Below are 922746 nucleotides of genomic sequence, written 5' to 3' on the forward strand. Positions count from 1 at the left end.
GGACGAAAAAATCGAAGTAGTAGTGATGCTTCGGCGGCAAAACGAGGACGCGTTCCGACAGTTGATGCAAAAGATCAATACGGGCGCCGCCGACGCCGTGCCGGTTTCCCGGGAGGAGTTCGGCAAACGTTTCGGGGCATCGGCTACCGATGTGGCCAAGACGGAAGCCTTCGCGAAGGCGCATGGCCTGAGCGTGGTCCGCTCCGATGCAGGCTCGCGCAGCGTGGTGCTGTCAGGCACCATCGCCCAGTTCAGCGCGGCCTTCGGCGTGAAGCTGGAGCGCTTCGAACATCACGCGATCGGCGAGTATCGCGGGCGCACGGGACCGGTGAACGTGCCGGACGACATGAAGGACATGGTGACCGCGGTGCTGGGTCTCGACAGCCGTCCGCAGGCGCGCCCGCATTTCCGCTTCCGGCCGCCGTTCAAGACAGCGCGCAGCGAATCCAGCACGTCGTACACGCCGCTCGATCTCGCGCGGCTCTACGACTTCCCGAGCGGCGATGGCAGCGGCCAGTGCGTCGGCATTATCGAACTGGGCGGGGGATATAGCGAAAGCGACCTGAGCGCCTATTTTTCGCAACTGGGCGTGGCGCAGCCGACGGTGGTTGCGGTTGGCGTCGACCAGGCCAAAAACGCGCCAACGGGTAACCCGAACGGGCCCGACGGCGAGGTGGCGCTGGACATCGAAATTGTCGGCGCGATTGTTCCGGGCGCGCGCATCGCGGTGTATTTCACGGCCAACAGCGACGCGGGTTTTATCGACGCCGTCAACCGCGCGATTCACGACGATACCAACAAGCCATCGGTCATCTCGATCAGTTGGGGCGGACCGGAAACCAACTGGACGTCGCAATCGCAAAACGCCTTCGACGAAGTCCTGCAATCGGCCGCGGCACTGGGCGTGACCGTGTGCGTGGCCTCCGGCGACAGCGGGTCCAGCGACGGCGCCACGGACGGGCAAGATCACGTCGATTTCCCGGCGTCGAGCCCATACGTGCTCGCGTGCGGTGGAACGCAACTGCGGGCATCGGCGAAAGGGATCAGCAGCGAAGTGGTATGGAACGACGGCGAGCAGGGCGGCGCGGGCGGGGGCGGCGTGAGCGCCGTGTTTGCGTTGCCGGTCTGGCAGGAAGGCTTGAGCGTCACGCGGGTCAGCGGCGGCAAGTCGGCGCTGACCAAGCGCGGCGTGCCCGATGTCGCAGGCGACGCGTCGCCGGTCACGGGCTACGATGTGATTATCGGCGGGACACAGACGGTCGTGGGTGGCACGAGTGCGGTGGCGCCGCTATGGGCGGGGCTGATCGCCCGGATCAACGCGGCGGCCGGCAAGCCGGTGGGTTTCCTCAACCCGAAGCTGTATGGTGCGAAGACTGCGGGCCACGACATCACGCAGGGCAACAACGGCAGCTTCGAGGCGACGGCGGGATGGGACGCGTGTACAGGGCTGGGTAGCCCGGACGGCGTGAAAGTCGCGGCTGCGCTGAAGTAAAGTTTTAGTTGATTGGTTCAGTTTTGATAGTGCTATGACGATGGGCCAGGCAAGAACTCCAACAACACCGGCAAGGGAGCAATCATGACGAACTCCAGTTCAGCGGCGAAAAAATCTTCAACGGGGGATCAGCCTTACTTCGATCCCACCGCTTACGGCAACGGTCCCGACGATTCCATCGACGCGACCCAGACCGACGAAAACGCCGCCATCACGCATCACTCGGCCGTCATAGGCGGCAAGACGATCGACTACACGGCGACGGCCGGGCATCTTGTGATCGTCGATCCAAGCAGTTCCAAGCCCGACGCGAAGCTGTTCTACGTCGCGTTCACGCAGGATCATCAAACTGAAGAATCGCGCCCGGTCACGTTTTTCTATAACGGCGGACCGGGATCGTCGTCAGTATTCGTGCTGCTCGGATCTTTCGCTCCGCAACGGATCAAGACCTCCACGCCCGCGTTCACGCCGCCCGCGCCCTACCAGATGGAGGACAACCCGGACAGCTTGCTCGACAAGAGCGATCTCGTGTTCATCAACCCGGTCGGCACGGGTTATTCGGCGGCCATCGCGCCGAACAAGAACCGCGATTTCTGGGGCGTCGACCAGGACGCGAATTCCCTTAAGCAATTCATCAAGCGCTTCCTGACGAAAAACAATCGCTGGAATTCGCCGAAATTTCTATATGGCGAGTCGTATGGCACGGCGCGCAGTTGCGTGCTCGCGTACCTCTTGCACGAGGACGGCGTGGACCTGAACGGCATCACGCTGCAGTCGTCCATTCTCGACTACACGCAATCCGGCAATCCGGTCGGCGCGCTGCCGACCGCCGCCGCCGATGCCTGGTTTCATCGCAAGCTGGGGGTGCATCCGCGGCCCACGGATCTGCTGACGTTCGCCGAGGAAATCGCGCAATTCGCGCGCACGGATTACCTCGCGGCGCTGCGTAAATTTCCGCAGACGGACAACGACACCGTGGAGAAACTATCCGAATACACGGGCATCGACAAAGCCACGCTGATCGCGTGGAGTCTCGACGTCGCTTCCTACGACAGCCGCGGCAACTCGCTCTTTCTCACCACGCTGCTCAAGTCCAAAGGCGTGGCGCTAGGTTCCTACGACGGCCGCGTGACCGCTATTTCGACGGGTATCGCGGGCAAGATCGATCCGAACTCCGGCGGCAACGATCCCACCATGACAGCCGTGACCGGGGCTTACACGGCGATGTGGAACGAGTACCTGAACGAGCAGTTGAAGTTCACGTCCACGTCGTCGTTTACGGACCTCAACGACCAGGCTTTCGCCAACTGGGACTTCCATCACACGGACCCGACGGGCGCCCAGAAGGGCGTGGACGCGAAGGGTAACGTCATTCTCTATACGGCCGGTGATCTGGCTGCGGTGATGGCGCTCAACATCGACTTGAAGGTGTTGTCGGCGAATGGTTTCTACGACTTCGTGACGCCGTTCTACCAGACGGTGATCGACCTGCAGCAAATGCCGCTCATCGATAAAACCGTGCGGGAGAATTTAACGGCGAAGTTCTACCCGTCGGGCCACATGATTTATCTCGACGGCGGTTCGCGCACGCAACTGAAGGCGGATCTCGCCAAGATGTATCAGGCCGCGACGACCGATCATGAAGCCATGGGCCGGATTCGCGCACTGCAGCAACGCAAGGTTGAAGTGAAATAGCGGGCAATCAGCGGGCAATTGCCAAGGGTTTGACGAGGGTTTGAATCGGCGTCGGCGGGAACACAAGTTGCGAACGGACGAACGAGCGCATGTCGAATGCGCCACTTCAACTGCACACTGGAGTCCTCCCGATGCCGACCTCGAAGAAGAATGCTGGCGCGTCCGCGCCCTCAAAAAACACCAGCGCAGTTGCGCGCACCCCCTCACAAAACAACACCAATCCCAAGCTCGACAGTCTTGAGCCGTTTCGCTCGGACGCGACGGATCAAGCCCTGACGACCAACCAGGGCATCAAGGTTTCTGATAACCAGAACACCCTGAAAGCGGGTCCTCGCGGACCCTCGCTGCTCGAAGATTTCATCATGCGTGAAAAAATCACGCACTTCGATCACGAGCGGATTCCCGAGCGCATCGTCCATGCACGCGGGTCAGCCGCGCATGGCGTGTTCAAGCCGTACAAGGCGCATACGGACCTGACGAAAGCGGCATTCCTGCTGGACCCGAACAAGGAAACGCCGGTGTACGTACGATTCTCGACGGTGCAGGGCTCACGTGGTTCGGCGGACACCGTGCGCGACGTGCGGGGGTTTGCCGTCAAGTTCTACACCGAAGAAGGCAACTTCGACCTGGTCGGCAACAACATGCCCGTCTTTTTCATCCAGGACGCAATCAAGTTCCCGGACTTCGTTCATGCAGTCAAACCGGAACCGCATAACGAAATGCCGCAGGGCGGCTCAGCACACGATACGTTCTGGGACTTTGTCTCGCTCGTGCCGGAGTCCGCGCACATGGTGTTGTGGACCATGTCGGACCGCGCCATTCCGCGCAGCCTGCGGACCATGGAAGGATTCGGTATCCATACGTTTCGTCTGGTGAATGCCGAGGGCAAGGGCAGGTTCGTTAAATTCCACTGGCGCCCGACTATTGGTTCGGCCTCGCTCTTATGGGACGAAGCGCAGAAGCTGGCCGGCAAGGATGCGGATTTTCATCGGCGCGATCTGTGGGAAGCGATCGACATGGGCGACTACCCGGAATGGGAGCTGGGCGTACAGATCGTGGAGGAGGACGACGAGCATTCGTTCGACTTCGATCTGCTCGATCCGACCAAGATCATTCCGGAGGAAATCGTGCCAATCACGATGCTCGGCAAACTCACGCTGAATCGCAATCCGGATAATTTTTTCGCTGAAACGGAGCAGGTGGCGTTCTGTCCCGGGCACATTGTGCCGGGCATCGACTTTTCGAATGATCCGCTGCTTCAGGGCCGTCTGTTTTCGTATACGGACACGCAGATCAGCCGCCTCGGTGGCCCGAACTTTCACGAGATCCCGATCAACCGCACCATCGCGCCGATGCACAACAACCAGCGTGACGCGAAACACCGGATGACGGTGAATCGCGGGCAAGCTTCGTACGAACCCAATTCCATCGATAGTGGCTGGCCAAAGGAAACTGAACCCGCCGCAATTGGCGGCGGGTTCGAGACCTATCCGGAACGCGTGGATGCCGTGAAGATCCGCCAGCGCAGCGAGTCCTTCGCCGATCATTATTCGCAAGCCACGCTGTTCTGGAACAGCATGACGAAGCCGGAGAAAGATCACATCGTAGGCGCGTATTCCTTTGAGCTGAGCAAGGTCGAGCGCAAGCTCATCCGTGAACGGCAACTTGGAATCCTGGCGAATATCGACAGTGAACTGTGTGCGCGTGTCGCCGATAACCTCGGTCTGCCGGCGCCGAAAGCGAGCGCCAGCACGGAGGAATTGGGCAAGTCATCGCTGGCTGAGTCGCCGGCGTTGAGCATTGTTGCGAAGACCAAGCCGTCGGTGAAGACACGCAAGGTCGCCATTCTCGCCGCGAAGGGCGCGGATATTGCCACCATCAAGGCGATCAAGGATGCGCTGACGGCGGAAGGTGCGCATGCGAAGGTGGTCGCGCCGCAGTTGGGCACGTTAGGCGACGGCGTGGAAGTCGATGCAACCATTCTCGGTTTGCCATCGATCATGTTCGACGGCGTGGTGGTAGCCGGCGGCGCGGCGAGCGCGAAGCTCTTGTCGGAATCCGGCGATGCCCGCCACTTCGTACTCGAATCGTTCAAGCACCTCAAGGCGATCGGCGCGGTGGGTGACGGCGAGGACGTGCTGGCCGCCGCCCATCTGCCGACCGGTGACGAGGGCATCAGCGTAGGCAGCGACGCGAACAAGGTGATGAAGGCGTTTATTGCGGCGTTGTCGAAACATCGCGTATGGGCGCGGGCGGAAAAGGCAGAAAGCGTACCGGCGTGATGGGCGCTGAGCGCATGGGTATGTGAAAGGAACCTGCGGCGCCCAGTCGCGGGTTCCTTTTCAATGCAGTTCTTGCAGAGCCTGCCACGCTTTTACAGGTAAGCACCGGCACGCAGGCGGCGCTCGTCTTATGATCGATGAACGCGTTCCCAAACGGCAGACGCGATTCCACGGAGGATGACATGGTCAAGACAGCATTGTGGGTCCGGTTGGAAGCAAAACCCGGCAAGGAGAAAGATGTCGAGGCGTTCTTGCTGGGCGGCCTCGCGCTGGTCGAACAGGAGCCGGCCACGACCGCGTGGTTCGCGCTGCAGTTGAACGCAAGCACGTTCGGAATCTTCGATGCCTTCCCCGACGAAGCCGGTCGCGACGCGCATCTTTCCGGCAAGGTCGCCGAAGCGCTGATGGCGAAGGCGGGCGAACTGTTCGCCTCGCCCCCGCAGATCATGAAGATCGATGTACTGGCAGCAAAGCTGCCGGGCTGAATTCACGCTATACGTGGGTCATTTGCTGCGGCGTTCAGCGCCAGCCGCAGCAAACCTCACATCATTTCAATGATGGTCGTTCGTGAAGGCCGCGCGGGTCTTCGGCGTGGCGGGCATCTTCGCGTATTCAAATTCCGGCAGCGCCTTGATCGCCGCCTTCGTCGCGCCCGCCAATACGATCTTGCCGCCGACTATATCGAGTTGCTCAATGGGAATGGCAACGTCGTGATGCGAGACGCCTGCGAACTGGCTGGCTGCGACGATCGCAAACGACACCGCCTTGTCCGGCGCCACGATGATGTCGTGAATCACGCCGACCCGATCACCGTTCTCGTTGACAACCGGCTTGTTCAGGATGGATTTCTTGATGCTCCACCCGTCCAGGATGGCCGTGGATTCTTCCACGCTGATGCCGATTGTCTGCGAGCCGGCAACTTGCGCCTGCGAAGGAAGGGCGACTTGGGCTAGCGCTGCTGCGAGTAGCGCTGCGATGAGTTTCGTCTTCATGTGTGTCCTCTTGCGCGAGTGAATGAGCAGGCAGGCGGCGTGCGCATGCACGGCTACGGGCTGGAAGACCGGAGACACGCCTGCACCGACCGCCGGAAAAACCATCGGCTGAGAGTCGATAGCTGATGGTCATGGGTGGAGCGTGATACGAACGACTACGCGACGATTGCCAGACGGACAGCTTGGTACGAGCAACACGAAACGCATTGGGGAAAGCGAACGAGCATGGTCACGCCGACAATGAACGTTGACGCTTGGCCGGTCAGGTTGAATGTTGCGTGGCCCGGATGGCTCGTTTGAGCGATGTGTCATGTATCGGCACGAGCGAGCTGATTGGATACGGCAACAAAACCTTGCTGAATGGTAGCGGTGAAATCAGTTTCTGTCAGAAACCTGCTAGCGGGGGGCTAAGAGAGGGGGCGGCCTGGGATAGAGAAGACTATTCGTAAAGTACGATCGAGATATTTGTAAGGTTAAAACGAAGAAAGCCACTAACTAGATAGCGGCTTAGCGGCTCTCTTCATCGACTCAATTTAACTAAGGCGTTAATTTTACTCGATGGCAGTCCGGTCATTAATGTCGAACTTAGTGCCCGACGTACATCGAACGTGTTCCGTCGAGGTGCGCCGTCGAGGTGCGCATGCCGGCCCTGGAATAACCGGACGCAGCGCCCGTCCTGCATGCTCAATGTGACTGTGTCATTTAGGTTAACTGACCGTTTCAATTTCCCCAATTGGCGCGGCCGCTCGTATTTGCGACACTGGCGCTCTTTTCAGGAACGCGTGTCTAGCGCTGTGCGCAGGCAATCACCCAATGAGTTCGCTAAGGACACACGTGGCGATACAAAGCATCAGGGCGTTGCATCAGGCAATAGCGTTCGCCTGTCTGCTGGCACTTTCCGTTGCAGTCAATGCCGCAACGCCCAAGCCGTTTATCGTGGGCGCGGTCCCGGGCGCGTTGCCGCCCATGGAAATGAATGATCCGGATGAATCCGGTCCGGGAGTCAGCGGCGTCTCTGCCGATTTCGCGCAACGCGTGGCTATCGCGTTGCAAAGGCCGCTTGAATGGCGGACCTTTTCTGATCGTCCTGCCATGATGGACGCGCTGCGCCACCATCGCATCGATGCCGCGACCAGTGCGACCGGCAATGACGCAGGACCGGCGCTGCGTTACAGCCGGCCTTATGTTGCGACCAAGCAAGTCTTCGTTGAGCGGCGTGTTGCGGGCGGTCGCACGGGACGTCTTGCTTATGTCGAGCAGCAAACGTCGGCGCAACGGTTGCACGACGCTTATCCCGCGCTGCGACCGGTCGGCTATCGCGATACGTTGAGTGCGCTGCTGGCTGTGTCGCTAGGCGATGCGGACGCGTTTGTGGGCGACCTGGCCACGGCAGGTTACACAATCGATCACCTGGACCTGGTGAGCCTCACCATCTCGGGCTTTGCGGCATTCGATGAAGCCGGCTACAGCTTCGCCTTTGCCGGTGACGCCGCAGGAGATGTCCAGCGTCAACGCGTGGATGCGGCGCTTGCCGCGCTGCCACCCCGCTTTCTGCTCGAAGTGCGTGCGCGATGGGCCGCTGCCGCCGCGGTGACGTTCACCCGGCCGCTGACGTTAAGCGATGCGCAACGTGCCTGGATAACCGCGCATCCGGTGATCGACTACTCCATGTATGCCGACGCCGCGCCCATGACGTTCCGTGATTCAAGCGGCAAGCCCGCGGGTCTGGCCATCGATATGCTTGCGGCTATCGGCGCCCTCACGGGCCTTAGCTTCGAAGGCCGGCTGCGCGGTTCGACGGAGCGGGTGACCGATGACCTGGGCGACGGCCGCGCGAGCCTGATCGCCTACGGGCTGAGCGCGGGACAGATCCCGCTGCAATTCGCGCCGAGCAAACCGTATGGCGAAGGCGTGCTTGTCATCCTCACGCGCGCGGGCGCGGAGCCGCTGCGCGATGCGCAAGCGCTTGCTGGAAAACGCGTTGCGCTGTGGCGCAACCATGCGCTCATGAACATGTTGCGCGAGCGCATGCCTTCGGTGCGTATCGTGGAGACATCGCCGATCAATGGCCAGTTCGATGCCGTGGTGAACGGCCAAGCCGACGCCACCATCATTGACATGACCTTCGCCAACTATGCTGTCGGCAATCCGTATCGCAACAAGCTCGTCATCACGGGCGCGTTCTCGGATCAGCCCGTGCAGCACGGTTTTCTCGTGGCGCGTAACCAGCCCATGCTGCTGTCGATCATGAACCGCGCGATCGAACACATGCAGCCCGGCGAACTTGATGCCATCCGCCGCCGCTGGATGCTTATCGAACATCCGGAAAGCCAGTGGGAACGGCGGCGTCCGCAAGTCATTTTCGGCGCGCTGCTGGGTGCGGCGCTGCTGGCGCTGTTGATCGGCTGGGCGGTGTCGTTGAAAGCGCAGATCGCGCGCCGGCGGGCGGCCGAACATGCGATGCGCTTGGCAAAGGAAGAAGCCGAAACCGCGAACCGCGCGAAGTCGACGTTCCTCGCCACCATGAGCCACGAAATCCGTACGCCGATGAACGCCGTGCTCGGACTTCTCGAACTCGAATTGCGCAGTCCGGGGGACCGCGCATCGACGGAGCGGGCGTTGGGCACGGCGCATCAGGCAGCGCATGATCTGCTTGGAATGATCGACGATATCCTCGACATGGCGAAGATCGAAGCAGGCCGGCTCGTGTTGACCTCTGCACCGCTGGAATTGGGCGAATGGGTGAAAAGCGTGGTGGCGATCTATGAGCCGGCGGCGCGCAGCAAAGGCGTCGCGCTGGTTGTGCGTATGCGTGGCCGTCAAGAGCACGAACTCGAGCACGAGCGCGCATGGGTGATGGCCGACGCGCTGCGCCTGAGGCAAGTGCTGGGCAACCTGTTGTCGAATGCGATCAAGTTCACGGATGCGGGACACGTGACGCTCGAGTATGCGATCGGGGCGGTGAGGAAGGGCCACGCGCATAGCCCTCTAGGTGACGATGCACGCATCGCGCGTCGCGAACTGTTGCTGGCAGTCTCCGACAGCGGCATCGGTATCCCGGCGGATCAGCAAGCGTTGCTGTTCGCGCCGTTCGTGCAGGCGCGACAGGAGCGCCCCGGCCGCTTTGGCGGCACGGGTCTCGGCCTCACCATCTGCCGGCGCTTGATGGACATGATGGGCGGCACGATCCGGTTGTCCAGCAAACCCGGGCAGGGAAGCCGCTTCACCGTGCGGGTCCGCTTGCCTGTAGCCCGGCCGCCGCTGGACACGCTTGCGGCCGCACACACGCCGGAACTCGATACACATGACGTGCTCGGCCTGCATGTACTCGTTGTCGACGATCATCCGGCCAATCGCATCCTGCTGGCGAGCCAGTTGACTACGCTCCGCTGCGTGATTGAAACCGCGAATGACGGCGGGGCTGCTTTTGCGCGTTGGGAACAGCAGCGGCAAGAAGGCGCTCCGTTCGATTTGATCCTGACCGATTGTTCGATGCCCACGATGAGCGGCGAGGACCTTGCGCGTGCAATTCGCGCGCGCGAACTGGCGCTGACGCGTGCGAACGCCGATCCGAAGCTGACGCCTATCGTAGGCGTGACCGCGAACGCGCAGCCCGAGGCGCTGACTCAAGCGCTCGACGCAGGCATGACGCTGTGCCTCGTCAAGCCGCTGGGGCTCGATGCGCTACACCGCGCGCTGGTACTTGCCATGCAGGATCAGCGGGCGTCCAAGGTCGCCGCGCCGGGCGCCGTCTTGCCGGTTGCCGCTCGCGCTGAGCATCCGACGCCGCCATCGGATTCCAGGTCCTTCTTCGATCGCGTATTGGGCGTCGCTGCGCCCATGCATGTGTCGACCGCATCGATTGGTTCTGCCAGGTCCTTCGCGTCAGGCCGTGCGCACGCCGATACCTATGGCCCCACGCAAAACTTCCCGGCGAACAGGGCCGTCGGCAGCGGCGTTTCAGCTGCGCTCAGTATGTCCGTTTCCTATCCGGGGCAATTGAACAGCGCGTTCGACGGCCCCTCGGATATCACGCACGAACCTGCTCAACCTGTCGATCACGCCGTTGCGGAACCCGGCACCGCCGTTTTCCCATCCACGGTCCCGCGTTTTAACGTGGACCGGCTCAACGGCTTCGGGGACCAGGCCGCCGCCCTGGTCGATGCATTGCAGTCGGAGAACCGGCAGGATCTCGATGAGGCGCGCCGGGCGTTCGCATCGGCGGACTTCCATCGTCTGCTTGAACTGGCGCATCGGATGAAGGGCGCGGCGTTCGTGGTCGGCGCCACCTCTTTCTCCGATGCCTGCCTGGACCTGCAGCACGCATGCGCGATAGCGCCAGGACAAGGCTACGACACCGCGGCGATCCGCGCGGCCTATGCACGTTTTTACGACGAAGCAATAGCGCTCCATACGGCGCTCGAGCAGCACGCGGTCTAAACGCTCCAGCACGATTTACTCTCGATCGGCGTCGTTCGGCGCAGGTCATTTCACGTTCGTGATTAATGTCCGATTCCGTTCCCGGAACGCGCATGTGTTTTAATTAGCCCCTCCTCTCGCTCCGACACATGGCCGTTGCGTCTCCGGCGCGGCCCGATCGCCGAATGAATAGAAGGTTTTTTTCGCGTCACCGTCACCGCCGGCATGGTCGCCGGCGTGTTGCCATCGTGTGGTTCCTGCTTGCGCTTTCGGCCGGCGGTGTGCCGGTTCACGCGCAAAAAGCGGAACTGCTTGACCCGCGCGTGACCCAGTCGAGCATTGTGGACACGATCTGCCGCCCCGGTTATGCCGACGATGTCCTGCCTCCCTTCGACACCTTGCAGCGCCAGAAGGAGCAACTGCTGAGTCAACGCCATGTGAACCCGCAGAATGCTTCGGACTACGCGCTCGATCACCGCATGCCGATCCTGCTGGGCGGCTCCCCGACCGCTGAGGCGAACCTCGATATCCGCCGCTGGGACGGGCGTGCAGGGCAGCGCCGCAAGGAACGGCTGGTGGTGTTTCTGAAGCGCTGCGTGTGCACGGGGGATGTGCCGCTGGCAGCGGCACAGGAGGCGATATCGGGGGATTGGCCGAACCGTTTCCGCAATCTGTCGAGCCCTACTTGCAACGGAGGGTGAGTGGACGGTCGTTCTCCTCGGGCCGTTAGCGGCTAGTAGCACCCCCAAACCCCGGTCGAGTGCGAACGACGGCTTATTCCATTGTGAACGTATCGAGGGGCTGGTTTGCCTGCGCCTCGCTCGCGAAGCGTCTCGCAAGCTGGTCGTGGAGACGGCGGGCTTCGTCGAGCGTCAGATCGATCCAGTACGGGTCTCCCGCGCCGTCATTCAGACGCTCGGGCGGAAACTGGATCTCCAGAACAATGCCTTTCTTGTAGCTCATCGATCAACACTCCGCGCGGTCGCAGAAAAGAACAGGCGTCGAGTTTACCGGTCGGGGGTGCTTTCATTGCCGTGCAGCGAGGAAATAGACTCTTGCCGCTGGCTTAATGACGCTGCTTAGTGATATCGCTAATGATGCCGCCTGGTGCTATAGCCTCATGACGACCAGCCGCGCCGCCAAGGTGCCGCGTCTGCGACAAGTTGTCACGCTGTGGGCAGCGCCGCCCCGTCAATCAGATGACTGACTACGCGTTCTCCCAGCGCCGGCCCGACGCTCATGCCCACGCCGCTATGCATGTACACGCCGGTCACATTCGGCGCGGCCCGCAGGACAGAAAACGGCGCGCCCGACATCCCGGTGCGCGCGCCATACACGCCCTGCCACCGTTCGATGACCCGCAACGTACCGCCGAGCGTGTCCTCAGCCAGACCGAGCAGGATTTCATCGATAGCCTGCGAATTGAACGGTGACGGATCGTCACCATAATCGTGCGAGTCACCCACGATCAGATCACCCCCAGGCGTCGGGCTCGCCAGCAGATGAATACCGTGCTCGATTAACGCGGATTCCCGCGCAGCCACTTCCGCTTGCAGCGCGGCGGCTTCGGGAAGGTCCGAGAACGCGCCGTAATGCAGGCAGCTCAACCCGGTCAGCACGGCATGATCGAGGGCGAAAGGCGTGGTTGGCCGCACGCGCAACATCTGCAACCGGCACACCCGCGGTTCCAATGCAGCGAGTTGCGGCGCGAGCAGCGAAAGATAATCATGTCCCGCGCAAACCACAACATGCTCCGCCCGCCACTGGCCTGCAGTTGTCTCGACCCGTCCGCCATCCACATCCTGCACGAGCGTCCCGAAGCGGAATTCCACGTTGAACTCACGCCGCAAATAGTCGATGAGCGCAGGCACCGCCTCGCGCGAAAACACCTGCAAATCGGCACGCCCATGCAGTGCAGCGCGATGTTTCCGGAAGCGGCCATCGTAGAGATCATCGAGCGCGGCGCGTGAAAGCAACGCGGCGTCGTAGCCCGCCGACTCGGCGCGCGTTGCCGCGAACGCCTCCATTACCTGAGCTTCGGCTGCGCTGCGGGCGAACATCAGCGAGCCGGAACGCCTGACATGCAGCGCCGCGCCGGACGCCCAGTCGAGCCATATTTTCCGCGATGCCTGCGCAAGCGCATGCATCGCGCCCGGCGGCTGGCCGGTCACCAGCACCATGCCAAAATTTCTGATGGACGCACCGACCGGCGTGCCGCTGCGCTCGAATACGGTCACGCGCAAGCCGCGTTTAGCGAACGCATAGGCATGCGCCAGGCCGAGAATACCCGCGCCGATAATCGCAACGTCGGTGCGATGGGGAGTAAGTGTCGTTGTCATGGTCATCCGTGTAGCGGCCCGTCGCGTACTACAATACGCGCGGTCCCGGGTTTATCTTCGGGGCTATCCTGTCTATCCATTCGCTAGTTCATTCATTGCCGGCATGCCCGGCCGCACTCGATGCTTGCCGAACAACGTCATCAATACATCCTGTCGGAGTTGTCGAAGAACGGCGCGTTGTCGGTCGCCGAACTCGTGCGCGCACTCGACGTGTCGCGCGAGACTATCCGTCGCGACCTCAATGCTCTCGCTGAACGCGGCCTGATCGCGACCACCCACGGCGGCGCGCTGTCCAATGATCGCCGGGAGCCGGACCTCGACGTGCGGGAAGCCGCGAACGCCGCCGCCAAGCGCGCGATCGGCGAGCGTGCCGCGCAACTCGTCCCCGACGGCGCGTCGGTGATCATCGACTCGGGCAGCACGACCCAGGCCGTCGCCCGCGCACTCGGCGACCGGCACCGCTTGGCGGTCTATACCAACGACTGGCGCATCGCGCTTCTGCTTGGGCGCCGCAACGACAACAAGGTCACGCTGTTCGGCGGTGAACTCTCGGACCACGAGGACGCGGTATTCGGGCTGGATACCGTGCAGCAACTCTCGCAATATCACGTGGATTTCGCGTTTGTCGGCGCGGGCGCGATCACGCCCGAAGGCTTCCTGACCGACTATTCGCGCCTGGCCGCCGAAGTGCGCAGCCGCATGATCCTGGCGGCGAGCGCGGCGGCTATCGTCGCGGACAACTCGAAGTTCGGCAACGTCACGCCCGTGCGTATCCGCGACTTCGAGAAGGCGCGTTACCTGATTACCGAAGTCGCGCCCGACAAAGCCATGCGCCGCGCAATCGCCGCGCGCGGGCCGGAGCTGGTGATCGCCTGAATGCCCGGGCTTCACGCTGATCTCACGCTGCCGTCAAGTCTGCCGGCAGCACGTGCAGCGTGCCCAGCGCCCGCCCGATGGCCGCTACCGCGTTAAACATTTCGTTCGTATCGATTGCGCCGATGCACCCCACGCGGAACGTCTCCACTTCCGTCAGCTTGCCCGGATAGAGCACGTAACCCGTATCGCGGACGGCTTCATAAAAGCGCTTGAAATCGTAGGCCGGATCGTGCGGCGCGTGGAACGTAACGATCACCGGCGCCTGCACAGCGGCATCCAGGAACGGCTTGAAACCCAGCGCCGCCATACCCTCGATCAATGCCGCGCAATGGCGGCGATAGCGCGCGCCACGTGCCGGCTGCCCCCCTTCCGCGATGAACTGGTCAAGCGCCGCGCGCAACGCGGCGACCACATGCGTAGGCGGTGTAAAGCGCCATTGCGTGGTCTTCATCATGTACGCGTATTGATCGTGGAGATCCAGCGCGAGCGAGCGCGAGTTGCCCGCCGACGCTTCCAGCAGCGTGCGTCGCACGATCACGAAACCCATCCCCGGCACGCCTTCGAGACACTTGCCGCTGGCGGAAATCACCGCGTCGATACCGCCCTTCGATACATCGATAGGCAATGCGCCGAACGAACTCATTGCATCGACGATCAGGCTCTTGCCGTGTCGCTTGCACAACGCCGCGATGTCGTCGAGCGGGTTCAGCAAACCCGCGCTCGTCTCCAGATGCACCTGCGCCACATGCGTGATGCGCGGCTCGTGGCGAAACATGTCCTCGATCCGCGCGACGCTCGCCGGCTCATCATCGCGAAACGTCAGTTCGACCGACGTCACGCCCAGCCGCTCCAGTATTTTCAGCAAGCGTGTGCAATACGCGCCGTTGTTCGGCACGAGCACCACGGCGTCGCGCGGCACGAGCGAACCGAGCGCGGCTTCCACGGAAAACGTGCCGCTGCCTTGCATGGGAACGCACACAAAATCTTTTTGGCCGGACACGATCGCAAGCAGGTCGCGGCAGATATCGCTTGTCATGCGGTTGAAAGCCGCGTCCCAGGAACCCCAGTCGCGCAGCATCGCCTGGCGGGTGGCAGGCGATGTAGTCAGTGGGCCAGGGGTCAGCAAAATCGGGTCACTTCCGTTGATCACGTTTTCCTCCATTCATGGCAACAGGCGCCGCTCGACGGTGGGGTTGAGGCTTTGGTCGACAACTCGGCATCGTTCGGCAGGCATGAAATAGTCTAAGCGGAATTTTGGCGAAATGTGTTCTTTGTTGGAAAAATGTGGCATCGTCACGTCGCTGTCACGAAGTTCTGTGATGCTTCGTTCGGGTTGCTCGCGCACTGAAATTCAGGACGCTGCGCCAATGAATCATCCGACGCATCGGACCCAAAAGAATCCAGCCGATGCCTGGAAAAATGTGTGTCTACCTTCACGCCACCTGGTTGTATCCGCCTTCCCGGAGAAACAAGCACCATGACAAAAAATCGCTTTCCCGCTTCCCGTTTCGTCGCGCAGCGCGTGCTGCCGGCGCTGGCCGTGGCTGCGTTTGCCGGTGCCGTGCCGGCGCCGGCTTTTGCTGCCGATGCAGTCGTGCTGTACAGCGCCGATGGTCTGGAAAACCTGTACAAGGATGTATTGCCGGCCTTTGAAAAGAAGGAAGGCGTGAAGGTCAATATCGTGATTGCGGGTAGCGGGGAAGTCGTGAATCGCGCGACGGTGGAGAAGGATTCGCCGAAAGCGGACGTGCTCGTCACGCTGCCGCCATTCATTCAGCAAGCGTCGCAAAGCGGCTTGCTGCAGCCGTACCAGAGCGTCAACTACAAGAACGTACCGGCAATCGCCAAAGCCTCGGACGGTTCCTGGGCGACCTTCGTGAACAACTATTTCTCGTTCGCGATCAACCCGGAAATCACGAAGACCGCTCCGAAGACGTTTGGTGACCTGCTGCATCCCGACTTCAGCGGCAAGATCGCCTATTCGAATCCCGCCACCGCCGGCGACGGCATGGCCGTGATCATCCTGACGAGCGCGCTGATGGGCGAAGACAAGGCGTTCGACTACCTGAAGGATCTGGAAAAGAGCGCGAAATTCCACACCAAGGGCACGGGGTATCTCGATGTCCTGCTCTCACGCAACGAGATCGCGTTCGCCAATGGCGACCTGCAGATGGACCTGGACGACTCAACCAACGGCGGCCTGTCGCTCAAGCCGATCTTCCTCTCGGCCAAGCCCGGCGACGCACCGACCACGTTCCAGTTGCCCTACGCAATCGGCCTGATCAAGGGCGGCCCGAACCAGGCGGAAGGCAAGAAGCTGGTGGACTACCTGATGTCGAAGGAAGTGCAGTCGAAGGTGCCGGATATCTACGGCATTCCGGGACGTACCGACGTACCGCTCGCGGGTAAGAACGGCGAGACGGTCAAGCAGGCCATTGCGGGCGTGAAGCTGATTCCGGTCGACTGGAACCAGGTGATGGAAAAGAAGGCCGCATGGACCACGCGCTGGAAAAACGACGTGATCGGCAACTCCGACAAACAGCTCGAGGTCGTCAAGCCGAAGTCCTGAGCGTCTGAGCTTTAACCTGCTTTGATCTTCGGGCTCGTCCTGTTTTCCCCAAGCTCTCAAGGATGCGAATCGTGAACACTTTGACGCTGGCTCCGGCCGCTCGCGACGCCGCCGCCGTGGATTCAAATCAGCTCGCGCACGGCGGCGTGCGTATTGACCGCCTGAGCGTGCGCTTTGGCACACGCACTGTGCTCGATGACCTGTCGCTGACCATCGAGCGCGGGGAACTGCTCACCGTGCTTGGCCGTAGCGGATGCGGCAAAACCACATTGCTGCGGTTTATCGCGGGCTTTATCGAGGCGGACGGGCTGGCGGGGACGTTGACGGTGGCCGGGCGCGATCTCACGCATGTGCCGCCGTTCAAGCGCAATCTCGGCTTGCTGTTTCAAAGTTATGCGCTGTTTCCGCATCTGTCGGTGTATGACAACGTCGCGTTCGGTCTGCGGGCGCGGCGTCTGAAAGCAGGGGAGATCGCACGGCGCGTAGCCGATGCGCTCAAGCTCGTGCAACTCGGCGACGCGGGGCACGTGATGCCCGCGCAGTTGTCGGGCGGCATGCAGCAGCGCGTGGCGTTGGCGCGGGCGCTGGTGATCGAGCCGGACGTGCTGCTGCTGGACGAGCCGCTGTCCGCACTCGATGCCAACCTGCGCGCCTCCGTGCGTACCGAACTCAAGGCGTTGCATGAGCGTTTGCCGAACCTGACCATCGTGTGCGTCACGCACGATCAGGACGACGCGCTCGTGCTCTCCGACCGCACGTTGCTGATGCGCGATGGCCGCATTGCGCAACTCGGCACGCCGCGCGAACTCTACGACAACCCGAAGGATGCATTCGTCGCGCGCTATCTCGGCGCGGCCAACCTGTTGCCGCCGTCCATCATGTTCCCCATCGGCGATCCTCGTCACGACGATCGCGACCATGTTGCATGCGTGCGTCCCGAGTGCCTTTCGATCGTACCGCTGGGCGATGCCCAACTGCATGGCACCATCGCTTCGGTGGAGTGGTACGGCGCAGCCTTGTCGGTATCGGTGATGCTCGACGCGCTGCCCGATCAACCCGTGCTCGTCACCATGCAGCGTGCCCACGGCCCGATGCCCGTCAAGGGCGCGCGCGTTTCCCTACGCCATGAGGTTGACGATGTCGTCCTTATCAGTGAGTGAGCACGTAGTCGACGACGTTGCGCATACCGCCGCCAAGCGGCGTCGCGAACGGCTGGCGCAGTGGCATTTGTGGTTCATTCTCGTGGTGGTGCTGGGTCCGCTGGTCATCTATCCGCTGGTGCAGCTCCTGCGGCTGAGCGTGGCCGGCGCGCACGGCCTGAGCTTGCATGCGTACACCGCGTTTTTCACCAATCCCGAGACGAGCGGCGTGATCGGCACGACGCTCGGCATCTTGTTCGGCAGTGCGACACTCGCTTCAGTGCTCGGCGTGCTGCTCGCGGCCATGCTGTTTTTCAAGCCATTCCCCGGGGCGAAGCTTGTCACCCGGTTCCTCGAATTGTTCGTCGCATTCCCGTCGTTTCTGGTCGCGTTCACGCTGATCTTTTTGTATGGTTCGCAAGGCTCGGTGAGCATTGGATTGCAGCGGCTTTTCAACCTGCAGGACCCGCCGCTCAACTTCCTGTTCGGTATCGGCGGCGTGATTTTGGCGGAGGTCGTGTTCTACGCGCCGTTCGTCGTACGGCCCACGCTCGCGTCGTTCGCTACGCTCGACATGCGCCTGATCGAAGCCGCCAAGAGTCTTGGCGCGAGCGGCTGGATGGTCGCGTTCAAGGTCATCTTGCCGCTCGCGTGGCCCGGCATTGCAGCGGGCACGATCCTGTGTTTCCTGCTGACGCTCAATGAATTCGGCATCTTGCTGGTGCTCGGCAGTGCGCATCTGATCACGTTGCCGATGGCGATCTACAGTTCGGCCACGGTCGATCTCGACTTGCCGACGGCAGCCGCCGGCGCCGTCGTGATGCTGGCGATGTCGCTCTCGCTGTACGCGCTGTATAGACGAGTCAATCGACGCACGGGAGGCCGCAATGGCAACTGAGTTCACGCTGCCCGTAACGACGTCGAAGCCGCATTCGCTGAAGCGGATCGGCGCATGGGCATTCACGGCTTTTGCCGCGCTGCTGTGCTTCTGGCTGTTCGTGTTGCCGGTGATCGTGGTGGCGTTGTCCAGCGTGGCGTCACACTGGTCCGGAACTATTTTCCCCGATGGTTTCAGCATGCGCTGGTTCGAACGTTTGGGCTCCAGCGACTTCGATGCGTTGACTACAAGCTTGGAAGTCGGCTTCGGCGTCGCGGTGCTGGGTACCGTGCTTGGCCTCTGGCTTGCACTGGCGCTGGAAGGCCGCGACCGCCGCGGCGTGGGCGCGTGGGTCGACACCATCGCGATGATGCCCAACGGCGTGCCGAGCGTCGTGCTCGGGCTGTCGGTGCTGATCGCGTATCACAAGAAACCGCTGGATATCTCGGGCTCGGCGGCAATCGTGGTGCTGGTTCAACTCGCGCTCGTGCTGCCCTTTTGTTATCGATGTGCAGCCGCCGCGCTGCGCCCCGAACTCACGATCTTGCGTGAAGCGGCCGCGAGTCTCGGCGCGCCGCCTTCGATGGTCCTCTCGCGTGTTGTCCTGCCGCAGCTTGTCCCCGCGATCCGCGCGAGCCTCGCACTGGGGTTTGCCTTATCGCTGGGCGAACTGGGCGCGACATTGACCGTCTATCCGCCGGGTTTTGCGACCGTGCCAATTGTGGTCGTCGGGCAGGTGAATCGCGGTTATTACTTGCCGGCGTCGGCGCTTTCGCTGATCTTGCTGGCCGTTTCACTCGCTGCATTGTTGCTGATCGCGGCAAAAGTGCCACGGCGGCGAATGGCCTGATCCAGCCTGGTTCTCCCGGAAATCTCATTTTTCGGGACTTTTTTGCGCCGAAAAATGTGGCAAATATTGGCGTTGTGCATCAAAATATGGAATCACACGCTTAGCCCTGATGGCAACGAAACGGGCTGGCAAACCGCTGGTTCATCACGGAAAGGAAGCTCATGTCCACGTCCACCGAAATGCTCATGGAAGTTAATGGCCGCGCTTATGGTCCGGCGCGCGCGCTGACTGTTGTCGTCTGCGTCGACGGTTGCGAATACGATTACCTTGAAGCGGCCGTTGCGGCGGGTGTCGCACCGTTTATCGGCACGATGCTGCGTGGCGGGTCCGCTTTCCGAGCCGACTGCGTGATTCCATCGTTCACCAACCCGAACAACTTGTCGATCGTGACGGGCGTGCCGCCTTCGGTGCACGGCATTTGCGGCAACTATTTCTTCGACCCGCAAGCGAACGGCGGCAAGGGTGCCGAAGTCATGATGAACGACCCGGCCTACCTTCGCGCCGGCACGATCCTCGCGGCTGCTGCGCGGCGCGGCGAGAAGGTGGCAGTGGTCACGGCGAAGGACAAGCTGCGCCGACTGCTCGGCTGGCAACTCGACGGCATCTGTTTCTCGGCGGAGAAGGCGGACACGGTGACGCTCGCGGAGAACGGCATCGAGAACGTACTTGAACTGGTTGGCAAGCCCGTGCCGGACGTGTACAGCGCGGGCCTTTCCGAGTTCGTGTTCGCGGCTGGCGTGCGGCTTGCCGAGACCCGCAAGCTTGACCTCATGTACCTCTCGACGACCGACTACGTGCAGCATAAATGCGCGCCCGGCACGGACGGCGCGAACGCGTTCTACGCGATGATGGACGGTTACCTTGCGCGCCTGAACGAACTTGGCGCGGTGATCGGCCTCACCGCCGACCACGGCATGAACGCGAAGCACGACGCCGCAACGGGCGAGCCGAACGTGGTGTACCTGCAAGACTGGCTGGATGAAACGCTGGACGCTCCGAATGCGCGTGTGATCCTGCCGATTACCGATCCCTATGTGGTCCACCACGGGGCGCTTGGTTCGTTCGCGACCATCTACCTGCCGGTTTCCGTCGATGCGAAAGCGTTGGCGGCGCGCATTGCTGAGTTGCCGGGCGTGGATATCGTGCTCGACAACGCGGCTGCATGTGAGCGCTTTGAATTGCCCAACGATCGCGTGGGGGATCTCGTGGTCGTGAGCGGACGCAACACGGCGCTCGGCACCCGGCGCGCGGAGCATGACCTGTCGGGATTGACCGTGCCGTTGCGCTCGCATGGCGGCGTGTCCGAGCAGGAAGTGCCCTTGTTGTTCAATCGTCCGACCGATGGTTTCGAGCCGAAGCAGGACGGGAAACGCTTGCGCAACTTCGACGTCTTCAACATCGCATTGAACCACCTGGAGCTTGCATCATGAGCGCCGTTCTCGCGGTTGAGCAGCATGCGCTGCGGGTCGAAAAACTGCGCCTCAAAGGTGAGCGCGTGGCGCGTGCACGCACGATCGATGTTTTCGATCCTTACACGAATACCCGCGTTGGCACCGTGCCGATGGCAAGCGTTGATGACGTGCGCGACGCATTCGAGTACGCGGTGAACTACCGCTCGACGCTTACACGTTATGAACGCTCGCAGATTCTCGAACGTGCTGCCGGGTTACTGCGTGAGCGCACGGAAGAAGCGTCGGATCTTATTTCGCTTGAATCGGGTTTGTCGAAACAGGATTCGCGTTATGAAATTGGCCGCGTGGCGGACGTGCTCAAATTCGCAGCGATGGAAGCGTTGCGTGACGACGGCCAGAGTTTTTCCTGCGACCTTACCCCGCACGGCAAGGCCCGCCGCGTGTTCTCGCAACGCGAGCCGCTGGCCGGTGTGATCGTCGCGATCACGCCGTTCAATCATCCGATGAATCAGGTCGCGCATAAACTTGCACCGGCTATTGCAACGAACAATCGCGTGATCCTGAAGCCGTCGGAGAAGGTGCCGTTGTCGGCCTACTACTTGGCCGACGTGTTGTACGAAGCCGGTTTGCCCGCGCCCATGCTGCAGGTTTTAACGGGCGACCCGCGCGAGATCGCCGAAGAACTCGTGACGAACCGGCACGCTGACCTCGTCACTTTTACCGGTGGCGTGGCAATCGGCAAGGAGATTGCGGCGAGGGCGGGGTATCGGCGCGTGGTGCTGGAGCTCGGCGGCAACGATCCGCTGATCGTGCTCGACGACGCCGATCTGGAACGCGCGGCAACGCTGGCTGTGCAGGGCTCATACAAGAATTCCGGGCAACGCTGCACGGCGGTCAAACGCATGCTCGTGCAAAAGGGCGTCGCCGCCCGGTTCACGGAACTCGTGGTGGAAAAAACGCTTGCGTGGAGTCACGGCGATCCCTTCGATCCCGCGAACCAGATGGGCACCGTGATCGACGCGGCCGCCGCTGAGTTGTTCGAAGCGCGCGTAAACGAAGCAGTATTGAAGGGTGCGCGGCTGCTCTGCGGCAATCATCGCAATGGCGCGCTGTATTCGCCCACGGTGCTTGATCGTGTTGATCCGTCCATGACGCTGGTGCGCGAGGAAACCTTTGGGCCGGTGTCTCCGATCATCGAATTCGATACCATCGATGATGCCATTCGTATCAGCAACGGGACGGCGTTTGGTTTGTCGTCCGGCGTATGTACAGACAGGGCGGACCTGATCACGCGCTTCGTGAACGAACTGCGCGTGGGCACCGTGAATGTGTGGGAAGTGCCGGGTTACCGGATCGAGTTGACGCCGTTCGGTGGCATCAAGGACTCGGGCCTGGGTTACAAGGAAGGCGTGCAGGAAGCGATGAAAAGCTTCACCAACCTCAAGACTTTTTCTCTACCCTGGGCATGAATCATGGCGCTCACGCTTACTGATATCCGGTATCTCTTCGATACCTACGGCGCCATTGCCTATAGCGGTGAACCCGTCACGCAACTCCAGCACGCGTTGCAGACGGCGGCACTGGCCGAGGAAGCGGGCGCTGACGAAACACTCGTTGGCGCGGCGTTTTTGCACGACCTGGGCCACTTGCTCAATGTCCAAGGCGAGACGCCGACCGAGCGGGGTATCGACGACTTGCACCAGTATTTCGCGCTGCCCTTCCTGCGGCCGCTGTTCGGCGATGCCGTGCTCGAGCCGATCCGCCTGCACGTGGATGCGAAACGCTGTCTATGTGCAATCGATACCGATTATTTTTCGACACTATCAGCGGATTCAGTCCGTAGCCTGAAACTGCAAGGCGGCATTTTCAGCAAGGAAGAAGCAGATGATTTCATGCGCAAGCCCTTCGCGCAGGACGCGCTTTCATTGCGCCGCTGGGATGATCTTGCCAAGCGCCCGGCGCGCGTTACGCCGCCGATCGACCACTATATTCAGCTAATCGAAAGGCTTGCGGAAGGGCACAGCGCGGTGTCATCAAATCGCGCTTAAACACGACCATGATCAGGAAACCAAAGTAATTAACAATTCTGTTTCCGGATCAGTCACGCTGTTCCCGATGACGGAAATGCGACAAAAGGACGGACCGCCGGCGGATGTCGTGCCGATTCCACGGCCGCCGGGGCCAATACCCAAAAAAATAAAAATAGCGTAACCTGCCTGTTCACCCGGCCCCGTCCCGCTTGACAGAACGCGGCTCGTACCTAGCGCGTTGTCCAGCAATGCATTTCTGGAGAGTTCGATGACATCCGTCGACCTGGAATTCGAACAGCTGAACAGCACCGTCGATGCGCTCAGGCGCTCCATTTCCAACCGTCTCATGTACGGAGTCGGCAAGGACGCCGTCACCGCGCAGCCGCGCGACTGGCTCCATGCGGCCGAACTGGCGGTCCGCGACCGGCTGGTGGCGCGCTGGATGAAAACCACGCGCCAGCAGTACGAGCAGGATGTAAAGCGTGTCTACTACCTGTCGATGGAATTCCTGATTGGCAGGACTTTTACCAACGCGTTGCTTGCGCTCGGCATTCACGACGAAGTCCGGGACGCGCTCGCCGGCCTTGGGATCGACCTCAATACGTTAGAAAACCTGGAGCCGGATGCGGCGCTTGGCAACGGTGGCCTTGGCCGCCTTGCCGCGTGTTTTCTCGACTCCATGGCGACCGTCGGCATTCCCGGTTTTGGCTATGGCATCCGCTATGAATACGGCATGTTCCGGCAGACCATTGTTGACGGCAATCAGGTCGAAACGCCCGATTACTGGCTGCGCGCGGGTAATCCGTGGGAGTTTCCGCGGCCGGAAGTGAACTATGTGATCCATTTCGGCGGCCGCACGATACGTCATGGCGACCGGACCGAATGGATAGACACGGAACACGTGAACGCCATGGCGTACGACACCGTGATCCCCGGTTTTGCCACGACCGCGACCAATACGTTGCGCCTCTGGTCGGCGCGGGCGACCGATGAATTCGACTTGTCCGCGTTCAACCAAGGCGATTATCGCCGCTCGGTGGAAGCGAAGAACACCTCCGAACATGTGTCGCGTCTGCTGTATCCGGACGACTCCACGCAGGCCGGCCGCGAACTGCGTTTGCGCCAGGAATACTTCTTTGTTTCCGCGACGATGCAGGATCTGATCCGCCGATATCAACGCACGCACACGCATTTTGGGCGGCTGGCGGAGAAGGTGGCGGTGCATCTGAACGACACCCATCCGGTGCTGGCTATTCCCGAGCTGATGCGTTTGCTGGTCGATACGCATCATTTGCCGTGGGACAAGGCGTGGAAGCTGATTCAGCAAATGTTCTCGTACACGAACCACACCTTGATGCCCGAGGCGCTGGAAACCTGGGACGTGGAAATGCTGTCGCGACTGTTGCCGCGCCACCTTGAGATCATCTTCGACATCAACGCGGATTTTCTCAAGCAGGTGGGTGAGAAGTTCGGGCGCGACATGGACCTGATCCGCCGTATTTCTCTCGTCGATGAATATGGTCAGCGGCGTGTTCGCATGGCGCACTTGGCCATTGTTGCCAGCCACACGGTAAATGGTGTGTCGAAGCTGCATTCGCAGTTGATGACGCAAAATATTTTCGCCGATTTCGCGCGCATGTACCCTGAACGTTTCACGAACGTGACGAACGGCATTACGCCGCGGCGGTGGTTGTCGCAGGCGAGTCCGAAGCTGTCGTCGTTGATCGATGAACGGCTTGGACCGCGCTGGCGGACTGATTTGTTCGAGCTGGCCCGGCTGCGTGAATGGCGCGATGACCCTGAATTCACCAAAGCCTTTCACGATGCGAAGTTCGCGAGCAAGGTACGGCTCGCCGCGCGTGCGAAGCTGGAGACGGGGGCGATTATCGACCCGAATGCGCTGTTCGATTTGCAGGTCAAGCGCATTCACGAATACAAGCGGCAGTTGCTTAACATCCTGCATGTGATTGTGCGGTACAACCGGATTCGCGAGCAGCCGGAGAAGGCGTGGACACCGCGTGTGGTGATGTTCGCTGGCAAGGCGGCGTCGGCGTACAAGATGGCCAAGACGATCATCAAGTTGATCAACGACGTGGCGGAGAAGGTTAACAACGATCCGTTGATTGGTGACCGGTTGAAGGTCGGTTTCATTCCGAACTATGGTGTGAGCGTGGCGGAACTGATCATTCCGGCAGCGGATTTATCGCAGCAGATTTCGATGGCGGGGACTGAAGCGTCGGGTACGGGCAATATGAAGCTCGCGTTGAACGGGGCATTGACCATTGGCACGCTGGATGGCGCGAACATTGAGATTTGCGACGCCGTTGGGCGCGAGAACATGTTTATCTTTGGGCACTCGACTGAAGAGATTGATGCGTTGCGGGCGACGGGATACCGGCCGCGGCATATTTACGAGGAGAATCCTGAACTGAAGTTGGCGCTCGATCAGATTCGCCTTGGGCATTTTTCGCCGGACCAGCCGCATCGGTTCTATGACATTTTTCATACGCTGGTGGATTGGGGCGACCATTACATGGTGTTGGCGGATTTTGAGAGTTTCGACAAAGCTCAGGCGGACGTCGATGCGAAATTCCTCGATAAGGAAGCGTGGACGCGCAGTGCGATTGAAAATGTCGCGGGGATGGGGATTTTTTCGTCAGACCGGACGATTGCGGAGTATGCCAGGCATATTTGGCATGTTGAGCCTTTAGTTGTTTAGTTTTTGCTCGCGCCGGTGGACGGGTTTTGGGGGGGATGGTGCGAGGGGGGCTCGGTTGTCAGGGGTTGGTGCTTTCGGCGTTAGTGGTCGGGGTCAGTGCCGGGGTGGTCGGTTCTGGGGTTAGTGGTTGGGGTCAGTGCCGGGTTGGTCGGTTCTGGGGTTAGTGGTCAGGGTCTATGCCGGGTTGGTGCTTTCGGCCGTGGTGGTCTGCGAGAGTCGGATATTCTCTTTATCACTATTAGCCACTGTGCGTGGCGGCACGTCATTTCTTTGTCCAAAGCGACAAAGAAACGAAGCAAAGAAAGCGCTTTCAACCACGCTACCCTAAGTGTCCACAGCGTGCAGTTTTGATTCATAGGTGCCCCAAAAGCACGGTGCTCGCCAGAGCGAAGGATGTGTGAACCCCTCCTTCTCCGAACACCGATACCAACACGCTTCGCCACCAGTGATTGAACCTGCCCAAGGAGCACTCCGCGCTATCCGCGGATAACCTCCCTCCAAATCAGTATGCGTCTCGAACCACGTCGCCAACCCTGCTGGAAACGAGGCCGCAAAGATGCGGGCGGGCATAACCGACGAAAATAGCTGTACAGAACGCGCAGCCAAATTCACAAAAACTGAAGCAGTAAACACAAACACGCATCAAGCTGTGGCGAATGAATACGGTCGCACAGAACTGGTAGCTAATTCGTCAGAACCGTAGCCGTAAATACCTGTAAGGCCGTGCGGGTTCCTTAGCAAATGTGCTTGCCCGAGAGCGTACGGGGCGAAGCGTGTTCGTGTCAGGATTCGCGAGAAGGAGGGGTTCAAACATCCGTGGCTCTGGCGAGCACCGTGCTTTTGGGGCACCTATGAATGAAAACTGCACGCTGTGGACACTTAGGGTAGAGCGGTTAAAGCGTTTTCTTTGCTTCGTTTCTTTGTCGCTTTGGACGTAACTAGTCAGCACTTGTAAACTGCTGCGAAGCTCGGCATGATTCGGAGATGACATTAGTGCCCAACCTTAAAAATCTAACGGACGAGCAGAAAGACGCGCTCATCATTGAGTTGGTGAGGCGTCTGAATGAGATTGAAGCGAAGCTGGAGAAGGACAGCCACAACTCAAGCAAGCCACCGTCCTCGGATGGCTTGAAGCGCAAACCCAAACCCAAGTCGCAGCGCACGGCGAGCGGCGCCATGCCAGGCGCTCAGCCAGGTCATGAGGGCAAGACACTCAAACGCGTGGCGCAGCCAGATCACGTTGAGATTCATCGCGTGAGTCGGGTATGTGATAACTGCGGGAAAGAAATCATGCCCGATCGCATTTCAGTGCTGGCCGAAGAGCGCCAGGTCATCGATTTGCCGGTGATCCGGTTTGAGGTGACAGCCCATCGCGTGGAGCGGGCGCAATGCGGCTGCGGCCAATTACATCGGGCCGAGTTTCCCAAAGGCGTAAGCCAGGCGGTGCAGTACGGCAGCCAGATCCAGGCGGCGGCGGTCTATCTGACGCAATATCAGCAGTTGCCCCTGGAGCGTACCTCGCAGGCGTTGCGCGACCTGTTTGGCCTGAGCATGAGTTCGGGCACGGTGCAAAACTGCATCACGCAAGCGGCACGGATGTTGAGTCCGGCCGTTGAACTCATTGGGCAAGCGCTGCAAAGCGCGCCGGTCGTGCATTTCGATGAAACCGGCATGCGCGTGGGACGTACCCTGCACTGGCTGCACACGGCCTCGACCCAGGCGCTGACGTGGTATGGCTCGCACCGCACGCGTGGGCGCGAAGCACTGGACAGTTTCGGTATCCTGCCCTCATTTACCGGGATCGCAGTGCACGATGGCTGGGTGCCTTACTCCTACTACGAGTGCGAGCATGCGTTATGCAACGCGCATCATCTGCGCGAGTTGATCGGGGTGTGGGAATCCACCCAGCAGCCCTGGGCCGAACACATGCTCAAGCTGCTGCGCCAGGCCAAGCGCGAGGTCGATGACAGCATTGCCTGCGGCCGCACGGGCTTGAGCCGCACGCGCACCAACTACTATCGGCGACGCAGCCGCGCCCTGATCAGAGAAGGCCGCAAGCTCAACCCGCAACAAGCGCGCGACCCCACGCGTGAAGATGTGCGCGGCAGAATCAAACAAAGCGAAGCCTACAATCTGCTGGGGCGCCTGGAGCGTCATACCGCGCAAGTGTGGCGTTTCGTGGCCGACCATCGCGTGCCGTTCGACAATAACCAGGCCGAACGCGATATCCGCATGCCCAAGCTCAAACAAAAAGTCTCGGGATGCTTCCGCACAGCGAGCGGACTTCAGGCGTTTTGCACCATCCGATCGTATCTGGCTACCCTGCGCAAACAACGCCGCCCACTCATGGCCGCGCTCGCTCTTAGCTTCGCTGGCCACGTCCCTTCGCCTTTAGCGGCTGACTAGTTACCTTTGGACAAAGAAATGACGTGCCGCCACGCACAGTGGCTAATAGTGATAAAGAGAAAATCCGACTCAGGCAGACCACTAAGGCCGAAAGCACCAACCCGGCATTGACTCCGACCGCTAACCCCAGAACCTAGCAACCTGGCACTGACCCCACCCACTAACCCTGGAACCTGGAAATCCAGCGCCAACCCTGACCGCTAACCTTAAGAACCAGCGCACCGGGCCCCTCAAAACCCCGTCCACCGGCGCGAGCAAAGCCAACCCTGGCGCGAGCGAAACCAACCACTTTATTGCCGCAGCGTGAACGTCGTCGCATGCCCCAAGGTCGCCTGCTCAAACCGGGAAGTCACCACCCCAATCACATCATTCAACGTCCGCGAAGGCACTTCAACGTGCAACGTGACGCATTCATGCCGGCGATCGGTCGCCACCACCTGCATGCGAGCCTCACCCCCCAGCGCCTTCTGCAAAACGCGGCGTGGCCCGCTAGAGTCAAGCCCCGGCAGGATGAGATCGAACGCGACTACCGTGTGAAACTTTCGCGTGGCCCGCACGAACGGCTTGGCCACAGGAACAGAAGAGGAACGGACCGGGGAAACAACGCTTGCCTGAAGCATCGGATGTTGCACCGTCTCGCGACGGGCGGTGGTGGGAACAGCACCACTTTAGCGAGCCACGCATTAACAACGGGCATGGATCGCCGCGGTCCGCGTAAAGAAACCGTTAAATAGGCGCCGACGTGGCTACCGCCGGAATGCCCTCGCGCACCAGCTTCGCCACGCGCTGCGCAAACTCCTCGTCCTTCGTCGTGAACACCTCACGTTCGCCTGCCGGCGTCGTGACGTACATCCTGTAGATCACATCCTGCGTAATCCACGACAAATATCCCACTACCGCAATCATCACGCCCAGCAGCAACGCCGGCCCTGAACCGAGAATTCCACCCGTCACCGCGACGATCAAACCGATCACACCCAGCGTAATCGGCAAGGGCTTCTGCCGCGGCACCATCACCACCGTTGCCCCGAGTAAATCGCGTAGCGGAAACAACTGACCCGACGCACTCAGGCCAGCGCGGGCAAACGTAATACCTCGTTCGTTGAAAGGGAGATCCTGTTGCATGGTTCGAAGTCTTGTCGGCGGAAAGAAAGGCGCAGATTAACAGACACGCCCCCCTCCGGGCATCCCGCACATCGCCGCATGAGAGTTCGCCCCGGCGCAAAGCGGGTCATGCACTCCAATCCCATTCGTTACATTTCGATACTTTTTTGCACCCGCTTTCCGTCGATTTCGACCCTGCTCATGCGTCTACAGGGTGAAGCCACCCCTAAGCGGAGACATCGATGAAATTCCTGTGCCTCATTGTCTTTGACGAACGCGTGCTCGACGATCTGTCGAAACGCCAGTACGACGCGCTAGTCGATGAATCCCTGGCATACGATGAGCGTCTGCGCGAAACCCGCCAGCTCATTGCGGCGCAGGCGCTGCACTCCGCCAGGGAAGCGGTCACGCTCAGGGTCCGTGGCGAGGATGTTTCGATTACGGACGGTCCGTTCGCGGAGACCAAGGAGCAGGTAGGTGGTTTCGTCCTGATTGAGGCACGTGACATGAATGAAGCGATGCGCATCGCGTCAGGATTCCCCGTCGTTCGCTTGGGCGGGGTGGAAGTGCGGCCGGTCAGGGAATTGCGCGCGTCGTGGCCGGACGCATGACTTGCACAAACTGAAAGGAGCAAACAATGCAAACGCTATTGAAAGACAGCCCGGCGTTCAGCGGCTTCGCGGTGAAGGATCTCGCTGAAGCGAAGGCGTTTTACAGCGAGACATTGGGCATCGAAGTGACGAGCGATCCCATGGGCATTCTCAAGCTGCATCTGGCGGGCGGCAACAACGTACTGGTCTATCCCAAGCCCGATCATGCGCCGGCGACATACACCGTACTGAACTTCCCGGTCGATAGCGTGGACCACGCAGTCGACACACTGAGCGCGCGCGGCGTGAAGTTCGAACACTACGACATGCCGAGTCTCAAGACCGATGCCAAAGGGATCTGCCGCGGCCCCGAAGGCCCGGTGATTGCCTGGTTCAAGGACCCGGCGGGCAATATTCTCTCGGTGCTTGAAGAGCGGTAAAGAAGGGCCGGGGTCATGCTCGCGCCTCCATCGTCGACTCGCTGGAGACGAGCCGCAATTCGTCGGCGATGATTGCAATCAGCGCTTCGGCAGCCGCGCTCAATGGGCGCCGTGGATGGCTGATCCGCACAATATGGCGCACGATTCTCGGCGCGAGAATGGGATAGGCGCGCAGCGTGCCGAGCCGCACCGCGCGCTCCACCACGATGCGCGGAAGGATCGTCGCAAAGCGCGTGCTTTCGACCAGCCTGACGATCGTGCTCAGCACATCGATCTCGAAACGTGGTGCGAGTAGTACGTCTTCGTGCTGGGCGGCGGTATCGAGTACGCCGCGCAAGCCATGGCGCTTCGTGGGCAACACCAGTTCGAGTTCAGGAAGCTGCGCAAGATCGATGGCATGCGGCAGGTCAGGACCATGCACGGCACTGGTGACGAGCACCATCTCTTCATCGAGCAAGGGCTGCGAGTCGAGTGACAGGCGCGCCCGAGGTTTGTTGATCAGCGCGGCATCGAGTTGTCCGCCCGATACCCAGTCGATAAACGTCGCGCTGTAACCGTCGGACACGGTGACTTCCACATGCGGATAACGAGCGTGAAACCGCGACAATGAATCCGCCAGCACGCTCTCCGTCACCGACGCAATCAAGCCGATCGATACGTGCCCCGTCACCACTTCGTCACGCTGCACCAGTTGCTGGCGCGCGTGTGCGAGGTCCCGCACGATCGGCAGGAAGAGGCGGTACATCAGGCGTCCCGCCGCGGTGGGCGCCATGCCGTGTGCCCCGCGTTCAAAGAGCTGTTGATGCAGTTCGTCCTCCAGCTTGGCGATCTGCATGCTCAAGGCGGGTTGCACGATGTTCAGCCGCTTGGCTGCGCGCGTGACGGAGCCGTCCTCGAACAGGGCGATGAAATACTGAATCTGCTTCAGGTCCATGCAGGTCGGCTCGTAAAGAGAATGGCCCGGCGGCCAGGCTATCAATAGATCTAATGAAGCAGCCGCTATTTATCACACGTGCGGTCAGAGGGTACCGCGCCCAAGTCCTATGGTATTGATAATCCACTAACGAAAGACTTACATCAGGGCAAATACGGATATCACGACCACTGATCGAGAACATCAAAAAACAGTATTAGAAGTTATATCGCGTTGTCGCTACGCTTCATTTCAGAAATGATGGAGACGCAGATGAACCAACGTGACGCCGCGACGAACGGCCCAGCAACAACCCCACTTGCCCGCCAATCCTTCGACGTATTGTCGCTGCGTGGCTGGCTCGCCCACCTCTCCGCCACAGGACGCGTCGCGACCATCGCCAAACCGGTCGCGCTGAAACACGAGCTCGCGGCCGTGGCGAAGCGGCTCGACGGCAAGCAAGCGGCAGTATTCCTCGCCCCCGGTGGACACGACATGCCGGTGGTCAGCGGCTTTATGTCCAGGCGCGCGTGGATTGCCGAGGCCATGGGCGTGGCCGAAAAAGATCTGTTGCAACGTTTCCGCGATGCAGCGGATCATCCACTGCCATGGAAAGAAGTGCCCGCCGCGCAAGCCGCTTGCCAGCAAGTCGTGCATACCAGCGGTATCGACCTTCACGCGCTGCTGCCGATCCCCACCCATAGCGAACATGACAACGGTCCGTACATCACCGCAGGTCTCGTGATTGCACGAAACCCCCGCACTGGCGTACAGAACGTTTCGATCAATCGTATCCAGGTTCACGCCCGCGACCGCATGGCGATCCTGCTGCTGCCGCGCCATCTTCATGCGTTCCAGAAGGCAGCCGAAGCCGCTGGCGATGCGCTCGATATTGCTGTCGCAATCGGCGTTGATCCGCTGACCATGCTCGCGTCCCAGGCCATTTCTCCGATCGATTTCGACGAGCTGGAGATTGCCGGCGCATTACACGGCACGCCCTTGCCGGTCGTTAAATGCGTGACGAACGAAGTGCGCGTACCGGCGTTCGCGGAGATCGTGATCGAAGGCCGCATCCTGCCGGACGTGCGCGAAGCGGAAGGTCCGTTCGGTGAGTTTCCGAAGTATTACAGCGCGCGGGAAGCGCGTGAAGTGATCGAGGTGACGGCGGTTACGCATAGGCAGAAGCCGGTCTATCACACCATCGTGCCAGCCGAAATGGAGCACTTGTTGCTCGGCGGGATTCCGCGCGAGGCGACGCTTTTATCGCACCTTCAACGCAGTCATCCGGGTGTGACCGACGTGCATCTTTCAGTGGGTGGCGTATGTCGATATCACCTGTGGGTGCAGCTCGCGAAGAAGCGCGAGGGCGAAGCGAAGAACGTGATCCTGTGTGCATTCGGCGCGCATTACGACATCAAGCAGGTCGTGGTGGTGGACACCGACGTGGACATTCATGATCCCGCCGAAATTGAATGGGCGATCGCCACGCGTTTCCAGGCGGACCACGATCTTGTGTTGATCGAAGGCGCGCAAGGGTCGCCGCTGGACCCGTCGACGACCGTGGGTCATCCCGACGATGCCCCCCCGCATCTGCAGGGCATCAGCGCGAAGATGGGTCTCGACGCCACGCGGCCGGTGGTCTATTCGGGCCATGTGTTCACCCGCGTGCGGATTCCCGGCTACGACGCGGTCGATCTCGACGCGCTCGTTGCTCCCGATAACGACGGCTTCGACACCTACCTGAGCGCGAAGTAATGAGCGCCGATCAAAAACCGCGTCTGGTCGTCGGCATCTCGGGGGCGAGCGGCGCTGTGATCGGCGTGCGGTTGCTTGCCGCGTTGCGCCGGATCGGCACGCACGAGACGCATCTGATCGTGTCGGCGTCGGGTGCGGTGACGGCGGCGCAGGAGCTCGGGCTTACGCGCCATGATCTCGATGGGCTGGCCGATGTCGTGCATAACGTTCGTGATGTCGGCGCGTCGATTGCGAGCGGTTCGTTCGTGACCAGCGGCATGGTCGTGGCTCCCTGTTCGATGAAAACGCTGGCCGCAGTGGCGAATGGTTTTGCCGATAACCTGCTCACGCGCGCAGCCGACGTCATGCTGAAAGAGCGCCGCCGTCTTGTGCTGGTGGCGCGCGAAACACCGCTCAATCTCGCGCACTTGCGCAACATGACGATGGCGACCGAGATGGGCGCGATCGTCATGCCGCCGGTCCCGGCGTTCTACGCGCATCCCAAGACTATCGAAGACGTCGTTGACCATACCGTCGGCCGGATTCTCGATCTGTTCAGCATCGAGCACCGTGAAATAGCCCGGCGATGGAGTGGTCTTGCCGATGAGTTCGGCGCGCGACGCGACGAAGGAGCAGACGAATGAACCAGCGCGAACCAACCGGTTTCGCCGGTATCGACGCGCGCGCGTCTGAGGCGGTCGAAATAGCGCACGAGGTGCAAGATGCACCCGTGGTGCAAGAGGCGCTGGCGCAGCCGGTGAAGCCCAAAACAAAACATGTTGGGAAGTCGTACGAACGTTTCGAAGACCCCGCCATCCTGACTGGCCGCGGCCGATATGGCGACGACCTGGGTATCAAGCCAGGAACGCTGCACGCGGCCGTCCTGCGCTCACCGCATGCTCATGCCGAACTGATTTTCATCGATACCACCGCTGCGCTCGCATGCGAAGGCGTGCGGGCGGTACTGACGCGTGACGACCTCGCTGCGTGGTCGCGCCCGTTCGTGGTCGGCGTGAAGTCGAAGATGGAGCAGTGGGCGCTTGCGACCGATCGCGTGCGCTATGTCGGCGAACCGGTTGCGGTCGTGATGGCAGAAACGCGTGCGCTGGCCGAGGACGCACTCGACCTGATCAAGGTGGAATACAAGACGCTCGACCCCGTGACATCGATAGAAGGCGCGCTCAAAAGCGATGCGCCGGTGCTGCATCCGAACGTCCAGACCAACGTGATCAGCGACCGCAGTTTTCGCTACGGCGAGCCCGAAGCGGCATTCAGGAACGCGCCGCATCGCGTGAAGCTGGAAGCGCACTATCCGCGCAATACCTGTGCGCCGATCGAATGCGCCGTGGTCGTGGCCGAGTACCTTTCCGGCGACGAAGGTTATGAGGTTACCTCGAACTTCATGGGGCCGTTCTCGCTGCACGCAGTGATGGCGCTCGCGCTGAACGTGCCGGCTAACCGTTTGCGTCACAAGGCGCCGCGCGATTCGGGCGGCAGCTTCGGCGTGAAGCAGGCCGTGTTCCCGTACGTGGTGCTGATGTGCCTGGCCTCGCGCAAGGCGAACGCGCCGGTGAAATACGTGGAAGACCGGCTTGAACACCTGAGCGCGGCGACCTCGGCCACGGCGCGGCTGACCACGCTCGAAGCGGCCGTGGAAAACGATGGCCGGATCACCGCGCTCAACTACGACCAGATCGAGGATTGCGGCGGTTATCTGCGCGCGCCTGAGCCTGCCACGTTTTATCGCATGCACGGCTGTTTAACGGGCGCCTACGCCATTCCCGGGCTGCTGGTGCGGAATAGGGTTGTGCTGACCAACAAGACGCCTACGGGACTCGTACGCGGTTTCGGCGGTCCTCAGGTTTATTTCGCGCTCGAGCGCCTGATGCAACGCATCGCGATCGAGCTGAAGCAGGATGTGCTGGACGTGTACCGGCGCAATTTTGTTCCCGCCGATGCCTTCCCTTATCGTGCCGCGGCCGGCGCATTACTGGACTCGGGCAATTATCAGGAAGCGTTGAAACGCTCGCTCGCGGAGGGCGGTTACGACGAGCTCAAGGCACGCCGGGAAGCTGCGCGCAAGGAAGGCCGTTTGTACGGCATCGGCTTTGCGGCGATCGTTGAGCCGTCGGTATCGAACATGGGTTACATCACGACGGTGATGCCCGCCGAAGCACGCAAGAAGGCAGGACCTAAGAGCGGTGCGATTGCGAGCGCGACAGTCAGCGTCGACCTGCTTGGCGGCGTGGTGGTGACAGTGGCGTCGACGCCGGCGGGGCAGGGGCACATGACCGTGTGCGCGCAAGTGGTGGCGGACGTGCTCGGGCTCGCGCCGCACGAGATCGTGGTGAACGTGGAGTTCGATACCTACAAGGACGCGTGGTCGGTGGCGGCGGGAAATTATTCAAGCCGCTTTGCGGGAGCTGTCGCCGGCACGGTACATCTCGCGGCCATGCGCGTTCGCGACAAGCTGGCGCGGATTGTTTCAGCGCAGCTTAAATGCAAGCCGGACGATATCCGTTTCGAAGGCGGACGCATCTACAAAGCAGGCGACGAAACCCGCGCAATGCCCTTCGGCCGCGTGGCCAGCAACGCCCCGCATTGGGCGCCTGCGTTGCTGCCTGAAGGCGAAGAACCAGGTCTGCGCGAGACGGTGTTCTGGACGCCGGAAAACATGGACGCGCCCGACGAGCAGGACCGCATCAATACATCGGCGGCCTATGGTTTTGCCTTCGATATGTGCGGCGTGGAAGTGGAGCGTGCAACCGGGCGCGTGCGGATCGACCGCTATGTGACCGCACACGATGCCGGCACGTTGCTGAATCCCGCACTCGCCGACGGCCAGATTCGCGGCGCGTTCGCGCAGGGGCTCGGTGCGGCGCTGATGGAAGAGTTTCGTTACGGTTCCGACGGCAGTTTTCAGTCAGGCACGCTAGCCGATTACCTGATGCCGACCACCTGCGAAGTGCCCGATCCGATGATCATTCATCTGGAGACGCCATCGCCTTTCACGCCTCTTGGCGCCAAGGGGCTGGGCGAAGGCAACAACATGAGCACGCCGCCGTGCGTGGCGAATGCAGTGGCCGACGCGCTCGGTGTAGATGACATCCGTTTGCCGCTCACGCCTTCGAAGGTGATGGCGCTGGTCGGTATCGATGACCCGGAGCCATCGCGGCCCGAGTTCCGGGAGACGCAGCAGAAGAAGCCGGTCTTGCCCGGCGGCAAGGCACTGACCGCGCAAGGCAGCGTGGATCTTGCCGCATCGCCGGAAGCGATCTTCGCGGTACTGCTCGATCCGAACGCGCTCGCCAAGGTGATCCCCGGTTGTCATGCGCTCGAAGCGAAGGGCGAGAACGCGTATCGCGCCGATGTAACCGTGGGCGTCGGGATGATCAAGGCGCGCTTCGAAGCGGAGATCACGCTGTCCGATCTCGATCCGCCGCACCGGTTGCGTCTCGCAGGCGCGGGCATGTCGTCGCTTGGCAGCGCGCGCGGCAATGGTCTCGTGGAACTCACGCCCGTTGGTACCGGCACGCGGCTCACCTACGACTACGAGGCACAGGTATCGGGCAAGGTCGCAGCGGTAGGCGGACGGATGCTTGAAGGCGCGGCGAAGGTCGTGTTGCGCCAACTGTTTGAATCGCTGGGACGTCAGGCGGCGGGCAAGCCCGTGAAGAGTGGCGCTTCGTGGCTCGGCAGGCTCGTTGCGCGCTTCAGGAGGAAGTCATGAAGCCGGCGCCATTCGATTATCTGCGCGCCTTTTCCACGCACGACGCGCTCGAGGCCCTAGCGCAAACCGGCGAAGAAGCACGCATTCTCGCAGGCGGTCAGTCGCTGATGGCCGTACTGAACATGCGGCTTGCACAACCGCGGGTACTGGTCGATATCTCGCGCACCGAGGAACTCGACCGCGTGAGCATTGACCACGATTCTCTTGTAGTGAACGCTGCCGCCACGCAAGGCAGCGTGGAATGGCGGCCGTCGCTGCAGAACGAAGTCCCCTTGCTCGCGCTCGCGTTCCCGCACATCTCGCATTTTCAGATCCGCAATCGCGGCACCGTATGCGGTTCGATCGCTCATGCCGACCCCAGCGCGGAGTTGCCGCTGGTGCTCTCGGTGCTCGGCGGCAACGTCATGTTGCGATCGAAGAAACGCAAGCGCGTGCTCAAGGCGGAAGATTTTTTCCAGGGCATGTTGATGACCGCGCGTGAACCCGACGAACTGGTTGAAGGTGTGCGGTTCCCGCTGAAGCGAGCCGGCGAGCGATATGCGTTTACCGAATTCTCTGCCCGCCACGGCGACTTCGCGATGGTCGCGTGCGCCGCCGTGGTCACTGATACATCGATCAGGATCGCCGTGGGCGGCGTAGCGGACCGGCCGGTGGTCGAGCAATGGCCAAGGCTGCACGGCGATGACTTGCGTGGCGCGCTGAACGACTTGAGCTGGAAGCTGAATGCGCAGGACGACACCCATGTCAGCGCAACGTATAGACGCCATCTGGTGCGGCAACTTGGATGGCGCGTGATAGAGGAGGCGAAGTGAGCAAGACATTATCGACCACGCTTGCGCGGGGCGAGCGCAGGCGTATCACCTTGACGCTCAACGGACGAGAGCGTACGGGCTATTGCGAATCGCGCGACCTGTTGTCCGATTTCGTGCGTCATGAACTGGGCGCGACCGGCACGCACGTGGGATGTGAACATGGCGTATGCGGTGCGTGCACTGTGCAAGTGGACGGCGTGGCGGCCCGGTCGTGCCTGATGCTCGCGGTGCAGGTGGAGGGCCGCCGTGTGGACACGGTTGAAGGTCTCGCGCCCGACCAGACGCTGGGCGATCTGCAACGGGCGTTCCAGCGTCATCACGCATTGCAGTGCGGCTTTTGCACGGCGGGCATTCTCATGTCGTGCGCGGACTATCTGAAGCGTGTACCCGACCCGACCGAAACGCAAGTACGCGAGATGCTGTCGGGCCATCTGTGCCGGTGTACGGGCTACACGCCGATCGTGGCGGCAGTGCTTGATGTGGCAGCTTTGCGTAACCAGAAGAACGAGCGCAGCAAGAAGGAGCCGGAACATGCTTGATCTCGGCCGGACTTTTTTGCAAAGCGTTGAACGCAGCCCCAACACGCTTGCCCTCGTGGATGGCGACATCAGGCTGACTTACGCGCAGTGGCACGACACCATCCTCAAGGCGGCCGGTGGTTTGCGCGAGCTGGGTCTCGCACGCGGCGACCGCTTGCTCGTAGTGCTGCAAAACCGCTGGGAAATGGCGACCTTGCATTGGGCCTGCCAGTTTGCTGGCATTGTCATGACGCCATTGAACTGGCGCGCGAAGCCCGACGAACTCGACTATTGCGTGACCGATGCGGGCGCGAAAGCGGTCGTGTTCGAACCGGTTTCCGCCGATGCGGTTTATGCAAGCGAGGCGGCGCAGAGGCTGCCGCGTATCGCACTGGACGATGCACGCGGCACGATTTCGTTCGATGCGTTGCTGAGCGGACAGGCAGCGAGCGTCACGACAGAAGCCACAGCCGACGACATCTCGCTGATCCTCTATACCTCCGGGACGACGGGCAAGGCAAAGGGCGTGCCGCGCCGCCACCGGCATGAGCGCGCTGCAGCGCTAGCGCACGTCGCACAGAACCTGTACCGCTACGGCGAGCGCACGCTCGGCGTCATGCCGCTGTATCACACGATGGGCGTGCGTTCGCTGCTCGCCATGGCGCTGGTCGACGGCCTGTTCGTTTGCGTGCGGCGCTGGAACGCCGCACTGGCGCTGGAATCGATTGGCGCGTTCGAGCTCACGTGTCTGTATCTCGTGCCCACGCTTTATCACGACCTGCTGGCCGCGCCCGGCTTTGCAAATGCAAGCATAGGTTCGGTGACGAAGCTTGGTTTCGCGGGCGCACCCATGAGCGATGGCCTGCTGAAGCGTCTGTCCGCCGCATTCAAGCCCGAACTGTTCGTGAACCACTATGGTTCTTCCGAGGTGTACACGTTCAGCATCGACCAGGACGCCACGCGCAAACCGGGCAGCGCAGGCCGTGCGGGCATCAACACGCGGCTGCGCGTGGTGAAGTTGGATGCCGCCTCGCCGAGCGATTTCGCGGCCGTGCACGAGGAAGGCCAGATCATTGCGGACCTGCTTGGCGACGAAGCATTTGAAGGTTATTGGAATCGTCCGGACGCGAATGCGAAGTCCCTGCGCGATGGCTGGTACTTCACCGGCGACACCGGTTTTTTCGATCAGGACGGTGACCTCTTCGTGAGCGGCCGGGTGGACGACATGATCATCAGCGGCGGAGAAAACATCTCGCCAGTGGATATTGAATCAGTGTTGTCGCTGCATCCCGCCGTGGACGAAGTGGCGGTCGCGGGCGTGAAGGACGAGCGCTGGGGACAGCGCGTGGTCGCGTTCATCAAGCGCCGTGATTACATCGATTCCGGTGCGCTCGATGCCTGGTGCCGCGAGTCGGATCTCGTGAATTTCAAGCGTCCGCGCGACTACGTTTTCGTCGACGACATTCCGAAGTCGCCCGTCGGCAAGATCCTGCGCCGCAAATTGTCTGCCGGTGAATATGACATCGACACCACGAACAACCCTACCGAAACAACGAAGGAGTAACCGATGACCGACTTGACCCATCGCGGCCAGACGCTGTTGCAGGACCTGGACGGCTTCTCGATCGAAATCGATGAAAAACGCGAGCGCGCCGACATCATTTTGCATCGTCCGCCGTTCAACGTCATTTCGATGCACGCACGCGACCAGTTGCGCGCGGCGTTCGAAGCACTCGACGAAGATGACCGCGTGCGTGTGATCGTGGTTCGCGCCAACGGCGAGCATTTTTCGAGCGGCGGCGACATCAAGGGTTTCCTTGAAGCATCGCCGGAACATGTGTCGAAACTGGCGTGGAATATCGCGGCGCCCGCTCGCTGCTCGAAGCCGGTGATTGCGGCGAATCGCGGCTTCTGCTTCGGCGTGGGCTTCGAGTTGTCGCTCGCTTGCGACTTCCGCATTGCGACCGACACGACTTTCTACGCGCTGCCGGAGCAGAAGCTCGGCCAGATCCCCGGATCGGGTGGATCGGCGCGTCTGCAGCAAATGGTGGGCATTGGCAGGACCAAGGACATTGTGATGCGCTCGCGCCGGATTCCCGGCAAGCAGGCGTATGAGTGGGGTATCGCGGTGGAGTGCGTAGCGGATGCGCAGCTGGAAGCCACGACTGATTCACTCGTCGATGAACTGCGCGCGTTCTCACCGCTCGCACAACGCACAGCCAAGAAACTGCTCAACGACACGGAAGATGCACCGCTCTCGATCGCTATCGAACTCGAAGGGCACAGCTATAGCCGGCTGCGCACATCGGACGATTTTCGTGAAGGTGTGGAAGCGTTTCATGGCAAACGCAAGCCGATGTTTCGCGGTAGCTGAGGGTGGCGACGGTTGCATTGCACTATAAGCAACCGTCTTGCATGAGACCAGAGTGAGGCGCTAAAGCACGAGCACCCGATGCTGAGCATGCAAGTCAGTTCCGATGCAGGCGTACAGCACCGGCATTCAATACACCCGACGATTTCGTAAACGCCAACGAGAGCACGACAGTTCGATGTGCCAAAAACACGGTGCCATTCGAGAGAGGGCACCGCGACCTTCAAGGAGATAACATGTCCGTAGCAGCACAGGAAAGCGCCGCCATGCCCGAAGTAAACACGCGACAGGTGATGGGCGCAGTCGTGGCCTCATGCCTGGGCTGGGCACTCGATCTATTCGATCTGTTCGTGCTGTTATATGTGGCTCCCGTGGTTGGCCGGCTGTTCTTTCCGTCCCAACATGCGATGCTTTCGCTGGCTGCGGTCTATGCGTCATTCGCCGTGACCCTGCTGATGCGCCCGCTCGGCTCCGCGTGGTTCGGTTCCTACGCGGACCGGCACGGCCGCAAGGGCGCGATGATTCTCGCGGTCGTTGGCGTGGGGATATCGACGGCTCTTTTCGGTATCCTGCCTACCGTTGCGCAAGTCGGCCTGGCAGCGCCAATCCTGTTCCTCGCACTGCGCCTGGTGCAGGGCGTGTTCGTGGGCGGCGTGGTAGCGTCCACGCATACCATCGGCACGGAATCGGTTGCGCCGAAGTATCGCGGCGCGGTGTCCGGGCTGATCGGCGGCGGCGGTGCGGGCCTGGGCGCCTTGCTCGCTTCTATCGTCTACCTGACCATGTCGTCGATCTTTCCGGGTGAGCTCTTCGACGTCTGGGGCTGGCGTTGCATGTTCTTCACCGGGATTATCAGTTCAGCGCTTGGGCTGTTCGTGTTCAATAGCCTCGAAGAGTCGCCGTTGTGGAAAAAGCTGGCGGAGGAGAAGGCCGCAAAGGCTGCGGCACGCGACATCTCCGCGCCGGTGGAAATCATCCGGTCGCCGATCAAGACACTGTTTTCGCGGGACTATCGCGGCATTCTGTTCGTCAACCTGCTGCTCACGATCGGTGGCGGCAGCGGTTATTACCTGACCTCGGGTTACCTGCCGACTTTCCTCAAAGTGGTCAGCCACGTGCCTAACGGCGCGGCCGCTGGCATCCTGATGATTGCGAGCGTTGGGGTACTCATCGCGTCGGTGGCGGCGGGGCACCTGAGCACGTTCATCGGCCGCAAGGGGGCGTTTATCTGGCTCGGACTGGTGCGCCTGGTCGCGCTGCCCGCGCTGTTCCTGCTGTTGCCCACCGCACAAAGCATCACGATGATCTGTGTCTATGCGGTCGTGTTGAGCGCACTCGGCAGCGCGGGGTATGCGCCTATCCTGATCTTCCTGAACGAGCGCTTCCCGACCGCCATCCGTGCAACCGGAACGGGGCTGTCCTGGAATATCGGCTTTGCGATCGGCGGCATGATGCCCACCGCCGTCTCGCTGGTGGCGAAGGACCCGGGCGAATTGCCGATGACGCTGGCGATTTTCGTCGGCGTGATCAGCGTGATCTTTCTTGGCGGTGCGTTCATCGTGCCGGAGACACTGGGCAAGCTCGAGAATCGTTCGGCGCAGGTGGGCTGACGTTTTCGAGCCCGCCCCCGAATCAAGCGGATGTGGCGGTCGTGGTCACGCGGCGGATGTTGTCGGTGATGATTTCAATGAGCGCGTTCGTCGCGGCGCCGATTGGCCGCTTCGGATGACTCACGCACACGATATGCCGCACGATCCCCGGCGACGCAATGCGGTAAGCGCGCAGCAGACCGTCGTCCACTTTCCGCTGGACGACGACGCGCGGCAGGATGGTGGCCACGTTGCTCTGTTCGACGAACTGCACGATTGTATTCAGCAGATCGATTTCAAACTTCGGCTGGATGACTATATCCGCGTTGAGAAGCGCAGCATCCAGCACGCCGCGCAGGCCGTTGCGGCGGGTGGGCAGCACGAGTTCCAGATCACCGAGTTCAGCCAGGTCGATGGCCTCGGGCATCGGCCGTCCATGAGTGGCGCTGGTGACCAGCACCATCTCTTCGTCGAGCAAGGAACGCGTGTCGAGTGACAGGCGCCCGCGCGGCTTGTTGATGACCGCGGCATCCAGGCGCCCGGCCTCGACCGCATCGATCAATTGCGCGCTGAAGCCGTCCGCCACCGACACTTCCATTTGCGGAAACAGCGCGTTGAAGGTCGCGAGCGATTCGGGCAGCACGCTCTCCGCTTCGGACGACACCATGCCGAGCGCCACGCGCCCGGTGACGATCACGTCGCTGCGGCTGAGTTGCTCGCGGGCGTGTTCGATATCGCGAATGATCGGTACGTATAGCCGATACATCAGGCGCGCGGCTTCGGTCGGCGTCATGCCATGCGGTCCGCGCTCGAACAACGGCTGGTGAAGCTCTGCTTCAAGCTTCGATATCTGCATGCTGAGCGCCGGCTGCACAATGTTGAGCCGCTTCGCCGCGCGCGTGACCGAGCCGTCTTCGAACAGCGCGATGAAATAGTGAATCTGCTTCAGGTCCATGAATGGCGGCGCGTTGTCCGTGCGATCCAAAGGACGAATGAAACCACAAGCATCTCTTCGGCGCCAGCGTGTTCTGGCTTTCAGGAAGGTTCCGTCCTGCTTTTTTCGGCAGGTGGCGCGGAACACTACTTGCTGCATTGCTCGGTTCCCCCAACGTCCAAACCAACGCCCATGAAGCCCTATATCGTTTGCCACATGATGTCTTCCGTCGATGGCCGCAGTCTCACCGACGGCTGGCATCTCGACTTTGCGTCCGATCTCTACGAGAACACGGCCGGCACCTTTGAAGCCGACGGCTGGATTTGCGGCCGCGTTACGATGCAGGAAATCGCCCACGGAGAGGGTTATCCGAAGGGCCTCGCGAAGCAGCCGGTTCCTCGCACGAATCACTTCGCCGAACGCGGCGCGGACCAGTACGCCATTTCCATCGACCCGAAGGGACTGGTTGAATGGAAATCGAATACCGCGTTGAAGTCGCACGTGGTGGAAGTGGTGACGGAACAGGTCTCCGACGACTTCATCGCCTATCTTCAGTCGATTGGTGTGTCATACGTTTTCGGTGGCAAGACCGACATCGATCTGGCTGCAGTAGTCAATACGCTTGAACGCGAGCTGGGTGTGAAGAAGCTGATCGTGGAAGGTGGCTCGCACGTGAGCGGTGCGTTTGTGAATGCCGGTCTGGTGGATGAAGTAAGCGTGCTGATCATGCCGCTCGTGGACGGCCGCAGCGAACATCCGTCCTCATTCGAGGTGGCGATGGACGCATGGAAAAGTCCCGCGTATCTGGCCCTTACATCAGTTGAGCAGGTCGCTCACGACGCCGTCTGGTTGCGTTATACGCGCAAAACGACCTGACGGGGAACGGCCAAGCGGCGAGATTCGGGATTACCCCTATCGGCTATACTGGATTGCTTGTATATCGGATTTTTACGAAATATACTTCGTTTCATCGCGATTCTACTTAAGCCGTTTTTCCATGGATATCGACGCCATTCACAAGGCCCTGGCTAACCCGGTCCGCCGCGAGATTCTCGTGTGGCTCAAGGAGCCCGAAGCCTACTTCCCCGAGCAGGAGTTTCCGCTCGCGAATGGCGTGTGCGCCGGGCAGATCGACGCACGTTGCGATATGTCTCAATCCACGGTGTCGGCTCACCTGGCCACGCTTCACAAAGCGGGCCTGGTGACCTCCAGGCGGGTTGGGCAGTGGATATTTTTCAAGCGCGACGAAGCGGTCATTCAGGCGTTTCTCGATCAGCTTCGCAACGGCCTTTGACGCATTCAACTTGGTCCCCCGTGTTCTGGTTGCCGGATATCATTCCACCCTATTTAGGAATACTTTCAAAATGCCAAATCTTTTCGACCCGCTCAAGGCCGGTGCCTTTAATCTTCGTAACCGCATCATCATGGCGCCGCTCACGCGTCAGCGCGCAGGTGTTGAACGTGTGCCCAACGCGTTGATGGCGCAGTACTATGCCGATCGTGCCGCAGCCGGCATGATCCTGAGCGAAGCGACGTCGGTTACGCCCCAAGGCGTGGGTTACGCCGAAACGCCGGGGATCTGGTCGGACGAGCAGGTTGAAGGCTGGAAGCTCGTGACGAAGGCGGTCCACGACGCAGGCGGCACGATCCTGCTGCAACTGTGGCACGTCGGCCGGATCTCGGACCCGATCTTCCTCAACGGTGACTTGCCGGTGGCGCCTAGCGCGATTGCGGCGCAAGGCCATGTGAGCCTGGTGCGTCCGCAGCGCGAATATGTGACGCCGCGCGCGCTCGAACTCGACGAGATCCAAGGGGTGGTTGCGGCGTTCCGCAAGGGTGCCGAGAACGCGAAGCTTGCCGGTTTCGACGGCGTTGAGGTGCACGGCGCGAACGGTTATCTGCTCGACCAGTTCCTGCAGGACAGCACGAACAAACGCACGGACATCTACGGCGGCCCGATTGAAAATCGCGCACGCCTGATGCTCGAAGTGGTCGACGCGTGCATTGAAGTGTGGGGCGCTGACCGGGTTGGCATGCATCTCGCACCACGCGCCGATTCGCACACCATGGGCGACAGCGATCGCGCCGCCACCTTCGGTTACGTGGCACGTGAGTTGGGCAAGCGCAAGATCGCTTTCATCGCAGCACGTGAACGCGTTGGCGAAGACTCGATCGGACCGCAGTTGAAGCGAGCCTTTGGCGGCGTTTATATTGCCAACGAGAAGTTCACCAAGGAAAGCGCTCAGGCAGCGCTCGACCGGGGTGACGCCGACGCCGTCGCGTGGGGGCAGTTGTTCATCGCCAACCCGGATCTCGTGAAACGCTTCGAAAGCGACGCCGCGTTGAATGCGCCCATCCCCGAGACGTTCTATGCTCGCGGCACTGAAGGGTACACGGACTATCCGACGCTCGAGACGATGGACTAAGTGGACTAAGCGTTCCGGTTTTGGTGTACAGCAGTCGGTGGCTCCATAGGGAGTCACCGGCTGTTTTGTTTCCAGGCTTTCGCTCACTTGCTCAGTCGAAACCTCAGGGCAGGCAGGCCTTTAGATACCTCGACGTATAGCTGCTGGTTTTCCCCCGCTTCACTACGTCTTCCGGCGTGCCGCTGACCACCATCTTTCCGCCTTCCTCTCCTGCGCCCGGTCCCATGTCGATGACCCAGTCGCTTTGGGCCGCCACGCGCATGTCGTGCTCTACCACGATCACTGTGTTGCCCGCATCGACCAGACCCTGCAATTGAATCAACAAGCGGTCGCTGTCCGTGGAATGCAGTCCGGTCGTGGGTTCATCCAGGATGTAAAGGGTCTCGCCCCGCTGCGCTCGCTGAAGTTCGGTCGCCAGCTTGATCCGCTGCGCCTCGCCGCCGGACAGTTCGGTGGCCGGTTGACCCAGGCGCAGATAACCCAGTCCAATGTCCTTTAGCACGGTGAGCGCGCGCATGATCTGCGGTTCTTCGACAAAGAATGCACATGCAGTGTCCACGGTCATCTGCAGCACGTCCGCAATGTTCTTTTCCTTCCATTCGATCTCCAGCGTTTCCGGGTTGTAGCGCGTTCCTTCGCACGTTGAACACGGTGCATATACGCTCGGCATGAACAGCAATTCGACACTCACGAATCCTTCTCCCTCGCACGTCGGGCAGCGGCCCTTCGCAACGTTGAACGAGAACCGGCCCGCGTCATAGCGGCGTTGGCGCGCTGTAGGCGTCTCCGCGAACAATTTGCGCACGTGATCGAAGAGGCCGGTGTAGGTCGCTAGGTTCGAACGCGGCGTGCGCCCGATCGGCTTCTGGTCGACCCGTACCAGTCGCCGGATTCGCTCCATGCCGGCCGTTATTTCGCCACCGGTCGGAATGTCCTCGACATCCAGCAACGGATCGCGCTCTTCATCCGTTTCTGCTGTGATCGGCCGGCCAAGCCGGTCCGCGACCAATTCCGGCAGCGCCTGACTGACAAGGCTTGATTTGCCCGAGCCCGAGATACCCGTGACGGTCGTGAAGCAGCCGAGCGGAAAAGCGATCTCCAGGTCGTGCAAGTTGTTACGCGTCACCTTCTCAAGCCGCAACCAGGCGGTCGGCGTGCGTTTCGAACGCGGGGTTGGCCGGTAATCGCCAAACAGATGCAGCCGCGTTTGTGATTCCTCGATGTCCGCCAATCCCGCCGGTGGCCCGCTATATACGATCTGGCCGCCTGCCGCGCCCGCGGCCGGACCCACATCCACCAGCCAGTCCGCCCGGCGCATCATCTCCAGATCATGCTCGACCACGAACAGTGAATTGCCTGCGGCCTTCAGGCGCAGTAACGCGCTGAACAACGCTTCGCCGTCGGCGGGGTGAAGACCGGCGGAGGGTTCATCGAGGACATAGATCACGCCGAACAACTGCGATGCGAGCTGCGTCGCAAGCCGCAGCCGCTGCAACTCGCCCGACGATAAAGTCGGCGTGCCCCGATCCAGCGCCAGATAACCCAGGCCGAGATCGATCAGCGTGGTCAGGCGTTCGAGCAACTCGCTCGCAATCCGTTGCGCCGCAACCTGCTTCTCCCTGGATTGATTCGTAGTCCGTCTGATATCGGGAGAGGCCTTGTGTTCCGATCCGCCGGATGCGACCCGTTGTGCGACGGCTGCGCGCATCTCGTCTTTGCTCAATATTTCACCGGCGGATGCCGATATAGTTGCGCCCCCTGGCGCCTCACCGCGAGCAACAGGGCGCAATACATCGGCAACACGGGCAAGCGGCATCTGCGATAACTCGCCTATATCAAGTCCCGCGAATGTCACGGACAGCGCCTCGGGCTTCAATCGCTTGCCATGGCACGACGGACACGCGCTGCTCACCATGAAACGCGACACGCGCTTCTTCATCAATGCGCTTTGCGTATTGGCGAAGGTGTGCAGCACATATCGTCGCGCGCCTGTAAACGTGCCCTGGTAGCTCGGTTCCGCGTGGCGCTTGAGCGCCGCGCGCGTCTCTTTCGGCGTCATGCCGGCATACACGGGAACGGTCGGCGTCTCGTCCGTGAACAGGATCCAGTCGCGGTCTTTCTTCGGCAAGTCGCGCCACGGCGTATCGACATCAAACCCCAGCGTGACCAGGATGTCGCGCAGGTTCTGACCATGCCACGCCGGCGGCCACGCAGCGATTGCGCGCTCGCGGATAGTCAGCGAGTCGTCGGGGACCATCGATTGCTCGGTCACTTCATAGACACGCCCCAGACCGTGACACGTGGGACACGCCCCTTGTACCGTGTTCGGCGAGAAATCCTCGGCGAACAACATAGGTTGCTTCGCCGGGTAGGTACCGGTGCGCGAGTACAGCATGCGCACGAGGCTGGACAGTGTGGTCACGCTGCCCACCGACGAGCGTGCGTTGGGCGTACCGCGTTGCTGCTGCAGAGCGACAGCGGGCGGCAAGCCCTCGATGGAATCCACTTCCGGAACACCGACCTGATCGATGAGGCGACGCGCATAGGGCGCCACGGATTCGAAATAACGGCGCTGCGCTTCGGCATAGAGCGTGCCGAAGGCCAGCGACGACTTGCCCGAGCCCGAGACGCCGGTAAAGACGACGAGCGCGTCGCGCGGAATGTCGACATCGATGTTGCGCAGGTTGTGCTCGCGCGCGCCCCGCACCCGCACGAAGCCGGTCCGGGATGGATGGGGTGGTGTGTGTTCGGGCTTCTTGTTTCGAGTTGGCATGCGCTTGACGCTGTTGTGTGGTTCGGTTTGCCTGCACGGTAGCAAGGACGTGTCTGAATACGATGAAGCAGTCGCGCGACACCTGGCCTGGCGGATTGCAGACAGTTTAAGTGGCTTGCGAAATTGCTGTCGATCCGGCATTGGCATTGGGCGCACGGCGCGTGCCCGAATACTTGCGTTCTGATATCCGGGATATACCAGGGGTTTTCGGAAGGTTTTAAGCAACCCGATCAAATCGGCTAATTAGTCTGTTATGTTTCTGTTCAACACGTAATCTCCTTCATGCGCGAGTCTGTCCATCATTGCAATCGGTAATACGGTCGAATATCAGGCACGCTTGGGCATCAAGCGCTTTAAACGCTGTTTGATTGCTTGCGCGCGATGGCCTTTGCCAGCAAAGGCCATCGCGCGCAAGCCCCATGAGAAAACATAAAGCGATTGCGTTTGAAGTTTTCTCCCCTAGACTATTAACTCGCAAGCCTGCGGACGGTATCTTGATTATTTCATTGCCCAAAATTATCGTGATCATAATGCATAAACAATCTGTGTATTGATTTGCGGAATTGTTGCGAAGTTCAGTTGAAAAGGAGTGGTGTAGTGCCCGGTTAATGAGCTGCAATCGGGCTGCAATCAAAGACGCAAAACCTGAAAATTCATTGCCGCTTTTCTCCCAAAGGGACTGACGTTTACCCGAGAACGTCGTTCTTTCAAGCAGTCGATCATTTCTGGAGGTGTTGGATGGCAAAATCTACAAAGGCGGGCTCGCAGGAACAATCCAAGATCGCGGCGCTCAGCCCGTTCGAACTCAAGGATGAATTGATCAAGGCCGCCGGCGGCGGCGCGGTCGAGCGTCCCGCCAACGCGGCCATGCTGAACGCAGGCCGGGGCAATCCGAACTTCCTCGCCACCATTCCGCGCCACGGCTTCTGGCAACTCGGCCTTTTTGCCATGCGCGAGTCGGAACGATCGTTCGCGCACATGCCTGAAGGGTTGGGCGGCTTTCCGAAACACGAAGGACTGGAAGAGCGCTTTGAAATTTTTGCACGCGACAACAAAGGCGTTGCCGGCATCGACTTCCTGCGCGGCGTGCTGTCATATGTGCGCGACCAGCTTGGTCTTGACGGCGGCGAGTTCCTGTACGAAATGTGCGAGGGGATTCTCGCGTCGAATTATCCGGTGCCGGACCGGATGCTGAAGTTGTCGGAGGTGATTGTTGCGCAGTATCTGAAGAAAGAAATGATCGGCAAACACCCGTTCGTTGGCGACTTCGATATCTTCGCGACCGAAGGCGGCACCGCCGCCATGACCTACATCTTCAACACGATGCGCGAGAATCACCTGATCAAACCAGGCGACACCATCGCGCTAGGCTCGCCCATCTTCACGCCGTACATAGAAATCCCGACGCTTAACGATTACCAGTTGAACGTGGTCAACCTGGACGCCGATGTGGAACTCGGCTGGCAATATTCGAAGAAGGAACTCGACAAGCTGCGCGATCCGAAGGTGAAGGCGTTCTTCCTCGTGAATCCGAGCAATCCGCCTTCCGTCAAGATGGATACCGAGAGCCTGGAGTACATCGCGGAGATCGTGAAAGAGCGGCCGGACCTGATTCTGCTGACCGACGACGTATACGGCACCTTCGCCGATGACTTCGTCTCGCTGTTCGCGCTCTGTCCGAAGAACACCATCCTCGTGTATTCGTATTCGAAGTACTTCGGCGCGACTGGCTGGCGGCTCGGCACGATCGCCATGCATCGCGAGAACGTGATCGACGAACTGATCCGCAAGCTGCCGAAGGAGCAGCGCAAGGAATTGCATGAGCGGTATGAGTCGATCACCACTGAACCGGAGAACCTGAAGTTCATCGACCGCCTGGTGGCCGACAGCCGTACCGTCGCGCTGAACCACACCGCAGGGCTCTCCACGCCGCAGCAGGTGCAGATGGTGCTGTTCTCGCTCTTCGCGCTGATGGATACGCCTGAGGCTTACAAGAACGCGCTCAAGCGCCTGATTCGCGGCCGCAAAGAGGCGTTGTACAGGGAGATAGGGATTTCGTTTGACGACAGCGATGTGAACCAGGTCGATTACTACACCATCATCGACCTCGAATTCCTTGGCAATCGTGCCTATGGGCCGGAGTTCGTCACGTGGCTCTTCGAGAACACCGAGCCCTCCGAACTGCTGTTCCGGCTCGCGAAGGAAGCACGCGTGGTGCTCTTGCCGGGACGTGGCTTCGGCACGCAACACCCATCGGGCCGCGTGTCGCTCGCCAACCTCAACGAGAGTGACTACAAGGCAATCGGCCGTGCGATGCGCAAGCTGATGGTGGAGTATGTCGAGCGCTATAACGCCGCAACGGGCAAGTCGCTCGATAAGAACAAGGTGCTTTGAGGCAGCAACGGCGCTTCGAGAGAAGCGTCTGAACGAGCATCAAACGAAAAACGGGCCGCTGGGGGAAAAGTAACCCCAGTGGCCCGTTTTGTCGTCAAACGCCTGCTTTAGAACTTGTGGCGAATACCCACGCGTGCAGCGACCTGATTAGTCGTACCCTTGCCCGAGTTGCCGAAGTAGCTCGTGCTTGAACCTATTTGAGCCTGCACAGGTGTGCCCGCATTCGAACCCGACGCGTCTTGATAGATAGCCAGCGCGTACACATCGGTACGCTTGCTCAACGCATAGTCCACGCTTGCATCGACCTGTTGCCACTTGCCTGTCGCCGCATCGGTCAGCTTCATGTACGTGTAGCCGAGGCCGCCGGTAAGGGCCGGCGTGAATGCATACTTGCCGCCGATTTCATAGACGTTGAACTTCGACGTCGCGCCCGTGATGGACTCAAAGCGCGTGTTGGTCCACAGACCGAACACCGTGGCAGCAGCGAACTTGTAGCTGGCGCCAATACCGAACGTGCGCAGATCCTTCGAACCACCCGTCGAGACGTTCGCAATGCTGGTGCTGAACGTCGGCGTCGATGAACCCGGGTAGTGGATGTCCGTGTAAGCTGCGCCGATACTGAACGGGCCGGTCGCGTAGTTCGCCCCGAAGCTATAAGCGCGCGACGAACCTTGCGTCGTGACGCCGGCGGTTGTAGTGGTGGGCGAACCCGAGAATGCGCCAGCCTGGTTCGAGAAGCCGTACAAGCCACCAAACGTCACGCCGTGGAAGTTCGCGCTGCTGAACTTGATCGCGTTGTTGATACGGCTCGACGTGAGCTGGTCGACGTCGTTGATGTGGTACGCATAGTTGCCTGCAACCGTCTGGCCGCCGATGGAATACGAACCGCCGAGGTAATCGGTCGAGAACGAGTATTGCCGGCCGAGGGTCACCGAGCCGACATCCGACTTCGAAATCCCGACGAACGCTTGCCGGCCGAATTCCGCGCCGCCCTGGCCGAGCGTGCCGTTGCCGCTGTTAAAGCCGTTCTCCAACGTGAAGATCGCCTTCAGGCCACCGCCCAGGTCTTCAGCGCCGCGCAGGCCCCAACGGCTGCCTTGCGCCACGCCATCGTCATACTTGAAGTTCTTCGAGCTGCCGGTCGTACCGACGGCGCTGTGGTTCACATAGCTGATACCGGCGTCAACAAGGCCGTACAGCGTGACGCTGCTTTGAGCCTGAGCGGAAGTAGCCGATGCAGCGAATGCCGCCATTGCAGCAGTGGCGAGCAGTGTTTTACGGTTCAAAACGTTCTCCCTAAGCGTGGGTGTGAGTAAGTGACGTGAGTAAGTGACGCAACTAAGCGGTTCAAGTAACTGATGCAAACAAGTGATGCACGGCATCGGACTCTGACGGTCCGTAGCTCGCGACGGGCGGACTTTAGCGAATGTATATGTAAGGTATATGACAGTTGTTTTTAAGCTACGGCCAGAGAAAAAAATACTTCCGGCAAGCCTCTGGACCGGTTATTTGGCGAGCACTTAGCCGACAAATCAGCCAACGAATCGACCCATGCAAAGCTGCTCGTCGAGCGGCTTGGTCCGGTATCGAAAGAGGGCGCGAAAGCGCGCTTTCGCCAGTCGTTGCGCTATGCTGGCGGCTCATCTTCAAACCAGGGACAAAGCGATGACCGAGAGCGTGATTGCGGAACTGGAAGGGCGCTTGCGGGACGCCATGCTCGCATCGGACGTGGATGTGCTGGATACGCTGCTCGCCGACGACCTCACGTTCGTCGACGCAACAGGCAAGGTGTGGAGCAAGGCTGACGACCTGAACGCGCATCGCTACGGGATACAGCGGATCGAGCGGCTGGAGATCAAGGAACAGACAGTGCGCGTGTACGACAAGAGCGCCGTGACGCTCACGCATGCGGCGCTAAGCGGCCAATTCGGCGGCGTGCCGCTCTCGGCCAATCTTTGCTACACGCGCATGTGGGTGGAGACGGAGTGCGGCTGGCGGATCGCCGCCGCTCACTGCAGCGTGCTAGCTTTTTAAGGCTGGCCCGGCGCTTGCCGACACAGCACGCGGCTTGGCCAGTTGCTCCTCCACTACCGCCTGAATCACAGCGCTTGCGGGCTGTGCCCCGACGGCTGCCGGGATCATCGAGCTGGCCGGCCGCGACTCATCCACGGCGGTGCGCCCGCCGTCCGCAAAGAACGTTTGTTCGGCGGCCTTATTCAAAACCAGGATGCTGATGCGCCGGTTAGTGGGTTCGTCGGCGACTGCCTTGTTGAGCGGCAATACATTGGCTAGTCCGCGCACTTGCAGGATCTTGCCTTCGTTCATGCCGCCGGCGATCAGCGCGCGGCGTGCGGCGTTCGCCCGTTCGCTCGATAACTCCCAGTTCGAATAACCTGCTTCACCGCCCGAGTACGGCACGGCGTCCGTGTGTCCGGCGATCGACACTCGGTTATCCACGTCGTTGAGCGAGGCGCCGATCTGCGAGAGGATGGTCACCACGTACGATTCCAGCTTCGCGCTGCCTGAGGGGAACATAGGCCGCTTGAGTGAATCGACGATCTCTATGCGCAATCCTTCGCTTGTGATGTCAATACGAATCTGATCCTTGTACGCGGCCAATGCGGGCGTGTGTTCGATCAACGCGCTGAGCTTCTGCTTGAGTTGCTGCAAGCGCTGCGCGTCGTCCTTGGCTGCGGCAGCCGCAGTCGCGCTCGCGCTCTCGGCCGCACGTTGGGCCGTCGTCGGCAACGGCTGGGGCTGGCTCTTGGTCGCCTCTCCCGGCCGTGAACTGGAGAGATCGCGTCCACCGCCTTCGATCACGCTCGTGCGTGCGGCGCCGCTGCCGTCCTTGCCGCCGAAGACCGCTGAAAGCGGCGTGTTGAAATAGTCTTCAATACCCTGCTTGTCGTACTTCGAGGTCGAGCCGAGCAGCCACATGAGCAGGAAGAACGCCATCATGGCCGTCACGAAATCCGCGTAGGCGATCTTCCATGCACCGCCATGATGGCCAGCATGCCTGGACTTCCTCTTGCGTCGCACTACAACGGTCGGCGCCAGCACCGATTGCATGGGCTCGCGGGAGGGGATGTCAGCCATGAGCGAACCTCTTGGTGATCTGCGTGGTGCGGCTAATGTGCGCCGGGCAGGACAGGCTCGTCACGCCGACTTCGGTTGCTTGGTGGCGCGCACGGCGTCGTCGAGTTCCTTGAAGGTCGGACGATCCGCGGTGAACAGCACCTTGCGCCCGAACTCGACGGCAATCGCCGGTGCATAGCCGTTCATCGACGCGAGCAGCACGGACTTCACGCACTGGAACGGCTTGGCTTCGGCCTGTCCTTTTGCCGCCAGCAGATCGGCCAGCGGCCCAAAGAAACCATACGAGAGCAGGATGCCGAGGAACGTGCCGACCAGCGCGCCCGCGATCATTTCGCCGAGTATCGCGGGCGCGGCGCCCACCGAGCCCATGGTATGCACGACACCCATCACGGCCGCGACAATGCCGAACGCGGGCAGGCCGTCGGCCATCTTCTGGATTGCATCGGCCGCCAGCGATGTTTCCGCATGATGCGTCTCGAGTTCTTCGTCCATCAGGTCCTGCATCTCGAGCGCGTTGATGTTGCCGCTCGACATCATGCGCAGGTAGTCGACAATGAATTCCAGCAGATTGTGATCGTTCAGCACGTGTTCGTACTTCTTGAACGTCGGACTGTTTTGCGGCGCTTCCACGTCGGCTTCGAGCGCCATCATGCCTTCCTTGCGCGCCTTCTGAAGCAGCTCGTACAGCAGCGCGATGAGCTGCACGTACTTTTCCTTCGAGTAGCCTCCCGCCTTGAACGCGCTGGGGAGGACCTTGAGGGTCTTCTTGAGCGTCGTAACCGGATTCGATACGACGAACGCACCCATTGCCCCGCCGAAGATGCACAACAGCTCGAAGGGCTGGAACAGTGCGACCAGATGGCCGCCTACGCCTACAAAACTGCCAATCACCGACCCGATGACGACGACCCAGCCAATAACGACGAACATGCTCTCTCCGCTTGATTTTTTATGCTTCGTTTGAATGAAGCTGTCCTAGACCTTAACGGCAAGCGGGCCAGCAGATTTAGGGTGGAGCGGAGGTATCTTTTTCCTGATGTCGGAGGAGCACGGCAAAAAGGTCTGCCTGAGTAGCGGTCGAAACAGCTTTGCCTAATCTTCAGATGATTGTGTTCGACGGACAACCAGGATCGCGGCGCGCCTTGGTTCATCGCCATTTTTTGAACCTGCGTCGCGCTGGATGCTCAATAGATAACAGGGACGAACAGGGTGCGGAACGTTTTATGCGTGCTTGGCCCGATACCCATTTACTACAGGCGAACCCTAGCGATGATTCAAACTTTCGAGCAAACCATCGACGGCAAGTCGGTGCAGTTCTGTGCAAGCATCGCAGACGGCGGCAGTCCGCAGCGCGTCATCATCAGCCGGGCGGATTCGGCGAAGTCATTGGTCATCGTCGAGGCGTCGGGGATCATTGGCGCGATCAAAGCAGAAGTCGAAGCGCCGGAAACGTTTGTCGCCGAAGCCGTGCGCAAGGCGCAGCAGGAAGGGCTTATCGAGCGAGCGCTCGCATCGGGCGAAATCCTGACGACGACGCTTTAATTTGTACAGCATTGGCCAGGAGAAATACCCGCCTGCCTGAACGCAGGCGGGTATTTTTTGGGCTGTTCCGCAGCTGCAAAATCAAAGACGCGGCGTACCGTTGTTCGGATCTGCCGGAACCACTGGCGTCGCGGAATCCGGACCATCGGGTGAGTCGGGGTCGTCCGGGGGCGGTGGTGAATCGGGGTCGAGCAGTTCGTCGGGATCGGGTTCGATCGGCAAGTAGGTCGGGTCCGGCGGCGGCGTGGACATGTCCAGTTCCTCATTAGCGGCCTGCGGACCGCGCGTTGCACGACAAGTGCATATAGAAGCATATGTCACACCGGACGCAACGAGCGTTCCCGGCGTGGTCCAGTCGCCCTTAGCGTGCCGGCATGATGCTCAATGGCGAGTTCCCGTACCGCATTTAACCGATACCGTCTCAGTCGCCTTATCTTCCTTATTGCCCTTGGCCCGTTTGCTCTCGACCACCCGCCATGCGAGGATTGCGGCGAATAAAAGCAACGCCACCGATACCCCCGCCGACACCCTTACGCCCATCACGATCTGCGCGCTTTCCGCCATGGCCGAATGACTCGCCAGCGCGCCGAACGCGGCGACGCCTATTGCGCCAGCCGCTTGCCGCGCCGTGTTCAGAACCGCCGACGCCGTGCCCGCCCGATCGGGCGCAACCGTGCCCAATACGGCGGTTGTCATCGCGGGGACGGCGAGTCCCATGCCCGTCGGAATCAGCAAGAAGGGCAACAGCAATGCAACCACGGGCGTAGACGCGTTGACGAAAAGGAGCGCGGCAAAACCAGTTGCATCGATCAATGCGCCAACGATCATCGGCAAGCGCGAGCCGAAGCGCGCGACGACCACGCCACTCGCAAGATTCGATAACAGGAACCCCCCGGTGAGCGGCAGGAATGCGAGCCCGGCTTCCAAAGGTGTATGGCCCAGCACGCGCTGCAGGTACAGGCTCAGCACGAACACCATGCCGTAATATGTGAGGTTCACGCAGATGCCAAACACGGTGGCCGAATTAAACGTCGGGTCCCGAAACAGCGCAGGCGGCAGCATGGGCGCTGACGCGCGCCGCTCGACCAGCACAAGTCCCACGGCCGCGAGAAGCGCCACGGCAATGCCGCCGATCACCAGCGGGTGCGTCAGCCCCAACGGCCGGAGCTCGATCATCGCGCCGACGAAGGCGGTCAGCGCAACGGTCGCGAGCACTTGCCCGGGCAAATCGATACCGCGCGCTTGCTGCTCGGGCTTTTTATCGGCGATCCACACGTAGGTCGCCGCGATGCCTGCTGCGCATAACGGCACGTTGACCCAGAAAATGCTGCGCCAGCCGAACGCGGCGATCAGCAGGCCGCCTACGATCGGCCCGGCGGCAATAGCCACTGCGCCCGCTGCCGTCCACAAGCCCACGGCACGCGCCCGCAGCCCGCCGTCGTGACCGCAAGCCTGGTTGAGCAGCACCAGGGAGTTGGGCAGCATCGCGGCCGCGCCTATGCCCTGCAATGCGCGTGCAGCGACCAGTTGGGTCGCGTCCGTTGCAAAGCCGCAAGCGGCGGAAGCCACCCCGAACAGCATCAGGCCCGCGACGAACAAGCGTCGTGCGCCGAAGCGGTCGCCGAGCACGCCTGCCGAGAGCATCAGCGCGGCGAAGGCGAGCGCGTAGGCGTCGACGGTCCATTGCAGGCCCGCCACGCCCGCGTGCAGATCGCCTCCGATGCTCGCAAGCGCCACATTGACGATGGTGACATCGAGTTGAGAGACCACGAAACCCATGCTGGCCGTGGTGACGATCAGCGCCTGGCGTGTGCTCAGCCCGGTGCGCGAGGAGATAAGGTTCGAGTTCATGGAGACCAGCTTATCGACCCGGAGCGTCCGACGTTTCCGTGATTCGTGAAATATGCATGCACGACTTTTCGGGAGCCGTGTGCGCCCTTGTGCACCCGCTTAAAACACCTGAAATGGCTTCCGGGCAACACTTGTTCGAAAATGCCTGACTCCGTTACGTGTCGGCACAAACAGTGACTTCGCGAGACATATTGAAAGCATTTGTGACGATCCGGCGACCGAGATTAAGAGTTTTCCGATGGATCAACCCGGTACCGCTCTGCAGAATTCGCGCGTCTAAAGCGGTCTCGTGGAGCCTCATGAGGCCCTCTTTGGTGTCTTCAATAACGTTATTTCAGTACGTCTCGAAGTCACCGTTTGCAGGTTCACGGGTCTCGCTATCATGCGCATCGCAATTCTTCAATCCGATCCACAGCACCGCTTCGTCGTCGGCGGAATCATCGAACGGCTCAACCATGTCTGCATTCCGTTCAGCGACGGTTTGTCGATGTCGAAAGCGCTGTCCCGTTCCACGGTCGACATGCTGATCCTCGACTGGCATTCCAGCGGCTTGTCCGGGCTCGACCTCCTGAAGTCGATGCGCTCGGGCATCGGCGAGCGCGTGCCGGTCATGTTCGTCTCGGCGGATGGCGGCGAGAGCAACGTGGTGCGTGCGCTGACCGCGGGCGCCGACGACTTCGTCACTCATCCCGTGCGTTCCGCCGAGTTCGGGGCACGCGTACAAGCGCTGCTGCGGCGGGCGTATCCGGCGAACACTGCCGCCATCACGGAACTGGGCCCGTATCGCTTCGGTATGAGCCAAGTCATGAGCGCCTTATTTGACGGGCCTCCGCGAACGCGTTCAAAGTTGATCCAAAATTATTCCAAATCAATGTGTGCCGGTTTTCACCTCGATCCACTGTTGGCCTCGCACGTCGGTGTAGAGTTCGGTCATCGCGGCAGTGCTGTGTCCAAGGATCGCTTGTGCGAAGTCGGCGCCGTTTTGCTCTTTGTGCAGGCGCGCGGAGAGAGATCGAATCTCGTGGAACGATGTTGGCTCCAATCCTTCCGAAGGCACGTATTCCGAAGCGGCTCGCGCGCGTCGCAGCGCATTCCCGATTGATTTTTGGGAAACTTGCGCGCCACGCTTTGTCTGGAAACCTTCGATCGAAAAATGGACGAGATACTGGCTGGCGGCGCGATCGCGGCAGCGCGCGACGATCGTCCCGAGCGTGGTGCCGTTCAGCATTACGCTTAACGGAATCTTTAGGCGTTTGCCGCCTTTCTTCTGCTCGACCCATAGGAAGCCGTCGCGAGCGTCATCGAAGCGCATCTTCTGAACATCACTGATTCGCTGGCCGGTGATAAGCGCAAGCATCATGGCGTTTTGCAGCGGTGTTTCAGCATGCTTTAGGAACAAAGCAAAGTCTGCCTCGGTCATCCGTGCGCGTTTCACTCGAGTCTTAGGCTTGAGTACGGAGGCAACTGGATTCTGTCCAACTTTGATCAGGCCATGCTGAATAGCATCGCGGAACACATCCTCCAGGCGCCGCCGCATGACCTTCGCGCTCCACGGTCCGCGCTCCTTCACGGCAGCCTTTATCATGTCGGCCGCGTCCTTTGGCGTGAACTGATCAAGTGCCTTCTCAGATCTCTCATCAGCGCGTATAGCGTTCAGCGAAGACTTTATGGCGTTCAGTGTGTTTTTCTTGCCTTCCGACGCGTAGTCTTTCTCATAGTCGCTACAGAATGACCGCAGTGTTTTTTTGCTCTCGCTGGTCGCGGCGACCAGGTCACGATCTTCACGCCGACGCGCCATTTCTAGATTCGCCAGCTTTACTTGACGCTTCGCCTTCTCCAACTCGTAGCCTAGGCCTACCGTCTTTCCGTTTTCTGGGTTGCGAAACCAGAAATACCCCTTGGTGTTCTGGTAGAGGTTCGTCGGCCAACTACGGCGCGCGGCCTGTCGTCTACGTGCGTTCAAAGCATCCTCTCAAGCAAGTCGGCTGTAGCGTCGAAATATTCAGCGCTTGGCTCGACAAAGTATGTGCGCCCGACCTTCTTTGGATGCGGACGGATGCGCCCACCATGGATCCAGCGAAGCAGGGTGTTGGCGTGTGGCCTATGCTTTTCGCCGAACATCTCGACGGCCCACTCAGATACTGGTATCAACCTCGCCATGCTTCACCCCGAGATATGTTGCTGTGATGCGCAATAGCGCGTCTATGTGCTGCGTCATTGCGCATCTACTTCTAGCCAAGCGCCTTTGATTCGAAAACCTTGATTGCGCCAATGTTTAAAGTCGTGGTACTTGCCTGTCTTCCCGTCGCGCCAAAGCGCAGTGATGCCCTTACAGCCTTCTTGCGAAAAACGGAACGTCTCGGGCATCGCACGGCCGTTGAAAACTAAAATGAAGCCCCGCATCTCTCCCCCTCCCCGCTAGTAGCGGGAGTTACTCAACAATTGCAGCTATACGTTCGAAATAGAACTCGACCGGCTTTTTCGTCTCTGAGATCAACCCATATTTCTTGGCGAGTCGATAGGTAGGCTGGTTCCGGTCAAGCACTGCGACATGTCCTGCAATGATCAATCGCCACTGGTCGATGCTGAACGTGGCCTTGCTGATGTTGCACGGCGCGCAGGCGGGCATCATGTTGTCGATGCGATGGTTCTCCATCCTGGCAGCCGGTAACCCAGACCAGTACGAACCAACCCCGCGCATGACAGGCTCAACGTGGTCTGCGTGCCAGCGATCCGCCAAAGGCTCGCCGCAGTATGCGCACCGACCATCGAACATCTGCCGGATCGTCGCTCGCTCGGCTTTCGTCAACCGTTTCACGATCCATCCCCGCTTCGTTGCGACTCGATCGCCGAGTCGATTGCTTCACGCAGAGTTCGAACCAGTGCGCCAGGCCTCAGGCCAAGGCCGGTGCGACCTCTCTCACTCCCGTCATGCAGAAGGACGCCGCCGGGCTGATTTGCCATTGCCTCAAGAGCGTCGATCCGTATGGCGTCGGTTATTACGGTCGCGCTTCGTTGCGACTCCATAGCCCGCAGTCGTTCAAGCGCGGCGTCGATTGCCAGAGTCCCGTTTCCGTGTTCGATCTGATGCTCAACCGTACGCTGCAATTCACGCAATGCTTCGAGTTCGGCGCTATCCGAGATCTGTTCCGCATTCTTTTGTGGTGCTTGTGGTGCAGACGAAAGCATTGCGGCGTAGCAAACTTTCGCGGAAGCTGCTGCACGCTGACACCCACTCATCGCATGAAATTCGTCGGTGTCGTTGAATTCGGAAACTGCTTCGAATCCGTCAATCACCATGTTAGAAGTCGGCTCAATCGGGACAAGCTTCCAACCTTCCGGCGCGCTCTGTTCCACAGTCGCGCGGGCTGCTTTCAGCTCGTCGCACTTGTTCTTGTGGTCAAGGTAGTGGCGATACGCGCCCTCGATGAAACCTTGCTCGATCATTGCCTCGATGCGCTTGGCGCGTTCAGCCTCGCTAGGCACTGAGGCGATACGCGCGGACATAGCGCCAAGGCGAATCTCAGCGGCCCATATCGCTGCGAAGGTTTCGAGGGCGGAAAGCGCCTTGTTTAAGGCTCGCCGCTGATTCGGGGTCATCTGTTCGAGTTCGTCAACCATCGAAGTCTCCATTGCATCGGCCGATTTCTATTTCCCGTCTAACCAACTCCTCGGCTTCGTCGCGTGATGCACAAGCTTCGAGGCAATCGCCTTCCGGCCCAAACACCGCGTGTTTGCCTGTGTCGTGCTCGAAGGTGATGACGAACGGCCAAGGGAATCGCAACCGCCTGTTCATGATGTCGTTTCCCTCTGCGCACTAGCAGCGATCAAACTGTCCTGCATCGCCAATCCGAACTTAGTGAACTCGTACACGCTTCCGCGTACCTTCCTGATAAGCCCAATATCCGCAAGGCGCTCCATTTTTTCTTTTGGCACGTCGTAGCCTTCGCCGTCCTCCATCGTGGAGTACAGGCGAGCGAACGCTGCGCAGTCGGTCGACGTGATGCCAAACTCGTGGTGGGTAATAGGCGCACCGCTTGGTGCGGCGTCGCGGGTGGCGAGCAAGCGCTTGGCTTCAGAAGATAGCCAATTCCCCTTTACCATCTTCCCGTGGAAGGTCGCGCACTCCTCCATTAATGCCAGCCACTCTGGTGGGATGATTGCTACCGGCGCGCTTCCAGTGGTCGGAGCGGTGGATTCGGGCAATGGCGAATGCTTGGGCTTGGCGGCTTGCTTGGCGCGGATCTTTTCGACCTTTGTCCAGATGCGCGCTAACTCGGTTTCGCCAGCAGCGTGCATGTCTTCGTCGCTCGCTAGACACAGCGCTGCAAGTGTGACCATTACGCCGCCGATCTCCTGATGCAGTTCGCCAATAGGACGATCGAACGTGTAGTCGACAAGTTGATGCGCCTCGCTGCGCGTCATGCCGTTGGCCTGCACAGCTTCAGTTGCTTCCTCGAAGAATCGATGATTGCGCTCGATCCTATCGTTTGCGATTTCCAATCCGAAGCACGCCAGCATCCAAGGCTGAACGCGGCGCTGAAAGGGCTCGCCTGCCGCTTGATCCGAGATCGGTGAGGGGGTGGTCATTTCGTTGCTCCTGTTCGTGTTATCTGTCCGTCGCCAACCCGCATCGTCACCACTAGACCGGATCGGGCTGCAACCAGGCTCATGACCGTTTCAAACACGGCGTGCTCAAGCTGCGCGCTTGGTTTTGCGGACGAGCAATACGCATCTATCGCGCGGTGAGCGGCGCGGCCTAGTGGATCGGCGGTCATTTACAAAAGCTCCATTTGTTCGAACGGCATGCCGGGCCAGAAGAACCAGCCTTTGATTGCGTTCTCGCGCCATGGGATAACCTGAAAATTGTGCGGCGCGTGCAGCCCGCAAACGATCTTTCCGTCAAGCGGCACGATGTGATCGACGACATGCAACACCCCCGTTTCGCGCGTAAGGCGCTTTGCTTCGCGATAGAACGGGCGAATGTCAGCCAAGCGCACCCACGGCGGCATCGCACGCCGCTCACGCATTCGCCGGCGGCGCCCGGCCGTCTTGCCGGAAACAATCAGCGGAGCGCGGCGCTTTACAGGCACGAACAACGGTCCGGCGTGGTGGCCGCCGATCAGATCGAGATCCATGAATGCTTCCATTGCACGCACCCCTAGAACGGCAGGTCGATGTCTTCGAACGCGGATTCAAGCGGCGGCAGCTCCCTGAGCTTCGGCACGGCTTTCACGCGGATTCGAATCAGGTCTTTACCGCTCATGTCGCTGACGTCGGAAAGGTCGCGGAACGCTTTGTAGCGAGCCTTACTACGCGTGCTGGCTGTCACGGTGAACCACGCTTCGTATTCCCATTCGTCGCGCCACGGCGCCAGGCAGCGCCACTCGCGGAGTGCCGGCACATCAACGATCTCTCCATACACGACCTTGTCGGTGGGGTGATAGCGTCGCTCTTCCTCGCTCGTGTCGCTATCGATCACGACGCACAGGTAGTGACCGTCCGCACCGACTACTACGCCGCGCTCGCCATAGCAGGTAACCGCTCGACCGCGTTCGGCCGGGACACCGTAGTACTTCCGGATATAGTCGAAACTCATTTCGAGTTATCCACAGGTAGCGGGCGCACGTGCCCGGTTTTCAGGTTCACGAATGCTCCGCACCAACTGAGACGGCCGTGGCGGAAAAACTCCCACAGGATCCCGAGCGCCGGCGTCACGATCGCCTGATTGATGAAAAGCTCTTGGCGCTCGAGCGCTTCGGCTAGTCCGCAACTCGGCGTGTCATCCTCGGGCGCCCACTCGTCGACCAGCTCGGGCAGAACGTCATATGGCCAGCGAAGCTGAGCGCCAGTGCCCTCGACATCGCGCGCCGTGCCGAAAACGACCTGACCATCGCTGGCCCGGTTGCCGAGATCCATCAAATATCCTGATGTTTGATGCAGCGCTCGCGCGAGCTTTGCGCGCGCAGCCGCACTGTCGACGCACATGATTGCGATGCCGGCCCCGACGTGGATCATTTCCTGCGTCGTCGCGTGAGATGCCCGCGCAGTCCAGTCGAGGCCGAAGAAAGCGTTCAGCCGGTGTACAAGCACGACGCTCTTGTACTGGCCGACGTCGGCCGGACTGAACATCTGCCGACCGATGTTCGCCTCGCTGACCGTGTCGCCGTCGAACGCCGTCACGTGCAGCCCGGGATGCCCGAGTGCGGTAAGCGCGTGATTGAGACGCGCGAGGCCCGTGAGCATCTGCGAGCCGTTGCCGCCGCACCCGATCAGCGCGATGTTCACGCGTCGATCGAGGAAATGCGCGGGCGTTATGTGCGTCATGCCGGCTCCGGAACCTTGAAGACTGCGGCTGCAGGCACTTTCAACGGAATGAACATGCCGAGCACGCAAAGGCGGAATGCGACGCTCGGTGTGCCATCGGCATCGAGGCCGCCGAGCACCGCGGAGATCTTCACTTCGCCGGCGTCATCCGTGTCGTCTTGCGGACTGAAGTAAGCCATTCCAGCGCCGTGACTGTGAATGTCGATCGCAAGCGACTCATTCGGCGCGAGCACTGGCCGATCGAACGTGATCGCGCCCGGGGTCGCTTCCGACACGTGAAGCGCCTTGTACGCGAGTTCTTGCTTGTCGTGATCCCATACGATCCACGCCGCGTGCTCATTCGGCAGCGCGCTGCGCGCTTCCTCAGCGAACGCTTGGACGAAGGGAAGCGCGACGCCGAGTCGGCCGAAAGCCAGTTCGATCTTCGGCTCAATGTCGCCATACGGCGGCCGCGGGCTTGCGCCGGCATGAGCAGATAAGCGCTGGATGACGTGCAGCCACGGCCGCCGCACCTCGACAAAGACACCTTCGGCTGTCATCAAAAAGCGATGGCCGACTTCGAGCAGCGGCGCGAACTTGGCGTGTTTCGGCACGGCAACGGTCGGGGCGCTGTCGAACAACGCGATGTCGAGCGGCAGCGATTCGTCGTCCTCGGCAGCTGCGATCGCCCGCGGCTTTGCGCGCGCCAGCTCGTCGGCGACGCCAGACGAAAATTGATCGAGCGCGGTTGCGATGTCCCGCAATCCGGCTTGCGTGGCGTTCTGAAATGAAGCGAGTAGCTTGTCCATCGTGTCAGTCCTCATTGGTGCTGGAGCCGATCGCTTTCGCGAGGGTTTGTTTCGCGTCGATCAAGCGGTCAAGTGGGAATTCGGCGCCGTCGAGCAAATCCAGCCACAGACGTTCAGCGCCCCCGCGCCTGTGGATAAGTCGGTCATTGTTCGTGTGAGTGAAGCGACTGCGAAAGAACGCGTCTTCATATGGCTTGATGCTGTCCGTATTGATTGCGTCAGGCGTTTGCACGTTGCCCACGCAGATCTCGCCACCTTCCCAAACGTTGTAATACGGCGCCGTGTAGAGCTTTGTTGCCTGGCCAGGCCGCGTGTTATCGCGCAATGCGAACACGGACCAGCTTGTGCGGTTGACGATGAACACGAGCGGCGGGTGGGCGGCGCCGCCGGCACGTTCGCCGATCTTGTCCTTGGTGTTGAACCACACGCGCCGCGTGCATGCGGGCACCCACCAGGCGAGCTGGTTCGGCGCGAGATACACAACTCGGTCGTGGATAAATCCGCGATAACTCGTTTTCCGGGCCGCAAGGTCGGCGATGTCCGCCAGCTGGTCGAGCGTGATCGGCACGCCGGCCAGCAGCGTCGGCTTGCCGTCGACCACGCGCGCGCTATGTTGAGTCGCGTAAATGAGGTGTGTGCCCTGCGCACGGTAGAAAAGGAGCGCGCTATCCAGTGCGAGCTCAACATCGTTTTCGTGGGCAATCGAGACGGTGCTCATACCCGCACCTGCACGCGAGCAGGCGGCGATTGGAATTCATCCCTGTCGAAAATCGAAAGGACGTGCTCGACCGCCTTTGCGAGCAGCGCCGTCGATTCCATGCGCTTCAACCAATCGGCAATGTCGGCGCCGACGATCTTCAGCGGAGTAACTGAAGACGCGATCACGTATTCGCCTTCCGACGCTTGGTGCAAATAGTCATCGACAACGCGACCGACGATGTCGTCTCCACTCCATCGGACGATCAGGCCGAAATCAATTAGGTCAGCGCCAACGTCTTCCGAGCGCACGTCGGCGAATGGGCCATAGAACCGGGCGATGTTCCAAACCGTGTTCATCGCATCGACCACTTCGCGGGCGAACGGATCACGGCCGGCAGCGAGTACGATTTGACGGCGGGTAAGTACGCGACGTGGCGCAGCTGCCCACTCAGGCATGCCGTCGAAAAACTGCGCTCTTGTGAAGAAGTCGTTCGATTCGAGCATCTCTTCGACACTGTCGTACCCATGCAATTCTGCCGCCTGCGTCATCGCCTCTTGTTCGTCCGTTTCTCCGTACCAGTAGAGGTATTCCGCGAGGCTCAAGGTGAAGCTTGGAGTGCAAACGGACGGCAGCATGCCAAATGCGTCCTGAAGCGTCGCGAGCACCGTTTGACCAAGGCCAGCACGGATAGCTTCCAGCTTTTCCATACCGCGCCCGATCAGGATCTCTCGACATGACACCGGGCCGTTTGCCGTCTGAATCAGCGCCCAAAGGTGTTCTTCCCTGTGCTGCGGGAAACCGTGCTCCGGTGCCTGCTCGATCCGCAGGTGCCAGTCGAAGAGGTTCATCCCTTCAGTGATTTGCTCCCACCGGCGCGAAAGCGCCGTCTGTATCAGCGCGATTGCAGACTTCGGCCGCTGGCGAACATCGCTTTCCGCGATGACGCCCGAGTCGAGCAGCGAAAGCGCGAGCGGATGCGAAAACGATTCGGCCGACCGGATCGTATAAACAGCGGGCACATCAGCGAGTGACGGCAGCGCGAGAGGAGCAAAGGTCATGGCAACACCGGCATATGAGAAACAGGTAACTGCAGACGCACGCCGGCGGCACGCTTCGTCGCCACTGCATGGAGCTTCTCGGCAACGTGATCGTTCACCAGCTGCATATCGACGCAATGGGTCGTCGAAGGTGAGAGCGGACCGCGTTCGAGCTCGGCGCGAATCTGATCGAGTGTCACAGCGCCATCCCTTTCGTTCCAACGGCCCGGCGGAACGTGTACACGTTCTTGTTGCCGACGACATCGGGACCTTCAATTTCGGCGTTGACGATTTCCGGATACGTGTTGCCGTAGAAATCGCGAACCTGCTGCAGGGAGAAACCCGGTGACGGATCGGTGAGCTTCGCGCCGTTGTAGCGAAACTCGCGAGCGAGTGTTTCGGTTTTCACTGTGTGGGTCCTTAGAGAAGGTCGACGCCGTCGTCTTCGGCGGCGGGCTGCGCGTTGCTGGAATCCTGCTCACCGGTTACTGCAGGCGTTTCGGACGTGGCGGGCTCGGCGTCGGCATCGATCCCGGGAATTTGGGTTTGACGCGGATCGACCGGCAGTTCGTCGGCACCGCTAGCGTTGCCGCTCGAATCAGTCGGCGCCGGCGTTTCGGTGGCACGCTTGGGGCCGCGCTTGCCCTTCGGCGCAGGAGCAGGAAGTGCAGTGGGCGTCGACGCGTTTCCATTTGCGGCGCTAGCGGCGCGCGCCTGGTCGAGCACAGACAACGTGCTCGGTTCATAAATCTCGACTGCCGCTGCAAAGTCGCGGTCCAACTCGTCGGGCTTGGCGAGGATGGAAAGCGGGTAGAGCGTTTTTTCGCCCTTGGCGTCGTCATTGGCGCGCGGGGTTACGTTCACGCGCAATTGATCGCCTTCGGCAGTGATCAAAAGCGTGAGCGTGGTCTTTTGCGCCAGCGGATAAAGTGATGCGAACAGGGACATGGTCACCTCGTGTTGTGCTGCGTTGAATCAGGCCGCAAGGCCGTCATAATTGCGATCAGCGAAATCAGCATCGCCGGGGTATCGATCAGACCCATCGGCGCGATGCCAGCAAAACAAGCTTCCACGGCGGTGCATGAAATGGTAGCCTGCGCACGTGCATCCCATAGCGCGCGTGTCGCGCTTCATCATCCATGCGTCAATGCGAAAGCTGGAAGAACCGCAGTCATGGCATCGCGGAGGCCGGGTATGTTCTTCGGGCTTCAGCCGCAGCACCTTTCGCTTTTCGCACTTGCGGCATCGACAGTGATAGCGCGACACATCAAATCCCTTTTGGTTATTTGATTGAGATGTCCGGGGCAATCACCGAAGGCTTGAAGACCACCTTGTAGTGGTAGACGCTCACGTCAGCCGGATCCATCTGCTCGACGAAGTACGTGACGTTGTCCGACAGGCCGAGGAAATGTTTTTTGTAGCTGTTCGCGCCCGTTTTGCAGGTGATCGTGACTTCCTTGGGCTTGTCCGCATTACCCAGCGAACACAGCCCTTCGATGGTCAGCGTGTACTCGCCGTTGATGCCGTTGTAGAACACGACACGGCGTTCGATCTGGAAGTTGTCAGCGGCTTGCGACAGGTTGCGCGAGGCCACGTCGGCATCGTTGCAGCCAGCCAGGACCGTTAGAAATGCGCATACGAGAATCAGTTTTTTCATTTCGTGCTTAGTAGTTAGCGCGATGTGCGGCACGCGTGTTGTTTGTTGCCGTCTCTCCGAGCTGTCACGCCTAGATCCGCCGCGGCGTTCCGTACAGGGGCGTTCTTTCAGTGCGAAACAGGCCACTGGATATTGCGTTCCGCCTCTTTGATCTGCTTCAACTCTTCACGCTCGTTGATCGCACCGCCGCGAACCAGCCAGCACGCTGCCAAGCAAAACAGAAACGGGAGAGCACTAAGGACTGCTATCAGGTTTGCGTGCATGGTGAGCCTCAAAGGTGAGCTTTTACAGGGAGCGAGCTGAAACTGCAGTGCGCACTGCATCAGCGTCGAAATCGTTCTGCTGAAGAGCAAGCAAAGCCAATGCAACGAAGAACGCAGCTATCCACATCAGTAGGATTTTGATGAGTTCGATCACAGCGCCCCCGACGCGTAGGCGAGCACGCCATAAAACCAGGCAGCAAGAGCCATTCCGATTGCACATGCGCCGCAGAACTTCAAGAGCTTTGCGTGAATGAGATCGCATGAGTGCAGTAGGGCGCTGTCGCAGGGAGCGCGGTTCATGCGACACCCGCTGCAACCAGAACTTCTAAACGCTCGTTAGCGCGCGTCGTGCCTTCGCCGGCGACGCCGTCACGCTCGTTCAGCAGCGCCCATTCGATTTTTTGCTCTGCCGACATCAGGCTAAGCGCGTTGCTGATAATCCGATGTGCCGCCAGAAGCTCGGTCACCGCGTCCTTCTCGGCCATCATTCATCCCCTTGATTCGAATCTCGCCGTGTTCGTTGAGTGCATGGGATAAATATTACCCATAGGTAAATAATATTTCAATACCTTTGGGTAAATTATTTAAAGAAGGCCAAAAAAAGCCCGCGCGAACGGCGGGCAGTTTGGAAAACGGACATCTGGGTTATTTGAATCCGTCGAGCCCCGCTTTGAAATTCACTGCCATGCGCTGGGCGGCAGAGTTGGTCCACACGCCAATCATAGTTGCGTCTGGTGTGCGGCAATCTGCGGCCGTGTGAGCGATCACGTACGGGTCTGTTGTCATGCCGTTGGCATCGGTGACAATGCCGCGGTCCACGGTGCCCACGAGATACGAAAACGCTACGGCCGTCGCATTGGATTCAGCCTGAGCCAAGCCATCTGCTGCGGTATGCCCCGGCGGGAAATCGCACGTTGGAAGCGGGCTCAGGATAAAAGTATTCTTCGCCGCGAGATCCATCTGAAAGATGAACGTTGTGAGATCGGATTGGAACTGCTCGAGCGCAGCCACTTGGGCCGGATCGTCGCGGCTCGTCACCATATCATCGAGCTGGAAGTTCACGACCGCGTAGCCAGTCGGCTGCACGGTCAACTGATCATTTGTCGGTCGTACACCGCCATTCACACTCATGACGAGGTCGTGCAACGCAGTCGCGGACATGGTGACGGGTGTCACCGTCGCAGTGACCCCCTGTGCGGCCAGTGCTTGGGTCAATGCGGTAACTGTCTCGGCTGCGCCACCGTCCGACGCGGCGTGCGCAATCGCTGCTTTTGCTGTGCCGCCGCCGCTGGCCTGGTGGGGCATCGGGCCACCGTAGTAAGCGATCGACATCACCGGTGCGTCCTTGGCTGGACCGTCTCCACCGCCGCCGCATGCAGCCAGCGTCAAAGCCGCGAATAGCGGAAGGATTGCTTTTTTCATTCTGATGGCCCCTGAAAGATTTTGTAATTAAGCTTTCAAGTTAACATCAGAAGATTACGCGTGCAACGTTCGAATTCGGTACGAACGTCACATCCTCGCCTGACCGCGCCCCATTTACTTGGAGGTTAACGACCGTCGCGAACGGAAGAGCGGCCGACAGGCACATCGGCGCCGATTGCGACTTTGGATTCGTTAGCGGCCTTGTCGCGGTCCAGGAGCACGAGCGCGGCATCCGCCCGCCGGAACTGTGCCTGTGAGAGATGATTCGCGTTGATCAGTGCGTATATCCTGGCGCGCCAATGGGAGGGCGGCAGCACAGTACTTGATTCAATCTCGGCTTTCCAGTGCCTAACGATCCTCTCGAAATGCGCAAGCTCCTTGTCGATCGGATCGTACATGGACATCCCCCGGACACAGTTTTTGTATGATTATTACGTTTATGTAATTATACGAAACGCAGTAGGGATTTACCATGCTGTTTGGACCGGCAACGCCGTGGTTGTTAAAAGTGCAGGGCGATTAGGGCGTGACAAGCCTATCTGCCTTTGGCCGTGCGCCCTTTCTGCCATCCGCCTCCCATTTGCCGAACTCGATCGCAAATCGGCAAGCCTTCTGCTCAGTATTGAAATGGCCAAGGACGCCTTACGCCCATTGACCGCCCGACGGTTTCGTCACAATCACCATCGATGCGTAGCTACCGGCTGCGCCGATCGCAAGTGGCTTCAAGATGTAGTCGTTATAAGGGAAAGGGATGGCGTGGATTGGAGCCTCCTATAAAATCGAAATTGAAAGATTGTGTAGAAGCAAAATGCGATGCGTCAGGAATTGAAAAGTAGCGAAAGCACTAACGGCCACGCCCATACCATAAATGGGTAAGATCACTGCGAATCGCATGCGCACTCGAGTGACCAGCGCGGTTAATAAAAAGCACAAGTCCAATTAGACGGCAGTGCGGTATGCGCAAGGAATAGTTGTTACTGCTGCCAAAAATAATGTCAAAACGCTGGCTGAAGCACCCAAATCAGCACGATCATTACCACCGCCGCCGCAGCAATCAAGGCGAACCCGGCGCCGATAACGAAATCAAGCGTGGAAAACCGCTGCTCTCGAAGCTTCATCTCATGGAGTAAGGGATTGAGTGTTTTTTCCATGAAACGTACGCCGTGAGTAGTTTTTTTCGGCGAACTCATGTGGCTTCGCCGTGCGACGTGCAGCTTAGTATTTCGCTCAAGCATTGCATTTTGGCGTTTAACGCTAGGTACGTTTAAACCTACAAATACGCAAGTTCTGGACCGACCATTCCATTCTTCTTAAAAACCCCTTTTGTTATGGGGGCGGCGCCATATTTTCTAACCAGTGCAGACTTAGCCGGGTCGAGGGTCGAATCCCCCAAAATCACATCAAACCCAACCAGGCTGCCGGACCTGAAGGTCAGCAGGAAGTCGAATGACCGGGGTAGGGTGGACCACGCAGAAAAAAGCCCGCAGCGAGGCGGGCAAAGGAGGAGATCACCAACGAAAACCCGCCGTCAACAGCGGGTGCATTGATTATGGGGCAGCCATTTAAATAGTGCAGGACACCAACGACCGGCGGCCTTGCGCACCGAGTCACCCAATCGCGAGCAAGGCGAGGCACGTGACCGCGAGGAGTACCAAAGTGATTCCGATCACGATGTCATATGAGCGCATATATGTAACTAAACGTAACCTACAGAGCACGATCATAGGCCTAATCTGCCATTACGAAGGTCAATAACTGCAAAATGTTCAGATGAAAAAAAGCCTGCGCGAAGCAGGCTTAACGTTCGGCAAAGTCTTTGAATTCACGACCTGGTGCGCTCGGTACTATTTTTTATTGGCCGGCGCTTTGCCCTCGGAAGGCAAGCAAATAGTAAGCGTCGCGGAACGTCACGCATACGCCTACATGCACCTATTCAGGATTCGCGGAAAGGCGCCGTTATCCGTCGAACTAGAAAAGCCCGTTGGTAGCGGGAGAAGGGGGTTACAGATGAAAAGGCCGGATAGTGCGCCCAAAGTCCTCGTCAATTAGACGAATCTGCTATCGTTTCCAGCCTGCGCGAACGCGCACGTCTGGTCGAAGCGATCAAGAATCGCGAGCAAGGCATGCGCTCGTTGCAGTTGGGATGGGGAGAGGTGATTCAAGCCCATTAGCAAGAAAATGCGCTCGCGCCAATAATTTGATGTCAGCACCGGATTGGTCTCTATCTCCGGGAGCCACGTGCCAAGGATCGCCTCGATATGGGCCAGCTCGTCGTCAACAAGGTTGTCCATGGAATTCCCCGGCGTTTGTTGCTTTTGTATGTTTATTATGTTTAGAAAATCAAACGAAACACAATAGGGACTTGTGCCTTATGGGGCGAACGGTAGTACTGCTGCAACGGCCGACCACGGACAATCGATAGGCCAAAAAAGAGCCCGCACAAGGCGGGCCAATGTTGGACACTGCGCCGCGCTGAGACGCGGCAAATCAATTATATGTCTGGGCAGCCGGCGCAAGATCGGGATAAATGAAAATCTGCTTTGGGCGGGACTTATAGGGAATCAGTAGCAGCTCAACGGCAGCGGTTCTGCCAATGGCCGTGGACCTTCACCTTATGGCACACGCGATGGTGGGGCGCTGCGACAGCCGGGGCGATGGAACCGAGGGTGACCGCGGCAACCGCGAGAGCGAGGACTGCTTTTTTCATGGATTTATCACTTGGGATGAAAAGGGGAGCGCAAATCCTAGCAGCGCCAGATTACAGTGTCCGTAATAAAAAGCCCCGCTCGGGGCGGGGCTTCAGTGAATTGTTGGGCGGAAGTCTCACTTCTGAGGCGGCGGAATCGGCGCGGCCGGCGTTTGGATCGGCGGGGACGACTGTGCCGGCACTTGGATGATGATTGGCGGTGCGCTCGGTTGGGTAGGTGCCGCAGGCGGCGCGATAAATTTACTGCCGAGGCCGGTGGCCACGACGGCGCCCACTACCCAGAGAATGATTTTGGTTTCAGTCTTCGACAGGCGCGCGTCTACTCCGTCATTCGTGGCGAGATCAGGGAGCTTCGCTTCAATGACGGCGACAGCGTGTTCAAGTTGCTTCAGGCGATCGTCCATGCCGCCATGATCGCCGCTGCCGCCACCACCGTCAACGGCCGACCACGGACAATCGAAAGGCGAAAAAGAGCCCGCACAGGGCGGCCAAACACGCTGCTACTTGCACGAATGACGGAATAGAGGTTTGTCGATGTTGCGCAAAGCATCCGCTAGGCTTTTACTGCCTCAACCTTACCCGTTGGGAAATTATCTTGGTAATTTGCGAATGCCTGCTCTAACGCCTTGCGGTGCTCTGGGTTGTCCAAGGTTTTCCCGATCTCACGCGCCAGATGGTGTAGCGCTGCGGTTGGCATCACTATTGTCAAGCCCGGCTCAATCTGGGGTTTGTGGCCGGTCCCTTGCAACTGCTGGACACCGAGCACAATACGCGAGACAAAGGGGCCGAACGCTAGTCCCGCGACCGAATCGAAGTACATTAGCGGGATTTGTTGCTTGCTTTCGACAACGGAGTCAGTACTGGTATCCGGAATCGATTCTGGTGAATTTTGCTTCGACTTCGAAAGGCGTTGCATAGAGTGCCTCTGGACTTAGATCCTCGCTTTCGAGGGCGAGTTGGGAATATGGAACAAATCTGACCGACAAGGCGCAGTCGAAAGCGTTCGCAATTTTTACGAGTGTGTCCAAAGAATGCTTTCCATATTCTGGGTCTTCGAACCGGGAGATGCCAGCTTGAGATGTCCCGATTGCCTCGCCTAGCGCTTGTTGTGTGACGCCGCGGTGCTCACGATTCGCCCTGATTTGCCAAGCCAATCCTTCTTCAATGGACGCTTCCATGTATCCTTGGCGAAACTCTTTTTCGGCCCATTCTGGTCGGCTTTTCAGCGCCTCTTGGGGGTGTAGGTACGTCCGCTGGTGCTCCCAGCCGCGGACCTCCACCACTATTGTCGAAGCATGCGCAGGTTCTGTTAGCGAAGTCGTTATCACATACTGACTTAAACGATTTGCCGTCGGTTCGATAGGTCGTAGGATAGTAGGTGTCATCTTTCTCGTAGCCAGTTAGGGTCATGACGAAAGCGCTTTTCGGATCATGAAAGTGGCCGAACACACGATGTTGCGTTGAATTCTCGTCCGTGAAGCGTATCACATATATGTGATGCCCGACATTACTTGCGGGGTTGGGCTTGCTCCACCTTTGTTTAGGCTGGTCGCGCAGTTGGTCCCTTGATCGCGAAAACCTCCCGCGCGCCTTCGGAGAAAGCTTGTTGTGCCATGGGTCAATGACGTCGTTACCCTTGTGATCTTTGAAACAAAACCACTTCCATCGACGTCCAAGTACCACTACTTCAGCGGCCTCGGAAGACTCAGCTTGTGTCGCTCCAGCCCGCGGCGTTTGATTTTTAGTCTTCTTCATGAGGATGTTTAAGTTTCGGATCACTTATTTCGAATGCCAAACTTGGGCTGCAAAATTGCAAGCGCTGCAACGGTCCACATCTCATGTCAACGAGTTCGGTGCTTGGCCGGTAGCGTCCAAATCAACACCCCTACGGCCACAATCGCTAACAAAAACGGCTGCCGATCCAGCACCCACCAAGACGTTGAATATCGAATCACGTCGACCTTCGACATCCAGCGAGTTTAGAAGTGGACTATTATTTTCCTCTACCAAGTGCACACTGGTGGTGCGCCTACCTCTACGTCTCATGCTTCGCCGCCGCTGTGATCTTGGAGTGCTCCTGCGCTCCATGGTGGGTCTCGGCTCGGGACTTAGATCGCTATTATTCCGCGAGGCATGCGAATCACTTCACCCTCTGTCCCACTTTCCGCCATATGGCCCTTGCCGCGTATGGCTCCGCGACTGCTTCCCGCCTGTCAGCGCTTGATGAAAACGCTGTCTTGAAGCTGGCCGGCATGCTCTTTCACCTGGCGCCAATGTCGGGCGTTAGGTTTTTGAAACGGCAAATCAAAGGCGACGTGGGAGGTCGGTCAATCTCTTGCTTACCCATCTAAGCCGCACTCATGGTTTAGTTTTTCCATGTTCGCCTTTCTCTGAACCAGCGCGCGCCCGATGCGGTCCATTTCGTTTCCGCACTTCTCGATCACCACTTCCGCATCGTGAGCAGCGCGGTAGTTACGAATCGACTCATGAATATTGAGACTCGACTGCGATTGGTTGATGGCCTCAAGCTTTTTCGCGTCATCGCCTTGGGTTGCTGCTTTCTTCACCTCTAATCCTTCGTCGCAATAGGCGGACTCAAGGTCATCGCTCGTCATCGCCCTCAATTCGCTGCGGTGATAATGCTGGCAGGCAGCGGAGGCGAGAAGTGGAACGGACAAGCCGCAAACGGCAAGTGCTTTAGTTAGGTTTCCTCGCATGACTCGTTTCATACGCGCGGTGGCATAGTCATTTGGATTTAGCCTCGGAATACGATCGCTTCATTGAGGGCCATCACAATCTCACGAACCAGCCCCGGGTCGGTCGATCCGAAGGCGCGTACCTCGCCGGAAGATGTCTGCAGCATCACGTCGTACTTGCCCTTTGCCTTCCACAGGACACCGGCGCCACCGGCGATGAGCAACAGGCCGAGCACCCAGATTTTCCCGAAGCAGAAGACGGCACCGCCAATGATCAGGAGCCATCCCGGCAGTTTCGATGGGGGTGTCTCAACGTGTTTGATCGACGTCACGTTACTCATGGCGTAGGTCTGGCCCGGCACGATGAAGCGTGCGTTCGTGACCGACACGTTGCCGCGCTGGAAGAAAACGGTCTCATTGGGCTGGGCCACGTTGCTAGCAGCGCTATTCATAATTCCCCCGGTTTATTTCTGATGGGTTATTGCTTCGCCTGCAGAAAATGAACGCGTGCAATATCTCGATTTGGCTATCTGCGGATGCACTGTGCGCGACAGTCCAGCTATCAAACCAGCTGGCCTGGTAGCAGCGACTCCTTCACTCGTCTAGATGGCAATCCTTCCAGATCTTCTAAATGTTGATAAAAACGCTAAGGCCGCCATGAAGACGGCCTGCAAATCGCTCTCACGAAATGTATTTTTTCGATCTCGGCGTCTGCAAATGCCATAGGGGCGTGTGCAGTATTGACGGAAATGACATGTGTACGGCCGCCACGCTTGTAAAGAAAGCGCTTGATCATCACGCGACCATCCATCGATTTCAGGAGAACATCATCGCCGGGTTCGTATGGATGACTGGGCTCAATCACGACAAATTCACCTGCCTGGATACGAGGCAGCATTGAGTCGCCCTCGCATTTCAGAGCATATGCGTGCGGATCGCGAGTCGGAAAGTCAACATAACCCTCGCCAACTCCCACGGGATATTCCAAATCGGCCCAATGACCGTTGTCTCCAAGCTGCGCCATTCCTACCACCGGGATCGATTTCCAGACGGTAATCGGGATGGGGTCGAATTTATCGTTATAGCGAACAGCTACGCCTGGCTTACCTTTGCCTTTTGTGAGCCAAACGACGTTCACGCCGTAGGTGTTCTGTATAGCGACAGCTTGTTCGAGGCTGATTTCCGGCCCATGTCCCGACAACCATTGTGAAGCGGTATCGACGCCGGTTTTCGCGACACTTGCCAGCTCGGCCGGCGCGATGCCCGTTATGCCAAGCGACGCCCTGAGGCGTTGCGGCGAGGTTAGCGCTGCGGCGTCAACGTCAGACGACAGCGTAGACGAATTTTCCGGACCTTGCGAATTAATGACAGGCCCTTTCTGACCTGTAATCGCGGGATTGACGGGTTTGCTGTTCTGTGCTGATGAGTCGCGCACAGTGGCTTCGCCCACTGCCTGTAGCAGTTGTTCGAGAGTGAGGAAATCGAAGGTACCGCGAGATAGAGAAAAGGCTTCTTCAAGCACCGTGATCGAATCATCGCCTATTCGTTTATGCCCCTTTTTGTCCTCGGTATACAACATCCGCGACACGTATGAGTCGGACTTTCCTATCTTGCGCGCTAGCGCCGCGTTCGACCCATTAAAGGCTCGATCGCGGATCGCTAGAAGCTTCGCTCGCCGATCGTCATATTTATCCATGGTCGAATTAAATAACACGGTTACTCATAGGTAAATTCCCTGTGGGTATTGACATAGTATTTACCTGTGGGTAAATTAGTGATATGGACAAGCTACGCGCATACCTCAATTCGATGACTCCCGATAAGCAGGAGGAGTTTGCTCGCCTGTGCGGCACGACCATCGGCTACTTGCGAAAAGCAATCAGCACCGGTCAGCAGCTCGGCGAATCCTTGTGCATCAACATCGACCGCGAGAGCGCCGGGGGCATCCGGTGCGAAGAGTTGGCGCGAAGTGTCGATTGGGCATACCTGCGCGGCACGGGTTCCTCGGTTCACGCAACGGAGGCGGCTTGATATGACTGAAAACAAAGGCGGCTCCTTGGTAACGATCGATGTGAACGGCTCGGGCTTTGGCAAGGTTTCCGTCGAGGGCACGGAGCTCAAATCGGTGCAGTCGATTTCGGTTGCCATTGAGGCTAGCGCCGCTCCCGCAGTGAATCTGCGCCTCGCGATGCGCGAAGGGGTCCGGCTTCGTTGTGAGGACGCCGTGCTCGTCATTGACGACGTCGTGATGCCGACAAGCGTCGAACTGGCCCTCTGGCGCTATCTCAGCGGCAAATATGAAAAAGAGATCGATGTGACGACTTTGAGTTCGACGGCGCGCGAGTGGGCTCTCCGGAATAACTAGATGAGCGTGATCACCACACCAGTCTGGACGATTTTGAATATGCGATTGCCGTCCGCCGCGGGCGTGAGCTGCCGGCCATCTGCAAGACGGAAGTCGGGGAGGCCGTAAAGCGGCGGGTTTCCGTCGTGAATCACCATGCGATAGGCGACAACTTGGTAGGCGTTGCCGGCCTCGTCGGTTCCTTTGAAGTGCTCTGTTTTCATGGGTATCCCCGTAGATATTGATTGTGTGAGAGCTTTCAATTCTACAGTCGAAAGACGGGATACCCGCCCCATTAAGCATCACTCTGGAGGTAGAGAGTATGGCGCTCACCGCCACGGAACAGAAAGAGATTCGCGCTGTGCTGTGCGAAATGGCGGCCCGAGGCTGCATCGGCGCTCAGATGGAGCGAGCCAAGAAGGATTTGATTGATCAGTTTCTTGCGTTGAAAGCGGCGACAGCGAAGCCAGCAGCAATAGCGAAGTAATCGACGAAGGTCCTTCGGCCGGGTTCACCCGATCTTCTGAAGGACTACTAAGTCGCCGCACGTGCGGTCCGAGGTTTCCGTTTTTCATTTCTGTTTTACCCCGTGTTGTTTTTGTTGTTGACCGAAATATATCCGTGTCAACCCATAGACAAAACGTTCGATTGGAGCCGCAGTGAACATTACCGATGCAGCGTACGCAGTAGTCCACGATTACCCGGGCGGTTCCGAGTCGCTCGCGCCACGAGTAGGAATGTCGTCGGCGATGTTGCGGAACAAGGTCAACCCGAACAACACCACGCATCACCTGACGCTTGCCGAAGCGCTGCGCATGTCCCAGATCACCTGTGATGTGCGGATTGCCGAAGCGATTGCCAATGAGCTTGGCTACGCGCTTGTCCAGACACCGCGCATCGATGAGTGCAATGACGCTGCGATCGTCGAGCTGATGGGCGAGGCGTGGAGCACGCACGGCGACGTCGGCAAGGAGATCTGCAAAACCCTCGAGGACGGCCGCGTCGAAGTGAAAGAGGTCGATCGCGTCGAATCCCGAATTTTCAAGCACGCCCAGGTGCTTTTCAACATCGCTGCACGCTTGCGCGGCATGGCGGAGTGATCATGCCGGCCGCCATTCCTGTCATCGATCGCGCCGTGCTGGATTCACTGTGCCGCAGCAATTTCTTCCTTGGCCCGATCGCGCGCGCTGTCATCCGTGAAGTTGCGACCGACGTGCTGAAACGTCACCCGAACTATCCGCGGATCTGCCTTTCGTGTGGCGCCCTTGAATCACTCGACGGCTCGCTGCCGTGCGACCACTGAGGAAACAATGAGAACAGCCCAAACCCAAATCGACGCGTTCCACGCCATGCCCGGCCGTCAGTTGAGCGCCCAGAAACAGATGATCGTCGACCTGTTCGATGGCTATCCGCCGACTCTTACCCTGACGCGTCAAGACATCGTCGACCGCACGAATATGCGGATGGCGAGCGTTTGCGGCCGCGTGCGCGAGCTGCTCGACGCGGAGATCCTCGCGGTGCGCGGCAAGCGTGAATGCCTGGAAACCGGCGTGATGGTTGAGACGGTTGGCCTGCCGGCGGCGGAGGTCCGATGAGTCTCAAACTTGTAACGATCGCGTGGCGCCAGCACTTGCCGCCGACAGCCAAATTGATCCTGCTCGCTCTTTCGGACATGGCCTCGGACGACGGAGCGTGCCATCCAACTATCGACCGGCTCGCGGATGTTTGTGGGGTGGTTCGGTTAACTGTGTTGAACAATCTCAAGGCGCTTGAAAACGCCGGTGTGATCGTCATTGAGCGCCGGCCGGGGCGCTGCAGCGGATACCGCATAACGCTCGGGGGAATTGCGTGAGTGTCAAGCTGATGACCGCAGTCTTTGACCGGTATCCCGAGGGCGGCGGCGAGATGTTGGTTGCGCTGAAGTTGGCTGACCATGCCGACGATGACGGCTCGCACATCTATCCGTCGATCAAATATATCGCCGAGAAAACGCGCCAGTCACCGCGCGCGGTTCAGTACCAGATTCGCCGCATGGAGAAGACCGGCTTCCTCATTCTGGTTGCTCACGCTGGCGGCGGTCGTGGCAAAGCGCGCGAGTATCGGATCAACCCGGCATGGATAAACGGTGCAGAACTTGCACCCATTTCGGATGGTTTAAAGGGTGCAGAAAATGCACCCAATGGAAAGGGCGCAATTCCAGCAGGAAAGGGTGCAACTGACGACGAAAAGGGTGCAAACCAGAGCGCTAAAGGGCGCAATAGCTTTGCACCCGAATCATCAGGAACCACCACTGAATCATCAGGGAACCATCAACCTGCGCGGCGTGCGCCGCGAGTTGCGTTGCATGCCGAGCTTTTGAACCTTGAACTTCCCGAAGCCATTCCCTTCGACGTCTGGGACATGTGGTGCGAACACCGGGAAGCAAAAGCGAAAGACGGTGATGCGCCATGGACACGACCGGCTGCGAAAGTCTCGATCAAGCGTCTTGTGAAGCTTTTTGCAGACGGCCAAAGCCCCGAAGCCACGATCGAAGAGGCGGTGCTTCGGGGCTGGACCGGTCTGTTCCCGGTAAAGGTTCAGACCGTCGGCGCGCCGGGCACCGCTTCAGCTCCGGACAACTGGTGGAAGACGGAAAGCGGTTATCTGGCGCGCGGACAGCAACTCGGTATCGATCGCTCGAAATTCAAATTCTTTGAGCAGTTCAAAGCGAAGGTGTGCAAGGCGTCCGGCCCGGGCGAATGGATGGAAGACCTGTTGCGCACGGTGAGCCGCGAAAGCGAGGAACGGTACGAGGCCATGTACGCGTACTTCAACGACATCCCGCGCGAGAAAGCGCCTGCGGTGGCCGCATGAGCGCCGATCGAGAAACACCGTTTGAGAAAAAAGTGCTCGATCCGTGTTGCGGAAGCCGAATGATGTGGCTTGACCGGCAGCATCCGGATGTGATCTTTGGCGATCGACGCAGCGAGGTATTGACCGTCAACGATCGCTCACACGGCAATCTCGGCGGCATGCGCACTCTTTGCATTGAGCCTGACGTGATGCTGGATTTTCGCGCACTGCCGTACCAAGACGACGTCTTCAAGTTGGTGTCATTCGACCCGCCGCACTTGGTGCGCGCCGGACCTAAGAGCTGGCTGGCTGCCAAATACGGGAAGCTTGGACCCGATTGGCGCGATGACTTGCGCCGCGGATTCGCCGAGTGCTTCCGAGTGCTTGCGCCGGACGGCGTTCTGGTCTTCAAGTGGAACGAGACGCAGGTCAAGGTCAGCGAAGTTCTTGCGCTGACCGATGTCCGCCCGCTGTTCGGGCATCTGTCCGGCCGCCAAGGGCTCACGCATTGGCTGGTTTTCATGAAGCCTGCCAGCGATGCCAGGTGTTGCGTATGAGCCATGTTCCACCCGATCAACGGGATAGCAGCATGAACACCTGCCGCACATGCCAGCACACCACCACGAAGCCCGGCCACACCGGCATTTACAACCGCGGCTTTCGCAACTGTGCGCACTTGCCGACGTACCAGTACGTCTCGGGAAGCGCCGAGTGCCGTCTCAATCCGCCGAAATGGGAACAGAAGAAATGACCAAGCGAGCACCTTGGCCGATGGTGGTTCCGGCTGGCACGAAGAACGTCGGCACGGCGACTATCCGCGAGGATTTCAATCTCGCCATGCCCACAGCACAGCGCCTTCTGTACCAGAAAACCGGCGTGCCGCCGCAATCGAGCGCACTCGACGATCCGACTGACCCATTCGACCCGTCGCTGATTCGTCAGCACCCGGTCGCGCTGGCCGCGAAGAAGCCGGCGAAGTATCGCAACACGAAATGCGAGCATCAGGGCATCAAGTTCGACAGCCAGAAAGAGCGATCGCGCTGGTTTCACCTGATCCAGCAGCAGGCGGCCGGATTGATCAGCGACTTGAGGCTGCAAGTACGTTTCCTGTTGACGCCGCGCAAGCAGCGCGACGACGGGACGTGGGAGCGGAAAGAAACCTATGTTGCCGATTTCACCTACATGCAGGACGGAAAGCTCGTCGTGGAAGACGTGAAATCCGAAGCCACACGGAAGAACCGCGCATACATCGGCAAGCGCAAACGGATGCTTGCAGTGCACGACATATCGGTCAAGGAAATCTGATGAGCCGCTCGCAGAAACCGCGCAAGGCATACCGACCGCGCGTCGTCAATCGTACAGCCGGCATCGACGTGCTCGAGCGCCGCACGCCGATGGCCGTGTCGCAAACCCTTGATCTCGGCATCGCGTACCACGTCGCGCTCGACGAGATGCTGCACGGCCGCGGCACCGAAGAGCATTGGTCGACGGTCGTGTGCGCTCTGAACATCGCGCTCGTTCTGGCCGAGATGGGATTCGGCGTCGAACAGGTCCAGATCATGAATTCCGCGCTCGACGGCGCCGTACGAGCCCGTGACCGCGCGCGCCAGGTCGGGACTTGGGCCTTCGACGGCGACGCTGTCTTGGCTGTCCGGCTCGCGATGGAAACGCACGATCAACAGATGGAGATCGTCACCAAGGCAACCATTCTTGCGGCGATCGCTGAAGTGCATCGTCGCATCGACACAGGCAACGCATTTCAGGAGGCCGCGTAATGAGCCGCAATTGGACAAAAGATGAGATCGAGACGATGCGCAATATCGTCATGTCAGGGAAGAGCCTGAAGCGGAATATGCATCTGCTGCCAGGCCGATCCTATGTAGCGGCGTCGACGCGATGCCTTTCCGCTGGCATCAGGTTTCCGAAGGTGATCGAGCGCATTTTGATGTTGATGAGCGATGAGGTGCCTCGCACCGCCGTGGAAATCTCGAAACTTCTCGGCTTGCCACGGAAGTCGGTGTCGGATGCACTGCGGCATGCGGTGCATCCGGACGATCTTCAATCGATGCACGTATGTGGTCTGTCCGTCGAGCGGAAATACCTACTCTACGTGATTGGCGAAGGCACGAACGTTAACTGGAAGCCGTCCAAAACCGAGAACCGGGTCATCAGCGATCGTGAGCGGGAGATGGATCAACGGTATCGAGCTAAAGCCATGTGGTGGCCGCGCGCCGATCCTGTCGTGGTCGCTTCCATCAATGCAATGGTGCATGCGGGGAGGGCGTCAGCATGAGCCTAGCCGAACGCATCATTGCTCGCGTCACCCGCCGCGCACCAAATTTCGTGATTGGCCAAGCGGACAACCCGTACCTGATTCGGTGGTGGGTTATCCCGCGCAACAAGTTCTTCAACATTTACCTGCACCGCTTCATGCGCAGCGACGACGACCGCGCATTGCATGATCATCCGTGGTCGAACATATCGATTTTGCTGCGCGGTAGGTACACCGAGCACACCATCGATGCCGGCGGCGTCAACGTGCGCACGGAACGCATGGCCGGTCAGTGGAAGGTGAGGTTGTTCGGGACTCTCGCCCATCGCATCGAGCTGACGCATGGCGAGTGCTGGACGATTTTCATCACAGGCCCGCGCTATCGCGAGTGGGGATTCCATTGCACCGAGCGCGGCTGGGTTCACTGGAAGAAATTCACCGCCTCGAGCAATGCTGGCGAAGTCGGCAAGGGGTGTGATTCGTGATCAACAGCACGTTCAAGCGCAAACCCGGCTCGCCATTCAGCAGCTTCGCCACTCCGAAGACGCGCATGAAGCGCACGGAGATGAAGAAGCGCGCGAAGCGTAAGCCGACGGTCGCGGAAGGCTTGAGGTACATCGATGCGTGCCGCGGCGAGGAGTGCTATCTCCGCGTGCCCGGCGTGTGCGTCAGTCGTGGTTGGTCGCACGACACGGTTGTCGATTGCCATTCGAACCAATCGCGTCATGGCAAAGCTGGCGGTCGCAGAGCAGACAACATTTATACGGTGCCTGGTTGCGGCCCGTGCCACGCGTGGATCGATCAGAACCGCGTCGGCACGCCGAGGCAGGTGAAGTTCGATGCGTGGGACGCAGCTTATGAGGAATGGCGTTTCGTACGCGCCAAGAAGATGGGAATGGTTGAGGAGGTCGAATGCACAGAATGAAATTAGAGGTCAGCGTATTGCTGCCGAGTCCTGTCTATAGGTCTCGCTCACGGTTCTTGTGGAGCCTGAAGCAAAGCGGCCGAGAGGCAATGTTTCAGATCACGCCGTCGAAGCTAATCGGCCCAGTCCGCTATCCGGGACGCAATCAGCCTGCTGAGATTTGGGCCGTTGCGCAGCTGCCCGATCGATATATCGATTTCGCGCCGGCGCTTACGAAGCTGGATGACGGCAATTACCGTTTTCGCGTTGTCGTGAACCACAACCGAACCACATTGCGGCCGATTCTGGATAGCGGTTTGCTCGAAACCGGATCTATGGAGGTGATTCTGTGAGCGCGATCAATCTCAATACCAGCCGGACCGACACCACGACGCACCGAGCGATTATCGGCGCAGACGAGCTCAAGCGCATCGTAATTGAACACGTTGCCGCGGCTGCGGGCGTTGATCCCGGCGCCCAACACGTACGCGTCAGTTGCAACCTTTCGTCCCGAATGGGCAACTACGGGTCTATTGATGAGGCGATTGTGAGTATCACAGTCGATCACGAAAAGCAGGCTCGCGCTCCGGAGGTGGAGTCGTGAACTGCAAACCCGGAATTCTCGCGTTCATCGTAGTGCCGCCAGATTGGCCACGCAAAACGCTCGACAACAAGGTTGTGGAGGTCGTGTATTTGCGACCGACGTTCGCCCATCCGGCGAAGGATCAACGCCCGACATGGTGGTGCAGGTTTCCGACACCTTGGCTTCACAATGGAAAGCCCGTGCACGAGTGTTACATGCTCGATTCATGGCTTCGCCCGATCAGCGGCGTACCGGTCGACGACGAAACGCCTGTCGCAACCAACGTTCCGGAGGCGCTGCGTCTCGCGCTTGCCATTGAATCGCGGTGGTCAGCTTGAGCGCTTTCGCTTGCATCCAGATCACCGACATTCCCCGGCCGCTGATCGATACCGCGGCGCGGCGCATCGACGGCGACACGCGCGCCAAGCTGATCGCATTCATCGGTTGCCCGCTGGTGGGCGTCGAGAGTGACGACGAGGTCGAATTTCCTTTTCCTCGCTCAGTCGAGATCCGGGAAGCGCTCGTCTCGTGGCTTGTGCATTGGGGAATCTGCTTTCGGGTAATGCTGTAACGCGGTAGTTCGCCGGCGGCAATAAACAGAATCACGATCATCAAAGGATGAACATGGAATCGGTCAAGCACGAAGGGATTTTCAGAAGCGCACACGAGGCTGTCGTGTTCGCGTGCAACTATGCCGCCCAACAATACGCCATGTCGCCAATGGCAAAGCTTCTGCAGCGCGGATCGAGCGGCAGCGGCCGCGGGTTGATCGGGCTTGATGGCGCCGCACAGTCGGGCATGGTGCTGGCCGAGCTTGGCAATATCGATTACGTACAGATGCTGGTGCTTGTCGCGCGTTGCGCGCCGAGAAAAGAGCGCTGCGAATGCAACCATAGTTGTTGCGGCGGATGGAAGCCGAACCCGCTGTATCGCGATGCAGTGAGTCAATTAGCTGACTTGGTCGTACCGGCGCTCGGCGGAGTCTTCACGCTTCGTCGTTTCCGCCTGGCCGCGATTGAGAAGTTTTTTGGCGAGAAGCTAAAAATGAAAGACGTTGCAGCCGACCTGAATATTCCGCCACGCACTGCCGAGCGGCATGCGTCGATCATCAATGCCTATCTGAAGGACACTGAGAAGACCGCGTGGACGGAATGGTATGGGCAACTCGACTACGCTGGCATGCTGTTTTCACAAAACAGTTGACTGGCGGAAAACACCGCCATATCATCCGTTTCCATATACCGTACCCTTGGTGCGAATGAAGCCCGCTAGGTGAAAACCTCGTGGGCTTTTTGCATTTAAACCCTTTCGGGCCGAGAGCGAAGGTTTTCTTCTCCGAGCATTCTGCCGCCGAGTTTCCCGGAACTTCCGGACCCGAACGACTGACTGGCTCGACCAGCGACCTTCCGCTTCTGAACCTTGCGGCGCACCGTTTAATCGGGCAAGACCTCACGGCCGGGCCCGGTGTGGGGGAATAAAACTCTTGCACTCCGTCACACCGGAGACCCGATTCAGCGTTTGCTCTCGTTGCTTCCCTACTGGTCAAGCGCTCACTGGTTGCCCCCAGTGTCGGCGATAGGGAATACCAAAAATTGGGACATAAAAGTCTCCTCTTTTTGACCGCTCTGGATTCGAGCAACACGATTGTGAAGTAAGACTCGTCGATTTTCAACAGTGGTTGCAAGCCACCGGCAAGCATTCTGGTTCGTAACCTAGAAGAAAAACCCGGCCGGTTCGCGCCGACTGGGCTTTTTCAATTTCATGAAAGATTGTTTCTCAAATAATCTGAGCAGTTTTGATCGAAGCCATACCATGCGCCTGAGGGGCGTGATGGTGTGAGTACTAAGAGCTTGTCTTTGGTGCCGATGTAGTTTTTTAAGAAATCGCGGACCTGCGCCTCTGTGAGTGCTGTCGTCACAAGCCACGTAGAGTCTAAGCAGTGCCACCAATTACCCAAGCCCTTAATTGCTTCTTCTAGCTTCGCGTAGTCCATCCCATCTGCACGCTTTAGGTCGTAGCCAATCAGCATTGTTGTCAACGTCATCTCCTTTTTTGCCGGCCCTTCCGGCGCAACGATTCTACAGCCGGTAAAGCCATGACCCTGAAAACCATCATCGCGAAGGTTGTCTCGTGGTTCAGAGGCGAGGCAAAAACCGTTGAGCAAAAGGCAGAAGCGATCGCGTCGGACGTCAAGATCGACGCGGAGGCCGATGCCAGTGCAGTACTCGCGCATCTCGCGAAGCAGATTGTTTCCCCAAAACCAGCAGCAGACCTCTCAGGAACATTTATGAGCACGCCCGCCGCAACACCGGCCACCACGGCCAGCAACGTCAACGCCGCCATCCAGATCGCGCTTGCACTGAAGGCGATCGATGCATCGCTGTCGGTCGACGCTGTCCAGGCCGCCACGAACGCAGCGCTCGCTGCGCTGTATCCAGTCGCCTGATTGCCATGATGCAGCCCATTCGCACCGATGCGTGCAACACGCAGCTCGGCGCACCGCGCGACTGGGACGAATCGAAGGATGGCGAATGTTGCGCGCTGCCGATCCATCGTGACGCGGCGCGCCAGGTGATGCATTCGTTCTGGCAGCCGAGCGAGCAGGACATCGCGAACATCATTGCCGGCGTGCCGATCCGGTTGACGGTCATCGGCACTGGTCATCCGCCCGTTGCGATCAACGTCACCCGCGGCATTGAGGACTGATGCCTGTTCGGCCCATGCGTCCGTGCAAGCATCGCGGGTGCGGCGCGCTCGTGCCAGGCGGCAACACGTATTGCCCGGCGCACGCGAGCGAAGAGGTCAAGTGGAAGCCGGATGCAGTGCGCGGAAATCGTCACGAGCGTGGCTACGGCAACGCGTGGACGAAGCGCCGCGACCGCATCCTGCGTCGTGACTGCGGCTTGTGTCAGGTCTGCAAGCGCGCAGGACGTGTGACGATCGCGACAGAAGTCGATCATCGCGTGCCGAAGTCTCAAGGCGGACTCGATGACGACGACAACTTGCAGTCCATCTGCAAGCCGTGCCACAAGACAAAGACCGGCACCGAAAAAGCGGGCCGCTGAGCGGTTCCCGTCTCGGTTGTCGATCTGCGTCGTGACGCCTCGCGCGAGCCTCTAGGCGGCCTGTCGGGCGGCCGTGAGGGCCACTCAAACGGGGTGGGGTGGGTCGAATCTTGGGGTCAAAACGGCTTGGGACCGACCGTTCCGTCAAATTTTCAGCGCCGCGTAATATAAAAATCCAAGGTCCGCGCGAACAGCACGGCGCCGAGTAAATTTTACAACGCCAAAATGGCGAAAATGGTTGAAAAAGGGGCAAGAAAATGGCCGGCGTTAAAGGCCGCTCCGGTCGCCGAGCCAAGCCCACGGCCTTAAAGGAACTTGCAGGCAATCCCGGCAAGCGCGCGCTAAATAAGGACGAGCCAGACTTCGGACTGGCGACGAATATCGAGTGCCCGGTCTGGCTAACGGGCTATGCACAGGAAATGTGGGACCGCGTCGCGCCGGCGTTGTGCACGGCCAAGGTCATGCAAGTGACCGATCTGCATAACCTCGAGGTTTTTTGTATGGCGTACAACCGGTTGCGCCAGGCGGAAGACGATATTCGATCGAACGGCATTGTCGTGGCAGGCGCGACCGGCGGCCCGATGAAAAATCCGGCGGCGACGATCGCGAATGAGGCAGCGCGGCAGATGGCGACGTTCGGCGGGCTGCTCGGCCTGGACCCAGCGAGCCGTCAGACCATGACCGGCGGCAAGAAAAAAGACACCGGCAACCCATTCGCGGCATTGCTCGGCAACTGACCAGATGGCGACAACGTATTCGCGAGCGGAGTTAGGCCTCCAGTTCGCGCGTGATGTCGTGCGCGGGAAGATCCCGGCGGGTCGGCTCGTCGTGCTCCCATGTCAACGGCATCTCGACGAGCTCGCGGCGAGCCGGAAGAAAGAGTTCAAGTGGAAGTTTGATCCAGCGGCGGCAGAACGCAAGATCGCGCTGATTGAGTTGATGCCGCATGTGAAAGGCGAGTGGGGATTTAAGCGCCAGCTCGTGACGCTCGAACCGTGGCAGATATTCGGGCTGATGGTGACGTTCGGGTGGTTGAACAAGCGCACCGGGAAACGGCGCTTCCGCGAAAGTTACTGGGAAGTGCCACGGAAGAACGGGAAATCGGTGATCGCGGCCGGCGTCGGGCTCGGCATGTTCCTGATGGACGACGAATTCGGCGCGGAAGTGTATGCCGGCGCCACCACCGAGAAGCAGGCTTGGGAGGTTTTCAGGCCCGCGCGCTTGATGGTCAAACGCTCGCCGATGCTGATTGAGGCCGCGGGAATCGAGGTGAACGCCTCGAATTTGAATAAGCCAGCAGATGGCAGTCGATTCGAGCCGTTGATCGGCAATCCGGGCGATGGATCATCGCCGTCTTGCTCGATCGTTGACGAATACCACGAGCACGACAGCGCTGCGCTGTACGAAACGATGTTGACCGGTATGGGTGCACGGCGGCAGCCGTTGATGTTCATCATCACGACCGCCGGCGCGAACATCGAAGGGCCGTGTTACGACAAGCGGCGACAAGTCATTGAGATGCTCGAAGGCACGGTGCCTGACGACGAGTTGTTCGGTTGGATCTGGACTATCGATGAGGGCGACGAGTGGACTGATCCGCGCGTGCTCGCGAAAGCGAATCCTAATATCGGTGTTTCCGTCTATCAGGACTATTTAGAGAGCCAGCAGAAGCGCGCGATCAACTCTGCGCGGTTCACCAACACGTTCAAAACGAAACATTTGAACGTGTGGACGTCCGCAAAAACGGGGTTTTTTAACCTTGAAACGTGGCGCAATTGTGAGGATGCGTCGCTTAAGTTGGAACAATTCGAAGGCCAGGATTGCATTTTGTCCTTGGACTTGGCGCGAAAACTCGACTTGAACAGCATGGCACGGCTGTTTTGGCGCGACGTGGACGGCCGGCGGCACTACTTCAGCATCGCGCCCCGGTTTTGGGTTCCGGAAGAAACGGTGAAGAACACCGAGAACCGCCGGATGGCCGAGCGGTATCAGAAGTGGGTCAACACGGGGCATCTGCTCGAGACGGCCGGCGCGGAGATTGATTACCGCGACATCCAGCACGAGGCTACTGAGGCGAACCATGTTTGCCCGGTGCTGTGCGTACCGATGGACCCGCACGGGGCGACGAACCTGGCGCACCACTTGGAAGATGAAGGGCTGACGCCCGTCACGATCATCCAGAACTACACGAACATGTCCGACCCGATGAAAGAACTTGAGGCCGCAGTTACGTCGGGCCGGTTTCATCACGACGGCAACCCGATCATGACCTGGTGCGTGAGCAACGTGGTCGGGAAGAATCTGCCGGGCAATGACGATGTCGTTCGTCCGATAAAGCAGGGCAACGACAACAAGATTGACGGTGCTGTAGCGCTAATTATGGCAATCGGCCGGGCCATGCTCGAAGGGCAAACCGGATCCAACAGCGATTTCTGGACGAACCCCATCATCGTATGAGTGAAAGCAAGCAAAAGTCGCCAGGTCGCTTCAAGACGGGCGTCCTGAAGTGGCTTGGCGTGCCAATCTCGCTCGGCGACGGCGCATTCTGGGGCGCGTGGAGTGGCACGGGTTCAACGGCCGGCGAAGAGGTCTCGGTGCACACGGCGCTGCAGCTCTCGGCGGTATGGGCATGCGTGCGGCTGATCGCCGAGACGATCGCGACGCTTCCGCTCAATCTGTATTTGACGATGCCCGACGGCACACGGGCTATCGCGAAGGATCACCCGCTTTATGCGGTGCTGCACACCCAGCCGAACGCCGAGAACACGGCGGTCGAGTTCTGGGAGGTGATCGTCGCGAGCATGCTGCTGACGGGCAACGGATATGCGCGAAAACTGATGTCCGGGCCGGTCGTCATCGGCCTCGAATTGATGCTGCCGCACCGTACGCAGGTGAAGCGCATGCCCGACGGCACGCTCCAGTACACGTACAACGGCATCAACGGACCGACTTATAAGCTGACCGAAGCGGATGTGCTTCACATCCGCGGTTTCAGCATCGACGGATTGATGGGCATGACCCCGATTCGATATGCGCGCGAGGTCATGGGCGGCGCGATCGCGGCCAACAAGGCCAGCGCGAGCATGTTTCGGAACGGCATGCGCCCGGCCGGCGTACTGTCCACCGACCAGGTGCTGCCGAAAGATCGGCGTACCGAAATTCGCACGGATCTCACTGAGCAATTCGGCGGCGCGATGGCGGCAGGCAAGACGATGGTGCTCGAAGCAGGCATGAAATATAACGCCATCACGATGAATCCGGAGGACGTGCAGCTATTGGAGACGCGGTCCTTCAATATCGAAGAGATTTGTCGCTGGTACGGCGTTCCTCCGTTCATGGTTGGCCATAGCGAGAAATCCACCAGTTGGGGAACCGGCCTCGAGCAGCAGACGATGGGGTTTCTCACATTTTCGCTGCGCCCGTGGCTTACCCGAATCGAGCAGGCATGCCGAAAGTCGCTGCTCTCACCCGTTGAACGTCTCAAATACCACGCTGAATTCTCGGTCGAAGGGCTTCTGCGCGCCGACAGCGCCGGCCGGGCGGCATTTTATTCGTCGATGACCCAGAACGGAATCATGACGCGCGACGAATGCCGAGTGAAGGAAAACCTGCAGCCGATGGGCGGGAATGCGGCTGTTTTGACTGTGCAGTCGGCGTTGCTGCCGATCGACAAACTCGGCGAAAAAACGCCCGCTGCGACGGCGCAGGATGCGCTTAAAGCGTGGCTTCAACCGACGGAGATCAAAGATGAATCGTAAGAACGGCAGACTCGCCGGATATAAGGTCCGCGCGTTCGATCTCGACGTGAAGTCAGTCGACGAAACGGGGCAGTTTTCGGGCTACGGCTCTGTCTTTGGTGTTGTCGACACCTATAACGAGATCGTTGCGCCCGGCGCGTTCGCGAATAGCTTGTCTGCTTTGCAGAAAAGCGGCCGTGCGCTGCCGGTATTGTGGCAGCACGACTCGGCCACACCGATTGGCTCGTGGCTGGCTCTGTCCGAGGATGATAAGGGCCTGCTGGGCGACGGAGATCTCTGGCTTGACGATGCCCCGAACGCGAAGATCGCGTATCGCGGCATGAAGGCCAAGGCGATCACCGGCTTGTCGATCGGCTACTACACCATCTCGTCCGACTACAACGAGAAGACCGGCGTTGTCACGCTGAACGAGCTCGACCTCGTTGAAATCAGCATTGTCACGAACCCCGCGAATTCGAGCGCACGCGTCGAAGCCGTGAAATCGGTCATTGCGCACGGCGGCGTGCCGTCCCTTTCGGAATTCGAGCGGTTCCTGCGTGAGGCAGGCTTCTCGAAATCTCAAGCCGCGGTAATCGCGAGTCGCGGCTTGAAACACCTGCTCCAGAGTGATTCTGGCAGCGACGCGAGCGATGCAAATCGGCTGCTGGACAGCCTCAAATCACTCACTTTTTAAGGAAGCAAAATGAAACGCAATTTTATTACCACCGTGTTTTCGGTGATCGGCGCGATGCTCGCGCTGTCGTTAGCCATCGATGCGCATGCCGCATCTCTGGTGGCGTCGCAGGTCCTGAAGCATGGGGACATTCTGGGTGCGCTGGGCAATCATGCCTGGGCGATCGCTGGTGTCGGCTCCATCGCGGCCGCGCGCGAGTTCGGCCGGAAGAGCGGCGGCAACCCCGAGCAGGTGATGGAGCAAGTCACCGCCGAGCTGAAGCGCATCGGCGACGAGGTGAAGCAGTCGGGTGAGTTGGCATTGAAGCAAGCCAAGTCCGCCGGCGATATGAGCCTCGAAACGAAGGGCAAAGTGGACGAGTTGCTGTTGAAGCAAGGCGAGCTGCAGGCGCGACTTCAGGAAGCTGAGCAAAAGCTTGCGCGTCGCGGTGATCCGGACGAACCACAATCGGTGAAGTCGATCGGCCAGATGATCGTCGAATCGGAAGAGTTCAAGAGCGCTCGCTCTGAGGGCAAGAGCTCGGTGCGCGTGAAGTTGGACCGCAAGGACATCATGAATGTCCCGGCGACCGTCGGCGCAGGCGTCAGCGCGAGCAATTCGCTCGTAGTGGCCGATCGCCAGGCCGGCGTCATTGCGCCGCCGCAGCGCACGATGACGATTCGCAACCTGCTGATGCCCGGGCAGACGAGTTCCAACGCGATCGAGTATGCGGTGGAAACCGGCTTCACGAACGCCGCGGCGCCCACTGCCGAAGGCGGCGCAAAGCCCCAGTCGAGCATCACGTTCAATCTGAAGAGCCAGCCCGTGCGCACGATTCCGCATATCTTCCGGGCTTCGCGTCAGATCCTGGACGATGCGCCGATGCTGGCCAGCTACATCGATGGCCGTGCGCGTTATGGCCTTCAACTGGTCGAAGAGGCTCAGCTGCTGAGCGGCGACGGCACAGGCGCGAACATCCTCGGCATTCTGCCGCAGGCCAGCGCGTTCGCGCCGGCGATCACGCCCGCCAATGCAACGGCAATCGACCGGCTGCGTCTTGCGATTCTGCAATCGCTGCTGGCCGAGTTCCCGGCGTCGGGCATTGTGCTTAATCCGATCGACTGGGCCACCATCGAACTGACGAAGGACGCGCAAGGGCGCTACATCATCGGCAATCCGATGGACGGCACCACGCCGCGCCTCTGGAATCTCCCGGTGGTCGAGACGCAATCCATGGCCGCGAACACGTTCCTGACCGGCGCGTTCGCGATGGGCGCGCAGATCTTCGATCGCATGGAAATCGAGGTGCTTATTTCGCTCGAGGACGCGGACAACTTCACCAAAAACATGGTGACGATCCGTGCTGAAGAGCGCTTGGCACTTGCCGTGTACCGACCGGAAGCGTTCGTGACCGGCCTGGTCACTCCCGCGGCCGACTGATCGACGAGCATAAGCCTCGGTTGAGGGCTATCTAGGAGGGCGTCTTCGGACGCCCTTCTGCATTCTGGGGATGAAAAATGGACAGCAACAATCCGAATCACGTGCTTGTACAGCCGATTCGTAGTTTTCAAGGTGCCGAGGGGTTCAAGCATCCGTCGAGCCCGGCCTTTCCGGTGTCGCGTGGCCGCGCAGCCGAACTGAAGGCGAACGGCCTGGTTCGCGAGGCCGATGGGGTTAGCGCGCCTAAGGCTGCGGCCGAGCCGGTGGCGAAGAAGGCGCCCGAACCGCAAAACAAGATGACGCCCGATCCCCAGAACAAGAGCAAGCAGAAATAAATGGCCGATTCGCTGATCGCGACCGAGATCGCGCTTGCGCATCTGCGCGAAGACGCCGGCGTTGCCGATGACCTCATCGCCTTGTACATCGATGCAGCGGTGCAGTCGGCTCTCAACTATATGGATCGCAAGGTCTATGCGACAGATGCCGATATGGCGGCCGCCGTGCTCGCGGGAACGGCCGGTTCAGATCCGATCGTGATCGATGGTGCGATTAAGGCAGCGATTCTGCTCATTCTCGGAAAGCTGTACGCGTATCGCGAGGACCTGGTGGTCGGAACCGCCTCGACGGTCATGGAGCTGCCAGCAGGTTCGAAGCAGTTGCTTTATCCGTACCGGATTGGAGTCGGCGCATGAGAGCTGGTGCGCTCAATCGCCGTGTGCGCATCGATCAGCGCACTGGCACCGGCACATTGAACGATCCGCTCGGCTGGGCGCCGCTCGCGACCGTCTGGTGCAGTGTCCTGCTCCTCAGCGGCAAGGAAACACTGGTTGCAGATAGCGACGTCGGCAGCGCCTCGGCGAGCATCCGGATTCGGTACCGCACGGACATCACGAACGGTATGCGCGCTGTCCTGCTCAAGTTCGTCAATGGCGTTCCTGTTGACGATGTTGTTTTCAACATCCTGGCACCGCTCCCGAATCTCGGCAGCCGGGAGTACACGGATTTGGTGTGCAACACAGGGGCGAATGATGGTTGAGAAAGTCTGTACGCCAATGGATGGCAAAGGGAAGGTTCTCGCCAATCTGCTGATGGAGCAACTTTGCATCCCGAAGAACTGCACGGGCTTCGATGTCTCGTTCAACGCGGGCGAAGTCATCACCGTAACGATCCGCACGTATGCACGCGAGTCCGAGGGCGGCGAACTGACAGATGTGACGCCGCTCACCAGTGACGTGCGTATTTTCAAGTTGGTCGAGCAAGAAAATGGCGACTGCTGAATCGATCGTCGATGCGACGCTCGCGCCGTTCGCGGGCGGCCGGATCTTTCCGGACGTTGCGCCCACGGGCTCAGCAAGACCGTACATTGTCTATCAGTCGGTCGGCGGTCCCGACGAGACCACACTCGACGGCTTGAATGAGCTGCAGAACAGCCGTATGCAGATCGTCGCGTGGGGCGAAGACCGGTTATCGGTCGCACTTCTCATGCAACAGATTCTCCGGGCGCTGACTGCCGCGCCCGTCCTGGGTACGCCCATCGGTGCGCCGGTGAGCGTGTACGAGGATGACACGAGGCTTTTCGGCAGTCGCACCGACGTTTCTATTTGGTTCAACATCTGAGGACATCATGTCAAGCACCGCAATTAGCGCGCAGGGTTCCACCTTCTCGATCAACGACACCGGCACCGACTTGGTTCCGGTGTGGCTCAAGGTTTCCAACGTCAAATCGTTCACCGGCTTCGACGGTTCGGCAACCGAGCTCGACGCCACCGATCTCGATTCGGTCGCTAAAGAGAAGCTGCTCGGGCTCATCGATGAAGGTTCATTCTCCATCGACATCAACGTGAACATGGCCGACCCCGGCCAACTGGCTATGAAGGCATCGCAGAAGGCCAGCACGAAGAAGATGTACAAGCTGACGCTGCCGGACGGCACCGCGTCAACGTTCGATGCGTTCGTGAAGACGTTCCCGCTGTCGGGCGGCGTCGATGCGATTCTCGCCACGACCGTGGCAATGACGATCACGGGTCCGGTCACTGAAATTCCGGCCGGCGGCGGGGCTTAATCGCGTCGTCACTTGTAGGCGTAGAGCAAGCCGCGGTATATCCGCGGCCATGCCGCGTACGCCCAATAACGATAGTCCACCGCATCAGGAAAACACAAAGGAAAGCCGTATGTCAGTTCTCACGAAAGAATCTAAGGCCGCCATTCTCGCGACGGCCCATCTGAAAACCGAATCCGTCGAGGTGCCTGAGTGGGGAGACGGCGTGACGGTACTGGTTTCCGAAATGTCGGGCATCGCCCGCGACGCGTTCTTCCTTAAAAAAGGTGCCGGCAAGGTGCCTATCAGCGAGTCGCAAGCCGATCTGCTGCTCGCAACTGTCGTTGACGAATCCGGAGCGCTTGTGCTGGATGAATCCGACGTCGCCGGACTGCGCGCCCAGGGCGCCATTGCGATGGATCGAATTGCAGCGGTTGCAGTGCGATTGAATGGCATGGGTCCGACCGCAGTGGAGGACGCAGTAAAAAACTCCGCAGCCGCCCCGAGCGGCGATTTGCCCTCCGACTCAGCGTCGACTTCGGAATCCCAATAAGGGAACTGCTGGAGCGCATCACCAGCGCGGAGCTCGTCGAATACATGGCGTCGTACGAGCTGGACCGGCGCGGATCGCACTACGACGACCTTCGTGCCGGCACGATTGCATCGACGGTCGCAAACGTGAACCGGAATAGCAAAGTGCGCAAGGAACCGTTTGGACCGCTCGAATTCATGACGTGGAACGAGTTGAGCCGCGCGCAAGAGGTCGAGTCCGAGCCGATCTTGCTCGACGATCCCAAGGCGCAATCCAACCTGCTGAAGTTAATGATATTCCCGAGGCGCAATGGCTAAAAACTTCAGCGTCGAAAACATGCAGGCCATGACGGACGTGCTGCGCGGACTTGAGAACATTGCGAGCGAGTCGGTGTTACGACAGGCGGCGGTCGCCGGCGCTCGGGTCTACCTAGCTGAAATGAAGTTGCGGGTGCCGGTTGGCGTTGTCACTTACGAGCGTAAGGGAACCAAGATTTACCCGGGCTTCCTGCGCGACAACCTGCTGATTGCATACGACGCCGATGTATCCGTACCGGGGAAGTTAGCGTCCTACATCGCGACGTGGAGCAAGGATGCTTTCTATGGGCGATTCGTAGAGCACGGACGTTCAAAGATGGCTGCGCAGCCGTTCCTTCGTCCATCGTACGAGGCAAAGAAGACAGCGGCAGCCGAAGCAGTTGATGCTGTAATTAAATCTAAAGTGGCGGAATTGATGCATGTCTAACGAGACCGTCGTTCGCGTCAGCGTTGACGCCACTGGGTATGAGGCCGGCACGGAGCGCGCCCGGCGAAGCGCCGAAGCTTTTGCGGCATCTCAGGAGGATCTAGCAAGGCGCACTCAGGTTTCGCAAGCTGCTGTTGTCGAAGCTACCGCGAACGGCAGTACCGCGTCGGTACGCAACATCAACGCCCTTGTTCAGCAAGCGGCGAAGATGTCGGACACGTATGGGATGAACTCTCGACAGCTCCTCGCGTACAAGGCGTCCATCATGGGCGTCTCTGACGCGATAGCGCCATATCTTGAGAAGATGGACGCGATTGATGCCGCGAACGGTCGCGCGGCCGCTTCGACCGTAGTAGTGGGCGAAAGCAGTGAGGCCGCTGCAACTCGTATCGCTGCCATGGTGGAGGCTTCTCTTGAGGCATCTGTCGCGTTGAATAGTTCGACCGTATCGGCAGACCGGTACGCCGCGAGCGTGGAAGCGATGGCAGCGTCGGCTACCGTCGCGGAGAAGGCCAACTCTGGAATCGCGTCATCGGCTGCCGCGGCAGCGACTGCGCAGGCTGAGGCATCAGTCCAATTCGTTGCCGCTTCGACCGCGGTGAGCGCGGGTGCGGAGAGGGTCGCCGAGTCGCTTGGCCGTCAACTTACGGCGCTTACTGCATCCAAAGCGCAAATGGTCGAGTACGACGCGCAGATGGCGGGTTTCACGGCCGCCGAGACCGAGCAACTGGCGGCGATCGCCAAAGAAATCGATTTGCGCAAGCAGCAGATTGTCCTTGGCGAGCAGATGGCTGCAACTTACGTTGCAACCGCGGCGGGCGCACATGGCGCGTCGGGCGCGACGAAGGGGGTCACGGCCGAGATTGGAGTGCTTGGGCGTGAGGCCATGAGCGGCAATTTCTCGCGACTCGCCAGTTCGTTTACGCGCTTGCTATCGCTTGCCGGCGCGCTTGAGTTGCTGCTGAATCCGCTTTCGCTGTCAGTGGCCGCGGTTGGCTACGCCATGTACACCGTGGCCGCTCAGAACGAAAAAATGAACGAAGCGCTCGTCATGACCGGCGGCTATGCCGGCGTGACGGCGGACCAGTTGCGCGACATGGCGACCGCGGCGACCGCCGGGGGCGCCACGTTCAACACGGCTGCCGACGCCGTGACTGCTCTTGCGGCTACGGGCAGACTGACCGGCGAAGAAATTGCGAACCTTGGCAAGAGCGCCGCTGATGCCGCGACCTACACGAGCGTGTCGGTTAAGCAGATGGTCGATGATTTCACCAAGCTCGCGGACGAGCCGCTACAAGCGTCCGTCAAGCTTAATGATCAATACCACTACCTGACGGTAGCGACTTACGACCAGATCGCCGCGCTGGAGAAGCAGGGAGATGCGACCGGCGCCGCGAAGGTTGCAGTCGAGGCATTCTCGACCGCAATGGATGAACGCACCAAGGACATCGCGGCAAACGAGGGCGTTATCCTGGCGGGCTGGCGTGACATTAAGGCGATGATCAATGGCGCAATTGAGGCCGTTGGATCGTTCGGTGCGGCATCAGCGCCGGGCCAAATTGTGGCGCGCCTACAGGACAACAAAACAGCGCGTGCGCCCATCGGGCAGTGGTCGCCGGAAGATGAGGCCGAGCTTCAAAAGGCGATCGCCACGCGCGATGCAGCGGTTAAAGCAGCCCAGGACAAGGCTAGGGCGGATCGTCAGAATCAGGAAGTGATCGACGCCAAGCACTCGTATGACACTTGGAACTCTCAGTTCGCGTCGCCTGCGGAGCGACGTGAGAAAGAGATTCAAAAATACATCGATACCATCGCCACGCCACTGAATCTCAGCCCAGAGCAGCAGCTCACGGACGAGGCGCAGATAAACGCGAAGTACCCGGACAAGAAAGCCCCGAAGACACCGCGTGCAAAGGCTGTTACGGACGATGCCGGTACTCGCATGCTGCAACAGCTCCGGGATCAACAGGCGGCGATGGATGCGCAGTTGGCCACGACCGGGAAGATGACGACCGCTGAGAGTGACCTGGCGAAATTTAACCAGGAAATTAGCGACTGGAAAACCAAGACGCTTACGCCTCAGCAGCAAAGCCTTGTGAATGACCAGGACGCGATTCGTGCGGCGTTGCAAACCAATGTCGAGCTCGAGAAACAGGTCAAATACAAAGAGGCGCTGGCAACATTGGCCGAGCGCTCGGCGCAGATCGACTCGTCGATGGCTAATTACCAGCAAAACCAAACTGACCAGTACAGCCGGGAGCTTGACGCTTTTGGCATGGGCTCGGATGCGCTGAAAAATGCACAGGCGGTCAAGTCGATATACGCAGAGTATCAGCGGGAGCAGGATCAGCTTGCCAAGTCAGCCAAGGATGGCACGATTGACAGCCCTCAGTACGCCGCCGATTCCGCGAAGATCAAAGCCGGGCTCGATCAGTCGCTTGCGAATTACGACGCCTATTATTCGTCACTGAAGACCAAGCAAGCGGACTGGACGAACGGCGCAACCGCTGCGCTCGCGAACTCTATGGATTCCGCGAACAATATGGCGGCGCAAACCGAATCAGTAGTGACCAACATGGCGAAGGGCATGGAGGATGCGTTCGTGTCGTTTGCGACGACTGGCAAGCTGAATTTCAAGAGCCTTGCTGACAGCGTCATCAGCGACATCATTCGGATGCAGGCGCGTGCGGCCATTTCTGGTTTGTTCAATTTTGCTATCGGCGCGGTTGGCAGCTACTTTGGAAATAGCGGCGCCACATTTGCCGCTAATGCCCAAGGCGGCAATACGCTCGATAATTTGGTTTCAGACACGGGCGGATGGGGAACGATCCCGGCTCGTGCCGGCGGTGGCCCGGTCAGTGCGGGAACGACATATCTCGTCGGTGAGAAGGGCCCAGAATTATTCAACCCAGGTGCATCGGGGACGATCACGCCGAACCATGCAATTAGCAGCAGCCTCGGTGGGGACATCAACATCAGCGCGCCCGTGACGGTCGACGGCGGCACGAACGCGGCGGCCAATCAGAGTAACGGCGCAGACCTGAATAAGAAGATCACGGCGGCCGTGCGCGCTGTCGTCGTGAACGAGCGCAAGCAGGGCGGTGCGCTCTGGAAAATGGCTAACAACATTGCTTAATCAATGCCCGGCGCATATCGCCGGGCATACGAGGAATAAAAATGAAACCATCCATTAAAGAATCGGCTTCCCGGCATCAAGGTCTGCTTGTTTCTGCTCAAGAAACTCGCGTCCGGCGAGATGAAGCAATTGCTCGAATCGCTCCTCCTTTGTCAGAAAGTTTCCGAGTTGCGCTAGGTAGAAGCGGCCAGGTGCTTGGGTTTCAGATGACTGGTGAGCCAGCCATTCAGCAAGGTTGACGCGCTGCTCGGGAGTCAATATCCGTTCCACGAGGTAAGTCGTAACACTCGCCGTACCGGCCAACATATCGTATAGACCGGCGACATTAATTTGTAACTGCTGGATTTTCGTATCGACGTCCATCGCGGCCTCAAGAGTTTGTGGGATCCTGTAAACATAGCAGATTGGACAAATCACTTAAATTTACCAGCGAGGCGCTTCATTTCTCGAGAATATCTGATGGCCGATACATTCCTCTGGGTGCCGACAGTCGCAAACCTTTCGGGCACCGCGACGCTGCTCGTCCGTAAAGCGCAGTTCGGCGACGGGTATGCACAGCGCGTCGCCGACGGTATCAATAACCGGTCGTCGTCATTCAATCTGGCATTCATCGGCGACGCCACTAAGATCTCTGCAATCCTCGCTTTTCTTGACGCGCATCTCGGCTCGACAGGCTTTCTCTGGACGCCGCCGCTTCGCCCGCAACTGATGTTCACCTGCGAGACATATTCCGAGCCGACGAAAGACGGCAACGTGTACAGCATGTCCGCGACGTTTGATCAAACCTTCGCACCATAAATATGAACCTCCAAAAAGTAGAGCTGGGCACTCCTCCGACTGGAGTAGGTGGTGACGACGTGCGTACGTCGAATACCAAGACGAACGCGAATGTCGATGTATTGAACTTACAAGCAACGCTTACCTCTGGCCCATCCGTTACAACAGGGCAAGACCTTCAACAGATTCATGTGGGTAAGAGGGTCAATTTCAATATTCCCGCAGGCCAAAGTATTGGGCTTGCGCCTGCAGACCAGGCCGGCGCTGACGCGTTAATCTATCTGCGCAATGCTGGAGCCGCTGTAACTCCAATTTGGCCAGGCGGTGCTAATCAAGGTCAGCCTCAACAGGCGTTCGCTCAAATGGCACCGGGCGAAGCGTGCATTTTTGTAACCGATGGCGTAGGTTGGTCTGTCTACATGCGTGGCCGCACGTGGGGCTATGATGAGCAGGTCTACGGCAGTTTGACAGTTGGAAATGAGCTGCACGTCAACGGTCCTGCAAATTTCCAAAATGGAATAAGCATTCCTGGCGGACAGATTCTTGCACCGGAAGGAACGCAAGCAGCCCCGGGCATCTCGTTCCAAAACGATGGGGCGCCCGACACTGGTTTTTGGCACATAGCCGACGGAAAATTCGCCACTGTAGCCAACACAATCGTCCTAACTACGCACCAGACATCTGGCGTTGACTACGTTGTCCCGCTTACACAAAACGGAAAACAGGTCTGGCACGCTGGAAATCTAGGAAATCCAGTTTCAAGTGGAACCGGAAATAAGGTGTACTTATCGTATAGCAGCGGAACTCTACAGTTAACCATTGATTCAACCGGCTTCGGCGCGTTTGCGATGGTTAGCCAAAACAATACGTTCACTAACGTAAACACGTTTTCAAGTTGGACGTATTTGTTAGGGAACCTTCCGCAAAACACGATAATTAAGTCGAATCAAACGTCGTCTTACCTAACGTTTGTTACGGCGAACGGCGCGGCGGGGAATGTCCGATACGATAATACGACGTTTGGGTTCGGTATGGTGAACGCAGATGCGAGTAATTGGGCGGCCCTTACGGTGCTAACACTTACTCAGGCGTCGGACCTCGATTTAAAAACCAACATAAAGCCTGTTCGTGCGGTGTTGCCGTTGCTTAAAACAAAACGAGTTGTTAGTTACCAGTTCAAAGTTCCGCAATCGGAAGGTGGCGGATTAGCGTCGCCTAGTATTGGTGTCATCGCGCAAGAATGGCAAGATGATTTCCCGGAACTCATTGCAGTAACTGGAACTGATATTGACGCAGATGGCGATGCCATTGCACATCAATACGACAAGGACGGCGTTGAGATTTATGGCCCCAAGGGCAAGCCCGCTAGTCGTAAGGCGCTTGGTTTCAACTACGGGAACGCGGCGGCGGTTGCGTTGCAAGGTGTTATTGAATTGCAAGAAGCGCTTAGCGCAGCACTTGATCGGATTGCAGCGCTTGAGGCGAAGTCAACATGAGCATCACCGCAGACATCCAGGGGCTTGAGCCAGGCGCGCTGATCGAACTATTTGAGGTCGATTGCACGGCGATCGGCGGAGACATGCTGCGCTTTCACGGGCATCTTCAATCGACCTCGATTTTCTGGCAGGGCAACGAATATAAGCCATGGTCGATCCAGGGCAGTGGCTTCGAGCACACGTCCGACGCACAACAGCCGGAGCCGACACTCACGGTCGGAAACGTGAACGGCACGATCTCGGCGCTGTGCGTATTCCTCGCTGACATGGTCGGAGCGCGTGTCACTCGGCATCGAACGCTTTCGAAGTATCTCGATGCCGCCAACTTCCCGCGTAACAATTTTCTTCTTTGGTCGGAGGCATTCGAACAGGATTCTTGGCAGCTTATCAACAGCGTTGCGTCCAAAGTTGCTACGTTGGACCCCAACGGGAATCAGGAAGGACGTCGCATTAGTCGCGTCACGGCCGGCAATAACTACATTGTGCAGTACGTCCCAAATATTCAGTCGAGCGTTGGCTTTAACGGTTCTATATATCTTCGGGCCGACGAAACACAGGACATTGGACCGCTTGTGTTGCGCCTGAGGGATTCCAACAACGTTGAGTACGTGAACAAGGCTGTCAGGCCCGTTGCCGGCGCATGGAGCAGGTTTGACATTTCAGCGGTGTTTCCGCCTGACGCTGCCCCGGGAGTGCTCTTCTTTGTTGATCCGGGCAGCGATGGTGAAGCAGCAGGTGACAGCTTTTTGGCCTATGGCGCGCAGCTTGTTAGCGGGTTAGCGGTTCAGCCTTACGTGTTCACAGATGCACAAACTGGTTATAACCCCAGCGCAGACCCCGGTGAGGAAATGGCGGTCGAGCTCTGGTACATCGAGCAGAAGACCAGCGAAACAAACGTTCAGGTTGAATTCACGCTGTCGTCGGCGCTCGACTTCGGCGGGCAGCAGGTGCCGGCGCGCCAGATCGCATCCGCGTGCCAATGGAAATACCGTGACGCAAATTGCGGCTACACGGGCTCAGCGTATTTCACGATCAAAGACGTTGCGACCGATGATCCTGCGCTCGATCGTTGCAGCATGAAAATCAGCGGCTGCGAATGCCGTTTCGGTGTCAATGAGCCGTTGCCGTTCGGCGGCTTCCTAAGCGACAACCTTTCGTAACAAATCCATGAACGAAACGACAAAGAACGCGATCGCGGTTCACGCGCTCGCGGAGTACCCGCGCGAGTGCTGCGGGTTGGTAGTCGCGCGCGCCGGCGAAGAGGCCTACGTGCAGTGCCGGAATCTCGCCGAGAAACCGACCCAGCATTTCGTCATGTCGCCGCAGGACTATGCGGCCGCGGAAGACCTCGGGCAGGTTTTGGCCATCGTGCATTCGCATCCGGGCGCTGCGGCGCGGCCGAGCATGACTGATAAGGCCATGTGCGAAGTAAGTGGCGTCGAGACTTGGATCATTGTCGCGCTCGGTGTGCAGGGCGATGGGTCAATTGCGGTCGATGACTGGTGCGAGTTTGGCCCTTCCGGATATATCCCGCCGCTGCTCGGTCGCGAGTTCTCGCACGGCACTTTGGATTGCTTTTCACTCTGTCGTGACTGGTACCGAATTGAGCGCGGGATCACCGTAGCTGATTTTCCGCGCACGGATAAGTGGTGGGAAGACGGCACTTCAAACCTGTACATCGATAACTACGAGAAGGCCGGTTTCACCAATCTCGGTCCTGACGTTGAGCCACAAATCGGCGACGTCTTACTGATGCAGATCCGCAGCAAAAACGGCGTGCCGAATCACGCTGGCCTGTATCTGGGCCACGGCGTCTTCATCCATCACATGCACGGGCAATTGTCAGGTCGCGCGGTCTGGGGCGGCATGTGGGCGCAGTGCCTGCGCGGTGTGCTTCGATACGTAGGAGAAAAGGCGTGAACGAAAAGCTTCGAACCATCCGTCTCTATGGAATCGTCGGCGCTAAGTTCGGTCGCGTGCATCGGCTTGCAGTCGGGTCGACAGCCGAGGCCATGCGCGCGTTGCGCGTGCTTTTGCCGGGCTTCGAAAAATTCATGATGAACGCCCGCGATAACGGACTGACGTTTGCGGTCTTCAACGGCAAGCGCAATCTGGGTGAAAACGAGTTGGCGCATCCGGTCGGCAATGACGACATTCGCGTAGCCCCGGTCATGATCGGCAGCAAGAACAGCGGATTGTTCACGACCATCTTAGGCACTGCGCTGGCTGTTGTCGGCGTCGTGACAAGCGAGTTCGGCGGCGGCTTCCTGATTGGCATCGGCGCGTCTATGGCACTTGGTGGAGTCGTGCAGATGTTGAGCCCGCAGCAGAGCGGCCTTGCCTCTAATAGCGGCCCTGACAATGGCACGTCCTACTATTTCAACGGTGCCGTGAACAGTGCGTCGCAGGGCGACTGCGTCCCCATCGGTTACGGGCGCATGCGCGTCGGCTCCAAGGTCGGCAGTTCGGCGATCGTTGCTGAGGATCAAACCTGATGCGTCAAATTTCAGGGGCGAAGGGCAGCGATTCGTCGAGCAGCCCGACGGAGTCTCCGGATAGCCTACATTCTGTCGCCACTGCTCGAATCCTTGACATTGTTTCCGAGGGACCGATTCAAGGCCTGGTCAATGGTCTGCAATCGGTTTATCTCGACGACACGCCGATTCAGAACTCGGACGGCTCGACGAACTTCACAAACTACACGGTCGACTATCGACTTGGCACGCAGGACCAGACGTTTATGTCTGGCTTTCCAGCGGTCGAGAATGAGATTGCTGTTAGCGTCGCGCTCACCTCGGACACGCCTTGGGTGCGTCAGGTCGAGAACACGCAGCTTACTGCCGTGCGCGTCCGGATCGGGGTGCCGGCGTTACAGCAGTCGGACGCGACCACGGGTGATGTCAACGGTTACCGCATCGAATATGCGGTTGATCTTGCGACCGATGGCGGCTCATATTCCCAGGTGCTGACGGGCGCGTTCGACGGCAAGACGACATCGCTGTACGAGCGCACGATCCGTATCGAGTTGCCTGCGGCATCTACGGGATGGCTGGTGCGCGTGCGCCGGTTGACTACCAATGCTCACAGCGCATTGATCGCCGACACGACAACCATCGAGGCGATCACAGAGGTTATCGACCGGAAGTTACGGTACCCGATGAGTGCAGTTTTTGGCCTGTCATTCGACGCCCAATCTTTCAGTTCGGTCCCGACACGAGCCTACGATCTGTATTTGCGCATCATCAGCGTTCCGTCGAACTATGATCCGATCGCACGCACCTATTCCGGCACATGGGACGGGACCTTTAAGCAAGCGTGGTCCGATAGCCCACCGTGGATTTTCTACGATCTCGTCCTCAACCCGGTGTACGGGCTGGGTAAGCGTATCGATGCATCGATGATCGATAAATGGGGGCTCTACGACATCGGCCGCTACTGCGATGTGATGGTGTCTGACGGGAAGGGCGGGCAAGAGCCGCGCTTTACGTGCAACGCCTATATCCAGTCTCAGGCAGACGCATACAAGGTGCTGCAGGATCTCGCGTCGGTGTTTCGTGGCATCTCTTACTGGGGTCCCGGTTCCGTCGTTGCATGCGCAGATATGCCGTCCGATCCGGTCTACGTGTACACCGCTGCCAACCGTTGCGCCGATGGCCCGTTCACGTATGTCGGTTCAGCGCTGAAGACGCGCTACACCGTCGCGCTCGTGAGCTGGAACGATCCGGCGAACGGCTATCAGCAGGCTGCCGAGTATGTGTCTGACGATGATGGTATTTCGCGCTACGGCGTGACCAAGGCGCAGATCACTGCATTCGGCACGACGTCGCAAGGTCAGGCGCACAGGCTTGGTCTGTGGACGCTGCTCACGAGCCGGTACGAGACGAACACGGTTTCTTTCTCGGTTGGCCTCGACGGCACGCGCTGCGCGCCCGGCCAGATCATTGCGGTTGCAGATCCGGACAAGGCAGGTCGGCGGATCGGGGGTCGCGTGCGCACGGTCGCTGGGGCGAATATCACGCTCGACAAAGCGCCGGCCGCTGCAGCGGGCGACATCCTCACGGCTATCCTGCCGTCCGGCATTGCGCAGGCGCGCACGGTGCAGTCAATCGCGGGCGACACCATCACCCTGGCTGCCGCGTACGACACGGCGCCTGTGAACGGCGCGGTCTGGATGTTGGAAAGCGCCGACCTTGCTTCGCAGTTGTTTCGCGTGGTTAGCGTGCAGGAAAACTCCGACGATGGCCAGATCACCTACGTGGTGAACGCAACGCAGTACGAGCCCGGAAAATATGCGGCGATCGATGACGGCGCGGCCATTCAGGTGCGGCCGGTCACCGTAATTCCGCCATCCGTGCAGCCGCCGCCGACGAATGTGCGGTTGTCGTCGTACTCCGTGATCGACCAGGGCATTTCGAAGACCACGATGGTGATCGCGTGGGACTCGGCCGACAAGGCGGTTTCCTACATTCCAGAGTGGCAGAAGGACAACGGCGAGTGGATTTCCATGAACGCCGTGGGTGGCCTGCAGGCGGAGGTGCCCGGCATTTATCAGGGCGGCTACGTGGCGCGAGTGCGCGCCGTGAATGGCATGGGCGTCACATCGATTCCGGCGTACGGCGTTCTCACCCAGCTCACCGGCAAAACCAGCCCGCCGCCTTCAGTTGCTTCATTGACCACCGTTTCGCAGATTTTCGGGATCGACGTGATCTGGACGTACCCGGCGGATGGGTCTGCCGGCGATACGCAGCGCACGGAGCTTTGGTATAGCCGCACGCCGGCGCGTGCCGATGCCGTGAAGCAATCTGATTATGCGTATCCGCAGGCGAAGGCCAGCCTAATGGGTCTTGCGGCAGGGCAGACGTTCTACTTTTGGGCGCGCCTTGTCGATACTTCCGGGAACATCGGGGCGTGGTTTCCAATCGGTGATCCGGGCGTCCAAGGTTCGAGCAGCGCAGATGCGACCGCGTACAACGAGTATTTCGCAGGGCTCATCACAAAATCGGCGCTCGGACAGGACCTGCTTGCGCCGATCGATGCCATTCCTGGCATGCAGACGGACTTGGCAGCGAACGCCGCGGCGATCACCAAGGAGGTCACGGACCGAAGCAGTGCGATCGCTAGTGAGTCGGACGCCCGCGCTGCCGCTATTGAGCTGGAAGCAATAGCCCGCGCGCAAAGCGACGCGGCCGAGGCGCTGGCGCGCGGGACGGCAATTACGACCGAGCAACAATCACGAGAGGATGCGGACGGTGCCCTGTCGACGCGAATCGACGCCGTATCAGCAACGACTGGAGGGAACGCAGCGGCCATTACGCAGGAAATAACCGCACGCACTGATGCCGATAGCGCCCTTGGTTCAAGGATCGACACCGTCGTCAGCGCCACCAGCGGGAACACAGCGGCGATCACCGGCGAGGCGACCACCCGCGCGGACGCAGATAGCGCGCTCAGCTCACGTATCGATACCGTTGTATCCAACGTTGGCGCGAACACCTCCGCAATCCAGAATGAGGCGACCACCCGCGCGGACGCAGATTCGGCGCTTTCGACTCGCATAGATACGGTTACGGCGTCTACTGCGGCAAATGCATCGGCAATCTCGCAGGAAGCAACGGCGCGCGCTGATGCGGATTCGACGCAGGCACAGCTTACGACGGCGCTCACTGCGCGCGTTGGCGGGCTGGAAAACCCAGGCGCTAACTTGTTGCCGAACTCCAGCGCAGCAAGCGGAACAGCACATTGGAATCAGGGAGGATTTCCAGGGCTCGCGTGGCAACAGGCAGGCGATGGAAACGTGTTTTTCATACCCGCTAACGGTACTCCGACGACAGGTTATGCCATCGCTGACAGCGTGGCGGTATGGGGCGGTTCACCTTATGCAATTTCAGCAGACATATATGTGGATGCTGCGGCAACTGGAGTGTATTACTTCGATGTCCAGTATTACGACGCAGACGGTAACAGTGTTCTGGATGGGTCTAATTCATCGGGTACGCAACTTGGGGCATGGACCAGGGTCTTTACAACGGATACGGCTCCTGCAACCGCGACGCAAGCACGGGTTCGCATGGTCGCGCAGGATGCAACTTGGAACATTCTGGATTTCAAGCTCGTTAAGTTTGAACGCTTGCTAACAACGACGTCCTTACCGACTCCGTATTCGAACGAAGGCGATGTAGCATCCTCGTATTCGGCAATCGTGAGTGAGTCGACAGCTCGCGCCACTGGGGACTCAGCGCTAAGCACGCGCATCGATTCGCTTACATCTACGGTCGGCGATGCGAATGCGGCAATCACATCCGAGGCGCAGACCCGAGCGGCGGCCGATAGCGCGCTTTCATCGCGCGTCGATTCCATCTCGGCCGAGATCGTCATCCCAAACATGGCCGGTAGCACTGGCGACTATGCCGGATCGACGCAGATCTACGCCGGTGTCTACACAGAGATTTCAGCGCGTGCCGAAGCAGATCTTGCGCTCGCTGTAAAAACCGACACGATCGCGGCTCAAAGCCAATCGGCCACGAGCAACCTTACCGCTGCTGTGCGCACGGAGACCACTGCGCGCGTCGACGCAGACTCGGCACTGGCGTCGCAGGTTACGACGGTTCAAGCCAACGTAGACGCGAACACCGCGCTGATCCAGAACGAGGCCACGGCGCGTGCAGACGCTGACAGCGCGCAAGCGACACAGATTTCCACTGTGCAGGCCAGCGTTACCGGTTTGAGCGCAGCAGTTCAGACCAATGCGAATTCTTACGCTGATTTGAGCGGCAAGGTTAGCGCTTCTTACTCGATCAAAACCCAGATCACCGCAAACGGCCGCACGTATATCGCCGGTATCGGGGTAGGGACGGACAACAACGGCGGCATCATCGAATCGCAGGTGCTTTTCTCTGCGAGCCGCGTTGCGATTATCGACCCGAACGGGAGCGCGGTCACGGCGCCTTTCGTCGTCCAAGGCGGCCAGGTGTTCATGAGTCAAGCGCTGATCGGTACGGGCTGGATCACCAACCTGATGATCGGAGACATCATTCAATCGACAGCGCTCGGCGCGAACGGGCAGCCGCTGTGGATCTTGAATAAGAATTCCGGAATCACCTTCAACGGCGCGAACATTGGCAGCGGCTACGCGGTGAGCGACAACACCGGCGGCCGGGCCTACGACAACAATGGCACGTTGCGTGTCCGTTGGGGAGTTTGGGCGTAATGCCGGCCGGTCTTCAAGTATGGGATGCGTCAGGGAATCTGGTCGTGGACATCACGTCCAGGCTTCAGCGGTTCGTGGGTTCGGCGCCGGTTGGTGGCTCGAATCCCAGTAGCGTTACGAATGCCAATTTGTCGGCCGGGACAGTCTGGTTTGCCTTTCAGCCGTCTCAGATATGGGGGTTTCAGAACATGGATGTAAGTCGTCCAATCTTTTCCGTATCGGGCAACACGATCAGTTGGGTGTATTCGGCCGGAGCGACAACGCGCAACATCCAAATCCAAGGCACGTTGTTTTTCGGGGTTTACTAATGCCGGTCGGATTTCAGTGTTTCGCACAGGACGGGTCTAACGTCGCACAGATCGATAGCGACCTCGGTCTAGGCAACATGCAGTTGCGCCAGAAAATAACCCAGACGATGGCCTGGGCCGGGTTTCCCGTCTACACGATTTCAGACGGCAGTCGGTACAGTTCGCAGGGTAACCAGACGACTTTCACGTTCGCAGCGACCAACCCGTTTGTGGTGTTCGAGTGTTCGAGCGGCTATTGCGTTCCGATGACGTGGACGAAGTCCGGAGGCAATTGGTCCGTGGTGATTGTCGGTGATAGCGCGGTACCGGTAACCGCCTACATTTTCGACGAGGTGAGCTCGATCGGTAGTGGTGGCAATTTCGGGCTTCAGGTGTTCAACGCCGCCGGCGTTCTTGTTGCTGACGTGACGAAGCCGTTCGCGCGCCCCGTTGGCTCGAACCAGGGTAACCCGAAATACGCTTACGGCTCGACGGGCTACACCACCGACAGCGGTACGTGGTCCGCAGCCCAGGGTTCCAAGGCATTCCCGGTCGCGCAGCGCGTGGGTATCGCGTGCGTGCAGCCTGCGTTTGGAACAGGCGGCACGTCCGGCGGCGCAAGCAATGCTGGCGTCGTTATGTCCTGCTTCAACACATCGGGCGGCACCGTCAGCACGAACATGGTGATGTTCGGCGATACCAGCAATTTCAATAACTACACCGGGTTCAAAGAGTCCATCAGTTGGTCGTATCTGGCGGTCGACATTTCTTTTCTGTAGGAGCAAGCATGCCCATCGCAGTCAACTACGTGACGCCGAACACCGGCGCCGCGGCGACTTATCACGTCGTCCAGCAAATCACGCTCGATTATGTGTCGTCGATCACGAATTCAACTGTCTCGTCGTACCTGTCAAAAGATGCCAAAGACGCAGGCAAGTTTCCGATGTACACGCAACAGATTCCGGTCGACGGTCTCCCGGCTGCCGCACAGGATGCCCGCGCGTATGCCGAGGGCCGAATCGTCGAGTCGACGCCCGATGGAACCACGGTTGTTCCGTACGCGAACCGCTACGCATTCGCCGGCGGGACGATCGTCGAGTAATAGCAACACACGCAATGCAGGCCGCCCACAAGGCGGCTTTTTTTATGTCCGCGTGACGCGGCTCTTAGGAGGGTAAGGCGTGGAAAACGAACTGCAACCGACGGTAGGCGCGCAGGAGAACGGACGGCCGTGGACGTTCGACAGGTCAGTGAATCTGCCGACGCTTCTCACGTTGGTGGCAATGCTGGTCGCGACGCTCGGATCCGGCTTCGGCATCTATCTGAATTTTGATCGGCGCATCAGCCGCCTCGAGGATCGAACCGATCATGTGGAAAAGACGCAGGACGAACAGAAGGCCGACAACAAGGAGCAGCTCACGCGCATCAACGAAAAGCTCGATCGCTTGCTATATGACCGCGCCGGCGTGCGCCCCGAAACCCGAGGATGGACAAAATGAAATTCAAACTCTCGCTGGCCGACGGCTGGCAGCAACTGCACAAGAAGGGCGTAGTGATTCTATCGAGCACGCTCGCTACGGTCTCAGCATTCGGCCCGGTGATCCGTGACGCCTGGCACAACGTGCCCGACGATCTCAAGGCCATCATCCCGGCGCACACGCAACAGGCCATCGCATACGCGATCCTGTTCGCTTCGATCGTCGCGGTGCGGTACACCGCCGTGCGTCGCGTTCCTTCGGATGCCGGGGGTGTGCGATGAGTTGGTTCGGCGCGATCTTGGGCATGTTTCAGCGTTCGGCGCTGGCCGTTCCAGGCGCACCCAGTGTCAACGTGCCTTCCACTTCGGCCGGTAAGCCCAGTGTTCCAGATGTTCCAGCCGTTGTACCAGCAGGATCCGATTGGCAGGTTGTCGATGGCCCGTCATGGCTCGACCTCGTGCGGCCGCTTGTGCAGTTCTTCGAGAGCTGCCGCCTGGTCGCCTACTGGGATGCAACCGGCAAGGTCTGGACGTGCGGCTGGGGATCCACGGGCGCGGACGTTGTTGAAGGAACTGTCTGGACGCAGGCCTACGCCGATGCTCGACTCGATGCCGGTTTGAACACGGCCGGCGGGCAGGCCGATGCCGCGGTTCGCGTGAAGCTATCACCGCAACAGAAGGCGGCAATCGTCAGCATCCTTTACAACGTCGGCGCTGGGCGCGCCGCGAAGGGCGGCGACCCGGGCCGCGATGGCATCGTCGTACTCGCCAACGGCCAGCCGTCCACGCTTCTGCGCAATCTCAACGACCTCGTATTTGCGACCGCAGCAGATCAGTTCCTTGTGTGGAACAAGTCGGGCGGCCAGATCCTAAATGGGCTGGTGAAGCGCCGTACTGCCGAGCGCAGCCTCTTTCTCACAGGGACATGGAAATGACAGCACTCCTCGCATCGATCTGGCCGTACATCTTCAGCGGCGTGCTTGCGGCCGGCGGCATCTTGTTTGGCTGGCTGAAAACAAAGCAGGCCCAGACGACCGTCGCGCAGGCTGGGCAGAAGGTAGCCGAAGCGCAGACCAGCGCGGCCCAGGCGCAAACCCAAACCGCCGAGGTGCGTGATGCCGAAGCACAGGCAAACGCCGCGGCTTCCGCCGCCGGCGTACAAGCAATCAAGGAGAGAACAAATGCGGAAAATGACGTCACTGCTTTGCCTGTTGGTGCCGCTGATCAGCAGTTGCGGGACGATTGGTCAAGAGCCGGTGAAGACGCCGGCCACGGCGCCGGAGGTGCAGGTAAAGACCCGAATCGTTGATACCGGGTGTGATTGGACGAAGGCTATCTACGTGAGCAAGGGCGATGTGTTGAGCGACGAGACCGCGAAAGCGATCCTCGCGCACAACCTGGCTGGCGCGAAGAATTGCGGATGGAAGCCATCCAAAGGAACATCTCAATGACCAGGCTGTATTCCCCGGGTACGTCGCTTTCATTCATCGAAACCGATGCTCTTGCAAAGACCTATATCGTAGTTCCCACTGACGGCACGCAACATTACGCCCGTAACTATGAGGCGGACAAACGTATGATGTTTTGACGGATGGCGACATCCGTGCGGTGAAATAATTAAGCAGATGCTGCACTAAAGGACTAATCGAGTCTTTTAGTCATGCGGCTTCGAATTCTAACCGGCGTATGGAAATGCAATGCTAACTGCGGTCATGTTTATAGCGGCGGCCTTCATAGCCGCCTACATCATCGTCTCTTTCATGTCTGCGATTCGCATGCAATTTGTTCATGGTGTGTACGCGCATATTGAATACAACACGGCCAAGTGGAGTAAGTTTGGGGCTTGGGCACCCAAGCGAGTAGCCCTGCTTTTGCGGTTACGTCGACTAGCGATATTGGCGATCGTCGTAATTTCAGCTTCTACGATGATTCCACTGTTTGTCGGCGATTCCTCACAATCGAACGCTGACGCGAGCACCAAGTAGGGGGGGCTGCGAGCGATTCGGAAGCATACGGCGAGCGGTCGTCCTGAGCGGGTTGAAATACGCTGAGCGGAACGGGGCATCCGGGCGAGTACCTTCTTGCATTGCTGGATCAACGTCCATGGCCACCACCATGGCCGCCGCCGTGACCTCCACCGTGGCCACCTCCATTCCAATGACCGCCACCGCCGTGGGGGTGTCCGCCTCCGCCCCAATAACCTCCGCGATGACCACGGTAGTAACCACCACCACCGCCGCTCCAAATATTCACGGTTCCGTACGTTGGTGCGTAATAACCCGGCGCATAGCCGTAGCCGCCATCGTCGTAGGGTCCATATCCGTAACCAGGGGCCACTACGCATCCACCCAAAGCCGCCGCTGCTGCGAGAACTGCAACTATCTTTAGCATCATTCCTCCTGCATGTAAGTGTCAGAAAGGAATGTGGGGATGAAGTTCTTGCTTAATTGTGTCCTGGGATTACAGGGGCGCCGTTTAGTGCACTTTCGCCCTCTCGTCTTGCAGCCTACGCGATCGGTCTAATCGAGTTCATATGAATGACGGACCGTACCGTCGTCCCACAACAACTTGCCTTCAACCTCGCCTCCGAATACCGAAGCCACATAGCAAAGCATTGCCGCATCGAGTTCGGTAGCTTCCGGCCAGACGCGACCTGCATCGAGAAAAGAGGTCACGACAGCGTCGGGACGATAAGCAATAAAGATCGTCTCTCGGAAAGGATCGCCGGCCTGTTCCACTTTGATATTTTCGCGTTCGATGATCGGTCGCGCCAGGTCCACATCGGCTGTGAACTTTTGGCAATGGGTAAGACGGGCGAGGTCGTTCGCGGATGCCGTTGGATTTAAGCGCAGTAACTCGGCACGCTCAACCCAGCAATCTAGCGTCGCAGCAGGCAGGTCTGTCGTGTTCATGGCGACTCTCCCGAAAGGGCTCAGACTCCGCGCTATCATGCTCTTTGGAGGTGATCCATGTGTGCAAACTACGATCCAACCGCAGAGATTGATTTCGAGGCGTTCTCTCAGTTCCCCAAGCCGAACTTCGATTACCCGATCGAAACATGGAAAGATTACGCCGCGCCGATCCTGCGGAAAAGTGCCGACGAATATCTGACCGATCCCGCCACATTTGGAATGGTGCCGTGCAAGCACATTCCATCCGGGGTGAAATTGTTTGACACCATGAATGCGCGTGCTGAGTCGGTAGGCGAGAAACGAAGCTTTTCCGGAGCGTGGAAGAAGCTGCAGCTTTGCTTAATCCCGTGTCGCAGTTTCTACGAGCCAAGTTACGAGAGCGGGTCTGCTGTGCGCTGGCGTATCGGCCTGGAGTCGGGCGCGCCGCTTGCCATCGCGGGGCTATGGCGTGCGTGGGCCGAGCCCGAAGGCGCGGCGCTGTCGTTCACGATGTTGACCGTCAACGCCGAGGGCCACCCGCTCATGCATCGCTTCCACAAGCCGGGTGCTGAGAAGCGATCGGTGGTGATCCTCCGTCCCGAGCAATACGATGATTGGCTCGTGTGCCGCACGACGGACGAGGCGAGATCCTTCCTCAATCTGTTCCCTGTCGATGAAATGACATCCGCGCCGGCCCCGATCCCGCCACGCCGGCGCAAACCAAAAGCCGAGGATTCGGAAACGCTCTTATAGGGCGTGGTTCGCTCATTTGGAATATCGCGGCCAGCCCTTCTTCGTCTTGCCGTCATCTTCATCGTCCGTGCCAGTCGCACGCACCCAAAATGCACATCCGGTTTGGGGACTCTGCACGATGGAAATGCCAGGTCCTCGCACACAAACCGCGTAGGAACCCGACGAATCCCATCCGCCCCAATGCTCACATTCCCAGCAGGGGCGACTCCCGCCGTGTGGATGGAAGTGAAGCATGATCCCACCAATAGACTGTATGGATATACAGTATAAAGTGATTTATGGACGTTGCGAGCGCGGCGTCTTTGCCAAATTTCGCAGCGGCGGAAGCTATAATTGCCCTACATAGTGTTATATTTCCCCAACTTTACAGCGACGGGGATATAAATGTCTTTGGACGACGGGCACGCGAGATTTTTGAAATCACTGGAAGTAAGCAAAGTTTTTACCCCGACCGCCCCCGTGGACGGTAAGGCACTGTTTGCCGGCAGGCACGACCAACTCCGACAAGTGATCGACGCGGTCAACCAAAAAGGGCAGCATGCGATAATTTTTGGGGAGCGCGGAGTTGGGAAAACTTCGCTAGTAAATGTCTTGGCCGAATTTTTGCCCATGATGGGGGCGAGGCCTGCGATAACTCCTCGTGTTAATTGTGATTCGTCGGATACATTCGAGTCAGTATTCGAAAAAGCTTTCCGTGAGATTTCTTTAGTTCAACAAACTCAACGAACCATTGGATTCACCAGTCCTCAGAATCCGCCGCAGCAGATCGACGGCCGCTCGCTGGTTGATGGGAAATTCACCCCTGACAATGTGCGGCGAGCGTTGTCGATTATTTCGACAATTTATATACCAATAATTATCTTGGACGAGTTCGACCGATTGTCTGACACCGTTAAGCACTCCGTTGCAGACACGGTCAAGACACTTTCCGATCACGGAGTTGACGCCACAATAATCATGGTTGGGGTGGCAGACACAGTGAGTGAGCTCATCCGCGAGCACGCGTCAGTTGAGCGTGCGATGGTCCAAGTGCCAATGCCCCGTATGTCGGTTGGCGAAATTGCCGAAATTATCACCAAAGGAAATCATCGGCTCAATCTCACCGTTAGCGAAGCGGCAGATAAAACTATCCGTATGCTTTCTCAAGGTCTTCCGCATTACACACACTTGGTTTGCTTGTATGCGGCCCGAAAGACGATTGAGGCCGGAGAATCAGAGGTTGGCGTGATGGCCGTGGAGCAAGCAATTGATCAAGCCGTAGGAAACGCCCAGCAGTCTATTCAAAGTGCATATCATTTGGCAACCATGAGCCCGCGTAAGGATAACCTTTTCGCGGATGTGCTTTTGGCGTGCGCGTTGGCACCGGTTGACCAGATGGGATATTTTGCAGCGCAGGACATCCGAGAACCGATGCAAGATATTACAGGCAGGGACTACCAGATCCCTAGCTTCTCTCAGCATCTAAATGAGTTTTCCGAGGACAAGCGTGGCCCGATTCTCAAAAAAATCGGGACCGCGCGTCGCTTTCGATTTCGCTTTATCAATCCGCTGTTGCAGCCCTACGTGGTAATGCAAGGTTGCTTGAGCGGTAAGGTCGCCATAACCTGAGGAAGCGGATTGTCGAAAACCCCCGCGACCATCTTGCGGGTTTTGGTTCGACCAGAGTGAGAGGATCGAACCTCTCACGAGGTTTCTAAGTTACTCGTTTGCGAAAATCCGCGGCACAGGCAGAAAAACACACACCCTCACGTATGCGAATCCTAGGTGCGTGGCTCGGATGTATATCTGGTGCTGGTAGCGGGGACCGGACTTGAACCGGCAAGCCGTTAGGCGGCGGATTTTAAGTACGACATTGACGCCTTGCGCTCAAAAAACGATCCAAAATGGCGCTGTATGTCATTGATTGTAAAGTGTCCAATAGTGTGTTTCGGTGGTCTCATACAGACGTCGAGAACCTGCTCTCAGCACCGCCCAGCAAAGTCCTGCAAAGAACTGATGGTTGTATCGCTTCGATTCACGCCAGCAGAGCGTGACTGTACGGGGTCAACCCGTGCAATTGAGCGGCACGCAATTCCGGCTGGCGTTGCTGTTTTTCTCGAACATCGGGCGCGTCCTGTCGCGCGATCACATCTTCGCGATGGTCTGGGGACGCGAGTTTCGCGAGTCCACACGGACCATCGACAGCCACGTGTCACGCTTGAGGCTCGCGCTGATGATCGAGCCGATCAATCACTTCCGCTTGCAACCCGTGTACAAGAGCGGCTATAGGCTGTTGCATCTTTATGGCGACACCGTCGATGAAACGCACATGCATGAGGAAGCCGCTGCTTGCACCGCGTGATACATGCGTGGTGTCTGAAAATGAACAAGCCGTCGCTGGACGGCTTGTTCTTGTGTACCTGATGCCTCAGCCCGTCAAATGGACCAGATAGTTAATTTATCGATGTCCACCGAGAACCGATGTGTTGTGCCGGTCTTCAGGCGAGCGTCATCGCTGGGAATATCGAACGTCACACCACAGACTTTCAGCCGTGCATAACGGTCTCCGCGCCGCAGTTCGATACCTTCGACCGTACCCTCGAACTTACCTTCGTCACCTTCCTCAGACGGCATGATCGCAAGCGCGGGCAGTCGCCACATCACAGTTTGTCCCACGGGGATCGCGCTATTACCCGCAATGTCCAGGCGTAACTCACCGCCCAGTTCGACCGTGTTTGCTTCAAGCATGCGTCCTTGCCCGACATTGTGAAGCCCAAGCAATTCCGCCACGCGCATTGAAGCGGGGCGTTCGAAGACATCGCTCACCGGTCCCGCCTGAAGCACACGGCCGTGCTCGATCAGCAATACTTCGTCGGCGAGCAGCGCAGCTTCATCGGGATCATGAGTGACGATCACCGTGACCGCCGATATCTCACGCTGCAGTGCCCGCAACGATTGCTGCAGACGCCGCCGCCGCGGGGTGTCGAGTGCGGCGAAGGGTTCGTCGAAGAGCAGTAACTGGCTATGCTGCGTGAGTGCACGAGCAAGCGCCACGCGCTGACGCTGACCGAATGAAAGTTCACGCGGCAAGCGGTTAAGCAGCGTTGAAAGACCCAGTTGATCGACCCATTGGCGTGCGCTCGCGGCATCCGCAGTCAGAGGGAACGCCAGTTGTCGCGCGACCGTCATGTGCGGGAACAGACCGTAGTCCTGCGGCATATAACCGATCCTGCGCTCTTCGGGCGGCAGGGCATCGAGAGGACTTCCACCCAGCGTCACGGTAGCCGTCTGTCCGTCTTCAAGCCCCGCGATCAGGCGCAACGTCAGCGACTTGCCCGACCCCGACGTGCCGATGATCGCAAGCCGCCGTGTCTGCGGCGCCCACGCAATGTCGAGATCGAAGCTGCCAAGACGCTTTTTCAACACGATGCTCAGGCGGCGATCGTCTTTATCCGGGACCGGATGTGCGGGGACGGTGTCGTCGGCCTCATCGCCATTGAGAAGTTCCGGGCTCAACGAAGCGCGCCCTTTGCGGCTGTAGATGGACAACGCTGCACACGCAATGGCAATGGCGAGCGTAGGCAACAGCAAGGGCATCATGGCCGGCAAGCCCTGGCCGCCGAACACCACATACGTATAAACCGGCAGCGAGTACGGGTGATACGCGACCATGACGGTCGCACCGAACTCGCCGAATGCACGCAGCCACGCCAGCGCCAGTCCGGCGCTGATTGCAGGCCATGCAACCGGCAGCGTGACGCGAAAGAAGCGGCTGCCGGCACGATGTCCCAGCGTGGCGGCCACGTCCTCGAACATGGGGTCGACGGCCGCGAACGCGGAGCGCGCCGCGATGATCAGGAACGGCGCCGCGACAAACGTTTCAGCCAGCACGATGCCGGTGAACGAATCGGTCAGTGCGCCGCCGGTCAGTTGTCCGACCCAGCTATAGGGGCCGAGAAGAAACAGCAGCAAGACGCCGCTGGTGAGCGGCGGCAAGGCGAGCGGCAATTGCACGACAAAGCCCAGCAACGCCGCCTTGCGCGAATTTGACCGGGCGAGCAGGTAACCCAGCGGCACGCCGCCCAGCAAGATGACGAGCGACGCCACGCTCGCGCTGCCCGCCGATACCGCCACCGCCGACAGCGTACTGGTCCAGTCGACCCCGTGCCAGTCCGCTGCGCCGACCTGCGGGATGCTCGCGAGGAAGGGCGCGCATAAGTAGACTGCGAGCAGCGCTGCAAGCCACAGCAGTGGACGCGCAGCGGTGCGTTTCATCGAGTCGCGTCGATCACAGCCTGGAGGGACGGCGGCATGGCCTGGGCGTTACCGGTGATCGCGGGTTTGATGACGTCGACACCGTGTTCCTTAAGCAACTCGCGGCCCTTCTCGCTGAGCAGGAAGTCGACAAAGCGCGTGGCGCCCGCCGAGTTCGGCGCGTCACCGAGAATGGTCAGCGTATAGCTCGCCTTGGCTTGCAATTCGGGTGCGGGACGCAGGAACGGAATCTTCAGGTCCGAGGTCTCGGTTGAATAGAAGAAGCCGGCGTCGAGTTGTCCGGATTGCAAGCGACCGACCAAGGTTTCTTCAGGCAGGACCTGATCGGGATTATCGGCGGTACCCAGCGTCTTTTCGACCAGATCCGGCTGGTGATAAAGCTCGGCGGCCTTGTTCACCATCTCGACGGTGAACGCGCCCTTCGGGTCCAGTTTGGGATCGGTCCGGCCAATGCGAATACCCGGCTCCTGCAAGACCTTGTCCCAGCGCTTGGTCTTGAAGTCGGCGGCAAATTTGCTGCGCGGGTTATAGCCGATCATCAGCGGCGATTCGGCGAACGTGACATACCACGTCACGTGGTCGCCGTTGGCCGCACCCATCAGGCTCGTGTTGACCTTCGGGCTCGCGCTGATGAACACGTCGCCGCGACGCAGTTTGCCCTTGATCTCGTTGGCGATCTTGTTCGAACCCGCCGCATAGCCCTGGAAATGCAGGCCGGTTTCCTTTTCAAAAGCGGGGCCGACACTGCGCTCCATCAAATTGACGAGCGACCCGGCATACAACACGTTTACGGCGTTTTCATCCGCCACGGCGGCATGGCTCAAGAGCGCGCTGGCCATGACCGCAACCGACACCATCACCTTACGGATCATTTGATTCTCCACGTTGATAAAGGGCGTAATAAAGGGCGCTATATTACGCCGAGACTTAACTTGTTCGCTAACTTCATCGACAGACATGGACATGTTTTGCGCGGCGATTCGTCCCAAGCGGGGCGGCGTGGTGCGGTTACACTTGTGGCCTGCAATGCAGATGACCATAGCAACATGTGCGTCCTGAGATCCGGGTGATCCACGCCTTCGAAGGACGCCGCAACCGGAGATGAATATGCGAACAAGTGCCCGAAATCAATTTGTCGGTGAAGTGGTGGACGTCAAGCATGGCGCGGTCAATGACGAGATCTTGCTGCGCGCCAATGACGGTCTGGAGATTGTCGCGGTGATCACGCATGGCAGCGCAGCATCGCTTGGACTGGCCGCCGGCAAGGCTGCGTTCGCGCTGGTCAAGGCATCGTCCGTCATTGTGATGGTCGATGTGGCGGATAGCCAGGTATCGGCGAGGAACCGCTTTGCCGGGACGGTGTCGGCAGTGACCACGGGCGCCGTGAACAGCGAAGTCATTATTACTGTCGCGGGCGGCGCGCAAATTGCCGCTATCGTCACGAACGAAAGCGCGCAACGGCTGGCGCTCGCCAACGGGAAAGCGGCCACGGCGATCTTCAAGGCGTCGAGCGTGATTATCGGCGTGGATGACTAACCTTCTCGCTAATCCGTGCTGCGTCAGTTCAATGGAATAACCCGCAGGGTACTGGTGCTGTCAGCGGATTTCGGCCGGTCTATGACGTACAACATGTGATGCGCCGGGTCGATAGCGACGCCGCGCGCATCCTCGAAATCGTTTGCGATGACGGCAACCGATTCATCGGGGCTTATCCGGCAAACCGCCGTCGAATTGCATTTTGTATAGAGCGTGCCGTTTGAATCGATGGTCAACAGGTCGGGTCCGTTGATCTTGATCACCTTTGTGCTCAGGCCGCCGCCTTGAGCATGGTTGATCAGTCTGGACAGGCTGGTCTTCAGGATCATGTTGTCAGTCTGATCCGATATAAAAACGGTGTCGCCTTGTACGGCTATGCCAACGGGCTTGGCCAATCCAGTCAACAGGTTGTGTTCGGACGCGGCGTGGGTTGAAACATCGTAAGTGATCAGGCTGAGGCCGCCCGTTGCCGGGCTATTGCCGTTCTTGACGAACCAGGTCGAGAGTATTTTTCCCGTACCAATTGCCGCCAGTCCCAGCCTTCGCCGCATTGGATCGGTGCCGGACAGGGGCGAGACGGACTTGTTTGCTTCAATGTCGAACACGGCGCCTGCTGTGCCGAATCCGAATCGTCCGACCAGTAGCGAACCGGTATCCGCGATGCTCACCTGGCTTAGCGCATTTCCTTGTCCGGTGACCACGGGAATGGCGGCAAACGGTTTGAATGTCTTGCCGTCGGCCGATGAAAGCACGCTATTGGTCTTATCGTCAGTGATGAAGATCGTGCCATCGGCTGGGCGGATCGCAATGCCATTTGCCCGTGCATCCAGGGTGACGCGTTGTGGCGCACTTACGATTTGCGCCGAGCTGCAACCGGATAGCGCGACGACCGCAGCGGCGGTCAGGGTGCTTGCGAGCGTTAGGACGTAGCGGGTGAGACGCTGGGACATCGTATTTTCCTTGGCCTGTGCGTGGGTCTGAGACCATCAATATATCGCTTCAGGCGGGCAGGGTTGGTACTGGGCCGATTCAAGGTTAGTGGCCGGGGTTTTTAATGCCAGGCGCTAACCCTGAAACTGCCAATACCCCGCAATAGACCCCTTTCAACGATCGCCAGAACTCAAAACCCGCCCACCGGCGCGAATGAAAAATCAATCGCCTGATTTGGCAACGTGCCATCCTGGCGCGCATATGCGCGAATTTATATGTTGCCTATTGTTCGCGCACTGACTTGCCGACCGTGACAGCAGCGTAATATTCACGTGGATATAATGCAGGACAAGCCGCCTGCAACCGGCCCCTGGAGGATGAGAAATGAGTGATGCGAGTGATGCCCATTCCCACGCAGTCGCGCTCGAAACCACTGCGAAAGCCGTCATATCGCTTGAAGGGGATTTTCTGCGGCCATTGACCGTCGATCTTGCGGAATTCAGGGAGCAACCCAATGTAGTTGCCGATCCGTTCGATTTGCGCTGTTATACGACGAACCGGTTTATCCGCAGCGTCGACACCTATCGGGGGGTGTTGCTGAAAGACCTGATCATGAAAGCTGGACTGCGGCCCGAGCCCAAGGGCGAGTTCAAGCGCACAGTGTTCATTGCGGTCGCGCACGATGGCTACGCGGTCACCTTCTCATGGCACGAACTGTTCAATACGCCCGTGGGTGAGCGTGTCATCGTCGCGCATGAATGTGGAGGCCGCTCGCTCAGCACCGAGGATGGCGTACCCATTCTGTTTTCAGGCGCGGATATTCTTCCCGCACCTCGTCACGTGAAGCGGCTTGTGCGGATCGTGGCGCGAGTCTTGACGGCCTGAGTTGATGGTCTGATACGGGTAACCTCTGAAGCCCGGTGGCCGGCAAGCGCCTTTTTGCAGCGCTTGCCGGCCACCGGAAATAACGAATCAGAACTTGTGACGCAAGCCGATGCGGGCTGCAACCTGATTGTTCGCGCCGGTACCCGAGTTACCGATGAAGCTCGAGCTCGATCCAATTTCAGCCTGGACCGGAACGTCGCGGCCATTGATCGTATTGCTGCCCAAAGCCTTCTGGTAAATCACGAGTGCGTAGACGTCGGTGCGCTTGGATAGCGCATAGTCGAGCATGCTGCTGACCTGGTGCCATTTGCCCTCGAAATGATCGTCAAGCTTCGAGAATGTGTAGCCCAAGCCTGCGCTCAAGGCCGGTGTAAACGCATACTTGCCGCCAAGTTCGTAGTTGTTCAGCCTGGACTCGGCGCCCGTGATCGGATCGAACGTCGTGTGAGTCCAGTTGCCCCAGATCGTGCCCGCGCCAATGGCATAACGCGCGCCCACGCCGAAGGTTTCCAGGTCGCGCAGTCCGCCGGTATTCACGTTCGCGATGCTGACGCTGAACGCGGGCGTCGCGCCATTGGGGAAGCGAATATTGGTGTAAGCAGTGCCAATACTGAACGGCCCTTGCGCGTAATTCACACCGGCGCTGATCGTGCTCGACGACCCTTGCGTGGTCGTGGTGCCGGCGGTGGTGGTAGGCGAACCGGCGAACGAACCGGCTTGATTCGAGAAGCCGTACATCGCGCCAAAGGTCAGGCCCGAGAAATTGGCGCTGCTGAACTTGACGGCGTTGTTGATACGGCTGGACGTCAGTTGATCCAGGTCGTTGATGTGGAACGCGTAGTTGCCGGCGGGCGTTTGGCCGCCCATCGTATAGTTGCCGCCGAGATAGTCGGTCGAGAACGAGTACTGGCGGCCGAGCGTGACCGAGCCCAGGCCTTTCCTCGCAATACCCACATACGCCTGGCGGCCGAACAATGCGCCGCCTTGTCCGAGCGTACCATCGCCTGAACTGAAGCCGCTCTCGAGGGTGAAGATGGCTTGCAGGCCGCCACCCAGGTCTTCTACGCCGCGCAGGCCCCAACGGCTGCCTTGGGCTACGCCGTCGCCGTATTTGACCAACTGGCCATGTCCGGCCGGGGACGCGGCGTTACTGACGTAAGTCACGCCGGCGTCGATCAAGCCGTATAGCGTCACGCTGCTTTGTGCATGTGCAATTACCCCGAAACTGCTCAATGCAGCTGCCGCCACGATCTTCCTTTTCATCGCTATTCCTGTCTTTAGTTTGAGTTGCCGCCGTTTGTAATTGACGCCACGCCCACGTGTTGCTCGAGGCGAAATGAGCCTTACAATCAGTCTTTCGAAATATCGGCAGGAATATAACGGTATGTCACAATTTGGTAAACTAAATATGGGTTGTTTGTATGGTTGACGAGACACTGGCTTGACTCCGGGCTGCGCGTGGCATACTCGTTTTGAGTCAGGGCTTGCCGTGACACCCCGCAATCGGCTGTATCCCCGCTACCCGGCAATGACACATTCGCTCGTGACGCGCGCCCAATTGTTGGCCGCTTCGGCCTCTCCCGATGCTCCCGGCACCGCTTTGTTCGCCACCTTGCTTGCCGCGCACGATGACCCTTCTCTGCTTGGGTTATCGCCGGAACAATTCGCCTTGCTGTATGGCCGGCACTTTGGCGCAATGCGACCGCCGAGGGCGGGTTGGTTATCCATTCGGAAGAGCAGGCCGGGTTCGTCAGCGCGCTTGTGGTCTTCCTGCTGAGTCATGTCCGGGCGGGTGGCGCCGTCGACATGGCCGATGCGGACTGTCTCGCATCGATCATTGCCCATGCGTGCTTGCGGCCGGACCATCTGTGGCGCGATCTCGGGCTAAGCGGGCGCGACGAAGTCACTGACATGCTTAGCCGGTATTTCCCGGTACTGGTGGCGCGTAATGTTGACGGAATGCGCTGGAAAAAATTCCTCGCGCGAGAACTTGCTTTGTCGCTTGGACTGGTGCCGCAGCCCGCGCCAGGATGTCCGGGCTGCGAAGATTTCGGGTTTTGTTTCGGCGATAAAGGTGGTAAATAGAGGCGGTAAATCGTGAGCGCTGCGCCTGACCACTGGCCTGAGCGCCGCTGCTTCCTGATGCAGGGGTAATGTCGTGGATGCATGGGCCAGTCGGCCTCGTGTATGCTTTCGCGCATGGCCAAATCCGTGAAAGATCCAGCGACTCCTTCCTTGTCCCCTCAGCCCGAGGTGCGTTTTCGCATGCGCATTCGCCAGGCGGACGCCGTGGCAATTGGCCCTGGGAAAATTGATTTGCTCGAGGCCGTGCATGAGCATGGTTCGATCTCGGCTGCCGCGCGCAGCCTGGGCATGTCGTACAGGCGGGCGTGGTTGCTCATCGACGAACTGAACCGTACGCTCAAGGCGCCGGCAACGTCTTCGGAAACGGGTGGCTCGGCGGGTGGTGGTTGCGTGTTGACGCCGGTTGGTGAAAAGATCGTGCGGCTTTATCGGGAGATTGAAGTGGAAGCGGCCAGGACCTGCGCGCCGCAGATTTCCGCGTTGACCAGGCTTATGAAGCGTTGATGATGAGAGGGGGCTTTCGTTCGCACTTGGTCGGGGGCGGCAGTGCCGGGTTGGTCGGTTCTGGGGTTAGTGGTCGGGGTCTATGCCGGGGTGGTGCTTTCGGCCGTGGTGGTCTGCAAGAGTCGGATTTTCTCTTTATCACTATTAGCCACTGTGCGTGGCGGCACGTCATTTCTTTGTCCAAAGCGACAAAGAAACGAAGCAAAGAAAACGCTTTCAACCACGCTACCCTAAGTGTCCACAGCGTGCAGTTTCTATTCATAGGTGCCCCAAAAGCACGGTGCTCGCCAGAGCGGAGGATGTGTGAACCCCTCCTTCTCGCGAATCCTGACATGAACACGCTTCGCCCCGTACGCTCTCGGGCAAGCACGGTTCGCCAAGGGACCCGCACGGCCTCACGCGTCTTCACTGCGTCATGGCTTGGCAGGCTGGCGGCGTAGTTTGCGCCGTCGTCTTCGCGGCTTACGGTCGACGCATATTTAAAGCCTCGCTCTTTTTGGATTGCTTGCGTGGCCTGCACCTTATTTTCGCCTACTATGGCCTCGCGCATTTCGATGGCCTCGTTTCTGCGCGGGTTAGCGATATGGTTCGAAGTGCGTACTAATCTGGTGATTGGTTATCCGCGGATAGCGCGGGGTGCTCCTCGGGCAGGTTCAATCACTGGTGGCGAAGCGTGTGGGTATCCGTGTTCGGAGAAAGAGGGGTTCACACATCGGTGGCTCTGGCGAGCACCGTGCTTTTGGGGCACCTATGAATCAAAACTGCACGCTGTGGACACTTAGGGTAGAGCGGTTAAAGCGTTTTCTTTGCTTCGTTTCTTTGTCGCTTTGGACAAAGAAATGACGTGCCGCCACGCACAGTGGCTAATAGTGATAAAGAGAAAATCCGACTCTCGCAGACCACCACGGCCGAAAGCACCAACCCGGCATAGACCCCGACCACTAACCCCAGAACCTAGCAACCCCGCCCCCCGACCGAGTGCGAACGAAACCCAATTCCACATTAACCCTTTAGCAATCGCGATGCACAATGAGTTAGCCGTGCCGCAGACAAAACCGCGACGCCGGCGGCGTATTACCGGATTTACCCGATTGCAGCGACGCTCGGCCCAACCGTGTCATCAATTCCACAAAACTCGCCACGCTCGCAGTTCTTAGCGGGTGATAATCGACCTGATGGCGGTCGCATACGCGCTTGAGCAGATTCATGGAGTCATGGTCTATACAGTCGACCGGAAACACCACAATGTCCGCTCGCGGGAGCGCGGCGGCGAACATGCCCTTGCGGTCTTCTATGCCGCCATCATGGACGATAAAATCGCCTCCCGCCGATTCGACCAGTTGCTTTAACGCGGCGTTCGAACCGGGGCGGCCGCCAACGTACACCACGCGCTTGCCGCTCAGGTTAGTGAGCTCCTCGGCCTTTGACCCAGCCTCGCTGCCCTGAGCCACCAGCGCCCGTTCCAGCGCGTTGCATTCAGCCTGGACCACGTTGAGCATCGCAATGGTATCGTCCAGCCGCTGGCTCAAGCCGTGCGCATGGCGCTGCTCGTCGAGCGCGCGTTGCTCAGCGGTTTCCCGGCGGCTAGTGTGAATCGCAAGACGTTCGTCGCGTGCAGCCAGCGCCTCACGCAGCGCCTGGACTTCAGCCGCGAGACCTGCTTCGGACGTATCTGGCATGCGCTCCGCCTTCGCGGACAACTCGGCCACTTGCGCGTTGAGCTGGCGCAGTGACGCGTCGCGTTCCGTAGTCAATTCGTGCAGCTTGTCCTGCTGCCGCTCGATCTTGTCCTTGAGTGCCGCATTTTCTTCTTCAAGTGCAACCAGGCGGCGGATGTCAGCCCGGTTGGCCGCGCCCACCAGATGGGACAACATATGCAGGTCGCCGAACGCCGCCTGACGCACGCCCATGATGGCTTCTGGATGCGTCATCAACGCCCAGTAAGCTGGCGGAATATCGCCGCTCTTGAGTGCTTCTTTCCAGAGCGCCAGCAGGGCTTCCGGATTTTTTGCCGCTTCGAAGCGGCGCACGGCGCCCGAATAACGTGCATCAAGTGCCTTCTGTAATGCCTTGGCGCCCGCGCCGCCCTCTATGGCGAGCTCCACCGCCGCGTGATGAATCTCCAGATCCGTCGCATGTTGCCGGTCGAGATCTGTAAACTTCGGCACGAGTTTTCTAAGCTCATTCGTGCTCAGGCATGTGCCGATGACCGAGCAATGCAAATGCGAATCCAGATCCGACAGCCGCGCCCGGCGGTGCGGACTGCGAAGCTCTGCGTCGGTAGGCGCGCAGCAGGCATCCGCCGCGCCGGTGTGAGTGCCGGCATAAGCACCCGCAGCGCTGGTCGATTCAGCGGACGGCGTGCGGGCAAGGCGGAAGGGAGGGGCGGGTTGCACATTCACCTCGAATCGATCTGGATGTCAAACTGGATGTCAAACGGCTGAACAGACAACGGCCTTTAGCCTGCTCGATGAACGGATATCGAAATATACCATCGAATATAACGGTGCGAATCCGGACGGGTGCTTCGACGCAATCAACGCCGGGCGCTTCCGGCGTACAGGACGTCGACGTTCAGACAGACATGTCGCTGCTCGCACGGTCTCGATAGTGCCGCTCAAGCACGTGCTCGACGCATAAGCCCACGAAGGTGGCGTCCAGGCGTTCGAGACTCCGCGCAACCTGCTGAAGACCGGCCGTGCCGCTGCCAGGTGCGGCCAGGAATACCTGATCCCGCTGCTGCTCAGCCGTTCGGGCGGTTTCGATGGCAAACGTCAGGTCGTCGAGGCGGCCGAAGTCGAGCGCGCGAGCGTGATCTTCAAGGGAAAACAAAAGGTCGCCGAGCGGCTGGCCGGTCGTGGATTCGAGGGAGCGGGCGTTACCGCGGATGTCCTCGAGCATGAGGACAAAACGGGCGACGCTTGCGCGCAGGTTCCGGAATGCATCGACCACTTCCCTGATCGCTTCTGTGCGCTCAGGATTGCGCGCCGAGTTGAGCGGCGTGATCGCGACCGACAGGTCGTGGCGCAGCGTGACGGAAGCGGGAGCGCGGGGTATTGATGCCTTTTGCCCGGACATGGGTAAATCCTCGAGATGCATGATTGGATAGGTTTCCTTGCGCCGGCAAGATGAATAATCGGGAGCAAAAGAATAGTACCGTGATATTCCGTAGAATATAACGAATGACTATTTTTTGTCTTGGAGGTTAGAGGGAGAGGTTAGAGGGAACCTAGCCGGTTTTGAGGCTTTGGAGCGTTCGCAGACGGGCTGCCTTTTGTTCAGGCGGCCGCGCGGTCATTGACGGGAACGGAGCCAGGACAGGCTCGTTTTTACGGCTGGAGGATCAGGAGGGGCGGGATCGATCAGGAATAAAACTGCGGCGGCTACCGACTTGTTTCAATGAGAACAAGCCGAAGCCGCCGCGGGAAAACTCAATTTAGAGCGTCGGCAAAACCGGCCGGGTTTCAATCGAACGCTTGATCAACGCTTCGACCGCGAGGCGTTCGTCGCCGGCCAGTGGCAAGCGCGGCGGCCGGACCGGTTCGGTGCCAAGGCCGACCATGGCCTCGGCCAGCTTGATGTTCTGCACCAGCTTGGCCGAGACGTCGAGCGCCAGCAGCGGCGCAAACCAGCGATAGATCGTGCGGGCTTCTTCCAGGCGGCCGGCCTTGAGCAGCTTGAAGATTGCCACGGTCTCTTCAGGGAACGCGCAAACCAGCCCCGCAACCCAGCCATGCGCGCCCATCAGGCAGGCTTCCATCGCGAGGTTGTCGACGCCGCAAAAGAGTGCGTAGCGCTCGCCGACCGCATTGATGAGATCCGTGAAGCGGCGTACATCGCCGGCCGATTCCTTGATGGCAACGAGCTTCTTTTCATCGGCGAGTTCGGCGAACATTTCTGGTGTCACATCAACGCCGTACGCGAGCGGGTTGTTGTAGACCATGATCGGCAAGGGACTCGCACTGGCGACCACGCGGAAGTGGTTGAGCGTTTCGCGGCGGTCCGACAAATAACGCAAACCCGGCAGCACCATGTAACCGGCAGCGCCGTGCTTGACGCCGAGTTCAGCCTGGCGGCAACCATCGAGCGTGCTGTTTTCCGCAATCGTCAGCAATACGGGCACGCGTCCCTGGGCTGCATCGACGGCGATATCCAGCACGTCCAGCTTTTCGTCGAGCGAGAGCGTCGACGCTTCGCCAAGCGATCCGCAGACGATGATGCCGTCCACCCCGGCCGCGATCTGCGCCTCGATATTCTTCTTCGTCCAAGCGCGATCTATGCTGAAATCCGCATTGAACTTGGTCGTGACGGCGGGCATTACGCCTTCCCAGATATGCGCCATGGCGGCTCTCCTAAAAGTGATCGGTTGAGTGCAGTCTAAGCATTGCAGAATGAGCCGTCTTGCACGTTGCGCGCAATTACGATGCCGATTTCGGCACAACGATGATTCCCTGGCCTACTTGACCGAAGGGCTTGAGCGCAGCGGAATCGGCCCGTGAACAGGGGTTATACGAGGGCTTCGGGCTTAGGTAGATCTGCTCCATCTATGCCGAAATCGGCATCAAATCCGCTGAGCGGCACCAAGACGGACCCGGCCCGAATTTCTACGATGTCAGCATGAAAATCCTACACTTCATCGATTCACATACGGGCGGGGAACCCACCCGTCTCGTCACGTCGGGTGGGCCTGATCTGGGCGGCGGCAGCTTGGCCGAACGCCTGGAAAACCTTCGCACGAAACACGACGACTGGCGGGCGGGCGTGGCCACAGAACCACGCGGCTCGGACGTGATCGTGGGGGCGTTATTGTGCGAACCGGACGATCCGGGATGCGCGGCTGCTGTCATCTTCTTCAATAACGTCGGATATCTCGGCATGTGCGGCCACGGCACGATCGGCCTGATCGTGTCCCTTGCTTACCTCGGGAAGATTCAGCCCGGCTCGCACCGGATCCAGACGCCCGCGGGAGTTGTCGAAGCCACATTGCATCAGGACGGCAGCGTGAGCGTGCGCAATGTACCGTCGTATCGATACCGGCAAGCGGTCCGTGTGGATGTGGACGGTTATGGGCCGCTGACGGGCGATATCGCGTGGGGCGGCAACTGGTTTTTTCTCGTGGCCGATCACGGGCAGGATCTCGTTGCAACGAACCTGACCCGGCTGACAGCGGTAACAGACGCCATTCGTGAGGCATTGCAGGCACAAGGCATTACCGGCGCGGAGGGAGCGCTCATCGACCACATTGAATTGTTCGCGGACTCGCCGCGTGCCGGTATCGATAGCCGCAATTTCGTGCTGTGTCCCGGCAGCGCCTATGACCGTTCGCCGTGCGGCACAGGCACAAGCGCGAAAGTCGCTTGTCTTGCCGCCGACAATAAACTGGCCGAAGGCGAGGTGTGGCGGCAGGAAAGCATTATTGGCAGCGTGTTCGAGGCAAGCTACCGGCACTCCGGCGAACTCGCGGGCCAGGCGGTGATCCCGACCATCACCGGGCATGCGCACATCATGGCCGAAGGCCGACTCTGCTTCGACAGTACGGACCCGTTCGCCTGGGGTATCCCGGCGGCGTGAGCGTGGGACCGGCGGAACGGGCGTCCATGCGGCGAGTTCGCCGGGCGTTTCGTGGTCCTGTCGTGGTCGCGTCGGAACGACTGCTTTGATCCGTCCGACCATCCAAACCAGAGAGGTAAACCCATAACGCGGAGAAAAGTTCACGCCTTCATGTATGTGTCAGGCTTTGCAAATCCTTGATATTCGCTGGTTTATTTACCATCGAACTCGTGATTTAGGCATTGCTCATATTCACGACTGCGTGATTCAAATTCAGTCGGTGGGTGGCGTATGCTGCCGTCCATCGCCTATGTGTTTTGCCTGTGCACGAGAAATCATTTCCCTGACTTCTTGGCTCATGTTGATAGGCATTAAGCTTATTTCCGGATGCGCATTTGCGAATACTCGGAATATCTGATCGGCAAAAGCCTGACCGATCTGATCAACGTTCTTGAAATCAAAAACAACCCGCTTAAACAGCTCTACCCGTGCAAGCAATCGCTTCGCCTGGGACCGGGAAATTAATTCATCGACTTCATATTTTGCCAAATCAACTGGAACGACAGTTTTATCGAATGCATAGTCGTCTCCCTCCGAGTATTCATCAAAAATCTTCTTTGTCGTCCGTGCTGTATGATTATTTAGCTCCATAAAAACAGTTGTTCCGGACTGAGCTTTTGATCGCTCGAGCAGCCAGTCTTGAGGTTTACCTCTTTCGTGAGCGAAATAAAGGCCACCAGACAGGATCTCGAACTTGTCGAACATTCTTGACGTAAAAAAGATTCCTTCGCCTGAGTGATTTCGAGGGTCTGTTGTTAATTTTCCTTTTGCCAGCTCAAAAATAGCATGACGCTCGTCAAGCAAATCAAATTCGGACTGGATTTTCTTGAAAATTCCTACGCCATCGTCTGAAATCATGACTTCTGTAGATACGGCGGTTTTATTTATTGTTACATAGACTGAACTGCCGCCGGAATGATCTATGGCGTTATTGAGCATTTCCGTAAATCCATGATGCCATATATTCAGAACGTTATCAGGGAGAGGTTTAATGGTTTCCCTGATGTCTGTACGCCAAATTACGTCCTCTTGCAACTCGGTCGCTAATTGATAGTTAAATCTTTTTGCGAACAAAGGTGCAAGTTTGTAAATCGGTGCGCGGGCACTGCCTTCCTTTGTTATCGTTCCTTGCTCGCGCAATTTGAGTAAATGTTTATTTACCGCCTGTCGGCTGATGGCAAATTTTTCAGCAGCGAGCGCCGCTATATCGCCATTATGCGACTCGATATTAGCGAGTATAAAACTGCGCACCAATTCACCCTTTTGTCGCACCTTGCTAGACATGCTCGTTCCTTTGTCAACTTATCTATGCTGAATTGTCAACCTTAAGAGTTGATTCGTCAACCTTGAACATGGCTTTGTTTTCACCTGCTGTGGTGAAAGCTGATCGCTGCTGGAGCAGCTTCGATCGCTTGCGAAGGGTCCATCTAAACGGTGGATTCTCTGACTGGCTCAAAGATAAATTCATTTTGTGCGGCTGGTCTAAGGCACTTCATTGACCGCTGCCGAGCACCGCGCCACTGCATTGGTCGGCAGCCGATCCCCATTCGGCCCCAAGCCTCCCTGTCGTCAGCCCCAATTTTGACGGACGCTTCTCGCCTCTATAATCGGGCGCAGCGCGGTGCGCGCCTATCCACGCGGCATACGTGGCATGTGCGGCACTTGCGGACCCCGACGACGCCAGCGAGATGCGAATGACCACTACGACGGACCGTCCGGCGCAGGCTGAGCCCGACCACGGCGCCGCGCCACCCGGCTTGCACGCCACGCTGCAGGCCCCTGCGGGCGCCGCGACGCTCGAGGCCATGCTGCAGCATTTCAGGCTGCTGGAACCGGTCTTCGACGCGATGCCCGATATCGTTTTCTTCGTGAAGGACGCGCAGGCGCGTTACGCCCTGGTGAACCGCGCGCTGGCTTCGCGCTGCGGCCTGAAGGACAAGCTGGGACTGCTTGGCAAGACGGCGGAAGAAGTCTTCCCGCAACGCTTTGGCCGCATTTATACGGCGCAGGATCAGTCGATCATCGCGCAGGGCAGCCCGATGATCGACCAGCTCGAACTGCATCTCTACCCGGCGCGCCAACCGGGCTGGTGCATGACGTCCAAGCAGCCGCTCCACGATGCACACGGCACGGTCGTTGGCCTGGCCGGCATCTCGCGCGACCTGCAGGCGGACGAAGGGACGCATCCGGCTTACAGCCGGCTCGCGGCCGTCGTCCAGCATATCCAGAGCAACTTCGTGCAGCCGCTGAACATGCCGCATCTGGCGGCGATGGCGAACATGTCGATTGCCCAGCTCGAGCGTTATTTCCACAAGGTCTTTCATCTGACACCGCGTCAGGTGTTGCTCAAGACGCGGCTCGATGCGGCTACCGCGCTGCTTGTCACGCACGACAAGGTAACCGACGTAGCGGCGTTATGCGGCTACACCGACCACAGTGCGTTCACGCGACAGTTCAAGGCGACCGTGGGCCTGACGCCGACCGAATATCGCGCGCTGTTGCGCTCGCATCATGTGGTGACGCATCCCGCGACACATGCCGCAGCAAAGCTTTCATTGTGATTATCAGAGTCGATAAGTCTGAACTTTCAAAACGGCACGGCGGATAAAAAATTACCCGCGCGGTGGCAAATGCGGGCCGGCGCGTGCCTTCGCGCAGAGCTGGCGCGAACACCTTAGGGTTCGCGCAAAGCCCCGCGCAGAGGAGCTTCCGCCGTGGTTCCTCATGCAGTTTCTGCGCTCGGTCTATTTTTTGCTGCAAGCTTGGTCGACTACGCAATGAGGCATACTGCGCCCGTTGAATTTTTAATCCGCGCGACGTTCGACACCGGCGCGCGCGGCCGCTCACACGGTGCCGCATGGATCTCATGCCGTCGTGCCGCAAGGTCCGCAGTGAGTGAGACGCGAGAGCCGCGACATTGGCACTGGAATCCTGTTCGGGCTGTTAGAAAAGATAATGATGAATGAAGTAGCGAGACTGGGACATACCAGGATTGTGCTGATCGAAGATGACCTGGAAAGCCGCGAGTCACTGCGAATGCTGCTGGAGGAGGAAGGCGCGGAAGTCGTCGCCGTGGAGGACGCCGAAGAGGGCGCCGAGACGGTCATCCGGGAGTTGCCCGACGCGGTTATCTGCGACATCGATCTGCCGATGATGGATGGCTTTTACCTGATCCAGCGCCTGCGCGACCATGAGATTCGAGGCAACCTGACGCCATCGATAGCGATTGCCCTGACAGGGCACGACGGAGACGAATATCGCTTGCGAAGCATCGGCGAAGGGTTCCAGCACTTCATGACGAAGCCTGTGCATCCCGATGTGCTGGTGAGGCTAATACAGCAGTCGCTTAGTACGCGCGTGCTGTCCTAGCGTTCTATCCGCCGCTCGCGGTCGAAACGTGCAGGACGGGCTTGTCCTGCGCGCTGAAGCCCCTTTGATGGCGGTCCTATGACCGGTCGCGGTTGCGCGCGCGGGTGGCGCCGGTAATCACCGCGATGCCCAGCAAGATCACGTCGACAATCATGATGGTGTGTTGCGACACATGCATGGCGACCAGCGCCCATGACACGCCGCCGATCAGTATCAGCCAGCCCAACAGATAAATAACCAGGGTCATTGAATTGTCCTTTTGCGTTGTTTTGATCCGGGAAAGCGCGCGTTCGATCATTAGCCCTTGCACAAAGCGGGCCGCACCCCATCAATCCGGCACTTAACCGAAGATAACCTCGGTGCGCATACCGAACGCGAACGCCCGTACACAGCCATGTTGTATTCTTGGCGCGTTTGCGCCCGGACTTCAACCCTAACGGCAATCCTCCATGCTCATAGTTCATCACCTCAACAATTCCCGTTCACAACGCGTGCTCTGGATGCTGGAAGAATTGGGCGTCGATTATGAAATCAAGCGTTATCAGCGCGATCCCAACACCATGCTCGCGCCGCCCGAGTTGCGCGCTGTGCATCCGCTCGGAAAGTCGCCTGTCATCACGGACGACGGCCAGACGATCGCCGAGTCGGGCGCGATCATCGAGTACCTGAACGAGCGTTATGGACAAGGGCGTTTCGCACCCCCGCACGGGACCACGCCGGAACGCCTTCGCTATAACTACTGGATGCACTATGCCGAAGGCTCCGCCATGCCGCCGCTGTTGCTGAAACTGGTGGCGCTGCGCATCGCCAGCGCGCCCATGCCGTTTTTCGTCAAGCCTATCGCGCGGCGCATCGCGCAGACCATGCAGGACAGTTTCATCGACCCGCAATTGAAACTGCACTTCGGCTTCATAGAGAGCGAGTTGTCGAAGTCCGAATGGTTTGCCGGCGATTCCTTCAGCGCCGCCGACGTGCAAATGAGCTTCCCGCTCGAAGCCGGAACCCAGCGCGCGGGCGCGAAGAAGCTTCCCCACGTAGCGGCTTTCGTAAAGCGGATTCACGAGCGTCCGGCCTATCAGCGAGCGTTGCAGCGTGGCGGCAAATACGATTTTGCGGACTGACCCGGGACGGCCGCGCGGCTTGCGTACAATGGCCGCTGGCTCCCTGGATTCACCTCGAATCAGGCACTTTCCGGCACTCATACGCACTTAGGCGCGAAGGCGAAGCATGGCTCGAATCGTCCCCGACGACTGGAAGAATATGGAAGCGACCGGCGCTGCCGTGCGTGAACTCGACACGCTGGCGCTGCTCGCAAAACTCCCCGACGACTACACCGTGTATCACGGTGTTCACTGGACCCGCATCAACGAAGGTTTTTCGGTGTTCGGCGAAGCGGACTTCGTGGTGGTCGCGCCGTCGGGCCGGGTGCTGGTCATCGAACAGAAGGCGGGGTTCCTGCGCGAAACGCCCGCGGGCCTGATGAAGGTCTACATGCAGAAAGAGCGCAACGTCGCCATCCAGCTTGCACGGACGCTCGAGAACCTGCACCGGCGCTTCACAGCCGCGTTCGGCGCGGGCACCTACCGGATTGAAGAGCTGCTGTATTGCCCGGACTACACGGTGAAGGACGCGTCCATTGCAGGCGTGCCCGAAGCACGCATTGTCGATGCCAGCCGCCGGGCGAAGCTGCCGTCCGTCGTGCTCGATATCCTGCCGCCCAATGAGCCGCGTTTCGAAGCGTCCGCCCGAATCCATCACTTTCTCTCCGACGAACTCGCCCTCACACCCGATACCAACGCGCTGGTCGGCCAGGCCGACATGCTTGTCACCCGGCTCTCGGGAGGCCTCGCCACATGGGCGCGCCGGCTCGAATTCCAGCCGTTCAGGCTGCGCGTGATCGGTACGGCCGGCTCGGGCAAGACGCAACTGGCGGTGCAGGTCATGCGCGATTCAGTGGCGAAGGGCCGCAGCGTGCTGTACGTGTGCTTCAACAGGCCGCTCGCCGATCACATCCGCCTGGTCGCGCCTCCCGAAGCACGCATTGCCAACTATCACCAGCTCAGCGCAAGCGTGACGCGCGATGCCGGTACCCCGCCGGATTTCAGCCAGCCGAACGTATTCGCTACGCTGGAGGAGCGTTTCGCCAACGTCGAGATTGCGGAGCACTGGAAGTTCGACGTATTGATTGTCGATGAAGGCCAGGATTTTCAGGCCCCCTGGGTGGACGCGCTGGCCCGTTTGCTGAAGCCGGACGGCGCATGGTGGTGGCTCGAAGATCCAATGCAGAACCTGTATTTCCGCGACCCCGTGCCGCTGCCCGGCTGGACCACGTTGCGCGAGACCACGAACTATCGCAGTCCGCGTGACTTGCTCGCGTACATCCGGCGGATCGTCGGACGCGAGGTGCAGCTCGACGCGGGCAGTCCGTTTGACGGTTCCGAAGTCAGTCTCTCCACCTACGAAAATGGCCATCCCGACGAAGTGATCGAGGCGACCAAGCGGGCGATCACCCAGGCGCTGGCGCTCGGCTACCGGAAGCAGGACATCGCGGTATTGTCCTTTCGCGGACGCGAAGGCTCGGTGCTGACTTCGGTCGACCAGCTCGGGCCGCATCGCTTGCGCAGCTTCACGGGCAGTTACGATTTGTTCGGGAATCCAGAATATCGGGAAGGTGACGTGCTGCTCGAATCGATCTACCGGTTCAAGGGCCAGTCGGCGCCCTGCGTGATTTTGACTGAAGTCGATTTCGACACCTTCGACGAACAGGTCGCGCGCAAGTTCTTTGTGGGTGCGACGCGTGCCACCATGAAGTTGATCGTGGTGGCGTCCGAACGTGCGGCGCTGGCCTTCGACGAACAGCATTGAGCGCCGCCATGAGACAGCAGTCAGTGTTGAGATTTCTTGCGGCCTCGTTGCTCGCTTCGTGGCTCGTCTCGTTGCCGTTTGCCGCGAGCGCGGCGCCGTTGGCGCTGGACGTGCAGGGAATGATCGGGCGCACCAACGATGCAAGCCATAGCGTCTATCACATCAGCGAAGCCGACCTGCTGAAACTGCCGGTCCATACGATCACGACCTCGACCACCTGGACGCCAAAGTCCACCTTCGCCGGGCCGCTGCTGGGTGACGTGCTGAAGCTCGTGGATGCACGCGCCGACGGTATCGAACTGCGCACGATCGACGACTATTCATACACGGTGAGCGCCAGGGAAGCCGAGCGCTACGGCGCAATTCTGGCCTACAGCAGGAATGGCGTGCGCCTCACCGTCAGCAACTTTGGTCCATTGTTCCTGATCTATCCACGCGACGCCTATCCGTCCGAGTTGAGTGGTTCGGCCGCGGAGGCAAAGTTCGTGTGGCAGATCAAAGGGATGGTCGTGAAATGATGCGTGCGCCGCTTCGCCGTTTCAAGGTGGCGATGCTGGTGGCGGCAGCCATTGCGCCGCCGCTTGGCGGCGTGGGTTACGTGCTGTATTCCGTCCTGCTGGCGAACCAGACCACGCAGCAACTCACCCTGCCGTACGACGGTTTCTACTGGGACGGCGCGCAATTCCAGATTGCGTACGGCCGCTTTGCGAACCAGGTTCTGTTGTATCGCAGCGGGATCGACGCCGATACCGACGAGATCCGGCTCCGGTTCGAGGTGCTTGAATCGAAGCTCGCCATTGTCACTGCTTCCACCGCGATGCTCTCCGATCGAGGCACCTTGCGAAACCGCCAGCAGGAGATCCTGCGGCAACTGGACGCGGCGCTCGGGTCTATCGACCCGGATATTGGTTTGTTGAGCAAGGACCCTGGGCGCACGCTGAAGATCATTGGCGTATTGCGGCAGAACCAGGATGCCGTCAACGAACTGGCGAACGGACGCCGCGTGGTCGACGTGGCGGAGCGCGACTACATTGCGCGCGATTTCGTTTCGAAGCGGCGTTATCTGTTCGCAGCGGGCATGCTGCTCGCGCTGCTCTCCATGGTCGCCACCGCCATGCTGCTGCTCAACGGCTACCGGCGTTCGCGGCTGATTCACCAGCAACGCGCGGCGCTCGAAGCACAACACCAGGCAACCCGCGCTGCACGCGAAGCATCGCAGGCGAAGGACGCGTTCCTCGGCATGATCAGCCATGAATTGCGCACGCCGTTGCATGCCATTGTGTCGTCGGTGGAACTGCTCGAACTGAACCTGCATAGCGAAAGCGATCGCAAGATCATCCAGCGGCTCGAGACCGGTGCACGCCATCTTGAGGCACAGATGCGCGACTTGACCGACTTCGCGAGGATCGGCGCCGGCAAGCTTGAATTGCGGCTGACTGTATTCGATCCAATGGAACTGCTCGACTCCATCGTGGACGCGAATACACCGGCGGCCGTGGCGAAGGGTCTGGCGTTGCGCGGGCAGTTTGCGGGCGAGGCGGGTCTGGTGGAATCGGACCAGCACCGGCTGCGCCAGATCGTGACCAACCTGGTGACGAACGCTATCAAGTACACCGACTCCGGCTCGATCGATGTGCGTTTCGAACGCTCGCTCGAACGGCTTGATATCTCTGTCATTGATACCGGTCCCGGGATTGCGCGCGAACAGTTGCCGCTGATCTTCAAGGAATTCACGCAACTCGATTCATCGAGCACGCGGCGTTTCGATGGCGCCGGCATGGGGCTCGCGGTCGTGCGCGGGCTGGTCGAATTGTTGGGCGGCGTGGTCAACGTGTCGAGTGACGTCGGTCAGGGCGCCGCGTTTCGCGTGAGTTTGCCCGCTGCATCGGTGGCGCGAATGCCCGAGCGCGAGCGTGCGCCCGCTGACTTGCCGCCGTTGAAGAAAGCACGCGTGCTGGTGATAGACGACCATGATTCCATCCGCGAGTCGCTGACTGAAATGCTGGCGCACCTCGGTTATGCGAGCGTGGCAATGCCCGACGTGGACAGTGCGCTCGCGTGGCTCGAGAACAATCAGGCCGATGTGATCCTCGCCGACCTCCACATGCCAGGCAAGGACGGGTACTCGTTCGTGAATGAGTACCGCGCAAGGCGGGCAGCGGGCGCGAGCTTGCCTGTGATAGCGGTGAGTGCCTACGCGCCGGATCTGGTCGACCCCAGCGCCGCCATCCTGTTTTTCGATTACCTGCTCAAGCCCGTGCGCTACGAAGTGCTGAAAAGCGCCTTGGCGCGGGCGTTATCGGCGGCAAGGCGGATACGTTGAGCGGTGCGCGCTAACGTTCGGGATCAGGTTCGCTGCAAGCGCTTCGACAAGTCGGCCACAAGGATCGCCATGCGCGCCGGTTTCTCGAAGCATGTGACGTTGTAGCGCTGGATGATGTCGCTGATTTCCGACTCGCTTGCCTTGCCGGTCGTCAGTTCGCCCGTCAATACGAAGATGGGCGCATCCGGGTTGTCGGAATTGCGCACGGCACTGATAGCCTCGGCCGAGGTGTGCGCGCCGAACAGCCAGTCGATCACCACCGCGTCGAACACTTGCGTCTGCAGCGCTTGCGAGAACCCTTCCAGACCATACAGAGCGACCGCTGTGAAGCCGCTGCGCTCGAGATAATCGTGCAGGTTGTCGGCGGAGGTCTGATCGTCGTCCACGACCGCGATCAGCGGTTTGTCCATGTCCGTGCGGCGCGGCTGAATCTCGATCTTGTGGACATCGTGAGCGGCGTGCAGCAGCACGCCTTCGTGCGTTGTCACAAGCCAGCGGCCGTTCATGTTTTGCGCAATGAAATCCGGGCGGCTGCCCGGTTCGAGCGCTTCGCCAATCCACGCAACGCAGGGAATCTCGATAGCGCCAAGCATAAGAACGACATCCTGGGCGGTGCCTTCGGTGTCGTCCACGTCGGCGTTCTTCGCGTCGAATAGCTGCAAGGCGGGCTCGCCGAACGCGTCGGCCACGCGGCGGATTTGCGCAAGCGTCCATGGACTGTTGCCACGTAGCTTTCGATGTCCTTGCGAGAAGCTGAGATCGAGAATGCGGCAAAGCTCGGCTGTCTGCTGCCGCTTGCCAATGCCATGGCGATTCATCAGGTCGCGTACGCGCTGGGCGACTGCGAGGGAATCGGAGGATGAGGTTTCAGTGACCATGCTGCTATAGACCGGTAAAAGCGCGTGGCGGGTTTGAAGACGGTGAGGCGGATTCGGGATGGACCGGGAGGTATTGTAGGCGTAAGACAGGGCTAGTTCGAAAAACTCTTGCGAAGATAACCGCCTGTCGTACAAGGGACGGCGAGGTTGTTACCGGTTGCGGACACATGATCCCATTCGAACCGGAAATTGATTCGCGGCTGGCAAACGTTCTCGTGCACCAGATAGCGGTATGAAGCCGCCCGAAGCAATATAAAACGGTCGATCGGACACTCGGGATGTTTGACCACCCGTGTCAATCATCATTCCTTTGGACGCGGGGCTTCCTATAACTTCAACAAGCACTGCTCGTTCGATACCCAGCATGCTTATTAATGCGGTGCTCAAAGCGGGTCGCGCTGACAACCCAATCAACACCGGGCACTGTGAGCCGCGGCACCAGGATCAAACTCAATCCGGTCATCTTGTTTGTTTCCGTCGGATATCGGTTCTGATCGGGGTTTACGCCGGTTTTCGCCACCGTTGCATTCCGACATTTCTTCCGAATCCGGGACACTGTACGCCTGATTCGGCCAATTCTGCCGGTAGCCGGCCCCGCCATCTCATCATTAGCCCGAGTTCCACGGGCACATACTACTTCCCGCTTTGTCTTCGGAGCACTATGCTTTCTACGGCAAAGAGATATGAACATTCGACACACGATGGACGTTTAAAACTCTGACTTGGGGGAAGACTAGTGGAACTCGAAACCCGCACTTTGGGACGCGTGACGAAGAGACTCGTCCCGTTCCTGATTCTCTGTTATTTCATAGCGTACCTGGACCGCGTCAACGTCGGTTTCGCCGCGTTGCAGATGAACAAAGACCTTGGACTGTCCTCGAGCGCCTTCGGCTTCGGCGCGGGGATTTTCTTCATCGCTTATTTCTTTTTCGAGGTTCCGTCCAACCTGCTGCTGGAGAAGTTCGGTGCGCGCCGATGGATCGCCCGGATCATGTTCACCTGGGGCATCCTTGCCGGCGCCATGGCGTTCATTCCCGGGATCTCGCGGTTGACAGGACTCTCGCCCGCACACGTGTTCTATACCTTGCGGGTGTTGCTCGGGATCGCGGAAGCGGGATTCTTCCCGGGCATCATCTTCCTGCTGACGCTGTGGTTTCCGGCAGCGTACCGGGCACGCGTGGTTGGCTATTTCATGGTGGCCATCCCGCTGTCCACCGTGATCGGCGCCCCTATCTCCGGTGCGCTGCTCAACCTCGATAAACTCGCGAGCCTCGCCGGCTGGCAGTGGGTCTATCTGGTTGAAGCATTGCCGGCCCTGCTCCTGTCGTTCGTAGTCCTGTTTTATCTCACCGACAAACCGGCGGACGCAACCTGGCTTGCAGCCGATGAGCGCGACTGGCTCGTGGGCCGGCAAGCCCAGGAACGCGCGCAGCGTGAGGCCGTGCGCGCCTTCAGCGTGCGCGAAGCCTTGTTCAATCCGCGGGTTCTCGCCGTCGCGCTCATCTACTTCGGCGCCAACGCGACCAACTACGGCCTGAGTTTCTTCCTGCCGCAAATCGTCAAAGGGTTCGGCCTCGGTAATGTCCAGACGGGCCTTGTGACGTCGTTGCCGTACATTGTCGGCGCGTTCAGCATGATCTTGTGGGGACGCCGCTCTGACCGCAAGCTCGAGCGCAAGTGGCATGTGGCCATCCCGCTGCTGGTGGCTGCCGGTGGAATTGCGGCATCGACGGCACTGGATGATCCCGTGCTGAAAATGATCGCGCTGTCCATTGCCGGCTTTGGCATATTCGGCTGCCTGCCGGTGATCTGGACGCTACCCGCCGCTTTCCTTTCGGGGGCGGCCGCAGCGGGCGGCATTGCCGCGGTGAATTCGCTCGGCAATCTGGCCGGGTTCTTCGGACCCTACGCGATGGGGTGGATCAAGGACAGTACCGGCAGTTTTGCCGCTGGCTTGCTCTGTCTGGCCGGGGCCGGGCTGGTCGCCGTGGCAGCGGTCCTCCTGCTTCGTCACGATAGCGCTTTGGAGAACGCGCCCGGGCCTCTTGTTGAAGAAAGCTCGCGGCACGCTTAAGGGCTCGTCTTAATGTATTGACGAGATTCTGGGGAAATTGTTCGGCCCGTTCCCTATCGCGGCGAACGGGCAGGATCCCGTCAGACTTGGCGCGGGTCTATGGCGGCTCGACCGGCAGCAGCTTCAATTCGAGCTGGACGGCAGGCTTCGTCTTGCCGACTGCCTGGCGACGCAAGGGCATCGACGCCATAGCCGAGATGCTCGTGCGGAGTGCCAAGACCACCAGCACGCACAAGATGCGCCTCATGCAAAAGTTCGGCATTGAAAACGATGCCGAACTGATCTGCTATGCGATCAAACATGGTTTGATTTCCGGGCGCGATCGCTCGTAGGGATATTCCGACAAGAAAACCAGCCCCGTCTGAAGCCACAATCGACCGTCTCCGACAGATAAGGACTTATGGCGCTCCTAGCATGGTTTTATGGGGTGGATAGCAAACCACGGAGAATCCTTATGGTTGCGTCAGAGCAGTCTTTGCGCGTACTGGTTGAAAAATGGCTGGGCGTGGGGAGCACCGGGCATTTGCAGGTGCGCTCCATTCATCGTATTCGTGCAGGGCGCCGCCGGTGCGTCTGCATTGAAGTGGAGCGGGCCGCTGGCGCCACATTCAGATCCGCCTTCAGTCCTTTCGCGCTCTTCTTTTTCCGCCACGATGACGGCGCCTGGCATATCTATCCGCCGGAGACCGTACGCCCTGCGATGAGTCCCGACCGGCTGGCCGCTTGAGCAGGGACGGATAGCTCATCTCCGCCAAAATCTAGCAAAGACGCACACCCCGGCGAGTGACGCGGCACGTGCGCACTTCAATACGGCACGCCGATAAACATCTCAAGCGGGCTGCATCAACCGTCCACAGGTCTTGATCTCTCAACCGTTTCACCGGTCCAACGTCCTTGGCCGTGACATCGCCGCGCGTCGAAAATGGGACGTCGTTGTGATGTTGTCTGAGGAAATGGAGTTGATTAAATGTTCCGCGAAATGTGCGCGCCTGCATATAGGAAATGCTTTTGCTCCCCGAAGCTTGGCGGGCATCACGATGGCGAGATTGAGATCCAGCTTGCCCGCATAGGATCCCGCGGCCCAACACCTGAAACCCATTCCTGTGAGAGATCATCCGATGAAAACAGACTTCACCCGTACCGGCGAACTCAAGAATATTGCGAGTTATCCGCAATGGCTCCAAGACGTAGTCAAGGATTGCGAAGAAGCGAAGCGAAAGGTTGTCTATCACCCGTTGTGCAAGGCCATGAAGGACGCGACGCTCGACATCGAGAGCACGCATCGTTTCCTGATTGGTTTCTTTCCTGTCATCGAGCAGTTTCCGCAGTTCATGGCGTCGAACCTCATGAAGGCACGGTTCGGCCATTCGCATGGTGAAGGGATGGCACGGTCCTACCTCATCCAGAATATCCGGGTCGAGAACATGCACGCCAAGCACTGGCTGCAGTGGGCAGGGGCGAGCGGCCTGGGGCTTGATGACTTGTTGTTGCAAGAGGTGCCGAGCGAGATGCATGCGCTCGCACACTGGTGCGGACATGTCAGCCTCACCGACGAGCTGGCGGTCGCGGTGGCGGCAACGAACTACGCAGTGGAAGGCGCAACGGGTGACTTCTCGTGCTTTGTCTGCTCCGAAGAAACGTATGCGCTGACCTTTCCGGAACCGATTCGCAAGTCGGCAATGCGTTGGCTCAAAGTACATGCGCATTACGATGACGAGCACCCGTGGATGGCGTTGGAAATCGTGGCCACGTTGCTGGGTACCAATCCGCCGGTGGAGTCCATCAACAAGATCCGCACGGCCATTCGCAAGAGCTACGACTATATGCGCATGACGCTTGATTACGCGTACGGAACGCCCCCGGAGCCGTTGGCGGTACGCGCAGTGGAGGAGGAGCCGGTGGCGGCCTGAGCGAGCCCGGTTTGGGTCATTGAAAGCGGCGCCTGTTATTGGATAACAGGCGCCGTTATTCATCTTTGGGCTGAAATTCGTCGCAATTTATGGGCGACAAACCGGTATGTTGCCGGCGTCTGCAGGACGTGTGTTGCTCTTGAAGGCGAGCGCCTGCAATGCTTAAGCGCCCTTACGCTCGCGTGATTCGGTGCCTGACGTTAGCGGCGTCGGTCCCTTGCTGAACAGCGCTGTCAGCAGCCCGGCCAGAGGCACGCAGAAAACGAGTGCTGTTGTCATCAGGCTGTTTGCCGAGCCCTGCGTGAAGAGCGGCATGATGATCGCGACTGCCGGCCCCAAGGGCAGCATGACAAGGAGATACGCACTCCAGCTCAGACCCCTCTTGCCGGCAATCGCGGCGACTATTGCCGCGCTCACGCCGTACAGCACGAAGCCCGTTATGGGTTGCATCTTCTTCCCCGGTTTTACGATTTAGCCAAAGTGTATCGGCGCCGAATACGGGGACCAACGAGAAAACCTCCGGCTGTGTGCGCTACATCACAACCATAAGCAGGCTATTGAAACGGGGTGCGTCAGCACACATAAAACGGCACCCCAATGGGGCTTGAAAGGCCGCGTCACGGTCATGTTTCTTTAACGGAACGCTGTCGGGTTCTTACTTGCCCTCATGGGCGCTTATGCTCTTTCTTACCGATTACGTGCTGGTGTCGAATTGACTCAGGAACGCGTTCTAGCGCCGGTAGCAACCAGTTGCCATATGAATAGCATGTCGGACCCCGCATGCGCCTCGGCCGTGCGCTGTGCAACCTGCAAGCCGATGCCTTGGGCGAAGCGGGTCAGCAAGAACGCGTCCGCGTGTGTCGTCAATCCCGCGATCGTGTTTCCAGGCGAACTGGCCAGAGGCATCAAGCGTTCAAACCACAGCATGCCGATATCGTTTCCTAGTGGCACTATGCGTGCGCCCGTCGTGCGCGATCTGACGGCAAAAGCGCGGCTGTCCGCCAGGTGTTCGTCGAAGACGATGGTGAGCGTGTGGCCAAGCGCCACTTGCTCGCTTGGTAGCATCCGCGACCGCAACATCGCCTGCGTGGGCCATGACACGCGCATGCATGCGCCCGCCATCGAAGCGGTTGCAAGGAACCCGCGCCGGCCAGTTTTCATCAGTCGCGCTCCTTGATCTTCCTGGGCCAGATACCTTGTTTTCCTGGCGACAGAATGCCGTTCGGATCGAGCGCTTCCTTGATGCTCTCGCTCATGCGCATCAATGCATGATTGTTGAAATCATACTGGGATGCGGCAAGATCCATGAAGGCGAGATGGGTCCTGTATTGACCATAACCCGCCGCGCCGAAGTCGTTGATCAACGTCTTCAGCAGCTCACCTGCGGCGCGCGCTTGCATAGGGTCGTCACGATTGAAAATAGCGGCAAAGATGTGATGCATGGTGCGCGGGCCAACTGTAAAACCGCCGTAGTAGTCGAAGCCATAATGCGCCGCCCGGTCCGTGATCATTCGATATTGCCGGACCGCGTCGCGGCCGAGCGGCGCACAGACAGGCGAGAAATCGATGTGCGCGCCGGCGCCGCCGGGCCAGTTCAGCAAGTTGAATGCGTCGAGATTGGGAATGCCGACCTGGCTGCGATCGCCGCCGCCTTTGGGTTCAACGTCGGCATGGGTATAGGGCGACTCGATCAACCCCGCGTCGGCGATGGATGAGAAACGCCGGTGTATTACATCGCGACGCGCCTTCACCAGCGCTTCGGGGCCATACAGGCAGAAGCGAAGATTCCAGCGGCCTATGCCGAGCTTGCGCGCCATGGTCTCTATGGCCACATCGGGCATGGCGCCCGGGCCGTCATACCACTGCTTGCGCGTCGACACGCCGGCGGCCCATCGCACCGCGCTTTCGATGACGGCGTTGCTTTGTATCGTGTCGTCGAGTTTCAACGGGCGCAGCGTCTCGACAATGCTCTCGAGATCGGCGTCGTGCCGGAACGTATAACGGCACAGCATGTAGCCTTCGGGCTTCGGCATCAGCCAGATGCCGAGCTTGGTGACAATGCCGAAATTCGACTGCATGAACATGGCATCGTAGGAGGGACCGAAACCCGCCTTGAATACTTGCCAGTCCTGATTATTGTTCATTGCACCCATGCCGGTGCGTACGATCTCGCCGTTCGCCAGCATCACTTCCATCCCGCATTGCATGGCCGCGTGATCCCCGTATGGGGTCGTGCCGAAGCCGCGCTCCAGTGTATTGCCGACCACGCTGCCCCATCCGGCGGCCGGCGGATCGAGCCACAACCTGACGCCTCGCGCTTGAAGTGCCTGATAAAGATCGTAGTAGCTGACACCCGGTTCGACCAGCGCATAACCGAGCGTCTCATTGATCTCGATGATGCGGTTCATGCGCTGCAAGTCCAGCACGACGGAGCCTTTAAGCCTGGGTGCCGCGCCGCCATAAGCGAAGTTGCGTCCGGTCGATACGCTCCACAACGGGACGCCGTAGCGGTTCGCCACGACGAGCACGGCGCGAAGCTGCTCGACATCCGAGACCATCACAACGGCTGACGCTTCATAAACATGTGCGTCACCCGGCGCGAACGGATCCAGATATGGCTGCGCCTCACCGTCTCCCGCAAGAACGGCGTTCTGACCCGCAATCGCCCTGAATGCAGTCAGCACCTGCTGGAAATCAGACTCCTGCATTCCCGGGGGACGCGGCGGACCCTTCACGGTCCCAGCATCCGGAACACGTTTATCAACGCGATTGTTTTAATCGGTTTCAACCGAGTCAACTCAATACCCGCCGCTGCTGCTCCCGCCCGAGCTCGATCCTGACGCTGAACCGTCGGTTTGGCATCCGGCAAGGGAGACTGCAAGCGAGACGGTCAGGACAGCCAGCAACGTCGATGCAACGCGTTTGAAGTTCATTTGTTTTCCCCATGGATTTTGGACGAGCGCGCAGCAACCGCCAGCGCGATGTGCGGCACTCTTGAGTTAAACGAACCGACGCGGCAGATTATTCCCGTATGTTTGATATTGTGCGTTCGCAGGCCGCTTCAATGAGCGGACCCGTCAGGATGGATTCATCGGGAGATCGAGCGTGCGCTGACCGCCGGGATCGTTGGGCGCGAAGGTTGCCGCGCCACGCTTTTGCCCCGTTAGCAAGCCGCTTAATCGAGCCAGCCGCCGGGTAACCGCCCGCACGGTTTTTTTGCTGCGAAACGCGAGCACGCCCCAGCGCGAACTGGCAATCTGCGCGCTCCACGCTCCGGTAATGTTATTGCGGCTCCAATAGGCTTTGAAGCGTTCGGCGCCCACGCCGAAATCTACATTCAGGCGTTGATCGAATGCCCATTTGACGACGTGTTCAACGACGATCGAACCGGGACCGAACTTGGCAAACCGGGCGTCGAAACTCGCAATCAGGCCGTCGACGCAGGTCGTGCCCACACCCACCACCGTGGCCGCGACGGGCGCGCCGTCCAGCGTGACCACGAACAGACGGGCCATGGCGCGTTCGTTCGCCGGGCAGAGTAGATTGACGAGAAAGTCCCGGTAATGCGACGAATCGAGCCACTCGCCTCTCTTACCGACCCGATCGCCCCATGCGCGTTTGCGCGCCAGGATCCAGTCGACCAGCGCCGCGTTTTCGCTGGCGTTGCCGGGCTCCGTGAGGCGCACTTCAAGCTGACCTTCCTTCGACAAGCGGCGTTCGAGCGCACCGGGTTTTTTCCCGCTCATCGTGCCCAGCGTCTTGCAAAACGTGTCCCATTCAGTTTCGTCGCGGAGCTTCGCAAACGCGGCGACGGTGCGTGCAGCGATCATCACATGGCGTTCGCGCGAGGCGATCGCGTGCAGTTCGGAGCCTTCATCCACATACGGAAGCTTGATGAAATCGGCGCCGCAACGCTTCAGCGCCGTCCGCCATGCGCCCGCAATCAGAGCCGGGGCAGCGGGGCTATTGGTGACGAGCACTCTCGTGTAATCGCCGGCTTCGGGGCTCAGGGGGCAAAGATAAGTCCACAGGAGCCGCCGGTACGTCACGAGTGGCCAGACCATAACAAGTCGCCCGTTCTCGCGATGCACGATGCAGCAGAGGCGTCTGCCACGCGGCTTGGCGACATGTTGCCAGGCCAGCCAGCACACGCTGAACGACTGGCCATATTGACCGTGCGCGCTCGACCAGAGGCCGTCCCATTCGGGCTGTAAAGCGCGAAAGCCGTCTTCATCGCTCACAATCTCAAACTGACAATCAGCCTGGTTCATAGTGTCTCGAGTAATAAACGCCGCTGTCCGGCGGTCGCCCTGCGGGCTCACGCGCTCGGTCTGGCAAGAACAAGTGATCGGAAGTAAAACGAAGGGCAGAGCATCCACGGATACGCTCCATGGTGCCGGTTGCGGGCATGACGCGATGTTCGGCAGCACACAATCGTATGAGGAAATATGCGGACAGGTCGGGCCTGGATTCATCGGAGCCCAGGCACCAGAGAATATTCCGGCGAGACGGATCGGCTTTCCCTTCCCGCCCTCAGCGCTCCAAATGACCCTTCAACGTATCGCGGAATTTCCGGATCAAAGCTTCCTTTGAACGCCCGCGCCTCACGATCAACGCGAACGGCGCCTGATAGCCAAACCCTGCCGGTGCGAGTGCACGCAGTTGGCCCTTGTCGACCCAGGCCTGCGCGTAATGCTCCGGCAGGAAGCCAATAAACGCGCCGGACAAGATCAGGATCAGTTGCCCTTCCATACTGTCCACCGTCGCTTCGCTACGCTTGAATCCATGCCGCGCCAGCTCTGTCTGACTCCAGTACGTCCGCCCGACCATCCGCTGCTGACTGATCGTTTCCTGCGGGATGTGACGCTCATTGAAAAGCGGGTGGGTGTCGCTGCAATACAACCAGTGCTGCTCGCAATAAAGCGAATGGTAGATCAGCCCGTTCATGCGCAACTGAAACGCGCCGATTGCCAGGTCAAGGCGGTTTCCCAGCACGCTAAGCTGCAATTCATAAGGGCTTTGCACATGCAAATGCAAATGCAGCGCCAGATGCTCGCGCGTAAATGCACCAATGATCTCGGCGAGCGGCAACGCTTTATCGCTGACTGTGGAATCGAGTACGCCAAGCTTGATACTGCCGCGCAATTCTCCGCGCAGCCCGGCGGCGTAACGCTCGAAACCGTCGACCTCGCCAAGCAGCCGCAACGCTTCCTGATGGAACTCCTCGCCCTTCGGTGTCAGACTGAAACCGCCGCGCCCGCGATGACACAGCACCACGCCCACCAGCGATTCCAGCTGACTCATATAGGTGCTGATGGCCGACGTCGACAGGTTGAGTTCCTGTTGCGCCGCAGCGAAACCCTGGTGTCGGATCACGCAGATAAAAATGCGCAGCAGGCGTGCTTCAGGCAAAACAGTGGCCACATCAAACTCCATCGAATACGGTAAATGCGGCAAGCAAACTGTCCGGTGGAAACGCGGCCAAGCAATGCCCCCGGGCCGGACGTGCCGATACTTTAGAAATAACTGAACTAAATATTTCGTACCAGCACTTTGTCAGTGTGCCGGTTAGCGCCAGAATTCAATGCAGACAGTTCGACGAATGAATGCGAGGACGCGCCATGGAAAAGATCTTTCACCAACCGCTCGGCGGTAATGAAATGCCGCGCTTTGGCGGCATTGCCACCATGATGCGCTTGCCGCATCTCACCTCGGCTGCGGGCCTGGACGCTGCGTTTATCGGCGTGCCGCTGGACATTGGCGCGTCCTTGCGTGCCGGTACCCGGTTCGGCCCGCGCGGAATTCGCGCCGAGTCCGTCTTGATCCGGCCTTACAACATGGCGACCGGCGCCGCTCCGTTCGACTCGCTTTCGGTAGCCGACATTGGCGATGTGGCCATCAACACCTTCAATCTGCTGGACGCGGTGCGGATCATTGAAGAGTCGTATGACCGGATCCTCGAACACGAAGTGGTGCCGCTGACCCTGGGCGGCGATCACACCATTACCCTGCCGATCCTGCGCGCGTTGCATCGCAAGCATGGCAAGATCGGCCTCGTACATGTCGATGCTCATGCCGACGTCAACGACCACATGTTCGGCGAGAAGATCGCCCACGGCACGACCTTCCGGCGCGCGGTGGAGGAGGGCCTGCTCGATTGCGAGCGTGTGGTACAAATCGGATTGCGTGCTCAGGGTTATACCGCCGACGACTTCAACTGGAGCCGCCGCCAAGGCTTTCGCGTGGTGCAGGCGGAAGAGTGCTGGCACAAGTCGCTCGAGCCCCTGATGGCCGAAGTCCGGGCCAAGGTGGCGGGCGGTCCGGTGTACCTGAGCTTCGACATCGACGGTATCGATCCAGCGTGGGCACCAGGCACGGGCACGCCCGAGATTGGCGGGCTGACGACGATCCAAGGCATCGAGATCATCCGGGGTTGCCATGGGCTGGATCTGGTCGGATGCGATCTGGTCGAAGTGTCGCCGCCCTACGATACGAGCGGGAACACGTCGCTGCTGGGAGCGAACCTGCTTTATGAAATGCTGTGCGTGCTACCGGGCGTAAAACGTCGCTAAGGCGCCATCAAGCTTCGTTGTTCAAGCCTAAAGCTGCGTCATCAGGAGGAAGGAACACGTTATGGAAACGACGACTACGAGCATTGTGGCGGCGGAACAAAAGGTCCGCGAGGATCTGGCGGCGTTGTATCGGCTGATGGCGCATTTCCGCATGACGGACATGATCGACACGCACATTACCGCGCGTTTGCCGGGCCCGAAACCCGCGTTCCTGATCAACCGCTACGGCGTGTTGTTCCACGAAATGCGCGCTTCGGACCTTGTAAAGATCGACTACGAGGGCAAGGTGATCGACGAGCGTGCACGCGATACGCCCGAACTCTTTATCGTCAATGAGGCCGGTTTTACGATCCACTCGGCGGTTCACATGGCGCGGGAGGACATCGCTTTCGTCGTACATACGCATACGGCAGCGGGGACCGCTGTGTCGGCGCAAGAGCAAGGGCTTTTGCCTATCAGCCAGCATGCGCTGAAGTTCTACGGCAAGCTGGGTTACCACGACTATGAAGGCATTGCGCTTGACCTGGGTGAGCGTGAACGCCTGGTTGCCGATCTCGGCCCGCACAAGGCGATGATCCTGCGCAATCACGGCCTGCTCGCTGGCGGTGCGACCGCTGCGCACGCGTTTCACGAGATCTACTTTCTCGAGCGCGCTTGCCAGGCGCAGGTGCAGGCGCTGGCCGGAGGCGTGCCATTGCGGATACCGCCAGAGCGTGTTCGCGAACTCACCGCGCGGCAGTTCGACTCGGAAAACGCGGACGCCATCATCGAATTGGCGTGGCAAGCGGCGCTGCGCCTGATAACTGGCAGCCTGCCCGACTATCGGTCCTGATCCGTCGGCCGGCTGCATGATTATCACGTCGTGCGCCGGTGTCTCTTGATAAGCCCGACGGCTCGGACGATAAAGCGCATGGCTATGCTGGTTCGTCGAAAGAGGTCTAGACCCACGTATTCGCGCGCCTCATTCAGCCGAGAAACCGGAGCCGGGTGCAGCGGGGCTGTGAGCCCGCGCTGCATGCATGAAGGCGTTGCCCTCTCTCCTGAACTCATTCTCTAGCTGATACGTTTCCAGCCGCGAACGCCACCATGCCCCGCGTTGTGGCTCACTTCCACAACGCGCAACGCGATATGGCTTTGGACCCGAAAGCCTGCTCGCCGGGTATGGTCGCAGTGATCGTATAGAAATCCCACGGCTCCTTCGACTCCGAGGGTTTCTTCACCTGCATCAGGTACATGTCGTGAATCATGGTGCCGTCGGGCCGGATATAACCCTTGGCGTACATGTCATCGATCTTCATCTTGTGCAGTTGCTCCATCACCTTCGTGCTGTCGGTTGACCCCGCCGCCTGCACCGCCTTCAGGTAGGTGGTCGCGGCCGAATAGTCCGCGGCCTGGAGGCTGGTCGGCATCTTCTTCATCTTGGCGAAGTAGCGCTGCGCCCATTTGCGGGTCTCGGCATCCTTGTTCCAGTACCAGCTATCGGTCGCTAGAAGACCTTGGGCGGTCTCAAGCCCTAGGCTATGGATGTCGGTGAGAAAGATCAGCAGGGCGGCAATTTTCATCGACTTGGTCAGGCCGAATTCCTTTGCGGCCTTGATCGAGTTGATGGTGTCGCCGCCCGCGTTTGCAAGGCCCAGGACCTGTGCCTTCGACGCTTGCGCCTGCAACAGGAACGACGAGAAATCCGACGCCGATAACGGATGCCGCACAGCGCCCAGCACCTGCCCGCCATTCGCCTTCACGACCTCCGACGTGTTCTTTTCCAGCGCCTTGCCAAACGCATAGTCGGCGGTCAGGAAGTACCAGGTCTTGCCGCCTTGCTTCGTCACAGCCTGGCCGGTGCCGTTGGCGAGCGCGACGGTATCGTAGGCGTAGTGGACCGTGTAGGGCGTGCATTGCTCGTTGGTCAGGGCATCGACACCCGCGCCCACGTTGATGTACGGAATCTTCTTTTCAGCGGCAATCTGGTTGGTCGCGAGTGCGGTGGCCGAATTCGTGCCGCCGATGATCCCGCTGACGCCGTCGCGGTCGATCCACTCGCGCGCTTTCGATGCCGCAATGTCCGCCTTGTTCTGGTGATCGCCATAGAGCAGTTCGATGGGCTTGCCGTTCACCTTGCCGCCGAAGTCATCGATCGCCATGCGGATGGCTTCGAGACCTCCCTGGCCATCGGAGTCGGAGTAGAGCCCTGAAAGGTCTGTAATGAAGCCGAGCTTGACTGAGTCGGCTGCTGCATGCGCCGCGCTCGCGGTGACGCTCAGGATGGCTGCGGTAATGAGGCCGCACGCAGAGCGTCGGGCGAGTGTGTTGTTCATTCCTGTCTCCATCGGTTTTTATGGGCGGCGCAAAGGCCACTGTGTATTGCTGCGTATCGTTGTGTATTCTCGATATCTCGAAGGGCGGCTCGTGCGAGCAATCCGTCAGGATCGAAAATAGCCGCTTGGGAGGAATTAAGTCAAGACTTACGAGACGGATGTTGCGATGAAGCTTGAACCTGCCGCCTGGAATCATTGCGCATAACAACCGCTGCCAGCGATGTAACCCCACCCATCCATGCTTTCTTGCGCTCGTCGTAGCGATCAGGCCAGGTAGTGAACCTGGCCTCGCTCCGTGACATCCACCACGCGGACGGGTTCATCCGAGGCTGGCAGAAAACGATCCTTGCACCATGACCGGCGACAGGTTCCCGATGCTCGGCATAGGTATCCACTCGCAATCGGTTCGGCAATGTCAAATAATACGGATTCCTGATTATATCAATATATCCGCTTCCTCCTGCCAAAAAATGCGCCTTCCCCGCTGAACAGCCTTTATCGAGCTTCCGGCAGAATCTCCAAAAGCAGTTCGGCCGGCCGGCATAAACGCGTGCCTGCTTGCGTGACCACGAACGGGCGATTGATGAGGACGGGGTGCGCCAGCATGGCGTCAAGCAACTGTTTGTCCGTCAGCGTTGCATCGGCGAGACCAAGTTCCGCGAACAGCTTCTCTTTCTCCCTGATCGCTTGCCGGACGCTTAGTCCTGCATCTTCGATCATCCTGGATAGCGTGCCGCGACTGGGCGGCGTCTTGAGGTACTCGATCACTTCCGGTTCAACGCCCGCATTGCGGATCAGCGCCAGGGTAGTGCGCGACGTACCGCAAGCGGGATTATGGTAAATCGTAATGGCCATGCCATGAGTCTCCATGAATCGTTAAAGAGTGGCTTGCTGTTTTATCGACACCGTGCTCGCCGAACACGCGCCGCCTTCGCAGCAGTTTTTGGTAAGGAAGCCGATGAGTCCGCTCGTGGTGTCGAAGTTCGCTGAGTAGAAAATGAAGCGCCCATCCTGACGCGCATCGACCAGCCCGGCGTGTGAGAGGTCTTTCAGATGAAACGACAGACCCGATGGTGAGACACCGAGTTGCTGAGCAATCTCACCGGCCGCCAGACCCTCGGGTCCCGCTACTACCAGCGCCCGAAAGATTGCCAGCCGAGACTCGTGCGCGAGCGCGCCCAAGGCACGGACTACGGTTTCTGATTTCATGAGGTAAAGCGTACAAGAAACATTTCCTCATTTCAATATTTATTGAAATGTAAGCCGATTCAGCTTACGCATTCGCTCAAGTGACGCCGGTGTTTGCCGTTAAAGGGTATGGGCCGGATGACACAGTCGGCCTCGGTGGCGTTCGCAGGCATCAACGCACGCGACCGCTTGGTATCGATGTGAGATATAAAAAAAGTGAGACAAACATGTTTTCGACGATTAAAGGCCGCCTGGGCATTGCCATGGCGCTTCTGGGTCTGTTGCTGATCGTGATCGGAGGACTGGGGCTTTGGGGAATGAGCCGCGGTAACGACACGACTCGTGGCCTCTTCATGAACCAGATGCCTAGCGCTGTCGCGGCCGGCAACGCGGAAATGTTTACCGCCCGCGAGCGGCTCAGCTTCGATCGTGCGGCCTTGCTCGTTGGCAAGCCCGGCGCGGAAACGGCCATTGGACGTGGGGCGTTGATGCGCACGCGGGCCGACAAGGAGTGGGCGACCTACGCCGCATTGCCGCAGGGTCCGGGCGAACACAAACTGGCCGAGGACTTCGAAGCCAAGCGCCTTGAACTCCAGAAGCTGGTGGACGACGGTTACGCCAATATCAGGGCGAACGACGCAGACAAGATTGTCGCTTCCGCGGAAGCCATGCAGGTTGCGTTCAACCAGTTGGCCGCGTTTGGTGAAGCGCTTCGCAAGTATCAATTCGACTCTGCCAGGACCGACTACGACAACTCGCAGGAAGCATTCGGCGACTTCCGTCTTGTCAGCATCGCTTCCATTCTGGCCGGCCTTGCGGCGGCTATTTTCTCGTGGGTGTCGCTGCGTCGTTCGATCGGGCGTCCGCTCGACGAAGCGCTTGCGCAATTCGATGCAATCGCCGCAGGGGACCTGCGCCGCGAGTTGATCGTCACTTCGCGCGACGAGATGGGGCAACTGTTATCAGGTCTCGCGAAGATGCAGGCCAGCCTCGTCAACACGGTACGTACGGTGCGCTCGGGCAGTGAATCCATTGCATCGGCGACCAAGCAGATTGCGGCGGGCAATATCGATCTGTCATCGCGTACGGAAGAGCAGGCGTCGGCGTTGCAGGAAACGGCATCGAGCATGGACGAGTTGACCGGCACCGTGAAGCAGAATGCGGAAAACGCGCGTCAGGCGAGCTCGTTGGCCGCCAACGCGTCGGACATTGCGAACAAGGGCAGCACGGTTGTGGCGCAAGTGGTTGTCACCATGGGCGACATCAACCAGAGTTCGACGAAGATCGCCGACATCATCACGATCATCGAAGGCATTGCGTTCCAGACCAACATTCTCGCGCTGAACGCAGCCGTGGAAGCGGCGCGTGCCGGTGAACAGGGACGGGGTTTCGCGGTCGTGGCGGCAGAAGTTCGCAGCCTTGCGCAACGGTCATCGGCGGCAGCGAAGGAGATCAAGGAGCTGATCAACACGTCGGTCTCGCGCGTCCAGACGGGCACGACGCTGGTGGGCGATGCCGGCCGCACGATGTCGGAAATCATCGGCGCGGTGCAGCGTGTGACGGACATCATGGGCGAGATCGCGGCGGCGTCCGAAGAGCAGAGCAGCGGCATTGAACAAGTGGCGCGCGCGGTCACGCAAATGGATGAAGTGACCCAGCAAAATGCAGCTCTGGTGGAGGAAGCCGCGGCCGCGGCGCAATCGCTGGAGGATCAGGCGGGCGCGTTGAAAGCGGCCGTATCGGTGTTCCAGTTGAACGACAGCGGTCTGGATATCGGCAAGACCGTGCTCAGCGCGAAACCGGCGCGTGGCGCGGCGCATCGCGCGTTGGCGGTACCCAAGAAACGCGCTGTTGCTGTGAGTTCGAACCCGAGGCCGGCTATTGCAGCGGCTACACGTCTCAAGACACCGGCGCTGATCAAGGAGAAGTCGAGGCCCGTTGCATTGGCCGGCGCTGCCGATTGGGAGGCGTTTTAACTAGCGGTGTGTCTTGGCTAGCGGTCAAAGGGAGGCGGTGAAAGTCAGCGCCTCTCTGCTGCATTGTCTTCCGTGAAGTTGCGACTACATTCGTCACATACTCGAACGCCTGGCGAACATATTGCCAGTCTCACTTCGCGGGCAAGGGTGCCGCGTTCATTCGCTTGATGCGCCTTCTCTCCAGGAAGGTCCACAACGTCAATCCTCCGTATGTCGCGTACTGCAGAAAGGTAGAAACGCTGGCAATCCACGCTGCGTCTTCCCATTCGATATTAAGCAACAGCCGCACGGCATTCTCGATCGTCAGACCCAGTCCCCACACAAGTGTCATCTTTCGAATGACCGCTACAAGGCCCGGATTGTCGCGCCACCACTGCTCGAACTGAGCAGTTCCTCCGTCCTGCTCGCGGGCGACGGTGGACCGCCCGAGATAAAACACGAGCGGCCGTGGAAAAGCGAGTGAAATCAAAAACACGATGCCGATCAAACCGGAGATGACGGGCGCTTCAAAAAGGCGCGTACGCGGGTTGTCGATAAAATATGAAACCGCCATTGAGAATAACGTGCCGGCCAGTACGATTGCGCTTAGTGCATCAAAGTGGCGGAAGCGTAAAAGGTCCCAGGTCATCCAGGCTATCAGCGGCAGCGTGGAGGCGGCCAGTGCTCCAAGGTGGCCCCACTGCGGATACGCAAGGTGATAGGCGAGCCACGGGAACAGCACGTTGATGCAGATCGCGGTTAAATAGCGGGGCCGGTTGTTCATACGAATCGCCTGAGTGCCGAAGTTCAGAGCTGCCGAATTGCCGAGTACCGAGTTGCCGGCGCGGGACAAACAAAAATACCACGGTGCGTTTCAGGTGTCTCACACGTTTCATGGTTCGGATGACACGAGCCGCAAACACGACGGCGGTTATCGATGAAACGATAAGAACGCCTGCAAATCCTCGGCGCCCCCTCTTAGAGGTTAAAACAAGGAGTACTGCTGAGGTCCTAGCGCTGCTTGAGCTTTGCAGCATCAAAGCATCGAAACGCGAGGCTGATGCGTGGCCCGTCAACACCGCTCATCTTCGGTATGCCGTGGTTGTGCGTAAATTGCGATGCATAACTCATCACGATCACACTGCCCGCATGCAGGTCCACATTGAGCGTGCGGCCCTTGCCCGACTTCGCGCGGATGGTCATGCGACGGGTCGCGCCCAGCGAAAGGATTGCTATTGGCTCTTTCTGCACTAACCCTTGCGTCTTGTCGTTATGGGGCGCAACGCTGTCGTTGCCATCGCGATACAGATTCAAGCCGACGCTGTTGAATTGCGCGCCGGCAATCGCGCGCACTTGTACCGCAGCCTCCATCAGAGGCGCCGGCAAATCCGCTGCGTCCAGCGAGAAATGCGCCATCAGGCGTGGCACATCGACCTCGCGTTCGTACATCAGGCGGCGCTGATTGCCCCAAGTCACTTGACCAAGCGTCTGCTCAAACCACGCGTGCGCAGTGGCTTGCGGGACCACGTCGGGCAGGTAACGAATCCCGCTTTCGGCGTCTTCTACAAGGTCGAGCGGCACGGCATTGAACAGATCGCTTTGAAACACGACGATTCCTTTCCTGGCTTTCCTGGATTTTGCTAATTAATCCGCCGCGAACGGCAATTCACCCTGAACCGCTTGCGGCTCAGCAACATACGATCCCACCGGCAGCAACGCCGTTACCCGTACCCCGAGCAAACGCAGCCGCCGGTCCAGCGGTACGCGTTTCAGGCACTCCGTTGCGGCTCGACGGATCTCCGTTGCATCGGCCGTTGGAAACGGCACCGTCAGGTCACGCGTGACCGTGCTGAAGTCGTTGTAACGCAGCTTGATGCCGACCGTGCGGCCCTCGTATCCCTTGCGCCGCAGGTCGTCGCCCACGCGCGTACACAGGTCGGTAAACGCCGCCGAGAGTTCCGCGCGATCGTGGCGCGCATGCAGGTCGCGCTCGAAGGTGGTTTCGCGGCTCATCGATTTCGGCTCGGAGCTGACCACAACGGGCCGCTCGTCGAACCCCTGCGCCACTTCCAGAAGCCATGCCGAGTAAGTCCGGCCAAAGCGGGCCTGCAGTATCTCGGGGTCCGCGCGCGCGAGATCACCGACGGTCTCAATGCCGATAGCCGCCAGTTTTTCATTCGCCTTCGGCCCGATGCCGTTCACCTTGCGTACGGGCAGCGGCCAGATTCGCAAGGGGATGTCGGCGGGGGTGAGGATGGTCAGGCCGTCGGGTTTATCCAGTTCCGAGCCGATCTTCGCCAGCAGCTTGTTCGGCGCGACGCTGATCGAACACGACAGGGCGGTTGCATCGCGCACGGCCTGCTTGATGCGTGCGGCGGTCTCGGCGGGGTCGCCCGGCAGGTCAGTCAGGTCGATGTAGATTTCATCGATACCGCGGTTCTCGATCTGCGTGGTGAACGCGGCGACCGCCTCCTTGAAGAGGCGCGAGTAATGCCGGTATGAATCGAAGTCGGTGGGCAGCAGGATGGCGTCGGGCGCGAGCTGCGCGGCTTTCATCATGCCCATGGCGGAAAACACACCGAGCGCGCGTGCTTCATAGGTCGAGGTGGTGACAACGCCACGGCCCGCGTAATCACGCAGCCGTTTAAAGCTCCGGGTGCCATCAGCCAGTGTTTCGGGCGTGGCGTTCCTGCCGCCGCCGATCACCACCGGCTGGCCGCGCAATTCGGGATACCGCAGCAGTTCAACGGACGCATAAAAGGCGTCCATGTCGAGGTGCGCGATGTGCCGCATGGCTGTCACCGCTGCGCTCCAGCACGCGAGAGGCTCAACGCGATTGATGCGTAAGAACCGGATGTGCCGATATTGCCATTGGGAACGGACATGACCTGAATAACTGTATGGATGTACAGTATTTTACATCAAAAGTGCTGGGCGCAATACCGTGGGGAAGAGGAATTAGTTGGGACGGGGGCATTAAAAATCAAAGGCTTGCCAACAAATTCAGTCACGCGCCAGATGACGCGGGACCGAATGAATTGGACTTGCTGAATGTGTGACGCGAATTTGCTGGATTTGCTGGAGTGTGAGAGCAGCCCGCGTTGCGCTGGTTGTGGAAGGCTGCGTGCGGCCACAACCGGCCCTTCGACACATAGGTGACGATCCACGGGTTCACCGTGGCGCCTGGTCTCGAAAAACGGGGGGCGAATGGACTATAAAAGTCGTCGCTCGATGTGCGACTTCAGTGCCTGCTGACGGACAGATTCGTGACGGGCGCATCTGTGGCGTACGTGCGGAAAGACTCGATAGAGGTGGCCGTCGCGAGCCGCCTTGGGGACTTTGTAATGACAGTCCGTTTAAGCTCAGGCGATGAGCATTTTCCACTCGTCACTGCCGGACGTATTCAGTCTGTACGTCTGACGTCGCTGACGATGATCGCGACGCTCAACCAGCTCCCCGTCCGTGGTTTTGCTGACAGGAGATGCCTCCATGCTTTCCAGGAAATCCCGTCAGAGACGAGAACGTGCCGCTTATGCGCTGGTCGAAAGCAGGCCCGTTGTCTGACCGCTGGCCAACATCAACTGGGCTAGGGCACCTTGCGCGCTCTGCAACTGAGTCGCGATCTGGCTGACCTCGCTGGTATTCGAACTCTGCGCCGCCGCGCTCAACGCGCTCTGCGCACTTTGCAACTGGGCCATGATCTCGTTGATCTGGCTACTGTTAGCGCCACCCGCCGCGCTGCCGGTGCTAGACGATACCTGCGCGAGCTGGCCTTCGAGGGACGCGACCAGTGCATTCATCTCGTCGAGTTCGGTCGTCGAGGAACTGCTGGAAGAGGCTGATGCACCACCGCCACCGCCACCACCACCGCCTGCGGGGCGCGAACCCGAAGTGGAGGTGGAGGGTGTCGAGCCGGACGAAGCTCCGCCCGTCGCTCCGCTCGACGACGTACCGCCGGTCGCCCCTCCAGTCGAGGCGGGCGGGCCGGTGGACGCTCCACTCGTCGCGGACGACGCGCCGGTGCTGCCGGCCTTCGAAACGGACGACCCGCTGGCACCCAAGGCGGTCTCGGTTGCCGTAGCAGCGGTTGCTGACAGGATCTGCATGGAAGGTCTCGGTTGGCTCGAAACGGTAGATTTCGGTTTGGGGCTCGCAGCCAATCGCCAGGAAGTGCCCCATTACCGCCCTATCTTCTCAATAACGGCAGGCTGAATGGTTTCTTGAGCAGATTTTTCAATGTTTCGGTATCGAGATCCGGCGCGGGACAGCTGCTAATGCTGCGACGCCGAGCCGCCGAGCTGCCCTGGACTGCCTTGCTTGCGAACGCATGGTCGGATTCCGGCCCAGGAAGCAGCCGTTCAATTCGCGGTTTTGAACGTTGCTTGTTCCGCCGAAGTGGCCATGCGCGGAGATTGACCACGAGTCACGGCTGACGTCCGCTCCTAAACCGTTATTATCGGTATTCGCCCTAAAGGAGAATAGCCGATGAGCCGACCGGATTTCATCAAACACTGGACTGAACTAGAAGAATCGAATGTGCATTCGTATCGCGGCGATACCGAGCCAATGGCGCTAGACGCGCCGCTTTCCGCAGCACTCGGCATCACACGTATTGGCATTCATCATGTGAGGCTTCTGCCCGGCCGGCGGACGTCATATCCGCACGCCGAAAGTACCGAGCAAGAGTTTGTGTACGTGCTCGAGGGCAGGCCCGATGTCTGGATCGACGGCGTGCTGCATCCCATTGCTGAAGGCGATTGCGTCGCGTTTCCGGCAGGCACCGGAATCTGCCATACCTTCATTAACAATACGAAGGACGAAGTCAGGCTGATGGTGATCGGCGAACGTCCGCGCGACGACAACCGTATTCGTTACCCGCTCAACGAAGCGCACGAACTTACCCGCCCTGACCGCTGGGTGGACTGGCCCGCTAGACCGCTTGGGGAGCATAACGGGATGCCGGACTGAGTAAGTGGATGACCGCAATGGCCGATGACAGCGCGCAAACTTCGCCCGACGAACACCCGCTTCGATTTGCGAAGAGCCATTGATGCTTCGACATATCGGAATTCCACTTGGGGTCGTTAAGCCCCTCTCGCTCTCTCTGAACTAAGCCTCATCGGCAAGTTGCCTGGAGCCGACTGCGGCACGCGGTGGTCCTTCGAATTCCGTGCTGGTCCAACGAACTCCGTTTCCCGACAATACCGTAATCGCTTGCGGTGCCGCGTGGCGGTCCGAAGCCTTAGAGATCAACGCACGCTCCGCAGGAAAGTAACGCGGTTCATACGTCGCCTTGAGAGGCACTTAACGCTCCGGCATCCACCTCAATCAACCGATGCTTCACGAAGCCGCCGGTATCTTCGCCGCGCGCACGAATTCGATGAAACGCGTAACGATCGCGTTATCGCGGCTCGCCTGCCACGCCAGCCCGACTTGCCAACGGGCGGCCGCATCGCGCAAGGCCAACACCCTGGCATCCCGCAAAAGATACTTCGCCCTGGACGGCAAAAATGCAGCGCCGACGCCAGCGGCGACAGCGGCAAGAACTGACTGAATATCGTCAGTCTGCTGAATCACCCGGGGCACGAAATCGTGCTCACTACACCAATGATCTATTTGTGCTGCCAGCCCGGGGCCACGGCTGCGCGCGAGCGCGATCAAGCCAAGTTCGTTGAGATCATTCAGATCAGACGGAAGACGCTTCCATTTTGCGTGCTGTGGCACGGCCAGCGCCAACGCCTCGCTGAGCAACGGCACACACGATAACCCGCTATCGGCCGGCATACGAAGGAAGCCCACATCAAGCTTCCCTGCGAGAAGCTGGCGGGTTTGCTCGGCTGAAGAAAGATCATTGAGCGACACGCCGACGTTCGGATTCAGTCTTCGAAATTCCGCGATCAGTTGCGGGGCCAGGGTCAAGGTCGTGAGCCCGAGCCCTACGCGCAGATATCCACGTTTTCCACTGCTCGCTTCGCGGGCGCGTGCGACGAGTTCGTCTGCATCGCGTACCAGCGTTTGCGCGCCAGCAAAGAACTCGGCGCCGAATGCAGTCAGTTCGGCGCCATGCCTGCCGCGTTCAAAAAGCCGCGCACCCAAGGAGTATTCCAAAGCCGCTACCTGTTTGCTGAGGGCGGGTTGAGTGACATTAAGCGCTTCGGCGGCGCGGCCGAAATGGTGGAGTTCCGTCACGGTCAGGAAGGCGCGTAGAAGTTTGAGTTCCATTCCATGAAGTAATTGAATGTATCGGATGATTCATTTTACTTATTGAATGCCGGGCAGTCCAATGGACTCTTCATGAGCTCTTCAGTCAGGCGGAAAACAAATGTCTCTATCCTCGCCCCCTCCATTCAAGGTTGCGACGGTCCCGCTGATCTCTTTGCGCGGAAATGCATCGCACAACGTTGCGAACGTTTCAGCATGGCTCGCCGATGCCGCGCTTCAAGGAATCTCGCTGGTTGTTTTTCCTGAGGCCAACCTGGCCGGATACGGCGATACCCTGAACCTTCGTCGCCGCGAGCTTGTAACGCTCGCCGAGCCGCTCGACGGTCGCTCGATCGATGAAGTCGCCAATGCGGTGGAGCGCACCGGCGTGGCGGCGGGTGTGGGATTCATCGAGCGTGCGCGGGATGGGAGATTGTTCAACAGCTTTGTGATTTGTATGCCGGGAGGCGTGCGTTGTTGTCATCGAAAACTGCACGTGGTCGAACACCCCGGTATAGAACGGGGCGAGCAGTACACCGTCCTCGATACGACGTGGGGCGTCCGTATCGGCATTCTGATTGGCGCAGATAATTATCTGGTCGAGAACGTTCGCATGACGGCGCTGATGGGCGCGACGTTGCTCGTTGCGCCGCATCGGACATATGGTTCTGACGGACATGGAGAGGCCGCGTTACAGCGGCTTTCTTCAGCGCAGCGAACTCGGCCGCACGTCGCGCATCGCACGGTCGCAGCAGAAAGCGCTGGTGCAGCGGGCTGGCTGCGGCGGTCGTTGATCGCGCGAGCGTCAGATAACGGAATGTTCGTAGTCTTTAGCAATGGATCGGAGAAAGGCAGCAACCAAGGCGGCATGATCATCGACCCTTTGGGGCGAGTGCTGGCCGAACACGGATCGTCGTCCAGCCCGATGATTTCCGCAGAAGTGAACCCCGACCTGATAGCTGGGAGCGTCGGCCAGCAATGCCTGACGGCCGGTCGCTCTGACAGTGACGGGCCGCTCGTCCGTTCGATGCTGCCACGCGATAACGTGTTTGCGCAGCGCAGCGGAACCACATCAAGAGGTGCAATTGCGCTGAGCTTCGCTCAGGTCAGCCGCATCCGCCAGACCTAGCGTTTCACGCGTTCAGTGTTCCCCATTGGCTGCGCCGATCGCATCAAGTTCAGCGAGCACCGCGTCCGATAAACTCAACTGTGCCGCCTGCAAGTTTTCCCGCAGATGCGCGAGCGACGACGTGCCCGGAATCAGCAGAATGTTGGGCGCGCGATGCAGGAGCCAGGCGAGCGCCACCTGCATGGGTGTTGCGCTTATCGTTTCGGCGACCGTGGACAGCACGGACGATTGGATCGGCGTGAACCCGCCAAGCGGGAAGAAAGGCACATACGCAATGCCCTTGCTCGCCAGTTCGTCGATCAGCGTGTCGTCCTCCCGCTGAACCAGGTTGTAGTGGTTCTGAACGCAGACAATCTCCGCAATGCCTTGCGCCTCGGCGATCTGGGTCGCGGTCACATTGCTCAGTCCAATATGGCGCACAAGGCCCTCGCGCTGGAGTTCGGCAAGCGCAGTGACCTGCTTTTCGATCGACCCTTCCGCTGGGGAGTGGATGTTCCCCATGATCCGCACATTAACCACGTCGAGCACGTCCAGACCGAGATTGCGCAGGTTGTCATGGGCGCCGCGCCGGAGGTCTTCCGGTTCCAGCGCCGGCAGCCACGCGCCGCCTTCACCGCGGACGGCGCCAAGCTTCGTGACGATCACGAGATCATCCCGGTACGGATGAAGCGCTTCGCGAATGAGCTGGTTGGTGATGTGCGGCCCATAGAAGTCGCTCGTATCGATGTGATCGACGCCCGACGCCACCGCTTCGCGCAAAACGGCTATGGCCGCGTCGTGATCCTTCGGCGGCCCGAACACGCCGGGTCCGGCCAGCTGCATCGCGCCATAGCCCAGACGATGCACCGGACGTCGGCCAAGCTCAAAAGTGCTAACGGGCGTGAAATTCGGCATGACGTGCTCCTTGATGAATGTGGAGCCAGTATGGAGGCGATTGCGCTGTTCGATAATCCGGTCTAAATTGCACGGGTTGTTTAAAAATGTGAACAGTGACCATGGAATTGAATGATCTTGCCGCGTTCGTTTCAGTCGCTCGCGCCGGCGGTTTTCGCGACGCAGCCCGGATCAGCGGCGTCTCCGCCTCGAGCCTGAGCATTGCCGTGCGCCGGCTTGAAGCGAAGCTCGGCCTGCGTTTGCTCAACCGGACCACTCGCAGCGTGGCTCCGACCGAACCGGGGTTGCGCCTTATCGAAAAGCTGGCGCCGTTGTTCAGCGAGATGGAAGCCGCGCTGGATGTCTTGAACGGGTTCAGGGACAAGCCAAGCGGTACGCTGAAACTCAACGTGCCGTCGAGCACCGCGCGGATCGTGTTGCCAACCGTCCTCGCGTCGTTCCTGAAGGCTTATCCCGACATCCGCGTGGAAGTCGTGGTCGAGGATGGTTTCGTCGATGTGCTGTCGATCGGCTGCGACGCGGGCATTCGTTACGACGAGCGGCTTGAGCAGGACATGATCGCCATTCCGATCGGACCACGCGTGCAGCGCTTCGCGACCGCTGCGGCACCGGAATATCTCGATACGCACGGCAGACCCGAGCACCCCCGCGAGTTGCTTTCGCATGCGTGCCTGCGCGGCCAATTTGCCGGCGGTGCGAAGCCTACGTGGGATTTCGAGCGGGACGGGGAGGTGGTGCGGCTGGACCCTACGGGGCCGCTCCTGGTCAGGCCCGGCGCCGCAATGGAACTTGCAATCAGTATGGCCGTGGCAGGCGTGGGCGTGATTCACCTGTTCGAGGGAATGCTGCGCCCGTACCTCGATAGCGGCGCGTTGGAGCCGATTCTTGAACCGTGGTGGCCGAGCTTTTCCGGGCCATTTCTCTACTATCCGGGGCGTCGTCACTTGCCTGCGCCGTTGCGGGTTTTTATCGATTTCGTGAAGGCGGGTAATTCGTCATTGGATCCGCTGGCCCTTTGATCTACTGATCTACGCCTCTTCTTGCGTTTGCGGCACGATCGAACTCAACCAGTCCGAGAGCGCGACGAACGGCTCGTCGTGGGCGATTTCATCGGGTGCGACGAGGTAATAACCGGACTTGCCGGACATCGGTTTATTCAGCGGCACGACCAGCCGGCCGGACGACAATTCGTCCGCGAGCAATATCTCCGGCAGCAACGCGACGCCCAAGCCCGCCTGAGCGGCACTGGTGAGCATCGTGAACAATTCATAGCGCGCGCCGCGTACCGCTCGCACATCGTGCTCAAGCCCGTTCAGACGAAACCAGGTGCGCCAGGCGTCAGGCCGTGTCGATAAATGCAGCAGCGGCAAATCAGCAAGCTGTTCGAGCGATATCGGTTCACCGGGCGCATTCCCGGCGAGCAAGGACGGGCTGCACACCGGCACGACCTTGCCCTCGCGGAACAGCAGCTTTCCCTGCGTTCCTGGCCAGACCGAATCGCCGAAATAAAGCGCGGCGTCGAAGGGCGAATCGCTGAACAGGAAAGGCTCGGTGCGTATCGACAGATTCACGGTGATGTCCGGCCGCAGCGCGCGGAATTGCGGCAGGCGTGGGATCAGCCATTGGCTCGCGAGCGTTGGAACGACCGCTATCTCCAGAATCCGCCCGACACCGCGCTGCGCCATCAATTCGAGCGTATCGCGCTCAATCCGGTCGAGATTCTTGCGCACGAGCGCCGCGTAATCACGGCCGTGCGTGGTCAGTACAATGCGCTTCTTGATGCGCAGGAACAAAGCCACGCCCAACCGGCTTTCCAGTCCCGCCACCTGGCGGCATACCGCGCTTTGCGTGAGCGAAAGCTCATTGGCGGCTCGGGTGAAGCTCTCGTGGCGCGCGGCGGCCTCGAAGATCTGCAACGCGACCAGATTGGGAATACCTTTTCTCATGTTTTACCGGTACTGTTTGACGAGTCGTGTGTCGAGGTGATTCGGTGACTTGGTTCTTTTTGAGAATGAACTCATGAGTTTATATCAATTGCGCGGCTTTTTGCCGCCCTCCAGAATCGACTTCCAGTGAATCGCCGAACCGGGCCCTGGGCTCGCGCCACGCTAGATCAGCCGGAACTGGACAAATGAACTCAAATCTCGCCGCATTGCTTGCTGTTGCCCTTCCGGAATCGGATGTAACCGGGTTAGTGCGATTGATGAACTTGCCATCCGTGCTTGCCAATACCTCGCCGGGCACGGTCAGCCGTGCGGAACTGGCCCAGGCGATGAACATGGTGCTGTTCGCAGGCCTGCTCGAGCGCGTGCCAACGGGCCGCGCTTACACCGACGACCTCCAGCACACGCAAACCCGCGTTCAGTTCGACCACGGCGCGCTGCGCACCGTGCGCTGGGCTGAATCCGGCGCGTTGCCGCCGGGCGAAGCCGCGTTCACGCGCATTCTGAAGCCGCTGGGTTTTGTGCTGAACGGTACGTATCCGCTCGATCGCATCAAGATGACGGGGCGCTCGTACATGCACGCCGATGCCCCCGATGAAATCGCGCAGTATTTCGTGAGCGAACTGCATCCCGAGCGTTTCAGTCCCGAGTTCCAGGAAGCCGTAACGAACGTGATTGGCGAGAGTGTCGATCCGCTGACGCCGCAAGCGGTTGCGTCGCTGGCAGAGCTGGAGCGCGATCACTCGCTGCCACTGACTATTGCCCTCGACTTGCTGCCCGTGCTCGTGCGCTGTTTCGAGCGTCAGCACCCCGTACCGCGCCTGACGGACTATGAAACGCTGCGTGCCGAATCGGCGGAAATGGCGTGGATCGCGACCGAAGGCAACGCGTTCAATCACGCGACCGATCGTGTGGATGACGTCTTCGCCGTCGCCGATGCCCAGCGCGCGCTCGGCCGTCCGATCAAGGACAGCGTTGAGATTTCGAAGTCGGGCCGGGTGCGTCAGACTGCATTTCGCGCCGGTCCCGTGCGCCGGGTTTTCATCGGCGCCGACGGTGCGACGATCGCACGCGATGTGCCGGGTTCGTTCTACGAATTCATTAGCCGCGATGCAGTCATGGACGAGACCACTGGGCGAGCCAAGCTCGATCTTGGTTTCGATGCCGGCAACGCCACGGGCATCTTCAAGATGACGGCGGCCGCGTGAACTCCGCCGCCGAATCTGCCAATCCTGCCGCCAACCCCGCCGCCAACCTGTACGATTTCACGGAACCGTTCAAGGCGCCGCAAGGCTCGGCGATCCGCGAGCTTTTCAAGTACCTCGGCCGGCCGGGCATGATTTCGTTCGCGGGCGGGTATCCGTCGAAGGATCTCTTTGACCGGGCGGGTATCGGCCAGGCGCTGGAAGATGCCTATTCGTCCGATCCGATTGCGTGCCTGCAATACGGTGACACAGCCGGCTCGCCCGCTCTGCGCCGCGCGATCCTGCGATTAATGAGTGATCGCGGAGTGACGCGCGATGTGGACGACGTGATCGTGACCACGGGCTCGCAGCAAGGTCTCGACCTGCTGATCAAGATCCTGGTCGCACCGGGCGACGCTGTGCTGATCGAGGAGCCGGCATATCCGGCTGCGATCCAGGCGTTGCGGCTCGCGGGCGCGCAGCTAATTCCGGTGCGCACTGACGCGCAGGGTATCGACGTGGACGCGCTCACCGTTCAACTCGAAGCGCTCGATCCATCCACGCGGCCGAAGCTGCTCTACACGGTGCCGACCTTCGCGAACCCGACCGGCGCAACCTTGCCGGCGGCGCGTCGCGAAGCGCTCGCGCGGCTTGCAATGCGGTTTCGTTTCGTGCTGGTCGAGGACGATCCTTATGGCGAGCTGCGTTTCTCCGGCGAACCGGTCAAACCGATAATCACATTCGCCGATGCCATCCCGGGCGCGAGCGACTGGGTCGTGTATTTCGGCAGCCTATCGAAGATCGTGGCGCCGGGCTTGCGCATCGGCTGGTCGATTGCGCCGCCTGCCATCACTCGACGCATGCTTGTGGCAAAACAGACGAGCGATCTCTGCACTTCGCCGCTCGCGCAGGAAACGGCGCGTCACTATCTGGAGCGTGGGCGTCTGGCCGAACATGTGCAGACCATTGCGCAGGCTTATCGCAAGCGTTGCGAGGCGTTGGCGAGTGCGTTGCGCCAGTTTGTGCCCGATGAGATTGAATACGTGATGCCGGAAGGCGGCATGTTTATCTGGGCGCGCCTGAAGGGCGGCCGTCAGTCGGCTGCGTTGCTCAAGCGCGCGATCGAGCAGAACGTGATGTATGTGCCTGGGCCGGCGTTTTACGCGCGTGATCCGGACGAATCGAGCATGCGGTTTTCGTTCGCGGCCGCGCCGGGCGAGGCTGAAGTGTTCGAAGGCGTACGGCGGCTCAAGCTCGCGCTGGCGAGCCGGTAGGAGTGCGCAAACCAGGACCAGCCCGCCGTATGGTTCCACCAAGGCTCGCCAGATACGGTGAAACGCGTTCTAATCGCGTAACCTGAACGCAGATGGACGCTCGGCTAGGTGTAGTTGGTTCCAGTTGTTTCCTCCAGCGCACCAAGTCGTGCCGATTAATCAATTGCAGCGGTTTTTTTAAGCCCTGAAACTCTGTTCCGACGAATGCATGCATTTACTCGCCGGAGCCGGTTCCAGAGCGGCGCTGACGGATCGTGGCCTCGGGCCGCGCCGCAGTGCCCGGCAGCCACCCGACATAGAGAGGAAGTGATGAAACTGAACGATATTCTTGGTGCACTCGGTGTAGACCTCGACCAGTGGAAGGGCGATGCCCTCACGGCGCGTTCGCCGCTCGACGGCGCGACGCTGGCTGGATTGGCCGTTGATACCCCCGCCGATGCCGCTCGCAAGATCGACGCTGCCCACGCCGCTTTCCTCAAATGGCGCACTGTGCCCGCGCCGCAACGCGGCGAACTCGTGCGCGTTTTCGGTAATGTGCTGCGCGAACACAAAGCCGCGCTCGGCAGCCTCGTCACGCTGGAAGCCGGCAAGGTCACGTCCGAAGGCCTGGGCGAAGTGCAGGAAATGATCGACATCTGCGACTTCGCCGTTGGCCTGTCGCGCCAGCTCTACGGCCTGACGATCGCCTCGGAGCGTCCAGGTCATCGAATGATGGAAACGTGGCATCCGCTGGGTGTGGTGGGTGTGATCTCCGCGTTCAACTTCCCCGTCGCGGTGTGGTCGTGGAATGCGGCGCTGGCGTTTGTCTGCGGTGATGCAGTGGTCTGGAAGCCATCGGAGAAAACGCCGTTGACGGCTATCGCCTGTCACGCGCTGTTCGAAAAGGCGCTGCGCGAATTCGACAAGACCCATCCGGGTCTCGCGCCCGAAGGCCTGAGCCAGTTGCTGCTCGGCGCACGCGATGTCGGCCAGGTGCTGACCGAGTCGCCGAAGGTGCCGCTCGTCAGCGCGACCGGCAGCGTGCGCATGGGTATTGAAGTGGCGCAAGTGCTGGCAAAGCGGCTGGGTCGCAGCATCCTCGAGCTGGGCGGCAACAACGCAATGATCGTGGCGCCCAGCGCCGACCTCGATCTGGTCGTGCGCGGCGTGACCTTCTCGGCAGTCGGCACGGCGGGACAGCGTTGCACGACGCTGCGTCGCCTGATCGTGCATACCAGCGTGGTCGACCAGTTGCTGCCGCGTCTGGAAAAAGCGTTTGCATCGGTGAAAGTGGGCAGCCCGCTTGAGTCAGACACGCTTGTCGGTCCGCTGATCGACCGTGCTGCGTTCGACGGCATGCAGAAGGCATTAGGCGATGCCCGCGAGCAAGGCGGCAATGTCAAGGGCGGCGAGCGCGTGGAAGTAGGCGGTCACGCCGATGCTTACTACGTGCGTCCGGCATTCGTACGTATGCCTGCACAAACGGCTGTGGTCGAACGCGAGACCTTCGCGCCGATCCTCTACGTGATGACCTACGACGACTTCGCTGAAGCATTGCAACTGCAAAACGGCGTGCCGCAGGGTTTGTCGTCGGCGATCTTCACGAACGACATTCGCGAAGCCGAGCAGTTCATGTCGGCGGCAGGCAGCGATTGCGGCATTGTGAACGTGAACATCGGCACGAGCGGCGCAGAGATTGGCGGCGCGTTCGGCGGTGAAAAAGAAACCGGCGGCGGCCGTGAATCGGGTTCCGATGCGTGGAAGGGTTATATGCGCCGCGCGACCAACACGATCAACTACAGCCGTGAATTGCCGCTTGCGCAAGGCGTGAAGTTCGACGTTTGATCCGGACTTGAAGAAGAATCAAAAAGAGATTTAAACCAGGCGTCCCACCCCGACGCCGACTCCTTTCATCCGCTTGCGCACGCCAACCGCGGCGTGCCTGAGCGGACGTCAGGCTTCCGCGGTCATCCCCGGTTGTTTCGCTCGAATCCGTCCTATGGCGCGCCTCTGCATGGAGGCACGTTCCGCCTGTCTACGCGTTGCTATTGCGTAAATACCCGCGTCTGTTCAACTGTTTTTCGCTAGACCCTGGAGGCCACCGTGTCGTTTCTCGTGCTGGACAAACTGACCAAAGCCTACGGCGACCTGAACGCCGTGAGCGACGTGAGCCTCTCGGTTGAAAAAGGCGAATTCGTCTCGCTGCTGGGGCCTTCGGGCTGCGGCAAGACGACGACGCTGCAAATGATCGCTGGTTTTATCGATGTAACGCGCGGGCGGATTTCGCTCGATGGCAAGGACATTACGCACGTACGGCCGAACAAGCGCGGCTTAGGCGTGGTGTTCCAGAGTTATGCGCTGTTTCCGCACATGACGGTTGCGCAGAATGTTGGCTTCGGACTCGAAATGCGCGGCGTCGGCAAGGCCGAATGCGCGGAGCGGATTCGCGAGACGTTGGCGCTCGTGCGGCTCGATGCGCTGGCGGCGCGGTATCCGCGTGAACTGTCGGGTGGTCAGCGGCAACGGGTTGCCATTGCGCGTGCGTTGGTGATCAAGCCGCCGGTACTGCTGCTCGATGAACCCATGTCCAATCTCGACGCCAAGCTGCGCGAAGAGATGCAGTTCGAGTTGCGCGGCATTCAGCGCAAGGTCGGCACCACCACGGTGATGGTCACGCACGATCAGTCGGAGGCGCTGTCCATCAGTGACCGCGTGGTCGTGATGGAAGCGGGGCGCGTGACGCAGGTCGACTCGCCGTATCGCGCGTATGAGCGGCCGGAGAATCGCTTTGTCTCGCAGTTTATCGGCAAGGCGAACATGCTGGAGGGGACCGTGACCGAGGCGTACCACGACGAAGTCCACGTGGATCTCGGACATCAACTGACTGGCATTGCCTGCATTGAGGCGGGCACGGTGTGGCGCGAAGGCGATACGGTGACCTTGTGCATCCGTCCGGAAAAACTGCACTTGTGCGAGGTGGGAACGGGGCGCTTGTCGGCGACCGTTACCAGCCGTTTTTTCCTCGGCAGCCAATGGCTTTATCGCGTCGATACCGCCATTGGCGAAGTGCTCGTCTGCAGCCAGAACGAAGGTACCGAACCGGTAGCCGAAGGCGCGATGGTCGGCATCGACTGGCATCGTGACGCCGTGCGCGTGATTCAGGAAGCGAGTCATGGCTAGTACTCTCGACTCGACTGGATCGGACAATAGCGGTGCGCTGAAGAATGACCGCGCGCCGTGGCACGCGTTCGTGCCGCCCTGGCTGATGAGCTTGCCTGCGTTCATCCTCTTCGCGGTGCTCGTGCTGACGCCGCTCGCGATGACCGTTGTGCTGACGTTTTATCGCTTCGATCCGGCCAGTGGTCCGATCGCGGCGTTCCAGTTCGGCAACTATGTTGAAGTGCTGACGGACAGCTACTACCAGACCATTTTTGCGCGGACCTTCGGCATCGCGATCCTGACGACCGTGCTGTGCGTTGCGATCGGTGCGCCTGAAGCGTATGTGCTCTACCGGATGCGTGATCCGTGGCGCTCGATGTTCCTGCTCGTGATCCTCGCGCCGTTGCTCGTGTCAGTGGTGGTGCGCGCGTTCGGCTGGAGCATGTTGCTCAACACTGGCGGTATCGTGAATCAGTTCTTCGGCCTCTTTGGGCTGGGTCCGTACAAGCTGGAGTACACCACCTTCGCGATAGTGATTGCGCTCGTTCACGTCATGCTGCCGTTCATGGTGATCCCCGTCTGGACCTCGTTGCAGAAGCTTGATCCGCAGGTTGAAAACGCGGCGCTCTCGCTGATGGCGTCACCGTCAACCACGTTGCGGCGCATCGTGTTGCCGCAGATTGCACCGGGAATATTGTCGGGCAGCTTGATGGTGTTTGGTTTGTCGGCGAGCGCGTTTGCGATTCCCGGCCTGCTCGGCGGCCGTCGTTTGAAAGTAGCGGCCACCGCCGTCTACGATGAATTCCTCGGTTCGCTCAACTGGCCGCTCGGCGCGACCATCGCGATCCTGTTGCTGATCGCGAACCTCGTGATCATGATCACGTACTACCGGGTTCTGGAGCGTCGTTACTCCAGAAGCCTCGGTTAAGGAGAGCGCTGCGATGCGAAAGAACGGCCTCGTTGCCCTGAGTTTCCACACGCTAGTGATCCTGTTCGTGCTGGCGCCGCTAGTGATCATCGTGCTGGTTGCGTTCACGCCGGACCAGACGCTGACGCTGCCCACGCACGGCTTTTCGTTGCGCTGGTTCCGCGCGATTCTCGATTACCCGGATTTCATCTCGGCGTTTTTCAACAGCATCAAGCTGGCGTTTGCATCGGCTACGCTGTCGCTCGCGCTGGCCTTGCCGGCGGCGCTTGCTATCGGACGCGAACGGTTTCCGGGGCGCGAATTCCTCAATGGTTTGTTCCTCTCGCCGCTGGTGATTCCCAGTCTCGTGCTTGGCATCGCGTTCCTGCGTTTCTTCGCGATGATCGGCGCAACCGGCACGTTCACGTGGCTCGTCGCGGCGCACATGATCATCATCACGCCGTTCGTGATGCGGCTGGTGCTGGCCTCGGTGAGCGGCATGGATCGAAGTATCGAGCATGCGGCGCAGTCTTTGGGAGCGGATCGATGGACGTCGTTTCGACGCATCACGCTGCCGATGATCCTGCCCGGCATCACGGGCGGCTGGCTGCTTGCGTTCATCAACAGCTTCGATGAACTAACCATGTCGATCTTCGTAACCTCGCCGCAGACCATTACGTTGCCGGTGCGCATGTACATGTACGCGACCGAATCGATCGACCCGATGATGGCGTCCGTATCCGCGCTCGTGATCTTCATTACGGCCGGTGCGATGGTCGTGCTCGACCGCGCGTATGGACTGAACCGGATACTGATTGGTTCGCATTGATTCGTACAGGCCCCACGACTTCTATCTACGCGATACGCGATGACAAATCTCCCCAGCGCAACATCCGCCGGCCAGTCGCACACCACGGTCGGCGATGCGCCGCAATTCGTGCGTCTGACGGAAGCGCATCGCAAGCAGGTGACGTTGACGCTGGACGGCGTCGCCATCACGGCCCTGACCGGCGATACCGTATTGAGCGCTGTCCTGCTGCACACACGGCGGGTGCGTGACACCGAGTTCAGCGGTGAACCACGCGCAGGATTCTGCCTGATGGGCGCATGTCAGGATTGCTGGGTACAACTGGAAGAGGGCACCCGGATTAGAGCATGTTCGACCTTCGTCAAGGACGGCATGCGTATCCTGACCCGGCCTGCAGGAGTGGTAAGAACGTGAGCGCGGTTATCGATAAAAACAGCATGCGCCGGGTCGTCATTGTCGGTGCGGGACCGGCTGGCGTGCGCGCGGCTGAGACGTTGGTGGCCGCGGGCATTGTGCCGGTCGTGATCGACGAAGCGCCGCGCGCTGGTGGGCAGATCTATCGGCAGCCGCCAGCGGATGCGGGTTTTGCCCGCAGCAAACGGTCGCTGTATGGCCTGGAAGCAGGCAAGGCCGACGCGGTGCACTCAACCATGGCTGCCCTGCTTTCAAAGCTCGACTATCGGCCTGACACGCTGGTGTGGGGATGCGGCGCCGCGCAACTCGATACGCTGCATGACGGACGCCAGCGCACGGTGCCTTATTCGCACTTGTTGATTGCGACCGGCGCGACAGATCGCGTGTTGCCGTTTCCGGGCTGGACGCTGCCGGGCGTCTACACCCTCGGCGCGGCGCAGATTGCGCTGAAATCGCAGGGCTGCGCGATCGGACGCCGCGTGGTGTTCGCGGGAACCGGGCCGCTGCTTTACCTCGTGGCGTATCAATACGCGAAGGCCGGCGCGCAGGTGGAGGCGGTGCTCGACACCAATCCGTTCTCACGCCAGTTCGCCGCGACGCCGCGTTTGTTGCGGCAGCCGTCCACCTTTGCGAAGGGACTCTACTACGTCGGCTGGCTGGCGGCGCATGGGGTTCGTATCGAACGTGGCGTGACGCTTGTGCGCGCGACGGGCGATAAAGCGGTGCAGGCCATGACCTATCGCGATGGTGATGGCGAGCAAGAGTTGACCATTCCCTGCGATGCGGTTGGGTTTGGTTATGGCCTGCGATCCGAAACGCAGCTTGCGGACCTGGCAGGTTGCCGCTTCCGCTTCGATCCGCTCAATCGCGCGTGGCTGCCGGAGCGCGATGCGGCCGGTCGCAGTTCGGTGCCGGGCGTTTATCTCGCCGGCGATGGCGCGGGTATCGCGGGTGCGGATGCTGCGGAACTGGCTGGCCGTCGTGCGGCGCTGGCGATGCTCGAAGACCTTGGGCATCGGGCTGTGAACGCTAACGTTCAGGCTCAGGTCACGAAGCTGGACCGGCAACTGGCGAACATCGCCGAATTTCGTATTGGGCTGGAGCAGGCGTTTGCGCTGCCTTCCGATTGCGCGTCGTACTGGCCGGACGACATGACGGTGTGCCGTTGTGAGGAGATCGATGCCGGCGCGCTGCGCCGCTGCATTCGTGCGGGCGAAGCGAACGAGATCAATCGGCTGAAGGCGTTGACGCGCGTGGGCATGGGTCGTTGCCAGGGGCGCATGTGCGGCGCGGCGGCGGCAGAATTGCTGAGCGCGGAGACGGGCAGACCTATCGCTGATGCCGGACGTTTGCGCGGACAGGCGCCGATCAAACCTGTGCCTTTATCAATAGCGATGATGGACGAAGCTCCCGAAGCGAATCATCTGGCCGCCATTGCGGAGCACGCCCGCGATGAATGAGACTTTGCGGTTCGACGTGCTGGTGGTGGGCGGGGGTTTGGTGGGGTCATCGACGGCCTTGATGCTTGCAAAGCGCGGGCTGAAGGTGGGGCTGTTCGAACGCCGTTATTGCGGCGCGCAGGCGAGCGGTGTGAACTACGGCGGCGTGCGCCGCCAAGGGCGGCCGGCCGAACAATTGCCGCTGGCGGTGCGTGCGCGCTCGATCTGGGACCGGTTGCCGGAACTTGTGGGCACGGATGGAGAGTTCGTTGTTTCGGGGCATTTGCGGTTGGCTCGCAGCGAAGCGGATCTTGCGGCGCTTGAAGCGTACGCGCAGCTTGCCAACCCGTTTGGTCTCGATTTGCAGTTGATGAGCGGACCTGCGTTCAGGCGCCGTTACCCGTGGCTTGGGGCGGCCGCGGTGGGTGGTTCATTGTGTCCCGGTGACGGTCACGCGAATCCGCGCGTGGTGTCGCCTGCGTTCGCGCGCGCGGCGCGTGCAGCCGGTGCGGATGTCCGTGAGCAGACTGCGGTGACGAACATCGTGCGTGATGGGGAACGGTTTGTTGTCGAGGCGCGGCATGACTCGGGTGCTGTGATCGAGGTTCAGAGTGACTGGCTGGTCAATGCTGCTGGCGCTTGGGGCAACACGGTGGCTGGGTACTTTGGCGAGACCATTCCGATGGAGCCGATCTATCCGAACATGTGGGTGACCGAGCCGCTGCCGTATTTCATCGATCATAATCTTGGGGTGTATGGCGGCGGCATTTATGCTCGTCAGGTGGCGCGCGGCAATGTGGTGATTGGCGGGGGGCGTGGGTTGGGGGATGGCGAGTACGCACAGCCGCTCACGGAGACTACGCGGACGGTGATGAGGGCTGCGTGCGCGCTTTTGCCGGCGTTGAAAGATGCGTTGTTGTTGCGGACCTGGACAGGGGTTGAAGGCCGTACGCCAGATGACAATCCGGTGATTGGTTTTAGCCGGACTACGCCAAGATTGCTGCATGCGTTTGGATTTTCGGGTGGGGGGTTTTTGCTTGCGCCGGGGGTTGGGGAGGTGCTTTCCGATCTCATTGTTGAGGGGGGATCGGGGACGCCGATCGAGGCGTTTTCTATTGGGCGGTTTGGTCGGGGGGGATAGGTTTTGGGGGGAGTGGTCAGGGGTCAATGCCGGGGTGGTGCTTTCGGGGTTAGTGGTCGGGGTCAATGCCGGGTTGGTGCTTTCGGCCGTGGTGGTCTGCGAGAGTTGGATTTTCTTTTTATCACTATTAGCCACTGTGCGTGGCGGCACGTCATTTCTTTGTCCAAAGCGACAAAGAAACGAAGCAAAGAAAGCGCTTTTAAAACACGCTACCCTAAGTGTCCACAGCGTGCAGTTTCTATTCATAGGTGCCCCAAAAGCACGGTGCTCGCCAGAGCGGAGGATGTTTGAACCCCTCCTTCTCGCGAATCCTGACACGAACACGCTTCGCCCCGTACGCTCTCGGGCAAGCACAATTGCTAAGGAACCCGCACCGCCTTACGGGTATTTACGGCTGCGGTTTTTTGACAGGTTAGCTACCTGGTCTGTGCGACCGTATTCATAGGCCACAGCTTCTTGCATGTTTGTGTTTACTGCTTCAGTTTTTGTGAATTGGCTGCGCATTCTGTACAGCTATTTTCGCCGGTTACGGCCCCCCGCATCTTCGCGACCTCGTTTTCAGCAGGGTTGGCGACGTGGTTCGAGGTGCGTACACATTTGGAGGGAGGTCGTCCGCGGATAGCGCGGGGTGCCCCTTGGGCAGGTTCAATCACTGGTGGCGAAGCGTGTGGGTATCCGTGTTCGGAGAAGGAGGGTTTCACACATCCTCCGCTCTGGCGAGCACCGTGCTTTTGGGGCACCTATGAATGAAAACTGCACGCTGTGGACACTTAGGGTAGAGCGGTTAAAGCGTTTTCTTTGCTTCGTTTCTTTGTCGCTTTGGACAAAGAAATGACGTGCCGCCACGCACAGTGGCTAATAGTGATAAAGAGAAAATCCGACTCACGCAGACCGCTAACACTGAAAGCAGCAACCCGGCACCAACCCCGACCGCTAACCCCGGAACCGACCACCCCAGCACCAACCCCGACCGCTAACCCCAGAACCGACCACCCCGGCACTGACCCCGAGCACCCCGGCATAGCCCCCGAGCACCCTAGAATCCAACCCCGTCCCTCGAACAGAATATTTTCAAGAAGTGCGAACGAACCCCCTCAAACCACCCTGTCTAAAGGAGATCAATAAATGAAAGCGTTTCATACAGTAGCCAGCGTGAGCATTACCGCCTTGTGCGCAGCAGCCCTCTCCACGTCAGCGCAAGCGGATACCAAAACCATCTACATCGGCATGAATGGCGGCCCGATGGAAAAGGCCTACACCAGCGAAGTCCTACCCGAATTCGAAAAGGCCAACAACGTAAAAGTGGTAGTCGTACCCGGCACGTCCTCCGACATTCTCGCCAAGCTACTGGCGAACAAAGCCAAACCACAAATCCACGTAGTGTTCCTCGACGATGGCGTGATGGCTCGCGCAGTCAGCATGGGCGTCTGCCAAAAACTCGACGACAGCCCTGAACTCAAGCAACTGTATCCGTTCGCGCGCATGAAGGACGACATCGGCGCGGGCGTACAACTCGGCATGACCGGTATCGCCTACAACACGAAACTCTTCACGGCAAACGGCTGGGCGCCGCCAACATCGTGGCTCGATTTCGCCGACCCGAAATACAAGGACAAAGTGGTGTTCCAGTCGGCATCGAGCAGCACGTTCGGCTTGCACGGTTTCCTGATGATCAACCGCCTCGAAGGCGGCTCCGAGAAGAATGTGGAACCCGGCTTCACGAAATGGCAAAGCACCGTGGGCAGGAACGTGATCGAGTACATCCCGAACTCGGCGAAAATCTCGGAGATGGTCCAGACCGGTCAAGCCGGCCTGTTCCCGCTCACGCCGACCGCAGTGGGTGACCTGCAGGCGAAGGGCATTCCCGTGGCCTACGTGAACCCGAAGGAAGGGCCGGTGCTGTTGCTCGTCGATGAATGCGTCGTTGCAAACAACCCCGATCCGGTACTCGCGCAAAAGCTTGCGGCATTCATGATCTCGGCGTCGGCACAAAGCAAGGCAGCAAGCGCCGGCCGCCAGATCCCGACGAACCGCCAGGCGAAGATGCCCGATTCGATGCAGCAGCAACTGGGTAACCTCGACGACCTGGTGAAGAAGGTCAACGTGGTGGACTGGGATGTGATCAACGCAAATCGCCCGCAATGGGACGCGCGCTGGAATCGTCAGGTCGAACGGTAATCTGAAGCGGAATTAGAACGGGCGTTGTCAGGGAGTGCCCTGACAACGCCCGTTCCCGTATACGGGTTCATCAAACGTATAACCGGCGCCTTCTTACTCCTGCGAATTGATAATGACCTTCGACACCGCATGCTCCTGCAAGCCCCATTTCTTCAGGATCTTTGCGTAGGTGCCGTCAGCGATCAGCTTGCCGAATGCCTGGCTCAGCGCATCAGTTAAAGCCGGGCTGTTCTTTGCCATGCCAATCGCCGAGTATTGCGACAGGAACGGCTGGCCGATCGGCGCGTACGCATCTTTCTCCAGGGTGTTCTGATACGGCAGCGTTTCACCGCCTTGCACGGCAGCATCAATCCGTCCCTGACGCAACTGCAGGCGGGCATCGGCTGAACCATCGGTACCCACCACCAGCACAGCCGGTTTTCCCGCCTTGACGCAGTGCTCGTCGCTCCACGTCTTGATGTCGTCGGGCCACGACGTGCGGCGGCTCGCGCCCACGTGCTTGCCGCACACTGATTCGATCGATGTGAAGTCGCCACCGCGCGCCTTCAGCGTGTAAAACTGCGGCCCGGACTTGATGTAGTCAAGAAAGTTGATGGCCTCGCGGCGGGTCGGCAAGTCGGTCATACCCGACAGGATCACGTCCACGCGATGCGTGGTCAGTGCGCTCATCATCTGGTCGAAGTTGGTCTCTTCCCACTTCAGTTTCACCCCCATCTTCGCGGCCAGCGCGGCACCGAGATCGACGTCGAAGCCGGTCAGTTCATCGGTTGCCGGGTCCTTGTATTCGAATGGCGGATAGTTCGGCACGATAGCGGCCGTGAGCGTGCCATTGCCCGCCACGGGCGTCTGGGCGTGAGCCAGCGATGCAACAAGCGAAACCGCGCCAAACGCGAGGCTGACAAGGGTTCGCCGGAACAAGGAATCGATCATGAAAAGTTGCCTGAACAAAGGTTGACGGAAAATTGAAAAGCAGTATTAAAAGCCGTGTCCACGCGCGCCGTAACGCTAGGAAAGCACGGCCGAAATGAACTCTTGTGTACGAGGTTGTTGCGGTCGCGACAGCACCTGTTCCGGCGTGCCGCTTTCGACTACCTTGCCCTGGTCCATGAAGACCACGCGGTTCGCCACTTCGCGCGCGAAGCCGAGTTCGTGCGTGACGACGATCATCGTCATGCCGCTCTTGGCCAGGTCGCGCATCACGCTCAGTACTTCGCCAACCAGTTCGGGGTCGAGGGCGGAGGTGGGTTCGTCGAAGAGCATGAGTTGAGGATGCATGGCAAGCGCCCGTGCAATGGCGACACGTTGCTGCTGGCCGCCGGACAACTCGACCGGAAACGCATCGCACTTGTGACCAAGCCCGACCCGCGTAAGCAACGCGCGCGCTTCTTCAACGGCCTCGGACTTTTTCTTCTTCAGCACCTGGACCGGCCCTTCGATCACATTTTCCAGTGCGGTCATGTGAGGAAAAAGATTGAAGCGCTGGAACACCATGCCGGTCGCAAGACGTTGCCGCGCCATCTGCTTTTCAGACAACGGATAAAGCTTGTTTTCGACGCGCCGGTATCCCACCAGTTCACCGTTCACCCACAGCGCGCCGCCGGTAATGGTTTCGAGTTGATTGATACAGCGCAGGAAGGTGCTTTTGCCCGAGCCGGATGGCCCGATGATGCACAGCACTTCGCCCTTCGCGACGTCGAGATGGATGCCGTGCAGCGCCTGGAACTCGCCATAGGACTTGCGCAGGTCGACCGCTTTGACTAGTGGGTTCATGGTTGCCTGGGTTCGCGTTCAAGTGGATTTACTGTTTCGCGGAAGGACGGCCCGCCCCTCGCGCGAAACGCAGTTCGACCCGCGACTGCAGCAAGGAAAGAACCGTGACGATGACCAGATACCAGACGCCGGCGACCATCAGCAATTCGATCACGCGAGCATTCGCATAGTAGATGTTCTCGGCGTTATGCAGCATTTCCGCGTACTGGATCACGCTTGCCAATGAGGTCAGCTTCACCATGCCGATCAGCTCGTTGCCTATAGGCGGCACGATCACGCGCATGGCCTGCGGCAGGATCACGCGGCGCAGCGCCTGGAGTCTCGGCATGCCGATCGACTTCGCGGCTTCGTACTGGCCGGTGTCCACCGAGAGCAACCCCGCACGCACGACTTCCGATGTGTAGGCACCCTGATTAATTCCGAGTCCGAGCAGGGCGGCGAGGAATGGCGTCATGATGTCGACCGTGTGAAATTCGAACAGGCCGGGAATGCCCATGACCGGAAACACCAGCGCGAGGTTGAACCACAGCAACAATTGCAGGATTACCGGCGTGCCGCGAAACAGCCACACGTAGCCATGCGCGACCGCGCGCATCACCGGATTGGTCGAGAGCCGCATGATAGCCACGATCACCCCAAGCACGATGCCCAGCGCCATCGCGAGGATCGTCATGACGATGGTATTGCCGAGGCCCTTGAGGATCGACTTGGCCGTGAGGAAACGCCCGACGACGGTCCAGTCGATCTGCCCACGCGCAAACGCCACGACGATATAGACCACGATCGCCAGGATCACCACCGAGGCGAGATAACGCCCGTAATAGCGCCGCGGTACGTGCTTGAAGTGCGAGATATCGGTGAAGGTGTCGGCGTTGCCGGACGCCGATGCACGGTCGTTCGATGCGCTCAGCATGAAGGTCCTTTGTAGTAAGCCGCCCATGCGACCTGTTCTTCAATAGCGCTGCGCAGGCGCGCGATCTGTTCGGCCACGCGTGCCGGCGCCGTGCCGCCATAACCGCTGCGCGCCGCGACGGCGGCGTCCAGCGTGACGTGATCGAGGACGCCGGGTTCAAGTCTCGCATCCACCCCGGCAAGCGTTGCCACCGACACGTCGCCCAGTTCAATGCCCTGCTGTTCGCAGGCCCGCACCAGCGCGCCGGTGATCTCGTGCGCTTCGCTGAACGGCACGCCGCGCAGCGCGAGCCAGTCGGCGACTTCGGTAGCGAGCGTAAACCCGAGCGGCGCCTGACGCCGCATTTCATCCACGTTCACATGCATGGTGCGGATCATACCGGCCATTGCAGGCAGTACAAGTTCGAGCGTGTCGATACTATCGAACGCGGCGATCTTGTCTTCCGCGAGATCACGGTTATAGGCAAGCGGCAGCGACTTGAGCGTGGCGAGCAAGCCGCTCAGGTTGCCGATCAATCGGCCCGCCTTGCCACGTGTCAGCTCCGCTATATCCGAGTTTTTCTTCTGCGGCATGATCGAGCTGCCGGTTGCATAAGCATCGTCGAGTTCGACCCAGCGAAACTGCCGCGAGGTCCACAGGATCACTTCTTCCGAAAGCCGCGACAGGTTGACCGCCAGCATGCTCGTGATGAACGTGAACTCGGCAACGTGGTCGCGCGAGGCGACGGCGTCGATGGAGTTCTCGCACGGGCCGTCGTAGCCGAGTTCCTGCGCGGACAGATCGGCCCGCAAGCAGATCGCGGAACCCGCCAGCGCCGCGGCGCCGAGCGGCGAACGTGCGCTGCGCCGGTCCCAGTCCACGAGCCTGTCGACATCGCGATAAATCGACTGCGCGTGCGCAAGCAACTGATGCGCGAACACGATCGGCTGTGCCGGTTGCAAATGCGTGAAGCCGGCGGTGACGGTTTGTACGTGGGCCTCGGCCTGTTCAACCAGTGCGTGCTGCAATTCGATCACGGCCAGCGCCAGCTTGCGAGCCTTGTCACGCAGATATAAACGCAAGTCGTTCGCCGCCTGATCGTTGCGCGAACGGCCCGCGCGCAGCTTCCCGCCGATCGCTTTGAGCCGCTGCGTCAGTTCGCGTTCGAGGAAGGTGTGGACGTCTTCGTCGGCAAGGATAGGGGCGAGGTCGCCCGCAACGAACTCGGTCTCTATTTGCTGCATCGCGTCGAGCAGTTGTTGAAGTTCGTCGGCGCTCAGGATCCCGGCTCGCTTCAGTTCGTTTGCATGGGCGCGCGAACCGGCGAGATCGTAGGGCGCAAGGCGGAAGAAGCTGGGGTCCGAACGGGACAGGTTTTCCAGCGCCAGCGACGGCCCTGATTTGAAGCGGCCGCCCCAGAGGCGTTCGGTTGTGTCGGTAGTGTTCATGCGTTTGCCCGGAAGTGTTTCAGAACGAACCTTAGCTTACGCAAAGAAATTTTTTGCTTGTAGAGAGAATTAAATTCGCCTTAAATCAAATTTTTCTCAGCATCTTTCGTTTTTCTACGTTCATAAGACTTGCCCATGCGCCATCGGCTGCCCCCACTCAATCCCTTGCGTGCATTCGAAGCCACCGCGCGCCACGGGACGGTTGCAAGCGCGGCCGAGGAACTTAACGTCACGGCAAGCGCGGTCAGCCATCAGGTGCGTGTGCTGGAGAGCACCCTTGGCGTGGCGTTGTTTATTCGCTCGAAGGCGCGGGTGAAACTGACGCCTGCCGGCGAAGCGCTGCTGCAGCCGGTCAAGAACGCGTTCGACATGATCGCGACAGCAGTCGTCAGGCTGGATTCGCCCGTCATTGCGGGAGACCTGGTGGTATCGGCGCCGATGTTGTTCACTTCACGGTGGCTCGCGCGGCACATTGGTGACTTCCTCGATCAATTCCCCGCAGTCAACTTAAAACTGATCCCGTCCAACGACGACAAGGAAATCTATTCATCCGACGTCGATCTCTGTGTCCGATACGGCGAGGGCCGCTGGCGTGATCGCGATGTCAAGCTGATCATGCATCCGGTGTTGTTCCCCGTCGTGAGTCCATCGCTCATGAACGGGCCACGTGCCCTTCGCACCGTGCAGGACCTGGCCAACCGGACCTTGTTCTGCGAGCACGCCGGGTCGTGGATGCGATGGCTGGCAGAGGCGTCGGCGGACAAGCTTGAAGGTTTGCGCATTCTAGAAATTGGCATTGCGCATGTGGGTATCGAAGCCGCTGTGCGGGGACAAGGCGTAGCATTGGGCGATAGCTTTTCCGTCCGCGACGATCTCGCCGATGGCACGCTCGTTCGTCCCTTTCGTATCACCGTGCCGGGCAAGCATGCGTATTACTGGGTGCGTCGGCACGAGTTGAAGGAGGCGCCGCTGGTGGCGGCGTTTGTGTCATGGGTGGATTCGAAATTAGCGTGAAGCGTTCTATTTTTATCGGGTATGAAAAGCAGCCCGAATGCGCGAAAACGTTTGCCGCTGGAAAATCTGCGACAGCTTCCGCTTCCTGACATTTCTGCCATTTTGGCGCCATGTAGGCGTTGGTACCCTCCCGTTAAGATCGGGGCGTGAGTTGCCTATCAGCTATTAGTTGTCTGAAAGGCTGCACGGCTTCGGGCCGCAATCAATCCGGCTCGCTGTGTGCAAACAAACCTATGCTGAACGGCGTCGTTGCATTCCAGCGGTTCATTTTTCTTTCCTGCTTTTTTCGAGCGCGTCTCAATGTGGATTGTCAACGTTGCGCTGAAGCGGCCCTACACGTTTATCGTGATGGCCATCCTGATCCTGTTGGCGACGCCGTTTGCGCTCCTGACAACCCCGGTCGACGTCCTGCCGGAAATCAACATTCCTGTCGTCAGCATTATCTGGACGTACACGGGCCTGTCAGCCGAGGACGTGGCCGACCGAATAACGCAGGTCAATGAGCGCAGCCTGACCACCACCGTCAACGACATCGAACACATCGAGTCGCAGTCGCTGCCGGGCATCGCCATCCTGAAGGTGTTCCTGCAACCTACCGCGAACATCCAGACCGCCATTGCTCAAACGGTGGCCGTGGAACAGGCGCAGTTGAAGCAGATGCCGCCGGGCGCCACGCCGCCGCTCGTGATCAGTTATTCGGCCTCCAGTATCCCGGTGATCCAGTTGGGCTTGTCCAGCCCCACGCTCTCCGAGCAGGACCTGAACGACACCGCCCTGAACTTCCTGCGGCCGCAACTGGTGACCATTCCCGGTGCGGCCGTGCCGTATCCGTATGGCGGTAAAAGCCGCCTGGTGTCGGTCGACCTGGATACCCGCGCGCTGCTGGCGAAAGGCCTGACGCCGTCGGACGTGGTGAACGCCTTCAATACGCAGAACCTGATCTTGCCCACCGGTACGGCCAAGATCGGGATGAAGGAGTACACGATCAACATGAATGGTTCGCCGGCCACTATCGCCGCGCTGAACGACATTCCGGTACGCACGCTCAATGGTGCAACCACTTACCTGAGAGAGGTCGCCCATGTGCGTGACGGCTTCTCTCCGCAAACGAATATCGTGCGCCAGGACGGACACCGCGGTGTGCTGATCTCGGTGCTCAAGAACGGTAGTGCGTCGACGCTGTCCATTGTCAATTCCCTCTATGCGCTGTTACCGGACGCCCGGGCTTCGCTGCCGCAGGATCTGAAAATCACGCCGCTTTTCGATCAATCGGTGTTCGTCAAGGCGGCCGTGCAGGGCGTGATTCGCGAAGCGCTGATCGCTGCCGCACTGACCGCCGCGATGATCCTGCTGTTCCTCGGCAACTGGCGCAGCACCTGCATCATCGCGGTCTCCATTCCGTTGTCGATCCTCTCGTCCTTGCTGGTGCTGCACGCGCTCGGCCAGACCATCAACATCATGACGCTGGGCGGGCTCGCGCTCGCAGTGGGTATCCTGGTTGACGATGCAACGGTGACCATCGAGAACATCGAGCGGCACTTGCACATGGGCACGGACCTGCACGAGGCAATTCTGGAAGGGGCGGGTGAAATCGCGGTTCCCGCACTGGTTTCCACGCTGTGTATCTGTATCGTTTTCGTGCCGATGTTCTTCCTGACGGGCGTGGCGAAATTCCTGTTCGTGCCGCTCGCCGAAGCCGTGGTGTTCGCGATGCTCGCGTCGTACATCTTGTCGCGTACGCTCGTGCCAACACTCGCGATGCTGCTGATGGGCCACGCGCACAAGCCGAAGAGTGGATCGAAGCCGAATGTGTTCATGCGGCTGTATCACCGTTTCGACGCCGGGTTCGAGCGCATGCGCGCCACTTACATCGTGATCCTGAGTACGTTGCTTGTGCGGCGCCGGGTGTTCGCTGCGGCGTTCCTGGGCTTTTGCGTGCTGTCGGTAGGATTGGTATTCGCGCTGGGAGAGGACTTCTTCCCCACCGTCGACTCCGGCGACATTCGCCTGCATATGCGTGCGCCGACCGGCACGCGGATCGAGGAAACCGCGCGGCTCGCGGACGATGTGGAAAGAGTGGTGCGGGAGATCGTGCCGGCCGATCAGCTCGTCACGGTCCTCGATAACCTCGGCTTGCCGTATAGCGGCATCAACTTGTCATACAGCAACGCGGGCACGATCGGCACCCTCGACGGTGAGATTCAGGTTGCGCTGACGGCGGATCACGACCCCACGCAGAAATTCGTGGACAAGTTGCGCGCCGAGCTGCCGAAGCGTTTTCCGGGCGTCGAATTTTTCTTCCAGCCCGCGGACATCGTTACGCAGATTCTTAACTTTGGTTTGCCGGCCGCGGTCGACGTACAGATTTCCGGTGCGGATCAGCAAGGTAACTTCCAGGTCGCGGCGAAGCTGATGAAGGCGATCCGCCAGATTCCGGGCACGGTCGATACCCACATCCAGCAGAAGCTCGACGAACCCGCGCTGAACCTGCAAATGGATCGTACCCGGCTTCAGCAGCTCAACCTGACGGCGAACAACGTCGCCCAGAACGTGCTGGTCTCGCTGTCGGGCAGCTCGCAAACCGCCCCGGGTTTCTGGTTCAACAACAAGAATGGCGTGGAGTATTCGGTCGCGGTGCAGACTCCTCAGTATCAGGTTTCATCAATCGACGAACTCTTGCGCACGCCCGTTTCCGGCAGCGCCACGGGACCCACGCAACTGCTCGGCAACCTCGTGCAGGTCACGCCGCAAAACCAGTTCGCGGTGGTGTCGCGCTATAACATCCGCCCGGTCATCGACGTGTTCGTAAGCGTGGAAGGACGCGACCTCGGCAGTATCGCGAGGCAGGTCGACAAGCTCGTGAATCAGGCCCGTGCCACCTTGCCGCGCGGCAGCCAGATCGTCGTGCGCGGCCAGGTCGCGACCATGCGCTCGTCGTTCTTTGGCCTGGGTATCGGCGTGGCGATGGCAATCGTGCTGGTGTACCTGCTGATCGTGGTGAATTTCCAGTCGTGGATCGACCCGCTGATCATTGTCAGCGCGTTGCCGGCGGCGCTGGCCGGCATCGTCTGGATGCTGTTCCTCACCGGCACGCACCTGAGCGTTCCGGCGCTCACCGGCGCCATCATGACAATGGGCGTCGCGACCGCGAACAGTATTTTGATGGTGTCCTTCGCGCGCCAGCGGCTGCAGGCCGGCGCACCGCCGCTGACCGCGGCGCTGGAAGCCGGCGCGAGCCGTATCCGGCCGGTGCTGATGACGGCCTTCGCCATGATCATCGGTATGATTCCGATGGCGCTTGGTCTCGGCGAAGGCGCCGAACAAAACGCGCCACTCGGCCGTGCGGTGATCGGCGGATTGCTCTTCGCTACTGTTTCCACACTCTTTTTCGTGCCGCTCGTGTTTGCGGGTATTCACAGCCGGCTGGCCCGGCGGCATGATCGTTCGGCGGGTGACCAGGACGATCATGGCGGTGGTTCAGGCGGCAACCCAGGCCACGGCGGCCCTGACCATGGCGCCGGCGAGCATGCTCCAAGTTAAATATGGCTGACTGATATGACAGAAAAAACTCATGCTTCGCTAGCGATTCCCGCCAGGGAGACCGAGGACGGGCACGCGTTGCCGCCTCGAGGCCGTGAATGGAAACGGGCGAAGATCGCCATCATCGTGGTGCTGGTCCTGCTCGTGCTGGGCGCCGGCCGCACGGTGGTGTCGGACGTGATGCAAAGCCGCTCGGCGGCCGCGACCTCGCAGCAAAACGCAAAGGTCTACGTGAACGTCGTCTTGCCCAAGCAGGCGGCGGGCGGCGGCAACACCTTGCTGCCGGGCACCTTGCGCGGCTACGTGGAGTCGCCTATCTACGCACGCGCCACGGGTTATCTGCTGCACTGGTATGCGGATATTGGCACGCGGGTGAAGCAAGGCCAGTTGCTCGCCGATCTCGATACGCCTGAGATCGACCAGGAACTGAAGCAGGCCGTTGCGCAACGCGACCAGAGCTCGTCCAGTCTCGTGCTCGCGAAAAGTTCGTTCGAGCGCTGGCAGCAACTGCGCCAGCGCGATGCGGTTTCTCAACAGGAACTCGACGAGCGTCAGAGCACGTATAACCAGGACGTCGCGAATCTCGCGGCCGCCAATGCGAACGTGCAGCGCCTGATGCAGCTCGAATCGTTCAAGCGCATCGTGGCTCCGTTCACAGGCGTGGTGACGCAGCGCAATGTGGACGTGGGTGACCTGATCGATGCGGGCAGCGGCGCCCCCCGCGCACTCTTCGCGATGGCGCAGTCCGACCCGCTGCGGGTCTATGTGCAGCTTCCGCAGGCTTATGCTCAGAACGTGACGCAAGGGCAGGATGTCATCGTCACGCAGGCGGAGTTGCCGGGCCAGCAGTTCCACGGATCAATTGCCCATATCTCCGGCGCAATCGATGTCCCCACCCGTTCGCTGCAGATCGAAGTGCGCCTGCCTAATCCCGATAACAAGCTGCGCCCGGGTGCGTACGTCCAGGTGGCGCTGCCGGCCACCGTGCGGGCGCCCTTGCTGGTGCCGGGCAATGCGCTGCTGTTCCGCTCCGAAGGGCCGCGGGTTGCGGTGGTCGACCAGAACGGCAATGTCGATCTGCACAAGATCGTGATTGCGCAGGACCTGGGGCAGTCGCTGGAAATTGAAAGCGGCATTGAAGCGACCGACAAGATCATCATCAATCCGAGCGATTCCATTGCGGACGGCGATCATGTCCTGATCGCCCCGCAGCAGCCCGCCAAGAAGAAGGGGACGTCGTGAAGCGCGCGCGCCAGTGGCCGGCTCAGTGGCCGATTCTGCCGGCACGGCTCAAGGCCCTCAAGATCCTGACCCTGATGACCACCACGACCGTGATGGCATCCGGAGCGGTTCTGCTGTCCGCCTGCACGGTCGGGCCGGACTACAAACAGCCTCACGCCGATACCCCGCCCGCGTGGCACACCGACTCGTACTGGCGTCTCGCCGAGCCGTCGCATGCGCCGCTGGTGCCGGAATGGTGGGCCAGTTTCGGCGATGAATCGTTGAATGGATTCGAGCAGCAAGCGCTCGCGCAGAACCAGACACTCGCCGCCGCGAGCGCGCATTACGCGCAGGCGCGGGCGACTCTCGCGAACAACAAGGCGCAGCTGGTGCCAGAGGTGGACCTTGGCGCCACCGGGTCGCGTGCCCGGATATCGCAGAACCGGCCGCTGACCAACTACGCCACGCCGACCCAGTCGACGGTGCAGAACAACATCAGTGTCGGTCCGACCATTGACTACGACACCGACCTGTTTGGCCGGATTCGCCGCGAAGTCGAGGGCGCGAGGGCGTCCGCCGAACAATCGCGCGACGATCTCGCCAACGCGCGGCTCGTGCTGACCACGGACCTGGCCAGCGATTATTTTTCGATGCGCGAACTCGATGCCGAGATCGACGTGCTGAACCGGTCCGTCGTCCTGCAGCAGAAGGCGCTGGATTACGTGACCACCGAGCATGACCTGGGTTCGGTGTCCGGGCTCGACGTGCTGCAGCAGAAATCCGAACTCGACTCCACGCGCGTCCAGGCTCGCCTGCTGCTCAATCAACGCGCCCAGTTCGAGCATGCAATCGCTGCGCTGATTGGCATTCCCGCACCGCAATTCGCGATTGCGCCGAAGGTGATCAATACGTCCGTCCCCGCGATACCGCTCGGACTGCCAAGTGATTTGCTGCAGCGGCGTCCCGACATTGCGTCGGCGGAACGCGCGATGGCTGCGGCGAACGCGCAGATCGGCGTGGCGAAAGCCGCGTTTTTCCCGAGCCTTTCGCTGATGCCGGGTATCGGCTGGGAAAGCACGCAGTTCGCCAGCCTGCTGAGCGCACCGACGCTCATGTGGACGCTTGGCGCCACACTCGGACAAGTTGTCTTCGATGGCGGGCGACGTGCCGCCAACGTTGATTTTGCGAGCGCCGGTTATCAGGCGGCCGAGGCGAACTATCGCCAGACGGTGCTCAATGCGTTCCAGCAGGTGCAGGACGGCGTGACCGGGTTGTCGGTGCTCGATGCGGCATCGAAGGAGTCGCAGGAAGCCGTCACTGACGCGCAGCGTTTGCTTTCGCTCGCCAACGATCGTTATTCGGGCGGCCTGGTCGCCTTCCTCGATGTGATCACCGCCCAGCAGTCACTGCTCACAAGTGAGCGTCAGGATGTGCAGATTCATGGCCAGCAATGGACGACGTCGGTGTCGCTGGTGAAGGCGCTGGGCGGCGGCTGGGACGTCAACGCGGCGGCTCCGGAGAAAACGGCGGCAGCCAGCCCGCCAAACTGACGAATGCGGATTAATGCGCGAGTGACGTGAACGCGCCCGGGCGCTGCCGGCCCGGGTCGTGCAGACCGGGTTTCGCCACTTGCCGCAGGGGGAGACACAACGGTTTCCTATAATGGGAATACGTACATAAGAAGGCGCGCATGAAACTGCTCATCGTGGAAGACGAACACAAGGTGGTTGACTATCTGCGCTCCGGCTTGACAGAGCAGGGGTGGATAGTCGACGTGGCCCTTGACGGCGAGGAAGGCACGCATCTCGCGATCGAATTCGACTACGACGTGATCGTGCTCGACGTGATGCTGCCCAAACGCGATGGCTTCAGCGTGCTGAAGGCGCTGCGCGCGCATAAGGCGACCCCCGTCATCATGCTGACCGCGCGCGACCAGATCAACGACCGCGTGCGGGGCCTGCGCGAAGGCGCCGACGACTACCTGACCAAGCCGTTCTCCTTTCTGGAACTGGTTGAGCGGCTGCACGCGCTGGCGCGGCGCACTCGCGTGCAGGAGTCGACGCTGATCTCGCTGGGCGACCTGTATGTCGATCTGATCGGCCGGCGCGCCACGCGCGATGGCATACGGCTGGACCTGACCGCCAAGGAATTTCAGTTGCTGAGCGTGCTGGCGCGCCGGCAAGGCGATATTCTGTCGAAGACGGCGATCACCGAACTGGTCTGGGACGTCAACTTTGACAGCCATACCAATGTGGTGGAAACCGCGATCAAGCGCCTGCGGGCCAAGCTGGACGGCCCATTTCCAACCAAGTTGCTGCACACGGTGCGCGGCATGGGCTACGTGCTGGAGGTCCGCGAAGAAGCGGGAACATCATGAATCGATCTATCGCCCGGCGTCTGGCCTTCATGTTCGCGGCCGTCGCGCTGTTTGTTTTCACGCTGGTCGGAACCGGGCTGTTCCTGGTGTTGCGCACGCAACTCGAAGTGCATTTGCGCGAGTCGCTCGATGACCGCACGCAGATCGCGCGGATCATCGTTTATCACGCGGTCACGCCTGAAAAATGGAAAATGGCGCGTGAAAAGCTCACCGACATGACGCCGCGCGACGGCGTTACGCTGTATTCGGTGCGGAGCGCAGATTCGTCGTACCAGTTCGGCCAGCCGGTCACCGGACAGGTCATGAAAACCTGGGCGGGTGGTTATGCACGGGTGCGAACCGGATCCGGCAGCGAAAACGACATGCTGACCAGCACCGTCGAACTCCCCGCTTATGCCCAGCGGCCGGCCGTGATGCTGCAGGTCGCGGCCGGTTATTCGGCGAACGCGCGGACCATGCGCGCATTCGGCTTTGCGCTCGCCGCGTTGTCCGCCCTGGGCAGTCTCGGGGTGCTGCTGCTGAGTTATTCGGTTACCCGGATCGGGCTTGCGCCGCTCACGCGGCTGACCCGGGACGCGTCGGCGGTGAGCCCGAACAATCGCTCGCAGCGGCTGAATACGCGCTCGCTGCCGCTGGAACTCAACGATCTCGCCAATTCATTCAACGGGGCGCTTGAGCGTCTTGACGGCGCTTACGGGCGGCTCGAGTCGTTCAATGCCGATGTCGCGCACGAGTTGCGCACGCCCGTCACCATCCTGATCGGGCAGACCGAAGTGGCGCTGACCCGTAACCGTTCCGTCGACGACCTGCGTCACACGCTGCAGTCGAATCTGGAAGAGTTCGAGCGCATGCGGGCGATCATCAACGACATGCTGTTCCTCGCGCGAGCCGATCAGGGCGAACGCGCGACGGGGCTGGTCGATACATCGCTTGCAGCGGAAGTTGCCCATACGCTGGAGTTTTTGGAGATTCCGCTGGAGGAAGCGCAGGTGCGCGCGGTGTACACGGGTGACGCGCTCGTGCGCGTGAACAAGTCGCTGTTCGGCCGCGCGTGTATCAATCTCCTGATGAACGCGATCCAGCATTGCGCGCAAGGATCGACCATCAAGGTTTCGATCACGCGTGAAGGCGACCAGGTCCGCGTGGCCGTCGCCAATCCGGGGGACCCTATTGAGCCCGCCGTGCTCGATCATTTGTTCGACCGGTTTTATCGTGCCGAGGTCTCACGGACCAACAGCCGTGAGAACCACGGACTGGGCCTGGCGATCGTCAAGGCAACGGCGGAAATGCATGGCGGCAAGGTTTCTGTTACCAGCGCCGGGGGCATTAATACATTTGCGTTCTCGGTCGCCGCGTCGCGCAGCGAGCAGGAGAGTGCGCCTGGAACGCTGGTAGCCAATGCGCCGGCTGATGCGTCGTCCGGTGTCCCGATGCAGCCCGCCTCGGCAAGTCACTGAGACCTGCGGCAGGTAGCAAAAGCTTGCCCGGCGCCCAGCGCGCCGGGGAGCGGCCCTTTCGGGCAATCATTCCTTCATTCGGTTTTTCTGCCTGACTAAACGTGGTGTCTCCCCGCGTATTCAAAAGATAGGTTGTCGTACAACATGACCGATGATCCTCACGCCCCTATCCGCTACCACGCCGCCTTTAAATCGATCTGATTCCGCTGCGGTTCAAATCGTGGGAATGACTATCTGTAAGGGTTAGGGCGCTATCCATTCGACCTTTGTCGGGAGGCCGAAGGCATCGTAATTACGGGTTTACGGTGATAGAAAGCGCGCTCCGTCACAGTTATGTTCTCATACGACAACATACATCGATAAATGCGCCGCGCCGCTGACCTTTGGCTGCGGTCCATTTGTGTCGCGTGGCGGCATCGGCTTTGATCGATCCGCAATAAAATCCATACAAAGAGCGAGGAGACGAAATGACTATGTCCGGCCGTTTGTCGGTGAAGCTGGGGGTGCTGCGCATGGCGTTGAGCACCGTGGCGGCAGTCACCGCGGTTATCGCAGTGTCAATTGTCACCGCACCTGCTGCGCACGCGGCGGACCCGGTGTCGATCAACATCGTGGACGTGGCGGGCAATTTGCAACTGACGCAGAAGGCGTTCGAGGCCTTCAAGGCGAAGTACCCGCAACTCGTTTCCAACATCACGTTCACCAATGCGCCCGCGCCGCAGTTGCCCGGCAAGATCAAGGCGATGCAGGCAGCCGGCCGCTCGGACATCGACCTCGTGCTGACCGGCACGGACGCGCTTGCCGCGGGTATCGAACAAAAGCTCTGGATGAAACTGCTGCCGGATCAGGCCACGGCGTTCCCCGGCGTACTCGATAAATACGCGCCCGGTCCCCGCAAGATGCAGGACCTCGCGCAAGGCTACGGGATTGAAGTGACGTACATGCCGGCAGGTCCGCTGATCGAATACAACCCCGCCAAAGTGACCGATCCGCCGAAAACGCCTGCCCAATTGCTCGCGTGGTGCAAGGCGCATCCGGACAAGCTGATCTATGCACGCCCGGCCAATTCCGGTCCCGGCCGTACCTTCCTGATGGGCTTGCCGTATGTGCTCGGCGACAAGAACCCGCAAGACCCGATCAACGGCTGGGACAAGACCTGGGCCTTTCTCAAGCAATTGAACGATTGCATTCCTTACTACCCGGGCGGTACATCGGCGGTGATGAAGGAACTGGGCGAAGGCTCGCGCGACATGACGGTGACGGTCACCGGCTGGGACATCAACCCGCGCGCGCTTGGCCTCGTGCCGGCTGAATACAAGGTCCAGGCCTTCGACAACATGACGTGGGTCGACGACGCCCACTACATGGTGATCCCGAACGGCGTGCCGAAGGAAAAGCTCGACGTGCTCTACAAGATGATGAACTTCATGCTTGAACCCGCACAGCAGGCAATGACCTTTGACGACGGTTATTTCTATCCGGGTCCGGCAGTGAAGGGCGTGACGATCGATCAAGCTCCGGCGAAGAGCCAGGACGTCATCAAGAAGTACGGCCGGCCGGAATACGCACAGCTGCTGGCGGACCGTCCGCATGTGGTGCCGCTGAGCGCCACTGCGATGGTCGCCGCGTTCCAGAAGTGGGACCGCGAGATCGGATCGCAGAAGTCGAAGTAATTTTCGACGTTTCGGACGTCGAAGTAACTTTAAAGGCCGTGCGGCGGCTTGATGATCGCTTTAAGCGATGAAGTCAAGTTCGTCGCACGGTGTCGTTCTTAGCCTCAGGAACCTGCCATGAAGCATCAGTTTGATGAGTTGCGTCTTGATTCGGTCAGCCGCAGTTTCATGAACGCCGAAGGTCAGGCGGTCGCGGCGCTCCGTGGTCTTGCCTTGAACATCCAGCGCGGCGAATTCATCGCGTTGCTCGGGCCGTCCGGATGCGGTAAGTCGACGGCGCTCAATTGCATCGCCGGCTTGCAACCGCTGACCGGCGGACAGATCTGGCTAGACGACCAGCGTATCGACGTCCTGCCGCCGGAGAAACGCGGCTTCGGCATGGTGTTCCAGAACTACGCGTTGTTCCCGCATATGTCCGTACTCGACAACGTCGGTTTCGGCCTCAAGATGCGCGGCGTCGCGAAGAGCGAAGCCGCGCGTCGCGCCTATGAAGCGCTGCAGATGGTGCAGCTTGTCGGCCAGGAGAAGAAGCTGCCGGGGCAGTTGTCCGGCGGCCAGCAGCAGCGTGTTGCTATCGCCCGCGCGATCGTGATCGAACCGTCGCTCGTGCTGATGGACGAGCCGCTGTCGAATCTCGATACCAAGCTGCGCATTGAAATGCGTGCCGAGATCCGGCGCATCCACTGCCAGCTTGGCCGCGCAACGATCTACGTGACCCACGACCAGGACGAAGCATTGTCGATGGCCGACCGCATTGTCGTGATGCGGGAAGGCACCGTGCAGCAGGTCGCGTCGCCAAAGGAAATCTATGAACGGCCCGGCAACCTGCATGTCGCGCGCTTCATGGGGTATCGGAACGTAGCTCAATTTACGCTCGAAGGCATGCAGGGCGAAGGGGTTGCCGTGAGCTCGGATGGCGTGCGGCTGATCGGCATGCCGATGGCCGGTTTCGACAGCAAGCGCGTGAGTGTCGCGATGCGTCCCGAAGACCTGGAACGCGCCGCGCCCGGCGCCGAGAATGCGTTCAATGCAGAGGTGCTGACGGTGGAATACGGCGGCCACGATTCGCTGATCCGCGTGAAGGCCGCGTTCGGCAATCTGTGGGCGCGCGTGACGGGTGACGTAGCGGTGGGTGAACCCATTTGCCTGCGCGTTCCGCCAGCACGCACACTGGTGTATGACGGGGAAACGCCATGAACTCGCCAACCGTTCCGCTCCCTTCAGCAGTCCCACGCGACGCAAAGGCGTGGCTGGTTTCTCCCGCGCTGATCTTCATCCTCGCGCTGTTTGTTTATCCGTTCGTGTACGGCCTTGTGCTGTCGTTCCAGCCGATGAACGGCGGCTCTGCGTTCGCCAACTACATCGCCTTTTTCACCGATACCGCGATGTGGCCCACGATCATCGTGACCTTGAAGCTCGCGGTGCCGGCGACGATCATCAACGTGGGTCTGTCGGTTCCGGTCGCCTTCGCTTTGCGCCGGAATTCGCCGTATCAGAAGTTCGTGACCACGTTGCTGGTGATTCCGGTGACATTGGGCACGGTGCTGATCGCCGATGGCATGCTGACCTATTTCGGTCCGAACGGCTGGTTCTCGCAGGCGGTGCATGGACTGCATTTATATAGCGATGAAGTGCGTCTCACGCATAACTATTGGGGCGTGTTGATATCGCTGATCGTGTCGGGTTTTCCGTTTGCCTTTCTGCTGACGCTCTCGTATGTGACCGGCATCGACCCGACGCTTGCGCGCGCTGCGGCCACCTTAGGCGCAAGTCCCTGGGAGCAGTTTCGACAGATCTACCTGCCGCTGCTGATGCCCGGGCTGACCATGGCCGCGTGTTTGTCGTTCGTGCAGGCGTTCTCGGTGTTTCCATCGGCAGTGCTGCTCGGCGCTCCGGCCGGACCCACGCGGGTGATCTCGATCGCCGCCGCCGAAGCCGCGTTCGAAAGCTACGATTATTCCCTCGCCTCCGCGATAGCGATGGTGATGGGCTTTGTGCAGTTGCTGGTAGTGGCAGGCATGCTGAGCGCGCGCCGCTTCTTCTACACGGGTCCGGTGACCGGAGGTAAAGGCTGATGGCAACCGATAATCATGCACCTGCCTGGACCGCTTCCACTCATGCCTCGGCTCCTCGCGACAGCCGCAACGACGGTGCGCAACCGGCCAAGCCGATGAAACCGCGCTTAAGCCTTGGGGACCGGCTCTGGAAGATGTTCGTCTGGGGCGCGATGGCGTTCTTCCTGTTCAACGTCCTGTTGCTGATTGCGACCGTGGCCGTCAACTCCGTCGCGACGCGCTGGTTCGGCACGTTGTTGCCGCCGGGATTCACGCTGCACTGGTACGCGCAGGCATGGAGCGACTTCCAGCTTGCGAGCGTATTGTGGGTGACGATCGAGGTGGTTGGCGCAGTGGTGATTCTGTCGATCGCACTGGGCGTGCCGGCCGCCTATGCGCTCGCCCGTGTGCAATTTCGAGGCAAGCGTTTCGCGATGCTGGTGTTCCTGCTGCCGCTGATGGTCCCGCCCGTCACCTACGGCATTCCGATGGCAACCGTCATGTACAAGGTCGGTCTTGCCGGAACATTGAGCGGCGTGATCCTGGCGAACATGGTGCCCGCGCTGCCGTTCGTCATTCTCGTGATGACGCCGTTCATCGAACAGATCGATCCGAATCTTGAAGCAGCCGCACGTATCTTCGGGGCGAACACGGCGAAGTATTTCCGCTATGTACTGTTGCCGCTGCTGATGCCGGGCATGTTGGCTGCGGGCTTGTTGGTGCTCGTTCGCACTATCGGCATGTTCGAACTGACGTTCTTTACCGCCGGGCCGACCACGCAGACACTGGTGGTCGCGCTGTACTACGCGGTCTTTTCGACGGGTGTGCGTGCGCCTCAATCCATCGATGCTATGGCGATGATCTACATGGCGATCACCCTGGTATGGGTACTGATCGCGCTGCAGTTCGTGAGCCCGACGCAACTCGTTTCACGCGTCAAGGAACAGCGGCAGTGATGGGCGAGTAGTCGCGAGCAGTCATCTTAAGGTTCGATTGAAATGGAACAGTCTCCTCTCTACATTCGTGTTCATCCTCAGGACAATGTGGCGATCGTCGTCAACGACGGCGGCTTGCCTGAAGGCGCCATGTTCGCCGATGGTCTCGTGTTGCGCGAGCGTGTACCGCAAGGCCATAAAGTGGCGCTCGCCGATCTGGCCGAGAACGAAGCCGTGGTGCGCTATAACGTGGTGATCGGGTACGCATTGAAGGACTTGCCCAAAGGAAGCTGGATCAACGAACACGTGATCCAGATGCCGGAACCGCCCGGTCTGGAGGACCTTCCGATCGCAACGCGCGCGGCCCCCGAAATGCCGGCGCTGGAAGGGTTCACGTTCGAGGGGTATCGAAACGCCGACGGGTCGGTGGGGTCGCGCAACATCCTCGCTATCACCACGACCGTGCAATGCGTGTCGGGCGTGGTCGAGCATGCGGTCGCGCGGATCAAGGCTGAGTTGCTGCCGCGATATCCGAACGTCGATGATGTTGTCGGGCTCGAACATACCTACGGTTGCGGTGTTGCTATCGATGCACCCGATGCCATGGTGCCTATTCGCACCGTGCGCAACATCAGCCTGAATCCGAACTTTGGCGGCGAAGTGATGATCGTGAGCCTCGGGTGCGAAAAGCTGCAGCCTGAACGCTTGATGCCCGTCGGCACGATTCCGATTGCGACTGCGGGGGACGATTCGAATGGCGATGTTGTCGTGCTGCAGGACAACGCGCATGTTGGTTTCCAGTCGATGATCGATTCCATCATGCGTACTGCTACGCGTCATCTCGAACGGCTGAACCAGCGGCGGCGCGAAACGTGTCCTGCCTCTGACCTCGTGATCGGCGTGCAGTGCGGCGGCAGCGATGCGTTCTCCGGACTCACGGCGAATCCCGCGGTCGGCTTCGCCACCGATCTGCTGGTGCGTGCGGGCGCGACGGTGATGTTTTCTGAAGTGACCGAAGTCCGCGATGGCGTCGACCAATTGACGAGCCGTGCCGCCAACGCCGAGGTTGCGCAGGCGATCATCCGCGAGATGCAGTGGTACGACACATATCTGAAGCGTGGCGGCGCGGACCGCAGCGCGAACACGACGCCCGGAAACAAGAAAGGCGGGTTGTCGAATATTGTCGAGAAGGCGATGGGTTCGATCATCAAGTCCGGCAACTCGGCTATCTCGGGTGTGTTGTCGCCCGGCGAGAAGGTGAAGCAGAAGGGCCTGATCTTCGCGGCAACGCCCGCGAGCGATTTCATCTGCGGCACGCTGCAGGTCGCCGCCGGTATCAATCTGCATGTGTTCACCACGGGGCGAGGCACGCCGTATAGCCTGGCGGAGGTGCCTGTTATCAAGGTCGCGACACGCTCCGATCTGGCACGCCGCTGGCATGATTTGATGGATGTCGATGCGGGTCGCATTGCAACCGGCGACGCGACGATTGAAGACGTAGGTTGGGAGCTGTTCCGCTTGATGCTGGACGTGGCGAGCGGACGGAAGGAGACGTGTGCCGAGCATTTGAAGTTGCATAACGCGCTTACTTTGTTTAATCCCGCGCCGGTGACGTGATCGGCTGGCTATTGAAAATAGCTGCGGAGTTGCTTACATGACCGCTGCCAGCCGATGAATATATCGGCTGGCAGCGGTGGTCTCTTTCTCCCTCGATTTATCCATTCTTCGTTTCATTTCCTCAGAAGCAATCACACTGGTGTTTCGATACCCGTTGCATCGGCCTTTGAACTACAACTGTTTCGTATAACTTATAAATTCACGTACAGCAGGCGCACGTTCATGCCGGCGAAATGCCATGGCGACTTCCGATACGATCGGTTTTCCAGTAATCGCCTTATAAACCACGCCTGGAAGTGAAACACAATCGCTGAGCGTGCGCGGCACTACCGCGACATTTCCCCCTAGCGAGACACAAGCCAGTACTGCGGCCAACGGTCCTGGCCTCTGGCCCAACTGCGGTTGAAAACGCCCCCTGCGCCCGACCTCGAACGTCCCGAAGTCCTGCTCAGGCAACGCAAAAACACAGTCACGCAATTGGGCGGGAGAAATGCTTGCCGATTTCGCCAGCAGCGAGTCTTCAGGAATGGCCAGAATGAAATGATCGCAATACAGCGTGATCGCCTGGATTCCCTCTGGATAATGCATGGGCGGCCTGACATACGCGACGTCGATAAGACCTTCAGCGAGCATGGCCGGCACGCGGTCCATCGCAAGTTCGCTAAGGACTATCTCTATGCGGGGGTTGTCACGGCGAAATCCCCTAATGGTGTTTTGAAGCACACCCGCAAATGCCGCCGACGCGACGTATCCCACCTCGATCCGGCCCAGCTCTCCGCGCTCGGCAAGCGCGGCAAGTTCCTGCCCGCGTGACAAGTGGGCAAGGGCGGCCAGCGCTTCGGGCAAGTAAGCCTCTCCTGCCGCAGTCAACGCAACGCTGCGTTTGGTCCGATGAAACAGACGCACGTTCAATAGCCGCTCGGTTTCCTGAATCTGCTTGGTGAGCGAGGGCGGTGCAATGTCCAGTTCCTCAGCCGCGCGGGCGAAGTGGAGGTGCCTGGCAACACAAACAAAGCATCGGATATGACGAAGTTCGAGTTTCACTGTATTAACATTTTTGCGAATAATTCTGTGATTTTACGTTAGTGACGGTTAATACGGTTATAGATAGTATGACGACCATCAATTTCCTCTCGATGGTGGTTTCCATGTTTCGAAGAAGTCCGCTCATAAATCATGAGCAGCCTCCAGATGGTCCTTCGCCTGCGGACAACGAGCGTTCACAGGACACGGATTTCAGCCCGGCGTTGAGCAGGCGGGCAGCGCGATTCGTTTTGGGCACCGCCTCGGCAACCTGCGCGCTGATCGTTCTCGATACCAACGTGGTCGCCGTTTCCCTGCCCTCGATCGCGCGATCGTTCCACGTGGGTTTTGCTGACGTGGAATGGGTCGTGAGTGCGTACATGGTCGCCTTTGCATCGTGCTTGCTGGCCGCCGGCGGTATAGCCGATCGCTTCGGGCGAAAGAAACTGATGATGATCGGCCTGGGTGTCTTCTGCCTGGCATCGCTCGGATGCGGGCTTGCACCCACCGCGCTTTTCCTGAATCTCGCGCGTGCGATAAAAGGCGTGGGCGCGTCGATGTTGCTGACCGCCGCGCTCGCGGTGATAGCTAATTCCTTCCAGGAAGGACCCGCTCGCGCGCGCGCCTGGGCCGTATGGGGTATGTGCATGGGGCTGGCGACTACGGTCGCGCCGTTAGTCGGCGGCGTGATTACGCAGTGGCTCGGGTGGCGGTGGATCTTCCTCCTGAACTTGCCTGTCTGCTCGGTGCTCGCCTGGTGCGTGCACCGCTCTATCCGCGAGTCACGCAACCCCCAAGCCGGGGCAATCGACGTAATGGGGAGCCTGTTGTTCGGTGCCTCTTTGGCACTTGGCATCTGGGCGCTGATCGGAACACAAACGGACGGTTGGCAAAGTCTGCCCACAATAGCCAGGTTCTCAGGATGCGTAGGATTGCTTATCGCATTTCTGAAACTGGAAAAGAACCGCCCTCACGCCATGATCGACTTGTCGCTGTTTCGTCAGGCGCGTTTTGTTGCCGCTGTGCTTGGCATGTTCGGCTATGCAGCCTGTGCTCAGGTCATGATGACGTTCCTGCCACTGTATCTGCAGAACGCATTCGGATGGCCGGCCGTTAGCGCGGGCATCGGCATGCTTCCGTTTGCCACTGCCATGATCGCGGGTCCCTACATAGGGGCGTGGCTTGCGGACCGGTTTTCCAGCGTCACGCTGCTGACGGTCGGGCTTGGCCTGATCGGCGCGGGGAATTTATTGACCGCGTCAGTTGCAATGGATCAAAGATACTGGCTGGTCGCACTCGGCATGATCGTCACGGGTTGTGGTGCCGGCATACTGAACGGGGATACGCAGAAGGCGATCATGGCGTGCGTTCCGCCCAATCGAACCGGCATGGCTTCCGGCATCAGCACGACCACGCGGTTTACCGCGATCGTCATGTCAGTAGGGGTGCTTGGCGCCGTGCTTGCCTCGCGGACTCAGACGGCACTCGACTTAGCCTTGGTTAATGCTCCCGCAGTAAGGAATTCGCTTGGTGCCGACTTCATGTCCAGATTGCTGGCCGGCGACGCGGTTCACGCGACCGAGCATTTAGCACCAGCCGCAAAGATGTTCCTGGCAGCTGCGGCCCCGGCAAGTTTCGCTAGTGGCTTCGCCTCGGCGCTGTATGTTGCGGGCGTGCTCGCCCTGGTTATTGCTGCGATTGTATGGAGTTTGGCTGGCCGACGCATGCGTCCTGCGACGCAACCGCTCAGACAGGGATGAAGGCAGGTCCCTTGTGCTTAGCACATCGGGGGCTGATTCAGCTTCCAGGCGGAAATCCTTGGGGCCGGGCAAACGCCCGGCTTAGCCGTTTGTGCTTCAAGACAGTCCGGCCACAGGGAGTTGGGTAGATACGCGCCCCTTTGCCATTATTGTCTCGGAGCAAGTGGCTGGCATACTAAGGCATTAGCGCGCTTAGGCCACGGAACACGCGGAACACACACCGGGATTATTCACGAGATGACTGAACCAGCAAACGCACTTACCCTGCTCGACATTCGCCGTGCTGTCGAGAGCGGTGTTCTGACAATCCAGCAAAGCATTGAAGCCGCCGATAAGGCCGCCCGACAAACCCAACCGTGGTTGCACGCATTCAGTTATCTGCCGGACGCGCCGGTGGTCAATCAAGCCGACATAGGGTTGCCGCTCGCGGGTGTTCCCATCGGCATAAAAGATCTCATCGACACGGCGGACATGCCGACCGAGTACAACTCGCCGGCGTACGCGGGCCGCACGCCCGAGTTTGATGCGGTACTTGTGGCGCGCTTGCGGCAAGCAGGTGGAACCATCGTAGGAAAGACGGTGACAACAGAGTTCGCCTGGCGCCACCCGGGTCCGACGGTCAATCCATGGAATGAAAAGCATACGCCCGGCGGCTCGTCCAGCGGCTCTGCCGCGGCTGTGTCAGCGGGGATTGTTCCTCTTGCATTCGGGACGCAGACGTTTGGTTCCGTTATTCGCCCCGCGGCGTATTGCGGTGTAGTGGGGTTCAAACCGACCTATGGGAGCATTGCCAGAACCGGTGTGTTGCCGCTGGCGCCATCGCTGGATCACATCGGAATGTTCACTGCCAACGTCGCGGATGCGGCGTACGCTTTTAAAGTCGTAGCGGGTTCCGACGACCAGGACTTTCACTTTGCCCACGTACGCAGCAAGAACAAAAGCCGGGGCAACGACGGCGGTGCGGTCATCCGTATCGGCATGCTGCGCAGGCAAGTCGGCACCGCGATGGAACCAGCTCAGGACAACGCGTTGGCGCGACTGGCGGCACAACTGAAAGCCGATGGAGCGGACGTCGTCACGGTCGATTTGCCGGCGGAACTGGAGGACATGGGGGCGCTGGTATCGGCGATATTGGCGGTCGAAGCGGCGGTGGTGCATGGCGCGCTTCTGGACCGGTCGCCCGGCCTCATCAGTTCGGTCATGACGTCGTTGATCAACGAGGGCCGCGGCGTATCGAGTGTCGACTATGCGCGAGCGAGGGCTGCGCAGGTGCGACTGGCCCATCTCTTTGACCGCTGGTTGCTGGAAGACATGCGTCTGGATGCACTTCTCGTCGCGCCGGCCACAGGGGAAGCGCCCGCCGGACTCGGCTATACCGGCGACGCTTCGATGTGCGCTCCATGGACATTCCTGGGCGTTCCCGCCATCAGTCTACCGATCGCCCTCGGGCACGCCGGTCTTCCGCTGGGTGCTCAACTGATCGGCGCGGCGCAACACGACGAGCGTTTGCTCGCGGTTGCAGAATGGGTGGAAGCGCGAGCGGGCTGGAAGGCTGTAAAGCTGCGGGCAAACGGCAGTCCAGACAGCGCCTGACTGTTTAGAGTCCGGCCGCCTGCAGGGCGTATGACGGATCAAGACGACTCTCGTGCTCTCGCCCAAATCCGTGCATCTGCATCGTGCACGTTGTGAACGCCGGACGCACGACACGTTCTACGGATAAGAGCCGGAAACCGTAGAATGCGAATGCATTCGGACAAAACATCCGTGACTGTACGCAGCCGTTCGTTGCGCAGCAACACGGGAGGTCCTCCATGTCGGGAGCAGTCCTGTGAAAGATCCGCTGGTTCTTGGCTTCGTGTTGGTCATGGTGGACGTCGTGCTCTGGCGCGCAGCGTTTCCACGCAACGACACCATCCGCTTGCTGCTCAGACTGGTGATTTTCGCGCTGTTGAGCGCGCTGTTGTTCGGATCGGCGCTGAGTCCCTTCACGCCGGCGCCGTGGCCTGAATCTGCAGGCCGTCATCTTGCGGCCCAGATCCTCGAGGTTTCGTGGTGGCTGATCGGCGCGCGTCTTCTCACGTTGTCGCTGGACGCAGCGTTCCGATCGCGCCATTGGCACAGGGAACGCCTTTTCCAGGACGTGCTGGGTGCGCTGGTTTTTCTTGCAGCCGTCGTCGCCTCGCTTGCATTCGTGCTGGGGCTGCCGGTGACCGGGCTGGTCGCCACCTCCGGTGCACTGGCAATCGTGCTGGGTCTCGCCATACAAAGCACGCTTAGCGATGTGTTCGCCGGGATCGTGCTGAACACAACCGAGCCGTATCACATTGGGGACTGGGTCTCGGTTGATGGCGTGGAGGGCAAGGTGCTGGAGATGAACTGGCGTGCGACCCACCTGCTCACGTCCCAGGGCAATGTCGTCATCGTCCCCAACAGTGTGGCGGCCAAGGCGAAAATCACCAACAGCAGCCGTCCCGTTGCGCTTCACGGCGTGTCCATCGCGCTGCAGATTTCACCGGAAGAACGTCCGGCCACCGTCCTTGGCGCGTTGGAGCGTGCGGTCCTGGGAAGTAGTCTGGTGTTGCAAACGCCGGCGCCCTATACGCTTATCAAGAACGCCTCGATCAACTCGATTGAATACGCAGTCACGGTTTATATCGATGACATGGGCAAGTCCGTGGTCGTGACGAACCAGCTTTACGACCTGTGCCATCGTCATCTCGCCGCTGCGGGAATCGAACTCCGGCCATTGAGCGTTCCAAGGCCACCACGCCACGACGCCGCTGACAGCCGGCAACGGCTCCTGTCACACGTCGATCTCTTCCGTGCCTTGCAGGGTGAAGAAATCGAAGCGCTGTCGAGGAGATTGTCCCGTCACGAATACGAAGCAAATCAGATGGTCGTCAAGTCGGACGAGGTGACGGACTACCTGACGATCGTGCAGTCGGGTGTCATGTCGGTGATGGTGACGGGACCCTCCGGTCCGGTCGAATCCGCGCGGCTGGGACCTGGCGACTCCATCGGCGAGGCGGGCGTCCTGGCGGGTTTGCCGGTTCAAGCGCAAGTCACGGCTTTGACGCGGGCCGTAGTCTATCGGCTGGACAAGGCGGACCTGACGCCCTTGTTAAAGAGCCGGCCGGAAATAGGTCAGCAGATGTGCCACCTGCTTTCGCAACGGCAAGACTCTCTGCGCAAGCTGAACGCCGAGATACCCGTGCCGGTAGACACCGAACGCTCGCTGCTGGACTGGCTGCGCGATGGCATGCAGAAGCTACATGAATTGACCACTTAGCGAATCCGCGAAGCGAGCCGTAGAACAGGGTTCCATTGGTATGCGTGCAACTGTTGGCGGCATAAAACCATCTTTAAGCTGTCACGCCGCGGACTTAAAAAGAGGGCCTTATGTGTCGACACAAGCATTAATAAAGTCATCGCTATAAAAACGTCTGGTTTACTGAATGGTACGAAAAGCGTATTAGTCGTGAGGGAGGGGCTGATTTTCCGCTAGCCTGAGCGCCTGCCTACCAGGTTGCTTACATTGCGCCGCTCGCCTATTTTTCTAACGAAACACATCAAGAATTTCGATGGGTCGAATCGAAATTTTTCAATCTTTCCTTCGTGTCCGTGCCGTAAGATCTGCCAACTGAATCGCTTAGCGCAGTGACCCGTTTTTTCATCCATCACCCTTCGGAATCGAGCGTGCGATGGTCCGGATCGGGCAACTTCTCATCTCCCTCGAAAGCAGGGAAATCCAGCTTAACAGCGAGTCGCTGCGCATCGGCAGCCGCGCATTCGACATTCTCGAGCTGTTGATCCGCGCGCAGGGAACGCTGGTCTCGAAGGACGAGATCATGCGTCGCGTATGGCCCGACACGGTGGTCGAGGAAAACAATCTGCAGGTTCATATTGCTGCTTTGCGCAAGGCGCTCGGCGCGGATCGCGATTTGATCAAGACGGTGCCGGGCCGCGGTTATCGGCTGATACCGGCGCATGAAGAGCCACCCTCGCAGCGTGAGGACGCCGCAGTTTTGTTGCCCTGCACTTCGACCGTGCTTACTGCCGGCGTATCGGCTTTGATCGGGCGGCAACAACTGGTTGCGCAAGTGCTGGACGCACTGAATGCCGCGCGGGTCTTCACGCTGGTTGGCGCGGGCGGTATCGGCAAGACGCGGGTTGCGCTGGAGGTTGCCGCTCAGTCCGCCATGCGTTTTCCGGACGGCGTGGTGTTCGTGCCGCTTGCTTCGGTGTCGAATGCGCGTTTCGCGCTGGAAGCACTCGCCGGTGCACTTGGCATGAAGTTGCCTGCCGGGCGCTTGTCGCCCGATCTGATCGGAGCGGAAACAGCCGGCCGCCGCATGCTGATCGTGCTGGACAATTGCGAACATGTGATCGACGCGGCTGCGGAGATAGCGCGCGCCATGACGGCCGCGAACCCCGCGTTATGTGTGCTGGCGACCAGCCGCGAGGCACTTCGCATTCAGGACGAGGTGCTGTATCACGTGCCGTCGCTCGATGTGCCCCAGGATGCAAGCCTTAGCGACGAGATCCTTCAGACAAGTGCGGTGCAGCTATTCCTTGCCCGCGCCCGCACGATCGATCCGTGCTTTTCTTCTGATGAACGCAGCATCTTTCTCACCGGCCTTGTATGCCGCCGGCTCGACGGCATACCGCTTGCAATCGAACTCGCGGCGGCGCGCGCGGCCGTGCTTGGCATTGAAGTGCTGGCCGACCATCTCGATGAGCGCTTTCGTATCCTGACGGGCGGCTTCAGGGGCGTCTTGCCACGCCATCAGACGTTGAAGGCCATGCTCGACTGGAGCTATCGTCTTCTCGACGATACCGAGCGCACTTTGCTGCGTTGGCTTGGTGTATTCCTGAACGGATTTTCCTTCGATGCAGCCTGTCACATGGTGGCTGCCCACGGTTTTTCGCAAACCGAAATCCTCGATGCACTTGGGGGCCTGGTTTCCAAGTCGCTCGTGATTCACGATAGCGGGGCCGTGCCGTCGCGCTATCGCCTGCTTGCAACCACGAGGGCCTACGCGTTGCAGCAACTTGAAGACAACGGCGAGCGCAAGGCTGCCGCGCTGGCGCACGCGACCTGGGTGCGTACAGTATTCGATCGTGCTGCGTACCACCTCACAGAACGTCCGCCCGGCGAATGGCTGTCCGAGTTCCGCCAGGAAGTGGGCAACCTGCGTACCGCGCTTGACTGGGCATTTTCTCCCGGTGGGGACCGGTCGGTCGGCATCGAGCTCTCTGCGATGGCTGTGCCGTTTCTCTTCGATGTCTCGCTCGTGGACGAGTGCTGCGAGCGGGCTCGCATGGCGATCGATGCCGCCAGCCATGCCGATACCGCGAGCGTGTCCGTCAGCACGAAGCTGCGGCTCCTGGCAGCCTATGCAGCGGGACTGGTATACACGGAGGGGCCGACAGCGGCGCTCCGCGATGTCTGGTCCGAGGTGCTGTCGCTCGCTGTGGCTGCGAGCGATACCGAGTTCGAATCCCGCGCCCTGTGGGGTTTGTGGAACGCCTACCAGTACGGCGGCGAAGCACGGGCGGCGCTGTTGCTCGCGCGCCGCTTCGGCGCGCTTGCACAGCAGTCCGAGAACCGGACTCAGTGTGTCATCGGCTGCCGGATCGAAGGCATTGCGCTGCACTATGCAGGCGAGCCGTCCGCTGCCCGCGAGCAGCTCGAGGCAATGCTTAACGCGTACGTGCATGGCTGGCATCGCTGGAACACGGTCGGCTTTCGGATCGATCACGGTATTGTCGCGCGCGCTACGCTTGCGCGTGTGTCATGGGTTCAGGGTGAAACACAAGAAGCGTTGAAGCTCGCACACCATGCGCTCGATGCCGCGCTTGAATACGAGCACGACATGGTGACATGTTATGTCCTCGTCGAGGCGTTCATACCGGTCGCATTGCTGACGTTTGACCAAGCCGTTGCCGAGGCTGGTATCGCGATGTTGAGAACCCGCGCGTCGCACGCGGGGTTCGCGATCTGGGCGACTTGCTGCGACTGCTATGAGGAATACCTGCAATCGATGTCCGGCGAAGGCCAGTGCCGGTTGCCACAGTTCCGCGCGTCGCTCGACGCATTGCGCAAGAGCGGTTTTCTTGCACCGCTCACGCTGCTGCTTGCGCAGTTCGCACGGGCTTCGCTGGCTGCCGGCCGACGTGACGACGCGGCGACCGCGATCAACGAAGCGTTTCGTCATTGCGAGGAAACGGGCGAACGCTGGTACTACCCGGAACTGTGCGGGGTGAGGGGTGAGATCGCGCTTGCTGCGCGCCAGACGACGGACGCCGAATCGTGGTTCGTCTCCGCACGCGATCACGCGGCGCGCCAAGGTGCGGGTGAACTCGAACGCCGTGCAGCCGCAAGCCTCGGTGAACTTCAAAAAAGGCTGGGCGATGCAAGCGAAATGCAGTTGCCTCATCCGTTACCTGACGTACCTATGCCTGAGCACAGCGATGGCATTGCTGCGCCCGGCTATATCGTCCCGCCGCTGAACGGTTCCCCCGCGTCGTCCTCCGAACGCGACCTTGCTGCGCGTCCACGCACGAGCGGCTCGATCCTTTAAGAAGGATTCAGGTCGTCCTCAGGACTTTAATACTTCTTCTCTGTAGCCTCGAACCGGAATCGAGATGCGGCTCATGTGCGTCATGTGCGCCTCATGCCTGCCATCCCGGTTACCGACATTTCCCACGGTGGCGTGCGTCGCCGTCCCGATTCAGTCTGAGGCCAGACCAAGGAGCATTCCATGCCGCATGAATTACTCACCCCCGACACTTGTGCTCTCGCGTTGATCGACTATCAGCCGCAGATGTTCTTCGGCACGCATTCGCACGATCGTACGACCATCGTGCATAACGTGCAGGTCCTCGCGAAAACCGCCAAGCTGTTCAAGGTTCCCACGATCCTCACGACCATCGCCGCACAGACTTTCAGCGGCGAGTTCATCCCGGAACCTCAGGCCGTCTTTCCCGAACAAAAGCCGATTGACCGTACCTCGATGAATTCCTGGGAAGACGTGAACTTCCGCAACGCCATTGAAGCGACCGGGCGCAAGAAGATCGTGATCGCCGGCTTGTGGACCGAAGTCTGCGTGACGTTTCCGACCGTGCAGATGCTGGCCGCTGGCTACGAGATCTACGTCCCGACCGACGCTTGCGGCGACATCACGGAAGAAGCACATGAGCGTGCCGTGCAACGCATTATCCAGGCGGGCGCTGTACCCATGACCTCATTGCAATTCATGTGCGAGCTGCAACGTGACTGGGCTCGCGGCGAGACTTACGACGGCTGCATGGATATCTTCAAGGCACATAGCGCCTACGGTATTGGCGTGCGTTACGCGAAGCAGATCCTCGGCGAGCACGCGAGCGAAGCGGGCGGCTGAAGGCAGGATGCCGAAGCACATCGAAGAAGCACATCGAAGAAGTACATCGAACCAGCACGTCAACACGCGGCCGCGATCGGTGATTCCCACCTTCCGGTGGAACCCGCTCGCCGCCGTTGCGCACTCTAAAGCATGAGGACGACGATGACAGCGCCAACCCCTGCCGCCGCGTCCGCGGATGCCATCTTTTTCAACGGCAAGATCGCTACCCAGGATGACAAGCGATCTTTCGCGACGGCACTCGCGGTCAAGGACGGAAAAATTCTCGCCACCGGCACCGACGCTCACGCGATGCAATTTGCCCACGCCGGCACTCAACGCGTCGACCTGAAAGGGCGCACGGTAATTCCGGGGCTTAACGACTCGCATCTGCACGTGATACGAGGCGGCCTGAACTTCAATATGGAATTGCGCTGGGACGGCGTGCCGTCGCTTGGCGATGCGCTCGACATGTTGCGCCGGCAAGTGGCGCGCACGCCGGCGCCGCAGTGGGTACGCGTGATCGGTGGCTGGAACGAACTACAGTTCGCCGAACGCCGCGGTCCGACGCTGGACGAGATCAACGCCATTGCGCCAGACACGCCGGTGTTCATCCTGCATCTCTATGACAGCGCATTGCTGAATGCGGCGGCGCTGCGTGCAGTGGGATATACCAAGGACACGGCTGACCCGCCGGGCGGCGAGATCCAGCGCGACAAGCGCGGCAATCCAACCGGCATGTTGATAGCGCGCCCCAACGCGGGTTTGCTGTACGCGACGCTGGCGAAGGGACCCAAGCTTGCCTACGACGACCAGGTGAATTCGACGCGGCATTTCATGCGCGAACTCAACCGTCTCGGCGTCACAAGCGCAATCGATGCGGGCGGTGGATATCAGGCCTATCCCGACGACTATGCCGTGATCATGGCGCTGGCTAAACGCGGCGAGCTGACCCTGCGCATTGCCTATAACCTCTTCACGCAGAACGCGAAGAAGGAGATCGAGGACTTCGCGCGCTGGGTGAAGATGACCAAGCCAGGTGAAGGCGATGACTTCCTGCGGATGAACGGCGCAGGTGAAATGCTGGTCTTTTCGGCGGCCGATTTCGAGGACTTTCTCGAGCCGCGTCCTGATTTGCCGGAGACGCTTGAAGCGGAACTGGAAGCCGTCGTTCGGCTGCTTGTCCAGAACCGCTGGCCGTTCCGTCTGCACGCAACGTATGACGAGTCCGTCGACCGCTTCCTGAACGTGTTCGAACGTGTCAACCAGGACACGCCGTTCAACGGCCTGCGCTGGTTCTTCGACCATTGCGAAACCATTTCACAGCGCAACATCGACCGTATCGCGGCGCTTGGCGGCGGCATCGCCATCCAGCATCGCATGGCGTTTCAGGGCGAGTATTTTGTCCATCGCTATGGGGCGCAGGCGGCCGCCAGAACGCCACCAATCCAGCAGATGCTGGCAGCAGGCCTGCCTGTAGGCGCAGGTACCGACGCCACGCGCGTGGCAAGTTTCAATCCGTTTGTTTCGCTGTACTGGATGGTGTCGGGCTGCACGGTCGGTGGCATGCAGATGTATGCACCGCAGGACCGCCTGGACCGTATGGAAGCGCTGCGCCGCTACACGGTTGGCAGTAGCTGGTTCTCGGGCGAAGACGACCGCAAGGGCGCGCTGGTGCCTGGACAGTTCGCGGACTTCGCCGCACTCACCGACGACTATTTCACGGTCGATGAAACGCGCATCAAGTACCTGTCGTCGGTGCTGACCGTGGTCAATGGCAAGGTCGTCCATGCGGACGCCGAGTTCAGCGCGCTCGGACCGCCGCCGTTGCCGGTCAGTCCGTCGTGGTCGCCGGTGGCGGAGTTCGGCGGTTATAGCCGATACCAGCCCGTCACGATCGTCCAGCAGGCGTGCGCCGACAGTTGCGCCAACCTGTGCGGCATTCATGCTCATGGTCACATGTGGGCATGGCAAAAACAGGTGCCGGTCAGCGATCCAAACGGCTTCTGGGGTGCGCTCGGCTGCAGTTGTTTCGCGTTCTGATGCGTCAAGGCGGATTAAGGACGATTCAGGTTGCTTGAGGGCGCATGAGGAGACGTATCGTGCAGGCCGGGGCAAGGAGAGGGCGATGACGATGACAAAGCGCATCGCGGGAATCACGATTCCAGACAGCGAGATGGCGTGTGCGGCGGCTGCCGCCGCGCGCGCGATTGAGCCGGATATCCTCTATCGCCATTCATCGCGGGTGTTCCTGTTCGCGTCGCTGATCGGCGTTCGCAGGCAGCTCGTCTTCAATGCCGAGTTGCTGTACGTCGCCGCGCTTTTCCATGACATGGGCCTGACCACGCTCTACCGCGATTCCCAGATACGCTTCGAGGTGGACGGTGCGAACGCGGTCAGGGATTTTCTGCGCGGTTATGGCGTACCCGATGACGATATCGCCGACGTCTGGAATGCCATCGCCTTGCACACCACGTTCGGCATCTGTTCGCACGTGTCCGAGTTGACCGGGCTGGTTGCAGCCGGGGTCGAAACGGATCTGCTCGGCATGCATTTCGATGAAGTCGGCCGCCTGGAGCGCAACGCGGTGCTGGTCGAATATCCGCGCGGCACGGGCTTCAAGGAACAGATCATCGATGTGTTCGCGCAGGCGATGGCGAACCGTCCCGCAACAACATTCGGTACGGTCTACGCCGACGTGCTCGAGCGCTGCGATCCCAACTATCGGCGTATGAATTTCTGCGGCTTGATCCTGGGCTCCGACTGGAAAGAGTAGCGTTCCCCGCTTTATTGGCTTGGGTAGCTTTTGGAAAAGAGGCTTGACGATGCCCTATCTTATTTCGCTTGCGGCAGGCTTCGTGGTCGGCCTGCTGTATTGCCTGGTGCGCGTGCAATCACCCGCACCGCCGTTGATCGCGCTCGTAGGATTGCTGGGGATCGTGCTAGGGGAACATACGATACCGATGGTGCGCGCGCACCTGTTCCCGGACAGTGTTCAGGTCCAGCAACTGGAGACGCCCGCAGCCGCGAAACCGGCGCCGGGCGCTGACCCGGGACGCACCAAGTGAATTAAAAAGCACTCTGCTTTTTAGCGCTGTCTTATCTCCCTTTATACCGAATAGAAACAGGAGCTTTTCATGTCGCGCATTCCCGTCTCTCGGCTTGCCGCCGCAGTCGCCTTTGCCTGCGTGTTGCTCGGCACAGCGAGCGCGCCCGGTGTTGCCCAGGCCGCAGCCGAACTCAAGCCCGCGTCGGCGAGCACGAACGTATCCGTCGGTCCTCAGTATGATACGACTCACGTGTATGTGTCCAACGAAGATATCGATGCATTCGTCAACAGCTTCCTGGCGACCTTCGGCGGCAAGGCATCACCGCGTGCGGTCTTCACCGTGACGCCGACGCCGAGCAAGACCGCGTCGCAATACGTGCAGACGCCCGTCGGCATGTTGTCCGTGTTTGCGTTCCAGACGCCGATCCCGTATCCGTTCGGCGACGAGCGCACCGGCTATCTCGTGACCGACATGGACCAGGCCGTGCACGCGGCCCGTGCCGCGGGCGCGGATGTGACCGTCGAGCCATTTGACGACCCGATTGGCAAGGATGCGCTGATCCGCTGGCCCGGCGGCTTGAACATGCAGTTGTATTGGCATACGAAAGCGCCGTCGTACGGGCCGCTTGAATCGGTGCCGGACAATCGCGTGTACATGTCCCGTTTTGCCGTCGATGGCTTCGTGCGCCGGTTCGTGCGGTTCTCGCAAGGCAAGGTGGTCTCCGACGACCGGCATGCGGACGCCGGTGTCATCGGTCGTCCGGGCGAGACCATGCGCTGCATCCGGATTGAATCGGGCTTCGGCAAGATGATGGTGTTCGTCACCGACGGCAAGCTCCCGTATCCGTTCGGGCGCGAGACGACCGGCTACCAGGTGACCGACCTCGCGGCGACGCTGGCGAAGGCCGAGGCGGCGGGCGCCAAGGTGTTGTTTGCGCCGTACCAGACCGGCAAGGGCAAGACCTCGATTGTCGAATTCCCGGGGGGGTATATCGCCGAGATCCACGACACAGCCGCTCAATGATCCAGACGCGACGTTCGCGGTGTTCGGGCCGTTCGCGGCGATTAATGGCGCTTTCCGGCTTCACGCTGGCGGTGAGTACGAGCGTCGCGGCAATGGACGCTCGCGCTGCATCGGATGCCGGCGATGCACAGCCGCCTGCGTCCGCGCCAGTGACGACTTGCGACGTTAAACGCCCCACTGTCTTGTTCAATCGATGGCAAGAGGACTGGTCGGTGCTCGCGAATCCGTGCGTGCCGCGCGAGCCGCTGGATGGCCTCAAGTACATGCCGCTGGTTGGCGATCCGGCCTCGTACCTGTCGCTCGGTGCGAACCTGCGCGAGCGGCTGGAGGTGAACAACGCCGCGTTGTTCGGGGTCGGCGGGAACCACGGCGATACGTACCTGCTGCAGCGCGCCGAAGTACACGCCGACATCCACCTCGGCGACCACTTGCAGATCTTTACGCAGATCGAAGATGCTCAGCCGTACGGCAAGGATTCGGTGACACCGGTCGACAAGAACCCGCTTGATCTTGAGCAGGCGTTCATCACCTACGTCGGAGCGCTGGGTGGCGGCACGTTCAAGTTCAGGCTCGGGCGTCAGGAGATGGCGTTCGATTTGCAGCGTTTCATTTCGGTCCGTGACGGCCCGAACGTCCGGCAGGCATTCGATGGGCTCTGGACCGACTGGGAGATCCAGCGCTGGCGTTTTATCGCCTATGCCACGCAGCCTGTGCAGAACCGGGACGTCAGCAACTTCGATGACGTCTCGAACCGGCACCTGACATTCAGCGGCGTGCGCTTTGAGCGTCAGGGTGTGGGACCGGGTGACCTGTCGGGATACTACTCGCGCTATAACCGCGACAACGCGCACTTTATTGATGCGACGGGCGATGAGCATCGTGATGTATTCGACCTGCGTTACACCGGCAAGGCTGGACGGGTGGACTGGGATGTCGAGACCATGCTGCAAAGCGGGCACGTGGGCAACGACACCATTGGTGCGTGGGCGCTCGGGTCGCTGGCCGGTTATACCTTCAGCGACGTTCCTGGGACGCCGCGTGCGGGCATTCAGATCGATGCGGCGTCCGGTGACCGTCATCCGGGTGATGGCCGGATCGGGACGTTCAATCCGTTGTTCCCGAATGGATACTATTTCACGCTTGCCGGTTATACCGGTTACAGCAATCTGATTCACGTCAAGCCGAGTATCACGTTGAAGCCGGCTAGCAATTTGTCTTTGCTGGCAGCTGTCGGATTTCAGTGGCGCGCGACCACGGCCGATGCTGTGTATGCGCAAGGTTCCGTGCCGGTGCCGGGGACGGCTGGTCATGGGAGCTTGTGGACGGGCATGTATGTGCAGTTGCGCGCGGACTGGACTATTGCGGCGAATCTGATCGGCTCGGTCGAGGCGGTGCATTTCCAGGTCGGCGATGCGATCCGCGAGGTGGGTGGCAGTAATGCCGATTATGTTGGGGTGGAGATTAAATATGGGTGGTAGGGGTGGGGGGAGTGCGAGGGTTTTGGGTTAGTGGTTGGTCAGTGCTGGGGTGGTCGGTTCTGGGGTTAGCGGTCGGTCGGGGTCTATGCCGGGTTGGTCGGTTCTGGGGTTAGCGGTCGGAGTCAATGCCGGGTTGGTGCTTTCGGTGTTAGTGGTCTGCGAGAGTCGGATTTTCTCTTTATCACTATTAGCCACTGTGCGTGGCGGCACGTCATTTCTGATATGACTTTCCGTGTCAACAGGTGTTTTTAGCTGTGGTCATCTTTTCTCTTCCTACAATTTCCTGAGGGCGGCGTAGCAGTAACACTCGACGGTGAATCAATCTGATATTCGCGGGTTGGTTACCGCATTACAGTGATCCGTCTCGTGAGCCTGCCGCTAACTTTGTGCGCAAGTCGGCGTGAACCGTTGATAAGCCGTTGCAAAGAAATGCCGCGGGTAACTCTGATGCCGGGCTACGCCGCCTTCAGGAAACTGCCTTTTCGATGATTGCAAAACTGTTTTTTGCTGGTTTAGACAGCCGCTCTGGAGTTGTTGATCGCCTGCTCCATGCCCAGACGGGCGATGTCCCAGATAAACCCGGCGAGTTCGCGAGCGATCGCGACGACCGCCACGTTTTTGAGTTTGCCCTTCGCCACCATTCTTCTAAAGCGCCCACACAGACGCAACTGCGCGTCCCAGGCGCGATCGATAATCACCTTGGGCACGCCCTCATGACGCTGCTGAATCTCGGGACTCACCCGGGCCGTATGCCGATAACTCCAGGCGGCCTCGATCAGCAACTTTCGCGCAAGCGAATTGCCCGTCTTGGTGATGCTGCCCTGGCGCCGGCTGCCCCCCGACGAGTATTCTGAAGGCGTTATGCCCAGCCACGCCATCAACTGCCGAGGATGGGCAAAGCGCGTCACATCGACGATCTCCGAGAGCAAGCCAACGGCGGTGGTGAACTTGATGCCGCGCATGGTTTGCAGGGCGAGCACGGCGGGATAAAAGCGCCACTGCGGCACCGCTTCGCGCAAGGCCGACTCAAGCCGCTCGCACTGCGCAAACCGGTCTTCGATCGCGCGGCGCAACTCGGTGAAGGCGAGGTCCTGCCATGCGTTGCCGAACGAGAACTTGCTGATCCAGCGTCGATGCGCCGGTCCCCAGTTCGCCGTGCCCGCGTATCGCACGGCGTGGGCGAGCAGGAACGATTTTAACGCTTGGCGGGCGCGTTTGAGGGCATCGCGCGTACTGGCCCAGACACGCGCAAGATCGCGAAATGCTTCGTCTTCGACGGTGGGCACATGCACGGCGCTGAGGTCGCCCGCGCGCAGTGAGCGCACGAGCTTGAGCGCGTCGCGGCGGTCGGTCTTCACGCGATCGCCGGCTTTGCGCGGGATCAGCGAGGGGGCGCACACCATGCACTCGAAGCCTTTGGCAGCGAGGCGGCGCTGCAGGTCATAGCCCAGAGGACCGGCTTCATAAACGATTTTTACGTGGCGAGCCTTGGATTGAAGCTTTTTGCATAACTGATCAATATCGCGAGAGCGCGTGCCGATCTTGCCGAGCACTTCGACTTCGCCGCTGCCCAGCGCGTAGGCAACTGTAATCGAGTCTTTGTGAACATCCAGTCCGACAAATAACGTGATATCGTTTTGCATGCTGGCCTCCGGGTTGGAAACAAAACCTATGAGTGACGGGTTCGCCCTCACTGTTACGGCTCTGGCACTATGCTAACCCGCGTGTTTTAGCTCTGCCACGGGGGCCAGCCCTTACTGCTCACGGAAGTCATACTAACTTTGTCCAAAGCGACAAAGAAACGAAGCAAAGAAAACGCTTTCAAACCACGCTACCCTAAGTGTCCACAGCGTGCAGTTTCTATTCATAGGTGCCCCAAAAGCACGGTGCTCGCCAGAGCGGAGGATGTGTGAACCCCTCCTTCTCCGAACACCGATACCCACACGCTTCGCCACCAGTGATTGAACCTGCCCAAGGACCACCCCGCGCTATCCGCGGATAACCCCCCTCCGAATATGTACGCGCCTCGAACCACGTCGCCAACCCTGCTGGAAAACGAGGTCGCGAAGATGCGGGTGGCCGTAACCGACGAAAATAGCCGTACAGAACGCGCAGCCAATTCACAAAAACTGAAGCAGTAAACACAAACACGCATGAAGCTGTGGCCTATGAATACGGTCGCACAGACCAGGTAGCTAACCTGTCAAAAAACCGCAGCCGTAAATACCTGTAAGGCCGTGCGGGTTCCTTAGCAATGGTGCTTGCCCGAGAGCGTACGGGGCGAAGCGTGTTCGTGTCAGGATTCGCGAGAAGGAGGGGTTCACACATCCTCCGCTCTGGCGAGCACCGTGCTTTTGGGGCACCTATGAATCAAAACTGCACGCTGTGGACACTTAGGGTAGCGCGGTTTGAAAGCGTTTTCTTTGCTTCGTTTCTTTGTCGCTTTGGACAAAGAAATGACGTGCCGCCACGCACAGTGGCTAACAGTGATAAAGAGAAAATCCGACTCTCGCAGACCACTAACGCTCAAAGCAGCAACCCGGCATAGACCCCGACCGCTAACCCCAGAACCGACCACCCCGGCATCAACCCCAACCGCTAACCCCAAGAACCTGGCCCCCCAAAACCCACCCCCAATCGCGAGCGAAAACCAACCCCGTCATATGCGCGCTATGAATCGATCGATCAGATCAGGCTGATCCAATTGCTCGACCCACCAGCGCAGCGCTCGCCCGGTTTCATCGTCGCGCCATGCAAGATAACAATCGGTGACTTCTCGCATGCCCGTCACGCGCTTAGGCACGAGCTTACCCTCGGCGATCGGTTTCGCAGCAAGACACTCCGGGATGGTACCCACCGCCAAACCCTCGCACTGTGCGGCGAGCTTGGCGCTAAGCGTGGGCAGCGCAATGCATTCCTGCGTGGTCCCGGTCGCGACCGAACGCGGCCTCAACTCCCGCGAGGTATCGCTGATCACAGCGCCGCGATAACGCATGACGGTATCTATTCCAAGCGGCTCGGGCAGGTCCGCAAGCGGATGATCAGGCGCGACCACGAACACATGCCGCAGCGACCCAACCGGGCGTGCCACGAGATGCGGAAGATGCGGCGGCTCGCCGGCCGCGCCGACCACAAGATCCGCGCGCCGCGTAACCAGCGCGTCCCAGGTGCCACCGAGCACTTCTCTCGACAGACGCAGCCGCGTATCCATTTTCAGGTCGTAGAACGCGTGGACATAGGGCCAGAAAGCATCGAGCGGCAGGATCTCGTCGATACAGATTCGCAGCTCCGCCTCCCAGCCTTCCTGAATGCGTTGCGCCCGCTGTTCCAGTTGTTCGGCTGCGAGCAACAGCCGCCTGCCATCCTCGACCACGACACGTCCCGCGTGCGTGAGCCTCGCGCGCCTGCCAGTGCGATCGAACAACGCAACGTCGAGATCGCTTTCGAGCTTCTGGACGAGATAACTCAGGGACGAGGGCACCCGGTGCAGCAATTCGGCCGCTTCAGCAAACGTGCCGGTGCGATCGATTGCGTCCAGCGCTTCGAGGACTTCGAATGACAGCTTCATTTCAGCTTTCCATTTTGTAATCTGACCGAGGATGCGCTTCACGCGTTGTCTGGCGTGTCTGGTGTGTCGATGTGAACCGATCGTGTATCGACTGTGTATGTAACCGGAATGGGGCCTCTTGTGCGGTGCGTTTCAGATCAATTCAGGCCGCGTCCGTGCCCGAAGCGCGTTATTTCGCGAACACGGTATGCCGAAGCCGATAGTCGCGCCAGCGCCAGGCGTGTGTTCGAAGTAGGTGAGTCGTATTATCGCGGCTGTGTCCAGTTCGTCAATAAAGTCCACGAACCGGCTGGACGTTGATGCGCCCGGAAATCGGCCAGAAAGAAACGCATGCAGACGTCACATGGGACGTTGCCACGCAGACCGCTTGAACTGCGATATAAGGTGCCGCAGTTCAAGCGCGTGGCATTGGAGGCTATCTATGGAGGACGGTGTGGACCGTGTCGTGAAGCGAGTCTGACGTCGGCAGCAGTGGTCCGCATTGAGGGTGGAAGAATGCTCGTTGATGAACGAGATCCTTGTTAGTGGTAAAGAGAACGCCGGCTGTCACTCATGTGATGTAACGAATGATCCGGCCGCTTCGCCACGCTTGAACGCCTCGATGTCCCTATACCTCGCACCGGGATGCCCGGCCGGCAACAAGCGTCCCTTGCCGAACAGTTTTTCGCGCAGCGTGCCGGGCGTATATTCCTTGCGATAAACGTCGCGCCGTTGTAACTCCGGCACCAGATAATTGACGACGTCTTCGAAGGTCTCGTGAGCGACCGCATACGCAAGATTAAAGCCGTCGACGCCGGTTTCTTCCACCCAGGTTTGCAGAATATCCGCAACGGTTGCCGCCGAACCCACGAAGACCGGCCCCATGCCGCCGATACCACCCCATGCCGCGAGTTCATCGATGGTCCAGGACTTCGCACCGCCCGCCAGATGTTCGATGGCGGAGACAATAGCGTTGGTTTCCACTTTCCTGACCAGATCAGTCGGCGCGTACTGACCGAAATCAACGCCCGTCCAACCCGACATGAACACGAGCGAGCCATCGTACGAGGTGTAACGGCGGTACTCCTCGAACTTTGCTTGCGCCTTGGCATCCGTCTCATCCACGATGACCGTGACCAGGTTGTAGATCAGCAATCCGCCCGGTTCACGTCCCGCTTGCGCAGCTTGTTCGCGGACATCAGCAACATAAGCCTTCAACACTTCTTTTGTGGGCGCAGCGACGAATACGCATTCGGCGTGCTGGGCGGCGAACGCCTTGCCCGCACCCGACGCACCGGCCTGATAGAGCACAGGTGTGCGTTGAGGTGAGGGTTCGCAAAGATGGTAGCCGGACACGTCGAAGTATTTGCCGTGGTGACCTATCTCATGGACCTTCTCGGGATGCGTAAAGACCCGGTTGTGACGGTCGCGTACCACGGCATCTTCTTCCCAGCTTCCCTCGAAAAGTTTGTACAGCACTTCAATATATTCCGCTGCCACTTCGTAACGATTCGCGTGTTTGCGCAAGCCCCCTTCACTGATATTCTTCGCACCGCTTTCCAGATACGACGTCACGATATTCCATCCTACACGGCCTTTAGTGTGGTGGTCTGCCGTTGATAGGCGGCGGGCGAAGGTGTACGGATGCTCGAAGGTCGTCGACGCCGTGATGCCTATGCCCAGATGCTCGGTCACCATGGCGATAGGCGCTGCAAGCTGCAGCGGATCGTTGACGGGGATCTGCGCGGCCTGATGGATCGCGTGATAGTTACTGCCCTTATAGACGTCGTAATAACCGATCACGTCGGCTATGAAGATGCCATCGAAGAAACCCTTTTCGAGGATTTTTGCGAGATCCGTCCAGTACTCGAGGTCCTTGTATTGCGATGAGCGGTCGCGTGGATGAGACCACAGGCCCGGCGACTGATGGCCGACGCAGTTCATCTCGAACGCATTGAAATGGATTGTTTTGCTCATGGAGGCCGGCTTCTCGATTTTCGCTTTAACAACCGGACAATCTAGTCCCCGAATAGACGGTGCGCTCTAACGATTTCAGCTTTGCATATGCGCATGGCTGTAAAGGCAAGCGCTTCAATCCAGCGCATGCGGGCGACCATTAAGGCTTGCCATCACGCGGTTCATATCGAAAGAAAAACTCGTTCTTTGCGTGACGCGATAGCTATCCGTATAAAGCTTCTTTGCCCTGCAACCCGCAAGCCCAAGGAGCCGTATCTTGAGCACAGTCGACATTGAAACCGTCCTGCCTGCATCATTGCCGATCGGATCGGCCAGCGACGTATCGCGCCTGATCAACACGAGCGTCTCTAAGAACAATCACGCGCGCGTGATTGTCTTGCTCGCGCTAGGCGGCGTGTTTCTAGACGCTTACGATCTCACGACACTGTCATATGGCATTCAGGACGTCACGCGTGAATTCAATCTGACCCCTGCGTTAAGCGGCTTTGTCAGTTCGTCGATCATGATCGGCACGATTCTCGGTAGCCTCGTCGGCGGATGGCTCACCGACAAGATCGGTCGTTACCAGGTCTTCATGGCCGACATGCTGTTCTTCGTTGTCGCGGCCATTGCGGCCGGCCTCGCACCGAATGTCTGGGTGTTGATCGCGGCGAGATTCGTGATGGGACTCGGTGTAGGGATCGACCTTCCCGTGGCGATGGCGTTTCTCTCGGAGTTTTCGAAATTCAATGGACGCGGCAATAAAGCGTCGCGGCTCGCGGCGTGGTGCCCGATGTGGTACGCGGCGTCATCGGTGTGTTTCCTGATCGTGTTCGCGCTGTACTTCTTCTTGCCGGCTCAGCATGCCGACTGGCTCTGGCGAGCATCGCTGATCTTCGGGGCCGTACCGGCGCTGATCATCATCATGGTGCGCAGCAAGTTCATGAACGAGTCGCCACTTTGGGCCGCGAATCAGGGCAATCTGAAAGAAGCGGTGCGAATCTTGCGGGAGTCGTATGGCATTCACGCGCATGCCGTGGACGACACACGAGAGCGGAAAGCGTCGAAGCAGCCACCGGTCAAATTTCGCGTGCTGTTCCAGCGGCCTTATCTGCAGCGAACGCTTGTTGCCAGTGTGATGAATCTCTGCATCCCGTTCGAATATACGGCGATCGCCTTCTTCCTGCCGTCCATCCTGTCGCAATTCCTGGGTGCTGGCGTGTTTGAAACGATCGCGGCATCGCTAGGGCTTAACGTGCTGTTTGCTTTGACAGGTGGTTTGCTCGGCATGCGGCTAGCTTATAAATTCCCCTCGCGTCACGTAGCAATCGCGGGCTTTGCATTGCAGTTCGTTTCGTTGATTGCGCTCGCGTTGATCGGACATCCGCAGGCGGCGCTAGGTATTGGTGTTGCCGTGCTGATGTTGGGTACGTGGTTGTTCGCTGAAGGTTTCGGCCCGGGCGCGCAGATGATGATCTACCCGGCCTTGTCTTATCCGACTTCCATTCGCGGCACCGGCGTGGGTTTCGGCCGGTCGCTCGCTGGCATTGGAAGTGCACTCGCGTTGTTCGTCTTGCCGATCCTCAAGGCCCGGTTTGGCACCGATATGTTCTGGATAGTTGCGTTGGCCGCCGTGATTCCGATCGCATTCCTGGTGCTGATCCGCTACGAGCCGACCGAGCATGATATTGACGACGAAGACGCGCCCACACCGGCGAAAACGTGACAGCCGGCCTGCCCGTGATAGTCGCGAGGTCGGTGTCGAAACGCTTCGGCCCGACTGTCGCGCTCGATCGATTCGATCTCTCTGTTGCTGCGGGCGAGGTCGTGGCGCTAATGGGCGCCAACGGGGCGGGCAAGTCCACGATCGTCAAGATACTGAGCGGTGTTTATCCCGGCGATGGCGGGGCTCTTGAACTGCATGGCAAGCCGTACGCGCCGGCCTCGCCGCAAGAAGCGAAGGCGTTGGGTGTAGCAACAATGCATCAGTCGATCGCTGATACGGTCGTGCCCACCCTCTCGGTCGCGGACAACCTCCTGCTCGATCGTTTCAACAATTCGGCCACGCCATGGTTTATCAGGCCCGCGGCGCGGCTTGAGGAGGCCCGTTCCATTGCTGAGCTGGTTGGCCTTGACGTTGACCTGCGTGCGCCGCTGTTCACGCTGCCGCTTGCAACGAGGCAGCTCGTCACGCTGGCCCGGGCGCTGGCCGTCAAGCCTGCAGTCCTCATACTCGATGAACCGACGGCAAGCCTCTCGGCCGCCGAAGCCGAACGTCTTTTTACCGCACTCGACATGTTGCGCAAGCGCGGTGTCGCGATGCTGCTGGTTTCGCATCGACTAGGTGATCTCAAGCGAATGGCGGACAGGGTGGTGATTGTCCGCGACGGCCGGCTGGTAGCCAATCTGAAAACGCCGATCGATTTCGACGATGCCACTGAAACGATGATCGGCCGCGCGTTGCCGAAGACGCGTGAACGAAAAGCGGTGCGTTCGACGGCGAATCAGGGGCTTCAGGTCCAGGGCTTGAAATTGTTCCCAAGCGCCGATAGCCCGGCACTCGACTTCGACGCTGCTCGTGGCGAGATCGTCGCGTTTGCGGGTCCCTTGGGAGGGGGCAAGTCGCGGTTAGCCCGGACGTTGTTTGGTATCGAGCGAGTGGTCGACGGCACGATGACACTCGATGGCCAGCCATGGCAGCCGCGCTCTGCCGCCGAGGCTATCCGCCGTGGCGTCTTCCTTGTAGGCGAGGACCGCTGGAGTTCGTCGCTCTTTCCGGACAGCGTGCCGTTCGCGTCGATTGAAGGCACATTGAGTTTCCCGTTCCTGTCGAACTGGTTCAGGGGCGGGTGGATCAACAGGTCGCGCGAACGTCGCGAGGCTGCGTCCGCCATCGAACGTTTCTCCATTCGATGCAACGGCCCGGCAGATCGGGTGGTCAACCTCTCCGGCGGCAATCAGCAAAAAGTCGTACTTGCGCGCTCGCATGCAGAACCCGCCCGCATGCTGTTGCTTGACGAGCCGTTTCAGGGTGTCGACGCCGGCGCTCGCGCGGACATTGCCGATGTGTTGCGAGCGAATGCGGCGGGGCGGGTGACGTTGGTGTTCGTCAGCGCTATCGAGGAGGCGTTCGAGGTCGCGGATCGCGTGCTGCACTTCGATCGTTCTATCATTGGAACAAACATTGAAGATCTTGCCGGAGCCTGACGCATGAAACCTGGCGCTTCTACCGAAGCAAGCTCCGTTGTTCGAACGGAGTTCAGACATACCAGCATCAGGACGAAGCTGGAACGCAGCGGCATCTTGTTGCTGCTCGTCGCGATGGGTGCGGTATTTACATGGCGTGAGCCGGCATTCTTGAGCGTGGACAATCTGTTCAGCATTTTGCAGGCTGCGTCGATTGTCGCGCTTCTGGCCGTGGGGGTCAGCATTACGCTGGCGGTGGGCGGCTTCGATTTGTCGGTCGGCAGCACGGCTGCAACGGCGCAGATGGCCGCGAGCTACGTGCTGGTTGTGTGGCATGGCAATGCGCTCACCGCGGTTGCGGCGTGCCTTGTGTTGGGTGTCGGTGCGGGACTTTTCAATGGCTTGCTGATCACGCGTCTTCGCGTCCCGGACCAGCTCGCGACGCTCGGAACCTTGTTCCTGCTAGCGGGACTGCAGTTGATTCCGACGGGTGGGCGCTCGCTCGCGACTGGCACGATCTTGCCGGATGGTACGGAGGCTACGGGATCGTTTCCGGCGGCCTTCCTGGCATTGGGCCGGGCTCGCTGGCTGGATGTCGTGCCGGTGCCGGTCATCGTGCTCGCGGTGGTGACGCTGGTCGCGGTGCTCGTGATGGAATTTACACGATGGGGGCGTGTGCTCTATGCGACCGGCGGGAACGAGACGGCTGCGCGGCTGGCGGGTGCGCCGACGGCGCGTTATCGTGTGGCGGCGTATGTCGCGTCGGGTGTGATTGCTTCGCTGGGCGGCGCGTTGATTGCCGCTCGCGTTGGGCGGGGTGATGTTGGCGCCGGTAATTCGCTGCTTCTGGATGCGGTTGCCGCCGCGCTTATTGGTTATGCGGTGTGGGGGGCTAAGCGTCCTAATGTATTGGGCTCGGCCGTCGGTGCGGTGTTTGTTGGCGTGTTGCTCAACGGATTGACCATGCTCAATGCGCCTTATTACATGCAGGATTTTATCAAGGGCGCATTGCTCGTTGGGGCGCTTGCTTTTACGTTTAGCATTGGTCGGCAAGGGGGGAGGTGAATTGGTTTTTTGGCGTGGAGGGATGGTTGATTAGGAATGCTGGGGTATTGGGTTAGTGGTCGGGGTCAATGCCGGGTTGGTGCTTTCGGCGTTAGTGGTCTGCGAGAGTCGGATTTTCTCTTTATCACTATTAGCCACTGTGCGTGGCGGCACGTCATTTCTTTGTCCAAAGCGACAAAGAAACGAAGCAAAGAAAGCGCTTTCAACCACGCTACCCTAAGTGTCCACAGCGTGCAGTTTCTATTCATAGGTGCCCCAAAAGCACGGTGCTCGCCAGAGCGGAGGATGTGTGAAACCCTCCTTCTCCGAACACCGATACCCACACGCTTCGCCACCAGTGATTGAACCTGCCCAAGGAGCACCCCGCGCTATCCGCGGACAACCTCCCTCCAAATCAGTACGCGCCTCGAACCACGTCGCCAACCCGCCGAGAAACGAGGCCGCAAAGATGCGGGTGGCCGTAATCGACGAAAATAGTTGTACAGCGCGCGCAGCCAATTCACAAAAACTGAAGCAGTAACCACAAACACGCATCAAGCTGTGGCCGTATGAATACGGTCGCACGGACCAGGTGGCTAACCTGTCAAAAAACCGCAGCCGTAAATACCCGTAAGGCCGTGGGGATTCCTTAGCAATAGTGCTTGCCCGAGAGCGTACGGGGCGAAGCGTGTTAGTGTCAGGATTCGCGAGAAGGAGGGGTTCAAACATCGGTGGCTCTGGCGAGCACCGTGCTTTTGGGGCACCTATGAATCAAAACTGCACGCTGTGGACACTTAGGGTAGAGCGGTTAAAGCGTTTTCTTTGCTTCGTTTCTTTGTCGCTTTGGACAAAGAAATGACGTGCCGCCACGCACAGTGGCTAATAGTGATAAAGAGAAAATCCGACTCTCGCAGACCACTAACACCGAAAGCAGCAACCCGGCATAGACTCCGACCGCTAACCCCAGAACCGACCAACCCAGCATAGACCCCGCCCGCCCCAACCCCAAAAAACCGTCCACCGGCGCGAGCGAAAACCACATCCTCAAGTCACCGCCGCCGCAATGCGCTGTCTCATCGATTGATCCGGATAACTACCAAATCCCGCACGCACATTATCCCGCATGTACTCCGGCCGCCCGGTGCCGGGAATCACGCAGGTCACCGCCGGATGCGCGAGCACAAACTTGAGCAGCAATTGCGCCCAGGTCGCGCACCCGATCTCCTTGCTCCACTCGGGCACCGGCTGTCCCTTCAGCTTGCCCAGCAAACCACCGCCACCAAACGGCTGATTCACGATCACGCCAATCCCGCGTTCCCTCGCAAGCGGCAGCAAGCGTTCTTCAGCGGCGCGGTCATCGGCAGCATAGTTGATCTGGACAAAGTCGAGTGTTTCCGAGCGCATCACGGCTTCCACGTCGGCAAACGCGCCCGACGTGTAATGCGTAACGCCGAGATAGCGAATCCGGCCCTGCGCTTTCCATTCACGCAGCGTAGCCAACTGCGTGCGCCAGTCGAGCAGATTGTGAACCTGCATCAGATCGATGCGCGGTTGCTGAAGACGCCGCATCGACTCTTCCATTTGTGCGATACCCGCTTCACGGCCTTCAGTCCATACCTTGGTCGCGACAAACGCACTGCCATGCCCGCCGATGCGCGTCAGCACCGCCCCGGCAACTGCCTCCGAAGACCCATACATCGGCGATGAATCGATGACCGAGCCGCCGTTGTCGAACAGAATGCGCAGCACCTCGCCGAGCGCGGCTTGCGCTTGTAGATTGTCGCCGACATCGAAGGTGCGCCAGGTACCGCAACCGATCACCGGCAGCGCTTCGCCCGTGGACGGGATAGGGCGCGTGTTCATGTGCGGCAGCGGCACGCCGGTGGCGGGCGGCGTTTGCGCGAAGCTCGCAGGCACGCATAAAGGCAGGCTCAAAGGCAGCAGCGCGCTGCCGGCGGCAAGGATGAGGTGCCGACGGCGGGCGTCGGCGGAAGTGGGGCGCATGGGCAGTCTCGCCGTGACGGATCAGACCACAGGATAGGCGAAGTCACGAAGGTGCGTGGTGAGCACACCACTCGGCGATCATGCCCTCAAGGCTCTTGAGCAGCACCTGCCAGGCGCGGCGCGAGGGTGGTCAGCAAGAGCTCGTCCAGCGGCATCGGCCGGGCGAAATGATACCCCTGCGCCTGCGCGGCACCCATCTCCCGCAGCTCCGCGAGCGTGGCGGCGTCTTCCACGCCTTCCGCCACGAGCGTCAGGTCCAGCGACTCCGCCATCCGCACGATTGCCCGCACGATTGCGCGGCTGCGCGGGCTGGTAGTCAGTTCGAAGATAAACGACCGGTCGATTTTCAGGCCGCTGAAGCGGTACTGATGCACATAACTCAGCGACGAAAATCCAGCGCCGAAGTCATCGAGCACCACCGACATGCCGTGATCGGCGAGACGTTGCATTGAATGCCTGGCCAGATCGGGCTCGGCAACCAGCGCGCCTTCCGTGAGTTCGAGACAAATCCGCGACGGCGCGACGCCGTAGCGCGCGAGCAGGGCGAGGACGTCGTCGGCGAAGTCCGGGCGCGTCATGCTGTAGCTCGAACAGTTCACATGCACCGGCGGCCAGTCGGCGTGTTGCGGCTTCGCGAGGATCACCGCGACGCGCGTGAGCATGTAGAGATCGAGCCGTCCGATCAGGCGCAAGCCTTCCATCGCCGGAAGAAATTCGCCCGGCGTGATGACGCGGCCATCGGGTTGGCGCCATCGGATCAACGCTTCCAGCGCTACGAGCTGGCCGCTCTTCACGCAAACAATAGGCTGAAAATACGGCACCAGTTCGTCGTCGCGCTTGAGCGCATTGCGCAACGCCCCTTCGCGCGCGACCTGATCGGACACCTCGCAGCGCAGCGCATGGTTGAACACGACGAAGCTATCGCGGCCGCCATTCTTCACGCGATACATGGCGGTATCGGCATCGCGCAGCAGATCGGCCGGCTCGCTGTGAAACTGGCTGTCGGGACTGACAATACCAATGCTGCACGACGAGAACACCACGTGGTCATCGATATGAAACGGCAGGTCGAACGCCGCCAGGATCCGTTCCGCAATCGCCACGGCAGTATCCAGCGGCGCACCCGGCGACAGCACCGCGAACTCGTCGCCGCCGAGGCGCGCGAGCAGGTCGTTGTCGCGCAGGCAGCTGCGCAAGCGGGCCGCTGCCTGCACCAGCAGCAGGTCGCCGAAATGATGGCCAAGACTGTCGTTCACCACCTTGAAACGGTCGAGGTCGATAAACATCACGGCCAGTTGCTCACCTTCGCCATGATGATCGAGCCACGCCTCCCCCAGCCGCTGCAGCAAGTGACTGCGGTTCGGCAGTCCGGTCAGCGCGTCGTGCGAGTTTTCGTATTGCAGCCGGGCGTTGGCGAGATCAAGCTCGCGCGTGCGGTTCTTCACGCGCTCTTCGAGCTCATGGTTGGCCGCATGGAGGGCTTCGGCGGCGCTGCGTCGCGAGAGGGCGGTATCGATATGGCGCGAGACGAACGTCAGCAGTTCCTGGTCGCGCAGCGAATAATGCACGCGCGTGGAATAGCTTTGCACGGCGAGCACGCCGCGCACGATGTCGCCGTCGAACAACGGAATGCCCAGCCACGAACGCAGCTTGATGCCCTCGGCCGAGCGTTCTATTTCATTGCTGTCAATGAGCCGCATGGCTTCAGCGAGGTCGATCAGGCAGGGGCGGCGTTGCCTGATCACATACTCGGTCAGGCCGCGCCGGTTACGTCGTGGCGTGGGATGGTCGTTCAGCAGTTCATCGACATGATAGGGGAAGGACACGGTCGCAGTCGACCTGTCCACCAGCGCGACGTAGAAGTTTCGCGCATACAGCAACTCGCCGACAATCCCGTGCAGGCTCTGGAAAAACGCCATCATGTCGCCGTGCCGGCTCGACAATTCGGCGATCTGGAACAACGCCCCTTGCAAGTGTTCAGCGCGTTTGCGTTCTGCGATCTCCTGCCTCAACGCATGGTTTAATTCGGATAACTCAGCAGTCCGGCGCGATACCGTTTCTTCCAAATCGTTGCGATGCAGGATCCGGTCGAGCGCCATCGCCACGTGCCGGGCGACGACCAGGAAAAGCGCGCGGTCCTCCACGCTGTAGATTCGGGCGACGTCGTACACCTGCATGGCGATCATGCCGAAGACTTCGTCGGAGGCGTTCTTGAGCGGCGCGCCCATCCAGAATTCGGGGCGATCTCCCACGCAAAAGAAGCGGCCTTCCTGCTCGGCGGCGCGGATTCCGGCGGCGTCGATCAGAAGCGGCTGGCCTGAACTCAGCACTTGGCCCGTGAGCGACAGGCGTGATGGATCGAGCGTGTCGTAGGTCGCGCATTCAAGCGCGCAGGTATCGATCACATCGACGTAATACGGGTAGGTGATCCCGCCGCTCGACGAGTCGTAAAGCGCGAGATAGAAATTTTCCGCGTCGATCAGCGTGGCGAGTTGGCGGTGCACGCCGAGCAGGAACGCCGATCGTTCGCGCATGGAGCTCGCGAGATAGGCGATTTCGTAGAGTACGCGCTGGGTGTTTTGCGCGCGTGCCAGCGCGTCGGTCTGCAGGGCTTCACCCAGGCTGCGGGCAAGGTTGCACAGCGTGGGACTTCCCGCATGGCTGGCAGGCGCGAGCAGCCAGCCGAGGATGTTTTCGCCGCTGCCCGTTGGCCAGAGACACAGACGCCGGGCCGTGCAAAAGGCGTGGAAGGTATCGGCCGTGAGAAGGCTGGGCCACTCTTGCGCGGCATCGCCCTGGTCCGCGAGATGCAGGTTTTCGTCAACCTGATACCACGCCCAGTCGATGGTATCGACTCGAGCGCGGGCACTGCGCAACAGTACATCGACCGAGCTGTCCGAGCGGGGCCACCGCGCCGGGTCAACGATCGCGCGAGCGACATCCGCGGCGGAGTCGTCGCTGCTGTCGTCGGCCATCGGCGTGGCAGGGTTCGCGGGAAAGACGGTCATCGGCGCTCCGAGCCGAAGGCTGCCCCGGCTCCTGATTCAATCTCGTTCGATGTCGATGTTATCTACTTTTCATCCGGACACTGGAAGGATTGAAAACGCCCGCTCCTTCGTTTGTGCGCACACGCACCTGATTACTATAACGGCAGTACAACTTGAGGCTTGAGGGTTTTCGTAAGGATCAACCGGTCCTGTTCCTTGCTTTGCTCCCAGGTGAGCGTTCAATACGGCGCATTGCAAGTACGCGTCATGCGCCCGACGAACCGCAGACCGTCGCAGGACGGGACGTCAATGAGCGCCGCTCCACCGCTACGGAAACACCCAGCAGCACGATTCCGCCGCAGGCGAGCAGCGCACCGGTCCAGCCCGTGGCCTCCAGTCCGAAACCCATCGCGACCACTACGCCGCCTGCCCACGCCCCCAGCGCATTCGCAATGTTGAAGGCCGAATGATTGAGCGCGGCCGCGACGGTCTGCGCATCGCCGGCCACGTCCATCAGGCGCGTCTGCACGGCGGGGACCACGGCTATGCCGAGTCCCATTGCGAACAGGTTGAGCGTGGCGGTCCATTCGTTGGCCGAAGAATACGCGAAAGCGGCCAGCGCGGCGGCGTTCCAGATCAGCATGCCGAAGATGGTCCAGAGCCGCGACTTGTCGGCCAGGACGCCGCCAATCAGGCTGCCTGCCGTCATGCCGACGCCCAGCGCGCCGAGCAGCAGCGGCACGCGCCAGGGCGCCACGTGGGTCACGTTCAGCAGTGTTGGCGTGATGTAGGTGTACACCGCAAACAGCCCGCCGAAGCCGACCGCGATCACCGACAGCGTCAGCCAGACTTGCAGGCGCCTGAACACGCCAAGCTCCCGGCGCGGCGTAGCGCCGCCCGCGTGAATGGGCGGCAGAAAGATGCGCACACCAATCATCGTAAGAATGCCGAGCATGCCGACAAGCAAGAAATCCGCGCGCCAGCCAAGCCATTGACCAAGCCAGGTCGCGAGCGGCACGCCGAAAATATTGGCGATCGTCAGGCCCAGCATCACGCGTCCGACTGCTCGCGCGCGCCGCTCGGGCGGTACGAGCGAGGCCGCCGTCAACGCCGCTACGCCGAAATACGCGCCATGCGGCACGCCGGAAATGAAGCGCGCGATCAGCAGCAGCGGGTAATTCGGTGCGAGCGCGCTGAGCAGATTGCCGAACGCGAACATCAGCATCAGGCCGATCAACATGGCGCGGCGTGGGAGCTTCGCGAAGAAAATAGTGATGAGCGGTGCGCCGATCACCACGCCCAATGCATACGCGCTGATGATGTGGCCGGTGGTGGGCAGCGACGTACCGAGGCCATTCGCGATGATCGGCAGGATGGTCATGGACGCGAACTCACCCGTGCCGATAGCCAGGCCCCCGACGGCGAGTGCGAGTTCGGCGGGACCCGCGCCATAGGGCGGGATCACGCGCGTGAGCGGGTCGTTGGGGACATCGATAATGGACATTGAGAAAAAATTGTGAGTGGTGAGCGAGGCGCAATGCAGCATTATCGCGAAAGAATAAATCTTCCGCATCCGCGAAGGTGCGAACGGCCGTGCGGATGGACGACGCTGCGCTGCCGTAGGCGCTAGCCCTGCGTGAACTTCGCTGGGCGTGACTCGTGTGCGTCCTCGCCGTCGCCGCCTGCGGAGAAGCGTTCACGGTAAGCCTGCGGTGTGACACCCATTGAACGCAGGAAGCTGCGACGCATGGTTTCCTCCGATCCAAACCCGCAGCGCGCGGCCACGCGTTTCACCGGAAATGAGGTATCGCCAAGCAGGCGACGTGCAGCTTCCAGACGTAATTGATCGATGGCGCGTGCCGGCGTGATCCCCGTTTGCGCCCGATAGTGGCGCACGAAGCTGCGCTCGCTCATGCCCGTGCGTTCGGCCAGCGTCGCGATCGACAGGTCTGCTGCCATGTTTTCGGCTATCCATGCATGCAGGTCGCCGAAGCGGTCGCCGGTTTTTTGCAACGACAACGTCGTGCTGAACTGCGCCTGGCCGCCCGGCCGCTTGAGGAACACCACCAGTTCGCGTGCTACATCGAGCGCGAGTGCGCTCCCGAGATCGTCCTCGATCAATGCAAGCGCGAGATCGATGCCGGCTGTCACACCCGCCGATGTCCAGACCGCGCCGTCGCGGATAAAAATGGGCGCAGGGTCCACGCGGACAGTCGGATAACGCTGCCCGAGATCCTCGCAATGCGCCCAGTGCGTGACCGCACGGCGCTCGTCGAGCAAGCCGGCGGCCGCCAGCAAAAACGCGCCCGTGCATACCGACGCAACGCGCCGGCACTGTGCCGCGCGGTCCCTGACCCAGGCCACCTGCGCGGGATCTTTCGATGCCGCATGCACGCCGCGTCCGCCCGCGACGATCAGCGTGTCTGTCGTTTGTTGAGCGGTGGGCAAGGACTGGGCGAGCAGGCCGAGACCCGCGGTGCTTTGAACCTCCCCCGCGGCGGTGGCGACAACACGCGCACTGTAGGGTGCGCCGGCTCCGCGTGCCAGCGAGAGTTCGTTGGCGGAGGTGAAAGCCTGGAGCGGTCCGGCGACGTCGAGCAACTGGACGTCTGCAAACGCGAGGATGTCGATACGGCGCGCAGCGTTGTTCATGGTTTGAAACCGGGTTGGCGTGAAACGAGGGTTAATTGACAATTTCGCCAAATCGTAGCGAGGTATTGTGAGTGCGTCTACTTCCATTTAAAGGTTCATCGCCATGGCGTTGCATATTGGCTTCCTCGTCTTTCCGCGCGTTCAGCAACTCGACCTGACCGGCCCGCATGACGTATTCGCGTCGGTGCCGGACGCGACTGTCCACCTGATTGGAAAAACGCTTGATCCGGTCACCGCGAACAGTGGTCTCGTGCTGACGCCTACTATTACGTACGCTGACTGCCCTTCGCTCGATGTCTTGTGCGTGCCGGGTGGAGTGGGTGTCGGCAAGTTGATGGAGGACGACATCACGCTCGATTTCATCAGGCGGCAGGCGGCGCAGGCCCGCTTCGTCACGTCGGTGTGTACCGGTGCGCTGGTCCTGGGAGCGGCCGGTTTGTTGCGCGGACGGCGCGCGACCACGCACTGGGCGGCTCATCATTTCCTGGAGAGCTTCGGCGCCATTCCCGTGAAAGAGCGCGTTGTCCAGGATGGCAATCTGATGACGGGCGGTGGGGTGACAGCGGGCATCGATTTTGCGTTGACGCTTCTTATCGGCTTGATCGGCGAAACCGAGGCTCAGGCAATTCAGCTTCAATTGGAATATGCGCCCGCGCCGCCTTTTAATTCAGGTACGCCCGACACAGCGCCGAAGGCGGTGGTGGATCTTGTGTGGAGTCGGGGCGAAGTGGAGCGTGCTCAGCGCACTGCAATCGTTGAACGCGCAGCGGCGCGATTGAATGGGTAGCAGGCCCGGCGTAGTACCGATGGCGGTAACTCGGTTCGACGGGCATGCTTTTGACAGGAGGCGGATGCCATGCCACGCGTACAGGTTGCTTCAATCACGGTTCTCGCCTCGCTCGGCATAGTGCTGGGCGCGACGCCCGGCGCATTTGCCCAGGGCGCCGATGCAACACCGGCCGAGCCATCGCCGGCGTCGCCCACACCCAGGCAGGCACAGAAAGCGCAACGCAAAGCCGATAGAAAAGCGGCATGGGCGAAGAATTCGGCGGAACTGAGTAAGCTGGAAAAGAACGGCTATAACCCGGCCGATGATCGTAGCGACTACCAGGACAATTTGCGCCGCGCGGAGAACAAAGCGAACGGGCAATGAGTCCGGCAGGGTTACAGCTCTATGCTGTCGTTGTTCCAGGCATGCCGATGCCGTGCAAGTAACGACGCCTTGGAAGACGACCATGTCGAAATTTCACTTTGTGCGGGTGGCCTTTGCATCCGCGACCATTTCTATAGCTTTCCCGAGCGTGGCTTTTGCCCAGATCGTTGCTACCGGGTCTACCGCGCAACCGGAGCTGCTAACACGAAGACGCCCACGAGCCCGGACGACTGATTGACTCCTTCATTGATGCTTGCGTTTCTCCGCTCAGAATTGCCCGCCCAGAAAGCGGATCGGAAGGGAACGGAAGTTGCGAGCGCCGCCGTTGGCTAGGCAGCAGCCTGCTGCCCGCACTACCTAACCAATGGTCATCGTGAATGAGACGAAAAGCCCTGCTGTCCGCTGTATTGTGTGTTTGTGTTGCCGCCAGTGGCTGCACCACTATCGGTGCAAACCGTCTCAAGGCCGATCAGGTTGATTACGCGAGAGCGCTGGGTGAAGCCAAGAAGCGCGAAATACTCGCAGCTATAGTAGGCATCCGGTTTGCCGATTCGCCTGCGTTCCTGAGCGTCAGCCAGATCATTGCCGCTTATACCTTCGATGCCACCGCCGGTTCCACCCTCAGCGCCGGCGACACCACGCAGAATTTCGCCGCCGCCAACGGCAGCGTTTCATACTCCAACCATCCCACGTTCACGTTCACGCCGACCACGGGGCAGGCGTTCGCGACAGCTTATATTCGCCCGCTTGCGCCCGCGCTGGTGTTGCCGCTCGCCGAGAGCGCGATCCCCATCGACTTGCTGTTGCGCATCACCGCGCAGTCGATAGGAGGCATGCAGAACGCGAACGCGCTGGGCGGCCCGAATGGGAACGGCAGCGTTGAATTCTTCGAACTGATCCAGGCGTTGCGACGCCTTCAACTAGCGGGGCAACTCAACGTGGAGTCGCGCGACGAGGATCATGGCGGGCGCGTCTACTTCACGCTTGGCGCGACCACGAGCGGCGAGACCGGACAGACGACAGCCGATCTTGCGCTGGTCCGCAGGCTGCTCAAGCTTTCGCCGAAGACCAAGACCTATGAGGTCGTCTATGGGCAATCGGCCGAGCGTGGCGAGCGGATTCCCATGGTCACGCGTTCCGTGCTTGGGATTCTGACAGACCTGGGCGCGCAGGTCAGGGTGCCCGAGGAGCTGGTGAATCGCGGGTCGACCAAGCCGACTATCGGATTGATCGGCGTGGAGACGCGGCCTACGATCATTGTCAATGTGGGCAAGAAAGCGCCGGAAGATGCCTATATCGACATTCAGTATGGGCCGTCGCAATACTGGATTGACCGACGTGACTTCGACTCGAAGTACGCATTCACGGTCGTGCAGATGTTGATGGCTCTGGCAGAAACCAATCAGGACGCGAAGACGCCGATCGTGACCATTCCAGCGGGATAGGCAGGCGTGATGTGCAGCGAGGCGTCGACGCGGAGTGGCCTCCGGTCGAACGAACCTCGATGCGCTTCAATGCGCTTCGCCGCGACCGGGCGGGCGAATGGGTGCGCCGTTGTCTGGAGGCTTTGACTCTGACGGTTCCGTGTCCGCATTCCGAACCGGCTGGAATGCCACGACAGGTTCACGTACTTCCTGCTGTACATGCGTCTCGCGCGCCTCATGCATTATGTGAGTTTCGCGCGGCGCACGCGTGGTGGCCGGGTTCGCGAACAGGTGCGGCGCGCCGGTAGTGGTCGGAGCGCTGCTCGTGCTCGCAATCGCAGCCGTGCGCGGGATGGCGACGGCCTCGCGGATCGGTGCCGGATGCATCGGCCCGCGTTGTGCGATGGCGGCTGCCTGAATCGCCGCGTCTTCGGCAGCTTTCTTCGCTTCGGCAATCTTGATGGCCACATGCCTGAGGAAGACGCGCGAGCCGGTGTAGCTCGAGTCGATAGCAAGCGCGTCCTTTGCATAACGCCGTGCGCATCGCCATGAAGCCGATTGGTCGCATGCGCGGGCGTGCCGCATGGCGGTGTCGCGGGCCGCTTCACGTTGGGCGAGGTCATCGCGGACCCGCTGGACGTCGGGGCTATTGAGCTGGTTCTCGGGCACGTTGGCGAGGTTCTTTCGCGCCGCGTTCAGGTCGTTGGTGACTAGTGCGAGGCGGGCGAAGTAGAGGCTTTCGCCGGGGCTGCCCAACGGCGGACGCTCAGTGGCGATGACCGGCGAGACGGGGGGCAACGACAGCTTCGGCAGTTCCTGTTCCTTTGGCGTGGACGGCTGAGGCGCATGGCTGGCGATGGGGACATCGGCGACGGCGCCAGGGCTGGGCACGGGCGGTAAGGCGGCAAGCGGCGCCGCAGCGGTGATGACAGGCGCTGGGTTCGATGTGTTTGTCGAACTCGTCAACGGCGGTGTAGCCGTGTTTTGCGCGAGCGTGACGGGCGCTGGAGGGGCTGCTGGAGGCGGTGAGTCATCCGGCGTGAGCGTGGCCACTGCCGCGTTGGTCGGACTCTTCGATGCGGTTGCCGCCACCGGGACTGGCGCGTGCGTCTCGTTCGCCGTTGCGGTTGTCGTGGCCGGTGCGCTCGGTGTCGCTCTTGTAGCGGGTCCCGTCACCGGGCTCATCGCGAGCGTCGAAATCTCCGCCCGCAAGGCCGCAACGGCAGTTGTCACCTTGTTCCTGATCGACGCGATCATCTCGGTCGCTGGATTCGGTGCCGGTGCGAGCGTCGGGGTAGGCGCTGGAGTTTGCGTCGGGGTTTGCGTCGGTGCGGGGGCCGCCGCATAGGTCGCTACAGGTAGCGTAGCCGGGTTCACCGCCGGGGTCCTGGCAGCGGTCACCGAGACCGGGTTCGCCGGCTTTGCTGCCGCAACGACCGTCGTTGTGCTTGCCGGTGCGGCGGCTTTCTGTGCATTGTCAGTTGCTATCGGAACGAACGCGGGTGTCCTCGCCGGTTCCGGCAGTGCAGCAAGCCGTTGAACCACAGGCGATCTCAGGCCGGGCGCGTAAGTCAGCGCCAGCGCGACGGCGAGCAGTCCGCCGCTCGCCACACCGAACGCCACGCGGCGGACGACGCGGGCGCGTTGCCGCGCGATATTCATTGCCGCGTCGACTTCCTCGGGCACGCTCGGATACGGCACGAGCATGCGGCCGGGCATCATCATGACGTTGCTGTTGTTGAAGTCGACGGAGTTCGGTGCACGCAAGGCCCGGGACTGATTCGTGCCGCAATGCGGGCATTCATCTTCTCCGTGCGTCAGCGCGTTGCCGCAGCGATGACAAGCCGCGTAAAGGACAGGCGTGCGAAAAGATAACAGGTTCATGCCGAACCCCTCGGGCAGGTGTCGACGCCGGCTCGTGATGCGGCCGGATCGTTCGTATAAGAATAGTGCAATTAATTCATAAGTTAGTACCCCGGTATGTTTTGTAGGCCGCATTGATGCATATCGGCGACACTTCTCCGCGCCCGTGTCACGCTACATGGGGCTTTGTTCGTTGTACTTGTCCGAATCTGACTTGGATGTGGCGGATAACAGCGGAGATCAAGATCGCACGCTGGAATGGCATGTATAAGCCACGGTCAGGTTGAACTGGCAATACGACGCCGCGCCCGGACGGTAACCAGTCACGCCAATAGCGCCTGCTGCAAAGTTCGAATCTGGGCCCGTGTGTTGGGAGTAGAGGTCCGTCGCGAGCTTCCGATAATTCCAGGCCACGTCCGTGTTGGCCTTCCAGGGCGGGAAGCTTGCGCCGAAGGGCTGGAATACAGTGCCATTGTCGCCGGCATGATCCTGCTTGGTCGAGCGGATCGGATGTACATCCTCAACATCGAGATCGGCGGGTAACGGAAGCGCGAAGCACCGCTTAAATAAATTAGTAATCTTAACGAATGTCTGGCCGATCATCTGGTCGCGGATGATAGGTATGTTGACCTGTCGGTAGGTCGCCGCGATATTGCGTTCACCGGCCACCTGTTACAACGCAGCCGGTCAAATGAGCCCATCAGGTTCCCGGTCCCCGCGTCCGCAAGCTGATGGCCGTAGCAGGTGACATGCAGACTGGCCAGTAGACAACCGGAAGTCTCAAGCGGTTTCATTCAGATAACAGAAGTTTCCCATTCAACATGGCTTAACTTCCAATACCCAGGAAGTGCGGATTTATTATGCTATATAACAGGATGTTATGAGACACAAAATATAAACTCCAGAAGAGTGCGGATTTATTATGCGCTATAACAAGATGTTATGTATTAGCTCACGTTAGTTCCATGAGAACTAATTACCGAGCGTCCTGCAAACTAAAGCAGACTATTATCAACCTCGTTGGCTATATGTAATAATTTAGAATGTTTTTGTAATTTAATAAATGACGTAATTCAAATACGCATTTAGAGTGTCGTAAATACCGCTAAATATTGTCAAAAATTGTCTCTCTTCATTTTTATTTTCTCGTTTTGACCGTTAGCCTCTAGTCAGCGCTCGATCATCACGTTAGACGTACCGTTCGCGATTCGCCCCCCGGGTGCCGCGAAATGGTCGCGAAGGCCCGCCCAGCGGGCTTTTGCGCCATGCGCTATTCACTATCCGTCGACAGTTCATGGCGTGTTATGGAAAGCCGCAATGGCGGCTGCATCCCAATTAGCGAGCCGCCAAACGCGCGCTTGTATCCGTTCAAACATTCGCTTCTTCTTTTAAAGCGGCGCAAGTGCAGCGCGAGGCCAGCATTAGTTAGAGTGTTTTCTCTAAACTTGGTCTGCTGTCATCAAATAAAGTTTGACCGTGCATTTTTTGTCCTGTTATCTTCGCATCCCATGAAACGCCGGTGACAATCAACGCGCGGTGACAATCGCGCAAAAAGTTCAGAAGCCGTAGCGCGCTTCGTTCAAGTTCTCTCCAGGTGTTAATGCCAGACCGAAAAGAGCGAGTCGAATTTTATTTGTCGTAGTTCCAGTTTGATGATCGCCCAGCGGGAATGAAATTCCGGGGCATCTCACAGCCGTATCCGTGTCAACGCATCAGATTTGACCGCTGTAGCATAAATTCGGACTGCAAATCAAGGGTCGGAGCGAAGGAAGCGGTTGTCCGAGGTGGACGTTGGTTGTCGTATGTAAGCGCACTGCAGTTACAGAAATGGACGGTTCACGCCGGAGGAGTAAAGGTGGGTACGAAAGTCGAAGGGCAATTTCCGGCAGCAGCGGCCCGTATGGAGAGGCCAGGACGCCCACGTGAGTTTGGGCGCAAGCAGCAAAACCCAGTACGCCGCTTCGGCGGAATCGCAGTTGTTCTGCTCCTGCACGTCGTGTTGATCTATGCACTCATCAACGGCCTTGCCACCAAGGTCGTACAGGTCATCCAGCATCCTATCGAGACGAAAATCATCGAGCCGGTGAAGCCGCCGCCTCCGCCGCCGTTGCCTACGGTGCAATTGCCGCCGCCGAAGTTTGCGCCGCCGCCGCCGCCGTTCGTGCCGCCGCCGGAAGTGCAAGTGCAAACGCCGCCCCAGCCGACCATCACGCACCAGGCCGCGCCGGTCGTGTCGGCACCCGCCGTGGCGCCGCCCGCACCGCCGGCGCCGCCCGCGCCGAGCAAGCCCGTGAGCGTTGAAGTCGGGGTCGTCTGCCCGAATTCGGATCAGATTCGTTCGTCGATTCGTTACCCGAAGGAAGCGCAGGAGAACAACGTGACGGGTGATGTGCTGATTGAATTCGTAGTCGACGCGCAGGGCCATATTACGAATGAACGTGTTGCCAAGTCTGCGGAAGATTCCTCACTCGATCGCGCAGCCTTCAACGCAGTCAAGCAGTTTACGTGCGTTTCCCAAGGCCAACCTGTCCGTGTGCAAGTTCCGTTCTCGTTTAACCTGAACTGAAACCCACAGACTGTTCGGTACCGGCAGCGATTTATCAGTCTTGGTTTAGAAGTTGTACTAATGAACTTGGAGCAGGCATGAAAAAGCGTACTCTCGCCGCATTGGCGGCAACCCTGTTGTTCGCCGTAACCACGGTGGATACCTTTGTGGCACCGCATATGGCACACGCGCAGGCTAGCGACGCGACCGCGTCGGCCACCGCCACCGCCACCGCAGCACCGCAAACGGCCGGCTCGGCCACGGACGACGCCGTGCCGCCGCCGCAGCCGGCTACGTCTGAAACAGTCAACAACCCATATGGCCTCGGCGCGCTCTGGAAGAACGGTGACTTCGTTGCACGCTTCGTGCTGATTCTGCTGGTGCTCATGTCAATGGGCAGCTGGTACATCATGGTCACCAAGTTCGTCGAACAGTTTCGTGCAAACCGTCGTGCGAAGAGCGCCGACGAACAGCTGTGGACCGCGCCGTCGCTAGCCGAAGGCGCGAAGCTGCTCGACGAAGCTTCGCCTTTCCGCTTCATCGCGGAAACGGCCATCGAGGCGGGTGAACACCATAACGAAGCGCTGCTCGAAGCCGTCGACCGCAACACGTGGATCGACGCCTCGGTTGACCGTGCCATCACCAACGTATCGAATCGTCTGCAAGACGGTCTGGCTTTCCTCGGCACAGTCGGCTCGACAGCGCCGTTCGTCGGTCTGTTCGGAACGGTGTGGGGGATTTATCACGCGCTGACGGCAATCGGTATCGCCGGCCAGGCTTCGATCGACAAGGTCGCGGGCCCGGTGGGTGAAGCGCTGATCATGACTGCGATCGGTCTCGCCGTGGCCGTGCCGGCCGTGCTCGGCTACAACTTCCTGGTTCGCCGCAACAAGTCGGTGATGGAGCGGGTTCGTGCGTTCGGCGTACAACTGCACACCGTCCTGCTCGCTGGCAGCCGCCGCTCGGCGCGTGCTACGGCTCGCGAAGCAGCGCTGGCCCAATAAGCGGAGTTCGTCATGGCTATGAGCGTTGGGCAAGATGATGACGACGAGGTCATCTCAAGTATCAACACCACACCGCTCGTCGATGTGATGCTGGTCCTGCTGATCATCTTTCTGATCACGATTCCGGTGGTGACGCATACGATACCTTTGCAATTGCCGAAGGAGACGATCCAGCCGCTGCAGACCACGCCTAAAAGTATCGTCATTGCGGTCAACCGCGACGGCGATTTCTTCTGGAACGAGAAGCAGGTGGATGGGCCGACGCTGCTGGCACGTCTGAAGACCGTGTCGGTCATGACGCCGCAACCGGAAGTGCACGTTCGTGGTGACCAGAGCGCGCGTTATGAATTCATCGGCCGGGTCATTACCGAGTGCGAACGCGCCGGTATTGCCAAGGTGTCGTTTATTACTGAGCCGCCTGCGCGCGGCGGCTAGCTTTGCACGGGACTGGACTAAGCGCTAAAGCACAAAGTCCGGTCGACAGCCTTGCATGGGATCGGAGTAAGGCGCTAAAGCGCCAACTCCGATCGACACCGGAGAAGACCATGGGAATGAACGTATCGTCGGGCGGTGGCAACGCTGAGCCGGAAGTGATGGTCGATATCAACACCACGCCACTGATCGACGTGATGCTGGTGTTGCTGATCATGCTGATCATCACGATCCCGATCCAGACGCACGCCATCAAGATGAACTTGCCGATCGGCAATCCGCCGCCGCCAATCACGCAGCCGGAAGTGGTGCAGATCGATATCGACTTCGACGGCACCACGACCTGGAACGGCCAGCCGGTGCCGGATCGTGCTGCACTCGAATCCAGGCTCGCACAGGTGGCCGCTGAACCGGTGCAGGCGGAAATCCATCTGCGGCCTAACAAGCTGGTGCCGTATAAGGACGTCGCGGCGGTGATGGCGTCCGCTCAACGACTGGGCGCGACGAAGATCGGCCTCATCGGCAATGAGCAGTACATGCAATAGGGAAGTGGAATGCTAACGATCCATCAACGCTTCAAACGCGCCGTCATGGCGGCCGCTATTGGAGGACTGTCCGCGCTTGTCGTGCTGCCGGTCACGTCTCATGCCGCGGACACCTTGCGCCCGGATGTGTCGAAGCCGCTGAATGCCGCACAAGACCTGTATCGCGCGCACAAGTACAAGGACGCATTGACGAAGATCGATCAGGCGGCTGCCGTGCCGGGCAAGACGCCGTACGAAAGCTATATGGTCGAAGAGATGCGCGGCGCGGCTGCTGCGGCGGCAGGCGACAATGGTGTAGCGGCTCAAGCCTACGAAACGTTGCTGAGTTCAGGGCGCCTCACCGGTGCCGACGAACAACGCACCACGGCGGCGCTTGCAGGCATCTACTTCGAGCAAAAGAACTACGCACAGGCTATCAAGGTCGCGCAGCGCTATCAGAAGTCGGGCGGCAACGATCCCGATATGCGCACTCTGCTCGTCCAGTCCTACTACCTGTCGAACGATTGCGGCAATGTGGTGAGCCTGCTCAAACCTGGGGTCGATGCACAAGTGCGTGCCGGCCATGCGCCCGACGAGTCGCAACTGCAACTGCTCGGCACGTGCGCGCAGCGTGTAAAAGATGACACCACATATCGCAACACGCTCGAAAAACTGGTCGCCTATCACCCGAAGCAGTCTTACTGGGATGACCTGTTTCAATCGATCCGCGCGAAGCCGGGCTATTCGTCGGCGCTCGATGTCGACACGTATCGGCTGCGTCGCGCGACCGGATCACTCACTACCGCCGACGATTACATGGAGATGACCCAACTCGCGATCGTGGCGGGTACCACGGCCGAGGGCAAGCAGGTGATCGATCAGGGCTTCGCCTCGGGCGTTCTGGGCCACGATGCACAAGCGGATCGCGAAAAGCGGTTGCAAGCACTCGCCGCGAAGCGGGCACAAGCGCCGGCTGATGCGGCGAACCCTGTAGCGCCGGTCGACGTCGGTTTCAACCAGGTATTCGCAGGGCAAACCAAGCAGGGTCTTGCAGCAATGGAGGCGGCGATCGCGAAGGGCGGGATCGATCACCCTGACCAGGCGCAGCTGCATCTCGGCGTGGCCTACTACGTCGCAGGCGACAAAGCCCGCGCAGTGCAAACCTTCCGTGCGGTGAAAGGCTCCGACGGTTCGGCCGACCTCGCCCGATTGTGGGTGCTGGTGGCGTCGAAGTAACGGTATCCCGGTTCCAACATGTCCCATCGCGTGAGGTGTCGCCGGGCTATCCGTGCGCTGACCCGCGCGGGACATGCTCGCCGTATGGAACGCAGGTCCTTGACAGGAGAAGTAGAGGAAGTTGGTTGCGTATGCAACCAACTTCCGGTTTTAGGCAAGTGCGAAGTGTCCCGATGATCGCATTGATTGCACCACGCATCGCGGCAGCTAACCGGGCATATGGCGCATGTCTTAGGGAGGATGTTGCGTCCGATAAAACATAGTTTGGTATACAAACTAATTTTGACCACGGGATTCTGTCTTGCTATGGTTTTGCCACTCGATAACAAGGCACAGATCGCAGTTTCCATAGGTAGCAAAATTCGCGCGCTTCGCCAACGGTTCAAGCGCACGCTGGATGAAGTGGCGACGAGTGCGGGGATTTCCAAGCCCTTTTTATCGCAGGTGGAACGAGGTCATGCAACGCCTTCTATCACATCGCTGGTTGGCATTGCGCGAGCGCTAGGCGTCACAGTGCAGTACTTCGTTGACACGCCAACCGAAGACAAGTCGGTGCGTAGAGGGAGTGAGCTGGAATACTTCGGGTTCGACGGAACTGCGAATCTTTTTGGACGGCTGACCAACTTGTCGGTCGGCGGCATGCTGGAAGCGATTCTCGTCAGGATGCCGGTGGGACAGAACCCATCGGAAGTCACGACACATGCAGGGGAAGAGTTCTTGTACGTGATGAGCGGCCAGATATCGCTCACGTTAGAAGGTACAACGTTCGTATTGCAGGCAGGTGACACCGCGCATTACGAGTCTACCGTGCCTCACGCCTGGTGCAATACGGCTCGCGAAGAAGCGGTGATTGTATGGGTGGGAACGCCAAGATTGTTCTAGGTGATTCTGTTCCGTGCTTTCGTTAAAAGCACTCGCGAATGTGTTAGTAAGGATTGCGAATGGTTTTATGTAAGGTTGACCTGATGAAAGGGCGTTGCCCGGTCTATCACGCAAAGTAGTCGAAGTTAAAAAAATTAGAAAGCGCTGCGCATGTCGTTTTGCAGTAGATAAGTAGTCCGATATTGAAGCATTTGAAGTGTCCCGTCTTTCTGTCTGTATTTGCAATTTGGTGCGTTTTTGGCCGTTTGCCGGACAGTGGAAGCGCGGGTCAGCTTTAACGGAGCGCGGCGCAAGAACGCCGTATATCGAGTGGAGAGGTCCACAAGACCTCTCTTCACACACAGCTGTGCCTTACTGACGAGCGAGAAGGGGAAAAATGAAACAACGGGCATTGGCGCTGGCCATCAAAAGAATAGTCTGGGCTGAGCTAGCATTGTCAGCCGCAATCGCCGTACCTGCGTTTGCGCAAAGCCAGCCGGCCACCGCGGGTACGGCTGCTGGCGCAACGACAACGGAAAGCACGCCGGCGGTAGCGGCGGCGCCCGCATCGGGCACCGCTGCAACACCGTCCGCGGACAACAACACCGCGACACCGACTGCTGACAAGGGTGTCCAGCAAATCAAGAAATTCGAAGTGACCGGGTCGCTGATCCGCAGCGCCGACAAGGTCGGCTTCAATGCGGTTCAGACGGTAACGCAGAAAGACATCCAGAACAGCGGCGCCACGACCGTCGCCGATTATCTGCGCACGACTTCAGCTAACTCGGCCAATAGCTGGGGCGAAGGCCAGTCCGGCAACTTTGCCGCAGGCGCTGCGGGTATTGCTCTGCGCGGCCTCAGCGAAAAGTACACGCTCGTGTTGGTGGATGGACAGCGTGTTGCGCCTTTCGCGTTCTTCTCGAACAGCGTCGACTCGTTCTTCGACTTGAATACGCTGCCGTTGAACTCCATTGACCGCATCGAAATCGTGAAGACAGGTGCCGTGTCGCAATACGGTTCAGACGCCATCGCGGGCGTGGTCAACATCATCACGAAGCATGACTTCCAGGGCCTGCAACTCGACGGCAGCTACGGGAGCGCCATCAGCCAGGGCGGTGGCGCGGGCACGACCAAATTCGGCGTGCTCGCCGGCTTTGGCGATCTCAACGCCGATCGCTTCAACGTGACGGCAGCGGCAAGTTACTACAAGTCGAACGGCTTCACGCTGGCCGACCGCGATGCGACGAGCAGTCAGGATTTCACCAATAATCCGGGCGGCCATTCGTTGCTCGCGCCGTCCTACTGGAATATGCCCGACGGCAGCGCGCAGGCATTGAGCGGCTGTGCGAACGGCGGTGCGGTGCATCCCGCAGGCACCAACTCGCTGACGGCAGGTTTGCCGGGCACGATCTGCGGCTACAACTCCGCAGAAAGCACGTCTATCGCGCCGATGACCGAGCGTTTGAACGCGAAGCTTCACGCTGATTTCAAGATCAACGATGAGACGACGGCGTTTGGCGACTTCCTGATCAGCAGCAACAAGACCACGACGAATGATGGTCTATGGGGCAACGTTATCGGCAATCCGCAGGTCCCCGCGCTCGTGTGGAATCCGCAGACCAAGCTGCTTTCGCCGTTCAACTTCACTGTGCCGGCGAGCAATCCGTACAACCCGTTCGGGGCAGCCACGCCGCTCACGTATGCGTTCCCGGGCGCAGTAGCGGAAGACACGTATTCGACCTACTGGCGCGCCTCCACGGGCATCAAGGGCTCGTTCAACCTGCCGAACGGCGAGTGGGATTGGGCGACGTCGGTCAGTCACTCGCAAAGCACGGTTTCGAACACTTATACGAACCAGCTCAACACTGCGGCACTGACCAATATTTACCAGAACGGGACGTTCGATTTCTCGAATCCCGCGGCTACGCCGAACGGCCTCAACGGGCTGTACCAGGATGCGAACAACCTGGCTATCTCCAAGCTCGATACCGTTGACGCGACATTGTCCACGCCACACCTCTTCAGTCTGCCGGCGGGTGATGTAGGTCTCGGCTTCGGTGCACAGTTCACTCACCAGAGTGAAGTGATGAACCCGGGTGCGGCATTCGAGCAGGGCCAGGTCATCAGCCCGAATCTCCAGACCGTGAACGGCCAGCGCAACGTGGCTGCCGTGTACTACCAGGTGGACATTCCTATTGTCCGCGCGCTGACGTTCAGCCAGTCGGGCCGTTACGACCACTACAGCGATGTCGGTGGTGCGTTCTCGCCGCGTTTCGCGTTGCGCTATCAGCCGGTTCAGGCACTCACGATGTACACCTCGTACAACCGTGGCTTCCGTGCGCCGACGTTCGTTGAGAACAGCAACTCGCAAACCTTGGGTATTCAGGTCGACCAGACCACCGGCCAGAACTACACGTCGATCACGGAGGGTAATCCGGACCTGAAGGCGGAGCGTACGAAAAACCTCAGCATTGGCTTCCAGCTGTCGCCCACCCGTACGACCGATATCGGCCTGGATTGGTACAAGATTCGTGTCGATAACGTGATCGGTCAGGGCTCGCCTTCACAGGTTGTCACCGACCCGGTCACGGGCGATCTCCTGTACAAGGTCATCCCGTACCAGAACCTCGGCTATCTGGATACGAACGGTTTCGAAGGCACGTTCCGCCAGTCGCTGCCGACGAAGACCGGCACGTTCACCCTGTCTGCTGACTGGGCATACGTGAACAGCTTCAAGCTCGGCTCGCCGGGTCAGGCGCCGGTGAATGGTGCGGGTAACGACTACACCCTCACACAGCCGTTCGGCGGCAGCTTCCCGCGCTGGAAAGGCAACACCACCCTGGACTGGGCGTACAACAAGTTTGACGCAGCGTTGACGTGGCAGTTCACGGGCCCGTATGCGCAGAATCTGGTCGCCGCCGGGCCATCCCACGTGGGATCGTACAGCCAGTTCAACCTGATGATGACGTACACGGGCTTCAAGCACTGGACGGTCTTCGGCGGCATCGACAACATCTTCAACCGTGCGCCGCCGTACGATCCGATCTTTGCAAATGGCACGCTGGATCAGAATGGCTATGACCAGTCGATATACACGAACATTGGCCGCTTCGCGCAAGTCGGCGCAACGTACAAGTTCTGATGTCGCTGTAGTTTATTTGACTGATGGAATGGTTGCTCCGGCGCGTGTCATGCGGCGCTGGAGCAACCTCGTTTTCGGAATCCCGGACCATTCGGTTCAAACATCGTGATTCAAACATTGCGATTCAAACATCGATCGTTCGACGCCTCATCGCATGACGTGCTCAAGGCCGCAGTCAAAGCCGAGCGCGGAAGTCACGAATACCAGGAGTTTCCAGATGTTTTTCGCGCCACGTCCTTATCCTTCAATCCGTCTTCGCTGTGCATCCGCGGCACTTGTTCTGGGCGGCTTCATGCTCGCCGGCGCCGCGCAGGCAGCGATCATTCCTCCTGGCGTGCAACTCGCCGCGAAGCAGGAACTGGTGCGCAACAACGGCACGGAAGTGGAGACGCTTGATCCGAACGTGGCGGAATCGGTGCCGGCCAATACCGTCGCGCGCGATCTGTTTGAAGGGTTAACCGCGACGCGCGCAGACGGTGAGACCGTCCCCGGCGTCGCGGAAAAGTGGGAAATGAAGGACCCCACTACGTGGGTCTTTCATCTGCGAAGGAATGCGAAGTGGTCCAACGGCGACCCGGTTGTCGCCGCTGACTTTGTCTACGGATGCCAGCGTCTCGTCGATCCAAAAACGGCTTCGCCGTACGCGACCACCTACGGCATGTTCCTCCTTAACGGAACAGACATTGTCGCGGGCAAGAAACCGGTGGCGTCGCTTGGCGTGAGCGCACCCGACCCGTACACGGTCGAAATCAGGACGCCCTATCCAGTGCCGTTCCTGCCTGACCTGATGTCGAATACGAACCTTGGGCCGGTAAACAAGGCGGCCGTCGAAAAGTACGGCCGCGACTGGACCAAACCCGGCAAGCTGGTCAGCAATGGCGCGTTCATGCTGAAGGACTGGCAGGTGAACAACCGCCTTGTGCTGCAAAAAAACCCGCAGTACTGGAATGCTGCTTACGTGCAATTGAACCAGGTCACATACCTGCCGGTGGAGGACGAAAACACGGACGTGGATCTGTACAAGTCCGGCGGTGACGACTGGGTGAACCAGCTTCCCTCAGGCACCTATGCTCGCTACAAAGAGCAGTACCCGAACGAGATGCGTGCGGCGCCCATGCTCGGTTTGCGCTATTACTCGTTCAACAACAAAGACCCGCTCCTGAAAGACGTACGTGTGCGCCAGGCGCTGTCCATGGTCATCGACCGGGACATTCTCGCGCAGCGTGTGACCGCTGACGGCCAGATCCCGGCGTATGGCGTGATCGTGAAGGGCGTGAAGGGCGCCGACGTCAGCGCGTACGACTGGGCCTCGTGGCCCATGGCGAAGCGCGTGGACGAAGCAAAAAAGCTGCTGGCTGAGGCGGGCGTGAAACCTGGCACCAAGTTGCAGTTCGTCACCAACACGAGTGAGTATCACAAGAAGATGGCGATCTTCGCGGCTTCCGAATGGAAGACTAAACTAGGCCTCGATACTGAAATCCAGGCGATGGAATTCAAGGTGTTGCTCAAGAAGCGGCACGACGGCGACTACCAGATCGCACGCAATGGCTGGGTGGCGGATTACAACGACGCAAGCACCTTCCTCACGCTGGTTCAATGCGGTTCCGAGCAGAACGACAACCAGGCGTGCAACCCCAAAGCCGATGCGCTGATGCACGAGGCGTCCAACTCCACCGACCCGGCCACGCGCCAGCGGTTGCAGACCGAAGCGGCCAAGGTGGCAATGGAAGATTATCCGATGCTGCCGCTGCTGCAATACACGCTGGTGCGGTTGGTCAAGAGTTACGTGGGCGGCTATTCCACGAAAAACCCGATGGATCACTACCGCAGCGAAGACATGTACATCATCAAGCATTGAGCGCGGTGCGGTGCTTGCGCCGGCCGCTCGGCTTGCGCGCGGCAAGGGTCACACGGCGCGTTTTCATCCGGACGCACGCGCCTATTTCATTCTCCAGGCTTGTTATGAACGAACCGTATCATCCCCTGAAAGGCGCGCTGTGGGCGCCGGTACATTCGGAACATCGGCCAACGCCGATAGGCGTGTTTATCGCAGCAGGCAACGGATATAAAGGCGAGAAGAACCCGCAGCCGAATATGGGTGACTCGCAGTTCCCGGTCAAGACAGCGGCGGCAAGGGACGATGAATAGAGGCTGCATCAGAAACTGCGCCACGCTGGGGTTTGCGGCACTGCTCGTTGCATCGCAAGCGTTCGCGAGGCCGTCGATCGCGCAATACGATGAACCGAAGTATCCGGCGAACTTCACGCACTTCGATTATGCGGACCCGGACGCGCCGGCTAACGGCGACATGAATTTCCAGAACTACGATGAACTGCAAAGCTACGATTCGATGAATCCCTTCCTGGTCCGCGGCGCACCGGCGCCCGACCTGAAGAACCTGATGTTCGACACGCTGATGCAGCGAAGCTGGGACGAACTGGCGTCGGAATATCCATTGATCGCGGACGACGTGGAGGTGGCTCCGGACGGCAAGTCGGCCACGTTCCATATCAATCCGAAGGCGCGTTTTTCCAATGGCGACCCGATCACCGCCGCCGATGTGAAGTATTCATACGACACATTGGCCGGCCATCAGGTCTCGCCGATCTACAACTCGCAGTTCGCCAACATCAGCCGCGCGACCGTGGTCGATCGCTTGACGGTGCGCTTCGACTTCAGGGAAGCGCGCCGCGATGCGCCGCTGATCGCAGGCGACCTGCCGGTTTTCTCGCCGAAGTGGGGTATGAAAGCGGACGGCACGCGTCCGCCGTTCGATCAGATATCGGATGTGCCACCGGTGGCAAGCGGTCCTTACCTGATCGAACAGCGCAAGAACGACAAGCAGATCACTTACAGGCGCAACCCGGATTACTGGGCCGCCGACCTGCCGTCGCGACGCGGCATGTACCGCTTCCAGCGCATCACGTTCCGGCTGTTCACCGATCACTACACGTCGCTGGAAGATTTCAAGGCGGGCCACACCGATCTGCGTGCAGAGTATTCATCATCGACCTGGGCGCGCAAGTACGTCGGCAAGAACTTCAGCAATGGGTCGCTCAAAAAAGGCGAGTTCCCCGATGGCCCGGCGCAGATGCAGGGCCTGATTTTCAATACCCGCAAGCCGCTGTTCTCGGACGCTCGCGTGCGTCGGGCGCTGACGCTCGCTTTTGACTACGACTGGCTGAACCGTCTGGCGTTCTATGGTCAATATCGTCGCACGGGAAGTTACTTCCAGGACTCCCCATTCGGTGCGACCGGCGTGCCGGATGCGAAAGAGTTGAAGTTGCTCGAACCCTACCGGGCGACGCTTCCCGCCTCCGTGTTCGGTCCGATGCTGAAGCAGCCGGACACCGTGCCACCGCATTCGTTGCGTGCCAATTTAAGGGAAGCCCAGGCGCTGCTGAACGAAGCAGGCTGGCAGTACCGTGACGGGGCATTGCGCAACGCCAGCGGCACGCCGATGACCATCGAGATCATGGACGACCAACCCGGCATGGACGGGGTCGTCTTGCCCTACATCCAGCAGTTGCAGACACTCGGTGTGCAGGCGCATCTGCGAGAACTCGACAGCGCGTTGTACGAGAAACGCATGGACGCGTTCGACTTCGACATGACTACGTATATCTACGCACCGGTCACTATTCCGGGCGGCGAATTGACGCGCCGTTTCGGCAGCGCGGCAGCCTCGCAGCCGGGCTCGGAGAACTTCCCGGGGGTCCGTTCGAAAGCCGCCGACGCAATGATCGACGCTGCGTTAAAAGCGCAGACACTCGGCGATCTGGAGACCGCCACGCGCGCGCTCGATCGGATCCTGATCAACGGGTACTACATGGTGCCGGAGTACTACTCGCCGAATACGCGGGTGGGGTACAGGGCGCGAATGGGCTTCCCCCGGGTCTCGCCGCTTTCGTACCTTGCTGAGGACTGGCTGGTCGACTACTGGTTCGTGAAGGCGCCGTCCGGTGCCACTACGGCTGCTTCAACACACTGAGATTGCCATGGCCGCTTATATCCTCAGACGCCTGTTGCTGATGATCCCCACGCTGATCGGCGTGGTCACGCTGACGTTCTTCGTGACGCAGTTCGTGCCAGGTGGACCGGTCGAGCAGATTCTGACCCAGATGCGCCATGGCGGGAGCCGCGGCGAGGCGGGCGGGGCCGGCGGCTATCACGGCAGCCAGGGTGTCGACCCGCAGCAGGTCGAGCAACTCAAGAAGCAGTTCGGCTTCGACAAGCCGCCGCTCGTGCGCTACGCGAGCATGCTCAGGAACTACGCGAGTTTCGATCTTGGTCAGTCGTACTACCAGCATCAAAGCGTCTGGGCGGTGATCCGTTCCAAGCTGCCGGTGTCCATCACGCTGGGACTCTGGACCGTGCTGCTGACCTACCTTATTGCGGTGCCGCTGGGGATTTCGAAGGCTGTTCGAAACGGCTCTCGCTTCGATACCGCCACGAGCGTGCTGGTGCTGACCGGTTACGCCATTCCCGGTTTCGTGCTGGGCGTGCTGCTGCTGATGTTGTTTGGCGGCGGTACGTTGTGGCAGGTGTTCCCCATGCGCGGCCTTACCTCCGACGACTTCGACCAGCTCAGCGTTGCGGGAAAGGTACTTGATTATCTGTGGCACATCGCGTTGCCGGTGACCGCTGCGGTGGTCGGCAACTTTGCGATTATCACGATCCTCACGAAGAACACGTTCCTCGAAGAGATCAGCCGGCAATACGTGCTGACCGCGCGCGCGAAGGGCGCGCCGCAACGTGACGTCTTGTGGAAACACGTACTGCGCAACGCGATGATTCCGCTCCTGACCGGACTGCCGGCAGCGTTTGTCGGTGCGTTCCTCAATGGCAACCTGCTCATCGAGACATTGTTTTCACTCGATGGCATGGGCCAGCTTTCCTACGACTCGGTGATCCGGCGCGACTATCCCGTCGTACTCGGTTCGCTTTACCTGTTCACCCTGATTGGTCTTGTGACCAAGCTTATTGCGGACGTTTGTTATGTCCTCGTCGACCCCCGTATCCAGTTCGACCGGCTGGACCGGTGAGAGCATGAACGTCTGCGCGAATCCGATCATGGGCGAAGCCGCTATAGCAACACCCCCGCCGTCCGAGTCGCCCGGCCGTCGCGTATGGCTGCGTTTCAAGGCGCAGCGCCTGGGCTACTGGAGCACGATTGTTTTCGTGGCGTTGTTTGTCATCAGCCTGCTGGGCGAAGTGCTGGCGAACGACAAGCCGCTATTGATCCGCTACGAGGGACACTACTATTTCCCGATTGTTAAGGACTATTCGGAGAAAGTATTCGGCGGCGATTTCCCGGCGCGGGCGAACTATCTCGACCCGTATATTCGCGACCGGCTGGAATCGAAGGGTAATTTCGCGATCTATCCGCTTAATCATTTTCACTACGACACCGTCGACTATTTCGCGACCACGCCGAACCCCGCGCCGCCCTCGGCCGCCAACTGGATCGGGACGGACCAGTTCGGCCGCGACGTCCTTTCGCGGCTGCTGTACGGCTTCCGGCTCTCTGTGCTCATGGCGCTCGCACTTACCGTCTCGGGCGTCTTCCTGGGCGTCCTGACGGGCGCAGTGCAGGGTTTTTACGGTGGACGCACCGACTTGATCGGCCAGCGCCTGATCGAGATCTGGAGTTCGATGCCCGACCTGTACCTGCTGATCATTTTCGCGTCGATCTTCGAGCCGACCTTGTGGCTGCTGTTCATCCTGCTCTCGGCGTTCGGATGGCTCACGCTGTCGGACTACGTGCGCGCCGAATTCCTGCGCAACCGTTCGCTCGACTACGTTCGCGCGGCTCGCACCATGGGGTTGTCGAACTGGCAGATCATGTGGCGTCACGTGTTGCCCAACAGCCTGACTCCCGTGATCACCTTCCTGCCGTTTCGCATGAGCGCGGCGATTCTCGCGCTGACCAGCCTCGACTTCCTGGGGCTTGGCGTGCCCGCCCCGACACCTAGCCTGGGCGAGTTGCTTGCCGAAGGAAAAAATAATCTCGATGCATGGTGGATCTCCGGCGCGGCGTTCGGCGGCCTTGTCGTCACCTTGCTGCTGCTGACCTTCATGGGCGACGCATTGCGCAACGCGCTCGATACCCGTACGCGCGGTTCCGCATTCGGAGGGGCACAGAAGTGAGCGTCCCTCTGTTGCAACTCGACGGTTTATCCATCGGTTTCGGCGACAAGACCGTCGTACGCGACCTGAATCTTTCTATCGGGCGTGGCGAACGCGTGGCGCTGGTGGGCGAATCGGGATCGGGCAAGAGCGTCACGGCACTGTCCATTCTGGGTCTTGCGGACAACGCTCGCCAGACGGGGCGCATCCTGCTGGACGGCGACGATCTCCTGCAAAAGACCGAGCAAGAAATGCGCGGCATTCGCGGCCGCGACGTCGCCATGGTCTTCCAGGAACCGATGACCGCGCTCAATCCGTTGTTCACTATCGGCAAGCAGATCGCGGAAAGCCTGCGTCTGCACGAAGGTTTGCGTCCCAACGCGGCCCGCGAGCGCGGGATTGAGTTGTTGCGGCGCACCGGTATTCCCGAACCGGAACGGCGTATCGACAGCTTCCCGCATCAGCTCTCCGGCGGTCAGCGGCAACGCGCGATGATCGCGATGGCGCTCGCATGCCGCCCGCGCTTGCTGCTCGCCGATGAACCCACCACGGCCCTCGACGTGACCGTGCGCCAGCAGATAGTGGAACTGCTGATTGGCTTGCAGGAGCAGGAGGCGGCCGAGCGCGGCATGGCGGTGCTGCTGATCACGCACGACCTGAACCTGGTGAAGCGCTTTGCGCAACGCGTGGCGGTGATGGAGAAGGGCGTGCTGGTGGAAACCAATTCGACCGCTGAACTGTTTGCCAATCCGCAGCACCCATACACGCGCCGACTGCTCAACAGCGAGCCTGAACGCGCGATCGATCCGATCGCCTCGAACGCGCGGCGGCTGCTCGAAGTGCAGGGCTTGTCGGTGGACTACCGGATTTCGATGAAAGGCTGGCGGGCCACCTTTTCGAAGTCTTCATTCCGCGCTTTGCAGGACGTCGGCATCACATTGAGACGCGGCGAAACGCTCGGGATAGTGGGCGAATCCGGATCAGGAAAGTCCACGCTTGCCGCTGCCATCCTGGGTCTTCAGCGGCCGACCGAAGGGCTGATCCATATCGATGGACAGGCCTTGTCCACGCTCAAGAGCATGAACTCGCGGCGCAGCGTATCGGCGCGGCTGCAAGTAGTATTTCAGGATCCCTACGGATCATTGTCGCCGCGCATGACGATCGAGCAGATCGTGGGTGAGGGGATTGCATTGCATCGGCCGGAGGTGACGGCCACGGCGCGGCGCCAACGCGTGGTGGCGTTGCTCGACGAAGTGGGAATGCCCGCCGATGTCCTGCCGCGTTATCCCCACGAATTTTCCGGTGGTCAGCGCCAACGTATAGCCATTGCCCGGGCGCTGGCGGTCGAGCCGGAACTGCTGGTGCTCGATGAACCCACGAGCGCGCTCGATGTATCGATACAGCAGCAGGTGCTTAACCTGCTCACGCGGCTGCAGAAAAAATACACGCTGAGTTATCTGTTCATCACGCATGACCTTGCCGTGATGCGCGCGATGGCGCACAGGGTGGCGGTCATGAAGGCAGGGCGGATTGTGGAGATGGGCGACACAATGGACGTTCTGCAAGCGCCCGTGCATCCCTATACGCAGGCGCTGCTTGCGGCATCGATCGTAGCGGGCGCGGCGGCTTGAAATTGACGGCCGGGGCAAGCGTTTGCCTCTTACGCCATTACGTTAGTCAACTCAGGACACGGGCTCGTCGCTCTTTTCGTTCAGGCGGCGCTTTACGCGCAGCGCGCTGAACGGACCGGGCTCCGGCGAGTCCGGCCCGGAATTCGGTGCGGCAGCCGGTTCGTCACCTGACGACGCCGGCTTGCCCGGCACGATCATCTTGCGCAGTTGCGGCGCGATCGAGGTCGCCTCAAAACACAACTTGATGCCAAAGCGCGCGCGATTGAGAAGATGTGCCGTCGTCACCGTCCGCCAGAAGCGATTAGGGTCAAAGCCGGGATAACGCGCCTCGCGTTCGATCAACGCCTTGCCATCGGGCAAATGGACGAAGCAGCAATGCTGGAACCATCGAAGGTCGCGATGCGTGTTGCCGGTCCAGTGCCGGCCGATCGCCTGGTACGCCCCCAGTTCCACGATCTGCTGCCCTTCGTCGGCAAGAGTATTGAGCGCGGCGGAGACAAACGACTCATCGCCATGATGCTGCAGGCGCTCGATCTCCCCCACATACCGTTCACAGTGCGCGCGAGCACGAGGCACCAACTCCCTTAAGAACGCGCTCGTGCTGAGCAGGAACTCCCCGCCATACCAACGCGGATTGAGCAGATGCCGGCCGGCCACGATCTCGAGATCTTTAATGACGTTGGCGCTTCCATAAGCTGGGAACACTTGGTCCGATATGTCGAACGCGCCGACTCCTGCATCGGCACAGAGTTGAAGCAACTCATCGCCCAAGGGACGGATGGCGACAATGTCCGAATCGAGCAGCAACAGCAACATATCGGGTGCGAGCAGGCCGGCCACCTGTTCAAGCAGGTCGAGCTTGAAGTGCGCCGCGTAGAACTCCGTGTTCCTTGGAACGTTGACGCTGGTGATCAGTTCGTGCACAAGCGGACGCCGCTCTTCCGGCACAAGGGAAAAGCATGCGTTGACCGCGTCCGGTGCATTCGTGAAGACATTAAGCCTGGGCATGCCTGCATGAAGCAGGGTCTTGTTTAAACAAAGTGCCTGACGGGCGTAGGACAGCGGATCTTTACTCGTGCTATTGGGACTGGCGGTTGCGTCGACATCGACGAAGACCAGGGTACAAGGAAAAATTTCCATTGTTGAGTTATCCAATTCCTTAATCGAGAATTTGTTGCTGATTTGAATCGGGTCATTTGAATAACCCGCTGTTATAAGCATCGTGGAAGATACAAATACTATGTGTCCGCCAAAATGCCGGACACGTGAGACATATAGACAGGAATTAGCAGGATTCGGATTACCGCCAATGACGCACAGGGGTTCTCATTGAGCATGCTCGCAAAAGCGTAACGGACGGCAGTCGAGGCTCAGCGGGCGATGAGATCTAATGCGGTTTGAAAAATCCATTATCAAACGGCAAGAGCTACCGTGGTTTCGCAATAACAGTAAGCTTGACCGTCCTGTTTATGATCAGGACGTGTATGCTTTTCGGCAAGCCTATCGGCATTGAGATAGGGACGGAATAGCGGCTGTCACCGAACCTTGAATGCTTCAATATTACCGATGCCTTTCGAGCCAAGGAACTGCACCTTTGGAGGGCGCTTGTTAATTTCGCCACGGCAGAAAAACGGGGTATTAACGCACAAAAGAAATGCCTCGGAGAGGGGTTTCAGTGCATCGGTTCCTTATGGATTTCTGCGCGTTGGTAAAGTCGACATGCAGGCCGGTCCTGGACCAAACTAATGAACTAAATCAGATTCGACCTTGACCGGCTTCGATGCCCGGCTATAACCAGGACTCAAGCTGTTGCCGCCAGCAGAATCAGGCAATCGAAAGTAACGACACCCACCGCGCCAACACAGCGGCGTCGTGCCGCGTTTGCGGATCGCGAGTAAGCTCTAGCGGGGATTTCTGCGCGGGTATGGTTCTGGCGACGCATCCTCACGCTTCGGCCCGAACGATCCCCCTCATTCCGATGCACCAATACACCCGACTTTCCGATCTATAAACAGGAGCTTTCCATGATGAATCGAGACAATCCCGTATGGCTCATCACCGGCTGCTCGACCGGCTTCGGCCGTGAGCTGGCAAAACTTGTGCTGGAACGCGGATGGCGCGCCGTGGTGACGGCACGGGACCCGTCCAGGCTCGCGGATCTGGCCGAAGGCCATGGGGACCGCGCGCTGGTGCTGCAACTTGACGTGACCGACCGCAAGCAGATCGCCGATGTCGTCGCAAAGTCGCAGAAACATTTCGGCCGTATCGATGCGCTGGTGAATAACGCGGGCTACGGTTATCTGGCAGCGATTGAAGAAGGCGAAGACGACGCCGTACGCGCCATGTTCGAGACCAACGTATTCGGTCTGGTCGACATGACGAAGGCCGTGCTGCCCATCATGCGTGCCCAAAAAAGCGGCCTCATCGTCAACATTTCGTCGATAGGCGGGATCACGAGTTTCGCGGCCACGGGCTACTACCACGGCACCAAATACGCGGTGGAAGGCATCTCGGAGTCGTTGGCGATCGAAGTGAAACCGCTGGGCATTGACGTGCTGGTGGTTGAGCCCGGACCATTCCGTACCAACTGGGCCGGGCCGTCGATCAAGCAGTCGGCTACGCGTATTGATGACTATGCCGCTACAGCAGGCGAACGGCGCAAGCAGACCGAAGCGCGCAGCGGTAATCAGGCGGGCGATCCGGTGCGCGCGGCACAGGCGATCATTGACGCAGCACTCTCCGACACCCCGCCGCTGCGCCTGTTGCTCGGCAAAGCCGCGCTTGAACTGGCACGCAAGAAAGTCGCTTCGCTGACTCAAGACTTCGACGCGTGGGAAAAGACGACTATTGGCGCCGACTTTCCGGAAGGCGCGAGCTAAGCCGGAGCATCGCGGGGCGCATGCCGGGTATTTAGCATTGGGCTGTCATGTGCCGCGCAAGGGTCTGATCCCTTGCTGCGCGTTGTAACCGAGGCGCACGCTTCTTTGGTTTTCCCTGACTGAAACGCGTGCGCCCTGACCGTTGGACACCGCCAAACGATAAAGCGCGCCTGGCGCATCTCACCCATACCCTGACTTCCGTCACGCGAGATAAGAGCGCTAACTCTTATGCTGCATGAACTCGTGTGTTACCGCGATCCTGGAAACACCGCTTCCGTAGAAATTTTGCATAAGGCAAACTTATGGACATCGACGGAAAACACTGCAGCTTCGCACGGCCCTTGGCAGCACGGGCATCCTGTCATCCTTGTTAAGCTGGCGCCGCGCCAAACCGGAGCGCCCATGAGACGACCGCGTCACCCCATCGACCTGCGCGCGCTGCAGGCGTTCGTTGCCGTCTGCGATACAGGCTCGATGACCGCCGCTGCCAGGCAGCTCGGCGTGAGCCAGAGCGCGATCAGCCAGGCTGTATCCGCGCTCGAACGCGAGCAGGGTACAAGCCTGTTCGACCGGGACAGCCGGCCGCCGCGTGCCAACAGCGCAGGGCGAGCCTTGCTTGAACTGGCCACGCCCTTGCTCGATCACGCGCAACGTGTGAGTGCCCGCATCGACGAGGTATCGGACGCAGGCAACGCTTCGGTTCGGCTTGGTTGTGTGGACTCGTTCGCGGCCACCATCGGTCCGGAACTGATTCGCGCACTCTCGGGTTCGTCGCGGCAGATTGCGTTGTGGTCGGGACTGACGCCGGGGCTGACCAGGCAGTTGCACGATCGCGAGATCGATCTGACCGTATGCACCCAGACTGTCATTTCGGACCCGCGTATTGTGGAGATTCCGTTGTTCTCCGAGGCGTTCGTGGCGGTTGCGTCGCGGCGCTTCCTCGCGTCGCGACCCGCGGCGGACTGGCGTATGCTCGCCGGCAATCTGCCTTTGATCCGTTATACGGGGCGCTCGGTAATCGGCCAGCAGGTCGAGCGTTTTGCGCGGCACCTCGGTATCGACAGCCCGCGGCGTTATGAATTCGATGCCACCGATCCCCTGCTCAGCCTCGTTGCCGCGGGTCTCGGTTTCGCCATCTCCACGCCGCTTTGCTTGTGGCAGGCGCGTCATTATCTGGACGAAATCGATGTCTTGCCGCTGCCACCGGGCGGTCTTGCTCGCCGCGATTTTTTCCTGCTGCATCGTGAGAGCGAATGGGATGGTTTTGCGGCCGAACTGATCTCGTTGACGCGTGGCGTGCTCGACCAGCGCATTCGCCCGGCGCTTCAGCAAGCGCTACCCAACCTGCCGGACGACGCGATCCGATAACCGCTTATCGACTTCTTTCCACCCCTCTTTCTTACGCTTACTTCGCCCGGAATCCATCATGACCGATCTCTACACCTTGCATCGCGGCGACGCGCCGCTGCTTATTTCCATCCCGCACCTGGGCACTGAAATTCCCGAGAGCTTGCGGCCGCTGTACACGGACATAGCGCTAACCGTTGCGGACACCGACTGGCATCTCGACCGCCTGTATGACTTCGCCCGCGAGATGGGCGCGACGATTCTTGGCGCGCGCATCTCGCGTTATGTGATTGACCTGAACCGTCCATCGAACGATGAAAGCCTCTATCCGGGCCAGACGACAACGGGCCTGTGCCCAGGCGAAACCTTCCGTGGCATGCCGCTGTATCGCGATGGCGCGGGACCCGACGCTGCCGAGAAAGCGCGGCGCGTGGTGACTTACTGGCAGCCGTATCACGATGTGCTTGAGGCCGAACTGGCGCGGTTGCGTGCGGCGCATCCGAACGTGTTGTTGTGGGAAGCGCATTCCATTGCAAGCGTGTTGCCGCGCTTGTTCGAGGGCAAGCTTCCCGATCTGAACCTTGGTACGCAGGATGGACGCACGGCCGCGCCGGGCGCCTTGCAAGCCGTCACGAATGCCGCTGCGCGGAGCGCTTATACGTGGATTGCCAACGGCCGTTTCAAGGGCGGTTACAACACGCGTCACTTTGGAACACCCGAGACCGGCATTCACGCGATACAACTGGAAATGTGCCAGTCGACTTACATGGATGAGACGGAACCGTTCGACTACGCGCCCGAAGCAGCCGGTCAGGTTCAGGTGGTGGTGAAGGACATGGTGGGCGCGGCGCTGGATGTGATCCGGGCGCTGTAATCGCTTTAGCGTCGCTCTAGCGTAAGCGTCTGAGTGCAGGACGGCTGCCGCCGCCAGCATCCAAGCGCGCTTTTCGACGATCTCTTAACATGGCTGATGCATTCATGAAGCTGCCTGCGTCGCCGGCGCGGTAGCAGCTCATTGGCTTTCAATGGAAAGGAGTGGACATGGAATATCGCTTACTGGGCGAAACGGGTTTCAAGGTGCCCGTGCTGAGTCTGGGCACCGCCACGTTCGGCGGCAGCAATGATTTCTTCAAGGCGTGGGGCAGCACTGATGCCGACGGCGCGCGCAGCCTGGTCGACATTGCGCTGGAGGCGGGCGTCTCGATGTTCGACAGCGCCGACGTCTATTCCGACGGCATGGCGGAGGAGATCCTCGGCAAGGCCATTGCCGGACGCCGCTCGAAGGTGATCGTGTCGACGAAAGGAACGTTTCAGTTCGGCTCGGACGTGAACAGCGTTGGCTCGACCCGGCATCACTTGACGGAAGCCATCAATGGCAGCCTGAAGCGCCTGAACACAGACTACATCGATATCTATCAACTGCATGGTTTCGACGCACTGACACGCGTGGAAGAAACCTTGCGCACGCTCGACGACTTCGTGCGCGCGGGCAAGATCCGCGTGATCGGCTGCTCGAATTTTTCGGGCTGGCACTTGATGAAATCGCTGGCGGTGTCGGACCGTGAAGGGCTTGCGCGGCATTCAGTGCATCAGGCGTATTACTCGCTGATTGGCCGCGATTTCGAGCATGAACTCATGCCGCTGGGGCTGGACCAGAAGGTCTCGACCATTGTGTGGAGTCCGTTGGGGTGGGGGCGTTTGACAGGCAAGATCCGTCGCGGTAGCCCGTTGCCGGAGAACAGCCGCTTGCACAAGACGGCGGACATGGGACCGCCGGTTGCCGATGAATACGTCTATGGCATTGTGGATGCGCTGGACGCCGTGGCCAAGGAAACGGGAAAAAGCGTGCCGCAGATTGCGTTGAACTGGCTGCTGCAGCGGCCCACCGTTGCCAACGTGATCGTGGGTGCTCGCGACGAGAAGCAGTTCCGCGAGAATCTGGGCAGCGTAGGGTGGTCGTTGAGCGCGGAGCAGATTGCGGCTCTGGATAAAGCTAGCACGTTGCCGCTGCCGTATCCGTACTGGCATCAACGTGGGTTCGCGGATCGCAATCCGTCGCCGGTGTAGGGAGGGGGCGGGTGGTGGACGTACTCGCCGATTTTGTTGTGCGGGTTGCGCGTGCCACCCGCAGTTATTTCCCGGCTTAACGCAGCGAAGCGATTGATTCGTTTGCTGCACCGTTGCGCCTGATTTGCATAAGCCGATCGCCGAGTTTTTCGCGCGCCTGTTCGGTATCGTAATGCGTTTGGAGGTTCATCCAGCTTTGCGGATCGACGCCAAAAAATGCACCGAGACGAACAGCCGTGTCGGCGGTGATGGCGCGTTTGCCTTGCACGATTTCATTGATGCGACGTGCCGGTACATCGATTGCTTTTGCGAGCGCGTACTGAGTGATGCCCATTGGGGCGAGCCATTCTTCCGCGAGGATATCGCCGGGTGTATCAAGTGGAATTTCGAGAGTCATAAGTAATCCTGGTGGTAGTCGCAGATTTCGACCTGCGTGGCGCTGCGCAATTCCAAGCAGAAGCAAAGAGGGTTGCGATCTGCTGCCTAAAGCAGCACCATCTTCAGCCTCACCGGTCCTCTACCGTATCCCCACGTTCTGCAATAATCCGTCCCAACTCCCGCGTTGACGGCACGCGGCGCATTGGATTCGTGGACCCCAGTTCATCGTCGGCCAGGTTTTCAATCAGCGCCAGCAACACCTTCCGCGCGATCTTGATGTCGTGTTCGCTCAGGCCCACCACGCTGACCTCATTGACTTCCTCGGCGAGCGGAACGAGCTTCTCTTTCAGCGCCCGGCCCTCGGCGGTCAGGAACACGTGCACGTTTTTCTTGTTGTCCGGCATCTGCTGGCGCTCGACATAACCCAGCGCTTCCATGGCCTTGACGGCGGCAAAGGTCGTGGGCTCCATCACCCCCGCCTGCGTGCTCAGCTCACGCTGCGTCAAGCCATCCGTCTCCCACAGGATCCGCAGGAACGTCCAGTGCCCGTAGGACACGGTGTGCTCGGTAAGGCGCATCTGCATCGCGCGCACGAGCGAACGCGCGGCGTCTTTCACGAGGTGGGCGAGCCGGTCGTTGGGCACGGCATCGTGCCAGTGACGCAGGATTGCAGCCGTTTCGCGAGGTGCGCTGTCCGCAGGTTTCTTTCGTGTCATCACCGTGTTTCCCAAAGCTCGAGATGTTGCCCAAGCCAACATGATAGCCGCTCGGAACGAACCTGAAGAACGGCGCCGCGCGGTCCGGGCGTAAGGGTGACTCAAGTGTCAAAGTGTCATGGATCACACGCCTCGCCTGTCACAGCGGTCGAGGGCAGCATCCTCGCGAACGACACAGCCATGGACGCCAGCTCCTGCGCGACCGGCGTCAACGGCACGCCTGCACGGCGCAGCAGACACACGCGCGTACTCAACGCCTGCTCTTTGATCGGGACAATAGCCACATGGTCCCTGAAGAACGGATGTGCCGCGAGACGCACGGGTTCGAGCGATAGATAATCGCTGTTCGCCACGCAATGCAGCGTATCGAACACAGCTTCGGTCGTGGCCGCGATACGCGGCGGTTCAAGCCCCGCGTCCTCGAACAAAGTGGACAAGCGGTTCGCGACATCGCCCGCATGGCGCGGCCGGGTGCTGACCCACTCGCAATCTTGCAGCGCCCGCAGCGATCGCGCGCGGCCTAGCGGATGACCACGCGGCGCGATGATGGCGACGGGCGATTCAAACAGCGTGGTCGCCTCGAGATCATGGATATCCGCTTCATTCGATACCAGCGCCAAGGCGAAGTCCAGGCTGCCGTCGCGCACCCAGGCCGTCAGGACCCGCGACGTGGCGCTGGTCAGGTGAACATCTATACGCGGGCAGCGCTCGCGAAAACTTGCCAGCAGCGCGGGAAATAATCGCATCATGGCCTCAGCCGCGACGCCGAGCGAAACCTGGCCGGTCAACTCGCCGCGCAACTGGCGCATTTCGTTTTCGGTTCGCATGCACTCGCCAAGAATCACGTCGGCGCGAATCCGCAATCGCTCACCAACCGAGGTCAGGCGCGCGCCGCGATGCCCGCGCTCGAACAAGGGCCCGCCCGCGCCGGTCTCGAGTTTCCTCAACTGTTGCGTCACGCCGCTTTGTGCAATGCCGAGCCTGCGCGCCGCCGCCCTGAGACTACCGGCTTCAGCGACAGCGACGAACACGCGAAGTTGCGTCAAGGTCAGGTCCACGATGTCAGGTCCATAATTTCCGCCGGCTGATAAGTAAAAGTGATCATGATAAGTAAATCGGCCCTGTTTGGTGGCATTTTGCACTCGTACCATGCAGGCGTGTTATCCCCATCACTGCCTTGACCACTGAGTAAGCGCCGATGAAACCCCTCTCTTCGTTGCTGGCCGCCGCCGTGATTGCGGCCGTGACCCTCTCCACGCCAGCCTTCGCGAAAGACGCGAACGTACTGCGCCTGGGCATTGATCCGACGTATCCGCCCATGGACGTAAAAATGCCGGACGGCCACGTGACCGGCTTCGACGTCGATCTCGCCAACGAGATCTGCCGCCGCATCGCGATGCATTGCGAATGGGTCGAGATGGAGTTTTCCGGCATGATCCCGGCGCTGCAGGCACGCAAGATCGACGCGATCATCTCGTCGATGGCAATCACCGAAAAGCGCATGCAGCAGATCGCGTTTTCGACCAAGCTGTTCCAGTTCAAGTCCCGTTTGATCACGAAGACCGGTGCTCCGCTGACGGTCAGCGCAGAGGGTCTGCGCGGCAAGCGCATTGGCGTGCAGAGCGGCACGCAGTTCGAAACGTATGCGCAGAAGAACTGGCAGCCGGGCGGTGTGGAAGTGGTCGCGTATCAAAGCCAGGAGGGCGTCTTTGAAGACCTGACGGCCGGCCGGCTGGATGCGGCACTGCTGGGGTCGGTGGAAGCGGATAACGGTTTCCTGAAGACACCCAGAGGCAAGGGTTTCGGTTTCGTCGGCGGGCCGCTTGAGATGGGTGATCATGGCACGGGCATTGGCTTACGCAAGGACGACGTTGCGCTCAAGGCCAGCATCGATAGCGCGATAGCCGGCATGCGTGCCGACGGCACTTACCAAAAGATCGCCCGCAAATACTTCGACTTCGACGTCTACGGCAACTAACAGATTTTCAGGAGCATTCGATGCGCATCCAAAGCACGCCGCTGGTTTCCACGTCCATCGGCACACGCCGTGAGTTCGTCAGCTTTCACTTCGGTACACCGGGTACGGGCGAGAAGATCTACGTGCAGGCGTCGCTGCACGCAGACGAAATACCCGCAATGCTGACCGCCTGGCGTCTTAAGCAACGCCTGATCGAACTGGAAAACACGGGTCGCATTTGCGGCGAGGTGATCCTGGTGCCGGTCGCAAACCCGATCGGACTCTCGCAGCATGTGCTCGGACAGTTCCTTGGGCGCTTCGAGTTGAATAGCGGCCACAACTTCAATCGCAGCTTTCCGCTGCCTGCCGCCGCTGCCTTGGTCGAGCGCATTGGCAGCCAGTGGACGCAGGACGCTGACAGCAACACGCGCTTATTGCGGCGGGCGGTATGCGACATGCTCGCCGAGGTGAAGCCGAAGAACGAGTTCGAGTCCTTGCGCCGCGAGATGCTGATCATGGCAGCCGATGCCGATGTCATCCTCGACCTGCATTGTTCGCTCGAAGCCACCATGCACGTGTACACGAGCCCCGCGAGCTGGCCGGCGGTTGAACCGCTCGCGCGCTATCTGGGCGCAAGCGGTGTATTGCTCTGTGCGGATTCGGGCGGACAGTCGTTCGATGAAATCTATGCGCCGCTGTGGAACGACGTTCGTGCGCTTCTGGGCGAGGGCACGCCGCTCGCCGCGCCTAACATTGCACTGACGGTCGAGCATCGCGGCCAGCGCGACGTGTCCTATGAGTTTGCCGAGCAGGACTCCGAAGCAATTGTCGATTACCTGACGTATCGAGGGGTGATCGACGGTGAGGCGCGTGAACTGCCGCCGCTCAACCACCCCGCAACGCCGCTGGCCGGCAGCGAGCAGTTCATTGCGCCCGCAAGCGGCGTGGTGGTGTATCGCGCGCAGGTTGGGGCCCATCTGAAAGCGGGTGATCCGGTCTTCGATATCATCGATCCGATCACGGATGAAGTGACCACGCTCACGACAAAAAACGACGGCATCTTTTATATGCGCCGGGCGATTCGCTTTGTGATCGCCGGCGCACCGATGGGCCGCGTAACGGGCGCAGTCCCGTTCAGGACCGGGGTGCTGATCGGTGCGTAAATAGCGTTCGTCACTTGACCTCTTCCGCGCGGCCCCGTGCGGACGCTCGCGAAGCAGAAATCCCGGCCCCTGCTTCAGCGGGCATCCGCAGGAACATCGGATAAGAAGTCATAACCACGAGCGCGGTAACAATGAACGCAGAGGCCAATTGCCATCGTTCGGCATGCGCGCCGGGGGCCACGATCATGGTGACTTGAATGGTCCCCGCCGCGACCGTCACACCGACCGCCTTCATCAATTGCTGAGCAGTGCCCTGGAATGACGTGGCGGCAGCAAGCCTGGTCTTGGGCACATCGGCGAAAGCGAGCGCGCCCATGGTGGCGAAGCTGAGCGAGCGTGACAAGCCGCCCACAAGCAGCAACAGGAAGATGGCGCCAGCGGGCCAGTTCTGCGACATGAACGAGCACACCACGAGCACGGCAGCAAACGACACACTGCCCGCGCACAGGACGGTCCGGACAGAGAAGCGCCTAAGTGCAAGCGATGTCATGGGGCGCATGCAAAATGATCCTAGCGCGCTAGCAAATGTGACGAGGCCGCTAGCGGAAGCGCTATAGCCGAACCCGGTTTGCAACGTCAGCGGCACGAGAAAAGGCAGCGCGCCGGCACCGGCACGAAACAGACTTCCCGCAATAGTCGCCGCATGAAAAGTCGGAATCGCGAGCAGCGAGAAATCGACGGCAGGGTTGTCCACGCGGCGACAGTGCCTGACGGCCATCCAGAACGTCAGCACGCCGGCAGCGACGCACGCAGGCGCCGCAAACGGCGGCAAGACCCCACGTCCTGCACATTCAATGCCGATCATGAACAGCGTCAACGACCCGCCTATCAACATCATTCCACGCACGTCGGGCGGCGCATGATGTTCGGGAGGCGCGGCCGGCAGCAAGCGCCACGTCAGCAGCAAACCCACGATGCCTACCGGGACGTTGACCCAGAAGATACTGCGCCACGAGAGGGTATCGGTGAGAAAACCACCTAATGGCGGACCCATCAAGGGGCCGATAAGAGCCGGCATGGTGAGCCAGGTGGTGGCCTGCAACAACTCCTCGCGTTTGACGCCACGAAACAGGATCAGGCGTCCGACCGGCACCATCATGGCTCCGCCGATTCCCTGCACGATGCGCGCAGCAATCAACTGCGGAAGGTTCGCGGCCGCCGCGCACGCGAGCGAAGCCAGCGTGAAGGTTGCGATCGCCCACATGAAGACGCGCTTCGCACCGAAGCGATCAGCCACCCATCCGCTAGCCGGAATGAACACCGTCAGCGCAACCAGATAAGCGGTAATGGCGCTGCTCAAATGCACGGGGTCGACGCCAAGATCGCGGGCCATGGCAGGCAGGGCCGTCGCGACGATCGTACCGTCCATGTTTTGCATAAAAAGCGCGCTGGCTACAACGGCGGCGGTGATGCGGAAGTTGGCAGGTTTCACGAGGCGGTGAGCGTATTTCTGGTAGACCCAACGACGCACCTGCAAGCAAGGTGCCGAGGGTTCGATCGATTGCGTGGCACCAGAGTCTACTTGAACCGGGGGATACGATGCGAGAGCATTGCCGCGCCGAGTTCATTACAAAAGCCGTACAGGCACGGGGTGGGCGTGAAGCTTCAGTGCCTGTTAGCGGCGCGTTGCCACTCGATGAGAACCGATGAGACCGTTAGCCACTAGCGGCAATTGCTCGCTGGTTTACTTAGTGCTGGAACGTTAAACCCGGCGCAGGGAGTGCCAAGTCAGGGTAATTACTATGAATAACACCGTCGCGCGCGTCACGCTAATAGGACTAGGATGGCGTATGAAACTCAATTTTCCGAACCCAAGCCGTTCCTACGACGACTCCAGGCACTGCGTGTGCTTCTGGGGATATGACGGTTCACGCGAGATCTCATTCCAGATAGACGATGCGGCCCTCTCGAGTTTCAATCCGCAAATGGGGTCGGGCGAATCCGCCGTGCTCGCCGCCTTCGACCTGTATCGCGAACGCATTCTCCTGAAAGCCGAGGGGCTGTACGTACGCGGTTCGCAAAACATCTTCAAGATATCCTGAGCTTGATTGCAGGTGCTTGCTCCAGCTAGTTGCCGCGCGCTTTGGACCTGCGCTCTGCAGCTCTGTCTTGTCGCGTATAAAATCGCGGCATGTCCAAGCCGATTTCCTCGCAGCCTGAAAGCCGCACCCACCGCCAGATGCAAAGCCCGCCACAAGCGGGGGCAGAGCACGCGTTGCCTTTGCATACGCCGGGAACGGCGTCGTTATTGCTGGCCGCGTGCATTGCCGCAATAGCGTGGCTGGCGCTCGCTGCGCAAACCGATATCACGGTCCATCGAATGCTGGCCAGGGGCTTTAGCGTATTCGATGGATTTGAGCGCCTCAGCAGTTATCTGACGAACCTGACAGTATTTGCTGTTGCCCTTTGTTTTTCGTTTGTCGCTGCGCTTGGCCGCTCGCCGCTCGGGCGATTTTTTCGCAAGCCGCCGGTGGTGACAGCGGTCGTGGTGTACATCGTGTTTGTCGGACTGGCTTATAACCTGTTGTTGCGTTACCTGTGGACCCCGTCGGGGTATCGGGCGGTGCTCAACGAATGCCTGCACAGCATCATTCCGGTGTTGTCGGCACTCTACTGGGTGCTGTTCGTGCCGCGCTTTCATCTGACTCTGCGGCAATGCCTGCTGTGGCTGATCTATCCGCTAGGTTATCTTTGCATCACGCTTTGGCGCGGCAGCACGTCGGACTTTTATCCCTATCCGTTCATTGATGTCGGCGAACTTGGCTACCCGCATGTGCTGCTCAACGCGACCTTGCTCGTGCTGGCGTTTGTCACGCTGATGGGCGTGTTCATCGCGTTGAATCACAGGCGTGCGCATTAGCGCCGGACCGGATCGCCGCCGCTCGCCTATGGGCATGAACGACGGGTGTCTCCGGTGTCCCAGCGGTATCTCGTTACGTATGCGCGGCGACTACTTCGGCGCGTACTGCATGTCGCCATTGCCGAACGACCAGTCCTCGCGATTCACCTCGACCAGGCTGATCCAGACATCTTCCTTTCGTACGCCCGCCTTTGCGTGTACGCCGTCCGCCACCGCGCGGTAAAACGCTTTTTTCATCTCGATCGTGCGGCCGGTGTTCCATGTCACCTGGATAAATACGATCCCCGGCGTGTAGGTCACGCCCAGGTATCCCTGCGCCGGATAGATCAATTCGTCAGGGGCATGGCGCGTGATGATCTGAAACTTGTCGTGCTCGGGCACTTTGACTACATCGATCATTGCGTCGTACACGACGTCGCTGATTGCCTGAACGACTTCCGGCGACGCAGTCTGCGCGAGATTGATTCGAACGAGTGGCATGGCTTTGACCTCTGCTTAAGTGGGGAATAAGGGAATAGGGATGCGCTCGCCACGACATACGTGACGTGTTGTCGTGGTGAGAATGTGCGCACCGCGTTAAAAGACATCGCAGTCGCGTAGTTCGCCATTGAAGATTAGACTAGGTGGAAACTTGCATCAAGCGCATAGTTTTCATATGAACCATGAGAGTCAAGCATGTTATTCGAAGACCTTAGAACCTTGGTCGCGGTGCTCGACCATAACTCGTTGACGCGGGCGGCGGATGCACTGTCGCTGACGCAATCGGCTATATCGCGGCGGATTCAGCATCTTGAAGCTGTTCTTGGCGCGGAACTTCTGGACCGCAACAGCAAGCCTCCTCAAGCAACCGCGCTTGCGCGCCGGATCTACGAACATGCGGTCCCGCTGATGCGCAGCGTGAATCAACTGCTTGAGATTCCCCGGGAAGAGGCCATGCCGAGCGGGACGTTTCGCTTAGGCCTTTCGCAGGTCATCGCGGAGATTGTCCTGTTCGACGCGGTGATGCGTCTGAAAGCGGCGTTTCCGGCGCTGGAGGTTCAGTCGCATACCGAATGGAGCACGGGGTTGTTTCAGCAGGTCAGCCTTGGGAAACTGGACGCAGCAACGTTGCTGCTGCCATCTCCCAGCACGCTGCCGGCCAACGTGGCGGGCAGGCTTATCACGACGCTGGAAGTGCTGGTGGTCCAGAGCAAACGGCGGCCGGTGGTTGAGCGGCGCTCGACCATCAAGGCGCTGGCGGAGCAGGAGTGGATCCTCAACCCGCTGGGTTGCGGTTACCGCGCCGCACTGGAACGGGCGATGCAAGGGGCGGGGCGCGAACTCAGGTTAAGCGTGGATACACACGGCACCGAGATGCAACTGAAGTTGATTGCTGCGGGACTCGGTTTGGGACTTGTGCCGCGCACCTTGCTTCGCCAGAGTGTTTCGTATGCCGAACTATCTGTTGTTGACGTGAAAGACTTTTCACTCAGCCTTGATATCTGGCTGATCCATGCCGTCCAGCTGGGCAATTTAAAGGGGGCAGCCAGTGTGTTCGGGGATGCCGTAGCCGAGGGGTTCGCGAATGCCGCCGCTGGTCGCAGCCGTTAGGAAGCTGCGACCTTGCCATCGGGCATGCTTGCCGACGGCTTGACGAAACCTAAGGCTTGACGAAACGCAGCGTCATCCGGTCCGACTCGCCAATGGCGGCAAAGCGGGCGCGGTCAGTATCGCCGCCTCGATAGGTCGGCGGCAAGGACCACACGCCGTGCGGATAGTCCTTCGTATCGCGGGGATTGCTGTTGATCTCGCTGCGCGCGGCAAGCCTGAAGCCCGCTGCCTGTGCATGCTCGATCACATAGGCTTCAGTCAGGTAGCCGGTATCGATCATTTGCTGAACCGATGTACCCGGCACAGCGCGGTGCTCTTCCACGCCGAGCACGCCGCCCGGTTTCAGCACCGAATAGAACGCACGCAGGTTGGCATCGACCTGACCGTCTTCTATCCAGTTATGAATATTACGGAACGTCAGCACGCGATCAACCTGCAGTCCTGCGGGCAAGCCGCTGAACTGCCCCGATTGCAACGTGCCGACCACAACCGTTCCGTAGATGTCAGGCGCAGCAGCGAGCTTGCGCTCGAACGCGGCGTTACCCTTCGCTTCGCCAGCAGGGAGCGCCCCTTGCGGCGGCAGATACTGCGCTTCGTAAAGCGTGCCACGCCCCCGCAGATACGGCGCGAGGATGTCCGTGTACCAGCCGCCGCCCGGCGCGATTTCCAGCACGCTCTGGTTCGGTGCGAGGCCAAAGAATTCCAGCGTGTCTTTAGGGTGCCGGTAGACGTCGCGCGCTTGCGCCTTGTCTCCCCGATACGGCGCGGCAATGGCGGTATCGAGTGATGTCGATGCGGTGGGTGTTGCGCACGACGCTAGCAGCAGGGCTACGGGCAGCGCCAGAAAAGCGCGCCGCATGAGACGGGGGGTAGGGAGCATTTTCATGCGGGTCATTATCGGGCAAAGCGCGCCGTTTGTCAGAGCGCGTCTGTTTTACCTCGCGCATATGGCCGGCTCGATATGAACCACGCAATCAAATGCTCAGAGCAACGTCCTGACGTGCCATAACTCGGGAAACAGCACGACATCCAGCATCTTTCGCAAATACAACGCGCCGCTGGTTCCGCCCGTGCCTTGCTTAAAGCCGATAATCCGCTCAACGGTGGTGACGTGGCGAAAGCGCCATTGCCGGAAAGAGTCTTCAAGATCGACAAGCTCTTCCGCCATCTCGTAGAGTTCCCAATGCTGCGTCGGCTCGCGATACACCGTGAGCCACGCCGCTTCCACGCTGGCGTCGTGGGTGGTCGGCTGAGTCCAGTCGCGCTCAAGCCTTTCCGGCGCAATCGGGAAACCGCGGCGCGCAAGCAGGCGGATGACTTCATCGTAGAACGAGGGGGCGTCAAGCGTCGCCTTGACCTCGGCGAGCACGGTCGGCCTGTGCGCATGCGGCTTGAGCATTTGCACATTTTTGTTGCCAAGCAGGAACTCGATCTGCCGGTACTGATGCGACTGGAATCCGGACGATGCGCCCAGATAAGGCCGCATTGCCGTGTATTCAGACGGCGTCATGGTCGCGAGAACGCTCCACGCCTGGACCAGCTGATCGAGTATGCGCGAGACACGCGCGAGCATCTTGAACGCGGGCGGCAGGTCATCGCGACGCACGGCAACGAGCGCTGCGTGCAGCTCATACAGCGCGAGCTTCATCCATAACTCGCTCGTCTGATGCTGCACGATGAACAGCATTTCGTTGTGGTCGGGCGAGAGCGGGTGCTGCGCCGAAAGGAGCGTATCGAGCGAGAGATAATCGCCATAGCTCATCGAACCGGAGAAGTCGAGCTGCGCGTCATGCCAGCCTTCGGGCTTCGGCTCAGCGTTACCGGCCGACCCGTAACCCATGGGACAGCCGCCCGTGCCTTCGCTTTCATGTGATTGTGTCATCGCGCGTTCTCCGCTTGCTCTACACTCGGGTCAGGTAACGGCGCCACGTTCGGCGAACTCGGGTGCACGCCATGCTTCGGTCGCAAGCACGTCGCGCAATGTTTCAACGGCATCCCATACATCTACATAACGTGTGTAAAGCGGCGTGAAGCCGAAGCGCAAAATGCGCGGCTCGCGGTAATCGCCGATCACGTTGCGCGCGATCAGCGCCTGCATGACCTCATAACCATGCGGATGTTCAAAGCTTGCTTGCGATCCGCGTTCGGCATGTGCCCGAGGAGTGACGAGTTGCAACGGGAAATTGCCGCAGCGTGTCTCGACCAGTTCAATGAACAAGTCGCTCAGTGCCAGCGACTTGCGGCGCAACGTTGCCATATCGGTCTGCCCGAACACGTCGAGGCCGCATTCGATCATCGACATGGAGACAATAGGTTGCGTGCCGCACAAGAACCGTCCGATACCGTCATCGGGACGATACTCGGGGCTCATTTCAAAGGGTTTTTTATGGCCCCACCAGCCGGACAGCGGTTGCGAGAATACGTTCTGTAGCCGCTTCGGCACCCAGATGAACGCGGGGGAACCCGGTCCGCCATTCAGGTACTTGTAGGTGCAACCGACGGCGTAATCCGCGCCGGCGCCGTTCAGATCGACGGGAACCGCGCCTGCCGAATGCGCCAGATCCCACACGGCAAGCGCGCCCGCCTGATGGATCACGCGGGTCAACGCGGCCATGTCGTGCATGGCGCCCGTGCGATAGTTCACGTGCGTGATCATGGCGACGGCCGTGTTCTCGTCAATAGCGGTGGCGAGCTCGGATGCGTGATCCACGAGACGCAGTTCATATCCGCGATCCAGTTGTTCGATCAGGCCTTGAGCAATGTATAGATCGGTCGGGAAATTCGAGCGTTCGGAGACAATGACACGACGCTTCGGGTCACGCTCATTGGCTACTCGCAGCGCCGCCGACAGGATCTTGAAGAGATTGCTGGAAATGGTGTCGGTGACAACCACTTCGTCCTCGGCCGCGCCAATCAACGAAGCCAACTGGTTGCCAAGCCGCTTGGGCAACGCGAACCATCCCGCCGTATTCCATGAGCGGATCAAACCGTCGCCCCACTCGCCCGTTATGACGGCGGCGGCGCGCGAGGCGGCGGCCTTGGGCGGCACGCCAAGCGAGTTGCCGTCCAGATAGATTGTGTCCTGGCCGAGCGCGAACTGGTCGCGCAAACTGGCTAGCGGATCGTCGCGGTCGAGTGCCGCAGCATCGTTTCTATGGTTCATTGAAGCGCATTCCGGTGAGTTATTGTGTCCGTGCCTGACGGAAATCCGCGTCTCGCCGCCGTCTGGCGGAGCGCGCGTCCATGCCTGAAAGCTTAGCCGAGAACGGTCTTTAATTGATTGCGAAACAAACGCGGTGTATGAGTCCCGATGCAATTTTCTTCGATGAAAACTGCGCTTAAGCGCGATAAATTGATTGCCATCTGTTATGGGCGGCATTCGGGTGCGCTCACCAAGCCGCGCGCCGGGTCCGCTAAGCTGACGCCAGCTCGCCTGCAGCCGCGTTACTCGTTACCATGCTGCCAACCCTCAGCTTATTTACTTAGCTTAGTTATTTAGATCAAACCACCGCCCATGACTCACCACGTCCTTGCCTCGACCCTGACTGCCTGCGTCGACCATCACTTTGATCAAGAGGTCCAGTTCCTTTCCGCGCTCGTGCAAAAACCGTCGGACAATCCGCCGGGCGATTGCGCGGGGCACGCGGAGATGGCGGCGCAATGGCTTGAAAGGATCGGCTTCACGGTCGAACGCCACGTAGTGGCGGCCGACGATGTCACACGTGCCGGCATGATCAGCGCGACGAACCTGGTGGTTCGCCATCGCTTTGGAGCGGGGCCGGTGATCGCGCTGAACGCGCACGGCGACGTGGTGCCGCCGGGTGACGGCTGGACCGCCGACCCGTACGGCGCCGAGATTCGCGATGGTTTCATGATCGGGCGCGGCGCGGCGGTATCGAAGTCGGACTTCGCCACCTATGCGTTCGCGTTGAAAGCGTTGATCGAAAGCGGCGCGACGCTCGGCGGGACGGTGGAGCTGCACCTGACTTATGACGAAGAAACCGGCGGCCTGATCGGGCCGGGGTGGTTGTTGAAGCAGGGCATCGTGAAGCCCGACTACGCCATCTGCGCGGGTTTTTCTTATTCGATCACGACCGCGCACAATGGCGCGATCCACCTGGAAGTCACGGTGCGGGGCAAGTCGGCGCACGCGGCGCGGCCCGATACCGGGCATGACGCGCTGGAGGCCGCTACGGCCGTGCTGAATGCGCTGTACGCGCATCGGGCAGCATTGCGCGAGATCCACTCGCAGACGCCGGGAATCGATCATCCTACTTTGGTGGTGGGTCTGATCAAAGGCGGCATCAACACGAACGTGGTGCCTGACAAGGTGAGTTTGCGACTCGACCGGCGTGTGGTGCCGGAGGAGAATCCGCAAGACGTGCTCAAGCAATTGAAAACGCTGATCACGGCGTCAGTGAAAGGCTTGGCCGGTATTAGCGTGGAGATAGAAGAGGTGCTGGTGACGTCGCCGTTGCGCTCGCTTGACGGCGCAGAGCGCTTGTCGCAAGCGTTGCAACGCGCGGCCCGGGTTACGTTGCAACGTGACATTCCTACCGAAGGCGTGCCTCTTTATACCGATGCCCGCTTGTACTGCGAAGCGGGCGTACCGACCGTCATTTACGGCGCCGGACCGCGGACGCTGCTTGAGGCTAACGGACATCGGGCCGACGAGCGCGTTGCGCTTGAAGACTTGAAGGTCGCGACGAAAACAGTTGCGATTGCGCTTGCCGATTTGCTTGGGCAAAAACCCTAGGTGTTTCTATGCTCGTTCCTTTTCCGGCTAGCAAAGGAACGAAGCCTGTAGTGGTCATATCCCGCACTGGCGCGGATAAAGGCCAAAGACGTATCGCGCTTTGGAAGCCAATCGCTAGCCTCGGTCTCCCCGATCGACCGGTATTCCAGGCGTCTCCCGCTTGAGTATTCAGCACGTCTTTAAAAACTCGAACATAATTCGCGGTGTCCTTATTTCGAGCTTCGCTACGCCGCCCGGCCGTCGCGAAGTGAGACGGGCCGAACCTCAATCTCGAATCAAACCACTATGAAAACATCCGAAGAGACAACGCATTCCTGGCTTTGGCTGGTCTTGCTCATTCCGTACATCGCCTTGCTCTGGCTGCCATTTTATAACGATACCCGCCCGTCTTTTGCAGGCTTCCCATTCTTCTACTGGTATCAGTTCCTTTGGGTACCGCTGACTTCGCTCATCATTTACATCGTGTATAGAGGTGTCAAATGAGCGATATCGTTCCGGTCAATCCGGTAGCCATGACGGTTTTCATCGCCTTCTTCCTGCTGGTAACGGTAGTGGGATTTTTCGCGGCGCGCTGGAAACGCGGCGACCTGACGCAACTGCATGAATGGGGTTTGGGCGGCCGCCAGTTCGGCACTGTAATTTCATGGTTCCTGGTAGGAGGCGATTTCTACACCGCCTATACCGTCATTGCCGTACCCGCCCTGGTCTATTCAGTGGGCGCATATGGTTTCTTCGCGCTGCCTTACACCATCATTGTTTATCCGTTTGTTTTTGCCGTCATGCCGAAGCTATGGAAGATCGCTCATGCGAAGAACCATATTACGGCAGCCGATTACGTGCAGGGCGAGTATGGCGGCAAGTGGTTCCCGGCGGCCGTGGCGGTCACCGGCATTGTCGCGACCATGCCATACATTGCCTTGCAACTGGTGGGCATGCAGGTCGTGATCAAGGGTCTGGGCGTGAGCGGCGAGTTGCCGCTGATTGTTGCGTTCGTGATCCTCGCGCTCTACACGTACACCAGCGGCTTGCGCGCGCCAGCCATGATCGCGTTCGTGAAGGACATCATGATTTATATCGTGGTGATCGCAGCGGTCTGGCTGATTCCATCGAAACTAGGCGGCTATGCGCACGTGTTCGATGCCGCCGACCAGTTCTTCAAAGCCAAGGGCGGTGCGACCGGCATCATCCTCAAGCCGACGCAATTCACCGCCTATGCATCGCTTGCGTTGGGTTCGGCGCTTGCCGCGTTCATGTATCCGCATACCATGACCGCGGTATTGTCGTCGTCGTCGGCTGCGACCGTGCGCAAGAACGCAATCTTCCTGCCCGCCTACACGCTGCTGCTCGGCCTGATTGCGTTACTCGGTTATATGGCGATTGCTGCAGGCATCAAGGTGCAATCCGCGTCCGACGTCGTGCCCGCGTTGTTCGGTCAGTTGTTCCCTTCGTGGTTCGTCGGCTTCGCGGCCGCGGCCATTGCGATCAGCGCGCTCGTGCCGGCGGCGATCATGTCGATCGGCGCAGCGAACCTGTTCACGCGTAACCTGTGGCCGCTGATGGCGCGTGACATCACGCCCGAGAAGGAAGCGAAGACAGCTAAGCTGGTGTCGCTGGTTGTGAAGTTCGGCGCGCTGCTGTTCATTGTGTTCCTGCCAACCCAATATGCAATCGATCTGCAATTGCTCGGCGGCGTGTGGATCCTGCAGATATTCCCGGCCATTGTGTTCTCGCTATACACACGTCGCCTGAACACGCCGGGCTTGTTCCTTGGCTGGCTGGCCGGGATCGTGCTCGGAACCGGCATGGCGATCGTACAGGGTTTGAAGCCGGTGTTCGCGCTGCATGTAGGGGGCGCGACGTATCCGCTGTATATCGGGCTGATCGCGCTGGCATTGAATATTGTGGTGGCGTTTGTTGTATCGACGCTCACGCCGAGCCGCGCACACGTTCAGCAGGCGACGTAAGAAGAGGGCAAGCGCGCCATCGCGCAGGTCGATGCGTCAAGATTTTTTGCGCGTCGGCCGAGCCATCTTTACGGCGCTGGCGCGCGTGGTTTGTGCTTTCCGTGTCGGGCCTGTAAGCTTCGGCGACGAGCACTCCGTGCTCGTCGCTCATCCCTGTGATTCGCAACACCTCCGCAACGCTTTCCTCCGTTTTCAATCCGATGCAACATTCAATCGTTTACTCCCCGCGCCGCCGATCATTGCTGACGGCTGCTGCCATGCTCCCCTTTGTCGGCGCATGTACGTCCTGGCGTGCGACCACCGCCAGCTCATTCGCCGAAGACCAGTTGAAACAACTGGAAAGCACTGCTGGAGGGCGCCTTGGCGTAGCTGCGCTGAACACCGCCGATGGCAAGCAGGTGAACTATCGCGCGAACGAGCGTTTCCCGCTTTGCAGCACGTTCAAACTAGTGCTGGTGTCCGCGGTTCTCGAACAAAGCGCGCTTCAAAAGGGCTTGCTTGAGCGCCGGATCCGCTACACGCAGAGCGAACTCCTGTCGTGGGCGCCCATCACCAAAAAACAGATCGCTACGGGCATGACCGTCGCGGAACTCTGCGCCGCCGCGCTGCAATATAGCGACAACACGGCAGCCAACCTGTTGATGAAACTGGTCGGCGGCCCGGAAACGGTGACTGCGTTCGCCCGCTCGATCGGCGATAACCAGTTCCACCTGGATCGCTGGGAGCCTGAACTGAATACGGCGATACCCGGCGATCCGCGCGACACATCCACACCGGCAGCAATGGCGCAAAGCCTGCAACGCGTAACATTAGGCGATGCGCTAGGCGCTTCGCAACGCGGGCAACTGCAAACATGGCTGCTAGGCAATACCACCGGCGCTGACAAAATCGCTGCCGCTTTGCCGGCGCATTGGGTGATCGGCGACAAGACCGGTTCGGGCGACTACGGTACGACGAACGATATCGGCGTGCTGTGGCCACCCGGAAAACCACCAGTTATCCTGACCATCTACCTCACTCAACGAGAGCAGGATGCAAAGGCGCGTAATGACGTGGTGGCGTCGGCGGCGCGGATCGTCGTGGGCGTGCTTGCGTGAGGGGTGTCTGCCGCACCTCGTCCTGACCTTTCCCTGACCTTTCGATGACATCTTTGTCATCAAGCTTCCACACGTCTCCGGGCGCGCTAACATGACGCAAGAGGACGACGCTTAGGCTCCCGGCAGCCAAACGCCTGGCGGGCGTCTAAGCGTCGTCCTGAAACCCGGAGGCTCTCCATGATTTCCACGAAGCAAAATCCTGCCACGTTCCTGCGCTCACGCGGCGCGGCGCTGTTGGCAGCTATCGGCCTGGGCGTCGGTATCCTGTTCGCATCCATGCATCCGGCGCATTCTTCCGAAGCCGCGGTCGTCATTGCCCCGCCCGCGCTCGACGAACCCGCGAACGGCGCACACCAGGAAACCGCCGTGTTGGCAGGGGGCTGTTTTTGGGGCGTTCAAGGCGTGTTCCAGCACGTGAGCGGCGTGACGAAGGTTGTGTCGGGCTACTCTGGCGGTCAGCCCCAGACCGCGCAATATGAAACCGTCAGCGGGGGCCAGACAGGTCACGCTGAGTCCGTGCAGATCACTTATGACCCGACGAAAATCACCTACGGCAAGTTGCTGCAGATCTATTTCTCGGTCGCTCACGACCCGACGGAATTGAACCGGCAAGGCCCGGACAGCGGAACGCAATATCGTTCGGCAATCTTTCCGGCCAACGACACGCAAAAACGCATTGCGCAAAGCTATATCGCGCAACTCGACAAAGCGCATGTTTTCTCCTCGCCGATCGTGACGAAGACAGATCCTCTCAAGGGTTTTTATCCTGCCGAGTCTTATCACCAGAACTATTGGATCGTCGGGGGAATCTGTGGGTGAAATCGATGGATTCAGGCGGCGTTGAGGAAACAACATAGCTTTCGGCAGGTGGCATCGAAGAGGCCTTGCTCGCGCTCAGAGCGGTCATCCAGGAGTGGGCCACCGTCTTGCTCGTCGATATACCGTAACAGTATTGAGCGGGCGTCCAGCCTCCTGAGTTCGCGGTAAAGCTGCCGCTCTTCAACGAGACGACCACCGAGCATCCAGATGAAGTCCCGATGCTGGTGCAGGGTTTTTCGGCTGTAACCGCTGTCCAGAAGATGCAGGAGATACGGTGTGAATATCTTGACGAGATCCTGTCCGAACGGAATGTCCTGTTGCTCAAAGCTCCAAGACTTGGGCCAGTTTTGCAGGTCGGGAACGAGTCGTTCAAGAGCGCTTGATTCGGGTGTGACAATGGCGGTATTACCGACGATTTTTCGCTTGCTAGCCATGCTTTTGACCCGCTTGCTCAATTCCTGTCATCATTTCCCCGGTTTCGTTTATGAAGGGGCGCGGCTGTGCGACAGGACGCAGACCATTGAGATTGACGTGCGCCCACGTAAGGGATCCAAACCAGTTTGTTCGTGCTGCAACGAGCGCGCAAGCGGCTACGATACGCTCGGAGAACGTCGCTTCGAGTTCATCCCAATCTGGGGTTTTGCCGTCATTCTGCTGTATTCGATGCGTCGTGTCGATTGCCGTCGGTGTGGCGTAAAGGTTGAGACGGTACCGTGGGCTATCGGCAAGCATACGTTGACCAAGGCATACATGCTTTTTCTGGCCCAGTGGGCTCGTAAGCTGTCGTGGAAAGAAACCGCGCTGAGTTTCCGCACCAGCTGGGAGAAGGTCTTCAATGCCGTGGAATGGGTAGTCGACTGGGGGCTGAATCATCGTGAGCTCGGGACGATTCGCGCTTTCGGCGTTGACGAGATCCAGTATGGCCGAGGGCACCAGTACCTCACGCTCGTCTACCAGATCGAGGCCGGCCGCACGCGACTGCTCTGGGTCGGACAGGAACGTACTAAGGAGAGCTTCGCGAAGTTCTTTGCGATGATCGGCAAGCCGCTGTGCGAGAAGGTCGAATTCGTGTGTTCCGACATGTGGAAGCCCTATCTCGAAATGATAGCGCGTCATTGCCCGAACGCCCTGAATATCCTCGACCGTTTCCACATCGTTGCCAAGATGAACAAAGCGATCGATGAGGTGCGAGCCGATGAGGCCAGGCGCATGTCGCGTGATGGCTATGAGCCTGTTCTCAAAAAATCCCGCTGGTGCCTGCTTGCGCGACGCGAGAACCTTACTGGCAAACAACGCGTTCGCCTGCGTGACCTACTCCAGTACAACTTACGTAGCGTACGTGCCTATCTGCTCAAAGAAGAATTCCAGCAACTCTGGGACTACATCTCTCCTGTCTGGGCGGGCAAGTTCCTCGACCAGTGGTGCAAGCAGGTGATGCGCTCACGCATCGAGCCGATGAAGAAGTTTGCCCGGACCGTGCGCTCGCACCGGGATCTGATCCTCAACTACTTCCGTGCCAGAAAGCAGTTCTCCAGCGGCGTTATCGAGGGGCTGAACAATAAGGCCAAAGTCACTATGAGAAAAGCGTACGGCTTCCGAACCTTCCGAGCCACAGAAATCGCGCTCTATCATGCACTTGGCAAGCTTCCCGAGCCTCCATCCACCCACACTTTTTACTGACGAACCGAACTATTTGACGCTGCATCCGGATGCACCGTATATCGCGATCAACGACCTGCCGAAGGTCGAGAACCTGAAGCGCTTGTATCCGACGCTTTATCGCGACAAACCGGTGCTGCTGAGCGTGGCATCGCAGTAATAGACAAGCATAGACCAGGCGGCGGACTTAAAATCCACCGCCTGACGGCTTGCGGGGTCGAGTCGGATCTCCGTTACCAGCGTCCATAGGGCTTCTGGAGAACGGATGCAATTCCTCGGAAAACAGCGGTGTCTTTTGCCACCGCAGTGAGTGGCGGGGAGTTGCATCTAGTACCGGCCGATCACCCAATCGACGTCACTACTCAGCCGTTGTCAATCAGCTTGTCGACGAGCTCGCGCCCCGCATGATAGGCCGCATCCAGCGCCTTGGCTTCAGTCTCAAAGACGTTGCCGAGTTCATAAAATTGCGTGCGTTGCCCGGCATGACGCAGGTCCGCGCCTGGTCGACATACGTACCCGTTGTAGTGGTAAGGGGTATCTGGCGTGGGAGGTCCGTATGCAAGGATCGGCAGCACCCAGATCTCAAAGCCTTTGTAATCTATTCTTTCCCACATGGAAACCTCCACCATCAGGAGCCGGCGTTAAAGAGTGAGCGCTAGACCGCTCCGCCCAGAACGCGAGCGACGAAGTGTCTACCCCATGCCTCGCCGTGAGCAATGGCGTCCGCCACCGTGACGTAGGGCCCGTGATTACCGGTCAATTCTCCAGAATCTTCCGCGTGCTTCGAACCTCGAACCGGCGTTCCATCATGGCGAGTCACGATCACGCGGACGTTAAAACCAATAATTTTTTCTGCGTCGGGCGGGTCGTATTTCGGCTCGACGTTTATGGTCAGAAGATAGTCGCCAACTTCAACGTCTTGATGCATGGCAGTCTCCCTGTTCGTCCAGGAATGTCATTATGATCGCGAACGCCTTCCTGACCGTGAGTTTGCGCACAGCGGCGGCGGACTTGAAAATCCGCCGCCGCTTTTGCCAAGACCAATACAGACTTACTGCGATGCCTGTGTGCTCTTGCGCAGCTTGGCAACATCAGCCGCCCCGACCGCGGGCGCACCGTTGTTCCATCCAGCGCGAATGAACGTGAGCACGTCGGCGATCTGCTGATCATTGAGCACCGGCGCGTACTTAGGCATTGGGTACGCGGCGGGAATGCCCTGTATCACGAGGTCGTGGGTACCGTTCAGCGTGACGTTGATCAACGACGACGCGTCCTTCTCCATCACGTTTGGATTGCCCGCCAACGGCGCGAGCAGTGGTGCGAACGCACGGCCATCCACACCGTGGCAATGCATGCAGTACGCGGTATACACCTTTGCGCCCGCGTCATTGGCCGGATGCTGAAGCAGCGACGCGGTAGCTTTCGGATCATAGGCATAGGCCGGTGCGTTTGTCCCCCCCGCCGCCGGCAACGACTTCAGATACGCCGACATGGCAGCCAGATCCTGATCGTTCATACCCTGTGTACTGTGGTTGATCACATCCGTCATGGACCCGAACGCCGACGCGTGCGCGTTCGCTCCGGTCTTCAGGAACGTGGTCAAGTCCGCATCCGACCAGCGGCCCAGTCCGACGTTCTGCTCGCCCGTCAGGTTGGACGCAAACCAGCCGTCTAGCACACCGCCCGTGAGCCACGCGTTGCCGCTTTCATCGAGTGCTTCTTCCTGGAACGCAATGCCGCGAGGCGTGTGGCATGCGCTGCAATGGCCCAGGCCCTGGATCAGGTAGGCACCGCGATTCCACGCTACATCCTTACCGTCCTTGTCGCGATAAACGCCTTTGTCGAGGAACACCATGTTCCAGAACTTGAGCGGCCAGCGCATGTTCAGCGGGAACGGAATATCGGATGGACGGTTTGCCTGGTTCACGGGTGCGACTCCCTTCATGAAGTACGCATAGAGCGCCTTCACGTCGTCGTCGCGGACCTTTACATAGGATGTATAGGGCATTGCCGGATAGAGGTTGTGACCGTCCTTCGCCACGCCCTGGCGCAACGCTTTTTCGAAGTCTTCCTCGCTCCATTTACCAATACCTGTATCGGGGTCGGGCGTGATGTTGGTCGTGTAGATCTTGCCCATGGGTGTGGTCATCGGCAGGCCGCCGGCGAACGGCTTGCCCTTGGGCGCGGAATGACAGGCCACGCAATCGCCCACCTTCGCGAGATAGGCGCCACGCGCAACCAGCGGATCGTCGTTCGCAGCAGCATGAGCCAGCAGGGGCAGGCTGAGCGTGAGCGCAACAGAGGCAACAAGATGTTTGATCATTATGTGTGCCCTCATGCGCTTTGCAGTTGACGGCCGACGGGCAACTGCCGCAAGCGCTTGCCGGTAGCGGCAAAAATCGCGTTGGTCAGCGCGGGCGCGAGTGCTGCCGTACCCGGTTCGCCAATGCCTCCGGGCGCCTCACTGCTCTTCACGATATGTACCTCGATAGGCGGCGTCTGATCAATCCGCAGCATCCGGTAATCCGTGAAGTTGGATTGTTCGACGCGGCCGTCCTTGATCGTGATCTCGCTATAAAGCGCTGCCGTGATGCCGAAGATAATGCCTCCCTGGATCTGCGCCTCGATGGTGTTCGGGTTGACCACCACGCCGCAATCCACCGCGCAGACCACTCGATTCACGGCCACTTCGCCGTCGCCGTTCACGGTCACATCCACCACCATGCCGAAGAAGCTGCCGAACGCGTGCATCACCGATACCCCGCGCCCCTGACCCTTCGGAGGCGTGTTGCCCCAGCCGGCTTCACGGGCGGCGACGTCGAGCACGTTCTGCGCGCGGGGTGTCTTGCCGAGCAGGTCGTGGCGATATTTCACCGGATCGACTTTCGCTTGCGCGGCCAGTTCGTCCATGAAGCTCTCGACCACGAAGGTGCCACGGGTCGGTCCCACGCCGCGCCAGAACGCGGTAGGCACGTCCATGGGTTCCTGGCGCACATAGTCGATGAACTGGTTCGGGAGGTCGTAGGGAAGGTCGGCAGAAACTTCCACTGCATCCGGATCAAGGCCGTTCTTGAATGCCGGCGGAGCGAATCGGGCCATCACGGACGACCCCACTATGCGATGTTGCCACGCGACCGGCTTGCCATTCGCATCGAGGCCGGCGGAGATGACGTCGTAGTAATACGGGCGATACATGTCGTGCTGGACATCCTCCTCGCGCGTCCACGTGACCTTCACTGGCGTGCCGACCTGCTTGCCGACCTTCAGCGCCTGGCCGATGAAATCGGTTTCCAACCGGCGTCCGAAGCCGCCGCCGAGCAAGTGGTTGTGCACGGTGATCTTGTCGGCGGTGAGGCCGGTGATCTTCACGGCCGTATCCACCGCACGCGTGGGGACTTGCGTGCCCACCCAGATATCGCAGCCGTCCGCGCGCACGGACACTGTGCAGTTCACCGGCTCCATGGTGGCGTGCGCGAGGAAGGGTTGCTGGTACACGGCGTCAACGCGCGTCTTGGCGTCATTGAAGCCTTTCTTGACGTCGCCATCCTTGCGCGCTACGGCGCCATCGCGCTTCGATGCATCGGCGAGTTGCTGGACCACCTTGGCCGTGGAAAAGTCCGCGCCGCGGCCTTCGTTCCATGTGATATCGAGCGCTGCCGCGCCGCGCTTGGCGGCCCACGTATGGTCGCCGATCACGGCCACGCCATTGTCGAGCCGGATCACCTGGCGAACGCCGGGGATCTTCTTCGCGTTGGTGTCGTCGACGGAGGCAAGCGACCCGCCGAATACCGGGCTATTCACGATGGCGGCATAGACCATACCGGGCACGCGGACATCGAGCCCGAACATGGCCGTGCCGTTCACTTTTTCGGGCGAGTCGAGACGCTTGGCCGCGGTCCCGATCAGCTTGAAATCCTTCGGGTCTTTAAGCGGCACGTTCTGCGGCGCGGGCAATTTCGCGGCGGCATCGACGAGCTGTCCGTAACCGATGCGGCGATTGCTCGCGGCATGCACCACTTCGCCTTTCTCCGCGTGGCACGACGCCGGATCGACCTGCCATTGCTGCGCCGCCGCGGAAATGAGCATCACGCGGGCGGTTGCCCCGGCCTTTCGCATGGGCTCCCAGGCATAGCGGATCGACGTCGATCCACCGGTCAACTGGCCGCCGAGCAGCGGGTCCATGAAGAGCTTTTCGTTAGGCGGTGCGTGATCGATCACCACGCTATCCAGCGGCACTTCCAGTTCTTCCGCGATCAGCATGGGGATGGACGTATAGATTCCCTGGCCCATCTCGACCTTGGGAATCACTAGCGTCACCTTGCCCGTTGCGTCGATCTGAACAAACGCGTTGGGTTCGAATACACCGCTTTGCGGCGCTTCATTGCCGTCGCCGCCGATCACCGACTTGCCCGAGGGTGCTTCGCCCTGGCTTGCCGCGGGCAGGCTGAAACCCAGCATCAAACCGCCGCCAACGGCTGCGCCGACTGATATTCCCAGCTTTAAAAACGTGCGCCGATTCAGGCCGTCGGGTGCGCGGCGGTTCTGTGCTTCGAGTAATCCTCGCGACATGTCACGCCCCCTTGGCGGCGTGCTTGACCGCGGCACGGATACGGTTGTACGTACCGCAGCGGCAGATGTTGCCCGCCATTGCAGCGTCGATATCGGCGTCCGAGGGGTTGGGGTTCGAGGCGATCAGCGACGCGGCCGACATCACCTGACCCGACTGACAGTACCCGCACTGCACAACATCGAGCGCGAGCCATGCGTCCTGCACTTTCTTGCCTGCGGGCGTGGTGCTGACGGCTTCGATGGTCGTGACCTTGCGCTCGCCTACGGCTGCGATGGGCAGCACGCAGGAGCGTACTGCCTGACCGTCGAGGTGCACGGTGCACGCACCGCATTGCGCGATACCGCAGCCGAATTTGGTGCCCGTGAGACCGACCAGGTCGCGCAACACCCAGAGAAGCGGCATGTCTGGCGGGGCGTCGATGGTGTGAGATTCGCCGTTTATGGAAAGGGTCGTCATCTGCAACTCCAGTTGTCGTGGGGGGATTTTTATAGTCCTTCTTAATCGCAAACCTTATACAAGATTACGACGATTCGTGCTGAATTGCCTATAACCCTTGGCTGCGCCTGACCGATGCCGTCTTGTACCGGCTGAGAAAAGATCGAGGAATAAATAGTTGCGGAAGGGGGCAGTGCAGGCGTTGATGTCTTTCATGGCAGTTCTTCGAGATGAATCGCTATACCTTCCAATTTCATTACGATTCTGCGTGCCCGCTGCATGGCTGCCGCTGCGGTCTCTATTGCCGCCGTTGCGTTGGAATCGCTTGAGTTGTTCATGATGAACCCGGCTGGTTCGGCGATCGTCAACGCGATCGGGTAGATCCGTCAGGTAGTCGTGCCGGGTACCGGTCATGCCGCCGACAAACGACGATATCTGGTGATTGCGTCGCAAGTGTCGGGCAAGCCCGGCGCGCGGTTCAGGTGCAAGCGCTCCAAGCGTTCTCGTTTTGCTCGAAGCAATTTATGCGGCCGCCGGAGTTAATGCCCCGGCTTTTTTTGTTGGTGCCGTTATGTTTGTCTTAAGTGCCAGCGGTGTCGTGCAGGCATGCGTCTATTTATTTTTGGCGGTTCAGGAATAAGTCCGGCGGGAAATGGGTTAGCCCTTGTACCAACCCGTTAAACACACTGGAGTCGAAAATGAAGAAACTTGCCTGGCTTACCTTGTCCGCCGCCGTCCTCGTTTCCTCGAGCGCTTTCGCGCAAGGACTGACCCGTTCCGAAGTCCGACAGCAACTGGTGGAAGCGGAGCAAAATGGTTCGGAGTACGTTTCGAATGCATCGTATCCGGATATCAGCCCGGTGTTTCAGGACCAGGCCGCGAATCAACGGAAAGATACGAGCGCGTATGGCGGTGTAGCCGCTGGCTCGAACGCGAGTGCGCCGCGTGCCACACTGAATGGCACGCAAAGTCCTGAAACCTGTGTCGGTCCTGTCAGCTTCTGCAATATCTATGCAGGGTCGTGAACAGGGTGGGGCGGGCCGTTGGCTGTCGCGTGAATGCCAAGCGCCAAATTGTCTATACCTGACCAACACCGGCAAGCCATGCGCGATTCAGCGTGGGGGAGCGCACGGCGCAGAACGCTTCATCGTCTGTGCCATGCTGGTTTGATCAGACCGGCATCTTGCGGAACGCGATCGCAAAGCGGTTCCAACTGTTGATCTGCGACACCAGCAGCGTCAGGTCCACGATCTCTTCTTCAGTGAAATGCGGCTGCACGGCTTCCCAGACGGCATCGGGCACATGGTCGTTCGAGACCAGCGTGAGCGCTTCGGTCCATTCCAGCGCCGCGCGTTCGCGGTCCGTGAAGAACGGCGTCTCACGCCATACCACCACGGCAGCCAGCCGGCGCTCCGTCTCACCGCCCTTGCGGGCATCGGTCGTGTGCATGTCGACACAGAATGCACAGCCATTGATCTGCGATGCACGCAGGCGGACCAGTTCCGCCAGCGACTTTTCCAGCGATGACTTACCGATGTACTCTTCCACTGCAACCAGAGTCTTGATGGCGGATGGCTTGGCTTTGTAGAAATCCAGACGAGTTTGCATGGGTGGCTCCTTTGATTTAAATGATGCGCGATGCAGCGCGGCATGAGTAAGGTTAGACGGTTGACTGGACCTTATAAATAGCCGATTTCGCCTAATTTCAGGTAACCAGCGTCAAAGCCTCCAGACTTAGTTGCCTTATGCGGGCCAGCCGAGAGCAGGAGGCGGGCTTGTCCATCAGCCAGCCATCCGCGCCCTAGCAAAACGCTTAAAGAAAAAGCCGGAACCCGCGAAATAGTGCGGGTTCCTTGATGTGGATCATTGAACGTTCAAGCTCACTATTTCGACATGTTGAATCATCTCAATAATGATTAATAATGCGTGAAATCATGTGAATCTTAGCGCTCGGCAAATTGGCTTAAGTGCTTTAAGCTCACCTACCAGAGCAGTCGCGTGGTTATAAAAAATTAGCTGTAGCGAAATACTGCAGACACAAAAACCCGATCGAGGGATACAACGGTGGGCATACGCAGCGTCGTCTTAACACTAGTGCTGCTCGCAAGTTCCAGCCTGCATGCATTCGCCGCTGGCGAGGCGCCGGCCGAGAAGGCGCCCGACACCATGCAGGCGCGCGTGCTTGGTTGCGCGGCGTGCCATGGCGCGCAGGGTGAGGGCACGAGCAACGACTATTACCCCAGGCTCTCAGGCAAGCCCGCTGGTTATCTTTACAACCAATTGCTCGCCTTTAGAGATGGTCGTCGCAAGTACCCGCCAATGAATTATTTGTTGGCCTATCTTCCTGACCCGTATCTGATGAAAATTGCGGAGTACTTTGCCGCCGAGCATCCGCCATTTCCCGCGCCTGCGCCTGTGACTGCCGATACCGCGACGCTTGCGCTAGGCAAGACCCTGGTAAATAGCGGCGCTGCGTCACGCAAGATTCCCGCATGCGTTGCGTGTCACGGTGCGGCGCTGACCGGCATGGAGCCGGCCATTCCGGGCTTGCTGGGCCTGCACTCCGACTACATCAGCGCGCAGTTGGGCGCATGGCGTTACGGCACGCGCACCACGCTTGCTCCCGATTGCATGCATGACGTCGCCACGAAACTAGCCGACCGGGACATCACGGCTATAGCGGCGTATCTGGCTTCGTTGCCCGCTCCGGAAAATCCGGCGCCTGCTGCGGCAGGGTCACTCAAGATGCCGCTCGCTTGCGGCACTGTTCCTAATCAATAGGCGAGGAAATAGACGTGTTCAGTTTCCGTGCCCTAATGCTTGTTTGCGCTTGCGTCGTGACGTTGAATGCACGAGCCGCCGATCCCACTGTGATTGCTCGCGGTGAATATCTCGCTCGCGCCGGTGATTGCATTGCGTGCCATACAGTACCTTCCGGCAAACTATTCGGCGGTGGACGCGCGATGGAAACGCCGTTCGGCACGCTCTATACGCCGAACATTTCATCGGACAAAGAGACCGGTATTGGCAAGTGGACCTCGGCTGAGTTCTACACCATGATGCATACCGGCAAGGCGCGCGACGGCGAGCTGCTTTATCCGGCCATGCCGTTTGCTTCCTACACCAAGGTCACGCGGGACGACTCCGACGCGATATACGCGTACCTGTTGTCCACGCCGGCCATTCATCAGCCTAATCGTGCGCATGAATTGCGGTTTCCGTTCAACCAGCGCTCATTGCTGTACGGATGGCGCATGCTGTACATGAAGCCCGGCGAATACCAGCCTGACACCACGCAATCGGTGGAATGGAATCGCGGCGCTTACCTGGTCGAAGGGCTTGGCCATTGCACGATGTGCCATACCGCGATCAATGCACTGGGCGGTAATTCGCCCTCCAAGCGTTTCGAAGGCGGGTTGATCCCGGTGCAGAACTGGTATGCGCCTTCGCTGACATCGAATAAGGAAGCGGGACTGGGCGACTGGAGCATCGAGGACATATCGGACCTGCTGCAGTCGGGCGTGTCGAATCGTGGGGCAGTGTATGGGCCCATGGCCGAGGTCGTGTATGACAGCTTCCAGTATCTGACGGATCAGGACATTCGCGCGGTGGCTGTCTATCTGAAGACGCTGCCGGCGCGTGCGGGCGAAAAGCCCGTGCCTCCAACCGCCGCGGTCGCGGAACAACAGACCAGCCTTTCGCCGCTTGGGAAAAAGATCTACGACGCTCAATGCGCGCTGTGCCATGCGTCGCAAGGGCAGGGCAGGCTGCCGCATTTTCCTCCTCTGGCGAACAATCAGTCGATCCAGATGACGTCATCGGTGAATCCGATTCGCATGGTGCTGAACGGCGGATATGCGCCGGGCACGAAGAAGAACCCGATGCCCTACGGCATGCCGCCGTTCGCCCAGTCGCTCTCCGATGTCGAGGTCGCGGCGGTCGTGACGTATATCCGCACGGCCTGGGGAAATCACGGTACACCGGTGAGCGTCAAGGAAGTCAACACGTTGCGCTCAGCCCCACTTTATTGAGGACGTCATGACTGATTCCGAGAAAGAAGATGCCGCCGTCGATGAGATCGTGCGAGACGGCCCGCACGGCGCCATTGCTTTGGCTGGCGCTGCAACGGCCATTGTGATCGGCTTGTGGTTTGCGTTTTATTTCCTGGTCTTCTTACCCCGCGGCGTTATCCAATGAGCACTGAACACCCGTCGCATGCGTCTGCCGACGTTGCCGCGCGCATCGAGCGCAAGTGGGCGCTTCTTGTCGTCATCATCCTCTGCGTGCTGGTCGCCATGACGATTTTCACCGGTCTGCATTGGGCCATGATGCCGCCATCCAGAGTGGAGACCGTGCGGCCTGAAACGCTCAATGTAACCGGCGAATTCATTGAAAGCAACCTGGGCAGCGCGGTTGAAGCGGATGGGTCGGTCACTGTGCGAATTGTTGCGCAGCAGTACTCGTTCACGCCGCAATGCCTGCTGATTCCAACTGATACGCCCATTACTTTTCGCGCCACCAGCGCGGACGTCATACATGGATTCCTGATTACGAACACGAATATCAATTCGATGCTCGAGCCCGGTTATATCTCCACCTTCAAGAGTACCTTCACGCAGCCCGGCGAGCATCTGATGCCATGCCATGAGTTCTGCGGCACGGGACATCAGGGCATGTGGGCTCACGTGAAGGTGATCGATAAAACGGCTTTCCTCAAGATGGCAAACGCTAACGGTTCGCGGAGACTCAGCTGTGTTAAATAGCAAGCGACTCGTTCTCGCGCATTTCTGGCTTGGTTTCATCAGCTTCGGCGGCGCGTTGCTGCTCGGCGCGTGGCAAATGTGGGTACGTAGCCCGCTGCATCCGTGGCTGAAGAATCCGGAACTCTACTATCGCTCGGTCACGGCGCATGGCTCGGCCATGGCCTACGTGTTTCCCACGTTGATCGCAATGGGCTTTGGTTACGCGGTCACCGAACTGGCGTTGAAGAAACCGCTGGTCGGAGCGCGCTGGGCGTGGGCCGGTTTCATCCTCGTGGCCGTGGGTACGGTCACCGCGATGGTCCCGGTCGCCATGGGCCTCGCCTCGGTCCTCTATACGTTCTATCCGCCGATGATCGGCAACGCGTTCTACTACATCGGCGTTGTGCTGGTGGTGGTCGGTTCGTGGATCTGGGTCGCGCTGATGTCGATCAACCTTGCCGTGTGGAAGCGCGACCATAAGGGCGTGCCGGTCCCTCTGGCCATGTTCGCCACCCTGGCCGGGGCCTATTTATGGGGCTGGACAGCGGTCGGTGCGGCCATCGAGATCCTGTTCCAGATCCTGCCTGTGGCGCTTGGCTTCAAGACGACGATCGACGCCGGCCTGGCCCGCGTGTTCTTCTCGTGGTCGCTTCACGCGATTGTCTACTTCTGGCTGATGCCCGCTTACATAGCGTATTACACGATCCTGCCGCGCGCGATCGGCGGCCGTCTGTACAGCGATTCGATGGCGCGCGTCTCGTTCATCCTGTTCCTGGTGGTGTCGATGCCGATCGGCATCCACCATCTGTTCGCCGATCCGCAAGTGGGTTCGGGTTTCAAGTTCATGCATTCGGTATTCACGGCGCTGGTCGCGGTACCGACCATGCTGACGGTGTTCACCATCTGCGCATCGGTTGAAATAGCGGCGCGTTTGCGCGGCGGCCGTGGCAGTTTTGGCTGGATCAAGGCGTTGCCCTGGGAAAATCCGTTGATGCTTGCGCTCGCATTTTCGTTCGTGATGCTTGGCTTTGGCGGGGCGGGTGGCATCATCAACATGAGCTACCAGCTCGACTCGACCATTCACAATACGCAATGGGTCACCGGTCACTTCCATCTGATCTTCGGCGGGGCGATCGTCATCATGTATTTCGCGATCGCCTATGATCTCTGGCCGCATCTCACTGGCCGCGCGATGACGCACTTGAAGCTGATGCGCCAGCAGTTGTGGCTGTGGTTCATCGGCATGATCGTGTTGACGTTCCCGTGGCATTTCGCGGGCATTCTCGGCATGCCGCGGCGCATGGCCTTCTTCGATTACACCGACCCGGAGATCGCTGAACAGGCAGTATCGGTGATCATCTCGACTATCGGCGGCTTGATCCTGGTTGTCTCGGCAGTGATGTTTTTCATCGTGCTGATTCGCAACCATCGTGGACCGCGCACTGTGGTTCCAGAGTACACGTTCAGCACGGCGGTGCATGAATCGAAGACCATTCCGGTCGCGTTGAACAGCTTTGGCCTGTGGCTTGCGCTGATGATCGGCCTGACGCTCTTTAACTACGGTTATCCGGTCGCGTCGCTGTTGTTCCGCTCCGATACGTCCGTCCCCGCGATTCTGATTGGAGGGCCGCAGCGATGAGCGAAGAACGCCTGTTCTCGTTACGCAACCGGTGGTTCACGGTTAGCGTTGGCGGCATGCTCGCGCTGGTCGTATTCTCGGCGGCGGTGGGTTTCATATGGTTGCCTTCGGCGCAAAGCGATCAGCCGTTCCAGGGAGTGTGGAATGCTATCTGCAGTGCGGCGGGCGTGCCGCAACAATGGTTGCGCGCTTCGTCGGCCACGCCGGTGCCGCTGGTGCAAACCAGCACGGTCGCCATGACACCGGAGTTGCTGGGAGAGCCCAGCAGCACGTCGATTGGCCGCGGCGCGACCTTGTCCATGCGTTGCACCATGTGTCACGGTGTACGGGGCATGAGCGATGCCAACTCGCCGAATCTTGCGGGACAGTATTCTTCTGTGATCTACAAGCAGTTGCTCGACTTTCAGTCCGGCGCGCGCCGTAATGCGGTGATGTCGCCCATGGTTTCGAACCTGAGTGACCAGGATATGCGCGATCTCTCTGCTTATTACGCGTATTTGCCGAGACCGGTGGCGCTGCGCTCCGATGCGGCGCCGGTCGTGGCCGTGCCGGATATTGTGTCCAATGGTGCGCCGATGCGAAACATTGCGTCTTGCGCGTCGTGTCATGGCGGTATTGATCATAAGGCGGGGAGCCCGTGGCTTGAGGGGATGCCGGCGGCGTACACCCGGGCGCAGTTGCAGGCGTTCGCGAACGACACACGTCATAACGATATCAACGAGCAGATGCGCAATGTTGCGCGGAATATGACGCCCGGGGAAATCGATGCAGCAGCGGCATACTATGCTGGGGCGCAACCCTGAGATTGGTTTTTTGCTCGCGCCGGTGGACGGGTTTTTTGGGGGGGTGGGTGGTCGGGGGTTATGCTCGGGTGGTCGGTTCTGGGGTTAGTGGTCGGGGTCAGTGCCAGGGAGCCAGGTTCCGAGGTTAGCGGTTGGAGTCGATGCCGGGTTGGTGCTTTCGGCCGTGGTGGTCTGCGAGAGTCGGATATTCTCTTTATCACTATTAGCCACTGTGCGTGGCGGCACGTCATTTCTGATATGACTTTCCGTGTCAACAGGTGTTTTTAGCTGTGGTCATCTTTTCTCTTCCTACAATTTCCTGAGGGCGGCGTAGCAGTAACACTCGACGGTGAATCAATCTGATATTCGCGGGTTGGTTACCGCATTACAGTGATCCGTCTCGTGAGCCTGCCGCTAACTTTGTGCGCAAGTCGGCGTGAACCGTTGATAAGCCGTTGCAAAGAAATGCCGCGGGTAACTCTGATGCCGGGCTACGCCGCCTTCAGGAAACTGCCTTTTCGATGATTGCAAAACTGTTTTTTGCTGGTTTAGACAGCCGCTCTGGACTTGTTGATCGCCTGCTCCATGCCCAGACGGGCGATGTCCCAGATAAACCCGGCGAGTTCGCGAGCGATCGCGACGACCGCCACGTTTTTGAGTTTGCCCTTCGCCACCATTCTTCTAAAGCGCCCACACAGACGCAACTGCGCGTCCCAGGCGCGATCGATAATCACCTTGGGCACGCCCTCATGACGCTGCTGAATTTCGGGACTCACCCGGGCCGTATGCCGATAACTCCAGGCGGCCTCGATCAGCAACTTTCGCGCAAGCGAATTGCCCGTCTTGGTGATGCTGCCCTGGCGCCGGCTGCCCCCCGACGAGTATTCTGAAGGCGTTATGCCCAGCCACGCCATCAACTGCCGAGGATGGGCAAAGCGCGTCACATCGACGATCTCCGAGAGCAAGCCAACGGCGGTGGTGAACTTGATGCCGCGCATGGTTTGCAGGGCGAGCACGGCGGGATAAAAGCGCCACTGCGGCACCGCTTCGCGCAAGGCCGACTCAAGCCGCTCGCACTGCGCAAACCGGTCTTCGATCGCGCGGCGCAACTCGGTGAAGGCGAGGTCCTGCCATGCGTTGCCGAACGAGAACTTGCTGATCCAGCGTCGATGCGCCGGTCCCCAGTTCGCCGTGCCCGCGTATCGCACGGCGTGGGCGAGCAGGAACGATTTTAACGCTTGGCGGGCGCGTTTGAGGGCATCGCGCGTACTGGCCCAGACACGCGCAAGATCGCGAAATGCTTCGTCTTCGACGGTGGGCACATGCACGGCGCTGAGGTCGCCCGCGCGCAGTGAGCGCACGAGCTTGAGCGCGTCGCGGCGGTCGGTCTTCACGCGATCGCCGGCTTTGCGCGGGATCAGCGAGGGGGCGCACACCATGCACTCGAAGCCTTTGGCAGCGAGGCGGCGCTGCAGGTCATAGCCCAGAGGACCGGCTTCATAAACGATTTTTACGTGGCGAGCCTTGGATTGAAGCTTTTTGCATAACTGATCAATATCGCGAGAGCGCGTGCCGATCTTGCCGAGCACTTCGACTTCGCCGCTGCCCAGCGCGTAGGCAACTGTAATCGAGTCTTTGTGAACATCCAGTCCGACAAATAACGTGATATCGTTTTGCATGCTGGCCTCCGTGTTGGAAACAAAACCTATGAGTGACGGGTTCGCCCTCACTGTTACGGCTCTGGCGCTATGCTAACCCGCGTGTTTTAGCTCTGTCACGGGGGCCAGCCCTTACTGCTCACGGAAGTCATACTAACTTTGTCCAAAGCGACAAAGAAACGAAGCAAAGAAAACGCTTTTAAACCACGCTACCCTAAGTGTCCACAGCGTGCAGTTTTGATTCATAGGTGCCCCAAAAGCACGGTGCTCGCCAGAGCCACGGATGTTTGAAACCCTCCTTCTCCGAACACCGATACCCACACGCTTCGCCACCAGTGATTGAACCTGCCCAAGGAGCACCCCGCGCTATCCGCGGACGACCGCCCTCCAAATGTGTACACGCCTCGAACCACGTCGCCAACCCTGCTGGAAACGAGGTCGCGAAGATGCGGGTGGCTGTAACCGACGAAAATAGCTGTACAGAACGCGCAACCAATTCACAAAAACTAAAACGGTAACCACAAACACGCATGAAGCTGTGGCCTACAAATACGGTCGCACAGACCAGGTAGATACCCTGTCAAAGAGCCGCAGCCGTAAATACCCGTGAGGCCGTACGGATTCCTTAGCAATGGTGCTTGCCCGAGAGCGTGCGGGGCGAAGCGTGTTCGTGTCAGGATTCGCGAGAAGGAGGGGTTCAAACATCCGTGGCTCTGGCGAGCACCGTGCTTTTGGGGCACCTATGAATAGAAACTGCACGCTGTGGACACTTAGAGACTGTTGCAGAATTACAAAAAGGGGCTGTTAACTTTTTGGCTCTGGTGTTAACTTCTGTCTTGTTTTCCCTGACAGGAAGCCATGGCTAAGGAACTTATAGACGACCAATTATGGGCACTCATCGAACCGCTGCTGCCCAAAGCTGCGCCGCGCAATCGCCGGTATGCAGGACGCAAGCCAATACCTGATCGCGCCGTGCTCACAGGCATCGTGTTCGTGCTGCGCGCAGGCCTCGCGTGGAATTTGCTGCCGCAGGAAATGGGCTGCGGGTCGGGCTCCACTTGCTGGAGGCGCCTGGACCAGTGGCATAAAGCGGGCGTATGGCAACGCATGCACGAAACGATGCTGGCCGAACTGCGCCGTCGAGGCCAACTCGATATGGCCAGAGTACTGGTCGACAGCTCCTCCATTCGCGCGTTGTACGCGGGAAAAAAACAGGCCCAAACCCCACGGACCGGCGCAAACTCGGCAGCAAACACCATATCATCGTCGATGCGCAAGGCATCCCGCTCGGCGTCATCCTGACGGGCGCAAACCGCCATGACGTCACTCAGCTTGACCCACTGGTCGAAGCCATTCCGCCAATTCGAGGCAAGCCAGGACGGCCCTTGCGTAAGCCCAAAATTGTTCAGGGCGACCGAGGCTATAGCTCTGAGCCACATCGGCGACGCTTTCGCAAACGCGGCATCACTCCTGAACTCGCGAAACTGCGCTCACCCCATGGCAGTGGTCTAGGCAAAACACGTTGGCCTGTCGAGCGTACGATCGCTTGGCTGCACTCCTATCGCCGCCTGAAGATGCGCTACGAGAAATATGCGCACATACACGAAGCCTTCCTCACGCTCGCGTGTGCTTTAACTTGCTGGACCCGGCTAAAAAATATGCAAACTTAATTCTGCAACAGTCTCTTAGGGTAGCGTGTTTTGAAAGCGTTTTCTTTGCTTCGTTTCTTTGTCGCTTTGGACAAAGAAATGACGTGCCGCCACGCACAGTGGCTAATAGTGATAAAGAGAAAATCCGACTCTCGCAGACCACTAAGGCCGAAAGCAGCAACCCGGCATCAACCCCGACCACTAACCCCAGACCCCCCCATTAACGACGACGCCCTACATCACCCTCGACAAACGCATCTTGAGCTTCTTCATAGCAATATCGATGTCGTTCGACTCAATCCCGCCATAGCCAAATATCAGCCCTTCCTGCGCTGGCCGATTCATGTAGAACCCCGAAATGCCATACAAGCCAATGGACGGATCGAGAGCGCCACCGGTCAGCTGCTTCTCCCTCAACGATCCCTTCAACCGCACACTCATATGAATTCCCGCTGCGGGAATCCGCGGCTCAAACCATTCGGCAAGCTCATTTTGCAGAAACGAAACAAGCGTTCTCCGACGATCTTCATAGTGCTTGTGCATACGTCGCAGATGCTTGGCGAAGTCGCCATCGAGCATGAATTTAGCCAGAGCCGCTTGCGTCAGTGAGCACGTATGCCAGTCGCTTATCTGCTTGGCTTTTTGTATGGCTTCATTCAGCGACGCCGGCGGCACGACATACCCCACCCGCAACTCGGGAAAGATCGTCTTTGAGAACGTGCCGACATAAGCCACCAGCCCCGCTCGATCAAGACTCTTGAGCGGTTCCATCGGCCGGCCCTCGAAGCGGAACTCGCCATCGTAGTCGTCCTCAATGATGACCGCGCCCTGGCGCTGCGCCCACTCAAGTAACGCCACGCGACGCTCAAGACTCATCGGCATGCCGAGTGGAAACTGATGCGACGGGGTCACATAGACAAGCCGTGCTTTCTTGGGCAATTGCTCAACGATCAAACCCTGGTCGTCGACAGCCACGCCGATCATCTTGGCCCCGGCCGCTGCAAACGCCGCACGCGCGGGCGGATATCCCGGTTCCTCAACCGCGACCACATCGCCGGGACGCAGCACCACACGTGCGATCAGATCGATCGCCTGCTGCGCGCCATGCGTGACAATCACGTCCTGCCAGTTGCTTGCCACGGCGCGGCTGAACGCCAGATAACGCGACACAGCGAGGCGCAATTCCTGTTCGCCGGCGGGGTCGTGATATTGCCCACGCCCGAGTGCCTGCAGTCGCACCGCGTGATTGATGCAGCGACGCCAGGTGTCGAAGGGGAACAGGCGCTTGTCAGTCACGCCGCCTAGAAAATCAAATGGGTAAGGAACGTCGTGCCTGGGCATCGAAAGCTGAACGGGCATAGACGACCAGATCGCTTGCGTCCTCGCCTGATGCTTCATTGCGTCGGCGGGATGCGTTGGAACGCGGATCAATCCCTCAGCCACAAACGTGCCGTCGCCGGGACGTGACCGGAGATAACCCTCGATGGTGAGACGTTCGAAGACATCGAGCGTGGTCTTGCGCGAGACGCCAAGTTGCGTGGCGAGATCGCGCGTGGAGGGCAGGCGTTCGCCCGCCGCCAACCTTCCCTCGACAATCCCGCTGCGCAACTGCCGGTAGATCTGTCCGCTCAGGTCGTCGCGGCCGCGAATGGTCACGTGGATTTCCATCGCAACGGTATCCTCGATTGGGGTTGATTCGCGGATTTTGGCATACCAGTAAGGCGAGCGGTTTTCGGTATCACGCTAACGCACTGTAAAGTTAGCAAAAACAACGATATGAGCTAAACTGAACTTACCTCGGATGGGCAGAATATGGCAAAAATCCGCGTTTAACCGCGATATCGTTTAATTGACACGATCAAAAAATGTAGTCAAAATAACGTTAATAAAACCTAGACGCAATCACCCGCACGCCGGCTCAGCGAGTTTTTGCTTGCTCGTTCAGGCAGTACCTGAGGATTCGAGTGATGGAGACGTATTACCTTGCCATCGACGTTGGCACTGGCAGCGCGCGCGCCGCCCTGGTCAATTCGCATGGCGTCATAGTGAGCATTGCGGCGCGCGAACACGAGCAGATCGTGCCGCGCTACGGCTGGTCCGAGCAGCGCCCGACCGACTGGTGGCAAGGCGTAGCCGGGGCCATCCGCGAGGTCTTGAACAGCACGCCCCATGCTGCCGAAAACATCGCGGCCATCTGCGCGTGCGGCCAGATGCACGGCACGGTTCTTATCGACGCAGACGGTCAACTCACCCGCGAAACCGCACCGCTCTGGAACGACAAACGCACGCTTGCGCAAGTGGCTGCCTTTCGCGCGAGCCACGCTGCCGCATCGTATCTGCCATTGACGGCCAATCCGGCAACACCCGCATGGCCCGGCTTCAAACTGCAATGGCTCAAGCAGAACGAGTCCGATGCATACGAACGTGCGGCAACGGTGTTCATGCCGAAGGACTACATCAACTTCCGGCTGACCGGCGAGCGCGCCTGGGACTGGAGCGACGCCTCCACGAGCTTCCTGATGGACCCTGAAACACGCTCCTGGTCCCAGCCCATGCTCGACACACTCGGTCTCGACGGCAGCAAGCTCCCGCCCATCCGCTCGCCGCAGGAAATACTCGGCACGGTCACCTCCGAAGCGGCTCAGGCAACTGGCCTGCGCGAAGGTACGCCGGTGCTTGTGGGCGGCGCGGACTATCCGCTTTCCATGCTGGGCTCCGGCGTGTACGGACCCGGTCTCGGCTCGGATATCACCGGCACGTCGTCGATCATCACGGTGATCGCGGACACCCCCATGCTGCACCCGGAAGTCTCGAACATGATCTCGGCGGAAGGGCTCTGGGGACGCTTCATGCTGCTCGATTCGGGTGGCGATGCAGTGCGCTGGGCGCGTCGTGCATTCCATGAAAATGCCCTGAGCTACGAGGCCGTTGCACAGAAACCTGCCGATGCCCCCGTCGGTTCCGAGGGCCTGTTCTTCCTGCCTTACCTGAGCGGTGAAAGGCTCGGCGAACATTCGAATTCGCGCGCCCAGTTCTTCGGTATCGCGGCCAAGCATGGCACGGCGCATCTGCATCGCGCGGTATTGGAAGGGGTCGCGTTCGGCGTGCGGCGGCACATTGGCGTGATCGAATCAGCGGGCGTGCACATGGAGCGGCTGGTCGCGGCAAGCGGCGGCGCCAAGGCTGCTCTCTGGCTGGAGATCAAGGCAAGCATGTATCGCACGCCGATCCTCGTGCCGGCTCAACTCGAATGCGGCGTGATCGGCTGCGCCATTCTTGCGGCGACCGCACACGGCCAGTTCGCGCGTCTGGGCGATGCAGTCGCGGCCTTCGTTCAGTTCGAACGCGAGGTCTTGCCGGACCCGCGGGCAAGCGACACCTACGATCGGATGATGCCGATCTTCGAGCGGCTCTATGTGAGCTCGCAACAGTTCTACGACGACCTGGATCGTCTCGCCGAGGCTCATGCATGACGCAAGTAATCAAAGCTGTCCTGTGGGACATGGACGGCACGCTCGCTGACAGTGAAGCGCTGCATCTGAGCACACTGGTCGCCGTGTTGACCCATCATGGAATAGACGCGGGCGACGACCTGCATGCATCGATATTCGGCAAGACCGGCCGCGAAGTGCACGCGTACTGCTGCGAACGTTTCGGAATCGATTTCGACTACGGTCAATGGTCGATGGCAAGGGCGCGGCACTATCTGTCCGAAGCCCCGAAGATGCAGCCGCGACCCGGCGCACTCGGTGTCTATCACGCCGTGCACGCAGCGGGAACACGGCAAGCAATTGTGTCGAACTCATCGCGTATGTTGCTTGAAGCGGGGCTCCGCGCGCTCGACTTGCAGGACCCGCAACTGATCTCCATCAGCGCTAACGACGTACGCGCCGGCAAGCCCGACCCCGAGCCGTATCAGCGCGCTGCGTGGCTGCTGCGCGTGACTCCTGAGGAAGCGATCGTGGTGGAAGACAGCCCGACCGGCGCCCGCGCCGCTATCGCGGCCGGCATGCGGGTGCTCGCGTGGCCCGAGCATGAAAGCGCTGCTGGCACGTTTCCCGATGGCGTACGCATTGTTCGCACCGAACACGAACTCGCCGATGCGCTCGGCGTTCAACTCACTCCTTTTCCCTGAACCCATCATGCTCCGAACCAGCATCTTCCCCTCGCGATACGTCCAGGGCGCGGGCGCGCTCGATTCACTCGACGCGGAACTCGCGCGCCTGGGCACGCACGCGGCGTGTCTCGTCGACAGTAACGTTGCCGCTTTGCTTGAACCTGCGTTATCGAAGGCTGAACGCGTGAAGCTCGCCGTGCGTAGCGTCGATGCCGCGTGCACCGAACGCTCCGTCTCCGCCGCGGCTGCATGGATTCGCGAGAGCGGGGCCGACATCGTGGTCTCGTTCGGCGGCGGCAAGGTGGTCGATACGGGTCGCGCCGCTGCTGACGACCTGCGTTTGCCGTTCGTGTGCGTACCGACCATTGCTGCATCGGATGCGCCGTGTTCAGCGCTTGCCGTGATCTACGACGAAGAGGGCCGGGTGGTGCGCGACCGCTTTGTCCGTCGCAATCCGGATCTCGTGCTGCTCGATACCAGCCTGATCGTGCGCGCGCCCGTGCGTTTTTTTATCGCAGGCATTGGGGACGCGCTCGCTACTTTCTACGAAGCCGATGCGTGCCGCCGCGCCTATGCAAAAAATCTTTGTGGCGGTCGCGGCACGGCGCTGGCTTTCGAGGCAGCGAAGTTATGTCGCGATACCTTGTTCGCGCATGCCGTGCAGGCGGTGGATGATTGCCGCGCACAGATCGTCACGCCGGACTTCGACGCCACGCTGGAAGCGACCGTGCTGCTTTCGGGCATCGGCTTCGAGTCGGGTGGCGTGGCCGCGGCGCATGCCATTCATCACGGCCTCGCGGACCTGCCTTCGTCGCATGGCTTGCTGCACGGCGAGAAGGTCGCTATCGGCGTGCTGGCGTCGCTGTTTTTATCGGCGGTGCCTGACGACGAACGGGCTCGCGTGTTTCGTTTCTGCCGCGCCGTGGGCCTGCCTACGCGTCTCGCGCAGATCAACGTGGACGTGAGCGACGAAGCGGCGCTTGAGACCGTGGCGAAGCGTGCATGCCGGGCGGGCGAAATCATCCACAACGAACCGTATCCCGTCGATGCACCATTGGTGGTTGCAGCGTTGAAGGCGATGGACCGATACGCGGCACGATCCGATAACCAAATTTAAAAGCGAGACAACACATGACAGGCGAACTCAAAGGCGCGGAAACAGCCGCGTTCCGTCCCGGCCTCTTCGACGGCAAGACGGTCCTCGTATCGGGCGCAACCAGCGGCATTGGACTCGCAATCGCGCGGGGTTTTGCGGCGTTGGGCGCTCAGGTGATTGCAACCGGCAGCTCGGCTGGCAAGCTCGAAGGGTTGCGCGCGGACGCCACGCTCGAAGGCATTCGCTTCGAGCAACTGGATGTCCGCGATAACGACGCCATCAAGCGTTTCGTTGCTACGCTAAGTGTGCTCGATGTGCTGGTGAACGCGGCCGGCGTGGCGCGTCCCGCCGATGAATATCTTGACGATGTCTTTCGCGAAGTGATCGACGTGAACCTGACGGCGGTCATGCGCCTCGCAATGGCCGCTCGTGACAAACTCGAGCAGGCGCGTGGATCGATCGTCAACGTGGCGTCCATGCTGAGTTATATCGCCGACGTGGATGTGCCGGCTTATTGCGCCAGCAAGACCGGCATTCTCGGCTTGACGCGTTCGCTGGCTCACGCGTTCGGCCCGGCAGGGGTACGGGTAAACGCGATTGCGCCAGGCTACCACCGGACCGACATGACACGTGCGCTGTGGGAAGTACCGGCCAGCGCGGAGAAGATAGCGGCGCGCAGCGCGCTCAAGCGTTGGGGCGAAGTGGATGACCTGGTCGGCGCAACGTTGTTCCTGGCATCGCCGGCGTCGGCGTTCATCACGGGCGTGACCTTGCCTGTGGACGGCGGCTACGCAAGCGGGGTATGACGCAAAAAAAACCTTCTCTCTCCGGAAAAATGGAGAGAGAAGGCTGTGTGCTTCCAGAGACGCTTAGGAGTACCGCCCGAAGCGTCAAACCATCATTTTAGAACTTGTGCGTGATGCCGACGATCGCTGCCAACTGGTGATTGTTGGACGAGAAGGACGAGCCGCTGAAGTCAGCAACAGCCTGTTTGCCCGTCGAATCGACACCCGAAGCGGTCTCGAAGAAGCCGATCGCGTAAAGCGTCGTACGCTTGGACAGCGAGTAGATGGTGCCCAGGTTGAACTGGTTGTACTTCGCGCTGCCTACGTCGTCGGCGCCGCTGTTATGCGTGTAGATGTACGCGCCGGCCAGCGTCAGAGCCGGGGTCAGTGCGTACTTCACGTTCACTTCGCCCGAATTGAACGTAGCGGTGCCGCCGTTGTACTTGGTGCCAAAGCTGCCCGGAGGATTGCCGAGTGAACCCAGGTTCTGGAACTGGGTGTTCGAGTACAGCAGCGCGATCGTTGCCGGTCCCACTGCGTACGAACCGCCGGCGGTGATGATCTGCTGCGAGCCTGCCGACGCGTAGCCGCCGTAAATACGGCTCGGCATGTTGTTGGTGCCGCCCGCGGCCGACGTCGGCGTCGACGAGTTGCCCTGGTCGCCAAACGTCGAGAAGTACGGGTCCTTGGTGAAGTTGTAGCTTGCACCCAGCTTGAGCGGGCCGTTTGCGTACGACACGGCTGCGTCGGTGACCGCGTTTCTCGAGAACTGGCCGGCCTGGCCGCCCAGGCTGTACAAGACGCCAACCGTCACGCCACGGTAGTTCGGGCTCGTGTACTTGAGGGCGTTCTGAATGCGGTTCGACGTATCCACGTTATCGACGTCGCCTGCGCGCGTACCGTAGCCGAGGCCGGATGCAGCCCAGTCAGCACCCGATGCAAAGGTGGCCGTGGCGTCGTTACTTGCCGAGTACTGGCGGCCCAGCGTCAGCGTACCGTACGTGCTGCTCGACAGACCGACGAAGGCCTTGCGGCCGAATTCCAGGCCGCCCTGGCTCAGCGCGCCGGTGCCGAGTGTATAACCGTTTTCCAGGTCGAAGATTGCCTTGAGGCCGCCGCCCAGATCTTCAGAGCCGAGCAAGCCCCAGCGCGATGAATTGGCGCTGGATAGCGCATATTGCTTCGCACCCTTGACGTTGTTGTTAAAGAGAATGCCGCCGTCGGCAACGCCGTACAGGGTCACGCTGCTTTGTGCGTGTGCAGCGCCAGCAAATGCTCCGATAGCAAAGATGGCAGCCGCGGTTTTCTGAATTTTCATTTTGTTGTGCTTCAGTTGTTGTAAAAGAAGGAGACATCCTATTTGAACGGGTCGAAAAGTCCCACTGATGTTTGATTGTTTGGTTATTCCGTTGCTTTCTAAACCAACATGCCAAAAATTCATATAGCCGAAATAATTAGCATTCCAAACCGTCAGACATGAGGCCGACCGAATCACAAATAGGCTAAAAGCCCTATACCCACCAAGTTGTAAGCTTTTCGAAGGGTACTGAACGTCTGGCTCGACGAACCATAGTCTGGCCCGATTTCATTTTCGTGAATGATATTTATCTTTTTGCCGACAAGGAACATTCAATCGGCATGCGTATTATTTGAACAACAAGTTATTGAAAAGCTGGCAATTTCAGAGGAATTCAGGCTTGTCTGTCTTAGCAGACTCTTAAGCCCGTGGCAGGCGCCATGTGCAAAGGCCGGGGGTGGCCTTCCTGATGTGTACGAGTAGCGAGGGTTACTGCTTATTAAATGACGCCGGTCGAGCGCATGTCGGCCAGGCGCTTTTTCATGTCGAGCACGGCGAGCGTATGAGCGTCGCCTTTGCGCAGCGCGACACTGGTCGAGAGGATATCGATAATGACAAGCGCCGCTAGCCTCGACGTGGTCGGTGTATAGACATCTGTATTTTCCAGCGTCTCCGCTATCACGGCGACGTCGGAGAAGCTTGCGAGCGGACTATTCGATCCGGTGATCACAATGACGCTTGCGCCGCGTTCGCGGGCGGTCCGCGCGACCTCGATCAGCGAACGCGTAGAGCCGGTGTTCGAGATGGCCACGACCGCGTCGCCCGGCTTGAGCATGGACGCCGCAATGAATTGCTGGTGCGAATCCTGATGCGCGACGCATGGCACGCCGAAGAGCGGAAACTTCTGCTGCGCGTCCAGCGCGACAATGCCCGACGCGCCAAAGCCGAAGAATTCGATCCGCCGCGCTTTCGCCAGCAAATCCACCGCCCGTCCGATAGCCGCGAAATCCAGCTTCTTGCGCGCCCAGTCGAGGCTGGTGATGGTGTAGTCGAAGATCTTGGTGGCGATGGTCTCCGGGTCGTCGCCCTTGGCGAGCACCGAGTGCGTGGCCGGTGCACCGAGCGCCAGGCTCTGCACCATGCGGATCTTGAAGTCCTTGAAACCGCTGCAGCCTAGCGTCGCGCAAAATCGCAGCACGGTCGGCTCGCTGACCTGCGCGTTGCGGGCGAGCTCGGCCAGGTTGATGTCGGAGATCGAAGCGAGGTTTGCAAGGATGTACTCGGCCACTTGCCGGCTGCCACGGCGAAGGTTGGGACGCGCGCGGTCGATCAGTTCGAGGATGTTGTAATCGGGCACTCGATGTTCCTTCGTTCATTGTCAACGGGGCGCCGCAAGCGGCGCCCCGTGCAGGCCTGAGGCCACGTTGCCAAGTGTATCGGATCGCCCTGCTAGCGGCGCCAGAAACGGGCGCCGCGTTGCGACAGGACAGCCGCCACGATGATCACGCCCATCACCACTTGCTGATGGTAACCCGGCACGCTGGCAAGGTTCATGATGTTGCCGATCACCCCCAGGATCAGCACGCCCATCAGCGTATTCACGGCGCCGCCTTTACCGCCTGCCAGACTCGCTCCGCCGATCACGACCGCGGCAATCACGGTCAGTTCGTCGCCTACGCCGACCGTCGGTGCACCCACTCCTGCACGCGACGTCGAGATGATGCCGGCAAGCGCCGCCAGCAGTCCCGAGCTGACATACGTGCCGAGCACATGGCGCGCGACCGGCACGCCCGACAGCCGCACGGCTTCCTCGTTCGATCCGATCGCGCGGACCACGCGGCCTGCACGAAGCCAGTTCAGCGCAATCCCGCCAATCGCGAATACGATCAGCATCACGAGCGTCGGGCCCGGTATGCCGAAATACGAATGACGGCCGAAGTCGAGCAGCGCCTGACCTGGATCGTCGACGAGGATAGGCGAGCCATTGGAGACGATCATGGCCACACCGCGCGCAACGGTCATCATGGCCAGCGTGACGACAAACGGCGTGAGGCGGAACCACGCGATCAACGCGCCCGATACAAAGCCGCATAGACCACCGACCAGCAGCGTGACGAGCAGGGCGACGCTCAGGCCGTATTGGGGAATGAGCATGGCCGAAACCACGCTGCCCAGCGCCGCGATGGAGCCGACCGACAAGTCGATACCGCCGGTCAGCACAACCAGCAGCATGCCCACCGACATGATGCCGACGCCCGCGACCTGACGCGAGATGTTGGACAGGTTAGCCACCGAGAAGAAGTCGCTCGATACGAACGACGCGGCGATCACAAGCACGATCAAAATAGCGACCGTGTTGAAGCGGCGGGCGACTGACCACCAATGTCTTGCGTGTGCGTGGCCGGATTGCGCCTGACGCGATTTCTGAGTGACGGCGCTGGGATTCATGGTGCGAGTCTCCGTGTCTGGTTTAGTGGGTGAGCGCGGCGGGCGCTTCGTCCGGCGCTTTGTTCGGCACACGTTGCAAGGAGAGCGAGAGGATCTGCTCTTCGCTGAAATCGGCGGGCTGGAGTTCGCCGCGAATCTCGCCTTCGCCCATCACGAGAATGCGATCGCACAAGCCCATCAACTCCTGATGCTCGGACGAGATCACGAGCACCGCCTTGCCGCGTTCTGCGAGCTGATTGATCAGCGTATAGATTTCCACCTTGGCGCCCACGTCGACACCACGTGTAGGTTCGTCGAGGATGATCAGGTCGCCATCCGCATGAAACCACTTGGCGAGCACGACTTTTTGCTGGTTGCCGCCTGATAGCGTGGAGACGTCGGCGTCCATCGAACGGGCCTTGATGCGTAGTTGTTCCATCAATTTTTGAACGAATGCACGCTCGCGGCCGAACGCGAGAAAACCGCCCGGAAGGCTGACGGACTTAAGCGCCGCGAGCGTGGCGTTGACGCGGATCGGCATCGATAAAACCGCGCCCTGGCCCTTACGGTCTTCAGGAACGAAGCCGATGCCGGCCTTGACCGCTGCCATTGGCGAGCGAATCGCCAGCAGCTTTTGCTTCAGTTCGATGGTGCCGGAATCGCGGGTGTCGGCGCCGAAGATCAGCCGGGCGACCTCCGTGCGTCCCGAGCCGATCAGGCCGCCAAGCCCGACCACTTCGCCGGCGCGCAGCGTGAACGAGACATTGCGTACAGCATGGCCGCGTACGAGGCCCGTTACCTTCAGCACTTCGTCGCCGAGCGTCGCGTGACGTTGCGGGAACAGCACTGAAAGCGGGCGGCCGACCATCTTGCGAATGAGTTCATCCATGCTGATATCCGCAGGCTTGACGGTGTCCACGCGCTTGCCGTCCTTGAGCACCGTGATGCGATCCGCTATGGCGAACACCTCATCCAGCCGATGCGAAATATAAACAATGCCCACGCCGCGCGAGCGCAGCCCGCGCACGATCTCGAGCAGTTTGTTGGCATCCGACGGCGCTAGCGCGGCGGTGGGTTCGTCCAGCACCAGCAGCTTCACTTGCCGGCTGAGCGCCTTGGCAATTTCAATCACCTGGCATTGCGCCGCGGACAGGCCGCTGACCAGCGCGGAAGGGTCTATGTCGAAGCCGAGGCTCGCGATCAATTCATGCGCTTGCCTGCGCAGCGAACGCCAGTCGATCACGACCGGCAACGCGCCGAGGAACACGTTTTCAGCTACCGAGAGATCCGGCGCCAATGCCGTTTCCTGATGAATCACCGCAATGCCTTCTTCCATGGCCGCGTGCGGATTGCGAAAGAATATCTCTTGTCCTTCGACCTTGATCGTACCGGCATCGGGTTGATGGCCGCCGCCGATAATGCGCATCAGCGTCGACTTGCCCGCGCCGTTCTCGCCGACGAGCGCATGGACTTCGCCGCCAAGGACATCGAAGTCGACGCCTTCAATGGCGTGAATGCCGCCGAAGCGCTTGTCGACGCCGGTAAGGGCGATGAATGGAATCATGAAGGTGTCTCCAGAATGCAGGCGCACCGGCCGGGCCGGTGCGCCTGCATGAACCCGCGCGTCTTTAGAAGATCGCCTTCGGGTTGTAGAACTTGTCGACGTTGCTCTGGTTGATCACAGCGGACGGTGTGTACGAAATCTTCGGCACGTTGGTCACTTCACCCTTCGCCGCTTTCATCCCGATGTCCACCGCCGTGCGCGCGACGAGTGCCGGATCGTTCAGTGCGGTCGCGCCGTACTTGCCCTGCTTGATCAGGTTGAGCGCTTCCTTCTGGCCGTCGGCTGCGGCAACCAGCGTAATGCCCGTACGGTTCGCGCTTTCGATTGCACGGCGTGCGCCGAGGACCATGCTGTCGTTTTCGCCGAGCACCATGTTGATGTCCTTGTTGGCAACCAGCAAATCTTCCATGGCCTTCAACCCGCCTTCATCCGACCAGTTGCCCCAGCCCTGACCGACGATCTGCATGTTGACCTTGCCGGTCTTGGCGAGCTGCGCTTCGACAATCCCGTCGATCACGCCGTCACGCCGTTCCTTGCCGACCGGATTGCCTTTCTCGCCGGAGATCAGCGCGATCTTCAGCGGTTTGTCGCCCATGGTGTCGACGACCCATGAGCCGACCAGCGCACCGTTCTCGCGATTCGACGATTGCACGAGCGTCAGGTAGTTGGCCTTGGGGTCGAGCGTACTGTCGATCACGACCACTTTCACGCCGGCGGCCGTGGCTGCGTTCACGGAGTTGACGAGACCTTTAGGATCGGCCGGGTCGATGATCAGCACCTTGATGCCACGCGTCAACATGTCCTCCACGTCCGAGATCTGCTTGCCCATCTTGCCCTGGGCGTCGGCCGTAATGACGTCAGCGCCGAGTTCCGTGGCACGTGCTTTGGCTGACTCCATGGCAGCCGAGAAGTAAGGCGCGTTGAGCACCTTCATGGAAATGCCTACTTTCATCTTGTCGGCAGCAAACGCCGGGGCCGTTGCAACCACGCTTGCCACTGCCAGCGCTACACCACACATCACCTGCTTCACGAACCGCGTCATGTCTCCTCCTTTTGTTGGGGTTTGGCGGTTTTAAAAAAACATAAGAACTGTTGAATCAGTGCGGCAACAACTTTCCGGGATTGAGGATGTTCAGTGGATCGAGAGCGGCCTTGATCGCGCGCATGGCTGCAAGTTCGGCCGGGGTACGCGACAACGCCAGCACCTTCAGCTTCTTCGTGCCAATGCCGTGTTCCGCCGATACCGAGCCGCCCATCTCGCCGGTCACGCCATACACCACGGCTTGCACCTTGGGCGCGGTGTCTCGCGGCCAGTCGGGTTCCTGAACGACGATATGCAGATTGCCGTCGCCGAGATGTCCATAGATCAGAATGGTCGCGTTGGGCCAGTGTTCGCGAAGCTGCTGTTCGCATCGGCGGGCGGCTTCGCCCACGTCGGCGATCGAGAAGCTGACATCGAAGGAAACCCGGCCCGGAATCAGCCGCTGATACTCACCGGGTGCGTCGCGAATCGCCCAGAACGCAGCTGCATCCGACTCCGATGAAGCCAGCGCGGCATCGCTAAGCAGTCCTTCTTCGAGCATGCCCGAGAGGAAGTCTTCGAAGGCACCGGCCTGACGTTCGGGATCGGCGCCGCTGCTTTCCAGCAGCACGTAGAAGGCATGTTTCCCTTCAAGCGGTGCGCGTAATTCGGGCAAGCGCGACAGCACGAAATCGTAATAACCCGGCCACATGACTTCGAATGCGGAGACACCCGCCGGCAGGCTTTCTTGCGCGCGCCGCAACAACGTGGTCACGGCGTCGTAGTTCGGCAGGCCGCACCATGCCGTCGATACCGCGCGGGGTTTCGGCCGTAAGCGCAGCACGGCGCGCGTGATGACAGCCAGCGTTCCTTCGCTGCCGATCAACAGGTTGCGCAGGTCATACCCCGTGTTGTTCTTGATCATCTTGCGCAAGCCGCCGACGATGCTGCCATCCGCCAGCACGGCTTCTATATCGAGTACCTGGTCGCGCATCATCCCGTACTTGATCACGCGATTGCCCCCCGCGTTGGTCGCGAGATTGCCACCGATCGTGCAGCTTCCGCGCGCACCGAGATCGAGTGGAAACATGAAGCCCGCAGCGTCCGCGGCTTCCTGGACGATCTGCAGCGGCGTGCCGGACAACACGGTCATGGACGCGCTGACCGCGTCGATACTTTCAATGCCGTTCATCAGTTCCAGGCTCAACGCCACTTCGCCGCCGAGGAAAGTCGCGCCCCCGGCGAGTCCCGTCAAGCCGCCTTGCGTGACGACCGCCTGTCCGTGCTCGTGGCAGATCCGCAGCGCAGTGGCAACGTGTTCCGTATTGCGCGGCCGGATCAACGCAAGCGGCTCCTCGCACGGCATGCGGCTCGAGTCCGAATTCTTCCTTCCGGCGAACTCGTGCGGCAGGCTGACTACATCGGCTCCGAGCGCCTCGCGCAGCGCGTTCACAACGTGCTGGGAAGGGTTGTGCTCAGGGGACGGTTGTTCGTGCATCGAATCTCTCCAGCGGGTTGGCGTGCGGCGCTCTTGAAGCGCCGCCTTGCCTTGCGGTCGAATTTGCATATGACGCAACGTTAGCGGGGATAACGTTGTGTCTGCACATCATGAACGATAGTATAGCTATCATTGAACGGAAAAACAGAGCTTGTTCTTTGGGGAAAACCCCCATGTTTTGAAATTTCGTTAAAGTTATCATTATTAAAACTAACGTTTAGCCTTCGATGATTTCACGCTGATGGCTCATCAAGGCGAAGCGGCTTGCAATTTCAAGGAGATGGACCCGATGCAATGGCCTGAACCGCGTTCCTTCGATGTCGACTTGCAGACCGGCTTGATGACCGGCACTGACTCGCGCTATCAGAAATTCCTGCGCGACCTGGGCGGGTTGTATGCCGATCCCGCTGCGTTCGACGCGCTCGCAGCCGCTCGCGGCGATGAGGTGGTGTATGAAGTCACCGATCACCGGCCCAACAGCAACCCGGGCGACCTGATCACGGGCGTAACCCGCATGAGTCCCGGCAAGGTAGGCGACGAGTTCTTCATGACGCGCGGCCACATTCATGCGGCTATCGACAGGCCCGAGTTGTACTTCGGCCTCAAGGGGTTCGGTGTGATGGTGATGGAGTCGCCGACGGGCGATACGCGTGTGGTCGAGATCAAGGCAAACACGGCCTGTTATGTGCCGCCGAGGTGGATTCACCGGTCAGTGAATCTTGGGCAGGACGACTTCGTGATGCTGTTCTGCTATCCGGCGGATTCGGGTCAGGACTACGCGATCATCGAGCAGTCGAACGGCATGAAGCTGCGCATTGTCGATGACGGTGCGGGCTCATGGCGCAGCGTACCCAACCCGCGGTACAAGCCGCGCACGGAGCAGGAAGTCGAGACTCTGCTGGCGCGTGGCGTCATGGCCGCGGAAGGAGTGTCGCGATGACAATTTATCTACCCGCTACGCGGCCCACGTTCTATTTCATCGGCGTGACGACCGGGCAAAGTTCGATCATGCGCGTGTTCCCCGAGTGGGCGAAACATCTCGGTCTTGGTGACGTGGAAATGAAGGGCATCGATTTCCAGCCGCATGCGTCGTCCGACGCGTACCGGGAAGCGGTTGAATTCCTCAAGCACGATCCGCTGTCGCTTGGCGCATTGGTCACCACGCACAAGATTGATTTGTACGCTGCGTGCCAGGATCTCTTCGATTTCATCGATCCCACCGCGCGGACCATGGGCGAAACGAGCTGCCTCTCGAAGCAGGATGGACAATTCATCTGTCATGCTAAAGATCCGATCACTTCAGGTTTTGCGCTCGATGGTTTCCTCCACAAGGATCACTTCGCCACCACCGGCGCGGAAGTTTTTTCGATGGGCGCGGGCGGCTCGACCATCGCGCTGACCTGGCATCTGATGCAAAAGGAACGTGGCGCAAACCGGCCGTCGAAGGTCATTGTGTCGAATCGGTCGGCTGGCAGGCTGGAGGAAATCGAACGTATCCATCGCGAGCTGAAATTCGATGTTCCATGCGAATATGTCGTTGCGCCGAAGGCCGAAGATAACGACGCCGTCTTGCGGCGTTTGTCGCCGGGCGCGTTGGTGATCAACGCCACCGGACTGGGCAAGGACGCGCCGGGTTCGCCGTTGAGCGACGCGGCCGTATTCCCGGAGCGCGCGGTCGTGTGGGATCTGAACTATCGCGGCAACCTGGTTTTCCTCGATCAGGCACGGGCTCAGGAAACCGCGCGCGCGCTGCAGATTGAGGACGGCTGGACCTACTTCATCTATGGCTGGACCCGCGTGATCGCGGAAGTCTTTCATGTCGAGATTCCGGTGCGCGGCCCCGAGTTCGACGAGATCAGCCGGATCGCGGCCCAAGCCGGCAAACCGGCACCCGCCAAACTCATTTAAGGATCAATGCATGTATCTCGACAAGTTCAAGCTGACCGGCAAGATTGCTGTTGTCACCGGCGCGGCGCGAGGCATCGGTCTCGCTACCACCGAGGCGCTGGCCGAAGCCGGCGCGCTCGTTGTTCTCACGGACATGGACGCTGACCTGCTTGCCAAGGCCGCTGAAACGCTGGCATCGAAGGGCTTGCGTGTCGAGACCGAACGCTTCGATGTCACCGACCCGGCCGCTGCCCAGCGTGTCAACGACGCCGTCGTCGCGCGCCATGGGCGCGTGGATGTGCTGGTCAACAATGCGGGCATCGCGATCTCGAATCATCCGGCCGAAACCATGGCCGACGAGGTCTGGAACAAGGTTATTGACGTCAATCTCAATGGCGTGTTCTGGGCCTGCCGCGCGTTCGGCAAGGGCATGCTCGAGCGCGGTTCAGGGAGCATTGTGAACGTGGGCTCCATGTCGGGGTTTATCGTCAACCGGCCGCAGGAGCAGGCGAACTACAACGCGTCGAAGGCGGCGGTTCATCATCTGACGAAGTCGCTGGCAGCGGAGTGGGGCGCGCGGGGCGTGCGGGTGAATGCCGTCGCGCCGACGTATATCGACACCGAGATGAATAGCTATGTCTACCAGGACAAGGAAAAGTTGCGGCACTGGGTTGGCGGTACACCGATGAACCGGATGGGACGCGTTGATGAAGTGGCGTCGGTCATTCTGTTCCTCGCCAGCGATGCAGCAAGCCTGATGACCGGATCGATCGTCCTCGCCGACGGCGGTTATGTCTGCTGGTGATTCTTCTGCGTTCCCAAGCCTTCGCGTTGAAACGTTCTATACGTCCTTGCGTGACCGGCTTCTCGATCCCCGCTCGGGGCCTGGAACTGATGAAGTGACGTTGCACTGGTTGGGGCAGGCGGGTTTTGTGATCGAGTTCGACCGGTTCAGGATGTTGATCGATCCCTACCTGTCGGATTCGCTGGCGGAGAAATACCAGGGCGCAAAATTTCCGCACGCGAGGATGATGGCGGCGCCCATTCTGCCCGATGAACTGGACAGGCTGGATATCGTGCTGTGCACGCACCAGCATACGGATCACATGGACCCGGGGACGTTGCAGCCGCTGGCGCGGAGATTTCCGCAAGCTCGTTTCGTCGTGCCCGCTGCGGTGGTCGATGAAGCGGTCAAGCGATGCGGAGTTGGCATCGACCGGTTGATTGCGGTGAATGCGGGCGACCGGGCGGAGATTCTTGATGGGTGTTTTGTCACGCCCATAGCGTCTGCGCATGAGACGCTGGACCGGGACGCGAACGGGAATTATCCGTGGCTCGGTTATGTGATAGATACCGGGGGCATTCGTTTGTATCATTCGGGCGATTGCATTCCCTACCCGGGTCTTGAGGAAGCGGTCGCTGCGTATGCCCCGCATGTCGCGTTGCTGCCGGTCAACGGACGCGATGCGCAGCGTAGCGGTAATGGCGTGCCGGGCAATTTCACGCTTGATGAAGCGGTGGCGTTGGCGCGCAACGGTGGCGCTCAAGCGATGATCGCGCATCACTATGGCTTGTTCGATTTCAACACGATATCGGCTGAGGTGGTTGATCAGCGGATCGCGACTGAGAAGGCCAAGGCGTTCGAGATGTTTCGTGCGCAAGAGGGGTATGGCTGGCGTTTGCGCTAGCGTGCCGAATAGCCCGGAACCTCACAATCCGTGAATAGCTGAAGAAAACGGCTGGAACCTGCCATTTCCGGGTCCGGCTGCCCATGATATTCTAGGTGCACTTGTACACCATCTGTAAGAGCTATGAACGAGGTTCTTGATAACGGCATTGCACTGCGTGCGCTTATTGAGCAGGCTGGTATTACACAGGCTGACGCGCTTGCGGCCCTTAATAAGGGACAAGCATTCCCCATTGCGCTATCGACATGGAAAGCGTATCTCGCGGCACCAGATAGCGCGCGGCGCCGGGTATGCCCCGACAACGTTCTTGATCATGCTCGAAAAACTATCTTAAAGGTCGTGAAAGGGCGTTGACGTGGTGCACAAGTGCATCAATAATCTACTCATTGTCTCGATACGGAACAATCATGGGAACGAGATACGAACAAGACGTGGTGGCGTGGGCCAACGAGCAAGCAGGGCTGTTACGCGCGGGCAAGCTAACCGCTATCGACGTTGAGCACATTGCAGAGGAGATTGAGGACGTGGGCAAAAGCGAGCAACGCGAACTGGCGAGCCGCATGCCGGTGCTGCTGGCTCATCTTCTGAAGTGGCAATACCAGCCGGGACGGCGTAGCAAGAGCTGGCAGTTCACGATCCGTACGCAGCGCAAAGAGGTAGCCTACGTGCTGAGTGAAGCGCCGAGTTTGCGCGGCAAGTTCGGCGACGAGGCGTGGCTCGACATTGTTTGGTCCAAAGCACGGAGCATAGCGAGTAACGAAACTGGCCTGGACCTCGACGCGTTCCCCGAGGCGTTCCCGTGGCAAGTCGATGAGGTATTGTCGTCAGAGTTTTACGCTGAATAGCGGAAAAGACCATGGCGCGAGCTGCGCCCCGCATGACGGCCGGTAGCCGAAAATTTGGAGGGTGGCGGTGAACACATTTGGACGTTGTGTGACGATGTTATCGCTCGTCGTTACGTTGCTTTCGTTGACAGGCTGCAATACGGTGGCCGGAGTCGGTGAGGATATCTCGGGTTCAGCCCGTACTGTTCAACACGCCCTGTAGCGCTTGACGGCTATATCGACAACTGCCTCGTGACTGGTAACTGTCAAGGCACATTTGACGTGCTGGAAAACACAGGGCAGCAATGGTGGCGTGGGTTAATCGCCTCATGTGTTATCCGTTATACAAAGGCAAGGCGCAAGAACGTGACGACCCCCCAACGGCAGCCACTGCTGCAAGCAATCGATGCCGATAAGGCCAAGCTGGACGCAGCGCGTCCGCTGCCCGCTCACACGCTCGCGTCGTTACGCGAAAAACTGATGCTGGAATGGACGTATCACTCGAATGCGATCGAGGGAAACACGCTCACGCTTCGTGAGACGAAGGTGGTGCTTGAGGGCATCACGGTTGGAGGCAAGTCGCTGCGCGAACACTTCGAGGCCACGAACCACCGCGACGCGATCCTTTTTGTGGAGGAGATCGTCGGGAAGAACGAGGTGCTCACGGAGTGGCAGATACGGAATATTCACAGCCTCGTGCTGAAGACTATCGACGACAAGGGCGCTGGCCGCTATCGGCAGGAGAACGTGGTGATCGCTGGTGCGAGCACGACACCGCCCGATTTTCTCCATCTTCCGCAGGAAATGAAGTCGCTGATCGAGTGGCACGAAAAAGCAGGGCAAATGCACGTGGTCGAACGTGCGTCCGAACTGCACACGCGATTCGTCAAGATCCACCCGTTCGTCGACGGAAATGGCCGGACCGGGCGCCTGCTTCTCAACTTCGAGTTGATGAAGGCCGGCTATCCCCCCGCAATCATCCGGAAAGAGGACAGGTTGGACTACTACGATTCGCTAGATGAGGCGTGCGCGAATGGCGATTTCAGCGGCATTACGCAACTGGTAGCGAACTCGGTGCAGCGTTCGCTCGACACGTATCTCGACGTTTTGGGGTTGCGTAAAGCGTAACGTAGCGAACACCGGCGATAACGAGCCGCGGATCGCGGACCTGTTCCGACAAATTGATTTCCGGTCGAATCCGGGGCGCTGGCGACCACCAACCTTAACCGCCCGACGGTCTTCAATCCGCAAGCCCCTCAAGCAACGCAACCGCAAGACCTGCCGGCGCCGCCGCAATGCCATTCGCATTCGAGCCTAGCGGCGCACCGGCAAGGTCAGTGACCTGACCTCCAGCTTCCCGCACCAGCAACGCGCCTGCGACCCAGTCGTATAAATCGTTGCCGGTTTCCCAATAGGCATCCAGCCGTCCCGCAGCCACATAAGCCAACTGCAGCGACGCCGAAGCCATCTGCCGCACGACAAACACACGCCGGGACATTGCGCCAAGCAACGCAACCGATCGACGGTGTTCGTCCTCGTCGCCGTATCCAAAGGGAGGCAACGCGGTAGCAACAACCGCCGTGCGTAAATCCGACTTTCCCGATACCCGCAAGGGCGCACCGTTAAGCACCGCACCGCCGAATTCTGTCGCGACGAAGAGCTCATGCAGCGATGGTTCGTAGACGATTGAAAAGACCGTGCGGCCCTCGCTGATCAAAGCCAGCGAACTGGACCATAGCGGCAATCCCTGAATATAGTGATACGCGCCGTCAATCGGGTCATAGACCCAATACGGACTTGAAGCGGCCGCTTCATCAGGGCTATCCGGCTGCGCCTCCGAACTGGACCATCCAATGCCCGGATAATGTTGGCTGAGCGCCGTTTGCATCACCGTTTTGGCCCATGTGCTTGCTTGAGTGACGCGTTGTATGAGCTGATTGACTGTCTCGTCCGGCTTGGGCGGCACGGCCGATGCGGCCAACTGATCGGTAACGCCACGGATCAAGGCGGATAAAAGATAAGGATCGCTAATTATCATGAAATAAGGCCGGTGGTCAGGGGCAGGCTTTCAACCCGGAAAGGAATCGATCAGCACATTTGTCGATATGTTTGATAGATAATACGAGCACAAGCTCACATCGGCTACTCGCATTCCGGACATGACGCCACCACGCTCCGCTACCCGCCTCAACCCCAGGAAACAACCGGCTCAGCCACGTTCGAGCCGGACCGTGGGCATTATTCTCGAAGCGGCGGCTCACATTCTGGAGCAGCAAGGCTTTGAGGGTTACACGACCAATGCAATTGCCGAGCGAGCAGGCGTGAGTATCGGCTCGCTTTACCAGTACTACCCGGGTAAGGACGCGATCACCATCGCGTTGATCGAGCAGGAGTCTGCTGTCTTGCTCGACGCCGTAGTGAAAGCGGCTCGCATGGACGACTGGGCAGACGCGCTAAGGTCAATGATTCGCGCGGCGACCGAGCATCAACTCACACGTCCGAAACTCGCACGGCTACTCGATTTCGAGGAGGCCCGATTGCCGTTTCCAGCGCATGCCGTGCGTGTCGGAAGCGCCATTCATGCAGCCATTGCCGAGGTGCTGAAGAAGCGCCCGGAGCGTGTGCCCGAGGACGTTTCCGTCCTGGCCTACGACATCCTGGCGATCACCCGCGGGCTGACCGATTCCGCAGGAGAGCGCGGCGAAACGGACATCGGCGAACTGGAACGCCGGGTGATCCGGGCGGTCTTCGGTTATGTGGAGCGGCTGTAAGCCAGCGGTTCGCTATCCCTCAGCTTATTCAGCGCTTCACTTCTTCCGGTTCGTTCCAGCACGGGCTCACCCGCGCCTTTCTCCTCCTCCCTAACCCCATCCATATGTGCATCTAATATTATGGAATACCATAATATTGAAACGCTTGATTTGCGACATTCGATGGAATACCGTAATACCAGCCGCAACGTTCAAGCGGTCGACACGAAGCGGGACGCCAGGGTTCATCGCGCCCGCAGCAAGCCGGACTGTTTCTCTGCACATAGGTCGATCATGAAATTCTCGCTGTTTCTCCATATGGAGCGTTACGACGCGCATACCTCGCATCGGCAACTCTTCGACGAACTCACCGAACTTGTCCAGATCGCGGAACAGGGCGGCTTCGAAACCGCGTGGGTCGGCGAGCACCACGCGATGGAATTCACGATCGCGCCGAACCCCTTCATCAACCTTTCATACCTTGCTGCGCGCACCGAACGCATTCGTCTCGGCACCGGCACGGTGATCGCACCGTTCTGGCATCCGATCCGCCTTGCGGGCGAAGCCGGCATGGTTGACGTCGCGAGCAACGGGCGCCTCGACCTCGGCATTGCGCGCGGTGCGTACTCCTTCGAATACGAACGCTTGCTACCGGGCCTCGACGCGTTCGGCGCGGGCGCACGGATGCGTGAACTCGTGCCGGCACTGCGGAACCTGTTCAAGGGCGACTACGCGCATCAGGGCGAGTTCTGGTCGTGGCCTTCGACCACGCCGGTGCCGCGCCCGGTCCAGCAACCCAATCCGCCGATGTGGCTCGCCGCGCGCGATCCGAATTCGCATGAGTTCGCGGTGAGGAATGGCTGCCATGTACAGGTCACGTCGCTGGCGGCGGGTGACGGCGAAGTGGTGAACCTGATGGACCGTTTCAACGCGGCCTGCATGGCGAACCCCGACGTGCCGCGTCCACAGATCATGATGTTGATGCACACCTTCGTGGGCGCGGATGCTGCGGAAGTCGATGCCGCCGTGGCGGACCTGAGCCGCTTCTATTGTTATTTCAGCAAGTGGTTCAAGAACGAGCGGCCGGTGGAGCAGGGCTTCATCGAACCGCTGACAGAAGCCGACATCGCGTCGTTCCCGCAGTACACCCCGGAGCAGATTCGCAAGAACCTGGTGATCGGCCAGCCCGCCGATGTCATCGGCCGGTTGAAACAATATGAAGAACTCGGCTTCGATCAATACAGCTTCTGGCTCGACAGCAACATGAGCTTCGAGCGCAAACGCCGTTCGCTGGAGCTGTTTATTTCCGACGTGATGCCCGCGTTCGATGCCCGCTAAACCGGAGCAGATGACATGTTGCAGAAGTTCCAGCATTACATCGATGGCGAATTCAGCGACGCCTCGCAGACCTTCGACAGTATCAATCCGGCGACCGGCGAGGTTTGGGCGAGCATGCCCGCGGCCAGCGCGGCGGATGTCGACCGGGCAGTCAGAGCGGCCGATCGCGCGCTGTTCTCGGCCGAGTGGGCCAACCTGAATGCAAGCCAGCGCGGCAAGCTGCTGTACCGGCTTGCCGATCTGGTTGCGGCCAACGCGCAGGAGCTGGCTGAACTGGAGACGGCCGATACCGGCAAGATCATTCGCGAGACGCGCAGCCAGATTGGTTATGTCGCTGAGTATTACCGCTATTACGCGGGCGTGGCGGACAAGATCCAGGGAGCCTATCTTTCCGTCGACAAGCCGGACATGGAAGTGTTTCTGCGACGCGAGCCGGTGGGTGTCGTGGCCGGAATCGTGCCTTGGAACTCGCAACTGTTTTTGTCGGCGGTGAAGATAGGACCGGCGCTTGCCGCGGGTTGCACGATCGTTATCAAGGCATCGGAAGAGGGTCCGGCACCGTTGCTCGCGTTTGCGCGGCTGATTGATGAGGCTGGCTTTCCGGCAGGCGTGGTGAACATCCTGACGGGTTTTGGCGCCGATTGCGGTCATGCGCTCACCACTCATCCGCTCGTCGCGAAAATCGCGTTCACCGGCGGTCCCGAAACGGCGCGCCATATCGTGCGGAATTCGGCTGAGAACCTGGCGGCGACCTCGCTGGAACTGGGCGGTAAATCGCCGGTACTGGTCTTCGACGACGCGGACGTCGAAAGCGTCAGCAACGCGGTGATCGCGGGGATTTTCGCGGCGACCGGTCAGAGTTGCGTCGCGGGTTCGCGGCTACTCGTGCAGCACGGCATTCGTGACCGGTTGCTGGCGAAACTGGTCGAGAAAGCGCGGGCAATCAAGATAGGCGATCCGCAAAACGTAGATACGGAAATGGGCCCGCTGGCTACGGCCAAACAACGCGATCATATTGAGTCGGTGCTCGCGGCAAGCCTCTCCGCGGGCGCGACGCTGTTGACCGGCGGCCATCGTCCCGAGGGCATGGGTGAAGGGTTTTTCTTCCAGCCAACCATTGTCGAATGCGCTACGTCAGATGTGCCAAGCGTCGCGCAGGAACTCTTCGGTCCCGTGCTCAGCGTGATGAGTTTCGATACCGAAGAGCAAGCAATTGCGCTTGCAAACGACACGCGATACGGCCTAGCTTCCGGCGTATTCACGCGCGACCTGACGCGCGCACATCGGCTGATTCGCCGGCTTCGCGCCGGCATCGTATGGGTGAATACCTATCGCGCGGTTTCACCGATCGTCCCGTTCGGCGGTTACCAGTTGAGCGGTCTCGGACGCGAAGGCGGACTCGACGCCGTGCTCGACTACACCCGCACCAAATCCGTATGGATCCGTACCTCGGACGAGCCGATCGCCGATCCCTTCGTCATGCGTTAAAGACATACAAGAACGAGCCGCCATGTACTACGAAATTCGCACTTACAAGATCCGCACCGGCGCGGTTCCCGCGTACCTGAAACTGGTTGAGGAAGAGGGCATCGTTTTACAGAAGCAGCATCTGGGAGAACTCGTGGGCTACTTCTTCTCCGAGATCGGGCCACTCAACCAGATCGTCCACATATGGGCCTATACAAGCCTCGACGATCGCGAAGCTCGCCGTCAGCGGTTGGCGGAAGACCCCGCGTGGCAGACCTTCGCACCGAAGATTCAGGCGCTGCTGGAAACGATGGAAAGCAAGATCATGAAGCCCGCTGCATTTTCGCCGCTCAAGTAAAACCAGCCGTTGAAGGTTAATCCTCTCGAAGCCAGCCGTTTCCTTTCAAGGAGCAGTCGTCATGCAGCAACCTTTACATTTGCACGCCCTGGTGCGCGCATTGATCGTCACCGCTGCCGTTTCGGTTACCGCGCCCGTGTTCGCGGCCGCCGCGCCGATCGTGTTCGCCAGTTGGGGCGGCACGACGCAATCGGCTCAACAGAAGGAGTGGGCGGCGCCCTTCACCCAGGCATCGGGAATCCAGGTGCTGATGGACGGGCCGACCGATTACGGCAAGCTCAAGGCCATGGTCGACAGCGGTAACGTACAGTGGGACGTGGTCGACGTGGAAGGTGATTTTGCGTATGCCGCATTGCGCGACGGGCTGGTCGAGCCGATCGATTATTCGGTGGTGAACAAGAGCCAGCTCGATCCGCGTTTCATGTCACCGGGTGCGGTCGGGAGTTTCTATTATTCGTTCGTGCTCGGGTACAACAAGGCTTCGTTCAAGAACGGCAGTCCTGCTAACTATGCAGATCTCTTCGACACCAAGCGCTTTCCCGGCAAACGCACGTTCTACAAATGGTCCGCGCCGGGCGTGCTGGAAGTCGCGTTGCTTGCCGATGGCGTCGCGCCCGACAAGCTGTATCCACTCGACCTCGACCGTGCGTTCAAGAAGCTCGACACCATCAAGAGCCAGATCGTCTGGTGGAGCGGCGGCGCGCAGTCGCAGCAGTTGATGGCATCGGGCGAGGCGCCGCTCGGCGTATTCTGGAACGGCCGCTTGCATGCATTGCAGCAAACCGGCGTGGATGTGGGGGTGTCCTGGAACCAGAACCTGACCGCCGCCGACATGCTGGTGGTGCCGAAGGGCGCGAAGCACAAGGACGAGGCGATGAAGTTCCTCGCCACCGCGACCAGTGCGCAGGCGCAGGCGAATTTCGCGGCTGAAACCGGCTACGCGCCGGTCAACTTGAAGTCGGCTGCGCTGCTGCCCGCCGATGTCGCGAAGACGCAGCCGGACCAGTACAAGGCGACGCAGATCAACCTCGACATGAAGTACTGGGCCGATCATCGCGATGAAATCGCCAAGCGCTGGTATGCGTGGCAATCGAAATAAAGCCGAAATAAAAGCAATGGCGGCCGATCATCTTGAAGGAGTTGTCATGTCGAACGCATTGAGCACTGTCGCGGAGCCTGCGGTGATCCTGCCGAAGGTGAGCGCCGGTTTCAGGAGGGCGCGGCTAGTGTTGCCGGCCCTGCTGTTGCTGATCGTGTTCTTCCTGTTGCCGGTGCTGTCACTGCTGCTGAGGAGCGTGCTGGACCCATCGCCCGGCTTGCAGAACTATGCACAGTTATTCGGCTCGACTACTTACCTGCGGGTGTTCGGCAACACGTTCTTCGTGGCCTCGGTAGTGACGGCGGTCACGCTCGTGATCGGCTTTCCCACTGCATGGCTGCTTGCCATCGCACCGCGCTGGGTCAGCAAGCTGGTGTTCGCGATCTTGTTGCTGTCGATGTGGACCAACCTGCTCGCACGCACCTTCGCCTGGATGGTGCTGCTGCAGCAGACAGGTCCGATCAATCGCTTGCTGATGTGGCTGGGCGTGATTCATGAACCGCTGACGCTGGTCAACAACCTGACCGGCGTCACGATCGGCATGACGTACATCATGTTGCCGTTCCTCGTGATGCCGCTGCACGCGACCCTGCGCGCCATCGATCCCACCACGCTGCGTGCGGCTGCTATCTGCGGCGCGAGCCGCTGGCAGGCGTTCTGGCGCGTGCTGGTGCCCCTCGCCATGCCCGGCATTGCGAGCTGTGCATTGATGGTGTTCGTGATGGCGCTCGGGTACTTCGTGACGCCTGCGTTGCTTGGCGGTCCGGAGTACATGATGCTCGCCGAACTGATCGCGCAACTCGTGCAGCAATTGCTGAACTGGGGGCTCGCGGGCGCCGCCGCCTTCGTGTTGCTGCTCGTGACGCTATCGCTCTATGCGGTGCAACTGCGCTTTTCCGGCCGCGCGCCGGGTGCTTCCGGAGTCCACTGACATGCTGCTCGATTTCGATCGTCTCGGACCGTTGCGCTGGGCGCTGCTGGGTGTCGGCGCGGCCGTGTCGCTGTTCCTGCTGCTGCCGGTGCTGTTCATCGTCGCGTTGTCGTTCGGTGATTCGCAGTGGCTGATGTTTCCGCCGCCCGGCTGGACGTGGCGCTGGTACAGCATGCTGTTTTCTGATCCGGGCTGGCTCGACTCGCTGATCACCAGTGTCGAACTGGGCGTGGTCGTGATGGTGTTGTCGGTCGTGCTCGGCCTCTTTGCTTCGCTCGCATTGACGCGTGGCAGCTTCCGGGGACGTACGCTGCTGAAAGCGTTTTTCCTGACACCGATGGTACTGCCCGTGGTCGTGCTCGCCGTTGCGTTGTACGCCTTTTTCCTGCGCATCGGCCTGACCGGAACGCTGGTCGGATTCGTGATCGGGCACCTGATCATCGCGTTGCCATTTTCGATCATCGCCATCAGCAATTCGCTGGAGAGTTTCGATACCGCGCTCGAAGACGCTGCGCTGATCTGCGGTGCAAGTCCGTTCGAGGTGAAGTGGCGCGTCACGCTGCCCGCCATTCGACTCGGCCTGTTCGCCGCTGCCATCTTCTCGTTCCTGGCGTCCTGGGACGAGGTCGTGGTGTCGATCTTCATGGCGAGCCCGACCTTGCAGACGCTGCCCGTGCGCATCTGGAGCACGTTGCGGCAGGACCTGACGCCTGTGATTGCCGCGGCGTCTTCATTGCTGGTCGGCCTGACTGTCATCCTGATGTTGCTGGGGCTTGTTCTCAAGAGAGGTAAATCGTGAGCGCACCGTTTTTGCAAATTCAACGGCTTCGTAAAACCTACGACCAGGTGGTCGCTATCGACCATGTTTCGCTCGATATCAAGAAGGGCGAGTTCATGACCTTCCTCGGACCGTCGGGCTCGGGCAAGAGCACGACTTTGTACATTGTCGCGGGCTTTCAGTCGCCCACCGAAGGACGCGTGCTGCTCGACGGCAAGTCGCTGCTGTCGGTCGCGCCGAACAAGCGCAACATCGGCATGGTGTTTCAGCGCTACACACTGTTCCCGCATCTCACGGTTGGAGAGAACGTCGCGTTTCCGTTGCGCGTGCGGCGTTTGCCCGATGCCCAGGTGAAGTCGAAGGTCGAGCAGATGCTCAAGCTCGTGCACCTCGGCGATTGCCGCGACCGCATGCCGGATCAGCTATCGGGCGGGATGCAGCAGCGCGTGGCGATTGCCCGCGCGCTCGCCTACGATCCGCCGGTCCTCCTGATGGACGAACCGCTTTCCGCGCTCGACAAGAAGCTGCGCGAGGAACTGCAGACAGAACTCCGGCGCATCCACCAGCAGACCGGCGTGACGATCCTGTATGTGACCCACGACCAGGAAGAGGCGCTGCGCCTGTCTGACCGCATCGCTGTGTTCAACAAAGGGCGCATCGAGCAGGTGGGCAGCGGCGAGGAGCTTTATGCGAAGCCGGCGTCGCGTTTTGTCGCGAGTTTCATCGGCAACTCTAATTTCTTGCCGGTTACGCTGGCAGGCAGAAACGGCTCGTCGCAGGCGGTGTTTCCGAACGGCAAGCCGGTATCGGTCGGCGGGTTCGATCATGCGCTAAACGATGGCGACAACGGCGCGCTGATGCTTCGGCCCGAACAGATCCGGATTCGCGCGCAACCGTCGGAGGCTTCGAACGGCGGCTTGCAGGTGGTCGTTCGCGATGTCACGTATCTCGGCGATACCATGCACTACGCGGTCGCTACGCCCTGGGAACAGGAGATCGCGGTACGGACGTCCATCAGTTCGCGCGAGCCGAGCCTGGCGGTCGGTGCGCGGGCGTGGCTTGAATGGGAGAACGAGAGCGCCCGGGTGTTCGCTGCTTGATGAACGCGTGCCCTGCGAGGCCGACGAGAATACGGCACGTGTGTGCAATACTATGGGATTCCAAAAACCAGGGATTCCGGATATCAGACCGGAGACAACAAAACCATGATCGATCAAATGCGTGTCGACCGAAGTGCACCGACGTTGCGCGAGCTGACGCTCGCGAAGTTGCGCGATGCAATTTCACAGGGCATCTATCATCCCGGCGACCGCCTGATCGAGCGCACGCTATGCGATCAACTGGGCGTCAGCCGGACCGTGGTGCGCGAAGTGCTGCGCCACCTCGAGACAGAGGGGCTGGTCGAGACCGTCGCGCATTCCGGGCCGATTGTCGCGCGGCTCGACCCGGAGCAGGTTCAGGAGATCTATGAAATTCGTGCGTTGCTCGAGTCCGAGGCGGCGCGCGCTTGTGCGGAGCATGCAACCCCGGCGCTGGTGAAGCAGCTACGCGAAATTCGCAAGGAGATTGAAGAGGCCTTCGACCAGTCCGACTTCAAGCGCGTGCTGACCTACACGGAGCGTTTCTACGAAGCCATGTTCACTGGCGGCCAGAAGCTGATGATGCATCAGGTGGTCAAGTCCTTGAACGCGCGCATCAACCAGTTGCGATCCGTGACCATTGCTTCGCCGGGAAGGGGTGCGGACTCGAATCGCGAGATGAACAAGCTGCTGGCTGCTATCGCCAAGAAAGATGGCGATGCCGCCGCTGCGGCATCGCTCGAACATGTGCGGCGCACAGCCGGCATTGTGATGGCCATGCTTGCCGAGAGGGCGGCTGAAACCAGCGTGATTGATTGATATGTAAAGGCGGTTCAATAGCGACAACAACCGTCACAAGGACGTCAACTGCGAGGCACACTACATAGCCTTCATCTCGCGAGGACGCTCAAGCTGCATTCGCGGCTGTTTTAAGAGAGGGCATTGACTGATTGGCAACGGCTTGTGCGACGTGCCGGACGGTAGCATCACGTAGCGAGCCATCAAGTTCCTCGGGCAGGAATTCATTAAAATGAATCTGCCCGTCCACCACGCGGGCGCGACGCAGAAACACTTCGAGATGTGAACCCGGCCGGTTGTAGTGACGACAAAATTTTTGAGGCGTGAACCAAACGTCGAAGCATTCGCGAAATGCAGTGTTGAACACCGTATCCTCACTACCTAGCTTGCCGCGAAAGGCTTCGCCCTGAGGGAATCCGCCGGCGAGCCAGAATAGCGGCCTGCGCATCGCAAGATTCCACGGTGCGGAAAACACCGCAGCCATATAACGAGGATCGCTATCCTCGCACGACAAATCATCCGGTAAATCGACAATCTGTATGCCTGATTTCAGGCCAGCCCATTGCGGATTGGCCGCAAGGTTTGCCTTTGCAAAGGCGTAATAGCCGGGCAAGTGTTCATCGTCGGCATCGAGAAAGCACAGGATGTCAGTAGTCGCCGCCGCAGCCCCTAAATTACGCGCCAGCGAGGGTCCACTACAAGTGGCAAGACCAATGGCGCGCACGCGTGGGTCACTTTGCGCGAACTTCTGCGCGACCAGCAGGCTATTGTCGCTAGCTCCGTCGACCACGATTACCAGTTCGTCCAGTTCAGGCTGGTTAAGTGCGGAATAAATCGCGCGTTCCAGAGTATCGGCGTTGTTGTGGCAAGGAATAATGGTTGCGAGGGTAGGGACAGCGACCTGTTCACTCATCTTTAAAAGATTCCTGATAAAACGATAGCTGAAAAACTGTGAGACTACATTTCATGCCATTAATGATATGACAGGTTGTGGAGTTTTACAGAACGTGCAGATGATGATTCCTTGCCATAAAACTTCAAGATAAAATGCAGAGTTTTATCAGGATCGCAATAATGACTCCAGCAGGGACACCGAACGTCCTGCCGCGAATGATTGTATTTAAATCTTCATCGAGCAGGAATTCGTCACGTCGGTGGGCCCAGATTGTCTTTAACGCCAATGGCCTCGCATTCAAAAGAATAATAGAGATGACTCCCGCTGCCAGCACCTGTTCGAATGCATTAAGGGTCGCGAGAAGCGGCCAGTAGGTGCTTGCATAGTCAAGCATCAGCAGGACGCCGGCTGTGACCACGGTGCCGACAAAAAAACTACCCATGAATCTATTTGCTGTACTCAAATTGTCCAATTTAATACCTCATCTCGTTTAGCCTGACAAAGCTTGTCCAAGGCAAAGAATTTATGTTGATTGAATTTTATTCGTTATGTTGCAGAATAAAAATCCGTCGAAAGGCGATCAATCTTGACCAAGGCTCTGTGACACAGTTCGCGCTATGCCTGACCAATAGGGTCTTCCATGCATTATGAGTCCCCACAACGGCAGATTCCGAGCCGCATTTTAAATGCGTGATCCGGGCGTACTCCGAGGGGATCCTTTGTAGCGGTAAGCGGAACCAAAAGTGGAACAAAATCGACAGGGATAAGTGTATTTTTTTTATGCTCATCGGTATATCGGCATATTCTTAATATTGATGAGACAAATCCTAATGGGCTGCTGAAACACCGCCCAGAGGAACGCCTATTTCCAGACCGCCTGGGCACAAACGTCGGAGCATGGGTATTACCGGGCAGGGGGCTATGCCATCTGGTGTCCCAATGATGGGCTCGTGAGCGTGCCGTCAGCGCAGTATCCGCTCCGACATCCGCCCGGGTTCGTGTCATCTGGGAAAGATGCCGTCCCAAGAAGAGTGTGTGGTACGTGCATCCCACGCTGACGGGAAGGGAGCACTTGAGCATCGTGATACCGTTTCGAGGAATCACGGCCATAGAACTCAACGGGTTCTGCCAGCGGGGCGCTCGATACAATCACAGGTTGCCCGTATGAAACTGGGCGCTCGTTGCTGACTGTCGGAGCGTGGGCTTCCCGGTTGGATTGGGCCGCCCGTCCTGCGGTACGAATTGCTGCTGCAAGGCCGTAGCGACGTGGGTCAGCACCTCGTCCCAGTTGCCCCGCTGCCGCTGGTTGAAGAGTCGGATGGTGGGATACCACGGGCTGTCATCCCGTTCGCGCAACCAGCGCCAGCAACCGGCGAAACGGTTGAGCAGCCATACCGGCTTACCCATTGCTGCGGCCAGATGCGCCACGGACGTATCGACGGCGATCACCAGGTCGAGATTCTCGATCAGGGCAGCGGTGTCCGCAAAGTCCGTGACTTCGTCCATCCAGTCGGTCAGCCTTGCCTCGCTGGCGGCATCAGCGCGCTTCGCCGGGTTATCGGTCTTCTGAAGACTGATCCAGCGGATGTCTCGCAATGCGAGCAGCGGCGCAATTTGCGCGGGCATCAGGCTGCGCTCTTTGTCCCCCATCGTGTTCGCATCGCCGCCGGCCCAGACCACACCGACGCAGGGCAGTCCGGGATCAGGCAATGCGGCGAGTTTGGCATGCCACAGGGCGGCGCGTGCGGGATCGGCAAAGAGATAAGGCATGGCGGCCGGAACGTTGTTGAGGCGGGTGCCGAACGCCATGGGTAGCGACATCATGGAGCAGTGCCAGTCCCAGTGATCGAGGGCAGAGAGTCCGTCATCAAGCATGACGAGGCCCGGCCAGCGGGAACAAAGCGACTCTTCAAACAGGCGGCGCAAGGAGGGCGAACAAATGAGACCTACCTGCGAAAAGCGCTCGAGCGCCAGGGGCAGGTAGCGGACAAACTGCAGGCTGTCGCCATGACCTTGTTCTGGAACGACCAGCAGACGTGCTCCTCGTGCGGGGTCGTGTTCCGCGCGAATGACCGACTCCGGACGTTCACCTCGCCATTGCGGGAGTGGGACTCGTGGGCGTGCTTCTATAGATGGGCTTCCGTCGGCGTGCACAAAATTGGCCCAGCGGTCCTCGTAACAGAGCCACCCTTCTTCGTAACGCCCCGTTGCCAGCAAGACCGTCCCGAGATGGCCGCGAGCGCTGCGAGAATCCGGTGATAACGCGATTGCGCGCCGCAGGTGCCGCTCGGCCTCCTCTAGCCTGTCCAGAAGTTGGGCAACAACGCCAAGGTTAGCGACCACCTGCAGGTTATCCGGTTCGATCGCGAGCAGCTTGCAATAGCTGACGGCCGCGTCGTCGAGAAACCCTTGCATGACCAGCGCGCCCGCTTCGTAGAAGCGCAGCTCGATCGAATCGGGCTGGAGCGCAAGACCCTGCCGGGCCGTTTGCAGCGCGCTTGCGTAGGCATTCAACGTGAGTTGAATGACGCACAGCGTGTTGTAGAAGTCCAGATGAGGATGGACCTCGATAGCGCGCTCAACCCAGCTTTGCGCGGCGTCGAACTGGTTCGAATCGAGCGCCAACAGCCCGCGCAAGTAAAGGGCGCCGGCACGCCTCGGGTCTTGCTCAAGGATCCGCTCGACGGCGGCTTGCGCCGTGGCGATATCGCCGGCTTGACGCGCTTTTTCGGCCTCGCCATACCAAGTTTGAATGTTGTCCGATGGCGAGCGCGAGAGGTTGGGCATGTTGGGAAAAGCGGTGTGCGTTACGCGGTTAAGCGGTGGCTGTGCACGATTAAAACGACGCTGCACTGTACGACGACGGCGAGGCTAGACCGGCGCTCTGCCGGGAGGGGTGGCACACACAAGGATGCGTGCGTTCTATCGGGCGTCGATTTTCTGCGCAGCGGCGCGACAGGTCTGTAGGACTGTTCCGAAAACGTCCGATGCGAAAACGACGGGTGGCCGTGTGGGAAGCGGCTGTCGCTGTCGGCTCAGGGCGATTGCATGAAACGTTACAGATGGCGGTGAAATGCTTGTAAGCCCGGTTTCCTGGCGTGCTCTCGTAAACCCCTCAATCGTCAAAAATTCTTGCGTACAGTAATATGGAATACCATAATATGTTGACGGCGCCATCGCACGAAGCCACGGCGTTTTTGCCTACGGAGAACAACCCCATGAAACTCGAGATTCGCAAGCTGGTTACCTATGTGGAAGACACCTTCATCGAAGGCGGTAAAGCGGCTGAGCGGCCGTTGAAGCTGTTCGCGGCAGCAGCCGTGCTGCGCAATCCGTGGGCGGGACGTGGTTTCGTCGATGACCTGCGCCCCGAGATTCATGGACTTGCGCCGCAACTGGGCGAGCTTCTGACCGGCGAGATCCTGCGGATTGCCGGATCGGGCGAAGCGGTGGAGGGTTACGGGAAAGCGGCGATTGTCGGGACGTCGGGCGAAGTCGAACATGCGTCGGCGTTGATTCACACGCTGCGCTTTGGCAACAAGTTTCGCGAAGCGGTGGGTGCGAAGAGTTATTTGAGTTTCACGAATTTGCGTGGTGGTCCTAACTGTCCAGTGACCATCCCACTAATGCATAAAGGCGATGAAGGCATGCGGTCGCATTACCTCACCATCCAGTTCTCGATCATCGACGCCCCCGGCCCCGATGAGATCGTGATTGCGCTGGGTGCGTCGATTGGCGGGCGGCCGCATCATCGGATTGGTGACCGCTATCAGGATCTGAAGGAGCTTGGGTCCAATGAAGCATGAAACGGTGACTGGCCGTGCGTCGATCAGCGGCGTGTTCGACGGCACGGCGTACAGCGTGGCGGGCGAGGGGCCGGCGCTCGTCCTGATCCATGGCGTGGGCATGAACCGCAGCGTGTGGGCGCCCCAGGTGAGCGCGCTGCGGGCGTGTTTTCGGGTCGTGTCGTATGACATGCTGGGCCACGGCGTGAGCCGCTTGCCGGCGGCGTCCCCCGCGCTCGATGAATACGCTGGACAGCTTGCTGCGCTCCTGGATCATTTGCGGATTGATGCAGCGCATGTAGTCGGTCACTCGATGGGCTCGCTGATCGCACTTGAGTTTGCGTTGCAATATCCGCAGCGGGTGGCAAGCGTGGTTGCGCTGAACGCGGTGTACGACCGCACGCCGACGCAGCGGGCGGCAGTGATGCAGCGCGCGGCATTGCTGGAGGGCGGGGGGCTTGAACAACCGAGCATTGATGCAACCGTTGCGCGCTGGTTCGACGATCCGGTGCCGGGTCATCTCGCCCAGGTGGCCGAGCTTGTGCGTTCGTTGCTGGCGACCGTGAATCCGGAGGGGTATGCGCGGACTTACCGGTTGTTTGCGAGTTCGGACCAGGCGCATGTCGGGCGTTTGCCGCAACTTGCGATGCCTGCGTTGTTCATGACCGGCGAGTGCGATCCGAATTCGAGTCCCGCGATGTCGCATTCAATGGCGGCTGCTGCGCCGCGCGGCCGCGCGGAAATCATTGCGAATGAACGGCACATGATGAACGTCACCGCGCCGGCGATTGTGAACCAGCGGTTGGTGCAGTTTATTCGTGAAGCGAGTGGCGCCTGAGTGCTTGATTGAGTGTCTGAGCCACTTCGGATCTACGTATCAGCCGCTAATTCAAGGAGCAAAAGCATGAAAGAGCCTTCCTTCGATACTGGCGAGTTTCGCCGTGCATTGGGCGCATTCGTGACGGGTGTGACTGTGGTGACGACCATTCAACCCGATGGTTCGCCGCGTGGTTTTACCGCGAATTCGTTTACGTCCGTGTCGCTTGATCCGGCGTTGATCCTGGTTTGTATCGCGAAGACGGCCTCCAGCCATCCGGTGTTTTCGCAGACGCAACGTTTTGCGGTCAGCGTACTTGCGGAAGATCAGCGGCCGGTATCGGGCGTGTTTGCGTCGAAGAGTGCGGACAAGTTCGCGCAGGTCGGCTGGCATGCACGCCGCACCGGCAGTCCGGTGATGGATGGCGCGGCGGCGAGTTTCGACTGCGAGACGCATCAGGTGGTGGATGCGGGGGACCACATCATCCTGATCGGGCGCGTGGTGGATTTCACGCATACGAGCGCGACACCGCTAGGGTATTGCCGTGGTGCTTATGTGGATTTCAGCTTGTCGCAGGAGGCGTTGGCCGCGACCGGTCAGCGGGCCCAGGTTGGGGCGATCCTCGAGCATCCTGCGGGTCTTGTGTTGATCGAGACGGCATCCGGGGCGTTGCAATTACCCATTGGGACGCGCCTGGAACCGCTTGCGGATGCGGCTAGTTTGCGCGGCGTGCTGGAGCGGTATCGGCTGAATGCCAATCTGGATTTTCTGTTTGCGGTGTTTGAGGAGAAGGGCGTTACCCATATCTATTATCGGGGGCGCATTGTCGATGATGTACCTGCTGGCGCGGATGTACGGTATGTGCCGCTCGGTGCGATTCCCTGGGACAGGATACGTGACCCTGCCGTTGGGGCCATGCTGCGACGCTATGTGAAGGAGAGAACGGAAGATGCGTTCGGTATTTATGTAGGCGATGTGGAGAAGGGGATGGTGCAAGCGTTGGGGTGATTCGTTCGCAATCGCTTTGGGGCCTGGGTGGGTGCGGGGGAGTCCGACTTCTCAGTGTGCGGCGCTGGGATCGAAAGGCTGGATACCCAGCAATTCGGCCTTGCGGACAAGGTCCGGCATCGAGCGTGCGTTGAGCTTGCGCATCACTTGTCCACGGTGGACCTTCACCGTAATTTCGCTCAGGTTCATCTCCGCGGCGATCTGTTTGTTCAGCAAACCTGACAACACAAAGACCAGCACTTCCTTCTCGCGCGGAGAGAGCGAGTCATGCAACGCGCGTAATTCAGCCACGGCCGCATCTGCCGCGAGACGCGCCTTGTCCCGTGCGAGTGCCTGACTCACGGTGTCCAGCATGTCCTGGTCACGAAAAGGCTTGGCAAAAAAATCCATCGCCCCGGCTTTCATCGCCTTGACGCTCATTTCAATATCGCCATGGCCCGTCATGAACACAACGGGAATACGCATGCCGCTATTGACGATTTCCTGATGGAACGTAAGCCCGCTCTTGCCGCGCAGCCGCACGTCGAGAATCAGGCAACTCGGGACCTGGGAGCGCGGACGCTGAAGAAATTCTTCCGGCGACGAAAATGTCTCAACGAGCAGGTCGACTGATCGCATGAGCGTCGCGAGCGCGCGGCGGATTGCTGCGTCGTCGTCGACCACATAGACGATAGCGCCATCGCGGCCGGTGGTGTCGTGCGCTGACGGAGAGGACGGTCCAGCAGACATCTGGTCACCTCGATTTGAGCCGACGATTGAGCCGATTGAGCCAATTGACGTCGCCTTGCAATGGCCGATATTACGCGCATGTCGATAACCCCGCCTACGCGTCGGTCGACGGCTTTCCCGAACAAGCGGCGCACGTCGAGACCGCTCACCCGCACGATCCATCCCCGTGGGTGGCCGTAGCAAACCTCGCCGGATTGTCAGGGCGCGCTTAACGGATCGCGACGATACTCGATACGTCAGGCTTAAAAGCAAACCACAGACAAACAAAAGGCGAACAATCAGACGGAACTGCCCTTTCCGAAATAACCGGGCGGACGGGGGCGGACCACGGGGGCGGACCATTACCTGATCTTCGGATAGTGCTGCTCAAGTGCCGCGCAGGCACGCGTCGCCCGATGCCGCAAGGCATGCGGGGCGCTGCTGTTTATTTGCATCAATGGTTCCCACCGGGCCCTGGCGAGCGGCTTTAAACCCGGTAAAACTCGATATCCTGCCCGGCATGCACGGCGCGTTTTAACCATTCTGGCATGTCGCCCGTCCCGTCCCATGTGTCGCCGCTAGCGTTTCTAAATACCGGCGCGGTGCCGTTGGTGCTCTCCGGCAACGAAGGCATTGACGGCAGCGCGCGTCTGGACGCCGCGCTCGAACCGTTGGTCATTGGAGGAGGGGTGACGGAAACCGGCACGTCGGCCAATGCTTCGGCCAGCGCTGTTTCGGTAATGCCAAACTCAGCCATTCGGCTGCGCAAATAGGCAATGATGCTGTCTCGCTTTCTTTCGTCCACGGCTGTCCTGATTCAGCTTTTACTTTCTTGAAGGCGAGCCATCTGCCCGCGCGGACCGGGGCGGCTCGAGGAATGTGTGGGTTGACTAAAATCGTGGCGCGCCGAGTGACGCGCGTCAATTAGTGTAATACCGCAAATTGCCGCTTTAACCGGCAGCGCCCGATAATCGGACTTCTGCCAAGCAAGCGGCTCGACAAACTGGTTACTGTGTTTGAGATCGGTGCGAGATGCGTAAGCCGCCGAATCAGCGGCTGTAGCTCACGCGACCAGATCGGTGCACGGCTGGCGGCTGCTCATGTTTCAAAAGCACCATGCATGCAGCCGCTAATTCAACAATTCGTCCAGACAACCGCGGGCGCCACGAAGAAATGATAGCGCCGAATGCCGCTATTGTATGCCTAAATCATTTTAGCGATTATGTTGCTCGCCTGGCAACTCCGCGCCGTGTGCACGAATTGCCGCAATGAGTTCGGCCGGCGTGATTTCATAGCGCACCTCACGATGGATGCCGGCCTTCCTTTCATCAATATCTATCAACAGGACGGCCTTGCCGTCGGGTGCAGGTTCGAGGCGCAACGTCCGCACTTCCTGACCGGTGGCTTCATCGCGCTCCGTCAGCAAGGTCATGGATCCTGTGGCGGGACTTCTGATCATTCATTTTCTCCCTTGCAATATCCAACATCCCTTCTTGTTGAGACCCTTCGAACGGCTTACCCGCCATTGCCGTTCACAGGAAGGCACTAAAAGCGGGCGCAGGACGGCGGATCTCAAAGCCGCCGTCCTCATTATTGCTTGTCAAAACGATACCCGTCCAGCGTCCGAATGCGTGTTCGCCGCGCCGCTTAACCGTTGACATTCCCTTGACATCCGCTTGATACCCGGAAAGCGATTCGGCCAGCGTTACCCCGCCACCGCCGCGCGAGCCTGGGCCGTGATCTCGAACGAGCGCAGGCGGGCCGCGTGATCGTAAATTTGCGCGGTGACCATCAACTCGTCGGGCTGGGTTTGTTCGATCAGCGAGGCAAGTCCGGCCTCCACCTGACCCTGGTCGCCGATCACCGAGCATGCGAGCGAATGGTCCACGCCGGCGCGTTCGGCCTCGTTCCACGGAATCTGCCTGACAGGCGGCGGCAACTGGCCCGGCGTGCCGCGTCGCAGGTTGATGAATTGCTGTTGCAACGATGTGAAGAGAAACTCCGCTTCTGCCGTGGTGTCGGCGGCAAAAACATTCACGCCGACCATCGCGTAAGGCCGGTCGAGTTGCTTCGACGGGCGGAATTGCGTCCGGTAAACCTGCAAAGCGGTCAGCAGGTAGTCAGGCGCGAAATGCGAAGCGAAGGCGAACGGCAGGCCGAGCGCGGCGGCGAGCTGGGCGCTGAAGGTGGACGAACCGAGCAGCCAGATCGGCACGTTCAGCCCGGCGCCGGGGACCGCCCGCACGCGCTGGCCTTCCACCGGCTCAGCGAAATAGCGCTGCAATTCAACGACGTCATCGGGGAAATTGTCCGCGCTGCCCTGGAGATCGCGGCGCAGCGCGCGGGCCGTCGTCTGGTCGGTGCCGGGCGCGCGGCCGAGGCCGAGATCGATGCGTCCGGGAAACAGCGACTCCAGCGTGCCGAACTGCTCGGCGATCACAAGCGGCGCGTGGTTCGGCAGCATGACGCCGCCCGAGCCGACGCGGATCGTGCTCGTTCCCGCGGCAACGTGCCCGATCACCACGGACGTCGCGGCGCTGGCAATCCCGGTCATGTTGTGATGCTCGGCCAGCCAGAATCGCAGGTAACCGAGTTTTTCGACATGCTGGGCCAGTTCGCGCGAGTGGCGGAACGCGTCGGCGGCGGTCGATCCGGCGGGGATGGGGGATAAATCGAGAACTGAAAACGGGATCATTGCGGCTTCCATGGCTTCGTGCACTGGCGGCGCGCGGGCACCGGCGATCCGGCTCCCGTCAAGCGCCAATCCCGGATGAAAATCCAGGACGCTCCTTACACGCGGGTAAAAGCCGATTGTGCCGAAAGTCAGGAAAGTCTGCCGTGACCGCCCTCAGGCGAGGCGGGGATAACCGCGTTTGATAGCGTCTGTTTCGATGTCAAGAATGCACGCATAGTCGTCGAGCGGACGCCTCGCAAAACCGTCGAGCTTGAGGCGTTTTGCCAGCGGACGATCGTGCGCGACGGCATCGGCGAGTGCGTCCGCCAGTGCGTCGATACCCTCCGGCGGCACCCGTTTCGATGCAATCAGCGGCAAGCCCGGCGCGCTTCGTGTCGTGCCGATCTCGATCAAACCATCGGCAAGATCCGGAAGGTGATCGAGTACGAACGCGAAGCTCACGCAGTCGATGGCGGCAACATCGGCCCGATCGTCCTGCAGGGCTTGCAGCGATGCCAGGTGCCCGCCCGTTTCGATCATCGATGCGAAGAATGGTTGCTCGCCGGCAAGCGGTGCGACGGCACTACGCAGCAGGTTCATGCCGCTGTTCGAATCGGGGGTGTTGTACGCCGCGCGCAGACCGCGGCATTGCGCGAGCGACGTGACATTGGCCGCGGCCCGGGTGACCAGGACGCTGTGATAATCGCCGGCCTCGCAGCCATCGACGGTGAAAACGGGCGTAGTGACTAGTTGCACGCGTCCGGCGAGCGCCCGCACCAGCGGATAGCCGCACGTCTGCGACAACAGCAGATCGTCACGCAGCCAGAATTCCTGCAGGGATGTCTCGGGATCGACTATGGCGAGCGTGTCACCGCGGGCGTCAAGCCATGGCCGCAAGCGCCCGTGAACATGATCGAGCAAAACGCGCCAGTCGCCGGCGAGCGCTGGCGTGACGTTGTACATCGGTAATGCGGCCACCCAGTTCATCCAGATTCTTTCCCATTGCGCCGGTCAATACCCATGCCCGTACCGGTACCGATACCCATACCAGCACCCGGCCGGAAAGATACGTCAGACAGGCTGCGCCGCGTCGCCGCCAAGCGTTGCTGAGCCGGCGGACCCGGCCTGAGCCTGTGCAATCTGATCGGCGGCGCGTGCATGAAGCGGATGCAACGCGGGCGCAATCGGTTGAACGCCGTGCCGCACAAGCCATTCCTGGTAACCACGCACGATAAAACCGCCATTGCGCGCCAGATACGCATCGCGATACCCATGATAAACGCTCGCCACCGCAAACCACGGCACGCTCGGCAGGTCGTGATGAACGGCGTGAAAATTGTTGTTGAGGAACAGAAGACGCCAGGCCCACGATGCTTCGTTGATGACCGTGCGTTCCGCGACGTGATCGGCTGCGCGATGTTCCTGGAACGAACGGATCGCACTCAACGCGAGCGCCGGATACCCAACCCCGAATATAAAAAGGGCGGGACTGATGCCGCAGCGGCGCGCAAGCCAGGTCGCGAGCAGTCCAAGCAGGACGAGATGCAAGGCCCACGCGCCTGCGATACGGCCATTGCCCCGCGCAATCTGGGTGCACGCCGACAGAACCGTTTCCACGATCGAAAACCAGGGGCCGAGCACAATGCGCCCCAAGAACGTGTTGCGGATAACCAGCAGGAACCGCACAGCCACGCCTGCACCGCGCCAGCATTCGGCGGAAACGAAATAGCTTTCCGGGTCGAGATCGGGATCGGTGAGATGAACGTCGTTATGGTGGCGCAGATGCGACTCGCGATACACCGCGTAAGGGAACCAGACAGCGAGCGGGGCGACGCCGAGCAGCGCGTTGAACAAGGGGAAGCGCGTCGGATGGCCGTGCAGGAGTTCATGCTGCAATGACAAATACAGGCACGACAGCACGGCGAGAATGCTTACCGCCAGCGGTAAGCCGATCGACCGCGCGTTAAGCGCCGTCGTGAACCAGCCGCCGTACACGGCAACGATCAGAAGCCAGGTGGGCCATTCGCTGCGCCAGCGCCAGGACGTGCGCAGTTGCTGTATTTGATGGCGTTGAGCATTGTCTATGTACAGGCTCATGGCAATTCAGTGACGGAACGAGCCACGATCTTAGCGACGCTTCGCCGCCTGCCAAACCAAGCATTCCCGCTAAGCTTGTTCCCGTGTGAAGAATCGTGGCGCAAGCGGTTGCACGCGATGAGAGTCAGCGGATCGGGCCATCTCCATACGGCTACAAAGCGATACGAAAGCCGGCGAAAACGCTGGAACGCACAGCGTCGCGCGTTGAGGCCCCGGAGCGTCTCAGGCTTCGGGGTAATTTGAAAGCTTATAGTAGGGATTTTTATCGTCAGGTCGGGAGAGACGCGATAGGTCGCAGGCGATCATGACCGGAGCAACAAGCGTGCGGGATTATCTGCTTGTATTCCTGACGCCCATGTTCATTGGCAAATGATCGGCGGGGAATTATTGATGGCAGTCATCAAACACGCCGCGATCGCGCCGGAATTTGAATGACAGTGCTGGTTCACTGGCCCGAACGATGACCTGGGCGCTCCCCCGCAATCGCGGCTAACCGCCTGAAGCCCTGCGAACGTTTGATCGGTAGCCATGCTTGAAACACGACATCTGGCGGCCTGAAGGCCGCCGTCGATTACGCGCACGATGCGCGATGGCGAAAGCGCCGTAGTTACGCCGCTTTCGCCCAAAGCCTGTTGGTTGTTCTTTTGCGCCCGGAGCCGGGGTCGCCTTGTGGTTGCGAGAACGAATCCAGCACTTTGCGTAATGCATCTACCCGACGCCTTTGCGCCGGCACCAGCACGTAGCCGGTGCAGACAGCGGTCAAGCGTTCGTGCCAGTACTCGACGTTAAGCGTCCCGGCCGATTTCTGACTCATCGCGCGCAACTGGCCTATTGCCCGTTCGATGTGCTGAAGTTCCGCATCGGCCTGTGTCGACGTTCGTGGGCCTTCTGACGTCGGCGATCTTTTGGCTTTCATCCTGCGCCCCCATTCTTGCCGGCCAGCTTGTGAGCGCGTTGTCGATTTTATCGATGACTGGTGCGTTCATTGCTGCGTCCAGCTATACCCCTTCGCCTGCGCGTTGATGGTTGCGCTGGGCGGTCCCCGGTTTGATTCGACCGTTGATGCATAGTCGCAAGGGCTCGACGCACGCACCGTCTGAAATCGCACATTGAAGGCACCGAGCGCGCGATTATTCGGGCCATGCAAACGTTTTCCGTGTGCCAGGGCACGAAGCGTGCGCGCCGAACGACGCTAATACCCGGCGGAACAATGCTTGGAATTGGCAGTGAGGTGCCGTGGAGGGCGGGAGGGCGATCGAGGGACCGTTACGAAGCGAGTTCGAGGTAGCTTTGAAGCAGCTTTGAAATGGCTTTGAAGCGGACCTCGTATCGGTATCGGTTTCGACAGCGCCGGAGTATTGACCACGTCCAGAGACATTGAGTGACGTGCTCGAAATTGCGTTACTCGTCGTCTGAAGTCCGGGCCTTGCCGCTGCGTTTTATCTGCTCGTCCATGGCCAGGTCGAGCTTGCTGACGCGTCGCGGTTTCTCTGGCTTGAGCGAGTTCACAAAGGCCACGAAATCATCCATGGTCTGCGGTGCGGAAAGTTTTTGCTCACCACTTGCCGCCCGGTCGACGAGATAGAACAGGCCGCCGCTCAGGCTGACGGCGGCATAGTGCGGGTTGCCGGAGCGTGTCTTGAGACGCTCCACGGCGTTGATGGCTTTAGTCGAGCGCACGATCAGCCCGGTAAAAAAGCAAGCGCGAAGATGTCATGAAACCGGCGTCATGAAACACCTCGCCAAACTGCTTCAAGGTCAAAGTTGAGATCGAAGCCAAGCTTAAGCTTAGGGTTAAGGCGCGCATTTCTTGCTCGCGCCTTCGAGCCACAGGTTCGACATATGCCGCTCGCCCGGATAAAACCGGTACGACGTTTCGCCGTTATCGAAGCGGACCTTGATCACGTTGGAATCGCCGAATTCGAGCATCGTGCCTTGGGGAATGGGTGTTTGCTTGAACGTGGCGTTGTGTTTCTTCGCTTCGTCCGTCAGGCACTGGACAATGCTCGCCACAGACGCGTTCGGCGCCGTTTCGACTTCCGGCTGACCGGCATCGGCGTTGTGGAACTGGGTGGTACAGGCTTGCAACAAGAACAGCGGAAGCGCGAGAGCGCAGGCAATCTTTTTCATGGTGTCCTTTCAAGGTTTGCGACCGCCCTTTCGACGAAATGTTCGACGAAGTGTTCGACTACAGCAATCCAACATTACAGCATAGCGGTCTTACGTTTTCCGTCCGTGCGGGTCCCTGCTGGTCTCTGATGAGCGAGACGAAAGCCTGCCACCGCTCACCGGACGTAGCGGACCGTCGCGGACGTTCAGGCATCCGGCGGCACACCGAGAAGCTGCATGGTGCCACCGACCACCCCCGAAAACACCGGCCCGGCCACAGTCCCGCCGTAGTAAGACCCGGCTGACGGCTCATCAATCATCACGGCAACAATCACTTGCGGGTCGCTCATCGGCGCCATGCCGACGAACGACGCGCGGTACTTGTTCGCCGCATAGGTACGCCCGATCTGTTTGCGCGCCGTGCCGGTCTTCCCACCCACGCGATACCCCTCCACCGCTGCCGCACGTCCCGTGCCACGGGGTCCCATCGCGAGTTCAAGCATGTCGCGCACAGCCGCTGCAGTCGCGGGTTTCGTGACCTGCACGGGTTCCCGCGCAGCCTGGCCGCGAATCAAGGTGGACTGCCGGAATTCGCCATTGCCCGCGTAAGCCGTATAAACCTGTGCAATCTGCAACAGCGACAATGACAGGCCATAACCATAGGCCATGGTCGCCTGCTCGATCGGGCGCCAGCGTTCGTATGCCCGCAGGCGGCCGGTGGCCGCGCCCGGAAAAATCAGGTCCGGCGCCTGGCCAATGCCGTATTCGCGATACTTGTCCCATACCGTCTGCGGGCGAAGGTTGAGCGAGAGTTTCGTCAACGCGATATTGCTCGACATCTGCACGGCTTCGGAGACCGTGATGACGCCGTGATTCGACGTATCGTGGATCACGTTCGGCCCGAGCTTGAACGTCCCCGGCGATGTATCGATACGCGTGTCCGGCCGCACGTGGCCAAGATCGATAGCCAGCGCCGCCACCAGCGGCTTGATCGTCGAGCCCGGCTCGAAAGTGTCGGTCAGCGCGCGATTGCGCAACTGTTCGCCGGTCAGGCGCGCGCGGTCGTTGGGGTCGAAGGTCGGATAGTTCGCGAGCGCGAGGATCTCGCCGTTCTTCGCGTCCAGCACGACCACGCTGCCCGCCCGCGCACGATGCTTCGTGACGGCGGCGGCCAGTTGCGTATGAGCGAGCTGCTGGATACGGCGGTCGATAGTCAGATGAATGGTCTCGCCATTCTCCGGCAACGCCGCTTCGCCGATCTCCGACACCACGCGCCCCAGCCGGTCGCGGATCACTTCACGCTGGCCGTGCTCGCCGGTCAGCCGGTCGTTTGCCGCGAGTTCAATGCCTTCCTGGCCCTTGTCTTCGTTATCGGTGAAACCGACCACGTGAGCCGCCGATTCCCCTTCGGGATAGAAGCGTTTCGTGTCGGCCACGAGCGTTATGCCTGCAAGGCCGGTTTCAGCGATACGCGTCGCCGTGTCGGCATCGACCTGCCGTTTCAGCAGTACGAACGAGCGCGAGGCATCGATACGGCGCGCCAGTTCCTTCTCGGGCATATCGATCAGGCGAGCGATTCCTGGCAGGGTCTCGCGATCAAAGCGCGAGGGCGTGGCCCAGATCGCATAGGTCGCGAGACTCACGGCCAGCATCGCGCCGTTGCGGTCGACAATGCGTCCGCGCGTTGCGCTCAGTTCCAGTGTGCGTTGATAGCGCTTTTGCCCCTCGCCGATATAAAAGTCCTGGTTCACGACCTGCACCCACAGCGCACGCGCCGTGAGCGTAGCGAACGCGGCGAATATCAGCATCACGACCAGCGTGGAGCGCCATCGTGGCAACCGGCTTTCGAGCACTGCGTTTTTCACGGGCGTCCGATAAGATTCATGGGCGCGCTTGACGGTTTTACGCATCGTGACGATCAGGACGTAGTGGACGTGACGGACGAGGACAACCGGACGATGCGCTCGAGCACGGCATCGAGTCCGCCGGCCGGGGTTTCACGGCGGGTGTCGGAATCGTTGCTGGGCAGCGCGAGGCCGAACGTCTCTTGCAGCACGCCGCGTAACTCCGCGGCGCTTGTGAGTTCGTGTGTGGATTCGGTATTACCGCGCTGGGTCAGGGTTGTATCGAACAAGGTCTGCCGCTCTCCGGGTATAACCCGCGCCACGATCAGGTGGTCCAGGAAGATCGACCCGGGATACGTCGATACATAGTGGTTCGCCATGTCGTAGTCGGCGGGAAATTGCGGCTCGAGGTCGAAACGGTAGATCGGCCTCCACGTATCGCCGAGCTTCACTTGCAGGAGGAAATCGCCGCGCTCGATCAGGTCGAGACGAAACGGCTCGTGCGGCGTCGCCTGTTCGCGGCCTGTGTCGAACAGCAGCGGAGCGCTGAGCGTCATGCTGCCGAAACCGACGTCCGCGAGCCAGGTGTCATCGGGCGTTTCGACCAGCAGCATCATGTGAGTGCGCGGCGACATGCCAGCCGGGTCGTTCCACAGGACACGCGCGGCGAGTCCCGTGGTCTCGAAGCCGAGCGTGTCGAGCACGGCGCGAAACAGCAGGTTGTGTTCATAGCAATACCCGCCGCGCCGCGCGCTCACGAGCTTCGCGAACACGGACGCGAGATCGAGGCGCGGCGTGCGCCCGAGCAGCGTGTCGAAATTTTCGAACGGGATCGCTTGCGGATGCAGCCTATGCAGCGCGTGCAGCGTCTCTGATGTAGCCTGCTGGGGTTCGCGACCGGGCACGCTATAGCCGATGCGGTCGAAATAAGCGGCGAGCTGCGCCGGGGAGAGCGTCTGATTCATGTGGAACTCCTGCACGGATAATGGTAACGAGGCCGGGCGAGCCGCCGCGAGGTGCCGACATTCTACGGCACAGCCCACGCGCCGATTACATATTGCATACGCCACGCATCAGTCGAAAACGCAGAAGCAGACCGTTTGGGCAGGATTTTGAACTGTGACGTGCCCAACATGGTCTTTAATAAGCAGTGCGCTCAACTCTTCTTTTAAAGAACCCTATGTCGATCCCACTCGCTACCGCAACTTCGTCCCCGCAGGCCCCTGGCAAGCATCCCGCACCGCCGTGCACGCTCGTCATCTTCGGCGCGGCCGGGGACCTGACCAAACGGCTGCTGATGCCGGCGCTGTACAACCTGTCGTCCGATGGCCTGCTTGACGACAAGATGAAGATCATTGGCGTGAACCACGGCGAACTCGAGACGAGCGCCTGGCGCGACCAATTGACCGAGTCGCTGAAAACATTCGCCGCCGACAAAGCGGGCGCTTTTCATACCTCCAAACTCGACGATAAGGCCTGGAACTGGGTCGCGGATCGCCTGCAATACGTGGCGGGCGAGTTCGAGACCGATGACGTATTTAACAAGCTCAAGCAGACGCTGGGTGACAGTGGAAATGTCATTTTTTATCTCGCCGTCAGTTCGCGCTTCTTCAAGCCGATCGTCGAGCGGCTCGGCAAGGTGGGTTTACTGAAGGAAAGCGACCAGGGTTTCCGGCGCGTGGTGATCGAAAAGCCTTTTGGGCACGACTACGCATCGGCGAAGGATCTCAACGAGAGCATTCTCAAGTTCGCCGGCGAGAACCAGATTTATCGTATCGATCATTTTCTCGGCAAGGACACGGTGCAGAGCATCCTCGCGGTACGCTTCGCGAACGCCTTTTTCGAGCCCATTTTCCGGCGCGAATATATCGATCACGTGCAGATCACGGCGGCGGAAACCATTGGCGTGGAAGCGCGCGGCGGGTTTTACGAGCAGACGGGCGCCTTCCGCGACATGGTGCCGAACCACCTATTCCAGCTGCTCGGCATGGTCGCCATGGAACCGCCGAATTCATTCGACGCAGAAGCCGTGCGCGACAAGAAAGCCGAAATCTTCGACGCGATCCAGCCGCTGAAACCCAATGACGTGGTGCTCGGGCAGTACGAAAAATCCGGGACCATGGCAGGGTATCGGGAAGAAGCCGATGTCGCGCCGGATAGCCAGACCGAAACGTATGCGGCGGCGCGGGTGTTCGTCGAAAACTGGCGCTGGGCCGGGGTACCGTTTTATCTGCGCACTGGCAAGCGGATGACGGCGCGGCGCACGGAAATATCGGTGCAACTGAAAGCCGTGCCGTTCCTGCTGTTCCGCGACACGCCCGTGGACACGCTTGTGCCGAACGTGCTGACCTTGCGGATTGACCCGGAACACGGCACGACCTTCGATTTCAACGTGAAGGTTCCCGGTCCGGTGATGCAGGTCGGGGCCGTCAAGTCATCGTTCAAATACGGCGATTTCTTCGATGAGAAGCCGAACGTCGGTTACGAAACGCTGCTGTACGACTGTATGCTCGGCGACGAGACGCTGTTCCAGCGCGCGGATAGCATCGAAACAAGCTGGGCGGCGGTCGACGGCGTACTGCATCCCGAAGGCGGCCGGTTGCCGGTACATGGCTACACCGCGGGCAGTGCGGGACCGAAGGAAGCCGACGATCTGTTGAAGGCAGACGGCCGCGCCTGGCGCCCGCTGGCAGACGAACACACGCAAAAAGCCGATCACGACGACAAGAACTGAGGAGAACAGTATGGGGACAGCAGCACGCAAGGCAGCAGTGAAGAAGACAACCGCAGGGAAGACAACCAAACGCTCGACTGCGAAAGAACGGATTCTCGCCATCGATGTGGGCGGGACGGGCCTGAAGGCCGCGATTATCGACGCGCACGGGAAGATGGAAACCGAGCGGGTAAAGGTGGCCACGCCGCATCCGTGTCCGCCGGACGTGTTGGTGCAGAAGCTGGTGGAACTGGTCGGGCCGCTGTTGACGCCGCTGCCGGCCACCCATATCTCGATTGGTTTTCCGGGCGTGGTGCGGGACAACCACGTGCTGACCGCGCCCAACCTCGGCAACGAATTCTGGCGCAACGTGCCGCTCGCGCAGTTGCTGGCCGTGCATCTGGGGAACCTGCCGGTGCGCATCATCAACGACGCCGAAATGCAGGGGCTTGCGGCTATCGAAGGGAAGGGCATCGAGTTCGTCCTGACGCTCGGCACGGGCGCGGGCACTGCGCTTTTCCGCGATGGCGAACTCATGCCGCATCTCGAACTGGCGCATCATCCGGTGAGCAAAAACAAGACGTACGACGAATATCTCGGCAATGCGGCGCGCGACAAGGCGGGCAACAAGCGGTGGAATCGCCGGGTGGAGAAGATCATCGGCATCCTGAGTTCGCTGGTGAACTACGACCGCCTGTGGATTGGCGGCGGCAACGCGGCCAATCTCAATTTCGACTTGCCGGATAACGTAAAAGTGGTCTCGAACGAGGCAGGGATTGAAGGCGGAGCGCGGCTCTGGCACCCGCGTTCAGTGCGTGAGACGCGGCAATTACCTGCTGGAGAGTTTGAATGACCTCCATCGGCGCTACCGGTCTGAAGCTCAGTCCCGGTCATCGCGACCCGGAGCAGGCGCTGGCGGCGCTGGCGAAGGTCGAGCTGGTGATTTCGGATTGCGATGGCACCTTGCTCTACACGGACAAATCGCTTGGTGAGCCCGCGAAGGAAGCCGTGCGCAATCTCACCGCCGCGGGTGTGCGCTTCACGGTGGCGAGCAGCCGGCCGGGCAAGGGCATGCATTCGATCGTCGAAACGCTCGGGGTCCACTCGCCGTTTGCCGCTTTCAACGGCGGCAAACTCGTCGATCCCGCCGTCTGGAAGACCCTGAGTGCCCACTGGTTGCCGCGCGATGCGGCGCAAACGGCTCTGGAAAGCCTGGAGCGCGATGGAGTGGACGCGTGGGTGTTCATCAACGACCAGTGGTACATCACGAATCCCGGCGGCGAATACGTGCCGCTGGAGCGCCGGACGGTGGGATACGACGCGGTGGTGGTCAAGCGTTTCGAGGATATCGACCTGGATTCGGTCGAAAAGATCGTGGCGTCGACGAAAGACGCGGCGCTGCTTCAGCGTAAGGAGGCCGAGTTCCAGGACACGCTCAAGGGCCGCGCCGAGGCGATGCGTTCACAAGCCTATTATCTCGACATCACGCATCCGCTCGCGAACAAAGGCGAGGGCGTGCGCGAGTTGGCGCGGCTGGCGGGCGTTGCATTGGAAAACGTTGCGGTGCTGGGAGACATGGGCAACGACGTCGCCATGTTCGATGTGGCGGGTGTTTCCATTGTGATGGGGCAGGCGTCGGCAGACGTTCAATCGCACGCGACGTTTGTGTCGGCCACGAACGATGAAGACGGCTTTGCCGCAGGCCTCAACGGATTGCTAGCGGCCCGGAAGGGAAAATGATGATGAGGGTTGAACACGCGGGTTGAATGCGCGTGAGATACGCATGAGAGAGCGACATCGGCGCCATGCGATGCTGACTGGCAGCATCCAGCGGTGGCGCCGACGAAGCGTTGCTCTCGACTCCGGCGAGCAGTACCGTGCGGGACTCGCTTTAACAGCGCGTCACGACAGCGTTCTGCTTAGCGGCGACGCATTTGCGGACGCTGACCGCCGCCCGTTGCGCGTTCGTCCTTGTGCCGGAAGTTGATCCGGCCTTTCGTCAGGTCATACACCGACAATTCCAGCGTCACACGGTCGCCCGCGAGAATCCGGATGTGGTTCTTGCGCATGCGGCCCGATGCGTACGCGCCCACGACCACGCCGTTGTCCAGCGTCACGCGGTAGCGGCTGTCGGGAAGCACTTCGTCAACAATGCCGTCCAGCTCGAGTAACTCTTCTTTCGCCATATAAAGCTCCTTAAATCATCTATTCGTTGCGATTGTATGCGAGACCGGCCCGACCCCGCGATGCCTTTTAACGCCTAACTATCGCGTCTAGTCACAGATCTGCAACAGTCTGGCCGTCGATCTGGCCGTCGATCAGTTTTTCCGCATGCAACAAGCACGCCCGGCGAGCCTGGCCGCCGTTTTCAAACGATCCGGTCTGCTCAATGCGGAACACGCGGCTTTCGCCCGTGGCTTCCTCGCCTGCCGGCGGCGCACGGCGGATGCGCACCGACGCTTCGTAACCGGTATCCGCTGCACGGACAGCCGCACCGCCGTCGCGGGCGCCGCGGGGGTAAATCAGCGGATGAATTTCATAACCTTTGTACGTCTTAAGCGGCTTGACCAGTTCTTTCATGTTTCCTGAGTTCCTGTATTGCGCCCGCCCGGGCATCGAAATAATGCGGCCGATGCCTTGAAAACCACTTCGGCGACCGTTCAGCGCCCCTTGGCACGTGCGATCGATCAAGCGTTTACGAGCAAAAAATGACGCGCGGCGCACACATGGCGCAGCCGCTCGCTGGGCTGTAGGTGTTGAAGAACGTCGCGGTAATACGTGTGCCGCCGCATGTCGCGCTGCCCATGCCGCTACGCACGTATTACCCATGCAACCATGCGCGGTACAACGCGTGGATACAAGCAACCGTCGACGTCGCTGCTGTTTAAACTTTGAAGACGAATGCAGGGCCGCGACCGGTTGCGGAGCCCACACTGCCGGGGCGATGACATTCAGCCAAGGCGTTGCGCTGAAATGTTGGGTGGATCGCTGTTGCCGTGGCGAACACGCTGCGCCAGAAGCGCACTATGTAAATTAGACAGCAAATCAGAAAAAAGTTCCGCTGTCGCCGGAGGCCCCGCCTCTCGATGCTGCAATGCTGACATGTCCGCTGCCCGGCGTTCGCCGCCGTTCCCGCGCAGTTTCCGTCGAGTCGGCTATGTCATCCAACCGCCTTCCAGCGGCACCGAAGGTTCTATTATAACCATCATAGCCATCCTGCCTTGCGGAACCGCCAGTAAAGGCCAATGTCCACCGCGAGCATCACGCAGATCACCGCCGGATAACCATAGACCCAGTCGAGTTCCGGGATGCGATGGAAGTTCATGCCGTAGATCCCGGCGATCATGGTGGGGACGGCAAATAGCGCCGCAAACGAGCCCAGCCGCTTGGTCACTTCGCTTTCCGCCAGCGAAATCAGGCCCAGGTTGACCTGGATTGCAGTCACGATCATTTCGCGGCGTCCCTCGATCGTTTTCACGATGCGCAGCAAGTGGTCGTAGACATCGCGGAAATAGTCCTGCATGCCGGTACAAATTCCCGGTGCGCGGCCGCCGTAGAGTTTGCTCACCGCTTCCAGCAGCGGCGCGGTGTGATGCTGAAGCAGAACGAGCCGGCGCTTCAGGGAATACAGGTCTTCAATGATTATCCGCGACGCCGCGGACCCGTTGCGCGTGAAGATGCGTTCCTCGAGTTCGTCGAGTTCTGCGCCGAGCGTCTCCAGAATGGGGAAATAGCGGTCCACGACGTTGTCGATCAGTGCGTACATCACGAACGCCGGGCCATGTTCCAGCAAATGCGGCTCGCGTTCGCAGCGCTTGCGCACATCCTGGAACCCCTGGCTCGTCCGGTTGCGAACGGAGAGCACATAGTTGCTGCCCACGAACACGTTGATCTCGCCGACCACCAGCTCGTTGTCGGTATCGAGTTCCACCGTGTGGAGCACGCAAAACAGCGAGTCCGCATATTCGTCGATCTTCGGGCGCTGGTGTCCCTTCTGGGCGTCTTCCACAGCGAGTTCGTGCAGCCCGAACTGATGCGCCATATGCGCGAGTTCACCCGGTCCGGGCTCTTTCAGCGCGACCCATACGAAGCAGTCGGGGACGTCCCGATACGCGGAAATGTCGTCGATAGCGACGTCGGCGAGCTTGCGGCCTTTCTGATAAGCCGCACAATTGACCAGCATGGATTCCTGCCCCTCTCGCACGGTGATGGAACCGGCGCATGCCGCCTTTCGCAAGGACAGGCAGCGCGTAACGGGGCATGGCCAGACTTGCCGTGAATCTTAGCGGATTTGTCCGGCGCTTACTGTGCGAGAGCCGTATTCGTCGTCTTGCAACCCAGCCGCCGCGCGAGTCGGGTGTCAGGTCTCGCTATGCGAGTAGTCCGAGGTCAGTTCGGAACTGAGCCGTGGCGTGTCCACCTGCGGCGCCAGGGTGCTGTCGCGTTTCGTGAGCTTGCCTTCCACGGACGCCCCCACGTCCATGCGCAATTGCTGGTAATAGATGTTGCCGTTCACATGCGCATTCGATTGCAGCTCGACAAAATGTTCCACCGTGACGTCGCCGGTGATGGTTCCGTTGATCACGATGTCGTAGGCAGTGACGTTGCCCGTGATCGAACCCTGGTCGCTCACGACCAGCAACGTCTGTTCGCCCGCGCGGCCTGTCACGTTGCCCTTCACGTGGCCGTCCATGCGCAGGCCGTCGCTGAATTCGAGGTTGCCCGCTATCTGGACATCGTGTGCGATCAGCGTAGCTAGCTTGGCTTGACTGACGCCGGGAGATTTTTTCTTGAACATGGGAAAACCCCTTCTGGTCTGGATTGCAAAATGGTTGCCGGTAATGGACAGGTGGACAGGTACGTACCGGCGTGTGGATGGGTTCCGGGATCGGTCAGTTGGACTTATCCCGCTGACGCTTGAGGAAAGTCAGGTCAGTTCGCATTTGATGAATTTCCGCCAGGCTTTCGGACGCTTGTTGCTCCATGACGAGCCGTGTCGCCACTTCGTGATCGAGCGCGATGCGCGCCTTCGAAAGTTGCTCGCGGATCTCGCGCTCAGACATGGGCGGCGCGCACAGGGCGTCGGCCTTCTTGCTGTTATCGCGCGACGTGACGAGCGCGAAGCCGGCCGCGGCCAGCGCCGCTGCCGCGCAGGCCGCGGCAATCGTGCCGAGCAGCAGCATGGGCCAGGTCGGGCCGCGCCGCGACGTCAGGGAATAGGTGCGGCGCGTGAGCTTGTGCGTCGGCCTGTTGCGATCAGCTTGCGGCATTGGATTTCAGCTTGAAGAGCGCGAGATAAGGTTTGGGATTGACCTGCGTCCCATCGATGATTACCTCGAAGTGCAGATGCGGTCCGGTCGAGCGGCCGGTCGAGCCGATTTCGGCAATCTTCTGGCCGGGCATGACAAGATCGCCTACCTTCACGAATATCTTCGATGTATGCCCGTAGCGGGTGACCACGCCGCTGCTGTGCTGGATATCGACGGCGTTGCCGTACCCGCCGTGCGGTCCCGCCTGCACCACGCGGCCGCCGGCGCTCGCGAAGATGGCCGTGCCGGTGGGGGCGACGAGATCGATGCCCGGATGAAAGTTCAGGTGTCCCGTGAACGGGTCGATGCGGTTGCCGAACGGCGAGCCGAAGCGCGCGCCGGGGGCAGGCAGCCGGCCCGGAAACGCCATGTATGACGCGTAATGCGCGAGCACGGCGTCATCGAGGACACCGATGGTTGCATCGAGGCAATCCAGTGCGCTTTGCGTGTGCTTCAGGCGCTGCGGCGCGGTACCGGTAAGCGCTGCACGCTGGGCGTCGCAGAGCCGGGGAGGCAGGGACGGACCGCCCGACGCGCTGCTGTCGAGCGGCGATTCATCGTCGTTATCGGGAAGCGGCGGAACCACGTGGATGTCCGGGTGATCGGCCGCGCGTCGCGCCGCTTTCAATTGTGCTTCGAAGTCCTGAAGTTCATTCACTTGTTCCACAAGTTCAATGACCCGCGGTTCGATATGCGTGAGTGTTGCGCTGATCTTGCCGAGCTCATCGATTTCATAGGAGCGCCGCTCCGTTTGCATCTTCTCTTCGGCTGCGTGAGTGTTGCCCATTGCCGCACCAATGGCGATGCCGAGCGCGAGCGCGGCCAGGATCATCGCAATGACGGCGACGATCACCATGGTGCGGACAGTGCGCGCTTCGACGAAACGCACGCGCTGATGCGACACGTTCCGGCGTGACCAGATGACGAACGCCATCAGTGCACCGGGCGCGGCAAACGCGCGGGCAAGCGCGTGGCCACAAAACGACGTGCGGGCGGTGGATTACCGGTCTGTCTGCGAGTGTTAATAATGAGATGGATAAAGATCACGTCCATGTGAAAACGCCGCAGCAGGGCTACGGCGGAAAGCCTTTATGGGCGGACGATTATGCACCCGTTACGCGAATGCGTATCTCATATATAAGGGGAGCTGAACAAACGCGAAATTCACAGCCTCTACGTTTCGCTCCATAGCATCTCGCGCGCCTCGCCCATCAGCAACGGACGATTGATTTCGGCCACTGTGCGCAGAAAATCCCACACTGCCGTGATGCGTTTCAATTTGCGCAAATCTTCGCGGCAGGACAGATAAAACGCGCGCGTGACGACGATGTCATCGGCGAGAACGGGCACGAGGCGCGGGTCTTGCGCCGCCATGAAACACGGCAGGATCGCGAGCGAGCGGCCCTGCAGCGCGGCGTGATATTGAGCGATCACGCTGGTGCTGCGCCAACGCGATACAGCGCCCGGAACCGCGCGTTCGAGATAGAGCAGTTCGTAGCTGAACGCGAGGTCATCGATATAACTCGCGAAGCGATGCGTCGCGAGGTCTTCCACTCGGCTTAACTGTTCGTGTTGATCGAGATACTCGCGCGTGGCGTAGAGGCGTAAGCGGTAATCGCAGAGTTTGGTGTAGACGGTCTGGCCGTGTTCCGGGCGCTCAAGCGTGACGGCAATGTCGGCCTCTCGCTTGGACAAGCTGACGAAGTGCGGCACCGGCAACAAGTCGATGGAAATCTGCCTATGCGCGTCTTGAAAGCGCGCGAGTTGAGGCGCAAGAAAGAAGCAGCCAAAACCTTCGGTTGAACCCACCCGTACGTGTCCGGACAGCGCGTGCCCCGAGTTGGCAATGTGCTCGGTCGCCGACTGAACCGTGGTTTCCATGGCGTCGACGTACGCAAGCAGGCGCTGCCCTTCGGCGGTCAGGATGAAACCGCCGCTGCGGGATTTATCGAAGAGCAGGGTGCCGAGCGCGTCTTCCAGCGCCCGCACGCGGCGCGCAACGGTCGTGTAATCAACCCCCAGACGCTTCGCCGCACCGCTTGCACGCTGGGTTCGCGCGACTTCCAGGAAATACCGGAGGTCGTCCCAATTCAGGTTGCTGAGACCAGGAGCCGTGCTTTTTTGCATATTGGATGAGTATTTGTATCCATACTTCGTAGAGATTTGCATAACTATACTGAATCTTGTGGACTTGCCTTGCACGCGTTCTGTCCCTACGCGTAATGAGCGAGCCGACAACATTCAAATAATCCGGAGACGACATTCCCCTTGGCGACCCGCGCGGTATTTCGCGTGCGTCCGCGTCTCTGTCATCCCGTTCCCGCCAGGAACGTTCCCGTCTCAAGGAGCTTCTCTCATGAATACTGCTGCTGCTGACCGTCCGGCGCAGGCCGAACAATCCAACGCCGGCGTGCGCACGGCCAAATTGCTGATCGATGGCAAGTTCGTTGAATCGACGACGCAAGAGTGGCGCGATATCGTTAATCCCGCGACCCAGGACGTGGTCGGCCGGGTGCCGTTCGCGACCAGGGCAGAAGTCGATGCCGCCGTGGCGTCGGCGGCAAAAGCGTTCCAGACGTGGCGCCTCACGCCGCTTGGCGCACGCATGCGCGTGATGCTGCGGTTCCAGGATCTGGTGCGCCAGAACATGAAGCGGATCGCGCAGACGCTGACGGCCGAGCAGGGCAAGACCCTGCCCGATGCCGAAGGCGATATCTTCCGCGGCCTTGAGGTGATCGAACATGCGTGTTCGATCGGCACGCTGCAGCAGGGCGAATTCTCCGAGAATGTCGCGGGCGGCGTGGACACCTACACGCTGCGCCAGCCAATAGGCGTGTGCGCCGGCATCACGCCGTTCAACTTCCCCGCGATGATCCCGCTGTGGATGTTCCCGATGGCGATCGTTTGCGGCAACACGTTCGTGCTGAAGCCGTCGGAACAGGATCCGTTGTCCACCATGGAGCTGGTCGAGCTGGCGCTCGAGGCCGGCATTCCGGCGGGCGTGCTGAACGTGGTGCATGGTGGCAAGGACGTGGTCGACGCGATCTGCACGCATCCCGACATCAAGGCGATTTCGTTCGTCGGATCGACGCATGTGGGCACGCACGTGTACAACCTCGGCAGCCAGCACGGCAAGCGTGTGCAGGCCATGATGGGCGCGAAGAATCACGCGGTCGTGCTGCCCGATGCGAACCGCGAGCAGACGCTGAACGCGCTTGCCGGCGCGGGTTTTGGCGCGGCGGGACAGCGTTGCATGGCGACGTCGGTCGTGGTGTTCGTGGGGGCATCGAAGGACTGGTTGCCGGAGCTGGTCGAGCGTGCGCGCGGCTTGTCCGTGAACGGTGGTACGGAGGCGAATACCGATGTGGGCCCGGTTGTCTCGCGAGCGGCGAAGGAACGGATCCTGGGGCTCATAGAAACCGGTGTGAAGGAAGGCGCAACGCTTTCGCTGGATGGCCGCGATGTAAAGGTCGAGGGTTATGAGAAGGGCAATTTCATTGGCCCGACGGTATTCTCAGGCGTCACCACCGACATGACCATCTACAAGCAGGAGATCTTCGGTCCGGTGATTTGCGTGCTGGAAGCTGCAACGCTTGACGATGCCATCGCACTGGTCAACCGCAATCCGATGGGCAACGGCGTCGGCCTCTTTACGCAGAGCGGCGCGGCGGCGCGCAAGTTCCAGAGCGAGATCGATGTCGGCCAGGTGGGGATCAACATTCCCATTCCCGTGCCTGTGCCTTATTTCAGCTTTACCGGATCGCGCGGATCGAAGCTGGGCGATCTTGGCCCGTACGGCAAACAGGTCGTGCAGTTCTATACGCAAACGAAAACCGTCACGTCACGCTGGTTCGACGACGCCACCGTCAACGACGGCGTCAACACTACTATTTCGCTGCGCTAAAGCCACTTATCCGGTGAAATAAAAAAGGGGAACGTAATGGAAATCGGCTTTATCGGACTGGGCAACATGGGCGGCCCCATGGCTGCCAACTTGCTTAAAGCAGGGCATTCGCTGACGGTGTTTGATTTATCGAAGGCGGCGTTGCAGGCGGCTGTGGACGCAGGCGCGCGGACCGCCGTTTCGCCCCGTGAGGCGGCGCAGACAAGCGAGGTGGTGATCACCATGCTGCCGGCCGCGGCGCACGTGAAAGCGGTGTATCTGAACGCCGATGGCGTACTCGCCGGGGTTCGTCCGGGCGTGCCGCTGATCGACAGCAGTACGATCGATCCGGCGACCGCGCGCCTGGTCGGAGAAGCCGCATTGAAGCAGGGTAATCCATTCGCCGATGCTCCCGTTTCCGGCGGCACCGGCGGCGCGCAGGCGGGCACGCTGACGTTCATGGTCGGCGCCGATGCGGCGTTGTTCGACACGCTCAAACCGGTCCTCGCCGGCATGGGCAAGAACATGGTTCAGTGCGGCGAAACAGGGACGGGTCAGATCGCGAAAATCTGCAACAACCTGCTGCTCGGCATTTCGATGATCGGCGTGGCGGAAGCGATGAAACTTGGTGCGTCGCTCGGGATCGAACCCAATAAGCTTGCCGGAATCATCAACACATCGACGGGTCGTTGCTGGAGTGCCGATACGTGTAATCCCTATCCGAACGTTTTACCTAATGCGCCCTCTTCACGCGGGTATACCGGGGGGTTCGGGGCCGATCTCATGTTGAAGGATCTGGGACTGGCGGTTGATGCAGCGCGTCAAGTCAAACAGCCCATTTTGCTTGGCGCGCTCGCGCAACAGCTTTACCAGACCATGAGCATGCAGGGCTTGGGCGGGTTGGACTTCTCTGCCATTATCAAGCTGTACGGTAGCGAGGATGCCTGATTAAAACTCGCTGGTCGCGAATTGCTGCAGCGCATTTTATGTGACCTATTAAGCTGCGTTGCAGCATCGCAAGTCGCTCTGCCATGCTAACCAAGGACATGGGGAATACGATGATTCGCTTCTTCTGATTTTGGCCTATTCTCAAAGCACGACGTTCATGTCTTCATTTTAATTAGTAAGTAACTTATGAACCGAGTTACGAACTGAGTGATGAAGACAGCGAAGCCGCTTTGAGGTAACTCATCAGGTGAGTTAAATGAGTTAAAGCCAGCGAAATGCTGGCGGCAAATAGCCAGGATCAAGGAGAGCCAGATGCAAACAACTCGTCACTTTCATATGGAATTGCGGCACGCAACAATGCCGACCTACGTGTTCAGCTACCTGTTCCCGTTGGCGCTGCTGGCGTATGAGTTATGGCGCGTAGGTTCATGGGTGGCCATGCGTGGTTTCAACTTCTCGGACTTCAATTCGATGGGGTATGAGTTCGCGCTGATGCTAGCCGTGTTTGCAATACAGATCGTGGTGGAAATCGCATTTATGGCTGCGGCCATGTTGACGAAACACCATGACGTTGCACATCGTGCGGCTAACTTGCTGCTCGGCGTATTCTGCTCGATGGTCGTGCTTGGGTTCGACCTTGCGCTCCAATATGCAATGTAACGGGCAATATAAATAAATGCGTGCGCGCTGTAAGCGGTAGCGCTATTCAGGTTCTCGCAGCAATAAAAAGCCTGTTCGAATGGTTTGTTCGAGCGGGCTTTTTACGTTGGTCTTTTTAAGCGCGGGTCAGCAACCTGCCGCGTTGGGCAATTCGGGTGCGGTCTGCGCGCGTGATTCAAAACATTTCTTGTTCGCTTCTTTGAGCGCCGTGCGCAATCCTTCCTCGATCACCGGGTGATAAAACGGCAGCTTCAGCATGTCTTCCACGGACAGTTCCAGTTGCAATGCCCAGGCAATCAGATGGCCGAGATGTTCAACGGCGGGTCCACACCCTTGGGCTCCCAGCAACTTGCCGGTCTTGGCGTGGGCATAGACATGCAGCAAACCCCGGTTTTGGCGTAGCACGCGACTGCGCCCCTGCGTTTCAAACGACACGGTTCCGGTCACTGTCATCTGCTTGTCGAGGTCGTCGTAGGACGCACCTACGCTGGCGACTTGCGGCTCGCAGAACACGATCGAAAACGGCACCTTGCGTTTGACGGATTGCACATCGGGGAAACGCGCGGCATTGTCGCCGGCGAGCTTGCCTTCGTCGGCGGCATCGGAGAGAAAGGGACGCGTGCCGTCGCAATCGCCGGCCATGAAGATGCTGCTGTCGCCACACTGCATCGACTGCTCGTTGAACAGGGGAACGCCCTTGTCGTTGAGCTCGATGCCGGTCTTTTCAAGCTGCAGTGAAGTCAGTACCGGTTTCCTGCCGGTCGCCACGAGCACCCGGTCGAAGCGCTCGGTGCGCTCGGTTCCGTCCAGGGCTTTAAAGCGGATCGTGGGCTCGCCATCCTGCATCGATTTTTCGAGGATGGTCGCGTCGGGGTCAAAGTAAAACTCCTGCTGCAGCGCTTCAATCAAGGCGTCGCGCACTGGGGTGTCCGTCAACGCGCCGACCTGGTTCTTCTGGCTGAACATGAATACGTCCACGCCGAGCCGCGCGAATGCCTGGCCGAGTTCAAGGGCGATAGGGCCCGCGCCGAATACCGCGCAGCGGTTGGGCAAGGTCTTCAGGTCGAAGACATCGTCGCTGGTAATGAGACGATCACCGAATAGCTTGAAGTCGTCTGGAATGACGGATGCCGAACCCGTCGCGATGACCACGCTCGTGGCTTCCACGCGGGCGAAGTCATCGATAAGAAGAACGTTGCGCGATTCGAAGCGGGCAAAGCCGCGGATGATCGTGTCCTGAGGAAATGAATCCGTTTCCTTCAGCACGCCCTTGACGAAATAATCGCGCTCGCCGCGGACATAAGCGAGCACATGCTCACTGTTGACTTCAAGCGCATGCGTGCCTTCAATGCCCCGGGGCGCCTGCGCCTTCGCGTCGTGCAGGCCATTGGCGGCAGCGAGCAGCAGCTTGGACGGCATGCAGCCCACGCGCGCGCAGGTCGTGCCGAGTTCGGCACCCTCTATCAGCACGACCTGCTTGCCCGCCAGCCGTGCTGCGCGATACGCGGCCATGCCGGCCGTCCCTGCACCAATGACGGCAACGTCCACCTTGATCTGCTTCATCGATATCCTTGGTTGGATGCGCTCGAGCCTATCTTCACGACCACTGCGGATGTGCTCCGTCCAGGCTCCGGTCAAGCTGGAACGCGGTGCTGATCAGCGCAAGATGGGTCAGTGCCTGCGGGAAATTGCCCAACGCTTCGCCACTGATGGCGATCTCTTCGGAGTAAAGGCCGACATGGTTGGCATAAGCCAGCATCTTCTCGAATACAAGCCGTCCTTCGTCCACTCGCCCCGCGCGCACGAGTGCTTCCGCGTACCAGAACGAACACGCGCTGAACCCGCCTTCCTCGCCGGGAAGGCCGTCTAGCGAATCACCGCGCGTATAGCGGAAGATCAGCGGATCGACGCCTAGTTCTCGGCCGATTGCATCGAGCGTGGACAGCCAGCGCGGGTCCTTCGGGCCTATGAAACGCACGAGGGGCATCATCAGCGTCGATGCATCGAGGGTCTTCGAATCGGGCGTCTGAACGAAGCTCTGTAGCTCATCGTTCCAGAAGTGCGCGTAGATATCTTCGTGAATGGCATCGCGGACCGCATTCCATTCAGCGAACGGCGCGGGCAGCGAACGTTTTTGAGCGAGGCGTATCGCGCGGTCCATTGCGACCCAGCACATCAGTCGCGAATGCAGCAGGGGCCGCTCGCCGTTGCGAAATTCCCAGATGCCCTGGTCTGCCTTCTGCCAGTTTTCCGCCACGAAATGCACGGTGCGCGTAACGTGGCGCCAGCCGTCGTAGGAAATCGCTTCGCCATATTTGTTGTAGAGATAAATTGCGTCCAGCAGCGCGCCGTAGACGTCGAGCTGCGTCTGGTCACGCGCGGCATTGCCGATCAGCGGAGGCTCGGCGCCGCTGCTGTACAGTTCAGGGATGACTTCTTCTTCCGGCGACTCTTCGCCGTCTACCGCGTACATCACGCTCAATGAGCCGTCCGAGTCGCAGTGCTTGTTGCGCTCGGCGATCCAGTTCTTGAAGTTGCGCGCCTCGCCCGTATAGCCGAGCCGAAGCAGCGCGTAGACCGAGAATGCGGCGTCGCGAATCCAGGTGTATCGATAATCCCAGCGACGTCCGCCGTCCGATGTTTCCGGCAGCCCGAACGTGGGCGCGGCGACGATCGCACCGGTTGCGCGCGAGCTCAGCACCTTGAGCAGCAGGGCCGAGCGCATCACCACTTCACGATAGCGGCCACGGTAGGTGGATTGCCGCGACCATCCGCGCCAGAAGTCGATGGTGTCGGACAGCGCTTGCTTGCACGGAAGCGTCTTGCGCATCGCGTCGGATTCCGCGCCGAAGATGAAGCAGGCCATCTCGTCTTGCTTGAGATCGAAGCTGGCGACAGCGTCGTGATGATCGATCGCCAGCGGCACGGTTGCATCCAATGTGAGTGCTTCCGTCGGAGCGCCGGCTGCCTCGCCTGCAGGCGTGAAACGCAACGTATTGGCGTCGACCTGCGCGGTTTCATGACTGCCGCGGGCATAGTCGAAACGCGGCGCGCAGCGCATTCGCACTGACATATCGCCGTAGATCGCACGCACTATCCGCACCACGCAATTGGACGCCGCCTTCGCGTCGTCATCCGCGTCCGCTACCGGCATGAAGTCGACGATCTCGCACACGGCCCCCGCCGACATGAAGCGCGTGAGCAGCACGTTCGTTTCTGGCAGGTACATCTGCTTGGCGCGCGAGACCTCGAACGCCGGCATGATGCTGAACGCACCACCTCGTTCCGGATGCAGCAGCGACCCGAACACGGTCGGCGAATCGATGCGTGGAAAACACATGAAGTCGATCACGCCTTCGGTCGACACCAGCGCGGTCGTGCGCATGTTGCCGATCAGGCCATGCGCGTCGATAGCGATACCGAGCTGCGCGTCGGAGCGGTTTTCCCGAGGGCTAACCATTGTCCGCAAAGCCCGGATACAGGGTCATGCCGCCGTCGACGAACAAGGTGGTGCCAACCACATAGTCGCTGTCGTCGGAGGCCAGCCAGACCGCTGCCCGGCCGATATCCTCGCTTTCGCCAATCCGGCCGTAGGGCACGAGTTCGAGCAGCGCTTTCAACGCCTCGGGGCTGTCCCACGCGGCCTTGTTGATCGGCGTGCGGATGGCTCCCGGCGCGATCGAATTCACGCGGATCCTGTGCGGCGCGACTTCCTGTGCGAGCGATTTCATCATCATCTGGATGCCGCCCTTCGACGACGCATAGTTGACATGTCCCGCCCACGGAATGACTTCATGCACCGAGCTCATGCAGATGATCTTGCCCAGCGCCCGGGACACGGGACGCGGGCCGCGCCGGAGAAATTCACGCACGGCGCGTTGAGCGGTGAGGAACTGGCCCGTGAGGTTCACGTTCATCACGGCGTTCCAGTCGGCGAGCGTCATGTCGACAAACTTCGCGTCCTTCTGCAAACCGGAATTCGCGACCACGATGTCCACCGTGCCGAAATGCTTGATCAGCATGTCGAACATGGAGTCGATATCGGCTTCGTCCGAGACGTCGGCCTGGAGCGCAATGGCCTGGCCGCCGGCTTTTTCTATCGATGCAGCGAGCGCTTCAGCGGCTTCGCCATGCGAGTGATAGTTGATGGCGACGCTCGCGCCGGCATTGGCGAGCGCTTGCGCCACGCCGTAGCCTATGCCCGAACTGCCGCCAGTGACGAGTGCGACCTGACCTTCGAGTACTGGGTTCATAACGTTCCCGATGGGATGCGAAGCGCGTCGCGTGCGCCGCCTGATCACTGCGTAGCGCCTGCGGGGGCCGGCCTGGGCCGGAGACGTCAGGGGATGGAGCAAGCGCCGGTCCTGCCCCGGGAACGGGTTCACAGTCCGGAACCAGCAGTCCTACTCGGCATCCACCCCAATCGCGGGAAAACGTTCCGTGGGATACGCGATTTCGTCCTGCGACGCGACGATCTCAAGCTCGTAGCGCCCGGCCTGGAACGTGGTCCTGACCACGGCGTTCACTGCCGCAAGCGTGTGTTCCAGCGCGGCACGCACCGAGTCGCCCAATAGCGTGCGCGCGAGAAATACCGCGCTGGTCAAGTCGCCTACGCCGACCGGTTGCCGCGCGAACGGGTAGAGCGACCGTTGCGCGAACCACGCTTCGGTCGCGGTCACGGCGAGCATGTTGAAGGTATCGGCGCGGCTGTTTTTGTCGATCAGGTGTTTGACCAGCACGACTGTCGGGCCGCGGGCGATCACCTCGCGGCATGCGGCGACCGCTTCATCGACCGTCTCGATGGTGCGTCCCGTCAGTTTCTGCAATTCGATGTGATTCGGTGTCATGGCATCGGCGACTTCCGGCATGGTATTCACCAAAAATTCCTGGATGCCGGGTTCGACGATGCAACCGCTGGTAGTGCCCATGACCGGGTCGCAGAAAAAGCGCGCTTTAGGGTTGACGGCTTTCACCATCCTGACAATTTCCACAACTGCGGCGCCTTGCTCGGGCGAGCCGAGATACCCCGACAGGATCGCATTGCAGCGCGACAGCACGCCGATAGCGCCAATCCCCTCGATCACGCGCGTCAGTTCTTCAGCATCGACAACACTGCCGGTCCAGCGGCCGTATTGCGTGTGATTCGAGAACTGCACGGTGTTGAGCGGCCAGACGTTGACGCCCATGCGGCGCATGGGAAAGACAGCCGCGCTGTTGCCTGCGTGGCCGAAGACCACATGTGACTGGATACTGAGGACGTTTTGCATGATTGGTTTTTAGCGAGGTGCAGGACAGCGGCCAAGGGCCGCGCACGAAAACCGCATGCATGTTAGGCATGCCGGACATCATTGTGCCGTGGTTTTTGCCCCGGCCGGAAGAACCGGTTCGCAAAACGTTGCCGCAGGAGAACCGCCGCTGGTGGAAGCCGCTTGGCATGAGGATTGCTACGCCGTATTGTTTTCTTATGCCTGCTGCGAACACGAATCAATCCGCGGACAGACTCCATCGGATTGCGAAGCGATTTTGACGGTCACGCACATCAATTTCCGAAAAGCAGGTGCGAACTATTCACCTTTGCAGCAAAATCATCCCAGCCGCTCCATTAAATGTCGTTCAAATCCTCTGGAGAAAACCACCCAATCCAATTCGAGCCATTCGCCAGCAAGCACCCGGTAAACAGCTGAAAAACAGCTGAAACAAGCTACAAAAGGCCAGAGACAGGCCGCAAAACAGGAGGTCGGTATGGAGACGCTGACAGGAAATCGTACGGATCTGCAGAAGAACACGCTGGCTATCGTCTTGGCGGGCGGCCGGGGTACCCGACTCGGACCGCTCACGAATAAACGCGTCAAACCAGCAGTGCATTTTGGCGGCAAATACCGGATCGTGGACTTTGCTCTGTCGAATTGCCTGAATTCAGGCATCCGGCGTATCGCGGTCGTCACTCAATACAAGGCGCATTCGCTCTTGCGCCACCTGCAGCGCGGCTGGGGTTTCCTGCGCGGCGAGTTCAACGAGTTCATCGATATCTGGCCGGCCCAGCAACGCGTTGATTCAAGCTGGTACAGGGGGACGGCGGACGCGGTTTTCCAGAATCTCGACATCATCCGGTCGATCGGGCCCGAGTACATCATCGTGCTGGCGGGAGATCACATCTACAAGCAGGACTACACGCGCATGATTCTCGATCACGTCGAGAGCGGCGCGGATTGCACGGTTGGCTGTATTGAAGTGCCGCGGATGGAAGCGACCGCGTTCGGTGTGATGCACGTCGATGCGCAGCGGCGCATAACGGACTTCCTGGAAAAGCCGGAGGACCCGCCCGCGATGCCGGGCAAGCCCGACGTCGCGCTCGCGAGCATGGGCATCTATGTGTTCAGCGCGAAGTATCTGTATCAATTGCTCGAAGAGAACATTGAAACGTCGGATACGGATCATGACTTCGGCAAGGACATCCTGCCACGCGTGGTAACGAGCGGCAAGGCGATAGCGCACCCGTTCGGGATGTCGTGCGTGACCTCCGAAACCGATCCGAACGCGCCGCCGTACTGGCGCGACGTGGGCACCGTGGACGCGTACTGGGCGGCGAACCTGGATCTCGCGTCGACCATTCCCGCTCTCGACCTCTACGACCGAAAATGGCCCATCTGGACCAACCAGGAGCAATTGCCGCCGGGCAAGTTCGTGCGTGACCTGCATGGGCAGCAGGGCGCAATTAACAATCTGCTGGTGTGCGGCGGCTGTGTGATATCGGGTTCGCAAGTCGCGCGGTCGGTGTTTTCATCGGCGGTGCGGGTACATTCGTTCTGTCATATCAACGAAGCCGTGCTGTTGCCGCAGGTGACCGTCGGCCCGAGTTGCCGCCTGAAGCGCGTGGTGATCGACCGGGGTTGCACGCTGCCCGAAGGGCTGGTCATAGGCGAGGATCCCGATTACGATGCCGAGCGGTTTTTCCGGACTGAAAATGGCGTGGTGCTCGTGACACAGGATGCACTGACACGTCTCGGACAAGCCAGGTAGTCATAATTCGGGCGACCGGAAACAAGCCAATGGGGAATCGATGACCGTATGCGTGCTGCATGTTGCAGCGGAGATGTATCCGCTTTTGAAAACCGGCGGCCTCGCCGATGTCGTTGGCGCATTGCCGCCGGCCCAGACGCAACTGGGCACGAATGCCCGCGTGATCCTGCCGGCGTTTCCTTCGGTAGTCGCGGGCCTGACGCAGATCGAGCCGGTAGCGGACCTTGGCTGGGCGTTTGGCATAGACAACGTGCGGCTCGAGCGGGGTTTGCTCGAACCGCACGGAATCGTGGTCTACGTGGTGCGCGCGGACGCGTTCTACGATCGGCCCGGCAATCCGTATCTGGACGGCTCGCATACGCAATATGCCGACAGCGACCGGCGTTTCGCGCTGCTCGGCTGGGCGGCGGCGCGCGTGGCGACGGGTGCCGACCCGACGTGGAAACCCGACGTCCTGCATGCGCACGACTGGCACGCTGGCTTGGCGCCCGCGTATTTGAGGGCACGCGAGCGGGAGACGGGCGTGGCGCGCGTGCCGTCGGTCATGACGGTCCATAACCTCGCTTACCAGGGCGTCTTTCCCGCCGCGGAATTCGGTGTGCTGCAGCTACCGGCGGATTTTTTCTCTATCGATGGCGTCGAGTTCTACGGTCACCTGTCGTTTCTCAAAGCCGGGCTGTTCTACGCGGACCGCATCACGACCGTGAGCCCGACCTACGCACGCGAAATTCAAACCCATGCGCAGGGCGCCGGGCTCGATGGTTTGCTGCGCACCCGCACGCACGACATCAGCGGCATTCTCAACGGCGTCGATCAGACGGTATGGAATCCGGCGACCGATACCACCATCGACACGCAATACTCGATCGAAAAATTCACTGGCAAAGCGAAGTGCAAAGCCGCGTTGCAGGAACGGGTCGGCCTCGCGCGTGAGCCAGATGCCTTGCTGTTCGGCGTGGTGAGCCGGCTGACGGAGCAGAAGGGGATTGATCTCTTGCTGTCAGTCATTCCGGATATCGTCCAGCGCGGCGGTCAACTCGTCGTACTGGGCACCGGCGATCCGGCGCTTGAAAACGGCCTCAAGAACGCCGCGCTGGCGCATCCGCAAGCGGTTGCCGTAGAACTGGGATTCGACGAAACGCTTTCTCATTCGATTATCGCGGGCAGCGACATCGTGATGGTTCCGTCGCGCTTTGAGCCGTGCGGCCTGACGCAGTTGTACGCGCTGGCATACGGTTCACTGCCGCTCGTTCATTGCGTGGGCGGTCTTGCCGACACCGTGACGGATGCGTCGCTGGAGAATCTCGCTGACGACCTGGCTACCGGTTTTGTGTTCGAGAAATTCGACCGGCCGTCAATTGTTGCCGCGATCCGGCGCGCGTTCGCATTGAAGCAGCGGCGGCTGGAATGGAAGGCCGTCGTGCGTCGCGCGATGGAACAGGACTTCGGCTGGGAAGCGTCGGCGTTGCGATACGTCGATGTGTATCGCGAGCTGATCGGGGCGAAGGCGCGTTAGTCGGAGTCAGTCGGGGTCAGTCGTTCAGGTCGCGTGCGAGCGCATGAATCGCGATCTGAACACGGCTCGACAGATTGAGCTTACGAAGCACATTGCGCACGTGGATCTTCACGGTGCTTTCGGCCAGGTCGAGTTCACGCGCAATATCCTTGTTGCTCGCGCCGCGTGCCAGGATCCGCACGATGTCGCGTTCTCTTGGCGTCAGTGCAGGCGACGCCGGCGAGCTGCGTGGTTCAAGTGGCGGCGGCGCAGTATCTTCTGCGCGCACCGGTGTTCTCATTTGGGCAATCAGCCGCTGAGTCATGCTCTCCGCGATCACGGATTCGCCCTCGGCTGCGCGGCGGATCATGGTCGCGAGTGCGTCGGCTTCCATATTTTTCAACAGATAGCCGCATGCACCTTCACGCAGCGCGCGGGTCAGTTCATCCACATCTTCCGATACGGTCAGCATGATGACCGCGGTGTCCGGCAAATCCTGCTGGAGCAACTGCAACGTTTCGATACCCGACAACCCCGGCATATTCAGATCGAGCAGGACCACGTCCGGCCGATGCTGCTTCGCGCGCTTGAACCCTTCGATACCATCGGCGGCGTCGTCCACGACTTCGAAGTCGGGCTGACGCTGCAATAATGCGCGCACACCGGAGCGAAACAGCGTGTGGTCATCGATTAAAAGAATGCGGATGGTCATGCTGCCTGCCGTTCGCTGACGGGCAGCAGAAGGTGGACGCGTGCGCCCTTGCCAGGTTCGCTGTCCAGCTCTAATTGCGCCCCGAGCCGCGCTGCGCGTTCACGCATGATGTGAAAACCGACGTGGGCTTCGCCGCGACTGGCGATATTGGCGGGATCGTAACCGTCGCCGTTGTCTTGTATCGTCAGTTCAAAATCACGGGCGTTCGTGAGCGCAATGTGGACCTGCGTAGCCGACGCATGTTTGCGAATGTTCGACAACGCCTCCTGAAGAATGAACAGCACCTGTAGCTGCTGGTCGGGCGGCAAGGGCAGTCCGCCCGCTTCGTCGTAGTCGAGGTTGACTAGTGTCTCCGTTTGCCGTTCGAACCGCGTCACAGTCTCGTCCACGGCGTCGCGAAGGTTGCCGGTCGCGAACTTCGTGCGGAAATTGACGAGCAGTTCACGCACGTCCTCATAACTTTCCTCAAGACCTCCGCGTAACAACGGCGCGATCTCGCGCACTTCGTTCATGTCGTCGCGGCTTGCGGCGTTATCGAGTAAATGCAGTTGCAGCTTCAGGAAATTCAGGCTCTGCGCGATGCTGTCATGCAGCCCCTGCGCGACCAGGTGACGCTCCTGCGCGACCGCAAGCTGACGCGCGGCCGTGGCAAGCCGATGGTTCTGCAAAGCCGTGCCCAGATGTTTGCCGAGCGTTTCAAGCAGGCGGGTTTCCGATGGCAGCACCGGGCGGTCGCCGCGAAAGTGCAGCGAGAACGAACCCAGCGCAAGCTCATGCGAGACGATACCGAAGGCCGCGACCGCATCGAAACCTGCCTTGCCGCAATGCGTCGCGGGACCGCTGTCAACTATCTGCTGCATGCGTAGATCGCGCACGACCGAGAGACCGCCGGTGGCTGCCGCGCCGCACACGCAGGTGCTTGCCGGCATGCAGCGCTCCGCGTTCAGCAGCGGCTCCGGCAAACCTTCGGACACGACTACGTGCAGGTTGTCCGCGTCTTGAGCGAGCACGCGGACGGTGCCTGCGTCGGCGTTGAACTGACGCATCACGCGCGCAAGAAAACCGCGGCACAGCACTTCAACGTCATGCGCGCCATGCAGGAACGCGGTCATCTCGTAGAGTGCGACCAGTTCGCCGTTGCGGGTGGCAAGTTGCGCGGTTTTGCTCGTCACGCGTAGCGCGAGGTCCCGGTACAAACTCTGAAGCTCGCTTGCCATCCGGTTGAAACCCTCCGCAAGATGACCGAACTCGTCGCGCGACTCGACCGGCAAACGGGCGCTGAATTCGCGTTGTTCGATACGGGACAGCCCACGCTCCAGACGTCGTACGGGCGTCACGAACCACGCGTAAAGCAGGTACACGATTGCGATCGTGCCCACGCACGCGAGTGCCGCAAGGGCCATTTGCCAGCGTCGCAACCAGGCTGTCTTGCGGGCGTTTTCGCGTTCGATCATGCGCACCAGTGCATCGGCTTCGGCAACGAACGCGGGCAGCCGGGCGAGATACAGCGAGGGGGTATCGATGGAACTTGACGCGTCGTGCGTGATCGCCTGCTTCAACGAGTCGTGCCACGCCTGCGATACGGCATCCAGCTGAGCGTGGATCGCAGGCATGGCAGGAAGGAATAATGGCCGCGCGGGGTCCCCGCTTTTCAACTGGGCCAGCGTGAGATCGAGCAGGGCGCTTTGCGAATTCACGTCAGCTTTACGGCCGGCCCGTGCTTCGTTGAGTTGAATGGCGATGTTGCCCGCCCGCATGCGCAGGCTGCCAGCGTCGTTGATCGCCGCGCCCGCGCCTTCGAGTTGCCACGAGAGCCAGAGCGTGCCCGCGATCATGGAAAGGACTAACGCCAGCGCAACGCCGGACAACGCGACAATGCGCGTGGATAACCGGTAACGGAACGGCGTGGCGAGCAGGGCCGGGGATGAGACCTCGGGTGTGGCCGCGGGTGCGGCCCGATGAAGCGGATGATCGGACATGGAACTGCGTGCTTGCGCGACCGGAATGCAAAGGGCGCTAATTATCCGGCGTGCTGGCGTCCAATAGTGAGAGTCCGACTGTTTTACATATGAACTCACCAATACGGTCAACGTCCGCCAGAGGCAGAAGCGGGATCGCGGGTGCGTCATGAAGACGCGGGGCGTCGTTGGTCGCGATCGCGAGGATGGCCATGTCGGTCAGATACAGCGGGTCCCGGCCCGCCTCGGGACGAACGACTTCGAGGCGCGGCAAGACCTCGCGCGTGAAGCCTTCCACCAGCGTCAGGTCGGAGGGTGCAAGCCGTGCGACAAGTTCCGTCAACGGCGGCTCGGGCGCGTCATGCAGTTCGCGCACAATGGCATACCTGTACGGCGAGGCAATCAGCACCTCGCCCGCGCCGGCCGCGCGAAAACGTGCGCTGTCCTTGCCTGGCGGCTCGAGATCGATTGAATGATGGCTGTGCTTCACCACGTTCACCACCAGGCCGCGCGCGCGGAACCAGGGCAGGAGCGCCTCGATCAGCGTTGTCTTGCCCTGTCCCGAACGCCCGCAAATACCGAATATGCGCAGCTTCGCCGCTGCTTCTGTCATGTCGCTACCCCGTCTTTCCAGCCTTGGATATTAGCGCGTGCCACCGCTTCCATCACATAACGCCGCTCGGCAAGATCGCGCAGCGCCTGCGACATCGCGACGCGAATACGCAGCTCAACCTGCTCGAACGGCAACACCAGGCCCGGCGACTTTTCGTGAACCCGGATGATATGGAAGCCGAACTCCGTTTCCACAAGCACAGGGCAGAGGGTACCAGCAGGCGCGGCAAACACCGCACGTTCGAACGCCGCCACCGTGTCGCCGCGGCCTATCTCGCCGAGCGCGCCGCCATCGATCCCCGACGGGCAATTCGACAAGGTACGCGCAAAATCAACGAACCGCAGTTCGAGGTCGTCGGCGTGAAGCAGTTCATCGAGTGTCTGTTGAGCGCGTTGACGCAGCGCCACCAGATCCACTCTTTCCGTAACCTGGAACAGGATATGGCTAACCCGCGCGCGCTCGTTCACCCGCCAGCGTTCCAGGTCGGCCAGGTAGTGGCGCTCGCACTCTTCATGCGTGGGCGCGGCCGCCTCGGCAAGCTGATGATCGAGCAACGCTTCGATCATCAGCTCGTCACCCTGAGCGGAGGCGATGTGCAACTGAGCGGCTTCATCGAGCAGGACGCGGCGCAGGACAGCCGCGGTCAGCGCCGCCCGCTTTACATCCGGCGTGTCTGCATGAGCCGGCATTTCGCGCTCCAGGTCCGTGTCCGCGAGCTCCACGCCGTTGATGATGATCGCCATGATGTTCTCCTTGAACAGGTTAGCGCGGCCGCACGAGTTGCCATGCGCGGCTCAGGTACGTGACGGAAGCGAAGCCGCTCCAGACGTGCACGAGCCGGGTGAACGGGAAGATGACGAAGAGCGACATACCCATGAACAGATGCATCCGGAACACAAACGGTGCGGCCGCCACGTACTGCGCCGCGTCGCCTTGGAAGGTGACGACGTGCTGCGCCCAGGTCATGAGCTGGACCATCATGTGGCCGTCCATGTGACCCGCTGATTCCCGGATCGTCGACAAGCCGAGCAACAGGGTAACGAGAATCCACAACAGCAGCACCTTGTCGCCGGTACGGGTCACGGCGGAAATACGCGCGTTGCTGACGCGCCGGTGAATCAGGATGACGAGACCGACGAGACAGAGAGAGCCCATCACGCCGCCCGCGATCATCGCCACGGCTTGTTTCGTGCCGTGCTCGATCCCGAGCCAGTCCCAAACGGCAACCGGCGTGAGCAGGCCACCAAGATGCCCGAAGAAGAGGCCGAGAATGCCGACATGAAACAGGATGCTGCCAAGCCGCAGATTGCCGCGATGAAGCAACTGCGAACTGTCGGCTTTCCATGTGTACTGTTCGCGCTCGAAGCGCGCGAGGCTGCCGAACAGGAAAATGGCCGCCGCAATATAGGGATAAATGCCGAACAAGAATTGATTGAGCATGAGCGTGATCCCTGAACTCAGTTGGCCGTGGCCGGCGGCCGCGGATGGAAATGCATCGGCTGAGCGAGCGGCGTGGTGGTGGATGGGGCCAGCAATGGTTCGACGCCGTCAGTGCCCGGGCCGAAGCGTTCAAGTGCTTCGTCCATGTCGCGGATAGGGGGCACCTCGGCGGGTATCGGCACCACATCGGTCATTGACCGCAATACGGTGAATACGCCCGCGTACGGGCTTTCATCGCGTGCGAGACGATCGCCCAATGCAGCGAGAACGTGAATGGCCTCGCCCAGCAGCGTGCGTGCCTCGGTCGCGTCGATATTGCCCAGCACCTCGAGAAACAGCGGCACGTGATCGGGCAGTTCGTTGGTCGCCATTTCAAGACCATGCCGGCGATATTCATCGAGCAGATCGACCATCGCCTGTCCGCGGTCGCGGCTTTCGCCGTGAACGTGTTCGAACAGATGCAGGGAGTGCGCGGGGTTCCGATCGAACGTGGCGACGTAATTCTCCTGCAACTCGATCAACGGATGCGCGTTCAGCAACGTCAGCAGCGGCTGCAACGCGACTTGCGCGGCTTGGGGAAAGGCGCTGAGCGCTTGCTCTATCTCGTCCATGGCCAGAAGCAATTCGGGCTCGGGATAGTCGAGCAAGCTCGCGAGCAGCGTGTAGATGGATAGGGGTTTCAGTGTGTCGTTCACGACGCGGACTCCGTTTTCTTGCGTGACTTGGGCATGTCGGCGAACGCCACGCTGCCTTGTGGTTTCTTGCCGAACAACGATCCTTCCGACACCCCGCCCGAGCAGCCGTTGCCAAAGGTAAAGCCGCAACTGCCCTTGTCGTTGAAGCTGTCTTCCACGAGTTCCTTGTGCGACGAAGGCACCACGAAGCGATCCTCGTAGTTCGCGATGGCCATGGTCTGGTACATGTCCTCCACCTGGGCGGGCGTGAGGTTGAGGCCGTTCAGAAGTTCGGGTTCCGCGCGGCCGTGCACGACTTCGGCACGCTTGAACGCGCGCATCGCGAGCATGCGTTCCAGCGCGGACGTGACCGGCGCTTCGTCGCCGGCGGTCAGCAGGTTCGCCAGATACTTCACTGGAATACGCAGGCTCTTCACGTCCGGAATGATCCCGTCCATGCCGATATGTCCCGCGTCTGCCGCCGACTGAATCGGAGAAAGTGGGGGGATGTACCACACCATTGGCAAAGTCCGGTATTCCGGGTGCAGCGGGAACGCCACCTTCCATTCCACGGCCATCTTGTAGACGGGCGATTTGACCGCGGCGTCGAGCCAGCTTTGGGGAACGCCTTGCGCGAGCGCTTCTGCCCGCACAGCGGGGTCGTGCGGATCGAGGAACACGTCCAGTTGCGACTGGTATAAGTCCTGTTCGCGTTCAACCGACGCCGCTTCGCCAATTTTGTCGGCGTCATACAACAGCACGCCGAGATAGCGGATACGCCCGACGCACGTCTCCGCACAAACGGTCGGCTGACCGGCTTCAAGACGCGGATAACAGAAGATGCACTTCTCCGCCTTGCCGCTCTTCCAGTTGAAGTAGATCTTCTTGTAAGGGCAACCGGAGATGCACATGCGCCAGCCGCGGCACTTGTCCTGGTCGACCAGCACAATGCCGTCGTCCTCGCGTTTGTACACCGAGCCCGACGGGCACGACGCCACGCATGCAGGGTTCAGGCAGTGCTCGCACAGCCGCGGCAAGTACATCATGAAGGTGTTCTCGAAGGTCGAGTACATCTCTTTCTGCACGTTCTCGAACAGCGCGTCACGACCGCGTGACGAGAACTCGCCTCCAAGGTCATCCTCCCAGTTCGGGCCCCATTCGATCTTCTCCATCTTCTTGCCGGTGATGACGGACACGGGCCTGGCTGTTGGCGGCGTTTCAGATAGCCGCGCGTTCTGCAAATGCTCGTAGTCGAACGTGAAGGGCTCGTAGTAGTCGTCGATAGCAGGCAGATTGGGGTTCGCGAACAGGTTCGCGAGGACCTTGAGCTTGCCGCCCTGACGCGGATGGAGCTTGCCGCTCGCGTCGCGGGTCCAGCCGCCTCGCCACTTCTTCTGGTTCTGCCATTCCTTCGGATAGCCAATGCCCGGTTTGGTTTCCACATTGTTGAACCACGCGTACTCCACGCCGTCTCGCGAAGTCCACACGTTCTTGCACGTGACGGAGCATGTATGGCAACCGATGCATTTGTCCAGGTTCAAAACCATTGCGACTTGCGCACGGATTTTCATGATGCCGCTCCTTCGCTTTCATTGAGCGGGCCTTCGAGCCACGCTACTTTTTTCATCTTGCGTACGATCACATACTCGTCGCGGTTCGATCCCACGGTGCCGTAGTAGTTGAAACCATAGGCTTGCTGTGCATATCCGCCGATCATGTGCGTCGGCTTGAGCACCGTGCGCGTGACCGAGTTATGAATGCCGCCGCGCATGCCGCTTGTCTCCGCGCCCGGCACGTTGATGATCTTTTCCTGAGCGTGATACATCAGGCACATGCCGAGCGGCACGCGCTGACTCACCACCACGCGGGCAGTCAGCGTACCGTTCACGTTGAACACTTCCACCCAGTCGTTATCGATGAGACCGGCTTGCTTTGCTTCCGCTTCCGACACCCACACGTGCGGTCCGCCACGCGAGAGCGTCAGCATGCGCAGGTTGTCGGAATACGTGGAGTGGATGCCCCATTTCTGGTGTGGCGTGATCCAGTTGAGCACGAGCTCGTGCTCGCCGTTCGGCTTCGCGCCGAGCATCGCGGTGACGGTTTTCGTGTCAATAGCCGGGCGATACACGCACGAACCCTCGCCGAAATCCAGCATCCAGCGATGATCCTGATAGAACTGCTGGCGGCCCGTGAGGGTGCGCCATGGGATCAGTTCGTGCACGTTCGTATAGCCTGCGTTGTAGCTGACCTCCTCGGATTCGAGCCCTGACCAGGTCGGCGCCGAAATGATTTTGCGCGGCTGCGCCTGGACATCGCGGAAACGGATCTTGTCGTGCTCGCGGCCTTCGGCGAGGTGTGCATGTTCGCGTCCCGTGATCTTCGACAACGCTTGCCATGCCTTCACTGCAACGTGGCCGTTGGTTTCGGGCGCGAACGTGAGGATCATTTCAGCGGCGTCGATGGCGCTGTCAAGCCGCGGACGTCCATGGCTCACGCCCGGATCCGTGACCGTGTGCGTGATGTGCGCGAGTTCATCCACCTCATGCGCGCTGTTCCAGTTGATGCCCTTGCCGCCATTGCCCTGTGTATCCAGCAACGGACCCACGGACGTGAACTTGCGATAGACATCTTTGTAGTTGCGTTCGACCACCGTCATGGACGGCGCGGTCTTGCCGGGAATCAGGTCGCATTCACCGGCGCGCCAGTCCTTCGGCTCGAACGGCTGGCCGAGTTCGCCCGGGGTATCGTGCATGAGCGGCGTGCAGACCAGATCGGTACGGGTACCGAGATGCGCACCGCCGATCTCCGCAAACTTCTCTGCAATGCCCTTGTAGATTTCCCAGTCGCTCTTGCTCTCCCACAACGGCTGCACGGCTTCCGACAACGGGTGAATGAACGGATGCATGTCCGATGTATTCAGGTCGTCTTTCTCGTACCACGTCGCGGTCGGCAGCACGATGTCGCCGTAGAGACAGGTCGTGCTCATGCGGAAATCGAGCACGGTCAGCAGGTCGAGTTTGCCTTCAGCCGCTTCGCGCACATGGACCTGGCCGGGCATGATGGCGTCGTTTTCATCGGAGAAGAGGGCGTTCTGCGTGCCGAGCAAATACTTCAGGAAGTATTCGTGACCCTTGCCCGAACTGCCCAGGATGTTCGAACGCCAGACGAACATGTTGCGGGGGAAGTTGACGGGGTTGTCGGGGTCATCGCAAGAGAATTGCAATGCGCCCGACTTCAGGCGGTCGACCACGTAGTCCACCGGCTTCATGCCGGCACGGGCTGCTTCGTCGGTCAGATCGAGCGGATTCGCGCCAAGTTGCGGCGCACTCGGCAACCAGCCCATGCGCTCGGACTTCGCATTCAGGTCGAGCATGGCGAGGTTCGCATAGTTCGCCTTGTTCGCGGTCGGCGAAAGCACTTCGTTCAGCCCGACCTTCTCGTGACGCCACTGACTGGTGTGGTTATAGAAGAAGGACGTGCCGTTCATCTGCCGCGGCGGCTTCGACCAGTCGAGCGCGAACGCAAGCGGCGCCCAGCCGAATTGCGGCCGAAGCTTTTCCTGACCAACGTAATGCGCCCAGCCGCCGCCGCTCTTTCCTACGCATCCGCACATCATCAGGAGGTTGATGATGCCGCGATAAATCATGTCGTTGTGATACCAGTGATTGAGCGCGGCGCCCACGATCACCATGCTCTTGCCCTGCGTCTGATGGGCGTTCGTTGCGAACTCGCGGGCCACCTGGATCACGAGATTGCGCGGCACGGTGGTGTGCTTTTCCTGCCATGCGGGCGTGTACGGAACGTCGTCGTCGTAACTGCTGGCAACGTTCGGGCCGCCGAGTCCCTGGTCTACCCCGTAGTTCGCCATTTGCAAGTCGAACACGGTGGCGACAAGCGCGCTCGTGCCGTCCGCGAGCGTGACGCGCCGGGCGGGGACGTGACGTTCCAGCAGCGCGTTGTGCTCGCTGCCGAAGTAGGGGAAGCCGACTGTGACCACTTCGTCATGCGTGCCCGCAGTGATCATCGAGAGACGGGGGTCGATCGGCCGCCCGCTACCGCCGTCTTTCAGTTCGAGATTCCAGCGGCCGACCTTGCGGCCGTCGTTGTGCGCAGCTTCATTCCAGCGAAAGCCTACCGTGCCGTTGGGCGCGACGATCTGGCCGCTGTCTGCATCGATCAGGAGCGTCTTCCATTGCGCATTGTTCGCTTCGTCGAGGCTATCGGCGAGATGCGATGCGCGCAGGAACTGATCGGGCACCAGCATGCCATCGTTGTCGCGCTGTAGCACGAGCATGGGCATGTCGGTGTATTGCTTTACATAGTCGCGGAAATAAGCGGATTGGTTCGATGCGTTCGCTGCGTGGAATTCCTTCAGCACGACGTGCCCCATCGCCATTGCAAGCGCGGCGTCGGTGCCTTGTTTAGGCGCAAGCCAGATGTCGCCGAACTTGACCATCTCGCCGAAATCCGACGATACCGCTACCGTTTTCGTGCCCTTGTAGCGCACCTCGGTATAGAAATGCGCATCGGGGGTCCGGGTCTGCGGAATGTTCGAACCCCATACCATCAGATAGGTGGAGTTGTACCAGTCCGCGGATTCCGGTACGTCGGTCTGCTCACCCCAGACCTGCGGCGAAGCGGGCGGCAGGTCGCAGTACCAGTCGTAGAACGAGAGGCACACTCCGCCAATCAAGCTGAGATAACGCGAACCCGCTGCGTACGAGACCATGGACATGGCGGGAATCGGCGAGAAGCCAACCACGCGATCCGGCCCGAACTTGCCTATGGTGAACGCATTAGCCGCAGCGATCATTTCGTTAGCGGTGTCCCAGTCGGCGCGCACAAAGCCACCGAGGCCACGCACGCTCTTATAGCGTTTTGACTTGACCGGGTCCTGGCTGATCGACGCCCACGCGGCGACCGGATCGAGCGACTTGCGCGCCTCGCGCCACATTTCCATCAGGCGGCCGCGGATCATCGGATACTTGACGCGCTGCGCCGAATATACGTACCAGCTATACGACGCCCCACGCGGACAGCCGCGCGGTTCGTGATTCGGCAGGTCGGCGCGGGTGCGCGGATAGTCGGTCTGCTGCGTCTCCCAGACAATCAGCCCGCTCTTCACATAGACCTTCCACGAACACGAACCCGTGCAGTTCACGCCATGCGTGGAGCGCACGATCTTGTCATGTTGCCAGCGGGTTCTATAACCTTCTTCCCACTTGCGGTCTTCATTGACCACCGCACCGTGTCCGTTCGAAAACGTCGACTGCGTGCGCTTCACGAACTTCAGGCGATCCAGAAAATGACTCATTATTGTGTCCTGTGTCGAAGAGGGCGCGTCAGCAAGGCATGCTCGCGTTGCGGCGTGCGTAGCAGAACCACGTGATGGCGACGCACGTCACGTAGAACGCGATGAATACGTACAGCGCGGGTATGGCGGAACCGGTCATGTCGAGTGCGGTGCCGAAGGTCTTTGGAATGAAGAAGCCGCCGTACGCGCCAATAGCAGCGGAGAAACCGAGCACGGCCGCGGACTCCTTGCCGGCGTCGTGCATGGCCTGGCGTTGAGCTGCGGCATCCAGCCCCTTGGCGCGGCGCTGGTGCTCGGTCATGAAGATCACCGGGATCATGCGGAAGGTCGAACCGTTGCCAATGCCGGTCAGCATGAACAGCACGATGAACATGGCGAGGAAGCCCGCGAAGTTGCCTGCGTAGTTACCTGATACGCCCGTGGCGGGCATGAACGAGATCACGCCGAACACGGCGGCGATCATGCCGAGGAAAGTCCAGAGCGTCACGCGCGCGCCGCCCAGATGATCAGAGATCCAGCCGCCTACCGGACGCGCCAAGGCGCCCGCGAGCGGGCCGAGGAACGCATAGGCAGTGGGGTTGATCGACGGAAACTGGCTCTTGGTCAGCAGTGCAAAGCCTGCGGAGAAACCGATGAACGAGCCGAACGTGCCGATATAAAGCCAGCACATCAACCAGTTGTGCTTGCGCGTGAAGATCACGGCTTGCTCGGCGAAGGAGGCCTTTGCGTCGGCGATATCGTTCATCCCGAACCATGCCGCCAGCGACGCCACCACGATGAACGGTACCCAGATAAAGCCCGCGTTCTGCAGCCAGATACCTCGTTCGACCCCGTTCGCGAGGAACGTCTGACCATCCCCTGCGAGCGAAGCGAAGGCGGCCGTGGCGATCACGAGCGGCGTGACGAACTGCACCAGCGACACACCCAGATTGCCGATGCCGGCGTTCAATCCCGTCGCCAGTCCTTTGCGTGCCTTGGGAAAGAAGAAACTGATATTCGACATTGAAGAACTGAAGTTCGCGCCACCAAAACCGCACAGCAAAGCGAGCACGAGCAGGGTGGTATAGCTGGTCGACGGATCGCGCAAGGCGAACCCCATGCCGAGCGCGGGAATCAGCAGCGTGGCGGTAGAGACGGCGGTGAAGCGCCGGCCGCCGAAGATGGGCACGAGAAACGAATAGAAAATGCGCAGCGTCGCGCCGGACAGGGCGGGTAACGCCGTCAGCCAGAACAGTTCGTTCTTCGTGAAGTGGAAGCCGCCTTTATCCAGGTTGACGACAACGACGCTCCATAGCGACCACACGGCGAAGGCAAGCATCAGTGCCGGGATGGAGATCCACAGGTTGCGGTTGGCAATGGCCGAGCCGCGTGTTTTCCAGAATGCCGGATCTTCCGGCTCCCAGTTCTTGAGAAGATAGTCGGACATGTTTTTATCGGTTGGATTAGACAGGGGCGCGCGGCAGGACAGCGTCGCCATGCGAGCGGAAAGAGAAGGTCATCCAGATGAGGCTGACGGCGGTAGCGCCGAAAAGCAGCATGAAACAGGTGCTGCTCACGCCCGTCAGGTCGGCGAACAACCCGAACAGAATGGGTAGCGCGAAGCCGGCCAGGCCGCCCGCGAGACCGACTACGCCGGAGACCGCGCCGATGTTGCCGGTATATTCATCGGAGACGAACTTGAATACGGACGCCTTACCAATCGCCATTGCAATCCCTACGGTGAAAATCAGGACCGTGAATACGGTGGGCGAGAGCGCGATGTGAAACGCGAGCGGACCATGGGTCGACTGCACAATGAAGCCCGCGTCCGGATAGCTGAGCAAAAAGAAGCACGTAAGCACGGTCCACATCACGACCCACGTTGTTTTCTTCGCGCCGTAGCGGTCGGACAGCCATCCGCCAGCAGCACGAAGGACGCCGCCCGGCAGCGAGAAGCATGCAGCGAGCAAAGCCGCTTGCTCAATATGGAATCCATAATGATTAACGTAGTAATGCGGCAGCCACAGCGCCAGCCCAACGTAACCGCCGAACACGACCGAGTAATACTGCGAGTAACGCCATGCGCGACGGTCCTTCATCACGCGCAACTGGCTGGCGAAGCTCGGCGGATTGGCAATGCGATGGGCGGGATTCGTCGCCGATGTCATCCAGAAGAGAATGGCGGTAACGAGCATGGCGATGGCATACACCTTCGGCACGATCATCCACGTGCCGGCTGTCACGATCAACACGGGTGCAACGAATTTGGTGAGCGCAGCCCCCGAATTGCCGGCACCGAAGATGCCCATCGCGAGGCCCTGGCGTTCCTTCGGGAACCAGCGCGCCACATAGGGCGTACCGACCGAGAAACTGGCGCCGGCGAGACCGACCAGCAGTCCGAGCGCGATGAATTGCCAGAACTGCGTAGCGTAGGTGAGCATCCAGATGGGTATGACTGTCGCGAGCATCGTCAGGAAAAAGACGATACGTCCGCCGAAGCGGTCGGTGCAGATGCCGAGCGGGACGCGCGCCAGCGAGCCTGAGAGCACCGGCGTCGCGGCAATCAGGCCGAATTCTGTATCGGAGAGACCTAGTTGGGTCTTCAGCGGAATGCCCAGAATCGCGAACATCATCCAGATCGCGAAGCAGATGGTGAAAGCGAAGGTGCTCGACCACAGCACGCGCCAGGCGCGCGGATCGGCGGTTGCGTCATCGTGGGTGGCTTGGGACTTGCGTACGGCAGTCATATTGCTTGCCTGTCGATTAAATTTGCGTTGAGTTGGGAAATCACTGCAAGATTAGGAACTGCGCGACGTGCCGCCCATTCGCCGATGGGAGGACGCGACTCCATGTCGCTCCTCCGGCGGGACTAGTCCGAAAGGTGTAATTTGGAAGGGGATACGCTCGGCCAGCGCGGCCGGCGAGGCATGCTCCGCCACTCCGATGCAACGCAGCAAACCGCTGGACATGAGGACAGAACATGGCTGAAGACGACTTGAAGATCACCGTTTCACCGCAGCAGTTTTCCATCGACGTCATGCTGGAAAAGTATGCGAAGGGAGATGAAGCGGGCATTGACGATATTTATCGCCGGGTTGCGCGAGGCGTGGCAATGGCTGAGCCCGAGGCGCTGCGAAAGCAGGTCGAGATCGAATTCTTCGAGAATTTCCAGCGTGGTGCACTGGGCGCGGGCCGCATCATGAGCGCGGCCGGCACGGGTATCCAGGCAACGCTCATCAACTGCTTCGTGCAGCCGGTGGGCGACGCCATCCAGGGCGTGGACGAGGACGGTTTGCCGGGCATCTACGTTGCCTTGCTGCAGGCAGCCGAAACCATGCGGCGCGGCGGCGGCGTGGGTTACAACTTTTCCGCGATCCGTCCGAAGGGTGCACGCGTGCATTCCACGGGATCGTCGGCATCGGGGCCGTGCAGTTACATGGATGTTTTCGACGCGTCATGCAGGACCGTTGAAAGCGCCGGGTCGCGGCGCGGCGCCCAGATGGGCATTCTGGATTGCTCACATCCTGACCTGCTTGAATTTATCGCGGCAAAGCATGTGAAGGGGCGCTGGAATAACTTCAACGTATCGGTCGCGGTGACCGACGAGTTCATGCAAGCCGTTGCTGACGATACCCCGTGGCAGCTCGTGCATCGCGCCGAACCTTCACCGTCGGTCAAGGCATCGGCCGATGCGCGGCAGCGTGAAGACGGTCTGTGGGTTTATCGCGAAGTGCGGGCACGGGAAGTGTGGGACACGATCATGCGCTCGACCTATGACGTTGCGGAGCCAGGGGTGGTGTTCGTATCGCGCATGAACGACGACAACAACCTGCGAGCGGTGGAGACCATTCGCGCCACCAATCCGTGCGGCGAGCAGCCGTTGCCGGCCTACGGGTGCTGCAATCTTGGGCCGTTGAACCTGACGCGTTTCGTGCGTGAACCGTTCGCGCAGCGTCATGGAGGAACGCCAGTATTCGACTGGGATGGCTTGGCGAAAAGCACCCGCACGCAGGTTCGTTTTCTCGACGATGTGCTCGACGTAACGCTCTGGCCGCTACCCGAGCAAGACAGGGAAGCGCAGGCGAAGCGGCGCATAGGCGTGGGTTTTACGGGGCTCGGCGACACGCTTGTCATGCTCGGTGTGCGCTACAACTCGCAGGAGGGCCGCGATTTTGCGATACGTGTGGCGCAGACCATGCGCGACGAGGCGTATCGCGCGTCGGTGGAGCTGGCTCGCGAGCGTGGCGCGTTCCCGCTCTTCGATGCAAAAAAGTACCTTGAAACAGGTACTTTCGCGTCGCGCCTGCCGGATGACATCAAGGCGGAGATTCATCGCGACGGGATTCGCAACAGCCACCTGCTTTCCATTGCGCCGACCGGCACCGTGAGCCTGGCGTTCGCTGACAATGCGTCGAACGGCATTGAGCCGGCGTTCTCGTGGACTTACCAGCGTACCAAGCGCATGGCCGATGGCAGCCGGCAATCATTTTCAGTGGAGGATCATGCGTACCGCTTGTATCGCGAACTGGGCGGCGACGTGAAGGCGTTGCCGGAGTATTTCGTGAGCGCACTCGATATGCCCGCGAACGATCATCTGGAAATGATGGCGGCGGTGCAGCCTTTCGTCGATACCTCCATTTCGAAGACGGTCAATGTACCGGCCGATTATCCGTTCGACGCGTTCAAGGACCTTTACTTCGACGCATGGCGCCGCGGCCTGAAGGGGCTGGCTACCTACCGGCCGAACGACACGCTGGGTGCGGTGTTGTCGGTGACGCCGGAGACACCCGCGATCGTTGCATCCGATCCATCGGACGCGGCGGACGCAGAGGTTCAACTGGACCCGTTGCGCATTGCCATCGATCATCGTCCGCGCGGCGAGTTGCCGGCGATCATCGAGAAGGTGGAGTACCTCACGCAAGCCGGCAAGAAGTCGCTTTACGTAGCGGTGTCGTTCATGGAGATTACCGGGCGGCTGGGTGGCGAAGATGTCACTATCGAGCGGCCCATCGAGTTCTTCATACCAACGGGGCAACGCGACGAATCGCAGCAATGGATTACGGCGACGATGCGGTCATTGTCGCTGGCGGCGCGAGGTGGTTTTGTCGCGCGCAATCTGCAGGATATGCGCAAGGTATCGTGGGATCGTGGACAGGTGCGGCTGGGTGACGTCGAGCGTCCCGGTGGTCACAAAGCACCACGCTGGCACGATTCGGAAGTCGCGGCGCTTGCGTATGCGATCCAGCAGATCCTGTATCGGCGAGGTTTCCTCGATATCGAGGGCGGTCAGCTACCGTCGCGCTTGCTTGCGCAGCGTCGGCATGAGAGTGCGCAGGCGGGGCTTGTATCGGCGTCATCCGAATCCAGCGATGACGAGATCACCGCGGTTGTGGAGGACAACGCAGACGCTGGCAACCCGCATGCGCTACTGCCCATTCCAGGCCGCAAGTGCCCGACTTGTGGTGCCAACGCGATGATCCGCAAGGACGGTTGCGACTTCTGTACAGCGTGCGGCGAAATAGGCGCGTGCGGTTAAAGCGTGAATGCCCCGCATGAGTGCCTGATCACTTTTACCCGCGATCAGGCACTCAGCCAGATTAATGCACGCTCACATTCAAGCTGTTGATTGCCACCAGCGCGGACTTGATGAGTCCGCGCTGGCCAAGCGTTGAATCGCTCAACCTGCCGCAGAATCTGCCCATTCCGCTGCCTGACGCTCGCTCGTTGCTTGCGGCCTGTATGGGCGCCATTGCGGGGCTGCCGGAAGCCAGTCGTCGAGCGCGGAGAAGTCTTCAAGGGGTACTGATTCATTCATGATGGACTCCTTTATTTACTGGGCGTTGGCGTTGCCGCTTTGTGTCACCGATCCGTTCGCGAACTCCACGATAGAACGATTGCGTTGTTCCGCAGCTGCTGCGTCGCGTGCACGTTGTTCGTGCTGCTCGGCAATGGCGATTCCCGCCATGCTGCGCTCAGGGTAGGTGTTGCGGTTCAGCGCGGGCAGTGTGCCGTTGGCATAGGATGCCGCCAGTTCGGCGCGGACTTGCGCGCGAGTCATGGTGCTTTGGCTGGTCACTGCGGTTTGATAAGTGCCTGCGTGCCCAATGCCGCCGTCAGCGAATGCGGTAGTGGAGACAATGGCTGAGATAGCGGAAAGCGAGAGTGTTGCGATAGCGGTTTTCATGGGTGCTGCTCCTGTCGATTCATTCGATAAGCATCGAGCGGAGTCGATGCTATCGGACTGATAGCGGGGCAGCGGGCGTCGATCCAGGCAATGAGCCTAAGCAACGAAAGAGAATGACATCGACTAATCGACGGGCCGCGCTGCGACAGGATGAAATGTAGTCAAGTGAGCGCTGCGGATAAATGATCGTTAAGCGAAAAGATTAATCGCGCTGCGCGAATAATCGAAGGAGCCCTTATGGAAAGGGCTTTTGCGACAGAACCACTATGAGTGAAAGGGATTTAAGCCCATACCGGTGGGAGGGTCGCTCGCGCCGGTGGACGGGGTGGGGTTTGGGTTGTTTTTGGGGTTAGTGGTCGGGGGTGATGCCGGGGTGGTCGGTTGTGGGGGTAGTGGGCGGGGTCTATGCCGGGTTGGTCGGTTCTGGGGGTAGTGGTCGGTCGGGTTCATTGCCGGGTTGGTGCTTTCGGCCGTGGTGGTCTGCGAGAGTCGGATTTTCTCTTTATCACTATTAGCCACTGTGCGTGGCGGCACGTCATTTCTTTGTCCAAAGCGACAAAGAAACGAAGCAAAGAAAACGCTTTCAACCACGCTACCCTAAGTGTCCACAGCGTGCAGTTTTCATTCATGGGTGCCCCAAAAGCACGGTGCTCGCCAGAGCGGAGGATGTGTGAACCCCTCCTTCTCCGAACACCGATACCCACACGCTTCGCCACCAGTGATTGAATCTGCCCAAGGAGCACCCCGCGCTATCCGCGGACGACCAACCACCGAATTTGTATGCACGACGAACCACGTCGCCAACCTACCGGGTAATAAAGCCCGAAATATGTAGGGCCGTAACCGACGAAAATAATCGTGTAAGCACGCAGCCAACTCACCAAAAACTGAAGCACTAAGCACGCATCGAGTTGCTAGGCACCACGCTGTGATTCACGAATATGGCCGTACGAACCAGGCTGCTAACCCATCAAAAACCACGGTCGGCAGAACGCGTGAGGCCGCGCGGGTTCCTTGGCAATGGTGCTTGCCCGAGAGCGTACGGGGCGAAGCGTGTTCGTGTCAGGATTCGCGAGAAGGAGGGGTTCACACATCCGTGGCTCTGGCGAGCACCGTGCTTTTGGGGCACCTATGAATGAAAACTGCACGCTGTGGACACTTAGGGTAGCGTGTTTGAAAGCGTTTTCTTTGCTTCGTTTCTTTGTCGCTTTGGACAAAGAAATGACGTGCCGCCACGCACAGTGGCTAATAGTGATAAAGAGAAAATCCGACTCCTGCAGACCACTAACGCCGAAAGCAACAACCCGGCATCAACCCCGACCGCTAACCCCAGAACCGACCAACTCAGCACTGACCCCGACCGCTAACCCCATAACCGACCAACCCGGCACTGACCCCGACCGCCGCTTCCAAACCCATCATCCCTCAAACCCGTCCACCGGCGCGAGCGAAAATCAATTTCGCAACAGCGTCAAAGAGCGAGGGACCCAACCCGAACAAGGGCCATAAGCAAAACAAAACAAAGCAAAACTAAACCACCACCTCAGCGGTGCCGGCAACATCCGGCGTCCCATGCTTGACGATTGATTTCGCTGGCGTAGCCGTCGGCAGACAACGCTGCTCGGCATCCTCCTGCCCAGAAAGCAGCGGACACCGTTCAAACAACTCCGCAGCCCAGTCAACAAAAACCCGCACTTTAGGCGACAAATGCCGGTTATGCGGATAAACCACTGAAATCGGCATGGGCAACGGTTTCCACTGCGGCAGCACCTCGACCAGTTCACCGGAGCGCAAATGCGGAAGGGCCATGAACCTCGCTATCTGAACGATTCCAACCCCTTTGACGCCGCACGCGATATAAGCCTCGGCATCATTCACGGCAATCTTCCCGCGCATCTTCACGTCGACGGATTTCCCATCGACGACAAAATCCATATCCATCACGCGGCCGGTGCGGCTGGAGAAATAATTCACGGCCGTGTGCTGCTGCAAATCATCGATGGTGTGCGGTACGCCATGAAGCTCGAGATAATCCGGACTCGCCGCGGTCAGGCCCTGAAATACGCCGATCCGCCGCGCGACAAGACTGGAATCCTGCAGCGTTCCCACGCGAATGACGCAATCCACGCCTTCCTGGATCAGGTCGACCGGTTTGTCGCCGAAACCGACCATCAACTCGATGTCCGGATAACGCGCGTGGAATTCACAAAGCTGGGGCATGACGATCATGCGCCCGATCGACCCCGGCATATCGACGCGCAATTTACCGCGCGGACCCTTGCCGGTATTGGCGAACGAACTCTCGGTTTCCTCGATGTCCGCCAGGATCCGCACGCAGCGCTCGTAATACGCGGCGCCGTCCGGCGTGAGGTTCAGGCGTCGTGTCGTGCGTTGCAGGAGACGCACGTTGAGGAACGCTTCGAGGTTCTGAATGATCGTTGTCACCGAGGCGCGCGGCATGTCCAGCGTGTCCGCCGCGCGTGAAAAACTATTGGTGTCGACAACCCTTGTAAACACCTGCATAGCTTGTAGCCGGTCCATTTTTCTCTCACCGTCAATGCTTTGCGGCGTCCGGAATAAGGATGCCGCTCAGACAGGAATGGGCAGTTTCGATTGCGATTGTTCGGTGCGACCGAATTGTGTTGCCGGATTATAGGCATTTATTTCAAATGTCGTTGCCCCCAGAATTCGTTCCATCGCAACTCGGGTGGGATGGCGCGGACGCGCTGAAAATAATCATGGTATCGACGCTGGATCTGGGCCTCTGCATAGAGGATGTTCGAATCGCGGGACATGCGCAACCCATAACCTTGCGCAGTTATCGCCCCGCCTCGGACGGTACCGTCCTGCCTGTCGTGCTCTATTTCCATGGCGGCGGCTTTGTGCGCGGCACGCTCGATGACGCCGACGTTACCGCCAGCACCATTGCCCGCGATACAGCCGCGTGGGTTATTTCGGTGGGCTACTCACTGGCCCCGGCTTTCCCGTTTCCCGCGGCTCCCGAGGATGCTTACCGGGCGGCGCAATGGGCCGTGGCGAACGCTCGTGCGCAACGCGCGGATGCAAACCGCATCGGGGTCGCGGGGCACGACGCAGGCGGCAACCTGGCCACGTGTCTCGCGGCGATCGCGCGGGATCGCGGCGACATCGTGATCCTGGCGCAAGCGCTGCTCGCGCCGTTGCTCGACCCAAGCATGACGCGCGTGGCCGACGAGAACAAGGTGCGCTCGCCCGACATCTGCATGACGGAGTGCGCGCAGTGTTATCGCGCGTATCTGCCGAACGCTTCACAACGGCTTCATCCGTATGCAGCGCCGCTGGAATCGCGGCGCCTGGCCGGTCTGCCGCCTGCGCTGATCGCAAGCGCGCAGCATGACCTGCTGCATATCGAGGCAGAGAAATATGCCGGCGAACTGATTGCCGCGGGCGTACCGACGGAAGTCACGCGGCACGTCAATGCATCGCATAACGCGCTTGCAGCGGACCCGGCCGCACTCGCCGACGTGGTGGCGTTCTTCAAGAAACGGCTTCGCGCGCAGACGCTTGCGCCGCTCGCGGCACACTAAAAAATTTAATAAATCTCAACGACTTAATCGGAGCAACGCATGTCCATCACTCGCAAACGTCTTACCGTCGCGCTAGGCGCCGCGCTGGTCGTCGCAGGCATCGGAACATTCACTGCCATGCACGGTTTCGGCCGCGGCGATCTGCCGGTGAACGGTGCCGAAGCTGCCATCAAGCCGTCGGCGCCCGCCACGGAAGTGGATGTCGCCACGGTGGTCTCGAAGACCATCACCGACTACCAGAACTATTCGGGCCGCCTGGAAGCGATCGACAAGGTCGAGATCCGTCCGCTCGTGCCGGGGACTATCGTCGCGGTGCATTTTGCCGATGGCGCACTGGTGAAGAAGGGCGATCCGCTCTTTACCATCGACCCGCGGCCGTATGTGGCGCAAGTCGATCAAGCCGCGGCGCAACTCGCGGCGGCCCAGGCTCGCAACGGTTATACATCGACCGATGCCGCGCGTGCGGAGCGCTTGCTGGCGGACAACGCTATTGCCAAGCGTGATTACGACGAAAAGCAGAACGCGTCGCACGAAGCCGCGGCGAACCTGAAGGCTGCACAAGCGGCGCTCGAGACGGCGAAGATCAACCTGACGTACACGCAGATCGTGGCGCCGGTGTCGGGCCGGGTGTCGCGTGCGGAAATGACTGTTGGCAACATCGTGTCGACGGGTTCCAGCGCGCCGCTGCTGACCACGCTGGTGTCGGTGTCGCCCATCTACGCCTCGTTCGACGTCGATGAACAAACCTACCTGCGTTATCTGAGCCGCGACTCGCGTGCAAGCGTGCCGGTCTCGCTCGGCCTCGCGAATGAAGATGGTTTCTCGCGCGAAGGCAAGGTCGCATCCGTCGATAACCAGCTCGATACGGGCTCGGGCACGATCCGCGTGCGGGCACGTTTCGATAACGCCGACGGCACGCTTGTGCCGGGCCTTTATGCACGCATCAAGGTAGGCGGAGGCACGCCGCATCCGGCCGTGCTGATCGACGATGCCGCCATCGGGACCGACCAGGACAAGAAGTTCGTGATGGTGGTCGATCCAGACAACCGCGTGCAGTACCGCGAAGTCACGCTCGGCACGTTGAGCGACGGCCTGCGCGTGATCGCGAAGGGCTTGCAGCCGGGCGAACGCATCGTGGTGAACGGCCTGCAGCGCGTGCGCCCGAACGATGTCGTGAAGGCCAATTCCGTAGCAATGGCGAGTGCGTCGCCGGCTAAAGACGCTTCATAAGACGCGCTTCATAAGACGCTTAACAGCGGCTCCTCGTGTGTGTAGTACGTGGCGGGTTTGTTCCTGACGGGATGGACCGGCCGGCGGCTACGCGCGCGCAGCCTCTCATGCAGATAAAGAAAACGTCATGAACATTTCCAAGTTTTTCATCGACCGCCCGATCTTTGCGGGTGTGCTGTCGGTGCTCCTGCTGCTGGCGGGCATCATTGCCATGTTCAAGCTGCCGATCTCCGAATATCCGGAAGTCGTGCCGCCGTCCGTGGTCGTCCATGCGCAGTATCCGGGCGCGAATCCGAAGGTGATCGCTGAAACGGTGGCGTCGCCATTGGAAGAGCAGATCAACGGCGTGGAAGACATGCTGTACATGCAGTCGCAAGCCAATAGCGACGGCAACCTGACCATCACGGTGACGTTCAAGCTCGGCACCGACCCGGACAAGGCGCAGGAGCTGGTGCAGAACCGCGTGTCGCAAGCGCTGCCACGTTTGCCGGAAGACGTGACGCGGCTCGGCGTGACGACCATCAAGTCGTCGCCGACGCTCACCATGGTGGTTCACCTGAACTCGCCGAATAACCGCTACGACATGACGTATCTGCGCAACTACGCGCTGATCAACGTGAAGGACCGGCTTGAGCGAATCCAGGGCGTGGGCGAAGTTCAGCTGTGGGGTTCAGGCGATTACTCCATGCGTATCTGGCTCGATCCGCAAAAGGTCGCGCAGCGTGGCATGACGGCAACCGACATAGTCAACGCGATCCGTGAGCAGAACGTGCAGGTGGCCGCCGGCGTGATCGGGGCGTCGCCGACTTCGTCGAACGTACCGCTGCAACTGAACGTGAATGCGCAAGGCCGCTTGCAGACCGAAGCGGAGTTCAGGGACATCGTGCTCAAGACGTCGCCTGACGGCGCGGTCACGCATCTGGGTGACGTGGCACGGGTCGAGTTGGCTGCATCGGAATATGGCTTGCGTTCGCTGCTCGACAACAAGTCGGCGGTCGCCATGGCGATCAACCAGCAACCTGGTGCGAACTCGCTGCAGATCTCCGATTCGGTCCGCGAGACCATGAAGGAATTGAAGGCGGACATGCCGGCGGGCGTCGATTATCAAATCGTCTATGACCCGACGCAGTTCGTGCGTTCGAGTATTGAGGCGGTGATTCATACGCTGATCGAAGCCATCGCGCTGGTCGTGCTGGTGGTGATCGTGTTCCTGCAAACCTGGCGCGCGTCGATCATTCCGTTGCTGGCGGTGCCGGTGTCGATCATCGGTACGTTCTCGTTGCTGCTGGCGTTCGGCTTCTCGATCAACGCGTTGTCATTGTTCGGGATGGTGCTGGCAATCGGGATCGTGGTGGATGATGCGATCGTGGTGGTGGAGAACGTCGAACGCAATATCGAGGCGGGGTTATCGGCGCGAGAGGCCACCTATCAGGCCATGCGCGAAGTGAGCGGGCCGATTATCGCCATCGCGTTGACGCTGACCGCCGTGTTCGTGCCGCTCGCATTCATGTCCGGCCTGACGGGTCAGTTCTACAAGCAGTTCGCAATGACCATCGCCATCTCTACGGTGATCTCGGCGTTCAACTCGCTGACGTTGTCGCCGGCGTTGGCAGCCCTGTTGCTGAAGGGCCATGACGAACCGAAGGACTGGCTTACCCGCGGCATGGATCGTGTGTTCGGTGGTTTCTTCCGCCAGTTCAACAAGGTCTTCAAGCGTGGTTCGGAGAATTACGGCAAGGGCGTAACGGGTGTCATCAACCGCAAGGCGCTGATGATGGGCGTGTACGTCGTGCTGTTGTGCGGCGCTGTGCTGATGAGCAAGGTCGTGCCCGGCGGTTTCGTGCCAGCGCAGGACAAGGAGTATCTGATCAGCTTTGCGCAATTGCCTAACGGCGCGTCGCTCGATCGTACCGAGGCCGTGATTCGCCAGATGACGGATATCGCGAAGCAAACGCCGGGCGTACAGAGCGCGGTGGAGTTTCCGGGCTTGTCGGTGAATGGCTTCACGAATTCATCGAGCGCCGGCATTGTGTTCGTGACGCTCAAGCCGTTTAGCGAGCGCAAGGGTGCAGCACTGTCGGCAGGTGCCATTGCGGGTTCGTTGAATCAGAAATATGCGGCGATCAAGGGCTCGTTCATTGCTGTGTTCCCGCCGCCGCCGGTGCTCGGCCTGGGGACGCTGGGCGGCTTCAAGTTGCAACTGGAAGACCGTGGCGCGCTGGGCTACGCCGCACTGAACGACGCTACGCAGGCGTTCATGAAGCGTGCATCGGAGGCGCCTGAACTGGGCCCGACGTTCTCGAGCTATCAGATCAACGTGCCGCAACTGAACGTGGATCTGGACCGGGTGAAGGCGAAGCAACTTGGCGTATCCGTGACCGATGTATTCAGCACGATGCAGGTGTACCTGGGTTCGCTGTATGTGAACGACTTCAACCGCTTCGGCCGTGTCTACCAGGTCCGGGTACAGGCGGATGCGCCGTTCCGGTCGAGTTCGGAAGACATCGGGCTGCTCAAGACGCGTAACGCGAATGGTGAGATGGTGCCGCTGTCGTCGCTCGTGAAGGTGACGCCGACCTATGGTCCCGAGATGGTGGTGCGCTACAACGGCTACACCGCTGCCGACATCAACGGTGGTCCGGCTCCGGGTTATTCCTCGGGCCAGGCGCAGGCTGCGGTTGAACGCATTGCGGCTGAAACGCTGCCGCGGGGCATCAAGTTCGAATGGACCGACCTGACGTACCAGCAGATTCTTGCAGGCAATGCGGCCATGTGGGTGTTCCCGATCAGCGTACTGCTCGTGTTCCTCGTGCTGGCTGCCCTCTACGAAAGCCTGACGCTGCCGCTCGCCGTGATCCTGATCGTGCCCATGAGCATTCTCTCGGCGCTGGTCGGCGTGTGGCTCACGAAGGGTGACAACAACATCTTCACGCAGATCGGCTTGATGGTGCTGGTGGGCTTGTCGGCGAAGAACGCCATCCTGATCGTGGAATTTGCGCGAGAGCTGGAAATGCAGGGACGTTCGATCGTGGAGGCGGCTATTGAAGCCAGCCGTCTGCGCTTGCGGCCGATCTTGATGACGTCGATCGCTTTCATCATGGGCGTGGTGCCACTCGTGCTGTCGTCGGGCGCGGGTTCGGAAATGCGCCATGCAATGGGCGTGGCGGTGTTCTTCGGCATGCTCGGCGTGACGCTGTTCGGCCTGATGCTCACGCCGGTGTTTTATGTGCTGTTGAGAAAGCTGGCTGGCGGCGAACATCTCGTCGACAAGCATGGCCACAATCCGCACATGCGCGGTGTCAATGCTTCGCTCGAAGCATGAGAGAGATTGAAATGAAAACGTTGAATACAAAGCGATGGCTGGGATTGTCGGCGTTACTTGGGCTCTTGCTGGTCGTCGCGGGCTGCTCGCTTGCGCCGACCTACACGAAGCCCGACGTGAACGCGCCGGCAGCCTTCAAGGAAACACCGCAGGAAACAACGCAGCAAACGGCGTTGGCCCCTTCAGAACAGGGCACGTGGAAGACCGCGCAACCATCGGAACAGGTGCTGCGCGGTGAATGGTGGACGGTCTTCAACGACCCCACGCTCAACGATCTGGAACATCAGGCGCTTGAGGCGAACCAGAACCTGAAGGCAGCGGCCGCGCGGGTGAAGGAATCGCGCGCGATCAACCAGACCGCGCGGGCAGGCTTGTTCCCGACTCTCGATGCAGGCTTCGGTCCGACGCGCGAGAAGGTCTCGCCGTCCTCGCAGTTCCTTCCGGCCAACGCGAACGTACCGGCACAGACCTTGTGGCGCGCGGAGGGGAGTGCGTCGTATGAAGTGGATCTGTTCGGTCGCGTGTCGGACTCGGTGAGGGCTGCAAACGCCGACACCGAGCAAAGCGAAGCGCTGTTCCGGTCCGTGCAACTTGCGTTGCAGGCAGACGTGGCACAGAACTACTTCAACCTCCGCGAACTCGATTCGGAAAGCGATGTTTTTACGCGTACCGTCACGCTGCGCGAGCAAGCCTTGAAGCTCGTGCAGAATCGCTTTAACGAAGGCGAGATCAGCGAGCTCGACGTGGCGCAGGCCAGGTCGGAACTTGCCACAGCCAAGTCCGACGCCATGACGGTGCAGCGCTTGCGCGCCGCGTCCGAGCACAGCCTCGCGGTGCTGCTGGGTAAGTCGGCCTCGCAGTTCTCGATGGCGGCGAACCCGCTGAATCCCGTCGATATCAAGATTCCGCCGGGCCTGCCTTCTTCGTTGCTCGAACGCCGGCCGGACATCGCGGCGGCGGAACGTGCAATGGCGGCGGCGAACTCGCGTATCGGCGTGGCGAAGTCGGCGTTTTTCCCCTCGCTCAACATAACGGGCTCGGGTGGATTCGAATCGGCTACGCTTGGCGATCTCTTCAACTGGTCGAGCCGTACGTTCCTGCTCGGACCGTTTGCGGGCACGGCGTTGTCATTGCCAATCTTCGACGGCGGACGTCGCAAGGGCAATCTCGCGAACGCACGCGCGATCTACGAAGAGGATGTCGCGAACTATCGGCAGCAGGTGCTGGTGGCTTTCCAGGAGGTGGAGGACAACCTCTCCGAGCTGCGCATCCTGCAGGATCAGACACGCACGCAAGCCGAAGCGGTAAGTGCGTCGAACCGGGCAGCGCAGCTTTCCCGCTCGCAGTACACCGAGGGCGCGGTCACTTATCTTGACGTGATCGATGCCGAACGTACCGTGCTGCAGTCGCAGCGCGCGGCGGTGCAACTGGCGGGCGTGCAGGCTACGTCGACGGTGAACCTGATCCGCGCACTGGGCGGTGGTTGGGGCGAGTTGCCGGCTGCGCCTGTCTCGCCTGCCGCACCTGCTACACCTGTTACGCCCGCCGCAGATGCAAGCGTCGCGTCGCGCTAGGCATTAAACGCTGCACTGGAAGCGCGATTGTTCAACCCGCGCGACAAGTGTCTTCGATTACAGCGGGTTTATCCGGAGGCTCCCGATCCGTAGAATTACAACATGGATACGGGAGCCGTCATGAAAGCTTTAATCGAACGACAACTCTACCGACCCGCCGTCGTTCTACCGCTGTTGGTCTTGATGCGCCTGATGGTGACGCTCGATTTCAACCTGATGCAAGTGACGTTCGTCGTGGTCATGAAGGGTTCGCAATACATGTTTCAAGCGGTATTCAGGCGTCGCCACGATCAAACCGATCGTAGCAATGTCCGTGCGCCGCAGGTCCATGCCCTGCATGACAAGACCTGTCACTGCTAACACCTTTATCGCTCAATATATTTCCGGCACGATGATGCTTTCGGGTACGGGCTGGCGCAGGTAATCTTCGTTGTACACGCGGTCGGGCAATTCGATCGTGGGGTGCTCGATCTCGTGATACGGCACCTGACTCAGCAGATGGTGAATGCAGTTGAGCCGAGCGCGTTTCTTGTCCACGGCCTGCACGACCCACCACGGCGCTTCGGGAATGTGCGAGCGGTTCAGCATCTCCTCCTTCGCGTGCGTATAGGCTTCCCAGCGACGACGGCTTTCCAGGTCCATCGGACTCAGCTTCCACTGTTTTAACGGATCTTGAATACGCGCCTGGAAGCGAACTTCCTGTTCGTCGTCGGTGATCGAGAACCAGTACTTCAGGATCTGCACGCCGCTGCGCGCGAGCATCTTTTCGAATTCCGGCACGGAGCGAAAGAACTCTTCGTACTCGGCATCGGTACAGAAATTCATCACGCGTTCCACGCCCGCCCGGTTGTACCAGCTGCGGTCGAACAGCACGATCTCGCCGCCAGCGGGCAGATGCGAAACGTAACGCTGGAAATACCATTGAGTGCGTTCGCGATTGTTCGGTGCGGGCAAGGCGGCGACCCGGCAAACCCGCGGATTCAGCCGCTGCGTGATGCGCTTGATCGCGCCGCCCTTGCCGGCGGCGTCGCGCCCTTCAAAGATCACCACCAGCCGGTGGCCGCTGGCGACAACCCAGTCCTGCAGCTTGACGAGTTCACCTTGCAGGCGGAACAGTTCGCGAAAGTAGATCTTGCGCTGCTCGCGCGCTTCGGCGGAAAACGCGCCCTCGCCGTCGAGGATGCGGTCGTCGACTTCCATCTCGAGTTCTTCGTCGTAACTGTCGATCAGGTCTTCTTCGAAGCGGCGCTGTTTATCCTGCGAAATCATGGGAAGCTCCGTTGGTTGGGCGTGTTGACCGCGTTGACTGGTCCCTGCAGGCAATACAAAACCCGGCAATCCTGCAAATTATCGATTATCCGGCCCGATAATTTCAGGAATGTTACGACAGGAGCGTCAAAAACGAAGCAACGGTTAGACGAATGATCCGCTTATCCGCGAGCGCCATGCGTGAACGGCCGGCCGCGATATGGGGTAGCGTTATCAAACTTTGCGCACTTTGCCCGGAAACCGGAAACCGCATGCACGACTCGTCCACTGGCACGCGGCACCCATCAACGGCCGAACGCTGGGCGCCCTACGTCTATTTCGTGGTCGGGCAGCTCGGCTGGTTTGCCTGTGTACTGAGCGCCGCACGCGACGTGCCGTGGATGGGCGTTGCAACAACCATTGTGCTCCTCGCCGTGCATCTGGCGCGGGTTGAGCGGCCGTTGCAGGAGTTCAAGCTGCTGGTCAGTGTGTTGGTGGTGGGCGCGATCTGGGAGAGCGTGCCGGTCGCCACCGGGCTGCTCGAGTATCCGAACGGCATCGTGTTTCCGGGTATCGCACCTGACTGGATCCTTGCATTATGGGCGCTGTTCGCGGCCCAGTTCAACACCGCGTTCGGCTGGCTCAAGCAACGCATGCTGCTTGCTTCGGTGCTCGGCGCCATTGCCGGACCAATGTCGTTTCGCGCCGGCGCAGCGCTCGGCGCGGTACGCTTTGCGCAGCCATGGCCCGCGACGATCGTGCTGGCTATCGGCTGGGCAATCCTGATGCCGGTGATGATCCTGCTGTCGCGGCGGTGGGATGGAGTTCACTGATTGCGGCTGAGGGTCAGTGGAAATCGAGGCCGGCGCGTATTTTGTTTGCCTTTAGAATGCCCCGTTGTCGTTGCCAACGGCATTCTCCTTTGACCGCCATGACCGATACCTCTTCGCTTCCCGCTTCGCTTCCTTCTTCGCTGCCCCGTTTCGACGACGCGCAAACCGCGCGCTTGCTGCCCTTCGATCGCCTCGTCGATACCCTGAAGCTCACCATGCTCGACTATGCCGATGGCCTTATCACGAGCCCCGAGCGCATGGTGGTGCCGCTTCGCGACGGCGCCGTGATGCTCTCGATGCCCGCCGCCGCCGCCGATCTCGCCATGCACAAGCTCGTCAACGTATGTCCGAAGAACGGTGCGCTCGGGTTGCCGACCATTCATGGCCAGGTCACGGCATTCGATGCTGCGACCGGTGTGCCGCTCTTCATGCTGGACGGTCCCACGGTAACCGGCCGCCGCACGGCCGCGGTCACCATGATCGGCATCCAGGCGCTGCTCGGGCGCGAGCCCTCGGCCGTGTTGATCATCGGCACGGGCAAGCAGGCTGTGTATCACGTCGAGGCGCTGAGCGCGCTTTATCCGGCCGCGCAGATTGTCGTGCAGGGCTCGCGGGCCGAACGCGCCGAGGCGTTTTGTGCGGACCATGCGGGGTTATCGACGAAATTGAGTGCGCTAAAGGACGCTGATATTCCTGCGTCGATCGACGTAGTTATCGCGACGACCACCAGCAAGACGCCGGTCTATACGCTGCCGCCCATCGAGGGCCGGCTCTTGATCGGAGTGGGCGCATTCACGCCTGATGCGGCTGAAATCGCGGCATCGACGGTGCTTGCGAGCGATGTGTTCGTGGACGATCCCGCCGGCGCGCGACATGAGGCCGGGGACCTGATTCAGGCGGGTATCGACTGGGATGAGGTACGGCCGCTTGCCAGTGCGTTGAGCGTTCAGGCTGCTGATGCAGCAATCAAGCGGCCAGTCGTGTTCAAGAGTGTTGGATGCGCGGCGTGGGATCTGGCTGCGTGCAGGGTCGTCAGGGCAATGCTCGAAGCAGGTTGACAAGCTGAGACACGCGCGCGTATTCAAGCTGGAATAGTCCTTGCTAACTATCTCATGGTGATCCGAGGATTATTTCAGGGCTTGATTGATGACTAGTCGAAACGAATTTGAACTGAGAGAAACGGATTGGCGCGGCCAGTCCGATGTAGCAACCATTGCAAAACAAGCATGGTCAGACGCGATACCCGCAGCCACGCCAACGGCGCCGTCTCGCGCTACGCCACCGGCGACGTACTTCATATCGGTGCTCGAACTGGCGACGGGCGAGAAGCTTGGCAATGACGAACGGCTTCGCGCCATCGCGATTCTTGAAGCGCATTTTGCAATGGGCCGTCCCCGCACGTTGAAAGAAGCGATCAGGATCTGCGCGGGCGCGATCGATTCTTCGACGCTTCAGCGCATGGCGCGCGGAGCGATGGGCTGATTGCTTGTGCGCTTGCAGCGTTACTTCGGTTTTTCACGCCGCTGGTAAGTACGACGTGTTTTTATCATACGGAAGACTTGCATCGAAGGCGCCATGCTTCGCCTGAGCGGGTCAGCGTGATTGCCGAAAGCGGTTCCAGGTCCATGCAATAGATTGCCGTAAGCGGCGCTTCCAGCACGCGCGCCAGCACGGTCTTGACCACGATTGCATGCGTCACGATCAGCGTGACTCCCGCCTCTCGATTGCTCTCCAGCGCGCCCCATACCCTTGTTTGAAGGGCTTCCAGGCTCTCGCCGCCGTGCGCCGCGCTTCCCGGTTCGGAAAGCCATGCGCCTAATCCGGCCGCGTCTTCATCGTGAATCTCGCGGATCGGACGGCCTTGCCAAAGACCGTAATCCAGGTCACTCCATGACGCGTCAACGCTCGTCGTGGTTTCAAACGCTCGGCCCGTTTGCATGGCGGCGTGTGCCGGGCTGGTGACGACGCGATCGGGTTGAAACATCGAAGCAAGGTGCGGGAGCCGGGCTAACTCAAGCTCATCGATAGCGTCGCCGGGACTCGGAAACGAGCCAGTTTTCATGGCGTGCGTGGTCGCGTGGCACAGCAAGATAATTTCGGTTTTCATGGCGCTCGATTAATAGATTGCTTTACATTCCACTCACTCATTTTAGAATGACAAGCTTGCAGCGCGAGGAAGCCGGTGAAAACCCGGCACGGTCGCGCCACTGTGAGCAGATGTCGAATGGGACTGATAACGCTTCAGCCTTCGTTCAGCATCTGCAAGTCAGACCCCCGCTGCAGCCTTTCTTTTGTCTTACGGGACGCGCATTCCCTTGGAGTCGTTCATGAACCATCCTGCCGTAGCCGCCGGTTTGTCCGGCAATAATCCCGCATTTGATGCACCCATACCCATTCCGGTGCGTGAAGTGTTGCCCTGGGCTGTCTTTATCGGCCTGCTTTTGCTGATCGCGATTTATTTTGTCGGTGCCGAACAGGGCGCGACTTCGATCTTCCAGGGCATGTATATCCACGAGTTTGTCCACGACGGTCGCCATCTGCTCGGCTTTCCCTGCCACTGAGACCGACCATGATCCGAAACCTTTTGATACGCGGCATGATCGCGGGACTTGTTGCGGGCCTGCTCGGCTTTTGCGTTGCTAAAACCTTTGGTGAGCCTGCGGTTGATCGCGCGATTGCTTTCGAGTCGCAGCAGGACAAGCTGCGCGACCAAGCGGACGCAGCGGCCGGGCATCCACACGATCCCGCCGACGACGTCGAACTCGTCAGTCGCGGCACACAAGCGGGACTGGGATTGTTGACCGGTGTCTGCGTGTTCGGGACAGCATTGGGCGGCCTGTTCTCGCTCGTGTTCGCTTTTTCGTATGCGCGGCTCGGCGCTTTGCGCGCACGCGGCACGTCGGCGTTACTCGGCTTGTTCGGCTTCGTGACCGTCGCGATCGTGCCGTTCCTCAAGTACCCGCCTAATCCGCCTTCCGTGGGCAATCCTGACACTATCGGCGTACGGACCGCGCTGTTTTTCGGCATGGTCGCGATCTCGCTGATCGTGGCCGTGTTTGCTGTGCGGCTGCAGCGTCGGCTGCAAGCGCGCCACGGCAACTGGAACGCGGTGCTGATCTCGGTTGCCGTGTATATCGTGCTGATGGCGCTGGCGTATCTTGCGCTGCCGCCGATCGACGAAGTGCCGAAACTGTTCTCAGCTGCGCTGCTGTGGAAGTTCCGGGTGGCGGCAATCGGTATTCAGGCGGTGATCTGGACCACGCTCGGTTTGCTCTTCGGCGTGCTCGCGCAACGTGAAATGGAACAGGCGCCGGCCCGGAGGATTGCTTCGGCCTGAGCGCTTCGTTAGTGCGTTAGGGCTTTAGTGCGTTAGTGCTTTAGTGCGGATCCAATGAGAGGCGGCTTGCGGGCCGCCTCTTTTTCATAGCGCGCTCTTGCGTGCAAGCAGGGTATCGAACAGGGCGAGCTTGTCGCTGTCGGCCATCGTTTTCCATGCCTTGATTTCTTCGCGGCTTCTGAAACAGCCTTCGCAACGACCCGTGGTCTTGTCGAGCCGGCATACGTCCGTGCACGGCGAGCCGACGGGTTGAAGCTGTCTGGCGCGCTCGATGGTGAACGTGAGTTCGAGCGGTACGTCTATTTCCATCGGCAGTTCCGTAGGCGTTGTCATAGCGTTTCGCCGCGAAAGAGGGCGGCGGCGGCCACCGGATTCGTCGGCCAGTAAGTGTGCATGTAGGTAGCCGTGATCGGGCCGTGTCGATAGATCGCCTCACCTTCCACGCCCGTGGTGGCGTGCGTCGCGGTGAGCAATGGCGACATGCTGGTCGTCATCGACGAGTAGTGGAAGGTGTGGCCGGTATGGGTGCCGTGGCGGCTTTCAACACGCTGCATGGCGAGCCGGGCCAGGCGTTTTTGCATCTTCGCGTGGCCGGGCAGAAGGGCAAGCATGGCATGCTGAGAACCTTCGATATCCGTCAGTGAATCGAGCAGATACAGCATGCCGCCGCATTCCGCGACCACCGCTTTACCCGCCTCAACGTGCGCTCGAATCGAGGCCGCGCTCGCAAGGTTCGCTGCAAGCCGGGCCGCGTGCAGTTCCGGATATCCACCCGGCAGATAGAGCGCATCGGCATGCGTGGGAACGGGTTCATCGGCGAGGGGGGAGAAAAACGCGAGCGTTGCGCCCATCGCCTCCAGCAGATCGAGATTAGCAGGGTAGATGAACGAAAACGCAGCATCGCGGGCAATGGCGATGTGCATGCCTTCCAGCAAACGCGGCGGCTGTTCAAGGGCGGCGTAATTGAACATGACCGCGGGCGGCAACTCGCGCAACGTCGTCTCGCCGATGGCGTCCGCTGCGCGATCCAGCCGCGTATCGATGTCGGCCACCTCCGCTGCCTGCATGAGGCCCAGGTGCCGCCCGGGTAGCGCAATGTCGTCGATGCTCGACAGATGCCCGCAGTATCGAATGCCTTCAGGAATGGCTTCGCTCAACATTTGCGCATGCCGTGCCGACGCCACGCGATTGGCGAGCACACCGTGAAAGGGCAGATCTGCGCGATAGCGCGCGAGCCCGAACGCCATTGCGCCGAAGGTCTGCGCCATGCCGTGCGCGCCGATCACGGCGAGTACCGGCACGCCGAACGCGGCCGCGAGATCGGCGCTGCTGGGCGTGCCGTCGAAGAGGCCCATCACGCCTTCGATGAGGATCAGATCGGCTTCCTGCGCCGCTTGCGCGAGCAGCGCGCGGCAACCGCTTTCGCCGACCATCCACAAATGCAGCGAATACACCGGCGCGCCGGACGCGCGTTCCAGGATCATCGGATCGAGAAAGTCGGGGCCGGTCTTGAAGACCCGTACCCGCAAGCCAAGCCGTGCGTGATAGCGCGCGAGACCGGCGGTGACGGTGGTCTTGCCCTGGTTCGACGCGGGGGCGCTGATGAATAAAGCGGGGCAGGCGCGCACGTCAGAACTCGACGCCGCGTTGCGCCTTCACCCCTTGCTCGCGATACGGATGCTTGATCGGACGCATCTCCGTCACGAGATCGGCCGCTTCGATCAGCGCTTCGGGCGCATGGCGTCCTGTCACGACCACATGCAGCATCTCAGGCCGCGCGGTGAGCACCGCGAGCACTTCATCGAGTGGCAGGTATTCGTACTTGAGCACCGTGCACAGCTCGTCGAGCACGACCATCTGATACTCGCCGCTTTCAATCATCTTGCGCGCGGCGTCCCAGCCTCGGCGAGCCGTCGCGATATCGGCATCGCGGTTCTGCGTGTCCCACGTATAGCCGTCACCCATGGTGATGAAATCGCAGTTCGCAATTGCGCCGAGGAAATCGCGTTCGGACGTATGCAGCGCGCCCTTGATGAACTGCACCACGCCGAGCCGCATGCCGTGTCCGAGCACGCGTACGGCCATGCCGAAGGCCGCCGTGGTCTTACCCTTGCCCGTGCCCGTATTGACGATCAGGAGGCCCTTCTCGCGCGCGGCGGCGGCCTGCTTTTTCTCGTGACCTTCCTTGCGCCGCTGCGTCATGCGCAGATGCGATTCTTCGTCCGTTTTCATCATGTTCTCTCGTTGTCAGTCTGTTGTTCCGAGTCGTCTTCGGCTATGGCGACGGTCACGCCATCGATCACTCTTTTCGGCACTATGATTCGGCCATTACGCGATGCCAGCAATGCACACGGTTCGCAGACGCCGTCGATGCCAAGCAGCGCCTGAACCCGTCCCGACATGCTGGTTTCAACCTGCGCGATGTCTTGCTTCGAAAAAAACTGCAATGGCAATCCGTGGCGAGCGGCGAATTCGAGCAGCGCGGTTTCGTCCTTCTTGCTATCAATCGATGCCAGCGCTCGAGTGCTCGCCAGCGGCCGGGTCCCCAGCGCCGCGAACACGGCGGCATGAATCTGTTCGACGCTTACACCGCGCCGGCAGCCTATGCCGATGACCCATGTGCTCATGATGGCGCTCGGTTCGCACAGCCCGGACACATGTAAGCAAAACCGCTGAAAGACGGCCGCTGGGTCGAGCTCGATACTGAGCGCAAGCATTGAAAAATTGGATTCATGTACGACGATATAAGCATTACGTCCTTCATCCGTCCCTCGCGGATGTGGCGTCCAGCGCGCTTTTAAAGCTAAAGCGCGCCACTTGGCGACTGGCCGGTATCCGGGCTTGGCGACCGCATTCCGCTCGCCTTCCCGCTCGTCGGAGCAGTGGCTGTGGAGGAAATGGGCGCACGGTTCGATGACAGCCAGAAATGAGAGTCAGTCGAAGCGAGCGCGGGTCGCGTACCGTTGCGGGGGACAGCACAGGTTTTTGTCGACACGGCGCGTTGAGCTGAAGTGTGAGCCTTGAGCCTCGAAAATACGCGCGTGCACATCCTGTTTCCCGTTTAACTACGCGCGCGGAAAAAGCGCGCGTGAGCACCAGACGCGGGCCAAAGATAGCACAGCGGGTGTCGGTTGCGCTGGGCTTTTACAGGCTGGAACCGGCCGGCGGCGCAGGTTTTCCGCGCTCGCAGCAGCGCAAGCGCGCGTTTGCAGGGACGGCTTAAGCTCCCTTGCACGCCCCGCCCGAACCTTGACGCTAATCCCCCATCAGCCTAGACTTCGCGGTAGTTTTCTGGTGCTCGCGCGCGGTCTCTGCTGCGCGCAGTTAAACGGGAAGCAGGAAGCGTTGCCGGAACCCCGGCCGTGCCAACCTGCGCTGCCCCCGCAACGGTAAACGAAAATCGCGCGACGTGGTTTTACCCTGATTCACGCCACTCGCGCGGTAAAGCCGCCTTCGAAAAACCACTGCATGCCTATGTCATGCGGGAAGGTGAAGCGGCATTTTCGCCAGCCCGGATACCGGCCGGAACGAGTAACACCTGAAGCGGGCGTTTGTCGCGGGGATGCGGCATATGCTCGATACTTTCCACCATGCTTTTTCCGGATTGCCGTCCTGTATTGCGACGCTCGTGAGCGCATTTTATTGTTCGCCTTGGGCGGTAAAGGACCACGCATTCCGGCAGCAAGCAGCCAATCAATAGCACGGAGCAACGGATGCAAATGCGCAAAATTCCGGTCACGGTCGTAACGGGTTTCCTCGGCAGCGGCAAGACCACGTTGATGCGGCACATCCTGCAAAACGCGAAAGGGCTGCGGATCGCGGTGATCGTGAACGAGTTCGGAGAACTCGGCATAGACGGCGAAATCCTGAAGGGCTGCAACATCGGTTGCGAGGATGAAAGCGTCACGGATCAACCGAATCTGTATGAACTGTCGAACGGCTGTCTTTGCTGCACGGTGCAGGAAGAGTTTTATCCGGTGATGGAGCAACTGGTCGAGCGGCGCGATCAGATCGATCATGTGCTGATCGAGACCTCCGGCCTCGCGTTGCCCAAGCCGCTCGTGCAGGCTTTCAACTGGCCGTCCATCAAGAATGCGTTCACCGTGGATGCTGTCGTGACTGTTGTAGATGGTCCCGCTGCGGCAAGCGGCCAGTTCGCGGCGAACTCGCAGGCTGTGGACGCACAACGCCGGGCCGACCCGAACCTCGATCACGAATCGCCGCTGCATGAGTTGTTCGAAGATCAACTCGCTTCAGCGGACCTGGTGATTCTCAACAAGACCGATCTGATCGATGAAACGCAGCAACGCGCGGTGGAAACGTTGATTCGCGGCGAGATTCCGGCGGGCGTCAAGATCGTGCCGGCGCAGATGGGTCAGCTCGATCTGCATGCGCTGCTCGGGCTGGAGGCAGCATCGGAAACGACTATTCATCTGCGTGTCGACCATCATGGTTCCGTCGACGACGAAGGGCACGCCGATCACCACCACGACGATTTCGATTCAGTCGTGGTGGAAGCGCGGGTCGAGTCGCGCGAGGCCGTGGTCGCTGCATTGCGCTCACTGGTCGATGCCAACACGATCTATCGCGTGAAGGGTTTTGCGGCGTTGCCGGGCACGCCCATGCGGCTTGTCGTGCAAGGTGTAGGCCAGCGTTTCGATACCTATTTCGATCGTCGCTGGACCGCTGCCGAAGCGGCCCGCGAGACCAGCCGGTTCGTGCTGATTGGTGAAGATCTCGATCAGCCGCGTCTGCAACAAGCGCTGGTTGCCGCGCTCGCCAACGCACCCGTGCAGGCCTGATCCATGCATCTGCTACGCACGACGCCCGGCGGTTTTGTCGACGACGCAGCCGGCGTCATGCGTATCGACCAGACGCCTGCGCCGATCGTCGTGCTCAGCTCGGCCGATACCACGCTCTCGCTACTCGCGAGTGTCGTGCCGCATCTGGAAGCGGATTTTCCGGCGCTGCGGCTGGCAAATCAGGCGTTCTTGCGGCAACCGGCATCGGTAGATTTTTACGTCGACGACGTGCTGAGACATGCACGGGTGATCGTTATCGATCACCTTGGCGGCGAAGCATACTGGCCTTACGGAATCGAGAGCATTACCGCGCTCGCGCGCCGCAACGGCCAGATGCTCGTGATGTTTTCCGGCGATCTGCAGGAAGATCCGAACCTCGTTGCGAAGAGTACGGCCGAGCCCGGATTGTGCGATCAACTCTGGCGGTATCTGCGTGAGGGCGGTGCGAAAAATGCTGAAGAGTTTCTTCGTTGCATCGCGTTTCGGGCGTTGGGGTATGGGCGTGAAGCGCATGCGCCGAGCCCGTTGCCGACAGTGGCAATCTATCATCCGGCGCGGCAGATCGCGACCATTGACGACTGGAAAAAACGCTGGATTCAAGGTGCGCCCGTTGTCGCCGTGCTGTTCTATCGGGCCCATTTGCAGTCCGGCAATACGGACGTGTTCGATGCATTGATCGAGGCCCTGGAAGCACAAGGCCTCAACCCGTTGCCGATCGCGATGGCGTCACTAAAAGACCCGTTGAGCCGCGAAGTTGTGCAGCAGCTTTGCGCGGATCACGGGGCGTCGCTGGTGCTGAACACGACCTCGTTCGCAGCCGGCGTCATAGACGACCCTGTGCCTTTTGAACTCGCGGGCGACGCGCCGGTACTGCAAGTTATCCTCAGCGGGGGAAATCGTGAAGACTGGCTGAAAGACAACCACGGGCTGAATTCGCGTGATGTCGCCATGCATGTCGCCCTGCCGGAAGTCGATGGCCGCATCATCACGCGCGCGATCAGCTTCAAGGGACTCGCGTATCGATGCAAGATCACTCAAGTCGATGTCGTGCGATACCAGCCCGACCTTGAGCGGGTGCGTTTCGTGGCCGAGTTGAGCCAACGTTGGTGTCGCTTGCGGCAACTCGCTAACGCTGACAAACGCATCTCACTTGTGCTCGCGAACTACCCGTTGAGTGAGGGGCGCATCGGCAATGGCGTGGGTCTTGATACACCGGCGTCTGTCGTCAACATCCTGTCAATGCTCGATAAAGAAGGGTATCGAGTGGATGAAATTCCCGCCGATGGTGACGCGCTGATGCACGCGCTGACCTCGGGCGTAACGAATGATCCCGTGGTTCGCGACTTGCGTCCCGCGTTGCAAAGCCTCGCGCTTGACGACTACCTCGACGCGTTCGCCAAGCTGCCGACCAACGTCCAGCAGGAGTTGAATACGCGCTGGGGTCCGCCCGAAAGTGATCCCACGATCCGGCGCGGCCGCTTCATGATCGCGGGCTGGCGCTGTGGGCATGTGTTCATCGGCATCCAGCCGGCGCGCTCGCGTGAGCGCGGCGACTACGCGAGTTATCACGACGCGGAGCTCGTGCCGCCGCACGCGTATCTCGCTTTCTACTTCTGGCTGCGGCTGCGATTCAACGTGGATGCGGTCGTTCACGTTGGCAAGCACGGCAACCTTGAATGGCTGCCGGGCAAGAGCGTTGCATTGAGCGCGTCGTGCTGGCCTGATCTGACGCTGGGCGCCATGCCGCATCTATATCCTTTTATTGTCAACGATCCGGGCGAGGGCAGTCAGGCGAAGCGGCGAGCTCAGGCGGTCATTATCGACCACTTGATGCCGCCGCTCACGCGCGCTGAAAACTACGGTCCGCTGCAGGATCTGGAGCGTCAGGTCGACGAATATTATGAAGCGCTGATGGTCGATCCGCGCCGCGCGAAACTCCTGCGCAAGACGATTCTGGCGAGCATTGTTGAGCACAGGCTGCATGAGGAACTCGGACTCGATAAACCTCGCGATTCCAATACTGAGGATGCGTTACTGACCCGCGCCGACGCGTATTTGTGCGAGCTCAAGGAGGCTCAGATCCGCGATGGCCTGCATGTGTTCGGTGCGTCGCCGCAAGGCGTGCAACGCCGCGATACCCTGCTTGCCCTCGGCCGTTATCCAACCGGCGACGCGCAAGGCGCGAACGCGAGCGTGCTCACCGCACTGGCTCGCGACTTGAATCTGGGCGACACGTTCGATCCCCTCGATGCCGACTGGAGCGCGCCGTGGACAGGTCCTCGTCCCGCTGAACTCGAAACGGTGATCGATGCACCGTGGCGCCATCATGGCGACACCCGCGAGCGTCTCGAACTGCTCGCAACGTCGTTGCTCGACAAGCCATCCGACACGGCGGGGCCGAACACATCGCAGGTACTCAAACGCCTGAACGGCGACCTGCTCGCGCGGCTCGACGCTTGCGGCCCGCAAGAGTTAAAGCAGCTTCAACGTGGTCTCGATGGGCATTTTGTGCCACCGGGTCCGAGCGGATCGCCATCGCGTGGAAGGCCGGACGTGTTGCCGACTGGCCGCAATTTTTACTCCGTCGATACCCGCGCCGTGCCAACGCGCGCAGCATGGACGCTCGGCCTGAAGTCGGCCAACCTGCTGATCGAGCGCCACCTTCAGGAGCACGGCGACTATCCGCGTGCGATCGGTTTGTCTGTATGGGGTACGGCCACCATGCGCACCGGCGGTGACGATATCGCCCAAGCCATGGCGCTGATCGGCGTGCGGCCGAAGTGGGCGGCGGGCAGCAATCGCGTGACTGATTTCGAAGTCCTGCCTATCACCATTTTCAATCGCCCGCGCATTGACGTGACGCTGCGTGTGTCGGGATTTTTCCGCGATGCGTTCGCCAACCTGATGCATCTCTTCGATGCCGCCGTGCAAGCCGTGGCCGAACTCGACGACGAAGCCGAAGACATCAACCCGATCCGTGCGCGCATCATGCGTGAACGCGACGAACACATGGCGCGCGGACTGGACGAGAAGGAAGCGCGCTTGCGCGCGGGTTGGCGCGTATTCAGCACGAAGCCGGGCGCATACGGCGCGGGTTTGCAGGAAATGATCGACGCAAAACAATGGCAAAACGATGCTGATCTCGCGCGCGGTTTCCAAAGCTCCGGCGGTTATGCGTATTCGCAAAAGGGCGATGGCGTTGAGGCCCGCGACACCTTTGGCGCGCGCTTGTCGACCATCGACGTGGTGGTGCAGAACCAGGACAACCGCGAACACGACCTGCTGGATTCGAACGACTATCACCAGTTCCAGGGCGGCATGGTGGCGGCCGTGCGGCATCTTTCCGGTACCCAGCCGCAAGCGTATAACCCCGATCACAGTAATCCGGCCGCGCCGCGCATCCGCACGTTGCAGGAAGAAATCTCACGCGTGATCCGCTCGCGCGTAGTCAATCCGAAATGGATCGACGGCGTGAAGCGGCATGGTTACAAGGGTGCGTCGGAACTCGCTGCAACGGTAGATTATCTGTTTGGTTACGATGCCACCGCGCGGGTCGTATCGGATCATCAGTACGCGCTTGTTGCCGATGCCTACGTCAACGACGCTGACACGCGCGAGTTCATGCAGCAGCATAATCCGCACGCGCTGCACTCGATCTGCGAGCGTTTGACCGAAGCGATGCAGCGCGGCTTATGGCAAAGTCCAGGCGCGTATCAGGACCAGATCGAACGCCATCTGCTGGACGCCGAACAGCAACTCGAAGGGCAACGAACGTGAACGAATTGATCTTCCCGTTTGCCGCATTGGTCGCACAAGAACCCTTGCAGCAAGCACTTTTACTCGCCGCGGTCGATCCGGCGCTGGGCGGCGTGCTGGTCAGCGGTCCGCGTGGGACCGCGAAATCGACGACTGCGCGCGCGCTTGCCGAACTGCTGCCCGAAGGGCAGTTCGTGACTTTGCCGCTGGGGGCGAGCGAAGAACAGTTGATCGGTTCGCTGGATATCGAAGCTGTCTTGCGCGACGGCGGCGTGCGCTTTTCGCCGGGTTTGCTCGCGAGGGCGCATAAGGGCGTGTTGTACGTCGATGAAGTGAATCTGCTGCCCAATCAACTCGTGGACCCGTTACTCGATGTAGCCGCGAGTGGGGTGAACGTGATCGAACGCGATGGCATTTCGCATCGGCATGAAGCGCGGTTTGTGTTGATCGGAACCATGAATCCGGAGGAGGGCGAACTCAGGCCGCAATTGCTGGATCGCTTCGGCTTGGCGGTGGAATTGCAGAATTGTTTCGATGCTGAAAAACGCCGTGAGATCGTCAAGGCGCGTCTCGCATTCGATACGGATCCTGACGCTTTTTGCTCGCAGTTTGCGGGGCAGCAAGCCGCCTTGGCCCTGAGGCTTCGCCAAGCCAGAGCGACGCTTCCGATCCTCGAATTCGACGACGCAGTTCACGCGCGCGTCAGCGAGTTATGTATCAATGCTCATGTGGACGGCTTGCGCGCCGATCTCGTCATGCTGCGCGCAGCGCGAGCGCTGGCCGCATTTGAAGCAGCTTCAGCGGTGAACGTGGAACACGTTGAACGCGTGGCTGAATCGGTGTTGCTGCATCGGCGCAAGGCAGGCAGTGCGCCTAGCAATCAAGGCTCTTCTGAGCCTAGCCCACGACAACGTCCCAATGACATTGACGAAGCAAGCTTCGGCTACATGCCTCCCGAGCCCGTAGACATCACAGCAGTCAAGAACGTAAGGCCGCTTGCAGCAAAAAAATCCTGAGCCATCGAAGACCGGATGCACAGGCCGAACCCGGCCGCCTTCGATGGCTAGAACCTTCCTCGCCGGGTAGAACACGATCACGCGCAGGGGAAGCGAGCGCGCGCATCGACTGGTTGCAAACGCTGCTGGCGAAACGCAATCATCCTTTGGATAAAACGCACCTGAGGTTTCATCGCGAGCAAGGCGACAGCACCGCGCTGCATTGCTTCGTGCTTGATTGCTCCGGCTCCATGCTAAGCGGCAAGCGGCTTGCGCTGGCTAAAGGACTGGTCGTGGCGTTGTTCGACCGGGCGTACCGCGAGCGTGCAGAGGTGGCGTTGGTCTGCTTTGGCGGTGCGACGGCGCAAGTGCGTCGCGAACCCGGGGCGGCACATTGGTGGAACGATCGCTGGCTTGCGCCGATAGGTGGCGGCGGAGGAACGCCGCTCGCGCTGGGCGTGCGCACAGGCGCCAATGTGCTCCTGAAGGCAGCACGTCGCCGCCCTTCGCAGCGGCGTTTCCTGTGGCTGCTGACCGACGGCCGCAGTCCGGAAACGCCATCGCGTCCCGACGCAGCGGATCAGATTGTCATCGTCGATTTCGAGAGCGAGGCGGTGCGTTTAAGGCGTTGCGTGACGCTCGCCGAGTCTTGGCAGGCCGAGTACCGTACGGCCGCTTCCATGACTTCCGCCTAGTTCATTCGTACCAGCGTGGCGTGTATACCCAGTCTTCATCGCCGTTGGTCCGGGGAAAACTGCGTGTGGTGGACGAGCCAACAATCACCATCGTGCGCATATCGACCTGACTGGAATGCAGTTTATCCAGCGTCGTGGTAATCAGTGTTTCACCCGGCCTGCCAATGTTTCGACCGAGCACGATCAGGGTCGCGCCACTCCGATGCTCACGCACGATATCCAGCGCACGGTCGAGTTGCCACGGCCGTGCGCGCGAGACGGGGTTATAAAACGCCATCACGAGATCGGCTTGAGCGGCGTGCCGCAAGCGCGTTTCTATCACGGTCCACGGCTTGAGGTTATCCGAAAGCGACAGCATGCAGAAGTCGTGGCCGAGCGGCGCGCCGGCCCGGGCAGCGGTGGCGAGCGCGGCGGATACACCCGGTACGATCTGCAATTCCACCGCGTTCCACTGCTCGTTATCCCGGGCCTCATCGAGCGCTTCGAGCACGGCGGCGGCCATTGCAAAGACCCCGGGGTCTCCCGACGATACAACCACTACATTACGTCCGGTACTCGCCAGTTCGAACGCGTGACGCGCGCGCTGCATCTCTTCACGGTTGTCGGTGCAGTGAAGAGTTTGATGCGGCGCGAACGGACCGGCCATGCTCACATAGGTCTCGTAACCGAGCACATCGTCTGCTTGCGACAAAGCCTGTTTTGCCGCGGGCACCATCAGATTCGCGCTACCGGGGCCGAGACCAATCACGGTGAGCGTGCCACGTGCCTGCCCGAGCGTTGAAGGATCGACCGGTTGTGGCGCGAGGGCAATCACGATGCCATCGCCAAGGGACTCAAGCGTTTCGAAGCCTGCTGGAAGCGTTCCGAAGCGCAGCGGCAAGTCCAGCGTCCGTGCGGCTTCTGCAAGCGGTGCAGAAGCCATCATGCTCAAAGGCGCGAGGACTGCCGCCAGCGACATCGGTGAAAGGCGATGTCCACGCAACATGAGACGCACACCTTCGACGATCGAGTCTTCCGACGACAACGCCGTCACGTACACAACCGCGCAGCGCGGATGAATCATCAAGTCGCCCGCAACCTCGCTGGTATGCGGCGTGATGCGGATCGCCAGGCCTGCGTCGGCAGCGCGTGGCAAGTCTGCTGCGTCGAGCCACGGCGCGTGACCTTCAACGCGCGTCGTGGCGCCCGCGAGCAGGTCCGACACAAAACGTTTCCCGTGCTCGATATCGGCGAGTACATAACCCGCTGGCGGGTTCAGCAGGCAGGTGCCGAACCTTAGTTCTCCGCTGGTCGTGATCGCCGGTGCAACGTCCAGTGCTGCCGCAATTTCGCGGGCCATCACGTTCACACCGCCCAGTCCACCGAGCAAAGGCACGACCGCACTACCGTCCTCGGCCACGGCCAGCACGGGCGGTTCATGGGTCTTGTCGGCGAGTGCGGATGCGAGGCATCGAATCACGATACCCGCCGCGCATAACGCGACAATCGGCGTGTTGCGTGCATAGAGTTCGCGCAAATGAGGGCCGAGTTCAGTGAACACGACATCGCCCTGCACGCGGCTCGCGAGACCATGAACGAGCGAACCCGGATACTGGGCCTGAATGCGGCGCGCGGTATCGATTGCCCCCGTCCCCAGCACCACGATTGCCACAGGAACCTGATCATTCAGCGCGGTCAAGCCTGCCATTTTTCCCCCGGCACGACGAGCAGCGAGAAGTAGGGCGACGCCATGGGATCGACTTCTTCCAACGGCACGATGCGCTGGTTCGCCATGGTCGCGCGCTCGACGTAAAGCGCGCGTTTATCGAGTCCGAGTTCGGTGAGCACGCGCCGGACTTTATCGAAGTTGCGGCCTAGTTTCATGATCACGGCGGCGTCGGCGGTGGCGAGGCGTTCCCTGAGATCTGCTTCCGGCAGCACACCCGATAACACCGACAAACTCTGGTTCCGGTACACGAGCGGCACGCCAAGCACGGCCACGCCGCCCAGCATGGAGCACACACCCGGCACGACGTGCGCTTCGAAGCGTTCGGCCAGCCGGTCATGCAGATACATGTACGAGCCGTAGAAGAACGGATCGCCTTCGCAGATCACGGCCACATCGCGGCCCGCTTCCAGATGATCCGCGATGCGGATGGCGGATTCATCGTAGAAGTCGCCGATGATCGTTTCATAGCAAAGCGGCGGCTCCAGCGCTTCGGTCGTGACCGGATACACCAGCGGCAAACGCGTTTGCGTCTCGTTGAGATGCCCTTCAATGATCCCGAACGCATTGCCTTTCTTGCCCTTCGCCACGAAGTAAGCGACCACCTGCGCGGAAGTCAGCAAACGCAGTGCCTTCACGGTTATCAACTCGGGGTCGCCAGGACCGACACCGAGGCCATAGAGGCGTCCGCTCATCTATTCAGTCTCCGTTGCCAGTGCGTTCACGGCGGCCGCCGCCATCGCGCTGCCGCCACGCCGGCCGCGTAACGCGACGAAGGGCACGCCGCGGCTATCGGCGGCAAGCAGTGCCTTCGATTCCGCCGCGCCGATAAAACCCACCGGAAAGCCCAGGATCAACGCAGGTTTGGGCGCGCCCGCGTCGAGCATGTCGAGCAGATGGAAGAGCGCGGTGGGCGCATTGCCGATCACCACCACGCTGCCTTCAAGATCCGGCCGCCACAATTCGAGCGCGGCGGCCGAGCGCGTGTTGCCAAGCGCGCGAGCGCGTTCAGGCACGGATGGATCGTTGAGCGTGCAGATCACGCGGTTGTTTGCCGGCAATCGCGCACGCGTGATGCCCTCGGCGACCATGCGTGCATCGCAGAGAATGGGGGCGCCTTGACCAAGCGCTGAGCGGCCTGCCGTGCCCGCGCCGGGCGAGAACACGAGGTCATCGATTACATCCGTCATGCCGCATGCATGGATCACGCGTACGGCAAGTTTCTCGAGATCGGCGGGAATGGCCGAGAGGTTGGCCTCGGCGCGAATAGTCGCAAACGACGCGCGATAGATCGCCTGGCCGTCGCGAATGTAGTCAAGCATCAGAGGGGCTCCGGGCTAGCCAGCGGGCTGCCTGTTCAATGGTGAGATGGCGGGCAAGGGGTTCAGGCGCCTCGCCGTAAAGATCGTAGCGACCGGGAGCGACAGCAATCAAGGTGGTTTCTACACGGTGCGCCGCCGCGCATGAACGCGCGCAGCCGCTAAGGTGGACGTTGCCTGCTGGTGGCATCGACCGCGCGAGAAGGTGCGCGTCGGCTTTGGTATCGGCAAAACTTTTCGCGCAGCCTTGCGAACCTGTACACGCAATCAGGCGCGCGAATGGTTCGTCGGGGTTTGTCGCGAGGCCGAGTGCAGCGAGTTGTTCAACCACCGCTTGGGCCTCGGCAGACGGAACATCGAGCAGCATGACGCTTTGCCAAGGGGTCATGCGTAATTGTGGCGCCAGATCGGCAAGTGCGAACAGCGTCGCGGCATCCAGACGCCCAAGCGGGACTTGCGCACCAACGTACACGCTGTCGCCCGTCCCTTGACGATGCACGCCGAAACGCAGCCTTGCATCGGATGTGGGACGGCGCCAGTGTTCAACGTCACGATCTAAAGGCAAGCCCAGCTTCTCCTGAACGCGGCCAAGAATGTCTTCGATGGAACACGTCGTCAGCAGATCGCGCATTCTGGTCTGCCAGGGCTGTGCGAGATCGAGGAAGGTATGCAACAGCGCATCGACCAACGCGGGGACGTGCCCGGTTTTCACTGCAGCCAGCGCAGGCGTATCGTTTTCAAACTGCGGTGGACCACCCGCGAGCCCGAACACAAACCGCTCCGCCGATATTGCTGAAAGCCAGACATCGTGAGGATGATCGAGCATCGCAAGGCGTTCGCCGCCATCCACCATCAACGCAAATTTCGGCGATAGCTCATGCAACCGCGCGTCGCGCTGCATCTGCCCGATTAACGTGGAAACGAGCGGTACGGCGTCGAGCAAGGCGTGCGGATCGAGGCCCGTCAGCGGACTGGACATGACGTTACGCAGGTCGTCGGAACCTGGCGTGAGAGGGCCGAGTCCCGCGTCGACGAGCCGCGAGACGAGCACTTCCTGCGAGTCTTCCCTTACGCCGCGGATCTGCAGATTCGCGCGATTGGTCACGTCGATGAAACCCGAGCCGAACGTCCGCGATGCGTGCGCCACCACCCGCGCCTGCGCCGCACTCAGTTCGCCCCATGCGAGGCGAATGCGGCACAGGCCGCCGTCACGCGCAGGCACAATCCGCATCAGCCCCGGGCAAGCCGACGGCCGCGATGCTTGCGGTAATAGGTGCATAGTAGTGAGTGGTTCGTTCAAAGCGTGACCCGTTCGGTCTCGCGCGGCGCCTCGAGCATGCCGGACCCTTTGAGAGGATGGCACGTTCGCGGCATCGGTACACCCCGCCCGATGCTGGCTTGCACGAAGAATTCCGGTCGGCAGGTCTCTTGGCTTGCAGGTCGCCGTCCGTACCGGCCTTCCCAGTCGAAACCAGTGGCAGTGGAGCGCGGACTCGTTGCGTACAATTGCGGGGGCAGCCACAGTTCTGCTGTGTTCCCTGTTAGGCCCGTAAGGGCACCGACTAACCGCGGTATTATGCCCGTTTTTGCGGCGGTTAAAGCGCATTGGCGGCAGGCCGGCGGTGCTTTCGCCGGATTGTCTCGACCACGTTGCAGACGCGGCGTAATCAGTGAATGAATCAAGCAGTGAATGAATCAAGCGAGGATCGGCGGATGTCACCGTGGTTGACCGTGGTGGGGATCGGGGAGGATGGCTGGCGCGGCCTGAGCCGGCACGCGCGCCAGGCGCTGCTTGCCGCCGATACGATTTTCGGCGGCGCGCGTCATCTCGCGTTGTTGCCCGCCCGGATTGGCGGCGAACGTCGCGTATGGCCTACGCCGTTCACGATTGCGCCGGTACTCGAACATCGTCACGAACGTGGACGGGTGTGCGTGCTTGCGAGCGGCGACCCGATGATGTTCGGCGTCGGCGCGACGTTCGCCCGCGAACTGGCTGCGGATGAATTCTGCGTAGTGCCCGCGCCATCTTCGCTGTCGCTGGCCGCCGCGCGTTTGCACTGGGCGCTTCAGGACGTCGCGGTAGTGTCGCTGGTCGGGCGGCCGGTCGCGGCGCTCGAAACGCAGCTTCATCCCGGCGCGCGCCTGATTGTTCTAAGTGCTGACGCTGCAAGTCCCGCCTCGATCGCTGAGTTGCTGACAAAGCGCGGCTTCGGCGCAAGCCGCCTGAGCGTGTTCGAGCATCTCGGCGGCGACGAGGAGCGCCGTATCGATCGCGTGGCCAGCGCGTGGACGGCAAGTGACGTGGCCGCGCTCAATCTGGTGGCGATCGAATGCATCGCAGAGAGCCATGCGCTGCGCTTGCCGCTGACGCCCGGTCTCCCCGACGATGCATACCGGCACGACGGCCAGCTCACGAAACGCGATATCCGCGCGATCACGCTGTCGCGGCTTGCGCCCGAGCCGGGCGAACTGCTGTGGGACGTGGGCGCGGGATGCGGGTCGATTGGTATCGAATGGATGCGCACGCACCCGAGTTGCCGTGCCATCGCGATCGAAGCGAATGGCCAGCGTCAACGCCTGATCGAACACAATCGCGACGCGCTCGGCGTGCCCGGACTGCAACTGGTCGAGGGCGAAGCGCCGGGCGCGTTGGCCGGACTTCCCGAGCCCGATGCTATTTTTATCGGCGGTGGCGTGACCACGCCGGACATGCTGGAGACGTGCTGGTCTCATCTGAAGAAAGGCGGCCGGATGATCGTCAACGCCGTCACGATCCAGAGCGAGGCGACGCTGATCGCGTGGCGCGCGCTTCATGGCGGGGAGATGACGCGTATCGGCGTTGCCCATGCACAGCCGTTAGGCGCCTTCGATACCTGGCGCCAGGCATTGCCCATTACGCTGCTGCACGCGATTAAACCATGATGCTCATCCGATACCGCCATGCGTGACGAAACGCCCGAACAGCCTGCGCCGCTACGCACTGGACTGACCACGGGCAGTTGCGCGACCGCGACGTCGCTTGCGGCGGCGCGATTGCTGCTCGCGGGTCACGTCAGCGAGCACGCGGACATTACGTTGCCGAAGGGGCAACAGGTCGTGATGCCGCTCGTGTTCTGCCGTCTTGCCGGAGACAATTGCGCGGAAGCAGGTACCGTGAAAGACGCCGGCGATGACCCCGACGTCACCCACGGCGCGATCGTTTTTGCACGCGTTCGCTTGCTTGGAGAACCGGGCGTGCGGTTTCTCGCGGGACCGGGCGTGGGCACCATCACGCGCGCCGGACTGGCACTTCCCATAGGGGAGCCTGCCATCAATCCCGTGCCGCGCAAGATGATGACGGATCACCTTTCGGCACTCGCAACCGAGCACGGGTACGGCGGTGGCTTCGAAGTCAGCATCGGCGTGGAAAACGGTGCCGAACTCGCACTCAAGACGATGAATCCGCGCTTGGGGATTGTCGGCGGGTTATCGATTCTCGGCACGACCGGCATTGTCCGGCCGTTTTCCTGCTCGGCTTACATTGCTTCAATTCATCAAGGTATCGACGTTGCCCGCGCGAACGGGTACGTCCATATTGCGGCGTGCACGGGCAACCAGAGCGAGGACGCCATGCGTGTGCGTTACAGTTTGCCGGACATCGCGCTGGTTGAAATGGGCGATTTCGTGGGCGCTGTGCTCAAGCACTTGCGGCGGGCGCCGGTCGAGAAGTTGAGCCTGTGCGGCGGCTTCGGCAAGATCAGCAAGCTGGCTGCGGGACATATGGATCTGCATAGCAGGAACTCGAGCATCGATCTGCCGCAACTCGCCGGCTGGGCTGCGAATGCGGGTGCAAGCGACCCGTTGCAACAGTCCATGCGCGCGGCCAACACGAGCCAGGAAGCGCTGGTGCTCGCGCACGAACACGGGGTGCCGCTCGGCAACATTGTCTGCGAACACGCGCGGCAATTTGCGTTGAGCGTGGTGCCTGAAGGGATCGCCGTGGAATGTTTTGCGATCGACCGGCAGGGGCGCATCGTGGGGGCGGCGCCATGAAACGGGTCTTGCTATTGGGCGGCACCGGCGACGCATTGACAATCGCGCGCCGTCTCGGCCCAACCCATGTCTATAGCCTCGCGGGGTTGGCCCGCACACCGGGCGATCTGGTCTGCGGCGTGCGCGTGGGCGGTTTTGGAGGCGTAGAAGGATTAAAGGCGTTCATTGACGCAGAATCCATCGGCTTGGTAATCGATGCCACGCATCCTTACGCCGCGCAAATGAGCCGTCACGCGAGCGCGGCCAGTGCGCAGAAGTCCGTTGAATGCTGGGCGCTTCGCCGCGCACCGTGGCAACCGCAAGCCGGCGACGATTGGCGGGAGGCAGCAGATTTCCCGGATATAGTCCACGCCCTCGCGCCTTTTAGATATCCGCTCTGGACGCTCGGCCGCGAGCCGCTTGCCCATCTTGATGAGATTCCCCCTTCGCAACACTGGACCATTCGCTGTCTCGACCCGCACCCCGGCAACGCGCGCGCGACAATCATCGGTGCGCGTGGACCGTTTTCGCTCGATGGCGAACGCGCGCTCTTCGACGCACAGCAAACCGATGTTCTGGTCAGCAAGAACAGCGGCGGTGCGGCCACCGAAGCGAAACTGGCGGTAGCGCGGGAACGAGGCTTGCGCGTGGTCATGCTGCAGCGGCCGATCCTGCCGCCGGTCGAACGCGAATTCTCCGATACAAGCTCGCTTCTGGACGCGCTCGCTGCATGGCTCCATCCGTATCCACTTTTCGATAAAACCCCTTAAATGACGGTCTATTTCATTGGCGCCGGACCCGGAGATCCCGAACTCATCACGGTGAAGGGGCAACGCCTCATTCGCACGTGCCCGGTCATCTTGTATGCCGGATCGCTTGTGCCGGAAGCCGTGTTGAGCGGGCATGGCGCACAAAGCGTGGTGAATACGGCCGATCTTCACCTCGACGAAATCGTCGCGTTGCTCGAAGCCGCGCACGCTAAAGGGCAAGACGTCGCGCGCGTGCATTCCGGCGATCCGTCGCTATACGGCGCAATAGGCGAGCAGATACGGCGTTTGAATATGCTTTCTATTCCTTATGAAATCGTGCCGGGCGTCACGGCTGCCGCGGCATCTGCTGCGTCGCTGGGTTGCGAATTCACATTGCCGGGCATCTCGCAGACGGTGATCCTCACGCGTTTCGCCACGAAGACATCGATGCCCGAAGGCGAGCAACTTGCCGATCTCGCACGCCATCGCGCGACCATGGCTATTCACCTTGGCGTGCGTCATATTGAACGGATAGTAGTTGATCTGATTCCGCATTACGGCGCGCAGTGCCCTGTCGCTGTGATCTTTCGTGCAAGCTGGCCCGACGAAGAGAAGGTACTCGGTACGCTCGCCGATATCGCGGGAAAAGTGCTTGAAAAAGGCATCGAAAGGACTGCGCTGATCGTGGTCGGGTATGTGCTGAATGCGGAAGGTTTTACGGATTCGTCGCTGTATCGAAAGCCATCCTGAGCCACGTGCCATGCGCGATCTCGACACTGTTTTCGACGCCTTGTCGCATTCGAATTTTCGCATGCGCTTCCGCCTTGGTGCGCGTGAAGAGGCGTATTTGCGTGAGCACGGGATGACGGAAGTGATCGGCCACGCGCGTGAACTCATCACGCGGCGGCTTGCATCCGAACAACCGCCGAACGATGGCAAGCAGACGCCATTTCGTGGCCACCCGGTATTTATCGCGCAGCACGCCACGGCGACGTGCTGCCGGAGTTGCCTCGCCAAGTGGCATGGCATAGAAGCGGGGAAACGACTGGACGATGACGAACGGGATCATGTCGTGCAGGCAATCGAACGTTGGCTGAAGGCGCAAAAAGTGACTGGCGCCGATAAACCGCCACGTCAGCCCGACTTGCCGTTCTGATAAGGAAACGAAGACCCCGCCGCGCGGTTTGGAGCCGCGCGGCGGGGTCGACTTATCGCGTCATCATTCCAAAGCGCGCTTCTTCTTCGCCCGTCGCGACAGCATGTTCAGCGCCTCGACCAACGCCGAGAAAGCCATCGCTGCATAAATATAGCCCTTGGGAACGTGCGATCCGAACCCTTCGGCGACCAGCGTCATCCCGATCACGAGCAAAAAGCCGAGCGCGAGCATCACGACAGTCGGGTTCCTTTCGATGAAACGCGACAGCGGTCCCGCTGCGAACATCATCACTGAAACGGCCCCGACCACCGCCACGAACATGATGGGAATGTGCTCCGTCATGCCGACCGCGGTCACGATGCTGTCGATGGAAAACACGAGATCCAGCACCAATATCTGGCCGATCGCGGACCACGGCGTGAGCGTGGACGTTTTCACGGCACCGCTGCCGTTATCACCTTCGCCCGAGACGTGATGATGGATCTCGGTGGTTGCCTTCCATACGAGGAACGCACCGCCGGCAATGAGGATCAGATCGCGCCACGAGAAGTCGTGTCCGAACGCGGTGAAGATCGGCGCGGTCAGGCGCACGATCAGCGCGACCGTGCCGAGCAGGCCAAGCCGCATGATCAGCGCCAGCCCAATGCCGAGCCGCTGCGCACGGGCACGATGCGCCTCGGGCAATTTGTTCGTAAGAATGGAGATGAAGATCAGGTTGTCGATGCCGAGCACGACTTCCATGACAAGCAGCGTCGCCAGTGCGGCCCACGCGCCTGGGTCGCTTGCCAATGCAACTAAATAGTCCATGAGATCAAGGGTCTTGGGGAAGTAGGAAGAACCGATTACGGCGCCTACGCGGCAGCCGTTCGCGATGATACGTGACGCGCCAAGCAAAAATGTAAGCTTAATGAAATAATTGAGAGCGCTGCAGAGTCAAAAAGTTCGACGGATGCAGGGTCGACAGCGACAAACCCATCGAAATGGTGCGACGCGAAAATGCGGGTAAACTCTAGTGCTGCGCGCCATATGGTAACTGTGCACTTACTTTAGCCGGAACCGTACCGGAACCCACGCCTTCAATCTTCACTGCCCGCGTCCGGCAGCATTTTTCAGGTTTCACATGCAGGGAAAATCCCAACGCCTGGTTGAATTGGACTTTTTTCGCGGTCTCGTACTGCTGGTGATTCTGGTCGATCATATTGGCGGCAGCATGATATCCCGCGTGACGCTTCACGCGTTCGCGCTCAACGACGCCGCCGAAGTCTTCGTGTTCCTTGGTGGATTTGCCACCGCGACCGCCTATGTGTCAATGTCGGGCCGCCGCTCCGAATCGGCCGCGCGGGCACGGTTTTTCCGGCGCGCATTCGAAATCTATCGTGCGTTTCTCATCACTGCGGCCCTGATGCTGGCGACAAGTTTCGTGCTGCGGCCATTTTTCGGCAGTGCACCGAATCTGGCTACCGCCGACCTGGACAGCTTCTTCGCCGCGCCGTTCACCGTGCTTGCCGACGTGCTGCTTTTGCGCCGTCAGCCGTATCTGTCTTCCGTGCTGCCCATGTATGCATTCTTCGCGCTGGCCGTGCCGCTGGTGTTGCCGCTGGCTCGCAGCAAGCCGTGGCTGTTACTGGGCGCAAGTATTGCGTTGTGGGCAGCGGCGGCTCCCGTTGCCGAGTATTTGCCGTCGGCGGATGACTCGCTGTGGGACTTTAATCCCGCCGCGTGGCAGTTGATGTTTGTTCTCGGTGTGCTCGCGTGCTGCCAGCCGGTCTATCAGCGCGTGAGTTCGCACCGGTTCGGCTGGGTGGTGAGCGTTGCTGCGCTCGCGATTGTCGCGGGCATGGCGTATTACAAACTGCTCGTGCTCCCCGTTTCCTTCGATGGCGATTTCAAGCGCAATCTGGCCGGCGCGAGAATTGTCAATTTCTTGGGCATCGCGTGGCTTGCGGGCGACCTGGCACGTCACGGCGTAGTGAAGCAGATTGCGCGGCGCTTGCCTTGGGTCGGCGCGGTCGGCCGCGATGGACTGATGTGCTTCGTATTGGGCGCGGTGATCTCGTTGTGTGTGGATTCGGTATTGTTCACGCTCACTGGCGGACTGATTGATGTCCCGCTGGGTTTCGCCGCCGACGCCGTCGCGCTGGGTCTGTTGCTCGCGATTCCACATCGCCAGCGTGTCCTTGATGTGATCGGTTTAAGACCGGTTGCGCCGGTCGCGAAGAGCGAAGGGGACGGGCGCGTGGTTCGATGAACGGCGGCCGACCTCGACTTTCGTTAAGTAAGAAAGCGCGACTAACGAACTACGCTGCGTAGCATCCGCTTGGTACGCGGCACATCACTACTAGATCCGAGCGGGTCCTCATAACCATAACGATTCCCGCACAAGCCTCGGCTCCCGAAAGCCCTCACTCATCTGAACCTGTACGAAAGCAAAAAAGGCGTCCGCACCACGGACGCCTTTTTTGCATTCAAAGACCCGCGTCAGGTCACATCCCCCGTTTCATTTTTAGGAATTCTCAGTTTTGTCCTAATTCTTTCGGAGAGTTCCGAGGGTCATCTGAGGGGCCCCGTCTTAATATTTATTCACTCGCAGACGAACCGGTTCATCGCCTCCCACACGAATCCAGACGATGAAAAAACAGGTGGCTCGCACTGCGCGCTCAGCATCGCGGGACGAAGTAGTCCTAAGCACTGTAAGCGTCGACAAACCCGCATTCATTTCTCTATTGGAAACGTTCATGAAATCCTTCATCTCCACCCTCGCTGCTGCTGCAACCTTGGCCACCCTGGCGCTCGCTTCAACCGGTGCAAGCGCTGCTGACGGCACGATCACTTTCACGGGTGCCGTGACCGATACGACTTGCTCGATCGATGCAAAAACCACTGGCGCCGCTGACAAGAACGTCACGTTGCCGACGGTGACGGGCAGCGCGCTGAGCGCCCCAGGCGCAACGGCCGGCACGACAGGCGCGACCGACCTGACCTTTGCGCTGAGCGGCTGCTCGACCGAAACGAAGGCGGTTGCCCGTTTCGAGAACGGTCCGACGATCGACCAGACCACCGGTTATCTGATGAACCAGGCACCGGCCGGTGCGCAGAACGTTCAGGTTCGTTTGCTCAACGCATCGCGTCTGCCTATCAACGTGGTCACAGGCGCAAACAACGACCTGGCAGGCAACGGTGTCGCAATCGTGTCGGGTGCCGCGAACCTGCAGTACTTCGCTCAGTACTACGCCACCGGCAAGGCCACAGCCGGCCCGGTCAACACCTCGGTCCAGTACACGGTCGACTACCAGTAAGCCGTATCAGCAGGCATCTGCGGGGTGCAGATGCCTGTTTTTTTACCGAAATTTCGAGATACGTTTTTCACGGAGAAACATCAATCATGAAGTCCATTAGTCGAATTGCATGTGGTTTGGGTCTGGTCGCGGCCTTCTTGGCGGGCAGTGCAGGCGCAAGCATGACCGTGAGTGGCACGCGGGTGGTGTATCCCCTTGAAAATCGTGAGTTGGCGATGGGTGCAGGCCAGACCTATACGAACGACATTGGCGGGATGGTCGAGCCGCGCGGCACCGCGCAGTTCCCGATCAAGAACCTGAAGACGGTTCCCGCCAACGCGCACGTCAAGTATCAGGGTATCAGCGATTTCGGCGGCGCCCTGCCGTTCGAAGCACCTATTACCCCGTAAGGCCCCGCAAGACTCGCCGTAAGGCTTCGCCCCGCACCGGGGCGGATTGAAGGTGTCGCGGGCCATATCGAGCCGACGCCTTCCCTCAACACTCAACACGCGTTTTACCGAGCGGACTGTCCGAACAGCCCGGTGGGTCAAGTCGCGTCTGAATTGACCTAACCATCGCAGGCTGAATCATGAAACTCGCTGCTCAAACCGCATTCAATGCTCAGTACCCGGTCGCATTCCGGCTGCGCCTGAAGCCGCTTGCCGCGATCGCTTTCTCGATGATGGCGTGCGGTGCGATTTCTCAAGCCGTGGCAGAGGCCGCGACAACGCCGCAAACCCAGACCGGCGCCATCGATGAAGTCAGTTTCGACAACATGTATCTGCGCGGGGACGCGGGCACGGCCATCGACACCAGCCGTTTCACGCGCGGCAACGCGGTGACCCCGGGAACGTATTCGGTCGACCTGATCGTGAATGGCGCGCGTCTGGCGCGTGAAGACATTCGCTTTGTTTCAACCGACGGCAAGCTGGGCTCAACGCCTTGTTTCAACCGCGCGCTGTTGCAGCGCGCGGGCGTGGATCTGGCGAAGGCCGATGCGGCCGCGGGACGTGGCGCGGCAACGACTGCGGCAACAACTACTGCCAACGCCGACACCTGCGCTGAAATTGGCGCCATCGTACCGGGCGCGACGGTCGATTTCGACTTCACGCAGCAGACGCTCGAACTGAGCGTGCCGCAAGCGTTCATGAAGAACTCCGCACGCGGTTATGTGCCGCCCGAACAATGGGACCAGGGCGTCAACGGTGGTTTCATCAGCTACAACGCGAACACGTATCACACGGCGAGCTCGGGCGTCGGTTCGAGCCAGAGCTATCTTGGCCTGAGCGCCGGCCTGAACATTGGCGCGTGGCATATCCGCCACCAATCGTCGATATCGACCGGGACCGGTCAAAAGACGCAATTCGACAACATCGCGACCTACGCGCAGCGCGACGTGACGAAGCTCGGGTCACAACTGACCGTGGGCGATACGAGCACGACCGGCGAGATCTTCGACAGCGTGTCGTTTCGCGGCGTGCAACTGGCCACCGACGACCGCATGCTGCCTGAATCGATGCGCGGTTACGCGCCGGTCGTACGTGGTACCGCTGAAACGAACGCCCGCGTGACGATTCGCCAAAACGGCCAGGTGCTGGAGGAAACGAACGTTGCGCCGGGCCCGTTTGAAATCAACGACCTCTACTCGACCGGCTACGGTGGCGATCTGGTGGTGACCGTGACGGAAGCCGATGGCCGCAGCAAGGAATTCACGGTGCCGTTTGCGTCGGTGGCGCAATTGCTGCGCCCCGGCGTCACGCGTTTCAGCGCGACCGCCGGCCAGTTGCGCAATGATTCGCTCGATACGAAACCCGTCTTCGCCCAGTTCACGATTCAGCGCGGCCTGACCAACACGGTCACCGTTTACGGCGGCGCGGTCGCGTCGAGCGGGTACGGTGCAGTGAACGTGGGCGGTGCGTTGAACACGGGTATCGGCGCATTCTCGATGGACGTGACGGGCGCCTTCACCAGCATCCCGAACGCGCAGTCGATGCACGGCACGAGCTTGCGCGTGGGCTACAGCAAGTTCATTGCGGCCACAGATACGAACGTATCGGTGGCCGCGTACCGCTTCTCGACGGCGGGCTACATGAACCTGAACGATGCCGCGTCGGTACGGGACATTGCAGATCACGGTGGCGATATCAACTCGGTTTATCGGCAGCGTAACCGCATGCAGGTGTCGATCAACCAAAAGCTGGGCGACCACGGCACGATGTTCGTGACGGGCTCGTCGCAGAACTACTGGAACCACGGTGGTAACGACACGCTGTTCCAGGCCGGCTACACCAACGCGTTCAAGTACGGAACGTACAGCCTGACGGCGGGGCGCACGCGGTCAATGGATGGCCAGATGTCGAACGAATTCATGTTGAGCACGACCATTCCGCTAGGCCACAAGGCGCATGCGCCGATGCTGACCACGAACGCCTCACATACCTCCGATGGCGCCACGAACATGCAGGCGAACGTGAGTGGTTCGCTGGGTGAAACGAACCAGTTCTCGTACAACGGATATGGCACGTATAACGCGGGCGGCAGTTCGGCCAACAACGGCAACGCGGGTTTGAGCGCGACGTATCGTGCGCCTTATGCGACGTTGAATGCATCGGCGAGCGCGGGTGGCGGCACGCGTCAGGTGTCGGTCGGCGTGCAGGGTTCGGTGGTGGCGCACCCGGGCGGGGTGACTTTGTCGCAGACGGTGGGCGACACGATCGGGATTGTGGAGGCACCCGCTGCAGCCGGTGCGATGGTGACGAGTTCACCGGGAACGAAGGTGGATTCACGCGGTTATGCGGTGGTTCCGTACTTGTCGCCTTACACCATGAACGAAGTGGATATTGACCCGAAGGGCACGTCCACCGATGTCGAATTTAAATCGACATCCGCGCAAGTGGCGCCGCGCGCAGGCTCTATAGTGATGATGAAGTACGAGACGGTGAGTGGTCGGGCTGCATTGATTCAGGCGCCGAAACTGGGTGGTGGGACGTTACCATTTGGAGCGAGTGTGGAAGACGAACAAGGCAAGAGCGTGGGTGTGGTCGGTCAGGACAGCAGAATATTTGCACGCGGTCTTGAGGATCAGGGAGCGCTGACGGTGAAGTGGGGAAATGGCCCGGTTGAACAATGCCGGATTGCTTATACGCTGCCGAAGAAAGAGGCGAAGGCGTATAACCCCGGGTATTTGTCGCTGCAGTCGCATTGCGTGTTGGGAAGTGAAATGGTGGCGAGTGGGAGGGGGGCGGTTGCAACAGTCGTTCCCGCGACCGCCGAGCGATAAGGCCATTGAAGGGGCCGCGTTCTCGACACGTCAGGCGGTAGGCAAACATCACATAACTGCAAGGTCACGTTCACGCGGTGTCAGGTGCCAAACTATGAGACGACGAATTTCATGTTGAAACGACTTGTGATAATCCTGTTTTGCCTGCTTCAGGTAACGGTTGGCGTGTCAGTGTCGGTTGCAGCGACCACCGTGTGTTCTATAACGGGAGGCCTCGACTATGCTCCTGCCGTCACCGACAACCTTTTTCCGCGTGACGCTCCCATCGGCACGCAAAGTCCGCCTTACTCCACAACGGTGCAAATTGGATGCATTCCAGACAGCTCAAGTCACACGATACAGTTATATATATACGCGCCCAATGGCGTAAACGTAGCTGGAAACCAGTACTACTTCCAAACGAATCTCCCAGACGTTGCCGTTAGGTACATTATTGAAAATGCAACAGGCACCTCTTGTAGCCCGTACTCGGAAGGCTGGCCGTCGCAGGTCAAACAAGGTAAACGAACGATCAACTGCCCACTCGCGGCTTCGAGTACAGGCATTCCGCAAATATTCAGTCTAAAACTGACGGCTTATTTTTTGAAGCTCGGCACAGCTACAACCGGCAATTTGACGACGATCGCGCCAGTCATCATTAACGAATATTTGCCGGACGTTGGTGGTACGTTTAACCTGTTCTCAGGTGCCGCAAGTGGTACGTTTTCCATCGCCGCATGCACGGTCACGACACCTTCCATTGCCGTGACCATGCCGAAGACCTACACCTCCCGATTGCCGAACGTCGGATCAACCGATGGTGAAACGAGCCTGAACATAGGCCTGAACTGCGACGCAGGTGTCAAGGTGTACACCACGCTAACCGACGTGAGCACGCCTTTGAACAACACGACAACGCTGTCGCTCAGTTCGGACTCGACTGCGCAAGGTCTCGGTTACCAAATCCTTTATAACGCGACGCCCGTCAAGTTTGGCGTTGATTCGTCGGTACCGGGAAACGCGGGTCAGTTCGTGTTGACACCCGCGCAAACCCCGGGCGGCACGGTGATAGTTCCGCTAACCGCTCGGTACATCCGTACAGGCAAGATTGGCAGCGGTTCTGCGAACGCGAAAGCAACCTTCACCATGTCGTATCAATAGGAAACGTGAGCGGGACAAGGTCTATCACGAGACCGGCAGAGCGAAGCAACGGTATCGCACAATGACGCCGTTGCAAGCGCTGCGTGCGATGACTTCCGCCTTCGCGCTTTGCCTTAACGCGGCAACGCCGAGCCTGATTCTCCCGCCGCCGGCAGCAACGCATCGCTGTCGTCCTTAAGCTTGACGCCCGTCAGCTTCAGACGCGTCGCTTCAGTCAACAGGTAATGCAGCTTGAACGCTGCCGCGTCGTAACCAAGTCCTTCAGGCCGAACGTTTGAAATACAGTTGCGCTCCGCATCGCTTTTGCCGATGCGCGGCTCATAGGTCAGGTAGATACCGAGACTATCGGGCGAACTCAAACCCGGCCGTTCACCAATCAGCATCACTACGATCCGCGCCCGTAAAAGCTCACCGATACCATCGCCGAGTGCGACCCGCGCCTGCCTGGCGACGACGATCGGACCGATGCTGATGCCAGCAAGCTTCGAGCGCATCCGCTCAAGCAGCGGTACGGCATGACCCGCGGCGGCATAGGCCGACAAACCATCGGCGACGACGAACACGATATCGAACGCAGCGGGCGCCGCGGCCGCGTAGTCGCGCAGCCGTGCCGCGCTTTCATCGTTCAGTTTTCTGCCCAGATCCGGGCGCCGCAGATAATGATCGCGATCGGGGGCAGCGCTTTCGGCATCGAGCGTATCAAAACCCGCTGCACGCAACGATGCATGCAGGGCGTCCACATCGAGCGGTTGATGCACGGCGTCGCGGGCTTGCGCATGCGAAAGATTAAACGCAAGCAGCGGCGCCGTCGGCAGGCTGCTGCCCGCCCGGCCCAACGCAATGCGCGCGTTGGTGAAACGGCGCAACGCGTCCCACGGATTGGTGCTGACGGAAGAAGGGGGATCGTCGAAATCGGCCATCAGGCGCTTATCCATTCAAGCAGCGGTTGCGGTGCGGACTGGTTCAGCAACCTGCCGCGCGAATCGGCGATTCGCATCGATTCAAGCCAGGCCTCGAACTCCGGCGCGCGCCGCAAGCCGAGCACATTGCGAACATAGAGCGCGTCGTGGAACGAGGTGCTTTGATAGTTCAGCATGATGTCATCCGCGCCGGGAATGCCCATGATGAAATTGACATTGGCGACACCGAGCAGCGTGAGCAGGTTGTCCATGTCGTCCTGATCGGCTTCAGCGTGATTCGTGTAGCAGATGTCGCAACCCATGGGGACACCGAGCAACTTGCCGCAAAAGTGATCTTCCAGTCCCGCGCGAATGATCTGCCGGCCGTCATACAAATACTCGGGGCCGATGAACCCGACCACCGTGTTGACCAGCAGCGGGCTGAACTTGCGGGCGACCGCGTAAGCGCGCACTTCGCAGGTTTGCTGATCGACGCCATGATGGGCATTGGCGGACAACGCGCTGCCCTGACCGGTTTCGAAATACATCAGGTCGTTGCCAACGGTGCCGCGTTTGAGCGACAACCCGGCTTCATGCGCTTCCTGAAGCAGCGCCAGCGAGACGCCAAAACTGCTGTTCGCTTTCTCGGTGCCCGCAATCGACTGGAACACGAGATCGACCGGCGCGCCTTTCTCGATCGCGGCGATCGTGTTGGTCACATGCGTGAGCACGCATGATTGCGTGGGGACTTCGTAGCGTTGCCGGAAGTCGTCGATCATCACGAGCAGCGTCGTGATCGCGCTCAACGAATCCGAGGCCGGATTGATACCGATCACGGCGTCGCCGCAGCCGTACATGAGGCCGTCGAGCATCGATGCGGCAATGCCCTTGACGTCGTCGGTCGGATGATTCGGCTGCAGGCGCACCGACAGATGTCCGGGCAAGCCGATCGTGTTGCGAAAGCGCGTGATGACCGGCCGTTTTTTCGCGGCGAGGATCAGGTCCTGGTTGCGCATGAGCTTCGATACGGCCGCGACCATCTCCGGTGTCAGCCCCGCGCTCACGCGGATCAGCGCGGCGGAGTCGGTGGTGTCCGCGAGCAGCCAGTTGCGGAAATCGCCCACGGTGAGATGCGAAATCTCGGCGAAAGCCTGGGGCAAATGATCGTCGATGATCAGGCGCGTGACCTCGTCACTCTCGTACGGGATCACGGCCTCGTTGAGGAAGGTGCGCAACGGCACTTGCGCCAGCGCCATCTTCGCCGCTACGCGTTCTTCTTCGGTATCGGCTGTCACGCCTGCCAACTGGTCGCCGGAACGCAGCGGGCTGGCTTTCGCCAGCAGCGTCTTCAGGTCGTCGAAACGGTAAGTCCGCAGACCGATGGTCTCGTTATAGGTCATCGTGTGATCCTTGTTCCAAGGCTTCTCCAGGCACTTATCCTGCGCTCGCCGGCCGGGTAGCACATCCGGCATCCGGCATCCGGCCGGCGCGCGCAGGTTGAGCCGCATCCTTCGGCGATGACCGGGGCCGGTGGCCGATCCAGGCGTCGATCTCGAAGTATGCGCGAAACAATGAACAGTCAAAAATGCGGAAATGGTAATTTGAATGGAGCAGACAGTGTATCCATGCCGGATCGCCGGTCTGGACGGCGCGCCGGGCGCATCGCGACCCGATTTTCCGCGTGCGATAATCGCGCTCTTCCCATCAGGCCACTTTTGCGCGGCGCACCTTGAAAAACCTGCTTGTTTCCCTCGATCGCCTGGCCGATTTCGACGAGATTGTCGACGTCCGCACGCCGCTCGAATTCGCGGACGACCATATCCCCGGCGCGATCAACGCCCCCGTGCTGAGCAATGAGGAGCGGGTGCGGGTCGGTACGATGTACAAGCAGGTGTCGCCGTTCGAAGCGTCCCGCGTGGGCGCTGCGCTGGTCGCGCGCAATATCGCGCAGCACCTCGATACGACCTTTGCCGGCCGGCCGCGCAACTGGCGTCCGCTGATTTATTGCTGGCGCGGCGGTACCCGGTCCGGCTCCGTTACCACGGTATTCAGCATGATCGGCTGGCAGGCGCGGCAACTGGCGGGCGGGTATAAGACCTACCGGCGCGCGACGCTCGATACGCTCGACCATTTGCCCGCCACGTTCCGATATATCGCGCTGACAGGCCCCACCGGCAGCGGCAAAACGCGTCTGTTGCACGCATTGCACGAGGCCGGTGCGCAGACGCTGGATCTGGAACAACTGGCGGCACATCGCGGCTCCCTGCTCGGCGCGTTGCCGGGTGAGCGGCAACCATCGCAGAAATGGTTCGACACGCTGCTGGTCTGCGCGCTACGCGGCTTCGATCCGGCCCGGCCGGTGTTCGTCGAGGCGGAGAGCAGGCGGATCGGCACGATCTCCTTGCCCCTCGCGCTGCTGGACACGTTTCACCGCGGCGCGTGTGTCGAGGTCGAGGCAAGCCGCGAGGATCGCGCCACATTCCTGCTGCACGATTACGCTCATCTTTTCCAGGATCCGGAGTCATTCAAGCAGCAACTGTCGCGGCTGATCGGGCTGCATAGCCGCGAGCGGGTGAGCGGCTGGCATGCGTTGATCGACGCGGGTCGGGAGGCGGAGCTTGCCCGCGAACTGATCGACCTGCATTACGATCCGGCCTACGCGCGCAGCAGTCACCAGAATTTCAGCGAATTGCCGCACGCCACGCACATGCTGTTCCGGCCGAACGACGCCGATGTGGTCGAGCAGGCAAGGGCGCTGCTGGCACGGCTTGAGGCCGTGCCTGTTACCTCAGCCTGATGCCGTTTCAATCCAATCCAATACAAACTACCCAAGACCATGCAATCCACTCTTCGACAACCCCGCGTCGCGCTCGGCTGGATCACGTTCCTGCTGATCGCGGTCGTGGGCCTGTTTTACGTCAAATGGTTTCCTTACTACAACCGTGCGTTCGTGGCGGCCAGTCAGCATTCCATTGGCAAATCAATCCTGATGGGCACCGCCGCGAGCGCGCCCGCGCCGTCGTGGCAGGCGGCTATCGACTATGCCATCGCCTATGGCAAGGCGATCTGGCAGGCAATGGTGCTGGGGCTTCTGCTCGGCTCGGCGGTGCAGGCGCTGATTCCGCCGCAATGGGTGGCGCGCGCGCTCGGCAAGAGCGGCTTCGGCAGCGTGGTGAACGGCGGCCTGATGTCGCTGCCGGGCATGATGTGTACCTGTTGCGCCGCGCCGGTGGTGGCCGGCCTGCGGGCGCGTCAGGCGGCGCCGGGAGCGGCTATCGCGTTCTGGCTCGGTAACACCGTGCTGAACCCGGCCACGCTGATTTTCATGGGCTTCGTGCTCGGCTGGCAATGGATGGGACTGCGGCTCGCGCTTGGCGTACTGATGGTGTTCGGTCTGGGTTACGCCGTGAACCGGATGGTGACGCCCAAGGAAGCTGAAGCGTCGCGCATCGAGATGGCGAAGCTGGTCACAACGGAAGATCCGGGTACGGCATTCACGCGCTGGGTTCGCATTCTCGGACGCATGACGATCCGGCTTGTGCCCGAATACATTGTGCTCGTGCTGGTGCTTGGTGCCGCGCGGGCGTGGCTGTTTCCGCATATTGGTCCGAATATCGACAATAGCGTGCTGTGGATTGTGGGACTTGCTATTGCCGGCACGTTGTTCGTGATCCCGACAGCGGGCGAAGTGCCGATCATCCAGGCAATGCTGTCGCTCGGCATGTCCGTCGGTCCCGCAGGCGCGTTGCTGATGACGCTGCCGCCGGTCAGCTTGCCGTCGGTCGCGATGCTCGGCCGTTCTTTTCCGCCGCGCGTACTGACGTTCGTGGCCGTTGCGGTGGTGGGGTTCGGGATTGTCGCGGGGCTGCTTGCTGTGGCGCTGGGGTTCTAGGCGCGCGTGATGTAATTCGTAGCGTCCACGACACGAGAGGCCGGTTTCAACGCGAGTTGAAACCGGCCTCTTTTTCATGAGTATGAGTATCAGTATCAGCTGCTGATTGCAGCGGATGCGCGCGGCTGAATGCCCCTGCCACGTTCTAACGCGTAGCCGCCTGAATCAGCAGCTTGAACGGCAGCGCCAGCAGCATCGCGCCGCCTACGCCGACGCACCAGAGCGCGACGAACCACAACGTACTCTTGAGCCGCGAAGACCCGCGGCGGTCGCCGCCATTCTTAGTGATAGTGATGTTCGCCATGGCGCACCTTGCCGCGAAAAACCCAGTAACCCAGCGTCGTGTACGCGATGATCACGGGCAAGATCACCGCCGCGCCAATGAGCGTGAACATCTGGCTCGAATGCGGAGCTGCGAGTTCCCAGAGCGACACGCCGGGGAAGATGGCATGGGGCGAAATGCTCGCCACCAGGCCGCTATAACCGAGCAGCACGAACGCCAGCGCCATCATGAATGGCCGTGTTTCGTGCCGTGAACGGATGGACCGGCGCATCAGCCACGCACACGCGATCACGAGCACCGGTACCGGCAGGAATCGATAGAACCAGGGGGTATCGAACCAGCGCGTTGCAATGCCCGCGTCCTGCAGCGGTGTCCAGATACTGACGACCGCAATGGTCCCGAGTTGCAGCAGCGTCAACGGCCACACGATCCGATAAAACCTGCGCTGCAAATCGCCTTCCGTTTTAGCGATCAGCCAGCAGCAGCCCAGCAGCGCATAGGTGACTACCAGCGCGAGTCCGGTGAACATGCTGAAGGGCGTGAACCAGGTGAAGGCATCGCCGGAGAAACGGCCGTCCGCGACCGGAATGCCATTGAGAAACGCGCCGAGCGTCACGCCCTGGAAAAATGTCGCGCCCGCCGATCCACCGATAAACGCAAGATCCCACATATGCTTCGTGCGGGTTGCCTTCGAGCGAATTTCGAAGGTAACGCCGCGAAAGATCAGGCAGACCAGCATGAACATCAACGGCAGATAAAGCCCGGACAGCACGGTTGAATAGATCATGGGGAACGCTGCGAACAGGCCGGCGCCGCCCAGCACGAGCCAGGTCTCGTTGCCGTCCCAAACCGGCGCGACGGTGTTCATCATGACGTCGCGATCACGCGCCTCGGGGAAGAACGGAAACAGGATGCCGATGCCGAGATCGAAACCATCGAGTACTACATACATCAGCACGCCCAGCGCGATGATCGCGGCCCACGTCAGGGACAAGTCCATCTCAGGCTCCTTCGATTGAATGCGTCGCGGCGGACAGCGGGCGGCGCGCGGTGTGGTTGTCGTCGTCCATGCGCGGTGCGTGAGTGATGGTGCCGGGCAATGCGGGACCGGTTCTAAGCAGCTTGAGCAGGTAGTAGATGCCGGTGCCGAACACAAGCGTATAAACGATGACGAAAATCAGCAGCGTCACGCCCACCTGCTGCGCGGTAACCGGTGATACGGCCTGCGCCGTGCGCATCACGCCGTAGACAACCCACGGTTGACGACCCGCTTCCGTCGTCACCCAGCCGGCGAGCAGCGAGATGAAACCCGACGGTCCCATCACGAGCACGAAGCGCTGGAACATCTTCGATTCGAACAGGTTATTTTTTCGCCGTAGTACGAAGCCGGCCACGCTCATCAGGATCATCAGGACACCAAGCCCGGCCATGATCCGGAAGCTCCAGAACACGATGGTCGAGTTCGGCCGGTCCTCTTTCGGAAACGACTTGAGGCCACGGATTTCACCGTCCCAGCTATGCGTGAGGATCAGGCTGCCGAGGTGCGGAATGGACACGGCGTATTTCGTGGTTTCGGCTTCCATGTCCGGGATGCCGAAGAGGTTCAGCGCCGTGCCGCCTTTCTCCGTATCCCACAGGCCTTCAATAGCCGCGATCTTGGCCGGTTGATATTCGCGCGTGTTGAGGCCGTGCTGGTCGCCGACCATGGCCTGAAGCGGGGTGAGCACCAGCAGCAGCCAGAGCGACATCGAAAACATCTTCTTGATGGCCGGGTCCTTGCGTCCTTTCAGCAAGTGATAAGCCGCGCAAGCCGCCACCACGAGCGCCGCGACGATAAACGCCGCGATCGCCATATGCGAAAGCCGGTACGGAAACGACGGGTTGAAAATGATCTTGAACCAGCTCACCGGCACGACATGATCGCCTTCGATCCGAAACCCCTGTGGCGTCTGCATCCAGCTATTCGATGCAAGAATCCAGAAGGTCGAGATCAGCGTGCCGATGGCGACCATCAGCGTGGCGCCGAAGTGCGCTTTCGGACCGACCTTGTTCCAGCCGAACAGCATGATGCCGAGGAATCCCGCTTCCAGGAAAAACGCGGTCATCACTTCATAGGCGAGCAGCGGGCCGGTGATCGGGCCGGCAAAGCTCGAAAAGCCGCCCCAGTTGGTGCCGAACTCGTAGCTCATCACGACACCGGACACCACACCCATACCGAACGCGACGGCGAACACCTTCGACCAGAAGAGGCACAACTCCTTGTAGACCGGCTTACCGGTTTTGAGCCAGGCGCCTTCGAGCACAGCGATAAAACTCGCCAGCCCGATGCTCAGCGCCGGGAAAACGATGTGGAAAGAGACCGTAAAAGCGAACTGGATACGCGCTAGATCGAGCGCTTGCTGAGTGGCATGCATGGCAGGTTGTGCAGCCATCGCGGGCGCGCTCGAAACGAGCTCGCGGGCGGGCGCTGGTTGGTTGGTTGGACTGAGTACGACGGAAGCGACTCTAAGCCAGTTTTTGAGATGAATGGTGCGGCGCGGCAGGGGGCAGGAATGTGCGGAAATGTCGCAATTTTTAGGATGGGTGATCTGTAACTAGCTGTTTATAAATTGTTTTTTTGAGAGATCGGATTAATGCCCAAAACCGGCGGTTTGCCAATTCCGCGACAATCAACCGCACTGCGTCAAAGACGGTCCGCCGCATGGAGGCGACGAAGGGCGCGTTTGGCGCGTAGCGTGCCGGGACGTTATCAGCGCGATTCTCCGGTGATGTGCCGGCATACGCCGGGTACCATGACGGAACAGCATCGCAGGCGTTTTCCGGGCCGGAATAACCGCTCTGCAGCAAAGCCAACCAAACACCGCGACGGGAGAAAAACCATGCGTCTTGATGACGAAGCAGAGAGCCGCAATGTGGAGGACCGGCGTGGGGCCGGGGGCGGAGGATTTCGCATTGGCGGAGGGCGCTCGATCGGTATCGGCACGATTGTCGTGGCGTTGGCGGCCGCCTATTTTTTCGGTATCGATCCCATGCTGATCCTGAGCGGCGGTTCGACCGGGCAGAGTGGTTCATACAGTCAGCAGCAGCCGCAGACGCAGCAACGGCAGATGGACCCGCGCGCTCAGCCGCAGGCAAGCGCGAGCGATCAAGACGCCGTGTTCGTGCGCCGGGTGCTCGGCAACACCGAACGCACGTGGCAGCAGATTTTCCGGACCCGCTACAACCAGGATTACCCGGCGCCCAAGCTCGTCCTCTTCACCGGCGGCACCGCGACCGCGTGCGGAACCGGCCAGTCAGCCATGGGGCCGTTCTACTGCCCGAACGACCGGACGGTGTACATCGACTTGTCGTTCTATCGGGAGTTGCGCGACCGCTTTGGTGCGGGCGGAGATTTTGCGCAGGCGTACGTGATTGCGCACGAAGTCGGCCACCATGTGCAGAACGTGCTGGGCATCATGAATAAAGTCGAGACCGCCCGGCAACGGATGTCGCGGGAACAGGCGAACCAGTTGTCGGTGCGTGTCGAGTTGCAGGCGGATTGTTTCGCGGGCGTCTGGGCCAACGTGGCGCAGAGGAACAACGCGAAGCTGATCGAGCCCGGTGACTTCCAGGAAGGGCTGAACGCGGCGGGAGCAATAGGCGACGACCGGTTGCAGAAGGAGACGCAGGGACGCGTGGTTCCGGAAGCGTTTACGCACGGCACGAGCGCGCAGCGGCAGCGCTGGTTGAATCGCGGACTGGCGACGGGCGATCTGGGACAGTGCGACACATTCGGCGCCAGAACGCTCTGAGTGCTGCGTTTTGCCAGCAGCCGCATGACGCAATTTTCAATGCGAAGGCGCTCGCACGTTCGGCGCTTTGTTCATGAAAGACCGTGAAACAGTAGTGAAAACCGCTATTTCGACGGATAATTCGGGCAGAACGCGCAGCGCAGAACTTACAAATACTGACGGCGCGGCTTTACGCCAATTTATAGAATTCCGGCTTTCAAATCGATCATGACCCGAACGGCTTTCGATCTGCCGAACGCGCTACGGGTCAAGCGATCCAGCCGGCCAGCGGCACGGATTCAGGTGTTCCATCTGAATCCGTGCCGCTGGCGAAATAAAGGTCCCATAGCATCCCCATGAAGCGAATCCTGATTGTCAAGGTGACATCATTGGGCGATATCGTAGAGACGCAGCCTGTGGTCTCCGATCTTCGCCGTGCATTTCCGTCCGCCAAGATCGACTGGGCGGCAGACGCGGCCTTTGCCGACATCATTCGCTGGAATCCGTCCGTGGACCGCGTGTTGAGCGCGCCGCTGCGCAAGTTCAAAAAAGCGCGCAGCTGGGCGGATTTGAAAGATATTGCTGCATCTATCGGAGAACTGCGGGCCGAGAAGTACGACGTTATCCTGGATATCCATGGCGTGTACAAGAGCGCGATCATCGCGTTCCTGGCTCGCGGGCGCCGGCGTTACGGCTATAAGAACAAGGATCTGGGCGAACTTGGTGCGGCGTTCGCGTACAACAAGCGCTTCGGGCCGCGGCCGAAAACGGATGCGTGGCGTGGCATGCGTGTGAGCGTGGCCGACGCGCTGGGTTATACGTTCGACGAAACGCCCGACTTCAATCTTCGTCTGCCGCCGCTGGCTATGCCGTTGCAGCTTCCTCAGGGCGCGCCCATCGCGATGCTGTTCCACGCTACCTCAGCCGATGAAAAGAAATGGCCGATCGACCGATGGGCCGAGACGGGACGTTCTCTGACGGCGCAGGGTTATCGGATCGCGCTGCCGTGGGGTACCGAAGGCGAGCGCCGGGAGGGCGAGCAGATTGCGGCGCTCGTGCCGGGTGCGATCGTTTTGCCGAAGCTGACGGTGACCGAATGCGCGCATTGCATCGAGGCGTCGGCGCTGGTCGTGGGCATGGATACGGGGCTGGTCCACCTGGCGTATGCGCTGGGCCGGCCCACGGTGATGATTTTTACGGCAACGTCGCGCGGGCATTTCGGCATTGGCTCGTCGACGCATTCGGTGTCTGTCGGCGACCAGCATGCTCCGCCCGATGTCGCCTCGGTGCTGGAAGCAATAGAAGGCGTGTTGACGGGAACGGTGGTGCCCGCAGCGCACGATGTAGCGACGGGCGCCGTGTCCTGATTCGAGTCGTTAAAGCATCCCGACGAGCGCGTTCAAGCGGCCGAAAACCCTTCCGGGAACAGGCGTCCGAGCGCTGCTTCAAAATGCTCGATGGGCGCCGCGCCGCGCAACGCGATGGGCGGCGGCGGTTCCTGATCGCCCACGCCGTCACGCGACAGCACGACGAACGGCACGCCTGTCACGCCGAGCTTCTTCGCAAACTCTTCGTCTTCGATCACCGCGTCGGTGAGTTCATCGCCGAGCAACGCTTCTTCCAGCGATTCCGGATCGATGCCGCAGGTGGCGGCAATATCCAGCAGCGCATCGGTGTCGCCGATATCGATGCCATCCTCGAAATACGCCTTGAAGATTGCACGATGCACAGCGTCGAAACGGCCTGATTCGCGCGCGAAAAATGCGGTCTCGAACGCCTTGCGGCTATTCGGTTGAACCGGCGGGAGGCGCAGCAACAAACCGCGTTCGTTGGCTATCGGGTAGACGGAGTTTTCCCAGGTTTCATGCAGGAAGTCGCTATTCGGATCGAGCGGGGGCGTGGGTTCGGGGCGCAGTTCGAACGCGTGCCAGCGGACTTCAACCGCGTCGCCATAGGTCTGCTTGAACTGGTCGATAACTGGCACTTCCAGATAGCAGAAAGGGCAGACGAAATCCGACCACACGTCGAGGTACAGCTTGGAGCTTGTCATATCAGGGCGGTCCAGAATTGGTCCAAATTAGTCCAAAATTCTACCCGACATTGGACTTTAGCCCCGTCCCGTCTTTATGCGGGCTTTCGCGGTCAGGCGATGTCATTTCTGCTGGCTGCCGGTCCACAAGCTGGGTTCCTGGATGCTTTCGGATAGTTGTCGCCGAAAGGGAGACGACGCCCGTTCGTGATAGGATCCGCCCACTATTAAACAGGGGGCCGCAATGGCATTCAAAGAAACGAAGGGCAATAAGACCGTTGAGGCACTCGTAATGCCGGCACCGGGCGCAATGTTCAAGGGCTATATCCGCGTTGTCACGGAACACGTAAACGGGCCCATTGGGCAGACAATTGGACGTGGATGTGGTCGTCCGGTCAAAACCGAGCAGGCTGCGCTTGAACTCGCTGAGATCGAAGCACGCCGGGTAATCTCGGGCAAGTAAGTTGGAAAAGCAGCTCTGAGCGACCGCTCGGAGCTGGCCGGGGGCGTCACGTTTGTTAGTATCTGCCCCGCGTCCATGCTGCAAGGGCTTTCGAAGCTATAAAAGCCACAAACACCCTCTGTAAAATTCTGTATTCCTCTGCTTTTCGCGCTTAAAACCCACCGTCCAGTTCGATCTTCGTGCCGTCGCTGAAGCGGCTCAGCCGGAATGCTCGCGGGTCCACCAACGGCTTGTCGTTCGCGACCAGATCGGCCATCAGCTTCCCGGCACCCGGCCCGATCCCGAAGCCGTGACCCGAAAAACCGGTGGCTATAAACATGCCCGGAACCTGTTCTGCGGTCGATATCACCGGCACCGCGTCCGGCGTGACGTCGATATAACCCGCCCACGCTTGCGCCACTTTCACGTTTCCAAGCGCCGGAAAGAGCACACGGAACGCGTTGATGGCGACATCGTTGAATTTTTGGGTGGGTGCCGGATCGAGCGTGCGCACGGTTTCGAAGACGGTCGGCTGGTCGAGTCGCCATGTCCGAGGCTGGCGCAACGCCTCGAAGAATCGCTCGCCGAACGCGAAGTCCATCGACCTGAACTGGCTTTTCAGCGCCGGGAGGTATTGGCTGAATAGCCGGAAGCTGTCGGGGGTAATCTCGGCCAGGCTGCGGAACGCATTCGCGATCGTGTAACCGCCATCCAGCCGCTTGCGGTATCCGACAGTCTGGTTGCAAGCACTGACTTCGGGGCCACCGTCGACCGGTTCCGTGCGCAGCACCGACGACCTCACACTCAGCTGCGGCAGTTCAACACCAACGCTGCCGGCGAACAAGCGTGTCCACGCGCCGCCTGCTACCACCACGCTCGAGCAGCGGATCGGGCCGTATTCGGTCACGACGCCACTGATCGCGCCCGCGCTCGTTTCGATGCCACGCACCGCGCACGGCGTTAGAACCTTCACGCCTTTGGCACGCAGCGCGTGGGCAATGGCGGGTGCCGCGCGCTGCGGTTCCGCCCGGCCATCGGAAGGCGTGTAGATGCCGCCGGGAAACTTGCACGCGGCGCCCGGCATCAGCGCGGCCGTCTCGTCGCTCGATGTGATGCGTGAGTCGATACCTTCGCGGCCCACCAGCCCGACAGCGCGTGCCAGCCAGTTTTCGTGATCGGCGAGGGCCTTGAGGTCGTCGGCGGCGTAGAGGATGCCGCATTGCCGGAAACCCGTGTCAATGCCGAGCGTCCGGTCCAGCTCGCGCCATAGCTTGAGGCTTTCGAGACTGAGTTCCAGCTCGCGCAAATCACGATGCGTCGCGCGGCACCAGCCCCAATTGCGGCTGGATTGCTCGCCGGCAATATGGCCTTTCTCGCAGACGGCGACCGAAATGCCCTTCGCAGCAAGAAAAAGGGCCGTGCTCACACCAATAATGCCGCCGCCGATAACGACAACATCGACATGCTCGGGTAAATCACGATCTTCGATGACTTCAACTACTTGTGGACCCATCTATCCTCCTTAATAGGGCAGGCGCGAGGGCAGGCTCGGGAAAATGGGCCTCGGCAACTGCCCGCTGTGCTTTCGGGCATCCTGTGTGCTTTGCTCTACCGATGGCCCGTCAAAAGCCGACGCTTGTGCAACCGGCTTGACGGCCGATTTCATGCTGCGGCGTTATGCGCGGCATATCCCCCCTGACTTTCTGGAGAACACTTGTGCAAAAGACAGCATCGGCCAAATGGAGTGGTGGCATCAAGGACGGTAAAGGTTACATTTCGACGCAAACCGGCGTGTTGAAAGACGCGCCCTACGGTTTTGCATCGCGCTTCGAAGGCGGCCCCGGTACGAATCCCGAAGAACTGATCGGCGCCGCGCATTCGGGTTGTTTCACGATGGCGCTGTCCCTGCAACTCACGCAGGCGGGCCTCACGGCGGAAAGCCTCGAGACGAAGTCTACCGTGACGCTGGAGAAGGACGGCGACGGGTTCTCCATCACCGCCTGCCATCTGGATTTGAAAGGTAAAGTGCCCGGCACAGACAAAGCGACGTTTGAGAAGCTCGCGAATGCGGCGAAAGAGGGCTGCCCGGTGTCCAAGCTGTTCGCTGGAAACGCGACGATCACGCTGAACACGGAATTCGTTTCCTGAGTTTCGTTTGACCGAGGCACTCAAGGGCGCGTCCGCGAAACCGGGGGCGCCCTTTCTTTTTGCAGAGCCTGCCGTCGGTGGTCATCGTGCGCTGCAGACAGAACCCCGCGGACCTGCCCACAGATACTCAACGGACATACGCTACCGACTAAAATCAGACGCGCGACTTATCCACATTTTTTGTGGATAGCCATGTGGACAACGTGCGGGAGCAGCCTCCAACTCATTGACGCATAACGGTTTACGGTTCCCTAACGGTTTGCAGGCAGGTTTCGCAGGCAGGAACGCTGTCCATAGCCGGCCATGCATCTTCGTGCAATTGTTGCAAGCCCTGAAACCGACCGTTCCGGCCAAGAACCTATAATCTGACGGCACTTTCAAGCAAATGGCCGGACCAGACCCTGGAGCCGGCCAGCTTTCCTGACACTTCCGTCCACACGCAGCACCGCCCTGGAGCATCGATGAAATTCAAGCTGGACTGGACGTGCATTGCGCCATTTGCCGCACTTGTGATCCTGGGACTGACGTTCGCCATGCCGAACGGCTTCCTGTTCGTACTCGCCGCCATCGCACTCGCCGCGGCCGTATTCGCCGCGGTCCATCACGCCGAAGTGGTGGCGCACCGCGTTGGCGAACCGTTCGGCACGCTGGTGCTCGCGATCGCGGTCACGGTGATCGAAGTAGCGCTGATTGTGTCCGTCATGGTGTCGGGCGGCCCGGAAAAAGCGGCGTTGCCGCGCGACACGGTGTTCGCCGCGATCATGATCGTGTGCAACGGTATTGTCGGGCTCTGCCTGCTTGTGGGCGGGATGCGGCACCACGAGCAGAATTTCCAGTTGCAGGGCGCAAGCGCGACACTCGCTATCCTGTGTGCGCTGTCGGTTCTGACAATGGTTTTGCCCAACTTCACGAGCACGGTGATGGGGCCGGGGTTGTCGACGTCGCAACTGGTGTTTGTGGGCGTGACGTCGCTCGTGCTTTACGTCGTATTCGTATTCGTGCAGACGGTGCGGCATCGCGACTATTTCCTGCCGCCGGTGCCTGCGCTCGACCCGAATCGAGCCGAATCCGACGACGTTCATGCTCCGCTGCCGACCAATGGCTACGCGTGGGCCTCCGGCGGTTTGCTGCTGCTTTCGCTGATATCAGTGGTTGGGCTGGCGAAATTGCTCTCGCCGGCGGTCGAGGCGGGCGTTGCCAGCGCCGGAGCGCCCGAAGCCGTGGTTGGTGTGGTGATCGCTGCGCTCGTGCTGCTGCCGGAAGGCGTCGCCGCATTGCGCGCGGCGCGACTGAACCGGTTGCAGACGAGCTTGAATCTGGCGCTTGGGTCGGCGTTGGCGAGTATCGGGCTGACAATTCCAGCCGTGGCGGTCGTGTCGCTTGCGATCAGCCAGCCGATCGCACTCGGCCTCGGTTCGAAGGAAATCGTACTACTCGCATTGACCTTGATAGTGAGCGTCCTGACGCTTGGCACCGGACGCTCGACCGTGCTTCAAGGCGTGGTTCACCTGGTTATTTTCGCGACCTTCCTGTTTCTTTCCGTCGTGCCTTGAGTACTTCGGTGCGATAGGCGGCGCGTCTTCGGCCCGGAACCGCTTTTGAAAACAAGGGCCGACCAATCCGGGCAGGAGCCAAGCGCTGTTGTGCAGACGCTTCATAACCGTCGCCGATCTCAAAATCTTTTGCAATGCAGCATCGAATGCGTATAATAAGGGTATTCCCTAGCGGGTAATCCCTGATTCGCACTGAGGTGCTCTCATGAAAACCACCGCTCAAAGTTCGCTTGTCGTTTCGTTCGGTTCCTGGTTCCGCAAGGCGAAGGCTGTCGTTCGCCGCGAAGCTGCCCACGCACTGAACCTGCATCTGCAAAATTGCGCAGTGCTGGCTGAAGCGTATCGCCGGAAGTAAATCGGCTGCGGCTAATCCAATCGACGTGTCGATCGAGCCGTTTCATCGCTCTCGAACGTTGGTTAGCATGCCTTTGGTGGCGTTAAAAAGGTTGCCGGGAAAATCGCCGGCAACCACGGTGTCGATACTGAACGTGCTGACTGCGCTAAATGCTTTTTAGCCCGTCAGGTCAGATTGCCCATCCGCCGAGATAAAACACGGCAAGCACTGCCGCAATCATCACCGTGCCAACGTTCAGCTTCTTGTATTCGCCGGCAACTACGCGCCCGATCACGAGCGTACAGAAACCGAGCATGATGCCGGTCACAATATTGGCCGACAGCACAATGAACACGGCGCAGACAAGACCCGACATGGTGTCGACAAGATCGTCCATGTGAAGTTTGCTCACGCTTGCAAGCATCAGCAGACCGACATACATCAGTGCCGGAGCCGTCGCGTAGGAAGGCACGAGTCCGGCGAGCGGCGAGAAGAACATCACCAGCAGGAACATCACGCCAACGGTAGCGGCCGCCAGGCCCGATTTTGCGCCTGCCGCCACGCCCACCGTCGATTCAATATAGGCCGCAGCCGGCGCACCGCCGAGACACGCAGCAACAATTGAACTGACCGAGTCCGCCGTCAATGCCCGGCCGCCGTTCACAATCCGGCCTTTCTCGTCTATCTGGCCTGCCTGGCCTGCGACCGCGCGAATCGTGCCGGTGGCGTCGAAGACGGCGGTCATCACCAGTGCAAACACACTAGGCAGCACGGCCAGAGACAGCGCGCCGCGAATATCCATGGCGCCGATCAGCGAAGCATGGCCGGGCGCGCTCAGCGAGGGCAACGCGAATACGCCGGTGAAACGAACGGCGGGATCGAAGGCCAGTCCCAGCGCCGACAACCCGACCACCACCAGCAGGATCCCGCCCGGCACGCGCCGGCGTTCCAGCCCGATGATCGCAGCGAGCCCGAAGACCGACATCAATACGGGAAACGCCGTGATATGACCGAGCGAAACGGGCAAACCCGCGCCCGGATTCTTGACGATCAGGCCGACATCGTTCGACGCGATCAGCAACAGAAACAAGCCGATCCCGATCCCCGTGCCATGCGCCACGCCTGCCGGCAGATTGCGCAGGATCCACGAGCGCACGCCGGTGACGGAGATTGCGGTGAAGGTGACGCCCATCAGGAAGACGGCGCCGAGCGCGACGGAGGGCGAGAGCCCTTTGCCCAGCACCAACCCGAACGCGGTGAACGCGGTGAGCGAGATTGCACAGCCGATCGCGATAGGCAAGCGAGCCCAGATGCCCATCAGGAGCGAGCCGAACGCAGTCGTCAGGCAGACCGCCACGAAGACGGCGCGGGTGTCGAATCCGGCCTTGCCGAGCATGGCCGGGACGACGAACACGGAATAAACCATTGCCAGGAAGGTAGTAATTCCGGCGATCACTTCGCGCCGCTGGGTACTGCCGCGCGCACTGATTTGAAAGTATCGGTCGATCAATCCGCCTGATTGGGACGCGTGTGCGTCATCCTGGATGTCGATGCCGCCAAGCGGCTGGATGTGGGGTTCCATCATGAGCTGTTCTCCTTTATCAGCAGGCTGAAACAAGCGGACCGGATGGTCTTTGCAAGACCGGGTGCGCCGTCTTCAGGGTCGTCTCGATAGGTTTATTTATAGTGTTGGCAGGAGCCAACGCATTGGACTGGGGCCAGCACAGAGACTAGGGCAACATTAATCCGCCTCCAATCTCAAAAATGGGATTCCAGTCATGCCGCGATCCTTATAAGGTTCGTTTCAATACGGCTTTGATGGAGCACGCGCGCGGTATAAAAGCAAAAGGGCCAGGTCTCGAATGACCTGGCCCTTTTGTCTGTCGGGAACCGACCTGAAACCAACGCGGCCGCTTACTGGATCACGCGCGTCACGCCCCGGCCACGCGGATCGGCAACAGGTTCCGGCGTCTTGTCATCGATCTTGATGACCTGGATATCGCCGTTGAAACCCTGTTTCGCGAGGGTATATCCCTTTGCCTCCAGTTCCTTCGCGAGATCGCCGTCAATGGGCTTGTACGGCTCCCAGAAAATCGTGTTCGGCGGCAGCAACTGATGATGAAAGCGCATTGCCGCGACGGCTTCAGGCAAGGGCATGGAGAAGTCGTAGACGTTGCTGATCACCTGGAAGATCGATGTAAAGATACGCGAGCCGCCCGGCGTCCCGATCACCATGGCAACCTGATCGTCCTTCGTGAGGATGGTCGGGGTCATCGAGGAAAGCGGGCGCTTGCGCGGTTCAATGGCGTTGGCGTCGCTGCCCACTACGCCGAACATGTTCGCTACGCCCGGCTTCGAGGAGAAGTCGTCCATCTCGTCGTTCAGCACGACACCCGTGCCGTCCACCACCACACCGGAGCCAAAATAGCCGTTGATGGTGTACGTATTCGATACCGCGTTGCCCCACTTGTCGACCACCGAGAAGTGCGTGGTTTCAGCCTTTTCCGGCATCGTGGTGCCCAGGCCCGGAACGACGCTCTTGGTGTCCGACGGCGTGTCGGGATTGACCTCGGATGCACGCTTCAGGATGTAGTCGTCGTCGATGAGCTGCGCGATCGGCACCTTGTAGAAATCGGGGTCGCCAAGATACTGGGCGCGATCCGCGAACACGCGTTTTTCAATTTCCGCGGTCAGGTGGATGTACTGCGCGGAATTGAGCGGCACGTTCGCAAACTTGTCCTTGAGATCGGCCTTCATCTTGAGCAACTGAACGAGGCCGATACCCCCGGAACTCGGCGGCGGCGCGGTGATGATGCGATAACCGTTCCAGCTCGCGAGAACCGGCTGCCGCCAGACCGCCTTGTATTCCTTCAGGTCCTGCGTGGTGATCAGGCCGTGGCCGGCCATGGCGGTTGCGATCATATCCGCCGTCTGGCCTTCATAGAAGCCCTTCGCACCCTTGTCCGAAATGCGTTGAAGCGTCGCGGCCAGTTCCGGCTGCTTGAAGTTCACGCCTTTATTCAGGGTTCCGAAGTAACTGTCGAAGTTGGTCTTGCCGGCGAAGTCCTTGGACGCTGCGTCCTTGCGTTCCTGCAATTGGTCGCTGACTTCAAAGCCGTCCTGTGCATACTTGATCGCGGGCGCGACGACCTGTTTCCATTTCAGCTTGCCGAAGCGCTTCTGCGCTTCCCACATGCCCGACACCGTGCCCGGCACGCCGACCGCGCGATACCCATACAGGCTCATGCCCTTGATGACTTCGCCTTTGTCATCGAGATACATGTTCTTCGTGGCTGCAATAGGGGCGCGCTCACGATAGTCGAGGAAGTACGGACGATGATCCACGTAGAGCGTCATGAAACCGCCGCCGCCCAGGTTGCCCGCTTCCGGATACGTCACCGCCAGCGTGAAGGCGATCGCGACGGCCGCATCAACGGCATTGCCGCCTTCCTTGAGGACCTGCTCGGCGGCGTCGGCTGCGAACTTGTCGGCGACTGCCACCGCCGATGCCGTCAGGACAACGGGTTGCGCCGCGACTTTTGCGTAGGCGGGGGCGCTTTCGACAAACCCGAACGAGAGCGAAAACGCCATCGCAGCGAGCGTTCCAAGGGCGAACGGACGGGTGCGATGCAGCGAACTCATGGACTTCTTCATGGACATCTTGCTCCTCCTGAAAATGGGTGCCCGCCTTGGAGTATGGGTCTTTCCCTGTCGCCTTTTCCGACGAAGGGCTTAGGCGGAGACGCTCCGGGGCTTATACCACGGGCGTAATTGATTCCGAAAGGGCGGGAAGCCCCGTGCTTGACCGGGAGCCAGGCGTGATGGTCCGGAGAGCGTGGGCGGTCGATCGTGACCGGTGCTGACGGTGTCTCGCCACTCCGTGAAAGCGTGAAGCGCTCTCGCGGAGCAGGACCCGTGCGTCAAGCCTCTGCGCTCGCGGATGCCGGCGCTTCGTCGAGGGAGTACGTTGCCACCACACGCAGCACGGACTCGCGGAACGACGCAACCAGATCCGAGCGTATGCCGCTGCTCGGATACGACAGCACGTACTCGTATTCGATCGCTGCATCGAACGGCCGCACGACCACGCCGTGCGCGCGCCACACCTTGGCTGCAAACGGTTCGACGATCGACACACCCAGGCCGCCCGCGACCATGGCATAGCGCGTGTGCGCGGTGTCGGTCAACACCGTGTAGTTCGCCCGGTCTTCGCCCGCCGCGAACAGCGATTGCTCGGCCTCATAAGGTTGCCTTGAATTCGGCACCCAGCCGATGATGCGTTCGCCGCGCAGATCCTGCGCCCGCACGGTTTTTTTCTTCGCCAGCCGATGCGACGCCGGCATCGCGCACTGCGCCTGCGCGCGCAGCAACTTCTCCACCTCGATCCCCGCGACCTTCGCAAACGCCTGGCTGATGGCGACGTCTGCCTTGTGGTTTTGCAGGATCGTGAGCACCTCGGGGACTCTTACCGAGTCGACGCGAATGGGCACACCCGGATGGCGCTCGACGAAGTCGGCCAGGATGGGCGGCAGCAGGGTGCTCGCGATCACCGGCATGCACGCAACGGTCAGCCCTTCGGACGCCTCGTCGCGAATGATCTCGGCGACCTGTTTCAGGCGTTCCAGCCCCAGGAAATTCTCTTCAACCGACTTATAAAAGCGCAACCCGGCGTTGGTCGGATTCAAGCGCCCGCCGACGCGGCTGAACAGGCTGAAACCGAGGTCAGCCTCTAAATCCGCGATCAGGCGGCTGATGGCGGGCTGCGTGACGTGCAGCGCGCGCGCGGCCCCGACGCTGGTCCCCATCATGATTAACGAGCGGAAAGCTTCTATCTGGCGAAAACGGATCATTATCTTGAATTACCTTGCACGAACCTCAAGGACGCCGATGGTAGCGCGAACTACGCGCGCCTGGTGATTTACGGTCGCGCGCGCGTATATGAAGCGCAAGTGAAATCGTTCGCCGCCTGCCTATACCCAAAACACATGGACTATAAGCACATGTGAGTGGATTCCACTTTATTGCTCTGAAATACTCCCGGCGAACCTGGTTCCGTCGTCAGTTCGTAGGGCGTGTGTAATGATTTTTGAAGCTGACTGTTGGCGACGAAGACGGATGCGCGACAAGGGCAGGCACACGATGCCAACCCTTGACCTGCTTATTCGAAAGTGAAATGTTAGGTGGGCTAAGATGCTGGCCGCCGTCCGTCTGCTATCCGTCCGCTTCGGCACGCGAACCGCGGTAGATAGCGGCTGATAGCCGCACATAACGGTACGCATCGCCGTTGCACAGGGTCAAAAGCCCTTATGCTCCAGCGCTCAGTGCTTGATGAACACATAAATAATAAGGATCCCCATGACGTTGTTTGCAGCTCTTGTTGCTCGTAGCACCCGCATTGACGCGTGTTTTCGTCCGGGCGATGCTGTTCATCGCCGCGTTTCAGGCAAGTGGCTTCCTGCCCTTGCCGCGAGTGTCTGCGTTGCGGCCGCAAGCAACGTTCATCTGGCTCATGCGGCTATCGTGCCGCCCGGCGTGCAGCTCGCGGCCAAGCAGGAACTGGTGCGCAACAACGCGTCCGAGGTCGAGACGCTCGATCCGAACCTGGCTGAGACTGTGCCGTCCAACAACGTCACGCGCGACCTGTTCGAAGGGCTGACCGCAACCGATGCCGACGGAACCGTCGTGCCGGGCGTGGCAGAAAAATGGGAGCAGAAGGATGCGACCACGTGGATTTTCCATCTGCGAAAGAATGCGAAGTGGTCCAACGGCGAGCCGGTGGTCGCGAACGATTTCGTGTACGGCTGCCAGCGCCTTGTCGACCCGAAGATCGCCTCGCCCTACGCCAGTACATTCGGCATCTTCCTGCTGAACGGCGCCGACATTGTGGCGGGCAAAAAGTCACCGGACACGCTGGGCGTCCGCGCAATCGACCCATACACGGTCGAAATCAAGACACCGTATCCGGTGTCGTTCATCCCGGAACTGATGTCGAATACGAATCTCGGCCCGGTCAACAAGGCCACCGTCGACAAGTACGGCCGCGACTGGACCAAACCCGGCAAGCTGGTGAGCAACGGCGCGTTCATGCTTAAGGACTGGCAGGTGAACAACAAGCTCGTGCTGGCACGCAACCCTCAATACTGGGACGCCGCTCATGTGCAGTTGTCGCAAGTGACGTACCTTCCGGTCGAGAGCGAGACCACGGACATCAAGCTGTTCCAGTCGGGCGACAACGACTGGGTGTATCAGTTGCCGTCCGGCATGTACCCGAAATACAAGCAGGAGTTCGCCGCCGACATGAAGATCGCGCCGATGCTCGGACTGCGCTACTACTCGTTCAATAACAAAGACCCGTTGCTCAAGGACGTGCGCGTGCGCCAGGCGCTCTCCATGGTGATCGACCGCGACATCCTCGCGCAACGTGTCACCGCGGACGGCCAGATCCCGGCGTATGGCGTCATTGTGAAGGGTGTGAAGGGTGCGGACGTGACGGCTTACGACTGGTCGACATGGCCGATGGCCAAGCGCGTGGAAGAAGCGAAAAAGCTGCTCGTGCAAGCCGGCGTGAAACCGGGCACGACGCTGCACTTCGCAACGAACACCAGTGACTATCACAAGAAAATGGCTATTTTTGCGGCCTCGGAATGGAAAACGAAGCTCGGCCTGGACACGCAGATCGACGCGATGGAGTTCAAGGTCCTGCTGAAGAAGCGTCATAGCGGCGACTACCAGATTGCACGCAATGGCTGGGTCGCGGACTATAACGACGCGACCACGTTCCTGCAGCTTGTGCAATGCGGTTCGGACCAGAACGACAGCGGCAATTGCAATCCGAAGGCCGACGCGCTGATCAAAGAAGCGAACGAAAGCACGGACCAGGTTAAACGCACGCAGTTGCAAACCCAGGCCGCGAAGCTCGTGATGGACGACTATCCGATCCTGCCGCTGCTGCAATACACCACGGTCAGGCTGGTGAAAAGCTACGTGGGCGGGTATTCGCTGAAGAACCCGATGGACCGTTACCGCAGCAAGGACATGTATATCGTGGCGCATTGAGCGCGACGCACTGCCCCCCAATACTATCCAGCAAACAGCAAGAGGCGGTTGCCGTGACGCGCTCTGTCGCGGCGCCGCCAGGAGAGATGTCCCATGTGGTCCTATACGTTAAGGCGCGTGCTGCTGACGGTGCCGACGCTGCTGATTGTCATTACCGTCTGCTATCTGCTGCTGCACGCTACACCGGGCGGTCCGTTCGACGGTGAGCGCAAGGTCTCCGCGGAGGTGCTCGCCAACCTGCAGGCGAAATACCATCTCGGCGAGCCGCTGTGGAAGCAGTATTTGCTGTATCTCAACAGCTTGCTGCACGGCGATCTGGGGGCATCGTTCCGGTACGCGGACTGGAGTGTCAATGACCTCGTGCTGCGTGCGTTGCCGGTGTCCCTGACTATCGGCGGCGTGTCCATGGTGCTCGCCATTGTGCTCGGCGTCGTGCTTGGTATCGTCGCCGCGCTCTATCGCAACAGCCCGGCAGATTATCTGCTGATGATCATCGGCAACGCGGGTAGTGCGTTTCCCTCGTTCGTGATCGGACCTGTGCTGATCCTTGTGTTCGCGATTACGCTGAAGTGGCTGCCGGCCGGCGGGTGGAACGCCTTCCATGTGCGCTACATGGTGTTGCCAATCGCGCTGCTCACCATCATCAACGTGGCGACCGTGGGACGCGTGACACGCGGCAGCCTGATCGAGGTGATGAACACCAACTACATCAGAACGGCCTATGCCAAGGGCTTGTCGCGCTGGACCGTTGTGCTGCGCCATGCGCTGCGGCCGACCATGATTCCCGTGGTCTCGGTGATCGGTCCGCTCGCGATCGGCTCTATCACGGCAGCGGTCGTGACCGAGTCCGTGTTCTCGTTGCCGGGAATCGGCAAGCTGATCGTGAACGGTGCGGCCAACCGCGATTACACGCTCGTGCTGGGACTGGTCGTGCTGGTGACCGTGGTCGCAGTACTGCTTAATCTGCTGGTCGATCTCGCGTATGCGTGGCTCGATCCGAAAATCCGCTACTGAAATAATGAGTCAACCAGCATGAGGTCCGCAATGAAACAAGGAACGCTCGTCCCCGCGCTCGAGAGCGTGCTGGCCGTGCCGGTGGAAGGCCGCAGTCCGTGGCAGGACGCCCGTATGCGCTTCGCGCGCAACAAGGCCGCCGTGGCCAGTCTCGTGATCCTGCTGCTGATCACGCTGGCCTGTGCGATCGGCCCCATGCTGCTGCCGAACGCCTTCGATTCCACCGACTGGAACATGATGAGTTCCACGCCGACGTTTGCAAACTGGCATCTGTTCGGCACGGACGATACCGGCCGCGACCTGCTCGTGCGCTGCCTGGTGGGTGGCCGCGTCTCGCTGATGATCGGCGCGCTCGCGACGCTGACGTCGGTCACGCTCGGGATTGTGTGGGGCGCTATCGCTGGCTTCGTAGGCGGCCGCGTGGACAACGCGATGATGCGCATTGTCGACATGATGTACGCGATCCCGTACCTGCTCATCGCCATCCTGATGGTCACGCTGCTCGGCCGCGAGTTCTACCTCGTGGTGCTTACCATTACGGTGTTCTCATGGATGGATATGGCGCGCGTCGTTCGTGGCCAGACGCTGGCAATCCGTTCGAAGGAATACATTGAAGCAGCGCGCGCTATTGGCGTTTCGACCAGCGGCATCATCCTGCGTCACATCGTGCCGAACCTGCTTGGCATTGTGGCTATTTACACAACGGTTACGGTTCCTGGCGTTATTCTTACGGAGTCCGTGCTATCGTTTCTTGGACTCGGCGTTCAGGAGCCCATGACCAGTTGGGGCGTGCTGATCCAGGATGGCGTTGGCGTGATGGAAACAGCGCCCTGGATTCTCCTGTTCCCGGCGGCGTTGTTGTCGGTGACGCTGTATTGCATCAACTTTGTTGGCGACGGTCTGCGCGACGCGCTCGACCCGAAGGATCGGTAAGCACCATGTCACTGCTCAAGGTAAGTAATCTGGAAGTCGCCTTCGACTCGCCCGACGCCGTGGTCCGCGCTGTCAACGGCGTGAGTTTTGACCTGGAAGAAGGCAGTACGCTGGGCATTGTCGGTGAATCGGGGTCGGGCAAGAGCCAGAGCGTCCTCGCCATGCTTGGGCTGCTCGCGACCAACGGGCGCGCAAAGGGCAGTGCGATCTATCAGGGTGAGAACCTGCTGACCATGCCGGCGAAGAAGCTGAACCGCATTCGCGGCAATCGGCTTTCCATGATCTTCCAGGACCCCATGACGTCATTGAATCCGTATCTGACGATCGAACGCCAGATGACGGAAGTGCTTGAACTGCACAAGAACATGACGCGCCGCGCTGCGAAGAAACGCTCGATCGAGATGCTGGAAGCGGTGCGTATTCCCGAAGCCGCACATCGTATCGATCAATACCCGCATGAACTGTCCGGCGGCATGCGCCAGCGCGTGATGATCGCCATGGCGCTGTTGTGCGAGCCGCAAGTGCTGTTCGCCGATGAACCCACCACTGCGCTCGACGTCACGGTCCAGGCGCAGATACTTCAGCTCCTGCGCAACCTGCAACATGACTTCGGCACGGCGATCGTGCTGATTACGCATGACCTCGGCGTGGTCGCCGGCCTGTGCGAGCAAGTGATGGTGATGTATGGCGGCCGCGTGATGGAACAGTGCAACGCGGACAACCTGTTCGCTCGTCCTTCGCATCCCTACACAATCGGTTTGCTGCGCGCATTGCCGCGGCTCGATCAGAGCGACGCGCCACTTGTTGGTATCCCCGGCAATCCGCCGAACATGGCGCATCCGCCGTCGGGCTGTCCGTTCCAGGAGCGCTGCATAGATGCGAGCCAGCGTTGCGCTGAAGCAGTCCCGCCGCTCGAGTCGTTTGGCGGCGACACCACCTGGCTGCGAGCCTGCAATCGCCCGGTCGAGCAGATGAAGTCGTTGCACGAGGTGGCCCATGTCTGAGCAAACCATCCTGTCCGTCCGCGACGTCCAGGTTCATTTCAGCGTCAAGGCGAAGAGCAAGTTGCCGTGGGCACCGTCGCGCACGCTGAAGGCCGTGGACGGGGTGAGTTTCGATCTGAAGGCCGGCGAGACGCTTGGCGTGGTGGGTGAATCGGGTTGCGGCAAGTCGACCTTGTCGCGTGCCATCCTCAATCTCATTCCCGCCACGCATGGCGAAATCGTGTGGATGGGCAAGGATCTCAGCGGCGCCACGGCGAAACAGTGGCACGGTGTGCGGCGCGACATCCAGATGATTTTCCAGGACCCGCTGGCTTCGCTCGATCCACGCATGACCGTGGGGCAGATCATCGCGGAACCGTTGCGTGAACATCGGCCGGGCATGTCGAAGGACGAAATGAACCAGCGGGTGCGCGCGATGATGGCGAAGGTCGGTTTGCGCGAGCAGATGATCAACCGCTACGCGCACGAATTTTCAGGCGGCCAATGCCAGCGGATCGGGATTGCGCGTGCGTTGATCGTGGAGCCGAAGCTGATTGTCTGCGACGAACCCGTGTCGGCCCTCGACGTTTCGATCCAGGCGCAGATCGTCAACCTGCTCAAATCTTTGCAGCAGGAAATGAAACTCGCGCTGATCTTCATCGCGCACGATCTGGCCGTGGTCAAACACATCTCGGATCGTGTAATGGTCATGTATCTCGGCCACGTCATGGAGCTCGCCGATAAACGTTCGCTTTACGCGCATCCCCGGCATCCTTACACGCGCGCGTTGCTTTCCGCGGTACCGGTGCCAAATCCGGCCATCGAACGGACGAAGGTCGTGCAGATCCTCTCCAGCGATATTCCCAGTCCGATCAATCCCCCAACGGGTTGTGTCTTTCATACCCGTTGCCCCATAGCGGAGGCGCGTTGTTCTGTTGAAGTGCCGCCGCTGCGCACGCTTGAACATGGAGTCGCGGCAGCCTGCTTACTCGCCTGATGATTGGCGTGGTTATTGGCCTGATTAATCGCTTGATTTAACGGTCGTTTCGACACTCCCCGGCCAAACCTGATGGTCCCCGTTCTTGACGGGGGCCGGGGAGTCGTTCGCTCGATCGTGAAGTTTTCGTAGTCCCGGTAGTCCCAGTAGTTCCTGCTGTCACAACCCTCCGGTGAGTCGTTCCGAGCCCGGCGTGAGCTTTTCCGCTCGCGCTGAAATTATATGAGAACGGCCATCGGCCTATTTACTCGCCGCCCGTTAGAATTAAAAGACAAGCACATGAAACAACAAAAGCGTTCACTCGCTCTATCTCTAATTGTTTTCACTGGTTTGATGAACCCGGCCATGTCTGCTTTTGCAGACGATGATGATGTTGAAACACGTCATACTGAGGCACCTCCGAGTTCCCCGCCAAATTCCGAGGCGAATGCGCCGATCAGTAATCAGGCGAAGTCCCTGGGGTTTATCGAAGATTCACATTTTAACCTTCTGTTTCGCAACTATACCGAACACTTCGAATCAGAGGGTATCAAGAAGAAGGACGCTTCCGTTCTTGCCAATCAGGCGGTATTTGAATCGGGGTATACGCGGGGATTATTCGGTGTCGGTTTTGACGCGTCGTTGTTCAGTGCGTTCAAGCTGAATGGCGGTCAAGGCGCCGGTAACCGCGTGCATTTGAATCACGACGGGCAAAGCGGGCAGAATCAGCTTGCCTGGACCTACCCGGGCGTGTGGGACGTGAAAGCGCGGGTATCGAATACGGTTGTTAAATATGGTCAACAGTTATTCGATAGCCCCTTTCTCGTTCCTCACGATAACCGCGCATTGCCGCCCACCTACCGGGGAGTTTCCCTCGCGAGCGATGAGATCAAGAACCTGACGCTGAAGGCGGGGAGTGTGGACGCGGTGCTGGCACGCGGTCAGACCAGCGTCTCGTCGTTGTCGACCGAGTATGGTGGAACGCACTTCAGCCGCTTCACGTTTGCGGGCGGTGACTATACGCCTAACGACGATACAGCCGTGTCGTTATATGGAAGTCGTGCTGAAAATGTGTGGGATCAATATTATCTGTCGCTCTCGCGCAGTATTGGGGATCCGTCCCAGATCCGCTGGACGGGCGGTCTGACTTATTACTACACCCATGACGTTGGGCAGAGTCGCGAAGGCTCCATCAATAACCACGCGTATAGCTTGCTGCTCTCGGGTACGCATAACGCGCACACGGTAGCGGTGGGATTCCAGCAGATCGCGAGCAATCAGTTCTTCGATTATGTCGGCCAGTCCGCGGGCGATTATCTGGCGAATTCGTTGGACGTCGACTACAACGCGCCGCATGAAAAATCATTGCAACTCAGTTACACGGTCAACATGAGCGGGTATGGTGTTCCGGGTTTGAAAATGACGTTGTGGAGCGCGTATGGTTGGGGTGCGGATGCTTCGGACATGGCGAATCGGTACGCCGATTCTTCAAACGCCTTGCATGATCTCTACTGGAAGAATGGCGAGCCGGTTCATGGCACCCATTACGAGTTTGGCTTCATTCCTTCCTATACGTTTGGCTCTGGAAAGCTGAAGGGAACCACTGCAAAGTTCTATTACATGCATCACCACGGCAGCACGTACTATTCGGATTCCAGTAGCGATGTTTATCGTTTGATGGTGAACGTTCCGGTTAATGTTTTTTGAAGCGTGTTTTGAAGGTATTTTAAAAAATCGACGGTCATTGAATGGCCAAAAGGATGCGGTGAGTGGCGTGATGGGCGTGGCTCCACGGCATGCAACCCAGTCGATAAAGCGTGGATTTTCAACCGCGCGTTCAGCCCGCCAGGTGTGCCCCTCGGCGGGTTTTTGGGGCCTGGCGCTAAGAGGTTATTGCGGAATTGGTTTTCGTTCGCACTGGGGGGATGAGGTCCGCTGGCGTTTGGTGGTCAGGGGTCAGGGGTCAGGGGTCAATGCCGGGGTGGTCGGTTCTGGGGCTAGCGGTCGGAGTCTATGCCGGGTTGGTGCTTTCGGCCGTGGTGGTCTGCGAGAGTCGGATATTCTCTTTATCACTATTAGCCACTGTGCGTGGCGGCACGTCATTTCTTTGTCCAAAGCGACAAAGAAACGAAGCAAAGAAAACGCTTTAACCGCTCTACCCTAAGTGTCCACAGCGTGCAGTTTTCATTCATGGGTGCCCCAAAAGCACGGTGCTCGCCAGAGCCACGGATAGTTGAAACCCTCCTTCTCCGAACACGGATACCCACACGCTTCGCCACCAGTGATTGAACCTGCCAAGGGGCACCCCGCGCTATCCGCGGACGACCTCCCTCCAAATGTGTATGCACCTCGAATCACGCCGCCAACTACCAAATAATAAAGCCCCAAAGTATGTAAGGCCGTACCCGACGAAAATAACGGTGTAGGCCGCGTAGCCAATTCACCAAAGACTGAGGGAGTAAATACGCGTCACGTCGAGCGACTGTGGATCAAGCTGTGACCACGAGAAAAGCGAGCCGACCAAGCAGCCACCCCAAAAGACGCGTGAGGCCGTACCGGTTCCTTGGCCACACGTGCTTGCCCGAGAGCGTACGGGGCGAAGCGTGTTCGTGTCAGGATTCGCGAGAAGGAGGGGTTCACACATCCTTCGCTCTGGCGAGCACCGTGCTTTTGGGGCACCTATGAATGAAAACTGCACGCTGTGGACACTTAGGGTAGCGTGGTTGAAAGCGTTTTCTTTGCTTCGTTTCTTTGTCGCTTTGGACAAAGTTAGTATGACTTCCGTGAGCAGTAAGGGCTGGCCCCCGTGGCAGAGCTAAAACACGCGGGTTAGCATAGTGCCAGAGCCGTAACAGTGAGGGCGAACCCGTCACTCATAGGTTTTGTTTCCAACCCGGAGGCCAGCATGCAAAACGATATCACGTTATTTGTCGGACTGGATGTTCACAAAGACTCGATTACAGTTGCCTACGCGCTGGGCAGCGGCGAAGTCGAAGTGCTCGGCAAGATCGGCACGCGCTCTCGCGATATTGATCAGTTATGCAAAAAGCTTCAATCCAAGGCTCGCCACGTAAAAATCGTTTATGAAGCCGGTCCTCTGGGCTATGACCTGCAGCGCCGCCTCGCTGCCAAAGGCTTCGAGTGCATGGTGTGCGCCCCCTCGCTGATCCCGCGCAAAGCCGGCGATCGCGTGAAGACCGACCGCCGCGACGCGCTCAAGCTCGTGCGCTCACTGCGCGCGGGCGACCTCAGCGCCGTGCATGTGCCCACCGTCGAAGACGAAGCATTTCGCGATCTTGCGCGTGTCTGGGCCAGTACGCGCGATGCCCTCAAACGCGCCCGCCAAGCGTTAAAATCGTTCCTGCTCGCCCACGCCGTGCGATACGCGGGCACGGCGAACTGGGGACCGGCGCATCGACGCTGGATCAGCAAGTTCTCGTTCGGCAACGCATGGCAGGACCTCGCCTTCACCGAGTTGCGCCGCGCGATCGAAGACCGGTTTGCGCAGTGCGAGCGGCTTGAGTCGGCCTTGCGCGAAGCGGTGCCGCAGTGGCGCTTTTATCCCGCCGTGCTCGCCCTGCAAACCATGCGCGGCATCAAGTTCACCACCGCCGTTGGCTTGCTCTCGGAGATCGTCGATGTGACGCGCTTTGCCCATCCTCGGCAGTTGATGGCGTGGCTGGGCATAACGCCTTCAGAATACTCGTCGGGGGGCAGCCGGCGCCAGGGCAGCATCACCAAGACGGGCAATTCGCTTGCGCGAAAGTTGCTGATCGAGGCCGCCTGGAGTTATCGGCATACGGCCCGGGTGAGTCCCGAGATTCAGCAGCGTCATGAGGGCGTGCCCAAGGTGATTATCGATCGCGCCTGGGACGCGCAGTTGCGTCTGTGTGGGCGCTTTAGAAGAATGGTGGCGAAGGGCAAACTCAAAAACGTGGCGGTCGTCGCGATCGCTCGCGAACTCGCCGGGTTTATCTGGGACATCGCCCGTCTGGGCATGGAGCAGGCGATCAACAACTCCAGAGCGGCTGTCTAAACCAGCAAAAAACAGTTTTGCAATCATCGAAAAGGCAGTTTCCTGAAGGCGGCGTAGCCCGGCATCAGAGTTACCCGCGGCATTTCTTTGCAACGGCTTATCAACGGTTCACGCCGACTTGCGCACAAAGTTAGCGGCAGGCTCACGAGACGGATCACTGTAATGCGGTAACCAACCCGCGAATATCAGATTGATTCACCGTCGAGTGTTACTGCTACGCCGCCCTCAGGAAATTGTAGGAAGAGAAAAGATGACCACAGCTAAAAACACCTGTTGACACGGAAAGTCATATCAGAAATGACGTGCCGCCACGCACAGTGGCTAATAGTGATAAAGAGAAAATCCGACTCTTGCAGACCACTAACGCTGAAAGCACCAACCCGGCATTGACCCCGACCACTAACCCCAGAACCGACCGCCCCGGCATTGACCCCAACCGCTAACCCCAGAACCGACCACCCCGGCATAGACTCCAACCGCCGCCCCAAGATCCTGGCAATTCGGCACTGACCTCAACCACCAACTCCAACGACCAAAGCACCGCCCTAAGCCGCACCGGTAAACCCAAACCCCAAGTAGTGCGAACGAAACCCAATTTCGCAACAACTTCCAAGACCCTCTAACGCTGCACGCCCCAACGACGCACGGTGAGCCGTTCGAACGTATCGAACACCAGATGCTCGACGATCAGACCGATCACGATCACCGCCGCCAACCCTGCGAATACCTTGTCGGTATACAGCTCGTTACGATTCTGAAAGATGTACCAGCCGAGCCCGCCATTTCCGGAACTGGCGCCGAACACCAGTTCCGCCGCGATCAGCGTTCGCCATGCAAACGCCCACCCCACACGGAGCCCGGCCAGGATCGAAGGCAAGGCTGCGGGGACCAGAATCAGCAGCACATGCCGAAGCCCCTTCAGCCCGTAATTTCGGCCGGTCATGCGCAGCGTTTCCGGCACGGATTGAAAGCCGGAGTAGGTGTTCAACGCGAGCGGCCACAACACCGAATGCACAAGTACGAACAACAGGCTTCCCGTCCCCAGGCCGAACCACAGCAACGCGAGCGGTAGCAGCGCAATGGATGGCAAAGGATTGAACATGGCGGTCAGCATGGACAGCAGGTCGCGGCCAAAGCGCGTAGACACGGCAAGCGATGTCAGCACGAACGCCAGCGCCACGCCAAGCAGATAACCTCTCAACAGCACGGACAGGGAGATCGCAGTTTTAGCGATCAGTTCGCCCGACCAGATGCCTTGTACGAAGGCCGTCAATGTATCGGTGAAGGTGGGCAACAGCAGATCGTTGCCAACCGCTCGCGCTGCCGCTTCCCATATCCCGATCAACACCAGAGCGATCAACGCCTTGCGTAACCACGTCTGGTTGGAAAGCCGCTTGCCGAACGGTAACGGTACTTCTACGGCGACATCCTTTAGCGGTTCGGGAATCCGTTCGTATTCTTCGCGAACCGGTGGCACGAGCGCGGCAGGTTCCAACGAGGGGATGGTGGGCGTGCTCATTGAACCGCCCCCGTGTCTTCAAACAGCAATCGATGAATGCGCGCAACGCTTTGCTGAAAGTCGGTGCGCCCCGAGCTGTCCTTGTTGAACTGGTGGCTGTTCAATTCGGCGCGAACCCGGCCAGGATGCGGTGTCAGCAGCAAGATGCGGTTGCCGACAATCAGCGCCTCCTCGATCGAATGCGTGACGAACAGCAGCGTGAAACTTGCCTCTTCCCACAAGCGCAGCAGTTCCTCCTGCATCTTGCGGCGCGTGAGGGCGTCGAGCGCGGCGAACGGTTCGTCCATCAGCAACACGCGGGGTTGCATCGCCAGCGCGCGAGCGATCGCCACGCGCTGTTTCATGCCACCGGAAAGCGTGTGCGGGTAGGCATCGGCGAAAGCAGAGAGGCCAACCTTATCGAGGAAATGCAGCGCTTGTTCGCGCGCCTCCGCGCGGCTCAACTTCTTGCCTACGCGCAACGGAAACGCCACGTTTTGGAGCACGGTTTTCCACGGCGGCAACTGATCAAATTCCTGGAACACAACAATGCGATCCGTACCGGGACCTCGCACGGGTTTATCGTCGATCCGGATCGTTCCCGCGGTCGGTTCAATGAAGCCAGCGACCGCTTTAAGCAGCGTTGACTTGCCGCAACCGGATGGTCCGAGCAGCACGAAACGGTCGCCGCCATACACGTCGAAGCTGACCTCGTGCGTCGCGCGCACGATGCGCTCGCGGGTGCGGTACTCGAGGCTGACTTTATCGACGGTGAGAAGCCTGGCGCTCGTCGCGGGAGAATCACTGTGCCCGGGCGGCGGATAAAGAACGGTAGGATTGGCGGCCATGGCTGTGCGTATATGCATAAAACACGACCTTAGCGGCGCGTCGCGCGCGCGTGAACCAATCATTGCGCATATTCAAAACACGCCGACGCATAAGCGACGGTTTTGCCGTTCCAGTGCCGTAATCGTATGTTCGGGCGATGATCGAAAAAACGCCCGCTGGCGCTGCGGGCGTTGTTAAAACGGGGCCATGCGGCAGGCAGCTTCAGCTTCCGTTGCCGAGCGCCGGATCGGCGAAGAAATAGTCTTGCCATGACTTTGGCTCGTTCTTGATCGCGCCGACCCGGTACATGAACTGGGCGAGCCCAAGCGTATTTTGCGGCGTGATCTTGAACTGCGTGTCCGGGTTCTTGATGATCCCGATCAGCAGCTTGCGATCAATCCTGGCATTGTTCACGCGGATATAGGTATCCGCAGCCGCTTCCGGATTCGCCGAGACGAAACGCGCGGCATCCGCGAGCGCGGCGATGAATGCGCGATACGTCTTAGGATTGTTATCGCGGAATTTTTCGGTCGCGTAGAGCACGGTGGACGAGCCTGGGCCGCCGAGGACATCGTAGGAATTCAACACGATATGCGCTTTCGGATTGCCCGCCAGTTCCTGCTCCTGGAACGGTGGATTGCCAAAGTGCCCGGTGATCTCCGTCCCGCCGGCAATGATCGCCGCGGCGGCATCCGGGTGCGGAAGGGCTTGCGTCAGCTTGTCCAGGCGATCGTAGTCCTTGTCGCCCCAGCGCTTCGCGGCGGCGAACTGCAGCACGCGCGATTGCACGGACACCGATACCGCCGGCACCGCAATGCGGTCTTTCTCCGTGAAATCGGCGATGGTCTTCACGTTCGGATTATTCGATACGAGGTAGTACGGCAGGTTGCCCAGCGAGGCCACGCCCTTGACGTTCTGCTTGCCGTGCGTGCGATCCCAGATCGTCATCAGCGGCCCGATGCCGGCGCCTGCGATATCGATGGAACCGGACAACAGGGCGTCATTGACCGCCGATCCTCCCGATAACTTCAGCCAGTCCACCTTGATATCGATGCCGGCTTTCTTGCCTTCCTGTTCGATCAGGTTCTGGTCGCGCGCGACGTTCAGCAGCAGATACACCACGCCAAACTGTTCCGCGATTCTGATGGTGCCCTCGGCGTGCGCGGGCATGGCTGCGGCAAGCGACGAGATGGCGACGGATAAGGAAACAAACGCCGCAGTGAGCGAGCGCAGCGACGAACGGGAACCCCCTGGTCCCCGCCGGGAGAGGGACGCAAGTGAGAACGGAAGCGGCATCGAAAGTCCGAAGAAGTGTTTTTAGAATTGAATGTGAAACAGGGTCTAAGGACGCTCAGAACGGCGTATCGCCTTCGATTGTCGTTCGATACATCTTCCGGCGCAGATGGTCAGGCGTGCCCGCTGCGAGATGCATGAGGGAGCGGTTGTCCCAGAACACGAGGTCGTGCTCGCGCCATACGTGCCGGTAGATATGCTCGTCGCGCACGCTGTGTTCAAAGAGGGCTTGCAGCAGGTCGCGGCTCTCGTCTTCGGGCAGGCCGATCACGCGCGTGGTGAAATGCTCGCTCACGAACAGCGCCTTGCGGCCGTTTTCCGGATGCGTGCGAATGATCGGATGAACGACCGGTTTGACCTGCGCGATCTGTTCGGCGGAGAGGTTGGGGCGCCACGGGCTGCGCTTTTGCAACTCGGCGTATTTCGCCAGATAGGTGTGCTCGGCAGAGCGCCCCTCAACGGCGTCGCGGAGCGCTTGTGGCAGCGTATCCCATGCCAGATGCATGTTGGCGAACAGCGTGTCGCCGCCTTCCTCAGGCAATTCCTGTGCGTGCAGCAAGGAACCGAGGCTCGGTGTTTCCTTGTACGACAGGTCCGAATGCCAGAAATGCCCGGCATCGCCGAGACCAATCGGCTTGCCGTTTTCCATCACATTGGAGACGATCAGGATCTCCGGGTGGCCGGTCAATTGGAACTGATGCAGCACGTGGATTTGCAGCGGACCGAAACGGCGGCTGAAGCTGATTTGCTGGTCGGGCGTGATCCGCTGGTCGCGAAACACGACCACGTGATGGTCGAGATGAGCGCGGTGAATGCGCTTGAAATCTTCGTCGGCAAGCGGCTGGCTCAGGTCGAGACCTGTTACTTCAGCACCCAACGGTGAGCTTTCAAACGGCGTGATCTCGATGGTCTGGTGTGGGGATAAGGTCGTCACGCGGGACTCGTTAGTTCGATTAGGAGCGTCAATTCGGGGCGGGAACGCTTGAATTCAAGCGGCGGGATGCGCCAAAAAACACACCGCGCAAACCCTGGTTAGACCCCGAATCTAAAATCCTGTGCGAACAAGGTCAACGAACCAAATCCTATACGCTTATCTGTTTTAACGATAAACGGGCCGCTCCAGTGGAGGAGCGGCGATTCCGCCTCGCCAAACGATCAATGATTATGCGCCGGGTCGCTGCAATGAGCGCAACCCGCCGCGCTGTCATTCCACGACGACCCGAGGATCAGGCTGCAGAAATTGAGGCGTTTGTAGGTGGGGTCCTTGAGTGCGAGGACATCGGCCTTCACGTTGCCGAACGTGGTCTCCGGCTTCTTGATGGTGCCGTGAGCGAACGCATCGATGATCCCCTCCTTGAAGTTCACCTCACGCGGATGCACGGAGATGACCTGTTTGCGCTGGGACTCGGTGAACTCGTCGTAAGCGAGTCCGAGCACGTCCATCTCCACGCCCGCCGTGACCAGCGCGACCACCGGCTTCTTGTGCTGCGGAATGCCCGGCGTGGTGTGCAATGCGATTGAATCCCAAACCTGTTCTATGTCGTACTCGCCAATGCCATAACTCTTGAGGAAGTCGCGCGCGGCGTTTGCACCGTCCACTTCGAAGCGATCATTCGGGCTGCTGTACGCGTCGATCAAGCCCATGTCATGGAACATGGCCCCTATGTAAAGCAGTTCCGCGTCGTAGGCCAACTGACGCCGTTCGCCGGTCAGCGCGCCAAACAGGAACACGCGGCGCGAGTGGTTATACAGCAGGTCCGGCTCGGTATCGCGAACGAGTTCGGTCGCCGCGCGCGCCATGGCGCTGTCGGGAATGCGGATGCCTGCAATGGTGGTAGTCATGTTCAATGTTCCTTGAGTGTTGGGCTTCTCCACGATCCCGCGTTCGATGCCGAGAACACCTTGCTAAAATGCGCTGCTCGGGGCGGGTCATCGGGAGAAACGAAAGAGGGTGGACGACGAATTCAGTGTGGCCGCGCGCCGCCGCGGCCGCAATGTATTGGGTCCGTCGAAGTCTGCCAACCGCACGGCGTCTCCTGCCAAGCGCGTAAAACGCGTGAAAAAACAGCCCTTTCCGTGTGGCCGGAGTAAGCGCCAACTCTGTCGACCGCAATCAATTGCATGGGACCGGAGTAAAGCGCTGAAGCGCTAACTCCGGTCGACACGCCAACTCTGGACAAAGGAGCATGACTTCATGCGTAGCGTCGCTATCGCGATTTTTCCGCAAGTGCAGGCGCTAGATGTAGCGGGTCCACTCGACGTATTCGCCGAGGCGAACGGTTTCGTCGCGCCGGATGCGGGGTACGCGATCACGCTGGTCAGCGCGGACAATGCGCCGGTGCGCGCATCGAACGGCACCCGAATGCTGGCGGACACGACATGCGAGCAGCCGCAGCAGCGCTACGATATCGCCCTCGTGGCGGGTGGTCCCGGGCTGCCCTTCGATGCCCCCGATCCGCGCCTGAGCACGTGGCTGCGCGACGTCGCTTCTCGTTGCGAGCGCTACGGTTCGATCTGCACCGGCGCGTTCGCGCTGGGTCATGCCGGTCTGATCGATGGGCGTCATGTCACAACGCACTGGCAAAATGCGCCGCAACTCGCACGGCAATTTCCGCTGGCCCAGGTTGAGCTCGACCGTATTCATATTCGCGACGGCAACCTGGTGACATCGGCGGGCGTGACGGCGGGGATTGACGTTGCCCTCTCGCTTGTTGCCGAAGATCATGGCCCGCGTATTGCGCTCGCTGTCGCCAAGCGTCTGGTGGTATTTGCACAGCGCCGCGGCGGCCAGTCGCAATTCAGCCCGTACCTGAGTGCGCCTGCCGACGAGACGTCGCCCGCAGCCAAGGTGCAGGCGTACGTGATGGAGCATATTGGCGAACGCATGACGGTGGAAAAGCTGGCGCAGATCGCGGGCATGAGCGAGCGCAATTTCGCGCGCGCGTTCGTCGAGGCGACCGGAGTGACGCCGCATGATTTCGTGGAGCGCGCGCGTATTGATGCGGCGCGCAACGCGTTGGAAAGCAGCACGACGCCGTTGAAAACGATCGCGTACGAGTGCGGCTTCGGAACGGCGGACCGCATGCGAATTGTGTTCCGGCAACGCTTGGGGGTCTCTCCGAATGATTATCGTCTGAGCTTTCAGAAACTCGGAGCGGACGTTTGAGAATGGCTCACCGGCGCATGCTGCCTAGCCGTCATGTGTTCCAGACACTTCGGCGCGGACGACTTGATGCAACACACGAACGCACGTCACGCGCGGGGCGATGATCGTCTATGGCGAGGTCAAACCCCGGCCGAGCGTTTCGCGTTCTCGCTTACCGTATGCTGGACCACTTCATGCTCATGCAAGACACGAGCATCCGCGAGTGAGCTGCTGTCTTTTCGACACTCTCTGGACATGTCAAACCGCAACACAATGACCGGGGCCGCCCCACCTTCCTGTCAATCCGAGAGCGTTTTTCCTCATCTGGCCGACGCCATGGTTCCTTCTCGAATCGCTCGGAGCCGGTCCAATGAATCTGGAGATTTTAATGAAAGATGCTTATGAACGGCGTGCGCTATTGCTGCATCTTGGCGATGTGCTGGAGGCGCTGTCGTGCTTGTCGCGTAGCGACCGGCGCCACGCTACGCTCGGCGACGCGATTGCCCGTGAGGACTCGCTTGCCAGTTTCACATGGCTGGGATATCTCGATGCCGCCATGACGCCACAACAGGTGAACGAACGCGCGACCGCGGCATTTTTCCTCTGGCCGAAAACCCTGCTCGATGAAGACCTGAACCGGTCATTGCTGGCGTCGACGGTGCAGCATGATCTCTTCGCCGGCAATACCCGGGGGTGGGAGCGTTACGTCAAGGAGCGCAGAACCGACGTGGCATGGTTTGCGGAAGGTTTGCAAGCACCGTCAGACGAAGCCAGACCGGAATCGCGTTTTAGCCGCTGGCCGTGGCCGGCAGAGACCGGGGCATCCTGAGGCCTTAAAGTTTTTGCTCATGCCGCCTGTTCGCGCGACAAGACCGCCTGCAAAAAACTGCGCGTGCGGGCTTCGCGCGGCGCCCCGAAAATCTGTGCGGGCGGTCCCGCCTCGATCACGCTGCCATGGTCCATCACCACGACCGTGTCAGCCACATCGCGCGCAAAATTCATCTCATGCGTAACGATCAGCATGGTCATGCCTTCGCTCGCGAGAGCCTGCATGACCTGCAGCACCTCACCGACCAGTTCGGGATCGAGCGCGGACGTGGGTTCATCGAAGAGCATGACTTGCGGGCGCATCGCAAGCGCCCGTGCAATCGCCACGCGTTGCTTCTGCCCGCCGGATAAAGTGCCCGGATAAACGTCTGCCTTATGACCGAGCCCGACCTTCGCCAGCAGGGCGCGCGCCTGGGCGTCGGCCTCCGCCGCGCTCACGCGGGCCAGCGAGCGCGGCGCGAGCGTGACGTTCTCCAGCACGGTCAGATGCGGAAACAGGTTGAACGATTGAAATACCATGCCGACATCCCGGCGGATTCGGTTCAGGCCGTTCTCATCGATCATCCGGCCGTTGTCCACCAGCGCATGGCCACAGATCCGGACCGTGCCTTCTTCGGCCGTTTCCAGCCCGTTCAGGCAGCGCAGGAAGGTGCTCTTGCCCGAGCCGCTCGGCCCGATCACCACAATCACCTGAGACGGCTGCACGTCCATATCGATACCGTTCAGCACGCGGTTGGGTCCGAACGACTTCGCCAGTTGCCTGACTGAAACAATGGGCTCATTCATACTCATATTCACGGCCGTGCTCATGGTCAGACTCTCCCGTCGGCACGCAGCGATTTTTCTGTCTTGCGCAATACCAGCGACGTCGCGCTCGTCAGGATCAGGTAGATAAACGCGATCACTATGTACACTTCCAGCGACCGGTACGACACGCTGATGATCTTCTCGCCTTCGTGCATCAGGTCGTTGATCGTCAGCAGGGAGACCAGCGCCGAGTTCTTGATCAACGCGATGAACTCGTTGCCAAGCGGCGGAATCATGCGTACGAACGCTTGCGGCAAGATCACTTTGCGCATGGCCATTCGATAAGGCATCCCAAGCGATCGTGCGGCCTCCATCTGGCCACGATCCACCGATTGAATCGACCCTCGCACGATCTCCGACACATACGCGCCGCTATAAACGCCGAGTCCGAGCACGCCGCACGCAAACGCGGGCAGCATGATGCCGAACTGCGGCAGGCCGAAGAACAAGATGAAAAGCTGCACGAGCAAGGGCGTGCCGCGTATGAACGTGAGATAGGCAGTGCAGATGGCATAGACCACGCGGCGCTGCGGCGTGAGCCTGCCGATCCCGACTAGCAGGCCGAGCACGCAGCCAAGTACGAGTGAGCAGGCCGTGACTTCGACCGTCGTCGCAGCGCCGGTCGCGAGTGCTTCCCAGCCTGCCCATACGGGTGAAAAATCGAGCGTCATCGGTTACTCCGGTAAGGACCGCTGCGTTACTGCTTGCCGAACCACTTCGTGGTGAGCGCGTCGTAGGTGCCGTTGGCGCGCAATGTCAGCAGCGCCTTGTTCATCTGCGCCGTCAGCGCGGTTTCGTCCTTGCGCAGCGCGAAGCCGTACAGTTCGGTGGTGAGTCCCTTGTCGAGTACACGCACATTGGGTTGTACCTTCGCGTATTCCACGGCAGCGGGGCGCCCGGTGACCGCGGCATCGGCGCGGCCGATGTTCACCAGATCGAACATCTCCTGGTTCTTTTCAACTTCCACGCGCTGTACCTTCGGATAATTGTCTTTCAGGAAGGCGACCGATTTCGTGCCGACCTGCACGGTCACTTTCTTGCCGTCGAGATCCGCGGGCGTCTTGATCGACGTATCGTTCTTGCGCACCAGTACTACGAGGCCGCCCTTGTAGTATGGATCGGTGAAATCGACGACATTGCGGCGCTCGTCCGTCATGTAGATGCCCGACGCGGCGACGTCGAAGCGATTCGCGATCAACCCTGGAATCAGCCCTTTGAAGTCGATGTCCACCCATTGCACTTTCTTGCCCATGGTCTTGGCCATGGCTTCGATCAACTCGATATCGAAGCCCGTGCGTTTGCCGTCCTTGACGAATTCGAGCGGGGGAAAGGTCGCATCGGTCGCCACGCGGATGGTGTCATCGGCGGCGCGGGCGGCGGGCGCGGCGGCCACGCTAACGACAATAGCGAGCCCGAGGGCGGAGAGTGCCTGGATCAGTTTCATGCTGGTTTCCTTGGATAGCGTGGACCACGCAAAGTTGAAAATAAGGGGTTCAAAGCTTGTAGCCGATGCGATCTGCGGCAGCGCGCGTGAGTTGCGCCAGTTCGGCTTCACGTCCCGCAATGCGAGCAACGGGCGCCATCAAGGTAATGGTTCCTTCCAGTCGTCCCGCATCCGATATAAGCGGGGCGCTCACGCCCCATACGCCTATATCGACTTCACTCTCGCTCGTCGCAAATCGCCGGCGGCGAATCTCCTCCAGTTGCACCCGTAGCGCGGCGGCGCTTTCAGCGTCGTCGGGCGCGCTGCCGGCGATCAGGACATCGGCCTTGGCTTCGGGCAGGAACGCGAGCAGTGCTTTCGCCGAGGCGCCGCGTGTCAGCGGATGCGCGCGGCCACGGGCGAACGAGCAGCGCAGCGGCTGGTCGCTTTCAATCATTGAGAGACATACGACGGCGTCGTTGATCGGTACAAGCAAGCCGACACTCTCGCCGGTCCTTTGCACGAGCGCCTGGATCTCATCGCGGCTTTGGGTGACGAGCTGCGCGTTCTGGTCGAACCCCCACGCGAGTTGTACGCTGGACGGACCCGGTTCGAACAGGCCGGAGTTCGCATGCTCCTGCAAGAGTCCCCACTGCTTGAGCGAGCCCAGCAGCCGGTACACAGTGGACAAAGGCGCGCCAATATCCGCGGCGATCTGCTTGGCGCCGATCGGCCGCCCCGCACGTGCGACGCTGGTCAGCGCGTGCAGGACGCGATCGATGACGGAGGAGGATTCGGCCGGATGCTTCATGACGGAAGTTTCACTCGCCAATTCTCAAAAAAAGAAATCAATTCTTATCAGATGAGAAAATGACCCGACGAGGCCAGTTTCCCCTTCGACGCTGCACGATGATCGGCAAAAAAGTCCGGCTTGCAGGAGAATCCGGGCATTGTCCAAAGGAATTGCCTGGCTGCAAAGCCGGCTGAAAGCCCCCGCGCTGCACCCCAAGGACCGAGACATGGACTATCTGACAAGCCTCAAAGTGTTCCGCGCGGTCGTGGAGGCGAAGAGTTTCACGCGCGCCGCCGATCTGCTTGGCGTGTCGCCGCCGGTCGTGTCGCGCGCCATCGCCACGCTCGAGCAACGGCTGGGCAACCGGCTCTTTCACCGCACCACACGCCACATCTCGCTGACCGAGACCGCCGAGCAATTCTTCGCGGGCTGTTCACGTGTGCTGGATGAACTCGACGCGCTGGAGGCGCAGGCGTCGGATCGCACCAGTGATCCGACCGGCATGCTGCGGCTGGTCGCTCACACGACGGCGACGGTCAACCGGCTGGTCCCCCTGATTGCCACTTTCCGTCGTCGATACCCGCTGATCGGACTCGACGTCACGTTGACCGAGCGTCCCGTGGACCTGGTGGCGGACGGCTACGACCTTGGTGTCGTGCTGCCCTTCATGCTGACCAGCGACACTACTGTCACGCGCCTGCTCGAGCGCATTCCGCTCGTCATTGTGGTGACGCCTGGATATCTGGAAGGCAAGCAGCGGCCGATGCATCCGTCCGCGCTCGCCGGGCTTGAGTTCGTCGCCATGCATGCGTCGATCCGCAAGCCCATGCTGACGTTCCGGCTGGATGGTGGCGAGCAGATCACGGTGCCGCTGAAGGCGGACGTGACATCGAACAACGCGGTGCTCAACCGCGAACTGGTGCTGGAGGGCTTCGGCCTGGGCGTATTGCCTTCTGCGCTGGTTCGCGACGAACTGGCGTCCGGCAAACTGGTGTCGCTGCTGGACGACTTCGAGATCGTCGATGGCGCGATCGAGATTCGTCTGGCTTACAGCAGTCGCACATTGCTGCCGGCCAAGGTGCGGGCGTTCATTGAACACGCGGTGGAATTCTTCGAAGCCTGAGCGAAGCGGCCAGGCTTTCATTTTAATTTCACATCAATTTCCTTTCGATTGTTGACGGATTCGTCATTAATTTGATGCGCGCGATAACGGTTGACCACGTGCATATGCACACTTAATCTGTGCACATGCACACACGACCTTCCAGACACGACGACTGTTTTGCGGTTCGCCAGGCTGCGCGGCACATCTCGCAGTTGTACGAGCGGCATTTGTCGGCGGTGCAGATCACGCCGACGCAATTCAGCATCGTCTCCGCGCTTGCACGCACGCCGGACATGACGATGGCGGAACTCGCGCAGGCCATGGTGATGGAGCGCACGACGCTGGTCCGGGTGCTGCAGCCGTTGCTGCGCAGCGGGCTTGTCCTGGCGGAGCTGGGCGGACCTTGCCAGCGGCGTTTGCAGTTGACGCTGACCGAAGGCGGGCGGACCAAGCTCGCCGACGCGCTGCAGCACTGGCAGGCAGCACAAGAAGAATTCGAGGCGAAGTTCGGGCGCCGGCAGGCGGCACGTCTGCGGCGCGAACTGTTCCGCCTGACCAGCGAGTGAGCCACGCGAGCCATTCGTCCCCCCGCATGAAGAATTCGACGCAACCAACAGGACTCACCGATGACCACTCCTTCCACGCCGATTATCTCCACCGCCGCGCCCACGGCTGAGCGCGGAGCGCGGCGGCCTTTTCGACTCGGCTGGATGCCGCTCGCGATCATCGTGGTGGTGATCGTGATCGCTGCCGCGGCGACGTACTGGTTCACCGTGTTGCGTTTCGTTCAAAGCACGGACGACGCGTACGTCGGCGGCAACGTGACGGTGATGGCGCCGAAGGTGAACGGCTTCGTTACCGAACTGCTTGTCACCGATAACCAGCGCGTGAAGGCAAACCAGGTGCTGATCCGGCTCGACTCACGGGACTACGACGCGAGGCTTGCACAGGCGAATGCAGACGTGCAGGGCGCGCGTGCTGCAGTCGCGGAACTCGAAGCGAAGCAGCAACTACAGGCCGCCGTGATCAACCAGAGCCAGGCAGAGGTGCGGGCATCGGCGGCGGAAGTTACGCGCAGTGCGTCCGACCAGGTGCGTTACCGGCAACTCGTCAAGGACGAGGCGGTATCGGACCAGGTGGTCGAACGCGCCGACGCGGATTACCTGAAGGCCCGCGCCACGCTCGATAACAGCAACGCAGCGGCGCTTGCCTCGCAACGCCAGCTCGCCGTGCTTGCCGCACAGATAGACGACGCCCGCGCCCGTGTCGCGACCGCTGAAGCGTTGCGGCGCGTAGCCGAACTGAACGTGGAGTACACGACCATCCGCGCGCCTGTGGACGGTTATGTCGGTAACCGGACGGCGCGCGTGGGCATGCTCGCGAACACGGGGGCGTCGCTGCTGACGATCGTGCCCGCCGACGGCCTGTGGATCGATGCGAACTTCAAGGAAGACCAGCTCAAGAAGATGCATGTGGGCGACCGCGTGGACGTTGAACTCGACGCCTCCAGCGGGACCTTTCAAGGTCATGTAGAAAGCCTGGCGCCAGCGACGGGTGCGACGTTCAGCGTACTGCCGCCCGAGAACGCGACCGGCAACTTCACGAAGATCGTGCAGCGCGTCCCGGTGCGGATTCGCCTCGACGTACCGAAGGACATGCAGAACGTGTTGCGCGCCGGCCTCTCGGCGACGGTCAAGGTTCACCTCGACAGCGCGAGCCGTTCATGAGCCCCGCCGTTCCGTTGAACCCCGCCAACCAGCCCATGAGACAGCGCATTTTCGCGTTCGCGCTGATGTGCCTGGGCTTCTTCATGGCGACGCTGGACATCCAGATCGTGGCGTCGTCGCTGAAGGAAATCGGCGGCGGTTTGTCGGCGAGCCAGGACGAACTTTCGTGGGTTCAGACCTCGTACCTGATCGCGGAAATCCTGGTGATCCCGATGTCCGGCTGGCTCTCCAAAGTGTTTTCCACGCGCTGGCTGTTCGTGGCTTCCGCGGTCGGTTTCACCGTCACGAGCATGCTGTGCGGCCTCGCATGGGACATCAATTCGATGATCATTTTCCGCGGCCTGCAAGGTGCGCTCGGAGCCGCGATGATCCCGACGGTTTTCACTACGGCATTCGTGCTGTTCCCCGGCAAGCAGCGGCTGATTGCATCGACGACGATCGGCGCGCTCGCTTCTCTCGCCCCGGCGATTGGCCCCGTGATCGGGGGATGGATCACGTCGCAATGGTCATGGCACTGGCTGTTCTATCTGAACCTCGTGCCGGGCCTGATCGTCGCGATCATGGTGCCGAAGTTCGTGCACATCGACGAACCGGACCTGTCGTTGCTGAAGAAGGGCGACTACCTGGGCATCGCATTGATGTCGGGTTTTCTCGGCTGCCTTGAATACGTGCTCGAAGAGGGCCCGCGCAAGAACTGGTTCGGCGACGATGTGATCATCACGTGCACGTGGATCTCCGCTATCTGTGGCTTCCTGTTTCTTGTGCACGCGTTCACCGCGAAAGATCCCGTTGTCGATCTGCGCGCGCTCGCGGTCAGGAACTTTGCGATCGGCTGTTTGCTGTCGTTCGTGACGGGTATCGGCATCTTCGTCGCGGTGTTTCTCACGCCGCTGTTCCTCAGCCGCGTGCGTGAACTGGATTCGCTGCAGATCGGGATTGCATTGTTGTCGGTGGGCGTTTTCCAGTTGCTTGCGCTCGGTGCTTATGCATTCACCTCCCGTCTCGTCGACATGCGCTGGTGTCTGCTCTTCGGCCTCGTGTGTTTTGGCCTTGGCTGTTATTTCTACGTGCCGCTTACGAACGACTGGGGCTGGCAGCAACTGCTGCTGCCGCAGGCGCTGCGCGGTATTGGCCAGCAGTTCGCGGTGCCGCCTATCGTGACAATGGCGCTGGGCTCGCTGCCGCAATCGCGCCTGAAGTCGGCGAGCGGACTGTTTAACCTGATGCGTAACCTCGGCGGCGCGATCGGCATTGCCGTCAGCGCGACCATGCTCAACGACCGGCTGAATTTTCACTATCTGCGCATCAGCGAGCGCGTCACGACGGGAAGTCCGGAGACGGAAGCGTTCTTGTCGAGGCAATTCACGCACTGGGGATCGGTGGCCGGAGATGCGCTGAACGCGACCAACGCGGGCCTTGCCAACCTGCATGCACTGGTGTTCCGCGAAGCGCTGGTGATGACCTTCTCCGACACCTTCTACGTACTCGCGATGTGCTTCGCGGTCGGCATAGTCAGCGTGCTTTTCGTGCGGCCTATTGGCGCCGCGCCGCCTTCTCCTGACGCTCATTGAGGTCGACCATGTATAAGATTTTATTGGCACTGGCAGCAAGCATGACGCTCGCGGCGTGCGCCGTGCAACCCGCGAGTCATGCGGATTTACCGTCGACCGTACAGTCGATAGCACCCGCTAACTGGAGCGCCGACGCGCCGCAAGACAACCTGGATGCCGCCGCGTGGTGGCAGCAATTCGGCGACCCGGTGTTGCATGAACTGGTGAACTCGGTGCTGAGCCAGAACCTGGATGTTCAAGCTGCACTGGAGCGGGTGAAGCAGGCGCAGTCCGTGACCACTCAGCGTCGTGCTGCGCTTCTTCCGGAGCTTGACGCGACCGGCACCGCTGCTGATGCACGCCAGAACGCGCCACCGCCGCTGGGCTATGTTCGTCAGGCGGGCTTCGGTGTCACACTCGGCTGGACGCCCGACGTATTCGGCGGCGAGCGCCTTGAGTTGCTGGCGGCACAAGCGCAATTGACCGGCCGTCAACATGATGTCGATGCGCTTCGTCTCGCGCTGGCGGCAAATACGGCATCGGCGTATGTGGATCTGCGCTGGGCGCAAAGCGAGCAAAAGATCCTGCAGGACAACATCGCGATCCGGGAACGTGCGCTGCGCCTGACGCAAGAACGCATGCAATACGGGCTCTCGCCGCGCCTTGACGTCACGCGCGCGCAGAACCAGTTGAGCGAGTTGCAGGCGCGTCTGCCGCGTGCCGACGCCACCATTCAGCATCAGCTAAGTTTAATCGCGGTGTACTCGGGTCGCACGCCGGAATCCGTGGATGCATTAGTGCTCGCGACGCCGGGGACCATTCCGACACCGTCGAACGCGGTGCCCCAGATGCTGCCCTCGGAAGCGCTGCTGCGTCGTCCCGATGTCCGCAGTGCCTACGCCGAGCTCACGCAACGCGCGGCGGAAGTGGGCGTTGCGCAAGCGGACCGCTATCCGAAGTTCTCGTTGCAACTGACCGACGGTTTGCTGGCGTCGTCGTATCTTGGCTTGCCCACGCTCACCGACAACCTCTTCAGCGCGGCGCTCAATGCGACCAGTCCTATCTTCAATGCTGGGCGCATCACGGCTGGCATCGAGCAGAGCGAAAGCCGCATGCGTGAGTCCGATCTGCGTCTCCGGCAGACCATGCTGCAAGCGTTGAAAGATGTGGAGGACACGCGTACCGATCTTGTCAGCACGTCGGAACAGGCCGACCGCCTGAAGGAAGCGTTGCAATCCTCCGACCAGTCGCTGCGCCTGTCCACTCAACTTTACAAGGGCGGTGCAAGCGGTTTCCTCGATGTACTCGCGGCACAGGAAGCGTATCTGCAGGACTCGGATGCGCTGAACCAGGCGAGGCGTGAACATGCGCTGGCAGCGGTAGCGTTGTACCGTTCGCTCGGCGGCGGCTGGAGCGAAACCAAGCAGGAGTGACGAAGCAGGAGTGACGAAGCAGGAGTAATGCATAGTGCATGCCTCGGGTAACATCGGACATCTTTTGTGTTCATTTGCTTAACCACCCGCATGGCACTCAAAAACCTGTTGAGACGGCTTGACCTGACCACGCTGCAGCTCTTCCTCGCGGTCTACGAGGAGGGTACGCTGACTCGCGCGGCCGAACGCGAGGCGATTGCGATATCGGCCGCGAGCAAGCGACTGCTTGAACTCGAACAGGCCGTGGGTGCGACGCTGTTTGTCCGCCGGGCACGGGGCATGGAGCTCACGCCCGCCGGCGAAACCCTGCTGCATCACGCGCGCCGCGTGTTGCGCGATGTCGAGAACATCGGGATCGAGTTGGCCGAACACGCGACCGGCGTGCGCGGTTATGTCCGCATGATGGCGAACCTCTCGGCTATCGTCGAATTCCTTCCCGAAGACCTGCGGGCATTCTTCTCGATGAACGAGCGCATCAAGCTCGACCTCGAAGAGCGCCCGAGCAGCGGCGTGGTGCAAGGCATAGCGGACAGCCTCGCCGACGTCGGCATCTGCTCAGGCGAAGCCGATACGCGCGGCCTCGATGTCTCGCACTACCGGCACGACTCGCTGGTCGTGGTGATGCGCGAGGATCATGCGCTCGCGGTCCGCGAGCAGGTCACGTTCGTCGAAACGCTGGATAGCGATTACGTCGGGCTGCATGCGGCCAGCTCCATCAACCTGCGCACGCAAACGGCCGCGCGTCAGGCGGGTAAACCATTGAGGCTGCGCATCCAGGTGCCGGGTTTCGATGGCGTCTGCCGCATGGTGCAGGCTGGTCTGGGCATCAGCGTGCTGCCGCTGAAGGTCTTCAACACGGTTGGCCGTCCGCTCGGACTCACAGCCGTCATGCTCGACGAAACCTGGAGCCAGCGCGATCTGATCGTCGTAGTACGCGATGTTGCCGGACTCCCGCCAGTGAGCCGGATGCTGTTCGATCATCTGCTTGCCGTGGAGCACACAGAGCACGAAGGGCAGAAGGGCGGCTGAGCGTTCGCCGTTCGCGAACGGTCATTGGCGAAATGCGGTTGGACGGGGCGCGTTGCCGGCTCCTAAGCTGTCTTCCAGATTAGGTTTTTCGGGAGACACGCATCATGGCTGGACCGCTCGCAGGCATTCGCGTCATCGAAATCGGCACTCTGATTGCGGCGCCGTTCGCCGCCCGCATGCTCGGGGAGTTCGGTGCCGACGTCATCAAGATTGAAGCGCCGGATAACGGCGACCCGCTTCGCAAATGGCGAAAGCTGCATGAGGGCACGTCGCTCTGGTGGTATCTGCAGTCGCGCAACAAGAAGTCCGTGTGCGTGAACCTGAAGTCACCGGACGGTGTCGATGTCGTCAAGCGTCTCGCCGCGGACGCCGACGTCGTCATTGAAAACCTCCGTCCCGGTGCGCTCGAAAAACTCGGCCTTGGCTGGGACGTGCTGCACGCAATCAATCCCAAACTCACGATGGTCCGCATCTCCGGATATGGGCAGTCGGGACCGTATCGCGATCGTCCGGGCTTCGGCGCGATCGGCGAGGCCATGGGCGGCATTCGCTATACAACCGGCGAAGTCGATGGCGCACCGGCACGCGTGGGCGTGTCTCTTGGCGACTCGCTGGCTTCGCTGCACGGGGTGATCGGCGCGTTGATGTCGATCCTGCGCGTGAAGACCGGGCAGGGCCTGGGCCAGGTCGTGGATGTGTCGCTCGTGGAAAGCGTCTTCAACCTGATGGAAAGCCTGATCCCCGAATACGACTTGCTCGGGCACGTGCGCGAGCGCAGCGGCGGCGCGTTGCCGGGAATCGCACCGTCGAATACGTATCGCACCGAAGACGGCGCTTTTGTGGTGATCGCGGGCAACAGTGATCCCATCTTCAAGCGCCTGATGCACGTAATAGGCCGCACCGATCTCGCCGATGACCCCGCACTTGCCCGCAACGACGGCCGCGCCGCACAGAGCGCACGGCTGGACGAAGCCATCACCGCATGGACCACGTATCATCCGATTGACGACGTGCTTGCCGCGCTCGAAGCGGCGCAAGTGCCATCCGGCAGGATCTATTCCGTGGCCGACATTGTTGCGGACCCGCATTATCAGGCGCGTGACATGTTGCTTGATGCCGCGTTGCCCGGCGGGGTGTCGGTGAAGATGCCGGGCATTGTGCCCAAGCTCTCCGACACTCCCGGCGAAGTTCGATGGCAGGGGCCGGCGCTTGGAGAACATACGGACTCCGTACTGTCTGATCTCGGTTTCAATCCAAGCGATGTCGCACGGCTACGCAGCGAGGGCGCTGTGCAATAAGCGCCGCTGCTCCTATCCGCAGGACCTTCCCTCAACATCACCAGAACACACATGACCGGACGGCCTTCGAGCCAGTCCGGCAAGGAGACGATCATGAGCGATCTTGGCGCCACTGCGGCCGTGCCGCAGGCAAACAGCGAAAACGACTTAAAAGCGGTTATCAGCAAGGTTGCCTGGCGGCTGATGCCGTTAATCATGATCTGCTATTTGTTCGCGTTTTTCGATCGCATCAACATCAGCTTTGCGAAGTTTCAACTGCAAAGCGATCTCGGTTTCTCAGACACCGCCTACGGTCTCGGCGCCAGCCTCTTCGTGATCGGCTACGTATTGTTCGAAGTGCCCAGCAACCTGGTGCTTTACAAGGTCGGCGCCCGCCGCTGGATCGCGCGCATCATGATTTCGTGGGGCATCGCCACTAGCGCCATGGTGCTGGTCGGCAACGAATGGCAGTTCTATGCGCTACGCTTCATCATCGGCGCAATGGAAGCGGGCTTCGCCCCAGGCGTTCTGTACTACCTCACGTTATGGTTTCCCGCGAGCCATCGCGGTCGCATCACGTCCATGCTGTTTCTTGCCTCGGCGTTCTCCGGGCTGGTTGGCGCGCCGTTGTCGGGTCTGGTCCTCGGGCACATGGACGGCGTGCTTGGCATCCGCGGATGGCACTGGCTGTTTCTGCTCGGCGGTTTGCCGTGTATCGTCCTCGGCCTGCTGGTACTCAAGCTGCTGAAGGACCGCATCGAGGACGCAGGCTGGCTTAGCGCCTCGGAAAAGTCACTGCTGGCAAGCCGCATCCAGCGGCACGCTCCTCACTCGGGCGGCGGCAGTTCATTGCTCGATGCAATCAGGACACGCGGCTTCCTGATGCTCGGACTGATCTATTTCTTGATTCAGGTGGCGTCGTATGGGCTCAATTTCTGGGCGCCGCAACTTATTCGAAGCGCTGGTACGCACAACCCGACCACCATCGGCCTGCTGACCGCCGTGCCCTATATTTGCGGTGCGATCTCCATGGTCGTGGTGGGCCGTCTCTCCGACGCCTCGGGCGAACGCCGTCAATTCGTTTGCGGACTGTTAGTGATGGCGGCGATCGGTTTTTTTGCCGCCGGTATCTTCGATAAACAAACGGGCCTCCTGATCGTTGCGCTCGGCGTGATGGGGGCGGGCGTGGTGGCCTCGATCCCGGCGTTCTGGGCGCTGCCGCCGAAGCTCCTGAAGGGGGCGGGCGCAGCCGGCGGCATAGCGTTGATCAACACGATCGGGCAATTCGGCGGCATTGTGAGTCCGGTGATGGTCGGACGGGTTCGCGACCTGACCGGCAGCACGACGCCCGCGTTGTACGCGATCGGCGCGATGAGCCTCATCGGAGCGTTGCTCCTGCTGTTCGGTTTGCCGGCGATATTGCGGCAGAAGGATTCGACGGAGGGCCGCGTTTCCCGGAGATAACGTGGCCCGGCGGTTTTATTCTCAGGGGCCATTTGACGCTTTATAGGACCAACGAAACTTTCGTTGTAGCGTCCGGGGAAATCCAGTTGCAACCGGATACGTTGTTAAATATGGACAAGGGTTTGTCGCAATGGGCCAATATAAATAAATCAAGGTGCCCGCGACAAATACTCCCGGTCGCTTTATTCAGTGGATTAGCGCGCTGGGAAATTGCATCTGTTTTTGTCCGGGAGCCTTGTTTTCACTCGGCGTTTGACGCACTAAAACGACTTTAATCGGTATCCAGATTCGGATTCGGCCAAAAATACCGTCTCATACGAAATTTGTGCAATCACAGGGAAATGCGACCGGCGTACTTCAACTAATGCTTTAAAAATTGTCGTGGCACCTGCGCTGGTCAAGCTCCTCCGCCATCCTTGCAATGCCGGGCAAACTTCGATTTGCCTTGCCTCACGCAACGATTTAGCGCATTCTTAATCGTTCCGATGCCGATGACCGTCAGTTTGCATATCGGTCTTCAGCAGATTTCCACGACGGTCAGCGCAGTGTGTCCAGCGAGTGCGTTATGACCATCCATACCATCGAATATCGCGGCTATGCATTGCGTGCTTATTCGCAGCAGATTTTCCCGCCGCATGGCGATCCATTTGCAAAAGGTCCCAAGCGTTTTTCCGCGATTGTTCAGATAGACACCGTACCGTCCGACAGCGCCACGTCCAAGCGCTATTCACCAGCCATCAAGGGTGTCGAGCCGGCCAGCGCCGACGACGCTATTGATCTGGCCATGCAATACGGTCGAGACATCATCGACGGCAAGGTTCAGGCCGGTGCACTGTATAACGCGCGAAGCGGGCGCTTTTCCCGCTCGGTGCGGCGGTTCCAGCCATCTGCGCCGGTGCCACCGTCCGCACCTTCGCAGCCAGGCGGCGCAGACAACGCCACATGAGCGGCAACGCTCGCAGTAGCCACGCGTGACAAGACCTCGGGGCGTCGCGCAATAACTTAAGAACATCATGAACGACACTGTAAGAAGCTATCGCGGCCTCGAAATTTATCCCCTGATCTACCCGCACAAGCCGCGCGGTGCGGACGGTTCCCGCCATTACGACTCGGGTTTTGACGCCGCCGTGAAGATTTCGCGGCGCGGCGTGGATGACAGCACGACCACCAGCCGCGTGTATCGCGTGCCGGGCACCGGTCCGTTTAGCGGCTCGGGCGAAGCGCGCCTGGCGTCCACGCGTTATGCAGAAAGCCTGATCGACGGCAACGTCGCGGGCGAATCGATCGCCGATCTATGAGTTATTCGCTCGATCATCCGCCCGTGGCCTCTTCGCTCGATAACCGGACGGCCGACAAGCCGGCCGGGTGGGCCAATTACAACGTGGCGGCCTCCTCAAGGCGCGCAACGGGCGGCACCATGCCCACGCTACGTATCACGCGGCTGAGCGACAAGCGCGTGATCTATCCGTTTGTCGGCTGCGCGGACATGCCGCTTTTCCCCGACGCACAAAGCGCGCGCGATTACGCGGAGCAATATGGCGCAAGCCTTGTGGACGGCGACATCGCGGTGCCTGAGTGACAGTTGTGGTCGACCAGACAGTACTTGCCGGGCGCGTCGAGCGGCGGCAGTCCACCGCAAATCGGCTAGGGTCGTTTCATTGTGTGACTAGGCGCGGTCCGAAATAGCTTGACACCTTACCCCGCGACACGTAACCTGAAGGTCGAAGTATTCAAGAAGCTCGATTGCTGTTCATCATTCTGCCTCGTTATCTCCGCGGTATTTGTTGTCCTCTCACTTCCTTGAAGCTTCTCTCGCCTCAATACGGGGTTGCATCATTTTTATATTTTCAAGGAATTCTCATGGATACCGGTATCGTCAAGTGGTTCAACGACAGCAAGGGCTTCGGCTTTATCACGCCTGACGCAGGCGGCGACGACCTCTTCGCCCACTTTTCGGAAATTCGTAGCGACGGCTTCAAGACGCTCGCCGAAAACCAAAAGGTTAGCTTCGAAACCAAGCAAGGCCCGAAGGGTCTGCAAGCTTCGAACATTACCCCGCTGTAATTGGTGGTGTAATTGATTTATCGCGTAAGTTGGCTCACGCCAATTTACGCGAGCAGTAAATGTTTTCGCGGAGCTTCGGTTCCCGGTTGCGGTAGTCGCTTTTGTTGAACGGCGCCGCTACCACCAGCATTGCACCTGTCTGCCTCTGCTTGCATCTGTTTGCACTTCCACTTTAGTCCGCTTTAGTCCCTCTGCAATCTCCTGCAACTTCGCTGCCACACGTCGCGATCTAAAACGAACGCTAATTGTTCGTTGGCGCGCTTGTGATTTCGGCTGCTTTCTGCTGTTTTTCTGCTGTCTCCTCTGCGAATTTTTAAGGCCTCGTGCCTGTTATCAACGCGTCCTGACAATCAATGTTTGTCGGACCCGCGTTTGTTCGTGTGTATCACTTATGCATAACTCTAATATTTATTTGTACAACGGCTATAAAGTCGTTCCTTCCGCGCATCGTCTGCCTGATGGATCATTCGCGTCGAACCTTTTGCTCGAGCGCCATAGCGGCAGCGAGAAGGGCAACCGCTACCAGTTCCACGTTCTCGATTACTTCAAGAACGAAGCGCAAGCGCTCGGTCATTCACGCCAGTGGGCGCGGCAATGGGTCGACACCCGCGGCTAATCGTTAGCGGCGGGTTGGCGGTGGGTCCCTTGTGGGTCCGCGGTGAGTCATTACTCGATTCATCGAAACGGCTTGCGGTTAAAAGCATGCCCCAGACATCTGTTTTCCCAAGTTCGATCTAGCCGGCTTGCTCTCATAGTTTCCCGGCACGCGCGACAAGCGCATGTGTCCCGTCGGCGCACCATCTGGTGCGCCGTTTTCGTCTCAAGTCCATCGAAAGCGTTTTGCTCTATCGGGACGCCGTTGCGCTTGTCCTGCATCGGCTTAAAAACGAACTCCACAATACCCGTAAAAACTTTGCATATTTACCTTAAGCAACCCTCCGGTACGGTCGTTAAACCCTTTGCCTATGTCGACAAATGTGTGACGGAACATCAGGAAAAGCTTGGCGCGTTTGAGGGTGAGAGCCTCGCCGTCAATGAACACTTTGCGACAGGCACGGCGCGCGGACACGGGATCGACCTGTCCGCGTTGCACTCATACCGCTGCCGGCGCTTGGGGGGCCAAGAACGGCGGCGGCTATTCAGCGCTCAAGAGCCCGTTCGGGCAGGAGTCACCACGTGAATCTCAAAGACATGACCATCAAAAGCAAGCTTATTGCTGGATTTGGTGTGCTCTCAGCCATTGTGCTCGGTGTGTCAGCGATGTCGCTACACGCGCTGAGCAGTTCGACCGATGAGTTTTCGAACTACGTCCATGGTCCTGGCGCGCGGGCCGACGTGGCAACGCAGGTTCGCACTGCAGTCGACCGACGTGCCATTGCAGCGCGCAATCTTGTCCTGGTGACGAAACCGTCGGACCTGGAAATCGAGAAGGCCGACGTCGCGCGAGCGTCGGAAGACGTGCATGCGAAGCTGAAACTGTTGAAAACCATGGTCACGAGCGGACCCGGCAGCAGCGATACCGCACGCAGTCTGGTGGGCGAAATCGATCGCGTGGAGACGCTGTACGGGCCGGTTGCGAACGACATCGTGGCCCTCGCGCTCGCGGGCAAGCACGACGAGGCGATCGTCAAGATGGATGACGAATGCCGGCCTCTGCTGGCTGCGCTCGTGAAGGCGACGGATGCCTACGCTGATTTCACGCGCAGCCGTCAGGACCAGTTGGTGCGCGACTCGGAAGATGAGTATCAGATGCAGCGCAACCTGCTGATCGCCATTTGCGTGGCCGCGATCGCCACGGCATTGGCGGCGGGCGCTTTCATCACGCGCTCGATCACGCTGCCGATCCGGCGTGCCGTCGATGTCGCCAGCACGGTGGCACGCGGCGATCTTCGCAGCCGCATAGTGGTTACTCAGAACGATGAAACGGGCCAGTTGCTCGGCGCGCTCGCTGACATGAACGCGCGGCTGATCGAAACGGTGAGCCGCGTGCGTGAAAGCAGCGGCAGCATCGCGAGTGCGTCGTCGGAGATTGCGACGGGGAACACCGACCTCAGCCAGCGCACGGAGGAACAGGCGGCGTCGCTGGAGCAAACGGCGGCGAGCATGGAAGAGCTGACGTCGACGGTCAAGCAGAACACTGAAAACGCGCAGCAGGCCAGCGCGCTGGCGACAAGCGCTTCGGATGTCGCCCAGCGTGGCAACAAGGTCGTCGGGCAGGTGGTCGACACCATGCACGGCATCAGCGAAAGCTCGGCGAAGATTGCGGAGATCACGGGGATTATCGAAGGGATTGCTTTCCAGACCAATATCCTGGCGTTGAATGCGGCGGTTGAAGCCGCGCGGGCCGGGGAACAGGGCCGCGGTTTCGCGGTGGTCGCGAGCGAAGTGCGCAGTCTCGCGCAACGGTCGTCGAATGCGGCGAAAGAGATCAAGGACCTGATTGCGAACTCGGTGACGCAGGTCCAGAACGGTTCGGCGCTTGCCAGCCAGGCCGGCGAGACGATGTCCGAGGTGACCCAGGCGGTCGCGCGAGTGACTGACATCATGGAGGAGATTGCGGCGGCATCGATTGAGCAGGGGCGCGGCATAGAACAGGTGAACCAGGCCATCACGCAAATGGACGAGGTCACGCAGCAGAACGCAGCGCTGGTGGAAGAAGCGGCGGCGGCATCGCAGTCACTGCAGGATCAGGGCAGGCAGTTGACGGAGGCGGTGGCGTTCTTCCAGATGGAGGGCGCGACGGTTGCGTCACGTCCAGCGGTTGCGCTGGCGGCTGCGTCGACGGTTAAGCCGGCAGTTCGCGCTGCGGCTTTGCCGGTCGCCAAACGAGCTATTAAACGCTCGCCTGCCGTGTCGGTTGCACCACTGAAAACGGCAGGTGCCGGCGAGGAGGGCTGGAGCACGTTCTAACGCACTGTGCCACTGTCCGGCGGGTGAATGAAGCGGCGCGACTGCGGTCGCGCTGCCTTTAACTGTACCTATAGGCGTTTCGGTGGGCTGCGCGTTTATACGCTGAATCGCATTACGTCCTTATATCCGTATGACGCTATCGATAAAATTATATTTCGTTATACGAATGATTATGGGTTGGTCTCGTCGCGCTGAACTCTGTATGTATCGATACGCTGGCTTTTAAACGTTCGCTTGTCCGTCAACGGCTCGCTCGCTGCATCGATGTGTCTTTATCCCTTCCTGAGGCCACGAATTTGCGGTATTCCTGTCGGGCGAACACGTGCACCCCAGCAGCGCGCTTACCCCGAATGCACCAGGAACTGGAGCCGTCGATGTTCCTGTATCTTCTTGCCCTCCTGATCGGCGTTGTCGCCGGCCTCCGCGCGATGACCGCTCCCGCCTGCTTGAGGCTGCTCTCGGTGCTGCCCGTGTGAGTGGCGTCGACGTCGGCATCGGCGCTGCTTCAACGTGTTTGCAACGCGGCTTCAGTATCGGTGCCGCTTCGGTATCGAAAAGTAGGTGGCCAGCATTTCCGCCAGGCGCCAGGTGGCGCAGGGCCGCCGGCAGTGGGCGTCGAAGCCTGCATCTTTCAGGGTTTCAATAGGATCGGCGGGCCAGATATTGCTGATCGCGACCAGCAGTCGGCCGGTGATGTCGGCGTCGGGGCGCAGCGCGGCGATGAAGGCATAACCGGATTCGCTGTCGAGCCGCGTGTCCAGTATCAGTGCCTGGGGCTTCCAGTTTTGCAGCAGCGAACGCGCCGATTTCAGGTTCTGGGTATGCATGACCTGCAACCCGGTCAGCCGCAGCAGCGCGGCGAGCGATTCCCCGATCAGTTTGTCTTGGTGGGCGATCAGTACCCGCGGTGAGCCAATCGGCATGCGTGCCTGCTTGCCGCTCCATAATGCAAAGTGTCTCTCGTCATCAGTGCCTGAACGACTGCTCATGGTGTCCTCCTCATGGTTTTATGTAACGGGACGGGCGCCGGGCCGTATCACCTCCATTTACGGCAGCTTCGGATCCGGCGATGGGATTGCTGCGGAACCGATGAGTCAGTGTCGCGGTTAAGCGTTTGCCGCAAAACCCGGTCGAGGAGGGGACGCGTGCGAATTTTTCGGGGGGATGCGGACCCCCCTTCGTATCCCTGCGAAAGGGGGGGTGGCGAGACCCCGACATGCCGTTACCATCAGGGTGTGATTTACGGGAATAGCGATGGAAAACGGCAATTTCAAAACGGTGCTGCTGGTCGAGGATGAGGGGCTCACGAGAAGCGCCATGAAAAGCCTGATCCTGGCCAATGAACCGTTGCTCGATATCGATGAGGCTGACGGCTTCGAACAGGCGACGGAGAAGCTGTCCGCGCGCTCGTACGATCTCGTTTTCCTCGACTATCAATTACGGGGCAATTCCACGGGACTCGATCTGCTGAACTGGATCGGGGAGCAGGAGCGCGAGGTACAGACCATCATGCTGTCCGCACAAGACGACCGCGATACGGTGCTGGAATGCATCAGGAGCGGGGCATGCGGCTTTATTTCGAAGGCGAGTGAGCAAGGGGCGGGCGTGTTCCGCGAGGCTCTCAAGACGATTTTGAGCGGCCGCGTGTATTTGCCCAATAGCGTGCTGGGAAAGGGCGGCCACAGCCCCAAGCCGGTGTCCACGCATTCCGGCGTGACGGTGGAGTCGTTGAACCTGCCACCCCGCCTGACCGAGACGCTGCGCTATTTGTTGCAGGGTTTGTCGAACAAGGCGATCGCGAGAAAAATGAATATCAGCGAGAACACCGCCAAGGAGTACTCAAGCGATCTCCTCGCCCGGTTTCATGTGACTCGGCGGACGTTCCTGATCGTGGAAATGGCGCGACGGGGGATCGAGATGCCGATGGGCAACACGGCGATTGCGGGCGCGCCCCGATAGGCAAGGCTGGACCTGAGAGATTGATTAAAATAAGTGTGATGAGGCTTTGCCGGTATTTGTGCCTCTACAATGGCGCCAAGGTCCTGCCGCCGTGGCAGAACGAGGCCAATACCGGGATTCCACATGCATGTCGTGATAGAAAAAACCGGCAACAGCGGCGCGCTGCTTGTTGCCGACGCGGAAGCCGGACGCATCGCCACGATGCCTGCGCGTTTCGCCGCGTATGACCTCAATCACCTGCTGGCTGGCATTACCCGGGACAACATGCATGCCGAGGTCGCCTGCGGCCCGGCAGCTGGCGCTGAAGCCTTCTGAAGTTGGCTTTTGTTGCCTTTTGCCGGCGATATGTGCAGGCGGGCTTGACGACCGCTCGCGCTCCGGGCGGTCGATTCATCTTCCTTCAGCAAACCTTCGTGGCATCGCCCACCGAGCGCCCCGATATCAGCGACGCAATCTGCCGGCGCAACTCCGCCGGACTAACCGGCTTGCTCAGCACGTCGTGGTCGCATGCAAGCGGCACGATGGTCGCAGCCGGCTCGCCGGTGACGACCAGGCACGGGCAGCGCCGCCCGAGTTTCGCCGCACCGAGCATGGCCACGTCGCGTGCTGTTTTCGAATCGCGCAAACGGAAATCCGTGATGATGAGATCCGGATAACGTTCAATGGTGTTCAGCGTTTCCTCAAACTCTTCGAAGCTGCTCGCGGAGTCGAACAGCACGCCCCATTGCACGAGCAACGCTTCCGTCGATGCCCGCACGAGGCTGTCGTCCTCCACCAGCAACACATAGAGTCCGTCCAGCGGCACGGTCTGCAAATCGGCGGTCTCACCCCGCGCACGCGGCGCGGTTTCGCCGAGAGGTGAACCGCAAATAGGCATTTCGAGCGAGAAGCGCGAACCGCGTCCTTCGGTCGACTTCAACTCGATCCGATGCTCCTCCAGGATAGACACCACGGCGTTCACGATCGACAGGCCGAGGCCCAGTCCCCGATCGTTGTCCTGCTCGGCGTTGCCCACCTGGAAGAACGGCTGAAAGATCGAATCCCAATGTTCCGATGCAATGCCAATGCCGTTGTCCACCACATCAATGCGCGTTCGCGTGGCCGACCGCACCACGCCCACAATAACCACGGGCTTGGCTTTCTTGCTGGCATCGGCGTAACGAATGCCGTTCGACACCAGGTTCACGATGGCCCGCCCAAGCCAATGCGCGTCGCTGCGTACGTACACGGGCGCCTGAGGCATCCGCAGCCGCAACTCGACGCCGTGCATGGCCGCGAGCGGGCGCAGTTGTTCGGCCGCTTCCAGCACGGCGATCTTGAGGTCGAACACGTGATAGCGCGGCACGACGCGGCCTGACTCGAGCCGCGAGAGGTCGAGTACCGCGTTCAGGAAGCGCGCAAGGATCACCGACGACCGGCCGGATTCGTCGATCAGCCGGGCGGCTTCGGTGACATCGTCGTGATGCAGCGCTTCGGAGGCAGCTTGCAGGAAGAGATTGAGCGCGTGCATGGGCTGCCGCAAATCGTGCGTGGCGGCGGCGAGGAAATTCGATTTCTCCCGGCTTGCGGTTTCCGCGGCCAGCATCTGTTGCTCTTTGAGTGCGAGCAATGCATTTGTTTTGGTATCCTGATCTTTCTTCGATGCCAGCAGGTCCAGGTTCTTTCGTTCCAGTTGAACGTTTGCGGTGAGGAGCTCGTTATTGAGCACGCCGAGTGCACGCTCCGCCGCGAAGCGCTCACGAGACACCCGCTCTGCATGCACGCACACGCCATGACCGATCACGACCACGTTGAAGAGATAGAACAGGCCCATGTAGAAGTCTTCGGGCGAGAGAATCCTGATGGTGAGCTGCAGCAGGATGATCGATGAAAACGTGACCACGGCAGCCGTCAGCGCCACCCTCGACTTCAGGTAGAAGAAGCCGAACTGGAAGAAAAACACGAGGTAGAGGCCAACGAAATACCACGTGTAATTGAACGGTCCCGGCGACAAAGCCACCAGCAGAAGCAGTATCAGATTGCAGCCGTAGACGCCGGTAAGGATCACGCGCTGGGACGTGGCATGCGTCGCGAACGAGGCCCTCAAGGTCAGGCTGCCCACGAACACCAGCAACACAATGCCGGCCAGCCGCAGCGCCATGATCTGCATGAAGACGGGGGCTAGTACCGCGCTTTCGCGCCCGAAGTTGAAGTCGTACCAGAGAAAGCAGACCCATACGGTCAGCGCGAGCAGCGCCGACGCACGACGAAACGCGCAGAAACGACGGCTGTGGTCTTCGAGGAACTGGGTTTCGAAGGCGGCTTCGGGAAAGGGCTTCGGTATCGATAGATTGCGGACGAGGCTTAGGCCCGCATCACGCGCGGATGACGAAAAGAGCCGCGACGGTTTGGGCGCGGCGATGTCGGTAACATGCTCGGGAACGTCCATGATCCGCTCACTCGAAAAAGGGCGTGATCGATTACTTTAGCTGACCGCGCGTCTGATGCAAACATCGTTTTTTACTAAGTATCCCAAGTGCTTACCGTCCATGACTGCCTGTCATGGGATTGATGACCGGCGCGCGCTCGCTAACGGCAAGCGCTCACGCTACGCTTGTTTTCATGTTTTGCCGGATCGATATTCTTCCCGTTCTTATTCGTCTGATCTTTAAGAGGTGCCGCCATGTCACGCGTTTTCATTACGGGATCCGCCGATGGACTCGGTCAAATGGCTGCCCGTCTGCTCATCGCGCAAGGCCATCAGGTGGTGCTGCATGCCCGCCATGCCGAGCGTGCACATCACGCGATGCAAGCCGTATCGGGCGCGGAAGCTGCCGTGTCCGGCGATTTGTCGAGTATCGAAGAGACTACCCGCGTGGCTCAGCAGGTGAACCGGCTTGGACACTTTGATGCCGTGATTCATAACGCCGCCGTGGGGTATCGCGAGCCGCGGCGCATCGAGACCGTGGATGGCTTGCCGCATGTATTCGCGATCAACACGCTCGCACCCTACATCCTGACTGCGTTGATCGATAAGCCCCAACGCCTGGTTTATCTCAGCTCGGGCCTGCATGAAAGCGGCGATACCCGTCTCGACGATCTGCTTTGGCAACAGCGGTCCTGGCAAGGCGCAAGCGCCTATTCCGATTCAAAATTGCACGACATCTTGCTTGCGTTCGGCGTGGCTCGCCGCTGGCCTGGCGTGTTGTCAAATGCGGTGCATCCGGGCTGGGTACCGACCAGGATGGGCGGCGCTGGCGCACCCGATGACCTGAAAGCGGCGCCGAAAACACAGGCGTGGCTCGCCGTCAGCGACAATCCTGCTGCAAGGGTGACCGGTGAATATTTCTTCCATATGAAACGGCGCGAGCCGAGCGCGGCCGTCCGCGATGCGGGTTTGCAGGATCGATTGATCGAGGCGTGTGAGCGCTTGTCGGGGATTCGGCTACCGGAGTGAGAGAGCACTCAGGTGTAGCGCGAGGCATGCCGCTGCCGCGAACGCGTCGTGCGCCATTTGTTGACGCTTATAGGGGCGTATTCGGACGCAATAAACGCTGCTGCCCGGCAACCCCCCGCGCGGCCTCTCAAATCAACTCTGAAATCTCGATCAGGTTCAGATCGGGATCGCGGACGTAGACCGAGCGAATTTTCTGCGTGGCGCCGGTACGCTCAACCGGTCCTTCTATGATCGGCCACTCGCACTGCTTCAGGTGCGCGATCACGTCGTCCAGCGGCACGGCCGCGATGAAGCACAGGTCCAGCGCGCCCGGCACCGGTACATGCGCCTTCGGCTCGAACTCCTTGCCGCGCACATGCACGTTGATTTTCTGGTTGCCGAACTTGAACGCAGTCCTTCCCGCGCCGAAGGTTTCGAGCTTCATCTGCAGGACTTCGGTGTAGAAATGGCGCGTCGCGGCTTCGTCGACGCAAGTCAGAACGAGGTGATCCAGGTGATCGATAATGGCCATGTCAGGCTCCTTCCTTGGCAAATGTCTGTTGTGCGGGAGCGCCGCCTGCGTCAACTGGCGGTGCATCGTGCAGGTCGAGTCGGCGGCCCGCTTTGAGGATCTGGCTCGGCACGTCGTGGCCTATCAGGCCCGGCAGCAACGCTGCTGCGTTGAGCGCCGCGGTGAGATTGACGCCGGTGTCGTAGCCGTCCAGTTCCAGCATATGTACCAGTTCCTCCGTACACACGTTGCCGGTTGCACCGGGTGCGTAGGGACAACCTCCAATGCCGCCGAGCGATGCATCGAAACGATCGATGCCCGCGCTCAACGCCGCCAGCGTGTTGGTCAGCGCCATGCCGCGCGTATTGTGGAAGTGCAGCGTGAGTTCGAGTGCGGGGAATGCCTCACGCACGCGTTCGCATAGTGCCTTCACCTGTGAGGGAAACGCCATGCCGGTAGTGTCGCAGAGTGTCACCCCATGCACGCCGAGTCCGGCGAAACGCTCGGTCCAGCGCAGCACTTCTTCCACCGCAACGTCACCTTCCATGGGGCAACCCATCGATGTGGACAACGACACGTTGATGGCTACGGGCGTTGCTTTCACCACGCCGATCACTTCGCACAATTGCGCGAATGACTGTTCGCGGCTCATGCGCAGGTTCGCGCGGTTATGGGTCTCGCTTACCGACATCACGAGGTTGACTTCATCGACACCACATGACAACGCGCGTTCCGCCCCGCGCACGTTCGGCACGAGCGCGGTGTAGACCATGCCTTCACGCCGCGCGATGCCATGCATCACGGCTTCGGCGTCGCGCAACGCGGGAATGGCTTTCGGCGATGTAAACGACGTCACTTCTATCTTCGCGAATCCGCAGGCGCTCAGGGCGTTGACCAGGGCGATCTTCGCGTCGGTATCGACGAATTGTCTTTCGTTCTGAAAGCCGTCGCGGGTCGCGACTTCCTGGATATACAGGCGTTTCATGGGGCTCCTCATGTCGGATGGCGGTGCGTTATACGGACATGATGAACCTGAGTCGACGGCCTGAAAATCAGCGGATTTTCCACGACCGTTTCCAAATTGGAAAGGCTTGCGCGAGGGGCGGGCGAGGGCCTTCGCACGCAAAACGTTTCGTCATGGCACAGTCCTGGTTGAACATTACTTTGCGGCAGGAGATTTTTCCGATGTCCGATTTCATTCTCGACAATCCGTTTCTCGAATTCCTCGATGCACGCCTGGTTGCGTGGAAGAGCGGTTACGCCGAGTTCCGCATGCCGATTCAAGCCCGTAACCTGAACCGGCAGGGCGTGTTGCAAGGCGGCGCGGTGGCAACCCTGCTCGATGCCGCGTGCGGCTACGCCGGCGTGTATGCAGCAGAAGGCGAAACGGTCATTCACGGTTTCACGCTTTCGCTGACGGTGAATTATCTCGATACGGGATTAGGCGAAAGCGTCACGGCGAAGGGGTTTATCGAGCGGCAAGGGCGCAGCATCTTTTTCTCTCGCGGCGAAGCATGGGTGGATGACAAGCTCCTGATTGCGAGTGCGCAAGGGACGTTCAAATACGTCGGCACGCATGGGAAAAAGTGACTGTTTTTAGCTGCGCGCAGTCAAAAAAGCGCCGGTTTCCCGGCGCTTTGCCTCGGCCCTCGACCTTGACCAGCGTACATGCGAGCGACGGACTCAAGCCGCCGGCTTGAGCACCACCTTGGTCCAACCGTTGTCGCGCGCATCGAAGTGCTGGTAACCTTCGGGCGCTTTTTCAAGCGGCAACTCATGCGAAATAATCACCGATGGTTTCGCCTTGTCCGCAGCAATCAGGTCGCGCAGCTTGCGGTTGTACGCCTTGACGTTGGCCTGCCCCGTCGCAATGTGCTGGCCCTTCATCCACATCGTGCCGAAGTCGAATGCGAGCTGACCCTTCTGCATCAGCTTGTCCTCCGACTTCGGATCTTCCGCCACGAACACGCCCACCACGCCGATACCCCCTGTCGCCCGCACCGACTTGACGAGGTTGTTCATCGTCAGGTTCGGCACTTCATGGCCCTTGCAGCTGCATTGATAACCGACGCACTCGCAGCCCCGGTCCGCGCCTTCGCCACCAGTCATCTCCAGGACCTGCTCGACCGATGAACCATCGCTGTCGTCAATGGGGATCGCGCCGATCTTCTCCGCCAGCCTGAGCCGGTCGGGGTGTGAATCGACGACCATCACCTTGCTCGCGCCTTTGATGGACGCCGACATTGCGGCCATCAATCCGACCGGACCGGCGCCATAGATGACCACGCTGTCGCCCGGTTCCACGCCGGCCAGCACGGTCGCGTGATAACCGGTCGGAAAGATGTCGGACAGCATCACGTAGTCGTTTTCCTTCTCCTCGGCATCGGGTGGCAGCAGCAGGCAATTGAAGTCGCCGAACGGCACACGCAGGTATTCGGCCTGTCCGCCTTCGTACGGTCCCATGCCGGCAAAACCGTACGCCGCGCCCGCCATGCCCGGGTTGGCCGTCAGGCAGAAACCGGTCAGGCCCTTCTCGCAGTTCTTGCAAAATCCGCAGCCGATGTTGAACGGAAGACAGACGCGATCGCCTTTCTTGATCCGTTCGACGGCGTTGCCGACTTCTACGACCACGCCCAGGTTTTCATGACCGAAGATGCGGTTCGTTTCCATGTCGGTCCGGCCTTCGAACATATGCAGGTCCGAGCCGCAGATGTTCGTGGTCGTGATCTTGACGAGCACGTCCGTCGGACGTTGAATTTTCGCGTCCGGCATCTCCTTCACTGTCACCTTGCGCGGACCTTCGTACACGAGTGCTTTCATCGTTGCTCCTTGAATGGATGGGATGGCTTTTCCATGGGCTCGCCGGACGGCGGCTGACGATGTATTCAGCAGTGCGCGTTCCCGCCACGGCCTGTCGGTGGGTAATTCGGTGAGCTATTAGGTGAGCTATTTTGTGAGCCGGTAACGATGACGTGCGAACGTCCGTTGCGCGCAGATTTTGCAAGTGATAGGCGTGCTCACATTCATCAGAAGCGCTGTGCTCGCGTCGGCTGCGATGTCGCTTCGGTCCTATCACCATGACGCGATCGTTCTAGGAGCGGGGTTTATGGTCGCATCTACTCAAAGGGACCCATCCAGCGCGTTTCCGGTGTGCCGGCCCGCTAAAAAAACCATCCTGCATCACCGTTCCTTTTCCCGGGAGTCATCGAATGTCGAGAACGTTGGAAGCATCGCCCCCTGAAGTCGATCTGAAAACGCTGCGTAAGGTGATCCTCGCGGCATCGATTGGCAATTTTGTCGAATGGTTCGACTTTGCCGCGTACGGTTTTCTCGCGACCATCCTCACGCGGGAGTTTTTCCCGAGCGGCGACCCGGCGGTTGGGCTGCTCAAGACCTTCGCTGTTTTCGCTGTGGCGTTTGCATTCCGGCCGCTGGGCGGCATTGTGTTTGGCGTGATTGGTGACCGCATTGGCCGCAAGCGCACGCTCGCGTTGACGATCCTGATGATGGCTGGCGCGACCACGCTGATCGGTTTGTTGCCGACCTATGCCGCAGTCGGTGCGTTCGCGCCGTTCCTGCTGACGGTGATCCGCTGCGTGCAGGGGTTTTCTGCCGGCGGCGAATATGCGGGCGCATGCGCCTACGTGATGGAGCACGCGCCGCAGCACAAGCGGGCGCGTTACGGCAGCTTTGTGCCGGTATCGACGTTCTCGTCCTTCGCGGTGGCCGCGATCGTTGCGTACGCGCTCGACGCGTCGCTTTCCGCCGATGCCATGAGCGCCTGGGGCTGGCGCGTGCCGTTCCTGGCTGCCGCGCCTATCGGCCTGATCGGGTTGTACTTGCGCATGAATCTCAACGAAACCCCGGCTTTCCGCGCGCTTGAAGGAGAGCATGACGTGGCCCATGCGCCCCTGCGCGACACGTTGCGTACGCAGGCTGGGGGCATTTTGAAACTGGGGGCGTTCATCTCGGTGACGGCGTTGTCGTTCTATATGTTCACTACTTATTTCGCGACCTATTTGCAAGTGGCGGGCGGGTTGAATCGCGCAACGTCGCTGCTGATCACGGTGATCGCGTTGTTTTTCGCGGCGGCGCTGTGTCCGCTGGCCGGACTGTATTCGGACTGGGTTGGGCGCCGGAAGACCGTATTGACGACGTGCGTCGTGCTGATCGCGACCGTCTATCCGTCGTTTTCGCTGGCGGGGTCGGGGCGCTTTTTGCCGTCGGTGATTGGCGTGGGGATGCTGGCGATTGGCGCGGTGTTGTCGGGCGTGGTCACGGCGCCGTTGTTGTCGGAGGTGTTTCCGACGCGCACGCGTTATACCGCTTCTGCCATTACCTATAACCTGGCGTATACGGTTTTTGGCGGCACGGCGCCGCTTGTCGCCACTTGGTTGATCACGACGACGGGTAACAACATGTCGCCTGCTTTGTATTTGATCGTGATTTCGGTGATGGGATTGATCGGGGGATTGATGTTGCCGGAAACGTCGAAGGTCTCGCTGCATGGTGCGAGTGCCGTTCAGTCTGATGTTGGTGAGGGGGTTGCTTTTACTGGGGTTAATTAGGCCATTAGGGGTGGTTTGTTTCGGGTGGGTTGTTAGGGTTCTGGGTTAGTGGTCGGGGGCAATGCCCGGTTGCCAGGTTCTGGGGTTAGTGGTCGGAGTCTATGCCGGGTTGCTGCTTTCGGCCGTGGTGGTCTGCAAGAGTTGGATTTTCTCTTTATCACTGTTAGCCACTGTGCGTGGCGGCACGTCATTTCTTTGTCCAAAGCGACAAAGAAACGAAGCAAAGAAAGCGCTTTCAACCACGCTACCCTAAGTGTCCACAGCGTGCAGTTTTGATTCATAGGTGCCCCAAAAGCACGGTGCTCGCCAGAGCCACGGATGTGTGAAACCCTCCTTCTCGCGAATCCTGACACGAACACGCTTCGCCACCAGTGCTCTCGGGCAAGCACCATTGTCAAGGAATCCGTACGGCATCACGCGTTCTGGCCGCTGCGGTCTTCGCGTGTCAGCTACGTGGTCTGACGGTTATGTCGGTAGGTCATGGCACCACGCGTGTTACTGCTCCAGTTTTGGTGAGTTACCCGTGTGGTCCCCACAGTTATTTGCGTGGGTACGGCCTTACGCATCTTCACGACCGCGTTTCCAGCAGGGTTGGCGACGTGGTTCGAGGCGCGTACAAATTTGGAGGGAGGTTGTCCGCGGATAGCGCGGGGTGCTCCTTGGGCAGGTTCAATCACTGGTGGCGAAGCGTGTGGGTATCGGTGTTCGGAGAAGGAGGGTTTCACACATCGGTGGCTCTGGCGAGCACCGTGCTTTTGGGGCACCTATGAATAGAAACTGCACGCTGTGGACACTTAGGGTAGCGTGGTTGAAAGCGCTTTCTTTGCTTCGTTTCTTTGTCGCTTTGGACAAAGAAATGACGTGCCGCCACGCACAGTGGCTAATAGTGATAAAGAGAAAATCCGACTCTTGCAGACCACTAACACTGAAAGCAGCAACCCGGCATTGACCCAGACCACTAACCTAGAACCTAGCAACCCGGCATTGACCCAGACCACTAACCTAGAACCTAGCAACCCGGCATTGACCCCGACCACTAACCCCAGAACCGACCAACCCGGCACTGACTCCGACCACTAACCCCAAAACCACCACCCCGGCATAAACCCCGCCCCCGTCATAGCCTATAAACCAGGAACCTACCGCTCGGCATGCCCCGAAGCTGCGATCACCTTATCCACAAATCGCAATTTTTCGACGACGGGTGGCGCGAGCGCGAACGGATACGCATCCGGCATGCCGAGACTGCGATTCAGGCTGTTTAACGCATAGGTAAGCGGAAACCACTGTTTCATCAGATGATCGAAGGTGGCTTCGCCGGGCGGTGCCTTAGCCTCCAGCGTAGGATCCAGCGAGTTCCCCGGCATGAGCGCGACGCCGCAGGCCATCGCGGTATCGACGGTGTCCACGATGTGCAGGTAGTGCGCCCAGGTTTCTGCCCAGTCCTCCCACGGATGCGTAGTCGCGTACGCACTGACAAACGATTTGCCCCAGTTCGGCGGCGCGCCGTCTTTATAGTGCTTCGCCAGCGCCTCGCGATAATTCGCCCGCTCATCACCGAATAGCTTACGAAAGCCCGCGATCCACGGCGTATTGGCGACCAGCCGATCGAAATAGTAGTGACCAATCTCGTGCCGGAAATGACCCAGCAAAGTCCGGTACGGCTCGCCCATCGCAAGCCGGACGCGTTCGCGTTGCGCGTCATCGGCTTCCGCGATGTTCATGGTGATCAGGCCTCTATCGTGACCAGTCAGCACTCTTTTACCGCGTTTGTCTTCCAGGAATTTAAACTGCAGCCCGGTTTTCGGGTTGACCTGACGTGACTCCACGCGCAGCCCCAGCGCACCGAGCGTGTAGAGCAGGCGGCGTTTGGCCGCTTCCAGCCTGAACCAGTAGTAACGGCGGTTCGCCACCCGCAGATTGGGAATGGTGTGCGTCAGGCGGCAAGCGTGACACAGCGGGTCGGTGGAGTCGGCCGGAACCATCCAGTTGCAGACTTTTTCGACTTCGTAGTTATGACAGCGCTTGTACAGGATGTCCCGATGTTCAGGGTGCCGGCTGCGCCAGAGGCCGTCGCCCATGTCCTCGAAAGCGCTGATTTCAGCGATTTCCGGGATAAAACCAAGCAGCGATTCGCAGCGTTCGCAGCGAAAATTCTCGAAGAACACCAGCTGATTGCAATGATTGCAATGGAAAGTTTTCATAGGCCGGGGGTATCGAAGTACATGGCGCATGTTCCCCTAGTATGGACATGCGCGCTGGAAGTGCTTCGAAGCAACCCGCATGCCGCCGGGAAAATGACTCCAGGGACGGCTTCAGACCTAGCTTACGCGTTCTGTCAGATACGCGGTCACGACCGTTTTATATTCATCGACGAGCAGGCGGCGCTCTTTCGGCTTCGCCGCCAGATAGAGCGGCACCAGGCTTTTGACGATCTGCAGCAGCACTTCCGCGATGCGAAGGGCGTCGGCTGGGGCCAGGTCCTCGCGGCGATACGCGAACAACTCGGCGAAGCGCTGGCGGAGCCGATGCCGGTCGTCGTCGCTGCGGCCGGACGGAATCGATGCCGCCAGCAAGGGCAAATACGCAGGGTGCTCGCTGATGAACCCTGTCATCAAGTCGATCAGTTGCGCGGCCAGATCGGGCGTGGGGGCAATCCGGGCTTGCTCGGACAAAGCGCTCCAGCGCTGATCCATGCGGTCCCCGTACTCGGTGCGCAGCGCAACGGCGAGCACATTCTTGTTGGGGAAGTACTGGTACACCGCGCCAATGGAGGTTCCGGCGCGCGTGGCGATCTCGGTCATGGTGGCGGCATCGAAACCGCGTTCCGCGATGATGGCGCCCGCCGCCGCCAGCATGTCCTGCATCCGCCGTTCGGCGCGTTCTTGCTGGGGGATGCGTCGCATGGGCAACTAGGGGAATGTGAGGAGATGCTCGGATTATAATTCGTGCGTCGGCGCAGACAGTTGCCGCGTGACCCAGCCGCTTCAACAGATAGGATGACGATCTAACTCATCAGCCAACGAATCCGCTCATCCGCTTTACTGACTCGGAGCGCCAGCACTTGTTCTCACCGGCGCGGCGGCTGCCTTGGCCGGGTCCGGGGCCGAGTTCGGATCCATTTCCCAGCCGCCGCCCAGCGCGAGGAACAGGTTGACCTGATCGAGCGCGACTTGTCCCCTCGCCGCAGCCAACTGCCCATTCGTCGATGTCAGGGTTCGCGTCGCATCCAGATCCGCGATAAACGATTCGCGCCCCGCGACATAAAAACGATGGGTCTGATCGGCGGATTCAGCCGCTGATTTCTGCGCGGCCGTCAATGCATCGGCGCGGGTGTAATCGGCGGCATAGGTGGCGAGGCTGGATTGGGTTTCCCGCAGCGCCTTCAACACGACGCCATCGAATTGGGCTAGCGCGGCATCGGCGCCGTATTGCGCTGCTTGAATCCGCCCGCGCTGACCGTTCGCCGGGAAGGTCCAGCTAATCAGCGGACCGAAGCCCCATCGTGCGGTTGGTTGCGTGCCGAGATCCTCCAGCACCCCTGTCAGCCCCGCCGATGCCCCGAGGGTCACCGTTGGAAACAGCGCACCCGTGGCTACGCCGATCCGCGCTGTCGATCCAGCGAGCTTTCGTTCCGCCTCGCGTACGTCGGGACGCCGGCGCAGCAACGCGGCGCCATCGCCGACGGGCAGCGGCTGCGCAATCACCGGCGTCTTGTTGCAGGCAAACACGCCCTTGGGCAGATCGGCGGGCGAGCGCGCCAGCAGCGTGGCGAGTTGGTACTGCGCGATCCGCCGCCGTGCCGTGTAGGCCGGAATATTCGCCGAGAGCGTTTCCACTTGCGTCTGGCCGCTCGTGACATCGGGCGCATTGCCGCGACCTGCCTGCTGCAAGCGCCGCGATACGGAGACCCGCTGGCGTTGCAAATCGAGCGAGCGCTGCGCGATGCCCAGCTCTTCCGCCGCCGAACAATTCTGCACGTACGCCCGTACTACATCCGCCACCACCGTGATGCGCACGAGATCGGCTGCGGCCTGGGTTGCGTCGCTATCGGCGCGCGCGGCTTCCACGCCCCGGCGAATCGTGCCGAACAGATCGAGCTCATACGAAATGTTGATGCCGATATCGCCTTCGTTCGCGACCGGGATCTTTTCAAAGATCAAGTATTGCTCCGCCGATTCCTGCGCGCGTTTGAACGCAGCCGACGTACCGCCCGAAAAGCCGCCTTGCGCCTGCGCGACACTGAGCGCGGCGCGCGAGCGGCCGAGATTGGCCGCGGCGACGCGCAGATCCGTGTTCGACGCCATGGCTTGCTGGACCAGATCGTCGAGGACGGGGTCGTCGTAAAGACGCCACCAATGCATTGGCACCGGACCGCTCGATACCGTCGACTGGCCATCCGCGCCGTCGAGCGGGGCGTTGGCGAAAGGCGCATTGACGACGGCATCTTTCGGTACCGAGTAGTCAGGACCGACCGTAAAACACGCGGCAAGCGCGAGCACGAACGGCGTCAGGACGAGAGCGCGCGGCATCTTCATTGACTTGCACCCGGCGTTGCACCCGGCGCGGAGGCGGTCGCAGCGCCAATACCGCTAACCGGCGAGACACCGCTTGCGGCGCTCACGGAAGCGGCAGCGGAGGCACCTGAAGCAGCAACGACACCGCTTGCGCCACCGGGTGTATTCGAACCCGCCGTATTCGATTTAGCGAGCGGCGTGATATCGCGTACCGATACTGTCGCCGTGCGTCCGGCGATCATGCGAAAGTCCGCCGGCACTTCATCCAGCGCGATCCGCACCGGAATCCGCTGCGCGAGCCGTACCCAGCTGAACGCCGGATTTACGTTCGGCAGCAGATTCGATCCCTGCACCCGGTCGCGATCCTCGATCCCCGCCACGATGCTCTGCACGTGCCCACGCAGGATTTTTGTCTCGCCCATCACCTTGATATCCACCGATTGCCCGATATCGATCCCGTGCAGCTTGGTCTCTTCGAAATACCCATCGACACGGAACGAGTGCAGGTCCACCACCGACAACACCGAGCGTCCCGCCGTCACATACTCGCCCGTACGCGGCGCGCGATCGTTGAGATAACCGTCGACGGGACTCACTACCGTCGTGCGCTGCAAATTGAGCCGGGCGGTATCGATGGCAACATCGGCATCCGCCAGCGCCGCTTCCGCCGTTTGCACGCGCGACTGGCTTTCTTCAGTCACTTCACGCGCGACGAGGTCACCGAGCGTGCGGTTGCGGGCATCTTCGCGGCGGGCCTGATCGAGGGTCGCGCGCCGTTGCTGGGCGGTTGCCTGCGCCTGGCGAAGCGCGAGTTCATAACGCGCCTGATCGATGACAAACAGCACCTGGCCCGCGCTCACCGGCTGGCTGTCGACCACGTTCACGCTCACGATCAGGCCGCCCACGTCAGGCGCGACTTGCACGACGTCGGCGCGCACATGGCCGTCGCGGGTCCAGGGCGCGAACATGTAGTAGTCGACCAGCCGCCACAACACGAATGCGGCGATCGCCACGACGACGAGCGTAAAGAGGATTTGTCCAACGGAGAACCAGGCTTTTTTCACGATAATTTCACGGTAATAGCCGATGCGAAACAATGACAACGATGCCGAGCACGATCACGTAGATCGCGAGATCGAAAATGGAGCGATGCCAGACGAAACGGTACAGGCCGACGCGAGCGAACACCCGCGTAACGACCAGGCAGAGCAGGTACGAAACCAGCATCAGTACCAGCACGGCGGGCAGGAACACGCCGTAGATATCGATTTCACCGATCATCGCGGGGTGCTCTGGAAAAAGGAGTGGAAGGAGCGGCGTGTCATGCAGCAGGCTCCGGTTGGGGTGGCAACGCGGACGCGAGCGTATCCGGGAACAGCGATAAACGCATGCCCACCAGCGCATGTAACGCGTCACGAATCTGGCGTCCGGGGACTGTCTTGTCCGGCTGCGCCGCCTCGGCCGCCGCTTCCGCCTGCACCGCACCGCCGCGCCTTGTGATGCGATCCAGTGCTGCGTCGATAGCCGCCTCCAGGCTCGCCGGCACCGGCTGACGCGCGCCGCGCTCCACACACTGCTGGAAATACGCGCGTACACCTTCCAGCACACCATCGACCGACGCGAGATCGGTGTCGTGCAGACGGCGCCGCAGACGCCGCAGATCGAGCGAGTTGAAAGCAATGCGCAGATCGCGAAAACTTTCGATGGACGGATGGCGCTGGTCATCGCTGGCGGCCAGACGCGGGATGATCTGCATGAGACGGTCGATCATGCGCGCGGTGAGATTTTTCTGGTCATCGACGGGTCGGGTCGACGCGCTCAGCGCCACGTCGCGCCAGCCCGAGCGGATCAGCCGCGCCGCGGCCAGTTCAGCGCCGAACGGCCGCGTCACGCGGGTCCAGACGAACGCGAATAACAACCCTGCCGGACCAGCCAGATTGCTGTTCATGAAGGTCAGGAAGTTCGCATCGTAGGTGCCCTGGATGCTGATGAACGTGGCGGTATTCACGGCCGTGAGCATGGTCGCGAGGTTGAATTGCGGCCGCGGAATCAGCGTGCCGATCAGGATGAAGGGGACCGCGAACATGATCACGAGCATGGGGAAGTCGTGCACCGTCGGCAGGATGACGAATAGATACAGCCCGGCGAGCACCACGGCAAGACAGGTATAGATAAAAAACGAGAACACCTGGGGCGCGGGTTCATCGAGGGCGGCGAAGAAACAGCACGCCACCGCGGCCAGCGTGACCGCGCCCGCGCCGTCGTTCCAGCCGGACGCAATCCAGAGGCTCGACGCGATGAGAATGGCCAGCACGACCGAGCCCGCCGAAAACAACAGCATGCCGCGATCGAAGTACTGCTGCGTGCCGCCAAGCCGCCAGTGCCGGTAACGGGGCCGCCAGCTGCCTTGTTCGTTCGTGATGATCACGCGCAGCGCGCGGCAATCCTGCCAGACATCGACCAGTTGTTTCAAGCGCCACAGGGTGTTCGACAACAGTGCGCCGTCCCAGGTCCGCAGAGCGTCCGCGTCCGGTTGCAGGCCCGCGATCCGGCCGCGCAGCGCGTCGGCCTTGGGGTCGTTATTGGCATTGATGGACGCCGCCGCATCGGTACGCGCGGACAGCGGTTCGTCGAACCATGTGACGATATCGGCGAGTAGCGGCTCGAGACCCGGTGGCGGCGGTTTCTGGCCGTTGAACAACGCGGCCAGCGGGTCGCTGATCGCTGACATGATCGGCATCAGCAATTGCATCCGCCCGCGCAACGCCTGCGCCCGCGCGAGCACGTCGGGCCGGGTGTGGTCGTAGGCAAGCTGGCTCAGCAGGAACTCAAGCGCGTTGACGGTGACCGCGAGCCGTTGCCGGCACGCCGAGATGGTCTTGCCGCCCACGCGCCCTGAGAGCGTCTCTTTGGCATAGAACGCGGCGTCTCGGAACCAGGCGTCGGTCCGTTCGATCAGCGTAGGCGCGAGACGGCTCGGCAAGATGGCGCTGCCGACCACGCTGGCGCACACGATCCCGAGCACGATCTCCTCGGTCCGCGATACCGCGAGATCAAAGATCCCCGCCGGGTTCATCACGGAGGGCAGTGCGATCAACGGCATGGTGTAGGCGGCCAGCATGAACACATAGCTGCGCGCGGTGCGGTCCGAGATGGCGAGAAGCAGCAGCGTGCCCGTCCATAACGCGACCACCGCGCTAAAAAGGTAGGGCGACTCCACGAAGGGCGGCACGAACAGCACGGCAGCCGATGCGCCGATCATGGTGCCGAGCGCGCGATACAGCGCCTTGGAACGCGTCGCGCCGACGAACGGATTCGACACGATATAAACCGTCGCCATGGCCCAGTAAGGGCGCGGCAGCTCCAGCTTGAGGCCGATATACAGCGCCAGCATGGATGCCGCGAAGGTCTTGACCGAAAATATCCAGTCGCGCGAAGTGGGGTACATCATGGTGCGCTAGACGCCTTCTTCCGTATCGGTGCCGGCCGTGCCTTGGGGCGACACGTGTGTTGGAGCTTGCGACGGATCTTGCTGAGTTTGACTGGACGCGCCAAGTTTAAACGCAGCGAATACCCTCAGGGTCGCTTCCAGGTCTTCCCGGCTCACATCGTTCAGCACGCCGGCGCGCAGTCCGACCAGTTCTTTCTCGATCTTGGCGGTGACCGACCGGCCTTCGTCGGTGAGGGAGATGATTTTCGCGCGCCGGTCGTCGGGATCTTCGTCGCGTCGCACCAGGTTGGCCGCGCACAACTGATCGAGCAGACGCACCAGCGACGGCCCTTCGATTCCCGTCAACTCGGCGAGTGCAACTTGCCGGATAGGCGCATCAAGCCGCGCCGCGATCAGCAGCGGCGTCGCGCAGGCTTCCGAGACGTTATAGGCCGCGATTACGTCGTGGCTCGTGCGCCGCCACTGGCGGGAGGCGATCACGAGCGCGCTGCTGACGGATTGACGGAGGACATCGATTGTTGGCATGGCGCGCATTGTATTTCGACGACAATTCGTTAGCAAGCTATTGAATTAATTTTTTGGGGCGGGATGAGCCTGGAGCGCGGTGGGGTGGGTAAAAGAGCGGCTTAGTGCCTGTCATGCCTGTAGCCGCGCTTGAGCAGGAGTTGGCTAAGCACCGTGAACGCCATCGTGGGGAGTTCGTCAAGTTTGCGCACAACAATGTTATGCGCATAAAACTTTTCTACGGCGTCGTCGAGAAGTCCGATGCCAATCAGTTCTATCCCCGCGTTTGTGATCTCGTCGATGCGCGCCCGCAGGTCGGTCCGCAATATCACGGGGTGACCGTCGCCCGTGGCGGGGTAGCCGTCGGATAGCACCATCAGGATGCGCCTGCCGGCGCGTTGTGCAGCCAGACGTTCGGCTGCCCACGCCAGCGCCTCGCCGTCCGGATTCTCGTGACCGCAATCAATTGCGCTCAAACCTGCCGGATTGTTCGAACCGAAGCGTTTGTAAATCTGTAGATCGAGCCGTTCGACGCGCCGGTTGAAACGGTTCACATCCACACCTTCAGCCAGCTTCTGCTCATAAAATGCCCGCATTTCCGGCGATTCGACCGAGCTGTAGCCAAGCACTTCGCACTTGAACGAAAGCTGCATCAACGCGTCGCAGAGCGCGGCGGCGCAGAGTCGGGCGAGCGCAATCTTTTCGCCGGCCATGGAGCCGCTGCGGTCAATCAGCAATGTGACGGCGGCGTCCCGTCCCTCGGTCGTGCGCTTGACGCGAAACGGCGTCCGGTATCCCGGCGATACAACCAGCTTCGCCAGCGCCGGCCGGTCGATCTCCCCGCGTTCCTGTTCACGTTTCCAGTGCGTCTGTTCATCGGCTTTCAGCGCACGTTCAAGGCGCGCGGTTAGCGGCGCGGTTTCCGCGCGTGCGAGCGCGCGCAGGTTGCGCCACGCGGCGGCGTCGCCTAATCCGGTGAGGTCGGTGACGACATCGAATTCGGTCGTGAGCGGAATGGAACGGCGAGGTCGGCCATCGATCATGTCGATATCGAAGGTCATCGGCGCGGCGGGCGAGCGTGCTTCCGACGCCTCTGCGCTCGCGTCCGACGGCGCTTGGGCGATGCTGGCGGCATCGGAGGAGGCTGCGTCGGACATTTCCTGCGACGCCGCATCCAATGCATCCGGATCGCCCGATACCTGCTCGGCGTCCAGCGCTTCGTCGGCGTCGGCGGTAAACATCATGGTGTTCACATCGCCGGCTGCCAGCGACCTGATCCGTGCCACGAGCGCCCGCGCGCGCGCCACGCTTTCAAGAGTCGAACGGCTGGCACGGGAGGTCTGAAGCAGCTCGCTCACGGCGCCGAGCGTGGCGATGAGGGCCGGAGTTCGTTCGGTTACGTCGGGCGCTTCGTCCCAGAGCGCGCGTTCGACAAACCAGATCAGCTTGTCGCGCCAGGCCAGGGTCGGCCAACGTTCATGCGTATTTCGCGCCGTTTGTTCGCGCAGTTTCCCGACAAACCTGCGTGCCCCTGGATAGTCACTGAACAGCCGCTCGCAGACGCGCCGGTCTTCGATCGATTGTGCAATGCGCTGAGTGACGCCCGAATTGAGCGCGCTGATTTCACTGAGGGTGGAATACTTCGAACGGGCCACCAGCAAGTCGAGCTGGCCGGTGAGCGCGTCTAGATCGACTGCACCGGAAAGCTCCGGCAACACGATTCGATCACGTTCGACGCGAGGCCCGGATGTATCGAACGATACCGTCACGCCGTATCGCCCCGTCAGCACGCGCGCCATCTTGCCGAGCATGGTTTGCGTCGTGTCGGAATGGGTCAGGTCGGAGGCGGCCACAGTGGTTACCGGTAAGACGCGGTGGCGTTGCGCTTCAGGCTGTTTTCCGCTACGGCTCGCGTGAAAATCGTGCTGATGGTCGGGGAGCATCGCGCAAAGCGGGCTTGATCAAGCATAAACGCGTCGTTCATTCTTCAAACGCAATGTGATGCCGGATGATGCTGCGGATCAGCGCGGCGTCCTCGGCGCTCACTTTCGCGTAGATCGCCGGGCCGGCGGCGCGCTCCGGGTCGCCGGAGCGCAGCATCAGGTCGGCCCAGTCGAGCAGGCGTCGCGTCGAAAACGCGCTTGCCAGATCTTCGCGGGCGAACGCTGCGCGGCAATCGGCGGCAATGGCCGCGAGCGTTTGCGCCATCGGCCGTGTGAAGCGCCCGCCAAGCGTGCGCGTCAACACTTCCGCCTCCTCCTCGGGCGACAGGTAATTCATCAGATACACGCGCCAGCGATCAAGAAACGCCTCGTTCATCAGGTTCGCGCCCTGATACAGATGCCGATAAACGCTCATGGCGCCCACAGCGTTTGCGGTTGCGAACAGCCGGAAGGACGGATGCGGAGTCACCAGCTCGTTGCCTTTCTCCTTCAGCAACAAGCGGCCATGAGGTTCGAGAACGGCGGTGAGAACGGCGAGAATCGAGGGTTCGGCGAAGTCGATTTCATCGACGACAAGCCACAGGCCTTCGCGCATGGCTGTCGGCAGCACACCGTCCACCCAGAGCGTTTCACCACCTTTTACGGTCCAGAAACCCACGAAGTCCCCGATGGTCGTCTGGCCGTTCATATTCGCCCGCAGCACGCCGTGTTGCGAACGCGCCGCGACTTGCTCGATCAGGCTCGTTTTTCCCGCGCCGGTATGGCCGATCAGCAGCACGCGACGGTTCTCCACGATGTCCTGGAGGATGTCGCCGAAACGCTCGGGAAAGAGATAGGCAGGGTTCAGGCGCGGCACGAGCGGACCAGGTTGGCCGACAGGCATGTCCACCGGGCCGATCGTCGTTGTTGCTTCGCTTGAATCCGGATTCGCAGCTTGAGGCGTTTGGCGAACGGCGTGCCTGAGGTCTTTCAGAAATCCGGTTCGTCCTTGCGCGGGCAGCGGTGCGAGCGCCGGATCGTTGGGTCGAAAAAACCCCTCCCGATGCCACTTTTGCAACTTCGACTTGAGGTTTTCCAGGTCAACGACCGTATCGATATTGGCCGGCCCGTCGTCGTATCCATGTTCGATCCGATACATCTGCGGCCGATCGGAGAGCGTCACCTGCCACCACTCGGCTGCCTGTCCCGTCGAGCGCTCGTAGCGGCCAATGTGAGGATCGTCTTGCAACTTTGGTTCGGGCGCGTTCATTGGCTTGCAGGCATGGGCAGGTGAATGGGTAAGGCGGAATGTTTGAAACTTTACACGGTCGAGGGTGGGAGTCTGCGTGATAGAGCGGTTTCGGGATGCACACCAAGGGAATTTTTAGGGCTGGAACAGTGGATGATTCTCGGCGCTAATTTAACCGACAAAGTGATTTAAATGGTTCGTGTAAGCTGTTGATAGTTAATGAATTTTGCGAAAAATTTTTCGGGTATTTCTAAAAATTAGAAATTAGTTTCGAAAAGCTCTATAAGCCTATGTTTTGGAAAGAAAAATTTGTTTTATAGGGGTAGCTTCCTGAAGTGCTTTATCAAACATTCCTCATGCTCCTGCTTAACTGAAGAAATTCCATCTAACCAATTGATTTTGTTAATAAAATTATATTTATTTAAGTTTTAGATCAATTATCTACCCTATCTATATGATTTTGAACGATTAAATCAAGAAATTAAGCACCAAACCCCCGTTCCCGATCTCGAAACCCAATGAACTCCCGCGCGTACAACCTTGATCTTCCAACGTACGCTGCGCCACCTTGCCTCCCCACGATGGCAAAATACCCGTTCCACCCATCAGGAGCAGCAATGAGCACCCCGATCCAGCACGATTTCCGTTCCGACACCGTCACGCGACCCAGCCCGGCCATGCGCGCGGCGATGGCATCGGCGGAAGTTGGCGACGATGTCTTCCGCGACGATCCCACCGTCACGCAACTGGAAGCCGTGATGGCCGAGCGTTTCGGCAAGGAAGCGGCGGTGTTCCTGACCTCGGGTACGCAATCGAATCTGGTCGCGCTGATGGCGCATTGCGAACGTGGCGACGAGTACATCGTCGGGCAGCAGGCGCATTGCTATCGCTGGGAAGCGGGCGGCGCGGCGGTGCTGGGGAGCGTCCAGCCGCAACCGTTGAACAATCAGGCGGACGGTTCGTTGCTGCTGGCGGAGATCGAGGACTCGATCAAGCCCGACGATTCGCACTACGCCCGCACGCGACTGCTGGCGCTGGAGAACACGATCGGCGGGAAAGTTTTGTCGCAGGAGTACATGGAAGCGGCGACGGCGCTGGCTCGTCGGCACGGTCTTGCTACGCATCTGGACGGTGCCCGGATCTTCAATGCGGCCACGGTGTTGAATACGCCCGTTGCCACGCTGACGCGGTCCTTCGATACGGTGTCCGTGTGTTTATCGAAGGGATTGGGTGCGCCGGTCGGCTCGGTGCTGGTCGGCAGCGAGCAGTTAATCGCGAAGGCGCGGCGCACGCGCAAGATGGTGGGCGGCGGTTTGCGGCAGGTCGGCATTCTCGCCGCCGCCGGGCTTTACGCGCTGGAGCATAACGTGGCGCGCCTCGCCGATGACCACGCCAACGCGGCCACTCTGGCTAAGGGCTTGGCAGCCTATGAGCAACTGAAGGTCACGATGCCGGACACGAACATCGTGTTCGTGGAAGTGGACAGCACGATTGCCGCTGACTTCAAGGAGCATCTGGCGGCGCGCGGGATTGGCATTACGTCGGCCTACAGCGCGACGAAACAGCGCTGGGTCACGCATCTGGACGTGGACAGCGCGGCGGTGGAAAACGCGCTGGCCGCGGTCCGGGCGTTTTTCTCGGAACGCTAATTGCCACGCGCGCGTTCAATCTTCCTTGATGAAGTCGATGAACGCGCGCAGCGGCGCGGGCATGTGCGTGCGGCTCTGGTAGTACAGAAACGGTCCTGAAAAACTCTCCCACCACTCGTGCAGCACGGGCATGAGTGCGCCGCTTTGTATCGCCGGCCGCAAGAACTCCTCGAACGTATAGATCATCCCCAGGCCCGCTGTCGCGGCGCCGACTTCAAGCTCCATCACCGACGCCACCAGCGGTCCGTTCGGCGTGAATCGAACCTCTTCGCCCCCACGCTCGAAGCGCCACGCCGCCAGCACGCCGCTTGCAAACCGATGCCCGATGCACGCGTGCTCCAGTAAATCGCGAGGGTGTTCAGGCCATCCGTGCGCCGCAAAATACGCCGGCGCGCCCGCGGCCACGAAATGCTGTGTGCGCGGTCCGATCGGCACGGCGATCATGTCGCGCTCCAGGCGTTCGTCGTAGCGGATGCCGGCATCGAAACCTGCTGCCAGCACGTCGATAAACGTATCGTTCGACACCACCTCCAGCGTGATCCCCGGATGCGCGGCGAGAAAGCGCGCGACGATGGGCGGCAGCACGTGCATCGCCACGATAGTCGGCACGTTCAGTCGCAAGGTGCCGGTCGGGCTGTCGCGGAAACTGTTGATCGCGTCGAGCGCGCCGGCAATCTCGCCGAGCGCCGGCGCGAGCCGTTCCAGCAGACGCTGGCCGGCTTCCGTGACCGTCACGCTGCGGGTGGTGCGGTTCAGCAGACGCACGCCGAGCCGCGCTTCAAGCCGGCGAATCGCTTCGCTCAGCGCGGAAGCCGATACCCCGCGCAAACGGGCCGCCGCCCTGAAACTGCGTACCTCGGTGATAGCCACGAAGGCGCTGAGATCGGAGAGATCGGGATCGTTCATTGTGCGTTTTTTCGTACAGCCCGTGCTGTGAAGGCCGGATTGTCGCACGACAGAACGCCTCGCATACTCTCGTCAACGCTCGCAATCACGCGATGCCAGACCCCAGGAGACTTGACATGAACCATCTGCAACTCGGCGCGACCGGACCGCGTGTATCGGCATTGGGACTCGGCTGCATGGGCATGTCCGGCATGTACGGACCGGCCGACCGGAGCGAAAGCATCGCCACGATTCACGCGGCGCTCGATGCCGGCATCAACCTGCTCGATACCGGCGATTTCTACGGCAGCGGCCACAACGAAGCGTTGATTGGCGAAGCGCTCAAGGGCACGAAACGCGACGCCGCCATCATCAGCGTGAAATTCGGCGCGCTGCGCGATCCGGCCGGCGGCTGGGTCGGATATGACGCGAGGCCGGCCGCTGTGAAGAACTTCCTGACGTATTCAATGCAGCGTCTCGGGGTGGATTACATCGATATCTATCGCCCCGCGCGACTCGATCCCAATGTGCCGATTGAAGACACCGTGGGCGCGATTGCCGAGATGGTGAAAGCAGGTTATGTGCGTCACGTCGGGCTGTCCGAGGTGGGCGCCGAGACTATCCGGCGCGCGGCGGCGGTACACCCAATCGCTGATTTGCAGATCGAGTACTCGCTGATTTCACGGGGTATCGAAGGCGATATTCTCTCGACGTGCCGCGAACTCGGGATTGGCGTGACGGCTTACGGCGTGTTGTCGCGAGGGCTGATCAGCGGCCATTGGCAGGCGGCGCAAAATCTGGCCGGCAATGATTTCCGCGCGCACAGCCCGCGTTTTCAGGGCGAAAACGCGGAACGCAACCTGCAACTGGTCGAAGCGTTGCGGCGGATTGCGGAAGCGAAGGGCGTATCGGTGGCGCAGATCGCGATTGCATGGGTCGCGGCGCAGGGCGCGGATATCGTGCCGCTGGTTGGCGCACGGCGGCGGGATCGGTTGACGGAAGCGCTGGGGGCGCTGGATGTCGTGCTGACGCCGGATGATCTCAGTGCAATCGAATCCGCTGTGCCGAAGGGCGCCGCAGCCGGTGACCGTTACGCCGCCGCGCAAATGGCCCATCTCGACAGCGAAGTTCGTCACGGATAATTGCCCCGGTCAGACTCAAGGCATTGGCGCGATCCGATTGCAAGTTGGCGCGATCGGATTAGTGTTGCGGAGAGCGCGCTCCTAGAATCCGGTGGACGCAGCACTCATCGTTCACTGTTAAAGGAATCACGCTCATGTCTTCAGTCTGGTTTATTACGGGCAGTTCTCGCGGCATCGGCCATGAATTGGCGAAGGCCGTCCTGGCCGCGGGTCATCGTCTGGTCGCGACCGCGCGCCGTTCCGACGATCTCGCCGCGCTCGTGGAGCAGTACGGCGAGCGCGTGCGCGCCGTCGCGCTCGATGTGACCGACCCCGCCTCGGCACGGGCTGCCGTGCAGCAGGCCGTGGCATCTTTCGGCCGTCTGGATGTCGTCGTCAACAATGCGGGTTACGGCAACATCGCGTCGATCGAGGAAGGCGACGACGCCGATTTCCGCGCGCAGATGGAAACCAATTTCTACGGCGTCGTCAACGTGACGCGCGCCGCGTTGCCGGTCCTGCGCACGCAGCGCAGCGGCCATATCATCCAGATTTCATCGATAGGCGGACGCGTCGGTTCACCTGGCCTTGCCGCGTATCAATCGGCGAAATGGGCCGTGGAGGGATTCTCCGAGGTGTTGTCGAAGGAAGTTGCGTCGCTCGGGATCAAGGTGACGATCGTCGAGCCGGGCGGCTTTCGCACGGATTGGGCCGGCTCGTCGATGACCATCCACGCGCCCGGCCCTGATTACGCCGCTAGCATTGCGCCCTTGCTCGAATACCGCGCGTCGCATAAGCCAGTCGGCGATCCGGTGAAAGCGGCGCAAGCAATCCTCGGCATAGCTGGACTGGACGAACCGCCGCTGCGTTTGCTGCTCGGCAGCGACGCGGTGCATATAGCAGGACAAGTGCATGAAGCGCGCGGCGCGATGGACGCCAAGTGGCGTCACGTGAGTTTGTCGACCGACGCCAGCGATGCCACCGAATGGCGCGGATTGATCGATAAACTCGCGATCGTAAAGCAGCCGGTAAAGGACTGAAAAGGGACTGAAAAGCTGATGAAAACCGATGGCGTTCCGATCAGCCACGCACTGCTCGCACGGCTAGAGACGCTGGGCGTGGATGTGCCGCGGACGTTCCGCGCGGCGGGCCTGCCCGTGCCGGCGACGACGAACGCCGAGGCGGGCCGGTTGCGGCTGACGACGCAGAAATACTTCGCGCTGTGGGAGGCTATCGCGCAGGTGAGCGGGGACCCGGCCATCGGCTTGCGGATTGGTGCTGAAACCTCGCACGGGCAACTCGACGCAATGTCGCTCGCGGCGCTGCATTCCGCCAATTTCGGCGAGGCGCTGGCGAAGCTCGGGCGTTACAAGCGGCTGAGTTGTCCGGAGGAGGTGGTGGTCAGCGTGCAGCGTGACGAGGCGGCTGTGACGTTCCGCTGGTTGCTCGCCGATGGTTTTATCCCCGACCTGCTGGCGGACGCCATGTTCGCTTCCGCGCTTGCGATGGCGCGGCGCGGATCGGGTGTGCCGATCAAACCGCATCGCGTGGAGTTGACGCGGCGGGCGGCCAACCGGGCGATGTTCGCGCGCCATTATGGTTGCGAGATCGTGTTCGATGCCCCGAACGATGTGCTCGTATTCGATGCGGCAAGTCTCGCGCTGCCTTTCGTGACGCATAACATTGATTTGCTGGCCGCTGTCCTGCCGCAACTCGATGCCGGACTGGCCGCGCTGGCCCGCGAGCAGACTTTCACCGATCACGTCGATGCCGTTCTTGCGCGGAACATGCGCGGCCAGCGGCCGAGCGTTGAAGCGCTGGCGCGGGAGCTGGGGATCAGTACACGCACGCTGCAACGCAAGCTTGCACTCGATGGGACAAGTTATCAGCAGCAATTGGACCGCGTGCGCAACCGGATAGCGCGCCGCTTGCTGGGGAGTACGGATCTCGCGGCCGGCGAGATTGCGTGGTTTTTGGGCTTTGAAGAGGTTAATTCGTTTTCACGGGCGTTTAACCAGTGGGAAGGGATGACGCCTCAGCGGTGGAGAGGGCACGAGGGTGAGGGGCGTGGTCGGTTGTTTTCGGAACCCGTGGTTTGATTCGGAATGCTGATTAATAGTCCGAAGTGGTGAATATGGGAAATGAAGCTTCATCAAGTCATCGGTCAGAATTAGATTCTTCATCGCTTCATTCCGGTTCGTGATTATCGGACACACGCCACGACGCACAACGATAAAATCCCCGTCCTGCAATAAACTATGACACTCGAATCCAGTCGCGGCCGTCATGGTAACCGTCTGGTCCCGGAATTCCCGTTTGAAAAGGACCGATCTTGCTTCACATCGAAACCCCGTTGATCCTGCATCCCGGACTGTCTACGTCCACGCGCCGCATCTGGCTCAAGCTTGAAAACCTGCAGCCCAGCGGCTCGTTCAAAATGCGCGGGATGGGCTTGCTGTGTTCGCGGGCGAAAGCGGCCGGCAAACTCCGCGTAGTGTGCCCGTCGGGTGGCAACGCCGGTTTTGCAACAGCATTTGTGGCGCGCTTGCTCGGCATGCAGGCTGAGATCGTGGTGCCTTCCACGACGCCTGAAAGCACCCGCAAGCGGATTGCCGCGCTCGGTGCGACGGTGATCGTGCACGGCGATGTCTGGGACGAAGCCAACGAGCATGCGCTGGCATTGTCGGCATCGGATGAAGTCGAATATGTGCCGGCCTTCGATCATCCCGTGCTGTGGGAAGGTCATAGCTCGATGATCGATGAGATTGTCGCGGTGCTGCCGCAGGTGGATGCGGTCGTGGCTAGCGTAGGCGGGGGTGGTCTGCTTGCCGGTATCTTGACGGGTTTGCTGCGCCATGGCCGCACGGATTGTCGTGTGGTCGCGTGCGAGACGACGGGCGCGGCGTCGTTTCGCGCGGCGCTCGATGCAGGGCATCCGGTGAAACTGGATCGTATCGACAGCATCGCAAAGTCGCTTGCTGCGCTTCAGGTGGCGAGCTGGCCGGTCAGTGCCATCAGGCAGTTTCCGCACGAGTCGGTTGTGCTGACGGATGCCGATGCGATCATGGGCGTGACGCGTTTCGCCGATGACCATCGGCAACTCGTGGAATCGGCGTGCGGGGTATCGCTTGCGGTCGGTTACCTCGATCATCCGGCGATTGCTGCCGCGCACGATGTGGTGATCGTGGTGTGCGGCGGAGTCAGTGTCGATGCGCAGATGGTGGCGGATTGGGCGAGGTAATCGCTCATGCCGGACCTTTGCCGGTGACGCGCTGTGCAGCACAAATACAAACACGCCAGCGCAACTCCTGGCGATCGCATTCGTCTTTAATCACCTGATCGTCCTCGCCTTCGGTGATCACAAGCGGCATGACCGGAATGGACCCGGCAATGGGTTCTTCGATCTATCACTATCTGCCGGACGTCATAGAACGCGACGACAACGAAGAAACCACCCGCTGATCTAACCCGGATCGACGAATCAACCGCAGCGACCCGCCTCCAGGCGCTGGTAAACCCGCCCCTCTGCGCGAGCAACAAGCAATCGCACTACCCATCCTCAGTGCAATCCCATTCGCCCCAATCCTCGGTCGCGAAATCTCCTGCATCGCCCAAACGTCCCTCATCGCATCGCAGCAAAAAAAACGGCAAACCTGCCGCAGCGCCAGCGTTTCCGCCTCAATCGCACCGCACCACTCTCGACCCTTCAAACAAATCCACTTGACTAATACTGTGTGTGGAATATTGTATATCACAAACCAAACAACGCCAGCCAAGGAGGAGAGACGCTATGGCAGAAGTACTGAACCACCCGCAGACCGCCATTACAGCCGAGACAGCGAAGCAAGAAACCCCGGCGACCACCGACGGTTTCCATCTGGTCATCGATGCCCTGAAACTGAATGACCTCAACACGATCTTCGGTCTGGTCGGCATTCCCATTACCGATCTGGCGCGCCTTGCGCAAGCGGAAGGCATGCGCTTCATCGGCTTTCGCCATGAACAGCACGCGGGTAACGCGGCCGCTATCGCGGGCTACATGACGCAAAAGCCCGGCATTTGCATGACTGTTTCGGCGCCGGGCTTCCTGAACGGCCTGACGGCGCTCGCCAACGCGACCACCAACTGTTTCCCCATGATCCTGATCAGCGGATCCAGCGAGCGTGAGATCGTCGACTTGCAGCAGGGCGACTACGAGGAGATGGATCAGCTCAACGCCGCCAAACCCTACGCGAAGGCCGCGTACCGCGTCCTGCACGCGGAAGACATCGGCATCGGCATTGCGCGTGCGATCCGCGCGGCCGTGTCGGGCCGTCCCGGCGGCGTCTACCTGGATTTGCCGGCGAAACTGCTGTCCCAGACCATCGACGCCGTGAAGGGCAAGCAGTCCCTGGTCCGCGTGGTCGACGCGGCGCCGCGCCAGCTTCCGGCGCCTGACTCGGTCAAGCGCGCGCTCGATGTGCTGAAGGGCGCAAAGCGTCCGCTGATCCTGCTGGGCAAGGGCGCGGCTTACGCCCAGGCCGACGCGCAGATTCGCGAGCTCGTTGAAAAGAGCGGCATTCCTTATCTGCCGATGTCGATGGCCAAGGGATTGCTGCCCGATACCCATGAGCAATCGGCGTCGGCTGCGCGTTCGTTCGTGTTGCAGGAGGCCGACGTCGTGCTGCTGATCGGCGCGCGCCTGAACTGGCTGTTGTCGCACGGCAAGGGCAAGACGTGGGGCGGCGCACCGAAGCAATTCATCCAGGTCGACATCTCGCCGACGGAAATCGATAGCAACGTGGCAATTGCGGCGCCGGTGATCGGCGATATCGGCTCCTGCGTGTCGGCCTTGCTCGGGGGCATCGATGCCAGCTTCCCGAAGCCCCCCGCCGAGTGGACGGGTGCGATCTCCGAGCGCAAGAACAAGAACCTGGAAAAGATGGCCGCGACGCTCGCCAAGAATCCGTCGCCGATGAATTTCCACAGCGCATTGCGCGCGATCCGCGACGTGTTGAAGACGCGCCCGGACATCAACGTCGTCAACGAAGGGGCGAACACCCTCGACTACGCGCGCAGCATCATCGACATGTACGAGCCGCGCAAGCGTTTCGACTCGGGTACGTGGGGAATCATGGGTATCGGCATGGGCTTCGCGATTGGCGCGGCGGTCACGAGCGGCAAGCCGGTCGTCGCCATTGAAGGCGACAGCGCGTTCGGTTTCAGCGGCATGGAACTCGAAACCATCTGCCGCTACGACCTGCCGGTTTGCACCATCGTCTTCAACAACAACGGCGTGTATCGCGGCACCGACGTGAACCCGACCGGCGGCAAGGACGTTGCCCCGACGGTGTTCGTCAAGGGCGCGCGCTACGACAAGATGATTGAAGCATTCGGTGGCGTAGGCCGCCACGCCACAACGCCGGAAGAGCTGACGAAGGCGCTGCAGGAAGCCATTGCGTCCGGCAAGCCGACGCTTATCAACGCGGTTATCGATGAAGCCGCTGGTACCGAGAGCGGCCGCCTGACGAATCTGAATCCGCAAAGCACGGCGATGAAAAAGTAGTCCGGTTCGAGGACATCAGTGGCACGCGCCGCCGATGTCTCTGGAACAGCCGCAAGAACATGAGTAACCCACCTTTAGCCAGTGAGTCAGGAGACAGGAATCATGAGCAAGCCACTCGAGGGAATCAAGATTATCGACTTCACGCACGTGCAGGCAGGCCCGGCCTGCACGCAGTTGCTTGCGTGGTTCGGCGCCGACGTGATCAAGGTAGAACGCCCGGGCTCGGGCGACGTCACCCGCACGCAACTGCGCGATATCCCGGACGTCGACGCGCTGTATTTCACCATGCTCAACAGCAACAAGAAGTCGCTCACGCTCGACACCAAGAAGCCGGAAGGCAAGGAAGTCCTGGAGAAGCTTATTAAGGAATCCGATGTGATGGTGGAAAACTTCGGTCCGGGCGCGCTCGACCGGATGGGTTTCCCGTGGCAGTACATCAAGGAACTGAATCCGAAGATGATCCTGGCGTCCGTGAAAGGCTTCAGCGATGGCCACCATTACGACGACCTGAAGGTCTACGAAAACGTCGCGCAATGCGCGGGCGGCGCGGCGTCGACCACGGGGTTCTGGGACGGCCCGCCGACCATCAGCGCGGCGGCGCTGGGCGACAGCAACACCGGCATGCACCTCGCCATCGGCATCCTGACGGCGCTGATTGGTCGCGACAAGACGGGCAAGGGGCAGAAGGTCGCGGTATCGATGCAGGACAGCGTGCTGAACCTGTGCCGCGTGAAGCTGCGCGACCAACAGCGCCTGGACCGGCTGGGCTACCTCGAGGAATATCCGCAATATCCGCACGGCGAATTCAGCGATGTCGTTCCGCGCGGCGGCAATGCCGGCGGCGGCGGCCAGCCGGGTTGGGTGCTGAAATGCAAGGGCTGGGAAACCGATCCGAACTCGTACATCTACTTCACGATCCAGGGTCATGCGTGGGCGCCGATTTGCCGCGCGATCGGCAAACCCGAGTGGATCGAAGACGCGAACTACAACACGGCGACGGCACGTCAACCGCATATCTTCGACATCTTCAAGACGATCGAAGAATGGCTCGCCGATAAAACCAAGTTCGAAGCGGTGGACATCCTGCGCAAGTTCGATATTCCGTGCGCGCCTGTACTGACGATGAAAGAGCTGGCCAACGATCCGTCGTTGCGTGAAAGCGGCACGATTACCGAAGTCGCACACAAGGAACGTGGCTCGTATCTCACGGTTGGCAGCCCGATCAAGTTCTCGGATATGAAGCCGGAAATCACGGCATCACCGTTGCTGGGCGAGCATACGGACGAAGTGCTCAAGAGCCTGGGTTACAGCAGCGCGCAAATCGCCAACCTGCATCAGCAACAAGCCGTTTAAACGCGAAAGCACAGCGCCGTGGATTGCCTTGACGGACCCACGGCGCGGCCAGAATCGCCATGAATAGACAAGGCCATTTCAACAATGAATAGCGCCGTGCATACAAAATCCCCCATCGATTTCGAGCAACTGGTCAACGTGATCGGCGACGCGGTTGTCATCTCAGACGCCAGTGGCGCGATCACCCTATGGAATCCCGCTGCCGAGCGCATGTTCGGGTTCACGCCCGAAGAAGCGCTGGGCAATTCGCTTGACCTCATTATTCCCGAACGCTTGCGAGGACGTCACTGGAGCGGCTACGAAAAGACCATGGCGACCGGCGAGACGCGTTACGGACACGACGTGCTGCGTGTGCCGGCCGTGCACAAGGACGGCCGATCCTTATCGATTGCATTCACAGTTGCGCTGTTGCATTCAGCGGGACCGGAGCCGGGTGTGAGCGGCATCGTAGCCGTCATACGCGATGAAACCAGCCGCTTCACCGAAGATCGAAACTTGCGCAAGCGCCTCGCTGAACTCGAAGCAAAATCCGGCGCGTGATCCGAATACAGGGACGCTCGCGCGGGACCGCACTACGGTAAATGGAGACAACAATGACCGCCCAAGCGGACGTGAAACGTTACGAGCTGCTGATTGGTGGCGAAGCAGTGGCGCCCGGTGGAGGCGCGTATTCCAGCATTATCGATCCATCGACCGAGACGCCGATAGCGAGCGTAGCCCAGGGCACCGCGGCGGATGTCGACCGTGCCGTGCAGGCGGCGCGCGCCGCGTTGAAACCATGGAACGCAATCAGGGCGTCCGAGCGCGGCCGGATCCTGATGCGTTTTGCAGAATTGATGCGCACGCATCAGGATGAAATTGCCGCGGTAGAAAGTCTCGACGCAGGCAAGCCGATTTCCGGCGTACGGCGCCAGGATGTACCCGCTGCCATCGACACCCTCGCGTATTACGCGGGCTGGTGCGACAAGATCAATGGACAAGTGGTGCCCACGCGCCCCGACGCGCTGACGTACACCGTGCGCGAACCGGTCGGCGTGGTCGCGGCCATCGTGCCGTGGAATTTCCCGTTGATGATCGGCATGTGGAAGATCGCCCCCGCGCTTGCGTGCGGCTGCACGATGGTCGTCAAGCCGGCGGAGCTGACGCCGTTATCGGCGTTGATGCTGGGACGCCTCGCACTGGAAGCAGGCGTACCGCCAGGTGTATTTAATATTGTTACCGGCAAGGGCTCGGTGGTCGGCGACGCGCTCGTGGCGCACCCGGGTGTGGACAAGGTCACGTTCACCGGTTCGCCGTCGGTCGGGCGGGGAATCTTGCAGGGCGCGGCGGTCAACTTCAAGCGGGTAACGCTTGAACTGGGCGGCAAGTCCGCCAACGTCATCTTCGCCGATGCCAATCTCGATCAAGCGGCACGCGCGGCTGCGTCGGGGATATTTTTCAACGCAGGGCAGGTGTGTTCGGCAGGCTCGCGTGTCCTCGTCCAGCGGCCGGTGTATGACGAGATCGTCGAACGTCTGGCGCAGCGGGCGAAGTCAATCACGCTGGGTGATCCATCGCAGAAAGAGACGTCCATGGGGCCGCTTATTTCCGCGAAGCAGATGCAGACGGTGCTCGATTACGTGGACATTGGGAAGAGCGAAGGGGCGTCGATCGTGTCGGGGGGCAGGCGTTGGGGCGAGCGCGGCTATTTTGTCGAGCCCACGGTGTTTGCCAATGTCGAGCACGAGATGCGCATCTCGCAGGAGGAGATCTTCGGCCCGGTGGTCAGCGTCATTCCCTTCGATGACGAAGCTGATGCCGTGCGCATTGCCAACGGGACGCTGTACAGCCTCGCGGCGGGTGTGTGGAGCGCGGACATAGGCCGGGTGCACAGGATGGCGTCAGCGCTCAGGGCAGGGACGGTCTGGGTGAATACGTACGGTTATACCGATGTGCGATTGCCGTGGGGCGGCTCCGGTGATTCAGGCTTTGGCCGCGAGCACGGGGATGTGGCTATCGAGAACTTCACGGAGCCTAAGAGCGTGTGGGTGTCGTTGGCGCAATGAGGCTGGATGCAACGAGAAGAGGGGCGGGTTGATTAACCCGCGCCCTTTGAGAGCTTGGTACCTGTCAGGCGCGAACAACTCTACGCGACAAGCGACAAGCCTCAAGCGGCTTGCGCGTGTGGGCTGTCGCAGTCCGGCCGCCACATCTGTGCGCCGCGTGTGTCGTCGGCGCGGGCGATAGTCGTGGCACGGCACGCTTCGTAATACGCGTTCTTCCTGCTCACGATGGCTTCGCACAGGAATTCCGCGCTGTACGCCTTGAGCAAGTGTGGGCAATGCAGTTCGATGTACTGCGCAATGCGCGCCTGATCGCTCGCAGCGTGCGCCAGCGACCGAAGTGTTTCGACGTCCCAGCGGAACATCAGGTCAAGTTCTTCGAAGGCGCTGTTGTAGGCGCAAAGCTGGGTCTGGAGTTCGCGCGCATCGGCGATCGTGGCTTGTGAACGGTTCATGGTCGTCTCCTTTCTGGGTTAGCCATGAATGACAGCGTGATGTAGCTGCGTGGCTTAACTGCAGGATAGAAAGAACCATCCATATACGATAGTCACTTGTTTTTAGCCTAACTATTAAAGATACCTAATAGATGGTTTACCCGATATGCGTGATGGCCGAGATTTGCGCCGCCCCTTCTTCGATGAGGAATTGCTTGAACGCCATCGCCACTGCCGGAAGCCGCTTGTTATGACGATGCACGAGATACCAGTTGAGCATCACGGGAAAACCCTCTATGTCGAGCACGGCCAGCCGTCCGATCTGCAGCTCCATGCTGACCGTGTGCGCCGACAGGAAGCTGATCCCCATGCCGGCAATGACAGCCTGCTTGATGGTCTCCGTGCTGGTGATTTCCATGGCGATGTTGAGCGGCTTGAGCCGTCCCGCGAAACCTTCTTCCATCGAATTCCAGGTGTCGGAACCGCGCTCCCTGACGATGAACGGCTCTTCGGCCAACGACTCCAGCGCAATGTTCTTCTTGCCCACCAGCGGATGATCAGGCGGCGCCACGATCACGTAAGGGTGCGGGGCAAACGACACGTTCTCGGTGTCCATGTCCTTCGGCGGGCGAACCATGATCGCGAGGTCGGTGAGGTTGTCGGTGAGCTGGTGCAGCAGTTCTTCGCGGTTATGAACGGCCAGGTTCAGCTTGACGTCCGTATTGCGTTTGGTGAATTCGGCCAGCAGGCGTGGGAAGAAATAATCTCCGGCACTGATCACGGCCACGTTCAGCGTGCCTCCGGAAATACCCTTGAGTCGCGCCATGGCGTCGTCGGCTTCGCGGAACTGTTCGAGGATCGCGCGGCTGTGGTGAAGCATCTCCTGGCCGGCCATCGTCAGGTAGATCTTCTTGCCGAGCTGCTCGAAAAGCGGCAGTCCAGCGTGCTCCTCGAGCTGCTTGACCTGCGTGGAGACGGCCGGCTGGGTGAGGTAGAGCTCTTCGGCGGCGCGCGAAAAGCTGAGCCGCCGTGCAACGGTTTCGAATATTTTCAGTTGCCTAAGCGTCGCATTACGCATCATGACGGATGTCCACCTATAAACGATCCTTAATTTATACAATAAATTTTTCTAACTTTCCCTAATCGTTTTTCTGCCGCAGGATGCTTTCAACGTGCGGTAGTTTCGTAAGGTGCACGCGGGGAGAGGGCAGCAGTAGAGGCGTCCCCTGGATTGTCCCCATAAACATCAGAACATTGGGAATCGCTTAAAAATGATTCTTCTTTTCACCGCTCATACTTTTACGGCCCGCAGGACGGGCATGGCCGTATCCGGCAGCACACGCCACGAACACGTTCCCTGACCGACCAAGACCCTCTCACACCGGTGACGAAGACACGGTGTGCCGCAGTCGATTGAGTAATCGACGAAGCAGTCGATGAAGCAGCCGATGAAGCTGTTGATTACGCGCCGTACGAGCGCTGAAACATAACGGAGACAGACATGGCAAACGCAGCGACGGCACCGGCCGCTGGTCAGCCCAAAATGGGGTGGCACAATAATCGGTGGGCTCAGCTCGCCATCGGCATCATCTGCATGGGGCTGGTCGCCAATCTGCAGTACGCGTGGACTTTGTTCGTAGTCCCGATGGATGCGAAACATCACTGGGGCCAGGCGGCGATTCAAACCGCGTTCACCATTTTCATTGTCACGGAAACCTGGCTGGTGCCGCTGGAAGGCTGGCTCGTCGATAAATTCGGCCCGCGGCCGGTCGTGATCGGCGGCTCGATCTGTGCGGCGCTAGGCTGGATCATCGATGCAAACGCGACCAGCCTGATCCATCTCTACATTGCGGCGGTGATTGCCGGCGTGGGCGCGGGTTGCGTGTATGGCACCTGCGTGGGCACGGCGCTCAAGTGGTTCCCGGACAAGCGCGGCCTCGCTGCCGGTTTGACGGCGGCGGGTTTCGGCGCGGGCGCGGCGGTCACCGTCATCCCCATCTCGAACATGATCCAGCGCTCCGGTTACGAACACACTTTCGTGTTCTTCGGCATCTTCCAGGGCGTCTGCATCCTGCTGCTCGGCATGTTTCTGGTGCGTCCGAGGCCGCCGGCTTATGCTGTTCCTGCCAAGCGCGTGGTGGCGTCGAAGATCGACTACACGACAGGTCAGATGGTGCGCTCGCCGCTCTTCTGGGTGTTGTACATGATGTTCGTGTTCGTCGCGGCGGGCGGGGTGATCGCCACGGCGCAACTCGGTCCGATCGCGAAGGAATACGGCTTCGCGAAGATGCCGGTCAACCTGCTCGGCGTGACCTTGCCCCTCCTGACCATGGCGCTGTCGATCGACAACCTTTGCAACGGTTTCACGCGTCCGCTCTGCGGCTGGATCTCCGACAAGATTGGCCGCGAGAACACCATGTTCTTCATCTTCATCGGTGAGGGCGTTGCGTTGCTCGGTCTCATGGAGTTCGGCCACAACCCGTATCTGTTCATGTTCTTCGCGGCCGTGACGTTCCTGTGCTGGGGTGAAATTTTCTCGATCTTCCCGGCCACGTGCGCCGATACCTTCGGCAGCAAATACGCCGCCGCCAACGCCGGTACGCTCTACACGGCGAAGGGCACGGCGTCGATGCTGGTGCCGCTCGCTTCGGTGCTGTCGGCCATCGGCTCATGGGACGCGGTGTTCATCGCGACGGCCACCATATCGATTGCCGCCGGGCTATGCGCGAAGTTCGTGCTCGCGCCGATGAGAAAGCGCTGGATCGATAACACGGTCGCCGAGTCGAGCCGGCTCGATGCCGCGACGTTTCAGGCTGCCTGGACAGAAGCCCCGCGCAACTCGTCGGCACAATGACCCGTAGCCAGACTGATGCCGTGCAGGGATTGAAGGCGTCCGGCGTGTCGCTGCAGCAGTTACGCCTGTTCGTGATCCTGGCGCAGCATCGGAGTTTCACGCAGGCGGGCAACGCGCTCGGCGTCACGCAGTCGGCGGCGAGCCGCAGCATCAGGGAGCTGGAAGACCTGCTTGAGATGAGGTTGTTTGACCGCACGACTCGCCAGGTCGCGCTCACCGATACCGGCCGCGCGCTGCTCCCGCGCATTGCGTTACTGGTCGATGAACTCGAAGTGGCGCTGCGTTTCGGGCGGCAGGTTTCCACGGCTGAAAACGGTGTGGTGTCGATAGCGAGCAGTTCCAGCCTGGTTGCTTCGGTGCTGCCCGCGCTGCTCTCATCGTGCCGGGCGAGCTACCCTAATATCGCGTTGACGTTGCATGATGCACCGCAGGGCAAGGTGCTTGAACTCGTGCGCGCCGGCGATGCCGACATGGGTTTGCTGACCGGCTCCCTGGACGATAGTAATCCTGATGATATCTGCGATCTATCGACGCAAACGCTTTTCTCCGAGTCCCTGCACGCGATCTTGCCGGCGCGTCATACGTTGGCATCGCACGCCACGGTGCGATGGCGCGACCTGAGTGGTGCGAGCCTGTTCCTTCTCGACGACGACGCAGGCAGTTTCGATGTCATCGCGCGCGCGCTCGACGAACACGGTGCGTCGAACGTCAGGCTTCAGCGGCTGACCCAGGTCGCGAGCGTCGTGCAGATGGTTGCGGCGGGACTTGGCATTGGCATCCAGCCGATGCACGCAGGCGCAGCCTTGGCTCAAGCGCTGGTGCAACCGGTGCCGCTATGGCCGCCAGTGACGCGAACTGTTGCGCTCGTGAGGCGCAAGAGCCGCACGTTGCCAGTGCAGGCAGCGCGTATCTGGACGCATGTCGTTTCGTCCTATGATGAAGAACACAAGCCGTTGCAAATCGCTAACGCCTGATCCCAATCCACCGAAATATCCGAAGCGCGGCTCCTTGAAAAAGAGTCGCGCTTTTTTCTTGCGCTTTCTCCGTTGTTATCCAATACTGAATCTAATATGTTGTATATCAGAAGAGAGAATGGTCCAGGAGACGACAATGAAAATTTGCATTTACGGTGCCGGCGCGATCGGCGGTTACATGGGTGCACAACTCGCCCGAGCGGGAGCGGATGTGAGTTTCGTCGCGAGGGGGCCGCATCTGGCTGCCATGCAGGCGAACGGCGTGCGCTTGCTGATCGAGGGTGAGGAGCACACCGTCAAGGTCCGTTGCACGAACAATCCCGCGGAACTCGGGCCGCAGGATTATGTGGTGATTGCGCTCAAGGCGCATTCGGTGCCCGGCGTGGTCGACTTGATGCAACCGCTGCTGGGGCCGGATACTGCGGTGGTCACGGCGGTGAACGGCCTGCCTTACTGGTATTTCCATGAGCACGGCGGCGCGCTGGCCGGCACCACGCTGGAAAGCGTCGATCCGGGCGGCCGGCAATGGCAGGTGCTCGGACCGGAACGGGCGATAGGCTGTGTGCTGATTCCCGCCGCCGAAATTGCGGAGCCCGGCGTGATCCGTCATGTGTACGGCAAGAAATTTCCCATCGGCGAGCCGAGCGGGCGGGTGACGCCGCGCCTGCAAGCGTTCCACGACATCATGAGCGCCGCCGACATGGAAGCGCCGATGCGCGACAACATCCGCGACGAGATCTGGCTGAAGCTGTGGGGCAACCTCTGTTTCAATCCCATCAGCGCACTGACAGGCGCCACACTCGACGTGCTTACCAGCGATCCGGCAGTGCGCGCACTGTCACGCAGAATGATGGAGGAGGCGCAGGGCATTGCCGAGCAGCTAGGCGTTCATTTCCGGGTGGATGTGGAAAAGCGTATCAACGGTGCGGCTGCGGTCGGGGCTCACAAGACCTCGATGTTGATGGATTGCGAAGCACGCCGGCCGATGGAGATCGATCCGATCGTGACCGTCGTGCAGGAAATCGCCCGCAAGCTTGCCGTCGACACGCCGATGATCGACGCCGTGCTCGCGCTGATCAAGCTGCGCGAAGGGGTCAACCAGGGAACGGCCAAGCCCGGTATCAAAACGATTGAATCCTTCACGCGTTCGCAAAAAGCCGCTTAAACTGCGAACACGGAAGAGCTGTTGTTTCTGATATATCACATACGAAATATGTTGCGTTGCATTGCAACGCAACATATACTGAAGGCTCTTGGAGTAAACCACTAGGAGCCGGAAATGAGCATCGCTTTATTAGTCGTGATCGGAATTGCCTTGATAGCGGGCGGTGTGGGTGTGACGTTTGCACTGGCATCGGTGGTGCCGCAGGACGTGTTGCAGCGCGCGCAGGACAATGGTCGGTACGCTGGGTTGACGGCGGATGACCAGGGCGGCAGCACGGGTACACGGGCGACGACGGGCGGGCGGAACCTGGGACATCAAACCATCAATGCCATCTGATACTGAAGTTGCTGCAACCCCGGCGAGTCTTCTTGAGCCGCGGGCGGAAGGTAAGCCTGCTGGCGTGACGCTATCGCTGGCGCCGATCAACGCGACGGTTTCGTTGCGCGATCAGGCTTATGCGCGACTGCGCCAGGCTATTTCCGAGGCGGACATTTATCGTTCGCGGGAAGAGATCCGGCTGGACGAGAAGGATTTGACTGAGGCGCTGGGCGTGAGTCGTACACCGATTCGCGAAGCCATGACGTTGCTTGAGCAGGAGGGGTTTCTGCGAACGGTGCCGCGTCGTGGGATTTATATTGTGCGGAAGACCAAGCACGAGATTGTCGAGATGATCAATATGTGGGCCGCGCTGGAAAGTATGGCGGCGAGGCTTGCGACTCAGCGCGCGACCGATGCAGAGATTGCAACGTTACGGCACATGTTTGACCATTTTCAGAATCAGGCGCCGGCCGAGCATATTGAAGAGTATTCGGAGGCGAATATTGCTTTTCACCAGGCGATTGTGCAGTTGAGCAAGTCGCAGATCATCTTCGATACGATCAAGAATATTTTTGTGCACGTGCGCGCGATCCGGAAGATGACGATTTCGCAAAGCGATCGGGCAGCGCGGTCGATTGAAGACCATATGAAGATTATTGAGGCGCTTGAAGCGCGGGATACTGAGTTGGTCGAGAGGCTGGTGCGGCAGCATTCGCTGGATCTGGCGGCGTTTGTTGAGGCTAATTGCGATTTTCTTGATTGAAAGTAGGGGTTTGTTCGCACTTGATTTGGGGCTGGGGGGCGGGGTTGGTCGGTTCTGGGGTTGCTAGGTTCTGGGGTTAATGGTCGGGGTCAATGCCGGGTTGGTGCTTTCCGTGTTAGTGGTCTGCGAGAGTCGGATTTTCTCTTTATCACTATTAGCCACTGTGCGTGGCGGCACGTCATTTCTTTGTCCAAAGCGACAAAGAAACGAAGCAAAGAAAGCGCTTTAACCGCTCTACCCTAAGTGTCCACAGCGTGCAGTTTTGATTCATAGGTGCCCCAAAAGCACGGTGCTCGCCAGAGCGAAGGATGTTTGAACCCCTCCTTCTCCGAACACGGATACCCACACGCTTCGCCACCAGTGATTGAACCTGCCTAAGGGGCACCCCGCGCTATCCGCGGACAACCTCCCTCCAAATTGTTATGTATAACGAACTACTTCGAAACGAAGTGGCAAAATTGTTCAGGCTTGTTCAGACCGTAACCCACGAAAATAAGCGTGCGGACCACACCGCTAACCCACTAAGACATGAAGCAGTAAAGACGCGTGAGGCCGTGCAGGTTCCTTGGCAAATGTGCTTGCCCGAGAGCGTACGGGGCGAAGCGTGTTCGTGTCAGGGTTCGCGAGAAGGAGGGTTTCACACATCCGTGGCTCTGGCGAGCACCGTGCTTTTGGGGCACCTATGAATAGAAACTGCACGCTGTGGACACTTAGGGTAGCGCGGTTAAAGCGCTTTCTTTGCTTCGTTTCTTTGTCGCTTTGGACAAAGAAATGACGTGCCGCCACGCACAGTGGCTAATAGTGATAAAGAAAAAATCCGACTCTCGCAGACCACTAACACGGAAAGCACCAACCCGGCATTGACCCCGACCACTAACACTGAAAGCACCAACCCGGCATTAACTCAAACCGCTGCCCCATAGCCCGCACACCCCAACCTGCGATAAGCCCCACAAACCCGCCACACTGCCGGGCCTCGCCATCTCCCGCACTGCAACATCAAACACCATCATCGGCTATTGCGCCAGCATCTCCGGCCTACCGCATCGCACAACCCACCGCGTGCCACGCAAAATCACTTGACTAATACTGTGTATAGAATATTGTATATCACAGCGTCAGCACTTAAACCCATTGCCATGAGGGTCCTCTCCATCTACAGAAGCGGAGAAAAACAGCCCATCATGTTCAGCGCAATACGAAACAGAACAAACCCGAAACAGAACAAATCCGAAACACCAAAACCCGGCACGGCCCGCAGGGCGCTAAAAAGGGCATCACAAGTACCACGATATAAAACCTGCTAAAGGTTAGGAGACAGGCATGAGTAAAGCCCTCGACGGGGTGCGTATCCTCGATTTCACGCACGTTCAATCAGGCCCGACCTGCACGCAATTGCTTGCATGGTTCGGCGCCGATGTCATCAAGGTCGAGCGCGCCGGCGCAGGCGACATCACGCGCGAGCAACTGCGCGATATCCCCGACGCCGACAGCCTCTACTTCACCATGCTCAACCACAACAAACGTTCGATCACCATCGATACGAAGAACCCGGACGGCAAGAAGGTCCTCGAGTCGCTCGTCAAAAAATGCGACGTGCTGGTCGAAAACTTCGCCCCAGGCGCACTCGACCGCATGGGCTTCACGTGGGAACACATCCAGGAACTGAACCCGAGGATGATCGTGGCATCGGTGAAAGGCTTCGGCCCCGGCCCCTACGAAGACTGCAAGGTCTACGAAAACGTCGCACAGTGCGCAGGCGGCGCAGCATCGACGACAGGGTTCGACGACGGCCCGCCGGTCGTCAGCGGCGCGCAAATCGGCGACTCAGGCACGGGCCTGCATCTGGCGCTCGGCATTGTCACCGCGCTCTATCAACGCAACGCCACCGGCCGCGGCCAGAAGGTGCTCGCGGCCATGCAGGACGGCGTGCTCAACCTCTGTCGCGTCAAGCTGCGCGATCAGCAACGGCTTGAACGCACGGGCACGATGAAGGAATACCCGCAGTACCCGAACGGCACGTTTGGCGAGGCCGTGCCGCGCGCCGGCAATGCATCGGGCGGCGGGCAGCCGGGCTGGATCCTGAAGTGCAAGGGCTGGGAAACCGATCCGAACGCGTACATCTACTTCATCACGCAAGCGCCAGTCTGGGGCGAGATATGCAAGGTGATCGGCAAGGAAGAATGGATCGATCATCCCGACTTCCGCACGCCGGCCGCACGGCTTCCGCACCTTAAAGGCATCTTCGCCGAGATCGAACAGTGGACGATGACCAAAACCAAGTTCGAGGCCATGGAGATCCTGAACCAGCACGACATTCCGTGCGGCCCGATTCTCTCGATGAAGGAAATTGCCGAAGACCCGTCGCTGCGCAAGACCGGCACGATCGTTGAAGTGGACCACCCGGTGCGCGGCAAATACCTGACCGTAGGCAATCCGATCAAGCTCTCCGACAGCCCCACGGACGTCGTGCGCTCACCTCTGCTGGGCGAGCATACGGACGAAGTGATGGCGGAACTCGGGTATTCGCCCGATCAGATCGCGACGTTGCGAAGCCTCGGGGCGATCTAGGTCAGGGCGCGCATCGCTGCTGGTTCCAGCTGTTGTTCTTCCAAGACGGCAGCACCACTTCTTCAGGGCTTTCAACGTGGCTAACTGGATACGTTTTTCCCGCGCCGATGGCGTGGTGGGCTTCGGCACGCTATCGGAAGATGGCAGGCGCGTCATGCAATTCGAGGGTTCTCCCTTTGACAGTACGGAGCCCGAGCCGACGGGTAAGGAATTGGGCATAGACGAGCTCACGCTGCTGGCACCCTGCCAGCCGGGCAAGATCGTCGCGCTCTGGAACAACTTCTACGCGCTATCGAAGAAGCTCGATAAAGCGCCGCCCAAACATCCGCTGTTCCTGATCAAGCCCGCACGGTCGGTGATCGGTACGCATGAGCCGATCCGCCGGCCCGTCAGCTACGACGGCAAGATCGCTTACGAAGGCGAGCTGGGCATTGTGATCGGCCGACGTTGCTCGTCGATATCGGTGGAGGAAGCCGAGGCTTCGATCTTCGGCTACACGTGCGTCAACGACGTCACGGCCGGCGAACTCCTTCAGGAAGATCCGAACTTTCCGCAATGGTGCCGAGCGAAGGGATTCGATACATTCGGGTGTGTCGGACCTTCAATCGCGACCGGATTCGACTGGCGTGCGGCGCGCGTGATCACCACGCTCGACGGCGTCGAGCGGCAAAACTATCCGCTCGACGACATGATCTTCACGCCCGCGGAACAGGTCAGCCTGATCTCGCAGGACATGACGCTCGAACCTGGCGATGTCATCGCGTGTGGCACGTCGCTCGGGATCGGCTCGATCAAGGACGGCGCCGAGGTATGTGTCTCGATCGAAGGTATCGGGACCCTGGTCAATCGCTTGCTCTGATGCGGAGACATCAATGCTCGACGGTGCGTTGTGTGCGTTTGCAGTAATGGCGTCGATGCAGAGCCTGAAGGCGCCGGGCGCAGTCTCGCCCACGCGGCGGCAGGCATTGCGCGATGCAACCGGGGTGGGGGCCGCGGTGATCGTCGCTTACGGCATGGCGACGGGATTCGACTCGACGCTCGTCGCGCTGGCCATCGCGGCGTTCGCGATGCTGACGCCGCGGTTAGGCCGGACCACGCCCGTATCGATGCAAAGCGCGCTGGCGCTGGCCGCGCTGGCGTCGGCATCAGCAGATCGTGTGCTCGGCTTCGACCCGGGCGCTTCGCTCGAGTTGACGGCCCTCGGCGGCATCGCGGCAATTGCGTCGGTGTTCGTGCTGAGCCGTGTGCGCTTCGGGTTATCGAATGCAAAACTAACGAGCACGATGCACTTCGCCTGCGCCGCGTTGTGCACGGTGATTGCCTATACGGCAGGGTTCGAGGGCGGCGCGGTGGCGGTGGTGATCATCGGCGCAATGGTCGCGTTGATCGGCGCGTACCTTGCAATGGCGATGGCCGATCGCGCGTATCCGGTTTTTATCGCTGCATTGAATGGGTATGCCGCGTGTTCGGTAGTCGCGGCCGGCGTCGGGCTGGCAAATGGCGCGCTGGTGGTGACCGGCGTGGCGCTCGTGCTGGGATGCGTGGCGACGTGTACGAGTGTCAGGCCATCGGGTGCGGCGAGCGAGAAGTAGGGCAATGAGTCTGCGCCGTGGGGTTAGGGAATAGCGTGTTTCGACGCGCTATTTGCGTTATGAGGCGAAGTTTTTGTTGAGCCGAAAGGCGGACTTGGCGTCAAGGCGTTGAGCCGGGAGCGAATGGCGCGAGCGTGCCGCCACGAGGCTAAGGCGCGTTACCATAGCGACACGTCGCCAGATGCCGTGGCCGGTAAGGTTCATGTCCCCGAGTCTCCCCCAGCCCGTCAGCCCATAAGCCGCCTTAGCCGATGATCGACGACACACGCAGCACCCCGGCACACGCAGCACCTGTTCATGCATCACGCTCTCGGCAGAACACGCTTGTACTGGCCGCGGGCTTGTCATTCGGCAGCGCGATCGCGCTGGGTCTCACGCGCTTCTCCTACGCACTCCTGTTGCCGGCAATGAAGGCCGATCTCGGCTGGAGCTTCGCGCAAGCCGGCGCGATGAACACCGCCAATGCGCTTGGTTACCTGCTTGGCGCACTCGCATTTCCATTTGTATCGCGTCGATGGTCCGTGGGTCTTTGTTTCATCGCGGGATGTGTCTTGACGGCGGCGTTGATGACCATCGGCGGCCTGGTTTCCGATACCCATGCGTTGCTCGCGCAACGGGTTGTCACCGGTATCAGCAGTGCGTTGATTTTCGTCGGCGGCGGGGTGTTGGCCGCGCGTCTCGCAACGGCCCATCCACGCGATGCAGGTCTCGTGCTCGGGCTCTATTACGGCGGTGCGGGTAGCGGGATAGTCGTTGCGGCGCTGCTGGTGCCCATGACCACGTTCAGCGGTCCGCATGGCTGGCAATGGGCCTGGTTTGCGTTGGCCGCGGCCTGCGCGTTGGCGTCCATAGCGGCAATTGCCGCCGCTCGCAGGATCGAACACAGCGAACCCGTCCCGCCTGTTCCCGCTGCGCCACACGCTGCCTCGCCGCTGCGCTCGAGCACTTTGCCCTGGCGACGTTTCGGTTTCATGTTGGTCGGTTACGCGCTTTTTGGCGTGGGTTATATCGGCTACATGACCTTTCTTATCGCGCTGCTTCGCGCGGCCGGCATGAGCGCGGCAGTAGTGACCGCCTTCTATGTGCTGCTCGGTCTGGCGACGATTGTTTCCGCCCGGCTCTGGTCGGGGCTGCTCAATCGCATGAGCGGCGGACAGGCGTTGGCGGTCTTCAACGCGGTCCTAGCGTTTGCGACCCTGATGCCCGCACTGTTCACCCAGCCGGCGGTGGCGTTTGTATCGGGCGCGTTATTTGGCGCGACGTTTTTGTCGGCCGTGGCATCGACCACGGCATTCGTCCGGCACAATCTTCCTGTCACGCAATGGACTCGCGGAATCGGCGTGTTTACGATTGTTTTCGCGGTAGGACAGATTGTCGGGCCAATTGTAATCGGCTGGATCTCGGATGGCGCGGGCCTCGCTCGCGGGCTCGTGTATTCGTCCATCCTGCTTGCCGCAGGCGCTATTCTCGCGATGTTGCAGAAGCCATTGCGCGTTTAAGGGTTCTTTAAAGACTCCGCTGACGCGATCTTTGGACGTAATAAATACTTTGCATAGCTTAGTTATTCGCCACACGTAAAAAATCGCTCAGCACCTTTAAGCGGTGAGCGATTTTTAGAGCCTTACTTTTTTGACTCTGCGCTAAGCGATCAATCCGCAGCGCGGTCGATCAAGCCTCGATCAAGCCTCGATCAAGCCTCGATCAAATCTTAGTGACCGAAGTAGATCGAATGCTGCTCGTTGCCGGAGGCCGGCGCGGCGGTGGTCCGCATACCTGAAGCCGATGTACCGCTGGTCGACGGGCCATACGCTTGTGCTGTTACTCCGTTCGATGCATCAACACGTTGCTGCGCGGCTTGAAGCGCTGCGGGGTAGTACTTGTCATTGCTTGACGGGCTATACCCGGCTTGTTCGAGCTGGACCAACTGGGCGCGCACTTCCGCACGCGTCACAGGCGCGTTGTTGTCCTGAGCAAATGCGAACGACGGAGCCGCGAGAGCCGAAGCAATCAGCAGGGCGGGAATAAGTGACTTCTGTGACTTGGTCATGATGAGATCTCCATAGTTTGTTTTCGGTTTCGGAAGTCGTTGAGACTGAGTGCCTCTGTCTGCATGCGCTTCTGATGAAAACAAGTCTAGGCCGCCTATCAACGATTTGACACGATAGTTTCAGCGAAATATATTTGCTGTTACCGCAACAATGGGCGCCCTCCCTAAGGTGGTGCATAGTTGTTGGCCCTATTTCGGTAATAAATCTCCGAATTAAACGTTAGCCATTCAAATCAGCAATAAATGCTCGTCACAGCGCGTTCGCCGCGCTCTGACCCGTTCGAATCAGGGCATGTCTTTCACGTAACACGGGTATTGCGCTTTCTGCGCACGAGCGGCATCAAGGTCGATCGTAACCACGCGCAGCGGCGTTGCTTCGCTGGTTTCCTCAAGCAGAACGCCCTCAGGCGACACCACGAATCCGGCGCCTCCAAACTGTTGGCCGAGTGCGCCCGGACCATGCCGGTTCGAACTGACGAACCATGCACCCGACACGATGGCCGCCATCGTGCCCGCCGTTTTCCATCGCGACAGGGACGTTCCGGCAGCGCGCGGCGTCACGATGAGGTCGGCGCCATCGCGGCCATACGCTCGCGCGCGGTCGTTGAAGAACAACTCGGTACAGAGCAACACGCCCACCTTCACCTGTCCGACTTGCACGCAGTCGAATCCGCCCGCGCCACGCACGTACCACGCTTCCTCGAAGAAACCGGGCTCCTGCGGGAAGTATTTCTTGTGATGGATCATGCGATACGCATTCGATTCCAGTACGAACGCTTCGTTCGCAAGACGACCGTCGAAGGCCACCGGCCGCGATGAAATCACCGCTGCCGCGCCAAGGCTGCTCAATGCATCGAGGGCATGCTCATGCAGCGCGATGCTACGTTGCGCGGCTTGCGCATCGAAGCTTGGATGCTCGGCAAGCCACGGGCCGAACGGCATTTCGTTGGTGACTAAAATGTCGGGGCGGGCAGCTTCAACGGAGCGGCGAATGGCATCCCATGCCGGACCGGCCGGTTGCAATCCTTCGGGCCACTGTACATACGCAATGCGAGCAGTTGTCATGAAAGAGCAGTCGATATCACCAGGAAGGGTTACTGGGACGCGCGGAAGTGCTCGACCAGGAAGTCGATGAACGCACGAATACGCGCGGGTTGATTGCGGCGGCTTGGATAGTAGACAAACAGGTCCGCCGGCGGCAGCAGGAAGTCCGGCAGCACGACTTTCAGCCGGCCGCTTTCCAGGTATTTTGCGAGGTCCCATTCTGAGCGGATCGAGATGCCGTGTCCATCGAGCGCCCAGCCGAGCACGATGTCGCCGTCATTGCTCGATAGCCCGCCGTGCACCTTGACCGACACCGTCTCGCCGTCGCGGGTGAAACGCCAGACGCCGTAGGCGTCGTCGTTTTGCCGGTGAAGGATAGTCCGGTGGCGCACAAGATCCGCCAGCGCGGTCGGGTTGCCGTGCCGTTGCAGATAGGCCGGCGACGCGCACAGAAAGCGTCGGTTCGACATGATGCGGCGCGCGTTGAGCCGCTTATCGGGTAACGCGCCGAAGCGGATGGCGAGATCGAAACCCTGCTCGACAATATCCACGGGCCGGTCGGTCACATCCAGTTGAACCTCGACCTGCGGATAACGCTGCACAAACGCGGAGACGAGCGGCGCGATGGTCGTGCGGCCGAAGCCCAGCGAGGCATTCACCCGCAATATGCCGCGCGGCGCTTCGCGGCTACGCGATACGGCGTCTTCCATCTCGCTCACGGCGGCAAGAATACGCGTAGCGTGCCGCAGATACGTGTCGCCTTCATCAGTGAGGCTCGCGCTGCGCGTGGTGCGGTTCACGAGCCTCACGCCCAGCCGCTGTTCCATCAGCGCGAGCCGCCGAGTGGCGGCCGGTGGCGTCAGGTCAAGCGCACGCGCGGCAGCCGACAAGCTGCCGAGGCGCGCCAGTTGAACAAAAAACTCGAGATCGGAGGTGACGTCGTTCTTCACTTAAACTGAATACGCTGTTGAGTGTTTTAAATCGATGGTCAATGACTTCAGTAAACGGGCCAGGCGTCTTACCTGACAAGGGTTTTAGCCCAATATCAATTTCAAAACCCGCATTTTAATTTCGAGTGGAATCCATCGATTTCAAGCGAAATGTGGGCAAGCTTCTAGCAAGTAGTGGCGCTGGTCAACTCCTGAAATTTTCCGTCGCCGACAAATGGCTTCGCGATGAAACAGTGCTCACTCATCGCCGACTCGAAGTGTACAAGAACCTCTGGACCGAACCGGAGCGCTTGAACGTCGCGCCGGGTTTGCGCCTGCTCGTTGCAGGGGAAATGAATAAGCCGAGATCGGCGCATTCGAGTCCGGAGAAAACAAAATAAGCCTTGATTGAACCGCATCCAATATTTAAGACGGCGTGGCTGAGCGCGGGAACATCCCTTGCAGGTCGAAATGAAAACAAAAACTCGCCCTTAGGTTAGGACATTTCGTCCAAACATAGCGGAGCCCGTCCATGTCAAGCTTGCAAGCAATAAGCAACGCCCATAGAAACGTCTAAAAAAACCACGCCTGGTCAGAAAGGTCATGGCTGCGTCAGGTTTGTGCCATCTGCGTTGCGTATGCTTGGAACCGGAGCAATCGTAAGGAGGGCAAATGGAATCATTCCCGCTTTTCATTGTTGGTTCGCCCCGGTCTGGAACGACCTTTCTTTGTTCCGTCCTGAACGCGCATCCGCTCATTCAACTGACCAATGAGTGCCGGGTCTTCGCGTTACTCAAGGACATGCTGGACGTCGGCAGCAATCGTCCCGACTTGTTGAGTCCGGCCTGCCGTGACCGCTTTTCCACTTTCAGCCATCGCACGCTTGGCGCGTGGGTCGAACGCTTTTATCGCGAAGAGCTCGAGATAACGGCGCCCATCTGGGGAGATAAGCATCCGTCCTACGCCGACCCTACGGTGCTCTCCGGCCGGACAGGCTCGATCGAACGCTTGCCATGTTCAGGATCGTGTCTGGGCTTGATACGTGAATTGCTGCCGCAAGCGCGCTTCATTCATATCCATCGCGATCCTCGCCACGTTGCCAATTCACTGCTGCACAAGCACTGGATTGGATCTATCGAAGATGGGATACGTGTCTGGGAACAATATGTGGGCGAGATCATCGAATTTTTCGAAGAGATCCCGGCGGACCTGGCCCTGACGGTTTCGTATCGCACGGTGATCGAGGACCCGGGCGCGACGGCGGCGAGTATGGGGCAGTTCCTCGGCCTGGCGGATGCGTCACCGATCAGCGACTTTCTTATGTCGCAACGTCATGCCCCGACGCCGTTCAGTGATCCTGTAACCGATATTGCCGATCTCTATGTCATATCTCGTGCGTCGACGGGTGGCGACAAACTCCTCGCCCTTGCGGGAACGACGGCGACACATCTGGGATATGCGACTGCGTAACGGGATGCCCGCGGCTTGCCCATGCGGCAGCCGCGTCGCGACGCACCGCCGTACCGAAGATCCAAAAGAAATAACAGTAAGGTAATGTAGCCGGACCCGGCTGCGTAAGCCCCCAGCCCTCCATACCCCTGATTCATAAAGCCCACGCGTTTCGCGACTTCTCCAGTGCGTTTCGCGACGCATATGGCCGATCCGTCGCAAATCGCTGGAGACGAGCACGCGTTGGAGCGAATATTTGCCTGTCGCAAGGAATTGATGTCCGGCGCCGGCCGATAAGGCGACGCCGAGATACCAACCCCGTACTTTGATCCGTTTCAAGAAGAGTGCGGAATAAATCCTGGGTCCCTGTGTTTGCCCTCATATAGACAGGCGTGAGGCAATCAGACGGGACCGGACGAGAAGAGTTGCGGTTAGCTATCACGTTCCGTACCAAGGATAAATTGCCATTCGGTTAGGAATGCGATGTGTTAAGTAACGTCTGAACCCGAACATAAGAGATTGGTAATGATCGCGTCGCTGTTTTGAAGTCACGGGAGGATCAGACTGCTTCTGAGTCACCCGAAAGTAGTTTCAACCGGATTATGTATCACCCGCTGACAGGCGTTCGTGCCGCTCAGTTAATTTAACTTAATAGAGGAGTCTTAATCATGTCGAAGATTTTTGTTGGTATCGCTCTCGCCGTCGCCACCCTTGGTGCTCCGGTTCTCAGCTTCGCCCAGTCGAATGCACCGCTCACGCGTGCAGAAGTTCGCGCTGACCTCGTTCGTGTCGAGAAGGCCGGTTACACGCCGGGCGCTAACGACATTAACTACCCGTCGGACGTACAGGCGGCTGAAGCCAAGATCGCTGCGCAAAACGATCAGCAACTGGCAAACCAGGCCGTTGGCGGTGTCGCGGAAAATGGCAGCTCAGCGTCGGGTTCGGCAACCCATACGGGGATGCAGTCCGACTGCGTCGGTCCGGTCAGCTTCTGCAATGTGTTCTTCGGCAGCTAAGTGCGGCGGTACGGATCCTGTGCCATGTGCCGGCGTAAGCAGGATCCCCGCTTGTTCTACTTGTAGAAAGAGACGGCTTGATAGACGAGTGCATCGCGCAGCCCTGCGCGATGACGGATCAAGCCAGCTATTTTTTAAATTGCATCCCCCTTATTTCAACCCCTTAATTTCACCCCCTATTAATGGAGTTTCGTCGTGAAGATCTTGCCTTTCGCTGCATCTGTTTTGTCCCTGTCCGCTTGCGTGTTCGCCTCTTCCGCCGCAATGGCGCAAGACGCACAACCCGCCACCACCCCGATCAAGAATATTGTCCTGGTACACGGCGCGTGGGTGGACGGCTCGGGCTGGAAGCCGGTCTATGACATCCTGACCAAGGATGGCTACTACGTCACCATGGTGCAGGAGCCGCTGACCTCGCTCGACGACGATGTCGCCGCCGCCAAACGCGTGATCGACCTGCAGGACGGCCCGACCATTCTCGTGGCGCACAGCTATGGCGGCTCGATCATCACTGAAGCCGGTGTCGATCCGAAGGTGGCAGGCCTGGTGTATGTGGCCGCGCATGCGCCGGCCGTCGGCGAGGACGAGTCCGATCTGGGCAAGAAGATGCCCAGCTATACGTCGAAGCAGCCGGGCGCGATCAAGAAGACCGACGACGGTTATACGTACCTGAATCCGGCTGATTTTCCGAAGGACTTCGCTGCTGACCTGCCGCTCAAGCAAGCGCAGTTCGAAGCGCAATCGCAGATCCTGACGGCGGCGAAAGTCTTCTCCGCACCGATGACAGTCGCCGCCTGGACCACCAAGCCGAGCTGGGGCATCGTGGCCGGCGCCGACAAGATCATCAATCCGGATCTGGAGCGCTTCTATTACCAGCGCGCCCATAGCCACACCACGGTGCTGGCGGGTGCAAGCCACTCGGTCTACGAATCGCGTCCGAAGGAAGTGGCCGCGGTGATCGAAGACGCAGCGAAGCACGCCCAGCAATAACGCGCCCAAGGGCAGTCAGATGCGCGGTCGCGTCGGAAGGCGCGTCCGCGCATCTGACTGTCCGTTTTCGGCAGACCAACGAGGGCAGCCACAATCAAGCGACAGAACGCCTGGAATTGCCCAGCGCCGCCTGGGTTGACGTTTCGTGGCCGCTGCCACGGGACCTCTTCATCGATTTGATGATTTCATGATCTTTCGTATCCAGGCGTATCCCGGCCTAACCGGCAACTGACTTGCGTTCCGCGATGGTGAGGAGACCTTTCGCGACCTGTCACGCCGCTTCGTCGCAATGCGCTGGTGAGTCGTGCGCAGGATGTCCACTATACGCACCGGAGAAAGCGAACCCGCTGTCTCCGGGACGCGGCCCTATCGGTGCAGTAAGCCGAGTGAAAGCGGGACGGCGATTGCTACCAAATTGAAGGGATCTACATGAAACGTACCGCGATTGCAGCTGTCTTGCTGACTTTTGGAGCACTTCAGGCCGCGCAGGCGCAAGACAGCGTCGGCAATGTTCTAACGGGTGGGGCCAGGGTCGATAAAGTCGAGATTGGAGAGGAGGTTCACGATCTTCCTAAACCGGAGATCGTGCTGGTACACGACTTGGCGCCTCCCATCAGCGGAGCAGCGCTGGACACGTCTCTTGCGGCGAGGTTGCGCAGGCACAGAATGAACTTGTTCGGTACCCCTGACGACCTGACGCCGGATATGCTGGTTCAGAACGTTCAGACGGCCTTCACGAAGGGGCTGTCCGACGAGCTGAAGAAGGTCCAGATTCCGACCGGGAAAGTGGGGGAGCCTGAGGGGGCCAGCGCCCGTTCCACTCTTGTGGTTGACGGTGAATTCCTTGCTATCAGCGAAGGCAACGAAAGCAAGCGGATCATGGTCGGGCTTGGACGGGGCGCAAGCACGGTCAGGATGCACGTCACCGTGTCTTCCGTCAGATCCGGTCGCTCGACGGTTGTGTTGGCTTTCGAAGTAAGTTCCGCTAGCGGTAAGTCGCCCGGTGCGCTTCTAACCATGGGCGGCGGGTCGCTTGCTGTCGGTACGGCCAAGAAAGCGGCCGGAAACACACGATCGACTACAGAGCACGACGCATCCGCCATGGGAAAACTGGTGGCGCTTCAGATCGAAGCGTCGCTGGACAACCAGCAGCGGGTTGCAAGCCAGTAGTATGGACCGTGCTGGCCCATATGCGGCGCCAGCGAGCCGGCCTCGCCATACAGCGTGAACAGCCGCTCGCGCACCTGTTGCAGTCCGAAGCGGGCGCCATGGTGTGCTTGCGCGTCAAGGCCGATGCCCGTGTCACGGACAGTCAACTCGCGCAGTACAGCCACGGGCAGCCGACCGCGGTCACGGCATAGATCCGCAGCCTTCGCCAGAATGGCTGAAGCAGGGCCAGTGTGAAAGGGGGCATGGCGTGTTTCCTGGGCAGATCGAGACGATCGTACGTTGAGGCGCTAATCGTGATGCTTGCGCGCGGATATCTCAACCGGACAGCGACAAACGGCCGTTTGCAGGCGCGGAACGCCGGCACAACGGTGCGACGCGCATGGCGCTTCGCCAGGATCTTGCAGAGAAGACCGTTGATTGCAGGCAAGATGTGGGCAAAATCAACAAAATCCTGCAATGCAACAAAAGCCTTTCCCAATAAAAGCCCCGGCGTTTTTTGACTAGTCATTCTTCACTTAAACTGAATAATCATATGTGTAGCGGTGAAGTGCAATGGCGGTGCACGAGCGTAAGCTTCGTTATCCGCTTAAGCATTCATTCGCGTATTCCTTGGCACTCAGGAGACAGTCACATGAAAATCGTGGAAATCCGCGAGCAAACCATTCCGATCAGCTCGTCCATTCGGAATGCATATATCGATTTCAGCAAGATGACGCTCAGTCTCGTTGCCGTTATCACCGACGTCATCCGTGACGGCAAACCCGTCGTAGGCTACGGCTTCAATTCGAACGGACGGTACGGCCAAGGCAAGCTGATGCGCGAACGTTTTATTCCCCGTGTGCTGGAAGCCGAGCCGGATTCGTTGCTCGACATCTCGGGTAATAACCTCGATCCACACAAGATCTGGGCCGCGATGTTCACGAACGAAAAGCCCGGCGGTCATGGCGAGCGCTCGGTGGCTATCGGCACTATCGACATGGCGGTATGGGACGCGGTCGCGAAGATCGAAGGCAAGCCGCTGTTCCAGTTGCTGGCAGACCGCTACGGCAACGGCACGCCGGACCGTGAGATATTCGTCTATGCGGCGGGCGGTTACTACTATCCGGGCCAAGATTTCGGCAAGCTCAAGGACGAGATGCGCAGCTATATTGATCGCGGTTATACGGTGGTCAAGAAGAAGATAGGCGGCGGTTCGCTCGACGACGACCTGCGCCGCATCGACGCGGTGCTGTCCGTGCTGCAGGACGGTCAAAAGCTCGCTGTGGATGCGAATGGCCGCTTCGACCTGGACACGGCCATTCAGTATGCAAAGGCCCTCTCGCAATACGACCTGTTCTGGTACGAAGAGGCGGGCGATCCGCTCGATTTCGAACTGCAGGCCACGCTGAGAAATTACTACGACAAGCCAATGGCAACTGGCGAGAATTTGTTCTCGATGCAGGATGCGCGTAACCTGATCCGCTATGGCGGCATGCGGGCCGACCGCGATTACCTGCAATTCGACTGCGCGCTGAGCTATGGGCTGGTCGAATATTTGCGTACGCTTGACATGCTGCACCAGCACGGCTGGTCGCGTTCGCGCTGTATCCCGCACGGCGGCCACCAGATGTCATTGAACATTGCAGCGGGTCTCGGTCTGGGCGGCAACGAATCGTATCCGGATCTGTTCCAGCCATTCGGCGGCTTTCCGGACGGCGTAAAAGTGCACAACGGCTATGTGACCTTGCCGGAACTTCCCGGCATCGGCTTTGAAGGCAAGAGCGATTTGTATGTCCATATGCAGGCTTTGTCGTCGTAAGGCTTTCTTCTCTTCGTCGTCGCGTGGCTTGGCTATTTTCTAGCGGTTGGTGTGGCGGCGCCCGACGCGATTTATCCATACGCTATTCGGCGCCGTCCCGAAGCGCCGGCTGACAGGAATATTGCAATGCAAAAACCTAGCGAGCTCACCGGCCGCGATCTCCTTCGCGATCCCCGTCTTAACAAAGGCTCCGCTTTTACCGAAGCAGAACGCCGCCAATACCATCTCGAAGGACTGCTTCCGCCGGGCAGCAGTTCGCTGGAATTGCAGGTCGCGCGTACACATACGGAACTGGCCGCCCTCGACAACGATCTGCAAAAATATCTTCTGTTGTCCGATCTCCAGGCCCGCAACGAGACCTTGTTCTACGCCACGATCATGTCCGATCCGGCGACGTTCATGCCGCTCGTGTACACGCCGACAGTCGGCGAGGCGTGCCAGAAATTCAACCATATATTCCGTGCGACGCGGGGCATGTATGTGCCCATCTCGGCGCGCGGAAGGGTGAAAGAGTTGCTGCAAAACTGGCCTGAAAAGGATGTTCGCTTCATTGTGGTGACGGATGGCGAACGCATTCTCGGACTTGGCGACCTGGGCGTCGGCGGGATGGGCATTCCTATCGGCAAGCTCTCGCTTTATACGGCCTGCGCAGGCGTGCCGCCTCAATATTGCCTGCCGGTGACGCTGGATGTGGGCACCAATAACCGCGACCTGCTCGACGATCCCCTGTATCTGGGCCTGCGTCAGGAACGCGTACGAGGCGACGACTACCATGCATTCGTGAACGAGTTTGTCGAAGCTGCGCTGGAGTTGCATCCGAAATGCTGCATCCAGTGGGAAGACTTCGCCAACTTCAATGCCGTGCCGCTGCTCGCGCGATACAAAGACAAAATCTGCACCTATAACGACGATATCCAGGGCACCGCCGCCGTCGCGCTGGCGGGGATCTTCGCCGCGCTTCACATCTCGAAGCAAAAGCTCGTCGACCAGCGGTTCCTGTTCCTGGGCGGCGGCTCGGCGGGGACCGGCATTGCCGAATTGATCAGCCAGGCGATGGTGCTGGAAGGCTTGAGTATCGACGAAGCAAGGGCACGCAACGCGCTGTTCGACGTGAATGGGCTGATGGTGAAATCGCGCCAGGACCTGGCCGATTTCCAGAAGCCTTTCGCTGTGGATCATGCGCCCGTGGATACGTTTGCCAACGCCGTGAAGGCGCTGAAACCGACGGGCATCATTGGTGTCAGTACCGTACCGAAGCTCTTCAACCAGCAGGTGATCGAGGCCATGGCGCAGATCAACGAGCGTCCAATCATCTTCCCGTATTCCAACCCGACCTCACGCTCCGAGTGCACGGCCGAGGAAGCGTACCGGTGGTCCTCCGGCCGCGCTATTTTCGCGAGCGGCAGTCCGTTCCCGCCGGTGGAAATAGAAGGGCGCACGTTTGTGCCCGGACAAGGCAACAACGTCTATATTTTTCCCGCGCTGGGCATGGCCGTGTTCGCCACCCAGGCAACTCGGGTCACGGACGAAATGTTCATTATCGCGGCGAAAGCAGTGGCCGAGCAGGTTTCCGAAGCGAGTCTTGCAACCGGCCTGATCTATCCGCCGCAGAGCAAGATTTTCGAGGCCTCGCTTCATGTGGCCGTGCGCGTGGCCGAGTGTATTTTCGATAATCAACTGGCGCGCGTGCCAAGACCGGACGACATCACTGCACTGATCCGCGACTGCGCCTATAAGCCGGCATACGCGCTCTGAGTCGGGCGGGCGTTCGATTTGGCCCATGCCCGATCAGGGCTGGAACATGTCGAACGCTTTCGGTGGGTTCGGGCCCGAGATTCCGGCCCAAGCGGTTTCACTCTGCTTTCATCGTGCGGATGCGTTAGGCAAGCGCGGCCCGGATGCGGTCGATCGCCGGGATCTTCGGCGCGCGCCCGCCGACCTGTTCCCGAGGGCACCACGGGTACGGTAGGGCGTCGGCCCATCGCAAGATCGGCTCGACGGCATCCTGCGGCAATGTCGTCATCTCTTCTATCGTGATTCGAAGTTGCCCGACCTGTCCGGAATTTTCCGATGCCAACCAGTCGTATCGGCCGAAACCGACGCGCGCCAGACCGGTGCTTTTCTCCGACATACAAACAAGCCAGTCGCAACTAAATGACGATCCGGCGGCGGGCGGACCGCCGATGCAGAAGGTGTAGACGTTCTCATAACGCTGGGCAAATTCGCTCACCAGAACAGTCGAAATAGCTTTCGCGCCTTTGACCGTAGCCGGGAACGAGATTTCCGAGGTGTTCACTTGCATCGTCAGTTCGGCATCGGCGGTAAATGCGTCGGTGATCAAAAACGGGCGATTGCCGTCCTTTGCCCGAATATAGATTTCGATGGATTTTTGCAGAGTGATCATGGGCGGTTCAGTGACTATGCTGACAGGGTGGGAGCGGGTGCGGGCCCAAGTCTAGCGCCGCCTGGTGCGTCCAGGGCGGTACCCCTTCGCCTTTGGCGGACATGCGGGCGGCGCGTTATCGAGGTCGTTGATGGCCGGATAATTCAGGCGGGACCCTGTCTTTACGCGATGTCGGAAAAGCCGCGCCTGGGATAATTGCTTCCGCGAAAGCGAGTTTTCGCGTAGATTTGCGACCGCGAAACAATTGTTACCCGGTAAAAGTAAGAGGAAACCATTCATGACCATTGCCCGGCGAATCCGCGAAGTGTCCAAGTTGAGCGGCGATTTCCTGCTCCGTTCAGGCAAGCGCAGCAACACCTACTTCGATAAATATCGCTTCGAATCCGATCCCGTATTGCTGAAAGCGATTGCGGAAGCGATGGTGCCCCTGATCCCCCCCGGCACCGAAATATTGGGCGGTCTCGAGATGGGCGGTATTCCAATCGTGACCATGCTCAGCCAGGTGACTGGCTTGCCCGCCGCGTATATCCGCAAGGAAGCGAAAGAGTACGGCACCTGCAAGTATGCGGAAGGCGCCGAGCTGGCCGGACGCAAGCTGGTGCTGGTCGAGGATATTGTGTCGAGCGGCGGCGCAATTTCCGACGCGGTGGCTAAACTGCGCGCCGACGGCGTGCCGGTTTCGTTGACGCTGTGCGTGATCGACCGTGAAAGCGGCGGCAAGGAAATGCTTGAGGGAATCGGGATTGAATTGAGATCCCTCTATACCTTCTCGCAGATAGAAGCCGGGCAGTAAGGGCTTGCTTTGAAAGCTTGCGCTATCCCGGTTCTGTGCGCTGTGAGCACGTCATCCTGAGTCTCCCTCCTTGAGCGCCCGAGCATGCAGCTTCTCGATCACGTTTCTATCGGTGTTCCCGATCTTGACATTGCCCGGCGCTTTTACGACGCGATCATGAGCGTGCTCGGCGCAGCGAAGGTGTACGACTTGCCTCACGCGCTGGGATACGGCGAACGGTGCACGCCGCAGGATGCTGGATCGACTTATCTCGCGGTGTACCTGGATCAGGGCCTGATAGGCGACAACAAGCGGCATTGGTGTTTCAAGGCCGCTTCCCGTGGGCAGGTCGACGCATTCCACGCGGCGGGCCTTGTGGCCGGGGGCCGCTCGGATGGACTTCCAGGATTACGATCCGACTACCATCCAGGTTATTACGCCGCGTTCCTCCGTGATCCTGCGGGCAATCGCGTTGAAGCGGTGTGTCACCTCGTCGCCTGACGGCTGGTTTGCTCAAGCCTTCACCCAGTATCCGCGCTACCCGAAAAATAGTTGTATGCGCCGGAGAAGTCATCGGCGGTGATGGCTTGCCATGAATACTTTGTCCCGGGTCTTGAGTTCTGCACCGAGCGCTTCCGTGGACTTCGTAGTCAAGCCAGGTGAACTTGCTGCGGCAAAGTAGAACTAACCATTAGCATTGCCAAGTTGTTATGCGATCTGACCGGTCTCGCGCATGAGCGCGGCTCCTTGGGTGAAATCCTTGCCTCCAGTTGCATGGCTGACACGACCCACGGGATTGTGAACGCGCGTGCGCAGGATCAGAGTTCAAACCGGGGGCGCCAGCGTTCGCAATCCAGACAACCAATGAGCGTTTCGCTGCCGTCCACAGAATGGCGAGCGTTGCCCCAAGCGTGGCTATTGAGCCTGGTCGGTGTCGGTCGAGGCCTGCTGGTGCCGATGCCCATGGCCTCTTCCGGTTGCGGCCGGTGCGCTGGCTTGAACCGGCGGCGCGGGCGGATGGTTCATGTACTGGAAGTTTTGCGCGATGGCCGAGTTGGCCGTGTCCGGACTGGACTGTGCGTAAGCTGAGGAAATGAACAACAGACAGGCGACGCCCGGGGCAAACGGGATACGGTTCATGTGTGACTCGGTTGTATTGATCAGCTCGTGATGCTCAGTCGCGCGATCCGGTCGATGGAAATAGCATGCTTGCCGCGAAGGCTCGTGAAAGTGATCAAAGTGACGGGATCAAAGCGTGAAGAAAAAAACGGCCCACCCAAGAGGGCGGGCCAAGCTGCAGTCACTTGCATCACTCACAACCGCGTCTTTGGGAGAAGACGCATATTGAGTGTATGCCGTGCTTGCCGCGAATGCATTGCAGGGCTGCTTACATGCGTTACACCGCGTGACAAGTGCTCCCTGACACACGTGGAACAAACCTTGCGCATGCTTCTATCGCTGCATGCCGCAACTTGGCATGCGAGGTGAAGAATGAAGGGGTCCGTAACACTCGGATAGATTACAAAATGCCGACATCGAAATCATATCAACTGAAGTTTGATGAGCATCAATCCGTGTCCTGACCCGAGTTAACCCCATTCCCATGAGCAAAAAAAATTGCAGAAAGTTGTTATCCAAATCGGCATTCAAGCCGTTAATAGGCAAGTAGATGGACAACCATCGACCGGCCGGAAGGTTCCTGGGATGTTTGACCGACCGCATCATCGATCGTTAGACGGGCTAAAGCGACGAGCTAAAGCTCGTTGAGCGCCGGGGTTGATGTCTGCCGTTGAACTTGTCCGCCGATGTCGGCGTCTGTACCACCTGTGCATGAATGCACGACTCGCCATGTGAAGCTACTTCACTTTTTACCCGCCTCGCACTTATGGAAAACACCATGAAGAAAATTGCCATCACCCTCGCTCTCGTAGCAACGAGCTTCTGCGCTATCGCTCCGGCCTCCGCTGCGCCGTATCATCATCGCGAGTGCCACAAAGTGAAGGTGCATCACCATTGGGTGAATCGCTGCCATTGATTCGGAGCTTTCCGGCTGATCGATGCGCAGGCATGGCGTCGAAGCCCGGTTAAATCCGCTGCGTCCGCATCAACAAAGCGCATCAACAAGGCATTAAACAGTCTTTGAAAAAGCCGTTCTGCATTTCGCAGGAACGGCTTTTCCGCGTCTGGCATTGCCCTGTGCGACGCGTAGCCTGACGGCGTTGGATCGCAGTGACTGCCTTGACAGGCAAACGCGTACAAGAAGAAAGATCATCGCGCGCCAGCCCAGAGCGCATAGAATAATTGCATGACGAATGAGCGCTGGACTGCTCACAAGACCAGGAACAGGAAAGAAAATCGAAAGGTGGGACGTGCATGCAAGGCATTGACTGATTGCGTGGGTGATCGCGGCTTTAGGGAAACCTTTAGGGAAACCGTTTTCCGCAAGCAGGAGGGGCGATCGGCGAAGTGCGAACAGGCGCGGGTCGGCTCGGGTCCGAGAGCGTCAGACAATACCGCCTTAGCGTTGGAAGCCTTCGAATGTTAAAAAAAACGACTATTTTCTTTCGGCTAAGAGCGGCTTTAGCGCGCCATCCGAATGCAATAGGTCTAGGCAGCATCGCTTTCTCGGTGATCGTGCTCGGGTTCGCCCTGGCTGTCCTGGTGCAGGCGCGTGAGGACGCAACCGCTCGCGCTATCGAGAATGCAGACAATCTCGCGCGGGTCATTGAACATGACATCACCTACACCTCCGAACTCACGGACCTCTCCATTCAAGCGGCCGTGGACGGCGCACAAGACGCAGACATCATGCGGCTGCCGGACCACCTGAGGCGGGAACTTCTATTCGATAGATCCGCTACCGCCAGCCAGTACATAGGCGCGTTGTTGTGCCTTGATTCGAGGGGCAGGATCATTGTGGATTCCACCAGCGTGGTTCCACGCAGCGTGGATCTGTCCGATCGCCCATGGTTCACCGTTCATCGCGACAATCCAAAGCTGGGCCTGTTCGTCAGCCGTCCGCTACAGTCGCGCCTGAATCCCGGTGAAGTCGATCTCATGTTCAGCCGGCGGGTGAACCATCCTGATGGCTCGTTCGCCGGTGTGGTGGTGGCGGCCTTCCGGCTCGACTACTTCCAGAACCTGCTGTCGGGCGTCCAGCTTGGTCCTGGGGGTGCCATTACGCTCTTGCAGGATGACGGCCATGTGATCCTGCGTTATCCGAACGATGGAACCCCGGTCGACGAGAACTTCAGCGGGAGAAAAAACTTCGAGCGGTTCAGGCAGACGCATGAGACGTCGTTCATCGACACATCCGGGAAAGACGGAGAGGAGCGGCTGTACAACTTTCGCCGGTTCGACAAGCTGAAAATGATTGTGATCATTGCGCCCGCGACCCGTTACGTGTTTGCGGACTGGACGAGCCGGGCGTGGTACATCGGCATTGTTACTGCGCTGCTGATCATCGGCATGTTGTTTGCCGCCCAGCTTCTCTCCGTGGAATTCCGGCACAGGCTGATCGTCGAGCAGCAGTTGCGCGACATGACGCGTATCGATGGGCTGACGGGTCTGAGTAACCGGCGCAGTCTGGATGATCGTCTCATGCTCGAATGGCACCGATCGAAACGCTCGGGAAAACCATTGGCGCTTTTGTTCGTGGATATTGACCGGTTTAAAAGCTACAACGACACGTACGGTCATCAGGCCGGTGACGACGCGTTGACCGCCGTGGCGCAAGCGATCGCGCGTAACAGCCAGCGGCCGGGCGATATCGCTGCGCGCTTCGGGGGCGAGGAGTTCGTCGTCTTGCTGCCGGAGACGGACGGCGCGGCGGCGGCTGTAGTTGCAGCCGCTATTCACGCAGCGGTGCGTGGACTGGCTATCGAACACAACGGCAGCGAACATGGGTTGATCACGGTGAGCATCGGCGTGGCGTGTACAGATACTGAAGAGGTAACCGACGCGCTCGCGTTGATCAAGGCGGCAGACCAGGCCGTGTATCGAGCAAAGGCTTCAGGCAGAAACCAAACCAGCATGGCCGAGCCATTCGGCGGCGCGGCCGTGACGACATAGGCCGGATTTAAGTGCCCACGGCTTCATGCAATGCGCGACCTTGGGCTGATCCTTGGGCTGATAGTGATGAGCACGCGCCCTGGCGTTCGTTTAGCCGGCTCCGGTCGAAGAGGCCAGGGCGCTGATGGTTTCCCTTATGTTGCTCGCGGCAACATCGTTTAACCGTGTGCTCAGGCCGCGCCGGTGATTGGGGTTTTATCGCGGATTGACGTGACATGCTGCCTGGCCGCCTCGTTCCCGTGAGATAGCGCGCGCACGGCAAGGGAAAACGCTAACTGGGTATCGTGCGCAACAGCGCTACGGTCATCGTCGAAGAGTTTGGCTGCGTGGCGCAAATGCTGTGCCGCTTGCCCATGGAGTTCCGCAGCTGTTGCGTGATGCTGCGCGGCGGTCGTGCTGTGTTCAGCGGAACCCGTTGGCGGCGGCAATACTGTCGACGAACCGGCGTTGTGTTTGACGACGCTGTTGGCCTCGTCTATGGCGTGAAGCGCATAACCGTGTGCCATGACCGCCTGATGGGCGGCGTGGTCGTAGTCCTTGCCTGCTTCGAAATGGTGTGACGCCTCGCGGTGAAATCGCGCGGCCTGCTCGTGATGCGACGCTGCGGCTTCGAGATGTCCCTTTTTACTTTGTTTTGTGTTCATGGCTGCTCCTCCTGTACAACTTGTCCGACTTCGACGTTTGACCCGTCGCATGATCCACGCAACAGGCCGGAACCTATCCAATGAATTTACGCTTCTTCGGTTCCCGGATGTCTTTTTTCTGCAGGTGGGTGCGCTCTGGCGCTACTTGCTTGTACCCCGGCCGCAGTGAAACACGATGACGTTGCCGGGATGGCGGTGGCTAAGTCGATCACCAGGAGTTCAGCGCAGCGGATGACCTACACGCTTGAAAAGCTGAGGTATGTGAAGAAGCATCCGCGCACGAAGCGTTACCAGCTTGCGTTGAATGCGATGCAGATTGGCTTTAACCAGGCGTGAGCGTGTGGTGCATACGCGGTACACGGTGACGGATCTCGGCGAGATTGATTCTCGGCTGATGCAAGGGAGGCTTAGCGGCTATGCGTCGAACGGGGAAGGGCTGATTATTGGCGATATGACGATTCCAGCGGCCGTGGTTGACCGGGAGCGGCGGCCAATGGGATCGGTGTTGTTGTCGCGCCGACGAGTCACCGGACGCTCGCCGAAGCGAAGCAGCGCCGGGCACCGGCAGTAATTGATTGCGCGCGCACAATCAACGACTCAATCCATACGCATGGATAGGTTTTTCGTTCGCACTCCTCCAACTGAACCCTTTGGCCGGGTGCGAACGAAACCAACGAAAGCGCGCCTTCTTCAATACCCCGGCGGCGGAGGAGGCGGCATTCCGGGCGGCGGTGGCGGAGGAGGCGGCTGCGTCGAATAAACGCCTTGCGGCGGCGGTGCGCTCATCATCCGGCCGCGCATTGGCACGCGGTTGCCGTTCGCATACATGCACTGCAGATACGCGTAGTCATAGCGTCGCTGCACGTCATACGCCGAACCTTGCGCATTGGTCGCACCAAACAAACTGCCGCCCAGCAAGCCAGCGCCGGCACCAATAGCTGCGCCCGAACCGCCACCGAACGCCGCACCTGCCGCGGCGCCCAACGCCGTACCGACCACTGCACTGCCCACCGCGCTGTTGGTCGTGGCCTGATTGGCCGACTCGCCGCCCACCTGCCCATACGCAAACTGGCGACACGAACCGTCATCCGCGCGGAACTGGTCAAAAGTCTTGCCAGTGCCAGGAAGGGCCATCACGCTCGGTCCCGACGGCACTACGGCGCACCCGCCAAGAATGCCCAGCGAAACCCCCATTGAAACGAGTAATGCAAGTCTTGGATACTTCATGACGCTTTGATCTTCCATTCAAGGATTACTGAGAGTTGCCTGGCTGCGGCGCCACGGGACGCCAGCCGGACGGGCAGTCCTTCACATACGGGTAGTACGCTTTCGATGCATCGCAGTAGTACCAGGAACCACCCTGCTGTCCGGAGGCATCGGCCGACGGCCCCGGACCCTGCGCTTGTCCCTGTTCGACATAGTTGACCGGTGGCGGTGCCGGTACAGCCACGACCGGAGGATAGGGGTAGTAATACGGAACAGGTGCAACCGGATAGTAATAAGGCACACCCACGCCCACCCCAACAAAAACACGTGCAGCATTTGCCGGCCCGCAGAGACAGGCTGCGGCGACTGCGACCGCCGCCAGCGGCAAGCAAGAATTCAGGCGTTTCACGACATTTCTCCCAACCTGGTTTGACGATACGCTCCCCGATTCTTTACCGTAAGCGGTAAGCAGATATCGCACCGCCCCGCGATCTGCTGCATTAAAAGGAGCACACCTGAACGCTAATTCAGTTGACCACGAAGCGCCATTACAGACGTTACTCGCCATTTTTCCGATCGTTACAAAACTGCAGTGAACGTGTCTATTAGAAAGAAAATTGACAGTATAAAGTAATATATTTTACGAGAATCGTTCGAAAATCGCCTGTAATTCCGGGCACTTGGCGGCGAATGCATGCATTCGCCGCCAAGTGCCCGAAGCAGGGTCTCAGGATTGAAAACGATCAATTCGCCCGATAATTCCAGGTGCAGTGTTGTTTACATGAGACGCCGAATTGTCTTCAGGCACAAGAGCAGGTGTCTATGAATAGTTGCTCGTGCAACCAGCGGTTATTCGCGAGCAAGTGTCGGTGCGAATGGCGATGGAAGAGAACGTGTTGACGTTGCATCTGACCCGGCTGCAAGCGAAGCAGAACCGCAAGGCGATGTAGCGCCGTTAAAAAACGGTGGCCGGCAGTGGAACGCGACAAGGAAGCGGCGAGGTCAGAATAAAAGCGCAAGTGTAGCAGCGGTCCGGGCCAGGCCATGATGCGGACCATCACGCCGGCCCGTGGTCCGCGGACAAATGAACCGCGGACCACGGGCTCAGGCCGTCCGCTTCCGGTTATTGCCGCGTTTCAGCTCTGATCGCTTCGGCGAACCGCTTGATGTAGACCGGCGATGCATCGCTGATGGCCCAATACACCATGCCGTCCTGACGCCACTCGACCAGCGAGTAACCATCGTCGGATTGCGTGATCAGAGGCGTGGACGACGGAGCGCTTCTGCCATCGCTTTTGCCACGATCATCAGGGTAGACGTACAAGTCGATCGGATGTTTCAGATACCGGTAGATCATGACGGCAACGGGGCGATGATCCACGTAATCGAGCCGCCCGCCGACCAGCGGAAAGCCTTGCGCCTGGGGATCGACCACGGGTGGCGCATAGTCAATACGTCCATTGAACCAGGGCTTCACCGTGTGCTGGTCGCTCGACAACACATCCATCGTGCGCGCCGACATCAGTGCCCGTACATGGCTTGAAACGATCTCCTGTTGCAGGTCACTGCCACGGGGCGGTTGCCGGGTCCAGAGCAGCGTCATGAAGACCAGCGAGCACAAGCCGATCCCCGCGATTCCCCCGCCGATGAACGGCAATCCCGCCATGCGCCACAACCCGTTCCAAGGCGATGGACTTTTCCTGGCCGTTTCTGCTTTCAACCGGGCTTGCACCTGCGCGCGCAAGGATTCAGGGGCCCGTTCATAAAGCGACCCGTCGCGCAGTTTCCCCGCGAGCGATGAGTTGGATTTAGTTTCCACGCTTGGACTCCTCTGGACCGGCGGGTGGTGTTTTGACCAGGCGGATCGCCTGCTGTTCCGAGCCGCCCTGCGCCGCCCGTACAGCCGCGCACAACAGGCGGCGCGCGCGCGAAAGCCGTGACATGACTGTGCCCAGCGGGATGCCCGCCACGGCCGCTACGTCCCTGTAGCTCATGTCTTCCAGTTCACGCAAGACGATCACCTCACGATATTCAACCGGCAACGTAGCCAACGCCCGATGCACAAGTTCGGTTTCGTCCTGACGCACCGCGAGCTTTTCCGGATCGTCGCCGCTTTCATCGGCCCAGCCGGGGAGTTGATCGTCGACGTTGAGCGAATCGTCGTACGGCGTGGCATCCACGCGGTTATGTTGCCTGCGCCATTCGGTGAACCACGTGTTGCGCACGATCGCCAGCAGCCAGGCGCGCGGATTGTCGCCCTCGTAACTATCGAAGAAACGGAAGGCTCTCAGGAAGGCTTCCTGCACGACGTCGTCGGCGTCCGTGGGATTGCCACTCAACCAGCGGGCAAGGTTATACGCCGCGTCCAGATGCGGCAGCATCACCGCATCGAAGCGATTCGGCGAGTGCTTCGCCATCGGTACTCTCCCTGGCAAGCGGTGTTGCCGCGGAACCTGTGGAACGCGCGGAACGTGCAAACGTGCGCTACGCGCCGACGCGCATGACGGGTCGCCGGTCGGTCCGCAATACCGCAATTCAAGACGCCGGCTCTCGACTGTACTTACCGGTCAACTACCTGATTTATTCCCGATTATGCGAGTTTGGCGAAAAAATTGACCAGGAATAAAGCGCTGGACCTCTGAGTTTGATGGGCATGGGCCAATGCATAGCCACGTGCATACCCGTTTTGCACACCCATCCATCAGGAGCCGTTCATGTCCGACCTCGACAAAAAAATCCTCCCGCCCGACCCCCTCACGGAACACGGCGCCAGACGGCGCACCGCACTGACGTGCATGGCATGGGCCGGTGCAGGCATGCTGTGGACCCTGAACGGCGGCGTGCCGGGATCAAAGCTGATAGGGGGCACCGCAGAGGCTGCCGAAATCGACCGTCATGCGTTCAGCTTCGTGCAGATCAGCGACAGTCATATCGGCTTCAGCAAGGACCCGAACCTCGATCCGGCAAGCACCTTGCAGGAAGCCGTCGACGAGATCCGCACTAGCTCGGAGAAGCCCAGGTTCATCATCCATACCGGCGACATCAGCCACCTGTCCAAGCCCGGCGAGTTCGACACCGCCACGCAGATCGTCCAGAGCGCCGGGCTCGATGTGCACTACGTACCGGGCGAACACGACGTGCTCGTCGATGACGGCGGTTCATATTTCGAGCGCTTCGCCAAACCCGCGGACCCCAAGTGGTACAGCTTCGATCAAGGCGGGGTGCATTTCGTCGGCTTGACCAACGTGCTGGATCTGCGTGGCGGCGGCCTGGGTTTTCTCGGCGACGAACAGCTAGCGTGGCTGAAGCAAGACCTGCACGCGCGCACGAGCAGCACGCCGCTGGTGGTGTTCGCGCATATCCCCCTCTGGTCTTTGTATCCGCAATGGGGCTGGGGCACCGACGACAGCGCGCAGGCGCTGAGCCTGATGAAGCGTTTCGGCTCGGTCACGGTGCTCAACGGCCATGTGCATCAGGTCGCACAAAAAGTTGAAGGTGAGATCAATTTTTACTCCGCGTTGTCGACCGCTTTTCCGCAACCCGCACCGGGCACGGCAGCAGGTCCCGGTCCGATGAAGGTCCCGGCGGACACGCTACGCAAGATGCTCGGGGTGCGCACAGTCAACTATGTTCCAGGCAAAGCTGACCTGGCCATTGTCGATACGCGGCTCAGCGTATGAGCGCCATCTTGAACAAGCGGAGAACGATGATGTCTGATATTCGGCGTGCATGGGTAGCGAAGTCCGCTGCCAAAACGCTGGTCGCCGTATCCTTTGCAACGGCGCTGGCGGCTGCGCCCGCATTCGCCGCCGAGGCGAAGCCGGCGGCTATCGTAGTGATCGACAACTTCTCGTTTAGTCCTGCTCAGTTGTCCGTTTCAGCAGGGTCGACCGTGACCTGGGAGAACCATGACGACATGCCTCATACCATCGTCAACGATGCAACGCCGCGCGAATTTAAGTCGGCGCCGCTAGATTCCGGGGAGCAGTTTTCACAGACGTTCCCGAAGCCCGGCACGTACAAGTATTTTTGTTCGATCCATCCGCACATGACGGGCACGATTGTTGTGAAATAGAAGGGACTACTACGGGCTATTGCTGCAGACCCAGCCGATACCACGTGACCTGCCGGTACGGTTCACCGGGGCGCACGATCACGCTTCCCGCGTCCGCCATGTTGACCTGGTTTGGGAACGCGCCGGCCTGGAGACACAGGCCGGCGTGTTTGCCGTAACGCTGTCCGTGCCGTCCCACGATGCCGTCCAGATGATTGCCGGTATAAAACTGCACGCCGGGTGCATTGGTTCCCATTGTCAACTCGCGGCCACTGCCGGGGTCGTAAAGCCGTACCACCGGCTTGAGCGTTTTGCCGCTTTCGCCTACGACATAGCAATGGTCGAAACCGCCCGCACGCGCGAGCTGGTCGTGCGGCCAGTCGAGCCGTGCGCCGAGCGGAGCGCTCGCGCGAAAATCGAACGCATGGCCCGCGACCTGAGCGCGGCCTTCGGGGATCAGGGCGGCGTCGACTTCGAAGAACGTGTCGGCATCGATGGAAATGACGTGGCCGCGGATATCGGCGGTTTCGTCGCCGGACAGATTGAAGCAGGCATGGTTCGTCAGGTTCAGCGGCGTAGGTGCATCCGATACGGCTTCATACGCGAGCGTCAAGGTGCCGTCGTCGTCGAGCGTATAGCGCAATGTAGTGGACACATTGCCTGGAAACCCCGCGTCGCCTTCTGGCGATTCATGCGTGAGGACCAGTGCGCCGTCCACTTCCCGTGCGTCCCACAGCGCCCGATGAAATCCTGCCGCACCGCCATGCAGCAAGTTGTCGCCCTCGTTGCGATCGAGCGAATACGCGACGTTGTCGAGCGCGAAGCGCGCGTTTTCGATGCGGTTTGCCCAGCGTCCGATCACACCGCCCAGATAAGCATGGCCGGCGAAATATTCGGCGGGCGTGTCGTGTCCCAGCAGGACATCTGCCACGCGTCCCGCGCGATCGGCGGTATTCCACGAGACCAGCGTTGCACCGAGATCGCTGATTGCGACGCGCATGCCGTGCACATTGCGCAGCGTGAACAGGCGCGCAACATCGCCGCCGGGCAACTCTCCCCAGCGTTCGACACTTACGCGCGCAGAGCCTGGGCGGAGAGGGGTGGGCATATCGGCGAAAATTTCGGCGAAACTCATGGAGGGCGGGGATCAGCCGGGTTGTGCGCAGGGCGCGACCGCCAGGCGCTCCTGATATTCGCGCGGCGTACAGTCCAGCTCGCGGCGGAACACGGCGTACATGTATTGCAGCGAAGTGAAACCGCAGCGGATGGCGACTTCGGCGCTGGATAGATCGTGACGGGCGAGGAGTTGCTTCGCGACATCGAGTTTGTGATTCAGTATCTCCTGATGCACGGTGCAACCGAGTTCGCGGCGGAAGTGATCCTCCAGCGACGAGCGCGATACGCCCACGTAATCGGCCACTTGTTCGGTCTTGATGCCCTGGCATCCGTATTGCCGGATGTAATGGCGCGCACGCATGACATAGGGACTCGACACCGGTTGATGGCGAGTCGATTCGAGCACGTTGATGCCCACCGGCGGCACGAGGATGCGTCTGCCGTGAAAGCGTGCGCCACCCAGCATCTGGTGCAGCAAATGAGCCGCTGTACGGCCCATTTCCTCGGTTCCCTGAATCACGGAAGAGAGCGGAATGCGGGTGAGCGAGCGGGTCAGCGGATCGTTGTCGATGCCAATGATGGCCACTTGCTCAGGTACGGGAATACCCGAGATGAGGCACGCCTGCAGCAGATGCCGTGCGCGGGCATCGGTCACGGCGATCACGCCGACGGGCTTCGGCAAGCTCTCGAGCCATGAGGTCAGTTGTGCGCTTGCCTGGCTCCAGACCGGCGCGCTGGTCGGCAGGCCGCGATGGATATCTGCCTCCAGCCCATCGGCTGCGAGCAGCGTCTTGAAGGCCAGTTCACGCTCTTGTGCCCAGCGGTTTTCCGGCGCTTCAGGCAGGCTATAAAGCGCGAAACGTTGCAAGCCCGCACCGATCAGATGCGTGTACGCAAGCGACATCAGCTTGGTGTTGTCGGTTGCGATATAGGGCAGCCTGGCTGGATAACATGTCGGGTCCGCATAAGACGAACCTACGGCGACCACGGGCAGTTGGGAATCTCCCAATGCTTCGGCCACTGCTGGATCGTCGAAATCCGCGATGATGCCGTCGCCTTCGAAGCGTTCAATGCCATTCAGCCGGCAGCGGAAATCTTCCTCCAGGAAGAGATCCCATGCGACGCGCGTGGACAGCAAATAGTTGCCGATGCCGGTAATCACCTCGCGGTCATACACTTTGTTCGCGTTGAACAGCAGCGCGATCCGGTGTGAAGCCTGAGCGGTCTGTGGTCGTGTCATCGAACTCCGTATGGATGCATGCCGCTGGCCGCGATATGTCCATCGTCTCTGTTGCGGCGCAATATGCGCCTGTTTTTTTATGGGGTCTTTTTAGCGTTTGCTGATTTTAGGCCCGTGCGTCGGGGAACCGCCAGCCTGATTTTCACTTAGTGGTGTTACGAAATTGGGTAGGGGTGTTCGTTCGCACTCGGGGTTTGGGCGTTGATTTTTGGGGGGTATGGTGGGTTCTGGGGTTGGCGGTCGGGGTTAGTGCTGGGTTGGTCGGTTCCGGGGTTAGTGGTCGGTCGGGTTCATTGCCGGGTTGGTGCTTTCGGCCTTAGTGGTCTGCAAGAGTTGGATTTTCTCTTGATCACTATTAGCCACTGTGCGTGGCGGCACGTCATTTCTTTGTCCAAAGCGACAAAGAAACGAAGCAAAGAAAGCGCTTTAACCGCTCTACCCTAAGTGTCCACAGCGTGCAGTTTCTATTCATAGGTGCCCCAAAAGCACGGTGCTCGCCAGAACCACCGATGTTTGAACCCCTCCTTCTCGCGAATCCTGACACGAACACGCTTCGCCCCGTACGCTCTCGGGCAAGCACAATTGCTAAGGAACCCGCACCGCCTCACGGGTATTTACGGCTGCGGTTTTTTGACAGGTTAGCTACCTGGTCCATGCGACCGTATTCATAGGCCACAGCTTGGTGCGTGTTCGTGTTTACTGCTTCAGTTTTTGTGAATTGGCTGCGCGTTCTGTACAGCCATTTTCGTCGGTTACGGCCGCCCGCATTTTCGCGACCTGGTTTCTCGGTGGGTTAGCGACGTGGTTCGAGGTGCGCACATAGTTGGTGGTTGGTGTCCGCGGATAGCGAGGGGTGCTCCTTGGGCAGGTTCAATCACTGGTGGCGAAGCGTGTGGTTCCTTGGCAATGGTGCTTGCCCGAGAGCGTACGGGGCGAAGCGTGTTCGTGTCAGGATTCGCGAGAAGGAGGGGTTCAAACATCCGTGGCTCTGGCGAGCACCGTGCTTTTGGGGCACCCATGAATGAAAACTGCACGCTGTGGACACTTAGGGTAGCGTGGTTTAAAAGCGTTTTCTTTGCTTCGTTTCTTTGTCGCTTTGGACAAAGAAATGACGTGCCGCCACGCACAGTGGCTAATAGTGATAAAGAGAAAATCCAACTCTCGCAAACCACCACGGCCGAAAGCAGCAACCCGGCACTGACTCCGACCGCTAACCCAGAACCGACCACCCCGGCATTAACCCTGACCACTAACCCCCGGGAACCCACCACCCCACCATAGCCCACCAAACCCCAAGTGCGAACGCCCCCCCTCCCGCTAACCTCCAACCTCAAGAAACACCATAAGCGCTGGCGGATTTCGCAATTGCCCGGTCCGCGACGATGCTGGCAGCATGGTGACACATTAAAAAGAAGGAGACGCCCATGTCATATTTCGAACATTTGCCCGCCGTGCGTTACGAAGGCCCCCAGTCGGATAACCCCTTTGCTTATCGCCATTACGACCCCGACAAACTGGTGCTCGGCAAGCGCATGGAGGATCACTTGCGGCTGGCCGTCTGCTACTGGCATACGTTCGTCTGGCCGGGCGTGGACATGTTCGGCCAAGGCACGTTTCACCGTCCGTGGCAGCAACCCGGCGACGCTATCGAACGCGCCCATCTGAAAGCCGACGCGGCGTTCGAATTCTTCTCGAAACTGGGCGCGCCGTATTACACCTTCCATGACACGGACGTGTCACCCGAAGGCGACAGCATCAAACACTACGTCAACAACTTCAAAGGCGTCACGGACTATCTGGCGGCCAAGCAGGAGGAGACCGGCATCAAGCTGTTATGGGGTACGGCGAACCTGTTCTCGCACCCGCGCTACGCAGCAGGAGCCGCGACCAATCCAAACCCCGAAGTGTTTGCGTTCGCGGCCACGCAGGTGTTCCAGGCGCTTGAGGCCACGCATCGGCTTGGCGGCGAAAACTATGTGTTGTGGGGCGGTCGCGAAGGTTACGACACGCTGCTCAATACCGATCTCAAGCGCGAACGGGATCAGCTCGGACGTTTCCTTAACATGGTGGTGGAGCACAAACACAAGACGGGTTTCAAAGGCGCGTTGCTGATCGAGCCGAAACCGCAAGAACCGACCAAGCACCAGTACGACTACGACGTAGCGACAGTCCACGGTTTTCTCGCACAGTTCGGTTTGCAAAATGAAATCCGCGTAAACATTGAAGCGAATCATGCAACGCTGGCGGGACATTCGTTCCACCATGAAATTGCGACTGCATACGCGCTAGGTATCTTCGGCAGTGTCGATGCAAATCGCGGCGATCCGCAAAACGGCTGGGACACTGACCAGTTTCCAAACAGCGTCGAAGAGCTGACGCTGGCGCTGTATGAAATCCTGCGGCACGGCGGCTTCAGCACCGGCGGCATGAATTTCGATGCGAAGGTACGGCGCCAGAGCGTAGCGCCCGAAGACCTGTTCTTTGGGCACATAGGCGCGATCGACGTGATAGCGATTGCACTTGAACGGGCCGCCACGCTGGTCGAGAACGACAAGCTTGCCGAATTCAAGACGCAGCGTTATGCAGGTTGGGACACAGAATTTGGCCGCAAGATACTCTCGGGCGGTTACTCTCTGGAGTCGCTGGCTATCGATGCGCTTGGACGTCGTGTTAACCCTCAGCATGTGAGCGGACAACAGGAGCAGCTTGAAAATATCGTGAACAGGGCGATCTATAAGTGATGTGCTTATTCGCGGAAACCCGCATCGAAAATCATTAAGCGGCCCGGCTGATTTCGCAATTGCATCCAAGGCGATCAAGGGCCCAAGCTAACGACAAAATAAAGAGACGACCCACCCGCAAAACCGACGACCGCGAACATCGATTCGCGGCGCAAGCAGTAGATTCCGCCGACGTCCCCTCTCTCGCACATGCGTTGTCCTGACCGGCCACGCAGGAAGACGCATCGGCTAGTCAACCATAAAAAGGAGTGAGACATGAAGTTCGCAAAACGCCGTGCCGTGCTGGGATCGCTGGTCTGTGGAGCGATGTTCGCCAGTTTGTCCGTACTTCCTACCCTCGCTCATGCGAGCAAGGACAAGCCTGAAATCGGCTTCTGTATTGACGACCTGCGGGTCGAGCGCTGGTCGCGTGACCGCGATTATTTTGTCGCCGCCGCCACGAAGCTGGGCGCCAAGGTGTCCGTGCAATCCGCCGATGCCAGCGAAGAACGGCAGATATCGCAGATCGAAAACCTGATCTCGCGGGGTGTCGATGTCATCGTGATCGTGCCGTTCAATTCGAAAACCCTCGGCAATGTAGTGGCGGAAGCGAAGAAGGCGGGCATCAAGGTGGTGTCGTACGACCGTCTGATCCTCGACGCCGATGTGGACGCCTATATCTCCTTCGACAACGAAAAGGTCGGCGAAATGCAGGCGCAAGGCGTGTTCAACGCCCAGCCCAAGGGTAACTACTTCATGCTCGGCGGCGCACCGACCGACAACAACGCGAAGATGCTGCGTGCAGGGCAGATGAAGATCCTGAAGCCGGCCATCGATCGCGGCGACATCAAGGTTGTCGGCCAGCAATGGGTGCCGGAATGGAGCGCCGCGACCGCGCTGCGCATCACCGAAGACGCGCTGACCGCGAACGACAACAAGATCGACGCGATCGTGGCGTCCAATGACGGCACGGCCGGCGGCGCGATCCAGGCGCTTGCCGCGCAACACCTCGCGGGCAAGGTGCCTATCTCCGGGCAGGATGCCGACCTGGCAGCAGTCAAGCGCCTGGTGGATGGCACGCAGACCATGACCGTCTATAAACCGCTGAAGCTGATTGCAGGCGAAGCGGCCAAACTGGCGGTGGACCTGGCGAAAGGGCAGCAACCGGCCTATAACGCGAAATATGATAACGGCATGAAGCAGGTCAACACCGTGTTGCTGCAGCCGACGCTCCTGACCAAGAGCAATGTCGATACCGTGATAAAGGACGGCTTCTATACGCAGGCCCAGTTGGCGGGAAATTAATACGCCTTTTGCGTCATGCCAGGCGTGAGGGCCTTGAAAATACGCTCTAAGCGTATGAGGCCTTCACGCTGATTCACTGTCCAGGATAAAAACCGCATGGCAAACGCGCTGCTGGAAATGCACGGCATCGTCAAGACGTTTGGCGGTGTGAAGGCGCTCGATGGAATCGACCTCGTGGTCTCGCCCGGGGAATGCGTGGGTTTGTGCGGCGAGAACGGCGCAGGCAAATCGACGCTGATGAAAGTGCTGTCCGGGGTGTATCCGCACGGCACGTGGGAAGGAGAAATCCTCTGGGAAGGTGAGCCTTTACGGGCATCAACCATCCGCGAAACGGAAGATGCCGGCATTGTCATCATCCATCAGGAACTGATGCTGGTGCCGCAATTGTCGGTGGCGGAAAACATCTTCCTCGGCAACGAAATCACGTTGAGCGGCGGCCGGATGAACTACGCGGCCATGTATCAGCGCGCCGACGAACTGCTGCGTGAACTGAACATCAGCGGCATCAACGTGGCTCAACCTGTGATGAACTACGGCGGTGGCCATCAACAACTGATCGAGATTGCCAAGGCGTTGAACAAGCGCGCGAAGTTGCTGATCCTGGATGAACCTTCTTCGTCCCTGACCGCGAGCGAAATCCGCATCTTGCTCGACATCGTGCGCGACCTGAAGAAGCGCGGCGTGGCGTGCGTGTACATCTCGCACAAACTCGACGAGGTGGAAGCAGTCTGCGACACCATCACCGTGATCCGGGACGGCAAGCATGTCGCCACGCAGCCCATGAAGGATCTGAGCACCGACAGCATCATCGCGATGATGGTCGGCCGGGAGATCAAGAACCTGTTCCCGCGCGAGCCGCACGACATTGGCGAAGTGATTTTCGAGGCACGCCACGTCACCTGTTTTGATGTGACCAACTCGCGGCGCAAGCGCGTGGACGACGTCTCGTTTTCGCTGCGCAAGGGCGAGATTCTCGGCGTTGCCGGGCTGGTCGGCGCGGGGCGGACCGAACTGATGCAGGCAATCTTCGGCGCTTACCCGGGCATCAGCGAGGCGGAGGTTTATCTGAACGGCAAGCGCCTCAAGATCAAGACCCCGGCCAATGCGATCGATGCCGGTATCGGCATGGTGCCTGAGGACCGCAAGCGCCACGGCATCGTGCCGCAACTCGGTGTGGGACATAACATCACGCTTGCCGTGCTGAATCGTTTTGCGAAGGGCGGGCGGATTGATTCGGCGGCCGAGCTCGACACGATCAATACCGAGATGAAGCGGCTTTCCGTGCGTGCCGCCACGCCGATGTTGTCTATCGCGAGCCTGTCCGGCGGCAATCAGCAGAAAGCCGTGCTGACCAAGATGCTGCTGACCGATCCAGCCATTCTTATCCTCGATGAACCCACGCGGGGCGTCGACGTCGGCGCCAAGTTCGAGATCTACAAACTCATGTTCGCGTTGGCCCGGCGCGGTATGTCAATCATCGTGGTGTCGTCAGAGCTCAACGAAGTGCTTGGCATGAGCGACCGCGTGCTAGTCATAGGCGAGGGCCAACTGCGCGGCGACTTTATTAACGAAGGGCTCACGCAAGAACATATCCTGGCAGCGGCCATCCGCGCGACCCCACAGACAAACTCTTTTCAAGCGAGCGTCGCATGACTCCTGACGTCACCTCGTCGCCCAAACGCAGCGTTACCGGCGGCGCAAGCACCACATCCGGTCAGCGCTTCAAGCAGCTTTTCACGCGTTACAAATTGCTCGCGTTGCTGCTGGCGGTAACCGTCATCTGGATCTTCTTTTCCTTCCTCACCGACGGCGCGTTCGTCACGCCACGCAACCTGTCGAACCTGCTCCGGCAGATGTCGATTACCGGCATGCTCGCATGCGGCATGGTGTTCGTGATCATCGCGGGCGAGATTGATTTGTCGGTTGGATCGCTGCTGGGTTTGCTCGGCGGCGTGGCCGCTATTCTCGATGTCTCGCATCACTGGCCGATCCAGTTCACCGTGCCGGCGGTGATGCTGCTTGGCATTGCGATCGGCATGTTCAACGGCTGGTGGTCGACCTATCTGCGAGTGCCGTCGTTCATTGTCGGGCTTGGCGGCATGCTGGCGTATCGGGGCGTGCTGCTTGGCGTGACCGGCGGTTCGACGATCGCGCCGGTCTCCAGCAATCTCGTGTTTATCGGCCAGGGATATTTGCCGCGCATGGCGGGCAATGCGCTTGCTGTCGTGCTGTTTGCGTTGCTTGTCACGCTGACCGTGCGCCAGCGGCAGAACCGTCTGCGTTACAACCTGGCCGTCGTGCCGCTTTGGCAGGACGGCGTGAAGATCGTGGCGGCGGGGCTGGTGCTGGTCGCGTTCGTGACCACGTTGAACCAGTACGGCGGCATTCCTGTGCCGGTGCTGCTACTGCTGGCGTTGCTCGGTATTTTCACCTATGTCGCGACGCAGACTGTGTTCGGCCGCCGCATTTATGCAGTGGGTTCAAACCTCGAAGCAACGCGTTTGTCGGGCGTGAATACGAACCGCGTGAAGCTGATGATCTTCGCGCTGATGGGCCTGATGTGCGCGCTTGCCGGGCTGGTCAACACGGCGCGGCTCGCGGCCGGATCGCCGTCGGCGGGGACGATGGGCGAGCTCGACGCCATTGCCGCGTGCTTTATCGGCGGGACGTCCATGCGCGGTGGTTCGGGGACCGTCTATGGCGCGTTGATCGGGGCGCTGGTGATGGCGAGCCTTGACAACGGCATGTCGATGCTCGACGTCGATTCGTATTGGCAGATGATCGTGAAGGGCGGGATTCTCGTGCTCGCGGTGTGGATCGATGTCGTGTCGGGCTCCAATCAGCGTTAGGGTCAGGGTCTGAGGGTTTCCGCGGACGGTGCTTCCGGCGCTTAAGTGTCACAAAACTTGGCGCATAATCCGAGCACCGTACGTGCCAGATCCGGGAGACGACATGCTGACCAAGAGCGAAGAGCGCGTTGCGCACCTTCTCACTGACGTAGTCGATTTTGCACGGGGACGGCTTCCCGCGCCCGCGTTCGATGTCGTTGAACCACTGCTGAGCCACTACTACGCGCTTGCGGACCCCGAAGACATCCAGAGCCGCGACATAGCCGATCTCTACGGCGCGGCCATGGCGCACTGGCAGACGGCGCAAAAATTCACGACCGGCCGCGAAGTCCTGCGCGTATACAACCCCAACCTTGAACAACACGGCTGGCACTCCGATCACACGGTGGTCGAGATCGTCAACGACGACATGCCGTTCCTCGTCGACTCGGTCACGATGGCGGTCAACCGACTCGGCCTGGCGATGCATTCCGCCATTCATCCGGTGTTCCGGGTCTCCCGCGCCGCAAGCGGGGCAATCACGCGTATCGCGTTGGGTCACGTTGACGGCGGCGATCCGCAATCGCGCCTCGAGTCGTTTATTCACTTCGAAGTGGATCGCTGCGGCGAGGCGGCCAAGCTCGACGAGCTACGCCGTGACATCGCTCGCGTGCTCGGTGACGTACGTGCTTCAGTGGAAGACTGGCCGAAGATTCTTGAGGTTGCACGCGCCACTATCGGAGAAATGAAAGCGCGTGAGACCAGCGCGGATGGCATCGAGGCACGCGCGTTCCTGGAGTGGATGGTGGCGGATCATTTCACCTTCCTCGGGCATCGCGACTACGAACTCATTACGCAGGATGACGGCTTTGCGCTGCGCGGCGTGCCGGGTTCCGGCGCAGGACTGTTGCGCGAAAGCCTGCGGCCGCCCGCGGCCGATAACGTCACGCCATTGCCTCCGGCCGCAGCAGCCATCATCAACGGCTCGGTGCCGATCTTTCTCACCAAGGCGAATTCGCGCGCGACGGTGCACAGGCCCGGTTATCTGGATTACGTGGGCGTGAAGCGCGTTGGTGCCGATGGCAAGGTGATTGGCGAACGGCGGTTTATCGGCTTGTACACGTCCACCGCGTATCTGGTGCCCACGTCCGAGATCCCGATCGTGCGGCGCAAATGCGCGAACATCATCAGGCGTGCCGGCTTTCTCGCGAAGGGACATTTGCATAAGTCGCTAGTGACCGTGCTCGAACAATATCCACGCGAAGAACTCTTCGAAGCCGATGAGGACGACCTGTTCGATATCGCGCTCGGCGTGCTGCGATTGCAGGAACATCAGCGCACACGCCTGTTCGTGCGGCGCGACCGGTTCGACCGCTTTGTCTCATGCCTCGTGTTCGTCCCGCGCGACAAGTTCAACACGGACCTGCGCAAACGGATCGCGACCGTACTCATGCAAGCGTTCAACGGCAAGAGCATCGAATTCACGCCGCTGCTATCCGAGTCCCCGCTCGCGCGCATCTATATCACGGTGCGTTCGGATAAAGGCGCGATGCCCGAAGCCGATACGCGCGAACTCGAGCAACGGATCGTGCAGGTCGCGCGCCGCTGGCAAGACGATCTCGCCGATGCACTGGTCGACAGCTTCGGCGAAGAGCAGGGCAACCGGCTCCTGAATCGATACGCGGATTCATTTCCGGCGGGTTATCGCGAAGATTATCCGGCTCGTACGGCGGTGCGCGATATCGAGTTGATCGAACAGACACAGGTGAGGGCGGGCGGCCTCGCGATGAGCCTTTACAGGCCGATTGAAGCGGGGCGCCGGGCGTTTCGTTTCAAGGTGTACCGGGTGGGCGACCCGATCGCGCTGTCACATAGCCTGCCGATGCTGGAGCATCTCGGCGTGCGCGTGGATGAAGAGCGGCCTTATCGCATTGAACCGCTGGGTGCGCCGCATGCGTGGATACACGACTTCGGTCTGGAGCTTGCCGACGACGTGGAGTTCGATATCGATCGCGTCAAGGAACTGTTCGAGAACGCGTTCGCAAGCGTCTGGACCGGTGAAGTCGAGAACGACGACTTCAACCGGCTGGTCCTGCGCGCGCAACTCGGCGCCCGCGACGTCACGATCCTGCGCGCTTATGCCAAGTACCTGCGGCAAGTGGGCTCAACGTTCAGCGACGCCTACATAGAGCGCGCGCTGACCGGTAACCCGGCGATCGCGCGCAAGTTGCTTGAACTGTTCCTGGTGCGCTTCAATCCGGCTCTTCCAGGGATGCTAAGCGATAACCCTCAAAGTCGTGAGCTTCGCGATACCCGCACGCAGCAGGTGCGCGCCGACATAGAAGCCGCGCTTGATAACGTACCGAATCTCGATGAAGACCGCATCCTGCGCCAGTTCCTGGGTGTCATCAACGCGACGGTACGAACCAATCATTTTCGTAAGGATGCCGAAGGTAAGCCAAAACCTTATCTGTCATTCAAACTCGATCCGTCGATGGTGCCGGGCTTGCCCGAACCCAAGCCGATGTTCGAGATCTGGGTCTATGCGCCGCGCGTTGAAGGCGTGCACTTGCGGGGCGGAAAAGTGGCGCGAGGTGGCTTGCGCTGGTCGGATCGACGGGAAGACTTTCGCACAGAAGTGCTCGGCCTCATGAAGGCGCAGATGGTGAAAAACACCGTGATCGTGCCGGTTGGATCGAAGGGTGGTTTCGTGGTGAAGAACCCGCCGCCCGTCACGGACCGCGAGGCGTTCGCGCGTGAAGGCGTAGCGTGCTACCAGATGTTCCTGCGTGGCCTGCTCGACGTGACCGACAACCGCGTGGCCGGCGTTATCGTGCCGCCGCCGGATACCGTTCGCCATGATCCCGATGACCCCTACCTCGTCGTCGCCGCCGACAAGGGCACGGCCACGTTCTCCGATTATGCCAACGCCATTGCGCGCGAATACGGCTTCTGGCTAGACGACGCGTTCGCGTCAGGCGGTTCGGTAGGCTACGACCACAAGAGAATGGCGATCACCGCACGCGGCGCGTGGGAATCGGTCAAGCGGCATTCGCGCGAGATGGGCGTCGACACGCAGACGACGGACTTTACCGTAGTGGGTATCGGCGATATGTCCGGCGATGTGTTCGGTAACGGCATGCTGCTCTCGCGCCACATTCGCCTGATCGCGGCGTTCGATCATCGTCATATCTTCCTCGATCCGGAGCCTGACACCGTCGCGAGTTTCAACGAACGCGAGCGCCTGTTCGCGCTGCCGCGATCGAGCTGGGCAGACTACGACGCCACGCTGATTTCAGTCGGAGGCGGAATATTCCCGCGCACGGCGAAAACGATCGCGTTGTCGCCGCAAGTCCAGGACGCGCTCGGCGTGACAGCCGCGACGCTTGCACCGAACGAACTGATCCGCGCGATCCTGCTGGCCGAGGTGCATCTGCTCTACAACGGTGGCGTGGGCACCTACGTCAAGTCGACGCGCGAGACGCCTGCGCAAGTCGGCGATCGAACCAACGACGCCGTACGCGTCAACGGCTCCGAACTGCGCTGCAAGGTCGTGGCCGAGGGCGGCAACCTTGGCGTGACGCAGCTCGGCCGGATCGAATACGCGCAGCATGGTGGGCGTATCAACACCGATGCCATCGACAACTCCGCAGGCGTCGACTGTTCCGACCACGAGGTGAACATCAAGATCCTGCTGGGCCTTGTGGTGGCTGACGGCGAGATGACTGAAAAGCAACGCAACGCGCTGCTTGCCGAGATGACCGATGAAGTCGGCCTGCTCGTGCTGAACGACAACTACGCGCAGACGCAGGCGTTATCGATTGCGAACCGCTACGTGGCCGAAATGCTCGATGGCGAAGCGCGGCTGATGCGCTGGCTTGAGCGTGCGGACCGGTTGAAACGCAAGATCGAATTCCTGCCATCGGATGAGGACATCGCCGAACGTCAGGCGGCCCGGCTTGGGCTCACGTCACCCGAGCGCGCGGTGCTGCTGGCTTACAGCAAGATGTGGCTGTACGACGAACTGCTCGCATCCGACGTTCCCGAGGACGTGCTTGTAGCAGGCATGCTGCCCGACTATTTCCCGCTGCCTTTGCAGACGCGCTACAGCGAGCCGATGCAGCGTCATCCGCTCAGGCGCGAAATCCTGGCGACGCACCTGACGAATGCACTGATCAACCGGGTGGGCTGCACCTTCGTGCATCGGTTGATGGAAGAAACGGACGCGCGTCCGAGCGAGATCGTGCGTGCCTGCATCATGGCGCGTGACGTGTTCGATCTGAACGAGATCTGGCGAAGTATCGATGCGCTCGACAATCGTGTCGCAGACGAAGTGCAAGCCCGGATGTTCGTCGATGTCGTGCGGTTGCTGGAAGGGGCGACGCTCTGGTTCCTGCGTCATTTGAAGGTATCGACGGAGCAGGTTAACCTTGCGATCGAGCGTGTCATGCGTTGTCGTGAAGCGGCGCAAAGGCTTGCGCCACAGTTGCCGAATTTGCTGCCTGCCGATGAACTCAACGGGTGGACCGAACGGCGTCGCGTGCTGGAAGAGGCGAGCGTTGAAGGCGAGCTCGCGGCAAAAGTGGCGAGCGGCGAGTTATCGACCGCCGTGCTGGATAGCGCAGAAGTAGCGGCCAATTGTGGTCGTAGCCTTGAGACCGTCGCGAGCGTTTATTTCGCCATAGGCACGTTGCTGAACTACGGCTGGATCGCGGAGCGCGCGATGGCGTTGCCCGCGTCCACTCACTGGGACCTGCTTGCACGGGCGGCTGCTTTGGAAGAGCTCGCGCGGCTCAAGCGCGCATTGACGGTCAGTGCGCTCGAACAAACACGCGATATCGATACGCCTGAGGTGATCGTTGAAAACTGGCGGTCAAGAAGGGAAGCCGCGGTCGAACGTTACGCGCGTTTGCTGGCGGAATTGCGCGCAACAAGCGGTGCAAGTCTTTCGATGCTGCTGGTTGTGGTCCGTGAGATAGCGACGCTGGAACGCGCGTAGTGGCGCCGGGCTGGAGTCGTAAATATGCCTCCAGCCCAGCGGTCTCACACCGTCCAGTCCAGAATCACCTTGCCGCTCTGGCCTGAGAGCATGGTCGCGAACGCTTCTTCATAGTCGTCCACCGCGAAGCTGTGCGTGAGGATAGGCGAGAGATCGAGGCCGCTTTGCAGCATGGCGACCATCTTGTACCAGGTCTCGAACATCTCGCGGCCATAGATGCCCTTGATCTCCAGTCCTTTGAATATCACCTGGGTCCAGTCGATCGCCATGTTCGCGGGCGGGATGCCAAGCAATGCGACCTTGCCGCCGTGATTCATCGCTTCGAGCAAGCCCGTGAACGCGCTCGGCACGCCTGACATTTCCAGCCCTACGTCAAACCCTTCTGTCATGTGCAGCTCGGCCATGACGTCGCGCAGTGACGTCTCCGAGACATTGACCGCCCGCGTTGCGCCCATCTTGCGGGCAAGCTCCAGCCGGTAATCGTTCACGTCGGTGATCACTACGTTGCGCGCGCCCACATGCTTGGCGATGGCCACGGCCATGATCCCGATAGGCCCGGCACCCGTGATCAACACATCTTCGCCGACCAGATTAAACGATAGCGCCGTATGCGTCGCGTTGCCGAACGGATCGAAGATAGCAGCGAGGTCATCGGAAATTTCCGGCGGAATCTTGAACGCGTTGAACGCTGGAATCACGAGGAATTCAGCAAATGCGCCTGGACGATTGACACCCACACCCACCGTATTGCGACACAGATGCCGACGTCCCGCACGACAGTTTCTGCAGAAACCGCAGGTGATATGACCTTCACCCGACACGCGGTCGCCGATAGCGAAGCCGCGCACTTCCTGCCCCATTTCCACGATCTCGCCAACGTATTCGTGACCCACATGCATGGGCACGGGAATCGTTTTCTGCGCCCACTCGTCCCATTTCCAGATATGGATGTCGGTGCCGCAGATCGCCGTGCGTGTGATGCGGATCATCACGTCGTTGTGGCCGACTTCAGGCTTCTTGACGCGTGTCAGCGTCAGCCCTGGACCCCGTTCCAGTTTTGCCAGTGCTTTCATGATTGTTCCGATTTGTCCCGATGCCTCAGATAATGCCCAGTGAACGGCCGACGCGCGCAAACGCATCCACCGCGCGATCGATCTGCGCCGGCGTGTGCGCGGCGCTCATCTGCGTGCGGATACGGGCGCGGCCTTTCGGCACTACCGGGAACGAAAACCCGATCACGTAGACGCCTTCCTGCAGCAACGCGTCCGCCATGCGCGATGCCAATTGCGCGTCGCCAAGCATCACCGGGATGATCGGATGTTCGCCAGGCACGAGCGTGAAACCGAGCTTGCTCATGGCGTCGCGGAAGTGCGCGCCGTTGGCACGCACGCTTGCGCGCAGTTGGGCGCCTTCGTCGCTCGCAAGCAATTCGAGCACCTTCAGCGTGGCAGCGGCAATGCTGGGCGCGAGCGTATTCGAGAACAGATAGGGGCGTGAACGCTGCCGCAGCAACTCGACGATCTCGCGGCGTGCAGCGACGTAACCGCCGGATGCGCCGCCCAGCGCCTTGCCCAAGGTGCCGGTGATGATATCCACACGAGAAAGCACGCCGCAATACTCAGGCGTGCCGCGTCCGTGTTCACCGATAAAGCCGACAGCGTGCGAGTCATCGACCATGACCAGTGCACCGTATCGATCGGCGAGGTCGCAGATGCCGGCGAGATTCGCGATGATGCCGTCCATCGAAAATACGCCGTCGGTGGCGATCAGTTTGAAGCGCGCGCCGGCAGCGTCCGCTTCGCGCAGCTTCGTTTCAAGGTCGGTGAGATCGTTGTTCTTGTAGCGGTAGCGCTTCGCCTTCGACAAACGCACGCCGTCGATAATGCTCGCGTGATTGAGCTCGTCGCTGATGATTGCGTCGGACTCGTCGAGCAGGGTTTCGAACAGGCCGCCGTTGGCGTCGAAGCAGCTTGAGTACAGGATGCAGTCATCGGTTTGAAGGAACGAAGCGAGCGCTTGCTCGAGTTCCTTGTGGACGGTCTGCGTGCCGCAGATAAAGCGCACTGACGCCATGCCGAAACCATCGTGGTCGAGGCCCGCTTTGGCGGCTTCGATCAGGCGGGCGTCGTTGGCGAGACCGAGGTAATTGTTCGCGCAGAAGTTCAGCATGTCGCCGCCGCTCGCGAGCCGGATGGCGGCCGATTGCGGACTTGAGATCACGCGTTCGGTCTTGTAGAAACCGTCGGCGCGAATCTGGTCGAGAGTACTGCGCACGTGCGTGAGATAAGAATCATGCATGGATCATGCTCCTGAGTAATACGATGCCTGCGACGGTACTTGCACGATACCCGCGATGGATCGCATCGCGGGACCGCAAGGCAACGCTGTTTCGATAGTGCGGCTGTCAGTATGCAGGAACTGACGTCCGGCATGAAGCAAAATGCCGGATCAAAGCACTGCCAGCCAGCCTCCATCGACATAGATGATCTGGCCGTTCACATAACTCGACGCGGGCGACGAGAGATACACGGCCGTGCCGACCAGCTCTTCGGGTTTGCCCCAGCGTTGCGACGGATTGCTGCTTTTCACCCATGCATCGAACGCGGCGTTTTCTATGAGCGCCTGGTTCATGTCGGTCAGGATGTAGCCGGGGCCAATGGCGTTCGCCTGAATATTCGACGCCGCCCATTCGGCGCTCATGGCGCGCGTCAGCATCTTGATGCCGCCCTTGGCCGCCGTGTAGGCACCCACGGTCGCGCGTGCTCCCTCGCTCGTCAGCGACCCGATATTGACGATCTTGCCGCCCGAACCGCGCGCGATCATTCGTTTGGCCGCCTCCTTCGAAACGATGAAGGCGCTGGTCAGGTTGGTATCGATCACGCGCTGCCAGTCGCTGAGTTCCAGTTCCACGAGCGGCTTGCGAAACTGGATGCCGGCGTTGTTGATCAGGATGTCGATGTGGACCCCATCGTGGTCCCACTGCGCGAAGGCATCGGCGACAGCGTGTTCGTTGGTTACATCGAATGCACGGCCGGTCGCGGCGAAACCTTGCGCTTCCATCCGGGCGACTGCCTCGGCGACGGTGTCCGCGCGTGTACCGTTAAGAATCACGGCCGCGCCTGCGTTTGCCAGTCCTTGCGCCAGCGCAAAACCAATACCGCGCGCCGATCCCGTAACGAGCGCCGTGCGGCCGCTCAAATCGAATAACGTTGACATGCCTTGCCCTCTTGGTGGAATTCACCCGGCATTGTGGCAGGCCGCATGAACGGTTGCATGAAGGGCAACCCAGGGCGATCACTCCAGCTCGACCCCGCGCAACTCTGGAATCAGAAAGACGGTTGCCAGCAGATCGAGAATATAGATCGATGCCAGCAAGGCGATTGCCGTGCCGAACGAGTAATGCGTGGCGAGCGCACCGATAGCGAGCGGACCAAATCCGCCGACTCCGCGCCCGATGCTCCACAACACATTTTGCGCGGTGCTTCGCGCGTGCGTTGGATAAAGCTCGGCCATCAACGCGCCGTAACCGCCCATCATCCCGTTCACGAACAAGCCCATGAAAATACCGCCGATCAGCAACGCATCCGGGGTGCTGAGCGTCGAGTAGACGAACACCATGACCAGCGCGCCGACCTGATATCCGATGAAGGCCGGCTTGCGTCCTATGCGGTCCGCAAGCTGGCCGAAGATCCAGATGCCGGCGAGCATGCCGAGGATTGAGCAGCCGGTCCAGATGGCTGACTTGGTGAGCGTGTAGCCGAACATCTTCGACAGATAAGCCGGCATCCATACGATGAGGCCGTAGTACCCGAAGTTCTGAACCGAGCACAGGATGATCACGCCAATGCTGTGTTTAGTCGTGGCCTTGTCGCGAAACAGGGTCTTGATCGGGAACTCGCGTTTCTGCGCGGCATGCGTGCGCACGAACAGGTCGGATTCGCCGATAGCCTTGCGGATCACGAACGACCCCACTGCCGGAAACAGGCCGACCACGAACATGCCGCGCCAGCCGATATGCGGCAGCAGCAGCGGTGTGACCACGGCCGCCGCGAGGACGCCCACTTGCCAGCCCATGCCGACATACGACGACACGCGGCCGCGTTTGTCCGCAGGCCATGCTTCGATGGCAAGCGCCATGCCGATACCGAACTCGCCACCCAATCCGAGACCTGCAATAAACCGGTAGACGAGCAGATCGCCGTAACCCGTTGCGAGCGCGCAGAGGCCCGTGAAGAGTGCAAACAGCAGGATGGTGTAGGTCAGCACGCGGACGCGGCCGAGGTAGTCGCTCAAGATGCCGAAGCCGAGGCCGCCGGCTACTCCTCCGATTAATGTCCACGTGACCAGCGATCCAGCCTGTGAACTCGTCAGGCCGAGGTCGGCGGAAATCAGGTTCAGCATGAAGCCGAGGATGAGCAGATCGAAGCCGTCCATCGCGTAGCCTGAAACGGCTGCGATCAGGGCGCGAACCGGGCTCTGCGTTCCGGCCGCGAGAGGCGCGCCGTTGCCGGCCGGGACGTCGAGCGTTTCGACGCGGTCTTGCTTGTAGCTTGTCATGAGGGAAGGGCTCCGTGCGGATGGCGGCGACTCTGCCATGCACACGGGTGTCGAGCTGCTTGTGGATCATGCTTATCGATCAACCCAAGAACTCGAAGCCTGGTGTGCGCCCGTGATGATACAGCGCGCCGCGCCCGGTCAAAAAAGGGCGCGCGGGCCGCTGCATTCATTGTGATGTAAGTGAAAGCCAGATGTCATGCTGACACCTGGCGTCAGCTTGCGAGCCGGTCCCGCGCTGTGGGACCGATAGCGAAGCGCTCTTACTTCACCACGACTTTCACATCGAAGTACTTCGATCCCAGCTTGTCGATGGTGCCGTCGGCCTTCAGATCCGCCAGCGCCTGATCGAGGGCAGCTTTCAGCGCGTGGTTGTTCTTGGCCACGCCGAAACCCACACCCGCGCCCAGCAGTTTTTCGTCGGCCACGGCGGGTCCGGCGAACGCGAAGCCCGCACCCTGCGGCGTCTTCAGGAAGCCCTTAGATGCCGCTTCCGCATCCTGGAACGCGGCATCCAGTCGGCCGGCCGCGAGGTCGGCATAGACCTGGTCCTGCGCCTGGTACGACACTACGTCGATACCTGCTGTCGCCCACTTGGCCTTCGCGTAGGTTTCCTGGATCGACCCTTGCAGCACGCCGACGTGCGCGCCCTTCAGGCCGTCGGCTGTGGGCAGGATCTTGCTGCCTTTCTTCGCGATCAACTGGTTCGGGATTGCGTAGATCGGATTCGTGAAATTGATGGCCGCCTTGCGCTGGTCGGTGATGGTCATGTCCGAGTTGATCGCGTCGAACTTGCGTGCCTGCAAGGCTGGAATCAGGCCGTCGAACGAATTCTCGACCCAGACGCATTTGACTTTGAGCTTCGCGCATACGGCGTTGCCGACATCGATGTCGAAACCGATCAACTCACCGCTCGGCGACTTCGATTCGAACGGCGCATACGATGCCTCGACGCCAAAGCGAATTTCCTTGAGATCCGCCGCCTGCGCGCTTGGTGCGGCGAATGAGGCGGCGAACACCGTGGTGGCGGCAACCGCGAAAGCGGCGACTTTATGATTCATCCAATAAACGTTCTTCAACTCATACCTCTCGGGGGTGGGGCGGTGATTTTAAACGTTCGCACGGTCACGTTGCCGGCGAACGCGAGATGGGGGGGCGTACGCAAGCCGATAAAAGAGCTTCAAACACGGGCTCAAGCACAAGCTTCAAACAGGCTCACGTGACGAACCGAGCAGCGCGCCGCCACGCGGTTCATCGGGCGCTTGTCCGCTATGTTTTTCGATCCAGTTGCGGCGTTCCTCGCGCGGTGTCACGCCGAAGCGGTCGCGGTACGCATTGGAGAAATGCGCCGCCGATGCAAACCCGCACGCGAGGCTGATCTGCACCACCGATTTGCTGGTGCGCTGCAATTGCGTACGCGCTTTGGTCAGGCGCAGGTTGACGTAATACTTCGATGGCATCGCGCCGAGGTATTGTCGAAACAGCCGTTCGAGCTGGCGTCGCGAAATGCCGACAAGGCCGGCGATTTCATCGGTGGCGAGCGGGTCTTCTATGTTCGCTTCCATTAGTTGCAGCGCGTCGTTGAGTCGCGGATGGCGTTCGCCCGGCGCGGTCACGAACGGAATGCGCTGGCGCTCTTCGCCTGAGCGCAACACGCCGATGCCAAGTGAATCCGCGATCCGTTCCGCCAGGTCCGCGCCCTGGTCGCGTGCGATCATCGCCAGCATGAAGTCGACCGTCGCCTGGCCGCCGGTGCAGGTCGAACGATCGCGGTCGATCTCGAAGATTTGCTGCGTGACGATCGAGCGCTCGAACTCCTCGGCGAACTGCTGGTAGGTTTCCCAGTTCACCGCCACGCGGTAGGTGCTCAATTGACCGGCCATCGCGAGCCACCAGACGCCGTGGTGAATGCCGGTCACGCGGGGCGTGCGACTGCCCACGCGCGCCAGGCTTTGCAGGAACAGCCGGTAGTCCGCGAATTGCTGATACCGCTCGCTGACCACGATTAGCCAGTCGCAAGTGACGGCATCGCCGAATGCGGTGTCGGCGGGAAGTTGCGCGCCGCCGGCGAACGTTACGGGGCGTCCGTCCCACGAACAGATTTGCCAGTCGTAGAGCGCGTGGCCGTCGATCTCGTTCGCGAGACGCAGGCTGTCGAGGATTAGCCCTACGCCGCTCATGGAGCAGGGTGGCAGCACCACGATCGCGACCTTGAGTGGTCTGGTGCTCGGGGCGGGGTTAACGCTCGCGCTCATGTTCGAAATTGGTTTTTGTTCGCACTAGGGATGGGGAGGGGTAGTGGTCGGGGGCTTTCGGTGTTAGTGGTCGAGGTCTATGCCGGGGTGGTCGGTTCTGGGGTTAGTGGTCGAGGTCTATGCCGGGGTGGTGGTTTCGGCGTTAGCGGTCGGGGTCTATGCTGGGTTGGTGCTTTCAATGTTAGTGGTCTGCGAGAGTCGGATTTTCTCTTTATCACTGTTAGCCACTGTGCGTGGCGGCACGTCATTTCTTTGTCCAAAGCGACAAAGAAACGAAGCAAAGAAAACGCTTTTACAACCCGCTACCCTAAGTGTCCACAGCGTGCAGTTTTGATTCATGGGTGCCCCAAAAGCACGGTGCTCGCCAGAGCGAAGGATGTGTGAACCCCTCTTTCTCCGAACACGGATACCCACACGCTTCGCCACCAATGACTGAATCTGCCCAAGGTTCACCCCGCGCTATCCGCGGACAACCTCCTGCCGAATTTGTACATGACGGACCACGTCGCTAACCCACCAAGACACGGCCCACGCAGATGCATCAGGCCGTAGCTGGCGAAAAGAATCGTGCAGGCCGCACAGCTACCCACCAAACATGAAGCCGTAAGTATGCGTTCGGCCGTGTAGCCCACCAAAAAAACAGCGCACAGTTGGCCAACGCTCCAAGAAACGCGGCAGCGAATACGCGTGAGGCCGTGCAGGTTCCTGGGCGCCTCGTGCTTGCCCGAGAGCGTACGGGGCGAAGCGTGTTCGTGTCAGGATTCGCGAGAAGGAGGGGTTCACACATCCGTGGCTCTGGCGAGCACCGTGCTTTTGGGGCACCTATGAATGAAAACTGCACGCTGTGGACACTTAGGGTAGAGCGGTTAAAGCGTTTTCTTTGCTTCGTTTCTTTGTCGCTTTGGACAAAGAAATGACGTGCCGCCACGCACAGTGGCTAATAGTGATAAAGAGAAAATCCGACTCAGGCAGACCGCTAACATGGAAAGCAGCCACCCGGCATAAACCCCGACCGCTAGCCCCAGAACCGACCACCCCGGCACCGACCCTCGACCACTAACCCCAGAACTGACCACCCCAGCATAGACCCTGACCGCTAACCCTGAACCCTGGCATTGACCTCACCCGTTAACTCCAACGCCCAACGCCCAATCACCACCCTACCGCCCCCAACATCGCGCCCCCCCCAAACCCCAAGTGCGAACGAAACCTCACTTAAGACTACCAGACAGAAACTGTCGCAGCCGCTCGCTCTTCGGTGCCGTGAGCACATCACCCGGCGCGCCTTCCTCTTCCGTGCGGCCCTGATGCAGAAACATCACATGGTTCGATACGTTGCGTGCAAAGCCCATCTCATGCGTGACCACGATCATCGTGCGACCCTCTTCCGCAAGCTTCTGCATCACCTTCAGCACTTCGCCCACCAGTTCCGGATCGAGCGCCGAAGTGGGTTCGTCGAACAGCATCACGTCGGGATGCATCGCCAGCGCACGCGCAATGGCCACGCGCTGCTGCTGCCCGCCCGACATGTGCGAAGGATATTGCTTCTCGATGCGAGGCGCGAGCCCCACCTTCTCAAGGTACATCCGGGCCCGCTCCTCAGCCTCTTTCTTCGAAAGACCGAGCACATGCCGCGGCGCTTCCATCACGTTTTCAATGGCGGTCATATGCGACCACAAGTTGAAGTGCTGGAACACCATCGCGAGCTTGGTCCGCACCCGCTGCAACTGCTTGCGGTCAGCCACGTCATGGCTGCCCGCGCGATCGGCCTTGACGAGCACCGTCTCGCCATCCACCACGATCTGCCCCGCGTTCGGCCGCTCGAGAAAGTTGATGCAGCGCAGGAACGTGCTCTTGCCCGAACCGCTCGCGCCGATGATGCTGATGACGTCGCCCGCGCGCGCGGAAAGCGATACGCCCTTGAGCACCTCATTGTCGCCGTAGCGCTTGTGAATGTCCTGCGCGACCAGTTTCGTCGCGGCATCTTTGGCGGTTAGCTCCAACTCATACTCCCAGGGTGATTGGCTGAACTGCGGTTTAAACCAAGGTGACGCTCTAACGCGCCGATTCCAGGCGGCGACCTTCAACGACGGCTCGTGCCCAGATACCCAAGCCAGCGCTTTTCCGCGCGCCGGAATGCGCCGATCAACACGAACGACACGGCCAGGTAGATCAGCGCCGCGAGCCCGAACGACTCGAATGACTGATACGTGGCCGAGTTTGCGTCGCGCGCGACCTTCAGGATGTCCGGTACGGTCGCGGTGAACGCAACGGTTGTGGCGTGCAGCATGAGGATCACTTCGTTACTGTACAGCGGCAGCGCGCGTCGCAACGCGGACGGCAGGATCACGCGCCGGTACACCGTGAAGGTGCTCATGCCATACGCGCGAGCAGCCTCTACTTCACCGTATGGGATCGAGCGGATCGCGCCGGCGAAAATCTCGGTGGTGTACGCGCAGGTATTGAGCGCGAAGGCCAGTATCGCGCAGTTGAACCCGCTGCGAAAAAAGGCTTCGAGCAGCGACTGCGAGCGTACGAATTCGAGACTGTACAGGCCGGTGTAGAGCAGCAGCAACTGCACGTAAAGCGGCGTGCCGCGAAACACGTAAGTGTAGAGGCGCACCGGCGTCGAGAGCCAGCGGTTCTTCGATACACGGGCGCAGGCAAGCGGAACCGCCGCGATAAAACCGAGCGCAAGCGAGCTTGCCAACAGCCACAAGGTCACGACAAGACCCGAGGCGCGCATGCCGTCGGAGTAAAGAAACGGGCGCCAGTAGTCGGCAAGTATCTGGATCATGATGGTCGCTTTTTCCTGTTTGCTAAGAGGTCGCTCAGGCGCCGCTTAGAGGTCGGCATGCCGCACGCCCGTGGAATAGCGGCGTTCAAAATACAGCAGGACGACGTTCGAAACCGTCGTGATGGCGAGATAGGCAGCGGCTGCGACCAGCATGAAGAAAAACATCTTGTAGGTGCTTTTGCCGGCGTCTTGCGCGGCCTTGACGATATCGGCGAGACCGATGATCGATACCAGCGCCGTCGCCTTGATCAGCACCTGCCAGTTGTTGCCGATCCCCGGCAGCGCGAAGCGCATCATCTGCGGAAACAGTATCCGCACGAACACCCGCACGCCACTCATGCCATAAGCGCTGCCCGCTTCCAGCTGGCCGCGCGGCACCGCGAGAAACGCGCCGCGAAAGGTTTCGGTGAAGTAGGCACCGTAGATGAAACCGAGCGTAAGCACGCCGGCCGTGAAGGGATCGATGTCGAACTGGTCCAGGCCGAGCGCGTCGGTCAGGTGGTTGACCGCAATCTGGATGCTGTAGAAAAGCAGCAGCATCAGGACCAGGTCGGGCACCGCGCGAATCAGCGTCGTGTAGGCGGTGGCAAGGCTGCGCGTGACGCGGTTGCGCGACAGCTTCGCGCTTGCACCCGCGAGCCCGAGCAGGATGGATACCGCGAGAGACAGGACTGCAAGCGCGACCGTCTGTTTCGCGCCCGCCAGCAGGAGTGGACCATAGCCGTAAAGGAACAAGTGCATGTCTCCGTCTGTTGAAGGAATCGTGCGGGCATGCGCCTTATCACGGCGGCTTGCCCGCACGACTGGCGCCGATAGTCACCAGCGAAAAAGAATTGCTCAAACGGGGTAGAGGTTGTTTATTGCGGCGCAACAAACGCTTTGTCCGATGGGGGTTTCGAACGATGAACCGTGGGACAGGGCGTTCAGGCAGGTTGCGGCTTTCGTAAGACATCACCCGCGGTATTACGCGGCGAGCGGAATCCACAGGTTTTGCGTCGCTTTTCCGATAGAAACAAAGGGGCTCGGGAAGGCGCCTTGGCAGGTCTGAACGTGGAAAATCCGCCGGCCCGATCCATCGTGGATGGAGATGCGACGCAAAAGCGTATCCACTTGCTTTCGCTGAGCGTCGGCGAGCGCAAGCGAGTGGAAGCAAGCAAATACGCCAACTGCTCAGCCGCTGTTCAGAGTGCGTGAAGCAGCCTTAGACCGTAGGCGCTGTGAAACCAGATGTGGTCTACAGCGAAGGCCGCCGCGATCCACGCCGCGCCGACTATCAGCGCGTCGCATCGGCCGCTGTTCCACCAGTTCAGGGAGTGTCGCGAGACGAGCCACGGCACGCCGAGCGGGTTGGGCCAGTCGGCGAAGAGATGCATCAAGCCGCCGCAGGCGAAGCCGAAACTGACGGCGGCCCAAGGGCGCACGCCGAGCAGATGGTAAGAAACTGCGAGCAGCGCAACCCAACCAACGCCCCAGTGCGTGAGCGTGCGATGCGTGATCCATAACCTTCGCCCCCGCGTCCACCACGCCACTTCAAGCCAGTCCGGTGCGGTACCGCCGAACACGCCGGCACAGAAACTGAGTACACCCCAGAGGTGATACGGACCGGTCGCGCCGGCCTTGCTGACGACCGCAGCAGCGATAAGACCTGCTGCCCACCCGGTCGCGTGATGCGCATTGCTCGAAGCCATGAAGGGATACCGCGTGTAGCGAATGAAATGAAGCTGCGCATGTTGACACAAGAGTTGCGTAATGTGCGCAATGTTCTGGCGGCTCAAGGCCCGTTCGGGCGATGGCGGATTTTTCAGGCGTCGCGCAGGAGGAAGGGCGGCCGGTAAGCGTCGATGCGGGCTGCCAGAGTCCGCAGGCGGCCCTCAGGCAAGGGGCGGGCGCGCGATTTGCTGAATGAGGATATCGCCACAATTTTACTGATGCCATGGCCCGTCTTTTACTGACCGTTTTTTCCTTGCTTGGAATCCTGCTGACCAGTGCTGCGTTTGCCGCCTCCCGCGAGGAGCAGACCGCAGCCTGCAAAGGCGACGCGCTTCACTACTGCGCATCGGAAATTCCGAACGAGCAAAAAATCACCGTCTGTATGAAGGCGCATCTTGAGCAGCTCAGCCCCGAGTGCAAGGCGATGTTCAAGCAACCAGCGACAAGCAAGCACAAGAAGGTGCTCAAGCCCGCATGAACAAGGAGCAATCATGCTGACGCAGACGTTCGAAACGATTCTCGCGCTGTTCTCGCCCGGCTTTATCCGCCTGTCAGCGCTTACGCCGCTCAATGTCGCGCACGGGTTCGGGTCGGTATTGGGAATCCTGATCGGCATTGCGATCCCGCTAGGCATGGCGATGACAACCCGCAAGCAGTTGGAAAGGCTTTGAAGATTTGACCTGTCAGGAGGGAACCGGTCGTGGGATCCGTTTGGAATGTATGCAAGCGAGGCAAGCGACGCGCAAGCACTGGCGCACTCCGGCGGGTTTTGCGGGGTGTTTTCGTCGCGGGTCCATTTGCAGGCGGCGAGATTCGCACCCCGGCTTCGCACCCCGGCGCAAGTTCACATCGTCAAGCTGACAAAGCCCTTTGGCAATCCCGCCCGCGCGATGGCGCCTGCGAACGGCTCTCCTGGCAGCCACGAAGCCACCTGTTCGCGGATGGCGAGGAGGGCGTCAATATCGATACCCGTTCGCATTCCTTCCGATTCCAGCAGGAACACCGTGTCCTCCGTATTGATGTTGCCGGTGGCGTTCGGCGCGAACGGACAACCGCCCAGGCCCCCGAGCGATGAATCGAAGGCGCGCACGCCGGCGTCGAGCGCGGCGACCACGTTCGCAAGTCCAAGTCCGCGCGTGTCGTGAAAGTGGCAGGTGACGGGGAGGTCCCCGGTCAGCGCCAGCACCTGCCGCATCAGCTTGCGCACTTGTCCGGGGTGTGCGTACCCGACGGTGTCGGCGATGGCAATCTCATCGGCGCCGGCCTTCAGCAAAGTTTCGACCAGTTCGAGCACGTGCTGTTCGTCGACATGCCCGGAGATCGTGCAGCCGAACGCTGTCGCCACGCCCGCACCGAGCTTGATATCCTGCCGTCCGCTTTCATCGCGTGCGGCGATGATGTTGCTGAAGTCGTCGACGGATTCTGCGGTACTGCGCCGCACGTTCTTGAGGTTGTGTTCGTTGCTCGCCGAGAGAACGTAATGCACTTTCTTCAGGCCGGCGTCGAACGCGCGCTGGGCGCCTTTCAGGTTCGGCACGAGCGCCGATGCGTGCAGTCCGGCAATGGTCAACGCGCCGCGCGCGACCTCGTCCGAATCGGCGAATTGCGGCACGATCCGGGGCGGCACAAACGACGTCACCTCGATTTCAGTGCAGCCCGCCGCGACCATGCGCCTGCACCATTCGAGCTTTTGCTCTGCGCTGAGAATGGTCTTCACCATCTGCAAGCCGTCGCGCAGCCCGACCTCCCTCACCTGGGCGCGACTATCGTTCATATCGCTTCCTGTTGCCGATTCCATTCCTGTTTCCTCGATATTGCTCGTTAAAGTGCACAGCGGGGCACAGCGCTCGCGTGCCTTCACTGAATCGCCGCATTCACCGAATGACCGGCATCGGCTTCGGGTTCGTTACTCGCACCCGCCGCGTCAGCCTTTGCCAGCAGCGCGCGGGTTTGCGGCGCGAAGAGGATCACCGCCAGCGCGCCGATCAGCATCAGCAGCGCAATCGCACCAAGGCCGCCTATCATGCTGCCGGTCATTGTCTTGATCGAGCCGATGATCATCGGGCTGACAAAACCGCCCAGCAAGCCGACGCAGTTGATGATCGCGACCCCGCCGGCGGCGCCGCTGCCACGGATGTAATCGGTGGAGATTGCCCAGATCAGCGGGTTGGGTGCGAGGATGCCGGCGGTCGCCACCGAAAGCGCGATCAGCGACAACGTGAGGTTCCCGGCGAGCAGGCTGGCGGCAACCAGTCCAATAGCACCGGCGATCATCGCGCCGCCGCAATGCCAGCGGCGCTCCATCGTCCGATCCGAATGGCGGTTCAGCAGGATCAGTGCGATCCAGCTCACGAAGTAGGGGATTGCCGAGTAGCCGCCGATCGCGAGCGGGCTTGCGACGCCCGAGTTTTTGATCAGCGTGGGCAGCCAGAAGCCGATCGCAAACACGCCGGCGATCTGCGCGAACCACACGAAGCCCATCAGGTACACGCGCGGATCACGCAGCGCGCGGGCGAAGGTGTGTTCGGCATGACCGTCGCCGAAGCTTGAGCTCTTGCGCAGGTCGTCGACGATCATCTTCTTTTCCGGCGCCGTCAGCCACTTGGCTTCTTCCGGACTGTTGTCGAGATAGAAGAAGGCGACTACGCCCAGGACGCTTGCCGGCAGTCCCTGCGCGATGAACATCCATTGCCAGCCGTGCATGCCGTGAAAGCCGTTCATGTGCGTGACGAGCCAGCCGGACATTGGGCCGCCGAAGAGGCCCGCTATGCCCGTGGCGCACGTGAAGATCGCGATGACCTTGGCGCGGCGCTCGACCGGATACCAGCGCGTGAGGTAAAAAATCACGCCGGGATACAGGCCCGCTTCGGACAGGCCGAGCAGGAAGCGCACCGTGTAGAGATGCGCGGGCAGCGTAACGAACGCAGTCGCCGCCGCGACGATGCCCCACAAAATCATGATGCGCGAAAACGTCTTTTTCACGCCGATACGCGCGAGCAGCAGGTTGCTCGGCACTTCCATCAGCACATAGCCGAGAAAGAAGATGCCCGCGCCGATGCTGTAGGTCAGGTCGTTGAAGCCCACGTCCTGCTTCATGTCGAGCTGGGCGATGCCGATGTTGATGCGATCGAGGAACGCGAATACGTAGCAGAGGAACAGGAACGGGATCAGCCTGCGCGTGATTTTCGCGTAGGCCCGGTCCGCGTCGTAGGCCGGCTCAACAGGTGTAACGGGGGTCATGATGCGTGTCTCCTCCAGTATGTGGCCGGACGGATCGGCGCCGTCCGTGCCGGTTTGCTGAGTGCGTGCTAGCGTCCCTTGAACGTCGGCTGCCGTTTCTCGTTGTACGCGCTGATACCCTCGAGCCGGTCGGCTGTCGGGATCAGGCGGTTGTATGCCTCTATCTCCACATACAGTCCTGTGCGCAGGTCGGCCTGCATGCCAAGGTCGATCGCCTTCTTCGCCTGCGTCACCGAAAGCGGCGCGCTGGTGCAGATATCGCGCGCCGCGGCCAGTGCTTCGTGCAGTACGTCGCGCGCCTCGCAGAGCTTGTTGACCACACCCCACGCAAGCGCTTCCTCGGCGGTAAAGCGCGCGCCGCGAAAGATCAGTTCCTTCGCCCGCCGCGTGCCGATGGTGCGTGGCAACTGCTGCGTGCCGCCGCCACCCGGCATGATGCCGCGCTTGACTTCGGTGAAGCCGAACACCGCGTCCTTCGATGCATACGCGAAGTCGCAAGCAAGCATCAGTTCGAGGCCGCCCGCCACCGCCGAGCCGTTCGCCGCGCAGATGAGCGGGACCGGGCAGTTCGTGATCGCGCGGTTCATGCGTTCGAACAGGTAGTGCTGACGGCCGAACTGTTCATCGGTCATGCCTTCGCGCTGCTTCAGGTCCGCGCCGCCGCAAAACGTGCGCTCGCCCGCCGCCGTGAGAATCACGCAGCGGTAGAGTTCCGGATCGAGTTCGATCGCACCGAACACGCGGATCAGTTCGCGGCCCATCTGCGTGCTGATCGCATTCGATACCTCCGGACGGTTGATCCGGACCACCAGGATATGGGCGTCGACTTCTTCAAGCTGCAAGGTAGCAAGGGACTCGGACCCCAGATATTCGTTGATCTTCACGGTTTCTCCTGATCTGTCTTTTCAAGTTCTTCAAGTAGATGGTTGTGTTCGCCGAGTCCCGGCGTGCGGCCGATATTGCCGGGCCGAACGCCGCCAAACGATATCGGCAGGCCGACGACCGTGGCCGCGCCATCCGACGTGCGCTTGAGGATATCGAGCGCCTGGGTCTGTTCGTGAACGACCACCTGATCGATGGTCTGGATCGGACCAGAGGGAATACCGGCTGCGTCGAGCGTATCGAGCCAGTAAGACGACGGCTTCGCGCGAAAGGCCTGTTGCAGCAACTCGATCAACGCCTCACGATTGCTCACCCGCGCGCCGTTGGTCATGAAACGGGCATCGTCGGCGAGCGCGGTCGTTCCGAGCACCGCGCAGAGCTTGCGGAACAGGCCGTCATTGCCCGCCGCGACCATGATGGTGGCGTCGGCGCATTCGAACGCCTGGTGCGGCACGATGGCGGCCGTGCCGGAACCCCATCGTCCGGGCAGAACACCGGACGCAAGGTAGTCGGCAATCTGCACGCCGCCCCAACTGATCGCCGTTTCGTATAACGAAACATCGACGAGTTCGCCCGCGCCGCTCACCTGCCGCCGGAACAGCGCGGCCAGTACGCCGATCGCGGCCCAAAGGCCGGTGCCCATGTCATTCACCGACACCGGTATGCGGCTCAGTGGTTCGCCGGGGCCGCCGAGGAAACTCATCAGGCCGCCGAGCGCCTGGACGAGCGGGTCATAGCCGGGCTTGTCCCGCAGCGGACCCGTCGTGCCGAAAGCGCCGAGGTTGCAGTAGACGAGCGACGGTTTATCGGCCATGAGTTGCGCCGCGCCGAGGCCATACTTTTCGACACCGCCTGCTTTCAGGTTCTGCAGCACGACATCGGCACGCCGTTCAATCAGCGCCTTCAGCAGGCTCACTTCCTCAGGGTTGCCGAACGACATCGAGATGCTCGACTTGCCGTGGTTGATCGCGTGGAAGAGCGCGGCGGCGCCGTCGATGAAAGGCGGCCCCCAGTCGCGCGCATAGTCGCCTTTGCCGGCATTCTCGATCTTGATCACTTGCGCCCCGAGCGAACCCAGGATCATGCCCGCATAGGGCGCGGCGAGACTATGGCCGATCTCGACCACGCAGATGCCGGTCAGCGGCAGGGGCGGCGTGCGCTGCGTCGTTTGCACGGTCGCGTCCTCACTCATGCGCGATGGCCGGTTCTGGCGTCTCGTCGAGTTCCACGCGATACAGCCGGCGCGCGGCATCGGCGCTGATGTAGCCGTCGGCGATATCGCCGAGGACACGTTCGCGCTCGCGTTCGAGCGGGTCGCCGTAGCCGCCGCTGCCCGCGGGCTGGACGATCACGCGTTCCCCGCGGCGCACAACCGTCTGGCCGCCTTTCGCCGCCACGACCGTCGCGGTGCCGTCGGGTTTTTCCACGCTGCAAAGAAACGGTGTTCCCGACAGGCCGCCGAAGTGGCCTTCGGGTGCGGAACGCCCGCGCTCGCCGGAGACCGTGAACGTGGCTTCGTCATAGTCGACCCGATACACCCGGCGCGATGTCAGTCCGCCCCGATGCCGCCCCGCGCCGCCGGTGTCCGGCACGAGGGCCCATTCTTCGAGCAACAGCGGTGAGCTGCGTTCGATCATCTCGACCGACTGGCTGCCCGCATTGCCCACATACACGCGAATGCCGCTCACGCCGTCCTTGTCCGCACGCGCGCCCATGCCGCCGGCGTGAACATCGTGCATCGTGACGAAGGCCTGTCCGGTCTGCTCGACGCGGGCGGCGTTCGTATCGCGGCCGCTGAAAATGCCCGCGCAAGAGGCGCAGTTGCTCTGCCCGACAATGCGTTCCGGAATGGCCGACGCGAGCGCTTTCAACAGCAGGTCGATCACGCGCGGCGAGGTTTCGGTGTTGCCCGACACCACGGACGCGGGATACTGGCAGTTCAGCACGCTGCCTTCCTGCGCAATGATGGTGACCGGCCGATAGCAGCCCTGGTTGATCGGAATGCTGATGTCGGTGATCGCCTTGACGGTGAACCAGGTGCTGTTGCACGTGACCGACAGCGGGCAGTTGATGCCCCCGCGCACCTGCGCGCCGGTACCTGTGTAGTCGAACGTCATGTGGTCATCAGCCACCGTGATCTTGACTTTCAATAACGGGCGTTCCTGCTTCCAGCCATACGCTTCGATAGGATCGAGATATTCCTCAGCCTCGTAGGTTCCATTCGGAATCTGTCCGATTGCCGAACGGATCAGCTTCTCGGAATGATCGAGACTCTGGCTCATCGCGGCGCGCAGATCGGCCACGCCGTACTTTTCGACGAGATCCACCAGGCGGCGTTCGCCCACGAACGTGCCCGCGTATTGCGCCTGGATATCGAGCAGCAGTTCATGCGAATTGCGGCTGTTGCGGCTCAGGATTTCCAGTACGTCGCGCACCGGCTTATCGTCGCGGTAAAGCCGCACCGGCGGAATCCGGATGCCTTCGGCGAACACGTCCCAGGTCGTAACGGTATAACTGCCCGGCGATTGCCCGCCAATATCCGTCCAGTGGCCACGCGTCATGACGAACGCAACAATCTCGTCGCCGACGAACACCGGCCGCGTGAACTGCACGTCCGGCTGATGATTGCCGCCGCCCACGTACGCGTCATTGCTGACGATCACGTCGCCTGGACGCAAGTTCTCCCGGCCGATGGCTTCAACGGACACGCGCGTCGAGATGACGGCTGAGCCGAGCATGGTCGGAATGTCATTGCCTTGCGCGACAAGTTGCATCTCGGCGTCGAAGATCGCGGCGGAAGAATCGCCGCTTGCGTGCATGAGCGGGCTGCCCGCGGTGCGCATCATCGCAATCTTCATTTCACGCGCAATCGCAAAGAGACTGCTGCGAATAATTTCGTAGGTAACGATGTCCATAATCAGGCCGCCAGTTCAATCACAAGGTTCAGGGCTTCATCGACAACGGCGTTTTGCGCCGCTTTCAGCACGGAGCAACTGCTGTGCTCCTCGATGACAGCGGGCCCCTCGACGCGCGCGCCGACCGCCAGCGCGCTGCGTTGATACACGGGAAGGGTATGCATGGCGCCATCGAAATAGACGGAGCGTGTTGCTTTGGACGCGCGCGCCGATGCCGATGGTGTCACGGCAGCCGATTGCGCCACGCCACCGCGCCAGCCGGTCGGCGTGACGATCTGCAGCCGCAGGTTCGCGACCACGATGGGTTTATCGGCGCTCACGAAATTCCACAGGCGCTGGTGGGCCGCCTCGAAGCTGCTTGCGAGCGACTGGCACAAGCCGTCCTCGTGACCCTGCACCTCGATGGTAATGACGTCGGGCTGACCCGCATAGCGGCAATCGGCAAGCCGGACGATGTGCGCGCTTTCAGGATCGACATCAAGCCTGCGAAGCTCGGTTGCTCCCAGGTTGAGGAGTTCGGCGAACTGCGAGAAAAGCCCGGCGTCGTCGAGATGGTCGAGATCCCGTTCCACCGGCCGCTGGTAGTCGTATTGCTGGTCCGCGACCGTCATGCCGAACGCACTGAACAAGCCCGGCAGCGGTGGAATCACCACGCGGCGAATCCCCATCTGCTGCGCGAGATCCAGCGCGTGAACCGGGCCTGCGCCGCCGTAGCAAATATAGGAGAACTCGCGCGGATCGTAGCCGCGCTCGACCGTCATGATTCGAATGGCCTGCGCCATCAGCGCGTTGGCTACCGAGCGCACGGTCTGGGCCGCCTCGAGCACGCTCATGCCGAGCGGCTTCGCCACGCGCTCTTCCACCACCCGATGCGCGGCCTCGGCATCGAGCTTGAATTCGCCGCCGAGGAAACTGTCCGGATCGATATAACCAAGCACGAGATTGCAGTCCGTCACGGTGGCGCGCTGGCCGCCGCGGCCGTAGCAGGCCGGTCCCGGATCGGCGCCCGCGCTCTCCGGTCCGATACGCACGCCGCCGCCTGCATCGATCCATACGATCGAGCCGCCGCCTGCGCCGACCGAGTCGATATCGATACTCGGGCTTCGCACGGCGTAGGTGTGCAAGAGGCTCTTGTTGCGCAGTTCAGGACGGAATTCGCGGATGAGCGAGACATCGAATGTGGTGCCGCCCATGTCGCCGAGAATGGCGTTGCGCAGGCCGCTTTTTTCGCAACTGCGGATGGCCGCGCTGACGCCGCCCGCCGGGCCCGATTCAAGCAGTACGATAGGACGATCCGCTACAACGGCCGTGCTCGCGAGACCGCCGTTCGACTGCATGAAGAGGAGCTTGCCGTTAAAACCAAGGTCGGCAAGGCCGTGGCCAAGGCGCTCGATATACCGTCCGCAAACGGGGCCGAGCATCGCGTTGATGACGGTTGAACTCGTGCGTTCGTACTCCATCACCTCGGGGTTGACGTCGTGCGATGCACAGATGAACCGGTCGGGCAGCAAGCGGCGCAAGATCTCGACGGTCTCGCGTTCATGCTGAGGATTGACATGGGCATGCAGGAACGAAACCGCGACCGCTTCCACGTCGGAAGACCGGATCAAGGCCGCCAGGTCGTGCAATTCGCTACGCTGCAGCGGCGCTTCAATGCGGCCGTCGAAGGTCATGCGCTCGGTGACCTCGAGCCGCCAGCGGCGCTCCACCAGCGGGCGCGGGTTATCGAACAGCAGGTCATAGAGATCGGCCCGGTCGTGGCGCGATACACGCCGCAATTCGAGGATGTCGCGAAAGCCGCGCGTGGTGATCAACGCGGTCTTGGCGCCGGTTCCCTCGACCACCATGTTGGTGGCCATGGTCGTGCCATGGCCGAGAAACGATACGTCCGCGCTCGTCGAGCCCGATATCTCCAGGATGCGCCGGTAGCCTTCCATTGCGCCGACAACCCGGTCCTTGGGCGTGGTCGGCACCTTGGTCGACCAGACCTGACCGTTTGCATCGTCCACCATGACGACGTCGGTGAACGTGCCTCCCACGTCGATTCCAATTCTTCTCACGCTGCTCATCTCCACGGTCTCTGGGTTTCATGGCGCGGCATTGATCAGCTATGATCGGACGCCCGCCGCATGCTCTGCTAGTGAATGAATGAGTGTAGTGATGCAGGAGGGTGCACAGATAATGAAACCTTCCGATCACGTGAGACTGTGGAGTTATATCGGTGATAACCAGTATCGACGCAATTCTCAGGCGCTTGCGCGGCAGCCATGTCGCGCTCCTGATCGCGCTCGACGATCACGGCTCGTTGCGTCGCGCCGCGCAGCAGGTGTCGCTTTCGCAACCGGCCACGACCAAGTCGCTGCGGGAAATAGAATCGATGTTCGGCACGGAACTGTTCGCGCGTTCGCCGCGCGGCATCGTGGCGAACGAACTTGGACGCTGCGTGATCCGCCACGCGCGCACCTTGCGCGCGGACGTCGGCGCGCTGCGCGACGAGCTGGCCGCGATCATGCGGGGCAGGGGCGGCACGCTTGCCATCGGGGCCGTGATGGGCGCGGTGCCAGGCTGGCTCACGCCGACGCTCAAGGCGCTGCGCGAAGTGGAACCGGATGTCGCGGTGGAAGTGTGGGAGGACAACAGCGCGCGGCTGCTTTCCATGCTGGACCAGCGTACGCTCGACCTGGTACTGGGACGGCCAAGCGTCAGCGTTCATCCGGAGGCTTACGACTTCATTCCGCTTGCCGTGGAGGAGATGTGCATTGTCGTGGACGGGGCGCATGAACTCGCCCGCAAGCCGGACGTCAGCTTGCTCGACATCGCGACGAATCCATGGATCGTGCCGCAGGCGCACTTGCCGCTGCGCTCGTTGCTGGAGCAGGTGTTCGAGGACGAGGGCCTGCCGTTTCCTGCTTACGCGACCGAAACCTCGTCCACGTTCGCTACGCTTGCGCTGCTGCGTTCCGGCGATGGCGCCGTCGGCCTCATCCCCATGATCGTCGCGCAATATTTCGCGGAGGGCGGGTTGATCGGCATCCTGCCGATCAAGATCACGCGCACCGGCGCGCCTTACGGTATTGCTACACGCCGGGGCGCAACGCTCACCCGGCCGGTCCAGATGTTCATCGACCTTTGCCGCAGCCGGGCCGAAAACGCCACCCCCTGACGCGTCCGCCATGCGCAGCTGAGCGCATAGTCGAATACTTTTCCCTGCTCTCATGCCCGCGCCCCGGTCCCGAGGCGTCGGCGTGCGGCCGCTTGCAACCCGGCCGCACGCGCTTTCCCCCTCGCTCCCGCCCCGCTGTTTTCCCATTCGCCGATTCCCGGATACACCCGCTCAGGGCAAACCCCTAACGCGGCATCGATTGTGTATTTGCATTATATTTATATAAAATATAATTTATGGGTCTCGATGCCGGTCGAGATTTCGTATGGCGTCGCGTATTCAAGTATCCGACTATTCACGATCATTCGCTGGCATCCGCTGCCGGGCTTAAAACGGCATCCGACCTGAGAGCGAGCTCATTCCTAGAAAAACCAACAGCATTCAGGAGACATTCGTGCAGCCCACCGATCCTGTAACACTTGCATCACCCACCTCTGTTTCCGGCGACCATGCGCAAGTCTATGGCCGCATTGCGCGCCGCTTGCTGCCCTTGCTTTTGATCTGCTATGTCGCGTGTTACCTGGATCGGGTGAACGTCGGATTCGCGAAGCTGCAGATGGCGGCAGACCTGGGCTTCAGCGACACCGTCTATGGACTTGGCGCGGGGATGTTCTTTATCGGCTACCTCGCATTCGAGATGCCGAGCAACATGATCCTGTATCGGGTCGGGGCGCGCCTGTGGCTGGCGCGAATCATGATTACGTGGGCGCTGGTGTCCGCCGCGACGCTCTTCGTGCATACGCCGACCATGTTCTATGTCATGCGTTTCCTGCTCGGCATCGCGGAAGCTGGCTTCTTTCCGGGCGTGGTGCTGTATCTGACCCAGTGGTTCCCTTCGGAGCAACGCGGCAAGGTCATCACCTTGTTCATGATCGGGATACCCATTGCCGGTGTGCTCGGCGGTCCGGTCTCGGGATGGATCATGGAGCATATGAGAGGGACGGGTGGCCTGGCCTCATGGCAGTGGCTGTTTCTGCTTGAGTCGTTGCCGTCCATCGTCCTTGGGTTCGTGCTGTTCTTCTTCCTGCCAAATAACCTGGCCGACGTCAAATGGATGACCTCGGATGAGAAACAGTACGTCCGCTCGCAACTTGCGAACGAACGGCGAGGGAAGGCCGATGCGTCCTTCACGCAGATGCTGCTGGACCGGCGCGTGTGGATATGCGTGGCGATCAACTTCTGCAATGCGATGGGACAGTACGGCATCGGTTTTTGGCTGCCCACGCTGGTACAGAAAATGGGCATCCACGATAACTTCGAGATCGGCTACCTGAGCGCGATTCCTTATGCGGTTGCCGTGGTCGCGATGGTGGTGGTCAGCCGAAGCGGCGACCGCCTGCGAGAACGGCGCTGGCACGTGGCTGGCCCCGCATTGGTCGGTACGCTGGGTTTTGTGCTGAGTACCTTGCTGGTGGATCAACCGTCGTTCGCCATTGCTGCGTTGACGCTCGCGACCGCTGGCGTGATGACAACGCTGCCGCTTTTCTGGTGCCTTCCGACAGCGTTCCTGAAAGACGCATCGGGCGCGGCCGGTATTGGGTTGATCAATTCCGTGGGCGGCCTGGCGGGATTCGCGAGTCCGTTCCTGACAGGACGGCTCAATGATGTGACGCACGACGCGCGCTACGGCGTCTGGATGCTGGCCGCGTGGCTGGTTCTGAGCGCCTTCCTGATTCTTTCCATCCCGGCGAAGCTGGTGAACCGATAACGGCATACATCCGTCGCGCGTTACCGGCGCACGTCATCCGCGGCTGCTGACAGCTCTCATGCCGAGACGCAAACCGTGTGGCCGCGAAGCTCAGGTGACACTGCCGCTGGCGGAAACTGTCGCTTGACAAAGGCCGGCGAGACATAGAATATAAAAAATAAAAAATATTTCTGTCATGGCCGATGATATAAATACGAGCGCGTTCGTACCGGATGCACACGCCGGAGAATGCGCTCGGGGTCACAGGAAAACAGGTGCAAGCCGGCTTCAGCCGGGCATCACGACGTAGTGAGCGACAAGACACACGCGTCGCGCAATCGTGGTCAGGCCGGCATCTCGATCGAGCGGCGACGCTCGCAACATTTGGATGAACCGCGGTAAGAAAAGATTCAGGAGACTGACTTGAACGTTCAGAAGATTGGCAACGTAGCAATCCATAAAGTCGATGAGATTGCGCGGATGGCGCTGGAAGCAAAGTGGCTGTTTCCATCGATTGACGAAGAGCTTGTCGCAGCGCATCGGCACACGCTCGGTCCGCTGCTCGTGGAACCCGGGTCCACAAGGCTGTACATGAGCTTTCATAGCTATGTCATCCGCACCCGGCATCACACCATCCTGGTCGATGCCTGTAACGGCAACCACAAGCAGCGTCCCTCGATGCCGGCCTGGAACGACCTCGATACGCCGTATCTCGCCAACCTCGCCGCTATCGGCGTGCGGCCTGAAGACATCGACATCGTGTTGTGCACGCATTTGCATGCGGATCACGTTGGCTGGAACACACGCCTTCAGAATGGCAAATGGGTGCCGACGTTCCCGAACGCGCGCTACCTGATGGCGCGCGTGGAATACGAGCACCTGTTGAAGCAGAAACATGCCGATCCGCACACGCCGGTCAATCGCGGCTCATTCGACGACAGCGTCCTGCCGGTTGTCGAGCACGGCCGCGCGGACATGGTCGAGTTGGACCACATGGTCGAGCGCGAACTGGGCGAGAACATCTGGTTGTCTCCGGCATGCGGCCACACACCGGGCCACGTATTCGTCAATGTGGGCGAGCATGGCCGCGAACGTGCCGTGTTCACAGGCGACGTCATTCATCACCCGATCCAGTTCATCGATACGAGCGTCGCCAACCTGGCGGACTTCAACCCGCAGCAAGCGCGGGACACGCGCCTGGGGCTCATGCGCCGTTACGCCGATACCGACACGCTTGTCATGACCGGACACTTTCCTTCGCCGACCGCGGGCCGCATCGTGAGTCATGGTGATCAGTTCCGCTTCGCGTTCAAGGAAGACTGAACGCCCGGGCAAAACCGCGCAATGGAGCAAGGAGCTTTCGTTGCCGGTTGAAGTAAGCGCATCTCGGGTGGGTAGTTAGCTGCCCGGACAATTCCAACTGGAGACATGTATGAGCAAGAGGAAGTTTGGGGCGATCGCGACACGCGCGCTGTGCGCGGGTGCGTTGTGCGCAATCGCATTGTCGGCCCATGCGCAGGAAGTGATGAAGATTGGCGTGATTGCTTCGCTGTCCGGTGGCGGCACTGCCTGGGGCCTCGGGCTCGAGCGGGGCGTACAGATCGCGGCTGACCAGATCAACGAACAGGGCGGTTTGAAGCTCGCGGGCAAGACCTACAAGCTGGAGGTGATCCCCTACGACGACCAGTACAACGCGGCGCAGGCGAAGACGGCCGCTGACCGGCTCGTCAATCGCGACGAAGTGAAGGTTATTTTTGGCCCGGTCGGCTCACCCGGCGCAATGGGCTCGCTGCCGGTCACGCAGCCGGCGAAGGTAATTCAGTTCGTCGACGGTTATGCCCCCGCGATCCTGAAGAACGAGTGGCAGGGCGCGTACGTATTTCGTATCAACAACAGCACCCTCGAATTCTCCGAACCCATAGTTGCGTGGTTGAAGAAGACTTATCCGAATGCGAAAAAGGTCGGCATGATCGCGCCGAACGACGCGACGGGGCAGGCGGGCGTGCCGATCCTGGCAACGGCCTACAAGAACCAGGGGTTCACTGTATGGACCGAGAACTATGAGCGGGGAACGAAGGAGTTCACGCCGCTGGTGCTGCGCATGATGGCGCAGAACGTCGATGTCTTCGATCTCAACGCGAACGCACCGGGCGAAGCCGGGCTCCTCGTCAAGCAGGCGCGCCAGGTTGGCTACAAAGGGCTGATCGTGCAGTCGGGCGGGGCCGGTATTGATGAGCTGATCGCTATTGCGGGACCGCTTGCCAACAACATGCTGAAGTACGACGTCATTGACGAATCCTTGCCACGTGTCCAGCCGTTCGTGGCGCTTTATCACAAGAAGTACTCCGGTGTGATGAACGGACTCGCGCCGGTTTACTACAACGCCGCGAACATCTACTTCGAAGCAATGCGCCGCGCCGATTCCACCGACACCACCAAGATTCGCGACCAGATCGAAAAGCTGGGCGGAAATTATGACGCGCCGATTTTCGGCAAGGTGGTGTGGACTGGCGAGAAGAACTACGGCGTGAATCACCAGCTTCTGCATACGTTCGTGATCAAGGAAGTACAGAACGGCAAAGCAACGGTGAAAGCGGTGATCACGCCCTAACGGCAGCCCGGCAGCCCCGGATTGCCCGTGGTCAATGTCCGCGCTCCACGCGCGGATTCGGCTGCTGCGGTAATCGGTGAAAAGCGATTCAGGAGCATTCATGTTTTCTTTTTCTGTTTTAGCGCAAGTGTTTGTGGACGGCATAGGCCTGAGCGCGATCTATATTCTGATCGCGCTCGGGTTCACCTTGCTGTTCGGCATCATGCGTGTCGTGAATTTTGCGCATGGAGCATTTGCGATGCTGGGGGGCTATGCGCTCTATTACCTTTACGGCAATCTCGGATTGCCCTACCTGGTCGCGGCGCCGCTCGCCGCGCTCGTTGTTGCCACGGGGGCGCTCGTGCTTGAGCGGCTCGTATACCGGTTTTTCTATCAGAAGATGTTCCAGAGCATGATCGGGCTGCTCGGGCTCGACATGGCAATCACGTATCTCGCGGTCATTGCATGGAATGCCGAGGAGCGTTCGGTGCCGCCGAGCACGGACGCGCTGATGCAAGCGGGCACCCTCGTGTTTCCCGCGCAAAAGCTGATCATTGCCGGGATCGCGGCCGTGGCGCTGCTGGCGTTCTATCTGTTCACGCATTACTCCCGGTACGGGCTCGCCATGCGCGCGGCATCGCAGGATGTCGACATTGCCGAGGCGCAAGGCGTCAACAGCAAGTCCATTTATCGGCTCGCGTTCTTCATTGCAATCTTCATGGCGGCGCTCGCCGGCGGCTTCTATGCGCAGACCTATGCGCTCTCGCCGTTCGCCGGTGAGCCACAGTTGATGATCGCCTTCGTGGTCGTGATCCTGGGCGGCATGGGCAGCATTCCAGGGGTGGCGCTGGGCGGCTTGCTGCTCGGCTTCGCCAATAGTTTCCTCGGGACGTTCTACGGCAGCGCGACATCGGTCTTCGTGTCGTTCGGGGCGGTCATCCTGCTGTTGATCGTGCGGCCCTGGGGCCTGTTAGGAGCGAGGGAAGCATGAGCAAACCATCGACTATCGATTCCGGCGCATTGCATCAAGGCGTGAGGCCGCGCAGGCTCGGTGAACAGCCGGTGCGCCGCTGGCTCACGCATCCGGGTGTGCTTGCGATCATTGTGCTGGCGCTGATTGCACTACCGCTGGTATTCACGAACAAGTTCATCCTGTCCGTTGCGGTGACCACCTTCATCACGGCGATCGCCGCAGCGTCCTTGCACCTGATCGTGCGGACGGGTCACGTCTCGCTTGGGCATGCAGCGTTCATGGGCATTGGCGCTTACGTATCGGCGATTGCGACCATGCAGTTGAACCTCGCATTTCCCCTGGCCCTCGCGCTCGGTTTTCTCGCGCCTGCCATGATTGCATTGCTGATTGGCCCGGTCGTGCTGCGTCTGACCGGCAAGTACTTCGTGCTCGTTACATTCCTGCTCGGTGAAATTGTCAGGACCGTGTTCGTCAACTGGTCGAGCGTGACGGGCGGATCGAGCGGCATATCGGGCGTGCCCTCGCCGAGCCCGCTGTTTGCGCAGCCGGTACCGTTCTATTATCTCGCGCTTGCGTTCGTGGTAGTGATCCTGGCGTTCATCGCACGGCTGCTGACTTCAGAGATTGGCCGCACGATCGAATCGATCCGCGAAAGCGAGGCGCTTGCGCGCTGTTCCGGTGTGCCGGTCCTGCGCACGAAAGTGGTCATCTTCATGCTGGGCTGCGGACTGGCCGGCGTGGCCGGTGCGCTGCAAGGGCACTTCGTCCACTACATCGATCCAACGTCGTTCTCGATGGACCAGTCGCTCAATCTCGTGGTCATCAATGTGGTCGGCGGCATGTACACGCTGATCGGGCCGATTGTCGGCACGTTGTTCATCGTCCTGCTGCCTGAGTTTCTGCGTGGTTATGTGGAACTTCAGCATGTGTTCTTCGGCATCGTGCTGATTCTCGTCATGGCGTTTTTCTCGGGGGGCATTGCGGATATCGGCACGTTGTTCAGGCGGCTCTCGCAAGAGCGCGGCGCGAGGAGGGGAACGCAATGACCCATCTGCTCGATATCGACAAGCTCACCCGGCACTTCGGCGGCTTGGCCGCCGTATCCGATCTGACCTTTCACGTCGATGAAAACGAAATCCTCGGCATCATTGGACCCAACGGCGCGGGCAAGACGACGGCCATCAACCTGGTGAGCGGCGTGATCCGGCCGAGCAGCGGCCACGTGCGGGTCGCGGGCGAAGACGTGACCGGGCTACTGCCCCACGTGCTGGCCCGCAAGGGGCTCGTGCGCACCTTCCAGTCGACGACGGTGTACGGCGAGCGCACGGTCCGTGAGAACGCGATGCGTGGTGCGTATCTCGGCATGTATCCGGGCGCTGTTGCGGCGTTCCTGAATACCGCGCGTGCGCGTCGGCTACGGGATGAATCCGTGCGTCGCGTGAATGAGCTGCTGGAATGGCTCAATCTCGCCGATGTCGCCCATCTCAAGGCGGGCAGTCTTCCGTACGGACATCAGAAGACGCTCGGCATGGTCATCTCGCTGGCGGCGCAACCGCGCATCATCATGCTCGATGAGCCCGTCGCCGGCTTGAGCGCCGAGGAAGCCGATCACGTGCGCGACACCATTCTGAAAATTCGCGAGCGCGGCATCACGGTCGTTGTCATTGATCACAACATGCGTTTCATGAAGGGACTCTGCGACCGCGTCATGGTGATGAACGAGGGACACGAATTGACAACGGGCTTGCCGCTCGAGGTGCTTGCGAATCCGCTGGTCATCGAAGCGTATCTTGGGAGGGGTCATGCCGCAGCTCATAGTATCTGATTTGAACGTGCGCTATGGCCGTGTGATCGGCACGCAGGACGTGTCGTTTTCCGTGGACGAGGGCGAGATCTTCGCGCTTGTCGGCAGCAACGGCGCGGGCAAGAGCAGCGCGATCAAGGCCATCCTTGGAATGGCGCATTACAGCAGCGGCAAGATCACGTTCGAAGGCGAGGACCTGGCGGGACTGAAGACCAGTGAGATTGTCCGCCGTGGCATTGCGCTGTCGCCGGAGGGGCGGCGCGTCTTCCCGCAATTGACGGTGGAGGAGAACTTGCGCATGGGCGCATTCACGCGTGCACGCGATGAGTCCCAGGTGCGCATGCAACAGATATACCGCTATTTTCCGCGCTTGAAGGAACGCGTGAAGCAGCACGCCAGCAACCTGAGTGGTGGCGAGCAGCAGATGCTCGCTATCGGCCGGGCGCTCATGTCGCGGCCAAAACTGTTCTTGCTCGACGAGCCGTCGCTTGGGCTTGCGCCGATCATTGTCGAGCGCATCGGCGACGTACTCGACGAGATCCGCCGCGAAGAGAAGCTCACGGTGATTCTCGCCGAGCAGAACGCGCACTGGGCGATGCACCTTGCGTCGAGAGCGACGATCTTCGAGCTGGGCCGCTCGGTGAATACCGGGCAGACCGAGGCGTTGCTCCAAGATCCTGCCGTGCGTAACGCTTATCTCGGCGTGTGACGCGGTACCCGGTGCATCACGGCATCACACTTCAAGCCCCGCTCTTTTGCATACGATGCGACAGGCCGCAACGGTCTCCAAGGAAACGATGAAGAAGATACTGAATCAACCGGACGATTACGTCGACGAGACGCTCGACGGAATGTGCGCGGCGCATCCCGATGTGTACCGGCGCACGGGTGAAAGCGGTCGCGTCATCATGCGCGCCGAGCCTGGTTTTGACGGCAAGGTCGGCGTGGTATCCGGCGGCGGCTCGGGACATCTGCCCTTGTTCACCGGCTACGTGAGCCCGGGCCTGCTCGATGCATGCGCGGTCGGCAACGTCTTCGCGGGGCCGGCGATTGGCGATTGTATCGACGCAATGCGCGCAGCCGATCACGGCGCGGGCGTGCTGCGTCTGTATGGAAACTACGGCGGCGACCGGATGAACTTCGACATGGCGGGTGAGCTGACCGAGCTTGACGGCATGCGGAGTGCGACCGTGCTGGTTGCCGACGACGTCGCCAGCGCGAGCCATGAAGAGCGCGCGAAGCGGCGCGGCGTGGCGGGTGTCGTCTATGCGTACAAGATCGCGGGCGCGAAAGCGGAAGAGCGGGGCGCATCGCTGGAGGACGTCACGCGCGTGGCCCGTAAAGCCGTCGATGCCTGCGCTTCGATCGGCGTGGCGCTCACGCCTTGCATCGTCCCTGAAGCCGGCGTACCGAGCTTCACGATCGGCGACAACGAGATCGAGATGGGCATGGGCATTCACGGTGAGCCGGGCATCTGGCGGGGTGAACTGAAGACGGCCGATACGCTTGCTGCCGAGATGCTCGAGCGCGTGTTGAGCGACCTTGGCATTGGCGCAGGCGAGCGCGTTTCGGTGATGGTCAACTCGCTGGGCGCAACGCCTTATGAGGAACTTTATATTCTTTATCGCGCGGTCGCCCGGGAGCTTGCGGCCAACGGCGTGAGCATTGTTGCGCCGCTGGTTGGCCGCTATGCGACATCGATGGAAATGACCGGCGCGTCGCTCACGCTGCAACGGCTCGACGGCGAACTTGAGGCACTGCTGCGAGCGCAGGCGAACTGTCCATTCTGGAGATCGTGAGCATGCCGATAACCGTAGGTGCAACCGATCATGCGCTGCGTCGTTGGGCCGATGCAATGGACAGCGCCGCGCCGGAACTGAACCGGCTTGACGGCCAGCTCGGCGACGGCGATCTGGGCGTGACGCTCGTCAAGTCTGCGGCGGCTGTGCGCACGGCGCTCGATGCGGGGCCGTATGCCGACCTTGGGCAGCTCTTCAAGGCTTGCGCGATGGGGTGTGCGCGCGCATCAGGTTCAAGCTTCGGGACGCTGTTGACCTTGACGTTCATGACGCTCGCGAAGCGGCTCGAGGGTTGTGCGACGCTTGAGTGGAATGCATTGCCGGCTGAGCTACAGGCGTCGCTTGATGCAATGTCGCAGCGTGGTGGTGCGAAGCTCGGCGACAAGACTGTGCTCGACACGCTGGCAGCGGCGAGGGACGCGATTGAGGGGTTATCGGATCCGAAGGCGCAGCATGCAGCGGCGAGTGCGGCGGTGGATGCTGCCATTGAGAATTTCCGGACGCGGCCAAACCGAATTGGGCGGGCGCGGATGTTCGCACAAAAATCCATCGGTCTGGATGATCCGGGCATGATCGCGTTTCGGTATATGGTGGCGAGTTTTTCGGAGGGGTAGGAGGGCGGGGTTTCGTTCGCACTGGGGATTGGGCGGGGGTAGGGGCTATGTTCGGGGGTTTGGTTATTGGGGGGTAGCGGTTGGGGGCGGTGCTGGGGTGGTCGGTTCTGGGGTTAGTGGTCGGGGTCTATGCCGGGTTGCTGCTTTCAGCGTTAGCGGTCTGCGAGAGTCGGATTTTCTCTTTATCACTGTTAGCCACTGTGCGTGGCGGCACGTCATTTCTTTGTCCAAAGCGACAAAGAAACGAAGCAAAGAAAACGCTTTCAAACCACGCTACCCTAAGTGTCCACAGCGTGCAGTTTTCATTCATAGGTGCCCCAAAAGCACGGTGCTCGCCAGAGCCACGGATGTGTGAAACCCTCCTTCTCCGAACACCGATACCCACACGCTTCGCCACCAGTGATTGAACCTGCCCAAGGGGCACCCCGCGCTATCCGCGGATAACCGCCCTTCGAATTTGTACGCGTCTCGAACCTCGTAGCCAACCCACCAAGTAACAAAGCCCCAACAATGCGTAAGGCCGTAAGCGACGAAAATAACGGTGTAAGCCGCGTAGCCAACTCACCAAAGACTGAGGCAGTAAATACGCGTCGCGTCGAGCTGCTACGGATCAAGCTGTGACCCCACAAAATAACCACGCCGACCAAGCAGTCAATCCATCAAGAAACGAAGCATGCAGAACGCGTGAGGCCGTACCGGTTCCTGGGCAATTCGTGCTTGCCCGAGAGCGTACGGGGCGAAGCGTGTTCGTGTCAGGATTCGCGAGAAGGAGGGGTTCACACATCCGGCGCTCTGGCGAGCACCGTGCTTTTGGGGCACCTATGAATGAAAACTGCACGCTGTGGACACTTAGGGTAGCGTGGTTTAAAAGCGTTTTCTTTGCTTCGTTTCTTTGTCGCTTTGGACAAAGAAATGACGTGCCGCCACGCACAGTGGCTAATAGTGATAAAGAGAAAATCCGAGTCAGGCAGACCACCACGGCCGAAAGCACCAACCCGGCATTGACCCCGACCACTAACCCCAGAACCGACCACCCCGGCACTGCCCCCGACTAACCCCGGAACCGCCTCCGTCTCTCCAACGACCAAACCCCACCCGCACCAGAAACCCCCAAGTGCGAACGAAACCCAAATCAAGGTCGCTGCGCGCCACTCTGCCCCACATACACCGCCATCAACGACGAAGCCGTCGTCACGAACAGCCGATTTCGCTTCGGACCGCCGAAGGTCAGGTTAGTCGCGACCTCAGGCAAATGGATCTTGCCGATCAACTCGCCATCGGCTGCATAGCAATGCACACCATCGCCGGCTGTCGTCCAGATATTACCTTCAGTATCAACACGAAAACCGTCCGCCACACCCGGCGAGATAGTCGCAAACACACGTTGATCGCCAAGCCGGTGCCCATCGATCACGTCATACGCGACAATATGATGCGGTCCCGACGGATCGTGAGAAACCCCTGAATCCGCGATATACAAAATGGTCTCATCGGGCGAAAAGGCAAGCCCGTTCGGCTTCACCAGCGCGCCCGTTGCAATCGACATTTCTCCGTTGCGCGGATCAAGCCGATACACATTGTTCGCCCCGATCTCACTTTTCGCCTTATGACCGGTGTAGTCACTAAGGATGCCGTAGTCCGGATCGCTGAACCAGATCGTGTCATCGGACTTCACGACAATATCGTTCGGTGAATTGAGCCGCTTGCCTTCGAATCGATCGGCAAGCACGGTGATCGTTCCGTCGACTTCAGTACGGGTCACACGGCGCCCGCCACTCTCGCAGGTAATCAGTCGTCCTTGACGATCTCGGGTATTACCATTGGCATGATTGCACGGGCTGCGATAAACCGTCGCCGGCGCACCTTCCACCCAACGCATGATGCGATCGCTTGGAATATCGCTCCATAGCAGGTAGTCGCCGTCGGCGAAATAAACAGGACCTTCCGGCCAGCGCATGCCTGTATGCAGCACTTCAATGCGTGCGTTCGCAACCAGGCTCGTGCGAAAACGCGCGTAGTTGATGATTTCGAATTCCGGGCTCACAACGTGTCTCCATAAAAAATGAATGCGGGCGATGGGTTGCGCCGGAACGCCCGCGGGCTTGCAATCATTCGGTTGCGGTTTTTGAATTCCACGTGGCGACGGGAATCGTCGGCATGTTGAAAATCTCGCTGGTGCGCACGTAGTGATGGCCATGCATGCGCCCGACAAGCTGTAGCCTCGGGGTATCGATCAAACATCGCCCGGCGTCCAGCACAGCGTGATCGCTGATGTGCATGGCGAGCACTTCGCCAATGATCAGCGAGCGGCGTGTGCCGAGCGGAACGATCTGCATCAGCTCGCATTCGAATGAGACGCTGCTTTGCGCAATCCGCGGCGTGCGAATCAGCGTAGAAGGCGCCGGCGTCAGACCCGCCGCGACGAATTCATCGACCTCCGGCCCGAATTCGATCGCGGTGATGTTCATGCGCTCGACCGTATCGTCGCTCACGAGATTGACGACGAACTCGTTTTGCAAGCGCACGTTTTCGCCAGTGTCTTTGCGATCGATATCGGAACGATGGTTGATGGCGAAGCCGAGCGTCGCCGGATCTTCGGCGAAGACATTGAAGAACGAGAACGGCGCGGCATTGGGCTGGCCGTTTGCATCCATGGTCGACACCCAGGCAATAGGGCGAGGCGTGACCGTCGACGACAACAGCTTGTAACGCTCATGCGGGGTATGTTTCGCGAAATCGAAGTACATGACGATCCTGTTGATAATTGAATAGCCGACAGCGGCGCACCGCGCCACGGCCCTTGCATCAAGACGCGTGGCAAGCTCATGGCGGCGACATGTATCCGCATGTAGCGCTTCAGATCACGCCTTCTTCGCGCAATCCTTCAATCTGCGATTTCGAGAACCCCAGCCACTGTTCGAGGATGTGCTCGTTGTCTTCGCCATAACACGGCGCACCACGGTCGATCACGCCGCCGCTGTAGGCGGGCGTCGCGCTCATCTTCACGGGGAATTCCGCGACCGGCCAGCGGCCGATGCGCGTGCCGGTGACTTCAGTCAGCCATTCGAGCGACGCCAGTTGCGGGTCGCTGTCGCACCGGTCGCCTGCCGTCTGGCACACGCCTGCCGGCACGCCGGCGCGCTGCAACCGTTCCATGCCGACGTAGGCGTCCTGTGTCGATGACCACGCGTTGACAAGCGCATCAAGCGGGTCCTGGTTCGCGAGCCGCAACTCGAGTGTCGCGAAGCGCGGATCCGACTTCAGGGCGGACAACGCCGTGACGTCGGCGAAAGCGCGCCATTGGGTATCGTCGAAACACGCGATGCTCAGCCACCGGTCGTCGCCCGCGCATCGATACGCGCCGTGCGGCGCAGCGGGCTTGTAGGGCGAGCGGTTGCCATAACGCGACCAGACGCGGCCGTTCGCGGACCAGTCGAGCACGGCCGTTGCCGTCTGGAAAATGCCGGACTCGCATTGCGATGAATCGATCCACTGTCCTTCGCCCGTCTGCTCGCGGTGATAAAGCGCGCCGAGCGCGGCGAGCGCGAACCCATATGCGCCGATCCAGTCGAGATATGAATATCCCCAGCCGGCTGGCGGCGCCGGATCGGGCAGGCCGGACATTTCCGTGCTGCCGACAAACGACGCCGCCACCGGCCCAACCGTGCGGAATCGTCCGTACTTGCCGATTGCGCCCATGCCGGCCTGCTGCACATAGATGATGTCCGGACGGATCGACTTGAGTACGTCGTAGCCAAGGCCGAGCCGCTGCAACACGCCCGGCGAAAATCCTTCGGCGACAATATCCGACATCCGGATAAGGTCCTTGGCGATCGCAAGTCCTTTAGGATGCCGAATGTTAAGCGACATCCCGCGTTTGCCCGCGTTCTTGTTGTTGAACTGGCCACCCATGTCGGAGTCGGTGACGGCTTGCATCGGTCCGGTCGCGTTCATGCGCGCCTCGCGGCCGCCGACGGGCGCCATTGCGCCAAGCCGCGTATCGGGATTCTCTTTCCACTCGACCTTGATGCTTTCCGCGCCCAACGAATTCAGGAACCGCGTACCACCCGCCGATGCCAGGAACCACGAAAAGTCGAAGATCCGAACTGCTTGCAGCGGGAACGGTTTGCCGCGCGCGGAGAGCGCCGGCGCACGGGCTTGGGCGGGAACGCGGGCTGTGTTTGTCGTGGCTTGCACGGGACGTGCAGGACTTCGTGCAAGACTTTTATCGCCGTTGTGCTCGCCGAGCAGGGGCGCGCGGATACCCGGTTGCCACGCAGTGGCGGTGCCCATCCATTTACTGGTCGGGTATTGAAAGGTGCGGCCCAGCTCGGGATGCTCGACGTCCGAAAACGTGGAACGCATGAGCCAATGTTCGTCCTGCGCGTTCTCGTGCGGCTTGCGCACCGGCGCCCACAGCAACCCGGCGTCCTGCGCTTCGCGCCAGGGCAGATGCGCGTAGTCGTACGACGCGACAAAGCGCTGGATCACCTCCAGCATGTGCTCGGTTTCCTTGTCGAGCCGTGCCGAACCGGGAGTGTCGCGCGCGGAAAGATCGCTATCGAGGGTTGGTGGGCGCAGGTCTTCCGCCCGGTCGTAGTGCTGGAGGAACGGCACGAGCCGGGCCTTGTCGCGCGCCGATACACCCCACGTCATGTTCCATCGGTTATCGGCCGTGCGGCTGATGTTGAGCATGCTGTTCGTTGCTTCCGCCGCATGACGCGCGGTCTGGCGCATCAGCGGCGCGCGGCGCATCACCCACGACATCAGGTCCAGTTCCGTATTGATCGCCACGGCCTGATGGATAGCGCATGAGAGATCCTGTCCTTCACCCGTTTGCTTGCGATGCAGCAGCGCTGCAACGATCGCCACCGCGGTCTGATCGCCGGCGATGTGATACGCGTGCCACACCTGCGGCGCAATGGGCGGCCTGGCATAGCTGCCGTCCGGTTCCGGATCGTATCCGCAATTCATCATGACGCCGCCAAGCGCGAGATGGATCAGGTCGGACGCCTGGTAATCCTTCCATGGGCCGCTGTCGCCGAACGGGGTAATGCGCGCGACGATGAGACCCGGAAATCGTTCTGTCAGCGGCTGATCGAGTCGCAACTCGCGCGCAAGGCGGCCGCAACTGCTGTCGAGCAGAATGTCAGCGTTCCCAAGGAGGTTTAGAAACTGTTCACGTCCATCCGCGGCTGCGGTATCGATGACAACCGACTTCTTGCCGCGGTTATAGGCCCAGTAAAACAACGAGCGTTCGGGACCGGGCTCGTCTTCGAAGAACGGCCCGATCTTGCGCGTCGGGCTGCCTTCTGGCGGTTCGATCTTGATGACTTCGGCACCCAGGCCGGCTAACACGAGTCCGCAGTATTCGCCCAGTTCGTCGGCGACTTCGATCACGCGCAACCCGGCCAACATGCCGGGCAGGGTCTTTTGATCGGGCATCAGCGAGCTCGGGGCAGCGGAGGTGCTGGAAGTGGGATGCGACATGATTTCCTTATATTGAAAGGACCAGACCAGCGGAGACTCGCCGCGCCTCGCCAAGCGCCGGTTGCCCGACGCTTGCTGCAAGAGCGGGATACACCACCCCACGGGGAGAGCGGTGTTGCCATACCCCGAAATGGCAGCGCAGTTGCGACCTAGCGCGAGTTCTGGATGTAGACGACGTGGGTCTGGGTGTACTCGTAGAGCCCGTGCTTGCCGTCCGCACCGCCAATTCCAGAACGGCGCACACCGGCGTGAAAGCCCTGCATCGCCTCGAAGTTTTCGCGATTGACGTAGGTTTCGCCGAAGCGGAGTTCGTTGCAGGCGCGCATCGTGTTGCCGAGATTGCGCGTATAGATCGATGACGTTAATCCGTAATCCGAATCATTCGCCATATCGATCGCCTGATCGAGCGTGTCGAAGACCGTCACCGGCGCGACCGGACCGAATATCTCGCGGCGCATGATCTCCATGTCCTGGCGACAGTCCAGCAGTACCGTAGGTTCGAAATACTGGCCCCCTTCGCGTTCCACCCGATTGCCGCCAGTCGCGAGCCGGGCGCCGTCTGCTAGCGCGCGCTCGACCAGTCCATGCACCTTTTCCGCGGCGGCGACATTGATAAGCGGTCCCATGTTGACATCGGCTGAGCCAAGCGGGTCGCCGAAGGTAGTCGCGCGCATGGCGCGCACGAGTTTCTCGCTGAACGCATCCGCCACCTTACGATGCACGTAAATGCGCTCCGCGCAATTGCAGACCTGGCCACTGTTGATGATGCGTGAATCCTTGATGGCGTTGACGGCCAGATCCAGATCGGCGTCATCCATCACGATCGCCGGCGCCTTGCCGCCGAGTTCCAGATTGACCTTGGTGATGTTCTTCGCCGCAGCGGCCATGATGCGCGAGCCGGTTTCCACGCTGCCGGTGAAGCTGATCATGCCAATGTCGCGATGACCGGCCAGCGCGCTGCCAGCTTGCGCGCCGTTGCCATAGACAAGATTGAAGACGCCTTTGGGCAGGTCGGTTTGCGCAAGCAGTTCGGTGAATAACGCAGCGTTGTTCGGTGTCTCCTCGCTCGGCTTGATCACGATGGTGTTGCCGGTGACAAGCGCCGGCGCCATCTTGCGGGCAATCAGGAAGAACGGGAAATTCCACGGCAGGATCCCGCCGATCACGCCAATAGGCTGGCGGAACAGGAAGATGTTTTCGTCGGCGCGGTCGCTGGTAATGACTTCGCCTTCCAGGCGGCGCGCCCATTCCGCCATGTAGTCGAGGTAGTCAGCCGTGAACGTGGCCTCGGTGCGGGCGAGTGAAAGAATCTTCCCTTGCTCCTGCGAAATCACGCGGGCAATTGCCTCGGCATTGTCACGGATCTTGCCGGCGATACGCCGCAAATGCCCGGCTCGTTCGATTGCCGGAAGGCGTGCCCAACCGCTCTGGGCGCGCTTCGCGGCTTCTATCGCCTGGTCGACGACCGCTGCGGGCGAGTTCGGTATTTCCGAGATGACGGCGCCGGTGGCGGGGTTGAGGACCGCGATACGTTCGCTGTTGTCCGGGTCGATGAAACGGCCATCAATGTAGTTACGGTGCATGTGTCTCTCCATGTCGTGTGAGCTGGCCGGCCGCGCCTGGCTGGCATCCGGCGGGTCAGTAGGGGGCAGTTTTAGAGAATTTATATTGAATATAGATTATATAATGCATTGTATTCGTCCAGGTCGTCAACGCTGAACAGGCTATCTGGCACCTCGCCAATCCACCTCTTGTGCGCAGGTAAAATATAAATTATATTCTTTTCATTGAAAACAAATAGCAACGAGGAGGGAGGATGGAAAGGCCGTTCGACAACGTACGGATTCTCGACATGACGTACGACCTGGGACGCTATGTCGGGCGTTTGTTTGCAGACCTCGGAGCGTCAGTGACGCGTTTGGAGCCGCCCGGCGGATTGCCTGACCGGCGCTCGGTCAGCAGCAGCGACCCGGCCACGCGCGAGCCGGCGGTCTACGAGTTCGAGTTCCTGAATGCCGGGAAAGAGAGCCGCACGCTCGACCTGCAATCGGCGGACGGACGCGCGGCGTTCGCCGCGCTGGCGAAGTCCGCGCAAGTGATCCTGCTGGAACGCGGCGGCCCGCTATATGACGAGCTTGACTGGATCAGGTCGCTCTCGCCGTCTGTTGTCGTGACATCGGTGTCGCCTTTCGGGCGCACCGGCCCGTGGGCGGATGCTGCGGCGACCGATCTGACGCTGCAAGCGGCGGGCGGCATTGCGTGGCTGTCAGGACGGCTCGACGACGCGCCGCTGCGGCTGCCTGGTTCCCAGGCGACCATGATCAGCGGCGTCTATGCTGCTGTGGCCACGTCGCTCGCGCTGTATGACGCGAATGCGACGGGGCGCGGCCATGTCGTCGATGTTTCCGCGCAGGAATGTATTGCGCACTCGCTGCAGAATTCCATCCAGATGTGGGACTTCGAGAAGAAGGTATCGATGCGTGGCGGAGAGGGTACCCGCGACGCGAGTGAAGACATGTTCGCCTGCAAGGACGGCCTGATCTTTCTCGCCGCGCCCCGATCGCTGGGCGTGTCGTGGAATGCGTTGGTCGCCTGGATTTGCGAGACCGGACATCCGGCCGGCGAGGCATTGTCCGAAGCGCGCTGGGGTGATCGTGTGTGGCGCCTGACCAAGGAAGCAAAACACATCTTGCGGGAGACGCTTGAGTCGTTCACGCGGCAGTACACCAAGCAGGAACTGACGCAGGAGGCGCTCAAACGCAAGATCGTGCTGGGGCCGGTCAGCACCGTTCTCGACGTGCTGGAAGACCCGCAGTTGCGGCACAGGCAATTTTTCGAGTCGGTTGCGTTGAGCCATTTGAACGCCGCTGAGTTGAACGCCACTGCGCTGGACGCCACCTCGAACGCGACCGCGCGCTTTCCCGGCGCCCCCTACCGGCTGTCCGAACCGGTATGGTCGGTCAGTCCGGCGGCGCTTCTCGACCAGCCCTCCGCTCGATCCTAGGAACCTTTCATGCGACCCAATTTTCTCAAGGGCATCCGTTTCACAGACCTGACATGGGCCGGCGCCGGTCCTTTCGGCACCAAGGTATTTTCGGATTTCGGCGCCGAGGTGCTGAAGATCGAAAGCATGACGCGGCCCGACTCGGTGCGCACTGCCGGGCCTTTCAAGGACGGCGTGGTCGGCACTAACCGCAGCGGTTACTTCGCGTCGCGCAATACAGGCAAGCACAGCGTCTCGCTGAATCTCAAGACGGAGGAGGCGCGGCAAATCGTGCGCGATCTGGTTGCCCACTCCGACGTCGTCTGCAATAACTTCGGACCGGGCGCGATGGATCGCCTTGGCTTTGGCTACGAAGCGCTGTGCGAGATCAAGCCCGACATCATCTATCTATCCATGCCGATGTACGGCCAGGACGGCCCGCGTGCGGACCTGCTCGGCGTTGGCATGACGATCAGCGCGGTGACGAGCATCATGTGGCAGACCGCGTATGGCCCAGGTGACCCGGTCGGCCCCGGCACGCATTATCCCGACCATGCAGCGAACCCGTACCACGCGGCGTTTGCCGTGCTGGCTGCGCTCGCGCATCGGCGCAAGACGGGGCGCGGCATGAAGATCGATTTATCTCAGGTCGAATCCACCACGAACTTTGTCGGACCCTCGATTGTCGAGGCGGGCGCGACCGGGATCGAGCCGCCGCAGATCGGCAATCGCAGCCGCAATGACGCGCCTCACAACATCTTCCGGGCGCGTGGTGACGACGCATGGATCGCGATCGCGGTCACGGACGATACCCAATGGCGCGCGCTCACGGACGCGATCGGCCGCCCGGATCTCGCCGCCGATGCAACCCTGTCCCACGCCGCCGGCCGGCTTGCAGCGCTGGCACGCGTGGAAGATGCGGTTGCGGGTTGGGCGCGGGAACGCGACGTGGACGACATCATCGCTGCGTTGCGTCCTCACGGTATCGCGGTGGCGCGCGTGTCATCGTCGCGCGAACTGATCGAAAACGATCCACAGTTGGCGTATCGGCACTATTGGCAGCATGTCGATCACCCCGAAGTCGGTCCGGTGCTGCTGAGTTCATTGCCGTTCACCATCGACGGGGAGCGCGTTCAGCTTGAGCGGCCGCCGCTCTTTGGCGAGCACACGAACGCAGTGCTGGGCGGCTTGCTTGGCCTGTCCAGCGAGCGCATCGACGCGCTGAATGAACAGGGAGCGTTGTCATGAGCGAGAAGGAATTCAAACGGCCCAGCTCGAGTTTGCGCCGGGCGGCGGCCGTCGTCGGCGTGGGTCATACCGATTGGACCGGCGACTGGAAGCGGGTTCGCGCCGGCGAAAAGCCTACCGACAGCTACGGCTACGGCGCGCTCGCATTGCGCGAGGCGTTGGCGGACGTGGGGCTGACGCGCGCCGATATCGACGGCTTGATTGTCGGTCCGACCACGGCCTACGAGCGCATGTCAGAAGTGCTCGGCATCAACCCGCGCTGGGGCGACCAGGCCGACGCGGTTCTTTCTGTGGCGCAGGCCGTCACGGCGATCGAAGCCGGGCTTGCCGAGACCATTGCGCTGGTTTATGGAAACGATCAGCGCTCCGCTGAAATCCAGTACGGCGGACCGCAGGCGATGGGCGGCGACGCGTTCTTGTCCTACGTGTATCACTCACCGTGGGGCCTGACATCGCAAGGCGCGCTCTACGCGCTTACGTTTCGCGCGTACTGCCATGAGCGCGGCTTCGATCCGCTTGACCTGGGACAAGTTGCCGTTGCGCAGCGTGCATGGTCGTCGATGAACCCGAACGCGGTCATGCGCAAGCGCATTACGCTTGACGACTACGCGCAAGCGAAATACATCTGCGAACCGTTGCGGCTTTACGATTACTGCATGATCAACGACGGTGGAGTGGCGTTGATCGTCACCACCGCCGAGCGGGCGAAAAAGTTGCGCAAGCCGCCGGTGTATATCGAAGCGCTGGGGCGGCGCGACCTGAATCGGGGGGCAACGAGCCTCGAGCCCAGGCTGACCGATTTTTATCTGTCCGCACAGCAGGATTGCGCGCGTCAGGCGTATGACATGGCCGGCTTCGGACCGCGCGACATGGACTTGTTCCAGGTGTACGACAGCTTTTCGGTCCACGTCCCGCTCGCGCTCGAAGGCTACGGCTATTGCGATGTCGGCGACGCGGGGCGTTTCCTGCGCGAAGACGGCATTGGCCCGGGCGGAAAATTGCCAACCAATACGAGCGGCGGCCATCTGTCCGAAACCTACATGCAGGGATGGGCGCATCAGATTGAATGCGTGCGCCAGTTGCGCGGCGAAGGCGGCGAGCGGCAGGTGCCCGACTGCCGGCACGCGCATTACACCTCAGACGTTGCCGGCAAAGCGGTGTCGATCATTTATAGCCGATAGGGAAAACGCGATGAGCCAGGCAACCTCTGAAGCGGCGCGTACGCCGCAGCCCGTGATGGGCCTCTACGACCGGCCGATGTGGGAAAGCATTCGTGAACGGGCGATGAAACTGCAGTGCTGCGCCGAGTGTGGAGGGTTTCAATATCCGCCTGCGCCGGTGTGCGTGCACTGCTTGTCGTCGAAGCTTGAATGGCGCGTTTTGTCCGGGCGCGCAAGCATCATCTCGTGGGTGATCTTTCACAAAAGCTATCTTGGCGCGTATCCGGCGCCTTATAACGTTATCGCGGTCAGGCTGGAGGAAGGGCCCGTGATGATTTCCAATCTGGAACCACCGCTGCCTGAGGGAGACTGGATCGGCAAGCCCGTGCGTTTGACGTACGTGACGATGGCGGATGAACTCGTTCTTCCGCGGTTTACGATCGACGCAAGCGAACCGGTATCGACTTGATGTCCGGCGATTGCTTAGCAGAATATTGTCGATATTCACGCATGAAGCAATCACGCGAAGCGGTCCGGAAAGCCCGAAAAAAGCGTGCGCCGCGTGCGTAATCGCTATTTCGGGCTTCAGCAATTGTGTGTCCGGGAGGGGCCTGGACTGCTCGGGTAAAATCCCGCATTGCTTCCGGCAATAGGATAATTTATTTTATATGTATAAAATATGCGGCCGGTTCAGTGTTTGCGGAGCGAGGCGCGTTGCCGCTTTCCTGTTGGCGGACAGCGCGCGTTGCCGCTTTTTCTCATGACCCCCGCCGAGTATGCCGGTGCGACCGCATAGGCGCGCTCGATGCGAACTACAGCAGGCACCCTCGCCGGGGTCGCCCCTGATAACAAACGGTCATCATCGATGGGTGCGGCCTCGTACAATGCCGGGAATCGGGCACTGGCCCGGTCGACATGATTTACCGCCCCCGTCACGGCGCTCTGGCGCCCAGGTCTTATTGACCCTTGCGGGACGTGCACTGGAAACCCTTGGAATGCATATGACTTTTTGGACGAAACTCGATCAGGTTGCCGAACGATTGCGCGAACGTATCATCTCGGGCGAATACAAGCGCGGTGACAAGCTGAAGCAGGCTGATATTGCCGCCGAACTCGGCGTCTCGATCACGCCGGTGCGCGAAGCGCTGAAGGTGCTCGAGATGGAAGGGTTTGTGGTGAGCGTCCCTCATAAAGGGCTTTCGGTTCCCGAGATCGAGCCGGAACGTGCTCGCGAGATTTTCGAGTTGCGTGTCATGCTCGAGCGCAGCCTGACGGAAAAGGCGCTTGCGCGGATCACCAAGGAGGAGATCGCGGAGATTCGGACGCTGCATCGAGAACTGACGGCGCTCGTGAAGGCGCGTGAGGTATACCCGGTGCGCGCGGCCAACGTGCGTTTCCATTTTCGACTTTACGAAATTGCGGATTGTCCGCAAACCCTGCAGTTCGTGCGTGTGTTGTGGGCGAAATATCCGTTCAATTTCCACGACGACCAGGCGGTACGCTTCAAGCAACTCTTGCAGGAGCACGGCGAAATCATTCGCGCGCTCGAGTCGGGTGATAAGAAAGTGGCGCTTGCCGCGATGATCAATCATATTGAAAGCGGTTGGAACCGTGTCTCCGACAACGTGATGTCCACAAAACACCCGTAACGCCAAAACGGTACGTTATAAAAGAACCCGGCAACGACGGTTAGTCTGCCGGCAAGCCCGTGCTCATTTTTATAACTCATGCGTTGCGACTCATTCGTTGCAACGTCGCTGCGCGTGGGCAATCCACGCGCAATCTCTCAGGTTCCCCGCACTGATCCGGTCTTACGCACCCCGACACTCATCCCCTTTCCGGTTGCATGAAGCCCGCCGCAAGCGCGCTGCGTCGCGGATGCTTTTGATCCTTGACTCGTAGTGTATAGCCGATAAAAAGCGTCCGGAACTTGGTCGGACCAATTTGTCCGGGTCCCACGCGTTACTCATGATGGCGGGCAGCAGCGCATGCATCGCGCAGCGCTTCTCAAGCAGATATATCCCCGCATTGGAGAACACGATGGACACGCTTTCGCAGATTATCCGGCTGCATGAAGACGACAATGTTGCGATTGCCCGCAATACCCTGCCGGCCGGCACCGTGCTGGACGAAACGGACGAACTGGACGGACTCGTCGTGCGGGCCGAGGTTCCGGCGGCGCACAAGATCGCGTTGCGCGACGTCGAGGCGGGTGCACTCGTGCGCCGCTACGGACAGACGATCGGACGCGCGTCATGCCGCATCGAACGGGGAGACCATGTCCATACCCATAATGTATCGATGGGCGATTTCGAGCGTGATTATGCCTTCGGCGAAGACATGAAACCCGTCGACCAGACACGCGAGACGCTCACGTTCCAGGGCATTCGCCGCGCGGATGGCCGCGTGGCGACGCGCAACTATATCGGCGTGGTCAGCACGGTCAATTGCTCGGCTACCGTCAGCAAGATGGTCGCGCAACATTTCTCCGCGCCGGGCCGGCTCGACGCTTATCCGAACGTGGATGGCGTCGTCCCTGTCACGCATAGCTTCGGCTGCTGTATCGATCACAACGGCGAAGGCATCCAGCAATTGCGGCGCACGATCGGCGGATTTGTCAAACACGCCAACTTCGCGGGCGTGCTTGTCATCGGCCTGGGTTGCGAGGCCAATCAGATGGGCGCGATCTTCATGACCGGCGGCATTGCGCCCGGTCCCACGATGGTGCCGCTCGTCATGCAGGAACTGGGCGGTACGCAAAAGACCGTCGATGCCGCGATCAAGGCGATAGAAACAATGCTGCCTCTGGCGAACCAGGTGGTGCGTGAACCCTTGTCGATCTCGCACCTGAACATCGCCTTGCAATGCGGCGGTTCGGATGGCTACTCGGGAATCACGGCCAATCCGGCGCTCGGCGCGGCAGTCGACTTGCTGGTCCAGCACGGCGGCACTGCGATTCTTTCGGAGACGCCGGAGATCTATGGCGCGGAGCATTTGCTGACGCGCCGCGCGGTCTCGCGTGAAGTGGGGGAGAAGATCGTCGAGCGCATTCGCTGGTGGGAATCCTATGCGGAGCGCGAGAAGGGCAGCATCGACAACAATCCGACTCCGGGCAACAAGGCCGGCGGCCTGACAACGATCCTCGAGAAGTCGCTGGGCGCGGTCGCTAAAAGCGGCTCAACGCCGCTGATGGGCGTCTACCGTTATGCGGAGCCAATCGATACTCATGGCCTCGTGTTCATGGACGCGCCAGGATACGATCCGATGGGCGCGACCGGACAGATTGCGAGCGGCGCCAACCTCGTTGTATTTACCACAGGCCGTGGTTCATGCTTCGGCGCCAAACCCGCGCCATCGATCAAGCTTGCGACCAATACGCTCATGTACAACCGCATGCGCGACGACATGGACATCAATTGCGGTGACATCATGGATGGCTCGGTCAGCGTGCGCGAGAAGGGCGAGGAAATCTTTCGCTCGATCATCGAAATCGCTTCAGGTGCGCAGAGCAAGAGCGAGGCGCTGGGCGTCGGCAACGAGGAATTCGTTCCCTGGATGATCGGCGCGCAGATGTAGGCGTGACGATGAAGAGCGTGTCCGGGTCTTTTGCCAAGACCCGGGGCCGCGGCTCAGGGCAAACCCTGAAACGGCGCGGTTTTTGGTTGTCGCTTAATAAAATATAAATTATATTATAACTCCAATATAAACCGGCCGGCAGTGAGGCGCATGCGCGCTTCGCAGATTCGAAGATCCGCATGCCGCGTCGCAACGGAGATAAAAGTGACCTGGAAATCCCGCTACTGGGTGTTCTTGATGTTGTTCGCGCTCGCGACCATCAACTACCTGGACCGAGTCGCTCTATCTATTTCCGCAGGCAGCATATCCGTCGATCTGGCCATCACGAAGGTCCAGCTCGGTTACCTGTTTTCATCGTTTCTGTGGGGCTATACACTCTTTCTCATTCCGGTCGGCTTGATGGTGGACCGCTTCGGCTCGCGATCGGTCGCGGCCGTCAGCATGGCGGTGTGGTCGGCGGCTACCGTGCTGACGGGCGCGGCAATGTCGGTGGGCGCGGTGATTGCGGCGCGTATCGTCATGGGTGTGGGCGAGTCCAGTTGTTATCCCGCGGCAGGACGGATCATCCGGGAATGGGTGCCGAACAGCGAGCGGGCAACCGCCATGACCATCTTCAATTCGGGTGCGTACTTCGGTCCTGCGTTGGGCGCCGTCGGGTTGTCGTGGCTCGCGTCGGTAGCGGGCTGGCGCTGGTCCTTCGTGATTTGCGGCCTTGTCGGCTTTGTCTGGCTCGCGTTCTGGCTCGTGTTTTTCCGGACGCCAGAGAAGGCTAAATGGTTGCCGGAAGCGGAGCGCCGCATTATCGAACGTGATCGGGAAACCGGCCGGCAGGTGCGTGGCAATACAGCGCCGCCGGTCGGACTGGCCGGCCTGATACGCAGCAAAACCATGATCGGCCTGATGATCACGCAAGGCTGCAACTCTTACACGCAGTACTTGTTCCTCACGTGGCTGCCCAACTACCTGCAAACCGAACGCGGAATGACGATGCTCGCGAGCGGCACCGTCATGGCGCTGCCCTATCTTGGCGCGATCGTCGTATCGATCGCGCTTGGCGTGCTGAGCGACCGGATGCTGACCGAGCAAGCGGTGGAAGCAGGACGCCGCCGTACGCTGATCGGCGTGGTGATGATCGGCGGTGCTTCCATCCTGTTCGTGCCCTGGATATCGAGCGTGTGGGTCATCGTCGGGCTGATCACGCTTGCGCTCGGTGGCGTTGCAACCGGTAACGCCCTCAATATCGCGTTGCTGGGAGACCTGCTGCCGTCGAAGTCGGATGTCGGGCGCGGCACGGCAATGCTGCTGATCGGCGGTAACGTGCTGGGCTTTCTTGCGCCTATCGTGACGGGCTATGTCGTGCAGGCGACCGGACATTTCGCCGCTGCGTTCGTGGCGGCCGGTGTGCTGCTCGTGATTGGCGCGTTGTCGTCGTGGTTCCTCACACGTTCGCCTATTGGTCCAGCAAGAATCGCTGTCACGGCCGCGAACGCACCGCGGCCCGCCGGGAGTTGAGATGAACGAACCTGAAGCCGTTTCTAACGCGCCAGTCGAGCCCGTGGCGCCTCCGCACGTTCGTATCCGGCCCGAGTGGCTTGCGCTGCGCTCCGAGCCCGCGCTGGAGCCGGCGCTGCCGATCATCGACGCGCATCATCATCTTTGGGAACTGCCTGACAAGGTGTATCGGGTGGCTGACCTGCTCGACGACATGAGCGGCGGCCATGATATCCGCGCGACGGTGTTCATCGAGTGCAAGACCCATTACGACACGAACGCGCCCGCCGGATTCGAGGCCTTGGGCGAGGTGCTTTTCGCTTGCGATGAAGCGCGTAAGGCACAGGCCGCGGGCGCCCGTGCAAAAGTGGCTGCCGCAGTCGTCGCCAATGCGGACCTGTTGCTTGGCGACAAGGCACGTCCGGTCCTCGAACGGATGCTCGACGTTTCCGATGCCCGCGTGCGTGGCATTCGCAATATTGCCGTGTGGCACGCCGATCCGAGCGTGCGCGCATCCGCGGCTACACCGCCGCAAGGGCTGTTGACGGATCGGCGTTTCAGAGAAGGTTTCAGGCATCTCGCTCCGCTCGGCCTGAGTTTCGATGCATGGTTGGTCCATACGCAGATCGACGAGTTGTGCGCGCTCGCTGCGGCATTTCCGGACACGCACATCGTGCTGAATCATGCTGGCGGCCCGCTCGCGCTGGGTCCTTATCGCGGGCATCGCGACGAAGTCTTCGATGCATGGCGCACCGGCGTCACGGCGCTCTCGCGTTATCACAATGTCAGCATGAAGCTTGGCGGTTTCGGCATGCCGCTCTTCGGTTTCGATTTTCAGGAGCAGCCATTACCGCCCAATTCGCAGACGCTCGCGAACGCGATCCGGCCTTACGTGGAAACGTGCATTGATGCTTTCGGTGCGACGCGCTGCATGTTCGAGAGCAACTTTCCGGTCGACAAAGGCTGCTTCAGTTACAGCATCCTATGGAATGCTTACAAACGTATCACCGCAGGTATCCCGGACGGCGAAAGGGCAGCGCTCTTCCACGATACCGCGGCCGGGTTTTATCGGATCGGGGCCACGTGAAGTGGATGTGGCCTGTACCCAGGAGACAGATATGGACGGTTTGACCAGACAAGTCGGCGCGTTTGCCGCGACCGTACGTCGTGAAGATATTCCCGACGCGGCTATAGATGGTGCGCGAATTGGAATAACCGATTGCGTGGGCGTGATGCTCGCGGGCGCGGGCGAGACTGCGCCCGCGATTGTCTCCGGCATGCTTTCGGAGCTCAAGGGTCCCGATGCCGCGCCGCAAATTCCAGGCGGGCGGCGCCTGTCCGTCGCCGACGCGGCGCTTGCAAATGGCGTCTGCGCGCACGTGCTCGACTACGACGACGTCGCGTTGTCGGGTCATCCGAGCGTCGTGCTGACACCCGCGATCCTCGCGCAAGGTTGGGCGCTTGGCAGTAGCGGCCGTGACCTCCTGACGGCGTACGTCGCAGGCTATGAGACCTGGGCGCTGCTCGATGCGCTGGAACCCGGCGCGCTGCATGAGGCCGGCTTCCATCCGACAGCGGTCTATGGAACCTTGGCATGCGCCGCGGCAGTGTCGAACCTGCTTCGGCTAGACGCTGAAAAGACCGCGCATGCGGTTGCGATCAGTGCGTCCATGGCGGCAGGTACGGTCGCGAACTTTGGTTCGATGACGAAATCCTTGCAGGTCGGCCGCGCAGCACAATCCGGTGTGCTGGCAGCCGGCCTGGCGAAGGCCGGTTACACCGGTTCGCTCGACGCCCTCGAACATCGAGCGGGCTTCATGCGTGCTCACTCACCTTCAGGCACGCCCGACATTGATACCCGCGACTTCGAACTTGGCTCGCGCTGGCGGCTTCCGGAAAGCGGCGTGCATATCAAGCGTTATCCGATTTGCTATGCCACGCACCGGTCCATCGACGCCATGCTTGAACTTGCCGGGTCGCAGGCGATCGAGCCCGACGACGTGGAAGAAGTGCATGTCCACACCGGCGACACGCAAATGCTGATGCTGCGAAACCACGCGCCGCGAACGGGCCTCGAAGCCAAGTTCAGCATGCAGTTCGCGATGGCTGCGGCATTGATCTCGCGTCGCGTCGGCCTGGAGGAACTGACCGATGCATTCGTGCAACGCGAGGACGTGCGCCGACTGATGACGCGCGTTCGATGCACAACAACAACGCAACGCGTGCAGGACTGGGACCAGCCCTTTGCGCCGGCCGATCAGGTGAGCGTGGTTCTGAAGTCGGGACGCGAGTTGCGTTCGCGAGCGGTCGAGCGGCCCAAAGGCAGTTGGCAGCGGCGCATGACACGCGATGAACTGCGTGAGAAGTTCATCGATTGTGCGGTCCGTGCGCTCGGGCAAACATCGGCGGGAAGTCTGTTCGGGCAATTGTGGGCGCTGGACGATCTGCCTTCCGTACGCGGCCTGGGCATGTTTTCCGGGTCATTGCACGAACGGGGGTGATCGGCCTGCGCGCCTCCAGCCTGCAATCCACATCATCCACTTCATTCAAGACACTATCCATGACGACAGCAACCCCGCAAGAGTCCGATGATCCATTCATGGTTTCGTTGGAAAGCCAGGACTACAGCGAACTGCGCGACGCGGTGCGCCGCATTTGCCGCGACTATCCGGGCGACTACTGGCGCAAGCTGGACAATGAGAGCGCATACCCGACCGAATTTGTCCGGGCGTTGAACGAAGCCGGTTTTCTCGGTGCGCTCATTCCGGAGGAATATGGCGGCTCGGGCATGCCGCTGCGCGCGGCAGCGGTGATTCTGGAGGAGATCAACGCGAGCGGCTGCGTGGCCAGTGCGGCGCATGCGCAAATGTACATCATGGGAACGCTGCTTCGTCATGGCAGCGAGGAGCAAAAGCGGCGCTATCTTCCGGACATCGCATCGGGCGCGCTACGGCTGCAGGCGTTTGGTGTCACCGAGCCCACGAGCGGATCGGATACGACGCAGCTCAAGACCCGTGCGGTACGCAAGGGCGATGTCTATGTCGTCAATGGACAGAAGGTGTGGACGTCGCGCGCCCTGCATTCAGACCTGATGCTGCTGCTCGTGCGTACTACGCCGCTCGAAGAATGCCGCAAGAAAACCGACGGCCTTTCGACCTTGCTGGTGGACCTGAGAACGGCTAAAGGCAATGGCATCGAAATCCGTCCTATCGCTACGATGATCAATCACAACACAACGGAAGTGTTCATCGAAAACCTGGAGGTGCCGGTCGCCAATCTGGTGGGCGAGGAGGGCAAGGGGTTCCGGTACATTCTGGACGGCATGAATGCAGAGCGCATCCTGGTTGCGCAGGAGTGCATTGGCGACGGCCGCTGGCTCCTGAAGAAAGCGGTCGACTATGCCAACGAGCGAGAGGTTTTCGGCCGCGCGATCGGACAGAATCAAGGCGTTCAGTTTCCGCTTGCACGCGCTTATATGGAACTCGAAGCCGCCGATCTCATGGCGCGCAAGGCCGCTGCGTTGTTCCAGAGCGGCCGGCCCTGCGGCGCGGAAGCAAACATGGCTAAGCTGCTGGCGTCGGAAGCCACGTGGCACGCAGCGGACACGGCCTTGCAAACGCATGGCGGGTTTGGTTTCGCGCAGGAGTACGACATAGAGCGCAAGTGGCGCGAAGTGCGTATTTACCAGACCGCGCCAATCTCGACCAATCTTATCCTGGCGTATCTTGGCGAGCATGTGCTGGGCTTGCCGCGCTCATACTGAGCGATAATAAGCCCCGCAACGGGTCGCGCGTTTGCAGGGTGAACGACAAGGCGGCCCGTCACATTCTGAATGCTGCGAGCGCTCCGCAACATGCTGCGTGCGCTCGCCAAACTGCTACCTATGCCGGCACGAACTTCGCAAGCGAGATATCCGGCGTGACATCGTCGAATTGCACTTTCATCGGCATGCCCATCGCGGCGTTTTCGGGAATGGCGCCTACAAAATTTCCAACGACCAGCGGGCCGTCCTCAAGTTGCACGAGACAGACGTGATACGGCAAGTCGTCACGGAACGCGGTCCAGTAAGCCCGGTGGAACGTCACCCACGACACCAGCGTGCCGAGTCCGCTGACGGGCTCCCAGCTTTGCGTATCTGAGAGGCAAGCGGGACACACCGGCGTTGGCGGAAAGTGGCGATGACCGCAGGCCTTGCATACCTGTACCGATAACCGATGCGCACGCGCATGTTCCCAATAGCCTTTGGAATCCTCATCGATAACAGGAAATGGCTTGTCATAGGAAGTCAGCATGATTATCCCTTCGTGTAGATGATGGAGCGCGTGCACGGCGTGGCGGCAACGTACTGGACGACTTCGCAATCCGCTACCTGACGCGCGCCGCATTCTCCGCGCAATTGACGGACAGCTTCGACATTGAGCGCCCAGCCTTGCATGTAGGAGTTGGACAGATGCCCGCCGTCGGTATTGGTCGGCAGGCGGCCATTGAGTCCGAGCGCACCGTTCTCCACGAACGCGCCTGCTTCGCCCCGCTCGCAAAAGCCCAGCCCTTCGAGACTGAAAAGGACCGTGGGGGTGAAGTTGTCGTAGCACATGAGTGCGTCGATGTCGTCGTGTGTCACGCCGGCCATCTGATACGCGTTCGTGCCGGCCTCGCGCACCTCGTCGTACCAGAACTCCTGATCGAAGTTGCCGATCGCACTGCGTTCGAATGCGTCGCGCGCGCCCACGCCGGAAATCAGCACAGGTGGTTTATTGAGGTCGGCGGCCCGCTCGCGCGTTGTGAGGATCATGCAGACTGCGCCGTCGTTGACGAGGCAGTAGTCGAGCAACCCAAGCGGTTCGACGATCCGGCGCGCCGCGGCGTGATCGTCGAGGGTGATGGGCTTTCGCATCACTGCGTCAGGATTGAGGATTGCGTTGTTGCGAAACGCGACCGACACCTCGCCAAGCTGACGGGTGGTCGTGCCGTAGCGCTCCATGTGCATACGGAACATCAGCCCGTGCGATGCGCCCGGAGAGGTGAGTCCCCACGGGTCCCAGAAAGTGGCGAATTCGTCGCCACCGTAATTCATGCGTCGCGATCGACCGATGTTCGTATAAATAAGCGCGACATAGTTGGCCGCGCCCGTTTCGAGCGCGAGCATTGCCTCGGTTATCGCCATGCCGGACATGCGGCCGTGACCCGGCAACGTCATCGTCCAGCGGGGATTGAGGCCGAGTATCTCGCCCATGTGCGCGTAAAAGGGCACGCGGCAACAGAGCAGCCCGTCCACCGCGTTCTTCTCCAGCCCGCAATCGTTCAGAGCGAGCTTGAACGCTTGCACGCCGAGCGCGTAGTCGCTGACATCGGGGAAGTCACCGTACCGCGTATTGCCAACTCCGACAACGGCAACACGATTACTAAGGTCCTGCATTGGATTCATGCCTGTTTCTCCGTCGAATGTCGGATAGGAGCGCCCCCTTGGAGGCGATGTGTGGCCGGTCTTGCAGCGAATCTGGCGGCCTGTGAGGACAGGAACAGGAGGCGACAGGCGCGATGCTCAAGAACGGGAAGTTCGGCCAGGGCTGGAGTCGGCGCGAGCGATCCTGCCTCAGTCCGGATAGGTCTCATGGACCCATCGTATTGCTTATAAATATAAAATGTATTTTATGTGTCACTTGATGAAGCGGTCAAGCTGAGAATCTCTTCCGAAGAGCGCGTGCCCTGGAAGTCATCACTGCTGTGGCATTGACCGCGTTGCTGCGCGTTATCGCCTCATGTATGTCGGGGGCATGTCCGCGTCAGTACATTTTATATAATATAATTTTATATGGAGCCAAGGTTTACCATAGACCTTCAGGGAAATTTCAGGATCATTGCTTTCCGGATTTTTCTCGGGAGGTCATAAGCAATGCTGATCGATATGAAAGAATTGATAAAAACGGTCGAACGCAAAGGAGGAGAGTGACGGGTATGGTATCCACCAACTCAGGCCGCAAAACATTGGCGCGGGTCATCGCGGATCTGGAAGGCAAGATTCTTGATGCATCGTGGCGAAAGGAAACACGGCTTCCGTCCGAGCGGGAACTCGCTGCGTCTCTGGCGGCTTCACGCACGACAGTGCGTGAGGCGATTCAGCGTCTGGTTGCGCGTGGCTTGCTTGAAACACGTCGCGGAAGCGGCCTGCATGTGAGCAGTCGCCCGCCGGCCGGGCTCAGCGCACCGTGGCTTCAATTGATTGCCGAGAACCCGCCAATGCGTGCCGACACGCTCGAGTTTCGGCTCGTCTTCGAATGCGCGGCGTCACGGTTCGCAGCTGAACGCGCCACGCAGGCCGAGCTGGCTAACCTGGACTCCATTCTTGAGAGAATGGACCATGCAGTACGCAACGAGGACGTGGAGGCGGAAGCACTGGCTGACGCCGAATTCCACACGGCGTTGGCCGGCGCCTCGCACAATCTGATGATGGGCCACTTTCACGCGAGCGTCATTGCCGAATTGCGCGAGCACATTACGAGCAACACGTTCGACGCGTCGCACATTGATGTCGACGCAAGACACCTTGCATTGATGCGTCTGAACCAGCACAGGGCGATCTACGAGGCCATTCGTGCGCGCGCACCGGAGGCGGCGTTCAACGCCATGTACGCGCACATCGACTTCGTCGGCAAGCAATTTGCATCGATATGAATGCATCGTTTCCGACGTTGTTTGGAGGCTATAAGCTTATGTGCAATGCGGTGCAAGGAACCGCGCTTGAGGAAACGCACGGCGAGCATTCTTCGCCGGCCAGGCCGGGTTGCTTCATCTCCGCCATCGACGATCCTTGAGCCGGCAGTTCACGCGTTTTCGTTTATTGCGATACCCTTGAATTTTATCTTCCGTTGGCCGATCCGCGCGCTGAATGGCGGTGTCGCGCATCGTGTCAGCACTAACCAGGGACTACCATGCCGATTGACTCTTCCACTTCTCCCGTCTGGTTCATTACCGGCTGCTCGACCGGATTCGGTCGCGAAATCGCACTGGCCGTGCTCGCGCGCGGCTGGCGTGCCGTCGTGACCGCCCGCGATCCCGGCGCCGTTGCCGACCTCGCGAGTGCGCATCCTGAACTCGCGCTGCCGCTCAAACTCGACGTGACTTCGCCCGCTGACATGGCCGCGGCCGTGGCAAAAGTGAAGGCTTCGTTTGGCCGCATCGACGTGCTGGTCAACAATGCCGGATATGGCTACCTGTCGGCTGTAGAAGAAGGCGAGGATGATGAAGTACGCGCCATGTTCGAAGTCAATTTCTTTGGCGCGGTCACCGCGATCAAAGCCGTGTTGCCGGTGATGCGCGAGCAGGGCGCGGGACATATCATCAATATCACGTCGGTCGGGGGCCTGGTGGGCAATCCGGGCAGCGGCTACTACGCCGCGACCAAGTTCGCGCTAGAGGGCCTTGGGGAAGCGCTCGCACGCGAGACGGCCGAGTTGGGTATCAAGGTCACGACCGTCGAGCCGGGACCGTTCCGAACCGACTGGGCCGGGCGGTCATTGAAACAGACCAGCCGGTCAATCGATGCATACGCGTCAATCGCCGGCAGGCGCCGCGCGCAGGTTGCTGCGCATAGCGGCCGGCAACCGGGCGATCCGGCACGCGCGGCACTGGCGATCATCGCCGCCGTCGAGGCTGCCGTGCCGCCGTCGAATCTGGTGTTGGGCAAGCCCGGGCTGGAAGCGGTCCGCGTAAAACTTGGCAGGCTCCAGAATGATCTCGACACCTGGGAAGCGACGACCGTTGGTGCAGATTTTCCGGACTGATATCCTGCACCGCATCGCTATTCTGAATCGCTATTTTTTCCGCGCGCCCGCTTCATGGTTAAGCGCGCGCTCGATTCAAGCGGGCATCTTCGTCTGATCGTTTCCAGACAATGCCCGCCTCACACGCCGAGATGCTCCAGCAATTCGTCTTCGCGTTCGATCACGTCGTCGTTCGTCAGCGTCTGGATGATCTTCCCGTCGACCATCAGGTTGTGGCGATCCGCCACCGATATCGCGAAGCGCAGGTTCTGCTCGACCAGCAGGATAGTGCGGCCATCGGCCTTGAGTTGCAGGATGACGTCCCCGATCCGATCGACAATGACAGGCGCCAGGCCCTCCGTTGGTTCGTCGAGAAGGATGAGTTGCGAACCCATGTGCAACGGGCGGGCAATGGCGAGCATCTGTTGCTCTCCGCCTGACAAGGTGGATGCTTTTTGATGGCTGCGTTCGCGCAGCACCGGGAACAATTCGAAGATGCGCTCAAGCGGCCATGCAGCGGGACCGCGCACGGGCGAGATGACGAGATTTTCCTGCACGCTCAGCGTCGCAAAGATGCCGCGGTCCTCGGCAACATACCCAATGCCCGAGCGCGCGGTGCGTTCGGGGCCGAGCGGCAGCACGTCCACGCCTTTGTATCGCACTGTTCCGCTGCGCCGCCGCATGTCGCCAATAATCGCTTTCAACGTCGTGGTCTTACCCACGCCGTTACGGCCTATCAGCGTGACCACTTCCCCTGGCTGGACGTCGAAGTCGATACCGTGAAGCACTTGCGTCTCGCCATACGATGCGTGCAGGTTGCGTACTTCAAGCATGTCCGTGTCCTCCAATACCGCGTTTGCCGCCGAGATACGCTTCGATCACGCGGGGATCGGAATGCACCTCGTCATAAGAACCGACCGTCAGAACGCGGCCTTGTTGCAGCACGATAATCTGCCGCGCGAGGTCGGACACGACCCGCAGATTATGTTCGACCATGATGACCATGCGGTCCTCGGCAATGGATCGGATCAATTCTATGATCTGGCCAATATCCTGCGACGACATACCCGCGGTCGGCTCGTCGAGCAGGAGAACCTGCGGCCGCGTCGCGAGGCTGATGCCGAGTTCCAGTGAACGCTTGAGACCATAGGGCAGGGCCGATGCCTGCTGGTCGCGCCAGGAGGACGCGATGCCGACCTGATCCATGATGTCGTGGATTTCCTGACGATGGACGTCGAGCCCATGGCTGCGGCGCCAGAACTCACATCCGCTCGTCGCGCGGCGCTGCATGGGCAGGAGGAGATTTTCTGCGACCGTCATGTGGCTGAAGATGCTGCTGATCTGGAAACTGCGCACGATCCCCAGCCGTGACACGGCCTGGGGATTGAGCCGCGAGATGTCCTGATCGTGAAACAGCACTTTCCCGGCGGACGGTTTCAGGAAGCTGCTCAGCAGATTGAAAAAAGTGGTCTTGCCGGCGCCGTTGGGACCAATGATGCCGAACACGCCCGTTCCGGCAAAACGTAGATCCACGCCCGCCACAGCGACGAACCCATCGAATTCCTTGCGCAGCCCACGCGTCTCGATGACAGGTTCCCGCGTCGCGATGCCAGCCGGCACTGCAGCGGCGCTCCTCACATATTCAGCACCCGTTGACATCGCCGATCCTCCGTTAAAGACCGCAGAAATATAAAAAATAAAAATAATTGATGGGGCTAATATACAATGCATTTTCGCGGTATGGTTGAAGTTAGATCAAAAAATTCCGGAGACACAACCATGGGACTGGGAAGCGGATGGCGGCACGCAGGCTGGCTGCGCAGTTTGTCAATGAGAGCGGTTGCGTGCACTGCCGCACTTGCGGCCGCGCTTGGAGGCGCGGCTTCGGCGCAGGGTCAAATGACGGGAAAGGCGTTCACCATACTGGTAATCACTGATCTGTCGACCGTCTATTCGGATACGTCCGGCAAGGGTTCAGTCGACGCCGCAAAAATGGCGATCGCCGATTTCGGCGGCAGCGTGAACGGCGTGCCCATCAAGCTGATCGTGCTCGACAACAAGCTTGATGTCGGCATCACGGTCAACAAGACGCGGCAGTTGATTGAAACCCAGGGCGTGAACATGATTACCGACGTCACCGGGTCGGCCGCGGCAATCGAGGTAGCGAAGCTCGCGAAACAATACAAAGTGACGACTACCTTCGTGAGTCCCGGAACGACGGCGCTTACGAACGACTTCTGTACGAAATACGCCTGGCATTACGCATGGGATACCTACGCACTGGCGAATATCGCCGCGACCAAGGTGACCAGGCTTGGCGCCAAACGCTGGTATTTCATCACGGCCGACTACGCATTCGGACACTCCCTCCTTGAGCAGTTCAGCCGGGCGGCGAAAGCGGCGGGCGGCACCGTGGTGGGCAACGACATGGTGCCGTTTCCAAACGACGACTTCTCGAGTTTCCTGCTGAAAGCGCAGGCTGCGCATGCGGACGCGATCGGCATACTCGAATCGGGCCAGGACCTGCGTAATGCGGTAAAGCAGGCGGGCGAGTTCGGGCTGATGAACGGCTCGGTGCGCCTGGTCCCGGGACAGATGAACCTGACCGACGTGGCGGCTCTCGGCATCTCGGCATGGTCAGGCGCAATCCTGGCCGATCCGTGGTACTGGAACTATGACGACCGCACGCGTGAGTGGAGCGGACGTTTCCGCAAGGCTTATGGATTTGCACCCGGCAGTCTCCATGCGGGCAACTACTCCGCGGTCATGCAGGTTCTGAACACGGTCAAGCGGATTGGATCAGACGATCCGGACAAGATCGCGGCGGCGCTGGAAGGCAGCACGTTCGATGATTTCTTCGCCCGTCATGCAACGTTCAGGAAAGCTGATCATATTGTGGTTCACGACCTGTATCTTGAACAGGTCAAGAAGGCGAACGAAGTCAAGACGCCCGATGACGTTTTCACCGTGCTCGCCACCGTCGCCGGCAAGGATGCGTTCATGCCTGCGTCGGAAAGCACGTGTAAGCATGACTGGCAATAGAGCTACCGGCGGAGGGTTTCCATGTCGCAATACTATTTATCGCAGCTATTCAACGGACTCGTCAACGGTGGCTTCATTGCGTTGATGAGTCTGGGACTGAGCGTGATCTTCGGCATGATGCGAGTCGTCAATTTCGCTCATGGCGCGCTTTATATGCTCGGTGCCTTCATAGCGTTCAGCGTGGGCGCCGACTTTGGACTCTCGCTGTGGGTCGCCATGCTGGTTGCGCCCATCGTGATAGGCGGCTTTGGACTCGTGCTCGAACGCCTCTTTCTCAGGCGTCTCTACGGACTGGATCCTTCGTATAACCTGCTGCTCACGTTCGGCCTCACGCTGATTATCGAAGATACGATGCGGCATTTCTTTGCGGTGCAGGGCGCTCCGTTTCTCGTGCCCGGTGCGCTTGCGGGCGCCATCAACCTCGGTTTCATCGTCTATCCGAAGTACCGCTTCTTCGTACTCGTGTTTTCGATGGTCGTCTGCGGCGCAACCTGGCTGCTGCTCGAACGTACCCGGCTTGGCGCGCTGGTGCGTGCCGGAACCGAGCGCCCGGACCTGTTGCGCTGCTTCGGGGTCCGCGTGCCCGTGCTCGTTTCCGGCACGTTCGCATTCGCGGCGGGCCTCGCGGCCATCGCGGGCGTGCTGGCCGCGCCGCTGCGCAACATCTCGCCGTTCATGGGCCAGGAGATGATCGCGACCACGTTCGCCGTCGTGGTCGCGGGCGGATTGGGATCGATTGCCGGTTCGGTCGTCATGGGCTTTGCCGTGGGCGTGCTGTCAGCGGTGGCCGCAATCTGGTATCCGCCGGCGGCCAACGCGGCGACTTACATCCTGATGATCGTCGTGTTGATCGTGCGTCCGGGCGGCATCTTCCGGGGCATCGACGTCGCGCATTTTCCGCTGCACTACACACCGATCACACCCGCGGCCCGGCGACTCGTGATGAGCTGGAAACTCAAGCTGGTGGCACTGGCTGCCGGGCTGATATTGCCGTGGCTGGTCTACCCGGTGCTCGCATGCGATATCGTGCTGTGGGGCTTGTGCGCGCTCGGCTTCGACATCCTCTTCGCATTCGCCGGCCTGCTGTCATTCGGACAAGCCGCCTATTGGGGCGGAAGCGCCTACATCACGGGCATCATGATCGCGAAGCTTCACTATCCGATGTGGGTTGGCTTCATTGCAGGCGTGTCGATCAGCACGATGATCGCGGTGGCCTTCGGCGCACTGATCTCTCGCAAGCAGGGCATCTATTTCTCGATGGTGACGTTCGCGCTCGCCGAGATCGTCTACTTTGTCATCAACCAGACGCCGCAATACACAGGCGGCGAAGATGGCCTGCACGGCATCACGCGCGGCTCGCTTTTCGGCCTGAGCCTCGAGAACCAGATCACCTACTATTACCTGGCGCTGTTCGTCGTCTCGCTTGCGGTCGGCTTTGTTTTCCTCGTGATCCGCTCGCCCTTCGGGCTGTCGCTCGGCGGTGCGCGCGACAGCGAGCGGCGCATGCTGAGCGTAGGCTACAACGTGCAGGGACTGCGGCTGCGCGCGTATGCGTTGTCGGCGTTTCTCATCAGCATCGCGGGCTCGCTGTTCGCGCTTAACCACGAGTTTGTCAGCCTCGAATCGGTCTACTGGCGCGCGTCGGGCGAGCCCATCATGATGACGCTGCTCGGCGGCGCCGGCACTGTGTTCGGGCCGATGCTCGGCGCGGGCATCGTCGTGTTCCTCAGGGACTTCCTGAGTACGCTCACCGACAGTGGCAGCCTCGTGCTGGGCGTGACCTTCGTGATCGTCGTGATGGTGTTCCGGCGCGGCGTGCTTGGCGAGATTCTTTTCCGGTTGCCGTCGCGGGAAGACCGGCGTGCCGAGCGCGCGCCGTCCCGCGGCAGACCGCCCATGAAAACTGGCGCTGACGACACCGCCATTCACCGGAGTTCGGAACTGTGATGAACGTAGCCCTTCTCGATGACTACCAGAACGTCGCCATGAAGATGGCCGACTGGAAAAGCCTGGCGCCGCGCGCGATAGTGACCGCCTTCCCCGATCACCTGGACGATGTCGACGCGCTGGCTGAACGCCTGCATCCGTTCGACGTGGTGGTGCTGATGCGCGAGCGAACGCGTGTGCCGCGCGCGCTGCTTGAACGGCTGCCGAATCTCAAGCTGTTGATCACGGCAGCCATGTGGAACGCTTCAGTCGATATTGTTGCCGCCACCGAGCGCGGCATCCAGGTCTGCGGGACGGACGACCTGCCGACACCCGCAGCCGAAATGGCGCTCGGCCTGATGCTCGCCCTTGCTCGCGCGATCCCGCAGGAAGAGCGCGCGATTCGCGCCGGACGCTGGCAGACGACGCTTGGCGTGGGCTTGCACGGCAGGACGCTGGGCGTGATCGGCCTTGGCAACCTGGGACGTCAAATGGCCGGCTATGGCAAGGTCCTTGGCATGAAAGTGCTTGCCTGGAGCCAGAATCTCACCAACGAGGCTGCCGCCGCGTCGGGCGCGCAACGCGTTGGTCTTGACGTGCTCCTCGCCGAGTCGGACGTGATATCGATCCACTTGAAGTTGTCGGAGCGCACGCGCGGCCTGCTTGGTGCGCGTGAATTGTCCTTGATGAAGCCGACGGCCTATCTCGTGAACACGGCGCGTGGGCCCATTGTGGATGAAAGCGCGCTGGTGGCGGCGCTTGCGGACAAGCGAATCGGCGGCGCCGCGCTGGATGTCTTCGATGTCGAACCGATGCCGGTTGACCATCCCTTTTTGGCGCTCGAAAATGTAGTGCTGGCGCCGCACGTCGGGTATGTGACTGAAGAAAATTATCAGCTGATCTATGGCGGCGTGCTCGAAGACATCGCCGCGTTCCTGGACGGAAAACTCGTGCGTCCGCTCAATACTTTATCCTGACAGGATTGCCTGGCTGGCGGCCTCTCATGAATTGGCTCGCGTGATGAATCACCGGGACCCGCCGCCGAAACCATTTCCTCTCCGACGAACTTTCATGCCTCTCTCGCCCGCTGGCGAACGCCAGTTACTTCACACGCGCAAGATCGAAGCCAACGGCTATTCCCGGCCGGAAGGGCTGTACGACCTTGAAGCCCATCTGATCGATACCAAGACGTACACCAAGGAGTCGCCGGCAGGTAATCGAATGGCGGGAGAACCGATCCATGAGATGTGGCTGCGGATTACCATCGACGGAAGCCTGAACATCATGGCAGCCGAAGCTGCATTCGATGCCGTGCCGTATGCAGGACATTGCGAGAACATCGCACCCGACTATGGACGGCTCGTGGGCCTGCGCATTGCACCCGGTTTCTCGGCACAAGTGCGATCCATGTTTGCTGGCACCCAGGGATGTACCCACGTGAGCGACCTGATAGGAATACTGGCTACGCTCGCTTTTCAGACGATGGCAAATCGCCGCGCGCGCGAGGAGCAGGACGTCAAACAACCGTTCCAGTTGAATCGCTGTCACGCGTTGTCGACTAGTGGCGAGGTGGTGGCCAAATACTATCCGCGCTGGAGCGCGAAGGCCGGATAGCGACAGTTACACAAGGTCCGTTTGTTTCGGGAGCCATGAGCGAGAAGAGGGCGTGCGAATCCCACCGCGCTCGTGGCATCAAGTCGGAACTCGACAGTCCCGACACTCTCGTCGAGCAGGACCATCGAGCGCCGCCGGATCTCCCGCTCCCATGCAGTCACAACGCGACGCGTACCTACTCTTTCGGTTTGTCACTAGCCGCGACAAGCACCGGCGCCGCCGCAGTGCTCGCCAGTTCTTCGCTTGACCAGCCGCCACCCAGCGCCTTGATCAATTGCACGTTCGCGCTTAGCTGACGTGTCTGGATATCGAGCACGCCGCGCTGAGCGTCGAGCGCGGCGGTCTGCGCCTGCACGACATCGAGATAACCGACCGCGCCTTGCCGATACCGGTTCAGCGCCAGATCGACGGAATACTGCGCCGAATTGCTGGCATCGCGTTGCTGCTGGAGCGCCGTGCCAAGGTCCTGCAGCAGCGAGAGATTGTCTTCGATTTGCTGGAACGCCGACAACACGACCCCGCGATAACGCGCTCCCGCTTCATCCGTCGCCGCTTTCGCCGAATTGAGCTGGGCGCGGCGCAGGCCGCCGTCGAAAACGTATTGCACGAGTTGTGGACCGATTGCCCAGAACAGGTTCGGAGCACTGATCAAATTCGAATAGGCGGTGCTTTGAAGGCCGGCTTGCGCGCTGAGTGTGATGGACGGAAAGTAGGCTGCGCGCGCCACGCCGATCTTCGCATTGGCTTCCGCCACGCGGCGTTCGGCCGCGGCAATGTCAGGGCGCCGCTGCACCAATGTCGAGGGCAAACCGGCCGGAATCACGGGTAAGATGATCGAGGCGGTTTGCTGCGGCAAACTGAACTCGGACGCGGACACGCCCACCAGTTCGGCGATCGCGTGCTCGATCAACGCGCGTTGTGCGAGGTTTTGCGACAACTGCGATTTCGCCGACGACAACTGCGTCTGCGCGCGCGATACATCGAGCCCCGAGACAATGCCGCCTCCATGCAGCGTTTGCGTAAGTTGCAGCGCACGCGCAAACGCCGCGACGGTGTCGGTCAGCAACTGGGTTTGCTGATCAAGACCGCGCAGGCGGATATAGCTATCGGTGAGTTGAACCTGCAAGCTCAGTTGTACCGATGCAAGATCGGCCTTCGATGCCTGCGCTTCGTCCTTGCCCGCTACCACGGAATCACGCACGCGGCCCCACAGGTCGAGGTCGTAATCGATCTCGCCGCCGAGCGTGACGGAGTTGTAATCGTTGGGGCCGCCGACACGCAATGGCCGCCTGTACGACTGCCGGTCGCGTTGCGGAACGGCGTTTGCACTGATTGTCGGATAGAGCCCGGCCGAGACCTGGTCCACGAACGCCTGTGCCTGCCTGTAGTGCGCGTACGCCGCGGCAAGATCCGTGTTGTTCGCGAGCAGACGCTGTTCGAGATCGTCGAGTTGAGCGTCGTTATACATCTTCCACCAGCCGTTGCGGCTCAACTGATCGGCGGGCTGCGCGCTGATCCACGGCCCGACCGTGTGATATTGCGCGACGACCGGCGTAGGCGGCACCTTGTAATCTGGCGCGAGCGAACAGGCCGCCAGCGCGATGGTGCCGACGAGCAGCGCCGGCACGCGCAACGTAACCCTCGTAGCCAGCCTAGCCATTGGCGGCCACCTTCTTGTCGGCGCTGGCGACTTGCACGTGATCGCCGTCAACAAGGCCATCAGGCGGCGTATCAATCACGCGGTCCGCCGCGATGAGCCCCGAACCAATCTCGACCGAATCGCCGAAATCGCGATTGATCGTCACCTTCTTGAACACGACCTGGCCGTTTGTGCCGAGCGTCGCGACCATCAGGCCGCGGGCATCGAAAACCAGTGCGCTGGCGGGAACACGTACCGCGTTTTCCTGCACCGGAAGCCTGAATTGCAGGCTGGCGAAACCACCGGGCAAGAGCTTGCCGGCTGAGTTGTCGACCAGCAATTGAACCAGCGTCGTGCCAGAAGTCGAGTTGACGGAATCCGCCGATGCGACCACGCGCGCGGTGAAACGCTGGCCGGGATATTCCGGCACGGAAAGCGTCGCGGTGGTGCCGCTGCGGACATCGGGGGCGTAACTCTGCGGCACCTGCACATACACGCGCAACTGCTTCACGTCCGAGACGGTGAACAACTCCTGTCCGATCCCGCCGCTCCCCGCATTGATGAGCGCGCCGACATCGGTGTCACGTGCGGTCACCACGCCGTCAAACGGCGCCAGGATACGCTCGAAGCCCTTGGTGGCTAGCAACCGGTCGACGTTGGCCTGCGCGGCCGCTACAGCCGCTTTCTTGGCGGTGTAGTCGCCGGTGCGTTCGTCGACTTCCTGCTGGGCGACCGAGTCGGTGCCGAGCAGCGCCTGCCAGCGTTTCGCGGTCGTGCCTGCGAGGGCGGCATTGGCTTCTGCGCTGGCCAGGTCCGCACGCGCCTGCAGCAACTGCTGGTCGAGCTCCGGCGACTCGATCACCGCAAGCAATTGCCCGGCCTTCACCGGTGCGCCGATATCCACGTTCCACGACTTCAGGTAACCGCTCACGCGCGCAAAGATCGGCGCGCGCGAATACGCTTCGAGATGCGACGGCAGGTCGAGCGTCGGGCCGTTCGCCGAGCTGACCGGATGGATCACGGTGACGGTCGGGACCGTCTGCGCGCTGGTCCAGGTCTTGAGGTTGCGGGCATCGACGGCGCGCAGCGTGACGCCGGCGGCGACCACGATCAGCGCAACCGCGACCCCCACCACGCCGATCACGACGAGTCGCCGGCGCGGCACGGGTTGATCGGTGACGGGTGGGGTGGTGATAACAGGTTCAGACGACATGGGCAGGACCTCCCGTAACGGGTGTCGGGGCAATCGCGCGGCCAGTGCGCGAGTGAATGATGCAGAAGATCACCGGGACCAGGAGCAGCGACGCGGTGGTAGCGAAAATCAGGCCGCCGATAACGGCGCGGCCAAGCGGTGCGTTCTGTTCGCCGCCTTCGCCCAGCGCGAGGGCCATCGGCGCCATGCCGATGATCATCGAGAGGGCGGTCATGAGCACCGGGCGGAAACGGGTGAAACCGGCTTCGAGCGCAGCCTTGAACGGGTCGCCGTGAACGGCCAGGCGCTCGCGGCAGAAGCTGACCACGAGAATGGAGTTGGCGGTCGCCACCCCCATGCACATGATCGCCCCCGTCAGCGCGGGCACGGACAGCGTGGTGTGAGTCGCGAACAACATCCAGACGATGCCGGCAAGCGCCGCCGGCAACGCCGTGACGATCACGAACGGATCGGCCCACGACTGGAAGTTGACCACGACGATCAGGTAGATCAACACGACCGCACCGAGCAGGCCGAACAACATGCCGGCAAACGCGCTGTTCATGGTCTGCACCTGACCGAGCAGCGCGACCGACGAACCCTTCGGCAGTGCGTCGGCGTTGTCCTTCACCACGCGCTGGATGTCCGACGCCACTGCGCCCAGATCGCGATCCTGCGTGGTCGCGAAGATCTCGACCATCGGCTGGATGTTGTACTGGCTCACGACTGCATTGGTGTTCGTACGCTCGACGGTCGCAAGGCCGCCCAGGATTTGTCCGCTGCTCTGCAGGCTTGAGGTGATCGGCAGGTTCTGCAGCGAGGCAAGCGAATCGAGGTTGTATTGCGGCGTCTGCATCACGATCGGATACGACACGCCGTTCGCATTGTTCAGCCAGAAAGTCGGCGCAACCTGGCTCGACCCCGCGAGGTTCACGACCAGGCTGTTCGTCACGTCGCGCTCGTTGATGCCGAGCAGTTGCGCGCGGGTACGGTCGACATCGACGTTGAACGTGGGATTGTTCTGCGCTTGCTGGATACGGGCATCGACTACGCCGGGAATCTGGCGAATCTGGCGCAGCAGCCGGTTCGCATACGCGAAGTTCGCGGGCAGGTTGTTGCCGCGAACCTGCAAGTCCACCGGTGCCGGGGAGCCGAAGTTCAGGATCTGGCTGATGATGTCCGCCGGCGGGAACGAGAACGTCACGCCCGGATAAAGGCGCGGCAATTTCTCCCGCATCTGCCGCACGTACTCCGCGGTCGGACGATGATCTTCGTTCAACGCGATCTGGATGTCGCCGTCCTGCGAGCCGATCGTCCCGGTGTTGTTATAGGCGAGGTTGATACCGCTGACCGGCAGGCCGATGTTGTCGACCATGGTGGCGAGTTCGGCCGGCGGAATCATCTGACGGATCGATCCTTCCACGTCCGCGAAAATCTGCGCGGTCTTCTCGACCCGCACGCCGACCGGCGCACGCACGTGCAACAGGATCTGCCCGGCGTCCACGTCCGGGAAAAAGTTGCGGCCGAGCATAGGCACCAGCGCGAACGAGACCAGCACGAAACCGAGGAAGCAACTGACGAAGGGCGCGCGATGGTTCAGCGCCAGTTCCAGCAGCCCGTGATAGCCGGCGCGAATTTTTTCGAAGCGTCGTTCGAAACCCTGCTGGAAGCGTCCGAGCGGTCCGGGACGCTTCTTTTCGTGCGCATCTTCATCGAGATTGTGCGGATGCAGCAGGTACTTTGCCATCGTGGGAACGAGCGTTCGCGACAGGATGAACGACGCGATCATCGCGAAGATCACGGCCTCGGCCATTGGCACGAAGAGAAAGCGCGCGACGCCGTCGAGGAAAAACATCGGCACGAACACAATGCAAATACATAACAGCGCCACGAACGCGGGCGTGACGATCTGCGCGGCGCCATCGAGAATGGCCTCCTCTACCTGCTTGCCCTGCTCCAGATGCCAGTTGATATTTTCGATGGTGACGGTCGCGTCGTCGACCAGAATCCCCACCGCGAGCGCAAGGCCGCCGAGCGTCATGATGTTGAGCGTCTCACCGAGCGCGGACAACGTCGCGATCGAACCGAGAATGGCGAGTGGAATCGAGGTCGCAATGATGACGGTCGACCGCCAGCTGCCGAGGAACAACAGGATCATGAGGCTGGTCAGCGCGGCCGCGATCACGCCTTCGCGCGCCACACCGCTAATGGCCGCGCGCACGAATAGCGACTGGTCACCGATCGGCACAATTTGCAGTGCGTCGGGCAATGAAGCCTTGGCGTCGAGCACGTGCTGCTTGATGCCGGCAATGATGCCGAGCGTGGACACCGAGCCATTCTTCAGCACCGACATCAGCACCGAACGCTTGCCGTCCACATGCACGATATTGGTTTGTGGCGGACTGCCGTCGCGAACATTCGCGACATCGTGGATATAAACCGTGGTGCCATTGACCGCCTTGATCGGCAGGTCACCGAGCGCCTTGAGCGCGTAAGGCGCGTTGTTCAGTTGCAGCGTGTATTCGTGATCGCCGATTTTTTCCGTCCCGATCGGCGTCAGCAGGTTCTGGGCGGCGAGCGCATTGGCGACGTCTTGTGCAGACAGGCCGCGCGCCTGCAAGGCCGTCGGGTCGATGTCGATCTGTATCTGGCGAGACTTGCCACCGAACGGATAAGGAATCGACGCACCGGCAACAGTCACCAGCGCCGGACGCAACTGGTTCAGCCCCAGGTCGCCCAGGTTCTGTTCGGTGAGACCTTTGCCCGACAGGGCGAGCTGGATGATCGGCACCGTCGACGCGTTGTAGTTCAGGATCAGCGGAGGCGTAGTGCCCGGCGGCAATTGACGCAATTGCGTCTGCGAGACGGCGGTCACCTGCGCGTTCGCGTTGCTGATGTTCACGCCCGGCTGAAAGAAGATCTTGATAATGCCGAAGCCATTCACCGATTCAGCTTCGATGTGCTGGATGTCGTTGACCGTCGTGGTCAGCGAGCGCTCGAACGGTGAAGTGATCCGTCCGACCATCTGGTCCGGCGGCAAGCCCGTGTATTGCCATACGACGCTGATCACGGGAATGCGGATATCGGGGAAGATATCGGTCGGCGTTCTGATCGCGGAAAGCGGCCCGATGATCAAAATGAGGATCGCCAGGACGACAAAGGTGTATGGCCGTCGGAGAGCGATACGTACTAGGCCGAGCATGAGAGTTCCAATACTTGGGGTTGAACTGAACGGTGCCCTGATGCTGCCAGGCGCAGCAGTCGGCGGGGTTCGGCCGCGGTCATCCGCGTGGCCCGGGCAATGCGCCGGGTAGGATCATTTCCGTCCTGAGGCAAGACGGATTGTTGAAAAATACTCCACATGATCTTTGGTTCGTAGGCTGTTGACCGTTTGGTAACTCACTTTAATGGGCATCTGATCCGGCTAGTGCCGACACTGCTGCATCAAACCGAAACCGATTAATTCTTTCGAATTACTTTCTAATTCGTTGTTAAAAAATAAATTTGAAATCAAAACATCACCGGGCACGCGATTTTGTCTCGCAATTTTGTCTGTAAAGCAGACAATCCGGGAATGTACACAAACGAAAACAAAGCTGCAGTGCACAAACTCGGGTTTGGACGGGCAATTGAACCCGACTGGCCCATTTCCGGCAGCGAATTCAAGGCCGCAAATAAGCGTCTGCCCCATAAGTAATAATGGTCCGCGGCTTTTGTACGGCGCCAGCGCAGGCTTGAACAGCGATGTTGAGAGGCGCGCTGATTTTTTTATTACTGTCGTTTACTTAAGGGATAGCTTAAAACTACATTAGCTTATGAAGCGGCAAGCATGAAGGTCGACGTGGGATGAAGAGACTTGCAGCGGTCTTGACGCGTGGGGCATGTCGCGAACCCGGCTGCGCTGCGAGGCGCTCGCAGCATGCGTGGCGGAACGCGGCTATGATTAGGCGCGGCAAATTCGTGCCGAACCATGAAAGGAGAATGCCGGATGATACATGTCATTGCCACTATCACGGCGCAGGCTGGCAAGCGCGACGCCGTGCTGGCGCTGTTCAGTCAGAACCGGCCAGCGGTGCTGGCGGAAGAGGGATGCATCAGCTACGAAGCGGTGGTCGACGTACCGGACTTCGGGGCGATTCAGACCCCGCTCGGCGATGACACATTCGCCGTCATCGAACGCTGGGAAAGCGCCGACGCGCTGAAGGCGCATGCGGCCTCGGCACATATGGCCGAATATGGACGCAATACGAAGCCGCTGCTCGCCAGCCGTGTCATCAATGTGCTGCAAGCCTGCTAGGGCGCCGGCTCGTATTCAGGATCAGAAAGGGGGAATCTATGTCACTAAGTTATCGCGGTCCAATGGACTCCCTGGAACAGGTCCGTCAATAATATTCCGCGAAAAATTGGAATACCAGGCCTCAAATACCGGCGCTGCCAGTGGTCGGGCAATGTAGTAGCCCTGAGCTTCGTCGCAGTGCCAATCTGCGACAGCTTCGTAGATCTCCTGGGTTTCGACGCCTTCAGCCACTACCCGATAGTCGAGCTTTTGCGCAAGCGCAATGACGCCCTCGACGAGGGTACGCGTGTATTGGTTATCCAAAACACGACGCACAAGGCTCTGGTCGATTTTTAGCACCGTGGCCGAGTAAAGCTGTAGCTTGGACAGGTTGTTGTAGCCCGTGCCGAAATCGTCAATGGCGACGATGCTCCCCATGTCAGCGACTTTGCGAAGGTTCTCGGTGACAAGCTTCGCGTTTGCCGTTAATGCGCTTTCAGTAACCTCTAGTTCGACCCGCTTTGGTTCAATGCCGTGGGTTCGCAGCAGGGAAATGTAGCGGGGCACGAAGCCGCGCTGTTCCAGATTAAGCACTGAAACATTAATTGAAATGTTTAGGATGATGCCGGCACGTTCCCATGTAGCAAGCTGCTTTAGCGCGTGATCCATCACCCAGTCGGTGAGCGCTGACATCAGCGACGTTTTTTCGGCCAAGGGAATGAACTCAGCCGGCGAAACCTCCCCAAGCAGAGGGTGAGACCAGCGCAACAACGCTTCGACGCCCACGCAAGCACCCGTGCGCAAATCGACTCGAGGCTGGTAAGCCAGACTCAACTGATTTTCATCCTGCAGTGCCTGGGGCAAGGTGTTGAGAATGAAGAACGTGCGTTCCTGGGCCGCAAACATGCGCTTGGCAAACTTCCGAAATGGAACGCGTGCCCGCCGGGCGATCTCGGAAGACGACATCAAGGCTCGTAACACATCCGTGGGTTCATCTATACGAGACAGGTCGACCAAACCGAAGGTCGGCGACAAGTCGACTGGAATCTGGTTGACGAGCAGGGGCGCATCGAAGGCCCTCAACACGGCATCGATCACCCGCATTGCAGCGCTCTCGTCGCCATATACGAACACGGCAAAACGCGCATAGTCGACCCGGTACACGGGCTTGATATCGACGAGCGCCTGCTCCACGCGCCGGGATATTGCTGCCATCAACCGGTCAGTCGCGACAATGCCAATCGAAATCGACGTTTGATCGAGATACCCGAGTGGGACGACATTCACCAAAACCGCATGGCTGGGCGCGATCTGCCCAATTGGCCTTTCGTCGAAGATGGCGCGAACATCGTCACTAAATCGCGCGCGGTTCAGCAGTCGCGTGGGCGGATCCACAAACGCGATTGATCGAAGCGCTTCGATCCGGTCCATCGCCATTTCAGCCAATTGACTCAGCAAGTCCCGTTGCGATTCGTCAAATTCGGGGCGCGGTTTGGTATCGATGACGCATAGGCTACCCAGTGGAACACCCGAGCGCGTTCGCAACGGACTGCCGGCATAAAACCGGATATTCGGCTCCCCGAGTACGAGCCGGTTCTGCTTGAACCGCGGATCGAGCGTTGCGTCGGGGACGACGAGCACATCGTGACGAAGGATCGTGTGTGCACAAAAAGCGTCCTTCCGTTCAGTTTGAGCGACCTCCACGCCGACGCGCGCCTTGAACCACTGACGCTGTTCGTCGATCAACGAGATCAACGCAATGGGTGCTTTGAACAAACGCGCTGCGAGCTGAGTGATGCGATCGAGCGCGGCGTCCGGAGGCGTGTCCAGAAGGCAGGACTCCTGCAAAACATAAAGTCGATGTCTTTCGATGACTGGTGAAGGTAGCTCGTTCTGATCGGGCAGATTCACCGGTTTCCCCTACTGGAAATGATTTATGTCGAGCTGGTTGGGACGTCGTTTTCGAAGGAAATAGACGCAAACAACTATACACCGATGTGAACCGGTTCGGCATTTACAGATACACGGCAAAATGAGCAGCTTGGTGAAGCTACTTAGTCGAGCGTTTATGGTCATCGCAGATATCTAGAGGTCGACGATAAATAGATCACCGACGCAATACATACAGGCGCTAAAGGCATTTGTGACGAATGCCAACGCCAATTCCGTTCCCCAAGCACATCAAAGAAAGACGAGTGCAACCAGGCGTTCGCAGCTTGGGAAAAAAACGGCACGCGCTCCGCGGCTTAGGAGCCGTGTCCCTGGGTGATCTCGATTTTTCGCGCGGCAAGTCGTCCGGTACATTGGAGAAGGTTCAGCGCGTAGAATCTGCTTTCGTCTGAAACCCGATATAAGCGAATAACGTCAAAATGCCTGATAACTCGACGATTGCCACCGTGCTGCTGTCGGCCGCACTGATTGGTTGGGGGGCCGTTGATGCAGCTCGCGCGATCCGCGCCAGCCGAAGGAGGCAAAGCCGCGAGCAGCATTACCCGGATTTCGTTGATCAGTTGCAGGCCGGTCTGATCCGCGTTGACGCGAAGGGCACGATCATCCGCGCGAGTCGATCCGCCGCGCGCATGTTCGGCTATGAGAGCGAGCTTGATATGCTGGGCCAATCCGTGCAGGGGCTTTCCATGTCGCCAGTCAAATGGGATGGGTTGAGCGACAAGATGCGAAGGGGAGAGCCGGTGCATCAGGATGCATTTGCCGGGCGCGATCGGAACGGAAACCCGATTGCGCTGGAAATGCACGTTTGCCCACTATATAAGCCGGGTGCCGCCCGTGCGCAGTACCTCGGCGCAGATGTCATTTTCCACGACTTGACAGAACGGAACCGCCTCGTTGAGAAGGCGGCAGAAGCTGACGCGAGGGCGCATATTGCGCAAGTGGCGACCCAGACCGCAAACGCCATGCTCGCGCAATCGCTACTCGAACAGAACGCGGTGCTTGAACATACGCCAGTCAGTGTCTGCTTCGTGAAGGACCGGGTGATCCAGCGCTGCAACAGCGGTTTCGAGCAGCTCTTCGGATACGACAAGGGTGAACCCGTCGGCAAGTCGACACGCATCCTCTATGGAAGCGACGAAGAGTGGGAGCAGGGCGGCGCAGACTATCTTGTGATCGCGGAGCATATCTATGTCGGCGATGCGCGATTCGTGCGCAAGGATGGCACGCCTATCTGGTGCGCCGATCACGGCGCCATGCTCGATCCAGATGACCCGGGCAAAGGCACGGTATGGACCGCACTCGATGTGACCGCGCGCAAGCAAGCCGAAGAGGCGATTAGCGCGGCCAAGGAAGCCGCCGAGGAGGCGTTGCAGACGAAGTCTGAATTCCTCGCCAACATGAGTCATGAAATCCGGACGCCGATGAACGGCGTGATCGGCATGAGCCGGCTGGCGCTCAAGACAAACCTCAACCCTCAGCAGCGCAACTATGTCGAGAAAATAGCAGCCTCTGCGGAGAGTCTGCTTAGCATCATCAACAACATCCTGGATTTCTCCAAGGCGGAGGCCGGTAAGGTCGTACTCGAAAGAGTCCCTTTTGAACTCGACGACATCCTGGACAATCTATCGAACCTGATCGCGCTCAAAACGGAGTCGACTGGCGTAGAGGTCGTTTTCCGGGTGGGGGCCGGCATTCCATTGCATCTGGTCGGTGACCCGTTGCGCTTAGGACAGGTGCTGGTGAACCTGGGCACCAATGCTGCCAAGTTCACCGAGCGCGGCGAGATAGTCGTCGGCGTCGATCTCCTGGAGAGTGACGAATACACTGTCATGCTGCAGTTCTCGGTCAGTGACACCGGCATCGGGATGACCGACGTACAGTTGGCGAAGCTCTTCCAGTCGTTCTCGCAGGCGGACGGCTCGATTACGCGCAAATACGGCGGTACGGGCCTGGGACTCGCGATCAGCAAGCAACTGGTTGAAATCATGGGCGGTACCATCGACGTGCAGAGCCGTATCGGTGAAGGGAGCCGCTTCAACTTCACGGCGAGTTTCGAAGTGGGACACAAGGAAATTGTCCGCGAGCGGATCACGACACTGTCGATGAAAGAGCGCCGTGTGCTGGTGGTTGACGACAACGCAGTCGCCTGCGAAGTGCTGGGCGAGATGCTGGCGTCGTTCGGCCTGCAGGTGACAACGGCTGCTTCCGGGCTCGCAGCGCTCGACGAGCTGGTCGTTTCCTCGAACGCCGGCCAGCCGATCGACCTGGTACTGATGGACTGGCGCATGCCCGGCTGGGACGGCGTGGAAACGACGCGCCATATCAGGAGCGATGCACGCATTGCTGCCACGCCCGCCATCATGATGGTCACGGCCTACTCCCGCGACGATTTGCTGTCGGAGGCGCGGGATGTACATGTGGACGGCTATCTTGCCAAGCCGGTCAACCCGTCGCTGCTGTATGACATGCTGGTCGAGACCTTGTTTCCCGCATTCAGGTCCAGCGTGCCGGTGGTGCCGGCGCGTGAGGCGCTTGAGCACGACCGGACGTTGGATTTCGCGGGCCTCGCCGGCCGCCGGGTTCTACTCGTCGAGGACAACGCGATCAACCGGGAGGTGGCGCTCGAATTCCTCGGCCAGGCGCCGATTCACGTCGATGTCGCCGACAATGGCCGCGAAGCCGTCGCGTGCGTGCAGCGTACCCGATACGACCTCGTTCTGATGGATCTCCAGATGCCCGTGCTGGATGGCCTAAGCGCAACGCGTGAGATTCGCTCGATCGCTGGTTTTGAATCGCTGCCCATCATTGCGTTGACCGCTCATGCCATGCCAGGTGACCTGGAAGCGAGTCGGGACGCCGGCATGAACGGCCATCTCGTGAAACCGATCGACCCGGCTGAACTGATGCAGGTCCTCTTCACCTGGATGGCGCCACAAGGGCGCACGGGTGACACGCCCACGAACGACACACGATCGAACCTCTCGCGGACGGTCGTTGAACACAGACATAGCCGGCTTCCGGAACTCGCGGGCGTCGACTGGCAAGTTGCGCTGCAGCGGACTAACCGCAATCCGGCGCTGTTGCAAAGGCTGATACGCACCTTCCGGGACGACCACCTTCACACGGCACAGACACTCCTCGCGCGCGCGGGAGAGGGTGACCTTGAAGCTGTCGGGCGTATTTCCCACGGACTGAAATCTTCCGCCGCTTACCTCGGTGCGGGGCGTCTGTCGTGGCTTTCCAGCGAGGTTGAACAGGCGGTGCGACGCGGTGCGAGCGACGAAGCCCTGGCGCTTGTACCCGACATGGCCGAGACGTTGTCAGCGTTCATCCGGAGTCTGGTTCAACTGGATGAAGTCGATTCCACGGTATCTGGACCATCGGATCCGGCGGTGTTCGGTCCGCTGATGAACCGGCTTGCCGATCTGCTGCGTGACGACGACGCGCGTGCGGAGGACGTTCTGATCGAGCTTCAGGCTGCGATGGGACCCGGGGCTGCGGGGGAAACTCAACTGGCCGCTGTCAGAACCGCGGTTGTCGATATCGAGTACCGTAGTGCCCTTGAGTTGCTTGCTGCACTGGCATCGTCGGTCGGGATGCAATTAGAAACGGGAGGGCCGCTTGAGTAAAAAAGATATGCAGAAGGTGCTGGTAGTGGATGATGCGGCGATCAACCGGCAGGTGCTTGGCGACCTGCTGAAGACCGACCATACCGTGATTCTCGCGAAGAACGGCGAGCAGGCGCTGGCGCTGGCAACGCAGCACGTTCCGGATCTGATCCTCCTCGACGTCGTCATGCCCGAAGTCAGCGGCTACGACGTGCTGAACCGGCTGAAGTCTGATCCGCGCACGGCGGCCATCGCTGTGATCTTTATCACCGGACTCGACACACCGGAGGACGAAGCTCATGGACTGACCTTGGGCGCCTCGGACTACATCACCAAGCCGTTCAATCTCACCGTGGTCCTGGCCCGTGTGCGCTGTCACCTGCAGCTTGCTCGACAGCGGCGCATGCTCGAGACACTGGCTAATATCGACGGCCTCACGGAGCTCGCGAACCGGCGCCATTTCGATGAGCGTTATGCGCTCGAATGGGCGCGTGCGATGCGCGACCGGCAACCGCTTTCGGTGGCGATTCTCGACATCGATTTCTTCAAGAACTACAACGACCAGGCAGGACACGCGATGGGCGACAGAGTCTTGCAAGCTGTGGCCTCCGTACTGACAGACGGGCTGAATCGCGCTACCGATCTGGTAGCGCGATTCGGCGGTGAAGAGTTCGCATTGCTGATGCCCGGCACCGGCGCTGAATCTGCTTTGCAACTGGCTGAAAGGTTGCGCGAAGCCACTGGCCGCTTGGCGATGCGGCGCCTGGATTCAACCGAGGCCGACCGTATTACCGTGAGCCTCGGCGGGGCTACGTTGCGACTCGGCAATAATGAATCGGCGGCCGAGTTGTTGAAAGCTGCCGACGATCATCTTTATCGGGCGAAGAACGAGGGGCGCAATCGGGTCGTGTGGCGAGAAGGCAGCCTAAACGCAGGCGCGGTATAGCGATTTCAGGGGTCTATATTGGCCTGACTGAGAGAGAAGTTGACCCACGGAAATTTGGTCACTTCGGAAGCTGGTAACTATATGCTTTATATGAATAAAATTTTGACTGTGCGTAAATGCGCACAACTTTGCGTGGAATCGCTGCCACGCAAAGTTGCGTGATAGACGAAAATCCACGGAAAGTTGTGCGATAAAGGAAAGTAAAATCGGTCGACCGCCGAGCCGCTGCACCTTGGGGGCGGTAAGTAAGCGAATCTTGCTGATTTCCGAGTGATCAGGAGTTAGCAGGCCACTGCAGCTTTTTGCGATTGGCCTGCTCATGCAGCTCTTCACTCGATTGTTCCCGAAGATAGGGCTGGGTTGACTCGGCCTTGGCGTGGCGTGCAAACTTCTGTGTTTCTGCGGGACCAACACCCGACTCGGCGTGAGCTTTGATACCAGTGTGCCTAAGCCAGTGTACGGAGGCGTGAAGAAGCATTTCTTTCTCGCGCGACGCGTTGCCAGGCAACAGCTCAGCCGCTCGAGCGAACAGTGGCTTCAGAAGTTGATTCAGACGTCGGGACGAAATCGACTGACCAGTCGACGTTGACCGAAGCAGTGGGATCTTGGACAGTTGGGCGTCGAGATCCGGAAGGGTAAGCCTCAAGTTTTTCAGATACCGTTCTAACGCAGTTTCCATTGTCGGGGAAACCCGAACGTGGCCGTCAGGGAATGTCTTGTCCTCGGCTTTCCACCACAGGCCGTCTCCCCTCGTTACGAAGCTGTCCAATGTGCCACGCTCAAGTTCTCGGGCTCGTGGTGCGAGATGGTAGATGAAAGCGCAGAAGAATCGGATACGCTCGTACCTGGCAATTTCGCGTTGATTTGTTTGCGGCATCAACTCTATAGCACCATTAATCGCTTCCCAGCACTGGCGGTCAAGCGTACGCTCCTGAATTTCTCGAGTTGCGGTGACGGAACCCTCTCCATTGTGACGGATCGATTTCTCTCTGAGATAGGGAATCGGGATCGAGCACAGATATCCAATTTCGACCAGATAGGCCATCAGAGAGGTGGCCACAGAAATCGCAGTGTTCTTCGCTTTTTCCTGTAGCGGCCCCTCGAAAGGGCGCCAGTTGACGCTATCTCGTCGGGTCTTGCGACTACACCAGATGTTTTTCGGCCTTGGGTCGGACAGAAACCCGGAATACGCCTGAAAATCTTGCGCGGTCAATCCAGATAATGGCTTGCCTGCTTCGGCCCATGCCCAAAGCAGGAGGCGATCAATTTCGCGCTCGTATACTCGCAATGTTCCAGCGGAAGATATCTGGCCTAGAAAACGACGGACCGCAGCGATATCGTCTGTCAGACCAAACGTCGGGACGCGCCTCATAGCTCGATTAATTCCGCTGTCGCCGCTCAGGTACGCACTCGGGGTTAGATATGAAATCGGGCGAATCGGCACTCCCCGATATACCAATATGCCATCTGCGTCGAACGTGCTGCCTTCATTCTGATTCAGAACCATTCGAGAACTCCTTATTTATCCGCGTTGGGCAAGTTCATCCGTGAAGCTGCACTTCGGATTTCGGTTTGCACTGGATACGGTTGGCAAGCAATTGATGACGCGCGTGATCGATCTTTTTCGATGCACGATTTAAGCTGATGCGCGTGATTTCACGTGACCATACGGCGGTGACCTTGAACACAGATCTTTTCAGCGCACTGGAGTACTGTCTGAGAGCACAGCGAATGCGTGCCGATGGATTTTCCTCGCTGGTCATAGAGCAATGCACTGGTATTCCGTCCAATCTTCAGCCAGAGCTCTTGCCGTCGATTGCTAATGAGATCCTGGCCGCAGGAAGAGTGTCAAGCCTTTCATACCTTGCTTCTGTCATGCCAGAGGACGACATCAGAACTGTAATGGCTGCGCAGCACGTCAGGAGAAACATCTACCGGTCGCTACCATTTCGTGCTGAGATCGGAGCGATTAACGTCCCGCTGGATGCCGCGCAGCTTTATGCATCCGAATACCGATTGAGCTCGTCGCTGAAAGAGCGGGTTGCCCGAGGATGGATGGAGCTTGAGCGTCATCCTCTTCCGCTGGAGTCATCGCTGTCAATGGTGTGCCGCCTGACAGCGGAGAACCTAGTGGATGGCCCTGATGCGGTCGATCTTCTCGGAATTGCTACCAGCCGAACGAAAGGCTATTTAGGGCGGAAGATCGATATCCGACTTCATAAGGTTAGCGAGGCGCTTGCTGTTCATTCAACTGTCGATGCACAGCTGATTGCTAATCTGCCACACCTGTCGGGCGTGCTGTTTCACGATCGGTTTCGATTTTGTCCAGAATGTCTTGGCGTTCGTTATCACAGTGTCCTGCACCAACTCACCGCCGTTTCGGAATGTCTCCTTCACGAGGCACCCCTAATGGACCACTGTATCCATTGCGAGAGGGCGACGGGTACGATCGGTTCGGTTGTAGCAAGAGGCCAATCGGCATTTGCCTGCGAGTTTTGCGCTGGTTTCCTCGGAAATGAAGAACCGAGCGAAGAGGGGATTCGAGTATTCAGGCAGGCGATGGCTGAGTACGAAGCGCACCTTAGGCCATGGCGTTCCTGGTTCGAAATTGCGCAGGCGACCCTCTGGCCTCTTGAGCAGATCCTCGACCAGAACGAATCGTCGCTTCCGAGCTGGTATGCCTGGTGCGACCCTCGGGAGACGATGCTTACCGCCGCTTTGCGTCTGCATCCTTTGCCGGAGTCGTCGCATGACGGCAAAGATTTTGAAACAAACTTGTTGCACTGGGCTCAGCGAATGCGCAGATTTCCGCCACGCGGCAGAATAAGGCGCCGTCAACGGGATGCGCCAAGCGGGGCGTATTTCGCAACCTTGCGCCGTCTGAGCGAAAGCTATTCGCTAGCAAGCAACGTTAGCGACCGCCGCACGCTGGCTTTCGGAGATGCGCTTGCCACAGACGGCCGAGACCTGCTGGAAATCGCCTTGACCTGCACTCGCATGCACATTGAGAAATCAACCGGCAAACTGATAACTGGAAGGTCAGACAGGCTGGGCATCGATTTTGCCGCTTTTATGCATCAGTCGCAGGACAGGGCGCCGCGCGCCCAAATGAGTGCGCTCACGCTGGGCGCAGTGGGCACCATGCTGGCGGCCATCACCAAAGACCTTCAGACTCGTGACTTCCTGAGCGCATCTACGTTCCGTGCGATGATTCCGCAACAGATGGTGCCTCTTGCGCTGTTACCTCGAGCGGACGATATTGGCAGGACACTCCGATATTGCGAAGGGGTTGCCTTGTGCCCGACTTCGAAGGCATTTGAGCCGACAATCGTTGGCGGCAAACGATGGAATAGAGATTAAGTGCGGAACTCGTACCCGACATGCAGGGCGGGTCAACCACTCCCGGAAACTCTCACCTTAACTATCTACAAGCTCCAGATCTGTAAGCTGCGTCGAGTCTGAGACTTCCGTTGTGCGAAGCGCGGCCGCGTTGGCAACAATGCCGATTGATGGAACTGCTTCAATCGGAAAAATATTGCAAAACGGTATGGTCAACAGACGAATTTTGTCGTGAAAGAGGCGTTTTTGATAAATCAAAAAAATTCCGGTCTTATCTTAACGCCTATAGTTAAGCAATAACACGGTTAATTCGATTTGTTGACAGATAATCAGCATTCAGGCGCTCAGCAGGGTGTTGATTAGCTTTTGGTTAGGTGAGGAGGTTGTGGGTATTGCACCGTACAAGCCCGTGCGGCGGGACTTCGGAGGTTTGTTCGCATGAATATCAGGGCGAGCTTCACCGCCCTTGCTATGAGAAGGTATTAACTTCAGAAAATTCAGCAGGTTTTAATCTGCTGCTTCTAGCTCTGGCAAGTCTTTTTCAAGAGACGCGTCTTTCGGAAGTCGGATTGAAACTTCCGTTGCACCGATACTGATCATCACTGCCATAAAAAAAGTTAATCGAAAAGTTCCACGCGCAATACGTTGCGCAATCGAACTATCAGTTTCATTCCAACCCCGTTCCCGGAGCTTCTGCCCAACCTGCTTGTAAGTTAGTCCACGTCGCTGGATTTCGTACTTCAGGGCCAACTTAGCTTCCGACCGCAAGTCGAACGACTCGGCACTAGCCTCTTCTTTCGATTTGCCTTCAATCATGACAACCTCATTTTTTGCTACATCCGGTGATGAATTCTCGCCCGTGTCATTCTGAATACTTGAAACCTTCGCAAGCGAGTGCTAGATTGCAACCATGGGTCGTGTCCAGCGACGCTCAAGGCTGCCACTTGCGGCCTCCGACTTCTACTGTGAACTATAGCGCGTAGGGAGTGCAATTGCCTACGCGGGGATAGTTGCGCGCGGAGATTTACGAATGACCAGATCGCTATCCAGCCGACTAGTCTCTCCGGTCCAGAAACAAGGGTCGCTTCCGCTTGGGCCCGGATCGCCTGGACACCTCACAGGTTCGCCGGCTTGCAGGACCGCACGTGCCGACCGAACCTTCGCTACAAGCGCAGCGTGCGACCGCAGGCCGCGAGATAGCGCAGCAGCGGGAGCCAAATTCGAAAAGGAATTGAACGGGCTGGCTCCGGTTTGGCACGCCCAGCGCGTATTTGTCGTCAGAATCGCGAGGCACTTTAGCCATGGAATTCCCAGCTTCCTTCGTGTGAAGTGCCGGCCTGACCGATTCGCCACCTACAGCTCCGTCCAGCCTTGCGCCTTAATATCGGCGATGCGGGTCTGCAAATTCGAGAAACACGAATGAGCACGCTGGCGGAGGCCAAACTCGCCAACCAGCTAAATAATCCGATATCAATCCGGCATGCGCGGCGCATTAACACCGCTAGAATCGCCAAATCGCCCGCGCGTGGCATGAGGACCTTATTTTTTGTGGATTTCCAGTCGGGCCGCGTTGCCATTTACGGCCTGCTTCCCCTTTGCGTTTCGCTGCTGGCCGAATGGAACCCCGAAGTGGCGGACCACTACTTTGGCGCGCCACACGCGGTCGACGCCGATTCTCCGCCTGAGGATATCGCATTTGGCGCCGCATCTCCGTTGATTGTTGAATACAGGGATGGCCACTTTGAATGGATAGTTTGTGCTGACGACGACCTCCTTGAGCCTAGCAAGCAACGGATAAAAGCGCTGAAGCAACGTGCACTCGAGGCGGGAGCAAGCTTCAAACTCTTCAACGCTGCCACCTTCAGGGCGCAGGAATGGCGATTCGTTAATAGCGTATTGCTGAACTCGATGTCGCACGCGGCACCTGAGGATCGATACAACTGCTACCCGGAACGGGCGGCGATTCAGCGCTTTTGCTCATCCAATAAAACGACATGCCTATCCGAGCTACAGAAAATTACTGAGCTCGATACCGGCAAAGTGCAAGGGGTAGTCGCACGAATGATCCGGACTGGCGTCCTGCGTGTGAAAGGACGTGACGACGAACTCAATCGGCGCCGGTTCACGCTGCTCACCCCATTGGAGTGGCAGGGGGAAAGGCCGCGTCCGTCTTTGCGCGTCGTCCCTTCGGATATTGCGGCGAATCCTGAGTAATGGGCTGGCAGAGATGGGGTAAGTTTCCCGACATCCACGACCCGCCGTCCGAACATGCGTCATGAAGCGGCTGGAATTCTCGGTTGCTTAACGGAGCACGGGCGTTTTTCAAGAGCTTAGGTCTGATTTAATTTATCAGGACTACGTAAAAATAGTTTTGATGCGAAGAAAGCTGAAAGCTGATCACTGTTTTCCCGCGAGCAATCGTCAATCCAACGATCGCATTCCCCGTGAAAAGTCGACGTGGTGCGTCCAGCATGGTTGGTGTTCGGCGTATGCAGACGCAATCGTGGGGTATCTCATCTCGTTCGAACACACGCCGACGGCGAGCGAAGTGCTGGAACTACTCGAAACTGTGATTTATGGATTTGATCAATTTCCCACTTGAGAAATTCAGGAGCGTCTCAAACATGAACAAGATTAAGATCAATCTCACCTATCAGGATGTTTCGGTGTGGCCACATCCAGCGGAATATGAGATTCCGGAAGAAGCACGCCGGCGTTTTCACGCGGTCAAACTAGCTCTGACGCTTTACGCTCAAGGCGTACCGGTCGAGAACGTGTTTCGAGCGACGGGAATCAAACCGCCAGGCTTGCGTCGCTTCATGCGCCGTGCAATCGCGGTCAATCCAGAAACTGGAGTCATCAACGGCTTCTATGTCGCGCTGCCGTATTTCCGTGCATTTCAACGTCCGCCCAGAAAGCTCGATAGCCTCGCAATCGCACTGAAACGCGGTTTGCAAAGACAACGCTAGCACCGAATAGTGTGGCCGGTCAGGCAGATTTTTCTGGGAGCAATTGACTTAATGCAGCATCGCTCTGATAGAACGACCTGTGGTTGATGGCCTCGAGAGGGACAAGTGTTTGGAAAAGCGGTGAAATGCGTTTTGCGAGGCTAGTGTGACCCGGTTATAGAGTACAGCAGGCGGTGCCGGTATCTGATGCACGAGCGATTGACTGGGGAGATGCAAAATTTCTCAGGGATATCGAACTGCCTACTACCGGGCTGTTGAGTCAGAGTCAGCTGAGAAGCGAGTCGAGGGGAAGTCGTCGAAGAAACCGACAATCCACGATCATGGTTTCAACTTCATATTCCGTACTACGAGAGACAGACATTGTGCGTTGCAAACAAGATATTTGGTTTTTTCACATCAATAAATTAAGGATTACGGAAAATGACGAAAGACAAAAAACTTTCCGTTCACAACGGAGATGTTTCGCTCTGGCCACGCCCGGCAGACAGTGAAATCCCTCAGCCAAGAGAACGGTTTTTCTCTATTGAAAGAGCGCTGACTTTGCGCTTCCAGGGATTCCCAGACAAAGAAGTAAGTGCTGAGACAGGTATCTCGGCGGGCAATCTGAGCCGACTCGCCCGTCGAGCGCTTCTCACCAACCCGGCTACCGGGGAGATCAACGGGTTGTACGTAGCGTTGAAATACTTTCGTGCGCCGGGGATTCGACGACGAAGGTCCCCGCCGACCCGAAAATCCAAAGAAGAAACTGGCGAAGCAGGCGAGGATGCCGTCGCTCATTCGTCTTCTGACCTTGGACAAGAAACGCGAAGTGACGCTGACAGACCTAAAAATACTCAGCGCGGATACGCGTGGAGTCTGATTAATTTTTTTGAAAAAAATCCTCGCATAGAGAAAATTGTTGTTGACAGCTTTCTGAGGCGCGGGGAATTCAAGGCTGAGACCAAAGCATCGGCCGCAGTCATCGCGAGGCGGATGAGAGCCGCTGCACTGGAAGATGGGGTCAGCGAGGAGGAGTGGCCGTTCTGTGTGGATGATCGTGGCTATGAAGCTGTGCGGCGATTCGGTCTCGAGTTGTTGAATTCCCACACGCGGCCGTACATCAAGGCGCGTCACGGCAAGCAGGCAGCGAGGAACTATGAGAAGGAGCGTCCGGGTTTAAATATCTTCGAGCATATGCCGATGCTGTCGGTGCGTCAGGTCGATTTTCACAGCTGGGATGGAAACACAGTATTGCATGTTGTGGACCCGAGGGGCTGCGACATGACGTTACCGGTGTGTCGCTTTCATGTCGGAATCATGATTGACGAGGACCCCGGGGCGCTGCACGGATATGTGCTGGTATTCGAACTAACTCCATCGGCCGACGCTTTCCTCGAAATAATTGCATCCGCCCTGACGCCGCTTCCTCCTGTTGTTGGGGACGGCGTGCCGATTTCGCTCACTCCTGCTGGAAATTTCGTTATTAGCAAAATCGTACCAGAACTGGCAGCAAATGCTTTTGCAGTCCTAAGAACTGACAACGCCTACGCCATGATATGTGAAGATTCGATTGGAAACACTATGGACGTCACGGGATGTATCTTTGAATTGGGCGCAGTATATTCCTGGTGGATCAGAGGCAAGATAGAGCGGTTCAATGCACACTTTGAAAGGCTGACTGGGCATAGGCTACCTAGCACCCTTGGCACCGGACCGCGAGATCCGATGCGCGATGAGCCGGTAAGGAACGCGCTAGGATTCGATGTGCGACTTGAACAGGTGGTCGAGGCGATAGACGCGTTCGTGGAGGACCACAACCGAGGCTACGTGGGCAGGCCTACGCACGGGCAGACAATCGAAAACATTGTAAGAACAAACCTGAACAACCCCTCGTCAGGCGTATTTGCACGGCCTTTGCCCAAGACCGGTCACGACGACTGGACGCTGCTGGCAAACCTCAGGATCGCAACCGTACGCGCGTATCCGAGTCGTGGCGTTGCTCCTCATCTCGTTGCAGCAAACTGCAGATACAAGCTTGAGGGGCACGAGCACAGATTTGATCTGAACAAGTCGCTCGTGTATGTGGCCATCTACAGGCCGAATGCCAACATCGCCATCGCGATTGTCGTCGCAACAAACGAATATCTCGGATACCTGACGCCGGAGCGACTGTGGCGCCGCGCCCCAGTGTCGTTATGGATGCGTAACAAGCTCAGTAAATTCGTCAAACGGGCTCGCAGCAGGCAAGGAAATCAGAACCCGTGGGATGCATATGTTGATAGCATCGGAAAAAAAGTCGCCTCGGGCGAAGCCACGCCCACCACCGTGCTGGAGATCGCAAAGCTAAAGCAGCATCAGGAACGTGTCACTCGCCTGGAGGTTCCAGAGCAGGCGGCGCCGGACCGCGTTGACCCTACTGATCCTCCGGAGCGTTCGGTCCGTACGCTAGGCAGTTTCAGGAAAAAGCTAATCGATATTCCCGTGACGGCGCTTCATGGCGCTATGAAGCGGAATTCAAACTGGTAGATCTTTTCCCAATGGAGACGGAAATGGCTGGCAGCATGCAACGCGATCTCAATTCGACACCTTCGTCTGCGACGAACGCGGAGGATTTGTATCCGGACGGAAGATTTTTACTTCGAGACGGCGATGCAGGTCGTGTCGTAACACTGGAAGCAAGAATACATATGGCGCGTGGAATGTGCGCTTTTATCGGTGTGCAGTCCGTTCGCTATTGGTTCGAGCAGGCAGCGCTACCAGCTTCTTTTCGAAATCACCGTGTACTCGTGCGAATTGATTCCCGGGACATTAAACGAGCGTGTGCGTTCCTGAAAGAGAACCAGCTTCCTTTGGGACTTCTCGTGCCAGAAGCTCGGGTGGCCAACGGACCCGTGCTGAGTTACGAACAGCTCAAGCTTCTGGCTTACGCAGACAGGATTCGGGGGCGTAAACACCCGGGCGGTACGAGCCCATCGCTGCGGCTATACATGGCGGGATATGGGAGCGAAAACAGTGGCGATTGAAAGATGTGAATGACAGTGAGAGCCCGTTTTAGCTTTGGGTTAGATAACGATTTTTTCCGGCAATTTTCTTTCCTCAGGAGGAGTAGATCATGGCAAGCGTATTGAGTCAGACCAGACAAGAGTTTTCTTATTCTGACGAACCATCCGCTGCAGAGTCGCAAACGCAATCTCAGGAACACGCAGAGTCAGCGGATTTGCAGGCAGATAGTTCCGCTGGCCCGGATGTCGAGTCAAACCTTGGTGATGATCTCAATGCAACGGTCGAGTCGGCGCCGATTCGACCGGCTTTCGGCGCCGTCATTCATCGGATCAGTGCAACGCCCGAGCGTCTGGCGCCAGATGTAATAGCACGACGAAACCAACTGCAACACCCGTTGATCTCACAGACGGTGCCGATTCTGACGCCTCCAGTCGCCCGTAGCTATGCGCTCATCGAGGAATCTGCCCTTCACGGCCACTCGGGTGGCTACGTGTGCGGAGCGCACGGCGATGGCGTCAGCTACCTCCTGCAATTTTCGAAGGCCATGATTCAGCGAAGAATCCCCGGCGTTGTCACGTTCTACCATTCGTTTGGAGCGTCGCAATCGATTGATGACCGGGATTGCATGGCTGCATTCGCGCAGTCGTTCGGCGTCGGGATACTTAAGGGGAGGACAGCAGATCTTCGCGTGCGCATCTTGCGGAACGTCGCCCTTCGGACAAGAAGCTCGGACTTGCGCACAGCGATATTTTTTCTGGACAACGCGCAATACATGCAAGAGGACGATGTAGGTTTTCTCTATGATCTCCGACACGACCTCCGACATGATCTGAAGGAGGATCCTCTTTCTGCGGTTTTCGTCGCTGGAATATTCCCCTCCGATTTCGGAATCATGAACTCTCGACTCAAGCATATGCAACACCATCGCAGCCTGGAAACGTCGGTTATCGAACGCGACCTCGGTTTTTCGAGCATCGGGACTTACGATGAGCTCAGAAAACTTTTTGGGACGATAGATCAGGCAACCACAGGAGGAAGCAAGAGTTGGACTGCGCATTTCTTGCCGCGTGCGTTCAGAAAAGGGTATCGGTTCGAAGGCGAAGCACAGGTGCTTTTTTCGTTGCTGAGCAAACACGAGGGATGGGCGGAATTGGGTTTTCCGGCCAAGACACTCTTCGCATGCATACGGTCGTTCCTTACCTTGGCCAAGGAGCATGACGACAGCCGGTTTGCACCGGCGGGTGTGAACGAAGATCTGTGGAAACAGGCATTGGATTTCACCTGTTTCGTCGAGTCGATGGATCGGAAGCTGGTCGATGGCACGCGCACCGGTTATTTGGGAGAGGAATGAATATGGGCCCCTCGTACGCTGAGCTTGCGAAAACTGGCTACTCCGACTTGCCGCAGCTGGAGCAGAAGCCTCGTGCAGGTCTGTCCGGGTTGGACTATTCCCCGTTGCCGTACGAGTCAACTCCATCGGTGATCGCACGGCTCGCCTATTGCAACGTGATCGATACTGACCGGGATCTGAAAGAGATCCTTGGGTATCGGTGGGGTCCCACTACTTTTTATTTCCCTAATGGGGTGCGGCTTTCCGCTTCGCAGTTCAAGGAAGCGACCGGCTGGCCAGCCCCTCGGGAGGAAAGTCTCGCTCTTCAGGTAGCTCCAAAGCTGCAGAAGTGGCTCTTTTCGACTAGGTTCCGGTTTTGCCCAATGTGCATCAAATGGGGTTACCACAGCTTCTGGTATCAACTTCAAGGCCTTACAAGATGCCCGTTGCACAGCATTCCTCTTCAAACGACATGCCATTACTGCAACAGGACTGCGAGCAGGTATGGCCAGGCGGTTCGCGATTCTGCAGGTTTTTGGGCGTGCCTGAGTTGTGGTGCTTCCCTGTCGAACGAACCGTTTTCGTTGGCGCGCCACGCATTTTTCCGAAGGAACATGTCGCAGCTGGATGCGTTTATGCCCTATCAACGCTGGTATTCGACGAACAACCGGGAGCTTTCGCTTATCGAACTGGTCCTCGCCCAAAATGACCTTAATGGGTGGAGCTGGTGGTGTGATCCAAGTGCATTCCTTTTGCAGGTATCACGCAAAATTGCACCAGGGCCTCTCAGCCGGGACGATGGAGGCTCACCACAGGAAGTTACCGCATTGCGTTGGAAAATCCGGATGACGGTTACGCGGCATCTATCTGATACCCCGGCGCAGCGAATCAGAATTCCGCCGCTCTATCTCAAGCGCGTCTACGCCAGCACCGTAACACTGCTCCATCACTGGGTTTTTGGAGGCGGTAATGGCACGCAATGCGCGCGAGATATGATTTCGGTAATGCAGACAGGTGCAATCTCTACCGCAGGCCATACTGCGAAACAGATAGCCTTCGCGTTCTTTCGCGCATGCTTTGAATACAATCCGACGACTGTGTTCGGCTGGATCGACCCGCGAGCTGCGAAAATAAGAGAGCCGTTCCTCGTTCGTTATTCAGGACGTTGCATCCAGCGTCTTCCGCTACGGGCAGTCTTGCTGGCTTCTTTTGCGATATCGCTGCGATATGTGACGGACCGAATGACTCGCAGCGATGCCATATCCTTGTTGGGGGTAGGTACCCACCTGCAAGCCTGCGTACCGCTGATCTACCTCCCAGCTTATGCACCGGGCTTCCTCGACAGTGGTTACTGCGAAGGGATTGTCATGCTCCCGACCATCGAAGACCTAGATATCAAGAAGGTCTGGCCGGGAGATGTCCTTTAGGGCGTTTCGCGAATCGACGGAGCCCTTCGGGTCGCAAGGACTTTGGCGCGTGATGTCAATTTCACCATCACGGAGAGAGGTGGCCCCGGAAATCTGGACAGTCGGTTTGGCGGAGCCGATGGGTTCTGAGATATCCGTGGAAACAGGCCTTTTGCATAGACCATTTCGTTGGTGTCGTAACGGCCGAAATTGATGTCGGCGACCGGATGGGTGGGAATCGCGGTGAGCGTCACTGCGCGCACCTGCGGATAGCTGGCTACTTTGCCGCTGGCGTAACCTTGAGCGCCGAAGTTCTCGCGGTTAGCAGGGCTGTCGGGCGTGCGCAGCGTGGTGCCATCCATCGCCCACAGACTTAGCCCCTTGAATGCATGGTGTGCTGAGTCCTGACGGGGCCAGGCTCGAGCGGTGTGCTCAAAAAGCCAGGCCAGCGGCGCCTCGCCGATGCGCTGGCGCGCCTGCGTGACTGCGCTCTTGCTCACGAAGGGGGGGTCTTTGCTGGGCAGCGCCAGATCGAGGCCGTCGAGCACATCACTGATTGACCAGTGCCGGTACAAGGCCAGAGCAATCACAAACCATATCACCTGCTCCACCGGCAGGCAGCGTCGCCGCAGGCTCGCCGTCCCCGTGGCACGTACCGCGTGCTCAATCCATTCATAAGGCAGATGCTCAGCCAACCCGCTCAGGTTAGCTACCGGCTCCTGCACTTCAATCAGATAGGCAAGGTGGGATGAAATCATCGCGCAGAAAAGTTAATATGCCTGCGCGCAGTTTACAACACCTTCCCGCTCCAAAAAAGAAATTGCCGTCCAGTACTAACTGAACGGCATTATTGCAGAGAGGCCGTTTTAATCGTTATGCTGAGCGTAGACAGCGAGGCGCCACTCGATCGGACCAAGGCTTGGCGGTGCTGGTTGTGGTTCTGCGCCGGAAGGATATGACCTTCCGCAATGCCAATCTCGTGGGTGCATTTGACGCAGCGGTAAATGCCAGCGTAGGGGGCCGCTGCCCCCGGATTGTGTTTCTCATCGAATGCATCGCTCGTCGATTTTCCGACGACGGCTTCGTGTTTGTATAACGCCATTGTTAGTCTCTCAGGTTCATATGCATGGCAGTCGGCCTAGGCGCAAGGTCGCCGGAAAACGGCAGTTCTGTGGTCCAGAGCAATCCGGGGTACACCAACCGTCCACGTGTATGACAATAATACGCTCACCGGTTCCGCTTTAAGAGACCATTTAATAGTGGTTTTCTGGAAAAATCGACAAAGATTATCGCAACGAATTGCAGTAATCGCCGCCGAGCGCGCCTCGTCGTTGTCCTCACCCCGATGTCGCATAGGTAGGCGTTTTGTGTCGATACGTATCGCCTTGACGTTAAGGATCACGTCCAGTCTTTCATGTCGAAAATGGCTCTCCGATAGCCGAAGTTACATGACCTGTGGCGCGGATTCATTTCCGAAGACTGGCGGCGCGGGCTAGGTTCACCATCACACTTCCCTAAGGGAGCCGCCGGAGCCGCTGTGTTCGGGGCACGTTTCTGGCCGTCGACCGGTGCGTCCAGGATCCTGTCGAGGCGTTGGATCGTGGAACCGCCGCCGGCAACCCGCTCAAGCGGGGGCGAGGTGACCGCTGCAACGAAGATACGCTCCCTTGCTGCGCCGCCAATGGCTAAAGCAACGTATGCAGCAAACCGAATAGCTCTCAGAAGTTTCACATTAGCTCCCCTCGCGGGAATTCATGCTCGACGAACGGTTTGCTCGGTGAACGCGAGTGTCGCAAGTATTGACGCTGGTACTTGAATATACTTTCGCCGCGCCCCCTTTCTTCTCGCTCTTGTGTTCGAAGGAATGCGCTGCCCGCAAGTTCGAAACTCGTCGTCGAGTCATCGAACCGTGCGAAATGAGAAAAAATTCGTGTGTTTTTCCAAGACGAGGAGGGGCTCCGTTGCATAAAATATTCAAACTGCAGCTAGTGCGCGTGGCGGAATGCACGCCACTGCAATATCGCACGAGCTGTTCATGCGGCGCGGCTTGCCGTTGGGGTAGCAGTCTCCCGCACGTCACAAGCATCATTGAAGCCCGGACGGGGCCGTTAGGTTATACAGGACAAAACTGATGTCGCGCAGCGTATCTCTCAATACACATCGTCCGCATGTGGGGCGTCGTTTTCTGAATAAAACAATGCTTTTGCCCGTTCCAAGGCAGGTAGTTGATGACTTCGCGCTTGCAAATCATCTAGCGCTCGCCGCGTGTCGGCAAGGTAGCGGTAACGCCTATCTTGTTAATGAGTTGCTTCGTGTGGTCTACATAAGCTACTTCCTTGGGCAGAGAGGAGTGGGCCGGAAGCCCGCACGCACATATCGTGAAGCAGAGGCCGGCCTAGAAAGAACTCTTGCTCGTGCAAAGCAGGAGAATGTGTGGCATGTAGATGAAGAGGTCGCGACTATTCTCGAACAGGTGCTGACGATATACGACGAGCAACTCGACTCTGCCGCGACGTGGATGTTGCTGGAGGCGAAGGACCGTCTAGATCAATTCCTCGCCAGCGACGGCAGGACGCCAATTCTGGGAGATGAACTTTCGATATAGAGAATTTATCGCCGGCGCGAGTACGCCCGGTTCCGGCGTTAGATCAGGTCAGCTTGACGTCATCTCACTGAGACCAGGCCCGCTTGTTAGCAGCGGAGCCTGGTATGGTTGGAATTGCGCACCCGCCGAAGCATAACTCTCAGGCTTGGAAACGCATGTGCCGAACGGTTGCTCATGAACGTGGGCACCCTTGAGATGCTTCTTGAAAAATCAGTGTGCACAGGCTTTGCTGTCCACCTCGGTCTTATATCTCCGGCATAGTGCCGACGTTTCAGGTCGGCGCCAGTGAACAAGTCGCCGGCCCCCTTGGAAAGAGGGGCAGTCTGCGCGGTTCAGAAAGCTTTGAGGGCCGTCGCTTGGTTTCGAGGTAAGCGTATAAGTCGGATCGGCTCAATGATGAGCCGGATGGACTGCTTGTGAATGGTCTCACTAGCGTTGCATTCAATACCTGCGGTGTCTTCAGTACTTCATAGATTCTGTTGATCAAGGTGTTCGATTAATTCTATGTGATCGAGGTGGAATAAATTGGCTCAGATACTGTTATATAAGCGGCGGCGACTCGGTAGTTGGACTCGCTGACAGAAACAGCAAACGTATTACCGGCGGGCTCAAAATTGAAGCGCAACACCAAAGCGTATAAGGTGTTGTAATGCATAAAGCAAATCAGTACGAGCAGTTGCAAGCTGAGGAACGTTTGGAGATTGCGAGCCTACGTCAACGGGGTTCTAGTATTCGGGCCATGGCCCGAATACTCGGGCGCTCGGCCTCTACCCTTAGCCGCGAACTCAGGCGCAATAGTTCTGTGCTTGGTTATGTCCCAGCAGCGGCGCACGCACTCAGTTCGGCCCGACGATCCAACAGTGCGGTCGCGCCCAAACTCGGGCCTCACAGCGCTTGCTGGAGGGTCGTCCTCACGCTGCTGGAGTGGCGTTGGTCGCCTCAGCAAATCTCTGGAGTCCTCAAGCGTATGTTCCCAAACGATCCGACTTTGCAGGTCTCGCACGAAACGATTTACACCACTATCTACGCCCACCCAGGCGGCGAACTACGGCGTCAACTCATTGCTTGTTTGCGTCGTGCTCATCGCGCCCGTATGTCGCGGACACGGGGTAGTGATCGCCGCTGGCAAATTCCAAATATGGTCAGCATTCACGTGCGCCCACCTGAAATAGAGGATCGCGTGATGCCCGGGCACTGGGAGGGCGACTTCATTAAAGGCGAAGGCAATCGCTCTTCAGTGGGCGTGTTGGTGGAGAGAACCAGCCGTCTAGTGCTGCTGGCTAAGATGGACGATGCCACAGCCGAATCTGCACTGGCTGGCTTCTCCGCCAAGCTCAACTCGATCCCCGAGCACTTGCGTCACAGCTTCACTTACGACCAGGGGCGTGAACTCTCACGGCATCAAGAACTTGCCGCTCAAACAGGCGTGAATGTCTATTTTTGCGATCCACACAGCCCGTGGCAGCGAGGAACTTGTGAAAATACCAACGGCCTGTTGCGCGAGTACTTGCCCAAAGGCACCGACCTTTCCGTCCATAGTCAGGCCGACCTCGACGTCATTGCAGACAGCTTGAACAACCGCCCTCGTGCTACGCATGCGTTTCATTCACCCTTCGAGGTATTTGCCGCGACACTAAAAGCAGCGGATCTCGCAACGTCATCTAAACATTAGACCAGTTGTTGCACTTCGACTTGAGACCGCCTACCCCTTGGTTGGCATGAAAGGCTTTACTCGCGAGTCTTAGTTACTCGACCATGGGCCCGCATCGGACCTCGATGTGCTTCCTACTTTTGCCTGCTACGGATCAAGATTACCAACTTTCCCTTCGCACGAGGACAGGTGATGGCGCAACAAAAAACCGGGCTGCCCGTGAATAGCTTTAACGCAGACATCGCTCGCAAACTTGAACACATTGAAGCAGCGGCTTGGGCGGATAGATATGCGGCGGCACCTTCAGGCTTTGCCAAAAAATTTGGCCTGGCGGTGGAGCAGATCGGCGGCATAACGTTGTTCGCTCTCCGCGAGTCCGCCATGACCCTTTACAATAGATCGTTAGGACTGGGCGTTCATGAGAGCGCTCATGAAGCGACCGTTCAACGAGCGATCGACTGGCTAGGGCGTCATTGCGGTTCAACATGGGGAATTCCAGTGACGCCGTTGGCCGATCTGGTCGAGCTCACAAGCTGGTTATCCCGCAGAGGCCTCACATTATCGACGTCGGGCATTGCCAAGTTCGTCCGCCTCACGACGCCAGATACCATTCTTACGGATTGCCCGTATGACATCCGGCTCGTCTGTCCTGAAAACGCTTCCGACTTCGCCGAAACGGCCACGCAAGGGTTTGATCTTGATCCCGTCTTCGCGTGTTGGTTCGCCCAGTTGTGTGGGCGAGCAGGCTGGAAGATCTTCGCTGCGTATGATGGGCACAGGCCGGTGGGCGTCGGCGCCATGTTCGTCCAGGGCGAGTATGCATGGTTTGGGACAGGGGCGACGCTTCCAGAATTCCGTCATCGCGGGGTGCAAAGGGCAATCCTAAATCGGCGTATCGCCGAGGCAAAGGCGCTCGGCGTAAGAGCTATAACGGTCGACACATTTCACGCAGGTTCTGACGAGGCACCTAACGATTCACACAGAAATGTGCTTCGAGAGGGTTTCACGTATTGTTATCTGCGGAGACAATTCGTTAACGCCCAGTAAGCTGAAATGCGCAGCGCGTATTGCTGGTTGCAGCGCATATCTGGGCCGTGCGTTGTACCTGCCCTGTCTGAACCGACGCAACCAGGCAACAATCCGCAGGATGCCGACACACGACCACATCGGTCGCGAGCGCCATCGTTTTGTTGCGTGTGCGGCGGCAATCGTCAAGTGCGATCGGTCGCTGGTTGTGTGGACGGCTGTGGTTTTCGGCATCGCCAGGCTGGCTCAGCAGCGTTGACACGCCCTTAGCTTGCCGAGGCGCCCATGCAACCGTAGAGGCGAGTGCTGAATGTCCAGCTGCGGGGCGCCCGATGCGTGGTGTTCAACCCCGATCCGCACACATATTCTTTTGCGTTGATCAGCAGGCACAACCGAAGCATGGCGCATCAGTTCTAGCAGAAGCTCCTGCCATTCTTCTGGACGTTCTCGATTTCGCGACGTATCGCGATGCTGTCACTACGGCAGCGTGGTGACGGTATCACGCACACTGTTGACGTCAACTGCTTGGTGAAGAAAGCGTCGCCGGACTCCAGCTTCCACGCTAAGTCTGGACATGTATGGCGAAGTGCTCGAAAAAAAACTTGATCGTCCTGGCCAATACCATTTTCAACTCCCCATGCAAGATTGCCGCACAGAGCCGCTATGACCGCGATGACCACTGCGCATGGGGCAAGGAGCCTCACGAACAACGGTAGCGCGTCAGCATTCTCGTCCCGAAGCGCCCACGATGCCCCGAAAACGAGCGCAAGAAGAAAGTTGATGATCCAGGCCGTTAGCCAGTGTTGAGCCTGAAAATCTGGTATCGGGACGCCGAAGTGTTCATTGACCCACTGGGCCCCGCGTACAACCGGTGCGACAACAGATCCAAAGACAAAGAACTGCTGCACAAGGTCGAACCATGCACGAGCGGCACGCCGCGCAATCGTACCAGCGCTTCTTTCGGTAAACGCGGTGCAAATTAGCATTGCGATGACGCCAATTACCGTAATGACGAATGGCAACGTCATAAACAGCGATGTCAGTTCTGTTGCGACGCTCCTAAGCGGAGGAATCAGGCTCATCCCGGCTGTCGGGATGGCGAGCGATATTCCATCGAGAAATTTTTCACGTAAATACTCAAAAACCAACTTTCCCTGTTGCTTAAAACTGGCGACGGACGTTTTACACCATCCCGCGAAGCTCACCCGCATGTCACTCACGTAGCGCGCGAGTCGCTTCCTGATTGCAGAAGTTCGTGTATTTTTCCCCGCCTTGTTCGCGCCGGGTTGAGAGGTGTTGGGTGCATCTGTCATTTAAAACCCGTTTCTACAGGTGTAGTTATGGTTATTTGAGGGTGTTAAAAATGTACTGTTCAAACGGCAGATTCGGCCTGATATTGTTCTATTGCCTGTCCTTGGCATCCGTCATGGATGTGTGGGATTCGGGCCTGCTGGGTGCTTCGGGCGACCGCATTTTACAACTGTGTTGTGTGGCTGAGGGATTGGTCGTAATTTGCGCCTGTTTTGTTCTTGGCTCCGCCGTGAAAATTCATTGCGGGGACTGCCGTTTCTGGCTCTTCCTATCTGCGCTCATCTTGTGCAATGTCCTGTCCTTTACACCGTTAATTTTTGCGAACTCATTACGCGACGCGGAAGTTCTTGGTGCAGTGCTGCTGACGAATCTCACTCTCGGGGAACTTGTATGCATCGAGGCCATCTGCCACGCAGGTAAGCCACGTCAATCGGCGAGCGGTGCGTCTCGAGCGATGAGTGATGAGCGCTGGCATGACTGAATCGGGCGGAGTGGAACGGAAATCACAGTAGGCGCGTAGGGGACCGGTGACATGCGGTTTGGAGCAGAAAGCTGGAGATAATTCGGGTGATCATGTCCATGCTCACGAAGCGAACAACGCCCCGCGCTTCGGCAAGTACCATCCCAAACGGGATGGTGATGGCGGTGTTCGTTTTCGGCAATCTGCTGTGCACTGTTGCTTCGGGTTATGTTTGGTTGATGGCAGCACGTGTGATCACGGCGCTTTGTCACGGTGCATTTTTTGGAATCGCCTCGATGCTCGCTGGAAGACTTGCTCCCCCAGAGAAGAAGGCGTCGGCTGTCGCGTTGATGTTTACTGGGCTGACTCTGGCAAATGTGCTGGGTGTACCCATCGGCACTGCATTGGGACAACTGGAGGGTTGGAGGGTGACATTTTTCGCTGTGAAGGTCATCCGAGTCATCTCTTTAACCGGACTCTGGCACGCACTGCCGGCGCAGGTTAACGGTGATCCCGTCGACCTTCTGGTGGAGGTCACCGCCTTGCGAAGTCGGCGAATACGTTTCGCGCTCAGCGCAACCGTTTTGTGGTCGGCGTCATAGTTTGCGCTTTTCACCTACATTGCGCCATTTCTCACAAAAGTCACGGGAGTGACGCCACATTGGGTCGGTTACTCTGGTGATTATCGGTGTGGGCCTCACTCTCGGAAACGTTGCGGGTGGAAGAAGCGCGGATAGCAATGTTCGAGCGTCCCTGGCGGGTTCACTGGTCGGAATGGCGGTGTTGTGCTTTCTGCTCACCAACTTTGGAGGACATATCGTTGCGGCAGAGGTCATTCTTTTCCTTTGGGCGATCGTGTCTTTCGCCTCTCTACCAGCCTCGCAAATTAACGTTGTCAACGTGGGCCAGCACGCGCCGAACCTTATAGCAACCAACAACATTGGTGCGTTCAACGCTGGGAACGCCTTGGGTGCCTGGGTCGGCGGATTGGTTATTACCCGTGGACAGGAGTTTTCATATATCCCGCTGGCAGCAGCCGCAATTGCGCTAGTTGGCTTAGGTGTTGTTGATCTTGCACCACACGGAGCGCGGCGGCGATAGCACTCGCGCGGTGAAAGCATGCGTGCTTTTGAGAAAGCGAAAAGGTTCCGACCTTGGCAAAGTAGAGGGGATGTTTGAAAAGACGCGAGGCCGACGGGTAACTTTGCACGATTCCCGATCTCCTGCGTCCACAACACGCGCTTCGTGGCAGAAGTAGAGGTCGCAAGTCTATTGAAGCAACGGCGGCATTAGCCAGAATGTTCTTGATCTTCAGTTCGGAGAAAATCATGGCGTTGAACATCAGCGGTGTTTCTATCCCGGACAGCAAGCTTGCGCGGGAAATCACTGAGTACATCCGGGACACCGAGAGCTCGTTACTTTTCAACCACTCGAGCCGAGTTTATTATTTTGGAGCGCTGGCTGGCCAGCATCGTGGCCTGAAATTCGACCGCGAGCTGCTGTATGCAGGAACGATGTTTCATGACGTCGGACTGACGCCATCGCATAGTAGCCCAAATGAGCGATTCGAAGTCGACGGTGCGAACGCTGCGCGCGACTTCCTGAAGCAGCGAGGAATCGGTCAGCATGACTTGGACGTGGTGTGGACATCGATCGCGCTGCATACCACTCCGGGAGTTCCGCAGCACATGCACCCCGTAATTGCCCTCGTTACCGCTGGCGTCGAGATGGACGTTCTCGGGCTGACCTACCCAGAGTACCCAGCCGCCGAACGTGACGCTGTTACGCAGGCGCATCCCCGGACAGAGCATTTCAAGGAAGACATCATCCAGGCGTTCTATGACGGCATCAAGCATAAGCCGGACACTACTTTCGGGAATGTCAAGGCAGACGTGATTGCTGATAAGGACCCTCACTTTCATCCCGCGAACTTCTGCTCGATCATCCGCAATTCCGCTTGGCGCGGATAGTGCCTGCGTCATCGGAGCTGAATTTCTGGCCAGGAGTAGTCAGGTGCGATCGGCGTTGCACAACGGGCCGCGTGCGTTACCTTTTTCGCATGATGCCGCCGCGTTTTCCAAGCTTACCGACCGACGACTAGCTGGGGCGGGTGTACAAGGGACCGGCGGTTCATCGGGACCAAGTCCGTGGGTGGAATTCTCGACCACTAAAACCGCATTCCCGGTTTGTGGAAGAAGTTGGCCAGTCCACAGCCGGAATATGCTGGTCCAAGAGGGTCGGCAGAGCGGAGCTATCCGGACGCGAGATATCCAACGGCTTGCTATTGCGCAAAGACGGATCAGCCCGGTTGCACACGGCATTCGTGCGTCAGAACGGCTGCGGTGTGTCTACACCGCAGCCGTTCCGAATTCAGGCCGCTTTCAAGGGCGGAAGTTCTAAAGTTCGTGCGGGTCGCAGCGGCGCGAAATCTACAATCAAGACCGTCCGTGCGCCCTCTACGTGTCCAGCAGCTACTTCAATTGGGGAGACATAGTGACCTACGGCGTCATCGATGAATGCGTATCCGTCGAAGGGCTCGGTCACAGTGGTTTGTGCAAGAACATCTTCGATAGGCACCGTATTCCACGCTTTCCCTTCGTGACGAATCCTGGCAATACAGTTCACGCCCCCGACTACGTTGGTACGCTCGAGCACGTGCACGAAGCTAAGCAAGACGTCATCGGTATGGATCAGATCCGGGGAAGACGCGGCTTTCTCACCCTGCGCCACCACGTGCCTGATTACGTGGAACGTAACCGCATACGCGTCGTCTTCCCCGTCAGAGAACGGAGTGACCCGGAAGTCACGTTTTACAAGATCGCGCAACGCCGTGTTGCGCTGCATTTTGACTGGCATCGGTGAGAATCGTCGTTCCAGATTCGCGTGTTCCTGGTTTTCTTCGCCCTGAAGATAGCTGTTGAATTTCTCACCCGTCACCTCATCGACAGACGATGGTGTGAATATCAGCGCGCCTTTCGACGGGATGAATACGCCGCGATGTAGGCATCGGTATCGACTGCAGTTTTTCGCATAGGGATCGGCGCCAAGAGACTTCGCCAGTTCAATCAACTCTCGTTGAGCCGGCGTCGGTTCTTGGCGGTAGCCGAGTTCCGATGCCCTGAAAATCACGAAGCCTTGCGTCTGAAGCAGACCTCGAAGCAAATGGGAAGAGATGTGATTTTGTGACCGTTTGGTCTGATGTTGTTGCAGCTTCATGTTGCCCTCCTTGAAGCAATTCATTCGGCCGTAGCACCGTTGCTCGAGACTCACCGTGAGTTCTCCCGGCCTTGATTGAACTATAGAGGGATGTCTTGCGCGCAGATGTGCACTTGTGCTTCACAGTGAGGACGCTCGCAGCAAGCCGCTCACGTTGCCGCTCGAGTTGGACGATCCGAGGCTGACGCTGGCGAGCGTAGAGTGTGCATTTGCCTTGCACCGAAGCCTCGTAATTCGTCATACAAAATCCTGATCGAGTTGGTGCCTGCTCTTGGGTAAACAAAGGTCTTTGAGGCGCGCCGTCGCCCGTGCGCTCACAGGCAGCTTGGGAAGATACGTTATCACCGATTGTTTGGCGAGGGCAATCGGCGTTGATTGAGGTCGGCGGTGAATGATTTCTTTTCCAACTGCAGCTTTCGTCCAGCAAGGTAAACCGTGAATCTCGACAATCTTCACGCAATCAACGTTACGGTCAGGAAGCGCGGCAAGGGAAGGGAGCCCGAGCAGATAAAGCGACTATGCGACTTGTGGATTGAGGTTTCGCGACGGCTTGCGTGGCATGGCGCAAGGTTCCTGAGACCGGGAAGCCGGGAACTCCCAGTTGACGGGAGTGGCCGATACTCGCACATCGACAGAATCATGCACTACCTTGCGCAAAGCGACCGTCAGGCAAGAGAAGAAATCGCCGGGAACCTGACGTCGGAATTGCGCAATCAAAATGTGATGAAAGACGCCGGGACGCTATGGTCTCCAGCATCAGGTATTGGACCGTACATCAGGTGGATGCTCGGCGTACTGGCATGTGCGGAGCAGCAGGCCAAGAGTGACACGGAAAACGTCAAAAGATTTGAAGCGAAGTGGCTTCAAGAGGAGAGCCTCGCTGTATATATCCGGTTGGACATGAAAGTGCATCAAACAGTTGATGCGCACATTAGTCCACCTTTCCTGGACAACCTGATCAACAGACTGAATGCCAAATTCAGGAAAGGGTGTCCGCAGATAACCCGAGTTGCCTTCATGGAGGAGCCATTTTTCTCGAGTGCTGATGCTCCCCGCCAGTATTTTTCGTGGCTAGTCACGGGCATAAAGATACCTTCCACAAATTTCCAGTTGCTCAAGGCGACACAGTTCTTCCAGACGACGGAGCGAAAAACTGTCGTTGACAAACTCGTGAGCGACCTTCGCTCAAGGGATGCCAGAAGTCTGGTGCGGCCGTTACTTGTCGTGGAATCAAGAGGCGCTCCCAACAGCCTTACCGCTCTGGCGACCAACCTAAGGGAAAGGTGGGAAGCGGATGTCGCCGAGTCACCGCCGATGCTGTACATCAACGCGAGCCGTCTGGAAAGCGGCGCGCGCCACAAGTCACTTGGATACTATGTTTCAGTTATATCGACGTGGTTGGAGAACGGCGATGTGGAAGGCGCATCGCCCATCGTTTCCCGCAATGAAATCTACGAAAAGCTCGCCAATATACGTCGGATGCTGGGAACGCGAAGGACGGTCGTCGTCCTCGATGGTGTCGATGCAGACGGTGGGGTGTTGGAGGAAATGATAAGCATCATCGATGACAACCCCGTCGCCGAACTGATTCAGAATCTCATCATGCCCTGCATCCAGGCATCTGACAATGCTGGCGGCGATCCCAGCCGCGAAGTAGTCCGTACATCGGTCCTCGTACTTACAGATGGAATATGGGACAAGTTCGAAGCGATGACGCGCTTTCATGAAAGGCTTCCAACGATGGACGGCGGCGATGCTGCCGAAGTTTATCGAACAAACGGATACAGGTATCCGGAGGAAGTTGCGTTGGTGACGAAGGGTCGGTTGTGCCCCGAGACTGAGTCTGCCCTGATTGATGCGTTGCTTTGCACCGACACGATTGGACCAGCTGACCTGTCCGAAGATGAGCTGGTCACAGCAGCCATTGAGACGCCTTCGGTTGAAGGGAGGGTCGCATTGTTCCGCCGGCTTCGTGAGACGTTACCCGAGGCGACCACGATGGTCTTGCGGCTTATCGCGGTGTGTCCCGGAGGTGTGCGGTTCGAAACCGCTCGACGGTGTCTGTTGGGTTGTTCGTCAGCGCCGGCATTGAGCTCCCTCAAAGCGGAGGGTTTCAGTGACGATTTTTTCAATCAACTCATCGCCCAGTTTCCAATGCTATTTGTCCTTGGAGAGGACGAAACACTGGAGATAGACTCCATCGGTGCGCGGCTCGACTATCCCGGCTTGCCGAAACAGACAGTGGTGAGCGCTAAGGCATCCCCAGGCGAGACGGACAGCGAAAAGAGCGAGATCGTCTCTCTGGATATTGGCCGCGCAGAGTTGAAAGAGCTTATAGTCGCAGATCTTGTGGGGTCAAATCTTGATCTCTGGTTCCTGATTCACGACGTCCTTGCTGAAGAGTCTGTCGGGCAGTGGGTCAACTCCTTAAAGGTATTTGACCAGGCCGAACAGAACAACATTGCGTCACATCGCAGACTGATACAGGCACTCTGGCATGGGTTTCAAAGCCGCCCATACGGTCAGGGTCCGGAGATGGACGAGAAGTATGTCGCATTGCTGCCGTCAAGCATTCCTCGTTCATCTGATGCGGAACGCTACCTTTACCTCACGGCGGTGCTCTTGCGGCGGTGCCTGGAGGGCGGCGAGGGCTGGTTGTTGGGCCGGGCGTTTAGTCGGCATCGACTGCGGCTCTGCCTGATCGCAACAGCGAACAACCCATCGAGGATGCGCGAACATGTTGCAAAAGAATCTCAGTGGCAAACGGTATCGATCGCAGAGGGGCGCGAGAAAGGAAGTTCGGCTCCGACAATGCAGTCTTTCTTCGAGAACTTTCCGTTCGTTACACCGTACGTGTGCCAGACCGACGTCAAAGGTCCGCTTACGCCAAATCAGAGGCTGTCGTTTGAGATAGACCATCTTGTTACGTTTGCCCGCTCCGCGATTGACAGCGGCTTCAATCAGTTGTCCCTCCGGTTGTTGGAACAGGTGAAACGGGTAGCTCATCAGGCCAGCGGGTTGCGGGTCCAGCAGCTTAAAGGCAATCTATCAACCGCTGCGGGTATTGAGCTTGACCTGTTGGAGCACAGCGATGCAGCGGCCAAGGCTGATTCGATCTTGCGGGGGCGACTGGAGGAGCTTGGATTCAGTGAGTACTATCTCGACGATCATCATCAAAATGATGGACTCAAATACCCCAGCTACCCAGTCGATGTCGAGACAATGATGTCGAAAGTAGCTGACATCGCGGCGCAGTTCGACGCCGAACCCGAGCGCGGAGAACATGGTAGTTGTATCTCGGTTCTCCTGCGCTACGCGGAGACAAAGGCCCTGATGGCGGACCGTCTTGAGGGTCCTGCGCATCGGACGCAACAGTACCCGCAGTTCACGTCGGTAATCCGGCTCTACCTGCTTGCCGATAAGCTTCGGGCAATCTGGTACTCACGGTCTCCGTTCGCCAACGATCTGTCGGCTCGGCCTACCCGATATTTTGTGCGGGTCGCCCTCAAGCTTGCCGTGCTGTGTGGCGACGCGGCATCGAGTTTCCACGAGATCGATTCACGATTCCAGCTTCGATGGCAGGTGGCTGCAAACAGCTTTTGGCAACTCGCCCGACAAGGGGCGCATCTGTACGCGCAGCGATACTTCCGTTTCGAACAGGAGTGCGCCTACATGAGTATTCTCGAAGCAAGTTTCGCGCGCACCCTTGCGGTTCACGGCGTCAGGATGGGTGTCGACACATTTGGGAAGTCACCGCGCGAGAGTCTTGCAATCGCGAGGTTTCACCTGGACCGTGCCGAAGAGATTCTAAGCCGGCTATGCTTCCCGCTCTCGCCGACCCGGCGCTTCCTGCTTGAAGTTGTCAAATATCACCGAGCGACCGTCAAGCTTGCATTGCAGAGCGGGGAGTCGACTACATCCGGCGGGGCAACCATAGACAATGATGTGCAACGAGCAGCAAGGCATGCGGAAGTTACGCTGCACGCGTTGAAATGGCTGACAACGCACGGTCAAGCAAGTCGGTCGGCATTTTGGGCACACCTGGTTCAAGTACAAACGCTGGGGGCGAGCCGTGACCGAGCGATGCTTGAGAGCGCGGCCTGGCGATCGAAGTGACGCTGCTTAAGTCATAATCGACGACAGTCGGCGCTGCCGTCCAGATTGTTCTTGAGTGGCGCTCTTCTATTCGGATGGGCGCCCGGGAGCTTTGGTATCAATGACGGGGCGACCGGCAGAAGACGGCTTGAACGCTTTTCCTAGCTCTGTATAGAGAAGCAAGCGATCGCTGCCGATCGCCTTGCCACTGCAACGCGATTGCATCGTTTCGTGGTGTTACTTGCTCGGGGTGACAGCCGGAGGGTCGCTCGCAGGGAACGATTCGTCGAGAGCCTCATCCAACCGGGTCTGGTCTTGGACTCTACAGCAGCAACTTGGTCGGGGACATGCGACAGCACTACCTTGCGCTTGTCCTCGTGGTATCGACAAAGCACTCGATCCCCTTCTTTGATCTTTCCACCAAGCATTTGCTCGGCAAACTTGATTTCGAGCAATTGTCGAATCTGACGCTTTAGGGAAGGTCTGAACAACTCATTTTCAGCCTGACTGTTCGCCACATTCGAAATTGGTGAGTCTCGAAAGTCGTTTTAGCGTTGGGAACCGAATGACTACGGACCAGAAATCGAGCTGGATGTTTGTGGATCGCCGCTATCGCGGCGTCTACCGCTCACATTTTCAACAGCTTTCGACGCGCCATCCAAAAATTGGACAGCGCGAACAGCGTTGTGAGTTGTGCAGTGTTTTTCTTCAGACCACGGTAGCGTGCTTTCGCGAAGCCAAACTGCAGTTTGATCACCCGAAACGGATGTTCTACCTTGGCGCGCACGCTTGCTTTAAGGTATTCAATTTTGTTGACGATGCGATCAAGCGCGTCGTCTTTGTCCAGCGCCGCGCGCTTGCCCGGGCACATCGCGACCATCCATTCCACCGCCTTTGCGCTGGTACGTTTTTGTATCCCACGATAGCCCGAATCGCCGTACACAACAGTTTCCTCGCCGTGCAGCAACGCGTCCGCTTTGACAATGTCATGTACGTTCGCGGCCGTTCCTTCAACTGTGTGCACCAGCCCGGATTCGGCGTCCACGCCAATATGCGCCTTCATCCCGAAGTACCACTGATTGCCTTTCTTCGTCGAGCTCATCTCAGGATCGCGCTCACCGCTCGCGTTCTTGGTCGAGCTGGGCGCGGCGATCAGCGTCGCGTCAACGACCGTACCTGCTTTGAGCAACAGGCCCTTGCTGCTAAGCACCGCATTGACCGCTGCAAGCATCTGGACGGCAAGCTCGTGCTTCTCAAGCAGATGCCTGAATCGCAAGATCGTGCTCTCGTCAGGCAGACGCATGTTCCAGTTATCCAGTGCAGCAAACTCCCGAAACAGCGGCACGTCATGCAACGCTTCTTCCATAGCAGGATCACTCAAGGTGAACCACTGCTGCATGAAGTGGATGCGCAGCATCGTCTCTACTGGAAACGGCGGTCTGCCTCGCTTACCTTCGGGTGCATGCGGCAATACCAGCGACACCAGCTCGCCCCATGGAACCACTCGGTTCATCTCGTCGAGGAACTCTCGCTTACGCGTTCGTTTGGTCGTCAAATCCAATCCCAGATTAGCTTGTCTCATTCCGCAATCGTCGCAGCCGTTCGTTTATTTGGCAACTCAATCGTGCATGATTTATGCAGACCTTCCTTAGCTCTCGAGCGCCGAATTCTGGCTGATAGCCCTCAGACGCGAGATGGTGGACGAGGCTCTCGTCAAATGCGAGGTCGATATCCTGGCCATGAGCTGCCTGCTTCACATTTTCGAGCTGCAGTTTTACTATGGATTTAATCTGCTCCCTATCGAGCGCATCAAAAATGATTATTTCGTCAATCCGGTTCAGGAATTCAGGACGGAAATGCTTGCGTAATTCCGCCATTACGATGGCGCGCTGACTCTTGTTGTTAGGCGAGCGGGAGCTCCGACACTTCGGAACACCGCGATGACCGCAGACGGGTCGGTCGTTGCCACGATCGCCCCTAGCAGCAGTCCATCGGTTAGCGGATGTCCTGTGATTCCGGAGGCGACCATTCCGATCATCGCTGTGGCGACGAACACCGCGAATACCGCCAGCAAAAGTATTGGCACCCAGTCGGCGGCCATATCCCTTACGTTTGCGCTCAAGGCAGCCTGAAAAAGCAGCGTGGGCAGAAAAATCGCAAGGTAGTTGGCGGCCGACATCCGCCACGCGAGGATCGGGGAGACGAACGTCAGCGCATCATCTGGAAGGACTGCAGTCGCTAGGAGACAGGCCGCACCGAAACATATGCCGACCAAAGCAATGAGCATGGTTTGCGAAACAAGCAGGCGAACGCTTATAACCTGAACTACCGCTATGACGGTGAAGACGGCTGCACCAAGAAGTATTAGGTCTATCTGCATTCAGATGGTCAGAACGAAGATCGGGTTCCTATTCCGGAAGCGGTTGAGCTCTACTTTTTCGCTTCTGCGAAAGTGTCGACAGCCGCTTGGATGGCGGGGCAGCACCGCGAATTGATTGCCAACCCGCTACCGATAAACCGCCGCTTGACGGTCGAGTGTATCGGTTTATAGCCACAGTGAATATCGAAAAAGCTCGGAAATCTTCCTATAGCGTCACGAGCTTATCCTCTATGGCGTTCGATGACGAAACCAGACCGTGCGATTAGGACAGACAGGACATACGCAAAGGGACAGAATCGCGGCTGATTGAGGTTGGCGAATAGAAAACCGCGACTCGACAACAGTCCCCGTCGTTCGCTTTGACCTGCAGGCGAAGCCGTGATCTAGATTGCATATGTGGCGGGGCTATGCCCTCATCAACCATTGGAGAATGAAATTGAAGACAAAACTAATACTTGCCTACGCGGCCTTTGCTGCCGTTGGCACGATCAGCCAACAATCTATGGCGCAGGTAGCCGGGGCACAGACAATTGGAACGTCGGCTACACAGGTTCAAATCATCGTGAACGGCTGGAGTGTGAACAAGAGCCTGCTTGGAAAACCAATTTTCAACGACCATGGCGAAAGGGTGGGCGTCCTTCACGACATCATCGTTGCACCCGATGACGCCATTTCGTACGCAATCATTGCCGCACATCAGTTCATCGGTGTTTCCGAGCACGACGTAGCAGTTCCAATTAATCAACTCGATTATGCGGGCGGGAAACTCGTTTGGGCAGGGGCAACTCGCGATGCCGTAAAGGCGATCCCGAAATTCGAGTACGCGAAGGTACGCGCTGTACCCATGGCCCGTGCGGATTACGAGCATCACTGAGGACAGACCGCTATCCGGAACGTGATCGTCTGTCCCCCTTATTGGTTTCGATGGCTCGTCGACCGATGTGACTCAGTGGCGCAGCACCGCTCGTGCGACGGAATCCTGATACATTCTTCCGCCACATGGCGGGGCAAGAGAGGGACGTGTCTCATGAGCTCCCTGGCATATCACAAGCATCTGTATCACTTCGAGAGAAAAATCCGACGCCCGGTGCGGCGCGGACTCCTCAGCAACACCTGTCAGTCCATCGCACGCTCTGTGTGGTCAGACAGCTCCGAAGCCAATCGTCATTTGCTTCTTTTTTCCCCTCCCACCCCTTGGTACTGCGCCCGATGAGACCGGCTGATGCGGAGACCCGATGATTTGGTATAAGGTGAGGCGCGACCGCAAGGCATCGCTGATGTTGCATTGCAGAATCTCGAGATGTTTTGATTCCGCAGCCTGTGGTTTCGATCCCCCGTTGTACCAAGTTTGATCGCTCGTGGCGACGTCGGTAAGGCCCTGGCGAGCCAATGGAGATCTTGGGTTTCCACCCGCATGTTTGACCCTAATTAGCGAAGGCTGGGGCCACCGGGAAGCTCCTGATGGCGGGGAAAAGCTGGTTCCGGTAAATTGAAAAGTCACGTGCGCAGCTTCAATTAAAAAATGTCCCTGACGCATGGCCGGACTGGAGACACGACATGCGAAACCAGACAACCGAGTGGTCGATTACCGACGTACCCGTTAGCGACCGTACCGACGCTTGGCAATCCGTTCTCAGTAGCAGCTACCGGGAATGGCAAGTGCCTCGTCGCCTCCCTGCGACCTTCTACGCGCGTGTGAAGCAGCACGATTTCGCAGGTACCGAAATTGTCGAAACCGTTTGTGATCCGTGTATCGGTCAGCGCATGCGTAATCACGTCCGACACGATGACGAAATGTATATCGGTGTCCAACTTACGACCGGAGGCCGCGAGCGCTTCACGATTGGTGGCTCGGGCGTAGAAGTTACGTCGGGAGATCTCGTCGTCTGGACGACGGACCAAGTGGCGCAGTTCGAGGTTTTGGAAAGACTGCACAAGGTTACGCTCATGATTCCGTGGTCCGTAATGCGGGAACGACTTGCGGATAGAAAGCAGCCACCGACTGGGGGCAAGATTGAAAGTCGGATCGGTGCCGGGTCGCTGCTCGCGGTTCACCTGCTCGCGCTATCTAACGAAATTTCACGACTTGATACGTCCGTGCAGGGTTCGGTTAGTCGCTCAACCTTGGAACTTCTCGGCATTGCTCTGAGCGGCCAGCAGCCTTCGTCTCTATTCGATGCCAGTGCAACCATGCTGCGTCGGGTGCAAGACTACATCTTGCAGCATCTTCACGAAGATAATCTGACTCCTGCCCGAATCGCAGAGGCGAATCGCATTTCCTTGCGATACCTGCACATGCTGTTTCAGCGCGGTGACGCGACTGTTTCTGGATGGATCCTCGACCGACGACTGCTTCTTTGCAAGCAGGCGCTGCTTGACCCCGCGTACAGTCGGCAGCAGATCGCCGAAATTGCATTTCGTTGGGGATTCAATTCAACCAGTCACTTCTGCCGCGCGTTCAAGGAGAAGTATGGTTGCGCGCCAGGAGAGCTTCGGAGAGGGGCATCGGGCAGTTCCACGCATACGGTGTAACTTACGTTCGTGTCTCGGCGTCGCCAGTCTGAGTCGCCCGAGAGCGAAATCAACCCTGGGTGTTACGCAGACTAGACGTAGTGTCCGGAACGTTCTAGCATTTCGATCTTGTAACCATCGGGATCCTCAAGGAGGAAAAAGCGTGCGAGCAGTTTTTCACCGCGCCTGAATTCTTTGATTGGTGCTGGCTTGAGTCCGACTCCTGTCATCCGCGCGTGTTCACCCTCAAGGTCAGATACTGCGGCCGCGACGTGTCCATACCCGTCCCCATGTGTGTATGCGACTTCGCGTCCCCGGTTCCAGGTCAACTCGATTTCAAAGTCATTCTCTGTATTGCGGAGATAGACCAGCGAGAATTCAGGGAAATCCAACCGGTGACTTATCGATAGCCCGAGGGAGTCGTTGTAGAACTTCAGTGAGCGTTCAAGGTCACGTACCCGTACCATCGCGTGAATGATTTTGGCCAATTTATGTCCTTGGGATAAGAACGTTTCTGGCAGGCACGACGCCTGCCGCCGAAGGGAGTCACACCGAGAATCGACAGAGAGTTTCTCCCCCGTCGATACGGATCAGATCACCGTGAATGTAGCTCGATTCGTCAGAGGCCAGGAAGACAGCAAGGTTTGCGATATCTTGTACCTCGCCCCACCTACCTAACGGTATTGCGTCGGTGAATGCCTTGTCGAAATCCTTGTCGTCGAATAATGCACGAGTCAACGAAGTCTTCGCATACGTCGGGCAGATTCCGTTGACGCGAACTTTATTGCGGCCATACTCGATTGCCAGGCAACGCGTAAGATTGGCTGCGGCACCTTTTGAGACGTTGTACACCGACTGCTTAGGATGTCCCTGAAGTCCTGCGGTCGACACTATGTTAACGATGTTTCCCCCGGATACCTGCCGCAGAAACACCTTGATTGCCTCCTGGCAACCAAACCAGGTTCCCTTGACGTTAACGTTAAAGCACGCGTCCAGGTCCTCGACCGAAAACTCATGGGCGAGCTTGCCGGCGCGATAGATACCCGCGTTGTTTACCATTACGTCCAGCCTGCCGAAAGCGCGTACCGCTTCATGTACGAGATTGGCTACCTGATCCTGTTGCGTTACATCACACGCAACGTAGTGGGCGTTGCCACGTGCTTCCTTGATGGCCGCCGTGGTTGTCAGCTTCGCATTTCCTTCGAAGCCGCCCTGATTTGGCGTCTCGTGAATGTCGCTCACAATGACGCTGGCTCCTTCCGAGGCATACGAAAGGGCAATCGACCGGCCGAATCCGGAGCTGGCGCCAGTCACGATAGCAATTTTTCCTTGTAGTCTGTTCATCTCCATTCTCCCGATATGTAGGAATGCTACCGAACGTCTCTCTGGAATGTTTCAGCGGGGCGCAAGGGTCCCTTCACTCAATTGGTTAATTGGTTGGCGTCTCAACACGATTCGTCTTCGTGTCGAGTTCTGCCAAACAGGTAGCTATCCTACGTTTGGTCAGCTGCCGGACATGCGATACGGGCAGTTAGCTTATGAAGAAAATGCCGTGTAGGTTTGGACAGCAATCTTCCCGTCTTCAACGAAAAGGGTATCGGTTGCTAACGTCACCCAAGGCTTTGCTTCCCATGCCATATAGGCGATCTGGCCAGAGATCGACTGGCTATTGATCTTGAATGCCGGCCAGAACGCCGGATCAGCGCTGTCGATGAATGCCTGGAAAAAGTCACGAATTTCGGCGAGTCCGCGATAAGTCTGACCGGGGGTGAGGATAGTAGACCCGTCATCGTAGTCCTTGAGAATCTCGTCCACGCCATGAGCGAATGCGCCGAGGTGATGTTCGAAGATTTGCTTGGTAACATCTTCGGTGCTTTCCACGTTATCTGTCATGACATCCTTCCGTTTCCGAAGTGAGAGGAGGGCAACGCAGTGGCACTGCCCAGAGAAGTTGCTAATCTATCCAGCGTATGCGCGTTGTGCTTCATCCCACGTAACGACTACGATCGGGGTGCCATCTTCCTTGATAAAGGACAGCGGGCCGAGGAAGGTCATATAGAACTCGCTATCGACCGGGAAGGACGTCTTGTCATGCCGGGCGTTTGCCGACTCGTAGCCGTAGGCCGGCGCGAAGACGGACTCACCGCCGTGATCCTGACCACCGCGAATGTCCATGCGTCCCTTGGTGAGAAGGTACTCGCCCGGTCCGACGTGAAAATGCGGGCTGAATGAGGATCCGGCGGGACACTCGAACATCGCAGTCCATGCACCCATTTCGGGTGACGCATGCAGCATCTTCCAGCGGACTCCGCCTTGCGAGAGCGCATCCGGAAATGCCTTCCACGGTATGTCATTGATCTGGACAGCTTCTTCACGAATTTTGGACTTGAGTTCCATGGTCGTCTCCTGAGTAGCCAAACGGGTGTGCCGAGCGGCTGGGTGGTGGGGTGATTCAACGATAGGACAGTCCATTCATTCACGATTGCACTCCGGCGCAGTTCGAATTGACCATCAGTGCACGAGTGCTTTGCTGTCACAGCAGCCAAAGAGCGGACGGGATACCCATCGCGAAAGTCTGCTGTGAGGCACGTTTCAGACCACAGCGTCATCCTTTCACGGAAAAATGAGGGGCGTATCTTGAGGCATGCAATCCAATTCGGCCTAGGAATTTCGGCATTGAATTTTCATGCGGGTTTAATCGGAGGGCTGTTCCCACGTTGGGCTATGGCGTGCATCGCTGCCCGGCGTGTTACAAAGCGAGCCTCGAAATCTCGGATGCCGCCACCGCAATGCCTGTCGCTGCGAGAGGTGCAGCGATACGGCAGCATCGCCGTTGCATATGGAGACGCAGGAGGCTAGACGACGCTTGAATCGTTACTTTTTCCTGACGATACTTTAATGTCTGCCGGTACGCCCACAGGCCCTGCCGTCAAGACTCCCGCCGGCCTAGTACAACATCCCCTAAATAGGTTTAATAATTATCTGGCTGTAAATAAGGATCCAGGAGCGTGACGACGAGCTTAGCCATCTCATCGAGCGGGCCCGAGCCCGGCAGAGGTTCCCATCGCCCACTATGGCTGCGAAAGGCTGCACCGTAAAGATTGCGGCCGAGCTCGCTCAGACGAGCCACAACAATCGGATCCTGATCGTCCAGACGTTTGATCAGTAGGTGAGCTCCGTAGGCCTGCGTCACGATCTGATCATGGCCTAGCAGGGCGCGCAGTTGGCGCTGCAGTTCGCTTGCATGATGTTTCGCGGATAAGGTCGGCATGGCAAGTTCCAGTTCAGGATGCGCCAGTTTGCAACGGATAGCCCCGGAAGGTCCATTTGAAGGGGCGCGCTGTCTGATTGCGCTCGCGGATAAACTGCTCGGTGCGCTCGCGCAGATGCGCGGTGCTGGTGTGGCTGGCATGGCGCAACACGCGGCGGGTGTAGAGGGCGAACCATAGTTCGATCTGATTGACCCAGCTTGCGTGCAAAGGAGTGAAGTGGAAGTGAAACCGCTTACCATGCCTCGCATTGAATGCTTGCCACACGGCGTGTGCGCGATGCGTATTCAGATTGTCCCAGATGACATGCACCTGTTTGCCAGGGTACGCGTGCGCCACGCTCTCCATGAAGGCCACCAGATCGTCCTGCGTGCGCCGCTCGCGGCACTTCCCAGCACCTGTCCAGTATGAACATCGAGCGCGGCAATCAGCGCCTGGGTGCCATGGCGGATATATTCAAACTCACGACGACGCAGCCGTCCCGGTCCGGGCGCGCGTCCCGCATGTTTGCGCTCGATGGCCTGAATGCCGGTTTTCTCGTCGATACTCAGCACTACCGCGTTCCTGGGTGCGCGGCGATACAGTTTGCAAATCGCATTGACCTTCTCGCGAAAGGCCGGATCTGGACTGTGCAGCCATTGTTGGACCCGGTGCGGGTGAATGTCGCCGGCCTGCAAAATGCGCTGCACATGGCTACGGCTGATTTGCCCGACAATGCCGCGCTCCACGGCGCGCACCACAATCTCGTCGAGCGTCGGCGTGACCCGCCCCTCAGCTTCCTGCACTTCACAAGCCAGCGCGATCAATTGCAGTCGCGTTTCCTGCGTGATGCGCGGTGGGCGACCACTGCGCTCACCTTCTCGAATTCCTTGCACACCTTGCCGCGCAATGCGTTTGCGCCACAGGCAGACCGTTTGCACGGACACGCCCAGTTCCTGCGCAATCATCGTGCTAGCGTGGCCCTCCTGAGCCAGTAACGCGATGCGCGCACGCATCACATCTCGCTGTGGGGCAGTCTTGCGCCCGATCAGGGATCGCAGTTCCTCTCTTTCTTTCTTCGCCAGCTTCACTGGCGTTGCGTGACGGCCTCGGCTCATCCTGCCATGATAAAAAGAGACCGCTAAATATTCAACTTATTTACGGGATGTTGTACTAGTTGTCTAAAAGTAGGGGAGGTGATCTCCTGCATCAGTTTGGCGCTTCAGAGTGAAAAGTCAGAGGCACTCAGGATGACCGTGTCGCTCCGCAAGGCCAGCCATTTTCGCTCAGCCACCGCTGAAATCCGCTTGCGGCCGTCGGCGAAGCATTTCATCAGGCGCTCCTCACTCGCTCTTGGTGGAACCCAGAACCACTGTTCAAGCGCCTCTCGCGTGATAGCGCAGCGCACCGGGTGTCTTTGCGCAAATGTGACGAAGTTAATCAGCCTTCCGTCAGAGGAGAGGGCGACGTCTTCAGTCGGCATTATTTCCATGGCTAGGGTCCATCTTTATCCGATTACGTAGCGTATCTCTTTTCGCTTGCACCCGCGAAATGTCAATTGCCTATCATATCGACATTCGACGCTCCCCGCGCATTGGGTTAGGGGGCAAGCATTGACAACGTGCGTTACCTTGCCGCCTGAGACGAAGACTCCCGAACACTGCATCGCAGATATTGAAAACCTCCACGTCGTGGACAGATCCGCTACTACACGAACCCTTGGGGTTAGGTGCGGCGAGACTGGGTCCAACGCCGCACCGGTCGTGGTGTGATAGGGCGAAAGCTGGCGCTGCCTTATCAATTCCCGGGTTCGCTGACGGTGATGTTGTTCACCACAGTCTTGCCATTTTCCGCGCCCTTCGCAGCCGCAGCGGCGAGTGAAACCTGCGTGCCCTCACGCACCGTACCGTCCAGCGTAATCTTGTTGCCTCGCGCAACGATCACGATACTCGACGAGTCCAGACCCTTGGTCGACGTAAGTGCTTGCCTGACAGTCTTTTCGGTCTGCCAGTTCATCTTCCTCAATTGTTTCTTGGTCAATCCGTTGGTTGATGGGGTAGTCGGTGTTGCGTCACTCGCGCTTTGCGCGAAGGCAGGCGAGGAAATATTGCACGCTGCCAGTACCGTGGCGACGATGAGTTTGGATAGTTCCATGTTTTCTCTCAAGGAAAGCGGTATGACAGAACGGCACGCTAATTGAAATCTTGGAAAGCGACCAGTTTTCTGACCGACCGGTCATGACGCTGCATGCCGGCCGGCCACGGCGAGCGGTGTTCTTCTTCAAGGAAAGGAAGTCGCTCGTACCGAGTAGTGGCTATTGCCGAGGAAATGCCAGCAGATCAGCATTTACCAAATCTGCACGGACTGTGCACATACCATGAGGTGCACCTAGATAGACCTTGAGCCTTGCGTTCCTATGATGTCGACGGATTTCCGACCCGAGTCGTCCAGCGGGACAATCTGGTCGTCGTCACCTTGGAGGATCAGTGTCGGCACATCGAGCTTTCGGGTTGGGTGTGAAGTCGACCTCGGAGAATTGCTTGATGCAAGCGTACTGACCTAGTATGGAGCCGGACATACCCTCACGCCAGAATTCGTCGATTACCTCCGGTTCCGGCTTGGCATTCGGTCGGTTGTATCCGTAGAAGGGCAGTGCGAGATCCTTGAAGAACTGGGATCGATTTTTCGCCGTGTTCGCACGGATTTCGTCGAAGATGGACAGGGGCAGCCCCGTTGGGTTCGCATCTGTTTTAAGCATGATCGGCGGAACAGCGGCGATAAGGACCATCTTTGACACCCGTTTCGACCCGTGTCGTCCGACATAGTGAGCAATTTCGCCGCCACCGGTAGAGTGCCCGACAAGCATTGCGTCTTTCACGTCGAGAGTGTGAAGCACCGTCGCCAGATCATCAGCGTACGTATCCATGTCGTTTCCACGACCGGGTTGTCCCGATCGACCGTGGCCACGACGTTATGCGCAATCACCCGATATCCGTTCTAGACGAGATAGAGCATCTGGGCATCCCATGCATCGGCGCTAAGCGGCCATCCGTGGGCAAGAACAACAGGATGACCGCTGCCCCAGTCTTTGAAATAGATTTCAGTTCCATCTTTTGCCGACATGCTGTTCATTTGCGTAACACCTGTGCGATGGGTTAGCGTGCCGTTGTGCGCCACTTCGGGCTTCGCGGACGTAGCATCAAGCGCGGCAAAGGCCGCGATGTTGTGCTGGGAGTAACCCATGCCTCGCGTCGCCCTTGCAGGAAAGCAATGTTCGTTTGTCCGTGCTTCGTTTCCGCTTGTATGGGGTTGGGATTGTGTTTGCGAACGCGAGGTAAGAGTAACTCGCGTTGGAATCGATGGCTCATATTCGAAAGAACACACTTACAGACGCCGGATTGAGACTGCCCCCTCAGTTTGGGTTGCAGAATCCATCAGATCTTTCTGGAACGCACGCGATATTTCCCGTCAGCACGCTAACGGGTTGGACGTGGATGTCCAAATAGGCAACCGTGAGCTGATGCCTTGGCGTCTGGGCGCAGATTTCCAACAGATTTACGCAATAGTCCCGCATGACCGTGGCAGAATATGAACGAAATCAGAAATCGTCGTGGCGATTCGGCTATGATCCGCACCCGCAGTCTGCTCTCATCAGATCGTTTCGTGCGAATCAGAAAAATTTAAAGTGCGTCAAAGAAAGACTAAAAGAGCGTATCCACGCAGGATCATCAGATGTCGTATCGCGTGAGAATATTGGAGTCATTTCCCGGGTGATTCAGTGAGGCGGGTTTATCGGATCTTTAAGTACAGATGGTGCGGTGCCATCAGGGGGCTTCGCGAGCGTCGCTTGGGTCTTCGACCTGTAGCGTGTTCTTGTGACATCGGCATGCCCCTGTCTAACCCACTTCCGTGAGGCTATCGGAGACGGTGTCATGATCGGGCGGCAAAAGAAAAGCTCGAGGCGTTTGCTTCGTGGAGGGGCAAAAGCCGATCGCAGCGATCGTCCGCTGCGGAAGCCTGTGCTACGAAAACCGGCAGAAAATCGCCATTTGCTCAAGAGGCGATCCGCCTCTGTTTGGTCAATTGACGATCAGGCAACGCAGAGGCGAGCTGCGACCGATCGTGCCCAGCGTGAGCGTACTGAAGCACTGCGGAGATCGGTTATTCTTGAGCCTAGGGCCAAGGCTTTTCTGGAGCGTATCGAAACCAGTGGCGTTGCCCCTGTATACCTGCTGAGCTACGATGAGGCGCGTGAACTATTCAGCTACCTTCATGAGGGGTTGGCGCCTCTTCGACAGGCCCTCGTTGTTGACACAGCTCTACCGGTGGGGCCGATCGGAAGCGTCGACGTAAGGATTGTGCGCCCCGATTCGGATCCGCGCACAAGGCCGACAGTAATTTACTTGCACGGGGGCGGTTGGGTAGCGGGCGGCAAACAAACTCACGACTGGCTGATACGGGAAATTGCGGTTGCCGCAGATGTCACGCTTTTCTTTGTGGACTATACGTTAGCGCCAGAAATGCAATACCCGCATCAGAATGAGCAGGCATATGCCGTACTTTCGCACGTCGCAAGGTATGCCGACACTTTTCGGGTGGATGCAAGCCGGATCGCCATAATCGGAGACGGAGCTGGGGGCAACATGGCCGCTGCTCTTACCTTCATGGCAAAAGAGCGCAACGGGCCAAAGATAGCATTTCAGGGGCTTTTCTATCCGGTTCTGAGCGACATATCAGAAAACACTTCCTATGAAAGGTACGCGGACGGTCCAATGCTGAACCTCGCAGACATGGCGTACTTTTTTGACGCCTACTTTCCATCTTACGAATCACGTCGCGAGGTTACTGCTTTCCCGTTACTTGCGTCAGTGGAAAATCTACGAGGGTTGCCGGAGACCTTGCTTATCGTCAGTGAGCATGACGTCTTGCGTGACGAGGGCGAGCAGTACGCACACAAGTTGTATGAGGCCGGCGTACAGGTTACCTCTGTTCGCTACAATGGGACCGTACATGGCTTCATGACTCTCAAATCTCTCGGGGATGCGCCAGCCACTCGCGCGGCAATTGCGCAGATTGCGAATTCTTTGCGCTCGGCGTTTTATCAGTAGCAAAATACGGACTACGACCATGCCAGCGTTTGTGAACGTTCCTCCAATGCTCGGCTATTCACGGTCCACAATAGGCGTGCGAGCGTGGACATCGCGCCACCGATGAGGCGTTTCATTCGAAAGGCGTCGAAAGACGGTGGTGAAGTGCGCCTGTGTGCGAAATCCCACGCTTAAAGCGACGTCAACTACCGGCATATTCGTCGTCAGCAGCAGCTCCTGTGCCCGCTCGATCCTGCGATGCAAAAGAAATGCGTGTGGAGAAAGGCCCGTTGCTGCCCGGAACCGGGCGGCGAAATGCATGGGCGACAATCCGGCCGCCGTTGCCAACTCGTTTAACGAGATGGGCTGGTCAATGTTCTCGTCCATGTACCGGATGGTTTCTTCCGTGCGATGTTTTTCAAGAGGAGTGGCTTTGCTGCTGAACGCAGGGAGCGGCTCAGCGCTGGATGGCCATGCGTTCAGCAGTCGCGCAACGATTGCGAGTGCAACTCCATCGACATACAGACGGTCGTAGTATGTCTGGCCGTCGATCGCGTGCATCAGGCCGACTGTTAACTGTTTTACGATGGAGTCGGTTACGAAATAGGAGTGTTGGGCGGAAACGTCTGCGCCGCGTTCCTGGGCCAGTTGCCGCTGATATTCAGTGACGTAAGCCCGTGAGACATATATGTGAAGAAAATCGGCGGGCGCCCGAAGGACGCATCGGGTGAGCCCGGTCGATGCGCTGACCTGCGCGGTTCCTTTTTCGATGAGACCATCGTGAATCCGCGTACCGTTCATGAACATCGTGACCCAGGTCTTTCGCAACGCCAGCGCTACCGTATAGTATTTGTACGGTCCCCACGCGACGAGTTCATTATCGCCCGACATATCGATCCAACGCGTGACGAAGACCGAGGGATCGTCCGCGCGCACGCCTGTTCTCATGCTCCCTGGAAGCGTGCGCCATTCGGTCTCGCTGTGAATTGGTGGCGCGTCGCTTGGCCAGCGCCGTAGTGACAGCGCGTCTTCGGCCAGACCTATCTCTTTAATTTGAGTGACAGCGTCAGACATAACCGGCCGCCGTGTTGGTCGTTCCCCGGATGGTCTGCAGCGTCCTGAAGATTTCAAATCGACGTTGACGTGGCCGTTTGACTGCATTGCTTCGCTGCTGAAAGATGTTCGCCATCTCGACTATCACCTATCCAAAGCCGGTGAAGTTATTCACGACGCTGCCGGACACCATCATTTGTCTCGTTCGGTAGGGGCGCCCGTCGATTTGCCCCAGCTGGCTGGTCCGACACAAGGTCATCAACAACGGGTTTGCTCATGAGCATGTACAACCATCCTGCCCAAATGGCAAGCAGATTATGGATAACTGGTCAACGTTACAATTTTAGTTGCATAGTAGTAAAGTGTACGTGATTATGGATTTTATTCAACTACGATGCGTCGCCCCGAACGCGAAGTCCAACCAGCACGATCTGCGAGGTGTGTGCGTCGTCCGTGAAATCTGAGCCCTAGGGTATCGCACCAGGCCTGCTAAACCTCGGCGCGCGTCGGCGAGCCTGAGCATCCCTTCAGGTTGACGAATTTTTGTTCGCGAAATCGTGATCTTCTTCTACGCCACGCTAGGCCGCTTGGCCCCACTCTAAAAAGGGCGGGAACAGCGAGCCGTCAGCCGCGCTACCGGGCAACGCCGGAAAGTCTGTGCATTTTGCAGACGGATCGATGTCGTTGCCGGCAGGTAGATCGAGACGCATCGAGCGCCTTGGGAAAACACACCGCGCGTGTCTTTCTTGAATCGATGTCCGATTTTCTTTGAAAGGTCGAGACTTCGTCGATTATGTGGATGTAACCAGAATTGCATTAATACAGTAGTACTGCTAATTGATTGGGATGGGCACTGTCGGTCCGGTTCCCGAAATTCATGTCTGGAGGATGCAGAGCAAAAAAGTGTGCATACAAAGCCCGACAGTTGAAGTCGAACCACGACATGCTGCTTGCGTGCTTGCCGCTACGGGATCTGCGTGCATCCTGCCGATTTCCGGACGGATGAGCCGGATCTTCCACCTTATTCTTCAATTGCGTGTGGACCTGCGAAGCCTGGAAATTTTCGCTGACCGACACGATCCGTCGTCCTGAGCCTTGTTTGCACTACGAAGACGGCGCACTATCGTCTGGGCGCGCCGGCGCGCTAGGTCGCTGAGGATTCAGGTGCAATGTCGTTGAAATAGCTCCGCGCGCTCTGGGCTAAGTTGGATTGCACGCAAAGGCAATTTGAATGTGCTGCTGTCGGGTATCTTCAAGCCAATGCCAATTGCAGTAACTGTTCGACGCTGCGACGGACTTTTGCTTGTTCGGGCATGAAAATGGAAGCGTTCTGGCTAGCTATCGGAATTGTTACCAACCAAGTTTGGTAGATCAGGATATACCGCAGCAACAACCGGCATGGGGTTGGCCCGAGAATGTGCGGAGAAGGCGACCTATCTACGACCGTCGCGCAACGGATACAAGAATTACCTACGGAATACAATATGGGCAAGCCGACTAGCCACCAGGAAGCGGCGTCAAAACAGGTTCTGGATCATCACGTCGGTGCGTTCGCGCTCGGTATCGACGCGCTCCTGTACGACTATGATGACACCTCTGTGATCATTACCCCCGAGAAGGCTATTCGTGGGCTCAGTCCAATCCGAAGTTTCTGGGAGTCGTTTTTGGCCAACGCTGACGACGGATTCTGGACTGCATTCAAGGTCAATAAGAACGCTGTTCTCGGGGGCGTTGCATATCTGATCTGGGAGGCAGCGCCTTCTGTTGCACTCGCGACAGATACGTTCTTCATACGAGAAGGAAAGATACTTGTCCAGACGAGGACCACGCTCGCCAGTTCCCCGTAGTCTTAATTCGCACTGCTTCGAACTGGTTGGCGCTCTTCCATCTGGACACTTCGACTCTTGGTGGCGGCACACGCTTAGCCGTGCCACAGTAGCGAGTCTGCCGCGCTTCGGTTCGATGAGCCTCGGCGAGCCTCCATCAGGCGCCTGCCCTGATGCCTCCAACGACGAATTTCGTCAACATCGAGATTTTCTTGGCAACACTTCGGTTTGCGTATTTGCCATTTGAAATGCGGATCATGCGACCGTCGAAGTCACTCATGACCAGTGTTCCGACTGCGAAAAGGTAGGCCCAGGCAATGTATTCGTGAGATGCGTGAGGCAACGCTTCTGCAAGTGCACCTATGAAAGCACGCGCAGTTGGATCGAAATATTCTGCGATGATGCCTCGCGTCGCTTCCTGGGGATCCGACGCCTCGCGAACGACCAGTTGAGCGTGGTACATGCCGTCAGGGGTTGCGTGGCTTTTGATGATTGGTGCGACGAACGCATGAACAATCTTCTCGACAGCGTCGGCGGCGCTCAGGTCAGTAATCCGGGACAGTTCGTCAAGTCGTTCCTGAATCGCCCCCTTGCGGAATTCAAAAATCTCGCGGTAGAGATTGAGCTTGGTTTCGAAGTGGTAAACGATTAAGGGCAAGCCTACGTCCGCTTCCTTGGCGATGTCGCGCATGGACACGCCATGATAACCCTCCTGCGCGAAGAGCTTTTCGGCTGCGAGGATCGCCCGATCGCGCTTTTCGGTGTCGCGGGTCGACTTCGCGCGCGGATTATTCGAAAGATGCGCTGCGACTACTGCCATATTGGGCCTCACAAGGTTCAATCGGCGCGATCCGGTGGTCGGACTGCGTTACGGAAATCATTGCTGTCAACGAGCGTACCGGAGCTTTCAGCAACTGGCAATTCGGCTGCACAGTGATGTGCTTGTAATGTTGTAGGCCGCTATGACGAGTTCCGGCAAACGAGATTGAAGCTACCGTGCAGGGTAATTACCGATGCAAGTTTGACTGTACGTTCGTATAGTTTATCGCAAGGCCGCAACGGGCAAACAAATTATCCAGCAGGAGTCTTTCGATGGGCAGGAAAGTAATAATTACGTGCGCCGTCACCGGCGCAATCCACACGCCAACAATGTCACCGCACCTCCCGCTGACGCCAGCGCAGATTGCGGAACAGGCGATTGAAGCTGCAGAGGCGGGTGCGGCGATTCTCCACCTCCACGCTCGCGATCCAGTCGATGGCCGTCCGTCGGCTGATCCGGTGTTATTCATGCAGTTTCTCCCGCAAATCAAGGCTGCGACAAACGCTGTCATCAACATTACGTCGGGTGGCAGCACCAAAATGACCTTGGAGGAGCGTCTTGCGCCGCCGCTGATGGCCAAGCCCGAAATGGCTTCGTTGAACATGGGGTCCATGAATTTCTCGATCCACCCGGCGGCAAAAAAGATCAAGAACTGGGTGCACGAATGGGAGAAGCCATACGTCGAGGGTACTGAAGATACGATTTTCAGGAACACTTTTCGGGATATCTCGCGGATCCTGCAGGAACTGGGGGAAGGGTGCGGGACCAAATTTGAGTTTGAATGTTATGACGTTGGTCATCTGTACAACCTCGCCTCGTTCGTGGATGCAGGTCTCATCAAGCCACCGTTCTTGATTCAGACGATTTTCGGGATTCTCGGAGGTATCGGCCCGGATCCGGATAACGTCGCTTTTATGCGCCAGACGGCAAACCGGCTATTTGGCAACGACTACCAGTGGTCGGTGCTTGGCGCAGGGCGTCACCAGATGCCGCTGGCCACCTATGGCGCAATCATGGGCGCGAACGTGCGCGTCGGGCTCGAGGACAGCCTCTTTCTGGGGCGCGGAGAGTTGGCCAAAACCAACGCGGAGCAGGTCCGAAAGATTCGTCGAATCCTCGAAGAGTTGTCGCTGCAAATTGCAACTCCCGATGAGGCCCGCGCGCTGCTCGGACTCAAAGGTGCACAAGCCGTCGCGTTTTGAGGCGTGTTGGGCAATTCGGAACATAAGGCGGTGACCGCAATGAACAAGTTAGTCGATCTTTCAATTTTCCTTGAGAACGATGTGGTGTCCGATCCGCCCGCTTTCGCGCCGAAGATCTCATACTTTGACCACCATGCAACGGTCAATCAGTTGCTTCCGTTCTTCCCGGGGCTGACCGAGGGAGATCTTCCTGACGGTGAGGCCTGGTCCATCGAGAAGATTGAGTTGGTGACGCATAACGGTACGCATCTCGACGCCCCGTACCACTTCCACTCAACTATGAACAAAGGTGAGAGGGCGATTACGATTGACGAAGTTCCGCTGGACTGGTGCTTCCGCCCTGGCGTCAAGCTCGATTTTCGACATCTGCCAGACGGTCACGTTGTGACGGCTCAGGAAGTTGCGACTGAACTGGAGCGGATTGACTACACACTCAAACCGATGGACATCGTCGTCGTTAATACTCGAGCGGGTTCCCGCTACGGTCAAGGCGACTATGTTGCTGCTGGTTGCGGCATGGGGTATGAGGCAACGATGTACCTGCTGGAGCGCGGCGTGCGTTTGACGGGTACTGATGCCTGGAGCTGGGACGCTCCGTTTGTTCATACCGCCAAAAAGTTTTCGGAGACGGGGGACGCGAGTTTGATCTGGGAGGGGCATAAGGCCGGTCGTGATATCGGCTATTGCCATCTGGAAAAGCTGCACAACCTGGAGTCCCTTCCCGCATCAGGGTTTCGAATCGTCTGTTTCCCGGTAAAAATCCGGGGAGCATCGGCGGGCTGGACCCGAGCTGTCGCGATCTTCGACGAATGATGCCAAGCGTTGGGCTGCTGGTGAAGGGCCGACACTCTAGCCGAACGCGGATGAGATTCTGGCAGAGCGTGACGCGGCAACGATACTTTGCACGCGAGGGAGTGTCGTGATCAGTGGGCCAACGGTGTTGAGCCTGCCAGCTCATCGTAGTGCAGGGTTATCTGGCGCCTTGATACTGGCGTCGATGTTTAAAGAAGTTCCCGGTAAGCGCGCGGGCCATATCGCGCGCCGACAGAAAGAGGACCGATGCGAGGACGGCTAGGCGAAACGGGTGTAGACCCTGCCCAACTCCACTCCAACTAAAAAATCCGGTTCATGGAGACAGCAAATGGCAACAGTGACGACCAACGCCGACAGCTGGCAAGAGTCGGCAGCACCTGACACCCCGATCGAGCCGATTGCCCCGACCGCTTTGCGCCACGGTGCCGTGTCGACAAAAGGCGCCGTGGGGCAATATCCGGCCAATGTAGACCAATCCCCACTTCGACGGGATGGAGATCTACTCGTTTCTGGGCGGGCAGAATTTCTGGATGATATTGCACCAGCCGGCCTGCTGCACGCGACGATCTTGCGCAGTCCGCATCCCCATGCGCGGATTCGCTCAATTCGTATCGACGACGCCGAGCGCAGTCTGGGTGTACACGTCGTATTGACGGGCGCACAGGCGTTAAATCTCGTGGGTCCAATGCCAGCGTTCTTCGAGCCAAGCCTGGTTGGCTGTCGTACCTTCGAGTTCCGCTGTCTGGCAGTCGACGTCGTGCGTTGGGTTGGTCAGCCGATTGCGGCCGTTGTTGCGAGGAGCCTGGCCGACGCAGAAGCGGCGGCTAGCAAGATCGTGGTTGACTACGAGCCGTTGCCGGCGCTCCTGGACGTCGAAGAGGCGGCAAAAGAGGGGGCGCCTAGAGTCTTTCCTGAGTGGGACGACAACCTGGTCGGGACCTTCCGGTTTGCTGAGGGGGATGCATCCGCGAAGATTGCGGCTGCGGAGTTCCGGTTTTCAGATGAAGTAAGAGTCGGGCGGCACCAATGTGCTCCGATGGAAACGCGAGGCTACGTTGCATCGTGGGATCGGGCCGGGAAGTTAACGTTCTGGGGCTCAACACAAAATCCGCACCCGCTTCGTACGAACCTCGGCACCATGCTCGGCTTGTCGGAAGATAAGATCCGGGTTGTCGCGACAAGGCTTGGCGGAGGGTTCGGACACAAATTTAACGGCTACGCTGAAGAGCCTCTCGTCTGCATCCTGAGCAAGCTTGTCGGGGCACCGGTTAAATGGTTGGAAACCCGAGCGGAGTGTCTTCTTGTCGGGGCGCGCGATTTCGTCAGTCGCTTCGAGGTCGGCTTTGATCGCGACGGACGAGTCCAAGGCCTTACGGCTCGAATACTGGGCAACATCGGGGCATTGGAAACCTGGGGCGGTTGGACAATGACTTTTGCTGCCGCAATGACCTACCCAGGGCCATACCAGATTAAGGACTACGAGGTTCAGTCCTCTCCGGTAGTCACCAACAAGGCTCCGTGGAATGGTTACAGAGGCTACGGAAAGGAGCAGGCAGCGTTGGCGCTTGAGCGCATCATGGACATGATTTCGCAGCGCCTCAAGCTCGATCCGGCCGAGGTCCGCCGGCGCAACTTTATTCCGTCCGATGCTTTTCCCTATTGGACCGCCGCCAAGCGGCTGGACTCGGGTAATTATGTCGGCGCTCTGGACATGGTGCTCGAACTTGCCGGATATGACGGGCTGCGTACGCGTCAGCGGGAAGCACGCGCTGCAGGCAGGCATCTGGGCATTGGCGTCGCTTTCGAACTGACGCCGGAGGGGGGCGATTTTGCCGGCAGCTTCGTACGCGGCTTTGATACCTCGACCGTCCGCGTCGCTCCAAGCGGAACCGTCACTGTGTTGACCGGGGTGACGAGCCCGGGCACGGGCAACGAAACCAGCTTCGCGCAACTTGTTGCGCGCGAGCTTGGCATTCCCATCAGCATGGTGTCGGTAGTGCAGGGCGACACTGATCTTTGTCCCTACGGCTTTGGTAGTTTCAGCAGTCGAAGCATTGCAACCGGAGGCGCAGCCGCAGTACTTGCATCGCGTGAAATCCGGGACCGCATGCGTTCGGCTGCGGCCATCGTGCTTGAATGCGATGCGGAAGATGTTGAATTTGCCGAAGGGGAGGTTCGCTCGGTACTTGAAAGGACCAAGTCAATCACCTTTTCGAAGCTCGCAGATACGATATATCGACGTGTACTGGTGACGCCCGGACTGGACCAGCCGCTGCTTGAGGTTACGAAGGTAGGGCGTCCGACCAATTTTCATCATATCCCCGACGAGAAAGGTCGTTTTTCGCCGTACCCGACTTTCCCATATTCGGCTCACGTGGCAGTCGTGGAAGTCGACGTTGAAACTGGGCTCGTAAAGCTAGATAGCTATTATGCGGTGGATGACTGTGGGGTCATCATCACACCGCGCTTCGTGGATGGCCAGCTTTACGGGGCGATAGCTCAGGGTATTGGGGGCGCGCTGTGGGAAGAGTTGCCTTACGGGGAGAACGGAAAGCCGGTCGCACAGACGTTAAAGCAATATCTACTCCCTCGAGCCCCTGATCTGCCGACAATCCATCTTGCACACCAGCACACGCCATCACCGTTCACGTTGCTTGGGACGAAAGGCGCTGGAGAAAGCGGGGTTGGCGGCGCCATGGCTGTAATCGCCAACGCAGTCAATGACGCGCTGTTGCCGCTTGGCATAACGGTTCATCAACTGCCACTTAACCCGCCGACTGTTCTGTCCGCGATTCTCGCAGGAGAGCGGTGATGATTCGCACAGCACTTCGCTATCACCGTCCATCGTCACTCGAGGCAGTAAGCCAGCTACTTGCTGAGCACGCGGGCGATATCGCTGTACTTGGCGGTGGGACCATGCTTCTACCAAAGATGAATCGTGACGAGATCCACGTGAGTAATGTGGTGGATCTGGCGGACCTCGGTCTGAGCGAAATAGTCGTCTCGGATGATGCTGTCCAAATAGGGGCACGGGTGACGTATGACGATGTGCTCCATTCAGTCGCATTGAAAGACTCCGCACCGCTTCTGCCTCGGTTCGCGCGCGGCGTTACCGGCGGCAGACAACTCGTGCAGCAGGCCACGCTGGTCGGGTCAGCGTGCCTTAATTTTCCTTCGACTGAGGTACCCGCCGTTTTCGTTGCTTTGCAGGCGAACGTGCGTGTACACGGCCCGGGTGGTTTTCGGGAAGTCCCGGCGTCGGATTTCTTCCTCGGAGCGCTTAAGGTGGCACTAGCGCCGGGAGAATTCGTTACGTCGGTCGCCTTCGCGAGAACGGAGCGGGCAGGTTATTGCAAGATCAAGCACAGTTCTGGGTCTTGGCCAATCGTAACAGCCTGTGTTGTTCGAGATATCAAAAGTGGTGTGTTGTCCGCAACACTAGGCGCAGTAGAAGCCGTGCCGTTTAGGGTTGAGTTCGATAAGCCGCAGCAACTCGAACAACTGGTAAACGATACGATTACGTCACCGTGGTCCGATGAACTGGCGCCCGGCAGCTATCGGGCAGCTGTTGCGGCGGTTGCTGCCCGCAGAGCTTTCGACGAATTTGAGGAGTTCAGACTATGACCGTCGTCATTCAGGAGCAGAGTATCGAAGCAGATTCACCGGCGCCAGGGCGTATGTTGACGGTCACCTTAAATGGCAAGAGGCAACGGGTTCACATAGAAGACCGGCAGTTACTCGTGGACGTGCTGCGCGGCAACCTCGGCCTGACCGGCACGCACGTCGGGTGCTACAACGGAGACTGCGGCGCGTGCACTCTTAGGATCGACGGTCGTGTCGCCAAATCCTGTCTGATCCTAGCCGCGAGCGTTGACGGTAGTGATATCGTGACCATCGAGGGGTTTGGAAATGGGCAGCTTGATCCACTTCAGCAGGCGTTATGGGAGAGTGATGCTTTTCAATGTGGCTTTTGTGTGCCGGGCCATCTCTTTGCGCTGGACGATCTGCTGAATAACAATCCCGAACCGACCGACAAGGAGATTCGTGATGCGTTGATAGGCAACCTGTGTCGATGTACTGGGTATATGAATCTGGTCGCGGCTACTCATGAGGCGGCGGCCCGCAGGCGGTGTTCGGCGCCTTGTGACAAATACGAACGGGACGATTCTGAAGTGTGATGCCCAATGCGGCCAGAGTCGCATTCTAGTCCCCTTCGTCAGAGTCAGGATAACCAGTCCAGACAGGACACGGCGTATCTCTATCAACAGCTCATCGCAAGGCGTCGTTCGCCTCACTTGTTGGTTCTGGATGGTTGCATTAGATACGTTCCGTGCGCATTGGCTGCGCCGTGATGATAGCCGTCTCCAAAGGGCGCTTGAGCCCGCCCTCGACCGTCTGCGCCACGGTTACGGCACGCCGGCAATCAAGGTGTGACGGGCGATTCGCTTGGAGCTAAACACCGTGTTGCTAATGCGCTCCGTACCGAGGAGTGGTTTCGTTCTACTGGAATGAGATTGCGGGATTCGATACGGCTGCTCCAGATTCTGTATTCTCAAACGCCATGTGTTGTGAGGGGGGCGACCGTCGAACGTTTGCATGCCGCTCCGCAACGGAGCTCGACGCGTCAGGCTTACGGAGCCGGAGAGCCACGCCAAACGAAGACCAAAAGCTCAATATGTCGATGAAGCTCGACGCGTGTATCGCCCACTCGCGCTCTGCATCGTTCGCCAGAGCGAGTAACGGTGGCGGGGACTTCTGGAAGCTTTTCTCTCCGCGATATGTTAGCTGCCTTGTAAGCGTCAAACCGAGCTTGCAATTACCCACTTCGGTTCATGGCGAGTTCATATCCCAGTTGAATGTCGGTGAGCAGTAAGCGGCTAGCAATCCCGTCTTGACACCCAAAGTTGACGACTGCTCTCCGTGTGGTGCAAGCCGATCGAATGAGCGTGATCGTCATGGATCAGTCGCCAATCCGTTGCGCAAGCGACAGTCTTTTCCGATCTACAAGCGCGATGAGAACGATAAACATCAAAGCTAGAACGTTCGCTACGCCATCGATCCAATAGGTCCCGCGCAGCACGTCCTGATATGCGTGCGATAAAGTGAGGTAACCAAGTTCCCCGCTTTTGCATTCAAGCTTCCAAACTCGGCTCACTGAGACGATCGGGAAGAGGACTTTGGTGCGATCAACGGAAACCGTGCCCGCGCAACCATCCTTTAAGTGCTGCTTTGATTCAGTCGAAACGACAGATTCACCGTACCCCTTCAATGTCGAATAGTTTGCGGATGGGAAAGCAACGTCCAGCGTGCGGCCATCCGCGAGTCGTACTCGCACTTGGTCACTTGCATACCTGCTTAGCGAGACCCATCCGACATAGCGGGTAAGAGCCTGTTCAGGCGGGACGGGATTCAGCACCATGACCATGAACGGGTAGACGATCAATAAGCCAAACAACATGACGGCGATTATCGTTGTCTTGTATTGCTTAAGGCGTTTCATGCTATCTCGGTCTGTTGGATGTCACTCGGCATAACGAGGCCGTCGGAAGTTGTTCAAGCCTTGATCTGTGTCGACTGCCTCCGGTGTGGCAACAACGTGGTAATGTCGCCGGCTCTGTGTGCCGGCAATTGCGTGAGGATATCCTTCAGATAGGCGTGCGGGTCGTGCCCGTTGAGTTGTGCCGAGCGTATCAGGCTCATGATGGCGGCAGCGCGCTGACCCGCCCGCAGTGAGCCGGCGAACAACCAGTTGGCCCTGTTATGGATATGCTTCTCTAATCGCCGGTATCGTCACCTCGTAGTTATGGAAAGTCTTATCGGGATGGCAGGAGCAGACACTTGCGAAACGATGCCGCGCCCCCGGATTATCGAGGTCGTGGCATCGAGGCAAACATTGATGGGCTTTCGACATTGGCTATCGAGCTTACATAACTACAGACCTTGCAGGAACCGAAGCTCCACGCGAGCCCGAGTTTCGTTGACGGTATGGAATGTGGCGGACAGCAACTTCCGCATCTGCATATTAGCTGGTGAGCCTGAGAGCGGAGATATGCTACGCATTCAGTGGGCGGTGCCGGCAACCGGGTGCGGCGCCAGTGGCTCACCCGGCCGATGGTTTAATGACGGGAGTAAAGCGAACCCGAGCCGGTAACAACCGCGATGGCGGGGGCGCCCGAAGCCGACACACCCGTCACGACACCACCAACGCCGCTGGAATCACCGACGTGAACCTGTGCCGTTGCGGCTTGCGCATTTTGCGCAGCAACCCTGGCTTCAGCGGCCTGGATGTCGGCCGGGTAATCGGGATCGCGGCCACGGGCCGGGTTGTAGCCAGCCTTTTCCAGCTGGCCCAGTTCGGCGCGTACCTCGGCACGGCTGAGCGGCACATTGCCGTGTGTATCAGCAGTGTCGTCAGTGGTCTGCGATTGCGCCGCGAGCGTCAACGCGCTTTGGCCGCGTTCCGAATCCGGAGCGCTGTGAGTCGGGCTATACGACGGTGCTGGGCCATAGCCGCTCGCAAAGGCCGGTGCCGCCAGGAAAGCTGTTGCGGCCACCAAGGCCGTTGCGAGAAGGTTTGTGCCGACGAGCAGCAACGGGGCAGCGAGATTTCTGTTCATTATGTTTACTCCAATGTGTGATCAAGGTCCGTGGGTTTGGCGTACGTTCATTCAATATCGTCAGAGCCGTAGCGCAGCGCCGCTATGCAGTCGGTTCGCTCCGGGTCCTGTTCATACTCGCTAGAGACTCGCCGCTGGCGCGTCTCCAGGATGTCAGCCGCTCAAACGAGCGTCAGGGTGACGTCGATGTTGCCGCGCGTAGCGTTCGAGTACGGGCAGACAACATGGGCCCGGTCAACGAGCGTCTGGGCCGCTTCGCGCTCCATGCCGGGCAGCGAGATCTTCAACTCGACTTCGATGCCGAAGCCGTTTGGAATCGCGCCGATACCGACGCTGCCATCAATCGAAACGTCTGCCGGAATGGCGATCCTGTCGCGTGCGGCGACGAATTTCATCGCGCCGAGGAAGCACGCACTGTAGCCAGCGGCAAACAGTTGCTCCGGGTTGGCGCCTTCGCCGCCGGCACCTCCGAGTTCCCTGGGCGTGGTCAGCTTGAAATCCAGGTTGCCTGCGGGCACGATGGCTCGGCCGTCACGGCCGCCAGTGGCGTGAGCATGGGCGAGATAGAGAATTTTTTCGAGGGACATGGCGAAGCTCCTATAAAGGGGATTGCGTAAGGAAATGGTGGCAAACAGGTATCAGCTATGCAGGTCAGTCGAGACATCGTGCGCGGCGCGTGCATGTGCCAGTTCAGCAGTGACCTGAGCGCGGGTAAGACTGTCGACCTGCGGTTGTCTGGGCAGTGCCGGGTAGTTCGTCTGCGAGAATTCGAGCTGGCCGTCAGCGCGGGCCTGGGCCAGCTCAGCCTTCACGTCGGCGCGGCTGAGGGTGCCCGCCTGCACGGGGTTGACCGACGGATAGCCATGGTCACCATCCGCAAATGCGGGGACAGCGATCACGCCGGAAAGGACAAGTGCTGCAAGCAGTCTGGTGGTCATGATTAACATTCCTTGTTGTTGCTATCTATCAATAGATAGATAAATGGTTAAGAAAGTAATACCTGCAACATTCCTCATCCGGTTGCGCCCAGCACCGGGACGATCGCGTTAGCTCTTCTATGAAACGGTGACCATCTGATGGTGCAAGGACGGCCCGGTACATCAAGGTTGTGCCGGGCCGTCCTGATACTTACTGACCGATATGCGCGCGGATTCCGTCACTGATCTGTTGAAGCGCGGCCTCTGTCGAAGGTACGTGACGCAGCGCGTTGAGCAGCACGAAGTCATGAATCGTGCCGTTGTAGCGCACTGCGGCCACCACGTTTCCAGACTCCTTCAGCTTTCGGGCGTAAGCTTCGCCTTCGTCACGCAGGGGGTCGTTCTCGGCGGTCACGACGAGTGCCGGCGGGAGGCCCTTCAGTTCGTCGGCGCTGGCGCGCAGCGGCGAAACATACGGGTTGTCACGCGTCTTCGCGTCGGGCGCGTACAGGTCCCAGCCGTACTGCATGAACGAGCGCGCCAGGAAGCGGTCCGTGCCGTACTGATGATAGGAATCCGTATCGACGCTCGCGTCGGTAGCCGGAATCAGCAGTGCCTGATAGCTGATCTTCGGGCCCTGGCGATCCTTCGCCATCAGCGTGAGCGCCGCAGCCATGTTGCCGCCCACCGAGTTGCCGGCGACTGCGATCCGGCTGCCGTCGGCACCGAAATCAGCGGCGTGCTCCGAGATCCACTTGAGCGTCGCGTACGACTGGTCGAGCTGGGTCGGGAATTTGGCGTCCGGCAGCGGTGTGTAGTCGACGAACACGCCGATCTGCCCTGACTGGACGACGAGGTCACGCAGCAGTCGCTGGTGGTTAGCGAAATTACCGACAATCCACACACCGCCGTGGATGAACAGCAGCACACCGGGCTTGCCCTGCACATGGTCGGGCTTCATGACGTAGACCTTGAACGAATGGCCGTCGGCGCTCATCGTGCGTTCGGTGGTGGTGACGCCCGACAGGTCGACCGGTGTCTTGTTCTGCAGGCCGGTCAGGATATCCTGCGGTTGCGGTTGCGGTAGCTTCCAGAATTCACTGCTGTCCTTGTTGATGTCGACGAGAAACGAGCGCACCTGCGGGTCGAGGTGGGGGTCGGTGGCGACGTCTTGTGCGATGGCGGCCTGGCTCATGATGGTGGCTCCTGCGAGAACAGTGGCGAGTTTGGCGAGGTGTTTCATGGTGCTGACTCCTGAACGGTAATGAGATGATCTGAAAGGTTGGGTACACGGTTCGGTGCTTTGATCGCATCGCGGGACCGCATCCTGTTGCCAGGTGTGTGCGGTGCTGCGATGGATGCAAAGTTAGCCGTCCTGGCGGCTTCAGGAAATTCATGCCTAGGTATGAGGGACGCGTTCATGGGATCCGGGAGGCACTGCAGGCCCATGACTGGAAAGGAGAAGCGGGCAAGCTCAGGGAGGATCGCTGGTGCGGTTCATACCAAGGTAGGGGAGGCGTCATCACGCGTCCTGTAGTGGTTACAATCGTCCCCGTCGATGTGGCATCGACCTTCCAGTAACACACTGCACTGACCGGACATGTCTTTTATGATTGGCAAACGAATAGTGGTGGGGGCCTCGATTGGTCTCGCATTGACGATTGCGACAGGCATTGAGCTGGCGATCTGCGCATTTGATACGCTGGCGCCGTTCGAAGGCGCAGTCTCATTGCTCTATCTCGCCGTGATATTGCTTGTCGCACCGTTTGGCCGGCGCTACGTGCTCGCGGCAGGTGCCGTGACTGCCGCGCTTGCGACACAGTCGTTTGTCATGGGTCATCTCGACGGGATGGCGGGTAGTGCGTTACTGGGGTACGGCGTAAGCCTTGCGGCGATCGCAATCACGACGCTCCTGTCGCTGCGTGACCGTTTTATCCGGACTACGCTTGGTGAACAGGCGCGAATTCTCGAGTTGACGCACGACACGGTTATCATTCGCGATCCAGACGACGTGATCCTCTACTGGAACGATGGCGCGCAAGAGCTTTATGGCTGGACACGTGAGGAAGCGGTGGGCCGTGTTTGTAGTGATCTGCTCATGTGTGAATTCCCGTCAGCCGAGGTCAGATCGACGCTGCATGCGGACGGTCAATGGTCCGGCGAAATAATCCGGACCCATCGCGACGGCACGCGCATCGTGCTGGCGAGTCGCTGGCTCGCGCGGCGGGATCCGACGGGGCGAGCGATCGGTGTGATCGAGTCGAGTGCGGATCTGACCGAACTACGACGCGCTGATCTCGAGCGACGCGTGTCCGAGCAGCGCTACCGGACAATGTTCGATCTCGCCGGCTTCGCCGCATGGGAGTCGGACTGGTCGACAGCCTTGCGGATTGCTGCCGATGGCTCGCCGGCCCACCTGCCCATCGACGTGTGGCTGGCCGGCCGGCCGGACATCGTCGAGCGCGCGATCGCTGGCGCGGTGGTTCGAGACGGCAACCAGGCGGCAGTCGATCTGTTCGAGACGGGCACGGTCGAGAAGCTGATTGGTTCGAACCCGTGCCGGGCAAATCTACCCGAGGCGCGAGCCGGCTTCGCGCGGATCCTTGCGGCACTCACGCGCGGGGCTCATATGGCGGAGAGCGAAACCCGGATCGTGACGCCGAGCGGCCGCGTTGCGGACATCGTTCTGCGAGTGACGCAGTTGCCCGAGGGCGAGCGCGGCTCACATGTGCTCGTGATGGCATTCGACGTAACGGAGCGTAACGAAGCGCGCGCACGGATCGAGCAGGCTTCGGCTGAACTTGCGCATGCGGCGCGGGTGTCGATGCTCGGCCTGTTGTCGGCGTCAATCGCACACGAAGTCAATCAGCCACTGACGGCGATCGTCAACTTCGCGAAATCGGGTCAGCGCTGGCTCGGGCGCGCCGACCCGGACCTGGGTGAGGTCCAGCGCTGCTTCGAAAGGATCACGTCAAACGGCACGCGCGCGGCCGACGTGATCGGGCGTGTCAGGTCGCTTGCGCGCAAGGAGGCCCCCCAGGTCGAGCTTCTCGACGTCGCCGAGCTCGCCGATGACGCGATGGAGCTGATCCAGCGCGAAGCGCGGGGCGCCGGCATCACGCTAACGCAGACCATCGAGGGTGGGCTGCCGAGGGTCTGCGCCGATCGTGTGCAGGTTCAGCAGGTGCTCGTGAACCTGGTGATGAACAGCATCCAGGCGATGCGCGAACCGACCGGCGGCGAACGGGCGATTCAGATCCGCGCGACGCATCAGTCCGACGGGATGGTCCAGCTCGCGGTGCGGGATTCCGGCCCCGGTTTTACGGATGGCGGGGCTCATGTCTTCGAGCCGTTCTTCACGACCAAGGTAGATGGGATGGGGATGGGCCTGTCCATCTGCCGCTCTATCATTGAGGCGCAAGGAGGCCAGATCAGCGCCTCGAACAACGGCGGCGAGCCGGGCGCCCAGGTCATATTCACGTTGCCTGTCGTATGCGGCGATCGGATTCCCGAGAGCGAAATCAAACCTTGATATGATTGCCACGTTGAAATGCGTGGCGCTAACATCGGCTCCTTGGAATCGCGGGTCAGCCGCAATGAGGACGATAACGTGGACTGCAGCGACTCTTTGATTGGCATCGTCGACGACGACGCAGAGGTGCGAGACAGCATCGGCATGCTGTTTCGGACGGCGGGGATCTCCATCCGGAGTTTCGACGCGGCCGAATCGCTGCTTGCGTCGTCGGAGTTGTCGGCGATGCAATGCGTGATTACCGATCTGCACATGCAAGGCATGGACGGACTCGACCTGCAGCGTGAACTGACGCGACTGGGCCGCAATGTGCCGGTAATACTCATGACCGCATATCCGACACCTGAGGCGCGCGAGAAGGCGCGGAGGTTGGGTGTCGCGCGCTTTGTCTCAAAACCGGCGGATCCCGAATGGCTGCTGGCTGAAGTCGAGGCGCTGCTCGACGCCTGAAACCGGAGTTGGTATGTCGACCGCTCATGCCCGGCACACCACAACATGACCCTGCCCAATGAGATCCACAATGAACGAACCATGCTCCCTGCCCGCTGGTGATCTGATATGCGTCGTCGATGACGATGCAGACGTCCGCGAATCACTCGACACGCTGTTGCGATCGAACGGCCATCGGGTCCGCACGTTCGGTGGTCCCGATGAGTTCCTTGAGTGCGACGAGGCTGATTCTGCGGCGTGCCTGATCCTCGACGTGCGGCTGCGTGGCTTTAACGGCCTCGATTTCCAGCAGGAGCTGGCCGGGAGCGAGTCGGTGTTGCCCGTGATTCTGATGAGCGGTCACGGCGACGTCCCGATGACCGTGCGCGGGATGCGCGCGGGAGCGATCACGTTCCTGTCGAAGCCGTTCGCTGAGGAGGCAATGCTGGCTGCGATTGATGAGGCGATCGCCCGAGGTCGTGAACAACGCATCGTCTCGCGTGAAAAGGCATTGCTGCGCGCGCGCTTCGACAGCCTGACACCGCGCGAACGCGAGGTAATTGGGCTCGTGTCGGCAGGGCTGATGAACAAGCAGATAGCCGCCCGACTCGAACTCAGCGAAATCACCGTCAAGATCCATCGCGGCAATCTGATGAAAAAGATGGAAGCCGATTCACTCGCCGACCTGGTGTTGATGGCCCAGGCGCTCGGTGTGCGCGAACGAATTTCGCGCTACGGGCAGAATAACGACCGCTGACTGGCGCGGCCGACCACGCATCCGGCATGCTGTTGCCCGGCCTGGCGCCGGGTGCGCTGCAAGGTCGACATTCAAATTAGAAAAATCGGATATGCGCCCGATGCAATTGAGTCGGTGTACATGCAGTTTCGCGAAGTCATCAGGGCGCGCGGCTATTTCGCCTCGGGCGAGACCGCGCCCAGGCTGATCGGGCTCGCGCTGCGTAACGTCGTCGCCAAATGGAACAGGTGTCGCACGATTGGAAAAGCACGATGATACAGTTCACACGCTTTGCCCGGAGCGTTTCAACATCACGATCTGATTCGCAGCCACACTGACACACGGTGCTGTCCGGCTCGTGGTGGATCTCCGTGCGCGGCAGTTGCGCCGGAGCGATGCGCGCTTCGGTTGCCGGGGTGACGGGTCGGCTGCTGCTTGTGGCTGAAGCTGCTCGAGCTCCAGTTCGATGGCGGCCAGATCGGCGTCGATTGCTTCGTCCAGCAGGTTCATCTGCTCGCTGCTGAGCTGTTCGCTGCGCCGGCCAAGCTGCTGGCGCTTGAGGATGGCGATCTCGTGGCTCAACTGCTCGATACGGGTCTGCCGGTAATGCAGCTCGCGTTCGTTCTCCTTGACCTCCCGCGCCTTCTCTTCGATCTCCCGGTCTCTCTCCTGCACCTGGGCAATCAGCTGCGCGGCGAGCGTGCGCAACTGTTCAGGGCTGAGGGTGTTGAGGTCGGCGGGCAGGTTCATGCAAACCAGTCTGCCAGAACCCCAGGCACCGTGGAAGCGCAACAGTTTACGTCCCTGTTGGCCTTATACGACGCGGATCACACCGTTCGGGCCGATGCGCTGCCACGGCAAACCCACCACCAGGCCTGCGAGCTGTTCCTGCGTGAGCGCGTGTTGCTTCGGTTCGCTGCCGGCGTGAGGCCAGACGAACTGTCCTTCGCTCAGGCGTCGCCCTGCCAGCCAGATACCGATTCCGTCGTGAACCAGCACCTTCAGACGGTTGGCTCGCCGGTTGGAGAACAGGTAAGCATGGTGCGGATGAGCGGCGCCGAATACCTTGACCACCCGAGCCAGCGCCGTATCTAAGCCGGCACGCATGTCCAGCGGATCGACTGCCAGCCACACCTCCACGGCGAACCTCAATGCGGATCTCGGACGAGTGCGAATCGGGTGTTCCCAATGGTACTGGCACAAAGGCTGGCAGCGACGCTGGCGTGGCTGGTGGGCGGCCCAACGGCCTCCTGGGCAGTCGACCTTCTGCCTGATCGATCCAGCGCCGAAGCAAATTCGCGTTGAGCCTGTGTTCCAGCGCGACCGCCGCAACCGACACGCCGATTCCCTGGCAAGCCGCTACCACCTGGGCCGTGAACTCCTCGCTATAGCGTTGCCGACGACGCTCAGGGAGTGATTCCGATTCGATAGTGTTCACGTGTCCGCTTATTCGTTTAGTGGACACGATACTCCCAAGCGCCACAGTCAAACTCAAGATGGGTTTGCTGGTCGCTTACTCTCATCCGCAATGGTGTGCTGACCATCGCCTGCGAGCCTGTTGACACAGGTTCACACAAGAAAGTATGTGCACAGGTCGTGCGCCGCGCAAAACAGTTCGTAAATGTCGCTTTCCCGATCGCCAACGTGGATGCAACGCACTGGGTCGCCGAGCAGGGCCGTTGACTGGCGCATGTTCTCCAGCCAGCGGTAGCTCTCCTTCTCCTCAATCGGACCCGCGTGGGATTGACGTGCCGCTTCAGCGCCGTACAGCCCTTGAATTTACTCCGGGTCCAGAATTTCACCGCAGCCAGGCCCAGTGGCAATCCGTCGGTGGTAACAACCAGACTCGAATGCATCAGGATGCCGCATTGAGTCAGTGGTCTTAGCGAGCCATTCTTTCCCAGCTTGATCGACATTTTGCCCGTATAGCCGATTAGCTCTGGACGCTCGCGCTGATAAGAGAATGTCGTCGTATCTTGCAGGATGAGAATGGGGCCCCGCGTCGTCCTGAAGCGATCAGCATTCGCCTGGAAGTGACCGATCAGGATATCCTGTGCGCTGACCCGATCGTTAGACAGAAACCGATAAGCCGCTTTGGTCGAGGCCCAATCCTGACATGCGAAGGGAATTGTCTGGCCCTTGCCCGACCACAACCGTTCCAACACCATGCCGAAACGCTTGCGTAGTCTGGCATCCTGAAATTCGCTTGCCTCGACCTCCTTCTCGAACCAAGCCCGATCGACCGCCCGCTGTTTGCCCGCCATCGCGCGCGCGCACTGGTCATGACGTATGCCTGGATACCAAGTTTAGCAGTAAAGAAGTGGGTGACTGCAAGGTTTGCTGGCCGCTTACGTTCAATTGGTCGCGTACGCATATTGTGCCCACAGAGAGGATACCGAGATCGACCTTGAAAACTTGGCTGACTATGATTCCAGCTAGTACCACTTATACACGCGTACTAACTCGGGAGCCTCCGCGCCGATGGTCCCATGATGGCCAACTGCTTATCTGACACGATCATCGCTAACCGGCTCCGAAGACTCGTGCGGCGTTGGTCGTGACGATTTCATGACCAACTTGCCTTCTTATTTACCGCCTTCCTCATAAACAGTGATGTAGTTCTTGACGGAGGTTACACCTGGGACCTTACCCGCGACATCGGCGGCTTTATCGATATCGCCCGAGTTGGCGACCTCGCCGTCGAGGCCAACCTGGCCCTGTTTCGCCACGATGCGAATGTCGGTGATGTCGATCTTGGCGTTTATCAGCGCTCTCTCTACGTTATGTTCCAATTGATGATTGGCCTTCCGGGCTGCCGCGCGGCTTGTGGGCGCACTCGAGGCGTCGGTCTGTGCGACGGCGCCTGTCGACTGGACAGCAAACGCCAATGCGAAGGATAGGGCCGTCGTTGATGCGAGTTTTGCGAAAATCGGTTTCATGGCCAAACTCCACAGTGATGATTTTAAGGATCGTGTAAGGGGGAATCTGCCTGCGAAAGAGCATGTGCGTACGGAGGACGGCACGCGTTCCTGCCAAAACGGGCTTTACATTACACGGTTCCGATTCGATAGTGTTCACGTGTCCGCTTATTCGTTTAGACACGATACTCCCAAGCTCCAAAGCCAAACTCAAGATGGGCTTGCTGGTCGCTTACCTTGCTCCCGGATGGTAAGGTAGTTGTTCACCGAGTTTACACCTCGCACACCGCGCATGACGTCGCCGATTTTTGCGATCTGCTCGCCTTCTGGGACGCTTCCCTCAAGGTCACCACTCCATGCTTAGCGACGATACGAACGTCATCCACTTCGACGTCTGGGTGGTGGGTCAGTGCACGTCGTTCCAATCGGGCAAACCGATGATCAATCGCCCTCTCTGCCTTGCTGGAAGCAGCGACTGGTTGGCCCGATGCCTGCGCGAATGCATCGGCATAAATTGCGGATGACGTAACGGCCATCAGAAACAACAGTGCGGCCAAGACTCCGTAGCGGATTTGATTCAGGTACATAGCGCACTCCTGGGATGGGTTGATTCGGCGGGATGGGGTTACGTCGTCCTCATGCGCCGTCGCCCTGCAGCACGCCAATAGCACACTCAGCTAGGTGTGCATACATAGATTGTCCCCGCCAGGGTGGAGCGTACCCGTTCAAAACTTGCGGATTCATTTTCGATATGCACTGAAATGCTGTCGGGCGTGTGGCCAGCGAGTACACCGTGGGCCCAGTTCCTAAATGGGTTTCTTGGTAAGTTGGAAAAATTGCATCACGCGCCGTGCGAATTGAAAACACGACACGCTGGGGACAGAGACCTTCACGTTCCTCGCATGATGGGCGTCTCTCTCCAGGCATTCACGATTGCTGCAGCAAGCCCTGACGGCCAATCGCGTTATGCCTCTACGACGTTTGGGGACTCGGCAAATGATGTGCAGACTTAGGCAGTGAAGCAACGGCGATGGCCATCGTCGGAGCTGCCTTGCATCAACGTGTCTGTCTGCTTCCCAAAAAGAATTACTAACTGACACTTTTTTGCTTGCCTACGCCCAACTACTCTTCCGGTTGTGATGATTCAGATAGACCCTGCGGTTCACGGCGGGCGTGGTAGCCCTGCATTTTTGCTCTGGGAATTGTGTCCTTCTGGTTGAGGTAACTATGTTATGTCTTGCCACGAACGGGGTAACTGACGTCGCGCGCACAGCCCAACGTCGTCAAACGCCACCTATAGAGGAGGAGTCGAGCTGGCGGCGCAGTACGCAGTTGCATCAACCAGGGCACGGGGCGGTGCTCGCGGTTGGCCGCTGGAGCGAATCGATTGAGGGCCCCCACGAGCTCAACGCGAACCCGTTCGATGAACACTATACGATTGACGTCCTACTGGGCCATACTTCGCTCGAATGTTACTCCGATGGACGTATGACCAAAAACGGATCGGTCGGGTACGGCGCAACTCAAGTCGCCGCTCCCGGGCAACAGGTGCGTTGCAATTTCGGACGTTCAATCGAGGCGATCCATCTGTTCATTCCACAGGCGTTCGTCGTCTCGACCTACGAGGACATCGCTCAACGAAGCTGCCCGACCGGATTTGAATTACGCGATCCCTGCTTCGCAACCGATAACTCTATTGGCACGCTCGCACGAGCGCTTTCAGATGCAAGGACGTTGGAGGGGCCGTGTGCGTCGCTGTGCTCCGATAGCATCTCGCTTGCGGTATTAGCTCGGGTAATGGGCTTGCAGACTGGTGCCCTCGAGCGCGTGCCTCCCAGAACCGGTTTGGCTCCGTGGCGTCAAAGACGCGTGGTTGAATTTATGGATGCCAATCTCGCAGAGCCGATCACATTGCAAGATATCGCCGAGCACGCCGGCTTAAGTCGAATGTATTTCGCCGCCCAGTTTAAGGCATCTACAGGAATGACGCCCCATGCTTTCTTGCTACACCGTCGCCTACACCGCGCTAAGGAGCTGCTGGCGTGTGGCGAAATGCCGTTGATCCAGATTGCATTTGAGGTTGGCTTCCAGACGCATGCTCACTTCACAACTGTCTTTCGGAAGTTAATCGGTACAACCCCCGGGCGATGGCGCTTAAGGAGCGCTGGTCGCAATTCCGATGCAAGCCTACAGGAACCTGAATAGGGATGAATTGATTCGGCCACGGCAGATTGTCATGGTCTAATTTTACCGCTCGAGTACCGGGCTCGAGCAGCCTTCGGCATCTATCTTCAAGGATAGCTTCTGTGAGGGGAACACCGCGTAGGATGGACCCGTATCGGCTAACCGTGTCAGCAGTTCGCCGAGGGTTCGCACGGCGCCCTCAATTTTCGATGTCCAGGGATGCCCGCAATTCACACGGACATAGTTTCGATAGCAATCGTTCGAGGAGAAGATAGAACCGGGAGCGACGTTGACCCCACGTTGGAGAGCAAGCAGATGCAGTTGCATCGCATTAACCTGTGCCGGCAGTTTGAGCCACAAGAAGTAACCACCCGCTGGCTTGTGATACTCGACGGCGGGTGGCAGGTTCTCCGCAACCGCGTATTCCATAGAGGCCATCTGCGCGCGGAGTGAGGTCCTCAGTTTCCGAAGATGTTTGTCGAACCCACCATGTTGAAGATAATCCGCAATACCGGCTTGTACGGGAATGCTTGTCGCAACGCTGGTCATAAGCTTGAGTTTTCGCACTTGGTCCGTGTAACGACCGGCGGTAACCCAACCAATGCGATAACCAGGGCACAGCGTCTTGGACAGCGAAGTGCAATGCATCACAAGCCCCTGGGTATCGAACGCTTTGGCCGGCAAAGGACGCTCCGTATCAAAGTGCAACTCGCCGAAGACGTCGTCTTCAATCAGCGGGACATCATGCCGTGTTAGCAGCGAGACTAACGTTTTTTTCTTTTCGATCGTCAGCGTTGTACCGGTCGGATTATGGAAATTCGTCATGAACCAGCACGCGCGAATAGGATAGCGCTCCAACGCGTTCGCAAGGACATCCAGATCCAGACCCGTGTGAGGATCTACCGGGATCTCAATAGCGCGTAACCCGAGTCGCTCAACAGCTTGCAGTGCGGCGTAGAAACATGGCGACTCAATTGCGACTATGTCTCCAGGCTTAGTAACCGACATGAGGCAGAGGTTCAGCGCTTCCATTGCGCCGTTTGTGACCAAAATTTCGTCGATTGGTTGTGAAATTCCCATGCCTAAATAACGTAACCCTATCTGTCGCCGTAGATGTTCGTTACCGGGGGGCATGTCCACGACGGAACTCCAGGGGCCCAGGAAGCGTGCGGCACGGGCCAAAGACTTCGCAAGCCGAGGCAGTGGAAACAACTCCGGCGACGGAGACCCCGACCCCAACGGCACAATGCCGGGGTGGCGGGCCGCCTCGACTACTGAAAAGAGAAGATCGCTGACTATCTTGGCTGGCTCTGGTTCCTTTGGGGCCGACGAGGACGAGGCAAGCGTCGAAAGGAAGGCGCCCTGCGCGACAAAATAACCGGAACGCTCACGAGCGCTGATGAGGCCACGTTCTTCAAGCAGATAATACGCACGAAACACGGTTGACTGGCCCACGCCATATTGGGTCCTCAGATGACGTACGGAAGGCAGCCGTGAGCCTATCGACCAAGTTCCTGAACGAATCTCAGCCTCGAGGGTGCTGGCGAGCGTCTCGTAGCGTTTCATCAGATCCGTTGAGCAATGGATAACTTAAGGTCGAACCTGACCCGGGGCCCTGACGCAGATGGCAGTCACGCAACATGCTGCATCCTCCGTTGACGAAAGGCTAAAACCCAATCCTCGCCGCCTCAGGAGGCTTTATATCATGGTGTTTTCGACACGGCTTTTCAAAACGGGAGATTGGCTATTCAAAAGGAACGATCCGGGAAAAAGCCTGGCCCCAAAGATGTTTTGTCAAAACTGCTCCGACGGCGGGAAATCAACCGTGAGGTTCTCTGGATCTGCCAAGGAACGCGAAGCAATTGGTCAACTGACTGTAAGAGTCGACCAGCCGATAGAAACAGGTCTTGACACAGAGTATGGGAAAACCGCTTGGGTGATGCAAAATGCCGCGACCCGGTTGAGCTTGGGCATTTAAAAGGCCAGACAGGACCTGGGCAAGTCCAAGCGAGCGATGCCCGCTTGGATGGAAGTAACTTCGTTTCGGCCACGTCCCTACTGATCCAGAATGGATCAAAGAGCCTGCTTCGCATTAGTAGTGCTGGCGCTGTAAGCTAGTTGCTTGTACAGCAGGTTACCGAAGTACCGCGCGCGGCGACGGAAGTACCGCGCGCGGCGACGCCTGCGGTTTTGATTAATGGTGATCGGGTACGAAGTCGACATCTGCGATAGGCTTCGGCAGGGCATTCTTGCCTGATGAGTACGTACCGCTAACTACGCCTCCGACCCCAGTCGCCGAAGCATCTGGCTTCGCAGCGGCGTTCGGCGCATTTTGACTGCTGACCCGCGCTTCCGCGCGAGTTGCGGGTAGGCTAGCCTGAGCAAAAGTAACAGTGGGAACAACAAGAGCGGCCGCAACGGCGACAGCATTAATAAGCGATTTCATGATCAGAAACTCCGGAATCTGTTTAGCATTGGCGCGCGAATTTTCTCTCGCAACCTGCGCCACAAGTCTAGTGCTTAGATCCCCTTTGATTAAGACCTTCATTGCGAATTCACTGTTTGAAAAAACCGGCTAACCCTTGGCGTGGGTGCCCCCGACTTCCTTATGGCCGGACTACACATCGAGGCGCCGTATGGCCGGCGCGCTCGATGCAAAGCCCGAACAGTCGCAACACAAGGGTGAGGATGCCTATGAGAAATTTCAATATCGAACGATTTTTTCAAAAAACACTGCCTCGTTCCTGACAACGGCTACGAGTGCGGCCTCGTATCCCCCAGACCGCTACTAGCGATGCCTCACAGGACGCAAGATCCCATTCGATGTTCGTTCCGTCGGTAGGGACCGTATGGTGAGCGTCGTGTGGCTCAGTGATGATCGAACAACGCATTCGAATCGTCGGATAGTGCAGGAGCGGTCACCCGTCCCGCTGCCGAGCTACCGCTTACCGCGCCGCCGTACGAACTTTGATTGCCGTTTTCTTTGGTGACTCTAGCTTCTGCAGCAAGCAGGTCGGCGGGATAATGCGGATCTCTGCCTGCAGCGGGCGTCCATCCGGCCTTCTCGAGTTGAACAAGTTCCGCACGAACCTGCGCCCGTGTGACAGGACCATTGGATTGCGCGAACGCTGCGGCCGGCGCAGAAAACGCCACGGCGAGAACAATTGCACGTGTAACGGACTTCATGGTTGACCTCCAGTGAGTTGTGATCGACGCGAATGTGATTTCGGCATCGGTGACCTGGAGTGTAAGCAGCCTGGAAATTAGGGGTAGTCCATATTTTGGAGGAGGATTGTTGTCGGCGGCGTGCCAATCCCGCCGGATCTCGTTTGCGCATTTGTTCGTCTACAACTAAAGAGGGCCAACGGCGGCGCTGTCACCGGCCACGATAGATGCCGCAATGTACCGGACAGGACCGCAAGCAAGTCCGCTGCGACAGTCGACTTCACGGGCACCCCAATTCGATCAAGGCGATGCTCGTGATTCACACGGGAAATACTTCTATATCGAGAATCCTTCGCCCGTTGTTACATAGAGGGTCTCAGGACGAGCTCGCGTCCGCTGCGCGGCATTATTGCGGGCGCCGGCGGCGGCCGCCGTGCTTCACTCGGGAAACCCGGAACGGCCTTGTCGTAACGAACGTCGTTGCACCCGCGATATTCGCGGTCATATCGCTTGGCTCGCAAGCTCGCTCGGACTTATCCCCATGGTTTTCTTGAACATGCGGCTGAAAGAACCCGTATTCTCGTAACCGAGGGTTAATGCAACCGACGTGACCGCTTCGCCTTTGACAAGCCGTACGACCGCTTCGGTCAGCCGTATCTGCTGTCGCCAAGCGGCAAATGACAACCCGGTCTCAGCCTTCAGCTTACGACCAAGAGTGCGCGAAGACATATTCCCTAAGGCCGCCCATTCCTCAATTCCTCGGGGATCACCTAGGTCCTTCTTGAAACCCTCTTCCACCTTCACGAGGCGCGGGTCATGCACGCGTGGCAGGTCGAATTCTCCCGAGGGCAGGAACTGCAATTCGCTGAAAATCAGCGCCACGATCTGCGCAGCCGCGCCGGCGACCCCTTCTTCGATTGGCAATTCAACGGCCCGTACGACAAGCTCACGTAGTAGAGGCGTGACGTAGATGAGCGTCGGGGTATGCGGTAGCGGGATAGGTGGGTTATCCATCCGCACATACAGATTTCTAAGCTCGACATCAGTTCGTGCACGCATTTCATGTTCGGTATTCGGCGGAATCCACAGGGCGCGCTGCGGGGGAAGAAGCCAGTGGCGCTCGCTTGTGCTGACCCACATTACGCCGGATACAGCGAATAGAAGTTGTGCGCGTTTGTGCGCATGACGCGCCTGGATAGCGCCGCTTGCGTATGTCATCGACATAGCGGCAACGAAGCCGGGCACATCCTGGAAATCATCGGGATTGCTGCTTTTCTTCACTATAGCCATTGATTGTCCGGTTCTGCACATAAGTTGACATTAGGTGCGAAGTTAGCCAACACCAAAATCCTTACATTACATACCAAGCCGTCTGGGAACGACAACCGATCATTCCCTCGGTGCATTACGGCCTAGTTTTGTTCCACGGAGCGATTGATTGAACGAGCTGACATCAATTGCCCAGAACCGCTCTGCGCTGTGTGATCAACAGGAGATTCAAGTGAACATGCAAACCAGTATTTCAGAGTTCCAAACACTGAACCCCGCGAACGGTAAGGTCGTGAAGAGTTTTCCTACCGCGACGGACGCAGAGGTATTCGCTGCGCTGTCTACGGCCGAGGAGTGCTACCGCAACGACTGGCGTAACCGGCCGGTGACCGAGCGTAAGCGCGTCATGGCCCGTGCAGCAGCCATTCTCCGTGAGAAGGCCGAAGAATACGCCCAGTATATTACTTTGGAAATGGGCAAGCCCATCGACCAGTCGCGATACGAAGTAGAGCTGTCAGCGGCTATCCTCGACTACTACGCGAGCCATGCAGAAAGCTTCCTGAAGCCGCAGGCATTGCCGGATGCTCCGGGTTCGGTGGTGGTGACCGAGCCAATCGGGGTGATTCTGGCTGTCGAGCCTTGGAATTTCCCGTACTACCAACTGGCCCGGGTAGCTGGTCCGCAGATGATGGCTGGCAATGTGGTTATCATCAAACACGCACCGAACGTTCCGCAATGCGCGCTCGCATTTGCACGTCTGTTCGAGGAAGCAGGCGCACCGGTCGGCGCTTACACCAATCTGTTCGCGACCGTGGATCAGGTCTCGGCGCTCATCGATGACTTCCGTGTCCGTGGCGTAACGCTTACGGGCAGTGAGCGTGCAGGCGCAGCGGTTGCCGAGCGTGCCGGCCGGACGCTCAAGAAGGCGGTCCTGGAGCTGGGTGGAAGCGACCCCTTCATCGTTCTGGAAGACGCGCCGTTGGAAGATGCGATGAACGTCGGCTTTATGGGCCGCATGATCTGTATGGGACAAGCCTGTGCCGCGTCCAAGCGTATTATCGTGGTGGGCAAGGAGCGTGGCGAGCGGTTCCTGGAAGGTCTTGTACAGCGTATTGACGCACTGAAGGTGGGTGACCCGGCGGACAACACTACGACCCTTGGGCCTCTCGTGTCGGAGCGCGCGCTTGAGGCCCTTTTGGGGCAGATTGAAGGGGCAAAGGCACATGGCGCGCGCGTGGTGGTCGGTGGAAAGAGGATGGATCGCGAAGGCTTCTACCTCGAACCGACGATCATCACCGATATCACGCCAGAAAATCCGCTGTCCCAGCAGGAGACGTTTGGCCCGGTGGCCTCGTTCTACGTGGTGGAAACGGAGGATGAAGCAATTGAACTGGCAAATGCGACGAAGTTCGGTCTTGGTGCTGCTATTTTCAGCGCTAATGTTGAACATGCGCAGAAGCTCGCAGCCCGCATCGAAAGCGGGATGGTGTTCATTAATAGCTGTGCCATCACTGCACCTGAAGTTCCGTTCGGCGGTGTAAAGAACTCCGGCTATGGGCGCGAGCTGTCAGAGCTCGGCTTCGGCGAGTTCGTCAACCGGAAGCTTATCCATACCGCGCCAGCGGCATAAGCTTGACTATCGCAGGGGCATGGGATGTGCTCACCTCTGCGACGTTACCGCAGCAGTGGCTTCACAGTCACTGCTGCATAGTCTTGTGTTGCGAGTTCAACTTGCAACAGTCGCTCCGTCTCCAACTCCTGGATTGACGGCTGCGCATATTTCCAGCGCGGCGCGACGATGCGTCATGTGGTGATTTCTCTGCGGGCGTCAACGCTCGCTGTTAGCAAGCGAAGGGGGTTAGGCGTGCAAGACGAAGACAGGAATTTTGCTCCAGCACCCTCGGCGGATCATCGGGAAGATGTACGTCGCGAGCGAGCAGTGGACTCGGCCGTTGGGGGCGTACATAGCTCGGCCAGCGAGGGTGCGCTGGAAGAACTACGTCGGTATCAAATGTATCCACGGCTTAGCCCGCTTCAAATCGCCAAACTGAGACGTTTTGGCACGATCAAGCAGTGGGCCTCCGGCGAAATGATGTTCGAAACTGGGGAGCGTGGCCTGGGCCTGTGTGTACTCCTCAAGGGAACGGCAAGACTCACCCGGCGCGACGGCCTGGGACGATCCCACTTTCTCGTCGAAGAAAGCGAAGGGCAGTTTCTTGGCGAGATAGCTCAGCTCTCAGATAAGCCATGGCTGATTGATGGCCAGGCCGTGTCGGACGTCGAAGGCTTGTTGATAACGCCGGATCGGTTGAGGGCTCTTCTCATCGCGGAAGCCGAACTTGGCGAAGTCATCATGCACACGCTTATTCTGCGACGGATTCGACTCGTGGAGAAGGGTAGCGGCCCAGTGCTTCTGGGGCGGTTGGACCACCCCAAGCTCGTCTCGCTTGAGGGATTTTTGCGTCGAAATGGGCATCCCCACTCTGTGGTGGACGCGGATGCGGATTCCGATGCGCTTGCGTTCCTGGAGGGTATCCCGGCGTGGAAGCGCGAGTTCCCTCTCGTCGTGCTACCCGACGGCACGGTGATGAAGGATCCAAGTGAAAATGAAGTCGCGGTCAAGCTGGGGCTGGTACCCCGGTTCGACCCAGCGCGAATTTATGATGTAGCTATTGTTGGAGCCGGTCCGTCGGGCCTCGCGGCAGCAGTGTACGCGGCTTCTGAGGGCTTGTCGGTCGTCGTACTCGATGCGCGGGCACCCGGAGGGCAGGCCGGTGCAAGCGCGCGTATAGAAAACTATCTTGGATTCCCAACGGGAATATCTGGTCAAACTCTGGCTGACCGGGCTTTCGTTCAGGCGGTCAAGTTCGGCGCCGAGATTGCAATTCCAGCCCGCGTAAAGGCTGTCCATACTGCCCCGTCAACTCTAACAATTGAGCTGACGGATGGGCAATATTTAACGGCGCGTACGGTCGTCGTTGCGACCGGTGCGGCGTATCGCCGCCCGGACATAGCAGGGCTGGAGAGTCTGAACGGCTTGGGCGTTTATTACTGGGCCTCTCCCATCGAAGCGAGACTGTGCAAGGGGGCAGAAGTTGGAGTTGTTGGTGGAGGCAACTCCGCCGGCCAGGCAATTGTCTATCTGTCCGAATACGCTGCTCACGTACATGTGCTCATCCGCGACCAAAGCCTGGAATCGACCATGTCGCGGTACCTGATTGACCGGATCACGTCGTTGCCGAACGTGACGCTACATTCGAATACGCCGGTCAGAGCGGTCGAGTGCGATGACGATGGGCTCGCTCGTGTGCTGTGCGATTCTCCGGAAGGAGAGAGGGTATTGAACCTTCGCCATCTCTTTCTGTTCACCGGGGCGGAACCTAACTCCGGCTGGCTGGGTACGTGCCATATCGATACCGACGAAACGGGATTTGTTAAAACGGGCGAGGCGGCGCACGGACAAATCAACGGATTTTCGCTTCCGCTGGAAACTAGCGTGCCTGGAGTATTCGCCGTAGGCGACGTGCGGGCGGGCTCGGTCAAACGGGTCGCTGCGGCGGTAGGCGATGGTGCGGCCGTGATCGCAGAGATACATGCGTTTCTTGCACGTCAGGTCCACACGAAGTCTACAGGGGACGTCTGAAGCCAGATTCAGTCTGAGAATATCGTCGCCTTCGACTCATGACGCGATTTGCGCGGGAGGGGTAAAGTAGCTTGACTACGTTTTCCGTGCACGTCTGCAGGAGCTTGTTCGGGCGGCGGGCTATTTTGCCTGCGAGCACTGGTAGGCCCTTGAAGTTTAGATTATGTATGGGCAACTCATGTGTGCTACCCGCTCGGCGAGTCTTGTCAAATGTCTTTAACCCGTCGTGGTCGGTAAGCAGGAGAACCCCATGTCTCGAATTTTTATCACTGGCTCGGCTGACGGGCTCGGTATGTTAACGGCCCGTTTGCTGATTGAACAGGGGCATACGGTAGCAATCCACGCTCGGAACGAGCTTCGTGCCAAAGACGCGGCGCGCGCGTTACCATCTGCCGAAGCGGTACTTGTCGGCGATTTGTCCTCGATAGTAGGGATGAGACAGGTCGCCGAACAGGCCAACGCGACCGGCAGGTTCGATGCCGTGATCCATAACGTTGGTGTCGGATTTCGAGAGGCACGGCGGATCGAGACTGAAGACGGACTGGCGCATGTGTTCGCGATCAACGTACTTGCCCCGTATCTCCTGACCGCGCTTATGGAACGTGCAGATCGGCTGGTATACCTCAGTTCCGCCATGCACTTCGGAGGCGAGCCAGATTTGAGTGACCCGCAATGGAAAGACCGAGCGTGGGACGGGGTACAGGCGTACTCGGATAGCAAACTGTACGACGTGCTTCTTGCGTTCGGCGTTGCACGACGATGGCCGCAGGTGTACTCGAATGCGATGACGCCCGGATGGGTCCCGACCAAGATGGGTGGTTCAGGTGCGCCCGACGATATCAGATTGGCACCGGTGACGCAGGCGTGGCTCGCGGCGAGCAGTGACGATCTGACGAAAGTAAGCGGCGAGTACTTCTATCATATGCAAGGTCACAAAGTCGCGCAGGCGGCACGTGATAACAAGCTTCAGGACGACCTGCTGAATTACTGTGCCTCGTTGAGCGGCGTAGAAATATCGTCCAAATGAACGAGGCGCCAGCTCTCCTTCCTTGGCGTAGCTTAGGATCCGAAGAGGGGGGCTGGCGCAAGTGGTCTCAATCTCTCTGATATCCAAGTCGGAATTCTCTAGGGGACATCCCGAACTGCTGCTTGAACGCCCGACTGAAGTGGCTGGGTGATACAAAGCCCCATCTGTAAGCGATGTCAGCGATACGCTGGCCGGCAAACGTGGGGTTCGCCAGCGCTTCTCTGCATCTTGCAAGTCGTTTCTCGAGTATCCAGGCTGTCACTGTCGAACCGCTCCGACTGAACAGCGTATGCAAATACCGAAGGGAGATGCGATTGTCCAAGGCAATCTTCGAAGGAGTGAGTTCACAGTGCTGAAGATTGCACAGGATGTACTGCTGTATGCCGACTAGCATTGTAGTAGCGTGGTCAGTTGTGGCCGGAGGATTGCTCTCCGCGAGGGCGATGCCTATAAGCTCTAGCGTTGGACGGCTTACGGGGCCGATCAGCCTTAACTCGATTTTGTCGATCTGCTGCGACAGGGCTCGCATATGCGATGCGAGGAGTGCGCCTACTCCGCTTCGAGTGTCAATCTTCCCGCCTCGGGGAGGCGTCGTTCGGTCGGGCATCCAGTCACGTAGCAGAGTCCACGGCGCGATTAACGTCACTTTATTGATCCGCTCGACGATCTCAAAATCAGTCTCTCGGCCAGTAGTCCAAACTACCAGATCACCTGAAGAAGCCTCGAACTCGTTAGTACCTATTCGAAAACGTTCACGTCCCTCGAGCACCAACTGCAGGCCGACATACAGTTCGTCGTCGCGCTGGATGTCCAGATGCGTTCGCCGTCCTGCAAACGGGTCACAGATTGCGTGAACAAATCCTGCGCCGGCGAATTCAAATCTTCGTACGTGGGCATAAAAGGAAGAGGGCAAACGGCCCCGCACCTGCCAGGGACGATAGCTTGCACTGACAACGGCCTGCCAGGAATCTGTCTTGTCTGCCGGCGAAATTCCTGCCGTCGTCCACTCGGCGGTCTCGTTACGAGTCAACGCTTTCCTCTGCAATCGAGTCCAACGCGAATATCCATCGTGTCCGAGCGCGCGACAGTCCAACCAGCCGACTGCAGTTGCCAAAACAATCGTCAATCTCCCTCATGGCGGACGAACATTGGCATTTGACGTTTAAATTTTGAATACTTTATACTATTTGAACACGTTGAGTAAGGCCGTGGGCCGGTCGCTGCGGGCACAACCGTCGCGGTGCGACCGCGAGTCGGTCATTAGCCCGACGCCGTAACGGTCTTCTTTCGGACCTTACGCTTGGGTTTGTCGATGGTTGAAGTCGGAACTGCCGAAGTCTTGGTCCCTGTCGCCGCGCGCGTGCTGCGACTTCTGCCGACGCCCCTAGCGTCAGGCGCCTTGGCCTTTTTGTCGTCGGGCGATCTTAGGAACGGCAGCATCATGTCACGCGTTTGCTCGAGGTGTGCCGTCAATATCAGCGCTGCCGTGTCCGCATTCCCATCGAGAATTGCGTTCAGCAATGCAGCATGTTCCGACTCCAATTCGCCCCCCTGACCGACTGCCGGAAGAAGAGCGCGGTGGTAGATGGCTGCGGCGTCTGCGAGCTGGCGCACCATCTGGAGTAGCCGGGGGCTACCGCACGCCTGAAGGCAAACGAAGTTGAAGTCGTCGTGCCGGGCCAGCCATTCGGGATTGAGCGTGCCGGGTTCCGACGGTAACGTCACAGGGGTCCGGCTTAGCCGGTGATGTGCCGCAACTACCAGAGATTGCCACTCCACGTCCCCACGCCCAATGGACTGTCGGATCGCGATTCCTTCGAAAATGACGCGCTGGCGGACGAGATCAATAAGGTCCTCCTCGGAGAGCGCGCGCACCGTAAATCCGTGCTTCGGCTCGATTTCAACCAGCAGTTCGCCCGTCAGGCGGCTGAGCGCCTCGCGCACGACATTGAGACTGACGTTGTGCGCGCGTGCGAGTAGCGACGTCTTGAGCCGCTGCCCGGGCAAAAGCTTCCCTGTCAGGATCTCTTCCCTGATTTGTTCGAACACTGCCGTATTCAAGGTTCGACCATCGGTAGTGGCACGCATCCGCTTCATTCCATAGTTATACAGGTCCTAGAATACCACGCTAATGCGGGTAACCACGATAGGCCAAACTATCGATTCTTTACATCTCTATTGACAATGACTGTATAAAATAGACAATGTGAGATAGGGAGGCAGCAGACGCGACGCTGCTGAGCCCGCAAAAATGAGCTTAAGGTGGAAGAATGCGAGAAGAAACCTTTGATTTCGAAGGCATACCGGTCACGTACTATCACGGCGGCAAGGGCGACCCCGTGTTGCTGATCCACGGATCAGGACCGGGCGCCTCCAGTGTTGGCAACTGGCGCGGCGTTCTCGGTCCGCTGTCGGAGCGATACGAAGTCTTCGCGATGGACCTTATCGGTTTCGGAAAGAGCGGGCGAAAGCTTGCTGCGCCTTATTTCGACTACCCGCTTTGGGTCAGGCAGGCGGAGGCTATGCTTTCGGAGATAGGCGGGGACGCGGTCGGGGTTGTCGGGCATTCTCTCTCTGCGTCGATAGCCTTGACGTTGGCGTCCAGCAACCCGCGCATAAGCGCTGTGATCACAACAGGCGCGATGGGGGCTCCGTTTGTGCCAAATGAAACGACGCACAGAAGCTGGACATGCCCGACCAGTCGAGCTGAGCTCGCAACGGCCTTGCGGGGGCTTGTATTCGATGCATCAGTCATTGACGACGCTTATCTGGACGCCAGGGAGCCGGTGGTTTTCGCGCCGGGATACGCCTCTTACTTCAATCAGATGTTTGAAGGCGACCACGCCAAGTACATCGAGGCCGCGACTTTGTCCGCAGAAACGTTGGCGGCTGTGAAATGTCCCGTGGTTTTGCTTCACGGGCGAGAAGACAAGGGTTTCCCACCGGATAACTCCATTTGGCTTGCCCGGCAACTGCTGCATAGCGACTTGATCTTACTTGGCGAGTGCTCCCATTCCGTGGCTTTTGAGCGTTCGGCCACGTTTCTCGCGACGGCCCGTGAGCTGTTTGCGAGAAGTAGCGCTTAAACCATTATCGAGACAGGAAGGACCATGAGTTTGACAAAAGGCTATCTGCTCAAAGGCAGAATAATAGACGGTACCCTCAATCCCCCCGTTGAAAGTGGTGCGGTGGTCATTGAGGGTGAGCGACTGGCGTGGGTAGGGCCGGCGGCGGACCTGCCGCCGATGTATCTTGACAGGGAACTTGATGTTATCGATCTGCCGGGTCGTACTCTGATGCCTGGGCTCGTCGATGGTCATACGCACATTTCGTTCGGGGAGTCTCGCTCCGAGGAGGAAAATGCGTTGTATACGCCAGTTGAATTTCGGACTGCTAAAGCGCTCTACTACGCAAAAAAGGTTCTTCAGGCAGGCGTAACCAGTGCTTTCGATGCGGCAACGTCTTACAACATTGCTCAGGCGGTACGCGACGCGATCGATACCGGAATGTTCGAAGGTCCGCGCTTCACGGTATCGGGAAAGCAGCTTACCAATCATCAGGGGCTGGAAGACTCGTTCCCTAACGAAATGCAATTTCCGCCTGGACAGAGCGCTGTCCTGATCAGGTCGAGGGAAGAGCTAATCGAGGCGATCCGTTTTCAGGTAAAAGACGAAGTCGATGCCATCAAGGTGTCGGGATCCAACGATAATCTTATTACCCCAGACTCCCTCGGTTCATCCGCATTCACGCTGGAAGAATTTCAAATAATTGCAAAGGAGTCGCACAGGCTTGGGCGGTTATGTAGCGTTCACGCCCGGTCTCGAGATTCGGCTTTGTATGCGGCGCAAGCGGGATTCGATAATCTCTTCCACGCGTCATATATCGACGATGAGGGTATCGAGGCGTGCCTGAAGAACAAGTGTGTGATCACCCCTACCCTCACGTTGCTTGTCAACCTGATGGAAGCCAAGCAGTCCGAGTCTTTGGGTGCATCGAGCACCGACGCGTTCCGGCGGGAAATCGAAGCGGCTTCCGCAAACCTGAAGAAGGCCTTCGAAGCTGGTGTGCCACTCATCGCGGGAAGTGAGAGTGGCTGGTCACCGGTTCCGTACGGACAATGGCATGCCCGCGAAATGGAGATTTTCACGACTCATCTGGGCCTGACACCGCTCCAGGCGATTCACGCTAACACGCTCGTTGCGACCAGGCTGTTGCCACGTTATGGACATGAAGTGGGCAAACTTGAGGCAGGTCGACTTGCAGATGTACTGGTTGTTCCTGGCAACCCGCTGGACGACATCAAGATTCTTCAGCGACCCGGTTCGTTCGACTACATCTTCAAAGGTGGCAAACCTATCGACAGGACGCCGCCAGCACCAAGAAAGCGCAAGTGGTACGAGCGACACAAGATCTTCCTTAACGGACTCTACGAATTCGACCAAGAAGCGGGCGTTGGGCGGCTCGTGCAGTAGCGATCTCGTTGGTTGGAGCGACATTGATTCCAGGAAAAGCAGACCGGCACGACCACACTAACCGGTGGTCGCGACGCGGAGCTGCACGGTAATGACCCAACGGAGGCCGTCATGTTCGTTTTGCGCAGTTTCGGAAAGCACAGCGCCGTGCTCAAAGGCGTCGCGGCAGCAACTCTAATTGGTCTTGCATTGGCCTGCACCGCAGCGCAGGCGGAAACCGATCGTCTTCTTGGCTTAATACTGCCAATCAAGGCAGAAAAGCCGTTCAAGATTGGCGTGACTGTCGTGCATCTGAACGATGACTTCTATAAGGGCATCGTGTATGGAATCGAGGACGAGGCGAAACGCTCGAACGTTCAGGTCGTGCAAGTATCCGTGGCTGGAGGTTACGGAAACGTGCGTGAGCAGTTCGCGCAACTGGACGCGTTCAAGACAATCGGCGTGCAGGTGGCTGTGCTGGCTCCAGCCGCGTACGACGGATTTGACCCAATCATCCAGTCGTTGAAGGCAGCGGGCATCAAGGTCGCCTCCGTAGGTATTCCCGTGAACAGCAAGAACGTCGATTTTGGTGTCCTTCAGGACGACAGGTCGATCGGTGCGGTACTCGCCGATCAGATTTGCAAGAGCGGGCCCGGCCAGAAAATAGTAGCGACGGTTCCGGGTCCAGCAGGAGCCGAATGGGCGCGCCTGCGTTACGTCGCTTTCACGGACGAGTCGAAGAAGTGTCCCTCTATGAAGGTTATACCGGGCGCTTTCGGCGGCGGCCTTGGATTGCAGGAAGGTATGACGCAGACATCGGACATTCTTCTGCGCGATCCAGACGTCAATTTTATTTACACACCTGAGATTTCGCTTGGCATGGGCGCGGCGCAAGCGGTCAAGCAGCAGAACCGTAAGGTTCAGGTGATCTCGAGTGCCATGGTTCGCGAAGCGGCTCCCTTGTTGAAAGATGGCCAAATTCTGGCCGTCGTATCGGAGCCGGGGATCATTATGGGGCGACTCATCGTGCAATATGCGATCCGTGAAATGGAAGGCAAGCCCATGCCGAACCTCCAGCCGGCGTCAGCACAGGGGCTTGCGTACCCGCATTTTGATGTGCCGTCGCGACTCATAACGCGTGAGAACGTCGACTCACATCCGTTTAACATCTACGAAATCCCCCCGGCGGACTGGCAGATGCCAGCGGTCCAGTGAACGCGACGAGGCGTTTGCTATGTCAAAAGTAGAGCCGCTATTGCGTATGCGGAATCTGACGAAGACCTTTGGCGCGACCCGGGCGCTCGACTCGGTATCGGTCGAGTTTCAGCCCGGAGAAATCCACTGCCTGCTCGGAGAAAATGGCGCGGGAAAGTCAACGCTGGGCAAAATTGTCGGCGGCCTTTATCGGCCCGATGAGGGCGAAGTGCAGCTAGCTGGCGAGACTGTCGTGTTTTCCAGTCCCCGGGAGGCCCGTTCCGCAGGCATAGCGATGGTCTATCAGGAGTTGTCGCTTGCACCGGATCTATCGGTGCGAGCCAATCTTTGGCTCGGAGTCGAAGGCGCTCGATTTCCATTCTCCCTGACGTCGCCGCGTCGAGAGTCGCAGCGCGCTTCACGCACAATGGCCATGCTGGGTCTGGCCGAAATCGACGTTGAGCGACGCGTCCACGACTTTCCGATGGCGATTCAGCAGTTGATCGAAATCGGCAAGGCGTTGATGTTCCAGCCCCAAGTCATCATTTTTGACGAGCCGACGGCAATGCTCGGAGCAGTGGAAAAGGAAAAATTCTTCGAAGTGCTTCGGGGACTTCGCGACACCGGAATTGCCGCTGTTCTGGTAACGCATCATGTCGACGATGTAATGGCTGTCGGCGACAAGGTCACCATCATGCGCAATGGACGCATTGTTGACTCTTTTCCAATGACTCCGGAAATTGATCCCGATGCTATTGTCACTCGGCTCACCGGAAAGCGACAGCTCAAACATATCAATGAGGCGAGCGGCCATGTGGTTCGGGAACCAATGCTCGTGATGGAAGGTCTGCCGACGATCGAAGGGCCGCGAGCCCTAACGATTGAAAAGGGAGAGATCGTCGGGCTATATGGCGTCGTTGGATGTGGCGCGGAAACGCTGATTCGCAATATTGTGGGCTTGGAACAGTCGTTGCCCTCCGGAGGGGTCAGATTTCGGCTGGAGGATCGGCAATATAGGCCGAAACACCTAAGGCACGCGCTCCGGAGCGGCGTCTCCTACCTTGCAGCTGGCCGGGCCGCGAACGGCATACTGCCGGACAGGTCGATCAGTGACAATCTTTTGCTAACCCAACTGGGATCCTTGAGTCGGTTTGGGTTCGTCAGGCCAACTCTTGAGCGTAGTCGTTGTGGAGAACTCATCGACGAGTGTCAGGTAAAGCTCAGACATCCGTCGGACAGGATGACGAGTCTGAGCGGTGGCAATCAGCAAAAGGTTCTCGTTGCTCGAGCAATGGCTTCTGCGAAAAAACTTCTCGTGCTCGAGGAGCCGACGGCAGGTGTGGACCTTGGTGCAAAAAAAGCGATCCATGAACGTATCCGGGAGGTTGCTGAATCGGGTGTCTCTGTACTCGTTCTCTCTTCCGACCTTCCCGAGAACATCAGTCTTTGTAACAAGGTGATTTCCATGTTCAAAGGCAAGGTTGCAGGTATATATCAAGACCCGACAGAGCGCGACCAGGGGGCAATCATTTCTGATGTCTTGGGGCAGCATGCGAGCCCTTCGAAGTTATCAGGTCTTCAATGCCATTGACTTGAGGTAAATCATGGGTTTGGAACCGCATACATCGCCCGTCAATGTTAAATCTTCGTTGCGCGCAAACCTGCCGGCGCGCCTGCGTCGTGCTGTTCCGCTCTCAGAGGGTATGTTGCCGCTTCTCGTGGTCATTATCGCGGCCGTCGCGGGTATCATCCAGCCGCGTTTTCTCTCGACGGATAACATGCTCAATCTGGCTCGGCAAGCCGTGCCATTGATGATTCTGTCGTTAGGTCAAGCTGTTACCATTATCCGGGGAGGTCTTGACCTTTCGCTCGCGTCCGTGATGTCTCTCGCCGGCGTCGCTGGCGTTGTCGTCATGCAGCACTACGGGGTTTTTCCTGGCCTAGTTGTGATGCTTTTGACTGGCGCGGTTGTTGGCACATTCTCAGGCTTCATCATTTCGTGGTTCAACACGACGCCGCTTGTGGTCACGCTCGGCATGCTATCAGTAGCGCAAGCCGTGGCTCTGATCATTTCCGGCGGCGTTCCTATCTATGCTGTTCCGGGAACCTACGTTCAGACCGTCGCATTTGGCGCCTGCTTTGGGTTGCCCGTTATGGTCTGGATTGCGATCGCCCTCACCGTAGCAATAGCGGTGCTGCTTCGGTACACGGTATTCGGGCGATACATTTACGCCATGGGGTCGAATGCGTCTGCAGCAGCCAAGTCTGGAGTGAACGTACGCCTTTACACGATACTGGTCTATAGCGTAAGTGGCCTTTGCGCATCGATTGCCGCTATTGTCCTGACCGCATGGGTAAGCTCCGCTCAGCCAATCGCAGCGCCGAATCTCACGTTGCAGTCGGTGGCTGCGGTAGTGCTCGGTGGCGTCGCGCTCACGGGCGGCTCCGGGGGCGTCCGTCAGATTTTCATGGGCGTGATGATGCTGACTTTGCTTTCCAATGTGATGAATATGATTGGAGTGTCCGCCTATTATCAAACCCTCGCAGTGGGGATCGTAATCATTGTGGCCGTCATACTCGATCGGTATCGTCGAAAAGAGAGTGAGTAGCGGCGAACGGTCGCCATCGAAAACGGCGTGACTTAGTCGATCGCAGTGGCGCCTCGTATCATTTTATGCGGTAGACGTTAGGTACTGTAGCACCCGGGGCAGTTCACACGGCTGCTCTTTGGAGCGTCAGAAGCAGGTAGGTTGTTTGTGCATAGAATTGGCAGTTCGTTCAGCGGTTGCCTGCTCGGGTAGCCGTGAAAACCCTTCCGAGAACTTCGACAATAGGAGAATTAAATGAGAAAACTTCGTACGCTTACGCTTGCTGCGGCATTACTGGGGTTGTCCGTTGCGCAGACGCAAGTTGTGATGGCGCAAGCATCGGACACGGCGCCGGCTTCCGCTACGACCAAACAGCAGCAAAAGGCACAGCACAAGGCTGCGAGAAAGGCGCGTCGGGCGAAGAAGAACGCTGATCTGAAGCAGCTAGAGAAGAACGGATACAATCCTACCGGTGGTCGAAATGATTACCCGCAGGATTTGCAGAACGCGCAGAAAAAGATCGACCAACAGAAGGCGAATGGAACTGCACCGGCTTCCGCGCCGTAAAATTTTTGCACGCAGGGCTTTCGGCCCGCGAAAGCGGGCCCTTTTTGTCGTTCGACTAACCGTGCGCGCCTCTCGTAAACGTCTCATACCAATAGCACTGCGCGGGGAAGCTAACGAGCAGAGGGCTACGACAAGCCGCGAGTCTCCGATTATTCACCAAACTCGACCGATGGTGCCGGACGCGCCAGAGTGATCCTTATCAAGTCGCATGGTGACGGGCAGTTTTCAACTGAAGACGCAAATGGCAGCGCGTGTAGGGGCGCGCCTGATCACTCGAGCAAGTTTCGCCGGTAGCTTTTAAAGCTGGTATGCGAATCAGCTGCCTGGGTTGCCCCGTGGGCGCTCGCGCACGGTCTTAATACGATGCTGCTATCCAAGGGGCGTCGGCCTACCACGCTGGGCAGCGACTCGGTGAAGTTGTTCTGGGTCGGGCCGAAGCAAGAATGCAAACCGTCGGAAGCAGTACTGCAACAATGGCGATGCCCCCTACGTGCAAGGTCTTGCCCGCGATGCCAAAGCGCTATAGCCCAGTTTTGACGCAGCACGCGCGCGCGTATTGACCGGACGCCGGATATGACAACCCTGCGAGCTCAAGAAGTTCACGACCATGCTCGTGAAACAGATCGGCAATCGATATAAAAAAGTAAAGCAACGCCAGCGATTGCAGAAAAAAGGCCCGCACAAGCGCGGGCCAAGCCATATCGTGGAGGATATGGAGGAGACGTGAAATCGACAGCTCGTAGTTCCTGTGAATCTGAGCTACGTGCGACAACGTTTAAGGTTCAAGCGAGACGACCTCTGTCATACCCGGAACATACACGCCGCCCCGACGGCCGCCGCCCGTCGCATCGTAGTACCAGTGCGGAAGTGCACGGCCATCAGGCGCGACGAGCCAGAGTCGCAGCAGATGGCGTTTCCGTTCAGCTTCGTCAAAGTCCTCGTACTCGGTCCGTGTATGCAACGCCACGTGATTGTTCAAGTACTGAATGTCGCCTTTCTCAAGATCCATGCTCAGGTTGAACGCGGGATCGTTTGCGAGTTGATCCATCAGGTCAAAAGCTTCACGCTGTTTAGCCGTCACCAAGGGCAGCTCCGGGAAGACCTTACAGCTCTCGTAGAACATCCGCAGGTATGTGCACATAAACCGGCCCTGAAACAGGTTGAAAACCGGTTTCTGGTAGTAGGGGCGCGCATTTGCCGGGACTTCCTTCTGGCGACTCGTCCAGAGTGGCTGGTATAGCTCTTCGAGCAGGTCCGGGCGCCGCTTCTGGATTTCGTTGTGAAGCGCGACCGAACTGACAATCATGCTCTGACCGCCGGACTTTGCTGGATGCAAACAGAGCAAAGCAACAATGTCACCGCTGTCTGTATGGAAGAAGAACCGCTCGCGCGTGTTATAACCGCGAATCTCCGTGTGGGTGAACGGACGTACCTTGCCGTCCGCGTCGTATTCCGCCTTCTGCGCCTTGTATCCGAGATCCACTACGTGGCCAAGCATATGGCCCTTGCCGTTCTGCGGAATTGGATAGCCAAGATAAAGGCCCATCCCCCAATACATCGTCGCGATGTCCTCGCGGCTATATCCGTCCACCGGCATACCCTTCACGAGCACGAAGCCACGGCCGTCGTGTACATCGTGACGAAGCTCGGCCAACTTTTTCGCGAGGTTATTCAGGGGGAAATCACGCACGCTACGAATGCCCCCAAAGGGCAATTTCTCAGCGCGCACGTGCGCGAGTGCGGACGCAAGCTCCGAGCGATCAGCGTCGGTCAGGCGATATTTCCATTCTTCGGATTCTGCAAGCGCGGGACCCTTCCAGTCCCCGGGCTCAACCACAGGCTCCTTCGGCGGCACGATGCGGCCCGATTGCTCGCGCGCTTCGAGAACTTCAGCACTCATTGTTTTCTCCACTTTAACGGTAGGTAAGCGAATGCGCCGGCAAATGGGACATCAATGTGCGCCATGTGCCGGTGGCCAGGTCTAGCTTGCCCAGCAAATCGCGACGAGCGCACCAGTCGCCGTCGGGGCGAAGTCATTTAAAAATGGTGCGCCGTCAATTATCGAATGTCAATAGGATTATCCATAATTATTGGAAACCTACCATTCGGATAAGGGGCGAAAGAGGGCGCAAGCAGAGCCGCGCATCCATTGCCACGACAGGCAAGGGGCAACGGCACATGCTAGAGAAATTGGAAAACCGAGGGCGTCAGAAACCACATTGGTGTGGATCATTATTGAAATTATGGATAATTCGTGGTGCAATGTTTCGCAGCGCAGCGTCCCTTGTGTCTGGGAGGGTTTGTTCCTCTGAGTGCGCCGAGGTGGCCGCTGGGCATACGTTGTCAGTCGCTGGGGGCTGGCGAGCCGCGTCAGAAGTCGCGGTTCGCTTTTTACGCAAGACGAGGTCGTGCGCCTGCCTCTTGAGCATAGACGGACAGCGTCGCATTACGAAATCAAATGAGCACGTTGGCGCCGCTATCGCCCCGTACGAGCAAATCAACGCGAAAATGTTTGCTTGTAGAAATCAAAGGAGTCGTGACATGGAAGTTGCAGAACAAAGCCATAAGAATCCAGTGGTCGGCGAGCCGTGGTTGAACGTCGGTCATATCGAGCCTTCGTCGGCACCAATCGACGGTCCTGCAAACTGGAAAGGGCAGGACATCCAGCAATCTGATGGCTGGAAGTTTGTGTTGTCGCCGCAAGATGTTGCGGATCTTGAGTCTGCGCTCGTGTATGTGAAGGAACGAAAGCTGGGATTGCTGGAGATGCGGACCCAGGACGAATTTCCACTTGGCGGCCTGGCTAGCAAGCTCAAGGCGTTGCGTCACGAACTGCACCACGGCCGTGGCTTCACCCTTATCAAAGGCATGCCGCTTGACAGCCACTCGCAGCTCGAAGCGGCAATGCTGTACTGGGGTATCGGTCTGCACCTCGGATATCCGGTGCCGCAAAACGCCAAGGGACACATGCTCGGTCACATCGTCGATCTCGGAAAGAAGTCGGACGCCGACCAAGCATTGTCTGACGGGAAGAAACGCCCGTTTATCGCAAAAGAAACGCGGGGTTATAACAGTCGCGAACGCTTCTTTTTCCACCAGGACTTCGGCGACGTCGTCGGCCTGATGTGTCTTCAGCCAGCGAAACAGGGAGGCAACAGCCTTATCGTCAGCGCAGTTGCGATTCACAACGAAATTCAGCGTACGCGTCCGGACCTTCTTAATGTGCTGTACCAGCCGTTTTATGTAAGTCGACAGAACGAGCTACCGTCCGGAGCGCGACCTTATTACCGGATGCCGGTGTTTCAGACGCACGAAGGCAGGTTTGCTGTCTGGTATCTGCGCGCGTTCGTCGAAAATTGTGCAAAGTTTCCGGAGCTGCCAGCACTGACTGATAAGCAACGTGAAGCCTTCGATCTTATCGACGCGCTCGCGGACCGCCCGGAGTTCCATCTGAACATGGACCTGGAGCGTGGCGATATCCAGTTTATTAATAACCAGGATATCTTGCATACGAGAATGGCGTACGACGATCACGATGATCCTGCGCTTAAACGCCATCTGTTACGCCTGTGGCTGGTTGCGCCGGACGCTCGTCCATTGTCCCATTGGATTTACGACCAGTTTGGGCAAGGGCGGCGAGGAGGTATTTACGTGCCGGGCGTACAGGAAAGGGCCGATTTCGAAGCATAACAGCCGTAGCCGGCTTCGGTTTTTCATAGAATTTGGGTGCAACATTGAAACCTGCCTATGGCTGACCGTAATAGCTGGGAACGCGTAAATCGAGCGTGCGTTGCATGACGCGTCGTTACATCGCATCCGTTCGGGGCCGGGCGGATGCTGTCTCATTTACTGCCCGCTTTACGTCGCTAGGAGCCTACGGTGACGTTCAGCCAGCCTTATATTTTCAGAGCCAACATGAAGATCGTGGATGTGGTCTGCGCGGAGTGCCATTCAGGGCTGTTCAATATTGACCTTGCCGCTTCGAAAGCAGGTGCCGTCAGAGACGGATTTGTTCTACAAGGAGAGCCGAGGACGCCGGGCTTTAGTCGCATCGTTCAACCAGGATCCGCAGTTTCAATCATGCTCGTGCTCGAGGATGGGCAGGTTGCGTTTGGAGATTGCACAGATGTAATCCTTGCAGGCGCTGCCGGTCGCGATGCACTGTTCCAGCCGAATGAACATGCTGAACTGTTCTCCGACGGTCTGCCGTCAATGTTGATTGGGCGTGACGTTTCCACGTTCCGGCAACAAGCCGAAACTCTTGACGCAGCCGAATGGAAGGGGCGGCGGATGCACACCGCGATTCGATATGGTCTCAGTCAGGCGCTGTTACATGCCGCAGCGCTTGCCCGGCGGCTGCCAATGGCCAAAGTCATCGCGGATGAGTATCACTGCACAATTGCTTCTTTGCCTTCCCCTCTGCTGGCGAATAGCCCGGTCAGCGAGACTGCACATGTCGACAGACTCATTCTTAAGAGAGTCGAACTGTTGCCACATGGTTCGTTCATGAATGTTGAGCGCGATCTGGGCCAAGACGGTCAGAAACTCATCGACTACGCGACCCGCGTGGCTAACCGAATTCTGCAGATAGGGGAGTCGGACTATCGGCCGACGCTACATTTCGACGTGTATGGAACCCTAGGCGAGATGACGGAGTACAACTCGGAGGCGTTACTTGCATTCCTTGAGAAGTTGAAAGCGTCGATAGAGCCTTTTGACTTCATCATTGAGGCTCCGTTGATCATGGCGTCACGTGAAGAACAAATCGAGGCGTATCGGGATCTTTGCGCGAGAGTACACAAGCGGATGACCGGCGTAACCATTGCGGTCGATGAATGGTGCAATACGTTCGAGGATGTCGTCGCGTTCTCGGATGCCGGCGCGGGGGACATGCTTCAGGTCAAGATGCCTGATCTCGGCGGGATCACGAATACCATCGAAGCTGTGCTATACGCTAAATCGCGATGCGTCGGTGTGGCGTTGGGCGGCTCGCTCAATGAGACTGATCAGTCTGCGCGCATCACTGCGCACATTGGGCTCGCGTGCCAGCCGACATATGTATTCGCAAAACCAGGATACGGCGGAGATGAGGCCATTATGATCTTACGAAACGAAATGGCACGGACATTGGCACTCCTATCTAGACCGGCGCGGTTCGCGTAATTCATAACGTCTGGCAAGCTGCTATGTTGACTAGGTTCGGACGAGAGGCATATGTTCGCCCATGCGCGGTTGGGGCACGTCTCCTGTGCGAAGCGATGTATCGATGCAGGCGCTAGCTGCGATTTGCGCCGGGGCGGGGAATGTGCTCCGAGCCCAGGTAGGTGCCGGGCTCGGATAAGGAATGCCGCAAATCATTCATGTTCCACGCGGCCCGCCCTGTATTGCGGGCGAGCAGTGGAGTCGCCGTTCTCAGGCGTCCCAGCGTGGAGCAAACGGGGGATTCACAAACCGCTGGTTCTTCGGGAGAGCGGCGATGGCGTGTCGATCTTCGTCGTCCAGTTTTATGTCCTGAGCATCGAAGTTCGCCTTCTGGCTTTCGGGGCGCTGCGCCTTAGGGATAGCAATCACGCCCTCCTGGTCAAGGAGCCACGCTAATGCTACCTGTGCCGCAGAAACGCCATGTTTGGTGCCTATCTGGCCGAGGACGGGATCACTTGCAGCGCGTCCTTGGGCCAATGGGGCGTAAGCCGTGAGTGGGATCCCCTTGCTACGCAGATAAGCGAGCATGGGCGACTGGTCCAGAAACGGATGATATTCGACCTGATTGCAAGCAATCGGTGCACCAACCTCCTCGATGGTTTTTTTGAGCAAAGGCATCGTGAAATTGCAGACTCCGATGGCACGAACCAGTCGCGCGTCGAGCAGGGTTTGCATCGGTTCGAATATGTCGGGAAGGTTCATCCCATATGCAGGCCAGTGAACCATGTACATGTCGACATAGTCGAGTTTCAGCTTCGAGAGGCTTTGCTCGAATGCGGGCCGGATTCCACCTGCCTGAAGGTCGGAGTGCCACACCTTGGTTGTGACGTGAAGCTCGTTGCGACTGATGCCAGCGGCTGCAATGGCTGCGCCTACCGCATCCTCGTTCTCGTACATGGCCGCCGTATCGATATGGCGATATCCGATAGCCAATGCGCATTCCACGACCGGTTGGCAACCGCCCCCGCGCATACGAAACGTGCCAAAGCCGAGGCGAGGCAAGGTAATTCCTTGCGTTTCGATCATATCCATGAAAACAACTCCAAATTTGATGACTGACGTCGAACCGCAAACCTTGAGCCGACGGACTGTCGATACTTTCTCACGCATGCATTGTTGAATAAAGTACGGGCAGCTCACATGAGTCGTGATTAAAATCACGTATTGCGTGATACGGGAGTGCAGGATGGCCTTTGATGGACGCCTTTTTGCCGGGGTTACGGTGTTGGCCGCAGTGGCCGAAGGAGGAACCTTTGTTCGCGCTGCCGAGGCGCTTGGATTGTCTCCCTCAGGGGTCAGCCGGGCGATTTCCAGGCTGGAAAAGCAGGTAGGCGTACGATTGCTGGACCGGACGACCAGGTCCCAGACATTGACCGACGAAGGCCGACGCCTCTATGAAGCGATAGGGCCTCATTTGATGGGCATTGAAGAAGCAGCGTCCGCAGCATCGGGTTCCGCGACGCTCGTACAGGGTAAGTTGCGGGTAAATGTTGATCCCTTCTTCTCGCGGACCGTACTCGCAGTCAGAATTCCGGAGTTGCTGCGTCGGCATCCGGACCTCTCATTGGAGCTCATCATGAGGGCCGACGTTGGCGATCTTGTTGCCGATGGTTTTGACCTTGCAGTTCGTTTTGGGCCGCCCCCAGAGGGGAGGCTAGTCGCCCGCAAGTTGCTGGACACCCGCATTTTGACTGTAGCGTCACCGGAATACGTCAAGCGGCGCGGTCGGCCCGCGACGCCTCATGACGTCATGCATCATGAGAGGATCCTCTTCTATAATCCGGTGACTGCAAGGCCTTTCGAGTGGGAATTCCATCGACGCAGGAAGTCCGTCACATTACCGGTAGAGGGGCGCTTGCTCGTGTCTGACGTGGGAACAATGCTGGGCGCCTGCATGTCAGGGGCCGGCATCGCACAGGTAATGGAGATAGGGATAGAAAAGTTGATTCAGGATGGCCTCCTGGTGGACCTTCTGCCCGATTGGCCGGACGAGCAATTTCCGCTTTACGCTCTTTACCCTTCCAGACGACACCCGCCCGCGAAAGTCCACGCGTTCATCACATTTTGCCTCGAATCGCTGTCGTCACGCCCCCATGCATCGTCGAGTCCCTGACGCCCTCTTAGGCATGTTGTTGCGGCGGCAAATCGCTTGTAATCGCACTAAACATCCACACCAAATGATTCAATGATGCGCTGAGAAAAGCCTGCAGCGTGCTCGTAACCGCGCATGAATTGTTCTTGGCGTTGCTTCCAACAGTTCTCGTCCTGGGGAGCGGAGTTACCGCCATCGTCCTCCTGACGTCGAGCTGGACGTCGACGAATTCCTGCGCCGTCTCCTTCAACGATCGACTCTGGTACGCGGGTGCAGACGCTCTCGACCGGGCGCACGAAATGCCTCGGGCTCGGACTACCGCCTTCCCGACTTCGCTGCGTTGATCGCTAAGAGCGGGATGCGATCAACCTTCAGGATGGCACATCGGCGTTGTGTCGCTGCGTTACGTAATAGATTTTGCGTTCCCAATTATGGAATCACTGACGGCGACGTATCAGGCGATTGTCGCGGTTCCGGCTCAATCAGGTTCATTTTCTTGCGGTTGGCGGCAACTTCACCGCTACCTCCGAGGTCGGCAGTTCGCTGGTGTTCCAGCCTCCGCCGAGTGCGCGGACCATGCCAACGTCGGCGAGAAGGCGACGTGTCCTTATGTCGATGTCGGCTTGTTGGGACTCGAGAAGTGCGGTCTCTGCTGTCACCACGTCGAGGTAGCTATCCACTCCTTCCTGGTAAAGGATGTTGGCGATGTCGCGAGTGTGACGAGCGGCATTTACTGCGGCCTCCTCGTGTTCGTTTTCCTGACCCAACCAATGTAGGAGGGCGGCGTTGTCCTCGACATCCTGGAATGCGGCGAGGACGGTCGAGCGGTAAACAGCGCTCGCTTCCTGGAATTTGGCGTACGCAGAGGCCGCTTCGGCCCGAAGTGCACCGCCGTTAAATACAGGTAAGGTTACTTCGGGACCAAGGGACCAAAATATGTCCGGCAGGTTTATCAAGTTGAGATTGGTCCCTTGGAAACCACCAAGCAGATCGAGTGAAATCGACGGATAAAAGGCGGCCCGGGCAATGCCAATTTCGCTGTTGGCAGCTGCGACTGTTCGTTCGGCGGCGGCGACGTCTGGTCGACGTTGCAGGAGGGCCGAGGGCACTCCCGGGGGGATATCCGGCAGAGCAACGGGTACGGTAGAGGTCGTAATGGCGATCTCGCCTGGCGCCTTGCCGATAAGGGTGGCGATGGCATGCTCGAGAAGTGCTCGCCGCGAAGCGACGTCGGTGCGCGCGGCCTCGGTCGCCTCCAACTGGGTCTCGGCACGAAAAACATCCTGTTGAGAGACGAGCTTGCCAAAGTAAAGAGTTCGCGTGAGCGTGAGGGCCTGCTGATACGCGCGAACCGTGTCTGTGAACAATTGCGAGTCAGCATCCAGTCCCCGCAAAGTGAAATAATCGCTTGCGAGCGCTGCATGGATGCTCAAACTCATGGTAGCGAGGTCCGCCGCGCTTGCCTGGGCCAAAGCCGCACCTGCTGCGGCCCTATTGCGCACCTTGCCCCAGAAATCAATTTCATAGCTGGCGACAACACCCAGTTGATTCGCGCCGTAATAGTCAGGTTGGCCGTTTCCTCGCAACGGACGGTCACGGGACTGTCGGTTGTTTGAGAGCGCGCCCGAGATGTCTAACTGCGGCGATAGCCCTGCGCCCGCTTCTGCTGCCAGAGCGCGCGCCTGGTCATAGCGCGCAGCCGCAGCGGCGAGATCTGGATTACCGCCGTCTACCTGGCCTTCCAATCCGTTCAGCGTCGCATCGCCGAAAACGGTCCACCACGCATCGCGCGGCAGGCCGTCGGCGGGGCCAGCGGACTGCCAGTCACTCGTTTCCTTGTAGTGCGCCGGCACCTGTACCGTTGGCGGCTCGTAATGGGGGGCGAAATTACAGGCGTTGAGTGCGCCTGCCATGACGACAAGAAGGTACTTACGGGACATGGCTTATTCCGCCTGCCCAGATGTGGGTATGGCGAGCGTGACTTGATCGCCGTTTTGCAGCGTCTCGGGCGGGTTGTCAATCACCCTGTCGTTGGGGTTCAGGCCTGATAACACCTCGACACTGTCGCCGAAATCGCGACCGAGCTCTACCGGCCTGAAGGTGACTTTGCCGTCTTCGTCGAGCACAGCCAGTTCGGAACCTTTATCGGTCGCCACGAGGGCGGTCGCCGGCACTCGAAACAGCGTCAGGTCGCTGGGCAACTCGAAACGCACCTGACAATAGGTTCCGCTAAATAGCTTACCGGCGGCGTTGCTCGCGTGAAGCTCGACCAACATGCTGCGCGAGGCCGGTTCTACTGCATGAGATACTGAAACCAGGGTGGCACCGAATTTCTGTCCCGGGTATTCTGGCAGGTTGAAGCTCGCGTTCAAACCCTCCTTCACGGCCGCCGAGTAGGCTTGCGGCACCTGAACGTAAATGCGCACGCTGTGCAGGTCAGAAATTTCGAATAGCTCCTTGCTCGCGGTACTGTCCGCATTGATCAATGCACCAATATCGGTCTTGCGAGCGGTTACGATGCCGTCGAACGGCGCGACGACGGTCTTGAAGCTTTCCAACGCTTCGAGCCGCCGGACGTTCGCTTCGGCGGCTTTGACAAGTGCCTTCTTCGCCTCCCAATCGCCTGCCTTCTCATCGGCCACCTGTTGCGCCACGGCGTGCGAATCGACCAAGGCGAGCCAGCGCTGTGCCGTTAGGTTAGCCAACTGCTCATTTGCCCGGGCCGTGGCGAGGTCAGCTTTTGCCTGATCGAGTTGCTGGTCCAGCTCTGGCGTGTCGATTTGCGCAAGCTCTTCGCCGGCCGCGACGTGAGAGCCGATATCTTTGGTCCAGTTCTTGAGGTAACCGCTAACTTGTGCATAGATCGCGGCGCGGTAATACGGCTCGATCGTACCCGGCAGCGTCAGAGCTTCCGTTTCGGCGCCGCGTTCGACTTTGGCAAGCGCTACAGTCGGCAGGCTTTGTTGCGCCGTCCATTGCACCAGCGTTATTGCATGACTGCGACGTTTTGCGATCCCGAGCGCCAGCACGCAGGCAACGATGGCAAGCGCGATCAGGCCGATCAGTGAGAGTCGACGCAGGTTGGGTGCTTTGACGAGGTCTTCTGACATTGATATGGACTTCTTATGTATCAGTTTTGCGGAGGCGGCAGAGCAGGAACGGCACGGAGTACCTGCGGTGGCTTACGCTCGCGGTGAACGACACTGAAGACGGTTGGCACCAGGAATAGCGTAGCGGTGGTGGCGAAAATCAGGCCGCCGATCACCGCGCGCCCGAGCGGGGCGTTCTGGCCGGGATCAATGGCCGTCGGAATCATGCCGATGATCATCGCGAGGGCCGTCATCATGACCGGGCGGAAGCGCGTGCTGCCGGCATCCATGGCTGCGGTGAGTGAGTCCGCACCCGCGCTCATGCACTCCCGGGCGAACGCAATCATCAGAATACTGTTCGCCGTGGCCACGCCCATGCACATAATGGCGCCGGTTAGGGCCGGGACTGAGAGTGTCGTGCCGGTTGCGAAGAGCATCCAGATAATGCCGGCGAGCGCGGTCGGCAGCGCGATGACAATGACGAAAGGATCGAGCCACGACTGGAAGTTGACCACGATTAACAAGTAGATCAGTACGATCGCAAAGGCGAGCCCCGTGAAGAGCTGACTGTAGGCGGTACTCATCGTGATGGCCTGCCCGCGCAGAACCAGCGTCGATCCACGCGGCAGATGCGGCTTCGCTTCGCGCATGACCTGCTCGACGCCGGTGGCGATGCTGCCGAGATCCTGCTCCTGGGTCGCGCCGTAGATGTCGATCACCGGGCGTACGTCGTAGTGGCTGACGACGGCATCCCCCGGCACCCTGGAGAACGCCGCAAGACCTCCCAAAAGCTGCACCGCTGTGCCAGGCCCGGTTCCCGCCGTCAGCGGCACGTTCCTCAAGCCTGCTAGCGTGTCGATATCACGCTGGGGCGTCTCGATCGACACGGGGTACGAGACGCCGGTCTTCGGGTTCAGCCAGTAGGTTGGCGCCGCCTGGGTGCTGCCCGCGAGGGTCGTCACCAGTGCGGTAGCTGTATCCTTTTCGCTCAGGCCGACGAGGCTGGTCAGCGACCGGTCGACATTCACATTCAAGGTGGGCTGCACGAACGACTGCTGGATCCGTGCATCGGCGATGCCAGGCACGAGGCGAATTTTGGCGAGCAGATCATCGGCAAAGACCCGGTTGGCGGAGAGATTGCTACCGATCACCTGCACGTCGATCGGCGCCGGCGTACCAAAATTCAGGATCTGGCTCACGATGTCAGCGGGAAGAAAGGCGAACGAGGTGCCGGGGAACCGTCTGGGCAATTTCTCGCGCAGGGTTTTCACATACCCGGCTGTCGGTGCATGGTGCGGCGCGAGGCTGATAAGGATGTCGGCGTCACCCACGCCGATAGTGCCGGAGTTGTTGTACGCCATGTTTATTCCACTGACGCTGAGACCGATGTTATCGACGATACCGTCCAGTTCAGCGGCCGGGATAATCTGGCCGATCGTCCCGCCGATCCTGTCCACGAGCTTGGTGGTTTCCTCAATCCGCGTACCTGTAGGTGCCCGGATGTGCAGCTTGATCTGGCCGCTGTCGACGTCGGGAAAGAAGTTCTGGCCGAGCCAGGGGCCAAGCGCGAGGGAGCCCAGCGAGCAGCAGAGGAAGGCCGCGATCACTTTGTACTGGTTGTGAAGTGCGAGTTGCAGAAGCCCACGATAGGCCTGGCGCGTCTGCTCGAATCGACGCTCAAAGGCGTGCTGGAATCGGCGTAGCGGATTGCGGCCGGAACTGGATGCGGTTTTCGACTCCGCTTGCCGTTTCAACAGATGATTCGCCAGGGTCGGCACGAGCGTGCGCGACAGGATGAAAGAGGCAATGAGCGCGAAGATCACCGCCTCCGCCAGCGGCCGGAAGAGATAACCGGCGACCCCGCCTAGCGTGAACATCGGCACGAAGGCGATACAGATGCACATCAGCGACACGACGGCCGGGATGACGATCTGGTCGGCACCGTCCAGGATGGCGGTTTCGACTGGCTTACCTTGTTCCAGATGCCAGTCGATGTTCTCGATCGTGACCGTGGCGTCGTCGACAAGGATGCCTACGGCGAGTGCGAGACCACCGAGCGTCATGATGTTGATGGTCTCGCCGATGACCGAAAGCGTGACTAGCGATGCGAGGATGGCGAGTGGGATCGATATGGTGATGATGAGGGTCGAGCGCCAGCTCCCCAAGAACAGAAGCACCATGATCCCGGTTAGTGCTGCTGCAATCAGGCCCTCTCGCACCACGTCGGAGACCGCGCTGATCACGTAGCCAGACTGGTCGCCGACGGGGGTTAATTGCAGGCTCGCGGGCAGCGTTTCCTTGACCTGGGGCAGCAGGTTCTTGATGCCCGATATGATGCTCAGGATGGACGTGTTGCCGGATTTTTCGACGCCAAGCAGCACGGCGCTCTTTCCGTTCACATGAACGACGTTCATCTGCGGCGGGCTGCCATCATGCACATAGGCGACATCGCGCATGTAGATGACCGTGCCATCGACCGCCTTGATGGGCAGATTGTTGAACGCGGCGATGGTGGCAGGCGAGTCGTTCAGATTGACGGTGTATTCCTGTTTGCCGATCTTCTCCGTGCCAACTGGCGTTATCAGGTTCTGGACCGAGAGCGCGTTGATGACGTCGTTGGCCGAGATACCATAAGTGTGCAGCGCCTGCTGGTTCAGGTCGGCTTGTATCTGGCGCACCTTGCCCCCGTAAGGCAGAGGGATCGCGGCTCCGGCAACCGAGACAAGTTGTGGCCTGATGAAGCTCGACGCCTCATCGTAGAGCGTGGCTTCGGATAGCTTTCTGCTGGATAGGGCCAATTGCAGGATTGGCACCGTGGAGGCATTGAAGCTCAAGACCGTCGGCGGCGTGACGCCGGGCGGCATCTGTTTCAGCACGGTTTGCGAGGCGGCGCCCACTTCCGCCAGCGCTTTGCTGATGTCGACGCCTGGCTGAAAGAAGATTTTGACAATGCCGTAATTCGGAATTGACTGGGATTCGATATGCTCGACGTCGCTGACGCTGGTCGTCACCGCCCGCTCGTAATAGGTCACGATACGACCTGCCATGTCGTTCGGCGACAGGCCCGTATAGCTAAAGACGACGGCCACTACCGGAATATTGATGTTCGGAAAGATGTCGGCGGGCGTTTTCAGCGCCGCGCTAACGCCGAAAATCAGAATGAGTACGGCCATCACGACGAACGTGTAAGGCCGCTGGAGAGCGATTTTGACCAGGTTCATGAGGGACGGCTTTACTGAACGAGAAGTAGATAGCCGTCACGCTTACGGCCGATCCGGGGTCGAGCTAACCACGATTCTGTTCGCCGATTCCACTTAGATCTGCGAGTTTCAGTTCATTGTGACTCGCATCACCCACTGGCTCTTGCCGGTTCTTCCTATCAATTGCGGATTCGCACGAAGGAAACATCATATGCGGTCAGACACTTCTGGGTTTTCGCCTGGAATCGTCCGTGTGCTGCGAACAAATCTGCGCGATGCTCGTGACGAGAGGTACTGCCGGAAAAGTCACCTATCTTGTGATGTGAGAAATGGATTTCAGGGGCGGCATATCGCAGGCCGGATGGATGGTAATTGCTGGTCGAGTTTCGCCGGTCGCTCTTTGACAGAGGCCGGGCATGTTGAGACACGCGATTCCGCGACGAGGACCGTCGACAATCGACCGGGGGAGTTGTTCAGACTCCAGCAAGCGAATCGGGCCGCGTACGACGCGACGCCAGCCGATTCGATAAACCGGCGGAGTGCTTTTCAAACGATTCACCACTCTTGAATGGAGGCGGACAGCACTGACTCCGTCGCTTTGCGAGTTCGCAAACCGTTCGTTTTTGCGGAGGGCTCGCGTTTTTCGGTCTTCGGAAAGCGTTTCCTCCCGTCATTCCTCTCTCTCCGAATCGATCCCTGCAAGCATCTCCTTCAACAGTGACGCTCCTACTGAGAGGGGCGCCCCTCTTCTTGTTACTAGCTCATAGGGCTCACCACGTGAGGTGATCGACAGCGGCAAAATGCACGTCAGCCCGTGTTCGACGCAGAAACTCGCGACATCAGTAGAGACGAGTGCGAGGAGGCCGGAGTTCTCCTGTAGAAGCGATAGTGTCGCAAAGGCCGATGTTGTTTCAAGCAGATGCGTGGGAAAGCTTACTCCGGCTTGAGAGAATTCCCGCTCAAGCGGAACTCTCATCGGCATGTTCGCGCGATATACCACCCACCCGTATCCAGCAACGTCATCGAAACTCAGCGATCTTGCGTTATGCAGCGGATGCGCAACATTCGCGACCACCGACAGATGCTCTTGCTGGATGATCGTCTAATCAAAAATGTCAGGCGACTCACTAACGCTTGTCCGGCAGATTGCCACTTCAACACGTCCGCTTTCGATCTGCGCGAAAAGCGCGGCGCTCGTGTCTTCGACAATCTCGACCGACATTTCTGGTTGTTCCCGCATGAGTTTTGACACTGCGGACGTGAGCAATGGCACCGCACCCATGATCGCACCCACCGTGAGCCGGCCGCCGACACGAAGCAAGATGCCGTTCAGTTCGGCATGCAAATGACTCAAGTCATATATAAAAGCCGTGCGTACCGGAGTGCGCAGCGTCCCGCTGGATTTGACTCGAGTCCTCGGTTGGTACGTGAGAAAAGTGCCGGGCCAATGTTGTTTCGATTTCCTGCAACGCCTTACTGGCTCCGGATTGCGTTAGGCCAGTAGCAGTGGCTGCTCCGAGAAGCGAACCATGTTCGCCCAGCGCGATCAGATGACGTAGATGCTTTGCGTGCAGACGTGAAACGATCGAGTTGAGAGATGGGATCATCTGCATGGAGAGAAATTCATAGCGGTATCAAATGTTGTCGGTTCCGCAGACTCGCGGAACCTCCTTACTTTAAAACAACGTCTAGGAGACGGCATGACCCGGAGCCATGTGCCTAGCATATGGATTCCACTTTATCCCAAAAAATCAGGCAGAACCTGCATGTCGCTTATCAATTACATCACGCAGATCCAGTTCGACTTCGGCGCGATCGAACTACTGAAAGGGGAGTGCGACCGAGTGGGTATCACACGTCCACTTATCGTGACCGACGCTGGCGTAAAGGCCGCTGGTATCGTAGATAAGATACTGGCCGTGCTGGACTTGACGAACGATGTTGCCGTATTCGCCGATACGCCACCTAACCCGAATGAAGCTGCGGTTCGGGCGGGGGTCGAAGCCTACCGACAGAATGGTTGCGACGGAATTATCGCGGTGGGTGGCGGATCGTCGATTGACCTCGCAAAGGGCGTCGCGGTTTGCGCGATACACGACGGCCCTCTATAAAGCTTTGCACTCATCGAAGGCGGTTTGCAGCGTATCACTAACCGGACTGCTCCGGTTATTACTGTACCGACCACGGCAGGAACCGGCAGCGAAGTAGGGCGTGGCGCAATTCTGATCCTCGACGATGGTCGAAAGGTTGGCGTCATTTCACCGTATGTCGTGCCACGCACTGTGATTTGCGATCCACAACTGACCATGGGATTGCCCGCCAGTCTGACTGCTGCAACAGGGATGGATGCCATCGCGCACTGCATCGAAACTTTTCTCTCGCCGGCATTCAATCCCGTTCGGGCGCTTTCGGCAATGTTTGCGTCGCACGTGGTCGCGTTGCTACTGACACGCGCCGCCCAGGGGCTCGAACCCGGCATCGCAAAACCAGCCGTGACCAGAAACATCCAAATGAGCGTGCGGTGGGACGATGAGTGTCTTGCATGTCGAGCCGTCCTGTACGTAGCCGGCATCGCATTGCCAACCATAGCCAACAGATTCAAAGTGCGCATGCTTTGGGACATCAACTTCTGCGCACGTTCCACCGCGCAGTTGATAACCGTAGGGGCACGAAGTGGAGCGATTCTGTCCCGTCTGATCGGTTGCCGATGGGCAACCCAGACGATCGACACCCGGTGGGCAGGACTCTGGATGCAGCTTCTGGAGCGGTCGGATATCCGTGCTCAACGTTGGAGGCGCGCTCGGGACATCGGCGACAACCGGTACCCCATGAGTCACGTGAGCCCTGTTTTCGTTAGGAGGGTGCCTTTCACGACCAGCGCCCGTCTTTCGTGAGACATGCGACGGTGCCGTGGGACTGTCGTGCGTCACCGGCACTGTCAGTGGAGTCGTGTCCGAACGTTGGGGGGCGTCCGGTTGATTCAACGCCCGATGTGACCATAGCAGCCAGAAGAGCGACGCGACGCAAACGCATAGCGCAACGACCAATATCCAGAAACGAATACGTCGCCTCGACGACGGGGTGGATTCTGACGTCAGCGTCTGCTTTCCCTCGATCGCATGGTCGGAAAGTCCCTTCTGGATGCCAGCAGGCGCGACCATGATGCTACGCCATCGCGTGACACCGCTAACGATGGCCTCGGCATCTGCTGTTGGCACGTTTGCCGTTTGCAACGCGGCACGCATTCCGGGTGAAGTACTGGGTCGAACCTCGAGCGCGCCTCGGAGCCAAGAGATGTATACGTCCGCGCTCACCGGGTCGTTTCCGACAGTTTGAGGGTGTTTCGTTGCGGAAATTGTGTCCATATAACGTCTGCCGTCGATGGGTTCTACCGGAGATACAAGGGCACTACGGGAGACCAGCCTTCGCAATGGTTGAGCCTGCCGCCGCACTCACGAAAATGCTCGAACTTCATCCATTCTTCGCGATTGCCAACAACGTAGAGCCGTCGTTTTGCGCGACTGACAGCAACGTTAAGCAGGTTCGGATTTCTGGATGCCCACTTTTTTGCACCGACTCGTTGCGGGTTGCCGCCCAGGACCAGGACCACGACGTCCGATTCCTTCCCCTGGACCGTATGGATCGTGCCGACTTTCACATTCTCGTAGTTTCGCAGGCGGGATCTCAACTTGCTGACGACATCCCGAAACGGTGAGATGACATAGATATCGTCGTGGATCTCGGCTTGCAGTGACTGCATATCATCAAGAATCGCACTTACTACGACACCTTCATCGGGGATCCAGTGCCCCTCGCCATGCTTGCTTTCAACGTGAACCCATGTGGTGTCGGGAAGCAAAATTTCCTTTCGCGGCGTCGTGCCGAAGACCATTAGTCCTCGGTATGCAATCTTGTTTGAAACATCAAACATGTCGCGGTCACAACGTCGGTGCACCCGCAACGGCGAGCTGATCCACAGCGGCTTACCTTCGTGATCGCGTAGCGTGGTTCCGACGGTTGCGACGCGATCCGTCAGTCTCTGAACGGACAGATGCCCCGGTATCCAGGTTTCGTCAACGCCGAACCGCATCCGAAGAGATTGCTGTGATGTAAAAGGGAGAGCGAGAATAGGCTCAAGCTGCAGAGGGTCGCCAACGACGACGGCGCGACGGGAACGCCAGATGGCACCTACAGCGGCCTGCGGAATACCTTGTCCAGCTTCATCGACCAGAAGCCAGCCGAGATCTTCCCGTCGCAAATGGGAAAACATGCGATCGAACGATGCAAAGGTACTTGAGACAACTGGAACGATGAGAAAAAGTGTTTGCCAGGCAGCTTTTACCGCTGCATACGGCGCCGATTTTGGAACCGCGCCGGACATCACGTCGGTCAGACCGAACAGATTGCCTAGGATAGTCTCAGCATTTGCAGTGATTAAGGCTTCATGCAGTCGTAGTGCCTGGAGGAATACGCATGCGCGTGCGTCGTTCCAGGCTCTGTCGGCCCACGGCGAACTTAATTCGCGTTTCGACTCGTCCGTGCTGAATTCTTCCGGTTCAGGAAAGTGCGCTCCCAACGCGTTTCTTGCGCGAGCCAGATTTCTTTCCAGAGTCGCGATACGCGCATTCAACGATTCGATCTCTCGCTGGGCGGAATTCTCCAGCTGTTGAGCATACTGGAGAACAGTCTGTAACCGTTCGACGAGCTGGTTTGCTCCTGCTTCCGCTGCGAGGGATGCGCTTTCGGCCTGTAGACATGTGTCGTAAGCAGCCCGCCAGTTTCTCCCAGTCTTGCCCAGGCTAAACACGTTCTCAAAGAAACTGGGACGCGCCTGAAGATGTTCCAGCCGGCGACTCCGGTGGCTTTGAGCGGCCGCCGACGCTTTTACAGCGCTAGCTGTGCTCTCATTGAGTGCGTGCTCGGCGTTGAGAGTCGCTTGCTTGCGCTGCTGATGAGATGAGTGCAACTCGCGAAGCCGGCTGGTCGACGCGTTGTGCTCCTTCTTTTGCTCAAACCACTCTTGCCGCTCGCGACGCAACCGCTGCTCGTCCGCGAGCGCGTCATTGAAAGACTTAACGGCTTCGGCCCAGTCGACGGATGTGCCCAAGTTTCCCCCTAACCACGTCTTAAATCCGTCGGGCACCGGGCTGGAAGCGGTGTCGCCAGAATTTCGAGAGGAGGAGGGCTCGGAACCCCAGAAAAACTTGCTGGCGAAATCTTGCCGGTTTGACTTGCTGCCGAGTCTGGCGGCAAGCAGGCCCCAAGCTGGCTTTCCGATGACTTGGGAAGCGAGGTCAGAAAAGTAATCGAAACCTTGCCGCCAACTGTCGTCGACCGCGCCCTCCCCTGGCAGCTCAAGCGTTATGTTTTCCACCGCACCATTGTTAGCGGACGCGACGACGATCTCAAAACCCGAAAGAGCGCCGTTGACATGAGCGATGCGTCGATTCCGGTCGCCCGATTTCCACCCGCTCGCACCCTTGAAGACGTCCTTTGCCGACGCGAGTGAGGCGATCTGAATCGCACGTTCGACAACAACCGATGCAACAAGGTCGCGCAGCAATGTCGTCTTGCCGGTACCCGGCGGCCCGTTGACTCCGAACAACCCGGCCTGTGAGAGGTCCGATGTCATTCGGTTGATCGCGAACTGCTGCCCGAAGACAAGCGGATGATGGTCCTTACTGGGCCAACGACCTCGTGGGAATCTCGCAGGGGCGAGAGTGTCGTAAAGTGTTTTCAAGTCCTGCCGGACATCTGTCTGCGACAACAACGACGCTTCCTTGTCCGAGAGCAGATAGCTTTGCAGTGCGGGGCCGACATCATTGTCGACCAGTGAATCAGCGACGAGCTGAAGGTCACCAAGAAAAAAGCTGTTTAGAAAATCGACACGTTCAGACTCGTACGGGCGCTTCACGCCAACTCGAGCCGTTCTGATCCGCGTTTGCTCCGCTAGCGTCGCCTCCGGAAGATGTATCAATTCCAGCAGGCGCTCGACCAGTTTTGCGATGTCGAGCAACGTAATACGCCTACCGACTCGTAGCCCCTTCGCGAGTAAGTCCATGCCTTCTTCATCGTCTTGGGGCACCCCGAGAGTTCGAACGACTTCGGTTGTGAACTCCTTTTCGAACGCCTCAAAGCCATCTAGCCAGTCAGCCGCGCTGGGCCCCGGGGTGGTCGTCCTTCCCCATGCCCAGACGCACGCTGACAGCACAAAACTGTCAAACAGCGGACGCCCATCGTGGGACACGGCGATCTGGAAGCAGGCGGATTCGGCATCCAGTCGTTCATCGAAAGACTCCGGGTCGCTACCGAACTTCGTTTCGAGAAACTCCCTGACCTGCCGCACTGGATATATCCCGCCGTAAACGTAGTGACGGGGAAGCAGTTTAGGTCGAAGCGGAAGAGGCCTGTCGTAGCCGCTTTCCCAAGGCGCGGCGGCTGATGTGCTATCGAAGTGATTGGTCGATTCATCGCTGGAGTCCAATTTTATGTCCGGGACTTTTGGCGGATTGAAGATTTCGACAGAGCGCCAATAGCGTAAGACTTCTGCCTTCTTATTCATAGCCAACGTGGTGCCCTTTCTAAAGATGTGTGGACGTTTAATAGTTTTATAACGTCTAAAATCTGGAAGACTTGAGGAAATGTTCTTCGCGAGGGCCTTCAGGAGGGCTAAAGATGCCGGCGCGAGATACGCGTTGTAGATTGTCTACGCTTAGACAACGCGTGCGTGGCATAGCGGATCACGGCGCAGAGTCAGAATCTGAAGAACAAGTCGTGATCGTCTTGAGCTTGCAGGTTTTGTCATTAGTCGGATGACCATCATTTCAGAGAGGCAACGGCGAAGATCAGTTTTCGCTGGATGAGGTCAGCAAGCGTCGTCTCCGCTATCAGCGTAAGTGCGCATCGTCAGCTTCACTATGTGTAGTTGACGTGGCATAGTTCGCATACCAAATGCAACCGGAGGTCGTGTGGCAACGCTAGAACAGATTCAGGCCAAAATGAAAAAGCTCCAGGAGCAGGCCGAGGCGATACTCACCGCCAAGTCTGAGGCTGCTCTCAATCAAATCCGTGACTTAATTGCACAGCACGGTCTGAGTGTCACCGACATCGACGCGCACGCTGGCGGCAAGAGGCGTGGTGTCAAACCCCGTGCCAAGGCTCTAACCGAGGCTGGCGCATCGACCCCCAAGTTTCAGGACCCGAAGACCAGGGCAACATGGTCTGGCCGTGGTCGTGCGCCTAGTTGGATTGCCAACGCGAAGGACCGCTCCAGATTTCTAATCGCTGGCGAACCAGCCACTGCGAATGTGACCGGAGCAGTAAAAGTTGGCGGATATTTGCGCGGGCCGCAGGCGGCGAAGTACGCCGATCCGAAGACCGGCGCGACGTGGAGCGGGCACGGACGCGCGCCCGCTTGGCTCGCATTGGCGAAAGATCGTAGTAAGTTTCTGATTGCAAATGCAACCGCCGAGGCTGCAGCGCCCGCAACTGCACCGGCAATCAAGAAGGCCGCTGTGAAAAAGACCGCCGTGAAGACGATCGCGGAGAAGAGGGCTGCTGGTGCGTAGCCCATCGCGAAAAAGAGTTCTTTGCGAAAAGCGAACGTTGCCCCTAAAAAGTCTATCGCCGTTAAGGGCGTTGCCAGAAAGGTAAGCGAGCGGAAGGTCGGTGCCGCCAAGAAAATGGTCAAGCGGCCGGACGACAAAAAGTTGAAGTCGACGCGTTTGATTGCCAAAGGAACGGCGTCAACTGAGCCGGTACAAGCGGCTGAAGCTGTATCGGCGACCGAGAACTCGGCATAAGTCGCGGCTGGCAAGCGCATTTAAGCCAGGGGTATGGGCCCCCAAAAAACGGTCTGACAAATTCGGCCGCGAATTTGTTTTTACTCATTCGACGTGCCCGAGCTCGTTGCCAGCGGTGGCTCACGGGTGCAGGGTGCCAACTACTCGTCGACATCTGAAAAGATGGGCGCAAGCTCGCTACCCTGCACCTCCCCTTTTGCAACAGGAGCTTGCTCCTCCTCAGGCTGTCGATAATCTTCTTCCAACTTCATCTGGGCCGAGGATATAAGGCCGCTCGCTTCGTCGCCGATCCGGTCCTGCTCATCGGGACATATCGCGTCGACGAACACCCCAATCGCAGATTTGAGCTCATCAAATTGCGATTCGGGATCATTGCTAGGGTCCCAAGCGTCGCGCACACGGTCTACGTGTCTACCTAGGTTGTCCAGAACATGTTCTTTCACGTCTTGCAGCAGCGACAAGTATTGCTCTTGAGTCAAAAATTCGCGCAACTCGGGGTCCTGTACGAGGCTAGCGTCCGCTTTTTCGACTGCAAAGCTACAAATTGTGGCCGCGAAATCTGATCGTGCGTTCTCAGGTAGAAGGCCGAATCGAAGCAGGCTCACCATAAAGCGTGTATCGCCGTCTTCGGAAATCGGGTCGTAGAAATCCGGTAGAGTTGAAACGAGGTCAGAACGAGCCGCGACAAGACGCCCGGCAAAGGAACGATTTGCGCGTTGAGCGATGAACGATCGAAGGCGGTATGGCGGCAACGGCGCCAGCTTCTCCACGAGCAGATCGAAGAGGGATGCAGGAACAACGATCGATGCGCCAAACACCTCTATTCCTGGGCACACTACCTCGGAGACGAGTGAATCTGCTTTGGCTCCGCGAACATAAAGTTCCACTAACTCCTGGTCCTGCGCGATCAGCTTTCCAATGGCCTCAGAAATTGTTGGGTGCTTGTAACGCCAGTAGGGCCCATCTTCGTCATGAGCCAGCAGCGTCAGCGATTCATTCATCTGGTTAAGCGAACTCTTGATTTCATGCGTCGTGACGCCGAAGGCGTCTCTTACGAGCGCGACTCCTTGTCCGTCGACTACGGGCGAATCCACTCGTCCAAGTTCGACGAAAAGCAGGGAAAGAGCAGCCTTGTGGGCAGATGAAAGAGTTCGGACCGTGTCAAAGAGGAAGGCAGCAGGACGCGCAAAGAAGTCCATGATCCTATCCTCCGTGAGCGAAAGCGCGTCGGAGAATAACCTGCTGCCGAATCGTCGCGCCGCTTCAGGGAGAAAGTCTTCACGTTTAGCGATGGCCGGGAGAAACGGCTTAACACTGGTTTTAAACTCAACGGACTGATCGCCCATCTTTAAATGGTTGTACAGAATCTGCGCTTTCTCATCCGTCGACAGGTGTTCAACCTCAATGGTGACGTTGCTATGCGTTAGCAACGGAAACGCCTGCACCTTGAGATCATTCTTTGCGCTGTTCCAGATGTAGCTACGCGAAGTTATGAGGAACTTGCTACCTCTTTGCACCGCCGCTGCGATATCGGGCAAGATCTGGTTCCACGCGTCAATCTTGTCGGACTGATACTGCGTGGAGCCCCATGCGTCGTCAACCCAAAAGAATTGCTTCTCGTGCGGATTGATACGGTCGCGGAGTTGCGCGGCGGACGTTGGCTTCAGAGTAAGGCATCCCCAGATGTCAGCCGCACCGACTGCGAGGCTTGCCCCGATTGTCGATTTGCCAGCTGCAGGTGCACCCAAAAGCAACACGAATCCGTGACGGCTTATAGCTTCGACAGACCGATTATGGGCCTCCGTGACCACCAGTTTCCTGAGATCGTCGCCGAGCGAGCTCAGAATCATCTGGGCCTGTTCATACGCTCTCGCGTCCAGAATATTACTGAGGTCTCCCAATCCATATAACCGAGGGACAAGCATTCTAAGTCGGGCCGACTTCTCGATCTCAGTCTTGAGCCACTCAGCAGCGAACACACGACAGGATTCCGCACCAGCTGCTTTCAATGCCACGCCGATCTCAGACTCGGTTTCACCGGTAATCGAATAATTTGTGATTAAGACGTAATCTTTTGCGAGGCCTTTTTCTACAAGCCTAGGCACCTTCTTTAATTCGTCCACGAGAACTGACAAGGCGAGATTCTTGTTTGGAATGGACGTGAACTTGCACTGAATAGTGGACGATGCCGAACTTGTGCCGTCAGACCATGTGCCGATGAAAGCCCCGTCCCGGCCGCCGTCATATGATGGCAGGAATTGCTGAACTGGCCGCTGCAAGCACTCCTGCGCGACCGCGAGGCATAAATCCTGGAAAGCCTTCCAGCCCAAAGTATGAAGAGGGTAGTCAACAGGCATTTTTGTAATTTCCGTCAAAACGTTCCCGGTATTTTAGGGTCACGGGGACGATTGCGACATCGCCGACCCTTGAACGGGACGAGCAACTAAGTAGGAAGATTGTAGATGCGATAATGCACGGTGGGGCGGGAAGGGGAGTAATCGCCAGCTTAACGACGAGTCGAACAGCTCAAAACCGAGTCTTCCGGATGCGCCTGACAGCGAACGTAGCGCTAGCTTGTGAGGCGATTGCCGCAGCATCTGACGAAGGGCCCCTGAACGAACTCCTTGATCAAGTTACGCTGCTCAGACCGCCGGCGTCTGCCGGCGCGCGGAACTCGGGAATGCCCGCACGGCTTAATGCAGCAGCGACGCATCCCGGTTGCTCGAGTGTCGTACGCTGATCACAGCCGGTCGGAAGAAAGAGCGGACAATACTATTGCGGCGATCAAGCGTTGGCGGCCATTCGACAGACTTTTTTGTATTTGCCACATCAAAATGAACCTCAAAAAACCGATAGCGGGCGACATCCGCGACGGGCTCAAGTTGCCGGCACTGTTCGCAGTTTTCATCGGTGTTTCTACAAGGTTGTGTTTCCTGAAGAACGAGGCGGCGTCTTCACTCGGACTTAATCTGCTCGCGGGCTTCATCGGTTCACTGGTGACGGTCTACGGGATAGACTACTTGGCGCGGCAAAGGGAAGAGAGACGTATGCTCCCGGTCAGGGCCGCAGCTTACGAAGACGTCCGCATCATGACGGCTTGGGCATTAAACCTCTGGAAGGAAATGTATTCCAACTCCGTCGGAGATGCCGCGCCGACCAGTTGGCAGGAGGTCGTTTCGCCAGTGAGCGTCGGAAAAATATTCGTCGCACTCGACATCAATAAGCCGGCCAAAGTGATTCCGTCGCGAAGCTGGGGGGCGTACATTGATCATACGCTGCAGCGCATCCATGATCACGCTGAAAAGGTACTGATGCGGCACAGCGCCAATCTCGACCCGGCAGTACACGGCGCTGTCTACGGCATCGTTTACCACGAACAGTTTGGCATAGGGAACCTCATAGCGCTTGACCGGAGAGAGGGTATTCCGCGACCGACTAATCTCGGCGCGTATATGTATCACAATCGCGAGTGGCTGGAGGCGGTTCTTCTCCTGCACGAGTGGACGCGAAAAGCGCATAAAGAGCTGACGCGGCAAGGCATTTCGCATGTTCATGCGCCGAATATATTCAGTCGCCTGGAAGAAAACGTCGCGCCGCCCGCCCGCTTTGATGAAGGTGTACTCGAGCAGCAGACCAACGTGATGCGCGCGTGGTCGAAGACACAACAACAGCCTTGAACGTAACGCGCTTGCACACGCCCGCGCGCAGCCGACGCGGATCTCGTCCGATCCTATCGCGTCATGTCACGGAGCATTTTGCGACGCCTCGTCACCTAGCTCGAGCCCGTTCTGCGTAAAATGCACCCTTTGCATGCGACATCACCGATAGGGTACCTCGGCGTCCGCCAATGCATCGAGAGCAAGGCCGTCCGGCGCGCCGCCAAACGCTCGCTGTAGCGTAAAGTTGTTGCCACCGCAATGGCGAGATCTTGTCTTCGGACCGTCCGACTTATCGGTTTCGATCTTGCCATCGCGTGTATCACACTGCACTTGACGTCTAAGCGGCCGACCATGGTCGACTCGCAAACGGCGATATCTGTAAACTTCTACTCGCGGCGCCCACTTCGTTCCCGGGCCGACAACGGAGGGCGACGAAGGCGGCGAGATGTAGCAGGCACCCTTCCGCCGATCTGGTTCGACTGCGCTCCGAGCTTCCGCGACAGAGGTCGACGCCTCTATTTGCTTGACAAGTGCGATAGGCCTGTCAGGCCAGTTCTTCCTTGCGGCTAGCGCGCAGTGTCATGGACGCCGTTAGCTGGGTTTTCGCAGCAGCAACGGTCAGATTGTGCTCGCGTGCGGTTCATTTCCGCAGAACTTATTGTCGGCCTCGAACAGGTCAAGGGCCGAATCTACCCCAGCGTTTTCGGTGTGATGTCCACGCCCGCTACATTATTATCGGTACCCTCCAGCGTATTTTCTCACGCGGCGACCGGTAACCTGGCAAGCCATATCATATCCATATGAGGCATCGCTCGTTAGGACGGTCGATTTGCGGCTAGAATTGCCGCTCGGCGCGACAGGAAGACTTGGCGCCAATCCGGTTCGTTCCTCGACATGTCCGGACTTACTTGCCGATCACTGGCACTAGGCGATGGCGCCCAGTATGTCAGCACGACCGCGTCGCGGTGGGTTGGGTCAGGTCCGGCAGTTGAGGGCGGTGGGTGAGCGCACCTCTCGGAGTGACAAATTAGCGCCTCGGCCGTTTTGTATATTGAATCCTATTTTCGGGATGCCGGTCATAGTTTAGAGTACGATGCGCCGAGTGATCGTCGAAGCGGATGCGATGGTGCCTCTGTCTATGGCGTGTACCAGACGCTTGATGACTGAGTGGCCGGCACTTCAAGGCGCGTTGTAATGAAATTGTTAGATATAAATCGCAGCGCAGTCGTTCTGTATATTGAATTCTTTTTCCGATGCCGCGCGAACAGAATGGAGTGAAAGATGAACCACAGTGTTGTTGAAACGAATGTGATGCCGTGTCGGATTGAGGGGCTGCCCGACCAACTGACGATCGTTTGGCGTGGAGCCTGTCGATTAACGAGTGGCAGTGTCAGCTTCCCGACTGGCATCTAACCGAACAGGTAAAGATTCTTGAACACGTCAAAAGTACGCGCCACTCTTTGCGCGCATCGCCAATACCAGACATCGTGGCAACAGTTTTGCCCTGATAAGGCGTATACCGACCAACAAGCGTAGCCATGAAAAAATTGCGGTCAGGTACCGGGGAATCGGTTCACACCTCGGCTATCCGATATCGCAAAACGCCAATGGCCGAACTGGCGTCAATGTCAACAGACGGTTACTTGCTCACAATGAAAGGCCTACCACAATGAAGCGTTTTACCAGTCTGTGTTCGAAACTTGTCCAAGGCATCCTGGCCGGGGTCTCATTGCTCTGCACGACACACAGTTTTGCGCAGTCAACGCCCGTGCGGGGCGGAACTGTTGTTCTCGGGATTGGCGCAGACCCGGCGGGGCTTAACCCCGCAGTGTCTACCACAGGTCAGGATCTGATGGTAGGTTGTATTCTCTATCAGGGATTGACGACGACGACCGATCAGGGGGACATCCGACCGATGCTGGCGAAGTCGTGGAGCATTTCCCCTGATGGACGCACGTACACGTTCGAATTGAATTCGGCGAAGTGGCAGGACGGGAAGCCCTTCACTTCCGAGGACGTCAAGTATTCGATTCTGGAAGTCAATTCGAAATTTAGTCCGGTGTTTGCGGCGGCTGGGCGCTCGATAGAAACTATCGACACGCCAACGCCGAACCGCGTCGTCATGCATCTCAAGCAGCCGTTCGGCCCGATGCTGATCTCGCTGTCCTGCTCAAATGGCGGGGCGATCCTGCCTGAGCACGTGTTCGAGGGAACGAACGTCAGTTCAAATCCTGCGGCGACATCACAGCCGATCGGCCTTGGACCATTTATCCTCAAGGAATGGGTGCGGGGTGACCATATTACTTTGGTCAAAAACCCGAACTACTACGAGGCAGGCAAGCCGTATCTCGATCAGGTAATTTTCCGCATCATCCCCCAAGCCGCGAGCCGCACGCAGGCGTTGCTTGCCGGCGACGTTGATTACTCGTCTTACTTTTACGTGTCGACAAATGATTACCCTGTGCTGCGTACAGACCCAAAACTGCGTCTGGTCCCAGCCGGCCTTCCTCCGAGCATCAACATGCTTGTCTTCAATGTCACCCGCAAACCGCTGAACGACAAGCGCGTGCGTCAGGCGCTGACGATGGCGACAAATCGTGACTTCCTGCTGCGGGCTGCATTTCGCAATAACGGCACAGTCGGCACCATGCCATTTCCGAGCAAAATTGCGTGGGCTGCCAATCCGGAAATCGACTATCGCAAGACGTATCCCTTTAACGTGGCAAACGCCAACGAACTTCTGGATCAGGTTGGCCTAAAGCGAGGCCCGGACGGTATCCGCTTCAAGATCAATGTTCTCTTCCAGACCGATGACTCGTCCTTTCCAGTCGCAGCTGTATCGCTAAAGAGCATGTGGAAGGACGTGGGCGTCGATCTGAACGTGGTTCCGATCGACGTAGCCGCGTCCATCCCGCGTATGTTCAAGCAACGGGACTTCGACACGATGATGATGCCATACACGAGCTTTGGCGACCCAGCACTGGGACTCGCACGGATTTTTGAAACTTCGGCAATCGGGAAAACCTACGGCAATTCCTCCGGTTATTCCAATAAGACCGTGGACGATCTCTTCGCGCAGGCGGAGCAAGCTACGACAGATGCTAGCCGTGGTGCTCTATACAAGAAAGTTCAGGCGATCCTTGCGGATGATCTGCCGATGTTGACGCTCAATGAGCGAGGCATGAATGACGCCGTGTCGACCTCGATCAAAGGCATTGACGGAGAAAACTATCTGATCTCGTGGCGTAACGCTTACTTGGTCAAGAATTAAGTCTGTATGGTTGCCTCTCGTCGTCGACGTGAAGGCAGGGCGACCGGCGATCAATGCCCGGTTTTCCTTTCTTCGACGGGAGCTTGTGACGTCGGGGCGGCGAGTGATGACATTGAAGAGAATCTTGTCTGCTGAAGCTGCTGCGGAAACCGCAACAATTCATGGTTGGATGAGTGGTCGTCGGCGTACGGTGTAACAATCTCGGCGCTGTCATCTTGGTTCCGGTCAGCACCGGTTAGCTCGAAAGCGCTCTGCAAGTAACGATCGAAGCAAACCCCATCGTCAGCGCTTTGTTGGCGTGGAAAATTGAGTGGGTTCAGGAGTGAAGCTTGACACTAACCTTGGTGAACTGAAGCATCATGTCAAGACGCCCGTGCTATCGTGTTGCCGAAGACATCCGGCGGCGAATGAAATTTGTGTGGACCCGAGTCGCCGGCGTTGACGGCGAGCTCTTCGCGACTGTAGACAGGCAAATCGGTGCGCTTGGGCGGGTACTGACATAGTTCCACAGACCTTTCCACGAGCCGTCTCGTCTTACCGCAAGCCGCTTCCACGCGGACAAGCGGTGCGCCAATTGTCGACGTCGTCCGTTCAGCGCGGGGGCCGCTCACACGCACAACCGACGGCCGTGCATGGTTCGATTTACTGAATGTCAAACGTGAATGGCACTTTCTGTGACCCATCGCCGGCTACCTTCACGGCGCGTGTTTCGTTCTTGTGCTTATACCGAGCGTGGATAGTGTAGGCGCCGGGCCGCAGTCTGACGAGCATATACGGGCCACGCGAATCAGCAGTCAGTACCTCACTGCCGTTCGCATCGGTGATCCGCACGTGAACGTCGGCGAGATAGTCGTTTGTTGGTCCAAAGAAACTCAGCGAGAGTGGCCAGTGTACCTCGTCAACACGCATGGCGTGGGCCTCGTCGTGCCCGACTCCGCCAGTTATGAAGGTGACGTCGCCTTGGGTCCGGATAGCAGGTAGCCCGACACCGGAGTTACCGGAGCCGCCGGTCGTTTGCCCGAGAACGGAGTGGTTGAAGTCTATCAATAGTGCCGCTGCGAGCCAGGCGGCTGCCAGCCTTGTCACGGTCTGACGTTTCATCGACGTTGCTCCGAAGAAGATCACCTCAAACATTTCATCGCACAGGTGCGTGCTTCCCAATGACCCTAACGAGGTTATCGCGATTTTGGGGACTACCCATCCGACGAAGGTTCAGTCGGCCAGCCATCGGGTTTGGCCTTTTTGCCGTGCGTCGTGTACCCCCCCATCTGAGGGCAATCTCGCCCCCGCAACAGTGATCCGCCCAAACACCGAGGGAGTGCACTCGGTGACGGCTTACGCAATGTCTGCCTTCAGACACTCGACTGGATGGACTGTGTGCTGTCATCTTTGCGCCCGTCCAGAATCGCCCGCGCCCGGGCAATGTCGTCCGTTGTTCCGTGTGCGATGAGGAGGAACCCGTCTGCCTTCAGAATGGACTCATACTTCACAACGTCATCCTTTGGCACGCCAATTTGCGCGAGCGCTGCGCCGAGCGCTGTGACGCTGCCGCCGATCACGGCTCCTTCAATCACCGAGATCAGTGTCGCTACGAACGGCCCCGCGAGAGCGACGAGGCCCAAGCCCGGCACGAAGAAGAGTGCGGGCCCCACTAGCAGCCCCCAGATACCGCCCCAGAACGCACCTGTGGCCCCCCAACTCTTGATCCGGTCTCCGACGGTATAAAACCCGACGGCATGCTCTTCGGAGTGGTAGCCCTTGCCGACGATTGACAACTGCTGCATATCGAAACCGTGGGCGGCGAGCGCTTTCACGGCATTGTCGGCTTCCGTGCGGCTCGTGTAGGTCGATAATAGTGCGCTGTCTCGAGTCATAGGATGCCCCTTGAGTGAGTGAAATGCGGCGGGTTTGTCAGAGCGGACAATAACGGACGCCGAGTATTTCGCGCCCATGATTGCGATCACTGGGCAGCAGTGTTGCCCAGATTGCCTGGACGATCTTTCCAAAATGCACTGCCTTTTTTATCTGGATCTTTCTAAAACCGCCGGACAGCCGAACTTCCACACCGGGGATTAAAGGCCGTTGCCGATAGCGAACTTGGATTTTTGCGATTTTCAGGAAGATCGCGAGCGCGCCTAAACAGAGAACAAGCTTATCGGCACATATAGCACACGAGCTGCGTTGTCCATCTCCGATGTACAGGCTGGGTCGTGCGGACTGATTCGTCGTTGCTTCAGGAGGTCGCGTGCAACGTTCGCACCATCAACTTCAAAATGCTTATCCGGGCTACTGTGCGATGGCATCAGTCCGATGTCGGGAAACATCGTGCCGGCATACAGGAGTTCGCGGTCGAATTTCAGGCCACGATGCTGGTCAGCCAGTGCCCCGAAATGATAAACGCGGCTCATCGGTGTTGCGCCACAGTCAAAGCCGAGCCTCGACCAGAACATGCACATTGGTGTGGTCTCGAAAAACGACTCAGGATACCCGTGCTAGACGGCTTTGCCGCGCTCATCGGCGAGCGTTTTCAAATGTTATCGATCGGTATGTACTCTCTTTTTGGACAGATAGCCAGGCTGGGCTACCCCGTACTGCGAACGTGATACTGGCAGTACTGCAGTAGGGGATAGACTGGCACGCTGACTTGACGGCGAGACGGCGTAACACGCTGTGGAGGTTGCAAGGAACTGCGACCTTAACATGTGCCCAAATCATCTTTCCGACGTGCCCGTCGCGACCGGGGATCGAAAACTGCGTCAGCGGGCCTCTGGCGTGGGGTATTTATGCGGGGGCGCGTGTCCGACGGGATGCAGTCCGCTTGGGAGGGGCTGATTTCGAGCGTAACTCAGGCGAGTAGGCTCGTACTCCCCGCAACTAGGTTCTCGCCAGGATTCATGAACCCTTTCGAATGAAGGACGACGAGTCCGTGAGCGGCGGCCCAAAAATATTGGCCAATCTCCTTGGCGTCGCCGTGAACCACGCCCTCGTCGATCAGTGCCTGCACGTAGGCAGTCATACAGGCGCGCGCTCTCTTCAAGGCGTCGACAAACTCCGGATAGTTCGACGCGTGCGGCTGGTGGGTATCGAACATGAGGCTTTATGTACTCGGTTCGTCGGCGGCAAACCGCAAAAAAAGCTGTACCGACTGCCCTGCGTCGTCCAATGCGCCACGCCCTGTACGGGCGGCGTCGGGGCGATCGGCGTAGCGGCGGAATGCCGAAGCCCGCACCGCTGCGAGGATTTCCTGCTTGTCGAGAAAATATCGGTACGCGGCCGTCTGGCTCATCCCAAGATGTTGGGCAATCTGGCGCATCGTAACCCCTTCAACCCCGTGTTCGGCGAACAGATCCTCGGCCACCGCGCAAAGACGGGAACGAAACTCCTCAATCTGGTCCTGTGTAAATCGCTGACGCATGGTTGTTTTGCTGAAGGTCTGGGTAGTACGGGGGGGAATCCGGGATTCTGAAAGTGACTCAGGTAGGTGTCAACCTACACGTATGGGGTGACGGCGACCGGATGCGCCTGCCGGATTCTCCCCTTTTCGTGCACACTATCAGAGTCAGGTGGACGTCTCGCCTTGACTGTTCGCACCCTTCGGTTGTACTGCCGGCGCTGTTAGATAGCGAACCGCCATGACATGCAGTTCACGACTCAGCTCGCCATCAAACAGCTCGGGTGCGTAAAGGATGGAGCGGTGCGTAAGCGCTTCCACCGCCGACTCGACCATGAACGCCGCGAGCCGGATACTCGGGCGTTGTAGCGACTCCCCGTATGGCCTGAGAGCGTTCTCAAGAAGGTCGACAATGGCCATGGACACTCGCTGGAGATGGCGAGGCTTACTGACGCGCCCCATTTGCTCGAGCAATGCGCGGTGAAGTCGCACGTCGACAGCGTAGGCATCGTGCGTAGCCTCTATAAAGGCAGCCAGAATCTCGTCGAGGTCGCCACCCGCTGCTGACAGAAAACGTTCATTGAACCGCTCAAGCATGCGATCACAATGACATTTGAGCAGCTTTGCTGCGATGGAATCCTTGTTCGGAAAGTACTCGTAGAGCGAACCGACGCTCACGCCAGCCAGTTCGGCAATGCGGGTTGTACTGACTCGCTCGAATCCCTCGCGCGCAAAAAGCTTCGCAGCCGCCTCAAGGATAGCGTCGACCGTAACGACCGAGCGGGTCTGGCGAGGCCTTCTGCGCGGGCCGGTGCGAGTCCCCGGGCCTCCGAATGTCATTGCAGCGCTCCTTTGAACGAGGGCAGAAATCCGAATAGTACATCCTGGCGGGTCCCCCAAGGCCGCCGGACAGGGTGTTCGCCAGCCAGACAATCCGAATGGCGAACACCGGGACTTGCTCGATAAGATTCCCCATCGAGTGAAGTTGCCGAGGCACGGGAGGAGTCATCCGAAACGCCAAACCTTCAAGGGGACGGCCCATGGCTGATAAAACCGCGTGCGGTTCGCACCGGGCATTTCCCCCAAAAAGGGCACCCCAGATATCTTCTTCCCGAGCATATCGCTGCCTCGCCAGTGGACGAGCCACACGACCGCGTCGAGATGAATCCGAGACCAGTCGCCAGTTTTCGTGTCCGACAAGCCGTCGACGACGCTGCAAGTATCCAACTTGGTCAGGATCAGTACTCACTACACATAGGAGATTTCATGAAAGATATCTTTGCGCCGAACCTGCTTCAAGGTAAGCATGCGTTCATCACTGGAGCCGGCAGCGGGATCAACAAGCGGATCGCAGAAAAATTCGCCGAACACGGCGCACATGTATCTATCGTCGGGCGCAACATCGAAAAGTCGGTCGGAGCGGCTGCAGATATCGTTGCCACAGGCGGCAGCGCAAAAGGTTTCTCGGCGGACGTGCGAAGTTTTGAGGCGTTGAGCATGGCGGTAACAGCAGCCTGCACCGAGTTCGGTCCGATTGATATCTGCATTGCGGGCGCAGCCGGAAACTTCGTGGCCGAAGCCAAAGATATGTCGGCGAACGGTTTCCGGACGGTGATTGAGATAGATCTTCTAGGAACGTACAACACCTTCCGCTCTGTCTACAGCAACCTGCGCAGCGTCGGCGCCGACCTGCTAGCGATTTCCGCCGTGCAGTCGGTTATGCCCACAGCAGCACAAGCACATGTTTGCGCTGCCAAGGCTGGCGTTGATATGCTTGTGCGCACCCTGTCAATCGAGTGGGGTGCGCAAGGCATCCGATGCAACGCAATTGCACCCGGCCCGGTGGAGGATACGGAGGGAATGAAACGTCTCGCGCCTGAAGGTCAATCCAGTTGGGACAGACTGCTCGCCGGCATCCCCTTAGTGCGCGCCGCCTCTCGAGATGAGGTCGCTGACCTTGCGCTATTCCTGGTCAGCGGTGCATCACGCTATATCAACGGAACCGTAGTCGCCATTGATGGTGGTCAAAGCAATACGGGGTCTTTGCCAATGGGGAACATGCTTGTGGATTCCCTCCGGCGCGATAAAGCGGGCGCGTGACGAACAAGGTGGGCTAACGGAGTATTTTCCCCAGCATCGCGGCGGTTCATGCTGACTGCTTGCTACGCAGTGGCTATTCTCGACTCAATATTTAACAGCGTTCCGTTTTGAGCGCTCCGGATGATCCCAGCGTCGAAAAGGTCTTCGATGCATACCCACTGCATCGGTCAATGGAGAAAGGGGGCCTCACGCATGCGCGGATTACTCAATCGATACCGGTGCGATGCGCAGACCGCTGTTTGGTACCGGCCCGGCGTGCCGATAGGCAAGAGCTGTGTCATTGCGGTATGCCGTGATATCGCCGGGTCTTCGCGCGCGTCAAGCAATCCGACGAAAGCTTGATTGTGAGCGCCGTCTAACCAGGCAAACACACCCAAGAGTGCGCATCAGTGGAACTGACCCAACTCAAACAACATGTAAGCGGAGACATAGCATGATCGAATTCCCAGCTCAGTGCGCCACATCACAGCAGGAGGCAGAGCTGTTTTCTGGCACGACGCTAACCGATTGGCTGGATGTATCGAGCACTTACGGACTGTTCCGGTCTTGCGCCCAAACGCATAAAGATCGCATCGCACTAACGCACCTTGAGTCTGGGCTGCTCGACGAGCAACCACGGCAACTGACATACGCGGAGCTATTTGCGGAGGTTAATCAAACCGCAAACTTGCTGAGCTCCTTCGGGGCATCACGCGGCAAAGCGGTCGCCTTGCTAATGCCGAACCTCCTCGAAAGCTACTTCTTCGCGTGGGCTGCGGGTGCGGTCTCTACGTCGTTGCCGCTCAATTACATGTTGGCGCCGTCAGCGCTCGTTGCGCTCATGCGGGCCGCTAAGGCCGATATTCTGGTCGCCCCGGGGCCGGAAGTTGATGGGGGGATATGGGACAAGGTTCAGGCGATACGAGCTGAACTCGGCAGTCAGTTACGCTGTGTAATCCAGGTCGGGGGGGCAACGGCCCGGGCGCCGTGGGTAGTGTCATACGACGAAGCAAAGATAACGATGCCGGTGGATCGTCTGACGCACGCGAATGCGCCGACCCTAAATGACAACGCGGCCTATTTTCATACCGGAGGAACCACCGGCACGCCAAAGCTGGTTCGACACACCCACCGGAACCAGTTGACCTCAGCGTACGCGTTTGCATACCGCTATCAAATCTCCCCTGACGACGTCGCAATCAACGGTTTGCCTCTATACCACGTGGCTGGAGCGATCTGTTGCGGCCTTGGACAGCTTATGCGCGGAGCGCACATCATCAATCTTTCCCGCGACGGCCTTCGCAACCGAACTTTGCTGGGCAATATCTGGAAGCTCGTTGAGCGGTATCGCGTGACACTCGTTGGTGCTGTTCCCACAGCCATTGGCGCAATCGCAGACGCACCGGTTGGCGGTGCGAACCTGTCATCGGTGAAAAAGGCATTTTCCGGAGGTTCGTTAATGTCTCAAAGCGTTGCGGATCGCTTTGAAAGACTGACGGGCGTCCACATCCATGAAGCCTACGGTATGACCGAGACCTCGGCCTTAATTAGCACCGACCTGCTGCAAGATCGACATATTACTGGTTCGGCTGGATATGCAGTGCCTTTCATGCAAACTGAGATTCGCGAACTTCTTGCCGATGGCTCAATTGGTACGAGTGTGCCCGTAGGCACATCGGGTGTCATCGTCGTCAAAGGCCCCGCCGTCACTCCTGGATACCTCGATCCACGGCACGACGCTGACGCCTTCTGTGACGACGGCTGGCTAATAACGGGAGATGTCGGGTACAAAGCGGAAGACGGAAGGATTGCTATAAGCGGCCGAAGCAAGGACGTGATCATTCGCAGTGGCCATAACATCGATCCGATGACCATTGAAGAAGCGGCTCTGTCCCATCCGGACATTTCGTCTGCCGTTGCTGTCGGGCAGCCAGACCGCTATGCGGGCGAACTTCCAGTCTGCTTTGTGGTACCGAAACCCGGACGAACGCTCGACGTTGGCGAGGTGATGCGCCATCTTGAGTCAAAGGTTTCGGAGAGGCCTGCCATACCGAAGAATCTTTATGTGCTCGATACGCTCCCGCTCACAAGCGTAGGAAAAGTGTACAAGCCAGCGCTGCGCTGTGACGCGACAACCCGGATGCTTGAGGGATTGCTAGGCGATGTTGCTAGACTCAAGGTTTCTGTTCAAGAGGATGGCGGGCGGGGCTTGCTGGTGCAACTGCGATGCAAGCATGGGAGTGACATTGAATCTTTGCGCGCCGTGCTGGAGCAACGCCTTGATTCATTTCTGTTCCGGTGGAAACTGACGGTGGATGCCCGTGAGGCGACATGACATCGATTGATTTTTACTTCGACTTCGTTTCGCCGTATGCATATATCGCGTCCACTGCGATAGAGCAACTGGCGGCCCGTCACGACTGCGTGGTGCGCTGGCGACCATTCCGCGTCGGAGTGACTGTGACAAAGGTCATGGGATTGAGGCCGGTGATGGAGACCCCGCTGAAAGCGGAATATGTGCGCAGTGACGTTGCCCGCCTAGCCAAGGTGTTTGGTGTTCCGCTGACAGAGGATATCGACGTTTTCTATCCGGTCAACGCTCATCGCGTGTTTCACGGAGCGCCTTCGAGTGCTGCTCCACGGCTGGCAAAAATCCTCCTGTCTGCACGTTGGGCGGAAGGGAAAGACCTAGAGAACATAGACATACTGATAAGTCTCGCGTGTTCGGCCGGTATAGACAGAAGGACAGTCGAGATGGCGATCGAGGACCCTAGGACAAAATTTGATGTTCACGAGGCGACCAGGCAGGCAACTGATAGGGGCGTCTTTGGCTCACCGACCTGCGTGGTCGCCGAAGAGTTGTTCTGGGGTGTCGATAGGCTTTGGATGCTGGAAAATTTTCTGAAATCGGATCATCGATATCAGAGGCTTCATCCGCCAACTTCCCGGGCTCTGGGCATGCTTTGACATCAAGGGCAGGGGCGAACGCACGTGAAGGCACCCAATCAAACGCAATGTCGCCGTGCGCATCGTTCGGCCTACAGGCTGCCGAAGCGGCAAGCAAGGTATCGAGGTCATCCACGTGGTAAGCGGCTGGAAAGAGCACTTCGTGGTCAAGTGGTGTTTCCCCGACAGATGTCGAGGAGCTCGCGCAAAGCATCGACGGTGAAGAACTGCTGTCGCAACGACGAGGCTTCGACTTTGAGGAGTATACGGGCGCGGTCCGCAAGGGGAGGCGGCCACTCTTTCGGACCGAATAGGGCGACTCGCGCCCAGGAACATCCGAAGGGGCGCGCCCTGGCCAAGGCAAGGCCTACTCTCGGCTTCTTGCCCTCAAGAACTCGTGAATTTCGGAAACCACCGCAGCACCTTCACCAACTGCGGACGAAACTCGCTTTATCGATTTCGAACGTACATCGCCGACCGCAAATATACCCGGTACACTAGTAAGCAATGCAAAATTATGAGTTTCGGAATTGAACTCGCCAAAACCTGTCCTGACAAAGCCTTTATCGTCAACTTCGACGCCGCACCCGTTTAGCCAGCCGGTGCTCGGCTCGGCTCCGGTGAACAGAAACAGGTGTCAAAATAGGGTCCGCGTCTATCAGTGCTCCGATTTCGCTTGCCAGCGCCTGGAAGATTACTGTCTGTTGTGATGGATCGGTCTTCATCGCAGGTTCTTAGAAACTCCGGTTCAAGGGATGGCGGGCGGAGCAGGGAAATGGCGGTACCGAAGGTCGCACCTGTGAGCGGAAGGGTACGTGGAAATCGCCGATCGCCGCCGACAAATCTAGCTCAGCAAACGAAGTTTATTGTCCGAACCTATTTCCAGCGGGCTCGTCCAGTCATTCCATGTAGGTCTTCTGGAGGGCTTGATAAGTGTCGCGTCGCAATGGTCATCGCAGCGCAGGCTCGTCCAGAACATGCAAACGGAAGCTTGCGTCGGCTTCGGCCAATCGTCGGAGCCCAGATCTATCTTGACTTCAAGCCGGCGCTCCTCGTTGGCATAGCCGGCATAAAGAGTCCCCGTGCGACCATCCCCAAATCTGATGCCCGCGCCGTGGAGGCGAACGATAGCGTAGAGCGCAAGCAAGTCTTTCACGCCGTCGAAGAGCTGGCGTTCATGTGGCAAGATGATTTCGTTTTTGACCAGTACCGTGACGAAGTCGTCATGAAGAACGTCGTCTGTGAAGGCCGGTCGCCAGATAAACTGGTTTGCCAGAAAATCCAAGGTCTTCCGATCGCTTTCAGATAGCTGATATCCCGATGTTCGCTTCCGCAGCGCTTTCTCCAGCTTCGTTTTGGCTGCTGCACGCTGTAGTCCGCAACCGTCTTTCAACTCTTTATCTGTAAGCAGCCTGAGATTGGCCAAGCCGAGTGAGCGAAGGTCGTCGTCAGTCGGCTGGAGCCCTCTGAGGCCGAAGCTCCAGACGTTGAAGCTGGTGAACACATCACGTACGCGCTGCGTTACCGGACCTTTGTTGCGCTCGTCACGGTGTGCAAGAAAGTCCCCGAGTTCGCGGAAGCTTTCCTTGCCGTGCCACGATTCGCGCTGGTCGAGAAAGAGGCGATCGAAGTCCTCAACCTTGCCCCGGCCTTCAATCAGGCGTTGTGCACGTATCTGCAGCTCTGTGCGGATCATTGACAATTCCGGGATTAGCCAGCCTTTGCATTTGGACGACCTGTCGATCGCACTTGTAATACGCAGCGCCGAGTATCTCAGCGACCTGACGAGGTTGGTCTGCGAGCTGCCATGTCTGTGAACTTCAATTCACGGCGCACGCCTCGCTTGCCCGTTGATAACGGACGACGAGGGCGGTGAGGGACGTTAGATATAGGAGGGCGGCCGCCTTCCACCATTTGGTTAGACAACGCTTCTAGCCGTTCGCGCAGGAGTCCACTCGCCGCCATTTGCTCGTCGAGTGCTGTTCTCTTTGCAGCTAGCTCTCCCTCGATGCTCGCACACCGCGTCATGGACGCCGCCAGTTGCGTTTTCGCAGTTGAAAGAGCGTCACGCAACTGGTCTCGCTCGGCCTGGTGCGAGGTTTGGACCTCGGCCGCGCGCTCGATGCTTGCCTGCAGTTCCTGACGAGCCTGGCGAGCCGCCGTCCGCTCGCTGTCAATCTCCATGAGCGCCCGCTTTTCAACCGCAATGAGGCGTTGCTCGCTCTGGTCGTGTGTGCGACGCAGCTTGCCCAGCTCCTCGGCAAAATCCCGCCGGGCATCTGCCAGTGCCGTAGCGGCGCTTGCGGCTTCCTGTCTGAACTGGGTCAACTGACCTTCCAGCATTGCCCTTGCGGTTTCCAGTTCCACCAGACGCGCCTGCAGCCTCGCGTTTTCGAGCCCGAGTTCCGCTACGTCGTGTGACGCGTGCTCAGCGGCGAGAATCGCAGCGTCGCGCTCTGCCACCATACGCTGGGCGTGTTCGGTTGCGGCCACCGTCTCGCGCTGTGCGTCCTGTTTGAAGACCTCCAGTCCGGCATTGGCCGCATCACTGGAAAGGCGCCAGAGTGTTGCAGCGAGTTCGCCTGCGGCCGCCGCGACCTCGGCGGGCAGCTCCGGCTGGCCAACATCGATACGTGATTTCTCCCGTACCTCGGTCCAGAAGTCTCGCAGCGCCTTCGCCGGCGCGCTCATGCTGCCTTTACGAACCAGCTGGTAAAGCTTGTTGGCCGTAGGCGTTTCACCATATCTGAAGAACATGAGCGCGCAGACCTCGCGATACAGCGCCTGGGTGTCGGAGACGCGTTCGCGGGCGGCTTCGATGTCGATTTCGAGGGTCATGTCGGGCTCACGTGTAGCGGCTTGGGCGATGTGTTAATAATACAACGTATTATTGAAATATCACAACATCTCTTACACCATACACGACATTAGTACTATAATGTCGTGTATGATTTGATGCATGTTTTCGGCGGTTAAACCTTGCTTTTTGGACTTTTCGAAACGTGTCTAACGCTCAACTTGCAACTGTCCAGCCGGTCGAATCTCTAGTTGTTCCGGAAATGCTTGACGGCCGCGACGGCACCAATCGTGGTGCGGTCGGTGGCTCACAATTGTCGGCCACAAATGATCTGGACGCCGTGCGGGCTTGGCTTTCGAACTACGCAGACACAAAGACGACGTTCGACAATTACCGGAAGGAAGCCGAGCGCCTCTTGCTATGGGCTGTCGTACAGCTTGGTAAGCCGCTGTCGTCGTTGACGCACGAGGATCTGCTGATGTTCAAGGCCTTCCTCGTCGACCCGCAACCGGAGAGTCGCTGGGTGTCAGCGACTGGCGGAAAATATCCGCGTGGCAACGAACGGTGGCGCCCGTTCAACGGTCCGCTATCGCCAGCGAGCCAACGGCAGGCGCTGATCATCCTGAATGCAATGTTCGCGTGGCTAGTCAACGCCGGATATCTGCGTGGCAATCCAATGGCCTTGCTGCGTCAACGCGCAAAACGGTCCGCGCCGCGTGTCACGCGATATCTGTCTATTTCACTCTGGGACGAGGTTAAGCTCTTCGTCGAACAACTGCCGCTGGAAACGGAAGCACAACGGGCGTACCACGCTCGTTGTCGCTGGCTGACGACCCTGTTCTACCTCCAAGGTATGCGAATCTCCGAAGTCGCTGGCGGCCAGATGGGAGGTTTTTTCAGGCGGCTTGGGGCCGACGGACGGGATCAGTGGTGGCTTGAAACGCTCGGAAAGGGCGACAAGGAGCGAATAGTCCCAGTGTCAGGTGAGCTTATTCAGGAGCTACGACACTATCGGACTGCTAATGGCCTCCCCGCCCTCCCCACCCGGTCCGAGGAAACGCCACTAGTCATCCCGTTTAAAGGCCGCGCCCGTTGTCTATCGCGCTCCGCTGTGCATGATGCAATCAAAGGCATCTTCGCCGGCGCGGCGTCCTGGCTGCGGGCCAAAGGACTGGAGTTTGCGGATAGGGCCGATGAACTTGATCGGGCGTCCGCTCACTGGTTGAGACACACCGCAGGTTCACACCAGGCTGATGGCGGCGTGGATTTGCGGACTATTCGCGACAATCTCGGCCACGTGTCGTTGAATACAACCAGCCTTTACCTGCATACCGAGGACGACGAGCGTCACCGTGAGACAGTTGAGTGCCATCGAATGAACTGGGATGGCGGGAAAAGTATTAAGTCGAGCGATCAGGAGTGAGGCGCAGGCTTCGACTTTTTGCACCTCATATATATTGCTTCGAGACTCTTGCGGACCGGGTTTTGTTTTATGAATCGGTCGCTATACAGCAGCCGCCCGATGCCAGCGTGGCCATGAACGGGCGGCCGGCAGCCGCTGCGGGTACGCTGCGGCCCGACTAGATCTCCAACGGCCTGATCTGCTGGAAGAACACGGGAATCCCATAGGTCCGCTGCGACAGCACGTCTGCTCGATTCGTGCACCCATGTCTGTGCGACGGGGCCAGGCGAACGCCGTCACCGCCATTTTCGCGCTCACGGTGACAGACGTCGGGAGGTATTTCTTCGGCGCGAGAATCCGCTCCGTCATCGCCCGTCGCCCTGCACGCGCGCCAGCAACCTACGCAACCCAAGGTTCTGGTGGCCAACGCGAGGATCTTCCTCACCCGCAGCGATCGCATGCAGAAGCGATGCCAAACCACAATCATCCGCCTAGGGAGCACGCGGCCGTTAGCGGCCAATCGCATCAACAGGATTCACGTCAGCACGCGGGGCCAAAATCGAGTCAATTGCAACAAGAAGTGTCCGCCGAACGCGCGGTCTGAGTGATCGATCGCCACGCCTCCAGCGTGTAGCGTGTAGCGCGTGACCGCAGAGCCCGCTGCTTTTGGGCTCGATGCTGCGGGTGCGTGCCAAGTGAACTCTAGGCGCCGACCGCATCGCTTAGGATCGGTGGTTAGATATTAATTGTTCGTTGGGTTGGGCTACTGCGCAAACGCCGGCCCGTCGCTGGCTTCCTCGGCGCGGGCAACTATACGCGAGACGGCGACTGTGGTTCCGACCAACGCACGGTCACTTGTCACGACCTCGACGAATGGATAGATGACCGTGGCAGCACTAGGAACGGATATTTGCTCTCCGCTAGCCCCCTTGTTCCATTGAATCTTCGTTATGTGTCTGGACAGTCGCTTGCGTAACTGCAGTAAGCGTTTCCATATTCGATCCCTTCCGCTTAGGGCTTCTTCGTCCTCGCCGTCAATCTCCGACCAATCCCTGACGCCATCGGCAAAACGAGCGAACGCCACAAAGGTCGGCAAGCCTGTTTTTGGCGAATCAGGCAATTCAACCAGAAATATCGTTGACGAACGTAGCGCAGTAGCAAGTGCTGCGCTTGTACTATCGGAGAGGCCCGTTGTCCGGAATGCGGCCATATCCGCGAGCAATCCGGGCAACAAGTCAGCTGCGAGCCGCTGAATAGCCCATGCGGCTGAACCGCGCTCGAGAGGATCCCGCTGGAGGACATGCTGCCCATTATGGGACCGCTCGCCCAACGCAGATTGCCTGCTCTGCAGCTTTTGATAAAGCGCGCCGACTTGAGACGACCATGTTTGAAATCCCTTCCACCGGGCGATTAATGCATCGTCCGTGTCGTGCGCACCTGTAATCGCGAGCGCGGGAAATCCGATAAGCTGAAGGTCTGGCGCGCCGTGGCTGTCACCCTTAAGTCTCGGCCGGGTCTTATCCTGAAAGCCGAGTCGCGCTTGCAACTGTACTCCCTGCTTCGCGGCCTCACTGGCTTGGGAAAACAGGTTCAGCTCACGCAGTTCATCGGAAATATCAAACCAGATTTGCGTTGCGAGGCCTGCCTCGTCCAGTTCGACGTACTTCTTTGTCGCGTCTTGCGCCAACTTGATGGCACCTGCCACGTCAACGTTTGGAGGTCGCAACAGCTCGAATGCTTTGCCCTGTTCAATCGAAGCCGCCAGAAGCTTTCTGACCGAGAGGGAAGCGTCTCTATCCATCACTTCCAACAGGACCGAGTCAAGAACCCATTCGTCTTTCTTTACCTGCAGGTGGTACTCACCGAGCCGAATGTCGGCAGGGATAAAAAGTTTACCGGTGCCCGACTCAACGGCTCCCGTCAGGATGGTTTCTCCAAACACATCGACAAGGCTGACAGCAACGGAGGGAGCGCGAGGCTCGGTCAACTCACGTATCACGAGTTCGATTGTGTCTCCTGGATAGCTGATTGTATGACTCGTCTGAAGCGCAACAGCTTCGAATTCATCCTCGGAAGACTGGAAAACAGGATCATTCATGACAGAAATCTCCGAAGCTCCTCGTGTACATCAGGATTGGCGCAAAGAGTCATATGCTCCGCATAGTCACCACCGAATGCCTGGAAATCCTCGGACACCGCGATTGCGCTTGCGCCGGTCACAGTTCCGTCTCCGTCTGTCTGTGGCTGAGACGCTCGTATTTGCCAATGCTCTGTCACTTCATACATCCAGTCGGTCATCAGCTCAATGGAATAGACGCACTTGATCTTAACAGGCGGTGCCTTTTCCAACAGCGTGTGAACCGCAGACGCTGCGCGAAGATAAATCTGGTCACTATCAAGCCAGCCATCGGTATCGACCGCAGATTTGTGGGCCCCCCCTCGTCTTAAAAGGATTTTGCTGTTGATCGGAGGAAGCAACTGATAGAGCGCCGGCATATTCCGGAGTGCCAACATCAAGCGGGCTTGGGAGCTATGGTTGAACATTCGATAAAGATGCGCCATCGCGTGGCCGATTGCGCCAAGGTCGGGCTCTCTCTTGAGAGTAAAGTAGGCTTTGCTCGAACCTGCAACGGGCGATGCAATCTGAAAGACGCCTTTTACCTTGGAGCTCCCGGGCAAAGGCGTGTTCAACATCAGGCGTGTAACAAGACCTCCCATGCTGTGCGCGACAATAAACACAGGTTCAGGTAGCGACTCGACCAGTTCCCCAAGTTGTTTTGCCGAGTTTCTTAAATCCAGCCTCCAGTCATACGGGAATGTGCGAAAGTTTCTACCGATTCTTAGCCCCAGTCCAGCGGAGGAACAACAGAAATCCAGCAACGGTCCATACACCGGCTCTTTTTTCCACCAGGAGTAGCGAATTTCTCGTATGACCTCCGTCGCAACCAGATTTTTCGCGGTGAGCCGTTCTGGGGATCGACACAGCGAGTTCCAAACATCGCGGATATCCCCTCCCCAGACTACATCGGTTTGAGGAACTCCTCGGGCATCGCGACCGCTCTCCCTCAGTTCGGATCCCATAATTCCTGGAATGAAAACCACGGTGCCGTCGCCAAGTCGTCCCAATGGCATACCCCCTCCGATGTGCTTTCGATGCCGGATCTTCTTGATACCTTGGCAAGAGCACGAATTAGTATTCGAATTTCGGTCGCCGGCTTGCGAAAATCGGCGGCATATCGTCCATGATTAACTTATCGTAGGGTGAAATCTCCAAATTGCAAGACTACTACGTCATGTTCGCCCTCGATGCTGGAGTCGAAAAATCAGCAGCTATAGTTTGGCGATTTCTGGCGAACGAAGCACATTGACTTGTCTGAAGAGTTAGTTTATCCGGGGTTCTTCGGTTGGCCGCCCATACAAAATCCCTGAACCAGACAGGATTCGGCGTCCGGGTGATAGTAGGAAGCTCGTTTGTCGCTGCCAGACTTGTAGCTATGCAAACTCTGGTGTTCGACGACCAGCGCAAAAACTTCTCCAAAAATATGTCGAGCCGGCATCGGCAATGAATATGGCCACGACCGGCTCGGCCGCCTTTTAGAAAAAGCGTCGCCCGCCTTGACAGGCGGATGTTGGGTGACTCTTCATGTCGGACGTGGCGATAAAGCGCCGATCCGTCAGCAAACCCTTAGGCGTGCTACGCTGGTGATAACATAGCCACCTGTGCCCGATGGGGACAAGCGTGCGACTCTTTTTCAGGGGACGTCCAGGTCGCACAACGCCATCCACAGCCTGCAGCGCTCACTCCGTTTTCGTTTTCTCCAACGTTTGTCGCCCTGCGCGGGTGGCGCCAAGGAGAAGTTCAATGAGTAAAGAAGCCGGTCGCGATCAAGTTGGCAAATCGCACTAGACCGCCGTTGACGCTCTTACGGTACTAACAAGACAAATCCGCAACCCTCTGACGGGACAGCTCCTCGATATCAAGAGCTATTTGACGTCGTTCGAGTTGCATCAATGACGTTATTTTTCATACGATCATTTATAGAATTATGTTGAATAATACTGGCTCTCTCAGGTTTTGAGCACAGCCCTCGGAAATGCCAAAGTCTTTAGCCGACCCTAGCGGGTCGGCCTTTTTTTCTGAAAGACCCTCGCTGTCAGGGAGGCTGGTTATCTACTCGATCGGTGCAGGCAAGCATTTCTCGTTCAAAAAGCGGAAGGCCCTGGCCAATGCCGGCCTGCGCCAGGCGAACATTGAATTCGACCACATTGTTCGCATCGAGCTCACACCGCGCGATGAAGTTGCCGAAGCCTGAATTCGAGACGGACGAGACGCGCGTTGGCGGCAAAAGCGTCGCAAGGATGTTGCGACCACGACGCGTCTCGGTTCGCAGCCTCACTGGCTATCAAGCGCTGGGACGCTCTCGCCATTCAGGGGACTTGGGCTATGGTAACGTTCCTCTTTTCGATTTACCTGCCGCGACATGCCCTCTTACGCCAAACCTAGGTGGATGCGTGACCTGCTTCGGTTTCTTCCGCTGAAGAGTCAGTTCGTTCTGTCGGGCAACATCCGTGACCTCCAGGCCTGCGAAGTTGCGCCGGACGTCATCACGCCGTTGCCATTCACGGCGGCGCTGTGCGACAGCCTGAGAGAGGCCGGATACGGGCATATTGTTGTGTGGGACCCGGTTTCTGGCTTCAAATGCGCTGAAGCGCCAGGTGCCGCAAACGATCGGCCCGACGAAACGTTGCAGGTACTGGGTCTTACGCCGGTTAATGGTGCCGCAGCGGGCGGCGTAGATATTCTCAGCACCGTCCTTGAGCGGGCGGTTGGCGCTTCAGGCGAGCCTCTCGCGCTCGTTATTGATTTTGCGTCGCGCCTGGCCGTGCATGCGGAATCACTGAGCTCGAGCGAGCACAATCTCTTTACCCGCGCGCTGGTTCTTGCTCATTCAGCCAAACCAAGGCCGGCCGGCGAACAGAGACGCCCCTTCTTCAATTCGGTTATCTGGGTCGTTGACAAGGAAGGAGACGTACCGGATTGGTTGCTGATTGATAACCCACGAGTTCATCATATTCCGGTTGCAAAACCGGACAGCGCAGCGCGCCGGGCGTTGTCAGCCGCCTTCCTGCGCGCTGTCCCGGGCGCGCAGCAGGCTTCGGAAGAAGCCCGCGCAGCGGCCGAAACCGCGTTCGTGGACGGCTCTGACGGTCTCCTGCTGGCTGACATGCACGCGATTGCCACCCTCGCCCGCGTGGAGGGCGTGCAGGTCGACAAGATCGCCGACGCAGTGCGCCGATACAAGGTTGGCGTCACCGACGACCCGTGGCTAAAAATCGACCGGGACAAAATCCGCAACGCCGAAGCTTTCGTGCGCAACCGGGTTAAGGGGCAGTCCCATGCGGTGACGCACATGCTCGATCTGGTCAAACGTGCAATGACTGGAGTCGGGGCCCAGCGCAAGGGGAACCGCCCTCGTGGCGTGGCGTTCCTGGCCGGACCCACCGGCGTGGGCAAAACAGAACTGGCGAAGACCGTCACAAGCCTTCTGTTCGGAGACGAAAGCGCCTACATCCGGTTTGACATGTCGGAATTCAGTGCCGAGCACGCCGACCAGCGGCTTATTGGCGCACCGCCGGGTTATGTGGGATACGACGTCGGCGGCGAGCTGACAAACGCGATACGGGAAAAGCCTTTCAGCGTCGTGCTTTTCGACGAAATCGAAAAGGCACACCCTCGCATCCTCGACAAATTCCTGCAGATTCTGGACGACGGCGTGTTGACGTCCGGTCGCGGCGACCGCGTGTACTTTTCCGAAGCGCTCATCATTTTCACGTCCAACCTCGGCATTTACCGGCAGGACGAGGCTGGGGAACGCGTCGCCAATGTACTGGCCAGCGATCCCTTTGAGGCAATGCAGAGCAAGGTTCTTGCCGAAATCCAGCGGCACTTCAAGCTGGTTCTCAACCGCCCCGAAATCCTGAATCGCATCGGCGAAAACATTATCGTGTTTGACTTCATCCGGAACGACGTTGCCGAAAAGATCTTCGAGCAGATGGTGGACGCCGTACTGGATGACATCGCGGCACAGGAGATTGCGATCGAACTGGAAAGCGAATCCCGGACAGCGTTGAAGCTTCGCTGCCTGCAAGACCTGTCCAATGGCGGCCGGGGTATAAGAAACCAGATTGAGGCACACCTGATCAACCCTTTGGCTCGCGGTCTGTTCGATCAGGACGCTAAAGCCGGCGACCGCTTTGCCTTGCGGGGAATCGCCTCTGGGCATCTACAGCTTCAGAAGCGCTAAATCATGGATCTGCGTCTGTCGCGCGTGCATTTCCCGGTCACTACGTTAGGGCCGGGCCAGCGACTCGGAATCTGGTTCCAGGGCTGTAGCATTCAGTGCCCAGGGTGCATTTCGGCCGACACCTGGGCGACCAGTCGCGGTCACACGACGCTGGAAGATCTTGTCGAGCGGATCACCCTGTTGCTTCCAAATGCGGACGGCATCACGATTTCGGGTGGCGAACCTTTCGACCAGCCGGATGCCCTAGTCGCCCTGCTTTTAGCTCTCCGCGAACGTACGGGGACCGACATTCTCGTGTACAGCGGTTACGCCCTTGAAGACCTGGGCGCCCCCCTTCAACGCGCGCAGGGCCTAATCGATGCTTTGATTACTGACCATTTTGAACTGCATTCCGCGCATTCGCGCCCGCTACGCGGGAGCGATAATCAGCGAATGCACTTTCTCACGGCGTTGGGCCGCGAGAGATTCATCGAGTATGAACGTCCATTGACGGAGGCCGACAAGTCACTGGACGTAATGTTTGATGAAGATGGCAGCGTCTGGTTTGCAGGAATTCCCAGTCGTGGCGATTTTCAGCGCCTGAGAGACCTATTAAATGACGAGGGCCATCTGGTCCAAATCAGCGCCGATAAGGCGTGAAGCCGATAAGACAGGAAATGTCAGCAATGATGCGTTTTTGCCCGAAATGCAAGACTGAGCGGTCGCTGCAGGAGTACTCCTGCGAAGGCACGGTTGACGGTCACACGTGTGAATGGGACCTATTATTGGAGCCGCTGCGGAACTCTGGTGACCGACCGAAAGATGTCGTTACCTTCGAAGAGGTAGCCGACAACGCCGGCCCTGCCGACGGCTCCACGCCGCCACCGACTGTGCAGGAATGTATGAATGGTCACCCGATGATTGACGGGGACCTGATGTGCCTCGTGTGCGGTGCCGACCCTGCGCCTCGGACAGCTCAGTCTGAGGTGCAATCCGAAGAAACTGACGAGCAGCCGCCTCTTCCGGACGACGGCACAACCCCCGAAGAAACCCAAATCGACGGGTGGCGACTACTGCGTCGCATATCCAGCAGCGATAGCACCCGCGAGCGGTACATCGCACTACACAGGGACGACAGCCGGCAGGCCGTGCTGACACTGTATAGGCAAGGATCCGAGCCGGACCCGTCCGTGTATGAGGTCGTCCGTCGCCTGCCCCGCGAGCACGTGCCAGAAATAATCGCCACCGGGCGTTGGGATAATCGGGCATACGAGGTCGCGGAAGAGTTAAGCGGCGGCACACTTGCCGACATTGGCATCGGCCTGCGGGACATGCCGACAATCCGGCACGTGGTCGATGAACTTGGGCAGGCGCTTCGTTCATTCTCGGAAGCGGGCTTGCGGCATCGTGACCTGCGCCCGGGCACCCTGCTTGTGCGCAGCCGTGACCCGATTGACCTTGTGATAAACGGTTTTGGCTCGGCCCGGCTCTCGGACTTCGACCTCGACATTGTTTCCCCGCTTGAGACCAGCAGGTATATGGCGCCCGAGGCGATTGCCGGCGGTGTCGCCGCTGCATCGGACTGGTGGAGTCTCGGGATGGTTTTGCTCGAGCAGTTGACCCAGGGCGCCTGCTTTGAAGGAATCAACGAGCGCGCGTTCATGATTCACGTGCTCGCGAGCGGCGTGACGCTTCCGGACAATCTCGACCCTTCGCTGCACCTGCTGCTTCGCGGACTGCTGGCTCGCGACAGGCATCAGCGTTGGCAATGGTCTCAGGTAAAGGCATGGCTGGCCGGCGAGGATGTGGACGCGCCCTCCGCCGCCGTGACGGAGGCTGATAGCAGCGAAGGCGCCAGCATCGCGCTCGGTACGAAGCGGTTCCATAAACCGACCGTGTTCGCGCTCGCCGCAGCTGAACGTGACAACTGGGCGCAAGCGTTGGACCACCTCCAGCGCGGTGTGCTCGTTACGTGGGCGGAAAATGCAGGACTGGCGGCAAGGACACTCGCCGGCATACGGCAGGCTGCGCAACTGGACAGAGTCGACGACGACTGCCGCCTGATGATTGCGTTGAAGCTGCTGAATCCCGAAATGCCGCTCATTCTGTGCGGAGACATCGTTACCCCAGGCTGGCTGCTCGAGCACGCACTGGCTGGCTACGATCTCATCACTGGTCCCGTGCCACCTTTCCTCGACCGCCTGGAGACAGAAACGTGGTTGTCCCGCTTGCGTCTTCGCGCGGAGCAGGTCCGCAATCGAGCGCACGGACACAATATTGAACTGGACGAAGATACGGTCCGTATCCATCTCCTCTCCACTTCACGGGCGCGTCTAGTAGCGCTTTGGGAAGAACGGCGACGGCTGCTTCCAGACTCGGACCATCCGGGCCTTCAGTCGCTGTCTGAACGCCGGGCGATAAGCGAAGAGGACCTCATTGTCCTGTTGAGTGCATCCATCAATCAGTTCCGGTCTGTCGATGCAATCATCGAACAGGCCACGCAACTCGCCGCGAAAGAGCAGATACTAGCCTTCGACGCTGAGGCTGCGCGCGAAGAACTGGTGTTGCCGCGAGCAGATCTGTTTCACAAGGTTGATGAACGAATCGCAGGGTTCGCCCGCACAGGTAACGCGACAGTCGATGACTGGGCGGAGCAGTTCCGTCTGGAGCGACGCCTTCCACTACATGAAGCCGTGGTCCTGCTGTCTGTGCCGGAAGAACAATGGCTGGAACCGCAGAAGCAACAGTACGTGTCGCAGATCCTCGATTTTTTCGAGAAGAAAGTTTCAACGGCCGTGCTGCGCGGACCGCTCGTCCGGATGACCATCGGCAAGACGACCGGCCGTGTCGACGTGAACGAACTGAACGGCGAACGCCACACCAGCGCATCGATTCTCGAGCATCTGCTTCAGCGCAACTCCCAGACAGTTACCATCGACCCGGCCGTATTCGGCGGGACTGTCACGCTGGAAAACCGTCTCAACACGCTGCAAAGGCAGACATCGCTCTATAAGCGCGACACGGGAATCGATGGCCTGTATCTGGGCTTCCCCTTCCTGCATTTCAGGGATATCAGAAGCAGTTCCCGCCCTCGCATTGCACCCGTTCTGTTGTGGCCTATCAAGCTGCTGATGGAGGTCGGGTCGCGCGGACAGGTCTCGCTCGCTTTCGACAGTGAACGGGAAGAAGTGAGACTGAACCCGGCGCTCGAAGGGCTGCTAGGACGCGAGGCCATCAAGCCATGGCGTATAGCCGCTGACGAATTGCTCGGCCGCTCGGCGCTCAAGATTCCAGACGTGATGGACGCCTTTGGAGTGCTGGCTTCGGCCGAGCGTAGAAAGCTGTCCGGCTTGCCATCTCCGGCTGTTGACATCGCCGCCGGTCAATCGCAGCTTGCGTGCTCGGCCGTGCTTTTTCACGTGACGTTCATGGGACAGGCCATTGGCGAAGACCTTCGGCAGCTGAAGGCGCTTTCGCCGGCCGGCACCGCGCTTGAGACAATGCTGCGGCTCAAGGAACGGGCTTCCGCCGAGCGCGCCGAGGCCGATAATGCAGAGATCGGCCGATTCCTAACAGTCGCGAGTGACCCATCGCAGGAGTCCGCCGTGCTGCGGGCACGCCAGAGTCCGGGACTCCTGGTTGAGGGGCCTCCGGGAACAGGCAAGAGCCAGACCATCGTGAACATGGTCTGCGACGCCATCGGGCGCGGGAAGAGCCTGCTGATTGTCTGTCAGAAGCACGCCGCGCTGGAGGTCGTGCACAAACGGCTCGTCGCTGAAGGCCTCGGCGATCGCATCGTGATGGTCAACGACGTCAACAAGGACCGCGAGCCGACCATCCGTGCCATTCGCGAGCAACTCGACGCCATCTTCAATGCCTCCGCGTTCGACAACGGATGGCTCCGGCAGAGAGAGCGGATGGCGGCCCGAATTGAAGCCCTTGAGGGCGAACTGGACCGTCACCACCAGGCACTTCATGCGGTGGATGAGTACACCGGCCTCAGCTATCGAGTGCTCCTTGGTGAGCTGATTCAGCTTGAAGCAGGCGAGCCGCCTATCGACGTGCCACAGCTTCGAACGAAGCTGTCTGCGATGGACATTTCGTCGCTCACTACGCTGGAAGAGCAGTGTGCGCCTCTCGCCCGGTACTGGTTGCCAGCTCGCTATGAGGGCAGCGCCCTCACCCAGCTCAAACACTTCTCAACAGATCCAGCGACCATCAAGGGGTTTCAGGCTGCCTTTGCGTCCTTCGTCGAGGCCGAACAGCTTCGCATCGACACTCTGGCCACTCACCCTGCCCGGTTTGATATCGATGACCCGGTGCCGTATCGCGCATGGCTTGATGCAAACGCGCGCCGGCTTGTCGAACTCGGCGACGTGCAGCGCAAATCGCTTGCCCAGTGGCTACCGTTGTTCCGTCCTGCGGACAAGCCTGATGCAGCGGGGCATGCCCACTACGCATCACTCAAAGGCTTACATGACAGCCTCGTTCAGACGGACGGGGGCGCGTTCGATGCGACGCTCTCGCCCGCTCTTGCCCGTCTGCCGGTACCGGAGCTAGCCAGCATCGAAGCGCGAGCCACACTCGCTACGCGCGCGCCCACCTTTTTTTAGCCGCTTCAATCCGGCGACCTACGCCCGGCGTAGCGCGCTGCTGAAGTTCGCGGCAGCGCAAGGCGCGGCCGCAAAACACGACAAACTTCAGCACATCCGTGACGCGGCCCGGCTCGAGCAAAAGTGGCGTCCGCTGCGCATTTCGTTGAATACGGTTAGTCAGTCGTTGCGCCTTGCAACGGTCGATGAGGTTTGCGGCCCGACACTTGCCGACGAGTGTCTCACCCGCCTTCGCCAGCTTGAAGAAATCCGTGAGCTCGCCCAGCATCTGGCGATCGCACCGCGTGGTGATGAATTTGATTCGGCCGTCATGACCGGCGACCGTGCGCCGGTTGAACAGCTTCTTGACGGGTTTGAGATGGCTTTCGTGCGCCATAACGCGCGTCAGCATAGCCGGCAGGCGTTGGCGGCTCTGGAGGACTGGTTCTCGCCAGAACTGTTCGGAGCTTGCACTGCAGCCATCGCACAGAACGTCAGCTACCAAGCGCCGCTGAACCGCATCAAGGACGCTCTGCCTTCTCTCGCGGCGTACCAGCAGTTCCGCACCCGGGCGCGACATCTGAATGAAGCTGCACTTGAAATTTTTGCCCTGATGCGCGGTCACGAAGCATCCTTGGGCGTGATACGCCCTGAAGACCTTGACTTCGAGGTTCGGCGTCTGATTAACCGGGAAGCGCGGCTCGGCTGGAAGCGGCGAATGGAGCAGGAAACTCCCGAGCTCTTGCTCGATCAAAGTGAGACGGCCGCGAAGATAGAGGCTCTGGCTGCGGCAGATGAGCAGATGCGAGGACTTAACCGTGACGTTCTGCGCGAAGGTATCGAGCGTAGCAAACTGAGTCCCCTTCGCGACTGGGAGGACGTCACGCGTCTGGCGGGCAAGCGTTCACGCCGGCTGCGCGAATTCATCGAGCTGGGCGCGCGTCTGGGACTGATGTCGCTCAGGCCTGTGTGGCTCATGAATCCGGATGTGGCGAGCCGCGTTCTGCCGCTCAAGTCGAATCTGTTCGACTCGGTTGTCTACGACGAGGCATCGCAGATGCCAGTCGAATTTGCGCTCCCGACGCTTTTCCGTGGGAGCGTTTCGATTGTAAGCGGCGACGAAAAGCAGATGCCGCCGACGACCTTTTTCTCCAGCCGTGCCGAGAGCGACGAGACAGAATTCTTCGACGGCGAACAGCCGGAAGAGGATGCAACGCAGGAAGAGCGCGAGCTTTTCGAAGACACGTGGAATCGGCGCGAAATCAAGGACTGCCCTGACCTGCTCCAGCTCGCTCGTACCGCGTTGCCCATTTCGTCGCTCCAGATTCACTATCGGTCGGCTTACCGAGAGCTCATCAGCTACTCGAACGCGGCGTTCTACGAGAACAACCTGAGTGTTCCTGTTCGCCATCCGGATGCGACTGTGCGCGAAGTGAAGCCAATCGAGCTTATTCAAGTGAATGGGCTATACGAACAGCAAACCAATCCGACGGAGGCGAAGCGTGTCGTCGAGTACCTCGCGAAGCTCTGGCAGCGGCCCTTCGCCGAGCGTCCGTCAGTCGGTGTTGTGACGTTCAACCGCAAGCAGGCCGATCTTATCGAAGAAGAGCTGGCGCTACGCGCTGAGGAGGACGCTGACTTCCGCGATGCCTACCTGGAGGAGCGTGATCGCGTAGAAGGCGGAGAAGACATGGGCACCTTCGTGAAAAACGTAGAAAACGTTCAGGGTGACGAACGCGACGTCATCGTCTTCTCAACGACCTTCGGCCGGAACAGCCAGGGTACGTTCAGGCGTCACTTCGGGGTGCTTGGGCAGAAAGGTGGTGAGCGCCGGTTGAACGTTGCGGTGACCCGTGCAAGAAAGAAGGTTGTGCTCGTGACGTCCATGCCGATCCGCGACATTTCCGACATGCTCAGCACCCAGCGCAAGCCCGCGATTCCACGCGATTATCTTCAAGGCTACATGGAGTACGCGCGCGATGTCGAATGGCGAACTGCCTGCGGGCCGAGCGCTCCTCAGCCGTCTCTCGAGCGAGCGGGCTCACGCAAGATTTGATGATGGCAAGAAGGCCGATGGCTTTGCAAATGCCGTCCTTCAGTACATCCGTTCGCTGGGCTTTTCGCCTGTATCTGCGCAGGAAGGCGACGCTTTCGGTATGGATTTCGCGATCGCCGACCCGGAGAGCGGGCTTTATGCAATCGGGATTGAGTGCGACGCGCCTCGTCACGTCCTCCTGCAGCGGGCGCGTGCACGTGAAATCTGGCGCCCATCGGTCTTGCGTCGGGCAATCCCGCGCTTGCATCGCGTATCGTCGCAAGCCTGGTACCACAATGGCGACGAAGAGCGGGAACGTCTGAAGACGGCGATTGAAGCGTCGCTTAGCATGGAGGTGGAAGCATGAGCGGCCCGAAAGTGGTGCGAATCGTGACGCGCGAGGAGATCCTCGCTATCTGCGAAGGTCATCTCCGACGCCTTGACCGGGCCATTGCTCACTGGACCAGCGAGGGGAAGCGCTCGGGTGAACTCAGCGACGAGGAAATGGCTGCGACGCTCAGTCGACGAGACGCGCTTGCCAGTCTGATCGCACGCGACGCCTTCATGGAACTGCAAAAAGGTGTTCCAGACGAAATCGCCTTCCTGAAGAGCGACTTGCTACGACGCGAGCGCGCGGCCATTGAAAAGGCAACCGCCGCCCGAAAACGGGAGCGTCAGGGGCGAGAGAACGCATCCACTCTTCTGAAAGCGCTTGAGGCCCGAGGTGTAACCGTGCCATCCGGGCTCAGGGAGAAACTTCAGTCGGTCGCAAGCGGCCGCGTGACGAACGCCGAATCGGTTCTGGCGCAGGGCTTCAACCTGCTTATCCCGAGCGGCCCGACGGGGTTAAGCGCAGCACAGCGGGAACTGATTGGCAGGCTTAAGGAATCCAACGCGGAACAAAGTTTCGAAGCATGGAAGGCGAAACAGCGCGTGCCCTCACCTATCGACCTCCTGCTCGATCGAGTCGACGGTCAGATAGCCGAGGCGCAAACGGTATTGGGCAACGAGAGGACAGCTGGCTACGTGCAGCGCTTGCGCTCGATTGAGTATGAAACCAATGCGGCGCGTCAGTCTCTGCTGCTCGATAGCCTGATGCTCGACCTGTCCAGTGACATCGAAACCGTACGAAGCCAAGGGGCAGGACGGACGCAGCTGGCCGAACTGTCATTGGATCTCCTTGGTGTCGATTCTGCTGCAGCCGCAGCCTTGCAGGAAGCAATTGCTGCGTGTGATACCACCACTCGGGCGGACCGGTTAGCAGCGTTGGCAGAAGAATGTCGCGCGCTGGTAAGTGCTGAGACGCAGCGCAAGGCCGCCCAGTCCCGCCGGGACGTCATCCTTCATGGGTTGGCCAAGCTTGGATACGAGGTCCATGAGGGCATGACAACCGCCTGGGCGAAAGACGGACGGGTTGTGCTGCGAAAGCCGTCCCTGCCCGGTTATGGCGTCGAGGTTGGCGGTCAGGCTGAAACCAGCCGTCTGCAAGTTCGCGCAGTTGCCTTGAGCGAAAATCGCGACGTTAGTCGGGACAAGGATGTCGAAACGATCTGGTGTGGCGAATTTTCGCGGCTTCAACAACTTGTCGCTGAGGATGGAAACAACCTACTCATTGAGCGGGCTTTGGGCGTTGGGGAAGTGCCACTCAAGGTGGTTGGTGATGAAGCCCAATCATCGGGTTCGATTGTGGCCAAACGCACAATGAATTGAGTACAGCGACTTGGCCCAGATTTGGCTCGCTCCGGGTTTGGCGGCGGTTGGCGCCCCCCGCACCGCAAAGCGGATGTTGCAGTTGCACCTTGCGATTAAGGAGTGGCTAATGGACAACCATCGATTAATCAAACGAGGACGGGTATCACGTCTGCCTCTCACCGTGAATTCAGCGGTTTCGGCACTTGATTTGACGCCGGTAAAGTCCCGCCCCGAAACTGTGATTCACACCTCCTTTGACACGAACAATTTTTCCCTTAGGATTAGTCGAACGAAGCGCTAAGAGTAGTACCGGAAATGGTGTACTCGACGGTCAATGCGTCGGAGTTGTTATAGGTGAAGTTGCTGCTTGAATGGCGATTCGGACCGCCCTGGACGTAATCCCGTAATGAATTTGCACTGATTGTGTGTTGCATGAACGACATACCACGCAGGAACAACCGTTTGCATTCGATATCTTAGAGTGAATCCTTAGGCACGCGGTAACTTCCTGCGCGAGGAAGTCTGGCATGAGGCCGAGCCACGATGGCGGTCGTTAAACTCCGTCCGCGTACGCTGCCTGATAGCAAATCAAATTGACCGCTCTAATGTCGCCATTTCTCCGGGCCTCAGGCGCGTGCCAATGCCCGTGGCCGAAACAATCCATACAACGCGTGATTGATTGTGTAGCCTTGTTTCATGTCTGAGTGATTGCTCGATTGAAATCGTGCCTTGGCCGTCGACGACGAGATCATGCGTCAGAAATACAAATAGCAACGACCATGCAAGCACGACCGAAAGCGCTGTTCATGAGCGAGTGGCGTGCGGACATTCACTTCAGTCGAAACTAGCCCGTGGCGCGACCATGAGTCAAACCAATCGGTTTCGTAACGCGCTATAGGGCCTGCGACTTCGACAAATTCGAGGTCGCACTTCCGTATCTTCACTTCGCCGACCCGCGAGAAAGCGGGTACGTCAGCTCTTCAAAGTATCGGCAAGCCCAACTGACGGAGAAACGCACGCTCTTCTCGCGGGGAGGTCATTTGAGCATGGAACACTCAACGACGCCCGCACTGCACTATCTCCGTTACATCGCGCAGATCAAGCGCGCTCTGTCCACGCCGTATCCTTACGAAAATGACGAGAAAATTCTCTTTAGCCGCGAGATCGACGATCTCTTTTCGACCGTCCTGATATTTTTCGGCACAGTCACCGGCAAACTCGATACAGAGACCTTAGGCTTTGCCTCGTCGATGTAACGGTCGAGCCCAACCCAATTTCCTTGGTACAGTATTTCAAACTGTGCAAGCGAAACACCTATCTTTGAAAACCTTTGTGGAGCAGTATTGATCGGTTCCTTGACCCAAAAAAGATAGGCGTCACCTTCCCTGAAGCCGTCATCCCATGTTTCTGTGAAGCCAGCTTCGATAAGACAACGTTTTTCACAGCGTAGGATCTCGCTGGGACCAAGAAATCGGTAGTCCATCTGCTGGGAGCTCTCCGCCTTTTCGAATGCAGTGTAAAAGCATATGATGAAAAGTCCTTCGCTCGATGTCGCCGGAATCTTTGCCATTTCCTTGTGCGGAAACGTCGATCCGTGTGGCGAGCCCCAACGTTTTGCCCGAAAAATTCCATCCTGTATCGCGTTGATTCCTGCTCTGGTATCCACTCTGTACACGTACTCGGTCATCGCCTTTTTTTTCCTGTTCTAGAAATTTGCATTCCGTGTGCACGACGCAGTTACACACTGTTTCGTCGCGGCAACGACACCTGAGTCCCACGAGGGTCGGGCAATGACGCTCTTCGCGTACACCCGACGTCAAGTACCCCTTATATCGCAAACGTATTAAATGTTTGCATTAATTTCTGTTCCGCGTCGGCGAAAGCTTATTACAGTAGCGAGGCCAAATATAAAGAGTTTTGAAAGTCGTATCGGTGCCGCAATGAATTCCTTAAGACCAACATAGAAGAAGCTAAAGGAGCAGTGTATGAACAGCCGGACTCAAGCAGCTAGCGCCCTTCCGTTAATTATCCTGCTGGCAAGTTGCGCTACAGGCGTCCTCCCGGGGGGCAAAGGGGTCGAGTGGAGTAACCCGATCGGCGAAGCAGGAACGTCCGGCTCTGCACCAACACCGCCGGCACCCGTCGCCCCGCCACCACCTCCAGCTCCCACTCCCACTCCCGCTCCATCACCAGCGCCGACACCGACACCGACACCGACACCGACACCGACACCGACACCGACACCGACACCGACACCGACACCGACACCGACACCGACACCGACACCGCCGCCCCCGCCGACCACTTCAGAAACCCGGCAATACTTGAATCTGACTCCCATGACCAAGCTGTCAGAGACCACTGACACCGGTTCATCAACCGACTATTCTGATATGTACGTTCGGATCAGATTGCAGGCGCAGGCCGGGTGTGTTGGATTGAACGCTGGCCCTGGTTGCAAGCAATCTGCAGGGAAAGCTATCGACCAGAACACGTCAGCAACGGAAGATTCCGACGCGAGCATGGGATACCCATCCACCGGGATATTCAGTCGATATTTTGTCCAGCCGCAGAGGTCGGTCACGGTGGCCGCAAACCTGTCGGCAGGTGCATTTGTCGCAACAGTGCCCCTTCTTTCCCTATCCCACGCCGGAGGACGCACCGGGGACGCATGGAGCAGAACCATATACTCGCGAGTCGAAGACTTCCAGTGGTTTTTGGTGAAGAGAGATGGAAGCAACTCTGTTCTGTCCGCCAAGTTCACGTTAAGCGCAACTAAGTCCATACAGTTCCAGGGCGCCGTTACAGGTCTCAATGTCGCCGTCTCACTGGCTCGTCAACTAGCGCCTCAAGGCACGCTGCTGACCGAGTTGACCGCGAACTCGGCAAAAACGCGTGCCGACGCGTTGGACAAAACGATATCAAGCCTCTTTGCGATGACGATTGCGGAAGCGCATGCTGTGGATTTGGATTTTCGCCACTGGCACCCGGACGACGCTCTGACACTTGAGGTGAGTGTGCCTTCAGGTTCTGCCATTAACGGGCAAGTGTCTCCAATCGGATCTTGGTCTTTGTCACTCGAGGCTCCCCGTCCGTCTATCTTCGCAGACATACGCATCTGTCCAAAAGACGAAGACAGTTCATGTGTCGAAGATTCTACGCAAGCAACAAACCAGGTCACCTCCAAAGTGCGTGCTGCAGATGTACTTTCGTTCTCCGTCATTCCGCTAACCCCTCCGAACACCGCGCTCGGCACTATCGCCACATATATATCGCAGCACGACGGCTTCTCTACCAGTGTTGCAAGTATCGCGGCCGAAAAAGATGCGAAACCTGGCACTCCTGCGACGGACTCGCTGGCGAGCGCCCAGCTCTGCAAAAACATCCTTCAGTGGACGTCCGCCCTCGGATTCAGCTCGCTTGACCAAGGCATCATTCTCTGGGCGGTCGCAACGGGGATGCCAAGTATCCCAGCAAAAACCGGCCAGAAACTGCTTGCGGCCTGTAACAACGATGAGATTAAGGCACTCGTAAAACAACCCGCCGCTTCAGTGGTGCAAGATCCCGCAAGGAAGTAACGAAGAGTCCCGGCTCGATGATGCTCATTGGCCTCACGAGCCGGCACAATTCTCATTTGGAGCAAGCAATCTCGACGCCTTCAATCTGAAGCGCCTCGCGCAGTCGAACCGGATTGAATTTTTCGCAGTCTGTTTGTATGTTGATGCGACCGCAAGTTACGTAGGCTTCCTCCACCACAACGGGCGGAAGAATTGTGATCATCGCCGGGATATGTTCAGTCGCCGTGAGGAATTGCATAGCGTTATGGCAAGCCATGAAGGCCGCCTTCGTGACCACGCAAGGCGGCACTCCCCGAAATGCGACGTCCGGGAAACCTCGCCCCTGCAATGCCAAACCCAGCGTAATCACTGTGGCGACATCGTTCCTCCGGACAAGCAGATGCTGAAGCGCGAGTCGAACGACACAAAAATTCCTAACTCTCTTAATGCATGTTAGCAATCAGGGCGTCTCCACTCTCGAAACGCCCAAGTCCAAATTCGAATCACGTGGCGTTCAATCGCCCCATCGATTTTGGTGCGGCATGCTCCGAGGGTTGGAGCAAGCAACGGTCTGCGACACGCGGTCCCGCTCCGTTAGATCGCATCCGCCTGCGCGACCGTCGCCTCCGACGGCACCGCGACTCTACCGTCGACCGTATCTTTTGCGCGGCACCCCTGCGACCCGTTATTTTTTTGGTCCCAACCGGTTTGGTTTTCGCTGCAGGCTTCGCAACTGCGGTTTTCCTGGCCGTCGCCGCTTTCTTCACGCCTGCGGTCGTGGAGATCGCCTTTTTGCGGTGACCGACTTCCTTACGGCAGCTTCTTTACGGCAGCTTTCGTCGTTGCAGCCGGATTTCGCTCCTCAGCCTTCGTAGCGGCCGATCCCTCCGAATCAGTTGCTGCCATCTCGGCCCCCTCAACTAGGAATCTAGTTCGGTCTTTCACCGCAGCCAGCCACGCCGGAGCTCTGCCTCGTCCGCTCCACGTAGCGCCTGTTTTCCGGTTGACGTACTTTGCCGGCTGTACGCCTTTGGGCTGTCGAGTACCTCCGGCAGCATTTGCGGCGGATGTCTTCTTGCCAGCCGCTTTGGGCAGACTAGCGATTGGGGTTTCACCGGCAGCCTCGGCGAGGAACTTGCTGCGATCCGATGCATTGGCAATCCAGGCAGGCGCGCGTCCGTGGCCGGTCCAGGTCGCGCCGGTCATCGGGTCAATATACTTCGCTACGCCGGTGGCTTTCACCTTTTTCGCAGCAGCAAAAGACTTGCGTTCATTCGACGCCTGCACTTCGCGGCGAGCCTTAACACTCTTCTCGATGTCAGTCGTTGTAAGACCGTGCTTCAGCATCAGTTCACGAATCTGATCTAGCGCGGACTGCGCCTTCTTTGCAAGAAGCGCGTCAGCTTGCGCTTGCAACTTCTTCAACTGGTTTTGGATTTGCTCTAACGATGCCATATCAAGCTCAGAGTGGTTAAGAGAATGCCGGCACTATGCCATGAGCATATATCCTGGTGTTAGTCCTTTCCATAACAATAGATGTTATTTATCGATCGATTACCTGACGATAGCGGTTTGAGAGGCTCCGATTGCAATTCTCTTTGTCCAGAAATTTCATGAGCTCTGGGAACATCTTGGAGACGTCATGCACCTTGCTCCTCCATCTCCTTTGGCGTGAGATGCCAACGTCTCAATGCGCTCGACTATTCAGCGCTCAGACTCTGCCCGAGCCATGTGTGAAGCGAACATCGTCTGGAGGTTTAAATTGCCGCCGCACAGCACGCATCCATTCCGTTTGCTACTATCGCCAAGCCAGCGGCCGTCTGGCAATAACAAGGCATTCCTTCGAATGTTAAAAAACCAAGGAGAGATTTGTGACGAACAACAGTCTTTTCATCAACGAAAGCGCGTCTGGAAAGTTCACCGTCGAACCGGCTCACAGCAGCACGCCTTTGCACACAGCGAACACTCAGGCAGACGCGATCGCATGGGCAAAAAAGAATCATCCGGAAAAGCCGCTCCATGTTGCACGAGTCCGGCACCTGAACGACAAGAGTAAGCCAGACCACTGGCGAAAGGTCTAACGACCTGCCGGCGTGGTGGACTCTCTTGCTGCGCCGGCGTTCCGCTTTTCTCATTCAACGCTGGCGACACCTATATCATCGTAAGCGATCCACCAAACCCAGACTGTTCAGGGCGTCATTTCGCCGGTTAAATCTTGGCGATGGAGATTCCACGGCAACAACGCTTCGATGGCCTCGACGCACTGGGCCGCTGGCAATTCACGCATCACCCGGCGCAACCAGGTGTATGGCTCGAGACCGTTGGCGCGTGCCGTTTCGATGAGCGAGTAGATCACCGCACTCGCGTGTGCGCCCGCTGGCGTGTCCGCGAATAGCCATCGTTTTCTTCCAACCACGAAGGGGCGGATCGCATTCTCGCAGCGGTTATTGTCGATCGGCAGGTCGCCGCGCTCGGTGTAGCGCACCAGCCGCAGCCAGTACTTGTGCAGGTACGCCAGCGCCTCACCCAGCGCCGTCTTCGGCGGGACCGTGGGCAACGTCGCGTCCAGCCACGCCCTGAGCTCAGCCAGGATCGGCACGCTGCGCGTCTGACGCGCGAGATGCCGTGCGTCATCGGTCGCCGCCTTATATTCGCGCTCGACCCCATACAACCGGCCGATCAACTCGACCGCCTCATCGGCCCGGCCACGCTTGCCTTTGGGCTGAACCCGCGTGGCCTCGACGAAGCGCCGGCGCGCATGGGCCAGACAGGCCAAGTGCTCGATGCCCTCGGCCTTGGCCAGCGCGTTATAGCCGTCGTAGCCATCGATCATCAGATAGCCCTGATAGCCTTCGAGCAGACGCACGGGCACCGCGCCGCTGCGGCTGGGGTCGTAGTCGAACACCACCACTGGCCGTTCAGGCGGCCCACCGGTCTGTACCCACATATAACTCTGCGAGCTCGGCGACCTGTCGCGCTCCTTGAGCACCTGCACCACGGTCTCATCCATGTGGATGACCGAGGCGTTGAACAGTTCGTCGCGTATCAGGTTATGCAGCGGCTGCAGCACGCCGGCAGCACCAATCACCCAGCGCGCGAGCGTCTGACGCGGCACCGCGACGCCGGCGCGCTCAAGCACGTATTCGAAGCGCGCCAGCGACAGGCCATCGGCGTATTTGACCGTGAGCAGCATTGCCAGCAGATCGGGGCTCGCGTTGCTCCTGGGCAGCGGCTGAGCGGGCAACGCGGCGACCACCGGCGCGTGTGCGCTGCCCGGGCAACCGTAGCGCTTGCGGATATGGCGCAGCACGCGCACCTGCATCGGCACGATGTCGAGCTGTTCGCTCACGTCCTCGCCAATCTCCACCATCGGTGTGCCGCATGGACACAGGCGCTCATCTTCCGGCACCTCGTGCACGATGTCCACGCGCGGCAGGTCGGACGACAGCGGCGCGCGCTTGCCGCGCGCAGGCTTGCCCGCGCTCTTCTTGCCGGCATCGGCGGCCGCGTCGCCCGGCGAGGGGATGGGCGCCTGATCCTGCTCAGGGGTGCTCGCGGCGGCCAGCACCTCCGCTTCGTCGAACAGGTGCGCCTGGCCCACGGACTGTTCGGTGCTCGCGCCAAAGTGCCGCTGGCGCAGCAGCACGAACTGCTCGTACAGGTGGTCAATGTGGCGCATCGCGTGCTCGTGAGCCCGCTCGAGCGCCTGCTGAACGCTCTGATCGATCGCCTGTTGATGCGCCGCCTGCTGGGCATGCAGCAACGCCTTGAGCACATCCACATCGTCAGGTAACTGCGCAGGCAGGGGCGGCAGCGGCGCTATCTTGACTTCAGGTAACGCAAGCTTGAGTCGGATCGAAGGTGTCTTTCTGGCAGCAGGCATGCCACCATGTTAACACCATAATTGGTTAGGATACCGATTTGAAATGCAATGTCTTGTGGGGTCCCTTGCTCCACAGATCGAAGCCCTCCAGCAGCCACTGCAACTCCTGCATCGTCACGCTCTGCGTGGCCCCGGCGCCCTCGCGCGGCCAGGCGAACTTCTCCTTCTCGGCGCGCTTGTACCACAGGCAGAACCCGTTGCGATGCCAGTACAGCGCCTTCAGTTTGTTGCGCTGGCGGTTGATGAACACATACAGCGCGCTGCCAAACGGACTCAGCTCCAGTTCCTGCTCGACCAGTGTGCTCAGGCCATCGATCGACTTGCGAAAGTCCACCGGATGACGGCACAGGTACACCTGGGTGAGGGTACAGCCCGGGTGCATCAGCGCGCTCCCTGCATGGCGCGTCCGAGCGCGGCCAGCCACTCAGCGCTGGGCAGCGCCGCTAACTCCACGCGTACGTCCGCACCGAGCACCACCGTGCAACTGCCAGAGGGCTGCGCGAGAACGGGCTCACTCACCGTCAACGCCACGAATGCGCTGCTCCGCTCAGGTGAGCCCGATGTCTGCGCCCCAGCCGTCTTTATCTTCTGCCGCCAGTAATACAGGCTGTGCAGCGCCAGCCCGTGCCGCTTCGCATACACCGCCGTCGCTACCGACTCCTGCTCTATCGCAGCTACGTGGGGTGCCCAGAATTCCAGTCCCGCTTGCATGTTCGCTCCGTCTCGGAATGCACAGGACGAAGCATCCGGCTGCGCCGAATATCAGGCAAGGTTGGGTTTGATGGATCGCTTACGGTACCTGCGCGGCAATCCGATGGCGTTACTGCGGCAACGGGCGAAATGATTCGCGCCGCATGTCACGCGATGTCTGTCCGTTTCACCCGGGGACGTGATGTTGTTCGTCGAACAGTTGCTGCTGGAAACTGACGCGCAACGGGCTTACCGCGCGCGTTGCCGCTGGTTGACGACCCTGTCTACCTCCGAGGCATGCGAATATCTGAAGTGGCCAGCGGCCGGATGGGCAGCTTTCTCAGACGGCTCGGTGCCGATGGCCGGGATCAATGGTGGCTTGAGACATTGGTTAAGGGCAACAAGGAGTGTATCGTCCCAGTGTCAGGTGAGCTTATCCAGGAGCTACGACACTGTCGGACTGCCAATGGCCTCCCCGCCCTCCCCATCCGGTCTGAAGAAACGCCGCTGGTCATTCCATTTAAGGCCGCGCGCGTTGCTTAGCGCGCTCCGCCGTTCACGATGCCATGAAAGGGGTTTTTGCCGGTGCCGCATTGTGGTTGCGGGCCAAGGGACCTGAGTTTGCTGACCGGGCTGATGAACTTGATCGGGCGTCTGCGCACTGGTTGCGGCACACCGCTGGCTCACGCCAGGCCGACGGCGGTATTGACCTTCGGACTATTCGCGATAACATCGGGCACGTTTCGCGGAATACAACCAGTCTTTACTTGCACGCGGAAGATGACGAACGACACAAGGAGACCGTAAAACGTCACCGAATGAATTCGGAAAGCGCAAAGAACACGCCGAAGGAAACCGATTGACTTGCAGGGACGCAGACAAAAACCCGGCAGCGATTACCAGAGAACCTTATCGATCAACCTCGGTATTCCTGTCGTACCAGGCTCCGGATCCAGGGCAAGGAAGCATCCCGTATCATTGATGTCGAAATCCGTTCTCCACAGTTCATAGATGTGCTGGTTGATGCCAACGGCGATTAAAAATCTTCTCCAATCCCAAGATGCACGTCCCGCTCCCGATGGGCTCGGGTTTGGGACCCCTGGAGGATCTTCTCCTATCCAGTCCGCCCAACGCGCCAGCCCAAGGGGCGCCATATATGTATCGCGAGCAATATGATAATACGAAGGACCACTATGTCGTCCGTCGATCATAGGGGCAAAGTTTGGAAAGAGACAATGCAACACTTTGCTTGCTGCGACGTACCCGCCGCTTTTCGTGACTGTGCCAGGCGCGGCGACCAAATCGTAAATATCCCTGATGATTTCCGCCAGATTCTGGCGTCGACTGAGGTCAACAATTTCGGGCGGTGGCGCAATCAGCGGCAGCGATAATTTCGAGACCCAATCGAGAGTCGCGGCGTCAATCGTATCTAGGGTGGACTGAAGCACAGTTACCGGAACGAGAACGGATTTTTGAGAATTCATGCCAAATGCAACGAGAAGCGACCGAATCGCGAGAGCTGCGCTTCCGGTTGCAATCCATGAAGCAAGGCTGCCGCCTGCGGCTAGAATCCCTTCGTTTCGACAGGCTATATACTTCTCGTATGTCCTGTTATAGGACGCCGTCGGTGTCCCCGGCTTATTGTAGTCGGCAATCTTGGCCGGAATCATAGCGAGAATCGCTCTGAGGGACGTATTGGCTGCTATGGACATTTGTTGAATTTTGGGCTGGGCACGTCTTCATCGTCGTTTAGCTGTTTCAAATTCCTTGGCAGCTATTCTGCGTCACAATGCGGCCTCGGCTTGCGGAGTCTGTGCTCCTTCGTTATCGAAAAGGATATCTTCCAAGGCGACACCGAGACGCACACCAAAGCGGTCGGTCAGCGAAGTGCTAACCTTCCTTGCCGTATCGTAATCGAAGTTCCCGCCGAAAACGCCGAGGTTACATAACATTTTCCTGCGCAGATTTTGCAACGAGTTCTTCTCAAGGCCGCAAGCCCGCGCGCATGCGGCATGAATACACCACATTGCAGTAGCCCAGCATTCGATGACGTCTTCTGGCATCCCGTCGTGATCATCGCTCAGAACAAGTTGATGCACTGCCGGCGTCGCGCCACCAAAGAAAACGGTCAACACTGAGCCCATCGCTTTTGGCCAGCCGACCTCCTCGACATTCGAGAACACCTGAAATTCTGCACGTGACGTGTCATCGTCCACGCGTCCGGAATACGAGCTAGCTGCAACTATTGTGAGGTAGGCCCGCAGCTTTAGAATGTCAGCCCCGGTAAGCGGTATCTGCTGCCGCCCTTTTTCCCGGATCTGATGTGCAAACTCGAATCCCACGGCAAGGATCTGATCACGGGTGCGCTTCTCGCGCCGTGCTTTGTTTATTCGCGTCTTGTCTTCACCCGACGTCTTTTTGACCTTTTTTGCGGCACCGGTGAACTCTTGCCCTTGTTCCAATGCGTTGCCCGGCTGATCCGTCTCGTCACCCATCGGAAAGAGATCACTATCCTCGTCTTCTGCCTCGTCAGGTATCGCTGACGTTTCAATGCCGAGAAGCCTATTGAGAAAAGCTCGTCCAAGGCTTATGTGGTCTCCTGCTACAGACGAAAAACTCTTGGTCTTCGTCCGTAGCGATTGCTTTTCGACGAAATTCCTGTAGCTAAGCTTTCCGACAACCACCGGTTGCGCCTTTGATTGCCGTCCACTACGCTTCGCAAGCCCCTTTCCCTCATCAGGCACACTGTGGGTTTTCAAATCCAGAGCGTGGAGGTCGTCCAGCAATTTCATCAACCACAGCCCCTCTTCGGTCCTGCCATCCAGATCGGCTGCGTACTTGTCACGACTCCGTCCGCCCCCCTCCCGAATCTCCTCCCGAAGAGCATTGACCACCGTGATTAGGCTCAATGCCGACCGCGTCCCATCTTCCGCAAGTACGCGACCGAACACAGCCTTTGATGCTGCATCGTCATCAAGCAGTATCTCCCGTTTTGCTTCACCTTTGTGGGCCAAACTCATTTGGCCACGCCAGATCGTTGTACTAAGCGCGTTCAGGATCTCGAATGTAGTGTCATCGGTAGCAACGAAATCCTTCTTGGGCTGCCAGCGAAGCCTGGTTTGTGAGAGTTCGAAGACTCCGGCCGTAACTAGGGCATTTGCTTTCGCCTTATCCTGTGGTGGCGCGTAGGGCGCAAGCTCATCCGGGTCCACGATGGCGCCGGTTGCATCGAGGACGTCGTCCAGAAACAATGCCTCAACCGCCGAGCCCTTGGGGAGACGACGGTAGAGGACTGCTTCGTCATTCACCTGTTTTTTGTTCAGCGTACCGAGCGCCGCCAATGAGCAGTTGCTGCTTCCAAATAACACATGATCGAATTTTTTGGTTTGGGCAATGAAGACTTTTGCATGAGCAAAACGCCTTGCGCTACCTCGCGTCAATACGGAAGAGTTGAAAAGTCTCGCATTTTTTATTCGGCTAACTGCTTTAGTTGGGAAAAGACCCGCGTTGGTATCAACGATCAACTGAATTTTCTTTGGCTCGATTGTTCGCTTGAGAGTGTGCAACGCTTCGAGGCGTGGGTCCCAGTATGGACTGACAACGACCAATCGGCTCACAGGGCCCTCCACCATATCCGTGAACCGCCGGATGATTGAACGGGTATCACCTGACGCAAACAAACCTGCGACAGTGCCATCAGACATCGTCGGGTGCGGGTCCCGGTCGTCGGGCGTCGCTATCCACGGGCTTCTGACCGCCGCCCAGCGCAATTGATAGTCAGGTTTCGTGTCCGAACGATCGAGGATGCCGAGCAAATACTCCCATGCCGAGCGGATTAAGTCTTGTTCTCCCGACGGTTCGGCACTGCATTCTACGACGCCAACCACTTCCAGATTGCCAGCGAGTCCAGCTGCCGTCATGTTTGACGACGTTATGAAGAGACGACCTTTGGTTCGACCAAGCTGCAGGATCACTTTGGAATGGAATACCCCATTTGATGACACAGGAGCGACCAGATATTTGCGCCCAGCATGGGTTGGCGGATGTAAGCCTGATTCGAGCGCCATAGCAAGCATGCCCGCATCTACCACGAGTATATTGTTGGTGCATCCGGCCCCGCGAAGGCGTGCCAGGGCAATCGTCTCAAATGCATCAAAGTCGACACAATACGTCGTCGCAATAGTCGAGTGAAATCCTTCCGTAGAAAACTGGTCAAATAGCTTCATCGTGCGCCAACTCTTTGATGCCATCACCGGTCAAGCCGTCGTCGCAAACGAGCCGGACGTCTCGAAGAAAGGCAAGGGACGTCGCCAATCGTGGGTTCGTCAATGTGGGAGCAATGTCAGCGACCTTTCGCAAGCGTCCTTCATCATCTTCGAAAAGGAATGTGTAGTCGCCGTTGTGTCGAAATTTTCGAACCGCAACCCATAAATGACGGCGAAGAATGCGCTCAGTTATCAGTCGCTCTACCGTTGCCAATACAGAATCGCCATTCTTGCTCGCGAGGTAATCTCTTTCTGTTCTAAGTGTCTGCGCAACGTCAGTCGCGGCAAATTCCTCATTAACGAGGTCCGGCCGCTCACCGGTTCGCTTGATTAGAGCCCCTAGCAATTTTAGCGCTTTGAACACAATGTCTGCGGAATATACCGATGTTGACGCCCCCAATATGAATTCCAACATACTGCGCTCTGACTCCGGATTTTGAACGTCAGAAGCGTCGTTCGTGAGCTGGAGGCCGTCGAGAAACGCCCCCCATGTCATGTTTCCCAAGGCATGGCCTTCAAATATTTTCGAAATGGCCTCTCCAACCAGTTCATCAGCTGCAATCCCCGCAGGATGTCGGGACAAAGTCTCCAAAAGGTATTTGAGAACGCACTCGTAACATACATGCAACAGGTCGTTAGCATGGTAAGCCCACCATTTATCCCGATGGGCGCCGACCACATCTTCCGCCCACGGTATCTCTTTACCGTCTGGTAGAAATCCGGAATACAGGATCCAGCGGATTTCCAGAGGTCGGAGAAAAGCTTTGTTTTGTTGGAGCAGGTGCAGCAGCAGTTCGAGGGTTCGTTTGCGCGGACCACCGGAACTGTTCTCGATTTTCAACCTGTCGAAGAGGACTTTTTTATAAAGTGTCTGCTCCCGGCTCCGCAACTTGATATTCGACGGCAAGCATCGAGCAAATTTTCGCAACTCAGTCAGGGAGACGCTGCCACGTCGAATTGCATGCGCAAAGGGGTCTTTGTTTGCTCCAAGCGCATTGCCAAATTCCTTCGCCAGCGCCATGCCAACGACGTGGCTTGGCACGGGTACCCCGTGTTCCTTCGCGTCTGCAAGGATGCCCGTTTCAAACAGTTGACTTCCGTAGGCGGCGCCGTATGCCCCCCATTTCTGCCTCAAATACAGCTTGCTCCCTGACGGAAGGGCATCCTCAGAAAACTTGACCCACTGGCCGGCGGTCGCCTTCAACTTTCGTCTGGCCCACAAGGACCCTGCTATGCCGCCTTCCTCGCCATCGAATGCGGCGGTCAATGCGTACAAGGCCTCCCCTCTTCGAAGGAAAAGTAACCAGGTGTCTGGGTTTGGGTCTGTGATCGATTTTGAATATTGATCCGCCAACCAGGCATAAAAACCGTAATACCGCATCCGCAAAGTTACGTTACTGATGCCGGGTACAAGCTCCTGATACTGCGCAATGCAAGCCGCCTGCATGCCGAGCGGGTCTTGTCCAGCCTTTTCCGCGCGCTCTGTCCACTCAGGATAGGTAACTGATTTAATAGGGTTAGCCATGTTTCTCGTGCTCACTTACGGATGCCATTACAGTGCCTGCCCGGACTACTTGAGCAGGCAGTCTAACAGGGCGAGTGCCGCAGGCGTGATCTCCACGGAATACGTCCCATCTGTGTAATTAACCACCGACAATCATCCCGGCCGGTCATCCTGGTCGGCCGGCCAAGATGGTTGTCGGCGACGCGACCGACTGTGATGCTTGACGCTGTCAGTCACGAATGTTTGCGACGACGATCCACGCCGCGACACATCGTTCAAACAATGCGAAAAATCTCCGGTTGCTGAACCACGTGGCGATGATCTACGCTTACCCTCGCTCGTACCGCATGGTTCGGGCGCGATTCAACGGCGCTCAGTTTTGGAAGAGAGGGGATTATTCCGAGTTGTTATATAACGAAGGGAACGAAAATGAATAACAGTTCCAGCGACAAAATTTTTCGCATAATTCAGTCGTTCAAATCGCATCTCGCGCGGTTTCGCTTCGGAGTTTTCCCAATGCTTGTATTCTGGCTATACGGATGCCAGATATCCCCGCCTCATTCTGAGGCGCTCCCGCCCGCGAGTTCAAAAGACTTCGTCGACGTTGGTCAACCGCCCGATTCTCCGACCGTGCAGATGCTCATTGACCACGTCACGTGCGAGTTGTACAGGGCGGTCCACTCTCACCTCAACGCGTCGACTGAGTCGAAGGAATCTCGCGAGCTTTGGAATACGCTCCAAAGTGACAACTTCGTAGCGGCGATCGATCTGACTTTGACAGTAACGGACAACGAAAGCCTAAATGCGTCGCTTGCGTATATTACGCCGCTTTATGCTGCCATGTCGCCTAGTTTTAATAGAACATATTCTCTTGGAGGACAGTTAAATCTAACTCAAGATAAAAACTTTCACGTTGCTTACGTCATGGATATGTATCAGCTCTTAAAAGCAGACCAAGACGTCAATGGAACAGCATTGAGCCTCTGCGATGATAAATCGGATATGAACGTCAGAGCGAAGGGCATCCTTCCGCTCGGCCTCGAAGGTGATCTTGGTCTGGGAGATGTAATGGCCAATGGTCTAGCGACGATCGCAACAACTAGCAAGTACAATCTCTACGGAGCCTCCGGGCCAAGATACGCAGCCAATACTGGCATGCCCGGCTCCGAGACATCTCCTAACTTTCCCCGGGCTTCGTTCACGGTCCTATCGGCCACTCAATACCAGTTGAGAGGCCTCTTTCCATTTTTCAGCTCCGACTCAGTCGTTGCCGCTACTGCGGCGGCGGCGACGGGCGCAGCCCCGAAAAAGGAGGGTGGTGGAGCGGCTGGAGCCTCAGGCGGTGGGGGTGGGGTTTCTTCCACCGTGTCGTTTTCCTCGACAATCGACTTTACACTGGTGTGGGGTTTGAATGGAGGGCCAAGTTTCACGCTCGTGCACTTCAAGGGTCCGTCAGGTGGCGGTGGTGGGGGCGGTGGTGGGGGCGGTGGCGGTGGCGGCGGGGGTGGATCGCTGCTGAATTTTTCTCGGACAACTCTCGACACCCTTGTGATCAGCTTTACGCCGACATGCCGCAGTGACGCACAGCATATTGACTTTAGCTCGTCCACGGAGAGCGTACAGTCGTCGAAAACCGGAGTGCTTCTGAGTGGTGAGGTACAGGGTGCGTTAGCGGACGGCGGACAGATCGGTATTAAAAGTATCGAGTTCAATGGAATCACCCTCGGTAAGGGCGCGACGTCGCCATTACCATCCGGGAAGGATACGTCGACGATCGTCTTCGAAGGCGACAACTTCGACGTCAAGGCACTACCGAAGACGGGGACGATTCATTGGACCACGGGATACCTGGACGACTCGCGGCCGGGCCTTCCCTCTGTCACCCTCATCGGTACGGTTTCCGGCGTGGTCGCTGCTCCATCAGGCGCGAGCATTGTCCTCACAGGGAAACCAGGATCGGGCGGCGCCACGAGTCAAACGTACGATTGGGACGCGACGTTATCAACGGACATCGCCGACCAGTTCAACGTCGACAAAAGGACAGAGAATTTTTGGCAGTCGATACCAGGATGCTCAACCATCACTGCGGGGCAGCAGCAGGCCATCGTTTCCAGCGCGCAGAATCAGAATCTACTGCTCAGGTTGCTGCGGACACCGCTTCGATGAGCCCTCACTCCTGCGCGAACACACTCTGTCAGCCGCCACTGATTAGTTGGCTACAAAGCGCGAACGAAGCGCGGGCACACGACTCACGCGGCCAGTGCCCGGTTGCTCACCGGTATACCCCTGATCAGCAAGCCTTGGGGCGGTGGCATCAATCGGTTTCATTCTTTGGACGACGGGAGCTAAAGGCGGAGGCTGTATGGCATAAGCAGCTTACGCTGCCCGTCGATGCACTCTCTTCTGGCTACGTATCGTCCTGCGCCACTTTGCGGCTTAGTGCGGCATAATGTGGCCCTCTCAGGTTCTGGCGCGGCCCTCGGAATAGCAGCCAGAATCTTCAGCCGACCTTGAACCGGTCGGTTTTTTTTCGCCTAAAGCCTGCCCATTAGCAGTTGTGAGCCGTCCCCCTTCCATAAATAATTGGCTTTCATTGCCGGAGCCAGTGTCCGAAAATACGGGATAAGTCCAGCACGTCAACTCGCTCGGCACTCGAATGTAATCGCCTCGGCACGCAAGCGGTCTCTAAGCCGTGGCGCTGCGAAATCCAGAAACGCCCGCAGTTTCCGTGGCACCAATTGCTGCCCGGCATAGCGAAGGCTGATGGTCCAAGCCGGTAGTTCATAGTTTTCAAGCACGACTTCGAGCCGCCCCTCGTGCTTTGCTTCGAGGATCTGATAGGACAGCAGCCGTGTAAGCCCGACGCCGGCTACAGCCCCCCGACAGCATGCGTCTGCCGCATAGATAAGCGCAACTCTCATGCTCACGTCTGTTGCCGCAATTGCCAATCGAGTTGCCGCCGTGCCGTGCCAATAACATCGAGGAACGTTGTCGCATGCACGCCATGTTCGAGATTGGCAGTCGGATAGTCAGGCGACCGGTCACCCCCTACCAGCAAGACATTAATCGGCTTGTTCATGTGCTTTGCGAGATCGTGACGGTAGTCCGTGGCCTGTGTGTAGTCATCCCTGTTCAAGGAATGTGAGGGCCTTTTGAACTCCAGCAAGAGGCACTCTCCGTTCAGGTTCTCATTGAGCAGCAGGTCCGGACGCTTGTTTGCCCTTTCCCCTGTGAATTTCTTGCCAAGAAGATCCTCAACCTGACGCTGAAGCGTCTTGTTCGAACTGAAAATTGAGAACTCGGGACCAAATATCCAAAGGTTCTTCTCGATAGCTTTGTGCATCTGCGCCTCAAGCGTTTTGGCGTCTCTCGATAGCGCTTCCAGATTGTCGAGAAATTCCTGCCGGGCTTTGGCCTGATCAACGAGATGTGCCATGTCCGCCAACCCAAATTCGTCGAGAGCTTCGGCGAGAGACGCAATATCTTGTTGTCGCGCCTCTGCAAGATGACGGACGACGACACCATAATCCGACCTCTCTATCGCTTCCAGGAGCACATACACGAACGGCTCAACCTTCTCCGATGGTTCGCCATAAAACCTGTCCAAAATTTTCTTGATTGCGTTTTCCGCGTACTGGCGTCGATTTTCCGGAAGGGCAGCCAGCCGGTCCCTGATATCGCGCTTCAGGCGCGCGTGCGCCAGCTGGATTTCCCTTCCGTGGGTTTCTTTGAACGCCTGAAGAATATATGGCGCAACGGTTTCCGTAACCCGTGCCAACAACTCGCTGTTCTCAACCAAACTATCCCAACCGGCTGTCACATGGTCTCGCAGTCCGTCGGCGTCAATTTCACCATAGAGACGTTTCAGTAGCTTCTGCGGGAAGTCATCGCGCTCGTCCAGGCCAAAAAACGACGGTTTGCCGACAACCTTGCCGTCGACACGGATAACGATTCCAGGCTGCCGCGACACCGACCCGTTCTCCGATATGGCAAACCGCAGCCTTACGTCACCCACACCCTCGACGGACATGCTGCTGTCCTTGAATGTTCCCGCAACGTCATCGACCCCGAGCGACTTGCCGTCAACGAAAATCGCGAACCCCGCTTCCCGACCATATTCCTGCAGCAATACCTGACGGAGCTTTTGCGGGTTGGGAAACTGCAGTTGCTGATCTAGTTCGCTTAGCGTAATTCGGGTCCCGTGCGCGGCGGCATCACAAGGCTGTGTCGCTAAATCGATAGGCAAACGCTCGATGTCATCGGCCTTCAGCAAGTCATGGAGACGCAGAGTGAAACTCGTCTTCAAACCCCTCGCGTACGTTTCAAGCGTCATCACTGAGGCTGCCATTAGACCAGCGAACTTACCAATGCCTTTCCGGCCCTTTACGAGGCGCTGTTTGCCAGCAGTGCGCTCCCCGCTTCTCTCGCGGCGGTCCGAAGCGATGGAGAGATAGTGACTCTGCAACTCTCCCGAGGTCATACCCGTGCCGTCATCGAATATGATGATTGGCGCGTCACTCATGGGTGTCGGCAGCGAGATCGTGACATTCCCGGCGTCAGCATCCCAAGCGTTATCCACAAGCTCCTTCAGAGCCTTTTCGCTCGATGCATACTCTTGGCTAAGCACTCGCGCGAGCCTTGAGTTCACCTGAAACCGGGCCATGTGTTTTTTCATGTTCGGGAATCCTAACGTGACGATGCACCGGCAAAGAAGTGGGGCAACCCTTTACTATCCTCAGAAGAGCGTTGGGCTCCATGACCCGCATGCCTCGCGACCTTTATGATAAGCCATGCTGCTCGCATTATTCGTCCCTGTGAGTCTGCAACTCAAACATCGGATAGCGACGTGCACCCTGTCACACGTCTCAAGCCAAATGCCTCTCGAGCGGTGCTATTTGCACACGAAGTCCGCCGCCAACCGTCGGCACCGCCCGGCGAAGTACTCATCTCATGATCAAAGGCCATTGATCACACTTGTCGCGAGTCCGCAGCATCGTGAAATTTCACGCATTCCGTCCGATCAGGAAACAACCCGAGTCCCCATGAACGCAACTCGGGTGCGATCACTTACTTGCCGGCGGAAAGTGCCGCCGCTTCAACCCAGTCTCCGAGATTGTCGCGACCTTTATCAGCGTTCCAACGGTAATGCTTGTAGCCATTGACTCTCAGACTGCAACATTCCGTTGTATTGCCTTGCAAATCTGAGATCTTGCTAATGTCGATGGTCAAGATGCCGTTTCCTCGGGCGATGCTTTGCTCGATCTCGTACTTTACCCACTTGCTTTTACTGGTGTTCGCACCGACTAGAATCACAGTGACGGTCGTACCTTCCAGTTGTTTGTCAATCCATGCCTTGATAGCCCTTTCGCCGTCACGCTCCACTTTTTCGAAGTCAGCTTTATCGATGAACCCGGACTTCGTGGCTCCGACAATGACATTGCTATTGCGAACGTTCATAGCGCGCTGCACGTCATCGTATTTGAAGCTGAAGAACACTTTTCTTGCCATTTGCCCCCCTAGACCAGTTTTAGGATTTTCAGCGTGATATGTTTGGCGTCGTCCAGATTTTTACCCTTTTCTCCGAGCTCCTGAAGGAGCTTGAGTATTGCTTTGCCGTGCGGGTGTACGTCCGGATCGAACGCGTCTATAACCTCCTCCCAAAGCTTTTGGGAAATGGATCCTGTGATGCCGACTGGAATGACAAAAATTCCCTTTCCGCGCGCGATTTCAAATTCCTGTCGCATTCCGTTCGACTCGACAACCTCTCCATCGACTAACTTATTTCCAAAAAGGAAGAGCGCAATGCCGGCATGGTCCAGCATCGTCTCGCGATACTCTCGCCACAAATCTGCCAGGGACCGGTGACCGGACTGTGTTTGAGGGAACGGACGCAGGACCAGCTGATCACCATCCAGGCGTCCCCCGTTCATGATGGTTTGTTCCAGGACACCACTGATAACTGCGCTGCCAACTCCAAGTCCAAAACCTGAAATCACGCGAAACTTCTCTTTACTGATTTCTCGACTGAGCTCGTAGACGAACCGCTCCGACTCAGCCTGCCCCCAGGGTGAGTAGTCGTGTGCCGCGCCGGAGATGAAGATGGTCCGTCTTTTATGTTTGTCTTCGATAGCTTTGAGGATGGCGGTGATTTCCGGAAACTCATCCACGTATGTCGTCTTGATTCCCACTCGCAATAATTCACCAGCGAACAGTTGCTCTTTACGTTGCCGGTATTCGAAGTCAGCACGACTCTCGTTGTCGTTCTGCTTCGCGCGGCGGAGGATGCAGTGGTGCTGCCGCTGATCGCGGCCGTAATGGATACGAACGCGGCTGAGAATGTATTCGAGGTTGGGGTCGGCAAAACTGAAACCGACAAATAGGAACGTCTTGGATACGAGATCGCCGCTCAACGCCGTAATGAATGGCTGCATCTCGATGTGATATCGCTCATAGTCGTCGCGAATCAGCACGGCCTCGGAGGCATGTGTAGCGTCGCCATGCATTTTGTACACAACCGCATCACGATTGGATCGAGTCGTTGCGAGCTGCTTGACAGTGTACTTCACGTCGGCAACCTTGCCACTTCCTTCAATCGCGGTCTCGATCACTTTGTCATAGTTAGTGGTCCAGTATGTTTCAATCGGGAGCCGGGCAAGAATCCGATGATTTTCCGTAGGTGCAACGTTTGTAGAGAATTCCGTTACCAGGAGTTGATTGAGTTTTGCCCGATTGGTCTGATTCTCGTTCGTGTGATATTGGGCAAGTGTGACCAGGTCCCACTCTTTCTCAACGTCAAGGTCAAGATCGTCGGCAATCGGCTTAAGCAGCGTCTTCCAATCGACGAGGCCAGCATCACGCGAAAAGCCAGCTCCCGCAAAGATTGCAAGATTTCCCTCTTCGAGTTCCTTTGACAACACTTCTACCAGTCGGACATGATCTTTATGCATCTAACCCTCGAATGTAGCTGTTTTTATCAGAAAACGTATTTCTTCAACTTGAACTAACAGTGAAATCAATGCGCCCTTGCGATTCAAAGTTTTTTTACAAGGTCGTAGTCGGCAACGTTATCGCGGACCGCATATGCATCCGCGATATACTTGTTTGGCGATCTTTTGAAGTCGCTCCACTTCACGGAGTAAATGTAGGACGAAGCGCCGATGTAGACCCTCGATCCAGTGGAGTGTTTATCACAACCACTGTAATCGGGCTTCTTGACGTTGAACATGTTCTGCGAAAGCATCTTGAAAAGGATCGGCGTGTTCAACGTACGGCACTTACATGAAGGGCAAGACTGATCGGTGATGTAGTAGCCGTAGCTGCCGGTCTCATCCGGCAACACCACGGCCAGCATGGCGCCCGTCTGTTTCTTCCGGTCATTGCGGGACGCTTCACGAAGCGAGTAGGAAATCTCCCAAGGTATCCACTGGTCACTCTCGGAACGAAACGATTCTTTCATTCCCTTTGAAATGACAACGATAGTCATCGAGCTATCGTAAATTTTGTCCCGCAATCTGGATTCAATCGCTTCATCTTTGAAATCACTAAGATCTTCGCCGTCATCCTCACCTTTGTTGATGTGATCTTCTTCATCAAGGATGTCTTGCAGTTCATCGACGTAGTGACGGACCGTCGTGGCTTCATATTTTGCTTCCGCAAGCTTCTCGACGAGTGCGTCGCTATATTTGTACGAGACAAAAATCTTGCGCCCCATTCCCCGCTCCTTATCTGTTTTTGCTTCGTCATGCGTAATGAAATCGCGTTCATGGTAGTCGAGCCGGTGCTGTAGGGTAATGCCGACAGGCATGCGCGACGTCCTTTCTGCTTGCTGTTTAACTTTGAGGTTTCATTAGTGGGTGAGTGCCACGTTGCGCCCAACAGACTGGCCTGGACGTAGCATCTGCAAGCGTCCGATCAGTGTCGGGTCAATCCGATTGTAGGGTCCGAGGTATTGGCTCCCGTGCGACTGCAACCGGTCATCTAACGTCTGTATGACCACGACTTCCAATATGGAGTGGTATATGGCGTTGCGCGACTCGATGTTCACTATCAGTTCTCTCGTTTGGGCCGATCGTTGAGGGCACGTCCTCGCTCGCCGTGGCTCCCCACAACGATCCGGAAATTTTTACTACTATATATTCAATCGGTAAGAATCTAAAGGGTTTGATGGCGGTTCGGGTGCTGGTTCACCGTGGGCCGTCGCGCGGTACCGTCGCATGAGATCTCAAGAAGGAGTGGGAACGGGAGTGCCGGTTCCTTTCAGGATATGACTTTCAGCCCTTCATCACGCCACTCGGCGTCGCCGTCGGCAGGAGTGGCACGGGAAGTTGCCCGACGAGCGCGTCGCCGCCGTGGCGGCTGAGCTTGCGGATGGACAGGACCGTTACGCCGACCTGCGCCGTAGCGAAATGGTGGGGCCCATGGCATGAGCGTCAGGGCCCGGCATGCGATAATTGAATTTCCCGCTAAGCACCCAAAATACTCCTAGGCACGAGTTCGGACAAACGGGATCGGCTCTTTTTATCGAGGTCGGCGCACTGCTCGGTCGTGGTAATCTTTTTCATCCACTGGTTTTAGCCCACAGCCTTCGTGACACATCCGCCATGTATGTGGCGTCGGACCAAAACTACATAGCCAGATTTTTCAGTAGGAGCCGTTATGCCAATTCAGGATTCTGACTGCCCGCGTAGAGCCGTTGGGATGCCTTCTTCTCAGGTCATCGAAAACCCGGAACTGGCTGCATGGGAGTCTGCGACTTCTCATGGGCTCTTACCGATGTCGCTCGCTCTCCCCGATGGAGATCAGCATGGGACTCCAAGGTACGCGGGAAGATTTCGCCAGCTCTCAGCGTTTCGTATCGCGAGACTCTCCGTCGATGGGATTATTGCGCTACCTCGCGTGGGTAGCTCGGGAGGAGGAAGACACGTAAAGGTCCTTCTTGTCACGAGCGGTCAAACTAGAATTTGGCAAGACGAGCGATCGACAACCCTGAGGGCGGGTACGTGGGCCATGTACGATCCAAGCTGCCCATATCGGATCGACTCGACCGGTCCCTACGAATGCGTTGCGGCGGCGATACCGACCGGTTTGCTAGGTGCGTCAAAATCATTCAGCGTCGCTGCCCTCACACGAGCTTCCCCGATTCGCGGGAATATGCGCCTGGCGCTGGATGCCATGACGTTTTGCCTGAATGGCGATCTTAATGAGGACCAAGACGATCTGGATGCCACAGGAGAGGCTATCCTTACCCTGATCGAGGCCGGTGTGCGGCGGCATGTGGGTGTTACCGGTGCAACGGGTCCCCAGGAACGCGCGGCGGCGCTCCTTTCACGGTCGGAGCATTACATCCGCGCACACTACGCCGATCCAGAGTTCACGACAGAGAGGCTGGCTGAAACGTTGCAAGTATCTCGACGAACGCTCTACAACGCCCTCCAATCCCAAAGTCAGACTCCGTACAAGATCATCCAGCAATATCGACTCGAAGCAAGCTGCCGGGCGTTGAAGGACGCTGCTCAACGCCATAAGAACGTGACGGATATCGCCTTGGAGTCTGGTTTTGCAGATTCAACCCATTTCTCGCGATTGTTCCGGCGAACGTTTGGCACGACTCCAACTGAGTACCGCAAGCAATTTTCGACCGCACTGATCGATTGAGGCCTTGCAGCGCGCCTTGACGCACGTACCGGTCAGTCCACGTCCGATTCCCCTCGTTCTAACCTACCCTCAAAAAGACGGGCCGTATCTCCCGATACAGCCAAGCTGAAGTCGGCTGGTCACGAGGCCATCGACATGTACGCTACGTCTGCGTTTTCCGCACATTTCCGCACATTACCAACTTGACCCGAGAGATTTGTTGATTTTGCACGTATTGGCGACTGCCCTGCACGCAATGGCGTGATGCCCTGCACGCTCGTCTCTACCATAACGACATCAATGCCGCACCTCTTTGAGGTCGCACCAATCAGCCGTGGCGTGTAGCACACCGGCCATACATGTGTAGGAGACGGACCATGGAAGCCCAAGTTGTCGACGCCCGGGCAGGCGTCAAGTCCGTCGGAACACCGTTAAGGCGCCCGCCACCGCCTCTTTCGAACCTGCCGGTAGAGATGTCCCTGTTCGCGTTCGCGGGCGCCGGCTGTGTCATTCGGACCGTTACTTCACGAAGGAGATGGCGACCTCGCGCAAGAGATCGCTATCTACCGTCAGTTGTACCGCAGAACAATTGTGTTTCGGGGTGTCGGACGCTCGAGCTGGTGTGAGCCCGCAACTGTGTTTCGGGAAAGGTAACGATCAGCTTTGTTCTGAACGTGACTGACGCGTGTCCCTCCCCAATCTGGAATATTGACCATGTCTCATTTCAAACTTTCCGCCAATCCGGCGCCCGAGCAAATCCGCAGCCATCTCGAAGCGATGAAGCAGGCTCATATCAAAGAAGGACCTGCCTCCCTTGAACTGCGCAAGGACCGCATCACGCGCGCAATAGACATGTTGCGTACAAACCGCGAAGCGATCGTCGAAGCGGTGCGCGCCGATTACGGCAGCCGTAGCCGCTACCACACCTTGATTGCCGATATCCTTGGTTCCATCGAAGGGCTGCGCTATAGCCGCGATCATCTTCAGGAGTGGATGAAAGCGCAACCCACAATCGAACCATTTCCCGGCACTCGCGCCTGGATCGAGTATCAGCCTCTTGGCGTCGTAGGCATCATCAGCCCCTGGAATTTCCCCATCGTGCTGGCGTTCGGTCCGATGGCGGGTGTCTTTGCCGCTGGTAATCGCGCCATGCTTAAGCCGTCCGAACTGACACCGCAAACCTCGGATCTGCTCGCGGACCTCATCGCCCGCTCCTTCGACCCGATGGAATTGACTACGATCCTTGGCGGACCCGCTGCCGGCGCTTCGTTCAGCGCGCAGCCGTTCGACCATCTGGTCTTCACGGGAAGTACCCAGGTCGCTCACCATGTTATGCGGGCCGCGTCCGACAATCTCGTTCCTGTCACGCTTGAGCTGGGTGGGAAATCACCGGTTATAGTCGCTTCCGACGCCGATCTGAAGCAGGTCGCAGAGCGGGTCCTGACCGTCAAGACGTTCAATGCTGGACAGATCTGCCTGTCCCCGGACTACGTATTGATCCAGGAAGATCGTGTAGATGCGTTCGTGACGCAGGCCCGGCACGCGCTGACCCAGATGTATCCAGCCATTCGCGACAACCCGGACTACACGGCCATGATCAACGTGCGCGGCTTCGAGCGCCAGCTGGAGCTGGCTGAAGACGCGCGTGCCAAGGGGGCAACGGTAATATCACTGGCCCCGGCCGGCGAAGACCTCTCGGACCCTGCTATTCATAAGGTCGCGCCCACGCTGATTGTCGGCGCTACGGATGCGATGCGCGTAACCCAGGAAGAAATCTTCGGACCGATGTTGCCGATCGTTACCTATCGCACACTTGATGACGCCATCTCATACGTCAATGACCGGCCGCGTCCGCTCGCTCTCTATTACTTTGGCAATACGCTCACAGAACGTCAGTATGTAGCGGCACGGACTTCCTCCGGTGCGCTGGTGGTCAACGACGCCATGACCCACGTCTTCGTAGATGCGCTGCCCTTCGGAGGTGTCGGATCGTCAGGCATGGGCCACTACCACGGAGAATACGGCTTCCGGACACTTAGCCATGCCAAACCCGTGCTATTGCAAAGCGAAGACGGGGAATCAAATCTCGTGATGCGTGCACCGTACCGGAATGAAACCGGGGCCACCATCGTGGAAATGATCAACGCGTAATTTATCAGGAACGCTGCAATCCGCCATCGTTCGCTGATCGGAGCATTGAACATACGCGTAACCCAAAGGCATGTCGTACACGCATCCCTTTTACCGTAATGTGCCAACCGACAAACGGATAAACGGATGCCGCTATGGAATCCATGCCGGTCATTGTGAAACCCCATAAGTCGACGGCCAGACGCGCCTGCCGCAGAAGCATTACTGGAGCCTCCGTTGCGGTCACGCCGCCGAAGGAAGGCTACCGGCGGGGTCTGACGGAATACCCGAATGTGCTGGTGGAGCAGAACCAGTTGCTGCACGCGCGGGAACGCGTTGCGCGCGTGCAGGCCGAGCGGCTGGGTGCCCACGCTTCTCTGATGACGGCGCTCGGCGGCGGCCTCGCCGATTCAGGCGACCTCCCGAAGAAAGACGCAGTTCTCCCGGCGCGTGATCGTAGCAAGGCGGCAAACACCTCACCAGCGTCCAGTATTGGCGTCGCTAGCACCGGCAAAGATGCCTCTTGAGACGACTGGCCAGAAATTATCGGAGTAAACATGTCCGCCCCCTCCCCCATCTCGCATTATGCGACAACTATTGCATCCCTTCGGGCCGCCGTGGCCGATTGGGCGAGTACCGACGGCCTCACGTGGATCTACCTGTTCAAGGCGCTGGCGGCGACATTCCTCTCGCTGTTCGTCGCAATGAAACTCGATCTCCCGCAGCCTCGCACCGCGATGATCACGGTGTTCATCGTGATGCAGCCCCAAAGCGGCATGGTGCTGGCGAAAAGTTTCTACCGAATCTGTGGAACGCTGGTCGGGCTTGTTGTCGCTCTCGCCTTGATCGGGTTGTTCGCACAGCAGCCCGAACTGTTTATCGGTTCAATCGCGATCTGGGTGGGCGTTTGCACCGCTGGTGCCGCGCGCAACCGTAGCTTCCGCTCCTACGGCTTTGTGCTGGCCGGGTACACCGCTGCATTGGTCGGTTTTCCCGCATCTCTAAATCCGGACGGCGCGTTCCTGTCGGCAATGACACGGGCGGCCGAGATTGTTGTCGGCATTGTTTGCTCCGGCGCGGTCAGCGGTCTGGTTCTGCCAAAGTTCACCGGGGAACAAGTGCGTAGCGCCGTGCGCACTCGGTTTAGCGCATTCGTTGCCTATCTGTCGGCGTCGTTGTCGGGCCGGGTCGACCGATCCCAGATCGAAACTACTAACGCGCGCTTCGTCGCGGAGATCGTCGGTTTCGAAGCAGCCAGGAGTGTCGCCGTCTTCGAAACCCCGAGCTCACGTATGAGACGCGGCCGCCTGTTGCGCCTTAACAGCGAATTCATGACTGCATCGACGCGCTTTCACGCGCTGCATCAGTTAAAGAACCGTCTACACGCGGCAGGCGCCTCGACGACGATCGACGCACTCGACCCGTTCCTGAAGGAAGTCGCGCCGCTTCTTGCGAAGTCCGGCGAACCGATATTGAGCGCGGCCGACGCCACGCATGCGGCGGCTCAGCTCGAAACCTATAAAGCTACGCTACCAGCGCGCCTCCAGGCGGAGCGCGCCGAACTGGAAGCGTGTCCGGGTGCGACGCTACTCGACTTCGATACGGCTTCAGAGCTGCTTTACCGCTTCTTAGACGATCTGCACGCTTATACGGCTACCTATGCGTCGCTCGCCGTAGATACACACGAGCGCGAGCGATGGATTGCGGGTTACGCGCCGAAGACCAACACGCTTGCCGCAGGCGTCGCAGGTTTGCGCGCAGCGATCGTGATTCTTGCGCTCGGTACGTTCTGGATCGAGAGCGCGTGGCCAAGTGGACTAACATTGCTGTCCTTGGGTACGGCCGTCTGTGCACTGGCGTCCTCTGCGCCAAATCCGACGCGTGCGGTGTTTCAGATGGCCGGAGGCACGGTATTGTCTTCGATAATGGCGATGATCGCCGTGTTTGGCGTTTATCCACGAGTGGATGGATTTCCGATGCTGTGCGCTGCGCTGACACCCTTCCTGCTGCTCGGCGTGTTCATGACGACTCGACCGAAGCTGGCCGGTTATGGCGTCGGCTACTGCATCGTTTTCGCCTTTCTCGCGGGCCCGGACAACGTCGTCAGATACGATCCGAGCGGTCTGATCAACGACGCCATCGCGATATTCGTCGCGATGATGGCATGCTCCGCCGCGTACGCGCTGCTGCTGCCGCCGTCGCTGCCGTGGATGCGCAACCATCTGCTGACAGACCTACGCCGTCAGGTCGTGACGGCTTGTCTCTCCCGCCTCGCACCGCTGCGCTCCCGCTTTGAGAGTGGCACGCGGGATCTCACGTTCCAGATCAACGCGTTAGCTCCGACAGAGCCCGAGTTCAAACGGGACACATTGCGTTGGATGTTCGCGGTGCTCGAAGTGGGCCACGCGATGATCGACATGCGCGGCGAGATCGCGTCGCTGCCAAAAGATCCACGCTATGCCGCCTCGATGCCGTGGCGTGTCGCCGAGCGCAAGATGCGTGACGCCGTGGCGGCACTGTTCGACCGGCCATGCGCGGACCGGCTGGCCAATGCCCTTGCCGCGACGAGCGAGGCAATCGCCGCAGTCCAGCAGGTGCTGGCGACGTTCACACCAGCGTGCGAGGAGCGTGACCGGTTGCAACGCATCTTGAGTCAACTGCATTTCGCTCGTACTTCATTGCTCGATCCGCAATCTCCGCTGGAAACGCTGGTCGACAAGCGAAGCGAGTCGCAAGAAGAGGTGCGCCATGCCACGTGAAGTTGCCGTTTTCGACGCGGATCTACCCGCCGTCGTGCTGCTGTTTGTGGTCGGTACCGCGCTGACCTGGCTGCTTGACCGCGTGATTTGCGCATACGGGCCTCTCTGCGGCACACTCGGCCGCCACCGGACGATGGCGACCGCTCTGGCACGGGTCTCCTGCGAGGAAATTGGACCGTTCGCGCTTATCATTTGTGGTCGGATCAATATGCCGGGCACACTCACCCGTAAGGCCGCACGCTCAAACGGCGGCAGCATGTAGTGTACGGTCAACCTGACTAACGACCTCGTCGCCCATCGGGCGGGAATCACTTCGCCCTACCTGGGCAGCCTCGCGCGCGAGGCAGACTATCGATATTGCTCGCGAACTTCATTGAGGCAGTTTTGGCAACAGTGCTTCCCTGTTCCAGGTATTCACGTCCCTGTTGGCCGCACTTTAAGCTTGGCCAATCGGTACACATTTAACTTCGCGACCTTGGCCGAGGCGGCAGCGAAGTTCGCAGCCGGTCATCCGCCTAAGGAAAACAAGGAGCCATCGGCTGGAGCCGTAGCATTGGGTGCGCGTGCCGTCGCAGAAAAACGACATGAATGGTTGCCGTTCCTTCTAAAAGGCGATTTATTGTTTTGCCAAATGGGCCACTAATGTGCGGATAGCGACACGTTCGGTGCTGTTGCTGCCGCCTACGTTTGCTGTGAATCACTGCGACTGCGGCAATCAATTGGTCATGGACTGCAGTTTCCGATGTAGGTGACGAGGGCACGTGCGGGGCCCAAATATTGTCCTCGTCCTAATTATGGATCTTCCTCCGGCCATAATTTGAGTAGATTGTATATAAGATTGATGGCGGTACGGACTATGTGGGCGATCCATCCAGGTATGGAAGACGAGCAATCAAATAGTCGAATGGAATCAGAGCCTGCGTTTAACGCGATGGTACTGTCCGGAGCCGCACCGACGCCGAAATCCGTGCTTGTCGCCGCGACCGTCGGTACGACATTGGAATATTACGATTTCATTGTGTACGGGACGGTTGCCGCATTGGCGCTCGGGAGAATCTTCTTTCCCACAGCTTCTCATGGGGCTGGAGTACTACTAGCCTTGTCGACTTTCGCGGTCGGGTTTATCGCTCGTCCATTAGGCGCGATCCTGTTCGGACATCTTGGGGATCGGATCGGTCGTCGGCAAACACTCCTGTTAACCTTCATCCTGATGGGAGCAGCAACGTTCTTCATGGGGTTCTTGCCCACGTTTGAGCAAGTAGGAATTCTCGCGCCGTTGGCTCTTATAGGGTTGCGATTTATCCAGGGCGCCGCCATGGGCGGTGAATGGGGCGGCGCGGCTGCCCTCACCGGAGAACACTCCGCAGACACTCGACGAGGGCGCGCCACGAGTTTTGTAGCGATGGGATCACCGCTTGGTTTATTGCTTGCCAACGGTGTAATGGCAAGCATCGCTGCGGGCCTAACGAGCGCCGACTTCATCGACTGGGGCTGGCGTATCCCTTTTCTGCTGAGTTTGTTTCTCCTTCCCGTGGGAATCTATTTGCGGGTGTCCGTTCCCGAGACACCGGTATTTCAAGAGCTTCGGCGAAAAAGCAGAATAGCACGCGCACCTTTGCTCACGACACTTTCAACCCATCGTAGGCGACTTCTAATCGCTATAGGCATGACGGCTGTGTCGTTCAGCGGCTATTACACCTTTACGATCGTTGGACTCGCATATCTGGCGGCTAGGCAAACACCACCGACACTTGGCCTGGACGGCACGATCATTGGGGGCGCACTATCCGTCCCGGTGATAGTAATGTCCGGCATTGCGTCGGATATTTGGGGAAGGCGGCCACTCTACGCGCTATCGGCCGTTGCGATCGGCGTCTGGGGATTTGCGTTTTTTCCCTTGCTCGATACGGGGCGCCCTATTCCGATAGCTATCGGGATGGCAGTAGGTCTTGTGTGTGCCTCGATACTACACGGTGTGCAGGGGGCATTCCTATCGGAATTGTTTCCGGCAGAGGTGCGCTATACGGGCGCATCGCTTGCGTATCACCTGACCGGGGCGCTGGGCGGTCTCATCCCGGTCACGTCGATATGGTTATTTCAGAAATTTGGAACAACAATACCAATTTCGATTTTCGTCGCTGCTACGGCTTTCGCGTCGTTGTTGGCCATTGCTGCGGCGCCCGAAACTGCTCGTACGATGCGGTGTTTACGATTTAGCCGAAAGCCGTCAGCCTAATTTGATCCGGCGAGCAGTAGCATGCAAGTGACCGGAGATGCATTGAGACTGTGCCATAGACGAGCCAGAACCCCGCGACAATCTTGCTGCTCCAAACAACAAGGCACAGACGGAAGCGCGACGTCTGTCGCTATGCACTCTCTTACAATTGCGTTAGATAGGAAGGCAACTCCGGCTGCCGCATGCGGCTGACGATCTCGAAGCGCAGCATCCATCGCGTATCCGCTTCGCGAATATGGTCCTGAAGAATCTGCGCGGCTTGATCCGGCTTGCCAGCCAGCAACGCGTCGATGACCTGAAGATGCTCCGTGAAGGCGTAGTTGATGAGTTGTCCCGGTATCTGCAGGTACGGGTCGCCAAGGTATCGAGTTGGAACGAACAGCACGTGGGTGCGAGCCAACGCGATGGTGATTTCCTTGTTGGGGCAATGAGAAAGAAGCTCGATGTGCAAATCAGTTTCAGCCTCGTCCATTTCCACCGCGCCGCGTCGGTCCTGAGCGATCTGGTACACCAGCTTGTCGCGCACTGCTTGCAGCCACGCCCGCGACACGTGAGGCGCAGCGTGCTTCAGCGCGGTAGGTTCCAGAAGACGCCGCATTTCGAACAGGTGCCCGATGCGTGCGGCTGTGACTTGCTCGGCTACCCAATGCCCTCCTTTGTCCTTTGATAGCGTACCGACGCTATGCATGCGGGCCATGACACCTCTCGCCACGGTGCGGCTGACGTCGAAATACTGCGCGAGTCGCTCTTCGGTAATGCGTACAGAGCCAAACAGAACTCGGGTGCAGAGTTCGCGTTCAACCGCTGCGTACATCTTTTGCCATTGCGGCTCTCCCGCCAGCTCGAGTTTGTCCAGTGTCGCGATTTTGCCGGCGCATGCGCTGGTCGCCTTGCCGGCGACGAGATACCCTCGCCCCTCGCTTTCCGTAAGAAAGGCGTCGGCGCACAGTGCGGCGAGCGCAATACGGGCCGGCGATCGGCCAATACTGAACGACTTCGCAACCTGCGCTTCAAGCAGCTTTTCGCCAGGCGCAATGCGTCCATCTTCAATCATTTCCCGCAACAACCCGTAGGTTCGCTGCTGGATCGACCCTCCGCTTTCCGGTTCCGAGGTCGCCGCGTCATTGTCTGTGGCGGATAAGTGACTCATCTTAGTAGCAATTTGCAGGGCTTTGCCCGAACAATACCCCGACGGCTCTTGCGAGTACAGGGCGAGCCGCCCCGTGTCCGAGATGTCACGATATGAAACGTGCAATATCCTCGTTAAGGCGTGCGGCAGCATCGGGATCGGCTTCCGACGCCATGAGATGGCCGCTGTGGAACGGAAGTCGCAGCACTAGACAGTCGCATATCCGTTCCGCTGCCCATAGGGCGTCCTCCACCGGGTTGTAAAGATCGATCTGCGGCACGCAGACCAACGTCCGGGCGGTAATCGAAGCGAGCGCCTTCACCGTGTCGCCCGCAAAGCCAGGCGTGCCTCCGACGTCGTGGTCGTCGTAGGCCAACGACTGGTAGGTCCAATCAAGCGGATCACATTTTTGTTCGCGCCACCATTGCGTGCGGCGCATCAGCCAGTCCTGCACGCTGTCGCTCTGGGCAACGTCGCCTGCGAAGCGTGTCGGCGTGCGCATGGCGAACACGTGCATGATTGCGACCCACGTCGACCACTCGACCTCACCATCGCGATTACGGTTGGCTGCAGCCAGCGCCAACCGTCCCGCTTCATTCATCGCCCTTGACCAGGGTGCGGTTTTCGCCATTGGCGTGAGCGCGACGATATGGGACATGACAGCGGGAAAGGATACTCCCCATTGTAAAGCCTGCATACCGCCCATCGAGGCTCCGACCACAGCATGCAGTTTTTCGACACGAAGATGGTCTAGTAACAGCTTCTGGCTTTGAACCATGTCGCGAATCGAGAAGCGTGGAAACTGTTCACCCGACTGCGTCGCCGAATTAGAGGGAGAACTTGACAGCCCGTTGCCAAGTGCGTCAATGACGACGACCGTGTACCGCCCTGGATCAAGCGCGCGATCGGCACCGAGTAGAAAGTCCAGCCTGTGATGTGTGCTTCCGATTGCGCATAGACCAAGAATCACCGGCTTGGAGCGATCTTCCAGGTTGCCATGTACAACATAGGACAGATGCAAATCCTCGATGCACTCGCCTGACTCGAGCGCAAAACATCCCAGTTCCGCCTCACGGTGCGGCGCGTCGATCCAGCCGGGTTGCATGGGTGGGTGGCGCATCGTCAGAACTCAATCACAGCGCGGATATCCTGGCCCGAAGACAGGCGCTCAAGGCCCACATTCACATCGCCAAGCGCAATCGTCGACGTAACATATTCGTCGAGCTTCAAGGTGCCATCGAGGTATGCAGCAGCTAATGCAGGAAAATCACGCGCGGGCCGCGCCCCGCCGTAGCTCGATCGCACGATCCGTTTTTCGCCCATCAGCGCGCCCCAACGAAATGACATCTCTTGATCGGCCGGCAGCTTGCCAAGCCATACAACCTGTCCACCGGGTCGCACAAGATCGATGCTCGCGCGGAATGCACTGGGATTGCCGGCGGCTTCAAATACATAATCGGCGCCTCGTCCCTGGGTGAGCTCCGCGTACAACGCGGCCATCGAATCATCCACGGCAAGTGTGTGTGTCGCACCAAGCGACCTCGCGAGCTCCAGCTTGCCCGGTTGCCGATCTATTGCAATGATGAGCTCCGCCCCCGCCATGCCCGCCCCCTGCACCGCTGATAGACCGACTGCGCCACAACCGATAACCGTCACGGTCGCACCCGCTTCTACTTTTGCTACATTCCTCACTGCGCCCATCCCCGTCATGACACCGCAACCGATAAGGCACGCGCGATTCATCGGCATCTCGGGCGGCACGCGAATCGCGCAGGCTTCACTGACGACGCAGAGTTCCGCGAAACTACCTGAATACATCAATTGGTGTACGGGCTGATCCCGCCATACAAGTCGTGGGTTGCCGTCGAAATGATAGGCCTGAGCGGCTTGGTCCCGGTACGGCTGGCACAGAATTGTCTGCTGTCTCGCACAGTAAAAGCATTCGTTGCAGTACGGATTCCACGACGTGACAACTGGATCCCCTACCGACAAGCTGCTCACCCGCTTTCCGGTCCATTCAACGGTCCCGGCGGCTTCATGTCCCGGCACGAACGGAAGCGGCGTTCGCAGGTCGCCATGCACCGCTTCGAGATCGGTATGACAGAGGCTAGTGGCACGCACCCGTACCACCACATCCGTGTCCGCCAACCCAGTTAGATCGAGTGCTTCGATTCGAAGCGGCCCGGCCGCCTCGACGAGTACCGCCGCATTGAATGCCAAGTTGTGGTCCGCCTCTGATTTATGTAGTCAAGCGAAAGGCTTACTGTTGCTGCTGCGCCGCGCCTTTATACAAGATGTTCAGGTTGCGCTCGCCGATCTTCTGATGCAGTGAGACAAAGGCCGGGTCCAGCTCTTCAGTGGGTCTTGGCTCATGCTCGAACGTGTTATATGTATCCACGCCGCGCACGAGAGTCGCACTGTCCTCACCCTGAATCTGCCGTACATACGTCGGAATGTAGCGAATCGCGTAACCGATACGCCGGTTCGGCGACGCATTGGGCGGCGAGCCATGCACGATGCGGACATGATGCAGCGACATCTCGCCGGGTTCGAGTTCGATCGATACGGCCTGCGACTCGTCGACGTCTACGGCCACTTCCTGACCACGTGTCAGCAGGTTGTTCTCGGAGAACGTGTCACGGTGTGGGATCTGATCGAGCAAATGCGTGCCCGGAATAACCTGCATTGCGCCGTTCGAGCGGTTGCTTTCGGTTAGGGCGACCCAGGCGGTCACCACGTCTGGCTTGGACAAGCCCCAATACGTCGAATCCTGGTGCCACGATACATACGCTGGATCGTTACCGTTCTTGATGAAAAAACTGCTGGCCCAGACGAGCAGATTCTCCCCGTACAGGTCTTCGATTGCGTTCACGACCGCATCGCTGCGCACGAGGTCATTTAGCCATGGAAACAGAAGATGGCTTTTCACATGCAACGCTTTTTTCGCAAGCGCGCTGTCTGAATGCTCGAAATCTTCGAGACGCTTGCGCAACTCAAGTGCCTGCCGGGTCGACATCACGCGAATCGGCGCGACGTAGCCATGTTTCTCGAAGTGCTCGACCTGCTTTGGCGTCAGTGACTTCAACATGCAATCTTCTCCATCGAATCGAGTGAGCCGGTTTCACACGGCATGTACCCGGACCTGTGTATCGGTGACGTGCGGCATGTCGCGCGCCACCGGGCGATAGCCTCCAACGACGAGCACCCGGCCATTTACGTCGTGCACGTCAGTGACGCCGCACAGTGCCATTGTCGTGTCCAGTTCGCTGCGGATGATTTCTAGGGCCCGTGTAACGCCTGCTTCGCCCAAGGCGCCCAATCCATAAAGGAACGCGCGACCGATATAGACCGCCCGCGCGCCACACGCGATCGCCTTGAGCACATCTTGCCCCGAGCGAACACCACCATCCATGTGTAGTTCAATGTCGCCTTGAACGGCATCGGCAATGCGTGGCAGCATTGAAATCGTCGAAGGAGCTCCGTCGAGTTGCCTACCGCCGTGGTTCGACACGATTAGCGCGTCAGCGCCGCAACCAAGTGCGATTTTCGCGTCTTCTGGATCAAGTATTCCCTTTAGGATGAGCTTGCCGCCCCACTGCTTGCGCACCCAGTCGATGTCTTTCCATGTAAGCGTCGGATCGAACTGGTTCAGTGCCCACTGAGCCATTGAAGCAATACCTGTGACGCCCGGTGCATGCCCGACGATGTTGCCGAAAGTACGTCGGGAAGTGCGCAGCATTCCTGCGCACCACGTCGGATAGCGCGCCAGGTGTGCGAGATTGCGAAGAGTGAGCTTCGGCGGTGTCGACAGGCCGTTACGCAGATCCTTATGCCGCTGCCCCTGAATCTGCAGGTCGAGCGTGAGCACGAGGGTCGAACAGCCGGCAAGCTCCGCTCGCTTGATGAGATCCGAGATGAACACCCGATCTTTCATCATGTATAGCTGAAACCAGAAAGGCTGCTTGGTGTGTGCAGCGACATCTTCGATCGAACACACGCTGACCGTCGACAAGGTGAAAGGGACACCAAAGCGTTCAGCCGCCCGAGCTGCAAGAATCTCACCGTCGGCGCATTGCATGCCAGCGATACCCGTTGGCGCCAGCGCGACGGGCATCGAGACGGGGTGGCCCACCATGGTCGTCGCGAGGTTGCGACGGCTGAAATCGACAGCGACTCGTTGACGGAACTTGAGTTCGGCAAAGTCATTGGAGTTTGCGCGATAGGTTGATTCAGTCCATGAGCCGGCATCGACATATTCATAGAACATCTTGGGTACGCGACGCTTCGCGCGTGCACGCAACTCTTCAATCGTGGCGAAATGAGTCACGGTCGTGTTTCCGCTGGAGAGTCAAAGATATGATCCGGTCGTCATGCATATTCAGGCGATGCCCGGCTCGAATTGCAACTCACGCTTCGGTGCCCGCACGAAAGCGGCAACCAGAATCGCACCTAGCGCTGCGATCACGCCAGTCAGCAGAAAGGCGCTCTTGAAGTTCCCGGACCATTGAACGAGAAAGCCCGTGAGAGCAGGCGCCACGATGCCCGCAAGATTGGCTATGAAGTGCACGAAGCCGCCTACCGCTCCTACACGGTCCTTTTCCACCGTATCGAGCACAATGGCAAAGTAGGTGTTATAGGACGCGTACATAAAGAATACGGCAACGACCATCAATGTCACGGCCCCGGTTAGGCCCGTCACCGAGCCCGTAGCGGCGATACAGATGGCGCCGATACCCAGGCTGGTTATCAGCACGACCTTCCGGGCGAAAATCGCACGGCCCGTCTTTCGGAACAGAAAATCGCATACCCAGCCGCCGGCGATGAGCCCTGTGGCACCGACCGCCCATGGAATCACGGTGACGACTGCCATCTTCTGGATGCTGAGATGATGTTCCATCGTCAGATAGCTAGGAAACCACGAAAGGAAAAAGTAGAGGATGTACGCGTAGCCGAAGAACGCGAATGCCGTCGCCAGAATGGCTGGTCGTAGCAGATATGCGCTTAGCGATCCGGTGACAGGATTGGAACGTTGTTCGGTCACCAGGACTGGGGCATCCGGAGTGTCACAGGCGTCGGGCGATACGTCTGGCCTGTCTTTGGCAAGCGCATGCCAGGCGAAAACCCACAGTACTCCCACTGACGCGATGATGACGAAGGACGTCCGCCATCCGGCGCTAACCGCTATAAATCCCACTACAGGCCCTGCGATCGCTGCGCCGACAGACTGCCCCGAATTTGCTATGCCGATGGCGCTAGCCTGTTGCTCGCGCGGAACCCAGTTCGAGACCAGTTTGTTGATGTTTGCGCAGAATGGGCCCTCCCCCATTCCGAAAATGACGCGTACGAACAGCAAACTGGCGATGCCTACCGTGGCCGCAGTAAGACCGCAGAATAGCGACCAGACGAGCATCGACACAGTCAGGACCCGCTTGGGTCCGAACCGGTCCGCCGCGTAGCCTCCCACGAAGCAGAAGACTGCGTAACCAACAAAGAAGCTGCTAAACACGATGCCAAGTTGCGCTGGGCCAAGGTGCAATTCTTTGGTGATGAGCGGCGCGGTAATGGACAACGCGGCTCGATCGAGATAACTGACAGCGCCCCCAACAAACAGCAGCCAAACCAGCGTCCAGCGCGTGCGCGTCTCCATGGATATCTCCGTTGTCGGCCGCCTTGTGCTCGTTGTGAAGTCGGCACAGATGCGTGAGGGCAAACTACTTAAAACGTTCAATGCATCCAATGTGCATTCAGCGTACCCACCGGTGCATCCGATGTCAACAATCGCATTGGTGGGGTAAACCTTGACCGGCCGTGCACGCCACAGGGCATGCCGCAATCTCGATACGTCCCTTGCATTTCCGATTCGGTCGTTGGGTGGCCGGTCGCTCCGTGCAAACCTTCTGTCTCGTAGGGGGCAAGTTTGCGACACACGGGTCGACTGCAAGAGCTAGCCCGGATCAGGGTAATCGTAGAGATGACAGCCGAGGAGGCGCGCGGGTTTGCATGCCGACCGCTGCAGGCAACTGGATTGCCTTGAGGGGGCAGGAAATGTTGAAAAGACACTGGGAACAATGTCTCAAATATTTCGAGATGTAGCGTGCGAGCACTTGGTTCGCCACGCCAGAGTGCCATAGCCGCTCCTCGGCGCGGCCAGGACGTCGCCCCTCAGTACGGGCAATCGACTCTCTCGCGACAGCGATCTGCGCGTACGCGTTTGTGGACCTTAAACGGCAGGCATTAATGCGATCATCACGTTAGTCACGGTGTAGCTGGAGCGCCAGTTCATCCCGCCGAGCTGACCGTGCTCTCACGTACTGTCAAATTGAAAAGTTCGCGCTCGGTACGATGCTTGGCGCTTGCCACCCGCTGCTCCGGGTGAACAAACGCTCCATTTTTGGCAGCCAGAACGTCTGCCATCACGCTAACGGCAATCTCAGCCGGTGTCTTGCTTCCGATGTAGATGCCGACGGGACTCTGCAGACGCCCTAAAAGATCGTCCGTGAATTCAAAGTGCTCTTTCAATCTCTGTGCACGCGTATCAGCGTTTCTGCGCGATCCGATGGCTCCAACGTAAAAAGCCCGGCTGCTCAGTGCTGCGATGAGCGCCATATCATCAAGTTTTGGATCATGCGTGAGTGCAAGAATGCATGATCGTCGGTCTGGAAAAAAAGCCTTCACTGCGTCGTCTGGCATTTCCCTGGTTATTTTCGCGCCAAGTTCTTCCAGGGTAACCGCCTGGTATTCAGTCCGGGGATCACATATCGTCACTGAAAAGCCACATGTCGTCGCTATCGCGGCCACATAGTCGGTCATTTGCGTGGCCCCGATCAGCAGCATGCGATACGACGGGCCGAACACGTTACTAATGCTGGTCGGGCCAAACGCGAAACCCGTTGTTTTCGGCGGTCTTACCAAGGTGGCCTTTCCGTCCACAAGCGAAAGAACTCTCTCTACAAGAGTCCCTGCATCGAGCAGTTCGATCAGCACGGCAAGCTCATCCGCCGACGGGTCGAATTCGAGCACAAGCTCAAGCGTTCCGCCGCACGGCAAGCCAAACCTGTGAGCCTCGTCCGCAGTCACGCCATACACCAGTTGGATGGGCCGCCCTAGTGGAAGCGAGTTTCCGGCCACCTTGCTGTATTGCCGAATGAGATCGTCCTCAATACAGCCTCCCGAAACAGAGCCGACGACCGTGCCGTCTTCTGCGAGTCCGAGAATCGAACCGACAAGCCGTGGGGATGAGCCCGAGGTCCGAGTCACTGTAGCAATCATGCAGCGACGTCCCGACGCGGACCACTCAAGAACCTGCCTTTACACCGTAAGGTCAATGTTTTCCATCGTTGATTTACTAAGAGGGCAGTTCAAAAAGGCTGCTCAGTTCGGCTGAAGATGTTCCAGCAGACGAGTGAGCAGGCTAGTTTGAGGAATGCTTCGTGAATGTCAGATCGGCGCTCGAAGCGAATGCGAAGACGCCGGAAACCATGGAGCCACGAATGAGTCCGTTCAACGACCCAACGGAACTTGCCGAGACCGCTGCCGTGTTCGGTGCGGCGCCTGGCGATGACCGGTCTGATTCCACGCTCGCGAAGTTGGCGGCGATGCGAGTCGGAGTCGTAGCCACGGTCGGCGTAGATGACCTTGGGTTTGCGAAGCGGTCGGCCGCGTGTGCCGCGAATCGGCGGGATAGCGTCGACCAGCGGCAGCAGTTGCGTGACATCATTGCGGTTCGCGCCGGTCACGATCACGCTGACAGGAACGCCGTTCGCGTCTACGAGGACGTGGTGTTTGGACCCTGGTCGTGCGCGATCGGTGGGGTTTGGCCCAGTTTTTGGCCCGCCCCAACGGCTCGCACGGACGATGAATCGACAGCCGCATATGAGAAATCGAGCTGGCCAGATTCGCGCAGCTTGTCGAGCAGTAGCCCGTGCAGCTTGTCCCACACCCCGGCCTGCTGCCAGTCGTGCAACCGACGCCAACAAGTCGCTCCAGAGCCGAAGCCCAACCGGGTCGGCAGATGGTTCCATCGCATTCCTGTCTTCAGCACAAGCAGGATGCCATTGAGTGCTGCACGGTCCGAGACCGGCAACCTTCCAGGGTATCGCTGGCGTCGCGGTTTGGGCGGTGGAAGTAGCGGTTCGATCAGTGCCCACAATTCGTCATCGATGATAGGTGCCGGCATTCCTTGATCCGTTGTTCAGGTATCCAAGGTTAACCGTTTCGTGGAAAAGTAAACAGCCCTTCCGAGCTCTTTTTGAACTGCCCTCTAAAGGTGACGCAGACGCAGAGAAGTCTCAATCAGCGAATCGCCTCTCGCGCCTGAGGCCTCGCCCTATCAGCGAAGCCGTGCGGTACGGCTGCAGGCATTCGCTGCCCCTCATCCCGGCCAAACTAGGCAAGTCTGTCGCGAACGTGGTCAGGTCTCGAAACGTGCCGACTGAAACGGAGTTCAAATGCAGGGGCGCCATTGGTCTGGAAACGATAGCGCGCCATTTACCCGAGTCAGGAACCGCCGTAACCCGCGTCGAGGAATTGAGTTTGGTAAAGCGAAGATGGCTGAACATACAGTGTCTCCTTCAAGCAGCAACGTCTTTGGGGACGTCCGTGTCGTGCGTTTCGAGCCTAGCCGATCGCATACCCGACTGTCGTGCGCTCTCACCCACGATCCTATCGTTTGTCTAAATTTATAGCACACTGACTGTACGTATGTACAATTATATTTTGAACTCTATTCCCGTCCCGTGCTGGCTCCCATTGCCTTACATCCTGTGGTTTGCACGACGTCCGGCGCCGCGTCTTGGCTACATTCCTGCGGGCCGGTAAGTCCCAGGCCGTGCCAGCACCGCATGAATGCGAGCGCAGAGGAACCTGAATAGAGCGGTGCGTTACACCGCGCTCGCTACAGGTCTGATTCTCGAGGATGCAATGGTCGACCACGGGCCACAAAGCTATACTTTGATTGTTTTTATGTACCACCTACTATAGGTGGTACACGATAATCAAAACCACCTTTGTCGCCACAATACGGGAGGTTCGCCATGGACGCTGCGCGGCACGAGCAAGATCGCTCGATCTGTGAGAAATCTCCAGCTCGAATTATGGCAGGCGGCGAAGCTAAGGCACCCTGCGGGATCCCGCCGGTTCCGAAGATTTTCTCGCCTGAAGCGGTGGCGGAAAAGTGCGGTTACTCCTACGAAGTTCGCGACATCATGCCGTCCGCGAATCGCGGCGTCCGGTTTGAAACAGCAGGCATGATTATGTGGGCCGACAGATCATTATCGTTTCTGCTGCATTTCCTTTTGAAGTGCAGCGGTTTACTGCGGCACATTAAATTGGCCATCTGCTGTTGCACCGGTCGCTACTGGGCATGAAGCAACACCGCGATAGACCGCTCACGGGCGCGAACATGGGGCCCAGGCCGCCGCTTGAACAGGAGGCGGACCTGTTGCGTCGTTGCTGCTCGCACCCGCAAAAGCAGTAAAGCTCGAATCTCAAAGTCGGTTCGGGCACGTTCCACTCGTTCTGAATGAATTGACCGCCTGTCACCTGGCTGGCCATCGCGGCGCGCACGATTTGATGGCCTCAAGCCATGATCTGAAGGAGTTCTCAATGGCAGTCGCGCACGCCGGCCGATTTGGCCACAACCGCTTCGAATCAAGGGCCCACTTTTTTTGACCCTCGACCACGGCAATGGCAATCAGGTTGCGAGACCTGAATCTCATCGCGTACTGACGAGGAAAGCTGCGTGCCGGGACACTTTGACGAACGACCTCTTTAGGCGTCGCCCTCGCCGATGCCCAGCGCCGCTGTCTGTCCACAGTCACCCGCAGTTGTCTCCGTTTCGCGGATTGATAAGTTCCGCATCCGATATCTCCGTAAGATACCGTGTAGCGCTCTTTTCTATCCTACAGCTCTGGTTTGCACTTCGAGTGCTAACTGCTGACAACCCCGCATCACGCGCGGACATTCTGCATGCGAGGATCTTGGCACGTTAAGAAACCAACGTCTATTTTCGGCACTGCAATGTCTCGACAGCGGTGGCCTCTGATCGATGCATTAAGGCGAAGTCGATTGGCAACTGATACGAGGCAGCCACACCCAATATGAGTCCGAGCATCCTCACACACCCGGTCGCTTTAGGTACAGCCGTCATAACCGTTGCCCTCAAACCTTACTCAAAGCGATATTTTCAGGGAAGAAATCTTTTGGCGCGGCGCCCCGCCCCGCCGGCGCGTACGGAGTGCTCACTGGTGAGCGCGTAAGATGCGGACGCTCGGACACGGCTTGGTGCTAAGCATGCTCAATTCATTCGACCTCGTGTGAACGAATAAGACCGACACGGCGGACGCCCGGGCGATCTGGACTGCGGTGCAGCAACCCAGCATGCGCGCTGTTGCTGCCAAGACAGAAGGTCAGCAACCGATACTAACCTTCACCGTTTGCGCTCGTTGCTCGTCAAGTTCCAGCCGCCGCAGATAAATCAGTTGCAGGGGCTGTTTGAGTTCGGCAAAACGTTTTGCGCAGGACGCGTGGCGAGACTCGGCGATATCAGTGAGCGCATGGCAGAACTCCTAGATGCACTGCCACGACCAACAGTTCTTAATCTTAACGACCAGTTGCGCCGCATCGGCGCGGTTGAGGAAGACATCGATCAGCTCAAGAAGCAGCTTTGTGCCTCGAAAAGCGGAAAACGGCGTGTCATGCGATCGCGGGAAAATCGGCATCGGCAAGAGCCACGGCCGCGCTGGTCGCGACGATCGGTGAGCCATGCTCATCAAGTCCGGGCGCGAGTTCGCTTCGTCTCTGGGACTTGTTCCCCTGCAAAGGTACTGGCGGCAAACTCCAGTTCGGATCTATTTCAAAACGAGGCCGCAATTGATTCCGGCAATTGATTCCGGTGTTGAGTGCTCTTGTATGCGGATGCCATAATAGTGTGGCAACTTCAGCACAGGTGGCACGAAGGGTCCGTTGGTCACGCTCCGAGATTCGGAGCGAACAATGAAGAATCCAGGGGTATTTGACAATGAATCGGCAACCATCAGATCGACATCACGGTTTTCTGCACAACCTGAAGTGGATGGTAATCCTTTGGTGCGTCGGAATCGGCGCTACCGTGCTCCTCACACTTCCCTTTCATTTTCTTGTAATGGCGATGATGCGGAAATAGCATGATCGCTGCTGGCGACTTGCGCCAGGTGCAGTAGTTACGAGTAACCGCTTTTCCGTAGCTTCCATTAGCCTTCGCCGTTACGCGCAAGAAAAAAACAATGGACATCAGCCGGAGCCTTGAAAATGCTGGTATCAGCAGTCTGCGGAGTGTCCATCAGATCAGCCCAAAAAGTGGACAGAACGACCGTCGGAGTGTCCATCTTTCGCCACAGGTTTCGCATGGTCGGAAGCCCGATAAAGCCGAGCGTCCGACCATGCTAGAGCGTGTCAACCCATCGCGCGTTCCGAGTAGGCGAGGAGGTTACCCTCCTCGCCCCTCACAGACCCGAGCGAGCCCAATTAAGGCACTCGGTTCCTCGTCGTACAGGTTCGCTCACGGACGTACATAGCGATGGACGATCCTCGGTGGTGGCAGAGGGAATCTCTCCAATATCCGGCAAAATGCTTCCCATGACAGGTAGCTGGTGCTCTGCCGGGATCGGCGCGACAGCCACTTGTGCCATAGGCGGAGGACCGCGTGATGCAGGCTACTCAAACTGCCACCGTTTCCGGTTATGCCATAGTAAGCATAGTGTCCACGTAACATCCGACACAGCCGTTCATGTTGCTCTCGCAATGCCCAATGGCGCATGCGGCGACATTGGTGCTTGAACGCATCGAGAGAGCGCGCCAAGCGGTCTTTAGCCGTCTTCTGAAGCATTGCGCGTTTGCCATTCCTTGACATCACCCTGACATGCTTGAAGCCCAGGAAGTCGAAGGTCTTCGCGAACATCTGTTGCTGGTGGCTGGGTGTCCGGTACCGGAAATCGACCAATCGGGTCTTGTCCGGATGCAATTGCAATCCGAACTTCTCCAACCGCTTTCCCAGTACCGCATACACCCGCTGCGCGTCCTCTTTGTATTCGAAGATCATCACAAAGTCGTCGCAGTACCGCACCAACGTGCTCTTTCCCTTCAGTCGCGCTACCACCTGTGTGCTGTACCATTCGTCCAGCACATAGTGGAGAAAGACATTTGCCAGGCACGGTGAAATTACCCCGCCTTGAGGTGTACCCTTATCCGGGTAGAACAACTGCCCGTCCTCCAGCACACCTGCTTTGAGCCACTTATCGATCAGTCGTCTCACGACGCCATCCGTAACTCTGTTGGCCAGAAACTCCCGTAGTCTGGTTCGGTCGATGCTATCGAAGTATTTCCGGACATCAACGTCTAATACCCATCGACCTCGCTGCCCCATCACACCGGCACGGACAGCTTGCAGCGCTTGATGCGCACTGCGACCCGGCCTGAACCCGTACGAGCCGTCAAAGAACTCCTGCTCGTAGATCGGTTCCAGCAGCATCACAATGGCCCTTTGCGCTACCTTGTCCTCAAACGAGGGGATGCCTAAGCCACGCTGCCCACCATCCGCCTTGGCTATATAGTGCCGGCGTACTGGTGGCGCCTGGTAATGGCCCGACTTGAGCCGATTGATCAGGCTGCGAAGGTTCTGCTCCAGGTTGGCCGCATATTCTTCCGCCGTCTGACCATCGACTCCCACCGCGCCATCCTTGCGCGTGCATTCGTAGGCATATTGCATCCACTCATAGTCGATGTAGTGGTTCAGAGAAGTCAATGCCATTCCTGGATTGCTTCTCACCAACGTGGCTATTCGCTCCTGTTTCGTTGACACGCTTTTCGGTTTCAATGCACCCTCCGTGTTTCTCACGAGCGATTCTGTAACAACGGTGCCCCGCTTCCCTCGATCGGGTCCGCCTGAGCGGCGTTCCCCGACGTCGGCAGTACTACCAGGGCACTAAGACTTCCTGCGCCGATTACGGGGTCGCTTATGGATTCGCTTCCCCGCCCCAACTCGTGTCACCTCGTTCGCTCCCTCGGCGGCGGTGACGACCACCGGGGCCTTGCCCTGCTTATTTAGCCCCGTGCTCAGGGCTGCTTGAGTTGGTCAAACACAGGATCTCCCAGGTTCCTGGACAATCCATCCCATACCTTTGCCCCGCTCTCAGATCCCGGCCGGCCCGTCTTTGCCTCACCCTATCGGCAACACGGTACTGTCCCCAGGCCCTTGAAACTGAAGACGCCAACATTAGCGATTTCGAGACTCAATCACGCGGCTTCGGTATCTGCTGTCTACGCTTCAAGTAGTGCGTTGCCGCACTCGCATGCAAGACTCGCTTCCGGCTGGTGGCTAACCTTTACCGGGCGGGAGTTGAACCCGCTGGATTGCAACGAATGGTTTCCGCTTATACGTCCTCCATTCCCAGGCTTATCCTGGCGCTACAAGGGTTCACTTCGCCGGGCTTCGCCCGCCCTTGACCCGTTCAGTGGTGTCACAGAACCACGATCGAATTTGATGCGTCACTACGCCGCCTGCCGGTATCGGGGTCTGCGAGCGGGACTGTGTGATAGATAGTGCCGCCCTCGTGCGTGGTGATGCTGACCGGCGTCGCGCCGGGTGTGTGGCGATCAACGACCTCGGTCAGCGGCAGTTGCCGGATGGTCGTTCGTCTTGCTGTCATTGAGCAGATCCTCTGCTGTGTTGGTAGGGGTGTCCGCTTTAACACAGCCTGCGAGTATCAGGAAATGGCTCTTCACTTGCGCATACGCTGTAGACCTTTAGGCCTGTTGCTGTCGACGGCCAGATGCTACGGCTCGCCGTCGCGCGCAGCGGGCAACGGTCGCTTGCAACGTCTGTACACGCAGACTCTGCCCGAATCGCTGCAGCACACGCGACGGCAATCTTACACAGGCGTCAGCGCGCCGCGCAGTGGCTGGATTTCTGCAACAACGCCGAGCGCCACCCGTCAGTGCGATTTTGAAAACGTCGGTATTTTTTCTTGAAAGACATAGCCATTGAAAGGCGAGAGTCTATGGGCGCTCGCAGGTCAGCATCACAGGTATCCGCCCCTGATGGAATGAGTGCGCGCGCCCGACATCGTCGACCAGAACCGTATCGATGACCGGTTTACTTTCAGGAGCCTGTCATGTCAACAGAGGAATTGCTCCCGCCCGGCTCGCCCTTTGCGCTCGAAAGCGCCATTCAAAAGTTAAAACCTGACGAATACGGTTGGAGCTTGCGTTCGCGGAGGACCGCGCTATTCTCTCGGCGGCTACGCGGCGGCGGCCATCATGGCCATTCGTCCCGATTCGTCCAATTCGCCGATCACGCTAGCTGAGAATGTTGACGACAATCCGACCGTCATCAACGACGGGCTCGATGCGATGCAGCTCGCGGAGGTCGACGACTCTTATTGCATGCTCCTCCGCGCCGAAGCGCGCGATGAGGGGCTATCCCCTTATCGAACATCTCGGGCACATCGTCAACGGCGAGATCATCTGGGCGCCCGCAATCGACGGCATGAGTGTGCTCTCGCCGCGCGGCGGTCGCCCCGATGCCCAGAGCGACAAGATGACTGTCTCGCCACGCCTGAAGACTGCGTTCCGGGTATCGCGCGCTCTCGGCCACTCGTACTTCGGCGCGGACCACTTGCTGGTTGTCCTCGCTGCGGTGTCCGATAGCCTCGCCGGCACGCTGCTCAACACGCATGGCGTCACGCCCAAAGCGCTTCGGCAGAAGGTCGTGAATGTGGCCGGCAAGGGAGCTGAGGATGGCCTTGTATATACTCGGACTGTCCCGCCGAACCTCGCCGAATACCTCGTTGAAGTCGGCTATCGGCCCGAGTTCGGCGCGCGCGAACTGAAACGCAAGATCCGCCAGAAAGAGGAAATACGCGTTGCCAAGGAAATACTCGGCCATACGTCGAAGTCAGAAGGCAGCGTGGAAATCGATTACGACAAGCACAACGGGGACGCTAAGCTTAACCACGCGCTCTCTTCATCCAACGCACCACGGGACAAATCGGCCGACGGTCATGCTGTCAAGGCGGACGCTGACATACCACGCCCGGCAAGTCCGCCGGCGCAGCCAAAGGGCGTAGGAAGCGCGGCGCATCGGAGTCCGGCGCGGACACCAAATAATTTAAATGGACTAATTTATATATCGGCATCCTTAGCATTTTCTATTTTTTAGCGAGTTCCGTAAATCGCCAATCTTATTCGGATGTCGTTGTATACGCGTAAAACTATCGACACTCGAATCGAGCTGAGTGATGGTCAATTTTTTTGTTGCGGATATATTTAGATTAACTAAACTGAATCGAAGCAGAAGCAGAAGCGTAAGCCCGATGTGGCAATCCTGAAGCACCACAGTCTCGACAGCCCCCAGCACATCTGGGGACGTTCATGGAGGTTTATATGACCAAGCGACGCGAAGTGCCAGGCATCAGGCCGTATGAAGGACCTGCAGGTGGTTGGGGAGCGCTCCGGGCGACAGCTCAAGCCATCCGGACACAAATGGAAAGCATCAAGGCGCCGATTACGTTGATACGCACGAATCAGCCCGACGGCTTCGACTGCCCTGGCTGTGCATGGCCCGACAAGGAGCATCGCTCCACATTCCAGTTTTGCGAGAACGGCGCGAAAGCCGTCACGTGGGAAGCTACCACCAAGCGCGTTCCGCCGGAGTTTTTCGCTAGCAACACCGTAACGTCGCTTCTGCAAAAGACCGACTATGAACTGGAGGACATGGGCCGGCTCACGCATCCACTCGTCTACGACAGTGCAAGCGATACATTTCGCGCCGTCGAATGGGCGGATGCGTTTGCACGCATCGGTGAGATTCTCCGTGGGCTATCACCGGACCAAGTCGAGTTTTATACGTCGGGCCGCGCCTCGAACGAAGCCGCGTATCTGTACCAGCTTTTCGCCCGCGAATATGGTACGAACAACTTCCCGGATTGCTCGAACATGTGCCACGAGCCCACCAGCGTGGGTCTTCCGCAGTCGATCGGCATCGGCAAAGGCACGGTTTCGTTAGAAGATTTCGACTCGACAGAACTCATCATTGCAATCGGTCACAATCCCGGCACGAATCACCCGCGCATGATGGGTACGCTCCATGAAGCATCGCGGCGCGACGTCCCGATCATTGTGTTCAATCCGCTGCGCGAGCGCGCGCTAGAGCGTTTCGCCGACCCGCAGAGCATGATGGAGATGGCAACCTTTGGGTCGACCCGGATCGCGTCGACTTATTTCCAGGTCGACGCGGGTGGCGACGCTGCCGCACTCAAGGGGATCATGAAGGCATTGCTCCAGATGGAGGCCGAGCAGGGGAATGTTCTCGACCGAGAATTCATCTCGACGCACACCGAAGGATTCGATGCCTTCGCCGCAGACCTGGAAGTGACCTCATGGGACGACATCGAAAAGGCAAGCGGCCTCACGCGCGAGGATCTCGATCACGTCGCCATCGCCTACGCAAAGTCGAACGCGACGATCGTCACCTACGGCATGGGCGTGACGCAGCACAACAAAGGCACCGCCAACGTCCGCCTCATTGCCGATCTGTTACTGCTGCGCGGCAACTTCGGCAAGCCCGGGGCCGGCATCTGCCCGCTGCGCGGGCACTCCAACGTTCAGGGCAACCGTACCGTCGGCATTACCGAGAAGCCGTCCAAGGAATTCCTCAAGCTGATCGAGAGTGCGTGTGGCTTCACGCCACCGTCCGATCATGGGCACGATGCGGTCCGGGCGATGCAGGCGATGATCGACGGCACGGCCAAGGCGCTCATTTGCCTGGGCGGAAACTTTGCAGTTGCATTGCCCGACTCCGAACAGTCCTTCCCCGCGATGGCCAAACTCGATCTGGGCGTGCATCTAGGCACCAAGCTCAACCGTACGCACCTGCTTGTCTCGAAGGAAACGTATCTATTCCCTTGCCTCGGCCGAACCGAGCTCGATGTGCAGGCTGGAGGGCGGCAATCGATCACGGTGGAAGACTCGATGTCAATGGTCCATGCGTCGGCCGGGAAGCTGACGCCGGCTTCCGAGCACTTGCGCTCGGAACCTGCAATCGTCGCAGGTATGGCGCGTGCCACCTTGCCGAACAGCAAGCTGCCGTGGATGGACCTCATCGCCGACTACGACAAGATCCGGGATCTGATTGAGCAGACCGTTCCGGGATTCGAGGACTTCAACGCGCGCATCAGAAAACCTGGTGGATTCCGGCTACCGCTTCCACCGACTGAGCGCAAATGGCATACCCCATCGGGCAAAGCCGTCTTCTCGGTGTATGGCGGAGTGAAGGAGGACGCCGACGTTTTCGGCGCAGAAAATGTGCTGCGTCTCATCACGCTGCGTAGTCACGACCAATACAACACGACCATTTATGCCATGGACGATCGTTATCGAGGCGTATTCGGACGGCGTGACGTTCTGTTCATGAACGAAGGAGACATGGCCGCATACGGAATCGAACACGGCGACGCGGTAGACATCGAAACGGTGACCCCTGGCAGGCAGCTGCGGCTGAAGAACCTTACCGCGATCATCTATAACATCGCGAAGGGTTCAGTGGGGGCGTATTACCCGGAAGCGAACGTTCTGGTTCCGCTCGACTACCTTGACAAGGAGAGCGGGACGCCCTCTTACAAGTCGATTCCAGTTCACGTCGTTCGCGCAGCAACGAACTAACTTTACGTTAGCCTGCCCGCCGGATTGGGGTGAGAGTTGGCGTCCGGCATATCGGCAGACGGACCGTTGGGGACGGGTACGGATTTCGCGCGCACAGGCAGCCTCCGCACCGCAAGCCGGCGCCTCGTCACGTCGCCGTTCTGGCATTGAGTGTCAACAGAAACACGTTGTAGCAGAGCGTCAATTCAGCCGCGTAGTCGTAGCGCCGCTGCATGGCGTCCGTCTTCACACGCATGCCGTCATCACCTGGAGCTACTGACCGATCATGGAAATCTTCGACGCATTTCATCTCGCCAGACTGCAGTTTGCGTTCACGGTTTCGTTTCATATCGTCTTTCCGGCGATCAGCATCGGCATGGCCAGCTTCCTCGCCGTACTGGAATGGCGCTTTCTGCTAACGGGGGACAAGGCTTACAAGGACATGTACCTGTTCTGGTCGAAGATTTTCGCGGTCGGCTTCGGCATGGGCGTCGTCTCCGGCGTGGTCATGGCCTATGAGTTCGGCACCAACTGGAGCGGCTTCTCCGCGATAGCCGGAAACATCACCGGGCCGCTCCTGACATATGAAGTGCTAACTGCGTTCTTTCTCGAGGCTGGATTTCTCGGCGTCATGCTGTTCGGCTGGCATCGCGTGAGTCCTCGCGCGCACTTCTTCGCGACGCTGATGGTCGCGGTGGGCACACTGATTTCCACGTTCTGGATTCTCGCGTCGAATAGCTTCATGCAAACGCCGCAAGGATATGCCATCGAAAATGGCCGCATTGTCCCTGTCGATTGGCTGAAAGTGATTTTCAACCCATCGTTCCCCTTCCGGCTCGCGCACATGACGATTGCCGCGTTCATCGTGGCGGGCTTCATCGTCGCCGCATGCGGTGCCTGGCACCTGCTCCATGGACGGCGCGACGTGCCAGTCGGGCGTAGCTTTTCGATGGCGCTGTGGATCCTGCTGGTACTGACACCGATACAGATTTTCGTCGGCGACGCACATGGGTTGAACACACGTAAATATCAGCCTGCAAAGATCGCGGCAATCGAAGGCCTGTGGGAAACCGAGCACGGTGGCACCTCACTCAACCTGGTCGGTCTGCCCGACATGGACGCAGAAGTGACACGCTACGCGATCAAGATACCGCATCTGGGAAGCGTGATCCTGACCCATAGCTGGGATGGCGAGATTCGCGGCCTGAAAGAGTTTCCACCTGAGGATCGACCGTATTCGCCCATCGTGTTCTGGACCTTTCGGATCATGGCCGGTCTCGGCATGCTAATGCTATTGACTGCACTCGTTGGCCTACTGCTTAGACTGCGCGGCCAACTCTATGAGACTCGATGGTATCAATGGTTCGTGTTTTGCATGGGACCGTCTGGCATCCTGGCGCTGCTAGCCGGGTGGATCACGACGGAGGTGGGCCGCCAGCCTTGGACAGTCTATGGCGTCGTGCGGACGATAGACTCCGTCTCGCCGATCGGTTCCCAGCAAGCAGGCGTTTCGTTGCTGATACTCGTTCTTGTGTATTTCCTCGTATTCGGCACGGGCGTCTACTACATGCTGAAGATGATGAAGAAGGGGCCGGCAGAGGGCCTCGAAACCCGCGAATCGATGAAGTACCCGGGATTGCACAATCGGGCACTGGACGCGTTGGAAGGAGAACAACATCATGCAAATTGATCTTCCTGTTGTCTGGGCGTTCATTATCGGACTCGGAGTCTTCATCTATGTGATGCTCGACGGTTTCGACCTCGGCATCGGCCTTCTATTTCCTTTCTTTGAAGCGAAAGGCGAGCGTGATGTGATGCTCAACACCGTCGCCCCGGTCTGGGACGGCAACGAGACGTTTCTTGTCCTTGGGGGCGCCGGACTTTACGGTGCGTTTCCGATCGTGTATTCGACGCTGTTGCCGGCAAACTACATGCCGTTGATCCTGATGCTGGTGGGCCTGATCTTTCGCGGAGCGGCGTTCGAGCTGCGCGCGAAGGCCACCCGCACGCAGCACGCATGGGACCTCGCGTTTATCGGCGGGTCAGCGCTGGCAGCCCTCTGCCAGGGCATCGTACTTGGGTCCCTGTTGCAGGGCATCAAGATTGCGGACGCGCGCTTCGTCGGTGACCCGTTCGATTGGCTCTCACCGTTCAGCCTGTTCTGCGGGATCGGCGTACTCATGACTTATGCGGCGCTCGGCTGCGGTTGGCTCATTTTAAAGACGGACGGGGAATTGCAGCGCAAGATGCGCGAGCTCATGCGGCCGCTGGTGAGCGTCCTTCTGGCAACGATTGCTGTCGTCAGCGTGTGGACAGTAGTCGGATTGCCGGCCGTAGCCCAGCGCTGGTTTGGAAGCGGACATCTCGGATGGTTTCTGCCCGTGCCCATACTTGTGATCCTCTGCGTCTGGGGCATCTTCCGCTCTGTTCGGCTGCAACACGAAGCGTTGCCGTTCCTCCTGACGCTCGGGATATGTTTTCTCGGCTACACGGGACTGGTCATCAGTATCTGGCCGTACATCGTGCCGCCATCGCTGACGATCTGGGATGCCTCGTCGAGTCATTCGAGCCAGCTCTTCGCCCTAGTCGGCACTGTCATCGTATTGCCGATCATCCTCGTCTACAACGCTATGCAATACCGCGTGTTCCGAGGCAAGGTGCGTGAAGGAGACGCAGGCTATCACTGAACCGTATGGCGCCAGCAGGCGTGGGCCGTCGATGCGCCGGGTGATGCACGAAGAGAACCAGGTGGCGTCCAGTACGGCATTCGCATCCTGGCGCCCGCCATCGTGTGAACCAGCACAATCACTTTCCTTGCGGATACGGGGCTCCCGCTCGTGACGCGGGCTTTCACATAGCAGACGAACCCCGTATGTCGATTTATTTTCATCCCGGGCACAAACCGAATTGTCTTGGCGCCCCTGCCGCCATTCAATACACGACACGAGCACATCATGATTGTAAGACCAAGCGAAAACTGGTTCCGGCTGCTGTTTGTGTGGCACGGATCCGTTCTGCAATCGATCATCCCACAGCTGATTTTCATGGCGATCGTCAGCAGTCTCGCCGTACTGACACAGGGGCGAATCTTTGGGCAGAAGATTCCGCTCAACACGGCGCCTTTCACGCTATTCGGTCTCGCGCTCGCGATCTTCCTCGCGTTTCGCAACAACGCGAGCTATCAGCGATTCAACGAGGCACGCCATTTGTGGGGCGACCTGCTGATTTCCGCACGCGCCTTGACGTCGCAGATGCTCTGTTACGTGCCGGAGCGCGCCGACAAGCTTCATATCGCCCAGACGCTGATTGCGCTCGTCTATGCGCTCAAGCACGAGTTGCGGGGAACGGACCCCGCGCAGGACTTGGTGCGCCTGCTCAGTCGCGATCAGGTCGAGCTGTTGCTCAACAAATCCTACAAGCCTATTGCCATTCTCAATGACATTCGCCGCGAGCTGGCGAAAACCGGACAGCGCGCGGAAATCGGCCAGACAGCGCTCTGGATGCTAGATGCGCAGATCAACAAACTTGGCAATGCCGTTGGCGGATGCGAGCGCATTGCCTCCACGCCGATACCGTTTTCCTATAACGTCCTGCTCCACCGCACGGTCTACACTTACTGTGTCATGTTGCCGTTCGGACTCGTCGATTCGACGGAATTCTTCACGCCCCTGCTCTGCGTTTTCATCTCTTACACACTGATCGCGCTCGAAGCGATCGCCAGCGAAGTGGCAGAACCGTTCAGCCTTGCACCCAATGCGCTCGCGCTCGACGCCATATCGCGAAATATCGAACGATCCATTCTCGAATTGTGCGGGCACCCTATTCCGGACCCGGTCGCCCCAGTTCGCCGTTATCAACTGACGTAGGCAAGAACCCAAACGCATCCGGGCGTCTTTGTGCCAACAAGAACCATGCTGAGCCATCGCTTTCGACGAAGCCCTGCAGTGCTTCGTCCAGACCTTTTATCATCGGACACTTCAACCCACGTGCCGCTCTAGACAAAGTCAGCTTTCCTGAAGAGGATCTTTCTTAATGCCGAGGTGAGTGGCTTGGGGACGTATGCGCTGAGGTCGTATCGACCGGTCCGAATTTTCTTTGCGAAAGTCCTGATCGTGCCGCGCGCAGATCATTCGTTCATTGCGCCTCAGATAGAAGAAAGTCCTGCCCGGGAGGCCGACGCACGGCCGATCTGTAACGCTTCGGTGCTTTGCCCGTGACGCGCTTGAATGCCACGCTGAACGCGCTTTCGGATGAATACCCCAGCATGTCCGACACCTCAGACAAGGGCGCATTGCTTTCACGCAGTGCACGCTCGGCCAGGTTCATCCGCCACTGCGTCAGGTAAGTCAGCGGCGCCACACCGGCTACTGTCTTAAAGTAGCTTGCGAAGACGGTTCGCGACATCGCACAGGCCTTGGCCAATTCTGTGAGATGCCATGCGCGTGCAGGGTCGGCATGCATCAGCCGAATCGCTGGTTCGATCCGGGGATCGCTGATGGCGCGAAGCCTCCCAGATGTCATCCTATCCACACTTGCGAGGTACGCGCGTAGGACATGCAGGAAAACGAGCTGCGCCAATTGCGTGGCCGCAAATTGTGAGCCGGGTCGATTCATGCCGTGCTCTCCCACGAGCTGATCAACCAGCCATCGGATCGCATCTCCTTCGGCACCGCCTCCGCGCAAGTGAATTACAGGGGGCAGGTTATCGATCAGCAACGCTCCGCCGGCCGAGTCCAACCGGACATGCCCACCGAGGAAGAAGAAGTTGTCCCCTTTGCCCAGGTTGAGGATTCGATTGCCGTCGTCGCCATACAGGGCAACGGCATCGAGTGCCGGCACGGCAGGGTCGCTGGCGAGCGAAAACCCACGCGAGGCGGTCAGCAAAAACGTATCGCCTTCACTGAAGCGGATGGGTGACTCGCCATCAATAGAGAGCCAGCAGGTGCCGCGTGCGGCGATAAAGAACTTGACGCGATCAGGTGGAGGAAACCGGATGGCCCAGTCGCCGCCCGCACGGAAACCGCCCGAAACCACGGACCGCGCATTGACCAGCGTAAGCACATCGGAGAAGGGATCGGATTTCATTCCCGTACTATCGCAAAGAAATAAAGGATTCTCAAGCATTCCAAGTCCCGCCCTGGACGCTTAAGGTGTCGTCACTGCAACTAACCAAGGTTCCTCGCCATGTATACATCGTCCACGGATCAGTCTCCGTCGCAAGCTTCCCGTCGCCCTGCCAGCCAACCTCCGGTGGCCATCGTCACTGGCGGATCGCGCGGCATCGGCCGCCGTATCGCCGAGAGGCTGGCACAGGCCGGCTATGTGGTGCTGGTCAGCTACCGCAGCGACCAGACCAACGCAGAGGACACCGTGGCCGCCATCGCCGCTGCTGGTGGAACGGCCCGCGCCTTGCGCGCGGACGTGTCTGACGCTGCCGCAGTTACCCAACTCTTCGACACGGCGGAACGCGAATTCGGCGGCGTCGATGTTGTCGTGCATGCGGCCGCAGTCCTAGTCACCAAGCCGTTGGTGGACCTGGACCTTGACGAGGTGGACCGCATGTTGCACACGAACCTGCGCGGCGCCGTGCTCGTGAACCAACAGGCCGCGCGGAAGGTTCGCGCCGGCGGGTCGATCATCAACGTGTCGAGTGCGATCACCAAGGGAACCGCGCCCGGCTACAGCGTGTATGCCGCGACCAAGGCGGCCTTGGAAGCCCTGACTTTGACGCTGGCGCGCGAGCTACGCGGCCGCGATATCACCGTCAACGCTGTCGCTCCCGGCCCGACCGACACGGAGATGTTCAGCACCGACCTCACCAACAGCGGCCATGGCGAGCAGATGCGTCAGGCGATCGTCGACGCCACGCCACTGGGGCGCATCGGCCGCCCCGACGATGCCGCCGAAGTCGTGCTGGCGCTCGTCGGACCGTTGCGCTGGGTCCACGGTCAGACCATCCACGCCAGCGGCGGCCTGGTGTGAATCCGCATTTGCAATCCGTCATCGTAACGGGCGGCAGCAGCGGCATCGGCCTCGCCTGTGTGGAACTGTTGCTTGATGCCGGTGTGCCCTCGCAACCGCTGCGAGCCTCGACGCGGCTGCCGGGCAGGCGTTGCCGGAAAATGAGGCCCCGGAACACCGGGACAGGTTGCAGTTCGCAACCATTGATGTTTCCGATGAGGCTGCCGTGGGGCCATGGTTGACAGCACTGTGGACCGCCTTGGGCGGCTGGATGGAGCGATAAATTGCGCCGGCGTTCCACCAACTTGGTATAGCCGTGCACGAGTTGAGCGCCGAAGATTGGGACCGGCCTCGGGCGTCAACCTACGCGGCATGTTTTTCTGCTTCAAACAGCCGATCGCGACGATGCGTGCGACGGGCGATGGCACGAACCTCGCGATCACTTCGATCGCAGACGCCCGTTCCCACCCGCGTTTTAAAACGCCCGCTTCGGCATTCGCCTCAACAGCATCCCGCCCGGAGCAATCGGGACGCCCAATCCACCAAGCGCCAGATTGGCCGGCCCGAAGAATTGGTACATGGCGCGCGGGCTGGTTTCCGACTGCTCGTGACCGGCATCGAAGTCCCGATCAAGGTGGCTGGCTGCTGCTCTGAATGCGACGCCTCGAAGTTGAATCCACACTCCCCCCGACCACCCGACAAAGGAAGTCTTTCGTGACCACCACACCTCAAAACCCCATCAACTCGGGCTTCACCGCTGCATCCACAACCTCGCACGTCATCAGGGGCGTCGACCTTGTCGGCAAAGTAGCGATCGTCACCGGCGGCTACTCCGGACTGGGCCTCGAAACCGTGCGCACCTTTCTTTCCGCAGGTGCCCGTGTCATCGTCCCGGCCCGCGACGTGGCACGCGCGAAGAAGGCGCTCAAGGGACTGTCCGCCGCTGAGGTCGAGGAAATGGATCTGCTCGATCCGGCTTCGATCGACGCCTTCGGCAAGCGCTTCCTCATATCGGGCCTACCGCTCGACATCATGGTCAACAGTGCCGGCATCATGGCCGTTCCTGAGCGGACCCAGGACGCATGGGGTCATGAGCTGCATTTCGCAACCAATCACCTAGGCCATTTCCGTTTGACCGCGAGACTGTGGCCGGCACTGAAGCGAACCGAAGGCGCACGGGTGGTGTCAGTGTCATCCATGGGTCACCGCTTCTCGCCTGTGGTGTTCGACGACATCAACTTCGAGAACCGGCCCTACAGCCCGTGGGCGGGATATGGCCAGTCCAAAACCGCTAACATCCTGTTCGCGGTCGAATTGGACGCGCGCGGCAAGGCCGATGGAGTCCGCGCCTTCTCAATGCATCCAGGCGGCATCCCCGGCACAGGCCTGGAGAAGAACGTGCCAGTCGCGGAACTCGTTGCCGCCGGCGTCATCGACGAGCATGGCATACCGCAGATCGATCCCGCAAAGGACATCAAGTCGGTCCCGATGGGGGCGGCCACTCAAGTATGGTGTGCCACCAGCCTCCAGCTCGCCGGGATGGGCGGCGTCTTCTGCGTCGACTCCGATATCGCGCCGCTGCTGGATGTGAATCCAGAGAACTTCTCAGTCGCCGAGAGCCAGTCCGGCAAGCGCAGCAACGGTGTGGCGCCCTATGCCGTCGATCGCAAAGCAGCCGCGCGCTTATGGGAAATCAGCGAGCAGTTAACTGGCGTGCGGTTCTTCGATTGACTACGAAAACAATGACGCTTCACCGGACCGACGTGGCCGAGCGAAGCCGCAGTGATACCGGACGTAGGCCAGCCATTGCCCGACTGCGGCCTCGTGCAGACAGATAGTCTTCGACAACTGACCTTTTGAACTTCTCGCTGTACGTGCTCGGCTGAAAGGGTTCTGGCGATCGGCCAGAACCCGTGCATATAGCACAACACAAGGTTGAGTTGGACGTAGAACGCCCAATTTCAATGCGCCCTAAGCGAAGAATGTTTCTATCTTCAAACCAGTGACCGGGGCTTATGTGGTGCGCGCTCAAGCACGATAAAGGTCCATCATCGAAACTCACAAAATTTGACTGAGGAATGCACGCGCTCTTTCACTCTTCGTTGAATCAAAAAACTCGACTGGCGCTGAGTCCTCCAGGATTTCGCCCTTGTCCATAAATACAATCCGGTCGGCAACCTGGCGTGCGAAGCCCATTTCGTGCGTCACGCACAACATGGTCATGCCGTCTCCGGCCAGTTCGATCATGGTATCCAGCACCTCCTTCACCATTTCGGGGTCGAGGGCTGACGTGGGTTCATCGAACAGCATCAGCTTCGGACGCATGCAAAGAGCGCGGGCAATTGCGACCCGCTGCTGCTGACCACCGGAGAGCTGCGACGGAAACTTCGGCGCCTGCTCGGCGATTTTCACTTTCTGAAGGAACCGGATTGCGTCTTCCTCAGCCTCTTGCCGCGAGACCTTGTTGACCCACATCGGTCCAAGCGTGCAGTTGTCGAGCACGGAAAGATGAGGAAACAGGTTGAAGTGCTGAAAAACCATACCCACTTCAGCACGAATTGCGCTGACGCTTTTCATATTCGCTTCCAGCGGACGACCCTCCACCGATATTGTCCCGCTCTGATGCTCCTCGAGCCTGTTGATACATCGGATGAGCGTAGACTTTCCGGAGCCAGACGGCCCGCATATGACGATGCGCTCGCCTCGACTTACGTCCAGGTTGATGTCTCTCAGTACGTGAAACTGCCCGTACCACTTGTTCACGGATCTCATCCGGACGGATCTTGTATCTTGACGCATCATGTTTCCTGGCAATTCACTTCAATCATTTAGGAGCTCGGCGATCACCTCTGAGCACCGGTCGACGTCTGCTTCGGTGTTAAAGACGTGTGCGCCGATTCGAAGCGAGCCGCTGCGCTCGCTGACGAAGACGTTGCTCGCTTTGCAATGCTCCTGAGTGCCTGGCGGACATCCCTTTATACCGAGTATGTGCGGCGATCGAAGCCGCTTCGGCAGTACCTGCAGCGGCAGGGAAGATAGCGCTGAGGCCAGTCTGTCGGTGAGCATCTCCACCCGTGCCTCAATGTCCTGGCGCGACCAGCTTGAGACGAGTTTTAGGCTTTCCAGGGTTGTCGGGAGCGCTATGAAAGAGTCGCGTTCACCCATATCGAATCGACGCGCACCGGCCAGATATTCCGGGTTACCCGAAGACGGAGATATCCGCCTGTCGATTTTTCGGTTTTGTCCATTTTGTTCTAGCGACACGCCTGCCTGCATGTGAGGCGCCACATACAGGAACGCCAGACTGTAGGGACCCAGCAACCACTTATAGGCCGGGAACATCAGGAAGTCGGGGCGAAGTTTTCTAACGTTGACTTCCATAACCCCAACTGCTTGGGTCGCGTCGATCACAAACGCGGCGCCATTCTTCCTGACGGCCTCGCTCACCAGGACCAAATCAATTTTCGCTCCGTCGCTCCACATGTTCGGCGGAATGGATGCCACGGCGAGAGGGGCCGCGCAGGGTCGGGAAATACACTCAAGGATTGCAGCCGTCCAGTCGCCGTCGGCCGGGACCGGTACAAATTCAAGCATTGCACCGGAGCGGTCTGCGTGAAACTTCCAGGTCAGGCACTGGGAACTATGTTCGCCCTCAAGCAGGAGGACTCTGGCGCCACGCGGCAACGCCAGATTGCTTGCAGCCGTAGCCAAACCGTAGCTGATGGAATTGACAATGGCCAGATCATCCATCTCGGCCCCTATTAAAGCAGCCGCATATCGACGTACCTCTTCCGCCACGACTTGAGACGCTGCGGGGTCCCTTGCCCAAGGAGCCGCCTTACTAGAGGCTGCCCGTACGGCTGCTTGTGTCGACCGTTCAGGCGTCGGCGTAATTGCTGCAGAATCTAAATAGCAGATTTCTTCGCCTATGGCAAAGAGGTGGCGTTGGGACGCCAGCATGACTGAGTTATGGGATGTCATAGCATCTACCCGTACTTCCGTTCAAATCGTCGGCTATACAGCGACATCGAGAAACAGAAACAGAAATACATCGCACCTACAAAGATGAAGACTTCCATGCCGTAGGCTTGCCAGTTCGGGTCTGCAGCGGAGCGCTGTGCAGCGTTCAGAATGTCGAAAATCCCGACGATGCTCACAATGGACGTTGCCTTGAAGAAGCCGATGAACGTGTTGACGAGGGATGGCACAACGCTCCGCAGCGCTTGGGGAATCAGTACGAGGTAAGCTGTTTTCCAGTAGGACATCCCTAACGCCAGAGCCGCCTCCTCCTGACCTTTAGGCAAGGATTGCAGGCCACCACGAACGACTTCGGAGAGATACGCTGCGGCAAACAACATGAAGGCGATGACGACCCTGAGAAGTTTCGACACGTTTACCCCGTCCGGGAGCAGAAGCGGAAACATCACACTCGCCATAAACAGGACGGTGACCATTGGAATCGAACGAACGCATTCGACATAGGTCGACGCCAGTGCGCGCGGAATAACAAGCCGCTTTGCCGTTCGCGCCAGCGCAATGAGGATGGACAGCGGAAAAGCAAATGCAAGGCCGAAAGTTGCCACAAAAAGCGTAACGGGCAAACCTCCCCACTGGTCGCTTGCGACCGGGCTCAGTCCCAGAACGCCTCCCCACATCAGAGTTGCCGCACAAATGAGTCCGCAACACCAGACGACGACAAGCGCAAGCGACCAGAAGCGACGGATTGTGGTCCCGGCAAGTAGCGCGATCAGAATCGCCAGAGCTAGCCCAGGCCTCCATTGTTCATCGTAGGGATAGAGCCCAAAGAGGATAAGTCGCCACTTTTCCGAGATTACACTCCAGCATGCTCCGCTTGGTCTCAGCGCGCATGCATCGGGTCCACCCGCGCCAAACGTCGCGTTGAAGACTCCCCAGGTCATCACGCCACGTGCGGTGAGGAAAAGCATCGCGACGAGTGCAACGGTGGTGACCGAGGAAATATAGCCAGAGAACAGGTTCCGTTTGAGCCAGCGGGCAGCAACGCGAGCGCCATGTTGCGCCGGAACACCCTTCTCGTCGTGGGCTTCCCAATTTTTGCGCATCATTTCTCCCGCATTACGCGTTGATGATATCTGCTCATAAGGAAACTCATTATGAGGCTCAGAACCAGGTAGAACGCCATGGTGATGAAAATCACCGATACCGCCTGCCCCGTCTCGAACGTCACGGTGTTGCCGACTGAGACTATTTCCTGGTAGCCGACAGCGACCGCCAGTGAGCTGTTTTTCAGAAGACCAAGGTACTCGTTGGTCAGCGCGGGTACTGTCGGTCGCAAAGCCTGCGGAAAGACAACCTTTCCCAATACGGCCCAGTTACTTAGTCCCAGGGCATGTGCGGCTTCCCATTGACCTTTCGGAACGGAGCGTATGCCACCACGAACAATCTCCGCTACGAATGCTGCTGTATAAAACGTGAGGCCCAGAGCGACCGCCAGGAACTCAGGAGATACGTAGGTGCCTCCTGAGAAATCGAATCCATTTAGCTCGGGATAGGACAGCACTGAATGGCTGGCTAAATAACCCAGACCTGCACAGAACGCTATGAGTGACAGCGCTGTCAGACCCGCACGCCCCTTCGAAACACGAGTCCGGGAACCCCAGATGTACGCAAGGCTGAAGCCGGCGGCCAGTAGTACAAGTAGCACGAAAACCGCTGAACTCTGTGAGACGTTGGCGTTAATCCAGGGAAGATAAAGTCCTCGGTTAGACAGATACAAATGCGGTATGGGCTCGAGGGCCGAGCGCGCCGACGGCAGCTGATTGAGCGCTTGGTACCAGATGAATATCTGCAGCAGTACGGGGATATTCCGAAGCGCTTCAACGTAGACAGCGCACAGTCTCGCAAGTAACCAGTTTGATGCCAACGAACCGAAGCCGACCACAAGCCCTACCAGCGTGGCAGCCACAATGCAGACTGCGGTCAACTGCAGAGAGTTGATTGCTCCGGCGACCAGAACCGTCGCATACGTACTGACGCCGGGAACAAACTCAATCGGAGAATGAGACAGGGGAACCCGTGCGACCTGGCCTAGAAATGCAAAGCCCGACTGTACACCGCGCTCGGCGAGATGGTAGTTGATGTTATGAAACATCCACAACACCACCGCAATGACCGCCCCGAATGACACCGTCTGCCAGAAAAGCGTCTTCCAGGACTGTTGTGCGGGCCGGGGCGCGATCGAGTCAGTTCCAGGAGATGCGTTGACTTTTGAATCCATGACTCGACTCATTCTACTTGGGCTCCCGAGTGAGCAAATAACCGTTGTCTGCATCAGCGCATTGGCGGCGCGTACATCAGGCCTCCGTCGCGCCAGAGACGGTTGTAGCCACGAGGTACACCCGTCGGCCCGAAACTTCGGTCCCAGATTTCAGCGTAGTTACCAACCTGCGCGATGATGTTATAAGCCCACTTGTTGTCGAGTCCGAGGCTTTGCCCCATATCGCCGTCCAGACCGAGCAGGCGTCGCACAGCAGGGACCTGGCTCGCCGTCGACCCGGAAACGTTTTTGCTGCTGATTCCGGCTTCCTCTGCACTCAGGGTTGCGAAGAAGGTCCAGCGAACAATATCGAACCACTTGTCGTCTCCCTTGCGAACAGCGATCCCAAGCGGCTCTTTGCCTGCCAGTTCGGGAAGAATAACGTAGTCATTGGATTTGGGCCCCAGCGATGCCTTGAAGTTTGCAAGCGTCGATGCGTCGGTCTGGTAAACGTCGCAACGACCTGAAAGAAAGGCGGTTCTAAGTTCAGGGCCGTCGCTGAACACCACGGGACGGAATTTCACGCCAAGCCGGCCGAAGTATTCCTGCGCCGTCCCTTCCGATGAACCCGACAGCATGCAAATGCTCGCGCCATTCATCTGCTTTGCGCTGGTCACATTCAACTTCTTCGCGACCATGAAGCCTTCGCCGTCATAGTATTCAAGCGCTGCGAACTCGAGTCCCGACTGCGTTTCCCGGGTCATCGTCCACGTCAGATTTGCGGCGAGCACGTCGACTTCCCCTGACTGGAGCGCGGTGAGGCGCTGCGAAGGTGCTACGGCAACGTACTTGACCTTCGCGGCATCGCCGAAAACTGCGGACGCAACGATACGGCACATGTCAGCGTCGATTCCACGCATGACGCCCTTGCTGTCCGGCAAGGAGAAGCCGGCCGCATTTCCGCTCACACCGCATGTGACGAAGCCATGCGAACGTACTGCGGTAAGAGTGCTGGACGCCTCAGCGGCATATCCCGTGTCAGCAAGCAGGACCAAACCATAGAGCGCAACCCCCGCCATTAACCGCTGCAATTTCATTTTTTCTCCCGGTGACCTAAGAAACGGTATTCGTTGACGTCATTCTAGGCAACGGCCAATCGCAATGGCATCGGTGATTTATTGCGGGGGTGTTGCTTTTTTTGCAACACGCAGCGGGGACTTTATTGATTAGGATAAGGTGGTTATTTCGTCTATCGTTGCGCGAGTGGCACTAAAGGGAGTCGAAAATGTTTCCCGGGGAGTTGCGTGAGTTTCTGGCCGTCGTAAGGACTGGCTCCATTCGCAAGGCGAGCGAATTGCTCGGCGTTGCGCCGTCATCGGTCAGCCGGAAAGTAGCCGTCTTCGAACATCTCTTTGGTACGGCGCTGTTCGAGCGCACCACCGATGGCGCCGTACTAACGCCATCCGGTTCGCTAGTGGCAGATTACGCGCGCTCCGTGATTGCGGATTACGATAATCTGCGTGCCGACCTGAACGACCTGCGCGGTACAAAACGCAGAGTCATCAGAATCACGACAGTCGAGAGTGTTGTCTCGGGAGGGCTTGTTCGCGCAGTGACTGCTTTCCGGTCCCAGTTCGACACGCTTACTTTCCGGGTCAATGTGGTTGCAGCGCCAATGGTGCCGGAGTTGTTGCGCAAGGGAGAATGCGACATAGGCCTGACCTTCTGCGGGCAGGCCCATTCCGATTTTGCAACTATCGCCAAGGTCGCGGAGCCTATTGTCGCTGCAGTGGGTTCTGACCATCCACTCGCTGAAAAATCGTCTGTCGCTATCAGCGAACTTGCCAATTTTCCACTGGGTCTGCCGGACGCCACATTCGGTGTCCGCGCAGTCTTCGACCGCGCATGGCATGAAATGCTGCAGGCTTCGGACCCGAACATTGCCATCACCAGCAACTCATTCGAATCGCTTCGGGATTTTGCGCGTCAGGGTGGCGGCTGTTCCATTCTTCCGACCCGGGCTGTACCTAAAGGCGACCCGTATCTGCGCAGGGTGAGGATAGATAACCCCTATTGCGAGAACTGCACCGTCGATATCATGGTCCTCAGAAAGAATCGTCTCCCGAAGGTGATCGAGCAGTTTCTCGACCGGCTGACCAGGATCCTCGACGAAGACGCGTGATACCTGTTCACGATTGACGCGTCCGCCAGTCAGTTCAAGCGCAGTATGCAAACGCAGGGGGCCCGCTAGAAGCAGGAATGGGGCCCCGCCTGCATTACCGGAGTGACAGACAGTTAGTCTCGTTCTCCAGATAGGAGAGCACGCTGAGTCCGGTTATGGACGAGGTTTTGGGATTGCTTGCGCTCTGTTCGCCGGCAACGGTTACCTCAAGGCGGCTCCCCGCACCACTTGCTTCAATACGCCCGGAATTGCCGGGGGCCGAGGGGTCAGCAACAAGCTCCACCTCAGTGTCCCGGAAGCCGAGGCCCGCCACCGCGACAGTCGCAGCGAGATTCGCGTTTTTCGGGAAGAAGTGAGCCGCCTCTGCGGCGTTGCCTCGGAAGATGGTCGTGGGCTTGGTAAGGGAGTCAAGGTCGAACTGCTGTTCGGCCACCGTACCCCTCCAGGAAACAGGTGGCTTGGTCGACGTGTAGCGAACATGCGAGAGTCCCAGTCGCCTGAGAGCCAACAAGCCGTCGATGCCGGCAATCGCTCCGACCGGAATCACAATCTGGCCACCGGAACGTGCCGCGAGGGCAAGAATGTCTTCGCGAAACGGGTCATTGGCCAACGCACCAGCGGAGAGGATCACAAATTTGGCCCCTGCCTTGAGGACGTCTGCAGCATGCTGGGTAACTGCAGTATGTCCTGCTGCTTCGATTACGAGGCACGGCCGAACACACAGGAATTCGAAAATATCGGTCGTTACGACAACCCCTTTGCCGAGAGCATCTTTGGCATCTTCGACTTGATGTGAGCGAACCAGCACCGCCTGGATACGATGATTCCTGATTGGCGCGCGGCTCCAGGAATCAATGATGGCTCGTCCAATTGAACCGAACCCAATAAGCCCTACGGATGTTTCTTGCATTTTAGAAAACTCATTCTGATTGGTCCTTGACCACCTATGGTCGGAGCAGTCTGCCCGATAAGTCGCAAGGGAGAGAGTGCAACGTTAATTGCAGGGGGATGCGTTTTTTGCATCTCCCCCGCCATAAGGTCGACAGTCGCCGCTAGCCAGTTAAAAGCGGGTACGCAGACCGATAGCTGCACCTGTTCGTCCGGAACGGTCCGCGAAAGTTGAGACCGGGCTATTCGGATCCGTTACAGATGCTCCGCCAAGGACATTCCGGTCAAGCTCCGCGTAGACGTCAGTGCGCTTCGATAAAAAGTAATCGGCCATCAGGTAACCCTGCCGGATTTTTCCGCTCTGCGAACCATTGACACCGGTTACGTTGTCGATGGCGAGCGACGCCGAAAGAAAGAACGCAGGGCTAAGCATGTACCGAGCGGCAAAAGACGCGTAGTTGTCCCGCCGCATCGCCGTTTGCGTATTACTGCCCGACACTGTGTTGGCATTGCCGAGCAGCGAAGTGCCATAAAGTGGGGCACCGCTTGTGGTGCTGACGCTAAAGCCGGCACCGCGAGTGGAGTTGACATACAACGCGTAAAGGGTGACCGGCCCGACCGTATAGTTGGCTCCGGCGCCGACCACGACTGCCCTGTGCCCATTTTCGTCTTTCGATTCCTGGGCAACGCCAGCGACCTCCAGGCCCGTCTGCGAATAGACGATGTCGGCTGCAGCTGTACTTCCGGCAGCCATTTCCCCCGCCTGGCCACCAAACGCATATTGCAACTGCAGGGACAATGGACCCCGGGAAATCGTATATTCGGTCATGTTGTTGAACCGGCACCCGAGGATGGACGGCAACATGGCATTCTCGTTGTAGTTTCCGATACCGAGAATGTCGAAGTCCCCAAATGTGCCGAACGCCGCGCCGTACAGGCGACCTGCCCTCAAGCGGCCCCACGTGGGATTGGTCAGGCCAACCCACGCCTGCCGCCCGAACAGCAATCCGCCTTGCCCCATGGCCCCGGTGGCTAGCGAATATCCGCTTTCGAGGTTGAAAATGGCCTGAGTGCCTCCACCGAGGTCCTCAGAGCCCTTCAGTCCCCACCGGCTGCCCTGAATGGCACCGTCCGTTAGCTGCAATCGGTTCGATGCACCTGCGGTGCCGGACTGATTGGTCGTGAAACGGATACTTTCGTCGATGAGGCCGTAAAGCGTCACGGACGACTGTGCATGAACCAGTAATGGCGACAGACAACAGGCAGTTATAACTGCGGTTCTGGACAAAGGCTTCATAAAACTCCCCCAATTTTTCTGGTTGCTGGCTTGATCAATGTTCTTGCGGCGCGCTCTGGACAAGCGGCGCTCACGCGAGAAGTGGAACTAGTTTTATGAAAAAGCTCTTCTACAGGGAGTGAAGAAATTAGGTCTGGGGCGATGCGTTTTCTGCACGCCTCTCAAACGCTGAATGATGCGAGGCTCGGCATACTCAATGAGTTGACAAGGGACTACACGAAAACCGCATGGCTGATCGCGACGATGGCGCAGACGCTGAAAACCAAGTGCGCGAGCGTTCGATAACCCATTGACGACGCCCCAAAGTCCTGTTTTGTGCTCGATGCGCTTGCGAGCGATTTGCGTACTAATGCCTCGTCGTCGCAATCTCGCTGACATCACGGAAGCCGTAACCCTCGTCGGCGTGAAGCCTGGTATTGATCACCAGATGCAATACGGGCGATCGGGCCACAGAATTTTCGACATGAGTGGTACCGACCGGGTCCGTGGTGAAACCACGTCGATGACCTTCCATTATGACCAGCTCGTCGACGCACCCGAGATCGCTGCGCGCTTGAATGCAAAGCGGCCGCAGGCCAATTAACGTCGGCAGAACGTCGGACCTTCCAAGGTTAGCGGTCATCCGAGCGACGCCGTTCCAGCACTGGCAAACGGCGCTTTTTTGGCCGAGCGCCGCCTCATGCAATCGGCATATGCAGCTTGAATGTCGGTAGGCCGCGATCGGCGGCGCGCGACCCCGTTTCAGTTGTTGGAGTGAGCCGAGATTGGACATTCGGGACGTCACAGTGCTTGCGCCTCTCGTGTTGACAGCAGAGCGATTACGACACGTGCCTCGGCGCGCCAACAGACTTAACGCTGCCCCCTTATTTAGCCAACGTGACACCTCGCTCCGCGAAAATCTTTATGCGATTTTTATGTTGCGCTGTTTTCCCGCACCAATGCAGGGCGGCTGCAACTTTGTCTCTGGGTAAGCCCGATGATCCCCGTTCATAAGACTTGCCTAGCCGACAGTCACAGTCGGCTGCCAGAGATGCGACAGCAGTGTCGCTACGTCGGTGACCCTGTGGGTCGGCAGTCGCGTGAGGATGTCCGTCAGGTAGGCGATCGGTGACTGGCAGCACACCGGCTCCGCAACCGTTGGCCGCCTGATCATGCCGGCCGCCGTACACCACATTTGACTCTGACAAGGTCGTTGATACAGGCCAGCCTTGGGTCGCTGTTCAAATTGGATAGAAAAAGTTTTATCTCGAAAGACCGCATTCCTGCGAAGCCGTAATGTGGTCGTATCGCTTTGCATGGGGTGAGCGAAGTCGAGACAACAACGGTGAAGCGTTAGCGAAATACGGGCGACCTGAGATAGTCAACACCGACCTGGGAGGTCAGTTTGCGACGACAGCCTTGACCGACGCTGTGCTCAGCCGGGACATCAGCCTGTCCATGGACGGCAAAGCTGCCTGGCGTAACGAGGTGTTCGTCGAGCATGTGGCGAAGCGTCAAATATGAAGATGTGTATCTAAAGGCTTATGAATCGGTCAGCCATACCAGCCGTTCTATTGGCGATCACCTGAACCTTTGCAACCAGAAACGGCCCATTCGCGTCTATCTGAGCAGACGCCGGATGAGGCATGCTTCGCGACGCTGCCAGCGATCAAATCGGCAGCTTGACGGCCCGGACGTGTCCACTCACAAACTCGATCTGAGTGCCTGAACGAACGGGGCCACCTCTGTCACCCGGAGCTGAATGATGCATGAACTGAAGAGTGTCTTAGCGGGAGCCGTCTTCGTGGCGTCCGCCCTGAGTCTCATGGCTGCTCATGCACAGGACGTCAAGAATATCGACGCGCCTTATGTGCCGAAAGCATGTTCTATACATGTCACCGTAGCCCCTTCCAACGTGGCAGATGATTCAAATCTTGATCCAACAGTCCGCCAGTTCTTGATTCCGCTTAACAAAGATCCAAGCCCGTTTTGGGAACTGCCTCAGCCCAAACCGCAGGAGGTAGTTACCGGCCTGCAGAATCAAACCCCCGTCGATATGTCTGGCGTAACGATCTCGGAGCAATCGCTGACCGTCGACGGACGCACCATAAAATTGTTTATTGTGAAGCCCGACCACATCGAAGGGCACCCCGGCGTCATTCTCTTTATCCATGGCGCTGTCTGGATTGCGGGCAACTTCGAGAACCACAAGCGGCTGGTACGCGACCTCGTCGTTGAATCCGGCCAACCGGCCGTGTTTCCGGAAATTACGAACCTCCCGGAAGGAAAGTATCCGGTGCCACTGAACCAGGCTTACGCGACACTTGAGTGGATAACCTCACATGCATCCGAGTTCGGCGCTGATCCACAACGCATCGCGGTGGCCGGCAACTCGGTTGGCGGCGAGATGACTGCAGCGTTGAATCTGATGGACAAGGACCGAAAGGGACCAAAGATCAGCTATCAGGTGCTGCTTTGGCCCGCAACCAATGCGGGAGTCGATACTTGCTCTTACGAGGAGTACGCGAATGGCCGTTTCCTGAGCAGGGCCTTTATGCAGTACGGCTGGGATCGCTATGCGCCAACCGAGAAAGACCGAGAAAACCCGTACGTCTCACCTTTGCGCGCCAGTACGGCTGAGTTGCAAGGCCTTCCGCCAACCTTAGTCATCACCGAGGAAAATGACGTGCTCCGGGACGAAGGCGAAGCGTACGCGCATCGCCTGCAGGACGCGGGCGTGCCAACGGTGTTCGTGCGCTACAACGGAACCATTCATGATTTCGGCCTGCTGAACGCGCTGGCGGATCTGCCGACCACCAGGACAGCTATCCGTCAGGTCGCGGATGGCATCCGTGAACACATTGGCAAGTAGGACGTCTGGCTACTGAAGGTGGGCAGCGCCCGTCTTCATGCGGCTTATCGCCGACACGGCCCGAGGAGATGGGCACGCCAAAGGCTGGGCAAATGAGAGGTCATGCCGGGAATTCGAACGGGTCGGTAAGTGGAAAGGCTCGGGCTTGAGTCGGCCATAATAGCCGGCAAAGAGGAACCCGGAAATGACGAGACGGAATCAACGTGCGCACTCCCCGGCATTCAAGGCGAAGATGGCTCTGGTAGCCCTGAAGGACGTTTGCAGCTTTGCGAACCAGCTCAGAATCGACGCCGCAGCAGAAGGGCGAATGCTCTTAACGCGAATGGCGGTGTGCGAATGCAGTGAAGGCTCCGACCACCATTGTATGGACGGAGATTGAAAATCATCTAGCGGACCTCCTGCCGCCGCCCTGACGGGCGACGGGGTTAAAGTGAGTTTGCCAAAACCGCTTTAACCGGAAGGAGGTCATCATGAACTATAGCGGCATTGACCTGCATTCGAACAACAGCGTGGTGAGCGTGATCGACGAAACGGACCGCGTGGTCGCCGAAAAGCGATTGCCGAACGACCTGGCAAAGATTCTGGCGTTCCTTGCCCCGTGGCGAGCCGAGCTGGCCGGCGTCGTGGTCGAATCCACGTACGACTGGTACTGGCTTGTCGACGGCCTGCAGGCGGCCGGCTTCGTAGTCCATCTCGCCAACACGACGGCGATCAAGAAATACGATGGACTCAAGCACAGTGGTGACGAGACCGACGCGCGCTACCTAGCCCACCTGCTTCGTCTGGGCATCCTTCCCACTGGCACCATATTGCCGGCGGAGCACCGTGAGGTACGGGACCTGGCCCGCAAACGCATGCAACTGGTGCGCAGCCGCACCAGCCACATTCTCGCCGTTGAGAACATTACAGCGCGTCGGTCCGGCACGCGAATCACGAGCAATCAGGTCAAGCAACTGGACCAGGCCGCTGTCGACCAACTGCATCTCCCGGACGACGTAGCGCTCGCGGTCCGCGCGAACGTCGCGGTCATCACGACGCTCTCCACACAGATCGCCATCGTGGAAAAGCGTCTTCAAGAAAAGGTCGCGCCACGTCCGGACTACGCCCTCCTGACCACCGTACCCGGCATTGGTCAAACGCTTGCGACCATTATCGTGCTGGAAACAGGAACCATCGAACGCTTCGCCAGCGCCGGCAACTTCGCCTCCTATGCGCGGTGCGTGGACAGCCAGCGCATGAGCAACGGCAAGAAAAAAAGCGAAGGCAATACCAGAAACGGAAATCCATACCTGTGCTGGGCATTCATCGAAGCGGCCAACTTCGCGATGCACTTTAGCACCGAAGCCAGGCAGTTCTACGAGCGCAAGAAAGCGAAAACGAATTCACTGATCGCACGCAAGGCCCTGGCTCACAAGCTCGCCCGTGCGTGTTTCCACATGCTGAAGGAGCGAAAACCATTTGATGTGAACCGCTGCTTCGCATAAGAGTTACGACGGCGACCGGCAAGCCCTGATCGTTGACTGGCGAGAAGCCACCGAGATTGAATGGGATGCCGTGCCGCCGTCCCCGATTTGCAGTAAAGCGGATCGCCTGCAACACGAGCCAGCCCTGGATTGGTGCCGGACGTTTGGTAACCACGAGTATTGTGCAAATTCATTGGACGTGTTGCGGCACCAACGTTCTTCTGGGGTGGCAGAGCCACCAGGGCGACAGGCAACCGATGTACGCCGATCGCTTGAGCCTGATGGGTGTCTGGCGCGATCCGTCGCAGCCATGAATCGAAGAAACGGGTGTGTTCGGCTACTGTATTCGGTCAGTGGAATCGAAATCGGCTGCTCAGGCAATCGAAGGTATTGTTTGCTCACTTGACACCGGGCCCGCTAATGGGTGTCAACGATCCAAGCTACGCTGCCGAGTCTCCCTTCATGGCCGAACTAAGCCCGATGTCATAGGCAAATTACTACCCCAAGGGCCCTTCCGCCCGGCTCGCCATCCATGGCCGCTCCTCAAGTACTACGGCCGGTCCTACAGTTGGCGTCGATGGCCGCCTTAGGCGACCTGCGCGGAGGTACGCACACCAAACGGTAGTGCAACCACACCGACTAGCTGACCATGTGGGCCGAATCGGTAGCCGTGTGGCGTCGGTGGCGGGTGCGCTGTGTCGCAAATGAATCCGGGGTACACCCTAGCCACCCGCCCCGATCACTGTGGGCCGACCGTTACGTAAACCAATGATTTGCAGCGGCATATGGGAGTGGTTGTGATCGTCCATTGCGTAGGTGCCGCCTAGCAACGACGGCATCCGCGTGGTCTTTAGCGCCGCCTCGATATCCGCCGCTTGTCCAACCCGGCACGGCGTATTGCATCGAGAATTAGATACGTCGCTTCGTAAGCGTACAACGGCAACTGATTTGGTACGAGCCCATATTTGGATTCATAGGCATGGACAAAATCCTGCACCCCCGGCGTTTTCGATCGCCGGGGAGAACATCGAAACGCTGGCGGTACTGTCCATGCCACCTGAAGCAATGAAGCCGGGGGATACAGCCTTGGAGACGGCCGAAAAATCGATGCGCCCAGTCAACGGCACCTTCCAGCCTGACTTTTCGTAAGCCTGGAAGAACGGCGCGGTGGAGGCATAAAGAATCGGCACCAAGTGGTCGGGGTTGATCTTCTTGAGCTGTTCCAGCACTGGTTCGAAATTCGTAGTGCCGCGCACCACGGTGATGCCGATCACGACCTGTCCCCTAACTCGCTTGCCGCCGGGAAAAGCTTTGCGAATTCGCGTTGTTGAAATAAGCATCGTCGCAGATGATCGCAACGCGCTTCGCGCCCTGTCTCTTCAAACAGCCCCTCATGCCGCGAGCGATATCGAGTTCGGATGGAATGGTCTTGAACACATAAGGTTTGCCTCCCATGTCCGACGAACCCACGAAATCCTGCAGCGACGAGATCTCGATCACGAGCGGCACCCTCTCTTCCTGGGCCACCGGCATGACGGCATGCGTAACGGCGGTCAAAAGCGCACCGATCATCACCGACACGTGCTCCTGTTTAATCAACCGATACGACCTTGATGCCAGTCTGGGGATCGGAAGCATTGTCACCGTAGAACGCCTCGAGGCCCGCAAATTCGCGATATAGCGGCACGTCGTACAAAGCTTCTTCCATCGCCGGGTCCGACAGCCCGAACCACTGTTGCATGAAGTGGATTTGAAGCATCGTCGCCGCAGGAAATGGCGGTCGCCCCGTCTTACCTTTCGGGCAATGTGGCCAGATTAAGGCAATCAACTTTGACCACGGCACGACTCGCCTCATCTCGTCGAGAAACTCACGTTTGCGCGTGCGCTTCGTCGACAAATTCAATCTAAGATGAAGTTGCGTCATCGCATTACGCCGTTTCAGTCACTGCGTTTAGAGTAGTACACGCCGCTCCCGATTGCAGTAGTTTTGCAGACCTTCCTTAACAGCGAAATCAGCGCCAGATTTGCGTAATGTCAACACGCCCCGCCGCTATTGTCGGGCGGATCGCCATCGACCGTCAGTCGAGAAAAATGGCAAGCGGCTGCCACGGAAAGATGACCGGTTCACGCGCAAGTATCAGAGGCCGCACGCAAGCGGGTAGTGGTTCCGTCCCCTCGCCGCGTCTTCGCGGGAGACGCAGCGAATAGGCATCCACCGGCCGGAGGTCAAGGACTTAACACAGGTATCCAGGATGCCTACAGCCTGGGATGGAGGCTCGCGCATGTCGCTCGCGGCCGCCCAGATCAAGTACTCGACACATACGAAACTGAACGTCGCCCGATTGCATCAGCGGATAAGTGGAGAAATACGCTGGCGAACTTTTCACATAATTCATCAGCCGCCTTGCTTTCCAGTCGGTAGGCGCGCAGTACTGCACCATGGTCACGAGAATCATTTCGTCGGGCGCCTCGAGGTGAGGTAGGAAATAATCGTCCGCGCGCAAGGGCATATTCGCCACATTCCATTAAGCGCCCGAAGATCCGGTGAACCAACTTGGCCGTCTAAACATGTGCTTACGCTGCGTCGGTCACTTTCCCAATCTTCGTATTTGTTCGGGAGCAAGAGTTAGAACTCGAAATGTGAATGATCGCAGGTCTGACCGGCGTACGGTCCCTCCTGCTCGGAAGATTCGGAGAGGGAAATATGAGCACATCTGCGAGAGTGCAAATTGAAAAGAAAATCAATTCGACAACTCGTACAGTGCAATCAAATGGTCAACTGTCCTAGCCCTGATTGCAGAAGACGTAGTGTGCAACAACTGAGTGAGCCTACACCCGCCGTTTCTTGGCCGAAGCATAAAGGCAACGTTTTTCCCGGCTTCAAAAGCAAAACCAGTCCATCTCATACAGTCGAGGAAATAAGTTAATGTCAACGCCCCATCCTCCACGAGCCCGTCTCCCCGCCTGGGGACTTATAGTCTTGGTAGTTATCCTTCTGGTTCTCGCATTTGCGTGGACTGGAGGGTGGCTTACGCCGGAGCGCAACAGTGGTATGAGTATGGTGGACTCGCTCGAGTACAACACAGGGAAAATTTATCCAGGCTTCAGGCGTGCGCACACCAAGGGGATTTGTGTCGCTGGTCACTTTGACTCGAACGGCTCGGGAGCCGCACTTTCCACCGCGCCCTTATTCGTTACGGGAACTGTACCGGTGATCGGTCGTTTCAACACGGGCGGCTCAGTTCCTGCAGGGGCAGACGCCGACCAGATATTTCATGGGCTGGGTCTCCGGTTTTTATTCCCAGCGAGACAGGAGTGGCGAATGGCATTGGACGACACCCCGATTTTTATTGTATCGAATGCAACGGATTTTATCGCTCTGCAGATCGCCAGCAAGCCGGATCCCTCGACCATGCAACCCGATCCTTCCAAGATGAAGGCTTTTTTATCCGTTCATCCGGAAACGCAGAGGTTTTTGGACTACCTCGCCAAGGCACCCACCCCATCGAGCTTCGCCAATGGTACCTATCACAGCATTAACGCGTTCCGGTTCACGAACGCGGATGGAGCGACTCACTTTGTCCGTTGGCAGTTTGAGTCGGAAACACCCTTTACGGCCATAGATAAGAGTACGTCGAGCAAATTGCCACCCAATTTCCTTTTCGACGACCTCCTTCAAAGAATGCATGAAGCACCACTGCGGTGGCATCTGATTCTGATCCCGTCCAATCCCGGTGACCGAACGGACAATGCAACCATCGCGTGGGGTCCCGGCCACGATCGGGTTGACGCCGGTACACTCGTTTTCGACCAGATCGCAACCGAGGAGAATGGCCATTGCCGGGACTTCAACTATGACCCGCTTATCTTACCCAAAGGGGTCTCGCGATCCGACGATCCATTGCTGCCAGCCCGATCAGCGGCCTACGCAGTATCGTTCGAACGCCGAGCCATTGAAGGGCCGCGCCCCGATGCGATAACTCTTCAAGAAGAAAAAGGAGCAGCCCAATGAACAGTGTGACGAGCAATTTTTCATTTCCGGCGCGACTTCTGCACTGGGCGATGGCGATTCTCATTTTTGCAATGTTGTTTATTGGTGTCGGCATGGTCTCAACGGCAAGCATGAGATATCCCGAACTACTTGCCTGGCATCGCCCTATTGGCATATTGGTGCTCATCCTCGCGTTGGTGCGCCTTGCGGTCAGGGCCACATACCGGCCTCCGCCGTTACCGGCCGACATCCCCTCAATTCAGATTGCGGTCGCGAAGGGATCTCATTATGTCCTCTACGCCCTGATGATAGGAATGCCCTTGATCGGCTGGGCCATGCAATCCGCCGGTGGTTATCCGATCGTCATGTGGAAGGGTTTCAACCTGATCCCGATCCTGCCGCACGACATCGTAACTTATGGGTGGTTACGGGAGCTTCACGGACTGTTGGGTTACGCGTTCTTCCTCTTGATTGTGGGCCACCTCGGGGCGGCACTCGTTCATGGACTCATTCGGCGAGACGGCGTTTTCCAAAGTATGTCTGGCGGCGGAGCCCAACGATAGGGAATGTGCCCATTCACGAAATGTAATGTCATACAGTCCAGTTGACCGCTCAGTGGGCCAGTCCTGCTGCATGGTCGCACTGGCCATCAATTGACCTTGTATCGGGATTTCGAAAATGAGCAATGCAGCATTGACGCAAGGCGTTCATCACGTGGGCCTGACGGTGCGAGAGCTATACGCGACACGAGATTTTTTCGTCAATTGTCTTGGATGGAGTCAGGTCGGAGAAAAGCCTGACTATCCAGCTGTATTTGTTTTCGATGGTTATATCCTCGTCACACTTTGGAAGGTGAAAGATCAAGCCCACATGCGCGAGTTCGACCGTCGCTCGAACGTTGGCCTTCATCACCTTGCTCTACGAGCTAAAAGTGAAGAAGCCTTCAGAGAGATCGTCAAGAGAGTTGAAAGATGGTCCGGAGTAAGAATCGAATTTCCCCCGGAGCCATTGAGCGGTAGTCCCATCACACATACAATGGTTTACGAGCCAAGTGGCGTTCGAATTGAGTTCGACTTTGTTCCTGGCCGATAGCGCTGATCACGACCGGAATTCCAGTTTCATGCACATATCGTGACAGGCGCCGTGCGGAGCCTTGGGATTGGCTGAGTCGTGAGAACGAGCGATTGACACCAGATTAAGGACGCGACAGCCGTAGCTGTCCGCGTACCATTTTCATCAATGCCAGAACCCTGAATCACAGTCGACCTCGATACCGAGGATAGTCATCGCCCGTTGCAAAATTCCCTCTCGTCGCCACTGAAGACATTTGATGTAACAGGTTTTAGCGGGAGGGTAAGTGGCGGGCAGGCGATGCCACTTCTGACGGTTCTCGAGTACCCACAACACGGCGTTCAACACCTCCCGTGGATGCCTCCGGGGTCGGCCGAATCGTCGCGCACTATCATGAGGAAAAAGAAAGGCGACTCTGCCCCACTGCTCGTCGGTCAGCCGGTTTTCGATCGTCAGGCGAGGCTGGCACGATGGCGTTATCAAACCACTGCCTCCCAAACAATGATGCACCGGCACCGATCTACGGTTGACCGAATGCGAAATCCAGTCCTGAGGACAAGCAGGTTGGCCACCGTTCGCCGCTGGTGAGCACGAAAGCACCGACTGTCGCGCCAAGTTGCGCGCCCTGATCCTCAAGACTCTTTGCAGCCGCCGCAGCTTGCTCGACCAAGGCTGCATTTTGCTGCGTTACCTGATCCATCTGAGAAATCGCGCGGTTTACTTCCGAAATTCCCTGACTTTGCTGCTCGGCTGATGCGGCGATTTCCGCGATAAACTCGGTTACCTTTCCCACAGTCAGCTTTACATGCGAGATGGCTTCGCCCGCCTCCGACGCCAAAGATGCACCATCGTGGATTTTCCTGACGGAACTCGCAATCAAATCCTTGATCTCTTTCGCCGCACTGGACGACCTTTGTGCCAGAGTTCGTACCTCGCTCGCGACAACCGCGAAGCCCCTACCTTGCTCGCCGGCTCGTGCCGCCTCAACAGCAGCGTTAAGCGCAAGGATGTTCGTCTGAAAGGCAATTGACTCTATAACACCTGTGATGGCGCCGATCCTCTCCGAGCTATGATCGATCTCGGTCACCGCGTCGGCAACTTGCATCACGATGTCATGTCCACGGTCCGCAAGCTCAGCCGCTTCCTTCGCCAGCTTGTTGGCATGATGGGCGCTATCGGCGTTCTGTCGAACTGCAGATGTCAGCTCACCCATGCTCGATACCGTCTGCTCCAATGCAGCAGCCTGTTCTTCGGTACGTGATGAAAGGTCTGCGTTGCCCGCTGCAATCTCGCTCGCGGCAGTACCAACGGAGTCAGAGGCTTGTCGCACCTCATGCAAGGCATTCCCGATCCGCTGAATCAACCGGTTTAAACTCTCAGCAGCCCTCCCTATTTCATTCATCCGCTGAATCGGTACGCGTATCGTCAGGTCGAGGGACTCATCCATTGTCTGCAAAGTACGTTGGATGTTCCCAACGCTATTGCGGATCACGCGGTAGAGCTGAACTGCCAAGCCGCCTGATACCAGCAACGCCACCACGGTCACAATGGCCAAGGCCCACATGGCAGTTCCGGCCGTTCTTTCACCTTCGGTAGCGAGGTTGGCGGCAAGCTCCCTGTTATAGTCAGTTTGCTGCTGTAGAGCGTTCACTACGCGTGCCGTAGCCGGTGTAAGCTTCCCGAGTAATTCGGTGATATCGAATCCCGGTCCGTAGCGTGAGGCCTCCTCGATAAAATCCACCTGGACGAGGCGATACGTCTTGATTGCAGCTATGTCAGCATCAAGCATTTCCCTATCGGCCCGGTCCAACACATGGTCGGTCGAATATCGGACCAACGCATCGTCAAGATGTTGATAGCCTTGCGCAATGCGCCTGTCTCGCTCCTGACGTTGGTTATCGTCAGCGGCAAGCACTCTCGACAATGTCGCAGCGCGCAAATCGGCCATCTCAGCCGTTGCGTTGGCCAGGTCCAAAATAGCCCGGATGGAGTTCTCCTGAACGTAGGCAAAGCGCTGCTGTGATTGATGAAGCGCGAATAGACCAAAAGCGCTTGAAAACATCAGCGCCAGCAAGGCGACCGTCAATGTCAGAACTAGATTTCGGTTAATGGTCATTATCGTTTCCCCGTAACGCACAACATCTTTTTATCCACTCGAATCCTTCCGGCTATGACTTACTTCTGCTCCGCCTGTTCAATCCATGAGTCGAATTCAGTTTTATGTTCTAAAATCCATTGTTCGGCGTATTTTTTAATGGCGATATCGGATCGCTGACCAGGCTCCTCCATCTTCTGGTTCTGGATGGCACGGTCTTGCATCGGAAATTTGACCAGAGAAATGAATTTCGCTGCGGCTGGATTCTCCGACAGCCATTTTTTGTTCGCCATCACATAGTAGGTCATGGAAGTGACCCCGTAACACGACGGCCCAGCGACTGCACAACCAGCCAGTCCCTGCACAGACGTTATACCGTCGCGCCCCTCCCCCTGTCGGAACGACAGCCATACCAGGTCACGGCCGGGAAGGAGCTTTTGCGTATAAACGTTCGGGTACCAGCTGTACAACAAGACCGGACTACCGGCCAGATAACGGCTAATTGCGTCTGACATCAAGAGGTCGTAACTGCCCGTCTCGACTGTGACCGTGTCCGAGAGGCCTAGACGCTTGATATCACCTAATACTCCGGCGCTGGTGCCCGCACTCCAAGTCGTATCAAGTCCCGACATTCTGGCTTTTCCCCCACTTCCGAAAAGTCCCGCAAGCTTCGGATCCTTTACCTGATCGAGGTACTTGATGTTGTATTCTTCGGAAGATTTTTTGTCGATCAAGTAGCCAGTTATTGATGCGGGATTTTCTATCTCCCCAGCCTTGGCGACGGTCGCCTGATACTTGTCCATCACAGAGTTCTGGAGTGGTGCGATTCCATCAGCCGTGAACTGGATCTGATCCGTCGACAGCGCGTCATAGATTATGTTGACGGAGAGCGTAGATGGCTCAACCACGTCGTATCCTAGCCTTTCAAGTCCAAGCTGGATGACGTAGCCGCCAACCCAAAAGGTGTCCCAGCTTCCCCGGGCGTATTTGACGGTTTTTCCGGCTCCCGGGAGCGTTTGCGCATAAGCGCTCTCGCCAGCAGTTACTATCAACATCGAAGCAGCTAACGAGAGTGTAGCGAGCAGCCGCAATTTGCCTCTGATAATCATGATTGTTTTCTTGGACCAGATTTTTCGGATTCTTGTTAGCTGACGCCGCCAGGTCACTAGCAGCGTCTAGCCTCTTAACGGAACATGTTCAGGTAAAACTTCTGGAAGTTGTGAACTCCGCCTTCCCAGTAAGGCGAAAATCGCGTTGGGATTTCAAGTTCTTTGCGCAGACTCAGCACACTCTGGGCGTTCTCCATAACCGCCATGTCTTCCTTGCCAATGGCATCCATGGACGTTGCTACGCTCGCGCGCAGGTCGGCAAGCTCAGGACTATCAGCGGAATCACCGATGAAGTAAAAGCGCCTCGTGAATCCAGTCGTTGTCGGTGTCAGTGGAGTGAACAAAGCGAACGTAATCATGTCGGCAAGCACACTGATTACCACCGACGGCGGCAAGTAGTAGTGGAGAAGCGGCAGCGGACCGTCCTCCTCCCAAACTGCCTGCATATGCGGGAACTTGCGGAACCGAGGTCCATCGTCTTTCTTCCCTAGCGTGCCACCAAGCGCCGAATTCTTGTAGTTGACGACATTCTGCGCTTGCCGCACATAGGTATCGGCGCCTACCGAGTAATCATAGCGCTGCGGTTGACGTAGCGTGGGGTGAATCACTGGCAGGTGATAGCCTTCGATACCCGACTCGATCACAATTTTCCAGTTCGACTTCACTTCGAACCGGTCGCCGGCCGCACCAAGCGTCAGTTCAGAAAGGTCGAACTCACGCAGCGCTTCGGCCAGCGGAGCGATATAGTCCGCGAATGGCTCTGCTTCTCCACCGATATCGATAAAGAGCAGATCGAGCCACTGATCGCATTTCACTTCACTCAGCCCATGCGTTTCCTTGTCAAGCTCGACGATGGTGTGCACACCTTGCCCGCCAATGTTAGGCGTGGCCTTGAGTTTTCCATCAAGGCCGTACGTCCAGGCGTGCCATGGACACGAAAGCGTCTTGAATGTGCCCGCTTCCATAACGACTTTCGTGCCTCGATGCCTGCAAATATTGTGAAAACACCGAACCTTCCCGTCGCCACCACGGACGAATACGAGCTCCCAACCGGCAAACCTCACGGGGAGCGCACTCCCAACGTCCGGCAGTGACGAAGCAAAACCAGCCGCCATCCACCGCTTCTTGAAGATGTGTTCGCGCTCAAAGGCGAAGGCCCCCTCGGTGTAATACGCCTCCGGTGGCAAACCAAGTGCGTTACCCGTATCAGTGAGCAGAGGATCGATATCTTCTTTCCGGAAAATCTGATACACAACTTCGGAATTCATTGCTTTGTTCTCCTGTTAATAGCGGTCGGCAAGCTGGGAAGCTGACCTCAACCGGCACAGACATCCGCTCCAGTCTCGTGAATTCGCGACGTCCTTCTGCGAGCTCGAAACTAGCTCCTCTCGCGTTCTTGGTGAAAGGAATTACTTCTGCTGCTCGGCCTGCAATATCCATGAATCGAATTCTGTCTTGTGGCTCGCAATCCACTGCTCCGCATATTTCTTGATCGCAGCGTCCGATCGTTGACCCGGTTCCTGCATCTTCAGATTCTGGATTCCGCGATCGGCCATCGAGAATTTCACCAGCGATATAAACTTTGCAGCTGCGGGGTTTTGCGCAAGCCACTTCTTGTTTGCCATCACGTAGTAGGTGAGCGAACTGACGCCGTAGCACGACGGCCCCGGTGCGGCGCATCCAGGCAGCCCATCGATTGATGTGATCCCCGGACGGCCCTCACCCTGCCTGAACGACAGCCATACAAGGTCCTTCCCTGGAATCAGCTTCTGGGTGTAGACGTTGGGGTACCAGCTAAACAGGAGAATTGGCTTGCCGTCGCGATACCTCGCCACGGCATCGGCCATCAAAAGGTCATAGCTGCCCATTTCAACATTTACGGTGTCGTTGAGGCCAAGTCGCTGAACGTCGCCTTTAACCCCGGCGTTTGTTTCCGCTTCCCAGGTCGTGTCCAGGCCCGTCATACGAGCTTTCCCATCTGCACCAAAGAGGCCAGCCAGCTTCGGGTCCTTCAACTGATCCAGGTACTGGATTCCGTACTGATCCGACGTCCTTTTATCAATGAGGTAGCCAGTGATAGAAGCCGGGTTCTCGATCTCTCCAGCCTCTTCGACAGAATCCTTGTACTTTTCCATGAGGGCCGTCTGTAACGGCATCATGCCATCTGCTGTGAATTGCAACTGCCCCGTCGCGAGCGCATCGTAGATTACGTTCACCGCCAGCGTCGACGGCTGCTCAACCTTGTAACCGAGGCGCTCAAGCCCCGACTGCACAATATAGCCCCCTACCCAGAACGAATCCCAACTACCTCGGGCATATCTGACGGTCTTGCCTGCTCCAGGCAAGTCATCTGCTATAACAACCGAGCACGTTACGCAGACCGAAACCAGAGCAAAGATAGCTTTCCATACTGCCCGAATCAGTTTTATTTTGTTCATAATTTAGGTATACCAACTATTTCGAGGACAAACGAACTGGAAAAAGCGAATGGTGACCTGCTGGGATGAACTCCTAACGGAACATGTTTAAATAGAATTTCTGGAATCTGTGTACACCGCCTTCCCAATACGGCGAAAAGCGCGTTGGGATGTTCAGTTCTCGTCGCAACTTTAGATTTCCCTGGGCATTTTCCATCACCGCCATGTCCTCCTGAGTAATATCGTCCATGGAATCGACCACGCTCCTTCGGAGCTCGGTAAGGCCCTGATCGTGAGCCGAATCACCAATAAAGTAATACCTCAGGTTGGACGCCGTTTTTGTGGGACTGATGGGGTTGAACAAGGTGAACGCGATCATGTCCGCCATCACCGCTATCTGGAGCGTAGGCGGGCAGTAAAAGTGGATCAACGGAAGCGTACCGTCTTCGTCCCAGTTCTTTCTCATGTTCGGGAAACGCTCAAAGCGAGGTGAGTCGGCACTCGTTCCAAGTGTTCCGCCCAGAGCCGAATTCTTGTAGTTGACGACGTCTTGGGATTGCCGGATGAAAGTGTCTGCTCCGACGAAATAGTCATATTTCGGAGGCTGGCGCAGAGTCGGATGGATAACCGGAAGGTGATAACCCTCGATACCCGACTCGATGACGATCTTCCAGTTAGCTTCGGCGACAAAATTTCTTCCGGACGCACCGTACTCGAGTAACGACATATCAAATTCCGACAGCGCATCCTCAATCGGCGCGACATATTGCCCGAACGGAACTGCTTGTCCGCCGATGTCGACAAAGAGGATGTCGTTCCACTCGACGCACTTGACTTCGGTCAATCCATGACTTGCCTTGTCGATCTCAACAATTGAATGTACTCCTTGACCGCCGACGTTCGGGGTTGCCTTTAGCTTGCCATCGAGTCCGTAAGTCCAGGCGTGCCATGGGCAAGACAGCGTTCGGAAGGTGCCCGGCTCCATGACTACCTTCGTGCCTCTGTGCTTGCAAATGTTGTGGAAGCACCGTACGGTTTGATCAGCGCCTCGCACAAGGACTAACTCGTATCCTGCGAGCGTGAACGGGAGCGTGCTTCCTGCTTCGGGAAGTGTCGAGGCATAGCCGGCTGCCAGCCATCGCTTCTTGAAGATATGCTCACGCTCAAACTCAAAAATCTCATCAGCGTAATACGCCTCCGGCGGCAACCCCAATGCATTGGCTGTGTCCCTGCGCAGCGAGTCGACCTGATCTTCGGTGAAAATTTGGTTGATCACATCGTCATTCATTTGACTCTTCCCCTGTCGAGTGGGTTTTTAGGAAAGCGGCAACTTCTTCGAACGATAGGCATAATCAGACTTCATCTTTCTGACTAGAGACAGAAAGCCTCGTGGTCGCCGGACGGTGATGCCTTTTTTGCGCCCCAATCTTTTGGACATCCGGTCAAGGCTCAACGCGAGGAAAACTATTGCAAGCCCTGCTGAACCTGCCGTTCCGATGTCCATCCGGCCAACACCTCGCAGCACCACTGCACCTAAGCCTTCTGCGCCGATCATTGAAACAATCGTGCTCATCACGAGAGAAAACATGATCACCTGGTTTAGACCAGTGGCAATCGAGGGCATGGCGAGCGGAAGCCGGACGTTAATCAGTGTCTGGCGCCTCGACGCGCCGAACGAGTCCCCGACCTCGATCAACTCTTCTGGAATTTGCGTGAGTCCGAGATACGTGATTTTCACCATCGGCGGTACCGCGAAGATCATTGTTGCAATGACTCCGGGCACCGTTCCGATTCCGAATAGCATCACGACCGGCACAAGATACACAAATGACGGCGTAGACTGCATCACGTCAAGCACTGTTCGTAGTACAGCCCAGAACCGCCGATGCTGTGCAGCGATGATGGCGAGAAAAAGTCCTATCAAAACGGTAAACACGACCGAGACAATCACGATGGATAAGGTCGTCATCGTGTCATTCCAGAGTCCTATCATCCCTATGAATAGCAATGCAGCGGCGGAGAATAGGCCCGTAATTGCCCCGCCGCCGTACCAGCCTGCAGCAAGGAATATGGCGATAATGACCAGCGGGTTCGCGGACGTCAGAACATGCTGTATAAAGTCTAGCGCAACGCCAATTGGCACCTGCGCAGCTTGCGTGGCCGGCCGTAGGACGCCCACGCTCCGATCGGCGAATGCTTGCAACCAGACGTCGAGCGGCAAATGCAACTGTTCAAACAGGTTCGGCATCAATTGGCCTCCGCCAGGGTTTTGAGCACATCTACTCGCGAAATTACGCCGATAACATCGCCGTTATTGCCTGTGACCTTCATGAGTTCGGATGTCGCCAACATTCCGCACATCTGCTTGAGGAGCATTGACTCGTCAACTTCCGGAGCGTCCTCCAGTTCCCCACAAGACGCGGGCGCAGACATCAGGTCGCGAGCCCTGCAGTGCTCCATCAAATTGATTCCTTGAGAAAAATTCGCGATGTAGTCGTTTAGCGGATTAAAGATAAGCTCCCCGGGGCTACCCGACTGGATAACGCTGCCGTGCTGGAGAACGGTGATGTTGGTACCAATCCGGGCCGCCTCCTGAAAGTCGTGCGTCACGAACACAATTGTTTTTCGCAGGCGTGCCTGCAACTCGAGTAGCTCGCTCTGCAGGTCGCGCCTGATCAGTGGGTCTAGAGCACTGAAAGGCTCATCCATGAAGAGAATTTCAGCATCCGTCGCCAAAGCTCGAGCGAGGCCTACACGCTGCCGCATCCCCCCACTGAGCATTTCGGGGTAGCTGTCGTGCCATGCGGAAAGTCCCACCACCTCGAGTGCGGAACCCGCCTTGCGCGTACACGCGTCAGCGGATTCGCCACGGATCTTCAATGGATAGGCCACATTTTCAGCGACCGTCATATGTGGATACAGGCCAAAACCCTGAAACACCATCGCAAGCTGGCTCCGGCGCATCGCCTGCAGTTTGTCCGCGTCGAAAGCGATGACGTCCTTCCCGCTTATATGGACACTTCCCGCTGTCGGCTCAATTAAGCGATTAATGCACCGGATGAGCGTCGACTTGCCCGACCCCGAAAGCCCCATGAGGATGTGCAACTCTCCCTTCTCGATCTTGAGATTGATATCCTCAAGGGCCACGACACCCCCAAGTTGCCGCCTGATCATCTCCCTCTGTTCTCCACGTTTAAGCGCGTCGACAACTGCATGCGGGTGCTCCCCGAAGACCTTGTACAGCCCACCTATTTCTAACATGGTGCTCGCCATCCACGATTAGAGCGCTTGTCGCGAAGCGACGAAGAAGCCCTTTGTCTTTACGAAATACTCGGTGCCGCGAAGCCTGCGTTTGAACCCACTATAGACATCTCTAAAATCTGTGTAAATAGAATACAATTTAAATTCTATGGTGAAAACGGGTAAACACTAGGCGCAGTTATCCTGTAACTGGGAAAGCGGCGTGTCACTAGGACGCCTCAGTCGCGGCGGCGGGTGCCCGGTGTCTTTCGAGGGAAGAACGTCCCGCGCAGCAAGTAAACTAGGCTAGGTGATCGATGCGTAGCGGCGCCGGCGCGCCGGTAGACTGGTTTCTAGTGACCCGACTCGTTGGGTATCCAGTGAAAACGCATATTTGAAATGTACCCGGGTGGCCACGGCTTCTCGAATGGTATAAAGGGGGCTGAACGACGAAACTGGATACAAACGACAGGACCGGATTCACTGAAAGCGGCGAAAAATGAGTCAAAAGTGACCGGGGGAGGCGCCAATACGCGAAGCTTGCGGCTGATCAGCGTCTTAACGCGACATCAAAATTGACGGTCTTGAGAAATATTTGTAGATAGAATACACTCGTACATCGCGTAGAGCGCTATCGAGATTTGCATGAGCCAAGGTCCCATAAAAGCCCGCCCCCAAAAAAATGAGCGCGATTCGTCTGCGGACGAGACGCCAGGAGAAGCGCAGTCGCTTCCCGAACTGGCTTACAGGCGTCTTCGAGCAAATATCCTTAGCGCCCGAATCCCCCCGGGCAGCGAACTACGTCAGGAGCGGCTCGCGAAGGAATATGGAATCAGTCGTGTGCCGTTGCGCGAAGCAATGAGTCGCCTAAATGCCGAACGCCTTTTGGTGCAACTTCCACGCCGGGGGTACGTTGTACCGTCGTTAACATGCGACGAAATCGTTGAGATATGCGAAATCAGCATGCTTCTTGAGGAGCAAGCCGCCGTCGTCGCAACACGGGTGCGGACGGGACGGGATGTGGCCGAGGTCGAGTCAATTCTCCAGGAACTTGAGGCTCTGGATGCCACGGATCCGGAGGAATTGGAGTCGTGGCATATCCTGGCGTACAAATTTCACGACCGGCTTTTCCGCAGTGCGCGTCGACGCCGGTTGCATGAGGTAGTGGCAAATTTTCGCGATGCTGTTGAACCGTATATGCGACTGGAAATGGATCTGCTTGACCATATCCAGCAAAGCACAGTGGACCACCGCAACATTTTCGAGGCTTTCAGGACGCAGGACACTGAGGCTGCAGGTCGACTGAGTAGGCAGCATGCGGAAAACATCAAGGCGCATCTCCTGAACAGTTTCGCCAATGATTCGGCAAAACCGGGCGGACGCAAGACGTCGCTCAAGGACTCTTTCGAGCGAGTCGTCGACGCCGAGTAATAGAGCCTTGGCATGATGCCGCTAATAGTCGGCCACACAGGCGAGGAAAACGGCTAGCTGAGCCGCCCGGTGCCAGACCGCATGGCGCCGCATGGGGTCCAGAACATGAGGTCGCCTCGATTTATTTGGACTACTATGTAATAAGGCAGGCGCACAAGCGGCGCTCGATCACGCAGTTGTTATTCGTAAGGCCGGTATAAGGTCAGCGAAGCCGCAAAGACAAAGTTGTCAGACGTGGAATACTCATGAAAGTGAAGATTGCGAAGAAGGCGCTAGCTGCAAATGATATTTGCGTACTCGAGCTGATAAGCTGCGATGATACGGCACTCCCGGCCTTCTCCGCCGGTTCACACATTGATGTGCATCTTGGCGCAGGCCTCGTCCGACAATATTCGCTTTGCAATAATCCGGCAGAGCGGAACAGATACGTCATAGCTGTTTTGCGGGAAGCGCAGTCGCGCGGCGGATCGATAGCCGTGCACGAACTTGAACAAGGCACGGAGCTAGACATTGGCGAACCTAGAAACCACTTCCCTCTTCGCCCGGACGCAAAGCATTCAATCCTGATTGCCGGGGGAATCGGTATAACGCCGATTCTCGCTATGGCTGAAGAGCTCAACCGGACCGGCGAGTCTTACGAATTGCACTACTGTTGCCGCTCATCTAGCCGCGCCGCTTTCCTCGACCGGCTGAGTCAACCAGATTTTCAGCAGCGAGCACATTTGTATTTCGATGAGGAAGGTCCCCGCGTCGATCTGCCGAGGGTACTGTACGATCCCACGCCGAATAAACATACCTACGTATGCGGCCCCTCCGGGTTTATCGACGCCGTACTGGGCGCTGCAGACGTAGTTGGTTGGAAGCAAGGCAACCTTCACCGCGAATTCTTTAGTGCGCCAGCGCATAGTTCGACAAATGATACTCCCTTCCACGTGCGCATTGCGAGTAGCGGCGCGATTGTGAACGTCGCGGCCGATGAGACTATCGTCCAGTCGCTCCGGCAACACGGAATTCATATCGATACCCAATGCGAGCAGGGAGTGTGCGGTAGGTGCGAAACTCGCGTGCTCGATGGGATCCCGGATCATCGCGATTTGTATCTGAGTCCAGAGGAGCAGGCAAGAAATGACGTGATCATGCCATGCTGCTCCCGTTCGCTAACGTCGCTTATCACGCTTGATCTATGAAGTGAGCCCGACGAGCAGCGGTGCTACTCGTTCCAGGATGCAAGACGGCCACTACGATTTGACAGCGGCCATGAAGCGCTTCGGGGCGGGACAATCGCACTCGTCAGCGCAAATGGCCTTTCCAGAAATACCGATTCTGAGTCCCGGGTAACCTGCAATTTTGAACGACGCAATCGGCCTAGCAGCAGGATAGTAAGGGGTCTATACGTCTCGGCGGGAAAATACTGTAACAGGTGCCGTCGCGTACGGACGCAACCAGTGACATGGGGCACCACCCCGAAAAACGAAATGGATATCCTACAAAGCATGCGTGTCTTCGTGCGCGTCGTCGAAGCCGGCAGCTTTACCGCAGCCGCCCAATCGATGAACTCGACGACGGGCGTTATGTCTCGCGCGATTTCTGATCTGGAAGCACATCTTCGAACGCGACTGATGCACCGATCAACGCGCAGACTCGCCCTGACAACCGTCGGAGAAGTGTATCTGACTCGATGCAGACAGATCCTGTTCGATGTTGACAAGGCCGAGGAGGAAGCGGGTCTCGCGCATGAGCGCCCGGCGGGGACGCTCAGAATGAACAGCTATGCCAGCATTGGCTCCCAATATGTGTTACCGGCGATAGCGGAATATCAGGAAAAGTATCCAGATGTCCGGGTTGATCTGACCTTGTCCCAGCAGATGCCCGACCTTTTTGACGGTAATGCCGACGTCGCCTTGGTCACTGCCCCCTCCCTCCCCGACTCGGATCTGGTTTCGCAACTGCTTGGCTCGACGTTTAGCATCGTGTGTGCTTCGCCGGCCTATCTCCGCGCAAACGGTGTTCCGCAGGAGCCTGCCGACCTCGCGAAACACAAATGCCCGATTCTCAAGATTCCCGGATTCCCGCCGAACGAGTGGCTACTCGAAGGTCCGGCGGGCAGTACTCTCGTTGAAGTAACCGGTCCGATAAAGGTCAATATTGCGGAATCGCTTATTGTTGCGATTCGGGCAGGTATGGGAATCGGTCGGCTGCCGGTGTACTCCGTTGCGGACAATTTGCGGGATGGAACTGTGGTTCGCGTCCTCCCTGAATATACGTCGCAGCAGATCAACATCTACGCGCTTTATCCCTCCCGTCACTACGTAGACGCGAAGACGAAGACGTGGGTGGAATACCTGCGCGAGTATATTCCCAGAGCCCTCGCTCACGACGAGGCGTCATTGAAAGCAGTAGGCTCGGAGTCGGATGCGCCGATCGTGTGAGTACGGCGCACGGTGTGCCAACCCGTCGCCTGGCGTCCCGCGAAGAAACCGCCTACCGAACGACCGTCAAGCGACTAAAGCGGAAACACGCAACCTGCACCCTTAACGCTTGTGCCCCAGCAAGCCGAGCAACGCCTCAGCCGCGCCTTCGGACGACGCCGGATTCTGCCCTGTCACAAGTAGTCCATCCACGACGACATGGCTTTGCCAGTCCGGCCCCTTGCTGTAATGACCGCCAAGGCGCTTGAACTCGTCCTCGATGAGAAACGGCACCACGTCGGTCAACTGAACCACGGCTTCCTCGCTATTCGAGAACCCCGTGACCTCCTTGCCCTTCACCAACGGACTGCCATCTTGCGCCTTGACGTTGCGCAGCACGCCCGGCGCATGGCAAACCAGCGCGGACGGTTTCTTCGCCCGGTCAAATGCTTGGATCAGCGCGATCGAATCAGCGCTGTCGGCCAGATCCCATAGCGGACCGTGGCCTCCTGGATAGAACACGGCATCAAAGTCAGCTTCGCGCACTTCGGCAAGCGGCTGCGTGTGAGCCAACGCCGCTTGCGCATCCTTGTCAGCCCTGAACCGCTCGGTGGGCGGCGTTTGCGCATCCGGCTCATTGCTCTTGGGGTCGAGCGGCGGCTGTCCCCCTGCAGGCGAAGCGAGTGTGAGCGTGACGCCAGCATCCTTGAACGTGTAGTATGGCGCCGCGAATTCTTCCAGCCAGAAACCGGTTGCCTTACCGGTGTCGCCAAGGCGGTCATGGGACGTGAGTACCATCAGGATGTTCATGTCCATCTTCCTTTAATGAATGATCGCTTGCTTAAAAGGACCGCGCAGGACATGCGACAGTGTCACGCACTGCGCGACATGCTGTCGGTAACCAACATGGCGTGCGTGAGTGCGCTCCCATATCGATGTAGCTTAATGCAACTTGACCTGCGGTTCCGAGCGACGCGAAAGGCTTCGGCCGAGGACGCTAAAAAACACTCTTCGGCCGCCGCTCACAGCGTACTCGTGCATTTTGTAAAGCGACCTATACATGAAACGTGCGATGAATCCTTCGACGCGGAAACTTCGTCCATCCACGAACCCCATAAGATTTCCGATTGTCTTATATTTGCCGAGAGTAACCAGCGATCCGAAATCCCGATACCTGTATGGTCTTATCGGCTTACCTTCAATGTGGTTCTGTAATTGCTTTAAGAGGTGGCTCGCCTCTTGATGAGCAGCTTGTGCGCGTGGCGGCACCGGTGTGTCGCTTCCTGGGTACGGGCACTGTGCACAGTCGCCCATCGCAAAGACGTTTGTATCCCGCGTAGTCTGTAGATCTGACGTAACTACCAACTGGTTAATCCGGTTAGTCTCCAGTCCACCGATCTCCCGCAGCACATCCGGCGCCTTCACTCCGGCCGCCCACACGACAAGTTCTGCAGCAATAGATTCTCCGCTGGCCAGACGGATACCAGTCGCAGAAACTTCGGCGACGCGTGCGTTTGTTCTGACGTCAACACCGAGGTTCTTGAGAAAATCCATAGCCGACGACGAAATGTGCTCCGGCAGTGCGGGCAAGACACGCGGCCCCGCCTCTACGAGGATGATTTTGATATCCGCGTCCGGCTTGATCCGATCCATGTTGAACGCCACAACTTCCCGAGTGGTCCGGTACAACTCGGCCGCCAGTTCAGTGCCTGTTGCGCCGGCTCCGATGATGGCGACATGCAGCTGGCCGGGACGAATGGGATCCGCCTGCGTCTGGGCCCGAAGACATGCATTGATTAAGCGTCGGTTAAATCGTTTTGCCTGGTCGACGGTCTCAAGCGGAACCGCAAATTCCGAAGCGCCAGGGGTTCCGAAGTCGTTAGTCACGCTCCCGATTGCGATTACGAGTGTATCGTACGGGATACTCCGGGCCGGCGTAATAATCTGGTTGTCCTCATCGTAGGTTGCGGCCATCGCGACACGCTTGTTTGCCCGGTCCAACCCGATCATTTCTCCGAAACGGAACCTGAAGTTGTGCCAATAGGCTTGCGCAAGATAATCAACCTCATGCTCACCCGGGTCCATGCTACCGGCCGCAACAGAGTGAAGCAAAGGTTTCCACAGATGTGTGCGCGCGCGGTCCAGCAGCGTGACGCTCCCTGATCCTTTGCGTCGAAACTGCTCGCTCAGTTGGGTCGCAAGTTCCAGCCCTGAAGCACCACCTCCAACGATGACCACATGATGACCAACCGATTGGGCGGGCTCAGCAACGAATAATGCATTATTCGCAATGGGTTCGTTCATGGAAAGTTTTCCGGATACGGTATTGCACTTGGCGCCTGACGCAGGCCGGTAAGGATGGATCGCCTCTTGCAATGGTCGCGAGCAGGCAAGTGCGCCAAGTGACGACGCTGGTGCGAAGAACGCGATGATGTCGTCAACCGCAACGGTGGCAACGCCCTGATTCGACCGCAGCCCCGTTGCAGACCTGACGGTCAGCTAGCTTCCGCCGTCCGAATGAGCTTGTGGTTCACGAATTCGCCAATTCCCGCCTCACCGAGTTCACGACCCCAGCCGGAGTTTTTCACGCCGCCAAAAGGTGTTTCCGGCCCCGTGTAGGCGCAGCTATTGATGAACACCATACCGCTTTCAATTTTCTGCGCGACCTCTTGAGCCCGTTTTACGTCTCCGCCGAAGACGGCACTTCCCAAGCCGAACTTCGTGGCGTTGGCGAGCTTGATCGCCTCTTCCACGTTATCAACCACGTAGAACGAGGCGACAGGACCGAATGTTTCCTGCTGAAAGAGCGGATTATCTTTGGCAATATCAGTGATGATGGTCGGCTCCAAGTAGAATCCAGGGCGATCAACGCGCTTTCCACCGATCACGATGCGTGCACCGTGCGCAGCCGCGCCACTGATTTGCCGAAGCAGCCCTTCAAGTGCCTGCTCCGAAACAACCGGTCCCAGCGATGTCTTGTTGTCGGCGGGGTCGCCCGGCGTCAAACTACCCATCCGCTTGACAAGCCCCTCGAGGAATTGCTTGCCGCGTTCCTTACCGATAACGATGAACCGCTTCGAAGCCACGCAAGCCTGCCCCATGCAGATCATTCGACCGACGGCAGCCGCATTCAGTGCGTCCTCCAGAGGGGCATCTTCAAGGACTATGAAAGGATCGCTCCCCCCCAGCTCAAGAACAACTTTCTTGAGCGCACGACCCGCGCGCTCTGCGACTGCAGCGCCGGCCCGCTCGCTACCGGTCAACGTAACGCCACGAACACGGAAATCGTCAATTAAGTTGCCTATCTGATCCACGCTCGCAAAGACGTTCGTGTACACGCCGGCCGGCGCACCTGCCTCCTCGAACAGTCGAGCAAACGCAAGAGCGCATTGCGGCACGCTCGGAGCGTGCTTCATGATCACTACGTTGCCCGCGACAATCTGGGGTGCCGCCACTCGGGCGAGCTGATAATACGGAAAGTTCCATGGCTCGATACCGAGAATCACTCCGATCGGTTGCGTCACAACAACCGACTCCGGCGCCTCCGGGAGCGGTTTAGCCTTGAGAAATGCCTCGGCGTGGTTGGCGTAATACTCAAGGATCGCGGCCGAAAGCCCAACCTCGTAGCGCGACTGGTCGATGAGTTTGCCCACCTCCAGCGTCATGTACTGCGCATATTCCTCCGCCTTGTCGCGCAGGATAGCCGCAGCACGCGCGACCACCTGGGCACGCTGTGCAACCGACCGATGTTGCCAGTCCGACCGATAGATATGGTCAGCGGTTTCAAGCGCGCCAAACGCTTCTGCATCCGAAATTTCGAGAAAGCTTTTTACCAACTTGCCTGTTGCGGGATTGATAGTCTGATAGGCCAAGGTATTCTCCTGGGAGGTGATATTAGGTCGATGAGCCTTCGCTCTCTGACCGGTGGTGACACAGTTTGAAGTGAACCCGGACGCCGGGCCGTCCGCCTAACTCCAACCGCTGCTGCCGATGACCGGCGGTAGCCTTTGCACTTCCATGCGAATACGTCCGGATACGCAAGCACACATCGCGCAGCTCCCCTGCCGTCCGGTGGCTTGTCGTGCGAACTCTTGACAATCAAATGCGTTCGGGAACTGAAACGTTGAAGCCGTTCAACGTCACCGATACCAGGCAGTAAAGTCCAACCAGATAGATCAGCTCGTTTGCACCCGTCTGTTCAAAGAGTTTCACTGCACGCGCATAACATGGCTCTGGAAGCACCCCACCACGGGACAAGGAATACGCCACATCGTACGCACACCCTTCAGCTTCGTTCAGGTCGAGGGGACGCCCACCTGCCACAAGCGCTGAAAGTCGTTCGTCCGACATACCACTGGCTTCGGCCACGGAGATGTGCGCGTAAAGTTCGTATGCGGCCTTGAAATGGGCACCGACTGTTAGAATCGCGATTTGCCTCGCGTCGTCTGGCAGACGCGCGTGAGTCGTCATGACCTTAGCCAGATGCCAGATAGAACCGCCAATATCCGGTTCGTGAAGCCAGGCGCTCCAAGGTCCGATCAACGCTCCGTCGCTGGTTTCCGTTCGAAACGTATTCAGATGAGAAGCGATGACGGCTCTCATGTCGTCATAGAGTCTGCGTTGCTCCTGCGTCAGCTTATTTGGTTGAATGAGTGGAAGACGCATCTAAAGCCTCCTACGGATGAGATACATCCGAATCTCCGACGCCGATTTCGAAGGGAACACCGCTGTAAGCGCTCGGATGCCTCGTTCGAGTCAGCGCAATCGATGCTGACATTGACAGGCACGGAAGTCGTTCCCTGACCCCATTGCGCGTTTATGAACCCCTCGCCCGAACTGTTCTACGGCTCGTATCCCAGGTCGCGCGCCCCTAACGAGTGGGATTTGGGTCATGAGACACGCACCGTTGGACCGATTTTCGACTGTATGTCAAGCCGCGTCTTTCCTATGCGCACTCCTCGCTTTCTCAAATTGCAGGATCGCGTTAATCATTGCGCTGAATCTCCTTGCTGTTGAGGTTAACCGCGTGCCGTCCTAGACGACGCGATGTTTTAAACCCGTGCGATGTCCAAAAATCCTTCGTGCGACTTGGAAAGACGACACTTTGCGAGCAGCTCAGACTTGGCTCGTGGTTTCCGGGACAGGCGCGAATTGCTTCAGTGCCGTCAGGCCAACAAATTCCACTCTACGGAGGAATCAATGCACGCCGAGCCGATCGACAATGCAACGCAAGGTCTTCCAGACCCATGGAGCCACATCCTCACAACTCTTCCAGGCAATCGTTTGAACCTGAGACCTGATTTGAGCAAGGCCAGTTGCGAAGGACTTGGATCGAGTCGGCCCGCACAGCCTCGACTGGTCGCTACTGGTTATGGTCAAAGCTTTCACCCAAACGTAATAATCAGCGTGCTAAACCTTGACGAGCGCTATGCGACCATCGCTTGGCAGGATGCGACGTCGTGCAGGTATGGTGACCAGCGTTGGTATCGTTGCCCCGCCCCCTTCGACGGCGTTTGCTCTCTCACGGGTTTCAAGATCCTTCGCGGCAGTGACGTTTTTCGTCCGTCGCGACGGGGGCTTTACATGTTGCCAGCAAATGCGGATGCCATGATTCTAGCTGCGGCACTGCAGAGGCAGCGGACACTCGATCTTCTATAGGAAGGAACAGATGAAACCCTCGTCAATGTCGGACGTCAACACGTGTGCACCGGAACGCATCGGGCCTTTACCGCCTGCGTCGGGTGGACTCCAGCGCCGTTCAAATTTGGCGCGTCTCCTTCCGCAACTATCTGCTTGGCTAGTTGTCGGCTGGGGCCTGGTGGAGATGCCCTTCGAGATAGGATACTGGCCGGACCGGCAGCAAGTCAGCGCTCTCATTTGTACGCAATTTCTTCTCGCTTTTCTTGTATTGGCGATGGGCCGCAACAAGTCTTGGGCGCGGTTCCTCTTTCTTGCAGTTTGTGCGACCAGCATTTTTGCAGTTGCCCCTGGCCTTGCATCCCAGGCAACGACCGACCCAACCGGCGCAACCCTATCGACTGTCGAATGCTTCCTAAAACTGGTCGCACTGGGGGTGATCGGTTTTAGACGCTCTACAGGAGCACGTCATGCTTAAAGCGCGAAAGTGCGTAGAAAGCATGCCGATACGCAGTTGGAACTATCGCGCAATTGAGTTCGTTATGGAGGATGGGGCCGTTTGGCGTTCGATCCATGAAGTGCATTACATCGATGAGGCTCCAATGTCCTACAGCGACCTGCCTGCCGCCGTCATGTGGGAACAGAACGACGGCGAACTGCCGCGATTCTGCCCCTTGGGCAGTTGCGTGAAGCGTTGCGCAAGCCAGTTTTGGAAGCGTTCGATTTCCCCGCTAACGAGTCCACCAGTAATAGACAGTTAGTTTGAAGGTAAGCTAGCTCTCACGACACCCGATACATCTCCCGAGGCCGCTGAGTTCCTGCAGCTGTTCATGCGTACCGTCAATGAGCGCCAAAGCTGAATGGGCATCATATTGAACACGCGCATGAAAGTGCCGTGTTCGACGCAGAATTGGTGCATTCGCGCAATGAAGACTGTTGTACATCACGTCTCAGTGGACCTGGATGTGGCCGGATAGCCAGCGTCCGACGAGCCGTCGGCAACGCCGCCGACCCCGGTTGCGCGGGTTTGTGCGGCCACCTTGGCTTCGGCAGCCAGGAGATCGTCCGGGTAATTGACATCTTCGCCACCGCCCGGATGGTAGCCGGCCTTTTCGAGCTGGACCAGTTCAGCACGCACCTGGGCACGGGTAACAGGCTGGTTCGACTGGGCGAACGACACGGCCGGGACAACAAAGACGAACGCAACAACAACGGCTCGAATAATGGACTTCATGGTTACCACCTCCAAAGCGAGTTTTCGGACATCAGAAGCTACAAGGGGACCTCTCCCCAATGAAGCTCGTCAGGGAATACGGCAACTCCTGCTCATATACAGGAGTTAATGGCTTTCAGTACAGCCGACGCTGTTTCGAGCGCCGTTTGAACAGGCAGATTCTGGGTAGCGCTAAAACCGCCACTTACCGCTGACCGGCGCGTCGACCAGTTGCGGTTCCCACTGTCGGCGCATATCGATTCGAAATAGACGTGCCACATCCGGTCTCCAATGGTTAGGCACATCTGCTCGAGTTCGCCACCAAGAGAGACTCGTTCATCAACTTTCATCTTGCCATCCAGTAATCGAACTTCAATCGTGTTCCGATAGAGACAGTGTGCCGATCTCGCGACCCGCATGAGTGCACAGATTGGGCGTACTTGTCGAAGTACAGGTCGATGTGGTGTGCGTCGGGAATCCGTTCGGGAAAGTAAGAACCGCAACGAACAGTACCGCCAAAAAGCACGCTTTTTGTTACTCCTACCTGATTTCTCAATCTGTAGTATTTGGCTAGAGCGATATTTGACACACGAAGCCGTCGCACGCTCGCGCTCCTAGGTCCGGAAACGAGATCGGAAACGAGATCGGAAGCGAGATCAGCTGGTGCCAAGTTTTCATTGCGCCTTACGGCGCTTATTTTTCTGGTTCGATATATATGACGGTATATCTCGGTGAGAATCTGAAAGTCAATTTTCAGGCGGCGTCTGATTTAGGTGCCAAGGCGATGACCTGCTGCCAACGGCAGGCCGATCCAAGGTGGCTCTACGGAGAGCAGCAGCGTCCAAAGCAGCATAAAAATTCATGGAAAGTGCATATGATAGGTAGCATGACTAATAGTATGCTCTGATGATACGCCTTATATACCGAATCTCAGTTCTTCAGGAAAGGATTTTGAAACTTGCACCACAGAGGGGTAGCAACGGCTACCGACCGGGCATCGATAGACGAACAGTCATTGCAGTGACTATGGTCGCCGCCGCGCATACCGCAATCATCACGCTGGCAGTGACAAAGGCGGATAGCGTCGTCCCCGTAGCGGTCGAATCTCGTACGGTCACGGCAAAGTTGCTCGAGCCTCAACGGGTCGCGACGGCTGCCCCCATTACAGTCAACACCGCAGCGCCAAACCAGGCGCTTTCCCAATGCCACGCCGCGCGTGAGCGCCACCGAACGTCCACTGGACAACGTCTCTTCGACGATCTGGCGTTTCTCGTCCACGGTACGCTGGCGATACTTCCGGGCGCCCTTGACTGCGGTGAATTCAGTCAGTGTGTCCATGATTTTTTGTGGACACAGCACATTTGTGCCCCCGGAAAGCATGGCGTCGCCCTCATCAGACGTCTATACGGTCAGGGTCGGACGGTTACTGCCCATTGATCAATAGGATGCTGAGTGTCGTTAGCGAGACCACCGGCGCGCTCGGGAGTTACGTTCTTATATTTGGGACGTTAAAACGGATGGGTCTCGCTTACCTGCCGAAGCAATCAAACAGGTTCGCCGAAGATTCCGGGCGTGTCTTTACGCAGATTTCGGTATTGGGCGCTTACTTCTTTTGCCCCGAATCGAAAAATTTAATCAAATCCGATCCTCCAGAAACCAAGGTCGAAGACGTAGGCCTCGGTAACGGATCGAAGTTTCGGAAGCCACGAGCTACGAACTCAACCGCGCCTCGAGGTTCTTCCAGGAAGGCGGATGATCAATGCGTTGCAGGAATTCTTCGAGGCCGCGCTTCGACAAAGCAATAGTCGCTGTGTTTTCGAGCGGATGAAACTGGAACATCGGTTCGTGCATCAAGTCGTGGTCAATAACAAGGCTGATCTGGCCCGATCGATCATTTACCAATGCAAGTGGACTCAATGATCCGGGACGAACGCCCAACAGCTCGAATAACCGGTCGACAGACGCAAAGGACAGCCGCTTGCTGCCAAACGTTTTGGCCACTGACGCGAGATCTAGTGCTTTGTTGGCAGTTGTAACAATCAGGTAGTTTCGCCCCTGTTTGTCTTGAACAAGGAGATTCTTGCAGCGCACGCCTGGAAGCGACAGGTGAAGCGCATCTGATTCACGCATGTTAAGCACCGGCTCATGGCCCTCGTATTTAAAGGGTATGCCATTTCTCTCAAGAAATTCGAGAAGCTTGTCAATATCAGTCATGTTCCGCTCAGTCTAAAATCTTTGGCCAGTCGACTGCGAGCGACCCCATAGTCGGTCGATGCCTCTGCGTAGATAACTAATGGCTCGAAAGCAGGAAATGAGGCCTTCACGATCGCAGAAAGCCCTTCGTTCTTTGCCAGCGAACCAGTATCTTCCTGAGTCGCCAGCAATTGGCACCCCTCCTTCACTGACTGACATGTCATTCTACTCACCCAAGTTTCGCCGAGTGTCGGAACAAGAGTGGTCGCCACCGACATCGAATCGAACGTAGGGGATGCAGGCGATGCACTTCTGCCTGAACCTGCTGATCCCCGTGTCAACCGAGTGACAATTCGAGTTTCGACGTTAGTACCGTTCTCCACGTATTTTCCGGTCGCCAACAATGACGAGTTGTTCAATATCGTGACCCAAAGGGTTGAGTCTAGGAAGGAAAGACGTGAGAATCACTTCGCGCGCGGTCTCGCACGCATCCTCAAAGAAGACGCTGTATTCATCGCGACGTGCTACAAGGTGGAGCCCCCTTTCCAACTCCATTGTGTCGACGACGTGCATGGTGACTTGAGTGGAATAGGCTACCCCTTGAAGCAGGCACATGGGCGAGGTTATCGCCCAGCCAATACCTTCGGCCACCATTGAAGTCAGCGCATCCGCATTGTCTACTTCCAGCCGATTGGGCGTGCGCAACTCAATACGCCGCAGATAACGCTCTATCTGCATGCCAACCTGAGAACTGCGATTGAATCGCACGATCGGCAGCATTCTGGCCAAGGCTCGCATGTCGTCTACGCCACGTATCGACTTGTGCAGATCCCTCGGTGTGATGACGAGATAACGTTCGGTCAACAGGTGGTATCGAACCACGGCGCTGGCGTCCATCAACGGGTCGCTTGTCACGATGAGATCCAGATCTCGGCTCAGCAATGCTTCGCCCTGCTGCGGACTCAATCCAGTTCGTGTCGATAGATGAGAAACTTTGCTGAGAAGTCGCTTGATAAAAACGGAACCGCACGTCGCCGCAAAGGAATCAACCAACCCGATGCGCAGATCAGGTTTGATTCCGCGCCCCGCTTCCACTACTTGCGCTCTAAGGTTGGCGATCTCCTCACCGAGTACCGTTCCCCGGTTTTTTAATGCGATACCGAACGGCGTGAGCACCAGAGGGCGGGTCGTTCGGTCAACCAGCACCACTCCTAGTTCGTCTTCCAGCTGGCGGACGATCTGCGACACCCCCGATTGCGATATCCCCATTCGCGCTGCCGCGCCCGACATGCTGCCTTCTTCCGCAACCGCGACAAAGACCTGCACAGCGTGCATGTCAATTTGCTTGTTTAAGGACATGATGGACTTTCGCGCTCCTTGTCTTATTTCACTTCCTAGCACCTCGCGGGGGGCGTCACCGGAGTGATCTGACTTTGTCGTTGCAGTTCCTTAGCCGGTGGTCCCAGCACGGCCTGATGGCCACCTTGGGCCCCCGGTTCGTCGTCAGCGCCAGGTTGGGAGCCGACCTCCCAAAGATTTTCATCTCCGGTTTCCTGTGCCATAAAATGGCAGAATACGCCACCCAAAGCCAGCACCCCGGCGCGTACGCCAAGCGTAGCGTGAATGCCCAAATGTTGCACTGCCAACGGCAATAGGAACGTGCTAATCGCCGAACCAAAACGGCTGGAGGCAACCGCTAACCCGACGCCTGACGCACGCAGACGCGTTGGAAAGAGCTCGGGCGGACACACGAATTCGAGATTGGTAGCCGCCGGAATAATCCATGCGAAGATGCTGAAGGCGAGCATGGTAGTCACCGGGCCAAACCCCGCAAAAGCAAGTACTGCGAGCCCGAGCGCAGCCAGATATAGCTCCCTACTGGAAAAGCCCGACGCGAAATCCTGTCGACAACTAGCAGGCCGAATATCACTCCCCCAAGCGGCAGGATGTTGTAGATCGTCCCCCCAGCAAGCTGTCTTTGACCTGCAACGCTTGCAGCACCTTCGGAGCGGACGTGCCCAGCGCAAAATACGGAATAACTTGGTACGGAATAACTTGGCATGTATGGAATACGCACCCGACCAGCGTGTTTTTGCGCCAGGGCGCGATAGCAATTCGGACCATGCACAGCGCCCACGATCCGGCGCTACAACCGGAACGGGAAGAATCGCCTCGGGTCCGAATCTGCTGCGAATAAATCGCCAGCGCCGCAGCACCCCGTCCCCGCTTCGCTAGCCATGTCGGCGACTCAGGCACGTCGATTCGAAACGGCAGGATAAGCAACGCCGGTACTCCGCTTGCGGCGACCATGATCCGCCACGCATCCGGGCCGACGCCGCGAATGCAGAATCCCGTCAGGTAGGCCCCAACATAGCCAGTAGCCCAGGCGGCAGCAAGGACGCTCAACAAGCGGCCACGGTTTCTACGCGGCGAAAATTCCGTCACAATCGACGTGCTGACCGCATAGTCAACGCCAAGAACAAGACCTGGCACCACGCGCGACACAAGCAGTTGCATCCGGGGGGGCACGAAAACTGCACGGCCGAAATCGCGGCAAACAGCAACATTTCGAAGGCAAAAATGGTGCGTCTGCCGCACTTGTCTGCGATCAGGTCGGTGAGCATATTGCCAAGGAAGAGGCCCACGAGCGATGCAGCACCAAGCCCCCGGTCCACGGCGTATAAGACTAAGTGGGCCCGCTGCCATGCTGACGGCAAAGCCGATGATCCCAAGCACAGAACCGGCGCTGAATTGTTCGCCCGCCCCCGCTGAACTCCACCGCAAATGGAATCGGCGTAAAGCGAGATCTTCCAGGAGTATTTGTGTGCCCACTCTCGCCCCCCCTGAAACTGAGTGATCGCGTCCAGTCTGTTCTGGCGCAACATAAACAGTATAAGGGCGAGCATTACACCGGTGGCATATGTAGCCCCTGTATAACTAAGATTGATACTATTCCGCAGTTATGCTGAAGCGGACAATGCAGGAACGAGGCGTCAGCCTATGCGCCTTCACACGGGCCGAAGCCGGTCGCGACGGCACCAATCAAAAGGTGTGTTTAAGCCCAACACCTGCCAATGCCTGCCAGTCGGCCCCCGAGTTGGTGACGGACGAGCCAATCACCGCCTGTGCGGTACCAAGTCCATTCGTACCGGATGCATGACACCAGCCGCCCATTACATAGATGTCCGTACTCTTGCTGAGCAGATAGTCGAGGACGGCGTTCAGCTGGTTGTAGGTCGCCGACGAGTTTCCGCTCGATTTCAGATAGTCGTAGCCGAGCTGCGCAGTAAAGGCCGGAGTCAGGTTCCATTGCGCATACACGGAACCGTTGTTGTAGCGCTCGCTGCCACGGAACGTCGACGCGGCGTCAGACGTGTACTGCGAAAAACTGTAATAGCCGCCGAACATCAACGAGCTGATCCGGTACTGTGCAGCCACGCGAGTCACGGTGATCGCCCGTGCAGTGGAATAGGCACTGTTGACCGCTGACAGGAAAATGCTATCCGACGTCGTCGTGCCTCGCGCGGAGAGGGTCGGATTGCCGTTGTCGATATGGAGCAGACCGCCCGCGAACGCGAGCTGACCGACCTTGTAGTCAAGTGCCGCGCTATATGACGCCCCCGACCCTAAAGATCCGGGCACGCCGCCGAACGAATAGGTGGTAACCATTTGCAATCCCGACCACACCGGGCTACTCCACTTGACCGTATTGTTGAACCGGAGATCGTTGTCGGCGTCGTCGATATCGCCCGGCGTACTCATATATTCGAACTGCCAGTTGCCCTGAAGCGGCTCGACCAGATCACGCACCGCATCGTATTGGCGACCGAGCGTGACCGTACCGTACGTCGCCGATGAAAGGCCGACGTACGCCTGACGACCGAACATGCGACCGCCCTGGTTAAGCGCGCCTGTGTTGATGTTGAAGCCATTCTCAAGACGGAATATCGCCTTGAGGCCGCCACCCAGATCCTCGGTTCCGACCAGACCCCAGCGAGGCGAAGCTTGACCCGGCTGCACGCTGAACCGCGAGCTTTGTCCGGCCACGTTATGAATGTACGTAATCGAATCGTCGATGATACCGTAAAGCGTCACAGAACTTTGGGCATCTGCCGGCAAAGAACAGATAGCAGTGCCGAGCGCAAAAAGGGGCAATATGATTTTTTTCATGATCTCCATTCCTTTACAATATTTAGTAAAACTAATTAACGTTACTCGAAAACTCCCATCAGAAAGTGATTTTTATTGCACTGACGAACCTAACTTAATGAGGAGATCGTCAGTCCTAGGCGGCTAATAAATAGAATGTGCCGACCGGTCGGTCGCAACCTGGAAATAGCTGTCCGTCGTGCTCGGCGTGTGCTGGGGCTGGCTTACTTAAATTCGCCGTCCGAGGTTAGCGAGCGTCCTCGTGTCTCTGGAAGCAACGTGAGATAAACGATGAGTGACAGAAGACTGATCGCCATCACGTAGGCTGACACCCACGTCACCCCTCCCTTGTTTTGCAGCCAAACGATGACAATTGGTGTGGTCCCTCCAAATAGCGCAATCGATATCGCATAAGGAACGCCAATGCCCGTCGCGCGTATTGAAGTCGGGAACAGTTCAGCAAGCGTCGTCGAGAACGGCGCGCCGGTGGTGGCGACAAAGATTGACCCCGTGATCGCTACGATCAGGAACGTGGAAAAGCTCGAGGACGACGTCAGAGCATGTAACAACGGATAGGTGAACAGCAAGAACAGCAGCGCTCCCGCGATGAAGAGCGGCTTGCGACCGATTTGATCTGACAACAAAGACAACGGCGGCGATACAACGCAATAAACGACAGTCGCGATCACGCTTGCCGAGAATCCCACCGACACCGGGAGGCCGGTGGTCAGGTGCGCGTAGCTGGGAAGGAACACGAGAAACAGAATATATTGCACGACGTTCATTTCCAGAATGAACACCAATATCGTCTCCCGCTTGAACGAACTCAGCGAACGAAGAATCGTCATCGCGCTAGTGCGTCGCCCACGGCTGATCTCCTCGAAAGCCGGTGTTTCGCCAAGCCCTCGCCTCGCAACGAACCCGTAAAGCGACATGAACGCGCCAAGCAGGAATGGCAGCCGCCAACCCCAAGTGTTTAGTGCGTGCGGTGACAGAAAATGAGTGACAAGTCCCGCGACGCCGCAGGCGGTGAGAATGCCGAGACCAATACAGACGGTTTGTGGCGAGGCCGAAAAGGCGCGATATCTGGGCCTCGCATGCTCGTTGAGAAAAGCGATCGCGATCTGGAATTCACCTCCTGCAGAGAAACCCTGCAACAGGCGAGCCAGACTGACGATGATGGGCGCCATGATTCCGATTGTCGCGTAATCTGGACACAGCGCTATCGCAAGACTGCCGACACCAGCGAGCAGGATTGTCAGCGACAACAGCTTTCTTCTGCCAATCTTGTCGCACAGCGGAGAGAGCACAAAAGCACCGATCGGTCTACCAAGAAAACCAATCGCGAATGCAGAAAAACTCGCGATCAAAGATGCAGCCGGGTCTGTGGCCGGAAATATATGCGTGGCGAGCACGCCACCTAAAAACCCGTATAGTGCAAATTCGTACCATTCGATGAAATGGCCGATCGCTCCGCCCAAAATGGTGCGATAGCTCGCCGCCGGACGCTCGTGAGGAAACGATCGGGCTGCCCGTGTATTCATGTTATCCACTTCTCCTCCAAACCGGTGCGATGCACTGCCTCGCCGGCTGTTATTAGTCGTCAATCATCCCAATGATGAACACAGTCACTTCCATATCTGCTCGGCCACACGCAGAAAGTTTTCGCCGAGAATGCCAGCGATGTGTGTTTCCGACATGCCCACTTTCGACAACGCCTCCGAAAGCTCGGGCACCTGCTCCGGTTTGACGTAGTGCCACGGTGGCGGCGGGTTACCTTTGGGCCACAGGCCGGGTCGCGCTGCAACCCGGCGATACATCTGCTCAAGGTAATACACGTTATCGATGCCGAGCGCGACATGCTCCGGTCCGATCAGATCGACGTAGTAAAGGATATGCGGCATCAGATCCTGAACGCGCGACTCCCCGCCCGCAGACATGAACTTGCCGACGCCGGTCACGCCGACAACTCCGCCGCGTCGCGCGCATGCCAGCGCCTGATCGTCCTCGATATTTCGCGCGTGCTCGTAAACCCGCCGCGCATTCGAATGGCTGAAGATAACCGGCGCCCGCGAAGCCTCCATGATGTCCATGGTGGAGCGATAGCTTGTGTGAGTGCAGTCGACGATCATCCCAGTTCGGTTCATCTCCTCGATCAGACGCAGTCCATACCCACTCAGCCCCACGTCATGCTGATCCATGCAACCGCCTGCGGCGGTGTTCATGACGTTGTATGCGAGCAGCATGTGCCGCACGCCGAGGTTATAGAACAGCTCGATCAAGTTGGGATTGTTTTCAAGCGCGAGACTACCTTGAAAGTGGAATCCGACCGCCAGCTTGTGCTCCCGCTTCGCCCGGCGGATATCCGCGACGCTTCGCGCAATGATCATTCGGTCGCTGCGTGCGTGGATCATCGCCGTGACATCGGCGATGTTGTGAACCGTGACGCCCGTGCCTGCCTCGTCGCTACCTATCGTCAGGCTGACGAAGGTGATGCCGCTCCCGTAGAAGCGGTCGAGGACTTCTGGACGGCCCTCGATCCATTCCCCGAATGGTAAGGTCATGTCGCAGACGATCGCCTGCTGATAGATAGGATTTTGTTCGCTGTAAGATAGTTCGCCCATTCCGCAAGCCTCTGAAGGTGAAGGGGTATAAGTAGAAAGTGGCTCATTAGATAGCGCTAGAAATGGAGCGTCCAATATGGAATATGACAACATCGATAAGCATGAACGTATCAATCCGCATCTGGACGTGCGCGATCTTCGTTTCTTCCAGGCGGTTGCAGAAGATCTGCATTTCCACCGTGCGGCGGCAAGGCTCCATATTGCGCAACCTCATCTGAGCGCGCATATCAGGCAACTGGAAGAGCGACTCGGCGTACAGCTCCTTGAACGCAGTAGCCGGTCCGTCCGGCTGACACTGGCAGGCGAAGAGTTTCTCGAGCGGGCGCGGTTCATTCTCAATCAGCTGGAGGAGGCGGTAGCTGTGGCGCGCCGCACCGAAGAAGGAATACAGGGCCGAATCCGGATCGGATTTGCCACTGCAGCAGGCTTCCAGATTCTGCCTTCCATCCTGGCGACGTTCCGCAAGCGCTGTCCGCGCGTCGAGATATGGGTCGGCGGCGTCCTGACCGACATACAGATCCGGATGTTGCTCGAAGGCAAGCTCGATTTTGGCTTCGTCCGTCCGCCCGTCGCAGCGGGCCGCTTGAGCACCATGACGCTCGGGCGAGCCGGCATGGTAGCCGCCCTCCCGCCAGGTCACCGCCTGCTTGCTCGCGAGAATCTCTCTTTACGTGATCTATCAAAAGAAACGTTTATCGGGTTCGCGCCCGGCGCGACCGACAGACTGAACGAACGCATACGCATGATCTGTCATGAAGCCGGGTTGCGTCCTGATCCTGGGCTGCACGCCAACGACACCTATTCGATTCTCGCTCTAGTCGCCTCCGGCTTCGGGGTGGCGATCCTACCTGAATGGACCGCCAGTACCACGCAATTTCACGTCCAGTTCAAGGCGATAAAAGATCCCACACTAGTCGCAGATATCGCCCTTGCCTGGTGTTCTGACAACGCGGCGCCCGCTCATCGCCTATTTAGGGAAATCGCCCAGTCGATGCGACCCGACCTTGCCACCGGAGACATCCAGAGTTCTCCAGGCCCCGCAGACCTATAATCAAATCGATATGCAAGACTCTTCAGCCAAACGCTATCCCGAGTGGGACCCTCTGATGACGTGGGTTGCACTCATCCAGACGGGTTCCGTTTCCGGAGCTTCGCGCCAACTCGGTATATCACAGGCCGCCGTATCCCAACGGGTCAAGCTGTTGGAGGAAATATTCGACACGCCCCTGCTCGATCGCACGAGTCGCCCTGCACTTCCGACCGCCGCTGGCAACCGGCTATATGAACACGCCACAGCGACCCTGCGCAGCGCGGATCAAATGATGGAGGGTGTACGACGCATTTCGCGATCTAAACGGCAAATCGTGCGTCTTGGATGCACGGACTCATTTGCAGCAGCAGGCGGCCCGATCATCATCCGAGCATTGTCTTCGACCGCTCATCAGATACGCCTCTGGTCCGGCTCCACTGATGTACTGGAGCGCGAGTTGGAACAACGCCAGTTGGATATCGCCATCACGCCTGTCGAAGGAATGCTCAGTGACGGCATCAGAAAGGTAAAACTGTTTTCGGAACCCTTTGTCGCAGCGTTGCCGGCGTCTTGGGAATGGGACAAGCCGGGAACACTGACCGATTTGTCCCGATCATTACCGTTGATCCGATACTCCGCCCGCAGCCGGAACGGCAAATGCATTGAGGCGTATTTGAATGCGAACGGGGATGCGGTCGAGCGCACATGTGAATTCGACACAACCGAGCCGGTGCTCAGTATGGTCAGTAGCGGGCTAGGTTTTACCTTGACTACGCCGCTTTGCATCTGGCAGGCGCGGCACAACATTCCGCAACTGAGGGTCCTGCCGCTTAGCGCGTTCCATCGCAACGGCACGCGCTATCCACCCTTGTCGCGAACCTTCTATCTGTCGTATCGCGAGAGCGAACTCGGGCCACTCGTCGACGAATTGCGCAACCTCATCGTGCAGGCGTTTAGCCGTCAGGTGAATCCGGATATCGTTGCGGCGCTGTCTCTCGGCAAGGAAGACGCCATCTCCGTGGCCGTCTGAGGGCGCCGCGTACGCCCATAAGTGTCGGCGGCATCCTTGGGTATGCAACGATAACGGGTCAGAACTTGTGAACGATGCCCACGAACGTTTCGAGCTGTGAGCGAGTCGCGGATTGATACCCGGAGTCGCCTATCGATGCCGTCGCAGGAACCGCGAGGTTGCCGTCCAGCGTCTCGCCTGCTGAACGCTGGTAGCCGACCATCGCATAGAACGCCGTGAGCTTCGAAATGTCGTACTCCGATTCGACGGCGAACTGGTTGTAGTGTGCTGACTGCGCGCCGTTCGAATTCGTATAGCTATAGGCCAGTCCGCCGGTCAGCGCTGGAGTGAACATATAATTCGCGAATGCGGACAGCGAATTGAACGCCTCGGTCTCGGTGAACGCGGTTGCGGAAGTCACTGCCGGCTTGTAACGCGTATTGCTGTAACCCGCGCCAATCGTGAACTTGTTGATGTCATAGGTCGCAACCGCTCGGGCGATCTGCAGTGAACGGGCGGCAGCGGCATAGCCGCTGTTTGCGAGAGAATTATTGCTTACGTCGGAAGTGCTGCCGGCCGTGGTACCGGGATTGTATTTGGCGAGATAATAGCCGCCTGCCGCCGAGAAGCCAGCAAATTTGTAGCTTGCCGCCAGCGCTATGGTCTGGCCGGCGGTGAAGTCGCCTGCCACACCGCCGAGCGCGTACATCGCGTCCAGTTTCAGATTGCTCCACAACGGACTGACGTATTTGATCGAGTTACTGACACGCAGAGTGTCGTCGTAGTTGTCGAGGTCGCCTGGCGTGACGTTCACTGTACCCCAAATGTTGTCTGCCGTAAGCGGTTGGAGCAAATCTTTGAGCGGATCATATTGACGGCCAAGCGTCAGAGTACCCCAATCCTTCTCGCTCAGCCCGACGTACGCCTGGCGCCCGAACTCACGGCCGCCCTGTCCCAATGTTCCCGTGCCGATATTGAAACCGCCTTCCAACACGGCGATCGCAGACAAGTCGCCGCCCAGGCCTTCCCTAACGCGCATGCCCCAGCGGTTAGCGTCGAGCGTGCTACTGGTGAATGCCACCTGACTGCGGTTCTTTCCCGCAGAATCGGAGACGTTGTTCGTGTAACTGAGTCCGGCGTCGATGAGACCATACAGCGTCACCGAAGTTTGCGCATGAACCATCGACATCGAATCGACAGCCGCCAGTACTGCTATCACCAAGACAATTTTTGCTCTCACTCCATTCCCCTTGCGCATGCGGTCTTTCGATCCGCGATTATTGAAACTTACGTCTTCTATTAACATAGTATTACTAAATATATTTCCGTCTCTCTTTACCCCGTTTACTGCCCCCGGCTCTGGGCGTCAGTTCACCCGGCGAACCGACGCTTCGACGTCAGCGCGCCAGGATAAAGTCAAAACGAAGGCGCCCCGGGCCCGCGTCGTTCATCGACCCGTAAAGCCCCGTGTTTCACATTCACTTCCACGACACCTGCGCAACGCGAAGATGGTTGCCGCCAAGAATCTTGCCAATGGCGTCAGCCGGGTAGCCCTTGTCCAGCATCATCTGCACGATCGAGTGCAGACGCTCGGGCTCGACCATCGGCGCCGGCGCTGGGTAGCCACGGGACGGCGGAAACAAGTCCGGGCGCGCCTTGTAGTGCGCTACCAGTTCATCGACATCGAACACATAATCGAAACCGATGCCCACGTGATCGGGCCCGACCAGTTGGACCATGTGATCCAGATGTTTGAACAGCGCCTCGTTGCGACTATCGAGATTGCCGTCGACGTCCTTCCCGATGAAACGACCGAGGCCGTTTAGTCCTACCACGCCGCCGGTTTTTGCGCACGCCACAATGAGGTCGTCGGGTATATTGCGCGGCTGCTCATAGACCGCATGTGAGTTGGAATGCGAGAAGATCACCGGACCCTGGACGTGATCTATGACCTCACGCGCGGTGCGCCAGCCCGTATGCGAACAGCACGGGACCATACCTACCCGTGTCATCTCGTCCAGCACGCTGCGGCCGAAATCCGTCAGGCCCCGATCATCGTCGAGACAGCCGCCGCCAACATCGTTGTTGCGGTTGTACGCAATCAGCATCCAGCGGACGCCCAGCTCGTAATACATTTCAATCATGCTCAGTTGTCCGCCAAGCAACGCCGCGCCTTCGAGATCGAAGCAGATGCCGAGACGCCCTTCGGCCTTGGCTCGCTTCACATCCTCAACATCGTTGATGAGCAAAAAGCGATCGGGGTGACGCTTGACCCAGTTCCGGAAGTGGGCAAGCGTGCTGAATACCTCGTTTATCGCATTCAGATCCATTCCGATGTTGAGTGATACGACCGAGTATCCCGACTGCCGATAGCGCTCGAGCTGGGGAAGAAAGTCATCGTCCGCACGGAGCGGCATGCATGCGTGATTTTCCCAGACGATTGCCTGATCGATGATCTCGCCCACCTTTGATTCGATTTCCATAACTAGATTCTCAATACTCGATATGTGTTGTGGTACAACGTGGTCGTGCCGTCGAAATACCCCCCTGCAACCTCAATTCGCACTGGTGGTGAAAGGATCTTCGATGTCGTCGCTCAAATCACGAAGGCGACGCGTGTACGACGTTTCGATGCGCCGCTCGCGCAAGTCCGCAGCCGAGAGGCATTCGACGATCTCCCCGCTCTGCATCACGGCGATCTGATCGCACAGGTGCGCGACCGCCGCAAGATTGTGGCCAACCATGATGTAAGTCAGCCCGAACGAAGCCCGCAGATCGCCGAGCAGATTTAACACTTCGGCCTGAATGGACACATCGAGTGCGCTGGTGGGCTCGTCGAGCAGCAAAACCTTGGGGCCCGCGATCAACGCGCGCGCGATCGCAACGCGTTGGCGCTGTCCACCTGAAAGCTGATGCGGATATCGATAACGCGCGGACAGGGGTAAGGAGACTTCGCTCATCGCGCGCGCGACACGGCTGTCCACTTCCTTGATGCCATGAATCGCTAACGGCTCGCTCAGCGCGCGGTCGACGGTCTGTCGCGGATGCAAGGAACCGTACGGATCCTGAAACACCATCTGGACGTCGCGGTAGAAAGCCTTGCTGCGCTTCGCACCTTCCGCTCGCCCGTCGATGCGAACCACACCGTCCCTAACACCGTTGAGCCCGGCGAGCGCCCGCAAGACAGTCGATTTGCCCGAGCCGCTCTCGCCGACAAGACCGAACGCCTCGCCTTTGCCCACCGTGAAGGACACGTCCTTGACAGCATGAAAGCGGTCAAAGTGCACGTTGAGATGCTCGATTTCAATCATTCGCTCCATGCCGCGCTCCTTTCGAGTGTCTTCAGACGCGCCCGGGGACGCGCAAGCGACGGCATGCATTCGAGCAAGCCACGTGTGTAGGGATGACGCGCCTGCGTCAGCTCACTCGCTTTCAGTTCCTCGACGACGCGTCCCGCATACATCACCATCACCCGGTCGCAGAAACGCGAGACCAGCGGCAGATCGTGGCTGATGAGCAGCAGCGCCATGCCGCGCTCCGCCACCAATCCTTCGAGCAGCCGCAGAATTTCCGCCTGCACGGAGACGTCGAGCGCACTGGTGGGCTCGTCCGCGATGAGCATTTCCGGGTTGGGCGCGAGCATCATCGCGATCATGACGCGCTGCCCCATGCCGCCCGACAATTCCATCGGATACGCCGAGGCCACGCGGCGCGGATCGCGGATTTTGACCTGATCGAGCAGATCGAATGCGGCCTCAAGCGATTCCTTACGGCCGCTACCACGGTGTGCGCGCCATGTCTCGGCGATCTGCGCGCCGACGCTCATGACCGGGTTGAGCGAATACTTCGGATCCTGCATGATGAGGCCAGCGCGCTTGCCGCGAATCTGCCGCATCTGGGCTTCGTCGGCGCGCTGAATGTCGATTCCATCGAACGCAAGCCTGTCTGCCGACATCCTCGCCTGGGTCGGCAGCAGTTTCAGTATCGAACGTGCGGTGAGCGACTTTCCCGATCCCGACTCGCCGACAATGCCTAGCTTCTCCTGCCCCAGACGGAACGACACACCCTTCACGGCCTCGACCTCGCCAGCGGGCGATGCGAACTTCACCTTGAGATTGCTAACCTGGATTTCCATCGCTCACTCCGACTTTGGATCGAAGACGTCGCGCAGACCGTCGCCGAGCAGATTGAACGCAAACGACGCGACGAAGATCGCTATGCCCGGGATCGCCGGCACCCACCATTGCTGAAGAATGAATCCACGGGTGCTGGCAATCATTGCCCCCCACTCCGGCGACGGCGCCTGTGCGCCCATGCCGAGGAAGCCCAGCCCTGCCGCCGTCAGCACAATACCGCTGACATCCAGCGCAACGCGCACAATCACAGAGGCGATGCAAAGCGGCATGATGTGGTGCAGCACGATGCGCGTGGCGGATGCGCCTGTCAGGCGTATCGCAGAAACGAAGTCTGCATTCCGGATCACGAGCGTCTCCGCGCGGGCGAGTCGCGCGTAAGGGGGCCATGCGGTGAGCGCAATGGCAAGCACGACGCTGGTGAGACCCGGCTTCAACGCAGACACGAATGCTAGCGCCAGCACAAGCTTCGGAAACGCCAGAAACACGTCGGTGATACGCATCAAGATACGGTCGGTCCAACCGCCTGCATAACCCGCCACGCTTCCTACGAGCAGGCCCACAGGCGCGACAATTGCCACGATCAGCACAGCCATGCCAAGCGTGATGCGCGCGCCGAACAGGAGTCGGCTGAACAGATCGCGGCCTAGCTGATCCGTGCCGAACCAATGAACTGCCGACGGCGGAGCAAGTCGCTGTGCGAGATCTTGTGCGTTCGGATCATGCGTCGCCAGTTCTGGCGCGAAGATCGCCAGCGCAAACAAGGCGAGCAATGCGATGAGACCCGTCATCGCAAGCCAGTTTCGGCTGAACTGTAACCAGCTGCGATACGCCATACCTATCGCCGCCTGACGTCTCGATTGCGGTGCGTCCGTTAATACCCAAGTTCGCCAGTTGCTCATTCTTCCGTTGTTCAAAAGCGTGTCCATTTCCATTCCTCAGTCACTTCACACGCGGATCGAAAAGCCGGTAAGCCACGTCGGCAGCGAAATTCGACGCGACATACACGGCACCGATCACCAGCGTCGCACCCAGTACCGCATTCATATCTGCATTCAGCAGCGAGCGGGTCAGGTATTGGCCGAGCCCGGGCCAGTTGAACACGGTCTCGGTCAGCACCGAACCCTCCAGCAGACCCGCATAGGCTAGGGCGATCACAACGACCAGCCGTCCTGATATGTTCGCGAATGCGTGGCGCCACAAGATTCGCATCGGCGAGAGTCCCTTGGCCCGCGCCGTCACGACGAATTCGCCGGCCAGCGCATCCAGCATGAAGGTACGGGTCATGCGAACGATCATCGACATGCTCACGAAGGCGAGCATCAGTGCCGGCATCGCGAGATGCGCGAGCGCGTCGCGAAACACATCCCATTGCCCGCTGAGCGCCGCGTCGATCACCAGTGCGCCGGTGGTGAACGGAACCATCCCGTCATAGGCAATGTCCTGCTGACCGACGCCCGGTGCAATGCCCAGCTTTACGTAGAACACGAGCAGGCAAAGCAACGCCAGTACAAACACAGGGACCGACTGCCCGCTCAGGCTGATCAGCCGGATCAACCCGTCAAGGCGCGACCCGGCACGCGCGGCGGAAAGAACGCCAAGCGGCACGCCGACCAGCACCGCGACGAAGATGGCCACCGTGGCGAGTTCCAGGGTCGCGGGAAAGAACTGGCGAATATCGGCGATCACCGATTGCCCGGTCATCACCGATGTGCCGAAATCTCCGTGCGCGACGTGCTGCAGGTAGATCCAGAACTGTTCGAGCAACGGCTTGTCGAGCCCCAGTTCCAGCCGAACCCGCGCCACCACGTCCGGGGTCGCGCGGTCGCCGACGATAGCCAGAACCGGATCGACCGGCATCGCACGGCCGATCACAAATGTGACCAGCACCAGACCGAACAGCGTGGCGAGAATCGCCGAAAGCCCGGACGCCGATCTGCGCATGCACTGCCCCAAAGGTCCTATGTTGATGGTGCTCATGATTTCTGGATTCCCGCGTAGTGCGTATACGCATCAATGGGTCCAAGCGACAGACCACTCACACCGGCGCGGGTGGCCGCCACATTCTGTTTTTGCAGCATGAAAACAAGCGGCGCCGCTTCCCAGAAATCGCGCTGGATCTGCCCGTACATCGCAAGCCGCTTCGCCGGATCAAGTTCCCGGTCGGCCGCCAGCGCTGCAGCGGTCAGCTTCGGATTCACGAAGTGGTTGTTCCAGGCGCCGTTATGAACTTTCGCGCTGTCGGTGTCGTCGACATTGGGGACGAAATACGACACGAACGAACTCGGGTCGAGGTGGTCCGCGAAGAAACGGCCGATCTGCATCTGATGCTTGCGCGCACGCCGTTTGGCGAGAACCTGCGCGTAGTCTCCCGCAACCAGTTGCAAATTAATGCCCACCTGCGCGAGATCGGCCTGCATGGCCTGCGCGATATCCGGATACGGCCAGGTGTTCGGATGATCGAATGTCACATTAAAACCGTTGGGGTATCCTGCCGCTGCAAGCAGCGCCTTCGCCTTGGTTACATCCTTGCGGAACGGCTTCTCGGTGAGCGCGCCCGGCGTGCCCTTGGGCAGAACAGACTGTGACTCTGTCCAGAGACCTGGCGTGACGTGCTGGGCGATCGCCTCGTAGTCGATTGCCCACTTGATCGCCTGAAGCACCTCTCGTTTTTGGAAAATCGGCGTAGACATATTCATCTGCACATAGATCAACGTGAGCGCGGGAGTACTGGAGACGTTGATCGACTTATCAGCCGAAAGTGCGTGCAGTTCGTCCGAACCCAGTGTACGCGCGATGTCAAGATCGCCCTTCTGCAGTTGCAACAGTTCCGCCGACGGCTCTGCCATGTGACGGACCACGAGGCGCGGTACTTTCGGCTGCACCGCCGCATTGGGATTGGCCTGCAGGACGATCTGCGAGCCAGCCTGCCAGTCGACGAGCCGATACGATCCCGCTCCTGCAGAATGCTTGCGCAGCCATAGATTGCCCATGTCACCGTTCACATCGTGCTGCACCACAGTTTTCTTTTCGACGATGCCGGTCACGGTGGTCGAAAGCGTGGCGAGTATGAGCCCGCTGGCGAGCGCTTCCGGCAGCGTTATCGTCACGACATTGCCGGTGGCGGCACGCAATGCGGTGTCCGCGTTGGCAGCGGTGAGACCGATCTGGGTCAGCAGGAAACTCGGTGACTTGTTCATCTTTATCGCGCGCTGCAGGCTGTACACCACGTCCTCGGCGGTGACCGGCGCGCCGCCATCGAATCTGGCGTCTGAACGCAGCGTGAAGCGATACTCAATCCCGTTACTGGTGATATCCACGTGCTCGGCCAGATCGCCAGTGAGACCGTCCGTTTTAAACGGGTCGTACGTCATCAGGGTGCGGTACATGTTGGGCAGGATATCTGCGCTCGCGTCGTACGCTTCGGCTGGATCGAAGCCATTGACGATCCCATCGATCGACTCCCCGAGAACGACAATGCCGGATGGCGTTGCTTTGGCATAGAGTGGGTAAAGACAGGACGCGGAGGCGAGTGCTGCACCTGTCCTGAGAAACGCGCGGCGCGTGACCATCGTGTGCCTCCTAATTGATAAATGTAATTTTAATTTGGGCTCCGAACGCCTGCTTCACGTCGCCCTATGATTGGAAAGCGTAATCAGACAGAAATCCGTCGTCGGCAATTTCAGCCATGCTTATGTTTGTCATCGCCTCGGCTTAACAAGTGAGGCATTGAGTATTGACGACATAGTGTCCCCGAGGCCGCTTGATCCGTTCGGTTGGCAACGTAGGCCGCACCCGACGATCGCCCGCGAATCCGCCGGCACATGGGCAGGATCGGACGGATCTTTATTGATGGATTCGTAGAAGGCAACGACGTTCATCGAGCTCACCAGGGACGGGCGGCTTGAAGAGAGGTGCCTCAAAAGATCGACGGCCGCGTCGCGGGTGCAGCATTCTGCTCGCTCACGCCCGGCACGACCCCAATCGTGACCTCTCACATCACATCTGCTTCAAAGAGCTAACCGATTTTTTGTGAAAAAAGGGCGTTGAATTTTTCCGGTGCCGTCAGCACAGCCGGATCCAGGCAAATTTTCGCCCGTTCCTCTGTCATTATCCCCAAGTCTACGATCACCTTCTCGACAGTCTTGCCTTCTGCTGCTGCCAGATGCGCCACCTTGCTTGCAAGCTGATAGTCGAACAAGGTTGCGACGACCGTCGACATCGCGAGAGACTCTCTGGCGTTGCTTTCGCAACGCTCCGAGTTGGCCCGGATTCCCCTGATGCATTTCTCCGCGAATAGCGGTAACACTCTGACCAGGAGGCAAATGGATTCGCTAATGGCATTCAAGATCAGCGACTCCCACACGTTGAGATCAAGCTCCCCTTCGCACGCTCGAGACACTGCGGCGTCATTGCCCAGGACCCGGAAGTAAACCTGCATGACCATCTCCGGGATGACCGGATTTACCTTACCTGGCATAATCGACGAACCCGGTTGCACGGACGGCAATTCAATCTCCGCAAGTCCAGCGCGCGGGCCAGAAGACATCAGACGAAGATCTGCCGCAAGCTTGTTTAGCAACAACCCTAGGCCTTTTAGAACGCTCGATATGGACATCCATACATCCGCGTTCTGCAAGCCGTCGAAGAAATTAACCTCCGGCACGAACGCTGTGCCGGTGATGCGGCTCAACTCCTCGTAAACGGCGGGTTTATACCCGGGGAAAGTTCCGAATTCGGTACCGACGGCAGTAGCAGCAAGCGGCAGTGACAAGCACATCTCGCGCACCCTGTTCAGTTCCGTAATCTGCCGCTCGAGCCCTTCCCGGTAGCCACTGAACTGCTGCCCCAAAGTGATAGGCAGCGCGTCTTGCAAGCATGTGCGCCCAAGTTTGACCACACCTGAAAATTCGACTTCCTTCGCAGCAAGCATGTCGATAAAGGCAACCGTCTCCTGCTCGAGATCGTTGAGTGCCCCGTATACAGTGATCTTCATGGCGGCTGGAATGACGTCGTTGGTCGACTGCCCCATGTTTACGTGGGTGTTGGGATGGACTGCGTCACCGCCTTTTCTTCCCGTTAATATCTGATTGGCGCGTATGCCAATGACCTCATTCAGGTTCATGTTGGCAGAGGTACCTCCGCCGCCGTGGTAGATGTCGACCGGGAAAGCCTCGGCCTTGGGTGCAGCGATCACTTCGTCGGCTGCCTGTACGATTGCTCGGGCCGTCTCAATGGCGAGCACACCGATGCGGGAATTGGCCAAGGCCGCTGCCTTCTTGATCTGGGCGATGCTTCTGACGAACCCGGGAATATCTGCGATCGTCTTTCCGGAGACCGGAAAGTTGTCGCGGGCACGCGCCGTCTGAATTCCATAGTCCAGGGCATCCGGTAAAGCCATATCCCCAAGTGCGTCGTGTTCTTCCCGCATGCTCGTCATGAATATCGTATCCTTGAACTCAATGGTGGAGTCGCGCCGTCATCGGCGCCGACGTTGCACCACAAATGCTACGGCAGTTTGGGACGCGGACCAGGCATCATCACGTCGACGAATAGTCTTCATCGATTTGGCTAATGAATACCCCGCTCTTTAGCCGGATACTATGGAGGAATTGCCGCTCGACAGGGTTTTCCCGTTGATCGACAGTAAGACGATTGAAACTTTCTTGATCGTCTGTCAGGAGCGCAGCTTCGCCAAAACCGCCGAGATTCTTGGCCGCTCGCAGTCAGCCGTCTCTCAAAACGTGTTGCGCCCAGAGGAAACCCTAGTGTCTCGTCACGCCTCAAACGTCGGATATAGCCTGGACAGTTTGATGCGGGCATCGCCAGTGGTGAATTGCCAGTTAATCCGTGCCTTAAGCTGATCTCGCCGAACTTGCCACGCGCTTACCTCGCGGCGCACCGTGTCGATATTGTCGATGCGCCGGTCCAGGCACTGCTTGATCATCACATTGAGTTCGATCTCGGCCATGTGCTACCAACTGCCGTGTTTGGGCGTGTAGATAAACTCGAACCGGTCCCACAGCGCTTTGGCCTGCGGCGCCGGGAAGGTTTCGTAAAGGGCGGCAGCCGTGTGGGTGTTCAGGTTGTCCATCACGAGGGTGATTCGTTGTGCATCCGGATAGGCCTGGGCAATGTCTTGTACGAAGCGAGCCCATTGCACTTTGGTCCGGGATTCGGTGACTTTGGTAAGACGCCGCCCGGCCAGGGGTTCTGATGCCATGAAGACATTCCACACGCCACAGCGCTCGTACTCGTAGTCCTCTCGCCCAAGACGCCCCGGTGCTGCTTTGATCGGTTCGCGGGTCTGACGAATCAACTGCCGGGGCGTTTCGTCCTACATACTACCGGGCGCGCCGCATCGTAGGGGCGGTGGTAGATATCGAGCACGTTTTCCATGGCTGCTACGAACTCCGCGTCCGCTTGCGGCGGGATGATCCAGCCTATCTTGCGCCAAGGCTTCAGCTCGTTTTTTTAAGCGCGCGCCGCACCGTTTCGTGCGAGAGGCTATCCACGTACTCCAGTTCTACTGCACGCTGGGCCAGCAACCTCAACGACCAGTTCGCCTGGCCTTCGGGAGGCTCGCTACAACTTAGCGCAATCAACCGGGCCTCAAGCTCTCCATCGATCTTGCTGTCGTAAATCCTTTGGCTCGCTGGCCGCACAAGCGCAGCGTCGTAGCCTTCCTCAACGAAACGTTTCTTCACCCGGTCGATCTTGCGCTCGCTCACGTGCAGCACCCCAGCAACCTCTTGTCCAGTGCGGCGCATGCGCCCCAAGATATATCGCAATTCAACAGAATGAGCGCGTTGATCACCTTGCTGGATTGGTGCGAACCTTTGCTCACAATCGCTTCGAGTTGCTCTCTTTCTTCAACGCTCAGCGTAACGATGTATTTTTCCATTCCCCGATTTTCGACTAAGTCGCCCAAGTTCACAATGACTTGAGCCCCCTGCAATCGCCGACAGTTCACGCATGTCGCGACACTAGGGGTTACATTGTTTATCCGTAACATACCACCGGTCATCCTGACGGTGGAAGCGAACCTACTACGAGGGAAGCGCGAAGCTCAACTCGCGGAAGTAGCTCACTGATGATGATATTTAAAGTACCTGTCAAAACGCAGATTCGGTCGGCATGTGAGGAGGGTGCTCGATCCAATTCCGGTGCAACGTTAGGCGATCGCTACTTCAATCGCCGCAGTCCTGCCGACCTGCGTGCCGAGATTCAGGTCGGGCAAGCTTCCGCAAACGGGCGAGTTCGCTCGCGAGAGCATCGTGATAGGGCTGCCAATAAGCGTTCACGCGACGTTACTTTTCCGTGGCCTCGGGCTCGCAGCCCGCCGATAGACGGGCTCTCCGCGAAACGTTTCAGCCGGACATAGCCCCGTCGTGGTTTACCGGATAGAGGCTCCCGTCGTTCGTTCGGCGGCCGGCTCAGGGCGATTACGTAGCGCGACAGGCGTGCGCCTAGCACAGTTGGGCCGATTTCGTGAGCAAAGTCGTACAGCTGGTCAAGCTGTCAGTCCGTGTCCGCTGCCGTCAAGGCCACGTTAGTGTAGAGATACCGCTACGACTCGGGAATCTGCGTGCCCAGATGCGGAATGGAAATCAATAGCGGCGCATCCCCGCGTTGCAATGTATAGAGATCGTTCATCGTCGAACTAGGAACGGTAAGGTCAGCGGTAAAAGATCAGCGCAGCGCGTCTTCAGGCAAGCGTGCCAACGCACGCGCCAGTGCGGGATGGATGCCGTGATCGAGCACGCGGCGCGTCAGCGTCACAATTTCGCTGGCGAATTCTTCCCATTCGCCCTGCCGGTGCAACAGAAGAAAGTCGCACCGTCCGAGGTGATTCGGCGGCAGCGGTAGAGTAGCGATATCGCTCAGGTAGTGCCCTGCCTGCCATAGGCAAAGCGGCGTCGAAACGGCGAAGCACAGTCTCGCCGTGATGAGGCTCAACAGCGGATCCGTGGCGTCGAATTCGCAGCGGCGCACACTGTCAATGCCCAGGCGCCGCGCAAAACGTTCGACCTTCTGACTAATCATCGAGCGCGCCGTAAACGGATCAGTGGTAACTCCTGCACGAGGGCGCGCCAGTCGGATTCTTCGCGGCCGTCGAGATAGCTGTGCGCCGCCAAAACAACAGACGCCTCCGAGAAGAGTGGAATCTCGGCGATGCGGGCATCGCTCAACACCGTCTGCATGCAGGCGGCCATGTCGATCTCGCGGTCGTGTAACTGTTCCGTGAGCCCCGGCGTCAGGTCTGACCACAGCGCAATCCAGCGCGCCGAGCCCGAGACGGCGCGAATCAGTACCGGTCCGACCGTGGCTGCAAACGAGTCGACGCAGCCCTGCCGGATGGGCAGCGTGCCGTTGAGCGACGCATCACCGATTCGCGAGCTCACCAGATGGGCGTGCTCGAGCAGTGGCCCGGTCAATTACAGCAACGCACGCCCCGCAATGTTCGGCGTCGCGGGCCGGGTGTCGCGGTCGAACAAGCTCGTGCCCTGCCCCCTTTCGAGCGACGAGACGGAGTGGCTGATCGCACTTTGACTCACGTGCAGCTGTTTGGCGGCGGCGGTCATCGAACCGGTCTCGCACACCGCAACGAAGGCCTGAAGCGCGCAGGTCGATCGGGGGCTGCGTTCGTCTCATCAAAACTCCACGGTCGTTGGGGATGACCCTTTCCGGTTGCCGACCCGGACGATGGTGCACGCCCGGCGCCGCGCGTGGTCAAGTCGCAACCATACGTTCGTGGGCCTGACCGGCAAGCGACCCGATGGTTGCGATCGTCATCGAGCTGCGAGTAGAAATCGCGCGTATTGCGCGGGAGGTCGCGACTAAATACGGAGCGCGCGGTGGGAAGAAATAGCGGGCAAACGCGAGCGCGGCAACCTGATTCCCAGCCTAGCTTCCCGTTCACGTCGACTAGCGCGCCGACCTGCCAGTGAGCCGTGACTTTCGGAGCGGAACCAACTTAGCGTGCGCATAAGTGCCGCGATCATGGCGTGGCGACAACCGTAAACTTGCGCGGTCCAGATTGCACACGTCATTGCTCGTATAGCAACCTGTTCAATTACATATTCCCGTGTGAAGAGACCTTGTACTCGATATTCTAGTCGCACCGTCCGCTAAACGTCTTCGTCCAGGTGGCGTGGTGTCGGAGCTTTAATGTCGCAGCCGACCATCCCGTCTCTTGGCCCCGGGCACGGTCATCGCACCCGCTCAACTTTTTACTTCGTAAAATCCGAGGAACATATCGACTGCGTTTTCAATTACTTGCCGCTTCTCCAGGCGGGAGTGCACTTCGTCGCTGCCAATGACCCGAACCCATAAAAGCGGCTCATCTATCAGCCCTAGGAACTGTCGGGCGGCCAGTGCAGGGTTTTTGACTTTCACGAGCTTGCGCTTTCCAAGGGCCTCCAGGTAGTCCGCGACAGCACCCATCGCTGGGAGCTTGCCTTTATGAAAGAAAGTTTTAGTCAGCGTTGGGAAGCGCGGCCCTTCGGTAATGACCATCCGTAAAAATGCGACAGACTCAGGACCAGCCCAAAAATCCGAGACTGCCTGCCCAAGCCTGCTCAAACCAATCTTCGGGTCGCTTAGAGACTCTTCGTCGCGAGTAATGTCAAACACCGGAAACGATGCCCAAACACGCGCAATCATTGCCTCGAAGAGCGCTTCCTTGCTTTGAAACTGGTTGTAGAGCGTCCGGCGAGCCGCCCCGGACTCCGTGGCAACGCGCTCCATGCTCGTACCTTCGTATCCATACTGAAGAAAGACACGAGTCGCTGCGTCCAGAATCTGGTCACGCTTTCCAACCGGCGCGCCCCGCGTTTCCTTGGGGTTCAGCCGCTTTTCGCCGGACCGATTCTCGGTCGCTAGCTTCTGTTCCTGTGTCTTTCCAGTGCTCGCCATCGTCGCCAAAAGTCTCACGCTACAAAGGTATGACACTAATTGTACGCGATGCCGGATTCCCGGCCGACATCGTCGCAAAGGCGCGACTGCGCGTACCATATTTGACAAGCCAACACTTGACTGCGCATTCTAGTGACGACGGAGACAGGGTCGCCTACTAAGGGGCGCATAGTCAGCCGGAGCGGCGAATATCAGTGATGAGCGTCTGGGTCGATAAACCGGCTGCCCGATTGCGAAACCGAGCTCGCGACACCACCTACTCCACCTTGGGTCTCGGTGGCTTTGTGTTCTGCTGCGACGGTCTGCGCGCTTTCGCCGCGTTGCGACGCTGGCGCACCTTCGGTCGGCTCATAGTGCGGCGCCGGGCCATAGCCACTTGCGAAAGCGTGAGGAATTGCCACTGCCGTGGTCACCGCGACCAGTAAGAGTCTGAGAAAGTGTTTCATCATTGTTCCTAGGTGAATTGTCAAAGTGTTCACGGTGGCAATATCGTCTCTGACGTTGCCACAGAAGGTAGGATCAAGCTCGCCCCGGCACCGCAGCCAGAGCCTTGATTTTCCGGAGACGGATCACGCAGAAAGCGTTGCTGGATGCCGTATAAATTTGGCATGCATGCCGCTAGTCTGCGCCACCGGAGTCATGGCGCTCAGGCGGCCGGCGTTGCAGTTCGATCAATCTCCGCGAACGCGTCGCGCACGGCATACATCGCGGCGATTGCTGTCGGAATTCCTGCTGCGAAGCCGACCTGCATCAGGATTTCGGCGATCTCCACGCGCGTCAGGCCAGCCTTCAAAGCAGGCGCCACATGAAATTTGAGAATCGGGAGACCGACTTCACCGAGCGCTGCGCAGGCAGCGATAACGGCGATTTCACGAGTGCGGCTATCAAGGCCATCGCGACCTTGAAGGTCGGCAAACTCCCACTTCAGGATGTAATTTCCAAAGTCGGGGGCGACGTCCTTGAAGCTGTCGACAAAGGCGGTCGGGGCCACGCCCATCGCGCGCTCAAAGCGCTCGGCGCCCGCCGAAAGGCGCTGCTGCTCTGCCACGGATCCGATGTCTGTTTGATTGGTGTTCATAGATACCTCATCAGGAAAAGAACTCCGATGATGGCAAATTGCACTGCACAGTGCAATGCAAAATTAGGCTGATATTACAGAAAACATTGTTCTTGATTCAGGAGCAATCCCGCCAAACTCGAAAAACTTGCCGTCGTCTGGACGTAGCGTGTAGGCGAGTTTTGACGCAGCGAACAAGGCACTCGCTGCATCCGCTCGCGATTGGATAAACGATCGGGAGCCCCACCCGGAGCGAGGCCTCGCCAATTGTTTGCCCTGAACTTATGCTCGGGAGGTGGCCAGCTCGCGGGGAGTCAAGCCCATTGCTTTCTTGAACATGCGGCTAAATGAGCCACTGTTCTCATACCCGAGCGACAGAGCGATTGACGTGATTGATTCGCCCTCGACCAGCCGCACGACAGCTTCGGTCAGTCGAATCTGCTGCCGCCACGTGGCAAAGGAGAGGCCCGTCTGCGCTTTCAGTCTTCTGCTAAACGTTCTCGGCGACATGCTTGCCACTTCGGCCCACTCGTCCATGCCCCGCCCATTACCGGGATCGCTCCGCAGTTGGGCCTCAATCCGGAGCAGGCGACTGTCCGTCACCCGGGGCATATAGAACTCGCTGTTGGGAACAAAGTGGAGTTCGCTGAAAATGAGCTCCACTATGTTTGCAGCCGCCCCTGATACCCCACTCTCAATCGGGAGATCCACGGCTCTTACTATCAGCTCTCTGAGCAAGGGACTGACATTGACGAGCGTGGGTTCGGTAGGCAGTGGAATGGAAGCGTCGGATTCGCGGACGAAAATCGTCCGAAGTTCAACGTCTGTTCGCGCGCGCATTTCGTGGGCCACTCCCCCCGGTATCCAAAGCGCGCGCTGAGGCGGAATCAACCAGTGGTGGCCAACAGTTGTCACCTCCATCACCCCAGAAATGGCGAAGACGAGTTGGGCCCGCTTATGAGCGTGCTGCGCGTTCAGTTCGCCCCTCTCGTACGAGTTCGCCATGGCAGCCACGTAGCCCGGCACATCCTGAAAGTCGTCACGATTGCGGCTTTTCATTTGGCTACGTGGATACTTGACCGATTCTGCATAGAAGTTGACAACTGTTGCGAGGCTTGATGGCCCTGCCATCCATAGAATTGATTACGGTTCTTGGGGAAGGACGCACGATCAAGGAATGGACTGGCAAAACAGTGTATCTGCCTGCCCATGCCGCCGCAACTGCCGTTCATCGAACAGCCGATCGTGCTTTAGCCCCACCAGTTTTCGCTTCCAGATGCCAGTTGCCCTTACGCGTTATGGCAACGAGGCTGTCAGCCTGGACAGAGTAATCAGCGCCTTGCCGGTACGTGGAACCTAGGTATCCGGACAGGCTTAAATGCGTCTATCACGCTAATCCCGAAGTCCCGATTGGAGATTGTCATGGCCCGAATTACCATGGTTGAAGTCAGCAACATGAATGACGATCAGTTGCTGCAATACCGGCGCTTCCCTGCAAACCTGACCCGAGCATTGCTCAGAACAAGCGACAGCACCGCAGCGTATCTGTCGCTGGGAGCTTCATTCCGAAAGACGAAGCTGAGTGCAAAGGATCGTGAGCTGGTCATCCTGCGCGTTGGTGCGCTTAGCTCAAGCGAATACGAGCGCATGCAGCATCTTCCGATTGCACACACTGTGGGCTGGACCGATGGCGAGATCGCATCGATAGAAAGCGGGGACCAGGTCGCCCTCGGGGAACGAGACGGCACCATCCTGAGATTTGTGGACGAATGCGTCTACAAGGTCCGAGTGTCCGACAACACGCTTCTTGCGGCGCGACGTTTCATGACAGAACAGGAAGTTGCAGAAATGACTCTTCTGATCGGCCACTACATGATGACTGCGCGCTTTCTCGAAACGCTCGGCGTCGATCTCGACGACCAGGCGACCAGTTGGTCAGCTCTTGCCCCCGTCAAGGCAGCATGAAGGGAGGTCGCCTTGCGCGCCTGGTACGCTCCATTGGCGGATCAGATCGTTCTTCCTTGCCTCTGAAACTTGGTGCGAAGGTGTCCGGCGCGCAAGGATGCCCTTATGAAAAATGGCTACCACATAGCGAAGTCAATCGACGTAGCAGCATAATTGCCAGAGCACTTTAGCAGGCCGGTGAAATATCGGTCGTTAATGTGCCCAGGTGCATCACGACGGATGCTGGGGTCGCACTTTTGAAACGCGAAACATGTTTGCGAGCATTCGACGTTGCTCGCGGGTTCACGATATTGGTGTTGCTTAAAGGCCAGTTCAAAAAGAGCTCGGAAGGGCTGTTTACTTTTCCACGAAACGGTTAACCTTGGATACCTGAACAACGGATCAAGGAATGCCGGCACCTATCATCGATGACGAATTGTGGGCACTGATCGAACCGCTACTTCCACCGCCCAAACCGCGACGCCAGCGATACCCTGGAAGGTTGCCGGTCTCGGACCGTGCAGCACTCAATGGCATCCTGCTTGTGCTGAAGACAGGAATGCGATGGAACCATCTGCCGACCCGGTTGGGCTTCGGCTCTGGAGCGACTTGTTGGCGTCGGTTGCACGACTGGCAGCAGGCCGGGGTGTGGGACAAGCTGCACGGGCTACTGCTCGACAAGCTGCGCGAATCTGGCCAGCTCGATTTCTCATATGCGGCTGTCGATTCATCGTCCGTGCGAGCCGTTGGGGCGGGCCAAAAACTGGGCCAAACCCCACCGATCGCGCACGACCAGGGTCCAAACACCACGTCCTCGTAGACGCGAACGGCGTTCCTGTCAGCGTGATCGTGACCGGCGCGAACCGCAATGATGTCACGCAACTGCTGCCGCTGGTCGACGCTATCCCGCCGATTCGCGGCACACGCGGCCGACCGCTTCGCAAACCCAAGGTCATCTACGCCGACCGTGGCTACGACTCCGACTCGCATCGCCGCCAACTTCGCGAGCGTGGAATCAGACCGGTCATCGCCAGGCGCCGCACCGAACACGGCAGCGGTCTCGGCAAGTTCCGTTGGGTCGTTGAACGGACTCATTCGTGGCTCCATGGTTTCCGGCGTCTTCGCATTCGCTTCGAGCGCCGATCTGACATTCACGAAGCATTCCTCAAACTAGCCTGCTCACTCGTCTGCTGGAACATCTTCAGCCGAACTGAGCAGCCTTTTTGAACTGCCCTCTTATTGCTCTCTGCCCCTCAACCCGCGAGTGTGCGCATACGCGTCAGGTTGTAGCCGACCTGCGTCAGCACGAAGAGCTGGTCTACGCGTTCAAGTCCTCGATACATCGCTTGTCGAATTCGTCCTACTGTCTTGCCCCAACCGAATACCTGCTCAATGCGCTTACGTTTTTGCTGGCTGACCGCGTAACCTGGCCAGCGCGTAGTTCGTTCGTCAATTGCTGAACCTCCTGGACGTCCATCGTTTTGCGCCACATGCGGCGTGACGCGGTGCGCGCGACAACCAGCAACGAAGCCGGCGGTGTCGTAGTTCTTGTCTGCGCCGACCGTGATGGCGCGAGGCGCAACACTTGCGGCATCGGCGAGCATCAGCTCGGCCGCGTCGCGCTCGGCGGTGCCCGTCGCTAGCGTCACCTGTGCGTTGACCACCAAGCCGTGTCGGTTGTCGGTCAACACGTGGCCCATATAACAGAGCATCGCTCCGGTTCCTTTGCTCTTGCGAAACAGGCGCGCCTGCACGTCAGTCGTGGATTGGTGCGTCTCGTTACTGCGTTTCTGTCCGTGCCAGTTGTCATTCGGCGCGGGCGGTTCGTCAGGAGGCGTGTCATCATCGTCTGGACTTGTCTTGGGCACAAAGCTCTTGTGCCCGGCCCATGCCTGAATCAACGTGCCGTCGACGCTGAAGTGTTCCCCAGAAAGATACCCGCGCTCGCGCGCGGTCTCGACTGTCTCGTTGAAGAGCAACACCAGTACATCGTGTTCAAGTAACCGGCTCGGTTCTTGCTGAACGTCGAGTGGTCCCACACAGTCCCGTCCATCGGCAGGCCGACGAACCAGCGGAACAGCATGTTGTAGGAAATCTGTTCCACCAACGTGCGCTCGCTACGAATTGAGTACAGCACCTGCAGCAACAAAGCTCGCACCAGCTTCTCCGGTGCGATGCTCGGCCGGCCTCCTTTCGCGTCGGCTTCGTACATCCGCGCGAACACATCGTCCATGCGTTTGAGCGCGTCATTGAGCCACGTGCGAATCGGACGCAACGGATGGTCCTTCGGCACAAAATCGTCCAGCTTCAACACCGTGAACATTGATTCCGTAAAACCATCTGGCCCTCGCATCCGTTCCATCTCGCTCTCATTGGTGACATCGGTTCAACGTTTACCCCTTCGTTACGGATGACCGCTACATGAGGTATTTCACCAGCCTGTTAGGTTAGGTATCGATCAAATTCTGATTTGTATATTCCCCTGGGCGGATATAATTAAAAGCTGTGTTTGAACGTTTTCTTCGCTTCTATTGTCCCATCAGAGGAAGACTTGCGTGACCGTATATCGGGGTTCTTGCCATTGCGAACGCGTCCGCTTCGAGCTTGAGGCGACATTGACTGAGCTTTTGGTCTGCGACTGCTCACTATGCAAAAAGAGAAACTCACAGACGGTATTAGTGGAACAAGACGCACTGAGCATCACTCGCGGGAGCGATGCCCTCACAACCTACCGTTGGAATACTGGCGTCGCGAAGCACCATTTCTGCAGATCATGCGGCATCTACATTTACCACGAAACGAGAACGCAGCCTGGTCGATGCGCCGTCAACGTCAACTGCATTGACAGTCCCGACGTGCCGGCGCTCCCAACTCGCAAGATTTTTGGCAGCGCCTTGAGCGTTGAGAACGCAGAAGCCGGCGATTCTGAGTGCAAAACCCGTTAAACATGAAGGTATTCCTGGCAACGACGGTTCCACCTTCGCTCAGCCAGATGACTGCATTTGCCCGTCGTATTGACCGGGCAGTCAATGTCAAGAAGTCTGAAGTCGGCTTATCTTACATACCTCTATACTCTATACAAACGCCGGTGAGGACCGGGCGAGCCCACACTGCTCTAGCCTCCTCGCCGCCTTGAACGCGAGCTCCTCTCGCCAAGGTGGCGCAATTACCTGAATGCCGGTCGGTAATTCATCAGCAGCGTTAAGCGGAACTGCAACGACCGGAAGACCCAGAAACGAAATCGGTTGGGAAAGAAGTCCGAGCGCTGCCCGCATGGGCAATTCCCTCCCATTCAGAATGAAGTGCTCCTGTCCTAGCAATGGCGCAACCGTAGGTGCAGCAGGCGCGACAAGCACGTCGTATTTATTGAACAATTCCAGGAATCGCCGGATCAGGACGGCGCGAATTCGCTGGGCTTGTGCGACCCATGAGGCTGGCACCAGTGCTCCGGCAACCAATCGATCGCGCGAGAGCGGCTCGCGATGGTCGTAGGAAGATCGCAGCCCCTGAAGATGGAGTGCCCCGCCTTCAGCAGCCGAGATGACAAATGCGGCACAACGTGCAACTTCCGCATCTTCAAATTCGACGACATCCTTGCCTCCTATGGCTTCGCACGCAAGGGAACTCGCAGCCACCACATCGTCACACGCGTTTTGTTCAAAATAGCCCCCCAATCGCGCCACACGGATAGTGCCTTCGTGGCTCTGGAAGTCAACCAGCTCTGTTGGTCGCTTCGCAGACGCCGGATCACGCACATCAGGAAATTGCAACGCATTATAGGCAGCCGCCAGGTCGGAAACCGAGCGCGCGAACGCCCCCATGTGGTCCAAGCTGGCAACGAATGGGTATGCGCCGCGTCGCGATAGACGACCGTAGGTCGGTTTGATACCAAAAACCCCACAGAAGGACGCAGGAACACGGATTGAACCGTTTGTATCAGTTCCAAGCGCGATCGGCACGTAGCCAGCGGCGACCGATGCGGCACTTCCCCCCGATGATCCTCCTGCTGTACGTGCGAGGTCTCTCGGATTGCGGCATGGCCCAGCATGATGGTTTTCGGTGGTGAATCCGTAAGCAAACTCATCCATGTTCAACGCGCCAACGAGTACCGCTCCGTTCGCCTTCATACGTGTTATCAAGAAAGCGTCCTCCGAAGCCGGCGGCTCGCTTTCCAATACTCTCGAACCTGCGATCGTCGTCACGGACTCAATGTCGAACAGGTTCTTTACCGCGTACGGAACACCTGCGAGAGGAGGAAGTTCTACACCTGAAGCACGAAGCGCGTCGATAGCGGCGCCCTCCTGCAAAGCTCTGTCGCCGGTGACCTGAGTAAAAGCGTTAGTAAGGCGGTCGTGCTGCGCGATTCTCGCGAGAGCAGCAGCGGCGATCTCTGTCGCGGATATGTCGCCCAACCGTATTGCGTTGGCAATCTCTAAAGCACCTCGAAGCATCGTGTAATCACCGCTCACAATCAGGAACTGTAAACACGGGGGCTACCTCATCCATACGTTGCAGGTCAAATCCCAGTACCGGTTCCGCCAGGATCGCAATCCGGCGAAACTGCTCTACCACACGCGCAACAACCTCCGGCGGAAACTGGAACCCTTGAAGGGTCATCGCCCCCTCCACGTACGCCTCTACCAAATCCATTCCGGACTCCTCTAATAACTGCCGTCTTCTTTTGAAGAACACTACCCCGTGTACGGTTCGCTTAGCACGATTGCCGTACGCTGCACCAGGCACCACGCTGTCTTATACCGCTTGCCGCCCATCACGCGACCGACCGAGCCGCTTGTCTCATACAGACCTGCAGTCCCCGCTGGTGTTTCCCGAGCGGCAACGGCCGTATCACGGTCTAACGGCATCGGCGCCCAACCTTTCCGTCGGGCGCCGATAAACTGCAGACACCAGGCGATATCCGTTTATCAGAAGTGGGTAACCATGCCAGCAAAGACACCAACTTGCGAGCCGCCGAAGTTCGGATTGGTACGGAAATTAGCGGCACCGCTGGCGGGATCGTTGTTCGAGTTCGCGCCGTACGGATCGCTATAGCCGTCCCCCAAACCAATGTTCGACGTTTTGCTGTTTGTCACAGCGCCGAACTCGGAGTAGAAGAAAGTGCGTCTACTCAACGAATACGTACCACCCAACGTCCACAGGTTCGCGTTCCCGTTGCCATGGTTTGCGTTAGTGTGATACCAGCCCGCGAGCAACGCAGCCGCAGGTGTCACATCCCAGCGGGCGCCGAACCATTCATGGTCTACCGCCGTTGGCAACGTAGCACCAGAAGGCAGCGTCGTCGCCGGCGCACCGGTATTCACAAAGTAACCGTCGACGGAAGCCTGGGGTGCGCTCAGATGCTGATAGCCCGCATACAGCTTGACTGGACCGACGTTAACTGTGCCACCGCCCGTGATCGATCGAGAGTTTTGATACACATTATCGAATGTACCGTTGCTATCACGAATTTCGTCGTAAATGGCGAGCAGGTTTACGGGACCGGCCTCATATGCCACAGAGACGCCATCCGAGCGCCCCTGTGCCCCGTAAAGCTGACCCGGCCCGCTGCCTGGGTTGCCAGAATTCCACCCGGTATTGTTCGTCAGATCATATTCGCCCTTGAATGTGAAGCCCAGTAGCTTGGGTGACGTATATTCGACGGTGTTGGAGGCGAGTGTCCAGTTACGACCACGCACCAGAGTTGACAGACCGTAAAGGTTCATTAACTGGGGATCAAGATCGTAGCTGTCTTCCTGGATTTCATACACACCGATACGCCCGACCTTGACCGTACCGTACGCAGGGTTCGTCACGCCAACGATCGCCTGCCGACAAAAAATGCCACACGACAGCGCGCCTGTTGTCGAGTTAAACCCAGACTCGAGGCGGAATATCACCTGCGTTCCTCCGCCGATGTCTTCGGCGCCTTTCAGGCCCCAACGCGACGGCAAAAGGTTGCCAGACTCCATGCTGACGAGGTGTCCCTGTGGCATCCCATTCTGATACTGGAAGCCGGTATCAATCACCCCGTATAGAGTGACGCTGCTTTGCGCATCAGCTACTGCCGGAAGTGCCCCCAAGGCTACCAACGCCGTGGCAAGCGTGAGTTGCTTTTTCATAAAATAGTCCTTATAAAGTAACCGCCCAAAAGCGATCTGATCTCCAAACACAACTGCAAATCCGCCCGGCCTTATGAACTTCCAACCCATCCAATACGACTGTTCGTGTTGGCACGCTCACGCAACGCGTCTGATGATGTCCGGCTCCTGATTGCGTCTGCCCGCTTGGAACACGCGCCGAGTCCGGAGCAGGTCAGATTTGTCGATAGCCTCCAAGGTCACTCGCACTTCGGTTTTCACTGGCCAACCCACCAAACCATTAATTAATAGTCCTAAGGTAATTTTGTAAGCTTAAGCAGTTCTTTATCTCTTGCTACCGGTATGACGGGCAACCGGACGCCACCCCAACAAGGGAGGTTTTGTAGATTGCAGATTGAATACATTCTACGAAGACAAATCTGCGTGTCAATCAGATAAAAGGGGATGTTTTCCCTAGTGCGACACATCCGACGCCACGCGGAGCGCTAAAATTACAGATTATGCCCCACAAGGTGCGACAAATGCTTCGAAAACTCGGAATGGACCCTGCGCAACGAGATTGCATGCGCGTTGATCGAATACAGTCTACAAAACCAAAAAGTTGCGAGACTTCGGAACAGTAAAAAGTCTGATGGCGTCGCGTGGACGCCACAAGTTTTCGTGAGCATGGAGAGGGGTACAGCGACACCGCCCGGCGCGCCAGCGGACGTGCGACAGGTTTCTTACAGTCGTCCGTTATCCGCTGATTCAGGGTTCGAGCGACGCGACCTCGGTCACACCACCAACGTAAAGGCCGGCGCGGCGGCCGCCACCTGCAGCGTCGTAATACCAATGCGGCAGTGCCCTGGCCTCCGGTGAAACCAGCCAAAGACGCAGGAGATGTCGCCTGCGGATCGGCTCAGCGAAATCCTCGTAGGCCGTTCTCGTATGAAGCGACACGTGGTTATTCAGAAATTGAATATCGCCCTTTTCCAGTTGCATGCTCAGATAGAAGAAGGGATCGGTCGCCAGGCTATCCAGAAGGTCAAACGCCTCCACTTGCGGTTCGGTCAAAGCAGGCAGCTCAGGGAAAATCTTGCAGCTTTCAATATATGCCCGCGTGTAGCGCGCCATGAATGCTCCACGGTACTGATGGAAAACTGGCATCTGATAGTAAGGTCTGGCGCCGACCGGCACTTCTCGCTGACGGCTCACCCAGAACGGCTGGTATAGGACTTCCAGCAAATCCGGTCGACGTCTGGCGATTTCGTTATGTATCGCAACCGAGCTGACGATGATGCTCTCGCCCCCGGACATGGCGTGATGCAGGCAACATAGAGCCACGACATCACAACTGTCAGTATGAAAATGGAAGCGCTGGCGTGTGTTGTAGCCACGCTTCTCCGTATGCATAAAGACCGATTCTTTTCCAGCTGAAGCCTGGGTCGACTCCTGCGAGTCGTCCCCCAAGGCAACGACATGCCCCAGCATATGCCCTTTCGCATTTTGAGATACGGGGTACCCAATGTACAAGCCCATGCCCCAGTACATCATCGCTATGTCGTCACGACTGTGTTGATCAACGGGCAAACCTTTCACGAGGACGAACCCCCGCCCGTGATGCACCTCCCGCCCAATTCGGGTCAGCGTCGCCCCCAGTTCGGCAAGAGGAAAATCAAGTTTGCTTCGAAGATTGATCATCGTCTGCCCGCGACGCTTTGCCTCCGTCGTAGCAGCAACTAGTTCTTCAACATCACGACGGGTCAAACGGTATTGCCAGTCGGTTGTCCCAGCAAGGTCGGGTCCCCGCCAGTCGCCCAACTCCCGCACGGTACCCAGGCGCGTGTCGCTTGCACCCTTCTCTGTTGGCAATATTGCAGCAGGTTGTGCACACATCTCTTTCTTCATCCTCCAATTCTGTAGGCTACAGTTGTCGCCGAGAGTGGCGTTGATACACGCGACGCTCCACATGTAACGCCACGTCTCGGCACGTAACCCAATAGGCAAAAACTAGTTCTTGGTCAGGTACGCGTTGCGCCAGGAAATCAGATAGTTCTCTCCGTCTGTACCCTTGATCGACTTCGACATTGCGTCATACATCCCACGCTCATTGAGCGTCAACATCGGAAGGTCGTCCGCAAGGATCATTTGCACCTTCTTGTACAGGGCGCCCCGGTCCGCCTCACTCGTGGCTTGCTCAGCCTGCGCGAACAGATCATCGACAGTCTTGTTCGAATATCCAGAGGAATTCCCGTAGGTCTTCCCTTGTGCGGAGGTGACGAAAATACGCGCCAGCCCTAGCGCCGGGTCGCCGAAACTCGTGTACGAAATCATCATGGTATCGAAGTCCCGCTGCTTGAACATTCGCGGGATGGACGTCGCAAAGTCAACCGGAATAATCGTGAGATCCACGCCTACGTCCTTCCACATATTCTTGAGCGAAACTGCGGCAACAGGCAGCTCCTGATCGTCCGACTGATAGAGGATGTTGATCTTGAAGCGCGTTCCATCCGGACCCCGCTTCAAGCCAGCCTGATCAAGCAGCGCATTTGCCTTGGCGACGTTAAACGGATACATCTTGCGGTAGTCAATATCCGGATTCGCGGCCCATGCGATCTTGCTCGGAAACGGCATCGTACCGACCGTCCCGTTATTGCGGAACGCAGTCTGCTGCAGGAAATCGCGGTTCGTGGCCATCGTGAGTGCCTGTCGTACCCGCTTGTCGTCCAACGGCTTGCGGGTTACATTAAACACCAGCATGTTGATGCTTGGAGGCAACCCCGCTGGCACGAGGCGCAGATTAGGTGCAGCCTTCAAAACGGGATAATCATTCGTAGACACGTAGTAGTACGACGTATAGTCAATGTCGCCTGCTAGTAAGGCTTGCGTGCGGCTCGCAGCCTGCGGAATGATCCGGAAAATGACCTGATCGAGGTATGGTTTCCCAGCTTCATAGTAGTCTGGATTCTTCGCCAGCGTAATGTGGTCGCCGCGCACCCACTCCTTGAACATGAACGGTCCAAGTCCTATAGGCTGCGAGCTCGTAGCCGGATTAGAGCTGACATTAGTGCCCTTAAAGACGTGTTCGGGGAGGATTGCTCCTCCATTCGAACATGAGAGCGAGATCAGCAACGGCCCAAACGGTTGCTTGAGATGCATAACGACGCGGCTTGGTGTCGGCGTGTCGATACTGTCGATAGCTCTGCCTGCAGCAGCAAAGACGGGGCTGTACTTGGAGTTCACTTCAAGTAGCGAGTATTTCACGTCCTCGGACGTAAACGGCTTTCCATCCTGCCATTTAGCCGAGTTAAGCTCGAAAGTGTAGGTGCGGCCGTCCGGAGAAATCGACCATGACTTCGCAAGCATTGGCCTGATATCACCCTTGTCCGTAGTGGTAGTCAAACCTTGATAGAGAATGCAACCGACCATCAGGTCTTGGCCCGACGTTGATACCGCCGGATTCAAACCAGCCGGATCCGCGCCGAGCGCAAGAACGACCGAGCCTCCGCGAACAGGTGCTGACTGCGCGAAGCTATGCGAGGCGAAAAGAATGGACGCCCCGACTATTAAGCTCTGAACAAGCTTTGAGCAAAGACTGGAGAAAGGCTTCATTGAGTTAGACCTTTTTGCGAGCAAAGAGTCATTTGATGATATTGACGCCACTTTGGTGGCACCCCGTGTGATTCAACAAGGCTGGTTCACGGCTCGAGTGAGGCGACTTCTGTCATGCCGGGTACATAGATTCCTGCGCGACGACCGGCGCCGGCTTCGTCGTAGTACCAGTGAGGCAGAGGACGCGCCTCTGGCGACGCGAGCCACAGACGTAACAGGTGCCTCTTTCGTTCTGGCTCGACGAAGTCTTCGTATGCGGTACGCGTGTGCAGCACCACATGGTTATTGAGGAACTGGATATCGCCCTTTTCGAGATTCATGCTTAGCTGCATCCGAGGGTCGGCAAGAACGTCATCAATCAGCGCAAATGCCTCGTACTGTTCTGCGGTGAGTGCCGGCAATTCCGAAAAAACCTTGCAGCTTTCGATGTACGCGCGAGTGTAATAGGCGAGGAAGCGGCCTTGGTACTCGTGAAACACGGGCATCTGAAAGTACGGCGTGGCTCCGGTCGGCACCTCATTCTGGCGACTAACCCAGAAGGGCTGATACAAAACGCTCAGCAAATCCGGCCGGCGCCGCAGGATCTCGTTGTGCAGCGCAACGGAGCTCGCGATGATGCTTTGGCCGCCCTGCATTGCCGGGTGCAGGCAGAGCAAACCTACAACGTCAGAGCCGTCTGTATGGAAGTGAAACCGTTCGCGCGTGTTATAGCCACGAATGTCCGTGTGATTGAAGACTTGCTCATTTTCCCCAAATCGCTCAATTCGCAGAGAACCGTGACCGAGATCCGTAACATGACCAAGCATATGGCCCTTGGCGTTTTGCGATACAGGGTAGCCCAGATAGATGCCAATGCCCCAGTACATGATCGCAATGTCTTCCCGGCTGTATTGATCGACCGGCATCCCTTTGATAAGGACGAATCCACGGCCATTGTGGACATCGCCGCTAACCGAATCCAAAGTGCGCGCCAGCCTGTCAAGCGGGAAGTCACTTCTGCTGCGAAGGTTAATCGTGGACATGCCGCTGTCCTTCACGAATTCCAGCGCCCCCGCAAGTTCTGCCAGATCCCGGCTGTCCAGTCGATACTGCCAGTCAGTGGATCCGGAAAGCGACTCGCCGCTCCACCCTGCTGGATCTGCGCTCACCCCGGAAGGGGCCTCAATCTCCAGCGGCATCACGTTCAGTTCAGCGACACATTGATCCATCATTTGCTCCAGTCTGCAGGCGTCGAGACCTGATACTGCATTCAATATACAGAATTGATTAGCCGAACAGGCCACTCTGCCAAAGTAGAATTACTTACTCGAAAGCGAAACCCATACCCCCGACGCCAGAACCTTCAACGACTGCGCTACCGTGCGGCCGCGCCGGCTGGCCCTTCGCGTCGAGCGTGATGGTCGCGTCTACGAGGCGCTTCGTGTAGGGGTGCTGTGGTGAATCGATAACCTGCTTCGCATCGCCTTGCTCCACGACCTCACCCTTGTACATCACCACCACGCGGTGAGCGAACGCGCGAGCGATAGAAATATCATGAGTCACGAATAGGTACGACATACCGCGTTGCTGCTGCATGTCGACGAGGACATTCAGAATCTGCCCCCTAATCGAGACGTCAGCACCCGAGAGCGGCTCGTCCGCGATAATCACCTTGGGATTCGTAGCCAAGGCCCGCGCAATTGACAACCGTTGCCGCTGTCCGCCGCTAAGTTCGTGCGGAAAGCGGTTCAGGTATTGCTCGCCGGGGGACAGGCGCACCGTCTCGAGAAGCTGGATTACCATGTCGCGGTGCTCGGAGGCCGGCACGCCGATCATGCTGCACGCTTGTGCCAGTGACTGTATGACGGTGCGACGAGGGTTAAACGCTGCGCTTGAATCCTGAAAAACCGGCTGCATTGCGATCCGCCACTTACGCAACTCGTCATTCGACATCCGGGTGAGTGACCGCCCCTCAAGGAATACCTCGCCGCTGTCCGGTCGCAGCAAAGAGAGAGCGATACGCGCCAGCGTCGACTTTCCTGAGCCGCTCTCACCCACGAGTGCAACCGTTTCGCCCGGGTAGACAGATACGGTCGCGTCTTTTACGGCATGGAACAATTCGCCATTGCGCCGACGAAAAACCTTCGATGCGTTTCGGATGGATAGAATTGGTGCCTTGTCCGTTAGATCTAGGTTACTCATGCGGCCTCCATGCGCCAGACGCGCGAGTAATGTATCGACTCGCCATCAACCTGTGGCGCCTGGTAGGATGCAATGTTGCCGTTCGCCTCATGTCCCTCCGACACGACGTAGGGGCACGCGATCAGCTCACCGTCGTCGACAGTGACGCCGTCCATCGAAACAAACCTTCCGTTTTCGTCCTGTACGGCCTGACTGGCCGCAACGAGTCCCTGCGTGTAAGGATGTGCTGGCGCCCCGAATATTTCCTGCGCGAGTCCTGACTCAATAACTCGGCCACGATGCATCACATAAACGCGCTCGCACATCTCCGAGACCACCGCGAGATCGTGACTGATCAATATCATTGCCATGCCCAGCTTCTGTTGAAGTCCCTTCAGGAGGAGAAGTATCTCTTTCTGAGTCGTTACATCGAGCGCAGTCGTAGGTTCATCCGCAATAAGAAGTTTCGGGCGACACCCGAGTGCGATCGCAATGAGTACACGCTGGCGCATACCGCCGGAGAGCTCGTGGGGGTAAGAGGCACTCACAGTAGTAGGTAACTGGACGAGCTCCAGCAAGTCGTCAATTCGCGCCCGAACCTTCACAGAAGGATCATGGCGCTTTACGGCTTCTCCTATCTGTTTGCCGATTGTCATCAGCGGATTCAGATAGCTGAGAGGATCTTGAAAAACCATCGCGCAGGTATTACCTCGCAGACGAGGCAAATTTCGGACCGCAATCGGCTGACCCTCTACTGAGATTTCTGCCTTTTCGATTGGGCGTACGCCGCCCTGAAGCAGTCCAAGTATTGACCGCGCCACCGTCGATTTCCCAGAGCCAGACTCACCCACGATGCCAATTGACTCGCCGTTCCCGACTGTAAAGGAGACATCCTGGACCGCCACAAACCGACGACCATGCGAGGTAAAGGCCACTCTCAGTCCGCAGACTTTCAGTAATGAGGAACCGCTCATTTCGTATACCCTTCAGCTCTTGGATTAAACGCCGAATTAACAGCGTCGCCGAACACATTAAACGCCAGCACAGTAATGAAGATCGCTGCGCCAGGAAACACGCTTAGCCACCATGCCTGAAAGAAAAAATGCTGCCCTGAGTTGAGCACTTGGCCCCAGCTAAATGTATCAGGCGCTGTCAGTCCGAAAAATCCCAGTGCGGCCTCCAGCAGAATCGCTTGGCCAATGATCAAGGTGCCCATCGCGATGACCGGGGTGATGGCGTTAGGTACAACCTCTCTCGAGAGAATGAAGCCTTCGCGGATTCCAAGGCACCGGGCGGCATCCACGTATTCAAGCGATTTAACCCGCAGCACCTCGCCCCGCATAAGTCGTGCGGTTTGAGGCCACGACAGAATCGCGATAACTGCGATGACGCGCGCCGTACCCGGACCTGCCATCGCCACGATAACGGCGGCAAGAACGAAGGTCGGCATTACCTGGAAGATTTCGGCAAGACGCATGATGGCCGTGTCGACCTTCCCACCGACGAAGCCAGCCGTGGCGCCGATAGCGATACCAATTACAGTCGCTGAAGCCGCCGCCAGGAGCCCTACGAGCATGGAGGTCTGTGCTCCAGCGACGAGTAGCGAGAAGACACCCCGCCCTAGTTCGTCCGTCCCCAGCCAGTCGTCCGAGGTAGGTCCCGTCAAAATATTGTCCGACAGCTGAAGACCGTGTAAATGAGCAAGACCCAGCATTCCGGCCAGAGCGGCGAGCGCCATAACAATCACCACACCGCCGCTAAGCCACGCCGAGCCATCTCGTTTTAGACGGGCCCAAGCCCGTGCGTTGGAAGAGTCACTCATATCGCACCCGGGGATCAACTACGCCGTAAAGAAAGTCCGTAATAAGGTTCGCCAGAACGACAGCTACAGAGGTCAAGAGAAAGATTGCCTGCAACACCGGATAGTCACGAGAGGCAATCGAAGAAACGAAAAGCCCGCCCAGCCCCGGCCACCCGAACACGGCCTCAACAATAATGGTGCCGGTTATCGCGTATCCGAAGTTGTAACCAATAACCGTTACGACCGGAATCAGTGAATTCGGCAACGCGTGTTTCCACAGCACCTCACGCTCACTCAGCCCCTTCGAACGAGCGGTGGTTATAAAGTCCTGGCCCAATGCCTCCCGTAGACTAGACCGGGCAACCCGAGCGACAACCGCCAGGTAGAACAGCGTTGCCGTGAATCCCGGCATCAACCAATGCTGAATGAAGTTCCACACGGTTGGCCACCCGGGTTCAAGGCCCCGGATAGCTAGCATTCCCTGAACTGGCAGCCAGTGAAGGCGAACGGCGAATAGCAGGATGAGCATCTGGCCCAGCCAGAAGATCGGAATCGAGTAGCCGGCTAGAGTTACCGTGGTCACCGCGACATCGAATGCCCTCGCCTTCGTTGATGCCGCCAGCACCCCGAGGGCCACGCCTAAAATTGACGAGATGACGAGCACAGGCACCATCAACAAAAGAGAATTCATGGCCCGGCCAAGCACGAGGGAGAGTACTGGCTCCCGGTTGGCGAAGGAGAAGCCCAAATTGCCTTTCAGGAGATTCGTAACGTACAACCACAACTGAACCGGTGTCGGCTGATCGACTCCAAACGTATGCGCGACTTCCTGCCGGTAGGCGTCCGGCACCGGGAACTGCCCAAGCAAGGCAGTAACCGGATCCCCGGGTATGAGGCGGGTAAGCATAAAGCTGGCAAGCAACACAATTATCAGGACCGGCCAGATCGCCAGGAACCTCGAGACAATAAATCTAGTCATGACAAACCCACTCGTTAAAGAATGCTGCATCAAGCGACGAGTCCGCGCGCCGTTCTTTCGGCCAGCTTCGTCTCGTATCACGTTCACCGGCAATGATAGGCCGCCAAAATAAATTTTGTAAATAGAATACAAAAATGCAGATAGTCATGGTTTTCCCCAACATCCATGCCTGGCTAAATTCTGCACACCAATGGATTGGGCGGAGCCTTCCCCGAACGCAAATACCTCCACACACAATTGATTTTATTGATTTTATGAGCGATAGCGCCGGCATTTCGACCATCATTGGAGCCTGACCTTAGGACCCCTTCATTTGTCGCAGTCACAAAAAACTTGCGGTGATTTTGTAAATAGAATACAGTTTTCACGACCGGCTGTTTGCGTGTTGTCGGCGTCGTCGGATGATGTGCTGGCGACGCGACTTGCGGCGACGGGCCTTAATCAACGCACTGGCTTTGCATGAGCACCAACGACAAGAAGACCGATGGGGGCGCTGATGGCACGCCCGGAGAAGCGCAGTCACTGCCAGAGTTGGCATACCGACGCATTCGAGCCTCTATCCTCAGCGCACGGCTACCTCCGGGCAGCGAGTTGCGACAGGAACATCTGGCCAAAGAGTTCGGTATCAGCCGTGTTCCCGTGCGCGAAGCAATGAACCGGTTGCATGCCGAAGGGCTAATCGTGCTGCGACCACGGCGTGGTTTCGCCGTTCCTTCGCTTACGCCAGAAGAGATTGTCGAGATTTGCGACCTCAATACGCTGCTCGAAGAGCATGCAGCGGTCTTGGCGACCCGGGAGCGGACTGAGGCAGACGTGCAGGACGTGAGGAAGATTCTGGAAGACATGGAGGCGCTTCACCTTGATGGTCCGGACGATTTGTCGACGTGGCAGGAGCTAGCGCATAAGTTTCACGAGCGACTTTTTGCGAGCGCGCGGCGCCGGCGATTGCATGAAATGGTGTCGAACCTCCGGGATGCGGTCGAACCCTATATGCGACTCGAAATGGACCTGGTCGAGCACATCCTTCAGAGCAACCTTGATCACCGGAAGATTCTTGACGCATTCCGGGCTAGGGATACTCAGGCTGCAGGACGTCTAAGTCGGGAGCATGCCGAAAACATCAAACGTCACCTGGTGACGAGTTTTGCCGCCGGCGCGGATAGCGTAGCCCCTTCCAGGGAGTCGGTTACGGAGGCCGCGAGCAATGCCATATCCAAGATCAAGGGCAAGGCGATTCGATCTCTGGTCGAAAAATAGGCAGGTCCCGGATGAGTTCAGGCCAGGATAAGCGGTGAGGAGGGGAGCCAGGCTTGCTGTAGAACATGTGAACCGTTACACCGGCAAAGGCTTAGATAGTCCGTTTCCCGACGCGAATACGGTTCCCTTTTCCAAGGTAGGCTTGTTAGTACAACTCATGCAGTGCATACCGAATCGGTTGCGTTGCTTTTTTGAAGATCGATACTGGTGAGCGGCAGTCGTCCCTAAGGTACGGACGCCGGTTGTCGGTTCATGAGAAGGTAGACCACTACGCTTACCGTACTGAGCGCGGTTATCCCGACGATTAACTTAACTTAACTTCACGATGGGTAGCATTATGCGAGTTGCTGAAATTGCTGGCGCAGGTCTCTCGGGGCTGGCCTTGGCATGTCGATTGGCGCAGTTAGGCTGGACTGTCAATCTCCATGAGCGCAGTCCTGAGCTCAGAATGTTCGGGGCAGGTATCTGGCTCTGGGAAAATGGACTTAAGTCGCTGAAGCTCATTGGCGCGCACGATGCTGCTGTGCGCCGAGCGCGGTATATCAATGAGTGGCGGGTTTCGAATGGACGAGGCGATACGCTCGCGTCCCGTCCGATGACCGGGGATGACAAGCTCCTTCTGCCGCCGCGTGCTGACCTCTACGAGGCACTGATCGAGCGCGCGCAGGCCTTGGGCGTGAACATCTTCACCTCTTCCCCGGTCGCCAGCGTTCGCAAGGAAGGCGTCCTTGTCCTGGAGAGCGGCGAAGAACGCAAAGCCGACCTGGTAATTGCCGCCGATGGCGCGCACTCGCGTCTTCGCGAAGGTCTGCAGGCCACGCGCTTCATTGACTACGGCATTGAAATCGGTGTGCGAATGATGATTGATTCGTCGCCGGACGATCCGGAAGACATCATTCACGAATACTGGAATGGCCCGTGGCGACTGCTGTACAACCCGTGTACTGACGGCCAGACATACGTTTTCCTTAGCGTTCCGATCGAGTCGGAGCGCGGCAAGCGTTTGCCGATTGATCAGGAACTGTGGCTTGAGAAGTTCCCAGCTGCTGCCGGAATTATTTCTCGCTTTGGCGACGTTGCCGGCCGCTGGGATCGAATTGTCAACGTACGCTGCCGCCAATGGTCTGATGGCAAAGTCGCACTCGTCGGCGATGCCGCGCACGCGATGCCGCCAAATCTCGGCCAGGCGGCAAATATGGCATTCACGAACGCTATGGCGCTCGCCGAGCATGTCACGAATGCTGACGACATTCCGACGGCCCTGCGTGAATGGGAAAAATCCCAGCGCCCGATCACTAATCATGTCCAGCGCTGGTCGTACGTGTACGGTTTTGTCGTCGGTAAATGGCCTGAGCAAATGGAATCGCTTCGCTCGGACTTCCTGCGATTCGTTTCGAACATGGAATGGTTCGAAAACGGTCTGAATCGTGGCGCGCGTTTTTCTCCTGCAGGATACCTCGCGTCGCTGGCGAGCAAACTCACGTCGAACAAGGACGAGTGACAGCAACTCTCCGTTCGATGCTGTTACCACTAGACATTAGGGATTCAAACATGGCAACAAGTTCCAACCCGCTGCGCGAAGAAATTGCATCGACTGATGTGCCGGCAGCCATCAGCCATTACACGGACGCAGTTCGCTTTGGCAACATCCTGTTCGTGTCCGGTTTCACGCCGCATGACGAAGCTGGAAACCTGATAGGCGGCGACGACGTCGCGGCTCAGGCGCGTCAGGTCCATGAAAATCTGAAGAAAATCCTCACCCAAGCCGGCGCAACATTCGCCGACATTCTGAAAGTGACTGTGTTTCTGACAGACATCAACGACCGGGCGAAGATCAATCCAGTGCGCCAAGAGTATTTTGGTAGCGCAAAGCCGGCAAGTACCCTTGTCCAGATCAGCGCTCTAGCATTGCCGGGAATGAAAATCGAAATTGAGGCTGTCGTCGGACTGCCTAATCGCTCACCGCTCGGTGAAAAGTTGGGTGCGCGCGCATAAATCGAATGGCCAACGTGTGCAGACGGGCAACGCGCTGCGCACGCTTCAGGCACCCAGCTGCCCTGATGCAGGCACATGAACCAGGGAACAGGACGCAATGAGAGAATCGACGCAAAGTCCCCAACTCTTCACTTCGTTGCTCGACTTCCTCAAAACCGTCGATGCGACGCCATTAGATTTCCGACGCTTCATCGACAGATGGAGCGGTTTGACCGTTGCGGAAGCATTCCCCTGCCCCGCATGTTATTTGAGAGGTAAGGACCAGCCGCTCTCCGCAATCTATTTCAAGGGCGACGTGCTCTCGGCCATTTGCCTTGCGTGCGAAGCGCGGTTTGACGTTCCGACCGACGATTAGACAGACGTCGTCAGTGGTCACGCCGACGATGCTCAACGATCAACGTGCTTTGAGTGCGAATTGCGCGTCTTGTTATGTTCTGCCGAATGGGTGCAAAGTAACTCGCAGACCGCTGCAACGTCGCGCCTCAGCGCGGCCGTTGGCAATGCCTCGTGCTCGACCGCGACATCTCCGTGCCCGTCGGAATCTGTGTGGGTAGACACATGGCGATATCGGTTCATTTTTTCAACAGGATCCGGACGAACTGCATGAGTCAGGATGACTTGCCTGCCCCGAGCAACACCCCACGAAATTCGGAGTGCACACTGTGTCCCAGTCTTCTGGAAATCCGGCCACGCCATCCGTATAACTCGGTGCAAGGCGGCTCAGCGTGTAGTGCGCGACACAGGATGCGACTCTCAGTCGACATCGCCGTTTCGCAGCGATTCGGGTAGTGCTCTCGCCAGATATCGGCGCTGCGAGGCGGAGTCGGCAAGCTCCTCGAGTGAAGCCGGAACCACGCGGAGGCCCTGCGGGTCTTCGGCTAGGACGCGACCGGAACTGGAACGGCGAGACAACGCTTCACGCACAGGAATGAGGTCGACCTCGTGCTGCTCCGTGACGTCAGCAATACGCAGTTCCCGCAGGAATAGCCCCGCTCCCAACGTCTCCCGCCTGAGTCTCGCGGCAACGGACAATAACTGAGTTATGGCGTGGTTTGTCGTCGAGGCTCACATTGAACTTGTTCTGATTAATCCCTTGGATACGGATAACGCTACGAAAGTATCCGCTGCGAAAAAGATATACCTTTCTTCAATTTAAGGATTTGCATGAAACTGCTCCGTTATGGCCCCATCGGCTCCGAACGCCCCGCCCTTGTTGATCCGACCGGTGAAATTCGTGCGTTGAGCCCAATCGTGAAGGACATCGACAATGATGTCCTCTCACCCGAGGGCCTTCGCTTCCTTTCGGCACTCGATCCTTTCAAGCTGCCGAAGGTCTCCGGTACTTATCGCATCGGCTCGCCGATCGCGTCTGTTCGGGAAATCATTGCCATCGGTCTGAACTATCGCGACCATGCCGAAGAAGCAAACCTGCCCATCCCGACGGAACCGGTCGTGTTCAGTAAATCCACCTCCTCCATCTCGGGGCCGAATGACAACATCTCCTTGCCACCTGGCGCTGTTTCGACGGACTGGGAAATCGAGCTCGGGATCATTATCGGGTCTGTCACGTCACGCGTTAGTGAGGTCGAGGCATGGTCGAGTATCGCTGGTTACACGATGGTCAACGACGTGTCGGAACGTGATTGGCAGATGAAGCGCGGTGGTCAATGGGGCAAAGGCAAAAGCTTTGACACGTTCACACCGCTCGGCCCGTGGCTCGTTACGGCAGATGAGATTAATTCCTCGCAGTCCCTTGAGCTGATGCTTGATGTGAACGGGCAGCGTCGACAACATGGACAGACCGCCCATATGATTTTCCCGGTCAATGTAATCGTGAGTTACGTCAGTCAGTTTATGACCCTTCGACCGGGTGATCTAATCATCACCGGGACCCCAGCAGGGGTGGGCCTTGGTATGAAGCCGCCGGTGTATCTCGCTCATGGTGACGAAATCAGCATGAGCATCACGGGGCTGGGCGAACAGCATCATCGAGTCCTTGGCACGTAAGGCCCAGCTTGCTGGGTGGCCGATGAACCGCCATCAGAATGACGTATAACCAGCCTTGACGAGCCGGAACTTCGATAGGGGATCCCAACTGCGTATAACGAATCAGATCCTTGCGGCTATGAGAAGCCGCAAGGGTCGAGGGCACCGTCTTCGTCGGTCAGAACCTGGCAAATCGCAAGGCAGCGGTGCCGCTTCGTTCCATCGCCGCCGACGGACACTGGATTGGTACGTAGATCCTGACGCATTCCGCTGCACTTGAAGAACATACTGACCGTGCGTACGCAGCGCGCGAACAGGCACAACTCAGAATATCTCTGGAGCGCCAAGATGCCGTCTAGACATCCGCAGCGCGCTGCTCGAAACTGATCTGTTTTGAGATTGCAAATGAGACCGTCATGCGCAGTTCGAGATCAGTAGACGACTCGACATAAAGGCCAAGACGCTGATATAAACGCCGTGCAGGATTGTCGCGAAGCACGTCCAGAGACACCCTGCCAGCTTCCTCACGGGCCTCAAGCAACAAAGAGGTTAGGACTGCAGTGCCGATACCCTTTCTCTGAAAGCGCGGGAGGATCTGCAACTGGTGGATAAACCAATGCGGTCCTTCACACGTCGCTTTTAAAACTCCAATCCTCTCTGCGTCGAGAAAGATAATTTTTGCGTCTTCGAACCGAAACCGAATGCGCCGGTAGTGTGCTCTGTCGTCGCTCGGATAGCCCCATCGGCACAGGTATCGGGCCATCGTCAGTTTGCGAAGCTGCACAAGAAACGGTTCGTCTTGCACAAGCGCCGCTCGCAGCGTTATACACCCAAGCATTCGAGTTTCCCAATAGACACGGGTACAAGTTAATGTCATGTGCAATCTTCAGCCCGTGATCCCGACGAAACCATACCCTGAAGTGTCCGGACGCTCCTCGCTCGGAGAGGCGGCCGGATTATGACACCCATTTCTGTTTTTGCCTTGACAAATATCGCCACGCAATATTCCAGTAGTACTACGAAATGGCGGGAAAACCTCAGCAATCAGTTGCGCGCGGTGTACAAAGATGGCGAGTGCAATTTGCGCTCGCCTGCGCGGTTGCCCCGCTCACCGTGGATGCGGGCGACGACGTTATCGATGTCAGCCAACAGAATGTAGACAGCGGAGTATCACCTTGAAAGGAAGCTGCCTTCCGAGATAAGCTAGCAGTAAGCATTCATCTCGCCTCAACGAACATCTGAAGGTCAACGGGCAACGTCAAACCCGGATTACAGGCGAAAGCTGTGACGGGTACGCGATTTAGAAGCACTGGAAGAACGCTGTGCGATTGGTCAGAGCCGAGTAAGCCCGGCTGCGGATAAAACGGACAAGCACACGACGACGTTGCTGCGCCGTGTGCCCCGAACGTTCATCGTCAGTTTAACTTATACGCCTTCGCACCCGCACCAGCGAGCTTGCCGCCATCGACGATCAGGTATTCAGGACGAATCGGCCGCCCTTCGAAGTAGCACTCCAGAATCTCAAGCGTACCTGCCGCGTAACGCGTTTGTGCCGACAACGAACTCCCTGAAATATGCGGAGTCATACCTTCGTGAGGCATTGTCCGCCATGGATGGTCGATGGGCGCAGGCTGTGGAAACCATACATCGCCGGCGTATCCCGCGAGCTTCCCCGAGGTCAACGCTCGAACTACTGCGTCGCGATCGCAAAGCTTACCGCGTGCGGTGTTGATCAGGTAGGCCCCTTTCTTGGCGAGCTCGAACATCTTGTCGTCAAACATATGCTCGGTCGAAGGATAAAGCGGTGTTTGCAAATTGATGACATCACAAACTTGCACCAAAGACTGGGGAGTGGCGTGATACGTCAGGTTAAGCTCCGCCTCGACCTCAGATGACAAACGATGTGGATCATAATAATGAAGATGGACGTCGAAGGGCTTGAGACGACGAAGGACCGCGAGGCCGATGCGGCCGGCCGCGATTGTGCCGAAATGCATGCCTTCCAAATCGTAGCTTCGGCTGACACAATCAGCAATGTTCCATCCGCCGTTCACCGCATATTGGTGAGAGGGCAGGTAATTCCGAACGAGCGACAGGACCATCATTACGACGTGCTCCGCCACGCTGATGCTGTTGGAGAACGTCTCTTCAGCCACAGTGATGCCATGATCCGCTGCAGCTTTCAGGTCGACGTGGTCAGAGCCTATACCTGCGGTCAAGGCAAGTTTTAGCTTTTTGGCTTTTCCGATGCGCTCAGCTGTAAGGTAAGCAGGCCAGAACGGTTGCGAAATCACTACTTCCGCATCGCCGAGGTGTCTGTCGAACACCGAATCCGCTCCGTCCTTGTCGCTGGTGACAATGAGTTCGTGGCCCTGACGTTCAAGGTAGGAGCGTAGCCCTAGCTCGCCGGAGACGCACCCAACCAGTTCCCCGGGATTAAAACCAAGCTGTCCCTGCGGCGTCGGAGCGGTCTGCCCGTTGGGATATTTGCTGATGACCGGGATTCCGTCACGGGCGTATTTCGGCGGGTAGCCAGTGACTGGATCGGGATAAAGTACGCATAAGACTTTTGCCATGTCAACTCCTGTGTCATTGAAAGATGGCTCGGGAGAACCACGATCCAATATGGCATCTATCCAGCGACAGCCATTTCACAATCGCACGATTTCCCTTAAACGCTGTATTTAATTTTAAATTGGAAAATATTTATCCATTTAAAAATAATATCGCTATATACGTACGTATACAGCGTAGGCGTGACGGCCCAGTTCTGGCGACACCGGAAAACTGGATCTCGCCGCAGCCAGTGTGAACTTCCTGTATCAAGAGCGTGCACGGAAGGCGTCGCCGGGCGAACCTTTCGGGCCCTCGGAGGATCAATCCATCGTTGTGCCCCGAACTGCTCGCGATGATCCGCTTTTCCACTCCCAATGATCAACGCGTCATCATGTGTTTGTGGGCATTTCCGCAACCACCTGAGGTTACGTCTTCCTCACTGACGAGCATTAAGAGCTGGCAGGAGGAAGGCAATGTGGCGAGTTTTAACCAGACTTCTATTGCGTCCGCACCTGCTTCACGACCGAACGACTTTTCGCCCGACGTTGGCGTCGGGTCGCCACTTCCAAGGCCCTGCTACTCGGCGCCTTGGACTATCCGCAAATCGCGTTCAACTGCGTCGCCCAGAGCTGCACGCGCCTTTTTGTAAGCGTCGCTTTCATATGCGGCGACAGCCTGCTCGACACTTGGAAATTCGATCACCACGGTGCGCTCGTTCAATCCCTGTTCCCGTACTTCATGTGGCATGCCCCTCACAATAAAACGACCGCCGGCCGCAGCAATCGCCGGCCCCGCCAACTCTGCGTATGCAGCCAATGCAGACGTGTTCTTCGTCGCGCGATACACAGTTACCCAATAACCTTTTCTCATGACAGCCTCCGTAAAAGTATGTTGAGGTATGGCTTGCGAAATCAGACTGCCAATGTTCTACGCAATTTGACAAATTTGTGAAGGCGCAGGGGGCATCCTTAGAGCGCTGCTTATGCCCATTCCATTGCTCGGAGACGTGAGGCAAACACACTTTTCCCTAGAGCGGCGAGACGGATCCCACGTCGAACGTTGCGCGAGTCGCATCTCATGGTCGTTCGGATAAAAGGCCATTCCGTTTAAGATGAGGCGAGAAGCTATCGTACAGAGGACAGCGTTGGTCTTGTTTCATTTATGCACGGAGAAGTTTTCAGGCCAATAGCGCTATTAACGGTCCCATGTGTTCACGTGTTCGGACCGTCTTCGGGGTCATCAGTGGCTGGAATGTCTGTCCCGAGACCGCTGCGCCGTTGGGCATAGCCAGGTATGACGGCAGTTGAATCCGGACCGCGATTGCGCCGCGTTTCCGTGCAATTAGGAAAGACGCGGATATTGAGAACGTTCAACCTTATCGAGGTATCGGGGACCAAGGTTCAAACCCATACAGGCTATTACTGCGCCTAAAGAAGGCGCGTCAGGATTGGCGAAACCTCATACATATGGCGAGCCCAGAGGTGGAATACAGAAGCGCAAGATCACTGGGAGCTGTGTCATGTACGGCATGCGGTTTGGTCCGCTGGGAGGCCAGCCCGACAGATGCACGCAAATGTGCGCGCTGTGGGGCGGTGCTTCATTCGCTATCGCCCTCTTCGATTTCAAGATCACGTGCCCTGCTGATAACGGCGATTATTTTCTACCCGCCGGCATATCTTCTGCCCGTGACCTACACAACCACGCCGTTGGGAATCGAGGCAGACACGATTTTCTCTGGCATACAGTTCTTTTGGAGCAGTGGTAGCAAAGGACTTGCCTCGTTAGTATTCTTCGCGAGCGTCCTTATTCCGATACTCAAGTTGATTGTTCTTGCCACGCTTACATTTCTCGCTGGGAGAGGAACCGAACGACAGCGAAAGGAGCTTTCAGTCCTTTTTCGATGCATTAAGGCAATCGGACGATGGTCCATGCTTGATGTCTTCGTCATCACGTTGACGGTCGGCGTAGCGCAATTTCGTCCCGTTCTTTCCATCTCTGCGGCCGCCGGCCTACTCGCGTTCGCATTGATGGTGGCTTTCACGATGCTGGCGGTTTCACAGTTCGATTCCCGCCTGATATGGGATTGAGACGTCTGGGCGCCATCCGCTTCGCGAAACGACCTCGCGGGTACACGTCCGTGGCGGTACCCGTTCTGAAGTCGGCCAGAACCGTCATCTCCCCCACGACTCCCCTATAGGGAACACGCTGCGTCGTTTCCTTCCGTAACATACGACATGACGGGATTCACCGGACGCTCTGGCGTCCCTCTGGTCCTCTGATTGCCGCGCAGCGGTGGACGGAACATACCTTGCAGTCGCTGCCGCCTATGTGCGTCCCGTGGGCAGACTGAGCATGGCGCAACTCCTCCTTAGATAGGCCGCGCCTTATGACACTCCATGTTGATACGGTGCCCCTTGAAACACCTGCAGCGTTTGCCTCGGAATATCAAAGCGCGATCGATACGTGCCCATTCGAAGGCGAATTTCACAGCATCAATGATCCTTGGCTACGTATGGCTTGACCATCTTGACTGGATCGACGATGCGATCGAAGTCGGCCTCCGACACGAATCCGAGCTCAAGAGCAGCGCCCTTCAGAGTAAGGTTCTTATCCATGGCATGATGAGCGATAGCCGATGCCTTGTCATAGCCTATTACGGGCGCCAGCGCGGTCACAAGCATGAGCGAGCGATCGACAAACTCTGCTATACGCTTGAGATTCGGACGCGTGCCTTCAACGAGGAATCTGCGGAAGTTCACACATCCGTCACTAATCAGGGTCATCGACTGAATGATGTTGGAGATGATCAGCGGCTTGTAAACGTTCATCTCCAAGTATCCGCCGGCACCGCCGAATCCCACCGCAACGTCGTTCGCCATCGCCTGGACGGCAATCATGGTCAACGCCTCTGCCTGCGTTGGATTGACCTTTCCAGGCATGATGGAAGAACCTGGCTCGTTCTCGGGGATAATCAACTCGGCGAAGCCCGCGCGAGGCCCACAGGAAAGTAACCTAATATCATTGCCTATCTTGTAGAGCGATACAGCCAAGGTGCGCAACGAGCCCGAGAACTGCACCATCGCATCGTGTGCGCCCTGGACTGTGAACTTATTGGGTGCGCTCTCGAAAGGGAGTTTGGTATGGATCGCGATCTCGCTTGCGGCGGCTTCACCGAAACCCGGTGCCGCGTTAATGCCCGTTCCCACTGCCGTACCGCCAAGCGCTAGTCGAAAGATTCCTTTCAGTGCATCGTCGATGCGCTCCAGGTTGTCTGCCAGCATGCCTGCATATCCAGACCACTCCTGCCCGAGAGTGAGCGGCGTAGCATCCTGCATATGCGTGCGACCGATCTTTACGATCGCATCCCACTCAGCCGATTTGGCTTCGATCGCATCGTGGAGCGCCGAAACGGCTGGACCGAGGCGGCGCGTTGCACCGATGGCAATCGCGATGCACATTGCAGAGGGAAAACTGTCGTTCGACGACTGCGACATGTTGACATGATCATTGGGATGCACGGGAGACTTGCTGCCCAAGGGGGTGCCGGCAAGCTGGCAGCACCGATTCGCAATCACCTCATTGACGTTCATGTTGAACTGCGTACCGCTACCCGTCATCCAGACGTGCAACGGAAACATGTCGGCGTGCTTTCCCTCGATTAGTTCGTCGCACGCCCGCGAGATCAGGTCGAGTCTTTCGTCACTCAAACGCCCGCCCTTATGATTCGCAAGTGCGGCAGACCGCTTCAAAACCGCGTACGCAGTTATCATTTCGCGCGGGATCAAATCCTTGCCAATACTGAAGTGTTCCAAGGAGCGCTGAGTCTGCGGTCCCCACAACTTGTCAGCCGGTACCGCAACGGTCCCGAGGCTATCAGTCTCTTCGCGCATTTCGGTCATCGACTATCTCCAGAAATCATCAAGGTTATCTACCGATTTCGGCAATTCGGAATGTATCCAAATAACCGCCGACTTCCGCCCGGATATGATCCGGCGGATTGATTCCAATGCTCGCGCCTGACGACTCATGGCGACTCACGTCTACCGCCCAAGAAAATTGGTTTTAGCCAGGTCGATCACAGAATCGCCAGCCCGCTCATCGGCACGCGAAGAATCCAGAGGCTGAAGTCCCCACACTTCCGCGCGGCTAATCGTCGGAGACATCGATAACTCGTGCTTTGTTGTCACGACGTCCAGAAATGCGGGGCCCGCATGCCCAAGGATCTCGTTTGACGCGGACACAAGATCGGCCGGATCATCAACCCATAGTGCGTGGATCACATTGGCCCTCGCGATTGCTGCAAAATCCGGATTTTCGAGATCAACTCCGATCTCGAGGAACCCCACTGCCGTCACTTCCAGTGCAACGAAACCAGGCCCCATATTGAAAACGACAACCTTCACCGGCAGGTTCATTTGTTTGAGCGTGATCAGATCGGCCATCAGCATTGAGAGGCCGCCATCACCCGAAAAGGTGACGACCCGCAGGCTGGGCTCGGCGCATTGAATACCGATCGCCTGCGGCAACGCATTCGCCATCGAATCATGTGTGAACGAACCAACCCCTTCAAACATTCTCGATCTTTAGCGCGGCCGCCGTATCCGCCCGAATCTGGCGGCAAACCTCCGCGTCCTTCGCGAGATCGACGCCATAGCTAGGAAAAATCGATCTCATTTTCGCCAGCCAGGACCGGTCCGCCATCTGGTCGCTGAAGCACTTTTGCAATATAGAAACGGCGATGAATGCCGCAGTAGACGCTCCAGGTGATGCGCCTAGCAAAGCAACGCACGAATTATCGTCAGCCGCCACGAGCTCAGTACCGAACTCGAGGACGCCTGTCCTTTGCGAGTCAGGCTTGATGATTTGCACGCGCTGGCCAGCGACGGCCGGAACCCAGTCGTGGCGCTTCGCACGAGGAAAGAACTGCTGCAACGTCATGAACTGATGCGATGCCGTTTGCAGTACCTGGCCGACAAGGTATTCGCCGAGTCGCCAATCATCTCTCGCGACGGCCAACGCCGGGAGAATATTGTCCGGTCCTAGCGACCCAAATAGATCGGTCAACGAACCGTGCTTCAAGAACTTTGTACTGAAGCCAGCGTATGGCCCGAACAGAAGCGATCTCTTGCCACCTATGATCCGGGTGTCGAGGTGTGGCACCGACATCGGGGGCGACCCATGAGCAGCCTTTCCATAGACTTTTGCGTGATGCCTCTCACTGATTTGGTCAACATCACAGCGCAGCCAGATCCCGCTAACCGGAAAGCCGCCGTAACCACGACCTTCCGGGATGTCGGACATTTGCAAAAGTTCGAGTGCGCCGCCCCCCGCCCCGATAAACACGAAACTGGAGGTCAGGCTTTGCAAGTCTCCACTGCTTTGGTCCTCAATCTCGATGCGCCACCTCCGGTCGAATTCGCGCGTAATGCCGGTGACCTTCTGGAGGTAATGGCCGGAGAAGCCGGGTTGAGCGGCAAGGTGATCAATCAACAGATGCGTCAAGGCGCCATAGTCGACGTCCGTCCCACAGGCGATACGTGTCGCTGCGACCGGCTCGTCCCCAGCCCTCCCTTCCATAACGATCGGCACCCAGGCCCCGATCTGCTCGGAACTCTCGCTATATTCCATGCCACCGAAGCAGTGATGGGCAGCCATCTGCATCCAGCGCCGCTTGAGAAACGCAACGTCTTCTTTCCCCCGAACGAAACTCATGTGAGGGCAAGAGTGAATAAAAGCTCGCGGATCTGCGATGGCATTCTTTCCTACCAGGTAGGACCACAATTGACGCGAGAGATCGAACTCCGTATTGACCTGAAGAGCTTTCGAAATGTCGACCGTTCCGTCGGTGCGTTGCGGTGTGTAGTTAAGCTCACAGTTCGCGGCATGTCCCGTGCCGGCGTTATTCCACGCCTCCGAGCTTTCCTGGGCGCAATCGTTTAGCGTCTCAAGCATGACGATAGTCGCAGACGGGTTCAGTTCCTTTAGCAACGTCCCAAGTGTTGCGCTCATGATGCCAGAACCAATCAGGACGACATCTGCAGTATCGGGGATGGTTCGGTCCATCGTTGTATCTCCGCTATATCAGGAAATGCGACCGTCTCGCACGAACGGAACGTGAGCTCCTTTCGCAAGAATCACATAGGCTCTTCGCCAAGGTGCGTCGCCTATCAGATGCCACCGATGCCCCCCGCCCGTCATGTCCTCGGCAAGTAGAACGTCCCCGGTGCCGAGCGTGAAACGTCCGCCGGTCCGGATCTCGAACTCAAGGGTGCCGCTTAGAACCAGGACGAATTGACGTGCCGGTGCGTCGTGCCATTCAAACGAACCTCCTTTCCGCGTCTCGCGGAAAGAGATACTGACGGCATCGGTGATGCCGCTCACGGCGTCGCCGCGCTCGCTGCCGGCGAGGTGGATCAGGCCCGGCTCGAAATGGGATTGACCGTCATCGCCGGTCCATATGCGCATACAACGAATCATCTTTGACACCCTCCTGACTGGGCTTAGATTCGTGTTTCCGAATGTCTGTGCAGTTATGCATTCACGATGCATTTCCCGTGAATACACACCCCGACAAGGCCCGCCATGGCGTGGAGCGTTTTAGCACATATGAACCACAATACTGATCGTGGGGAGCATGAGTCTTTTCCATAGACACGATGCATTTCGCAAATGCACGCTGCGTCCGTAGTCACCAACAGCTCGTGTCCGCGCTGACCCGCCATTCACGTGCCGGTTTCGTCAGCATCATCGGGAACCGAAAGCTGGGGCGAGGCGACCCTTCGCAATTGAGGAAATGTGCCCTCTCAAATCCGCCAACAACCCATGCTGCGTCGTTGCCCACACCGCTTCTCAACGGTTCAGGCAAACAGGCCGGGGCGCACCAGAAATGATGAAGGTCAAAATGAACGTGTTGATAAAGTCCGCACTGGTCGCTGCAGCGTTGGCCGCTCCTGCACTTTCATTCGCCCAAAGTGACACGCTGATAACCCGCGCTCAAGTCCGGGCAGAACTAACTCAGCTCGAGCAAGCCGGCTATCAGGTCGGGGATGGCGACAACGCCAGTTGTCCCGTGCAACTCGAAGCTGCTGATGCTTGCGTCCCGGACGAGCAGCGTGCACACAGTGGGGTCGGTGGTCTTCCCGTAGGCTCGTCGCAAAGTAGTTCGATGCGCCTGCATCCGTTATACGTCGGCTATCGGTGCAGTGAAGTACTCGAACAGGACATCACGCCATCGACCGTGACGTCCCGCGTAGTCTGTAGAGAGGAAAGTGCTCGGGGGAATACTGGCGCTCGGCTTAGCCTCGAAGTTCCTCAGCTCCTTTCCCTGTCCATCGTTTCAAGGCGCGCCGAAAGTCCGCAGCATCACTGAATCCCAACAACATCGCAATGTCATTCGTGCTCATCCTGGTCGTTTTCAGATACTCCATCGCTAACGAGCTGCGCACATCGTCGACTATGTCCTGAAAGGACGTCCCCTCCGCCTCAAGACGCCGGCGCAACGTGCGCCCGCTCATATTCGAATGCCTTGGCAACGACCTCCATGGTCTGAGCTTCCCCAGGTTGTCTCATCAGGATTTGATAGACCTCTCCAGATGCACCGCCGCTCGTCTTGGCTTGCCCAATCAACCGGTCGCAGGTCTGCTCCAGAAGCGCTGTCGTAAGGCGATGCGCCATCTGCGGCTTCTGTTCCAGAATTGCACTACCGTAGACGAGCTCTCATTGAGGCTGGTCGAAAAAACAAGGACAGCCAAGGTATCTCGGATAGATATCGGCGTGCGCCGGCGCGGCATATGAAAAGCAGGCCTTCAATGGAGGACAGCTCCGACCGGCCACTTCCTGCAGATGTGTAACGTTCACGCTGACCTGCTGCTCGATCAGGAACTCGCGCAATTCGCGCGGCGTGCCTGACACGAACGTGTCCGGAAAGGTCCACACGACGGTGTCGGAATACTCCGCCCATTCGATCGTGATCGGCGGCGTCGCGAGCCGCCGGTATTTCACGGCAAGCTTGAAGTAATCGCGAAGAGACATGCACGACATGAGCGCATACGAGTCACCAACGTGGCTCGTACATTTCGGATATAGGCTGGCAAACTATCACACGATATCAAGCAAGGTCTTCATGTCGCGTACCTGTCTGCCGTAAGTTGTACTGCGGCGCCACAAAGCGTTGCGTCTTTCTACGGTCAAGATAAGCTCCATTGCCTGGAGGCGCACCATCCTCCGGATGACTCCGTCGGCGCCTTTCAATGCGTCCCGTTGCAAATAATCGGACTCGTCCTCCTCACCTCGACGATTGAAGTCCTCAAGCAACCAGTCGTAAACCTGTTCTCGGGTCTGTGGTCTGACAGCCGCAGGCAATGCGAGTAGCCGCTCGGCGCACAGTTCGTCGAACTTCCTCATATACAAGCCAAGGTCAAGGTCTTCAACGTAAGCCTCAAGCTCCGTGGGCGAGCACGCGGCCATCTCCTGTTCGAAACCGGGCGCGTACGTTTTCACGACGTTCAGGATGGTTTGCCGGGACACCGACCTCCAGAAACCTGGACGAGGCTCAGCTTCGTACAGTTCGTCCATCGCACGAAATAGCGGCGCGGGGTGGGTAGTCGCGGGGTTTAGCCTGGTTCTCCGCATGTGCTGTAGCAACCCAGAGT

The 922746-nt window shown here is 59.1% G+C and carries 815 protein-coding genes, 26 pseudogenes and 4 riboswitches (2 of these 845 only partly in view); of the genes and pseudogenes, 450 read left to right on the forward strand and 391 right to left on the reverse strand.

The annotated features are described in order from the left end of the window. The 4 genes from ACSQ36_RS21785 to ACSQ36_RS21800 form a co-directional block, all read left to right on the forward strand. Window positions 1-1492, forward strand: partial view of a S53 family peptidase gene (locus ACSQ36_RS21785; protein WP_436183531.1) — the 3' portion only. It extends 74 nt beyond the left edge of the window; the window shows 1492 of its 1566 coding nt (coding positions 75-1566); its start codon lies off the left edge, out of view; the stop codon is at window positions 1490-1492. An 84-nt stretch (window positions 1493-1576) separates the two neighbouring features. Beyond that, complete coding sequence (locus ACSQ36_RS21790; RefSeq protein ID WP_436183532.1) at window positions 1577-3187, forward strand: S10 family peptidase; 1611 nt, start codon at window positions 1577-1579, stop codon at window positions 3185-3187. A 131-nt stretch (window positions 3188-3318) separates the two neighbouring features. After that, on the forward strand, window positions 3319-5469 hold the full coding sequence (gene katE, locus ACSQ36_RS21795) for a catalase HPII (RefSeq protein WP_436183533.1): 2151 nt from the start codon (window positions 3319-3321) through the stop codon (window positions 5467-5469). 182 nt (window positions 5470-5651) lie between these two features. Further along, entirely contained in the window at window positions 5652-5954 is a 303-nt protein-coding gene (locus tag ACSQ36_RS21800) for a putative quinol monooxygenase (protein ID WP_213766149.1), read from the forward strand. Window positions 5955-6020: 66 nt separating this feature from the next. Here the strand turns inward: ACSQ36_RS21800 and ACSQ36_RS21805 are convergent, their stop codons facing one another. Further along, complete coding sequence (locus ACSQ36_RS21805) at window positions 6021-6461, reverse strand: PRC-barrel domain-containing protein (RefSeq protein ID WP_213766150.1); 441 nt, start codon at window positions 6459-6461, stop codon at window positions 6021-6023. Between the two features lie 813 nt (window positions 6462-7274). Here ACSQ36_RS21805 and ACSQ36_RS21810 point away from each other — a divergent pair. Further along, a complete protein-coding gene (locus tag ACSQ36_RS21810; RefSeq protein ID WP_436183534.1) occupies window positions 7275-10901 on the forward strand; it encodes an ATP-binding protein in 3627 nt (1208 codons plus the stop codon). A 164-nt stretch (window positions 10902-11065) separates the two neighbouring features. Next, window positions 11066-11581 carry a hypothetical protein gene (locus tag ACSQ36_RS21815; protein ID WP_436183535.1) on the forward strand — a complete coding sequence of 172 codons (516 nt, stop codon included), beginning with the start codon at window positions 11066-11068 and terminating at the stop codon, window positions 11579-11581. Window positions 11582-11654: 73 nt separating this feature from the next. Here the strand turns inward: ACSQ36_RS21815 and ACSQ36_RS21820 are convergent, their stop codons facing one another. Next, a complete protein-coding gene (locus tag ACSQ36_RS21820; RefSeq protein WP_213766152.1) occupies window positions 11655-11843 on the reverse strand; it encodes a hypothetical protein in 189 nt (62 codons plus the stop codon). Window positions 11844-12046: 203 nt separating this feature from the next. Next, window positions 12047-13228: pseudogene (locus ACSQ36_RS21825) on the reverse strand (TIGR03364 family FAD-dependent oxidoreductase); the annotation flags it as partial. 111 nt (window positions 13229-13339) lie between these two features. Here ACSQ36_RS21825 and ACSQ36_RS21830 point away from each other — a divergent pair. Then, window positions 13340-14095 carry a DeoR/GlpR family DNA-binding transcription regulator gene (locus tag ACSQ36_RS21830; protein WP_213766154.1) on the forward strand — a complete coding sequence of 252 codons (756 nt, stop codon included), beginning with the start codon at window positions 13340-13342 and terminating at the stop codon, window positions 14093-14095. A gap of 22 nt (window positions 14096-14117) precedes the next feature. Here ACSQ36_RS21830 and ACSQ36_RS21835 read toward each other — a convergent pair whose 3' ends face one another. Beyond that, window positions 14118-15257, reverse strand: a complete 1140-nt coding sequence (locus ACSQ36_RS21835; RefSeq protein ID WP_436183536.1) for a 2-aminoethylphosphonate--pyruvate transaminase — start codon at window positions 15255-15257, stop codon at window positions 14118-14120. Window positions 15258-15572: 315 nt separating this feature from the next. Here ACSQ36_RS21835 and phnS point away from each other — a divergent pair, with 315 nt between their 5' ends. The 9 genes from phnS (at window position 15573) to tnpC (ACSQ36_RS21880) (ending at window position 28097) form a co-directional block, all read left to right on the forward strand. Continuing rightward, the gene (phnS, locus tag ACSQ36_RS21840; RefSeq protein ID WP_436183537.1) at window positions 15573-16664 is read left to right on the forward strand and encodes a 2-aminoethylphosphonate ABC transporter substrate-binding protein; all 1092 of its coding nucleotides are present in this window, start codon (window positions 15573-15575) and stop codon (window positions 16662-16664) included. A gap of 71 nt (window positions 16665-16735) precedes the next feature. After that, a complete protein-coding gene (gene phnT, locus ACSQ36_RS21845) occupies window positions 16736-17824 on the forward strand; it encodes a 2-aminoethylphosphonate ABC transport system ATP-binding subunit PhnT (RefSeq protein WP_436183538.1) in 1089 nt (362 codons plus the stop codon). Further along, a complete protein-coding gene (locus tag ACSQ36_RS21850; protein WP_436183539.1) occupies window positions 17802-18701 on the forward strand; it encodes a 2-aminoethylphosphonate ABC transporter permease subunit in 900 nt (299 codons plus the stop codon). The genes phnT and ACSQ36_RS21850 overlap by 23 nt, the downstream gene beginning before the upstream one ends. Beyond that, window positions 18691-19530, forward strand: coding sequence for a 2-aminoethylphosphonate ABC transport system, membrane component PhnV (gene phnV, locus ACSQ36_RS21855; protein ID WP_255631532.1), 840 nt, complete (start codon window positions 18691-18693; stop codon window positions 19528-19530). Before ACSQ36_RS21850 ends, phnV begins: the two co-directional genes overlap by 11 nt. Before the next feature lie 161 nt (window positions 19531-19691). Further along, a complete protein-coding gene (phnA, locus tag ACSQ36_RS21860; RefSeq protein WP_436183540.1) occupies window positions 19692-20960 on the forward strand; it encodes a phosphonoacetate hydrolase in 1269 nt (422 codons plus the stop codon). Continuing rightward, window positions 20957-22411 (forward strand): phosphonoacetaldehyde dehydrogenase, encoded by a 1455-nt coding sequence (gene phnY / locus ACSQ36_RS21865; RefSeq protein ID WP_436183541.1) that lies wholly within the window; start codon window positions 20957-20959, stop codon window positions 22409-22411. The genes phnA and phnY overlap by 4 nt, the downstream gene beginning before the upstream one ends. A 3-nt stretch (window positions 22412-22414) precedes the next feature. After that, window positions 22415-22990: a phosphonate degradation HD-domain oxygenase gene (locus tag ACSQ36_RS21870; protein WP_436183542.1), complete on the forward strand. Its 576-nt coding sequence runs from the start codon at window positions 22415-22417 to the stop codon at window positions 22988-22990. A gap of 250 nt (window positions 22991-23240) precedes the next feature. Continuing rightward, on the forward strand, window positions 23241-25691 hold the full coding sequence (locus tag ACSQ36_RS21875) for a glycogen/starch/alpha-glucan phosphorylase (protein WP_213766162.1): 2451 nt from the start codon (window positions 23241-23243) through the stop codon (window positions 25689-25691). Between the two features lie 993 nt (window positions 25692-26684). After that, window positions 26685-28097 carry an IS66 family transposase gene (tnpC, locus tag ACSQ36_RS21880; RefSeq protein ID WP_436183543.1) on the forward strand — a complete coding sequence of 471 codons (1413 nt, stop codon included), beginning with the start codon at window positions 26685-26687 and terminating at the stop codon, window positions 28095-28097. 290 nt (window positions 28098-28387) lie between these two features. Here tnpC (ACSQ36_RS21880) and ACSQ36_RS21885 read toward each other — a convergent pair whose 3' ends face one another. Beyond that, entirely contained in the window at window positions 28388-28717 is a 330-nt protein-coding gene (locus tag ACSQ36_RS21885; RefSeq protein WP_436183544.1) for a hypothetical protein, read from the reverse strand. 106 nt (window positions 28718-28823) lie between these two features. Beyond that, complete coding sequence (locus tag ACSQ36_RS21890) at window positions 28824-29222, reverse strand: DUF6232 family protein (protein ID WP_213761912.1); 399 nt, start codon at window positions 29220-29222, stop codon at window positions 28824-28826. Window positions 29223-29443: 221 nt separating this feature from the next. Here ACSQ36_RS21890 and ACSQ36_RS21895 point away from each other — a divergent pair, with 221 nt between their 5' ends. After that, window positions 29444-29812 (forward strand): YciI family protein, encoded by a 369-nt coding sequence (locus tag ACSQ36_RS21895; protein ID WP_436183545.1) that lies wholly within the window; start codon window positions 29444-29446, stop codon window positions 29810-29812. Window positions 29813-29838: 26 nt separating this feature from the next. Further along, entirely contained in the window at window positions 29839-30231 is a 393-nt protein-coding gene (locus tag ACSQ36_RS21900) for a VOC family protein (RefSeq protein WP_436183546.1), read from the forward strand. Window positions 30232-30244: 13 nt separating this feature from the next. On the opposite strand, the gene ACSQ36_RS21905 is transcribed toward ACSQ36_RS21900, so the two are convergent. After that, a complete protein-coding gene (locus tag ACSQ36_RS21905) occupies window positions 30245-31165 on the reverse strand; it encodes a LysR family transcriptional regulator (protein ID WP_436183547.1) in 921 nt (306 codons plus the stop codon). A 252-nt stretch (window positions 31166-31417) separates the two neighbouring features. Between ACSQ36_RS21905 and ACSQ36_RS21910 the strand changes: the two genes are divergently transcribed. The 8 genes from ACSQ36_RS21910 to ACSQ36_RS21945 all read left to right on the forward strand — a co-directional run bounded on the left by ACSQ36_RS21910 (window position 31418) and on the right by ACSQ36_RS21945 (window position 41919). Then, a complete protein-coding gene (locus ACSQ36_RS21910; protein ID WP_436183548.1) occupies window positions 31418-32899 on the forward strand; it encodes a UbiD family decarboxylase in 1482 nt (493 codons plus the stop codon). Further along, on the forward strand, window positions 32899-33522 hold the full coding sequence (locus tag ACSQ36_RS21915; protein ID WP_213761917.1) for a UbiX family flavin prenyltransferase: 624 nt from the start codon (window positions 32899-32901) through the stop codon (window positions 33520-33522). The genes ACSQ36_RS21910 and ACSQ36_RS21915 overlap by 1 nt, the downstream gene beginning before the upstream one ends. Next, a complete protein-coding gene (locus tag ACSQ36_RS21920) occupies window positions 33519-36608 on the forward strand; it encodes a xanthine dehydrogenase family protein molybdopterin-binding subunit (RefSeq protein ID WP_436183549.1) in 3090 nt (1029 codons plus the stop codon). The genes ACSQ36_RS21915 and ACSQ36_RS21920 overlap by 4 nt, the downstream gene beginning before the upstream one ends. Further along, complete coding sequence (locus tag ACSQ36_RS21925; protein WP_436183550.1) at window positions 36605-37420, forward strand: FAD binding domain-containing protein; 816 nt, start codon at window positions 36605-36607, stop codon at window positions 37418-37420. The genes ACSQ36_RS21920 and ACSQ36_RS21925 overlap by 4 nt, the downstream gene beginning before the upstream one ends. Further along, window positions 37417-37959 (forward strand): (2Fe-2S)-binding protein, encoded by a 543-nt coding sequence (locus tag ACSQ36_RS21930; RefSeq protein WP_436183551.1) that lies wholly within the window; start codon window positions 37417-37419, stop codon window positions 37957-37959. The genes ACSQ36_RS21925 and ACSQ36_RS21930 overlap by 4 nt, the downstream gene beginning before the upstream one ends. Beyond that, the gene (locus ACSQ36_RS21935) at window positions 37952-39502 is read left to right on the forward strand and encodes an AMP-binding protein (RefSeq protein WP_436183552.1); all 1551 of its coding nucleotides are present in this window, start codon (window positions 37952-37954) and stop codon (window positions 39500-39502) included. The genes ACSQ36_RS21930 and ACSQ36_RS21935 overlap by 8 nt, the downstream gene beginning before the upstream one ends. Window positions 39503-39505: 3 nt before the next feature. Further along, window positions 39506-40312 carry an enoyl-CoA hydratase/isomerase family protein gene (locus ACSQ36_RS21940; protein ID WP_213761922.1) on the forward strand — a complete coding sequence of 269 codons (807 nt, stop codon included), beginning with the start codon at window positions 39506-39508 and terminating at the stop codon, window positions 40310-40312. 233 nt (window positions 40313-40545) lie between these two features. Next, window positions 40546-41919, forward strand: a complete 1374-nt coding sequence (locus tag ACSQ36_RS21945; RefSeq protein WP_436183553.1) for an MFS transporter — start codon at window positions 40546-40548, stop codon at window positions 41917-41919. 22 nt (window positions 41920-41941) lie between these two features. On the opposite strand, the gene ACSQ36_RS21950 is transcribed toward ACSQ36_RS21945, so the two are convergent. Further along, window positions 41942-42853 (reverse strand): LysR family transcriptional regulator, encoded by a 912-nt coding sequence (locus ACSQ36_RS21950; RefSeq protein ID WP_213761924.1) that lies wholly within the window; start codon window positions 42851-42853, stop codon window positions 41942-41944. A 171-nt stretch (window positions 42854-43024) separates the two neighbouring features. Between ACSQ36_RS21950 and ACSQ36_RS21955 the strand changes: the two genes are divergently transcribed. The 3 genes from ACSQ36_RS21955 to ACSQ36_RS21965 all read left to right on the forward strand — a co-directional run bounded on the left by ACSQ36_RS21955 (window position 43025) and on the right by ACSQ36_RS21965 (window position 45258). After that, the gene (locus ACSQ36_RS21955; protein ID WP_436183554.1) at window positions 43025-43708 is read left to right on the forward strand and encodes a dihydrofolate reductase family protein; all 684 of its coding nucleotides are present in this window, start codon (window positions 43025-43027) and stop codon (window positions 43706-43708) included. Between the two features lie 121 nt (window positions 43709-43829). Next, window positions 43830-44126 (forward strand): ArsR/SmtB family transcription factor, encoded by a 297-nt coding sequence (locus ACSQ36_RS21960; protein WP_213761926.1) that lies wholly within the window; start codon window positions 43830-43832, stop codon window positions 44124-44126. A 70-nt stretch (window positions 44127-44196) separates the two neighbouring features. Further along, the gene (locus ACSQ36_RS21965; RefSeq protein ID WP_213761927.1) at window positions 44197-45258 is read left to right on the forward strand and encodes an alkene reductase; all 1062 of its coding nucleotides are present in this window, start codon (window positions 44197-44199) and stop codon (window positions 45256-45258) included. A 103-nt stretch (window positions 45259-45361) separates the two neighbouring features. Here ACSQ36_RS21965 and ACSQ36_RS21970 read toward each other — a convergent pair whose 3' ends face one another. Then, a complete protein-coding gene (locus ACSQ36_RS21970) occupies window positions 45362-48031 on the reverse strand; it encodes an excinuclease ABC subunit A (RefSeq protein WP_436183555.1) in 2670 nt (889 codons plus the stop codon). Window positions 48032-48769: 738 nt separating this feature from the next. Here ACSQ36_RS21970 and ACSQ36_RS21975 point away from each other — a divergent pair. After that, window positions 48770-50425, forward strand: coding sequence for a bifunctional aspartate transaminase/aspartate 4-decarboxylase (locus ACSQ36_RS21975; RefSeq protein ID WP_213761929.1), 1656 nt, complete (start codon window positions 48770-48772; stop codon window positions 50423-50425). Between the two features lie 107 nt (window positions 50426-50532). Here ACSQ36_RS21975 and ACSQ36_RS21980 read toward each other — a convergent pair whose 3' ends face one another. Then, complete coding sequence (locus ACSQ36_RS21980) at window positions 50533-51711, reverse strand: porin (protein ID WP_436183556.1); 1179 nt, start codon at window positions 51709-51711, stop codon at window positions 50533-50535. 379 nt (window positions 51712-52090) lie between these two features. Here ACSQ36_RS21980 and ACSQ36_RS21985 point away from each other — a divergent pair, with 379 nt between their 5' ends. Next, window positions 52091-52459 (forward strand): nuclear transport factor 2 family protein, encoded by a 369-nt coding sequence (locus ACSQ36_RS21985; RefSeq protein WP_436183557.1) that lies wholly within the window; start codon window positions 52091-52093, stop codon window positions 52457-52459. Here the strand turns inward: ACSQ36_RS21985 and motB are convergent. Then, complete coding sequence (gene motB / locus ACSQ36_RS21990; protein ID WP_436183558.1) at window positions 52448-53521, reverse strand: flagellar motor protein MotB; 1074 nt, start codon at window positions 53519-53521, stop codon at window positions 52448-52450. The genes ACSQ36_RS21985 and motB overlap by 12 nt on opposite strands. A 60-nt stretch (window positions 53522-53581) precedes the next feature. Beyond that, complete coding sequence (gene motA / locus ACSQ36_RS21995) at window positions 53582-54451, reverse strand: flagellar motor stator protein MotA (RefSeq protein WP_213761933.1); 870 nt, start codon at window positions 54449-54451, stop codon at window positions 53582-53584. 339 nt (window positions 54452-54790) lie between these two features. Here motA and ACSQ36_RS22000 point away from each other — a divergent pair, with 339 nt between their 5' ends. Further along, window positions 54791-55063 (forward strand): hypothetical protein, encoded by a 273-nt coding sequence (locus ACSQ36_RS22000; RefSeq protein ID WP_158936157.1) that lies wholly within the window; start codon window positions 54791-54793, stop codon window positions 55061-55063. 81 nt (window positions 55064-55144) lie between these two features. Here ACSQ36_RS22000 and ACSQ36_RS22005 read toward each other — a convergent pair whose 3' ends face one another. Together ACSQ36_RS22005 and ACSQ36_RS22010 are read right to left on the reverse strand one after the other, a co-directional pair. Next, window positions 55145-55315, reverse strand: a complete 171-nt coding sequence (locus ACSQ36_RS22005) for a hypothetical protein (protein WP_213762302.1) — start codon at window positions 55313-55315, stop codon at window positions 55145-55147. Between the two features lie 129 nt (window positions 55316-55444). Continuing rightward, window positions 55445-56914 (reverse strand): MFS transporter, encoded by a 1470-nt coding sequence (locus tag ACSQ36_RS22010; RefSeq protein WP_436183559.1) that lies wholly within the window; start codon window positions 56912-56914, stop codon window positions 55445-55447. Window positions 56915-57296: 382 nt separating this feature from the next. Between ACSQ36_RS22010 and ACSQ36_RS22015 the strand changes: the two are divergent. Continuing rightward, a pseudogene (locus tag ACSQ36_RS22015) lies at window positions 57297-57575 on the forward strand (response regulator); the annotation flags it as partial. 207 nt (window positions 57576-57782) lie between these two features. On the opposite strand, the gene ACSQ36_RS22020 reads toward ACSQ36_RS22015, so the two are convergent. The 28 genes from ACSQ36_RS22020 to ACSQ36_RS22155 form a co-directional block, all read right to left on the reverse strand. Then, window positions 57783-58877 (reverse strand): tyrosine-type recombinase/integrase, encoded by a 1095-nt coding sequence (locus tag ACSQ36_RS22020; protein WP_436183560.1) that lies wholly within the window; start codon window positions 58875-58877, stop codon window positions 57783-57785. Next, entirely contained in the window at window positions 58874-59074 is a 201-nt protein-coding gene (locus ACSQ36_RS22025) for an excisionase (RefSeq protein ID WP_436183561.1), read from the reverse strand. Before ACSQ36_RS22025 ends, ACSQ36_RS22020 begins: the two co-directional genes overlap by 4 nt. Window positions 59075-59128: 54 nt before the next feature. After that, window positions 59129-59317 carry a hypothetical protein gene (locus ACSQ36_RS22030; RefSeq protein WP_436183562.1) on the reverse strand — a complete coding sequence of 63 codons (189 nt, stop codon included), beginning with the start codon at window positions 59315-59317 and terminating at the stop codon, window positions 59129-59131. Between the two features lie 28 nt (window positions 59318-59345). Beyond that, window positions 59346-59690, reverse strand: coding sequence for an HNH endonuclease (locus ACSQ36_RS22035; RefSeq protein ID WP_436184915.1), 345 nt, complete (start codon window positions 59688-59690; stop codon window positions 59346-59348). Between the two features lie 38 nt (window positions 59691-59728). Further along, window positions 59729-60535 (reverse strand): hypothetical protein, encoded by an 807-nt coding sequence (locus tag ACSQ36_RS22040; RefSeq protein ID WP_436183563.1) that lies wholly within the window; start codon window positions 60533-60535, stop codon window positions 59729-59731. Between the two features lie 171 nt (window positions 60536-60706). Next, window positions 60707-61504: a hypothetical protein gene (locus ACSQ36_RS22045; protein ID WP_436183564.1), complete on the reverse strand. Its 798-nt coding sequence runs from the start codon at window positions 61502-61504 to the stop codon at window positions 60707-60709. A 188-nt stretch (window positions 61505-61692) separates the two neighbouring features. Beyond that, on the reverse strand, window positions 61693-62064 hold the full coding sequence (locus ACSQ36_RS22050; RefSeq protein WP_436183565.1) for a hypothetical protein: 372 nt from the start codon (window positions 62062-62064) through the stop codon (window positions 61693-61695). An 11-nt stretch (window positions 62065-62075) separates the two neighbouring features. Then, entirely contained in the window at window positions 62076-62513 is a 438-nt protein-coding gene (locus ACSQ36_RS22055) for a hypothetical protein (protein ID WP_436183566.1), read from the reverse strand. Next, window positions 62510-63241, reverse strand: a complete 732-nt coding sequence (locus ACSQ36_RS22060) for a PRTRC system ThiF family protein (protein WP_436183567.1) — start codon at window positions 63239-63241, stop codon at window positions 62510-62512. The genes ACSQ36_RS22055 and ACSQ36_RS22060 overlap by 4 nt, the downstream gene beginning before the upstream one ends. Next, on the reverse strand, window positions 63238-64029 hold the full coding sequence (locus tag ACSQ36_RS22065; protein WP_436183568.1) for a PRTRC system protein A: 792 nt from the start codon (window positions 64027-64029) through the stop codon (window positions 63238-63240). Before ACSQ36_RS22065 ends, ACSQ36_RS22060 begins: the two co-directional genes overlap by 4 nt. 4 nt (window positions 64030-64033) lie before the next feature. Next, the gene (locus ACSQ36_RS22070) at window positions 64034-64747 is read right to left on the reverse strand and encodes a PRTRC system protein B (protein ID WP_436183569.1); all 714 of its coding nucleotides are present in this window, start codon (window positions 64745-64747) and stop codon (window positions 64034-64036) included. Beyond that, window positions 64744-65787: a PRTRC system protein F gene (locus ACSQ36_RS22075; protein ID WP_436183570.1), complete on the reverse strand. Its 1044-nt coding sequence runs from the start codon at window positions 65785-65787 to the stop codon at window positions 64744-64746. The genes ACSQ36_RS22070 and ACSQ36_RS22075 overlap by 4 nt, the downstream gene beginning before the upstream one ends. Next, window positions 65784-65966 carry a hypothetical protein gene (locus ACSQ36_RS22080; RefSeq protein ID WP_436183571.1) on the reverse strand — a complete coding sequence of 61 codons (183 nt, stop codon included), beginning with the start codon at window positions 65964-65966 and terminating at the stop codon, window positions 65784-65786. The genes ACSQ36_RS22075 and ACSQ36_RS22080 overlap by 4 nt, the downstream gene beginning before the upstream one ends. After that, on the reverse strand, window positions 65963-66175 hold the full coding sequence (locus ACSQ36_RS22085; RefSeq protein WP_436183572.1) for a PRTRC system protein C: 213 nt from the start codon (window positions 66173-66175) through the stop codon (window positions 65963-65965). The genes ACSQ36_RS22080 and ACSQ36_RS22085 overlap by 4 nt, the downstream gene beginning before the upstream one ends. An 11-nt stretch (window positions 66176-66186) precedes the next feature. Beyond that, the gene (locus ACSQ36_RS22090; protein WP_436183573.1) at window positions 66187-66714 is read right to left on the reverse strand and encodes a PRTRC system protein E; all 528 of its coding nucleotides are present in this window, start codon (window positions 66712-66714) and stop codon (window positions 66187-66189) included. A 334-nt stretch (window positions 66715-67048) separates the two neighbouring features. After that, window positions 67049-67423 carry a hypothetical protein gene (locus tag ACSQ36_RS22095; protein WP_436183574.1) on the reverse strand — a complete coding sequence of 125 codons (375 nt, stop codon included), beginning with the start codon at window positions 67421-67423 and terminating at the stop codon, window positions 67049-67051. 559 nt (window positions 67424-67982) lie between these two features. Beyond that, window positions 67983-68174 carry a hypothetical protein gene (locus ACSQ36_RS22100; RefSeq protein ID WP_436183575.1) on the reverse strand — a complete coding sequence of 64 codons (192 nt, stop codon included), beginning with the start codon at window positions 68172-68174 and terminating at the stop codon, window positions 67983-67985. 157 nt (window positions 68175-68331) lie between these two features. After that, a complete protein-coding gene (locus ACSQ36_RS22105; RefSeq protein WP_436183576.1) occupies window positions 68332-69108 on the reverse strand; it encodes a hypothetical protein in 777 nt (258 codons plus the stop codon). A 125-nt stretch (window positions 69109-69233) separates the two neighbouring features. After that, the gene (locus ACSQ36_RS22110) at window positions 69234-69506 is read right to left on the reverse strand and encodes a hypothetical protein (protein WP_436183577.1); all 273 of its coding nucleotides are present in this window, start codon (window positions 69504-69506) and stop codon (window positions 69234-69236) included. 597 nt (window positions 69507-70103) lie between these two features. Continuing rightward, window positions 70104-70298, reverse strand: coding sequence for a hypothetical protein (locus ACSQ36_RS22115; RefSeq protein WP_436183578.1), 195 nt, complete (start codon window positions 70296-70298; stop codon window positions 70104-70106). A gap of 855 nt (window positions 70299-71153) precedes the next feature. Then, entirely contained in the window at window positions 71154-71399 is a 246-nt protein-coding gene (locus ACSQ36_RS22120; protein WP_436183579.1) for a hypothetical protein, read from the reverse strand. Between the two features lie 281 nt (window positions 71400-71680). Further along, the gene (locus tag ACSQ36_RS22125; RefSeq protein WP_436183580.1) at window positions 71681-71815 is read right to left on the reverse strand and encodes a hypothetical protein; all 135 of its coding nucleotides are present in this window, start codon (window positions 71813-71815) and stop codon (window positions 71681-71683) included. A gap of 116 nt (window positions 71816-71931) precedes the next feature. Beyond that, a complete protein-coding gene (locus ACSQ36_RS22130; protein WP_436183581.1) occupies window positions 71932-72219 on the reverse strand; it encodes a hypothetical protein in 288 nt (95 codons plus the stop codon). Between the two features lie 149 nt (window positions 72220-72368). Beyond that, entirely contained in the window at window positions 72369-72731 is a 363-nt protein-coding gene (locus tag ACSQ36_RS22135) for a hypothetical protein (protein WP_436184985.1), read from the reverse strand. Continuing rightward, window positions 72670-73200, reverse strand: a complete 531-nt coding sequence (locus ACSQ36_RS22140) for a helix-turn-helix domain-containing protein (RefSeq protein WP_436183582.1) — start codon at window positions 73198-73200, stop codon at window positions 72670-72672. The genes ACSQ36_RS22135 and ACSQ36_RS22140 overlap by 62 nt, the downstream gene beginning before the upstream one ends. A gap of 954 nt (window positions 73201-74154) precedes the next feature. After that, window positions 74155-74532, reverse strand: a complete 378-nt coding sequence (locus ACSQ36_RS22145; protein WP_436183583.1) for a hypothetical protein — start codon at window positions 74530-74532, stop codon at window positions 74155-74157. A gap of 38 nt (window positions 74533-74570) precedes the next feature. Further along, the gene (locus tag ACSQ36_RS22150; protein WP_436183584.1) at window positions 74571-74963 is read right to left on the reverse strand and encodes a DUF6232 family protein; all 393 of its coding nucleotides are present in this window, start codon (window positions 74961-74963) and stop codon (window positions 74571-74573) included. A gap of 194 nt (window positions 74964-75157) precedes the next feature. Then, window positions 75158-76207, reverse strand: a complete 1050-nt coding sequence (locus ACSQ36_RS22155; RefSeq protein WP_436183585.1) for a S24 family peptidase — start codon at window positions 76205-76207, stop codon at window positions 75158-75160. Window positions 76208-76290: 83 nt separating this feature from the next. Between ACSQ36_RS22155 and ACSQ36_RS22160 the strand changes: the two genes are divergently transcribed. After that, complete coding sequence (locus tag ACSQ36_RS22160; protein WP_436183586.1) at window positions 76291-76542, forward strand: transcriptional regulator; 252 nt, start codon at window positions 76291-76293, stop codon at window positions 76540-76542. A 1-nt stretch (window position 76543) separates the two neighbouring features. Next, window positions 76544-76876 carry a hypothetical protein gene (locus tag ACSQ36_RS22165; RefSeq protein WP_436183587.1) on the forward strand — a complete coding sequence of 111 codons (333 nt, stop codon included), beginning with the start codon at window positions 76544-76546 and terminating at the stop codon, window positions 76874-76876. Here ACSQ36_RS22165 and ACSQ36_RS22170 read toward each other — a convergent pair. Further along, window positions 76873-77079, reverse strand: a complete 207-nt coding sequence (locus ACSQ36_RS22170; protein ID WP_436183588.1) for a hypothetical protein — start codon at window positions 77077-77079, stop codon at window positions 76873-76875. The genes ACSQ36_RS22165 and ACSQ36_RS22170 overlap by 4 nt on opposite strands. A 98-nt stretch (window positions 77080-77177) precedes the next feature. Here ACSQ36_RS22170 and ACSQ36_RS22175 point away from each other — a divergent pair, with 98 nt between their 5' ends. The 18 genes from ACSQ36_RS22175 to ACSQ36_RS22260 all read left to right on the forward strand — a co-directional run bounded on the left by ACSQ36_RS22175 (window position 77178) and on the right by ACSQ36_RS22260 (window position 84649). After that, complete coding sequence (locus ACSQ36_RS22175; protein ID WP_436183589.1) at window positions 77178-77342, forward strand: hypothetical protein; 165 nt, start codon at window positions 77178-77180, stop codon at window positions 77340-77342. Between the two features lie 172 nt (window positions 77343-77514). Next, window positions 77515-77955 carry a phage regulatory CII family protein gene (locus ACSQ36_RS22180; RefSeq protein ID WP_436183590.1) on the forward strand — a complete coding sequence of 147 codons (441 nt, stop codon included), beginning with the start codon at window positions 77515-77517 and terminating at the stop codon, window positions 77953-77955. Window positions 77956-77957: 2 nt separating this feature from the next. Further along, complete coding sequence (locus ACSQ36_RS22185) at window positions 77958-78158, forward strand: hypothetical protein (RefSeq protein WP_436183591.1); 201 nt, start codon at window positions 77958-77960, stop codon at window positions 78156-78158. Window positions 78159-78165: 7 nt separating this feature from the next. Beyond that, window positions 78166-78450 (forward strand): hypothetical protein, encoded by a 285-nt coding sequence (locus ACSQ36_RS22190; protein ID WP_436183592.1) that lies wholly within the window; start codon window positions 78166-78168, stop codon window positions 78448-78450. Continuing rightward, window positions 78447-78707 (forward strand): helix-turn-helix domain-containing protein, encoded by a 261-nt coding sequence (locus tag ACSQ36_RS22195; RefSeq protein WP_436183593.1) that lies wholly within the window; start codon window positions 78447-78449, stop codon window positions 78705-78707. The genes ACSQ36_RS22190 and ACSQ36_RS22195 overlap by 4 nt, the downstream gene beginning before the upstream one ends. Window positions 78708-78718: 11 nt before the next feature. Then, the gene (locus ACSQ36_RS22200) at window positions 78719-79708 is read left to right on the forward strand and encodes a helix-turn-helix domain-containing protein (RefSeq protein ID WP_436183594.1); all 990 of its coding nucleotides are present in this window, start codon (window positions 78719-78721) and stop codon (window positions 79706-79708) included. Further along, entirely contained in the window at window positions 79705-80244 is a 540-nt protein-coding gene (locus ACSQ36_RS22205) for an SAM-dependent methyltransferase (protein WP_436183595.1), read from the forward strand. Before ACSQ36_RS22200 ends, ACSQ36_RS22205 begins: the two co-directional genes overlap by 4 nt. Window positions 80245-80276: 32 nt before the next feature. Beyond that, window positions 80277-80438: a hypothetical protein gene (locus ACSQ36_RS22210; RefSeq protein WP_436183596.1), complete on the forward strand. Its 162-nt coding sequence runs from the start codon at window positions 80277-80279 to the stop codon at window positions 80436-80438. Next, entirely contained in the window at window positions 80435-80992 is a 558-nt protein-coding gene (locus ACSQ36_RS22215; protein ID WP_436183597.1) for a DUF1064 domain-containing protein, read from the forward strand. Before ACSQ36_RS22210 ends, ACSQ36_RS22215 begins: the two co-directional genes overlap by 4 nt. Next, window positions 80992-81462 carry a hypothetical protein gene (locus ACSQ36_RS22220; protein ID WP_436183598.1) on the forward strand — a complete coding sequence of 157 codons (471 nt, stop codon included), beginning with the start codon at window positions 80992-80994 and terminating at the stop codon, window positions 81460-81462. Before ACSQ36_RS22215 ends, ACSQ36_RS22220 begins: the two co-directional genes overlap by 1 nt. Beyond that, window positions 81462-81980: a hypothetical protein gene (locus ACSQ36_RS22225; RefSeq protein ID WP_436183599.1), complete on the forward strand. Its 519-nt coding sequence runs from the start codon at window positions 81462-81464 to the stop codon at window positions 81978-81980. Before ACSQ36_RS22220 ends, ACSQ36_RS22225 begins: the two co-directional genes overlap by 1 nt. Next, the gene (locus tag ACSQ36_RS22230) at window positions 81977-82444 is read left to right on the forward strand and encodes a hypothetical protein (RefSeq protein WP_436183600.1); all 468 of its coding nucleotides are present in this window, start codon (window positions 81977-81979) and stop codon (window positions 82442-82444) included. The genes ACSQ36_RS22225 and ACSQ36_RS22230 overlap by 4 nt, the downstream gene beginning before the upstream one ends. Further along, complete coding sequence (locus ACSQ36_RS22235; protein ID WP_436183601.1) at window positions 82441-82884, forward strand: hypothetical protein; 444 nt, start codon at window positions 82441-82443, stop codon at window positions 82882-82884. The genes ACSQ36_RS22230 and ACSQ36_RS22235 overlap by 4 nt, the downstream gene beginning before the upstream one ends. A gap of 89 nt (window positions 82885-82973) precedes the next feature. Continuing rightward, window positions 82974-83216, forward strand: coding sequence for a hypothetical protein (locus tag ACSQ36_RS22240; protein ID WP_436183602.1), 243 nt, complete (start codon window positions 82974-82976; stop codon window positions 83214-83216). Further along, on the forward strand, window positions 83213-83467 hold the full coding sequence (locus ACSQ36_RS22245; RefSeq protein WP_436183603.1) for a hypothetical protein: 255 nt from the start codon (window positions 83213-83215) through the stop codon (window positions 83465-83467). Before ACSQ36_RS22240 ends, ACSQ36_RS22245 begins: the two co-directional genes overlap by 4 nt. Then, complete coding sequence (locus tag ACSQ36_RS22250; RefSeq protein ID WP_436183604.1) at window positions 83464-83784, forward strand: hypothetical protein; 321 nt, start codon at window positions 83464-83466, stop codon at window positions 83782-83784. The genes ACSQ36_RS22245 and ACSQ36_RS22250 overlap by 4 nt, the downstream gene beginning before the upstream one ends. After that, window positions 83781-84017 carry a hypothetical protein gene (locus ACSQ36_RS22255; protein WP_436183605.1) on the forward strand — a complete coding sequence of 79 codons (237 nt, stop codon included), beginning with the start codon at window positions 83781-83783 and terminating at the stop codon, window positions 84015-84017. The genes ACSQ36_RS22250 and ACSQ36_RS22255 overlap by 4 nt, the downstream gene beginning before the upstream one ends. Before the next feature lie 53 nt (window positions 84018-84070). Continuing rightward, the gene (locus ACSQ36_RS22260; RefSeq protein ID WP_436183606.1) at window positions 84071-84649 is read left to right on the forward strand and encodes a hypothetical protein; all 579 of its coding nucleotides are present in this window, start codon (window positions 84071-84073) and stop codon (window positions 84647-84649) included. Window positions 84650-85205: 556 nt separating this feature from the next. Here the strand turns inward: ACSQ36_RS22260 and ACSQ36_RS22265 are convergent. Next, window positions 85206-85484 carry a hypothetical protein gene (locus ACSQ36_RS22265; protein WP_436183607.1) on the reverse strand — a complete coding sequence of 93 codons (279 nt, stop codon included), beginning with the start codon at window positions 85482-85484 and terminating at the stop codon, window positions 85206-85208. Window positions 85485-85541: 57 nt separating this feature from the next. Here ACSQ36_RS22265 and ACSQ36_RS22270 point away from each other — a divergent pair, with 57 nt between their 5' ends. The 18 genes from ACSQ36_RS22270 to ACSQ36_RS22355 all read left to right on the forward strand — a co-directional run bounded on the left by ACSQ36_RS22270 (window position 85542) and on the right by ACSQ36_RS22355 (window position 98811). Next, complete coding sequence (locus tag ACSQ36_RS22270) at window positions 85542-85892, forward strand: hypothetical protein (protein ID WP_436183608.1); 351 nt, start codon at window positions 85542-85544, stop codon at window positions 85890-85892. A 5-nt stretch (window positions 85893-85897) separates the two neighbouring features. Then, window positions 85898-86152, forward strand: a complete 255-nt coding sequence (locus tag ACSQ36_RS22275) for a hypothetical protein (RefSeq protein WP_436183609.1) — start codon at window positions 85898-85900, stop codon at window positions 86150-86152. Next, entirely contained in the window at window positions 86152-86511 is a 360-nt protein-coding gene (locus tag ACSQ36_RS22280) for an HNH endonuclease (protein WP_436183610.1), read from the forward strand. The genes ACSQ36_RS22275 and ACSQ36_RS22280 overlap by 1 nt, the downstream gene beginning before the upstream one ends. 257 nt (window positions 86512-86768) lie before the next feature. Beyond that, window positions 86769-87248: a phage terminase small subunit P27 family gene (locus ACSQ36_RS22285; RefSeq protein ID WP_436183611.1), complete on the forward strand. Its 480-nt coding sequence runs from the start codon at window positions 86769-86771 to the stop codon at window positions 87246-87248. Window positions 87249-87252: 4 nt separating this feature from the next. Next, window positions 87253-88968, forward strand: coding sequence for a terminase large subunit (locus ACSQ36_RS22290; RefSeq protein WP_436183612.1), 1716 nt, complete (start codon window positions 87253-87255; stop codon window positions 88966-88968). After that, window positions 88965-90269, forward strand: a complete 1305-nt coding sequence (locus tag ACSQ36_RS22295; protein WP_436183613.1) for a phage portal protein — start codon at window positions 88965-88967, stop codon at window positions 90267-90269. The genes ACSQ36_RS22290 and ACSQ36_RS22295 overlap by 4 nt, the downstream gene beginning before the upstream one ends. After that, the gene (locus tag ACSQ36_RS22300; RefSeq protein ID WP_436183614.1) at window positions 90259-90942 is read left to right on the forward strand and encodes an HK97 family phage prohead protease; all 684 of its coding nucleotides are present in this window, start codon (window positions 90259-90261) and stop codon (window positions 90940-90942) included. Before ACSQ36_RS22295 ends, ACSQ36_RS22300 begins: the two co-directional genes overlap by 11 nt. 234 nt (window positions 90943-91176) lie before the next feature. After that, window positions 91177-92361 carry a phage major capsid protein gene (locus ACSQ36_RS22305; protein ID WP_436184916.1) on the forward strand — a complete coding sequence of 395 codons (1185 nt, stop codon included), beginning with the start codon at window positions 91177-91179 and terminating at the stop codon, window positions 92359-92361. A gap of 77 nt (window positions 92362-92438) precedes the next feature. After that, window positions 92439-92696 carry a hypothetical protein gene (locus ACSQ36_RS22310; RefSeq protein ID WP_436183615.1) on the forward strand — a complete coding sequence of 86 codons (258 nt, stop codon included), beginning with the start codon at window positions 92439-92441 and terminating at the stop codon, window positions 92694-92696. Continuing rightward, on the forward strand, window positions 92697-93053 hold the full coding sequence (locus ACSQ36_RS22315; RefSeq protein WP_436183616.1) for a head-tail connector protein: 357 nt from the start codon (window positions 92697-92699) through the stop codon (window positions 93051-93053). Beyond that, the gene (locus ACSQ36_RS22320) at window positions 93050-93397 is read left to right on the forward strand and encodes a phage head closure protein (protein WP_436183617.1); all 348 of its coding nucleotides are present in this window, start codon (window positions 93050-93052) and stop codon (window positions 93395-93397) included. Before ACSQ36_RS22315 ends, ACSQ36_RS22320 begins: the two co-directional genes overlap by 4 nt. Beyond that, a complete protein-coding gene (locus tag ACSQ36_RS22325; RefSeq protein WP_436183618.1) occupies window positions 93387-93638 on the forward strand; it encodes a hypothetical protein in 252 nt (83 codons plus the stop codon). The genes ACSQ36_RS22320 and ACSQ36_RS22325 overlap by 11 nt, the downstream gene beginning before the upstream one ends. Next, the gene (locus tag ACSQ36_RS22330) at window positions 93625-93978 is read left to right on the forward strand and encodes a DUF3168 domain-containing protein (protein ID WP_436183619.1); all 354 of its coding nucleotides are present in this window, start codon (window positions 93625-93627) and stop codon (window positions 93976-93978) included. The genes ACSQ36_RS22325 and ACSQ36_RS22330 overlap by 14 nt, the downstream gene beginning before the upstream one ends. Window positions 93979-93985: 7 nt before the next feature. Further along, on the forward strand, window positions 93986-94423 hold the full coding sequence (locus ACSQ36_RS22335) for a phage tail tube protein (RefSeq protein WP_436183620.1): 438 nt from the start codon (window positions 93986-93988) through the stop codon (window positions 94421-94423). Window positions 94424-94532: 109 nt separating this feature from the next. Beyond that, window positions 94533-94952 (forward strand): hypothetical protein, encoded by a 420-nt coding sequence (locus ACSQ36_RS22340; protein WP_436183621.1) that lies wholly within the window; start codon window positions 94533-94535, stop codon window positions 94950-94952. A gap of 17 nt (window positions 94953-94969) precedes the next feature. Beyond that, complete coding sequence (locus ACSQ36_RS22345) at window positions 94970-95248, forward strand: phage tail assembly protein T (protein ID WP_436184917.1); 279 nt, start codon at window positions 94970-94972, stop codon at window positions 95246-95248. Beyond that, on the forward strand, window positions 95241-95675 hold the full coding sequence (locus ACSQ36_RS22350; RefSeq protein WP_436183622.1) for an HK97-gp10 family putative phage morphogenesis protein: 435 nt from the start codon (window positions 95241-95243) through the stop codon (window positions 95673-95675). Before ACSQ36_RS22345 ends, ACSQ36_RS22350 begins: the two co-directional genes overlap by 8 nt. Beyond that, window positions 95668-98811 (forward strand): phage tail tape measure protein, encoded by a 3144-nt coding sequence (locus ACSQ36_RS22355; protein WP_436183623.1) that lies wholly within the window; start codon window positions 95668-95670, stop codon window positions 98809-98811. The genes ACSQ36_RS22350 and ACSQ36_RS22355 overlap by 8 nt, the downstream gene beginning before the upstream one ends. 54 nt (window positions 98812-98865) lie before the next feature. On the opposite strand, the gene ACSQ36_RS22360 is transcribed toward ACSQ36_RS22355, so the two are convergent. After that, window positions 98866-99174, reverse strand: coding sequence for a hypothetical protein (locus ACSQ36_RS22360; protein WP_436183624.1), 309 nt, complete (start codon window positions 99172-99174; stop codon window positions 98866-98868). 96 nt (window positions 99175-99270) lie between these two features. On the opposite strand from ACSQ36_RS22360, the gene ACSQ36_RS22365 reads away from it, so the two are divergent. The 14 genes and pseudogenes from ACSQ36_RS22365 to ACSQ36_RS22430 all read left to right on the forward strand — a co-directional run bounded on the left by ACSQ36_RS22365 (window position 99271) and on the right by ACSQ36_RS22430 (window position 112040). Continuing rightward, window positions 99271-99609: a phage tail protein gene (locus tag ACSQ36_RS22365; protein WP_436183625.1), complete on the forward strand. Its 339-nt coding sequence runs from the start codon at window positions 99271-99273 to the stop codon at window positions 99607-99609. 2 nt (window positions 99610-99611) lie between these two features. Beyond that, on the forward strand, window positions 99612-101084 hold the full coding sequence (locus ACSQ36_RS22370) for a tail fiber domain-containing protein (RefSeq protein WP_436183626.1): 1473 nt from the start codon (window positions 99612-99614) through the stop codon (window positions 101082-101084). After that, window positions 101081-101425: pseudogene (locus ACSQ36_RS22375) on the forward strand (phage minor tail protein L); the annotation flags it as partial. The gene ACSQ36_RS22370 and the pseudogene ACSQ36_RS22375, both read left to right, overlap by 4 nt. Next, window positions 101426-102244, forward strand: a pseudogene (locus ACSQ36_RS22380) (phage minor tail protein L); the annotation flags it as partial. A 7-nt stretch (window positions 102245-102251) separates the two neighbouring features. Continuing rightward, window positions 102252-103004 carry a C40 family peptidase gene (locus ACSQ36_RS22385; protein ID WP_436183627.1) on the forward strand — a complete coding sequence of 251 codons (753 nt, stop codon included), beginning with the start codon at window positions 102252-102254 and terminating at the stop codon, window positions 103002-103004. Beyond that, window positions 103001-103579, forward strand: a complete 579-nt coding sequence (locus tag ACSQ36_RS22390) for a tail assembly protein (protein ID WP_436183628.1) — start codon at window positions 103001-103003, stop codon at window positions 103577-103579. The genes ACSQ36_RS22385 and ACSQ36_RS22390 overlap by 4 nt, the downstream gene beginning before the upstream one ends. Then, a complete protein-coding gene (gene gpJ / locus ACSQ36_RS22395; RefSeq protein ID WP_436183629.1) occupies window positions 103579-108291 on the forward strand; it encodes a TipJ family phage tail tip protein in 4713 nt (1570 codons plus the stop codon). Before ACSQ36_RS22390 ends, gpJ begins: the two co-directional genes overlap by 1 nt. Before the next feature lie 307 nt (window positions 108292-108598). Then, a complete protein-coding gene (locus ACSQ36_RS22400) occupies window positions 108599-109357 on the forward strand; it encodes a hypothetical protein (RefSeq protein WP_436183630.1) in 759 nt (252 codons plus the stop codon). 8 nt (window positions 109358-109365) lie between these two features. Then, on the forward strand, window positions 109366-109680 hold the full coding sequence (locus ACSQ36_RS22405) for a hypothetical protein (RefSeq protein ID WP_436183631.1): 315 nt from the start codon (window positions 109366-109368) through the stop codon (window positions 109678-109680). A gap of 79 nt (window positions 109681-109759) precedes the next feature. Continuing rightward, complete coding sequence (locus tag ACSQ36_RS22410) at window positions 109760-110077, forward strand: hypothetical protein (protein WP_436183632.1); 318 nt, start codon at window positions 109760-109762, stop codon at window positions 110075-110077. After that, window positions 110074-110337 (forward strand): hypothetical protein, encoded by a 264-nt coding sequence (locus ACSQ36_RS22415; RefSeq protein ID WP_436183633.1) that lies wholly within the window; start codon window positions 110074-110076, stop codon window positions 110335-110337. The genes ACSQ36_RS22410 and ACSQ36_RS22415 overlap by 4 nt, the downstream gene beginning before the upstream one ends. Next, a complete protein-coding gene (locus ACSQ36_RS22420; protein WP_436183634.1) occupies window positions 110334-110990 on the forward strand; it encodes a lysozyme in 657 nt (218 codons plus the stop codon). Before ACSQ36_RS22415 ends, ACSQ36_RS22420 begins: the two co-directional genes overlap by 4 nt. Next, a complete protein-coding gene (locus tag ACSQ36_RS22425; RefSeq protein WP_436183635.1) occupies window positions 110981-111364 on the forward strand; it encodes a hypothetical protein in 384 nt (127 codons plus the stop codon). The genes ACSQ36_RS22420 and ACSQ36_RS22425 overlap by 10 nt, the downstream gene beginning before the upstream one ends. Window positions 111365-111752: 388 nt before the next feature. Continuing rightward, the gene (locus ACSQ36_RS22430; protein ID WP_436183636.1) at window positions 111753-112040 is read left to right on the forward strand and encodes a hypothetical protein; all 288 of its coding nucleotides are present in this window, start codon (window positions 111753-111755) and stop codon (window positions 112038-112040) included. Window positions 112041-112574: 534 nt separating this feature from the next. Here ACSQ36_RS22430 and ACSQ36_RS22435 read toward each other — a convergent pair. Next, window positions 112575-112967 carry a hypothetical protein gene (locus tag ACSQ36_RS22435; protein WP_436183637.1) on the reverse strand — a complete coding sequence of 131 codons (393 nt, stop codon included), beginning with the start codon at window positions 112965-112967 and terminating at the stop codon, window positions 112575-112577. 57 nt (window positions 112968-113024) lie between these two features. On the opposite strand from ACSQ36_RS22435, the gene ACSQ36_RS22440 reads away from it, so the two are divergent. The 3 genes and pseudogenes from ACSQ36_RS22440 to ACSQ36_RS22450 form a co-directional block, all read left to right on the forward strand. Continuing rightward, a complete protein-coding gene (locus tag ACSQ36_RS22440) occupies window positions 113025-113699 on the forward strand; it encodes an SOS response-associated peptidase (protein WP_436183638.1) in 675 nt (224 codons plus the stop codon). Between the two features lie 384 nt (window positions 113700-114083). Then, entirely contained in the window at window positions 114084-115307 is a 1224-nt protein-coding gene (locus tag ACSQ36_RS22445) for an ATP-binding protein (RefSeq protein ID WP_436183639.1), read from the forward strand. A gap of 394 nt (window positions 115308-115701) precedes the next feature. Then, a pseudogene (locus ACSQ36_RS22450) lies at window positions 115702-116040 on the forward strand (winged helix-turn-helix domain-containing protein); the annotation flags it as partial. Between the two features lie 74 nt (window positions 116041-116114). Here ACSQ36_RS22450 and ACSQ36_RS22455 read toward each other — a convergent pair. After that, a complete protein-coding gene (locus ACSQ36_RS22455) occupies window positions 116115-117953 on the reverse strand; it encodes an ABC transporter ATP-binding protein/permease (protein WP_436183640.1) in 1839 nt (612 codons plus the stop codon). After that, complete coding sequence (locus ACSQ36_RS22460) at window positions 117950-118825, reverse strand: extracellular solute-binding protein (RefSeq protein ID WP_436183641.1); 876 nt, start codon at window positions 118823-118825, stop codon at window positions 117950-117952. Before ACSQ36_RS22460 ends, ACSQ36_RS22455 begins: the two co-directional genes overlap by 4 nt. A gap of 235 nt (window positions 118826-119060) precedes the next feature. Here ACSQ36_RS22460 and ACSQ36_RS22465 point away from each other — a divergent pair, with 235 nt between their 5' ends. Continuing rightward, window positions 119061-119489 (forward strand): TOBE domain-containing protein, encoded by a 429-nt coding sequence (locus ACSQ36_RS22465; protein ID WP_436183642.1) that lies wholly within the window; start codon window positions 119061-119063, stop codon window positions 119487-119489. Between the two features lie 23 nt (window positions 119490-119512). Here the strand turns inward: ACSQ36_RS22465 and ACSQ36_RS22470 are convergent, their stop codons facing one another. Further along, window positions 119513-120439, reverse strand: coding sequence for a hypothetical protein (locus ACSQ36_RS22470; protein WP_436183643.1), 927 nt, complete (start codon window positions 120437-120439; stop codon window positions 119513-119515). A gap of 364 nt (window positions 120440-120803) precedes the next feature. On the opposite strand from ACSQ36_RS22470, the gene ACSQ36_RS22475 reads away from it, so the two are divergent. Next, on the forward strand, window positions 120804-121304 hold the full coding sequence (locus tag ACSQ36_RS22475; protein WP_436183644.1) for a molybdopterin-dependent oxidoreductase: 501 nt from the start codon (window positions 120804-120806) through the stop codon (window positions 121302-121304). Between the two features lie 87 nt (window positions 121305-121391). Here ACSQ36_RS22475 and ACSQ36_RS22480 read toward each other — a convergent pair whose 3' ends face one another. Further along, entirely contained in the window at window positions 121392-122567 is a 1176-nt protein-coding gene (locus ACSQ36_RS22480) for a porin (RefSeq protein ID WP_436183645.1), read from the reverse strand. Window positions 122568-123020: 453 nt separating this feature from the next. On the opposite strand from ACSQ36_RS22480, the gene ACSQ36_RS22485 reads away from it, so the two are divergent. Both ACSQ36_RS22485 and ACSQ36_RS22490 read left to right on the forward strand, forming a co-directional pair. After that, window positions 123021-123389, forward strand: a complete 369-nt coding sequence (locus ACSQ36_RS22485) for a nitrogen fixation protein NifQ (protein WP_436183646.1) — start codon at window positions 123021-123023, stop codon at window positions 123387-123389. A gap of 102 nt (window positions 123390-123491) precedes the next feature. Continuing rightward, window positions 123492-123893: a winged helix-turn-helix domain-containing protein gene (locus tag ACSQ36_RS22490; protein ID WP_436183647.1), complete on the forward strand. Its 402-nt coding sequence runs from the start codon at window positions 123492-123494 to the stop codon at window positions 123891-123893. 1034 nt (window positions 123894-124927) lie between these two features. Here ACSQ36_RS22490 and ACSQ36_RS22495 read toward each other — a convergent pair. The 3 genes from ACSQ36_RS22495 to ACSQ36_RS22505 form a co-directional block, all read right to left on the reverse strand. Continuing rightward, window positions 124928-126289, reverse strand: a complete 1362-nt coding sequence (locus ACSQ36_RS22495; RefSeq protein ID WP_436183648.1) for a DUF2325 domain-containing protein — start codon at window positions 126287-126289, stop codon at window positions 124928-124930. Window positions 126290-126467: 178 nt separating this feature from the next. Next, window positions 126468-126971, reverse strand: coding sequence for a hypothetical protein (locus tag ACSQ36_RS22500; RefSeq protein WP_436183649.1), 504 nt, complete (start codon window positions 126969-126971; stop codon window positions 126468-126470). 358 nt (window positions 126972-127329) lie between these two features. Continuing rightward, entirely contained in the window at window positions 127330-128235 is a 906-nt protein-coding gene (locus ACSQ36_RS22505; RefSeq protein ID WP_213762001.1) for a dihydrodipicolinate synthase family protein, read from the reverse strand. A 275-nt stretch (window positions 128236-128510) separates the two neighbouring features. On the opposite strand from ACSQ36_RS22505, the gene ACSQ36_RS22510 reads away from it, so the two are divergent. Beyond that, window positions 128511-129464, forward strand: coding sequence for a 4-hydroxyproline epimerase (locus ACSQ36_RS22510; RefSeq protein ID WP_436183650.1), 954 nt, complete (start codon window positions 128511-128513; stop codon window positions 129462-129464). A gap of 252 nt (window positions 129465-129716) precedes the next feature. Here ACSQ36_RS22510 and ACSQ36_RS22515 read toward each other — a convergent pair whose 3' ends face one another. Then, window positions 129717-130787 carry an STAS-like domain-containing protein gene (locus ACSQ36_RS22515; RefSeq protein WP_213762003.1) on the reverse strand — a complete coding sequence of 357 codons (1071 nt, stop codon included), beginning with the start codon at window positions 130785-130787 and terminating at the stop codon, window positions 129717-129719. 521 nt (window positions 130788-131308) lie between these two features. On the opposite strand from ACSQ36_RS22515, the gene ACSQ36_RS22520 reads away from it, so the two are divergent. Together ACSQ36_RS22520 and ACSQ36_RS22525 are read left to right on the forward strand one after the other, a co-directional pair. Continuing rightward, window positions 131309-132064 carry an AraC family transcriptional regulator gene (locus tag ACSQ36_RS22520; protein WP_255631160.1) on the forward strand — a complete coding sequence of 252 codons (756 nt, stop codon included), beginning with the start codon at window positions 131309-131311 and terminating at the stop codon, window positions 132062-132064. A 394-nt stretch (window positions 132065-132458) separates the two neighbouring features. Beyond that, complete coding sequence (locus ACSQ36_RS22525; protein ID WP_255631141.1) at window positions 132459-132872, forward strand: response regulator; 414 nt, start codon at window positions 132459-132461, stop codon at window positions 132870-132872. 76 nt (window positions 132873-132948) lie between these two features. Here ACSQ36_RS22525 and ACSQ36_RS22530 read toward each other — a convergent pair whose 3' ends face one another. Then, window positions 132949-133119 (reverse strand): hypothetical protein, encoded by a 171-nt coding sequence (locus ACSQ36_RS22530; protein WP_213762005.1) that lies wholly within the window; start codon window positions 133117-133119, stop codon window positions 132949-132951. 202 nt (window positions 133120-133321) lie between these two features. On the opposite strand from ACSQ36_RS22530, the gene ACSQ36_RS22535 reads away from it, so the two are divergent. The 4 genes from ACSQ36_RS22535 to ACSQ36_RS22550 all read left to right on the forward strand — a co-directional run bounded on the left by ACSQ36_RS22535 (window position 133322) and on the right by ACSQ36_RS22550 (window position 138060). Beyond that, a complete protein-coding gene (locus ACSQ36_RS22535) occupies window positions 133322-133993 on the forward strand; it encodes a glutathione S-transferase family protein (RefSeq protein ID WP_436183651.1) in 672 nt (223 codons plus the stop codon). Between the two features lie 106 nt (window positions 133994-134099). Continuing rightward, window positions 134100-135737, forward strand: a complete 1638-nt coding sequence (locus tag ACSQ36_RS22540) for an ATP-binding domain-containing protein (protein WP_213762007.1) — start codon at window positions 134100-134102, stop codon at window positions 135735-135737. A gap of 8 nt (window positions 135738-135745) precedes the next feature. Further along, entirely contained in the window at window positions 135746-136255 is a 510-nt protein-coding gene (locus ACSQ36_RS22545; RefSeq protein WP_213762008.1) for an oxidoreductase, read from the forward strand. Continuing rightward, the gene (locus tag ACSQ36_RS22550) at window positions 136255-138060 is read left to right on the forward strand and encodes an ATP-binding response regulator (protein ID WP_436184918.1); all 1806 of its coding nucleotides are present in this window, start codon (window positions 136255-136257) and stop codon (window positions 138058-138060) included. The genes ACSQ36_RS22545 and ACSQ36_RS22550 overlap by 1 nt, the downstream gene beginning before the upstream one ends. 23 nt (window positions 138061-138083) lie before the next feature. Here ACSQ36_RS22550 and ACSQ36_RS22555 read toward each other — a convergent pair whose 3' ends face one another. Then, window positions 138084-138938, reverse strand: a complete 855-nt coding sequence (locus ACSQ36_RS22555; RefSeq protein WP_436183652.1) for a helix-turn-helix domain-containing protein — start codon at window positions 138936-138938, stop codon at window positions 138084-138086. Window positions 138939-139674: 736 nt separating this feature from the next. Between ACSQ36_RS22555 and ACSQ36_RS22560 the strand changes: the two genes are divergently transcribed. The 4 genes and pseudogenes from ACSQ36_RS22560 (at window position 139675) to ACSQ36_RS22575 (ending at window position 142922) form a co-directional block, all read left to right on the forward strand. Then, entirely contained in the window at window positions 139675-141012 is a 1338-nt protein-coding gene (locus tag ACSQ36_RS22560) for an MFS transporter (RefSeq protein WP_213762010.1), read from the forward strand. A gap of 173 nt (window positions 141013-141185) precedes the next feature. Further along, window positions 141186-141344: pseudogene (locus ACSQ36_RS22565) on the forward strand (LuxR C-terminal-related transcriptional regulator); the annotation flags it as partial. A 122-nt stretch (window positions 141345-141466) separates the two neighbouring features. After that, entirely contained in the window at window positions 141467-141739 is a 273-nt protein-coding gene (locus tag ACSQ36_RS22570; RefSeq protein ID WP_436183653.1) for a hypothetical protein, read from the forward strand. 391 nt (window positions 141740-142130) lie between these two features. After that, complete coding sequence (locus ACSQ36_RS22575) at window positions 142131-142922, forward strand: TenA family transcriptional regulator (protein ID WP_436183654.1); 792 nt, start codon at window positions 142131-142133, stop codon at window positions 142920-142922. Between the two features lie 162 nt (window positions 142923-143084). Here ACSQ36_RS22575 and ACSQ36_RS22580 read toward each other — a convergent pair whose 3' ends face one another. From ACSQ36_RS22580 to ACSQ36_RS22605, 6 genes are all read right to left on the reverse strand, one after another. Continuing rightward, window positions 143085-143372, reverse strand: coding sequence for a hypothetical protein (locus ACSQ36_RS22580; RefSeq protein WP_436183655.1), 288 nt, complete (start codon window positions 143370-143372; stop codon window positions 143085-143087). Window positions 143373-143639: 267 nt separating this feature from the next. Next, entirely contained in the window at window positions 143640-144083 is a 444-nt protein-coding gene (locus tag ACSQ36_RS22585; RefSeq protein ID WP_436183656.1) for a hypothetical protein, read from the reverse strand. Continuing rightward, complete coding sequence (locus ACSQ36_RS22590; RefSeq protein WP_436183657.1) at window positions 144083-145630, reverse strand: FAD-binding oxidoreductase; 1548 nt, start codon at window positions 145628-145630, stop codon at window positions 144083-144085. The genes ACSQ36_RS22585 and ACSQ36_RS22590 overlap by 1 nt, the downstream gene beginning before the upstream one ends. A 90-nt stretch (window positions 145631-145720) precedes the next feature. Beyond that, a complete protein-coding gene (locus ACSQ36_RS22595) occupies window positions 145721-145855 on the reverse strand; it encodes a hypothetical protein (RefSeq protein ID WP_255631142.1) in 135 nt (44 codons plus the stop codon). Window positions 145856-145999: 144 nt separating this feature from the next. Next, window positions 146000-147193 carry a GNAT family N-acetyltransferase gene (locus tag ACSQ36_RS22600; RefSeq protein ID WP_436183658.1) on the reverse strand — a complete coding sequence of 398 codons (1194 nt, stop codon included), beginning with the start codon at window positions 147191-147193 and terminating at the stop codon, window positions 146000-146002. A 262-nt stretch (window positions 147194-147455) separates the two neighbouring features. Further along, window positions 147456-148346, reverse strand: a complete 891-nt coding sequence (locus ACSQ36_RS22605) for a LysR family transcriptional regulator (RefSeq protein ID WP_436183659.1) — start codon at window positions 148344-148346, stop codon at window positions 147456-147458. A 197-nt stretch (window positions 148347-148543) separates the two neighbouring features. Here ACSQ36_RS22605 and speB point away from each other — a divergent pair, with 197 nt between their 5' ends. Both speB and ACSQ36_RS22615 read left to right on the forward strand, forming a co-directional pair. Then, window positions 148544-149494: an agmatinase gene (gene speB / locus ACSQ36_RS22610; protein ID WP_436183660.1), complete on the forward strand. Its 951-nt coding sequence runs from the start codon at window positions 148544-148546 to the stop codon at window positions 149492-149494. Window positions 149495-149555: 61 nt separating this feature from the next. Continuing rightward, window positions 149556-150326: a class II aldolase/adducin family protein gene (locus ACSQ36_RS22615; RefSeq protein ID WP_436183661.1), complete on the forward strand. Its 771-nt coding sequence runs from the start codon at window positions 149556-149558 to the stop codon at window positions 150324-150326. 271 nt (window positions 150327-150597) lie between these two features. Here ACSQ36_RS22615 and ACSQ36_RS22620 read toward each other — a convergent pair whose 3' ends face one another. From ACSQ36_RS22620 to ACSQ36_RS22630, 3 genes are all read right to left on the reverse strand, one after another. Then, on the reverse strand, window positions 150598-151809 hold the full coding sequence (locus ACSQ36_RS22620) for an ABC transporter substrate-binding protein (RefSeq protein WP_213762018.1): 1212 nt from the start codon (window positions 151807-151809) through the stop codon (window positions 150598-150600). Between the two features lie 495 nt (window positions 151810-152304). Beyond that, window positions 152305-152664, reverse strand: a complete 360-nt coding sequence (gene arsC, locus ACSQ36_RS22625) for an arsenate reductase (glutaredoxin) (protein WP_436183662.1) — start codon at window positions 152662-152664, stop codon at window positions 152305-152307. Window positions 152665-152685: 21 nt separating this feature from the next. Further along, on the reverse strand, window positions 152686-153018 hold the full coding sequence (locus ACSQ36_RS22630; protein WP_436183663.1) for an ArsR/SmtB family transcription factor: 333 nt from the start codon (window positions 153016-153018) through the stop codon (window positions 152686-152688). A gap of 206 nt (window positions 153019-153224) precedes the next feature. On the opposite strand from ACSQ36_RS22630, the gene ACSQ36_RS22635 reads away from it, so the two are divergent. Continuing rightward, window positions 153225-154973 (forward strand): methyl-accepting chemotaxis protein, encoded by a 1749-nt coding sequence (locus ACSQ36_RS22635; protein ID WP_436183664.1) that lies wholly within the window; start codon window positions 153225-153227, stop codon window positions 154971-154973. Between the two features lie 130 nt (window positions 154974-155103). Here ACSQ36_RS22635 and ACSQ36_RS22640 read toward each other — a convergent pair whose 3' ends face one another. The 4 genes from ACSQ36_RS22640 to ACSQ36_RS22655 all read right to left on the reverse strand — a co-directional run bounded on the left by ACSQ36_RS22640 (window position 155104) and on the right by ACSQ36_RS22655 (window position 158650). Beyond that, window positions 155104-155736, reverse strand: coding sequence for a VC0807 family protein (locus ACSQ36_RS22640; RefSeq protein ID WP_436183665.1), 633 nt, complete (start codon window positions 155734-155736; stop codon window positions 155104-155106). Between the two features lie 227 nt (window positions 155737-155963). Further along, window positions 155964-156560: an alpha-ketoglutarate-dependent dioxygenase AlkB gene (locus ACSQ36_RS22645; RefSeq protein ID WP_436183666.1), complete on the reverse strand. Its 597-nt coding sequence runs from the start codon at window positions 156558-156560 to the stop codon at window positions 155964-155966. Window positions 156561-156596: 36 nt separating this feature from the next. After that, entirely contained in the window at window positions 156597-157745 is a 1149-nt protein-coding gene (gene dinB, locus ACSQ36_RS22650; RefSeq protein WP_436183667.1) for a DNA polymerase IV, read from the reverse strand. A gap of 737 nt (window positions 157746-158482) precedes the next feature. Next, a complete protein-coding gene (locus ACSQ36_RS22655) occupies window positions 158483-158650 on the reverse strand; it encodes a hypothetical protein (RefSeq protein WP_213762023.1) in 168 nt (55 codons plus the stop codon). Between ACSQ36_RS22655 and ACSQ36_RS22660 the strand changes: the two genes are divergently transcribed. Continuing rightward, window positions 158649-159164, forward strand: a complete 516-nt coding sequence (locus ACSQ36_RS22660; RefSeq protein WP_436183668.1) for a hypothetical protein — start codon at window positions 158649-158651, stop codon at window positions 159162-159164. The two genes, ACSQ36_RS22655 and ACSQ36_RS22660, sit on opposite strands and share 2 nt — an antisense overlap. A gap of 273 nt (window positions 159165-159437) precedes the next feature. Then, window positions 159438-159920, forward strand: coding sequence for a cupin domain-containing protein (locus ACSQ36_RS22665; protein WP_436183669.1), 483 nt, complete (start codon window positions 159438-159440; stop codon window positions 159918-159920). A gap of 372 nt (window positions 159921-160292) precedes the next feature. Here the strand turns inward: ACSQ36_RS22665 and ACSQ36_RS22670 are convergent, their stop codons facing one another. Then, the gene (locus ACSQ36_RS22670) at window positions 160293-161174 is read right to left on the reverse strand and encodes a LysR family transcriptional regulator (protein ID WP_436183670.1); all 882 of its coding nucleotides are present in this window, start codon (window positions 161172-161174) and stop codon (window positions 160293-160295) included. Between the two features lie 100 nt (window positions 161175-161274). Here ACSQ36_RS22670 and ACSQ36_RS22675 point away from each other — a divergent pair, with 100 nt between their 5' ends. Then, complete coding sequence (locus tag ACSQ36_RS22675; protein ID WP_436183671.1) at window positions 161275-162282, forward strand: nitrilase-related carbon-nitrogen hydrolase; 1008 nt, start codon at window positions 161275-161277, stop codon at window positions 162280-162282. A gap of 12 nt (window positions 162283-162294) precedes the next feature. On the opposite strand, the gene ACSQ36_RS22680 is transcribed toward ACSQ36_RS22675, so the two are convergent. After that, complete coding sequence (locus ACSQ36_RS22680) at window positions 162295-163176, reverse strand: aldo/keto reductase family oxidoreductase (protein WP_436183672.1); 882 nt, start codon at window positions 163174-163176, stop codon at window positions 162295-162297. A 101-nt stretch (window positions 163177-163277) separates the two neighbouring features. Between ACSQ36_RS22680 and ACSQ36_RS22685 the strand changes: the two genes are divergently transcribed. After that, window positions 163278-164195 carry a LysR family transcriptional regulator gene (locus ACSQ36_RS22685; protein WP_436183673.1) on the forward strand — a complete coding sequence of 306 codons (918 nt, stop codon included), beginning with the start codon at window positions 163278-163280 and terminating at the stop codon, window positions 164193-164195. A 9-nt stretch (window positions 164196-164204) separates the two neighbouring features. Here ACSQ36_RS22685 and ACSQ36_RS22690 read toward each other — a convergent pair whose 3' ends face one another. Then, window positions 164205-165122: a LysR substrate-binding domain-containing protein gene (locus tag ACSQ36_RS22690; RefSeq protein WP_213762030.1), complete on the reverse strand. Its 918-nt coding sequence runs from the start codon at window positions 165120-165122 to the stop codon at window positions 164205-164207. 257 nt (window positions 165123-165379) lie between these two features. Here ACSQ36_RS22690 and ACSQ36_RS22695 point away from each other — a divergent pair, with 257 nt between their 5' ends. The 10 genes from ACSQ36_RS22695 (at window position 165380) to ACSQ36_RS22740 (ending at window position 177602) form a co-directional block, all read left to right on the forward strand. After that, window positions 165380-166327 (forward strand): DUF1338 domain-containing protein, encoded by a 948-nt coding sequence (locus tag ACSQ36_RS22695; protein ID WP_436184919.1) that lies wholly within the window; start codon window positions 165380-165382, stop codon window positions 166325-166327. Next, window positions 166324-167577 (forward strand): PLP-dependent aminotransferase family protein, encoded by a 1254-nt coding sequence (locus ACSQ36_RS22700; protein WP_436183674.1) that lies wholly within the window; start codon window positions 166324-166326, stop codon window positions 167575-167577. Before ACSQ36_RS22695 ends, ACSQ36_RS22700 begins: the two co-directional genes overlap by 4 nt. Before the next feature lie 309 nt (window positions 167578-167886). Beyond that, window positions 167887-169401 carry an L-piperidine-6-carboxylate dehydrogenase gene (amaB, locus tag ACSQ36_RS22705; RefSeq protein ID WP_436183675.1) on the forward strand — a complete coding sequence of 505 codons (1515 nt, stop codon included), beginning with the start codon at window positions 167887-167889 and terminating at the stop codon, window positions 169399-169401. Between the two features lie 258 nt (window positions 169402-169659). Next, the gene (locus ACSQ36_RS22710; RefSeq protein ID WP_436183676.1) at window positions 169660-170736 is read left to right on the forward strand and encodes an ABC transporter ATP-binding protein; all 1077 of its coding nucleotides are present in this window, start codon (window positions 169660-169662) and stop codon (window positions 170734-170736) included. After that, window positions 170729-171643: an ABC transporter permease gene (locus ACSQ36_RS22715; protein WP_436183677.1), complete on the forward strand. Its 915-nt coding sequence runs from the start codon at window positions 170729-170731 to the stop codon at window positions 171641-171643. Before ACSQ36_RS22710 ends, ACSQ36_RS22715 begins: the two co-directional genes overlap by 8 nt. A 13-nt stretch (window positions 171644-171656) precedes the next feature. After that, window positions 171657-172451, forward strand: a complete 795-nt coding sequence (locus ACSQ36_RS22720; protein ID WP_436183678.1) for an ABC transporter permease — start codon at window positions 171657-171659, stop codon at window positions 172449-172451. A gap of 39 nt (window positions 172452-172490) precedes the next feature. Next, window positions 172491-172844 carry a (2Fe-2S)-binding protein gene (locus ACSQ36_RS22725; protein WP_436183679.1) on the forward strand — a complete coding sequence of 118 codons (354 nt, stop codon included), beginning with the start codon at window positions 172491-172493 and terminating at the stop codon, window positions 172842-172844. 23 nt (window positions 172845-172867) lie between these two features. After that, entirely contained in the window at window positions 172868-174304 is a 1437-nt protein-coding gene (locus ACSQ36_RS22730; RefSeq protein ID WP_436184920.1) for an FAD-dependent oxidoreductase, read from the forward strand. Continuing rightward, complete coding sequence (locus tag ACSQ36_RS22735; protein WP_436183680.1) at window positions 174297-175424, forward strand: NAD(P)/FAD-dependent oxidoreductase; 1128 nt, start codon at window positions 174297-174299, stop codon at window positions 175422-175424. The genes ACSQ36_RS22730 and ACSQ36_RS22735 overlap by 8 nt, the downstream gene beginning before the upstream one ends. 1125 nt (window positions 175425-176549) lie before the next feature. Next, window positions 176550-177602, forward strand: a complete 1053-nt coding sequence (locus ACSQ36_RS22740; RefSeq protein ID WP_213762039.1) for an ABC transporter substrate-binding protein — start codon at window positions 176550-176552, stop codon at window positions 177600-177602. 93 nt (window positions 177603-177695) lie between these two features. On the opposite strand, the gene ACSQ36_RS22745 is transcribed toward ACSQ36_RS22740, so the two are convergent. The 4 genes from ACSQ36_RS22745 to argH all read right to left on the reverse strand — a co-directional run bounded on the left by ACSQ36_RS22745 (window position 177696) and on the right by argH (window position 181712). After that, on the reverse strand, window positions 177696-178532 hold the full coding sequence (locus tag ACSQ36_RS22745; protein WP_436183681.1) for an ABC transporter substrate-binding protein: 837 nt from the start codon (window positions 178530-178532) through the stop codon (window positions 177696-177698). Window positions 178533-178607: 75 nt separating this feature from the next. After that, on the reverse strand, window positions 178608-179372 hold the full coding sequence (locus ACSQ36_RS22750) for an amino acid ABC transporter ATP-binding protein (RefSeq protein ID WP_213762041.1): 765 nt from the start codon (window positions 179370-179372) through the stop codon (window positions 178608-178610). Between the two features lie 28 nt (window positions 179373-179400). Next, window positions 179401-180285, reverse strand: coding sequence for an amino acid ABC transporter permease (locus ACSQ36_RS22755; protein WP_436183682.1), 885 nt, complete (start codon window positions 180283-180285; stop codon window positions 179401-179403). Further along, on the reverse strand, window positions 180279-181712 hold the full coding sequence (gene argH / locus ACSQ36_RS22760; RefSeq protein ID WP_213762043.1) for an argininosuccinate lyase: 1434 nt from the start codon (window positions 181710-181712) through the stop codon (window positions 180279-180281). Before argH ends, ACSQ36_RS22755 begins: the two co-directional genes overlap by 7 nt. Before the next feature lie 135 nt (window positions 181713-181847). Here argH and ACSQ36_RS22765 point away from each other — a divergent pair, with 135 nt between their 5' ends. The 11 genes from ACSQ36_RS22765 (at window position 181848) to garD (ending at window position 197600) form a co-directional block, all read left to right on the forward strand. Further along, window positions 181848-182726 (forward strand): LysR substrate-binding domain-containing protein, encoded by an 879-nt coding sequence (locus ACSQ36_RS22765; RefSeq protein ID WP_436183683.1) that lies wholly within the window; start codon window positions 181848-181850, stop codon window positions 182724-182726. 300 nt (window positions 182727-183026) lie between these two features. Beyond that, window positions 183027-186266, forward strand: coding sequence for an efflux RND transporter permease subunit (locus ACSQ36_RS22770; RefSeq protein ID WP_436183684.1), 3240 nt, complete (start codon window positions 183027-183029; stop codon window positions 186264-186266). 15 nt (window positions 186267-186281) lie between these two features. Further along, window positions 186282-187508 (forward strand): efflux RND transporter periplasmic adaptor subunit, encoded by a 1227-nt coding sequence (locus tag ACSQ36_RS22775; protein WP_436183685.1) that lies wholly within the window; start codon window positions 186282-186284, stop codon window positions 187506-187508. A gap of 74 nt (window positions 187509-187582) precedes the next feature. Beyond that, the gene (locus tag ACSQ36_RS22780) at window positions 187583-189037 is read left to right on the forward strand and encodes an efflux transporter outer membrane subunit (RefSeq protein ID WP_436184921.1); all 1455 of its coding nucleotides are present in this window, start codon (window positions 187583-187585) and stop codon (window positions 189035-189037) included. A gap of 140 nt (window positions 189038-189177) precedes the next feature. Then, window positions 189178-189864 (forward strand): heavy metal response regulator transcription factor, encoded by a 687-nt coding sequence (locus ACSQ36_RS22785; RefSeq protein WP_213762047.1) that lies wholly within the window; start codon window positions 189178-189180, stop codon window positions 189862-189864. Continuing rightward, window positions 189861-191321, forward strand: coding sequence for a heavy metal sensor histidine kinase (locus tag ACSQ36_RS22790; RefSeq protein ID WP_436183686.1), 1461 nt, complete (start codon window positions 189861-189863; stop codon window positions 191319-191321). Before ACSQ36_RS22785 ends, ACSQ36_RS22790 begins: the two co-directional genes overlap by 4 nt. Window positions 191322-191788: 467 nt before the next feature. Further along, on the forward strand, window positions 191789-192994 hold the full coding sequence (locus ACSQ36_RS22795; protein ID WP_436183687.1) for an extracellular solute-binding protein: 1206 nt from the start codon (window positions 191789-191791) through the stop codon (window positions 192992-192994). 117 nt (window positions 192995-193111) lie between these two features. Continuing rightward, a complete protein-coding gene (locus tag ACSQ36_RS22800) occupies window positions 193112-194191 on the forward strand; it encodes an ABC transporter ATP-binding protein (RefSeq protein WP_436183688.1) in 1080 nt (359 codons plus the stop codon). Continuing rightward, window positions 194188-195069, forward strand: coding sequence for an ABC transporter permease (locus ACSQ36_RS22805; protein ID WP_436183689.1), 882 nt, complete (start codon window positions 194188-194190; stop codon window positions 195067-195069). The genes ACSQ36_RS22800 and ACSQ36_RS22805 overlap by 4 nt, the downstream gene beginning before the upstream one ends. Then, window positions 195069-196004 (forward strand): ABC transporter permease, encoded by a 936-nt coding sequence (locus ACSQ36_RS22810; protein WP_213762052.1) that lies wholly within the window; start codon window positions 195069-195071, stop codon window positions 196002-196004. Before ACSQ36_RS22805 ends, ACSQ36_RS22810 begins: the two co-directional genes overlap by 1 nt. A 42-nt stretch (window positions 196005-196046) precedes the next feature. After that, window positions 196047-197600 carry a galactarate dehydratase gene (garD, locus tag ACSQ36_RS22815; RefSeq protein WP_436183690.1) on the forward strand — a complete coding sequence of 518 codons (1554 nt, stop codon included), beginning with the start codon at window positions 196047-196049 and terminating at the stop codon, window positions 197598-197600. Between the two features lie 171 nt (window positions 197601-197771). Here the strand turns inward: garD and ACSQ36_RS22820 are convergent, their stop codons facing one another. After that, a complete protein-coding gene (locus tag ACSQ36_RS22820; protein ID WP_436183691.1) occupies window positions 197772-198644 on the reverse strand; it encodes a LysR family transcriptional regulator in 873 nt (290 codons plus the stop codon). Between the two features lie 68 nt (window positions 198645-198712). Between ACSQ36_RS22820 and ACSQ36_RS22825 the strand changes: the two genes are divergently transcribed. From ACSQ36_RS22825 to ACSQ36_RS22870, 10 genes are all read left to right on the forward strand, one after another. Then, window positions 198713-200383: an MFS transporter gene (locus ACSQ36_RS22825; protein ID WP_436183692.1), complete on the forward strand. Its 1671-nt coding sequence runs from the start codon at window positions 198713-198715 to the stop codon at window positions 200381-200383. 237 nt (window positions 200384-200620) lie between these two features. Beyond that, a complete protein-coding gene (locus ACSQ36_RS22830; protein WP_436183693.1) occupies window positions 200621-201976 on the forward strand; it encodes an amidase in 1356 nt (451 codons plus the stop codon). Between the two features lie 235 nt (window positions 201977-202211). Then, a complete protein-coding gene (locus tag ACSQ36_RS22835; protein ID WP_436183694.1) occupies window positions 202212-203672 on the forward strand; it encodes a mechanosensitive ion channel domain-containing protein in 1461 nt (486 codons plus the stop codon). Window positions 203673-204084: 412 nt separating this feature from the next. After that, entirely contained in the window at window positions 204085-206967 is a 2883-nt protein-coding gene (locus tag ACSQ36_RS22840) for an ATP-binding protein (RefSeq protein ID WP_436183695.1), read from the forward strand. A gap of 180 nt (window positions 206968-207147) precedes the next feature. After that, a complete protein-coding gene (locus ACSQ36_RS22845) occupies window positions 207148-207786 on the forward strand; it encodes a hydrolase (protein WP_213762058.1) in 639 nt (212 codons plus the stop codon). A gap of 144 nt (window positions 207787-207930) precedes the next feature. Continuing rightward, window positions 207931-209808, forward strand: coding sequence for an amidohydrolase family protein (locus ACSQ36_RS22850; RefSeq protein ID WP_436183696.1), 1878 nt, complete (start codon window positions 207931-207933; stop codon window positions 209806-209808). 91 nt (window positions 209809-209899) lie between these two features. After that, on the forward strand, window positions 209900-210541 hold the full coding sequence (locus ACSQ36_RS22855; protein ID WP_436184922.1) for an HD domain-containing protein: 642 nt from the start codon (window positions 209900-209902) through the stop codon (window positions 210539-210541). 49 nt (window positions 210542-210590) lie between these two features. Further along, on the forward strand, window positions 210591-210833 hold the full coding sequence (locus ACSQ36_RS22860; protein WP_436183697.1) for a DUF1427 family protein: 243 nt from the start codon (window positions 210591-210593) through the stop codon (window positions 210831-210833). 69 nt (window positions 210834-210902) lie between these two features. Next, window positions 210903-211838 (forward strand): glyoxalase, encoded by a 936-nt coding sequence (locus tag ACSQ36_RS22865; protein WP_436183698.1) that lies wholly within the window; start codon window positions 210903-210905, stop codon window positions 211836-211838. Then, window positions 211835-213316: an alginate export family protein gene (locus ACSQ36_RS22870; protein ID WP_436183699.1), complete on the forward strand. Its 1482-nt coding sequence runs from the start codon at window positions 211835-211837 to the stop codon at window positions 213314-213316. The genes ACSQ36_RS22865 and ACSQ36_RS22870 overlap by 4 nt, the downstream gene beginning before the upstream one ends. Window positions 213317-213828: 512 nt before the next feature. Here ACSQ36_RS22870 and ACSQ36_RS22875 read toward each other — a convergent pair. The 3 genes from ACSQ36_RS22875 to ACSQ36_RS22885 all read right to left on the reverse strand — a co-directional run bounded on the left by ACSQ36_RS22875 (window position 213829) and on the right by ACSQ36_RS22885 (window position 218840). Next, on the reverse strand, window positions 213829-214959 hold the full coding sequence (locus ACSQ36_RS22875; protein ID WP_436180774.1) for an IS110 family transposase: 1131 nt from the start codon (window positions 214957-214959) through the stop codon (window positions 213829-213831). A 1016-nt stretch (window positions 214960-215975) separates the two neighbouring features. Continuing rightward, window positions 215976-216884 (reverse strand): LysR family transcriptional regulator, encoded by a 909-nt coding sequence (locus ACSQ36_RS22880; protein WP_213762063.1) that lies wholly within the window; start codon window positions 216882-216884, stop codon window positions 215976-215978. A gap of 546 nt (window positions 216885-217430) precedes the next feature. Next, on the reverse strand, window positions 217431-218840 hold the full coding sequence (locus tag ACSQ36_RS22885; RefSeq protein WP_436183700.1) for an LLM class flavin-dependent oxidoreductase: 1410 nt from the start codon (window positions 218838-218840) through the stop codon (window positions 217431-217433). Between the two features lie 256 nt (window positions 218841-219096). On the opposite strand from ACSQ36_RS22885, the gene ACSQ36_RS22890 reads away from it, so the two are divergent. Genes ACSQ36_RS22890 through ACSQ36_RS22900 form a run of 3 tightly spaced genes read left to right on the forward strand, consistent with a single transcriptional unit; the run spans window position 219097 to window position 223070 of the window. Next, the gene (locus ACSQ36_RS22890; protein WP_436183701.1) at window positions 219097-220545 is read left to right on the forward strand and encodes an MFS transporter; all 1449 of its coding nucleotides are present in this window, start codon (window positions 219097-219099) and stop codon (window positions 220543-220545) included. Beyond that, entirely contained in the window at window positions 220542-222026 is a 1485-nt protein-coding gene (locus ACSQ36_RS22895; RefSeq protein WP_436183702.1) for a sugar ABC transporter ATP-binding protein, read from the forward strand. The genes ACSQ36_RS22890 and ACSQ36_RS22895 overlap by 4 nt, the downstream gene beginning before the upstream one ends. Before the next feature lie 3 nt (window positions 222027-222029). After that, on the forward strand, window positions 222030-223070 hold the full coding sequence (locus tag ACSQ36_RS22900) for an ABC transporter permease (protein WP_436183703.1): 1041 nt from the start codon (window positions 222030-222032) through the stop codon (window positions 223068-223070). Window positions 223071-224093: 1023 nt separating this feature from the next. On the opposite strand, the gene ACSQ36_RS22905 is transcribed toward ACSQ36_RS22900, so the two are convergent. The 4 genes from ACSQ36_RS22905 to ACSQ36_RS22920 all read right to left on the reverse strand — a co-directional run bounded on the left by ACSQ36_RS22905 (window position 224094) and on the right by ACSQ36_RS22920 (window position 230692). Next, complete coding sequence (locus ACSQ36_RS22905; protein ID WP_436183704.1) at window positions 224094-225053, reverse strand: aldo/keto reductase; 960 nt, start codon at window positions 225051-225053, stop codon at window positions 224094-224096. An 86-nt stretch (window positions 225054-225139) separates the two neighbouring features. Next, window positions 225140-228061, reverse strand: a complete 2922-nt coding sequence (locus ACSQ36_RS22910) for a bifunctional diguanylate cyclase/phosphodiesterase (RefSeq protein ID WP_436183705.1) — start codon at window positions 228059-228061, stop codon at window positions 225140-225142. A 244-nt stretch (window positions 228062-228305) separates the two neighbouring features. Further along, a complete protein-coding gene (locus ACSQ36_RS22915) occupies window positions 228306-229544 on the reverse strand; it encodes an MFS transporter (RefSeq protein WP_213762068.1) in 1239 nt (412 codons plus the stop codon). Between the two features lie 122 nt (window positions 229545-229666). Next, window positions 229667-230692: a GlxA family transcriptional regulator gene (locus ACSQ36_RS22920; RefSeq protein WP_436183706.1), complete on the reverse strand. Its 1026-nt coding sequence runs from the start codon at window positions 230690-230692 to the stop codon at window positions 229667-229669. Between the two features lie 103 nt (window positions 230693-230795). On the opposite strand from ACSQ36_RS22920, the gene ACSQ36_RS22925 reads away from it, so the two are divergent. The 3 genes from ACSQ36_RS22925 (at window position 230796) to ACSQ36_RS22935 (ending at window position 233290) form a co-directional block, all read left to right on the forward strand. Beyond that, on the forward strand, window positions 230796-231479 hold the full coding sequence (locus ACSQ36_RS22925) for a DJ-1/PfpI family protein (RefSeq protein ID WP_436183707.1): 684 nt from the start codon (window positions 230796-230798) through the stop codon (window positions 231477-231479). Between the two features lie 69 nt (window positions 231480-231548). Then, on the forward strand, window positions 231549-231845 hold the full coding sequence (locus tag ACSQ36_RS22930; RefSeq protein WP_436183708.1) for a DUF4148 domain-containing protein: 297 nt from the start codon (window positions 231549-231551) through the stop codon (window positions 231843-231845). 377 nt (window positions 231846-232222) lie between these two features. Then, complete coding sequence (locus ACSQ36_RS22935) at window positions 232223-233290, forward strand: hypothetical protein (protein ID WP_213762072.1); 1068 nt, start codon at window positions 232223-232225, stop codon at window positions 233288-233290. Between the two features lie 66 nt (window positions 233291-233356). Here ACSQ36_RS22935 and ACSQ36_RS22940 read toward each other — a convergent pair whose 3' ends face one another. Next, on the reverse strand, window positions 233357-235153 hold the full coding sequence (locus ACSQ36_RS22940; RefSeq protein WP_436183709.1) for a hypothetical protein: 1797 nt from the start codon (window positions 235151-235153) through the stop codon (window positions 233357-233359). A gap of 219 nt (window positions 235154-235372) precedes the next feature. Then, window positions 235373-235801 carry a hypothetical protein gene (locus tag ACSQ36_RS22945; protein ID WP_436183710.1) on the reverse strand — a complete coding sequence of 143 codons (429 nt, stop codon included), beginning with the start codon at window positions 235799-235801 and terminating at the stop codon, window positions 235373-235375. Between the two features lie 1186 nt (window positions 235802-236987). On the opposite strand from ACSQ36_RS22945, the gene ACSQ36_RS22950 reads away from it, so the two are divergent. The 13 genes from ACSQ36_RS22950 (at window position 236988) to ACSQ36_RS23010 (ending at window position 252636) form a co-directional block, all read left to right on the forward strand. Next, window positions 236988-237698 (forward strand): energy transducer TonB, encoded by a 711-nt coding sequence (locus tag ACSQ36_RS22950; protein ID WP_436183711.1) that lies wholly within the window; start codon window positions 236988-236990, stop codon window positions 237696-237698. A 77-nt stretch (window positions 237699-237775) separates the two neighbouring features. Next, complete coding sequence (locus tag ACSQ36_RS22955) at window positions 237776-238681, forward strand: MotA/TolQ/ExbB proton channel family protein (protein ID WP_436183712.1); 906 nt, start codon at window positions 237776-237778, stop codon at window positions 238679-238681. Between the two features lie 12 nt (window positions 238682-238693). After that, entirely contained in the window at window positions 238694-239116 is a 423-nt protein-coding gene (locus ACSQ36_RS22960; protein ID WP_213762076.1) for an ExbD/TolR family protein, read from the forward strand. A 110-nt stretch (window positions 239117-239226) separates the two neighbouring features. Further along, on the forward strand, window positions 239227-239658 hold the full coding sequence (locus ACSQ36_RS22965) for an ExbD/TolR family protein (protein WP_213762077.1): 432 nt from the start codon (window positions 239227-239229) through the stop codon (window positions 239656-239658). A 9-nt stretch (window positions 239659-239667) separates the two neighbouring features. Then, window positions 239668-240873 (forward strand): tetratricopeptide repeat protein, encoded by a 1206-nt coding sequence (locus ACSQ36_RS22970; protein ID WP_436183713.1) that lies wholly within the window; start codon window positions 239668-239670, stop codon window positions 240871-240873. Window positions 240874-241179: 306 nt separating this feature from the next. Continuing rightward, entirely contained in the window at window positions 241180-241755 is a 576-nt protein-coding gene (locus ACSQ36_RS22975; RefSeq protein ID WP_213762079.1) for a helix-turn-helix domain-containing protein, read from the forward strand. A gap of 376 nt (window positions 241756-242131) precedes the next feature. Next, on the forward strand, window positions 242132-244876 hold the full coding sequence (locus ACSQ36_RS22980; RefSeq protein WP_436183714.1) for a TonB-dependent receptor: 2745 nt from the start codon (window positions 242132-242134) through the stop codon (window positions 244874-244876). A gap of 217 nt (window positions 244877-245093) precedes the next feature. Beyond that, window positions 245094-246734 carry a peptide ABC transporter substrate-binding protein gene (locus ACSQ36_RS22985; protein WP_213762081.1) on the forward strand — a complete coding sequence of 547 codons (1641 nt, stop codon included), beginning with the start codon at window positions 245094-245096 and terminating at the stop codon, window positions 246732-246734. A gap of 104 nt (window positions 246735-246838) precedes the next feature. Then, complete coding sequence (locus ACSQ36_RS22990; protein ID WP_436183715.1) at window positions 246839-247024, forward strand: hypothetical protein; 186 nt, start codon at window positions 246839-246841, stop codon at window positions 247022-247024. Beyond that, window positions 247017-248867 carry an extracellular solute-binding protein gene (locus ACSQ36_RS22995; protein WP_436183716.1) on the forward strand — a complete coding sequence of 617 codons (1851 nt, stop codon included), beginning with the start codon at window positions 247017-247019 and terminating at the stop codon, window positions 248865-248867. Before ACSQ36_RS22990 ends, ACSQ36_RS22995 begins: the two co-directional genes overlap by 8 nt. A 7-nt stretch (window positions 248868-248874) precedes the next feature. Then, entirely contained in the window at window positions 248875-249921 is a 1047-nt protein-coding gene (locus tag ACSQ36_RS23000) for a microcin C ABC transporter permease YejB (RefSeq protein ID WP_213762083.1), read from the forward strand. Continuing rightward, window positions 249875-251026, forward strand: a complete 1152-nt coding sequence (locus ACSQ36_RS23005) for an ABC transporter permease (RefSeq protein ID WP_436183717.1) — start codon at window positions 249875-249877, stop codon at window positions 251024-251026. The genes ACSQ36_RS23000 and ACSQ36_RS23005 overlap by 47 nt, the downstream gene beginning before the upstream one ends. After that, window positions 251023-252636: an ABC transporter ATP-binding protein gene (locus ACSQ36_RS23010; protein ID WP_436183718.1), complete on the forward strand. Its 1614-nt coding sequence runs from the start codon at window positions 251023-251025 to the stop codon at window positions 252634-252636. Before ACSQ36_RS23005 ends, ACSQ36_RS23010 begins: the two co-directional genes overlap by 4 nt. Window positions 252637-252687: 51 nt before the next feature. On the opposite strand, the gene ACSQ36_RS23015 is transcribed toward ACSQ36_RS23010, so the two are convergent. Then, on the reverse strand, window positions 252688-253776 hold the full coding sequence (locus ACSQ36_RS23015) for a hypothetical protein (protein ID WP_436183719.1): 1089 nt from the start codon (window positions 253774-253776) through the stop codon (window positions 252688-252690). 884 nt (window positions 253777-254660) lie between these two features. Between ACSQ36_RS23015 and ACSQ36_RS23020 the strand changes: the two genes are divergently transcribed. The 4 genes from ACSQ36_RS23020 (at window position 254661) to ACSQ36_RS23035 (ending at window position 258929) form a co-directional block, all read left to right on the forward strand. Next, window positions 254661-255515 carry an oxidoreductase gene (locus tag ACSQ36_RS23020; RefSeq protein WP_436183720.1) on the forward strand — a complete coding sequence of 285 codons (855 nt, stop codon included), beginning with the start codon at window positions 254661-254663 and terminating at the stop codon, window positions 255513-255515. Between the two features lie 402 nt (window positions 255516-255917). Further along, window positions 255918-256883, forward strand: a complete 966-nt coding sequence (locus ACSQ36_RS23025) for a LysR family transcriptional regulator (RefSeq protein WP_436183721.1) — start codon at window positions 255918-255920, stop codon at window positions 256881-256883. A 58-nt stretch (window positions 256884-256941) separates the two neighbouring features. Further along, window positions 256942-257736 (forward strand): N-formylglutamate deformylase, encoded by a 795-nt coding sequence (gene hutG / locus ACSQ36_RS23030; RefSeq protein WP_436183722.1) that lies wholly within the window; start codon window positions 256942-256944, stop codon window positions 257734-257736. A 167-nt stretch (window positions 257737-257903) separates the two neighbouring features. Further along, a complete protein-coding gene (locus ACSQ36_RS23035) occupies window positions 257904-258929 on the forward strand; it encodes an aldo/keto reductase (protein ID WP_213762089.1) in 1026 nt (341 codons plus the stop codon). 76 nt (window positions 258930-259005) lie between these two features. Here the strand turns inward: ACSQ36_RS23035 and ACSQ36_RS23040 are convergent, their stop codons facing one another. The 3 genes from ACSQ36_RS23040 to ACSQ36_RS23050 all read right to left on the reverse strand — a co-directional run bounded on the left by ACSQ36_RS23040 (window position 259006) and on the right by ACSQ36_RS23050 (window position 261081). Then, entirely contained in the window at window positions 259006-259326 is a 321-nt protein-coding gene (locus ACSQ36_RS23040; protein ID WP_436183723.1) for a HigA family addiction module antitoxin, read from the reverse strand. A gap of 109 nt (window positions 259327-259435) precedes the next feature. Beyond that, complete coding sequence (locus ACSQ36_RS23045) at window positions 259436-260023, reverse strand: MarR family winged helix-turn-helix transcriptional regulator (protein WP_213762090.1); 588 nt, start codon at window positions 260021-260023, stop codon at window positions 259436-259438. 116 nt (window positions 260024-260139) lie between these two features. Then, a complete protein-coding gene (locus tag ACSQ36_RS23050) occupies window positions 260140-261081 on the reverse strand; it encodes a LysR substrate-binding domain-containing protein (protein ID WP_436183724.1) in 942 nt (313 codons plus the stop codon). A gap of 140 nt (window positions 261082-261221) precedes the next feature. Between ACSQ36_RS23050 and ACSQ36_RS23055 the strand changes: the two genes are divergently transcribed. Together ACSQ36_RS23055 and ACSQ36_RS23060 are read left to right on the forward strand one after the other, a co-directional pair. Beyond that, complete coding sequence (locus ACSQ36_RS23055; protein ID WP_213762092.1) at window positions 261222-262001, forward strand: transporter substrate-binding domain-containing protein; 780 nt, start codon at window positions 261222-261224, stop codon at window positions 261999-262001. Between the two features lie 20 nt (window positions 262002-262021). Continuing rightward, window positions 262022-263143: a succinylglutamate desuccinylase/aspartoacylase family protein gene (locus tag ACSQ36_RS23060; RefSeq protein ID WP_436183725.1), complete on the forward strand. Its 1122-nt coding sequence runs from the start codon at window positions 262022-262024 to the stop codon at window positions 263141-263143. A gap of 10 nt (window positions 263144-263153) precedes the next feature. Here ACSQ36_RS23060 and ACSQ36_RS23065 read toward each other — a convergent pair whose 3' ends face one another. After that, window positions 263154-264575, reverse strand: coding sequence for an MFS transporter (locus tag ACSQ36_RS23065; protein ID WP_213762094.1), 1422 nt, complete (start codon window positions 264573-264575; stop codon window positions 263154-263156). A 358-nt stretch (window positions 264576-264933) separates the two neighbouring features. Here ACSQ36_RS23065 and ACSQ36_RS23070 point away from each other — a divergent pair, with 358 nt between their 5' ends. Both ACSQ36_RS23070 and ACSQ36_RS23075 read left to right on the forward strand, forming a co-directional pair. Continuing rightward, window positions 264934-265185, forward strand: a complete 252-nt coding sequence (locus ACSQ36_RS23070; RefSeq protein WP_031360797.1) for a DUF1488 domain-containing protein — start codon at window positions 264934-264936, stop codon at window positions 265183-265185. Between the two features lie 137 nt (window positions 265186-265322). Beyond that, window positions 265323-266003, forward strand: a complete 681-nt coding sequence (locus ACSQ36_RS23075) for a Pr6Pr family membrane protein (RefSeq protein WP_213762282.1) — start codon at window positions 265323-265325, stop codon at window positions 266001-266003. Between the two features lie 90 nt (window positions 266004-266093). Here ACSQ36_RS23075 and ACSQ36_RS23080 read toward each other — a convergent pair whose 3' ends face one another. Beyond that, window positions 266094-266483, reverse strand: coding sequence for a tautomerase family protein (locus ACSQ36_RS23080; protein ID WP_436183726.1), 390 nt, complete (start codon window positions 266481-266483; stop codon window positions 266094-266096). 195 nt (window positions 266484-266678) lie between these two features. On the opposite strand from ACSQ36_RS23080, the gene ACSQ36_RS23085 reads away from it, so the two are divergent. Next, window positions 266679-267593, forward strand: coding sequence for a LysR family transcriptional regulator (locus ACSQ36_RS23085; RefSeq protein WP_436183727.1), 915 nt, complete (start codon window positions 266679-266681; stop codon window positions 267591-267593). Between the two features lie 49 nt (window positions 267594-267642). Here ACSQ36_RS23085 and ACSQ36_RS23090 read toward each other — a convergent pair whose 3' ends face one another. The 3 genes from ACSQ36_RS23090 to kynU form a co-directional block, all read right to left on the reverse strand. Beyond that, entirely contained in the window at window positions 267643-268479 is an 837-nt protein-coding gene (locus ACSQ36_RS23090; RefSeq protein ID WP_436183728.1) for a class I SAM-dependent methyltransferase, read from the reverse strand. Window positions 268480-268575: 96 nt separating this feature from the next. After that, window positions 268576-269433 carry a tryptophan 2,3-dioxygenase gene (gene kynA / locus ACSQ36_RS23095; protein WP_436184923.1) on the reverse strand — a complete coding sequence of 286 codons (858 nt, stop codon included), beginning with the start codon at window positions 269431-269433 and terminating at the stop codon, window positions 268576-268578. 72 nt (window positions 269434-269505) lie between these two features. After that, the gene (gene kynU / locus ACSQ36_RS23100) at window positions 269506-270756 is read right to left on the reverse strand and encodes a kynureninase (RefSeq protein ID WP_436183729.1); all 1251 of its coding nucleotides are present in this window, start codon (window positions 270754-270756) and stop codon (window positions 269506-269508) included. Window positions 270757-271107: 351 nt separating this feature from the next. Between kynU and ACSQ36_RS23105 the strand changes: the two genes are divergently transcribed. The 5 genes from ACSQ36_RS23105 (at window position 271108) to msrA (ending at window position 276229) form a co-directional block, all read left to right on the forward strand. Next, window positions 271108-272349 carry an ArgE/DapE family deacylase gene (locus tag ACSQ36_RS23105; protein ID WP_436183730.1) on the forward strand — a complete coding sequence of 414 codons (1242 nt, stop codon included), beginning with the start codon at window positions 271108-271110 and terminating at the stop codon, window positions 272347-272349. 285 nt (window positions 272350-272634) lie between these two features. Further along, a complete protein-coding gene (locus tag ACSQ36_RS23110) occupies window positions 272635-272832 on the forward strand; it encodes a DUF3311 domain-containing protein (protein ID WP_213762101.1) in 198 nt (65 codons plus the stop codon). Then, a complete protein-coding gene (gene mctP / locus ACSQ36_RS23115; RefSeq protein WP_213762102.1) occupies window positions 272829-274313 on the forward strand; it encodes a monocarboxylate uptake permease MctP in 1485 nt (494 codons plus the stop codon). The genes ACSQ36_RS23110 and mctP overlap by 4 nt, the downstream gene beginning before the upstream one ends. Window positions 274314-274525: 212 nt before the next feature. After that, window positions 274526-275410: a class A beta-lactamase gene (bla, locus tag ACSQ36_RS23120; RefSeq protein WP_436184924.1), complete on the forward strand. Its 885-nt coding sequence runs from the start codon at window positions 274526-274528 to the stop codon at window positions 275408-275410. A 177-nt stretch (window positions 275411-275587) separates the two neighbouring features. Then, complete coding sequence (gene msrA, locus ACSQ36_RS23125) at window positions 275588-276229, forward strand: peptide-methionine (S)-S-oxide reductase MsrA (protein ID WP_436183731.1); 642 nt, start codon at window positions 275588-275590, stop codon at window positions 276227-276229. A gap of 11 nt (window positions 276230-276240) precedes the next feature. Here msrA and ACSQ36_RS23130 read toward each other — a convergent pair whose 3' ends face one another. Next, complete coding sequence (locus ACSQ36_RS23130) at window positions 276241-276663, reverse strand: hypothetical protein (protein WP_436181452.1); 423 nt, start codon at window positions 276661-276663, stop codon at window positions 276241-276243. Here ACSQ36_RS23130 and ACSQ36_RS23135 point away from each other — a divergent pair. Further along, window positions 276662-277909, forward strand: coding sequence for an ISL3 family transposase (locus tag ACSQ36_RS23135; RefSeq protein WP_436181453.1), 1248 nt, complete (start codon window positions 276662-276664; stop codon window positions 277907-277909). The two genes, ACSQ36_RS23130 and ACSQ36_RS23135, sit on opposite strands and share 2 nt — an antisense overlap. A 7-nt stretch (window positions 277910-277916) precedes the next feature. Further along, window positions 277917-278048: pseudogene (locus ACSQ36_RS23140) on the forward strand (peptide-methionine (S)-S-oxide reductase MsrA); the annotation flags it as partial. A 202-nt stretch (window positions 278049-278250) separates the two neighbouring features. On the opposite strand, the gene ACSQ36_RS23145 reads toward ACSQ36_RS23140, so the two are convergent. From ACSQ36_RS23145 to ACSQ36_RS23165, 5 genes are all read right to left on the reverse strand, one after another. Continuing rightward, the gene (locus ACSQ36_RS23145; RefSeq protein WP_213762104.1) at window positions 278251-278502 is read right to left on the reverse strand and encodes a hypothetical protein; all 252 of its coding nucleotides are present in this window, start codon (window positions 278500-278502) and stop codon (window positions 278251-278253) included. Window positions 278503-278543: 41 nt separating this feature from the next. Next, window positions 278544-278816 (reverse strand): hypothetical protein, encoded by a 273-nt coding sequence (locus ACSQ36_RS23150; RefSeq protein WP_436183732.1) that lies wholly within the window; start codon window positions 278814-278816, stop codon window positions 278544-278546. Between the two features lie 123 nt (window positions 278817-278939). Further along, window positions 278940-280211, reverse strand: a complete 1272-nt coding sequence (locus ACSQ36_RS23155) for a c-type cytochrome (protein WP_436183733.1) — start codon at window positions 280209-280211, stop codon at window positions 278940-278942. Between the two features lie 11 nt (window positions 280212-280222). Beyond that, complete coding sequence (locus ACSQ36_RS23160; protein WP_436183734.1) at window positions 280223-282457, reverse strand: molybdopterin cofactor-binding domain-containing protein; 2235 nt, start codon at window positions 282455-282457, stop codon at window positions 280223-280225. A 1-nt stretch (window position 282458) separates the two neighbouring features. After that, complete coding sequence (locus ACSQ36_RS23165) at window positions 282459-282914, reverse strand: (2Fe-2S)-binding protein (protein WP_213762108.1); 456 nt, start codon at window positions 282912-282914, stop codon at window positions 282459-282461. Window positions 282915-283591: 677 nt separating this feature from the next. Here ACSQ36_RS23165 and ACSQ36_RS23170 point away from each other — a divergent pair. Then, the gene (locus tag ACSQ36_RS23170; protein ID WP_213762109.1) at window positions 283592-283918 is read left to right on the forward strand and encodes a DUF4148 domain-containing protein; all 327 of its coding nucleotides are present in this window, start codon (window positions 283592-283594) and stop codon (window positions 283916-283918) included. A 145-nt stretch (window positions 283919-284063) separates the two neighbouring features. On the opposite strand, the gene ACSQ36_RS23175 is transcribed toward ACSQ36_RS23170, so the two are convergent. Continuing rightward, window positions 284064-284501, reverse strand: coding sequence for a carboxymuconolactone decarboxylase family protein (locus ACSQ36_RS23175; protein WP_436183735.1), 438 nt, complete (start codon window positions 284499-284501; stop codon window positions 284064-284066). Window positions 284502-285059: 558 nt separating this feature from the next. Between ACSQ36_RS23175 and ACSQ36_RS23180 the strand changes: the two genes are divergently transcribed. The 6 genes from ACSQ36_RS23180 to ACSQ36_RS23205 are packed head-to-tail and all read left to right on the forward strand — an operon-like array spanning window position 285060 to window position 290077. Then, the gene (locus ACSQ36_RS23180; protein ID WP_436184925.1) at window positions 285060-285674 is read left to right on the forward strand and encodes a c-type cytochrome; all 615 of its coding nucleotides are present in this window, start codon (window positions 285060-285062) and stop codon (window positions 285672-285674) included. A gap of 35 nt (window positions 285675-285709) precedes the next feature. After that, entirely contained in the window at window positions 285710-286924 is a 1215-nt protein-coding gene (locus ACSQ36_RS23185; RefSeq protein WP_436184926.1) for a c-type cytochrome, read from the forward strand. A 7-nt stretch (window positions 286925-286931) separates the two neighbouring features. Next, complete coding sequence (locus ACSQ36_RS23190; protein ID WP_089164460.1) at window positions 286932-287090, forward strand: hypothetical protein; 159 nt, start codon at window positions 286932-286934, stop codon at window positions 287088-287090. Continuing rightward, window positions 287087-287656, forward strand: a complete 570-nt coding sequence (locus ACSQ36_RS23195) for a cytochrome C oxidase subunit II (RefSeq protein ID WP_436183736.1) — start codon at window positions 287087-287089, stop codon at window positions 287654-287656. The genes ACSQ36_RS23190 and ACSQ36_RS23195 overlap by 4 nt, the downstream gene beginning before the upstream one ends. After that, on the forward strand, window positions 287646-289274 hold the full coding sequence (locus tag ACSQ36_RS23200; protein ID WP_436183737.1) for a b(o/a)3-type cytochrome-c oxidase subunit 1: 1629 nt from the start codon (window positions 287646-287648) through the stop codon (window positions 289272-289274). Before ACSQ36_RS23195 ends, ACSQ36_RS23200 begins: the two co-directional genes overlap by 11 nt. Then, complete coding sequence (locus ACSQ36_RS23205; protein WP_213762113.1) at window positions 289271-290077, forward strand: c-type cytochrome; 807 nt, start codon at window positions 289271-289273, stop codon at window positions 290075-290077. The genes ACSQ36_RS23200 and ACSQ36_RS23205 overlap by 4 nt, the downstream gene beginning before the upstream one ends. A gap of 527 nt (window positions 290078-290604) precedes the next feature. Here ACSQ36_RS23205 and ACSQ36_RS23210 read toward each other — a convergent pair. Then, window positions 290605-291735, reverse strand: coding sequence for an IS110 family transposase (locus ACSQ36_RS23210; protein WP_436183738.1), 1131 nt, complete (start codon window positions 291733-291735; stop codon window positions 290605-290607). 837 nt (window positions 291736-292572) lie between these two features. On the opposite strand from ACSQ36_RS23210, the gene ACSQ36_RS23215 reads away from it, so the two are divergent. Beyond that, a protein-coding gene (locus ACSQ36_RS23215) for an IS5 family transposase (RefSeq protein ID WP_436180705.1) occupies window positions 292573-293384 on the forward strand; the annotation gives its coding sequence in 2 pieces (ribosomal slippage) (window positions 292573-292921 and window positions 292921-293384; 813 coding nt in all). A gap of 213 nt (window positions 293385-293597) precedes the next feature. Here ACSQ36_RS23215 and ACSQ36_RS23220 read toward each other — a convergent pair. Further along, window positions 293598-295031 (reverse strand): PLP-dependent aminotransferase family protein, encoded by a 1434-nt coding sequence (locus tag ACSQ36_RS23220; protein WP_436183739.1) that lies wholly within the window; start codon window positions 295029-295031, stop codon window positions 293598-293600. A 299-nt stretch (window positions 295032-295330) separates the two neighbouring features. Between ACSQ36_RS23220 and ACSQ36_RS23225 the strand changes: the two genes are divergently transcribed. The 4 genes from ACSQ36_RS23225 to ACSQ36_RS23240 are packed head-to-tail and all read left to right on the forward strand — an operon-like array spanning window position 295331 to window position 299382. After that, complete coding sequence (locus ACSQ36_RS23225; protein WP_436183740.1) at window positions 295331-296836, forward strand: xylulokinase; 1506 nt, start codon at window positions 295331-295333, stop codon at window positions 296834-296836. Then, window positions 296833-297498, forward strand: a complete 666-nt coding sequence (locus ACSQ36_RS23230) for an HAD family hydrolase (protein WP_436183741.1) — start codon at window positions 296833-296835, stop codon at window positions 297496-297498. Before ACSQ36_RS23225 ends, ACSQ36_RS23230 begins: the two co-directional genes overlap by 4 nt. A 7-nt stretch (window positions 297499-297505) precedes the next feature. After that, window positions 297506-298597: a glycerol dehydrogenase gene (locus tag ACSQ36_RS23235; RefSeq protein WP_436183742.1), complete on the forward strand. Its 1092-nt coding sequence runs from the start codon at window positions 297506-297508 to the stop codon at window positions 298595-298597. A 14-nt stretch (window positions 298598-298611) separates the two neighbouring features. Continuing rightward, window positions 298612-299382 (forward strand): SDR family NAD(P)-dependent oxidoreductase, encoded by a 771-nt coding sequence (locus tag ACSQ36_RS23240; protein ID WP_436183743.1) that lies wholly within the window; start codon window positions 298612-298614, stop codon window positions 299380-299382. 97 nt (window positions 299383-299479) lie between these two features. On the opposite strand, the gene ACSQ36_RS23245 is transcribed toward ACSQ36_RS23240, so the two are convergent. The 6 genes from ACSQ36_RS23245 to ACSQ36_RS23270 form a co-directional block, all read right to left on the reverse strand. Beyond that, on the reverse strand, window positions 299480-300679 hold the full coding sequence (locus tag ACSQ36_RS23245) for a porin (RefSeq protein ID WP_436183744.1): 1200 nt from the start codon (window positions 300677-300679) through the stop codon (window positions 299480-299482). A gap of 478 nt (window positions 300680-301157) precedes the next feature. Next, entirely contained in the window at window positions 301158-302015 is an 858-nt protein-coding gene (locus tag ACSQ36_RS23250) for an SIS domain-containing protein (RefSeq protein WP_436183745.1), read from the reverse strand. Window positions 302016-302107: 92 nt separating this feature from the next. After that, window positions 302108-303106 carry an ABC transporter permease gene (locus ACSQ36_RS23255; protein WP_436183746.1) on the reverse strand — a complete coding sequence of 333 codons (999 nt, stop codon included), beginning with the start codon at window positions 303104-303106 and terminating at the stop codon, window positions 302108-302110. Between the two features lie 22 nt (window positions 303107-303128). Continuing rightward, entirely contained in the window at window positions 303129-304649 is a 1521-nt protein-coding gene (locus tag ACSQ36_RS23260; protein ID WP_436183747.1) for a sugar ABC transporter ATP-binding protein, read from the reverse strand. A 64-nt stretch (window positions 304650-304713) separates the two neighbouring features. Continuing rightward, window positions 304714-305691, reverse strand: coding sequence for a sugar ABC transporter substrate-binding protein (locus tag ACSQ36_RS23265; protein ID WP_213762121.1), 978 nt, complete (start codon window positions 305689-305691; stop codon window positions 304714-304716). A gap of 55 nt (window positions 305692-305746) precedes the next feature. After that, window positions 305747-307168 carry an FAD-binding oxidoreductase gene (locus tag ACSQ36_RS23270; protein WP_436183748.1) on the reverse strand — a complete coding sequence of 474 codons (1422 nt, stop codon included), beginning with the start codon at window positions 307166-307168 and terminating at the stop codon, window positions 305747-305749. A gap of 289 nt (window positions 307169-307457) precedes the next feature. Between ACSQ36_RS23270 and ACSQ36_RS23275 the strand changes: the two genes are divergently transcribed. The 7 genes from ACSQ36_RS23275 to ACSQ36_RS23305 all read left to right on the forward strand — a co-directional run bounded on the left by ACSQ36_RS23275 (window position 307458) and on the right by ACSQ36_RS23305 (window position 312695). After that, a complete protein-coding gene (locus ACSQ36_RS23275; RefSeq protein WP_436183749.1) occupies window positions 307458-308108 on the forward strand; it encodes a glucose-6-phosphate isomerase in 651 nt (216 codons plus the stop codon). Continuing rightward, entirely contained in the window at window positions 308105-309076 is a 972-nt protein-coding gene (locus ACSQ36_RS23280; RefSeq protein ID WP_436183750.1) for a shikimate dehydrogenase family protein, read from the forward strand. Before ACSQ36_RS23275 ends, ACSQ36_RS23280 begins: the two co-directional genes overlap by 4 nt. Window positions 309077-309086: 10 nt before the next feature. Continuing rightward, window positions 309087-309860, forward strand: a complete 774-nt coding sequence (locus ACSQ36_RS23285) for an SDR family NAD(P)-dependent oxidoreductase (protein ID WP_436183751.1) — start codon at window positions 309087-309089, stop codon at window positions 309858-309860. Beyond that, the gene (locus ACSQ36_RS23290; RefSeq protein ID WP_436183752.1) at window positions 309847-310743 is read left to right on the forward strand and encodes an MBL fold metallo-hydrolase; all 897 of its coding nucleotides are present in this window, start codon (window positions 309847-309849) and stop codon (window positions 310741-310743) included. The genes ACSQ36_RS23285 and ACSQ36_RS23290 overlap by 14 nt, the downstream gene beginning before the upstream one ends. 123 nt (window positions 310744-310866) lie before the next feature. After that, on the forward strand, window positions 310867-311097 hold the full coding sequence (locus tag ACSQ36_RS23295; RefSeq protein ID WP_213762127.1) for a hypothetical protein: 231 nt from the start codon (window positions 310867-310869) through the stop codon (window positions 311095-311097). A gap of 53 nt (window positions 311098-311150) precedes the next feature. Then, window positions 311151-311588 (forward strand): DUF29 domain-containing protein, encoded by a 438-nt coding sequence (locus tag ACSQ36_RS23300; protein ID WP_436183753.1) that lies wholly within the window; start codon window positions 311151-311153, stop codon window positions 311586-311588. Window positions 311589-311933: 345 nt separating this feature from the next. Further along, on the forward strand, window positions 311934-312695 hold the full coding sequence (locus tag ACSQ36_RS23305) for a Fic family protein (protein ID WP_213762129.1): 762 nt from the start codon (window positions 311934-311936) through the stop codon (window positions 312693-312695). 112 nt (window positions 312696-312807) lie between these two features. Here the strand turns inward: ACSQ36_RS23305 and ACSQ36_RS23310 are convergent, their stop codons facing one another. After that, on the reverse strand, window positions 312808-313605 hold the full coding sequence (locus ACSQ36_RS23310) for an inositol monophosphatase family protein (protein ID WP_436183754.1): 798 nt from the start codon (window positions 313603-313605) through the stop codon (window positions 312808-312810). A 193-nt stretch (window positions 313606-313798) separates the two neighbouring features. Between ACSQ36_RS23310 and ACSQ36_RS23315 the strand changes: the two genes are divergently transcribed. The 9 genes from ACSQ36_RS23315 to ACSQ36_RS23355 all read left to right on the forward strand — a co-directional run bounded on the left by ACSQ36_RS23315 (window position 313799) and on the right by ACSQ36_RS23355 (window position 322186). Continuing rightward, a complete protein-coding gene (locus tag ACSQ36_RS23315) occupies window positions 313799-314338 on the forward strand; it encodes a TetR/AcrR family transcriptional regulator (protein WP_346730432.1) in 540 nt (179 codons plus the stop codon). A 273-nt stretch (window positions 314339-314611) separates the two neighbouring features. Continuing rightward, the gene (locus tag ACSQ36_RS23320) at window positions 314612-315655 is read left to right on the forward strand and encodes an LLM class flavin-dependent oxidoreductase (RefSeq protein WP_436183755.1); all 1044 of its coding nucleotides are present in this window, start codon (window positions 314612-314614) and stop codon (window positions 315653-315655) included. Between the two features lie 15 nt (window positions 315656-315670). Further along, window positions 315671-317143 carry an aldehyde dehydrogenase gene (locus tag ACSQ36_RS23325; RefSeq protein ID WP_436183756.1) on the forward strand — a complete coding sequence of 491 codons (1473 nt, stop codon included), beginning with the start codon at window positions 315671-315673 and terminating at the stop codon, window positions 317141-317143. A gap of 22 nt (window positions 317144-317165) precedes the next feature. After that, window positions 317166-317480, forward strand: coding sequence for an NIPSNAP family protein (locus ACSQ36_RS23330; protein ID WP_213762134.1), 315 nt, complete (start codon window positions 317166-317168; stop codon window positions 317478-317480). Window positions 317481-317541: 61 nt separating this feature from the next. Continuing rightward, complete coding sequence (locus ACSQ36_RS23335) at window positions 317542-318579, forward strand: ABC transporter substrate-binding protein (RefSeq protein WP_436183757.1); 1038 nt, start codon at window positions 317542-317544, stop codon at window positions 318577-318579. A 46-nt stretch (window positions 318580-318625) separates the two neighbouring features. Beyond that, window positions 318626-319510, forward strand: coding sequence for an ABC transporter permease (locus ACSQ36_RS23340; RefSeq protein WP_436183758.1), 885 nt, complete (start codon window positions 318626-318628; stop codon window positions 319508-319510). A gap of 1 nt (window position 319511) precedes the next feature. Beyond that, window positions 319512-320309, forward strand: a complete 798-nt coding sequence (locus ACSQ36_RS23345) for an ABC transporter permease (protein ID WP_436183759.1) — start codon at window positions 319512-319514, stop codon at window positions 320307-320309. Beyond that, window positions 320306-321388: an ABC transporter ATP-binding protein gene (locus ACSQ36_RS23350; protein WP_436183760.1), complete on the forward strand. Its 1083-nt coding sequence runs from the start codon at window positions 320306-320308 to the stop codon at window positions 321386-321388. The genes ACSQ36_RS23345 and ACSQ36_RS23350 overlap by 4 nt, the downstream gene beginning before the upstream one ends. Before the next feature lie 108 nt (window positions 321389-321496). Beyond that, a complete protein-coding gene (locus ACSQ36_RS23355) occupies window positions 321497-322186 on the forward strand; it encodes a GntR family transcriptional regulator (RefSeq protein WP_436184927.1) in 690 nt (229 codons plus the stop codon). A gap of 88 nt (window positions 322187-322274) precedes the next feature. On the opposite strand, the gene ACSQ36_RS23360 is transcribed toward ACSQ36_RS23355, so the two are convergent. The 3 genes from ACSQ36_RS23360 to ACSQ36_RS23370 form a co-directional block, all read right to left on the reverse strand. Then, window positions 322275-323078: a glycosyltransferase family 2 protein gene (locus ACSQ36_RS23360; protein ID WP_436183761.1), complete on the reverse strand. Its 804-nt coding sequence runs from the start codon at window positions 323076-323078 to the stop codon at window positions 322275-322277. A gap of 124 nt (window positions 323079-323202) precedes the next feature. Continuing rightward, complete coding sequence (locus ACSQ36_RS23365) at window positions 323203-323502, reverse strand: hypothetical protein (RefSeq protein ID WP_213762140.1); 300 nt, start codon at window positions 323500-323502, stop codon at window positions 323203-323205. Window positions 323503-324209: 707 nt separating this feature from the next. Continuing rightward, a complete protein-coding gene (locus ACSQ36_RS23370; RefSeq protein WP_436183762.1) occupies window positions 324210-325847 on the reverse strand; it encodes a tetratricopeptide repeat protein in 1638 nt (545 codons plus the stop codon). A 431-nt stretch (window positions 325848-326278) separates the two neighbouring features. Between ACSQ36_RS23370 and ACSQ36_RS23375 the strand changes: the two genes are divergently transcribed. The 3 genes from ACSQ36_RS23375 (at window position 326279) to ACSQ36_RS23385 (ending at window position 328670) form a co-directional block, all read left to right on the forward strand. Beyond that, the gene (locus ACSQ36_RS23375; protein WP_213762142.1) at window positions 326279-326866 is read left to right on the forward strand and encodes an amino acid synthesis family protein; all 588 of its coding nucleotides are present in this window, start codon (window positions 326279-326281) and stop codon (window positions 326864-326866) included. Beyond that, window positions 326856-327683, forward strand: coding sequence for an alpha/beta fold hydrolase (locus ACSQ36_RS23380; RefSeq protein WP_436183763.1), 828 nt, complete (start codon window positions 326856-326858; stop codon window positions 327681-327683). Before ACSQ36_RS23375 ends, ACSQ36_RS23380 begins: the two co-directional genes overlap by 11 nt. 66 nt (window positions 327684-327749) lie before the next feature. Beyond that, window positions 327750-328670: a flavin reductase gene (locus ACSQ36_RS23385; RefSeq protein WP_436183764.1), complete on the forward strand. Its 921-nt coding sequence runs from the start codon at window positions 327750-327752 to the stop codon at window positions 328668-328670. 51 nt (window positions 328671-328721) lie between these two features. Here the strand turns inward: ACSQ36_RS23385 and ACSQ36_RS23390 are convergent, their stop codons facing one another. The 11 genes from ACSQ36_RS23390 to ACSQ36_RS23440 all read right to left on the reverse strand — a co-directional run bounded on the left by ACSQ36_RS23390 (window position 328722) and on the right by ACSQ36_RS23440 (window position 339067). Continuing rightward, a complete protein-coding gene (locus ACSQ36_RS23390) occupies window positions 328722-329399 on the reverse strand; it encodes a response regulator transcription factor (protein ID WP_436183765.1) in 678 nt (225 codons plus the stop codon). Window positions 329400-329865: 466 nt separating this feature from the next. After that, window positions 329866-330183 (reverse strand): H-NS family nucleoid-associated regulatory protein, encoded by a 318-nt coding sequence (locus ACSQ36_RS23395; protein WP_213762146.1) that lies wholly within the window; start codon window positions 330181-330183, stop codon window positions 329866-329868. Window positions 330184-330591: 408 nt separating this feature from the next. Continuing rightward, window positions 330592-330810 carry a hypothetical protein gene (locus ACSQ36_RS23400; protein WP_436183766.1) on the reverse strand — a complete coding sequence of 73 codons (219 nt, stop codon included), beginning with the start codon at window positions 330808-330810 and terminating at the stop codon, window positions 330592-330594. 273 nt (window positions 330811-331083) lie between these two features. Next, window positions 331084-332073, reverse strand: a complete 990-nt coding sequence (locus tag ACSQ36_RS23405; protein WP_436184928.1) for an LLM class flavin-dependent oxidoreductase — start codon at window positions 332071-332073, stop codon at window positions 331084-331086. 153 nt (window positions 332074-332226) lie between these two features. Next, entirely contained in the window at window positions 332227-333039 is an 813-nt protein-coding gene (locus ACSQ36_RS23410; protein ID WP_436183767.1) for a phosphate/phosphite/phosphonate ABC transporter substrate-binding protein, read from the reverse strand. Window positions 333040-333123: 84 nt separating this feature from the next. Further along, on the reverse strand, window positions 333124-334149 hold the full coding sequence (locus tag ACSQ36_RS23415) for a fatty acid desaturase (RefSeq protein WP_436183768.1): 1026 nt from the start codon (window positions 334147-334149) through the stop codon (window positions 333124-333126). Window positions 334150-334756: 607 nt separating this feature from the next. Beyond that, complete coding sequence (locus ACSQ36_RS23420; RefSeq protein ID WP_213762151.1) at window positions 334757-335065, reverse strand: hypothetical protein; 309 nt, start codon at window positions 335063-335065, stop codon at window positions 334757-334759. A 485-nt stretch (window positions 335066-335550) separates the two neighbouring features. Beyond that, window positions 335551-335829, reverse strand: a complete 279-nt coding sequence (locus ACSQ36_RS23425) for a hypothetical protein (RefSeq protein WP_436183769.1) — start codon at window positions 335827-335829, stop codon at window positions 335551-335553. 114 nt (window positions 335830-335943) lie between these two features. Further along, window positions 335944-336279 carry a hypothetical protein gene (locus ACSQ36_RS23430; RefSeq protein WP_213762153.1) on the reverse strand — a complete coding sequence of 112 codons (336 nt, stop codon included), beginning with the start codon at window positions 336277-336279 and terminating at the stop codon, window positions 335944-335946. A gap of 185 nt (window positions 336280-336464) precedes the next feature. Further along, window positions 336465-338168 (reverse strand): peptidoglycan D,D-transpeptidase FtsI family protein, encoded by a 1704-nt coding sequence (locus ACSQ36_RS23435; RefSeq protein ID WP_436183770.1) that lies wholly within the window; start codon window positions 338166-338168, stop codon window positions 336465-336467. An 8-nt stretch (window positions 338169-338176) separates the two neighbouring features. Beyond that, complete coding sequence (locus ACSQ36_RS23440) at window positions 338177-339067, reverse strand: arylamine N-acetyltransferase family protein (protein WP_436183771.1); 891 nt, start codon at window positions 339065-339067, stop codon at window positions 338177-338179. Window positions 339068-339282: 215 nt separating this feature from the next. Here ACSQ36_RS23440 and zwf point away from each other — a divergent pair, with 215 nt between their 5' ends. Genes zwf through ACSQ36_RS23455 form a run of 3 tightly spaced genes read left to right on the forward strand, consistent with a single transcriptional unit; the run spans window position 339283 to window position 342555 of the window. After that, window positions 339283-340836: a glucose-6-phosphate dehydrogenase gene (zwf, locus tag ACSQ36_RS23445; RefSeq protein WP_436183772.1), complete on the forward strand. Its 1554-nt coding sequence runs from the start codon at window positions 339283-339285 to the stop codon at window positions 340834-340836. Window positions 340837-340846: 10 nt separating this feature from the next. Further along, window positions 340847-341668, forward strand: a complete 822-nt coding sequence (locus tag ACSQ36_RS23450; RefSeq protein WP_436183773.1) for an ROK family protein — start codon at window positions 340847-340849, stop codon at window positions 341666-341668. Further along, on the forward strand, window positions 341665-342555 hold the full coding sequence (locus ACSQ36_RS23455; RefSeq protein ID WP_436183774.1) for an HAD family hydrolase: 891 nt from the start codon (window positions 341665-341667) through the stop codon (window positions 342553-342555). The genes ACSQ36_RS23450 and ACSQ36_RS23455 overlap by 4 nt, the downstream gene beginning before the upstream one ends. Before the next feature lie 179 nt (window positions 342556-342734). Here the strand turns inward: ACSQ36_RS23455 and infA are convergent, their stop codons facing one another. The 7 genes from infA to ACSQ36_RS23490 form a co-directional block, all read right to left on the reverse strand. After that, on the reverse strand, window positions 342735-343001 hold the full coding sequence (gene infA, locus ACSQ36_RS23460; protein ID WP_031361766.1) for a translation initiation factor IF-1: 267 nt from the start codon (window positions 342999-343001) through the stop codon (window positions 342735-342737). Between the two features lie 91 nt (window positions 343002-343092). After that, window positions 343093-343386 carry a hypothetical protein gene (locus ACSQ36_RS23465; RefSeq protein ID WP_174254562.1) on the reverse strand — a complete coding sequence of 98 codons (294 nt, stop codon included), beginning with the start codon at window positions 343384-343386 and terminating at the stop codon, window positions 343093-343095. Between the two features lie 634 nt (window positions 343387-344020). Beyond that, window positions 344021-344998: a magnesium/cobalt transporter CorA gene (gene corA, locus ACSQ36_RS23470; RefSeq protein WP_213762159.1), complete on the reverse strand. Its 978-nt coding sequence runs from the start codon at window positions 344996-344998 to the stop codon at window positions 344021-344023. Between the two features lie 177 nt (window positions 344999-345175). Beyond that, window positions 345176-345613: a bactofilin family protein gene (locus ACSQ36_RS23475; protein WP_436183775.1), complete on the reverse strand. Its 438-nt coding sequence runs from the start codon at window positions 345611-345613 to the stop codon at window positions 345176-345178. A 94-nt stretch (window positions 345614-345707) separates the two neighbouring features. Then, complete coding sequence (locus tag ACSQ36_RS23480; protein ID WP_436183776.1) at window positions 345708-345998, reverse strand: hypothetical protein; 291 nt, start codon at window positions 345996-345998, stop codon at window positions 345708-345710. A gap of 73 nt (window positions 345999-346071) precedes the next feature. Continuing rightward, window positions 346072-347058 carry a M23 family metallopeptidase gene (locus tag ACSQ36_RS23485; RefSeq protein WP_213762162.1) on the reverse strand — a complete coding sequence of 329 codons (987 nt, stop codon included), beginning with the start codon at window positions 347056-347058 and terminating at the stop codon, window positions 346072-346074. Window positions 347059-347297: 239 nt separating this feature from the next. Further along, window positions 347298-348251: a LysR family transcriptional regulator gene (locus ACSQ36_RS23490; RefSeq protein ID WP_436183777.1), complete on the reverse strand. Its 954-nt coding sequence runs from the start codon at window positions 348249-348251 to the stop codon at window positions 347298-347300. 229 nt (window positions 348252-348480) lie between these two features. Here ACSQ36_RS23490 and ACSQ36_RS23495 point away from each other — a divergent pair, with 229 nt between their 5' ends. The 3 genes from ACSQ36_RS23495 to ACSQ36_RS23505 all read left to right on the forward strand — a co-directional run bounded on the left by ACSQ36_RS23495 (window position 348481) and on the right by ACSQ36_RS23505 (window position 351615). Further along, window positions 348481-350028, forward strand: coding sequence for a CoA-acylating methylmalonate-semialdehyde dehydrogenase (locus tag ACSQ36_RS23495; RefSeq protein ID WP_436183778.1), 1548 nt, complete (start codon window positions 348481-348483; stop codon window positions 350026-350028). 36 nt (window positions 350029-350064) lie between these two features. Beyond that, a complete protein-coding gene (gene mmsB, locus ACSQ36_RS23500; protein ID WP_436183779.1) occupies window positions 350065-350955 on the forward strand; it encodes a 3-hydroxyisobutyrate dehydrogenase in 891 nt (296 codons plus the stop codon). Window positions 350956-351267: 312 nt separating this feature from the next. Continuing rightward, the gene (locus tag ACSQ36_RS23505) at window positions 351268-351615 is read left to right on the forward strand and encodes a hypothetical protein (protein WP_436183780.1); all 348 of its coding nucleotides are present in this window, start codon (window positions 351268-351270) and stop codon (window positions 351613-351615) included. A 126-nt stretch (window positions 351616-351741) separates the two neighbouring features. Here the strand turns inward: ACSQ36_RS23505 and ACSQ36_RS23510 are convergent, their stop codons facing one another. From ACSQ36_RS23510 to pdxY, 4 genes are all read right to left on the reverse strand, one after another. Beyond that, the gene (locus ACSQ36_RS23510; protein ID WP_436183781.1) at window positions 351742-353178 is read right to left on the reverse strand and encodes a dihydrolipoyl dehydrogenase; all 1437 of its coding nucleotides are present in this window, start codon (window positions 353176-353178) and stop codon (window positions 351742-351744) included. Between the two features lie 34 nt (window positions 353179-353212). Further along, window positions 353213-355075 carry a glycoside hydrolase family 15 protein gene (locus ACSQ36_RS23515; RefSeq protein ID WP_436183782.1) on the reverse strand — a complete coding sequence of 621 codons (1863 nt, stop codon included), beginning with the start codon at window positions 355073-355075 and terminating at the stop codon, window positions 353213-353215. Next, on the reverse strand, window positions 355068-355868 hold the full coding sequence (locus ACSQ36_RS23520) for an SDR family oxidoreductase (RefSeq protein ID WP_436183783.1): 801 nt from the start codon (window positions 355866-355868) through the stop codon (window positions 355068-355070). The genes ACSQ36_RS23515 and ACSQ36_RS23520 overlap by 8 nt, the downstream gene beginning before the upstream one ends. A gap of 150 nt (window positions 355869-356018) precedes the next feature. After that, window positions 356019-356882, reverse strand: coding sequence for a pyridoxal kinase PdxY (gene pdxY, locus ACSQ36_RS23525; protein ID WP_436183784.1), 864 nt, complete (start codon window positions 356880-356882; stop codon window positions 356019-356021). 55 nt (window positions 356883-356937) lie between these two features. On the opposite strand from pdxY, the gene ACSQ36_RS23530 reads away from it, so the two are divergent. The 3 genes from ACSQ36_RS23530 (at window position 356938) to glgA (ending at window position 360151) form a co-directional block, all read left to right on the forward strand. Then, window positions 356938-357291 carry a hypothetical protein gene (locus tag ACSQ36_RS23530; protein WP_436183785.1) on the forward strand — a complete coding sequence of 118 codons (354 nt, stop codon included), beginning with the start codon at window positions 356938-356940 and terminating at the stop codon, window positions 357289-357291. 66 nt (window positions 357292-357357) lie between these two features. Then, the gene (gene glgC / locus ACSQ36_RS23535; RefSeq protein WP_213762170.1) at window positions 357358-358635 is read left to right on the forward strand and encodes a glucose-1-phosphate adenylyltransferase; all 1278 of its coding nucleotides are present in this window, start codon (window positions 357358-357360) and stop codon (window positions 358633-358635) included. A 40-nt stretch (window positions 358636-358675) separates the two neighbouring features. After that, window positions 358676-360151, forward strand: a complete 1476-nt coding sequence (glgA, locus tag ACSQ36_RS23540; protein WP_436183786.1) for a glycogen synthase GlgA — start codon at window positions 358676-358678, stop codon at window positions 360149-360151. Window positions 360152-360167: 16 nt separating this feature from the next. Here glgA and ACSQ36_RS23545 read toward each other — a convergent pair whose 3' ends face one another. The 10 genes from ACSQ36_RS23545 to ACSQ36_RS23590 are packed head-to-tail and all read right to left on the reverse strand — an operon-like array spanning window position 360168 to window position 373567. Further along, complete coding sequence (locus tag ACSQ36_RS23545; protein WP_436183787.1) at window positions 360168-360842, reverse strand: response regulator; 675 nt, start codon at window positions 360840-360842, stop codon at window positions 360168-360170. Beyond that, the gene (locus tag ACSQ36_RS23550) at window positions 360839-362821 is read right to left on the reverse strand and encodes a type IV pili methyl-accepting chemotaxis transducer N-terminal domain-containing protein (protein ID WP_436183788.1); all 1983 of its coding nucleotides are present in this window, start codon (window positions 362819-362821) and stop codon (window positions 360839-360841) included. Before ACSQ36_RS23550 ends, ACSQ36_RS23545 begins: the two co-directional genes overlap by 4 nt. Window positions 362822-362858: 37 nt before the next feature. Continuing rightward, window positions 362859-363413 carry a molybdopterin-guanine dinucleotide biosynthesis protein B gene (mobB, locus tag ACSQ36_RS23555; protein ID WP_213762174.1) on the reverse strand — a complete coding sequence of 185 codons (555 nt, stop codon included), beginning with the start codon at window positions 363411-363413 and terminating at the stop codon, window positions 362859-362861. Further along, the gene (locus ACSQ36_RS23560; RefSeq protein ID WP_213762175.1) at window positions 363410-364156 is read right to left on the reverse strand and encodes a peptidylprolyl isomerase; all 747 of its coding nucleotides are present in this window, start codon (window positions 364154-364156) and stop codon (window positions 363410-363412) included. Before ACSQ36_RS23560 ends, mobB begins: the two co-directional genes overlap by 4 nt. A 19-nt stretch (window positions 364157-364175) precedes the next feature. Then, window positions 364176-364853, reverse strand: coding sequence for a respiratory nitrate reductase subunit gamma (narI, locus tag ACSQ36_RS23565; RefSeq protein WP_436183789.1), 678 nt, complete (start codon window positions 364851-364853; stop codon window positions 364176-364178). Between the two features lie 17 nt (window positions 364854-364870). Next, window positions 364871-365548 carry a nitrate reductase molybdenum cofactor assembly chaperone gene (narJ, locus tag ACSQ36_RS23570; RefSeq protein ID WP_436183790.1) on the reverse strand — a complete coding sequence of 226 codons (678 nt, stop codon included), beginning with the start codon at window positions 365546-365548 and terminating at the stop codon, window positions 364871-364873. After that, entirely contained in the window at window positions 365545-367098 is a 1554-nt protein-coding gene (narH, locus tag ACSQ36_RS23575; protein ID WP_436183791.1) for a nitrate reductase subunit beta, read from the reverse strand. Before narH ends, narJ begins: the two co-directional genes overlap by 4 nt. After that, a complete protein-coding gene (locus ACSQ36_RS23580) occupies window positions 367095-370841 on the reverse strand; it encodes a nitrate reductase subunit alpha (protein ID WP_436183792.1) in 3747 nt (1248 codons plus the stop codon). The genes narH and ACSQ36_RS23580 overlap by 4 nt, the downstream gene beginning before the upstream one ends. Window positions 370842-370869: 28 nt before the next feature. Beyond that, complete coding sequence (locus tag ACSQ36_RS23585; protein WP_436183793.1) at window positions 370870-372267, reverse strand: NarK family nitrate/nitrite MFS transporter; 1398 nt, start codon at window positions 372265-372267, stop codon at window positions 370870-370872. A gap of 16 nt (window positions 372268-372283) precedes the next feature. After that, window positions 372284-373567 carry an MFS transporter gene (locus ACSQ36_RS23590; RefSeq protein WP_436183794.1) on the reverse strand — a complete coding sequence of 428 codons (1284 nt, stop codon included), beginning with the start codon at window positions 373565-373567 and terminating at the stop codon, window positions 372284-372286. Window positions 373568-373800: 233 nt separating this feature from the next. On the opposite strand from ACSQ36_RS23590, the gene ACSQ36_RS23595 reads away from it, so the two are divergent. Then, a complete protein-coding gene (locus tag ACSQ36_RS23595) occupies window positions 373801-376356 on the forward strand; it encodes an adenosylcobalamin-dependent ribonucleoside-diphosphate reductase (RefSeq protein ID WP_436183795.1) in 2556 nt (851 codons plus the stop codon). Between the two features lie 141 nt (window positions 376357-376497). Here ACSQ36_RS23595 and ACSQ36_RS23600 read toward each other — a convergent pair whose 3' ends face one another. From ACSQ36_RS23600 to ACSQ36_RS23610, 3 genes are all read right to left on the reverse strand, one after another. Next, the gene (locus ACSQ36_RS23600; RefSeq protein WP_213762182.1) at window positions 376498-376635 is read right to left on the reverse strand and encodes a hypothetical protein; all 138 of its coding nucleotides are present in this window, start codon (window positions 376633-376635) and stop codon (window positions 376498-376500) included. Window positions 376636-376650: 15 nt separating this feature from the next. Further along, window positions 376651-377004 carry a DUF4148 domain-containing protein gene (locus ACSQ36_RS23605; RefSeq protein ID WP_213762183.1) on the reverse strand — a complete coding sequence of 118 codons (354 nt, stop codon included), beginning with the start codon at window positions 377002-377004 and terminating at the stop codon, window positions 376651-376653. Between the two features lie 1530 nt (window positions 377005-378534). Beyond that, complete coding sequence (locus ACSQ36_RS23610; protein ID WP_213762184.1) at window positions 378535-379545, reverse strand: LysR family transcriptional regulator; 1011 nt, start codon at window positions 379543-379545, stop codon at window positions 378535-378537. 197 nt (window positions 379546-379742) lie between these two features. Here ACSQ36_RS23610 and ACSQ36_RS23615 point away from each other — a divergent pair, with 197 nt between their 5' ends. From ACSQ36_RS23615 to ACSQ36_RS23635, 5 genes are all read left to right on the forward strand, one after another. Beyond that, complete coding sequence (locus ACSQ36_RS23615; protein ID WP_436184929.1) at window positions 379743-380570, forward strand: alpha/beta hydrolase fold domain-containing protein; 828 nt, start codon at window positions 379743-379745, stop codon at window positions 380568-380570. Window positions 380571-380609: 39 nt separating this feature from the next. Beyond that, window positions 380610-381800: an efflux RND transporter periplasmic adaptor subunit gene (locus tag ACSQ36_RS23620; protein ID WP_436183796.1), complete on the forward strand. Its 1191-nt coding sequence runs from the start codon at window positions 380610-380612 to the stop codon at window positions 381798-381800. Between the two features lie 127 nt (window positions 381801-381927). Then, on the forward strand, window positions 381928-385122 hold the full coding sequence (locus ACSQ36_RS23625; protein WP_436183797.1) for an efflux RND transporter permease subunit: 3195 nt from the start codon (window positions 381928-381930) through the stop codon (window positions 385120-385122). 11 nt (window positions 385123-385133) lie between these two features. Beyond that, entirely contained in the window at window positions 385134-386696 is a 1563-nt protein-coding gene (locus ACSQ36_RS23630; RefSeq protein ID WP_213762187.1) for an efflux transporter outer membrane subunit, read from the forward strand. A gap of 120 nt (window positions 386697-386816) precedes the next feature. Beyond that, window positions 386817-387056 (forward strand): hypothetical protein, encoded by a 240-nt coding sequence (locus ACSQ36_RS23635; protein ID WP_436183798.1) that lies wholly within the window; start codon window positions 386817-386819, stop codon window positions 387054-387056. Between the two features lie 12 nt (window positions 387057-387068). Here ACSQ36_RS23635 and ppk2 read toward each other — a convergent pair whose 3' ends face one another. Next, on the reverse strand, window positions 387069-387965 hold the full coding sequence (gene ppk2, locus ACSQ36_RS23640; RefSeq protein WP_213762188.1) for a polyphosphate kinase 2: 897 nt from the start codon (window positions 387963-387965) through the stop codon (window positions 387069-387071). Window positions 387966-388216: 251 nt separating this feature from the next. Here ppk2 and ACSQ36_RS23645 point away from each other — a divergent pair, with 251 nt between their 5' ends. From ACSQ36_RS23645 to ACSQ36_RS23655, 3 genes are all read left to right on the forward strand, one after another. Next, window positions 388217-388777, forward strand: coding sequence for a DUF2878 domain-containing protein (locus ACSQ36_RS23645; protein WP_436183799.1), 561 nt, complete (start codon window positions 388217-388219; stop codon window positions 388775-388777). 98 nt (window positions 388778-388875) lie between these two features. Beyond that, window positions 388876-389835 carry a bifunctional Delta(1)-pyrroline-2-carboxylate/Delta(1)-piperideine-2-carboxylate reductase gene (lhpI, locus tag ACSQ36_RS23650; RefSeq protein WP_436183800.1) on the forward strand — a complete coding sequence of 320 codons (960 nt, stop codon included), beginning with the start codon at window positions 388876-388878 and terminating at the stop codon, window positions 389833-389835. Between the two features lie 88 nt (window positions 389836-389923). Then, the gene (locus ACSQ36_RS23655) at window positions 389924-390259 is read left to right on the forward strand and encodes a hypothetical protein (RefSeq protein ID WP_436183801.1); all 336 of its coding nucleotides are present in this window, start codon (window positions 389924-389926) and stop codon (window positions 390257-390259) included. Window positions 390260-390323: 64 nt separating this feature from the next. Here ACSQ36_RS23655 and ACSQ36_RS23660 read toward each other — a convergent pair whose 3' ends face one another. Beyond that, window positions 390324-390884, reverse strand: a complete 561-nt coding sequence (locus tag ACSQ36_RS23660; RefSeq protein ID WP_436183802.1) for a histidine phosphatase family protein — start codon at window positions 390882-390884, stop codon at window positions 390324-390326. Window positions 390885-390923: 39 nt separating this feature from the next. Continuing rightward, window positions 390924-391103, forward strand: a riboswitch (adenosylcobalamin (AdoCbl) riboswitch). Window position 391104: 1 nt separating this feature from the next. Between ACSQ36_RS23660 and ACSQ36_RS23665 the strand changes: the two genes are divergently transcribed. Together ACSQ36_RS23665 and ACSQ36_RS23670 are read left to right on the forward strand one after the other, a co-directional pair. Further along, entirely contained in the window at window positions 391105-391338 is a 234-nt protein-coding gene (locus ACSQ36_RS23665) for a CbtB domain-containing protein (protein ID WP_255631152.1), read from the forward strand. A gap of 8 nt (window positions 391339-391346) precedes the next feature. Further along, window positions 391347-392114, forward strand: coding sequence for a CbtA family protein (locus ACSQ36_RS23670; RefSeq protein WP_436183803.1), 768 nt, complete (start codon window positions 391347-391349; stop codon window positions 392112-392114). Window positions 392115-392198: 84 nt separating this feature from the next. Here the strand turns inward: ACSQ36_RS23670 and ACSQ36_RS23675 are convergent, their stop codons facing one another. Genes ACSQ36_RS23675 through ACSQ36_RS23690 form a run of 4 tightly spaced genes read right to left on the reverse strand, consistent with a single transcriptional unit; the run spans window position 392199 to window position 394741 of the window. Further along, on the reverse strand, window positions 392199-392447 hold the full coding sequence (locus ACSQ36_RS23675) for a DUF1289 domain-containing protein (protein ID WP_436183804.1): 249 nt from the start codon (window positions 392445-392447) through the stop codon (window positions 392199-392201). Beyond that, window positions 392444-393742, reverse strand: a complete 1299-nt coding sequence (locus ACSQ36_RS23680; protein WP_436183805.1) for a cobyrinate a,c-diamide synthase — start codon at window positions 393740-393742, stop codon at window positions 392444-392446. The genes ACSQ36_RS23675 and ACSQ36_RS23680 overlap by 4 nt, the downstream gene beginning before the upstream one ends. Before the next feature lies 1 nt (window position 393743). Beyond that, the gene (gene cobO, locus ACSQ36_RS23685) at window positions 393744-394346 is read right to left on the reverse strand and encodes a cob(I)yrinic acid a,c-diamide adenosyltransferase (RefSeq protein ID WP_213762293.1); all 603 of its coding nucleotides are present in this window, start codon (window positions 394344-394346) and stop codon (window positions 393744-393746) included. Next, complete coding sequence (locus ACSQ36_RS23690; protein WP_436183806.1) at window positions 394346-394741, reverse strand: cobalamin biosynthesis protein; 396 nt, start codon at window positions 394739-394741, stop codon at window positions 394346-394348. Before ACSQ36_RS23690 ends, cobO begins: the two co-directional genes overlap by 1 nt. Window positions 394742-394923: 182 nt before the next feature. Continuing rightward, a riboswitch (cobalamin riboswitch) is annotated at window positions 394924-395229 on the reverse strand. Between ACSQ36_RS23690 and ACSQ36_RS23695 the strand changes: the two genes are divergently transcribed. The 5 genes from ACSQ36_RS23695 to ACSQ36_RS23715 all read left to right on the forward strand — a co-directional run bounded on the left by ACSQ36_RS23695 (window position 395203) and on the right by ACSQ36_RS23715 (window position 402362). After that, window positions 395203-395337 carry a hypothetical protein gene (locus tag ACSQ36_RS23695; RefSeq protein WP_436183807.1) on the forward strand — a complete coding sequence of 45 codons (135 nt, stop codon included), beginning with the start codon at window positions 395203-395205 and terminating at the stop codon, window positions 395335-395337. Its footprint overlaps the riboswitch before it by 27 nt. Window positions 395338-395401: 64 nt before the next feature. Beyond that, window positions 395402-395655, forward strand: a riboswitch (cobalamin riboswitch). 172 nt (window positions 395656-395827) lie between these two features. Continuing rightward, window positions 395828-396916, forward strand: coding sequence for a cobalamin biosynthesis protein CobW (gene cobW, locus ACSQ36_RS23700; protein ID WP_436183808.1), 1089 nt, complete (start codon window positions 395828-395830; stop codon window positions 396914-396916). A 3-nt stretch (window positions 396917-396919) separates the two neighbouring features. Then, window positions 396920-400693, forward strand: a complete 3774-nt coding sequence (gene cobN, locus ACSQ36_RS23705) for a cobaltochelatase subunit CobN (protein ID WP_436183809.1) — start codon at window positions 396920-396922, stop codon at window positions 400691-400693. Further along, window positions 400690-401688 carry an ATP-binding protein gene (locus ACSQ36_RS23710; RefSeq protein ID WP_436183810.1) on the forward strand — a complete coding sequence of 333 codons (999 nt, stop codon included), beginning with the start codon at window positions 400690-400692 and terminating at the stop codon, window positions 401686-401688. The genes cobN and ACSQ36_RS23710 overlap by 4 nt, the downstream gene beginning before the upstream one ends. A 146-nt stretch (window positions 401689-401834) precedes the next feature. Beyond that, window positions 401835-402362, forward strand: coding sequence for a vWA domain-containing protein (locus tag ACSQ36_RS23715; protein ID WP_436183811.1), 528 nt, complete (start codon window positions 401835-401837; stop codon window positions 402360-402362). 1 nt (window position 402363) lies between these two features. On the opposite strand, the gene cobJ is transcribed toward ACSQ36_RS23715, so the two are convergent. From cobJ to cobG, 4 genes are read right to left on the reverse strand one after another with little or no spacing between them, the layout of a single operon-like run. Continuing rightward, window positions 402364-404049 (reverse strand): precorrin-3B C(17)-methyltransferase, encoded by a 1686-nt coding sequence (gene cobJ, locus ACSQ36_RS23720; protein WP_436183812.1) that lies wholly within the window; start codon window positions 404047-404049, stop codon window positions 402364-402366. Continuing rightward, a complete protein-coding gene (locus tag ACSQ36_RS23725) occupies window positions 404037-404762 on the reverse strand; it encodes a precorrin-2 C(20)-methyltransferase (protein ID WP_213762200.1) in 726 nt (241 codons plus the stop codon). Before ACSQ36_RS23725 ends, cobJ begins: the two co-directional genes overlap by 13 nt. Beyond that, window positions 404763-405389: a precorrin-8X methylmutase gene (locus ACSQ36_RS23730; protein ID WP_436183813.1), complete on the reverse strand. Its 627-nt coding sequence runs from the start codon at window positions 405387-405389 to the stop codon at window positions 404763-404765. It abuts the gene before it with no gap. Further along, window positions 405382-406665: a precorrin-3B synthase gene (gene cobG / locus ACSQ36_RS23735; RefSeq protein ID WP_436183814.1), complete on the reverse strand. Its 1284-nt coding sequence runs from the start codon at window positions 406663-406665 to the stop codon at window positions 405382-405384. The genes ACSQ36_RS23730 and cobG overlap by 8 nt, the downstream gene beginning before the upstream one ends. Before the next feature lie 122 nt (window positions 406666-406787). Continuing rightward, window positions 406788-406964, reverse strand: a riboswitch (cobalamin riboswitch). 135 nt (window positions 406965-407099) lie between these two features. On the opposite strand from cobG, the gene cbiE reads away from it, so the two are divergent. The 5 genes from cbiE to ACSQ36_RS23760 are packed head-to-tail and all read left to right on the forward strand — an operon-like array spanning window position 407100 to window position 411302. Then, window positions 407100-408308 carry a precorrin-6y C5,15-methyltransferase (decarboxylating) subunit CbiE gene (cbiE, locus tag ACSQ36_RS23740; RefSeq protein WP_436183815.1) on the forward strand — a complete coding sequence of 403 codons (1209 nt, stop codon included), beginning with the start codon at window positions 407100-407102 and terminating at the stop codon, window positions 408306-408308. A gap of 18 nt (window positions 408309-408326) precedes the next feature. Then, window positions 408327-409418: a cobalt-precorrin-5B (C(1))-methyltransferase gene (locus ACSQ36_RS23745; RefSeq protein ID WP_436183816.1), complete on the forward strand. Its 1092-nt coding sequence runs from the start codon at window positions 408327-408329 to the stop codon at window positions 409416-409418. Next, complete coding sequence (locus tag ACSQ36_RS23750) at window positions 409415-410167, forward strand: cobalt-precorrin-6A reductase (protein ID WP_436183817.1); 753 nt, start codon at window positions 409415-409417, stop codon at window positions 410165-410167. The genes ACSQ36_RS23745 and ACSQ36_RS23750 overlap by 4 nt, the downstream gene beginning before the upstream one ends. Beyond that, window positions 410168-410896, forward strand: coding sequence for a precorrin-4 C(11)-methyltransferase (gene cobM / locus ACSQ36_RS23755; protein ID WP_213762206.1), 729 nt, complete (start codon window positions 410168-410170; stop codon window positions 410894-410896). It begins immediately after the preceding gene. Window positions 410897-410906: 10 nt separating this feature from the next. After that, a complete protein-coding gene (locus ACSQ36_RS23760; protein ID WP_436183818.1) occupies window positions 410907-411302 on the forward strand; it encodes a DUF4186 domain-containing protein in 396 nt (131 codons plus the stop codon). 63 nt (window positions 411303-411365) lie between these two features. Here ACSQ36_RS23760 and ACSQ36_RS23765 read toward each other — a convergent pair whose 3' ends face one another. After that, a complete protein-coding gene (locus ACSQ36_RS23765) occupies window positions 411366-412109 on the reverse strand; it encodes a TerC family protein (RefSeq protein ID WP_436183819.1) in 744 nt (247 codons plus the stop codon). Window positions 412110-412422: 313 nt separating this feature from the next. Here ACSQ36_RS23765 and opgC point away from each other — a divergent pair, with 313 nt between their 5' ends. From opgC to ACSQ36_RS23790, 5 genes are all read left to right on the forward strand, one after another. After that, window positions 412423-413550, forward strand: coding sequence for an OpgC domain-containing protein (gene opgC, locus ACSQ36_RS23770; RefSeq protein WP_436183820.1), 1128 nt, complete (start codon window positions 412423-412425; stop codon window positions 413548-413550). Window positions 413551-414037: 487 nt separating this feature from the next. Then, window positions 414038-414598 (forward strand): fimbrial protein, encoded by a 561-nt coding sequence (locus ACSQ36_RS23775; RefSeq protein ID WP_213762210.1) that lies wholly within the window; start codon window positions 414038-414040, stop codon window positions 414596-414598. Between the two features lie 86 nt (window positions 414599-414684). Next, window positions 414685-414987, forward strand: a complete 303-nt coding sequence (locus tag ACSQ36_RS23780; protein WP_436183821.1) for a hypothetical protein — start codon at window positions 414685-414687, stop codon at window positions 414985-414987. Window positions 414988-415166: 179 nt separating this feature from the next. After that, the gene (locus ACSQ36_RS23785; protein WP_436183822.1) at window positions 415167-417857 is read left to right on the forward strand and encodes a fimbria/pilus outer membrane usher protein; all 2691 of its coding nucleotides are present in this window, start codon (window positions 415167-415169) and stop codon (window positions 417855-417857) included. Between the two features lie 171 nt (window positions 417858-418028). Beyond that, entirely contained in the window at window positions 418029-418997 is a 969-nt protein-coding gene (locus ACSQ36_RS23790; RefSeq protein ID WP_436183823.1) for a fimbrial protein, read from the forward strand. A 113-nt stretch (window positions 418998-419110) separates the two neighbouring features. Here ACSQ36_RS23790 and eutC read toward each other — a convergent pair whose 3' ends face one another. Next, window positions 419111-419917 (reverse strand): ethanolamine ammonia-lyase subunit EutC, encoded by an 807-nt coding sequence (gene eutC / locus ACSQ36_RS23795; RefSeq protein ID WP_436183824.1) that lies wholly within the window; start codon window positions 419915-419917, stop codon window positions 419111-419113. Next, a complete protein-coding gene (locus ACSQ36_RS23800) occupies window positions 419917-421296 on the reverse strand; it encodes an ethanolamine ammonia-lyase subunit EutB (protein ID WP_436183825.1) in 1380 nt (459 codons plus the stop codon). The genes eutC and ACSQ36_RS23800 overlap by 1 nt, the downstream gene beginning before the upstream one ends. A gap of 329 nt (window positions 421297-421625) precedes the next feature. Here ACSQ36_RS23800 and mnmH point away from each other — a divergent pair, with 329 nt between their 5' ends. Together mnmH and ACSQ36_RS23810 are read left to right on the forward strand one after the other, a co-directional pair. Further along, entirely contained in the window at window positions 421626-422693 is a 1068-nt protein-coding gene (mnmH, locus tag ACSQ36_RS23805; protein WP_436183826.1) for a tRNA 2-selenouridine(34) synthase MnmH, read from the forward strand. 39 nt (window positions 422694-422732) lie between these two features. Further along, on the forward strand, window positions 422733-423788 hold the full coding sequence (locus ACSQ36_RS23810) for a permease (protein WP_213762217.1): 1056 nt from the start codon (window positions 422733-422735) through the stop codon (window positions 423786-423788). Window positions 423789-423933: 145 nt separating this feature from the next. On the opposite strand, the gene ACSQ36_RS23815 is transcribed toward ACSQ36_RS23810, so the two are convergent. From ACSQ36_RS23815 to ACSQ36_RS23825, 3 genes are read right to left on the reverse strand one after another with little or no spacing between them, the layout of a single operon-like run. Then, window positions 423934-424092 (reverse strand): hypothetical protein, encoded by a 159-nt coding sequence (locus tag ACSQ36_RS23815; protein ID WP_436183827.1) that lies wholly within the window; start codon window positions 424090-424092, stop codon window positions 423934-423936. Beyond that, entirely contained in the window at window positions 424070-425071 is a 1002-nt protein-coding gene (gene cydB, locus ACSQ36_RS23820) for a cytochrome d ubiquinol oxidase subunit II (RefSeq protein ID WP_436183828.1), read from the reverse strand. Before cydB (ACSQ36_RS23820) ends, ACSQ36_RS23815 begins: the two co-directional genes overlap by 23 nt. 1 nt (window position 425072) lies before the next feature. Then, window positions 425073-426485, reverse strand: a complete 1413-nt coding sequence (locus ACSQ36_RS23825) for a cytochrome ubiquinol oxidase subunit I (RefSeq protein WP_436184930.1) — start codon at window positions 426483-426485, stop codon at window positions 425073-425075. 465 nt (window positions 426486-426950) lie between these two features. On the opposite strand from ACSQ36_RS23825, the gene ypfJ reads away from it, so the two are divergent. Beyond that, the gene (ypfJ, locus tag ACSQ36_RS23830; RefSeq protein ID WP_436183829.1) at window positions 426951-427862 is read left to right on the forward strand and encodes a KPN_02809 family neutral zinc metallopeptidase; all 912 of its coding nucleotides are present in this window, start codon (window positions 426951-426953) and stop codon (window positions 427860-427862) included. A gap of 335 nt (window positions 427863-428197) precedes the next feature. Continuing rightward, window positions 428198-429208, forward strand: a complete 1011-nt coding sequence (gene waaC, locus ACSQ36_RS23835) for a lipopolysaccharide heptosyltransferase I (protein WP_436183830.1) — start codon at window positions 428198-428200, stop codon at window positions 429206-429208. A 32-nt stretch (window positions 429209-429240) separates the two neighbouring features. Here the strand turns inward: waaC and ACSQ36_RS23840 are convergent, their stop codons facing one another. After that, window positions 429241-429891: a DsbA family oxidoreductase gene (locus tag ACSQ36_RS23840; protein ID WP_436183831.1), complete on the reverse strand. Its 651-nt coding sequence runs from the start codon at window positions 429889-429891 to the stop codon at window positions 429241-429243. Between the two features lie 223 nt (window positions 429892-430114). Here ACSQ36_RS23840 and ACSQ36_RS23845 point away from each other — a divergent pair, with 223 nt between their 5' ends. After that, window positions 430115-430333: a hypothetical protein gene (locus ACSQ36_RS23845; RefSeq protein ID WP_158934984.1), complete on the forward strand. Its 219-nt coding sequence runs from the start codon at window positions 430115-430117 to the stop codon at window positions 430331-430333. Between the two features lie 151 nt (window positions 430334-430484). Here the strand turns inward: ACSQ36_RS23845 and ACSQ36_RS23850 are convergent, their stop codons facing one another. Next, window positions 430485-431825: an NAD(P)/FAD-dependent oxidoreductase gene (locus ACSQ36_RS23850; RefSeq protein ID WP_436183832.1), complete on the reverse strand. Its 1341-nt coding sequence runs from the start codon at window positions 431823-431825 to the stop codon at window positions 430485-430487. Between the two features lie 203 nt (window positions 431826-432028). Here ACSQ36_RS23850 and ACSQ36_RS23855 point away from each other — a divergent pair, with 203 nt between their 5' ends. The 3 genes from ACSQ36_RS23855 (at window position 432029) to ACSQ36_RS23865 (ending at window position 434368) form a co-directional block, all read left to right on the forward strand. Further along, window positions 432029-432460: an OsmC family protein gene (locus ACSQ36_RS23855; RefSeq protein ID WP_436183833.1), complete on the forward strand. Its 432-nt coding sequence runs from the start codon at window positions 432029-432031 to the stop codon at window positions 432458-432460. 461 nt (window positions 432461-432921) lie between these two features. Beyond that, window positions 432922-434013 (forward strand): calcium:proton antiporter, encoded by a 1092-nt coding sequence (locus ACSQ36_RS23860; RefSeq protein ID WP_213762223.1) that lies wholly within the window; start codon window positions 432922-432924, stop codon window positions 434011-434013. Window positions 434014-434218: 205 nt separating this feature from the next. Next, window positions 434219-434368 (forward strand): hypothetical protein, encoded by a 150-nt coding sequence (locus ACSQ36_RS23865; RefSeq protein ID WP_213762224.1) that lies wholly within the window; start codon window positions 434219-434221, stop codon window positions 434366-434368. Window positions 434369-434537: 169 nt separating this feature from the next. Here the strand turns inward: ACSQ36_RS23865 and ACSQ36_RS23870 are convergent, their stop codons facing one another. The 3 genes from ACSQ36_RS23870 to ACSQ36_RS23880 all read right to left on the reverse strand — a co-directional run bounded on the left by ACSQ36_RS23870 (window position 434538) and on the right by ACSQ36_RS23880 (window position 439197). Beyond that, window positions 434538-435932: an NCS2 family permease gene (locus ACSQ36_RS23870; protein WP_213762225.1), complete on the reverse strand. Its 1395-nt coding sequence runs from the start codon at window positions 435930-435932 to the stop codon at window positions 434538-434540. Window positions 435933-436261: 329 nt separating this feature from the next. After that, the gene (gene ggt, locus ACSQ36_RS23875; protein WP_213762297.1) at window positions 436262-437989 is read right to left on the reverse strand and encodes a gamma-glutamyltransferase; all 1728 of its coding nucleotides are present in this window, start codon (window positions 437987-437989) and stop codon (window positions 436262-436264) included. A 278-nt stretch (window positions 437990-438267) separates the two neighbouring features. After that, entirely contained in the window at window positions 438268-439197 is a 930-nt protein-coding gene (locus ACSQ36_RS23880) for a LysR substrate-binding domain-containing protein (protein WP_213762226.1), read from the reverse strand. Window positions 439198-439702: 505 nt separating this feature from the next. On the opposite strand from ACSQ36_RS23880, the gene ACSQ36_RS23885 reads away from it, so the two are divergent. The 7 genes from ACSQ36_RS23885 (at window position 439703) to ACSQ36_RS23915 (ending at window position 449345) form a co-directional block, all read left to right on the forward strand. Beyond that, a complete protein-coding gene (locus tag ACSQ36_RS23885; RefSeq protein WP_436183834.1) occupies window positions 439703-441403 on the forward strand; it encodes a peptide ABC transporter substrate-binding protein in 1701 nt (566 codons plus the stop codon). Window positions 441404-441496: 93 nt separating this feature from the next. Then, entirely contained in the window at window positions 441497-442417 is a 921-nt protein-coding gene (locus ACSQ36_RS23890) for an ABC transporter permease subunit (protein WP_213762228.1), read from the forward strand. A gap of 30 nt (window positions 442418-442447) precedes the next feature. Beyond that, the gene (locus tag ACSQ36_RS23895; RefSeq protein WP_436183835.1) at window positions 442448-443350 is read left to right on the forward strand and encodes an ABC transporter permease subunit; all 903 of its coding nucleotides are present in this window, start codon (window positions 442448-442450) and stop codon (window positions 443348-443350) included. A gap of 5 nt (window positions 443351-443355) precedes the next feature. Then, on the forward strand, window positions 443356-444354 hold the full coding sequence (locus ACSQ36_RS23900; RefSeq protein WP_213762230.1) for an ABC transporter ATP-binding protein: 999 nt from the start codon (window positions 443356-443358) through the stop codon (window positions 444352-444354). After that, complete coding sequence (gene oppF / locus ACSQ36_RS23905) at window positions 444347-445330, forward strand: murein tripeptide/oligopeptide ABC transporter ATP binding protein OppF (protein WP_436183836.1); 984 nt, start codon at window positions 444347-444349, stop codon at window positions 445328-445330. Before ACSQ36_RS23900 ends, oppF begins: the two co-directional genes overlap by 8 nt. Window positions 445331-445552: 222 nt before the next feature. After that, window positions 445553-447016, forward strand: a complete 1464-nt coding sequence (locus ACSQ36_RS23910) for an OprD family outer membrane porin (RefSeq protein WP_436183837.1) — start codon at window positions 445553-445555, stop codon at window positions 447014-447016. Window positions 447017-448214: 1198 nt separating this feature from the next. After that, a complete protein-coding gene (locus tag ACSQ36_RS23915; RefSeq protein WP_436180774.1) occupies window positions 448215-449345 on the forward strand; it encodes an IS110 family transposase in 1131 nt (376 codons plus the stop codon). A gap of 619 nt (window positions 449346-449964) precedes the next feature. Here the strand turns inward: ACSQ36_RS23915 and ACSQ36_RS23920 are convergent. The 5 genes from ACSQ36_RS23920 to ACSQ36_RS23940 all read right to left on the reverse strand — a co-directional run bounded on the left by ACSQ36_RS23920 (window position 449965) and on the right by ACSQ36_RS23940 (window position 454806). Then, window positions 449965-450864 (reverse strand): ABC transporter permease, encoded by a 900-nt coding sequence (locus tag ACSQ36_RS23920; protein WP_213762233.1) that lies wholly within the window; start codon window positions 450862-450864, stop codon window positions 449965-449967. Beyond that, on the reverse strand, window positions 450861-451691 hold the full coding sequence (locus ACSQ36_RS23925; protein WP_436183838.1) for an ABC transporter ATP-binding protein: 831 nt from the start codon (window positions 451689-451691) through the stop codon (window positions 450861-450863). Before ACSQ36_RS23925 ends, ACSQ36_RS23920 begins: the two co-directional genes overlap by 4 nt. 202 nt (window positions 451692-451893) lie before the next feature. Beyond that, window positions 451894-452967 (reverse strand): ABC transporter substrate-binding protein, encoded by a 1074-nt coding sequence (locus ACSQ36_RS23930; protein WP_436183839.1) that lies wholly within the window; start codon window positions 452965-452967, stop codon window positions 451894-451896. Between the two features lie 55 nt (window positions 452968-453022). Beyond that, window positions 453023-453898, reverse strand: coding sequence for a TauD/TfdA dioxygenase family protein (locus ACSQ36_RS23935; protein WP_436183840.1), 876 nt, complete (start codon window positions 453896-453898; stop codon window positions 453023-453025). A 221-nt stretch (window positions 453899-454119) separates the two neighbouring features. Beyond that, window positions 454120-454806, reverse strand: coding sequence for an HD domain-containing protein (locus ACSQ36_RS23940; protein ID WP_436183841.1), 687 nt, complete (start codon window positions 454804-454806; stop codon window positions 454120-454122). Window positions 454807-455158: 352 nt separating this feature from the next. Between ACSQ36_RS23940 and ACSQ36_RS23945 the strand changes: the two genes are divergently transcribed. Further along, entirely contained in the window at window positions 455159-456130 is a 972-nt protein-coding gene (locus tag ACSQ36_RS23945) for a GlxA family transcriptional regulator (protein WP_436183842.1), read from the forward strand. A gap of 367 nt (window positions 456131-456497) precedes the next feature. Further along, a complete protein-coding gene (locus tag ACSQ36_RS23950) occupies window positions 456498-456938 on the forward strand; it encodes a hypothetical protein (protein ID WP_436183843.1) in 441 nt (146 codons plus the stop codon). A 17-nt stretch (window positions 456939-456955) separates the two neighbouring features. Here the strand turns inward: ACSQ36_RS23950 and ACSQ36_RS23955 are convergent, their stop codons facing one another. The 4 genes from ACSQ36_RS23955 to ACSQ36_RS23970 are packed head-to-tail and all read right to left on the reverse strand — an operon-like array spanning window position 456956 to window position 459978. Then, window positions 456956-457747 (reverse strand): amino acid ABC transporter ATP-binding protein, encoded by a 792-nt coding sequence (locus tag ACSQ36_RS23955; RefSeq protein WP_436183844.1) that lies wholly within the window; start codon window positions 457745-457747, stop codon window positions 456956-456958. A gap of 2 nt (window positions 457748-457749) precedes the next feature. Continuing rightward, entirely contained in the window at window positions 457750-458415 is a 666-nt protein-coding gene (locus tag ACSQ36_RS23960) for an amino acid ABC transporter permease (protein ID WP_436183845.1), read from the reverse strand. Between the two features lie 26 nt (window positions 458416-458441). Continuing rightward, complete coding sequence (locus tag ACSQ36_RS23965) at window positions 458442-459188, reverse strand: transporter substrate-binding domain-containing protein (protein ID WP_436183846.1); 747 nt, start codon at window positions 459186-459188, stop codon at window positions 458442-458444. Window positions 459189-459237: 49 nt separating this feature from the next. After that, window positions 459238-459978: an IclR family transcriptional regulator gene (locus tag ACSQ36_RS23970; RefSeq protein ID WP_213762243.1), complete on the reverse strand. Its 741-nt coding sequence runs from the start codon at window positions 459976-459978 to the stop codon at window positions 459238-459240. 208 nt (window positions 459979-460186) lie between these two features. Here ACSQ36_RS23970 and ACSQ36_RS23975 point away from each other — a divergent pair, with 208 nt between their 5' ends. From ACSQ36_RS23975 to ACSQ36_RS24040, 14 genes are all read left to right on the forward strand, one after another. After that, the gene (locus tag ACSQ36_RS23975) at window positions 460187-461083 is read left to right on the forward strand and encodes a LysR family transcriptional regulator (RefSeq protein WP_213762299.1); all 897 of its coding nucleotides are present in this window, start codon (window positions 460187-460189) and stop codon (window positions 461081-461083) included. Window positions 461084-461208: 125 nt separating this feature from the next. Then, window positions 461209-461631 carry a MarR family winged helix-turn-helix transcriptional regulator gene (locus ACSQ36_RS23980; RefSeq protein ID WP_436183847.1) on the forward strand — a complete coding sequence of 141 codons (423 nt, stop codon included), beginning with the start codon at window positions 461209-461211 and terminating at the stop codon, window positions 461629-461631. Between the two features lie 60 nt (window positions 461632-461691). Further along, window positions 461692-462792 (forward strand): HlyD family secretion protein, encoded by a 1101-nt coding sequence (locus ACSQ36_RS23985; RefSeq protein ID WP_255631154.1) that lies wholly within the window; start codon window positions 461692-461694, stop codon window positions 462790-462792. Then, window positions 462789-464363 carry a DHA2 family efflux MFS transporter permease subunit gene (locus tag ACSQ36_RS23990; RefSeq protein ID WP_436183848.1) on the forward strand — a complete coding sequence of 525 codons (1575 nt, stop codon included), beginning with the start codon at window positions 462789-462791 and terminating at the stop codon, window positions 464361-464363. Before ACSQ36_RS23985 ends, ACSQ36_RS23990 begins: the two co-directional genes overlap by 4 nt. 8 nt (window positions 464364-464371) lie before the next feature. Beyond that, window positions 464372-465775 (forward strand): efflux transporter outer membrane subunit, encoded by a 1404-nt coding sequence (locus ACSQ36_RS23995; protein WP_436183849.1) that lies wholly within the window; start codon window positions 464372-464374, stop codon window positions 465773-465775. A gap of 90 nt (window positions 465776-465865) precedes the next feature. Continuing rightward, window positions 465866-466804, forward strand: a complete 939-nt coding sequence (locus ACSQ36_RS24000; RefSeq protein WP_436183850.1) for a LysR family transcriptional regulator — start codon at window positions 465866-465868, stop codon at window positions 466802-466804. A 104-nt stretch (window positions 466805-466908) separates the two neighbouring features. Then, window positions 466909-468102 carry a CaiB/BaiF CoA transferase family protein gene (locus ACSQ36_RS24005; protein ID WP_436183851.1) on the forward strand — a complete coding sequence of 398 codons (1194 nt, stop codon included), beginning with the start codon at window positions 466909-466911 and terminating at the stop codon, window positions 468100-468102. Window positions 468103-468195: 93 nt separating this feature from the next. Then, window positions 468196-469545, forward strand: a complete 1350-nt coding sequence (locus ACSQ36_RS24010) for an MFS transporter (protein WP_436183852.1) — start codon at window positions 468196-468198, stop codon at window positions 469543-469545. A gap of 565 nt (window positions 469546-470110) precedes the next feature. Continuing rightward, window positions 470111-470491, forward strand: coding sequence for a hypothetical protein (locus ACSQ36_RS24015; protein ID WP_346730439.1), 381 nt, complete (start codon window positions 470111-470113; stop codon window positions 470489-470491). Between the two features lie 67 nt (window positions 470492-470558). Then, on the forward strand, window positions 470559-470843 hold the full coding sequence (locus tag ACSQ36_RS24020) for a hypothetical protein (RefSeq protein WP_213762250.1): 285 nt from the start codon (window positions 470559-470561) through the stop codon (window positions 470841-470843). Beyond that, the gene (locus ACSQ36_RS24025) at window positions 470840-471124 is read left to right on the forward strand and encodes a DUF6723 family protein (protein ID WP_213762251.1); all 285 of its coding nucleotides are present in this window, start codon (window positions 470840-470842) and stop codon (window positions 471122-471124) included. The genes ACSQ36_RS24020 and ACSQ36_RS24025 overlap by 4 nt, the downstream gene beginning before the upstream one ends. 281 nt (window positions 471125-471405) lie before the next feature. Next, a complete protein-coding gene (locus tag ACSQ36_RS24030) occupies window positions 471406-471609 on the forward strand; it encodes a cold-shock protein (protein ID WP_031362000.1) in 204 nt (67 codons plus the stop codon). 391 nt (window positions 471610-472000) lie between these two features. After that, window positions 472001-472225 carry a hypothetical protein gene (locus ACSQ36_RS24035; protein WP_213762252.1) on the forward strand — a complete coding sequence of 75 codons (225 nt, stop codon included), beginning with the start codon at window positions 472001-472003 and terminating at the stop codon, window positions 472223-472225. Between the two features lie 575 nt (window positions 472226-472800). After that, window positions 472801-474519, forward strand: a complete 1719-nt coding sequence (locus ACSQ36_RS24040) for a methyl-accepting chemotaxis protein (protein ID WP_436184931.1) — start codon at window positions 472801-472803, stop codon at window positions 474517-474519. A gap of 527 nt (window positions 474520-475046) precedes the next feature. Here the strand turns inward: ACSQ36_RS24040 and ACSQ36_RS24045 are convergent. Beyond that, a complete protein-coding gene (locus ACSQ36_RS24045) occupies window positions 475047-475508 on the reverse strand; it encodes a response regulator (protein WP_436183853.1) in 462 nt (153 codons plus the stop codon). Between the two features lie 265 nt (window positions 475509-475773). Between ACSQ36_RS24045 and ACSQ36_RS24050 the strand changes: the two genes are divergently transcribed. Both ACSQ36_RS24050 and ACSQ36_RS24055 read left to right on the forward strand, forming a co-directional pair. After that, window positions 475774-476478, forward strand: a complete 705-nt coding sequence (locus ACSQ36_RS24050; RefSeq protein ID WP_213762254.1) for a response regulator — start codon at window positions 475774-475776, stop codon at window positions 476476-476478. A 123-nt stretch (window positions 476479-476601) separates the two neighbouring features. Further along, window positions 476602-476793, forward strand: coding sequence for an AbrB/MazE/SpoVT family DNA-binding domain-containing protein (locus ACSQ36_RS24055; protein WP_436183854.1), 192 nt, complete (start codon window positions 476602-476604; stop codon window positions 476791-476793). Between the two features lie 85 nt (window positions 476794-476878). Here ACSQ36_RS24055 and ACSQ36_RS24060 read toward each other — a convergent pair whose 3' ends face one another. Further along, complete coding sequence (locus ACSQ36_RS24060) at window positions 476879-478906, reverse strand: ATP-binding response regulator (protein ID WP_436183855.1); 2028 nt, start codon at window positions 478904-478906, stop codon at window positions 476879-476881. Window positions 478907-479140: 234 nt separating this feature from the next. On the opposite strand from ACSQ36_RS24060, the gene ACSQ36_RS24065 reads away from it, so the two are divergent. Beyond that, window positions 479141-479914, forward strand: coding sequence for an SDR family NAD(P)-dependent oxidoreductase (locus ACSQ36_RS24065; protein WP_436183856.1), 774 nt, complete (start codon window positions 479141-479143; stop codon window positions 479912-479914). A gap of 127 nt (window positions 479915-480041) precedes the next feature. Here the strand turns inward: ACSQ36_RS24065 and ACSQ36_RS24070 are convergent, their stop codons facing one another. Next, complete coding sequence (locus tag ACSQ36_RS24070; RefSeq protein ID WP_436183857.1) at window positions 480042-480425, reverse strand: VOC family protein; 384 nt, start codon at window positions 480423-480425, stop codon at window positions 480042-480044. Between the two features lies 1 nt (window position 480426). Next, the gene (locus ACSQ36_RS24075) at window positions 480427-481401 is read right to left on the reverse strand and encodes a hydroxymethylglutaryl-CoA lyase (RefSeq protein ID WP_436183858.1); all 975 of its coding nucleotides are present in this window, start codon (window positions 481399-481401) and stop codon (window positions 480427-480429) included. A 188-nt stretch (window positions 481402-481589) separates the two neighbouring features. Between ACSQ36_RS24075 and ACSQ36_RS24080 the strand changes: the two genes are divergently transcribed. Further along, on the forward strand, window positions 481590-481994 hold the full coding sequence (locus ACSQ36_RS24080; RefSeq protein WP_213762260.1) for a PaaI family thioesterase: 405 nt from the start codon (window positions 481590-481592) through the stop codon (window positions 481992-481994). A gap of 93 nt (window positions 481995-482087) precedes the next feature. On the opposite strand, the gene ACSQ36_RS24085 is transcribed toward ACSQ36_RS24080, so the two are convergent. Continuing rightward, window positions 482088-483224, reverse strand: a complete 1137-nt coding sequence (locus ACSQ36_RS24085; RefSeq protein WP_436183859.1) for a glutathione-independent formaldehyde dehydrogenase — start codon at window positions 483222-483224, stop codon at window positions 482088-482090. 389 nt (window positions 483225-483613) lie between these two features. Here ACSQ36_RS24085 and ACSQ36_RS24090 point away from each other — a divergent pair, with 389 nt between their 5' ends. Beyond that, the gene (locus ACSQ36_RS24090) at window positions 483614-484972 is read left to right on the forward strand and encodes an MFS transporter (RefSeq protein WP_213762262.1); all 1359 of its coding nucleotides are present in this window, start codon (window positions 483614-483616) and stop codon (window positions 484970-484972) included. A 1139-nt stretch (window positions 484973-486111) separates the two neighbouring features. Here ACSQ36_RS24090 and ACSQ36_RS24095 read toward each other — a convergent pair. From ACSQ36_RS24095 to ACSQ36_RS24135, 9 genes are all read right to left on the reverse strand, one after another. Further along, the gene (locus ACSQ36_RS24095; RefSeq protein ID WP_436183860.1) at window positions 486112-487176 is read right to left on the reverse strand and encodes a zinc-binding metallopeptidase family protein; all 1065 of its coding nucleotides are present in this window, start codon (window positions 487174-487176) and stop codon (window positions 486112-486114) included. Between the two features lie 117 nt (window positions 487177-487293). Then, complete coding sequence (locus ACSQ36_RS24100; protein WP_436183861.1) at window positions 487294-487878, reverse strand: TetR/AcrR family transcriptional regulator; 585 nt, start codon at window positions 487876-487878, stop codon at window positions 487294-487296. A gap of 135 nt (window positions 487879-488013) precedes the next feature. After that, on the reverse strand, window positions 488014-489510 hold the full coding sequence (locus ACSQ36_RS24105) for an efflux transporter outer membrane subunit (protein WP_436183862.1): 1497 nt from the start codon (window positions 489508-489510) through the stop codon (window positions 488014-488016). Then, window positions 489507-490553, reverse strand: a complete 1047-nt coding sequence (locus ACSQ36_RS24110) for an efflux RND transporter periplasmic adaptor subunit (protein ID WP_436183863.1) — start codon at window positions 490551-490553, stop codon at window positions 489507-489509. Before ACSQ36_RS24110 ends, ACSQ36_RS24105 begins: the two co-directional genes overlap by 4 nt. A 7-nt stretch (window positions 490554-490560) precedes the next feature. Further along, window positions 490561-490770 carry a DUF1656 domain-containing protein gene (locus ACSQ36_RS24115; RefSeq protein ID WP_165104258.1) on the reverse strand — a complete coding sequence of 70 codons (210 nt, stop codon included), beginning with the start codon at window positions 490768-490770 and terminating at the stop codon, window positions 490561-490563. Between the two features lie 40 nt (window positions 490771-490810). Next, window positions 490811-492940 carry an FUSC family protein gene (locus ACSQ36_RS24120; protein ID WP_436183864.1) on the reverse strand — a complete coding sequence of 710 codons (2130 nt, stop codon included), beginning with the start codon at window positions 492938-492940 and terminating at the stop codon, window positions 490811-490813. A gap of 6 nt (window positions 492941-492946) precedes the next feature. Next, entirely contained in the window at window positions 492947-493465 is a 519-nt protein-coding gene (locus ACSQ36_RS24125) for a MarR family winged helix-turn-helix transcriptional regulator (RefSeq protein ID WP_213766312.1), read from the reverse strand. 101 nt (window positions 493466-493566) lie between these two features. Next, the gene (locus ACSQ36_RS24130; RefSeq protein ID WP_436183865.1) at window positions 493567-495297 is read right to left on the reverse strand and encodes a cobaltochelatase CobT-related protein; all 1731 of its coding nucleotides are present in this window, start codon (window positions 495295-495297) and stop codon (window positions 493567-493569) included. A gap of 127 nt (window positions 495298-495424) precedes the next feature. After that, a complete protein-coding gene (locus ACSQ36_RS24135; RefSeq protein WP_436183866.1) occupies window positions 495425-496636 on the reverse strand; it encodes an AAA family ATPase in 1212 nt (403 codons plus the stop codon). A gap of 596 nt (window positions 496637-497232) precedes the next feature. Here ACSQ36_RS24135 and ltaE point away from each other — a divergent pair. Further along, window positions 497233-498264: a low-specificity L-threonine aldolase gene (gene ltaE / locus ACSQ36_RS24140; RefSeq protein WP_436183867.1), complete on the forward strand. Its 1032-nt coding sequence runs from the start codon at window positions 497233-497235 to the stop codon at window positions 498262-498264. Window positions 498265-498279: 15 nt separating this feature from the next. On the opposite strand, the gene ACSQ36_RS24145 is transcribed toward ltaE, so the two are convergent. Then, window positions 498280-499170: a LysR substrate-binding domain-containing protein gene (locus tag ACSQ36_RS24145; RefSeq protein ID WP_436183868.1), complete on the reverse strand. Its 891-nt coding sequence runs from the start codon at window positions 499168-499170 to the stop codon at window positions 498280-498282. A gap of 116 nt (window positions 499171-499286) precedes the next feature. Here ACSQ36_RS24145 and ACSQ36_RS24150 point away from each other — a divergent pair, with 116 nt between their 5' ends. The 4 genes from ACSQ36_RS24150 (at window position 499287) to ACSQ36_RS24165 (ending at window position 503511) form a co-directional block, all read left to right on the forward strand. Then, entirely contained in the window at window positions 499287-500291 is a 1005-nt protein-coding gene (locus tag ACSQ36_RS24150; protein ID WP_436183869.1) for an aldo/keto reductase, read from the forward strand. A 134-nt stretch (window positions 500292-500425) separates the two neighbouring features. Then, entirely contained in the window at window positions 500426-501310 is an 885-nt protein-coding gene (locus ACSQ36_RS24155; protein WP_436183870.1) for an oxidoreductase, read from the forward strand. A gap of 18 nt (window positions 501311-501328) precedes the next feature. Then, a complete protein-coding gene (locus ACSQ36_RS24160) occupies window positions 501329-502369 on the forward strand; it encodes an AraC family transcriptional regulator (RefSeq protein ID WP_436183871.1) in 1041 nt (346 codons plus the stop codon). 233 nt (window positions 502370-502602) lie between these two features. Continuing rightward, window positions 502603-503511 (forward strand): pyridoxal-phosphate dependent enzyme, encoded by a 909-nt coding sequence (locus ACSQ36_RS24165; RefSeq protein WP_436183872.1) that lies wholly within the window; start codon window positions 502603-502605, stop codon window positions 503509-503511. 4 nt (window positions 503512-503515) lie between these two features. Here ACSQ36_RS24165 and ACSQ36_RS24170 read toward each other — a convergent pair whose 3' ends face one another. After that, window positions 503516-503641, reverse strand: a complete 126-nt coding sequence (locus tag ACSQ36_RS24170; protein WP_436183873.1) for a hypothetical protein — start codon at window positions 503639-503641, stop codon at window positions 503516-503518. A 419-nt stretch (window positions 503642-504060) separates the two neighbouring features. Between ACSQ36_RS24170 and oxc the strand changes: the two genes are divergently transcribed. The 4 genes from oxc (at window position 504061) to ACSQ36_RS24190 (ending at window position 509213) form a co-directional block, all read left to right on the forward strand. Further along, a complete protein-coding gene (gene oxc, locus ACSQ36_RS24175) occupies window positions 504061-505815 on the forward strand; it encodes an oxalyl-CoA decarboxylase (protein ID WP_213766321.1) in 1755 nt (584 codons plus the stop codon). Window positions 505816-505917: 102 nt separating this feature from the next. Then, on the forward strand, window positions 505918-507168 hold the full coding sequence (frc, locus tag ACSQ36_RS24180) for a formyl-CoA transferase (protein ID WP_436183874.1): 1251 nt from the start codon (window positions 505918-505920) through the stop codon (window positions 507166-507168). Window positions 507169-507264: 96 nt separating this feature from the next. Then, window positions 507265-507708, forward strand: coding sequence for a PAS domain S-box protein (locus tag ACSQ36_RS24185; RefSeq protein ID WP_436183875.1), 444 nt, complete (start codon window positions 507265-507267; stop codon window positions 507706-507708). Between the two features lie 53 nt (window positions 507709-507761). After that, entirely contained in the window at window positions 507762-509213 is a 1452-nt protein-coding gene (locus ACSQ36_RS24190) for an aldehyde dehydrogenase family protein (RefSeq protein WP_436183876.1), read from the forward strand. A gap of 101 nt (window positions 509214-509314) precedes the next feature. Here ACSQ36_RS24190 and ACSQ36_RS24195 read toward each other — a convergent pair whose 3' ends face one another. Together ACSQ36_RS24195 and ACSQ36_RS24200 are read right to left on the reverse strand one after the other, a co-directional pair. Next, window positions 509315-509665 carry a hypothetical protein gene (locus tag ACSQ36_RS24195; protein ID WP_436183877.1) on the reverse strand — a complete coding sequence of 117 codons (351 nt, stop codon included), beginning with the start codon at window positions 509663-509665 and terminating at the stop codon, window positions 509315-509317. 136 nt (window positions 509666-509801) lie between these two features. Further along, complete coding sequence (locus ACSQ36_RS24200) at window positions 509802-510722, reverse strand: LysR family transcriptional regulator (protein WP_436184932.1); 921 nt, start codon at window positions 510720-510722, stop codon at window positions 509802-509804. Window positions 510723-511145: 423 nt separating this feature from the next. On the opposite strand from ACSQ36_RS24200, the gene oxlT reads away from it, so the two are divergent. The 9 genes from oxlT to ACSQ36_RS24245 all read left to right on the forward strand — a co-directional run bounded on the left by oxlT (window position 511146) and on the right by ACSQ36_RS24245 (window position 521380). After that, entirely contained in the window at window positions 511146-512498 is a 1353-nt protein-coding gene (oxlT, locus tag ACSQ36_RS24205; RefSeq protein WP_436183878.1) for an oxalate/formate MFS antiporter, read from the forward strand. Continuing rightward, entirely contained in the window at window positions 512495-513472 is a 978-nt protein-coding gene (locus ACSQ36_RS24210; protein WP_436183879.1) for a LysR family transcriptional regulator, read from the forward strand. The genes oxlT and ACSQ36_RS24210 overlap by 4 nt, the downstream gene beginning before the upstream one ends. A 136-nt stretch (window positions 513473-513608) precedes the next feature. Further along, window positions 513609-514637, forward strand: a complete 1029-nt coding sequence (locus ACSQ36_RS24215; protein WP_436183880.1) for a 2-dehydropantoate 2-reductase — start codon at window positions 513609-513611, stop codon at window positions 514635-514637. 114 nt (window positions 514638-514751) lie between these two features. Next, a complete protein-coding gene (locus ACSQ36_RS24220; protein ID WP_436183881.1) occupies window positions 514752-514973 on the forward strand; it encodes a hypothetical protein in 222 nt (73 codons plus the stop codon). Between the two features lie 64 nt (window positions 514974-515037). Then, entirely contained in the window at window positions 515038-515718 is a 681-nt protein-coding gene (locus tag ACSQ36_RS24225; RefSeq protein WP_436184933.1) for a GntR family transcriptional regulator, read from the forward strand. Window positions 515719-517041: 1323 nt separating this feature from the next. Further along, window positions 517042-518289: a formyl-CoA transferase gene (gene frc, locus ACSQ36_RS24230; protein WP_213766332.1), complete on the forward strand. Its 1248-nt coding sequence runs from the start codon at window positions 517042-517044 to the stop codon at window positions 518287-518289. A gap of 76 nt (window positions 518290-518365) precedes the next feature. Then, window positions 518366-519148: a fumarylacetoacetate hydrolase family protein gene (locus ACSQ36_RS24235; RefSeq protein WP_436183882.1), complete on the forward strand. Its 783-nt coding sequence runs from the start codon at window positions 518366-518368 to the stop codon at window positions 519146-519148. Window positions 519149-519161: 13 nt separating this feature from the next. Continuing rightward, complete coding sequence (locus ACSQ36_RS24240; protein ID WP_436183883.1) at window positions 519162-519881, forward strand: hypothetical protein; 720 nt, start codon at window positions 519162-519164, stop codon at window positions 519879-519881. 251 nt (window positions 519882-520132) lie between these two features. Next, entirely contained in the window at window positions 520133-521380 is a 1248-nt protein-coding gene (locus ACSQ36_RS24245; protein ID WP_436183884.1) for a YbfB/YjiJ family MFS transporter, read from the forward strand. Between the two features lie 209 nt (window positions 521381-521589). Here the strand turns inward: ACSQ36_RS24245 and ACSQ36_RS24250 are convergent, their stop codons facing one another. From ACSQ36_RS24250 to ACSQ36_RS24260, 3 genes are all read right to left on the reverse strand, one after another. Continuing rightward, the gene (locus ACSQ36_RS24250; RefSeq protein WP_436183885.1) at window positions 521590-521928 is read right to left on the reverse strand and encodes a DUF4148 domain-containing protein; all 339 of its coding nucleotides are present in this window, start codon (window positions 521926-521928) and stop codon (window positions 521590-521592) included. A 285-nt stretch (window positions 521929-522213) separates the two neighbouring features. After that, window positions 522214-522993, reverse strand: a complete 780-nt coding sequence (locus ACSQ36_RS24255) for a carbon-nitrogen hydrolase family protein (RefSeq protein ID WP_436183886.1) — start codon at window positions 522991-522993, stop codon at window positions 522214-522216. Window positions 522994-523022: 29 nt separating this feature from the next. Then, entirely contained in the window at window positions 523023-523922 is a 900-nt protein-coding gene (locus ACSQ36_RS24260; protein ID WP_213766339.1) for a LysR substrate-binding domain-containing protein, read from the reverse strand. Window positions 523923-524047: 125 nt separating this feature from the next. On the opposite strand from ACSQ36_RS24260, the gene ACSQ36_RS24265 reads away from it, so the two are divergent. The 8 genes from ACSQ36_RS24265 (at window position 524048) to ACSQ36_RS24300 (ending at window position 532079) form a co-directional block, all read left to right on the forward strand. Then, window positions 524048-524302, forward strand: a complete 255-nt coding sequence (locus ACSQ36_RS24265; protein WP_436183887.1) for a hypothetical protein — start codon at window positions 524048-524050, stop codon at window positions 524300-524302. A 271-nt stretch (window positions 524303-524573) separates the two neighbouring features. Beyond that, window positions 524574-525371 carry a sulfotransferase family protein gene (locus tag ACSQ36_RS24270; RefSeq protein WP_436183888.1) on the forward strand — a complete coding sequence of 266 codons (798 nt, stop codon included), beginning with the start codon at window positions 524574-524576 and terminating at the stop codon, window positions 525369-525371. Window positions 525372-526018: 647 nt separating this feature from the next. Further along, window positions 526019-526366 carry a DUF4148 domain-containing protein gene (locus ACSQ36_RS24275; RefSeq protein ID WP_436183889.1) on the forward strand — a complete coding sequence of 116 codons (348 nt, stop codon included), beginning with the start codon at window positions 526019-526021 and terminating at the stop codon, window positions 526364-526366. Between the two features lie 264 nt (window positions 526367-526630). Then, window positions 526631-527356 (forward strand): alpha/beta hydrolase, encoded by a 726-nt coding sequence (locus ACSQ36_RS24280; protein ID WP_436184934.1) that lies wholly within the window; start codon window positions 526631-526633, stop codon window positions 527354-527356. A 429-nt stretch (window positions 527357-527785) separates the two neighbouring features. Continuing rightward, entirely contained in the window at window positions 527786-528526 is a 741-nt protein-coding gene (locus tag ACSQ36_RS24285) for a DUF4410 domain-containing protein (RefSeq protein ID WP_436183890.1), read from the forward strand. An 8-nt stretch (window positions 528527-528534) separates the two neighbouring features. After that, window positions 528535-528717 (forward strand): hypothetical protein, encoded by a 183-nt coding sequence (locus tag ACSQ36_RS24290; protein ID WP_436183891.1) that lies wholly within the window; start codon window positions 528535-528537, stop codon window positions 528715-528717. Window positions 528718-529157: 440 nt separating this feature from the next. Continuing rightward, window positions 529158-530324, forward strand: a complete 1167-nt coding sequence (locus ACSQ36_RS24295; protein ID WP_436183892.1) for a mandelate racemase/muconate lactonizing enzyme family protein — start codon at window positions 529158-529160, stop codon at window positions 530322-530324. Window positions 530325-530450: 126 nt separating this feature from the next. Further along, entirely contained in the window at window positions 530451-532079 is a 1629-nt protein-coding gene (locus ACSQ36_RS24300) for an NAD-dependent malic enzyme (RefSeq protein WP_213766348.1), read from the forward strand. Between the two features lie 124 nt (window positions 532080-532203). Here ACSQ36_RS24300 and ACSQ36_RS24305 read toward each other — a convergent pair whose 3' ends face one another. Continuing rightward, complete coding sequence (locus ACSQ36_RS24305; RefSeq protein ID WP_436183893.1) at window positions 532204-532728, reverse strand: hypothetical protein; 525 nt, start codon at window positions 532726-532728, stop codon at window positions 532204-532206. 277 nt (window positions 532729-533005) lie between these two features. Here ACSQ36_RS24305 and pyrE point away from each other — a divergent pair, with 277 nt between their 5' ends. Then, window positions 533006-533521, forward strand: coding sequence for an orotate phosphoribosyltransferase (gene pyrE, locus ACSQ36_RS24310; RefSeq protein ID WP_213766351.1), 516 nt, complete (start codon window positions 533006-533008; stop codon window positions 533519-533521). Between the two features lie 84 nt (window positions 533522-533605). Then, window positions 533606-534001 carry a VOC family protein gene (locus tag ACSQ36_RS24315; RefSeq protein WP_213766352.1) on the forward strand — a complete coding sequence of 132 codons (396 nt, stop codon included), beginning with the start codon at window positions 533606-533608 and terminating at the stop codon, window positions 533999-534001. Window positions 534002-534415: 414 nt separating this feature from the next. Here the strand turns inward: ACSQ36_RS24315 and ACSQ36_RS24320 are convergent, their stop codons facing one another. Beyond that, window positions 534416-534640, reverse strand: coding sequence for a hypothetical protein (locus ACSQ36_RS24320; protein ID WP_436183894.1), 225 nt, complete (start codon window positions 534638-534640; stop codon window positions 534416-534418). A gap of 757 nt (window positions 534641-535397) precedes the next feature. Here ACSQ36_RS24320 and ACSQ36_RS24325 point away from each other — a divergent pair. Both ACSQ36_RS24325 and ACSQ36_RS24330 read left to right on the forward strand, forming a co-directional pair. Further along, window positions 535398-535535, forward strand: a complete 138-nt coding sequence (locus ACSQ36_RS24325; protein WP_436183895.1) for a hypothetical protein — start codon at window positions 535398-535400, stop codon at window positions 535533-535535. Between the two features lie 503 nt (window positions 535536-536038). Next, window positions 536039-537571: a sensor domain-containing diguanylate cyclase gene (locus ACSQ36_RS24330; RefSeq protein WP_436183896.1), complete on the forward strand. Its 1533-nt coding sequence runs from the start codon at window positions 536039-536041 to the stop codon at window positions 537569-537571. Window positions 537572-537741: 170 nt separating this feature from the next. Here ACSQ36_RS24330 and ACSQ36_RS24335 read toward each other — a convergent pair whose 3' ends face one another. Further along, entirely contained in the window at window positions 537742-538215 is a 474-nt protein-coding gene (locus tag ACSQ36_RS24335; RefSeq protein WP_213766356.1) for a hypothetical protein, read from the reverse strand. Between the two features lie 340 nt (window positions 538216-538555). Here ACSQ36_RS24335 and ACSQ36_RS24340 point away from each other — a divergent pair, with 340 nt between their 5' ends. Further along, window positions 538556-538786, forward strand: coding sequence for a hypothetical protein (locus ACSQ36_RS24340; protein WP_436183897.1), 231 nt, complete (start codon window positions 538556-538558; stop codon window positions 538784-538786). 119 nt (window positions 538787-538905) lie between these two features. Here the strand turns inward: ACSQ36_RS24340 and ACSQ36_RS24345 are convergent, their stop codons facing one another. The 4 genes from ACSQ36_RS24345 to ACSQ36_RS24360 form a co-directional block, all read right to left on the reverse strand. Beyond that, window positions 538906-539442: a YMGG-like glycine zipper-containing protein gene (locus ACSQ36_RS24345; protein ID WP_213766358.1), complete on the reverse strand. Its 537-nt coding sequence runs from the start codon at window positions 539440-539442 to the stop codon at window positions 538906-538908. Window positions 539443-539467: 25 nt separating this feature from the next. After that, the gene (locus tag ACSQ36_RS24350) at window positions 539468-539830 is read right to left on the reverse strand and encodes a hypothetical protein (protein ID WP_436183898.1); all 363 of its coding nucleotides are present in this window, start codon (window positions 539828-539830) and stop codon (window positions 539468-539470) included. Window positions 539831-540544: 714 nt separating this feature from the next. Then, entirely contained in the window at window positions 540545-541240 is a 696-nt protein-coding gene (locus tag ACSQ36_RS24355; protein WP_436183899.1) for an anti-sigma factor family protein, read from the reverse strand. After that, a complete protein-coding gene (locus tag ACSQ36_RS24360) occupies window positions 541230-541838 on the reverse strand; it encodes an RNA polymerase sigma factor (protein ID WP_213766361.1) in 609 nt (202 codons plus the stop codon). The genes ACSQ36_RS24355 and ACSQ36_RS24360 overlap by 11 nt, the downstream gene beginning before the upstream one ends. 297 nt (window positions 541839-542135) lie before the next feature. Here ACSQ36_RS24360 and ACSQ36_RS24365 point away from each other — a divergent pair, with 297 nt between their 5' ends. Together ACSQ36_RS24365 and ACSQ36_RS24370 are read left to right on the forward strand one after the other, a co-directional pair. After that, a complete protein-coding gene (locus tag ACSQ36_RS24365; protein ID WP_436183900.1) occupies window positions 542136-543101 on the forward strand; it encodes a metallophosphoesterase family protein in 966 nt (321 codons plus the stop codon). Window positions 543102-543127: 26 nt separating this feature from the next. Then, window positions 543128-543496, forward strand: coding sequence for a cupredoxin domain-containing protein (locus ACSQ36_RS24370; protein ID WP_436183901.1), 369 nt, complete (start codon window positions 543128-543130; stop codon window positions 543494-543496). A gap of 16 nt (window positions 543497-543512) precedes the next feature. Here the strand turns inward: ACSQ36_RS24370 and ACSQ36_RS24375 are convergent, their stop codons facing one another. After that, complete coding sequence (locus tag ACSQ36_RS24375; RefSeq protein WP_436183902.1) at window positions 543513-544610, reverse strand: aldose epimerase family protein; 1098 nt, start codon at window positions 544608-544610, stop codon at window positions 543513-543515. Between the two features lie 12 nt (window positions 544611-544622). Then, window positions 544623-545831 carry a XylR family transcriptional regulator gene (locus ACSQ36_RS24380; RefSeq protein WP_436183903.1) on the reverse strand — a complete coding sequence of 403 codons (1209 nt, stop codon included), beginning with the start codon at window positions 545829-545831 and terminating at the stop codon, window positions 544623-544625. Between the two features lie 1424 nt (window positions 545832-547255). On the opposite strand from ACSQ36_RS24380, the gene xylA reads away from it, so the two are divergent. The 5 genes from xylA to ACSQ36_RS24405 all read left to right on the forward strand — a co-directional run bounded on the left by xylA (window position 547256) and on the right by ACSQ36_RS24405 (window position 557683). After that, window positions 547256-548572: a xylose isomerase gene (gene xylA, locus ACSQ36_RS24385; RefSeq protein ID WP_213766367.1), complete on the forward strand. Its 1317-nt coding sequence runs from the start codon at window positions 547256-547258 to the stop codon at window positions 548570-548572. A 255-nt stretch (window positions 548573-548827) separates the two neighbouring features. Then, window positions 548828-549856, forward strand: coding sequence for a D-xylose ABC transporter substrate-binding protein (gene xylF / locus ACSQ36_RS24390; RefSeq protein WP_436183904.1), 1029 nt, complete (start codon window positions 548828-548830; stop codon window positions 549854-549856). Between the two features lie 96 nt (window positions 549857-549952). Next, the gene (gene xylG / locus ACSQ36_RS24395; RefSeq protein WP_436183905.1) at window positions 549953-551509 is read left to right on the forward strand and encodes a D-xylose ABC transporter ATP-binding protein; all 1557 of its coding nucleotides are present in this window, start codon (window positions 549953-549955) and stop codon (window positions 551507-551509) included. Next, window positions 551506-552705, forward strand: a complete 1200-nt coding sequence (locus ACSQ36_RS24400; protein ID WP_436183906.1) for a sugar ABC transporter permease — start codon at window positions 551506-551508, stop codon at window positions 552703-552705. The genes xylG and ACSQ36_RS24400 overlap by 4 nt, the downstream gene beginning before the upstream one ends. A gap of 103 nt (window positions 552706-552808) precedes the next feature. Next, window positions 552809-557683 carry an NAD-glutamate dehydrogenase gene (locus ACSQ36_RS24405; RefSeq protein ID WP_436183907.1) on the forward strand — a complete coding sequence of 1625 codons (4875 nt, stop codon included), beginning with the start codon at window positions 552809-552811 and terminating at the stop codon, window positions 557681-557683. Between the two features lie 44 nt (window positions 557684-557727). Here the strand turns inward: ACSQ36_RS24405 and tdh are convergent, their stop codons facing one another. The 10 genes from tdh to ACSQ36_RS24455 form a co-directional block, all read right to left on the reverse strand. Further along, on the reverse strand, window positions 557728-558756 hold the full coding sequence (gene tdh / locus ACSQ36_RS24410; protein WP_436183908.1) for an L-threonine 3-dehydrogenase: 1029 nt from the start codon (window positions 558754-558756) through the stop codon (window positions 557728-557730). Window positions 558757-558781: 25 nt separating this feature from the next. Continuing rightward, on the reverse strand, window positions 558782-559981 hold the full coding sequence (locus ACSQ36_RS24415) for a glycine C-acetyltransferase (protein WP_436183909.1): 1200 nt from the start codon (window positions 559979-559981) through the stop codon (window positions 558782-558784). A gap of 150 nt (window positions 559982-560131) precedes the next feature. Beyond that, window positions 560132-560899 carry an SDR family oxidoreductase gene (locus tag ACSQ36_RS24420; protein ID WP_436183910.1) on the reverse strand — a complete coding sequence of 256 codons (768 nt, stop codon included), beginning with the start codon at window positions 560897-560899 and terminating at the stop codon, window positions 560132-560134. Window positions 560900-560977: 78 nt separating this feature from the next. Then, the gene (locus tag ACSQ36_RS24425; protein ID WP_436183911.1) at window positions 560978-562240 is read right to left on the reverse strand and encodes an MFS transporter; all 1263 of its coding nucleotides are present in this window, start codon (window positions 562238-562240) and stop codon (window positions 560978-560980) included. 260 nt (window positions 562241-562500) lie between these two features. After that, entirely contained in the window at window positions 562501-563298 is a 798-nt protein-coding gene (locus tag ACSQ36_RS24430; RefSeq protein WP_436183912.1) for an ABC transporter substrate-binding protein, read from the reverse strand. Between the two features lie 144 nt (window positions 563299-563442). After that, window positions 563443-564492, reverse strand: coding sequence for a GlxA family transcriptional regulator (locus ACSQ36_RS24435; RefSeq protein WP_436183913.1), 1050 nt, complete (start codon window positions 564490-564492; stop codon window positions 563443-563445). 1211 nt (window positions 564493-565703) lie between these two features. Next, window positions 565704-566495, reverse strand: a complete 792-nt coding sequence (locus ACSQ36_RS24440) for an ABC transporter ATP-binding protein (RefSeq protein WP_436183914.1) — start codon at window positions 566493-566495, stop codon at window positions 565704-565706. Window positions 566496-566575: 80 nt separating this feature from the next. Beyond that, window positions 566576-567289 carry an ABC transporter permease gene (locus tag ACSQ36_RS24445; protein ID WP_436183915.1) on the reverse strand — a complete coding sequence of 238 codons (714 nt, stop codon included), beginning with the start codon at window positions 567287-567289 and terminating at the stop codon, window positions 566576-566578. Between the two features lie 45 nt (window positions 567290-567334). Beyond that, window positions 567335-568024, reverse strand: coding sequence for an ABC transporter permease (locus tag ACSQ36_RS24450; RefSeq protein WP_213766454.1), 690 nt, complete (start codon window positions 568022-568024; stop codon window positions 567335-567337). A gap of 446 nt (window positions 568025-568470) precedes the next feature. Then, window positions 568471-568977 (reverse strand): metal-dependent hydrolase, encoded by a 507-nt coding sequence (locus ACSQ36_RS24455; protein WP_436184935.1) that lies wholly within the window; start codon window positions 568975-568977, stop codon window positions 568471-568473. Window positions 568978-569252: 275 nt separating this feature from the next. Here ACSQ36_RS24455 and ACSQ36_RS24460 point away from each other — a divergent pair, with 275 nt between their 5' ends. Both ACSQ36_RS24460 and ACSQ36_RS24465 read left to right on the forward strand, forming a co-directional pair. Next, a complete protein-coding gene (locus tag ACSQ36_RS24460; RefSeq protein WP_436183916.1) occupies window positions 569253-569477 on the forward strand; it encodes a hypothetical protein in 225 nt (74 codons plus the stop codon). Window positions 569478-569490: 13 nt separating this feature from the next. Then, on the forward strand, window positions 569491-569670 hold the full coding sequence (locus ACSQ36_RS24465; RefSeq protein WP_213766385.1) for a hypothetical protein: 180 nt from the start codon (window positions 569491-569493) through the stop codon (window positions 569668-569670). Window positions 569671-569843: 173 nt separating this feature from the next. On the opposite strand, the gene ACSQ36_RS24470 is transcribed toward ACSQ36_RS24465, so the two are convergent. The 6 genes from ACSQ36_RS24470 to ACSQ36_RS24495 all read right to left on the reverse strand — a co-directional run bounded on the left by ACSQ36_RS24470 (window position 569844) and on the right by ACSQ36_RS24495 (window position 578096). Then, window positions 569844-570773: a hydroxymethylglutaryl-CoA lyase gene (locus tag ACSQ36_RS24470; RefSeq protein WP_436183917.1), complete on the reverse strand. Its 930-nt coding sequence runs from the start codon at window positions 570771-570773 to the stop codon at window positions 569844-569846. Window positions 570774-570856: 83 nt separating this feature from the next. Continuing rightward, complete coding sequence (locus tag ACSQ36_RS24475; RefSeq protein ID WP_436183918.1) at window positions 570857-572239, reverse strand: MFS transporter; 1383 nt, start codon at window positions 572237-572239, stop codon at window positions 570857-570859. A gap of 68 nt (window positions 572240-572307) precedes the next feature. Continuing rightward, on the reverse strand, window positions 572308-573117 hold the full coding sequence (locus ACSQ36_RS24480) for an enoyl-CoA hydratase-related protein (protein WP_436184936.1): 810 nt from the start codon (window positions 573115-573117) through the stop codon (window positions 572308-572310). Window positions 573118-573119: 2 nt separating this feature from the next. Beyond that, the gene (locus tag ACSQ36_RS24485) at window positions 573120-574295 is read right to left on the reverse strand and encodes a CaiB/BaiF CoA transferase family protein (RefSeq protein ID WP_436183919.1); all 1176 of its coding nucleotides are present in this window, start codon (window positions 574293-574295) and stop codon (window positions 573120-573122) included. Window positions 574296-574305: 10 nt separating this feature from the next. Beyond that, the gene (locus ACSQ36_RS24490) at window positions 574306-576036 is read right to left on the reverse strand and encodes a hydantoinase B/oxoprolinase family protein (protein WP_436183920.1); all 1731 of its coding nucleotides are present in this window, start codon (window positions 576034-576036) and stop codon (window positions 574306-574308) included. A 2-nt stretch (window positions 576037-576038) separates the two neighbouring features. Next, a complete protein-coding gene (locus ACSQ36_RS24495; protein WP_436183921.1) occupies window positions 576039-578096 on the reverse strand; it encodes a hydantoinase/oxoprolinase family protein in 2058 nt (685 codons plus the stop codon). A 161-nt stretch (window positions 578097-578257) separates the two neighbouring features. Here ACSQ36_RS24495 and ACSQ36_RS24500 point away from each other — a divergent pair, with 161 nt between their 5' ends. The 10 genes from ACSQ36_RS24500 (at window position 578258) to ACSQ36_RS24545 (ending at window position 588666) form a co-directional block, all read left to right on the forward strand. After that, entirely contained in the window at window positions 578258-579199 is a 942-nt protein-coding gene (locus ACSQ36_RS24500; protein ID WP_213766399.1) for a LysR family transcriptional regulator, read from the forward strand. A 394-nt stretch (window positions 579200-579593) separates the two neighbouring features. Further along, entirely contained in the window at window positions 579594-580907 is a 1314-nt protein-coding gene (locus ACSQ36_RS24505) for an MFS transporter (RefSeq protein ID WP_436183922.1), read from the forward strand. Between the two features lie 402 nt (window positions 580908-581309). Next, window positions 581310-582209 (forward strand): MBL fold metallo-hydrolase, encoded by a 900-nt coding sequence (locus ACSQ36_RS24510; RefSeq protein WP_213766401.1) that lies wholly within the window; start codon window positions 581310-581312, stop codon window positions 582207-582209. 109 nt (window positions 582210-582318) lie between these two features. Then, complete coding sequence (locus ACSQ36_RS24515) at window positions 582319-583497, forward strand: ABC transporter substrate-binding protein (protein WP_436183923.1); 1179 nt, start codon at window positions 582319-582321, stop codon at window positions 583495-583497. A 100-nt stretch (window positions 583498-583597) separates the two neighbouring features. Beyond that, complete coding sequence (locus tag ACSQ36_RS24520) at window positions 583598-584467, forward strand: branched-chain amino acid ABC transporter permease (RefSeq protein WP_436183924.1); 870 nt, start codon at window positions 583598-583600, stop codon at window positions 584465-584467. Next, window positions 584464-585495: a branched-chain amino acid ABC transporter permease gene (locus ACSQ36_RS24525; protein ID WP_436183925.1), complete on the forward strand. Its 1032-nt coding sequence runs from the start codon at window positions 584464-584466 to the stop codon at window positions 585493-585495. The genes ACSQ36_RS24520 and ACSQ36_RS24525 overlap by 4 nt, the downstream gene beginning before the upstream one ends. Beyond that, complete coding sequence (locus tag ACSQ36_RS24530) at window positions 585492-586274, forward strand: ABC transporter ATP-binding protein (protein ID WP_436183926.1); 783 nt, start codon at window positions 585492-585494, stop codon at window positions 586272-586274. Before ACSQ36_RS24525 ends, ACSQ36_RS24530 begins: the two co-directional genes overlap by 4 nt. Continuing rightward, entirely contained in the window at window positions 586252-586962 is a 711-nt protein-coding gene (locus ACSQ36_RS24535) for an ABC transporter ATP-binding protein (protein WP_436183927.1), read from the forward strand. Before ACSQ36_RS24530 ends, ACSQ36_RS24535 begins: the two co-directional genes overlap by 23 nt. A gap of 88 nt (window positions 586963-587050) precedes the next feature. Then, window positions 587051-588052 carry a dihydroxyacetone kinase subunit DhaK gene (locus tag ACSQ36_RS24540; RefSeq protein WP_436183928.1) on the forward strand — a complete coding sequence of 334 codons (1002 nt, stop codon included), beginning with the start codon at window positions 587051-587053 and terminating at the stop codon, window positions 588050-588052. A 2-nt stretch (window positions 588053-588054) separates the two neighbouring features. Then, window positions 588055-588666 (forward strand): dihydroxyacetone kinase subunit L, encoded by a 612-nt coding sequence (locus tag ACSQ36_RS24545; protein ID WP_436183929.1) that lies wholly within the window; start codon window positions 588055-588057, stop codon window positions 588664-588666. A gap of 1132 nt (window positions 588667-589798) precedes the next feature. Here the strand turns inward: ACSQ36_RS24545 and ACSQ36_RS24550 are convergent. From ACSQ36_RS24550 to aldA, 4 genes are all read right to left on the reverse strand, one after another. Further along, the gene (locus ACSQ36_RS24550) at window positions 589799-590710 is read right to left on the reverse strand and encodes an SMP-30/gluconolactonase/LRE family protein (protein ID WP_436183930.1); all 912 of its coding nucleotides are present in this window, start codon (window positions 590708-590710) and stop codon (window positions 589799-589801) included. Window positions 590711-590774: 64 nt separating this feature from the next. Continuing rightward, window positions 590775-591413: a flavin reductase family protein gene (locus tag ACSQ36_RS24555; protein WP_436183931.1), complete on the reverse strand. Its 639-nt coding sequence runs from the start codon at window positions 591411-591413 to the stop codon at window positions 590775-590777. Between the two features lie 109 nt (window positions 591414-591522). Beyond that, window positions 591523-594156, reverse strand: coding sequence for a CoA transferase (locus tag ACSQ36_RS24560; RefSeq protein ID WP_436183932.1), 2634 nt, complete (start codon window positions 594154-594156; stop codon window positions 591523-591525). A gap of 149 nt (window positions 594157-594305) precedes the next feature. Beyond that, window positions 594306-595739, reverse strand: a complete 1434-nt coding sequence (gene aldA, locus ACSQ36_RS24565; RefSeq protein WP_436183933.1) for an aldehyde dehydrogenase — start codon at window positions 595737-595739, stop codon at window positions 594306-594308. Window positions 595740-595972: 233 nt separating this feature from the next. On the opposite strand from aldA, the gene ACSQ36_RS24570 reads away from it, so the two are divergent. From ACSQ36_RS24570 to ACSQ36_RS24615, 10 genes are all read left to right on the forward strand, one after another. Continuing rightward, on the forward strand, window positions 595973-597160 hold the full coding sequence (locus ACSQ36_RS24570; protein WP_436183934.1) for a CoA transferase: 1188 nt from the start codon (window positions 595973-595975) through the stop codon (window positions 597158-597160). 9 nt (window positions 597161-597169) lie between these two features. Beyond that, window positions 597170-598387, forward strand: a complete 1218-nt coding sequence (locus ACSQ36_RS24575; RefSeq protein ID WP_436183935.1) for a CaiB/BaiF CoA transferase family protein — start codon at window positions 597170-597172, stop codon at window positions 598385-598387. Beyond that, window positions 598384-599568, forward strand: a complete 1185-nt coding sequence (locus tag ACSQ36_RS24580; RefSeq protein WP_436183936.1) for a thiolase family protein — start codon at window positions 598384-598386, stop codon at window positions 599566-599568. Before ACSQ36_RS24575 ends, ACSQ36_RS24580 begins: the two co-directional genes overlap by 4 nt. 10 nt (window positions 599569-599578) lie before the next feature. After that, window positions 599579-600016, forward strand: a complete 438-nt coding sequence (locus ACSQ36_RS24585; RefSeq protein ID WP_218627370.1) for a Zn-ribbon domain-containing OB-fold protein — start codon at window positions 599579-599581, stop codon at window positions 600014-600016. A 526-nt stretch (window positions 600017-600542) separates the two neighbouring features. Further along, window positions 600543-601196 (forward strand): GntR family transcriptional regulator, encoded by a 654-nt coding sequence (locus tag ACSQ36_RS24590; protein ID WP_255631558.1) that lies wholly within the window; start codon window positions 600543-600545, stop codon window positions 601194-601196. 391 nt (window positions 601197-601587) lie between these two features. Then, window positions 601588-603123, forward strand: a complete 1536-nt coding sequence (locus ACSQ36_RS24595; protein WP_436183937.1) for a UxaA family hydrolase — start codon at window positions 601588-601590, stop codon at window positions 603121-603123. A 204-nt stretch (window positions 603124-603327) separates the two neighbouring features. Beyond that, window positions 603328-604635 carry an MFS transporter gene (locus tag ACSQ36_RS24600; RefSeq protein WP_346730575.1) on the forward strand — a complete coding sequence of 436 codons (1308 nt, stop codon included), beginning with the start codon at window positions 603328-603330 and terminating at the stop codon, window positions 604633-604635. 1 nt (window position 604636) lies between these two features. Next, the gene (locus tag ACSQ36_RS24605) at window positions 604637-605701 is read left to right on the forward strand and encodes an amidohydrolase family protein (protein ID WP_436183938.1); all 1065 of its coding nucleotides are present in this window, start codon (window positions 604637-604639) and stop codon (window positions 605699-605701) included. 31 nt (window positions 605702-605732) lie between these two features. Further along, entirely contained in the window at window positions 605733-607115 is a 1383-nt protein-coding gene (locus ACSQ36_RS24610; RefSeq protein WP_436183939.1) for an MmgE/PrpD family protein, read from the forward strand. A 59-nt stretch (window positions 607116-607174) separates the two neighbouring features. Then, the gene (locus tag ACSQ36_RS24615; protein ID WP_436183940.1) at window positions 607175-608377 is read left to right on the forward strand and encodes an acyl-CoA dehydrogenase family protein; all 1203 of its coding nucleotides are present in this window, start codon (window positions 607175-607177) and stop codon (window positions 608375-608377) included. Window positions 608378-608495: 118 nt separating this feature from the next. Here ACSQ36_RS24615 and ACSQ36_RS24620 read toward each other — a convergent pair whose 3' ends face one another. After that, window positions 608496-608906, reverse strand: coding sequence for a Zn-ribbon domain-containing OB-fold protein (locus ACSQ36_RS24620; protein WP_436183941.1), 411 nt, complete (start codon window positions 608904-608906; stop codon window positions 608496-608498). 2 nt (window positions 608907-608908) lie between these two features. Further along, a complete protein-coding gene (locus tag ACSQ36_RS24625) occupies window positions 608909-610039 on the reverse strand; it encodes a thiolase family protein (protein WP_436183942.1) in 1131 nt (376 codons plus the stop codon). A gap of 530 nt (window positions 610040-610569) precedes the next feature. Here ACSQ36_RS24625 and ACSQ36_RS24630 point away from each other — a divergent pair. Next, window positions 610570-611286 carry a FadR/GntR family transcriptional regulator gene (locus ACSQ36_RS24630; RefSeq protein ID WP_436183943.1) on the forward strand — a complete coding sequence of 239 codons (717 nt, stop codon included), beginning with the start codon at window positions 610570-610572 and terminating at the stop codon, window positions 611284-611286. A 263-nt stretch (window positions 611287-611549) separates the two neighbouring features. Next, window positions 611550-612395, forward strand: a complete 846-nt coding sequence (locus tag ACSQ36_RS24635) for an oxidoreductase (protein WP_436184937.1) — start codon at window positions 611550-611552, stop codon at window positions 612393-612395. Between the two features lie 119 nt (window positions 612396-612514). On the opposite strand, the gene ACSQ36_RS24640 is transcribed toward ACSQ36_RS24635, so the two are convergent. After that, window positions 612515-613207: an ABC transporter ATP-binding protein gene (locus ACSQ36_RS24640; protein WP_436183944.1), complete on the reverse strand. Its 693-nt coding sequence runs from the start codon at window positions 613205-613207 to the stop codon at window positions 612515-612517. After that, complete coding sequence (locus ACSQ36_RS24645) at window positions 613200-614033, reverse strand: ABC transporter ATP-binding protein (RefSeq protein ID WP_436183945.1); 834 nt, start codon at window positions 614031-614033, stop codon at window positions 613200-613202. Before ACSQ36_RS24645 ends, ACSQ36_RS24640 begins: the two co-directional genes overlap by 8 nt. Before the next feature lie 120 nt (window positions 614034-614153). On the opposite strand from ACSQ36_RS24645, the gene ACSQ36_RS24650 reads away from it, so the two are divergent. The 4 genes from ACSQ36_RS24650 (at window position 614154) to ACSQ36_RS24665 (ending at window position 618956) form a co-directional block, all read left to right on the forward strand. Next, entirely contained in the window at window positions 614154-615416 is a 1263-nt protein-coding gene (locus tag ACSQ36_RS24650; RefSeq protein WP_436183946.1) for an ABC transporter substrate-binding protein, read from the forward strand. A gap of 21 nt (window positions 615417-615437) precedes the next feature. Then, window positions 615438-617363, forward strand: coding sequence for an ABC transporter permease (locus tag ACSQ36_RS24655; RefSeq protein WP_436183947.1), 1926 nt, complete (start codon window positions 615438-615440; stop codon window positions 617361-617363). Then, the gene (locus tag ACSQ36_RS24660) at window positions 617363-618319 is read left to right on the forward strand and encodes a D-2-hydroxyacid dehydrogenase family protein (protein ID WP_436183948.1); all 957 of its coding nucleotides are present in this window, start codon (window positions 617363-617365) and stop codon (window positions 618317-618319) included. Before ACSQ36_RS24655 ends, ACSQ36_RS24660 begins: the two co-directional genes overlap by 1 nt. 94 nt (window positions 618320-618413) lie before the next feature. Beyond that, window positions 618414-618956 carry a DUF2889 domain-containing protein gene (locus tag ACSQ36_RS24665; protein WP_436183949.1) on the forward strand — a complete coding sequence of 181 codons (543 nt, stop codon included), beginning with the start codon at window positions 618414-618416 and terminating at the stop codon, window positions 618954-618956. A gap of 175 nt (window positions 618957-619131) precedes the next feature. Here the strand turns inward: ACSQ36_RS24665 and ACSQ36_RS24670 are convergent, their stop codons facing one another. From ACSQ36_RS24670 to ACSQ36_RS24680, 3 genes are read right to left on the reverse strand one after another with little or no spacing between them, the layout of a single operon-like run. Beyond that, the gene (locus ACSQ36_RS24670; protein WP_436183950.1) at window positions 619132-620616 is read right to left on the reverse strand and encodes an efflux transporter outer membrane subunit; all 1485 of its coding nucleotides are present in this window, start codon (window positions 620614-620616) and stop codon (window positions 619132-619134) included. After that, the gene (locus ACSQ36_RS24675) at window positions 620609-621808 is read right to left on the reverse strand and encodes an efflux RND transporter periplasmic adaptor subunit (RefSeq protein WP_436183951.1); all 1200 of its coding nucleotides are present in this window, start codon (window positions 621806-621808) and stop codon (window positions 620609-620611) included. The genes ACSQ36_RS24670 and ACSQ36_RS24675 overlap by 8 nt, the downstream gene beginning before the upstream one ends. Beyond that, on the reverse strand, window positions 621798-624989 hold the full coding sequence (locus tag ACSQ36_RS24680; protein WP_436183952.1) for an efflux RND transporter permease subunit: 3192 nt from the start codon (window positions 624987-624989) through the stop codon (window positions 621798-621800). The genes ACSQ36_RS24675 and ACSQ36_RS24680 overlap by 11 nt, the downstream gene beginning before the upstream one ends. A 786-nt stretch (window positions 624990-625775) precedes the next feature. Between ACSQ36_RS24680 and ACSQ36_RS24685 the strand changes: the two genes are divergently transcribed. After that, window positions 625776-626084: a putative quinol monooxygenase gene (locus ACSQ36_RS24685; RefSeq protein ID WP_213766442.1), complete on the forward strand. Its 309-nt coding sequence runs from the start codon at window positions 625776-625778 to the stop codon at window positions 626082-626084. A 36-nt stretch (window positions 626085-626120) separates the two neighbouring features. Here the strand turns inward: ACSQ36_RS24685 and ACSQ36_RS24690 are convergent, their stop codons facing one another. Next, window positions 626121-627974, reverse strand: a complete 1854-nt coding sequence (locus ACSQ36_RS24690; RefSeq protein WP_436183953.1) for a putative bifunctional diguanylate cyclase/phosphodiesterase — start codon at window positions 627972-627974, stop codon at window positions 626121-626123. Between the two features lie 458 nt (window positions 627975-628432). On the opposite strand from ACSQ36_RS24690, the gene ACSQ36_RS24695 reads away from it, so the two are divergent. Beyond that, the gene (locus tag ACSQ36_RS24695; RefSeq protein WP_436183954.1) at window positions 628433-631642 is read left to right on the forward strand and encodes a response regulator; all 3210 of its coding nucleotides are present in this window, start codon (window positions 628433-628435) and stop codon (window positions 631640-631642) included. After that, entirely contained in the window at window positions 631635-632567 is a 933-nt protein-coding gene (locus ACSQ36_RS24700; RefSeq protein ID WP_436183955.1) for a diguanylate cyclase, read from the forward strand. Before ACSQ36_RS24695 ends, ACSQ36_RS24700 begins: the two co-directional genes overlap by 8 nt. 274 nt (window positions 632568-632841) lie before the next feature. On the opposite strand, the gene ACSQ36_RS24705 is transcribed toward ACSQ36_RS24700, so the two are convergent. Further along, on the reverse strand, window positions 632842-634074 hold the full coding sequence (locus ACSQ36_RS24705; protein WP_436183956.1) for a hypothetical protein: 1233 nt from the start codon (window positions 634072-634074) through the stop codon (window positions 632842-632844). Between the two features lie 137 nt (window positions 634075-634211). On the opposite strand from ACSQ36_RS24705, the gene ACSQ36_RS24710 reads away from it, so the two are divergent. Continuing rightward, window positions 634212-635927, forward strand: a complete 1716-nt coding sequence (locus tag ACSQ36_RS24710; protein ID WP_436183957.1) for a TniQ family protein — start codon at window positions 634212-634214, stop codon at window positions 635925-635927. Window positions 635928-636413: 486 nt separating this feature from the next. On the opposite strand, the gene ACSQ36_RS24715 is transcribed toward ACSQ36_RS24710, so the two are convergent. Beyond that, entirely contained in the window at window positions 636414-636722 is a 309-nt protein-coding gene (locus tag ACSQ36_RS24715) for a DUF6471 domain-containing protein (RefSeq protein ID WP_436183958.1), read from the reverse strand. A gap of 603 nt (window positions 636723-637325) precedes the next feature. Here ACSQ36_RS24715 and ACSQ36_RS24720 point away from each other — a divergent pair. The 6 genes from ACSQ36_RS24720 (at window position 637326) to ACSQ36_RS24745 (ending at window position 644614) form a co-directional block, all read left to right on the forward strand. Continuing rightward, window positions 637326-638120 (forward strand): hypothetical protein, encoded by a 795-nt coding sequence (locus ACSQ36_RS24720; protein WP_436183959.1) that lies wholly within the window; start codon window positions 637326-637328, stop codon window positions 638118-638120. 362 nt (window positions 638121-638482) lie between these two features. Beyond that, on the forward strand, window positions 638483-638875 hold the full coding sequence (locus ACSQ36_RS24725) for a hypothetical protein (RefSeq protein ID WP_436183960.1): 393 nt from the start codon (window positions 638483-638485) through the stop codon (window positions 638873-638875). 420 nt (window positions 638876-639295) lie between these two features. Beyond that, the gene (locus ACSQ36_RS24730) at window positions 639296-641380 is read left to right on the forward strand and encodes a hypothetical protein (protein ID WP_436183961.1); all 2085 of its coding nucleotides are present in this window, start codon (window positions 639296-639298) and stop codon (window positions 641378-641380) included. 23 nt (window positions 641381-641403) lie between these two features. Then, a complete protein-coding gene (locus ACSQ36_RS24735; protein WP_436183962.1) occupies window positions 641404-641877 on the forward strand; it encodes a hypothetical protein in 474 nt (157 codons plus the stop codon). A gap of 89 nt (window positions 641878-641966) precedes the next feature. Further along, a complete protein-coding gene (locus ACSQ36_RS24740; RefSeq protein ID WP_436183963.1) occupies window positions 641967-643208 on the forward strand; it encodes a hypothetical protein in 1242 nt (413 codons plus the stop codon). A 593-nt stretch (window positions 643209-643801) separates the two neighbouring features. Next, entirely contained in the window at window positions 643802-644614 is an 813-nt protein-coding gene (locus tag ACSQ36_RS24745) for a hypothetical protein (RefSeq protein WP_436183964.1), read from the forward strand. Window positions 644615-644745: 131 nt separating this feature from the next. Here ACSQ36_RS24745 and ACSQ36_RS24750 read toward each other — a convergent pair. Beyond that, window positions 644746-645351, reverse strand: a pseudogene (locus tag ACSQ36_RS24750) (transposase domain-containing protein); the annotation flags it as partial. Window positions 645352-646724: 1373 nt separating this feature from the next. On the opposite strand from ACSQ36_RS24750, the gene ACSQ36_RS24755 reads away from it, so the two are divergent. From ACSQ36_RS24755 to ACSQ36_RS24765, 3 genes are all read left to right on the forward strand, one after another. Further along, window positions 646725-647198, forward strand: coding sequence for a hypothetical protein (locus ACSQ36_RS24755; protein ID WP_436183965.1), 474 nt, complete (start codon window positions 646725-646727; stop codon window positions 647196-647198). Window positions 647199-647847: 649 nt separating this feature from the next. After that, a complete protein-coding gene (locus tag ACSQ36_RS24760) occupies window positions 647848-648870 on the forward strand; it encodes an IS30 family transposase (RefSeq protein ID WP_414948293.1) in 1023 nt (340 codons plus the stop codon). A gap of 171 nt (window positions 648871-649041) precedes the next feature. After that, entirely contained in the window at window positions 649042-649896 is an 855-nt protein-coding gene (locus ACSQ36_RS24765) for a GNAT family N-acetyltransferase (RefSeq protein ID WP_436183966.1), read from the forward strand. Window positions 649897-650288: 392 nt separating this feature from the next. Here the strand turns inward: ACSQ36_RS24765 and ACSQ36_RS24770 are convergent, their stop codons facing one another. Next, window positions 650289-651188, reverse strand: a complete 900-nt coding sequence (locus ACSQ36_RS24770) for a hypothetical protein (RefSeq protein WP_436183967.1) — start codon at window positions 651186-651188, stop codon at window positions 650289-650291. 113 nt (window positions 651189-651301) lie between these two features. Between ACSQ36_RS24770 and ACSQ36_RS24775 the strand changes: the two genes are divergently transcribed. The 4 genes from ACSQ36_RS24775 (at window position 651302) to ACSQ36_RS24790 (ending at window position 653616) form a co-directional block, all read left to right on the forward strand. Then, entirely contained in the window at window positions 651302-651667 is a 366-nt protein-coding gene (locus ACSQ36_RS24775) for a hypothetical protein (RefSeq protein ID WP_436183968.1), read from the forward strand. A 92-nt stretch (window positions 651668-651759) separates the two neighbouring features. Then, window positions 651760-652248, forward strand: coding sequence for an MFS transporter (locus tag ACSQ36_RS24780; RefSeq protein ID WP_436183969.1), 489 nt, complete (start codon window positions 651760-651762; stop codon window positions 652246-652248). 76 nt (window positions 652249-652324) lie between these two features. After that, window positions 652325-652747, forward strand: a complete 423-nt coding sequence (locus tag ACSQ36_RS24785; protein WP_436183970.1) for a hypothetical protein — start codon at window positions 652325-652327, stop codon at window positions 652745-652747. A 227-nt stretch (window positions 652748-652974) separates the two neighbouring features. After that, window positions 652975-653616: an HD domain-containing protein gene (locus ACSQ36_RS24790; RefSeq protein ID WP_436183971.1), complete on the forward strand. Its 642-nt coding sequence runs from the start codon at window positions 652975-652977 to the stop codon at window positions 653614-653616. Window positions 653617-654016: 400 nt separating this feature from the next. On the opposite strand, the gene ACSQ36_RS24795 is transcribed toward ACSQ36_RS24790, so the two are convergent. Continuing rightward, window positions 654017-654862, reverse strand: a complete 846-nt coding sequence (locus ACSQ36_RS24795) for a 2OG-Fe dioxygenase family protein (RefSeq protein ID WP_436183972.1) — start codon at window positions 654860-654862, stop codon at window positions 654017-654019. Between the two features lie 639 nt (window positions 654863-655501). On the opposite strand from ACSQ36_RS24795, the gene ACSQ36_RS24800 reads away from it, so the two are divergent. Together ACSQ36_RS24800 and ACSQ36_RS24805 are read left to right on the forward strand one after the other, a co-directional pair. After that, entirely contained in the window at window positions 655502-658978 is a 3477-nt protein-coding gene (locus tag ACSQ36_RS24800) for a hypothetical protein (RefSeq protein ID WP_436183973.1), read from the forward strand. Between the two features lie 326 nt (window positions 658979-659304). Next, window positions 659305-659433: a hypothetical protein gene (locus ACSQ36_RS24805; RefSeq protein ID WP_436183974.1), complete on the forward strand. Its 129-nt coding sequence runs from the start codon at window positions 659305-659307 to the stop codon at window positions 659431-659433. Between the two features lie 152 nt (window positions 659434-659585). Here ACSQ36_RS24805 and ACSQ36_RS24810 read toward each other — a convergent pair whose 3' ends face one another. The 3 genes from ACSQ36_RS24810 to ACSQ36_RS24820 are packed head-to-tail and all read right to left on the reverse strand — an operon-like array spanning window position 659586 to window position 661337. Then, window positions 659586-660539: an IS5 family transposase gene (locus tag ACSQ36_RS24810; RefSeq protein WP_436183975.1), complete on the reverse strand. Its 954-nt coding sequence runs from the start codon at window positions 660537-660539 to the stop codon at window positions 659586-659588. After that, on the reverse strand, window positions 660526-660834 hold the full coding sequence (locus ACSQ36_RS24815; protein ID WP_436183976.1) for a hypothetical protein: 309 nt from the start codon (window positions 660832-660834) through the stop codon (window positions 660526-660528). Before ACSQ36_RS24815 ends, ACSQ36_RS24810 begins: the two co-directional genes overlap by 14 nt. Beyond that, the gene (locus tag ACSQ36_RS24820; protein ID WP_436183977.1) at window positions 660834-661337 is read right to left on the reverse strand and encodes a cation:proton antiporter domain-containing protein; all 504 of its coding nucleotides are present in this window, start codon (window positions 661335-661337) and stop codon (window positions 660834-660836) included. Before ACSQ36_RS24820 ends, ACSQ36_RS24815 begins: the two co-directional genes overlap by 1 nt. Window positions 661338-661773: 436 nt before the next feature. Between ACSQ36_RS24820 and ACSQ36_RS24825 the strand changes: the two genes are divergently transcribed. Further along, window positions 661774-662211 carry a PRC-barrel domain-containing protein gene (locus tag ACSQ36_RS24825; protein ID WP_436183978.1) on the forward strand — a complete coding sequence of 146 codons (438 nt, stop codon included), beginning with the start codon at window positions 661774-661776 and terminating at the stop codon, window positions 662209-662211. Between the two features lie 683 nt (window positions 662212-662894). After that, complete coding sequence (locus ACSQ36_RS24830; RefSeq protein WP_436183979.1) at window positions 662895-663869, forward strand: helix-turn-helix domain-containing protein; 975 nt, start codon at window positions 662895-662897, stop codon at window positions 663867-663869. Between the two features lie 71 nt (window positions 663870-663940). Here the strand turns inward: ACSQ36_RS24830 and ACSQ36_RS24835 are convergent, their stop codons facing one another. The 9 genes and pseudogenes from ACSQ36_RS24835 to ACSQ36_RS24875 all read right to left on the reverse strand — a co-directional run bounded on the left by ACSQ36_RS24835 (window position 663941) and on the right by ACSQ36_RS24875 (window position 670228). Next, the gene (locus ACSQ36_RS24835; RefSeq protein WP_436183980.1) at window positions 663941-664336 is read right to left on the reverse strand and encodes a VOC family protein; all 396 of its coding nucleotides are present in this window, start codon (window positions 664334-664336) and stop codon (window positions 663941-663943) included. 58 nt (window positions 664337-664394) lie between these two features. Further along, window positions 664395-665192: an SDR family NAD(P)-dependent oxidoreductase gene (locus tag ACSQ36_RS24840; RefSeq protein ID WP_436183981.1), complete on the reverse strand. Its 798-nt coding sequence runs from the start codon at window positions 665190-665192 to the stop codon at window positions 664395-664397. 192 nt (window positions 665193-665384) lie between these two features. Then, window positions 665385-665741: a nuclear transport factor 2 family protein gene (locus ACSQ36_RS24845; RefSeq protein WP_436183982.1), complete on the reverse strand. Its 357-nt coding sequence runs from the start codon at window positions 665739-665741 to the stop codon at window positions 665385-665387. Between the two features lie 66 nt (window positions 665742-665807). Then, window positions 665808-666245 (reverse strand): cupin domain-containing protein, encoded by a 438-nt coding sequence (locus ACSQ36_RS24850; RefSeq protein WP_436183983.1) that lies wholly within the window; start codon window positions 666243-666245, stop codon window positions 665808-665810. A gap of 574 nt (window positions 666246-666819) precedes the next feature. Beyond that, window positions 666820-667119 (reverse strand): hypothetical protein, encoded by a 300-nt coding sequence (locus tag ACSQ36_RS24855; RefSeq protein ID WP_436183984.1) that lies wholly within the window; start codon window positions 667117-667119, stop codon window positions 666820-666822. Between the two features lie 13 nt (window positions 667120-667132). Further along, window positions 667133-668214, reverse strand: a pseudogene (locus ACSQ36_RS24860) (IS630 family transposase). Between the two features lie 104 nt (window positions 668215-668318). Further along, a complete protein-coding gene (locus ACSQ36_RS24865) occupies window positions 668319-668579 on the reverse strand; it encodes a DUF1488 family protein (RefSeq protein WP_436183985.1) in 261 nt (86 codons plus the stop codon). Between the two features lie 314 nt (window positions 668580-668893). Next, the gene (locus ACSQ36_RS24870; RefSeq protein WP_436183986.1) at window positions 668894-669250 is read right to left on the reverse strand and encodes a BON domain-containing protein; all 357 of its coding nucleotides are present in this window, start codon (window positions 669248-669250) and stop codon (window positions 668894-668896) included. A gap of 160 nt (window positions 669251-669410) precedes the next feature. Beyond that, window positions 669411-670228 (reverse strand): annotated as a pseudogene (locus ACSQ36_RS24875) (alpha/beta fold hydrolase). Window positions 670229-671028: 800 nt separating this feature from the next. Between ACSQ36_RS24875 and ACSQ36_RS24880 the strand changes: the two are divergent. Further along, on the forward strand, window positions 671029-672204 hold the full coding sequence (locus ACSQ36_RS24880) for an alpha/beta hydrolase (RefSeq protein ID WP_436183987.1): 1176 nt from the start codon (window positions 671029-671031) through the stop codon (window positions 672202-672204). A 54-nt stretch (window positions 672205-672258) separates the two neighbouring features. On the opposite strand, the gene ACSQ36_RS24885 is transcribed toward ACSQ36_RS24880, so the two are convergent. Next, on the reverse strand, window positions 672259-673257 hold the full coding sequence (locus ACSQ36_RS24885) for a helix-turn-helix domain-containing protein (protein ID WP_436183988.1): 999 nt from the start codon (window positions 673255-673257) through the stop codon (window positions 672259-672261). Window positions 673258-674720: 1463 nt separating this feature from the next. Here ACSQ36_RS24885 and ACSQ36_RS24890 point away from each other — a divergent pair. Beyond that, on the forward strand, window positions 674721-675083 hold the full coding sequence (locus tag ACSQ36_RS24890; protein WP_436183989.1) for a nuclear transport factor 2 family protein: 363 nt from the start codon (window positions 674721-674723) through the stop codon (window positions 675081-675083). 136 nt (window positions 675084-675219) lie between these two features. On the opposite strand, the gene ACSQ36_RS24895 is transcribed toward ACSQ36_RS24890, so the two are convergent. Further along, on the reverse strand, window positions 675220-675882 hold the full coding sequence (locus tag ACSQ36_RS24895; protein WP_436183990.1) for a TetR/AcrR family transcriptional regulator: 663 nt from the start codon (window positions 675880-675882) through the stop codon (window positions 675220-675222). 272 nt (window positions 675883-676154) lie between these two features. Between ACSQ36_RS24895 and ACSQ36_RS24900 the strand changes: the two genes are divergently transcribed. The 5 genes from ACSQ36_RS24900 to ACSQ36_RS24920 all read left to right on the forward strand — a co-directional run bounded on the left by ACSQ36_RS24900 (window position 676155) and on the right by ACSQ36_RS24920 (window position 682075). Then, on the forward strand, window positions 676155-677084 hold the full coding sequence (locus ACSQ36_RS24900; RefSeq protein WP_436183991.1) for a 3-keto-5-aminohexanoate cleavage protein: 930 nt from the start codon (window positions 676155-676157) through the stop codon (window positions 677082-677084). A gap of 39 nt (window positions 677085-677123) precedes the next feature. Continuing rightward, window positions 677124-677897: a cyclase family protein gene (locus ACSQ36_RS24905; protein ID WP_436183992.1), complete on the forward strand. Its 774-nt coding sequence runs from the start codon at window positions 677124-677126 to the stop codon at window positions 677895-677897. A 328-nt stretch (window positions 677898-678225) separates the two neighbouring features. Next, entirely contained in the window at window positions 678226-680709 is a 2484-nt protein-coding gene (locus tag ACSQ36_RS24910; RefSeq protein ID WP_436183993.1) for a xanthine dehydrogenase family protein molybdopterin-binding subunit, read from the forward strand. Then, entirely contained in the window at window positions 680709-681521 is an 813-nt protein-coding gene (locus ACSQ36_RS24915; RefSeq protein WP_436183994.1) for an FAD binding domain-containing protein, read from the forward strand. Before ACSQ36_RS24910 ends, ACSQ36_RS24915 begins: the two co-directional genes overlap by 1 nt. Beyond that, complete coding sequence (locus ACSQ36_RS24920) at window positions 681518-682075, forward strand: (2Fe-2S)-binding protein (protein ID WP_436183995.1); 558 nt, start codon at window positions 681518-681520, stop codon at window positions 682073-682075. The genes ACSQ36_RS24915 and ACSQ36_RS24920 overlap by 4 nt, the downstream gene beginning before the upstream one ends. Before the next feature lie 782 nt (window positions 682076-682857). Here ACSQ36_RS24920 and ACSQ36_RS24925 read toward each other — a convergent pair. The 6 genes and pseudogenes from ACSQ36_RS24925 to ACSQ36_RS24950 form a co-directional block, all read right to left on the reverse strand. Continuing rightward, window positions 682858-683397, reverse strand: a complete 540-nt coding sequence (locus tag ACSQ36_RS24925; RefSeq protein WP_436183996.1) for a hypothetical protein — start codon at window positions 683395-683397, stop codon at window positions 682858-682860. A 53-nt stretch (window positions 683398-683450) separates the two neighbouring features. Further along, window positions 683451-683654, reverse strand: a pseudogene (locus tag ACSQ36_RS24930) (transposase domain-containing protein); the annotation flags it as partial. A gap of 359 nt (window positions 683655-684013) precedes the next feature. Further along, entirely contained in the window at window positions 684014-684514 is a 501-nt protein-coding gene (locus ACSQ36_RS24935; RefSeq protein ID WP_436183997.1) for a DUF4148 domain-containing protein, read from the reverse strand. 161 nt (window positions 684515-684675) lie between these two features. Beyond that, a complete protein-coding gene (locus tag ACSQ36_RS24940) occupies window positions 684676-685101 on the reverse strand; it encodes an organic hydroperoxide resistance protein (protein WP_436183998.1) in 426 nt (141 codons plus the stop codon). 51 nt (window positions 685102-685152) lie between these two features. After that, window positions 685153-685452 carry a DUF4148 domain-containing protein gene (locus ACSQ36_RS24945; protein ID WP_436183999.1) on the reverse strand — a complete coding sequence of 100 codons (300 nt, stop codon included), beginning with the start codon at window positions 685450-685452 and terminating at the stop codon, window positions 685153-685155. A gap of 190 nt (window positions 685453-685642) precedes the next feature. Beyond that, window positions 685643-686626 (reverse strand): alpha/beta hydrolase, encoded by a 984-nt coding sequence (locus ACSQ36_RS24950; RefSeq protein ID WP_144158053.1) that lies wholly within the window; start codon window positions 686624-686626, stop codon window positions 685643-685645. Between the two features lie 414 nt (window positions 686627-687040). On the opposite strand from ACSQ36_RS24950, the gene ACSQ36_RS24955 reads away from it, so the two are divergent. The 4 genes and pseudogenes from ACSQ36_RS24955 to ACSQ36_RS24970 all read left to right on the forward strand — a co-directional run. After that, window positions 687041-688963 (forward strand): PAS domain-containing sensor histidine kinase, encoded by a 1923-nt coding sequence (locus ACSQ36_RS24955; RefSeq protein WP_436184000.1) that lies wholly within the window; start codon window positions 687041-687043, stop codon window positions 688961-688963. 78 nt (window positions 688964-689041) lie between these two features. Further along, window positions 689042-689413, forward strand: a complete 372-nt coding sequence (locus tag ACSQ36_RS24960) for a response regulator transcription factor (RefSeq protein ID WP_436184001.1) — start codon at window positions 689042-689044, stop codon at window positions 689411-689413. Between the two features lie 70 nt (window positions 689414-689483). Continuing rightward, window positions 689484-690149, forward strand: coding sequence for a response regulator transcription factor (locus ACSQ36_RS24965; RefSeq protein ID WP_436184002.1), 666 nt, complete (start codon window positions 689484-689486; stop codon window positions 690147-690149). Window positions 690150-690224: 75 nt separating this feature from the next. Further along, window positions 690225-690450: pseudogene (locus ACSQ36_RS24970) on the forward strand (IS256 family transposase); the annotation flags it as partial. Here the strand turns inward: ACSQ36_RS24970 and ACSQ36_RS24975 are convergent. The 6 genes and pseudogenes from ACSQ36_RS24975 to ACSQ36_RS25000 all read right to left on the reverse strand — a co-directional run. Next, window positions 690418-690878, reverse strand: a pseudogene (locus tag ACSQ36_RS24975) (IS66 family transposase); the annotation flags it as partial. The pseudogenes ACSQ36_RS24970 and ACSQ36_RS24975 sit on opposite strands and share 33 nt — an antisense overlap. 63 nt (window positions 690879-690941) lie before the next feature. Then, window positions 690942-691280 carry an IS66 family insertion sequence element accessory protein TnpB gene (gene tnpB, locus ACSQ36_RS24980; RefSeq protein ID WP_436184003.1) on the reverse strand — a complete coding sequence of 113 codons (339 nt, stop codon included), beginning with the start codon at window positions 691278-691280 and terminating at the stop codon, window positions 690942-690944. Window positions 691281-691383: 103 nt separating this feature from the next. Then, a pseudogene (locus ACSQ36_RS24985) lies at window positions 691384-691611 on the reverse strand (transposase); the annotation flags it as partial. Further along, window positions 691583-692392, reverse strand: coding sequence for an IS4/Tn5 family transposase DNA-binding protein (locus tag ACSQ36_RS24990; protein ID WP_436184004.1), 810 nt, complete (start codon window positions 692390-692392; stop codon window positions 691583-691585). The gene ACSQ36_RS24990 and the pseudogene ACSQ36_RS24985, both read right to left, overlap by 29 nt. Window positions 692393-692713: 321 nt before the next feature. After that, window positions 692714-693067 carry a BON domain-containing protein gene (locus ACSQ36_RS24995; protein WP_436184005.1) on the reverse strand — a complete coding sequence of 118 codons (354 nt, stop codon included), beginning with the start codon at window positions 693065-693067 and terminating at the stop codon, window positions 692714-692716. Window positions 693068-693318: 251 nt separating this feature from the next. Next, a complete protein-coding gene (locus ACSQ36_RS25000; protein ID WP_436184006.1) occupies window positions 693319-693633 on the reverse strand; it encodes a hypothetical protein in 315 nt (104 codons plus the stop codon). 901 nt (window positions 693634-694534) lie between these two features. Here ACSQ36_RS25000 and ACSQ36_RS25005 point away from each other — a divergent pair. Then, window positions 694535-695251, forward strand: a complete 717-nt coding sequence (locus ACSQ36_RS25005) for a helix-turn-helix domain-containing protein (RefSeq protein ID WP_436184007.1) — start codon at window positions 694535-694537, stop codon at window positions 695249-695251. Window positions 695252-695293: 42 nt separating this feature from the next. On the opposite strand, the gene ACSQ36_RS25010 is transcribed toward ACSQ36_RS25005, so the two are convergent. The 4 genes from ACSQ36_RS25010 to ACSQ36_RS25025 all read right to left on the reverse strand — a co-directional run bounded on the left by ACSQ36_RS25010 (window position 695294) and on the right by ACSQ36_RS25025 (window position 699685). Further along, on the reverse strand, window positions 695294-696796 hold the full coding sequence (locus ACSQ36_RS25010; RefSeq protein ID WP_436184008.1) for a PLP-dependent aminotransferase family protein: 1503 nt from the start codon (window positions 696794-696796) through the stop codon (window positions 695294-695296). Between the two features lie 628 nt (window positions 696797-697424). After that, window positions 697425-697778 (reverse strand): hypothetical protein, encoded by a 354-nt coding sequence (locus ACSQ36_RS25015; RefSeq protein ID WP_436184009.1) that lies wholly within the window; start codon window positions 697776-697778, stop codon window positions 697425-697427. Between the two features lie 320 nt (window positions 697779-698098). Next, window positions 698099-698416 (reverse strand): DUF4148 domain-containing protein, encoded by a 318-nt coding sequence (locus tag ACSQ36_RS25020; protein WP_436184010.1) that lies wholly within the window; start codon window positions 698414-698416, stop codon window positions 698099-698101. Between the two features lie 480 nt (window positions 698417-698896). Then, on the reverse strand, window positions 698897-699685 hold the full coding sequence (locus ACSQ36_RS25025) for an AraC family transcriptional regulator (protein ID WP_436184011.1): 789 nt from the start codon (window positions 699683-699685) through the stop codon (window positions 698897-698899). 217 nt (window positions 699686-699902) lie between these two features. Between ACSQ36_RS25025 and ACSQ36_RS25030 the strand changes: the two genes are divergently transcribed. From ACSQ36_RS25030 to ACSQ36_RS25040, 3 genes are all read left to right on the forward strand, one after another. Then, window positions 699903-701294 (forward strand): NAD-dependent succinate-semialdehyde dehydrogenase, encoded by a 1392-nt coding sequence (locus ACSQ36_RS25030; RefSeq protein ID WP_436184938.1) that lies wholly within the window; start codon window positions 699903-699905, stop codon window positions 701292-701294. A 234-nt stretch (window positions 701295-701528) separates the two neighbouring features. Beyond that, window positions 701529-703307: an FAD-dependent oxidoreductase gene (locus ACSQ36_RS25035; RefSeq protein WP_436184012.1), complete on the forward strand. Its 1779-nt coding sequence runs from the start codon at window positions 701529-701531 to the stop codon at window positions 703305-703307. Between the two features lie 250 nt (window positions 703308-703557). Beyond that, window positions 703558-704334 (forward strand): SDR family NAD(P)-dependent oxidoreductase, encoded by a 777-nt coding sequence (locus ACSQ36_RS25040; protein WP_436184013.1) that lies wholly within the window; start codon window positions 703558-703560, stop codon window positions 704332-704334. A gap of 67 nt (window positions 704335-704401) precedes the next feature. Here ACSQ36_RS25040 and ACSQ36_RS25045 read toward each other — a convergent pair whose 3' ends face one another. After that, on the reverse strand, window positions 704402-705364 hold the full coding sequence (locus ACSQ36_RS25045) for a helix-turn-helix domain-containing protein (RefSeq protein WP_436184014.1): 963 nt from the start codon (window positions 705362-705364) through the stop codon (window positions 704402-704404). A gap of 230 nt (window positions 705365-705594) precedes the next feature. Beyond that, window positions 705595-706422 (reverse strand): GntR family transcriptional regulator, encoded by an 828-nt coding sequence (locus tag ACSQ36_RS25050; RefSeq protein ID WP_436184015.1) that lies wholly within the window; start codon window positions 706420-706422, stop codon window positions 705595-705597. A 182-nt stretch (window positions 706423-706604) separates the two neighbouring features. Here ACSQ36_RS25050 and ACSQ36_RS25055 point away from each other — a divergent pair, with 182 nt between their 5' ends. The 6 genes from ACSQ36_RS25055 to ACSQ36_RS25080 all read left to right on the forward strand — a co-directional run bounded on the left by ACSQ36_RS25055 (window position 706605) and on the right by ACSQ36_RS25080 (window position 713134). Beyond that, window positions 706605-707420 (forward strand): alpha/beta fold hydrolase, encoded by an 816-nt coding sequence (locus ACSQ36_RS25055; protein WP_436184016.1) that lies wholly within the window; start codon window positions 706605-706607, stop codon window positions 707418-707420. A gap of 30 nt (window positions 707421-707450) precedes the next feature. Then, window positions 707451-708806, forward strand: a complete 1356-nt coding sequence (locus ACSQ36_RS25060; RefSeq protein WP_436184939.1) for an amidohydrolase family protein — start codon at window positions 707451-707453, stop codon at window positions 708804-708806. Between the two features lie 111 nt (window positions 708807-708917). Beyond that, on the forward strand, window positions 708918-710000 hold the full coding sequence (locus ACSQ36_RS25065) for a substrate-binding domain-containing protein (protein WP_436184017.1): 1083 nt from the start codon (window positions 708918-708920) through the stop codon (window positions 709998-710000). Between the two features lie 19 nt (window positions 710001-710019). Continuing rightward, window positions 710020-711570, forward strand: a complete 1551-nt coding sequence (locus ACSQ36_RS25070) for a sugar ABC transporter ATP-binding protein (protein WP_436184018.1) — start codon at window positions 710020-710022, stop codon at window positions 711568-711570. 127 nt (window positions 711571-711697) lie between these two features. Then, window positions 711698-712588 (forward strand): ABC transporter permease, encoded by an 891-nt coding sequence (locus ACSQ36_RS25075; protein WP_436184019.1) that lies wholly within the window; start codon window positions 711698-711700, stop codon window positions 712586-712588. A gap of 234 nt (window positions 712589-712822) precedes the next feature. Then, window positions 712823-713134 (forward strand): DUF4148 domain-containing protein, encoded by a 312-nt coding sequence (locus ACSQ36_RS25080; RefSeq protein ID WP_436184020.1) that lies wholly within the window; start codon window positions 712823-712825, stop codon window positions 713132-713134. 775 nt (window positions 713135-713909) lie between these two features. Here the strand turns inward: ACSQ36_RS25080 and ACSQ36_RS25085 are convergent. Beyond that, on the reverse strand, window positions 713910-715034 hold the full coding sequence (locus tag ACSQ36_RS25085) for a TauD/TfdA family dioxygenase (RefSeq protein ID WP_436184021.1): 1125 nt from the start codon (window positions 715032-715034) through the stop codon (window positions 713910-713912). A gap of 521 nt (window positions 715035-715555) precedes the next feature. On the opposite strand from ACSQ36_RS25085, the gene ACSQ36_RS25090 reads away from it, so the two are divergent. Together ACSQ36_RS25090 and ACSQ36_RS25095 are read left to right on the forward strand one after the other, a co-directional pair. After that, on the forward strand, window positions 715556-716824 hold the full coding sequence (locus ACSQ36_RS25090; protein WP_436184022.1) for a TauD/TfdA family dioxygenase: 1269 nt from the start codon (window positions 715556-715558) through the stop codon (window positions 716822-716824). Window positions 716825-717013: 189 nt separating this feature from the next. After that, complete coding sequence (locus tag ACSQ36_RS25095) at window positions 717014-718297, forward strand: methylaspartate ammonia-lyase (protein ID WP_436184023.1); 1284 nt, start codon at window positions 717014-717016, stop codon at window positions 718295-718297. A gap of 249 nt (window positions 718298-718546) precedes the next feature. Here ACSQ36_RS25095 and ACSQ36_RS25100 read toward each other — a convergent pair whose 3' ends face one another. Continuing rightward, window positions 718547-719497 carry an aldo/keto reductase gene (locus ACSQ36_RS25100; RefSeq protein ID WP_436184024.1) on the reverse strand — a complete coding sequence of 317 codons (951 nt, stop codon included), beginning with the start codon at window positions 719495-719497 and terminating at the stop codon, window positions 718547-718549. Window positions 719498-719522: 25 nt separating this feature from the next. Between ACSQ36_RS25100 and ACSQ36_RS25105 the strand changes: the two genes are divergently transcribed. Beyond that, entirely contained in the window at window positions 719523-720449 is a 927-nt protein-coding gene (locus ACSQ36_RS25105) for a LysR family transcriptional regulator (RefSeq protein ID WP_436184025.1), read from the forward strand. A gap of 467 nt (window positions 720450-720916) precedes the next feature. Here the strand turns inward: ACSQ36_RS25105 and ACSQ36_RS25110 are convergent, their stop codons facing one another. The 4 genes and pseudogenes from ACSQ36_RS25110 to ACSQ36_RS25125 form a co-directional block, all read right to left on the reverse strand. After that, window positions 720917-722368 (reverse strand): efflux transporter outer membrane subunit, encoded by a 1452-nt coding sequence (locus tag ACSQ36_RS25110; RefSeq protein ID WP_436184026.1) that lies wholly within the window; start codon window positions 722366-722368, stop codon window positions 720917-720919. A 3-nt stretch (window positions 722369-722371) separates the two neighbouring features. Beyond that, window positions 722372-723538, reverse strand: a complete 1167-nt coding sequence (locus ACSQ36_RS25115; RefSeq protein ID WP_436184027.1) for an efflux RND transporter periplasmic adaptor subunit — start codon at window positions 723536-723538, stop codon at window positions 722372-722374. 20 nt (window positions 723539-723558) lie between these two features. After that, window positions 723559-726738 carry an efflux RND transporter permease subunit gene (locus tag ACSQ36_RS25120; protein ID WP_436184028.1) on the reverse strand — a complete coding sequence of 1060 codons (3180 nt, stop codon included), beginning with the start codon at window positions 726736-726738 and terminating at the stop codon, window positions 723559-723561. A gap of 649 nt (window positions 726739-727387) precedes the next feature. Beyond that, a pseudogene (locus tag ACSQ36_RS25125) lies at window positions 727388-728324 on the reverse strand (LysR family transcriptional regulator). Window positions 728325-728483: 159 nt separating this feature from the next. Between ACSQ36_RS25125 and ACSQ36_RS25130 the strand changes: the two are divergent. Continuing rightward, window positions 728484-729113: pseudogene (locus ACSQ36_RS25130) on the forward strand (iron-containing alcohol dehydrogenase); the annotation flags it as partial. Between the two features lie 992 nt (window positions 729114-730105). On the opposite strand, the gene ACSQ36_RS25135 reads toward ACSQ36_RS25130, so the two are convergent. Beyond that, entirely contained in the window at window positions 730106-733201 is a 3096-nt protein-coding gene (locus ACSQ36_RS25135) for a DEAD/DEAH box helicase (protein WP_436184029.1), read from the reverse strand. A gap of 484 nt (window positions 733202-733685) precedes the next feature. Here ACSQ36_RS25135 and ACSQ36_RS25140 point away from each other — a divergent pair, with 484 nt between their 5' ends. Beyond that, a complete protein-coding gene (locus ACSQ36_RS25140) occupies window positions 733686-734285 on the forward strand; it encodes an H-NS family nucleoid-associated regulatory protein (RefSeq protein WP_436184030.1) in 600 nt (199 codons plus the stop codon). A gap of 374 nt (window positions 734286-734659) precedes the next feature. On the opposite strand, the gene ACSQ36_RS25145 is transcribed toward ACSQ36_RS25140, so the two are convergent. After that, window positions 734660-736876, reverse strand: a complete 2217-nt coding sequence (locus ACSQ36_RS25145) for a hypothetical protein (RefSeq protein WP_436184031.1) — start codon at window positions 736874-736876, stop codon at window positions 734660-734662. A gap of 339 nt (window positions 736877-737215) precedes the next feature. Here ACSQ36_RS25145 and ACSQ36_RS25150 point away from each other — a divergent pair, with 339 nt between their 5' ends. Then, the gene (locus ACSQ36_RS25150) at window positions 737216-738196 is read left to right on the forward strand and encodes a hypothetical protein (protein ID WP_436184032.1); all 981 of its coding nucleotides are present in this window, start codon (window positions 737216-737218) and stop codon (window positions 738194-738196) included. A gap of 1651 nt (window positions 738197-739847) precedes the next feature. Then, a complete protein-coding gene (locus ACSQ36_RS25155) occupies window positions 739848-741449 on the forward strand; it encodes an ABC transporter substrate-binding protein (RefSeq protein WP_436184033.1) in 1602 nt (533 codons plus the stop codon). Window positions 741450-742091: 642 nt separating this feature from the next. On the opposite strand, the gene ACSQ36_RS25160 is transcribed toward ACSQ36_RS25155, so the two are convergent. The 6 genes and pseudogenes from ACSQ36_RS25160 to ACSQ36_RS25185 form a co-directional block, all read right to left on the reverse strand. Then, on the reverse strand, window positions 742092-742550 hold the full coding sequence (locus tag ACSQ36_RS25160) for a carboxypeptidase regulatory-like domain-containing protein (protein WP_436184034.1): 459 nt from the start codon (window positions 742548-742550) through the stop codon (window positions 742092-742094). Between the two features lie 251 nt (window positions 742551-742801). Next, entirely contained in the window at window positions 742802-743323 is a 522-nt protein-coding gene (locus ACSQ36_RS25165) for a general stress protein (RefSeq protein WP_436184035.1), read from the reverse strand. A 333-nt stretch (window positions 743324-743656) separates the two neighbouring features. Next, a pseudogene (locus tag ACSQ36_RS25170) lies at window positions 743657-743854 on the reverse strand (phosphohydrolase); the annotation flags it as partial. A gap of 440 nt (window positions 743855-744294) precedes the next feature. Then, entirely contained in the window at window positions 744295-744540 is a 246-nt protein-coding gene (locus ACSQ36_RS25175; RefSeq protein ID WP_436184036.1) for a TetR-like C-terminal domain-containing protein, read from the reverse strand. Between the two features lie 6 nt (window positions 744541-744546). Next, complete coding sequence (locus tag ACSQ36_RS25180) at window positions 744547-744864, reverse strand: TetR/AcrR family transcriptional regulator (RefSeq protein ID WP_436184037.1); 318 nt, start codon at window positions 744862-744864, stop codon at window positions 744547-744549. A gap of 144 nt (window positions 744865-745008) precedes the next feature. Next, complete coding sequence (locus ACSQ36_RS25185; RefSeq protein WP_436184038.1) at window positions 745009-745680, reverse strand: TetR/AcrR family transcriptional regulator; 672 nt, start codon at window positions 745678-745680, stop codon at window positions 745009-745011. A gap of 426 nt (window positions 745681-746106) precedes the next feature. Between ACSQ36_RS25185 and ACSQ36_RS25190 the strand changes: the two genes are divergently transcribed. The 3 genes from ACSQ36_RS25190 (at window position 746107) to ACSQ36_RS25200 (ending at window position 749886) form a co-directional block, all read left to right on the forward strand. Then, entirely contained in the window at window positions 746107-746940 is an 834-nt protein-coding gene (locus ACSQ36_RS25190; RefSeq protein ID WP_436184039.1) for an SDR family oxidoreductase, read from the forward strand. A gap of 433 nt (window positions 746941-747373) precedes the next feature. Next, window positions 747374-749254 (forward strand): AMP-binding protein, encoded by a 1881-nt coding sequence (locus tag ACSQ36_RS25195; RefSeq protein ID WP_436184040.1) that lies wholly within the window; start codon window positions 747374-747376, stop codon window positions 749252-749254. Beyond that, complete coding sequence (locus tag ACSQ36_RS25200) at window positions 749251-749886, forward strand: 2-hydroxychromene-2-carboxylate isomerase (protein WP_436184041.1); 636 nt, start codon at window positions 749251-749253, stop codon at window positions 749884-749886. Before ACSQ36_RS25195 ends, ACSQ36_RS25200 begins: the two co-directional genes overlap by 4 nt. 346 nt (window positions 749887-750232) lie before the next feature. Here the strand turns inward: ACSQ36_RS25200 and ACSQ36_RS25205 are convergent. The 3 genes and pseudogenes from ACSQ36_RS25205 to ACSQ36_RS25215 all read right to left on the reverse strand — a co-directional run. Then, window positions 750233-750502, reverse strand: a pseudogene (locus ACSQ36_RS25205) (NAD(P)/FAD-dependent oxidoreductase); the annotation flags it as partial. Window positions 750503-750709: 207 nt separating this feature from the next. Continuing rightward, a complete protein-coding gene (locus tag ACSQ36_RS25210) occupies window positions 750710-751561 on the reverse strand; it encodes a hypothetical protein (RefSeq protein WP_436184042.1) in 852 nt (283 codons plus the stop codon). 77 nt (window positions 751562-751638) lie between these two features. After that, window positions 751639-752703: a DNA-binding protein gene (locus tag ACSQ36_RS25215; protein WP_436184043.1), complete on the reverse strand. Its 1065-nt coding sequence runs from the start codon at window positions 752701-752703 to the stop codon at window positions 751639-751641. A 221-nt stretch (window positions 752704-752924) separates the two neighbouring features. On the opposite strand from ACSQ36_RS25215, the gene ACSQ36_RS25220 reads away from it, so the two are divergent. Further along, window positions 752925-754085 (forward strand): tyrosine-type recombinase/integrase, encoded by a 1161-nt coding sequence (locus ACSQ36_RS25220; RefSeq protein ID WP_436184940.1) that lies wholly within the window; start codon window positions 752925-752927, stop codon window positions 754083-754085. A gap of 742 nt (window positions 754086-754827) precedes the next feature. Here the strand turns inward: ACSQ36_RS25220 and ACSQ36_RS25225 are convergent. After that, window positions 754828-756162 (reverse strand): hypothetical protein, encoded by a 1335-nt coding sequence (locus tag ACSQ36_RS25225; RefSeq protein WP_436184044.1) that lies wholly within the window; start codon window positions 756160-756162, stop codon window positions 754828-754830. Further along, window positions 756159-757196, reverse strand: a complete 1038-nt coding sequence (locus ACSQ36_RS25230; protein ID WP_436184045.1) for a lipase/acyltransferase domain-containing protein — start codon at window positions 757194-757196, stop codon at window positions 756159-756161. The genes ACSQ36_RS25225 and ACSQ36_RS25230 overlap by 4 nt, the downstream gene beginning before the upstream one ends. A gap of 962 nt (window positions 757197-758158) precedes the next feature. Here ACSQ36_RS25230 and ACSQ36_RS25235 point away from each other — a divergent pair. The 4 genes from ACSQ36_RS25235 to ACSQ36_RS25250 all read left to right on the forward strand — a co-directional run bounded on the left by ACSQ36_RS25235 (window position 758159) and on the right by ACSQ36_RS25250 (window position 764961). Then, complete coding sequence (locus tag ACSQ36_RS25235; protein ID WP_436184046.1) at window positions 758159-758377, forward strand: hypothetical protein; 219 nt, start codon at window positions 758159-758161, stop codon at window positions 758375-758377. A gap of 168 nt (window positions 758378-758545) precedes the next feature. Beyond that, entirely contained in the window at window positions 758546-760369 is a 1824-nt protein-coding gene (locus ACSQ36_RS25240; RefSeq protein WP_436184047.1) for an AAA family ATPase, read from the forward strand. A 3-nt stretch (window positions 760370-760372) separates the two neighbouring features. Further along, entirely contained in the window at window positions 760373-761008 is a 636-nt protein-coding gene (locus tag ACSQ36_RS25245; RefSeq protein WP_436184048.1) for a 4Fe-4S single cluster domain-containing protein, read from the forward strand. Between the two features lie 530 nt (window positions 761009-761538). Further along, entirely contained in the window at window positions 761539-764961 is a 3423-nt protein-coding gene (locus ACSQ36_RS25250) for a protein kinase domain-containing protein (protein WP_436184049.1), read from the forward strand. Here ACSQ36_RS25250 and ACSQ36_RS25255 read toward each other — a convergent pair. Next, a complete protein-coding gene (locus ACSQ36_RS25255) occupies window positions 764936-765565 on the reverse strand; it encodes a hypothetical protein (protein WP_436184050.1) in 630 nt (209 codons plus the stop codon). The two genes, ACSQ36_RS25250 and ACSQ36_RS25255, sit on opposite strands and share 26 nt — an antisense overlap. Window positions 765566-765658: 93 nt before the next feature. Between ACSQ36_RS25255 and ACSQ36_RS25260 the strand changes: the two genes are divergently transcribed. The 3 genes from ACSQ36_RS25260 to ACSQ36_RS25270 are packed head-to-tail and all read left to right on the forward strand — an operon-like array spanning window position 765659 to window position 768685. Next, window positions 765659-766996: a DEAD/DEAH box helicase gene (locus tag ACSQ36_RS25260; protein ID WP_436184051.1), complete on the forward strand. Its 1338-nt coding sequence runs from the start codon at window positions 765659-765661 to the stop codon at window positions 766994-766996. Next, window positions 766920-767342: a hypothetical protein gene (locus ACSQ36_RS25265; RefSeq protein WP_436184052.1), complete on the forward strand. Its 423-nt coding sequence runs from the start codon at window positions 766920-766922 to the stop codon at window positions 767340-767342. Before ACSQ36_RS25260 ends, ACSQ36_RS25265 begins: the two co-directional genes overlap by 77 nt. 23 nt (window positions 767343-767365) lie before the next feature. Then, window positions 767366-768685, forward strand: coding sequence for a hypothetical protein (locus ACSQ36_RS25270; protein ID WP_436184053.1), 1320 nt, complete (start codon window positions 767366-767368; stop codon window positions 768683-768685). 263 nt (window positions 768686-768948) lie between these two features. On the opposite strand, the gene ACSQ36_RS25275 is transcribed toward ACSQ36_RS25270, so the two are convergent. Next, window positions 768949-769101, reverse strand: a complete 153-nt coding sequence (locus ACSQ36_RS25275) for a hypothetical protein (protein ID WP_436184054.1) — start codon at window positions 769099-769101, stop codon at window positions 768949-768951. A 612-nt stretch (window positions 769102-769713) separates the two neighbouring features. Here ACSQ36_RS25275 and ACSQ36_RS25280 point away from each other — a divergent pair. Continuing rightward, window positions 769714-769923, forward strand: coding sequence for a hypothetical protein (locus tag ACSQ36_RS25280; RefSeq protein ID WP_436184055.1), 210 nt, complete (start codon window positions 769714-769716; stop codon window positions 769921-769923). 790 nt (window positions 769924-770713) lie between these two features. Here ACSQ36_RS25280 and ACSQ36_RS25285 read toward each other — a convergent pair. After that, a complete protein-coding gene (locus tag ACSQ36_RS25285) occupies window positions 770714-771043 on the reverse strand; it encodes a hypothetical protein (protein WP_436184056.1) in 330 nt (109 codons plus the stop codon). On the opposite strand from ACSQ36_RS25285, the gene ACSQ36_RS25290 reads away from it, so the two are divergent. Continuing rightward, window positions 771007-772245: a hypothetical protein gene (locus tag ACSQ36_RS25290; protein WP_436184057.1), complete on the forward strand. Its 1239-nt coding sequence runs from the start codon at window positions 771007-771009 to the stop codon at window positions 772243-772245. The genes ACSQ36_RS25285 and ACSQ36_RS25290 overlap by 37 nt on opposite strands. A 52-nt stretch (window positions 772246-772297) precedes the next feature. On the opposite strand, the gene ACSQ36_RS25295 is transcribed toward ACSQ36_RS25290, so the two are convergent. From ACSQ36_RS25295 to tnpA, 5 genes are all read right to left on the reverse strand, one after another. Next, on the reverse strand, window positions 772298-772594 hold the full coding sequence (locus ACSQ36_RS25295; RefSeq protein ID WP_436184058.1) for a hypothetical protein: 297 nt from the start codon (window positions 772592-772594) through the stop codon (window positions 772298-772300). Window positions 772595-773034: 440 nt separating this feature from the next. Then, window positions 773035-773679 (reverse strand): H-NS family nucleoid-associated regulatory protein, encoded by a 645-nt coding sequence (locus ACSQ36_RS25300; RefSeq protein WP_436184059.1) that lies wholly within the window; start codon window positions 773677-773679, stop codon window positions 773035-773037. A 733-nt stretch (window positions 773680-774412) separates the two neighbouring features. Beyond that, a complete protein-coding gene (tnpC, locus tag ACSQ36_RS25305; protein WP_436184941.1) occupies window positions 774413-776038 on the reverse strand; it encodes an IS66 family transposase in 1626 nt (541 codons plus the stop codon). A gap of 94 nt (window positions 776039-776132) precedes the next feature. Continuing rightward, window positions 776133-776489: an IS66 family insertion sequence element accessory protein TnpB gene (tnpB, locus tag ACSQ36_RS25310; RefSeq protein WP_436184060.1), complete on the reverse strand. Its 357-nt coding sequence runs from the start codon at window positions 776487-776489 to the stop codon at window positions 776133-776135. Beyond that, the gene (gene tnpA, locus ACSQ36_RS25315) at window positions 776489-776818 is read right to left on the reverse strand and encodes an IS66 family insertion sequence element accessory protein TnpA (RefSeq protein WP_436184061.1); all 330 of its coding nucleotides are present in this window, start codon (window positions 776816-776818) and stop codon (window positions 776489-776491) included. Before tnpA ends, tnpB (ACSQ36_RS25310) begins: the two co-directional genes overlap by 1 nt. A gap of 545 nt (window positions 776819-777363) precedes the next feature. Here tnpA and ACSQ36_RS25320 point away from each other — a divergent pair. Then, complete coding sequence (locus ACSQ36_RS25320) at window positions 777364-777660, forward strand: tyrosine-type recombinase/integrase (protein WP_436184062.1); 297 nt, start codon at window positions 777364-777366, stop codon at window positions 777658-777660. Window positions 777661-777693: 33 nt separating this feature from the next. Here ACSQ36_RS25320 and ACSQ36_RS25325 read toward each other — a convergent pair whose 3' ends face one another. From ACSQ36_RS25325 to ACSQ36_RS25335, 3 genes are all read right to left on the reverse strand, one after another. Then, window positions 777694-778467 carry a hypothetical protein gene (locus tag ACSQ36_RS25325; RefSeq protein WP_436184063.1) on the reverse strand — a complete coding sequence of 258 codons (774 nt, stop codon included), beginning with the start codon at window positions 778465-778467 and terminating at the stop codon, window positions 777694-777696. A 114-nt stretch (window positions 778468-778581) separates the two neighbouring features. Further along, window positions 778582-781023, reverse strand: coding sequence for a hypothetical protein (locus tag ACSQ36_RS25330; protein ID WP_436184064.1), 2442 nt, complete (start codon window positions 781021-781023; stop codon window positions 778582-778584). Then, a complete protein-coding gene (locus ACSQ36_RS25335; RefSeq protein WP_436184065.1) occupies window positions 781010-782587 on the reverse strand; it encodes a hypothetical protein in 1578 nt (525 codons plus the stop codon). Before ACSQ36_RS25335 ends, ACSQ36_RS25330 begins: the two co-directional genes overlap by 14 nt. A 408-nt stretch (window positions 782588-782995) precedes the next feature. Between ACSQ36_RS25335 and ACSQ36_RS25340 the strand changes: the two genes are divergently transcribed. Then, window positions 782996-784732, forward strand: coding sequence for a hypothetical protein (locus ACSQ36_RS25340; protein ID WP_436184066.1), 1737 nt, complete (start codon window positions 782996-782998; stop codon window positions 784730-784732). Window positions 784733-785202: 470 nt separating this feature from the next. Here the strand turns inward: ACSQ36_RS25340 and ACSQ36_RS25345 are convergent, their stop codons facing one another. From ACSQ36_RS25345 to ACSQ36_RS25365, 5 genes are all read right to left on the reverse strand, one after another. Next, on the reverse strand, window positions 785203-785493 hold the full coding sequence (locus tag ACSQ36_RS25345; protein ID WP_436184067.1) for a hypothetical protein: 291 nt from the start codon (window positions 785491-785493) through the stop codon (window positions 785203-785205). Next, window positions 785490-787241: an ATP-binding protein gene (locus ACSQ36_RS25350; protein ID WP_436184068.1), complete on the reverse strand. Its 1752-nt coding sequence runs from the start codon at window positions 787239-787241 to the stop codon at window positions 785490-785492. The genes ACSQ36_RS25345 and ACSQ36_RS25350 overlap by 4 nt, the downstream gene beginning before the upstream one ends. Before the next feature lie 392 nt (window positions 787242-787633). Then, entirely contained in the window at window positions 787634-788074 is a 441-nt protein-coding gene (locus ACSQ36_RS25355) for a TIR domain-containing protein (protein WP_436184069.1), read from the reverse strand. Window positions 788075-788082: 8 nt separating this feature from the next. Next, complete coding sequence (locus ACSQ36_RS25360) at window positions 788083-789513, reverse strand: SIR2 family protein (RefSeq protein WP_436184070.1); 1431 nt, start codon at window positions 789511-789513, stop codon at window positions 788083-788085. Between the two features lie 83 nt (window positions 789514-789596). Then, window positions 789597-790370 (reverse strand): TIR domain-containing protein, encoded by a 774-nt coding sequence (locus tag ACSQ36_RS25365; RefSeq protein ID WP_436184071.1) that lies wholly within the window; start codon window positions 790368-790370, stop codon window positions 789597-789599. An 893-nt stretch (window positions 790371-791263) separates the two neighbouring features. Between ACSQ36_RS25365 and ACSQ36_RS25370 the strand changes: the two genes are divergently transcribed. From ACSQ36_RS25370 to ACSQ36_RS25395, 6 genes are all read left to right on the forward strand, one after another. Continuing rightward, a complete protein-coding gene (locus ACSQ36_RS25370; RefSeq protein WP_436184942.1) occupies window positions 791264-792220 on the forward strand; it encodes a helix-turn-helix domain-containing protein in 957 nt (318 codons plus the stop codon). A gap of 693 nt (window positions 792221-792913) precedes the next feature. Next, window positions 792914-794350: a coniferyl aldehyde dehydrogenase gene (locus ACSQ36_RS25375; RefSeq protein ID WP_436184072.1), complete on the forward strand. Its 1437-nt coding sequence runs from the start codon at window positions 792914-792916 to the stop codon at window positions 794348-794350. Window positions 794351-794484: 134 nt separating this feature from the next. Further along, window positions 794485-794856, forward strand: coding sequence for a hypothetical protein (locus ACSQ36_RS25380; RefSeq protein ID WP_436184073.1), 372 nt, complete (start codon window positions 794485-794487; stop codon window positions 794854-794856). A gap of 30 nt (window positions 794857-794886) precedes the next feature. Beyond that, window positions 794887-797088: an FUSC family protein gene (locus ACSQ36_RS25385; RefSeq protein ID WP_436184074.1), complete on the forward strand. Its 2202-nt coding sequence runs from the start codon at window positions 794887-794889 to the stop codon at window positions 797086-797088. Then, on the forward strand, window positions 797078-797350 hold the full coding sequence (locus ACSQ36_RS25390; protein ID WP_436184075.1) for a hypothetical protein: 273 nt from the start codon (window positions 797078-797080) through the stop codon (window positions 797348-797350). The genes ACSQ36_RS25385 and ACSQ36_RS25390 overlap by 11 nt, the downstream gene beginning before the upstream one ends. A gap of 615 nt (window positions 797351-797965) precedes the next feature. Beyond that, window positions 797966-799324, forward strand: a complete 1359-nt coding sequence (locus tag ACSQ36_RS25395) for an MFS transporter (protein ID WP_436184076.1) — start codon at window positions 797966-797968, stop codon at window positions 799322-799324. A gap of 142 nt (window positions 799325-799466) precedes the next feature. Here ACSQ36_RS25395 and ACSQ36_RS25400 read toward each other — a convergent pair whose 3' ends face one another. The 10 genes and pseudogenes from ACSQ36_RS25400 to ACSQ36_RS25445 all read right to left on the reverse strand — a co-directional run bounded on the left by ACSQ36_RS25400 (window position 799467) and on the right by ACSQ36_RS25445 (window position 808629). Continuing rightward, window positions 799467-800474, reverse strand: a complete 1008-nt coding sequence (locus ACSQ36_RS25400; protein ID WP_436184077.1) for an FCD domain-containing protein — start codon at window positions 800472-800474, stop codon at window positions 799467-799469. Between the two features lie 85 nt (window positions 800475-800559). Next, window positions 800560-801573 carry an alpha/beta fold hydrolase gene (locus ACSQ36_RS25405; protein WP_436184078.1) on the reverse strand — a complete coding sequence of 338 codons (1014 nt, stop codon included), beginning with the start codon at window positions 801571-801573 and terminating at the stop codon, window positions 800560-800562. 2 nt (window positions 801574-801575) lie between these two features. Next, window positions 801576-802673 (reverse strand): Zn-dependent alcohol dehydrogenase, encoded by a 1098-nt coding sequence (locus ACSQ36_RS25410; RefSeq protein WP_436184079.1) that lies wholly within the window; start codon window positions 802671-802673, stop codon window positions 801576-801578. A gap of 40 nt (window positions 802674-802713) precedes the next feature. Then, complete coding sequence (locus ACSQ36_RS25415; protein WP_436184080.1) at window positions 802714-803541, reverse strand: phytanoyl-CoA dioxygenase family protein; 828 nt, start codon at window positions 803539-803541, stop codon at window positions 802714-802716. A 33-nt stretch (window positions 803542-803574) separates the two neighbouring features. After that, window positions 803575-804780, reverse strand: a complete 1206-nt coding sequence (locus ACSQ36_RS25420; protein WP_436184081.1) for an alpha-hydroxy acid oxidase — start codon at window positions 804778-804780, stop codon at window positions 803575-803577. Between the two features lie 51 nt (window positions 804781-804831). Next, window positions 804832-806100 carry an MFS transporter gene (locus tag ACSQ36_RS25425; protein ID WP_436184082.1) on the reverse strand — a complete coding sequence of 423 codons (1269 nt, stop codon included), beginning with the start codon at window positions 806098-806100 and terminating at the stop codon, window positions 804832-804834. A gap of 632 nt (window positions 806101-806732) precedes the next feature. Continuing rightward, window positions 806733-807287, reverse strand: a complete 555-nt coding sequence (locus tag ACSQ36_RS25430) for an XdhC family protein (protein ID WP_436184943.1) — start codon at window positions 807285-807287, stop codon at window positions 806733-806735. A gap of 303 nt (window positions 807288-807590) precedes the next feature. Next, window positions 807591-807734, reverse strand: a pseudogene (locus tag ACSQ36_RS25435) (XdhC family protein); the annotation flags it as partial. A 77-nt stretch (window positions 807735-807811) separates the two neighbouring features. Continuing rightward, window positions 807812-808327, reverse strand: coding sequence for an IS5 family transposase (locus ACSQ36_RS25440; protein ID WP_414955079.1), 516 nt, complete (start codon window positions 808325-808327; stop codon window positions 807812-807814). After that, complete coding sequence (locus tag ACSQ36_RS25445) at window positions 808219-808629, reverse strand: IS5/IS1182 family transposase (RefSeq protein WP_062093255.1); 411 nt, start codon at window positions 808627-808629, stop codon at window positions 808219-808221. Before ACSQ36_RS25445 ends, ACSQ36_RS25440 begins: the two co-directional genes overlap by 109 nt. A gap of 856 nt (window positions 808630-809485) precedes the next feature. Between ACSQ36_RS25445 and ACSQ36_RS25450 the strand changes: the two genes are divergently transcribed. Together ACSQ36_RS25450 and ACSQ36_RS25455 are read left to right on the forward strand one after the other, a co-directional pair. After that, window positions 809486-809818, forward strand: coding sequence for a hypothetical protein (locus ACSQ36_RS25450; protein ID WP_436184083.1), 333 nt, complete (start codon window positions 809486-809488; stop codon window positions 809816-809818). Between the two features lie 955 nt (window positions 809819-810773). Continuing rightward, window positions 810774-810950: pseudogene (locus ACSQ36_RS25455) on the forward strand (IS110 family transposase); the annotation flags it as partial. A gap of 535 nt (window positions 810951-811485) precedes the next feature. Here the strand turns inward: ACSQ36_RS25455 and ACSQ36_RS25460 are convergent. The 3 genes from ACSQ36_RS25460 to ACSQ36_RS25470 all read right to left on the reverse strand — a co-directional run bounded on the left by ACSQ36_RS25460 (window position 811486) and on the right by ACSQ36_RS25470 (window position 814135). After that, window positions 811486-811722, reverse strand: a complete 237-nt coding sequence (locus ACSQ36_RS25460; RefSeq protein ID WP_436184084.1) for a hypothetical protein — start codon at window positions 811720-811722, stop codon at window positions 811486-811488. Between the two features lie 267 nt (window positions 811723-811989). Continuing rightward, window positions 811990-813237 (reverse strand): group II intron reverse transcriptase/maturase, encoded by a 1248-nt coding sequence (gene ltrA, locus ACSQ36_RS25465; RefSeq protein WP_436184085.1) that lies wholly within the window; start codon window positions 813235-813237, stop codon window positions 811990-811992. A 709-nt stretch (window positions 813238-813946) separates the two neighbouring features. After that, window positions 813947-814135, reverse strand: coding sequence for a hypothetical protein (locus tag ACSQ36_RS25470; protein WP_301782629.1), 189 nt, complete (start codon window positions 814133-814135; stop codon window positions 813947-813949). A 761-nt stretch (window positions 814136-814896) separates the two neighbouring features. On the opposite strand from ACSQ36_RS25470, the pseudogene ACSQ36_RS25475 reads away from it, so the two are divergent. The 6 genes and pseudogenes from ACSQ36_RS25475 to ACSQ36_RS25500 all read left to right on the forward strand — a co-directional run. Further along, window positions 814897-814998 (forward strand): annotated as a pseudogene (locus tag ACSQ36_RS25475) (encapsulin); the annotation flags it as partial. Window positions 814999-815004: 6 nt separating this feature from the next. Next, window positions 815005-815646 (forward strand): annotated as a pseudogene (locus ACSQ36_RS25480) (Clp protease N-terminal domain-containing protein); the annotation flags it as partial. Window positions 815647-815870: 224 nt separating this feature from the next. Then, window positions 815871-818147, forward strand: a complete 2277-nt coding sequence (locus tag ACSQ36_RS25485) for an FdhF/YdeP family oxidoreductase (RefSeq protein ID WP_436184086.1) — start codon at window positions 815871-815873, stop codon at window positions 818145-818147. 265 nt (window positions 818148-818412) lie between these two features. After that, window positions 818413-819816 carry a cytochrome ubiquinol oxidase subunit I gene (locus ACSQ36_RS25490; protein ID WP_436184087.1) on the forward strand — a complete coding sequence of 468 codons (1404 nt, stop codon included), beginning with the start codon at window positions 818413-818415 and terminating at the stop codon, window positions 819814-819816. Continuing rightward, window positions 819806-820813 (forward strand): cytochrome d ubiquinol oxidase subunit II, encoded by a 1008-nt coding sequence (gene cydB / locus ACSQ36_RS25495; RefSeq protein ID WP_436184088.1) that lies wholly within the window; start codon window positions 819806-819808, stop codon window positions 820811-820813. The genes ACSQ36_RS25490 and cydB (ACSQ36_RS25495) overlap by 11 nt, the downstream gene beginning before the upstream one ends. 267 nt (window positions 820814-821080) lie before the next feature. Continuing rightward, on the forward strand, window positions 821081-821992 hold the full coding sequence (locus ACSQ36_RS25500) for a bestrophin family protein (protein WP_436184089.1): 912 nt from the start codon (window positions 821081-821083) through the stop codon (window positions 821990-821992). A 268-nt stretch (window positions 821993-822260) separates the two neighbouring features. Here the strand turns inward: ACSQ36_RS25500 and ACSQ36_RS25505 are convergent, their stop codons facing one another. Further along, window positions 822261-823211 carry an AraC family transcriptional regulator gene (locus ACSQ36_RS25505; protein WP_436184090.1) on the reverse strand — a complete coding sequence of 317 codons (951 nt, stop codon included), beginning with the start codon at window positions 823209-823211 and terminating at the stop codon, window positions 822261-822263. A 165-nt stretch (window positions 823212-823376) separates the two neighbouring features. On the opposite strand from ACSQ36_RS25505, the gene ACSQ36_RS25510 reads away from it, so the two are divergent. After that, on the forward strand, window positions 823377-824108 hold the full coding sequence (locus tag ACSQ36_RS25510) for an SDR family oxidoreductase (protein WP_436184091.1): 732 nt from the start codon (window positions 823377-823379) through the stop codon (window positions 824106-824108). A 693-nt stretch (window positions 824109-824801) separates the two neighbouring features. Beyond that, the gene (locus ACSQ36_RS25515; protein WP_436184092.1) at window positions 824802-825818 is read left to right on the forward strand and encodes an SDR family NAD(P)-dependent oxidoreductase; all 1017 of its coding nucleotides are present in this window, start codon (window positions 824802-824804) and stop codon (window positions 825816-825818) included. A 327-nt stretch (window positions 825819-826145) separates the two neighbouring features. On the opposite strand, the gene ACSQ36_RS25520 is transcribed toward ACSQ36_RS25515, so the two are convergent. From ACSQ36_RS25520 to ACSQ36_RS25540, 5 genes are read right to left on the reverse strand one after another with little or no spacing between them, the layout of a single operon-like run. After that, window positions 826146-826886, reverse strand: coding sequence for an amino acid ABC transporter ATP-binding protein (locus ACSQ36_RS25520; RefSeq protein ID WP_436184944.1), 741 nt, complete (start codon window positions 826884-826886; stop codon window positions 826146-826148). Window positions 826887-826907: 21 nt separating this feature from the next. Beyond that, on the reverse strand, window positions 826908-828068 hold the full coding sequence (locus ACSQ36_RS25525) for an aminotransferase class V-fold PLP-dependent enzyme (RefSeq protein ID WP_436184093.1): 1161 nt from the start codon (window positions 828066-828068) through the stop codon (window positions 826908-826910). 5 nt (window positions 828069-828073) lie between these two features. After that, window positions 828074-829171 (reverse strand): amino acid ABC transporter permease, encoded by a 1098-nt coding sequence (locus ACSQ36_RS25530; RefSeq protein WP_436184094.1) that lies wholly within the window; start codon window positions 829169-829171, stop codon window positions 828074-828076. Continuing rightward, window positions 829168-830343, reverse strand: coding sequence for an amino acid ABC transporter permease (locus ACSQ36_RS25535; protein ID WP_436184095.1), 1176 nt, complete (start codon window positions 830341-830343; stop codon window positions 829168-829170). Before ACSQ36_RS25535 ends, ACSQ36_RS25530 begins: the two co-directional genes overlap by 4 nt. Before the next feature lie 53 nt (window positions 830344-830396). After that, the gene (locus ACSQ36_RS25540) at window positions 830397-831419 is read right to left on the reverse strand and encodes an amino acid ABC transporter substrate-binding protein (RefSeq protein ID WP_436184096.1); all 1023 of its coding nucleotides are present in this window, start codon (window positions 831417-831419) and stop codon (window positions 830397-830399) included. A gap of 188 nt (window positions 831420-831607) precedes the next feature. Here ACSQ36_RS25540 and ACSQ36_RS25545 point away from each other — a divergent pair, with 188 nt between their 5' ends. Then, window positions 831608-832504, forward strand: coding sequence for a LysR family transcriptional regulator (locus tag ACSQ36_RS25545; protein WP_436184097.1), 897 nt, complete (start codon window positions 831608-831610; stop codon window positions 832502-832504). A 94-nt stretch (window positions 832505-832598) separates the two neighbouring features. On the opposite strand, the gene ACSQ36_RS25550 is transcribed toward ACSQ36_RS25545, so the two are convergent. Then, window positions 832599-833414 carry an aspartate dehydrogenase gene (locus ACSQ36_RS25550; RefSeq protein WP_436184098.1) on the reverse strand — a complete coding sequence of 272 codons (816 nt, stop codon included), beginning with the start codon at window positions 833412-833414 and terminating at the stop codon, window positions 832599-832601. A 150-nt stretch (window positions 833415-833564) separates the two neighbouring features. Then, a complete protein-coding gene (locus ACSQ36_RS25555) occupies window positions 833565-834689 on the reverse strand; it encodes a porin (RefSeq protein ID WP_436184099.1) in 1125 nt (374 codons plus the stop codon). A gap of 289 nt (window positions 834690-834978) precedes the next feature. Here ACSQ36_RS25555 and ACSQ36_RS25560 point away from each other — a divergent pair, with 289 nt between their 5' ends. The 4 genes from ACSQ36_RS25560 (at window position 834979) to ACSQ36_RS25575 (ending at window position 839024) form a co-directional block, all read left to right on the forward strand. Beyond that, on the forward strand, window positions 834979-835272 hold the full coding sequence (locus ACSQ36_RS25560) for a hypothetical protein (protein ID WP_436184100.1): 294 nt from the start codon (window positions 834979-834981) through the stop codon (window positions 835270-835272). Between the two features lie 692 nt (window positions 835273-835964). After that, window positions 835965-836192: a hypothetical protein gene (locus ACSQ36_RS25565; RefSeq protein ID WP_436184101.1), complete on the forward strand. Its 228-nt coding sequence runs from the start codon at window positions 835965-835967 to the stop codon at window positions 836190-836192. A 238-nt stretch (window positions 836193-836430) separates the two neighbouring features. Then, window positions 836431-837540: an alpha/beta hydrolase gene (locus tag ACSQ36_RS25570; protein WP_436184102.1), complete on the forward strand. Its 1110-nt coding sequence runs from the start codon at window positions 836431-836433 to the stop codon at window positions 837538-837540. A 470-nt stretch (window positions 837541-838010) separates the two neighbouring features. Then, window positions 838011-839024 carry an IS110 family transposase gene (locus tag ACSQ36_RS25575; RefSeq protein WP_436184103.1) on the forward strand — a complete coding sequence of 338 codons (1014 nt, stop codon included), beginning with the start codon at window positions 838011-838013 and terminating at the stop codon, window positions 839022-839024. A gap of 950 nt (window positions 839025-839974) precedes the next feature. Here the strand turns inward: ACSQ36_RS25575 and ACSQ36_RS25580 are convergent. The 3 genes and pseudogenes from ACSQ36_RS25580 to ACSQ36_RS25590 all read right to left on the reverse strand — a co-directional run. Continuing rightward, on the reverse strand, window positions 839975-840277 hold the full coding sequence (locus ACSQ36_RS25580) for an ABC transporter substrate-binding protein (protein ID WP_436184104.1): 303 nt from the start codon (window positions 840275-840277) through the stop codon (window positions 839975-839977). 10 nt (window positions 840278-840287) lie between these two features. Next, the gene (locus tag ACSQ36_RS25585) at window positions 840288-840575 is read right to left on the reverse strand and encodes a hypothetical protein (protein WP_436184945.1); all 288 of its coding nucleotides are present in this window, start codon (window positions 840573-840575) and stop codon (window positions 840288-840290) included. A gap of 85 nt (window positions 840576-840660) precedes the next feature. Continuing rightward, window positions 840661-840927 (reverse strand): annotated as a pseudogene (locus tag ACSQ36_RS25590) (transposase); the annotation flags it as partial. A gap of 237 nt (window positions 840928-841164) precedes the next feature. Here ACSQ36_RS25590 and ACSQ36_RS25595 point away from each other — a divergent pair. The 4 genes from ACSQ36_RS25595 (at window position 841165) to ACSQ36_RS25610 (ending at window position 844086) form a co-directional block, all read left to right on the forward strand. Beyond that, entirely contained in the window at window positions 841165-841425 is a 261-nt protein-coding gene (locus ACSQ36_RS25595; RefSeq protein ID WP_436184105.1) for an FAD-dependent monooxygenase, read from the forward strand. A gap of 636 nt (window positions 841426-842061) precedes the next feature. After that, the gene (locus ACSQ36_RS25600; RefSeq protein WP_436184946.1) at window positions 842062-843015 is read left to right on the forward strand and encodes a catalase family peroxidase; all 954 of its coding nucleotides are present in this window, start codon (window positions 842062-842064) and stop codon (window positions 843013-843015) included. Further along, entirely contained in the window at window positions 843012-843557 is a 546-nt protein-coding gene (locus ACSQ36_RS25605; RefSeq protein ID WP_436184106.1) for a cytochrome b, read from the forward strand. The genes ACSQ36_RS25600 and ACSQ36_RS25605 overlap by 4 nt, the downstream gene beginning before the upstream one ends. Window positions 843558-843672: 115 nt before the next feature. Further along, on the forward strand, window positions 843673-844086 hold the full coding sequence (locus tag ACSQ36_RS25610; protein WP_436184107.1) for a VOC family protein: 414 nt from the start codon (window positions 843673-843675) through the stop codon (window positions 844084-844086). Window positions 844087-844230: 144 nt separating this feature from the next. Here ACSQ36_RS25610 and ACSQ36_RS25615 read toward each other — a convergent pair whose 3' ends face one another. The 8 genes from ACSQ36_RS25615 to ACSQ36_RS25650 form a co-directional block, all read right to left on the reverse strand. Continuing rightward, complete coding sequence (locus ACSQ36_RS25615; protein WP_436184108.1) at window positions 844231-844665, reverse strand: transposase; 435 nt, start codon at window positions 844663-844665, stop codon at window positions 844231-844233. Continuing rightward, entirely contained in the window at window positions 844586-846181 is a 1596-nt protein-coding gene (locus tag ACSQ36_RS25620; protein ID WP_436184109.1) for a methyl-accepting chemotaxis protein, read from the reverse strand. Before ACSQ36_RS25620 ends, ACSQ36_RS25615 begins: the two co-directional genes overlap by 80 nt. Window positions 846182-846240: 59 nt before the next feature. Next, window positions 846241-847269: a glycine betaine/L-proline ABC transporter substrate-binding protein ProX gene (gene proX, locus ACSQ36_RS25625; protein WP_436184110.1), complete on the reverse strand. Its 1029-nt coding sequence runs from the start codon at window positions 847267-847269 to the stop codon at window positions 846241-846243. 74 nt (window positions 847270-847343) lie between these two features. Further along, a complete protein-coding gene (locus ACSQ36_RS25630; RefSeq protein WP_436184111.1) occupies window positions 847344-848537 on the reverse strand; it encodes an SRPBCC family protein in 1194 nt (397 codons plus the stop codon). A gap of 141 nt (window positions 848538-848678) precedes the next feature. Then, window positions 848679-849707, reverse strand: a complete 1029-nt coding sequence (proX, locus tag ACSQ36_RS25635; protein ID WP_436184112.1) for a glycine betaine/L-proline ABC transporter substrate-binding protein ProX — start codon at window positions 849705-849707, stop codon at window positions 848679-848681. Window positions 849708-849780: 73 nt separating this feature from the next. Then, window positions 849781-850974 (reverse strand): aromatic ring-hydroxylating oxygenase subunit alpha, encoded by a 1194-nt coding sequence (locus ACSQ36_RS25640; RefSeq protein ID WP_436184113.1) that lies wholly within the window; start codon window positions 850972-850974, stop codon window positions 849781-849783. Window positions 850975-851001: 27 nt separating this feature from the next. Continuing rightward, the gene (locus ACSQ36_RS25645; protein WP_436184114.1) at window positions 851002-851934 is read right to left on the reverse strand and encodes an ABC transporter permease; all 933 of its coding nucleotides are present in this window, start codon (window positions 851932-851934) and stop codon (window positions 851002-851004) included. After that, window positions 851934-852947 (reverse strand): ATP-binding cassette domain-containing protein, encoded by a 1014-nt coding sequence (locus ACSQ36_RS25650; RefSeq protein ID WP_436184115.1) that lies wholly within the window; start codon window positions 852945-852947, stop codon window positions 851934-851936. Before ACSQ36_RS25650 ends, ACSQ36_RS25645 begins: the two co-directional genes overlap by 1 nt. A 624-nt stretch (window positions 852948-853571) precedes the next feature. On the opposite strand from ACSQ36_RS25650, the gene ACSQ36_RS25655 reads away from it, so the two are divergent. The 3 genes from ACSQ36_RS25655 to ACSQ36_RS25665 all read left to right on the forward strand — a co-directional run bounded on the left by ACSQ36_RS25655 (window position 853572) and on the right by ACSQ36_RS25665 (window position 856786). Then, window positions 853572-854357: a GntR family transcriptional regulator gene (locus ACSQ36_RS25655; protein WP_436184116.1), complete on the forward strand. Its 786-nt coding sequence runs from the start codon at window positions 853572-853574 to the stop codon at window positions 854355-854357. A gap of 245 nt (window positions 854358-854602) precedes the next feature. Then, entirely contained in the window at window positions 854603-855544 is a 942-nt protein-coding gene (locus ACSQ36_RS25660) for a PDR/VanB family oxidoreductase (protein WP_436184117.1), read from the forward strand. 288 nt (window positions 855545-855832) lie between these two features. Beyond that, complete coding sequence (locus tag ACSQ36_RS25665; RefSeq protein ID WP_436184118.1) at window positions 855833-856786, forward strand: LysR family transcriptional regulator; 954 nt, start codon at window positions 855833-855835, stop codon at window positions 856784-856786. Between the two features lie 102 nt (window positions 856787-856888). Here ACSQ36_RS25665 and ACSQ36_RS25670 read toward each other — a convergent pair whose 3' ends face one another. The 4 genes from ACSQ36_RS25670 to ACSQ36_RS25685 all read right to left on the reverse strand — a co-directional run bounded on the left by ACSQ36_RS25670 (window position 856889) and on the right by ACSQ36_RS25685 (window position 861430). Beyond that, window positions 856889-857575 (reverse strand): type 1 glutamine amidotransferase domain-containing protein, encoded by a 687-nt coding sequence (locus tag ACSQ36_RS25670; RefSeq protein ID WP_436184119.1) that lies wholly within the window; start codon window positions 857573-857575, stop codon window positions 856889-856891. A 132-nt stretch (window positions 857576-857707) separates the two neighbouring features. After that, a complete protein-coding gene (locus ACSQ36_RS25675; RefSeq protein ID WP_436184120.1) occupies window positions 857708-859069 on the reverse strand; it encodes an NAD(P)/FAD-dependent oxidoreductase in 1362 nt (453 codons plus the stop codon). Window positions 859070-859260: 191 nt separating this feature from the next. Further along, window positions 859261-860637, reverse strand: coding sequence for an NAD-dependent succinate-semialdehyde dehydrogenase (locus ACSQ36_RS25680; RefSeq protein WP_436184121.1), 1377 nt, complete (start codon window positions 860635-860637; stop codon window positions 859261-859263). A gap of 226 nt (window positions 860638-860863) precedes the next feature. Beyond that, complete coding sequence (locus ACSQ36_RS25685; RefSeq protein ID WP_436184122.1) at window positions 860864-861430, reverse strand: carboxymuconolactone decarboxylase family protein; 567 nt, start codon at window positions 861428-861430, stop codon at window positions 860864-860866. Window positions 861431-861964: 534 nt separating this feature from the next. Between ACSQ36_RS25685 and ACSQ36_RS25690 the strand changes: the two genes are divergently transcribed. Next, window positions 861965-862423, forward strand: a complete 459-nt coding sequence (locus ACSQ36_RS25690) for a DUF3331 domain-containing protein (RefSeq protein WP_436184123.1) — start codon at window positions 861965-861967, stop codon at window positions 862421-862423. A 922-nt stretch (window positions 862424-863345) separates the two neighbouring features. Here ACSQ36_RS25690 and ACSQ36_RS25695 read toward each other — a convergent pair. From ACSQ36_RS25695 to ACSQ36_RS25735, 9 genes are all read right to left on the reverse strand, one after another. Beyond that, a complete protein-coding gene (locus tag ACSQ36_RS25695; RefSeq protein ID WP_436184124.1) occupies window positions 863346-863636 on the reverse strand; it encodes a DUF4148 domain-containing protein in 291 nt (96 codons plus the stop codon). Between the two features lie 909 nt (window positions 863637-864545). Next, the gene (locus tag ACSQ36_RS25700) at window positions 864546-864953 is read right to left on the reverse strand and encodes a hypothetical protein (RefSeq protein ID WP_436184125.1); all 408 of its coding nucleotides are present in this window, start codon (window positions 864951-864953) and stop codon (window positions 864546-864548) included. Window positions 864954-865325: 372 nt separating this feature from the next. Next, window positions 865326-865829 (reverse strand): prolyl-tRNA synthetase associated domain-containing protein, encoded by a 504-nt coding sequence (locus ACSQ36_RS25705; protein WP_436184126.1) that lies wholly within the window; start codon window positions 865827-865829, stop codon window positions 865326-865328. A 345-nt stretch (window positions 865830-866174) separates the two neighbouring features. Further along, window positions 866175-867167, reverse strand: a complete 993-nt coding sequence (locus ACSQ36_RS25710; RefSeq protein ID WP_436184127.1) for a LysR family transcriptional regulator — start codon at window positions 867165-867167, stop codon at window positions 866175-866177. Window positions 867168-867202: 35 nt separating this feature from the next. Next, entirely contained in the window at window positions 867203-867625 is a 423-nt protein-coding gene (locus ACSQ36_RS25715; RefSeq protein ID WP_436184128.1) for an MFS transporter, read from the reverse strand. Between the two features lie 109 nt (window positions 867626-867734). Continuing rightward, window positions 867735-868325 carry an MFS transporter gene (locus tag ACSQ36_RS25720; protein WP_436184129.1) on the reverse strand — a complete coding sequence of 197 codons (591 nt, stop codon included), beginning with the start codon at window positions 868323-868325 and terminating at the stop codon, window positions 867735-867737. A 525-nt stretch (window positions 868326-868850) separates the two neighbouring features. Then, window positions 868851-869978 (reverse strand): porin, encoded by a 1128-nt coding sequence (locus ACSQ36_RS25725; protein WP_436184130.1) that lies wholly within the window; start codon window positions 869976-869978, stop codon window positions 868851-868853. Window positions 869979-870181: 203 nt separating this feature from the next. Next, window positions 870182-871501 (reverse strand): MFS transporter, encoded by a 1320-nt coding sequence (locus tag ACSQ36_RS25730; RefSeq protein WP_436184131.1) that lies wholly within the window; start codon window positions 871499-871501, stop codon window positions 870182-870184. An 84-nt stretch (window positions 871502-871585) separates the two neighbouring features. Next, complete coding sequence (locus tag ACSQ36_RS25735; protein WP_436184132.1) at window positions 871586-872581, reverse strand: dipeptidase; 996 nt, start codon at window positions 872579-872581, stop codon at window positions 871586-871588. A 76-nt stretch (window positions 872582-872657) separates the two neighbouring features. Here ACSQ36_RS25735 and ACSQ36_RS25740 point away from each other — a divergent pair, with 76 nt between their 5' ends. Then, window positions 872658-873632, forward strand: a complete 975-nt coding sequence (locus ACSQ36_RS25740) for a LysR family transcriptional regulator (RefSeq protein ID WP_436184133.1) — start codon at window positions 872658-872660, stop codon at window positions 873630-873632. 10 nt (window positions 873633-873642) lie between these two features. Next, window positions 873643-874641 (forward strand): LysR family transcriptional regulator, encoded by a 999-nt coding sequence (locus ACSQ36_RS25745; protein ID WP_436184134.1) that lies wholly within the window; start codon window positions 873643-873645, stop codon window positions 874639-874641. Window positions 874642-874699: 58 nt separating this feature from the next. Here ACSQ36_RS25745 and ACSQ36_RS25750 read toward each other — a convergent pair whose 3' ends face one another. The 8 genes from ACSQ36_RS25750 to ACSQ36_RS25785 form a co-directional block, all read right to left on the reverse strand. After that, entirely contained in the window at window positions 874700-875860 is a 1161-nt protein-coding gene (locus ACSQ36_RS25750; RefSeq protein ID WP_436184135.1) for a porin, read from the reverse strand. Window positions 875861-876098: 238 nt separating this feature from the next. Beyond that, window positions 876099-877103: a dipeptidase gene (locus tag ACSQ36_RS25755; protein WP_436184136.1), complete on the reverse strand. Its 1005-nt coding sequence runs from the start codon at window positions 877101-877103 to the stop codon at window positions 876099-876101. 72 nt (window positions 877104-877175) lie between these two features. After that, on the reverse strand, window positions 877176-877931 hold the full coding sequence (locus ACSQ36_RS25760; protein ID WP_436184947.1) for an ABC transporter ATP-binding protein: 756 nt from the start codon (window positions 877929-877931) through the stop codon (window positions 877176-877178). After that, complete coding sequence (locus ACSQ36_RS25765; RefSeq protein WP_436184137.1) at window positions 877928-878755, reverse strand: ABC transporter ATP-binding protein; 828 nt, start codon at window positions 878753-878755, stop codon at window positions 877928-877930. Before ACSQ36_RS25765 ends, ACSQ36_RS25760 begins: the two co-directional genes overlap by 4 nt. A gap of 3 nt (window positions 878756-878758) precedes the next feature. After that, window positions 878759-879682: an ABC transporter permease gene (locus ACSQ36_RS25770; RefSeq protein ID WP_436184138.1), complete on the reverse strand. Its 924-nt coding sequence runs from the start codon at window positions 879680-879682 to the stop codon at window positions 878759-878761. A 13-nt stretch (window positions 879683-879695) separates the two neighbouring features. Further along, window positions 879696-880733 carry an ABC transporter permease gene (locus tag ACSQ36_RS25775; RefSeq protein ID WP_436184139.1) on the reverse strand — a complete coding sequence of 346 codons (1038 nt, stop codon included), beginning with the start codon at window positions 880731-880733 and terminating at the stop codon, window positions 879696-879698. After that, window positions 880730-882325 (reverse strand): ABC transporter substrate-binding protein, encoded by a 1596-nt coding sequence (locus ACSQ36_RS25780; RefSeq protein WP_436184140.1) that lies wholly within the window; start codon window positions 882323-882325, stop codon window positions 880730-880732. The genes ACSQ36_RS25775 and ACSQ36_RS25780 overlap by 4 nt, the downstream gene beginning before the upstream one ends. A gap of 446 nt (window positions 882326-882771) precedes the next feature. Continuing rightward, complete coding sequence (locus ACSQ36_RS25785; RefSeq protein WP_436184141.1) at window positions 882772-884193, reverse strand: aspartate ammonia-lyase; 1422 nt, start codon at window positions 884191-884193, stop codon at window positions 882772-882774. Between the two features lie 163 nt (window positions 884194-884356). Here ACSQ36_RS25785 and ACSQ36_RS25790 point away from each other — a divergent pair, with 163 nt between their 5' ends. Continuing rightward, window positions 884357-884617, forward strand: coding sequence for a helix-turn-helix domain-containing protein (locus ACSQ36_RS25790; RefSeq protein WP_436184142.1), 261 nt, complete (start codon window positions 884357-884359; stop codon window positions 884615-884617). Here ACSQ36_RS25790 and ACSQ36_RS25795 read toward each other — a convergent pair. The 8 genes and pseudogenes from ACSQ36_RS25795 to ACSQ36_RS25830 all read right to left on the reverse strand — a co-directional run bounded on the left by ACSQ36_RS25795 (window position 884530) and on the right by ACSQ36_RS25830 (window position 890787). Beyond that, window positions 884530-885657 (reverse strand): annotated as a pseudogene (locus tag ACSQ36_RS25795) (IS630 family transposase). The gene ACSQ36_RS25790 and the pseudogene ACSQ36_RS25795 sit on opposite strands and share 88 nt — an antisense overlap. 788 nt (window positions 885658-886445) lie before the next feature. After that, window positions 886446-886799, reverse strand: a complete 354-nt coding sequence (locus tag ACSQ36_RS25800; RefSeq protein ID WP_436184143.1) for a hypothetical protein — start codon at window positions 886797-886799, stop codon at window positions 886446-886448. After that, window positions 886796-887191, reverse strand: coding sequence for a LysR substrate-binding domain-containing protein (locus ACSQ36_RS25805; RefSeq protein WP_436184144.1), 396 nt, complete (start codon window positions 887189-887191; stop codon window positions 886796-886798). The genes ACSQ36_RS25800 and ACSQ36_RS25805 overlap by 4 nt, the downstream gene beginning before the upstream one ends. Continuing rightward, on the reverse strand, window positions 887192-887338 hold the full coding sequence (locus ACSQ36_RS25810; RefSeq protein WP_436184145.1) for a LysR family transcriptional regulator: 147 nt from the start codon (window positions 887336-887338) through the stop codon (window positions 887192-887194). It abuts the gene before it with no gap. 640 nt (window positions 887339-887978) lie between these two features. Then, the gene (locus ACSQ36_RS25815; protein ID WP_436184146.1) at window positions 887979-888671 is read right to left on the reverse strand and encodes a TetR/AcrR family transcriptional regulator; all 693 of its coding nucleotides are present in this window, start codon (window positions 888669-888671) and stop codon (window positions 887979-887981) included. Window positions 888672-888862: 191 nt separating this feature from the next. Then, complete coding sequence (locus ACSQ36_RS25820) at window positions 888863-889120, reverse strand: hypothetical protein (protein WP_436184147.1); 258 nt, start codon at window positions 889118-889120, stop codon at window positions 888863-888865. Window positions 889121-889317: 197 nt separating this feature from the next. After that, window positions 889318-889749 carry a carboxymuconolactone decarboxylase family protein gene (locus tag ACSQ36_RS25825; protein ID WP_436184148.1) on the reverse strand — a complete coding sequence of 144 codons (432 nt, stop codon included), beginning with the start codon at window positions 889747-889749 and terminating at the stop codon, window positions 889318-889320. Between the two features lie 261 nt (window positions 889750-890010). Beyond that, window positions 890011-890787: an AraC family transcriptional regulator gene (locus tag ACSQ36_RS25830; protein WP_436184149.1), complete on the reverse strand. Its 777-nt coding sequence runs from the start codon at window positions 890785-890787 to the stop codon at window positions 890011-890013. 363 nt (window positions 890788-891150) lie between these two features. Between ACSQ36_RS25830 and ACSQ36_RS25835 the strand changes: the two genes are divergently transcribed. The 3 genes from ACSQ36_RS25835 to ACSQ36_RS25845 all read left to right on the forward strand — a co-directional run bounded on the left by ACSQ36_RS25835 (window position 891151) and on the right by ACSQ36_RS25845 (window position 892899). After that, window positions 891151-891693 carry a carboxymuconolactone decarboxylase family protein gene (locus tag ACSQ36_RS25835; protein WP_436184150.1) on the forward strand — a complete coding sequence of 181 codons (543 nt, stop codon included), beginning with the start codon at window positions 891151-891153 and terminating at the stop codon, window positions 891691-891693. 388 nt (window positions 891694-892081) lie between these two features. Next, window positions 892082-892492: an IS5/IS1182 family transposase gene (locus ACSQ36_RS25840; RefSeq protein WP_062093255.1), complete on the forward strand. Its 411-nt coding sequence runs from the start codon at window positions 892082-892084 to the stop codon at window positions 892490-892492. Beyond that, window positions 892402-892899 carry an IS5 family transposase gene (locus ACSQ36_RS25845; RefSeq protein ID WP_286162053.1) on the forward strand — a complete coding sequence of 166 codons (498 nt, stop codon included), beginning with the start codon at window positions 892402-892404 and terminating at the stop codon, window positions 892897-892899. The genes ACSQ36_RS25840 and ACSQ36_RS25845 overlap by 91 nt, the downstream gene beginning before the upstream one ends. A 26-nt stretch (window positions 892900-892925) precedes the next feature. On the opposite strand, the pseudogene ACSQ36_RS25850 reads toward ACSQ36_RS25845, so the two are convergent. Continuing rightward, window positions 892926-894025: pseudogene (locus ACSQ36_RS25850) on the reverse strand (IS5 family transposase). A 202-nt stretch (window positions 894026-894227) separates the two neighbouring features. Here ACSQ36_RS25850 and ACSQ36_RS25855 point away from each other — a divergent pair. Continuing rightward, on the forward strand, window positions 894228-894617 hold the full coding sequence (locus ACSQ36_RS25855; protein WP_436184151.1) for a GFA family protein: 390 nt from the start codon (window positions 894228-894230) through the stop codon (window positions 894615-894617). 129 nt (window positions 894618-894746) lie between these two features. Here the strand turns inward: ACSQ36_RS25855 and ACSQ36_RS25860 are convergent, their stop codons facing one another. From ACSQ36_RS25860 to ACSQ36_RS25910, 11 genes are all read right to left on the reverse strand, one after another. Beyond that, window positions 894747-896123 carry an AtzE family amidohydrolase gene (locus ACSQ36_RS25860; RefSeq protein ID WP_436184152.1) on the reverse strand — a complete coding sequence of 459 codons (1377 nt, stop codon included), beginning with the start codon at window positions 896121-896123 and terminating at the stop codon, window positions 894747-894749. Window positions 896124-896130: 7 nt separating this feature from the next. Then, window positions 896131-896322 carry a DUF4089 domain-containing protein gene (locus ACSQ36_RS25865; protein ID WP_436184153.1) on the reverse strand — a complete coding sequence of 64 codons (192 nt, stop codon included), beginning with the start codon at window positions 896320-896322 and terminating at the stop codon, window positions 896131-896133. A gap of 41 nt (window positions 896323-896363) precedes the next feature. Then, window positions 896364-896537 carry a hypothetical protein gene (locus tag ACSQ36_RS25870; RefSeq protein WP_436184154.1) on the reverse strand — a complete coding sequence of 58 codons (174 nt, stop codon included), beginning with the start codon at window positions 896535-896537 and terminating at the stop codon, window positions 896364-896366. Window positions 896538-896597: 60 nt separating this feature from the next. Next, window positions 896598-897791 carry a porin gene (locus ACSQ36_RS25875; protein WP_436184155.1) on the reverse strand — a complete coding sequence of 398 codons (1194 nt, stop codon included), beginning with the start codon at window positions 897789-897791 and terminating at the stop codon, window positions 896598-896600. 726 nt (window positions 897792-898517) lie between these two features. Beyond that, the gene (locus ACSQ36_RS25880; protein ID WP_436184156.1) at window positions 898518-899657 is read right to left on the reverse strand and encodes a TauD/TfdA family dioxygenase; all 1140 of its coding nucleotides are present in this window, start codon (window positions 899655-899657) and stop codon (window positions 898518-898520) included. Window positions 899658-899759: 102 nt separating this feature from the next. Next, window positions 899760-901361 (reverse strand): ABC transporter substrate-binding protein, encoded by a 1602-nt coding sequence (locus tag ACSQ36_RS25885; protein ID WP_436184157.1) that lies wholly within the window; start codon window positions 901359-901361, stop codon window positions 899760-899762. A gap of 86 nt (window positions 901362-901447) precedes the next feature. Further along, window positions 901448-902572 carry a TauD/TfdA family dioxygenase gene (locus ACSQ36_RS25890; RefSeq protein WP_436184158.1) on the reverse strand — a complete coding sequence of 375 codons (1125 nt, stop codon included), beginning with the start codon at window positions 902570-902572 and terminating at the stop codon, window positions 901448-901450. A 91-nt stretch (window positions 902573-902663) separates the two neighbouring features. Continuing rightward, window positions 902664-903542 (reverse strand): ABC transporter ATP-binding protein, encoded by an 879-nt coding sequence (locus ACSQ36_RS25895; protein WP_436184159.1) that lies wholly within the window; start codon window positions 903540-903542, stop codon window positions 902664-902666. Continuing rightward, on the reverse strand, window positions 903539-904495 hold the full coding sequence (locus ACSQ36_RS25900; RefSeq protein WP_436184160.1) for an ABC transporter ATP-binding protein: 957 nt from the start codon (window positions 904493-904495) through the stop codon (window positions 903539-903541). The genes ACSQ36_RS25895 and ACSQ36_RS25900 overlap by 4 nt, the downstream gene beginning before the upstream one ends. After that, window positions 904492-905259: an ABC transporter permease gene (locus tag ACSQ36_RS25905; protein WP_436184161.1), complete on the reverse strand. Its 768-nt coding sequence runs from the start codon at window positions 905257-905259 to the stop codon at window positions 904492-904494. Before ACSQ36_RS25905 ends, ACSQ36_RS25900 begins: the two co-directional genes overlap by 4 nt. A 76-nt stretch (window positions 905260-905335) precedes the next feature. After that, entirely contained in the window at window positions 905336-906301 is a 966-nt protein-coding gene (locus ACSQ36_RS25910; protein ID WP_436184162.1) for an ABC transporter permease, read from the reverse strand. 459 nt (window positions 906302-906760) lie between these two features. Between ACSQ36_RS25910 and ACSQ36_RS25915 the strand changes: the two genes are divergently transcribed. The 4 genes from ACSQ36_RS25915 to ACSQ36_RS25930 all read left to right on the forward strand — a co-directional run bounded on the left by ACSQ36_RS25915 (window position 906761) and on the right by ACSQ36_RS25930 (window position 911560). Continuing rightward, entirely contained in the window at window positions 906761-907558 is a 798-nt protein-coding gene (locus tag ACSQ36_RS25915; protein ID WP_436184163.1) for a GntR family transcriptional regulator, read from the forward strand. Between the two features lie 337 nt (window positions 907559-907895). After that, complete coding sequence (locus tag ACSQ36_RS25920) at window positions 907896-909059, forward strand: FAD-dependent oxidoreductase (RefSeq protein ID WP_436184164.1); 1164 nt, start codon at window positions 907896-907898, stop codon at window positions 909057-909059. Continuing rightward, window positions 909056-909553: a RidA family protein gene (locus ACSQ36_RS25925; protein WP_436184165.1), complete on the forward strand. Its 498-nt coding sequence runs from the start codon at window positions 909056-909058 to the stop codon at window positions 909551-909553. Before ACSQ36_RS25920 ends, ACSQ36_RS25925 begins: the two co-directional genes overlap by 4 nt. A gap of 1164 nt (window positions 909554-910717) precedes the next feature. Continuing rightward, complete coding sequence (locus ACSQ36_RS25930) at window positions 910718-911560, forward strand: fumarylacetoacetate hydrolase family protein (protein ID WP_436184166.1); 843 nt, start codon at window positions 910718-910720, stop codon at window positions 911558-911560. Window positions 911561-911894: 334 nt separating this feature from the next. Here the strand turns inward: ACSQ36_RS25930 and ACSQ36_RS25935 are convergent, their stop codons facing one another. The 3 genes from ACSQ36_RS25935 to ACSQ36_RS25945 form a co-directional block, all read right to left on the reverse strand. Continuing rightward, window positions 911895-912344 carry a GNAT family N-acetyltransferase gene (locus ACSQ36_RS25935; protein WP_436184167.1) on the reverse strand — a complete coding sequence of 150 codons (450 nt, stop codon included), beginning with the start codon at window positions 912342-912344 and terminating at the stop codon, window positions 911895-911897. 610 nt (window positions 912345-912954) lie between these two features. After that, complete coding sequence (locus ACSQ36_RS25940; protein ID WP_436184168.1) at window positions 912955-914115, reverse strand: NAD-dependent formate dehydrogenase; 1161 nt, start codon at window positions 914113-914115, stop codon at window positions 912955-912957. Between the two features lie 556 nt (window positions 914116-914671). Beyond that, a complete protein-coding gene (locus ACSQ36_RS25945) occupies window positions 914672-914965 on the reverse strand; it encodes a DUF1330 domain-containing protein (protein WP_436184169.1) in 294 nt (97 codons plus the stop codon). A 596-nt stretch (window positions 914966-915561) separates the two neighbouring features. On the opposite strand from ACSQ36_RS25945, the gene ACSQ36_RS25950 reads away from it, so the two are divergent. Further along, entirely contained in the window at window positions 915562-916182 is a 621-nt protein-coding gene (locus ACSQ36_RS25950) for a paraquat-inducible protein A (RefSeq protein ID WP_436184170.1), read from the forward strand. 405 nt (window positions 916183-916587) lie between these two features. Here ACSQ36_RS25950 and ACSQ36_RS25955 read toward each other — a convergent pair whose 3' ends face one another. The 4 genes from ACSQ36_RS25955 to ACSQ36_RS25970 all read right to left on the reverse strand — a co-directional run bounded on the left by ACSQ36_RS25955 (window position 916588) and on the right by ACSQ36_RS25970 (window position 920560). Next, complete coding sequence (locus tag ACSQ36_RS25955) at window positions 916588-917994, reverse strand: class II fumarate hydratase (protein WP_436184171.1); 1407 nt, start codon at window positions 917992-917994, stop codon at window positions 916588-916590. A 141-nt stretch (window positions 917995-918135) separates the two neighbouring features. Further along, the gene (locus tag ACSQ36_RS25960; protein ID WP_436184172.1) at window positions 918136-918669 is read right to left on the reverse strand and encodes a thiamine pyrophosphate-dependent enzyme; all 534 of its coding nucleotides are present in this window, start codon (window positions 918667-918669) and stop codon (window positions 918136-918138) included. Further along, window positions 918662-920158, reverse strand: coding sequence for a malate dehydrogenase (quinone) (gene mqo, locus ACSQ36_RS25965; protein WP_436184173.1), 1497 nt, complete (start codon window positions 920156-920158; stop codon window positions 918662-918664). The genes ACSQ36_RS25960 and mqo overlap by 8 nt, the downstream gene beginning before the upstream one ends. An 18-nt stretch (window positions 920159-920176) precedes the next feature. Then, window positions 920177-920560 (reverse strand): cupin domain-containing protein, encoded by a 384-nt coding sequence (locus tag ACSQ36_RS25970; RefSeq protein ID WP_436184174.1) that lies wholly within the window; start codon window positions 920558-920560, stop codon window positions 920177-920179. Between the two features lie 436 nt (window positions 920561-920996). Between ACSQ36_RS25970 and ACSQ36_RS25975 the strand changes: the two genes are divergently transcribed. Then, window positions 920997-921464, forward strand: a complete 468-nt coding sequence (locus tag ACSQ36_RS25975; protein ID WP_436184948.1) for a DUF4148 domain-containing protein — start codon at window positions 920997-920999, stop codon at window positions 921462-921464. Here ACSQ36_RS25975 and ACSQ36_RS25980 read toward each other — a convergent pair. Continuing rightward, window positions 921391-922144 (reverse strand): annotated as a pseudogene (locus ACSQ36_RS25980) (AraC family transcriptional regulator ligand-binding domain-containing protein); the annotation flags it as partial. The gene ACSQ36_RS25975 and the pseudogene ACSQ36_RS25980 overlap by 74 nt on opposite strands. 48 nt (window positions 922145-922192) lie before the next feature. Continuing rightward, window positions 922193-922746, reverse strand: the final stretch of a protein-coding gene (locus tag ACSQ36_RS25985) for a hypothetical protein (protein WP_436184175.1). It continues 688 nt past the right edge of the window; the window shows 554 of its 1242 coding nt (coding positions 689-1242); the start codon falls outside the window, past its right edge; it ends in the stop codon at window positions 922193-922195.

The organism is Caballeronia sp. LjRoot34 (assembly GCF_964253815.1).
Taxonomy (GTDB): Bacteria; Pseudomonadota; Gammaproteobacteria; order Burkholderiales; family Burkholderiaceae; genus Caballeronia.

Excerpts from the sequence above, each read along its gene's own strand:
- ACSQ36_RS22880 (WP_213762063.1), bottom strand. The coding sequence starts at position 216,884 with ATGAAGCTGTCATTCGAAGTCCTCGAAGCGCTGGACGCAATCGATCGC.
- ACSQ36_RS24135 (WP_436183866.1), bottom strand. The coding sequence starts at position 496,636 with ATGAACGCGCCCGAACCAAAGTTGCAAGACGATCCTCACATTGGCCGC.
- ACSQ36_RS24575 (WP_436183935.1), top strand. The coding sequence starts at position 597,170 with ATGCGACCCAATTTTCTCAAGGGCATCCGTTTCACAGACCTGACATGG.
- ACSQ36_RS23335 (WP_436183757.1), top strand. The coding sequence starts at position 317,542 with ATGCAGCAACCTTTACATTTGCACGCCCTGGTGCGCGCATTGATCGTC.
- ACSQ36_RS25770 (WP_436184138.1), bottom strand. The coding sequence starts at position 879,682 with ATGGACACGCTTTTGAACAACGGAAGAATGAGCAACTGGCGAACTTGG.
- ACSQ36_RS22040 (WP_436183563.1), bottom strand. The coding sequence starts at position 60,535 with ATGGTTGACGAACTCGAACAGATGACCCCGAATCAGCGGCGAGCCTTA.
- pdxY (WP_436183784.1), bottom strand. The coding sequence starts at position 356,882 with ATGCAAAACGTCCTCAGTATCCAGTCACATGTGGTCTTCGGCCACGCA.
- ACSQ36_RS24730 (WP_436183961.1), top strand. The coding sequence starts at position 639,296 with ATGACGAAAGACAAAAAACTTTCCGTTCACAACGGAGATGTTTCGCTC.
- ACSQ36_RS22420 (WP_436183634.1), top strand. The coding sequence starts at position 110,334 with ATGAGTTGGTTCGGCGCGATCTTGGGCATGTTTCAGCGTTCGGCGCTG.
- ACSQ36_RS22360 (WP_436183624.1), bottom strand. The coding sequence starts at position 99,174 with ATGGACGTCGATACGAAAATCCAGCAGTTACAAATTAATGTCGCCGGT.
- ACSQ36_RS25180 (WP_436184037.1), bottom strand. The coding sequence starts at position 744,864 with ATGCGTCAGCGATTTACACAGGACCAGATTGAGGAGTTTCGTTCCCGT.
- ACSQ36_RS23910 (WP_436183837.1), top strand. The coding sequence starts at position 445,553 with ATGAGAACGGCCATCGGCCTATTTACTCGCCGCCCGTTAGAATTAAAA.
- ACSQ36_RS24940 (WP_436183998.1), bottom strand. The coding sequence starts at position 685,101 with ATGTCCCTCGAAAAAATTCTCTATCTCGCCCATGCTCACGCCACTGGC.
- ACSQ36_RS22980 (WP_436183714.1), top strand. The coding sequence starts at position 242,132 with ATGAAACAACGGGCATTGGCGCTGGCCATCAAAAGAATAGTCTGGGCT.
- ACSQ36_RS24320 (WP_436183894.1), bottom strand. The coding sequence starts at position 534,640 with ATGAACCGTATCCCGTTTGCCCCGGGCGTCGCCTGTCTGTTGTTCATT.
- ACSQ36_RS23145 (WP_213762104.1), bottom strand. The coding sequence starts at position 278,502 with ATGTGGGAAAGAATAGATTACAAAGGCTTTGAGATCTGGGTGCTGCCG.
- ACSQ36_RS24155 (WP_436183870.1), top strand. The coding sequence starts at position 500,426 with ATGTCTTCAGTCTGGTTTATTACGGGCAGTTCTCGCGGCATCGGCCAT.
- ACSQ36_RS22220 (WP_436183598.1), top strand. The coding sequence starts at position 80,992 with ATGAGCCGCTCGCAGAAACCGCGCAAGGCATACCGACCGCGCGTCGTC.
- ACSQ36_RS25565 (WP_436184101.1), top strand. The coding sequence starts at position 835,965 with ATGTGGTCGTATCGCTTTGCATGGGGTGAGCGAAGTCGAGACAACAAC.
- narH (WP_436183791.1), bottom strand. The coding sequence starts at position 367,098 with ATGAAAATCCGTGCGCAAGTCGCAATGGTTTTGAACCTGGACAAATGC.
- ACSQ36_RS25800 (WP_436184143.1), bottom strand. The coding sequence starts at position 886,799 with ATGATTAGTCAGAAGGTCGAACGTTTTGCGCGGCGCCTGGGCATTGAC.
- ACSQ36_RS21835 (WP_436183536.1), bottom strand. The coding sequence starts at position 15,257 with ATGGAGGAAAACGTGATCAACGGAAGTGACCCGATTTTGCTGACCCCT.
- ACSQ36_RS25880 (WP_436184156.1), bottom strand. The coding sequence starts at position 899,657 with ATGAAGAAAGAGATGTGTGCACAACCTGCTGCAATATTGCCAACAGAG.
- ACSQ36_RS25920 (WP_436184164.1), top strand. The coding sequence starts at position 907,896 with ATGCGAGTTGCTGAAATTGCTGGCGCAGGTCTCTCGGGGCTGGCCTTG.
- ACSQ36_RS25725 (WP_436184130.1), bottom strand. The coding sequence starts at position 869,978 with ATGAAAAAAATCATATTGCCCCTTTTTGCGCTCGGCACTGCTATCTGT.
- ACSQ36_RS25405 (WP_436184078.1), bottom strand. The coding sequence starts at position 801,573 with ATGCGCCACCCACCCATGCAACCCGGCTGGATCGACGCGCCGCACCGT.
- ACSQ36_RS23505 (WP_436183780.1), top strand. The coding sequence starts at position 351,268 with ATGCAAACAACTCGTCACTTTCATATGGAATTGCGGCACGCAACAATG.
- ACSQ36_RS25640 (WP_436184113.1), bottom strand. The coding sequence starts at position 850,974 with ATGAATGACGATGTGATCAACCAAATTTTCACCGAAGATCAGGTCGAC.
- ACSQ36_RS25290 (WP_436184057.1), top strand. The coding sequence starts at position 771,007 with ATGACCAAGCTGTCAGAGACCACTGACACCGGTTCATCAACCGACTAT.
- ACSQ36_RS23260 (WP_436183747.1), bottom strand. The coding sequence starts at position 304,649 with ATGATTCCATTCATCGCCCTTACCGGCGTCGACAAGCGCTTCGGCGGC.
- ACSQ36_RS25955 (WP_436184171.1), bottom strand. The coding sequence starts at position 917,994 with ATGACCGAAATGCGCGAAGAGACTGATAGCCTCGGGACCGTTGCGGTA.
- ACSQ36_RS25330 (WP_436184064.1), bottom strand. The coding sequence starts at position 781,023 with ATGAAGCTATTTGACCAGTTTTCTACGGAAGGATTTCACTCGACTATT.
- ACSQ36_RS23070 (WP_031360797.1), top strand. The coding sequence starts at position 264,934 with ATGAAACTCAATTTTCCGAACCCAAGCCGTTCCTACGACGACTCCAGG.
- ACSQ36_RS25120 (WP_436184028.1), bottom strand. The coding sequence starts at position 726,738 with ATGAACCTGGTCAAAATCGCTCTCCAGCGGCCTTACACGTTCGTCGTG.
- ACSQ36_RS22635 (WP_436183664.1), top strand. The coding sequence starts at position 153,225 with ATGTTTTCGACGATTAAAGGCCGCCTGGGCATTGCCATGGCGCTTCTG.
- motB (WP_436183558.1), bottom strand. The coding sequence starts at position 53,521 with ATGGCTGACATCCCCTCCCGCGAGCCCATGCAATCGGTGCTGGCGCCG.
- ACSQ36_RS23185 (WP_436184926.1), top strand. The coding sequence starts at position 285,710 with ATGCTTGTTTGCGCTTGCGTCGTGACGTTGAATGCACGAGCCGCCGAT.
- ACSQ36_RS24695 (WP_436183954.1), top strand. The coding sequence starts at position 628,433 with ATGCCTGATAACTCGACGATTGCCACCGTGCTGCTGTCGGCCGCACTG.
- ACSQ36_RS24885 (WP_436183988.1), bottom strand. The coding sequence starts at position 673,257 with ATGTCTGACGCTGTCACTCAAATTAAAGAGATAGGTCTGGCCGAAGAC.
- pyrE (WP_213766351.1), top strand. The coding sequence starts at position 533,006 with ATGACCATTGCCCGGCGAATCCGCGAAGTGTCCAAGTTGAGCGGCGAT.
- ACSQ36_RS25005 (WP_436184007.1), top strand. The coding sequence starts at position 694,535 with ATGACCAAAAACGGATCGGTCGGGTACGGCGCAACTCAAGTCGCCGCT.
- ACSQ36_RS24865 (WP_436183985.1), bottom strand. The coding sequence starts at position 668,579 with ATGCCGACTGAAGACGTCGCCCTCTCCTCTGACGGAAGGCTGATTAAC.
- ACSQ36_RS22045 (WP_436183564.1), bottom strand. The coding sequence starts at position 61,504 with ATGACCACCCCCTCACCGATCTCGGATCAAGCGGCAGGCGAGCCCTTT.
- xylG (WP_436183905.1), top strand. The coding sequence starts at position 549,953 with ATGGCAAACGCGCTGCTGGAAATGCACGGCATCGTCAAGACGTTTGGC.
- ACSQ36_RS22075 (WP_436183570.1), bottom strand. The coding sequence starts at position 65,787 with ATGACCTTTGCTCCTCTCGCGCTGCCGTCACTCGCTGATGTGCCCGCT.
- ACSQ36_RS24055 (WP_436183854.1), top strand. The coding sequence starts at position 476,602 with ATGCATGTCGTGATAGAAAAAACCGGCAACAGCGGCGCGCTGCTTGTT.
- ACSQ36_RS25380 (WP_436184073.1), top strand. The coding sequence starts at position 794,485 with ATGGAATCCATGCCGGTCATTGTGAAACCCCATAAGTCGACGGCCAGA.
- ACSQ36_RS22490 (WP_436183647.1), top strand. The coding sequence starts at position 123,492 with ATGCTTTCGCGCATGGCCAAATCCGTGAAAGATCCAGCGACTCCTTCC.
- ACSQ36_RS21970 (WP_436183555.1), bottom strand. The coding sequence starts at position 48,031 with ATGCCAACTCGAAACAAGAAGCCCGAACACACACCACCCCATCCATCC.
- ACSQ36_RS24070 (WP_436183857.1), bottom strand. The coding sequence starts at position 480,425 with ATGGCCATTATCGATCACCTGGATCACCTCGTTCTGACTTGCGTCGAC.
- ACSQ36_RS22130 (WP_436183581.1), bottom strand. The coding sequence starts at position 72,219 with ATGGACGATCGCCTGAAGCAACTTGAACACGCTGTCGCCGTCATTGAA.
- ACSQ36_RS24915 (WP_436183994.1), top strand. The coding sequence starts at position 680,709 with ATGATTCGCACAGCACTTCGCTATCACCGTCCATCGTCACTCGAGGCA.
- ACSQ36_RS22805 (WP_436183689.1), top strand. The coding sequence starts at position 194,188 with ATGAACTCGCCAACCGTTCCGCTCCCTTCAGCAGTCCCACGCGACGCA.
- ACSQ36_RS25950 (WP_436184170.1), top strand. The coding sequence starts at position 915,562 with ATGGCGAGCCCAGAGGTGGAATACAGAAGCGCAAGATCACTGGGAGCT.
- ACSQ36_RS24245 (WP_436183884.1), top strand. The coding sequence starts at position 520,133 with ATGATCGACGACACACGCAGCACCCCGGCACACGCAGCACCTGTTCAT.
- ACSQ36_RS24435 (WP_436183913.1), bottom strand. The coding sequence starts at position 564,492 with ATGAGCGCGAGCGTTAACCCCGCCCCGAGCACCAGACCACTCAAGGTC.
- tnpA (WP_436184061.1), bottom strand. The coding sequence starts at position 776,818 with ATGCAAGCGGGACTGGAATTCTGGGCACCCCACGTAGCTGCGATAGAG.
- ACSQ36_RS24815 (WP_436183976.1), bottom strand. The coding sequence starts at position 660,834 with ATGGCGGAATTACGCAAGCATTTCCGTCCTGAATTCCTGAACCGGATT.
- ACSQ36_RS23645 (WP_436183799.1), top strand. The coding sequence starts at position 388,217 with ATGCACGACTCGTCCACTGGCACGCGGCACCCATCAACGGCCGAACGC.
- ACSQ36_RS23110 (WP_213762101.1), top strand. The coding sequence starts at position 272,635 with ATGAAAACATCCGAAGAGACAACGCATTCCTGGCTTTGGCTGGTCTTG.
- ACSQ36_RS23985 (WP_255631154.1), top strand. The coding sequence starts at position 461,692 with ATGACCACTCCTTCCACGCCGATTATCTCCACCGCCGCGCCCACGGCT.
- ACSQ36_RS25150 (WP_436184032.1), top strand. The coding sequence starts at position 737,216 with ATGCAGCAGCGACGCATCCCGGTTGCTCGAGTGTCGTACGCTGATCAC.
- ACSQ36_RS23980 (WP_436183847.1), top strand. The coding sequence starts at position 461,209 with ATGCACACACGACCTTCCAGACACGACGACTGTTTTGCGGTTCGCCAG.
- xylA (WP_213766367.1), top strand. The coding sequence starts at position 547,256 with ATGTCATATTTCGAACATTTGCCCGCCGTGCGTTACGAAGGCCCCCAG.
- ACSQ36_RS24455 (WP_436184935.1), bottom strand. The coding sequence starts at position 568,977 with ATGGCTTCGAGCAATGCGCATCACGCGACCGGGTGGGCAGCAGGTCTT.
- garD (WP_436183690.1), top strand. The coding sequence starts at position 196,047 with ATGGAACAGTCTCCTCTCTACATTCGTGTTCATCCTCAGGACAATGTG.
- ACSQ36_RS25650 (WP_436184115.1), bottom strand. The coding sequence starts at position 852,947 with ATGTTAGAAATAGGTGGGCTGTACAAGGTCTTCGGGGAGCACCCGCAT.
- ACSQ36_RS25600 (WP_436184946.1), top strand. The coding sequence starts at position 842,062 with ATGGTGGACTCGCTCGAGTACAACACAGGGAAAATTTATCCAGGCTTC.
- ACSQ36_RS23040 (WP_436183723.1), bottom strand. The coding sequence starts at position 259,326 with ATGACTCTCGAAATTCCACTTGATACACCCGGCGATATCCTCGCGGAA.
- ACSQ36_RS24335 (WP_213766356.1), bottom strand. The coding sequence starts at position 538,215 with ATGAACACAAAACAAAGTAAAAAGGGACATCTCGAAGCCGCAGCGTCG.
- ACSQ36_RS22295 (WP_436183613.1), top strand. The coding sequence starts at position 88,965 with ATGAGTGAAAGCAAGCAAAAGTCGCCAGGTCGCTTCAAGACGGGCGTC.
- argH (WP_213762043.1), bottom strand. The coding sequence starts at position 181,712 with ATGAACACTACCGACACAACCGAACGCCTCTGGGGCGGCCGCTTCAAA.
- mmsB (WP_436183779.1), top strand. The coding sequence starts at position 350,065 with ATGGAAATCGGCTTTATCGGACTGGGCAACATGGGCGGCCCCATGGCT.
- phnV (WP_255631532.1), top strand. The coding sequence starts at position 18,691 with ATGGCAACTGAGTTCACGCTGCCCGTAACGACGTCGAAGCCGCATTCG.
- ACSQ36_RS23630 (WP_213762187.1), top strand. The coding sequence starts at position 385,134 with ATGAAAACGTTGAATACAAAGCGATGGCTGGGATTGTCGGCGTTACTT.
- hutG (WP_436183722.1), top strand. The coding sequence starts at position 256,942 with ATGACCGATCTCTACACCTTGCATCGCGGCGACGCGCCGCTGCTTATT.
- ACSQ36_RS23625 (WP_436183797.1), top strand. The coding sequence starts at position 381,928 with ATGAACATTTCCAAGTTTTTCATCGACCGCCCGATCTTTGCGGGTGTG.
- ACSQ36_RS22695 (WP_436184919.1), top strand. The coding sequence starts at position 165,380 with ATGAACTTGCCATCCGTGCTTGCCAATACCTCGCCGGGCACGGTCAGC.
- ACSQ36_RS23105 (WP_436183730.1), top strand. The coding sequence starts at position 271,108 with ATGACTCACCACGTCCTTGCCTCGACCCTGACTGCCTGCGTCGACCAT.
- ACSQ36_RS23295 (WP_213762127.1), top strand. The coding sequence starts at position 310,867 with ATGAACGAGGTTCTTGATAACGGCATTGCACTGCGTGCGCTTATTGAG.
- ACSQ36_RS23330 (WP_213762134.1), top strand. The coding sequence starts at position 317,166 with ATGTACTACGAAATTCGCACTTACAAGATCCGCACCGGCGCGGTTCCC.
- ACSQ36_RS22975 (WP_213762079.1), top strand. The coding sequence starts at position 241,180 with ATGGTTTTGCCACTCGATAACAAGGCACAGATCGCAGTTTCCATAGGT.
- ACSQ36_RS25895 (WP_436184159.1), bottom strand. The coding sequence starts at position 903,542 with ATGAGTAACCTAGATCTAACGGACAAGGCACCAATTCTATCCATCCGA.
- ACSQ36_RS21900 (WP_436183546.1), top strand. The coding sequence starts at position 29,839 with ATGCAAACGCTATTGAAAGACAGCCCGGCGTTCAGCGGCTTCGCGGTG.
- cobO (WP_213762293.1), bottom strand. The coding sequence starts at position 394,346 with ATGAAAACGGACGAAGAATCGCATCTGCGCATGACGCAGCGGCGCAAG.
- ACSQ36_RS22630 (WP_436183663.1), bottom strand. The coding sequence starts at position 153,018 with ATGAAATCAGAAACCGTAGTCCGTGCCTTGGGCGCGCTCGCGCACGAG.
- ACSQ36_RS22415 (WP_436183633.1), top strand. The coding sequence starts at position 110,074 with ATGAAATTCAAACTCTCGCTGGCCGACGGCTGGCAGCAACTGCACAAG.
- ACSQ36_RS22350 (WP_436183622.1), top strand. The coding sequence starts at position 95,241 with ATGGCTAAAAACTTCAGCGTCGAAAACATGCAGGCCATGACGGACGTG.
- ACSQ36_RS22200 (WP_436183594.1), top strand. The coding sequence starts at position 78,719 with ATGACCGCAGTCTTTGACCGGTATCCCGAGGGCGGCGGCGAGATGTTG.
- ACSQ36_RS25155 (WP_436184033.1), top strand. The coding sequence starts at position 739,848 with ATGAAGCGTTTTACCAGTCTGTGTTCGAAACTTGTCCAAGGCATCCTG.
- ACSQ36_RS24025 (WP_213762251.1), top strand. The coding sequence starts at position 470,840 with ATGAGTTATTCGCTCGATCATCCGCCCGTGGCCTCTTCGCTCGATAAC.
- ACSQ36_RS25360 (WP_436184070.1), bottom strand. The coding sequence starts at position 789,513 with ATGCATAAAGATCATGTCCGACTGGTAGAAGTGTTGTCAAAGGAACTC.
- ACSQ36_RS22260 (WP_436183606.1), top strand. The coding sequence starts at position 84,071 with ATGGAATCGGTCAAGCACGAAGGGATTTTCAGAAGCGCACACGAGGCT.
- phnY (WP_436183541.1), top strand. The coding sequence starts at position 20,957 with ATGAGCGCCGTTCTCGCGGTTGAGCAGCATGCGCTGCGGGTCGAAAAA.
- ACSQ36_RS22285 (WP_436183611.1), top strand. The coding sequence starts at position 86,769 with ATGGCCGGCGTTAAAGGCCGCTCCGGTCGCCGAGCCAAGCCCACGGCC.
- ACSQ36_RS21910 (WP_436183548.1), top strand. The coding sequence starts at position 31,418 with ATGAACCAACGTGACGCCGCGACGAACGGCCCAGCAACAACCCCACTT.
- ACSQ36_RS25450 (WP_436184083.1), top strand. The coding sequence starts at position 809,486 with ATGGACGCTGCGCGGCACGAGCAAGATCGCTCGATCTGTGAGAAATCT.
- ACSQ36_RS24120 (WP_436183864.1), bottom strand. The coding sequence starts at position 492,940 with ATGATGTACCCCACTTCGCGCGACTGGATATTTTCGGTCAAGACCTTC.
- ACSQ36_RS22615 (WP_436183661.1), top strand. The coding sequence starts at position 149,556 with ATGGAAACGACGACTACGAGCATTGTGGCGGCGGAACAAAAGGTCCGC.
- ACSQ36_RS22970 (WP_436183713.1), top strand. The coding sequence starts at position 239,668 with ATGCTAACGATCCATCAACGCTTCAAACGCGCCGTCATGGCGGCCGCT.
- ACSQ36_RS23180 (WP_436184925.1), top strand. The coding sequence starts at position 285,060 with ATGCAGGCGCGCGTGCTTGGTTGCGCGGCGTGCCATGGCGCGCAGGGT.
- ACSQ36_RS23235 (WP_436183742.1), top strand. The coding sequence starts at position 297,506 with ATGCTCCGAACCAGCATCTTCCCCTCGCGATACGTCCAGGGCGCGGGC.
- ACSQ36_RS24360 (WP_213766361.1), bottom strand. The coding sequence starts at position 541,838 with ATGGCGAAGCACTCGCCGAATCGCTTCGATGCGGTGATGCTGCCGCAT.
- ACSQ36_RS22570 (WP_436183653.1), top strand. The coding sequence starts at position 141,467 with ATGGTTGCGTCAGAGCAGTCTTTGCGCGTACTGGTTGAAAAATGGCTG.
- ACSQ36_RS22870 (WP_436183699.1), top strand. The coding sequence starts at position 211,835 with ATGATCCAGACGCGACGTTCGCGGTGTTCGGGCCGTTCGCGGCGATTA.
- ACSQ36_RS24710 (WP_436183957.1), top strand. The coding sequence starts at position 634,212 with ATGCGCGTGATTTCACGTGACCATACGGCGGTGACCTTGAACACAGAT.
- ACSQ36_RS23765 (WP_436183819.1), bottom strand. The coding sequence starts at position 412,109 with ATGGACTATTTAGTTGCATTGGCAAGCGACCCAGGCGCGTGGGCCGCA.
- ACSQ36_RS24075 (WP_436183858.1), bottom strand. The coding sequence starts at position 481,401 with ATGAGGAGCCCCATGAAACGCCTGTATATCCAGGAAGTCGCGACCCGC.
- ACSQ36_RS23920 (WP_213762233.1), bottom strand. The coding sequence starts at position 450,864 with ATGAGCACGCCCACCATCCCCTCGTTGGAACCTGCCGCGCTCGTGCCA.
- ACSQ36_RS23530 (WP_436183785.1), top strand. The coding sequence starts at position 356,938 with ATGCATGTTAGGCATGCCGGACATCATTGTGCCGTGGTTTTTGCCCCG.
- ACSQ36_RS21820 (WP_213766152.1), bottom strand. The coding sequence starts at position 11,843 with ATGAGCTACAAGAAAGGCATTGTTCTGGAGATCCAGTTTCCGCCCGAG.
- ACSQ36_RS21950 (WP_213761924.1), bottom strand. The coding sequence starts at position 42,853 with ATGGACCTGAAGCAGATTCACTATTTCATCGCGCTGTTCGAAGACGGC.
- ACSQ36_RS25735 (WP_436184132.1), bottom strand. The coding sequence starts at position 872,581 with ATGGGCGAACTATCTTACAGCGAACAAAATCCTATCTATCAGCAGGCG.
- ACSQ36_RS23870 (WP_213762225.1), bottom strand. The coding sequence starts at position 435,932 with ATGATGGAACCCCACATCCAGCCGCTTGGCGGCATCGACATCCAGGAT.
- speB (WP_436183660.1), top strand. The coding sequence starts at position 148,544 with ATGGAAAAGATCTTTCACCAACCGCTCGGCGGTAATGAAATGCCGCGC.
- ACSQ36_RS22030 (WP_436183562.1), bottom strand. The coding sequence starts at position 59,317 with ATGCGGGGCTTCATTTTAGTTTTCAACGGCCGTGCGATGCCCGAGACG.
- ACSQ36_RS24810 (WP_436183975.1), bottom strand. The coding sequence starts at position 660,539 with ATGAGACAAGCTAATCTGGGATTGGATTTGACGACCAAACGAACGCGT.
- ACSQ36_RS25550 (WP_436184098.1), bottom strand. The coding sequence starts at position 833,414 with ATGCAAGAAACATCCGTAGGGCTTATTGGGTTCGGTTCAATTGGACGA.
- ACSQ36_RS25785 (WP_436184141.1), bottom strand. The coding sequence starts at position 884,193 with ATGACGAGCATGCGGGAAGAACACGACGCACTTGGGGATATGGCTTTA.
- ACSQ36_RS22300 (WP_436183614.1), top strand. The coding sequence starts at position 90,259 with ATGAATCGTAAGAACGGCAGACTCGCCGGATATAAGGTCCGCGCGTTC.
- ACSQ36_RS22010 (WP_436183559.1), bottom strand. The coding sequence starts at position 56,914 with ATGAACTCGAACCTTATCTCCTCGCGCACCGGGCTGAGCACACGCCAG.
- ACSQ36_RS22165 (WP_436183587.1), top strand. The coding sequence starts at position 76,544 with ATGACTGAAAACAAAGGCGGCTCCTTGGTAACGATCGATGTGAACGGC.
- ACSQ36_RS23480 (WP_436183776.1), bottom strand. The coding sequence starts at position 345,998 with ATGCTGCTGCTCGGCACGATTGCCGCGGCCTGCGCGGCAGCGGCGCTG.
- ACSQ36_RS25815 (WP_436184146.1), bottom strand. The coding sequence starts at position 888,671 with ATGGCGAGCACTGGAAAGACACAGGAACAGAAGCTAGCGACCGAGAAT.
- ACSQ36_RS22155 (WP_436183585.1), bottom strand. The coding sequence starts at position 76,207 with ATGGATAAATATGACGATCGGCGAGCGAAGCTTCTAGCGATCCGCGAT.
- ACSQ36_RS23550 (WP_436183788.1), bottom strand. The coding sequence starts at position 362,821 with ATGTCCGATCATCCGCTTCATCGGGCCGCACCCGCGGCCACACCCGAG.
- ACSQ36_RS23895 (WP_436183835.1), top strand. The coding sequence starts at position 442,448 with ATGAAACAAGGAACGCTCGTCCCCGCGCTCGAGAGCGTGCTGGCCGTG.
- ACSQ36_RS22985 (WP_213762081.1), top strand. The coding sequence starts at position 245,094 with ATGTTTTTCGCGCCACGTCCTTATCCTTCAATCCGTCTTCGCTGTGCA.
- aldA (WP_436183933.1), bottom strand. The coding sequence starts at position 595,739 with ATGCACCGTAACTACATTGATGGCCGTTTCATCGACCCGGACAACAGC.
- ACSQ36_RS22590 (WP_436183657.1), bottom strand. The coding sequence starts at position 145,630 with ATGCAGGAGTCTGATTTCCAGCAGGTGCTGACTGCATTCAGGGCGATT.
- ACSQ36_RS23970 (WP_213762243.1), bottom strand. The coding sequence starts at position 459,978 with ATGAAGCATCCGGCCGAATCCTCCTCCGTCATCGATCGCGTCCTGCAC.
- ACSQ36_RS24215 (WP_436183880.1), top strand. The coding sequence starts at position 513,609 with ATGAAAATTTGCATTTACGGTGCCGGCGCGATCGGCGGTTACATGGGT.
- ACSQ36_RS22555 (WP_436183652.1), bottom strand. The coding sequence starts at position 138,938 with ATGGTCACTGAAACCTCATCCTCCGATTCCCTCGCAGTCGCCCAGCGC.
- ACSQ36_RS23590 (WP_436183794.1), bottom strand. The coding sequence starts at position 373,567 with ATGACTGCCGTACGCAAGTCCCAAGCCACCCACGATGACGCAACCGCC.
- ACSQ36_RS24405 (WP_436183907.1), top strand. The coding sequence starts at position 552,809 with ATGCTGACCAAGAGCGAAGAGCGCGTTGCGCACCTTCTCACTGACGTA.
- ACSQ36_RS22100 (WP_436183575.1), bottom strand. The coding sequence starts at position 68,174 with ATGATGGCCGAGAAGGACGCGGTGACCGAGCTTCTGGCGGCACATCGG.
- ACSQ36_RS25570 (WP_436184102.1), top strand. The coding sequence starts at position 836,431 with ATGATGCATGAACTGAAGAGTGTCTTAGCGGGAGCCGTCTTCGTGGCG.
- ACSQ36_RS24780 (WP_436183969.1), top strand. The coding sequence starts at position 651,760 with ATGTCCATGCTCACGAAGCGAACAACGCCCCGCGCTTCGGCAAGTACC.
- cobW (WP_436183808.1), top strand. The coding sequence starts at position 395,828 with ATGCAAATGCGCAAAATTCCGGTCACGGTCGTAACGGGTTTCCTCGGC.
- ACSQ36_RS24990 (WP_436184004.1), bottom strand. The coding sequence starts at position 692,392 with ATGGCGGGCAAACAGCGGGCGGTCGATCGGGCTTGGTTCGAGAAGGAG.
- ACSQ36_RS22355 (WP_436183623.1), top strand. The coding sequence starts at position 95,668 with ATGTCTAACGAGACCGTCGTTCGCGTCAGCGTTGACGCCACTGGGTAT.
- ACSQ36_RS23450 (WP_436183773.1), top strand. The coding sequence starts at position 340,847 with ATGGGGACAGCAGCACGCAAGGCAGCAGTGAAGAAGACAACCGCAGGG.
- ACSQ36_RS23965 (WP_436183846.1), bottom strand. The coding sequence starts at position 459,188 with ATGAAACTGATCCAGGCACTCTCCGCCCTCGGGCTCGCTATTGTCGTT.
- ACSQ36_RS22775 (WP_436183685.1), top strand. The coding sequence starts at position 186,282 with ATGACAGAAAAAACTCATGCTTCGCTAGCGATTCCCGCCAGGGAGACC.
- ACSQ36_RS25460 (WP_436184084.1), bottom strand. The coding sequence starts at position 811,722 with ATGTCCATTGTTTTTTTCTTGCGCGTAACGGCGAAGGCTAATGGAAGC.
- oxlT (WP_436183878.1), top strand. The coding sequence starts at position 511,146 with ATGGCAAACGCAGCGACGGCACCGGCCGCTGGTCAGCCCAAAATGGGG.
- ACSQ36_RS23190 (WP_089164460.1), top strand. The coding sequence starts at position 286,932 with ATGACTGATTCCGAGAAAGAAGATGCCGCCGTCGATGAGATCGTGCGA.
- ACSQ36_RS22440 (WP_436183638.1), top strand. The coding sequence starts at position 113,025 with ATGTGTGCAAACTACGATCCAACCGCAGAGATTGATTTCGAGGCGTTC.
- ACSQ36_RS22120 (WP_436183579.1), bottom strand. The coding sequence starts at position 71,399 with ATGGACAACCTTGTTGACGACGAGCTGGCCCATATCGAGGCGATCCTT.
- ACSQ36_RS25885 (WP_436184157.1), bottom strand. The coding sequence starts at position 901,361 with ATGAAGCCTTTCTCCAGTCTTTGCTCAAAGCTTGTTCAGAGCTTAATA.
- ACSQ36_RS22140 (WP_436183582.1), bottom strand. The coding sequence starts at position 73,200 with ATGACACCTACTATCCTACGACCTATCGAACCGACGGCAAATCGTTTA.
- ACSQ36_RS24735 (WP_436183962.1), top strand. The coding sequence starts at position 641,404 with ATGGCTGGCAGCATGCAACGCGATCTCAATTCGACACCTTCGTCTGCG.
- ACSQ36_RS22750 (WP_213762041.1), bottom strand. The coding sequence starts at position 179,372 with ATGAACCCACTAGTCAAAGCGGTCGACCTGCGCAAGTCCTATGGCGAG.
- ACSQ36_RS24115 (WP_165104258.1), bottom strand. The coding sequence starts at position 490,770 with ATGATCGGTGAAATCGATATCTACGGCGTGTTCCTGCCCGCCGTGCTG.
- ACSQ36_RS25830 (WP_436184149.1), bottom strand. The coding sequence starts at position 890,787 with ATGAAAAGCCGCAATCGTGACGACTTTCAGGATGTGCCGGGCTACGTG.
- ACSQ36_RS24555 (WP_436183931.1), bottom strand. The coding sequence starts at position 591,413 with ATGTACTTCGATTTCGCGAAACATACCCCGCATGAGCGTTACAAGCTG.
- ACSQ36_RS24820 (WP_436183977.1), bottom strand. The coding sequence starts at position 661,337 with ATGCAGATAGACCTAATACTTCTTGGTGCAGCCGTCTTCACCGTCATA.
- waaC (WP_436183830.1), top strand. The coding sequence starts at position 428,198 with ATGAAGCGAATCCTGATTGTCAAGGTGACATCATTGGGCGATATCGTA.
- ACSQ36_RS25655 (WP_436184116.1), top strand. The coding sequence starts at position 853,572 with ATGAGCCAAGGTCCCATAAAAGCCCGCCCCCAAAAAAATGAGCGCGAT.
- ACSQ36_RS22525 (WP_255631141.1), top strand. The coding sequence starts at position 132,459 with ATGATGAATGAAGTAGCGAGACTGGGACATACCAGGATTGTGCTGATC.
- ACSQ36_RS24300 (WP_213766348.1), top strand. The coding sequence starts at position 530,451 with ATGCAAAAACCTAGCGAGCTCACCGGCCGCGATCTCCTTCGCGATCCC.
- ACSQ36_RS25210 (WP_436184042.1), bottom strand. The coding sequence starts at position 751,561 with ATGATCCGCACAGAGCTGCAGATACGTGCACAACGCCTGATTGAAGGC.
- ACSQ36_RS25730 (WP_436184131.1), bottom strand. The coding sequence starts at position 871,501 with ATGAATACACGGGCAGCCCGATCGTTTCCTCACGAGCGTCCGGCGGCG.
- ACSQ36_RS25375 (WP_436184072.1), top strand. The coding sequence starts at position 792,914 with ATGTCTCATTTCAAACTTTCCGCCAATCCGGCGCCCGAGCAAATCCGC.
- ACSQ36_RS25000 (WP_436184006.1), bottom strand. The coding sequence starts at position 693,633 with ATGTACCTGAATCAAATCCGCTACGGAGTCTTGGCCGCACTGTTGTTT.
- ACSQ36_RS24910 (WP_436183993.1), top strand. The coding sequence starts at position 678,226 with ATGGCAACAGTGACGACCAACGCCGACAGCTGGCAAGAGTCGGCAGCA.
- ACSQ36_RS22545 (WP_213762008.1), top strand. The coding sequence starts at position 135,746 with ATGAGACAGCAGTCAGTGTTGAGATTTCTTGCGGCCTCGTTGCTCGCT.
- ACSQ36_RS22680 (WP_436183672.1), bottom strand. The coding sequence starts at position 163,176 with ATGCCGAATTTCACGCCCGTTAGCACTTTTGAGCTTGGCCGACGTCCG.
- ACSQ36_RS23785 (WP_436183822.1), top strand. The coding sequence starts at position 415,167 with ATGAAACTCGCTGCTCAAACCGCATTCAATGCTCAGTACCCGGTCGCA.
- ACSQ36_RS25860 (WP_436184152.1), bottom strand. The coding sequence starts at position 896,123 with ATGCTTCGAGGTGCTTTAGAGATTGCCAACGCAATACGGTTGGGCGAC.
- ACSQ36_RS24315 (WP_213766352.1), top strand. The coding sequence starts at position 533,606 with ATGCAGCTTCTCGATCACGTTTCTATCGGTGTTCCCGATCTTGACATT.
- ACSQ36_RS23825 (WP_436184930.1), bottom strand. The coding sequence starts at position 426,485 with ATGCATGCCACTCAGCAAGCGCTCGATCTAGCGCGTATCCAGTTCGCT.
- ACSQ36_RS22915 (WP_213762068.1), bottom strand. The coding sequence starts at position 229,544 with ATGTCCATTATCGATGTCCCCAACGACCCGCTCACGCGCGTGATCCCG.
- ACSQ36_RS25110 (WP_436184026.1), bottom strand. The coding sequence starts at position 722,368 with ATGTCCCGTAAGTACCTTCTTGTCGTCATGGCAGGCGCACTCAACGCC.
- ACSQ36_RS22210 (WP_436183596.1), top strand. The coding sequence starts at position 80,277 with ATGAACACCTGCCGCACATGCCAGCACACCACCACGAAGCCCGGCCAC.
- ACSQ36_RS24095 (WP_436183860.1), bottom strand. The coding sequence starts at position 487,176 with ATGAAAACTTTCCATTGCAATCATTGCAATCAGCTGGTGTTCTTCGAG.
- ACSQ36_RS24525 (WP_436183925.1), top strand. The coding sequence starts at position 584,464 with ATGAGCAAACCATCGACTATCGATTCCGGCGCATTGCATCAAGGCGTG.
- ACSQ36_RS22670 (WP_436183670.1), bottom strand. The coding sequence starts at position 161,174 with ATGGAACTCAAACTTCTACGCGCCTTCCTGACCGTGACGGAACTCCAC.
- ACSQ36_RS23160 (WP_436183734.1), bottom strand. The coding sequence starts at position 282,457 with ATGTCGCGAGGATTACTCGAAGCACAGAACCGCCGCGCACCCGACGGC.
- ACSQ36_RS24210 (WP_436183879.1), top strand. The coding sequence starts at position 512,495 with ATGACCCGTAGCCAGACTGATGCCGTGCAGGGATTGAAGGCGTCCGGC.
- ACSQ36_RS24605 (WP_436183938.1), top strand. The coding sequence starts at position 604,637 with ATGAACGAACCTGAAGCCGTTTCTAACGCGCCAGTCGAGCCCGTGGCG.
- ACSQ36_RS22910 (WP_436183705.1), bottom strand. The coding sequence starts at position 228,061 with ATGACCGTCTTTCCCGCGAACCCTGCCACGCCGATGGCCGACGACAGC.
- ACSQ36_RS25340 (WP_436184066.1), top strand. The coding sequence starts at position 782,996 with ATGAATAACAGTTCCAGCGACAAAATTTTTCGCATAATTCAGTCGTTC.
- ACSQ36_RS24365 (WP_436183900.1), top strand. The coding sequence starts at position 542,136 with ATGTCCGACCTCGACAAAAAAATCCTCCCGCCCGACCCCCTCACGGAA.
- ACSQ36_RS25175 (WP_436184036.1), bottom strand. The coding sequence starts at position 744,540 with ATGTTCGATACCCACCAGCCGCACGCGTCGAACTATCCGGAGTTTGTC.
- glgA (WP_436183786.1), top strand. The coding sequence starts at position 358,676 with ATGACCGTATGCGTGCTGCATGTTGCAGCGGAGATGTATCCGCTTTTG.
- ACSQ36_RS21805 (WP_213766150.1), bottom strand. The coding sequence starts at position 6,461 with ATGAAGACGAAACTCATCGCAGCGCTACTCGCAGCAGCGCTAGCCCAA.
- ACSQ36_RS22585 (WP_436183656.1), bottom strand. The coding sequence starts at position 144,083 with ATGAAAACTGGCCGGCGCGGGTTCCTTGCAACCGCTTCGATGGCGGGC.
- ACSQ36_RS24200 (WP_436184932.1), bottom strand. The coding sequence starts at position 510,722 with ATGCGTAATGCGACGCTTAGGCAACTGAAAATATTCGAAACCGTTGCA.
- ACSQ36_RS23665 (WP_255631152.1), top strand. The coding sequence starts at position 391,105 with ATGAACCATCCTGCCGTAGCCGCCGGTTTGTCCGGCAATAATCCCGCA.
- eutC (WP_436183824.1), bottom strand. The coding sequence starts at position 419,917 with ATGGCCGATTTCGACGATCCCCCTTCTTCCGTCAGCACCAATCCGTGG.
- ACSQ36_RS25605 (WP_436184106.1), top strand. The coding sequence starts at position 843,012 with ATGAACAGTGTGACGAGCAATTTTTCATTTCCGGCGCGACTTCTGCAC.
- ACSQ36_RS24950 (WP_144158053.1), bottom strand. The coding sequence starts at position 686,626 with ATGAGCCAGGCCGCCATCGCACAAGACGTCGCCACCGACCCCCACCTC.
- ACSQ36_RS24790 (WP_436183971.1), top strand. The coding sequence starts at position 652,975 with ATGGCGTTGAACATCAGCGGTGTTTCTATCCCGGACAGCAAGCTTGCG.
- ACSQ36_RS24920 (WP_436183995.1), top strand. The coding sequence starts at position 681,518 with ATGACCGTCGTCATTCAGGAGCAGAGTATCGAAGCAGATTCACCGGCG.
- ACSQ36_RS21905 (WP_436183547.1), bottom strand. The coding sequence starts at position 31,165 with ATGGACCTGAAGCAGATTCAGTATTTCATCGCCCTGTTCGAGGACGGC.
- ACSQ36_RS25695 (WP_436184124.1), bottom strand. The coding sequence starts at position 863,636 with ATGAAGTCCATTATTCGAGCCGTTGTTGTTGCGTTCGTCTTTGTTGTC.
- ACSQ36_RS23510 (WP_436183781.1), bottom strand. The coding sequence starts at position 353,178 with ATGAAGCAGATCAAGGTGGACGTTGCCGTCATTGGTGCAGGGACGGCC.
- ACSQ36_RS25025 (WP_436184011.1), bottom strand. The coding sequence starts at position 699,685 with ATGGCTATAGTGAAGAAAAGCAGCAATCCCGATGATTTCCAGGATGTG.
- ACSQ36_RS22475 (WP_436183644.1), top strand. The coding sequence starts at position 120,804 with ATGAGTGATGCGAGTGATGCCCATTCCCACGCAGTCGCGCTCGAAACC.
- ACSQ36_RS25490 (WP_436184087.1), top strand. The coding sequence starts at position 818,413 with ATGGAAATCTTCGACGCATTTCATCTCGCCAGACTGCAGTTTGCGTTC.
- ACSQ36_RS21940 (WP_213761922.1), top strand. The coding sequence starts at position 39,506 with ATGACCGACTTGACCCATCGCGGCCAGACGCTGTTGCAGGACCTGGAC.
- ACSQ36_RS25960 (WP_436184172.1), bottom strand. The coding sequence starts at position 918,669 with ATGTTTGAAGGGGTTGGTTCGTTCACACATGATTCGATGGCGAATGCG.
- ACSQ36_RS23205 (WP_213762113.1), top strand. The coding sequence starts at position 289,271 with ATGAGCGAAGAACGCCTGTTCTCGTTACGCAACCGGTGGTTCACGGTT.
- ACSQ36_RS22955 (WP_436183712.1), top strand. The coding sequence starts at position 237,776 with ATGAAAAAGCGTACTCTCGCCGCATTGGCGGCAACCCTGTTGTTCGCC.
- ACSQ36_RS24035 (WP_213762252.1), top strand. The coding sequence starts at position 472,001 with ATGCATAACTCTAATATTTATTTGTACAACGGCTATAAAGTCGTTCCT.
- ACSQ36_RS22535 (WP_436183651.1), top strand. The coding sequence starts at position 133,322 with ATGCTCATAGTTCATCACCTCAACAATTCCCGTTCACAACGCGTGCTC.
- ACSQ36_RS25020 (WP_436184010.1), bottom strand. The coding sequence starts at position 698,416 with ATGAAGTCCGTTACACGTGCAATTGTTCTCGCCGTGGCGTTTTCTGCG.
- ACSQ36_RS23915 (WP_436180774.1), top strand. The coding sequence starts at position 448,215 with ATGCAAAACGATATCACGTTATTTGTCGGACTGGATGTTCACAAAGAC.
- ACSQ36_RS25220 (WP_436184940.1), top strand. The coding sequence starts at position 752,925 with ATGCTTGACGGCCGCGACGGCACCAATCGTGGTGCGGTCGGTGGCTCA.
- ACSQ36_RS24425 (WP_436183911.1), bottom strand. The coding sequence starts at position 562,240 with ATGACAAGCTACAAGCAAGACCGCGTCGAAACGCTCGACGTCCCGGCC.
- ACSQ36_RS23810 (WP_213762217.1), top strand. The coding sequence starts at position 422,733 with ATGCAATCCACTCTTCGACAACCCCGCGTCGCGCTCGGCTGGATCACG.
- ACSQ36_RS23730 (WP_436183813.1), bottom strand. The coding sequence starts at position 405,389 with ATGCTTGACTACATTCGCGACGGCCAGGCGATCTATCGCGCGTCGTTT.
- ACSQ36_RS22175 (WP_436183589.1), top strand. The coding sequence starts at position 77,178 with ATGGCGCTCACCGCCACGGAACAGAAAGAGATTCGCGCTGTGCTGTGC.
- ACSQ36_RS21815 (WP_436183535.1), top strand. The coding sequence starts at position 11,066 with ATGAATAGAAGGTTTTTTTCGCGTCACCGTCACCGCCGGCATGGTCGC.
- ACSQ36_RS24580 (WP_436183936.1), top strand. The coding sequence starts at position 598,384 with ATGAGCGAGAAGGAATTCAAACGGCCCAGCTCGAGTTTGCGCCGGGCG.
- ACSQ36_RS21925 (WP_436183550.1), top strand. The coding sequence starts at position 36,605 with ATGAAGCCGGCGCCATTCGATTATCTGCGCGCCTTTTCCACGCACGAC.
- ACSQ36_RS22850 (WP_436183696.1), top strand. The coding sequence starts at position 207,931 with ATGACAGCGCCAACCCCTGCCGCCGCGTCCGCGGATGCCATCTTTTTC.
- ACSQ36_RS23990 (WP_436183848.1), top strand. The coding sequence starts at position 462,789 with ATGAGCCCCGCCGTTCCGTTGAACCCCGCCAACCAGCCCATGAGACAG.
- ACSQ36_RS24010 (WP_436183852.1), top strand. The coding sequence starts at position 468,196 with ATGAGCGATCTTGGCGCCACTGCGGCCGTGCCGCAGGCAAACAGCGAA.
- tdh (WP_436183908.1), bottom strand. The coding sequence starts at position 558,756 with ATGAAAGCACTGGCAAAACTGGAACGGGGTCCAGGGCTGACGCTGACA.
- ACSQ36_RS24855 (WP_436183984.1), bottom strand. The coding sequence starts at position 667,119 with ATGCCGACCTTATCCGCGAAACATCATGCAAGCGAACTGCAGCGCCAA.
- ACSQ36_RS22685 (WP_436183673.1), top strand. The coding sequence starts at position 163,278 with ATGGAATTGAATGATCTTGCCGCGTTCGTTTCAGTCGCTCGCGCCGGC.
- ACSQ36_RS21945 (WP_436183553.1), top strand. The coding sequence starts at position 40,546 with ATGTCCGTAGCAGCACAGGAAAGCGCCGCCATGCCCGAAGTAAACACG.
- ACSQ36_RS22110 (WP_436183577.1), bottom strand. The coding sequence starts at position 69,506 with ATGTACGATCCGATCGACAAGGAGCTTGCGCATTTCGAGAGGATCGTT.
- ACSQ36_RS25265 (WP_436184052.1), top strand. The coding sequence starts at position 766,920 with ATGTCGAATGGCGAACTGCCTGCGGGCCGAGCGCTCCTCAGCCGTCTC.
- ACSQ36_RS22505 (WP_213762001.1), bottom strand. The coding sequence starts at position 128,235 with ATGGCGCATATCTGGGAAGGCGTAATGCCCGCCGTCACGACCAAGTTC.
- ACSQ36_RS24475 (WP_436183918.1), bottom strand. The coding sequence starts at position 572,239 with ATGACCCCCGTTACACCTGTTGAGCCGGCCTACGACGCGGACCGGGCC.
- ACSQ36_RS25810 (WP_436184145.1), bottom strand. The coding sequence starts at position 887,338 with ATGACCGCCGCCGCCAAACAGCTGCACGTGAGTCAAAGTGCGATCAGC.
- ACSQ36_RS24660 (WP_436183948.1), top strand. The coding sequence starts at position 617,363 with ATGAACGTAGCCCTTCTCGATGACTACCAGAACGTCGCCATGAAGATG.
- ACSQ36_RS25865 (WP_436184153.1), bottom strand. The coding sequence starts at position 896,322 with ATGGATTTGGTAGAGGCGTACGTGGAGGGGGCGATGACCCTTCAAGGG.
- ACSQ36_RS23475 (WP_436183775.1), bottom strand. The coding sequence starts at position 345,613 with ATGTTCAAGAAAAAATCTCCCGGCGTCAGTCAAGCCAAGCTAGCTACG.
- ACSQ36_RS22830 (WP_436183693.1), top strand. The coding sequence starts at position 200,621 with ATGACTGAACCAGCAAACGCACTTACCCTGCTCGACATTCGCCGTGCT.
- ACSQ36_RS22740 (WP_213762039.1), top strand. The coding sequence starts at position 176,550 with ATGAAAGCGTTTCATACAGTAGCCAGCGTGAGCATTACCGCCTTGTGC.
- cobG (WP_436183814.1), bottom strand. The coding sequence starts at position 406,665 with ATGCACCTATTACCGCAAGCATCGCGGCCGTCGGCTTGCCCGGGGCTG.
- ACSQ36_RS23385 (WP_436183764.1), top strand. The coding sequence starts at position 327,750 with ATGAAAGAGCCTTCCTTCGATACTGGCGAGTTTCGCCGTGCATTGGGC.
- cydB (WP_436184088.1), top strand. The coding sequence starts at position 819,806 with ATGCAAATTGATCTTCCTGTTGTCTGGGCGTTCATTATCGGACTCGGA.
- cbiE (WP_436183815.1), top strand. The coding sequence starts at position 407,100 with ATGTCACCGTGGTTGACCGTGGTGGGGATCGGGGAGGATGGCTGGCGC.
- ACSQ36_RS23495 (WP_436183778.1), top strand. The coding sequence starts at position 348,481 with ATGAATACTGCTGCTGCTGACCGTCCGGCGCAGGCCGAACAATCCAAC.
- ACSQ36_RS21875 (WP_213766162.1), top strand. The coding sequence starts at position 23,241 with ATGACATCCGTCGACCTGGAATTCGAACAGCTGAACAGCACCGTCGAT.
- ACSQ36_RS25915 (WP_436184163.1), top strand. The coding sequence starts at position 906,761 with ATGAGCACCAACGACAAGAAGACCGATGGGGGCGCTGATGGCACGCCC.
- ACSQ36_RS24520 (WP_436183924.1), top strand. The coding sequence starts at position 583,598 with ATGTTTTCTTTTTCTGTTTTAGCGCAAGTGTTTGTGGACGGCATAGGC.
- ACSQ36_RS21920 (WP_436183549.1), top strand. The coding sequence starts at position 33,519 with ATGAACCAGCGCGAACCAACCGGTTTCGCCGGTATCGACGCGCGCGCG.
- ACSQ36_RS23925 (WP_436183838.1), bottom strand. The coding sequence starts at position 451,691 with ATGGCCGCCAATCCTACCGTTCTTTATCCGCCGCCCGGGCACAGTGAT.
- ACSQ36_RS24240 (WP_436183883.1), top strand. The coding sequence starts at position 519,162 with ATGCTCGACGGTGCGTTGTGTGCGTTTGCAGTAATGGCGTCGATGCAG.
- ACSQ36_RS21975 (WP_213761929.1), top strand. The coding sequence starts at position 48,770 with ATGGCAAAATCTACAAAGGCGGGCTCGCAGGAACAATCCAAGATCGCG.
- ACSQ36_RS22755 (WP_436183682.1), bottom strand. The coding sequence starts at position 180,285 with ATGCTGAGCGCATCGAACGACCGTGCATCGGCGTCCGGCAACGCCGAC.
- ACSQ36_RS22655 (WP_213762023.1), bottom strand. The coding sequence starts at position 158,650 with ATGGCCCAGTTGCAAAGTGCGCAGAGCGCGTTGAGCGCGGCGGCGCAG.
- ACSQ36_RS24945 (WP_436183999.1), bottom strand. The coding sequence starts at position 685,452 with ATGACCACCAGACTGCTTGCAGCACTTGTCCTTTCCGGCGTGATCGCT.
- ACSQ36_RS24590 (WP_255631558.1), top strand. The coding sequence starts at position 600,543 with ATGCATATGACTTTTTGGACGAAACTCGATCAGGTTGCCGAACGATTG.
- ACSQ36_RS23960 (WP_436183845.1), bottom strand. The coding sequence starts at position 458,415 with ATGACGCTCGATTTTTCACCCGTATGGGCAGGCTGGGAAGCACTCGCG.
- ACSQ36_RS22730 (WP_436184920.1), top strand. The coding sequence starts at position 172,868 with ATGCGCCGGGTCGTCATTGTCGGTGCGGGACCGGCTGGCGTGCGCGCG.
- ACSQ36_RS25470 (WP_301782629.1), bottom strand. The coding sequence starts at position 814,135 with ATGACAGCAAGACGAACGACCATCCGGCAACTGCCGCTGACCGAGGTC.
- ACSQ36_RS23045 (WP_213762090.1), bottom strand. The coding sequence starts at position 260,023 with ATGACACGAAAGAAACCTGCGGACAGCGCACCTCGCGAAACGGCTGCA.
- ACSQ36_RS22840 (WP_436183695.1), top strand. The coding sequence starts at position 204,085 with ATGGTCCGGATCGGGCAACTTCTCATCTCCCTCGAAAGCAGGGAAATC.
- ACSQ36_RS24995 (WP_436184005.1), bottom strand. The coding sequence starts at position 693,067 with ATGAAACCGATTTTCGCAAAACTCGCATCAACGACGGCCCTATCCTTC.
- ACSQ36_RS24870 (WP_436183986.1), bottom strand. The coding sequence starts at position 669,250 with ATGGAACTATCCAAACTCATCGTCGCCACGGTACTGGCAGCGTGCAAT.
- ACSQ36_RS23900 (WP_213762230.1), top strand. The coding sequence starts at position 443,356 with ATGTCACTGCTCAAGGTAAGTAATCTGGAAGTCGCCTTCGACTCGCCC.
- ACSQ36_RS25165 (WP_436184035.1), bottom strand. The coding sequence starts at position 743,323 with ATGACTCGAGACAGCGCACTATTATCGACCTACACGAGCCGCACGGAA.
- ACSQ36_RS23660 (WP_436183802.1), bottom strand. The coding sequence starts at position 390,884 with ATGAAAACCGAAATTATCTTGCTGTGCCACGCGACCACGCACGCCATG.
- ACSQ36_RS22465 (WP_436183642.1), top strand. The coding sequence starts at position 119,061 with ATGCGAACAAGTGCCCGAAATCAATTTGTCGGTGAAGTGGTGGACGTC.
- mctP (WP_213762102.1), top strand. The coding sequence starts at position 272,829 with ATGAGCGATATCGTTCCGGTCAATCCGGTAGCCATGACGGTTTTCATC.
- ACSQ36_RS25675 (WP_436184120.1), bottom strand. The coding sequence starts at position 859,069 with ATGAACGAACCCATTGCGAATAATGCATTATTCGTTGCTGAGCCCGCC.
- ACSQ36_RS24220 (WP_436183881.1), top strand. The coding sequence starts at position 514,752 with ATGAGCATCGCTTTATTAGTCGTGATCGGAATTGCCTTGATAGCGGGC.
- ACSQ36_RS22735 (WP_436183680.1), top strand. The coding sequence starts at position 174,297 with ATGAATGAGACTTTGCGGTTCGACGTGCTGGTGGTGGGCGGGGGTTTG.
- ACSQ36_RS25145 (WP_436184031.1), bottom strand. The coding sequence starts at position 736,876 with ATGCCTGTTGACTACCCTCTTCATACTTTGGGCTGGAAGGCTTTCCAG.
- ACSQ36_RS23000 (WP_213762083.1), top strand. The coding sequence starts at position 248,875 with ATGGCCGCTTATATCCTCAGACGCCTGTTGCTGATGATCCCCACGCTG.
- ACSQ36_RS22530 (WP_213762005.1), bottom strand. The coding sequence starts at position 133,119 with ATGACCCTGGTTATTTATCTGTTGGGCTGGCTGATACTGATCGGCGGC.
- ACSQ36_RS23240 (WP_436183743.1), top strand. The coding sequence starts at position 298,612 with ATGACAGGCGAACTCAAAGGCGCGGAAACAGCCGCGTTCCGTCCCGGC.
- ACSQ36_RS23885 (WP_436183834.1), top strand. The coding sequence starts at position 439,703 with ATGACGTTGTTTGCAGCTCTTGTTGCTCGTAGCACCCGCATTGACGCG.
- ACSQ36_RS25230 (WP_436184045.1), bottom strand. The coding sequence starts at position 757,196 with ATGCCATTGGGACGACTTGGCGACGGCACCGTGGTTTTCATTCCAGGA.
- ACSQ36_RS23850 (WP_436183832.1), bottom strand. The coding sequence starts at position 431,825 with ATGGGTCCACAAGTAGTTGAAGTCATCGAAGATCGTGATTTACCCGAG.
- ACSQ36_RS22310 (WP_436183615.1), top strand. The coding sequence starts at position 92,439 with ATGGACAGCAACAATCCGAATCACGTGCTTGTACAGCCGATTCGTAGT.
- ACSQ36_RS22575 (WP_436183654.1), top strand. The coding sequence starts at position 142,131 with ATGAAAACAGACTTCACCCGTACCGGCGAACTCAAGAATATTGCGAGT.
- ACSQ36_RS24545 (WP_436183929.1), top strand. The coding sequence starts at position 588,055 with ATGCCGATAACCGTAGGTGCAACCGATCATGCGCTGCGTCGTTGGGCC.
- ACSQ36_RS21985 (WP_436183557.1), top strand. The coding sequence starts at position 52,091 with ATGACCGAGAGCGTGATTGCGGAACTGGAAGGGCGCTTGCGGGACGCC.
- ACSQ36_RS22370 (WP_436183626.1), top strand. The coding sequence starts at position 99,612 with ATGAACCTCCAAAAAGTAGAGCTGGGCACTCCTCCGACTGGAGTAGGT.
- ACSQ36_RS23610 (WP_213762184.1), bottom strand. The coding sequence starts at position 379,545 with ATGGACCGGCTACAAGCTATGCAGGTGTTTACAAGGGTTGTCGACACC.
- ACSQ36_RS24840 (WP_436183981.1), bottom strand. The coding sequence starts at position 665,192 with ATGAACAGACTACAAGGAAAAATTGCTATCGTGACTGGCGCCAGCTCC.
- ACSQ36_RS23035 (WP_213762089.1), top strand. The coding sequence starts at position 257,904 with ATGGAATATCGCTTACTGGGCGAAACGGGTTTCAAGGTGCCCGTGCTG.
- ACSQ36_RS23485 (WP_213762162.1), bottom strand. The coding sequence starts at position 347,058 with ATGGCGTTCGTCATCTGGTCACGCCGGAACGTGTCGCATCAGCGCGTG.
- zwf (WP_436183772.1), top strand. The coding sequence starts at position 339,283 with ATGTCGATCCCACTCGCTACCGCAACTTCGTCCCCGCAGGCCCCTGGC.
- ACSQ36_RS24775 (WP_436183968.1), top strand. The coding sequence starts at position 651,302 with ATGGATGTGTGGGATTCGGGCCTGCTGGGTGCTTCGGGCGACCGCATT.
- ACSQ36_RS22800 (WP_436183688.1), top strand. The coding sequence starts at position 193,112 with ATGAAGCATCAGTTTGATGAGTTGCGTCTTGATTCGGTCAGCCGCAGT.
- ACSQ36_RS24370 (WP_436183901.1), top strand. The coding sequence starts at position 543,128 with ATGATGTCTGATATTCGGCGTGCATGGGTAGCGAAGTCCGCTGCCAAA.
- ACSQ36_RS22795 (WP_436183687.1), top strand. The coding sequence starts at position 191,789 with ATGACTATGTCCGGCCGTTTGTCGGTGAAGCTGGGGGTGCTGCGCATG.
- ACSQ36_RS24890 (WP_436183989.1), top strand. The coding sequence starts at position 674,721 with ATGGGCAAGCCGACTAGCCACCAGGAAGCGGCGTCAAAACAGGTTCTG.
- ACSQ36_RS23210 (WP_436183738.1), bottom strand. The coding sequence starts at position 291,735 with ATGCAAAACGATATCACGTTATTTGTCGGACTGGATGTTCACAAAGAC.
- ACSQ36_RS24085 (WP_436183859.1), bottom strand. The coding sequence starts at position 483,224 with ATGAAAGCACTCGTGTACGAAGGTCCGCGCAAGGTGACAGTGAAGGAG.
- ACSQ36_RS24040 (WP_436184931.1), top strand. The coding sequence starts at position 472,801 with ATGACCATCAAAAGCAAGCTTATTGCTGGATTTGGTGTGCTCTCAGCC.
- ACSQ36_RS23420 (WP_213762151.1), bottom strand. The coding sequence starts at position 335,065 with ATGAAAGCCAAAAGATCGCCGACGTCAGAAGGCCCACGAACGTCGACA.
- ACSQ36_RS23615 (WP_436184929.1), top strand. The coding sequence starts at position 379,743 with ATGGTATCGACGCTGGATCTGGGCCTCTGCATAGAGGATGTTCGAATC.
- ACSQ36_RS25545 (WP_436184097.1), top strand. The coding sequence starts at position 831,608 with ATGTTTCCCGGGGAGTTGCGTGAGTTTCTGGCCGTCGTAAGGACTGGC.
- ACSQ36_RS22445 (WP_436183639.1), top strand. The coding sequence starts at position 114,084 with ATGTCTTTGGACGACGGGCACGCGAGATTTTTGAAATCACTGGAAGTA.
- ACSQ36_RS21915 (WP_213761917.1), top strand. The coding sequence starts at position 32,899 with ATGAGCGCCGATCAAAAACCGCGTCTGGTCGTCGGCATCTCGGGGGCG.
- ACSQ36_RS24430 (WP_436183912.1), bottom strand. The coding sequence starts at position 563,298 with ATGAATCATAAAGTCGCCGCTTTCGCGGTTGCCGCCACCACGGTGTTC.
- ACSQ36_RS22430 (WP_436183636.1), top strand. The coding sequence starts at position 111,753 with ATGCTAACTGCGGTCATGTTTATAGCGGCGGCCTTCATAGCCGCCTAC.
- ACSQ36_RS25185 (WP_436184038.1), bottom strand. The coding sequence starts at position 745,680 with ATGACATTCGGAGGCCCGGGGACTCGCACCGGCCCGCGCAGAAGGCCT.
- ACSQ36_RS25400 (WP_436184077.1), bottom strand. The coding sequence starts at position 800,474 with ATGAGTCACTTATCCGCCACAGACAATGACGCGGCGACCTCGGAACCG.
- ACSQ36_RS22025 (WP_436183561.1), bottom strand. The coding sequence starts at position 59,074 with ATGGCGAGGTTGATACCAGTATCTGAGTGGGCCGTCGAGATGTTCGGC.
- ACSQ36_RS23745 (WP_436183816.1), top strand. The coding sequence starts at position 408,327 with ATGCGTGACGAAACGCCCGAACAGCCTGCGCCGCTACGCACTGGACTG.
- ACSQ36_RS23585 (WP_436183793.1), bottom strand. The coding sequence starts at position 372,267 with ATGTCCGACTATCTTCTCAAGAACTGGGAGCCGGAAGATCCGGCATTC.
- ACSQ36_RS22315 (WP_436183616.1), top strand. The coding sequence starts at position 92,697 with ATGGCCGATTCGCTGATCGCGACCGAGATCGCGCTTGCGCATCTGCGC.
- ACSQ36_RS25525 (WP_436184093.1), bottom strand. The coding sequence starts at position 828,068 with ATGACATCCCATAACTCAGTCATGCTGGCGTCCCAACGCCACCTCTTT.
- ACSQ36_RS24255 (WP_436183886.1), bottom strand. The coding sequence starts at position 522,993 with ATGACAACTGCTCGCATTGCGTATGTACAGTGGCCCGAAGGATTGCAA.
- ACSQ36_RS23055 (WP_213762092.1), top strand. The coding sequence starts at position 261,222 with ATGAAACCCCTCTCTTCGTTGCTGGCCGCCGCCGTGATTGCGGCCGTG.
- ACSQ36_RS25870 (WP_436184154.1), bottom strand. The coding sequence starts at position 896,537 with ATGCCGTTAGACCGTGATACGGCCGTTGCCGCTCGGGAAACACCAGCG.
- ACSQ36_RS24005 (WP_436183851.1), top strand. The coding sequence starts at position 466,909 with ATGGCTGGACCGCTCGCAGGCATTCGCGTCATCGAAATCGGCACTCTG.
- ACSQ36_RS25765 (WP_436184137.1), bottom strand. The coding sequence starts at position 878,755 with ATGGAAATCCAGGTTAGCAATCTCAAGGTGAAGTTCGCATCGCCCGCT.
- frc (WP_436183874.1), top strand. The coding sequence starts at position 505,918 with ATGAGCAAGCCACTCGAGGGAATCAAGATTATCGACTTCACGCACGTG.
- ACSQ36_RS23655 (WP_436183801.1), top strand. The coding sequence starts at position 389,924 with ATGACTAGTCGAAACGAATTTGAACTGAGAGAAACGGATTGGCGCGGC.
- ACSQ36_RS24615 (WP_436183940.1), top strand. The coding sequence starts at position 607,175 with ATGACGACAGCAACCCCGCAAGAGTCCGATGATCCATTCATGGTTTCG.
- ACSQ36_RS24100 (WP_436183861.1), bottom strand. The coding sequence starts at position 487,878 with ATGCGACGCATCCCCCAGCAAGAACGCGCCGAACGGCGGATGCAGGAC.
- ACSQ36_RS24720 (WP_436183959.1), top strand. The coding sequence starts at position 637,326 with ATGAGCACGCTGGCGGAGGCCAAACTCGCCAACCAGCTAAATAATCCG.
- ACSQ36_RS23165 (WP_213762108.1), bottom strand. The coding sequence starts at position 282,914 with ATGACGACCCTTTCCATAAACGGCGAATCTCACACCATCGACGCCCCG.
- ACSQ36_RS25710 (WP_436184127.1), bottom strand. The coding sequence starts at position 867,167 with ATGTCCTTAAACAAGCAAATTGACATGCACGCTGTGCAGGTCTTTGTC.
- ACSQ36_RS22320 (WP_436183617.1), top strand. The coding sequence starts at position 93,050 with ATGAGAGCTGGTGCGCTCAATCGCCGTGTGCGCATCGATCAGCGCACT.
- ACSQ36_RS24675 (WP_436183951.1), bottom strand. The coding sequence starts at position 621,808 with ATGTCGTCTGAACCTGTTATCACCACCCCACCCGTCACCGATCAACCC.
- ACSQ36_RS22115 (WP_436183578.1), bottom strand. The coding sequence starts at position 70,298 with ATGAGTTCGCCGAAAAAAACTACTCACGGCGTACGTTTCATGGAAAAA.
- ACSQ36_RS24620 (WP_436183941.1), bottom strand. The coding sequence starts at position 608,906 with ATGCTGACTTCCTATGACAAGCCATTTCCTGTTATCGATGAGGATTCC.
- ACSQ36_RS23320 (WP_436183755.1), top strand. The coding sequence starts at position 314,612 with ATGAAATTCTCGCTGTTTCTCCATATGGAGCGTTACGACGCGCATACC.
- ACSQ36_RS22365 (WP_436183625.1), top strand. The coding sequence starts at position 99,271 with ATGGCCGATACATTCCTCTGGGTGCCGACAGTCGCAAACCTTTCGGGC.
- ACSQ36_RS21790 (WP_436183532.1), top strand. The coding sequence starts at position 1,577 with ATGACGAACTCCAGTTCAGCGGCGAAAAAATCTTCAACGGGGGATCAG.
- ACSQ36_RS24585 (WP_218627370.1), top strand. The coding sequence starts at position 599,579 with ATGAGCCAGGCAACCTCTGAAGCGGCGCGTACGCCGCAGCCCGTGATG.
- ACSQ36_RS25610 (WP_436184107.1), top strand. The coding sequence starts at position 843,673 with ATGAGCAATGCAGCATTGACGCAAGGCGTTCATCACGTGGGCCTGACG.
- ACSQ36_RS24195 (WP_436183877.1), bottom strand. The coding sequence starts at position 509,665 with ATGAACCGTTCACAAGCCACGATCGCCGATGCGCGCGAACTCCAGACC.
- ACSQ36_RS23090 (WP_436183728.1), bottom strand. The coding sequence starts at position 268,479 with ATGAAAATGCTCCCTACCCCCCGTCTCATGCGGCGCGCTTTTCTGGCG.
- ACSQ36_RS22825 (WP_436183692.1), top strand. The coding sequence starts at position 198,713 with ATGACGACCATCAATTTCCTCTCGATGGTGGTTTCCATGTTTCGAAGA.
- ACSQ36_RS25445 (WP_062093255.1), bottom strand. The coding sequence starts at position 808,629 with ATGCCGGCACCTATCATCGATGACGAATTGTGGGCACTGATCGAACCG.
- ACSQ36_RS23415 (WP_436183768.1), bottom strand. The coding sequence starts at position 334,149 with ATGAGCCTGTACATAGACAATGCTCAACGCCATCAAATACAGCAACTG.
- ACSQ36_RS25355 (WP_436184069.1), bottom strand. The coding sequence starts at position 788,074 with ATGGCAAGAAAAGTGTTCTTCAGCTTCAAATACGATGACGTGCAGCGC.
- ACSQ36_RS25320 (WP_436184062.1), top strand. The coding sequence starts at position 777,364 with ATGAAAGGGGTTTTTGCCGGTGCCGCATTGTGGTTGCGGGCCAAGGGA.
- ACSQ36_RS22455 (WP_436183640.1), bottom strand. The coding sequence starts at position 117,953 with ATGAAACGCACCGCTGCGCGTCCACTGCTGTGGCTTGCAGCGCTGCTC.
- ACSQ36_RS24845 (WP_436183982.1), bottom strand. The coding sequence starts at position 665,741 with ATGACAGATAACGTGGAAAGCACCGAAGATGTTACCAAGCAAATCTTC.
- ACSQ36_RS24090 (WP_213762262.1), top strand. The coding sequence starts at position 483,614 with ATGTCGAGAACGTTGGAAGCATCGCCCCCTGAAGTCGATCTGAAAACG.
- ACSQ36_RS23815 (WP_436183827.1), bottom strand. The coding sequence starts at position 424,092 with ATGGCGAACATCACTATCACTAAGAATGGCGGCGACCGCCGCGGGTCT.
- ACSQ36_RS24670 (WP_436183950.1), bottom strand. The coding sequence starts at position 620,616 with ATGGCTAGGCTGGCTACGAGGGTTACGTTGCGCGTGCCGGCGCTGCTC.
- ACSQ36_RS24445 (WP_436183915.1), bottom strand. The coding sequence starts at position 567,289 with ATGATCCAGATACTTGCCGACTACTGGCGCCCGTTTCTTTACTCCGAC.
- ACSQ36_RS24275 (WP_436183889.1), top strand. The coding sequence starts at position 526,019 with ATGTCGAAGATTTTTGTTGGTATCGCTCTCGCCGTCGCCACCCTTGGT.
- ACSQ36_RS22325 (WP_436183618.1), top strand. The coding sequence starts at position 93,387 with ATGATGGTTGAGAAAGTCTGTACGCCAATGGATGGCAAAGGGAAGGTT.
- ACSQ36_RS22720 (WP_436183678.1), top strand. The coding sequence starts at position 171,657 with ATGCGAAAGAACGGCCTCGTTGCCCTGAGTTTCCACACGCTAGTGATC.
- ACSQ36_RS25430 (WP_436184943.1), bottom strand. The coding sequence starts at position 807,287 with ATGCTGCTGATCGGGGCCACGCAAATGACCGACTATGTGGCCGCGATA.
- ACSQ36_RS25485 (WP_436184086.1), top strand. The coding sequence starts at position 815,871 with ATGACCAAGCGACGCGAAGTGCCAGGCATCAGGCCGTATGAAGGACCT.
- ACSQ36_RS25705 (WP_436184126.1), bottom strand. The coding sequence starts at position 865,829 with ATGACTGATATTGACAAGCTTCTCGAATTTCTTGAGAGAAATGGCATA.
- ACSQ36_RS24105 (WP_436183862.1), bottom strand. The coding sequence starts at position 489,510 with ATGAAGATGCCGCGCGCTCTCGTCCTGACGCCGTTCGTGCTCGCGCTT.
- ACSQ36_RS25235 (WP_436184046.1), top strand. The coding sequence starts at position 758,159 with ATGCCAAAGTCTTTAGCCGACCCTAGCGGGTCGGCCTTTTTTTCTGAA.
- ACSQ36_RS24740 (WP_436183963.1), top strand. The coding sequence starts at position 641,967 with ATGGCAAGCGTATTGAGTCAGACCAGACAAGAGTTTTCTTATTCTGAC.
- ACSQ36_RS24770 (WP_436183967.1), bottom strand. The coding sequence starts at position 651,188 with ATGACAGATGCACCCAACACCTCTCAACCCGGCGCGAACAAGGCGGGG.
- ACSQ36_RS24490 (WP_436183920.1), bottom strand. The coding sequence starts at position 576,036 with ATGGACATCGTTACCTACGAAATTATTCGCAGCAGTCTCTTTGCGATT.
- ACSQ36_RS22095 (WP_436183574.1), bottom strand. The coding sequence starts at position 67,423 with ATGAAAAAACTGATTCTCGTATGCGCATTTCTAACGGTCCTGGCTGGC.
- ACSQ36_RS25040 (WP_436184013.1), top strand. The coding sequence starts at position 703,558 with ATGTCTCGAATTTTTATCACTGGCTCGGCTGACGGGCTCGGTATGTTA.
- ACSQ36_RS24515 (WP_436183923.1), top strand. The coding sequence starts at position 582,319 with ATGAGCAAGAGGAAGTTTGGGGCGATCGCGACACGCGCGCTGTGCGCG.
- ACSQ36_RS22810 (WP_213762052.1), top strand. The coding sequence starts at position 195,069 with ATGGCAACCGATAATCATGCACCTGCCTGGACCGCTTCCACTCATGCC.
- ACSQ36_RS21965 (WP_213761927.1), top strand. The coding sequence starts at position 44,197 with ATGCCAAATCTTTTCGACCCGCTCAAGGCCGGTGCCTTTAATCTTCGT.
- ACSQ36_RS23255 (WP_436183746.1), bottom strand. The coding sequence starts at position 303,106 with ATGAATCCCAGCGCCGTCACTCAGAAATCGCGTCAGGCGCAATCCGGC.
- ACSQ36_RS25835 (WP_436184150.1), top strand. The coding sequence starts at position 891,151 with ATGGCCCGAATTACCATGGTTGAAGTCAGCAACATGAATGACGATCAG.
- ACSQ36_RS24540 (WP_436183928.1), top strand. The coding sequence starts at position 587,051 with ATGAAGAAGATACTGAATCAACCGGACGATTACGTCGACGAGACGCTC.
- ACSQ36_RS25820 (WP_436184147.1), bottom strand. The coding sequence starts at position 889,120 with ATGATGAAACACTTTCTCAGACTCTTACTGGTCGCGGTGACCACGGCA.
- ACSQ36_RS23195 (WP_436183736.1), top strand. The coding sequence starts at position 287,087 with ATGAGCACTGAACACCCGTCGCATGCGTCTGCCGACGTTGCCGCGCGC.
- ACSQ36_RS24030 (WP_031362000.1), top strand. The coding sequence starts at position 471,406 with ATGGATACCGGTATCGTCAAGTGGTTCAACGACAGCAAGGGCTTCGGC.
- ACSQ36_RS23670 (WP_436183803.1), top strand. The coding sequence starts at position 391,347 with ATGATCCGAAACCTTTTGATACGCGGCATGATCGCGGGACTTGTTGCG.
- ACSQ36_RS23265 (WP_213762121.1), bottom strand. The coding sequence starts at position 305,691 with ATGACGCGGTTCGTGAAGCAGGTGATGTGTGGTGTAGCGCTGGCAGTG.
- ACSQ36_RS25365 (WP_436184071.1), bottom strand. The coding sequence starts at position 790,370 with ATGCCTGTCGGCATTACCCTACAGCACCGGCTCGACTACCATGAACGC.
- ACSQ36_RS24060 (WP_436183855.1), bottom strand. The coding sequence starts at position 478,906 with ATGGACGTTCCCGAGCATGTTACCGACATCGCCGCGCCCAAACCGTCG.
- ACSQ36_RS25670 (WP_436184119.1), bottom strand. The coding sequence starts at position 857,575 with ATGAACATCCTGATGGTACTCACGTCCCATGACCGCCTTGGCGACACC.
- ACSQ36_RS25240 (WP_436184047.1), top strand. The coding sequence starts at position 758,546 with ATGCCCTCTTACGCCAAACCTAGGTGGATGCGTGACCTGCTTCGGTTT.
- ACSQ36_RS23800 (WP_436183825.1), bottom strand. The coding sequence starts at position 421,296 with ATGACCTATAACGAGACCATCGGTCTGCGGACTTACCGTTTCGACGAC.
- ACSQ36_RS23310 (WP_436183754.1), bottom strand. The coding sequence starts at position 313,605 with ATGATAATTAGCGATCCTTATCTTTTATCCGCCTTGATCCGTGGCGTT.
- ACSQ36_RS23370 (WP_436183762.1), bottom strand. The coding sequence starts at position 325,847 with ATGCCCAACCTCTCGCGCTCGCCATCGGACAACATTCAAACTTGGTAT.
- ACSQ36_RS23620 (WP_436183796.1), top strand. The coding sequence starts at position 380,610 with ATGTCCATCACTCGCAAACGTCTTACCGTCGCGCTAGGCGCCGCGCTG.
- ACSQ36_RS22500 (WP_436183649.1), bottom strand. The coding sequence starts at position 126,971 with ATGTCCGGGCAAAAGGCATCAATACCCCGCGCTCCCGCTTCCGTCACG.
- ACSQ36_RS25415 (WP_436184080.1), bottom strand. The coding sequence starts at position 803,541 with ATGTTGAAGTCACTGACGCCAAAGCAGGTCGAGCACTTCGAGAAACAT.
- ACSQ36_RS22715 (WP_436183677.1), top strand. The coding sequence starts at position 170,729 with ATGGCTAGTACTCTCGACTCGACTGGATCGGACAATAGCGGTGCGCTG.
- ACSQ36_RS24880 (WP_436183987.1), top strand. The coding sequence starts at position 671,029 with ATGATCGGGCGGCAAAAGAAAAGCTCGAGGCGTTTGCTTCGTGGAGGG.
- ACSQ36_RS24850 (WP_436183983.1), bottom strand. The coding sequence starts at position 666,245 with ATGGAACTCAAGTCCAAAATTCGTGAAGAAGCTGTCCAGATCAATGAC.
- ACSQ36_RS24470 (WP_436183917.1), bottom strand. The coding sequence starts at position 570,773 with ATGAACGATAGTCGCGCCCAGGTGAGGGAGGTCGGGCTGCGCGACGGC.
- ACSQ36_RS25970 (WP_436184174.1), bottom strand. The coding sequence starts at position 920,560 with ATGCGCATATGGACCGGCGATGACGGTCAATCCCATTTCGAGCCGGGC.
- ACSQ36_RS24955 (WP_436184000.1), top strand. The coding sequence starts at position 687,041 with ATGATTGGCAAACGAATAGTGGTGGGGGCCTCGATTGGTCTCGCATTG.
- ACSQ36_RS21960 (WP_213761926.1), top strand. The coding sequence starts at position 43,830 with ATGGATATCGACGCCATTCACAAGGCCCTGGCTAACCCGGTCCGCCGC.
- ACSQ36_RS22145 (WP_436183583.1), bottom strand. The coding sequence starts at position 74,532 with ATGCGAGGAAACCTAACTAAAGCACTTGCCGTTTGCGGCTTGTCCGTT.
- ACSQ36_RS22875 (WP_436180774.1), bottom strand. The coding sequence starts at position 214,959 with ATGCAAAACGATATCACGTTATTTGTCGGACTGGATGTTCACAAAGAC.
- ACSQ36_RS24375 (WP_436183902.1), bottom strand. The coding sequence starts at position 544,610 with ATGAGTTTCGCCGAAATTTTCGCCGATATGCCCACCCCTCTCCGCCCA.
- ACSQ36_RS25275 (WP_436184054.1), bottom strand. The coding sequence starts at position 769,101 with ATGCAACACACAATCAGTGCAAATTCATTACGGGATTACGTCCAGGGC.
- ACSQ36_RS24325 (WP_436183895.1), top strand. The coding sequence starts at position 535,398 with ATGAAGAAAATTGCCATCACCCTCGCTCTCGTAGCAACGAGCTTCTGC.
- ltaE (WP_436183867.1), top strand. The coding sequence starts at position 497,233 with ATGAGCACCCCGATCCAGCACGATTTCCGTTCCGACACCGTCACGCGA.
- ACSQ36_RS24830 (WP_436183979.1), top strand. The coding sequence starts at position 662,895 with ATGCGAAACCAGACAACCGAGTGGTCGATTACCGACGTACCCGTTAGC.
- ACSQ36_RS22305 (WP_436184916.1), top strand. The coding sequence starts at position 91,177 with ATGGAGCAAGTCACCGCCGAGCTGAAGCGCATCGGCGACGAGGTGAAG.
- msrA (WP_436183731.1), top strand. The coding sequence starts at position 275,588 with ATGATTTCCACGAAGCAAAATCCTGCCACGTTCCTGCGCTCACGCGGC.
- ACSQ36_RS25335 (WP_436184065.1), bottom strand. The coding sequence starts at position 782,587 with ATGGCTAACCCTATTAAATCAGTTACCTATCCTGAGTGGACAGAGCGC.
- ACSQ36_RS25200 (WP_436184041.1), top strand. The coding sequence starts at position 749,251 with ATGACATCGATTGATTTTTACTTCGACTTCGTTTCGCCGTATGCATAT.
- ACSQ36_RS25780 (WP_436184140.1), bottom strand. The coding sequence starts at position 882,325 with ATGGTCACGCGCCGCGCGTTTCTCAGGACAGGTGCAGCACTCGCCTCC.
- ACSQ36_RS25760 (WP_436184947.1), bottom strand. The coding sequence starts at position 877,931 with ATGATTGAAATCGAGCATCTCAACGTGCACTTTGACCGCTTTCATGCT.
- ACSQ36_RS22790 (WP_436183686.1), top strand. The coding sequence starts at position 189,861 with ATGAATCGATCTATCGCCCGGCGTCTGGCCTTCATGTTCGCGGCCGTC.
- ACSQ36_RS25385 (WP_436184074.1), top strand. The coding sequence starts at position 794,887 with ATGTCCGCCCCCTCCCCCATCTCGCATTATGCGACAACTATTGCATCC.
- proX (WP_436184110.1), bottom strand. The coding sequence starts at position 847,269 with ATGATTATCAGAGGCAAATTGCGGCTGCTCGCTACACTCTCGTTAGCT.
- ACSQ36_RS22995 (WP_436183716.1), top strand. The coding sequence starts at position 247,017 with ATGAATAGAGGCTGCATCAGAAACTGCGCCACGCTGGGGTTTGCGGCA.
- ACSQ36_RS23230 (WP_436183741.1), top strand. The coding sequence starts at position 296,833 with ATGACGCAAGTAATCAAAGCTGTCCTGTGGGACATGGACGGCACGCTC.
- ACSQ36_RS25690 (WP_436184123.1), top strand. The coding sequence starts at position 861,965 with ATGCACGCCGAGCCGATCGACAATGCAACGCAAGGTCTTCCAGACCCA.
- ACSQ36_RS24345 (WP_213766358.1), bottom strand. The coding sequence starts at position 539,442 with ATGAAGTATCCAAGACTTGCATTACTCGTTTCAATGGGGGTTTCGCTG.
- ACSQ36_RS25745 (WP_436184134.1), top strand. The coding sequence starts at position 873,643 with ATGCAAGACTCTTCAGCCAAACGCTATCCCGAGTGGGACCCTCTGATG.
- ACSQ36_RS23075 (WP_213762282.1), top strand. The coding sequence starts at position 265,323 with ATGCAAAGCCCGCCACAAGCGGGGGCAGAGCACGCGTTGCCTTTGCAT.
- ACSQ36_RS24755 (WP_436183965.1), top strand. The coding sequence starts at position 646,725 with ATGTCGCGCAGCGTATCTCTCAATACACATCGTCCGCATGTGGGGCGT.
- ACSQ36_RS23360 (WP_436183761.1), bottom strand. The coding sequence starts at position 323,078 with ATGAGTGAACAGGTCGCTGTCCCTACCCTCGCAACCATTATTCCTTGC.
- ACSQ36_RS25905 (WP_436184161.1), bottom strand. The coding sequence starts at position 905,259 with ATGGCGCTCGCCGCTCTGGCCGGAATGCTGGGTCTTGCTCATTTACAC.
- ACSQ36_RS23690 (WP_436183806.1), bottom strand. The coding sequence starts at position 394,741 with ATGAGCACATGGGTCATCGGCATAGGCTGCCGGCGCGGTGTAAGCGTC.
- ACSQ36_RS24680 (WP_436183952.1), bottom strand. The coding sequence starts at position 624,989 with ATGCTCGGCCTAGTACGTATCGCTCTCCGACGGCCATACACCTTTGTC.
- ACSQ36_RS25755 (WP_436184136.1), bottom strand. The coding sequence starts at position 877,103 with ATGGAAATCGAATCAAAGGTGGGCGAGATCATCGATCAGGCAATCGTC.
- ACSQ36_RS24630 (WP_436183943.1), top strand. The coding sequence starts at position 610,570 with ATGGTATCCACCAACTCAGGCCGCAAAACATTGGCGCGGGTCATCGCG.
- glgC (WP_213762170.1), top strand. The coding sequence starts at position 357,358 with ATGGAGACGCTGACAGGAAATCGTACGGATCTGCAGAAGAACACGCTG.
- ACSQ36_RS24800 (WP_436183973.1), top strand. The coding sequence starts at position 655,502 with ATGCACTACCTTGCGCAAAGCGACCGTCAGGCAAGAGAAGAAATCGCC.
- ACSQ36_RS25260 (WP_436184051.1), top strand. The coding sequence starts at position 765,659 with ATGGAGCAGGAAACTCCCGAGCTCTTGCTCGATCAAAGTGAGACGGCC.
- ACSQ36_RS25575 (WP_436184103.1), top strand. The coding sequence starts at position 838,011 with ATGAACTATAGCGGCATTGACCTGCATTCGAACAACAGCGTGGTGAGC.
- ACSQ36_RS24280 (WP_436184934.1), top strand. The coding sequence starts at position 526,631 with ATGGCGCAAGACGCACAACCCGCCACCACCCCGATCAAGAATATTGTC.
- ACSQ36_RS23300 (WP_436183753.1), top strand. The coding sequence starts at position 311,151 with ATGGGAACGAGATACGAACAAGACGTGGTGGCGTGGGCCAACGAGCAA.
- ACSQ36_RS25500 (WP_436184089.1), top strand. The coding sequence starts at position 821,081 with ATGATTGTAAGACCAAGCGAAAACTGGTTCCGGCTGCTGTTTGTGTGG.
- ACSQ36_RS25930 (WP_436184166.1), top strand. The coding sequence starts at position 910,718 with ATGAAACTGCTCCGTTATGGCCCCATCGGCTCCGAACGCCCCGCCCTT.
- dinB (WP_436183667.1), bottom strand. The coding sequence starts at position 157,745 with ATGCGGCACATCGCGCACCTCGACATGGACGCCTTTTATGCGTCCGTT.
- ACSQ36_RS23890 (WP_213762228.1), top strand. The coding sequence starts at position 441,497 with ATGTGGTCCTATACGTTAAGGCGCGTGCTGCTGACGGTGCCGACGCTG.
- ACSQ36_RS22725 (WP_436183679.1), top strand. The coding sequence starts at position 172,491 with ATGACAAATCTCCCCAGCGCAACATCCGCCGGCCAGTCGCACACCACG.
- ACSQ36_RS22550 (WP_436184918.1), top strand. The coding sequence starts at position 136,255 with ATGCGTGCGCCGCTTCGCCGTTTCAAGGTGGCGATGCTGGTGGCGGCA.
- ACSQ36_RS24020 (WP_213762250.1), top strand. The coding sequence starts at position 470,559 with ATGAACGACACTGTAAGAAGCTATCGCGGCCTCGAAATTTATCCCCTG.
- ACSQ36_RS25685 (WP_436184122.1), bottom strand. The coding sequence starts at position 861,430 with ATGCGTCTTCCACTCATTCAACCAAATAAGCTGACGCAGGAGCAACGC.
- ACSQ36_RS25425 (WP_436184082.1), bottom strand. The coding sequence starts at position 806,100 with ATGGAGACGCGCACGCGCTGGACGCTGGTTTGGCTGCTGTTTGTTGGG.
- ACSQ36_RS22780 (WP_436184921.1), top strand. The coding sequence starts at position 187,583 with ATGACCACCACGACCGTGATGGCATCCGGAGCGGTTCTGCTGTCCGCC.
- ACSQ36_RS22060 (WP_436183567.1), bottom strand. The coding sequence starts at position 63,241 with ATGACGCACATAACGCCCGCGCATTTCCTCGATCGACGCGTGAACATC.
- lhpI (WP_436183800.1), top strand. The coding sequence starts at position 388,876 with ATGACCGATACCTCTTCGCTTCCCGCTTCGCTTCCTTCTTCGCTGCCC.
- ACSQ36_RS22765 (WP_436183683.1), top strand. The coding sequence starts at position 181,848 with ATGCGCCATCGGCTGCCCCCACTCAATCCCTTGCGTGCATTCGAAGCC.
- ACSQ36_RS23220 (WP_436183739.1), bottom strand. The coding sequence starts at position 295,031 with ATGGAAATCCACGTGACCATTCGCGGCCGCGACGACCTGAGCGGACAG.
- ACSQ36_RS22665 (WP_436183669.1), top strand. The coding sequence starts at position 159,438 with ATGAGCCGACCGGATTTCATCAAACACTGGACTGAACTAGAAGAATCG.
- infA (WP_031361766.1), bottom strand. The coding sequence starts at position 343,001 with ATGGCGAAAGAAGAGTTACTCGAGCTGGACGGCATTGTTGACGAAGTG.
- ACSQ36_RS25215 (WP_436184043.1), bottom strand. The coding sequence starts at position 752,703 with ATGACCCTCGAAATCGACATCGAAGCCGCCCGCGAACGCGTCTCCGAC.
- ACSQ36_RS23290 (WP_436183752.1), top strand. The coding sequence starts at position 309,847 with ATGTCTGCTGGTGATTCTTCTGCGTTCCCAAGCCTTCGCGTTGAAACG.
- ACSQ36_RS22885 (WP_436183700.1), bottom strand. The coding sequence starts at position 218,840 with ATGAGCAAAACAATCCATTTCAATGCGTTCGAGATGAACTGCGTCGGC.
- tnpB (WP_436184060.1), bottom strand. The coding sequence starts at position 776,489 with ATGCACCCGGGCTGTACCCTCACCCAGGTGTACCTGTGCCGTCATCCG.
- ACSQ36_RS23015 (WP_436183719.1), bottom strand. The coding sequence starts at position 253,776 with ATGGAAATTTTTCCTTGTACCCTGGTCTTCGTCGATGTCGACGCAACC.
- ACSQ36_RS22275 (WP_436183609.1), top strand. The coding sequence starts at position 85,898 with ATGATGCAGCCCATTCGCACCGATGCGTGCAACACGCAGCTCGGCGCA.
- oppF (WP_436183836.1), top strand. The coding sequence starts at position 444,347 with ATGTCTGAGCAAACCATCCTGTCCGTCCGCGACGTCCAGGTTCATTTC.
- ACSQ36_RS23780 (WP_436183821.1), top strand. The coding sequence starts at position 414,685 with ATGAAGTCCATTAGTCGAATTGCATGTGGTTTGGGTCTGGTCGCGGCC.
- ACSQ36_RS22400 (WP_436183630.1), top strand. The coding sequence starts at position 108,599 with ATGCCGGTCGGATTTCAGTGTTTCGCACAGGACGGGTCTAACGTCGCA.
- ACSQ36_RS24745 (WP_436183964.1), top strand. The coding sequence starts at position 643,802 with ATGTCGCAGCTGGATGCGTTTATGCCCTATCAACGCTGGTATTCGACG.
- ACSQ36_RS21895 (WP_436183545.1), top strand. The coding sequence starts at position 29,444 with ATGAAATTCCTGTGCCTCATTGTCTTTGACGAACGCGTGCTCGACGAT.
- ACSQ36_RS23725 (WP_213762200.1), bottom strand. The coding sequence starts at position 404,762 with ATGAGCGGACGCCTCTATGGCCTCGGTGTCGGTCCTGGCGACCCCGAG.
- ACSQ36_RS23275 (WP_436183749.1), top strand. The coding sequence starts at position 307,458 with ATGCAATGGCCTGAACCGCGTTCCTTCGATGTCGACTTGCAGACCGGC.
- ACSQ36_RS23025 (WP_436183721.1), top strand. The coding sequence starts at position 255,918 with ATGAGACGACCGCGTCACCCCATCGACCTGCGCGCGCTGCAGGCGTTC.
- ACSQ36_RS22035 (WP_436184915.1), bottom strand. The coding sequence starts at position 59,690 with ATGTTCGATGGTCGGTGCGCATACTGCGGCGAGCCTTTGGCGGATCGC.
- ACSQ36_RS24570 (WP_436183934.1), top strand. The coding sequence starts at position 595,973 with ATGGAAAGGCCGTTCGACAACGTACGGATTCTCGACATGACGTACGAC.
- ACSQ36_RS24900 (WP_436183991.1), top strand. The coding sequence starts at position 676,155 with ATGGGCAGGAAAGTAATAATTACGTGCGCCGTCACCGGCGCAATCCAC.
- ACSQ36_RS23285 (WP_436183751.1), top strand. The coding sequence starts at position 309,087 with ATGTATCTCGACAAGTTCAAGCTGACCGGCAAGATTGCTGTTGTCACC.
- ypfJ (WP_436183829.1), top strand. The coding sequence starts at position 426,951 with ATGCGTCTTGATGACGAAGCAGAGAGCCGCAATGTGGAGGACCGGCGT.
- ACSQ36_RS24805 (WP_436183974.1), top strand. The coding sequence starts at position 659,305 with ATGCGACAGCACTACCTTGCGCTTGTCCTCGTGGTATCGACAAAGCAC.
- ACSQ36_RS24270 (WP_436183888.1), top strand. The coding sequence starts at position 524,574 with ATGGAATCATTCCCGCTTTTCATTGTTGGTTCGCCCCGGTCTGGAACG.
- ACSQ36_RS22675 (WP_436183671.1), top strand. The coding sequence starts at position 161,275 with ATGTCTCTATCCTCGCCCCCTCCATTCAAGGTTGCGACGGTCCCGCTG.
- ACSQ36_RS22160 (WP_436183586.1), top strand. The coding sequence starts at position 76,291 with ATGGACAAGCTACGCGCATACCTCAATTCGATGACTCCCGATAAGCAG.
- ACSQ36_RS21850 (WP_436183539.1), top strand. The coding sequence starts at position 17,802 with ATGTCGTCCTTATCAGTGAGTGAGCACGTAGTCGACGACGTTGCGCAT.
- amaB (WP_436183675.1), top strand. The coding sequence starts at position 167,887 with ATGAAACTGAACGATATTCTTGGTGCACTCGGTGTAGACCTCGACCAG.
- kynU (WP_436183729.1), bottom strand. The coding sequence starts at position 270,756 with ATGAACCATAGAAACGATGCTGCGGCACTCGACCGCGACGATCCGCTA.
- ACSQ36_RS22215 (WP_436183597.1), top strand. The coding sequence starts at position 80,435 with ATGACCAAGCGAGCACCTTGGCCGATGGTGGTTCCGGCTGGCACGAAG.
- ACSQ36_RS23080 (WP_436183726.1), bottom strand. The coding sequence starts at position 266,483 with ATGCCACTCGTTCGAATCAATCTCGCGCAGACTGCGTCGCCGGAAGTC.
- katE (WP_436183533.1), top strand. The coding sequence starts at position 3,319 with ATGCCGACCTCGAAGAAGAATGCTGGCGCGTCCGCGCCCTCAAAAAAC.
- ACSQ36_RS24760 (WP_414948293.1), top strand. The coding sequence starts at position 647,848 with ATGCATAAAGCAAATCAGTACGAGCAGTTGCAAGCTGAGGAACGTTTG.
- ACSQ36_RS22745 (WP_436183681.1), bottom strand. The coding sequence starts at position 178,532 with ATGATCGATTCCTTGTTCCGGCGAACCCTTGTCAGCCTCGCGTTTGGC.
- ACSQ36_RS23545 (WP_436183787.1), bottom strand. The coding sequence starts at position 360,842 with ATGACCATCCGCATTCTTTTAATCGATGACCACACGCTGTTTCGCTCC.
- ACSQ36_RS25160 (WP_436184034.1), bottom strand. The coding sequence starts at position 742,550 with ATGAAACGTCAGACCGTGACAAGGCTGGCAGCCGCCTGGCTCGCAGCG.
- ACSQ36_RS24190 (WP_436183876.1), top strand. The coding sequence starts at position 507,762 with ATGACCGCCCAAGCGGACGTGAAACGTTACGAGCTGCTGATTGGTGGC.
- ACSQ36_RS23675 (WP_436183804.1), bottom strand. The coding sequence starts at position 392,447 with ATGACAACGCCTACGGAACTGCCGATGGAAATAGACGTACCGCTCGAA.
- ACSQ36_RS25520 (WP_436184944.1), bottom strand. The coding sequence starts at position 826,886 with ATGCGTCAAGATACAAGATCCGTCCGGATGAGATCCGTGAACAAGTGG.
- ACSQ36_RS24715 (WP_436183958.1), bottom strand. The coding sequence starts at position 636,722 with ATGATTGAAGGCAAATCGAAAGAAGAGGCTAGTGCCGAGTCGTTCGAC.
- ACSQ36_RS22270 (WP_436183608.1), top strand. The coding sequence starts at position 85,542 with ATGACCCTGAAAACCATCATCGCGAAGGTTGTCTCGTGGTTCAGAGGC.
- ACSQ36_RS25535 (WP_436184095.1), bottom strand. The coding sequence starts at position 830,343 with ATGGATTCAAAAGTCAACGCATCTCCTGGAACTGACTCGATCGCGCCC.
- ACSQ36_RS23515 (WP_436183782.1), bottom strand. The coding sequence starts at position 355,075 with ATGGTTAGCCCTCGGGAAAACCGCTCCGACGCGCAGCTCGGTATCGCT.
- ACSQ36_RS24285 (WP_436183890.1), top strand. The coding sequence starts at position 527,786 with ATGAAACGTACCGCGATTGCAGCTGTCTTGCTGACTTTTGGAGCACTT.
- ACSQ36_RS25505 (WP_436184090.1), bottom strand. The coding sequence starts at position 823,211 with ATGAAATCCGATCCCTTCTCCGATGTGCTTACGCTGGTCAATGCGCGG.
- ACSQ36_RS23390 (WP_436183765.1), bottom strand. The coding sequence starts at position 329,399 with ATGTCTGCTGGACCGTCCTCTCCGTCAGCGCACGACACCACCGGCCGC.
- ACSQ36_RS22860 (WP_436183697.1), top strand. The coding sequence starts at position 210,591 with ATGCCCTATCTTATTTCGCTTGCGGCAGGCTTCGTGGTCGGCCTGCTG.
- ACSQ36_RS24685 (WP_213766442.1), top strand. The coding sequence starts at position 625,776 with ATGATACATGTCATTGCCACTATCACGGCGCAGGCTGGCAAGCGCGAC.
- ACSQ36_RS25010 (WP_436184008.1), bottom strand. The coding sequence starts at position 696,796 with ATGAAACGCTACGAGACGCTCGCCAGCACCCTCGAGGCTGAGATTCGT.
- ACSQ36_RS25720 (WP_436184129.1), bottom strand. The coding sequence starts at position 868,325 with ATGCAACTGCTTGTGTCGCGCGTGGTGCCAGGTCTTGTTCTTGGCGTT.
- ACSQ36_RS23325 (WP_436183756.1), top strand. The coding sequence starts at position 315,671 with ATGTTGCAGAAGTTCCAGCATTACATCGATGGCGAATTCAGCGACGCC.
- ACSQ36_RS24935 (WP_436183997.1), bottom strand. The coding sequence starts at position 684,514 with ATGAACAGAAATCTCGCTGCCCCGTTGCTGCTCGTCGGCACAAACCTT.
- ACSQ36_RS22460 (WP_436183641.1), bottom strand. The coding sequence starts at position 118,825 with ATGATCCGTAAGGTGATGGTGTCGGTTGCGGTCATGGCCAGCGCGCTC.
- mqo (WP_436184173.1), bottom strand. The coding sequence starts at position 920,158 with ATGGACCGAACCATCCCCGATACTGCAGATGTCGTCCTGATTGGTTCT.
- ACSQ36_RS23880 (WP_213762226.1), bottom strand. The coding sequence starts at position 439,197 with ATGATCCGTTTTCGCCAGATAGAAGCTTTCCGCTCGTTAATCATGATG.
- ACSQ36_RS22690 (WP_213762030.1), bottom strand. The coding sequence starts at position 165,122 with ATGAGAAAAGGTATTCCCAATCTGGTCGCGTTGCAGATCTTCGAGGCC.
- ACSQ36_RS22385 (WP_436183627.1), top strand. The coding sequence starts at position 102,252 with ATGAACGAAACGACAAAGAACGCGATCGCGGTTCACGCGCTCGCGGAG.
- ACSQ36_RS22900 (WP_436183703.1), top strand. The coding sequence starts at position 222,030 with ATGAAACCTGGCGCTTCTACCGAAGCAAGCTCCGTTGTTCGAACGGAG.
- ACSQ36_RS23245 (WP_436183744.1), bottom strand. The coding sequence starts at position 300,679 with ATGAAAATTCAGAAAACCGCGGCTGCCATCTTTGCTATCGGAGCATTT.
- gpJ (WP_436183629.1), top strand. The coding sequence starts at position 103,579 with ATGCGTCAAATTTCAGGGGCGAAGGGCAGCGATTCGTCGAGCAGCCCG.
- ACSQ36_RS25840 (WP_062093255.1), top strand. The coding sequence starts at position 892,082 with ATGCCGGCACCTATCATCGATGACGAATTGTGGGCACTGATCGAACCG.
- ACSQ36_RS22905 (WP_436183704.1), bottom strand. The coding sequence starts at position 225,053 with ATGCGCCCCACTTCCGCCGACGCCCGCCGTCGGCACCTCATCCTTGCC.
- ACSQ36_RS25350 (WP_436184068.1), bottom strand. The coding sequence starts at position 787,241 with ATGAAAAAACACATGGCCCGGTTTCAGGTGAACTCAAGGCTCGCGCGA.
- ACSQ36_RS23135 (WP_436181453.1), top strand. The coding sequence starts at position 276,662 with ATGCTTTTGACCCGCTTGCTCAATTCCTGTCATCATTTCCCCGGTTTC.
- ACSQ36_RS25585 (WP_436184945.1), bottom strand. The coding sequence starts at position 840,575 with ATGATCGGTGCGCTTTTGACCGCCGTTACGCATGCCGTCATGCCGGTG.
- ACSQ36_RS24595 (WP_436183937.1), top strand. The coding sequence starts at position 601,588 with ATGGACACGCTTTCGCAGATTATCCGGCTGCATGAAGACGACAATGTT.
- ACSQ36_RS22185 (WP_436183591.1), top strand. The coding sequence starts at position 77,958 with ATGCCGGCCGCCATTCCTGTCATCGATCGCGCCGTGCTGGATTCACTG.
- ACSQ36_RS21800 (WP_213766149.1), top strand. The coding sequence starts at position 5,652 with ATGGTCAAGACAGCATTGTGGGTCCGGTTGGAAGCAAAACCCGGCAAG.
- ACSQ36_RS25390 (WP_436184075.1), top strand. The coding sequence starts at position 797,078 with ATGCCACGTGAAGTTGCCGTTTTCGACGCGGATCTACCCGCCGTCGTG.
- ACSQ36_RS23405 (WP_436184928.1), bottom strand. The coding sequence starts at position 332,073 with ATGATCCCGTTTTCAGTTCTCGATTTATCCCCCATCCCCGCCGGATCG.
- ACSQ36_RS24080 (WP_213762260.1), top strand. The coding sequence starts at position 481,590 with ATGTCCGATTTCATTCTCGACAATCCGTTTCTCGAATTCCTCGATGCA.
- ACSQ36_RS23490 (WP_436183777.1), bottom strand. The coding sequence starts at position 348,251 with ATGCAAAAAAGCACGGCTCCTGGTCTCAGCAACCTGAATTGGGACGAC.
- ACSQ36_RS21830 (WP_213766154.1), top strand. The coding sequence starts at position 13,340 with ATGCTTGCCGAACAACGTCATCAATACATCCTGTCGGAGTTGTCGAAG.
- ACSQ36_RS23840 (WP_436183831.1), bottom strand. The coding sequence starts at position 429,891 with ATGACAAGCTCCAAGCTGTACCTCGACGTGTGGTCGGATTTCGTCTGC.
- ACSQ36_RS25890 (WP_436184158.1), bottom strand. The coding sequence starts at position 902,572 with ATGATGGATCAATGTGTCGCTGAACTGAACGTGATGCCGCTGGAGATT.
- ACSQ36_RS24765 (WP_436183966.1), top strand. The coding sequence starts at position 649,042 with ATGGCGCAACAAAAAACCGGGCTGCCCGTGAATAGCTTTAACGCAGAC.
- ACSQ36_RS22660 (WP_436183668.1), top strand. The coding sequence starts at position 158,649 with ATGATCTCGTTGATCTGGCTACTGTTAGCGCCACCCGCCGCGCTGCCG.
- ACSQ36_RS21810 (WP_436183534.1), top strand. The coding sequence starts at position 7,275 with ATGAGTTCGCTAAGGACACACGTGGCGATACAAAGCATCAGGGCGTTG.
- ACSQ36_RS22965 (WP_213762077.1), top strand. The coding sequence starts at position 239,227 with ATGGGAATGAACGTATCGTCGGGCGGTGGCAACGCTGAGCCGGAAGTG.
- ACSQ36_RS23455 (WP_436183774.1), top strand. The coding sequence starts at position 341,665 with ATGACCTCCATCGGCGCTACCGGTCTGAAGCTCAGTCCCGGTCATCGC.
- ACSQ36_RS23560 (WP_213762175.1), bottom strand. The coding sequence starts at position 364,156 with ATGGCGATCATCATCAACGGCGTGGAGCTCGCGGACACGGACCTGGAG.
- ACSQ36_RS21955 (WP_436183554.1), top strand. The coding sequence starts at position 43,025 with ATGAAGCCCTATATCGTTTGCCACATGATGTCTTCCGTCGATGGCCGC.
- ACSQ36_RS25190 (WP_436184039.1), top strand. The coding sequence starts at position 746,107 with ATGAAAGATATCTTTGCGCCGAACCTGCTTCAAGGTAAGCATGCGTTC.
- ACSQ36_RS22330 (WP_436183619.1), top strand. The coding sequence starts at position 93,625 with ATGGCGACTGCTGAATCGATCGTCGATGCGACGCTCGCGCCGTTCGCG.
- ACSQ36_RS22230 (WP_436183600.1), top strand. The coding sequence starts at position 81,977 with ATGAGCCTAGCCGAACGCATCATTGCTCGCGTCACCCGCCGCGCACCA.
- corA (WP_213762159.1), bottom strand. The coding sequence starts at position 344,998 with ATGCTGGTCAATTGTGCGGCTTATCAGAAAGGCCGCAAGCTCGCCGAC.
- ACSQ36_RS25105 (WP_436184025.1), top strand. The coding sequence starts at position 719,523 with ATGGCCTTTGATGGACGCCTTTTTGCCGGGGTTACGGTGTTGGCCGCA.
- ACSQ36_RS22770 (WP_436183684.1), top strand. The coding sequence starts at position 183,027 with ATGTGGATTGTCAACGTTGCGCTGAAGCGGCCCTACACGTTTATCGTG.
- ACSQ36_RS22600 (WP_436183658.1), bottom strand. The coding sequence starts at position 147,193 with ATGAACCAGGCTGATTGTCAGTTTGAGATTGTGAGCGATGAAGACGGC.
- ACSQ36_RS25085 (WP_436184021.1), bottom strand. The coding sequence starts at position 715,034 with ATGAGTGCTGAAGTTCTCGAAGCGCGCGAGCAATCGGGCCGCATCGTG.
- ACSQ36_RS22240 (WP_436183602.1), top strand. The coding sequence starts at position 82,974 with ATGTTTCAGATCACGCCGTCGAAGCTAATCGGCCCAGTCCGCTATCCG.
- ACSQ36_RS24145 (WP_436183868.1), bottom strand. The coding sequence starts at position 499,170 with ATGAACGATCCCGATCTCTCCGATCTCAGCGCCTTCGTGGCTATCACC.
- ACSQ36_RS22520 (WP_255631160.1), top strand. The coding sequence starts at position 131,309 with ATGCTGCAGCATTTCAGGCTGCTGGAACCGGTCTTCGACGCGATGCCC.
- ACSQ36_RS25790 (WP_436184142.1), top strand. The coding sequence starts at position 884,357 with ATGGAGGAATTGCCGCTCGACAGGGTTTTCCCGTTGATCGACAGTAAG.
- phnA (WP_436183540.1), top strand. The coding sequence starts at position 19,692 with ATGTCCACGTCCACCGAAATGCTCATGGAAGTTAATGGCCGCGCTTAT.
- ACSQ36_RS22280 (WP_436183610.1), top strand. The coding sequence starts at position 86,152 with ATGCCTGTTCGGCCCATGCGTCCGTGCAAGCATCGCGGGTGCGGCGCG.
- ACSQ36_RS24150 (WP_436183869.1), top strand. The coding sequence starts at position 499,287 with ATGAACCATCTGCAACTCGGCGCGACCGGACCGCGTGTATCGGCATTG.
- ACSQ36_RS22335 (WP_436183620.1), top strand. The coding sequence starts at position 93,986 with ATGTCAAGCACCGCAATTAGCGCGCAGGGTTCCACCTTCTCGATCAAC.
- ACSQ36_RS24125 (WP_213766312.1), bottom strand. The coding sequence starts at position 493,465 with ATGCCAACAATCGATGTCCTCCGTCAATCCGTCAGCAGCGCGCTCGTG.
- ACSQ36_RS24795 (WP_436183972.1), bottom strand. The coding sequence starts at position 654,862 with ATGAAGCTGCAACAACATCAGACCAAACGGTCACAAAATCACATCTCT.
- ACSQ36_RS23380 (WP_436183763.1), top strand. The coding sequence starts at position 326,856 with ATGAAGCATGAAACGGTGACTGGCCGTGCGTCGATCAGCGGCGTGTTC.
- ACSQ36_RS23150 (WP_436183732.1), bottom strand. The coding sequence starts at position 278,816 with ATGCATCAAGACGTTGAAGTTGGCGACTATCTTCTGACCATAAACGTC.
- ACSQ36_RS25540 (WP_436184096.1), bottom strand. The coding sequence starts at position 831,419 with ATGAAATTGCAGCGGTTAATGGCGGGGGTTGCGCTCTATGGTTTGGTC.
- ACSQ36_RS22190 (WP_436183592.1), top strand. The coding sequence starts at position 78,166 with ATGAGAACAGCCCAAACCCAAATCGACGCGTTCCACGCCATGCCCGGC.
- ACSQ36_RS22225 (WP_436183599.1), top strand. The coding sequence starts at position 81,462 with ATGAGCCGCAATTGGACAAAAGATGAGATCGAGACGATGCGCAATATC.
- mobB (WP_213762174.1), bottom strand. The coding sequence starts at position 363,413 with ATGACAGAAGCAGCGGCGAAGCTGCGCATATTCGGTATTTGCGGGCGT.
- ACSQ36_RS21885 (WP_436183544.1), bottom strand. The coding sequence starts at position 28,717 with ATGCTTCAGGCAAGCGTTGTTTCCCCGGTCCGTTCCTCTTCTGTTCCT.
- ACSQ36_RS24465 (WP_213766385.1), top strand. The coding sequence starts at position 569,491 with ATGCTGACGCAGACGTTCGAAACGATTCTCGCGCTGTTCTCGCCCGGC.
- ACSQ36_RS25910 (WP_436184162.1), bottom strand. The coding sequence starts at position 906,301 with ATGACTAGATTTATTGTCTCGAGGTTCCTGGCGATCTGGCCGGTCCTG.
- ACSQ36_RS23860 (WP_213762223.1), top strand. The coding sequence starts at position 432,922 with ATGAAATTCAAGCTGGACTGGACGTGCATTGCGCCATTTGCCGCACTT.
- ACSQ36_RS24645 (WP_436183945.1), bottom strand. The coding sequence starts at position 614,033 with ATGTCAACGGGTGCTGAATATGTGAGGAGCGCCGCTGCAGTGCCGGCT.
- ACSQ36_RS23600 (WP_213762182.1), bottom strand. The coding sequence starts at position 376,635 with ATGAATGAATCAGTACCCCTTGAAGACTTCTCCGCGCTCGACGACTGG.
- ACSQ36_RS25775 (WP_436184139.1), bottom strand. The coding sequence starts at position 880,733 with ATGAGCACCATCAACATAGGACCTTTGGGGCAGTGCATGCGCAGATCG.
- ACSQ36_RS22785 (WP_213762047.1), top strand. The coding sequence starts at position 189,178 with ATGAAACTGCTCATCGTGGAAGACGAACACAAGGTGGTTGACTATCTG.
- ACSQ36_RS25285 (WP_436184056.1), bottom strand. The coding sequence starts at position 771,043 with ATGAACCGGTGTCAGTGGTCTCTGACAGCTTGGTCATGGGAGTCAGAT.
- cobM (WP_213762206.1), top strand. The coding sequence starts at position 410,168 with ATGACGGTCTATTTCATTGGCGCCGGACCCGGAGATCCCGAACTCATC.
- ACSQ36_RS23865 (WP_213762224.1), top strand. The coding sequence starts at position 434,219 with ATGAAAACCACCGCTCAAAGTTCGCTTGTCGTTTCGTTCGGTTCCTGG.
- ACSQ36_RS23365 (WP_213762140.1), bottom strand. The coding sequence starts at position 323,502 with ATGGGTAGTTTTTTTGTCGGCACCGTGGTCACAGCCGGCGTCCTGCTG.
- ACSQ36_RS22515 (WP_213762003.1), bottom strand. The coding sequence starts at position 130,787 with ATGTCTAGCAAGGTGCGACAAAAGGGTGAATTGGTGCGCAGTTTTATA.
- ACSQ36_RS24665 (WP_436183949.1), top strand. The coding sequence starts at position 618,414 with ATGCCTCTCTCGCCCGCTGGCGAACGCCAGTTACTTCACACGCGCAAG.
- ACSQ36_RS24625 (WP_436183942.1), bottom strand. The coding sequence starts at position 610,039 with ATGAATCCAATGCAGGACCTTAGTAATCGTGTTGCCGTTGTCGGAGTT.
- ACSQ36_RS23435 (WP_436183770.1), bottom strand. The coding sequence starts at position 338,168 with ATGCGTAAAACCGTCAAGCGCGCCCATGAATCTTATCGGACGCCCGTG.
- ACSQ36_RS23580 (WP_436183792.1), bottom strand. The coding sequence starts at position 370,841 with ATGAGTCATTTTCTGGATCGCCTGAAGTTCGTGAAGCGCACGCAGTCG.
- ACSQ36_RS23280 (WP_436183750.1), top strand. The coding sequence starts at position 308,105 with ATGACAATTTATCTACCCGCTACGCGGCCCACGTTCTATTTCATCGGC.
- ACSQ36_RS22510 (WP_436183650.1), top strand. The coding sequence starts at position 128,511 with ATGAAAATCCTACACTTCATCGATTCACATACGGGCGGGGAACCCACC.
- ACSQ36_RS24305 (WP_436183893.1), bottom strand. The coding sequence starts at position 532,728 with ATGATCACTCTGCAAAAATCCATCGAAATCTATATTCGGGCAAAGGAC.
- xylF (WP_436183904.1), top strand. The coding sequence starts at position 548,828 with ATGAAGTTCGCAAAACGCCGTGCCGTGCTGGGATCGCTGGTCTGTGGA.
- ACSQ36_RS25300 (WP_436184059.1), bottom strand. The coding sequence starts at position 773,679 with ATGGCATCGTTAGAGCAAATCCAAAACCAGTTGAAGAAGTTGCAAGCG.
- ACSQ36_RS25115 (WP_436184027.1), bottom strand. The coding sequence starts at position 723,538 with ATGTCAGAAGACCTCGTCAAAGCACCCAACCTGCGTCGACTCTCACTG.
- ACSQ36_RS23955 (WP_436183844.1), bottom strand. The coding sequence starts at position 457,747 with ATGAGCACGGCCGTGAATATGAGTATGAATGAGCCCATTGTTTCAGTC.
- ACSQ36_RS25325 (WP_436184063.1), bottom strand. The coding sequence starts at position 778,467 with ATGATTCCGGCCAAGATTGCCGACTACAATAAGCCGGGGACACCGACG.
- ACSQ36_RS25195 (WP_436184040.1), top strand. The coding sequence starts at position 747,374 with ATGATCGAATTCCCAGCTCAGTGCGCCACATCACAGCAGGAGGCAGAG.
- ACSQ36_RS23375 (WP_213762142.1), top strand. The coding sequence starts at position 326,279 with ATGAAACTCGAGATTCGCAAGCTGGTTACCTATGTGGAAGACACCTTC.
- ACSQ36_RS25875 (WP_436184155.1), bottom strand. The coding sequence starts at position 897,791 with ATGAAAAAGCAACTCACGCTTGCCACGGCGTTGGTAGCCTTGGGGGCA.
- ACSQ36_RS22340 (WP_436183621.1), top strand. The coding sequence starts at position 94,533 with ATGTCAGTTCTCACGAAAGAATCTAAGGCCGCCATTCTCGCGACGGCC.
- ACSQ36_RS22470 (WP_436183643.1), bottom strand. The coding sequence starts at position 120,439 with ATGTCCCAGCGTCTCACCCGCTACGTCCTAACGCTCGCAAGCACCCTG.
- ACSQ36_RS23775 (WP_213762210.1), top strand. The coding sequence starts at position 414,038 with ATGAAATCCTTCATCTCCACCCTCGCTGCTGCTGCAACCTTGGCCACC.
- ACSQ36_RS24045 (WP_436183853.1), bottom strand. The coding sequence starts at position 475,508 with ATGAGCAGTCGTTCAGGCACTGATGACGAGAGACACTTTGCATTATGG.
- ACSQ36_RS22925 (WP_436183707.1), top strand. The coding sequence starts at position 230,796 with ATGGCGTTGCATATTGGCTTCCTCGTCTTTCCGCGCGTTCAGCAACTC.
- ACSQ36_RS25700 (WP_436184125.1), bottom strand. The coding sequence starts at position 864,953 with ATGGACACACTGACTGAATTCACCGCAGTCAAGGGCGCCCGGAAGTAT.
- ACSQ36_RS23430 (WP_213762153.1), bottom strand. The coding sequence starts at position 336,279 with ATGAAAAAGATTGCCTGCGCTCTCGCGCTTCCGCTGTTCTTGTTGCAA.
- ggt (WP_213762297.1), bottom strand. The coding sequence starts at position 437,989 with ATGAGTTCGCTGCATCGCACCCGTCCGTTCGCCCTTGGAACGCTCGCT.
- ACSQ36_RS25940 (WP_436184168.1), bottom strand. The coding sequence starts at position 914,115 with ATGGCAAAAGTCTTATGCGTACTTTATCCCGATCCAGTCACTGGCTAC.
- ppk2 (WP_213762188.1), bottom strand. The coding sequence starts at position 387,965 with ATGATTTCGCAGGATAAACAGCGCCGCTTCGAAGAAGACCTGATCGAC.
- ACSQ36_RS22540 (WP_213762007.1), top strand. The coding sequence starts at position 134,100 with ATGGCTCGAATCGTCCCCGACGACTGGAAGAATATGGAAGCGACCGGC.
- ACSQ36_RS21935 (WP_436183552.1), top strand. The coding sequence starts at position 37,952 with ATGCTTGATCTCGGCCGGACTTTTTTGCAAAGCGTTGAACGCAGCCCC.
- ACSQ36_RS22170 (WP_436183588.1), bottom strand. The coding sequence starts at position 77,079 with ATGAAAACAGAGCACTTCAAAGGAACCGACGAGGCCGGCAACGCCTAC.
- ACSQ36_RS24905 (WP_436183992.1), top strand. The coding sequence starts at position 677,124 with ATGAACAAGTTAGTCGATCTTTCAATTTTCCTTGAGAACGATGTGGTG.
- ACSQ36_RS23945 (WP_436183842.1), top strand. The coding sequence starts at position 455,159 with ATGCGTAGCGTCGCTATCGCGATTTTTCCGCAAGTGCAGGCGCTAGAT.
- ACSQ36_RS24965 (WP_436184002.1), top strand. The coding sequence starts at position 689,484 with ATGAACGAACCATGCTCCCTGCCCGCTGGTGATCTGATATGCGTCGTC.
- ACSQ36_RS25740 (WP_436184133.1), top strand. The coding sequence starts at position 872,658 with ATGGAATATGACAACATCGATAAGCATGAACGTATCAATCCGCATCTG.
- ACSQ36_RS23225 (WP_436183740.1), top strand. The coding sequence starts at position 295,331 with ATGGAGACGTATTACCTTGCCATCGACGTTGGCACTGGCAGCGCGCGC.
- ACSQ36_RS25665 (WP_436184118.1), top strand. The coding sequence starts at position 855,833 with ATGGATATCCTACAAAGCATGCGTGTCTTCGTGCGCGTCGTCGAAGCC.
- ACSQ36_RS22105 (WP_436183576.1), bottom strand. The coding sequence starts at position 69,108 with ATGAAAAAAGCAATCCTTCCGCTATTCGCGGCTTTGACGCTGGCTGCA.
- ACSQ36_RS22990 (WP_436183715.1), top strand. The coding sequence starts at position 246,839 with ATGAACGAACCGTATCATCCCCTGAAAGGCGCGCTGTGGGCGCCGGTA.
- ACSQ36_RS24380 (WP_436183903.1), bottom strand. The coding sequence starts at position 545,831 with ATGACACGACCACAGACCGCTCAGGCTTCACACCGGATCGCGCTGCTG.
- ACSQ36_RS25070 (WP_436184018.1), top strand. The coding sequence starts at position 710,020 with ATGTCAAAAGTAGAGCCGCTATTGCGTATGCGGAATCTGACGAAGACC.
- ACSQ36_RS24415 (WP_436183909.1), bottom strand. The coding sequence starts at position 559,981 with ATGCATGATTCTTATCTCACGCACGTGCGCAGTACTCTCGACCAGATT.
- ACSQ36_RS22425 (WP_436183635.1), top strand. The coding sequence starts at position 110,981 with ATGGAAATGACAGCACTCCTCGCATCGATCTGGCCGTACATCTTCAGC.
- ACSQ36_RS22435 (WP_436183637.1), bottom strand. The coding sequence starts at position 112,967 with ATGAACACGACAGACCTGCCTGCTGCGACGCTAGATTGCTGGGTTGAG.
- ACSQ36_RS24650 (WP_436183946.1), top strand. The coding sequence starts at position 614,154 with ATGGGACTGGGAAGCGGATGGCGGCACGCAGGCTGGCTGCGCAGTTTG.
- ACSQ36_RS25975 (WP_436184948.1), top strand. The coding sequence starts at position 920,997 with ATGAACGTGTTGATAAAGTCCGCACTGGTCGCTGCAGCGTTGGCCGCT.
- ACSQ36_RS24330 (WP_436183896.1), top strand. The coding sequence starts at position 536,039 with ATGTTAAAAAAAACGACTATTTTCTTTCGGCTAAGAGCGGCTTTAGCG.
- ACSQ36_RS22920 (WP_436183706.1), bottom strand. The coding sequence starts at position 230,692 with ATGAACAACGCTGCGCGCCGTATCGACATCCTCGCGTTTGCAGACGTC.
- ACSQ36_RS24295 (WP_436183892.1), top strand. The coding sequence starts at position 529,158 with ATGAAAATCGTGGAAATCCGCGAGCAAACCATTCCGATCAGCTCGTCC.
- frc (WP_213766332.1), top strand. The coding sequence starts at position 517,042 with ATGAGTAAAGCCCTCGACGGGGTGCGTATCCTCGATTTCACGCACGTT.
- phnS (WP_436183537.1), top strand. The coding sequence starts at position 15,573 with ATGACAAAAAATCGCTTTCCCGCTTCCCGTTTCGTCGCGCAGCGCGTG.
- ACSQ36_RS23340 (WP_436183758.1), top strand. The coding sequence starts at position 318,626 with ATGTCGAACGCATTGAGCACTGTCGCGGAGCCTGCGGTGATCCTGCCG.
- ACSQ36_RS22150 (WP_436183584.1), bottom strand. The coding sequence starts at position 74,963 with ATGAATAGCGCTGCTAGCAACGTGGCCCAGCCCAATGAGACCGTTTTC.
- ACSQ36_RS23060 (WP_436183725.1), top strand. The coding sequence starts at position 262,022 with ATGCGCATCCAAAGCACGCCGCTGGTTTCCACGTCCATCGGCACACGC.
- ACSQ36_RS23170 (WP_213762109.1), top strand. The coding sequence starts at position 283,592 with ATGAAGAAACTTGCCTGGCTTACCTTGTCCGCCGCCGTCCTCGTTTCC.
- ACSQ36_RS24560 (WP_436183932.1), bottom strand. The coding sequence starts at position 594,156 with ATGTCGCATCCCACTTCCAGCACCTCCGCTGCCCCGAGCTCGCTGATG.
- ACSQ36_RS22290 (WP_436183612.1), top strand. The coding sequence starts at position 87,253 with ATGGCGACAACGTATTCGCGAGCGGAGTTAGGCCTCCAGTTCGCGCGT.
- ACSQ36_RS23270 (WP_436183748.1), bottom strand. The coding sequence starts at position 307,168 with ATGCACGAACAACCGTCCCCTGAGCACAACCCTTCCCAGCACGTTGTG.
- ACSQ36_RS24065 (WP_436183856.1), top strand. The coding sequence starts at position 479,141 with ATGTCACGCGTTTTCATTACGGGATCCGCCGATGGACTCGGTCAAATG.
- ACSQ36_RS23930 (WP_436183839.1), bottom strand. The coding sequence starts at position 452,967 with ATGCCGCTTCCGTTCTCACTTGCGTCCCTCTCCCGGCGGGGACCAGGG.
- ACSQ36_RS24705 (WP_436183956.1), bottom strand. The coding sequence starts at position 634,074 with ATGGTTCTGAATCAGAATGAAGGCAGCACGTTCGACGCAGATGGCATA.
- ACSQ36_RS23155 (WP_436183733.1), bottom strand. The coding sequence starts at position 280,211 with ATGATCAAACATCTTGTTGCCTCTGTTGCGCTCACGCTCAGCCTGCCC.
- ACSQ36_RS23975 (WP_213762299.1), top strand. The coding sequence starts at position 460,187 with ATGGACTATCTGACAAGCCTCAAAGTGTTCCGCGCGGTCGTGGAGGCG.
- ACSQ36_RS24655 (WP_436183947.1), top strand. The coding sequence starts at position 615,438 with ATGTCGCAATACTATTTATCGCAGCTATTCAACGGACTCGTCAACGGT.
- ACSQ36_RS24640 (WP_436183944.1), bottom strand. The coding sequence starts at position 613,207 with ATGCTTGAAGTACGCAACCTGCACGCATCGTATGGCGAGACGCAAGTG.
- ACSQ36_RS23410 (WP_436183767.1), bottom strand. The coding sequence starts at position 333,039 with ATGAACTGGGTGGCCGCATTACCGATGTACAACGTCACGCCAGCGCTC.
- opgC (WP_436183820.1), top strand. The coding sequence starts at position 412,423 with ATGCAGGGAAAATCCCAACGCCTGGTTGAATTGGACTTTTTTCGCGGT.
- ACSQ36_RS22640 (WP_436183665.1), bottom strand. The coding sequence starts at position 155,736 with ATGAACAACCGGCCCCGCTATTTAACCGCGATCTGCATCAACGTGCTG.
- narI (WP_436183789.1), bottom strand. The coding sequence starts at position 364,853 with ATGCTCAATCAATTCTTGTTCGGCATTTATCCCTATATTGCGGCGGCC.
- ACSQ36_RS25825 (WP_436184148.1), bottom strand. The coding sequence starts at position 889,749 with ATGAACACCAATCAAACAGACATCGGATCCGTGGCAGAGCAGCAGCGC.
- ACSQ36_RS22000 (WP_158936157.1), top strand. The coding sequence starts at position 54,791 with ATGATTCAAACTTTCGAGCAAACCATCGACGGCAAGTCGGTGCAGTTC.
- ACSQ36_RS22480 (WP_436183645.1), bottom strand. The coding sequence starts at position 122,567 with ATGAAAAGGAAGATCGTGGCGGCAGCTGCATTGAGCAGTTTCGGGGTA.
- ACSQ36_RS25050 (WP_436184015.1), bottom strand. The coding sequence starts at position 706,422 with ATGCGTGCCACTACCGATGGTCGAACCTTGAATACGGCAGTGTTCGAA.
- cobN (WP_436183809.1), top strand. The coding sequence starts at position 396,920 with ATGCATCTGCTACGCACGACGCCCGGCGGTTTTGTCGACGACGCAGCC.
- ACSQ36_RS24160 (WP_436183871.1), top strand. The coding sequence starts at position 501,329 with ATGAAAACCGATGGCGTTCCGATCAGCCACGCACTGCTCGCACGGCTA.
- ACSQ36_RS25620 (WP_436184109.1), bottom strand. The coding sequence starts at position 846,181 with ATGACCATTAACCGAAATCTAGTTCTGACATTGACGGTCGCCTTGCTG.
- ACSQ36_RS24170 (WP_436183873.1), bottom strand. The coding sequence starts at position 503,641 with ATGCCGCTTGTGATCACCGAAGGCGAGGACGATCAGGTGATTAAAGAC.
- ACSQ36_RS25065 (WP_436184017.1), top strand. The coding sequence starts at position 708,918 with ATGTTCGTTTTGCGCAGTTTCGGAAAGCACAGCGCCGTGCTCAAAGGC.
- ACSQ36_RS23635 (WP_436183798.1), top strand. The coding sequence starts at position 386,817 with ATGAAAGCTTTAATCGAACGACAACTCTACCGACCCGCCGTCGTTCTA.
- ACSQ36_RS25245 (WP_436184048.1), top strand. The coding sequence starts at position 760,373 with ATGGATCTGCGTCTGTCGCGCGTGCATTTCCCGGTCACTACGTTAGGG.
- ACSQ36_RS25645 (WP_436184114.1), bottom strand. The coding sequence starts at position 851,934 with ATGCCGAACCTGTTTGAACAGTTGCATTTGCCGCTCGACGTCTGGTTG.
- ACSQ36_RS23130 (WP_436181452.1), bottom strand. The coding sequence starts at position 276,663 with ATGGCTAGCAAGCGAAAAATCGTCGGTAATACCGCCATTGTCACACCC.
- ACSQ36_RS22620 (WP_213762018.1), bottom strand. The coding sequence starts at position 151,809 with ATGAACAACACACTCGCCCGACGCTCTGCGTGCGGCCTCATTACCGCA.
- ACSQ36_RS25900 (WP_436184160.1), bottom strand. The coding sequence starts at position 904,495 with ATGAGCGGTTCCTCATTACTGAAAGTCTGCGGACTGAGAGTGGCCTTT.
- ACSQ36_RS22065 (WP_436183568.1), bottom strand. The coding sequence starts at position 64,029 with ATGGACAAGCTACTCGCTTCATTTCAGAACGCCACGCAAGCCGGATTG.
- ACSQ36_RS22865 (WP_436183698.1), top strand. The coding sequence starts at position 210,903 with ATGTCGCGCATTCCCGTCTCTCGGCTTGCCGCCGCAGTCGCCTTTGCC.
- ACSQ36_RS23085 (WP_436183727.1), top strand. The coding sequence starts at position 266,679 with ATGTTATTCGAAGACCTTAGAACCTTGGTCGCGGTGCTCGACCATAAC.
- ACSQ36_RS24015 (WP_346730439.1), top strand. The coding sequence starts at position 470,111 with ATGACCATCCATACCATCGAATATCGCGGCTATGCATTGCGTGCTTAT.
- ACSQ36_RS25530 (WP_436184094.1), bottom strand. The coding sequence starts at position 829,171 with ATGATGCGCAAAAATTGGGAAGCCCACGACGAGAAGGGTGTTCCGGCG.
- ACSQ36_RS23595 (WP_436183795.1), top strand. The coding sequence starts at position 373,801 with ATGGCTGAAGACGACTTGAAGATCACCGTTTCACCGCAGCAGTTTTCC.
- ACSQ36_RS22935 (WP_213762072.1), top strand. The coding sequence starts at position 232,223 with ATGAGACGAAAAGCCCTGCTGTCCGCTGTATTGTGTGTTTGTGTTGCC.
- ACSQ36_RS23940 (WP_436183841.1), bottom strand. The coding sequence starts at position 454,806 with ATGACTACCACCATTGCAGGCATCCGCATTCCCGACAGCGCCATGGCG.
- proX (WP_436184112.1), bottom strand. The coding sequence starts at position 849,707 with ATGAACAAAATAAAACTGATTCGGGCAGTATGGAAAGCTATCTTTGCT.
- ACSQ36_RS22005 (WP_213762302.1), bottom strand. The coding sequence starts at position 55,315 with ATGTCCACGCCGCCGCCGGACCCGACCTACTTGCCGATCGAACCCGAT.
- ACSQ36_RS23995 (WP_436183849.1), top strand. The coding sequence starts at position 464,372 with ATGTATAAGATTTTATTGGCACTGGCAGCAAGCATGACGCTCGCGGCG.
- ACSQ36_RS22205 (WP_436183595.1), top strand. The coding sequence starts at position 79,705 with ATGAGCGCCGATCGAGAAACACCGTTTGAGAAAAAAGTGCTCGATCCG.
- ACSQ36_RS24420 (WP_436183910.1), bottom strand. The coding sequence starts at position 560,899 with ATGTCAACGTTATTCGATTTGAGCGGCCGCACGGCGCTCGTTACGGGA.
- ACSQ36_RS24725 (WP_436183960.1), top strand. The coding sequence starts at position 638,483 with ATGGATTTGATCAATTTCCCACTTGAGAAATTCAGGAGCGTCTCAAAC.
- ACSQ36_RS25055 (WP_436184016.1), top strand. The coding sequence starts at position 706,605 with ATGCGAGAAGAAACCTTTGATTTCGAAGGCATACCGGTCACGTACTAT.
- ACSQ36_RS22070 (WP_436183569.1), bottom strand. The coding sequence starts at position 64,747 with ATGAGCACCGTCTCGATTGCCCACGAAAACGATGTTGAGCTCGCACTG.
- ACSQ36_RS25945 (WP_436184169.1), bottom strand. The coding sequence starts at position 914,965 with ATGAGAAAAGGTTATTGGGTAACTGTGTATCGCGCGACGAAGAACACG.
- ACSQ36_RS24530 (WP_436183926.1), top strand. The coding sequence starts at position 585,492 with ATGACCCATCTGCTCGATATCGACAAGCTCACCCGGCACTTCGGCGGC.
- ACSQ36_RS25660 (WP_436184117.1), top strand. The coding sequence starts at position 854,603 with ATGAAAGTGAAGATTGCGAAGAAGGCGCTAGCTGCAAATGATATTTGC.
- ACSQ36_RS25370 (WP_436184942.1), top strand. The coding sequence starts at position 791,264 with ATGCCTTCTTCTCAGGTCATCGAAAACCCGGAACTGGCTGCATGGGAG.
- ACSQ36_RS22930 (WP_436183708.1), top strand. The coding sequence starts at position 231,549 with ATGCCACGCGTACAGGTTGCTTCAATCACGGTTCTCGCCTCGCTCGGC.
- ACSQ36_RS22845 (WP_213762058.1), top strand. The coding sequence starts at position 207,148 with ATGCCGCATGAATTACTCACCCCCGACACTTGTGCTCTCGCGTTGATC.
- ACSQ36_RS25225 (WP_436184044.1), bottom strand. The coding sequence starts at position 756,162 with ATGAATGATCCTGTTTTCCAGTCTTCCGAGGATGAATTCGAAGCTGTT.
- ACSQ36_RS24925 (WP_436183996.1), bottom strand. The coding sequence starts at position 683,397 with ATGAAACGCCTTAAGCAATACAAGACAACGATAATCGCCGTCATGTTG.
- ACSQ36_RS23400 (WP_436183766.1), bottom strand. The coding sequence starts at position 330,810 with ATGACCTTGCTGACGGAGCGCGATGAAGCCACCGGTCAGGAAGTGCGG.
- ACSQ36_RS25080 (WP_436184020.1), top strand. The coding sequence starts at position 712,823 with ATGAGAAAACTTCGTACGCTTACGCTTGCTGCGGCATTACTGGGGTTG.
- ACSQ36_RS22055 (WP_436183566.1), bottom strand. The coding sequence starts at position 62,513 with ATGAGTTTCGACTATATCCGGAAGTACTACGGTGTCCCGGCCGAACGC.
- ACSQ36_RS25395 (WP_436184076.1), top strand. The coding sequence starts at position 797,966 with ATGGAAGACGAGCAATCAAATAGTCGAATGGAATCAGAGCCTGCGTTT.
- ACSQ36_RS23005 (WP_436183717.1), top strand. The coding sequence starts at position 249,875 with ATGTCCTCGTCGACCCCCGTATCCAGTTCGACCGGCTGGACCGGTGAG.
- oxc (WP_213766321.1), top strand. The coding sequence starts at position 504,061 with ATGGCAGAAGTACTGAACCACCCGCAGACCGCCATTACAGCCGAGACA.
- ACSQ36_RS24050 (WP_213762254.1), top strand. The coding sequence starts at position 475,774 with ATGGAAAACGGCAATTTCAAAACGGTGCTGCTGGTCGAGGATGAGGGG.
- ACSQ36_RS24535 (WP_436183927.1), top strand. The coding sequence starts at position 586,252 with ATGCCGCAGCTCATAGTATCTGATTTGAACGTGCGCTATGGCCGTGTG.
- ACSQ36_RS23750 (WP_436183817.1), top strand. The coding sequence starts at position 409,415 with ATGAAACGGGTCTTGCTATTGGGCGGCACCGGCGACGCATTGACAATC.
- cydB (WP_436183828.1), bottom strand. The coding sequence starts at position 425,071 with ATGGACTTGTCCCTGACGTGGGCCGCGATCATCGCGCTGGGCGTGCTG.
- ACSQ36_RS23345 (WP_436183759.1), top strand. The coding sequence starts at position 319,512 with ATGCTGCTCGATTTCGATCGTCTCGGACCGTTGCGCTGGGCGCTGCTG.
- cobJ (WP_436183812.1), bottom strand. The coding sequence starts at position 404,049 with ATGGCAGGCTTGACCGCGCTGAATGATCAGGTTCCTGTGGCAATCGTG.
- ACSQ36_RS23175 (WP_436183735.1), bottom strand. The coding sequence starts at position 284,501 with ATGCAAACTCGTCTGGATTTCTACAAAGCCAAGCCATCCGCCATCAAG.
- kynA (WP_436184923.1), bottom strand. The coding sequence starts at position 269,433 with ATGGGTTACGGGTCGGCCGGTAACGCTGAGCCGAAGCCCGAAGGCTGG.
- ACSQ36_RS21890 (WP_213761912.1), bottom strand. The coding sequence starts at position 29,222 with ATGCAACAGGATCTCCCTTTCAACGAACGAGGTATTACGTTTGCCCGC.
- ACSQ36_RS22405 (WP_436183631.1), top strand. The coding sequence starts at position 109,366 with ATGCCCATCGCAGTCAACTACGTGACGCCGAACACCGGCGCCGCGGCG.
- ACSQ36_RS23950 (WP_436183843.1), top strand. The coding sequence starts at position 456,498 with ATGAAAGATGCTTATGAACGGCGTGCGCTATTGCTGCATCTTGGCGAT.
- ACSQ36_RS23440 (WP_436183771.1), bottom strand. The coding sequence starts at position 339,067 with ATGAATCAGACGCTCTCCCCGGCGCAGCTCGCCGCTTATTTCGACCGC.
- ACSQ36_RS25030 (WP_436184938.1), top strand. The coding sequence starts at position 699,903 with ATGCAAACCAGTATTTCAGAGTTCCAAACACTGAACCCCGCGAACGGT.
- ACSQ36_RS25555 (WP_436184099.1), bottom strand. The coding sequence starts at position 834,689 with ATGAAGCCTTTGTCCAGAACCGCAGTTATAACTGCCTGTTGTCTGTCG.
- ACSQ36_RS22940 (WP_436183709.1), bottom strand. The coding sequence starts at position 235,153 with ATGAACCTGTTATCTTTTCGCACGCCTGTCCTTTACGCGGCTTGTCAT.
- ACSQ36_RS23020 (WP_436183720.1), top strand. The coding sequence starts at position 254,661 with ATGATGAATCGAGACAATCCCGTATGGCTCATCACCGGCTGCTCGACC.
- arsC (WP_436183662.1), bottom strand. The coding sequence starts at position 152,664 with ATGGCCATTACGATTTACCATAATCCCGCTTGCGGTACGTCGCGCACT.
- ltrA (WP_436184085.1), bottom strand. The coding sequence starts at position 813,237 with ATGGCATTGACTTCTCTGAACCACTACATCGACTATGAGTGGATGCAA.
- ACSQ36_RS22580 (WP_436183655.1), bottom strand. The coding sequence starts at position 143,372 with ATGCAACCCATAACGGGCTTCGTGCTGTACGGCGTGAGCGCGGCAATA.
- ACSQ36_RS23760 (WP_436183818.1), top strand. The coding sequence starts at position 410,907 with ATGCGCGATCTCGACACTGTTTTCGACGCCTTGTCGCATTCGAATTTT.
- ACSQ36_RS22125 (WP_436183580.1), bottom strand. The coding sequence starts at position 71,815 with ATGAAAAAAGCAGTCCTCGCTCTCGCGGTTGCCGCGGTCACCCTCGGT.
- ACSQ36_RS22855 (WP_436184922.1), top strand. The coding sequence starts at position 209,900 with ATGACAAAGCGCATCGCGGGAATCACGATTCCAGACAGCGAGATGGCG.
- ACSQ36_RS24250 (WP_436183885.1), bottom strand. The coding sequence starts at position 521,928 with ATGACCAAGTCACAGAAGTCACTTATTCCCGCCCTGCTGATTGCTTCG.
- motA (WP_213761933.1), bottom strand. The coding sequence starts at position 54,451 with ATGTTCGTCGTTATTGGCTGGGTCGTCGTCATCGGGTCGGTGATTGGC.
- ACSQ36_RS25280 (WP_436184055.1), top strand. The coding sequence starts at position 769,714 with ATGGAACACTCAACGACGCCCGCACTGCACTATCTCCGTTACATCGCG.
- ACSQ36_RS23845 (WP_158934984.1), top strand. The coding sequence starts at position 430,115 with ATGGCATTCAAAGAAACGAAGGGCAATAAGACCGTTGAGGCACTCGTA.
- ACSQ36_RS25630 (WP_436184111.1), bottom strand. The coding sequence starts at position 848,537 with ATGAATTCCGAAGTTGTGTATCAGATTTTCCGGAAAGAAGATATCGAT.
- ACSQ36_RS22135 (WP_436184985.1), bottom strand. The coding sequence starts at position 72,731 with ATGCAACGCCTTTCGAAGTCGAAGCAAAATTCACCAGAATCGATTCCG.
- ACSQ36_RS24610 (WP_436183939.1), top strand. The coding sequence starts at position 605,733 with ATGGACGGTTTGACCAGACAAGTCGGCGCGTTTGCCGCGACCGTACGT.
- ACSQ36_RS23605 (WP_213762183.1), bottom strand. The coding sequence starts at position 377,004 with ATGAAAACCGCTATCGCAACACTCTCGCTTTCCGCTATCTCAGCCATT.
- ACSQ36_RS22195 (WP_436183593.1), top strand. The coding sequence starts at position 78,447 with ATGAGTCTCAAACTTGTAACGATCGCGTGGCGCCAGCACTTGCCGCCG.
- ACSQ36_RS22960 (WP_213762076.1), top strand. The coding sequence starts at position 238,694 with ATGGCTATGAGCGTTGGGCAAGATGATGACGACGAGGTCATCTCAAGT.
- ACSQ36_RS24000 (WP_436183850.1), top strand. The coding sequence starts at position 465,866 with ATGGCACTCAAAAACCTGTTGAGACGGCTTGACCTGACCACGCTGCAG.
- ACSQ36_RS22050 (WP_436183565.1), bottom strand. The coding sequence starts at position 62,064 with ATGGAAGCATTCATGGATCTCGATCTGATCGGCGGCCACCACGCCGGA.
- ACSQ36_RS24400 (WP_436183906.1), top strand. The coding sequence starts at position 551,506 with ATGACTCCTGACGTCACCTCGTCGCCCAAACGCAGCGTTACCGGCGGC.
- ACSQ36_RS23520 (WP_436183783.1), bottom strand. The coding sequence starts at position 355,868 with ATGAACCCAGTACTCGAAGGTCAGGTCGCACTCGTCACTGGCGGCAGT.
- ACSQ36_RS22595 (WP_255631142.1), bottom strand. The coding sequence starts at position 145,855 with ATGAACTTCAAACGCGTTGCATCGACGTTGCTGGCTGTCCTGACCGTC.
- ACSQ36_RS21870 (WP_436183542.1), top strand. The coding sequence starts at position 22,415 with ATGGCGCTCACGCTTACTGATATCCGGTATCTCTTCGATACCTACGGC.
- ACSQ36_RS22090 (WP_436183573.1), bottom strand. The coding sequence starts at position 66,714 with ATGTCCCTGTTCGCATCACTTTATCCGCTGGCGCAAAAGACCACGCTC.
- ACSQ36_RS24895 (WP_436183990.1), bottom strand. The coding sequence starts at position 675,882 with ATGGCAGTAGTCGCAGCGCATCTTTCGAATAATCCGCGCGCGAAGTCG.
- ACSQ36_RS25015 (WP_436184009.1), bottom strand. The coding sequence starts at position 697,778 with ATGAAGGTCTTAATCAAAGGGGATCTAAGCACTAGACTTGTGGCGCAG.